We start from the raw sequence: 659695 nt of genomic DNA, 5'->3' as shown, positions 1-659695 counted from the left end.
GACCCCAACCAACACAAACACCAACAATCTCCATCCGGCCACCCTTCCCACCGCATAACCCCAAAGGGCCACGCGAACAGGCAGAGCAACCAGAAATACTCCCCTCGCAGATGCACAGATTGAAAGAGCGAGGGACGAAGCGACCCGATCCCCTTTCGGGGCACCCGGTGCCGCCTGTCCCGATGCCGCCAACTCGGCGGGGCGCAGAAGTTAGCGGGTTTACCCCGCCGCTTCAAGTGGCCACCGCGTTCGTCGTCGGTGGCGGCTATCTAGTCCTGGGCCCGATGCCTGTCAAACCCCCTCGATGCGATATTCCGTCATCGCTCCGACATCTTGCCCGACCAGCCTGACCCGCAGGTCGCATCGCGCTATCACGGATGCATGGATGGCGTCCCCGAGACCACGCGCCCGGCCGCCTTCGCGTCCGAGATCACCGCCTTCGCGGAAGGCGGGCGGCCCACCGCCACCTTCCTCGAGGGCGGCATCCCCTATTCCGAGAATGCCTTCTGGACCGCCCGCCAGCGCCAAGCGCATCCGATCCACGAGATCAGCTATCGTGCCTGCTTCAAGCCGCAGCTGCCCGCCTTCTTCATCCAGCGCCTGACGGCGCCGGGCGAAGCCGTCTACGACCCCTTCATGGGCCGCGGCACCACGCCGGTGGAAGCGGCACTCCTCGGCCGCCGCGCAGCGGGCAACGACATCAATCCGCTCGGCGTGCTGCTGACCCGCCCGCGCCTTGCTCCCCCCACGCCCGACCGGGTCGCCGCCGCCCTTGCCGCGGTGGATTGGGAGGCCGGCGGAACGGACCCTGCCGAGCTGCTCGCCTTCTACAGCCCGACGACCCTCCGCCGCCTGAACGCCTTGCGGTCCTGGCTCGACCGCCACGCGCCGCTGACAGAGGACAACCCGGAGCCGGTCGCGGACTGGATCCGCATGGTCGCCCTGAACCGCCTAACGGGCCATTCGCCCGGCTTCTTCTCGGGCTACACCATGCCGCCCAACCAGGCGGTCTCCGTCGCGGCGCAGCGGCGGATCAATGCGCGGCTCGGCCAGACCCCGCCCGCCCGCGACGTCGCCGCCCTCATCCGGAAGAAGACCCGCGCACTGCTGGCGAAGCCCCTGCCCTCCCCGGTCCTGCCCTTCCGCCTCACCACCGGCCCGGCCGAGCGTAACCCGGCGATCGCGGACGGCACCGTCGCGCTGGTCGTCACTTCGCCCCCCTTCCTCGACGTCGTGCAGTATGCCGAGGACAACTGGCTGCGCTGCTGGTTCGCCGGCATCGACGCGCGCAGCGTGCCCATCGCGCGCCACGCCAGCCCCGCCGCCTGGCAGGCGATGATGCGGGATGTGCTGGCGGAGATCGCGCGCGTGCTCCGCCCCGGCGGCCATCTCGCCTTCGAGGTCGGCGAGGTGCGCAACGGGACGGTGCTGCTGGAGCGCCTGGTCTGGCAGGCCGCGGAGGGGCTGCCGCTCGATCGGCTCTGCGTAATGGTGAACCGGCAGGATTTCACCAAGACGGCGAATTGCTGGGGGGTGGCCAACAATCGGCGCGGCACCAACAGCAATCGGATCGTCGTCATGCGGCGCCGCTGACGCGAGGGAGCATTTGGCAAGGCCCGCCGGCCGGCCTAGCCTCGGCTGGCAGGAGGACACGCCATGCGCACCGTGAAGGACATGCTCGCCGCCGCCAACGAGGCCGTGCCGCGGATCAGCGCCACAGAGGCCCAGGAGCTCGCCGCGCAGCCGCAGACCGTGCTGCTCGACGTGCGCGACGCCGCCGAGGTGAAGGCCTCCGGCAAGGCCAAGGGCGCGCTGCATGTCTCGCGCGGGCTGCTCGAGTTCCGCGCCGACCCCGAATCCCCGCTGCACGACGCGGCCTTTGACCGTGCCAAGACCATCATCGTCTACTGCGCCTCCGGCGGGCGGTCCGCGCTCGCCGGCAAGACCCTGAAGGACATGGGCTACAAGGACGTGCGCAATCTCGGCGGCTTCAAGGACTGGGTCGAGGGTGGCGGCGAGGTCGAGAACGCCTGACCGGCGCTACTTCACCCGCCGCACCGTCACGGGGCCGGCGACCAGCCGCTTTCCCTCGCGGGTCATCACCATGGCGATCTGCCCGGCCGTGATGCTGACGCGCCCGTCCGCTTCCTCGGTGTAGGTGCCGGGGACGGGCGGCGCGCCGGGCGCGGTGATCACCACCCGCGTCCGGTCGAGGAACTCGATCTTCACCATCTCACCCTCGTAGATCCGTCCGCGCAGCGGCCCCGCCTCGGCACGGTTCAGCGCCGCCAGGATCGCGGCGCGGCGCTCCTGCGCGACGGCGGCGAAGCGCTCCTTTTCCGCCGCGGCGGAGGCCGGAAGCGCGGCGACGCCGGGCAGCACGGTGCGGTCGAGTGTCTCCAACCCCTCCTCGCTCGCCGGCAGGCGGGCGAGTTCGGCACGGAAGCCGGGCAGCGCTGCCTCCGCGATGCGGGCGCGCTGGGCGGCGGCGTCCTGCTTGAGGGACGTCGCGGCCTCGGCGGGCAGCACGTCCAGCAGCGCGGCCGGCAGAAGCTGGTCCAGCGCGCCGAACCCTTCCGGCGTCCGCGGCACCGCGCCGATCCGTCCGCGCAGCTCCGCCGCGACCGCCGTGCCGAGCTCCGTCCGCTTCGCCGCGGCCGCCGTGGTGATCTCGCGCATGCCCTCCGGCCCGACCGCGGCGAAGAAGGCCGGGTTGGGCGAGAGGGTCTCCAGCTGCTGAAGGCTGCGCAGCGAGGCCGGCTGCGGCGGAAGGCTCGCAATGCCGGCCAGAATTTCCTGCACCAGCGCGGCGCCGACTTCGGCCCGCTTGGCGCGCAGCGCGGCGTTCACCGCCGCCGCGCCCTCGGCCCCGAGCGGCTGGGCATACTGGCCGTTGAGCTGCTGCTGGATGCGCACCAGCATCTGCGCCCCCACGATGTTGCCCGGCGCCGCGGCCACCTGACCGAGCAACTCGTCGCGCAGCGCGGCGCCGATCGCGGTGCGACGGGCCGCCACGGCGGCCTGCAGCGCCCGCGTCTCGGCCTCGCCGAGCGCCGGCGAATACTCCGCCAGCAGCTGCTGCCCCCGCCTCTCGAGCATCTGCAGGCCGGCGAGGGTCGCCGGCACCTCCTCGAGCTCCGCCGCCGCGGCCTGCCGCAACCGGGTCCGCAGGGCCGGCACGCCATCGGCCGCCGGACGTATCAGCGCCGCGACCTCGGCCTGCGGGATATCGCGCAGCGCCCCCATCAGCGCGCGCGCGTCGTTCCGCGCCGGGCCGCTCAGCCCGCTCGCCGCGCGGTTCGCCTGGGTTGCGGCATCGGCCTCTGTGCCGATCGCCGCGGCGGCCTCGAGGAAGCGCACCAGCGCGACGGAGGGCGCGGCCTGCGCCAGTTCGCCGAGCGTCCTCGGCACGGCCGCGCGCGCCTCGGCGAGCGCCGCCAGGTAGTTCGGCACCTCGCGCCCGGCCTGGATGCGCAGCGTGCCGAGCACGCCGCTCGCCTCCCGGTTGCCGCCGCGGCGCAGCGTATCGGCGCAGGCCGCGAAATGCGGCGCGAGCGCCTTCGCCTCCTCCGGCGTCCAGTCCAGCACCGGCTTGCCGAACAGGGCGGCGGTGCGCGGATCGGCGAAGAGCGCGTTGAACCGGTCCCGCCCGCCCAGGCCGAGCTCGTTGGGCGCCCAGCCTTCCCGCCGCTCGAAGCCCTCTGTCCAGGTCGCCAGCGCCTCGCAGGACGGTTGCGGCAACTCCGCGCGCGCGGGCGCGGCGAAGAGGGCGAGCAACAGCAAGGCCGGAAGGGGAGCGCGGCGGGACGGAGGCAACAGGGATTCCTTTCGTGACCACATCGGCAGCCATCCTGAACGGGACGGCCACGTAGTCTGTAACGATCGGAAGCTTCGGGTCGACCCAGCAAAGGGCTGACTCGCGCCCGCGTGATCACGGCAGCGACTCGAAGCTGGATCAAATCTTTCGCTTAGTGCATAATATTGAAGCGTGACACCGCCACCCCCCGACGGGAGATCGCCATGGCATCCATCCCCCGCCGCGGCCTGCTGGCCGCCGGGTTCACGGCACTTGCGATGCCTGCGCTGCCCGCGGCCGCGATGCAGCGCCCGGGCGACCGGCGCCGCGCCATCTGGATCCGCAACCAGGCGGGCGAGGAGGTTCGCGCCGCCTACATCCGCGCCGATGGCCAGGTGGACTGGCAGGTCGTGGCACGCCTGCAGCGTGTGTTCCGCGACCTGCGCCAGAACGCCACGGGCCCGATGCCGGTGCTGCTGCTGGACAAGCTCGGCCAGATCCAGGGGCGCTGGGGCTTCCACCGGCCGCTGATCCTGCTCTCCGGCTACCGGACGCCGCGGACCAATTCCTCGCTGGAAGGTGCGGCGCGGAACAGCCGGCACCTCGAGGGCCAGGCGGCGGACATCCAGATCCCGGGCGTGCCGCCGGCGCAGGTGGCGGCGGTCGCGGCCGAGGTCTCGCGCCACAACATGTTCATGGGCGTCGGCACCTATGGCGGCTTCGTCCATGTGGATATCGGGCCGCTGCGCGGCTGGCGGGGTGCGGCGCCGGCCACGAGCTGAGCCGGTGCGGCCCGGGCCGTGTTCCGCTGGACCGGAAGGCCGCGCCGTCAGGCCGCGATCGCCACGCCCGGCCCGGCCGCCCGCAGGAAGCCATCCGCGACATGGGCGGCCAGCGCATCGGCCGCCGGCACGCCGAGCGACGCTTCGTGCCGCAGCAGCACGATGCCCATCTCGGGCAGCGCCGGCAGGCCTTCCGCCTCGCCCATCCAGGCCAGCCCCTCGGGCAGGGTGCAGGGCGTGCTGACGGTCAGCGCCAGCCCGGCCAGCGCCACGGTGAAGCACCCGGTCTGGGTCGCGGAATTGTAGGTCACCCGCGCCGCCCTGCCCTGCATCCGCAGCGCGCTGAGCGCCGCGCTGCGCCAGGTGCAGAAATTCTCGGGGCGGGAGAGCGCGAGCGGCAGGGGCTCGCGCCGATGCACGCCATGCGTCGGGCTGCCCACCCAGCGCAGCGGGCCGCGCCAGATGCGCTGCGCCGGCACATGCCGCGGCTCCTGCCCCTCGCTCAGCAGCGTCAGGTCCAGCCGGCCCTCCAGGAATTGCTGCGCCAGCACGTCGGAGTTCAGGCACACCACCTCGAGCTCGACGGCCGGGTGCGCCTCCGCGAAGCGCGCGAGGATCGCGGGCAGCCAGTTCAGCGCATAGTCGTCCGGCGTGCCGAGCCGGACCGTGCCGACCATGGGCGGCGCGCGGAAATTGCCGACGATCTCATCGTTCAGCGCCAGCATCGCCCGCGCACGGTCGAGCAGCCACATCCCCTGCGGCGTCGGCTGCACGCCCTTCGGGGTACGCACCAGCAGCGGCTGGCCGAGCGTCTCCTCCAGCCGACGGATCTGCATGGAGACGGCGGATTGCGTGCGCCCCACGCGCTCCGCGGCGCGGGTGAAGGACCCCCCCTCAGCGATCAGCACGAAGGCGCGGAGCAGATCGGGGTCTAGGCCGGGCGGCAGGGCGAGCATGGCGTCAACATCAAGACGGCTGATACGCAACGTCAAGACAATTCGTTTTACTGATGCCTGCCAGGGGGTGATGGTCCGGGCCTCCATCGAGGAAAGGAACCCCAGCGATGTCCGGCCATGTGCTCACCCGCCCCGTCCTGCGGCGCCGCCAGCGGGTCTCGGCTGGCTGGCTCGCCTGGTTGGCCGCCGCCATGCACGCCATCGAGAGCCGCCGTCGCCTGGCCGAGATGGACGACCGCATGCTGCAGGATATCGGCATCAGCCGCGCCGACGCGCTGGAGGAAGCCGCACGGGCGCCATGGGACCTGAAGCCGAACCTCCCGGGCCTCAACGCCCCCTGGCAGATGCGCTGAATCGCGGCGTGGCGCCGGCACCGCCGGCGTCACTCCGTGCCGCTCTGCCCGTCCCGCGCCTGGTTCGGCAGCCGCCCGACGGTGCGCAGCCGCACCGTCGCGGTGCCGTCCTCGATCATGTCGAGCTGCTCCGCGGTGTGCGGCGAGACATCCAGGATGCGGCCGCGGGCGTAGGGCCCGCGATCCTCGATCACCACGACCTGCCGCGTGCCGTTCTCCAGGTTGGTCACCTCCACCACCGTGCCGAGGGGCAGGGTGCGGTGGGCGGCGGCGTTGGAGCGCGGGTCGAAGCGGTCACCATTGGCCATGCGCCGGCCGGTGAAGCGGTGCGGGTGGTAGTAGGAGGCCTCGCCGCGCTGGACGGCGGGGGTTCTCGATCGCTCCGCGGCGGCGGCGACGCCGGGGCCGAGGAGCATGCTCAGGATCAGCAGGGAGCGCAGCATGGCGGGGGGACGCGAAGCCGCCAGCAGGGTTGCCCGACTCTCACGCCCTCGTCAGCGCGGCGCGATGCGTGCGGCTTCCGCCAGCGCATCGCCGATGCCGAGCAGGAAGACTTCCCGCTCCCCTCTCGCCAGCCCATCCAGGTCCACCCCCGAGAGCGCTGCGAGCAGCGGCGCCGCGCCGGGCTGCGGCACGGCAGTGACCAGGCCGAGCAGCCGCCCCTGCCCATCCAGCGCCGGCCCCCCGGAATAGCCGAGCAGCGCACCGATCCGGGCGGTGAAGCCCGGCCCATGGCCGGGCAGCGTCGCGGCCGGGATAGCGACGCGCCCCGCCACCACGGCAGGCCCCGCCGCCGGCGATCCGGCGGCCCAGAGCGGATCACCTTCGGCCGGCGACTGCGGCGCGGGCTGCGCCGGGGCAAAGACCGCCGGCACCTCCAGCACCGCCAGGTCCATGCGGTCGCTGCGCGCCAGCAGCCGCGCCGGGCCGGATGCGGCGCCGTCGCCACGCCGGAAGGCAAGCTGCTCGACCCCTTCCGGGATCACATGCGCATTGGTCAGCAGCCGGTCCAGCGCGACCGCGACCGCCGAGCCCAGCGGCAGGCCGGTGGCGCTCAGCCTGGCGAAGCCCTGGGCGGCGACGGCCTCGGCCGGTGTGCCGCGCGCCTCCTCGGCCGGCAGCCGGGCGCAGGCGCCGAGCAGCGCGGCCGCCAGCAACGCAACGGAAAGGCCGCGGCGGCAGGCTGGGATTGGGACGACTCGCATCGGGAGACCTTCGGCAGGACGCAGCGCCAGTGGAGACGGCCAATTCTTAAGAAAGCGTTGACGCTTGGGGTGGGCCGGATGGGTTGTTCGGATAATCTTGCGGAACAACAGTCCAAGTATCTGTTTTTTCAATAATCCACAGCAAAATCCGCGCCCCGCAGCCGCAAACCGCTTGACCCGGGGCGCCGCGTTATCAGAACATATAGCGAACATCGGCCCCGCCCCATGGACCCCGACCCCACCCCCTACCCGCTGCCGCCCGAGCCGCTGCCGATGGACCGCCCGGCCCTGCTCGCCGCGCTGCGCGCCCGCATCGGCCGGCTCGAACGCGCCGGCGCCGCAGCCGCGCTCGCCCGCAGCCAGGCAGGGGTGGTGAGTTTGTCCGAAAGCCTCGACGCCCACCTCCCCGGCGGCGGCCTCGCCCGCGCCGGGCTGCACGAGATCCTCGCCGGCGAGCCCGGCGCCGCCGCCGGCTTCTGCGCCGTCATCCTTGGCCGGACAGGCGGACCTGTCCTCTGGATCGGCCCAGACCCCGACGCCTGGCCGCCCGGCCTGATGCGCTTCGGCCTCTCCCCCGCCGAGCTCGTGCTGGTCCGCGCGCCGCGCCCCACCGACGGGCTCTGGGCCATGGAGGAAGCGCTGCGCTGCCCGGCGATCGGCGGCGCCCTGCTGAGTTTGTCCGAAATCGACCTCACCGCCGCCCGCCGGCTGCAACTCGCCGCCGAGGCCGGCGGGGCGCTCGGCCTCCTGCTCCGCCCCGACACCGAGGATGCCGGCCCCTCCGCTGCCCTCACCCGCTGGCGGATCAACGCATTACCGGGGGACTCTGGCAGTCCGCATCAACTGGGCGACCCGCGCTGGCAACTCGACCTGCTCCGCTGCCGCGGCGGCGCGCCCCGCAGCTGGACCGTCACCTGGCGCACCACCACCGACCGCCTCGACACCGACGCCGACACCACGCCCGCGGCCACCCCGCGCCGCCGCCGCGCATGACCCGCCGCCGCGCGGCCCACCCGCCGCGGCTGCCGCTGCCGGGGCTGGGGCTGGATGACGAGCGGGGTGCGCGGGTGGCTCGCAGGGGGACGCTGTCCCCCTGCACCCCCTGCCAGGAGCCTGAGGCCCCTGGACCTGCATTCCCTTCATGTCCCGAAGGGAGGGGGGCACTTCGGCCCCCCTCCCTTCGGGACATAAACGAGTGTCGGGGTCCGGGGAGCTTCAAGCTCCCCGGCGGGGGCGCGGGGGCAGAGCCCCCGCAAACCACCCACGCAACACCCCGCCGTCATCTCGCCCTCGCCCTGCCGCGGCTGGCCGTGGAGCGGCTGGGGCCGGGCGGGCCGGTGCTGGTCTGGCGCGGGGTGGGGGCGCGGCGGGAGGTGGTGGCGGTCGGCGGTGTCGAGGGCGTACGGGCGGGTCAGGCCTTGTCGGACGCGCAGGCGATCGCGCCGGAGGCTCGGGCCGTGGAGGAGGATGCGGGCGCCGAGGCGGCGCTGCTGGAGCGCCTGGCGCTCTGGGCGTTGCGCTTCACGCCATTGGTCGCGTTGGACGGCCCTGCGTCCTTGCCCTCTCCCCCCTCGCACCAAAAGCCCTCTCCCCCCCAAGGGGGGAGAGGGTTGGGTGAGGGGGGTGCCGGCGTAGGGAAAAGACCCGGAAAACCACCTGACACCCTGACCACCCCCGCCCTCCTCCTCGACATCACCGGCGCCACCCACCTCTTCGGTGGCGAGGCCGCGCTGTTGCGCCGCGCGGTGGAGGGCTTGGCCTGTCTCGGCTTCACCGCCTGCGGCGTGATCGCCGGCGCCCCCGGCACGGCGCTGGCCCTGGCGCGGTCCGGCGGCGCAGGCGTGGTCCCGCCGGGCGAGGAGGCCGCGGCGGTCGAGCACCTGCCGCTCTCCGTCCTACCCATCGAACCGGAGGTCGTGACCGCCCTCTCCCGCATGGGGTTGCGCCGCATCGGCGAGGTGCGGCGCCAGCCGCGCGGCCCCCTCGCCCGCCGCTTCGGCGCGGCCACGCTGCACGCGCTGGAGGAAGCGGCCGGCGAGGTCTCGGCGCCGATCTCCCCCATCCGCCCGCTGCCCGATTTCTCCGCCAGCCGCGAATTCCTGGAGCCGCTGATCACGCGAGAGGCCATCGACGTCGCCGTGGCGGCGCTGCTGCGCGCGCTGTGCCGCAGGCTGGAGGAAGCCGGCCGCGGCGCGCGGCGGGTGGTGCTGCGGGCGCATCGGGTGGATGGCGCGGTGCAGGAGGTCGCGGTCGGCACCGGCCTCGCCGCGCGCGACCCGGCCCATCTCGGGCGGCTGTTCGCGGAAAGGCTCGAAAGGCTGGAACCCGGCTTCGGCTTCGACCGCATCGCCCTCGGCGCCGAGGCGACGGAGGCGATGACCGGCCTGCAGGGCGGCTTCGTGCGCGGCGCGCAAGAGACGGAGGACCTCGCCCGCCTGTTCGACCGCCTGGCCCAGCGCGTGCAGGTCTGGCGCCTGGCGCCGGCGGAAAGCCACTGGCCGGAGCGCGAAGTGATGCGCGTTCCTCCCACCACAGGCGTGCTGGTGCCGGAAGGCTGGCCGCGATCCGTGCGGCCCGTGCGGCTGCTGCGCCGGCCGCTCGAGGTCGGCGCGATGGCGCTGCTGCCGGATGCGCCGCCGTCCCTGCTGCGCATCGGCAAGATCGGCCATCGCGTGCGCGCGGCGGAGGGGCCGGAGCGGATCGAGCCGGAATGGTGGCGCGCCAGGCCGGACAGGCCGGGGCGGGATTATTATCGCGTGGAACTGGCTTCCGGCGTGCGGCTCTGGGTGTGCCGCTCGGGCTTCGGGGCGGAGGCGCGGTGGTTCGTGCAGGGGCGGCTGTGAGGCCGGTCGCGCCCCCACCCCGACCAGCCTTCGCTTCGCTCCGGCGTTCGACGCGATGCGTCGAACCCCCCGCACTGCGGGGGTGGGAGAAGAAGCCCTCCCCCGCTTGCGGGGGAGGGTTGGGTGGGGGCCGCGCCACCTCCGGCGCGCATCCCTGACCCATGACGGACGAACCCTTCGCCGAACTCGGCGCCCTCTCGAACTTCACCTTCCTCGAAGGCGCCTCCCACCCGCGCGAACTCGCGGTCGCCGCCAAGGCGCTCGGCATGTCCGCCTTCGGCATCGCCGACCGCAATTCCGTCGCCGGCCTGGTGCGCGGGATGGTCGCGGCGGAGCAGGTGGGAATCCACTTCGTCGCGGGTATCCGCCTCTGCCTGGTCGACGGCACCGAGTATCTCGCCTGGCCCGCGGATCGCGCCGCCTGGGGAAGGCTCTGCCGCATGCTCTCGGCCGCGCGGATGCAGGGCGAGAAGGGCGACACGCGCCTGACGCGGGAGATGCTGCTCGACCATGCCGAGGGCAGCGTGATGGCGCGCATCCCGCCCGCGCAGGTCGCGCCGGATTTCGCCCGAAGCCTCCGAGCCGATGCACGCGCATTGAACGGACGAACCGCGCTGCCGCTGTTCTGCACGGCGGATCATCGCTGTCGCGGTGACGACCAGGCGCGGCTGGATGCGCTCGCCGCGCTCGGCGTGCCGCTGATCGCCGCCGGCGGCGTGCGCTATCACGTGGCGTCGCGCCGGCGCGTGGCGGATGTGCTCACCGCCATCCGCCTGGGCCGCACGGTGGAGACGCTGGGCTATGCGGCAGAAGCCAATGCGGAAGCGCATCTGCTGCCGCCCGCGGAGGTCGCGCGCCGCCTCGCGCGCTTCCCCGAGGCGATCGCCGCCACCGCGCGCGTGCGCCGCGCCTGCCGCTTCTCGCTGCGCGACCTCTCCTACGAATACCCCGAGGAGATTCTCGATCCCGGCCGCACTGCGCAGGAGACGCTGGCGGCGCGCGTCGCCGAGGCCTGCCGCGCGAAATGGCCCGACGGCGTGCCGGAGAAGGTGCGGCGGCAGATCCGGCACGAGCTCTCGCTCATCGCGCAGATGGACTACGCGCCCTATTTCCTGACGGTGCACGAGATCGTGCGCTTTGCGCACGACCAGAAAATCCTGTGCCAGGGGCGGGGCTCGGCGGCGAATTCGGCGGTGTGCTACGTGCTCGGCATCACCGCCGTCGCGCCCGACAAGCACGACATGCTGTTCGAGCGCTTCATCTCCGCAGCACGCGACGAGCCGCCCGACATCGACGTGGATTTCGAGCATGAGCGGCGCGAGGAGGTGATCCAGCACATCTACCGCAGCTACGGCCGCGACCGCGCGGCGATCACCGCGACGCTGATCCGCTACCGGGAGCGCAGCGCGATCCGCGAGGTCGGCAAGGCGATGGGCCTGACCGAGGACGTCACCGCGCGCATCGCGAAATCCGTCTGGGGCGCGGGCGAGAAATCGCTGGAGGATCTCGCGGCCGACAACGGCCTGCGCCCCGACGCCGATCCGCGCATCCGTCACGCGATGGAGATCGCCGAGGAAATCCAGGATTTCCCGCGCCATCTCGCGACGCATGTCGGCGGCTTCGTCATCACCAAGGGGCCGCTGACGGAGCACACCGTGGTTGTGAAGGCGGCGATGGAGGACCGCACCACCATCGAATGGGACAAGGACGACATCGAGGCGCTGCGCATCCTGAAGGTGGATGTGCTGGGCCTGGGCATGCTCACCTGCATCCGCCGCGCCTTCGCCCTGATCGAGGGCGCCGGCGGCAAGCGCTACACACTGCAGGACGTGCCGCAGGACGATCCCGAAACTTACAAAATGCTGCGGCGGGGCGATTCCATCGGCGTCTTCCAGGTGGAAAGCCGCGCGCAGATGAACATGCTGCCGCGCCTGCGCCCGAAGGAATTCTACGACCTGGTGATCGAGGTCGCGATCGTGCGCCCAGGGCCCATCCAGGGCGACATGGTGCATCCCTATCTCCGCCGGCGGAACGGCGAGGAGCCGGTGGAGATCCCGCACGGCCTGGAAGGCGTGCTGAAGAAAACGCTCGGCGTGCCGCTGTTCCAGGAGCAGGCGATGAAGATCGCGATCGTCGGCGCCGGCTTCTCGCCCTCCCGCGCCGACGAGCTGCGCCGCGCCATGGCGACCTTCCGCAACACCGGCGAGATCTGGAAATTCCGCGAGGAGTTTCTGGCCGGCATGGCGGCGAATGGCTACGACGCGGATTTCGCGCAGCGCTGCTTCCGCCAGCTCGAAGGTTTTGGGACCTATGGCTTCCCGGAGAGCCACGCGGCGAGCTTTGCCTCGCTGGTCTATGTCTCCGCCTGGATCAAGCGCCATCATCCCGCGGCCTTCGCCGCCGCGCTGCTGAACAGCCAGCCCATGGGCTTCTACGCGCCGGCGCAGATCGTGCGCGACGCGAAGGAGCACGATGTGGAGGTGCGGGCGGCGGATGTGATGGTGTCGGACTGGGATTGCGCGTTGGAGGTGGTGGGGGATGGAACCCCCACCCCGACCAGCCTTCGGCCTCGCGGCAATGCCGCAAGCCCCCGCTATCGCGAGAGAGGGAGTAGCGAGCGCCGGTCTCCCTCTCCCGCTTGCGGGGGAGGGTTGGGGTGGGGGTCTGCGCCCTTGCCCGCTCTCCGCCTCGGCCTTCGCCTCATCGCCGGCCTCAGGAAAGAAGACGCCGATTCCATCACCGCAGCCCGCGCCGCCGCGCCGTTCCGCGACGTCGCCGACCTCGCGCGTCGCGCGCGGCTCGATCGCGGCGCGATGGATGCGCTCGCCCGCGCCGATGCGCTGCGCAGCCTCACGCAAGGCCGCCGCCATGCACTGTGGGAGGCGGCGGGCGTCGAGGCCGCGCTGCCGCTCTCCGAGGCGCGCGATGCGGAACAGCCCACCCTCCCCGACGAGACCGCCGGCGAGCAGACCGTGTTGGACTACGCCGCCACCGGCCTGTCGCTGCGCCGCCATCCGCTCGCGCTGCTGCGCCCGGTGCTGCGGGAACGCGGCGCGGTGGACACGCGCGCGCTGAACGCCGCGCGCCAGGGGCGCTGGCTACGCCTCGCCGGCCTCGTGCTGGTGCGCCAGCGTCCCGGCAGCGCCAAGGGCGTGGTGTTCTTCACCGTCGAGGACGAGTTCGGCACCGGCAACCTCGTGCTCTACCCCGACATCGTGAGCTGCGACCGCGCCGCGGTGATCGGCGCCCGCCTGGTCCTGGCCGAGGGCCGCGTCGAACGGATGGAGCAGGCCGAGGTGCCGATCATCCACCTGGTCGTGCGCAGGCTGCACGACTGGTCCGGCCTGCTCGACGGCCTTCACCGGCTGGAGGATCCCGCCACGACCTGGGGGCGCGTGCTGGCCAACGCCGACGAGGTCCGCAGCCCCAACCTGCACGACCCCCGCGATCCGGCGGTGCGCGCCGGCAAGAGTGGCGCGGCGGCGATGCCTCCCTCGCGCGATTTCCGGTGACGCCGATCAGCCCGGGCGCCGGGCCAGCAACTCCAGCGTGGTCAGGCGGCCGGCGAGATCGCTGCGCACCGTGTTGGCCACCAGCTCCAGCGACCGCTCGGCACCCATGAAGACATGCCAGCCGAGCGCCGGCAGGCCGTCGCGCTCCACTTCCTCCAGCATCCGGCGCCGCGCCGGCAGCATCGCCTCCGTGCGATCCTCGAACCGCACCAGGTCGAAGCCGGCATCCAGCACAAGACGCCGCGTCTCCTCCGGCGTCGCGAGGAAGCTTTCCGCCGGCGTGCTGGCCCAGGGCACCGGATAGAACGGCTCGCCTCCCGGCCCTGCACCCACGCAGGAGACGGCGAAGAGGCCGCCCGGCTTCAGCACGCGAAAGGCCTCCGTGAAGAACCGCGCCTTGTCGGCGATGTTCATCAGCACGTTCTGCGAATAGGCGTGGTCGAAGCTCGCCGCCGGGAAGGGCAGGTCGAGCGCGCTGCCCTGCAGGATGCGCACGCGCGCGGACAGGCCGACCGCGGCGTTCAGCGCCTCCGCCGCGCGGCAGAAGGAGGGCATCAGGTCGAGGCCCGTGACATGGCAGCCGAAGCGCTCGGCCAGCCAGCGCGCCGGCCCGCCAATGCCCGAGCCGATGTCGAGGATGCGATCGTCCGCCTGCGGATCGAGCCGTGCGGCCATCTCCGTCGTCGCGGCAAGGCCGCGGCCGTGGAAGTGGTCGAGCGGCGCGAGCACCTCCGCCGTGACCCGGGCATCGGCGCCCTGCGCCGCCCGCAGCGCCGAAAGGATCCGTTCGGCGATGTCCTCGCCCTGGTAATGGGCCGCCAGGCCGTCCCGGGCCATGCTTGCCGCCTCCCCCTCCAAGCCGCGCACAGTGCAGGGAACATAGGCGGGCAGCCATATCGTTCCCGCCCATCCATTTGCGATTCAGTCGCAATTGCAGTAGCCTGCCGCCCCGACGCACAGGGAGACTCCGTTCCATGGCGACACGCGGCCTGCCCGCCTGGCCCTACACCACGACCGACCCCGAGGACCTGCCGGCTGCCGAGCGCCTGCTGCTGGACAGCGCCCGCGCCTGGGCGGCCGCCCGCAACCAGGGAATCGCCACGGTCCCGGCGATGCGCCGCATCCTCGCCACGGAGTCGGCCGAAGGCGCGGCGCCGGCGATGGATGCGCTGCTGCGCAACCTGACGAGCGCCGGCCCCCTCACCCTCGGCTGCCCGCTCTGCCCGCGCCTGGTCGGCGAGGAGCCACCGCTGCTCCTCTTCGCCGCCCTCGTTCAGCGCGGCCCGCGGCGGGAAGCCTTCGCCTGCCTGCTGAACAGGATGCCCGGCCGCCCCGGCTATGACGCGATGGCCGCCGCCATCCATCTCGGCGCTGCCTTCCGCCGGGCGGGCCTGCTCTTCGCCGATCCCTGGAGGCTGGGCAGCCCCGCGCGACGCGACGGCTGACAGCAGGCGCCCCGGCGGCATATCGGGGCGCATGGATCGTCGCATCTGGCTGCTCGCCGGCGCGCAATTCGCCTCGGCGACCGGCGCCTATGCCTTCACCGGAATGCTCGCGCCGCTGGCGGCCGATCTCGGCGTGTCACTGGCGACCGCGGGGCAGCTCGCGGCGGCCTATGCCGTCACCTATGCGCTGGCCGGGGCGCCCGCCGCGGCGCTGACGGCGCGGGTGGACCGGCGCCTGCTGCTCGTGATCGGGTTGGTGCTGGTCGGGCTGCTGAACCTGGCCACGGCCTTCGCGCCGGACTTCACCAGCGCGCTGCTGCTGCGCGTCGCCGCCGGCGCGGCGGTGACGCTGGTGCTGCCGGGCGTCGCGGCCTCCATGATCGCGCCGCCGCAGCAGCGGGCGAAGGCGATGGCGCTGGTGCTGTCGGGGCTGACCGTCGCCTTCTCCTTCGGCATCCCGCTCGGCACCGCGATCGGCGGGTGGTTCGGCTGGCGCGCCTGCTTCGTCTTCGGCGGCGTCATCGCCCTGGTCGCCGCCGTTGCGGTGCAGTTCGGCCTGCCGCCCCTGCCCTCCACCGATCGCGGCGGCGCGGGCTCGGTGCGGCGGGTGATGCGGCAGGAGATCCTGCTGGTGCTGGGCACCAGCCTGCTCTCCTTCGCCGGGCTGTTCTGCATCGCCGCCTATCTCGGCCCGATCGTCACCGCGACCACGGGCATCAGCGGCGCGGGGATCGGCGCGATCCAGGCCTTCGTGGGCATCGGCAGCATCGCCGGCATCGTGATCGGCGGCCGCGCCGCGGCGACGGGCGGGCCGGTGGTGCCGACGGCGCTGATGCTGCTGCTGGCCGCGGCGCTGCTGGGATATTCGGCGCTGCTCGGCTTCGAGCCAGCCTTCTGGCACGCGATCCCGCTCGCGACATGCGTCTTCGCCGGCTCCACCGCCCTGTTCGCGCTGGCGCCGATCAACCAGACGCGGCTGATCGGCCTGGCGCCGGAGGATCGCGCCGTCGCGCTGGCGCTGAGCGGCGCTGTGGCGCTGGGGGGCCAGGGCGTGGGCGCGGCCTATGGCGGGGCGGTGATCGCCGCGGCGGGGCTGGCCTGGACGGGGGTTGCGGGCGCGATGCTCGCGGCGGTCGGGGCCGTGCTGGCGTGGCGGGCGTTCAGCAGGGGGTAGCGGGACGCCGAAGCGGGATGCCCGATCGGCGCGCCCCCCTCACCCAGCCCTCTCCCCCCTGTGGGGGTAGAGTGCTTCGCGGGCAGGATCGCCCAAACGAATCACCAGCGCCTCACCGGGCCGCAATCGAGGTGGAAGAAGCCGTCGCGGCGATAGAGGCCGACGCCGCCGAGCTGCAGGTCGGCCGCGCGCCGCGCCACCTGCAGGCTCTGCCTTCCCGGCAGGCGGCAATCCGCGGCCATGCCGGACATGTGCAGCGACACGGTGGAGACGCGGCGGCTGCGCCCGGCATTGCGGGCATTCGTCTCCGGCGTGCGGTAGCCGCTGATCACCTCGAAGGGCTCGTCGCTGTCCACCGCCTGCGCCACGGTCGCCATCACGTCGAACAGCCGCGGATCCATCGGCGTGGTCTCGGCGGCCGAGAGGTCGCGGAACACGAAGTCGAGCTTGCGCAGCGCCTCGCGGTCGTAATGGCCGTCCCGCCAATAAACGCCGTCGAAGCTGTCCTCGGTGAAGTTGCGCCGCACGCGGAGCGACCGCGTGGAGGCCTGGGCCAGCGCCGGCGGAACGACCGCGGCGGCAGTCAGGCCGACCGCGGCCGCGAGGAAGCCGCGCCGCGGCAGGACCTGCTCCGCGCCACAGCAGGGGCAGAGCGCGCCATGCGCGAAGAGGCCGGCCATCAGAGCCGCGCCACCTGGGCGCGCGCCCCTGCGTCCAGCGCGCGCGCATAGGCGGCATCGAGGCCATAGACGTCGGGCCGGATGCGCACGCGCCCGCCCTCCACGATCACCGTCCGGTAGCGCAGCAGCACGGGCAGGCTGTTGCGCAGCGTCACCACGCTGGTCGTGCGGCTGGCGATCGCGCGCTCGCCGCGCGACACGTCCCAGCCGGGCGTGCCCTGCAGCACGACGGAGAGGAACTCCATCGGCCGCTCCAGCCGGACGCAACCGGAGGAGAAGGCGCGGTCGGGGCGGCGGAACAGGTGCCGGTCCGGCGTGTCGTGCATGAAGATGTCGTCGCCATTCGGCATGATGAACTTGATGCGGCCGAGGGCGTTCGCGTCGCCCGCGTCCTGGCGGACGAAATAGGGGAAGTTGTTCCGGTTCATCGCGGACCAGTCCACCTCGCGGGGGTCCACCTCCACCCGCTCGCCGCCGACCACCTGGAACAGGCGGAAGCCGCGCTCCATCATCGCCTGCGGGTCGCGGCGGAAGCGCGGCAGCAAATCCTCCCGCGCATTGCGCTCCGGCACGCCCCAGGGCGGGTTGAACTGCACCGCCGTCATGCGCACGCGCAGCATCGGCGTCTGCCGGGCGCGGCTGCCGACGATCACCGCCATGCCGAGGATCTCCCGCCCGTCCTCGAGCACGGAGAGGTGGTAGTCGGGGACGTTGACCTCGATGCGGCGCTCGGCGGGCGTGGGCGCGGCGGCGCGGCGCATGTCGAGCGCGACGCGGAGCTGGTCCACCCGCGCCTCCGGCGGCTGGTTCAGCAGGCCGAGCGAGATGCGCCCGACCCGGCCATCCACCTCCAGCCCGTTGGCCGCCTGCCAGCGGCGCACCGCATCCTCGAGCGCGCGGTCATAGGCCGCGCCGCCATCGGGCGCCGCGGCGAGCACCGGGTCCTCCGCCGCCAGACGAGCGCGGAGCGCGGGCACGCGCACCGGGTCCACCATGCCGGGTTCGATCGTCGCCTGGCCCGGCACCTCCGGCCAGCCGCGAGCCGCGAGCGCCCGCGCATGGGCGAGCGCGGCCTTCAGCGCCGCGGCTTCCGGCGGGCGGAGCGCGGCGCGGGAGATCACGGCGGCGGGCTCGGCCGCGGCGGCGAGCTCGGCCTGCCAGGTCTCCACGCCGACGGCGGCGGCGTCGCGCAGCAGGTCGGGGCGGCCGCGCAGCTCCCGCACGCGCCCGGTCAGCAGGTCCTGCAGGGCGAGCGTCGCGGACCGCTGCAGCGCGGTGTTCCAGCCGGCGGGATCGGAGGCGGCCATGGCCGGATCGGGGATGGCGTAGTGGGCCGGGTCGAGCCCGTCCTCCCCCAGCGCCCGCAGCCGCTCCACCAGCCGGATCGCGGCGGCGCGGTCGGCGGCGAGCGCGGCGGAGGCGGGCCGGGTTGCGAGCGGCCCGGCGACGAGGCCGAGCGCGGCGGCGAACAGGGGGCGACGGGCCGTTTCCATGAGGCCGAGATACAATCGGCCGCCACGGCTTGCCAAGTTGAACTGGCCGTCATCGCGGAAAGCGGGACGTTCCTGAAGAGAAGCCTAACGACCGCCGGAGACGTCCAGCACCGCGCCGGTGATGTAGGAGGCGGCGTCGGAGAGCAGCCACAGCACCGCCTCCGCCACTTCCTCGGGCGTGCCCAGGCGCTGCATCGGCACGGTCGGCACGATGCGTGCGACCCGTTCCGGCACGCCGGCCGAGGCGTGGATTGCGGTGTCGATCATGCCCGGGGCGACGGCGTTCACGCGGATGCCCTCGCCCACCAGCTCCTTGGCGAGGCCGCGCACCATCGGGTCCACCGCGCCCTTGGAGGCGGCGTAGTGGACGAATTCGAAGGGCGAGCCGAAGGCTGGCGCGCGGGAGCCGATGATGACGATCCCGCCCCCGGTGCCGCCGCGCGAGGTCGCCATGCGCCGCGCCGCCTGCCGGCAGGCGGAGGCGAGGCCGAGGACGTTCACCTCGAAGACACGGCGCCAGGTGGCGTCGGTCGAGTCGAGGAAGGAGGAGGCCGGGCCGGTGGTGCCGGCATTGCCGACGAAGGCGTCGAGCCGGCCGAAGCGGGCGTCGCCGGCGGCGAAGGCGGCGGTCGTGGCATGCGGGTCGGCGGCGTCGGCCTGCACGAGTTCCACCGCGGCGCCGGCCGCGCGGCAGGCCTCCGCCGTGGCCTCCGCGGCTGCGCGATCGCTGCCCCATGTCAGCACCAGGTCATGGCCGCGTTCCGCAGCCAGGCGCGCGACGGCGGCGCCGATCCCCTTCCCCGCGCCGGTCACCAGCATCACGCGTCGCTTGGTCATCGCCTTGCCCTCCGCGCGCCAACATGCTCCCTGCGCGCCAAACGAGGAACCAGGAGCACGACATGGCCGATCCCTCCCTTCGCCAGGCCCTTGAGGCCAACGAGTTCATCCTGGCCCCCGGCGTGTTCGACATGATTTCCGCGAAGGTCGCGGACGGCATGGGCTTTCGAGCGCTCTACGCCACCGGCTTCGGCGTGACGGCATCCCATCTCGGCGTCGCGGATGCGGGGATTGCCACCTACACCGACATGGTCTCCCGCATGGGCACCATCGCGCGCGGCTGCCGCACGCCGCTGATCGCGGATGCGGACACGGGCTATGGCGGGCTGCTGAACGTGCGCCACACCGTCGCGGGCTACGAGGCCGCGGGCGTCACGGCGATCCAGCTCGAAGACCAGGAGATGCCGAAGAAGTGCGGCCACACGCCGGGCCGCCGCGTCATCCCGGCCGAGGAGATGGCGCTGAAGATCCGCGTCGCCGTCGAGACGCGGAAGTCGCCCGACTTCCTCATCATCGCGCGCACCGATGCGCGCACCTCGCTGGGGCTGGAGGAGGCGATCCGGCGCGGGAAGATCTACGCCGAGGCCGGTGCCGACGTGATCTTCATCGAAAGCCCGGAGACCGAGGCCGAGATGGCCGAGGTGGGGAAGCAGATCAGGAAGCCGCTGTTTGCCAACATGGTGGAAGGCGGGCGCACGCCGATCCTGCCGGCCGAGACGCTGCACAAATACGGCTACCGCATCGCGATCTACCCGGCCGTCGGTTTCCTGACCGTGGCGGCGGCGCTCGAGCGCGCCTATGCGCAGCTCAAGAAGGACGGGCATTCCAACAACCTGCCGGCCGACGCCTCCTACGGTTTCGGGCGGATGTGCGAGCTGATGGGCTTCCCGGAGGTCTGGGAGTTCGACCGGAAATGGGCCGAGATCGCGGGCAACCTGCCCCCGCGGAAGGCGGCCGAGTGATGGCTCTCGACCAGGTTCAGGCGCTGCTGTTCGACACCTTCGGCACGGTGGTGGACTGGCGCAACGGCATCGCGCGGGACGTCGCGCCCTTCCTGGCGAAGCATGGCGTCAAGGCGGATGCGCATGGCTTCGCCGATGCCTGGCGCAAGCGCTACCGGCCCGCGATGAAGGAGGTGATCGACGGTCGCCGTCCCTTCACCCGGCTCGACGTGCTGCACCGGGAGAACCTCGAGGGCGTGCTGCGCGACCTCGGCGCCGATCCGGCGCGTATCCCGGAAGCGGAACTGGACCATCTGAACCGCGCCTGGCACCGCCTGGACCCGTGGCCGGATTCCATCCCGGGCCTCACGCGGCTGAAGAAAAAGTACATCATCGCGCCGCTGTCGAACGGCAACATCGCGCTGCTGCTGAACATGGCCAAGCGTGCTGGCCTGCCCTGGGACGCGATCCTCGGCGCGGAGGTCGCGCGGGCCTATAAGCGCGATCCGAAGGCCTATCTCAACACGGCCGAGATCCTCGGCCTGCCGCCCGAGGCCTGCATGCTGGTCGCCGCGCACAACGACGACCTGGCGGCGGCGCGCAAGGTCGGCTTCGCCACCGGCTTCGTGCTGCGCGCGACCGAGCACGGGCCGGCGCAGACCACGAACCTAACGGCGGAGGAGGACTGGGACGTGGTGGCGGGGAACCTGATGGAGCTGGCGGACAGGCTCGGCTGCCCGGCTTGATCCGCCGCACCGGCGACGCGAGACTCCGGCGATGTCCTTCCCGCATGACGACCGGCCCTGGGCCGAGGCCGCCGCCTTCCTCCGCGCGCGGCTGAGGCCGGCGCATCGGCTGGTGGCGCCCGATCCCTTCCGCTTCGCCGTCCCGCGCACGATGCGCTTCGCGCATCTGCGCGCCGAGCGGCCGCGCGCCTTCGACTGGGTGGTGGTGCACAAGGGCGAGCTGGACCGCGTGCCTGCCGCCTTCCTCTCGGCGCTGCCGGAGGATGCGGTGCCGGTCTTCGGCAACGAGGTCTTCGTCATCTTCGCAACATCGCCCCCGGCCGACCTGCCGGACCTGGGCGAGAGCGACCATGTGCGCGCCCTGCGCGCGACGCTCGCGCAACTGGCGCCCGGGCGCGGCGGCCGCGCGCCGGCGCCGGTGGCCCCGGCGGTGCAGCGGCCCTGGCTCGGCTTGGGGCCGGCGCCGGGCACGGCGCGGGAGCGCGCGTATCGGGAGGAGCTGGACCGGCTCGTCGCCGATCACCTCGGGACGGCCGAGGGGCTTTCGGTGCTCGACATCGGCTGCGGGGCGGGCCGGCTCGTTGAGCTGCTGACGGGCGCGGCCCGGCTGGTCGGGGTGGACGTTGCGGAAGATGCGCTGGCGCGGGCGCGGGCGCGGCATGGCGCGCGGCCTGGTCTCGACTTTGTGCGGATGGATGCGGCGCGGCTCGGCTTCGCGGAGGCGAGCTTCGATCTCGCGGTGATGCTCGACAGCGCCGATGCGCTGGCTGACCTGCCCGCGGCGCTGGCCGAGGCGGCGCGGGTGCTCGCCCGCGGCGGGCGGCTGATGCTGACGGTGGCGAACAAGGACAGCCTGCCGCTGCGCGCGCTGCGCCGGCTGGGCCAGCCGGTGCCGGCCGGGGGTGTGTCGGTGCAGGAGCTGACGGGGATGCTGCGGGCGGTCGGGCTCACGCCGCTGCGGCTGGATGGCGTGATGCTGTCCTTCGGCTGGGCGATGCCCGGCGCGTCCAGCGCCTTCGCGCCGCTGGAGGAGGACCCGGAATTCATCGAGGCCGCGCGCGCCCTGGGCCGCCGCTGCGGGCCGGACCACGCGCTGGCCATCGCGGCGCTGGCGCGGAAGGGCTAGGCGGCCCGATGACCGAAGGGGTGGGAGCGCCGAAGGTCTGAATCGGCCCGCCGAGGCGAAGCCTCGCCTAATGCGCGGCGCGGGCCAGGTCGCGCGCGAGGGTCTCGCGTTCCGGGCAGGTGCCGCAGCTTGCCGTCAGCCGTGCGAGGTTCGCTTCCGCCTCGGTGCGGCGGCCGACTTCCAAGAACATCGCGCCCTGATAGGCGAGCGCGCCGGGGTGGTTGGGATCGGCCGCCAGCGCCTGGGCATAGGCGGCCATCGCCGCCTCGGGCCGGCCGGCGCGGCGCTCGGCGAAGGCGATGTAGACCAGGATGTCGGGATCGCCCGGCAGGCGGGCGAGCGCATCGCGCAGCAGGTCGAGGCCGAGATCGTAGCGGCCGACCTCGATCGCCTGCCTCCCGGCGGCGACGCCGGGATCGCCATCCGGCTCGGGCAGCACCGCCAGCGCGGGGCCGGCAAGCAGCAGCAACGCCGGGAGAAGGCGCCTCATTCGGCGGCGGCCGCGAGCGACGGGCGGGCCGCCAGCACCGCCTGCAGCGCCAGCGCCGCCGCGGCCTGGCAGGGCTCGATCACCGGCACGCCGCAGGCGGCTTCGACCGCGGCGCGGTGGCCGGCCATGCCGGCGCAACCGAGCACCACCGCCTCGGCGCCCTGGGCGACCAGCCGGCCGGCGACCTCGCAGAGCGCGGCGCGGGGCGCGACGGGGTCGGTCAGCACCTCCATCGGGAGGTTCATGGGGATGTGGCCCGCGACCCGCGCCTCCACGCCCATGGCGGCCAGGGCGCGGCGCTGCCGTTGGATGGAGGGCTCGGCGAAGGCGATGATGCCGAAGCGGTCGGCGCGCGCGATGGCGGCGGCGATGGCGCTGCGCAGCGGCCCGAAGACCGGCGCGCGCGTGACGGTGCGGACCGCGTCCACGCCGGGGTCGGAGACGCAGGCGATAACGTAGGCTGCTGCCTTTTCGCGCTCCGCCAGGCGGCAGAGCGGCTCGGCGACGGAAAACCAGTCGCGCCAGGTGATCACGGCCGGCGGGCCGTCATCCAGCTGCGTGACCTCGAAGCGCGGCAGGCCGGGGGCGGCGAAGCCGGCGAGCGCGGCCTCGATGCCCTGCGTGCAGCTGCGGCTGGAATTCGGGTTCACCACGAGGATGCGCTCGGCCATGGGCTCGTCCTTCGGCGGGCAGGCGCCGAGGATAGAGCAGCGCCGGCCGTGCCGGAACTGGCCGGGCGGGGCGCGGGCTGGCAGGCTGCGGCGATGGACGCCCCGCAGCTCAACCCCCGCGCCACCCTCGCCCAGCGCCTGCTGATGGGCGTGGTGGTGCCCGCCACCAATGTCACGACCGAGGCCGAGATGGCGGATCTCCGCCCGCGCGGCGTGGTGAACGCGACGGCCCGCATCGCCAACCCGGACCGCGCCGTTGCCTCCGACGCCGATGCGGCGGTGGTGCGGGCGGCGATGGTCGCGGGACTGATGGATGCGCTGGATACGCTGGCGCCGGCGCAGCCCGACCATGTGGCGATCGGCGTGATGGTCGAGAATTTTGCAGGCGGCGGAACGGCGGGCGATGCGCTGCTGGCCCAGGCCGCGGCGCGGGTCGGCTGCCCGGTGACGGTGCCGACCCATGCGACGCTCGCCGCGCTGGTGGCACTCGGCATCACCCGGATCGCACTGCTGACGCCCTTCTTCCCGAAGGGCGACGCGGCGGCGGTGGCCTTCCTCGAGGAGGCGGGGATCGCCGTGCCGCGGGTGCTCGGGCTGCGGGCGCCAGGGCCGGCGGCGATCGCGCGCGTCACCGAGGACCGGCTGCGGGAGGCGGTGCGGGAACTCGACAGGCCGGACGTGCAGGCGATTGTGCAGGTCGGCACCAACCTGCCCTTCGCCGCGGTGGCGCTGGCGGCCGAGGCGGAGCTCGGCAAGCCGGTGCTGGCGACAAACCCCGTCACCTACTGGCACGCGCTGCGGCGCGCGGGCGTGAGGGACGCCATTCCGGGCGCCGGGCGGCTCTTCGCCCTGACCTGAAGGCGCCGTCGGGCGTTGGGCCTGGCACCACCGTGCGCGGCCGCCGAGCTTGATCGGCGGCCGCGCAGGCACCATGATGCAGTGCACAACGGCGCTGCCTCTCCGGTGGAAGAAGGGCGGGCGGGATCCTCCGCCGCGCCTCCCCTGCCCCGGCCTGCGGGGCGACAATGCCGGAAGGAACGCCACATGCGCTGGGAGCCCGACCGCTCGGCACCCGCTTTGCCCTACTCGCCGCCCGACAGCTTCTGGACCGCTGTGTGGCGCGGCGCGCGCAACCGCTGCCCCGTTTGCGGGGAAGGCAAGGTCTTCGACGGCTACCTCAAGGTCGTCCCCGCCTGCTCGCATTGCGGGGCGCCGCTAGGGCGGCTGCGGGCCGATGATGCGCCGCCCTATTTCACCATCTTCATCGCCGGTCACCTTCTGGTGCCGCCGGTGCTGTGGATCGAGAAGGCCTATCAGCCGGCGATGTGGATCCATATGGCGCTGTGGCTGCCGCTGTTCACCATCGCCTGCATCCTGCTGCTGCGGCCGGTGAAGGGCGCCACGGTGGGCTGGATGATGCGGCTCGGCTTCACCGGCGACGAGCATGGTGGCGCCCCGCCCGGGGGGCGCTAGCCTTCGCCCATGCCTGAACGGGACCTTGTCCGGATCGTCCTGCCGGATGCGCAGCCCCTGCCGAGCCCCTATGCCGAGGCCGACCGCCGCCAGGCGGTCGAGGACCTGCTGGCGGGCAACGTGTTCCGGCCGAAGGGGCTCGCCGGCCCCTTCGGCCTGCAGATCATGGTGCGCGAGGGCCGGCTGATCCTCGACATCCGCGACGAGGCCGACCAGCCGCTGCATGCGCTGGTGCTGGCGCTCGGGCCGTTCCGCCGGCTGATCAAGGACTACCACCTGGTGGTGGAGAGCCATGAGAAGGCGGTCGCCGAGGGCGGGTCGGAGGCGCGGATCCAGGCGATCGACATGGGCCGGCGAGGCCTTCACAACGAAGGCGCGACGGTGCTGACGGAACGGCTCGCCGGGCGGGTCGAACTGGACTTCGAGACGGCGCGGCGGCTCTTCACCCTGGTCTGCGCGCTGCACCAGCGGATCTGAGGTATGGTCTCGCCGGTTGCTTTCGCGGCCGGCGCATCGCATCTCTCCGCCCATGAAGATCGACGGCATCCATTACCGCAGCGTCTGGGTGGACAGGGACGACGGCTGGTCCGTCCGCATCTTCGACCAGACGAAGCTGCCCTGGGCCATCGAGATCCTGCGGCTGACCGACGCCGACCAGGCAGCGCATGCCATCCGCACCATGCAGACGCGCGGCGCGCCGCTGATCGGCGCCGTCGCGGCCTATGGCGTGGCACTGGCGATGCGCGCCGATGCCTCGACCGCGCATCTCGACCGCGTGGTGGAGATGCTGGGGAAGACGCGGCCGACCGCGATCAACCTGCGCTGGGCGCTGGAGCGGATGCGGGCCGCCCTGCACAACCTCTCGCCCGCCGACCGCGTGGCCGCCGCCTATGCCGAGGCCGCGGCGATCTGCGACGACGATGTCGAGACCTGCCGCAGGATCGGCGAGCACGGCCTGCCCCTGCTGCGCGAGATCGCCGCGCGCAAGGGCCCCGACCAGCGCGTGAACGTGCTGACGCATTGCAACGCGGGCTGGCTGGCCACGGTGGACTACGGCACGGCGCTCAGCCCGATCTTCCAGGCGCATGACGAAGGGCTGAACGTGCATGTCTGGGTGGACGAGACGCGGCCGCGCAACCAGGGCGCGGCGCTGACGGCGTTCGAGCTGGTGAAGCACGGCGTCCCGCACACCGTCGTCGCCGACAACGCGGGCGGGCACCTGATGCAGCATGGCGAGGTGGATATCTGCATCGTCGGCACCGACCGCGTGACCCGCCAGGGCGATGTGGCGAACAAGATCGGCACCTACCTCAAGGCGCTGGCCGCGAAGGACAACGGGGTGCCCTTCTGGGTGGCGCTGCCGCATTCCACGCTCGACATGCGCGCGCGCGACGGCGTGGCGGAGATCCCGATCGAGGAGCGGGCGGAGGCCGAGGTGACCGACCTGACCGGGCGCGCCGCCGATGGCCGGATCGAGACGATCCGCGTGGTGGCGGAAGGCAGCCCGGCCGCCAACCCGGCCTTCGACGTCACCCCTGCCCGGCTGGTGACCGGCCTGATCACCGAGCGCGGCCGGACCGAGGCCAGCGAGGCCGGGCTGCGCGCCCTCTATCCCGAGAAGGCGTGACGCCCTCCGCAAGCGGGCGGCATAATCGCGGCGGATCGCGGAGAGGCGGATGTCGGCTGCGCTGGTGACGCTGGAGGGTCTGGCCGCGGTGGTGCGCCAGACCAGCGGGCTGGTGACCGGGCTGGTGGATGGCGTGGCGCATGCCGCGCGCACCGGCACTGCCGGCTACGACGCGTTGAAGGCGCGGCAGTTGCGCAGCCGGCTGCTGGACCTGCATGCCGAGGTCACGCGGTTCCAGATGATCATGAACAGCTCCGTCCGGCGGAGCCTTGCCGACTATCTGCGCGAGTGGGCAGAGACGGCGCGGCTGCATTCGCGTTCCGACCTGCTGGATCCGGCGGCCCGCACGGCGGCACTGGAACGTGCCTTCGCCGCGAACCGGAGCCGCGGGCTGCCCGTGCCCACCCAGGCGGACCATGACGCGCGGCTCGACGCCTCCTGGGCGCGGCTGCGCAAGGCGATGACCGAAGCCGGCGGCGCGGCCGCGGCCATCCTGAAGGACATGCAGGCCGAGCGCAGCGAAGCGATCCTCGATGCCAGCTGGGCCGCGCTGATGCGCGGCTTCCACGCGCGCGTCGGGATCTATGAGGAGCTGGCCGCCCTGCCCCCGCCCGTCACCAAGGCCGAGATCGGGCGGCTGACCGAGGTGACCGAGGCCTATGAGGCGCTGATCCGGAGCCTGGAGGCCGCGGCGACGCGCCTCGCCACGCTGGTGCGCGAGGCGGGCTGATCGGACCCGCCTGTCCAGCGGCCAGGCTCAGGACTGCTCGGACCTCAGGCCGAGAGCTTGTCGCGCCCCGGCTCCAGCAACCAGAGGCCGCAGACGAGCGCCAGGCCGCCCAGGCCCGCGAGCAGCGCCGCCGCGAAGGGCGGCAGGAAACCCGGCAGCGTCGCGTCGCCCATCACCAGCAGCACGGTGAGAAGCACGGAGACGAGACCGAGGACGACGAGTCCGAGTGCGATACGCGGCATTCCGACGTGTTCCATGGCAAAAGCGTCCTGCGATGCTGTGCCTTCTACGCAGGCACAGGGGCAGGCAAGCGACGCGGAAAAGGCCGGATTGTGGCGCGTAGCGTGTGAATTCTGCGTAATTTCAAGCTGGGGCGCGTGGCGCTGCCGCCGGGGGGATGGAATGGTGCGGCGCTGTTCGTGAACAGGGAGACAACGATGCGGCGCAGCTTCACCGCGGCACTTCTTTCTCTGGCCCTGGCGGGGCCGGCCCTGGCGCAGGGACAGCCGCCGCTCCGCTGCGCGGTGGACGGCACCTTCGCACCGCATGCCTTCCCGACACTGCAGGGCGGCGTTCAGGGCTTCAACGTGGACCTGTTCCGCGAGGCCGCGAAGCGCATGGGGCGCGAGCTCGTGGTGGACAGCGCCAGCTTCTCCGGCCTGATCCCGGCGATGAATGCGGGGCGCTACGACTTCCTCTGCGCGCCGACCACGGCGACCGCAGAGCGGGCGGCGAACATGCTGTTCACCGAGGGCTACCTCTACACCGCCTTCCAGTTCGGCATCCGCCGTGGCTCCGCGCCGATCACCAGCCTGGACGACCTGCGCGGCAAGGCGATCAGCGTGAACAAGGGCAGCGCCTACGACGCCTGGGCGCAGCAGAACGCCGCGCGCTACGGCTTCACGGTGCAGACCTACGACACCCAGCCCGATGCGGTGCAGGCGGTGGTGAGCGGCCGCGCCTATGCGAATCTCGGCGGCAACACGGTGGTGCGCTACGCCGCGACGCGCGCTCCGCAATTCGTGCCCGACTTCGTGATCCGGGAGACGCGGGCGCATTGGTCGGCGCCGCTGCCGATGGGCGCGACGGCGATGCGCGTGGAGCTGGAGAACGCGCTCGAGTGCATGAAGAAGGACGGCACCATCGCGCGCTTGTCGCAGCAGTGGTTCGGCGTGGCGCCGGCCGCCGACGACGCCGAGAACACCGTCTTCCCCGGCACCGGCGTGCCCGGCCTGCCCGGCTACGACCCGACCCCGCGCGAGCCGCGGTGCTGAGACGAAGGTATGGTGCAGGCGGCCCGCCGCACTTCAGGCGGGCCGAGCGGCCGAATGGCCGCCGCGCACAGACCACCAGCGATGAGCAGCACGCCCGTAGCCTGCGCGAAGCCAAGCGACCGGAGGTCGCGCCCGGCGTCTGAGGGCATGGCCACATGACCGGCTGGGAAGGGTTCGCGTTCACCTTCCTGAACGCACGGGTCGCGGCGGAATACTGGCCGAAGATCCTGGAAGGGCTCGGCGTCACCATCGCTCTTGCGGCGCTGATCATCGTGAGCGGGCTGGCGCTCGGGCTGCTGCTGGCGGTGCTGCGCACGCTCGCCATCCGGCCGCTGAACTGGGCCATCATCTTCGTCGTGGACCTGTTCCGCGCGCTGCCGCCGCTGGTGCTGATCGTGCTGATCTATTTCGGCCTGCCCGCGGCGGGCATCGGCTTCTCCGGCTTCGCCGCCACCTGGCTCGCGCTGACGCTGGTGCTGATGGCCTTCGCCGAGGAGATCTTCTGGGGGTCCATCTGCGCGGTGCCGAAGGGGCAGTGGGAGGCGGGCCGCGCGCTCGGCCTGCATTTCCTGCCGACGCTGCGGAAGATCGTGCTGCCGCAGGCGATCCGGATCGCCATTCCGCCGCTGACCAACCGCACCATCGCGATCACCAAGGGCACGGCGCTTGGCTCCGTCGTCGCGGTGTCCGAGATCCTGGGCGCGGCGCAGTCGGCGATGGCCTTCTCCGGCAACCCGACGCCGCTGATGCTCGGCGCCCTTGCCTATCTCGTGCTGTTCTTCCCCGTCGTGGTGCTCGGCCGCTGGATCGAGACGCGCTTCGCCTGGCGCCGCTGAGCGATGAGCGAGTTCGCCGAGGCCTTCTTCAACATCGAGATCGCCGTCGCGGCGCTGCCGATCCTCTGGATGGGGCTGCAGCAGACGCTGCTGCTCTCGGCGCTGGTGGTGCCGCTCGGGCTCGGCGCCGGCTTCGGCTTCGCGCTGCTCTCCACCCGGCGGGAGCCCTGGCTGCGCTGGCCGCTGGTGGTGCTGATCGACATCTTCCGCGCGATCCCGCCGCTTGTGCTGCTGATCCTGCTCTATGCGGGGCTGCCCTTCGCGGGGCTCGACCTCGGCGCCTGGGGGGCGGTGTCGATCGCCTTCATGCTGAACACCGGCGCCTACTATGCCGAGATCCTGCGCGCCGGCATCGAGGCTGTGCCGGCGGGCCAGCGGGAAGCGGGGCGCGCACTCGGCCTCCGGCCCTGGCAGATATGGCTGTTCATCGTGCTGCCGCAGGCGGTGCGGAACGTGCTGCCGGATCTGGTGGGCAACACGCTGGAGGTGGTGAAGCTGACCTCCGTCGCCAGCGTGGTGGCCATGCCCGAACTGCTGTTCCAGGCGCGCCAGGCGCAGAGCATCACCTTCAACGCGACACCCATCGTGGTCGCGGCGATGGCCTACTTCGTGCTGCTCTGGCCCTTCGTGCGGCTGCTGTCCCGGCTCGAGAACCGGCAGTTGGCGGGGCGTCGGTGAAGGACGAGTTCAGTCCAGCAGGCCTTCGCGCCGAAAACTGAACCAGCGCCCGTTGCCGATGATGACGTGGTCGTGCAGCACGATGGAGAGCACGGCCCCTGCCCGCTTCACCTCCTTCGTCATCTCGACATCCGCGGCCGAGGGCGTGGGATCGCCGGAGGGGTGGTTGTGCACCAGGATCAGCGCCGTTGCGTGCAGGTCCAGCGCGCGCTTCACCACCTCACGCGGGTAGACCGGCGTGTGGTTCACCGTGCCGCGCGCCTGCGCCTCGTCCGCGAGCAGGCGATTGCGCGTGTCCAGGAACAGCACGCGGAACTGCTCCACCCGCTCGCGCGAGAGCGCGGCGTTCAGATAGGCCATCAGCCGGTCCCAGTTGTTGAGCACCGGCGCCTCGATCAGCTCGGCCTGCTGCATGCGCAGCGCCGCGGCCTGCACCAGCTTGAGCGCGGCGACGGAATGCGGGCCGAGGCCGCGGGTCGCCAGCAATTCGGGCTGCGGCGCGGCCAGCACGCGGGCGAAGCTGCCGAAGCGGTTGATGAGCGACTTGGCCAGAGGCTTGGTGTCGCCCTTGGGCATGGCGAGGAAGAGCAGCATCTCCAGCAGCTCGTAGTCGGCGAGCGCGCCCGGGCCGCGGGTGAGCAGCTTGTCGCGCATGCGCGCGCGATGGCCATGCGGGCCGGTGCTGGGAAAGGGAAGATCGGCGCCGGCGTCTGCGGCGCCTGAGGGTGGCGGCACGGCCCGGGTGAAGCCGGAGGAGGCGGCGGGCGAAAGCGGCAGGGCGGCGCCGCCTTCCGCGAAGCCGCGCGCCGTCTCGGCCGGATGCGGGGCGGGCGTCCAGGCCGCGTCATCGCCCGGTGGCGACGAGCGGCCAAACATCCCTCTCAGCAGGCCTCCGAGCCCCACCCTGCCCGAAACTCCCCGGTATACGGTTTCGAGCTTCTACCGAGGATTGATGCAAGCGGCAATAATCAACTTTCGGTTGGTCACTGCCGGGCGGCGACAGGGCGGATCAGAGGATCGCGTAGACGTCGTAGATCGGCCCTTGCGGCGGCCGCTGGCCGATCGCGACGGCCAGGACGCGGTTGAGGTATTCCAACGGGCCCGGCCCGGTCTCGAAGCGGATGGCGGTGCGCATGTAGTAGGCGGAGGGGTCCACCGCCTCGCCGGCCGCGAGCTTCGCCAGCACCTCCGGCGCGCCGGCGCGGATGCCGGTGTAGGTGATGCCGATCACCTGCCCGTCCTCGGCCCGCAGCATGGCGCGCACATCGAGGCGCGTGGCGCCGTCCGCGCCATGCGTCATCCAGTCGGCGCCGCCCGGCAGCACCACGCCGTTCGCGACCGGGCCATGGAAGCGCCCGCTCTTCACCAGGCCGAGGCGGCGCTCGCCGAGCGGCGTCGGATAGGACGGGCCGGGCTCGACCTCGATCTCCATGCGGAAGAGGAAATCCGCATTCAGCGGCAGGGGCGTGGGCATCAGCGCTGTCTCCAGGGCAGGCCATCGGCCTTCCAGCCGGCGATGGCGCCGCGATGGCCTTCGGCATCCACCGGCCCCTCGAAGCCGTCGGCGACGTTGAAGGCGTGCGGGAAGCCCGCCGCCTGCGCCGCCTGCCCGGCGGCAAGCGAGCGCGCGCCGGAGCGGCAGATGAAATAGAGTTTCGTCTCCGGCGTGGCGCCGGCGCGGTGCAGATGCTCGGTGAAGGCGCCGTTCACCTGCATCGAGGGATAGAGTTGCCAGGGGATCAGCACGGTCTGCTTGCCGACCGAGGAGAGGTCGGGCACGCCGACGAAGTTCCATTCCGCGTCGGTGCGCACATCCACCAGCATCGCGTCCTGGTCCTGCGCGAGTTCCTGCCAGGTGGCGCGGGGGCTGACATCGGGCACGCCGGTCATGAGGGGGTCTCCTGTCTGCCGTTCGGGCCTTGGTTTCCCCTACCCTTTGCGTCCCCGCAAGCGGGCGATAGGGCGTTCACGCCGTCTCCCGGAAGATCTCGCGGCCGATCAGCAGGCGGCGGATCTCGCTGGTGCCGGCGCCGATCTCGTAGAGCTTCGCGTCGCGCAGCAGGCGGCCGGCCGGGTATTCGTTGATGTAGCCGTTGCCGCCCAGGATCTGGATGGCATCGAGCGCCGCCTTCGTCGCGGCCTCCGCGGCGAAGAGAATGGCGCCGGCGGCGTCCTTGCGGCTGCCCCGGCCGCGGTCGCAGGCGCGGGCGACGGCATAGACATAGGCGCGGGCGGCGTTCAGCGCGGTGTACATGTCCGCGACCTTGCCCTGGATGAACTGGAATTCGCCGATGGACTGGCCGAACTGCTTGCGGTCGTGGATGTAGGGCACGACGAGGTCAAGGCAGGCCTGCAGGATGCCGAGCGGGCCGGCGGCGAGCACCGCGCGTTCGTAGTCGAGCCCCGACATCAGCACGCGCACGCCGCCATTCACCTGGCCCAGCACGTTCTCGGCCGGTACCTCGCAATCCTCGAAGACGAGCTCGCTGGTGGGGCTGCCGCGCATGCCGAGCTTGTCGAGCTTCTGCGCCGGACGGAACCCGCGGAAACCGCGCTCGACGATGAAGGCGGTGATGCCCTTCGGGCCGGCATCGGGATCGGTCTTGGCGTAGACCACCATCGTCTCGGCGTAATGCGCGTTGGTGATCCAGAGCTTGGTGCCGTTCAGGATGTAGCGGTCGCCGCGCTTCTCGGCGCGCAGCTTCATCGAGACCACATCCGATCCCGCGCCGGGCTCCGACATGGCCAGCGCGCCGAGATGCTCGCCGGAGACGAGCTTGGGCAGGTAGCGGCGGCGCTGTTCCTCGGTGCCGTTGATGCGGATCTGGTTGACGCAGAGATTGGAATGCGCGCCGTAGGAGAGGCCGACGGAGGCGGAAGCGCGGCTGACCTCCTCCATCGCGACGGTATGCGCGAGATACCCCATGTCGGAGCCGCCATACGCCTCCGGCACGGTGATGCCGTGCAGGCCGAGGGCGCCCATCTCGGGCCAGAGATGGCGCGGGAACTCGTCGGTGCGGTCGATCTCGGCGGCGAGCGGCGCGATCCTCTCATCGGCGAAGGCGCGGGTGGTGTCGCGCAGCGCGTCGATCGCGTCGCCGAGCTCATGGTCGAGCATGGGCATCTGGTTGGCGGCCATCGCGGACTACTCCTTCGCGGCGTATTGCTGGCGCAGAACGCCCCGCATGATCTTGCCGGTGGCGGTCTGCGGCAAGGCGTCGGTGAACTCCACCTGGCGCGGGTAGAGATGCGCGGCAAGGCGGGTGCGGACGAAATCCTGGATGTCGCGCGCCAGCGCGGTGTCCGGCGTGATCCCCGGCTTCGGCACGATCACGGCCGTGACGCGCTCCGTGCGCAGCGGATCGGGCAGGCCGATCACGGCAACCGCCTGCACGGCGGGATGGGACAGAAGGAAATCCTCCACCTCGCCGGGGCCGATGCGGTAGCCGGCGGAGGTGATCACGTCGTCGTCGCGCCCGAGGAAGGTGAGGTATCCCTCCTCGTCCGCGATGCCGCGATCGCCGGTGACGAGCCAGTCGCCGCGGAATTTTTCGCGCGTGGCGTCAGGACGGTTCCAGTAGCCGAGGAACATGACCGGGTCGGGCGCGCGGATGGCGATGGCACCCTCGGTGCCCGGCGGCGCTTCGCGCCCTTCGTCGTCCAGGATGGCGACATCGTGGCCGGGCACGGCGCGGCCCATGCTGCCGGGCTTCACCGGGAAGAGGCCGGCGCAGTTGGAGACGACGAGGTTGCACTCGGTCTGGCCGTAGAACTCGTTGATGGTCAGGCCGAAGGCCGTGCGGCCCCATTCCAGGATCTCCGCCCCCAGCGTCTCCCCGCCGGAGCCGATGCTGCGCAGCCGTTGGCCGAAGCGCGCGGGATCGGGCACGCCGCGCATCATCTTCAGCGCCGTCGGCGGCAGGAAGGCGTTGCGGACGTCGTGCCGCGCCATCAGGGCGAAGGCGTGTTCCGGATCGAATTTCTGCATGCGGTGCGCCAACACGGGCACGCCGTGGAACAGGCTGGGCAGCAGCACGTCGAGCAGGCCGCCGATCCAGGCCCAGTCGGCCGGGGTCCAGAACAGGTCACCTTGCTGCGGGAAGCGCTCCTGCGGCAACTCGACGCCGGGCAGATGGCCGCGCAGCACGCGATGGCCATGCAGCGCACCCTTCGGGCTGCCCGTGGTGCCGGAGGTGTAGATGATCAGCGCGGGATCGTCGGCGCCTGTCGCGGCGCGGGCATGCGTATCCTTCGCGCGCGCCATCTGCGCGGCGAGGTCGGGGGCGAGCACGCAACGCAGCGCGGGCAGGCGATTGCGGATCGGCTCGATCTTGGCGAGCCCGGCTTCGTCGGTGATGAGCGCGGCGGCGGCGCAATCGGCCAGCCGGTATTCCAGCGCGTCCGTGCCGAACAGCAGGAACAGCGGCACCGCAATCGCGCCCATGCGGTAGGTGGCGAGATGCGCGACGGCGGCCTCCGGGCATTGCGGCAACAGCACGCCGATGCGGTCGCCGCGCGCGACGCCCTGGGCTTCGAGAACATTCGCGAGGCGGCAGGCGCGGCGGTGCAGTTCGTCGAAGGTGATTCGTTCCACCGCGCCGGAATCGTGCAGATGGATCAGCGCAGTGCGGCCGGAGCCGACCCAGCGATCGCAGGCTTCCTCTGCGATGTTGCAGGCGGCGGGGATGCGCCAGCGGAAGGCGTCGCGCAGGTCAGCGTAGGTTGCGGCCGGTGGGAGAAGCGCGGTCATGCGTTGTTCAGGGCAGGCCGCGCGGCCCCCACCCCGACCCTCCCCCGCATTCGGGGGAGGGAGAAGAGGCGCATGCTGCTCCCTCCCCTGCGACGCGGGGGAGGGTTGGGGTGGGGGCGCGACGGAGCGTGCCGACCCGATGCCGTCACCCCGCCCTCGTATCCTCGATCACCTTGCCATCGTTCGGCAGCGCGCCGGGTTCTTCCAGCCGCACCTCGCCGCGCAGGCGCGTGATGCCCTGCAGAGACTTCGCGAGGCTCTCGACCAGCGCGGCGTCCCGCACCGGCGTCTCCACGCGCAGCACCATCGTGTCCTTGCCCTCCGCGCTGCCTACCACGAGGCGTGCGCGGCCAAGACCCGGATGCGCGCGCATCACCTCCGCCACCTGCTCCGGCCGGACGAACAGGCCGCGCACCTTCGTCGCCTGGTCGGCGCGGCCCATCCAGCCCCTGATGCGCGCGTTGGTTCGGCCGCAGGGAGACTGGCCGGGAAGGATCGCGGAGAGGTCGCCGGTGGCGAAGCGGATCAGCGGGTCGGGGCTGTCGAGCAGCGTCACCAGCACCTCGCCCACCTCGCCTTCCGGCACGGGATCGCCGGTGCCGGGGCGGACGATCTCCACCACCACGGCCTCGTCCACGATCAGCCCTTCGCGGGCCTCTGACTCATAGGCGATGAGGCCGAGATCGGCAGTGCCGTAGCTCTGCAGCACGGTCAGGCCTCGATCGGCGTAGAAGGACCGCAGCGCCGGCAGGTAGGCGCCGCCCGTCACATGACCGAGCCTGAGGCTGGACAGGTCGAGGCCGAGCGCGTCGCCGGCTTCCAGGATCGCCTTCAGGTATTCCGGCGTGCCGGCATAGCAGACAGGACGGAGATGCGCCGCGGCACGGGCCTGCGCTTCCGTGTTGCCGGGACCGGCGGGAAAGACCGGGCAGCCGAGCGCGCGGGCTCCGAAATCCAGCATGAAGCCAGCAGGCGTGAAGTGATAGGCGAAGCAATTGTGCAGCAGCATGCCACGGCGCAGCCCGGTGGCGTGCAGCGCGCGGGCGAAGCGCCACGGATCGGTGCCCTCCGCCTGCGCCTCATGGATCGGGCCCGGCGAGGAGAAGACGCGCGCAAGGTCGCACAGCGGCGTGACATTGAAGCCGCCGAGCGGCGGAGCTTCCGCCTGCAGCCGGATCAGCTCCGACTTCCGCGTGACCGGCAGATGCGACAGCACCTCGAGGTCCACGACGCCGGCCGCGTCCACATCGTGCAGAAGGTCGTGATAGGCGGCTGAGCGCTGCGCGCGCGCGATCGCATGCGGCAAGGCGACGGTCAGTGCGGCCGCGCGGGCCGAGGCGCTGCGCGTCTCCAGGCCATCGTAGTGGTTCGTCATAGCCAGCGTTTCCGCCGCTTGTAGGATTTCAGGTTGCGGAAGGATTTGCGATCCGCGCCATGGCCACCGAGGTAGAACTCCTTCACATCCTCGTTGTTCGCCAGCGCCTCCGCCGTGCCGTCCAGCACGACCTTCCCCTGCTCCATCACATAGCCGTAGCTGGCGACGGAGAGCGCCATGCGGGCGTTCTGCTCGACCAGCAGGATGGTGATGCCGAGCTCTTCGTTCAGCCGGCGGATGATGCCGAAGACCTCCTTCACCAGCAGCGGCGACAGGCCCATGGAAGGCTCGTCCATCAGGATCAGCTTCGGCCGCGCCATCAGCGCGCGGCCGATGGCGAGCATCTGCTGCTCGCCGCCGGAGAGATAGCCCGCGAGGCCCGTGCGTTCCTTCAGGCGCGGGAAATAGGAGTAGACCATGTCGATGTCGCGCTTCACCTCGCCGTCGCTGCGCGTGAAGGCGCCGAGGCGCAGATTCTCCAGCGCGGTCATGTCTGCGACGATGCGGCGGCCCTCCATCACCTGGAAGATGCCCTTGCGCACGATCTGGTGCGCCTCGACGCCGTTGATGCGCTCGCCCGCGAAGCGGATGTCGCCGCGCGTGACCTCGCCTTCCTCGGACTTCAGCAGGCCGGAGATGGCCTTCAGCGTGGTGGACTTGCCGGCGCCGTTGGCGCCGAGCAGCGCCACGATCCTGCCCTTCGGCACCGCGAGGGAAAGCCCGCGCAGCACCAGGATCACGTCGCTGTACACGACCTCGATGTTGTTGACTTCCAGCAGCGGCGGCTCCCCCGCTGACGGGGGAGCCTTGCTGTCGAGGGTCGCGGCCTCGCTCACCAGCCGAGCCAGTCGGCGCGGCGATCAAGCGTGATGGTCGTAACCGGCTCAAGCCGCATAGTCCCGGCCTGCATCAGCTCACCCACCGTGCCCTGGGAAGTGTCGCCGGTCACGCGCGCGCGATAGAGGCCGACGCGCAGAGTGCCGCGATGGTCGGTCGCGGTAAAGGTGGAGGGCACGCAGACGCCGTCGAAGCCGGCCGGCACCCAGTTCTGCCGCGCGTAGAACCCATCGCGGATGCGGACGCCGGTGATCTGGCCGCCATTCGCCGCCGCCGTGTCCATCGCCTCCACCATCAGCATCGCGGCGCAGACGCCGGCGAGATAGTGGACCGGGCGATAGGCGTTGCCGGCCTGGTCGGAGATGCGGCTGATCTCGCGCAGCAGGGCAAGGCCAGCCGGCGGTGCGGGAGGCGCCGGAAGAGGCTCGGCCTCCAGCGCAGCGATGGCGCGCTCGATGTCGCCGACCAGCTCCGCACTGCCGTCTACGGGACGCAATGCTTCCTGTGCGCGGCGCAGTGCGGCAAGTGCCCCTCTCACGCCGGCACTGCGTTCAGGTGCGGGAGGCTGAACTTGGCCGGTGATCTCGCCCCACGTGGCATCGGTGCGCACCGGGAAGACCACGCCGTTGGCCGCGGTGCCGGCCGCCTTCATCGCGTTCTCGTCCATGCCCCAGACATTGCCGAGGAACTGCACCTGCACACCCGCGGTCTGGCAGGCGCGCAGGACGGAGATGTTGGAGCCCGCCGTGTTGCCAAGATAGGCGTAGTTCGCGCCCTGCTGGCGCAGCGTGAGGCACTGCGCGGTGTAGTCGCCCGGCGTCAGCGCGAACTGGATCGCCGGCAGCACATCGAAGCCGAGTTCGCGCGCCAGCGTCTCGCCGGCTTCCTTCGGCGAATTCGGGTAGGGATGGTTGGCGCCCATGTGGACGTATTTCGGCCGGCCCTGCTGGCCGCGGCTCTCCCAATCCTGCTTGGCCCAGATCAGCATCCCCCGCAGCGCATCGGAGTAGGACGGGCCGTAGAAGAAGTTGTAGGGCGCGGCCTCCACGCCCTGCCGCCCGCTCTGCCCGCCGGCATCGGTCAACGCGGCGGAGTAGGAGCCGGAGATGTAGGGGATGCGGTCGCGCGTGACGAAGCGCACCAGCGCCTCGGTATCCGCGGTGCCCCAGCCCTGGATGGCGACGACGTTCTGGCGCGACCAGGCCTGGTACTGGCTCACGGCGCGCGGCGCCTGGTAGCCATAGTCGAAGCCAAGCACGTTGAGCTGGCGGCCCGCGACGCCGTTGCGCGTGGCGTTCACCCAGCGCAGCGCGTCCGACACACCCTGGCCATAGGGCACGCCGACATCGCTGGTGGCGCCGGAATTGTCCATGAGGTGCCCGACCGGGATCGGCTGGGCGGCGGCAGGTGCTGCGATCGCCAGCGCGCCCGCGGCGGCCAGCATGGTCTTCCGGGTGAGCATCTCTCGGTATCCTCCCATGTCGTTCAGTGCGAGTACGGGTAGAGTTTCCAATACGCCTTCACCAGACGCCAGCGATGCGCGAGGCCGTCCGGCTCGAAGATCAGGAAGGCGATGATCGCGGCGCCGATCGCCATCTCCCGCAGATAGGAGATGGAGGCGCCGAGCTTCAGCGCGCGATCGATCGCGCCGCCCGCGAGGGCCTCGGCCGCAGTCTGCACCACCTCCGGCAGCAGCACCATGAAGGCCGCGCCCATCAGGCTGCCCATGATGCTGCCGAGGCCGCCGATGATCACCATGCCGAGGAACTGGATGGAGAAGAGGATGTTGAACGCCTCCACGCTGACGAACATCAGGTAGTGCGCGTAGAGCGCGCCGCCGATGCCGGCATAAAGGCTGGCGATGCCGAAGCTGAGCGTGCGGTAATAGGCCAGGTTGATGCCCATGATCTCGGCGGAGAGATAGTGGTCCCGCACCGCGACCAGGGCGCGGCCATCGCGCGTGCGCATCAGGTTCGCCGCCGCCAGGTACATCAGGACGACGTAGAAGAGGACGACGTAGAGGTAGCTTTCCTCGCGGTCGAAGGCGAAGCCGAACAGCGTCAGCGGTTCGGTGATGCGGCCGGCGACGCCGCCGGTGAACCAGGCGGAGCGGGCGAAGAAATCCTCCAGGATGAACTGCGCGGCGAGCGTCGCGATGGCGAGGTAGAGGCCCTTCAGCCGCGCCGCCGGCGCGCCGAAGACGATGCCGACCACCGCTGTGATGAGGCCGGCAAGCGGGATGCAGGCCCAGACTGGGATGAGGAATCTGTCATGCAGCCAAGCGGAGGCGAAGGCGCCGACGCCGAAGAAGGCGGCATGACCGATGCTGATCTGGCCGGTAAAACCGACGAGGATGTTCAGGCCGAGCGCGGCAATCCCCAGGATGCCGATGTTGATCAGCAGCGAGAGCTCGTACCGGCCGAAGAAGAGTGGCGAGGCGGCGACCAGCGCGATGCCGAGCCACAGCGCGATCCGGCTGTTGCGCGTTGGGAAGATCGTGGTGTCGGCGCGGTAGGTCGTGCGGTAGTCGCCGGCAGGCAGCAGGGAGACGGTGGCCATGTCCGCTCAGACCCGCTCGATGTTTTTCGTGCCGAACAGGCCGTACGGCTTCAGCAGCAGGATCAGCACCAGCGCGTAGAAGGGCGCGATCTGGAACATGTTGCCCCAGTTCAGCCACTGGCTGTCCAGGTAGTGCGCCCAGTTCTCCAGCAGGCCGATGATGACGCCGCCGAGCACCGCGCCCAGGATCGAATCCAACCCGCCGAGGATGACCGCCGGGAACACCTTGATGCCATAGAAGGACAGCGCGGAGGAGACGCCGTTCACCACGCCGACCACCACGCCGGCGACCGCGGACACCACGGCGGAGATGGCCCAGGACATGGCGAAGACCTTGGGCACGGAGACGCCGAGGGATTGCGCCACCTGCTGGTCGAAGGCGGTGGCGCGCATCGCCAAGCCGTGCTTGGAGCTGGTGAAGAACCAGGCGAAGCCCAGCATGATCAGCAGCGAGATGCCGAGGCTGGCGAGATAGACCGTCTGCACGTCCAGCCCCAGCACGCTGACGCGCTCCGTCTCGAAGATCGGCGGGAAGGGCTTGGCGAAGACGCCGAAGATCCACTTCATCAACGCCTGGAAGAAGATGCCGAGGCCGATCGTCGCCATGATCACGCTGATCACCGGCTCGCCGATCAGCGGGCGCAGCACCACGACCTGCAACACCAGGCCGAAGACGGTCATGAAGGCGAGGGTGAACAGGAAGCCGAGCCAGAACGGCAGTTGCCACTCCGTCAGGAACCACCAGCAGACCCAGGCGCCGACCAGCAGGAACTCGCCCTGCGCGAAGTTCACCACCTGCGACGCCTTGTAGATCAGCACGAAGCTCATCGCGACGACGCCGTAGAGCGCGCCGACGATCAGGCCGTTGAGCGTGAGCTGGAACAGCAGCGTGAGATCCATGGGCCCTACTCCGCCGCCATCGCCGCACGCCCCGCGCCAAGACGTGCCACCGTCAGCGTGGTGCGGATGCGCTGCTTCGTACCGTCCTGGAAGGCGATGGTGGTGTCCACCGGGATCGCGGGGTCGCCGCGATAGATCGCCTCGATGATGTCGCCGTACTTCTGCGCGATGACGCCGCGGCGCACCTTGCGCGTGCGCGTGAGTTCCTCATCGTCGGCGTCCAATTCCTTGTAGAGCAGCACGAAGTCGCGAAGCTGCTGCGCCAGGGGGAGCGTGGCGTTGACCTTCTCCACCTCCGCCCGAAGCAGCTCCAGCACCTGCGGCTTGGCCGAGAGGTCGGAATAGGTCGTGAAGGCGATCCGGCTGCGTTCGGCCCATTTCGACACGATCGGAAAGCGGATGCAGATCATCGCGGCCAGGTGCGGCTTGCCCGCGCCCAGCACCACGGCCTCGGCGACATAGGGCGAGAATTTCAGCTTGTTCTCGATGTATTGCGGGCTGAACCGGTCGCCGCCGGAGGTCTCGGCGATGTCCTTGATGCGGTCGATCACCACGAGCTGGCCGGACTTCGCGACATATCCGGCATCGCCCGTGTGCAGCCAGCCCCCGCGCAGGTCCGGGTTGTCGTTCACGCCGAGATAGCCCGCAAACATGTTGGGGTGGCGCGTCACGATCTCGCCCACGCCGTTCGCATCCGGCTCGTCGATGCGCAACTCGATGCTGTCGTCGAACACCACGCCAACGCTGTCGAAGTCCACCTCGTTCGCGCGATGCAGCGTATAGGCGCCGAGCAGCTCGGTCTGGCCGTAGAGCTGGCGCAGCGGCACGCCCATGGCCTGGAAGAAGCGGAAGGTGTCCGGCCCGAGTGCCGCGCCGCCGGTCGCCGCGGAAGTGAGGCGGGAGAAGCCGAGCCGGTCGCGCAGCGCGCGGAACAGCAGCGCATCGGCCGCCGCCGAGCGGCGGCCCTGCGCCACCGCCTCCAGCCCCATCTTCATGCCGAGGTCGAACATGCGCCGCTTGAAGGGCGACGCGTCCATCACCTTCGCGCGCACCTCCGCAGCCAGCGCCTCCCACACGCGCGGCGCGAAGAGCACGAAGGTGGGCCCGATCTCCCGGAAGTCGGCCATCATCGTCTCGGGCTCCTCGACGAAGTTGACCTTCATGCGGGAGATGAGGCCCCAGCCGAGGACGTAGATCTGCTCCATGATCCAGGGCAGCGGCAGGACCGAGACGTATTCGTCCTGCGGCCCCTTCGGATCGGCCTTCAGGTAGGATCGGCAATGCCGGATCAGCGCGCCGCCGGTCAGCATGGCGAGCTTCGGCCGCGCCGTGGTGCCGGAGGTGGTGCAGAGAATGGCGATGTCCTCGCCCCGCGTCGCCGCCACCATCTCGTCATACAGGCGCGGCTGCTGCAGCCCCAGTTCCAGGCCGGACCTGATCAGCGTTTCCAGCGGCAGCAGGCGCGGGTCGTCGTATTTCCGCATGCCGCGCGGATCGGCATAGACGATGTGCTGCAGCGTCTTCACGCGGTCGCTGATGTTGAGCAGCTTGTCCACCTGCTCCTCGTCCTCGGCGAAGACCAGGCGAGCGCCTGCGAATTCGAGGAGATAGGCCACCTCGTCATCCAGCGCGTCACGATAGATGCCGAGGGACCGCGCGCGCACGGCATGCGCCGCGATCTCGCCCATCACCCATTCGGGCCGGTTGTCGCCGATCAGCCCGACGACATCGCCCTCTCCCACGCCGAGCCAGCGCAGGCCGAGCGCGATGCAGCGGGTGCGCTCCTGATGCTCGGCCCAGGTCAGGCTGCGCCAGATGCCGAACTGCTTCTCCCGCAGCGCGACCTCGCCGCCGTGCTGCGCCGCGTTGTGCGCCAGCAGCTTCGGCAGCGTGTCGAGCGCATCTTCGCGCATGCGATTCAGACCTCTGCTGCTCGCGGCGTGCCGCCGCTGCGCCCTGCGGTCATCGCATGCGGGCTCAAACGACCTCCTCCGCCGGCTGAGTCACCTCGTCGGCTTCGCCGAGATAGGCGCGCCTCACATGCGGATCGGCCAGGACCTCCTCCGGCTGGCCCTCCGCGATCCTGCGCCCGAAGTCGAGCACCATGACGCGGTGGGAGATGTCCATCACCACGCCCATGTCGTGCTCGATCATGAGCACGGTCATGCCCCATTCCTCGTTGAGGTCCACGATGAAGCGGGCCATGTCCTCCTTCTCCTCGAGGTTCATGCCCGCCATCGGTTCGTCCAGCAGGATCAGCCGCGGCCGCACCGCGACGGCGCGCGCCAACTCCACGCGCTTGCGCAGGCCATAGGGCAGCGTGCCGGCCGGCGCCTTGCGGACGTGCTGGATCTCCAGGAAGTCGATGATCTCCTCGACCTCGCGGCGGTGCTCCAGCTCCTCCTTCTGCGCGCCGCCGAACCAGTAGAGCATGCCGCGCAGCAGGCCGGTCTTCAGCAGGTGGTGGCGGCCGACCATGATGTTGTCCAGCACGCTCATGTGGCCGAACAGCGCCAGGTTCTGGAAGGTGCGGCCGATGCCGAGGCTGGCGCGCCGGTTCGGGCCGAGCCGCGTGATGTCCTGCCCTTCGAACAGCACGCGCCCCTCGGTCGGCCGGTAGCGGCCGGAGACGCAGTTGACCATGGAGGTCTTGCCCGCGCCGTTCGGCCCGATGATCGAGAAGATCTCCCCGCGCCGGACGGAGAAGGAGACGTCGGTCAGCGCCCGCACGCCGCCGAAGCGCAGGCTGACATGCTCGGCTGCGAGGATCGGCGCCTCTTCCGCCACGCGGACATGCTCCCCGTCGTTACGTTATGGTCTTGGGGGCAAGTCTAGCGGTGGCGGCGCGCGGGCCGCAACGGGCGTTCAGCCGCCGCGGAGCCGGATCGCGAGAGGCGGGTCGTCGGTGGCGAAGATGTCAACGCCGAGATCGAGCGTCCGGCGGATGGAAGCCTCGTGATTGGCCCCCCAGGTCCCGACGCCGAAGCCGGCGCCGCGCAGCCGACCGATCAGCTCCGCGTCCAGCACGCCGGTCGTCATACCGAGTTCGGCGAAGCCGTGGCGGCGGGCGACCGCCAGGATCCCCTCCACGCCGATGTCCATCAGTGTCGGAATCTCCACCAGCCAGGCCACGCCGGCGAGGCCGCCCGCGGCCTGCGCCTCGGCCATGGTGTCGGCGTTGAAGCCGATGATCCAGCTTCGCCGGCGCTGCCCCGCCTGGTCCAGCGCGGCGAGGGTGCGCGCGACGATCCCGGGATAGGGCCGGCGCGCGGCATCGGACTTGATCTCGATCCGCGGCGCCACCGGGGTGGGCGCCAGGATGGCCAGGTAGTCCGCAAGGCTTGGCGGTGGCTCGCCGGCGGTGCCGCGGACGCGCACCTGGCGAAGCTGCGCGGCGCTGCGCACCGCGACGGGGCCGGAGGCGTCGGTGGTGCGGTCGAGGGTGGCGTCGTGCATCACCACCACCTCGCCATCGGCGGTCATGTGGACGTCGCACTCGGCCTGCTCGATCGGCAGGCGGGCGGCTTCCCGGAACGCCATGGCGCTGTTCTCGGGCCACAGGAACAAGCCGCCGCGATGCGCGGCGATCAGCGTGCGAGCGGTCATGCGCGGCATCCTGGACCGGCCGGGTCGGCAAATCCAGAAGCCCCGGCGGGTGCCGTAGGCACGTTGGCGGCGCGGCGTATAGTGGCGACCTTCACACGGCATGGAGACGGCATGACCCTGCATCTGGTGATCCATCGTCCGGCCGCGACGGAGGGCGAGGGGGCGGCTGCCGAGCGGCATGCGCTGAGCGAGGCGGTCTGGGAGGTGGCCGACTCCCACTGGGCGCCGACCGAGGAGGCACTGATGGTCTCCTGCGACCTCTCGGCAGCCTATCTGCTCTCCCACTTCAAGGCCGGGCTCGCCCGCCGCGGGCACCCGGATCCCGGCATGCTGCTGGTGGTGCCGATGGGCGAGGCTGCCGCCTGGAGCGGCCTGCCCCCGGATGGCGATGCCTGGGTGCGCGAGACGCTGTAGCGACCTTCTCCGTTCAGCCGTGCAGGTGGCAGGCGACCCCGCCCTGCCCCTCGCCGGGTGCGGGCGTCCAACGCGGCAGCGTGCGGCTGCAGACATCCATCGCCTGTGCGCAGCGCGGGTGGAAGGGGCAGCCCGGCGGCGGGTTCGCGGCCGAGGGGATCTCGCCCATGATGCGCGGCAGAGCGGCCCGGCGCGCCGGGTCGGGCACAGGCGAGGCATCGCGCAGGATGCGGGCATAAGGGTGCATCGGCTCAGCCAGCACCCGCGCCGCTGGCCCCTCCTCCACGATGCGGCCGAGATACATCACCGCGACGCGGTCGCAGAACCAGCGCACCACCGAAAGGTCGTGGCTGACGAAGAGGAAGGCGAGGCCACGGCGCTGGCGCAGCTCCTTCATCAGCAGCAGCACCTGCGCCTGCACGGAAACATCGAGCGCCGAGACGGGCTCGTCCGCGATGATGAGTTCCGGCTCCACCGTCAGGGCGCGGGCGATGCCGATGCGCTGGCGCTGGCCACCGCTGAATTCGTGCGGGAAGCGATCGAGCGCGGCGGGCGGCAGGCCGACCTCCTCCAGCAGCGCGGCGGCACGGCGGCGGGCCGCGGCGCCTTCCGCGATGCCGTGCACGCGCATCGGCTCGACCAGCGCGGAGCCGATGGATTGCCGCGGATCGAGCGAGGAATAGGGATCCTGGAAGACGATCTGCATGCGCCGGCGGAAGGACTTCAGCGCCTCGCCCCGCGCGGCCCGAAAATCCTCGCCACGGTAGAGGACGCGGCCGGCATCGGGCTCGATCAGCCGCAGCAGGGCACGCGCCACCGTGGACTTGCCGCAGCCGGACTCGCCGACCAGGCCGAAGGCCTCGCCCTCCCCGATGGTGAAGGAGACATCCTCCACGGCGCGCACGGTGACCGTCTTCGGCCTGGGGAAGCCCTTCTTGGTGACGAAGTGCTTGCGCAGGTTCTCGACCTGAAGGACCGCGCTCATTCGTTGCGCAGCTTCGGATCGGTGGCGTCGCGCAGCCCGTCGCCCACCATGTTGAGGCCGAGCACCAGCAGCAGGATCGCGATGCCCGGGAAGACCGCGAGCCAGGGCGCGTCCAGGATGTTCTCGAAGCCGTCCCGCGTCATGCCGCCCCAGGTCGGCGTCGGCGGCTTCACGCCGAGCCCGATGAAGGAGAGCGAGGCCTCCACGCGCACGGCCGTCGCCAGCCACAGCGTGCCCATCACCATCACCTCGGAGGTGATGTTGGGCAGGATGTGACGGAAGATGATGCGGGCGTGGCTGTAGCCGAGCGCGCGCCCGGCCTCCACGAAGGCGCGTTCCTTCAGCGCGAGGGTGGGCGCGCGGGCGATGCGGGCGAAGGGCGCGATGGCGGTCAGCGCGATGGCGACGATCAGGTTGACCAGGTCCGGGCCGAGCAGCGCGACGACGATGAGGCCGAGGATGAGCGAGGGGAAGGACAGCAGCACGTCCATCACCTGCATGACGAGAAGGTCGAAGCGCCCACCGACATAGCCCGAGATCATGCCGATGGCGCCGCCGATCACCATCGCCGCCAGGATCGCGGAGAGCGACACGCTGAGCGAGATCTGCGCGCCCCAGAGCAGGCGCGAGAGGATGTCACGTCCGAACTGGTCGGTGCCGAGCAGGTAGTCGCCACCCGGCGGCTGCAGGCGGTTGATGATGTCCTGGTCCGCCGGGTCGTAGGGCGAGATCCAGGGGGCAAAGACGGCGCCGGCCAGGATCAGCAGGCAGATCAGGGCGCCGACCAGCGTGGTGGGGTTGCTGCGCGCCTTGCCGATAGCGCGCTTCCAGGCCGAGGGCGGGGGCGGCGCGATCTCGCCGGCGGAGAGCGGATCCTCGGTCGCCGCGCTCATGCCGCCTGCACCCGCGGATCGAGGACGCCGTAGAGCAGGTCCGTGACGGCGTTCACCACCACGATCAGGAAGCAGTAGATCACCATCAGCCCCTGCAGCATCGTGTAGTCGCGCTGGTTCAGCGCGCCGACGATGACCTTGCCCAGGCCCGGGCGGTTGAAGACGATCTCGGTCAGCACGGAATTGCCGATCAGGATGCCGACATAGAGGCCGACCACGGTCACGATCGGAATGGAGGCGTTGCGCAACCCGTGCACCCAGACCACGCGCCGCCAGGGCACCCCCTTGGCGCGCGCGGTGCGGATGTAGTCCTCCGACAGCGAGGCAAGCATGGCGCTGCGCGTCACGCGCGTGATGTAGGCCGCCATGATCAGGCCAAGCGTGACGGTGGGCAGCACCAGCTTATGCAGGCGGTCGCCGAGGTCGTTCAGGTTGGCCGCGCCGATCACCGGGAAGATGCGCCAGTGCAGCGAGAACAGCAGCAGCGCGAAGATGCCGCTGACGAAGACCGGGAAGGAGAGGCCGAGCAGCGAGAGGATGCGCGCCGCGACGTCGATCGCGCGGTTGCGGTGCAGCGCCGCCCAGATGCCGACGGGCACGCCGACCACGGTGCCGAAGACCATCGAGGCCAGAGTCAGGTCGATGGTGTGCGGCAGCACCGCCGCCACCTCGTCCAGGATCGGCCGGCCTGTGACCATGGAGGTGCCGAAATCGCCGGTAAGCGCGCTGGTGAGGAAATCCACGTATTGAGTCCAGAGCGGCCGGTCGAGGCCCAGCCGTTCCCGCAGCGCCGCCGCCGCCTCCGGCGTCGCCTGGTCGCCGAGGATCACCAGCGCCGGGTCGCCCGGGACGATGCGGACGATCACGAAGACGAGCGTCAGCACCGCCAGCAGCGTCGGCACGGCGGCCAGCAGCCGCCGTACGAAGAAGAAGACCATCAGTCGTGCATCGGCGCGAAGGCGCCGATGCCTTCAGGCGCCGGCGCGCGCCTCCGCGCGCTTGGCTCGCCACACAGGCGGCGGGCCGCATTCGCGGCCTCGGCCCGCGACGCGGGCCGCATGGCGTGCACCGTGCGGACCATGCTCAGCGCAGCCGCGTCTGCTCGGTGATCAGCGGGCCGAGCGACATGGAGCCCTGCAGGTCATAGCCATACTCCACGTTGTTGCGGCGGGCGAAGACCAGCAGCGTCTCCAGCAGCGGCACGCCGCAGATGTTCTCGGTCAGGATCTTCTGAGCCTCCGCCCAGAGGCGGCGCTGCTCGTTGAGGTCGGTGCTGACGCGCGCCGCGTCGATCTGCGCATCCGCCTGGTTGCAATGGGAGAAATTCGTCACCGCGGTCGGCGTCTTCACGATGGACCGGCCGTGGAAGAACTGCGTCAGGTAGATGTCCGCCACGGGGAAGCGCGCGGCCGAGTAGTAGACCAGCGGCGAGAGGTCCTGGCGGATCTGCTGGTGGAAAGTGGCATGCTCCACCACCTGCAGGTCCAGCGTGATGCCGGCGCGGCGCAGCTGCTGCTGCACCACCTGCATCATGTTCAGCATCTCGGGCAGCTGGGTGTGGATCACACGCACGGTCAGGCCGTTGGGATGGCCGGCCTCCGCCAGAAGCTGGCGCGCCCGGTTGGGGTCATGCGGCAGCAGCGGCTGCTGCGCGAAGCCGAGATAGCCCCGCGGCACCACGCTCTGCGCCTCCCGCGTCACGTCCTGGCCGCGGAAGCGCACCAGCTCGGCACGGTTGATCGCATGGGCGAGCGCCTGGCGCACGCGGATGTCGTTGAAGGGCGGCGCGACGGTGTTGAGGTTGAGGATCGCGAGCTCGCCCGGCTCGAACACGTCCACCGTGGTGTTCGGCAGCTGGCGCGTACGGTTGATCCAGGTCTGGTCGGCGCGGCCGTAGTTCACGTCCAGCTCGCGGTTCTGGAAGGCGAGGTCGCGCGAGGCGTCGGAGGGGATGAAGCGGTAGCTGATCCGCCCGATCTGCGGCGCACCGCGGAAATACTGCGCGTTGGCCGTGAGCTCCGCACTCTGGTTCGGCGTCACGCGTTCCAGCGCGAAGGGACCGGTGCCGATCGGCGCGCGCACGAAATCCTGGCCGCGCTGCTCCGCCGCGCGGCGCGAGACGATGTAGCCGCCGGAATAGTTGGTGACGATGCCGAGCAGGCTCGGCACGTTCTCCCGCAGCACGATGCGCACGGTGTAGGGGTCCACCGCCTCCACCGTCTGGAAGGCGCGGAAATCCGCGGCAAAGGCGGAGGTGGCGGCGGTGCCAGCCTTCTGCAGGCTGAACACGACGTCATCGGCCGTCAGTTCGCCGAAGCCGCCATGGAACTGCACGCCGCGGCGCAGATGGAAGGTCCAGGTGCGGCCATCCGGGCTGCTCTCCCAGCGCTCCGCAAGGTCCGGCTCGATGTTCGCCGGGTCGATGGAGCCGGGCTTGAAGCGGACCAGGCCGTTGAACATCCAGGCCACGACCACGCGGTCGATGGTGGAGACGGCGAAATGCGGATCCAGCCGCCCGACATCCTGCGCCGCCATGCCGACGCGCAGCGTGGGGCCGGATTGCGCCTGGGCCGCCGCGGTGCCGGCAACGGCGAACGCCGTAGCGAGCAGGGCAGCGCGAAGCGTCTTCTTCATGATGTTGTCTCCCTTCCTCTGTTCTCAGGCTGGCGAAGCCGTCCCCGCTGCATCCTGCAACGCGAAACGGCCGATGTCGAAGGCTTCGAGCGGTACATCGGTGCGGCCATCCATCACGAGCTCGGACAGCACCTGCCCGACGCCGGGCGCGAGCTGGAATCCCTCGCCGCAGAAACCGAAGGCGTGGATCAGACCGGGCGTGGTGCGCGACGGGCCGAGGACGGGGAAGCCATCGGCAAAGGTGCCGTCCGTGCCGCTCCAGCTGCGGATCACCATCGCGCCGGCCAGGCGCGGGATCAGCGCGACCGCGGCCTCCATGCTGGCGAGCGAAGCATCCGCCGAGGGCCGCGTGCGCGTGGCCTCCTGCTCGCCGCTGCCGCGGCCGCCACCGAAGATCACGTTGCCGCGCGCGATCTGGCGCAGATAGAGCCCGCCACCGACCACGCCGAGGCTGTGGCGCAGGAAATAGGGCAGCGGCTCCGTCACCAGCATGTTCGGATGCAGCGGCGCGATGGGAACTGCCTCGTTGAAGGTCTCCGCGAGCTTGCCGCCCCAATAGCCCGCGCAGTTGAGCAGCCAGGGCGCGGCGAAGGTCGTGCCGTTGGCCTGGACGACGAACTCCGCGCCGTCATGCGCGGCCGCCGTCACGGAGTGGTGTTCGCGGATCTCGGCACCAGCTTCGCGCGCGGCGCGTGCGAGCGCGGGGGAGAGCAGGCGCGGATTGGCGGCGCCGTCCTCCGCCAGCAGGCTGCCGGCGACCACGGCCTCGCCGAAATAGGGATGCTCGTCGCGGATCGCGTTGCGTCCGATCATGCGCGTGACCAGGCCGTATTCCGCGGCGATCCGGTTCCAGCGGACGAGCTCCGCCTCATCGGCCTCGCTGCGCGCGAGCTTGAGATGGCCGCAGGGATCGAACTCGGCATCGGTGCCGATCAGCTCGGGCAGGCGCGACCAGAGCGCACGCGATTTGATGGCGAGCGGGATGCCGGCCGGATGCCGCCCCTGCTGGCGCACGCCGCCGTAATTCACGCCGGTCGCCTGGCTGCCGACCAGGCCACGCTCCAGCACGATCACGCGGACGCCGCGGCGCGCCAGGAACAGGGCAGCCGAGCAGCCCGCGCCGCCGCCGCCGACGATCAGCACATCGGCCCGACGCATCATGCGCTCCCCGGCAGCGGGATGGGTTTCACCGGCGGCTGTCCGCGCAGGCGGCCGACCTGTTCCAGTGGCAGGCCAAGCGCCTCCGACAACACCTCGGCCGCCGGCGGGCCGCAGACGCGGCCCTGGCAGCGGCCCATGCCGATGCGGCTGAGGGCCTTGGCACGGTTCACCTCCGACCCGCCCGCGCGCGCCGCGCTGCGCAGATCGCCGGCGGTGATCGCCTCGCAGCGGCAAAGCAGCGTCGCATCGTCCATGCGGCGCGCGAGATCCGCGGGATAGGGGAAGGCGCGCTCCAGCGCGGCGCGGAAGCGCGCTTCGGTGCGGAGGCGGCCGTCGAGATGCGCACGCAGCACCATGTCGGACGGCAGGCCGTGATCCTCCAGCAGCGCGAGTGCCGCGCGCGCGCCGGCGAGCTCTGCCACCTCCGCGCCACCGATGCCCGCGCCGTCGCCGGCAAGATAGACGCCCGGCACCGGCGTGCGGCCGGCGCCGTCCTTCTCCGGGATCCAGTTGTGCCCGAGTTCGTCGAAGCGGAAGGGCACGCCGGCCAGGTCGGCCAGCTGCGCCTCCGGCTTCAGGCCCCACCCCATCGCCACGGCATCGCAGGGCGTGACATGCTCGCGCCAGCCGGCATCGCGCCAGCGCAGCGCGGTGGCCCTGCCCTCGCCCTCGATGGCGATGGGCGTCGCATCCTCCACCACGGGCACGCCGCGCAGGCGCAGCGCGGCGGTGTAGCGCAGGCCGCGGACGAAGGTGGGCAGGTTCCACAGCAGGCCTGCCGACGCCATCGCCTTGGTGGCGAAAGCGGTGGTGTCCAGCACGAGTGCGGGCGTCGCGCCGGCCTTGGCGTATTGCAGCGCGGCCAGCACCAGCAGCGGCCCGGTGCCAATGAAGACAGGCCGCGCTCCAATGCCGACGCCCTGCGCCTTCAGCGCGATCTGCGCGCCGCCGAGCGTGGTCACGCCGGGCAACGTCCAACCGGGGATCGGCAGGATGCGGTCCATCGCGCCGGTGCAGAGGATCAGCGCGTCGTATTCCACCGTGGCGCGCCGACGGCCTGCGGTCTGCGTGTCCAGCAGGCGTTCGCGCGGGCGGATGTTCCAGACGAGGGTGTCGGGCCGCCAGTCGGCGCGCGGCTTCAGCGCCTCGAGCGCCGCGTGCAGTGCGCGGGCGCGCTTCGCATCCGCGCCGTAGATCGCGCGATGGTTCCGCCGGAACCCGGCCGGCGGGCGCTGGTAGATGCGGCCGCCGCCATCGGGCGCCTCCTCGATCCAGACCGGCTCGATGCCGGAGCGGACGAGTTGCTCCACCGCACGCACGCCCGCCGGCCCGGCGCCCACCACGACTACCCTCATCGGCGACGGACCGTCATGCCGGGTTGCACCAGCGTGGTGCAGGCGCGCAGCGTGCCGCGGCCCTCGACGAACACCCAGCAATCCTGGCAGGCGCCCATCCAGCAGAAGCCGGCCCGCTCGCCGTCGCCGAACTCGCTGCTGCGCATATGACCGAGCCCGGCAGCGAGCATCGCGGTCAGCAGCGTGTCACCCTGTTTCGCGGAAACTGCGCCGCCGTCCACCACGAAGGAGAGCGACGGCCGGTCCTGGTCCAGCAGCCTTGTCAGCATCACATCAGTGCCTCGAAGCGGCAGTTCACGCGCAGCTCGCCGACGGTCGCCGTGTTCGGCAGCCGCAGCACGGTCTCGATCAGCACGGCGATGTCCTCCGGGCGGCTCATCTGCTCGCGCGGCCACTTCGCCTGCGCCGTCATGTCGGTGGCGACGAAGCCGGGACAGAGCGCGGTCGCGCGGATGCCGTGCGCGAAGCCCTGGCGGCGCACTTCCTGGGTCAGCGCGACCAGCGCGAACTTGCTCATCGCGTAGCCGGTGTTCTCATTCGCCACGCGCTTGCCGGAGAGCGAGGCGATGTTGACCACCCTGCCCTCCCCGCTCGCCACCAGATGCGGCCAGGCGGCGCGGATCACGCGCATCGGGCCCTTGACGTTCACGCGCCACATCGCGTCATGCGCGCTCTCGTCGGCATCCAGCATGCGCGCCATCGGGTTGATGCCCGCGGCGTTCACGACGGCGTCCAACCGGCCGAAGCGCTCAACCGTCGCCGCGACCCAGGCCTCCGCGCTGCCCTCCTCCTCCGCCTCGTAGCGATGCGCGAGCATGTCCGGCGCCTCGGGCAGCTTGCGGGGATCGCGCAGGCCGGCACTGACCAGCCAGCCCGACCCGTGCAGGCGTCGCAGCACCTCGCGCCCGATCCCGCGCGCGGCGCCACTCACCATCACCACGCGGCCCACCGGATCAAGCATCGGCCAGCACTCCCGTCGCGACATGGCAACGCGCGGCATGGCCCGGCGCGACCTCGGCCAGCGTCTGCTCGGCCTCGCAGCCGGCGCGCTTCAGCGGGCAGCGCGGCGCGAAGCGGCAGCCTGGCGGCATCGCATCCAGCGGCGGCACGCGGCCGGGAATGGCGGACAGCGCCTGGCCCGGCGCATCGAGGCGCGGGATCGCGGAGAACAGCGCGCGCGTGTAGGGATGCTGCGGATTGGCGAAGATCGTGCCGACCGGCCCCTGCTCCACCACCTCGCCCGCATACATCACCGCGACGCGATCCGCGATCTGCGCGACGACGCCGAGGTTGTGCGTGATGAACAGCACCGCCGTGCCGGTCTTCGCGCGCAGATCGGCCAGCAGGCCCAGAACCTGGGCCTGGATCGTGACATCCAGCGCCGTGGTCGGCTCGTCGGCCAGCAGCACGATCGGGTTGCAGGCCAGCGCGATCGCGATCATCACGCGCTGCCGCATGCCGCCCGAGAACTGGTGCGGATATTCGCCGAGGCGCTGCGCGGCGGAGGGGATCTTCACCTCCTCGAACAGCTGGCGCGCGCGATCGAGCGCCGCCTTGCGGTCCAGGCCGCGATGGATCCGCAGCGTCTCCGCCACCTGGTCGCCCACGGTCATCACCGGGTTCAGGCTGGTCATCGGCTCCTGGAAGATCATCGCCATCCGGTTGCCGCGGATGCGCTCCATCTCCCGTTCCGGCAGGCCGGTGAGGTCGCGCTCGTCCAGCACGATGCGCCCGCGCGCGACGCGGCCATAGGGCGGCTGCACCAGGCCCATGACGGAGAGCGCGGTGACGGATTTCCCGCAGCCGCTCTCACCCACCAGCGCCAGAGTCTCGTCGCGCATCAGGTCGAGCGAGAGATCGCGCACCGCGGCATGCCATCGGCCGTTGATGCGGAATTCCGTGCGCAGGCCGCGGATGGTCAGCGCAGGCGTCATGCGTCGAAGCGCCGCTGGGTGAAGGGCGCGACGGGCAGGTTGGTGGCGCCGCGCGCAATCAGCTCCGCCACGGCCGCACCGGCGGCGGGGCTGAGCTGGAATCCATGCCCGGAATAGCCGAAGGAATGGAACAGGCCCGGCATGGTGCGGCTTTCCCCGATGACCGGGATCTCGTCCGGCGTGCGTGCCTCCGTCCCGGTCCATGTGCGCATGATGCGCGCGCCCTTCACGCAGGGGAACAGCTCCGCCGCGATGCGCGCCGCATGCGCGAGGTTGCCGAACAGCACCGTGGAGGTCTCGCGCTCCGGGTCGTTCAGCCCCTGGTGGCCGCCGCCGATCACCACCGTGCCCGCCACGGTCTGCTTGAAGGAGAGCGCGCGACCGGTGGGGCCGACGGTGGGCGTGCAGAAATGCGGCAGGCGCTCCGTCACAATCATCATGCTGGCCTTGACGCCGCAGGGGATCTCCTCGCCGGCCATGCGGGCGATGCGCGTGGCCCAGGCGCCGGCGCAATTGGCGACGCGCTCGGCCTCATGCGTGCCCTCCTCCGTCACCACCCGCAGAGTCCCCGCGCCGCTGCGCTCGATCGCCGTGACGCCGCTGCCTTCGATGATGGTGGCGCCGGCCTCCTGCGCCGCGCGGCGGAAAGCCATGACGGTGCGCATCGGGTCGGCGGAACCGTCACCATGGCATACCAGCGCACCCACCACATGCGGTGCGATGGCAGGCAGCAGGCGGCGGACCTCAGCCTGGTCCACCACCTCCTCATGCGTCCAGCCGAGCGCGCGCACCTGCGCGGCGCGGGCTTCCAGCTTCCCGAGCTCGGCGGCGTTCTCCGCCACCTTCACCTGGCCGCCGGGCTGGAAGCCGCAATCATCGCCGACCAGCGCCGAAATGTTCGACCACATCTCCCACGCGACCATGGAGAGCGCGATCTCGCGCAGGTCACGGCCGAGACGGCGCACGCCGCCGGCATTCACGCCGGAGGAGTGTCGGCCGACATGGCGGCGCTCCAGGACCGTCACCTGCCAGCCGGGCATGCGCGCCAGATGCAGCGCGGTGGAAAGGCCGTGCAGCCCGCCGCCTATGACAATGGCGCGATTCATTCGGCCAGCGCGGCGAGCTCGCCCAGCGTGAGCGGCTTGGTCGGAAAGCGGGTGCGGAACGGGTCCACCTGCGCCGGGTCCACGCCGCGCGCGGCGGCGATCACCGCATGCACGACCGGCCCGCAGACGCGCCCCTGGCACGGCCCCATCCCTGTCCGGGTGAAGGCCTTGGTCTGGTTGGACCCCAGGCAGCCGAGCGTCACCGCTTCCCGCACCTTGCCCGCGGTAACTTCCTCGCAGCGGCAGATGATCGTCTCGTCAGGGATCGCGGTGACGGGGCGTGGCGGGAACAGCGCATCCAGGAAGGGCCGGGCCGCAAGCTGACGGTTCAGCGCCAGGCGCTCCGTGCCGGCTTCCGCATTGCGCTGGTCCTCCGTCATGCGGCCGAGCGCGCGCGCCGCTTCCAGCGCGGCAAGCCGGCCGGCATGCGCGGCCGCACGCGCGCCGCCGATGCCGCCGCCATCGCCCGCGACCATCACGCCTTCGGCGGTGGTGTTGCCCCATGCATCGAGACGCGGCTTCCAGCAGGCCTGCACGGCGTCCCAGTCATGCGCGCAGCCCGGGATGGCACGCGTGATCTGGGTGTTGGGCACCACGCCGTCATGTAGCAGCAGCAGGTCGGCCGCGTGCTCGGTGCCGTCCACGACGATGCGCGCGAGCCTGCCCTCACCCTCCGCGCGGATCTCCTCGGCGTGGATGACGCGCACGCCGGCGCGCTTCACCCTGCGCTGCCAGGCGAGGCCCTTCAGCAGGTAGCCCGGCGCCATCAGCGCGCGCGGCAGGTGGCGCAGCGCGGCGGGAGGGATGCCGTGCGAGAGGTCCACGATGCCGGCGAGCCGCCCGCCCGCCTCCACCGCCTGCTTCGCATAGAGCCAGAGCAGCGGTCCCTGTCCCGCGATCCAGACATCGCCCTGCGGCTTGAGGCCCGCGGTCTTGAGCGCGATCTGCGCGGCGCCGACCGTCATCACACCGGGCAGCGTCCAGCCCGGGATCGGCAGCGGCCGTTCCGTCGCGCCGGTGCAGAGCAGGATGCGGCCGGCGACGGCGCTGCGCGCGGCGCCCTCCTCGCTCCAGAACACCTTGCCGCCGGGCTCGACGGCCCAGAGCGTCGCGCGGAAGCGCGTCTCCACGGCGCTGGAACGCAGCGCGGCGGCGAGCTTCGCGCCATCCGCGTCCTGCTCGTCCTTCGCGGCGCGGTGCTCGATGCCGCGATGCACCTGGCCACCCGGCCCGGCATTCTCGTCCAGCAGCAGCACGGTGAGGCCGCGGCTGCGCGCCGTCACGGCCGCCGCCATGCCGGCGGGGCCGGCGCCGACGATCAGCAGGTCCACATCGGTGCTCACGCCGCCTCCACCTCCGGCAGGTCGCGCACGCCATGCTGCGGCGCGGCGCGGAGGCCAGGGTGCACCGGCGTCATGCAGGCCTGCACGTTCTGCTGGCCCTCCACCTCCACCAGGCAGTCGAAGCAGGCGCCCATCAGGCACAGCGGGCCCCGCGCGGCGCCGCTCACCGGCGTCTCGCGGAAGCTCAGCACGCCGGCGGCGAGCAGCGCCGTCGCCAGGCTCTCGCCGCTGCGCGCCGGAAGCTCGCGCCCGTCCCAGGTGATGGTGATGTCGGGCGGGTCAGATCGCTGGAACATGCTGGATGGGCATCCGTGCGAAGCGGTCGGGGTGGAGCTCGGCCGCGAGGGCATGCATGCCGCCGCCCATCACGGCCTCGGCCATCGGGCCGGCATGCACGGCGGCAAGCGTGACGCCGGAATGGCAGACGGCGACGAAGCAGCCGGGATGCGTCGCGCTCTCGGCATAGGCGGGGAAGCCGTCGGGCGTCATCGGCCGAAGCGCTGCCCATCCGCGCACCATGCGGGCGGAAGCGAGCGGCGGCAGCACGCGGATGGCGCGCGCGGCCATCTTCGCCAGCGCGGCGGTGGTGGTCGGCGTCTCCAGGATGCCGTCATCCTCGCTGGTGACGCCGATCTGGATGGTGCCGTCGCCGGTCTGGCGGATGGCGCTGGCGGGCTTCGGAAGGATGGGCGCGAGGCGCTCGGTGACGATGTTCTGGCCGCGCACGGGGCGCACGGGAACATCCAGGCCGACCATCGCAGCAATGCGCGTGGTGGCGACGCCCGCGGCGACAACAATCCGCCGCGCCATCACGGCAGCGCCATCGGCGCGCGCGATGCGGTACTCGCCGCCGACAGGCTCGATGGCGACAACAGGCGCGCCTGGCAGATGCACGCCGCCCGCCGCGCGCAAGCCGGCGTGCAGGCCGCGCAGCAGCGTGAGCGGATCCACATGCCCGTCGGTCGGGTCGTAGCTGGCGCCGACGACCTCCGGTCCCAACCGGCAGCCGGGCATCATCTCCAGCAGCTCGCGCCGATCCACGATGCGCACCGTGCCGTGGCCCTGGTTGTGGCGGCGATGCACGAAGTCGCGTCGCTCCGCGAGTTCCTGCTCGCTGAGGCAGAACGTCAGGCCACCCACCGGGCTATAGCACACGTCGCGCCCGGCGAAGCCCGAGACGCGCTCCGCCAGCGAAGGCCAGAGCGTGATGCTGAGCCGCGTCCAGGCGCCATAGGCGGGCATGCCGTCGCCCTTGGACTGGCCCCAGACCAGCCCGAAATTGCCGCGCGCAGCGCGCAGCGCGACATCGCCCTCGTCGAGCACGATGACGCGAGCCCCACGCTCGGCACAGCCATAGCCGATGGCGGTGCCGACCATGCCGCCACCGATCACCGCCACATCGTAGCGTTCCATGGTTGCGAGCGTGACGCGCCCAGGCTCATCCTGCAAGCCGCAGGAGGGAGGAAACACGATGCGTCGAACGATGACGGCCCTGGCCATGGGCGTGATGATGGTCGGCCTTGCCGAGGCCCAGACGCTGCGCGTCGGGCAGATCGCGCAGGACATGGGCACCACCGACCCGCACAAGGCGACCGCCACGCAGGACAAGGCGACGATCTCCTGGTCCTATGACGGGCTGATGCGCTTCCCGCCCGGCAGCGCCGATCCGGCGCGGCTCGAACCGGACTTGGCGGAGTCCTTCGAACGCTCCGCGGATGGACGGACCTTCACCTTCCGGCTGCGTCAGGGCGTGCGCTTCCACGACGGCAATCCGCTGGAAGGCGAGGACGTCGTGTATTCGCTGCGGCGTGCCGCCGACCGGCAGCGCAGCGCCTTCGCCAGCGACTACGGCGCCGTCACGGCGGTGGAGCTGGTGGACCCGATGACCGTTCGCGTGACACTGAAGGAGCCGGTGGCCGGCGCGCTCGGCCTGTTCGCGAACTACCATGGCGGCATGATCGTCTCCCGCCGCGCCGATGCCGGCGGGCAGCCGCCGGGCACGGGTCCCTTCCGGCTGGAACGCGCCGGCGGCGGCGCCGCGCGGATGGCGGCCTTCGACGGGCATTGGCGCGGGCGCCCGGCGATCCGTGCCATCGACATCCGCTTCATCACCTCCGATGCGACGCGTGAGCTCGCCTACAATTCCGGCGAGCTCGACCTGATCATCGGCCGGCGCGAGCAGCGCTGGGTGGAGCGCATGCGCGCGCAGCCCAACACCGCCGTGGAGGTCTTCTCGCCCGGCGAGTTCCGCACCGTGCTGATCAACACGCGCTCCGCGCCGCTCGACGATGTGCGGGTTCGGCGCGCGGTCCAGCACGCGATCGACCCCGGCGCGATCGCGCGCTTCGTCGGGCTGGACGTGGCGACGCCCTGGCCGAGCCCGGTGCCGCCCGGCTATCTCGGCAGCACGGACCAGGTGCCGCGCTTCGCGCCCGACGTGAACCGCGCCCGCGCGCTGCTCGCCGAGGCCGGGCATCCGGAGGGCGTGACGATCAAGGCGGTGGTCTCCTCCAACTCCGCGCAGCTGCCGATCATGGAGGTGATCCAGGCGCAGCTGCGCCGCGCCAACATCCGGCTCGAGATGGATGTGGTGGAACATGCGACCTATCACGCGCGCATCCGGCAGAACCTGTCGCAGATGACCTTCTATGGCGCGGCGCGCTTCCCGGTGGCGGACAGCTATCTCACGCAGATGTATCTCTCCCGCAGCGCGCCGGGGCAGCCGACCGCCTCGCTCAACTTCGCGCATTGTGACGTGGCGGATGCCGAGATCGACGCGGCGCGGGCCGAGCCGGACGAGCCGAGGCAACTGGCGCTGTGGGCGAGCGCGCAGCGCAAGATCCTGGAAGCGGCCTGCAGCGTCCCGCTGTTCGACCTGCGCCAGGTCTGGGTGCGGCGCGCCAGCCTTGATCTCGGCTATCGGCTCGAGGGCTCGTTGAATCTCGGGCCGCCGATCACCTCCGCCACGCGCATGCAATAGACTGGCGACGGCGCGGCGCATGACGCATCGCAGCACGGCGCTTCACGATTGCGCGAGAAGCGCCGTGCGTCGGGCGCGAACCGACCTTCGCATCACGCGCCGGGCCTCGCGTGAAGCCCTGGCGCCGCGCGCAACCCGCACGGGACACAATGGGAACGTGCGAAACTTCTCGGTTGCGTCGCGCAAAGAACACGCCCTAACGTCCTAGCCGCGCGACAAGGCTGCATGTGTCGTGCAGTGCGATCGGGGCTTTCGGCGCACTGCTTTGCAGCAGGAGGGCGTAGCGGGCCGTGTCCATTGCGGGCGCCACCGACAGCCTCGTGCAGCTTCTCAGGACACGCCTGACGGAGGGCGGCGGACTGGATGGCTACACGGTCCAGGCGATGTCCTCGCGCGATGTGCGCCCCACGCTGCAGAACCGCGTCGGCCTCATGCTGTATCGCGTCGGCCTGGACCAGACGCGCCGCCATGTGGACCTGCCGCGCACCGCGCCCACGGCGCCGTCGCGCAGCGCACTGGGGCTCGAGCTGCATTACCTGCTGATCGTCTGGGGCCTCAATTCCGCCGAAGGCGAGCAGGTGATGCTCGGCCGCTGCATGCAGATCCTGGATCGCTTCGCGGTGGTCTCGGGGCCGATGCTGTCGCCCTCCTACCCATGGGAGCCGGGCGTCGCGCTGCAGGTCAGCCCCGAGCCGCTGGAGAACGAGGACTTCCTGCGCCTCTGGGACGGGTTCGAGGGGCCGCCGCTGCTCTCCATGCCCTATCTTGTGCGCACGGTGCGCCTCGCGCCCGTCGAGCGTGTGGATGCGCCGATGGTCGAGGCGCGCACACTGGTCGGCATACCGGGCGTGCCGCGATGAGCAGCGCCCTCGCCTTCGCCGCGACGCGCAGCGTGGATCGCGTCGTCGCGCTCGGCCTTCTGGCGCTGCGGCCGCTGCGCCATGTGGCAATCGGCCGCCCTGCGGCGCCGCCGCCGATCGAGGGGCTTCGCGTGGCGGCCGAGGACGCGGCCGAGCGGCCAGGCTGGCATCCCGAGACCGGGCTCTACGGCTTCCTGCGCCTGCCGCCCGGCCCGCGCCGCCTGGTCGTGACCGATCTGGGCGGGCGCTTCCAGCCCGCCGTCTTCTCGCTGGTCGTGCCGGATCGCAGCGCCGTGCGACGACGGCTGGAAGCCGGCATCGCTGCGCCGGACATGGCACCCCGCCCCCTGCTGCGCGAGGTCGAGCTGCACGCATCGCCGACCGCGCCGCTCGTCCCCGGCGTGACGGCGGCCTGGGGGCAGGTGCGCGATGCAGCGGGACGGCCGATGGCGCTCGCGCGGCTGATGGTCACCACCTTCGTCGACGGCGTGGTGCGCCGCCATCTTTCCTGGTCCGCGGCGGATGGGAGCTACGCGCTGCGCCTCCCCGGCGAGAGGCCGGACGTGATCGGCGGCGATCCGCCCTGGCGTGCGACCCGCCAGCTGATCGTGCATGCACCGCGCGCGGCGCTCGCCGCCGCCCTTGCCCAGGATTTCGTCGCCGCCCTGCCCGCCGAGCGCGACGCGATCGATCCCGACGCGCCGGGCTCGCCCTTCGAGCGACGGAGCTTCGCGCTGCGCGATTCGCGCGGCGTGCGGCGCGCCGGCGCACCCGGCAACGACCCCACACTGCCGATCTTCGGCGGGCAGCAGACCCGCTGGGACATCGAACTGGCCTGAGGAGGCACGCGCATGCCCGAATACCTGGCCCCCGGCGTCTATGTGGAGGAGACCTCCTTCCGCGCGAAATCCATCGAGGGGGTCGCGACCTCCACGGCGGGCTTCGTCGGGCAGGCGCGCTTCGGTCCCGTGGCCGGCGCGCCGCAGCTCGTCACCTCCTTCGAGGAGTTCCAGCGTTACTTCGGCGACAGCCAGGACCTGGTGCTGACCGAGGGGTTGACGACCAACCACCTCGCCTTCGCCGTGCGCCACTTCTTCGAGAATGGCGGCAAGCGCGTCTATGTCGCGCGCATCTTCAACCCGCCCGCCGGGCAGGATGCGGATGACGCACGGGCATCCTCCGCGGCGCTGTCGGTGCTGGGGGCGGATCGCTTCATCCGCGCGCGCTTCCCCGGCCGCGCCGGCAATGTCGTGGTGCGCGTGACAGGCACGCGCAGCGGCAACCTGCTGACCGGGACGGCGCCGAACCGCAGCCTGGCCGGCGTGCGGCCGGGCGACCTGGTGGAATCCAACAACAGCGCCGCGAAGGACCGCGTGGTGGCGGCGACCGGCGCGCAGGCACTGACGGCCAATGCGCTCTGGGCCGTCTCGCTCGACGCAACCGGCCGGCCGGTCCTGACCGGCGCCAGCGGCACGCTCGACCTCAACGCGGCGGGGCTGGTCAGCGTGCAGAAGGTGACGCTTGCGCTGCTGGTGCAGCCGAATGGCGATGGTTCCACTGGCGACCGTTCCGACAACCATGCGGGCCTCTCGCCGCACCAGGACTCCGAGGTCTTCATCGGTCGCGTCCTGCGGCACGAGGATCACGATGCGGGCGTCGGGCCGCCGCCCGACCGCACCAACCGCATCTTCTTCGATGCCGGAACTCTGCCGACCACCGCCGCGCAGCGCGCGGAATTCGCGGGCGGGCTGGCAGCGGCCCTGATCAGCGCCTCGCCCATCACGCTGACGGGCGGCGTCGATGGCAGGCTTGCCGATTCCGAACTCTTCGCCGGCGAAGGCGCGGGGCATGAGGCCACCGGGCTGGTCGCGCTGGAGGAGATCGAGGACATCGCGATCGTCGCCGCGCCGGGCGGCGCGGCGCTGGAGGACGACGAGGCGCAGCTGGTGCGCGGCGCGGTGATCTCGCATTGCGAGCGCATGCGCTATCGCTTCGGCATCGTGGCCGGTCCGTCCGATGCGGATTCCGCCGCGATACGGGAAGCGCGCGGACAGCACGACAGCACCTATGCCGCGCTCTACTATCCGTGGCTCGTGGTGCCGCGGCCTTCCGGCCTGACGGGAGAGACGCTGCTGCTCAGCCCCGAAGGCGCGATGGCCGGCATCTACGCGCGCAGCGACATCGAGCGCGGCGTGCACAAGGCGCCGGCGAACGAGGTGGTGCGCGGCATCCTGCGGTTCTCCCGCCCTGTCAACAAGGGCGAGCAGGACGTGCTGAACCCCGAGGGCATCAACTGCCTGCGCTTCTTCGAAGGCCGCGGCAACCGCGTATGGGGCGCGCGGACGATGACCAGCGATCCGGAGTGGACCTACATCAATGTCCGCCGGCTCTTCATCTTCATGGAGCATTCGATCGACCGCGGCACCCAATGGGCGGTGTTCGAGCCGAACAACGAGACGCTGTGGCTGAAGATCCGGCTGACGGTCGAGAGCTTCCTCTACGACGTCTGGCGCAGCGGCGCGCTGATGGGGACGAAGCCCGACGAAGCCTACTGGGTGCGCTGCGACCGCTCCACCATGAGCCAGTCGGACCTCGACAATGGCAGGCTGGTCTGCCTGATCGGCGTGGCGCCGACCAAGCCCGCCGAATTCGTCATCTTCCGCATCGGCCAATGGACGGCCGACGCCTCGATCGTCTGACCGGCTGAGGGGGATCACGCATCATGGCTGTGACACGCGACGACCCCTACGGGGCGTTCAACTTCAAGGTCACCATAACGCCCAACTCGGGGACCGAGATTAGGGCGGGATTCTCCGACGTGTCGGGGCTCTCGACGGAAGTGACCTATGCCGACTACCGCGACGGCACGGACGCTGCCAACCGGCCGCGCAAGGTGGCGCTGATGTACAAGGCGGGCGACGTCACGCTGAAGCGGGGGCTGATCGGTCGGCTCGATCTCTATCAGTGGATCGACCAGGCGCGACAGGGAAAGCTGGACGCGAAGGCCACCGTGGTGGTGGAGCTGATGAGCGAGGACCGCTCCGACGTGGTGATGAGCTGGAAGCTGATCAACGCACGGCCGTCGAAGCTGACCGGCCCGACGCTCGCGGCGAAGGGCGGCACGGACGTGGCGATGGAGGAGTTGGCGCTGGTCTGCGAGGACATCAGCATGGAGTGAGGCGGCCATGAGCGCCTCTCTGCGTCGCGCGGACTTCGCGGCCGGCGCGCCCTACCGGCCGGGCCTGCCGCCCGGCGTGTACGAGGCGCGCGCGACGGCTGCCGTGCCGCGCATCGTCCGGCTGGACACGGCGTGTCTCATCGGGCTGGCGGAACGCGGACCTGTCAATACACCCGTGCCGGTCGAGAGCTTCGCCGACTTCACGCGGCTGTTCGGCGGCGCCGTCGCGGGCCTGAAGCTGCCGCAGGCGGTGCGCGCCTTCTTCGCGGAAGGTGGGCGGCGCTGCATCGCGATCCGCTGCATGGATCACCGCAACGCCCGCACGGCGCGCTTCGTGCTGCCCGGCGTCACTGTGCGTGGCGCGACACCCGCGCGCCGCGCCGTGCGGATTGCCGCGCGCAATCCGGGAAGCTGGGGCAACCGGATGCTGCTGCGCCTCAGCGCGCGGCGCCGCGCCCTGCCGCTGCAACGCGACTTCGGATGGATTACGCCGGAAGGCGGTGGCGCCCCGGTGTGGCGGCGACGCTGGCTTGCGCCGGCACATCGCGGCCTGCCCGGCACCACGCTGCGCCTGCCCGGCACGCTGGGCGGCGTGCGGTCCTGGCATGTGGCGCATGTCTCCGCCGTGGAGCCTGCCGGGCGGGGCACCGTGCGGCTGACGCTGACACCCGAGCCGCCTCCGGGCTTCCGCCAGGCAGCCAGCGCGACGGGCACGGAGGAGATCCTGCTCTCCCTCGCCATCACGCTCGATGGGCAGGTGGTGGAGAGCTGGGAGGAAGCGGGGCTGCACGCGGATCACCCGCGCTACCTGCTGCGCCTGCTCGGTCGTCGCGCGGCCTCCGAGATGCTGCTGCCGCCGCCCGTGAACGGCAGCGATCCGGAGACGGAAGCGGGCTCGCCGGACCGCATATGGGGCGGGCCTGAAGATCCGACCGGTTCGGAATTCCTGCGACCTTCTGCCTTGCACCGCAACGCCTGGCTCTATCCGGGAGCGGAGCTGCTCGCCGCGCCGGATGGCCTGCTCGCCGCCGGCGCCGACCTGCCGCCGGTGCGTCAGGGGCGCGACGCGGCCGAGACCACGCGGCGCCATCACTTCCTGGAACCCGCTGGCATCACGCCCTCGCATCTCGCGGGGGACGGCGACCATCGCTTCCTCGTCTTCGCGAACCGTCCGGCGGCGCTGGATGCGCTGGGGGAGTGGGATTCGAAGCAGCCCTTCTCGCCGGCCGCACTGATCGTGCTGCCGGACCTGCTGCACCCGGCGCCGGCCGAGCCGGCGGCGCCCGACCCCACGCCGGAGCCCGGCGCCCCCTGCTTCGGCGCCTGCATCCCCCCGGCGGTGACGATTGCGCGGCCCGTGCTGGATTACCGCTGGCTGGGCGAGGATCTCGACGACCTCAGGGACACGCAGGCGGCCGTTGTCTCCGCCTGCGAGGCGCATGGCGCGCGCATCGCGCTGCTCGACCTGCCGCCGCGCCTCACGCCGGGCGAGATCGGCGCCTGGCGGCGCGCGCTGGCTTCCGACCGCGCCGCGCTCTACGCGCCCTGGCTGCTGGCGGCGGATGCGCGCGATCCCCGCGCCGCGCCGGTGGTGCTGCCGCCCGCATGCGTCGCCGCGGGCATCGCTGCGCGCGTCGAGATCGCCAGCCATCCCTGGAGCGCGCCGGCGAACCAGGCATTGCGCAGCGCCTTCGGCGTCGCCGACGATCCCGGCCTGCCCGATGCCGGCTTCCTGCACGAGGAACGGGTGGATGTGATCCGCCCGACCGAGCGCGGGCTGATGCTGCTGGGCAGCCGCACTACCTCGCTCGACCGCGACTGGACGCATATCTCCGTCCGGCGGCTGGTGGACTGGCTGAAGCTGCAGATCGCCAAGGACCTGGAGTGGGCGCCCTTCGAGCCGAACAACCATGTGCTCTGGGCGGGCCTTGTGCGCGCTGCGACGCAGCGGCTGCGCGCCGTGTTCGATGCCGGCGGGCTCGCCGGGCGCACGGCGCGCGAGGCCTATTTCGCGCGCTGCGACGTCACCACCACGCCGCTGAACGCGCGCGACAACGGGCAGGTGATCCTGCTCGTCGGCGTGGCGCCGGCGGTGCCGGCCGAGTTCATCGTCTTCCGCCTGGTGCGCGCGGGGCTCGGCGCCGCGCTGGAGGCGGAAGGATGAGCGATGCCTTCCTCACGCGCTTCAATTTCAGCGTGGAGATCACCGTCTCCGGCTTCGGCGGCGACGAGGGTCTGGCCGATGGCAGCCCGCATGCCGCGCGCGGCGCCTTCAGCGAGGTGACGGGGCTCGAGCTCAACATCGAGATGACCCCGCTGCGGGAGGGCGGCTACAACCTCGGCGTCCGGCAGTTGCCGGGCAAGGTGAGTTCCCCCGCACTGGTGCTGAAGCGCGGCGTCACGCTGGACGACGCCTTCTGGGCCTGGATCCAGCGCTGCACCGACGGCACCTTCCCCCTGCCCTATGTCTCCGGCGCCATCACCGTCTTCGGCGCGGAGGGGCCGCGTGGCGATCCGCAGGCCGTGTGGTCCTTCACGCGTGGTCTGGTGACCAAGGTGAAGTCGGCCGATCTCTCCGCCAAGGGCGCGAGCGAGGTCGCGATCGAGGAGCTGCACATCGCGCATGAAGGCCTGGCGCGGGAGCTCGCGTCATGACCGCGCAGTTCCGCCGCGCCAGCATCGTGCCCTTCAACGAGGCGGGCACCGAGCCGCAGGATGACCAGGCGGTTCCGCTCGACTTCAACCCGGCGACGCTGACGTTGAAGACCAGCGCCGGGGAATCGCGCGACCGCTCGCGCCAGGGGCGGCAGCAGGTACAGAATGTCGGCGCGTCCTCGGCGACGCTGTCCTTCGAGGCGGTGTTCGACAGCACCCGCCCGCGCGACGGCGAGGACGGCCGCGCGCCGATCCAGGAAGAGGAGCTGGATGTCCGCCTGCGCACGCGCCCGCTCGCGCTGCTGATCCAGGCGGCGGAGAGCGAGCAGGGCAGCGGCGGCAACAGCCAGCCTGCGCCGAGGCGCGTTCAGTTCCGCTGGGGCAGCATCGTCTTCAACGGCCTGATCACGCAGTACCAGGAGACCTTCGACTACTTCTCGCCGGGCGGCGTGCCGCTGCGCAGCAAGGTGCAGATCACGCTGACGGAGCAGGAATTCCGCTACGAGATCGACAGCCAGGAACGCGCGCGCGCGCAGGCGGCGGCCGCGCCCTCGCCCAACAGCATGCGCGACGCAGCGAGCGCGTCCGGCGCGGACAGCCTGTTCGACCTCGGCTCCGGCGGCTTCTCGTTGGGACTGTCGGCGGGCTTCTCCGCCGGCTTTTCGGCAGAGTTCTCTGCCGGGTTCTCCGCCGACATCTCGCTGCAGGCGGAACTCGGCCTGTCGGTGGATGTGGGATTGTCCGCGGGTGCAGGCGTGTCCCTGTCGGCGGACGCGGCGGTGGACCTGTTCGGGTCCTCGGCGCTCGGCACGGGGGGCGCGACGGCAGGCAAGTCGGGCGTCGTGGCCGCGACGCCATCCGGCAGCGGCCGCGCGGGGGCCGGAACGGCTGCGGCAGTGAAGGGCAGCATCCCTTCCCCGCCGAGCCCCTGGGCGCCGGAGGGCCCCGCGCCTGGCAGCCAGGCCGCAGGGCTCGCGGCCATCGTGCTGTCGCAACGCGCGGCGGGGATCGCGCTGGCCGCGCCGAACACGCCCGATGCCGTGACGCCCCTGGCCCCGCGTGGCTCGCCGCCGCCGGTGCTGCCGCGCGCCCCGACGGGCATCGCACCGCTGGCGATCCGCGGCGTGCCGCGCGCGGCGGAGACCACCGGTGATCGCCGTCCGCGCTGGGAGGCGCTCGGCGTGGCGCCGCCGCGCTTCGTTGCCGCCGGGGCGAGCCGGACATCGGGTTGCGGCTGTGGCGGCGGCTGCGGCTGCGCGCGCTGCGGCGGGGGCTGAGCGATGCCCGTCATCATCGGCCAGGTGGACACCGACATCAGCGTGGATCGCGGCGCCGCTCCGTCCGGCGCCGGCACGGCATCCGCCGAGGCCGGCGGCCAGCCGCTGGAAGTGCAGGTGGAGGAACTGCGCGCGGCGATCCGCGAGATCATCGCGGAGGAACTCGAGCGCGAACTCCGCCGGAGGCTGCCGCAGCGATGAATGACGGCCCGCCCCTGCTGGTCGGTGCAAGGCCCGTCATTTCGGTCGACGGGCAGGAGGATTCCGCACTCGGCCGCGACCTGATCCGCCTGGAAACCCGAGCCGACAGCAACGGCGTGGACGAGCTGGAAGCCGTCTTCCTCAACTTCGGTGCCGCCGAAGGCGCCAGCGGCCCCGGCTTCGTGCATTTCGACCGGAGCCGGCTGGACTTCGGCAAGGCCATCGCCATCGCCTTCAACGTCGGCGGCAGCAGCGAGACGGTGTTCGATGGCACCATCAGCGCCATCGGCGCGCTCTACCCCGAGCAGCGCCCGCCCGAGCTCACCATCCTCGCAGAGGACAATCTGGCGCGGCTCAGGCTGAAGCGCCGGTCGCGCGTGTTCGAGCAGAGCAGCGACGCCGACATCCTGAACCAGCTCGTACAGGATGCGGGGCTGCGCGCCGATGTGCAGGCGGATGGACCCTCCCACACCCAGCGCTGGCAAGTGGGACAGAGCGAACTCGCTCTTCTCCGCGAACGCGCCCGAGCACTGGATGCGCGCATCACGCTGCGCGACGGCGCGGTGAAGGTGACGACGCGGAGCGACGGCGCCCGGCCCGTCACGCTGACCCGCCTGAACGAGCTGATCCGTTTCGAGCTGAAGGCCGACCTGGCCGAGCAGCGCAGCGCCGTGCGCGTGCATGGCTGGGACGTCGGGGGCAAGCAGGCGATCACCGAGGAAGCCGGCACGGACGCCGCCCGCGCCGTCGCCGAGGGCCAGGGCCGCACGGGTGCCGAGATCGTGCGGGAAGCCTGGGGCGATGCGCCAGAGGACCTGCATCTGGACGCGCCGGCCAGCACGGACGAGGCGCGTCGGCTGGCGGAAGCGCGCATGCAGCATCGCGCGCGGCATTTCCTGCGCGGCCGCGGCGTCACGCGCGGCACGCCGCAGCTGCGGGTCGGCGCGCGCGTCGAGCTTCTGGACCTCGGCGCCTGGTTCTCCGGCGTATGGGAAGTGACGGCGGTGCGCCACAGCTTCGACCAGGCGGCGGGCTACCGCACGGAGTTCGACGCCTGCCGCGCCGCGCTGGAGGCCGGCGCATGACCCCGCTCGATTTCGGCGGCTTCAGCCGCCCCGTCCTCGCCGGCGTCTATCCCGCCCTCGTGCGCGACGTGCAGGACCCCGACGGCCAGGGCCGCGTGAAGGTGGAGCTGCCCTGGCTCGGCGCGGATGCGGCGAATGCGCAGGCCTGGGCGCGGCTGGCCACGATGATGGCCGGTGCCGACCGCGGAAGCTGGTTCATCCCGGAACCCGGCGACGAGGTGCTGGTCGCCTTCCACGGCGGCGATGCCAGCCGGCCCTACGTGATCGGCGCGCTGTGGAACGGCGTGGATGCGCCGCCCGAAACCATGGATGCGCAGAACAACCTGCGCTCCATCACCTCGCGCTCGGGCCACCGCGTGCTGCTGGACGACACGGCTGGCGCCGAGAAGGTGGAGGTGGAGACGCAGGGGGGTCACAAGCTGACGCTGGACGATGCCTCCGGCGGCACCGTCACGCTCACGCACACCAATGGCGTCACGATGAAGATGGATGCGGCGGGCAATGTCGAGATCACGGCGAATACGCGCGTCACCATCAACGCCCCGGCACAGCTTTCCGTCAGCGCGGGCATGGTGCAGGTGGATGCTGGCATGAGCCGCTTCTCCGGCGTCGTCCAATGCGACACGCTCATCACCAATTCGGTGATCAGCGCCAGCTACACACCCGGCGCCGGGAACGTCTGGTGATGCCGCTGGACCTCGCCCCCCGCGCGCGCAGGCGCCTCATCGTCCCGGCGGTCAAGCACGCGCCACGGGAGACGCTCGTCGCCGCGACACCCTTTTTCCTGCGCGGCACGGCCATGCCGGAGGCCGCGCAGCCGCCCCTGCTGAGCTTCGAGGGCACGAGCTTCGTCGAGGATTTTCTCGCGGCCGTCGCCAATCCGCAGGCGCTGCCGAAGCTGCTGCCCTGGCGCGACTGGTCGGAGCCGCCTTCCGGCGTGCTGGATGCCGCGGGCAGTGCGCTCTATCCGATCACGCTGAAACGGGCCGAGCCGCTGGCCATCGAGGATGACGGGCTGCCCGGCGACGGCATTCCGGCGGGCACGCCGCCGTGGCTGCGCAAGCTCTACCTCCCGCTGCACCAGCGCTTCACCTTCGTCGCCTTCGACCTGGTGTGCCGCCGCCTCGGCTTCCCGCCGGTGGACCGCGCGCGGATCGTCGCCTCCGGTGCGGTCGTGCGGCGGCTGCGGCCGGATCGCACGTGCGAGCGCTGGGAGGACTGGATCAGCGCGGACGGCAAGCGCGGCGTCTGGACGGAGCTTGCGCTGCCGATCGCTCAGCTCGATCCGCAGGCGATCGCGGCAGGCGCCTATGCCGGGCAGGAAGTGGCGCTGCGCGCGCGGCTCGGCCTGCCCGCGGACACGCCGCTGCCGACGGCGCTGGACAGCGCGAAGCTCGCGCTGCTGCAGCCGGATGCGGCGGCGGGCGCGGCCGCGCGGCATTGCACGCTGTACGGCTACCTTCCGGTCTTCTCCTCGGCCGAGCAGGCGGGCGATGCAGTGCCGCTCTCGCCGGCAGAGACCGTCTCCGCGCTACAGCAGCGCGCGACCGACACCGTTGCGCAGGCTGCGCTCGCCGCGCCGACGATGGCGACAACGATCAACGCCGCGCTGGGCGATCTGCTGGACGCCACCGTCCTGCCGGCACAGCCGAGTTCCGCCGAGATCGCGAATGCCTGGAACACGGTGGACGGCTTCATCGGCAGCGGTGGACCGCCGGCCGGACCGGCGGACCAGGCGGTGGCAAGCGCACTGGATCGCATGCTCGGCGCCATGCTGGCCGCCGGCTTCTCCGTACTGGCACCGGCCACGGTTGATGCGGATGCGCTCGACGCGGACGAGCCTGAGACCGCGGGGCTGTGGCTCGGACGCGCGCGCGACCTGCTTGGCACCTGGGCGGCCGATGGCAGCCGTCGGACGGAACGCTTCGGCTCGGTCTGGGGCGCGGAGAACTACACGGCGAACCGCCCTTCCTGGCGCATCCTACTCGACCACCGGCTGCGCCAGGTGGCGACCGCCTTCCGTAACGGCACGCCGGTGCCGCCCGCGACCGGTGGCGTCTCCGTCGGCGTGAACCCCGAGGATGCCGGCATGCTCTGGGCCTGCGTCCTGCTGCGGCTCCGCGTGATGCGCATCGGACTCGCCGCCACGCTGCGACGGCAGATGTTCGGACCGGATGCGGAGACCGCCTCGCTGATTGCCATGCAGGGCGGCGTGCCCGCCGGCACGCCCGGCGCGTTGGGCGAGGAGATCGCCGCCGCGCTCGGGCTCGAGGCATGGCGTGGCACGCCGGATGCGCCGACATGGCCGCCACTCGACCTTCGCACACCGCCGGGCACGGGCGACCTGCGCGCATGGGATGCGCATGAGGCGGCGCGGCGGATGGAAGATGCCTTCGCCGCGTTCGAGACGGGCGTGGCGCCCGCGGGCACGGCCTTCGACGAGGAACAGAATGCGCGCCTCGACGCGCGCGCTACGAGCATCGCCGGCCGCATCGGCCAGCTGACCGGCGGGGCATCGGATCCGACGATCCTGCGTGTGCAGGGGCTGGAAGTTCTGGAGCAACCGGCGCGCGGCCTGCTTGGCCTGCCCGGCGCGACACCGACATCGCTGGCCATCGCATCCCTCGGCATCTCGCTCGCCGCACGCTATGCGAACCAGGCGGTCGCGCTGCGCGTCGCGCGCGACGAGGCGCGCGTGCCGCGCAAGCGCTACGACCATGACAGCCTCTACGCCGTCTGGTGCTGGGCGCGCGTGGCCGGCCGCGACAGATGCGAGAAGGAGACGATCGTCTGGACGCTCGGCAGCGAGCCGTTCAGCATCGCGGAGCCCACCGACATCCTCGGCGCCAAGCCCGCCACGGTGCAGCTGCCCGACATCCCGAAGCTGATCCGCGACATCCCGCGCATGGCGAAGGCGCGTGCAAAGCCCTTCGCCGCCTTCGCCGCGCCGCCCAACAGCAGCTACATCACCGGCGAGGAACCCGAGGACACCAAGCGCGCCTGGGGCATCGGCTGGATCTGCAGCTTCGGCATCCCCGTGCTGACCATCTGCGCCTTCATCCTGTTCAGCATCATCTTCTCGATCCTGATCCTGATCCCGGGCTTCTTCTGGATGCTGCTGCTGAAGTTCTGCATCCCCATCCCCGTGCCGAAGAAATCGTCATGAGCGGAACGCAGTCCAGGCCGCTGCGCGGCGTCCGTCTTCCGCTGGTCGGCCCCGCCGGCTGGGGCTGGATCGAGGATCCCGAGGCCGCCGACCAGGCGGTGCGCGCGGTGCTGCTGACCGAGCCCGGCGAGCGCATCGGCCGGCCGCTGTTCGGCGCCGGCCTGCGCCGCTTCCTGTTCCAGCCGAACAGCCTGGAAACGCGGACGCGCATGCGCCTGACGATCGAGGACGCGATTGGGCGAGACCTGCCGCGGCTGAAGCTGGAAGGCGTGGAGATAGCCACCGCACCGCGCGAGCCGGAGCGGCTGGAGATCACCGTGCGCTTCCGCATCCCCGGCAGCGCGGTGCCGCAGGCGGCGACGGTCGGGCTGAACCTGCAGGGAGGAGGCTGAGCCATGGCGATCCAGCCACCCCGCCTGGACGACCGATCCTGGCAGGATCTGCGCGACGAGCTCGTGCGGCGCATCCCGGTCCATGCGCCGGAATGGACGGACCACAGCCCGACCGATCCCGGCGTCACGCTGATCGAGCTTTTCGCCTTCCTCGGCGACAACCTGCTCTATCGGCTGAACCGCGCGCCGGAGGCGGCGAAGCTGGCCTTCCTCAAGCTGCTGAACCTGCCGCCGCGGCCAGCGATCCCCGCGCGCGTGCAGTTGCGGCTGATGCTGCCGAAGGGCGGCATCGATGCGGAAACGCCGGATTTCTCGCCCACCGCGCCGCGGCTGGAATGCGCCGCCGGCCCCGTCTCCTTCGAGGCCGATGAGGAGATCACCGTCCTGCCGCTGGAGGTCGCGGGCTTCGTGAAGGCGCGCCACGACGAGGCGGTGCCCGCCGAGGGTACGGAGGCCGTCACGCAGCTTCTGGAATCGCATCTCGGCAGCGCGCCGGGCACGCTCTCGGCCTATCAGACGGTGCCGATGCCGGCGGTGCAGGGTGGCGTGCTGCCGGCGCCGACCAGCAGCGCGGGCACGCTGGACGGGCGGCTGTGGCTGTGCCTCCTCGCGCCCGAGGATGCGCTGGCAGCGCTCGCCCCGCGCACACCGGCGGAGGCGCTCGCGGTGTTGCGCGAACGCATCTCGGGCCGCATCCTGAACCTCGGCGTGCGCACCGATGACGCGTTGTGCGGCCCGGCCGACGTGCTGCGCTGCCCCGATCCCGGCACGGCCGCCACGCCCTGGCCGGTACGCGCGGAAATCTCAACCGGCCGCTTCCACGGCGCCTCGAAGCGCGTGGACCGCGCGGCGTTCGAGCGGCTGTCCATCGTGGACGACAGGACCGAGGGGCTGACGCGCTCCGGCACGCTGCGCCTGCGCCTGCCGGACATGCGCGGCGGCGTGCCGGTTCTGGGCGACTGGACGGAGGACAGCTTCGATCCGCCTGATCCGGACCTGCTCGGCGTCGGCCCGCTGCCGCCCCGGCTGGATGATCCGAAGCAGGCCGCGCGCGTGCTGGCCTGGGTCAGCCTGCGGCGTATCGAGGCCGCGCATCCGCCGATCCGGCTGCGCCTGGTAGAGGGCAATGGCCTCTCCGCCACGCAGGCCGTCACCGCCGCGCCCGAACTGCTCGGCCATGGTGATGGACGGCCGGCGCAGATGGTGCGGCTCTCCAAGGCGCCGATGCTGCAGGACAGCGAGCTGGTGCAGGTGCGCGGCACGCTGGGCTGGGAGAAGTGGACGCGGGTCGACGATCTCGCACTCGGCGGTCCGGACGATCCCGTCTACCTGCTCGATCCGGTCGAGGGCACGATCACCTTCGGCGACGGGCTGCATGGCCGCATGCCGCTGCCCGGCGAGGCGATCCGCTGCCTCGGCTACCGTGCCGGCGGCGGGGCGCGCGGCAATGTGCCGGCGATGGCGGTCAGCCGCGTGAAGAACGCGCGCGTCGGGCTGCGTTGCGAGAACAGCCTGCCCGCGGAAGGCGGCCAGGATGCCGAGACGATCCCGGAGGCGACCGCGCGCATCCCGCGCACGCTGCGCACGCATGACCGCGCCGTCGCCGCCGAGGATTTCGTGGAGATCGCGCTGGAGACTCCGGGCCGCAAGGTCGGCCGCGCGCATGTCTTGCCGCGCCACAAGCCGCAGCAGCGCGCCGATGGCGTGCCGGGGACCGTGACGGTCGTCGTGCTGCCCGCGCATGATCCGGTCACCCCCGACACGCCGACGCCGGATCGCGAGATGCTGCGCCGCGTCTGCGCGCATCTGGAACCGCGGCGCCTGGTGACGACGGAGCTCTACGTCACGCCGCCGGAATACGTGCCGGTGGACCTCTCCGTCGCGGTCGAGGCCGAGCCCGGGACGGGCGGAGAGACGCTGAAGCGCTGGGTGGAGCTCGCGCTGCGCCAGCATTTCGCGCCGCTGCCGCCCTATGGCCCCGACGGCGCTGGCTGGCCCTTCGGACGCGCCGTGCGCGACCGCGACGCGGAAGCCGCGGCGCTGCGCGTGCAGGGCGTGCGCCTGGTGAACGAGGTGCTGCTGGAAGGCGAAGCGATCGGCGCCGATGGGGAGAACACGCCGGTCACCGGCAGCGTGCCGATGCTGGCCTGGCAGTTGCCGGTGATCCGCAGCGTGCGCGTCGCGATCGGTGAGAAGGCCGAGGAGATCGCGCCGGAGCCGACGCCGCCGGTGGACGGCATGCCGGTGCCTGTCGAAGTCGAGAAGTGCTGAGCATGCGCCAGCCCGCCATGCTCCACCTGACCGGCCGCCGCATGTGGGAGCGCTGCGACCACGATGCGACGCGCATCGAGGGTATGCCGGCGCGGGTGACGCTGGCGACGGCGGTGTCGGTGGCGGGCGATGGCGGCGCCGTGAATTTCGGCGCCTGGCGCGCCGCGATGGGTGCGGCGGTGGTGGTGGAGTGCCCACCGGATCTCTGCGAGGGCAGCGCCGTGCTGCTGGCCGATCCGCGGCGTGGGTTGTTCGTGCTGCGGGATGGCAAGTGGAGCGCGTTCGCGATGCCCGGCCAACCCCCACCCCAACCCTCCCCCGCTTCGCGGGAGAGGGAGTCCGGGCGCCCCGAGTTTCCCTCTCCCGCTTCGCGGGGGAGGGTGGCTGAGCGAAGCGAAGCCGGGTGGGGGGCCGGTGGCGCACCCCTCGACTTCGCGCCGTCGGCGCCACCGGCGCCGTCTGCCGCGCCACGAGCGCTGTCCCGCGACCTACACGGCCGGCTTTGGCTGCTCGATGACGCGCCGCCCGCAGTCCGCCTGCTCGGCCGCGACTTCCGCGTATCCGCGCGCATCCCCCTCCCCGCCGACGCGAACCCCATCGCGATCGGCTGCACCAACTGGGGCGTGATCGTCGCGGATGGCGCGTCGCCGCGGCTGTTCCTGCATCCATGGGGCGGTGCCTGGATCGGCGTGACGCTTCCCGCCGCGCCGCGCGCCATCGCCGCCGATCCGCGCTTCGCGACCGCCGTCGTCATGCTGGACGGGCTGCGCGTGGCGATCCTCAACGGCCCGGCCGCGCCAGCCATCCACCGCCTGCCCGCCATCGCCAAGCCGCTGCACGCGCTGATGACGGCTTCCGACCGCGTGCTGATCGCGGATGTCGCCGGCACGCCCGGCGCGCAACAGCCGACGCGCTTCACCGAATACCTGCTGACGGAAAGCGGTCCCGAAGCCGAGGGCGGCTTCGCCGTGCGCGGCTTCGATGGGCGCGCGATCTGGACCGGCGCCGATGGCCGCGTCATGGCCTCCACCGCCACCGGCGCGCGCGCGCTCTACGCGCAGGAACCGCGCTTTGCGACCGACGGCGTGGTGGAGACCTTCGCGCTGGATTCCGGCGTGTTCGCCTGCGTCTGGCATCGCATCTTCCTCGACGCCTGCGTGCCGCCCGGCACGCAGATCGAGGTCGAGGCCCGCACCGCGGATACGCTGCCGCCGCAGGCGCTGCAACGCGCGCCACGCCCACCCGCCGACCGCAGCGAGCCCGTGCCGGAAGACCGCGCCTGGCCGCCGCTCGGATCGCTCACGCCGGAGGAGCAGATCGGCTGGTCGGCCCTCGGCATTCTCGACAAGCGCCCCGCCTATGCCGACACGCCGCTGCCGCCATTCTCCACCGCGATCCCGAGCGAAGACCCGCTGCATGACGCGCGCGGCAGCGCCAATCCGCCGCCGGAGGGCATGGTCACGCTGGAAGGCGTCATCAAGGCGCCGCCGGGGCGCTGGCTGTGGCTGCGGCTGCGCCTGACCGGCACGGAGCGCCGCGCCCCTGCCCTGTTCGCGCTGCGCGCCACCTGCCCGCGGCCCTCGCTGATGGATCTGCTGCCGGCCTATTGGCGCGGCGATCCCCTCTCGGCCGATGCCACGGACCGCTCGCTCGCGCTGTTCGAAGGCTTCGTCACCGAGACCGATGCGCGCATCAGCGCGCTGCGTCACCTGCTCTCCGCCACGACCACGCCGCGCGAGGCGCTGGAGTGGCTCGCGAGCTTCGTCGCGCTCGTCTTCGACACCCGCGTGGATGAGGATGTGCGGCGCAGCTTGCTGAACGAGGCGATGACGCTGTGGCGGCAGCGCGGCACCATCCCCGGGCTGACGCGCCTGCTCTCCATCCTGGCCCGCGCGCCGGTGCAGATCATCGAGGGCTTCCGGCTGCGGCGTGAGAGCACGGCGGTGCTCGGCACCGCCGATTGGGGCGTGCTCGGCCCCGGCCTGCAGATCGGCGACGACGAAGGGCCGGAGACGGCGCCGACCGAGCCCTGGGAACAGCAACTCGCGCTGAAGCATGTCGGCCTCACGCTGCGCCGCGCCGCGATCCGCGCTGAGGGCGGTACCCCCTGCCCCGAGGCCGATCCGCCCGACCCGCTGGAAGCCGATGCTCTGATCCGCTTCCACCGCCGCTTCGCACACCGTTTCACCGTGGTGGTGCCCGCCTGCCGCACGGACGATCTCGCCGCCGTGCTCGACCTCGCCACCGAGACGCACAAGCCCGCGCACACGATCCACGACTTCTGCTGGCTGGATGCCGGCTTCCGGCTCGGCGCCGGCAGCCTGGTCGGCATCGCGCGCATCGGCCAGCGGCCGGGCTTCGCACCCGCCATCCTCGAAGCGCCGCTCGGCGGCGGCCGCACCATCGGGCGCGCCCTGCCCGAGGACCGGCACCGCCTCGGCGCAACACCTCTGACCCAGCACAGGACGCGATGGCCATGAGCGACACCGCCACGCTGTTCGCACCGCTCGAGGATGCGGACCCCGCGACGCCGGGCGATCCGTTCTCCCGCCTACGCTACAGCTACGGCCAGTTGCTTGGCGCCGAGGATTTTGCCGCCGAGCAGCGCTACCACCTGCTGCGCGAACGCCTGCTGACCGCGACGCTGCACGGCCACGGCACGGTGTGGGGCCTGCGCGTCTCGGCGCGGGAGGATGCGACGAACAACACGGTGCAACTGGTCTGCGCGCCGGGCCTCGCGGTGGATGCGCTGGGCCGGCTGATCCATGTCGAGCAGGAAGTTTGCCTGGATGTGACGGGCCTTGCCCTCACGCCCTTCTGGTCAGACCTGGCGCCGCCGCCTGCACCGCCCGAGCCGGAGGAGGAAGAGCCTGACGAAGGCGGCGGTGCGGAGACGACACCGGCGGAGGACACGACGCCAGGCGCCGACACGACCTCCGGCGCGGATTCCCTCCCCGGTGGGGACGAGGAGGAAGCACCGACCGAGACGCGCGTCCGTCGCGCCTATGTCGTGCTCTCCTACCGCGCCTGCCTGGCCGACGAGATCCCCGCCATCACGCCGCCCTGCTCCAGCAGCGGCGAGGCCACGGCCTATGCCCGCGTGCAGGATCGCTGGCGGCTCTGCCTGATGGCGGAGGCGCCGCCCGACCCGCACCCGGTTGCCCGCGACTGGACGGCCTTCGCCGGGCAGGGCGATCTGCGCACGCGGCTGCTGGATTTCATCCTGAACCCGCCGGCGCAGGTCTCGCGCTTCTGGTCGGGCGGCGACGACGCGCCGCTGCTGCTGGCGACCGTGGATCTCGAACCCGTCGGTGACCCGGCGGAGCGCACGCGCCTCGTCGCCGGGCCGGACAACGCCGTGCGCGCGCTGCTGCCGGATGTGCAGACGCTCGCCGCAATGACGACCGGATTGCGCCTGCTCGGCCCCGGCGGTGCACGGCCTTTCCGGCTGGTCTCCCTCGCGGCGCGCAGCGAAGGCGGGCAGGTGGTGCTGGATGCGCGCTTCACCACGCCGCCGGATGCAACCAGCCTCTCCGCCGACGCGATCCGCATCTTCCGCCGCGACGGCACCGGCGCCTGGGTGCCCGCCACCTTCAATGGCTGGGCGGTGCCGTCCGACGGCAACGGTCTCGCCATGATCACCATCGGCGAGGACTGGACGGACGCCACCACCTACCAGCTGCTGCTGCGTGGCGCCGGTGCGGCGCCGCTGCTGGACGCGAGCGGACAGCCTCTGTCGGGCCTCGACGGCGAGCCGCCGCTGCCCGCCGGCGCGGGCCGCGATGTCAGCTTGGTCCAACGGTTCGAGCCTTGAGAGGGCCGCCGCCATGAGCACCACCATGCAGATCCAGCAGGCCAAGCTGTTCATGGCCTTCGCGAAGAAGGTGCAGAACCCGCAGGCGACGCTCTCCGCCAGCGAGGAAGCGGCACTTGCCGCCTTCCTGCCGGCGACCGGCGGCAACGAAGGTCTGCCGCAATCGGCGCCCGGCGATGCGCGCGGGCAGAACGCGCTGCTTCGGACGAACTGGTTCAACGGCCGCTTCCTGACCGCCGAGGCGCTGCGCCGCCAGGACGTCTATTTCGACGCGCGCGACCGGCTTAACGCGCATGCGCTGATGCCGGGCGTCGCCTATGGCCTTGGGATCGCCGGAAACGGGCTGAACGCCATGCCGGTGGTGGAGGACCGCTCGACGCCGCCGACATCGGGCGGCTTCGGCAAGGCGCAGACGCTGACGCTCTCGCCCGGCCTCGCCTTCGATCATGTCGGGCGCCCGATCCTCGTCTCGCAGCCCTTCCACTTCACCATCGCCGACCTGATCGGCGCGTCGCGCAGCACGCCGCGCCGGGTCGCGCCGGGCGGTATCGAGTTCGCGCCCTGCGTCTGCCTGGTGCCCGATCCCGCCGGCCCCACCGGCGGCACCGCGGCGGTGCGGCCCGGCCCCTACCTGCTCGTCATCGAGCCGGGCGAGGTTCCCCAGGGCGAGGCCAAGGTCTATGGCGAGGCCTGCGCCGGCCCGACGCCGGTCACCTGCCAGTCCGAAAGCTGGCGCGGCGCCTTCGGGCTCTCCCTTGTGCGCGTGCCGCTGGAACTGCCGGAGGAGGACGGGCTGACTTCCTCCTGGGCGCTGCGCGGCACCGCCTCCGCCTGGTGGTTCGACCTGTTCGAGCATTCGCTGCTGAAGCGCTGGGACCCGGATTTCGCCGCCGATGACGGCTTCCGCAAGCCGGTTGGCTCGGCGCGGCATGAGGCCGGCGCCGTTGCGCTGGCGATGGTCTGGCTCGGCACGGATGGCTCGGCGCTGTTCCTCGATTCCTGGATCCCCCGCCGCAGCATCGTGGCCACGCCGGGCGAGGACTGGCACCGCACGCGCTTCGGCGCACCGCCGCGCGCCGCCGCCTGGGCGCGCATCCACCAGTTCCAGGCAATGCTGGCCGAGAGCCTGGCGCGGGAGCCGCTGGTGCAGAACAGCGAGATCCGCGCGCTGAACCTGTGGCGGCGCGGCTTCCGCCATATCCCGCCCATCGGGTTCCTGCCGCTCGATCCCGCCGCCATCGGCGCGCGCGGCGACCGCACCGGCTCCACCGGCAATGCCGCGCTGGACCGCCTGATCGCCGCCGCGGGTGGGCGCATCGCGCTCGTCTCCGGCCTGATCGCCGCGGCGCGGCAGCAGGCCTTCGCCTATTTCCGCGGCACGACCGTGATCCCCTATTGCGTTGTTGCGCTGCATGACGACGACATCCTCGAAGACCTCTCGAACGTCTTCGACAAGGACCCGGTGCGCGTGGCGCGCCGCGTCCCGCGCGACACGCCGGCGCCCAATCCCGACACGCCCGGCACCAATGTGCCGGTCAACAACTTCCTCGAACGCCTCGGCGACATCTTCGAGGTGATGGGCCTGGATGAGCTGGTGAACCGCCGCACGGAGATCGTGAAGGTGGTGATCCCGCTGCAGGGGCTGACGCGGCCGCATCCCGTGGTCGGCGTCGTGCCGGAGGATGCGCAGGCGCAGCTTCCCGACTGGCTTGGTTCCCAGCCCCCCTCCTGGTTCGCCACGGAATCGCGCCTGACGAATGCGACGAACATGGCCGGGCTGCGAGCGCGGATGGCGCTGGAGATGCTGCCGCGCCATTTCGCGGTGTACGTGAAGCAGCGCATGGTGCTGCTGGAGGTGCTGGTCATGGTGATCGAGCTGCTCCAGGCCGTGGTGGTACTGGCACGCGACCTGCAGCGCGGCGCAAGGCTCGCGCAGTCGCAGAACCAGGCGATGACGACCACGGCCGCCTACCGCACCGCCTATCTGCAGCAGCCCGCGGAGAAGCGCGCCCTGACCGAGGCCGCGCTGGCCGAGCCCACGGTGCGCAACGCCGTGGTCAGCGCCGCGGCGCTGAGTTCCTCGGACCTGCGCGTGCCGTCGCGCAATGCGGAATTCGTGCAGGCCGTCGCGGCGCAGGAAGCCGCGCTGGCGACGGAGATCGCCGACCCCGCGGAGCGCGAGCGCGTCGCGCTGGATCGCGTCGCCGACGCGTATGCCGCGGAGTATCCGGGCTTCCAGGTGGTGCAGGTAATCTCCGCGGTGCAGCCACCGACGGCGGCCAAGGCGACCATCGCCGATCTCCGCTTCCAGGCCGCGCAATTGCCGCTGCGCGACCAGAACGCCACGGTGGCGGAGGCGACCGTGGCGGACCGCGTCACCGCGGGCGGCGTGCGCACCTTCGACAGCGCCGAAGCCACCATCGCTTATGGCGCCATGCGCGAAGCCGTGGCGGAGAAGAGCGCGAAGGACTTCGTCGCCGATGCACCGCAGGGCGTGACGGTGGCGGAGGTGCTGGCCAGGCCACCGCAGGATGCCGCGCGCCTGCTCGGCGGCGAGGACAAGCTGGAAGCCTTCACCGCCGCCATCGCGAAGGAGCGCGAGGAGGCCGCCGTCGCGGCGAAGGCCGTCGCCGCCGCGCCGCCGCCGCCGGAGGTGGTGGCCAAGGTCACGGAAGTCGCCGCGCGCGGCGAGGACCCCGTCGTCGCATTGGAGAAAGCGCGCGACACCGCCACCGACCCGGCGGCGCGCGCCTCGCTGGATGGCGCGGCGAAGCTCGTGCGCACGCTCGGCGTCGAGCGGACGCTGGCGCTGACCCGCTTCCGGACGAAGTAGGCCGGCATGGCGGCGCCGGAGGTCGCGATCCGCCGGCTGGCGACGCGCATCCGCGCGCCGGAGCCGGAAGGCGCCTTCGCCGCGCGCGCGCTGCTGGACCAGGCCCTGCGCCGGATGGGCCCGGGGGTGGACGCCGCGCTGGAGCGCGCAGGCCTGCCGCCGGATGCGGTGGTGGCGCTGCCGCGCCTGCAGCTCCGCCTGCATCTGCAGGGCGAGGTGAGCGCAGCAGAGCTCGGCGAGGCGTGGGCCTCGGCCCTGGCGCAGGCCATCCTGTCTGCCTTGCCCGCCACGCGCGACGCCGCGGCGCAGCAAGACGCGCCCGGCGTGGCGGAGGCCGAAAACCCCGCCAGCTTCCGCGACCTCTGGGCCGCGGAGATGGCCGTGCTGCGCGCCCTTGCGCAGGGCGAGCCCGCGCCGTGGTGGACCACCGAGCTGATCGGCGATGCGGCAGGATCGGCAGAGGACGTGTTGGCCGACATCCTCGCGCGCTGGATCGCCCGCGATCCTGCGCGGGCAGCATGGCGGATGAGCGACGTGCTGACGCAACTGCCAGCGCTTGCCGCGAGGCTGGAGGCACGCCCGGCGCAAGTGCTCGCCTTCAGGCTGCTCAATTCAGCGCAGGCGGCGTTGCAGACGGTGGCACCCGCCGTCTCCGGCCCGCCGGAATCCGGGATGGCTGCGCCGCTCCGCGCCACGCCGGCGGCGCGCGACGCGGCGGCGCGACACATCGCGCTGCTGCCTGCATCGCTGCGCATCGCGCTGGCGCTGATGTCGCCAGCGCAGCGCCTGCCCTGGCTCGCCGCCGCCCTTCTGAAGCATGCCCCGGCACAGGCCGCCCATCTCGCCGCGCTGCTCGAGACGGCCACCGCATTGCCGCTTTCGATGCCCCATGCGCAGCATGCGGGCGACGGCGTCGTGCCGGCACCCAAGCCGGAACGGCTCGCGGAGGCTGCGGAGACGGAAGCGACGGAGGTGTGGTGCGGCGGCCTGCTGCTGCTGATCCGCCCGCTTGCAAGGCTACGCCCCGCCTGGCTGTCGCTCGGCGAGGCGCTGCCGGAGCGGCTGCTCGCGCTCGGGCTTGTCGCGCTACAACGCCTCGCCGCGCCCCTGCCGCCCGCCGCCTGCCGCGCCGCGCTGGAACGCGACCGGCCGCTGCTCGCGCTCTTCGCCGGCGCCCCGCCGCCGGACGAGCCGCTCGATGCGGTGCGGGCGGCGCCGTCGCTCGCCGTCGAGGCGGAGGACGCACTCGCTGCGCTGCTGGCCGCGGCGCCATCGGGCACTGCGCACGCGCCGGCCGCGCTGCGGCGCGCCTATGGCAGGGATCCCTTCGCGGCGGATGCCGCCACGGATGCACTGTGCCGGCTGCTGCTGCGGCCTGGCCGCCTGCTGCTGGAGGAGGGCGCGGCGACGCTGGTCTGGCCGCCCGACGCCGCCGACATCGCGTTGCGGCGCGCCGGCTGGGACATCGATCCGGGATGGGTGCCGTGGCTCGGCAGGCGCATCGCCTTCCGCTACGGCGCGTGATGAGCCGGCCAGTGAAGCCCGATCCGGTCACGCTGCTGCTCGCGATCGCCGCCGCGCGCCTGGCGCCGCCTGTCCCGGATGCGGGCTGGGCGGTGCCTGCGGACGAGGATGCGCTGATGGCGGCGCTGACCGCCACGGACACGCCCTTCGCACGCCTCGCACGCGCCGCACGCCTTTCCGCCTTCGATCTCGACCTGCTCGGCCTGGCCGTGCTGCCCGCGCTCGACGATCGCGCGGCGGAAGCGGTGGAGGCGCTGACGCGCGGCGCGCGACGCCTCCCCGCCGGGCGAGCGCTGCGCCTGCTTCTGTCGGCAACCGACGACGCCGCGCCACGGCAGGCGCTGCGCGACAGCCCGCTGTGGCGCGCCGGTCTGCTGCGCGCGGGCGATCCCGCGCAGCCGCCGGCGGAACGCCGGCTGGACCCGACGCCGACGCTGCTCGCAATCCTCGACGGCGCCCTGCCGGAGACGACGGCGGAGGGCTGGATCGTGCAGCGCGTGCCGGCGACGGAAGCAAGGCCCGGCAGCCTCGCCGACACGGTCGCGGCGCTGCGCGCCTGGGCGCGGAGCGTCGAGCCACCGCTGCTGCTGCTGGACAGCGCGCGCGTCGAGCGCGCGGCGGAGGCGCTGGCGCTCGCCGGCCCGACGCTCCTGCTGCATCCGCCGCCGCGCGGCACGGCACCCGCGCCGCCGCCCTGGGCCGAGGCCGGCGCACTGGCCGGGGCGAGCGGCGGCTTCGTCGCGCTGCTGGGCGAGGGCGAGGCGCTGACAGGTCCCAACGCCGCGCCGATCGCGCCCGTCGCGGTGATCGGCGCCGAGGCCGTGCTCGGCCGCCTGGTGCCGCGCCGGCATCTGCGCGTGCCGCGGCCACTGTTGGCGGAACAGCGCGCCCGCTGGCAACAGGCGCGCCCCGACCTGCCGGAGCCGGACGCCACGGCCCTTGCCGCACAAAGCTGGATGGCGGAGGCCGACATCGCGGCCATTGCCGCGGCGGCGCACGCGCCCGATCCCGCAGCGCTGCTGGCCGCACGCATGGAAGTGTCGCCACCGCGCGCCGCCCGCCTCGCCACGCTGCGCCAGCCACAGGTCGCCTGGGACCGGCTGGTGCTGGACCCGGTGACGCAGGCGCAGCTGGAGGAGGTGGTGCGCCGCACGCGCCACCGCGCCACCGTGCGGGAGCGATGGGGCATGGATGCCGGCGGCAGCGCGCTGGTCGCGCTGCTCACCGGCGATCCCGGCACGGGAAAGACGCTGGCCGCCGAGGCCGTCGCGCTGCGCCTCGGCCTGCCGCTGCTCGCGGCCGATCTCTCGCGCATCGTCTCGAAATACATCGGCGAGACGGAGAAGAACCTCTCGGAGCTCTTCGCGGCCGCCGAGGGATTCTGCGCCGTGCTGTTCTTCGACGAGGCCGACGCGCTGTTCGGCAAGCGCACCGCGGTGCAGGACGCGCATGACCGCTACGCCAACATCGAGGTCAACTACCTGCTGCAGCGGCTGGAACGCTTCGACGGCGTCGCGCTGCTTGCCACCAACCTGGCGGAAGGCATGGACGAGGCCTTCCTGCGGCGCTTCGACCTCACCGTCCCCTTCCGCCGCCCCAACGCGGCGCAGCGCCTGGCGCTGTGGCGCGCGCACCTGCCGGCTGCGCTGCTCGCCCCAGGGCTCGACCTCGCCACGCTCGCGACGAGCTGCGAGGTCACCGGCGGCGAGATCCGCAACGCCGCGCTGACCGCCGCCTATGCCGCCGCCGAGGCCGGCGAGCGCATCGGCGCGAAGCTGCTGCACGCGGCGCTTGCGCAGGAATTCGCAAAGGCCGGCCGCCCCGTGCCGCACGGGCTGACGACATGAGGCACGCGCCGCCTGTCCCCGTGCTGCGCCATGCGGGGCGGGAGCGTGCCGCCGACCATGCCGCGCAGCGCGGACCGGAGGCGGGTGCGAGGGCCGCGCCGACGCGGGCGCCGGCTGCGCTCGGGCTCGGCCAGGGCATGCATCTGCCGGCGCGCGACCGGCGCTACTTCGAACAGCGCCTCGGCGCCGATCTGTCCGGCGTGCGCTTGCATGCCGACAGCGGCGCGGCGACGCGGCTCGGCGCGCGCGCCTTCGCGGCGGGGCGCGACATTGGCTTCGCACCTGGAGCATGGCAGCCGCACAGTGCGGAGACGCGGCGGCTGCTCGGGCACGAGCTTGCGCATGTGGTGCAGCAGGGCGCGCATGGTCCGGCCGTGCAGCTGGAGGAGGAGAAGAAGCCGGAGGAAGCGGCCAACAGCCTTGAGACCGGCATGAAGATCGCGAAGGACGCCGCGAAGGACGATCCACGCATCAAGAAGGAATTGCTGGAGCCGGCCAAGGCCCTTGCACTGCGCCAGTGGGACCAGCTCGGCACGGGCGGGCAGGTCGGCGTGATCGGCTTCGGCGCCGCGACCTATGGGCTTGGCCTCGGAGCGGGGCTCTCCGACCCGGAAGGTCGCAAGGCGCTGTCAGACTTCAACCTCGTCGCGCCGATCGGCCTGATCCCCTACGCGACGCTCACCGATTTCCGCTACGTGCTGCCCTCCACGCCGAACGGACCGACACTTCTGAAAGCCTCCTTCTCCGGCGACGACATGCTCGGTCTTGCGCATGAGAAGATCACCTGGTTCCCGCAAATGACGCTCTCCCTGGACTTCACCTGGTCGCTGGATGCACAGGGGAACGTGACGCTGGCATCGGGGCTGGCGAACTGGGGCGTCGTCCCGGGCGTCAACCTTCAGATCGGCGCCGGCGCCGATCTCGGCTGGAAGCCGCTGCCCGCGGGCGTCGGCCCCGATCCCTTCGCGCCGGGGCCGCTGGAAGGCGCGCAGACCAAGCTGCCGGGTGTCGGCGCCTTCGTGACGATAGACCTCCTGAAGGCGCCGATCCTGCCGGCGCCGATCCGGCGCGCACTGGGCGCGCAGCCAGAGAGCAAGTGATCAGCCGAAAGCGACGCCCGGCAACCAGGTTGCGATGCCCGGAAACAGGCAGAGCAGCAGCACGCCCCCCAGCAGCGCGCACCAGAAGGGAAGCGCGGCGCGCGCGGCGGAGGCGAGGTCCACCTCGCCGTTCGTGATGCCGACGAGCACGAAAAGATTCATCCCGACGGGTGGGGTGAGCATGCCGACCTCGATCATCAGCGTCACCACCACGCCGAGCCATACGGGATCGAAGCCCACGCCCGTTAGCAGCGGGAAGACCAGCGGCAGGGTCATGATCATCATGGAAAGGCCGTCGAAGAAGCAGCCGAGCACCAGGTAGATCGCCACCACCACCAGCAGCAGCACCCATCTCGACAGGCCCCATTCGCCGATCGCCTGCAGCATCTGCTGCGGCAGGCCGAGCATGCTGATCGCCTGCGCCAGCACCAGCGCGCCGATGAAGACCATGGCGATGATCGCGAAGATCCGCGCCGTCCCGATCAGCGCCTCGCCCAGCCTGCGCAGCGTGAGGTCGCCGATGGTGAAGCCGAGGATCATCGCCGCGGCGACGCCGACGCCGGCCGCCTCGGTCGGCGTGGCGAGGCCGGCGAAGAGGCTGCCCAGCACCGCGACGATCAGCGCGACCAGCGGCAGGACGGCCGGCAGGCCGCGCAGTGCGGCGCGCAGCGCGACGGATTTCTCCTCCGGCGCGATGGCAGGGTTGCGCCAGGCCATCCACAGGATGATCGCCATGAACAGGCCGGCCATCATCAGCCCCGGCAGCACGCCTGCCAGGAACAGCCGCCCGATCGAGGTGTCGGTCAGCGCGCCATAGATCAGCAGCGAGAGCGAGGGCGGGATCAGCAGGCCGAGCGTGCCGCCGCCGGCCAGCGTGCCGACCACCGCGGCCCGATCGTAGCCCCTGCCCTTCAGCTCGGGATAGGCGACGGAGCCCACCGCCGCCGCGACCGACATGGAGGAGCCCGACACTGCGCCGAACACCGTGCAGACCGCGATGTTGGTGTGGAGCAGGCCCCCCGGCAGCCGCGCGAAGAACGGCGCCAGCGCGCGATAGACGCCGCGGGCGAGGCCGGACGCCACCAGCACCTCGCCCAGCAGGATGAAGAGCGGCACGGCCGTCAGCGTGAACTCGTTCAGCACGTTCCACACGGTCTGCACGCCGAGCCGCGTGGCGCCGCCGACCGCGAAATGCAGCAGGACGAAGCCGGTGAGGCCGAGCGCGGCGCCGAGCACCGCGCCGGACAGCACCGTGGCGCCAAGCAGCCCGAAGATCGCAAAGCCGTTCACAGCGCCTGCGGCCTGTCCTCGGGCGGGGGCTGCAGCGCCGCCCAGGCGGCGATGAAGCCGGTGACCGCCAGGCAGGCGGGCATCAGCGCCGTCCAGGGACCGAGCGGCAGCCGCGCCTGCTCGCTGCTCAGGTTCAGGCGGATGGTGAACTCCGCGATGCCCCAGGCTTCCCACGCGAAGATGGCGCAGAACGCCATCATGATCAGCTGGCCGATCACCCAGACGATGCGGCGCGGCAACGGCGCAAGCCGCTCGGTCAGCAGCGTCACGCGGATATTGGCGTTGCCCGCCATGGCGAAGGGCAGCGCGAGGAACGCCATGGCGGAGAGCAGCAGCCCCGACAGTTCCTCCGTGAAGCGGAAGGGCGCGGCGACGGCATAGCGCATCACCACGGCCGCAAGAACGAGGCCGAGGATGCCCGCGCAGGCTGCGGCGGAGAGCGCCAGCAGCCCGCGCGAGAACAGCCGGAGCGCCCGGTCGATGACCGTCACCGTGCCGTCAGCGCCTGCTCGATCCGCTGCTTCCAGGCCGGCCCCTGGCCGCCCGCCTCACGCATCAGCGTCTCCCAGGTGGCGATCGCAGCGGTGCGGATGGCCTGCTGCTCCGCCTCCGTGATCGTACCGTAGAAGGTCACGCCCTGGCCGCGCAGCCGCTCCCGCGCCGCCTCGTCCGCCGCCACGTCCTGATCGAAGCGCGCGCTGCTCTGCTCCGTCGCCGCCACCGCCTGGGTCAACAGCTCCCGGTTCTCGTTCGAGAGCGCCCGCCAGCGCGCCTGGTTGGCCATCACCACATAGGGCGTCGGCGGGAAGGCGAAGCCGCTGGAGATCACATGCTTCGCCACTTCCTGCAGGCTGATCGATTGCGCGAAGCGCGGCGCATACAGGGCGCAGTCCACCACGCCGGTCTGCATCGCCGTATACAACTCCTGCTGCGGCACGATCTGCGCCGCCACGCCGAGCGCGCGGAAGGTCTCCACCTGCTCGCGCGAGCCGACGCGCAGCTTCACGCGACGCAGCTCGTCCAGGCTGCGCACCGGCGTGCGGCACATGAAGGAGGCATCGAGCAGCCCAAGCTGGATGAAGCCCACCGGCTCGATGTTCCAGCGGCGGATGCCGGCGGACAGGCTCTCGCGCAGCGCGGGCATGATGCGGTTCAGCTCCGTCGCGTTGCGCACCAGGCCGAAGACCAGGATGGAGGACATCGCCGCATCGTCGCGGCCGAGGAAGGGCGGCCAGATGAAGCCCATCTCCGGCGTGCCGGTCTGCATCCAGCGCAGCGCATCGGCATCGCGCAGGTTCATCGCGTTGCCTTCGAAGACGTTCAGCACGAAGCGCCCCTGGCTGCGCTGCCGCAGATCGGCCGCGAGGTCTCGGACATGGCCGCTCTCCGGCCGGGTCGGCGCGTAGCTGTTGTGGAACCGCCATTCCACTGTCTGCGCCGCGGCATTGCCGAGGCCGATCAGGGTTGCCGCCAGGGCGGCCAGGATGCCACGCCGCATTGCTTCTCTCCCGGGTTCGTGAGCGGCGCGATCATGCGGCGGCGGCGGGGCGTTGACAACGCGCGCCCGCCCGCCTGCCATGCCGCCATGCCAGGACATGTGGACCGCGCCCGCGCCGCGCGCCTGATGGAGGCCGCCGGCTTCGACGCGCTGCTGGTCGCCTCGCCCGAGACCTTCCGATGGGCTACGGGCGCCGAGCCCGGCGTCGCGATGGGCTGGCGCCGCCTGGGGCCGGCCATTGCCGTGGTTCCCGCCGATCCGTCATTGCCGGTCGGTGCCGTGGTGACGGACCTCTTCGCCGCCGGCGCGACCGCCGCCGGTTGCGACCCGCTGCGCACCCACCCGATCTGGCCGGAGGCGCTGTCGGTGCGGCAACTGCTGCCCTCTGATGCCGATGCGGCGACGCTGATCGCCGCCGCGACCGCGGACCGCGCGCCCGGCTTCGCCCGCCCCGGCACCTTCGACCGCGGCGCCGCGCTCGGTCTGCTGCGGGAGGTGCTCGCCGCGATGGGACTTGCGGGCGCGCGCATCGGCGCGGAGCTTTCGGCCGTGCCGGCGGCGGACCATGCCGCGCTGCTCGATGCCGTCGAGCCAGCACGGATCGGCGACGCGACCGGGCTGGTGGACCGGCTGCGCGCGCACAAATCGCCCGCCGAGATTGCGCTGCTGCGCGAGGCGGGCGCGATCACCGAAGCCGCGCTGGCCGCCTTCGTGCCGCTGCTTCGGGAAGGGGCCACGCGCGCCGCGCTCGGCCGCGCCTTCCTCGACCTGGTGCGGGAGGAGGCGGCGCGGCGCGGCACGGCGGCGAACGTCACCGCCTGGGAGTATGTCGGCTTCGGCACCTCCCCCTGGTCGAGCCCAGGCGGGCTCGCGCGCGGTGACGTGGTGAAGGTTGATGTCGGCGCGGTGGTTGGCGGCTACACGGCGGATCTCGCGCGGACCTACACGCTCGGCCCCGCGCCGGCGCGCGCGACGCAGGTGTATGACGCGCTGCGCGCCGCCTTCGAGGCCGGGCGCCCGATGTTCCGCCCCGGCACCGCGCTCCGCGACATCCACGCCGCGTGCATCCGCGCCGTGCATGGCGCCGGCTTTCCCAGCTATGCGCGCGGGCATTTCGGCCACGGCCTCGGCGCCTCCATCTGGTCGGAGGAGTGGCCCTACACTGCCGCGGACGCCGAGATGGTGCTGGAGCCCGGCATGGTCATGGCCTTCGAAGCGCCGTGGTACATCGACGGCATCGGCGGCTTCATCCTGGAGGACATGCTGCTGATCACCGAGGACGGCGCCGAAACGCTGGCCGGCGCCGCGCTGCCGCGCGAGATGCCGGCGCTGTGACGCGGCGCGCGGTCAGTCCTCGAAGATCGCCACCGCGCGGGTGAAGCCGGCCGAGCCGCCCTTGATCTTGAAGGGGAAGCAGGCGACCTGGAATCCGGTCGGCGGCAGCTGGTCGAGGTTCGCCAGCTTCTCGATGTGGCAATAGGCGCGAACCATGCCGGCGCGATGTCCTTCCCAGATCAGCGAGGGATCCTTCGTCTCGGCATAGCGCCGGGCGGTGTGCAGGAAGGGCGCGTCCCAGGACCAGGCATCGGTGCCGCAGACCTTCACGCCGCGCCCGGTCAGGTACAGCGTGGCCTCCCGCCCCATGCCGCAGCCGCGCGCGAGATAGTCGGGCTGGCCATAGCGCGCGCCGGCGGCGGTGTTGACCAGCACGATGTCGAAGGGCTGCAGCGTCACGCCGATCCGCGCAAGCTCCGCTTCCACCTCGGCGGCCGTCACCACATGGCCGTCCTCCATCGCGCGGAAGTCGAGCTTCACGCCGCGGCCGAAGCACCATTCCAGCGGCACCTCGTCGATCGTCCAGGCGCGCTTGCCGCCATCCATCGTCGAGTGGAAGTGATACGGCGCATCCAGATGCGTGCCCGTGTGGGTGGTCAGGTTCAGCCGCTCGATCGCCCACCCCTCGCCGCCCGGCAGGTCCTCGACCTTCAGGCCGGGGAAGAAGCGCACGACATCCGCCGCGCTCTGCCGGTGGTCGATATAGGTGATCTCCGGCGTATGGCCCGGCGGATCGGAGGCGATGCCCGCCTCCAGCGCCACGGAGAGATCGAGGATACGGCGCGGCATGGTCAGCGCTTCAGCCGGAGCGTCCAGTCGCGTAGCGCGCCAAGCTGCTGCGCGATCAGCCCGCGCGTCGTCTCATCCGTCAGGCGGCCCTCGGCGTCGAACTTCGACGCGGCCTGCGCGATCATCACTTCGGGCTTGTTCAGCACATGGCTGTTCAGGAAAACAGCCATCTTGCGCAGGTCGTATTGCGCGCGCGCGGTGCCGAGCACGCCGCCCGATGCGCCCATGATCGCGATGGGCTTGCCGTCGAAGGGCTGTTCCGGCGGGCGGGACGCCCAGTCGATCGCGTTCTTCAGCACGCCGCTGATCGAGTAGTTGTATTCCGGGCTGGAGATCAGCACCGCATCGGCCGCCTTGATAGCCGCGCGGAAGGCCTGCACGGAAGCGGGATAGCCTTTCCCGGTGCGCAGGTCGTCGTCATAGGGCGGGATCTCGCGCAGGCCTTCGTAGATGGTAACCTCCACGCCCTCCGGCGCGAGTTCCTTCGCCGCGCGCAGCGCCGCGCTGTTGAAGGACGCCCGGCGCAGGCTGCCCGAGATGCCCAGAACCTTCACCACGCTCATCGCGCTCTCCTTCCCTCAGGCCGGCCAGGCCAATGTCTCGCCGCGCAGCCATGCGGCGCCGGCGCGATACAGCGCCTCCACCCGCTCGCCCTTCAGCCCCGGCATGTCTCGCTTCACCTCGTAGCCGATGCCGGTCTGCAGATAGGCGAGGTGGCGATAGCCTTCCGGGAAGCGCGCGAGCAGATCCCTGTCGAGATCCAGACGCGCCGCCGGATCCACCGGATCCATCCGGTCCTTCTCGTAGATCGGCTGGCGCATCACGATGCCCCATCGGCCGGCACGCTCCTCGCAGAAATCGTAGAAGCGCCCGGTGCAGACCACATCCACCAGCACGCCATGCACCTCGGCGCGCTGGCTGATCGTCATCTTGGTCTGCGCGATGGCGCGCGTGCCGGCGACATCCACGCTGATGCCGCCGAGGAAGTGGAGGATCGAGACGCCCTTCGCCCAGCCGGCCTGACTCGCCTTGATGAAGTCGGACGCCGGCGCCTGGCACCAGGTGGCCATCATGAAGCCGTCCTCGTGCCAGCAGCTGCGGAAGCGCTCCCAGTCGCCGGCGTCGCGCCAGACCGCCCAGTTCTGCACCAGCTCGGCCACGCGCTGGCGCTGGATCATCTCGGCGTCGTGCGTCATGCGGCTCTCCCGGTCGTCGCGGCGGGGTAGAGCGCGGGGCATGCAGGGTCAAGCGAGGCGCCTTGCAGGGGCCGGCAGGCCCGTGCCAAGTGGCGGGTGGGAGAAACGAAGACATGACAACCGGGCCCGGCCTGACGCGCCGCAATCTGCTCGCCGCCGCCGGCGCGGGCGCAGCCTTTCCCGCCGCGGCGCAGACCGTACGGCGATCCTGGCCCGACCGGCCGATCCGCTTCATGCAAGGCTTCGCTGCCGGCGGCGCCACGGACATCATCGCGCGTTTGATCGCGCCGCCCATGGCGGCCGAGTTCGGCCAGCCGATGGTCGTTGAGAACCGCCCCGGCGCCGGCGGAACCCTGGCGGCCGAGGCGCTGGCCCGTGCGCCGAAGGACGGCCACACGCTGATGCTGATCAACAACGGCTTCGCGGTCTCCGCCGCGCTGTATCGGCGCCTGCCCTATGATCCGTTGGCGGATGTCGAGCCGATCTCGCTGGTCTGCTCCGTCGGCCTGGTCTGGCTGGCCGGGCCGGCCGGCGCGCCGGACGGCATCGCGGATTTCGCCGACCTGGTGCGCCGCGCGCAGGCACAGCCCGAGAAGCTGAACGTCGCGACGGTCGGCGTCGGCAGCACGCAGCACATGGTGGCGGAAGCGACGCAGGCCGCGGGCAACTTCAAGCTGACGCATGTGCCCTATCGCGGCACGCCGGCCGCGCTGGTCGGGCTGCGCAACGCCGAGGTGCAGGCGGTGGTGGAGCCGATCTCCGCCGTGATCGGCCAGATCCGCGATGGCGGCGCGCGGGCGCTGGCCGTCACCTCGCGAGAGCGCTCGCCGCTGCTGCCGGATGTGCCGACGGTGGGCGAGTTGCTCGGCCAGCCGGATTTCGACATCCAGACCTGGTATGCTGTCGCCGCGCCGTCCGGCCTGCCCGCCGAGATCGTGGCCCGCATCGACGAGGTGACGCGCAAGGCGACGGGCACGCCCGAGGTGCGCGAGAAGCTGGAGGCGCTCGGCCTCGCGCCGCGTTCGCTCGCCTCCCCCGCCGCGGTCAAGGCGATGGTCCATTCCGACATCGCCCGCTGGTCCGCCATGGTCGAGCGCGCGGGTATCGAGCGCCAGTAGCCTGGTGGGGGCCCGGGGGCGATCATCGCCCCCGGCGGAGCGCGAGGCGGAGCCTCGCTAAAGTTCTGGCGTCCTTCTGTGCCACCCCGTCGCCTGCTGATACGCATGCGCCGCGCGCAGCACCGTCGCATCGCCGAACGCGGCCCCCGCGATCTGCATCCCCGTCGGCATCCCCCATTCCCCGAACCCGGTCCCGAGCGCGACGGAGGGCCCGCCGGTCAGGTTGAAGGGTGCCGCGAAGGAGCCGAGTTCCAGCACACCCCAGCGCGAGACCGCGTCGACCGCCGGCGCCTCGCCGGGCTGGGCCAGGGTGATCAGAACGTCGTGCCGCGCGAAGGCGCGCGTCATCTCCTCGGCCAGGGCGCGGCGGCGCCGCTGCGCGTTCAGGTAGTGCTCGCTGCCGATCAGCGCGCCGAGGATCACGCGCTCGCGGAAGATGCCGCCATATTCGGAGAAGCGCGTGCGCAGCCAGGCGCCGTGGATCGCATGCGCCTCCGCCAGCATGATCACTGCGTTCACCGCGTGCCATTCGGCGAGCGGCGTCAGCGTGACGTCGGCGACGGTTGCGCCCAGTTCGCGGAACACCGCGAGCGCCGCATCGAGGTTCGCCAGCGCCGCGGGCGAGCCGCGGTTGTCGGTCTCGTGGAAATGCCGGATCACCCCGATGCGCAAGCCGCGCACGCCCTGCCCGAGCTGCGCCGCGACGCCTGCTGCGTCGCGCCCGTCGCAGGCCGGGTCTTCCGGGTCCGGACCGGCCATCGCCTCGAGCAGCAGCGCACAATCCTCGGCGGTGCGCGCCATCGGACCGACATGGTCGAGCGACTGCGCCAGAGGGAACACGCCGCTGCGCCCGACCAGGCCGTAGCTCGGCTTCAGGCCAGTTATGCCGCAGAAGACTGCGGGCGAACGGATGGAGCCCATCGTGTCCGACCCCGTCGCGCCCAGCACCATCCCGGCCGCAAGCGCCGCGCCCGAGCCGCTGCTCGAGCCGCCGGTGAAGCGCCCGGTGTCCCAGGGATTGCGCGCGGGCGGCGTCGGCAGGTCGAAGGAGGGGCCGCCGAGCGCGAATTCATGCGTGGTCAGCTTGCCGAGCAGCACGGTGCCGGCATCGGCCAGGCGCTTCGCCGCATGCGCGTCGCGCTGCGGCACATGCCCGGCGCGGATGCGCGAGCAGCAGGTGGTCGCGATCCCCGCCGTGTCCACGATGTCCTTATGGGCGAAGGGAATGCCGTCGAGCGGCCCAAGCGGCTCGCCGCGCATCAGCCGCTGCTCGGCGGCGCGCGCATCGTCCATCGCGCGCGCCTCCGTCACGGCGACGAAGGCGTGCAGGCGCCCGTCGAGCTGCGCGATGCGGTCGAGGCAGGCGCGCGCCAGCTCGACCGGCGAGAGTTTGCGGGCGCGGAACAGCCCCGCCGCCTCGGCGATGCTGGCCGGGATCACCGCTGCGTCTCCGGACGGAAGGTGGTGGCAGGCTCCGCCTCGGGGCGCGGTGGCCCGATGCGGGCGAGCACCGCCGCGAGCAGCCCATGGCCGCGCGCCACATCCGCGACGATCGTGGGCGGCAGATCATAGCCCGCCGTGCGCAACGCCGCCGCGATCGCCGCGTCCTTGCCGGTTTCGTCCATCGCAAGCCTCATCGTTGCTGCCGGCTGGAGCCTAGGATCGGCGGCACCCGCCCGACAATGCAGGGCCAGCCCTTGGCCGCCGAGCGGCTTCCCGGCACAACACGCGCGCCGAAGGGGAAGGAACGAGGCCATGCGCGCAGCCTGGTACGAACGGAACGGTCCAGCACGGGAGGTGCTGGTGGTCGGCGAGATGCCCACCCCCTCACCCGGCCCCGGCGAGGTGCTGGTGCGGCTCGCCACCTCCGGCGTGAACCCCTCCGACTGGAAGACACGCGCCGGCAGCCGGCCCATGGTGGCGCCGCGCGTCATCCCGCACAGCGACGGCGCGGGCACCATCGCCGCCGTGGGGGATGGCGTGGACAAGGCGCGCATCGGCGAGCGCGTCTGGATCTGGAACGGCCAATGGAAGCGCCCCTTCGGCACCGCGGCCGAATACATCGCCCTGCCCGCCCCCCAGGCCGTGCGCCTGCCGGAGGGGACGAGCTTCGAGGCCGGCGCCTGCCTCGGCATCCCCGCGCTGACGGCCTGGCGCGCGGTGCAGACCGATGGCGGCGTCGCCGGGCAGAGCGTGCTGGTCGCCGGCGGCGCCGGCGCGGTCGGGCACTATGCCATCCAGATGGCGAAGCTGCTCGGGGCCACGCAGGTGATCGCGACGGTGAGCTCGGTGGAGAAGGCGGCGCATGCACGCGCGGCCGGCGCCGACCTCGTGCTGAACTACCGCGAGGAGGACGTGGCCGCGCGCGTCGCGGAGGCCACGGGCGGGCGCGGCGTGGACCGCGTGGTGGAGGTGGACCTCGCCGCCAATGCCGCGCTGCTGCCGCAGGTGGTGGCACGCGACGGGCTCTGCGTGTGCTACGGCTCGGGCAAGGCGGAGATGTCCCTGCCCTTCGGCCCGATGATCCTCTCGGGCGCCGCCATCCGCTTCTTCATCGTCTACGAGCTGTCGGCGGAAGCGCGCGCGCAGGGACTGGCGCAGCTCGATGCCTGGCTGGAGGCGGGCCTGCTGCAGCATGCGATCGGCGCCGTGCTTCCGCTGGACCGCATCGCGGAGGCCCACGAGCTGGTGGAGCGCGGCGCGGTCATGGGCAATGTCGTGCTGAGCTGCTGAGGGCCGATCGTTCACATTGCCGTGCCCGCACGCCGACGCGCGGGACAGGATCGCGGATCGGGGCCAAGCCAGCACGGCCGGGTTGCGGCAGGATGCTTTGCCGCGGGTGACGACCGAAGGACATGGACGACAGGAAGCGGATCGCCGGGCTGGTGAGGGACTACATCGCGCGCGAGCGGATGTCGCGGGACGCGTTCGCCCACCGCACGCGGCTGGGCAAGTCCACGGTGGACAAGCTGCTGACCGGCCTGTTCTCAGACCGCACCCTCGCCATCGTGGAGGGGCAGACCGGCCTCGTGCTGCGCCGGCCTGCCGCGACGGACACCGAAGGCGCGGCGGCGGAAGGCCCCTCCATCGCCGTGCTGCCCTTCACGAACATGAGCGGCGATCCGGCGCAGGACCACATCGCGGACGGCATCGCGGAGGACATCATCACCGCGCTGTCGCGGCTGCGCTGGCTGTTCGTCATCGCCCGCAACTCCAGCTTCGCCTATCGCGGCGCGGTGGATGTGCGCCAGGTCGCGCAGGAACTCGGCGTGCGCTACGTGCTGGAAGGCAGCGTCCGCACGGCGGAAGGGCGCATCCGCGTCACCGGGCAGCTGATCGATGCCGGCAGCGGCAAGCACATCTGGGCCGAGCGCTACGACCGGGCGCTCGCCGACGTCTTCGCGGTGCAGGACGAGATCACCACCCATGTGGTCGCCGCGATCGAGCCGCATCTCTACGCCGAGGAAGGCTTCCGCGCCGCCAGCCAGGCGCCCGAGAGCATGGATGCCTGGGGCCTCGTCGTGCGCGCGCTCGGGCTGATCAACCGCATCGGCCGGCGCGAGAACCAGGAGGCGCAGGAGCTGCTGCGCCGCGCCATCGCCATCGAGCCCGGCTATGCGCGCGCCCATGCCACGCTCGCCTGGGCGATCTGGTGGGCGACGCTCTGCTACGGCTGGCCCGACCCGCGAGAGGGCTACGCCACGGCGCGGCGCATCGCGGAGGAGGCCGTGGTGCTCGACCCCGCCGAGCCCTGGGCGCGGATGGTCCTGGGGATGAGCCTCAGCAACGCCGGCGCGCATGACCAGGCACTGGCGGAGCTGCGCACGGCGCGGGAGCTCAATCCCAACTCCGCCATCGGCCGCTCCATGCTCGGCTGGGCGCTGCTGCGGGCCGGCCAGTACGAGGAGGCGATCGCGGAGACCGGCCGCGCGCTGCGCATGAGCCCGCTCGACACCTTCGCAGGCATCTACAGCTCCACGCACGGGCTCGCGCTGCTCGGCGCCCGGCGCTTCGGGGAAGCCCTGCCGCATCTGCGCGCCTCCGTCGCCGCCTTCGCCGAGTATCCCGGCCACTACCACACGCTGATCAGCTGCTGCGGCCATCTGGGGCTGGTGGAGGAGGCACGGACCTTCATGGCGGTGCGCGAGAAGCTGGGCCCGCCGCTGCGCATCGCGGTGATCCGCCGCGTGCTGGCCAACTTCGCCCATTGCGCCACCTTCGTCGAAGGTCTGGAGAAGGCCGGCGTCCCGGAGTAGCGGCCGGCGCAAGCAGGGTCGCGGAAAGCCGCCGGAAAACTCCGGAAAACTCAGAAGATCGCGTCGGGCGACAGAATCGGGCAGCTTCGCAGCATGCACCACCCTGGCAGCGTGCCGCCGCGCCCGCCGCCCCGCGTGGCCCAGAACCGGAGAGACGCCGTGCATCTTGCCGAACTCGCCCGGCCCGCCGGGCTGCCACCCGCCTTGCCGGATCCTGGCCCGGTGCGCCTGCGCCCCGCCGTCGCGGCCGACGCCGAGGCCTGCGGCCGGGTCCTGCATGCCGCCCAGGCCGATCTCGCCGCCCGGCATGGGCTGGTGCCCGACGTCGCCTCCGCCGCCGAGGCCGCGATGCATGCCGCCGCGCTGCTGTCCGACCCCGCCATGTTCGGGGTGGTGGCCGAGCGCAGGGGCCAGGTTGTCGGGGCAAGCTTCCTGCAGGAGCGGGACGAGGTCCGCGGGATCGGCCCCACCGCGGTCGCACCGGGCCTGCAGGGCGCCGGGATCGGGCGGCGGCTGCTGCGGGCCGTGCTGGACAGGGCCGAGGGCGTTGGCAGCACGCGCCTCGTTCAGGATGCCGCGAGCCTGGCCGCGACCGCCCTCCATGCCGACCTCGGTTTCGAGGTGAAGGCGCCCCTGATGCTCCTGGCCGGCCATGCCCTGGCGGCGACCGACCCGGAGATCCGGGTGCGTGCCATGCAGGAGGAGGACGTCGAGGCCTGCGACCGGCTGCATGCCGCCGCGCATGGCGCCTCCCGCGGGCAGGAGATCCGTCACGCGCTCCGGGTCCATTCGCCTGTCGTGGCGGAGCGGCACGGCCGGATCGTCGGCTACCTGGCGGCGCCGGCCGCCTGGCGCAGCAACCACGGCGTCGCGGAGACCGCCGCCGAGATGGCGGCGCTGCTGGCTGGGGCGTCCGGGCTGCGCGGCGGGCCGGTCGCGCTGCTGCTGCCCGCCCGCCAGTCGGACCTGCTCCGCTGGTGCCTCAAGGCCGGGATGCGCGCGGTCAAGCCGATGCTGCTGCTCGCCAGGGGCGGGTATCGGGTGCCGGCGCGGTGCTGGGTTCCGTCGGCGCAATACTGACGCGCCGGCAGGCCGGTGCCGGCGCCGCATGGGGCGGCAGAACCGGCAGCAAGAGCACGATTCCCCACGATCATGGGCTCACCAGCAGCGACGCGACGCAAAAACGTGGCATTATGCGCCTAACGCAACGGCCTGCCGTACATGTCCCGCGTTACGGTACAAATTTGCACGCAATAGTTGACGCATTGGGCATCGCTTCGTCATAAGGATGGGTCTACCTGGATCGGCGCACGCTGGCGGCCAGAACTACGATTGGCGCGCCCCTGCGTTTGCCGCCGTGACGGCGGCTGGAGGCCCGCATGCGAGTCGGTTACGGCAGGAGCCCGGATCCCATGGCCGCCGTTCGGCAGGCCGTGGCGGCGCTCGGCTCGGCGGCGGACAGCCCGCAGCTTCTGATGGCCTTCTCCGGCGGCAAGCTCGATCCCTTCGCCGTGCGCGCGGCCCTGGGCGAGGTGCTTGGCCCGGTGCCCGTCGTCGGCGGCTCGGCGGCCGGCGCCATCTCGCGCGGCGGGTACGGCTACAGCGGATTCGAGCTCGGCCTCGTCGCCTTCGACGATCCCACCACCGCGCCGCAGCTTCTGGTGAGCCGCGGGCTGGAAGTGGACGAGCGCAAGGCCGGCGCCGATATCGGCGCGCAGGTCCGCAGCGTGGTGAAGCAGGACCAGGTGGTGCTGCTGCTGTTCGACAGCGTGGCCAGCACCCAGCCGCCCAAGCTGCACTACGCGAGCTCGATCGTCGCCGGGTTCAACGAGGCCGTCGGCAACGCCCCGGTGAACCTGCTCGGCGGCGGCCTGCTCACCGACATGAACATGTCCGGCGCCTGGGTGTTCGACGGCGACGGCGTCAGCAAGCACGCGACCGTCGCCCTGGTCTTCCCGCCTGCGGTCTCGGCCGAGACGGTCATCCTGCATGGCTGCCGCCCCGTAAGCGCCTTCATGGAGATCACCCGCATCGACGGCGCCACCGTCTACGAGCTGGATGGCGAGCCGGCACTGAAGGTGATCGAGCGCATGCTGGGCCTGCCGATCGGCGGCGGGCGCGGGCAGGAACTCTCGCTTGTCGCGACGCTCGGCCAGAAGCAGGGCGATCCCTACGCGCCCTATGACGAGAAGTCCTACGTGAACCGCCTGATCCTGAGCGCCGACGCGGCGAAGGGCTCGATCACCCTGTTCGAGCCCGACTTCGAGGAAGGCGCCCTGGTGCAGATCATGAGCCGCGACAACGGCCTCATGCTCGATTCCGTCCGCCGCGGCGTCGAGGAGATGAACCGCACCGTCCGCGACGGCGACAACCTTCTCGGCCTCTACATCGACTGCGCGGGCCGGGCGAGCGCGCGCAGCGGCTCCTCGATCGAGGAGGCGGAGCTGGTGGTGCGCGGGCTGGACGCCAATGTCCCGCTCCTCGGCTTCTATTCCGGCGTGGAGGTCGCGCCCTTCGACGGCGAGCACAGCCGGCCGCTCGACTGGACCGGTGTCCTCACGGTGCTGCGGAGACGCCGATGACGGAGCTCCGCGCTCTCGACATCGCCAAGCTCGAACGCGAACTCGCCTACTACCGGCGGGAATGCAACGACCTCGGGGCGCGCCTGCTGCGCCTGCAGGAGGAGCAGAGCCAGGCCTTCCGGGAAGCGCGGCGCAGCCGCACCGTCGCCAAGCTGATCCGCGAGGCGCACCGCCTGTCCGACCTCTGCGCAACGCCGGAGGAGCTCGGCGCCTCCATGCTCGAGGTGATCGTCGAGAACACGCTCTGCGACCGCGCCGCCTTCGTCCGGCGCGAGCCGTCGCCGACCACGCCGGACCTGTTCCGCGTGACGCATGCGGTCGGCTTCGGCTCCGACGCGCCGGCGGAATTCGCGAACGTGCCGGCCGCGCCGCCCTTCTTCCTCACCACCGCGCGCAGCGTCATCGAATCCCCCGCCTACGAGCTCACCGGCATCCTGCGCATGCCCTATGTGCTCTGGGCCTATGACCGGGCCTCGGGCCATGCGCTGATCCTCGGCAACCACTCGGAGGCGAATGTCAGCCGCCCCTTCGAGACGGGCGACCAGGAACTCGTGGAGGGCGCGCTCTCGGTCTACATCGACGTGCTGGCGCGCAAGCAGGCGGAGATCGAGCTGCGCATCGCCAAGGCGACGGCCGAGGAAGCGAGCGCGCTGCGCGCACGCTTCATCGCGACGCTGAGCCATGAGCTGCGCACGCCGCTCAACGCCATCATCGGCTTCTCCGACATGATGCTGCCGGGCTCGACCTATCGCCTGACGGACCACCAGCAATCCGAATACGCGCAGCAGATCAACGAGTCCGGGCGGCTGCTGCTGGAGCTGATCAACGACATCCTCGACTATTCCAGCATCGCCAAGGTGGCGCCGCAGCTCAGCCTGGTCTGGTGCCGCGCGGAGACGCTGATCGGCGCCTCGGTGCGCGAGCTCGCCGCGCTGGCCATCCAGAACGACGTGCGGCTGGAGGTGAAGCGCGGCGAGCCGGGCCTCGAGATCAGGGTGGACCAGCTCCGCTTCCGCCAGGTGCTGAACAACCTGCTGAGCAACGCCGTGAAGTTCACCGGTTCCGGCGGCAGCGTCACCGTCACGGCCCGCCAGAGACCCGATGGCGCGGCGGAGTTGCAGGTGCGCGACACGGGCGTCGGCATGCGGCCGGAGGACATTCCGCGCGCGCTCGAGCCTTTCCAGCAGATCGATGGCGGGCATGCGCGCAGCTTCCCGGGCACCGGCCTCGGGCTGCCGATCGCCAAGGGCCTGGTGGAGGCGCATGGCGGAACGATGCGCATCGTCAGCGCGCCCGGCGAGGGCACTGCGGTGACGATCCTGCTGCCGGAAGGCGTGGTGCGCGTCGGCGACATCCCGCCCGCTGCGGAGCCGCAGGCCTGAAGGCCTGACCGGCGGCGGCCATGCCGGCCGTGCCGGACCCGCCATTCCGCAGCTTCGCCCCTCCGAACGAAAGGGGTTTGCGCGCAGCGCATCCGCGCGGGCAACGAAAACATCAGGACTACACGAAGGAGACAAGTCCCGGCCACAGCCCGGGAGGGGGCGTCACGCGGCTGTTTCGCCAGGCGTGACCCGAAGGTGTCGCCGACCCGGGCAGGACGTTCCCGGGCCGGCGAGCGACCCGCGCTGGAGAAAGCGCGGGCCCGATCCGGACAGTTGTTTGCGTCAGCCCTCCTGCAGGCGTTGACCGAAGCCGACAGGGGCGGCGGCGTGGGCCGCCGGCTCGCGCCCGAGGGTCGCCGGCGCGGTGGCCGCCAGGCTCGCCAGGCTGCGGTCCACGGCGCGCATCAGGCCCCAGGCCTCGAAGTAGCCGGTCGGGAAGCCGGGCGAGCCGTTGTCGAGATCCTGCTGCCGCGCATGGATGTAGGTGGTCCACCGCTTCGTCGCGGGGCGGCGGTGATGGAAGTCGTGGCAGGGCGCGTCGCCGACCAGCACGAACAGCCGCACGAAGAGCTGCACCGTCAGCATGTTGGCCCACCAGCCGGCCCAGGCGACCACGCCGGGAAGGCTGTCGGCCTTCTCGAGCGGCGGCTGCGCGCCGGGGAACACGCCGCAGGTCGCGTGGCAGACGAACTCCTTGTCGCGCGCGGCGATCAGCTCGGCCTCGGGGAAGCTGTGCTCGACCAGGATGCGGAAGATCGTCGCGATCTGCAGCAGCACCGTGACCGGCAGCACCCAGGCCAGCAGGAACAGCCAGAAGGTGCCGGTCGCAACCGTGGCGACGATCGCCACGCTCCAGGCGACGCGGCCGACCCAGTCATGCGCGGCATCGCCGGTGAAGAGGCTCGCCTGGATGCGGCGCGACAGGAACTTCCAATGGAACACCGGCGAGACGCAGGCGACGATCACGCGGCGCCACAGCTCGCGCTTGGACAGGCCGGCCTCGAGGCCGAGCAGGCCCAGCACGAAGTCGGCGAACTCGTCTTCCTCCGTCAGCAACTTCTTGGCGCTGTGATGGATCATATGCTCGCGCTGGTAGTCCTCGAATCGCTTGAACAGCAGCAGCGCGGAGATGATCCGCCCGGCGCGCCGGTTGCCTTCGCGCGTCGCGAAGACCGTGCCGTGCGAGCAATGGTGGAAGATCACAACCTGGAATAGACCGAGGCCGCAGCTCGTTGCGGTCAATCCGATCGGCACCAGCAGCCAGAGCGCGAGTGCGGGCTCGCTCAGCAGGAAGGGCAGCACGGTCAGGGCACAACCGCCGATGATCCATGCCAGGGCGCCGAAAACGAAGGAAATTGCGGTGCGGGAGGGCGCCTCCTCCCCCGGTGCCGGCTTCGCGGTCAACCATGTGAGGAAGGGCTGCAGATACGTCGGCAAGCGTACGGCCATGGCTTCCCGGGGGCTCGGGAGCACGCGCGAGAGGGGGAGCTCGGTCTCGACTGCCGCTTCCCTCTGGCTGGGCAGAACAAGCATAGGGGTTCTCCTGTCCGGAACAGTGATCGTTCGTCCTGATGCGCAACTGATCGCGCGAGAGTGTATTGACACATCTTTCGATTGATCAGGAGAGCAAAGTCGCTACCAAGCCGGCGTGACCTGATTCCAAACGCGCCGCGGTGACCGCGACGACACGAAACCGGCCCGAAAGGCCCGACTCCGAACGATGATCTGCGAACAACGTCCGGAAACGGCGGTTTTCTGCCTTTCAGACAGTCTACAATGTCACGCAACCTTCGGCGGGCACTATGTCCGCGCCGCTGCGCGCGGCGGTGGCTGGCCTGCGTCGGCCTGCTCCAGGCCAGGCCGACGCACTTCGTAAGGAAGTCTCGTCTTGCTCAGAGCGTAATTCGTTTTGAACAAGGTCCCGAGTGCCGCCGGACAGCGGACAACCCGATCTGTCCAAGCATTGATCGAATCACTACTTAGGCGTGTGTAAGACGCCTCGGGCGCACCGGGCTGCACCGGCGCCCTGCCGCCGCGCCGTGTCCCCCTCTTGATCGGCGCGCCCGCCGGCGCCCATGACGTCGGCGCAAAGAGGTCCGGGAGTCGGCCGGGCGCTGCGGAAGGACGATACGATGGCAAAGGCGGTGGCCGAGGGGCCGACTGTCGCGGAGCAGCTGGCCGAGGCGGCGCTCGCCGCGCGCCCCGATGCGGCGGTGCGCGAAACCTGCGAGCGGCTGCTGATGGACATCATCGGCCTCTGCGTAGCGGCGCGCGGCACCGACTACGTCGCCGCGACGCTCGGCGCCGTCGAGGGCAGCGGCGGCTGCACCGCCTTCGGCCATGCGGGCGGGTTCAGCTCCGCCGATGCGGCGATCGTCAACGGCACCGCCTCGCATGGCGAGGATTATGACGACACCTTCGAAGGCGGCCCGATCCATTCGGGCGTGGTCGTCGTGCCGGCGGTGCTGGCCGCCGCCGAGCGATTCGGCCTGTCGGGCGCCGATGTGCTGCGCGGCATCGCGGTGGGCGCGGAGGCCGCGTGCCGCCTCTCCACGGTGGTGCCGAAGGCCGTGCACAAATCGGGCTTCCACCCCACCTGCGTCTTCGGCGCGCCTGCCGCCGCGCTGGCCGTCGCCGTCGCCATGCGGCTCAGCCCGCGGCAGGTCGTGGATGCCATCGGCATCTCCGGCTCCATGGCTTCCGGCATCATCGAATACCTGACGGACGGCGCCTGGACGAAGCGCCTGCATCCGGGCTGGGCGGCGCAGGCGGGGCTGCGCGCGGCGCTGCTGGCGAAGGGCGGCTTCTTCGGCCCGCGCACCGTCTTCGAAGGCCCGCACGGCCTGTTCCACGGCTTCGCGCACACCACCGAGGGCAACTGGGCCGCGCTGCTGGACGGGTTCGGCCGCGACTGGGTCGCGGCGACCATCGCCTTCAAGCCCTGGGCCAACGGCACGATGGTGCAGCCTTATGTGGATTGCGCGGTGAAGCTGCGCGCCCGCGGCGTGAAGGCCGAGGAGATCGCCTCGATCACCTGCGAGACGGCGGAGGGCATCCTGCACCGCCTGTGGGAGCCGCTCTCCTCGAAGCAGGCGCCGCCGAACGCCTATGCCGCCAAGTTCAGCGTGCCCTATGGCATCGCCGCCGGGCTCGTGCTGGGCGGTGCCGGGCTCGAGGCCTTCACCGAGGAGATGGTGATGCGCCACGATCTGCGGGGCCTCTGCGCCCGCGTGACCTATGTCGTGGATCCACAGAACCCCTATCCGCGCGCCTACACCGGCCATGTCCGCGCGACGCTGCGCGACGGCAGCGTGGTGGAGGAGCGGCAGGCGAACCTCCGGGGCGGCGCGGCGGACCCGCTCTCACGGGCCGAGATCGAGGCCAAGGCGCGCGACAATTGCCGTTATGGCGGATGGGACTCGGCGCGGGCCGAGGGGCTCATCGGCTTCGGCGCCCGGGCCTTCGACCTGCCGAAGCTGGACCTCACACCCTTCCGGGGGTGACGGGCTCTTCACTTTTTGTCAGGAACTGCGCGTTTTCTACCACTGGTTGCTGGAGCGTTAACGGGCGCGCGCCGCATGCTGCGGCATGCGCCCGATCGGCCCCGGCCTGCGCGATCCCCGGCCCCGCTTAACGCGGCGTTCAGACCTGCGGCCCATCATCCTGCGCATGATCAGCATGAACTCCCTCGCCGCCTTCACGGCGGAGGTCTCGCGCTTCCAAGGCCCCGCCCAGGCCCGCGCGGCGACGGCCGGCAGCCCAGCCGGCGGGGCGCCGACGGCGCCCGAGTCGTCGCGCCGCCTCGAAGCCCTGCCCCCGCCGCCGGCCTCGCCGCTGCCCCGCGGATCGCTGCTCGACCTGAAGGTCTGACCCGCGCCCCTGCGCCGCGCGCCCACGGAACGGGCCGCGGGCGCGACGTGATGCCGGCATGCCTTGCCGCCGCCCAGGCGACGCCCCAAGCTTCGCGCATGTCGTCAGCCATCAACTTCATCCGCCGGATTCCGGAAGGGGAGGACCGCGAGCGGCTGACCTGCGCCGATTGCGGCTTCGTCGCGTACGAGAACCCGAAGATCGTCACCGGCTCCGTCGTCGTGGCGGACGGCAAGGTGATGCTCTGCCGCCGCGCCATCGAGCCGCGCCGCGGCTTCTGGACCATCCCGGCCGGCTACATGGAGATGGGCGAGACCATTGAGGAAGCCGCCCGGCGCGAGGCGCGCGAGGAGGCCTGCGCCGACATCGCCATCGAGGGCATGCTCGCGGTCTATTCCATCGCGCGGATCGGCCAGGTGCAGGTGCTGTTCCGCGCGCGCCTGGCCAGCCCCGGCTTCGCGGCCGGGGCGGAAAGCCTGGAAGTGCGGCTCTTCGACTGGGATGAGATCCCGTGGGACGAGCTCGCCTTTCCCTCCGTCCACTGGGTCCTGCACGCGTGGCGGGACGCCGGCGCGGGGCCGCTCGGGGCGCCGCGCGGCAACCCGCCCGATGATCCGCGCGGCGTGCGCCGGCTCGGCCAGGGCGCATGAGCCTCCGCGGGGCGTTGCTGCTGCTCGGCCTGGCCATGGCGGGCTGCGCGCCGGCGCCGCCTTCGGCCGAGCTTGCCGCCGCCTCGTCCGCGCCCCAGGCCGCAGCCGCCCGGCTGCCGCTCAGCCTGGGCCAGCCGCTCGGCCTCACCGGGGCGGTGCATGCGACGGCGGCCGAGCCGGCGCCGGTGCCGAACCGGGAGATCGAGGGGCCGCCCGACCGGCGCGATCCGCTCGCACCGCGATTCGAGCCGATGGTGCTGCGGCAGGACCGGCCGCAGGGCATGACCTTCGGGAGCGAGCACATCCGCGACAGCGCGCCGGACCGCTCGCTGGAGACGTTCATCCCGGGCCTGCCGCTGAACGACGTGCTGCCGGGCGCGCGGGTCAGGATCCCCTTCGAGTAGCGCGCCGCCGGGGCGGGATCAGCCCTGCCCGGCCTGCGCCCGGCCGGCGCGCCACACCGCATCCGGCGCCTGCCAGATCGCCACGTCGCGCAGCATCGCGGCGAGGCCCGCGGCCATGCCCTCGAAGATCGCCCGGCCCTTCTCCGCCGTCGCCCCGCGCGGGTCGCCGCGCACGCCGGTGACGGGCGCACGCTCGGCGAAGGACCAGAAGCGCGTCGCCGCCGCATCGCCGGCCGCGAAGCCGCCGGGCGAGACGCTGTGCGCCACCTGGTCGGCGCGCACCTGCGACGGATCCAGATGCAGCCAAAGGCTCGTCTCGCCCTCGCAGGCGTGCTGGATGCCGGATTGCGTCGTCAGCGCCGCCGTGACCGCCTGGGGCGCCAGCTTCGTGATGGTGGTCGTCACTACCGGGATGCCGAATTCATGCGCGAGCTCCCGCGCGCTGACCGCCAGCGGCTCGATGTTGCCGCCATGCGAGTTCAGCAGGAACAGCTTGCGGAACCCGTCCGCCATGATCGAGCGCGTCACGCAGCGCAGCACGGCGGCGAAGGTGGCGTAGTCCAGGCTGACCGTGCCGCCGAAGGGAAAGTGGTGCTCCGAGAGGCCCATCCACATCGGCGGCAGCACCACCGCCGGCAGGTCGTCGGCGAGTTCCGCGCCGCGGATGGCGACCGCATGGCCGATGAAGCTGTCGGTCCAGACCGGCAGATGCGGCCCGTGCTGCTCGAGGCTCGCGACGGGCAGCACCACCACCGCGTCGCGTGCGGCCAGCGCGCGGAGTTCGGGCGCCGTCAGGCGTTCCCATCGGACTTCGGCCATGCGTCGTCTCCTTCCTCGTGCCGCCAGCATGCGCCGGCGGGCGCGGCGCGCAAGACAGCGCGTTTCCGCCGCGACACAAACGAAGCGGCGCCGCAATGCAGCCCAGCCTCGCAGCCGCTACGCTCCGCGCATGATCCTGCAAGGCATCCTGTTCGGCATGAGCTGGCTGACGCTCGGCGTCATCCTGTTCTTCTTCCTCTGGGGCGTGTCGGACGGCACCGTCTCCGCCGACAACATCCTGCTCTGGGCAGTGCTGATCGCGGTGCCCTCCGCCATCCTGTGGGCCGCCATGACGCTGCGCGCGAAAGGGCGTCGCGGCGCCGCCATGGCGCTTGCGAGCCTGCTGGCGGTGCCGGCGCTGCTGGCGGGCATCGTCATCCTCGTCTTCATCAGCAACCCGCCGCAGTGGCACTGATGCGACCGGTCTGGGCCTGGCGGCTGATGATGCTGGTGGCGATCCCCTCGCTCGCGCTGTTTGCGATGTCGGTCGCCTCGCAGCTGCCCTACGTGCTGGCCGATCCCACGCACAAGGACCGCGAGGGCGTGCTGCTCTGGGCCACGGTGACCGTGGCGGCCGCTCTCAGCCTGGTGGCCAGCCTGCTCTTCCGCCTGCGCGGCCGCATGACGCCGGCGATCCTGCTGGTCGCGGTGGTGGCATTGCCCGCCCTCGCGCTGATCGCCTTCTTCCTGCTGATCGTCGGGATGTTCATCGCGAAGGATCTGTGAGCGCCCGCGCGCTCAGTCGAGCCCCACCAGGCCGCGGGCGAAGTCGCGAGCGGTGAAGGGGCGCAAATCGTCCGCCTTCTCGCCGACGCCGACGAAATGCACGGGCAGCCCGAACTCCTGCGCCAGCGCGACGACGACGCCGCCCTTGGCGCTGCCGTCGAGCTTCGTCACCGCCAGCCCGTCCACCTCCACCATCTCGCGGAAGACCTTCACCTGGCTCAGCGCGTTCTGGCCGGTGGTGGCGTCCAGCGTCAGCAGCACGGAATGCGGCGCGGTCTCGTCCAGGCGGCGGATCACGCGGATGATCTTCCGCAGCTCCTCCATCAGGGCGGACTTGTTGTGCAGCCGGCCGGCCGTGTCGATCAGCAGCACGTCCATGCCCTCGGCCTTCGCACGCGCCAGCGCGTCATGCGCGAGGCCCGCGGCGTCGGCGCCCATCTTCGCCGGCGCGACGACCGGGCAGCCGGTGCGCTCGCCCCAGATCTGCAGCTGTTCCACCGCCGCGGCGCGGAAGGTGTCGCCGGCCGCGAGCATGACCTTCAGCCCCTCGCGGCGATACTGCTGGCCGAGCTTGGCGATGGTGGTGGTCTTGCCCGTGCCGTTGACGCCGACCACCAGCACGACATGCGGCGCGCGCGCGGGCCGGAGCTCCAGCGGCTTCGCGACCGGCACAAGGATCTCGGCGATGCTCTCGGCGAGGGTCGCCTTCACCTCCTCGTCGGTGACCTCCTTGCCGAAGCGCGTCTTGCGGAAGCCCTCCACGATGCGCCGCGCGGCGGGCAGGCCGAGATCGGCGGTGATCAGCGTATCCTCGAGTTCCTCCAGCGCCTCGTCATCCAGCTTGCGCTTGCGGAAGACGGTGGTGATCGTCTCCGTCAGTCGCGCGGTGGAACGCGAGAGGCCGGCCTTGAGCCGGGCGAACCAGCCGCCGCGCTGCTCGGGTTCCGGTTCCGGTTCGCGTTCCGGTGTGTCCGGCACGGTGCTGGCCAGCGCCTCCCGCAGCGCCGCCTCGTCTTCGCGCGGCGCGGGCGGCAGCGGCGGAGGCGGTTCGGGCGGGGGTGGCGGCGGCGGCGGCGCTGCCGAGGGCGGGATCGGCGCCTGCGGCGTCTCGTAGGGCGGCGGCAGGTTGGGGTCCGGCATGACCGGCACCGCGGGCGGCGGGATCGGCGGCTCCGGCGCGGCAACCGGATCCTGCGGCCCCTCCCCCGGCGTGCCGCGGCCGCGCAGCCTGTCCCAGAATCCCTTGAGCGCCATGCGTCAGGCCGCCTCTCCGATCAGGCCGTCATCCCCGGCGGCAACGATGCGCAGCGCGCGAAGTTCGCCCGGGTTCCCCGCCTCCGCGGCGAGGCGCACCGGCGCGAAATGCGCGGAATGCCCGCGATCCGCCCGCTCCAGCAGCACCTGCTCCGTCATCCCGATGCGGCTGTCGTAGAAGCGACGCGCCGCGCGGCGCCCGGCCTCCCGCAGCCGCGCCGCGCGCTCACGCCGCAGCAGCTTCGGCAATTGCGGCATGCGCGCCGCCGGCGTGCCGGGGCGTTCGGAATAGGGAAACACATGCAGGAAGGTCAGGCCGCAGCGCTCCACCATGTCGAGCATCGCGGCGAAGTGGTCTTCCGTCTCGGTCGGGAAGCCGGCGATCAGGTCGGCGCCGAAGACGATGTCGGGGCGCAGCCGTCGCGCGCGGTCGCACAGCGCCTCCGCATCGGCGCGCAGATGCCGGCGCTTCATGCGCTTCAGGATCAGGTCGTCGCCATGCTGCAGCGAGAGATGCAGATGCGGCATCAGCCGCTCCTCCTCCGCGATCAGGCGCCAGAGATCCTCGTCCATCTCCACCGGATCGAGGGAGGAGAGGCGCAGACGCTTCAGTTCCGGCACCAGCGCCAGCAGCCGCCGCGCCATCTGGCCGAGCGTCGGCGCGCCGGGCAGATCGGGGCCGTAGCTCGTGATGTCGACGCCGGTCAGCACCGCTTCCGCGTAGCCGCGCGCCACCAGCGCCCGCACCTGGTCCACGATGGCGCCGATCGGCACGCTGCGCGAGGGGCCGCGGCCATAGGGGATGACGCAGAAGGTGCAGCGATGGTCGCAGCCCTGCTGCACCTGCACGAAGGCGCGCGCGCGGCCGGCGAAGTCGGTGACGAGATGCGCCGCCGTCTCGGTCGCCGCCATGATGTCCGTCACCGGCGCGGGCGTGTCGAGCGCGGCCCAGCTCTCGGCCTTCAGCTTGTCGGCATTCCCGAGCACGCGCGCGACGCCCGGCAGCGCGGCCCAGTCATCCGGCGCGATCTGCGCAGCGCAGCCTGTCACGACGATGCGCCGGCCCGGATTCTCGCGCGCGGCCTTGCGGATCGCCTGGCGCGCCTGGCGCTCGGCCTCGGCGGTGACGGCGCAGGTGTTGACGATGATCGCATCCCCCTGCCCGGCCTTCGCCGCAAGGTCGCGCATCGCCTCCGACTCATAGGCGTTGAGCCGGCAGCCGAAGGTCAGGATCTCAGGCTGCATAGCGTGCGAGGTCGAGCTCGCCCGTGAAGGCCGTGGCGACGGGGCCGGTCATCAGCACATGCCCGTCCGCGCGCCATTCCATCTCGAGCGGCCCGCCGGGCAATTCGACGGTCGCGCTGCGCCCCGTCAGCCCGCGCCGGGCGGCGTTGACGATGGTGGCGCAGGCGCCGGAGCCGCAGGCGAGCGTCATCCCCGCGCCGCGCTCCCACATCACCAGCCGGATGCGCTCGGGCGAGAGCACCTGCGCGAAGCCGATATTGGCCCGCTCGGGGAAGAGCGGGTCGCGTTCCAGCTTCGGCCCGATCTCCGCCACCGGGATGGCGTCGAGGTCGTCCACGAAGAAGGTCGCGTGCGGATTGCCCATGGAACAGGCCGCGGGGTCGGCGACCGGACCCAGCGCCAGCGGCAGATGCAGCGTGTCCATCTCCCGCGCCAGCGGCACATCCCACCAGCCGAGCCGCGCGGGGCCCATGTCGGCGCGCCAGAGGCCGCCGGGCAGCCTCTCCACCGGCAGGTCGCCGGCGATGGTGCGGACCACAACGCGGTCCTTGCCGGCCTCCTCCGCGACCAGCGACGCGACGCAGCGCGTGGCGTTGCCGCAGGCGCCGGCCTCCGACCCGTCCGGGTTCAGGATGCGCATGAACACATCTGCGCCGGCAGGCGGCGGCTCCATGACGATGAGCTGGTCGAAGCCGATGCCGCGGTGCCGGTCGCCGATGGCGCGCGCCGCGCCGGCCGTGACCGCCAGCGGCCGGTCTCGGGCGTCGAGCACGACGAAGTCGTTGCCCAGGCCATGCATCTTGCGGAAGGGGACCATCGTCGCCCGCATATAGGCCGCCAGGCCGGTCCCCGGAACCCGCCGCATGGCGCGGGGCCATCGTCACACCCCTCTCATGCGGCCGTCACGCGCCTGTCTCCGGCCTCGCCTAGCCTCCCGCGCCGTCAAGGAGGCTCACTCATGACGATCCGACGCCGGGCGCTTCTGGCCACCCCGCTGGCCCTGCCGGCCCTGCTGCCGCGCGTCGCCGGCGCCCAGGCCGACGGCCGCCCGGTGCTGCGCATCGCCGTGCAGGCCCTGCCGCCGACGCTGGAGCCGCTGGAGGCGATCTCCAATGTCGGCCTGCGCGTCACCTACAACGTCTTCGACACGCTGTGGCGCCGCGACTTCGCCCGCGAGGCGCGCGAGGGTGGACGGCACCTCACTCCCTTCGTCGCGACCTCCCTCGTGCAACGGGATCCGCTGAGCTGGGTGGCGGAACTGCGCACCGATGTCCGCCTGCAGGACGGCACGCTGCTGACCAGCGCCGACGTGCTCTCCACCTTCTCGGCCGAGCGGATGTGGGGCGAGCGGACCCAGACCTTCGAGGGCCGGGTCAATTTCGGCCACCTCGCCGGGGTGGAGGCCGAGGGCCCGCATCGCGTGGTGTTCCGCACCCAGTCGCCCGACCCGGTGATGCCGCAGCGCCTGGCCGCCTATGGCGGCTGGATCCATTCCGCGGCCTTCTATGCTGCGCAAGGGCTGGACGGCATGCGCCGCGCCCCGGTGGGCAGCGGCCCTTATCGCGTCGCCAGCTTCCAGCGCGACCAGCGCCTGGTGCTGGAGGCGCATGACGAGTACTGGGGCGGCCGGCCGCCGGTGCGCCAGATCGTCTTCACCGCGGTGCCGGAAGCCTCCTCCCGCCTCGCCGGGCTGCACGCCGGCGACTATGACCTCGTCACCAACCTGCTGCCCGAACAGGCCGAGAGCCTGGCGCGCCACCCCCGGGTGGAGGGCGTGGAGGTGCCGCTCGATTTCGCGCACATCCTCTACTACGACACGCGCCGTGGCCCGCTGCGCGATGCGCGCATCCGCCAGGGCCTCAATCACGCCGTGGACTACGACACGCTCGGCCGCAGCCTCTGGGGCGAGGGCTACCGGCGCATGGCGGCGCTGCAGATTCCGGCCTTCGGCGAGCTCTACGACGCGGACCGCAAGGGCTTCACCTACGACCCCGACCGCGCACGGCGACTGCTGCGCGAAGGCGGCTATGGCGGGGAGGAGCTGATCATCCGCATCGCGCCGAACTACTATCTGCAGATGCTGCAGGCGGTGCAGGTGATCCAGGAGATGTGGCGCGCCGTCGGCGTCAACACCCGGCTGGAAACCCGCGAGAACCTCGCCTCCGTCACCCAGCCCGGCGCCGACATCCGCCCGACCTCCATCGCATTCCGCTTCCCCGATCCGCTCGGCGGCGGCCTCGCTGTGCATCTCTCGAAGGAATACTCACTGCAGCGCAGCGGTTTCTGGCAGCCGGTGCGCTACAACGCGATCGTGGACGCGCTGCGCGTCGCCACCGCGCCCGAGGATCGCAAGCGCCTGTGGCTGGCGCTGCTCGACGAATACGAGGCCGAGGCGCCGGCGCTGATCCTCTATCCGGTGCGCGAATACATCGGGAAGTGGCGCGACATGCGCTGGTCGCACCCGCCGCTCTACTACATGGATTTCCGCGCCACCAACCTGGCCTTCGGGTGAGGAGCAGAGCCTTGTCGAAGATCGTCTTCCTGTCCGACCTGCACCTTTCGCACACGCATGGCTTCTTCTGGGAGAATTTCCGGCGCGCGCGCGATGCGGCGAATGCGTCGGAAGCGGATCTGGTGATCGTCACGGGTGATCTCTGCATCAACGGCCCCGACAGCGACGCGGAGATGCAGTTCGCCGCCCAGGCGCTTGAAGGGCTGGAGGCGCGTGTCTTCGCCCTGCCCGGCAACCACGATGTCGGCGACGAGCCGCCCGGCCAGGACCCCGCCCAGATCGTGGACGAGGCGCGCCTCGCGCGCTGGGATGCAGCCTTCACCGCGGACCGCTTCGCCATCGAGGCCGGCGCCTGGCGCGTGATCGGCGTCAATGCGCAGCTCTTCGGCTCGGGCCTGCCGCGCGAGGCCGAGCAGGAGGCCTGGCTGGATGAGGAACTCGCAGGCGCGCGGGGCAGGCCCGTCGCGCTCGTGCTGCACAAGCCGCTCTTCGTCGAGCATGCCGGGGAGGATGCGCCCACCGTCTCCTCGCTCAACCCGGCGCCGCGATCCGCGCTGCTGGCGAAGCTGCAGGCCGCCGGCGTGCGGATGGTCATCAGCGGCCACCTGCATGCCAGCCGGGACCGCGTCGTGGACGGGATCCGCCATCTCTGGCTGCCGGCCTGCGCCTTCCTCGGCGCCGGGTCGCATGGCGGCGCGCCCGAGGTGGGCGCCGTCAGCGTGGACTTCGCCACGCCGGAGGCGGTGGTGGCGCCGCTGCCCGGGCTGGAGCTGACGCCCTTCGTGCTGGCGGAGATCAAGCAGCATGGCCGCTGGAAGTTCCTGCGCGACATGCCGCCCTGCCCGCCCGAGGTGGCGAGCGCGGCGGAGTAGGACTTCCGCCAGCCGGCACTTTCGGGAGCAGGGCCTGCCCTTCGCGCCGATCGCCGGAAAACGAAAATCTTTCTTCGAGGCGGCCCCTTGCGACGTCGTCGTAAACGATTTTTCTACCGCCTCGATCTGCAGCGAGGCCGGTCATGTCCGTCATCCATGTCATCCACGAGAACGACGCCTGGGTCGTCCCGCTCCGCGCCGCCTTCGCCTCGCAGGGCGCGCGGCACGCGGAGTGGTTCCTCGACACCGGCCTGCTCGACCTGACGCAGCCGCCGCCGGAGGGCGTGTTCTACAACCGCATGAGCGCGAGTTCCCACACGCGGGACCATACCTACGCCCCCGAATACGCCGGCGCCGTGATCGAGTGGCTGGAGCGGCACGGCCGCGCCGTGGTCAACGGCCGCCGTGCGCTCCAGCTCGAACTGTCCAAGGTCGCGCAGTACCAGGCGCTCGCCGCGCATGGCATCCCGACGCCCGAGACCATCGCCGTCATCGGCGCGCAGCACATCCCGGAGGCGGCACGGAAGCTCGGCTTCCCGGTGATCCTGAAGCACAACCGCGCCGGCAAGGGCCTTGGCGTGCGCCTGGTGCGCAGCGCGGAGGGGCTGCGCCAGGCGCTCGACCTGCTCGCCACCGATGCCGACCCGCACGCCCATCCGCGCGACGGCATCTGGCTGGTGCAGCGCTACATCGAGGCGCCGGAGCCCTTCATCACGCGGGCCGAGTTCATCGGCGGCAGGTTCCTCTACGCCGTGCGCGTGGACACCAGCGAAGGCTTCGAGCTCTGCCCCGCCGATGCCTGCCAGGCCGGCGAGGGCGAGGTCTGCCCCGCCGTGGCGGTGACCGAAAAGTTCCGCATCCTGGACGGCTTCGCGCATCCGCTGATCCACCGGATGGAGGCCTTCCTGCTGGCCAACGGCATCGGCGTCGGTGCGATCGAGTTCATCACGGACCGCCAGGGCCGGACCTTCGCCTACGACGTCAACACCAACACCAACTACAACGCGGAGGCCGAGCGCCGCGCCGGGCGGGAGGGCGCGCGCACCGGCATGGGGGCGGTCGCCGCGCATCTGGTCGCGCTGGCGGCGCGCCAGGTCCAGGCCGCCGCCTGAGCGTCCCGATGACCGCAGGACCGGCCGGCCCGGAGGTCTGACCCGGCCCGTCCGCGATGCAAGGCGTAACGCAGCCTTCACCGCCCCCGTGGCAGACGTGACGCCGTCTGAAACAGGGGCCACCGAATGCGTGCGTTGTTGTCCAGGGTGCCGGCGGGATTGCGGCCGCGCCTCGCCCTTCTGGCGATCCTTCCCGCGATCGCCGGCGTGCTGCTCGTCGCCATGGCGAGCACAGCCGTGCTCCACGATCTCCGCACCGAGCGGACGACCGGCATGGCGCGGTTCAGCCTGGAGCGCGCGGAGCAGGCGGTGGCCGAGCGCTTCACGGGCCTGCACGCCGTCGGCATCGGGGCCGCGCAACGGCCGGACATCGGGGCGGCCCTGGCGGCGGGCGACGCGGCGGCGCTCCGCGCGCCCCTGGTCACGCTGTTCGAGGCGCTGCGCGCCGCCGATCCGACCATCACCGTCCTGGAAGTCACCGACGCCCAGGGTCGCGTCGCGGTCCGCGGGCATGATCCCTCCGTCTTCGGGGACGACAAGTCGGGCCTGCCGGATGTCGCCCGCGCGCTGCGCGGGGAAACGGCCAGCGGCGTGGCCTTCTCCCCGACAAGCCGCCGCTTCGCCTTCTCCGCCGTGCTGCCGGTGCGACAGGGCGGGCAGGTGGTCGGCACGCTGCGCATCGGCAGCAGGCTCGATGGCACGACGGCGCGGGACCTCGCCACCGTCACCGGCGCGCATGTGCTGCTTCTCGACCGCAACGGCCTGATCGCGTCGAGCGTGGAGGGCCTGGGAGGTGCGGTGCTGCCCCCGGGCCTCACCGAGGCGCGTCAGCCGGTCGCCTTCGACCTGACGGCCGGCATGCATGTGCTGGGCCTGGCGCATCCGCTGCGCGACGCCGCCGGGGCGCCCGTTGGCGCGATCGCCATCGCCTATGACATGACCCCCTGGCTTGCCGCGGAGCGCCAGAAGCTGCTGCTGATCGGCGGTCTGGCACTTCTGGTGCTGCTCTGCGCGGGCGCCGCCGGGCTCGTTGCGGCCGGGCGCGTCGCGCGGCCGCTCGCGGGGCTTGGCGATGCGATGAAGGCGATCGCGGACGGCAGGCTCGACACGCCGATCGTGGCCCGCGACCGGCCGGACGAGATCGGCGCCATGGCACGCGCGCTGGAGGTGTTCCGCGACGAAACCGCCGCGCGCGCCAGGCTCGAGGCCGAGGCGGCCGAGGACAGGGCCGAGCAGGAGCGCCGCGCCAAGGCGATGGACCGGCACACCCAGGAATTCGGCGCAGCGCTCAGCGGCGTGATGCGGAGCCTGGGCGGCGCGGCCGAGAACATGGGCCGCTGCGCCACCAGCATGGCGGCGAGCGCGACGCAGACCGAGGCGCGCGCGACCGAGACGGCGGAGAGCGCGGAGGGATCGGTGGGTGACCTCGGCTCCGTCGCGGCCGCGACGGAGGAGCTGACGGCGAGCGTCGGCGAGATCGCGCGCCAGGCCGCCACGGCCGCCACCGCAGCGCGCTCCGTCGCCGACCATGCGCAGCAGGCGGATGGCACCATGCAGCGCCTGGCCGAGGCCGCGGCGACCATTGGCGACGTCGCGCGGCTGATCGGCGACATCGCCGGGCAGACCAACCTGCTGGCGCTGAACGCGACAATCGAGGCCGCCCGCGCGGGCGAGGCCGGCAAGGGCTTCGCCGTCGTCGCCGGCGAGGTGAAAGCACTGGCGGCGCAGACCGCCAAGGCCACCGAGGAGATCGCCACCCAGATCCAGGCGATCCGCGGCGTCACGGAGGAAGCGGTCGGCGTGGTGCGCGACATGGCCGGCCAGGTGCAGGACATGGGCGAGACCTCGGCGGCCATCGCCGCGGCGGTCGAGCAGCAGGGCGCGGCGACGCGCGAGATCGCGGCGAATGTCACGCGCGTGCTGGACAGCTCGCGCCGCGCCGTCACGGCGATGGGAGAGGCACGGCGCGCCGCCGGCGACGCGCTGGCCGTCAGCCGCCAGGTCGAGGCCGGCGCAGGCGAGGTCGAGCGCGAGAGCAGCACGCTGCAGCGCGAGGTGGACCAGTTCCTCGCCTCGCTCCGCAGCGCACGCGGCGACCGCCGGCACTACGACCGCGTCGCGGGCGATGGCCGAATGGTGGAGCTCGCCGGGCGCGGCGGCCTCTCCATGCGCGGGCGTCTGCGCGACATGTCGCGGGGCGGCATGGCAGTGGAGGCCGAGGGCACGCCGCCCGCCGAGCTCTCTCCCGGGCGGGAGCTGCAGGTCTCGCTGCCCGGCGCCGGCGCCATCACCGCACGCGTCTCGCGGGTCGAGTGGCCGACCCTGGCGCTGGTGCTGTCGCTCGACGACGACACCACCGCGCGGCTGGACGGCGTCATCGCATCCCTGCTGCGCCGGGCGGCGGCGTAGCCCCGCCCGGCGTCCTGGTCAGCCGAGCGTGAAGGCTTCGTGGACGGCGGATTTCACGCCGCCGCCCACCACAGGGCCGCCACCGGCGACATAGATCCAGTCGCCGATCACCACCGCGCCCATGCCGTGGCGCGGCGTCGGCATCGGTGCATGGTGCTGCCAGGTGTCGGCGGCGGGATCGTAGCTCTCCACCTGGCCATGCACCTGGCCGGTGAGCACGCGGTTGGTGAACCAGCCGCTCTCCCCGCCCATCGCGAAGAAGCGGCCGCGATAGACCACGAGGCCGTGGCCGGAGCGCGGCGTCGGCAGCGGTGCGCGCGTTGTCCACTGGTCGGCCGCCGGGTCATACACATGGTGCAGGCCGGTGTTGTATTCGAAGGTGTTGAAGCGGCCGCCAACGATGTGGATCAGCCCGTCGAACACCACCACGCCGGCATGGTCGCGCGCGCCGGGCAGCGCCTTGCGCCGTTCCCAGCTGTCGGCCTGCGGGTCGTAGACCTCGTGCCAGCCGACCGAGGCGCGCTCGCTCTCGGGGTTCGAGGCACCGCCGATGTGGTGCAGCTTGCCGCCGACCACCGCCAGCGCGCCGGCGCCGCGGGGACGCGGCATGGGGGCCACGCGCTCCCAGCGGTCGGCCGCGATGTCGTAGACGAAGGCGAGGTCGTCCGCGCCACGGTTCTGGTTGCTGAAGCCGCCAAAGGCGTAGATCCGCCCACCGAGCGCGGCCACCGCGACATGGTTCGCGCCGCGCGGCAGCCGCGCCTTCTCCGTCCAGCTGTCGGTCGCCGGATCGTAGACATGGTTGTAGCTGTTGTTCACCCGCTGCTCGGCATAGCCGCCGATCACCCACAGCTTGCCCTCGGCCTCGGCGGCCCAGGCCATCTCGGTGCGGGGCAGCGGCAACGGGGCGCGGCTCACCCAGCGCCCCGGCTGGCCCGCCGGCGCGGGGCTGTCCACGAAGCGCTGCGCGTATTGGGCCGGGGTGAGGACCACGGGCCCGTCGCCGCGCAGCGGCGCAAGCCGGTCCGAGGGGATGGGCAGGCCGTGATGCGGCGTGGCCTGCTGCGCCGCGGCGGTCGCGCTCGCCCCCAGCAGCCCGGCCGCCGCGCCGAGCATCGTCCTGCGTTGCAACATGTCCATGTTCCCCCTCTGGGCGGGCGAGCAGATGGGGTGGGGCGGGCCGCGGCGGAAGATCGCTGCATGCGCGGACACGAAATTCGCGCGAGCGGCGCGCCTGCGCCGAGCACGCGTCATGGCCGCGCCGCACCATCGCCCGGCTGGTGCGTTCCGCTTCCATGGCCGCCGACCGGCGGCACCCATGATGCGGAGACTGCGATGCGACCGAGACTTCCCGTGCTTCTTCTGGCCCCCGCGCTGGCACTCTCGGCCTGCGCCGGCGGCGTGGACCCGAATGACCGGAACCAGCGTGCCCTGGGTGGGGCGGCGCTCGGCGCGGGTGCGGGCGCCCTGATCGGCTCCCTCAGCGGCGACGCCGGAAAGGGAGCGCTGATCGGCGGCGCGCTGGGCGGCGTGGCCGGGGCGCTGACGCCGGCTCCCCAGCCCGAGCGGATCCCCCAGCAGCCCTACGCCGCCAGCGGCTACGACCCGCGCTACGGCGGCTGGTACGACCAGTATGGTCAGTGGCACAATGGCCCGCCGCCCGCGGGCTATCAGCCGAACTACCGATAGGGCCCGACAGGGCGCTCGGCCGGAATGATGCGTTGCAACAGGCGCGACGCGCAGTGCATAAGCGCACCCATGTTCCTGCCTGGGCCGGACAGCGACCGTGCCTTTCACTCCGCCGCGACCGAGCGGGTGGAACCGGTCGTCTTCACGACCGACACCTTCCCGCCCGGCCAGCGACTGGAGGCATGGAACGCCCAGTTCGGCACGCTGAACCGCATCGCAGCCATGGGGCCCGATCCGGCCGCCGTTTCCACGCGGACCGAGAACTGGCTGCTCGGCGACATGCTGCTGAATGTCAGCCGCACCTCGCCGGCGGTGTTCACCCGCAGCGCGGCGCATGTGCGGCGCGACGGGCTGGACCACTGGGTCGTTCGCATGGTGCTGCGCGGACGAAGCAGCATCGAGCATGGCGGCGCGCAGCACGTGATCGAGCCGGGTGTGCCCGTGCTGCTGCGCCTCGACGCGCCCTGGGAGACGGTCTGGGAGGATGCCGCCTGGATCTCCCTCTGCCTGCCGCGGGATTCGCATCCCGCCCTGGCCGCCGCGCTCGCCGCGCGCGGGGCCGGCCCCGTGCAGGGAGAGGGTTCCGCGGTGCTTGCCGACTACATGGCGCTGCTGGAACGCCAGGTCCGCGGCGCGACCCCGGCGCGGCTTGCGGTGCTGGCAGGCGGCACGGCAGGGATGCTGGCAGCCTGCCTCGCCGCCGATGGCGCTCCGGCGCGCGGCGCGCCGGACGACATCGCGCAGGGGCAGTTCCAGCGCCTGCAGGCGCTGATCCGGCAGCACATGCATTCGCCGCGCTTCAATCCGCAGCGCCTTGCGGCGCTCGCGGGCATGTCGCGCAGCGCGCTGTATCGGCTGTTCGAAAGCCAAGGCGGCGTGGCGCAGCATATCCAGGCGATGCGTCTGCGTCGGGCGCTCGCGCTGCTGTCGGACCCGGGGCAGGCCGCGGCGCCGATCGCCGTACTGGCCGAACGCTCCGGCTTCCACGACCCGAGCGCCTTCAGCCGCGCCTTCCGCACCGCCTATGGCTGCAGCCCGCGCGATGCACGCATCGCCGCCCTGGCCGGCCGTGCGCCGGTGCCGCCGGCCCTGCCGGACTCGCGGGACTACGGCGCGCTGCTGCGCGGCATCGGCCAGGTGCGCGCCGGCCGCCTCACCGACGCCTGAGCGCGCGCCCCAGCTCCCGGAAGCCGTCGATCTGCTGGCGCAGCCAGCCGCCGGTGGCGAGGCTTTCCGGCGCGTTGGGATCGCCCGTGCGCGGATAGCTCTTCCGGTCGAAATCGGCGGTCCCGAAGATCCAGTCCCAGACCGGCAGCAGCACAGCGTAGTTGCGCCCGTCCTCGCCGGCCGAAAGCTCGCCGTGATGGATGCGGTGGAAGCGCGGGCTGACCAGCAGCCGCTCCCCCACCCGCCCGAAGCTCAGCCGGACATTGGCGTGGCTGAGGCTTTCCGCGAGCTGGCGCAGCATGACGATCAGCACGAACTGCGCCGGCGGCACGCCGATCAGCAGCGCCACCGCCCCGAACCAGACGGCGGCGATGGCATCGTCCAGCAGGTGATTGCGGTCGTCGGTCCAGAAGGTCATCTGGCGCTGCGCGTGATGCACGCTGTGCAGCGCGTACCACCAGCCGAACATGTGCTGGAAGCGGTGCCGCCAGTATTCGCCGAAATCCAGGATCAGCACATACAGCAGCAGCGCCAGAAGCGGCATCTCGCGCAGCGCGGGGATCAGCGTCTCGAGCGTCGGCGGCACGAAGCCGGCATCCGCGAGCCAGCCATTCAGCATCCGCTCGGCCGAGGACAGCAGCACGAAGGCGATCAGCGGCAGCAGACCGAGCCGGGCGAGCAGCGTGTAGAACACGTCGGTCAGGACCGCCGCGCGATTGCTGACCGGCTCGACCGGGCGCACCGCCTCGAGCGGGCGGCAGACCGCATAGACCAGCACGATCTGCACGATGCCGAGCAGCGCGAAATCCAGCCACTCCTGCACGTCGTCGGCCCACATCATCAGGCCCGCGGCGTAGAGCGCCGGCTGCACCGCGCCCTCGAACACGGCGCCCGACACATCGACCCAGAGACGGATCAGCGGGTCCAGCATCAGGTCGGGACCCCTTCCGGCGGCAGCGGCTCGAAGCAGAAGCCCTTGTCGATGAGGCCGGTGACGAGCGCTTCGAGGATGCCGGCGAAGGGCTCGCGGCGGCTGCGCACGCCCCAATGCATCACCAGCACCTCCCCCGCGCGGATATTGGCCAGGTTGCGCCGCAGCAGCGCGGCGTTCGGATGCTGCGCGGAATCGAGCTCGTCGCCAAGGAAGCCGTCGCGCGTCCAGCCCTGGTGCCGCAGGCCGCAGCCGGCGGCGAGGCGCAGCGCGTTGGGCGTGGTGATGCCGCCCGGCGCGCGCCAGAGCGGCACCAGCGCGGCCTCGGGCACCATGCGCCGCAGCGTGTCGGTGGGGCGGGCGAGCTCGGCGCACATCGCCGCCTGGTCCAGCACTTCCTCCCCCGGGCCGCGGCGGGAGACGTAGCGGACCTTCCCTGGCGCCGGGTCGCCCCGAAAGTACCAGTGCCGCCAGGTGTGGCTGGCGAAGACATGGCCCTCCGCCGCGCGCGCCCGCCAGAAGGGCGCCCAGGCATCGGAGAGCGTCGTGTCGCCCCGGAAGGTGGGCTCATCGGCGATGAACAGCGTCGCGCGGATGCCGGCCCGGCGGAGGATCAGCGCGATCTGCTCGGCCTCCCGGCTCCAGCCGGTGTCGATGGTGAGATACAGCGGCCCCTTGCAGATCGCCGGGGAGGTCGCGCGCGCCGGCGCCGCCAGCGCGGCGAGCCCGCCCGCCAGCAGCAGGCGGCGCTTCACGGTGCGGGACGGGCCGCGGCCGGCGTGGCGCCGCCGGGCAAGGGTGCGGCCGGCACGGTGCGCGGCGGGACCGGCGCGGACAGCGGCCGCGTGCCGGACACCGCGCCGGGCATGGCCTGGGCGAAGTCGCCGCCGACGCCCTCGCGCCGCGGCTTGAAGAAGATGCCGTGCGGGCTGCGGCCGACGCGCACCGTCTCGAAGGCCGGCTGGGCATCGGGGCGGGCGGGATCCAGCACCGCCACCCGGCCGGACCAGCGCAGCGTCATCCAGATCCGCCCCTCGGGATCGAAGGTCAGGCAGTCCGGGCCGCCGGGGACGTTCCAGACGCGGCGGACCTGCAGCGTCTCCGGATCCACCTCGGCCAGCCGGCTGTCCACGCGGGAGGTCGCGTAGAGCGCCCGCCCGTCCGGGGAGGGGAAGATGGTGTGGGCGCCGCGTCCGAGCGTGAAGGCAGGCCGGACCTCGCGCGTCTCCGGGTCGAGCGTCACGAAATGATCGGCGCCCATGATGCCGACGATCAGCCTGCCGCGGTGCCAGATGATGCCCGCCGGGTCCTTGCCGACCTCGGCGGTCCAGAGCTGGGTGCGCGTCTCGGTGTCGAAGGCGGCGACCGAGCGGTCGCCCTGGAGCGTGACGAAGAAGCGTTTGCTGTCCGGGGTGAAGGCGATGTGGCTCGGCATGTCGCCGGGGCGGAAGCGCTGCAGCAGCTCGAGCGTCGCGGCGTCATAGAGGTCCACCTGGTCGCGGCGCAGGCTGGCCACGGCCAGGAACCGCCCATCCGGGCTGAATTCCAGGTGGTAGGGGTTGGAGATGCGCACGCGCCGCAGCACCTCGCCCGTGGTCGGCGCCACGAAGAGCAGCTCATTGCCGCCGGAATCCGCGATCACCAGTTCGCTGCCATCGGGCGTCAGCACCAGGTGGTGCGGCTCTCGCAGCACGGGAATGCGGCGCGTCTCCTCACGCGTGGCGGCGTCCAGCACGCTGACCGAGGCCTCGCCCGAATTCAGCACATAGACGAGGTCGGCGCGCGCGCCGGCCGGGGCCAGCAGCGCAAGGGCGATCATCAGGGGGCGCAGGCGCACCGGCGTGTCCTCGGGGGCGGAACGGGGCGGAGAATCGGCAGGCGGTGGCTTGTTGTCCAGGGCCGGGGCATGGCCGGCCGGCAAATTCCGCGTCAGGGCGGGCCGCACCCTCCCATCGGGGCAGGATGCGGCCCTTCCGGCTACTCCGCCGGCCGGAAGTCCAGGGAGACGCCGTTCATGCAGTAGCGCTCGCCGGTGGGCGCCGGGCCGTCCGGGAAGACATGGCCGAGATGCCCGCCGCAGGTCGCGCAATGGACCTCGGTGCGGGTCATGAAGAAGGACCGGTCGGTGCGCGTGGCGACGGCGCCCTCGATCGGCGCCCAGAAGCTGGGCCAGCCGGTGCCGCTCTCGTATTTGGTGGAGGCCTCGAACAGCGGGGTGCCGCAGCCGGCGCAGGCGAAGACGCCCGGCCGCTTCTCCCGGTTCAGCGGGCTGCTGCCGGGGCGTTCCGTGCCGTGCTGGCGCAGCACGCGGAAGGCTTCCGGCGACAGTTCCGCGCGCCACTCCGCCTCGGACTTCTCCACCGGGAATTTTTCTTCGGATTCCTTGGCCTTTGTGCCGAAAAGACTCATCAGGCGGCTCCCTTCTTCAGGCGGTCGGCGAAGGTCTTGCGGAACTTGGCGACTTTCGGCGCGACGATGACGCGGCAATAGCCCGCCCAGGGGTTGCGCGCGAAATAGTCCTGGTGCTCCGCCTCGCCGGGCCAGAAGCGGTCGAGCGGCACCACCTCGGTCACCGCCCTGGCGCCCCAGATGCCGGAGGCGTCGATCTCGGCGATCACCTCGCGGGCCGTCGCCTCCTGCTCCGGCGAATGGGTCAGGATGATGCTGCGGTATTGCGGGCCGATGTCGTTGCCCTGGCGGTCCTTGGTGGTGGGGTCGTGCAGGGTGAAGAACATCCGCAGCAGGTCGGCATAGCTGACCTTGGCGGGGTCGAAGTCGATCTGCACCACCTCCGCATGGCCGGTCTTCTTACCGCAGACCTGCTCATAGGTGGGGTTGTCCACATGCCCCCCCGCATAGCCGCTCTCGGCGCGGCTCACGCCGTCGAGGTGGCGCAGCGCGCCCTCGATGCACCAGAAGCAGCCGCCACCGAGCGTCGCGGTTTCCGTCGCCATCAGGCGTCCTCCATCCTTTGTCTTCGTGAATGTGGGGGCGTTCGCCTGCCTGGTGGAGGGGGTTACGCGCGCGGCGCGGCGGGGGCAGGCTGCGCGCCATGCCGAACCATCCCGCACTGGCCGAGGCGGTCGCCTTCGCCGAGGCCCATGAGAGCCCCTTCCCCCGCGACCTGCGCGCGCATCTCGAATCCGGGCATTTCGACCCGCCGCCACACAATGCCGTCATCGGCCCGGTCTTCGCGCGCGGCGCCCCGAACGGGCTGATCGAGCGCCGCGGCGAGCGGCTGGCGAGCTGGGGGGACACGCGCCAGGCCGACATGACCTTCAGCGTGGCGAAGTCGTACCTCTCGCTGCTGGCCGGCATCGCCTGGGCAGATAGGCTGATCACCGACCTCGACGAGCCGGTGCGCCAGAAGATCCAGGATGGCGGCTTCGAGAGCGACCAGAATGCCGGGATCACCTGGCGTCACCTGCTGACCAACACCTCCGAATGGGAGGGCGAGCTGTTCGGCAAGTCCGACGTGATCGACCGCGGCCGCGACCTGGCGCGGGAGGGGTCGGGGCCGAAGGGCATCGCGCGGCCGCTGCAGGCGCCGGGGACGCATTGGGAATACAACGACGTGCGGGTGAACCGCCTCTCGCTCTGCCTGCTGCGCCTCTTCCGCCGCCCGCTGCCCGAGATCTTCGCCGAGCGGATCATGGACCCGATCGGCGGCAGCCGGGACTGGGTCTGGTACGCCTATGACAACGCAATCGTGGAGGTGGACGGGATGCGCCTGCCCTCCGTGCCGGGCGGCACGCATTGGGGCGGCGGCATGCGCATCCACGCGGAGGACCAGGCGCTGGTCGGGCGGCTGGTGCTGCAGCGCGGCGAATGGGGCGGCAGGCAGGTGGTGCCGGCGGAATGGATCGACTGGTCGCTGGCGCCCTGCCCGCTCAACCCCTCCTACGGCTTCCTGTGGTGGCTGAACGGCGCCGGGCGGCAGGCCGAGGCGCCGCGGGATTCCGTGTTCGCCCAGGGCGCGGGCGGCAACTACACCTGGATCTGGCCGAAGGGCGAGGTCGTCGCCGTGCTGCGCTGGGTGGACCCGGACGCGCTCGGGCGCTTCTGCGCGATGGTGGCGAAGGCGCTGGGGTAGCGCGCCTGCGTCAGCGCCCGGCGGCGGGGCACGGCCAGGCGGCGCGCAGCGCCTCCGCGCCGAAGCGGCCGAAGGGCTCGCCCCAGCGTTCCGGGCGCTTCTCCATGTAGTCCACCAGGATGCGCAGCGTCGGCCGGATCTCGGGCCGCGCAGGCGGGCAGGCGCCGATCAGATCGAGGTTGGACAGCAGCACGGCGAGGCGGCCGAGGCAGATGCCCTCCGCCTCCAGCCGATCATGCCGCCCTTCCAGATGGGCCCTGCAGCCCGGCAGGATGGCCGCCGTGCTGTCCGGCCCCTGCGCCGCGGCGCCGCCCGAGACCAGCAGCAGCGCGAGGAGCAGCGCGCGCATCAGCGCCAGTACCGCGGCAGCAGCCCCGCCTCGCGCGCCTGCCGCGCGAGGTCCTCCCGGAAGTCGGGATGGGCAAGGCCGATGATCGCCTGCGCGCGCTCCGCCACCGACCGGCCCTTCAGATTCGCGATACCGTATTCGGTCACCACGTACATCATGTCCGACCGCGGCGTGGTCACCACGTTGCCGGGTGTGAGGTTCAGCGCGATGCGGCTCTTGCGCACGCCCTTCCGCTCATAGGTGGAGGCGAGGCAGATGAAGCTCTTCCCGCCCTCCGACGCATAGGCGCCGCGCACGAATTGCGCCTGGCCGCCGGTGCCGCTGATGTGGCGGTGCCCGTCGCTCTCGGAGGCCGCCTGGCCCTGCAGGTCGATCTGCGTCGTGTTGTTGATCGCCACGGCGCGCGCGTTGCGCGCGATCACGAAGGGATCGTTGGTGAAGTCCACCGCGTGACAGAGGAAATCCGGGTTGTCGCGCACCGTGTCGTACAGCACGCGCGTGCCGAGCGCGAAGGTGTAGGTGATCAGCCCCGGATCCACCGCCTTCTTCGACCCGTCCACGCGCCCGGCGCGATAGAGCTCCACCAGGCCGTCGTTCAGCATCTCCGTGTGGATGCCGAAGCGGCGCGCGCCGCCTTCCAGCAGCAGCGCGCAGACCGCGTTGGGCATGCCGCCGATGCCCACCTGCAGGCAGGCATCCTCCTCGATCTCCTCGGCGATCAGCCGTGCCACCGCGCGGTCCACATCGGTCGGCTGCGCATTCGGCAACTCCGGCGTGGTGCCGGCATCGCCCTCGATGACGTAGTCCACCTCGCTCGCGGGGATGCGGTTGTCGGTGCCGCGCGCGGGGGGGATCTGCGACGACACCTCGATCACCACGGTCTTCGCCCGCTCGATCACCGCGCGGTGCCAGAGGCTGTTGGGGCCGAGGTTGAAGCAGCCATCCTCGTCCGGCGGCGCGGCCTTCAGCACCGCGACGTCCACGCGGTCGATGTTGCGGCGGTAGTAGTGCGGGATCTCGCCGAGATGGACCGGGATGTAGTGGCAGATCCCGGCATCGTGCTTCTTCCGGTCGTAGCCGGAGAAATGCCAGTTGAAGCAGCGGAACACCTCGCCATCCGGGTCGGCTTCCAGCACCGCGCGCGGCTTCAGGCTGAGGCAGTTGCGCAGCCAGATGTCGGACAACTCGCCCTTGCGCGCCGCGAGCGCACGGTCGAAGGCGTCGGGCTGCGTGAAGGACGCGCCGTAATCCACCCAGTCGCCGGGCTTCACCAGCGCCGCCGCCTGTTCCGCGGTGATGTGGCGCGGTCCGCCGCCTGCGCTCGCTCCCATGGCCCCCCTCCATCCGCGCCGCGCCGCGCGGGCGCCGGCTTGTTGCCGACCAGAGGTAATCCCTCGCGCACCGCCGCGCCAGACGCCGCCCCCTTCCCCGCCGGCGCCGGGGCGTGCCACATCGCGGCCGAAACCCAGGAACCGCCAGACCATGCGCTTCATCGTCCTGCCCGGCGACGGGATCGGGCCCGAGATCACCGACGCCACGCTGGCCGTGCTGCGCGCCGCCGATGCCCGCTTCGGCCTCGGCCTCACCTTCGAGACGCATGCGATCGGGCTCGAGACGCTGAAGAGCCGCGGCACGACGCTGCCGCCGGAGGTGATGGAGGCGTCGAAGGCGAGCGACGGGGTGATCCTCGGCCCGATCTCCCACCTGCACTACCCGTCGCGCGACCAGGGCGGGATCAATGTCTCGGCGGCCTTCCGCGTCGGGCTCGACCTGTTCGCCAATGTCCGCCCCGCGCGCACCCGCCCCGGCCTCGGCCGCGGCCATGCGCCGCTGGACCTCGTCATCATGCGGGAGGCGACCGAGGGCTTCTACCCGGACCGAAACATGCATGCGGGCAATGGCGAGTTCATGCCGACGCCGGATGTCGCCATGTCCATGCGGAAGATCACCGCGCATGCCTCGACCCGCATCGCGCGCGAATCCTTCCTGCTGGCGCGGCGGCGGCGGGGGAAGGTCACGGCGGTCCACAAGGCCAACACCTTCATCCTGACGGACGGCCTGTTCCTGCGCTGCGTGCGGGAGGTGGCGAAGGACTTCCCCGACGTCGCGCTGGACGAGGTGATCGTGGATGCCTGCGCCGCGCTGCTGGTGCGCGACCCCCAGCGCTTCGACGTGCTCTGCGCCACCAATTTCCACGCCGACATCCTCTCCGACCTGGCTTCGGAGCTGTCGGGCGGGCTCGGCCTCGCGGGCAGCACGAACCAGAACGACCTGCTGTGCTGCGCCCAGGCGCAGCATGGCAGCGCGCCGGACATCCAGGGCCAGGACAAGGCCAACCCGACCTCGTTGATCCTCTCGGCGGCGATGCTGCTGGACTGGCACGCCGAGAAGCGCGGGAACCAGGCGGCCGGGGCGGCGTCGGCGGCGATCAACGCGGCGGTGGACGCGGCCCTGGCCGACCCGGCGACCCGAACGCCCGACCTCGGCGGTGCGCTCGGGACGAAGGCCTTCGGGGCGCGGGTGGCGGCCCTCGTCGCAGGCTGAACGCCTGCAATCGCTGGACGCGGGGCGGCGCGCGCTCTATCGAGGGGTGGGGAGCCGACCAGCGACCGCCTCCGGCGGTGTTTACAGGGGACATTCCATGCCCAATGGCGTCGAAGTCGTGGAACTGGCGCGCGTCTGGCGCGGCCCGGTGATGGAGAGCGTCCATCACGGCGTGGTCGTCGTCGCCGACACCGGCGGCACGCTCCGCCATGCCTGGGGCAGCGCCGGCTGGGTGAACACGCCGCGCTCGGCCCTCAAGCCCTTCCAGGCCATCGCTTTGGTGGAGTCGGGCGCGGCAGACGCGCTGGGCCTGACCGACGAGCATATCGCGCTGGCCTGCGCCTCCCACCACGCGCAGCCCTTCCAGGTGGCGCTGCTCGGCGACTGGCTCGGCCGGCTCGGCATGACGGAAGACTCGCTGATCTGCGGCCCGGCCGTGCCCCGCGGCGCGGAGGACATCGCCGCCGCCTATGCGCATGGCGGCCCCCGGCGCGTCTTCAACAACTGCTCGGGCAAGCATTGCGGCTTCCTGAGCATGGCGAAGCACATGGGCGGCGGGCACGACTATGCGAACCCCGACCATCCGGCCCAGCGGCTCTATCGCGACGTGCTGTCGGAGTTCACCGGCCTCGATGCCGACAGCCTGCCTCATGGCGGCGATGGCTGCGGCCTGCCGGCGATCGGCGTGCCGATGAGCGCCATGGCCAAGGCGGCGGCCCGCTTCGGCGTCGGCCAGGCGGTGTCGGAGCGGCGCCGGGCGGCGGTGCGGCGCGTGGCGAACGCCATGGCGGCCTATCCCGACCACATCGCGGCCAAGGATTCCCCGACGGCACGGATGATCCGCTACACCGACGGCAACGTGCTGCTGAAGGGTGGCGCCGAGGGCTATCTGCTGGCCTGCGTGCGCGACCGCGGCCTCGGAATCGCGATCAAGGTGGCCGATGGCGATGCCAGCGGCCGGGCGAAGATGGGCGTGCTGGCCCGCATCCTCGGGCGCGTCCATGCGCTGCCGACGGAGGAGGCGGAGCTGCTGATCGCGGCCGTCGAGCCCGCGCTGACCGACAGCAATGGCCGCGAGATCGGGCGCGTCGAGGTCGTGGTGCAGCGCCCGCAGCCGACGAAGCCGACCAAGGCGAGCCTCGGCTTCTGGATGTCGGAAGTCCCCGGCGCCGGCGTGCTCGAGCTGTTCGAGGATCGCCGCTGATCCTGCCGCCGGCGGCGGCGGGCCTCCGCGCCCGCTTCCGCCGGCAGCCGGCGCTCACCCCATCGCGGTGAGCGCCCGCCCGCCGGCCAAACGCAAAATCTTCGTCGGATGCTCCACTCCGATCAGGCGGTGGACAATCAGGATCACGGTGCGCCCGGCCGTCGCCTCGTCCAGCGTCTCCAGGAAGGCGCGCTCCGTGTCCGGGTCGAGCCCGGCGGCGGGCTCGTCCAGGATCAGGACCGGCGCATCCGACAGCAGCGCGCGCGCGAGTGCCAGCCGCCGCGCCTGGCCGCCGGAGAAGCGCGCACCCGCTTCGCCGCAGCGAGTCTCTAGCCCCTCCGGCAGGCTGCGCACCACCTCCCCGATCCCGGCGGCGTCGAGCGCGCGCCACATCTCGGCGGGCGTCGCCTCAGGCCGCGCCAGGCGGAGATTGGCGGCGATGGAATCGTCGAACAGCCGCGCATCCTGCGTCAGGCAGACGATGCGGCTGCGCAGCTGCTCGCCGCTCAGCGTCGTGATGTCCACCCCGCCGAGCAGGATGCGCCCGGTGCGCGGCGCGGCGAATTTCAGCAGCAGCGAAGCGAGCGTTGACTTGCCGGCGCCGGACGGGCCGAGCAGCGCGAGGCGCGCGCCCTCCGGCACGTCCAGCTCCAGCCCGTCGAAGACCGGCGGGCGGTCGGTGCTCCAGGTGAAGTGGACATCCTCGATGCGGATGGCGTGGCCCGCGGGCAGCGGTGCGGGTTTTTGCGGATCGGCGACCGGGGGCGCGGCATCCGCGGCCTCGAACAGGCGGCGGCCGCTCGCGGCGGCGGCGGCGAGCGCGGCCCCGGCGCGCGGCATCAGCCCGAGCGTCTCCGCCGCCGCGATGGCCAGGAACAGGCCGAGCACCGCGCCGGCCACCCCCTCATGGCCGGTGGCGAGGCCATAGCCCAGCGCGCCGAGCATCGCAGCCTGCGTCAGCACCGTGCCGGCCGCCCCGCCCCAGGCGCCGCGGCGGGCGAGCAGGCGCTGCGCGGCGGAGAGCCGCGCGCCTTCCTCGGCGACCCGCGCGGCGGCGACCGGCTCGGCGCCGGCGGCCAGCGTGTCCTCGATGCCGGTCAGCGGGTCCACCACGGCGGCGCGCAGGCTGCCTTGCGCGGCGGCCACGCGCTGCCCGGCCTCCGCCGCGCCGGGTGCCAGCAGAGGGGGCAGCAGCAGCGCCAGCGCCAGCGGCGCGGCGACCAGCACGGCAAGGTCCGGCGCGACGACACCGAGCAGCAGGAAGATCGCCAGCACCACCACCGCGGCGGCGACGGCCGGCACGATGGCGCCGAGATAGAGCCGGTCCAGCGCGTCGATGTCCGACACCAGCCGCCCGAGCAGGTCGCCGGCACGCCGGAAGCCGAGCCCGGCCGGCAGCCGCTCCGCCAGGCGGCGGAAGAACCAGACCCGCGTATCGGCCAAAGCGCGGAAGGCCGCGGCGTGGCTGACGAGGCGGTCGAGGTAGCGCAGCACCGGCCGCATCAGGGCGATCGGCCAGATCCAGGCCAGCGCGGCCGCGGCGCCGGCGAAGATCGCCGCACCCGTCACCGCATGCGCGATGCCGCGCCCCGCCACCGCCAGCAGCGCCACGCCGACCAGCGCGGCCAGGGCGGCGACGGTGAGGCCGGCGACCAGCCAGCCCGCTCGGCTGCGCCAGAGGCCAAGCACGCGGATCAGATCGGCGGTCATTCGCCCGCCATCCGCGCCCCGGCGGCGCGGCCCTGCTCGATCTCCAGCACGCGCCCGAGCATGCGCTGCGCGGCGCGCGAATGCGTCGCGACGATCGCGGTGCGGCCGGAGCAGAGGCGGCGCAGGCTTTCCAGCACCTCGCCCTCCGTCCCGGGGTCGAGATGCGCGGTCGGCTCGTCCAGCAGCACCAGCGGCGCGTCGCGCAGGAAGGCGCGGGCCACTGCCACGCGCTGCGCCTGGCCGCCAGAAAGGCCGAAGCCGCCCTCCCCCACAAGCGTATCCAGGCCCTGCGACAGGCCGCGGGCGAAGGCCATCACCTTCGCGGCCTCGGCGGCCTCCTCCACCTCGGCATCGGTCGCCTCGGGGCGGGCAAGTCGGATGTTTTCGCGCAGCGTCCCGCGGAAGAGATGCGCGCGCTGCCCGACATAGGCCGAAAGCCGTCGCAGCTCCGGCGGGCGCAAGGCGGTCGCGTCCTGGCCGTTCAGGGCGATGCGGCCGGAATCAGGGCGGCGGAAGCCCATCAGCAGCCGCAGCACCGAGGATTTTCCGGCCCCCGAGGCGCCCGACAGCACCAGCGTCTCCCCGGGCATGACGCGGAAGGAAAGGCCGTCCAGCGCCGGGGGGCGGGCGGGGTCGTAGGTCAGGCGCACATCCTGGAAGGTGACGACCAGCTTGCGCGGCATCTCCTCCAGAATCAGGCCCGGCGGCCCGGCGGGCGGGGCGAGCAGCGGCGCCAGTTCGGACGCCGCGCCGCGCGCCGCGAGCTTCTCGTGATAGGCCATGGAGAAGTTGCGCAGCGGCGCGAAGAAGGCGGGCACCAGCAGCAGGCAGAAGATGCCCGCCACCGGGTCCGGGTGACCGGCACCAAGCTGCGCCGCATGGCGGATCGCGAGCATCGCGATGGCGCCCGCGGCCAGAAGCTCCATCGCGCCGGAGGAGAGGAAGGCGACGCGCAGCACCTTCATGGTGCGCGCCCTGAGCTCGGCCGCCGCCTGTCCCAGCGCCTCGGCCTCGGCCTCCTGCCGGCGGAACAGCACCAGCGTCGGCAGGCCGCGCATGCGGTCGAGGAAGCGGCCGGAAAGCCGGCCGAGCGCCTCGAACTGGCGGCGGCTGGCCTGGGCGGCGCCGATGCCGGTCACCGCCATGATCACCGGCACCAGAAGGCCCGCGACCAGCAGGATCAGCCCGCTCGGCGCATCGGCAAGCAGGGCCGCGCCGATCACCAGCGCCGGCCCCGCCATGGCCAGCACCGCGGAGGGCAGCCAGCGCGTCAGATAGCCTTCCAGCGCCTCGATCCGGTCCACCACCAGCGCGGCGCGCTCACCGACCGGGCGGGGATCGGCTGGCCCTTCCTCCAGCAGGCGGGCGAAGGCGGTACGGCGGAGCCGTGCCTTCGCGGCCTCCCCGGCGGCGACCAGGGTGCGTTCCTGCGCCATGCCGAGCCCGGCGGAGAGCGCGGCCAGCGCCGCGGCGAGGCCGAGCTCCGCCCAGCCGGCATTACCGAAGCCGAGAAGCGCGCCGACCAGCATGGCGAACAGCAGGGCCTGCGCGATGCCGGCGGCGACCTGCGCGACGCCGAGCGCGACAGGCAGCGCCAGGCGCGCACGCGCCTCCCGCGCCTCCCGGCGGAGAAGGTCCTCCGCGGCGCGATCCGCCTCGTTAACCGCTCGTGACATGGCCCGACCGACCATAGGGCAGTCCCGGCCCCTGGTCATCCCATTCTGTAAGGCTTGCGTGACAGTTACGCCCTGCCCTTGCCGAGCCGGGCCGCAGGCGCAAGCTGTCGGATGGAACCGCCGAGGACCTGCGATGCTGCCGACTCATGGACGCTACGATTACGCCGGTTGGCGCGGCCGCACACCCTATGCGTGGCCGAACGGCGCGAAGCTGGCGGTCTATCTCGGCGTCAACCTCGAGCATTTCGCCTTCGGCGAGGGGCTGGGCGCGGAGCTCGCCCCCGGCGGGCCGCAGCCCGACGTGCTGAACTTCGCCTGGCGGGACTACGGCAACCGCGTCGGCGCCTGGCGGCTGCTCGACCTGTTGGATGAGCTGTCCCTGCCGGCGACCGTGCTGCTGAACAGCGCGATGTACGGCTACGCGCCCGGGCTGGTCGCGGCGCATCGCGCGCGGGGGGACGAGATCGCGGGCCATGGCCGCACCAATTCGGAACGACAGTCGGTTCTGGAAGAGGCGGCGGAGCGGACCCTGATCGCGGAGGCGACGGCAGCCATCACGCTGCATGAGGGCCGCGCGCCGCGCGGCTGGCTCTCCCCCTGGATCGCCGAGAGCCGCACCACGCCCGACCTGCTGGTGGAGGCCGGCTACACCTACACGATGAACTGGTGCGCGGACGACGCGCCGGTCTGGATGCGCACCCGCGGCGGGCCATTGCTCGCCGTGCCCTACCCGCAGGAGGTGAACGACATCCCGGCCATCGTCGCGCGCCGGGAGTCGGCCGAGGCCTTCGCGCGCATGATCCTGGACGATTTCGAGGAAAGGCTGCGCCAGGTGCAGCAGGACGGGCTGCCGCAGGTGATGGGGATCGCGCTGCATCCCTACATCGTCGGCCAGCCGCACCGGATGCGCGTGCTGCGGCGCGTGCTGGGCGCCATCGCGCGGGAGCGCGGGCGCGTGTGGATCACGACGGCGGGCGCGGTGTTCGAGCATGTGGCGGCGCTGCCCGCGGGGCAGGTGCCGGGCTGCCCGCGCGCGGCCGCGGCGGAGCAAGCGGCATGAAGCGGCTTCTGCTTCTTGCCGTCCTGGCGCTCGGCGCCTGCGCGACGAGGCCCGAAGGCCCGCCCGTGCGCACGGTCGCCGCGGTGGATCTGCAGCGGTACCTCGGCACCTGGTACGAGATCGCCCGCTTCCCCAACAGCTTCCAGGACGGGCGCGGGCGGCGCTGCGTCGCGACCACGGCGACCTATGCGCTGCGCCTCGACGGGCAGGTGGCCGTGACCAATCGCTGCCTGGACGCCGCGAATGGCAACCGGGAGCAGGTGGCCACCGGCACCGCCTATGCCGTGGAGGGCAGCGACAATGCGAAGCTGCGCGTCACCTTCTTCTGGCCCTTCTACGGCGACTACTGGGTGATCGGGCTCGACACGGCCTATCGCTGGGCGGTGGTGGGCGCGCCGGGGCGCGACTATCTCTGGATCCTGTCGCGCACGCCGGCGATGTCGGCCGGCGACTATGCGCAGGCGGTCGGGATTGCGGCGGCCGAGGGCTTCGAGGTCTCGCGCCTGCAACCCACGCCGCAGCCCTCGCGCTAGGAACGGCAGATGACCTGGTCCATCCCGCTCGGGCGCGTCTTCGGCACGGAGATCCGCCTCCATCTGACCTTCCTGCTGCTGCTCGCCTGGATCGGGTTCACCGCCGCGGCGCAGGGCGGGCGGCAGGCGGCGATCGAGGGCGTCGTCTTCATCTGCCTGATCTTCACCTGCGTGCTGCTGCACGAATTCGGCCACAGCCTGGCGGCGCGGCGCTACGGCATCGCGACGCCCGACATCACACTGCTGCCGATCGGCGGCGTCGCGCGGCTGGAACGCATCCCGGAGAAGCCCTCAGAGGAGCTCGTCGTCGCGCTGGCGGGGCCGGCGGTGAACGTGGTGATTGCGGCGCTGCTGTTCGTGGTGCTGGGCGGCCTGCCGCCGATCGAGGCCGCGGCCGGGCTGCAGGAGCCGGGCCACGGGATGCTCGCGCGGCTGTTCTGGGTGAATGTGGTCCTTGCCGGCTTCAACCTGCTGATCCCGGCCTTCCCGATGGATGGCGGGCGGGTGCTACGGGCGCTGCTCAGCACCGTGATGGACCGCCGCCGCGCCACCGACATCGCCGCCACCATCGGCCAGGTGCTGGCCTTCGTCTTCGGCTTCATCGGCCTCGTGAACGGCGCACCCCTGCTGGTCTTCGTCGCCCTCTTCGTCTGGCTCGGCGCCGCGGCGGAAAGCCATGCGGTCAGGGTGCGCGAGCTGTCGCGCGGCATGATCGCGGCCGATGCGATGATGACGCGCTTCGAGACGCTGCCCGTGACGGCGCGGCTGGATGACGCGGTGGAACTGCTGCTGCGCAGCGCGCAGACGGACTTCCCCGTGGTGGATGGCGGCGGGCGCCTGCGCGGCGTGCTGACGCGCTCCGACCTCATCATGGCGCTGAAGCAGGCGGGGCCGGAGGCCGCGGTGCTGGATGCGATGCAGCGCGGGGTGCCGACCGTGCCGCAACGGATGAAGCTGGAAGAAGCGCTCACCACCATGCAGCAGGCGGCCGGGCCGATCGGCGTGGTGGATTCCGCCGGGCGGCTCGTGGGCCTGCTGACGAACGAGAATCTCGGCGAGATGCTGATGGTGCAGTCGGCGCGCGGCGGCGCGCCGCCCGCGGCCAATCCCTGGACCCAGCCGCGCTGACCCTCAGGCCGCCTCCGCCGCGGGATCGCCCGGCGCGGTCTCGCGGCCCGAGCCGGTGAGGGCGACGATGCGGCGCCCGAGATTGTCGGTGCGGCAGAGGATCGCGCCCTGCGTCTCCAGCCAGTCCAGCAGGCGCCGCGCGCGACCGGCCGAGCGGCTGCCATAGGCGCGGGCGATCGCGGCATCCGAGGGGCAGGGCTCGCCGGCGAGGGCGGCGCGGGCGAGCAGCAGGTAGACGCCCTGGGTGTCCTCCGGCAGGGCGGCGGCCTGCTCGGCCACGGCGGGCCAGTCGGCATCGTCCATCGCCTGCTCCGCGACGCCGGCGCGCGCGAGCGAGAGAAGGCGTCGGAAGGCGGGCAGGTCGGGCGCGGCGCCGAGCCGCGCGATACGGCAACGCACCAGGAAATCCTGGTAGAGGATGGCGGGCTGGCGATAGGCGGCCTCGGGCTCCCCCAGCACCGCGCGCAGCACGTCCGAGAGCTTCTGTTGGCGCGCGGCCTCCTCTTCCTCCGACAGGGGCGGCTCGGCGCGGTCATGCACCGGGGCGGGGCGCGCGGCAGCAAGCTGGGTCGCGATGTCGGGTGGCGGCGCGGCCGGGCGGCGCGGCTGCGGCGCCAGGCGCGGCTCCGGCGCGGCGGCGGCCTTCAGGATCATCTCCCGCGCGGCCTCGGAGGCTTCCTGCGGCGGCGGCACCAGCTTCGGCCCCTGGCCCCGGGAGGCGGTCTCCACGTCGCCGATGCGGACCGGCAGAGGACGGCGGGTGATGGCGGGGCCGAGCGCGACGAAATGCCCGCGCGCCAGATCGCGGAACATCTCCGCCTGGCGGCGCTCCATCCCCAGCAGGTCGGCGGCGCGGGCCATGTCGATGTCGAGGAAGGTGCGGCCCATCAGGAAGTTCGACGCCTCGGCCGCCACGTTCTTGGCGAGCTTCGCCAGGCGCTGCGTCGCGACCACGCCGGCCAGGCCCCGCTTGCGGCCGCGGCACATCAGGTCGGTCATGGCGGCGAGCGCGGTGCGGCGCGCCTCGTCGGAGACGTCGCCGCCCATGGCGGGGGCGAAGAGCTGCGCCTCGTCCACCACGACCAGCATCGGCGACCAGATGTCGCGTTCCACAGTGAAGAGGCCGTCGAGGAAGGCGGCGGCATGGCGAAGCTGCTGGTCCTGCTCCAGGTTCTCGAGGTTCAGCACGACGGAGACGCGATGGCGCCGCACGCCGTCCGCGGCCCGCTTCAGCCCGGCCAGCCCCGATTCGGCCGCGTCGATCACCAGGTGGCCGAAGCGGTCGCCCAGGGTGACGAAATCGCCCTCGGGGTCGATCACCGCCTGCTGCACCCAGGGGGCGGATTGTTCCAGCAGCCGGCGCAGCAGATGCGACTTGCCCGAGCCTGAATTGCCCTGGACCAGCAGGCGCGTGGCGAGCAGTTCCTCGAGGTCGAGCGTCGCCGGCGCGCCGGCGTTGGTCGTCCCGATCTCGATCCGGACCGTCATCACCCCTCCATCCTGCCGGCCCCAGGTAGCGGCGGCAGGCGCGGGGGGAAAGTCTCAGCCGAGCTCGAAGGTGGTGATGCCGAAAAGGCGGTCCATGGCGACCGGTGGCGCGGCGCCCGTGTACATCCGCGCCGTTTCGAAGACGGGCTTGAGGCCGAGTCGCGTTGCCAGCGCCACCGCCGCCGCATGCGGCTCCGGCACGTCCCAAAAAATCTCGCCGGGGCCGGCGCGTTCCAGCAGGGCAGCGAGCAGCGCCTCGGCGGCAGCCTCGTCCGGCGCGACCAGCGGGGCGATCTTGTGGCCGCTGCGGCAGGGGCGGATCACGCCGAAGCCGGCGGCGGCGCCATCCTGCACGAGGGCGAGCGCGATGTGGCCCGGCGCGCCGAGCCAGGCGCGCAGGAAATCCGGCCGCTCCGCCGGGAAGACCTGGCGGTCCAGCGATTCGAGGGCGGCGAAGGGCAGCGAGACGGCCGGGACGATGTGCGCGCGCGGCGCCGGCAGCACCGGCGCCTCGCCGCCGAAGCGGATGTTGTTCCAGGCAAGCTGGAAGCCCGATTTCCGGTAGTTGGGCTGCTGCGCGACGACGCCATCAAGGCCGATGAGTCGGCCGGAGAGCTGCCGCATGGCGGCGCGCCAGATGGCGATGCCGTGCCCGTGCCCGCGCGCCTCCGGCCGCGCGATGTAGAAGCCGATGAAGCCGAAATCCGGGTCGTAGCGCGTCGCCGAGATCACCGAGACCAGCGCATCGCCCTGAAAGGCACCGAGGAACAGGCCCGGGTCTTGCGCGAGGAAGCAGTCGAGATCCACGAGGCCCGGATTCCAGCCCTCGGCCGCGGCCCAGTCCACGGCCTGCTCGGCTTCCGCCGGTGTCAGGGTGCGGATAACGGCGTTCAATGCATCACGTCCCCGCCATTGGGGGAGAGCGTCGCGCCGACGAAGAAGTCGCCGCCGGGGGAGCTTGCCAGCAGCAGCGCGGCCGCGGCGATCTCCTCCGGCTGGCCGACGCGGCCGATGGGCAGTGCCGCGCCCGTCTGCGCCGCCCATTCGGGGCCGAGCTGGGCGGTGAGGTCGGTCTCGACCGGGCCGGGCGCGATGGCGTTCACCAGGATGCCCTTCGGCGCGCCCTCCCGCGCCAGGGCGCGCGTCATGCCGACCAGCGCGGCCTTCGCCATGCAATAGGGCACGATGTTGGGCGCGCCCTTGAAGGCGAGCTGCGAGGCGGTGGTGATGATCCGGCCCCTACCCCGCGCGACCATGCCCGGCCAGACGGCCTGCGCGGCGAAGAAGCTGGCCCGCACATGCACCGACATCACCCGGTCGAATTGTTCCTCGGTGATCGTCTCGAAGGGGCCGCGCAGGTTGAGGCCAGCGTTGTTGACCAGGATGTCGCAGGGGCCGAGCGTGGCCTCGGCGCCCGTGATGAAGGCGCGCAGCGCGTGCAGCTCCGCCACGTCCACATCGGCGTGGAAACAGCGGCGGCCGAGCGCCTCGACCTTGGCCGCGACCTCCGCCGCGCCCTCGGCGTCGTGCAGGTGGCAGAAGGCGATGTCGGCGCCTTCCCTGGCGTAGAGCAGCGCGATGGCGCGGCCGATGCCGCGGCTGCCGCCGGTGATGATCGCGATTTTTCCGGTCAGCTGTCCCGTCACGCCATGAGCCTCCGCATTGCCGCGCCGAAGGCGTCGCGGATCGCCATCGCGTTCACGTGACGACCCGCCTCCACCACCGGCTTCCCGCCGCACACCACCGTCCGCACCGGATTGCCCTGGCCGCTGAACACCCAGGCATCCAGCAGCGCATCGCCCTGCCGCCCGAGCAGGAGCGGATGGGTGTCGTCCAGTTCCACCAGATCGGCGCGCATGCCCGGGGCGATGGCGCCGATGGCGCGGCCCGAGACCTGCGCACCGCCGGAAAGCGCGGCATCCAGCAGCGTGCGGCCGGGATGCGGGTTCTGGTCGCCGGTGGCGACCGCGCGCGCGTGGTCGCGCAGACGCTGCGTGGTCTCGAGCTGGCGCAGCTCGAAGGCCGGCGCGGTGCCGACATGGCTGTCCGTGCCGATCCCGAAGCGGCCGCCCTGTCCCAAGAACTCCGGCAGCCGGAAAATGCCGTCGCCGAGCGAGGCCTCCGTCGTCGGGCAGAGCCCCGCCACGGCGCCGGAACGCGCCAGGCCGGTCACTTCGCCATCATCCAGATGCGTCGCGTGGATCAGACACCAGCGCGCATCGAGCGGCATGTTGTCCAGCAGCCAGCGGACAGGCCGGGCACCGGTGGCGGCGAGGCATTCCTCCACCTCCTTCGGCTGCTCGGCGGCGTGGATGTGGATGGGGCCGGGATCGCCGGCGAGTGCCCGCAGCATCTCCGGCGTGACGGCGCGCAGCGAATGCGGTGCGAGGCCGACGGCGCATTGCGGATCGCCGGCGCAGGCCGCGCGCGACGCCTCCACGATACGCAGGAACCGGTCGAGGTCGTTCAGGAACCGCCGTTGCCCCTCATGCGGCGGCTCCCCGAAGATGCCGCCATGCCGGTAGAGCGAGGGCAGCATCGTGATGCCGATGCCCGCCTGCCGCGCGGCGGCGACATGCCGCTTCGCCATCTCCGCCACATCGGCATAGGGCGTGCCGTCGGGCTGGTGGTGCAGGTAGTGGAACTCGGCGACGCTGCAGAAGCCGTGTTCCAGCAGTTCCACATAGAGTTGCGCGGCGACGGCCTCCGCATCCTCGGGCGAGAAGCGACCGACGAAGCGGTACATCGTCTCCCGCCAGGTCCAGAAGCTGTCCTGCCCGGCCGGGCTGCGGCGCTCCGCCCCGCCCGCCATGGCGCGCTGGAAGGCGTGGGAATGCAGGTTCGGCACGCCGGGCACGACATGGCCCGACAGGCGCCGCGCGGCGCCGGGCCGCGCCCCGGGCGTCGCGGCGGTGATCGCGCCCGCAGCGTCCACCTCGATCAGAACGTCCGACGCCCAGCCCTGCGGCAGCAGGGCCCGTGCGGCGAAGAAGGCCGCCATGAAACTCTCCCAGGTTCCCCGGCACTCCTCGCGCATCGGCGCGCGGCGTGCAACATGCGGGACGGAAGCGACGGAGCGAATGGCATGGACCCGAAGGCCGGCAGGACCTGGACGGCGCGCACCCTGGCTGCGCAGGCCATGGGCAAGGTGGACGAGGCGACGCGCGCCGTGGTGCCCCCGATCCATGTGACCACCACCTTCCTCCGCGACCCGGACAACCAGTATCGCAGCGGGAACATCTACGGCCGCGCCGACAACGAGACGGTGCGCGAGGCCGAGGCGGTGATCGCCATGCTGGAGGACGCGCCGGCGGCGATGCTGCTCGGCTCCGGCATGTCGGCGGCGACGGCGGTGTTTCTCGCGCTGTCGCCGGGCGACCATGTGGTGGCGCCCAACGTGATGTATTGGGCGCTGCGCAACTGGCTGCTGACGGATGGCACGCGCTGGGGCCTTCGGGTGACGCTGGTGGACATGACCGACCTGGAGGCGCTGCGTGGCGCCGTGCGGCCGGGCGAGACGATGCTGGTCTGGGCGGAGACGCCGGCCAACCCGCTCTGGTCCATCACCGACATCGCCGCCGCCGCGCGGATCGCGCATGAGGCCGGCGCGCTGCTGGCTGTGGATTCCACCTGCGCAACGCCATTGCTGACGCGGCCCATAGAGCATGGCGCCGACATCGTGATGCATGCGGCGACCAAGTATCTGAACGGCCATTCCGACGTGGTGGCCGGCGCGCTGGCGACCGCGCGCAAGGACGAGATGTGGGACCGCATCCGGCGGAACCGCGCGATGCTCGGCCAGATCCTGGGCCCGCTCGAGGCCTTTCTTCTGTTGCGCGGCATGCGCACCCTGCCCTTGCGCGTGCCCGCGGCCTGCGCCTCCGCGATGCAACTCGCCGAACGCTTCGCGGTGCATCCCGCGGTGGCCGAGGTGCTCTATCCCGGCCTGCCGGGCCATCCCGGCCACGCCATCGCAAAGCGCCAGATGCAGGGCGGCTTCGGCGGCATGCTGAGCATCCGGGTCCGCGGCGGTGCGCCGCACGCCATCGGCACCGCGGCGCGTGTCGAGCTGTGGAAGCGGGCCACCTCCCTCGGCGGGGTGGAGAGCCTGATCGAGCATCGCGCCTCGATCGAGGGCGCCGGCTCACCCTGCCCGGACGACCTGCTGCGCCTGTCCACCGGCATCGAGGATCCCGCGGACCTCTACGCCGACCTCGACCGCGCGCTGCGCGCGGCGAATGCGTGACGACTGCCGGCTTCACGCTGTAGCCTGCCCGCCATGACCGACGCCGCACGCTTCCGCAACGCCCCCGCGATCCGCGCCCCGCGCGGCCTCGACATCACCTGCCGCCAATGGACCACCGAGGCGGCGATGCGGATGCTGATGAACAACCTCGACGACGAGGTCGCCGAGAAGCCCGGTGAGCTGGTGGTCTATGGCGGCATCGGCCGCGCCGCGCGCGACTGGCAGAGCTACGAGACGATCCTGTCGGTGCTGAAGCGGCTCGACGAGGAGCACACGCTGCTGGTGCAGTCCGGCAAGCCCGTCGGCGTGTTTCGCACCCATGCCGATGCGCCGCGTGTCCTGATCGCGAATTCCAACCTCGTGCCGCGCTGGGCGAGCTGGGAGCATTTCTCCGAGCTCGATCGCAAGGGGCTGATGATGTACGGCCAGATGACGGCCGGTTCCTGGATCTACATCGGCAGCCAGGGCATCGTGCAGGGCACCTACGAGACCTTCGTGGAGGCCGGGCGGCAGCATTTCGGCGGCGACCTGCGCGGACGCTGGATCCTGACCGGCGGGCTCGGCGGCATGGGCGGGGCGCAGCCGCTGGCGGGCGTCTTCGCCGGCGCCTGCGTGCTGGCGGTGGAGTGCCAGCCTTCCCGCATCGAGAAGCGGCTGGAGACGAAGTATCTGGATCACCGCGCGGATGATCTCGACACCGCGCTCGCGATGATCCGCAAGGCCTGCGACGAGAAGCGCGCGATCAGCGTCGGCCTGCTGGGCAACGCCGCCGACATCTTCCCAGAACTGGTGAAGCGCGGCGTGGTGCCCGACATCGTCACCGACCAGACCAGCGCGCATGACCCTGTGAACGGGTATCTCCCCGCCGGCTGGACGCTGTCGGAATGGGAGACGAAGCGGGAGAGCGATCCGGCCGCCGTCGCCGCCGCCGCGAAGCACAGCATGGTCGCGCATGTGCAGGCGATGCTCGATTTCCAGAAGATGGGCAGCGCCGTGCTCGACTACGGCAACAACATCCGGCAGATGGCGAAGGACGAGGGGCTGCAAAACGCCTTCGACTTCCCGGGCTTCGTGCCGGCCTATATCCGCCCGCTCTTCTGCCGCGGCATCGGCCCCTTCCGCTGGGCCGCGCTCTCCGGCGACCCCGAGGACATCCGCAAGACCGACGACAAGGTGCGGGAGCTGATACCCGACGATCCGCACCTGCACCAGTGGCTCGACATGGCGCGCGCGCGCATCGCCTTCCAGGGACTGCCGGCGCGCATCTGCTGGGTGGGACTCGGCCTGCGCGACAAGCTTGGCCTCGCCTTCAACGAGATGGTGGCGCGGGGCGAGATCGGGCCGATCGTGATCGGGCGCGATCACCTGGATTCTGGCTCCGTGGCAAGCCCAAACCGCGAGACGGAGGCGATGCTGGATGGCTCCGACGCCGTTTCCGACTGGCCGCTGCTGAACGCGCTGCTCAATACGGCGAGTGGCGCCACCTGGGTTTCGCTGCATCACGGCGGCGGCGTGGGGATGGGGTTCAGCCAGCATTCCGGCATGGTGATCGTCTGCGACGGCTCGGAGGCCGCATCGCGGAGGCTGGCCCGCGTGCTGTGGAACGATCCCGCGACAGGCGTGATGCGCCACGCGGATGCGGGCTATGACATCGCGAAGGACTGCGCGCGGCAATACGGGCTCGACTTGCCGATGCTGGGCACACGATGATCACCCCCGGCGCCGCCAAACTGCACGACCTCCGCGACATCCTGGACGGCGGCGCACTCGCGCTCGATCCCGCCTGGCGCGGCGTCGTGCGCGACAGTGCCGACGGGCTCGCGCGGCGGCTGGCGACGGGCGTGGCGCTCTATGGCGTGAATACGGGCTTCGGCAAGCTCGCCTCCACGCGCATTCCGCCAGACAGGCTCGCGCAGCTCCAGCTCAACCTGCTGCGCAGCCATGCGGCCGGGACCGGGCCGTTCCTGCCGGCGCCGGTGGTGCGGCTGATCCTGGCGCTGAAGGCGATGTCGCTGGCGCGCGGCGCATCCGGCGTGCGGCCCGAGGTGGTGGACGCGCTGCTCGCGCTGCTGGCGAAGGATGTGCTGCCCGCCATCCCGTCGAAGGGTTCCGTCGGCGCTTCGGGCGATCTCGCGCCGCTCGCGCATCTGTCGCTCGTGCTGATCGGCGAAGGCGAGGCCTTCCTCGGCGGGCGCCTGGTCGGAGGGGCGGAGGCGCTCACCGCTTCCGGGCTCGCGCCGCTCGATCTCGCGCCGAAGGAAGGGCTTGCGCTGCTCAACGGCACGCAGGTCAGCACGGCGATCGCGCTCACCGGGCTGTTCGCGGCGGAGGATCTGCTGAAGACGGCGCTCGTCGCCGGCGCGATGAGCGTGGATGCGGCGCGCGGCTCCGACACGCCCTTCGATCCGCGCATCCACGAGCTGCGCGGCCAGCCCGGCCAGATCGCCTGTGCCGCCGCGCTGCGCGCGCTGCTCGCCGGCAGTGCCATCCGCGACAGCCATCGGGTGGACGATCCGCGCGTGCAGGATCCCTATTCGCTGCGCTGCCAGCCGCAGGTCGCCGGCGCCTGCCTCGACCTGCTGCGCAACGCCGCCGCGACCCTGCTGCGCGAAGCCAATGCCGTCACCGACAATCCGCTGGTCGTCGGCGAGGGCGAGGTGCTCTCGGGCGGCAATTTCCACGCCGAGCCCGTCGCCTTCGCAGCCGACACCATCGCCCTCGCCCTGGCCGAGCTCGGCGCGATCAGCGAAAGGCGGCTCGCGCTGCTGACCGATCCTGCCCTGAATTCCGGCCTGCCTGCCTTCCTCGTCGCGGATTCCGGCGTGAATTCCGGCTTCATGATCGCGCAGGTCACAGCGGCCGCGCTGGTGGCGGAGAACCGTGCGCTCGCCACGCCACGCAGCGTGGACAGCCTGCCGACCAGCGCCAACCAGGAAGACCATGTCAGCATGGCGACCGGCGCCGCGCTGCGCCTGGCCACCATGGCGGAGAACCTCGCCGTGATCCTCGGCATCGAGCTGCTGGCCGCGGCGCAGGGCGTGGAGTTCCACCGCCCGCTGCGCAGTTCGCCGCCGCTGGAGGAGGCGCATGCCGCGCTGCGCGCCGTCGCGGCGCGCTGGGACGAGGACCGCACCATGGCGCCGGACATCGAGGCCGCGAAGCGCCTGGTCGAGCACGGTGCCTTCGCCCGTCTGGTGGACCTGCCGGCGTGAATGGCCTGGCCCTGGCGAGGGCGCATGCGGACGACCTCGCCTACGTCATGCAGACCGAGCGCATCCCGGCCTATGCGCAGCTCGTCGGCCAATGGACTGAAGAGCGGCACCTTGCCGCGATGGCGGATGGGCGGCACGCGTATTTCATCGCGCGGCGCGGAGATGCCCCCGTCGGTTTCGCGATCCTGCGCGACTGGGCCTCGCCCGAGCACGCGACGCTGCTGAAGCGCATCGTGGTCGGCGAGGCCGGCCGCGGCGACGGGGCGGCGCTGCTGCGCGCGGTGATGGACGCGGTGTTCGGGCAGACCGCGGTGCACCGGCTGTGGCTCGGCGTCTATCCCGAGAACGTCCGGGCCCGGCGCGCCTATGCGTCGGCGGGCTTCGTGGAGGAGGGCGTGATGCGCGGCAGCGCTTTCTTCCACGGCGCCTACCGCGACGAGGTGATGATGTCCGTGCTCCGGCCCGATTGGAGCCGCCTGCGCGGCGCGACAGGGGACCAGCGATGAGCTTCGACCGGGTCTGGACCGACGCCCATCTCTGCACGATGCAGGGCAATGGCCTCGGCGTGATCGAGGATGGCGCGGTCGCCGCGAAGGACGGCCGCATCGCCTGGGTCGGAAAGCGCGCCGACCTGCCGGCCGGCGCCGCCGAGACCACGCGCTGCGACGGCGCATGGATCCTGCCGGGGCTGGTCGATTGCCACACGCACCTCGTCTTCGCCGGCGACCGCGCCCGCGAATTCGAGATGCGGCTGGAAGGCGCGAGCTACGAGGCCATCGCCAAGGCCGGCGGCGGCATCCTCTCCACCGTGCGCGCGACGCGAGAGGCGAGCGAGGATGCGCTGGTCGCCGCCGCCCTGCCCCGTCTGGATGCGCTGCTGGCCGAAGGGGTCACGACCATCGAGGTGAAGTCGGGCTACGGGCTCGACCTCGAGACGGAGGCGCGGATGCTGCGGGCGGCGCGGCGGGTCGGCGCGGCCCGCGATGTCTCGCTCGTCACCGCCTGCCTCGCCGCTCATGCGATCCCGCCGGAATATGCCGGCCGCCGCGCGGACTACGCGCGTCACGTTGCGGACGCGATCATACCCGCCATCGCGGCCGAGGGCCTGGCCGATGCGGTGGATGCCTTCACCGACAGCGCCATCGGCTTCACGCCGGAGGAGACCGCCTGGGTCTTCGACGCGGCGCGACGTGCGGGGCTGCCGGTGAAACTGCATGCCGACCAGCTGCGCGACGACGAAGGCGCGGCACTGGCGGCGCGCTACGGCGCGCTCTCGGCCGACCACATCGAGTATGCGAACGCCGACGGCATCGCGGCCATGGCGAGGGCCTGCACGGTCGGCGTGCTGCTGCCGGGCGCCTACTACTTCATCCGCGAGACGCACCTGCCCGACATCGCCGCGATGCGCGCCGCCGGCCTCAGGATCGCCCTGGCGACCGATCTCAACCCCGGCTCCTCGCCGGCGCTGTCGCTGCTGCTGATGCTCAACCTGGGCTGCACCCTGTTCCGCCTGACGGTCGTTGAGGCGCTGCGCGGCGTCACGGTGAACGCCGCGGCGGCGCTGGGGCTCACCGATCGCGGCACGCTCGCCCCTGGCCAGCGCTGCGACCTGGCGCTCTACGCCATCTCCCGCCCCGCGGAGCTCTGCTACTGGATCGGCCGGAATGCCTGTGTCGGCCGGGTGGTCGCCGGCGCATGAGCCTGACGGTTGCGGAGATGCAGGCGCTGGTGCGCGAAGGCGTGCCGCTCGCCGGCGCCTGGGGCGTGGAGGTGCTCGGCTTCGCGGATGGGGAGGCGACGCTCCGCTTGCCGCATCGCGAGGACCTGCTGCGCCCGGGCGGCACGGTTTCCGGCCCCGCGCTGATGGGGCTGGCAGATGTGGCGATGTGGGTGGCGCTGCTCTCGCTGACCGGCGGGAAGGACGAGAGCCTGACCGCGAACCTCGCCATCACCTTCCTGCGCCCGCCGGCGCCGCGCGCGGTGATCGCGGAGGCCCGGGTGATCCGGAAGGGCCGCACCCTGTCCTATGGCGAGGTGATGCTGCGCTCGGAGGGCGAGGCCGCGCCCTGCGCGCATGTGACGACGAGCTGGGCGGCCGCCCGGCGCGGCGTGTAGTCCGGCTCAGCTTGCCGCGATGGCGGCGGCGCGGAGTGCGCCGGCCAGGCGCGCCCGCGCCGCCTCGACATCCTCCAGCGCCTGCTCCAAGGCGGGATCGGCGAAGAAGGCAGCCGTCCGCAGCTGGCGGAGTGCCGCGTCGGTGCGGCCTTCCTGCAGCATCTCATGGACGGACCAGATGCGCTCGGCGATCGGCCCGCGCCCGGTGGCGCTGTCCGGCGTGAACTCCAGCCCGGCATCGGATCCGCGGCTCCAGCGATGGACGGCCGGGATGCTGATCCCGCCCTCCAGCCGCAGGACCAGCCGCTCGGGCAAGGCGACGGGTGCCGACATCTGCACGCGGACGCCAGCCTCGGAGCTGTCGAGGATGAAGCAGTCATAGAGCGCCGCGCCGCAAGCGAGCTGGGCGCGCTTGAGGACGCTGCTGCGCTGCTGGCGGCGACGCTCCAGGCCTAGTGTCATATGGGGCATCCGGGCGATCCGGGGATCGGCGACATGGGCGCACACTGCAGCAGAAATAATTACAATGCAAGAGCAAATTACCCTTAATGCGACAATGCACGCAAAAGCAGCCGCCCCTTCCCGCGTTCTTGCGAAGCGGGGAGAACTTCGCCATCTCGATACATAACCAGACCGAGGAGGATGGCGATGCGCGCCCGAGACCTGATGACCCGCGACCCGATCACGCTGCCGCCGGACACGCCGCTGCCCCTCGTGGCCCGCATCCTCGCGGAACGCGGCATTTCGGGCGCACCGGTGGTCGATGCGGATGGGCGGCTGCTCGGCATGGTAACCGAGAGCGACCTGATCCGACGCCTCGCCGCGCCGGAGGACGCGCCGCGAAGCTGGCTGGTTGAGTTCTTCACGCCGGCGGGCCGCCAGGCCGCGCGCTACGCCCGCACCCATGGCCAGACGGCGCGCGACGTGATGACCACCGGCCTGGTCACCGCCACGGAGGACACGCCGATCGGCGTCATCGCCCAGGCCCTCGAGGAGCGCGGCATCCGGCGCGTGCCCGTCGTACGGGACGGCCGGCTCGTCGGCGTCGTCGCGCGTGCCGACCTGATCCGCGCGCTGATGGCGCCGGAGGGCAGCCTGGCCGAGGACGCGCCGGACGAGCGCATCCGCCGCCAGCTCGGGGAAGCGATGCGAGGGCAGCCCTGGGTGGACGCCTTCTTCATCTACCCCGAGGTCACGGACGGGGTGGTCTCCTTCCGCGGCTATTGCCGCAACGATGAGGTGAAGCGCGCGCTGCGCGTCCTGGCCGAGACAATCCCGGGCGTGAAGGGCGTCGAGGTGATGGTGGAGAAGCCGCCCCTCCCGGTGGCAACGGGCTGATCCGGGCGGCTTTCATCCACACAACCATCGCGTGCAGAATGAACCGCGTCCGGTTTGTCAACCCCGAACGTCAGCGCATTGCATACCAGCCCGGGACCAGGGCTACGAAATGCAGCAAAGACGGGCGGTTGGCTGACCGAGGTGCGAATTTGTGAAATTGACGACTCGGAGGTGGATACAATCAGCGATTGGACTTGAACCGCGACTCGGCCTGTAGGATTGTGTGGATAAGGGGGGCAACCCGGATTTCGGTCGCGGCGGCGACCGCCGGGCACAACCCTGGGGAGCAGTCCGCCTCGCGGGCGGGAAGTGGAGGCGACATGGACGGAGCCCTACCCGGCTCGCGCCTGATCGGGCGCCTGACCGAGCAGCAGGCCGATCTCGACCGCATGATCGCCGCCGAGCAATCCCGCCCGGCGCCGGACGAGTTGGTGGTCCGGCGGCTGATGCGTGAACGCATGCTGGCACGCGACCGGCTGGCTGCGCTGACCGGCTCCGGCACGCCCGCCTGGGCAAGGCAGGGCATCGGCGCCAAGTGATCAGCGCGGCGCCTGTCGGCGGCCGGTGAACAGCACGGCCACCAGCATCGCGCCCACGGCCATCACCACCCCGGCCAGCTTCGCCGCGCCCAGCGGCTCCCGCAGCACCAGCACGGACAGGATAACCGCCATCACCGGAACCAGTGCGGTGAGGCAGGCGGTGCGCGTCGCGCCCATGAGCTCGCCCGCCCGCGCATAGAGCGTCGTCGCCAGCGCCGACGCGATCAGGCCCTGCGCCGCCATCTGCAGCAGCGCCATCTCCAACGGCAGGTTCGGCACCGCGCCGCCGCCCAGCGCCAGCCAGGGCGGCAGCAGGATCAGCGCCGAGAGGCCGCAGAGCGCGGCGTTCCCCGCCAGCGCAGGCACCTGCCAGCGGCGCAGCAGCAGCGTGAAGGCCGCCCAGACCGTGCCGGCCGCCACCAGGATCAGGTCGCCCCGCCACGCGCCGGGATGCGCGCCGGCCACGCCGTCCCTGCCGATCAGCAGCACGCCGGCCACAAGCACGCCGATCGCCAGCATCCGCCCGCGAGTCGGCCATTCCCGCAGCAGCGGAATGCCCAGCACCGCGCCCATCACCGCGGCAGTGATCGGCGCCACGGTGCCGCCATGGCTGGCCGGCGCGTGCACGAGCCCCCAGCCGAACAGCAGCGCATTCCCCGCCCCACCCGTCGCCGCCAGCGCCAGCAGCCGCGGCAGGCCGATGCGGGCCAGTTCGTGCCGGGCGCGCCAGGCGAAGGGCGCCAGCACGAGCCCGGCCGCGAGGTAGCGGAGGCTGGCGAGGTCGAGCGGGGAGTAGCCGGCCAGGGTGCCGCTGCGCATAACCACGGCCTGCGCGCCCCAGGCGAATGCGGCCGCCAGGCCGAAGCCCAGGCCGATCAGGGTGTTTCGCGAAGGGACCACGCCGCCGGATGTAGCCGCCCGGCGCTCCGACGCGAACCGCTCAGGCGGCGAAGACCTCGTTCACGCTGTCGCCAAAGCGGTCATAGCCGACGCCGTAGCAGTGCACGGACAGGGCCTTGCCGCAGCCGAGATTGGCAAGGCGATGGATCAGAAGCGGATCGGCGGGGCCGTGATTCGTGGCCCCCGGCGCCAGCAGCTTCGTGGCACTCGGCACCGGCGGGTTGCCGGGTGTGTAGTAGCTCTCCGTCAGCACGCCGCTGTGGACCCCGAAGGCGCACCAGGTGCGGTGGGCATGCACGGGCGACATCTGCCCGGGGCGCCAGACCAGCGCGACCACCGCGTAGCCGCCGTCAGGATCGCTGTGCAGCAGGTGGCGGACATAGCGGTCCGGGCAGCAGGGGCAGTCGCGGCCGTCCAGCAGGTCCGCGCGGGTGACGAAGGCGCCGATGGCCTCGGCCACCGCCTTGTCCCTGTCGGGCAGGGGCCGCCGCGCGGCCTGCGCGATCTCGGCCAGCATCGTCTCGAGCGCGGTGCGCGGGCGGATATAGGTCATCGCAGCGAAGCCATCCCTCTGCGGCAGCAAGATGCCGAAAACTCTTGTCCCGATCAACGGGAAAAGGGGAGCGATTGCTCTCATTCTGGCTGAATGGGGGTGAATCATCCCTCAAGGACGACGGTCGGGGAAAGCCACGCCCCGCCTGCCCTGCCCCGGGCTGGACCGGCCGGCCGGGCTTGGGCAGGCTGCGCCCGAACCAGGGAGGGATTCCGCCATGCGCCGCCGCAGCCTGCTCGCCGCCATCGCCCTTGCGCCGCTGGCGCGGCCGGCCTTCGCCCAGGCATGGCCGGCGCGGCCGCTGACCATCGTCGTCCCCTTCCCGCCCGGCGGCACCGCCGACCTGCTCGGCCGCCTCGCCGCGCGCGAGATCGAGCAGCGCATCGGCCAGGCCGTGGTGGTGGAGAACCGCGCGGGCGCGGGCGGGGCGGTCGGCTCCCTCGCCGTCGCCCGCGGTGCGCCGGACGGCTACACGCTGATCCTGTCGAACATCGCGAGCCAGGCGATCGGCCCGGCGGTGAACACCAACATCACCTACGACAGCGTGAAGGACTTCCGGCATGTCGCGCTGATCGCGGCGGTGCCGAGCGCGGTCGCCGTCTCCGCCGCCGGCCCCTTCAACAGCCTGCAGGACCTGCTGGCACGGGCGAAGGCGCAGCCGGGCGCGGTGCGCTTCGGCTCCACCGGCGTCGGCACCTCCTCCCATGTGAAGCTCGAACTGCTGAAGCGCGCGGCGGGGGTGGACATCACGCATGTGCCCTATCGCGGCAGCGCGCCGGCGGTGACGGACGTGATCGCGGGCAATGTCGAGGGGCTGATCGCGGCGGTGCCCGACATCGGCAACAACGACCGGCTGCGCCTGCTCGCGGTCACCACCGCGGAGCGCGCCGCGCGCTGGCCGCAGGTGCCGAGCGTCGCGGAGCTCGGCTTCCCGACGCTGGTCGCCTCCAACTGGTTCGGCCTGTCCGGCCCGGCGGGGATGCCGGCCGAGGCTGCGGCGAAGGTGAACGCCGCGCTCGTCGAGGGGCTCAACACGCCTTCCACGGTGGAGCGGCTCGCGGTGCTCGGCGCCGCGCCGAACCGCATGTCGCCCGCGGACTACTCGGCGATGGTCGCCAGCGAGGTGCCGCGCTGGGCCGAGATCGCGCGCAGCGCGAACATCACCGCGCAATGAGCGACGAGACGGCGGCCGAGCTGGAGGCGCGGCTCGCCGCCGTGCGCGCCAAGCGCGGCTATCTGCTGCCGCATCACGGGCTGATGGCGCTGGCCTTCCCGAAGCTGCTGGAGGGCTATGACGCGGCCTACACGGCGCTGGCGCTGGACGACCGCGTCCTCTCGCATCACGACCGCGAATTCGTCTGGCTCGCCGTGCTGTCGGCGACGGATGAGCGTGTCGCGACGCATCACATCCAGAAATTCCGCGATGCGGGCGGGACGGATGCGGGGATCGGCGCCGCCTTCGCCGCGGCGGCGCTGGCGATCGGCGCCGAGGCCTTCGACTTCGCCGCGCGGGACTGGGCGCGGCAGCTTGCGCCCTTCGATCCCGGTGCTGCCTACCTCGCCGCGCTGCGCCGGGTCGCGCCGGACGCGCCGATGCGGCTGGTGCATCTGGCGGGCCTCGCGGTGCAGGTCTGCCGGGCGCGCTGGCGTCCCTTCGGCTGGCATCTCGAAGCGGCCTATGCCGATGCCGTGCCCGAGGAGGAGATGGCCGAGGCGATCAGCCTGGCGATGTTCCCGGGCTCGGTGCCGTATTTCGTGGAGGCCTGCGCCGAGTGGCGGCGCCTCATCCAGGAAGGCCGCCTGCCGGCCAGCCCGCGCTTCCAGGCCTGGGCGCGGATGACCGGCCAGGGCGGGCATGACGAGGCGTCTGCGGCTCGATGACCGGAGGGGCTTCAGACCCGGAGGTCTGAATCGGTCCGCCTGGGAAGCGACCACTACCCCTTGCCCGGACGCGGGACCCGCGGCCATGCTGCGCCGCAAGCCGGCATCCGCGGCGAACTGTTTGGGAGGAACACCGACATGACCATGCGCCTGACGCGTCGCGCGGCGCTGCTCGCCGCCGCGGCCGCCCCGCTCGCGATCCCGCAGCGCGTGCGCGCCCAGCAGCAGTACAAGCCCGAATACAAGCTCTCGGTCGTCGGCAACCGGCCGATCCCGCTCTCCGAGGGCGCGTTCCAGTGGGCAGACATGGTCACCCAGCGCAGCGGCGGGAAGATCAACCTGAAGGTCTATCCGGGCAGCCAGCTGGTCGGCGGCGACCAGACCCGCGAGCTGGTGGCGATGCGCCAGGGCGTGGTCGAATTCGCGGTCTTCTCCACCATCAACATCTCGCCGCAGATCCGCGAGATGAACCTGTTCTCCCTGCCCTGGCTGCTGAACGACCATCGCGGCTTCGACGCGATCATCAACGGCCCGATCGGCGAGGAGCTGTTCGCGACCGTCGCGCGGCGCGACGTGGTGCCGGTGGCCTGGGGCGAGAACGGCTTCCGCGAGATCTCCAATTCCCGCCGCCCGATCCGCACGCCGGAGGACATGCGCGGCCTCAAGATCCGCTTCGCCGCCGGCGCCATCTTCAGCGAGATCTTCACCGCGATGGGCGCCAACCCCGTGCAGATGTCCTTCGCGGACCTGCAGCCGGCGCTTTCGACCGGCGCGGTGGACGGGCAGGAGAACCCGATCAACCTGTTCCTCGCCTTCCGCATGGACACGCTGGCGCAGAAGCAGCTGACGATCTGGAACTACGTGGCCGATGCCGGCCTGTTCGTGGTGGCGAAGCAGGTGATGGACAGCTTCTCCCCGGCCGACCGCACGCTGATCATGGATTGCGCGAGGGATGCGGCGAAGGCGCAGATCGCAGCCAGCCGCAAGGGCATCGGCATCGACGGCGACCGCTCCTCGATCGAGGAGATGGTCCGGCGCGGGGTCACGGTGACCACGCTCGACAACGATCAGAAGGCGGCCTTCGGACGGGTGACGCGCCCGGTCTACGACAAGTGGGCGCAGACGGTCGGCACCGACCTGGTGCGCCGCGCCGAGGCCGCTGTGCGCGGCGCACGCGCCTGATCCCTTCCTGACGCGGGCGGCGCTGCGCCGCCCGCCCCTTCCGGGACATCCGCCATGTCGGAGCACGCCGATCTCCAGGCCCCGGGCCTCAAGCTCGGGGAAGCGCCGCCGCGCATTCCCGTGACCATCGAAGGGGCGGTCGGCGCTCTGATCATGGGCGTGCTCGCGCTCATCACCTTCGGCAACGTGGTGGTGCGCTACTTCACCAACGTCTCCTTCGCCTTCACCGAGGAATACTCGGTGGCGCTGATGGTGGTGATGACCTTCGTCGGCGCCGCGGCCGCCTTCGGCGCCGACCGGCACATCCGCATGACCTTCTTCACCGAGCGGCTGGCGCCCCGGAACGCCCGGCGGGTCGAGATCCTCGTGCTGCTCACCTGTCTCTTCGTGTTCGGCGCCGTGGCCTGGCTCGGCGCCTGGTACACCTGGGACGAATACCGCTTCGAGGTGCTGACGCCGGGCCTCGGCGTGCCGTCCTGGTACTACACCGTCTGGATGCCGCTGCTCTCTGTCGTGATCTGCCTGCGCATCCTCGGCCGGATGTGGCGCGTGCTGCGGGTGGGGCTCTAGGACCGTGGCCCTCGAAGGCTCGCTGATCCTTCTCGGCGTCTTCTTCATCCTGCTGTTCCTGGGCGTGCCGATCGGCGTCTCGCTCGGCGTCTCGGGCTTCCTCGTGATCGCCATCGAGGGGCTCGGCGTGATGGCGCTGCCCACCAACATCTGGACCGGCATCGCCAAGTATCCGCTGCTGGCGCTGCCGATGTTCGTCCTCGCTGGGCTGGTGTTCGAGCGTGCGGGCGTCGCGATACGCCTGGTGAACTTCGCCGCCGCGCTGGTCGGGCGGCGCACCGGCGCGCTGGCGATCGTCGCCGTGCTGGTCTGCATGGTGCTGGGCGGCATCAGCGGATCGGGTGCGGCGGATGCCGCGGCCGTCGCCGCGGTGATGCTGCCGGCGATGCTGCGGCAGGGCTATCCGCGCCCCTATGCCGCCAGCCTGATCGCCGCCGCGGGCTCGACCGCCGTGCTGATCCCGCCCTCGATCCCCTTTATCGTCTATGCGGTGCTGGTGCCCGGCGTCTCGGTGCCGGCGCTGTTCGTGGGCGGGCTGATCCCCGGCGTGCTGGCCGGGCTCGCGCTGCTGATCCCGGCGGTGCTGCTCGCGCGCATCCACGGCTTCGGCCTGCCCGATTTCAGCGACGACCGCCCGCCGCTCTGGAAGAGCTTCAAGGAGGCGATCTGGGGCCTGCTGGCGCCGGTGGTCATCCTGGGCGGCCTGCGCTCCGGCGCCTTCACCCCGACCGAGGCCGCGGTGGTCGCGGTCTTCTACGGCCTGTTCGTGGGCGTCTTCGTCTATCGCGTGCTGCGGCCGCGCGACGTGTACGCGGTGCTGCGCGACGGGGCGGAGATCAGCGCGGTGGTGCTGATCATCGTCGCGCTGGCCAGCATCTTCGCCCATGCCGGCGCGACCGTCGGCGCCTTCGATGCGCTGGCGCGCTTTCTGGTGGGGCTGACCGGCAACGAGATCCTGATGCTGATGATGATCACGCTGCTGGTCCTGGTGGCCGGCATGCTGATCGACGCCATCTCCATTTTCCTGGTCTTCCTGCCGGTGCTGCTGCCCATCGCGCGGCAGTTCGACTGGGACCTGACATGGTTCGGCATCGTGCTGACCATGAACGTGGCGATCGGCGCCTTCACGCCGCCCATGGCGGTGAACCTGATGGTCACCTGCAAGGTTGCGGGCTGTTCCATCGAATCCACCGTGCCCTGGGTGGTGTGGTTCGTGCTGGCGATGCTCAGCGCGCTGCTGCTGGTGACCTTCGTGCCGGAACTGGCGCTGTTCCTGCCGCGGCTGCTGGGCGACCTGTAGGCCCTCAACCGCGGGCAGGCGGCTGCGTTGGAATGCGGAAGGAGACGATCATGCGCATCCAGATCAACACCCACGACACCGCCGGCGACGACGACTTCACCGGCCGCGTGGAGGCCGCGGTGGGCGCGGGGCTCGAGCGTTTCGCCGCGCATCTGACGCGCGTCGAGGTGCATCTCGGCGACGTCAACGCCGGCAAGCACGGCCCCGCCGACAAGCGCTGCATGATCGAGGCGCGGCCGACCCACCACCAGCCCGTGGCGGTCACCCACCAGGCGGCGACCATTCCGCTGGCCATCGACGGCGCGCTCGAGAAGGCGCGGCGGGCGCTGGACAAAGCGCTGGCCTCCCGCACGGACCACAAGGGCGCGCCATCCTTGCGCGACAACGACCTGCGCTGAGACGACCGGTCGAGAGAAGAGGCTCAGCTCCAGGCGGGGCGGACCCCGGGCGGCGGCGAATAGGGCAGGTCGCCGCGCGCCATCACCGCCTCGCGCCCGCCATTCGCCGCCAGGATCTCGGCCTGCCGGGCCTTCACGGCCGCGTCCAGCGTGGCGACCTCCTCGCCGAGCGTCTCGCGCAGCTTCAGCTCCAGCAGCGTCTCGTCCATCGTCGCGGCCGGGTCGCCCGCGAGGTCGCGCAGCTCCTCCGGGTCGGCGGCGAGGTCGAACAGCTGCGGCCGGTAGGTGACGTAGCGAACGTATTTCCACCGCCCGTCGCGCAGCATGTAGGCCGCTTCGCGCGAGCCGCTGGCGTGATACTCGCTGATCACGCGCCGCCCGGCATCCAGCCCCTGCGCGATGTCGAAGAGCGAGGTCGAGCCGGGCGGCGGCGCCTCCGCGCAGCCCACCGCGTCGAGCACGGTGGCGTAGACGTCCGTCAGGCTCACCGGCGTCGCGCAGGTGGCGCCTTCCGGCACGCCGGCACCGGCCAGGATCATCGGCACGCCGACCGCTTCCTCGTACATCACCGACTTTCCCCAGAGGCCGCGCGCGCCGACATTGTCGCCGTGGTCGGAGCTGTAGAGGACGCGGGTGTTCGCGCCGAGCCCGCTCTCCTGCAGCGCCGCCAGGATCTTGCCCACCTGCTCGTCCATGAAGGACACCAGGCCGTAGTAGCCGGCCATCATGCGCTGCGTCGTCGCCTGGTCCTTCACCGCGGCATCGTAGGGAACGATCGCCGCATAGTCCCGCACGAAGGGATGCGTCGGCCGCTCGGTCTTCTCGTAGAGCTTCGGCATGCCCACGACCTCGGGCGGGTAGCGGTAGAAATGCTCGGGCGGCGCGGTGAGCGGGAAGTGAGGCGTCACCAGGGAGACGAACAGGCACCAGGGCTTTTCCGCCGGCTGCTTCGCCTTCTCCCGCAGCCAGATCTGCGCGGCGGCACAGATGTCGCGGTCATAGCGGGTGTAGTCGCTCTCGCCCGGGCCCGCGGCCTTCGACATCTTGGCCGCACCCTGGCGCGGCGGCGCCGTCTCGTCGCGGATCAACGCGAGCAGGTCGCCCTTGCCGTCCACGACATGCATCGGGATTTTTTCTTCCGTGAAGCCGTGGTCGTCACCGGGCAGGCCGCGGAAATGCAGCTTGCCGATCGAGACCACCTCATGCCCCGACTCGCGCAGCGCGTGATGCCAGGACCGCACCTGGCCGTCATAGGGATCGGCATTGTCGAAGTAGCGGCCCATCGCATGCAGGTTCCGCCCGGTCGCCAGCGCGGCGCGGGCCGGCACGCAGATCGGTGAGGGCGTGTAGGCCGCGGTGAAGCGCGTGCCGCGCGCGGCGAGCGCATCCAGGTTCGGCGTCTGGACGAAGGGATGCCCGGCGCAGCCCAGCGCCTTCGGGCTGTGCTCGTCGGACAGGATGAACAGCAGGTTCTGCTTCGGCCCGGCCGCCACGATCGCTCCTCCCCGCCACGGACGCGCTGCGATGCTGGCGGCGATCAGGCGCGCGGAAAAGAGGGGGCTGCGCTACTGTTGCGCGAACGGCAGGGAGGCTCCGAGTCGCCGCATGGATGAATTCCCGCTCGCGACCATCGTGCTGGTCGCGCTCGTCCTGCTTGCCGTCGTCACGGTCGCGCAGGGCATCCGCACCGTGCCGCAGGGCGAGGTGTGGTCGGTGGAGCGCTTCGGCGCCTTCACGCGGCTGCTGCAGCCCGGCCTGAACCTCATCATTCCCTATGTGGATCGCATCGGCCGCCGCCTCAACGTGCAGGAGGTGGTGCTGGACATCCCCGAGCAGGCGGTGATCACGCGCGACAACGCGACGGTCGCCACCGACGGGATCGTCTATTACCGCGTGATGGACCCGGCCAAGGCCGCCTATGCCGTGCAGGACCTTGCCCTGGCGCTGACGAGCCTGGCGATGACAAACATCCGCGCGGTGGTGGGCGAGATGGACCTGGACGCGACGCTGTCGGGCCGCGACCGCATCAACACCTCCCTGCTCAACATCCTGGACGGCGCGACCGAGCCCTGGGGCGTGAAGGTCAGCCGCGTCGAGATCCGCAAGATCGAGCCGCCGGACAACCTGGTTCGCGCGATGAATCTGCAGATGACCGCCGAGCGCGAGCGCCGCGCCACCGTGGCGCGGGCCGAGGGCGAGAAGCAGGCGCTGGTGCTGGCCGCGGAAGGCCGGCGCGACGCAGCGATGCGCGACGCCGAGGCGCGCGAGCGGCTGGCCCAGGCGGAGGCGAACGCGACCCGCATGGTGGCGGAGGCGGCGGCAGGGTCCGGCGGCGACGCGCTGCGCTACTTCGTCGCCGAGAAATACGTCCGCGCCTTCGAGGCGATCGCGGCCAACCCGACATCGCGCCTGGTGATCGTGCCGATGGAGAGCTCGGCGCTGGCCGGCGGCGTCGTGCAGGCCATGGAACTGCTGCGCGGGCCGGCCGCGGGCGATGGCCCGGGTGCCGCGCCGCCACCGGCCACGGCGAGTGGGAATCCATGGACCCGGGGCTGATCTGGATCCTGGTCGGACTCGCGCTGCTCGCGGCGGAACTGCTGCTGCCGGGCGTCTATCTGCTCTGGACGGGTATCGCGGCGATCGGCACCGGGCTTGCGCTGCTGCTCTTTGCGCCCGGCTTCGCGGGAGCGGTGCTGGTGTTCCTGGTGCTACTCGCCGCCGGCATCGGCCTCTCGCTGAAGGTGCGGCCGCGCGGCGGGCCCTCGCACCGGGTGAACGCCCCGGAAGCCGGGCTCGCCGGGCGCCATGCCGTCGTCGTGTCCACGGAGGCGGGCGGGCTGCGCGTGCGGCTCGGCGACAGCGACTGGCCGGCGCGCCTGCCGCGCGGGGTCGAGATGCCCGAGCCCGGCACGCTGGTGCGGGTGGAGGCGGTGGACGGGACGCTGCTGGTGGTCCGCCCGGAGGCGCCTCGGGCGGCTTGATGCAACGCCGCAAGCCGGCCTAGCCTCTCCGCCAAGCGCGCCGGGCCGAACCGGCGGCGCAATGGAGGAGAGCTGTCATGTCCGCACCGCGTTCCAGCGCCTTGGCCCGTCGCACGCTGCTCGCTGCCTCGGGCGGCCTGCTCGCCCTGCCCGCCCTCGGCCAGGCGCGCTTCCCGAACCGGCCCGTGCAGATGGTCGTGCCCTGGGGTGCAGGCGGCGGCACGGATGCCACGGCACGGATCGTCGCGGCCATGCTGGAGCGGCGGCTCGGGCAACCCTTCAACGTGGTGAACCGCACCGGCGGGTCCGGCGTCGTCGGCCACAGCGCGATCGCGACGGCGGCGCCCGACGGCTACACGATCGGGATGATCACGGTCGAGATCACCATGATGCACTGGCAGGGGCTGACCCAGCTCAACCCCGAGAGCTACACGCCGCTGGCGCTGATGAATTCCGACCCGCCGGGCGTGCAGGTGAAGCACGATTCGCCCTTCCAGGACATCAAGGCGCTGGCGGATGCCATCAAGTCCCGCCCCGCCGGCACCTTCAAGGCCAGCGGCACGGGCCAGGGCGGCATCTGGCACCTGGCGCTGGTGGGCTGGCTGCAGGCGATGGGGCTGAAGGGGGACCATGTGCGCTGGGTGCCCTCCAACGGCGCGGCGCCGGCGATGCAGGAACTGGCCGCGGGCGGCGTGGACATCGTCACCTGCTCGGTGCCGGAAGCGCGCGCGATGATCGATGCCGGCCGCGCCAAGGCGCTGGCGATCATGGCGCCGGAGCGCAACCCGATGTTCGCCAGCGTGCCGACCTTGAACGAGACGCTCGGCATCAACTACTCGGTCGGGGCGTGGCGCGGCATCGCCGCGCCGAAGGGCCTGCCGGCGGAGGTCGCCGGCGTGCTGGTGCCGGCGCTCAAGGCCGTCTTCGACGACCAGGAGTTCAAGACTTTCATGACGCAGCGGGGCTTCGGCATGATTTACGCCGATCCGCAGGGCTTCGCGCGCTTCATGGCGGAAGGCGACCGCGCCATGGGCGAGGCGATGCGCGGCGCTGGCCTGGCGCGCGGCTGAGCCTGCGGTCCGATCGGCACGTGCCGGAGGCCGACGCCGTGAATCGGACCGCCAGCAACGAAGGACAACGCCGGGCATGCGGCTGAACGACGCGTTGCTCGGCGCGATCCTCCTCGGGTTCGCGGGCTGGGTGTGGTGGATGACCACCTTCTTCCCCGCCTTCCCGGGGCAGGACTACGGGCCGAACCTGTTCCCGCGGATCCTCGCCTGCGGGATCGCGCTGTGCGGGGCCATGCTGGTGCTGCGCGGGCTCCGCCAGCGTGCGCCGCTCGTTGCCGTGGATGGCTGGATGCGGGACCCGGCCAAGCTCGTTTCGTTCCTGCTGATCCCGGGTGCCACGCTGTTCTACGTCCTGGCCTCGGACAGGCTGGGCTTCATCCCGACGGCCTTCGCGATCCTGCTGGCGCTGGCGCTCTGGTTCCGTGCGCGGCCGCTTGTCGCCCTGCCCGTCGCAGCCGGCGTGACGCTGGCGGTGCACTGGTTCTTCAGCGGGCTGATGCGCGTGCCGCTGCCGCGCGGCCTGATGGACCCGCTGCTGTGACGGTGCGGCGATGGATGCGCTGATCCAGGCCTTCGGGCTCGTCTTCGATCCCTCCGTGCTGGTGGTGATCTTGCTCTCGGCGGTGTTCGGCATGTTCGTCGGCGCCATGCCGGGGCTGACGGCCACGATGGCGACCGCGCTGCTGGTGCCGGTCACCTTCTTCATGCCGCCGATCCCGGCGCTCGGCGCCATCGTGACGGCGACGGCGATGGCGATCTTCGCCGGCGACATCCCGGCCGCGATGCTGCGCATGCCCGGCACGCCCGCCTCGGCGGCCTATGCCGACGAATCCTACGAGATGACGAAGAAGGGCCAGCTCAACCTCAACATGGGGGTGAACCTGGTCTTCTCGGTCGCGGGCGGGCTGGTCGGCGTCGTGGTGCTGATCGCGGCCGCGCCGGCACTGGCCGAGGTCGCGATCAACTTCTCCTCCTTCGAGTATTTCTGGCTCGCCTGCCTCGGCCTCACCTGCGCGGTCTTCCTGACCAATGCGGACGCGGTGAAGGGCTTCCTCTCGCTGTTCCTCGGGCTGCTGCTGGCAACCGTCGGCATCGACCCATCCGCCGGCTTCCCGCGCTTCACCTTCGGCGAGGTGGAGCTGATGCAGGGCATCAACTTCATCGCGACGATGATCGGCATGTTCGCGGTGAGCGAGCTGCTGCGCGGCGCCGTCACCGTGCGCGATGCGGGCCATGTGGTGGTGCAGCAGGTCGGCGACATGTTCCGCGGCCTGGGCGCGGTGTGGCGCCGCTACTGGTTCAACTTCCTCCGCGGCAGCGTGATCGGCACGGTGATCGGGGCGCTGCCGGGCGCGGGCGCCGACATCGCGGCCTGGATCAGCTACGCCGTCTCCAAGCGCTTCTCGAAGGAGCCGGAGAAGTTCGGCACGGGCCATGTCGAGGGCATCGTGGACAGCACCTCCGCGAACAACTCAGCCCTCGGCGGCGCGTGGATCCCGGCCCTGGTCTTCGGCATCCCCGGCGATTCGATCACGGCGATCGTGATCGGCGTGCTCTACATGAAGAACATGAACCCGGGCCCGACGGTGTTCACCGAGAACCCGCAGCTCATCTACTCCGTGTTCCTGATCTTCATCCTGGCCAACCTGATCATGCTCCCGCTCGGCTGGGCGGCGATCAAGAGCGCGCGGCAGATGCTGCGCACCCCGCGCAACCTGCTGCTGCCCTGCATCCTGCTGTTCTGCATCGTCGGCAGCTTCGCCATGACCAACAGCCTCTACGGCGTCGTGCTGATGCTGGTCATGGGCCTGTTCGGCTGGTTCCTGGAGGAGCACGGCATCCCCGTTGCGCCGCTCATCCTTGGCCTCGTGCTCGGCGAGATGCTGGAGCAGACCTTCGTGCAGTCCATGATCAAGGCGGATGGCCACTATCTGGAGTTCTTCGCGCGCCCCATCGCCGGCGTGCTGGGCGTCGCGACGCTGCTGATCTGGGGCGTGATGCTCGCCCGCGGGATCATGCGCAGCGCAAGGCGGTGACCGAAGGCGACGCGATCCGCCCGGCCGGCCCCGCGGATCAGCCCGCGATCGAGACCCTCTACGCCGCCGCCTTCCCGCAGGAGGACATGCTGCCGGTGGTGCGGGCGCTGTCGGAGCTCGCGGGCGTGCTCTCGCTGGTTGCGCTGCGCGGCGGCGGGATCGCCGGCCATGTCGCCTTCACGCCCTGCGCCCTCCGCGGCACGGCGGAGCGGCTCGCGCTGCTGGCGCCGCTCGCCGTGACGCCCGCCCTGCAGCGACGGGGCATCGGCCGCGCGCTCGTCAGCGAAGGCCTGGCGCGGCTGCGTGTTGCAGGCCTCCGCCGCGTGCTGGTGCTGGGCAGCCCGGCCTATTACGGGCGGCTCGGCTTCGGCACGGAGCGCGAGGTCGCGCCACCCTATCCGCTGCCGGCGGCCTGGCGCGACGCCTGGCAGTCGCGGGAGCTTTGCGCCGGCCCGCCGCTGCCCCCCGGCACGCTGATCGTGCCGCCTCCCTGGCAAAGCCGGGCGCTCTGGGCGCCCTGAGGCCGCGCCTCAATCCACCTTGGCGCCGCTGATGCGCACCGCCTCGCCCCATTTCTCCGCTTCGCCGCGCAGGAAGGTGGCGAACTCCTCGGGACCCATGCCGACCGCAATGCTCCCATCCGCCGTGGTGCGGGCGCGGAAGGCGGGATCGGCCAGCGCCGCCTGGATGGCGGCGTTGATCTTGACCACGGGGTCCTGCGGCATGCCGGCGATGCCCAGGATCGCGAACCAGGAGACGACTTCGAAGCCCGGCACCGTCTCGGCAACCGTCGGCACCTCCGGCAGCGCGTGGTTGCGCTGCGCGGAGGTCACGCCAAGACCCCGCAGCCGGTTGCTCTTGATGAGTTCCGTCACCGTCGCGAGCGTGGGGAAGCCGAACTGGACATTGCCGGCCAGCACGTTGTTGACGATGTCGGGCGCGCCGCGGAAGGGCACATGCACCGCCTCGACCTTCGTTGCCGCCTTGAACAGCTCGGCCGCGAGATGCGCGCCGGAGCCGTTGCCGCCGCTGGCGTAGTTCTGGCCCGGGTTCGCCTTGAGGCTCTCGATGAGCGCCGCAGTGGTCGGCGGTCCCTGCATCGGCACAACCAGGCAATGCGGCATGGCGAAGGCGACGGAGATCGGCACAAAATCGCGGAAGGCGTCGAAGCCGAGCCGGCGGCTGGTCAGCGCGGGGTTGATGACCAGCGAATTGGTGCCGAGCAGGATGGTGTAGCCGTCATTCGGGCTGCGCGCCGCGGCTTCGAAGCCGATATTACCGCCCGCACCGCCGCGGTTCTCGACAACGACCGACTGCCCGATCGAGGCGCCGATCCGCTCCGCCAGGTTGCGCGCGATGACGTCGGGCGCGGAGCCTGGGATGAAGGGGACGATCAGGCGCACCGGCCGCGCCGGCCAGGCGCCCTGTGCCAGCACCGCCGGCGCCGCCAGCACTCCGGCGCCGATGACCAGCATGTCGCGACGACGCATGGCCGCCCCTCCCCTTGTTGCTCTGGCGCAAGCCTATCGGCGCCGTGACCCTGGCGGCAAGCCGGTGGCGCCGTTAGCGTCCGGCGCATGACCCCGATCCGCTCCGCCGACGAGCTCCTTCCCGGCCAGGCCTTCGACCTCGGCCGCTTCGTCTTGACGCGCGAGGAGGTCCTCGACTTCGCTCGCCGCTTCGACCCGCAGCCCTTCCACCTGGACGACGATGCGGCCCGGGGGTCCATCTTCGGGCGGCTGGTCGCCAGCGGCGTCCATACCTTCGCCGCAGCCGTCGGCCATCTGATCCGCAGCGGCCTGGTCTCGCAGGTGAACCAGGGCGCCGGCGGGGCAGAGCTGACCTGGGCCGCGGCGCTGGAGCCCGACACGCCGGTGACGATGCGCGTGATCGTGGAGGAGGTGCGCCCGATGCGCAGCAAGCCGCATCTGGCGGTGGTGAAGCTGCGCTATCGCGTGGCGAAGGCGGGCGACGGGACCGTGGTGCTGGACGTCCTGGCGCCGCACTTCATGAAGCGCTGAGCGGCGATGCCGGCCGACCCGCACCTTGCCGACATGATCCGACTTTCGCTCGCGCGGCGGCGCGGGCTGGTCGAGAAGCGGATGTTCGGCGGCATCTGCTGGATGCTGAACGGCAACATGCTCTGCGGCATCGCCAAGGACAGCTTCATGTTCCGGGTGGGACGGGAGCTGGAGGCGGAGGCGCTTGCGCGGCCTGGCACGCGGATCATGGACTTCACCGGCAAGCCGATGCGCGGCTTCGTGCTGGTGGACCCGGATGCGGCGGAGGATGCGGGGCTGGAGGCGTGGATCGCCTTCGCGGCACGTTACGTGGCGGCGCTGCCGCCGAAGGCGCCAAAGGCGCTGTCTGGCCGCGGGAAGGGCTGAACAGCCCGGCTCCGGGAAAGCTGGCGCGGCCCCCACCCCGGCCCTCCCCCGCATTGCGGGGGAGGGAGAGGCGAGCGGGAGAGGAAGAGGATCAGGCGCTCTTCTTCATGATCTCGTCCGCGACGTTGCGCGGCACGGGATCGTAGTGGTGGAACTGCATCGAGAAGCTCGCGCGGCCCTTCGTCATGCCGCGGAGGTTCGAGATGTAGCCGAACATCTCCTTCAGCGGCACATGGGCGCGCACGATGACGCTGGTGCCGGCCATGTCCTGGCTCTGGATCACGCCGCGGCGGCGGTTCAGGTCGCCGACCACGTCGCCGACATGGTCGGACGGCGTGGTGACCTCAACGTCCATGATCGGCTCCAGGATGACCGGGCTCGCCTTCTTCATGCCCTCGCGGAAGCAGGCCTTGGCCGCGATCTCGAAGGCCAGCGCCGAGGAGTCGACGTCGTGGTACTTGCCGTCCACCAGGCGGTACTTGAAGTCCACCGTCGGGAAGCCGGCGAGCACACCGGTGTCGGCCTGCACCTTGATGCCCTTCTCGACCGCCGGGATGTATTCCTTCGGCACCGAGCCGCCGACCACGGCATTCTCGAAGTGGATGCCGGCGTTCCGCTCGAGCGGCTCGAACTCGATCTTCACCTCGGCGTACTGGCCCGAGCCGCCCGACTGCTTCTTGTGGGTGTAGGTCTCGGTGTGCGGGCGGGTGATCGTCTCGCGGTACGCCACCTGCGGCGCGCCGATGTTCGCGTCCACGCCGTATTCGCGCTTCAGGCGGTCGATGATGATCTCGAGATGCAGCTCGCCCATGCCCGAGAGGATGGTCTGGCCGCTCTCCTGGTCGGTGCGCAGGCGCAGCGAGGGATCCTCGCCGGCCAGCTTCTGCAGGCCGAGCGTCATCTTCTCGACGCCTTCCTTGGTCTTCGGCTCGACCGAGATGTCGATGACCGGCACCGGGAAGGCCATGCGCTCCAGCACCACCGGATCCTCGGCGGAGGCGAGCGTGTCGCCGGTGCCGGTGTCCTTCAGGCCGACGAAAGCGGCGATGTCGCCGGCGAAGACCTCCTTGATCTCCTCGCGCTTGTCGGCGTGCATCTGGAACATGCGGCCGACGCGCTCCTTGCCCTCCTTGGTCGTGTTCAGCACCGTGTCGCCGGAGCGCAGCACGCCGCGATACACGCGCACAAAGGTCAGGTTGCCGTACTTGTCGTTGATGATCTTGAAGGCGAGGCCGGCGAAGGGCGCGTTCTCGTCGGCCGGGATCACGCGGCGCTCCGCGTTCTCGTCCTGGCCTTCCTCCGGCGCCACCTTGATGCCCTCGATGTCCACCGGGCTCGGCAGGTAATCGATCACCGCGTCGAGCAGCGGCTGCACGCCCTTGTTCTTGAAGGAGGAGCCGCAGACCACGGGGCGGAACTCGCCGCTGATCGTGCCCTTCTTGATGCACTTCTTCAGGGTCTCGACCGAGACGTCGCCCTTGTCGAAATACTCCTCCATCGCCGCCTCGTCGACGCCGACGACGGTGTCGAGCAGCTTCTGGCGGTACTCGGCGGCCTGGTCCTTGAGATCGTCCGGGATCGGCGCCTCATGGAACTTCGCGCCGAGCTCGTCGCCCTCCCAGATCAGCGCCTTCATCTCGACGAGGTCCACCACGCCCTTCAGCGTGTCCTCGATGCCGATCGGCAGCTGCAGGGTCACCCAGTTGATGCCGAGCTTCTCGGTGAGCGTCGCGGCGGCACGGAAGAAGTCGGCGCCGGTGCGGTCCAGCTTGTTGATGTAGATGATGCGCGGGACGTTGTAGCGGTCAGCCAGGCGCCAGTTGGTCTCGGACTGCGGCTGCACGCCGGCCACGCCCTCGATCACGAACACCGCGCCGTCGAGCACGCGCAGCGACCGGTTCACCTCGATGTTGAAGTCGATGTGGCCGGGGGTGTCGATGACGTTGATGCGGTGGCCCTTCCACTCGGCCGTCACGGCGGCGGAGGTGATGGTGATGCCCCGCTCCCGCTCCTGCTCCATGTAGTCGGTGGTGGTGTTGCCGTCGTGCACCTCACCAATCTTGTGGGACTTGCCGGTGTAATAGAGGATGCGCTCGGTCGTGGTCGTCTTGCCGGCGTCGATATGCGCCGTGATACCGATGTTGCGGATCTTCTCGAGCGGGGTGCGCGCCACGACGGGCCTCCATGGACGAAAGCGGGCGTCCCCAGGGGCCGTTCCGCCCGAGGTGCCCGCCCGATAGTGCCGAATCAGCTATGTGCGGCGCGGAGATGCCCTCTCCCGCCCGGTTTTGCAAGCGCGTATCCGCCGAAGCAGCCCAGCGCGGCCGCATGGCCACACTGTGAACGACGCGGGGCAAGGCGCGTCACCCTTCGTAACGGCGCCCGCGCCACGCCCCGCGCCGCCCGGCGCGCCGGCGTGCTAAAGGTTTCGCCGTGAGCATCCGCAGCCACATCGCGCCGATCCGGTTCGGCCTGGGCCTCCGACTCGGCGAATCGCCGCCGGAGGCGCCGGAGGCCTGGCTTGCGGCACAGATCCGCGAGCCCGGCGCATCGCCGCCCGGCCTGACGGCCAAGGAGGCCGTCATCGCCCAGCTCAGCCACCTGGTGCTGCGCGACGAGGCCGCCGGAATCGCCCAGACCCGCGCGCCGCAATACCGGGCCGCGCTGGAGGGGAACGGCATCGTCCTGCCGGACAGCACGCCCCTCCCCGGCCTGATCCGGCGCGAGACGACGGCCTGGGCCGCGCGGCGGCTGACCTCGCCGCAGCCCTTCAGGGACCGGCTGGTGGATTTCTGGTCCAATCACTTCACCACCGCCCGCCGTGGTGCTGCGATGGCGATCCTGCCGGCGGCGCTGGAGCATGACGCGATCCGCCCGCATGTGACGGGCCGCTTCGCCGACATGCTGGTGGCCGTCACGCGCCATCCGGCGATGCTGATCTACCTGAACAACAACATATCGGTGGGGCCGAACAGCCGCGCAGCCCGCGGTGGGCGCTTCGGGTTGAATGAGAACCTGGCGCGCGAGGTGCTGGAGCTGCACACCCTCTCTCCCGCCGGCGGCTACACCCAGGGCGACGTGCAGGAACTCGCGAAGATCCTGACGGGATGGCGCGTCGCGACGGATCGCCCGCCCTTCGATTTCCAGTGGCAGCCTGCCGCGCATGAGCCCGGCCCGAAATTCCTGCTCGGCCGCCGCTTCGAGGAAGGCGAGGGCAGCCAGGAGGCGGCGCTGCGCTTCCTTGCCGCGCAGCCGGCGACCTGGCGCTTCCTGGCCGTGAAGCTGGCGCGGCATTTCGTGGCCGATGCGCCGCCGCCCGAGGCGGTGCGCGCGCTGGAAAAGGTTCTGCGCGAGACGGACGGCGACCTGGGCGCGGTGGCGCTGGCGCTGGTCGCGCTGCCGCAGGCCTGGGAGCCGCCGCTCTCGAAGTTCCGCGCGCCGCAGGATTTCGTCCTCGCCGCCTGCCGCGCCCTGGGCGTCATGGAGCAGCGGGCGGACCTGGTCGTGAACGGGCTGTTCGCCATGAACCAGCCGCTCTGGATGGCGCCGCAGCCCAATGGCTGGCCGGACATCGCCGAGGCCTGGGCGACGCCGGAGGCGATGATGCGGCGGGTGGACTGGGCCTACACCGTCGCCGGCCGCGCCGGGGTCACGGACCTGCCCGGCGCCGCCGCTGCGGCGCTCGGCCCACTGGCGCGCGCGGAAACCGTGAGCGCCATGCGCGGCGCGGGCTCGCTGCGCGATGCGGCGACGCTGCTGATCGGCAGCCCGGAGTTCATGCACCGATGAGCCACGCCTCCTTCTCCCTCGGCCGCCGCAGCCTGTTGCTCGGGCTCGGCACGGCACTGGTGCTGGGGCGCACCCGCGCCGCCTTCGCGCAGCTTCCGGGCGAGCGCCGCTTCGTCGTGATCCTGCAGCGCGGCGCGATGGACGGGCTCTACGCGGTGCAGCCCTATGCCGACCCGGTTCTGCGCGAGATCCGCGCGCCGCTGGCCCTGCCCGAGCCGGGGCAGGAGGGCGGGCTGCTCGACCTCGGCGGCCGCTTCGGTCTGCACCCGGACTTCGCCAACCTGCACGCCATGTATGCGGCGGACGAGGCGCTGTTGCTGCACGCCATCGCCGGCCCCTATCGCAGCCGGTCGCATTTCGACGCGCAGGACATGCTGGAGAGCGGCGCCGACCAGCGGCTGTCCAGCGGCTGGCTGAACCGCGCCATCTCCGCGCTGCCCAATCCGGCGGAAGCGCGCGCGGGGCTGGCGGTGGGCACCAACGTCCCGTTGCTGATGCGCGGACCGACGCCGGTCGGCGCCTGGTTTCCGCCGGGGGTGGAGCATCCCTCGCCCGATCTCTATGCCCGGCTCGCCGCGCTGCATGCCGGCGATCCGAAGCTCGGCCCAGTCTTCGAGGAAGGGCTGCGCGCCCGCGGCTTCGCCACCAGCACGCTGGGCGAGCCGAGCCGGGAGCGCGACCGCGCGCAGTTCCCCCGCCTCGCCGCGGCGGCGGGACGGCTGCTGGCGGAGGCGGCCGGGCCGCGCGTGGCGGTGCTGGAGCTCGGCGGCTGGGACACGCATGTGAACCAGGCGAACAACATCCGCGGCCCGCTGCGAGCGCTGGATGCCGGGCTCGCCGAGCTGAAGGCGGCGCTCGGCGCGGACTGGGCGCGGACGGCGGTGCTGGTGATCACGGAGTTCGGCCGCACGGCGCGGGCGAACGGCAATGCCGGGACCGATCACGGCACGGCGGGCGTTGCGCTGCTGCTGGGCGGCGCGGTGCGCGGCGGGCGCGTGGTGGCGGACTGGCCCGGCCTCGGGCGGGATGCGCTGCTGGAGAACCGCGACCTGCGCCCGACCGCCGATCTGCGCGCCGTGGCCAAGGGCCTGCTCGCCGGGCATCTCGGCCTGCCGGCCCCGGCCGTCGCGCAGGCCTTCCCGGGCAGCGAGGCGGTCGCGCCGATGGGCGGCCTGCTGCGGGGCTGAGGGCCCCCCTACCCCGCCACTGCCACGGCAAGCCACCCGATCACGAGCACCAGCGCCATGGAGGGCAGCAGCATCCGCCAGATCTGCGCAGGCCGCGTGCCGTCGGCGAGCAGCCCGCAGATCATGGCGGTGACGGCGAAGGACATGCCGGCGCCGGCGGCGCCCGCGAAGTTGTGCAGCGCCGGCGCCAGCAACTCGGGCAGCGCCGCCGCTCGGCCGAGCGCCGCCTGCACCGTCATCAGCGCCGCGTTCGAGCCGACATTGCTGCCCGTCACCATGCCGGAGGCGAGCCCGAGCGGCGGCACCGCATAGGGGGCAAGCGGCCCGAGCGCGCCGGCCAGCGCCTCGGCCAGCGATCCCGCGACGCCCGATCCCGCCAGCCAGCGGGCCAGGATCACATAGAGCAGCATGGCCAGCGCCGGGCGCCGCGCGCGCAGCAGTGCGCCCCGGGCCCGCGCCGGCCCGTCGGGCAGCCGCAGCAGCAGCGCCGCCGCGACCAGCCACAGGATGATCGCCACATGTGTCAGTGGCAGGCCGGGCAAGTCGGCGAAGGGCGTCCAGGCCGGCGCGCCGGCCCAGGCGCGTGCCGTGAGCAGCGCCACCGTCAGCCCGGCATAGGGTGCCAATGTGCGGATCGCGGCGCGCCAGCCGGCCGCGCCCTGCGGCGGATCCAGGCGCCAGAGCAGCAGCAGCAGCGGAACGCCTGTGGCGACGATGCCCGCGGCCTCGAACGGAAACAGCGCGTGGCAGAGCAGCAGCAGCGCGGCGACGCCGCACAGCACCAGCATCTGCGCCAACCGCTCCGCCGGGGGCACGGCGATCCCCGCGGCGGCGCAGAGCCGCCACAGCACCGGGCCGAGCAGCGGATACCAGACGGCGTTCGGCCAGGCAGTCGCGAAGGCCACCGCCTGCGCGGGAAGCCCGACCAGCGCCGCGCCGAGCGCCGTGCCCGGACCGAGCCCGCCCCAGGGCACCAGGCTGAGCGAGAGCAGCGCCATCGCGCCGGCCGGCGCGCCGCGAAGCCCCATCCCGCGCAGCGCCGCCAGCGCGAAGACCGCGCCGACGGCGAAGCCCGTCACGCTCTCCAGGAAGGCGCCGGCCAGCAGCGTCGCGACCAGGATGCGCCGCGGCGTGGCCACGACCGCGCTGCCCTCGGCGGGCGCGCGCTGCACCGCCGCGTGGAACAGCAGCCCGCCGACGACGACGCCGATCGGCTTCAAGGCCAGGAAGGCGCCGCGCAGCGTCTCCTCCGCCAGGAAGCCCGCCGGTGCGGCGCCGTCCGGCAGCGTGAGCAGCACGGCCGGCAGCGCGGCGAGGAGGGCGGCCAGCACCGCCGGCACCGGCCCTGCCCGGCCGGAGACCAGCAGTGCGACGAGCAGCAGCAGCGGCAGCGCCTGGAGCGCGAGGATCATGGGGCGATCCTTGCCCGAAGCGCGAAGCGGCGCGAGGCTGCGCGGCGATGGACGCGCCGACGCTCTACGCCGCCTATGGCAGCAATCTCGACCACGCCCGCATGCGCCACGCGTCGCGCTGCCCCGGGGCGGAGCCGCTCGGCGCCGCGCTGCTGCCGGGCTGGCGGCTGGTGGTGAACCGCTACGCCTCGATCCTGCGCGACGAGGACGCCTTCGTGCCGCTCGGCCTCTGGCGCGTCACGCCGCGGCACCTGCGCGCGCTGGACGTCGCGGAGGGCACGGCGCTCGGCATCTACCGCCGCATCCGCATCCGCCTGCCGCAACCGGTCGGCGGCGCCGCGGAGGCCTGGACCTATGTGGAGCAGGTGCATCGCGCGGGGCCGCCGGCGGCGTGGTATGTCGCGCATCTTCGCCAGGGCTACCGCGACTTCGGGCTGGAGCCCTCGGCGCTGGACTCGGCGCTCTCCGCCGCCGCACCGCGCTGAGGCGGGATGGCGGGCGCCGCGACCAGCGGCGCCGCCTTCCGCCGCGCGACCCGGGCCTCCCGCCGCGTGATGTAGAGCGCGCTGCCGACGATCAGCGCCGCGCCGAAGCCGAGCCACATGTCTGGCATCTCGTTGAACAGCAGCACGCCGAAGGCGGCGGCGAAGACCAGGCGCACATAGCCGATCGGCGCGATGACGCTCGCATCCGCCAGCCGCAGCGCGCTGATCCACAGCACCATCGCGAAAGGCCCGCAAAGCGCCGTCAGCAGCAGCAGCCCGAAATCGCGCCAGCCCGGCCAGGCGAGGCCCGGCCAGGCAACGGGCAGCGCCATCAGCGTGGTCATCAGGCCGATGTAGAACATGATCGTGATGGTGCGCTCGCTGCGCGCCAGCATCTTCGTGGTCAGCACGATGCCGGCGCCCAGGAAGGCGGAGCCGATGGCCGCCGCCACCGGCCAGCCGACCTCCAGCGCGCCGGGGCGCACGATCGCGACCACCCCGGCGAAGCCCACCAACGTCGCGGTCCATCGCCGCCAGCGCACCGCCTCCCCCAGCACGGGCCCGGCGAGCGCGGTGACGAACAGCACGGAGGTGAAGGACAGCACCGTGGCGGTCGCCAGCGGCAGCATCGAGAAGGAGAGAAAATACATGTACCAGGAAATGCCGGAGAGCCCGCCACGCAGCAGGTTCAGCCTGAGCTGGCCCGTGCGCATCACGCCCCGTGGATCCTGAACGAAAGCGGGCATCGCCCAGGCGAGTTGCCCGACGGCGCGGGCCAGCACGATGGTGGCGAGCGGCACGCCCTCGATCGCCTTCACCACGACGGTCTCGAGGTTGAAGAAGAAGGCGGAGGCCACGGCGAGCAGCGCCGCCTTCGTCATCGGCGTCATCGCCGCCGCGCCTCCACCACCGTGACCAGCAGCGCGCCGGACAGGATCGCGGCCATGCCGAGCCAGGACCAGCCATCCGGCGCCTCGCCCCAGGCCAGCCAGCCGGCCAGCGCCAGCAGCGGCAGGCGCAGATATTGCAGCGGCGCGATGGCGGAGGCCTCGCCATGGCGCAGCGCCTCCGTCGTCAGCCAGATCAGAGAGGGTGTGACGAGCGCGATGGCCGCCAGCACCACGGCGTCCACCGCGCCGATGGGCGTCCAGGCGAGGAAGGCGACCGGCAGCGCACCGAGGAAGGTGGTGAGCCCCACCCAGGCCATGATCGTCGCCGTGCCGTCGGTCAGCGTCAGGCTGCGCGAGGTGAGCGTGATGCCGCACCAGGCGACCGCGCTGGCGATGGCGACCGCGGCCCCCAGCGGATCCGCGCCGCCGCCCGGCCGCAGCATCACCAGGATGCCGGCGAAGCCGATCACCGCCGCCGCCCAGCGCCAGGCGCCCACACGCTCGCCCAGCATCGGCCCTGCGAGCAGCGCGGTGATCATCACCGCGGTGAAGCTCAGCGCCGTGGCGGTCGCAAGGTCGAGCATCGTCAGCGAGAGATAGTAGAGCCCCCAGCAGGTCAACGAGGAGGCGCCGCGCGCGAGGTGCATGGGCAGGCGCTGCGTGCGGAAGACGCGCGGCCCCATCGCCATCACGATGGGCGCCACCCAGACGAGCTGCCCCGCGGTGCGCGCGGCGAGCTGCAGGCCCACCGGCACGCCGCGCGCGGTCAGCCAGCGCAGCACCAGCGCCTCCAGCGCGAAGATCGCCGCGGCGACGGCCATCAGCACCGCGCCGCGCAGATTGTCCGACAGCCTCATCTGGGGCTTGGCGCCCGCATTGACCTTCCGCCCATCCCGGCTAGCGTTGTCGCATCTGACGGGCCGCGGGCCGCCGGCACAAGCGCGGCCGGCGCATGCGCGGGTTGCGCGGGCAAGGCGGGCGGGGGATCGGCGCATGGCGAAGGACGCGGAGAAGGCGCATGCGCGGCATGCCGTGGACCACGGGCCGATCCTGGTCTGGGGCGCCGGCGCCATCGGCGGCACGGTCGGCGCGCATCTGGTCCGTGCCCGCCACGCCGTGGTCTTCGTGGACATCGCCGAGGATCACGTCGCCGCCATCCGCGACCCGGCGCGGGGGCTTGCCATCGAGGGACCGGTCGCCGCCTTCGGCGTGACGGCGCCGGCCTTCACGCCCGCGACCGTGCAGGGCGTGTTCCGCCGCGTGTTCCTCTGCGTGAAGACGCACGACACCGAAGCCGCCTGCCGCCAGCTGCTGCCGCACCTCGCCCCCGACGGCTACGTGCTGTCGCTGCAGAACGGACTGTGCGAGCGGGTCATCGCCGATGTCTGCGGCGCGGAGCGCACGATGGGCGCCTTCGTGAACTTCGGCGCCGACTGGCTCGGCCCGGGGCGCATCCTATACGGCAACCGCGGCGCAGTGGTGGTGGGCGAGCTGGATGGCGCGCGCACGCCGCGCGTAGAGGCGCTGCACGCGCTGCTGCGCGAGACGTTCGAGCCGGACGCGGTGCTGACGGACAACATCTGGGGCTATCTCTGGGGCAAGCTGGCCTATTCCTCGCTGCTCTATATGCAGGGCCTGGCGGAGAAGGGCATCGCCGACACGCTGGCGCGGCCGGAACTGCTGCCGCTGATCCGCGCGCTGTGCGGCGAGGTGATGGCAGTGGCACGGGCCGAGGGCGTGCGCCCGCTCGGCTTCAACGGCTTCGATCCGGCCGCCTTCATGCCCGGCGCGACGGAAGACGCCGCACGCCGATCCGTCGCGGCGCTGGAGGCGTTCAACCGACCCAACGCCAAGACGCATTCGGGCATCTGGCGCGACCTGTGGGTGCGCCATCGCGCAACGCCCGCGGATGCGCAGATCGGCGCGGCGATCCCGATCGGCAGGACGCATGGGCTCGCCTGCCCGACGCTCGAGAGGCTGATCGCGATGATCAAGCAATGCGAGCGCGGCGAGCGGCCGATGTCCGACGACAACCTAACCGAACTGGCGAGGGACCTCCCATGAACATCCGCTTCGACGGCGCGACGGTCGCCGTCACCGGTGCCGGCCATGGCTTCGGCCGCGCCATCGCGCAGAGCTTCGACCGCCTGGGCGCGCGGGTCTTCGCCTGCGATCTCTCGGAGGCCGAGCTGGCCGAGACGAAGCAGGGCACCGGCATCACCACCGCCGCCTTCGACCTGACGGCCAAGGGCGCCGCGGCGGGTTGGATCAAATCCATCGAGGACGCGACCGGTGGGCCCGTCGGCGTGCTGGTCTGCAACGCCGGCGGCGTGCGCGGCCAGGCGATGCGCCCGGTCGAGGACGTGCCGGAGGAGGACTGGCACGCGATCTTCGACATCAACACCCATGCCGCCTTCAACCTGGCGCGCGCGGTGGTGCCGGGCATGAAGAAGGCCGGGGCGGGGCGCATCGTGACGATCAGCTCCGGCGCCGGCCTCAAGCCGAGCAAGACCGGCATCCAGGCCTATTGCGCCGCGAAGCACGCGCTGGTCGGGCTGACGAAGCAGCTCTCGCGCGAGCTCGGGCCGTTCAACATCACGGTGAACAGCGTCGCGCCGGGCTTCGTGCTGTCCAACCCCTCCACCATCGTGCAGTTCGAGGGCTATGGCGAAGCGGGCAAGAAGGCGCTGGTCGAGGGCATCGCGCTGCGCCGCCTCGGCACGCCGCAGGACATCGCCAATGGCGTGCTGTTCCTCGCCAGCGAGCAGGCGAACTGGATCAGCGGGCAGGTGCTGTCGGTGGATGGCGGCTAGCGCCGCGCGGTGAGCGCGCCACCGCCATTGCCGTGGGCGCTTGTCGCGGCGTCGGCGCTCACCTTCTTCGCGCTGTCCTCGAGCGGCAGCAGCCGCGCGCCCTTCCTGCTCGAGATGTCGCAGGACCTGGCGGTTAGCCTCTCGCTCACCGCCAACATCATGGCGCTGAACGCGATCTCCTGGGGCGTCGCCTCGCTGGTCGCGGGCGCCTGGTCGGACCGCGTCGGGCGGCGGCCCTTCCTGATCGGCGGGCCGGTCGCGCTCGCCATCTGCATGGTCGCGACCGCACTCGCCCAGAGCTTCTGGGCCGTCGCCTTCTGGGCGACCGCGGCGGGCGCCGCGGCGGGCTGCATCTCGCCGACCGTCGTCTCCGAGGTGTCGTCGCGCGTCGAGGACCGGCAGCGCGGCCGGGCGCTGGGCTGGACGCTCTCGGGGCAGTCCATGGCGCTGCTGCTCGGCGTGCCGGGCGCGGCCTGGATCGGCGCCTCCATCGGCTGGCGCGGCGTCAGCGTCTGCGTCGGCGCGATGGCGCTGCTCGCAGCACTCGGCATGCTGCTGACGACGCGGCGGCCCGTCGCGCAGCGGGGCGGCGGCACGCGGCGGCGCACCGACTACCGCGCCGCGATGACGCCGCGCGTGCTGCGCCTGCTGACGATGGGCGTGGCGGAGCGCAGCTGCTACGCGCTCGCCGTCACCTTCTTCCCGACCTTCCTGCAGACCGCCTATGGCCTTTCGCTTGCCGGCCTGGCGCTGCCGCTCGCGATCTTCGCGCTCGGCAACATCCTCGGCACGCTGCTTGGCGGGCAATTGGCGGACCGGCTGCCGAACCGGATGCTGACCTTCGCCGGTGCGATGGCCTGCTGCGGGCTCGTCTCGCTGCCGCTGTTCCTCTGGCAGGGCGGCATGGTCGCAACGGCGGCGCTCGGCTTCGCCTTCATCATGGCGGCGTCTGTGTCGCGCCCCTGCCTGATGGCGGCGCTGAGCAACGTGCCGGATGAGGTGCGCGGCACGGTGCTGGGGCTGAACGTGACCTCCGCCTCGATCGGCTGGCTCGCGGCGGCGGCGCTCGGCGGGCTGGTGATCGCGGCCTTCGGCTTCGCGGGCTTCGCGCCGATGGCGGCGGGGCTCGCGCTGCTCGGGACCGTGCTGGCGCTGGGCGGGCGGCGTGCCGGCTAACTCCGGCGAACTCGATCGAGGGTTTGTGACAAGAGCGGGTGACAGACGATCACTATCGTGACTTCGCGGCTAGAAGTGCGCGGCATCCGCATCGGGCTGTGCAGGGGGATCGAACCCAGATGAACGAAGATCCGATCAGCATTGGCGAGATGCTTCTTATCGCAGGCGCGGCGCGTAGGCTGTACAGGGCGGTGGCCGACTTCCTGGACAGGAACAGAACAAACGGCCACGGCACCTTCCGGGAGCACGCTGACTCCGTGAAACACTTCACGGGCTACATCGAGGCGTCGCATGCAACCCTCAGCCCGGTGCGTCTTTTCGGACTGTCGAATACCATCGCGGTTCATGCGCTGCAGATGGCGCGGCGGATTACGAAGGACGATATCCCTAGGGGAGTCTCGTCGCAGCTGTATGTCTACAGCCGACCGGAGAGCAGCTTGCAAATGTGGCTGAGCAGCGGTGCGCAGAGCTTCGGAAGCGTGCTGGTGCCCTGGACGGTACCTAGAGAGGGGGAGGGAAGTGACGCCCCGGGCATATGCGTGCGGGCCTTCTGCTCTAATCGTCTCTGGATCAAGAAGGGCGACTTCGAACAGCGCGATGGCGATCCGCTGAAGGAGATCATGGCACTGCCGATCGTCCCCAGACTTTGCGCCCAGGACAATGACTTGGCTGCCTTGACAGTCTCGAGCAGGACTGTGGGCTTCTTCCCGGATGACAACGAGCTTCATGACGGTCAGCGCGCACGAATCAAGGTGGTGCAGGAGATACTGCAACAGTTGAATGCGATTTACCGGAACCTCTCGGTCAGCGGCGCTGGCGACGTCAGCGCCCCAGCAGCAGGTGCGGCAGGAAAGTCGTGAGCGGCGGGAAGAGCGTGGTCGCCAGCAGCACCGCCAGAAGCGGCAGCAGCCAGGGCACGATCGCGCGCGACATCGCGCCGAAGCTGATGCCGGCGATCTTGGCCGTGACGAACAGCACCACGCCGACCGGCGGCGTGACCGTGCCGATCATCAGGTTCAGCACGAAGATCAGGCCGAAATGCACCGGGTCGATCCCGAACTGCGCCGCGGCCGGCGTCAGGATCGGGATCAGGATCAGCATCGCCGCCAGAGCCTCCATGAAGCAGCCGACCAGCAGCAGGCCAACATTCACGGCCAGCAGGAACACCAGCGGGTTGCCGATCAGCTCCACGATCATCGGCCCGAAGGTCTGCGGGATGCGCGAGATGGAGAGGCACCAGCCGAGTGCCGCCGCCGTCATCACCAGCGCCAGCACCACGCCGGTGGTGTTCACCGTCTGCACGATCAGCTCCGGCAGGTCGCGCAGCCGGAAGTCGCGATAGACGAAAAGCCCGAGCACCAGCGCGTAGCTCGCCGCCACCGCCGCCGCCTCGGTCGGCGTGAAGATGCCGCCGATCATGCCGCCGAACAGGATCACCGGGGTCATCAGCGCCCAATGGGCGCGGCGATAGGCGATCCAGACCTCGCGCAGCCCAGGGAAGCGCGAGCGTTCCAGCCCGCGCCGCCGCGCCACAACCGTCACCATCGCCATCAGGCTGCCCGCCATGAGCAGCCCGGGGATCACGCCGGCCAGGGACAGCCCGCCGATCGAGACATCCGCCGACACGCCGTAGATCACCATCGGCAGCGAGGGCGGGATGATCGGGCCGATGGTCGCCGAGGCCGCGGTGATCGCCGCCGCCGTCTCCGCGTCGTAGCCCTCGTCCTTCATCGCCTTGATCTCGAGCGTGCCGACGCCGCCCGCATCGGCCACCGCCGAGCCCGACATGCCGGCGAAGATCACGCTGGCGAGGATGTTGGCGTGGCAGAGCCCGCCGCGCAGCCAGCCGACGCAGACCCGCGCGAAGCCGAAGATGCGGTCGGTCACGCCCGCCGCGTTCATGATGTTGCCCATCAGGATGAACAGCGGCGCCGCAAGCAGAGGGAAGGAATTCGCCGCCTGCCCGATCTTCTGCGGCACGATCGCGGGATTGATCCCGGCCAGGAAGACGAAGGCGAAGCAGGCCAGCCCCATCGTGGCGTAGAGCGGCACGCCGGCCAGCATCGCCAGCACCCAGCCCGCCAGCACCCAGCCCATCGTCTCCGTCACGGAGACGCGCCCCGGATCGCGCGCAGCATCTCAAGCAGCGCCTGCCCGGCGAGCAATGCTGCGGCGAAGGGGACGGGCACATAGAGCAGCCCTGCCGGCAGCGGCAGGCTGACCCATTCCACGTCCCAGTTCCGCTCGATCAGCGGCCAGCCCCACCACAGCAGCGCCAGCGCGAAGATAAGGCAAAGCAGCTGGATCAGCGCCTCCGCCGCGCGACGGGCGCCGCCCGGCAGCAGGTCCACGACCGCGCCGATGCGGATATGCTCGCGCCCGCGCGCGCCGATCATCCAGCCGGCGAAGCCGGTCCAGACCAGCAGATACTGCGCCGCCTCGTCCGACCAGCTCACCGGATCGCCGAGCTGGCGGGAGACGACGCCCGTCATCACCGCCAGCAGCAGCGAAACCAGCAGCAGCACCGCGACGACGCGGAGCGCGCCGTCGAGCCAGCCGGAAAGGCGCGTCACGCGCGGCTACAGCGCCTTCAGCGCATCGAAGGCGCCGCGGCCCCAGCGGCTCTCGAACTGCGCGGGGACCTTGGCCAGCACCGGCGCGCTCCAGGCGGCGACGTCGGGCTCGATCACCGTCATCCCGGCGCCGCGCAACTCACTCACCGCGCGCGCCTCCTGCGCCAGCAATTCCTGGTCCTGCCAGGCGGCGGCGGAAGCGAAGGCGGCCTGCATCGCGTCGCGGTCCGGCGCGCGCAGGCCGCGCCAGAAGGCATCGTTCACGATGATGATGCGCGGCGTTATGATGTGCTCGGTCAGCACCAGGAATTTCTGCACCTCGAACAGCTTGGCGGACTGGATGGTGGGCAGCGGGTTCTCCTGCCCGTCCACCGCGCCCTGGCTGAGCGCCAGATACAGCTCGGGGAAGGCGATCGGCGTGGCGCGCGCGCCCCAGGCCTCGGCCATGGCGCGGAACACATCCACCGGCGGCACGCGAAGCCGGAAGCCCTGCATGTCCGCGGGGCTGCGCACCTGCCGGCTGCCGGCCGTCAGGTGCCGCTTGCCGTAATAGGTGACGTTGAGCATCCGCATGCCGCGGCGGGAGACGAGCTCGTCATTCATCCGCCCGAAGACCGGCGTGCCGGAGGCCTTGGCCAGATGCGCGGCGTCGCGCCAGAGATACGGCGCCTCGAACAGCGTCAGCGCGGGCAGGAAGGCGCCGAGCGCGCCGGCGCCGTCCGTGGTGAATTGCAGCGCGCCGGCCGAGACGGCCTCCATCATGTCGCGCCCGCTGCCGAGCTGGCCGCCCGGGAAGGCCTGGATCTGGATGCGGCCGGAGGTCTTGTCGCGCAGCTCGGCCGCGATCCGCTCGATCATCAGCACCTGCGGGTGGTTCGCGGGCAGCAGGTCGCCCCAGCGCACCACGGTGGCCTGGGCGCGCAGCGTGGTCGGCGCAGCGAGCGCGCCCAGCGCGGCGCCGGCGAGAATCGCGCGACGGCGGATCGTCATGGTCCTGGCCCTTTCCATCCCTCAGCGGGGCGTGTCGGGGCCGCCCCTGGCGTCATCGCACTCCCGGAACGGGGGCGGCGTCAACGGCCGAGTGTGGCGAACAGCCCCGCCAGCAGCCGCGCCCGCGGCACCAGGCTGCCCACGGTGATGTGCTCGTCGAGCGTATGCGCGCCCGTTCCGCCGATCCCGAGCCCGTCCAGCGTCGGGATGCCCATGGCACCCGTGAAGTTGCCGTCCGATCCGCCGCCGCTGCTCTGGTGGTTGATGTCGAAGCCGATCGCCTGCGCCAGGCCACGCGCATGGGCATACAGCGCCATGACGCCGGCGTCGGGCTCCCACACCGGGCGCGTGACGCCGCGCTTCACCTCCAGCACGACGTCGGGCGTCGAGGATGTCAGCGCGAGCATGCGCTCCACGCCGGCATCGAGGTCGGCCTGGCGCTTCGCCATGCTCAGCACCTCCAGGTCGCAATGCGTGGCCACGCAGTTCACCCATTGCCCGCCGCGGATGACGCCGGCGGAGAAGGTGCAGTCCTCCGTCGTCATCGCCTCGATCGCCAGCACCTGGCGGCACATCTCGCGGATCGCGCTGCGCCCTTCGGAAAGCGTGGAGCCCGCGTGACTCGGCCGGCCGGTGGTGCGCAGGTTGAAGCGCGCGATGGCGTAGCGGCCGCTCACCACGCCGCCATCCGGCCGCGCCGGTTCCGGCACCAGCACGAACTTCGCGCGCGCAGCCTCCGCCTCGATCAGGTCGCGGGTAGAGGGGCTGCCCACCTCCTCGTCCGAGGTCAGCAGGAAGGTGACGGGCAGCGGCGTCGCCATGCCGGCCTGGCCGAGCCGGCGGATCGCCTCCACCGCCAGATAGGTGCCGCCCTTCATGTCGAAGATGCCCGGGCCGCGCACCGTGCCGCCGTCGCGCCGCCAGGGCAGCTTCTGCAGCGTGCCGACGGGATGGACCGTGTCGAGATGCGCCAGCACCAGGATGCCCGGCGCGGCTTCCCCCGCGGCATGGGGGAAGCGGGCGCGCACGCAGTCGCCGAAGCCCATGCGGCCGGCGATCCGCTCGACGCGCGCGCCGAGCAGCGCAAGCTCCCGCCCCGCCAGATCCATCATCCGGTTCACGGCGGCGGGGTCGAAGGTGGGGGATTCGCATTCCACCCAGGGGCGCAGGCCGGCCAGGATGGCCTCGGCGTCGAAGGGCAGGTCGAGCGCGGGGTGGCGGGTTGGGACGGCATCCATCGGGCGATCTCCGGCAGTCTGCCGACAGCCTGCGGTCGCGGCGCAGAGACGGCAAGGCCATCCCGCGCAGGCCGCAGGTGTCGCGGCCGCCGCCGCCTGCTAGCCTCGGCACGATGAGCGCAACCACCCCTCCCCCCGGGCCGCGCCCGCGTCTCGTGCCCCAGGCCGGATCTGCCGCCTGGCGCGCCGAGGATCTCCACCCCGCCGACTGGATGATGCCGCTCGGCGCCGAGGATGCCGCCGAGATCGAGGCGGTGCTCGGCACGCTCGGCGGCCGCGCCCCCGCAAGCGCCGCCGAGGCGCCGCTGCCGCGCCTCGGCGCCGTGCTGCGCCAGGCGGCGAGCCGGCTCGACACCGGCCGCGGCCTCGTGCTGCTGCGCGGCCTCAATCTCGATCGCCTGGGGGGGGACGAGGCGGCGGCGGAGGCGCTGCTGCTGGTGCTCGGCGCCCATCTCGGTCGCGCGCTGCCGCAGGGGCCGGCGGGCGAGGCGGTGCATCGTCTCGAAAGCCCGGCGACGGGCGCCACGCGCTGGCGCTTCCACGCCGACGGCGCAGACATCGTCGCCCTTCTCACCTTGCGCCAGCCGCCGGATGTGGATCCGGTGATGCTGGTCTCGGCGGCGGCCGTCCATAACGAGATGCTGAAGCGGAACCGGTCCGCGCTGGAGCTTCTCTACGGCCCGATGCCGCATCTGCTGCTGCAGGCGCAGGGCACGACGCCGACCGTGGTGGAACTGCCGGTGTTCAGCACGGCCTCCGGCGCCTTCGTCGGCCGCTACGCGCGCGACGCGATCGAGGCGGCGCAGCGCCTGCCCGAGACGCCGCGGCTCACCGCCGCACAGGTCGAGGCGCTGGACGCGCTGGATGCGGTCTGCGCCGAAGCCGGGCTGGCCTTGCGCATGGAGGTGCGGCCGGGCGACGTGCTGCTGTTCAACCCGCTGCTGGTCTGGAAGCGCCGGGCCGAGGCGGTGGAGGGCGACGCCGGGGCGGTGCGCCAGGCGCTGCGGCTGCTGCTGGTCACGCCGAGCTCGCGCGCCCTGCCGCATGGCCTCGCGGCGGTGGGCCAGGGCCCGGCGCCGGCCGGCGGCAGCGGCATGGTCGGCGGCTGATCAGCCAGCGGCCTCGCCGGCCTCCGGACCGGTGCCGGTGCGGTAGAGATGCACCACCTCCGCGGCGGAGTGCCGCAGGTCGAGCCGGAAGCCTTGCGCGATGAGATGCGCGATCATGGTGTTCGTCTTCCGCACCCCGGCCTTCCGGTAGTGGGTTTCCATGATGATCGCCTCTATGCCGTCGAGGGCCGACCCGCCCAGCAACTCGACTTCCCCGCCCTCGATATCCACGATCATGGCCGTGACGCGGTGGCGTTCGATCTCCTCCTCCAGGCAGAGCAGCGGCACCTGGATCGCGCGCGACCTGCTCATGCCGGCAGGCGACAGGGCGGAGGACACGATGGAGCCGGAGAGGTGGAAGATGATCTCCGTCGCCGGGTCCTCCGCCAGGCGGCGCCTTGGCGCCAGGACGCCATGCGCCAGCGCGATCGCCATGCCGTTCGCCGCGAAATGCCGGCGGGCGAGCGCCACGTTGTCCGGATGCGCCTCGTAGCAGAAGACATTCTCCGGCCCGACGATGCGGGCCGCCTGCATCGCCACGAAGCCCGTGCAGGTGCCGAGTTCCATGACACGCTGGCCCGGCCGGAGCAGCGTCTTCACCAGCCGCACCTCGCGCCCCTCGTACACGCCGCGCCGCAGCGCATCGAGGGCGTGGGCCAGCCGCGGCTCCTCGACGTCCAGCAGCAGGCCGTCGAAGGCTTCGAATTCCATGACGCCCATCCTAGCCGCATCCGTCCGCGGGCGCGATGCGTTGCAACGCCGGCTTGGGCGGGCGAGATTGGGCGGATGCGCGTCCTGGTCGCCAATGCCAACACCACCGAGGCCATCACCGAGGCCTGCGTCGCCGCCGCCCGCCGCGCCGCGGCGCCGGGGACGGAGATCCTCGGCGCCACGCCGGCCTTCGGGCCGCGCGTGATCTCGACGCGCGCCGAGAACGCGATCGCCGCCCATGCGCTGTTGTCGCTGCTGGCGGAACATGCGGGCAAGGTGGATGCGGTGGTGCTGGCGGTGAGCCACGACACGGCGCTGGACGCGGCGCGGCAGCTGATGCCCTGCCCGGTGGTCGGCATGACCGAGGCCGCCTGCTTCGCCGCCTGCCTGCTGGGCGGGAAGTTCGCGGTACTGACGCTCGGCACCGCCGTCGCCCCCTATGAGGAGCTGGTGGCGCGCCACGGCCTCGCCGGGCGCTGCGCCGCGGTCGCGGCGATCAGCGCCACCGCCCAGGAGGCGATCCGCGATCCCGAAGGCGCACAGGCGATGCTGCTGGAGGCGATCGTGGAGCTGTCCCGGCGTGCGGATGCGGTGGTGCTGGCCGGCGCCGCGCTGGCGGGGATGGACCGCGTGCTGCAGCCGCGCGCGACGGTGCCGTTGCTGGACGGCATCGCCTGCGCGGTGAAGCTCGCGGAGATGTTGGTGGCGCTCGGCCTGCCGAAGCCGGCCACAGGCGGGTATGCGGCGCCTTCGGGGCGCGAGGCGACCGGCCTCTCCCCGGCGCTGGCGGCGCTGCTCAAGGGCGGCTGAGCACGGGGACGGAGACCGATCATGCGGCTGGAAGGCGGGCGCGAAAGCCAGAACGTGGAGGACCGGCGCGGCCGCGGCATGGGCGGGCGTGGCCGGGGGCGTGGCGGCATGGTTGTGGGGGGCGGGCTCGGCACCGTCGTGCTGCTCGTCCTTGCGCTGCTGTTCGGCGTGGATCCCGGCGTGATCATGTCGGGCGGCGGCCCGATGCCGCAGGCGCCCGCGCCGAGCGCCGTCGAGCGCGGCGCCCCGCCCGCCGACGACGCCGGCGGGCGCTTCGCCAGTCGCGTGCTGGCCGAGACCGAGGATGTCTGGAACCCGATCTTCCAGAGCCTGGGCCGTCGCTACCAGGAACCGGTGCTGGTGCTCTATTCCGGCGCGGTGCAGAGCGCCTGTGGCGTGGCCCAGGCGCAGGTGGGGCCGTTCTACTGCCCGGGCGACAGCAAGGTCTATATCGACCTCGACTTCATGGCGGACCTGCAGCGCAAGGTCGGCGCCAGCGGCGACTTCGCCGCAGCCTACATCATCGCCCATGAGGTCGGGCACCATGTGCAGAACCAGCTTGGCGTCCTGCAGCGCGTGGAGGCGCTGAAGCGCCAGGCGAGCCAGGCGGAGGCGAATTCGCTGCAGGTGCGGGTGGAACTGCAGGCCGATTGCCTTGCCGGCCTCTGGGCGCGGCGCGCGCATGAGGCGCGGCAGATCCTGGAGCGCGGCGACATCGAGGAAGGGCTGAACGCCGCCGCCGCAGTGGGCGACGACCGGCTGCAGCGCCAGGCGCGCGGCTATGTGGTGCCCGAAAGCTTCACCCATGGCAGCTCCGCCCAGCGCGCCCGCTGGTTCCGCGCGGGGCTGGAGAGCGGCCGCCTCGAATCCTGCGACACCTTCGCGCCGGAACGGCTGTAGCCCGCCTCTCGCGCCGCGCGGGCGATCGGCGCATGCTCCTGCCGACACGATGGGGAGGAGATGCGTGATGCGCCGCCGTGGCCTTGCCCTTGCGCCCTTGGCCCTGCTTGCCCGCCCCGCCCGGGCGCAGGCGGATGCGGCGGCGAACTGGCCGCCGCGCCCGGTGCGCGTGATCGTGCCCTTTGCGCCCGGCGCCTCCTCCGACACGGTTGCGCGGATCGTGACGGCGAAGCTCGCCGAGGCGCTCGGCGGCTCCATCGTGGTGGAGAATCGCGCCGGCGCCGGCGGGCTGATCGCCGCGCAGACCGTGGCGCGCGCGGCGCCCGACGGCACCACACTGCTCTGGGGCGGGGGCACCGCGATCACCCACGGCGTGATGGGCCGCGATCCCGGCTACGACGTGCTGCGCGACTTCACCCCGATCGTCACCATCGCCGAGAACCCGGCGCTGCTCTGCGTGCGGCCGGCCTCGCCCTGGAAGACCATCGCGGAGCTGATCGCGGCCGCGAAGGCTTCGCCGGCCGGCGGGCTGCGCTACGGCTCGGGCGGCGTCGGCACGCCGGCGCACATGGCCGCGGCCGCGCTGCTGAAGGCGGTCGGGGCGGAGGGGACGCATGTGCCCTATCGCGGCGCCAACCAGGCGGCGCTCGCCGTCGAGCAGGGCGAGGTGGATTTCGCCTTCGCCATCAGCAACATCGCCCTGCCGCGCGCGCAGCAGGGCGCGATCCGCGTGCTGGTCACGACGGGGTCGCGCCGCATGGAGGCCTTCCCCGACATGCCGACCCTGGCCGAGACCATCCCGGACGGCCCGGTGATCATCAGCGGCTCCTCGCTGATCGGCCCGGCCGGCATTCCGCCCGCGATCGTGCAGCGGATCCACGACGCCGTGCACCGCGTGGTGACCGAGGACGCCGAGCTGCGCGCGGCGCTGACGCGGGAAGGCGGATCCATCACGCTCTCGGCGTCCCCGGCCGCCTATGCCGCGGACTGGCCGCAGGAGGTGGCGCGGCTGCAGCGGCTGGTGGCGTTCTCCGGGGCGCGCGTGGAGTGAGGGCCGCCGATTTCTTCGCCGCCTATGACGGCTTCGGCGAGCGCCGCGCAGGCGGCGAGGGCGATGTCGCCTCGGCCGCCTGGCTGTGCGACCTCGCCGTGCAGGCCGGTGCCACGGCGCGGCTAGATCCCGTCAGCTTTTCGCGCTTCGTCCCAGGCGCGTCCTGGCTCGAGGCAGGCGGCGCGCGCGTTGAGGGGTTGCCGCTGTTCGACGGCGGCACAACGGGCGCCGACGGTGTCTCGGGGGCGCTCGGGGCGCTCGGCTCGGGCGCCACGGTCGGCTTCGTCGAGATGCCGCCGCGCGCGGCGAGCCTGCCGGGGAATCCCTTCGCCCTCGCCCGCCGCGACAGCCGACATGCCGGGATCGTGGTGGCCTTGCGGACCAGGCCGGACAGCCTCGCGCCGCTCAACGCGCACGACATCGCCGCCCCCTTCGGACCGCCGGTGCTGCAGGTGGCGGGGCGGGAGGCGGCCAGGCTGGCGGCGCTGGCCGCCCAGGGTTCGCCGGCAAGGCTGGTCGTGCAGGGGGCGCGCGAGGCGACGCGCAGCGCCAATGTCCGCGCCGACCTGCCCGGCACGGCGCCGCCCCTGCTGCTGCTGACGCCGCGGACCTCCTGGTGGACCAGCACGGCCGAGCGCGCCGGCGGTATCCTCGCCTGGCTGGAGGCGCTGCGCGCGCTCGCCGCCGCGCCGAGGCAGCGGGCCGTCGTCGCGCTCGCCACCTGCGGGCACGAGATCGGGCATGTCGGCGCGCATCACGCCTTCGCGGCGGAGCCGGAACTGGCCTCCGACAGTGCGCTGGTGATCCATCTCGGCGCCAATCTCGGCTGCGCAGAGGCGCCGCAGCTCACCGTGCGGAGCAATGTGCGGGGGCTGGCGGATCGCATGGCCGATGCCCTTGTCGCGGCAGGGCACCCGCGCGCGCCGCTGGAGGTCGTGACGGGCGGCAAGGCGAATGGCGAGGCGCATGAGATCGAGAGCCGCGGCGGGCGCTATCTGTCGCTGATCGGCGAAAATCCCTGGTTCCACGCGCCTGAGGACCGTTGGCCGATGAGCATCGACCTGCCGCGCGCGGAGGCGATCGCCCGCGCCGTCGCGGCGGTGGCCGTCGGAACTGCTGCGGGCGGGGCTCCCTAGCGGCTGCGGATGCGCGGCGGATTGCCGCGTTGAAAGGCACCGGAAAGTTACCGGGCAAGGCGACACGGGATAGCGTCCCGCCCGCACGCGCGACCATGCCCGGTCCGCCCGAGGGAGAGTGACCGCAGCATGGATGCACTGATCGGCCAGGCGCCGCAGTTCCTGGAAATCCTCTGGCTCAACATCATCCTGTCCGGCGACAACGCCGTCGTCATCGGCCTGGCCGCCGCCGGCCTGCCGCAGCACCTGCGGGCCCGGGCGGTGCTGTTCGGCATCGTCGCGGCCGCCGTGCTGCGGATCGTCTTCTCGGTCTTCGCGACCTTCCTGCTCAGCCTGTGGTGGGTGGACATCGTCGGCGGCCTGGCACTGCTCTACATCGCCTGGGGCTTCTGGAAGGAGTTGCGCCACAGCGGCGAGGAGGAAGGGGCCGAGCATGGTGGCGGCGAGAAGACGCTGATGGCGGCGCTGTGGCAGATCATCATCGCCGACGTGTCCATGAGCCTCGACAACGTGCTCGCCGTGGCGGCGGTGGCGCGGAACAACCTGACGATGCTGGTCACCGGGCTGATGGTGTCGATCGTGCTGATGGGTCTGCTGGGCGGTGCGCTGGCGCGGCTGCTCGACCGCTACAGGTTCATCGCCTATGTGGGACTGGCGCTGATCGCGTATATCGGTGTCGAACTGCTCTGGGAGGGCGTGGCCGCGGCGAACGAGGCGCTGCATCTCGGCCTGCCTCTGCCGAAGCACGGCGCGGCGCACTGACCGGGCCATTGGGCACGCGCGGCGGGGAGCCTATGATCGTGCCCGCATGAGCGTGGGACGACGACACAAGGTGGCCGGAGACGGCGACGGCAACGGCGCGAAGCCGATGGATGCGGGATGGTCGTGACGGCGCTCGCCCCGGCACGGCCGCGTGCCGCACCGGCCATCTGCGGGCCGGAGGCGCTGCGGCAGTTGCGCCGCGACCCGGTGCTGCAGGCGGTGATCCGGCGGATCGGCCCCTGCACGCTGCGCCCGGTGCGGCGCGAGCCGTACGAGGCGCTGGTGCGCGCGATCGCGCATCAGCAGGTGCATGGCCGCGCGGCGGAGGCGATCCTCGGCCGCTTCGTCGCGCTCTATCCCGGGCATGAATTCCCGCCCGCGACGCTGGTGCTGGACACGCCGGTGGAGGCGCTGCGCGGCTGCGGGCTGTCGGGCAGCAAGGTCGCCGCGATCCGCGACATCGCGGAGAAGGCGGTGGGCGGGCTGGTGCCGACGCGCCGGGTCGCCGCGCGCATCCCGGACGAGGCGCTGATCGAGCGGCTCTGCGCGATCCGCGGCGTCGGCCGCTGGACGGTGGAGATGCTGCTGATCTTCACCCTCGGCCGGCGCGACGTGCTGCCGGTGGACGATTTCGGCGTGCGGGAGGGCTTTCGCGTTGCAACCGGCGCAGCCGCGCAGCTCAAGCCGAAGGAACTCGCCGCGATCGGCGAGGCCTGGGCACCCTTCCGCTCCATCGCCGCCTGGTATCTCTGGCGTGCGGCGGATGCGGCGAAGGCGAGCACCTACAAGCCACAATAGGCGATGACACCGACGCTGCATCCACGGCTGCTGAACGGCCGCGCCGGCGATCCGGCGGTGTTCGTGGAGGCGATGCACGCGGCGGGCGCGGTGCTGTTCGATTGCGGCGACCTCTCCGCGCTATCGAACGGGCATCTTCTGCGCGTGCAGCTTCTGTGTGTCAGCCACGCCCACATGGACCACTGGGCCGACTTCGACCGGCTGCTCCGGCCGTTGATCGGGCGCGAGGCCGTCCTGCGCGTCGTCGGCCCGCCGGGCTTCGCGGCGCTGCTGCATCATCGGCTCGCGAGCTACACCTGGAACCTGGTGGACCGCATCGCCGCGCCGCTGACCTTCGACGTGGTGGAAGTGACCACGACACCGCCCTTCCCCGCCGCGCGTCTGAGGCTGCAGAGCGGCTTCGCGCGGGAGGACCTGGCGTCCGTGACGCCCGATGCCGAGGGCACGCTGCTGCGCATCGGCGCGGTCGGGCTGCGGGCCGCGTTGCTGGACCACCGGACGCCCTCGGTCGGCTATGCGCTGGTCGAGGATCTGCACCTGAATGTCTGGCGCACGCGCCTTGCGGAGCGCGGCCTGCCGACCGGGATGTGGCTTGCCGCGCTGAAGCAGGCGATCGCGGATGGCCTGCCAGACGACGCCGTGCTTGCGACCCCGGCGGGAGCGCAGCCGCTCGGCGCGCTGCGCGACCTGGTGGTGGCAACGGCAGGGCAGCGCATCGCCTACCTGACGGATTTCGGCGACACGCCCGAGAACCGCGCGGCGGCGGTGGCGCTGGCGCAGGGCGCCGACACGCTGTTCATCGAGGCGCCCTTCCTCGCCGCCGATGCCGAGGTGGCGGCGGACCGGATGCACCTGACGACGCGGGCCGCCGGGGAGATCGCGCGGGCGGCCGGCGCGCGGCGGCTGGAACCGATGCACCTCTCGCCGCGCTACACGGGCCGGGACGCGGAATGGCTGGCGGAGATCGAGGTCGCCTTCGGCGCGCCGCTCACGCCATAGGCGGCTGGGGCCGGAGGCGTTCGATCAGCGCCGGGATGTTCTCGCGGAAGGGAAAGAAGCCCTTCGTCGCGAGCGGCCAGCACGCCTCGTCCCAGTCGCGGCGCAGGCGCAGCAGCTTCACGCCGAGGCCCTCCAGCGCCGTCGCCGTCCAGCCGAACGGCGCCCAGGGCGTCACGACAGGCAGGCCATGGCCACGCGCCCAGCCCGCGACATCGGCGGGCTCCAGCATGACGGCCGGGGCGCCGAAGTGGCGCGATGCGCGGTCCAGCCCGTCGCGCAGCGCGGCACGCGCGTAGTCCGCCACCAGCGGCGCGCATCCGCGCGGCGAGCGGGCCTCCGGCACGGCGATCCCGGCGATGGCGGCGATGGGCGCGCCGGGTCGCAGCAGGCTATCGGGATGCAAATCGTCCTCATGCAGCAGCAGCGCGACAGGACCGCTGGGCAGGGCGTCGGCGCGCGGCAGCGGGCGCGGCGCGGGCGGCGATGGCGCGGCAAGCGGCAGCGCGTTCTCGTTGAGCGCACCGGCCGGATCGAAGCGACCCAGCGTGTGCTTGCGGATGTTCTCGGCGCGCGCGACATAGTGCTTGCCGCGCGTCTGCATCCCCGCGACCCAGCGCCAGGACAGCGTGTTGGACGCAGCGTCGCCATCCAGCAGGTGGCGCAGGAAGAAGTCCGCGCCGAGCGTCCAGGGCAGGTCCAGCGTGAAGATCCAGATGCTGGCGAACCACATGCGCACGTGGTTGTGCAGCCAGCCGCTCTCGCGCAGTTCCTCCGCCCAGGCGTCGAAGCAGGCGATGCCGGTGCCGCCGGCCTCGGCGCGCTCCAGCGCGTCGCGCAGGGCGGAGCTGCGCGCGACCGTCGCGCTGTCCTGTTCGAGGTCGCGGCGATAGTCGTGCCATATGCCGGGACGCTGCTCGAGCCAGCCTTTCCAGTAGCTGCGCCAGAAGACCTCCTGGATGAACTTCTCGGATGCGGCCGCGCCATGCTCTGCCAAGGCGGTCCCCACCAGCTCGGCCTCCGTCACCAGCCGGTGTCGCACAGCGGGCGACAGGCGGGAGACATCGCGGCGCGTGCCGGGGCCGGGATCGGTGTTGCGGCCCGCGGCATAGTGCCCGCCCATGCGTGGGGCGAAGTCCGCCAGGCGCGCCAGCGCGCCGGCCCGGTCGGCAGGGAATGTCTCGGTCGTCATCGCCGCGGCAGATCGGGCCGCCGCGACGGGCCGCAAGGCCTGCTTGGGATCGTGACGCGCGCACACCATATCATCGTGCCCATGACCGATTCCGAGATCGACGGCACCATCGCCTTCCTGGCGCTGGTGGAGCGGCTGAAGGACACGCTGCGCAACAGCCGCACCAGCACCGGCCGCACCGAGAGCACCGCCGAGCACACCTGGCGCGTGGCCCTGATGGCGATGCTGCTCGCCCCCGCGCTCGGCGTGGATGCCGGCAGGCTGGTGAAGATCGTTCTGGTGCATGACCTGGCGGAGGCCTTCACCGGCGATATTCCCGCTCCCACGCCGCGTCAGCCCGGCGTGAAGGAAGCACGCGAGCGCGAGGCGCTGGCGACGCTGACCATGACCCTGCCCTCCGCCCAGCGGGCCGACATCCTGGCGCTGTGGGAGGAATACGAGAGCGCCAGCACGCCGGAAGGCCGGATCGCCAAGGGGCTCGACAAGCTGGAGACGATCCTGCAGCACGCGCAGGGCGTGAACCCGCCCAACTTCGACCTGGGCTTCAACCTTGGCTACGGGCGCAAGGACACCGCGGCGCATCCGGTGCTCGCCGCCTTCCGCACGCGCCTGGACTCCGCGACTCGGGCGCGGCTGGGCGAGGCAGACTCGCCTACGCTTCCAGGAACGCCGCGACCCGGCTGAGGAAGTCCTGCGGATTCTCGGCGTGCAGCCAGTGGCCGGCCTTGATGCTGGCGAAGTCCGCGGCGGGGAACAGCGCGCGGAATGTCTGCTCGTGCTCCGGGCGTATGTAGTCGGAGGCGTCGCCCGCCAGAACCAGCACCGGGCCATCGTAGCGGCCGGCGATCTTCGGCCAGCCGCCGATCACCGGCATCTGCGCGGCGATGACGTCGAGCGCGATGCGCCAGCGCGGCGGGTCCTCCGCGAACAGAAGATTCTGCAGCAGGAAGCCGCGCAGGGCGGGGTTGGGCACCGCCTCGACCAGCGCCGCATCGGCCTCCCGCCGCGTCAGCCCTTGGCGCAGCGGGATCGCGCGCATCGCGGCGACATACTGCGTGAAGAGCGGCGTCGGGTAGGTCACGGGCGCGATGTCTGCCACCACCAGCCGCGTCACGCCCGCGCCATGCGCGAGCGCCAGCGCCATCGCCACCTTGCCGCCCATCGAATGCCCGACCACCGCGCAGGGCCAGGCGCCGGCCTCGCGCAGCGTCTCCGCCACGTCCTCGGCCATCTCCTGATAGGACATGGTCGACGCGTGCGGAGAGGCGCCGTGGTTGCGCAGGTCGAGCGCGAGCACGCGATGGCCGCGGGCGGCCAGCGCCTTCTGGATGGCGCCGAAATTCTGCCCCGCGCCGAGCAGCCCGTGCAGGAAGGCGACCGGACGCCCCTGCCCTGCCTCGGTGAGTGTCAGCTTCATGAGGCCCTCCTCATCCACGCGCCGCGATCAGCACGCTGACCACGACCAGCACGCCGCCGAGGATCACGTCCCAGCCGATCGGCTCGCCCAGCCAGAGCGCCGAGACCAGCACGCCGAAGGCCGGAATCAGCAGGAACCAGACCGAGGCGACGGCGCCCGGCAGCCTGCGGCTCGCCTCGATGACGCAGAAGGTGCCGACCGGGGCGGCGAAGAGGCCGATGAACAGCATATGCGTCCAGGCGCCCCGCCCGATGCCGCCATCCGGCTCCAGCAGCAGCGCGAGCGGCGCGAGCACCAGCGTGCCAAGCGCGAAACACCATGGCAGCAGCTGGATGATCGGCGTGCGCGGCGGCCAGCGACGCGTGGCGATGATGGCAATCACCCAGGCGAGGCTCGCGGTCACCAGCATGATATGGCCGAGCACCACCTGCGTGTTGCCCCAGTCCACCGCCCATGGCCCGATCAGCACCGCGGCACCCGCCAGGCTTATCCCTGCCGCCGCCCAGCGCGCCGGCGACACGCGCTCGCCCAGCAGCAGGACGGAGAGCGGGATCAGCCAATAGGCGACGACGTTGGACAGCACCGCGGTGCGCCCCGCCGGCACCAGCGCCACGGCCAGATGCGTCAGCACGAAGAACAGGCCGAGCTGGAAGATGCCGAGGCCGAGCACCGCGCGCATGTCCTCGCGCCGCGGCAGCCTGAGCCGCCCGAGCACCGCCAGCAGCAGGAAGGCGACGAGGGCCGCGAGCCCCGCGCGGCTGGTGCCGAACCACAGCGGCGTCGCATCTGCCAGGGCCGCCTTGGTGACCGGCCAGGCGCCGCCGAACAGCAGGATGGCGACCAGCAGCAGCCGGATCGCCGGCCACATCGGTGCTTGGGCAGGCTGGCGCGACGCGTCGCTCACATCAGCCGGCCAGGGCGGCGAGTGCGGCGCGCATCGCGATCGCCTCGTCCGCGTGGCCGCCGGGGCGCGGGGCGAGGTCGGCCTCGGTCACCATCGCGCCTTCAGCCACGTCGCGCGCCAGGGCCACGCCATGCGCCAGCCCGATCGGCACGGCGCCCGTCGCGCGGGACCGCGAGGCCGGGATGCACTTGCCCCAGACCGTCGCGCCGCCCTCGCCGTCCAGCACCTCGCCCGCGCGCAGCGGCCGCTTGGCGACGGCGACGCAGTCCGCGGTCCAGCTGGTGGAGCAGCCGGTCGGCTCGCGCCGCAGCGCGGCGGAGGCCACGGACACGCCGAGCTCGAGGCCAATGAAGTGATAGGGCCGCCACAGCGCGGCGTAACGCCCGGTGTTGTCCGTGGCGACGCCATACTCGGAAAAGCAGCGGCGTGCGTATTCCGTCTCGCCCTCGAAGACGACATAGACGCCCCAGCGCAGATTGTCCGGGATGTCCGCGCCATCGCGCGTGAGGGATGAGACAACCTCCACCATGCCCTTGCGCGGCAGAACGCCCCCTTCGTTGTGCGGGCGCAGCAGGTTGGGCAGTTGCGCCGTGCCGCAGGGCGGGAAGAGCAGCCCGTCCTCGGGCGGCGCCAGCGCGCAGGCATTGGCGATCGCCGCCATCTCGATGCCGGACTTCGTGCCGTCCAGGAAGGAGTTGAACATGCGCGGGTTCATCCCGCCGGCCCGCGCCTGCTCCGCGGTCAGGCCGTAGAAATCCCACACCGTCTCCGGCGTGGAGGCGTGATAGCGCGGCAGGTATTTCGTGCCCTTCCCCGCCGCGATCACGGAGAAGCCGGCGGCGCGGATGGTGTCCACCATCTCCGCCACCAGGGCCGGCTGATCGCCATAGGCCATGGAATAGACCACGCCCGCCGCCTCGGCCTCCCGCGCCAGCACGGGGCCGGCGAGGACATCGGCCTCGACATTCACCATCACCACATGCTTGCCGTGGCGGATGGCGTGGCGCGCATGGTACAGCCCGGCGGCGGGATCGCCGGTGGCCTCCACCACGACCTCCACCTGCGGATCGGCGATCAGGGAGAGAGCATCCTCGGTCACCGGCGTTGCCGCGATCAGCGCCGCGTCCCAGCCGATGCGGGCCAGCGCTTCCCGCGCGCGCGGCGGCGAAAGGTCGGCGATGCCGTGGATGACCATCCCCGGCGTGCGCGGGGCCTGGTGCAGATACATCGAGCCGAACTTGCCGGCGCCGATGACGGCCACGCGGATCGGCTTGCCTTCGGACTGGCGCTTGAGCAGCAGGCGATGGAGGTTCACGGCATTCCGTTCTTCAGGGCTGGTGCCAGCGGCGCGGCCCGTGTCCGGGCAGGTGCAGGCCCGAACCGGGCCGGCGGAGCAGCAGCAGCACGCCGATGACCACGACGAGCACGGCGACGCCCTGCGTCGCGCCGCGCGCGGCGCGGCCGCCGATGCGCGCGGCGAACACCAGCGTCGCGAGCCCCGCGAGCAGCAGCGCGACGCCGGCCATGTCTCATCCCACCGTCAGCATGATCTTGCCGATATGCGCGCTGCTCTCCATCAGCCGGTGCGCCTCGGCGGCCTCGGCCAGCGGGAAGGTGCGGAAGATGCGCGGGCCGCACTTGCCGCCCTCCAGCAGCGGCCAGACCTTGGCTTCCAGCGCGGCGGCGATCGCGGCCTTCTCCTTGGTCGTGCGCGGCCGCATCGTGCTGCCGGTCACGGTCAGGCGCTTCACCATGATCGGGCGGAGATCCACGCTTTCGGCGACGTGGCCGTTCAGGAAGGCGATCATGACCAGCCGGCCGTCGAGCCGCAGGCAGCGAAGGTTGCGCGCGAAATAGGGCGCGCCGACCATGTCGAGCACCACGTCGACGCCCTTGCCGCCGGTGGCCTGCTTCACCGCCTCGACGAAGTCCTGGTCGCGGTAGTTCACGCCGATGTCCGCGCCCAGCTCCCGGCACGCCGCCACCTTGTCGTCGCTGCCGGCCGTCGCGATCACGCTCGCGCCGAAGGCCTTGGCGAGTTGGATGGCGGTGACGCCGATGCCGGAGGTGCCGCCATGGATCAACACGGTCTCGCCGGCGGCGAGCCGGCCATGGCCGAAGAGGTTGGCGTAGACGGTGAAATAGGTCTCGGGCAGCGCCGCCGCCTGGATCGCGTCGTAGCCCTTGGGCCAGGGCAGCGCCTGCGTCTCCGGCGCCGTGCAGTATTCGGCATAGGCGCCGCCATTGGTCAGCGCCGTGACCCTGTCACCGACCTTCCAGCGCCGCACCTCGGCGCCGACCGCCACCACCTCGCCGGCGCATTCCAGGCCGATCACCTGGCTCGCGCCGGGCGGCGGCGGATAGCTGCCGCTGCGCTGCGCCACATCGGGTCGGTTCACGCCGATGGCCATGCAGCGGATCAGCACGTCGTCGGCCTGCGGCGTCGGCACCGGGCCGCGCTGCGGCGCCAGCACCTCCGGCCCGCCGCCCGCGCCATGGCCGATGAGCGTCATCTCCTGCGGAACCGCAACCATGCCGTGCATCCTCTTCTTCACGCCGAGGGACCACGCCGGAGCCGGCGCGGTCAAGACGGGTGCGAAGGCTTGCGCGCTGCGCTCCGCCGATGTGAGGTAGCGTGCTGGATTGGGGAGACGCAGCGGGATGAGCGAGCGCGTCCGGGAACAGGGGCGCCGGGCTCGCTTCGGCCGCAGGACGCTGGCCTTCGCCGGCACGACGGCCCTTGCCGCGCTCGTCCGCCCGGCCTCGGCGCAGCAGCCGGCCGCACCGGCCGCCGAGTTGCGGCTCGGCGCCTTGTTCCCTCTCTCCGGCCCGCTCGCGCTGCTCGGCGACGAGAGTTTCCGCGGCCTCGAACTCGCGGTGGAGGAGCGGAACGGCGCCGGCGGCGTGCTCGGGCGACAGGTCCGCCTGGTGCGCGCCGATGCGCCGGACGAGGCGGCGGCGGCGGCAGAGGCCCGCAGGCTGACCTCCGGGCCGGAGAGGGTGGCGGCCGCCTTCGGCAGCTTCGCGTCGTCCATCGCCCTGCCCGGCTCCCAGATCGCGGAGGCGGCGGGGATCCCCTGGTTCGAGCTCGGCGCCATCGGCGACGCGGTGATCGAACGCGGCTTCCGCTCGGTGTTTCGCGCCTCTCCGGGCGCCACGGCTTTCGCCGCGACGGCGATCGAGGGCGTGATCGAGGTGCTCGCGCCGGCAATCGGCGTGGCGCCCGATGCGCTCCGCCTCGCGATCGCGCATGAGGACGCCGTGGGCGGACAATCCGTCGCGGCGGCGCAGGAAGCGCTGGCACGCATTCGCGGCCTGACGCTGGTGGAGCGTGCGACCTATGCGCCGCGCGCCGCGGACCTCGGCGCGCTCGTGCAGCGCCTGCGCGGGCAGGAAGCGGATGTCGTGCTGCATACCGGCGCGCCCGGCGACGAGCTGCTGCTGTTCCGCGCGCTGCGCGATGCGGGCTGGCGGCCGCGCATGGTGATCGGCACGGCAGGCGGCTACGGCCTGGCGGAGACCGCGCGCAGCGTCGGCGATGCGCTTCTCGGCGCGATGAGCGCCGACTGGACGCCCTTCGCGGTGAACGAGCGCTTCGCCCCTGGCGCCCGCGCCTTCGCGGAGGCCTATCTGCGTCGCTACGGTGCCGAGCCGCGCTCGGGCCACAGCCTGGCCTGCTTCGTCGGCGCGCGCATCTTCCTCGAAGCGCTGCACAATGCCGGCGGGGCGGATCGCGACCGCGTGCGCGCGGCGGTCCAGGCGCTCGACATCGCCGAGGGCACGACCGCGACGGGCTGGGGCGCGCGCTTCGACGAGCGCGGACAGAACCTGCGCGCCAAGCCGGTGCTCTGCCAGTGGCAGGCCGGGCCGCAGGCGATGGTGCAGGTAGCGATCGGACCGGCGCCGGCCGCCGTCGCCACCGTGGTGCCAAAGCTCGGCGCATAAACGGGCGAGGAACGACGCGCCTGCGCCGCCCCTCGCCCGGCCGAGGTCGTCAGTTCGCGCGGATGCCGGCGGCGCGGACCACGGGCTCGAGCGTGTCCATCTCGCTCTTCAGATAGGCCGCGGCATCGGCCGGGCTGCCATTGCCCACCACCTGCATCGCCAGCCCCTTCAGGCGTTCCTGCACGTTCGGCAGCTGCACGGCGGCGTTCACCGAGCGGTTGATCGCCTCGACCACCGGCTGCGGCGTGCCGGCGCGGACCATCACCATGTGCCAGGTATAGGCCTCGTAGCCGGGGACGCCCTGCTCGATGAAGGTCGGGATCTCCGGCGCCAACGAGGAACGCTCCTTCGTGCTGATCGCCAGCGCGCGCAGCTCGCCCGAGCGCGCATAGGGCAGCGCAGAGGCGGCGATGTCGAAGATCATCGGGATGCGCCCGGCCAGGATCTCCGGGATCGCGGCGGAGGAGCCGCGGAACGGGATGTGGTTGGCCTTCAGCCCGCCCGCCTTGTGCAGGAAAAGCTCGGTCGCGAGATGCACCGCGCCGCCATTGCCCGAGGAGGCGTAGTCGTATTTGCCCGGATTGTCGCGCAGCAGCTTCACCAGCTCCTGCACGTTGCGCGCCGGGAAGTCCTTGTTCACCAGCAGGATCACCGGCACCTGGCCGACCAGCGAGACCGGGGTGAAGTCGGCGACCGGATCGAAGGGCAGGCGCGCGAACATCGGGCGCAGCACGGCATGCGCGACCGTGGTGTAGAGCATCATGGAGCCGTCCTGCGGCCCCTTCGAGACCATGTCGGTCCCGATCACCACGCCGGAGCCGGTGCGGTTCTCCACCACGATGCGCTGCGGCAGCGCCTTCGACATCTCCTCCGCGATCATGCGGGCGGGCACGTCGGTGGGGCCGCCGGCGGCGAAGGGCACGACCATGCGGACGGGCTGGCTCGGCCAGGTGCCCTGCGCGGCGGCGGGACGGAGCCCGAGGGCGGGCAGCGCGAGGCTGCCGGCGCCGAGCGCCAGCGCATGGCGGCGGGAAACGAACAGCTTTGTCATTGACGAGGCTCCCTGGTCCGGCCCTCTGCGGGCCGTTCGCTGCAAAGGCGGCACCGATTGGGGAAGCCGGGGCGGCCTGTCAACCTTCGCCGGCTTTGTTGCCGACAAGGCGGTCATAGGTTTCCGGATCTGTCGCACCCTCGGTGCCGAAGAGCAGCACGCGGCTTCCGGCATCGAGGCCCAGCATGGCGCGGGAGAGCGGGTCCCGTGCCGCCAGCAGCAGCGCCGCCAGGCCGGCGACCGCGCTTTCGCCCGCAACCACCTTCGGTCGGCGGCGCGCCAGCAGCCGCATGCAGTCCACCGCGCTTTCGTCCGGCACCGCCATGAAGGCGAAGGCGCCGCGCTCCAGCTCCTGCCAGGCGAGCAGGCTGGGCTCGCCGCAGGCGAGGCCGGCCATCAGCGTATCGAGCTCGCCCTCCACGCTGGTCGGCTCGCCGGCCTCGGCCGAGGCGAGCAGGCAGGCGGCCTTCTCCGGCTCCACCGCCACCACCTTCACGTCGCCGCCATAGCGCGCGCGCATCTGCACCGAGACCGCCGCCGCGACGCCGCCGACGCCGCCCGGGACGAAGGCGTGGGTGGGCGGCGCCGCGAGCTGGTCCGCGGCCTCATCGGCCATCAGGCGATAACCCTGCATCACGTCGCGCGGCACCTCGGTGTAGCCGGGCCAGGAGGTGTCGGAGACGACGAACCAGGCCTCGCGCTCGGCCTCGTGGGCGCAGGCGCGCACGGCGTGGTCGTAGTTGCCGGGCACCACGCGGATCTCGGCGCCGTATTTCGCGATGGCGTCGCGGCGGCCCTGGCTGACGCCCTCATGGACGAAGATCACGCAGCGGCAGCCGAAGCGCTGCGCGCCCCAGGCGACGGAGCGGCCATGGTTGCCGTCGGTCGCGCAGGTCACGGTGATGTCCCGCGCGGCGTCGCGATGCGCGCCCTGTTCCAGCTCTGCGGTCGTCGCATTGTTGGCGACGCCGCGGCGCGCGAGCTCGGCGATCAGCAGGCGCGCGACGGCATAGGCGCCGCCGAGCGCCTTGAAGGAGCCGAGGCCGAAGCGCCCGCCCTCGTCCTTGTAGTGGACGGCGGCGACGCGCGCGGCCTTCGCCACCTCCTCCAGGGGGACGAGTGGCGTGGGGGCGTAGCCGGGCCAGGATTCGATCTCGGCGCGCGCGCGACGGAACTGGCCGTCCGGCAGAACGACCACGCCGGGCGTGCCGTGGCGGCGATTGAGGATGAGGCGATAGGGACGGTCGGGGATCATGGCGCGGAGAGTGGCGCGGGCCGCGCGCGACGGGAAGCGCGGCGGCCACGCCTGGCGCAGGACGGAACGACCGTCGCAAGTCGAGGCGGGTCGCAGGCTGCGGCAGAGACGGCCGGGAGCACCGCAACCCGTAGTTGACATAAGCTTGGCCGAGCACGAAAATATCACCAAAGATACGGAAAAGGCAATGATCTGATGATGACGCGATTGCTGGCAGGCTGCGCCACCGCTGCGGTGCTGGCCTTGGCGAGCCACGGCCCGGCCCAGGCCGCGGTCTTCAACTTCCGCTTCGACAACACCCCTGACGGCACCGTCACCGCTCCGATTATCGGCACGGGCACCTTCAGCTTCGATGGCGCCGCCAGCGCCGGCACCGTCGCGCTGACGAGCCTGACCAACTACAGCTTCAGCTTCAATGTCGGCGGCAACAGCTTCGGGAACGCCAATCTCGCCACGCCGGCCGCCAACATACAGGTTCTGTTCACTACCGTCACAGGCGGCCTGTCCGTCACCTTCGGCGGCTCCGGCGGCGGGCCCTTCGGCGGATCGGTGGACTTCACGAACCCGAGCGCGTTGTCGTTCCAACCCAGCTTCGGCTCGCTCTATTTCAGCGGAACATCATCCTTCGGAACCTTTGAAGGCTTGGAGCGCACCGATACCACCGTGCCGGAGCCGATGAGCCTCGCCCTGTTCGGGCTCGGCCTGGCAGGCCTCGTCGCGGCGCGGCGCCGCGCCTGACCGGGCGCGCGGCGGGGGCCCTAGCCCTCCGCCGCGCCCTCGCCCAGCAGCTTGTCCCGCAATTCCGCCCAGATCGGCACCTTCTCGCCCGTGTCCTGGCGCGTGATGACGCAGACCGCGCGGGCCGTGCAGCACGCCTCGCCGTCCTTCAGCAGCGCGTATTCGTGCACGAAGGAGGTGCGGCGGAAGCCGGCGACGCGGCACGCCAGCATGACCTCGTCGTTGAAGCCGACGGCGCGCAGGTAGCGCGCCTCGATCTGCGCCACGACCGGCCCCGCGAATTCGGGCGAGACCGGGCGGCCGCTCAGCGCCTGCCAGTGGTCCACGCGCAGATCCTCGAACAGCGTGAGGTAGGCGGCGTGGTTGACGTGGCCGTAGAGGTCGCATTCCGCCCAGCGGATGCGATGCGGGCGCAGGATGGTCCAGGGCTGGGCGGACGCCTCGGGGCTCATGGGCCGGAAACCTTGCCGGAGGGCACCGGGCGCGGGCGGCGCGCGGCGTCGATGGCGACGAAGGTGAAGACCGCCTCCGTCACCAGGTTGGCGGAATCGTCCGCGCGTTCCCGCCGCCAGGCCTCGATCTCGATCTTCATGGAACTGCGCCCCACCGCGACGATGCGGCCATAGATCGAGACCTCGTCGCCCACCAGCACGGGCGAGTGGAACACGATGGCGTCCACCGCGACGGTCGCCACGCGCCCGCGCGCACGCCGGCCCGCGGCGTTGCCGGCGGCGAGGTCCATCAGCCCCATCAGCCAGCCGCCGAAGATGTCGCCATTCGGATTGGCGTCGGCGGGCATGGCGATGGTGCGCAGCAGCGGCGCCTCGTCGGGCGGGGCCGCGGGGCGGGGCTTGCGCTCCGTCATCCGCTCAGACCCCCGCCGCGTCCAGCCGCAGGATCGCGCGGGCCAGCGCCTGCGCGCGCGGCACCAGGCTGTCGAGCTCCAGGTATTCCTCCGGGCTGTGCGCCTTGCCGCCGACCGGCCCGACGGCGCAGAGCGTCGGCGCGCCCATCGCCGCGGTGAAGCCGGAATCGGCGCAGCCGCCGGAGAAGTTGGGCGGCGGATCGAAGCCGGCTTCCTGCGCGGCGCCGCGATAAAGGTCAAAGACGCGCGCCGAGGCGGCATCCTGCTTCAGCGGCAGGAATTCGCCGCGAATGGTTAGCTTCGCGCGCGTTCCGGGCACGTAGGATTTCGCGATGATCGCCTCGATCTTCGCCATCACCTCGTCGCGGTCCGCAGGCTCGACATAGCGCAGGTCGATCTGGCCCTGCGCCCAGGGGGCGACGGTGTTCACGCTCTGCCCGCCCTGCACCAGGCCGACATTCAGCGTGATGCCGCGCGCGAGGTCGGTTAGCGCATGGATCGCGGTGATCTTCGCGGCGAGCTCGCCGATCGCGCTGATGCCCTGCTCGAAATTGCCCCCCGAGTGCGCCGCCTTGCCTTCGATGTCGAAGATCATGAAGACGCCGCCCTTGCGGCCGGTGACGACGCCCTTGTCCGGCCGGCCGGGCTCGGAGTTGAACACCACGCGCGCCCCGCGCGCCTCAGCCTCGATCACCGGGCGGCCTTCGGGGGAGCCAATCTCCTCGTCGCCGGTGAAGAGACCCACCACCGGGCCCGGCGCGCCGCCGAATTTCTTGAAAGCGGCCATGACGAACATGTTCATCACGAGGCCCGCCTTCATGTCGGCGACGCCCGGGCCATAGGCGCGGTCGCCTTCGATGGTGAAGGGGCGGCGCGTCGGCTCGCCCTTGGGGAAGACGGTGTCGCGATGGCCCATGAGGACGATGTTGCGGCGCTGGTTCCCCGCCGCGCCGCCACCTTCGGCGTCCACCGTCGCCCGCAGGCAGTCGCCGTAGCGTTCCTGCCGGACGGTCTGCACCGGGATGCCGTGCGCCGCCATGAAGCGCGCGACCTGCGCGCCGACGGCATCAACGCCCGCCTTGTCGTAGCTGCCGCCGTCGGTGTCCACCATCTCGCGCAGCGCCTCGATCATTGCGCCGCGCTGCGCTGCGAGCCACTCCAGGATCTGCCGTTCCACCCTGCCCTACTCCACCTTGCCGATGCGCTGCACCGCGCGCAGCAGACGCGCGCTATCCTCCTCGAAGAAGCGCTGGAATTCCGGCGCGTCGAGATAAGCCACCGGCGCGCCGGCGGCGGTGAAGGCCTGCACCAGCTGCGGGTCGCGCACCGCCTGGCCCATCGCCGTGCGCAGCGTCTGGATCACCGGCGCGGGCGTGGCGGCCGGGGCGAAGAGGCCGGCCCAGATGTAGAACTCGACGTTGGAGAATCCCTTCTCCATGAAGGTCGGCACATCCGGGAAGGCCGGCACGCGCTCCTTCCCCCAGCAGGCGAGCACACGGATGCGGCCGTCGCGCGCATGCTGCGTCAGAGTGCCGGGCGCCGAGGCCATCGCCTTGGTCTGCCCGGACAGGAGCGCCGTGATCGCCGGGCCCGCGCCGCCGAACGGCACGTGCAACAGGCGGATGCCGGCGGCATTGGCGAACATCTCCATCGCGACATGCAGCGTGCCGTAATTGCCGGAGGAGCCGTACGGAATGCCGCCCGGATCGGCCTTTGCCGCCGCGATGAACTCCTCCAGCGTGCGCCACGGCGCGGAGGCGGGCACGGCGAGCATCGTGGGGTCGGCGTTGACCAGCGCGATGGGCGCGAACTGGTCTACCGTGTAGGGCGGCGTGCGGCCGAACAGCTTCTCGGCCTCCGGGATCACCGCGAGCGAGGACAGCGCCATCAGCAGCGTGTAGCCATCCGGGGCGCTGCGCGCGACATGGGTGTTGCCGATCGCGCCCGCGGCGCCGCCGCGGTTCTGCACCACCACGGGCTGACGCAGGATGCGCTCGAGCGCCGCGGCGGTCGGGCGCGCGGCGAGGTCGGCCTGGCCGCCGGGCGGGAAGGCCACGACCATCGTCACGGCGCGCGTGGGGTAGTCGGTCTGCGCCTGCGCGGCGGCACCGGCGAAGGGCAGCGCGGCCGTGGCGGTGAGCAGGGTGCGGCGATGCATGGCGTTTCTTCTCCCTGTTGGATGATCGTCAGGCGACGGCGTTCTCGAGCACGCCGATGCCGGTCACCTCGATCCGGATGACGTCGCCCTTCTTCAGGAACACCGGCGGGTTGTAGCCGATGCCGACGCCGGCGGGCGTGCCCGTGGCGATCACGTCGCCGGGCTCCAGCGTGATGGCGGCGCTGATCGCCTCGATCAGGGTCGGGATGTCGAAGATCAGGTCGGCGACCGGCGCCTTCTGGCGCTGCTCGCCATTCACCCAGGTGGTGAGCACGAGCTTCGTCGGGTCCGGCACCTCGTCGGCGGTGAGGATCGCGGGGCCCATCGGGCAGAAGGTGTCGAGGCCCTTGCCGAGGATCCACTGGCTGTGGCGCTTCTGCAGGTGCCGCGCCGTCACGTCGTTGACGATGGTGTAGCCGAACACGTGCTTCAGCGCGTCCGCCTTCGCGATGCCGCGGCCTCCGTGGCCGATGACCACGCCGAGTTCGCCCTCGTAGTCGAGGCCGCCGGTCGGATCGAGGTCACCGTTGATCGGCTCGCCCGTCGCGATAATCGCGGTGTGCGGCTTCGAGAAAACCACCGGATAGGGCGGCACCACGTCCTTGGCGCCGCCGTCGAAGCCGGAGCCGGCGAATTCCTTCGCATGCTCGTGATAGTTCTTGCCGACGCAGAACACGTTCTTCGGCGTGCGCGGGATGGGGGCGCAGAGCTTCGCACCCTCCACCTTCGGCGCCTTGGCCATCGCGGCGCGCAGCTTCTCGAGCATCGCGGGCTCTGCGCCGGCGATGTCGAGCATCGTCTCGCCGCGCAGCGCCGGCTCCACCGCGCCGAGGTCGAGCACCGCGCCCGCCGCATCGAGCGCACCGATCTCGTACTGAACCCGTCCCGCCCGCTTGAACGTCACCAGCCGCATGCTTCGTTCCTCAATGGATGTCCGTCCTGCCGCGCATCTGCACGGTTTCCGCCGGCTCCGCCAGGGGCAGGCTGGCCGCGCGCTCGATCGCCCGGGCGGCACGCAGCGCCAGGTCGTCCCGATAGAGCGCGGCCGCCACCTGCACCGCGCGCGGCATGCCGGCCTCGTCCAGGCCGATCGGCACGCTGATCGCCGGCTGGCGGGTGAGATTGAAGGCGAAGGTCCAGGGCGCCCAGTCGCGCCACAGCGCCTCCATGGGCTTCACGGTCGGCGCATCGGCGTCGAAGGCGGCGGTCGGGGTCGCTGCGGTCAGCACCAGGTCGTAGCGCTGATGGAATCGCGCCATCCGGTGGGCGCATTCGATGCGCAGCATGTCGGCGGCCAGGAAGTCCGGCGCGTGCATCGTCTCGTTCTTCTCGCGCACCTCGGCGAGGCCGGCATCCAGCAGGTGGCGCTTGTCCTCGGGCGTCTGGTCCCAGATGCGCGCCAGCGCCACGCCCCAGACGCGGGAGAAGATGGCGCGGGTGTCGGGCAGGTCGGGATCGGCCTCCTCCACGATGGCGCCGGCTTCCTCCAGCAGCTTCGCCGCGACCTGCAGCGCGGCCGCACCCTCTGCGTCGAGCGGCGGCTCGAAGCCGAGGCGGCGGACGAGGGCGACGCGCAGCCCGGCGACGCCCTGCTCGATGCCGTCGCGCCAGTCGCGCCGATCGTCGGGCAGGCTGACCGGATCGCGCAAATCGTGGCGCGCCATCGCCGAGAACATCAGCGCCGCATCGCGCACGCCGCGCGTCATCGGACCCGCGACCGCGACGGCCGAGAAGGCGCCATGCGGCCATTGCGGAATGCGGCCATAGCTCGGCTTCATGCCGACCAGGCCGCAATAGGCGGCCGGGATCCGGATGGAGCCGCCGGCATCGGTGCCGATATGCAGCGGCCCGAAGCACGCGGCGCCGGCGGCCCCCGCCCCGCTGGAACTGCCACCGGGCGTGCGCTGCGGGTCCCAGGGGTTGCGGGTGATGCCGTGCAGCGGGCAGTCGCCCGGCGACTTCCAGCCAAACTCGGTGGTGGTGGTCTTGCCGATGATGACGGCGCCCTCGGCCTTCAGGCCTACGACGGCCGGCGCGTCCTCGGCCGCCGGCGTCGCATCAGTGGTGCGGCTGCCGCGGCGCGTCGGGAAGCCCGCCAGGTTCAGCAGGTCCTTCACCGTGCAGGGCACGCCGTCCAGCAGGCCGAGCGGCCGCCCTGCCATCCAGCGCGCCTCGCTCTCGCCCGCCGCGCGCAGCGCATGCGGGTTCATGGCGGCGAAGGCGTTCACCCAGGGGTTGTAGCGCGCGATCCGTTCGGTGACGGCGCGCAACGCTTCCACCGGCGAAAGGGCGCGGCGGGCGTAGAGGTCCAGAAGCTGCTCGGCGCTCATCAGCGCCGGATCGGTCGGCTTGGTCATCGGGGGCTTCCGGCTTCGGCCACGGGGCGGCAGCATGGCGTCCCCTCCACGGCAGGAAAACCCCGATGACCCAACTCCCGGAAAACCCTTGGGAATGGTCCGAGCCGCAATGGCGCGAGATCGTCGGCCGCGCGCGGGCGGGCCGCTCGCTGGCGCCGAAATCCTGGCCGGGCGGGGCGCGCTGCGCCGTCAGCCTCTCCTTCGACGCGGACCATGAGACGATCCCGCTGCGCGATTCGGATCAGAGCCCGATGCGCATCAGCCAGGGGCAGTATGGCAACCGCCAGGGCGTGCCGCGCATCCGCGCGCTGCTGCGCAAGCACGGCGTGAAGGCGAGCTTCTTCTACCCCGCCGTCTCCGCCCTGCTGCACCCGCGCGAGGTGAAGGAAGTGGCCGATGAGGGCCATGAGATCGGCATCCATTCCTGGATCCACGAGGCGAACACGAAGCTGCCGCCCGGCGTCGAGCGCGACCTGACGCTGCGCGCCGCCGATGTGCTGGAGAAGGTCAGCGGCCGTCGCCCCGTCGGCATGCGCACGGCGAGCTGGGATTTCTCGGTGGACACCCTGCCGATCATCCGCGAGCTGGGTCTGCTCTACGATTCATCGCTGATGGGCGACGACGACCCTTATGAGCTGGAGGAGCAGGGCGAGCCGACCGGCATCGTGGAGTTGCCGCCGGAATGGATCCGCGACGACGCGCCCTATTTCAACTTCGTCCGCTTCTCCGCGCTGCGGCCCTACACGCCGCCCTCCGGCGTGGAAGAGATCTTCCGCGCGGAGTTCGACGGCGCGCTGGCGGAAGGCGGGCTGTTCCTGCTGACCATGCACCCGCATGTCATCGGCCATCGCAGCCGCATCTCGATGCTGGATCGTCTGGTGGAATACATGAAGGCGCAGCCCGGCGTGTGGTTCGGCACCCATGAGGAGGTGGCGCGCTGGTGCAAGGAACAGGCGGGGTAGCGCCGCCGCGAGCAGTCGCGGTGGCTTGCGCCACCGCGACCGGGCTGGGTCTCAGCCGACGACGATGTTGAACTGCCGCGCCACCGCGGTCCATTCGCCGATCTCGTCGCGCATCAGCTTGACGAAATCCGCTCCGGTCGGGGACGGGTTGCGCGGCAGGGTCTGCAGGTCGGTCAGCCGCGCCATGATGTCGGGCCGCGCGATGATGGTCGGCATCAGCGCCGTCAGCCGCTCCGCGATCGGCGCGGGCAGGCCCTTGGGCGCCGAGAGGCCGAGCCATTGCGCCGAGGTCAGCTTGCCGTAGCCCAGTTCCGCGAAGGTCGGGATGTTCGGGAAGGCCGGCAGGCGCTGCGGCGTGGAGACCGCGAGCGCGCGCAGGCTGCCGTCGCGCAGTTGCTGCACGTTGGTGGTGATCGGGTCGATCATCGACTCGATGTTGTTCGCCAGCAGGTCCTGCATGGCCGGCGCGCTGCCGGCATAGGGCACGTGGTCGAGATTGGGCGCCCGCGCCTCGGAGGAGAGCATCGCGCCCAGAAGATGCGGCGCGGAGCCGATGCCGGAGGAGCCGAAGCGCACCGGGCGCGTGCGCGCAGCGGCGACATACTGCTCGAGCGTCTGGAAGGGCGAGTTGGCGCGCACCAGGATGATGTTCGGCGCCTCGACCAGATGGGTCATGTGGGTGAAGTCGTTGATCGGGTCGAAGGGCAGCGTCGGCCGCGTGGCGGTGGCGAAGACATGCACCGACGCATGGCTGACCAGCAGCGAATAGCCGTCCGGGGCCTGCTTGGCCGCGAAGTCCGTACCGATGACGCCGCCGGCGCCAGCCCGGTTCTCGACCACGACGGTGACGCCAAGCGCCTGGGACATGTGCGGCGCCATGAGCCGCGCGACGGTGTCCACCAGCCCGCCGGGCGGGAACTGGGCGATCAGCCGGATCGTCCGGTTCGGCCAGGCGGCCTGGGCATTGGCCAGCGACGGCGCGGCGAGGGCGCCGGCGGCGAGGCCGAAGATGTGGCGGCGGTTCAGCATGGATGCACTCCGGGAGGTCAGGCGGACCCTGCGCTGCACATTTCCCGGGCATGACAGCCGGGTCACGGGCAGGCCGACGGCCGCATCCACGCTTTCAGCAATTGCCGTGCCGCGTCAGCCGGACGGGCTGCGCGCCGCCCGCACCTCCGCCACCGCGGTGCCGAGCGAGCGGTTCAGGCTCTCGATCCGGGTGACGACGTTCAGCCAGTCCTGGATGCGCGGCAGTTCCTCGGCCGAGAACAGCAGCGGCAGCAGCCCGGCCGCGCGCGCCAGGCCGAGCAGCAGCGCGTCGCGCGGCTCCGGGATCTCCTCGGCCAGCAGCAGGCGGCGGAGCCGGGCGCGGGCATCCTCCGCCGCCTCTCGGCCCGCGGCCTTGGGATAGCGCCGGTCCGGGAAGACCCAGAGCACCCGCCCCTCCTGCCGGTGCAGCACGCCGGCCTCGACCAGCCGGGCGAGCAGCGCCTCGCGCGCCGCCGGCGCGCCGCGCGCCAGCAGCATGATGGCGCCGCGCGCATCGCCGGGCGCGTCCGGCGTGTCGAGCTCGGCCAGCACGCGGTCGGCCACCGCGTCCCAGGTGGGGGTGTTGTCCGCCACCCAGATCCTGTCGCGATCGGTGTCCACGCGCCCGGCCAGCGCAAGATCCATCAGCAGCGCGCCGGCCAGCGCGAGGTCCGGCGCCATCCCGCTGCGCCCCACCGGCCGGCCGGTGTCGTCGTCCAGCGAGAGCAGGACGATCTCCTCGGCCAGGGAGGCGGCGGCGCGCACCGGCGCCCTACTGCGCGAGCGCGGCGGACCAGGGCGACATCGCGTCGCTGATGCCGGTGCGCTGACCGTCCGGCCCGATGGCGATCAGGTTCGGGCAGGCATAGTTCACCGGCAGCACCGCATGCTCCACCGCGCCGACCGGCCCGGCCGCATCGCCCAGCGCGGCCAGCGTCTCCGCGGGCAGGCGGGGATCGGCCGTCACGCCCTCCGGGCCCGAGACATCGATGCGTGGCTGATGCGCCGCCGCCTCCGGGTCCATGCCGAAGCCGGCGACGAAGGAGAGCATCTGGAACACCGAGGCCAGGATGCGCCGCCCACCCGAGGCGCCGAGCGCGATCGCCGGCCGCCCCGCTGCATCCGTCGCGATCACCGGCGACATGTTCGTCAGCGGCCGCTTGCCGGGCGCCATTGCGTTCGGCGTGCCCGGGCGCGGGTCGAACCACATGACGCCGTTGTTCATCAGCACGCCCGAGCGCGGCAGCACCACGCGGCTGCCCATGGAGGAGAGCAGCGTCGTGGTCATGGACACCATCATCCCGTCCGCGTCGCAGACCGTCAGATGCGTGGTGCAGCTGTCGGCCCCCTTCGGCTCCGCATCGCCGAGGCCGGCAAGGCGCTCGGCATAGGCGGCCTGCATGGCGCGCGCGAAGGCGAGGTGCCAGGCGGCGGAGGGCGCGGAGCCCGACCAGTCGGCCCCCTCCATCAACGCCATGACTCGCCGGAAGGTCGGCGCGGCCGTCAACCCGTTCGAAAGATGCAGCGTGCGGCCGCGCCAGGGCGCCGAGACGGCAGGCAGGAAGCGCGCCCGGCAGCCGGCCAGGTCCTGCGCCGTCAGCAGCGCGCCCGCCTCCCGGCAATCGGCCACGATCGCCTGCGCGACCTCGCCTTCGTAGAAGTCACGGAAGCCGCCGCGGGACAATTGCTCCAGCGTGTCGGCCAGCGCGCCGAGGCGGAAGAAGCCCGGCGCGCCCTGATAGGGCGGCACGGGCGGCAGACCGTTCGGCAGGTAGATGCGCGCCGACTCCGGATAGAGCCGCAGCACCGCGGCGGCGTTCGCGACCTTCAGCGTGGTGAACCAGTCCTGCGCAAGGCCGCGCCGGGCGAGCGCGATGGCGGGCGCCAGCACATCCGCGACAGGCAGCCGCCCATGCTCGGCATGCAGCGCGGCGTAGCCCGCGACCGCGGAGGGGATCACGAAGGAGAGCGGCCCGTGGATGTTGCGGTCGCCCTCCACCTCCGGCCAGGTGAACAGGTCGGCCTTCGTCCGACCCGTCAGCGGGAAGGCCGAGGGGTCGAGCCCGGCCGGTGCGACGGGGCCGAAATCCAGGGTGCGGGCCGGCTGCTCCGGCGCGGCGACCTGCGCGAAGCCGATGCCGCCGAGGCCGGAGTTCCAGGGCTCCATCGCCGCGAGCGCGAAGGCCGTGGCCGTGGCCGCGTCGGCGGCGTTGCCGCCGGCCTCGAGCACCGCAATGCCGGCCAGCGCCGCGTCGCGCGACTGGCTGACCACCATGCCGCGACGGCCGCGGGCGGCAGGCTTGGTGACCTGCCAGTGCTGGGTCAGGTGGGGCGGCGGATCGTAGCGGAGCGACATGCGGGGTTCCTTTCGGCGCGGGAGGATCGCCCCCGCCCGGCGGCCCTGCAAGCCGGCTCCGCCGGCTTCAGCGCCGCTTGCGCCGCCGCGCCTCGATCGCGGCCTCGAAGTCGAAGGATTCGTGCCAGGCTATGTGGCTTTCGAGCGAAGCCACCGCGCCCACCGCATCGCCCTCGACCAGGCGGTCGAGCAGGGCATGATGCTCCGCCACGATGGTCGCGGACTCGCGGACGCCCTGGCCGAGCCCCCAGACGACGCAGAGCTGCCGGGCGAGACCCATCCACAGCGCATGCAGCGCGGCATTGCCGGAAAGGCGGCAGAGCTCGCCATGGAAGGCGACGTCGGCGGCGACGACGGCGGCCGGGTCGGCGTGCGACAGGGCCCGTTCATGCATGTCGGCGGCGCGGCGCGCGAGGTCGAGGCCGTCGCGGCCGAGCTCCGCTGCGATGATCTCCCGCAGCGCCAGGGCTTCCAGCGCGGCGCGCACCCGAGAGAGCTCCGCGACGCCGCGGCTCGTGACCTGCATCAGGCGCATGCCCTTGTAGGGCGTGCTGGCGACGATGCCCTGGCTCTCGAGCAGGCGCAGCGCCTCCCGCACCGGGACGCGGCTGATGCCGAGGTCGCGGGCGATCTCGGCCTCGACGAGACGGTCGCCCGGCAGGAAGGCGCCGCGGGCCGCGGCGGCCACGACGGCTTCGGCCGCCTGCTCGACCATGGTGCGCGGCTGCACCGGCGCCAGACGGCGGGTCGGCCCGTCATCTGCTGGCGGCGCATCGCGCGCGGTGAGGGTCAGAGGACTCACGATCGCGAGGGTTCCCGAGAATTTGATTAGTCTACTTTCTATCTCTCCGTCCACGAAGTCCAGTCATGCCGGGTGTGGACTTGTTTCTCCTTGTGTCACCCGATCGCCACATACGGTGAGTTACTTTCTCGAACCACCCGCAAAGGTTGCAGGCCGCCGCGGCGTCGCGGTCGTGGCCCGCAGCGCGCCGATTGTCCCGCCTCCCCCCTTGCCTCTGCCTGCGAATGCCCGCAAACCCCCGCCGCGCCGCCGCCGGCCGCTATCCGGATGAGCGGCCAGGGACGGGGTGAAAGACGTGTCAGGAACGGTCCATATCGGCGGGCTCGGCGTGGCCCAGGCGCTGCGGGATTTCATCGACAACGAGGCGTTGCCCGGTACGGGCGTGGAACCTGCGCGCTTCTGGAACTCGCTCGAGGCGATCCTGCGGGACTGGGCACCGCGCAACGCCGAGCTTCTGGCGAAGCGGGATGCGCTCCAGGCGAAGCTCGATGCCTGGCACCGCGCCAACCCGGCGCGTCCGGTGGACCTCGGCGCCTACAAGGCGTTTCTGACCGAGATCGGCTACCTGCTGCCGGAGCCGGGCGACTTCAGCATCGGCACCACGGACGTGGATCCCGAGATCGCGCAGATCGCCGGGCCGCAGCTTGTGGTGCCCGTCTCCAATGCCCGCTACGCGCTGAACGCGGCCAATGCCCGCTGGGGTAGCCTGTATGATGCGCTCTACGGCACCGATGCCATCCCGGAGACGGACGGCGCCGGGAAGGGCAAGGGCTACAACCCGGCGCGCGGCGCGAAGGTCATCGCCTTCGCCCGCAAGGTGCTGGATCGCGCCGCGCCGCTGGCCGGCGGCATCTCCCACGCCGATGCGACGGGCTACGCGATAGAGAACGGCGCGCTGACCGCGACGCTCAAGGACGGGCGCAAGGTGGGTCTCGCGCGGCCCGGCCAGTGCGTGGGCTACCAGGGCGACGCCTGGGCGCCGGCCGCGATCCTGCTGGTGAACCACGGCCTGCACCTGGAGATCCGGGTGGACCGCACCAGCGCCATCGGGAAGGACGACCCGGCGGGCATCGCCGATGTCGTGCTGGAATCGGCGCTGACGACGATCCAGGATTGCGAGGATTCCGTCGCCGCGGTGGATGCCGCCGACAAGGTGGCTGTCTACCGCAACTGGCTCGGCCTGATGAAGGGCGACCTCTCGGCTGATCTGGAGAAGGGCGGGAAGACGATCACCCGCCGCCTCAACCCCGACCGCAGCTACAAGACGCCGGGCGGCGGCGCGGTGACGCTGCCGGGTCGCTCCGTGATGCTGGTGCGCAATGTCGGCCATCACATGATGACCGACGCGGTGACGCTCGAGGGCAAGGAGGTGCCGGAGACGGTGCTGGACGCGATGGTGACGGTGGCGATCGCCCTGCACGACATCCGCGGCAAGCGCCTGAACTCCCGCGCCGGCAGCGTCTACATCGTGAAGCCCAAGATGCACGGGCCGGAGGAAGTGGCGGCCGCCGACGCGCTCTTCGCGAAGGTCGAGGATGCGCTCGGCCTCAAGCGCGCAACGCTCAAGATGGGCATCATGGACGAGGAGCGCCGCACGACGGTGAACCTCAAGGCCTGCATCAAGGCCGCGAAGGACCGCGTGGTCTTCATCAACACCGGCTTCCTCGACCGCACCGGCGACGAGATCCACACCTCGATGGAAGCCGGCGCCGTGGTGCGCAAGAACGACATGAAGGGCCTTTCCTGGATCAAGGCCTATGAGGACTGGAACGTGGATGTCGGGCTCGCCTGCGGCCTGCGCGGCCGCGCCCAGATCGGCAAGGGCATGTGGGCGATGCCCGACATGATGGCGGCGATGCTGGAGCAGAAGGTCGGGCATCCGAAGGCCGGCGCGAACACCGCCTGGGTCCCCTCCCCCACCGCCGCGACGCTGCATGCGCTGCACTACCACGAGGTGGACGTCGCCGCGCGCCAGGCAGAGATCGCCTCCGGCGGCCGCCGCGCGAAGCTCGACGACATCCTGACGGTGCCGCTGGCGCGCGAGACGAACTGGGCGCCGGCCGACGTGCAGGCGGAGCTCGACAACAACGCGCAGGGCATCCTGGGCTATGTCGTGCGCTGGGTGGACCAGGGCGTCGGCTGCTCCAAGGTGCCCGACATCAACGATGTCGGTCTGATGGAGGACCGCGCGACGCTGCGCATCTCCTCCCAGCACATCGCCAACTGGCTGCGCCACGGCATCTGCTCGAAGGAGCAGGTGATGGAGACGATGCGCCGCATGGCGGCGGTCGTGGACCGGCAGAACGCCGGCGATCCGGCCTATGTCCCGATGGCGCCGGGCTTCGGCGGGCCGGCCTTCAAGGCCGCCTGCGACCTCGTGTTCGAGGGCACGGCGCAGCCGAACGGCTACACCGAGTTCGTGCTGCACCGCCGCCGGCGCGAGGCCAAGGCGGCCTGACCCGCGGGGCGGCGCCGCAGCGATGGATGCAAGCATCCTGGCCGAGCTGCAGCGCCGCTATGCGGAGCCGCACCGCGCCTTCCACCGCTGGCCACGCGTGGCGGAGCTGCTCGCGCAGGCCGAGGACGTGGCGGCGGCGATCGCCGACCGCAGCGCCTTCATCCTGGCCGTGCTGTTCCACAAGGCGGTGTTCGACCGGCGCGAGGCAGATGGCGCAAGGCGCAGCGCGGCGCTGATGCGGGAGATGGTCGGCACCGGCGCGCCCGACTGGACGCTGGCGCGGGCGGAGCGGCTGATCCTGGCGCTCGACGCGCAGAAGGTGCCCGAGACGAGGGATGCGTCGCTGCGCGGCGACGCGGCTCTCCTGCTCGACATGGACAATGCGGTGCTGGGGTCGCCTTCGGCTGATTTCGACGCCTATGAGGTCGGCTACCGCGAGGAATTCGCGCATCTGCGCGAGGACAACTACCGCCTCGGCCGCGTGGCGGCGCTGCAGATGCTGATGTGGCGCGAGCGCATCTTCCTGACGGACCGCTACTACCTGCCCTTCGAAAAGCGCGCACGGCGGAATGTGGAGCGGCTGCTGACGAAGCTGGAAGGCCGGTAGACGCCCGGCGTTGCGGCGCGCTCCTTCGCTCTTCTGCTACAGGAAGCGCGCCCTGATATCCACGCTGCTCTCGCGCCCGAGCTTGTCGAAATGCTCGGTCAGCCACTTCGCTGCGGCGTCGCGCCCATAGCCCTTCAGCGTCTGCAGGAAGCGCCAGTCGCCATTCAGCTTTGTGGACAGCTTGAACTCGCGCATGCGCTCCTCGTCCTCGATCACATGCAGGAACAGGCGCCGGTAGCGCGGCTGCTCCAGCCGGCCGGCATCCAGCAGGCGCTGCACGAAGTCGATCGCGCGCATCTCCGCCATCAGCGAGGCGTTGAAGCTGATCTCGTTGAGCCGGTTGGTGATGTCGGTCGGATGCGTCGGCAGTTCCTCGCGCACCGTCGGATTCAGCTGCACCAGCACGAGGTCGGGCGCGCCGCCCTGCTCGTAGAGCGGCCAGAGCGCCGGGTTGCCCAGATAGCCGCCATCCCAGTAGGGCTCGCCGTCGATCTCCACGGCCTTGAAGAACTGCGGCAGGCAGGCGGAGGCCATGATGACGTCCACCGTCACCTCCTCCCGCGTGAAGACGCGCGGCTTGCCGGTGCGGACGGAGGTGGCGGAGATGAAGAGCTTGGGCCCCTTCCCCGTGCGCAGCACCTCCGGGTCCACCGCCTGCTCCAGCACGGCGCGCAGCGGGTTCCAGTCATAAGGCGTCGGGTTGATCTGGTAGGGCGAGAGCATGCGCGTCAGCGTCTCGAAGGTCTGGTAGGCGAAGGACCAGGTCAGGTCGTGCCCCCAGATCGCCTTCTCGAGCGGCGTGTTCTGCAGCGGCGAGACGGACATGCGCGACGCCGCGTCGTGCCAGAGGCGATCGAGCGCGGCGCGCGCGCCCTCCCGCCCGCCTTCGCAAAGGCCCTGCACGAAGACGGCGGCGTTCACCGCGCCGGCGGAGGTGCCGGAGACGGCGTCGAACTCCAGCCGGTCATCCTCCAGCAGGCGTTCAAGGACGCCCCAGGTGAAGGCGCCATGGGTGCCACCGCCCTGCAGCGCGAGGTTCAGGCGCTTCAGTGCGGCGGGCCTGCTGACGGCTGGGCGGGAGAGTGGGGTCGCGCCCGTGCCGGCACGGGTGTCGGCAGCCTCGCGGAGGAATTCGTCCTCGATCATCGGCGGTTGCGCGGCCCCCACCCCGACGCTCCCCCGCACAGCGGGGGAGGGAGAAGAGTGCGACCCTTCGGCGCCTTCCCCCGCTTCGCGGGGGAGGGTTGGGAGGGGGCCAGGATGACCGCGCCGGGGCCGCCCCTCACTGCGCGATCCAGCCGCCATCCACGGACAGCGCCGTGCCGTTGACGGAGCCGCTGTTCGGCCCGGCGAGATAGGCCGCGGCCTCCGCGATCTCTTCGACCTCCACCCATTTCTTCGTCGGCTGGCGTTCGAGCAGGTAGTCGGTCAGCGCGGCCTCCTCGCTGACGCCGTGCTTCTCGGCCAGCGGCTTCACCTGCGCCTCGGCCAGCGGGGTGCGGACGAAGCCCGGGCAGATCGCGTTGCAGGTGACGCCGGTGCGCGCGACCTCGAGCGCGACCGACTTGGTCAGCCCCATCACGCCGTGCTTGGCGGCGACATAGGCGGTCTTGAAGGGGCTCGCGACCAGGCCGTGCGCGGAGGAGACGTTGATGATCCTGCCCCAGCCCTTCGCCTTCATCGCCGGCAGCGCCGCCTTGATGGCGTGGAAGTTGGACACGAGGTTGATCGCGATCACCCGCTCCCACTGGTCGTCGGGGAAGTCCTCCACCGGCGAGACATGCTGCACGCCGGCATTGTTCACCAGGATGTCGCAGGCGCCGAGGCTCGCGACGCAGGAGGCCACCATGGCGCGGATCTCGGGCGGCTTCGACATGTCGGCGGGCGAATAGGGCGCCTCCGCCAGGCCCATCTCGGCGCCGATCTCGGCACGGACGCGGGCGATGTCCTCGGGCTTGCCGAAGCCGTTGAGCATCACCTTGGCGCCCTCGCGCGCGAAGCGCCGCGCGATGGCCAGGCCGATGCCGGAGGTGGAGCCGGTAATGAGGGCGATGTGCCCTTCCAGCAGCCTGGCCATGTCCGTGCTTTCCTCGTCCGAATTCTTCTGCCGCGCTGCAGCAACCGCGCCGGTGCCGGAGGGTTGCTCAGGGCAGGCGCCAGAGCAAGCCGACGAGACGTTTCGAGAAGGTTGAAAGAAATTTGGGGGCGTAGAAATCGCCGGCCGCGCGCTTCGCCGCCTCGGCGAGCGTCGGATAGGGCAGCACAAGGCCGGCAAGCGCCGAGAGGGGCAGCTTGCGGCCGATCATCAGGCCGAAGACGCCGGCCATCTCGCCCGCATGCGGCCCCAGCACGCCCGCCCCGAGCAGCCGGCCCTTCGGGTTGACCACCAGCTTCACCAGACCGTCCTCGATCCCCTCGGCGACCGCGCGGTCGGTCTCGGGCAGCGGGAAGCGGTAGGGACGCGGGTCGAGGCCGGCCTCGAGCGCCTCGGCCTCCGTCATCCCCACCTGGGCGAGCTCGGGGCCGGTGTAGGTCACGCGCGGCAGGGCGGCGTAGTCCACCCTGGCCGGCAGGCGGAACAGCATCCGCCGCGCCAGCACCCCGGCATGCTGGGACGCCACATGGGTGAAGGCGCGCGGCCCGATGCCGCGCGGATCTGCGATGTCGCCCACCGCCCAGACGCGGCGGTTGGAGAGGGAGCGGAGGCCTTCATCCGTCGCAATGCCGCGCGGAGTCGCCTCGATGTTACCGGCCTGGAGGTCGAGGCCCTTCAGCCGCGGCGCGCGGCCGACGGCCAGCAACAGATGGCTGCCGGCGATGCGCGTGCCGTCCTCCAGCACCGCCGTCAGGCCCGGGCGGTCGGGCTCCACAGACGCAAGCCTGGCCCCTTCCAGCAGGGTCACGCCCTCTCGGACGAGGACCCGGCGGAGCCCCTCGGCCAGTTCCGGGTCGTCGCGGCCGGCGATCCGGCCGGCCTCGATCACCGTGACACGGCAACCCAGGCGCGCATGGGCCTGCGCCATTTCGAGCCCGATCGGGCCGCCGCCGAGGATCAGCAGGTGCTCCGGCTTCTCCTCCAGGTCGAAGATCGTCTCGTTGGTGAGCCAAGGCACCGGGCCGAGTCCGGGGATGTCCGGCACCACGGCGCTCGACCCGGCGGCGATCACGCAGCGGCGGAAGGTCAGGCGCCGCCCCCTGGCCTCGATCTCGTCCGGCGCGGTGAAATGGGCGGAGGCGCGGATCACCTCCACGCCCATGCCCCGGAAGCGCGCCTCCGAGTCGGTCGGCGCGATTCGGGCGATGGCGCCCCGGACATGGGCGCGGACGGCGGGCCAGTCGATCTCGGGCTCGCTGACGCGGACCCCGAAGCGACCGGCATGGCGGGCCGCGGCCGCGGCATGGGCCGCGGCGAGCAGCGCCTTGGAGGGGACGCAGCCCCAGTTCAGGCAATCGCCCCCCATCTCCGCGCGCTCGATCAGCGCGATGCGCAGGCCGAGGGCGGCGGAAAGCGCCGTGGTCGAGAGGCCGGCGGCGCCGGCCCCGATCACCACCAGGTCGAAATCGGGCATGCTGCGGTCCTTGCGGCCGGTGGGATTAGCGCAGGCCGGCGGTCCGGCCCAGGGCGGGACCTCGCCGACGAGGTCGGTTGACGCGGGGTGGCCGCGCTCCCTATACCTCCGCGCCTCCGCCGGGGCCTGCGCGATCATCCCGCGCCTGCCGCCGGCGGAGCCTTATTTGCAGCATGTGCAGCCGGGTCGCACGGCCGCCCTGGCCAAGGCCGGCGGCCAAGCCCAGACCTGCGGGAGTCCGATCGTGAAGCGTACCTACCAGCCTTCGAAGCTCGTCCGGAAGCGCCGGCATGGCTTCCGCACCCGCAGCGAGACGGTGGGCGGCCGCAAGGTGCTGGCCAATCGTCGCGCCAAGGGGCGCAAGCGTCTCTCCGCCTGACGGCCGGGTGCGGGGCGTGCCATGCCGGCGCGACCGCCGCGCCTGAAGCAGCGTCGTGAGTTCCAGCGCGTGGCCGCAAAGGGTCAGCGCGCGGCGCGGCCGGGACTGGTTCTCCAGGCGCTTCCGGCGCCGGGACAGCCTTTGCGCGTCGGCTTCACCACGACGAAGAAGCTCGGCAACGCGGTGACGCGAAACCGCGCGCGACGGCGGCTGCGTGAGGCCGCGCGGCTGCTGCTGGGCGATGGCCGCACCGCAGGCTTCAACCTGGTGCTGATCGGGCGGGACGCGACGGCGACGCGGGATTTCGAGACCCTGCTCGGTGACCTGCGCGGCGCGCTGCGCCAGGCGGGCGTCAGCCCGGCGCAGCGGGTGGCGGAGCCCGTGCGATGACACCGCAGCAGCACCTGCTGCGCGGCGCGATCCGCACCTACCAGCTCACCCTGCGGCCGATCATCGGCTGCAATTGCCGCTTCTACCCGCATTGCAGCGAATACGGGCTGGAAGCGGTGGCGGTGCATGGCGCGCTGAAGGGCGCCTGGATGACCGGCCGTCGCATCCTGCGCTGCAACCCCTGGCATCCGGGCGGCTACGACCCGGTCCCGACCCCTCTTCCCTCCGGCCCGATGGCCGGACCCTCCTCCGGCCTGCCGGCCGGAACGAAAGGTTCTCCCCTTCCGTGATGGACCAGAAGCGCCTTTTCGTCGCGATCGCCGCCTCGATCGCCATCCTGCTCCTGTTCGACCTCTGGAATCGTCCCGCGCGGGAAGCCGAGCAGGCGCGGCTGGAGCAGCAGCGCGCGGCGCAGCAGGCCACCCAGGCTGCGCCCGCCGCAACCGCGCCCGTCCCCGCGCCGGCAGCGCCCGGCGCCGCGCCGGCCGCGGCACCCGGCACCGCTACGGCCGTCGCCAGCCAGGGGCGCGCGCCGGAGCAGCGCGTGGCGCTCGAGAACGCGACGCGGATGCTCGGCACCGTCAACCTGCGCGGCGCCCGTTTCGACGACCTGGTGCTGAAGGGCTACCACGAGACGGTGGACCGCAACTCGCCGCTGGTGCGCCTGCTGGCGCCGCGCGGCGATGCGCACCCGTATTTCACGCAGTGGGGCTGGACCGCCGCGGATGGTCGCACCGCGGTCCCGGACCAGGAGACGGATTGGCGCGTGGAGGGCGGCACGCTCTCGCCCGGCAACCCGATCACGCTGCGCTGGGACAACGAGACGGGCCAGGAATTCCGCATCCGGCTGGAGGTGGACCAGGACTACATGGTCACCGCCACCCAGTCGGTGGTGAACCGCGGCGCCGAGCCGGTGCAACTGCTGCCCTGGACCCGGGTGCGGCGGGAGCGCACGCCGCAGACCGCCGGCTTCTTCATCCTGCATGAGGGCTTCACCGGCGTCCTCGACGGCCGGCTGCACGAATGGACCTACAAGGACGCGCGCGAGGAGGCGCAGCGCCGCAACGGCGCCGCCTTCGAGCAGGAGAGCACCGGCGGCTGGGCCGGCTTCTCCGACAAGTACTGGCTGACGGCGCTGACGCCGGCCGACCAGTCGACGCCGATCCGCACCGCCTATCGCCATGTCTCGGAACTCGGCCAGGACCGCTGGCAGGTGGACATGGCGCCGCCCGCGGCGCTGACGGTCGCGCCCGGCGCCGAGGCGAGCTTCGCGACCCGTGCCTTCTCCGGCGCCAAGGAGGTCAGCCTCCTCGACGCCTATGAGGAGCGCTACGGCATCGTCGATTTCTGGAAGGCGATCGACTTCGGCTGGTTCTGGTTCCTGACGAAGCCCTTCTTCCACGTGCTGCACTTCCTGGGCGTGCTGTTCGGGAATTTCGGCGTGGCCATCCTGGCCTTCACCTTCCTGCTGAAGCTGCTGTTCTTCCCGCTGCAGAACAAGGCGTACAAGTCGATGGCGCGGATGAAGGTCCTCGCGCCGAAGATGACCGAGATCCGCGAGCGGTACAAGGACGACCCGGCCAAGGCCCAGGCCGAGATGATGGCGCTGTATCGCAGCGAGAAGGTGAACCCGGCCTCGGGCTGCCTGCCGATCCTGATCCAGATCCCGGTCTTCTTCTCGCTCTACAAGGTGCTGTTCGTCACCATCGAGATGCGGCACGCGCCCTTCTTCGGCTGGATCCGCGACCTCTCGGCGCCCGACCCGACCAACCTGTTCAACCTGTTCGGCCTGCTGCCCTTCGACCCGATGCAGTGGTCGGCGCTGTTCCACATGCCTGTCTGGGCCATCCTGATGGGCATCACGATGTTCCTGCAGTTCAAGCTGAACCCGACGCCGCCGGATCCCATCCAGGCCAAGATCTTCGCCTGGATGCCGCTGATCTTCACCTTCATGCTGGCCAGCTTCCCGGCAGGCCTGGTGATCTACTGGACCTGGAACAACCTGCTCTCCATCGCGCAGCAGTGGTACATCCTGCGGCTCGACCAGCAGCGGCAGGTCAAGGCAGGGGCGGCCATCCCGCCGCCGCCGAAGCCGGCGAAGGCCAAGAAGTGAGAACCATGCGTGCGGATCGTGTCCGATCCGCCCTCAATCGCCGGCGCGCGCCTCCGCGCGCTTGGCTACGCCGCATAAGCGGCGGGCGCCGTTCGGCGCCTCGGCCCGCTGCACGGGCCGCAGGTCCCGCTCAGTGGGATCTGGCATGACCGCGGGCGGGCTTCTCGAAGCCCGGACCGAGGCGGAGCGCGAGGCGCTGATCGAGGCCGGGCGGAAACTCTTCGCCGGGCCTTGCCGCTTCTTCTACGCGGCGCAGAGCATCGACCAGCTGCCGCCGGTGACGGAGGTGCCGGAAGTGGCGCTGTGCGGGCGGTCCAATGTGGGCAAGTCTTCGCTGATGAACGCGCTCACCGGACAGAAGGCGCTCGCGCGCGTCAGCCACACGCCGGGTCGCACGCGGCAGCTCAACTTCTTCGACCTGGCGGAGGGCAAGCTCACCCTCGTGGACATGCCGGGCTACGGCTACGCGCAGGCGTCCAAGGCGGTGAAGGCGGACTGGCAGGGGCTGATGTTCGACTTCCTGCGCGGGCGCCCTTCGCTGCGGCGCGTGCTGCTGCTGATGGATTGCCGGGTGGAGACGAAGCCCGCGGACCGCGCCGCGATGCAGCTGCTGGGCGAAGCCGCGGTCGCCTACCAGTTCGTGCTGACCAAGGCGGATTCAGTGAAGCCCGCTCAGCGCGAAAAGCGGATCGAGGAGGTCCAGGCGCTGGCGCGCAAGCAGACCGCCGCGCATCCGCTGGTGATCGTCACCAGCAGCGAGACCGGCGAGGGCATCCCCGAGCTGCGCGCCGAGATCGCCGCGATGGCGGCCGCATAGCGCGATGGCGAAGCGCGCCGGACGCATCCGCGCGGGCATCGCCGGCTGGGTCTTCCCGCCCTGGCGCGGCAGCTTCTACCCGAAGGGGCTGAAGCAGAAGGACGAGCTCGGCTTCGCCGCCCGCGCCTTCACCACGCTGGAGGTGAACGGCACCTTCTATTCCATGCAGCGGCCCGAGACCTTCGCGGCCTGGGATGCGGAGACGCCGGAAGACTTCGTCTTCACGCTGAAGGGCCCGCGCTACATCACCCATATGAAGCGCCTGAAGGATTGCGAGCTTCCTCTGGCGAACTTCCTGGCCAGCGGCGTGCTGCGCCTCGGCAAGAAGCTCGGGCCGATCCTGTGGCAGCTCCCGCCCAACATGGCCTTCGAGGCCGAGCGGCTGGAGGGCTTCCTGGCGCTGCTGCCGCATGACCGGGCGGCGGCGGCGAAGCTCGCGGCACAGCACGAGCCCCGGATGCAGGGCCGTGCCTGGCTCGATCCCGGTCCGAAGGCGCCGCTGCGTCACGCGATCGAGCCGCGGCACCCGAGCTTCGCCGACCCCGCCTGCGTCGCGCTCTGCCGCAAGCATGGCGTGGCGCTGGCGATCACCGACGGCATCCCGGACTGGCCGCAGTTCCGGGAGCTGACGGCCGATTTCGCCTATCTGCGCCTGCACCTCTCGGACACGCAGGTGGCGGGCTACGACGCGGCCGCCATCGCGGCCTGGGCGAAGCAGGCGAAGGCCTGTGCCAAGGCCGGGCAGGACGTGTTCATCCTGTTCGACGCGGCGGGGGACGAGACGGTGAAGGTGCATACCCCGGCCAATGCGTCGGCGATGCTGCAGGCCTTGGCCGCAGCGGGTTGAACGGTTGCGCGGCCCCCACCCCGACCCTCCCCCGCACAGCGGGGGAGGGAGCAGAGGGCGCGCTCCCTTGACCCCCGGGCCGCTGCCTCCTATCCGCGCGGCGATCCAGGGGACGCCCACGACATGACCGACGACGCGCTCGACCAGATGGCGATCCTCGCCGGCGCGCTGCCCTTCCTCAAGCGCTACGACGACCAGATCGTCGTGGTGAAATACGGCGGCCACGCCATGGGCGAGGAGGAGACGGCGCTGCGCTTCGGCCGCGACATCGCGCTGCTGGAGCAGGTGGGCGTGAACCCGGTGGTGGTGCATGGCGGCGGGCCGCAGATCAACGCCATGCTCAAGCGGCTGAACGTGAAGTCCACCTTCGTGCAGGGGCTTCGCGTCACGGATGCCGAGATGCTGGACGTGGTCGAGATGGTCCTTGCCGGTCCGGTCAACAAGCAGGTGGCGGAGGCCATCACCCGCGCGGGCGCGATGGCCGTCGGCATCTCGGGCAAGGATGGCGGGCTGATCCGCGCGCGCAAGCTGACGCGCACGGTGCGCGACCCCGGCAGCAACATCGAGCAGGTGCTGGACCTGGGCTTCGTGGGCGAGCCGGAGGAGGTGAACCCGCGCGTGCTGGAACTGATGATCGGCGCGGACATCGTGCCGGTGGTCGCGCCCGTGGGCGTCGGCGCGGACGGCCAGACCTACAACATCAATGCCGACACGGTGGCGGGCGCGATCGCTGGCAAGCTGCGCGCCGAGCGGCTGCTGATGCTGACCGATGTGCGCGGCGTGCTGGACCGCGAGGGGAAGCTGATCCCCGAGATGACCGTGGCCGAGGTGCGCCGCGGCATCGAGGAGGGTTGGATCTCGGGCGGCATGATTCCGAAGGTCGAGACCTGCATCTATGCCGTGGAGCGCGGCGTGAAGGGCGCGGTGATCCTGGACGGCCGCGTGCCGCATGCGGTGCTGCTGGAGCTGTTCACCGATGGCGGCGCGGGGACTCTGATCAAGCCGTAGGCGCGCCGTCCCGTCGCAACATCACCAGCCGGGCCGGGCGGCCCGGCGCGATCACGACGATGGCGTTCTGCCGGAAGCGTCGCGCGAGCCGCGCGATGCGGCGCGGATCGCCGGCCACAAGCAGGTGCCGCTCCCACCAGGCGCCGGCCTGGCCGATCCCTTCGGCGAGCACCCTGCCGCGCGCGGCCTGTCGCAGCCGCACGAGCATGCGGTCGTTCCAGCCTTCCGGCATACGGCGGCTGAAGGGATTCCAGGCGGTGACGAAGGCGGCCGAGGATGCGCCGCGGCGTCGCAGCAGCGCATCGAAGGCCGGGCTGCGCGCGCCGATGCGCACGCTGACGCCGCCCGCCTCGTAGTCGCTGCGGAGATAGGCGGCGCGCATCAGTCGAGGGCGAAAAGCTGGCCCTTGAGATAGGCGCTCTCGGGCAGCGCCGGATGCACGGGATGGTCCGGCCCGGCGCCGACGCTGGCGAGGATTCGTCCCCGGCGATGCGCACGATGCACGCCCCAGGCGACCGCTTCCGCGAAGTCGGCGGGGCCGACATGGTGGCTGCAGGAGGCGATGAAGAGGATGCCGCCCGGCGACGTGACCGTCGCCGCGAGGCGCGCGAGCTTGGCGTAGCCGCGCAGCGCGGCCGGGATGTCCTTCCGCGTCTTGGCGAAGGCGGGCGGGTCGGCGATCACCACATCGAATCGGCGGCCGCTGGCAGCCATGCGTTCCAGATGCTCCAACGCCTCGGCCTTCAGCGGCGTGACGCGGTCGGCGAAGCCGGCCCGGGTGGCGGCCTGCATGGCGAGGTCGAGCGCATGCTCGCTGCGGTCGAGCAGCGTGACGGCCGCCGCGCCGGCCTGCGCCGCGGCCAGGCCGAAGCCGCCGAGATGGCAGAAGGCGTCCAGCACCGTGCAGCCCTTGGCCAGCCGCGCGACCATCAGGCGGTTCGGGCGCTGGTCGAAGAACCAGCCGGTCTTCTGGCCACCGAGCAGGTCCACGGGAAAGGCGAGGCCCGCTTCCTCGACCGTCGCGGTGCCGTCCGTGCCGTGCAGCAGCGCGACGCCTTCCTCCAGCCCCTCCAACTTGCGGACGGCGGAGTCGTTGCGGGCGACGACGACGCGCGGATCGAGCAGCTCGCGCAGTGCCGCAAGAATGTCGGGCAGCGCGCGGTCCATGCCGGCGGTGTTGGCCTGCACCGCCAGCGCATCGCCGTAGCGGTCCACCACCAGGCCGGGCAGGCCGTCGGCCTCGGCATGCACCAGGCGGTAGAAGGGCGCGTCGAACAGACGCTGGCGCAGCGCCAGGCAGGCGGCGAGTCTCGTGCGGAACCAGCCGGCATCGCAGGGCACGGCGGGGTCGGGATCGAGGAAGCGCGCGGCAATCAGGCTGTGCGGGTTGAAGTGCCAGGCGCCGTGCTTCACGCCGTCATCGCCTTCGAGGCGCACGACGCACCCGGCCGGCAGCGCGCGCGCGGCCTGCGTCATGACGATCTCGTTGGAGAAAGCCCAGGGATGGCCCGCCTTCACACGGCGGTCGGCGCCGGGGTTCAGGCGCAGCAGCGGTCTGTCCATGCACCGGCTTATGCGGCGATCACCCCCGGATGGCCAGCACCACGCCGGAGATGGTCAGCGACAGCGCGATCAGCTCTCGCGCGCCGAGCGGCTCGCCCAGGAAGACCGCGGCGGTCGCGACGCCGACCACCGGCGTCAGCAGCGTGCCCGCCGCGGCGGCGGAGGCCGGAAGGCGCCGCAGCGCCGCGAACCAGGCGAGGTAGCAGAGGCCGAGCGGACCGATGCCGCCATAGAACAGCAGCAGCCAGGAGCGCCCGGAGAGATCGGCGAAGTCTACGCGCTCGAAGAGCAGCGCGCAGGCCAGCAGCGGCGCGCAGCCGATGCCGGTCTGCCAGGCCACCTGCGCCGCCGGCGGCAATGCCACAGGCCAGCGCTTGGTGATGACGGTGCCGAGCGAGAACAGTACGGCCGCGGAGAGCGCGAAGGCCGCGCCCGGCAGCTTTTGCAGCCCCGCCTCGATCCCGTTGCCCAGCACCAGCACGGCTAGCCCGGTGAACCCGATCGCCAGAGCCACCATGCGGCGTGCGGTGATCGCTTCCCCCAGCACCAGCCAGGCGAAGATCGAGGCCCAGACCGGCATGGTGTAGCAGACGATCGTCGCCTCGCCGGCCGCGAGCCAGAGCAGCGAGAAGGTCGCCAGTCCCATCCAGGCAGTGACGTTCAGCAGGGAGGCGAGCACCAGGCGCGGGACCAGCGCGCGTGGGACGGCCAGCGATTCGCCGCGCCACACGGCAATCAGCGCGAGCAGCGCGACACCGGCCACCGCGGTGATGGCGCGGATGGAGAAGGGCGGGACCTGCTCCAGCAGCAGCTTCATCGCCGGCCAGTTCACCCCCCAGCCGATGACGGTGGTGAGGAGCAGGAGCAGGCCGGTGGTGTCGGGGGATTGCCTGCGCTCGGGTCGCATCAGCGCTGCGCCCCCCTCACCCAACCCTCTCGCCCCTGAGGGGGGAGAGGGCAAGGATCAGCGAGGAAGATGGCTCAATCCGCGAAATCAGGCTCTTCCTTCGCCAGGATGCGCTTCACGCTTTCCAGGTGCAGGCGCGCGCTCTCGCGGTCGCCTTCGCGCATCTGGGCATAGGTCTTGGCCGCCATCGCCGGCGGCACCGACTTCAGCGTGCGGCCGGTGGAGAGCGCCAGGCGCTGCGCCTCCGCGGCGCGTTCCAGGTAGTAGAGGTCGTCCCAGGCTTCGGCGGCGTTCGGGCCCACCACCATCACGCCGTGGTTCTTCATGAAGACGATGTCGGCATCACCGATGCTCGCAGCGATGCGGTCGCCTTCCTCGGTGTCCAGCGCGAGACCGTTGTAGTCCTCGTCCACCACGGTGCGGCCGTAGAATTTCAGCGCGCTCTGGCCCGCCCAGAGCAGCGGCGGGCCTTCCAGCATGGCCAGGCTGGTCGCGTTCGGCATGTGCGTGTGGAAGCAGGCCTTGGCGCGCGGGACGTTCTTGTGGACCCGGGCATGGATGAAGAAGGCCGTCGCCTCCGGCACGCCCTCGCCGGCGATCACGTTGCCCGCGAAGTCGCAGACCAGCAGGCGGGAGGCGGTGACCTCCGCGAAGGCCCAGCCATAGGGGTTCACCAGGAACAGGTCGTCGCGGCCCGGCACGACGAGCGAGAAATGGTTGCAGATGCCTTCATGCATTCCAAGCCGGGCTGCCATGCGGAAGCAAGCGGCCAGATCGATGCGGGCCTGGCGCACGGCTTCCGCATCGAGCTCGGAATTGCGAAGCAGGGCCGGGGCGGCGGGCGTGCCAAGGGCATGGGCCATGGTGTCGTTCTCCTCGCCCCGATGAATCGCAGGCCGGCGCGCCGCCGGCAAGGAGTGTTGCCACGTGTCGGACGCGATCAGCGCCTTTCCCGTCCCCGACCTCGCCACCCTGCCGGAGGACATCCGCGCACGCATCGCGGCAGTGCAGGAGAAATCCGGCTTCGTGCCGAACATCTTCCTGGCGCTGGCCTGGCGGCCCGAGGAGTTCCGCGCCTTCATGGCCTACCACGACGCGCTGATGAACAAGCGCGAAGGCCTGACGCCGGCGGAGCGCGAGATGATCGTCGTCGCCGTCTCCATCGCCAACCAGTGCCAGTATTGCGTGGTGGCGCATGGCGCGATCCTGCGCGTGCGGGCAAAGGATCCGGCGATCAGCGAGCTGGTCGCGGCCAACTGGCGCAAGGCGCGGCTGCCGGCGCGGCAGCGCGCTATGCTGGACTATGCGACGAAGGTGGCGCAGGCGTCGCACCTGGTCTCCACCGCCGATCGCCGGGCAGTGCTGGATGCCGGCTTCACGCCGGACGAGCTGTGGGACATCGGCGCCATCGCGGCCTTCTTCTCCATGTCGAACCGGCTTGCCAATGCGATGGACCTGCAGCCAAACCAGGACTTCCAGAAGATCGGACGGGGCTGAGCGCCATGGGCGGCACCAACCAGCGCATCGACGGCAAGCGGCTGTGGGACAGCCTGATGGCGATGGCCGAGATCGGCGCCACGCCGAAGGGCGGCGTGAAGCGGCTGACGCTGACCGAGGTGGACAAGGCCGGCCGCGAGCGCTTCACGCAATGGTGCGAGGCGCTCGGCCTGACGGTGCGCGTGGACGCCATCGGCAACATGTTCGCGCGTCGCGAGGGCCGTGATCCGAAGCGGTTGCCGGTGCTGTTCGGCAGCCACCTCGACAGCCAGCCCTCGGGCGGGAAATTCGACGGCGCGCTTGGCGTGATCGCCGGGCTCGAGGTGATGCGCACGCTGAACGACCTCAACATCACGACCGAGGCGCCGCTGGAGCTGGTCAACTGGACCGACGAGGAAGGCAGCCGCTTCGGCCATTCGCTGATGGGCAGCGGCGCCTGGGCCGGCGTCTATCCGCTGCCCAAGGTCTATGGCCTGCAGGACGTCGATGGCGTGACGGTGGAGCAGGCGCTGACCGCCATCGGCTACAAGGGCGAGCACAAGGCCGAGCCCTTCCCGGCCGACGCCTATTTCGAGTTGCATATCGAGCAGGGCCCGATCCTGGAGAAGGAGGGCAAGACCATCGGCGTGGTCACCGGCGCGCAGGCGCAGGTGTGGTGGGATGCGCGCATCGTCGGCCAGGACAGCCACGCCGGCACCACGCCGCCCTATGCGCGCAAGGACGCGCTGGTGGCGGCGGCGAAGGTGATCGAGCTGGTGGACCGCCGCATGCGCGAACGCGGCGATGACGGGCGCGGCACGGTGGGATACGTGAAGGTCGTGCCGAACAGCCGCAACGTCGTGCCGGGCGAGGTGCTCTTCAGCGTCGAATTCCGCCACCCCGACACCGCGCAGATCGAGCACCTGGCCGCGAGCTTCCCGCCGGAGGCGATGGCGCTGGTGGAAGGCACCGGCTGCCGGCTGGAACTGACGGAACTGTTCCGCTTCCCTGCGCAGCCCTTCGATGCGGAGTGCGTCGCGTTGGTGCAGCAGGCGGCCGACCGCCTCGGCTTCGCCTCGCGCCGCATCATCTCGGGCGCCGGGCATGACGCGGTCTATGTCGCGCGGAAGCTTCCGACGGCGATGATCTTCACCCCCTGCAAGGACGGGCTCAGCCACAACGAGGCCGAAAGCATCCTGCCGGAGGAAGCCGAGGCCGGCTGCCAGGTGCTGTTCGAAGCGGTGGTGGCGCGGGCGAACCGCAGCGCGTAAGGCGGCCCGATGACCGGAGGGCCGTCAGGCTCGAAACCTGAATCGGCCCACTCGACCGAGACGCCCCGCTGCAACCGACCGGCGTCCCCGGCTGTTCCACAACGGAACATCCCGGGATGCCCGCATGAACCCGCTTTCCTGGCCACGCCAGGCACAGCTCGCCCTGGCCCTCCTGTTCCTGCTGCTGCTGGTCGGCTGGGGGCTTGCGCTCAGCCGCGGGGCCGATGTGCGGGAGATACAGGCGCGGCTCGAGGCAGCTGACCTGCGCATCGCCGAGCTTGAGGGCGCGCTGGCGCGGGAACGGGCGGCAGCAGGCGATCTCGCAGCCATCCAGCAGCGCCTGCAAGCTGCGCGACAGCAGGCGGCGGAGGCCGAGCAGCGTCTTCGGGTTCTCCTTCCGCAGGTGGCGCAGGCCGAACGGCAGCTCGGCACCCTGCAGCCCCAGGCGGCGCAGGCGCGCGAAGCGCTCGCCAGCGCCGAAGGGCGCCTGTCGGACCTGGCGACGCAGGATGCCGCGTTGCAGCAGCGGGCGTCGGAGGCGGAGCAGCGCCTGGCTTCCCTGAACCAGGCCTTGCAGCAGGCGCAGGAACAGCTTGCCACGCGTCAGGACGCGTTGCGCCAGGCCGAGGCGGAGCAACAGCGCCTCGCGGCCTCGCGCGATTCCACGGCGGAGGCGCTGCGCGCCCTGCAGGCGCAGTCCGCACAAGCCGCAGCGGCGGTCCAGGGGGCGCAGGCCCGGGTCGAGGAGCTGGTCGCGCAGTCCGGCCGTGCGCAGGAAACGCTGACGGCCCGAGAGGCCGCGATCGCCGCGGCGCAGCAGGAACTGAGCGGGCTGAACGACCGCAAGTCGCTCGCCGAGGCCGACCTTGCGGCGCGGCGCAGCGCGGTCGCCGAAATCGAGGCGCGGCTCGCGCAGATGCGCCAGGCGCTCGGGGAGGAGGAACAGCGGCGACAGGCGGCGACGCCGCAGCAGCCCCGGCCGACCCAGGCGCCGACGCCGACGCCGAATTGAGCGGCACGGCGCCCTCAGCGAGCGCGAGCGGAATGAGCTCCTGCCCGGTCACGCGCGGCCCTCCGCGCCCGCCCGCACCGGGCGCGCGGCCGTCCCGATGAATGGCGCGGGCCGCCCGAGGTTTCCGCCGTCAGTGCCCGAAAAGGGAGGCGACGAGATAGGCGACGAGCGCGGCGGTGCCGCCGATCGCCAGCGTCTGCAGCGCGCCGCGCACAGGCGGCAGGCCGGTGGCGCGCGCCTTGAGCCAACCGAAGCCGAGCAGCGCCGCGCCCGTCATCAGCGAGGAGACGACCAGCGCAGGCCCCGTCGTGCTGAAGATCATGTAGGGCGCAAGCGGGATGAGGCCGCCGACCACATAGGCGCCGCCGATCGTGGCCGCCGACTTCGCCGCGCGATTCGGGTCGGGCTCGGTGAGCTCGAGTTCGAATCGCATCATGAAGTCCACCCACTTCTTGCGGTCGGAGGCGATGGCCTCCACCGCCTGGCGCAGCACCTCCCCGCGCACGCCGTAGCGGTGCAGGATCGCCGCCACCTCCCACTTCTCGCGGTCGGGGTAGATCCGACTTTCCTCTTCCTCCCGCCGGCGCTCGGCGGCGTAGTGCTCCGCGTCGGTGCGCGCGGCGAGGTAGCCGCCGAGGCCCATGGCGACGCAGCCTGCGGCGATCTCCGCAAGGCCCGCCGTGACGATCAGCGGGTTCGCGGCGACGGCGCCGGACAGGGCGGCGGCCAACGCGAAAGGCACGGTCAGCCCGTCCGCGGTGCCGATCACCAGGTCGCGCACCGTGGCGTTCTGGGTGAAGTGCTTTTCCTCATGCGGCGGGCCCGGGGGCATGGGCGGCAGGCCGTCGCGCGTCGCCTCCGGCATCGGTACGTCGTGCATGGCGCGGAGACTAGCCGGCGCGCAACGGACGCGCCACCGCACTTCCCGCGACGCGGCGGCGGAAACGCAGATGCGAAGCATTCTCGCCGCCAGCCGCGGCGGGCCTTCCTCCTCGGCACTGCCGAAGCGCAGCCGCTGCAGATCCGCGAGATCGGCAGCCTGAATGTCGGCGGGCGGATCGCCGAGATCAGCGATCATGATGGACACCAGCAGCGACGACGTGGCCGGGCGGATCCAGGCCTGGATGGATCGCCGCGGCCTGATGCGCTGAGGGTCGGTCGGCGGGGAGAAGGTTCCGGCTCGGGCAGACCTGCCCTACCCTGCCGGAATGGCCGTCCCGACCGACCGACTTCCGCCCTGGACCATCGGCGTGCCGGTGGTCGCGCTCGGCGTGGATTTCGCGCTCCATGGCGTCGTCTCGCCGCTTGTCGGCGCCGTGCTGGCGGTGACGCTGCTGGCAGTGGTGAAGGCGGCCGTCCACCATGCGGAGCTCGTGGCCGTGCGCGTGGGCGACCCGTTCGGCGCGGTGATCCTGGCGTTGGCGGTCACGGTGATCGAGCTCGGGCTGATCGTCTCCATCATGCTTGGCGAGAACCCGCAGCCGACGTTGATGCGCGACACGATCCACGCGGTGGTGGTGCTGGTGCTGCACGGCCTGGCCGGCGCCTGCATCCTGGTGGCGGCGGTGCGGCACACGGAGGGCGAGTATCGCACCCAGGGCGCGCAGGCCTACCTGATCGTGCTGCTGCCCATGGTGGCCGCGGCGCTGGTGCTGCCGAACTTCACCATCAGCGCGCCCGGCGCGTTCTACAGCCCGGCGCAGCTGGGTTTCGTCAGCGTCGTCTGCCTGCTGCTCTATGCCGCCTTCACCTTCGTCCAGACGGTCCGGCACCGGGACCACTTCATGCCGGTCAAGCCGCTCGAGAAGGTGGTCGCGCGGCCGGAGGGGCGGCTGGCGCTGCTGTCGCTCGGGATGCTGGTGGTGGCTCTGACGGCGGTGGTGCTGCTGGCAAAGTCCTTCTCGCCCTACATCCAGGCGGCCGTCACGGCGATCGGCGCGCCGGAGGCGCTGGTCGGCGTGATCGTGGCGGCGATCGTGCTGATGCCGGAATCGGCGACCGCGCTGACGGCCGCCGTGCAGGACCGGCTGCAGACCTCGATCAACCTGGCGCTCGGCTCGGCCGTGGCGAGCATCGGGCTCACCATCCCGATCGTCGCGGCCATTGCCTGGTGGAACGGCCTGCAGCTGGAGCTCGGCGTCTCGCCCGGCGGGGCTGTGCTGCTGGCGCTGTCCTTCATGATGGCGCTGATCACCTATGGCAGCGGGCGGGCCAGCCTGCTGTCGGGCTTCGTGCACCTGATCCTGTTCGCGATGTGGCTGGTGCTGGTGATCATCGAGCCCTGATGGGGAAGCTTTTCGCTGCCTCAGGCGCGGGCGCGCCTTCCGGGCGCTTGGCTTGCGCGCCTCGGACATGCTGTGCCCGATGGCGCTGTGGCGAGCCGCGCGGCGCCGCTTTGCGGCGCTTTCCGGCGAGGGCCGGCGCACCGCCCCGCCGGCCCGCGGGTTGCCCGGACCCCTGCCCGCCTCTATAGCGGCGGCGCCGAAAGGATCGCCCATTGGCCAGCACGGAACCCGACACCAAGCCGCGGGCAGAGCCCAACGCGGCCCAGGCGCTGCAGGCCGCCCTCCTCGCCCGCCCGGCCAGCGAGGCGCGGCGCATGGCGGATGCCATCCGCGCGCTCGCCATCGACGCCGTGGAGCAGGCGAAGTCCGGCCATCCCGGCATGCCGATGGGCATGGCCGATGCCGCTACGGTCCTGTTCACGCGCTTCCTGAAATACGACGCCGCCGACCCGCGCTGGCCCGACCGCGACCGCTTCGTGTTGAGCGCCGGGCATGGCTCCATGCTGCTCTATTCGCTGCTGCACCTGACCGGGCAGGCCGGCATGGGCATCGAGGAGCTCCGCAATTTCCGGCAGTTGCACTCGCCGGCCGCGGGGCATCCGGAATTCGGCGAGCATCCGGGCATCGAGACCACGACGGGCCCGCTCGGCCAGGGCATCGCGACGGCCGTCGGCATGGCGCTGGCGGAGCGGCATCTGGCGGCGCGCTTCGGCAAGTCGCTGGTGGACCACCGGACCTGGGTCATCGCCTCCGACGGCGACCTGCAGGAGGGCGTCAGCCACGAGGCCGCCTCGCTGGCCGGACATCTCCGGCTGGACCGGCTCTGCGTGCTGTGGGACGACAACTCCATCTCGATCGACGGCGACACGGCGCTGTCCTTCACCGACGACACGCTGAAGCGTTTCGCGGCCTATGGCTGGGCCACGCGCCGGGTGGACGGGCACGACCATGAGCAGGTGGCGGCCGCGCTCTCCTGGGCGATGCGCAACCGCAAGCCGACGATCATCGCCTGCAAGACGATCATCGGCTTCGGCTCGCCGGCGAAAGCCGGCACGGCGGCGAGCCACGGCTCCCCGCTCGGCGCGGCGGAGGCGGCGGCGGCGAAGTCCCTGCTCGGCTGGAACCACCCGCCCTTCGAGGTGCCGGAGGGGCTGAAGACGCGCTGGGAGGAGGCCGGCCGCCGTGGCGCCGGCACGCGGCGCTCCTGGCTGAAGCGCCTCGCGAAGCATCCGCAGCGAGAGGAGTTCGAGCGCGCCTGCACCGGCCGCCTGCCGGAAGGCTGGCAGGAGAAGCTGGCCGAGCTCCGCGCCGCGCAGGCGGCCGAGAAGCCGAAGCTCGCGACGCGCGTCGCCAGCCAGAAGGCGCTGGAGGCGCTTGTGCCGGCGGTGGCGGAGATGGTGGGCGGCTCGGCCGACCTCACCGGCTCGAACAACACCAATGTGAAGGGCGTGCCGGCGATCAGCCCCGGCAACTATGCCGGCCGCTACGTCCATTACGGCGTGCGCGAGCACGGCATGGCGGCGGCCATGAACGGCATGGCGCTGCATGGCGGCATCATCCCCTATTCCGGCACCTTCCTGGTCTTCGCCGACTACATGCGCCCGGCGATCCGCCTGGCGGCGCTGATGCGCCAGCGGGTGATCCATGTGCTGACGCATGACAGCATCGGCCTCGGCGAGGACGGGCCGACGCACCAGCCGGTGGAGACGCTGGCCTCGCTGCGGGCCATCCCCAACCTGTTCGTGTTCCGCCCCGCCGATGCGCTGGAGACGGCGGAGTGCTGGGAGCTGGCCGTGAAGCGCGCGGACGGGCCGAGCGTGCTCGCGCTGTCGCGCCAGAACCTGCCGGCGCTGCGCTTCGAGGCCGGGGAGAACCGCGCGGCGCGCGGCGGCTACGTGCTGGCCGAGGCGTCCGGCCCGCGCCGCGCGACGCTGATCGCCACGGGGTCCGAGGTGCACCTGGCGGTAGCCGCGCGCGAGGCGCTGGAGGCGGAGGGCATCCCGACCGCCGTCGTCTCGCTGCCCTGCTGGGAACTTTTCGCCCTGCAGGACGAAGGATACCGCGCCGAGGTTCTGGGCAGCGCGTTGCGCGTCGGCATCGAGGCGGCGATCCGGATGGGCTGGGAGCGGTGGCTCGGCCAGGATGGCGTGTTCATCGGCATGCAGGGCTTCGGCGCCAGCGCGCCGGCCGAGGCGCTGTTCCGCCATTTCGGCATCACCGCCGAGGCGCTGGTCGCCACCGTGAAGAAGCGGTTGGCCTGACGAGACGTTTGGTCTGGTTTCCCCGGGGAAGGAACTGAAGAAATGGCCGTGAAGGTTGCGATCAACGGGTTCGGGCGCATCGGGCGCCTGGTGCTGCGCGCGATGATCGAGAGCGGGCGCGACGACGTGGAATGCGTCGCGATCAACGATCTCGGCAGCCCGGAGGCGAACGCGCATCTGTTCAAGTATGACAGCGTGCATGGCCGCTTCGCCGGCGAGGTGAAGGTGGTGGACGGCGCGCTGCACATCACCAAGGGCGGCCGCAGCTGGGGCCCGATCAAGGTCAGCGCGCAGCGTGAGCCGTCGCAGGTGCCATTCCAGGGTGTGGATGTCGCGCTGGAATGCACCGGCATCTTCACCTCCAAGGCGAAGGCGCAGCCGCTGATGGCCGCCGGCGCGCGCAAGGTGCTGATCTCGGCGCCGGCGGACGAGGTGGACGCGACGATCGTCTACGGCGTGAACCACAAGGTCCTGACGAAGGAGATGACGGTCGTCTCCAACGCCTCCTGCACCACCAACTGCCTGGCGCCGATGGTGCATGTGCTGCACGGCAAGTGGGGCGTGCAGCGCGGCTACATGGTGACGATCCACGCCTATACCGGCGACCAGAACACGGTGGACACGCTGCACAAGGACCTGCGGCGCGCGCGCGCGGCGGCGGTTTCCATGATCCCTACCTCCACCGGTGCGGCGAAGGCGGTGGGCCTCGTGCTGCCGGAACTGAAGGGCAAGCTGGACGGCACAGCGATCCGCGTGCCGACGCCGAATGTCTCGCTGGTGTCGCTCGACGTGAACCTCGCGGCGGACGGCGTCACGAAGGATGACGTGAACGCGGCGATGAAGGCGGCTTCCGAGGGCGAGCTGAAGGGTATCCTCGGCTACGAGACGGAGCAGCTGGTGTCGGTGGACTTCAACACCAACCCGATGAGCTGCACCTTCGACGCGACGCAGACCCAGAGCCTGGACGGCGGCAAGCTGATCCGCGTGATGGGCTGGTACGACAACGAGTGGGGCTTCAGCAATCGTATGTCCGACACGGCCGCCCTGTTCGGGCGTCTCTGATATCGGTGCCCTCAGACGCCGGGCGCCGCCTCCGGCGGGCGGCGCTTCTCAATGCCCTCAGACGCCGGGCGCGCGCTCCGCTTCGCGCCGGCCACTGGCGCGCGGGACATAGCTGACGGTCTGGGCGCGGGCCGCTATCGCGGCCTCGCCCGCCTGCGGCGGGCGCCTGGTCTGGCGCGCTCTTGGTGTCAGAACAGGTCGAGCTTCGAGCGCGATGCCTGGAAGCCGTGGCCGGCGGCGTTGGTGCAGCGCAGGCCGGCTTCCTCCGACTCGCAGCTGATCCCGGGCACGATCCAGCGGGCACCGTAGCCCAACACGAAGGCCTCGTCGTTGCGCACGGCCGCGCCACTGCATGGCAGCGCGACGGCCCCCTCGGGCCGCAGCGCGAGCCTTCCTTCCCAGGCAGGGCTGCAACCCGCGGCCTCGGCCGGCGTCGGGTAGCTGCGGTCCAGCACGTCGCAGCGCAGCGTGTCCTGCCGGAAGCGGCATTGCACATTCCCGGAAGGTGTCTGGAAGGACGGCGGGGGTGGTTGGAAGGCCGGCTGGGCCGATGCTACCACCGGGATCAGCAACAAGGCCGCCAGGGCACCGAGCGCAGCGGTCGCTTTCATTCCGTTCCCTCGCCAGGACAAGAGCCATGCCGTTCCGCACCCTCGACGACCTCGACGCCTCGGGCAAGCGTGTGCTGCTGCGGGCCGACCTGAACGTGCCGGTGCGCGATGGCAAGATCACCGACCGCACCCGGATTGAGCGCCTGCTGCCGACCATCCGCGAACTGGCGGACAAGGGCGCGCGGGTGATCGTGTGCAGCCATTTCGACCGGCCGAAGGGCAAGCGCGTGCCGGAGATGTCGCTGAAGCCGATGGTGGAGGCGCTGTCGGCCACGCTGAACCGCCCTGTGGCCTGGGCCGATGACTGCATCGGACCGGCGGCGGATGCGGCCGCGGCGAAGCTGCAGGATGGCGAGGTCCTGCTGCTGGAGAACACCCGCTTCCACGCCGGCGAGGAAAAGAACGACCCCGCGGTGGCGCAGGGCCTCGCGGAGCTCGCCGATCTCTATGTCAACGACGCCTTCTCCGCCGCCCACCGCGCCCATGCCAGCACCGAGGGCGTGGCGCATCTGCTGCCCTCCTATGCCGGGCGCCTCATGGAGGCCGAGCTGAAGGCGCTGGATGCCGCGCTCGGCAACCCGTCCCGCCCCGTCGTCGCGATCGTCGGCGGCGCCAAGGTGTCCACCAAGCTCGAACTGCTGGGCAACCTGATGAAGAAGGTGGACGTGCTGGTGATCGGCGGCGCCATGGCGAATACCTTCCTCGCCGCGCAGGGCCATGCCGTGGGCAAGTCCCTGCAGGAGGCCGAGATGCACGATACTGCCCGGCAGATCATGGCGGACGCCGCGGCGACCGGCTGCGAGATCCTGCTGCCGCTCGACCTGGTCGTGGCGAGTGAGTTCGCGCCGAACGCCATGACGCGCACCGTCGCCGCGGACCGCGTGCCGCCGGACATGATGGCGCTGGATGTCGGGCCGGACACGGTGGACGCGATCGAGGCGAAGCTCCGCAAGGCCTCCACGCTGGTCTGGAACGGCCCGCTCGGCGCCTTCGAGACGCCGCCCTTCGACCAGGCGACGGTGGCGGTGGCGCAGAGCGTCGCGTCGCTGACCGCTTCGTCTGGCCTGAAGTCCATCGCCGGCGGCGGCGACACCGTCTCCGCGCTGCGCCATGCGGGGGTGCTGACGCGGATGACCTATGTCTCGACAGCGGGCGGCGCCTTCCTGGAATGGCTGGAAGGCAAGACGCTGCCGGGCGTTGCGGCGCTCGAGGCGGCGTAGCTCAGGCCCGCCGTCGCGTCAGGCCGAGCGCGAGGAGCGCGGGCGCGAAAACCAGGAGCGCCGCAGGCGCCGACACCACGGCAACAGGCTCGGCGACCGTGACCCGATATGCCCAGGGGTCCGGCTGACTGAAGCTGCCCGACACATCGGCGCTGAAGAACGAGGGGAAGTTGAGGGTATGGTTCGCACCGACATAGTAGGTGCCGAGCCGGTTGGGTGCCGCGAAGGTTCCGGCATAGGCGCCGGAGGCGGACTGCAGGTTCACCGGCGCGATCACGCTGTCGAACAGGTTGATCTGGCCATAATTCGCGGGATCGCCGGGCTGGCCCACCGGGGCGAAGAAGACCAGGTAGAGCTGGGTCGGACAGCCCGGGCAGCCGATGGCATTGTAGGCGGCCGACCAGCTTCCCGTGATGGAAAAGGCCTCGCCCGGGTCGAGCACGAGCTCCGTCGGTCCGGTCGGTGTCACCGTCAGCGTGTAGTTGGTGCGCAGGAACGTCGCAGCCTGCGCGCTTCCCGCGGCAAGCATGATGGCAGCCAGTGCCCCGATGGCGCTCCGCACCCCTCGCATCGGCATCACCCCTTCGATTCCTTACGGATGCGGGAAGGATACGAATACCAGAGCGCGTAAACAATCACGCTTCCATTCACCATGAGTTGAGATCTTTTCCAGACGTCAATGCCGCACGAAGGACATCACGATCTCGAATGCGATCATCACGACGATCGCGAGCTCCAGGATCTCCGCCCGCGCGCCGGAGGCATCGGCATGCAGCGCGGTGTAGGTGTCGCGGATGATCGCGAGCTTGCGGTCCACCGCGGCGCTGACGGCCGGCACGCGCAGCATCTCGATCGCGGCTGCATAGATCCGGGCGAGATGCACGTCCTCCGTCACCTGAAGGGCGTTGTCCACGCGCTCGGCCAGTTCCGTCACCTCGGCGACCAGCGCGTGCAGGTCGCGCGCAAGACGGCCGTGGCGGCGCGAGGCGAGCAGCCGCGTCTCGCGCCGCGTCTGGTCCACCATCCGCCGCATGCGCGGCAACTCCTCGTCCAGCATCTCGTCATAGGTGCGCAGCTCGAGAAGCTGTGCGTTCGCCATCTCCAGCACCTCCGCGACATCGGTGTCGCCGCGCGGCTCAAGGATGAAGGCGCGGTCCCAGGTGAGCACCGCGAGGTCGTCCGGGTAGTAGGAGAAGGATTGGCGCAGCAGCTCCCGCCGCGCACCTTCGGACAGCGGCCGCTCCTCGCCCGAGAGCAGCGGCACCATGTCCACCTCCTTCAGCAGCGCGGCGGCGTCCATCGGGCGGTCGAGGGTCTCAACGCTCGCGATCAGGAAGTCCTCCTGCGTCGCGCCCCGGCTCGGCCGTTCCAGCGCCTCCGCGATCACGCCGCGCAGGCGGGTAAGCAGCGCAGTCCAGACCGGGGTCGCGGCGTTCGGGCCGATCGCCATGTCCACCTGGTTGGCGAGGCGCGCGAAGGTGGCCCAGTCCAGGTCCTGCGCCGGGAAGCGCAGCGAGAGCGCGGCAATGCCGAAGTCGTAGAGCCGGACGGAGGCGGCAGCGGAGCGCGCTGCGCCGCCGACCTCCACCTCCACGGCGCCGAGATCGAGCGCCAGCGGCGGCACGCCGAAGGAGACCGCCTTGGGCGGCGTGGCGGACAGGCGCGAACGCGCGGTGGCGCCCTGGTCCCGTTCGGACCAGAGCGCCTGCGCGCGCGGCAGGTCGATCTCATAGGCCAGGTCGAACAGCCTGAGCGCCACCACCTGGCCCTTGCGGACCCGCACCTCGGACATGCCCTTCCCGCCCCGGTCGTTGCAGTGGTGACCATAGCCCGGCTCAGCGCCGCGCCATCAGCCCCATCGCCAGCGGCAGGCCGCAGAGCACAGTGGTGAGACCCAGCCACTGCACCGGCTCCGGCCATTCGCCCGCCACGGGGATGCCGGCCAGCACCGCCAGCGCCGGCACCATGGCCGGGAACATCGCGGCACGGGCCGGGCCGAGGAGCACGACCGCGCGGCCGAAGGCGAAGACGGCCAGAACACCGGAGAGCGCGCCCTGCACCAGCGCCTGGGTCGCGATCACCGACCAGCCCTGCGCGGCGAGCGCCGGCGCGTCGCCCAGCCACAGCCACACTGGGATGATCGCGGCGCCGCCCAGCACGGCGACCGCGACGGTGGCATGCCAGGCATCCACCCGCCAGGCGCGGCAGGCGATGGTGAACAGCGCCCAGAGCAGCCCGGCCGCGGCGAAGAGCAGGTCGCCCTTCCAGGCCCCGGCGTTGCCCATCCCGGCGCCCGAGACCAGCGCAAGCCCGGCGATGACGACCCCGACGCCGAGCCAGCGTCGCGCGGCGATGGTCTCGCGAAGGAGCAGCACGGCCAGCGCCATGGTGGCGATGGTGACCACGGCCGGCTGCACCACGGCGCCATGCGCGAGCGGGGCGAAGCGATAGCCCCAGGTCGCCAGAAGGATGAAGGCTGGGCCGGCCAGCAGCGCCAGCACCGCGCCGCGCCGCCAGCCGATGCCGCCCAGGTCGCGCAGGCCGAGCCGCGGCAGCACCGGCAGAACCAGCAGCGCGGCGGTGCCATAGCGCAGCAGCGCGAAGTCGAGCGGGGCGATCCCGCCCACCACGCCGGCCCGAGCAAAGGCGAGATAGCCGCCCCAGATCAGCGCGGCACAGAAGCCCCAGCCGAGCCCCTCTAGCAGCGGCATGGCGGCGGCGCCGCCGGCGAGACGCATGGCGATCGCCGTCATCGCGCGCCCTCCAGCGCCGCATCGAGGGCCGCGATCGCCTCCTCCGGCGCGGTGCGGCGGCGATAGTCGGCCTCGACGCGGGCGAAGACGACTTGGCGGTCGCGTCCGACGACGAAGCTGGCGGGCATCGGCAGGCGCCAGCCGGCCGGGCCGTTCACCACCTCGAGGTCGTGGCCGAAGCGGCGGTAGAGCGCGACCAGCGGCTCCGGCAGCGCGAAGCTGACGCCGAAAGCGCGCCCGGCGGCATCCTCGCTGTCGGACAGCACGGGAAAGGCCAGCGCGTTGCGCTCGGCGGTGGAGAGCGAGGCGTCCGGTCCCTGCGGACTGATCGCCACCAGCGTCGCGCCTTGCGCGGCAAGGTCGGGCAGGCGCTTCTGCCAGGCGCGGAGCGTCAGGCTGCAATAGGGGCACCAGCCGCCGCGGTAGAACACGATCACCGCCGGGGCGAGGTCGTGCAACCTGCGCGCGGCGCCGTTCGCGTCCGGCAGCACGAGGTCGGGCAGCGCCGCGCCGGGGGCGAGGATACGCTGCTCGGCGCCGCTTTCCCGCAGCGCCTCGATCTGCGCGGCAATGAGCGCCTGCGCCTCGGCGGGGGCCTTCCGCGCCCATTCGGCGCGGAAGGCATCGAGCTCGGCCTGGAGCGCGCCCATCAGGCGGCGGCCCGCGCGCGGCGGGAGGGGGCGACCCAGGCGGTCTTCGCCATGAAGCCGTCCAGCGGCGTGCCGGTCAGGTGGTTGGCGTAGTTGCTGATGGTCTTGGCGGCGACGGCCACCAGCACCTCCAGCGCCTGGCGGCTGGTATAGCCGGCGTCCAGGAAGTCCTGCAGCACGCGGGGCGGGACGCGGCCGCGCAGATTGACCAGCGCGGCGGTGTAGGCTCGCAGCGCCTCGAGCTTCGCATCGGCAAGGCGCCCGCCCTCGCGCAGCGCCTCGATCGTGGCGGCGTCGAGCCCGGCGCCCTGCGCCAGCACGGAATGCCCGGAGACGCAGTATTCGCACTCATGGATCGCGCTGACGGTCAGGTAGGCGACCTGCTGCTCGGCGGGCGTGAGGCTGGTCTTGCCGAAGGCGTCGAAGAGGTGGCCATAGGCCTCCAGCGTCACCGGCGCCTCGGCCAGCTTGGCATGCAGGTTGGGCACGAAGCCCCAGCCGGCCTTGGCGCCGGCCAGGATCGGGCGCGCCGCCTCGGGCGCGGTCTCGGGGGTGTGGGTGGGGAAGGTCGCCACTGCTCTGCTCCTCGGTCGCGGCGTGTCGCCGTGACGCCCTTGTGCCGGCCGGCGCCGGCGGGCGGATCGCGCAACGACCGGCTTGGCCCCATCCGCTTTCCGTATGGGGGTGGCGGCTGGCAGGATCGGCGGATGGACCTGCTGCTGCATTTCCGCACCTTCGTCCGCGTCGCCGAGCTCGGAGGCTTCTCGGCGGCGGCGCGCGCGCTGAACACCTCGCAGCCCGCGGTGTCGCGGCAGGTGGCGGATCTTGAGGCGCGGCTGGGCGCGCGGCTGCTGCACCGCTCCTCCTCCGGCGTGTCGCTGACGGAGGACGGCGCCGCCTTCCTGGACCACGCGCGGGCGGCGCTGGACGCGGCGGAGGCAGCGCTCGGCACGCTCGGCGCGCAGCGTGGCGAGGTGACGGGGCGGGTGCGGCTGGGCGCGGGCGTCGCCTTCGGCCGGCTGCATGTGGTGCCGCGGCTGCCGGGGCTGCTCGCGCGGCATCCCGGCCTGTCGGTGGAGCTGCGGCTGGCCGATGGCGCAGCGGACCTAGTGGAGGAAGGGCTGGATGCGACGATCCGCATCGGCGCACTGACCGATCCCGGCATCGTCGCGCGGCGCATCGGCATGACGCGCCGCGCGGTGGTGGCGACGCCCGACTATCTGGCGCGTGCCGGCACGCCCGGGCGGCCGGAGGACCTCGCAGGGCACGAATGCCTGCTCTTCACCGGGCTGGCCACCGGCGAGGCCTGGCCCTTCGAGGGCGCCGAGGGCCGCGTGCTGGTTCCGGTGCAGGGCCGCTTCCGCGCCAATTCCAGCGAAGCCGTGCGCGCCGCGGTGCTGGCCGGCATGGGCCTCTATCTCGCGCCGGTCTGGCTCTTCGCGGAGGAGCTGCGCGAGGGGCGCGTGGTGCCGGTGCTGCCGGACTGGACGCCGAGCCTGCTGCCGATCCAGGCGGTGTTCCCCACGCGCCGCCAGGTGCCACCGCGCGTGCGCGCAGTGGTGGAGCATCTGGCAGCGGAGTTCCGGCTGGACCCGGCGCTGAGCGACCACGCGGGCGTGTAGCTACAGCGGCGGCGCGACGTCCCCGCCGACCAGGCCCGGCACCAGCGGCGCCACGACGCCGCGCCAGAGCGGGGCCTCGACCAGCCAGGAGAAGGCCCAGGGCAGTGCGACGGCGAAGAGCAGCGCCAGTGGCAGCGCGCGCGTGGCCTTCATGCGGTGCACGCCCAGCCAGAAGGCGAGCAGGAAGGCCGCCATGGCCAGGACGAAGCCGAGCCAGAAGGCGAGCGCCAGCGCCGCGACGAGCAGCGCGGCGAGCTTCAGCAGCGCCGCCGCATCCGGCACGGAAACGCGCCGCAGCCCGCCGAGGGTGGTGGCGAGCACGAAGAGCTGCAGCGCGACCGCGAGCGACAGCACGCCCGTCGCGACCGGCCCGCCGCGCCAGCCGCTCCCCAGGGTCTGCCAGAGCAGCGCGGCGAGCCCGGCAAGCAGCAGCGCGGCGAAGACGGCTGCGCCGGGCGAGAACGCAGCCTCCTCGGCCGCTTCGCGCTTCGCGCGCAGCACCTTCGCGCCGCAGAAGATGGCCGCGACCAAGGTTGCGCCGGCCAACACCGCCGCCACCGGCGAGCCGACCAGCACGGAATAGTCCCCGAGCGAGCTCTGCAGCGCCGTATAGAAATTGCGCTCGATCACGTCGCCCAGCACAAAGCCGATCACGACGCCAATCACCGAGTAGCCGTAGAGCCGGAACAGCGCGCCCAGCAGCCCGATGGCGGCCAGCGCGGCGAGGTCCACGGCGTTGCCGCGCACGGTGAAGGCCGACATGAGCGACGCGACCAGCACGACCGGCGCGAGCACGCCCATGTCGAAGCCCGGCAGCCGGGCGAGCCAGGGGCTGGCCAGCGCCGTGCCGATGGAGGCGATGAAATTGGAGAACAGCAGCCCGAACACCAGCGCCCAGGCCAGCGCGCCATGCTGCGACAGGAAGGCGGGGCCGGGCTCCAGCCCATGGATCTGCCAGGCCGCGAGAACCAGCGCCATCTCGGCATTGCCGGGGATGCCGAAGAGCAGCGTGGGGAACAGCGCGCCGCCTTCCTTCGAATTGGTCGCGGCCTCGGTGGCGACCAGCGCGTCCTCGGCGCCCTTGCCGATCTTCTCGCCGTCCTTCGTGGTGGCGACGGCGAGGTTGTAGGACAGGAACTGCGCCACGGTGCCGCCCACGCCCGGCAGCGCGCCGACCGCGGTGCCGAGCGCCGAGGAGCGCAGGAAGATCCCCTTGTGCCGGAAGGGCGCGCGCCAGCCATCCAGCGCCTGCTGCTTCCAATCGTCGCCCACCGCGGGCGCGGCGCGCGTCACCTGCCCTGCCTCCCGCCCGCGTGCCCAGACGCCGGCGACCTGCAGCAGGCATTCGGAGACGACGAGGAAGCCGATGACGACGACGACGATCTCGATGCCGTCGAGCAGGTAGGTGCTGTCGAAGGTGAAGCGCGGCACCGGCAGGCGCGGCCCGCCCATGCCGACGATGGCGAGCACGACGCCGACGGCGATCGCGACCAGCCCCTTGGCGGGCGATCCGCTGACCGCCAGCACCATCGTCACCAGCCCGAACACCGCGACCCAGAAGGTCTCGGCCGGGCCGAAGGAGATCAGGAAGGGCAGGAAGACCGGCACGAGCGCGAGCAGCACCACCACGCCGAAGACGGCGCCGAGCCAGCTTGCCGCGGCCGAGAGGTTCAGGGCGAAGACCGCCCTGCCCTGCTTCGTCAGCGGGTAGCCTTCCAGCATCGTCGCGGCGTTCTGCGCGGTGCCGGGGATGTTCAGCACGATGGCCGTGACCGCGCCGCCATTGCCCGCCGCGCCGATGATGCCGGCGAAGAAATACATCGCCTGCACCGGCGTCCACCAATAGGTCAGCGGCAGGAACACGGACATGGCCGTGACCGATTGCAGCCCCGGCAGGATGCCGAAGCCGTAGCCGACCAGCGTGCCGAAGGCCATGAACAGCAGCGCGTCCAGCGTGGTGGCCTGCGCGAAGCCCTCGGCCAGCGCCGCGGCGAGTCCCTCCACGCCGCCTCAGCCCGCGCCGCGGTCGAGCAGCATGCCGTGCCCGCGCGGAATGCCGGTGAGACCCAGCGCGCGGAAGGCGGCGAGGAAGTCGGCGTGGTTCTGCGCGACCACGGGCTTGTTCAGCCGCGCCTCCAGCGGCAGCACGACCTCGACCGCCGGCAGTTGGCCCGACGGGATCCACACCACGTCGAAGTCCGGTTCCTCGGCGGCCGCGGCCAGCGCCGCGCGGAACAGCGCGTCGGGCGCGACGTCCTGCAGGAAGTCGAAGGAGGCCGGCACGGACACCAGGCGGGAGAAGGCGTAGCCCTCGGCCTCCACGAAGGTCCGCAACTGACCGTTCAGCACCTCGTGGAAAGGCGTGACGGCCAGGATGCGCTTCGCGCCGAGCAGCGCGAAGGCGTCCAGCGCGGCGCGGATCGTCGTGGTGCAGGGAATGCCGCCGGTCGCCTCGGCAAGTTCCGCCAGCAGCACGCGATCATACCCCGGCCCCTGCGCCACCACGATCGGCGAGGCGACATGAAGCAAAAAATCCACCTTGCGGGCGGCGAGGTAACGCGCCGCGTCCTTCACCTGGGCCAGCGCCTGTCCGTACTGGTTCGCCGCCCAGCCGCCCATGCCGCAGGTTACGCCGCAAAGCATCGCGCCCTCCGGCGCGATGCGGTGGAAGTCGAGCGGGATGCGCTCCAGCACCGTCGGGCTGATCACGCCGATGCGCGCGCGCCAGCCCGGCAGCAGCAGGGTGGGCGCGGCCATCAGAAGGCGCCGCGCAGCGTCGCCGCATTCTCCTGCAGAAGCTGCTGCGCACGGCCGAGCGAAGCCGGATAGTCGGCGGAGAACACCCAGTTCCGCTCCAGCCGCGACTGGGCGACGAAGGCCTCCCATTCCGGCTGTTTCACCACGGTGTTCAGCGCGGCGATCAGCCGGTCCCGGATCGCCGCCGGCAGCTCGGGCGGCGCGGCGACGCCGCGGATCACCGTGACGTCCGCCAGGTTCGCCAGGTTGATGTCCTTCAGCGCCGGCACGTCCGGCAGGCGGTCGTCGCGCTCGGCGTCCCAGGATAGGATCGGACGCACCGCGCCCGCGCTGATGTGCTGCGTCCAGAGCGAGGGACCAAGCGAGGCGAGGTCCACGTCGCCGCGCACCGCGGCCAGCACCAGCTCCGGCGGGCCCTGCACCGAAACGAAGGCCACCGGGAAGCCGAAGACGCGGCCGAGCAGCGCGCATTGCATCGCGCCGGTGGAGATGCCGCCGAAGGTCCCGCAGCGTACCGGCTGGCGCATCCCGCGCAGCTGCTCGAGCCCCTGCACACGGCCGCGCGCCGAGGCGACCATGGTCTGGGTGCCGGCCGACCAGTGGCCGAGCCAGGTCAGGCGCAGCACGTCGAAGGGCTGCGGTTGCACGACCTGCAGGCCCATCTGCGCCACGGGATCGCCCGCGCCCAGCGTGTGGCCATCGGGCGCTGCGCGGTAGATCCGGTTGTAGCCGGTCGCGCCGGGCACGTTCTGCACCGCGACCGGCACGCCGAGCTCGCGCGAGAGCAGCGGCGCGGCCGCGCGCATGTTGCGGTCGGCCAGCGAGCCGGCGGTGAAGGGCACCACGATCTCGATGGGGCGCGTGGGCTGCCAGCCCTGCGCCATGGCGGCGCCGCTCATCAGACCAAGCATCGCGCAGATCGCGCCGAGCCGTCGCAGCATGTGCCTCTCCCGTTCTGGTTCCGCGAAGCAGCAGCATCGGCCGCAACATCATGTCCTGTCCAGGCCCGGCGCGGCGCGGGCCGGCCGTTCAGGAATTCTTTGCGGTTCGCGCGCGACGATGCGCGACGGTGACAGGGAGATTCCGTCGCATGTCGTGTCGCGGACAGGAAGATCGCGCAGGGATTCCGGCGGGGCCGTCGGGCTGGCTGAGGGGCCTGGCGGCGATGGCTGCCGCCGGCTGGCTCGCGCTGGGCCCCGGCCCCGCCGCCGCGGAGACACCGATCCAGATCGAGGTGGTCGGCGGCCTGGCCAGCGTCGTGCAGTACACGCGCTACGAGGAGCCCTTCTGGACCCGGCGCGTGCCGGAGATCACCGGCGGCCGGCTGCGGGCCGACATCGCGCCCTTCGACCGGCGCGGCATCCGCGGGCAGGAGATGCTGCCGCTGATGCGCCTCGGCGTCGTCCCCTTCGGCAGCGTGCTGCTCGGCCTCGCCGCCGCGGAGGAGCCGGAGCTGAACGCCATGGACCTGCCGGGCGCCAGCCCGGACATCGAGACGCTGCGCGCCACTGTCGCACGCTGGCGACCGCATCTGGAGGCGCTGCTGCGCGAGCGCTACGGCGTGGAACTGCTCGCCGTCTTCACCTATCCGGCGCAGGTCGTGTGGTGCCGGCAGGCCTTCTCGGGACTGACGGAGCTGTCGGGCCGGCGCGTGCGCACCTCCTCCGTCGGGCAGTCGGAACTGGTCACGGCGCTGGGCGGCACGCCCGTCGTCATTCCCTTCGCGGAGGTGGTCGCGGCGGTGCGCAGCGGCGTGGTCAATTGCGCGATCACCGGCACGCTCTCGGGCAACGCCATCGGCCTGCACGAGGTCGCGACGCATGTCTCGCGGCAGGCCATCAGCTGGGGCCTGTCCGTGTTCGGCGCCAACCTGGACGCCTGGGAAGCGCTGCCCGAGGCGGTGCGGGAACCGCTGCGCGCCGGCATCGTGGAACTCGAGCGGGAGATCTGGACGGCGGCCGGCGAGGAGACAGAGGACGGTCTCGCCTGCAACGCCGGGCTTCCATCCTGCCGGCAAGGCCGGCCCGGCCGGATGGCGGTGGTCGAGCCGAGCGCGGCGGACGAGGCGCTGCGGCGCGACCTGCTCGCGCGAACCGTCGTGCCGTCCTGGATCCGCCGGTGCGGCCCGGCCTGCGCCGAGGCCTGGGGACGGATCGGCGCCGGCGCCCCCGGCATCGCGGCCGTGCGGAGCGAGTAGCGCAGGCCATGTCGTCCCGACGCCTGCGCGTTGGGCTCCGCCTCTCCGTCGGGCTGCTGCTGCTCGCGATGGCCGCGGGCGCGGCGCTGCTGACGGACCGCATGCGCAGCGCTGCCACCACGGCGGCCACCGAGGGCCTGGAACAGGCGGCCCGCGCAGCGGAGGCGGCGGTCAACCGGCACATCCTGCAGGTGGACAGCACGCTGGCTGGCCTGCCGGCGCTGCTGCGCACCGCAGCGGGAATCCAGCCTCTTGACGCATCGGTGGCGAATGCGGTGCTGCGCGACCTGAACGTGCAGAACCTCGTGTTCCGCGACGTGCTGCTCGTGAAGCCTGGCGGCGCGGTCTGGGCATCCTCGCTCTCCTCCACGCGGCAGGCCGGCCTGCCGCTGGAGGCCCGGCTGCTGGAGGCACCACCCGTTGCCGGCACGCTTACCGTGATCGGGCCGGTGCGCAACCCGCAGACCTCCGAGTGGTCGCTGTTCTTCACGCGGCCGCTGCGCCTGCCGGGGCAGGGACGGATCGTCGCGGCGGTGGAGGTTCCGGTGCAGCTGATCACCGGGCTGCTGACGCCGATGGGCGATGCGGCGAATGTGCGCATCCTCGTCGAGCGCACCGATGGCAGCCTGCTTGCCAGCGTGCCGCATGACGAGGCCGGGGTGGGCCGCGTCTCGCCGCGGCCCGCGGGGTTCCGCAGCGACGGCGTCGCCTTCCAGACCGCAAGCGCCGGAGGTGCGACGATCGAGGTGGTGCGCAGCGCATTGTATCGCGGGATCCAGCTTCGGCTCACGCGCACCGTGGGCGATGCGCTCGCCGACTGGCAGCGCGACCGCCGGTGGCTGGCGATCGTGCTGGCCGGCGCGGCGGCGCTGGTGATCTGCCTGGCCGTGGCGATGGACATCGCGCTGCGCCAGCGCGAGCGGATGGAAGCGGAGCGCGCCCGCGCCCGCGCCGTGCTGGACAACGCGATCGAGGCGATGCCGGACGGTTTCGTGATGTGGGATGCCGAGGACCGGCTGGTCACCTGCAACAGCCGCTATCGCGAACTCTACGCGGCCAGCGCGGAGTTCCTCGTGCCCGGCATGCCCTTCGTGGAGGTGCTGCGCGGCGGCGCCTTGCGCGGCCAATATCCGCAATGCGGGCCGGACGTGGAGGCCTTCGTGCGCGAGCTCATGGCCTGGCGGCGCGCGGATTCGCCGGCGCTGGAGCGGTTGCTGCCGGACGGGCGCTGGCTGCTGGTCTCCGAGCGCCCGACGCCGGATGGCGGGCATGTCGGCATCCGCACCGACATCACCCCGATCAAGCGCGCCATGGCCGACCTCGCCACGGCGACCATGCGTGCCGAGGAGGCCTCGGCCGAGGCGCAGATCCAGGGTGCGCGTTTCCACGCCGCGCTCGACAACATGTCCCAGGGCCTCTGCATGGTCGGCGCGGATGCCCGCGTGATCGTGTGCAACCGCCGCTTCGCCGAGATCTTCGGGCTGGAGCCCGATGCGGCGGCGCCCGGCACGCGCTTCGACGATCTCTTCGCGCAGATCCGCGGCCGCGCCGGCCGCCGCGCGCGGCTGGTGCGCAGCATCCATGAGCGCCAGCGCCTGCTCGCCATGGCGGGCGACGCCGGGGACTTCCTGGTGGAGGCGCCGGACCGGGCCGTCGCCGTCGCGCATCGCCCGATGTTCGGCGGCGGCTGGGTGGCGACCTACGAGGATGCGACCGAGCGCACCCATGCGGAGGCGCAGGTGCGCTTCCTGGCGCATCACGATTCCCTCACGCATCTGCCGAACCGCGTGCTGTTCCGCGACCGCCTGAAGCAGGCGATCCGGGAAGCGGCGGAGGGAACGGCCGAGCAGGGCGAATCCGTGGCGCTGCTCTGCCTCGACCTCGACCGCTTCAAGCAGGTGAACGACACGCTGGGGCATCCGGCGGGCGACGAGCTGCTGGTCTCCGCCGCGCAGCGCCTTCGGGGGTGCGTGCGGCAGAGCGACCTTGTCGCCCGGCTCGGCGGCGACGAATTCGCCATCCTTCACCGATCCTCGCGCCTGCCGGAAAGCGCCGAGGCGCTGGCGCGGCGGATCATCGACACGCTCGCCGCACCCTACGACATCGCCGGCAGCCGCGCCGCCGTCGGCGTCAGCATCGGCATCGCCATGGCGGAGGCGGAGGGCGGGGCGGATGCCGACGCGCTGTTGAAGAACGCCGATGTCGCGCTCTACCGCGCCAAGGCCCGCGGGCGCGGCACCTTCTGCCGCTACGACCAGGCCATGGGCTCCGCCGCGCTGCGCCGGCTCGGCCTGGAGGCGGAGCTGCGAGACGCGCTCGCGCGCGAGCAGATCCGCCTCGTCTACCAGCCGGTGCGCGACCTGGCCGCCGGGCGCGTGGCGGGCTTCGAGGCGCTGGTGCGCTGGTCGCATCCCGGCCTCGGCCAGGTCTCGCCGGCGGAGTTCATACCGCTGGCCGAGGAGACCGGGCTCATCCTGCCGCTTGGCGAGCTCATCCTGCGCAACGCCTGTGCGGCGGCGGCGGACTGGCCGGGCGCGACGCGGCTGGCGGTGAACCTTTCCCCGGTGCAGCTCCGCAGCGCGGGGCTCGCCGCGCTCGTCGGGGATGCGCTGCGCGCGGCGGGGCTGCATCCGAGGCGGCTCGAGCTGGAGATCACCGAGACGGCGCTGCTGCAGGAATCCGAGGAGGCGCTGGCCGTGCTTCGCGAGCTCCAGGCGATGGGTGTCTCCATCGCGCTGGACGACTTCGGCACGGGCTTCTCCTCGCTGCGCCATTTGACGAGCCTGCCGGTGGACCGCATCAAGATCGACCGGTCCTTCGTCTCCGAGGTCGGCAGCCGCGCCGATTGCCGCGCCGTGGTGAGCTCGGTCGCCAGCCTGGCCCGGCAGCTCGGCCTCGCCACCACGGCCGAGGGCGTCGAGACGGCGGAGCAGCTGCGGCTGGTGCAGGCGGCCGGCTGCACGGAGGCGCAGGGCTATTTCGTCAGCAAGCCTCTCGCGCTCGGCGATGCCGTTGCGCTGCTGCGGCAGGACCGCGCCCAACGCGCCGACGCCGCCTGACGGGAGAGAGCCTGGATGCGGGGCGGAAGGCGGCCGGCGCGTGCATGCCCCTTCCGCGGCCCCGACGCCTGGTTGAGTATCGGCACCCGACACCAACCGGGAGGACTCCATGCCGCATTTCTGCGTCATCGCTCATGACAGGCCGGAGCCGGGGCGCGCGGAGCGCCGGCAGGGCTCGCGCCGCCCGCATTTCGAGCGGATGAAGCCGGCCGTCGAGCGCGGCGCCGTGCTGTTCGCCGGCAGCATGCTGGGCGAGGACGGCGCCATGGCCACCTCCGTGCTGATCGTGGACTTCCCCGACCGCGCTGCGCTCGATGCCTGGCTCGCGGAGGAGCCCTATCTCCGCGACGGGGTGTGGGGCCAGGTGGAGGTAAAGCCGATGTTTGTCGCGGTGGACGGCAAGGGCATCACGCCGGCCTGGCTCGACCTGATGCGCAAGGTGCCGCCAGCCTGAGCGTCACGGCCGCAGCATCGCTTTTCGCTTGTCGTGCGGCGCGTGCAAGCGGATCGTTAATCGAGATCGTGCCAAGCTGACGCGACGCCGCGGACGGATGCCGGACGGTCCCGGCGCGGCGCGCGGCAAGGAGCAAGCGGACATGGCAGAGCACTGCTGGAAATGCGCCACACCTGTCGCGTGGAGCGCCGGCACCGGTGCCTTCTGTCCGAACCCGGCCTGCGACGTCGTTGATGCCCTGGATCCTGATGCGGCCTACGAGGTCCGCATCCGGCTCGACCACGCGTCGGAGGATAACGAGCCCGGCATCCCCGGGACGCGACGGACAGCGCCACACCGGGAGCTTGCCCCGCAAGGCTGAGCCGACGCCGCGCGGTGATCGGACCGCTAGGCCGCCGCCTTGGCCAGGGCCTCGCCGGCAAGGCGGTAATAAACGCGCCCCAGCGTCGCGGCACCGCTTGCGTCATACATGCTGCGGGCCGGTGCGTTGGCCGAGTCGGCGGTCCAGTCGAGCGCCGAGAAGCCCTCCGCCAGCGTCAGTTGCGCCGCGGCGCGCAGCAAGGCGCGCGCGACACCCCTGCGGCGGACTGCCGCCGCCACATACAGATCCCGCACATAGAGCGACCGGCTCAACCGCGTGGCCGGGAAGGTGACGTTCAGCACGATCGAGCCGCAGACGCGCCCTGGTGGCTCGACGGCGATCAGCGTGCGCGGTTCGAAGCTTTCGGGCGGCGGTGCCGGCCGGCAGGCCAGGACGGCTGCGCGCTCGGCCTCCGAATCCGAAACCGGATCGCGGTAGTGACGCTGCATCTCAGCCAGAAGCACGGCCAGCCCGGGCACGTCCCGCCTTCCCGGCCGCCGCACCTCCAGGATCGGGCGCGAGGCGAGGTCGAGCGGGCGCGCCTCGCCCTGCTTGCCGAATGGACAGGCCGACCCGTCCAACTCGCCCTCCATGCCGACGCCCTCGCGCTCCACGCGAGAAACTTATAGTGGACGTAACCTTTGCGACAAGGGACCAGGCTCAGGTCGCGCCGATTTTGCGTGGCCTCGGGGCCTTCCGGAGACCGGCTCCGACGGTGTCTCCGATTATGCGACAGGACGCGGCCAGGCCACGCCCGCGCTCGCGGCGCAATTGCGCGACGTCTCCGGGTGGTGCATGTGCGACCAGGGGACGGGACGGAAGACCGGGTGCTGAAGGGCCATATCGACTCGCTGACGACCGCCGATTTCGTCGAAGGCTGGGCTGCCGACGACGAGCGCCCCGCGCTGCGCATCGAGGTGATCGCATCGGAGGACGGGAAGGTCGCCGAAGGACGCGCGCATCTTTTCCGCGCCGACCTCGCCGATGCGCGGCTCGGCCTTGGCTGGTGCGCTTTCCGGCTCCGGGTGCAGCCCTACGCCAACGCGCTGCGTCGGCAGACCCTGACCCTGCGCGATGCCGCAACCGGCACGGTGCTGCACGAGATCGAGAACTGCCCGATCCGCGACGACCTGGACCTGCCCTGCAACACCGTCGAGGCTGCCGTCGCGAGCGATCCCACGGTCATCACCTCGCTGAACCAGTTGCGCGGCTGCCAGGCGGCGCTGGCGAATTTCGTGACGCGCCGCGGCGTCGGCGAGTTCGTGCGCGCCGCCTATGTCTATGTGCTCGGGCGGCCGGTGGATGCGCCGGGCCTGGCCTCCTACGGGCGCATGCTGCGCACCGGCGCGATCACGCCCTTCGGCCTGCTTTCGGTGCTGGCCGACAGCGACGAGTTCCGGTCGCGCCCGCGGCAGCTGGCCTCGCCGAATGCCACCGGCTTCGTGTTCCGGGTCTGAGGCGATGTTCGAAGGCGGCATCGCGATCTCGCTGCCCGGCCGCCACGCGGCGGGCCTGCAGGTGTCAGGATCGGTATTCGCGCCGGAAGAACTGGGCGGCGCCGTGCTGCCGCCGGAGCTCCGCCTCGCCGCCGACCTGGTCGTCGAGGCCGCGCGGTCCCGCGGGCTGCCGGTGCGCTTCGTCGCCCGGCCCGAGGTCTTCACGCACGGCATCCTTGCCGAGACGCTCGCCGCCAGGCTGGAAGGGGCGACCGACCACGTCGCGCTTTGCGACGGCACGGCGTTCCGCCCCCTTCCCGGCCTGCGCAACCACCTGTTCTTCTACCGGCGCGGCGTGCCGCAGGCCTGGCAGCAGATGCGCCGGCTGGTGGAGGTCGCGCCGGAGCTGTTCCTCGGCGTCGCCTCGCAGATCAACGGCACGCTCGCCTTCCGCTTCGAGGGCGCATGGCACCGCCCGCCCGTGACGCTGCTGGCCTTCGAGGAGACGCCGCGCATCACGCCGGCCGCCATCCTGCCGGTGTTCTGCAACCCGGGCGACCCGGAGGGCAGCGCCGCCGGGGCGTTGGCTGAGGAAGCCGCGGAAGACGCACCGCCACTGCCGCCGGACCCGCTGCGCTACGTGCCCCTGACCGAGGCGATGCTCGCTGACGCCGACTTCACCCGCGTGCTCGCCGAGCGGCTCCTTGGCGCCATGATGCGCGACGAGGCACCGCTGGTGCTGCAACTGCCGCTTCTGGCGGCCGGCAGCGGCGACATCGCCGAGCAGATCGCCGCGGTGGTGCGGGCGCTGGGCCGCACCGGCGTGACCTTCCCGCGGCATGCCGGCGCCTCCGTGCGCTGGGCGACGGCGCCGCTCGAGCTCGACCTGCTGCGCGGCGCCAGCATCCTCGTGCATCCCGGCCTCGATTTCTGGCGGCTCGGGCGCGACATCTGGCATGCCGCCGGCGAGATCGAGATCGTGCAGGACGGGCCTGCAGGCGCGAGCTTCCTGCGGCTGTTCGGCGAATGGATCGGGGCCGAGGTGCCGCGGCGCCTGCTGCATCCGCGCCGCAGCCGCGAGCATGTGACGGTGGGCAGCGTGCTGTGATCGACGCCCCCAAGCTTCGCCTGACGCTCGACGTCGCGCCCCTGCTGGAAGACCAGTGGACCGGCATCCCGGTGTTCACCCGCCGCCTGGCACAGGCCCTGCAGCAGAGCGGGCAGGTGGACCTCTCCTTCGCCGTGCGCCTGACGCGCATCCCCGCGACCCGTCTGTGGGACACGGTGCGCGCCGGCTTCGGGACCTTCCTGCGCACGGATTTCGAGCATGGGCTGATCGAGGGGCTGGACCGGCTCGATCCATCAATCCCGCTGCTCTATCCCTCGGTGAAGTCCGCCTGCGGCATCTGCGGCAGCGAGGCCAGCGTGATCCACGATGTCAGCACGCTGGTGATGCCGGAGACGCATGCGGAAGCGAATGTGCGCTTCCACCTGGACCCGCTGCGCGAGCAGCTCGCGACGGACGAGGCGGTGTTCTGCGCCTCGGAGGCGACGCGGGCGGCGCTGGTCTCGGCCTTCCCCTCCGCCGCGGCGAGGGCGCGCGTGCTTTATCAGTACGCCGACTGGCCGGAGGAATTCGCGCTCGACGACCGCAACCTGCCGCGCGTCGCGCTCGGCCGCTATGCGGCGGTGATCGGCACGATCGAGCCGCGCAAGAATCTCGGCCTGCTGCTGCGCGCCCTGTCGCATCCGGCGGTGCGCGACAGCGACCTGCGCTTCGTGGTGATCGGGAAGAAGGGCTGGAACCTGGATGCGGCGCTGGCCGGGCTCGACCCGGCGCAGCACAAGCGCATCCTGTTCACTGACTTCGTCTCGGAATTCGCCAAGTACCGGCTGCTGCGCGCCGCCGAGTTCCTGGTGTTCCCCTCGATCTACGAGGGCTTCGGCATCCCGGCGGTGGAGGCGATGCACCTGGGCAAGCCGGTGCTGGCGGCCTTCACCTCGAGCTTCCCGGAGGTGATCGGAGACGCCGGCGTCTATTTCGACCCGCTGTCCGTGGACGAGTTCGGCGCGGCCTTCGAGGAGATCTCGAACCCCGCGCGCATCGCGGAACTGGCGCCGAAGGCAGTGGAACAGGCGCGACAGTTCAACGCCGAGCGCATGGCCGCGCCGGTGCTGGAGTGGCTTAAGGGCCGCTGACGCGCCGCTATTCCGCCGCGCGCGGGATGTCCCGCTCGGCGGGCGCATGGCTCCTCGGCCGCGCCTTGATCCGCAATTCGCGCAGATCCGCCTGGTTGCGCACCTCGCTGCGCAGCAGGGCGTCCTTGCCGGGCCGATACTGCGGCGGGCAGGCGATGTCGCGCACGCCATACTGCGCCGCCGCCTGCAGCGTGAAGAACGGGTTGGCGAGGTGCGGCCGCCCGAGTGCAACGAGATCCGCGCGGCCGGCGCCGAGGATGGTGTTCACCTGGTCGGCGGTGGTGATGCTGCCGACGCACATGGTGGCGATGCCCGCCTCGTTGCGGATCATGTCGGACCAGGGCACCTGGAACATGCGGCCATAGACCGGCTCGGCGTCGTGCACGGTCTGGCCCGTGGAGACGTCGATCAGGTCCGCGCCGGCGGCTGCGAAGGCGCGCGCGATGGCGAGGCTGTCCGCGTCCGACAGGCCGCCATCCTTCCAGTCGGTCGCCGAGATTCGGACCGACATCGGCTTCTCGGCAGGCCAGGCGGCGCGCATCGCCGCGAAGACCTCCAGCGGGAAGCGCAGGCGGTTCTCGACGCTGCCGCCATACGCGTCGGTGCGGATGTTGGTGAGGGGCGAGAGAAAGGACGCCAGCAGGTAGCCATGCGCGCAATGGAGCTCGACCATGTCGAAGCCGGCCGCGATGGCGCGCTGCGTGGCGGCGACGAACTCCTCCCGCACCTGGTCCATGTCGGCACGCGTCATCGCGCGCGGGACGGGGCTGTGCGGATAGTACGGGATTGCGCTGGCCGAGACGACGGGCCAGCCGCCGGAGTCGAGCGGCTGGTCCATGCCCTCCCACATCAGCTTCGTCGCGCCCTTGCGGCCGGAATGGCCGAGCTGCAGGCAGATCCTGGCGGCGCTGTGGCGATGCACGAAATCCACGATGCGCGTCCAGGCGGCCTGCTGCGCATCGTTCCACATCCCCGTGCAGCCGAGGGTGATGCGGGCCTCCGGCGAAGGGCAGGTCATCTCGGTGAAGACCAGCCCGGCGCCGCCGAGCGCGCGGCTGGCATAGTGCTGCAGGTGGAAATCGTTCGGCAGCCCGTCCTCGGCCGAATACATGTCCATCGGCGAGACGACCACGCGGTTGGCGAGCTGCATGCCGCGCAGCGCGAAGGGCTGGAACATCGGCGGCTTCGCGTCATCCGCGGCAAGGCCCTTGGCGCGCGCCTCCTGCGCGAAAAGCGTCTGCGTCTCGCGCACGAAGTCCGGGGCGCGCAGCGCGAGGTTGTCCCAGGTGATCGCCTTGGATCGCGTCATCACGCCGAAGGCGAATTGGGTCGGGTTGAAGTGCCAGAAGCGCTTCACATGCTCGAACCAGACCAGCGACACGTCGGCGGCGTGCTGGATCTTCTCGACATCCTCGCGGCGCGCGGATTCGAAGCGCGCGAGGCAGGTCGCGACGTTGCCACCGGCACGGAAGGCCTGGTGCAGCGCGATCGCGTCCTCCATCGCCAGCTTGGTGCCGGAGCCGATGGAGAAATGCGCGCTCGCCTTGGCATCGCCGAGCAGGACGATGTTGTCCTTCACCCATGACCCGCACTTGATCGCGGGGAAGCGGCGCCAGTTGCTGCGGTTGATCAGCAGGCGGTGGCCCTGCAGATCCTCCGCGAAGACGCCTTCGAGGTAGCGCGCGCTCTCTTCCTCGTTCATGGCCTCGAGGCCGGCGCGGGCGAAGGTCTCGGGATCGGTTTCCAGAACCCAGGTGCTGGCGCCCTTCTCGTACTGGTAGCAATGCGCGATGAAAATGCCTTCCGGACGCTCGCGGAAGAAGAAGGTGAAGGCGTCGAAGGGCCGTGTGGAGCCCATCCAGGCGAAGCGGTTGGGGCGCAGGTCCACTTCGGGCCTGAAGTGTTCGCGCCAGCGTTCGCGGATCGGGGAGTTGATGCCGTCGGCGGCGACGATCAGGTCGGCGTCGGGGAAATCCTCGGGCCGAGCTTCGCGGCGGAACTCCAGATCGACGCCGAGCGCGCGCGCGCGGTCCTGCAGCAGCAGCAGCAGGGTGCGGCGGGAGCAACCGCAGAAGCCGTTGCCGCCGATGCGATGCACCGATCCCTTCGCATGGATCTCGATGTCGTCCCAATAGGCGAAGTTCTCGGTGATCGCGCGGTAGGAGGCGTCGTCGGCGGACTGGAAGATGTCGAGCGTCGCGTCACTGAACACCACGCCGAAGCCGAACGTGTCGTCGGCGCGATTGCGCTCCACCACCGTGATGCGGGACGCGGGGAAGTCGCGCTTCATCAGGATGGCGAAGTAGAGCCCGGCGGGCCCGCCGCCGATCACCGCGATGCGCATGGCACACCCCTCCTCCGGAGCCGATTACTTTAAGCTTCAAGAATCCGCGCGTCCAGCGAAATGCGCGCTTGCAGCACGCTCTGACGATGCTTTAAGTTTCAACGATCGGAGGGCGGATGCGGACAGGCGCGCTGAGCGGTCTGGAGGCGCTGGTGACCGGCGGCGGCACCGGCATCGGCGCGGCCTGCGCGGCGGCGCTGACCGGGGCGGGCGCGCGCGTCACCGTGATGGGCCGGCGCGAGGCGCCGCTGCGCGCGATGGTGGCGCGCGGCGATGCGGCGGCGGCGCTCCCCGGAGACGTGACGGCGCCCCCTGCCCTGCCCGGCTTCGCGCTGCTGGTGAACGCCGCCGGCGCGGCGGAAAGCGCCCCCTTCCTGAAATCCGACGACGCGCTGTTCGAGCGCATGTGGCGCGTGAACGTGATGGGCGCGGTCGCGGTCACCCGCGCCGTCCTGCCCGCGATGATCGAGGCCGGCTTCGGCCGGGTGGTGCACATCGCCTCCACCGCCGCGCTGAAGGGCTATCCCTATGTCAGCGCCTATGTCGCCGCGAAGCATGCGATGCTCGGCCTGACGCGCGCGCTGGCGCAGGAGGTCGCGACGAAGGGCGTCACGGTCAACGCCGTCTGCCCCGGCTTCACCGAGACCGGCATCGTCGCCGACAGCGTCGCGCGGATCGTCGCGAAGACCCACCGCAGCGAGGCGGAGGCGCGCGCGGATCTCGCGCGGCACAACCCGCAGCGTCGCCTGGTGAGGCCCGAGGAGGTGGCGCAGGCGGTGCTGCTGCTCTGCGCGCCGGCGGCCTCCGCCATCAACGGCCAGGCCGTCGCCGTGGACGGGGGCGAGACGTGACGCCACCCGACGATCTTGCGCCGATGACGGTGGATGCCGAGACGGCGCTCGCCCATGCCCCGCCCGGCCACAAGGACGAGCTGCGGCTCTGGCTGCGCCTGCTGACCTGCACGACGCTGATCGAGGGCGAGATCCGCACGCGGCTGCGGCGCGACTACGACACGACGCTGCCGCGCTTCGACCTGATGGCGGCGCTGGACCGTGACCCTGGAGGCATCACGCTCGGGGAGGTGTCCCGGCGCATGATGGTCAGCAACGGCAACGTCACCGGCCTTGCCACGCGGCTGGAAGCGGAAGGGCTGGTGGAGCGCCGCGCCCGGCCAGGCGACCGCCGCGCGCAGCTGCTGCGTCTGACGCCGAAGGGGCGCCGCGAATTCGCCCGCCAGTCGGCGGCGCATGAAGGCTGGATCGCCGATCTGCTGGCCGGGCTGGGGGAAGCTGACCGCGCCGCGCTGTTCCGCCTGCTGGGCACCGCCAAGGCTTCGGTGCGCGCCGCCCTTTCGCCGGAGGACCCATGATCACTGCCATCTCCGGTCCGCTGGCCGGCTATCGCGCGCAGCACCTGAAGCTGACCATCGAGGGCAGCGTCGCGACGCTGACGCTGGATCGTCCGGAGCGGAAGAACCCGCTCACCTTCGAGAGCTACAGCGAGATGGCGGCGATCCTGCGCGCCGCGGTGCATGACGATGCCGTGCGCGCCTTCGTCGTCACCGGTTCGGGCGGGAATTTCTGCTCGGGCGGCGACGTGCACGAGATCATCGGCCCGCTGCTGGAACGCGACACGAAGGGGCTGATGCAGTTCACCGCCATGACCGGCGAACTGGTGAAGGCCATGCGCGCCTGCCCTCAGCCGATCGTCGCCGCGGTGGATGGCGTCGCGGCGGGCGCCGGCGCGATCATCGCCATGGCGTCCGACATCAGGCTTGGAACGAGCCGGGCGAAGGTTGCGTTCCTGTTCAACCGCGTGGGCCTGGCCGGCTGCGACATGGGCGCCTGCGCCATCCTGCCGCGCATCGTCGGCCAGGGCCGCGCGAGCGAGCTGCTTTATCTCGGCCGCTCGCTTGGCGGCGAGGAGGCGCTGGCCTGGGGCTTCTTCAACAGCCTGCATGCGTCGGAGGACGTGCAGCCGGCGGCAGCGGCGCTGGCGAAGGAGATCGCGGAGGGACCGTCCTTCGCGCATGCCATGACGAAGCGGATGCTGCAGATGGAATGGGCCATGTCCGTGGACCAGGCGATCGAGGCGGAAGCCGTCGCGCAGGCCTTGTGCATGACGACGCAGGATTTCCGGCGCGCCTACGACGCCTTCGTCGCGAAACAACGCCCGGTCTTCAAGGGTGATTGATGCCCGATAGCAGCTTCCTCGACTGGCCCTTCTTCGAGCGGCGCCACAAGGCCTGGGCGGCGGAGGTCGAGGCCTGGGCGGCGCAGCATGCCGAGGCGCTGGCAGGCGAATACGACACCGACCTCGCGACGATCAGCCTGGTTCGCGCGATGGGCGAGGCCGGGCTGCTGCGCGTGCCCTGCCCGGAGGACGGCCGGCTCGATGTGCGCAGCCTGTGCCTGGCGCGCGACATCCTGGCGCGCCACGCAGGGCTCGCGGATTTCGCCTTCGCCATGCAGGGCCTGGGCACCGGGCCCGTGACGCTGTTCGGCACGGAGGCGCAGCGCGCGCGCGTGCTGCCGGCCGCGCGTGCGGGAACGGCGCTCGCCGCCTTCGCGCTTTCGGAACCCGAGGCGGGCAGCGATGTCGCGGCGCTGGCGACGGTCGCAGAGCAGGACGGGAATGCGCATTACCGCATCACCGGCCGCAAGACCTGGATCAGCAATGGTGGGATCGCCAGCACCTATGTCGTCTTCGCCCGCACCGGAGAGGCGCCGGGCGCGAAGGGCCTCTCTGCCTTCCTGGTGGATGCCGAGACACCGGGATTCCGGATCGAATCCCGCATCGAGGTGACCGCGCCGCATCCGCTCGCAACGCTGTGCTTCGACGCGATGCGCGTGCCGGCGGATGCCATGATCGGCAGGCCCGGCGACGGTTTCCGGGTGGCGATGGGCACGCTCGACGTGTTCCGCGCGACGGTTGGCGCCGCGGCGCTCGGCTTCGCGCGGCGCGCACTCGATCTGACGGTGGAGCGCGCGACGGAGCGCAAGCTGTTCGGCGCGACACTGTTCGACCAGCAGATGTCGCAGGCCGCCATCGCGGACAGCGCGGTGGATGTCGAGGCCTCCGCCCTGCTCGTCTATCGCGCCGCCTGGCTGAAGGATGCCGGCGCGCCGCGGGTCACGCGCGAAGCCTCCATGGCGAAGCTGCATGCGACCGAGGCGGCGCAGCGCGCGGCCGACCGCTGCGTGCAGATCCATGGCGGGCTCGGCGTGACCAAGGGCCACAAGGCCGAGGAGCTCTATCGGGAGGTCCGGGCGCTCCGCGTCTATGAGGGCGCCTCCGAGATCCAGCGCCTGGTGATCGCGCGCGCGGAACGCGAACGTCGCACGTCGGATCCAGCATGACCGGAGAGGCGAGGATGGACGGGATGATCACCGCGGATCTGGCGCCGAGCGCCCATCTCGACAGCTTCGCCCGCGACAACCTGCCGCCGCGCGCGCAATGGCCGGTCTTCCTGCTCGACCGGCCCGAGTATCGGTACCCCGCGCGGCTGAACTGCGCAGTGGAGCTGCTCGACCGCCACCTGGCGCAGGGGCGCGGCGAGCATCCCGCCGTCGTCACGCCAGCCGAGACGCTGACCTATCGCCAGCTTGCGGAGCGCGTGAACCGCATCGCCAACGTGCTGACAGCGCGGCTCGGCCTAATTCCTGGCAACCGTGTGCTGCTGCGCAGCGCCAACAATGCCTGGATGGTCGCCGCCTATTTCGCGGTGCTGAAGGCGGGCGGCGTGGTGGTGGCGACCATGCCGCTGCTCCGCGCCAAGGAGCTCGGGCAGATGCTGCGCAAGGCGCGGATCAGCCACGCGCTCTGTGATGCACGGCTGGTTGACGAGTTGCGCAAGGCGCAGGCGCCGGACCTCAGGCATCTTCTCACCTGGGGCGATGGCGCGCTCGAGACGCTGTGCGCTGAGGCCTCTCCGGATTTCGCGGCCTGCGACACGGCGGCGGACGATGTCTGCCTGTTCGGCTTCACCTCCGGCTCCACCGGCGAGCCGAAGGCGACGATGCATTTCCACCGCGACATGCTCGCGATCTGTGACGGCTATTCGGCGCAGGTCCTGCGGCCGGGGCCTTCCGACATCTTCATAGGCTCGCCGCCGCTCGCCTTCACCTTCGGCCTGGGCGGGCTGGTGCTGTTTCCCTTCCGCGTCGGCGCGACCGCCGTGCTGCTGGAGAAGGCGCCGCCCGAGGATCTGCCGGCGCAGATCGCGAAGCACCGCGCGACGGTGTGCTTCACGGCGCCCACCGCCTGGCGCGTGATGGCCGGCCTTGCCGGTCAGCATGACCTGTCGAGCCTGCGCAAATGCGTCAGCGCCGGAGAGACGCTGCCAAGGCCCGTCTTCGAGGCCTGGCAGCAAGCGACCGGCCTCAAGCTGATGGACGGCATCGGCGCGACCGAGATGCTGCACATCTTCATCGCCGCGCGCGAGGACCAGATCCGCCCGGGCGCCACGGGCATCCCCGTGCCCGGCTACGCGGCGAAGGTGGTGGACGAGAACGGCGCGGAGGTGCCGCGCGGCACGCCGGGGCGGCTTGCCGTGCGCGGCCCCACCGGCTGCCGCTACCTGGCGGATCCGCGCCAGGCCAACTACGTGCAGCATGGCTGGAACATCACCGGCGACACCTATGTGCAGGACGAGGACGGGTATTTCTGGTACCAGGCGCGCAACGACGACATGATCATCTCCGCCGGCTACAACATTGCCGGGCCGGAGGTGGAGGTCGCGCTGCTGACGCATCCCGCCGTGAAGGAATGCGCCGTAGTCGGCGCGCCGGACGCCGAGCGCGGCATGGTGGTGCGCGCCTATGTGGTGCTGCATTCCGGCCACGCGCCGGACGACGCGATGGCGAAGGCGCTGCAGGACCATGTGAAGCGCGAGATCGCGCCGTACAAGTATCCGCGCAGCATCGTCTTCGCCGAGGCGCTGCCGCGCACCGAGACCGGCAAGCTGCAGCGCTTCGCGCTGCGCCAGCGCGCCGCACAGGAACCCGCCGCATGAGCCTCACCCCGCTGCAGCCGCCCGGCTGGCCGGCCCCGCGCGGCTACGCCAACGGCATGATGGGGCGCGGCCGCGTCGTGCTGGTGGGCGGCCAGATCGGCTGGGACAGCGAGGGCCGCTTCCCGCCCGGCCTCGTCGCGCAGGTCCGCCAGGCGCTGCTGAACGTGCTCGCCGTTCTGCGGGAGGCCGGCGGCGGGCCGGAGCATGTCGGCCGCCTCACCTGGTACGTGACGGACATGGAGGAATACCGCGCCAGCCTGAAGGAGCTCGGCCCCGTCTACCGGGACGTGATGGGCCGGCACTTTCCCGCCATGGCGCTGGTGCAGGTCGTCGCGCTGGTGGAGCGCGAGGCGCTGGTCGAGATCGAGGCCACGGCGATCATCCCCGACTAGCTGCCACCCGGGCGATGTTCGGGCGTTCCCCCTGCGTGAAGGGAACGATCCGAACGATGACGCCGCGCCACCTCTGGCTGGCCCTGCTGCCCCTGCTTGCTGCCTGCGACGATCCGCCGCCCCGCTCGCCGCCGGCGGTCCCAGCCGCAAACCAGTCCGCCGCCCCGGCGCCGGCGACCCCAGCGCAACTGGTGTTGCCCGACTTCGAGGCCCTCGCGGAGCGGGTGATGCCGGCCGTGGTCAGCATTTCGGTAACGCAGGGCGGCGCCGCCAGCGTGCCGCCGCAGCTTCGCGGGACGCCCTACGAGCGATACTCCCGCGGGCGCCGGCCGCCCGTGACCAGTGCCGGGTCCGGCTTCGTGGTGGACCCGTCCGGCCTCATCGTCACGGCGAACCATGTGGTCGGGAATGCGGAGCGCGTCACGGTTTCGCTGCTGGACGGCACGGAGCTTCCTGCCCGCATCCTGGGTACGGATGAGCTGACGGACCTCGCCGTGCTCCAGGTCACCGCTCCGCAGCCATTGCCCCATGTGACCTTCGGTCCCTCATCGGCCATCAGCATCGGCGCGTGGGTCATGGCGGCCGGCAATCCCTTCGGCCTGGGCGGCAGCGTGAGCAGCGGGATCGTCTCCGCGCTCGGCCGGCGGATCGGCCTCGGGCCCTTCGACGATTTCATCCAGACCGACGCGCCGATCAATCCCGGCAATTCCGGCGGGCCGCTGTTCAACCTGGCCGGCCAGGTGATCGGCGTGAACACGGCGATCTACTCGCCCTCCGGCGCGTCGGCCGGGATCGGCTTCGCCACGCCGTCCGACCTGGCAGCGCCCGTTGTCGCGCGACTCGGCACCGGGCGCCCGGTCGAGCGAGGCTGGCTCGGCGTTGCCGCCGGGGACGCCACCGTGCAGGAGCGGGGCGGCGTGCTATCGCAGCTCTTCGGACCCGATGCGCCGCAGCGCGGCGCGGTCATCACGGGAATCCTGCCGGGAGGTCCGGCGGAACGCGCCGGACTCAAGCCCGGCGACGTGGTGCTGGAGATCGGCGACGAACGGGTGCCCAATTCCCGGGCCTTGCTCCGGCGCATAGCCGGCCTTCCGCCTGGCGAGCGGGTGCGGATCCGCCTTCTCCGGGACGGCCGCGAGCAGACCGTGACGCTCCGGATCGCGGCACGGCCAGCCCGGGAGGATTAGGCCAGGGGCGCGTCCGGCGCGGGCTCGGCCAAGGGCTCCTCCGTGCCGGCCGTGCCGGCGCGCCAGCCCTGCCGCTCCTCCCACACCCGGCGTCCGATCAGGGCGGCGCCGACAACACCGGCCCCTATCGCAACCCCGGCGGCGACGCCCGTGGCCACCACCAGACCGGCAGCCATCCCGATCGGGCCGGCCACCATTCCCCTCGCGCATCGCAGCAGCATTGTCATGTCCTCGTTGGCGTGGGCGTCAGTTGGGCCGCGGCAGGTCCGCCGCAAGGCGCGGTCGCGGCACCGCGATAACCCGTTCCGCGGCACAGGAGCAGACCACGCTGCCGTCTGCCAGCCGGTTGGGCATGGTGGCCTCCCCGCAATGCGGGCATTCGACGGGTTCGGCGCGGTCGGCCGGGCTTGGCGGGGATCTCATCGCGCGGAGGCTTCGTCCCGCCGCGGCGCGGATGCAAGCCCGGGCGGCAGGCTTGCCCGAAGGCGGCCGCGTTGGCATGTTCCGCCGCCCGTACAGCGGTGCGGCGCGCCCGGAATACCGGGGCGCCAGGAAGGCAGGCTCCACAGGACGGCTCCTCCACGGGGCCCGCAGGATGATCGGCAGGATCGGCATGGCCAAGATCAAAGTGAAGACACCCGTCGTCGAGATGGACGGGGATGAGATGACCCGCATCATCTGGGGGTTCATCAAGGAGAAGCTGATCCTTCCCTATCTCGACATCGACCTGAAGTACTACGACCTCGGCGTCGAGTATCGCGACAAGACCGACGACCAGGTGACGGTGGATGCCGCGAACGCCACCAAGCAGTACGGCGTCGGCGTGAAGTGCGCGACCATCACCCCGGACGAGGCGCGGGTGAAGGAGTTCAACCTGAAGAAGATGTGGCGGTCGCCCAACGGCACGATCCGCAACATCCTGGACGGCACGATCTTCCGCGAGCCCATCATCATCAAGAACGTGCCGCGCCTGGTGCCGCACTGGTCCAAGCCGATCGTCGTGGGCCGCCATGCCTATGGCGACATCTACCGCGCGGTGGAGATGAAGGTGCCGGGCCCGGGCAAGGTCACCATGACCTACACGCCGGAAGGCGGGCAGCCGCAGGAGATCGGCGACTTCGCCTTCAAGGGCGGCGGCGTCGCGATGATGATGCACAACCTGAACAGCTCGATCGAGGGCTTCGCGCGCGCCAGCTTCAACTACGGCCTGCAGCGCAACTACTCGGTCTACTTCAGCCACAAGAACACGATCCTCAAGGCCTATGACGGCAACTTCAAGGACATCTTCAAGGCGATCTTCGACAAGGAGTTCAAGGCTGAGTACGACAAGCGCGGCCTTGTCTATGAGGACCGGCTGATCGACGACATGGTCGCCTCCGCGCTCAAGTGGGAAGGCGGCTATATCTGGGCCTGCAAGAACTACGATGGCGACGTGGAATCCGACATCGTCGCGCAGGGCTTCGGCTCGCTCGGCCTGATGACCTCCGTGCTGCTCTCGCCGGACGGCCAGACGGTGGAGTCCGAGGCCGCGCACGGCACCGTCACGCGGCACTACCGCGAGCACCAGAAGGGCCGCGAGACCAGCACGAACCCGATCGCCTCGATCTTCGCCTGGACGCGGGGCCTCTCCTATCGCGGCAAGTTCGACAACACGCCGGACGTCGTGGACTTCGCCACTGCGCTCGAGCAGGTCTGCATCGAGACGGTCGAGGCCGGGCACATGACGAAGGACCTGGCCATCCTGATCTCGAAGGACCAGCCCTGGCTGAACACCCAGCAGTTCCTGGCCAAGCTGGACGAGAACCTGAAGAAGAAGATGGGCTGACCAGCCCTTCCCGCCTTCGGACAGGCGGCCGCCGCGGGACCACCGCGGCGGCCGTTTGCGTCTGAGGGGGCCTACCCTGCACGCTCCAGCAGCAGCACGCCCGACCCGTGCATCCTTGCGTGCCAGCCGGGTGGCACCAGCGTCGTGGCGTCGAACTGCATCACGATGGCCGGGCCGTCGAAGGCATCGCCGGCACCGAGCGTGGCGCGCTCATACAGCGGCGCGTCGCAGGTGCCCTCGCGCAGATGCAGGGTGTGTCGCCCGACCGGCACCGCACCGCTGCCGGGTGCCAGGCGCAGCGGCGGCGCGGCGGGCAGGCGGCCGCGGGCTTCCAGACGCAGCGTGACCAGTTCCGGCGTGCCCTCCGGCAGGTCGAAGCCATAGAGTGCGCGATGCGCCGCGGCGAAATCGTACTCGGCGGTCGCGATGGCGCCGCGCCACGGCACGGGCAGCTCCGATCCCTGACCGGCATAGCGCATCAGCACGACGGGGCTCAGCACGCGCGCGGCCTCCGGCACGGCTTCCTCTGCAAACCAGGCGCGCGCCTGCTCTTCCAACTCGCCGAAGGCGGCGGCGATCGCGGCGGCCGTGGCCTGCCCGCGCGGCAGGCTGCGGGTGAATTCCGTGCCGAGATCGGCGGCGAGCAGCCCCTGCGCGCAGAGCACGCCGGGATGGCGCGGCACCACGACAGTGCGGATGCCGAGCAGATCGGCGAGCGAGGCTCCATGCAGCGGACCGGCGCCGCCGAAGGCGACGAGCGCGAAGTCGCGCGGATCATGCCCGCGCTCCACGGAGACCACGCGCATCGCGCCGACCATCGCATGATCCAGAATGGTCAGCATGCCCCGCGCGGCGTCGTGCAGCGACATGCCGAGCGGCTCCGCCACATGTATCCGCACCGCAGCTTCCGCGCGCGCGGCGTCCAGCGCCATCCGTCCGCCGAGCAGACGCGGCGGCAGATGGCCGAGCACGACATGCGCGTCGGTGGTCGTCGGGCGCTCGCCGCCACGGCCGTAGCAGGCGGGACCCGGATCGGCGCCGGCGCTCTGCGGGCCGACCGTCAGCGCGCCATCCGTGACGCGCGCGAGCGAGCCGCCGCCGGCGCCGATCGTCACCATGTCCAGCATCGGCAAGGGCAGCGGCCAGCCGCCGACATGGCCGTGCTGCGTCAGCCCGATACGGCCGCCCTTGATCAGCGAGATGTCGGCGGAGGTGCCGCCGATATCCACGGTGATGACATCGGCGATGCCCGCCGCCGCCGCTTCCGCGCGCGCGCCGACCACACCGGCGGCGGGGCCGGACAGCGCGGTTGTGGCGGGCGCGCGGCGGATCACCCGCGCACCGGCGACGCCGCCATTCGACTGCATCAGCAGCAGCGGCGCGGCGATCCCCGCTTCCTCCAGCCGCCGCTCGATCCGGCCGACATAGGTGGAGACGGCGGGCATCACCTGCGCGTTCAGCACGACCGCCAGGCTGCGTTCGTATTCGCGGATGACCGGCAGCACCTCGGTGGAGGCGGAGACGGCGACCTCCGGCGGCAGTTCCGCGCGCAGGATGGCGGCCACGTGGCGTTCGTGATCGGGATTGGCGTAGGCGTGCAGCAGGCAGACGGCGACGGCCTGCACGCCCATGGTCCGGCAGCGCGCGGCAGCGCGGCGCACGGCCTCCTCGTCCAGCGGCTGCAATTCGCTGCCATCGCCCGCGATCCGGCCCGGCACCTCCAGGACGCGCGAGGGCGGCACCGGGCGCTTGGGCTTCACCCAGGCGAAGAGGTTGGCGGCGCGGGGAATGTCCTGCCGGCCGATCTCCATCACGTGCCGAAAGCCTTCGGTCGTGACAAGCGCGGCGGGTGCGGCCTTGCCTTCCAAGATCATGTTGGTGGCGACGGTCGTCCCGTGCAGCACGCGGCCGATCTTCGCCGCGTCGCGCTGCGCGGCCTCCACCGCCAGACGCAGGCCGGTGAGGAACGCCTCGGAGGGATCGCGCGGCGTGCTCGGCGTCTTGGCGGTCCAGGACTGACCGGTGGCGAGGTCCTGCAGCGCGATGTCGGTGAAGGTGCCGCCGATGTCGACGGCGACGACGAGGTCGCAGGGCTTATTCGAGGACATCGGCATAGGCCACCCGGTGGAACGCCTTGGATGCGGGCCGGTCCTGCCGGCGGGCGGCGGTGGCGGCCTCGTCCAGCACACCGTCGCGGATCACCACGCCGTAGTCGTGCAGCGCGGCCTCGGCGCTGACGAAGCCGCCCTCGACATCCTCCAGCACCTGCTGCGCCGGGCGGTCGAAGGGATGGCCGTGGCCGCCGCCGCCGCCGGTCTCGATCAGCAGGATGTCGCCGCGCACCAGGCGGTTGCCGTCCGAGAGCGGCGCGAGCACGCGTTCGCGCGGCGTGCCGGGATTGACCACGGCGCGGCCGGGGCGCCCGGACTGGCCGCCGGCGACGCCCCAGGGCGGGCATTGCACGCCGTCGATGCGCACGGCGAGCACGGCTTCCTCGGCCAGGATCTCGTAGTGGCGGACGATGCCGCAGCCGCCGCGGTGGCGGCCGGGGCCACCGCTGTCCTCATGCACGCCGTAGCGCAGCAGGCGCGCGGGATATTCGGCTTCCAGGAATTCGACCGGGTAGTTCTCCTGCGCGACGAAATAGACGGCGTCGGTGCCGTCCGCGAAGGGGCGCGCGCCATAGCCCACGCCGATGCCGTCGCTCATCAGGAAGGGCTTTCCGCCCGCAAGGCCGCGCAGCAGCATGATGACATAGGCGGCATGTGCGGCCGGCGCGGGACCGCCCGCGGCCGCGACCAGGCCGTTCAGCGCGGCCAGCATGCGCATCATGGTCAGGCCGCGCATGCCGAGCGCTGCCGGCCAGCGCGGCTGCAGCAGCGAACCCTCGCGCAGCTTCACCTCGTCGATGGCGCGCGGGCCGCCGGCATTCGTCACCTGCGTCGGATCGCCACCGAGCAGGAACAGGCCGAGCGCCATGCCCGGCACATCCGGGTTCATCAGGTAGTTCACCGGTCCAGGCGACTGGTCGTCCGTCGCCTCGGCATCGAAGACGAAGCGGTTGTTCGGCGTGCGGGTGAGGGCGAAGCGCAGCGCCAGCGGGCCGCTGCCCTTGCCGTCGCCGTCGATGCGATCGGTGAAGCGATGCGTGCCGACGGGAAAGGTTTCCGCCAGCTTGGTCCGGATCGTCGCCTCGGTGCGCGCGAGCAGTTGGCGCAGAGCGTCGGCAAGCACATCGGTGCCGAAGCGCGCAGCGATCTCCGCCATGCGCGTCGCGCCGAGGCCGACGCTGGCCAGCAGCGCGCGCAGATCCGCCTGGCAGGCCGCGGGCCAGCGCGAGTTGCGGAAGAATATCTTGAGCGTCGCCTCGTTCACGACGCCGCCGTCGGAGAGCCTGGTGGGCGGGATGATGACGCCCTCATGGAAGATCTCGGTGGCGTCGGGCGAGATCGAGCCCGGCCGCAGCCCGCCGATATCGGCGAAATGCGCCCAGGCCATGACCAGCGCGACGCGGCGTCCTTCGTGGAACACCGGCGCGAGCAGCACCTGGTCGTTGGAGTGGGAGACGGCGCCGCGGGAGCCGTAGCAGTCGTTGTACCAGTAGACGTCGCCCGGCTTCATCGTCTCGGCCGGAAAGTCGCGGAACACCGGCCCGCAGACATCGCCGAAGACCGGCACGTTGGAGCCCACGGCCATCACGCCATCCGCATCGAACAGGGCGGTATAGAAGTCCTTCTTCTCGCGGATGAAGGCGGACATGGCGGTGCGCTCGATCAGCGCCTCCATCTCCGCCTGGGCGGCGCGGATGGCACCACGGATGACCTCGAGGGAGACGGGATCGCAGCGTCTTTCCATGAAGCGGAAGGCTACACTTGGCCGCGGCGCGTTGCACAGCCCCCGCAGCGCCGCTAGCCTTGCCCCTTCACGCGCGAGGCAAGCGATGGACGGTTCGGGCACGCGGCATGCGCCGGATGCGGTGACGGTCGAGATCATCAAGGGCGCGCTGCGCTCGGCCCAGGCGGAATGCGAGGCGCTGCTGGAACGCACCGCCATGTCCCCGGTGATCCGGGAAAAGCAGGACTACTTCATAGGCTTCTACGCCGCCGACGGAAAGCTGGTGACCGGCACCAAGCTGCCCCTGTTCGGCGATGTGCTGCGCCCCATCCTGAAGCGCTTCCCGGCCGAGGAGATCCGGCCGGGCGACATCTTCTGGTACAACGACTGCTACTTCTCGCGCGGCGGCGTCTCCCACACCTCGGACCAGGTCTTCGCGACCCCGGTCTTCGTGGATGGAGAGCTGGTGGCCTTCGCGCAGAGCTGGGCGCATTTCCGCGATATCGGCGGCGCCTGGCCGGGATCGAACACGCCGGGCACCGAAAGCATCTTCCAGGAAGGCATCATCGTGCCGCCGGTGCGGCTGTACCGCGAAGGCGTGCTCAACACCGACCTGTTCGAGACTTTTGTTCGTAATTCCCGCTTCCCGGAGCACGCGCGTGGGGATACGCGCGCACTGACAGCGGCGGTGCGGCTGGGAGAGAAGCGTCTGCAGGAACTGTTCGCGCGCTTCGGCACCCAAAAGCTGCTGGGCGCCGTGGATGCGATGATCGACCAGACGTCGCGCCTGTTCCGGCGACGGCTGAAGGAGCTGTTCCCGCCGGGCGGCACCTGGCGCTTCGCCGACCGGGTGGATGCGGATGGCAAGGGCGGTGGTCCCTTTACGGTGCGCTTCACCCTGGAATCGCGAGAGGACGGCTTCACGCTGGACACGACCGAGTCCGACCCGCAGGCCAAGGGACCCATCAACTTCCTGATGAACCCGACCGTGCCGAACACGGTGTTCGGCCTTTATCTCCTCGCCGACGATCCCAGCGTGATGATGAATGAGGGCCTGCTGACGGCCATCGAGGATGTGCGCACGAAGACCGGCACGATCATCCAGCCGGCCTGGCCGGCGCCGCTCGGGCAGCGGTCGAATTCGCTGGCGCGCGTGGTCTCCGGCTGCCTTGGGCTGATCGCGCAGGCGACGGGCGGCGACAGCCCGGCGGCGAGTTCGATCTATACCATCTATACCCTGACCGGCCGGCAGCCGCATGACGGCAGCCTGTTCTACAAATCCGGCGGGCACGGCACGGGCCAGGGCGCGCGGCCCTTCGCCGACGGGCTCGACGTCATCTACTACGTCGCGCAGCAGAACTACCCCATCGAGTTCATGGAGACCGACTTCCCCGTGCGCATCCGCACCTACGCGATCCGCTGCGATTCCGGCGGACCGGGGCGCTGGCGCGGCGGCTGTGGCATGGTGCGGGAGATGGAAGTGCTGGTGGACGGCGCCACGCTCAACACCCGCATGGACAACGTGGAGAACCCGCCCTGGGGCGTGAAGGGCGGGCAGAGCGGGCGGCCCGGGCGGTTCATCCTGAACCCGGGCACGCCGGAGGAGCGCGAGCTGCCGCGCCTGGCGCAGGGCATACCCACGAAGAAGGGCGATGTCGTGCGGATGGAAAGCACCGGCGGCGGCGGCTGGGGGCATCCGTATGACCGCGAGCCCTGGCGCGTGCGGCAGGACGTGCTGGGCGGCTTCGTCAGCGTGGAGGCGGCGCGGCGCGACTACGGCGTGGTCCTGGGCGAGGGCAAGGACCGCGCGGTGGACGAGGCGGCGACGGCGGCGTTGCGCTCGGATCGGCCGATGGTGGAGGGGATGTTCCATCGGCACGGCGCGTACCGCGACGCCGATGCCTGGTGGGAAGCGATGGCGTCGTAGTTCGGGGGCGCCTTCTTCAAGGCTGCGCGGCCCCCACCCTTACCCTCCCCCGCCCGCGGGGGAGGGAAGCGAATTACTAGGGAGGGGCGCGCTCTACGCCCCCACCTCCACCAGCAGATTCCCATACGCATCCATCGTCGCCACATCGCCCGGATGCAGCCAGGTCGTCGCGTCCATTTGCACGACGATGCCCGGGCCCTTCAGCACCGCGCCGGCGCCGAGCGTGTCGCGGCGCCAGACCGGCACGCGCGCTTCCCCGTCGTCGAGTTGAACCACCGCGTGCGACACCGGCTCGACCGCGCCCGCCGGCGCGATGCGCTCCGCTACGGGGCCAGGCAACCGACCGAGCGCGGTGACCTCCAGCGTCACGATCTCCACCGCAGTGTCGCGCTGCGCGAAGGTGTAGAGGCGCTCATGCTCGTCGTGGAAGCGCTCGATGGCGGCGGCGAGCGTCGCGGGATCGGCGCTGCGGCCGGGCCAGTCCACGAACAGCTCGAAGCCCTGGTGGACGTAGCGCATGCCCGCACGCCAGCGGATCTCGCGCGCCGCCTCCGGCACCGCTTCCGCCAGCAGCCAGGCCGCCGCTTCCGCATCCAGCGCGCCGAAGGCGGCGGCGAGCGGCGCGGGGTCGGCGATGGGCGCGCGCAGCATCACCGTGCGCGCGAACTCGTTGCGCAAGGGCGCCGCGATCAGCCCCTCGGCGGAGAGCACGCCGGGGCGCGATGGCACCAGGATGCGCTTCATGCCCAGCAACCGCGCGATTGCGCCGCCCTGCAATGGCCCGGCGCCGCCGAAGGGCAGGAGCGCGAAATCGACAGGATCATGCCCGCGCTGCACGGAGACCACACGGATCGCGCCCGCCATGGTGTTGTCCGCCACCGCGACGATGCCGCGCGCGGCGTCGTGCAGCGAGAGGCCGAGCGGCCGTGCCACGCGGCTCTCGATGGCGCGCGCGGCGGCGTCCACATCCAGCGTGATCGCGCCATCCAGCAGCGAGGGCGGCAGGCGGCCGAGCACCAGGTTCGCGTCGGTCAGCGTCGGCTCCTCGCCGCCGCGGCGATAGGCAACGGGGCCGGGATCTGCGCCCGCGCTGGCGGGGCCGACCAGCAGCGCGCCTTCCGGCGAGACGCGCGCGATGGAGCCGCCGCCGGCGCCGATCGTGTGGATGTCGATCATCGGCAGGGTCAGCGGCCAGTCGCCCACCTTGCCTTCCGTCGTCAGCCGCGGCTCGCCATCGATCAGCGAGATGTCGGCCGAGGTGCCGCCGACATCCAGTGTGATCAGCCGGGGATGCCCCGCCTGCAGGCCGAGCGCGCGGGCGCCCACCACGCCGCCGGCGGGGCCGGAGAGCGCCGTCTGCACCGGCTGCTTCGCCGCGCCCTCGCCGCGGATCACGCCGCCTGAGGACTTCATCAGCAGCAGCGGCGCGGCGACGCCCGCTTCCTTCAGGCGCGCCTCGATCCGGCGGACATAGGTGGAGACGGCGGGCATGACATAGGCATTCAGCGCGGTCGCCATGCTGCGCTCGTATTCGCGGAAGACCGGCAGGACCTCGGTGGAGAGCGTCACCGGCACGCCGGGCAGTTCCCGCGCCAGGATTTCCGCCGCGCGGCGCTCATGCGCAGGGTTGGCATAGGCGTGCAGGAAGCAGACGGCGACGGCCTGCACGCCGAGTCGGCGGAATTCCGCCGCCGCCGCGCGCACGTCGTCCTCGTCCAGCGGCGTCACGACGCTGCCATCCACCGCCAGGCGCTCCCGCGCCTCCGTCACCTGCTCCGGCGGGATGGGGCGGCGCGGCTTGGTGAATGAATAGAGATTCTCGTGCCGGGGAATGTCGTGCCGGCCGATCTCCAGCACGTGGCGCAGCCCGGCCGTGGTCAGCAGGCCGGCCAGCGCGCCCTTGCGTTCCAGGATCGCGTTGGTCGCAACGGTGGTGCCGTGGAGCACATGGGTGATCTCGCCGGCGTTGCGGCCGGCGAGGGATAGCACCTTGGCGATCCCGTCCGCGAAGGCGCGGGAGCGGTCGTCCGGCGTGGAGGGAACCTTCGCCTCCCAACGATGGCCGCTGCCGCGGTCGACCAGGACGATGTCGGTGAAGGTGCCCCCCGCATCCACCGCGACGGAGAGCGGACCGGGCTGGGCGCTGCGCTGATCTGAGGGCATGGGCGGAATGCTAGATCAGCCTCATTCCAGCGTCACGACCACCTTGCCCATCGCGCCCGCTTCCAGCGCCTCATGCGCCTCCGCCGCGCGCTCCAGCGGGAAGGTGGCGGCGATGGGCACGCGCATCCAGCCCGCGGCGACGGCGGCCGCAGTGTCGCGCACCGCGGCCTCCAGTGCCGGGCCGTGCAGCAGCATGGCCTGCACGAAGCGAAGCGTGACGGCCTTCTTCGCGAAGACGTAGTAGTCCAGCACCGGCCTTGGCTCGCGCGTCGAGGAATAGGCGGCGATGACGCCATGCGGCGCGATCACCGCGCCGTCCAGCGCCTGGTTGGCGCCGAAATCCACCTCGACGATCCGGTCCACACCGCGCCCATCGGTCAGCGCCAGGATGCGCTCGGCGACGTCTGGGGCTCGGTAGTCCAACGCCTCGGCGGCGCCGGCCTGCGTCGCCGCGGCTCGCTTGCCCTCGGTGCTGGCGGTGGCGATCACCCGCGCGCCGGCCTGCGCGGCGAAGCGCACCGCCGCCATGCCCACCGCCCCTGCCCCGCCCTGCACCAGCACCGTCTTCCCGGCGATCGGCCCATCGGAGAACAGCGCCAGATGAGCGGTGAGGCAGGGCACGCCAAGCGCCGCGCCCCCCGCCATGCTCACCTCGTCCGGCAGCGACACCGCCTGCGACGAGGGCAACGTGCAGAAGTCCCGGCAGGTGCCCTGTCCATGCCGCGCGCCGAACAGCCAGACGCGCTTGCCGATGCGCGCCGCCTCCACGCCGGCGCCGACGGCCTCGATCACGCCGGCACCGTCGCTGTGCGGGATCATCGGGCCGCCCGCGTGGACCACGCCGCGCCAGCCCGCGCGCGCCTTGGTGTCGTGCGGATTGACCCCGGAGGCATGCACGCGGACCAGCACCTCGCCCGGGCCAGGCTCCGGCCGCGGCAGGTCCACCAGTTCCAGAACCTCGCGCGCCGGCCCGTTCCGGCGCCACTGGATCGCGCGCATCCCCACCCCGCTGCCTTGCCGCGCCGCGCGCGGCCTGTTGTGATCGGGCGAGCCTATCCCGCCACGAAGGAATTGCCAGCATGGCCGAGTTCGCCACCGACGCGCTGCTCAACGGCATCCGTGCCTGGGTCGAGCATGAGACCCCGACCGACGCGCCCGAGCAGATCTCCGCGCTGATGGCCAAGGTGGCGGCGGAGGCCGAGGCCTTCGGCGCGCGCGCGGAACGCATCCCCGGCCGAGACGGCTTCGGCGACCACCTGATCGTGCGAAGCCCCTGGGGCACGCCCGGCGAGAAGGGCATTTTGGTGATGTCGCATCTCGACACGGTGCATCCGCTCGGCTCGCTCACGCGCATGCCGTTCCGCGTGGAGGGCGGCTCGGCCTTCGGGCCCGGCATCTACGACATGAAGGGCGGCGCCTATATCGCGCTGGCCGCGCTGCGCGAGCTGATCGCGGAGCGGCAGAACGTGGCGCTGCCGGTGACGCACCTCTTCACCAGCGACGAGGAGGTGGGCAGCCCGACCAGCGCCGATCTCATCCGCGATCTGGCCAGGCAGGCGAAATACGTGCTGGTGACGGAGCCGGCGCGGGAGGGCGGGAAGATCGTGACGGCGCGCAAGGGCACGGCGCGCTTCGAGGTGCATGTGAAGGGCCGCCCCGCCCATTCCGGCAGCCGCCACCAGGATGGCCGCAGCGCCATCGAGGAGCTGGCGCGGCAAATCCTGGTGCTGCACGGCTTCACCGACTACGAACGCGGCATCACGCTCAATGTCGGCAAAATCAGCGGCGGCACGCGCGCGAATGTCGTGGCCGAGGAGGCGCATGCGCTGGTGGACATGCGCGTCCCCTCCCCGGCCATCGCCGAGGAGATGGTCGCCAAGGTCACCGGCCTGAAGCCGATCGGGCCCGACGTGACGGTGACGGTGACCGGCGGCATGAACCGCCCGGCCTATGAGAAGCTGCCGGGCATCGCCGCGCTGTTCGAGCATGCGAAGGCCCTGGCCGCCGGGATCGGCTTCGAGCTGCAGGACCTGAAGACCGGCGGCGGCAGCGACGGCAACTTCACCGCCGACATCGCGCCGACCCTCGACGGCCTCGGCGTGGACGGCAAGGGCGGCCACACCGATTACGAACAGCTCTACGTCGCCTCGCTCGTGCCGCGCGCGCGGCTGATGCGGCGGCTGCTCGAGACGCTGGAGTAGCGGGGACGCCAGGGGAGGACGCCCCCTCCCCCGGCCACGCGCTCAACCCACCAGCCGGGTCGCGTCCCGCATCGCGGCGACGTAGCGGTTCTGGCCGCGCAGCAGCTGTGTCTTGGCGAAGCCGAGCATGGCGCCACGCGCGCGCGGCAGCTCCGCCGCCACGGCAAGCCCCGGCAGTGGCGGCGCGGTGAAGGCCGGATCATGCGCGAAGCGCGGCGTGCGGGTGAAGTTGATCGGCACCAGGATGCGCGCCATCGCCTTGGACAGCGCATTGGCGCGGGCGGCCGGCAGGCGGCCTGCCGCCGCGTCGCCCTGCAGCCGCGCCACGGCCGCGTGGAAGGCGGCCGTCGCCTCCTTCGCCGGCGAGAGGTCGGCGTGATCGGCCGCCGCCTTGGCATAGCGATCCACCGTGGCGGCAAATTCCTCCGCGACCGCCACCCAGTCGAAGGGCAGCAGCTCCGGCTGCGTCAGGCGCAGCACGGAGAGCAGGTAGATGCGGATGTCGCGCAGCAGATTGTCCTTGTCCGCGATCTCCAGCTGGTCGTTCTCGGTGTGCCAGGCGATGTTCCCGCCGCAGCCCGAGACGTCGTAGTAGTTCTTCTCCTTGCGCAGGTCGTCCGGCATGGTCGAGCTCAGCATGTAGAAGCTGCTTATGCCGATGTTGTTGAAGGAGTAGTCGCCCGCCTGGTTCGGCCGCTTCGTCTTGAACACGGCGTCGGGCACGATGTCCTTGATCGCGGCCTCCACCAGCCTGGCCGTTTCGCTCATGGTCGTGGTGGCGTGGAAGCTGCTCGCCCAGCGGCAGCCCGGGCTGTCGCAGTTCACCTGTGCGACGCAATGCGCATCGAGGTCGAGCGCGAAGGCATCGGCGAACCAGGTGCTGCCGGCATAGCGGCCGGTGGAATGGCCGGGCCACCAGGCGATGCGCACGCCGCGGCGAAGCTGGCCGCGATTGGCCCACAGCACGCGCGCAATCTCCAGCATCGTGGCGTCGCCCGTGGCGTTGTCGCCGACGCCGACGTCCCAGGAATCGTAGTGGCCGTGCAGCAGCACGTAGTCGGTCTCGTCGCCAGGGATGTCCACGACGGGGATCTTCTGCGGGAAGAAGCCCTCCAGCATCTCGGTGCGGATCGTCGCCTCGCCGCCCTCGCGCGCCAGCGCCATCAGCGCCTCGCCCGTCGCCTTGTTCACCGCGACGACCGGGATCTTCGGCTTGCGCGGCAGGTCGTCGAGGTCGGGCGTGCCCCAGATCGTCGTGCAGGTGCCCCAGTGGATGTCCACGCCCGGATTGCAGGCGATCAGGCCAACCGCACCCCATTCCTCGACCAGCGAGCTGAGCGCCGGGTTGCCGAAGCCTTCGGTGACCACGATGCAGCCGGCGACCTTGGCGCGCGCTTCGTCCTCGGACGCGATGGTGCCGCCGAACAGCTCCTGCACGTCGCGCGAATAGGATCGCAGCGCCTTCTGGTTCGCCGGCAGATAGACCAGCTTCGCCCTCCGGCCTTCCGGCACCGAAAGGGACATCGAGGGCGGTTTGGCGCGGTGCGTGACGCCGCCGGCCTCGACCGAGGCGGAGAGGGGGATGGAGAGGTAGATCTCCGGCTCATGCATCGTCACCGGCACGCCGAGGCGGCGCAACCGGTCGGCGATGGCGTCGGCGCCCTTGTTCACGTCTTCAGGCCGCCAGCGCGGCATGCGGGAGAAGGTCTCGACCAGCTCCCACGGTGCGTCGAGGCTGACGGCGTCGAGCAGACGGCGTTCCTGTTCGGTGATCACGGGTGCTCCCTTCCCAGGCAGTGGCGGATCGAAGCGCAGGCTGTCACCCGCCGCGACGCACGAAAAGAGGGTGTGGACGCGGTTGCAATCGGCGGCGCCTGCGTCAAACTGACCCACCGGGAGAGAAGCGGGCGTGCGGCGCGGATACGGACGCGCAGGCCGCCAGCGCGGGCAGACATCTGGGAAGCGGGAGGTCGACCATGCGTCGTCGTGACTTGATCCAGGGGACGGCCATCGCCGCGGCGCTGGCTGCCGGTGGCCTCGGCGCGCGCGGCGCGGCGGCGCAGCAGGCGGGCGATCCGATCCGCAAGCTGGTGATCCTGAGCCGCCCGCAATCGAACAATCCGCAGGCCTACCAAGCCGCCGAGATCATCGCCCAGGAATGGCGCAAGCTGGGTCTTGACGTGGAGATCCGTCCCCTGCCCCGCCAGCAGCAGTCCGAGGTGGTGTGGAACCGCCGCCAGGAATGGGACATGACCATGTGGCAGATGGTCGGCCGCCCGGAACGCAGCGACCCGGATGAGCTGGTGTTCAACCTGTTCCACTCCTCCACGGCGCCGACCGGCTTCAACTTCGTCGGCTGGGCGGACCCGGAATACGACCGCCTTGCCGAAGCGCAGCGCGTGGAGACAAACCCAGACCGGCGGCGCGAGATCATCCGCGCCGCCCAGGAGCGGGTGAACCAGGGCCAGCCCTATCTGTTCCTGGTGCATCCGAAGCAGGTCCACGCCTTCAACAAGGCGCAACTGCGGGAAGGCACGCTGGTCAACCAAGCCGGCCTCGGCCTTCGGAACATCTGGACCTATCTGGGCGTGGAGCCGGTGGGCAACCGCCGCGACATGGTGCTGAACGCATCGGAGCCGGTGCAGGCGATCCATCCGCTCTGGATCAGCGGCGCCACGGATTCCTGGGTCACCGAGCTGGTCTGGGACCGCATCATGCGCATCGGGCCGGACGGCCTGCCGCGCCCCTGGGCGGCCGAGACGGTGACGCAGGTGGACCCCACCACCATCGACATCACCATCCGCCAGGGCATGAAGTTCCACGATGGCTCGCCCGTGACGGTGGACGACTGCATCTTCAGCTTCGAAGCGCCGGCGATCGGCAACGAGGTGCCGATGTACCGGCCCTTCGTGCTCAACATTGCGAAGGTCGAGAAGACCGGCGACCGCAGCTTCCGCATCACGCTGAAACAGGCCGATGCGGGCTTTTTCACCTCCTCCCTCGCAAAGCTCAACATCATCCAGAAGTCCGCCTGGGAACCGGTGCTGCGCGATTACCAGAACCGCCCGGAGAACATCGAGCGCTTCGTCGTGGAACGCCCGATCGGCTCCGGCCCCTTCAAGGTGTCGCGCGCCCGCCTCTCCGAGGAGATCGTGCTGGAGCGCAACGCCGACCACTGGGCCGCACCGAAGATCGAGCGCTGGATCCTGCGCATCGTGCAGAACGTGGAAGCCACGCTCGGCATGCTGAACCGCGGCGAGATCAACTTCCTCGCCGACTACACGGGCGACCCGGACCTGGTGAAGCAGCTGGTCTCGCGCAACCGCAATATCGTCATGAACGAGGCGGTGGATGTCGGCTTCCAGTTCCTCGGCTGGAACATGCGTCGGCCGCCCTTCAACGACCCGGCCTTCCGCCGCGCCCTTTCCGCCGCGGTGAACCGTGAGCTGATGGCGGAGGCGGCGTGGAACGGCTTCGCGGAACCGGCCAACAGCCACGTCTCGCCCGCCCTGCCCTTCTGGCACCGCGAGGGGATCGTGGGGATGCTGCCCTCCGGCCTCGATCAGGCGCAGCGCATCCTGCAGGAGGCGGGCTATCGCGTCGTGAACGGCCGGCTGCACTACCCGGCCGGCACGCGCGAGCAGACGACGCCGAACTGAGCCGGAGCGGATCGCGAGCGTGGGGTATGTCGGGCAACGCCTGATCCAGGCGGTCTTCGTCCTGTGGGTCGTGGCGACGCTGTGCTTCCTGATGTTCCGCCTGATGCCGGGCGACCCCACGCTCAACTACATCGACACCTCCATGACGGAGGAGCAGCGGCAGAACATGCTGGTGGCCTTCGGGCTCGATCAGCCGCTGTACGTGCAATACCTGATCTACCTGAAGAACCTGCTGCGCGGTGAGCTCGGCAACAGCTTCCTGCAGGGCCGGCCGGTGCTGGAGCTGGTGCTGGAGGCGCTGCCGCTGACGGTGGCGCTCACGCTCTCCGCCCTGATCGTCGCCTACATCTTCGGCGTCATCGCCGGCGCCTTCCTGGCCTGGAAGCGCGGCAGCCTGACGGAAGGCGTCGCCATTCCGCTGGTGCTGGCGACCCGCGCGGCGCCGGAATTCTGGCTCGGCATGATCCTTCTGGCGATCTTCGCCTTCGGCTATGGCTGGTTCCCCTCGGGTGGCGCGGCGAGCGCCGGCGCCGAGTATGGCAGCGAGTGGGAGAGGCTGTTCAGCCTGGATTTCCTCTATCACCTGCTCCTGCCCGCGCTCGCGTTGGCGGTCTATCTGCAGGGGCTGCCGCTGCTGCTGATGCGCAGCACCATGCTGGAGGTGATGCAGGACGAGTTCGTCACCATGGCCCGCATGAAGGGCCTCTCTGAATGGACCATCGTCATCCGCCACGCGGCGCGCAACGCGCTGCTTCCGGTCGCCACCGCCTTCGCACTGGGCATCGGCGGATCGGTCGGCGGCAATGTGGTGGTGGAGACGGTGTTCTCCTGGCCCGGCCTCGGGCGCATGCTCGTCACCGCCGTGCAGGGCAGCGACTATCCGCTGGCTCAGGGCGCCTTCCTCATCATCGCGGCGGTGCTGGTTCTGATGAACCTCGTCGCCGATCTTCTCTATGGTTGGCTTGATCCGCGGGTGTCGCATGGACGCAAGGGCTGAAGGCGCCGTCATGGCCCCTGCGCGGCCATCGGCTTGGCGCACCGCGTCGGGACAGATCGGGCGCGTGCTGCGGATCGCCTCGCGCGACTGGTTCGCGCTGGCCGGCACGCTGATCTACCTGGCGCTGATCCTGGTCGCGATCTTCGCGGACCGGATCGCGACGCATGACCCGTCCGAGATCCTCTACACCGGGCGCTACCGCATCGCGCGCAACCTGCCGATGTCCTGGGACCATCTGCTCGGCACGACGCATGGCGGGCGGGACATCTTCTCGCAGCTCGTCTATGGAAGCCGTAGCGCCGTGGTGGTGGGGCTGACGGCAGCCTTCTGCGTCGCCGCGATCGGCACGCTGCTCGGCCTGCTTTCCGGCTTCTTCCGCGGGTGGGTGGACACGGTCGTGATGCGGCTGGCCGATGTGGTGCTGGGCCTGCCCTTCCTGCCCTTCGTCATCGTGCTCGCGGCGCTGACGCGGCCCGGCACGGCGACCATCGTCTTCAGCGTCGCCGTGCTGCTGTGGCCGAACACTGCGCGCGTGATCCGCAGCCAAGTGCTGACCGTGCGGGAGCGCGCCTTCGTGGAGGCCGCGCGCGTCACCGGCTGCTCCACCTGGCGCATCCTGTTCGTGCATGTCGCGCCCTCGATCCTGCCGCTGTCCTTCCTCTACGGCTCGATAGCCGTCGGCTGGGCGATCCTGACCGAAGCCTCGGCCAGCTTCCTCGGCTTCGGCGATCCCAGCGTGATCTCCTGGGGCGGCATGCTGCAGGACGCGTATGCCAGTCAGGCGATGGGGCGCGGCGCCTACAACTGGTTCATCCCGCCCGGACTCTGCATCGTGCTCGTCGTGCTCGCCGGCTTCTTCATCAGCCGCGGCTACGAGGAGATCCTGTTCCCGAAGCTGAGGTCCTGAGCGTTGGAAGACCTGCTCTCCATCCGGGACCTCACCGTCCGCTACCGCACGTCGCAGGGCCCGGTGCATGCGGTGGACAGCGCAAGCTTCTCCGTCCCGCGTGGCGAGGTGGTGGGCCTCGTCGGCGAATCCGGCTGCGGCAAGACCACGGTCGCACGCGCCGTCATGGGCGTCGTGCCGCGCACGGCCGACATCCTCGGCGGCCCCGTGCTGTTCGAGGGTCGCGACCTGATCCGGCTCTCGGAGCGCGAACGCCGCGCGCTGCGCTGGAAGGAGATGGCCTTCATCCCGCAGACGGCGATGAACGCCCTTGATCCCGTCTATCGCGTCGGACGCCAGATCGAGGAGGTGCTGGTCGAGCGCGGCGGGCGTTCCCGTTCGCAGGCACGCGCCCGCGCCGAGGAGCTTTTCGCCCTGGTGGGCATCGATGCACGGCGCCTGGACGACTATCCGCATCAGTTCTCTGGCGGGATGAAGCAGCGCGCCTCCATCGCCATGGCGCTGGCGCTCGAGCCCAAGCTGGTGCTGGCGGACGAGCCGGTGACGGCGCTGGACGTCATCGTGCAGCGCCAGGTGCTGGACGTGCTGAAGGAATTGCAGGCGCGGCTCAGGCTTTCGGTCGTGCTGGTCACGCATGACATCAGCGTCGTCGCCTATGCCTGCGACCGCGTCGTCGTGATGTATGCCGGGCGCGTGGTGGAATCCGGGCGCGTCGGCGACGTGCTGGAGCGCCCGCGTCACCCCTACACGATGGGGTTGAACAACGCCTTCCCCGACCTCGAGCGCGCCGCCGGCGAGCTCGTCCCGATCGAGGGCAGCCCGCCCAACCTGCTCGATCCGCCGAAGGGCTGCCGCTTCGCCCCTCGCTGCCCCTTCGCGGAAGCACGCTGCGTCGCCGAGGAACCGCCGCTGCGCACGGAAGTGGACGGCCACGCAGCCGCCTGCTGGCGGTCGGACGAAGCCGCGGCGCTGCGCCCGCTTGCCGGGGAGGCCGCGACGTGGCGACGCTGATCGAGGCCACCGACCTCACCATGCACTTCGCCGCGCCGCGCAGCTTCGCCGACGTGATGGCCGGGCGCCGCCCCATCGTGCGCGCGGTGGACGGCATCTCACTCAGCCTCGCGCCTGGTCAGACGGCGGCGATCGTCGGCGAATCGGGTTGCGGCAAGACCACGACGGCGCGGCTGCTGCTGCGCCTGCTGGAGCCGACCTCCGGCAGCATCACCTTCCGCGGCACGGATCTGTCGCGCCTCGACAAGGAAGGAATGCGCGGCTTCCGGCGCCAGGCGCAGCTGGTCTTCCAGAACCCCTTCGACGCGCTGAACCCGCGCCTGACCATCCGCGACAGCCTGGTGGAGCCGCTGCGCAACATGCGCATCCCGCGCGCGGAATGGGACGACCGCATCGCGCTCGCCATGCGGCGCGTGCGCCTGGCGGAAGCAGAGCGCTACCTGCCCCGCTTCCCGCACGAGCTCTCGGGCGGGCAGTTGCAGCGCGTCGTGCTGGCACGCGCGCTGATCCTGGAGCCGAGCTTCCTGGTGGCGGACGAGCCGGTCTCGATGCTGGACGTCTCGGTTCGCGCCGGCATCCTGAACCTGATGCGCGAGGCGCGGGAGACGCTCGGCGTCGCCGCGCTCTACATCAGCCATGATCTCGCGCTGGTGCGCTATGTCTGCGACCGGACGCTGGTGATGTATCTCGGCCGCGTCGTGGAGGAAGGGCCGACCGAGGAGGTGGTGCGCGAGCCGCGCCACCCCTACACGCGCGCCCTGGTGCAGGCGGTGCCGCTGCCCCGCGTGGACCAGCCGCGCGATCCCTTGCCGATCAAGGGCAACGTGCCGGATGCGCGCACGCCGCCTTCCGGCTGCCGCTTCCGCGACCGCTGCCCCATGGCCGCGCCGCGCTGCGCGGAGGAAGACCCGCCGCTGCGCGCCACAGGCGACGGCGTCGCGGTGGCCTGCCACTTCGCCTGAGCCCGCGCCAGGGGCCGCGCCGGCTACTCCGCCGAAAGCTGGTCGAAGCGCCGTCCGTCCTTCATCACCACCCCGACCTCGCGCAGCGCAGCGATGTCGCGCAGCGGATTGCCGCGCACCGATACGATGTCGGCGCACTTGCCCGGCTCCAGCGTGCCGATGTCCGCAAGCATCCCGATCGCATCGGCGGCGTTGCACGTGACGGCGGCCAGCGCCTGTTCCGGCGTGGCGCCGAACTCCACCGCCTTCTGCGCCTCGAACCACAGCAGGCCATGCATGGAATCCGTCCCCAGCGCCCATTTCACGCGGCTCTGCAGCGCGTGGCCGAAGGTAACGGGCGCGCGGCGGCGGGAGATGGCGAGCTTCTCCATGATGCGCGGATTGCCGCCGTCGCCGCCCTCGATCCCCTCGGGATGGAAGGAGATGGCGTGGTTCGCCACCATCCAGGTGCCCGCCCGGCGCATCATCTCGAAGTCCTCGGGCGTCGCGAGCTTGCAGTGCTCGATCGTGTCCACGCCCGCCTCGACGCACCAGCGGATCGCCGGGCCGCCATGCGCATGCACCGCCGCTGGCCGGCCGTCGCGATGCGCTTCCTCCACGATCAGCCGGATCTCCTCGGGCGAGTAGAAGCAGGTGTCCGCCGCGGCCCGCGCGGAGGATGTGCCGCCGGTGGCGAAGAACTTGATCAGGTCGGCGCCGGCGGCGAGGTTCTCGCGGATGTGGCGGCGGATCTCCTCCGGCCCGTCGCTCGCCGTCAGCGCCGTGCCATGGCCGTGCCGCGCCGCGATGGGCCGCGTCGCCACGCGCAGCCGCGGGCCGGGGATGCGCCCCGCCGCCACGGCGTCACGGATGTCGATGTCGAGGAAGTGCTCCTCGCCCACCACGCGCATCGTCGTGACGCCGGAGAGCAGGTCCTTCCGCATGTTCGGGATGGCGCGCAGCATCGCCTGCGCCGCGCGGCTCTTCAACTGGCCGCCCTGGTTGCCGAGGCCCGGGACGATGGAGAGATGCGTGTGCGCGTCCACCAGGCCGGGCAGCAGCGTCTCCTCGCCGCGGTCGATCACGGTGGCGCCGGGCGGCGCAGCGATCTCCTCCCGCCGGCCGACCGCCGCGATGCGCCCGTTCTCGACCAGCACGGCGCCGCCCTGCAGCGGCGCGCGGCCTGTGCCGTCGATCAGCAGGCCACCCTTCACGAGGATCGCATTCATGGCATCGCCCCGTCGAAACAGCGCGGCACTGCGCCGGAGGGCGGCATTACGCACCCCGGCGCAGCGCGGAGCAAGACGAGGTGGCGGTCAGCCGGCCGGGGCGAGCGTCGCCGCGCTGCGCAGGCAGCGAACCAGATGCTGCGGCGCCACGGCTTCCTCCGCCGGGTCCTGCACCGAGCAGACCGGCTCGGCGAAGCGGCAGCGCGGGGCGAAGGCGCAGCCCGGCGGCAGCGCGGAGAGATCGGGCGGCGCACCGGGGATCGCCTCGAGCCTCGCGCCGCGCCTCTGCTCATGGCCCATGCGCGCGCGCAGCAGGCCTATCGTATAGGGGTGGCGCGGGTTGCGGATGATCTCGCGCACCGGCCCGGTCTCCACGATGCGGCCGGCATACATCACGGCGATGCGGTCCGCGACCTCCACCGCAACGCCGATGTCGTGGGTGACGAAGATAGTGGCCAGGCCGAACTCCCGCTGCAGCTCGCGCAGCAGCAGCAGCACCTGGATCTGCACCGTCGCGTCCAGCGCGGTGGTTGGCTCGTCCGCAAGCAGAACCTGCGGCCTGCAGGCGAGCGCGAGCGCGATCATCGCGCGCTGCCGCATCCCACCCGACATCTCGTGCGGATATGCGTTCAGCCGCCGCTCCGGCTCCGGGATGCGCACGCGGCGGAACAATTCGAGCGCACGCGCCCAGCCCGCCGCCCGCGAGCCGCCTTCGTGCTTCACCACCGTCTCGGCGATCTGCGCGCCGAGCGTATAGACGGGATCGAGCGCGAGCGAGGGTTCCTGGAAGATCATCGAGGCGACCTTGCCCCGGAAGTCCTCCAGCGCCCGGCCACGCAGCGCCATCACGTCCTGGCCCGCGACGCGGATGCTGCCCTCGATCCTGGACTTCCGCTCCGGGTTCAGGCGCAGCAAGGCGCGCAGCGTGACGGACTTGCCCGAGCCGGACTCGCCGAGCAGCGCGACCGTCTCGCCGCGATCCACGCCAAGGTCCACGCCCCGTACGGCGCGAACGGGCTTCGTGCCGCCGGTGAAAGTCACATTCAGGCCTTGCAGCTCGACCGCGCTCATGCCGCCGCTCCCACGGCGCGCGAATGGCCGGAGCCGGCTTCGTGCATCAGGCACGCCACGCCGTGATCGCCACCGCCAAGCACCGGCGCGCGCTGCGCGCACACCGGCTCCGCAAGGCTGCAACGCGTGTGGAAGCGGCAGCCTGGCGGCGGGTTGATCGGGCTCGGCGGATCGCCGCTGATCGGCGCCTCCTCCGTCCGGTTGTCCGGATCCATCGACGGCATGGAGCGCAGCAGCGCGCCGGCATAGGGGTGGCGCGGCGTGGCGAAGACGGCATCCGCCGGCCCGATCTCCGCCACCTTGCCGAGATACATCACCATCACGCGGTCCGACATGAAGCGCACCACGTTCAGGTCGTGGCTGATGAAGACATAGGTCAGCCCGAACTCCTCCTTGAGGTCCACGAGCAGGTTCAGCACCTGTGCCTCGATGGACTTGTCGAGGGCGGAGACGGCCTCGTCCAGCACCAGCAGCCGAGGCTCGAAGGCCAGGGCGCGAGCGATGTTCACGCGCTGGCGCTGGCCGCCGGACAGCTCATGCGGGTAGCGGCCGGCGAAGCGCGCGGGCTCGAGGCCCACGCGGGCGAGCAGCGCGCGCGCACGCTCCACCGCCTGCCGCGCCGGAAGCCCGTGCACCTGCGGTCCGAAGGCGATCGAGGCCTCGATAGTCAGGCGCGGGTTCAGCGAGGCGTAGCTGTCCTGGAAGACGATCTGCGCCTGGCGTCGGAACTCCTTGAGCGGCAGGTCGCGCCCGCCCACCTCGGCGCCGTCGAAGACGATCTCGCCGGCATCCGGCTCGATCAGCTTCAGCATCAGGCGGGCGGTGGTGGACTTGCCGCAGCCGCTCTCGCCGACGATGCCGAGCGTCTCGCCCTTGCGGACGGTGAAGTCCACGCCGTCCACCGCACGCACCACGGCGATCGGGCGGCCGAGCAGGTCGCGGCGGACGGCGAAGTGCCTGGCCAGCCCGGTGACGGAGATCAGGGGAGTCGCCGGCGAGGTCATGCCTTGACGTCCATGGCCGAGCGCAGGCCGTCCGAGAACATGTTGAAGGCTATGGAGGTGACGAAGATGCAGAGGCCCGGCAGCGCCGCGACCCAGGGCTGGACGTAGATCGCCGTGCGCAGCGTGTTCAGCATCAGCCCCCATTCCGGCTCCGGCGGGCGTACGCCGAGGCCAAGGAAGGACAGGCCCGAGGCCAGGATCATCGAGACCGAGATCAGGCTGGTGGCGTAGACAAAGATCGGTCCCAGCACGTTGCCCAGAACATGCACCCGCACGATGGTCAGCGCGGATGCGCCGGACGCGCGCGCGGCTTCGACGTAGTCGCGCGCCCGCACCTGCGTGGTCACCGCCTCCGCGACCCGCACGATGGGCGGGATGAAGACGATGGTCAGGGAGAGCATCGCATTGCCGAGCCCCGCCCCCAGCGCGCCGGAAAGCGCGACGGCGAGCAGCACGGAGGGGAAGGCATAGAACACGTCCACCGTGCGCATCACCGCGGTGTTGAACCAGCCGCCGATGAAGCCCGCGGCAATGCCGAGGACGGAGCCGATGCCGAAGGCGATCAGCACCGGCGTCACGCCCATCAGCAGCGACATGCGCGCGCCGACGATCAGGCGCGAGAGCATGTCGCGGCCGAGCTCATCCGTGCCGAGCGGGAAGCCCTCCGTGCCGATCGGGCGCAGCCGGCGGAAGGTGCGGCCCGCATAGGGGTCCATCGGCGCGATCCAATGAGCGAACAGCGCCGCCAGGACGATGGCGAGGACCACGATCGCGGCCGCGACCGCGACCTTGTCCTTCAGGAAGCGCCGGAGCACGGAGCGCCAGTAGCCCTCCGAAGCCTCAATGGCGACCACCTGAGGGCGAGCGGATGTCAGGACGCTCATGCCCGCTGGATCCGCGGATCGAGAAGCGTCTGCACCACATCCACCACCAGGTTGAGCACCACGAAGAACAGCGCCAGCACCAGGATAGTGCCCTGCAGCAGCGGCAGGTCGCGCTGAAAGATCGCGTTGTTGAGAAGGAAGCCCGTGCCGGGCCATGAGAAGACCGTCTCGATCAGGATCGAGCCACCGAGCAGGTAGCCGAGCTGCAGCCCCATCACCGCGATCGCGGTCGGCGCGGCGTTCTTCACCACGTGCCGGAACACGCCGCCTTCCGAGAGGCCCTTGGCGCGCAGCGCGCCGACGAAATCCTGGCTGAGGATCTCGGCCACCAGCGCGCGCGTGGTGCGCGCGACGATGCCCATCGGGATCACGCTCATCGTCAGCGCCGGCAGCGCCAGGTGCTTCAGGTGCTCGAGATCCGGCACCCAGCCCGAGGAGCCCGAGGGCCCCATGCCGGTGGCTGGCAGCCAGCCGAGCTCGGAGGAGAAGATGATCACCAGCACCATGCCGAGCCAGTAATGCGGCACCGAGACACCCACCACCGCGAGCGTCGACGCCGCCTTGTCGATCCAGGAATCGCGGAAATAGCCGGCGACGACGCCGAACAGCAGGCCGAAGGCGAAGCCGATCACGGTCGCCGCCACGGCGAGGATCAGCGTGTTGCCCACGGCACGGATCACTTCCGACGCCACGGGCCGCGCGGTGGCGATGGACATACCGAGATCGCCGTGCAGCGCACGCCAGGCCCAGAGCAGGAACTGCTCGTGATAGGGCCGGTCGAAGCCATAGGCCGCCATCATGCGCGCGCGGACTTCATCCGTTGCGTCGGGCGGCAGCACGGAGATCAGCGGATCGCCCGGCGCGATATGCACCAGCGCGAAGCAGACCAGCGAGACGCCAAGGACGATGGGCAGCGCGTAGAGCAGCCGCCGCAGAAGGAACAGGGTCATGCGTGGAAGGGGCGCGCCGTGATCATGACGCGCCCCGGCTCCCTTACTCGATGCGCATCGTCGCGATGTCGATGAACCAGGAACGCGGCTGCACCACGCCCTTGACCCGTGCACTCATCGCGCGGGGGCCGACGTCATGCGCGACCCAGAGGAACGGCGCCTCCTCCACGATCCGGGCATGCAGGCGCGCGAGTGCCGCGTCGCGGCCGGCCGCGTCGAAGGTGGTGCGCGCCGCGGCGATCAGCTGGTCAAACTCGGGGTTCACGAAATGGCCCCAGTTGTTCGACACCGGCGGCTGCGTCGCGGAGGAGACGAAGCGCACCATGGCGAAGAACGGGTCCATCGTGGCGAAGGTGACGTTGATCGCGTTCGCGCCGCGGGCGTTCGGATGCCGCGCGCCCTCGCGCCAGTTGGTGAAGACGGCGTTCCACTCGCCCACTTCCAGCTGCACGTCGAAGTAGCACTCACGCAGCGCCTGCTGGAGGAACTCGTTCATCACAACAGGCTGCATCTGGCCCGAGCCGGAGGCCGAGGTCAGCACACGCACCTGCAGCAGCCGCTGCGGCGAATGGCCGGCTTCACGCATCAGGCGCTGCGCCTCGGGCAGGTCGTAGCGGATGTTGAAGGACGGGTTGCCCCACCAGGGATGGCCCGGCGGCACGGAGCCGCGCGGGGTCTCCATCAGCCCGCCGAGGAGCTGCTTCATCTCCTCGCGGTTGACGCAGAGATTGGCGGCGTGGCGGACGCGCCGATCAAGCCAGGGCGAGCCTTCCACGAAGGAGAACTGCCACGGCCAGACATGCGGCTGGGCGTTCTGGTACATGACGAAGCCGCGGCGTGTGATCTGCGGCACGGCGTCCGGCGCCGGCGCCTCGATCCAGTCCACCTGGTTGCCGAGCAGCGCGGCGGTGCGCGCATTCGCCTCAGGGATCGGCAGCAGCACCACGCGGTCGATCTGCGGGCGGCGGGCGGCGTCCCAGTAGTCGCGGTTCGCCGTCATCTCGAAGCGCTCGCGCGGCACGAAGCGGGCGCCGCGGAACGGCCCGGTGCCGGAGGGATCGGCCGCGAAGGCGGCCCAGGCCTGCTGCGCGCGCGCGCGGGGATCCGTCACGCTGGCGGGCACGGCGTTGAACTTCGCCTGCCAATGCGCGGGCGAGGCCATGAACAGGTTGGTCAGGTTGATCGGCAGGAAGCTGTCGGGCTCGGAAGTGGTGAGCTCCACCGTCAGCTCGTCGATCGCGCGCGCGCTGCGCAGCGTGGGCATCCGGCTGACGGTGACGCCGACCTGGCTCTGGTCGAAATGCGGCGCGTTCTGGTCCAACACCTTCTGGACGTTCCACACCACGGCCGCCGCGTTGAACGGGCTGCCGTCATGGAAGCGCACGCCGGGGCGCAGGCGGAACACCCACTTGGTCCGGTCGTTCGCATCCACTGCCCATTCCGTGGCGAGGCCAGGGATGACCACCGAGGCCTGGTCCGCCTTCGAGAGGTCCCAATGGGTCAGCGCGTCATAGAGCGGGATGCCGGTGAAGCGGTTCCCCTCGAAGCCCTGGTCCGGCTGGCCGAGCGTGCGGGGGATGTCCGCCGCCGTCATGCCGATGCGCAGCACACGCTCCTGTGCCGCCGCGGTGCCCACAACGCCGGCGAGCGCGACCACGCCGAGCAGTAGCGCGCGCAGACCCGTTCTTTTCATTGTGTTCTCTCCAGTTCCGTTCCGGCGCCCTCCCGAGGAGTGCAGCCGCGCTCCCACAGCAAGCTTTGTGCCGCACTGGACCGGCAGCAGCCGAGGTCCCATGCAGGACGATTCCGCCTAAACGATATGCAAGATTTGCACAATGTCTGATCGTCGGCGGACCCCGTCGGCCCGCCGGCGCGCTCAGCCTTCCGACAGCAGCGAGGCCGCGGCCCGGGCGGCGACGGCGATGGACAGCAGGACCGGGCAGGCCAGCGCCGCGCACGCCACAGCCTTGTCCCGCCGCGTGTAGGACATGCAGTCCAGCAGGACGAGGTCAGGCCGTGCAGCCGCCATGCGCTCGGCCGCCGCACAGCGCGCCGCGTCGTCGGAATACGGCCTCAGCGCAACCGTCGTCACCTCCAACCCGTCGCGACAGCGCGCATCCCCGAAAGCCTCCTCCTGCTCGGGCAGCGGCAGGAAGAGGCCGAGCCGCCCGCGCGGCAGCAGCGCGGCGGCCAGCGCATCCAGAACGGCGGAAGGCTGCACCAGGCCCGGGCGCGCAGGCAGGCCGTCGAAATGCCCGGTGCAGGCCAGCAGCACGGGCCCATCCGCAGCGGCGAGCCTTGCGCGGAGGCGGCGCGTGACGGCCGCCTTGGAGACGGTGACCGCCTCGCCGCCGGGCAGCACGGTGAACAGCGTGTCGGCGCCTTCATGCGGCGCAAGCGCCGCGATCTCGTCGCGCGTCAGGCCATCCAGCGCACCGCCCATGCGGATCGGCACGCCAGGGATGGCGGCCTCGATCTCCGCCGCGAGTTCCGGGCGCGGTGCCTGGCCGATGACGAGCACCTGCAGCATGCGCGCCTCCCCCTTCCTCACGCCGCCCAGCAGGCGACGCGGTGCGATCCGTCGCCCGCCAGCGCCGGATCGTCGCCCAGGCAGCGCTCCATCCGGATCGGGCAGCGGGGCGCGAAGCGGCAGCCCGGCGGAATCTCGGCTGCATTCGGCACGTCGCCGGCAAGCGCGGCCTCCGGCAGGCACGACGGCCGCGGCGGCAGCACGGAGCCGATCAGCGCGCGGGTATAGGGATGCCGCGGCGCGGCGAAGATCGTCTCCACCGGGCCTTCCTCCACGATGCGGCCGAGATACATCACCGCGACGCGGTCGCAGACCTGCCGCACCACTGCCAGGTTGTGGCTGATGAACAGGTAGGTGAGGCCGAGGCTGCCGCGCAGCTCCTGCAGGAAGTCCAGGATCTGCGCCTGCACGGAGACATCCAGCGCGCTCGTCGGCTCATCCAGCACCAGCAGCTTCGGCGCCAGGGCAAGCGCGCGCGCGATGCAGACGCGCTGCTTCTGCCCGCCGGACAGCTCATGCGGGAAGCGCCAGAGGAAGCTTTCCGGCAGCCCCACCTGGCGCAGCAGTTCCGTCACGCGCGCCTGGGCCTCGGTGCCACGGCTGGTACCCTGCACGACCAGCGGCTCCGCCACCGAGGCGAAGACGGTGCGGCGCGGGTTCAGCGCGGAATGCGGATTCTGGAAGATGATCTGCATGTCGCGCCGCAGCGGACGCAGCGCATCCTCTCCGAGCGAAGCGATGTCGCGGCCCTGGAAGCGGATCTCGCCACCGCTCGGCGGGATCAACCGCAGCACCAGCCGCGCGACCGTGGACTTGCCGCAGCCGGACTCACCAACGAGCCCGAGCGATTCTCCTGCAGTGAGGCGCAGATCCACGCCATCCACCGCGCGCAGCACCCTCCCGCCCTTCTGGGCGTAGCGCTTGGCGAGGCCCCGCACCTCGAGCAGCGCGCCGCTCATGCTGCCGCTTCCTCGGCGCGATGGCAGGCGACCAGACGGCCATCGACCTGCCGCAATGGCGGCTTCTCCGCCACGCAGCGCCCGACGGCCAGCTCGCAGCGCGGATGGAACCGGCAACCGGGCGGCGGCTGCAGCAGGTTCGGGATATGCCCCGGGATCGGGCGCGCGCGATGCGCGGGCCGCGCCAGGTCCGGCACCGCGGCGAGCAGGCCGCGCGTGTAGGGATGCCGCGGTGCCGCGAACAGCACATCCGCCGCGCCATCCTCCACGATCGTGCCGGCATACATCACGACGACGCGCCGGCAGAGCGCGCCGATCACGCCGAGATCATGGCTGATCAGCATCAGCGTCAGCCTGCGCGCGGCGACGAGTTCGGCGATCAGGCGCAAGACCTGCGCCTGGATCGTCACGTCCAGCGCCGTGGTCGGCTCGTCCGCGACCAGCAGGCGCGGCGTGCCCGTCAGCGCCATCGCGATCAGCACGCGCTGCCGCATGCCGCCCGACAGCTCATGCGGGTAGCGGTCCAGCAGGCGGCCGGGATCCGGCAGGCGCACGGCGTCCAACAGTTCCGCCGCGGCGTCGCGTGCGGCGGCGCGCGCGCGCTTCGGCTTCCCCTCCGCCCGGTCATGCGCCCGGATCACGTCCACCATCTGCGACCCGATCGAGAAGACCGGGTTCAGATAGGTCATCGGGTCCTGGAAGATCATCGCCACGCCGTGGCCGCGCAGCCGCGCGAGCCCACGCTGGTCCATGGCGAAGACATCCTGCCCGGCGAAGCGGATGCCGCCGCCCGGCACGCAACCGGGCGGCATGTCCACAAGGCGCGCGACGGAACGCGCGAGCACGGACTTGCCGCAGCCGGTCTCGCCGACGATGCCGACCGTCTCGCCTTCGGCCACCGTCAGGTCGATGCCGTCGAGCACATGGGCGCGGCCCTCGAACCCGTCGAAGGCAAGCCGGTAGCCGCTGATCTCGAGCAATGCGCTCAACCGCGGTTGCTCTTCGGATCGAGGATGTCACGCAGCCCGTCGCCGAACAGGTTGAAGCCCAGCACGGTGAGATAGATCGCGAGGCCCGGGAACACCGCATACCACCACCAATTCGGCATGTAGGTGCGCGCGACGGAGATCATGGCACCCCATTCCGGCGCCGGTGGCTTGGCGCCCAGACCGATGAATCCGAGCGAGGCCGCCGCCAGGATCGCAAGACCCATGTCCATGGACGCCTTGACGATGATCGGAGAGGTGCAGTTCGGCAGGATGTGGACCGCCAGGATGCGCAGGTTGCTCGCGCCGACCGCCCGCGCCGCCTCCACGAAGGGCTCGTTGCGCAGCGCCAGCGCCTTCGCCTCCACCAGCCGCACATAGCCGGGCCACCACACGATCGAGAGCGCGATGATGCCGTTCAGGATGCCGGGGCCGAGCGCCGCGACGATGGCCAGCGCCAGAACGATGCCCGGAACCGAGAGGAAGACGTCGGTGACGCGCATGATGACGGCGCGCGCGACCCCGCCGAAATAGCCCGCGGCGATGCCGAGCGGCACGCCGATGACGGTCGCCATGCCGACGATGGTCAGCCCGACCCAGAGCGAGGTACGCGTCGCGAGCACCACGCGGGAGAAGAGGTCGTTCCCCATCTCGTCCGTGCCGAACCAATGCGCGGCGGCTGGCGGCTTCAGGCGGTTGCCGAGATTCATCGCGCCCTCGGCATCCAGCGGATACGGCGCGATCCAGGGGCCGAATGCCGCCACAAGCAGGAAGCCCAGCACGATGGCGAGCCCCAGCATCGAGGACGGACTGCGCCCGAAGCTCCAGGCGAAGAAGCGCAACTGCCGCAGGCTGGCGGCGTGGCGCTCCGCGAAGCTTGCGCGCCGCAGGGCAAGGCTCATGACGTCGCCCTCAGCCTGGGATCGAGCACGCCATAGAGCAGGTCCACGATCAGGTTGATGATCATGAAGTTCACGCCGATCAGCAGCGTCACGCCCATCACCGGCTTGAAGTCGCCCGCGATCGCGGAGGAGACGGCATAGAGCCCGATGCCCGGCCAGTCGAACACGGTCTCCACCAGCACCGTCGAGCCGAGCATCCAGCCCCAGCGCAGCCCGATGATCGCCAGCGTCGGCAGCATGGCGTTCCGTAGCGCCAGCACGCAGACCACGCGCAGCCGCGAGATGCCGTGCGCGCGCGCGGCCGTGACGTAGTCCGCCGCCATCACCTCGATCATCTCCGCCCGGTTCACGCGCAGGATGGAGGCGAGGCAGGGAAAGGAGAGCACCAGCGCCGGCAGCACCGCGTGGCGCAGCGCATCCGCGAAGGTCGCCCACTGGCCCGCCAGCACGCTGTCCACCAGCAGCATGCCCGTGACAAAGGGCGGCGGCGGCGTGGCGATGTCGAGCCTGCCCGAGGTCGGCAGCCATTCGAGCTGCACCGAGAACAGCAGCTGCAGCAGGATACCGAACCAGAAGGCCGGCAGCGCCACCAGGGAGACCGCGACGAAGCGCGTCGCATGGTCCGGCGCCCGGTTCTTAAGGACCGCCGAGAGCATGCCGAGCGGAACGCCGACCAGAACGCCGAAGGTCATCGAGAGCAGCACGAGTTCCAGCGTGGCCGGGAAATAGCGGCCGAGATCCTCCATCACGCTGCGCGTGGTGACGATGGAGCGGCCGAGATCGCCGGTGAGGAGACCGCCGACATAATGGACGAACTGCTCGGGCAGCGGCCTGTCCAGCCCGTATTCCTTGCGGATCGTCTCCACCATGTCGCGCGTGGCGTCGGGCCCCGCGGCCAGCGCCGCGGGGTCGGAGGGCGCGACATTCGAAACCACGAAGGTGATGAGGACCAGGCCGAACAGCATCAGCCCGGTCAGCATCAGCCGCCGCAGGACGAACAGCGCCATGGCGGCGTCAGGCCGCGTCGACCCACATCGGATACAGGTCGAATTCGCCGGTCAGGCGCAGCGGACAGTACTGGAAGCCGCGCAAATAGTCGCGCATCAGCCAGCGCCGATTCGCCAGCATGCCGAAGATCTCGGGCTGCAGATCGACCACGCGCTTCTGCACATCCGCATAGAGCGCGTTGCGCTTCGCCTCGTCGGTCTCGACACGGGCGGCGTCAACCCAACCGTCGATCTGCGCATCGGTCAGGTGATGCATGCCCCAGAACTGGCCATGGGCGCGGGTGTGGTACTTGCCGGCGATCACATCCGGGTCGGTGCAGACCGGCGTGACATAGACGCTGACCATGTCGGGCGCCGTCTCCGCCTTGCTGCCGCGGGCGACCATGGTCGGCCAGGGCTGGGCGACGATGTTGACCTTTATGTTCAGCGGCTGCAGCGAGTTCAGCAGCGCGAGGCCGATGCGACGCGGATCCTCGAGGCCCTGCACATGCACGTATTCCAGCTCGAACCCGCCATTCGGATGCGCGCTCTTCGCCAGGAACTCACGCGCCTTCTCCAGGTTGCGCCGCGGGATGCCGGGCACCGCGACATGGCCGGGGATCGCATCCGGGAAAGGGCTGTCCAGCAGCGTCGCGGCGCCGTTGTGGATCTGGATCAGCGCATCGTAGTCCATCGCATGGGCGATGGCCTTGCGTACGTTCAGGTCGGCCGTCGGCCCCTTCGTCGTGTTCATGGTGATGGCGAAGGTGGTGAAGCCCTTGTGGTCCTCGGGCTTGATGCCGCGCGCGTTCTTCAGCAGCTCGAAGTCGTCCGCCGGCACTTCCGTGATCATGTCCACCTCGCCACGCTGCAGCATGGCGCGGCGGGCCGCGGGCTCACGGACAATGCGATAGATGAACCCCGAGAGCCGCCGCTGGTCGCCCTGCGGCCAGCCCTTCCAGTAGTCCGCCACCGCATCGAGCTGGATCACCGACTGCGGCTCGAACCGGCGTACCTTGAACGGGCCGGACCCGGCCTCGTTGCGGGTCAGCCAGCCTTCGCCGTAGTCGTTGTTGGCGACATTCGCCTGCACCTGCTTCGGATTGACGATAAACCAGAGGGGCACATAGGTGATGAAGCTCGGCATCGCCCGGGTGAGCGTGAACTGCACCGTATGCGCGTCCACCGCCTTGATCGCCTCCGGCGCCAGCACGTCCTTCAGCATCCATGCGACGCCCTTGTTCAGCCGCAGCCCGCGCTCGAAGGAATAGCGCACCGCCTCGGCATCCACCGGATCGCCGTTGTGGAACTTGGCGTTCCGCACCAGGTGGAAGGTCCACACGGTCTGCGCCGGGTTGCTCTCCCACCGCTCGGCCAGCCACGGCACGATCTGCGGCGGATCGTTCACGTATTTCGCCAGCGCGTCGTAGACGGATTGCTGGATCAGCCGCGTCGACCAGTCGTAGCGGACATGCGGGTCCAGCACGGGAACGGGCTGGCCCCCGGCGAAGACGAAGATCTTGCGGTTGCCGTCGCGCTCGAAGGCGCGTGCCGGCGATCCCGCCGCGAATGCGCCCGCGGCGCCAAGGCCGGCGGCGATGGCGCCGCGCCGTCCGATGATGGGTCCCTGCATGGTTGCCTCCTCTCTCCCAGGAATCACTCGGCCGCTGCGCGCGCGCCGCGGCTTGCCTCGCTTGCTTCCATGTCGATCGTGCCGTCATCGCGCAGCACGACGCCGTAGTCGCGCGTTGCCGCCTCGGGCGTGATGTAGCCATCCGCCAGGTCAGCGGCGATGCGCGCCAGCGGCCGCTCGCGCGGGTCGCCATAGCCGGCGCCGCCGCAGAGCAGCACCTCGGCGATCTCACCCGTCCGCGTCAGCGTGACCAGCTCGCCGGTGCCGGTGTCCTTCAGCAGCGCACCCGACGCATCGCGCACGCCGCCCCAGGCGAGCCCCCCCGGCGCACCGCCGAACAGGCCGGGCGTGCGCACGCGCACGCCTTCGGGATAGACCGAGGCCAGCGTCGGCAGGCCGTCCTCCTCCAGCTTACGCACCCGCACCACCTGGCCGAGCCCGCCGCGGTTGCGCCCGGGGCCGCCGCTGTCCGGCACATAGGCCTTCTCGACCACCAGCACCGGCACGCGCTGCTCCATCAGCTCGATGGAGGTGTTCGCGGCCGAAGTCGGCCAGAGCAGCGAGGATTTCCCGTCGCCCTGCGCCGAGGCACCCTGCCCGCCGCCCATGAACAGGTGGTCCGAATAGAGCCGCTTCTTCGCGTCCCAGCCATACATGCTGACGGAGACGGGCAGGCCCGTCATTGCCTGCACCTGCCGCGGCGCCGCTTCCGACAGCGCGCGGAAGATGTTGGGCGCGATGTACCAGCCCGTGCGCGTGCGCAGATAGACCGAGGCCGGCTTGGTGCAGTTCAGCATGGAGCCTTCGGGCGCCTTCACCGTGAAGGGCCGGTAGCAGCCGGCATTGCCGCGCACATTCGGCGAGAGCATGCATTTCAGCGGATAGGTCGCATGCGCCTCGGTGTAGTTCAGCGTGCAGTTCAGCCCGCCCTGCGGTAGCTGCGCGGGCACGCCCTCGAAGTCGAGCTCGATGGACTCGTCGCGGACCGTGACCTTCAGCGGGTATGTCAGCTCCGTGCCCAGCGGGTTGTTGCTGATCGTGGAGTGATAGACGCCGTTCGGGATGGCGCGGATCGCGTCGCGCATCGCGGCCTCGGCGCGGTTCTGCACGACGGCGGCCAGCGCCTGCAGGTCGTGCATCCCGTATTCGTCCATGAAGGCGACCAGCCGCTCCGCCCCCAGCGCATTCGCCGCCATCATCGAATGGATGTCGCCCAGCACCTGCCACGGGTTGCGGACGTTCTCGCCGATCAGCGCGAAGAGGTCCTCGTTCGGCACCCCTTCCCGCGCCAGCTTCATCGGCGGGATCTGCAGCCCTTCCTCGAACACCTCGCGGGCGCGCAGATGGTCCTTGGTGCCGCCAATGTCGGAGACATGGCCGACGCAGGTCATCAGCGCGACCATGCGGCCGTCCTTGAACACCGGCGTGGCGATGGCGAGGTCGTGCAGATGCCCGGCGCAGAGCCAGGGGTCGTTGGTGATCAGCACGTCGCCGGGCTTCAGCGTCTCGGGCGGGTACTTCTTCAGCAGGGCGCGCGCCGCGCGCTGTACGGTCAGGTTGAACACCGGCATGGCGCGCGGGCTGTGCGCCAGCGTCTCGCCATTGGGGTCGAGCAGCTCGCAGGCGAAGTCCTGCGCCTCGCTGATGATCAGGCTGAAGGCGGTGCGGCAGACCGTCAGCCACATCTCCTCCACCACCGTGACCAGCCGCGACCACATGATCTCGAGCGCGATGGGATCGGATTCGATTCGCGCCATGGCCTCGGCCAGCGGCATGTCAGGCGTGACCACCGCATCGGGAATGGGCGCCGAGGCCACGGCGATGCGCAGATTGCCGCCCGCATCCACCGACAGAGTGTCACCCGGCGGCACGATGGTGGTGGACTCGCGTTCCTCCACGATGGCGGGCCCTGGGATCGTGTCGCCGTCGGTCAGCGCATAGCGGTCCCAGACGCCGGCCTCGTGCCAGCCGCCGTCGAAGTAGATCCGCCGCGCGCCCTTGCGCTTCGGCCGGCCGGCGGCGTCAGCGCCGGCCTGCTGCAGTGCGAGCGTCGGCTCCTTTCCGGCGACCCGCACGCGGAAGGAGATCGCCTCCAGCTTCGCGCCCTGGAACACCGCCGTGTAGCGCGCGGTGTAGACCTTCGCGAAGGCCTCGCTGATGGCCGCGAGACGCGTGTCGTCGAGCGGCCCGTCCGGCAGCGGCACGGTGATCTCATGCACCTGGCCCACCAGGCGCATGTCGGCGGAGCGCTCCAGGCGGATCTCCGCCTCCGGCACGCCGGCTTCGGCGAGGAGCTGCCGGCCCTCCGCCTCCAGCGCCGAAAGCACTGCATTCACCGGGGCCGCGTCGAAGCCCGGCTCCATCAGCACCGGCATCGAGCGCACCTGCTCGAAGGAGAGCGGCGCGACCAGGAAGCCGAGCGCGGAAGCCGCGCCGGAAGCGGGCGGCACGATCACCTCCCGCACGCCGAGCGCGCGCGCGACCATCGCGGCATAGGCGGGACCGGCGCCGCCGAAGCCCACCATCGCGTAGCGCCGCGGGTCCTTGCCCTTCTCCACCAGATGCACACGCGCCGCCGCGGCCATGCTCTCGGTGACGACCTTCGCGATGCCCCAGGCGGTCTCCACGGGGCCGAGGCCGAGCTTCTCGCCCAGCGCACCGACGGCGCGCGCCGCCGCCGCCGCATCCAGGCTCATCCGCCCGCCCAGGAAGAAGCCCGGATCGTACCAGCCGAGCGTCAGGTTGGCATCGGTGACCGTCGCCTGCGTGCCGCCGCGGCCGTAGCAGGCGGGGCCGGGATCGGCGCCCGCGGAATGCGGGCCGACACGCAGCAGCCCGACCTCGTCGATGCGCGCGATGGAGCCGCCGCCGGCGCCGATCTCGATCATGTCGATGACGGGCGCCTTGATCGGCAGGCCGGAGCCCTTCTTGAAGCGATGGACGCGCCCGGCCTCCATCATCGCGGCGATCTCCGCGCGACCGTCCTCGATCAGGCAGGCCTTCGCGGTGGTGCCGCCCATGTCGAAGGATATCACGTCGCGATGCCCGGCGCGCGCACCGAAAAGCGCGGTGGCAAGGCCGCCGCCGGCAGGGCCCGATTCCAGCAGCCGGATCGGGAAGGCACGGGCGGCGGCGGGGCTCACCAGGCCACCCGCCGAATGCATCAGGCGCAGCGCGCCACGGAAGCCGCGCGCCCGCAAGGCGCGTTCCAGCTTCGTGACATAGCCATCCATCAGCGGCTGCACATAGGCATTCGCGCAGGTCGTGACGGTGCGCTGATACTCCCACAACTCCGCCACGACCTCCGACGAGATCGAGACGGCGAGACCCGGCGCGGCGCGGCGCACCGCGGCCGCCGCGCGCCGCTCGTGATCGGGGTTGGCATAGCTGTGCAGGAAGCAGATCGCGACGGCCTGTACGCCCTCCGCGGCCAGCCTGCGTGCCGCCGCCTCCACCGCCGCCTCGTCCAGCGGCGTGACGACGCGGCCCTCGCGGTCCGTCCGTTCCGGCACTTCCAGCCGATGGCGGCGCGCGACAAGCGGTTCGGGATATTGCAGGAACAGGTCGTAGATGTCGTAGCGCTGCTCGCTGCCCATCTCCAGCAGGTCGCGGAAGCCCTGCGTGGTGATCAGCCCGAGCTTCGCGCCGCGCCGCTCGATGATCGCGTTGGTCACCAGCGTGGTGCCGTGCAGGATCTCGCCGACATCCGCGAGCGTGATGCCCGCCGCGGCAGTGACCTCCTCCAGCCCCGCCAAGGCGCCGATGGAAGGATCGGCCGGCGTGGTCAGGCATTTGTGCAGCCGGATCGAGCCCGCCGCCGCATCCGCCAGGATGAAATCGGTGAAGGTGCCACCGATATCGAAGCCGATCCGCCAGCCTGCGCTCATGCCCATGCGATCCCCGGGGCGCCGCCGCCCGTCCGGCGGGGAGGCTAACGCAGTTTCGCCGCGCTCAGAAAGCCACCGCAGCGGCGATTGCGGCACCGGTCCGTCCTCCTATGCTGCGCGGATGAGCAGCGGGCATGCCTTCCTGGCGCTGTGGAACGACCTCGCGGGCGGACGGGAAGCGGAATACGATGCGTGGCACACGCGCGAGCATGTGCCGGAACGCGTGGCCGCGCCGGGCTTCCGCAGCGGGCGGCGCTATGTCGCGCCGGCGCATCCCGTGCACCGCTGGTTTACGCTATACGACCTGGCGGACCTCGGCTGCCTCGAGACGCCCGAATACCGAGACCTCCTCGACAATCCCACGCCCGCATCGGCGGCGATGCGGCCGCATTTCCGCAGCTTCCTGCGCGTGCCCTGCGTGCGGCTCGGCGCGGCGGGAAGTGGCCTGGCGGGCGCGCTTGCGGTGCTGCGCCTGCCGGACGAGGCTGCGCTGCCGGATCTCGCGGCACTCGCGCAGGAACCCGGCATGGTCGCCGCACAGTTCGGTCGTCGCGCCGACGAAGGAAGCGCGGCGGGAAGGATCCATATCGGCGCGCCTGAGACCAGCGCGTCGGATGCTTTCTCCGCCGTCCTGCTCCTGGAAGCGCTGGATCGCGCCGCGGCGGAGCGGATCTTCGCCACGGCCGCGGCGCGCTATCTTCCATCCGCCACGCCGGCGCTTGCGGCAGGCGGCGTCTACGACCTTGCCTTCGTCTTCCCGGCCAGCGACCCCTCGGAGCGCGAGGCCCACCGCCGGAGCCACTGGCCGGCGCCGTAGCCGTCGCGCGATCGAGCAGCAGGAAGGAAACCCGTCCATGACGCGCATCACCGGCGTCGAGGCGATCGTCTACAGCCAGGCGGTCCATCACCGCGGTGCGACGCCCACGCTGGCCGGCGTGCCGCGCCGCGCCTTCGACACGCTGCTGGTCCGCGTCGAGGCCGAAGGCGGTCTCACCGGCTGGGGCGAGTGCTTCGGCCTCTATGAATCCTGGCCCGTCGTGCGGGAATCGCTGCGCCGCCTGGTTGGTCCGGGTGCGATCGGGCTCGATGCGCTCGACCCCGCCGGCACGGCGGAGGCGATCATCCGGCGCTTCCACGGGCTCGGCGGTTCCGGCCCGTTCATGCATGCCGTCTCCGGCCTGGAGACCGCGCTGTGGGACATCAAGGGCAAGGCAGCCGGCCTGCCGCTGCACCGGCTGCTGGGCGGCGCGTGCTGCGAGGCGCTGCCCGCCTATGCGAGCCTGCCGCGCTACGGGGCGCCGGAGGCGGTGGCGCGCGACACGGCGGAAGCCCTCGCCCGCGGCTTCCGCGACATCAAGCTGCACGAGATTCGCGCGCTCGACATCCGCGCCGCCGCATCCTGCATGGGCGGCGAGGGCGCGCTGATGGTGGACGTGAACTGCGCCTGGTCGGCCGAGGGCGCGCGCGCGATCCTGCGAGAGCTCGACGACGTGCCGCTCGCCTGGGTGGAGGAGCCGCTCTTCCCGCCCGACGACTACGCCGCGCTCGCCGCGCTGCGTGCGGACAGCGGCCGCGTGATCGCCTGCGGCGAGAACGCGGCAAGCATCCTGGACTTCGACCGCATGGCGCAGGCCGTTGACGTGGTGCAGCCGAGCGTCGCGAAGATCGGCGGCATCTCCGCCCTGCTGCGCGTCGCGGAGATCGCGCAGCGCCACGGCGCGCGCTTCGCGCCGCACTCGCCCTATTTCGGACCCGCCTTGCTGGCGACGATGCAGGTGCTTGCGGCGCTGTCGCCGACGACGCCGGTGGAGGCGTATTTCTTCGACCTCAATCCCGGTCCCTTCGGGGATGCGGTGGTGCCGCGGGGCGCATGCTTCGCCGTACCGCAAGGGCCGGGTCTCGGCTGCGATCCCGATCCGGCGATCCTGGCGCGCTGCGCGATTCCGTAAGTGCGCCGTCAGCCGAGCCGCGTGCGACGAGCCACGGCGCCCGCAATGCCTGGCAGCCAGGCAACGCCGCCGACCATCAGGCGCGGCGCGTGGCGAACCAGGCTCGCCACGACGCCCGCCATTCGCATGCCGCCCGCGACCGAAGCCGCAAAGCCGGCATGGTGCAGCGCCGGGCTCGCGCCACGCCGGCACGCCTCCGCGGCGCGCAGGCCAGAGAGCAGCGCCATCGCCACGCCATCGCCGCAGAAGGACGGAATGACGGCCGCCTGATCCCCCACGCGGAATGGCCCGTCGCCGCGATGCAGGAAGCCGTAGGGCACGCGCGCGACCGCCATCGGCCGCGATGCCTCGGCCCGCAAGCCGGCCAGCAGACGCGCCGCCAGCGCCGAGCCGGCGGCGACATGCGCGACCAGCGCCGCGGCCGAGCGCGCCGCTTCCGCCACGCCCGGCGCGCGCGAGTCCAGCGCGGCGCAGAGATTGGCACCACCGCCGGCGCGCGGCTGCAACCCGGCATAGCCGCCGGAACACGCCAGCACCGCCACGGCGTCTGCCGGCACGTCGCCTGCCAGGATCAGCTTCAGCCCAAGGGCGCCACCGCTCGCGCTGCGTTGCACGCCGCGCAATTCGTGCTTGCCGGTGGCGAGGATGAGGGACGGCGCGACACGCGTCTCGCCACCCGCAATGCGCAGTTCCCAATCGGTGCCGCAGCTCTGCACTGCAGCGACGGAGACGCCCCGCTCCACCGTCGCGCCAGCCTCCTCAGCCGCCTGCAGCAGCGCCGCGTCGAGCACCGCGCGCGGCAGGCTCCAGGCGGCGAAGGGCAGCCGCATCTCCGCTTGCGCACGTCCGGCGCCGAACAGCGCGCGACGCAATGGCACGGCGCCGAGGCTGGGCAGATCCACACCCAGGCCATCCAGATGGCGCGCTGCATCCTCGGCGAGGAACTCGCCGCAGACCTTCTCGCCAACGACGCGATCACGTTCCAGCAGGCGCGGCCGCACCCCGGCCCGCGCCAAGCCGATCGCCGCCGCGGCCCCCGCCGGACCGCCGCCGACGATCACCGGCCCGCTCATCCGCCCTGGCCCGTGACGGCCCAGCGGAAGGGCACGACCCAACGGACTTCCGCCGCGACGCCGGCCTCCTCCAGCAACCGCCGCCAGTCGTCGCGCGTGAAGGCGCGCATCACGGAGACCGGGCCGTCATGCGTGACCATCGGATGCATCCGCATCAGCCGCGTGCCGGCCCAGACCGCAGCCCAGGGAATGCGGTGCCGGTGCAGGTCCAGGATCAGCCAGCGCCGCGTCGCATGCGCGGGTAGCCAGCGCAGGAACCGGAGCAGCGTCGCATCGTCCAGGTGATGCGCGAACAGGCTGCAGGTGATCAGGTCGAAGCGCCGATCGGCCGGCAGATCGAACAGGTCGCAGGTGAGCCAGCGCGCCGGCGTGCCGCGCTCGGCCGCGTGCCGCTCCGCCCAGGGGCTGCGATCCAGCCCCCAAAGATCCAGCGCGACGCCGCGACGCTTCGCCCATGCCGCCGCCGCGCGCAGCGCATCGCCGCCCCCCGCGCCGACATCCAGCAGCGAGAGCGGTGTCGCACCGCTCTCGCTCACCGCACGATCCAGGAAGCGGTGCAGCGGCGCATGCGCGAAGGTGATGCGGTTCAGCGTCTCCAGACCGTCCAGCGCCGCCCGAAAATCCGCCTCGGACTGGGCGGGATCGTCCATGATCTCCTCGGCCAGGATGCGCGGCATGGCTCACGCCACGCGGAAGCGCATGGCCTCGGCCGAGAGGCCCGGCCCGAAGGCCAGAGCGCAGCCGCGCTGCCCGGCCTGCGCGCGGCGCATCATCGCCGCCAGCACGAACATCACGGTGGCGGAGGACATGTTGCCGTGGTCGCGCAGCACCGCCCGGCTCTCCGCCAGCGCGCCCTGGTGCAGCGCGAGGCCGTGCTCCACCGCATCGAGGATGCTGCGCCCGCCCGGATGCACGGCCCAGAGATCCACCTCGGCCGCGGGAAGCCCGTCCAGCATCCCCTTCTCCCAGTCCGGCAGCGCATGGGCGAGCGTGATGGGCACGAGGCCCGAAAGCGTCATGTCGAAGCCGTCATCGCCGATCCGCCAGGTGATCATCTCCGCCGCCTCCGGCAGCATGACGCTGGAGAAGCCCTCCATCCGCAGCCCGGCAGGCTCCGCGCTGACGATCGCGGCGGCGCAGCCATCGGCGAAGAGCAGGAAGCACAGCAGCTGCTCCAGCGCGCTGCTGCCCTGCAGGTGCAGCGTGCAGAGCTCGAGGGAGACCACCAGCACGCGCGCGCCGGGATCGCTGCGCACGATGTGCCAAGCCGTCTTCAGCGCATTGATCGCCGCCTGGCAGCCCATGAAGCCGACCAGCGTGCGCTCCACCCCGCGCGGCACGCCGTGGCGCTCGACCAGGTGGCGGTCGAGGAAGGGCGCAACGAAGCCAGTGCAGGTGGCGACCACCAGATGCGTGACGCGCGATGCCTCCGCCGCGAAGCCGAGGCGGGCCAGCGCGGCATCGGCCAGCGCCGGCGCCTCGGCCTCGTAGCGGGCCATGCGGGCGCGGGTGGTGGGGAAGGCCGCGCCCGCGCGGTAGAAGCCGCAAAGCGTGCCGCTGCCCTCCGGTTCCGAGGGTTCCAGCACGGACCAACGCCGGGCGATCTCCGCCCGCGCATCCATGCGGGCGAACAGCGCGCGGTCGCGCGCGGTCACCTGCCCGGCGGCGAAGGCACGGAAGGCACCGTGCACCTCGTGCCGGGGCACGGCGGTGGCGATGCGGTTGAGGAAGACTTCGACCATCCGTCCATGGTGGGGCTTCGCCGGCCGATGGGAAGACCGGACCGGCGGTGACGTGAAGGGGGTGCCAAGCTGCCCTTTCCGCGCTTTGATGCCGGCGGAGGATCTGCACCATGCCCACCCTGCCCCGCCGCGCCGCGCTCGCCCTGCCGCTTGCCGCCGCGCTGCCCCGTCCATCCCTGGCCCAGGCCTGGCCGACCCGCCCGATCCGCATCGTCGTCGCTTTCGGCACCGGCGGCGGCACCGACATCACCACCAGGCTCCTGGCGCCGCGCCTGTCCGAGATCCTCGGCCAGCCCGTGGTGGTGGAGAACCGCGTCGGCGCCGGCGGAACGGTGGGCGCCGACCATGTCGCGAAGCAGCCGCCGAACGGCGAGACCTTCCTGCTGGCGACCGTGTCCAACATGGCGCTGGCCATCCCGCTCTACGGCGACCGCCTGCCCTATGATCCGGTGCGCGACTTCGTCGGCGTCGCGCCGACCGTCTTCATCCCGATCGGCATGGCGGCGTCCAGCAAGCTCGGCGTGAACAACGCGGCCGAGTTCATCGCGTTGCTGCGCGCCAATCCGGGCCGCTTCAGCTATGGCAGCGCAGGCGCGGGCACCTCGGGCCACATCGCCTCCTCCGCCTTCCTCTCGCGCATCGGGGCCACGGCGGAACACGTCACCTACCGCAATCCGGGCCAGACCTACCTGGCGCTGCAACAGGGCGAGATCGCCTTCACCAGCGACATCCCCTCCCTGCTCGCGCCCTTCCACCGGGCCGGCACGGCGCGGCTGATGTTCGTCGCGACCGACGAGCGCAGCCCGGCCGCTCCAGAGGTTCCGACCGCGCGTGAGGTCGGGCTCGGCGATTACAAGGCCTATTCCTGGTACGGCATCTACGCGCCGGCCGGAACGCCCGCGCCCATCGTGGAGCGGATGGCGGCCGCCATCGAGCAGGCGCTCTCGACCCCCGCCATCACGGAGCGCTTCGACCAGATGGGCACGCCGGCGATGCGCGGCTGGACGCCGCAGCGCTTCGCGGACTTCCTGAAGAGCGAGATCGACCTCTGGGTGCCGCTGGTGCGGGCGAGCGGCGCGCGCGCGGATTAGCGGTCGGCAAGGCCGAGGCGCGATCCACGACAGCGGATCACGCCTCGGCGGGAACGGCTACGCGTTGCCGTTCAGGTAGTCCATCGCGGCGAGCACGCCGCCGGCCTTGTGCGGGATGCCGGCGGCCTTCAGCCCCATCTCCACGCCGCCCAGCGTGCCGACCAGCTGCAGGTCGCCGAAGTCGCCCAGATGGCCGATGCGGAACACCCGGTCGTTGAGCTGCCCAAGCCCGTTCCCCAGGCTCATGTTGAACTTCTCGAGGATGGTGGCGCGCAGCGCGTTGGCGCTGTGACCCTCCGGCAGGCGCACCGCGGTCAGCGAGGAGGAGTAGTGCCGCGGGTCCAAGCACTGGATCTCGAAGCCCCAATGGCGCACGGCGCGCCGCGTGGCCTCCGCATGGCGGTCGTGACGGGCGAAGACGTTGTCGAGCCCTTCCTCCAGCAGCATGTCCACCGCGGCGTCGAGCGCGTAGAGCATGTTGGTCGCCGGCGTGTAGGGGAAGTAGCCGGTGGCGTTCGCCGCGATCATCGGCTTCCAGTCCCAGAAGGCACGCGGCAGCTTCGCCGTCTCGCTCGCCTTCAGCGCCTTCTCCGACACGGCATTGAAGCTGAGGCCCGGCGGCAGCATCAGCCCCTTCTGGCTGCCGGAGACCGTGACATCCACGCCCCATTCGTCGTGGCGGTAGTCGATGCTGGCCAGCGAGGAGATCGTGTCCACCAGCAGCAGCGCCGGATGGCCCGCCGCGTCCATTGCCTTGCGGACCTCGTCGATGCGGGAGGTCGCACCCGTGCTGGTCTCGTTGTGGACGACGCAGACGGCCTTGATGCTGTGCGACTTGTCCTCGCGCAGCTTCGCCTCGATCGCCGCCACATCCGCGCCGCGGCGCCAGTCGGTGCGGATGTAGTCAGGCACCAGTTGCAGGCGTGTCGCCATCTCGTGCCACAGATGAGCGAACCAGCCGGTCTCGCACATCAGCACCCGGTCGCCGGGCGAGAGGGTGTTGACCAGCGCCGCTTCCCAGGCCCCGGTGCCGGAGGCCGGATAGATCACCACATGACCCTGCGTCTTGAAGACCGCCTTGACCTTTTCCAGCACCGCCTTGCCCAGCCGGCCGAAATCGGGGCCGCGATGGTCCATGGTGGGGTTGTCCATCGCCCGCAGCACGCGGTCCGGCACGTTGGTCGGGCCGGGGATCTGCAGGAAGTGGCGGCCGGCAGTGGGCTTGGACTGGAAATAGGCCATGGGACGGGTCCTCTTGCTGCCGGCTGTCTAGCCTCCGGCAATGCGATCTGCCAATGAGTAACCCCCGTTGGATTGATGAGCATTATAGATGCGACCTGCGGCCAACCCTCCGCTAATCCGCGGCCCGATGCGGGGAGAACGGGCATGAACGCCATCGCCGGGCGGGCCAGGATCGGGGACAGCAGGCTGGCCGAGCGGCTGCGCCGGGAGACGCAGGGCGAGGTGCTGTTCTCCCCGGGCGACCGCGGCCGCTACGCCACCGACGCCTCGATCTACCAGATGGAGCCCGTCGGCGTGCTGGTGCCGCGCAGCGCGGAAGACGTGGCCGCCGCGATGGCGATCTGCCGGGAGGAAGGCATTCCGGTCCTGCCGCGCGGCGGCGGCACCAGCCAATGCGGCCAGACCGTCAACCGCGCGCTGGTGTTGGACTGCACGAAATACCTGCGGAACGTCATCGCCGTGGAGGGCGACACGGCCCGCGTGCAGCCCGGCATCACCCTCGGCGCACTGAACGAGGCGCTGAAGCCGCGCGGCATGTTCTACCCCGTGGATCCCTCCACCTGGATGCGCTGCACCATCGGGGGCATGGCCGCCAACAATTCCTGCGGCTCGAAATCCATCCGCTACGGTCTCATGGCCGACAATGTCCGCGCCATCGACGCGATCCTGGCTGACGGCACGCGTTTTCGCTTCGGCGAGCTGCCGGACAATCTCGGCCCCGACGTGCCGCCTTCCGTCGCGGACGTCGTCGCCAAGCTGCGCGCCATCGGCGTGCGGGAGGCCGAGGAGATCGCGGCGAAGTTCCCGCACCAGCTCCGCCGCGTCGGCGGCTACAACCTGGACGCGCTGACGCCGGATGCGCGCGCGAACGGGCGAGCCTCGCTCGCGCGGCTGCTGGTGGGTAGCGAGGGCACGCTCGCCTTCTCCGCCGCGCTCGATCTCAAGCTGTGGCCGATCAAGCCGCGCAAGGTGCTCGGCATCTGCCAGTTCCCCTCCTTCCGCCGCGCGATGGAGGCCTCGCAGCATCTCGTCACGCTCGACCCGGAGGCGGTGGAGCTCGTGGACCGGACGATGATCGATCTCGGCCGCTCCATCCCGATCTACCGCAACACCATTGACCGCATCGTCATCGGCGAGCCCGACAGCCTGCTCATCGTCGAGTTCCACGGCCATGAGGACGGCCCGCTGCTGGCCGCGCTCGACCGGCTGGAGGAGATGATGGGCGACCTCGGCCTGCCCGGCCAGGTCGTGCGCGTGACGGATGCCGGCTTCCAGGCGCAGGTCGCGGAGGTGCGCGAGGCGGGGCTCAACATCATGATGAGCATGAAGGGCGACGGGAAGCCCGTCTCCTTCATCGAGGATGCCGCCGTCGCGCTGGAGGACCTGGCCGACTACACCGAGCGCCTGAACGCGGTGTTCGAGCGGCACGGCACCAAGGGCACCTGGTACGCACACGCCTCGGTCGGATGCCTGCATGTCCGCCCCGTGCTGAACATGAAGGACGGCACGGAGGTGGCGAAGATGCGCGCCATCGCGGAGGAATGCTTCGCCCTCGTGCGCGAATACAAGGGCAGCCATTCCGGCGAGCATGGCGACGGCATCGTGCGCAGCGAGTTCCACGAGCCGATGTTCGGCGCGCGCATCGTGCAGGCCTTCGAGCAGGTGAAGGACGCCTTCGATCCCGCCACGCCGACCCTGCCGCACGGCCTGCTGAACCCGAACCGCATCGTGCATCCGCCGCGCATGGATGACCGTTCCCTGCTGCGCTACCACGAAGGCTACACGGCCGATCCCGCCATCACGCCCGCGCTGGACTGGAGTGCATGGCCCGGCCCGCAAGGCGGCCTGCTCGGCGCCGTCGAGATGTGCAACAACAACGGCACGTGCCGGAAGTTCGATGCCGGCACGATGTGCCCCTCCTACCGCGCGACGCGCGACGAGCAGCATGTCACGCGCGGGCGGGCCAACACGCTGCGCCTCGCGCTCACCGGCCAGATCCCGGGCGGACTCGCTTCCGACGAAGTCGCCGACGCGCTCTCGCTCTGCGTCGCCTGCAAGGGCTGCAAGCGCGAATGCCCGACCGGCGTGGACATGGCGAAGATGAAGGTCGAGGCGACGGCGGCGCGCAATGCCGCGCGCGGCATCGCGCTCAAGAACCGCCTCATCGCCACCATGCCGCGCTGGGCGCCCTTCGCCGCGATGCTGGCGCCCTTCGTCAACTGGCCCGCGATGATCCCCGGTGCTCCCGGCCTGCTCGGCTTCGCAGACCGCGCCCTGCCCCGCTTCCGGCACAACCCGTTCCATGACTGGGAATGCCGCGAGCCCGACGGACGCGCGAACGAGGTCATCCTGCTGCCCGACCTCTTCAACCGCTATTTCGAGCCGGAGAATCTTCGTGCCGCGTTGCGCGTGCTGCGCGCAGCCGGCGCCGATCCCGCCGTGGCGCGGCCGCCGCGCGGCACGCGCCCGCTGGATGACGGTCGCACCCTGCTCGCCGCCGGCATGATCGCGGAAGCCCGTGCGGAGGCACGCCGCACGCTGGACGTCCTGTCGCGCTGGGAAAGCCCGGTGCTCGGCCTCGAACCCTCCTGCCTGACGACGCTGCGCGACGAGTTTCTGTCGTTGCTGCCGGGCGAGGCGGCCGAAAAGCTTGCGTCGCGCGCGATGCTGGTTTCCGAATGGCTGGCGCAGGCGAAGCCCGATCTCGCGCTCAAGCCGATCGAGGGCGAGGCGCATATCCACGGCCATTGCCACCAGAAGGCCTTCGGCGCCTTCCCGGCCGCGGTCGCCGCGCTCACGCGCATTCCGGGCCTGAAGGTGACGCCGATCACCTCCTCCTGCTGCGGCATGGCCGGGTCCTTCGGCTACGAGGCGAAGAACCTTCCCGTCAGCAAGGCGATGGCCGAGCTCTCCCTGCTGCCGCATATCCGCAAGACCAAGGCCGAGGCACTCATCGTCGCCGACGGCACCTCCTGCCGGCACCAGATCCGCGACCTCGCCGGCCGCGAGGCCATCCATTCCATCCGCCTGCTGGAGCGCGCCCTGGCATGAGCCCCGACGCCGACCGCCTGCTCGCCTTCTGGTTCGCCGAGGGCCCCGACAGTTTCCGCCAGGCCTGGTTCCGCAGGGACGACGCCTTCGACACCGCCTGCCGCGAGGGCTTTGGTGCGCTCGTCGTCCCGGCGCGCGAGGGCGCGCTGGACGACTGGGCGAGCACGCCGAAGGGTGCTCTCGCGCTGCTGCTGCTGCTCGACCAGTTCCCGCGCAACCTGTTCCGCGGCAGCGCGGAGGCCTTCGCCTCCGATCCGCATGCCCGCGCGATCGCCCGCGGCGTCGTGCTGCGCGACCGCTTCGACCTGGCGCTGACGCCGGTGCAGCGCATCTTCCTGTATCTCCCCTTCGAGCATGGCGAGGCGATGCAGGACCAGGATCTCTCCGTCGCGCTGTTCGAAGGCCTGCGCGACAATCCCGCGATGCGCACGCCGGGCGGGACCATCGACTATGCCTGGCGCCACCGTGTCGTCATCCAGCGCTTCGGTCGCTTCCCTCACCGCAACGCCGCCCTCGGCCGCCAAAGCACGCCGGCGGAGCAGGCATGGCTGGATGCCGGCGGCGGGTTCTGACCCGCCTCAGGCGGAGCGCAGCACCTCCGCTTCGACCCGACCGTCGCGCAGCGCGACCATGCGGTCGAAGCGATCGAAGATCTTCTCGTCATGCGTGACCACCAGCACCGCCGCCGCGCGCTCCCGCGCGACGCGGCGCAACAGGTCCATGGCCACGCGCGCGCGTTCCGAATCCAGTGCCGCCGTTGGCTCGTCGGCCAGGATGATCGGCGGCGCATTCGCCAGCGCCCGGGCGATGGCCACGCGCTGCGCCTCGCCACCCGACAGCCGCGCCGGCATCGCATCGGCCCGCCGGCCGACCTCCAGTTCCTCCAGCAGCGCCTGTGCGCGCTGCCGCGCCTGCGCGCGCGGCTGCCCCGCCAGCGTCATCGCCAGCGCCACGTTGTCGCGCGCGGTCAGGAAGGGCAGCAGGTTGTGGAACTGGAAGATGAAGCCGATGCGCTCGCGGCGCAGGCGGCGAAGGTCGCGCACCAGGTAGCGCTCGTCCCAGATCGGCTCCCCGGCCAGGCTGAGCCGCCCCGCACTCGGCGCCATGATGCAGGCGATCACGTTCAGCAGCGTGGACTTGCCGCTGCCGGACGGGCCTTTCAGCCCGACCACCTCCCCGGGCCCGACCGCCAGGTTCACGTCCGACAGCGCGCGAACCGCCGTCTCGCCGGTGCCGAACTGCTTGGCGATACCCTCCAGCAGCACGAGCGGCGCGGCGGTCATCCGCCAAGCGCCTGCTGCGGATCGATGCGCAGCGCCGCGCGGATGGAGAGCACGCTCGCCAGCAGGCAGATCGTCGCCGTCACGCCCGCCATGACGGCGACCTCGAACACGCCGAGTTCGACCGCGCGCGGAAAATGGTCGCGCACCGACAGCAGCAGCACGAGCCCCGCCACGAAGCCGAAGGCACCGATCAGCATCGCCTGTTGCAGCACAAGGCCCGCGATGGTCCGGTCCGGCGCGCCGATCAGCTTGAGGGTCGCGATCTCGCGGCGCTTGTCCATCGTCATCGTGTAGATGATCAGGGCGATGATCACGCCCGAGACGAACAGCAGCACAACGGTGAAGATACCCAGCTGCATGCGCGCGCGCTGCACGACGGAACGCGTGAGCAGGTCCTCCTGCTCGGCCGCGGTCAGGGCCGAGAGGTGCTTCCAGCGGCGCACCGTCTCCGCTACGGCGCTCGGGTCGGCGCCCGGATGCAGCACGGCAACCACGGCATTCACGGTATCCGTCACGGCCGGCAGCGCGCCGGCCGCCAGGGCGCGGCGTGCCGCCGGCGGCGCCTGGCGGAACTGCATCTCCTGGCTGTCGCGCAGCGTCGCGAAGACCAGCGGATCGCCGCCGGAGGCGACCAGGCCGCGCGTGATGCCGACCACGCGGTAGCGATCCGCGCCGAGATGCAGCGTGGCGCCGAGCGGCAGGCCGCTGCGTGCATCGGCCACCAGCTCGAAGCGCGCACCGCCGAGGGCGCGCCCCTCCACCAGGCTGCCCGGCCCGCCGGGCCGCCCGGGCTCGTAGCCCACCACCTGCAGGCGGATGCGCCCCTGCGGACCCTCGGCCTCGGCGGTGCGCAGCGTCAGGCCGCCCGCGGCGGCGACGCCGGGAATGCGCGCCACCATCTCCCGCACGTCTCCCGGCACGCGCGACGCCTCCGCGAAGGGGCCGCGCGTGCCCTGTTCCACCACCCAGAGCTCAGCACCGAGGCTGCGCGTCAGCGCCAGCGCCTCGCGCACGACCCCCTGGTAGATCCCGACCATGGACAGCGCCACGCCGAGCAGCAGGCCGATGCCGACGCAGGTGATCAGGAAACGGCCGATGCCGTGCCGGATATCGGCCAGGGCGAGGTTCATGGCGTGCCCGGCACTGGCCTCGCCGCTCGGCCCGGCGCGAAGCCGCTCGCCGCACGGAGCACCGGCTCGGCGCCCTCCGGCAGGCCCTCAGTCAGAGCGACGCGACCATCCGCAAGCCGCGCCGTTACACGCACCTCGCGCCGCGCAAGCCGGCCGTCTTCCACCGTCCAGATCGTGCCCTTCGCGCCGTCGAAGCCGTGCAGCGCGCTTTCCGGCAGCAGGCGCGCACGCGGCAGGCGACCGGTCTCGATCAGCACCTCCGCCTGCTCTCCCAGAACCGGCTGGCCAGGGCAGCCACGGCAGCGCAGCCAGACCCGGCGCTCCTCCGTCACGCGGTCGGCCTCGAGCCCGATGCGCACTACCTCGGCCGTCATCGGCTGGCCCGGTCGGCTGCGCAGCGTGACGCGGGCCGGCTGGCCGACGGCGAGCCCGCCCGCGCGGCCCTCGTCCACGAAGGCGAGAACCCAGTAGCTGTCCGGCGCCACCAGCGTGAACACCGCCTCGCCCGGGTTCAGCGCGGTGCCGGGTTCGCGATGGCGCGTCACCACCAACGCGTCGAAGGGGGCGAGGAGGCGATGCTTCGCCAGCGCCGTGCGCTCGGCCAGGAGGTTTGCGCGCGCATCGGCGATCGCCGCACGGGCGACCGCCGCATCCGCGCGGTTCACCGCGACGTCGGCGACAGCCGCGGCCGCCTCCGTCTCGGCCAGCTCGGCCGATTCCTGGCTGCCGACGCCGCGAGTCGCCAGATCGCGCCGCCGCCGCGCCGTCGCCTGACGCTGGGCACTGAGCGCCTCGGCGCGGTCGCGCTGCGCCTCGGCGCGCGCCGCCGCCGCCTCGGCCGATTGCAGCCCGGCCTCCGCGCGCGCCAGCCGCGCTTCCGCGCTGGCAGGATTGAGCGCGGCCAGTTCGTCCCCGGCACGCACCAGATCGCCGTGATCGGCGGCGACGCGCACCAGCGTGCCGGACACCTCGAAACCGATCCGCGCGACCACCTGCGCCTCGACGCTGCCAAGGCCGAAGACGGTCACGGCGACGTCCTGTTCGACCGGCGCGACGGCGACCGCGATGGGGCGCAGCCGCGCCACCGCCACCCCGCCCCCGATCACCACCAGCGCGGCGAGGAGGAGGAGAAGGCTGCGCAGGCGCATCGCGACACGTCCCTGGACTCGTCCATGCACGTGACAGGATATCTCTGCGATGTGCAAGGCGGGCTTTCCCGGCCCGGCGACAAGCCGCCAGATCCGGGCAGTATCCCGCGGGCAAGGGCTATCGGAGCGGCGCCATGGAAGAGCTGATCAAGGACCTCACCCAGTGGGTGGCGATCGCCGTGGAGGTCGCGGCGGTGCTGGTGATCGCCTATGCGGGCCTCGAAGCCGGCTGGCGCGTGCTTGGCGTCTGGATCGGGCGCGGCGGCACGGTGGAGGTCGGCATCGAGCACATGCGGCTGCGCCTGGCGCGCTGGCTCGCCGTCGCGCTGGAATTCACCCTGGCCGCCGACATCCTGCGCACTGCCGTGGCGCCGACCTGGGACGACATCGGCAAGCTCGCCGCCATCGCGGCACTGCGCACGGTGCTGAACTTCTTCCTGCAGCGCGAGATCGAGGCCGCGGCGCGCGCGGAGGCGCACCGCGACGCCGCGTCGTGAGGCCTATCCCGCCGTGCGCACGCTGGAACGCTGCCAGAACACCAGCTTGCGCTCCAGCCACACCACCAGCCCGAAGGTCGCGAGGCCGAGCAGGCTGAGATAGAGGATCAGCGCGAAGACCCGCGCCGTGTCGAGGTTGGTGGAGGCCACGCGGATCAGCTCGCCGAAGCCCTTGCCGCCGCCCAGGAACTCGCCGGTGATCACGCCGGCCATCACGCCCACCGCCGCGATCTTGAGTCCTGTGAAGAACTGCGGCAGGCCCATCGGCAGCTTCATCTTCACCAGCGTCTGCCAGCGCGTCGCGCCCATGGTCTTGAACGCCATGCGCGCATTCTCATCCGCCGCGTGCAGCCCGGCCGCGGTGCCGACCACGATCGGGAAGGTGGCGATGAATGTGGCCAGCGCGACCTTGCTCTCGATCCCGAAGCCGAGCCAGGCAATGAAGATCGGCGCGAAAGCGACCTTCGGCATGGTGTCGAGCGCGACGAGATAGGGCATCACCGCGCGCTCGCCGAAGGCGGTCTCGCCCACCAGCACGCCGAGGGTGAAGCCGATGAAGATCGCCAGCGCGAAGGAGATCACCAGCTCCTGCAGCGTGATCATCAGCGAACCCAGCATGTAGCCGCCGGTGAGCAGGTTCTCGCCCACGAAGATCAGGTGCCGCAGCGTCTCCGCCGGCGTCGGCAGGATGATGGGCGAGACGATGCCGAAGTTGGAGACGAGGTGCCAGATCGCGATGAAGGCCACCGCCAGCAGCGCCATCGCGACGGAACGCGGGATGCGGTCGAACCAGGAGACCTGCTCGACCCAGACGGTGTCGCCGGGCGCGGGCTCGGCACGCAGGGTGGCGTCGCTCACAGGAAGGATCCCTTGTCGAGATGGCTGCGGATGCGGTCCACCAGTGCGCCGAAGCGCGGGGTGGTGATCATCTCCAGCGTTCGCGGGCGCGGCAGGTCCACCTCCACCGCCTCCACGAAGCGGCCAGGCCGCGGCGACATCACATAGACGGTGTCGGAGAGGATCACCGCCTCGGAGATGGAGTGCGTCACCAGGAACGCCGTGGCGTTGCGCGCCATGCAGATGCGCTGCAGCTCCATGTTCATGTAGTCGCGCGTCAGCTCGTCCAGCGCGCTGAAGGGCTCGTCCAGCAGCAGCACGGCGGGCTCCGTGATCAGCATGCGGCAGATCGCGGCGCGCTGCGCCATGCCGCCGGACAGCTCGCCCGGATAGACGGTCTCGAAGCCCTTGAGCCCGACCAGTTCCAGCAGCGCCCGCGCCTCGCCCTGCTTGGCGCGCGCCGCGGCCTTGCCGTCGCGGATCTCGATGGGCAGCACGACGTTCTCGAGCGCGGTCTTCCACGGGAACAGCGTCGCCTGCTGGAACATCATGCCGATGTCGCGGCGCGGCCCGGTCACCGGGCTGCCCGCCAGCATCACCCGCCCCGCCGATGGGGGGACCAGCCCCGCCATGATCTTCAGCAGCGTGGACTTGCCACAGCCCGACGCGCCGATCACCGAGGAGAAGCTCCCCTCGGTCAGCGTCAGGTCCACGCTGCCAAGTGCCTGGATGTTGCGCCGCGCATAGGTCTTGCTGACCCCGCGCAGCTCATAGACCGGTCGGCCGCGCTGCCCGGACGGGGCGAGGGCCTCTAGGCGTGCGGCCGACATGTCAGGTCCGGTTCCAGGCCTCGACGAAGCGGTTCGTATAGGCCGCCTCCAGGTCCGGCAGCGGCGCGTCGAGTTCCTTGCTCTGCACCAGGCTCTCGTGCCAGGCGCGCCAATGCGCCGGATCCTGCCAGCCCCAGCCCCTGGACGGGTCGTGCGGCTTGCCCTTCTCCAGCACCTGGTCGAGCAGGGCGTTCGCGAAGTTCCTGTTCTCGATTTCCTGCGGGTTGCCCGCGGCGAGGTGGCGCAGCACCTTGTCCCGGTTGGCGGGATCGTTGGTGAATCGCGTCGCGCGCACCAGGGCGCGGCCGAAGCCTTCCACCACCTGCGGATTCGCGTTGATGAACGACCCCATGGCGACATAGCCGTTGCCAAAGAAGGTCTGGTACTTGTCGGGCGTGATGTCGCGCACCGCCATGCCGCGGAAGTTCAGGATCGCCGCATCGGCCGTGGAGCCGACATAGGCCTCGATGTCGCCGCGCATGAAGCCCGCCACCGCCGGCCCGCCGTCGCCCACCGGGATGAAGCGGTAGTCCCGAGGCTCCTGCATGCCGAGGTCACTGAAGATCGCGCGTGCGAAGCCAACCTCCGCACCGTCCGCGGTGCCGACGCCGATGACCTTCCCGCGAAGCTGGTCCGGCGTCCGGTAGCTCGACCCTGTCTTCACAAGAATGCCGAAGGAACTGCGCGGCAGGGAGTTGTAGAGGAATACCACGTCCACGCCGCGCGCCCGCGCGCGCAGCACCGGGCCCGGGCCGGGCCGGCCGAACTGCGCCTGGCCGGAGGAGAGGGCCTGCAGCACGGGACCGGAGCCGTTCACCGCCTCAGACCGCACGGTCAGCCCTTCCGCCTGGAAGTAGCCTTCGCCCATGCCGACGAAGATCGGATAGGAGTTGATGGCCGAGGGGCTCGGCTGCACGAAGACAACCTGGCGCAGGTTGCGGTTCTGCGCGGCGGCGCCGCGCGCGACCAGCGGCGCGGCCAGGAGCCCGAGCGCGGCGCGCCGGGACAGCCCTGTGGCATGGATGCTCATGAACGCTTCTCCCATTGGTCTTGGATCGTTGGAGGCCAGCATAGCTGAGCGGCGGGTGTGGACAACTGGTCATTTTCGGCTGCGTCGCCCGGGCGCTCCGCCGCCGCCCGGACGCCGCTTGACGCCCCGCTTCGCCGCCTCCTAGCCTCGCGCGCGTATCGGCAGCGACCGGATGTCGCGGCGGTCATCTGCGGCCGGTCTTCCTGACCGCCGGGTAACGCCGCTGAAGCCGATCCCGGGGGAAACGCATGCGCCTCACCTATTTCGACGACTATCGGCTCGGCGTGCTGAAGGGCGACGGCATCGTGGATGTCACGTCGCTGCTCACCGCGCTGCCGCATCGCGACGCGCAGGACCTGATGCCGGCGCTGATCGCCGACTTCGCCGCGCATCGCGCCCGCATCGAGGCGCATGTCGCAGGCGCCGCGGCCAAGCCGCTCGCCTCCGTGCGCCTGCGTGCGCCGCTGCCGCGCGCGCGCCAGATCGACTGCATGGCGGTGAACTACATGGAGGACGGCACGCTGCCCGCGGCGCCGCCGATCAATGCCTTCCACAAGTCACCGAGCTCGGTCATCGGCCAGGGCGACACGATGGTGCTGCCCGACATCCCCGCGATCGTCTTCGAGGCGGAAGCGGAGCTCGCCCTCGTGATCGGCAAGCGCGCGACCAATGTCAGCGAGGCCGAGGCGATGAGCCACGTCTTCGGCTACATGAACTTCATCGACGGCTCCGCGCGCGGCATGCCGCCGGCCAACAACGTCTTCTTTCAGGCCAAGTCGCGCGACACCTTCGCGCCGATGGGCCCCTGGATCGTCACCGCCGACGAAGTGGCAGACCCGCAGAACCTGGATGTCCGCCTGACGATCAACGGCGATGTGCGCCAGGCCTTCAACACCAACGACATGGCGCACAAGATCCCGAAATGCATCGCCTGGCTCAGCGGCATCCACACGCTCGAGCCCGGCGACGTGGTGGCGACCGGCACCAACCACCGCGGACTGTCGGCGCTGCATGATGGCGACGTCATCGAGCTCGAGGTCGGCAGCCTCGGCAAGCTGCGCGTGCATGTGCGCGACGACCTGAAGCGCAGCTGGACCCGCGCGACGCGGAACCAGGAAGCCGAGAAGATGCGCGCCACGGGCGAGACGCCGCCGCCGACCGGCATCCTGGCGAAGCAGACAGGCGGGAAATACACGCCGGCCTGACGCTTGCCTGGCGCTTGCGGGACAACGCAGGCCCGGGGCGCGCGGCGGGCTTCACCGCGACGTTGTGGATCGCGCCGCCGATGTGCTGGATGCGCGGCATGTCCCTGCCGTGCGCGGCTTCGCCCCTGTCGATTCCGCTGCGCGCTCTCGGCGCGCTGGGCGCCTGGGCGTCCGCGGCGGTGGCGGAGCCGGTCACCTTCCAGCCTCCGCTCGCCCCGGCCTGCATCTCATCGCCCTTCGGGTCTCGGGCGGAGACGGGGCCACGCGCCAGCCGCTTCCATCAGGGCATCGACATCCCGGCCCCGGCCGGCGCCTGGGTGCGCGCGGCGGCGGCCGGCGAGGTGATCGCCATCCGCCGCACCACACGCGCCGGCGTCGGGCTGGAGGTCGAGCTTCGGCACGCCGACGGGCGCGTCACGCGCTACGCCCATCTCGGCACGGTCGCGCCGGCGCTGGCCGGCGGCCAGCGGCGCGTCGCCGCCGGCGAGCGGATCGCGCGGATCGGCCGCACCGGCATCACCTATGGCACGCATCTGCATCTTGAACTGCTCGTTGACGGGCAGCGCGTGGATCCGGCCCCGGTGTTCGGTCTGGCTCCCTGCCCGCCGCCTCAGCCGCCGTAGCCTGCCAGGCGCGGCAGCCACAGCGCGATCTCGGGGAAGGCGATGAGCAGCGCGGTCCCCAGGGCCAGCATCAGCATGTAGGGGTAGATGCTGCGGTTCACCTCGCCGAGCGAGGCGCCGGTGATCGCCTTGATCACCACGAGGTTCAGCGCCACGGGCGGCGAGATCAGCGCCATCTCCAGGCTCAAGGTCAGCAGCACGCCGTACCAGACCTTGTCGATGCCGAGCGTGCCGAGCAGCGGCAGGATCGCCGGCATGGTGAGCAGGATGATCGAGAAGCTCTCCAGCACCAGCCCGAGCACGAACAGCAGCACCATCATCGCGATCAGGAAGCCGGTGCGCGAGAGGCCGAGATCGGCGACGAGTTGCGTCAGCTCCTGCGGCACCTGCAGCTTGGTCAGCATGTAGCCGTAGATTGCCGCCCCCGCGATGATCATCAGCAGCATCGCGGAGGTGCGCGTCGCCTCCTGCACGCCGTCCAGCATGTCGCGCCATGTCAGCGTGCGGTAGATCAGCGCCGCGATCATCAGGGCGTAGAGCGTGCCGGTGCCCGCCGCCTCCGTGGCCGTGAAGACGCCGAGATAGATGCCGCCGAGCACGAAGATCGGCAGGCTGAGCGACCAGCAGGCGCGCAGCGCGACACCGCTCTCCATCTCGGCCGACGCCTCGTCGTCGGGCGCGCGCGCCTTGCCTTCCGTGAGGAAGACATAGAGCGCGAACATGCATGCCATCATCAGCCCGGGGATGACGCCGGCGAGGAACAGCGCGGCGACCGAGGTCTCGGTGACATAGGCGTAGAGCACCATCGGCGCCGAGGGCGGGATCAGGATGCCGAGCGTGCCGCCGCCCGCCACCACGCCAAAGGCGCCGCGGCGCGACATGCCGTAGCGCAGCATCTGCGGGATCGCGATCTTGCCGATGGTCAGCGCCGTGGCGACGGAGCTGCCGCTGATCGCGGCGAAGATCGTGCAGGCCGCGACGGTCGCCATGCCGACGCCGCCGCGCACGCGGCGCAGCAGGCCGAAGGCGGCGCCGTACAGGTCGTCCACAACCTTCCCGCGCACCATGATATGCGCCATCAGCATGAAGAGCGGGATGGCGACCAGCAGGTAGCCGTCCAGCTTGCCGATCACCATCTCGCCGAGCGCGGGCACGCCGCCCTCGACATAGAGCAGGACGCCGAGCGGCAGCAGGAACAGCGCCGCGAACATCGGCATGCCGAGGTAGAGCAGCGCGATCAGCGCAGCCAGGAGCAGCAGGAAGGTCATGAAGCGGGCGCTATTCCGCGCGCGCCAGCGGATCTCGCGCCAGCACGTCGTCCTCGGGCTTCGGCAGGTAGGCCGGCTCCCGGCCGATGACCAGCAGCAGCGCCTGGCACAGGGCGACGACCAGCAGCAGCGCCGCGCCCACCGGCATCAGCGCCTGGATCCACCATTGCGGCACGCCTTCCAGGTCGGTCATCACGCCGATCATCCGGCTGAATTCCACCATCTCCCAGCCCGCGGCCAGCAGCACCGCGGCGACCAGCGCCACCGAGAGCACGCCCAGGAGATGCGCAGCCCGCGCCAGCCGCGGGCCGACTCGCTTCACGGCGATGTCCACGCCGATATGCTCGAAGCGACGCTGGGTCTCGGGCGCGGCCAGCATTACCAGCGCCACCACCAGCCAGCCGGCGACCTTGTCGGTCCAGGGCTCCGGCTGGCCGAGCAAATAGCGCATGCCCACCGCGTAGCCGACGAGCAGCAGGCAGCACACGGTCGCCACCGCGCCCAGCGCGCCGGCCAGGCGCGCCAGCGCGGCGACCGCGCGCTCCAGCAGGCCCATTCCGGCGGCCTCAGGCCGCCGGGATGGCGTTCAGCAGCTCGATCGAGCGGCGGCCACCTTCCGGCGCCAGGCGGAAGAAGGCGTCCACCACCGGCTGCTGCATCGCGGCCTTCCAGGTCGCGCTCTCTGCCGGCGTCTGCTCGTGGATGGTCATGCCCTTCGCGCGGAGTTCGCCGACCGCGGCCGCGGCGGTGTCCTCGGTCACCTTGAGCTGGTCCTGCTCGGCCTTGCGCGCCGCGGCCTCGATGAAGCCGCGCTGCTGCGCGGTCAGCCCGTTCCACCAGCGCGGGTTCACATAGACATGGCTCATCACGGTGAAATAGGGCGCGACGGTGCCGAACTTCTGGATCTCGTAATAGCGCCGCGACACGGCGGCGGAGACGTCCGTCAGCCCCGCATCCAGCACGCCCGACTGCAGCGCCGGCGCGACTTCCGGCCCCGGCATCGCGGAGGGCGCGGCGCCGACGGCGCTGAGCGCGTGATCTGTCAGCGAATTGAGCCCGCGGATCTTGAGGCCGCGGAAATCCTCGAGGCTGACGATCGGACGGCGGTTGGAGGTGAAGATGCTCATCCGCGTGGTGTAGAGCCACATGAGGTTCTTCACCGCGCGGCGCTCCAGCAGCCCTTCCAGGAACTGCGCCGCCTCGCTGCCCGGGAAGCGGGCGATGCGCGGGTAGTCGGTGAACATGTAGGGGATGGTCACCACGTTCATCTCGGGGATCGTGGTGCCCCACTGGAAGTTCACGGCCGCCGCCGCCTCGAAGGCACCGCGGGCGACGCCCGGGAAGTTCTCGCCGGCCTTGGCAAGCTGCTCGGCGGGGAAGACCTGCACCCGCACCTGGCCACCGGAACGCTCGGCGACGTCCTCGGCGAAGGCAGCGATCACTCGGGCATTGTGATGGGAGGGCGGGAACTGGTGCGACAGGCGCATCGTCACCTGTGCCTGGGCGCGGGCGCTGCGCAGGGCTGCGGGTGCAGCCAGCAGCGAGCCGGCGGCGAGCAGGGTGCGACGGTTCATGGGTTCCTCCCCGTGCGGTCGAATGCGATGCGCGACCTTTGCGGCAGCGACAGGCACCGGTCAATCGGCGGGTAAGGATGAGGGGATGCGCAACGAGACCGGGACAGGCCGGGGAATGGGCGCGACAGGGATTGAACCTGTGACCCCCACCGTGTCAAGGTGGTGCTCTCCCGCTGAGCTACGCGCCCGCGATGCCCGTTCCGTGCGGAGCGCCTGCTTAGCCTTGCCGCGGAAGCCGCGCAACCCTGCCCGGCGCCGGGTTGCGTGTTCCTGTCGCCATGTCCCGGCGGGGATGACAAGCGAGGCAGGGCTGTGGCTTGATCGGGATGCGCATGGACCTGCCGGCCCCCTCCCCCTCCGCCGACGTGGTGCCGCCACCCGTCCGGGTGCTGCGGCCGGTGCGTCAGAGCGTGCCGCTGATCTTCGCATCGCCGCATAGCGGCGCGCATTACAGCGCGGAATTTCTGGCCGAGGCGCGGCTCGATCCGGTGGCGCTGCGCCGCAGCGAAGACAGCTTCGTGGACGAGCTCTTCGCGGCGGCGCCCGGCTTCGGCGCGCCGCTGCTGGCCGCGACCTTCCCGCGCGTGTTCTGCGACGCCAACCGCGAGCCCTGGGAACTGGACCCGGCGATGTTCGACGGGCCGCTGCCCGAATGGGTGAACAGCGGCTCGCCCCGGGTCGGCGCCGGGCTCGGCACCATTGCCCGCGTCGTGGCGAGCGGCGAGCCGGTCTATCGCAACAAGCTGCCCTTCGCCGAGGCCGAGGCGCGGGTGCGCGACTTCTGGCAGCCCTACCATGCCGCGCTCGGCGCCCTGATCGCCGAGACGCGGCAGGCCTTCGGCTACTGCCTGCTGCTGGACTGCCACTCCATGCCGACGCACCCGATCCAGAGCGCGTCGCCGGCCGATTTCGTGCTGGGGGATGCGCATGGCACCTCCTGCGCGCCGCGCGCCACGCGGGCGGTGGAGGATGCGCTGGCCGGATTCGGCTACCGCATCCGTCGCAACGATCCCTATGCGGGCGGCTACGTCACGCGCCACTACGGCCATCCGCGCCAGGGCGTGCATGTGCTGCAGATCGAGATCGCCCGGCGGCTCTACATGGACGAGGCAAGGGTGCAGCGGGCGCCCGGCATGGCCGGGCTGCAGCGCAATCTGCGCGAGTTCATCGCGACGCTCTCCGGCACGGATTGGGGCTTCCTCGGCCGCTGAAGGCGCGGGCGCCAAGCCGGCGCGCGGACGAAAAAAAACGGCGGTGCCCTGGGGCACCGCCGAGTTTAGGGAGGAAACGTCCAAGAAAGACAGCAAGCGGACGAACCGTCCTTGCTGCGATGCACAAATTAGGTGTCAGGCTGGCCTAACGCAAGCGGGCATTTTGCAGCGCAGCAGAATGCGGGCATGCGCCAAATGCATGGCCAAGAGCCTTGCGGGGCTTGTTAACCGAAATCAAGCAAACTCAGCCCGGATTGCGGCGCCATGCTCGTCCAGCGTCGGCACCGCGCCGCTTTGGCGCGCCGCGCCGGCAAAGCGCGGAGCCGGGGCCGCCAGGCTCACCATGCCGTTCGGCGTCGGCACCTCCATCCGGCGCAGGGCGGGATGGCGGGCGAACTCGGCCACGCCGTTGACGAAGCCATAGGCCGTGCCGGCCGAATCCAGCAGCCGCGCTGCGTCGGTGCGGGTCAGGCGGGCGAAGGCGGCGCCGACATGCGAATCAACCAAATTCCGGTTCTCGACCCGCTCGGTGTTGCTGCGCCAGCCTTGGCGCCGCGGCAACTCCGGCTCACCGAGCACGCCGGCGCAGAAAGCCGCCCATTCGCGCTCGTTCTGGATCGAGATCAGCACCAGCGCGCCGTCCGCGCAGGCGAAGGCGCCGTAAGGGCAGATTGACGGATGCGCGAGCCCCACCCGCTGGGGCGCCTTGCCGGTGCCCTCGAAGAAGGCCAACGGCACGTTCATCCAGTCCGCCATGGCGTCGAACAGGCTGACCGCGATCCCCGCCCCCTGCCCCGTGGTCCCGCGCGCGATCAGCGCCTCCAGCACCGCCGCATGGGCGTTCATGCCGCAGGCGATATCCACCACCGAGACGCCGACCCGCCCCGGCCCCGCCGGATGTCCGGTGATGGAGGCCAGCCCGGATTCGGCCTGGACCAGCAGGTCATAGGCCTTCATCCGGGCATAATCGCCCTCCTCGCCATAGCCCGAAATGTCCACGGTGATCAGCCGCGGGTGCTTCGCGCGCAGCTCCGCGCTGCCGAAGCCCGCGCGGGCCAGCGCGCCTGGCGCCAGGTTCTGGATGAACACGTCAGCCCTGGCGACCATCCGCGCCAGCAGCGCCTTGTCGCCGGGATCCTTGATGTCGAGGGCGATGCTCTCCTTGCCGCGGTTCAGCCAGACGAAGTAGCTGGACTGCCCGGCGGCCGCGGTGTCGTAGCCGCGCGCGAAGTCGCCTTCGCGGCGCTCGATCTTGATCACCCGCGCGCCCGCGTCGCAGAGCTTCTGGGAGCAGGTCGGCGCGGCGACGGCCTGCTCCATCGAGACGACGAGCAGACCCTCGAGCGCACGCATCCTCAGTAGCTCCGCGGCATCCCGAGCACGTGCTCGCCGATGTAGCTCAGGATCAGGTTTGTGCTGATCGGCGCCACCTGATAGAGCCGCGTCTCGCGGAACTTGCGCTCGATGTCGTATTCCTCCGCGAAGCCGAAGCCGCCATGCGTGTTCACGCAGGCCTCGCCGGCGGCCCAGCTCGCCTCGGCGGCCAGCATCTTGCCCATGTTGGCTTCCTCGCCGCAGTTCTGGCCGGCCTCGAACTTCGCCAGCCCCTGCTTCACGATGGCCTCCGCCGCGCGCATCTGCGCGTAGGCCTTGGCGATCGGGAACTGCACGCCCTGGTTCGCGCCAATGGGCTTGCCGAACAGCACGCGCTCCTTCGCGTAGTTGCGCGCCTTCTCGATGAACCACTTGGCGTCGCCGATGCACTCCGCGGCGATCAGCAGCCGCTCGGCGTTCATGCCGTCGAGGATGTAGCGGAAGCCCTTGCCCTCTTGCCCGACGAGGTTCGCGGCGGGCACCTCCATGTTGTCGAAGAAGACCTCGCAGGAATTGTGGTTCATCATCGTGCGGATCGGGCGGATCGTCAGGCCGTTCCCCAACGCTGTCCGCATGTCCACGATGAAGGTCGAAAGACCCTCGGTCTTCTTCGCCACCTGGTCGCGCGGCGTGGTGCGCGCCAGCAGCAGCATCAGGTCGGAATGCTCCGCGCGGCTCGTCCAGATCTTCTGGCCGTTGACGACATACTTGTCGCCTTCGCGCCGCGCCGTGGTGCGCAGCGCGGTGGTGTCGGTGCCACTGGTCGGCTCCGTCACGCCGAAGGCCTGCAGGCGAAGCTCGCCCGCGGCGATCGCCGGCAGGTACGCCTGCTTCTGCTCCGGCGAGCCGTGCCGGAGGATCGTGCCCATGATGTACATCTGGGCGTGGCAGGCCGCGCCGTTGCAGCCCGCAGCCTGGATCTCCTCGAGGATCGCCGCGGCGCCCGAGAGCGGCAGGCCGGCACCGCCGAATTCCTCCGGGATCAGCGCGGCGAGCCAGCCGGCCTCGGTCAGCGCCCGGACGAATTCGGTCGGATAGGCGCGCTTCGCATCGAGTTCGCGCCAGTATTCGCCCGGGAACTTCGCGCAGAGCTTGCGCACCTCGGCGCGGATCTCGGCGTGCGGGTCGGCGGCGCTGTGCATGTCCATCGTCTGGTCTCCTGCCCGGCGGATTAGGGCGCGCTCCGTCCCCTGTCCAGGCGCCGCTTGCCGCCGGCCGCGCGCTCGGCAAGGCTGCAACAGTGCAGATCCCGGCCGAGGAACAACGCCGCCACGCCGCGAAGCCCGGAACAGGCAGCCCGGATGCGGCGGCGCATGCGATGCTGTTCGGCCTTGTCGCCGGCCTGTTCCTGATGCCGCTGCTGGCGGCCGCGGGGTGGCTGCCGGGCTGGCTACCGAACGCGGTGACCGTGGCGACGCTGATCGCCGGCAGCCTCGCGCTTCGCCGGCAGGGGCGCCTCGGTTGGGCAGTGGCCGTTGCGATGCTCCTGGCGGCGGCGGCGCAGGGCGTGCCGGGCCCCACGCCGGACTGGGTGATGGCCGGCGGGCTGGCCTTGCTCGGCGCGGCCCTGCTGCGCGGCGTGCTCGCCCCGGGCCGCGTCACCGGCGCGCGGATCGAGGGGGCGGTCGCGCTCTACCTGCTGGTCGCCCTGCTCTTCGCCCATCTCTACGAGGGGCTGGAGTCAGCCCTTCCCGGCAGCTTCGCCGGCCCGATCGGCGAGGACGGGTCGCTCCGCTACCTCAGCCTCATCGTGCAGACCAGCACGGGTCTCGGAGACATCGTTCCGGCCGGCGCCGTGGCGCGCACGCTGGTGACGCTGCAGGCGCTGACGGGACAGATCTTCATCGCGGTGCTGTTGGCCCGGCTTGTCTCGCTGGAGATCGCGTCCCGCCGCGACCAGGACGGCTGATCAGCGCAGCAGCGGCAGCACGCTGAGCGCCAGCAGCACGCCCATCGCGATGTTGAAGCGGCGCAGGCTGCGCGCATCCCGCAGCACGCGCCGCGCGCCGGCGCCGAGCCCCGCCCAGACCAGCAGGCACGGCATGGAGATGGCGCCGAACACCAGCGCGATGGTCAGCACCTGCGGCAGCAGCGCCTCGCCCGGCCGGGTGTAGCCCGCGATGGCCGCACCCGCGATCATCCAGGCCTTGGGGTTCACCCATTGGAACAGCGCGGCCTGGACGAAATTCATCGGCGGCCGCGCCGGCCCCTCGCCCGGCGGCGGCGCGGTCGCGATCTTCCAGGCCAGCCAGAGCAGCCAGAGCACCGCCACCACCTGCAACCCGGCATGGATGGTCGGGCTCGCCGCAAGCGGGCCGGCCAGCCCCAACCCGACCAGCGCGATCATCGCAGAGAAGCCGAAGGTGATGCCGAACATATGCGGCATCACCGCCCGGACACCGCTGCCCGCCGCGCCGGCCGCCACCATCAGCACATTCGGCCCCGGGGTGACCGAGCCGGCAATGGCGAAGCCCAGCAGCGGCAGGAGATCGGCCATGTCCGAATTTATAGGTCAGCAATACTGACCTTGCAAGCGCTACCCCTTGTGGCGCGTCACCAGCCGGCCCGGCCGCTCTCCGGTGGCACCCTTGCCGGCGCGGAAGGTCGCCACGCCATTCGCCCAGACCTCCTCGATGCCGATGGAGGGCACCTTCGGCTTCTCGAAGGTTGCCGCATCGATCACGGTCGCCGGATCGAACAGCACCAGGTCGGCATAGGCGCCCTCCCGCAGCACGCCGCGATCGACGATGCCATAGGCCTCCGCGCAGCGGCCGGTCATCTTGTGGATCGCTGTCTCCATGCTGAACAGGCCGAGGCCGCGGCTGTAGTGGCCCAGCACGCGCGGGAAGGTGCCCCAGAGCCGCGGATGCGGATGCGCGTCATGCGGGATGCCGTCGCTGCCGATCATGGACATCGGATGCGCCATGATGCGCTGAACGTCGTCCTCATCCATCTGGAAGCTGATCTGGCCGGCGGGCAGCAGCTGCTCGGCCGCCGCCTTGATGTCGGTGTTCCAGCCACGGGCGATCTCGTGCAGGTAGCGCCCGGCCATCTCGGGATGCGGGATGGACCAGGTGATCATCACCTTCACGTCGTCGCGCAGCCGGTCCGGCATCAGCACGGTGGAGCCGGCCGGATAGGGATAGACGTCGAAGGCCAGTTGCTGCGTGCGGGCATAGGCCTCGAGCAGCGGCAGGGTCTGGATCGAGCGGCCGTAATTCTCCGGCTGCGAGCATTTGTGGTGGCTGATCTGCACCTGCACGCCGGCGCGCTTGCCGATCTCCATCGTCTCCTCGATGGCAGCGAGGATGTGGTCCGCCTCGTCGCGCATATGCGTGGAGTAGAGGCCGTCGAAGGGCTTCAGCGCCTCCGTGATCGCCACCACCTCGTCGGTCGTCGCATGCATGTTGGGCTTGTAGTAGAGGCCGGTGGAGAAGCCCGAGGCGCCTTCCGCCATGGACTGCTTCACCCGCGCATGCATATGCGCGATCTCCTTGTCGTTCGCCGGCCGATAGACGTCGCCGTTCATCGCCTCGACGCGGAGCGTCTGGTTGCCCACCAGGGCATAGACGTTGACCTCGGACCCCTTGCTGTTGATCGCGTGGGCGTAGTCGCCGAAATCGCCGAACTTCCACCAGCCATTGGCGCCGACAAGGTCGAGCGGCGGCGGAGGCTCCTGCTTGAAGCGGGCGGGCGCGAGCGAGACGCCGCAGCAGCCGCAGACCACGGTGGTGACACCCTGGCTGGTCTTGCAGAGCGTCCCCTCCTCGCCCATCAGCACCGCGCGGTCGTCATGGGTGTGGGCGTCGATGAAGCCCGGCGCAATGGCCTTGCCCGTCGCAATCACCTCCCGGTCCGCGGAGGCGCCGCCAAGGTCGCCGACGCCGACGATGCGCTCGCCGGTGACGCCGACATCGCCCACGCGGCGCGGGGCGCCGGTGCCGTCGAAGATGGTGGCGTCGCGGATGATCAGGTCGCAGCGCAGGGCCATGGGGCGTTCCGTTCCGTGCAGGCGTCGAGTTGGGTGATCATGGCAAGCGCGGGCGCCGGACGGAAGGGAGCCAGCAGCCGCCCCCGGCGTTCCGGCCGCATGGCGAAGTCCCCGAAGCCCACCCTGCCCACCGGCGCCGCGGAGCGCATGAACAGCGCCGATCCCGGGGCCGCGAACACCGCGGAGAAGGTCCAGCGCGGCGACATCACGCGCAATCCGAAGGCGAAGGTGCCCTCGGACCTCTACCCGGACCCACCGGGCGTCACGGCGGACACCAAGGGCGCGCCGGACGACTAGCCGGCCGCCGCCTCGCCGCCGAACTGCGCCGCGTGCAGCCCGCGATAGAGCCCGCCGCGGGCCAGCAGCGTGGCATGCGTGCCCTGTTCCGCGATGCCGCCATCCGCCACCACCACGATCCGGTCGGCGTCGCGGATCGTCGCGAGGCGGTGCGCAATCACCAGCGTGGTGCGCCCACGGGCGAGTTCCGTCAGCGAGGCCTGGATTGCTCGCTCCGTCTCCGTGTCCAGCGCCGAGGTCGCCTCGTCCAGGATCAGGATCGGCGGGTTCTTGAGGAAGATGCGCGCGATCGCCAGGCGCTGCTTCTGCCCGCCGGAGAGCTTCACGCCGCGCTCGCCCACCACCGTGTCCAGCCCCTCCGGCAGGTCGGCGATCAGCGCATCCAGCCGGGCGCGGCGGGCGGCGTCGCGGATCTCGGCATCGTTCGCGCCGAGGCGGCCATAGGCGATGTTCTCGCGCAGCGTGCCGGCGAATAGGAACACGTCTTGCTGCACGATGCCGATCTGGCCGCGCAGGCTCGCCAGCGTCATGGCGCGGATGTCGATTCCGTCCACCGTGATGCGCCCGCGATCCGTCTCGTAGAAGCGCGGCAGCAGGGAGCAGAGCGTCGTCTTGCCGGCGCCGGAGGGCCCCACCAGCGCCACCGTCTCCCCCGGCGCGATGGCGAGATCGAGGTCCCGCAGCACCGGCCGTGCCGGGTCGTAGCCGAAGCTCACGCCCTCGAACCGCACGGCACCGCGCAAGGCGGGTGCGGGCCGCGCATCGGGGCTGTCGGCGATGTCGGGCGCGATCGCCAGCAGGTCCAGATAACGCCGGAAGCCGGCGATCCCCTTGGGATAGGTCTCGATCACCGCGGCGATCTTGTCCATCGGCCGGTAGAACACGCCGACCAGCAGCAGGAAGGCGACGAAGTCGCCGACGCTCATGCTGCCGCGCACGATGAAGAGCGAGCCCGCCAGCATCACCACCACCTGCACCAGCCGGAGGCCGAGATAGTTCAGCGTGATCCCCGTCGCCATCAGGCGGTACGCGTCCAGCTTGGTGCGGCGATAGCCGTCGTTGTCGGCGGCGAAGAGCTTTCGTTCGTGCTCCTCGTTGGCGAAGGCCTTCACCACGCGGATGCCGCCCACTGCCTCCTCGATCCGCGCGTTGAAGGCGCCGACGCGGGCGAATTGCTGCTGCCAGTTCCCGGTCATCCGCCCGCCGTAATGCGCGATGACGAAGGCCGCGGCGGGCACGACAAGCAGCGTGATCAGCGCCAGCTCCACATTCACGTAGAGCATCAGCGCGAAGGCGCCGAGGAAGGTCAGCACCGCGATCAGCAGGTCCTCCGGCCCGTGATGCGCGACCTCCCCGATCTCCTCAAGGTCCTTGGTCAGCCGCCCGACCAGGTGTCCCGTCTTCTGCCCGTCATAGAAGCGGAAGGAGAGCTTCATCAGGTGGTCGAAGGCGCGGCGCCGCAGCTCCGTCTCGATGGCGATGCCGAGCACATGGCCCCAATAGGTCACCACCGCCATCAGCACGCCGTTCAGCACGTACACCGCCAGCAGCGCCGCGATGGCCAGCACGATCAGCGGGATGTCCTGCCCCGGCAGCAACCGGTCCACGAAGGCGCGCACCGCCATCGGGAACAGCAGTTCCAGCAGGCCCGATGCCGCCGCGCAGCCGAAATCGAGCAGCAGCAGCCGCTTGTGCGGGCGGTAATAGGACAGGAACTGGCGGAGCATTCCGGGGCAGGTCGGTCATCCGACCCCGGCTGTCAACTCAGGCCGGCGCCGCGAAGGCCGGCATGATCGCCTCCACCAGCAGGGCGTGCAGCGTATGGACCTGGCCGTTGGCGCGCGGCACGGCGGGGTCCGAGGTCATCACCACGCTCAGCGCCAGGCCGGGGATCAAATAAGCCATCTGCCCGCCATAGCCCCAGGCGAAATAGACCGCGTGGCCGCGCGCCTCGCCGATCCACCAGCCGAGCCCGTACATCTGCCCGCTCCAGGCCGAACGCGCCTGCGGCGTCCAGGCGGCCTGGCGGAAATCGGGCGGCACCACCTGCCGCCCGGCATGCCGCCCCTCGTTGCGCCAGCATTCCGCGAAGGCCAGCAGCGCGCGCGGGCTCAGCGCCATCTCGTTGCCGCCGAAATGCAGCCCTTCCGGCGCGCGCGTCCAGTCGGGGATGACGATGCCGAGCGGCTCGCCCAGCCACTCCCGCGCCAGCGCATGCAGGCTCTTGCCGCTGGCGCGCGCCAGTACGGCGCCGAGGATGTGGGACGTGCCTGTCGAATAGATCATCCGCCCGCCCGGCTCGTCCTCCATCGGGCGGGTCAGGGCGAAGCGCAGCCAGTCGCGGGAGGAGACCCAGGCGCCGTAGTTGCTGCCGGAGGTGCGCTCCAGCCCGGCGCGCATCGCCAGAAGCTGGCGGATGGTGATGTCGCGCACGCGCGGATCGGCTTCCCGCGGGACGGAGCGGCCGAGGATCGGGCCCACCGGCTGGTCCAGGCCGTCCAGCGTGCCGCGCGCCACCGCGATGCCGGCCAGCGTGGCCAGGATCGTCTTGGAGGCCGACTTGATGTTGGCAGGCCTATCAAGGCCAGGACCGCGGAACACCCTTTCCAGCACCGGCACGCCATCACGTGCGACGATCAGCGTGCGCAGGTTGGGCAGCGCAGCGGCGCTCTCCACGGCCGGCGCCAGCACGGGCGCGTCGGCCAGCGCCGGCAGGGGCAGCGCGGCGGCGAGCAGGGCGCGGCGCGGAATGCGGGGCGACATGCCGCCAGAGTGGCCACGGGCCGCGGCAGGCGGAAGCCCGCCCGCCGATCACGTCACACTCCGTGACGCTCAGTCCGCGCCGTAGAGCGCCCGCGCCTGGTCCTCGCTGACCAGACCATCCGCCACGTCGCGCGCAACCTTCGCGCGGTCCCGCTGCTTCGGATCGCCCATGCCGCCGCCGCCCGGAAGCTTGAGCAGCAGGTGCCGGCCCTTCGGCACGATCTGGAAGCCCTTGGTGCGGATGCGCGTGCCGTCATCGAAGCCCACCCAGCCCGGCGCGCCGTCGCCGCCGCCCTCGCGCCCTTTCGGCGCGTTGGCGACGCGGTCGAAGGTGGCGTTCACGGCGAACTCCGCATCGCCCTTGGCGCCGATCTCCATCACCTTGCCGAAGCCGCCGCGGGTGCGTCCGGCGCCGGCGGAATCCTCGCGCAGCTGGTTCTGCCAGAAGATCACCGGCGCGACATTCTCGGTCGCCTCCACCGGCATGGTGCGCACGCCGGAGGGGAAGGCGGTGCCGTCCAGACCGTCCTTCGTCGGCCGCGCGCCGGTGCCGCCGGAGTTGAAGGTGATGATCTCGAAATCCGGCAGCTCGGCCTCCGCCCCGCTCACCTGCGCACCGCCACGCAGCGGCGGGTTCCACAGCGCCGAGGAGCCTTCCGCGTTCACCCGATACGGCACCGCCTGGTGCAGGCAGCCCATCATCAGGTCGGGCAGCAGTTGGCCCACCACGTGCCGCACGCTGACGGGATAGGGCCGCGGCGCGTTCAGGATGCAACCTTCCGGGATCTCCATGCGGAACGGCGCGAGGGAGGCCCAGTTGTTCGGGATCTCCGGCGCGACGACGCATTTGATGCCGAAGCAGGAATAGGCGCGGCAATAGGCGGCGGGGACGTTGATGCCGCGGTTCGACAGGCCGGAGGTCCCGGCATAGTCCACCACGATCTCGTCCTTGCGGACCGTCATGGCCGCCTTCAGCGTCACCGGCGCCTCGTAGCCGTCCGAGCGGATCTCGCCACGATAGGTGCCGGCGGGGATCGTCGCGATCTCCTCCAGCGTCGCCTTCAGCGATGCGTCGAAGATGTACTCCGCGAGGTCGTCGATGCTCTCCATCGCGAACTCGTCCATCATCTCGACCAGCCGCTTGGCGCCCGCGTCGTTGCAGGCGCAGAGGGAATAGACGTCGCCCTCCAGCTCAACCGGCGTGCGGCTGCCGGCACGGATGAAGTCAAAAAAAGTCTCGTTCGCCTGGCCGCGATCGAAGCACTTCACGATGGGGATGTAGAGCCCTTCCTCGAAGACGCTCCGCCCTTCCGGCCCCATGCCGAGCCCGCCGACATCGATCACATGCGCCGTGTTGGCGAACAGCCCGACGATCGTCCCGTTGCGGAAGGCCGGGGTCACGACCGTCAGGTCGTGCAGATGCCCGGTGCCGAGCCAGGGATCGTTGGTGATGTAGTGATCGCCCGGCTGCATCGTCTCCGCCGGGAATTTTTGGAGGAAATGCCCGACGCTCTCCATCATGGAGTTGACGTGACCGGGCGTGCCCGTGACGGCCTGCGCCAGCATGCGGCCCTTGAGGTCGAAGATGCCCGCCGAGAGATCGCCCGCTTCCCGCACCGTGGTGCTGAAGGCGGTGCGGATCATGATCTGCGCCTGCTCCTCCACCACAGCGATCAGGCGGTTCCACTGGATCTGGCGCTGGATTTTCTCCAGTGCTGCGTTCGCGGCCATCAGTGTGTCCCCCGCGTCAGTTCCAGATACCCCAACCCATCCATCCGGCAGCGCCAACCCGGCCCGACCAGGGTGGAGGTCTCGTTCTCCGCCACGATGCAGGGGCCAGGCACCTCGGCACCCTGTGCAAGCGCAGCGCGGTCATAGACCGCCCACTCCGCCACCTCGCCGGTCGCCGTGTCGCGCACCGCCTGCACACGCACCGGCTTCGGCGCCGGCGCATCATGCACCGGCGCAATCGGCTTCACCTCCTCGACCACCGTCGCCACGGTGACCGCGAAGGAAAGAATCTCCACGTCGCTGCCGGGCACCGGGCGGTCGTAGAAGCGCGTGTATTCCACGTCGTAGGCCGCGCGGATCGCCGCAACGTCGTCCTTCGTCAACTCGCGCACCGGGATCGCCACCGCGATCTCGTGGCCCTGGCCGACATAGCGCATGAAGGCCAGGCGATGCTCGGTGCTCGGCGCGCCGAAGCTGCCCTCGGCCACCACGGCGCTCGCCTCCGCCGACATCGAGGCCAGCAGCGCGTTCACCGCATCCAGGTCGAAGCTGGCGAAGCGTTGGTAGAGCGACTTCACCACCTCATAGGCGACCGGCGCGCGCAGGAAGCCGATGGCGGAGCCGACGCCGGCCCCGCTCGGCACCAGCAGCCGCGTCACGCCGATCTTCTCCGCCACGCGATAGCCATGCACCGGACCGCCGCCGCCGAAGGCGATGATGGCGCGGCCCTCATAGCCCTTGCCGGATTCGATCGCGTGGACGCGGGCGGCATTCGCCATGTTCTCGTCCACCATCTCGACGACGCCGAGCGCCGCCATCTCCGGCGAGAGGTTCAGGCGTGCGCCGACCTCCGCGCCCATCGCGTCCTTCGCCGCGCCGGGATGAAGCTTCAGCGCACCGCCGGCGAAGAGGTCCGGCTCATAGCGGCCGAGCAGCAGGTTCGCGTCCGTCACCGCGGGCTGCTTCCCGCCGCGGCCGTAGCAGGCCGGTCCCGGATCGGCGCCGGCGCTCTCCGGCCCCACCTGGATGCGGCCCATGCTGTCGAGATGCGCGATCGAGCCGCCGCCGGCGCCGATCTCCACCATCTCGATCACCGGGATGCGCAGCGGCAGCCCAGAACCCTTCTTGAAGCGGCCGACGCGCGCCACTTCGAAGCTCCGCGCGGCCTGGGGCGCGAACTCATCCACCAGGCAGACCTTGGCGGTCGTGCCGCCCATGTCAAAGGACAAAACCTTCTGCCAGCCTTTCTGGCGCGCGACATGCGCGGCGAAGATCGCGCCGCCTGCGGGGCCGGATTCCACCAAGCGGATCGGGAAACGCGCGGCGGTTTCCAGCGTGGTGAGCCCCCCGCCCGACAGCATCAGGAACAGCGGGCAGGTCAGCCCCGACGCGCGCAACCCGTCCTCCAGCCGATGCAGGTAGGAGGCCATCTTCGGCTGCACATAGGCGTTCGCGACGGTGGTGGAGAAGCGCTCCCACTCCCGCATCTCCGGCGAGACTTCGCTGGACAGCGAGACGGGAAGCTCCGGCCACACCTGCCGCACGATCGCCGCCGCGCGGCGCTCATGCGCGGGATTGACGAAGCTGTGCAGGAAGCCGATCGCCAGGCTCTCGATGCCTTCCGCGCGCAGGACGTCGAGCTGGCGACGCACCGCGTCCTCGTCCAGCGCGCGCAGCACGTGGCCTTCGTTGTCCAGGCGCTCCGGCACCGTCACGCGCCAGCGCCGCGGCACGAGCGGCTGCGGCAGCTCGATGTTCAGGTCGTACTGGTCGTACCGGCTCTCATTGCCCAACGCGAGGACGTCCCGGAAGCCGTCCGTCGTCAGCAGCGCGGTCTTCGCACCCTTGCGCTCGATCACGGCGTTGGTCGCGAGCGTCGTGCCGTGGATCACCACGGAAATGTCCGCCGGCTGCAGCCCTGCCCGCCCGAGCACGACGCGCACGCCTTCCAGCACGCCGAGTTCGGGCGCATGCGGCGTTGTGAGCACCTTTGCGGTCCAGCGATCCGTGTCCTCGCCGATGCCGCGCTCGATGGCGAGGTCGGTGAAGGTGCCGCCGATATCGACTGCCAGCCGTGCGGTCACTGCGCCGCCTCCGCCGCCCAGCGCGTCACAACCGCGCAAGCCGCCGCAAAATCGTCCATCCGCATCGCCTCGTTCGGATTGTGGCTGCCGTTCTGGTTGCGCACGAAGATCATCCCCGCGGGGATGCCCGCCTGCACGAAGGCCGCGGCGTCGTGGCCGCCGCCGCTCGCCATCCCCTTGTGCCTGATGCCGAGTTGCTCCGCCGCGCGCTTAAGCCCGGCCTGGATGCCGGCATCCATCGGCGCCGCGCGGCTGCTAGTCTCCTTGCCCAATTCGAAGCGCACGCCGCGGCGGGCCTCGATCTCCGGCACGATGTCGTAGAGCGTCTCCATCAGCGCATCCACGCTGTGCGGATTCACGCTGCGCACGTCCAACTGGAATTCCGCCTCGCCGGCGATCTTGGTGAAGCCGGCCTCGGCCGTCGTGCCCAGCACGCAGAAGGTGCAGACCAGTGCGTGGCCCTGCGCCTCCAGCTGCACCCAGCGCTCGTCCACGCGATGCGCGAGTTCGGCCAGCGCGATCGCCGCATCGCGCCGGTATTTGCGGGGGGTCGCCCCGGAGTGGTTGTATTCGCCGACCACGCGCGCCGCGCGCAGGCGGCGGCTGCCGGGGATGCCGGTGATGATGCCGACCGGGATCCCCTCCACGTCCAGCACCGGCCCCTGCTCGATATGCAGTTCCAGAAAGGCCACGGTGTCCGCCGCGCTGAAGGTCCGTCCGCCCGCCTCGACGAAGCCGGGATCAAAGCCTTCTTCACGCATGTGCTCGGCAAGCGTGCGCCCGGAATCCTGGCGCTTCACGGCCAGTTCCCCGGCCGTCAGCAGGCCGAGCGCGCCGCGGCTGCCTGGATAGCTGATCGGGAACCAGCTTCCCGCCTCCTCCGCGCGCACCGCCACCACGGTCACGTCGCGGCCCGGCACGAAGCCCGCGCGCTTCATCCCCGCCACGGCGGCGAGCCCCGCCAGCACACCCGCGGCGCCGTCATAATTGCCGCCGGACTGCACGGAATCGAGGTGGCTGCCCAGCAGCACGCGCTTCGCCGCGCGGTCGGACCCCGGCAGCGTCATCAGCAGGTTGCCGACGCGATCGGCGCGCGTCTCCAGCCCCACCGCCTCCGCCGCGGCGCGGACGATGGCATGCGCCTTGCGCTCGCCATCGCCATAGGCCGTGCGCGTGATGCCCACGCCGTCATGCGTCGCCGCACGCAGCTCGTCGAACAGGCGTTCGGCGAGCGCGACATCTGGGGTGAGATTCGGCAGCATGGTTTCCTCGCGCGTCGAGCGGACCGGATCAGACCTTCGGACCAGGCCTCAAAACATGCTGCGGACGCGACCGCCATCCACGCGGATCATGCTGCCGGTGATGTACCCGGCCTGCTCGCTGACCAGGAAGGCGCCGGTCGGGCCGAATTCCGCCGGCGTACCGATGCGCCCGGCCGGGATCTCGTCCGCCATCTTGCCGAGCTCCGCCTCCACCGTGCTGCCGGCCTTCGCCGCGCGCGATTCCGCGTTCTGCACGATGCGGTCCGTCATGATGCTGCCGGGCGCGATGATGTTCATCGTCACGCCGTCCTTGGCCACCTCGCCCGAATAGGTCTTTAGCCAGCCCCAGATCGCCGAGCGCAGCGTGTTGGACAGCGCGAGGTTCGGGATCGGGTGCTGCATGCCGGAGCTGCCGACCACCAGCACGCGCCCCCATTTCCGCTGCCGCATCGCCGGGATCAGCCGGTTCGCGATGCGGATCGGCGAGGCGACGATATGCTCGAACCAGGTGTGCAGCGCGGCGTCCGTGATCTCGGAGGCGATGCAGGGCGGCGGGCCGCCATGGTTCAGCACCAGGATGTCCACGCCGCCGAGCAGGCGCACCGCCTCGTCGGCCAGGTGGTCCATCTGCTCGCCCTTGGCGACATCGGCGACGACGCCATGCGCGGCCGAGGCGCCGGCACCCTTCAGCTCGGCCGCCACCTTGTCGAGCGAGGCCTGGTCGCGCCCGCTGATCACCACCGCGGCGCCTTCCGCCGCCAGCGCATCCGCGATCGAGCGCCCGAGGCCCTTGGAAGCCCCCATCACCAGCGCGCGCTTGCCCTTCAGGCCCAGATCCATCACCGAAACTCCCTTGGCGGATTGGGCGCGACCATGTCCCCGCCCGTCCCGGCTGGCAAGGCGTGCGCCCCCTGCTATCCCTGCCGCACGTCCAGGAGAGACACCCGATGCCGAAGCCCGTCCTGCTGCTGACCCGCAAGCTGCCGGAGCCGATCGAGGCACGCGCCGCGCGCGACTACGCCGCCACGCTGAACAGCGCCGACGACCCCTGGTACCGGGACGGGGCGGAGATCGCGCGCCGCGCCGCGGCGCTCGGCGCGCAGGGCATCCTCTGCGCGGCCGGCGACCCGATGAACGCGGCGACCATCGCCGCCCTGCCCGACAGCGTGCGGATCATCGCCACCTTCTCGGTCGGCTACGACCACATCGACCTCGCCGCGGCGAAGGCGCGTGGCATCGTCGTGACGAACACGCCCGACGTGCTCTCCTTCGCGACCGCCGAATGCGCCTTCACCCTGATGCTGATGGCCGCCCGCCGCGCCGGCGAGGGAGAGCGGATGGTCCGCGCCGGGAAATGGGAAGGCTGGGCGCCGACCCAGCTCATGGGCGTCACGCTGGAAGGCAAGGCGCTCGGCATCGCCGGCTTCGGGCGCATCGGCCGCGAACTGGCGGCGATGGCGCGCGGCTTCCGCATGAAGATCCACTACCGCGACCTGCGGCGCGCCCCGCCCGAGCTCGAGCAGGGCGCGACGTTCCATGACAACGACGAGACGTTCCTGTCTGCTGTCGACGTGCTCTCGATGCACATGCCGGGCGGCGAGGCCACGCGGAAATGGCTGAACGCGGCGCGGCTGGCGCGCATGAAGCCCGGCAGCCTCGTGATCAACACCGGCCGCGGCGGATCCGTGGACGACGCCGCGTTGGTCGAGGCGCTGCGGTCCGGACACATCCGCGCCGCCGGCCTGGATGTGTATGACGGGGAGCCGCGCATCTTCCCGGGCTATCTCGGCCTCGAGAACGTCGCCCTGCTGCCGCATCTCGGCAGCGCCACGATCGAAACGCGCCTTGCGATGGGGGAGCGCGCCCTCGGGAATCTCGATGCCGTGCTGATACACGCAAAAATAGCAAATGACGCACTAACCTGAATGCAAATCCTTACACAATCTGTCCAACTAAAGATTGACATCGCCCGGGTTTGCCACAATTTTTAGGCGCAACACTGGAGCGGCGAGAGCGCGTTTGGCATGCAGGCTGCAATCGACCACCGGATTGGAGCGTAGCTGCCATGCGCCGGGCGGCTCGCATAACGTTGTTCGTCCAGGACCGGGACGGCAAGCTCGATACATACCCTGATCTCGAAGTGTTCCATCTCTTGATGCAGCAGACGCCCCTGGTGAACCGCAACCCGGACGGAAGCAGGACCCTTGTGTTCGACCTCGCGGACCCGATACGCGCGCTCGGCGCCGCCGCGTCGGAGGAACGGGCCGATGCCGAGAGGCTTCGGGCCAAGATCGCCTCCCTCAGCATGGAGGCCCATGCGCTGGGCCTGCCGCTGACGGCGGCGCTGGCCGATTCCGCCGAGCTCGTGGCCGAGGCGGAGCTCGCCGACACCGGGCGCCTGCCGCCGCGCTCCTGATCCTCCCCGCCCGCATGGCCGCCGCCGCGCCGGCGGTGTAGACAGCCGGCATGTCGTTCACGGATGCCGCGGGCCCGTTGCAGCCGGCACCGCGGCCGGTCGCCGCGCCGCGCCGACGCGCCACGCCGATCTGGGCCTGGGCCTCGGTGGCCGTCGCGGCGCTGATCGCCGCGCCCATCCTCGCGCTGCTCGTCACGGCGCTCACTCCGGGCGGCGCCGCCTGGGGGCACCTGCTGCGGACGGAACTGCCGGACCTTCTCGCCAACTCGGTCGCGCTGGCACTGCTGGTGGGCGCCATGACCGCCAGCATGGGCGCCGTCAGCGCGTGGCTCGTCTCCGCCTGCGCATTCCGCGGCCGCGCCGTGCTGGAGGTCGCGCTGCTGCTGCCGCTCGCCATGCCGGCCTATGTCTGCGGCTACGCCTATGTCTGGCTGCTCGACGTGGCCGGACCGGTGCAGTCCGCACTGCGCGCGGCAACCGGGCTGAGCTGGGGCGAATACTGGTTCCCGGAGATCCGCAGCCTGCCCGGTGCGGCGCTGATGCTCGCCGCGGTGCTGTATCCCTATGTCTACCTGCTCTGCCGCGGCGCCTTCCTGACCCAAAGCGTCTGCCTGCTCGAGGCCAGCCGCACGCTCGGCCACGGCCTGCCGCGCACGTTCCTGCATGTCGCCCTGCCCATGGCGCGCCCGGCGCTGGCCGCCGGCGTCGCCCTCGCGCTCATGGAGACGCTGGCGGATTTCGGCACGGTGCAGCACTTCGCCGTGCGCACCTTCACCACCGGCATCTACGATGTCTGGTTCGGCCAGGCCGATCGCCCCGCGGCGGCGCAGCTGGCGGTCTGCCTGATGGGCCTGGTGGCCATGCTGCTGGTGCTGGAGCGGCTGTCGCGCGGCGGGCGCCGCTACCACCCCACCACCACCCGCCATCCGCCGCTTCGCCCCGTGGTGCTGACGGGCTGGAAGCAGGCCGCAGCGATCCTCGCCTGCGCGATGCCGGTGATGCTGGGCTTCGTCGTGCCGGGCGGCACGCTGCTGATGCTGGCGCTGCAGGTCGGCGACCCGCTGGATGCGGGCCGCACCCTGCCCTTCGCGCTGAACAGCCTGACGCTCGCGACCATCACCGCCGGCATCGCGGTGGTGCTGGCCGCGCTGCTCGCCTGGGCGCAGCGGCTGCACCCCTCGCCGCTGCGTGCCGCAGCCAACCGTGTCGCGGCGCTGGGCTACGCCATCCCGGGCTCGGTCATCGCGGTGGGGGCGCTGGTGCCCTTCGCGCTGTTCGACAATGCGCTGGACGCCTGGATGCGCGCGACCTTCGGCTTCTCCACCGGCCTGCTGCTCTCCGGCACCATCGTGGCGCTCGTCTTCGCCTATCTGGTCCGGTTCCTCGGCGTCGCGCTGTCCTCGGTGGAGAGCGGGCTGACGCGCATCAAGCCCTCGCTCTTCGCCGCCGCGCGCGTGCTCGGCCGCCGTCCCGGCCAGGCGGTGCGGGAGGTGGAGCTGCCGCTGGCCCGCGGCGCGCTGCTCACCGCCGCGGTGCTGGTCTTCGTGGACACGATGAAGGAATTGCCGGCGACGCTGATCGTGCGGCCCTTCGACTTCGACACGCTGGCGGTGCGCGTGCACAACCTCGCTTCCGACGAGAGGCTGGCCGAGGCCTCCACCGCCGCGCTGCTGATCGTGCTGGTCGGGCTGCTGCCGGTCGTCGTGCTGGTGCGGGCGATGCGCAAGGGCTGAGCGCCGGGCTGGACGCGGCCCCCCAGCACGCCATCTCTGGCCCGGCACCAGGACGGGACGCGCGATGAGGGGCAGTCGTAAGGCCAGGGCGGCGCTTCTGCTGGCGCTTTCGCTGCTGCCCGGCTGCTCGGCGCTCTCGCCCCGGCAGGCGCCGGTGGACCAGCGCATCGCCGCCATGCCTGTGGCGGGCGCGCCGGTGTCACGCCCGGTCGAGATCCGCTGGAACGACCACATGGTACCCTGGATCACGGCGGAGACCGACGAGGATCTGGCCGTCGCGCTCGGCCTGGTGCACGGGCATCTGCGCGGCGCGCAGGTCATGCTGATGCGCCTGATCGCGCAGGGCCGGCTCTCGGAGGTCGCGGGCCCGCCCACGGCGGATGTGGACCATGCGCTGCGCATCCTCGGCTTCGGCCGCGCGGCGCCGCAGATCGTCGCCGCCTGGCCTCCGGAGACACGGCGCTTCGTCCAGGCCTTCCTGCGCGGCCTGAACCACGCGCTGCGCAACGGGCCGCGCCCGCCGGAGGCCGGCCTGCTCGGACTGGGCGCCGAGGACATCACGGAAGAAGACCTGCTCGCCGTCGGCCGCCTGGCCGGCACCGACATCAACTGGCTGGCCTATCTCTCGCTGCTGCCGCAGCGCGGCCAGCCGGGCTTCGCCGAGCTCTGGGCGCGCACGCGGGAAGCCGGCGGCAATCCGGTCGGCGCGCAGCAGGCCGGGCTGCTGCAGGCGATCCTGGAGGGCACGTCGCGCAGCGGCAGCAACACGGTCGCCGTCGGCGCCGCGCGCAGCGCGACCGGAGGTGCGCTGATCGCCTCCGACCCGCATCTCGGGCTCAACATGCCCAATCTCTGGCTGGTGGTCGGCATGCGCTCGCCGTCCTTCCACGCCGTCGGGCTGATGGTGCCGGGCCTGCCGATCCTCGGCGTCGGGCGCAATCCGCATGTCGCCTGGGGTGGCACCAATCTGCGCGCCGCCTCCTCCGACCTGTTCGACGTGAGCACGCTGCCGCCCGAGGCCTTCCGCACGGAGACGGCGCGCATCCGCCAGCGCCTGTGGTTCACGACGGAGCGCAGCCTGCGCGTCACGCCGCTCGGCCCGGTGATGACGGATGCAGCGCTGCTGCCCGCGAATGGCGCGACGCTCGCGCTGCGCTGGGCCGGGCACAAGCCGACGGACGAGATCACCGCCCTGCTGCGCGCCGCTCGCGCGACCGATGGCGACAGCTTCCGCGACGCCTTCGCGGGCTTCGGCGTCTCGGCGCAGACCATGCTCTGGGCGGACAGCCGGGGCCGCGTCGGCCGCTTCATCGCCGCAACGCTGCCCGACCGTGCTGGCTTTCCCGCGCAGGATTTCGTGCTCGATGCGCGCGATCCGGCCGCGACCGAGGCCTGGGCGAGGCTGCGAGACGCGCGCACCCTGCCGGCCGAGACCGCGCCGACGCAGGGCGCCCTCGCCTCGGCCAACAACCGGCCGCGCTGGGCGGAGCGGCCGGGTGCGCCGCCGCTCGGCTTCTTCTTCTCCGACGACGACCGCGTCCTGCGGCTGGAGCAGCTTCTGGCCGAGACGCTGCGCCACACGCCCGAAAGCATGGCCGCTATCCAGCGTGACATCCGCTCGCCCCGCGCGGCGCTGCTCGCGGCAGGGCTCAATGAACGTCTCGCCGCGCTGCCGGGCGGGCATCCCGCGCCGCGCCTCGCCGCGGCGCTCGCCGGCTGGCAGGGCGACTACGCCGCCGACAGCCGCGCGCCCGTGGCCTTCGAGGCGCTGCTGCGCCACCTGGTGCCGGCCCTGGTGCCGGAAAGCCGGCGCGACGCCACCGGCAATCCGCGCGGCGCCGAGACGCAGTGGAATTTCCTCACCGCCTTCCTGCTGCGCGACCTCGATGCGCTCGATCCCGCCCGGCGCGAGTCGGTGCTGCGCCAAGCGGCGCGCGCCGCGCAGGCGGATCACGACCGGCTGGGCACCTGGGGCGAGATGCACCGGCTGCGTGCCGCGCATTGGCTGGTGAATCTGCCTGCGCTGGGCCGCTTCTTCGTCTATGCGGACTACCCGACCGGCGGCTCGCGCGAGACGCCGATGAAGACAAGCCACGGCCTGATCGGCGATGCGCCGCGGCCGGCCAGTTTCGGCTCCATGGCGCGGCATGTCAGCGACATGGCCGATCCCGACGCCAACTGGTTCACCCTGTGGGGCGGCCAGGATGGGTGGATCGGCTCCGCCGCCTTCATGGACCAGGTGCCGCTCTGGCGCGAGGGCCGCAGCATCCGCGTGCCGCTGCGTCCCGAAAGCGTGGCCGCGGAGTTCCCGCGCGTGAGCCGGATCGTGCCCCGCTGATGCTGGACGGAACGCCGATCCTTAGGCTTTTGTGCCGCGCGCGCGTGGCGCGGATGGAATCGCTCGATGCCGCGGCGGCGCAGGAGGCGCTGTTGCTGCGGCTTCTCCGCACTTCGCGCGCCACGCGCTTCGGCCGCGCGCATGGCTTCGACGCGATCCGCTCGGTCGCCGAGTTCCAGGCGCGTGTGCCGCTCCGCCGCTACGAGGATTTTTGGGCCGACTGGTGGCAGCCGGCCTTTCCGGTGCTGGACGGCGTGAGCTGGCCGGGGCGCATCCCGTATCTCGCGCTCTCCTCCGGCACCACCTCCGGCACCACGAAATACATCCCCGTGACCCGCGCGCAGATGGCTGCGAACCGCGGCGCGGCGCTCGATACGCTGGCCTGGCACCTGCGCGCCCATCCGCGCTCGCGGCCCTTCGCCGGCCTGAGCTTCCTGCTCGGCGGCTCCACCGCGCTGCAGGAACTGGCGCCCGGGGTGCGCGCGGGCGATCTCTCGGGCATCGCCGCCCATGAAGTGCCGCGCATCCTCAGCAGCCGCGCCTGGCCGCCGGAGGACCTCGCCCTGATCCCCGACTGGGACACGAAGCTGGCCGCGCTGGTCGCCCGCGTGCCGCGCGAGGATGTCCGCGTGCTGACCGGCACACCCTCCTGGCTGCTGATGCTGCTGCACCGCATGGCTCAGGACGGTGCGCCGCCTTTCCCGAACCTCGAGTTGCTGATCCATGGCGGCGTCGCCTGGGCGCCCTATCGCGACCGCATCGCGCCCTTCCTGCCGTCCGGCTGTTCCACCCGCGAGGTCTATCCCGCCAGCGAGGGCTTCTGCGCCATCCAGGACCGCGGCGAGGGCGAGGGCATGCGCCTGGTGCTCGACCGCGGCTGCTTCTTCGAGTTCGTGCCGGTCGAGGAGCTCGACGCGCCGGTGCCTACGCGCCACTGGGCCGCCACGGTCGAGACGGGCGTGGACTACGCCCTCGTGCTTTCCAGCAATGCCGGCCTCTTCGCCTACATTCTCGGCGACGTGGTGCGCTTCGTGGAGCGCGCGCCGCCGCGCCTGCTGGTGACGGGCCGCACCGCCTGGATGCTCTCCACCTTCGGCGAGCACGTGACCGGTGAGGAACTGGCGACAGCGCTCGCGACAACCGGAATCCGCTTCGGCGAATGGTGCTGCGGCCCGGAATTCGTGGGCGAACTCGGCCGTCACCGCCTGATCCTGGAAACCGACGCGGCGCCGGACGCCGCCTCGCTGGCGCAGCGCCTGGATGCGGCGCTCGCAGCCGACAACGACGACTACGCCGCGCACCGGAAGGGCGGGCAGATGCTGCCGCCCGCGGTGGACCTCGTCCCGCCCGGCCGCTTCGAGACCTGGATGCGCGCGCAAGGCAAGCTCGGCGGCCAGCACAAGGTGCCGCGGGTCATCGCGGATCCCGCGCGCTTCGCCAGGGCCGCGGCGGCATTGACCTCCGGGGGCGAAGCCGCACCTTCTTCAACGACCTGACGCAACGGGAGAGACTCATGCTCACGCGACGATCGGCGCTCGGCGCCGGCCTGGCCCTGCTGGGGGCGAGCGCCATGCCGGCCCATGCCGCGGCGCCGATGCGCGGCGGCCAGGTGGCGGGCTGGTACCGCTTCAAGCTGGGCGCCTTCGAATGCACGGTGATCTCGGACGGCGCGATCAACCTCGCACCGCCCCACCCGACCTTCGGCGGCAATGTCGCGACGGAGGCCGAGGTCACCGCGGCGCTCCGCGCCGCCTTCCTGCCGACCGACCGCCTGCCGACCTTCGTGAACTGCCTGGTCGTGAACACCGGGCGCGAGCTGGTGCTGCTCGACGCGGGTGTCGGCCCGAAGCCGGCCTTCGGCCCCGGCACCGGCCGCCTGCCGCAGTCCCTCGCCGCTGCCGGCATCGGCCCGGCGGAGGTGGACGTGGTCGCCTTCACCCATGCGCATGCCGACCACAGCTGGGGCATCGCCGACGCCTCGGGCGCCGATGTCTTCCCCAATGCGCGCTTCCTGATGACGGGCGCGGACATCGAGTTCTGGACCGCCGAGTCCAACCTCTCCCTGCCGGAGCCGCTGCGCACCCTCGTCGCCGGTACGCGGGAGGTGGTGCTGCCCCGCCGCGCACGCTTCGCCACGCTCGCGCCGGCCGGCGAGGTGGTGCCCGGCATCCGCGCCGTGCCGACGCATGGCCACACCCTCGGCCATGTCAGCTTCCACATCGAGAGCGAGGGGCAGCGCCTGCTGGTGATGGGCGACGTCGCCAACCATTCGGTGCTGGCGCTGCAGCGTCCCGACTGGCCCTTCGGCTTCGACGCCGATCCCGCCATGGCCGCCGCCACGCGCAGGCGCGTGCTGGACATGGCCGCGACTGAGCGCCTGCAGGTGCTGGGCTATCACTTCCCCTGGCCAGGCCTCGGTCATGTCGAGAGCCGAGGCCAGGGTTTTTCCTTCGTGCCGTCGCCCTGGAACTGGGGCTGACGAAGGGGCGGAGCAGGAATGCTCCGCCTCCCGCTCAGCGCCAGCCGGCGCGCTGCATGATGCGCAGCGCCTCCGGGCTCAGCTCCGCCATGCGCGCCGCGTTCAGCGGGTCCTGGCGGAAATTGCCCAGGCTGCGCAGGAAGGCATGCGGCTGCGCATCGGCGACCACCGGATACTCCATGTTGCCATCCGCGAAGATGGCCTGGGCCGGCGGCGAGGAGAGGTATTCCAGGAAGGCCTGCGCCGCCTCCCTGTTCGGCGCGGTGCGCACCACGCCGGCGCCCGAGATGTTCACATGCGTGCCCCGGTCGCCCTGGTTGGGGAACAGCACCGCCATGCGGTCCGCGATCGCGCGGTCCTCCGCGCGGGCCGAGCGGTGCAGCAGGCCGAGATAGTAGGTGTTGGAGATCGCAAGCCGCCCCTGCCCGGCCGCCACGGCGCGGATCTGGTCGCTGTCGCCGCCCTGCGGCGGGCGGGAGAGATTGGCCGCGATCCCGCGGGCCCAGGCCTCGGTCGCCTCCGGCCCGTTCGCCGCGATCATGCTGGCCGTCCAGCCGATGGAATAGATGTTGGAGGAGGAGCGCGTGGAGACCATGCCGCGGAAATCGGGCTTCGCCAGGTCCTCGTAGCGGGCGAGGCCGGCCGGCAGGCCCTTCGCCTTGTCGTACATCACGACGCGGGCGCGGACGGAGAAGCCGAACCAGGCGCCCTCCGGGTCGCGGAGATGGGCCGGGATGCGCGAATCCAGGGTGGTGGAGCGGATCGGCAGCAGCACGCCCGCGTCCTTCGCCCGCGCCAGGCGGCCCGCATCCACGGTCACGAGCACATCGGCGGGGCTGTTCGCGCCCTCGGCACGGATGCGCTCCAGCAACTGGTCCACATTCGCCTCGATCAGCCGGACGCGGACGCCGCTCTGCCGGGTGAAGCCGTCATAGAGCTCGCGGTCCGTGTCGTAGTGGCGGGAGGAATAGATCGCGAGCGTGCGGTCCTGCGCCTGCCCGAGCCTGGGCAGGAACAGCCCGGCGCCGGCGGCCCCGAGCAGCGCCCGGCGGCCGAGGGCGGTCGGGCGCGAGGCGGGCGGGGCTGAGTTCGTGTGGGTCATGGCGGTCTCCTGAGCGCTGTTGCGGTGACTTATCGCAAATGAGAACCGTTCGCAAGTGGCCCAGCCGCACCCGCTACCGATTGCGTTGACGGGCTTCGCTCGGCTACGCAGGGACCAGGGAGAAACGCGCACGGTTCCAGACAAGGAAGCCGCGATGCGCATGCCTGACCGCCACCCCGCCCAGACCCAGCTGCAGCAGATCCTGGCGCAGACCCATGCCCGGCTTGCCTCGGTGCAGGACGGCGCCGTGGCGAACTACATCCCGGCCCTCGCCGTCGTGCCGCCCGACCTGTTCGGCCTCGCGGTCGCCACCAACGAGGGCAAGGTCGAGGAGGTCGGCGACACCGCCCATCCTTTCACCATCCAGTCCGTCTCGAAGCCCTACGGCTACGCGCTGGCACTGGACCTGCTGGGCCAGGCCGCGGTGCGGCGCGCGGTGGGCGTGCAGCCGATGGCGGAAGCCTTCAACGCCCTGGTGCTGGACCCGGCGCGCAGCCGCCCCTTCAACCCCATGGTGAATGCCGGCGCGATCGCCGTGGCGGGGCTGCTCGGCGATGCGCTCGGCGCCCAGGCCTTCCCCACCCTGCAGGACCGTCTTTCGCGCGCCGCCGGCCGGCCGCTGACGCTCGACCAGGCGGTCTATCACTCGGAAGCGGCGACGGGGCACCGCAACCGCGCGCTCGCGCATCTGCTGCACGGCGCCGGCGTGTTCGGCGTGGCGGCGGAGGAAGCGGTGGACATCTATTTCCGCCAGTGCTCGCTTTCCGTCACCGCGCGCGACCTGGCGCTGATGGGCGCGACGCTCGCCAATGTCGGCACCAACCCGGTGACCGGCGCCGAGGTGTTCGGGGTGGAGGCGGTGCGGGACACGCTCTCCGTCATGTTCACCTGCGGCCTCTATGACGGCGCCGGCGACTGGGCCTGCCGCGTCGGCGTGCCGGCGAAGAGCGGCGTCGGCGGCGGCCTGCTGGCAGTGGTGAACCGCCAGCTCGGCATCGGCGTGTTCAGCCCGCGGCTCGATGCCGCGGGCAACCCGCTCCGCGGCCTGCTGGCCTGCGAGGCGCTGGCCGAGGAGCTCGGCCTGCACCTGTTCGAGCCGAGCAACCCCGGCTCCACGCTGCTGCGCGCGCTGGCCGGCTGACCCGCTATCCGAGGCCGCGCAGGAATTTCGCGCGCGCGGTGGCGCCGGCCATGAGGAAGGCGTGGTCGGAGCCCGAGAGGATGAAGCGGGCACCGAGCCGGATGTAGTCGGGCGCGACCTTCTCGTCATAGACGCCGCCCATGCCCATCACCTTGCCATGCTTCGCGCAGGCGGCGGCGACGGTCTCATAGGCGCGGCGCACATCCGGGTGGCCGAACTGGCCGGCGATGCCCATGGTCGCCGTCAAATCGGAAGTGCCGATCAGCAGCACGTCCACCCCCGGCACGGCGGCGATGGCATCGGCATTCGCAACCGATTCGGGCGTTTCCACCATGCAGACGACCAGGATCTCGGCATTGAGCTCGGCCTGGGCCTTGGCCGGGTCCACCGCCGCCAGGCCATAGGCGAAGGGCGGGCCACCCCAGCTGCGCATGCCCGTGGGCGGGAAGCGGTAGGCCTGCACCACCGCCCGCGCCTCCTCCGGCGTGTCCACATGCGGCACCACCACGCCCATCGCACCGTTGTCCAGGCAGCGCGTGCCCTCCGACAGCGCATCCTTGCAGACGCGCACGATCGGCGTGACGCCCTGGCTCAGCGCGGCGATGGAGATGCGCGTGGCGTCGTCCACGCTCATCGCGCCGTGCTCCATGTCGATGAACAGCCAGTCGAAGCCGCTGGCCGCCGCGATCATGCCGACGGCGCTGCCGCGCAGGTTGTGCACGCCGAAGCCGAGCGCGAGCCCGCCCTCCTCGAGGCGCTTGCGGACCTGGTTCGGGACGATGGGCATGGCGCGCTTCCTCGCTGTGGCGCCGGGAGGGCACCACCGCGAAGGGCGCGGGTCAATGCGCCGGGCGCAGCCGCCGGTAGTAGAGGACGGCGCCGCCGACCAGCACCACCAGGCTGAGCCCGACCAGCAGCAGCACGACGTTCTCGTCCAGCCAGGCGATCACCGGGATCGCGAGCGCCAGCAGCACGCCCGTGGCGCAGATCGCCGCCGACCAGGCATGCACGCCGGCCACGAAGGTTCCCATCGCCAGCAGGCTCAGCAGCATCAGCCCGACCGCGTTGTCGTTGAGCACGCCCCGGACCTCGGGCGTGAGCATCACGTACATGGCGACGAGGAAGGCCAGCCAGTGCAGCGCCTGGGTGACGACCAGCCGGGTGCGCATGCGCTCTGCCGATGCGCGGGCCCAGCCATGCCAGAGGCAGGCCGCGAAATAGGCCGGCACCAGGGCGATCCACACCCAGAACACGCCGCCGCCCGGCTGGTCCGCCGCGGGGCGCGCCAGGCTGGTGTAGGCGATGCCGAGCAGCGCCGCGACCACCATGGCCAGATGCACCAGCGCGGTGCGGCGCCAGTTGGACGCGGCCGGCTCGGCCATGGCTGGCGGCGCGGGCGCGGCCGGCCGCTGCGTCTCTGCCCCGACCTCGCTCATGCTCCCGTGCCTCCCCAGCTCTGCCCCGGCGCAGCCTTGGGGCGCGCAAGCCTAATGCGCGCCGGCGCGCGCCGCCAACCGCCGCCAACCGCCGCGCCGCGAAAGGGACGCTCCGCACAATTTGGATGCAGCCGGGCCTGCGCCGCCGCCGCCGGCCGTGCTTTGCTGCCGGCAGCCGCGCTGCCCGCGCGGCAAGAGGAGGCAGGACATGGCGGACCTTGTGGTCATCAGTTTCCCGACCGAGAAGCAGGCCGAGGACATGCGCAGCAAGCTGATCGGCCTGCAGCGCGAATACCTGATCGAGCTCGGCGACGCGGTGGTCGCGGTGAAGCAGCCGAATGGCGAGGTGAAGCTGAACCAGCTGTTCAGCCCGACGCTCGCCGGCGCCGCGGGCGGCACGCTCTGGGGCACGCTGATCGGGCTGATCTTCCTGATGCCGCTGGCCGGTGCGGCGATCGGCGCGGCTTCAGGCGCGCTCAGCGGCAAGCTCACCGATGTCGGCATCAACGACCAATTCATGAAGGACGTGGCGAAGGAGCTGCACGCCGGCAACGCCGCGCTGTTCCTGCTGATCCGCAAGGTCACGGCGGACAAGGTGCTGCCGGCGCTCGAAGGCTCGGGCGGCACGCTGATGCGCAGCTCCTTCGACGAGACGAAGGAAGCGAAGATCCGCGAGGCGCTGGCCTCGGCACACGCGGCCATCGCCGAGAGCGGCGCGAAGCCGGCCTGAACCGTGGGCGCGGCGCCCTATTCCTCCGCCGCGCCGACGATCATCCGCTCCAGCGTGTCGAGCCGGTCGGCCTCCGCCGCCGGCTTGTCGCGCCGGATGCGGGCGATGCGCGGGAAGCGCAGCGCGACGCCCGATTTGTGGCGCGTGCTGCGCTGCGCCGCATCGAACTCCACCTCCATCACCAGCCCCTTCTCCACCTCCCGCACCGGACCGAAGCGCGCCGTGGTGTTGTTGCGGATCCAGCGATCCAGCCAGAGCAGCTCCTGGTCGGTGTAGCCGGAATAGGCCTTGCCGACCGGCACCAGCTCCTCGCCGCCCTGCCCGTCCGGCCGCCACAGGCCGAAGGTGTAGTCGGAATAGTAGCTGCTGCGCTTGCCGTGGCCGCGCTGCGCATACATCAGCACCGCATCCACGCTGAGCGGCGCGCGCTTCCACTTCCACCACAGCCCCTTCACGCGCCCGGCGACATAGGCGCTGTCGGCGCGCTTGATCATCAGCCCCTCGATCGCCGCCTCCCGCGCACCGGCCCGGATTTCCTCAAGTTGCGGCACGCTGTCGAAGGGCACCATCTCGGAGAGGTCCATGCGCGCGGGCCGCGTGCGCGCGAACCAGTCCTCGAGCCGCGCACGGCGCGCATCGAAGGGCAACGTGCGCAGATCCTCCTCGCCCTCGAACAGCATGTCGTAGAGCCGCACCGCCACAGGGTATTGCGCCATCATCCGCGCCGAGACGAGCTTGCGGTTCAGCCGCTGCTGCAGGTCCGCGAAAGGCGCGACCTCCCCGTCGCGCATCACCAGCAGCTCGCCATCCACGACGGCCCGGAAATCCATCGCCTCGACGATCTCGGGGAAGCTGCCCGAGATGTCCTCCGCCCCGCGAGACCAGATGCGCTGGCCTCCCGCGGTCGCCGAGAGCTGCACGCGGATGCCGTCCCATTTCCACTCCGCGCGATGCGTCGCGGGGTCGAGCGTGCCGAGATCCGCCTCCTCCAGCGGATGCGCCAGCATCAGCGGGCGGAAGACCGGCGCGTCGCGCGGATCGGGCCGCGGTCCCTGCCCTTCCAGCCAGGCAAACAGCGGACGATAGGGCGGCTCCAGCCCGTGCCAGACCTCCTCGATTGCATCCACCTCCTGCCCGGACCACTCGGCGAGCGCGGTCTTGGCGAGGCGGGCGGAGACGCCGACGCGAAGCCCGCCGGTGACGAGCTTGATCAGCGCGAAGCGCCCATTGGCATCCAGCGTGTCGAGCCAGCCCGCGATCATCGCCGGCAGCTCCGCCTTGGGCGTCACCTCCATGCATTCGACCACTTCGGCGAGGCCCGGCGGCGGCGCGTTCACGCCCTCCCGCTGCGGCCAGATCAGCGCGACCGTCTCGGCGAAATCGCCGACATAGTCGTGGCTGAGCGCCAGCAGCGTCGGGTCGGTGCGCTCCGCAACCAGGTCGCGCACCAGCGCGGGCTTTGCCGCGCGGAGCGTGAGTTCCCCGGTCAGCGCCGCCAGCCCGATGCCCCGATCCGGGTCCGGCGACGAAGCAAAATACTGGCGCAGCAGAGAGAGCTTGGCGTTGCGGCCCGGCGTGAAGACGAGCCGCTCCAGGAGCGACGCGAAGGCGGGCAGGCTCATGCGCCGTCCGCCGCGGCAGGCGCGGCCTCGGGCTCCTCGTCCTCCTCGCCGCGACCGACCAGGTGCAGCGCGCGGCCGCGCACGCCGCGCTGCGCCAGGGCATGGCACAGCGCATCCTCCCGCCCATGCGTCACCCAGATCTCGGGCGCCTGCACTTCCTCCGCGGTTTGCAGCAGTTCCGCCCAGTCGGCGTGGTCGGAGACGATCAGCGGCAGTTCCACCCCCTTCGCCTTCGCCCGCTGCCGCACCCGCATCCAGCCGGAGGCGGCGCAGACCACCGGCTCGGCCAGGCGCCGCACCCAGGGCGTCGCCTCGGCGCCCGAGGGCGCCAGCACGATCTCGCCCGCCAGCTGCCCGCTGGCGCCGCGCTTGCGCTCCATCGGCACAGGCCGGAGGTCGCCGAGCTTCGCGCCCAGCTCCTCATACAGCGCGCAGAGCGCCATCAGCCCGCCATGCAGCCAGATCGGCCGGTCCCAGCCGGCTTCCCGCAGCAGCCGGATCAGCCGCTGGCACTTGCCCAGCGCATAGACGCCGATCAGATGCGCGCGGTCCGGGAACAGCCGCACGCTCTCCAGCAGCCGGGCGACCTCCTGCTCGGCGGGGGGGTGGCGGAACACCGGCAGGGCGAAGGTGGCCTCGGTGACGAAGACGTCGCAGGGCACCGGCTCGAAGGCCGCGCAGCTCGGGTCGCGACGGCGCTTGTAATCGCCGGAGATCACGATGCGGCTGCCTTGCCAGTCCAGCACGACCTGCGCCGAGCCCAGCACATGGCCGGCCGGCACCAGCCGGATGCCGACGCCGTTGCGCGTGATGGCCTCGCCCGGCGCCAGCGCCTGCTGCACGCGCCCAGCGCGATCCTCGCCGAGCCGCGCGCGCATGATCGCCAGGGTCTCGGGCGTCGCCAGCACCGCGCCGTGGTCGGGGCGGGCATGGTCGGAATGGCCATGCGTGATCACCGCCCGCGGCACGGCCCGCGGCGGGTCCACGAAGAAGTCGCCCGGCTCGCAGTAGAGGCCCTGCGGCGTCACGCGCATCCAGCTGGCGGGGTGGGGGGCTGTCATCTCGGCTCGCCGGCACGATGTGGGGCGCGGGCATGGCGCATCAACCGCGCTCGGCTTCCCGCGGGCCGGCCGCGCTGGTAAGCCGGGGCCGTGGTTGATCGAGGCGGCATGATCGCGCGGCGGAGGCGGGCTCGCCCCACGCATGACTGACGGAGCAGCCGCCGCCCTGCGCGGCCTGGCGGTGGAAGAGGTCCTTCCCGGCCTGCAGCCGGCTGCCCGGACCCTGCAGCGCCGCCCCTTTCCCCTGGTGGATCTGCGCCGCCGCGAGGAGGAGCACCCGCCCTTCTCCGGCGCGGCCGCCTTCGCCGCCGACAGCCGCTTCATGGCGCAGCAATACGCCGCGCCGGTGCCGCTGAAGCCCGACCCGCTGCTGCGCGCGGTGGACGCCGCGATGAACGGCGGCGCCATCTGGGCCGGCGGGCACCTGGTGCCGGGCTCGGTCCACCACAACCGCTTCGAGACGATGCGCGAGACGGCGCCGCCCTTCGACCTGCTGCGCGCCCGCGGCAAGCTGCCACGCCTGCCGGGCGCCACGGCCCTGATCCACACCCCCGGTTTCCGCAACTACTTCCACTGGATGACGGAATCGCTGCCGCGGCTGGAGGCGCTGGCGGCCTATCGCCGCCTCGGCCTCGGCCCGCTCGACCGCATCGTCATCAGCCAGCCGGCGCCCCAGCCCTTCGTGATGGAGTCGATCGCCCGCTTCTTCCCCGATCTCCTGCCCCTGGTGCAGGCCATGGAGAAGCCCCGCTTCGACATGGACCAGGGCCTCTTCTTCCTGGACTGGCGCGGCGTCGGGCAGACCTTCACCCGCGTCAAGCCGACCACCGCCGTCTTCCTGGAGCGCATCGCGGCCGAGGTCGCGGCCATGCCGCGCGGGCCGGGCCGCGCCCTGCTGGTCTCCCGCCGCGACGTGGACAACCGGTGCCTGGTGAACGAGGACGCGCTGCTCGAGGCCTTCGCGCCGCTCGGCCTCGAATCGGTGCGCTTCACCGGCATGAAGGTCGAGGAACAGATGCGCCTGATGGCGGAGGCGCGGCTGGTCGTCGGCGTGCATGGCGCCGGCCTGACCAACGCCATCTTCTGCCGCCCCGGCACGGCCATGCTGGAGATCACCAGCACCCAGTACATCCGCCGCTCCCGCAGCTATGCCGACATCGCCATGTTCCGCGGCTTCCCCTACGCCATCGCCGTGGTGGACCAGGTGGGCGAGTCCTGGGTGGTGGCGAACAACCGCGGCAACGACCTCGAGATCGCGCCGGACGCGCTGCCCGCGTTGCGCCGCCTGGCCGAGACGCTGCTGGACCGCGCGGCGACGGCGGGCTGACCCGCCCTTCCCGGCTGGCGAAAGCGGCGCCATATTCGCCGCCGTATGGGAACATTGCCGGAACCTTTTGCCGGCTGGTTCGCCGGGCGCGGCTGGGCGCCGCGGCCGCACCAGCTTGCGCTGCTCGATGCCGCACGCCGCGGCGAGAGCGCGCTGCTGATCGCGCCGACCGGCGGCGGCAAGACGCTTGCCGGCTTCCTGCCGAGCCTGGTGGACCTGCACGCCAGGCCGCGACCCGGCCTGCACACCCTCTATGTCTCGCCGCTCAAGGCGCTCGCGGTGGACATCGCGCGCAACCTGATGACGCCGGTCGAGCAGATGGGGCTCGGCCTGCGGATCGAGACGCGCACCGGGGACACGCCCGCCAATCGCCGCGCCCGACAGCGCCAGGACCCGCCGCAGATCCTGCTGACCACGCCGGAATCCCTCGCCCTGCTGCTGACGCTCGAGGATGCGCCGGAGCTGTTCGCCGGCCTCGGCGCAGTCGTGGTGGACGAGATCCACGCCCTCGCCGGCACCAAGCGCGGCGACCAGCTCGCCCTCGGCCTCGCGCGTCTCGCCACGCTGGTGCCCGGCATGCGGCGCGTCGGGCTTTCCGCCACCGTCGCGCATCCCGATCCGCTGCGCGCCTATCTCTCCACCACCGCGCGCCCGGATGACGTGGCGCTGGTGGTCGGCGCGGGCGGCGCGGAGCCGCAGATCGACCTGCTGCTGCCCGAGGGCCGCCTGCCCTGGGGCGGCGAGATGGGCCTCGTCACCATGCCGGAGGTCTATCGCCGCATCCGCGAAGCCGGCGTCACCATCGTCTTCGTCAACACCCGCGCCCAGGCCGAGCTGTGTTTCCAGGCGCTGTGGCGGCTCAACGACGACAACCTGCCGATCGGCTTGCACCACGGCTCGCTCACCGTCGAGCAGCGGCGCAAGGTGGAAGCCGCGATGGCGGCGGGGAAGCTGCGCGCCGTGGTCGCGACCGCCTCGCTCGATCTCGGCATCGACTGGGGCGCGGTGGACCAGGTGGTGCAGGTCGGCGCGCCCAAGGGCGTCGCGCGGCTGCTGCAGCGCATCGGCCGGGCCAATCACCGCATGGACGAGCCCTCCCGCGCCGTGCTCGTCCCCGCCAACCGCTTCGAGGTGGTGGAGTGCATCGCCGCGCGCCAGGCGATCGGCGCGCAGGAACTGGACGGCGACCCGCCCCGCCCCGGCGGCCTCGACGTCCTCTGCCAGCACATTTTGGCCGTTGCCGTCGCCGGGCCCTTCCTGCCGGACGATCTCTATGCCGAGGTCAGGCGCGCCGCGCCCTATTCGATGCTGACGCGCGAAAACTTCGACGATGCGTTGCGCTTCGTCGAGGATGGCGGCTACGCGCTCAGCAACTACGACCGCTTCCGCCGCCTGTTCCGCGATGCCGAAGGCCGCGTGCATGTGCGCTCCAACGCGGTCGCACGGCAGCTGCGGATGAACCTCGGCACCATCGTGGACCTGCCGATGCTGAAGGTGCGGCTACGCGGCGGGCCGGTGCTGGGCGAGGTCGAGGAATGGTTCGTCTCGTCCCTGACCCCCGGCGATGCCTTCATCTTCGCGGGCCAGCTCCTGCGCTTCGAAGGGCTGGACGGCCTCGTCGCGCTCTGCTCGCGCGCGAGCGGCGGGGAGCCGCGCGTGCCCGTCTATGGCGGCAGCCGCATGCCGCTCTCCACCTGGCTCGCCGCCCGCGTGCGCGGCATCCTCGCCGATCCCAAGGCGTGGAAGCACCTGCCGGAGCCGGTGCAGGAATGGCTGCGCCTGCAGCGCCACCTCTCCACCCTGCCGCCGAAGGACGGGCTGCTGGTCGAGACCTTCCCCCGCGGCGGCAAGTTTTTCCTGCTGGCCTATGGCTTCGAGGGGAAGCTGGCTCACCAGACGTTGGGGATGCTGGTGACGAAGCGCATGGAACGCCTCGGCATGGCGCCGCTCGGCTATCTCGCCACCGACTACGTGATGGCCGCCTGGTCCGCCTTCGAGCCCACCGGGGTCGAGCGCCTGTTCGAGGAGGATCTGCTGGGCGAGGAGCTGGAGGAATGGATGGCCGATTCCTCCATGCTTCGCCGCAGCTTCCGGAACATCGCCATCGTCGCGGGCCTGATCGAGAAGAACCATCCGAACCAGGAGAAATCCAGGCGCCAGATGACGATGTCGGCCGACCTGATCTACGACGTGCTGCGCAAGCACGAGCCGCAGCACATCCTGCTGCGCGCCACGCGGCAGGAAGCCGCCACGGGCCTGACCGACGTGGCGCGCATCGGGCTCGTGCTGGAACGCGCGCGGCGGGGCGGCATCATCCATCGCGCGCTGGACCGCGTCTCCCCGCTCGCCGTGCCTTCGCTGATCGAGAAGGGCCGCGAATGGGTCGCCGGCGGCGCCGAGGACGCGCTGCTTGCCGAAGCCGCCGCGATGGTCGAGGAGGTGACGGAGGGCGCGGAACTCTTCAGCGAGACGCTCGCCGAGCTGACAGACCACATCCCCGCCCGCGGCGATCGCGACCGTGTACGTCGCCCGCGCGACCGCGCCCGCGACAATCGCCGCCGGCTACCCTGGAAAGCCCCGAAAGGCCTGGCCACGCCCACCTCATGATCGCCGCGCCCATCCACCTCGCCGGCGAGCGCCTGATGCTCGATCCCGCCGGCCATGTCGCCTGGCCCGCCCAGAAGCTGCTGGCGGTGTCCGACCTGCATCTCGAGAAGGGCAGCCACTTCGCCGCGCGCGGCGCGATGCTGCCGCCCTACGACACGAAGGAGACGCTTGAGCGCCTCGGCCTCGCGCTTCGGCGCTGGCGGCCGCAGCGCCTGGTGCTGCTCGGCGACAGTTTTCATGACGCGACGGGCTGCACGCGCCTTTCGCCAGGCGACGCCGCGCTGCTGCTGCGCCTTCTCGGCGGGATCGAGGTGGTCTGGGTGCTGGGCAACCACGATCCGGCGCCGCCGGTGGGGCTGCCGGGCATCGCGGTCGCGGAATGGCGGCTGGAGCGGCTGGTCTTCCGGCACGTCGCGCAGCCCGGCGCCACGGGCGAGCTTTCGGGCCATTTCCACCCGAAGGCCACCATGCCGACGCGAGCCGGCGGCGTGACGCGGCCCTGCTTCGTCGCCGACGCGAAGCGCCTGCTGCTGCCGGCCTTCGGCGCCTACACCGGCGGGCTCGACATCGCCGATCCGGCGATCGCGCGGCTTTTTCCGCGCGGGGGCCGAGCCTTCCTGCTCGGCAGCGGCCGCCTGTTCAGCTTCCCGACCGGCCCGCTGCGGCATGCGGCGGGCGCGATGGCCTGACGGCGCCGCCGCCAGGCCATCGCCACGCCGTCACGGCCAGATGATCTGGCTGATCGGGTAGATCACCCCGTTGCTGGCCAGCACCGGGCTGCCAAGCACCTGCGCCGGCAGCGCGGCCTGCATGCCGGCCGCGCCGAAGGCACCGATCTGAGTGCCCGGAGCGGGGTTGCGGATCGTCAGGCTGCCGGGCGCGCCGGAGATCTGCAGGTCGCCGCCATTCACGCTCGCCAGCCGCCGGTCGTTGCCGGCCAGCTGCTGCGGCGAGAAGGCGCCGGCGACCATGTGGTTGCGGATCAGCGCCAGCCCGCGCTGGTTCTCGGAGTCATTGGTCGTGTTGCCCGAGCCGACGGTGCCCACCAGGTCCTGCAGCAGGCCGGCCGGGGCGCCCATGAATGCCTGGTCCACCGGCGCGAACACTGTCATGGGCGCCGCCTGCTGGAACAGCGACTGCGCGCTCAGCCGGACGATCAGGTCCAGGAACCGCGAGAAGCGCGTGTCGGCGGCCAGGGTGTCGGCGAGCGTGCGCGCGGATTGCGGCTGGGCGCGCAAGGCGGCGGGGGCGGCCAGCGAGCCGGCGGCAAGGGAGCCGAACGCGAGGAACCCACGCCTCTTCAGGGAGGTCATGTCATCATCCTTATCAGTTGATGGGTTGCGGGGGCCTGCCAGCCTCGTTGCAGGCCCGTCCGAACGCGCTGGAAACGCCGCCCCGGCGGATTGGTTCAGCGCCGTCGTCGCCGGATGCTCCCGTTCCGGCGCCGCCGCCCCACATTCCCCGGCATGACGACTCAGCTTCTCTGGTTCCGCCACGACCTCCGCCTCGCCGACCATGCCGCCCTGGCTGCGGCGCTGGAGGGGGGCGGGCGCGTGCTGCCGGTCTTCGTGCTGGACGACGGGGCGGCGGGCGCCCAGGCCTATGGTGGGGCGAGCCGCTGGTGGCTCAGGCAGAGCCTCGCCTCCCTTGCCGAAAGCCTCGCCGGCCGCGGCGCGCCGCTGCTGCTCGCCAAGGGCCGTGCCGAGACCATCCTGCCGGCGCTTGCGGCCGGCCTTGGCGCCGCCACCGTCCATGCCGGGCGCGCCGTCGAGCCCTGGGCGCGGGACCAGTCGCGCCGCGTGCATGAGGCGCTGCAGGATGCCGGCCGGGCGCTGCGGCTGCACACCACGGTCGTGCTGCGGGAGCCGCATGGCTTCGGTTCCGGCAGCGGGAAGCCATATGCCGTCTACACCCCCTTCGCGAAGGCCATGCTGGCGGCGGGCGAGCCTGGAATGCCCCTGCCCGCTCCCGCCGCCATCCCGGGCGCCGAGCCGCCCGCGGGCGGGGAGACGCTGGACAGCCTCGGCCTCTACCCCGTCGCCGGCGAGCCCGACTGGGCCGCGGGGTTCCCCGCCCATTGGCAGCCCGGCGAGGCCGGGGCCCAGGCACGCCTCGCCCGCTTCGCCGCCGGCCCGATCGCCCGCTACGACGCAGCGCGCAACCTGCCCGGCGTCGAGGGATCCTCCGGCCTGTCGCCGCATCTCCGCTGGGGCGAGGTTTCTGCGCGGCAAGTCTGGAATGCCGCAAGCCAGGCGGCGCAGGGCAGCGGCGCGGAGACCTTCCTGAAGGAGATCCTCTGGCGGGAATTCTCGTATCACCTGCTCTGGCACCGGCCCGAGCTGCCGGAGCGCTGCCTCAGGCCGGCCTACGAAAAATTTCCCTGGCAGCCGCATGCGCCGCTGCTGGCGGCCTGGCAGCAGGGCCGCACCGGCTATCCCATCGTGGATGCCGGCATGCGCCAGCTCTGGCGCAGCGGCTGGATGCACAACCGCGTGCGCATGGTGGCGGCGAGCCTGCTGGTGAAGCACCTGCTGCAGCCCTGGCGCGACGGCGCCGCCTGGTTCTGGGACACGCTGCTCGACGCCGACCTCGCCTCCAACAGCGCCTCCTGGCAGTGGGTGGCGGGCTGCGGCACCGACGCCGCGCCCTATTTCCGCGTGTTCAACCCCGTGCTGCAGGGCGAGAAGTTCGACCCCGCGGGCGCCTATGTGCGCCGCTGGGTGCCGGAGCTCGCGAGGCTGCCCGACGCCTTCATCCACCGCCCCTGGGAAGCCCCGGCGCCGGTGCTCGCCGCCGCCGGCCTGCGGCTCGGGCACGACTATCCCCGGCCCGTCGTGGACGCGGCCGAGGGGCGGGCGCGGGCGCTTGCGGCGCTCGCCGCGCTCCGCCCGGACAGCGCGGACGCGGCGTGAGCGGGCCGCCCGGCCATGTCTGGCGCGGCTTCGCCGGGCTGCGCGTGGTGGCCGACGTGCATGGCGAGGCCGAGGCCTTCGGCGCAGCGGTCGAAGGCGCCCTGGCCCAGGACATGTTCGTCCTGCAGCTCGGCGACCTCACCGACCACGGACCGGACAGCCCCGGCGTGCTGCGCCGGATGTTCGCGCTGATGGATGCCGGCCAGGGCCTGTTCCTGCTGGGGAACCACGACCACAAGCTGCGCCGGGCGTTGATCGGATCACCCGTCCGTATCCAGGCCGAGGGCCTCGGCCGCACGCTCACGCAGCTCGACGCAGCACCGGACGGGGAGGCGCTGAAGGCCCGCGCCATCGCCGAGATCGCCCGCGCCCCGGCCTGGATCCGCGACGGCGGCCGCGTCTTCGTCCATGGCGGCTTCCATCCCGGCATGCTGCACGCCGCCCCGCCCCCCGATGCCGGCGCGACGCGCCCCGCCGGGCTCGTCACCCGCGCCATCTACGGTCAGGTCACCGGCCGGACGCGGCCGGACGGCTCGCCGGAGCGGCTGCATGACTGGGTGGACCGGATCCCGCGCGACATGCTGGTGGTCTGCGGCCATGAGCGGCGGTCCACCGATGGCCGTCCCTATGTCACCGACGGGCTGCTGGGCGGCCGGTGCGTCTTCCTCGATTGCGGCGCTGGCAAGGGCGGGCATCTGGCCTGGATCGACCTGCCCTCCTGGGCCTGACGCGGCGCGGTCAGAAACTGTCATCGGATTGACATGGATCAGCCCGAGGCACCCGCGCCGGGTGCAGACTGCGCCGGTCGCAACCGACCGGAGGCGTCCATGCCAGACGATATCGCCCGCCCGCCGGCCCCCGCCGCCAGCCCCGAGACGGCGCCGGAGGGCGCGCGCAGCATCGGCGGCGCCGCGGCCGAGCTGACACGCCCGCCGCGCGCCGCGGCGCTCCGCCACGATCCGGAAGCGGTGCGGCGCAGCTTCGAGACGGGCGAGTATCCCTACGCCACGCGGCTGACGGAAAAGGAATACCTCCAGCGCGTCACGCCGCTGCAGGTCGAGCTGCTGAAGGCGCAGGCCTGGGTGAAAGCCGCCGGCGAGCGCGTGGTGATCCTGTTCGAGGGCCGCGACGCCGCGGGCAAGGGCGGCACGATCAAGCGCTTCATGGAGCATCTCAATCCGCGCGGGGCGCGCGTCGTCGCGCTGGAGAAGCCTTCGGAGCGCGAGCGCACGCAATGGTATTTCCAGCGCTATGTGGAGCACCTGCCCGCGGGCGGCGAAATGGTCTTCTTCGACCGCTCCTGGTACAACCGCGCGGGCGTGGAGCGCGTGATGGGCTTCTGCTCGCCCACCGACTACCTCGAATTCATGCGCCAGGCGCCCGACCTGGAACGCATGCTGGTGCGCAGCGGCATCCGGCTGTTCAAGTTCTGGTTCAGCGTGACGCGCGACGAGCAGCTGCGCCGCTTCGAATCGCGCGGGACCGATCCGCTGAAGCAGTGGAAGCTCTCGCCGATCGACAAGGCGAGCCTCGACAAGTGGGACGACTACACCGAGGCGAAGGAGGCGATGTTCTTCTACACCGACACCGCCGACGCGCCCTGGACCATCGTGAAGTCGAACGACAAGCGCCGCGCCCGGCTGGAGGCGATGCGCCACTTCCTGGATGTGCTGCCCTATCCGGGCAAGGACGCCGCGGTGGTGCACACGCCCGATCCGCTGATCGTCGGCGGCGCGGCGCATGTGATCGGGAAAAGCGCGCACATCCTGGGCGCGGCGCTGCACCCCGAGCAGCGCCGCGCACGGGGCTGACCCTCATTCTCCCTCCCCCGCGTGCGGGGGAGGGTCGGGGTGGGGGCGCGACCGACTGAGCCGAATGGATTGCGCCTACAACAGCCGCGCCTGCGCTCCCGCCGGCTCCGCCCCCGCGTCCAGCCCGTCGAGGAAGGCGCGTGCCTGGTCGCGCATCGCGCGGACCTTCACCGGGTCCATCTTCGCCAGCGTACGCAGCGGCATCGCCATGCGGGGGTTGCGCGCCAGCCGCTCCGCATGGCGCGCGATGAAATCCCAGTAGAGGAAGTTGAACGGGCACGCGCGCGCGCCCGTCGCCGCCTTCACGTCGAAGGCGCAGCCGCGGCAATGGTCCGACATGCGGTTGATGTAGGCGCCGCTCGCCGCATAGGGCTTCGACGCCATCACCCCGCCATCGGCATGCAGTGCCATGCCATGCGTGTTGGGCAGCTCCACCCATTCATAGGCGTCGGCATAGACGACCATGTACCACTCGTTCACCTCGGCCGGATCGAGCCCGGCGAGCAGTGCGAAATTGCCCGTCACCATCAGCCGCTGGATGTGATGCGCATAGGCGAGGTCACGGGTCTGGCCGATGGCGGCGCGCAGGCAGGCCATCTCCGTCTCGCCCGACCAGTAGAACCAGGGCAGTTTCCGGCGCGCCTCCAGCGCATTGGTCTCGCGATAGGCCGGCATCCGCAGCCAGTAGATGCCGCGCACATATTCCCGCCAGCCGAGAATCTGCCGCACGAACCCCTCCACCGCGTTCAGCGGCGCATCGCCACGGCGATACGCCCGCTCCGCCGCCGCGCAGGCCTCGCGCGGATCGAGGATGCCGACATTCAGCGCCGCGCCGATCAGCGCGTGGAACAGCGTGGGCTCGCCTTCCGCCATCGCGTCCTGGTAGCTGCCGAAATCGGGCAGCCGATGCGCGACGAAATCCTCGAGCGCGGCCTCCGCGTCCTCGGCCGTCACCGGCCAGGCGAAGGCGTCGAGCGCGCCGAAATGGTCGGGGAATGCGCGCGCGACCAGCGCCATGACATCCCGCGTCACGGCGTCGGGCGGAAAGCGCCGCGGCTTCGGCGGCACCATGCCCTTCGGCAGTGCCGCGCGGTTGTCGTGGTCGAAGTTCCACTGCCCGCCCGTCGGCTGGTCCGGCGCCTCCATCAGGATGCCGCTCTCGCGCCGCATCTCGCGGTAGAAGAATTCCATGCGCAGCTGCTTGCGCGTGCCTGCCCAGGCGCGGAAGCGGTCGAGCGTGCAGAGGAAGCGGGTATCCTCCCGCATCTCCACCGGCAGGCCCGTCGCCGCCTCCCAGCCCCGCATGTCCTGCAGCACGCGCCACTCGCCGGGATGGGTGCAGACGATCCGCGTTGCGCCGTGCCGCGTCGCCGCGCGCGCCACCTCGCCGGCCAGGGTCTGCGTGTTGGCGGCATCGTCGAGCGTCACGTAGTCCACGCGCAGGCCGCGGGCGCGCAGCCGCGCCGCGAAGTGACGCATCGCGGAGAGCACCAGCGCGATCTTCTGCTTGTGGTGGCGGACATAGGTGCACTCCGCCCGCACCTCCGCCATCAGCACGACGTCTTCGGCGCCCATGCCGTCCAGCGCGCTGAGCGTGTCGGAGCATTGGTCGCCGAGGACGACACGCAGGGCCGGCCCGGAAGCCTCCCGGCGGGCGCGGGCGCTACCCCCGCGCATACCGGATCGCGCTGCCATCCTCGCCGGTGGTCTCGAACCCCACCCAGGCGCCGCGGCCGTCGTAGAGGATCACCGCCCCCTCCCCGCCGACCAGCGTCACGCGCTGCCCGCCCGCTTCCGGCCGCCGTTCCAACCGCGGCTCCACCGGGCGCCCCTCGCGCGGGTCGAACAGCGGAACGCCGGGCGCGAAGCTCGCCGCGCGCCACCAGGTCAGGGGGGCCGCCGCGGCCGGCAGCAGGACGTCACCGGCGGAGCCACGCAGGCGTAGCCCGTCGCCTTCCGCGCGCACCTCGCAGCCGCTCTGCCGCCCGTTGCGATCCAGGCGGCTGGCCAGCCCGACCAGCCGCTCGCCTTGCCAGGCTTCCTCGGTCTCGTGGCTGTATCGGAACACCGTGAAGCCCGCGAGGGTGATGGCGATGCGCACCTGGCTGCGGGCGCGCAGCAGCCCGCCATCGTCGCGGAAGGTCACGCGATGCGTGCCGACCTCCCGCCCCTCCCGGATCACCTTGAAGGCGAGGTCGGCCGGCGCGGCCAGCGCCCGGTCGTCCAGCAGCGGCAGCAGCGCAAGCCCGAACAGTGCACGGCGCAGCAGCATTCGCTCATCCCTTCCCGGCCAGCGCCCCGCGCCCGCCATCCACCCCGATCACCTGGCCGGTCATCCAGCCCGCCGCGTCGGAGAGCAGGAAGTCCGCCAGGGCAGCCGCATCCTCCGCCTCGCCGAGGCGCTGCATCGGGTGCTGCTTCGCGATGGCCTCTGCCATCTGCGGGCTGCGGGTCAAGGGCTCCGCGAGTTGCGTTTTCGTCAGGCTCGGCGCGACGACGTTCACCCGGACGTTGGGGGCGAGTTCCGCCGCCAGCGACACCGCCAGCCCCTCGACCGCCGCCTTGGCCGCGCCGATCGCGGCGTGGTTCGGGAAACCGCGGCGCGCCGCGACGGAGGAGAACAGCACCACGCTGCCGCGACCCGCCGCCAGGGCAGGCTGCGCGGCCTGCACGGCCAGCGCGGGCGCCAGGGCGTTCAGCCGGAAGGTTTCGGCGAAATCCGCCTCGGTAAGGCGTGCCAGCGGCTTGAGCAGGATCGAGCCGACGCAGAAGGCCAGCCCCGCCAGCGGGCTGCCTGCCGCCGCCACCGCGCTGCGCAGGGCCGCGGCGTCCGTCACATCCGCCGCCTGCCAGCCGGCGCCAAGCTCGTCCGCCAGCGCCTGCAGTCTCGCCGCATCCCGCGCCACCAGGAATGGCGCCGCCCCGCGCGCGGCCAGCCGCCGCGCCAGCGCGCCGCCGATCCCGCCGGTTGCGCCGAACACCAAGATCCGTCCCGACATACCCCGCTCAACTCCCCAGGCCGGCCGCAGATGGGGTGGTCCCTCACGACGGAAACCCCGCCGAGGCAGACAGGCGCCCGCGACCGTGCTTAGGATGCCGGCCCATGCGACAATTGCTGCTGCTGCGGCACGCCAAGTCCTCCTGGGACGATCCGCGCCTGCCGGACCATGCGCGGCCGATCAATGCGCGCGGCCGCCGCAACGCCGCCGCCATGGCCGAGGCGATGCGCGAGCTCGGCCTGGCGCCGGACGTGGTGCTCGTCTCCTCCGCCCGCCGCACCCTGCAGACGCTGGAGGCGATCGGGCCGCTCGACGGCTCGCCGCTGGTCGAGCCGATGGACGCGCTCTACCTCGCCCCCTGGCAGACGCTGCTGGAGACGCTGCGCGGCGTGCGGGAGACCGCGCGGAGCGTGCTGCTGATCGGCCACAATCCCGGTCTGCACGAGTTGGCGATGGCCCTTGTCGGCCCGGCCGGGATGGCCGGCGGCGGGCCGATGGCCGCGCGGCTCGCCCTCTCCTACCCGACCGCGACGCTCACCGAGTTCAGCGTCGCCCTGCCCTGGCGGCTGCTGGAGGCGGGCGGCGGACGGCTCCTGCGCATGCTCGCCCCCGCCGACCTGCCCAGCGCGGAAGCCGGCGACATGACGGAGACACCAAGCTGAGCGGCGCTCCACCCGCACAGGAGGCTCCCGGCGCGACGCCTTCCGAGGCCCCGGCGCCGGGCGCCGTCCTCGTGCTGGAAGCCGCCCTGCCGCCGGCGGCGGCGGAAAGCCTGCTCCGCAACGGACCGCTGGCGGACCGGCGCGCCGGGCGCAGCCGTGGGCGACCGGTCGGCCTCTCCTGGCTCGACACCGCCGAAGGTGCGCTGGCCGGGGAAGGCCTGGCGTTGGAGCAGGGCCGGCGCGGACCAAGACGGCTGATCCGCGTCCTTCCGCAGGCTGGATCGACATGGCTGCCGGGCACGCCGCCACCGACGCTCGACGAGATCGGCCCTGCGGCCTTGCCGGCGGAGGCCGGGGACGGCGCGGTGATGCCGGTTGCGGGCTTCGCCGGCACGCTCACCCGCCTCGTCCTCCGCGGTGGCGTCGAAGCGGCGCTGCTCAAGGGCCGGCTTCGCAGCGTCGCGGAGGAGCGCCCCGCCGCAAGGCTCACCCTCACGGGCGAGCCGTCCGCGGTGCTGGAGACGATGGCCGCCCTGGCGGAAACCGTGCCGCTGCTGCCGGCGCGCGCCGCGCTCGCGGAAGAAGGACGCGCCCTGGCGCGGGGCGAGGCGCTGCGCCCGCGCCGCCTGGGGGCACCGGTGCTCGATCCGTCTCTCGACGTGGAGACGGCGCTGTGCCTGGCGCTCGGCCACCTGACCGAGGTGCTGCTCTGGCACGCGCCGGGCGCCCATGCCGGCACCTCGCCAGAAGGCGTCCACCAGATGCGCGTCGCGATGCGCCGGCTCCGCTCGTTGCTGCGGGTGTTCCGCCCGGCCTGCGACGGGCCCTCGCTGCGCCGGTTCGATGCGGGCCTGCGGGAGATGGCGAAGGTGCTCGGCCCGGCGCGGGACTGGGATGTATGGCTCGGCGGGCTTGGGGCGGAGATCGCCGAGGCCCTGCCGGAGGATGCACGGATCGCCGCCCTGCTGCGTGCCGCCCGCCACAAGCGCGAGAGCGCCTATGCGGCGTTGCGGCCCGTGCTGGAGGGGCCGGAGCTGCGCCGCCTGGCCTGGTCCGCGGTCGCCCTCGCCACCCACCGCCCCTGGCGCGAGGAGAGCGGGGACGGCCAGGCCGACCGCCGGACCCAGCCCTTGGGTGAGTTCGGCGCCAAGGTGCTGGACAGGCGCTGGAAGCGCCTGACGTTGCCGGGGAGGCAAATCGCCGACCTGCCGGATCCCGAGTTCCACGCCCTGCGGATCGAAGGCAAGCGCATGCGTTACGCGGCGGAGCTCTTCGCGCCGCTCTGGAGCCGCAAGCGGGCGAAGCGCTTCCTCGGATGCCTGGCGGAAGTCCAGGATGCCTTCGGGCTTGCCAATGACGCCTCCGTGGCACGGGACCTGATGGCCGGATTGACCGCCAAGGGCGGCGGGAACCTGCAATGGGCGGCGGGCGTCGCGGAGGGCTGGACCCTGGCGAAGGCGCGGCGGGCGCGCAGCAAGGCTGCCGCGGCCTGGAAAGATCTGCTCGACGAAGGAATCTTTTGGAATCAATCCTGAGCGCGCATTTCTTTACTTCGCGTGTTAGTTGAGCTGGGGCTTGCAAGCTCCACCCTCCTCAGGGTAGGCCTAGGGCACCCCATTTTGTTTCCCAAGCCGTGCGCAGTCCTCGTCGAATCTTCCGCCCCGCCGCCTCTCCCCGTCGCTGGCGCACGCCGGCGCTGGTCGCTGCCGGCGTGGCCATGGTCGCCCTGCTCTCCGGGATCGGGGTGCCGCCGGACCTCATGGGTTCCGCACCGCGCGAGCAGGACTGGTCGGCGCTCGCCGCCGAGGTCCGGGTGGTGGATGGCGAGACGCTGCGCCTTGGCGACCGCACGGTCCGCCTCGCCGGCGTGGAGGCGCCGGAGCGCGGTGAGAACTGCGCCGACGCGGCCGGCCGCTGGTTCGATTGCGGCGCGGCGGCGGCCGAGGCGCTGTCCCGGCTCGTGAACGGCCGCTCCGTGGTCTGCCTTGTGGCGGGGCGCGACCGCTTCGGGCGCGGGCTCGGCCTCTGCAGCGCGGGCGGGGCGGAATTGAACGCCGGGCTCGTCACCGCCGGCTGGGCGCTGGCCGGCGCCGATGATGCCGACCTGCTGGCGAAGGAGGCGGAGGCCCGTCGCGCGGCGCGCGGCCTCTGGGCCGGCGGCTTCGGGCGGCCGGAGGACTGGCGCCAGCGCAACTGACGCGGCCCGCCGGACCCAACGCGGCCGGTCACGCGATCCTGCGACATCCAAGGCGTCCAGGCCACGTTGCCAAGGCGGCTGGCACGCCATTACATTGCGCCGCACCATAACGGTGCCGCGATCAGTCTGTCCCGCGCGGCCCCCAAGCCGGTGCGCCGGCCCTTGAGGAAGCAGAGCATGGCAACGACCCCCAACGGCTCCGTCACCTTCACGCTCGACGGCACGAACCGAAGCACCAAGCTGCCGGTGCTCAAGGGGGCGATCGGCCCGGACGTGGTGGACATCCGCAAGCTCTACGCCGATCTCGGCGTCTTCACCTTCGACCCCGGCTATGGCGAGACCGCCAGCTGCGAGAGCCAGATCACCTACATCGACGGCGACGAAGGCGTGCTGCTGTATCGCGGCTACCCGATCGAGCAGTTGGCGGAGAACTCCGACTTCATCGAGGTCTGCTACCTGCTGATGAACGGCGACCTGCCGAATGCGGCGCAGCTGAAGGAATTCCGCAAGGGCGTCACCTACCACACGATGGTGCATGAGCAGATCCGCCGCTTCTACGACGGGTTCCGCCGGGACGCGCACCCGATGGCGATCATGTGCGGCGTGGTCGGCGCGCTGGCAGCCTTCTACCACGACAACATCGACATGAGCGACGCGCGGCAGCGCGAGATCGCGGCCTTTCGCCTGATCGCCAAGGTTCCGACCATCGCCGCGATGGCCTACAAGTACAGCCTCGGCCAGCCCTTCGTGTATCCGCGCAACGACCTCGATTACGCGGCGAACTTCCTCTACATGCTGAACGCGGTGCCGGCCGAGCCCTACCAGGTCTCCCCGGTGCTGGCGAAAGCGATGGACCGCATCCTGGTCCTGCATGCCGACCACGAGCAGAACGCCTCGACCTCCACGGTGCGGCTGGCCGGCTCCACCGGCGCAAACCCCTTCGCCTGCATCGCCGCCGGCATCGCCGCCCTTTGGGGCCCGGCGCATGGCGGCGCGAACGAGGCGGTGTTGAAGATGCTCGGTGAGATCGGGCATGTGGACAACATCCCGGGCTTCATCGAGAAGGTGAAGGACAAGAACTCCGGCGTGAAGCTCATGGGCTTCGGCCACCGGGTCTACAAGAACTTCGACCCGCGTGCGAAGATCATGCAGCAGTCCTGCCACGAGGTGCTGGCGGAGCTCGGCATCAAGGACGAGCCGCTGCTTGACCTGGCCATGGCGCTGGAGAAGGTCGCGCTGGAGGACGACTACTTCGTCTCCCGCAAGCTCTACCCGAACGTGGATTTCTACTCGGGCATCATCCTCAAGGCGATGGGCATCCCCACCAGCATGTTCACCGTGATCTTCGCGGTGGCCCGCACGGTCGGCTGGGTCAGCCAGTGGAAGGAGATGATCGAGGACCCGACGCAGCGCATCGGCCGCCCGCGCCAGATCTACACGGGCCCGAGCCAGCGCGACTACCGGGCGCTGAACGCCCGCGGCTGAGCCGAAGCGCGCCGCGACCGCGGCGCTTCCTGGTCTACGGGAAGGCCCCGTCCGCGCAAGCGGGCGGGGCCTTCTTGCGTCTGCGGCCCAGTCCACGGCCGGTTGTGGGACAGAACTTCGGGCGCTTCATCAGGAAATGCCTACAAGCTGTTGAATCCGAAAGCTCGTGACGGTGGGAATCCCACCCGGCGAGTCCTCTCCTGCTGGGCTGGACGAGTCCACATGGCAGCCTTTACGCGCGCATTACCGGACAACCACATCAACCATAACGCGAAAAATCTTAACGGATCGAGCACAAACCTCTTGATAACCGTCGGAGTCCCTGGTTTTGTCCTACTTATGGTTGATATACAAAGGAAGGATTAAACTTATGCGCGACAGTCGACCGGCCCACAGCACCTGGCCTCTCGATGACCTCGTGCGGCGGCGGCTCCGGCAGTGGCCGCAGCGCCCCCCGGGCGCCCCGCGCACCCAGCGCCAGCCGGGCACCTGGCTCCGCGCCCGGCCCGGCGTCGCCAATTTCCTCGGCCAGCCCTTCCTGAAGCTGCCCGGCAGCAGCACCTTCCGCACCATCCCCGACGGGCTCTGGCTGCATTTCAGCCCAGACCCGGGCGACCGCTGGGCCGACATCCTCTGCATCGAGGCCTGCGGCACGGTGCAGAACCTGCAGGACAAGCGGGCCCGCTTCGCGCCTTCCACCTCCTCGCTGCTGGTCGTCTGCCCGGTGCGCTGGATGCTGGAGCCCGCCGAGCACGACGACCCCACCCCCCGCTGGCACCTGATCCGCCTGCTGCGGGAGGAACCGACGGAGCCGCTGGTGCTGCCGGTGCGCGATGTCCGGGTGCTGTATGGCCTCAAGCAGCGCCACTACGAGTCTGTGGCGCGTGGCCAGGTGCCGCAGCCGCATGAGTATTTCTGCCCGATCGAGGCGCTGACCGCGGAGCGCGGGCAGGAGGATCCGGCCCTCGCCGCGCTGATCGGCCGGGCCTCGGCCGCGGCCAATTTCATGGTGCCGGCCTGACGGCCGAAGGGGGGCGCCACGCCCCCCAGCCCGGAGGCTCCGCCACCGGGATTCATCTTCGCTTAGGGCGCGTGGCGTAACGTTCGGTCGGAGCCGACCCTCCTGGCCGGCACATTCCTACGGGTGCCGCCCTTGCCGTTTGCACCGATCCCGCAACCCGCGCCGCGCGGCGGTGCCGGCCATGGCCGGCCGGCCCCGGACCGGCGCTGGCTCGCCGCGCCGCTCCGCGCCGCCGTCCTCCGCCATGGCGCGGGCACGCTGCCGGCACTGCTGCTGGCCACCCTTCTCCTCACCATCCTGGCGCTGGCGCTGCCGATCGCACTGCTGCAGGTCTATGACCGGATCCTGCCGCAGGCGGCGACCGGCACGCTGACGCTGATCGCCCTCGGCGTCGCCACCGCGATCGCGCTCGAATTCCTGCTGCGCGTCGCGCGGGCCGAGGTGCTCGGCCGCCTTGCCGCCGTGGCTGAGGCGCGCGCCCAGGCCGAGGCGATGCGGCGCATCGCCGGCACCCCCGCCGTCGCCTTCGAGGCGCATGGCAATGGTTGGTATTCCGAACGCCTGGCGGCCATCGGCACGCTGCGGGAGGCCTGGTCCGGCCCGGCGCTGCAGGCGATCCTCGACCTGCCCTTCGCCGGCCTCTACCTGCTGGCCATCGCGCTGATCGGCGGCGCCCTCGCCCTCGCCCCCGCCGGCCTGCTGCTCTGCGTGCTGCTGCTGGGCTGGTCCGTCGGGCGGCGCGTGCGGCGGCGCGCGGAGCGGCTCGCCGCGGCGGAGGAGCGGCGCTTCAACTTCCTCTTCGACGTTCTGCAGGGCCTGCACGCGCTGAAGCTGCTCGGCGCCGAGCCGCTGCTGGAGCGGCGCTACGAGCGGCTGCAGGGCGGCACGGCCGCGCTCCGCCGCAAGCTCACCGTCGCGGTGGCCGCGGCGCAGGAAGGCGGGCTGCTGTTTGCTCATCTCGCCACCGTGGCGACCGCCGCCTGGGGCTGCCTGATGGTGCTGGACGGAGCACTGACGGTCGGCGGGCTTAGCGCCTGCGTCATGCTGGCCGGGCGCTCCATGCAACCGCTGCTCGGCGGCATCGCGCTCTGGGTGCGCTGGCAGACCTTGTCGGATGCGCGGCGCCGCATGGCGGAGCTTGCCCTGCTGCCGCAGGAAGCCCGGCCCGACCTGCCGCCGCTGCAGGTGCGCCAGGGCGCCATCGCGCTCCGCGGCATCCGCTTCGGCCCCCTGATCGGCGGCGGGCATCTGTTCGAGGATCTCTCGCTCGAGGTCGCGCCGGGCGAGCTCCTCGGCATCACCGGCCCGAATGGCAGCGGCCGCTCCGCCCTTCTCCGCCTGATCGCCGGGGAGGCACGGCCGGCCGCGGGCGCCGTGCTGGTGGACGGCCAGGACCTCGCGCGCCACGACCACCTGGCGGCGCGGCACGCCATCGCGCTGGTGCCGCCCGACCCGGCGCTGGTGGCGGGCACGCTGCTCGAGAACCTCACCCTCGGCGAGGCGGAGTTCGAGGAAGGCGCGCTCGCTTTCGCCGCCGCGCTCGGGCTGGACGCCGTCGCGGCCGGGCTGCCCGGCGGCTGGCACACGCCGGTCGGCACCGGCGGCCTGCCGCTGCCGCGCGGCGTGATGCAGCGCATCGGCCTGGTCCGTGCCCTGGCGCGCAGGCCGCGCATCCTGCTGCTGGACGACGTCACCTCCCAGCTCGACCCCGAGGGCGATGCGCGGCTCGGCCGCGTGCTCGGCCAGCTTGCCGGCCGCGCGACGATCCTGCTGGTCAGCCACCGCCCCTCCGCGCTGTCGCGCGCCTACCGGGTGCTGCGGCTGGCCGGCGGACAGCTGGAACCCGCGACGTGAACGCCTTCGTCCAGCCACCGCTGGCCGGCCCACCGGCGGGTGTCACCGGCACGCGGCCGGGCCTGCTGCGCGCCGCGCATCCGCCGGGCCTCGCGGAGACGGACCTGTCGCGCTGCCTGGTCGCGCTGCTCGGCCTGCTGCGCTGGGATGGCGGACCGGACGACGTACTGGCCGCCCTGCCCCATGCCGAGCAGCGACCCGACCTGACCGACATCCGCAACGCGCTCGGCCGCCTCGGCTTCCCGACGCGACCGGAGCGGCTGCGCCGCGGCGGGCTCGACCCACGTCGCCTGCCCGCCCTGCTGCTGCGCCCGGGCGAGCCCGCCTGCGTGCTCTACCGCAACGCCGCCGGCGAGGTGCTGCTGTTCGACGGCGCCACGGGCCATGCCAGTGCCTGCGTCCCGCGCCGGTTGTCGGGCACGCTCTACATCCCCTGCGCGCCGGAGCCGGCGCGCCCGCGGGAAAGCTGGACCGGCGCCGTGTTCCGCCGCTTCGCGCCGGCGCTGCCGCTGCTGCTCGGCGTCTCCGCCCTCGTGGCGCTGCTCGGCCTCGCCGTGCCGGTCTTCACCATGCTGGTCTTCGACCTGGTGGTCACCGGCCGCCAGGCCGATGTGCTGGAGATGCTGGTGGCGGGCGTGCTGCTGGCCGCCCTCGGCGAGGTGGGCTTCCGCGCGCTGCGCCAGCGCGCCCTCGCGCGGATCGGCGAGCGGCTGGACCGCCTGGTGCCGGAGGGCGTCTTCGGCCAGGTGATGGCGCTGCCCGCCGCGCTGGTGGAGCGCGCCGGCACCGCGGCGCAGGTCTCGCGCCTGCGCGACTTCGCCGGAATCCGGGAGATGCTGACCGGCGCCTTCGCGCTGGCCGTGCTGGACCTGCCCTTCACGCTGCTGGTGCTGGCGCTGCTGCTGGCGCTCGGCGGCTGGATCGCGCTGGTGCCCGTGGTCTCGGCGCTGGCCTTCACGCTGCTGTTCGTGGCGACACGCGGTGCCGCGCAGCGCGCCATCAACGCCGCCGCCCAGGCCGGCCAGGCGCGGGAGGTGCTGGCGATCGAACTGCTGGAGGGGCATCGGACGCTGCGGCTCGCCGGCGCGATGGAGCGCTGGTCGGACGGCTATGCGGCGGCGGCGGCGGCGGCCGCGCTCGCCTCCGCCCGGGCCGCTGCCGTCACGGCGCGGATCGGCGCGGCGGCGCAGGCGATCGTGGCGCTCTCGGGCCTGGCGGCGCTGGTGCTCGGCGTCGGCGCGGTGCTGGCCGGGGCGATGTCGGCGGGCGCGCTGATCGCCGGGATGATGCTGATCTGGCGCGTGCTGACGCCGATGCAGGGCGCATTCCTGATGCTGTCGCGGTGGGAGCAGACCCGTGCCTCCATGCGGCAGGTGGACGGGCTGATGGCGCTGGAGACCGAACGCCCCGCCGCCGCGCGCGGCCTGATGGCGGCGCCGGCGCGCGGCGATGTGGTGTTCCATCGCGTCTCGCTGCGCTACCTGCCGCAGGCAGAGCCGGTGCTGGCCGGGGCGAGCTTCGCGATCCGCCATGGCGAGGTGGTTGCCGTCACCGGCGCGGATGGCTCGGGCAAGTCCACTCTGCTGCAGCTGGTCGCCGGGCTGTATCGCCCGCAGGGCGGCGTGGTGCGGGTCGGCGGGCATGACGTGCGCGCCTATGACCCTGCGGTGCTGCGCCGCGCGGTCGCCTATGTGCCGCAGACGCCGCGGCTGCTCTACGGCACCATCGCGCAGAACCTCCGCCTCGCCGCGCCGGACGCCTCGGAGGCGGCGCTCCGCCACGCCTGCGCGGAGGCGCATGTGCTCGCCGCGGTGGAGGCGCTGCCCGAGGGCTTGGAGACGCGCGTCGGCGACAATTCCACCGGCAGCCTGCCGCGCAGCCTGCTGGTGCGGCTCGGCCTGGCACGGGCGCTGCTGCGCGAGGCGCCGGTGCTGCTGCTGGACGAGCCCGTCGCCGGGCTGGACGAGGCCACCGCCACCGCCTTCGCGGCCGTGGTCGGCACCCGCCGCGGCCGCGCCACCATCCTGATGGCGACGCATCGGCCGAGCCACATGCGCCTGGCCGACCGCGTGCTGCGCATCGCCGATGCGGCCGTGGAGGAGGTGCCGGTGCCCGGCGCAACGCCGCCGGCCGGGCCGCTGCGCCTGCCCGTCTTCAAGCCAGCAGGACCGCAGAGATGAGCCGCATCCTCGCCCTTCCCGAGCCAAGCCGGGTGCCAAGCCCGGACCGCCACATCCTGGCGCTGGAGGAGGTGCGGCTGCGCGGCGCGGAACGAGCCGCCATCCTCGGCGCCGCCGCGCTCGTCGCGGGCTTCCTCGGCTGGGCCGCGGTGACGCCGCTGCCCGAGATCGCGGTCGCGCCGGGCCAGGTGGAGACCTCGCTCGCCGCCGCGCCGGTGCAGCACCTGGAAGGCGGCATCGTCGAGGCGGTGCTGGTGCGCGAAGGCGAGATGGTGGCGGAAGGCCAGCCGCTGCTGCGCCTGCACGACGCCGCGCCGCGCGCCGAGCTCGGCCAGATGCAGGTGCGCCTCGCCGCGCTGCGGCTGCAGGCCGAACGCCTCGCCGCGCTCGCGGCCGGCGGGAGGCTGCCGCCCGCCCTGCCGGCGGCGGAGGCGCTGCTCGGCCCGCAGCGCGCGGCGCTGGAAGCGCGCCTCGCGGCGCAGGCGGCGCGGCGCGCCACGCTTGCCGAGCAGGTCGCGCAGCGCCGCGGCGAGATCGCGACCCTCACCGCGCAGGCCGCCGCGCTGCAGCGGCAGGTGCAGATGTTCCGCGACGAGCTCGCCACGCGCCAGGCGCTCGCGCGCGACGGGCTGTCCACCCGCATCGCGGTGCTGGAAGCGACACGCCTGCTGCTCGGCGCCGAGGCCGAGCAGGAGCGCGTGACGGGCCAGGCCGCGACGGCGGGCCGCAGCCTGGCCGAGGCCGAGGCGCGGCTGGCGGAACTCGCTTCCACCGCGCTTGACGAGGCGCGGAGCGAGGCGGCGCGCATCGCGCAGGAGATCGCGGAGGCCGAGGCCGCGATCCTGCGCCTGGAGGACCGCGCAGAGCGCGTGCTGCTGCGCGCGCCGAGCGCCGGCGTGGTGCGCGGCCTGTCGGTCACGCGCGCCGGCACGGTGCTGGCGCCGGGCGCGATGGTGGCCGAGATCCTGCCGGCCGATGCGACGCTGCTGGTGGAGGCGCGGATCGGGCCGCGCGACATCGGCTTCGTCGAGATCGGCCAGGACGTGACCGTGAAGGTGCAGGCCTTCGACTTCTCCCGCTTCGGCACCGTGGAAGGTCGCATCGAGCGCATCTCGGCCGGCGCCTTCCTCGACGAGCAGAAGCAACCGCATTGGCGCGCGCGCATCGCGCTCGCGCAGGATCATGTCGGGAAGAACCCGGACCTCGCCCGCCTCGCGCCCGGGATGACCGTCTCGGCCGAGATCACGACAGGCCGCAAGACCGTGCTGCAATACCTGCTGAAGCCGCTCTACGCCGCGGCGTCCACCGCTTTCCGCGAGCGCTGACCGCAGCATGACGACGGAGGGGGTGAACGAGGCGGCGGGCGAGGGCCTGCTGTCGGCGGAGGCGCTGCGCCAGCTCAGGGCCACGGTGCGCAGCCTGCCGAACGATGCGCCGGCGCCCGCGACGGTGCTGGTCGGCGCGACGGGCGCGGCAGCGGCGATGGGCCTCGCGCGCGAAGCCGCGGCGGCGGTGCCGGATGCGGCCGCCACGCTGCCCGACACGGCTGCTCCCGTGGCGCGCCCGCACGGCACCGGCGAAGCGGAAATCAGGGTGGCGGCCGCACCGGGAGCCGAGCCGCCGGCCCAGTCACCTGCCCCGGCCGCGTCGCCGCGCGCCGCGCCGGGCTCCGCGGCGCCTGCTGCGCCGCCCTCCGATGCGGCACCGACCGGGGGCGCTGCGAGCGGCTCCGGCGCGCCGCCCGGCGAGGCGGCGCCGCTCGTCCTGCCGATCACGGAGATCGTCACGGAGAACAGCGCGCCGGACCTTGCACCGCCCGCGCCCGAGCCGGATCGCGACGGCGACGCGGAGCCCGCAACGCGCCAGCCACCGGCGCCGCAGGTGGATGACGGCACGCGCATCGCGGGCGATGGCAGCGGACGCGAAGACAGCTGGATCACCATCGCGACGCGCTTTGCCAGCGCCGATGTGGATGGCTCCGAGCGGCTGCTGGACTCGGTGCGGATCGAGGGCGTGCCGCAAGGCGCGATCCTGTCGCTCGGGCGGGAGGTCGAGGCGGGTGTGTGGGAGGTCGGAACGGCCGATCTCATGGCGGGACGCGTCGCGATCCTGCCGCCGGCCGACAGCGACGCGACGATCAGCCTGACGCTGCGCGTGATGGCGGAGGACCTCGATGTCGGCGGGCGCGACCTGCGCGAGCTGACCGCGACGGCGGAGATCCGCGTGGCGGCGGTCGCCGATGCGCCGCTGGCGCGCGCGGGCGACGTGGCGGGCGCGGAGGATCGCGCGATCCCGCTCGACCTCGCCGCGACGCTGACCGACACAGATGGCTCGGAGACGCTGACGCTGCTGCTGCTCGGCGTGCCGGAGGGCGCCACGCTCTCGGCCGGCACGCGCAATGCGGACAGCAGCTGGAGCCTTGGCGCCGCCGATCTGGCGGGGCTGACGCTGACGCCGCCGCGCGACTTCTCGGGCAGCATCGCGCTGACGCTCCGCGCCACCAGCACGGAGGCGGCGAATGGCGATGCCGCGACGGTGGAACGATCCTTCGCCGTGCAGGTCGCCGCGGTGGTGGATGGCGCTTCGATCGCGGCCGAGGCGGCCGGCCGCGAGGACCAGCCCATCGTGCTGGCCGTGGCCTTCGCGCCACTGTCGGACCCCTCCGAGCGCTGGGACGACATCGCGCTGATCCGCGGCGTGCCCGTGGGCGCGGCTTTGAGCGCGGGCGAGAATCTCGGCGACGGAAGCTGGCGCGTGGATCGCGGGGCGCTGGAAGCGGGACGCATCGCCATCACCCCGCCGCAGGATAGCGATGCGGCAATCGCGCTGACGGTCGAGGCGCGCGTGCTGGAGGCGGAAGGCACGGCGGCGACGATGACCGCCGTGCTGCGCGTCGCGGTCGAAGCGGTGGCGGATGCGCCGTCTGTCGCCGTGGCTTCTGCCGCCGGCGCCGAGGACAGCGCCATCGCGCTGCATCTCTCGGCCGCGCTCGTTGACAGCGACGGGTCCGAGAGCCTCGCGCTGCTGCTGCTCGGCGTGCCGGAGGGCGCCACGCTCTCGGCCGGCGCGCGCAACGCGGATGGCAGCTGGAGCCTGGACGCGTCCGATCTGCCCGGCCTGGCACTGACACCGCCGCCCGACTTCTCGGGCGGGATCTCGTTGACGCTGCGCGCGACCAGCACGGAGGCCGCAAATGGCGACCAGGCGCTGCGCGAAGCCGCCTTCAACATTACGGTCGCGCCGCGCGCTGAAGCGGACGCGACGCTGACCGCCGGCGGCAGCGGCGCCGAGGATTCCTGGATCCCGATCGCCGCCAGCTTCGTCACCGGCGACGCCGACGGTTCGGAGCGGCTGGCGGAGACGGTGCTGATCGAGGGCGTGCCGGACGGCGCGCGGCTGAACCAGGGATCGTCGCTGTATCCCGGCGTGTGGTCCGTCTCGCAGGCGGCGCTGCTCGCGGGAGAGGTCGCGCTGCGGCCGCCGCCCGATTCCGATGCGACCATCGGTCTGACGATCACCGCGACGCTGCTGGACGACAGCGCGGGTGGCACGGATATGCGCGTGCTGACGGCGCGCGCGGAGATCGCCGTCACGGCCGTCGCCGATGCGCCGCTTGTCTCGGCTGCCGATGCCGCCGGGGAGGAGGACAGGGCGATCGCGCTGTCGCTGTCCGCGGGCCTTTCGGACACGGACGGATCGGAGACGCTGAGCCTGCTGCTGCTGGGCGTGCCGGAGGGCGCGACGCTCTCGGCCGGCACGCGCAACGCGGATGGCAGTTGGAGCCTGGAGCGGTCGGAGCTCACCGGCCTCGCCCTGACGCCGCCGCCCGACTTCGCCGGCCGCATCGCATTGGCGCTGCGCGCCACCAGCACCGAAACCGCGAATGGCGATGCCGCGACCGTCACGCGCGATTTCGTCGTGCAGGTCGCCGCCGTGCTGGACGGCGCGACGCTCGAGGCCACAGGCTCGGGCGCGGAGGACAGCGCCATCCCGATCCGCGCCAGCTTCGGCGCATCCCCCGACGCATCGGAACGCTGGGACGACACGGCGCTGATCCGTGGCGTACCGGCGGGCGCGCGCCTCAGCGCCGGCGAGGATCTCGGCGACGGCATTTGGCGCGTGGACCGCGCAGCGCTGGCGGATGGACGCATCGCCATCACCCCGCCCACCGACAGCGACGCCCCCATCGCACTCACCGTCGAGGCCGTCCTGCGCGATACGGAGGGCAGTGGCGCGGCGCGAACCGTCACCACCGAGGTGACGGTGCAGGTCGCGGCGGTGGCCGATGCACCTCTGGCAAGCGCGGCCGATACGGCGGGCGAGGAGGACAGGGCGATCCCCCTCGCGCTCTCGTCCGCGCTGCGGGACACCGACGGATCGGAAGCGCTGAGCCTGCTGCTGCTCGGCGTGCCGGAGGGGGCGGCGCTCTCGGCCGGCACGCGCAACGCGGATGGCAGCTGGAGGCTCGACGCCGCGGATCTGGCGACACTCACCCTGACGCCGCCGCGCGACTTCGCCGGAGAGATCGCGCTGACGCTGCGCGCCACGAGCACCGAGGCGGCGAATGGCGATGCAGCAACCGTCGAGCGCCCCTTCATCATCACCGTCGCGCCGCGCGCCGACACGGCGGCGATCAGCGCCGGCGGCAGCGGCAACGAGGATGGCTGGATCGCGATCCGCGGCACGCTCGCCACCACCGACCGCGACGGCTCCGAAAGCCTCGGGCCCGACCTGACCATCGCAGGCGTGCCGGGCGGGGCCAGTCTCAGCCACGGCACCGAGACCGCGCCGGGCATCTGGTCCGTGCCCCGCGCCGTCTTCGAGACGGGCGAGCTCGCGATCCTGCCGCCGCCGCATTCCGACGCCGACATCACGCTGCGCATCGGCGTGACCTTGACCGATGGCGCCGACAGCCGCGTGACGGAAGCGGACGCCACCATCGTCGTGCGTGCCCTGGCCGACGCGCCGACGGTGCAGGTGGCGGACGCGCAGGGCAGCGAGGACACGGCGATCCGGCTTGCCGGCCTGGGCGGCGCGCTGACCGACACGGATGGATCGGAGACGCTTTCGTTCGTCATGACCGGCCTGCCTTCGGGTGCGAGGCTTTCCGCCGGCACGAAGAACGCGGACGGATCCTGGACGCTGACTCCCGCGCAGCTGGCGAGTGTCTCCGTCACGCCGCCGGCGCAGTTCTCCGGCAGCATGAATCTCTCGCTCACCGCGGTCTCCACGGAGGCGCGGGACGGCGCGCCAGCCGCGCGCAGCACCGCCGGCTTCACCGTCTTCGTGGACCCCGTGGCGGATGCGGGCCGCATCACGGGCAGCCGCAGCGGCGCGGAAGACAGCTGGATCCAGGTCCGCCCCAGCTACAGCACGCCCGACGCCGATGGCTCCGAGACCTGGTCAGCGACGACGCGCATTGCCGGCGTGCCCGAGGGCGCGGTGCTGAACCGCGGCTCCGATCTCGGCGGCAGCACATGGGAGGTCTCGACCAGCGATCTCCGGGCCGGCCTGGTCTCGATCCGCCCGCCGCCCGACAGCGACGCCGACTTCACCCTGACGCTGCGCGCCACGCTGTCGGATGCCGGCAACGGCAAGGTCGCGACGCGCGAGATCGCGGGCAGCTTCGCGGTCACCGTCCGCGCCGTTGCCGATGCGCCCCTGGCTACGGCGGCGGATGTCGCCGGATCCGAGGACACGGCGATCGCGCTCGATCTCTCGGCCGCGCTGGCCGACAGGGACGGCTCGGAGACGATGGCGCTGCTGATCCTCGGCGTGCCGGAGGGCGCAACGCTCTCGTCCGGCACGCGCAACGCCGATGGCAGTTGGAGCGTCCCGGCCGCCGACCTCGGCACGCTTTCGCTCACCCCGCCGCGCGACTTCTCGGGCGCCATCGCGCTAACGCTGCGCGCCACCGCAACCGAGGCGCGGGACGGCACGAGCGCGACGGTGGAACGCCGCTTCGCCGTGCAGGTGGAGGCGGTGGCCGATGCACCCACGCTGCGCACCGGCCCGGCGATGGGCGCGGAGGACAGCACCATCGCGCTGCGCCTCTCCGCCACCACCACCGACACCGATGGTTCGGAGCGCATCGCCGCCTTCCGCATCCGCGACCTGCCCGGTGGCGCGGTGCTGCGCGCCGGCGGCGCGGTGCTGGCGCGCGAGGCCGATGACAGCGTGCTGGTGGAGGCCGCCGCAGCGCCGACGCTCACCGTCACGCCGCCGCCGGGCAGCGACGCCGATTTCACGCTGCGCGTGACCGCCATCGCGGAGGAGCCGAATGGCAGCCGCGCGGAGAGCGTGCCACGCGACCTGCCGGTGCGGGTGGATGCGGTCGCGGATGCGCCTGTCTGGCTGCGCGTCGGCGCCGCGGGGGCGGAGGACGCGCCCATCCCACTCGAGCTCTCGGCGCGGCTTGCGGACACGGACGGGTCGGAGCGGCTGAGCTACGTGATCTCCGGCGTGCCGGATGGCGCGGTGCTCTCCGCCGGAAGCTGGCGCGGCCCCGGCAGCTGGTCCCTCACCGCCGAGGAAGCGGCGGGCGTCACGCTGACGCCGCCCGCCGATTTCGGCGGCACCATCACGCTGACGGCCACGGCGGTCGCGCAGGAGACGCATGGTGGTTCGCAGGCGCTGGCCAGCGTCAGCTTCCCGGTGCGCGTCGCCTCGGTGATCGACAGCACCAACTGGTCGGCGAGCGCGCGCGGCGCGGAGGATGCACCGATCGCGCTGAACCTGGCACCGCCGCTGCGCGACCGCGACGGCTCCGAACGCATGACCGGCGAGGCGCTGGTGGAAGGCGTCCCGGTGGGCGCGGTGCTGCGGCTTGCCGATGGCAGCTTGGTGGACACCAGCGGCGGCGCGGCGCGGATCGCTGTGGAGCGCCTGGCGGGTGTCACCATCACCATGCCGCAGGACAGCGACGTCGCGGCGCGGCTCGCCGTGACGGTGACGCTGGCGGAACCGGACGGGACCAGCGCGACCTTGCGCGGCGTCGTCACAGTGGACCCGGCGGGTATTGCGGACATGCCAGCCCTCAAAGTCGGCAGCGTAGCCGCCGAAGGGCACGGCAGCAGCGATCCGCGGCAAGGCTGGAGCGCGCTGCCGGTCGCGGCGGCCCTGGCCGACATGGATGGCTCGGAAAACCTGCATGTCTGGATCCGCGACGTTCCGCCGGGCTTCGTACTGTCCGCTGGCGTGGCGGCGGGCGACGGCGCCTGGCTGTTGCGCGAGGCGGAGTTGCCCGGCCTGCAGTTCCGCCCGCCGGCGGGCTATGCCGGCGAAGCCGTGCTGCGCGTGCAGGCCGTCGCGCTCGAACGCGAGGGCGGCCGGGCAGAGGAAGCGGCCAAGCTTGAGTTGCGCGTCGCGCCGCCCGCTGACGGCAGCGGGGACGGCAAGGGCGGCGATGACAGCGGCGGAGGCGACGGGGCCGGTCCGGTCGCTCCGATGCTTTGGGCGGAGGCGGCGTGCGGCAAGGAGGACGAGAAGCTGCCGCTGCCCATGAAGCTTGACGACCCGGCAGACGGCACGACGCTCACCATCCTCGTCACGGGCCTGCCCGCCGGCGCGAGCCTGTCGGCCGGCATCCTCGATCCCGAGCGCGATACCTGGGTGCTGCGGCCGGAGGAGCTCGACGGCCTGCAGGTGATCCCGCCCGCCGACTTCGCCGGCAGCATCGTGCCGCATGTGACGGCCATCGCGATGGATGGCACAGGCGCGACCGCCAGCACCGTCCAGGACGTGAAGCTCGTCTTCGAGGCCGTGGCGGATGGCCCTGCAATCGCCGCCGCGCCGCCCGCCGGCGCCGAGGACGCGACGATCCCGCTGAACCTGCGCATCACCGGCGCCGACGCCGATGGCAGCGAGAGCGTCGTGGCGGTGACACTCTCCGGCCTATCGCCCGGCGTGCGCATCGCGCCGGCGGCGGGTGTCACGGACAATGGCGACGGCACCTGGACGGTGGACCCGGAAGCGCTCGGCGCCGTCCGCCTGATCCCGCCGGAGAATGCGCATGGCACCTTTGGCCTGACGGTCACCGCGACGGTGCGCGAGGCGTCGAACGGCGCGACCGCGACGGCCTCACGTGCCGTCGGCGTCACCGTCGCGCCAGTGCCGGATGCGCCGGCCATCGCCGCCGCCGATGCCGCCGGCACGGAAGACCGGCCGATCGCGCTCGCCCTCTCCGCCGCGCTGCTGGATCGCGACGGGTCGGAGGCGCTTTCCGTGGTCGTGTCCGGCCTGCCGGAGGGCGCGCGGCTCTCGGCGGGAATCAACAACGGCGATGGCAGCTGGACCCTGACGCCCGCGCAGCTTTCCGGCCTCACCGTCACGCCGCCAGCCGACTGGTCCGGGACCATGGCGCTGACACTGCACGGCCATGCGATGGAACGCCGCACCGGCCAGGTGGCCACCACCTCCCTGCCCTTCCGCGTCTCCGTCGCGGGTGCGGCCGACGCGCCGCTGGTGGATGCCGCGAGCAGCGCCGCCGGGCGGGAGGACGAGGCGATCGCGCTCGACATCGTCGCGCGGCTGACCGACAGGGACGGATCGGAGACGCTCACGCTCGTCGTCACCGGCGTGCCGGCGGGAGCAAGCTTCTCCGCGGGCCACGCCAACCCCGATGGCAGCTGGACGATCCCCGGCGCGGCGCTGCCGACGCTGAGCTTCACGCCGTCGCCGCATTTCGCCGGGACTCTGCGGCTGGACTTCGCCGCAACGGCGACGGAAGCCGATGGCGATGTCGCGGCGACGCGCTTCGCGATGACGGTCACGGTGGACCCCGTGGCCGATGCGCCGCTGATCGCGCTGGCCGGCGTGACAGGCGCGGAAGACGGGCCGATCCCTCTGCCGATCGCGGCGACGCTGACCGACACCGACGGCTCCGAAAGCCTGGTGCGCTTCGTCGTCGCCGGCCTGCCGCCCGGTGCCACGCTCTCCGCCGGCACGCGCAGGGCTGATGGTTCCTGGACGCTGACGCCGGCCGAGGCGCCGGGCGTCACGCTGACGCCGCCGGCGCATTTTTCCGGGCGGCTCGACCTCCTCGTCACCGCCGTTTCGCGCGAGACGGCCACCGGGGAGGAGGCGTCGGGCAGCGCGCCGCTCACCGTCACGGTCACGCCGCTGGCCGATGCGCCGAACCTGGCGGTGACGCCTGCAAGCGGCGCGGAGGACAGCGCGATCGCGCTGCCCATCTTGGCGACGCTCGCTGACACGGACGGCTCCGAAAGCCTCGTGCGTGTCGTCATCGGCGGCGTGCCGGAAGGGTTCGCACTGTCGGCCGGCGCGCGTGGCGCGGACGGTGTGTGGACGCTGCGGCCGGAGGAGGTGGCGGGCCTCAGGCTGACCCCGCCCGCAAACTGGTCGGGCAGCCTGGAGCTGACCGTCACGGCCGTCTCGCGCGAGGCGGTGACCGGCGAGGAAGCGGCACGCAGCACCACGCTGCCCGTGACCGTGACGGCCATCGCGGATGCGCCGCTGCTCGCCGCCACGGACGCGCACGGCGTCGAGGACAGCGCCGTCGCGCTCGATCTATCCGTGCTGCAGGCCGACACGGACGGGTCGGAGCGCATCGCCGCCATCGCGCTGGGCGGGCTGCCGGCCGGCTTCGCGCTCTCGGCCGGCACGCGGCAGGGCGACGGCACATGGCGCTTGGCAGAAGCGGAGTTGGCGGGGCTTCGGCTGGTGCCGCCGGCGGACTGGAACGGCACGCTTGCGCTCACGCTCTCCGCCACGGCGCAGGATGGCGCTTCCACCACGACGGCGACGCGCGGCTTCGCGGTGACCATCACGCCCGAGAACGACGCGCCGACGCTCACGCTGCACGCCGCGCAGGTGGCGGCCGTTGGGCAGGAACGCGCCGCCTTGCTCGGCGATGCCGGCATCGCCGATGTGGACAGTCCGCGCATGGGCGGCGCGACGATCACGCTCTCCGGCGCCGAAGCGGGGGAGCAGCTGGTCTTCGAGGGTTACGAGGTGCGGGAGCAGGATGGTCGCAGCCTGCTCGGTGACACCGGCGTCGAGATCGCCCGCGCGCCCGACGGCACGGTCACCCTCGCCGGCACGGCGGAGGCGGGCCTCTATGAGCGCGTGCTGGAATCGCTCGCCATCGAAAATCCCACCGGGCTCGGCGCCGGCACGCGCGGCATCGCCGTGACGCTCCGCGACGCGGAAGGCGCCACGGCGGCGACGCAGCATGTGGCGATCGAAGTGCAGCCATCATTCGTTGCAGGCGGCGCGCCGGATGCCGTGCTGCAGGGCACGGCCGGGCATGACAGCTTCCAGGGCGGCGCCGGCAGCGAGACGATGCGCGGCGGCGACGGCGCGGACCTGTTCCTCGTCATGGCCGGCGGCGGCAACGACCGCATCGAGGGCGGCACCGGAAGCTGGATCGACACGGTGGAGGTGCGCGACGCGGGGGCGCCCGGCGAAGGCGGCTGGACGCTGGTGCTCGACGCCGACTTCGGCACGACGCAAGGCGAGCGCGCCTTCGACTTCGCGCAGCCCGCCTCCGGCTCCGTCCACTTCGCCGACGGCACGCAGGTGGAACTCGCGCAGATCGAGCGCATCACCTGGTAGCAGGCGGCGGATCCTGCATGACCCAGCGCCGGATCTCCGCGCCGTGCTCGTCCAGCGCCGGCGCGGGGCGGCGCACGGCTGAGGGCGTGTCCTTCAGCTGCACGGCGGGGGCGAGGGTTCGCCGCAGGCCCTGCCGTGCGCCCGGCACCTCCGTGACCACGCCGCGCGCGATGGCCTGCGGATGGGCCAGCGCCTCGTCGTAGTGCAGCACCTTCTCGGCGGGGATGCCCGCTTCCTCCAGCGCCGCAAGCCACGTCGCGCTGTCGCGCCGCGCTAGGTGCTCGTTCAGGATGGCCACCAGCGCGCCGTGGTTCGCGACGCGCGCGGCGACGGTGGCGAAGCGCGCATCCTTCGCCAGGTCCGGCTGGCCCAGCAGGTCGCAGAGTCGGGCAAAGAAATGGTCCTGCCCGGCACCGAGCGTGATGTAGCCATCGGCCGTGCGGAAGATCTGGTAGGGCGCCGCGCCGCGATGCGCCTGGCCGAGCCGCTCCGGCCGACGCCCGGTGCCGAGCACCGCGGCCGCCTCGTAGATGCTCAACGCCAGCGCGGATTCGAACAGCGAGGCCTCGACCTGCTGCCCGCGGCCGGTGCGCTGGCGCGCCTGCAGCGCGCCGAGGATGCCGATGCAGGCGAACATGCCGGCGCTGATGTCGGAGATCGCGATGGGCAGGCGATGCGGCTCGCCCTCCACCGGCCCGTTGCTCGCCATCAGCCCGGCCATGCCCTGCGCCATCAGGTCGAAGCCGCCATGTGCGGCCCACGGGCCGTCCTGCCCGAAGCCCGAGATGGAAGCGAGGATGAGGCGCGGGTTGAGCGCGTGCAGCGCGGGCCAGTCCCATCCCATGCGCGCGAGCGCGCCGGGCCGCATGTTCTCCACCAGCACGTCGGCGCGCGCGATCAGGCGGCGCAGCACCTCCGCGTCCTCCGGCGCCTTCGGGTCGAGCGCAATGCTGCGCTTGTTGCGGTTCCACAGCGCATAGGGCGCGCCCATGCCGTCCACCATCGGCGGCATGCGGCGGGAATCGTCGCCGGCGCCGGGGCGCTCCACCTTGATCACCTCGGCGCCCATGTCGCCGAGCAGCATGGTGCAATAGGGGCCGGAGAGATGGCTGGTGAGGTCCACCACCAGAAGCCCATGGAGCGCGCCCTGCATCATCCCGTCCCTCGCCGTGCCGCGCCAGCCTGCCAGCCGGCGCGGCCTCCGGCCAGAGACACGGTCAGGCGCCGGCCAGCTTGTCCTGCGTCTTCGTCTCGAAGTCGCCGGCGTCGTGCCGCTCCCAGAGCTGGCTCGAGGGCTCGCCCGAGGTGCGGTTGACCATGCGGCCGCGCTGCACCGCCGGGCGCGCATGGATCGCATCGGCCCAGCGCACCACGTTGCGGTAGGATTGCACGTCGAGGAACTCCGCTGCGCCGTAGAGCCACCCCTTCACCAGGCCGCCATACCAGGGCCAGATCGCCATGTCGGCGATGGTGTAGTCGGGGCCGGCGACGAACGCACTCTCCGCCAGGCGGCGGTCCAGCACGTCGAGCTGGCGCTTCACCTCCATCGTGAAGCGGTCGATCGGGTATTCCATCTTCGTCGGCGCATAGGCGTAGAAATGCCCGAAGCCGCCGCCGAGATAGGGCGCGCTGCCCATCTGCCAGAACAGCCAGGAGAGGCACTCGGCCCGCGCCGGACCCGATGCTGGCAGGAAGGCGCCGAACTTCTCGGCCAGGTAGACCAGGATCGCGCCCGATTCGAAGACGCGCACCGGCTGCGGGCCGCTGCGGTCCAGCAGGGCCGGGATCTTCGAGTTCGGATTGACGGCGACGAAGCCGCTGCCGAACTGCGCGCCCTCCCCGATGCGGATCAGCCAGGCGTCGTATTCGGCGCCGGCGTGACCGAGCGCGAGAAGTTCCTCCAGCAGCACCGTCACCTTCACGCCGTTCGGCGTCCCCTGCGAGTAGAGCTGCAGCGGATGGCGGCCGACCGGCAGTTCCTTCTCATGCGTCGGGCCGGCGACGGGGCGGTTGATGTTGGCGAAGCGCCCGCCATTGGCCTTGTTCCAGGTCCAGACGGGCGGCGGGACGTAGTCGGGCGTGCTGTTCATGCGCAACTCCTGGCGAATGGCCGAGGGGACGAACCCGGCGACCAGATGACACCGTTCGTCGATAACGCCAGGGGGGATGCAGACAGTTCAGGGCCGCGATGCGCGCCGCAGCACCTCGGCGGGCGCTTCGCCGAACCGGCGGCGGAAGGCGGCGGCGAAGCGGGAGGCATTGGAGAAGCCGTAACGACGCGCGACCGCGCCGGGGGTCGTGCCGCTCTCGCCGCGGCTGAGCTCGGCATGCACCTGCTGCAGCCTGATGCCGTGCAGCACCGCTAGCGGGGTCCGGTCGCGGAAATGCCGGAACACGGCGCTCAGAGTGCGAAGGCTGCAGCCGGCCGCCGCGGCGATGTCGGTCATGCGGATCGGCGTGTCGCAATGCGTGCGCATGAACTCCTCCGCGCGCTGCACATAGGCCGGCACGGCGACGCCACGCCCGGCTTCCAGCATCCCGGAATGGTTGTGGTGAGTCGCGCGCAGGATCAAGGCGGCGAGCAGGTCGGTCGTCGAGGCAAGCGCGACGGGGTTGTCGGCCACCCCATCGGGCCGCCCGAACTCGTGCATCACGAAGTCGAGCTGGAAGCGCAGGCTCGCGGCGAGTCCCCTGGTCCAATCCAGGTGGGGGCTGAACTCCAGCGGCTTGCGAAGCCGGGCGTCGAGCATGTGCTCCAGCGCGTTCTCCACCTCGACGGCCTTGATGAAGACATTGGTGCGCAGGCTGTCGTCGCTGGTCACGACGCCTGTGCCGTGGCCGGGCCTGAAGACGAGGCCGCAGGACAGCGTGCCGCTCGCCGGTTCGCCCTGCTGGATCACCGTCACGTCGCCACGCAGCATGGTCGTGAGGCAGAGGAGATCGCTCTCGCCCTCGATCGCCACCTCGGTCGCAAAGCGGCTCTCGCCATGGCTCACCAGGATGGAGCCGGCGCTGCGCGTCGCCAGTGTGAAGATCGGAGCCTCGAACCGCCTGTGCCAGAGCGCGCGGTCGCGTAGCCGATAGCGGTAGTCGCGGCCGCGGCCCGGCAGGCGGTCGCTGACGCGGGAGCGCGCATCGAGTTCCGCCGTGTCGTTCGCGCGAACGACGGTGAAGGTCTCCAACCCCGCGGCAGCGGAACCGATCCGGTCACTGCACATTATTGTATTCTTACGCATGCCGCCGCCGGGCGCCAGCGGGAAGCGCGAGGGGGCCGGCGGACAGATCCGGCAAGGGCCGGACGGATCCGGTAGCCGAATGCGGGACGGCGCCGCTTCCCAAGTCCTGCCCCTGCCCGGGCGTGCAAGTGTCTGGCCATCGGAGCAGCCAGCCATGCGCGATACGGACCGACACAAGGGTGCCCGACGGATCCGGGACAGGCGCGCGGCGGCTGCCCAGGCACGCCTGTGCCGGCGCGGTGAACCGGGCCCTGTTCGTCCGCTTCGCGCGCGTCGTCCGGGATCTGCTGCCTGCCGATCGCCCGGAGATGAGCCGCGCACACGCCGGCCCGGCCCGGCCCATCGCATGACAGGAGGACACCGATGACGCCAACCCGCCTCGGCGCGGCGCTGCTTGCGGCTGGCCTGGCCGCGCCGCCTGCCCTCGCCCAGGAATACGCGACTTACCAGTTGCTCGATCCCCCCGCTGAAGCGGTGCGGCCCTGCCGCAACGGCATGCTGCTGACACTGCCGGAAGGCTGGCGGACCGGCGACGGCGCCGTCGTGCTGCTGAGCATGCAGCCGGCGAGCAGGCAGCCGGCCGGCGATACCGTCCGCGACGCCCTGATCGCGACGCTGCTCCATGAGCACGCGGCCGTGCTCGAGGTCGCGCCCACCACGTGCGCCGGCCAAACGGCCACGACGGACGGCGTCATCGCCGGCGCGGGCGACGCGCTGGCCGCGATGCAGCAGGTGATGGGAAGCGGCCTGGTGGTGGCGATCGGCTACGGCCCGGGCAGCACGGCCATGCTGGACCTCCTGGCCGCACCACTCGCCGGCGCCTCCGGCATGGAGGCATTGCAATATGCGGCCGCGGTCGCGCTGGGCGACGGCGCTGCCGCCTTCGCGCTCGGCGGGCAGGCCCCGCGGCAGGACGCCACCGCCCGCCTCGGCGCCTTGTGCCGGGCGCTCGCCGGCGTGGCGGGCGGCATGGGCAGGACGCCGGAGCGGGTGATCCCCGCCTCCGCCGCCGAAGCCTGCGTCACCGCGATGGCGGACGGGACGCCGCGGGGCATACGGCCGATCCGCGTTACAGAGCCGCGGTGAGCCGCGGCGGCCGATCTCCGTCCCGATCCGCTGTCGCCTCGGCGTCCCCGGGCGCGGGGCGCCGCAGGATGACCGGGAGGCCTTCCAGGGCGCCATCCGCGCGTGTCTCGGCGGAGGACCAGACGCCGGTCCGGCGCGCCGCGGTAGCCTTCAGCCGCTCGCGGTAACGGCACCGCGAAGCTTCCCCAGTGGGCAGCGCGACCGCGGCTTGCCGCGGGCTTCCGGAAGGAAAGCCGGCGATCGCTTCACGCCATCTGGTCTCAGGGCAGACAGCTGCCGGCGGCCGTGATTCCGCATCGCACCGGCTGGCGCATTCGAAGGTTGGAATAGATCGCCCGGCCCGCGCGTCTCATGCTCGACAACGGCGTCGCTGCGAAGCGAACCGCGGATGGGGAGGCAGGCTGTGGCGGACCGGGACAGGCGCATGGAGGTGCTGGTGCCCGCCCTGCGCCGCTTTGCCTGGTCCCTGACCCGCAACGCCGATGAGGCCGACGATCTGGTGCAGGACTGCCTGGAGCACGCCCTTGGCGCCTGGCACCGACGACATGCGGATGGGAACCTTCGCGCTTGGCTCTTCGCCATCCTCTACAACCTCTACGTCTCCGGCCGCCGGCGCTCGGCCCGGCGTGCGCGGCTGCTGGAGCAGGTCGCCCAGTTCGGGGAGATCGCCACCCCGGTCGGCGGCGCGGATGCCTCGGTGCACTGCGCCGAGGTGCTGGATCAGCTCGACACCTTGCCGGAGGAACAGCGCGCGGTCCTGCTGCTCGTGGGCGTCGAGGGCCTTGCCTACGACGAGGCGGCGGAGGTGCTCGCCGTGCCGATCGGCACCGTGATGTCGCGTCTCTCCCGCGCGCGGGAAAGGCTGCGCCGGCTTGGCGAGGGGCGGCCTGCGGGCGTCGTTCCCTTGCGCCGGGTGGTCTGATCCATGCGCTCTGATCCCCAGGCGCCGATCGGCGAGGACGACCTGCACGCCTTCGTGGATGGCAGGCTCGACCCGATGCGGGCGCCCGCCGTGGAGCGCTACCTTGCCGAGCGGCCCGAGGAAGCCGCACGGGTCCGGGCCTTCGCTTCACAGCGCGATGCGCTGCGGGCGGCCCTGGCCTTCAAGGCGGTCGAGCCCATACCCACGCGGCTGCGGATCGAGACCCTGCGCGCGGCGCGGCGCCGGGCGGCCCTCGCATGGGGGCGCATCGCGGCGGCGGTGGTCCTGCTGCTGCTGGCGGGCGCCGGGCTCGGCTGGACCATGCGCGGCACGCTCCAGGCCAACCTGGTGCCCGCCGAGCTTCCCTCCGCGCCGACCGCGCTGCACCGGCTGATCGCGCAGGGGCCGACCCGGCTGGAGGCTTCGGCGCGCGACACGAACATCACCGGCTGGCTGCGTGAGCACCTCGGGGAGGCGATACCGCTGCCCGATCTCTCCGGCTTCGGCTTCGCGCTCGAGGTGGCATGGGTGCTGCCGGCCCAGGCCCGCCCTTCGGCGATGCTGCTCTTCGTGGACCCGGATGGCATCGCCGTCTCCGTCTGGCGCCGGCCGGCGCATGACCCGGTGCCGCGCCCGATGCGCTGCGCCGACGAACCGGGTGGCCTCGTCACCTACAGCTGGTCGGATGGGCGGCACCTGCACGCCGTGACTGCCTTCCTGCCGCGCGAGCGGCTGCGACCGATCGCACAGGCGGTGGAGCGCGCGATGCAGCCACCTGCACCCGAGCGTTCGGGGCTCGTGGCCGGGCTCGTGCGGCGCCCTTGCGACACCGTCGGATGAGCCGGGCGAATGCGCCCCTGCGTGTCCGCCGCGGCGTGGCCGAGCGGCGGTGCATTGTCATGCGGGGCTTGGGTGCGGCGGCACGGTTCGTCCTTGCGACCGCGCCGCGCGACGTGATCGGGGAGGAGGGCGCCTTGAGAGGCAGTCTGCTGCTGGTTGTGGCGATCGCGTGCGCGGCGCCGTTCACCGAGGCCGTGGCGCAAACGGCGGCACGCGAGCCGGTCCGCCTCGTCCCGTTCGAGGTGGTGGACCAGGCGATCCCCCGCCCGCTGACGGACACGCCGGGCAATGCCGAGCGCGGCCAGCGTCTCGCGCTCGACCGCTCCAAGGGCAACTGCGTGACCTGCCACGAATTGCCGCTCTCGGCCGACTTCCAGGGCAACCTCGGTCCGCCGCTCACCGGCGTCGCCGACCGCTACGAGCCGGGCGAGCTGCGCCTGCGCATCGTGGACACGAAGCGCATCAACCCCGACAGCAACATGCCTTCCTACTACCGCGTCGAGGGGCTGAACCGCGTCCGCCGCGACTGGGCGGGCAGGCCCATGCTGGAGGCGCAGGAGGTGGAGGACATCCTCGCCTACCTGCTGACGCTGCGATGACAACACACGGGACAGGAGAGACCATGATGCAGGCGACGACACTGGGTCGCCGCGGTGCGCTCGCGGCGGCGGCGGGCCTTGTCGGCCTGTCGCTGCTGCCCAAGCCGGCCGCGGCGCAGATGGAGCCGGCCACCGCGGCGGCGATCCGCAAGATCATCGGCGAGCGCACGCCGGAGGAAGGACGCGTCCAGCTCCGCCTGCCGCCGATCGCGGAGAACGGCAACACGGTGCCGCTGACCGTCACGGTCGAGAGCCCGATGACGGCGGCCGACCACGTCAAGGCCGTGCACGTCTTCGCCGACAAGAACCCGACGCCGGATGTCGCGACCTTCCGCTTCAGCCCGGCGATGGGCCGCGCGCAGGCCGACACGCGCATCCGCCTCGGTCAGACGCAGGACGTGATCGCCGTGGCGGAGATGAGCGACGGCAAGCTCTACATCTCGCGGGCCGAGGTGAAGGTCACCATCGGCGGCTGCGGCGGCTGAGCAGGAGGGAAGAACCATGGCAGCCCCGATCGGACAGCCGCGCGTGCGGCTTCCCGCCCAGATCAAGGCGGGCGAGGTGATCGAGATCCGCACCCTGATCTCCCACATCATGGAGACCGGACAGCGCCGGAACCAGGAAGGCCAGATCATCCCGCGCGACATCATCAAGAGCTTCACCTGCACCTTCGAAGGGCAGCCGGTGTTCTCGATGGACCTGCATCCGGCGATCTCCGCCAACCCCTACATCGCCTTCCCCTTCAAGGCGGAGCGGGCGGGGAACCTGGAGATGGTCTGGACCAACGACGCCGGGGAGCAGCGCAAGCTCACCCAGGCGGTCCGGCTGGCCGAGTAGGCGCGCCATGGCGCGCCGCGCGGCCTTTCTCGCGGGTGCGGGCGCGGCGGCTCTGGCCGCCGGGCTTGCCCTCGCCCAGGCGCCGGGCCCCGCCCCGGAGCCGCACCGCACCATCACCAGCCCGGAAAGCGGGCGCAACTACGCCACGCCCGAGACGCTCGCGATCCAGGACGACGACTTCCAGAACCCCGCCTTCCTCTGGGTGGAGGAGGGCGAGCAGGCCTGGAACCATCCCGCCGGCTCCGCCGGGCAGTCCTGCGCGTCCTGCCACCAGGACGCGACGGCATCCATGCGCGGCGTGCGTGCGCGCTACCCGGCCTACAACGCGGCGAAGGGGCGCGTCGTCACGCTCGAGCAGCAGGTGAACATCTGCCGCACGGAGCGGATGGGCGCGCCGGAGCTGCGGATCGACAGCCGCGAGCTGAACGCGATGACCGCCTTCATCGGGCTGCAGTCGCGCGGCATGCCGATGAACGTGGACATCTCCGGTCCTGCCCGGCCGTTCTTCGATCGCGGCGAGGAGTTCTACAACACGCGGCGCGGCCAGCTCGACATGCGCTGCGGCTCCTGCCACGAGGACAATTACGGCCGCTCGCTGCGCGCCGACCTGCTCAGCCAGGGCATGAGCAACGGCTTCCCCACCTATCGCCTGAAGGAGCAGCGGGTGATCAGCCTGCAGTTCCGCCTGCAGGGCTGCGTCAACGACGTGCGCGGCGAGCCGCCGGCGATGGGCAGCGAGGAATTCACGAACCTCGAGTTCTACCTGGCCTGGCGCGCGCAGGGCCTCCCCGTGGAGACGCCGTCCGTCCGGCGCTGAGAGGAAGAGCGATGCTTTCACGTCGCGATCTGATGGCCGCCGGCGCCGCGCTGGCGGCGCTGGGCGCGCATGGGCCGGCACGCGGCCAGACCAGGCCGACCCAGGCGGACCTGCTGCGCTTCGACGCCGTCGGCCAGGTGACGCTGGTGCATGTCACGGACCTGCACGCGCAGCTCGTCCCGATGTATTTCCGCGAAGCCACGACCAATGTCGGCGTGGGCGAGGCGCGCGGCGTCGTGCCGCACCTCACCGGCCGGGCGTTGCTGGATCACTACCGCATCCCGGTGGGCAGCCCGATGGCGCATGCCCTGGCCTATGTGGATTTCGACCGGCTGGCGCGTGCCTATGGCCCGATGGGCGGCCTCGATCGCATCGTCACGCTGATCAAGGCGATCCGCGCGGAGCGCCCGGGGAACACGCTGGTGCTTGACGGCGGCGACACGCTGCAGGGCTCCTGGACCGCGCTGCAGACGAAGGGCGGCGACATGGTGGAGGCGCTGAAGGCGCTGACCGCGGATGCCACCACCGGCCACTGGGAATTCACCTACGGCGCCGACCGCGTGAAGGAGCTGGTGGCGGCCATGTCCTGCGCCTTCCTGGCCGGCAACGTGCAGGACACCGAGTGGAACGAGGACGTCTTCGACCATACGAAGATGTTCGAGCGCGGCGGGGTCAAGGTCGCCGTCATCGGCCAGGCCTTCCCCTACACGCCGATCGCCAACCCGCGCTGGATGATCCCGGACTGGGCCTTCGGCATCAAGGAGGACAAGCTGCGCGAGCGCGTGCAGGCCGCGCGCGACGACGGGGCGCAGCTCGTCGTGCTGCTCTCGCACAACGGCTTCGACGTGGACCGCAAGCTGGCCGGACGCGTGGAGGGGATCGACGTGATCCTCACCGCCCACACGCATGACGCGCTGCCCGAGGCGCTGCGCGTCGGCAATACGCTGCTCGTCGCCTCCGGCTGCCACGGCAAGTTCATCTCGCGCCTCGACCTGCGCGTCGAAGACGGGCGCGTGGTGGGGCACCGGCACGCGCTGATCCCGGTCTTCGCGGACGCCATCACGCCCGATGCCGAGACGACCGCGCTGGTGCAACGCCTGCGCGCGCCCTACGCGGCGGACCTCGCCCGCGTCGTCGGCCATACCGAGACGACGCTTTGGCGGCGCGGCAACCTGAACGGCACGATGGACGACGTGATCCTGGCGGCGCTGATGGAAGGCCAGGACGCGGAGATCGCGCTCTCGCCGGCCTTTCGTTGGGGATACGCGCTGCTGGCGAACAGCGACATCACGGCGGAGGATGTCTGGGCCCATACGGCCATGACCTATCCTGCCGTCTGGCGGCAGCGCATGACCGGAGCGCAGATCAAGACAATCCTCGAGGACGTGGCCGACAACCTCTACAACCCCGATCCCTACTACCAGCAGGGCGGCGACATGGTGCGCGTCGGCGGCATCGGCTGGACCCTCGACGTCGCGGCGCCGGCCGGGCGGCGCATCTCCGACCTCACCCTGCTCCGCACCGGCCGGCCCATCGAGGCGACGCGGGAATACACCGTCGCCGGCTGGGCCTCGGTCGCCGAGGGCGTGCAGGGCCCGCCGGTGTGGGAGGTGCTGATGGCGCATCTCGCCAAGGGCCCGGTGCGGCCGGTGCCGCACGAGCATCTGCGCCTGCGCGGGGCGTGAGTGGAGGTCGGGCTCGGCGCGGCGCTGCTCGGGGGGGCGCTCTCCTTCCTCAGCCCCTGCGTGCTGCCGCTGATCGTGCCCTATCTCGGCTTCCTCGGCGGGGTGACGCTGCGCGCGGCGCCGGGCGGCCCGGTCGCGGTCGTGGGCGACCGCGCGCGAGTGATGCTGGCCGCGCTGTTCTTCGTGCTGGGCTTCGCCAGCGTCTTCACGCTGATGGGCGCCACCGCAAGCGCGTTGTCGCGGCTCTTCGCGGACCACATGGATACGCTCGCCGTCGTGGCGGGGATCGTGCTGATCCTGTTCGGGCTGCACTTCGCGGGTGTGATGCGCATCGGCTTCCTGAACTACGAGAAGCGCATGCAGGTGCAGTCGCGGCCCGTCGGCCTGGGCGGCGCCTATGTCGTCGGGCTCGCCTTCGCCTTCGGCTGGACGCCCTGTGTCGGGCCGGTGCTGGCCGGCGTGCTCACCATCGCCGCGGCGCAGGACAGCGTGGCGGAAGGCGCGCTGCTGCTCTTCGCCTACGCGCTCGGGATGGGTGTGCCCTTCCTGCTCGCCGCCGCCTTCGTCACGCCCTTCCTCCGCTTCGTCGGGCGTTTCCGGCGCTATTTCCACGCGGTGGAGCTTGTGGTGGGCGGCCTGCTGATCCTGACCGGCATCCTGCTGCTGACCGGCAGCTTCCAGGCGATCGGCGGCTGGCTGCTGGAGCGTTGGCCCGAGCTGGGCCACTTCGGGTGAGCGCCGGCCTATCCCCTGCGCTGCCACCAGGCGCGGAACTGCGTGCCGTCGGCATAGGCGTGGTCCGCGACATAGGTGAACAGGCCGAGGAACTCCGGCTTGCGCATCAGCCCGTGCATCCGCGCGACCTCGATCTCACGGCCCGGACGCTGCGGCGCCTGCTCGGGGAAGAACAGCATCGTGGGCGTGAAGGTCACGCGCCAGCGCCGCGCGAGGGCGCGTTCCTCCAGCACCTCCCCGTCGAAATCGGTGACCGGGCGCGCGCCGTGCAGGTCGAGCTGCAGGATGCGGAAGCGCGGGCGGATGAAGCCCTCGATCTCGGACTGCGCCAGATGGTCCGTGTGCATCTCGACGCAGTAGGGGCAGCCGCGCTGCTCGAACACGACGGCGAAGCGCTGGCCGGCGGCGGTCGCTTCCGCGAGGTCCTCCTGCAGGTTCAGGAAGCTGTCCAGGAACCAGTCCTGCGTGAAGCCGTGGTCGGTGCGCACCGGCGCAGCGCGCGCGGCCGAGGACAGTGCGGCGGGCAGGGCAAGGCCAGCGGCGACCAGGTGACGGCGCGTGAGCAGCATGCGCATCTCCTCCGGAGGTCGCTGCATCGCGCCGGCGGAGGACGTCGTCAATGACTTTTCGCGGCAACGACGCGACGCGACCCCGTGCGCTTGGCGATGCCGCCACGATCCTGCTCGCCTCTGCGCTCGGCCTGGTCGTGGAGATCGTGGCGGGGCGCCTGCTCGCGCCGCATGTCGGCATGTCGCTGCACAGCTGGACGGCGATCATCGCCGTGGTGCTGGGTGGCTTCTCGCTCGGCCATTGGTGGGGCGGCAGGCTGGCGGAGGGGGATCGGCGCACGGGCCATCGGCGGCTCGCCTGGCTGCTCGCGGGCTGCGCCGCCACCTGCCTGCTCGCCGTGCCGGCGCTGCGTCTCGCCGCACCGGTCTTCGACGCGGAAGGCGTGCATCCGCTGGTCGCGATCCTCGGCCTTGCCATTGCCGGCTTCTTCCTGCCGAGCCTGCTGGTCGGCGCCGTCTCCCCCATCGTGACGAAGCTTGCGGTGGAGGAGGCGCGCGCAGGCGAGGTCGGACGCGTGCTCGGCCGGCTGTTCGCGCTGTCGGCGCTCGGCGCCATCGCGGGCACGCTGCTTGCGGGCTTCGTCTTCGTGGCCTGGATCGGTTCGACCGGGACGATGCTGGCCTGTGCGGCGGCCTACGGGCTGATGGCGGCGGGCCATGCCGTCGCGGCGGCGCGGCGCGCGCGGAGCATCGTGGCGTCGGCGGGTGTCGCGGCGGCGCTGCTGCTGCCGCTCGGCATCGGGCGGCTGCCGGCGCTCGCCAGCGCGTGCGACGCGGAGAGCGCCTATTTCTGCATCCGCGTGGTGGACATCGAGCCCGTGGTCGGCCAGCCGGCGCGGCTGATGGTGCTGGACCACCTCGCGCATGGCGCCAATGTGCGCGACGAACCGGGGCTACTCGTGCAGTCTTACCTGCACCTCGCAGACGAGATCGTCGCGCACCGAGGGCTGCCCGCCAGCCCCAGCGCCTTCTTCGTCGGCGGTGGCGCCTTCACGCTGCCGCGCGCCTGGGCCGCCGCGCATCCCGGGGGGCGCTTCACCGTCGCCGAGATCGATCCTGCCGTGTCCGCCGCCGCGCGCCGCGACTTCTGGCTGGAGGAAGGCGAGGCGCTGCGCATCGTCGCCGCGGATGGCCGCGTCGCGCTGCAGGCGACTGCGGCGGTGCCCGCCCATGACGTAATCCTGGCCGACGCCTTCCTCGACATCGCGATGCCGGTGCATCTCGCCACGCGGGAATGGCACCAGGCGGTGCGCGCGCGGCTGAAGCCGGGCGGCGCCTATCTGGCGAACGTCATGGAGGACAAGCGGGAGCCGCGCTTCCTCTTCGCCCTGGCCCGCACGCTCATGATGGATTTCCCTGTCGTCGAGGTCTGGGTGGAAATGGCGGAAGCCGAGGGGCGGCGCGTTACCTATCTGCTCCTCGCCTCCGACACGCCGACGCCGGCAGGACGGATCGTCAGCCGGAACGGCCCGTCGCGCGGCTGGGCGCGGCTGCCGGACGCGGTCGTGCGACAGCGCATCGCGGCCTCCGGCGTGCCGGTGCTGACGGACGACTTCGCACCGGTGGACCGGCTGATGACGCATCTGGTCTGGAGCAGGGAGGGGAGCGGACGATGAGGCGACGCAGACTTCTCGCGGGGCTCGCCGCGCTGCCGCTGATGGCGGCCGGCCGGCGGGAGACGGAACTGTCCGACCCGAAGCCTTCGATCGACGCGCCGCGGCGCATCGTGGTGTCGATCAGCGAGCGCGATCAGGATCGCGCCAACGCAGTGTTCTCGAACGTCATCAACATCCAGGGCTTCTACGGCCAGGACATGGTGGAGATCGTCGTCGTCGCCTACGGCCCCGGCGTGCGGCACCTGCTGAAGGAGGACAGCCAGGTGGCGGAACGCGTGGCGAGCCTGCAGGCCTATGGCATCGAGTTCCTGGCCTGCGGCGCCACGCTCGACACGCTCGGCTTGGGGCCGGAGGCCGTGCTGCCCGGCATCGCGGTGGTGCAGAACGGCCTGCCGGAGATCGTGGAGCGGCAGTTGCGCGGCTGGGTGCATCTCCGGCCCTGAGCGGGCCGGAGTTCAGAATGCCAGGCGATCCTCCACCGCGCTGATGCCGGCGCGCGCGCAGGCGTCGTCTTCCGCCCCGCCCGGTGCGCCGGAGACGCCGACGCCGCCGACGATCGAGCCGGCGGACTCGACCGGCACGCCGCCGCCGAGGAACACGTAGCCGGGGATGTGTCGGATCGCGCTGTTGACCTGCCCGGCCTGCGTCGCCGCGGAGAGCTCTTCCGTCGAGGTGCGGAAGCTGACCGCCGCGCGGGCCTTGGCCGCTGCCGTGTCCGGCGTGTGCGCGCCGGCCAGCGTGTCGCGCAGCACCACCTGCGTCACGCCGAACCGATCCACCACCGCGACCGCAATCTGGAAGCCGCGCTGACGGCAGGCCTCGAGCGCCGCGCGCGCGAGGTCGAGGGCGAGCGGCGGCGACATGACGCGGAAGGTCGCGAAATCCTCCGCGCGCGCGGTGCCGATCGAGGCAGCGGCCAGGACGGCCAGCAGAAGGCGTCGGGTCATCGTCTCTCCTCCCTTGCGGTTTGCGGCAGGCGGGCGATGAGCGCCTCCGCCTGCTGCCAGAAGAACAGGTCGGCCTGGTAGCCGATGATGCGTCCGATCTCCGCCTCGTCCTGGACGAGCACGAAGGTCGGCGTGAAGCGCCAGTTGCGCAGGAAGCCGAGATTGGCCGGGAGGCCGGATGCGACGTCCACGCGGCGCAGCGGCGCCCGTTGGCCCAGGTTCGACCGGTCCCAGGATTGCTGCCCGACTTCGCGGTGCCAGCGACGGCACCAGGGACAGTCGTGCCGTTCCAGCATGACGAGCGAGGCGGGCCCCTCGGCCGCAAGGCCGAGGCGGTGCGGCGATCGGGCAAGTGCACCGAAGCGCAGCATGCGTTCGTCCCCTCTATCGCTGCGCGGAATCATGCCGCCGCCAGCTTGCCGACGTCCATGCCGAGGAGGTGTTCGTTGCAGAAAAAGAAGTCGCGATCGAAGCGGAATAGATGACGATGACGGCGCGTCTCACTTGCGGTCGGCAGTGCATGGCGATCCTGCCTCGCGCCGCGACGGAGTGCGGCGAAGAAGGAAGAGGCGAGTGAGGAGGAGGCGTGTCGCCATGCTGCGAATTTTCCTGTTCGCGTCGGGCCTTCTTGCGGCGGTCGCCGCGGTGATGAGCCGCATCGCACAAGACTGCGGCGCAAGTCCGCGCAACCACGCTCCAGGTGCGACGACGGGCGAGCACCGCAGGCTCGAGGCGCTCCGCATCGATGGCTGGTACGAGAGCATCACGCAGGACATGTTCGCGCTGGCTTGAGGGCGGTGCGGCGGACCGGCGCAGATGCGCCGCCGGTCGCGAGAGACGAAGGAGGCCAGGCACTCATGAACAGGCCGGAGATGACGGCATCGCGACGCCGCCTGCTCGTCGCGGCGGGCGCCGGCGCGGCGCTCGGTGCGGCGGGAAAGGGGGCGCAGGCCGCGGGCAACCCCGACAACCTGCCGCCGAACCAGCCGGAATGGAGCCGCACCCTCGGCCCCGGCGTGATCGAGGAGGCCTATGGCACGCGAAGCCGGCACGAAACCGCGGCACGGCGCTACGTGCCCTGGCTGACGCAGGACCGGCAGTCCTCCGTCTCCTTCACGCCGCTCGCGGAGATGAACGGAATCATCACGCCGTCCGGCCTGCATTTCGAGCGGCACCATGGCGGCGTGCCGGACATCGATCCCTCCGACTATCGGCTGATGATCCACGGCATGGTGGAGCGGCCGCTGGTCTTCACGCTCGAGGATCTGAAGCGCCTGCCCTCCGTCAGCCGCATCCACTTCCTGGAATGCCCCGCGAATGGCGGCATGGAATGGCGCGGCGCGCAGATGTCGGGCGTGCAGTACACGCACGGCATGCTGTCCTGCTCGGAATGGACGGGCGTGCCGTTGAAGGTTCTGCTGGCCGCGGCCGGGCTGCGCCCCGGCGCCTCCTGGGTGCTGGCGGAGGGCGGCGATGCCAGCCACCTCGCGCGATCCATCCCGCTGCGCAAGCTGCTCGACGACGCGTTCATCGCCTTCGGCCAGAATGGCGAGGCGGTGCGGCCACAGCAGGGCTATCCGGCGCGCCTCGTGCTGCCCGGCTACGAGGGCAACATGTGGATCAAGTGGATCCGCCGGATCGAGGTGGGCGACCGCCCCTGGTTCACGCGCTGGGAAACGCGGACCTATGCCGACCTGATGCCGGACGGGCTCTCGCGCCAGTTCACCTTCGTCAACGAGGTGAATTCCTGCATCACCAATCCCTGCCCCGAGAAGTCGCTCCGCGGCCGACCGGGCTTCGTCGAGATCTCCGGCCTCGCTTGGTCGGGGGCGGGGCGCATCGCGCGCGTGGATGTATCGGTGGATGGCGGCGACACCTGGCGCACCGCGGAACTACAGGAGCCCGTGCTGTCCAAGGCCGTCACGCGCTTCCGCATCCCGTGGGAGTGGCAGGAGGGACGCCAGGCCTTCCTGCAGAGCCGCGCCATGGACGAGGCGGGCCGGGTGCAGCCGACGCTCGACACGCTGCGGCGGGTCCGTGGCGTCGAGAGCATCTACCACAAGAACTCCATCCACACCTGGCTGGTGGACCGCGACGGGACGGTGGCGAATGTCCAGATCGATTAAGGGCGCCGCGATCGCGGCGGGGATGGCGGTCGCGCTGGCTGGCGGAAGCGCGCTGGCGCAGCAGCAGCAACAGCCGGGGCGGGGCGCGCTCTACCGCCCCTTCGAAGCCCCGTCTGGCGAGCGCACGCGCGCCGACGTCGCCTGGCCCGCGCCGGGCGGCATCGCGCTGCCGCGGCCGATCCCGGGCATCGGGCGCGCCGCGACATCGCAGGAAATCGCAGGGTGGGACATCGCCGTGCGCGGCGACGGCCATAACCTGCCGCCTGGGAGCGGCACGGCACAGCAGGGCGAGGAGCTCTACGTGCAGCACTGCTCGGCCTGTCACGGCGACTTCGGCGAAGGACTGGAGCGGTGGCCGGCGCTGATGGGCGGCCGTGGATCGCTTCGCGGGCCTGAGGTGCGCCGCACGGTCGGCTCCTACTGGCAGCATGCGCCGGGGGTTTTCGACTACATCCGCCGCGCCATGCCCTATCCGGCGCCGCAGAGCCTGACCAACGACGAGTACTACGCGATCACCGCCTATGTCCTGTTCCTGAACGAGCTGATTCCGGACGACGCGGAGATGAATCGCGAGACGCTGCCGCGCGTGCAGATGCCGAACCGCGACGGCTTCGTGCTGGAGGCTCGGCCCGACACGCCGGACGAGGCCTGCATGACCAACTGCCGCCAGGGGCGCCCCGTCACGATGACCGGCGACAGCCGCCGCTTCGTCGAGCCCGGCTCCGGCTCCGGTTTCAGCGAGCCGCAATGACGAAGGAACCTGCGGAGGTGGTTCGGCGGCGGCGGTAGAGCGCCGCGCCGTTCTCAACAGGCCCGTCGTGGCGCCATCACACGACGATGAGCTCCGAACCGGACCAGTTCGCGGCGCCCCTCAGGTCGGCGATGAGTATCGGTGAGTTCAGGCCCTCGCCGTCTGCGTCCCAGCTCAGGGTGAAGTCGTCGGTGTCCCAGATGAACTGGCCCAGCCCGCCCTTCGCCGTTCCCGTCGCATTCGCCGCATAGCGTCCGGTGGCGACGAGGTCGGTGCCGGGATCGAGGCCGAAGCCGAGACCGGACACCGTGATGGTGTCCGCCACCCCGCGATAGGCGACGATGCGATCGCCGCCTTCGGACGCCGAGCCGTAGTGGTACGTGTCGGCATCACCCTCGCCGTACAGCGAGTCCGCGCCGAGGCCGCCGCGCAAGGTATCGTTTCCGGCGCGGCCATACAGCTTGTCGTCTCCTCCCCCGCCGTCGAGCGCGTTGCCAGCCGCATTCCCAATGAGGACGTTGGCTGCTGCATTGCCGGTGCCGCTTGCCGCGCCGGTGCCGACGAGCACCAGGTCCTCGACCTCCTCCTCCAGCGACCAGTCGAAGCGGCTTCGCACGGTGTCGCGACCTCCGCCCGACGCCTCGACGATGATGTCGCCCGGGTCGACCAGGTCGTACAGGTCGTTGCCTGCACCGCCCTCCATCAGGTCGGCGCCATCCCCGCCGTTCAGCGTGTCTGCATCGTCCCCGCCAAGGAGGCTGTCGGCTCCGCTGCTGCCGGTCAGCCTGTCGAAACCGGAGCCGCCTTCGAGCAGGTCGTTGCCTGTGCTGCCCAGCAGCGCGTCGTTACCGGCATTGCCGAACAGGCTGTCGTCGCCCGCGAGGCCGCTGATGGTGTCGTTGTCCGCACCGCCCGCGATGCTGTTGGCGCCGCCGTTGCCGGTCCGGATCAGGCCGGCGGTGACCGGCAGCAGCTCGAGCTGCGCCGCTGCGGCCACCGTCGTCGTCCCGTCGCTGACCTGGTAGGTGAAGTCCACGAAGCTGTCGTCGTCCGCCGCGCCGCGGAAGCTCCAGCCGCCGCCCGCCAGCGGCGTCAGCGTGCCGGAGGACGCGACGAGGTTCAGCACCGCCAGCTCGTCATCGTCCGGATCGCTCCAGCCGGCCAGGAGATCCGCGACGTTGATGGTGGTGAGGAAGTCCTCGGCGACCGGCGACAGCGCGATCAGCGCCGGGCCGATCGGCGCATCCTGCACCGGGAGGAGGTCCATCGTCGCGCTGCCGGGCACGGTCGCCGCGCCGTCGGTCACCAGGTAGGTGAAGCCGGCCGCGCCGTCGTCATCCTGCGCCGCCTGGTAGCTCCAGCGCCCCGCGTCGATCTGCGTCAGCGCGCCCGCGCCGGCGACGAGGTCCAGCACCGAGAGCTCCAGCCCGTCCGGATGGCTCCAGCCGGCCAGCAGCTCGGCCGCGGTGATCTCCCGCATGCCCTCTTCGAGCAGGCCGGGGAAGAGCAGCACGTCGGAGGGCCCGACCGGTTGCTCGGCGGCCTTCGTCAAGTCGATCGTCGCGGTGCCGGCGGCCGTGTCGGTGCCGTCGCTCACCACATAGGCGAGCGCAATGCCCCCCTCGTCGTCCGGCGCGCCGCGCACGCGCCACTCGCCACCGCCGAGGCTCTCCACCACCGCGCCGGGCGTCGAGGTGGTCAGGGCGACGACGGACAGCTCGATTGTGTCGATGTCGGTCCAGCCGGTCAGCAGCTCGGCGGCCGTGACGAAACCGTCGGTGTCTTCCGGCAGGGAGGGCAGCACGATGTTGCCGGGCCCGGTCGGGGCATCGTTCACCGGCACCACGAACAGCACCACGTTGCCGCCCGGCACTGTCACCGTGCCGTCCGAGACGTCGAAGAAGAACACGACGTTGCCGGCGTAGTCGGCCGGCGGCGTGTACTCCCACTCGCCCGGGCCGACCTCCTGCACCGTGCCGAGGGAAGCCGAGACGTTGCTCGCTGTCAGCGCGTCGCCCTCCGGGTCGATCCAGAGCGCAAGAAGATCGTCCGCGGTGATGGTGGCAGTCTCGTCCTCGTCGATCGCCGGCAGTCCGTAGCCGAGCGGCGCGAAGGGCGCGTCGTTCTCGGGCGTCAGCGGCACCTCGACGCTTGCCGCGACCACGGTGTTGCCGTCCGAGACACCGAAGGTGATGACCAGCGGCCCGACGAACTCCTGGCCCTGCTGCGGCGGCTGCGCGACGAAGATCACGTCCGCGCCGGTGTCGATGCGCACGAAGGGCCGCGTCGGCGAGGACAGGTTCACGACGGAGAGCGTGTCGCCGTCGGGGTCGCTCCAGTCCGCCAGCAGCGCGTTCTGCGAGAGAATGACTGCGTTGTCCTCGTCGGTCGCCGGCAGCACCACATGCAGCGGCCCGTCCGGCGCCTGGTTCACCGGCAGGACCTGCACCACGATCTCCTGCCCATAGGGCGGGCCGGCGGTGAGGTGCATGTCATCGGCATCCACCAAATCGAGGCGCAGCGTGCGCGAGGCGGCTGCCGTCGGGCTGGCGTTGCGGAAGGTCAGCGCCTCGATCAGCGCGTCCACGGCCTGCTGCGTGGCATCGCCGTTCAGCGTCACGACGAAGTCGCTGCCGCCGCTGCCGCCGGTTGCGGTGCCGATCGCCGTGCCGCCGAAGCTCACCACGCCGCCGACGAAGCCGATGCCGCCAAGCGCGCCGCCGTCGAGCACCGAGACCTCGTCGCCGGCGACCAGGCCGCTGACGACGAGCTGCGTGCCGTCGAGCGGGTCCGCGCGCGTGAAAACGACGCTTTCGTCCAGCAACGCCGGCGCCGCGCCTTCCTGCGTCTGCATCTGCGGGCCTAAGCCGGTGAGCGACGAGCCCTCGTTCACGTTCTGCACGACGATCTGGAACGTGCCGCTCGCGGAGAGGCGTCCGTCGCTGGCGTTGAGGTTGAACTCGAAGACGCCGCCGGGCGCGGCGGCCGGCAGGTTCTCGAAATCGGCCGGATCCTTGAGCCGCACCGCGCCGGTCTGCGGGTCCACCAGCAGGAAGCCGGAATCAAGGCCGCTGATGGACCAGGTGATGGTGTCGCCATCGGGGTCGGTGCCGATGGCCTGGAAGGCGATGTCGGTGCTGTTCTCGTTGACGTAGCCGATGGAGAGCGGCGCGTTGCCGATCGCCGGCGCGTCGTTGGTGGCGCGCACCGTCAGGGTGGTGCTGACGGTGGAGCCGGCCTCGAACTGCTGGCCACCCGGGCCGCTGTAGGTGAAGGCCAGCGTGCGCGTCGCCGTCGGCGAGTCGTCGCCATTGTAGAAGGTCAGGAAGTCGATCAGCTGGTCGACCATCGCCTCGGTCGCGTTGGCGCCGAAGGTGATGACGAAGTCGCTGCCGACGCCGCCCGTGGCCGTGGCGAAGGTCACGCCGTTCGACGTCACCTGGCCGGCCGCGTAGCTGATCGTCCCGGCACTCAGGATCGAGATGACGTCCGCCGTGTCCAGACCGCTGATGCGGAGCGTCGCGCCACCGAGCGCCGTGCCGGCAGTGAAGTCGGCGCCGCCGAAGAGACGCCACGCCGCCTGGCCTTCGGTGAAGGCCAGCGTTGCCGGCAGTGCGTCGAGGCGCGTCGGCTCGGCCTTGTCGGTCACGTTGACCGTCACGGCATAGACCGAGGCATTGAAGTGCGTGCCGGTTCCGGTCGGGTTGCCGTAATCCTCGAAGCCGACGGTGAAGCTGTAGCTGCCGTTGCGGTCGCGGTCTGCCGGTACCTCGAAATCCGGCGCGGCGGCGAAGCGGATCTCGCCGTCATCCTGGTCGATCACGAAGCGCGCTGCGTCGTCGCCGAACAGGCGCAGTTGCATGGACGCGTCGGGATCGGTGACGACGAAGCGATGCACGACGCCGGTGAAGCCCTCCTCCACGGCGACGACGACCGGCGAGGCCGGCACCGTCGGCGCCGGCGCATCATTCACCGGCGTGACCTGGATGGTGATGCTGGGCTGCATCGGCAGGTTGCGGAAGAAGCGGATCTCCCCGGCGGCGTTGCCGACCACCAGGTCGGTGAAGCCGTCCCCGTCCACGTCGCCGAGATAGGGGCGGGAACGGTCGCCCACATCGATGCCGCGGAACGGGTGGGGGCCGATCGGCGAATAGGTGCGCGGGGCGTTGATCTCAAACGTGCCCTCGCCCGCCACGTTGCGCCGCCAGCCGACGATCTGGCCATCGGCTGCGCCGGTGATGAAGTCGAGGAAGCCGTCGCCGTTGAGGTCGATGAACTGGATGCCGCGGTAGTCGGCCACCTCCTGCCCGGCAAAGGTGTTCGCGTTGTGGACGAAGGCGGTGCCGTTCCAGTCATAGGCGTGGATCGCCGTCGCCGTGCCGATGACGAGCTCGAGCGCGGCGTCCGCGTCCAGGTTCACCAGCGTGGCGGTGTTGTCGGTGTTGCCCGGCGCCGCGGCCGGATTCGGCATCGGGTTGCTGGCGAAGGGCACGAAGCCGGCTTCGGTGTTCTTCCAGGCATAGATGCCGGAGCTGCTGCCGACCACCAGGTCCTTGCGGCCGTCGCCATCGATGTCGCCGAAGGCCGGCGCGGCATTCTGGATGCCCGGCGGCAGCGCGATGCCGGCCAGCGGGTTGTCCGCATCGGCGATGCCGCGGAAGTCGTAGCCGACGAGCTCGGTGGGGATGGGCTGGTTGCGCCAGGTCTGCAGGAAGCCGAGCGTGGTGCCGTAGGTGACATCCAGCCGGCCATCGCCGGTAACGTCGAGCAGCGCGGGCGCGATGTTGCCGAAGCCCGTGGCGATGCCGAAGAAGGGGTTCGCGTCACCGGTCTGCTCCACGTAGCGGCGCCCGCCGGCCACGCCGTTCAGGCTGCCATCGGCGCCGCCGGGCATGTCGATCACCAGCGTGCGGCTCTGCTGCGGCGTGTCGGAGGTGTTCCGGAATGTCAGCGCCTCGATCAGCCGCTCCACGGCCAGCGGCGTCGCGAACCCATTCAGTGTCACCACCAGGTTGTTGCCCTGGCCGCCGGAGACGCTGCCGATCACCGTGGTGCCGAAGATCAGGTTGGCGCCGATCGTGGTCAGCCCGTCGCCGCTTGCGATCGCGACCACGTCGCCAGGTGCGAGGCCCGACACGACCATCTGCTGGTTCGCCACGGGCCAGCCATGCGTGAAGGAGACATCGGTATCGAGGCGGGTCGCGGCCGCCTGCTCGCTGGTCAGCAGGTTGGTGTTCAGCCCGGAGACGACCGACGTCTCAACCCGGTCGGCGATGGTGACGCTCAGCGGCGCCGATGCCGTGCTGTAGCCGTCGAAATACTGGATGGTGGCGAGATAGACGTTGTTGCCGTCGCTGTCGGTGGGCAGCTCGAAGTCCGTCGTCCCCACGAAGCGGATGAGCCCGTTGTCGGAGATCGTGAACCGTCCTGCGTCGTTCCCGGTGAGCGACCAGGGCTTGAAGAGGATCGGCCCGTCGGGATCGACGACGGATGCCTGGATCGCGATGAGGTCGCCTTCGGTGAAGGTGTAGGGGCCCGGCGGGATGACGATCCTTGGTGCGTCGTTCTGCGGCGCGACCTGGATCTCGACGCGCGCGCCCGGATTCGTCGTGTTCTTCCAGGCGCGAAGCGTGCCCTGCTCGTTGCCGACGATCAGGTCCGGCAGCAGGTCGCCATCCAGGTCCTGGAAGAACGGCCGCGCGCCGTCGCCGACGTCGATGCCCGCGAAGGGATTGGTGGCGAAGGGCGTGAAGCCGCCTGCGGCGTTGCGGAAAGCCTCGAACCGCCCCGCATTGTCGCCGACCACGAGATCGAGCCACCCGTCCAGGTCGAGGTCCACCAGCGCCGGCGCCGCGCCATTGTTGCCGTCCACGCCGGCCAGAGGATTGCTGGACCAGCGCAGGCTCGGCCGCAGCTCGCCGCCATTGATCAGCCAGGCGTCCTCATAGGTCACGAACTGGCGGAAGCCCTCCGCCGGCAGTGCGGCGCCGAAAAGAACTTCCACCTCTCGGGACGCGCGTTCCAGGAAGTCGTGGCCGAGGTTCTTGTAGACGAAGAACCGCCCGGCGCTGTTGCTGACCACCAGATCGGTCAGGCCGTCGCGATCGATGTCGCCGAAGGCCGGGACCGATCCCGCGCCGACATCCACCTGCTGCCGCTCCAGGAAGGTGCCGAGCTGTCGGCCGGTGAGGGCGCCGATCCACTGGTGCTGTGCGTAGGCGAAGGGGTTCGCGGCCCCGACCTGCTCCTGGTAGAGGTCGTTGGAACTGTTCACCTTGAACACCCGGAGCTGGCCGTCCGTGCCGCCGACGACGATCTCCGCCACGCCGTCGCGGTCGAGGTCCACCGCCGCCGGCGCGCTGCGCTCGCCGAAGTCGTACGGGACCCCGCCGGACTGCATCAGCGAATGGGTGCCGAAGGGCGGGAAGCCGAGCTCCCAGGCCGGATTGCCGCCGGTCGCGCGCAGCACGACGAGCCCGCCCGCGCCCTCGCCCAGGACGAGATCGGGCCGGCCATCGAGGCTCAGATCACCGCGCGGATGCACGAGGTCCACGCGCGCCGGCGAGGAGAAGCTGCCGACATCGATCCCTGCGAAGGGATTGGCGCTGCCGGTCAGTTCCGTGAAGGTCGAGGCGATGGGCCGGTTCGCCACGCCGCCGGTGACATCGGTGACCCTGAAGCTCAGGCTGCGGCTGAATGTCGGCGTGTCGCTGAGGTTCTGGTAGGTGACGTGGTCGAGCAGCGCATCCACGTCGCCCGGCGTCGCGATGGCTTCGAAGGTCACGCGCAGGTTGTTGCCCCGGCCGCCCGCGAAGCTGGCGATCAGGCTGCCGTCGCGCAGGATCGAGCCGGAGCCGTCACCCAGGTCGTCCACCAGGTAGCTCTGGCCGTCGGCCGAGAAGACCGGCACGAAGCTGACGGCATCCTCCGCCAGCAGGCCGGTGACGAGCAGTTCGCGGGGCTTGTCGCCGGCGGTATAGCCGATATCGGGATCGATCACCCGTGGCTGCGCGTTCACCGCGTTTTCGCTGAGTTCCAGCAGGCTGGTCAGGCCGCCGAGTCTCGCCGTCTCCGCCCTGTTCGTGACGGTGATCTTCAGGGGGAGAAGCTCGAAGCCCTGGGTCTGGCTGCCGCTCGCGTCCCTGGTCTCGACGAACAGCTCATAGATGTTGTCGCCATTGGCGTCGCGCGGCGTCTCAAAGTCGGGCGCGGTGCGGAAGCGCAGGAAGCCGACGGCATCCATCTCGAAGCGCGACGCATCCGGCCCGATCAGGCTGCGCGTGCCTGCCTCGCCCGTCTCCGGATCCTTGCCGAAGATGAACCCGCCGACTTCGCGGGAGCCCTCGGGCACGGTGTAGTTTCCGAAGTTCCCTTTCGTAGGCGCAGGAGCCCATACGACCGACGGACCGTCGTTGTAGGGCGTGACGTTGAGGATGGTGCTGAAGGAGCCCTTGTCGGTCTTCGGATCGTCGATCGAGACCGTGAGCGCGTGCTGTGCTGGCGGCGTGTCGCTGGTGCTGGCCAGTTCCAATCCCCTCACCACGCGGGTCACGAAGTCGGCCTTCCCGGACTCGACGACGTCCTGCAGGATCAGGGTGGCGGTCCTGACGCCGCCACTGGCACTCATGACGGCGAGCTTGCCCACGTTGTCGATGAACATCTCGCCGGGCGCGAGGCCGCTGATGGTGATCGTGACATCCACGGTCGAGTTGCCCAACTGGCCGGCGGTCGCCGCGCTGAACTGCGCGCCGCCGTTCAGGTAGGCGCCGTACTGGACCGTGACCCCGGCGAAGGGAAGCAGACCGCGGGGCTGACCGAAGAGGGTATCGGAGGGAGGGATCAGAGGATCAACTGGCGCGTTGAGCTTTTCCTCGTCCGTGGTGATCGCGCTCTGGACGCCGCTGATCCGAATGGCCACCATGACGCCGGACTCTCCCTTCGCGAGCGCCTGTTGCCGGCACCCCTCTTCACAGTGATGTAATCGGAAGGTTTACACAACGGTCGACCGAATACTGCGGCGCATCATCGAACCCGGCCGAAGAGGCTGTGCTGCATCGGCTATGCTTTGAACAACCTCAGCTTGCATCAATAACGACCGGCTCGCCTGCGTGCGTCGGACCCTCGATCACGCCTTTTCAGGATCCGCAGATGCCGGCGGGCGGGCCGGTGGGCGCGGCCGATCCACACGCAAGCGGTGCCGGCCCGCCGTGACGCCGACAAGGATCGCCTGCTCGCGCCCCGGGCCTCTCGAGCCTGCATCCCGCCACGCTGCGGCGGCCCGACACTGGTACCGGACACTGGTAGACGCAAATTCCGTGCGCCGGATGCTCGGCGCGGAGTCCCCGACGTGAAAACCGCCGGGCGCAGCATGTGCGGACCGGCGGCATGTCGGCGCTACTGACACACGATGCCGGCCTGACGCGGCCCAACGCACGCGGCGAGGCGCTGGCCGCCGCGACGCTGGAACATGGCGGTGCCATCGCGCTCGCCTCGGCGTGGCTGGAAGGGGACTCGCGATGACCGCGACCCTGGATTGCGGCGCTGCTCGCGCATGGCGGGCTCTCCCATAGGACGCGCGCCTTCCTGTCGGACCTCAAGCGGCAGGCCGCGCGCCTGCCGCTAACGGAGCGCCAGAAGGTGGCGGTGGAGCGCATCGCGGTATCGAAGCCGCCGCCCGACTTCCCCGCCATCAACCGCGCCGCGGAGCGTCGCCTGCCCGGACGGAAAGGATGCGCGCACGCTAGGCAGCGGCAGTCAGACCGCCGAGCAAGGATCGCCCAGTGTCAGGAGATGAAGCTTCCAACCCTGTAGCAGCTTGTTTGAGGTCGCACGGCCGGTGGCCGGAGTATCTTGCAACGGGTGAGGAATCCCTGTTGTGCGTGCCAGCCTAGCCGCACGATGCCGCTTTACCCCTACATCGTCACGACACCGGGAAGTACCCGAGGAAAAAAACACGCGCGCACGCGCGCGCGATGGGGAGCGGCGCAACCACCTGCCGAGGCGATCTTGGACCCCAAGATTGGACCATGCCGAGCATGGCGCATCTAAGTGTTTGAAAAGTCTGGCGTCCCATAGGGGATTCGAACCCCTGTTGCCGCCGTGAGAGGGCGGTGTCCTAGGCCTCTAGACGAATGGGACCCAAGGCCAGCGCGACCAAATGTGCCGCGAGGCCGGCTATCTAGCCTCGCCCCGCTCCGCGATCAAGACGCGCCGAACTCACTCCGCGCGCCCGCGCCCTCCTGCCCTCGCGGCAGGCGTCGGAGCAGAAGCGCACCATCTCCCAGTCACGCGCCCATTTCCGACGCCAGGCGAAAGGCCGGCCGCAGGCGGCGCAGACCTTCTCCGGCAGATGAGGCTTCCGATGCCCGCCGCTGCGCGCCATCGGCCGCACCTCATTCCGCCGCGCGCAACTCGCCCACCACACGCCCACGCTGCGGATCCACCAGCAGCACGCGCTCCCCGTCGGGACGGGAGACGAGCACCGCGACCCGCCCCTCCGCGCCGGCAATGGACAGGATCCTCGTCCCCGCGGGCTGGCCCAGATGGCGCTGTCCGATCGCGGACGCCTGCTCCCCCGCATTCATCCGCTGGACGATCGCCACAACCAGGGCCACGGTGCCGGCAACGATCAGCACCCCCATCACACCGACAAGCCACTTGAGCGCTGCCACGACACCCCCTGCCCTGCACCCGGCCGACGACCTCCGCGAGGTCGTGGCGCCGCCCGAGGCTGCCGGCACCCGCGCCGACCGCTTTCTGGCCAGCGCTCTAGAGGGCCTCTCGCGATCCCGGGTCAAGGCGCTCATAGAAGCGGGGCACGCCATGCGGGACGGCGCGGCGCTGGCCGACCCGGCGGAGTCGGTGCGCGCCGGCGCGCGCTATGCGCTGCGGATCCCCCCCGCCGTCCCCGCCGCGCCGCAGCCGCAGGCGATCCCGCTGACCATCCTGTTCGAGGATGCGGACCTCATCGTGCTCGACAAGCCCGCGGGGCTCGTCGTGCATCCCGCCCCGGGGAACCAGCAGGGCACCCTGGTCAACGCGGTGCTGGCCCATGCCGCGGAGGACCTCACCGGCATCGGCGGCGAGGCGCGGCCCGGCATCGTGCACCGGCTCGACAAGGACACCTCAGGCGTGATGGTGGTGGCCAAGACGGAGCGGGCGCACACCGCGCTCTCCGCCGCCTTCGCCAGCCGCGACCTCGACCGCGAGTATCTGGCGCTGGCCTGGGGCCTGCCGGCCACCGCGGCCGGCGAGATCGAGGCGCCGATCGGGCGCCACGCGATGGACCGCAAGCGCATGGCGGTGGTGGGCAAGCAAGGCGCGCGCGCCGGCAAGCCGGCCCTGACGCGCTGGCGGCTGGAGCGCGGCTTCGGCACCGCCGCGTCTTTGCTGCGCTGCCGGTTGGGGACTGGCCGGACACACCAGATCCGGGTGCACCTGGCGCATATCGGGCATCCGGTCGTCGGCGATCCGGTCTATCTGCGCCGTGTGCCGGCCTCGGCGCGGCTGCTGGCGGAGCCGGTGCGCGACGCCCTGCTCGCCTTCCCTCGACAGGCGCTGCATGCGGAGTCGCTCGGCTTTCGGCATCCCGTCACGGGCGAGCACCTGTCCTTCAAGGCGCCGCTGCCGCCCGACATGGCGCGACTTCTCGCGATGTTGGACAACCCTGTGTCGAAAGGTTACAGCGCGTAAACCTACCTTGCTGGTCGGTTTTTCTGGACCCCGGCGCCCCGAATCCGCTATAAGGCCCGTGTCGATAGTCGCCGGGTGCCGCTTGCACCTGTCGTGTCGCGGGCCGCAACGGTCCTGCCGACAAGAGGGCCCCGACCGCTCTCGCTCCGTCGTGACCGGAGCGGGGACGGCACGGGAGGGCCCGGCGGACGTTGATGACCCACGCAGGCCGCAACCCGGCATGCCGATCCGGTCCCCGCCGTCACGGGGGGCGCCGAACGGCAAGGAGGCAAATCCGTATATGGCTTCCAGCATGAGCATCCCGATCGCCCCGGAGGGCAACCTCGCCCGGTACCTCCAGGAGATCCGCAAGTTTCCGATGCTGACCGCCGAGGAGGAGTACAACCTCTCCAAGCGGTGGAAGGATCAGGGCGACGAGCAGGCCGCCCACAAGCTGGTCACGTCGCATCTGCGCCTGGTGGCGAAGATCGCGATGGGGTACCGCGGCTATGGCCTTCCCGTCGGCGAGCTGATCTCCGAGGGCAACGTCGGCATGATGCAGGCCGTCAAGCGCTTCGATCCCGACCGCGGCTTCCGCCTGGCGACCTACGCCATGTGGTGGATCCGTGCGGCCATCCAGGAATACATCCTGCACAGCTGGTCGCTGGTGAAGATGGGCACCACGGCCGCGCAGAAGAAGCTGTTCTTCAACCTGCGCCGCCTGAAGGGCCAGATGAGCGCGCTGGAGGAAGGCGACCTCAAGCCCGAGCAGGTCGAGAAGATCGCCAAGGCGCTGCAGGTGCCCGAGCAGGACGTGATCAGCATGAACCGGCGCCTCGCCTCGCCGGACAACAGCCTGAACGCACCTGTCCGCGCCGACAGCGAGGGCGAGTGGCAGGACTGGCTGGTGGACGACAGCGAGAGCCAGGAGACCGAACTGGCCGAGCGGCAGGACATGTCCAACCGCCGCCAGCTTCTCGGCGAGGCGCTGAAGACGCTGAACGACCGCGAGCGCCACATCCTGATCGAGCGCCGCCTGAAGGACGAACCGACGACGCTGGAAGAGCTCTCGCAGCAGTATAACATCAGCCGCGAGCGCGTCCGCCAGATCGAGGTCCGCGCCTTCGAGAAGCTGCAGAAGAGCATGAAGAGCCAGATCGTCGAGCGCAGGCTCGGCGTCGGCTGACCAGCCCGCCTACCCTCCCCCGTCCGCGGGGGAGGGTGACATGCGGCGGCGCGGCGGCTTCCGTGCCGCCCTTCCATTCAGACGCTGAATGATATCGCCCAGGCTCCATTCATTGGCCTCGGGCTCCGCACGCTGCCATCTTCATCCAGCAGCATGGAGCATCCGCGATGTCCGCCACTCTCGAAGCCCCGATGGAGAAGCCGGCCGCCATCGCCGGGATCCGCATCGGCCATGTCCATCTCAAGGTTGCCGAGCTGGAGCGTGCGCTCGCTTTCTGGCGCGACCTGATCGGGCTGGAGGTGCAGCAGCGCATGGGCGCGCAGGCCGTGTTCCTCTCGGCCGACGGCTACCACCACCATATCGCCCTGAACACCTGGGAAAGCGCCGGCGGCAGCCCGCCGCCCATGGGCAGCACGGGCCTGTATCACGTCGCCCTGCTCTACCCCGACCGCCCTGCCCTGGCGCGCGCGCTGAAGCGCCTGGTCGAGGCTGGCTATCCGCTGGAAGGCGCCTCGGACCACGGCGTGTCGGAGGCGATCTACCTCCGCGATCCTGACGGCAACGGCGTGGAGCTCTATCGCGACCGCGACCGCGCGGAATGGCCGCGCGACGCGGCCGGCAACCTCGACATGGTCACCCGCCGGCTCGACCTGCGGGCGCTGCTGGCCGAAGCGGGTTGAGGCGCCCTGCCCCGGCGCCGCTCAGCGCGCGCCGGGCCGCTTTTCCCAGCCATGTCTGGCGAGGATGTCGTGGCTGGCCGCGAGGTCGCCATCGGGATCGGTGCCGGGCTGGCAGGCATCGGTGATGATCTCCAGCACCGTCAGCCCGGTGTAGCCGGTCTCCTTCAGCGCCGCGGCGGCCGGTCCGGGCTGGACCATGCCAGTGCCAAGGCGGTCATGCTTGAACACCTCATAGCCGCTGTCGCTGATGTGCACGTTCTTCACCCGCTTGCCGAGCATGCGGATGGCGGCCGCCGGATCCTCCTTGATGTAGGCGCTGTTGCAGACGTCGAAGTTGATGCCGACGGAGGGATCGATGTCGTTGGCGACGTCCAGCATGTCCTTCGCGGTGGGCAGGAAGGTGAAGGGCACGTTCTCCAGGATGATCTCGGTGCGGCTGCCCTTGGCGTGCGCGACCAGCTCCTTCATGCCCTGCACGAACCACTCGCGCATCCAGGGCACCGGCGGGTTGATCAGCGAGTTCACCGGGCCGGGGATGGCGCAGACGAATGGGCAGTTGAGGTAGTCCGCGAGGTCGATCGCTTCCTTGTAGCGGTCCAGCGTGTAGCGCCGCATGATCGGGCAGGTGCTGTTCGGGTTGTTGTCGAGCAGCGGGTAGCAGAAGCTGGTGATGCGATGGCCGTTGCCGTCGAGCCAGGCCTTCAGCTCCGCCTTCTCCGCTGGCGCCATCGCGGACGGCCAGAGATGCGGCGGGAAGATCATCAGCTCGAAATTCTTGTAGCCTTGCGACGCCAGGTGCTTCAGCGCACCCAGGCCCGAATGCGAATAGAGGAAGGGGAAGGTCGAGGCGGCGACGCGCAGATCGGACATGACGGATCCCTCCGATGGGTCAGAGCGTGGATTCGAGACGCGTGTTGACGATCAGCTCGGCGACATGCGCCTGGTCTGGCAGGCGGAGCAGCAGGCAGACGACCTCCGCGATGGTCTCGGGCTGCATCCGGCCGGCTGCAGGCGTCGCGCCGGGCAGCCCGGCGATGAGCTCGGTGTCGATCGCGCCGGGGCAGAGCGCGGTGGCACGCACGCCATCGGCGTGGCCTGCGAAGCGCGCGGCGTGCGTCAGCGCCATCAGCGCATGCTTGGTCATCGCGTAGCCGAGCGGCGCGGAGGGATCGCGGATGCGCTTGCCGTCGGTGGAGGCGACGTTCACCAGGCGCCCATGCCCCGCCGCGCGCAGATGCGGCATGGCGGCACGGATGGCGCGCAGCGGGCCCTTCACATTGACCGCCCACATCTCGTCGAGCGCGGCCTCGTCGCCTTCCTCCAGCGTGAAGCGCTTGAGGATGCCGGCATTATTCACGAGCGCATCGAGCCTGCCATGCGCGGCGACAGCCTCCGCGATCCACGATCCCGCGCTGTCCGGCTGCGCCGCATCGTAGCGGTGCCAGGTGACGCGGGGACCATCTGGTAGCGACAGTCTGCGCGACGGATCGCGCACGCCGCAAGCCAGGCAAAAACCTTCGGCATGCAGCCGCCGCGCGATCGCCGCGCCGAGGCCGCGCCCCGCGCCGGAGATGGCGACGACACGGCCTGCGGCAGGCAGCATCGCCTCCATCAGAACAGTCCTTGGTACACGCCGCCGTCGTTGACGATGTTCTGGGCCGTCATGAAGCCGGCCTGCGCGCTGCAGAGATAGGCGACGAGGTCGCCGCATTCCGACGGGTCGGCGAAGCGGCCGGCCGGGCAGGTCTTCAGCCGGTCCTGCACGATCGCCTCATAGGTCGTGTTGCCGCGCTTCGCGTGGCCATGCAGGTTCACGCGAAGCGCCTCGGTGTCGAAAAGGCCGGGGCAGACGCTGTTGACAGTGACGTTGTGCGGGATGAGCTCCCGCGCCATGGAAGCGATGGCCGCCGAAAGTCCCGCGCGCGCGGAGTGGCTATGCGCGAAGCCGACCTGCGGGAACTTGATGAAGCTGACGCTGATGTTGACGATGCGGCCGAATTTCCGCTCGCACATGCCCGGCGCGGTACGGCGAATCAGTTCCACCGCCGTGTAGAAATGCTCGTTCCACCAGCGCTGCCACTCGCCGCGGTCCCAGGTGCGAAAATCGCCGGGAACCTGGCGCGTGCCGGGGCTGGTGACGAGGATGTCGGGGTTGGGACAGGCGGCAAGCAGCGCATCGTGCCCGGCATCGCTGTTCACGTCGCCGGCGACGGTCGTGACGCGCACGCCATGCGCGCGCCGGATGGATTCGGCCGCTTCCTCGAGCGGCCCGGGCGTGCGGGCCATGATGGTCAGGTCGCAGCCCTCGCGCGCCAGGCTTTCGGCGCAGGCGCGGCCGAGGCCCTGGCTTGCGGCGCAGACGATCGCGTGGCGGCCACGGATACCGAGGTCCATCTCAGCCGATCCCGAGATCCGCGAGGCCGCGCTTCAGCCCGTCCAGGGGCTCGCCCTTAAGCGGTTGCAAGGGCGGGCGCGGCACGCCGCCGCCGGGGAAGCCCAGGTGATCCATCGCCGCCTTCGTCGCGGGATAGAGGGTGCGGCCGCCGGTGACGAACAGGTCCGTCAGGCGGCGCGACGTGGCCTGAAGCTGCTCCGCTTCCGCCTGTCGCGCCGGATCGCGCGCGGCGTACCAGAGCTCTGTCGTGCCGCGCCACACATTGGGGAAGCAATCCACCGTGCCGTCGGCGCCGGCATGGATCGCCGGCACGCCGAAGACGGAGGACGGGCCACAGAAGACGCGAAGGGAGTCCTTCACCGCCAGCAGCGTGGCGTAGAAGTTGTTCCAGTCCCCGCTGCTCTCCTTGATCGCCACCACCTTGTCGAGCGCCGCGAGCCGCACGGCCAGCGCCGGGGAGATCGCATTCACCGCATTGCCCGGGATGTTGTAGGCGACGATCGGCAGCGGCGAGCCGGCCGAGACGGCGGCGAAATGCCAGAAGATCTCGTCGTCGGTCAGCTTCACGAAATAGGGCGGCAGCACCAGGATGCCGTCCGCGCCCGCTTCCTTCGCCGCATGGGCCAGGGCGATGGTGTCGTCCGCGCCGACGCAGCCCGTGCCGACGATCACCGTGCCGCGGCCCTTACCCGCCGCCACGGCGTCGCGATACAGCGCCTTGCGCTCCTCCATCGCGAGGGACCAGAACTCGCCGGTGCAGCCGCATGCGACAACCCCGGTCGCACCCTCGTCCAGCAGCCGCGCGATGTTGGCGCGAAAGCCGGCGGAATCGACTCGACCCTCCGCGTCGAAGGGCGTCGTCACGGCGGGCATCGGGCCCGACCAGTCCACGCTGTTGCGGTCCATTCCAGTCCTCCTAGGCCGCAAGGGCTTGCGGCGCGGTGCAGGTGGCATCCAGCCGCAGACCCGACGCCGCATCGAACAGGTGCAGTCGCGCGGCGCGCACGCCCCAACGCAGCGTCTCGCCGGCCGCGAGCGGCAGCGCGGCATCGGCGCGGATGGTCAGCACGTCGCCGCCGGCGATATCGAGCTGGGCGATCTGCTCATGCCCATGCGGCTCCACCAGGCGGATGCGGGATTCGAACGGCCCCTCGCCCACCACGATGTCCTCGGGCCTGAGGCCGAGCACCAGATCCGGCGTCACATGTCCCGACAGCCCAACACGGACCGCCGGATGTGCGAAGGCGCCGTTCTCCGCGCGCCCGCGCAGCAGGTTCATTGTCGGCGCGCCGATGAAGCCCGCGACGAACAGGTTGGCCGGCCGGTTGTACACCTCGCTTGGCGTGCCGACCTGCTGCAGCACGCCCTCATGCATGACGGCGATGCGGTCCGACATGGTCATCGCTTCGAGCTGGTCATGCGTGACATAGACGAAGGTGCGGCCGACGCGCTGGTGCAGCTCGATCAGCTCGGCACGCATATGGGCACGCAGCTTCGCATCCAGGTTGGACAGCGGCTCATCCAGCAGGAAGACGCGCGGATCGCGCACCAGCGCACGGCCCAGCGCGACGCGCTGCTGCTGCCCGCCCGAAAGCTGGCGCGGCTTGCGCGGCAGGAGCTCCGTCAGGTGCAGCGACTCCGCCGCGCGCTTCACCCGCTCCTCGCGCTCCGCGCGCGGCACGCCGCGCTTCTTCAGCGGATAGGCGATGTTCTCCGCAACCGTCATGTGCGGATAGAGCGCGTAGGATTGGAACACCATCGCGACATCGCGCGCGCCCGGCGCCACCTCGTTCACCACGCGCCCGCCGATCGAGATGGTGCCAGAGGTCGGAAATTCGAGGCCGGCCAGCATGCGCAGCGACGTCGTCTTCCCGCAGCCGGAAGGACCGAGCAGGCTCAGGAACTCGCCGCCGCGGATCAGCAGGTCGAGCTCCCGCACCACAAGGTTGGTGCCGAAGACCTTGCGCACCTTCTCGAACCGGACCTCGCCCTCGGCCCGGCGGGCATCCATCGCGCTCATCCCTTCACGCCCCCGGCACCGAAGCCGCGCGTCAGAAATTTCTGCAGGAAGGCGAAGATGACGATCAAGGGGATGCTCATCATGACGGAGGCCGCCATCAGCAGCGACCATTCGATGTTGAAGGCGCTGATCAGCATGTTCATCACGCCCGTCGTGAGCGGCCGCGCCTCGTCCGTGTTCACCAGCACCAACGCGTAGAGGTACTCGTTCCAGGACAGGATGAAGGTGAACAGGCTGGTGGAGATGATGCCTGGCAGCGCCTGCGGCAGGATCACGTCGAAAAAGGCACCCATGCGCGTCGCGCCATCCACCAGCGCCGCGTTCTCCAGATCGTCCGGGATGCCCTGCATGAAGCTGCGCAGCAGCCACAGCGCATAGGGCAGCGCGAAGGTGGTGTAGGCGATCACCAGGCTGAGCAGCGAATTGGCCACGCCGATCCAGACCATCATCAGATACAGCGGCAGGATCAGCACGACGGAGGGCAGCAGGTAGGTGAACAGCACCAGCTGCGCCAGCCTCTCCCGCCCGCGATAGCGGAAGCGCACCAGGCTGTGCGCCCCGAGCGTCGCCACCGTCACCACCAGCAGCGTCGTCGCCGTGGACAGCAACAGCGAGTTGCGCATGTAGAGCAGGAAGGGCGTCTCCCACAGCAGCCGCGCGTAGTGCTCGAAGGTGATCTGCTCCGGCCAGAAGGTCGGCGGGATGCGGAACAGCTCGAATTGCGGCTTGACCGAGGTGATCACCATCCAGACCAGCGGAAAGGCGGTGACCAGCACGATCGTCCAGGCGAAGAGGTTGAAGGCGACGCGGCCGAGGATGCGCTTCACCGCGGCTCCTCCCCCCGCGCGCGGAGGACGCGGAAGTAGACCAGCATGAAGACCAGCATCACCAGCATCATCGCCACCGCGACGGCCGAGGCGCGGCCCATCTCGTTCAGGCCGAAGGCTTCCTTGTAGACCATCAGCGGCAGGGTCTGCGTGCCGATGATCGGGCCACCGCCGGTCAGCAGGTAGATCAGGTCGAACTCCTTGAAGTCCCAGATCGCGCGCAGCAGCACGACCACCACCAGCACGTCGCGCAGCTGCGGCAGCGTCACGTCCGTGAAGCGGCCCCAGGCGCCCGCGCCATCGATCGTCGCGGCCTCGTAGAGCGTCTCAGGGATGGTCTGCAGCCGCGCCAGCACCGCGATGACGACGAAGGGGAAATACTTCCAGGCCCCCACCAGCACCACGCTCACCATCGCGTTCGGCATCGCACCGAGCCAGTCGAGCGGCATGTCCAGGATGCCGGCCCACATCATCAGGTGGTTCAGGACGCCGTAGAGGTCGTTGAACAGCCAACGCCAGACCAGCACCGCGACGACGGTCGAGACGAAATAGGGGAACAGGATCAGGCTGCGCGCCAGGCTGCGGAAGACCATCGCCTGGTTCAGCATCAGCGCCGCGGCGATGCCGAGCACCACCTGCAACGTGAGCGTCAGCACCGTCCAGATCAGGTTGTTCAGCAGCGATCGCCAGAACTCCGGCGAGTTCGCCAGCTCAGCATAGTTGCGGAAGCCGACGAAGCTGCCGGAGAGCGTCGGCGTGAAGATCGAGAACAGGCTGAGATAGATCGCCGAGACGAGCGGATAGACGATCACGGCGCAGAAGATCAGCACGGTGGGCGCGATCAGCACCATGCCCAGCAGCGCATAGCCGCGGTCGAGCGGATTCACCGCGGCGCGATCCGCCGCGGTGAGGCCCGGCACGGCCATGGCTTCACGAGCGGCGGATGCGCCGCGCTGCGCCATCCTGCCGCTCCGCCCCGATCAGGACGCGCGCATCAGCTGCTCGAGCCGCTGGGCGGTGACGGAGACCACCTGCGCCATCGGCTCGTTGTTGATCACGTAACGCTGCACCGCCTCCGACAGGGCGTGGCTGGCGATGATCGCGCCGGCGCGGGTGTTCGGCTTGTGGCGCGGCGTCTCCCAGCCGAGGTTATGGCCGGCCGCGGCGCTTTCCGACATCAGGTCCACCATGGCGCGATACTTGTTGATGATCGCGTTGTCCTGATACTGCGGCATCGCGGAGATCGTCTTCAGGACCGGCAGCACATGGCCCGGCGCCGCATGCAGCTGGCGGATGTAGCCTTCCGGCTGGAAGAGATGCGCGGCGAAGCGCTTCGCCAGATCCATGTTCGGCGCGACCTTCGGGATCATCACGGAGGGGAAGTCGTTGAAGGTCCAGTGCGCGATATCCGCCGAGATCGTCGGATAGCGGTGGCAGGAGATGTGGTCGGCGATGCGCGGGTTCTGCGCCGCGACGTTCGCCAGCACGCGGCCGGTGTAGATGCCCGTCGCCGTCGCACCGGAGACGAAGGCCGTCAGGCTCTCGCCCCAGGAATAGCCGGTCGCGCCGGGCGGGCAGAGCTCCCGCATGGACTTGTAGAATTCCAGCGCATTGCGGAACGCGTCGCTGTCCACCGCCACCTGCAGGTCGGGCGTGAAGATCTGCCCGCCCGCGCCATGCACGAAGCAGATGAAGATCAGGCTGGTCATGGAGTTCCGGCCATAGGGCAGCGGTGCGCCGAACACGCCGCGGCCCTGCATGCGGCGGCAGGCGTCGCGCAGCTGGTCCCAGGTGCGGGGCGGGGCGGAGATGCCGGCCGCCTGCATCAGGTCGGCGCGCAGCCACAGCATGTTGGCCGCCGAGTTGCCGATGCCGGTGCCGCAATACTGGCCAGGCGTGATTTCGTAGATGCGGTTTGCGCCCTCGTAGTAGTTCTGCGGTCCGACCGCCTGAATCACGTCGTTCATCGGCTCGAGAAGGCCGTTCTGCCAGTAGGTCGCGAGAGCGAAGGATGGCAGGTGCGTCACCACGCTCGGCACCTGCTGCGAGGCGAAGGCAGCGGCCATCTGCGCCGGATAGCCCTCGTCGCTGGTCGCCTCGAACACGACGCGGACGCCGGGATTCGCCTGCTCGAAGGCGCGGATCTGGAAATTGTAGGCTTCACGCTGCGCCGGCGCGGTCTGCGGCGACCACCAGCGGATGGTGGTCTGCGCCTGCGCACGCGCGAGCATCGGCGTGCCCAGCCCCAGCGCGGCAGTGCCGCCCAGAAGCGTGCGACGGCCGAGCACCGTCATGTTGCGATCGGACATGCCTTCTCTCCCGTCTCGTCCCTGCTTCCGGACTGTGCTGTCATGCGAACACGATTTCGCAGAGTGAACAGGAGGATGCGCTGGCCGGCAAGAGGGTTGTTCGCGAAACCCGCATCGCCTCGCCCCTCTTGTTCGCAGCGCGAACGCGCGACAGGATCGGCGGGGGACACGGGACATTGCCGACGATGGAGCACGACAAGGCGCCGCGACGCCATGAGGAGGAAGCCACATCCCTCCTGGCCGAGGAGCTGGAAACCGATCTGCGCGCGGGTGCCGACCGCGAGCTGGTCCATTCCGTGCTGCGCCTTTTCGAGGTGCTGAAGGCCTTCCGCCGCGAACGGCCTCGCATGACGCTGAGCGAGGTCGCCGAATATGCCGGCCTCACCCGCGCCAGCGCACGGCGCTTCCTGCTCACGCTGGTCCATGCGGGCTACGCCGAGACCGACGGCAAGCGCTTCGCCCTCACGCCGCGTCTGCTCGAGCTCGGCCATGCGGTGATGGCCGGCTCCTCGGTGTGGGACGTCGCGCGGCCGGTGCTGGAGGCGCTGTCAGAGAAACTCGGCGAATCCTGCTACGGCGCCGTGCTCGACGGCGCGGAGGTGCTCTACGTCCTCCACATCCCCAGCTCCCGGCATCTGATCAACGTGGATCTCCGCGTCGGCAGCCGCACGCCGGCGTATTGCACTTCGGTCGGTCGCGTCCTGCTCGCCGGGCTGACGCCCGCCGCGGCAGAGCGCGTCCTCGCGGCAGGCAAGCCGGAGTCACGCACGCCGAAGACCGTGACCGCGAAGGGCAAGCTGCTGGACGCGGTGGAGCAGGCGCGGCGCCAGGGCTGGTCCATCGTGGACGAGGAGCTTGAGCTCGGCCTTCGCTCGCTGTCCGTGCCGCTCCGCGGGCGCGGCGGCGTGACGGTGGGCGCGATCAATGTCTGCGGCCCGACCTCCCGCGTCTCGCTGGAGGAGCTGCGCACGCGCTTCCTCGGTGAGCTGCTGGAGGCCGCGTCGCGCATCCAGGCCGCGATCGAATAGGTTAGACCCAGCGGCGTGAATGTTGACACATTCACGCGCCTCAAGCGCCGGCCGTCGCACTGGCGGCGGGCCGCGCTCGCGGCCTCGGCCGGGGCCAAGGGCGCCATCCGCCATCGGATCACCACCAACGCTGCTCGCTATCAGGCTGCGGCGCGGAACCGAGCGGCGGAGAAGGGCGCGATGTCGAAGCCGCCGTCGCGCCCCTGCAGCGCCGCCGCGGCAAGCCGCCCGACCAGCGGCCCGAGCGTGTAGCCGGCATCGCCCGGCACGGCGAGGAACAGGCCCGGCAGTCCCGGCGCCTCACCCAGGATGTTTTGGCCGTCACAGGTGGTGTTCACGCCAGCCCAGGTACGGATCAGGCGCAGCCGCGCAAGTCGCGGCACGATGTGGCTCGCCAGGCGCAGATTGCCGATCAGGCTCGATGCCTCGACCGTCGGATGCTGCTCGGCTCCGGCGAGTCGCGCCGGCCAGCCGCCGCCGATGACGCATTGCCCGGCAGCGAGCTGCTTCAGCGTGATCATCCGCTCCGCATGCTGCACCAGATGGCCGATCAGCGGCGCCGTCGCCTCCGTCACGTTCATGTGCAGCGGCTCCGCCACCGTCGGCACATCGAGGCCCAGCGGCGCCAGCAGCGCGCCGGTGCCGGCACCGGCCGCGATCACCACGCGCCCCGCGCGCAGCGTTCCGCCGGCATGGTGCAGCAGCCAGGCCGCGCCGTCGCGCTCGATCCGCGCCACGCGCGATTCGGGCAGCAGCAGGCCGCCGACGGCGAGCAGCGCGCGGCGCACCGCCTGGTTCGCGAGCAGCGGGTTCAGCTTGCCTTCCTCGGCGCAGAACTCCGCGCCAATCACCGCCTCTCCCAGATAGGGCGCGATGCGCGCCAGCTCGGCGCGGCCCAGCATCTCTACCGTCAGGCCAAGCCGGTTCTCTCGCTCGCATTTGCGGGCGAGGAATTCGTAGGATTCGGGCGTCTCCGCCACCATCAGCCCGCCACTGGCCTTCAGCTCGAAGCCCGTTCCGAGCTCCGCTTCCAGCTCCGCCCAGCGCCGCGCCGCGGCAACGTAGAGCGGCAGCGACCGCTCCAGCCCCGGCACCTGGTCGGGATACATGCGGATGAACCGGCTCTGCATCTGCACATGCAGGCTGCCGGCATTCGCCACGGTGCCGGCATGCCGCGCGGCGTCGTCCAGCACCACCACCTCCGCACCGTCGCGCGCCAGTTCCAGCGCCGCGCACAGGCCGACGATGCCGGCGCCGATGATGGCGATCTCGGCCTCGCGCGGCATCATCACGGCGTCTCGGCGAGCGCGACGATGTCGGCGATGGCGATCGGCTTCACCGGCGCGCGCGGCGCGAACAGCGCGCGATCGTCCAGCGGTCGTCCCTGCGTCTCGGCCAGGTGCTCGGCCAGCAGCGGCGCGCAGTAGCGCCCCTGGCAGCGCCCCATGCCGCAGCGCGTGCGCCGCTTCACCTCGCCGAGCGGCGGTGCGCCATCGGCCAGCGCGGCGTCGATCTCGCCCTTGGTCACTTCCTCGCAGCGGCAGACGACCGTCCCTGGATCGGCCAGCGCAAGCCCCGTGCGCGGCGCGGCGAAAAGCCGCCACAGTGCGGCCTGGAAGCGGCGATGGCGCGCAAGGCGCCGTCGCGCGGCGTCGCCTTCGGCCGCTATCGCGGCAGGCACGGTCCGTCCCAGCCGTTCGGCGGCCGCGAGCGCGGCGATCACGCCCTCCTCCCGCGCCGCCGGCGCGCCGCCGAGGCCAGCGCAGTCGCCGATCGCGTAGAGACCCGGGACGCTGGTCATCATCGCGTCGTCGCGCCGCGGCACGAACTGGCCACGCGCCGCGTCGAACACGCATTCGGCGCCGAGCGCGCGCAGCGTCTCCTGGCTCGGCAGGAAGCCGTAGCCGAGCAGAACGGCATCCGTCTCATGCACGCCCTCGCCCCACGCGCCGCGGAGCGTGACGCGCAACGCGCCATCCGGGGATCGCGCGATGCGCGTCAGCACCGTGCCATGCCGCAGAGGAACGTGGCGCCGCGCGAGCATGGCGAGGTAGCGGGCGCCCTTGGTGGCCAGTGCCGGATCAGCGACGGCCATCGCGATCGCATCCTTCAGGCGCGTCGCGGGGCCGGGCGCCGCCTCGGCGACGGCGACCAGGGTGGCGCCGCCTTCCGCCAGCTCGCAGGCCACCTGCATGTTCAGCGGCCCGTTGCCGGCGACCAGCACGCGCCGGCCCGGCAGCACGCGGTGGCTGCGCCACAGCGTCTGCGCCGCGCCCGTCGTCATCACGCCGGGCAGCGTCCAGCCCGGCACGACATGCGGGCGCTCATAGGCGCCGGATGCGACGATCAGCGCGCGTGGCGCAAGCAGGCGCGTGCGCGCGCCGTCGAACACCGCGATCCGGTCCGGCTCGAAGGCACCCCAGAGTTCCGCGCCGCGCAGGATGCGCGCGCCCGACGACTCCGCTTGCGCCGCAAGCGCCGCGCCCTGCGCATGCTGCGCATCGAGCGGCGGTGCGTCGAGGCCGGGCGACGGCTGCTTGTAGTATTGCCCGCCGAGCGCGGCGCGCTCCTCCACCACCAGCACGTCCAGCCCGCAGCGCCGCGCCGCGATGGCGGCGGAAAGGCCTGCTGCCCCGCCGCCGAGGACGAGAAGATCCACCGCTTCGGGCGCAGGCGGCGGCGTGTCGTCCGGGATCGGTACGGGCCCGGCGGGCAGGCGCGCGACGCCGGGGAACGGCTGGTGCCGCACCACGAGACCGGGCGTCGCCTTGGCCATGCAGGCGCGCGTATTCGGCGTGCCGTCGAGCTCCACCAGGCAGTCCTGACAGACGCCCATGCCGCAGAACAGGCCGCGCCCTTCGCCATCCAGGCCGCGCCGCGTCGCGCGCATCTCCCGGATGCCGGCCGAGGTCAGCGCGGCCGCGACGCTCTGCCCGGCGCGGAACGCCACCGCGCGCGCGACGCCATCCGCGTCGTGCCAGGTCAGGTGCATGTCAGGCGGCATGGGCAAGCGCGTGGCGCGCGACGTCGGCATGGGTGGCGAACCAGACGCGGCCCTTGGCGGCCGCGTGCCGGATGATCTCGTCGAGGATCCAGATGCGGCTGCGGTAGCCGATGACGAAGGGATGCATCACCAGCTGGAAGACGCTGCCCTCCTCCCACGCCGCGTCGAATTCACGCAGGAAGATGCGCAGCACGTCCTCCGGCGTGACGTAGGGGCGCGTCGCCGGATTGCGGTTGAACAGGAAATACACCGCGTCGTCGCGCAGCCATTCGACCGGGATCTCGACGACGCCGGTCGGCGCGCCGTCGAGCAGCAGCTCATACGGTTCCTCATCGGCCATCAGGCTGCTGTCGTAGAGCAGGCCGAGCTCCTTCACGAGCGCGACCGTGTTCGGGCTGGTGTCCCATTGCGCCGCGCGATGTCCGACCGGCTCGCGCCCCGACAGGCCCGCGAGCGCGTCGCGCGCGCGCAGCATCAGCTCGCGCTCGCTCGCAGCGTCGAGGATGGAGGTGTTCTCGTGGATCCAGCCATGGATGCCGATCTCGTGGCCCGCGGCTGCGATGCGCGCCGGCTCATCCGGCCCGATCAGCGCGGCGACGGCAGGGCAGAAGAAGGTGGCCGGCACACCGTGCTTCTCGAGCAGCGCGAGGATGCGCGGCACGCCGACGCGCCGCCCGAACTCGCCCCAGGCGAGGCGGCCGATCGCCTCGCCGCCCGCGCCCATCTCGAAGGTCTCGTGGTCGCAGTCGAAGGAGAGCGCGACGGCGCAGCGCGCGCCGCCGGGCCATTCGCGCGGCCGCAGCCGCCGCCCCGCGCGCACGCGAGAGACGAGACCGCGCCAGCGATCCTCCGGCCACTCCCAGGGCCTGGGGTGGCTCACTCCGCCGCCTGCTGCGCCGCGCCGCCGCGATGCTTGCGGAGGTAGGCCCGCCAGGTGGTCGCCCAGCGCGCCGGGTCCTCGCAGCCCTCGCCCTGCACCTTGGCGATGGCGGCGTTGTGCGGCGCCGACTTCACCAGGTCGGGATTCGCATAGGCTTCCTCGCAGACCTTCCGCACCACGGCGACCCAGGTGTCGATGTCCTCCTTCGACCACAACTCGCCCGCTTCCGGCGTGAAGGGTTCCGGGAAAAGCCACGGCTCATGCGCGAGCCAGGGCGCGTCCACGCCATAGTCCGTCATGCGGTTCGCGACCTCGCCGACGCCGATGCCCGTCTCCTCCTTCAGCGTGCCGAGGGAGTAGCGCGTCATCTCCATGCGCGGGCCACCGATGTCGGGGTGGCTCTTCGTCACGCCGCGGATCGCGAGCAGGCCCTTCTCCATGTAGTTGTTCGCCAGCACCGAGATGTCGGAAGCCTCGTTGATGCCCTCCGCGCCCATCCCGCGCGCCCAGGCATAGGCGCGCATGACGATGTGCAGGTTGCCCATGAACTCCCGCACTTTGCCCACGCTGTTCTCCGGCACGTCCAGCGTGAAGCCGGAGGCGGTCCTGTTCACCATCGGCTTCGGCAGGAAGCGCGCGAGCTCCTCCGTGCAGCCATAGGCGCCGGTCGCCGGGCCACCGCCGCCCTTCGGGCCGCCGAAGGTCTTGTGCAGCATGAACATGCAGGCATCGAAGCCCAGGTCGCGCGCGCGGATCTTGCCCATCACGCCGTTGAAGTTGGCGTGGTCGTAGAAGGCCAGGCCGCCGGCTTCCTTCACCAGCCGCACCCATTCCTTCATGTGCGGGTTGTAGATGCCCATGTCGTCGGGGTTGTTGATCATCAGCGCCGCGGTGCGCGGGCCGATCGCCGCCTTCAGCGCCTCCACGCTCGGGTAGCCGCCCTCCTCGAGCGGCAGCGTGATCACCTTGAAGCCGCCGGCCGCGGCGGTCGCCGGGTTGCAGGGATGCGCCTGGATCGAGGTGACGATCTCGTCGCGCTGCCCGAGCTGCCCGGTCGCCTCCAGCCAGCCGCGCGTGACGCAGACATGGGTGTAGGCCGCGTCCGCGCCGCCCGCCGCCTGGAAGGTGAAGCGGTCCATGCCGGAGAGCGCCTTCAGGATCTGCTCGAAGTTCCAGACGATCTCCAGCAGCCCCTGCAGCGTGGATGGGTCCTGCAGCGGATGGATCTCGGCCATCTGCGGGCGGAGGCCCAGCGCCTCGTTGACGCGCGGGTTGTACTTCATGGTGCAGGTGCCGAAGAGGCTGATGCCCACCATGCCCAGCACCTGCTGCGACAGCCGCACGTAGTGGCGCAGCGTGTCGTGCTCCGTCATCTCCGGCAGGACGGGCGCCGACTTGCGGCGCATCGCCGGCGGCAGCAGGTCCGCGGCGGGGCCGACGGCCGCCGCGCTGTCCGGCGCGGCGAAGGTGATGCCGCGGCGACCCGGCGCGCCGAGTTCCATCACCACCGGCTCGTTCCAGCGGGCCTGGTGGTATTCGCGGGGCGTCACGTCGCTCATGCCACGATCTCCTGCAGCGCCGCGGCAAGCCGGGCGATGTCCTCCGCGGTGTGCACTTCCGTCACGGCATAGAGCGCGCTCTGCCCGAGCGCCGGGAAGTCGGCCGACAGATCGCGTCCGCCAAAGATCCCCTGCGCGCGCAGCGCATCGTTCACCTGCGCGACGGTCTTCCCCGCGCCGTCGAAATTCACGACGAACTCCTTGAAGAAGCCGCAGGGGAAGCCGATGCGCAGGCCCTTGATGCCGGCCAGAGTCTTCGCCGCGTGATGGCTGCGCTGGACGATCACCTCGCCGACCTCGCGGAAGCCCTGCGGGCCGAGCAGCGCCATGTAGGCGGCGCAGCCGATGGTGGTCAGGTAGACCGAATTGCCTGTCCAGTCCTTGCCTTCCTCCCGCATGCCGTAGCTGGACTGATGCGCCAGGCTCAGCGCGAAGCCGTGCTCCCCGGGCTTGTCCGTCGGCGCGATGGAGATGTTGAGCGTGGGGTATTCGCGGGCATAGCGCTCCTCGTCGCGCGACGCGAGGAACCCGCCCGCGCCGCCGCCCGCCATCATATGCGCGCCGAGCGTCTGGATCGTGCCCACTACGATGTCCGCGCCGTAGTCGCCCGGCGGCGCCAGCACGCCGAGCGAGATCGGGTCCACGCCGACGATGAACTCGGCGCCCCTCGCGCGCGCCAGCTTGCCGATCTCCGCGGCGCGCGCCTCGATCACGCCGAAGCTGCCGGGATTCTCGATGTAGACGCCGGCGGTCTTGTCGGACAGCTTCGCCTTCAGGTCATCGAGGTCGAGGAAGCCGCTCGCCTTCTCCCACGCCACCGGCACCACCGCGATGTGCCCGTGGCTGCCCTTCGGCTCGCAATACTGTCGCAGCACGTCCAGGCGCTCCGGGTCCATGCCCGCCGGCACCAGCACCTCGCGCCGCCCGTTCAGGCGCGACGCCATGCGCACCGCATTGCCGATGGCGCAGCCCCAGGAATAGACAGGCAGGCCGACGAATTCCATGCCGACCAGCTCGCCCAGCATCGAGCAGAACTCGAACCAGGCCTGGTTGCGGCCGTGGTCGGACATCGGCGTGCCCCAGACGCTGGTGAGGAATTCCGTGCGCCCCACCACCTCGTCCACGATTGCCGGGACGTGGTGCTGCCAGATGCCGGCGCCGAGGAAGGAGAGGTTCTGCTCGCAATCGGCATTCTTCTGCAGCAGCCCGAGCATGTGCCGCTTCAGCGCGACCTCGCTGGCCAGCGCCGGCGGCAGGTCGAGCTTGCCGCGGAAGCGATGCTCCGCAGGGATTTGCGCGAAGAGCGATTCGATGTCCGGCGCACCGATGGCGCGCAGCATCGCTGCCTTCGCCTCCGGCGTCGCATTCGCCATCCAGGGATGTCCCATACGCCTCTCCCGTTCGCTGTTCAGTCCGGCGCCGCGACGCGCATGACCATGCGCTGCCCCGGCGCGGTGTGCACCTGCATGTAGCCGGCCAGCATCGCGTCCACCTCGGCATCGCCGGTGTCCACATGCAGCACCGGCGGATCGAGCGCGGCGAGCTTGTTCTGGCCCGCCATCACGGTGATGCCATCGCGCCCGACGCGGCGGATGACCTCCGCGCTGATCTGCTGGTTGCCGCGGCCGAACAGGAAGCCCTGCCCGCCCGTCGCGCCGGCGACGATGCCGGCGGGCGCCGCGCCGAGCAGGCGCAGCAGCTGCGCCTCCGTCACATCCGTCGCGATCAACCGGCCGCCGAGCGCAACATCCACGCCGAGCAGCGTGCCTTCTCCGCCCAGCGCGCGCTTCACGCGGCGCAGCGTGGTGCCGCAGCCGAGGATCATCAGCCGGTCCGAAGGCCATTCGCGCGCGATGCGCCGCGCCAGCGCGTCCAGCGCCGCCTCGTCATCGGCGCGCGCGCCGGCCTTGCAGGCCTGCAGGAAGCCGCGCTCATGCGGCACCCGCGCCAGGCCGAAGAGCCGCGCCGCGACCCGCCCCTCGCGCAGCGCCGCCTCGTCGAGGTCCATCACCTCCGCCTCGCGCAGCCGCACCGACGGCGCGCCTTCCAGGAAGCGCGCCGCCAGACGACCCGCGGCGCGCGGCGAGGTGCCGAAGACGGCGGAATGCATCTTCACGCCGGTGGGCACGCCGAGCAGCGGCAGCGCCGTGCCCACGGCGCCCGCCACGTCGCGCGCGGTGCCGTCGCCGCCCGCGAACAGGATCAGGTCCACGCCCTCGGCGCGCAGCCTTTCGGCGGCGGCCCTGGTGTCAGCGGCGCTTCCGGTGGGCGGCGGCAGGTCGCGCAGGATGCGCGCCTCAAGCCTCGCCTCGGCCAGCGCCGCCTCGCCGATCTCGCCAGCGGGCGCGACCAGCTCCGCTGCACCGCCTTCCTCGGCCATCGCGCGCAGGGCCAGGGCGCAGCGCGCGCCGGCCTGCGGCACAGCGCCCAGTTCGCGCGCGCGGCGCTGGATCTCGGCGCCGTCGGTGCCTTTCAGGCCGACGCGCCCGCCCATGCCCGCGATGGGGTTCACGATGATGCCGACCCGCCGCCGCACCGCTCGCCGACCGCCCTCTCCCGACATTCTGTGCGCAGGCCGAACGCCTGACCGCCTTGCGTGCATCTTAGGCCACCGCCGGGGCGAGGCAACCGGCAACTACCGCCCTGCGTCCGCCGCCTGCGCGATGTCTCGAAGCGCCACCGGCCGGGCCGGAGCGCGCGGCGCGAGGAACACATCCTCGGATGGCGTCGCGCCCTGCGCCTCGGCGACCGCCGCGGCCAGCAGCGGCCCGCAATAGCGCCCCTGGCAACGCCCCATGCCGCAGCGCGTCGCGCGCTTCGCCGCACCGGGATCGGGCGCCGCGGCAATCGCGGCCTCCAGCGCGCCGCGCGTCACGCCCTCGCAGCGGCAGACCGGCGTGTCGGGCGCCGCCAGGTCCCAGCCCGGATCGGGCGCGCGGTAGAGCTGCCACAGCGCCGCCTGGAAGCGCCGCGCCCGGTCCAGCTCGCGCCGCGCCCCGTCCAGCGCCGCGCGATCCGGCGCGTGCCCGAGATCCGCCGCCGCCGTCGCGCCGGCAATGTGCCCCTCGGTGGCGGCGACGCGCGCGCCGCCGAGCCCCGCGCCGTCGCCGACGACGAAGATCTCGGACAGGCTGCTGCGCCCATCCGCATCGCGCTGCGTCACCAGCATGCGCCGCGCGGCATCCCAGTGCTGCGCGCAGCCCAGCGCACGCGCCAGCTCGCCCTGGGGCTGGAAGCCGTAGCCGCAGCAGAGCGCGTCGGCCTCGAACACCCGCTCGCTGCCAGCGACCGGGCGGCCCTCCGCGTCGATCCGCGCGAGCGTCACACGGGCGAGCGAGTCCTGGCCCTCCGCCCGTAGCACCACATGCCGGTGCAGCACCGGCACGCGCGCGGCCAGCAGGCGCAGCCGGTCGCGCAGGCCGCGCGCGAGCAGGTCCGGCGCAGTCGCGGCCATAGCCAGCAGCGCCGCGGCATCGCGCGGTGCGGGCGCCGATTCGGCCAGCGCCACCACCTCGATCCCGGCCTCCAGCAATTCGACGACAAGCTGCAGGTTCAGCGGCCCGTTGCCGGCGACGAGCACGCGCCGCCCCGGCGCCACGCGCCAGGACCGCACCAGGGTCTGCCCCGCGCCGGTGGTCATCGCGCCGGGCAGCGTCCAGCCGGGAAAGGGCACTGCCCGCTCATGCGCGCCGGTCGCCAGGATCACGCGGCGCGGCGCCAGGAAGCGCGTGCCGCCATCCGGCATCGTCAGCGCGACGGCGTCCGGCGCCACCGCGCTCCAGACCGTAGCGCCGGCCAAAACCTCGGCCCCGCTCGCGCGCGTTCGCGCGGCAAGCTCCAGCCCCGCGCGCATCTGCGCATCGGGCGGAGCGACATGGCGATGCGCCTTGGCCAGCGGCTTGAAGTATTGCCCGCCGAGGCTGCCGCGCTCATCCACCAGCGTCACCTGCGCGCCCGCCGCGCGCGCGGCGAGCGTGGCGTGCTGGCCGGCCGGCCCGGCGCCGATCACCAGGATCTCGCACTGGGTCGCGGCCCCCGGCGCCGGAGCGGGCGACGGCTCGGCGCAGGGGATGGGATGCGCGACCTGCGTCGTCACGCACATGCCGGCGCGCAGCGTCGTCATGCAGGCGCGCCGGTTCGGCCGGCCATCCACCGTCACCAGGCATTCCTGGCAGACGCCCATGCCGCACCACAGGCCGCGCATGCCGCCCTGCGCCGCGTGACGGAACGCGCGACGGCCCGCCGCGGTCAGCGCGGCCGCAACGGTCTCGCCGTCGTAGCCGGCGATTGCCTCGCCCTCGAAGCTGAAGGCGACGGGCGCGCCCTGCGGCGCGGTTCCCCGCCCCGCGATGCGCATGGCGTTATCCGCGCGCTCTCCGCACGACTACTCGGCGGCGCGCGGCAGGGCGGCCTCGCGCGCCAGCTGGTTCGCGCGCTCGATGATCGGCTTCAGCCGCGCGACGCGGTCACGCCCTTCCTGGCCGAGCGAGGCGAAGGTGGTCAGCGGCGCGCGCACATCGCCCACCGGGTAGCCCATGATCGCGGCCAGCGCCTTGGAGTAGCACTGGTGGCCATAGGTCGGGTGGCCTTCCGCGATGATGTGCTCGATCTCCGTGATGCAGCGCTGGATGCGCTTCGCCTCCGCCACGCGGCCGGCGGCCAGCAGCTCGCAGATGCGCGTGGAGGGCAGCGGCATGTAGTTGCCGAAGGGGTTCACATAGCCCACGGCGCCGAGGGCGTAGCTCTCGACGATGCGCTCGCCGGCGAAGACGTTCATCACGCCGTCCGTCGCCTCGATGATGTCGTAGACGCGCGCGACATCCTGGCTGGCTTCCTTGATGTAGCGGATCTGCTCGAAATCCTTGGTCAGCCGCGCCACCAGCTTCGCCGGCATGTCCACATTGGAGGTGAAGGGGTTGTTGTAGAGCATGATCGGGATCGAGACGGCCTCGCAGATCGCCTTGTAGTAGCCGTGGATCTCGTCATGCGTCGGCGAGTAGTAGTAGGGCGGGATGATCATCAGCCCGTCGGCGCCGAGCTTCTCGGCTTCCCGGCTGTAGCGCACGGCGTGCGGCGTGTGGGCGTTCGCGGTGCCCACCAGCACGTCGGCGCGGCCCTTGCAGTGCGCGACCGTCGCCTCGACCAGCTGCGTCCGCTCCTCGTCGGAAACGGTCAGGAACTCGCCCGTCGTGCCGAGGATGATGAAGCCCGGCGCGCCCTCGTTGATCTGCCAGTCCAGGAAGCGCCGCAGCGCCGGCAGGTCGAGGCCCTTCCCGTCCTCGGTGAAGGGCGTGACGATGACGGAATAGGAGCCGCGGAACTGCTTCGCCATGGCGGCGCGACCTCTGCCTCGGATACGGGGGCGGGAGGTTACAGGGACGCCATGCTCGTGTAAACGCAGCGACCGGAGAGCGGCAGCCGTGCGCATGGCGAACACGACGGATGTGCTGGTGGTCGGCGGCGGCATCGCCGGCTGCGCCACCGCCTGGATGCTGGCGCGGGAGGGCGTGGAGGTCACGATCCTCGAGCGCCGCGCGATCGGCGCCGGGGCCTCGGGGGCCAATGCTGGCAGCCTGCACGCGCAGATCGCGCATGAGCCCTTCCTGACCAAGGGCGAGGCCTGGGCGCGCGCCTATGCGCCGACGCTGCCCCTGCTCGGCGCGTCCCTCGCATTGTGGCAGCGCTGGCCGGAGGAGCTGGCGACCGACCTCGACCTCGCGACGCCCGGCGGCCTGCTCGTGGCGGAGACCGAATCGCAGCTTGCCGACATCGCGCGGAAGGCGGCGATCGAGCGCGCGGCCGGCGTCGCGGTGGAGCTGCTGGACGCCGCCGGCATCCGTCGCGTCGCGCCGTACGTCTCGCCGCGCGTCATCGGCGGCCTGTTCTGCCCGGCCGAGGGCAAGGCGAATCCGCTGGCGACAACCCCTGCACTTGCCCGTGCTGCAACCGCCGCCGGAGCGCGACTTCTGGCCCCTGTCGCGCTGCGCGCGCTGACGCGGGAAGCGCGCGGCTTCCGGGCGGAGACCGATGCCGGCGTCATCAGCGCCGCACGCGTCGTGAACGCGGCGGGCGCCGAGGCGGCGCGTGTCTCCGCCCTGCTCGGCCTCGACCTGCCGATCGAGGCGCATCCGATCCAGGTCAACGTCACAGAGCCCGCCGCGCCGCTGATCCGCCACCTGGTCTATCATGCGGTGGAGCGGCTGAGCCTGAAGCAGGCGCGCAACGGCGGCGTGCTGATCGGCGGCGGCTGGCCGTCCTGCCTGCGGGCCGACGGGCGACTGGCGGCCGATCCGCGCAGCATGGCGGAAAACATCGCCGTCGCCATCGCCGCCGTGCCGGCCATCGCCGATCTCCGCCTGCTCCGCACCTGGCCCGCCATCGTCAACGGCACCGACGACTGGCGGCCGATCCTCGGCGAGGCGCCTGGCATCCCCGGCTTCTTCCACGCCATCTTCCCCTGGATGGGGTTTTCCGGCGCGCCCATCACGGCGCGGATCACCGCGGACCTGCTGCTCGGCCGCGACCCGGGCTTCGACCTCGCGCCCTTCCGCGCCGACCGCTTCGCCGCGTTCGCCTGACGAACATCCACCCCCATTGCGAACCCGCGTGCGGGATGCCTAGTCTGCCGCCGGGGCGCATCGGGGGGGACGGGTTGCGCGCGCTGCTCTGGCTGGTGGACCGACTGAACCTTGTGCTGACCTATGTCATCGGCCTGCTGCTGGCGGTGATGACGCTGGCTGTCTTCACGCAGGTGATGGTGCGCTTCGTCCTCACCACCGCGGGCATCAACCTTTCCGCCGCCTGGACCGAGGAAGTGGCGCGGTACGTGCTGATCTGGATCGTCTTCCTCGGCGCCGGTATCGGCTGCCGGAAGCGCCAGCTGATCTCCCTGGAATTCATCGTGCGCGCGCTGCCGTCGCTGCCGGGTCAGGGGCTCGTGCATCTCGGCCTGCTGGTCTGCCTTGGCTTCTTCGGGCTGCTGATCTCGGTCGGGCTCGCCTTCATGGAACTGGGCGCGGTCGAGGCCAGCCCCGTGATGCAGATCCCGAAAGCCTGGGTCTATGCGGCGATGCCGGCCGGGGCAGCGCTGATGATCCTCAACACCGCCGCGCTGATGGCGGAGTCGCTGCTCGACCGGCGCGACATCCGCGCCATCGGCGCCACGACCGAAGGCGTGGAGTAGGCGATGGGCGGCGCGCTTCTCCTGCTGGCGGCGCTGTTCCTCGGCGGCCTGCCGATCGCCCTCGCCCTCGGCATCGCGCCGCTGCCGACCATGATCGGCCTCGGCATCCCGCTCATCGCCATCCCGCAGGTGGTGTTCGAGAGCCTCGACAGCTTCGCGCTCATGGCCCTTCCGCTCTACGTGCTGGCGGGACGGCTGATGCAGGTGGGCGGCATCGCAAAGCGGCTGGTCGGCTTCGCCATCGCGGTGGTCGGGGTCCTGCCGGGCGGCCTGGCCGCGGCGGTGGTGCTGACCTCGATGCTCTTCGCCACGATCAGCGGCAGTTCCGCCGCGACGGCCGCCGCGATCGGCGGCGTGCTGATCCCGGAGATGGAGCGGCAGTGCTACCCGAGGCCCTATTCGGCCGCCGTCGTCGCCTCCTCGGGCGAGCTCGGCGTCATCATCCCGCCCTCGGTGCCGATGGTGATCTATGCGGTGCTGACCGGCGTCTCCATCACCGACCTCTTCATCGCCGGCGCGCTGCCGGGTCTGATGATCGGCCTGTCGCTGATGCTGACCGCGAGCCTGATGGCCATGGTCGCCGGCCATGGCGAGCGGATGCGCGTGAGCCTGCCGGAATATGCCGCCAACCTGTTCTCGGCCTTCCGCCGCGCCTTCCTGTCCCTGCTGATGCCGGTGATCATCCTCGGCGGCATCTATGGCGGCCTGTTCACGCCGACCGAGGCGGCGGTCGTCGCCGTGGCTTATGCGCTGGTGCTCGGCCTCTTCGTCTATCGCGAGATCCGCATCACGGAGGTGCCGAGGATCTTCGCCGACGCCGCGCTGACCGCTTCCGTCGTCATGATCATCGTCGGCTTCGCGGCGATGTTCGGCTACGCGTTGCAACTGCTGCAGGCGCCGCAGAAGATCGCCGCGATGCTCTCCGGGGTGTCCTCCGACCCGCTGGTCTTCCTGCTGCTGGTCAACCTGTTCCTGCTGGTGGTCGGCATGTTCATGGAAACCTTCGCCGCCATCATCATCCTCGCTCCGATCCTGGCGCCCGTTGCCATGGCCTTCGGCATCGACCCCGTGCATTTCGGGCTGATCGTCATCGTCAACCTCGCCGTCGGCATGGTCACGCCGCCGGTCGGCGTGAACCTCTTCGTCGCCTGCGGCATCGCCCGGATCAGCATGGAGCAGCTGATGCGCCCGCTGCTGGTCTTCCTGGCCGTGCTGCTGCTGAACCTCATGATCATCACCTACGTGCCCGCGCTGAGCCTCGCGCTGGTGCGCTAGACCAACCAACGGGAGAGGAGACCACCCCAATGACCAGCATCACCCGCCGCGGCCTCGGCCTCGTCGCCGCCGGCGCGGCACTCGGCCTGCCCGGCATCGCCCGCGCGCAGGGCATCACCATGAATCTCGGCCATGTGCTGAGCGCCACCAGCGCCTACCAGGTGATCTTCGAGCGCTTCAAGGAACTGGCCGCGCAGCGCACCAACGGGCGCGTCACGGTCAACATCCAGGGCGGCGGCGCCGCCGGGAACGAAGGCCGTCTGATTCAGTCGCTCCGCACCGGCGTGATCGACGGCGCCTTCGTCGGCGGATCCTCGCTGGAGACGGTGGTGCGCGACTACCGCGTGCTGTCCCTGCCCTACATCTTCGACGACCATCCCCAGGCCAACCGCGTGCTGCAGGGCCCGATCGGCGAGGAACTGCTGAAGGAGCTCGAGCCGCTCGGCATGATGGGCCTCGGCTTCGGCGCGATCTTCGAGCGCAACATCGCCGGCCGCCGCGCCATCCGCACGCCCGCCGACCTGCAGGGCCTCAAGATCCGCGTGCTGCAGACGCCGGGCTTCGTCGAGGCCTATCGCGTCCTCGGCACCCAGCCGACGCCGATGGCCTATGGCGAGGTCTTCCTCGCGCTGCAGAACGGCGTGGTGGACGCGCTGGAGATCAGCAACGACGCGGTCGTCGCCGACCGCTTCGTGGAAGTCATCCAGCACTACGCGCTGACCAAGGTGCACCAGTCCACCACGGTCTTTGCGGTGAGCGGTGCCCGCTTCCGCGCGCTGCCCGCCGATGTGCAGGCCACGCTGCGGACGGCGGCGAAGGAGGCGATCCAGCACGGCCTGGCCGCCCATGACCGCCTGAACGTGGAAGGCCTCGCGGCGGTGCGTGCGCGCGGCGTCGCGGTGACCGAGCCCGACCTCGAGCCGTTCAAGGTCATCGCGCGGCGCAGCTACGACACCATCCTGGCCGAGGCGCCAAACGGCCGCGCCTGGGTCGAGCGGATCAACGCGGCCAAGGCCCGCGCCTGAGGCCATGAACGGGCACGGGCCGGTCCGCCGGCCCGTGTCGGCATCCGAAGGGAGGATCGCCGTGGAACTGGCGGGCAGGACGGTCCTGGTGACCGGCGCCTCCAAGGGCATCGGCGCGGAGATCGTGCGCGCCGTCGGCGCCGCCGGCGCCACCGTCATCGCGCATTGCCGAAGCGATCGCGCGGGCGCCGAAGCCGCGCTTTCGGCCGTGCCGCCGGAACGCCGGTACATCCTGCAGGCCGACCAGGCGGATCCCCGCGCGATGGATGCGCTGTGGCGCGATGCGCTCGCCCTGGCGCCGCGTATCGACGTGGTGGTGCTCAACGCCGCGGTCTTCCTCAACACCGGCGGCATCGAGGACGATCTCGATGCCTGGGAGACCGCCTGGGAGACGCAGTGGCGCGTGAATGTCGCCGCGCCGACGCGGCTGATGAAGCATGCCGTCAACCATTTCGTCGGGGCGGGGGGCGGCGTGCTGGTCACCATGTCATCCTGGACGGCGCAGCGCGGCGCCGGCAGCCCGAAGACCGTCGCCTATGCGGCGAGCAAGGCTGCCGTGCGTGCCGCGGCGCAGACGGTCGCGCGGCACTACGCCAAGGCCGGCGTGCTCTCCTACATCGTGGCGCCGGGCGTGGTGCGCACGCAGATGAGCGTGGATGCAGCCGCGGTCGCCGGCGGCGAGGCGCAGGTGACCGCCGGTCTCGCCATGGGCGAATGGGTGCCGCCGGAGGAGCTTGGCGAGCTCGTCGCCTTCCTCGCCACCGGCCGCGTCAGGCACCTGACCGGCGCGACCATCGACGTGAACGGGGCGTCCTACCTTCGGTGAGGCCGGCGCGACGGAGCCATTGCCGCCAACGCCCCGATGACGCTGCGGCTCACGCCCGGCGCGGCCCCGCCTCCGGGTCCCGCCCGATCTCCGCCGCGACGCGCCGCCACTGCGCCAGCCTTTCGGGACCGGCCGGGTGGGTGTCCGTGATGGAGGTGACCTGGTCGCCCGAAAGCCGGGTGAGCGTCGCCCAGATCGCCGCCGCCCGGTCGAGGTCGTAGCCCGCACGGGCGGTGATCCAGGCCCCCAGGTAGTCGGCCTCCCGCTCCTGCGCCTTCGAGAAGGTCAACGAGGCCACATGCGCCCCCGTCTCGGCGCCGAGCTGCGCCAGGCCGGGATCGAAGCCGATCACCGTCGCCACCGCATTGCCCAGCACGGCGCCGATGCGCGCGCCGGCTTCGACGCGCCAGGTGCCCTCCGGGATGTGGCCGGCGATGTGGTGCGCCATCTCATGCGCCATGATCGCCGCCAGCTCGTCCTCGTTGCGGATCACGCGCATCAGGCCGGTGGTGAAGGTGATACGGTCCTCGCCCGAGGCATAGGCGTTCGCCACCCGCGACGGGGCGAGGTCCACGGTGAAGCGGCAGGCGCGGCCGAGCTCCGCCTCGCAGAAGGGCTGCGCGGCCGCCGCGCTGCGCTCCGCCACGCGGCGCAGCATCGCCATGTCCTGCTGCGGATGCCGCGGTGGATGGGCGGGCGGGGGCGTGGCGGCGATGTCGCGGGCCGCCTCCGCGATGGCGGCGCGGTCGGGGCGCGGCGGCGCGAGCGCATCGCCGCAGCCGGCCAGCATCGTAAGCGTTGCTCTGCGGCCCTTGGCGGCGAGGTGGCTCAGGCCTGGCCTGTCTTCGCCCAGCACCACGGCATGAGTTCGTCGATGCGGTTCTGCGGCCAGCCGTTGACGAGGCGGGTGAGCAGGTTGGTGAGGTATCGCTGCGGATCGACGCCGTTGAGCTTGCAGGTTTCGATCAGCGAGGCGATGGCGGCCCAGGCCTCGGCGCCCTCGTCGCAGCCGGCGAACAGCGCGTTCTTACGGCCGAGCGCCACAGGCCTGGCGGCGCGCTCGACGCTGTTGGTGTCGAGCTCGATCCGGCCGTCGTCGAGAAACCGCAGCAGGCCGTCGCGGTGGTTCAGCGCGTAGCGGATCGCATCCGCCATCGTGCTGCGGGCCGGCAGCTTCGCCAGCGTCGCCTCGAACCAGGCGAACAACGCCTGGACGAGCGGGCGACTGCGGTCCTGGCGCACGGCCAGCCGCCGCTCGGGCGGGATGCCGCGGATCTCAGCCTCGATGGCGTAGAGCGCGCTGATGCGGCGCAGCGCCTCCTCGGCAACCGGCGCCTTGGCCTTCAGCGCCAGGTCGTAGAACTGTCGCCGCGCGTGGCTCCAGCAGAACGCCACGACCGCCGGGCCCGGCCCCGTGGCCGGCGCGGCGAGCGTCTTGTAGCCGGCATACCCGTCGCACTGCAGGATGCCGCGGTAGCCGCCCAGCAGCGCCCTGGCGTGCTCGCGCCCGCGGCCCGGGGCGTAGGTGTAGACGATCGCCGGCGGGTCGGCGCCGCCCCAGGACCGGTCGTCGCGCGCGATCGTCCAGAACCAGCCGGTCTTGGTCTTGCCGCGGCCTGGATCGAGCACCGGCACCGAGGTCTCGTCGGCGAACAGCCGCGCCGAGGCCAGCAGGATCGCCTTCATCCGACGCACCACGGGGATGGCCTCGGCCGCACCCGTCCCGACCCAGGCGGCGAGCGTCGCGCGGTCCACGAGGATGCCCTGCCTGGCGAGGATCCCGGCCTGCCGATAGAGCGGCAGATGGTCAGCGTAGCGCGAGACCATCACATGCGCGACCGTCGCCTCGGTCGGCAGTCCGCCCTCGACCAGGCGTGCAGGTGCAGGTCGCTGCACCACCACGCCGGCGCAGGACCGGCAGGCGAGCTTCGGCCGCTTCGTCACGACCACCCGGAACTGCGCGGGGATCACGTCCAGCCGCTCCGAGGTGTCGGCGCCGATCTCCACCATCGCCGCCGCACAGCACGGGCAGGCAGTGCTCTCCGGCGCCAGCACCACCTCGATGCGCGGCAGATGGGCGGGCAGCGCGCCGCGGCTGGCACGGCGCTTCGCAGTGCGTTCCTTCCGCAGATCCGGATCGCGCTTCTCTGCCTCCGCATCGGCCTTGGCGATTGCCGTCTCGAGGTCGGCCAGGCCGAGTTCCAGCTGCTCCTCCGGCAGCCGCTCTGACCTCCGGCCAAACTGGTGGCGCTGCAGCTTCAGCAGGATGTGCCGGAGCCGGTCGTTCTGCGCCTCCAGCGCATCACGCGCGGCGCAGGCGTTGTCGCGCTCAGCCAGCACCTCGATCAGCAGCGCGCGGAGGATCGCCGGATCGTCGGGGAGTGCGGCGATGTCGAGCGCGTCAGGCACGGCGGAATCGTCGCCGACAATGCCGCGTCGCACCAAGCGGAAAGCGCTATCCCGCGACCTCGGGCCGCGCCGTCCAGGCCGGCATCCGCCAGTCGATCCCTTCCAGCAGCATCGACAGCTGCGCCGGCGTCAGCGACACCACGCCACCCTGCGCAGCGGGCCAGACGAACTTCCCGCGCTCAAGGCGCTTGGCGTAGAGGCACAGGCCCTGGCCGTCCCAGAACAGCAGCTTCACCAGGTGACCGCGCCTGCCACGGAACGCAAAGACGTGGCCGCTGAACGGGTCCCGCCCCAGCACCTCCTGCACCAGCCGCGCCAGCCCGTCGAAGCCCTGGCGCATGTCGGTCGGGCCGGCAGCCAGCCAGACCCGCACGCCCGGCGGCGGGCCGATCACGCCTCCAGCGCCGCCGCGAGACGCGCGACCGCCTCGGCATCCGTCGTGGCCGCAACCCGCAGCATCCGCCCGTTGCGCAGCACCACCTCGATCGAGCCCGGCGCGATGCCAGGAACGGGCGCGGGCTTGGGTTGCAGCGGCGGCGCATCGGGCGCCACGACGCGCACCGGCAGCAGTTGCGGCCTCGCCTTCCGCCGGGTCGGTACCTCGCCCCGTGCGGCACGCCGCCAGCGATGCAGCAGGCTCGTGCAGATGCCGTGCCGCCGCGACACCGCCGTCACCGTCTCGCCGGGCCGCAGCGTCTCCGCCACCAGCCGGACCTTCTCCTCCGCGCTGAAGCGCCGCCGGCCCTCGCCGCGGGTGATGATCTCGACCCGCTCCGACGCCACGGTGCCAGCACCGATGCTGGCACCAGTGCCAGCCACTCCTCTCGCCATCGCTCCACCTCCGCGATGGCCTTCCTCTCAACCCTCAGCAGGCCGTCGCAAGAAGGGCCTCGGGGCAACGCTTACCCAGCATCGCGCCGGCAAGGACCAGGGACGCCAGAGCCGAACGGCGCAGGGCCAAACGAACAATCCTCCATGCGGCGCGGCCCCATGCCGCTCCGCGTGGAGGGAATGTAACAGGTTGCGAGATCGCGATGGGTCTCGGTATGCAACGGCCTGTTGCGGCCGCTCAGCCCGCCGCCATCGCCGCCGGCTCCAACTGCGGGCCGCCGTCCCGGCCTTCCTCCACCGCATGGCAGGCGACCTGCGTCTCCGCCGTGCCGCGCGCCGGCATCAGCTCCGGCCGTTCCGCCTTGCAACGGTCATTGGCCAGGGGGCAGCGCGGATGGAAGGGGCAGCCGGAAGGTGGGCTGATCGGACTCGGGACCTCGCCGCCGACCGGGATGCGCTGGCGCCCCGTCATGTCGAGGTCCGGGATCGCCTCCATCAGCGCGCGCGTGTAAGGGTGCCGCGGCGTGGTGAAGAGCGTCTCCGCCGGCGCGTTCTCCACGAGGCGCCCGAGATACATCACGCCCACCCGATCGCTGACCTGCCGCACCACCGCCAGGTTGTGGCTGATGAAGAGGTAGGTAAGCCCGAGTTCCCGCTGCAAATCCTTCATCAGGTTCAGGATCTGCGCCTGCACGGAGACGTCGAGCGCGCTGGTCGGCTCGTCGCAGACCAGGAATTCCGGGTTGGAGGACAGCGCGCGCGCGATGGAGATGCGCTGCCGCTGGCCGCCCGAGAATTCATGCGGGTATTTCTGGCCGTCGAGCGGCGAGAGGCCGACCTGGGTCAGCAGCTGTCCCACCCGCGCTTCGATCTGGCCGCGGTCGGACAGGAGGCCGAAGGCACGGATGGGCTCGGAGATGATCTCCCGCACGCGCCAGCGCGGATTGAGCGAGGCGTAGGGGTCCTGGAAGATCATCTGCATCCGGCGCCGCTGCGCGGCGTTGGAGCGGGCCTGTGCCAGGTCCTGCCCGTCGAAGATCACCTCGCCGCGCGTCGGCCCGTAGAGCCCGACGACCAGACGCGCGACGGTGGACTTGCCGCAGCCGGACTCGCCGACCAGCGACAGCGTCTTGCCCTTCGGGATGGCAAAGGAGACGCCGTCCACCGCGCGCAGCATGCGCTTGCCTTCGCCGGCCAGCACGCGCTGGATCAGCGGGCGGGAGACGTCGAAGAAGCGCGCGAGGTCGCGCGTCTCCAGCATCGCCGGTGCGGTCATGGCGTCAGGCATGCGCGCCGGCCCGCAGCACCTGCTGCTCGCTCTCCGCGTCGTAGAGCCAGCACGACGCCCGCGTCTCTCCGGCCGGAGTCAGCTCCGGGCGCTCCTCGCGGCAGCGCGCGAAGACCTGCGGGCAGCGCGGGTTGTAGGCGCAGCCGCGCGGGATGGCGGAAAGGCGCGGCATTGAACCCTCGATCTGCTGCATCCGCTCCAGCCGGTGGGTGATCGGCGGGATCGAGCCCATCAGGCCGATCGTGTAGGGGTGCGAGGGGTGCTTCACCACCTGCCGCACCGCGCCGATCTCCGCGATGCGCCCGGCATACATCACCGCGACGCGGTCGGCCGTCTCGGCGATCACGCCCATGTCGTGGGTGACGAGCATCATGGAGGTGCCCTTCTCCCGCGCCAGCGTCTTCAGCAGCGCGATGACCTGCGCCTGGATGCTGACATCGAGCGCGGTGGTCGGCTCGTCCGCCACGATCAGCTTCGGCTCGGCGCAGAGCGCGAGCGCGATCACCACGCGCTGGCGCATCCCGCCCGAGAATTCGTGCGGGTAGCTGTCGATGCGCTGCGCGGCGGCGGGGATGCCGACCAGTTCCAGCCACTCGATCGCCTTCTTCCGCGCCTCACCGGGGCCGATGGGCAGGTGGGTGGTCATCGTCTCCACCAGCTGCCGGCCGACGGTGTAGAGCGGGTTCAGCGTGGTCAGCGGGTCCTGGAAGATCGCGCCGATCTCCCGCCCCCGGACGGTGCGCATCTCCTTGTAGGGCAGGTTGTCGATGCGGCGGCCGTTCAGCAGGATCTGCCCGCCGGCGATGCGGCCGGGCGGCTCCAGCAGGCCGATGATGGCCGCGCCGGTCATGGACTTGCCGGCGCCGGATTCGCCGACGACGCCCAGCACCTCGCCCGGCTGGATCTCGAAGGAGACGTCGTCGAGCGCGACCAGCGTGCCGCGCCGCGTGGGGAATTCCACGCGCAGGTTGCGGACCTCGAGGAGCGGTTGGGTGTTGGACATGCTCACCGCAGCTTCGGATTCAGCGCGTCGCGCAGCCAGTCGCCCAGCAGGTTCACGCTCAGCACCAGCACGATCAGCGCGATGCCCGGAAAGATGGTGATCCACCACTCGCCCGAGAACAGGAAGTCGTTGCCGATCCTGATCAGCGTGCCGAGCGAGGGCTGGGTCGGCGGCACGCCGACGCCGAGGAAGGAGAGCGTCGCCTCCGCGAGGATCGCGAAGCCGAGCTGCAGCGTCGCGATCACCAGCACCGGCCCGAGCACGTTGGGCAGCACATGCGTGACCATGATGCGCCCGCGGCCAAGCCCGATCACCCGCGCCGCCTGCACGTACTCCTTGTTGCGCTCCACCATGGTCGAGCCACGCACGGTGCGCGCGAAGCTCGGCCAGTTGGAAAAGCCGATGGCGAAGATCACGACATAGAGGGCGATCTGGTCATGCACGTCGCGCGGCAGGGCGGCGCGGGTGACGCCGTCGATCAGCAGCGCGATCAGGATGGTGGGGAAGGTGAGCTTGATGTCGGCGATGCGCATCAGCACCGCGTCCACGGTGCCACCGAGATAGCCCGCCGCCAGCCCGGCGGAGACGCCGAGCACGACGGACATGACTACCGCCAGGAAGCCAACCAGCAGCGACACGCGCGCGCCGTACATGATGGCGGAGAGCACGTCGCGCCCCTGGTCGTCGGTGCCGAGCAGGTAGTTCGGGTCGCCCTCGGGCGACCAGGCCGGCGGCTTGAAAGCGTCCAGCAATTGCAGGCTGGCCAGGTCGAACGGGTTGTGCGGCGCGATCCAGGGCGCGAGCACCGCGCCGCCGATGCAGATCGCTGCGACGATCGCGGAGATCACCGTGATCGGGTTGCGGGTGAAGCTCCACCAGAGGTCGGAGTCGAAGAAGCGGGCTACGGCGTTCATCTCAGTGCCCCTTCGCGCCGCCGACGCGCAGCCTGGGGTCCACGGCGAAATACAGCAGGTCCACGATAAGGTTGATCGTCACGAACAGCGCCGCGATCAGGATCAGGTAGGCCGCCATGACCGGGATGTCGGCGGCGCCCACGCTCTGGATGAACAGCAGGCCCATGCCGGGCCACTGGAACACCGTCTCCGTGACGATGGCGAAGGCGATGATCGCGCCAAGCTGCAGCCCGGTGATGGTGATCACCGGCACCAGCGTGTTCTTCAGCGCATGGCCGAAGTTGACGGCGCGGTTGGTCAGGCCGCGCGCGCGGGCGAACTTGATGTAGTCGGTGCGCAGCACCTCCAGCATCTCCGCCCGCACCAGGCGCATGATCAGCGTCATCTGGAACAGGCCGAGCGTGATGGAGGGCAGGATCAGCGCCTTCAGGCCCGAGGCCGTCAGGAAGCCGGTGCTCCACCAGCCGAGCTGCACCGTGTCGCCACGCCCGAAGGAGGGCAGCCAGCCGAGCCAGACCGAGAAGCAGAGGATCAGCAGGATGCCGATCAGGAAGGTCGGCAGCGACACGCCGATCAGCGAGAAGGTCAGGAAGAAGCGGCTCAGCCAGGAATTGCGGTAGAGCCCGGTGTAGATGCCCATCGGCACGCCGACCAGCAGGGCGAGGAAGGCCGCGGTCAGGGCAAGCTCCAGGGTCGCCGGCGCGCGCTCCGCGATCAGCTCGATCACCGGGCGGGACAAGCGGTAGGACAGGCCGAATTCGCCCTGCACGGCGTTCAGCAGGAAGGTGCCGAACTGCACGAAGAAGGGCTGATCGAGACCAAGGTCCCGGATCAGCGCGTCGCGCTGCGCCTGCGTGTAGTCCTGGCCGAGCATGATCGCGACCGGATCGCCGACATAGGCGAACATCGCAAAGGAGATCAGCGCGACCGCGAGCATCACGGGCAGGGCCTGCAGCACGCGGGAGATGATGAAAGCGGGCATCAGGGTTCCATCCGCGCCGGCAGCCAGTGTTGGTGTGGCGGCTGGCTGCCGGCGCGGTCAAAGACGGTTCAGTTCACGACCATCCAGCGGAAATAGGGCTGGTTGTTCGCCGCATGCGGGATGGTGATGTTGTTGCGCATCGCCCAGGGGATCATCTGGTGGTGCAGCGGGATGTGCGGCACGTCTTCGCGGTAGATGCGCAGCGCCTCGCGGATCGCTTCCATGCGCGCCTCGCCGGACTGCGTCTTCATCCGCTCGACCAGCGCGTCCATGCGCGGGTTGGAATAGCGCCCGTAGTTCCAGATGCCGTCGCCCTGCGCGCCGTTGCGGGTCGCCAGCAGCGACTGGAACGAATAGAGCGCGTCGAGCGTCGGCACGCCCCAGCCCAGCAGGTAGATCGAGGTGTCGTCGCGCTGGATCTGCGCGAAGAACGGCCCGAGCGGCTGCGCCTTGACCGAGGTGCGCACGCCCACGCGCGTCCACATCGCGGCGATCGCCTGGCAGATCTGCTCGTCGTTGATGTAGCGGTTGTTCGGGCAGTCGAGCGTCACGCCGAAGCCGTTCGGGAAGCCGGCCTCGGCCAGCAGCGCGCGGGCGCGCGCCGGATCGTAGGGCAGGCGCACATCCTCGGCCTCGGTGTAGCCATTGACCTGCGGCGGGAAGAAGGTGCCGGTCACGATGCTCTGCCCGCGCATCGTCGTGCGGTGGATCGCCTGGATGTCGATCGCGTGGTACAGCGCCTGGCGAACCCGCAGGTCCTTCAGCGGGTTGCGGCCGCGCACGTCGCTGTAGAGCAGCTCGTCGCGGTTCACGTCCATCGCGAGAAAGATCGTGCGGACCTCCGGCCCCTCCAGCACGCGGATGTTGCCGGCGTTGCGCAGCCGCGTCAGGTCCTGCAGCGGCGGGTCGAGCACGAAGTCCACCTCGCCCGAGAGCAGCGCCGCGATGCGCGTCGCATCCGAGCCGATCGGGCGGTAGACGATCTCCGTGACATTGCCCGGCGTCTGGCCCGGCTCGTTCCAGCCGAACCAGGCGTCGTTGCGCCGCAGCACGGTGCGCACGTCCGGCTCGCGCGAGGCAAGGCGGAAGGCGCCGGTGCCGTTGGTGGCGCGGACCGTGTGCATCTCTTCGCGCTGGCGGGTGTTCTGCGGGCGCGTCGCGTTGTGCCGCTCCGACCAGGACTTCGACATGATGTACACGGAGGCGAACTTGTTCGGCAGGATCGGGTCCGGCCGCTTGGTGATCACGTCCACCGTGAAGTCGTCCACCTTCTCGGCGCGGTCCACCGAATCCACGAAGATCCCGTAGTTCGAGGTCGGCTGCAGCGCGCGCGTGATGGAGAACACCACGTCGTCGGCCGTGAAGTCCTCGCCCTCGTGGAACTTCACGCCCTGGCGCAGCACGAAGCGCCAGCGGTTGGGCTCCACCTGCGTCCAGGACAGCGCGAGGCCCGGACGCAGCGTCAGGTCCGCGTTGCGGTGGATCAGCGGGTCGTAGATCTGCTGCAGCACCATGGTCACGGTGCCGAGGTTCTGGCTGTGCGGGTCCATGGTGTTCGGATCGCCCGAAGCCGACCAGCGCACCGTTCGCGCATCGGCCGCCCCGATACCCAGGGCCAGAAGGGCGGCCGCGGCCGCCAGTCCCAATCGTCGCATCCCGTCGGATCTCCCCCGGTCGCCGCGCGGGTCGTCCCGCCCGCATCGGACCGAAGCGGGGTCCATATCCCGCCGCGCCCCGGCCGAAAAGACCGGAATCAGGCCGTCCCGGCCGGCCGGGACGGCTCCTCTGCCCAGTCCCTGATCAGCGAATACCCGACCGCGAGCAGCACTGGGCCTAGGAAAAGCCCAAGGATTCCGAAGGCCAGCACGCCGCCGATGGCACCGAGCAGCGTCAGCAGCAGCGGCAGGTCCGCGCCGCGGCTGATCAGCCAGGGTCGGATGACGTTGTCCACCGAGGAGATACCGCCGGCGCCATAGACCGCCATGAACAGCCCCCAGCCCCATTCCCCCTGGACGAACAGCCAGATCGTCGCCGGCACCCAGATCAGCGGCGCGCCGACCGGCAGGATGGAGATCACCCCCGCCACCACGCCGAGCAGCACAGGCTGCGGCACCCCGGCGATCCAGAAGCCGAATGTGGTCATCGCCCCCTGCACCACGGCTGTGCCGAGCAGACCGTAGACCACGCCGCGCGTGACATTGCCGGTCAGGTCAACCAGGTGGCGCGCCCGCGGGCCGGCAAGTTTCTCCATGAGGCGTTCGGAATGGCGCGCGATGGCCGGGCCGTCGCGATAGAAGAAGAAGGCCAGGAAGATCGCCAGCAACAGCTCCGCGATGCCCGACAGGACGGTCAGCAGCACGGCCAGCGCGCCCTGCGCCAAGGTGCCGGCATAGGGGCGCAGCGCGTCGAACAGGCCGGTGAGCGTGGCATCCAGCCCCGCGCCCCAATCCGCGAGCCAGGGCCCGATGAAGGGGATGGTGCCGAGGAAGCGGACCGCGTTCGGCAGCCCCTCCGTCAGCACCAGCTCGAGGCCCGAGCGCAAGGCCTCCACATCCTCGCGGCTGGTCGGCGCGGCGAAGGCAATCGGCAGGCCGATCAGCAGGAACTCGGCCAGCACCATCACCAGCGCCGCCCAGCCCGGCGAAAGGCGCGCCTTGTCGCGCAGCAGCGCGAAGGCCGGCCAGGTCGTGTAGGCCAGGATCACCGCCCAGAGCAGCGCGGAGATGAAGGGCCGCAGCACCAGGAAGCAGCCGATGCCGAGCATCAGCAGGGCCAGCAGCCCGATCACCTGGGCCGGTCGGATCGGATCATGCTGCATCGGCGGTCATCCTCGTCAGGGCCCGGCTTAGCCGAAGCCGGCCTGGCGCGCATCCGGCCGTCTTGCCTGCCACCGGCTCGCGGGGCATGACCGGGCACGCAAGGAGAGGGACGCCAGGATGCCGCGCTTCGCCGCCAACCTGTCCATGATGTTTTCCGAAAAGCCGTTCCTGGAACGCTTCGACGCCGCCGCGCAGGCCGGGTTCAAGGCGGTGGAATTCCTCTTCCCCTACGAGCATCCCGCGGCCGAGATCGCGGCGCGGCTGAAGGCGGCCGGGCTGCAGCAGGTGCTGTTCAACGCGCCGCCCGGCGACTGGGGCGCGGGCGAGCGCGGCACCGCCGCCCTGCCCGACCGCAAGGCCGAGTTCCGCGAGGGTTTCCGCAAGGCGCTGGACTACGCCGCGGCGCTGTCCTGCCCGCGCATCCATGTCATGTCCGGCCTCAAGCCCGCCGGCATGGCGCATGACACCATGACCGCGACGCTGGCCGAAAACCTCGCCTGGGCGGCGGAGCAGGCGGCGCCGGCCGGCGTGAAATGCGTGATCGAGCCGATCAACCACCGGGACATCCCCGGCTTCTTCCTCAACACCACGGACCAGGCCGCGGCGATCATCAACGCCGTCGGACCCGAGAAGGTCGGAATGCAGTTCGACCTCTATCACTGCCAGATCACCGAGGGCGACCTGGTCAAGCGCGTGGAGAAGCACCTGCCGCTGATCGCGCACATGCAGGTGGCCGACAATCCCGGCCGCAACGAGCCCGGCACCGGCGAGGTCAACTGGCCCTTCGTGTTCAAGAAGATCGACGAACTCGGCTTCCGCGGCTGGATCGGCTGCGAATACCGCCCCGCGGGCGAGACCGTCGCCGGCCTCGCCTGGTTCGCCCCCTACAAGTAACGCCCGCCCTGCCCCGCCGGCGTGGCTCCCTCCCCCGCGCAGCGGGGAGGGTCGGGGTGGGGGCCCGACCAACATCGCAGCGAAAGGACAGACCATGTCCAAGATCGGCTTCATCGGCCTCGGCATCATGGGCCGCCCCATGGCGGGTCATCTCAAGGCCGCCGGCCACGACGTCACCGTGGTCGAGCGCAAGTCGCTCACCGCCGAGGACCGCGCCAACTTCACGGTCGCCGCCAGCCCGAAGGCCGTCGCCCAGGCGGCCGACATCATCATCCTGATGGTCCCCGACACCCCCGATGTCGAAGCCGTGCTGTTCGGCGCGAACGGCGTCGCGGAGGGCCTGTCGCAGGGCAAGCTGGTGATCGACATGTCCTCGATCAGCCCGACCGCGACCAAGGCCTTCGCGCAGAAGATCAACGCGCTCGACTGCGACTATCTCGACGCGCCCGTCTCCGGCGGCGAGGTCGGCGCGAAGAACGCGGCGCTGACGATCATGGTCGGCGGCCCGCAGGCCGCCTTCGACCGCGCCCTGCCGGTGTTCGAGAAGATGGGCAAGAACATCACCCTGGTCGGCACGGAGAACGGCGCAGGGCAGACCTGCAAGGTCGCCAACCAGATCATCGTCGCCCTGACGATCGAGGCGGTGGCCGAGGCGATGGTCTTCGCCTCCAAGGCCGGCGCCGACCCGGCCAAGGTGCGCCAGGCGCTGATGGGCGGCCTCGCCACCTCCCGCATCCTGGAACTGCACGGGGAGCGCATGATCAAGCGCACCTTCAATCCCGGCTTCCGGATCGAGCTGCACCAGAAGGACCTCAACCTGGCGCTGCAGTCCGGCAAGGAGCTCGGCGTGGCGCTGCCGAACACGGCCTCGACCCAGCAGCTCTTCGCCGCCTGCGCCGCGCTGGGCGGAAAGGGCTGGGACCATTCCGGGCTGGTGAAGGCGCTGGAGGCGATGGCCGCGCACAAGGTCGCCCCGGACGCCTGACAGTCAGAACCCGGGCGGCACGCCAGCACGGTTGCCGCCCGTTCCATCACTCGCGCAATACGTGTAGCCCGCCGGATCAATTGTTGCGATCCGGGTCCGCCCTCGTCCTTATCCGGGCGCGATGCCGGATTTGGATGTTGCATTCCTCCATGGCGTCCCGCAAAATTATGCGCGCAACCAGGTTGTGAGATACGTCTCCCGATCATCGGTTGTAGTCACATTGAGCGACCTACGGGGGATTGCATGCGCTTTGCCGACATTGGCCAGCAGTTGCGGGCCTACCGTCTGGAGAGCGGCCTGCGTGCGGAAGAGATCGCCGCGCGCCTCGGCGTGTCCCGCGCCGCCCTCTACCGGTATGAGAAGGGCGAGGTCATCAAGCTGGACACGATCCGGCGCCTGGCCGAGCTGCTGAAGATTTCGCCCCTGTCGCTGCTCGGGATCGGCGTCGAGTATTTCAGCCGGCCGATCGCCTTCCAGGAACGCCTGCGGCAGATCGAGGAAGGCGCCGACCAGATCCTCATGGTCGGCGGCGCCGTCTGCTACCAGACCACGACGGACGCCTATGACGGCGCAGTGGCCGAAGCCTGGACCGAGGCGGCCGATGCCTCCACCGATCGCGTCGCGGCCCGCGCCGCGACCGACCAGATGCTCGGGCTGCTGACGGCCCGCAAGAAGCTGCACCAGGCGCGGCGCCCGACCATCACGGCCATCCTCGGCGAAGGCGCCCTGCTGCGCATGCTGCGGGACGGCGTCGCCGCCGGCTTGCCGGTGCCGGAACGCACCCGCCAGCGCTGCCTCGCCGCTGCCCGGACCGAGGCGGAGTCGATCGCCGCCATGATGGAAAGCGTGCCCATCGGCGTGCAGATCGGGCTGGCTTCCGCCGTCGAGCCCGCGGGCGGCTTCATCGTGCTGCGCGGCCGCGACCGCGCGCATGTCGTCGCCTCGCCCTTCACCCCGGACACGCCGCCGCAGGGTGGCATCGGCGTGGGCTCCATCACCGCGGCGGACGAGGCGGTCGCGGCACATCAGCGGGTGGCGGAGGCCGCCTGGCGCGACTCGCTCAAGGGCGCGGCAGCCGCGTCGCGGGTCCGCGAACTGATCCGCGAGCTGGGCTGAGGCGGCTCGAAGGCCGATAGCGGCCGCCCCAACCGTCAGCGGGGACGCGGGACGGCGCGTCGCTCCTCGGGCGAGAGCGTGAGCAGCCGCAAGGCCTGCATCCTCGCCGAGGGTGCCGCGGCCGGCACGGCGATGCCGGCACGACGCCGTTCGTCGGCTCCGTCCATCAAGGCGAAGATGCCCCGCATCGCCTCTGCCGCCGCCGCCATGCCGAACGCCACCATGAGGAAGGCGAGAAGCGACAGGGCGGCACGTGGCGCATCCGCCCCGCTGAACCCGCCATCAGCCAGCATCAGCAACGCCGCGACCAGGGAGGCCGCGAGCGCGGCCGCGGCCGCGCTGCCGTAGCCGAACAGGAAGGCGGCCGAGATGATCGCCAGCACCGGCAGGAAAGGCTGGCCCGCGGGCGTCACCGGCAACCCGAAGACGGGGAGCAGCGCCAGCGCCGTGGCACCCGTCGCGGCACCGCCATGCCGCCATGCGGCCGGGCAGCCGCGCAGCCGCTTGAGGAGATCGGCCTTGCGTCCGGGGTGCGCAGGCGGATGCGGGTGGCTCTGCATCCCACCCGAACGGTGGCCCGAGCAGGCTGGTTCTGGCGCTAGGGGATGACCCTAATGCCGCTGGCCGCGCGCATCTTTCGGCCGTCAGGCCAGACGGAGAAAGGATGTCGAACCTTCGTGCACCCGGTCCCGAAGCGTCGCAGCCGCAGCACGGACCGCCCTCAGCCGCGGGCCGCCTGGGCGATGCCGATCACGAAGGGTTCGGGATCCACCGGAAGCAGGGGGCGGGCGGGCGAGGTCACCTGCACCTTCAGGAACCGGCCTGCCGCCGCGCCAAGGCAGACCAGCGTGCCGACCTGCTGCCGCCCATAGGTGCCTTCGAGCCGCGCGCAGGACAGCGGCGCGCCGCCGGGCACCGCCAGTTGCGACCGGCCCCGCTCGGCCATGATCTGGCTGGTGCGCCGGTCGGCCTGAGCCAGCACCTCGGCCACGGCGTTCGAGAACTCTTGCGCCACGCGCGGATCGCCCGGCTGCGAGGACACGGGGCCCTGTGCCCGGTCGTAGAGGCTCACCGTCGCCACGGCCGCGCGCGACGGGCCCGCATAGTCCACCGCCACGCCCTGGCCAGGCCGCGCCCTCTCATGCCAGACCGCGTCGCCGCGCGCGAAGCCCGCAACCGTCGCCGGCAGGCGCGCCGCGGCGGCTTCCAGGGACGGCCGGCCGGACAGGCCCTCGGCGATGCCGCCGCCCTGCTGCGCGCAGCCGCCGGCGAGCAGCACCAGGCCGAACAGGGCTGCGGTGCGGGCCATCATGAGCGCCGCCGCAGCAACTGCTTGGTCAGGTCGGCCACCACCGTCGCCACCATGGTCAGCACGATCACCTGGAACAACGTGGCGAGGGCCCAGAGCCCGATCGGGAAGGTGCCGACGCCCGCGGGGATCGCCATCCAGCCCAGCGGCAGGAACAGGTAGCCATAGGCGTGCGGCACGTTGTTCGCGATGTCGAAGGTGCCTTCGTAGATCATCTGCAGGGAGACGTAGAGGATCAGCAGAAGACCGAGCCAGCCGATCCAGCGATGCTTCGCGAGCAGCTTGGCGATGAAGGTCGCGGCAACGCCCATCAGCACCACCGAGAAGATCAGGCCGAAGGCCATGATGTAGGGATGGTCCTTGGAGGCGCCGGCCACGGCCAGCACGTTGTCCAGGCTCATCGAGAGGTCGGCGACGAGGATCTGCGTGACGGCCTGGCGCAGCGTCTTGCGGGGCGCCTGCGGGGCGCCGCCGTCAAGCGCGGCGACCCCATCGGCCATCTCGGTCGTCTCGGACGGGTTGTGGTCCCCGCCTTCGCGCAGTTCGCGATACATCTTCCAGCAGACCCAGAGCAGCAGCAGGCCGCCGACGAAGACGAGGCCCACGATCTGCAGCAGCTGGATCGTCACGGAGGCGAAGGCGATGCGCATCACCGTCGCCGCCACGATGCCCCAGAAGATCGCCTTCTTCCGCTGTTCAGGAGGCAGCCCGGCCGCCGCCATGCCGACGACGACCGCGTTGTCGCCAGCCAGGACGATGTCGATGAACAACACCGTCAGAAGCGCCTCGAGCTGAGGACCGAATGAAGAAAAATCCATGATTTGGCAGCCTGACGTCCCGACCTTACAAGCGGGACATGAGGATCGACGGCGCAGGCTTGTCAACTGCCGTCCGGCCGCGCGAAGACGCGCACAAGCCGATCGCGGCTTCCGCAACGCACGGACCTCTCCGATGATCCCCCGCTACAGCCGACCCGAGATGGCGGCGATCTGGTCCCCCGAGAACCGCTTCCGCATCTGGTTCGAGATCGAGGCGCTCGCCGCCGAGGCGATGGCGGAACTCGGAACGATCCCGGCATCCGCGGCGCGTGCCATCCGCGAAGGCGGCGCGCCGCGCGTCGCGGCGATGAGCCAGGCGGACCTCGACCGGATCGATGCGATCGAGCGCGAGACTCGCCATGACGTGATCGCCTTCCTCACCTGGCTCGGCGAGGGGATCGGGGATGACGCGCGCTTCATGCACCAGGGCATGACGAGCAGCGACGTGCTCGACACCTGCCTTGCCGTGCAGATGACGCAGGCGGCGGACCTGCTGATCGGCGGCGTGGATGCGCTGCTCGAGGCGCTGCGCGCGCGCGCGATCGAGCACAAGCACACGCCGACCATCGGCCGCAGCCACGGCATCCATGCCGAGCCGACCAGCTTCGGGCTGAAGCTGCTGGGCCACTGGGCCGAGTTCCGCCGCAACCGCGACAGGCTGCTCGCCGCGCGGCGGGAGGTCGCGACCTGCGCGATCAGCGGCCCCGTCGGCACCTTCGCGAGCGTGGATCCGCGCGTGGAGGCGCATGTGGCGCGGAAGCTCGGCCTCGCAGTGGAGCCGGTCAGCACGCAGGTGATCCCGCGCGACAGGCACGCCGCCTTCTTCGCGGCGCTCGGCGTCGTCGCCTCGGGTATCGAGCGGCTGGCGACGGAAGTGCGCCACCTGCAGCGCAGCGAGGTGCGCGAGGCGGAGGAGTATTTCCACCCGGGCCAGAAGGGCTCCTCCGCGATGCCGCACAAGCGCAACCCGGTGCTGAGCGAGAACCTCACCGGCCTTGCGCGCATCGTGCGCGGCTATGTCGTGCCCGCGATGGAGAACGTGGCGCTGTGGCACGAGCGCGACATCAGCCATTCCAGCGTGGAGCGGATGATCGGGCCGGATGCGACCGTCACGCTCGACTTCGCGCTGCATCGCGCGGCGGGGATGATGGCGAAGCTGACGGTGTATCCGAAGCGGATGCAGGCGAATCTCGAATCGCTCGGCGGCGTGGTGCATTCGCAGAAGGTGCTGCTGGCACTGACACAGGCAGGAATGAGCCGCGAGTCCGCCTATGCCGCCGTGCAGCGCGCGGCGATGGCGACCTGGAATGCACTCGGCACGCCGGAGGCGCGCGACTTCGCCACGAACCTGCTCGCGGATGCGGATGTCGCCGCACGGCTCGATGCCGAGGCGCTGCGCGTGGCGATGGATCCGGCACGCGATTTCGGCCAGGTGGAGGCGATCTTCGCGCGCGTCCTCGCCGAAGCGTGACCGGCACGTGGCAGCGATGCGGCGTCGCTGCCCCGCTCTCGCCATGGCTGACGCGCATGGTCCGGCCTCGAGGAGGAGAAGCGCCGCGATGCCGTTCCTGAGGAGGCTGCTGCTGCTCGCCGCGACCGGCGCCATGGCGCTTGGCGTAGCCGCGCCGGCGATGGCCGATGGCCGGAAGGGCCGCGATGCCCGCCCGGCGCATGGCTACTGGGTGGACCCGGCGCCGCGCTGGGTGCCCGGACCGCCCGCGCGCCGCTGGCGCGGCCCTCCGCCTGCCTATGGCTGGTACGCGCCGCCACCGCGGGCCTACTACCCGCCACCGCGCGTCTATTACCCGCCGCCGCGCTACTACTACCCGCCGCCGCCTCCGCCGCCGGGGGTGGGATTGTACTTCCGGTTCTGAGGCGCCGGGGCTTCCGCCGCGGCCTGACGCTGGCAGGATCGGCGCATGTGCACCGTGATCCTGCTGCGCCGGCCCGGCCACGCCTGGCCGCTGATCCTGGGCGCCAACCGCGACGAGCGCCTCGACCGCCCCTGGGACCCGCCGGCGGCGCACTGGCCCGGGCATCCGGGCCTGGTCGGGGGCCTCGACCGCATGGGCGGCGGCACCTGGATGGCGGCGCGGCGCGGCGTGATCGCCGCGGTGCTGAACCGCCCCGGCAGCCTGGGGCCGGCGCCTGGCAAACGCTCACGGGGAGAGTTGCCGCTGCTCGCCCTTGAGGAGAGCTCGGCCGAGGCTGCCGCCGCCGCAATCACCGCGCTCGACGGTGGCGCCTGGCGCCCCTTCAACATGGTCGTGGCCGACGCCGGCTCGGCCTTTTTCCTGCGCGGCCTGGGAGAGGGCCGACCGGAGGCGGCGCCGCTCGGCGCGGGGATCAGCATGGTCACCGCCCATGAGCCGAACGACCGCTCGAGTCCGCGCATCGCCCGCCACCTGCCCCGCTTCCGCGCCGCGGCCCCGCCCGATCCGGGCCGGGGCGACTGGGCGGGATGGGAGGCGCTGCTGGCTGATGACGGCTTCGGCGACGAGGGCCTCGGCGGCGCGTTGAACGTGCCGCCGGTGGGCGGATTCGGCACCGTGTGCAGCAGCCTGCTGGCCGTCGATGCCGGGGGCGCGCTCGGCTGGCATTTCAGTGCCGGCCGCCCGGCGCCGGGCCGATTCGCGCCGGTGGAGTCGGAGAACCGAGCGTGACCTTCCCGCGACGCCTGTCCCTGCTGGCCTTGCTCTTTCTGGCACCCGTGGCGGCCCATGCGCAGCCCGAGGGGCGCGGACAGGGGCAGGGACGCGGCCAGGGGCAAGGCGGCGGGCCGCCGCCGGGGCGCGGCAGCCAGGGGAATGGCGGGCGCGGCCAGGGTGGCGGCTCGGCCGGCCGCGGCGGGCCGCCGGCGAGCCTCGGCACGGGCGAGCGCGACACCATCCGGCTCTGGCTCGGCGGCAATCCCGGCTTCGTTGCGCAGCCCCTGCCGCCTGGGATGCGCAACCGGCTGGCACAGGGCAAGCCGCTGCCGCCCGGCATCGCCCGGCGAGCCCTGCCCCCGGACCTGCTGCGCCTTCTGCCGGTCCGGCCGGGCTACGAGTATGCGCTGGTCGGCACCTCGCTTGTGCTGATCGCCGTGGCGACGGGCGTGGTGGCAAGCATCCTGGCCGACGCCTTCTGAGGCGGGCGGCCAGCCCGCGCATGGCCCCTCCCCGCCCCCGGCGTGGCGGCTTGGTGCGGGGCCTGCTATATCCCAGGCGGTTTCCCCGGGGCGCGCGCCCCGCGGCCTCGCGCGCCCGCCCGGACGCTTCCGGGGCCCGGGCGCGCGGCAGAGACAGGAGTTCCCCACCCATGGCGCGCCGCCGGCAGGTCTATGAGGGCAAGGCGAAGATCCTCTTCGAGGGTCCGGAGCCCGGCACCCTCGTGCAATATTTCAAGGACGATGCCACCGCCTTCAACGCCCAGAAGAAGGGCACCATCACGGGCAAGGGCGTGCTGAACAACCGCATCAGCGAATACCTGATGACGCGGCTGAACGAGATCGGCGTGCCCAACCACTTCATCCGCCGCCTCAACATGCGCGAGCAGCTGATCCGCGAGGTGGAGATCATCCCGCTGGAGGTGGTGGTGCGGAACGTGGCCGCCGGCAGCCTCTCAACGCGCCTCGGCATCCAGGAAGGCACGCGGCTGCCGCGCTCGATCATCGAATTCTACTACAAGAACGACCAGCTCGGCGATCCGATGGTGAGCGAGGAGCACATCACCTGCTTCGGCTGGGCGTCCACGCAGGACATCGACGACATCGTCGCGCTGACGCTGCGCGTGAACGACTTCCTCTCGGGCCTCTTCCTCGGCGTCGGCATCACGCTGGTGGACTTCAAGCTGGAGTTCGGCCGGCTGTGGGAGAACGAGGACATGCGCATCGTCCTGGCCGATGAGATCAGCCCGGACAATTGCCGCCTGTGGGACGCCAAGACGGGCGAGAAGATGGACAAGGACCGCTTCCGCCGCGACCTCGGCAAGGTCGAGGAAGGCTACCAGGAAGTGGCGCGGCGCCTCGGCATCCTGCCCGAGGCCGGCGTGCGCGACATGAAGGGGCCGGAGACGGTGCAGTGAAGGCGCGCGTTTACGTGATGCCCAAGGCCGGCGTGCTGGATCCCCAGGGCAAGGCGATCGGCCATGCGCTGGAGGGCCTCGGCTTCGCCGGCGTCGGCGAGGTGCGCGCGGGCAAGGTGATCGAGCTCGAGCTCGCAGAGACCGACGCCGCAAAGGCCAAGGCTGCGGCCGAGGAGATGGCGCGGCGGCTGCTGGCCAACACGGTGATCGAGAGCTTCCGGGTCGAGGTGCTCTGACCCGCGATGGTGAAGGCCTCCGTCCTCATCGTCGTCGTCCTCACGGTGCTGATCGCGATGGGGCTGCGCTGGCGCGAGCAGCGCATGCCGCAGGTCGCGGCGCAGCAGCGGCGGCTAGGGCTGATAGGGCGCGGCAAGAAGGGACTGGACCGCTGGGTTACCGCGGCGGCGCTGGCCGTCGTGGCGACGCTGGTGGTGCTCGGCGGGTTGCATTGGCTGCGGGTGTGGATGGAGTAGCGCCATGAAGGCCGTCGTCGTCGTCTTCCCCGGCACGAACCGCGAGCGCGACATGGCGATCGCGCTGGAACGCGCGACGGGGCGCAAGCCGGTGATGCTGTTCCACCGCGAGACGGCGCTGCCGGCGGGCACCGACCTGGTCGTGCTGCCGGGCGGCTTCTCCTATGGCGATTACCTCCGTTGCGGCGCGATGGCGGCGCAGTCGCCCATCATGCGCGAGGTCGCGGGCTTCGCGGCCAAGGGCGGGCATGTGCTCGGCGTCTGCAACGGCTTCCAGATCCTGTGCGAGGCCGGGCTGCTGCCGGGCGCGCTGCTGCGGAACGCCTCGCTTCGCTTCCTCTCGATGGACTGCCACATGCGCGTCGAGCGCGCAGGCACGCCCTACACCGCGCATTGGCAGCAGGGCGCGGTGTTCCGCGCGCCGATGGCGCATGGCGACGGCAATTTCTTCTGCGACGACGAAACCCATGCACGGCTGGTCGCCGAGAACCTGGTCGCCTTCCGCTACTGCACGCCGGAGGGGACGCTGACGGACGCCGCGAACCGCAACGGCGCGCGCGACAACATCGCCGGCATCGTGTCGCCCAACCTCCGTGTCTGCGGGCTGATGCCGCATCCGGAGGATCTGGTGGACCCGCTGATGGGCGGCACGGACGGGCTGCCGATGTTCACCTCCCTGGTGGACAGCCTGGCCGCGGCCTAGCGCGGCGGCTCCTCCAGGTTGTTGGGGTTCAGTCCGAGAGCCTGGGCCGTGGCCGGATTGATCTGGCCGGTCGCTTCCAGGGCACGCCCGCGCTGGAACCGCTGCAGCGCCTCCTGCGTGCCGGCGCCCCAGAGAGCGTCAAGCGCACCGTCGTAGAAGCCCAGCGCCTTCAGACGCTGCTGGATGTTGCGCACCGCGCGGTCGCTGAGGCCGCCGATGGGCGCCGCGGCCGGTCGCCCGCCGGGCAGCAGGTCCGGTACAGCGAGCCCGAGGGCCTGGGCGGTGGCGAGGTTGACGCCGCCGGTCACGGCAAGCCCGCGCGCCTGCTGGAACCGGTCGAGCGCGGCTTGGCTCTCCGGCCCCCAGATGCCGTCCGTGCCGCCGCGATACACCCCTGCCTCGCGCAGCTTGCGCTGCACCGCCTGGGTCGCTTCCTCCGAAAGCGGCTGGACGAAGGCGAGCGGCGGGTTCGTCTGGGCGAGCGCGCCTCCGGCCAGGGTGGCGGCCAGCGCGGCGAGGCCCAGGAGATGGAGGGGCCGGGGCATGGAGCGGTCCTCTTCCGGATGCTCCTGCAGAACGTGCCGGGTAGCGTGGCGGTTGCGGCTGCCGCGCCCTCAACGCACTGGACAAGGCCGGGCGGAGCCGGGAGAACGCGGCCATGTCCCTGCCCGCCCCGCTCGATCCCGCCCGCGCCCGAAAGCTTTCGGCCGAGTTCGGCCTTAAGGGCGATGAATACGACAGGGTGCTGGCCATTCTCGGCCGCACGCCGTCGTTGACCGAGCTCGGGATCTTCAGCGTGATGTGGTCGGAGCACTGCTCCTACAAGTCGAGCCGCGTCTGGCTCCGCACGCTGCCGACCAAGGCGCCCTGGGTAATCCACGGGCCGGGCGAGAATGCGGGCGTGATCGCCATCGGCGACGGGCTCGCCGCCATCTTCAAGATGGAGAGCCATAACCACCCGAGCTTCATCGAGCCCTACCAGGGTGCCGCCACCGGCGTCGGCGGCATTTTGCGCGACGTGTTCACCATGGGGGCGCGGCCGATCGCCAATCTCAACGCGCTGCGCTTCGGATCGCCGGATGCGCCGCGGATGAAGCGCATCATCGATGGCGTGGTGCGGGGCATCGGCGGCTACGGCAATTGCGTCGGCGTGCCGACCGTGGGCGGCGAGGTCAATTTCCACCCGGCCTACAACGGCAACCCGCTGGTCAATGCGATGACGGTGGGCATCGCGCCGGCCGACCGTATCTTTCTTTCGGCTGCCGCGGGCATCGGGAATCCGGTGGTCTATGTCGGCTCCAAGACCGGGCGCGACGGCATACACGGCGCAACCATGGCCAGCGCCGAGTTCAGCGCGGACGCCGAGGAGAAGCGCCCGACCGTACAGATCGGCGACCCCTTCGTCGAAAAGCTGTTGATCGAGGCGTGCCTCGAGTTGATGGCGACGGACATGATCGTCGCCATCCAGGACATGGGCGCAGCGGGGCTGACGAGTTCCTCCGTCGAGATGGCGGGCAAGGGCGGCGTCGGCATCGAGCTCGCGCTGGACAACGTGCCGCAGCGCGAGATCGGCATGACCGCCTATGAGATGATGCTGTCCGAATCCCAGGAACGGATGCTGATGATCCTCAAGCCCGGTCGCGAGGCCGAGGCCGAGGCGATCTTCCGCAAATGGGAGCTCGATTTCGCCGTCATCGGCCACCTGACCGACACCGGCCGCATCGTCATCCGCCACAAGGGCGCCATCGAGGCCGACATCCCGCTCGCGCCGCTGGAATCGGAGGCGCCGCTGTATCGCCGCCCGACGGCCGAGACGCCGAGGCAGCCTGTGCTGGATGCGACGACGATCGCCGATCCCGTGGGCATCACAGCGGCGCTGCAGACGCTCGTCGGCAGCCTCGATCTCTGCTCGCGGCGCTGGATCTGGGACCAGTATGACAGCACGGTTGGCGGACAGACCGTGCAGCGCCCGGGCGGCGCGGATGCGGCGGTGGTGAAGCTCGAGGGGCTGAAGCGCGGCCTCGCCATGACCACGGACTGCACGCCGCGCTACTGCCTGGCCGACCCGGAAGAGGGCGGGAAGCAGGCCGTCGCCGAGGCCTGGCGCAACCTGACCGCCGTGGGCGCCAGGCCGCTCGCGATCACCGACAACATGAATTTCGGCAACCCCGAGAAACCCGAGATCATGGGCCAGTTCGCCGCCGCGGTGCGCGGCATGGCGGCCGCCTGCACCGCGCTCGACTTCCCCGTCGTGAGCGGCAATGTCTCACTCTACAACGAGACCAACGGCGCCGCGATCCTGCCGACGCCGGCCATCGGCGGCGTCGGCGTGCTGGAGGATGCGGCACAGGCGGTGGGTCTCGCTCTGGAGCCGGGGCTCGACCTGGTGGTGATCGGGGACACGCGCGGCTGGCTCGGCCAGTCGCTCTGGCTACGTGAGATCGCGGGGCGTGAGGAGGGCGCGCCGCCGCCCGTGGACCTCGCGGCCGAACGGCGCAACGGCGACTTCGTGCGGGCGCAGATCCTCGGTGGGACGGTCGCCGCCTGCCACGACGTGGCCGATGGCGGATTGCTGGTGGCAGTGGCGGAGATGGCCATGGGGGGCGGCGTCGGCGCGACGCTGGAGGCGCCGGCCGGCATGCCCGCCCATGCCTTCTGGTTCGGCGAGGACCAGGGCCGCTATGTGCTCGCGGTGGCCGATGCCGGCCCCATCCTGGCCGCGGCCGCCGCCGCCGGCGTGTCGGCGGCTCGGCTCGGGCGCAGCGGCGGCGGGGACTTGGTTCTCGGCGCCGGCTCCTCCATATCGGTGGCGACCTTGCGGGTCGCCCACGAATCGACGCTGCCCGCGCTGATGGAGGCTGTTGGCTGATGGCGATGAACGCCGCCGAGATCGAGGCGCTGATCAAGTCGGCCCTGCCCGATGCGCAGGTCACCATCGAGGATTTGGCCGGCGACGGCGACCATTACGCCGCGAAGGTCGTGTCCTCGGCCTTCAAGGGCATCTCGCGCGTCAAGCAGCACCAGATCGTTTATGCCGCGCTGCAGGGGCGCATGGGCGGGCAGTTGCACGCCCTGGCCCTGCAGACCTCGGCGCCCGACTGAACCAGGCCGTAAAGGATACCGACAGGATGACCGACACCGTCCACAGCCGCATCCAGGCGGAGATCACCGAGAACCCGGTGGTGCTCTACATGAAGGGTACGCCGGTGTTCCCGCAGTGCGGGTTCAGCGCCCGCGTCGTGCAGATCCTTTCCCACGTGGGCGTGCCCTTCAAGGGCGTGAACGTGCTCGAGGACATGGAGCTTCGCGAGGGCATCAAGAGCTTCACCAACTGGCCGACCATCCCGCAGCTCTACGTGAAGGGCGAGTTCGTCGGCGGCTGCGACATCGTCATGGAGATGTTCCAGTCGGGCGAGTTGCAGAGCCTGATGGAGGAGAAGGGCGTGGCGGCGAAGACCGCCTGATCCCGCGCCGCCGCCCGAAACGGCGCCGGCCCTCTTTTCGCGTTGCGTGGAGGCGCCGCCCGGCATGGCCGGGACGGCGCCTTTTCGTGTCAGGACCAGCGGATCACCGCCGCGCCTGATCGCGGCAGCCACGACAGGGCGGTGCCTCAGGGCGGCGCCCTTTTCGCGCAGGGGCTGCGTCGCGCAACGGATGCAACACGGCGCGCAGCGGGGCGACACACTGCCCGCACAGACCCATGCGATCCTCCACCCGGAAACGAGGACCGCATGGCCAGCACAGCAGACAGGCGCCCGATCGCGGCGCGTGACCTTCGGATAACCGGGCGCATTGCCGCCTTGCTGGTGGCGCGCGGCGCCTCTGCGGACGGGATTTCGCTGGCGGGCATGGCGGCCGGGCTCGGCGCGGGGCTGTGCGTCGCCGGCACGGGCTGGTGGCCGGATGCGGCGCTGCCGCTCTGGTTGCTCGGCGCGCTGCTGGTCCAGCTTCGCCTCGCCGCGAACCTGCTGGACGGCATGGTGGCGATCGGGCGCGGCATCGCCTCACCGGCCGGGGAGCTGTTCAACGAGGTGCCGGACCGGGTTTCCGACACGGCGGTGCTGCTGGGGCTCGGCGTCGCGGCGGGCAGCCCGGCGCTCGGACTTGCCGCCGCGCTGGCGGCCATGAGCACGGCTTACGTCCGGGCGGTCGGCAAGGCCGCCGGCGCGCCGAGCGACTTCCGCGGACCGATGGCGAAGCAGCACCGCATGGCGCTGGTCACCGCCCTGGGCGTCGCCTGCGCGCTGCTGCCCTTCGCCTGGACGGCCCCGCTGCCCGCCCTCGCGCTGTGGGTCATCCTGGCGCTGTCGCTGGCCACCACCTGGCGGCGCCTCGCCGGCGCCTGGACCTTCCTGCGGAGCGCCACGCGATGACCGCCGCCTTCGCCCATCCCGTCACCATCTGGATCGTCTCGGCCACCGGCGCGGTGCTGGCGCTGGCCGCGGCGGCCATCGGCTGGCTTTCGGCCAGCGGGCGTGCGAAGCCGGAATTCCGGCGCGAGCTGTGGCTGCGCTTCGGGTCCTGGTGCGTGCTGCTGCCGCTGATGATCGGCCCGGTGCTGGCTGGGCGCGCCTGGACCATCGGCGCGGTGACGCTGCTCGGCCTGCTCGGCTACCGCGAATACGCCCGCGCGACGGGGCTGTTCCGGGAGCGCGTGCTGTCCGCCGTCGTTGCGCTCGGCATCGTCGCGGTGAATTTCGCGGCGCTCGACAACTGGTATGGCTTCTTCGTCGCGCTGTTCCCGCTGACGGTCTGCGTGCTGGCGGTGGCCTCCATCCCGCTCGACCGGCCGCAGGGCTATGTGCAGCGCGTGGGGCTCGCGGTGCTGGGGTACATGCTGTTCGGCGCCGGCCTCGCGCATCTCGGCTTCATGGCCAACGATGCGAACTACCGCCCGCTGGTGCTGCTGCTGCTGACGGCGGTGGCGCTGAACGACTGCGCCGCCTTCACCTGCGGCAAGCTGATCGGCGGCCGAAAGCTGCTGCCGGCGACGAGCCCGAACAAGACGATCTCAGGCGCGCTGGGCGCGGTGGTGGTCACGGGCGGCGTGGTGGCGCTGCTCGGCTCGGTGCTGTTCGCGGGCACGCCGATGGGCGCGTGGCACTGGCTGCTGCTGCTCGGCGTGCTGGTGAGCGTCGCGGGGCAGGCGGGCGACCTGATGCTGTCCTCGATCAAGCGCGACATCGGCATCAAGGACATGGGAGCGGTGTTGCCGGGGCACGGCGGCATCCTCGATCGCTTCAACTCGCTGCTGCTGGTCTCGCCGCTGGTCTTCCACCTGGTGCACTACGTGGTGGGGCTGGGCACGGATGCGCCGACGCGGCTGATCACCGGGGGCTGAGATGGACTGGCAGCTTCGCCCGGCGCGCGACCTCGGCATGGCCCCCGGCGACCGGCTACGCAGCCTGTCGCGCGAGCGCGGGCTGTTCGGCATGGCGGCGAACGCCACGTGGCGCTGGCTGCTGCGGCTCTACTTCCGCCTGTTCCACCGGCTGGAGGTGGACGGGCGCGAGAACCTGCCGGCGGCGCCCTTCGTGCTGATCGGCAACCACACAAGCCACCTGGATGCGCTGGTGCTGGCGAGCATCCTGCGCGGCGATTCGGCGCGGCGGGCGCATGCGCTGGCCGCCGGCGAGGTTTTCTTCCAATCGGGCCCGGGGGCGTTGCTGTCAGCCTACGCGATCAATGCCTTCCCGATCTGGCGCGGGAAGACGAAGCGGGGCGAGATGGCGGCGCTGCGGGCGCGGCTGGTGGAGGACGGGCTGGTCTACATCCTGTTCCCGGAGGGCACGCGCAGCCGCACCGGCGCGATGGGTGAGTTCCAGCCGGGGCTCGCGATGCTGCTGGCCGGCACCGGCGTTCCGGTGGTGCCGTGCTTCATCGAGGGCGCCTTCGAGGCCTGGCCGGCGACGCGGAAGTGGCCGAGGCCGGGAAAGCTGCGGGTGCGCATCGGGTCGCCGGTCTCGATGGAGGGGGACCGCGCGACGGCGATGGCGGCGTGCCGCGGCGCGGTGGTGGCACTCGGGCACTGAAACGCGAAACGCCGGCCCCTCGCGGGACCGGCGTCTTCTTGGCCGTGTCCGCCCAGATGGCGGACGAACAAAAGAATCAGCGGCTGTAGAACTCGACGACCAGGTTCGGCTCCATCTGCACCGGATACGGCACGTCCGAGAGCTTCGGGGCGCGGAGGATGCGGCCGCGCATGGCGCGGTGGTCCACCTCGATATACTCGGGCACGTCGCGCTCGCCGGACTGGGTCGCGTCGAGCAGCGCGGTCATCTGCTTCGACTTCTCCTTCACCTCGATCACGTCGGTGTCCTTGACGAGGTAGGAGGGGATGTTCAGGCGCTTGCCGTTGATCGTGACATGGCCGTGGTTCACGAACTGCCGTGCCGCGAAGGGCGTGACGGCGAACTTCATGCGGTAGATCACGGTGTCCAGGCGCCGCTCGAGCAGCTCGATCAGGTTCTCCGAGGTGTCGCCCTTCCGGCGCACGGCTTCCTCGTAGTACTTGCGGAACTGCTTCTCGCCGATGTTGCCGTAGTAGCCCTTGAGCTTCTGCTTGGCCATCAGCTGCACGCCGTAGTCGGTCGGCTTCTGCTTGCGGCGCTGGCCGTGCTGGCCCGGGCCATATTCGCGCTTGGCGACCGGGGACTTGGCGCGGCCCCAGAGGTTCACGCCCAGGCGGCGATTGATCTTGTACTTGGATTCGGCGCGCTTGCTCATGCGCTGCACCTGCCGGGCCTCTCGGCGCCGGTCCTTCGTCTTGCGGGCGCTGAAGCACCCTGGTTGTCCCGGTAGTCCCGGATGGCTTTCGCCAAACGGGCGGGCGCAGCGGATCAACCGCCGTCCGCGTTCCCGGAAGGAGCCGGGCCTATAGGCGGCGCGGCCCCGGCTTGTCAAACCGCCAGCCCCTCCCCTACTCGGCGGCCATGGTGACGCGTTCCGATATCCTTGTGCTTGGCCTGACGGCGGGCGTGACGGGCAGCCTGGTGGGCGGGCTCATGTTCGGCATCGGCATGGGGCTGGTGGCCGACGGCATCCATATCGGCTGGCTGCTGGCCCTGCCCGGCGCGCCGGTGGGCGGGCTGCTGGGGTATCTGCTGGCGCGGAAGCTGGCGAAGAAGCTGGGGTAGGGTCGCGGGACACGGGCGTTCGGTGGGGCCGCGAGAAGGCGCCTGGCCTCAGCGCCCCCCTCACCCAACCCTCTCCCCCCTTTGGGTGGAGAGGGCTTTTCGGATGGCGACTACTCCGGCTGGATGCCAGCGGCCGCGATCAGGCGACGCTTGTAGTCCAGATCCTCGCGCAGAAAGGCCGCCGTCGCCTCGGGCGTGGTGAGATGCACGGTGTAGCCCGCGGGCGCCAGGTGGCGGTCGCGCACCATGGGCGCGGCCATCGCCGCCGCGATTGCGGCGTGCAGGCGCAGCAGCAGCTCGGGCGGCGTGCCGGCGGGGGCGAAGGCGCCGAACCAGGTGCGCGGGTCGATGTCGTCGTAGCCGGCCTCCTTCAGGGTCGGCACATCGGGCAGCGCCTCGAACCGGGTCGGCTTGCCGACGGCCAGCGCCTTCAGCGTGCCGGCACGGATATGCGCCGCACCGGAGGCGATGCCGGCCAGCGTCATCTGCACCTCGCCCGCCAGCGTCGCCGTCACCGCCGGCGTCAGCCCGCGATAGGGCACATGCACCATCTCGATCCGCTCCTTCGCCATCAGCGCGCCGAAGGCGAGATGCGGCTGGCTGGCATTGCCGTAGGAGCCGAAGTTCAGCCTGCCGGGATTGGCCCGCGCGGCAGCGACGAGCTCCCCCATCGTGTTCGCGCCGATGCTCGGATGCACCAGCACCATCTGGTGCACGTCCACCAGCAGCGTGATCGGCGCCAGGTCGCGCATCGGGTCGTGCGGCAGGCCGCGGATCAGCACCGGGTTGGAGGTGATGGAGTTATCGGCGGTGATCAGCAGCGTGTGCCCGTCCGGCGGCGCCTTTGCCACGATGTCCGTGCCGGGCACGGTGGAGCCGCCGGGGCGATTGTCCACCACCACCGGCTGGCCCCATTCCGCCTGCAGCCGGTCGGCTATCGCACGCGCCAGCGCATCGAGCCCCCCGCCCGGCGGGAAGGGCACGACGATGCGCACCTGCCGCGTCGGGAAGGACGCGGTCTGCGCGCGCGCGACGGCGGGCAGGGCAAGCGTGGCGAGCAGCGCGCGGCGATGGATCACGGCAGGTCCCCGAAGAAATGCTCGCGCACCAGGGTAAGGGTGCGGGCGGGATACTCAAGCTCCGGCAGGTGGCCGCACTTCTCGGGGGAGACGAAGCGGCCGCCGGCGATCGCATCCGCAACGGCACGGCCCACGGGCGGCGGGTTCACGCCATCCGAATCGCCGGTGACGCAGAGCGTCGGCGCGGCGATGCGCGGCGCGAAATCCTCGACCACGTCCACCGGATCGGTGCAGCGCGCGGCCTGCAGGTAGCCGCGCGGCTGCGTCGCCGCGACCATGGCGCGCACCAGCGCGCGCACCGGCTCCGGCGTGCCGGCGGCGACCAGGTTGCCGCTGCGCGTCGCCGCGAGATCCAGCGGCCCGTTGGCGATGGAGGCTTCGCGCATCGCGAGCATGCGCGCGCGTTCCTCCCTGCCCTTCCAGCGCTGCCCGCGGGATGTGCCGAGCAGCACCATGCGCGCGACGCGCTGCGGGTGGCGCGCGGCGAGGCAGGCGGCAAGCATCGAGCCGAAGGAGGAGCCGAGCAGATGCACCGGCCCCTTCACGCCCAGCGCATCGAGCAGCGCGACCGCGGCCTCGGCATACTGGCCGGGCGTGGGTGCGGCGGTGACGAAGTTGTCGGACAGCATGTAGCCCGGCGCGTTCCAGGCGATGACGCGTGCGCGGCTGGCGAGGCCGGCCAGGATGAAGCGCCAGCCGATGGAATTGGCCCCGATGCCGTGCAGGCAGAGCACGGTGCGCTGCGTGCTCTCGCCCGCCTCCATGTAGGACATGCGCGGCCCTTCGAGGCCGAGCGCGGAGGCGTCGAGCCCGACGAAGCGGAGGTCCGGCAGCGGCGCGATGGGCGTTCCGTCGGGGTGGATCACGTCTTTTCCTCCCAGGGCGGGTCGGGCACGTCGCCGGCGAAGCGCCCACGCACCATGCGGCCGCGGGCGAGTTCCGTCACCACGCCGTGCAGGGTCCGCAGCTCCTGCTCCGTGACTTCGCCGCGCTCGAACCAGTGGCGCAGGTTGCGCACCATGCCAGGGCGCTTCGGCGGGTTGTGCAGGAAGCCGGCGGCGTCGAGTTCCGCGATCAGGCGGTCGAGAAATTTCTCGAGTTCGCCCTTGGTCGCGATGCGCGTCTCATTGGTCTGCAGCAGGCGGGGCGGCGCGGTCTCGGCCTGCATCCACCATTCATAGGCCAGGATCATCACGGCCTGCGCGAGGTTCAGCGAATTGTGCTGCGGGTTCAGGGGGTAGCGGATCAGCGTGTCGCAATGGGCGAGGTCGTCGGCCTCGAGCCCCGCTCGCTCGGGGCCGAACAGCACGGCGAGGCGCAGGCAGCGTGCGTTGATGTTGCGGAAATCCTGGGCGGCGGCGCGAGCGTCGCGGACGGGGATGATCACGTGGCGCGGGCGCGGGCAGGTGCCGAAGACGCGGTGGCAATCGGCGACGGCGCTCCGGATGTCCGGGTGGATCGTCGCGGCGTCGAGGATCGCATCGGCGCCGGAGGCGGCGGCATAGGCGTTGGGCTGCGGCCATCCGTCGCGCGGAGCCACGATGCGCAGATGGAAGAGGCCGCCATTGGCCATGGCGCGCGCAGCGGTGCCGATGTTGGCCGCCATCTGCGGGCGGACGAGGACGACGATGGGAGATTCGCCGTGCGGGGGCGTGAGGAGCGCCCCGCCGACGGGACGGCCGCCGGTCATGGGGTGTTTGCGGATGGCACGGTCGGTCGCGCCCCCACCCTCCCGCGCGCCGCGCGGCCCCCCCCCCCCCCCGCTGCGCAGGGGAGGGGAATCGGGCGCGCCATACTCCCTCCCCCGCCAAGCGGGGGAGGGCTGGGGTGGGGGGGCGATTGCGCAGGCAGGATCGGAGGCAATGCCGGCGCCCCCCATGACGCCCAGTGCGATAAGCTGACGGCATGCCGAGCAAGGATGAACATGCCAAGGCGCGTCGGCTGCGCAACGCCATGACGGACGCCGAGCGCAAGCTGTGGCAGGCGCTTCGCTTCGACGCGCTCGGGGTGCGGTTCCGAAGACAGCACCCGGTGCCGCCTTACGTCGCCGATTTCGCGGCGCCCGCCGCAATGCTGATCGTGGAAGTCGATGGCGGACAGCATGGCGGGGACGCCGACGCAGCGCGTGATGCGGCGCTGCGCGGGGCGGAATGGCGCGTGCTGCGTTTCTGGAACGATGAGGTGTTGGGGAACCGGGACGGGGTGATTCAGCGGATTGCCGAGGCGCTCAGCGGCATAAAGCGATAAGGTCGGTCGCGCCCCCACCCCAGCCCTCCCCCGCACGCGGGGGAGGGGGTGGATGCGCGGGCTGCAGGCCCGCCTCACCGCGCCGGTGGGCGCGCCAGGAAGGCGCGGAGTTGGGCGATCTCGGCTTCCTGCGCGCGGATGATCTCCTCGGCCAGCTTGCGGATCTCCGGGTCGCGGCCGTAGCGCAGCGCGACGCGGGCCATGTCGATGGCGCCCTGGTGATGCGGGATCATGGCGGCGGCGAAGTCGCGGTCGGCGTCGCCGGTGAACTGCACCGCCATCTCGCGATGCATGCGTTCGTTGATGGCGCGGTATTCCCGCGTGCTGGCGGGCTCGTTCGCCGCGGCGCGGGGAGCGCCGTGCCCGGCATGCTGCGCCACCGCCGACGTGGCGAGGGCGAGCGCGAGGGTGGCGGCAAGGGCAAGGCGGATCATGTCAGGACCTCCGGTGGGTGACCGGAAGCACCTGTTCAACATTCCCATCGGGGCAAGGCAAGAGGTCACGCGCGACGCCATGTCGTGCCCTGCGGCCCATCCTCCAGCAGGATGCCCTGGTCGGCGAGTTCCTTGCGGATGCGGTCGGCCTCGGCCCAGTTTTTTTCTTTCCGTGCCGCAAGGCGGGCGGCGATGGCGGCTTCGATGGCGGCGGCATCATCGTCCGCGCCGCCGCGGAACCAGGCCTCTGGCTCCTGCTGCAGCAGGCCGAGCACTGCGCCCGCCGCCACGATGCGGCCCTTGAGATGCGGCAGCGCGGCGTCGTCGCCAGCCGCCAGGGCTTCATTCGCCGCCGACACCAGGTAGTGCAGCGACGCCAGCGCCAGCGGCGTGTTCAGGTCGTCCGCCAGCGCCTGCTCGAAGGGCGGCTGCTCCACCGGGTGAGGCTCGTCGCCGCGTTCGGGCGTCACGTGGGCCATCTTCGACAGGGCGCGGTAGAAGCGATCCAGCTCCTTCCGCGCCTCCTGCAAGGCGGCCTCGGTGTAGTCCAGCGCCATGCGGTACTGAGTCTTCAGCAGCAGCAGCCTGAACGCCTCGCCCGCCCACGGCCCGAGCGCCAGGATGTCCTGCACCGTGCGGAAATTGCCGAGCGACTTCGACATCTTCTCGCCGTCCACGAGCAGCATGCCGTTGTGCATCCAGTACCGCGCGAAGTGCGAACCGGGAAAGGCGCAGAGGCTCTGGGCGACTTCGTTCTCGTGGTGCGGGAAGAGGAGGTCGGCGCCGCCGCCGTGAATGTCGAAATCGGGGCCGAGATGCTTCCACGACATGGCCGAGCATTCGATGTGCCAGCCCGGGCGCCCGCGGCCCCAGGGGCTGTCCCAGCCGGGCTGGTCGGGCGTGCTCGGCTTCCACAGCACGAAGTCGCCGGCGTCGCGCTTGTAGGGGGCCACCTCCACGCGCGCGCCGGCCAGCAGCTCATCCGGCGAGCGGCCGGAGAGCTTTCCGTACTCGGCGAAGCTGCCGACCGCGAACAGCACATGGCCCTCCGCGGCATAGGCGTGGCCGTTGGCGATCAGCTTCTCGATGAGGGAGACCATCTCCGGAATGGTGCCGGTGGCGCGCGGCTCGATATCCGGCGGCAGCACGCCGAGGGCGGCCATGTCGCGGTGGAAATCGGCGGTGGTGCGCGCGGTCAGCGCGGCGATGCCTTCCCCGCTTTCCTTCGCGCGGTCGATGATCTTGTCCTCGACGTCGGTGATGTTCCGCGCGTAGGTCACCTTCGGGTAGAGCCGCCGCAGCAGCCGCACCAGCACGTCGAACACCACGTTCGGCCGCGCATTGCCGAGATGCGCCAGGTCGTAGACGGTCGGGCCGCAGACATAGATGCGGACATGGTTCGGATCGAGCGGGACGAAGCGCTCCTTGCGGCGCGTCGCGCTGTTGTGGATCTGCAGTTCCATGGATCTCAACTCGCGGCCTGCTGCAGGCGCCTGAGCGCCCGAGCGCGGCCGATCAACGGAAGGAAGACCTTGAGGTCGGGGCCGTGGTCCTCGCCGGTCAGCGCCCGGCGCAGCGGCAGGTACAGCGCCTTGCCCTTGCGCCCGGTGCGCTCCGCCAGCGTTGTTGTCCAGGCCGGCCAGGTGGCCTCATCCCAGGGCTCCTCGGGCAGCGTCCCGGCAGCAATGCGCAGCAGATCGGCATCGGCGGGCTCGCCCGCGGGGACGATATCACCCTGCGCCACGTCCCACCAATCGCGGACTTCGCGGAACAGGTCGAGGTTCCCGCGCACCGCCATCCAGAATTTTTCGTCCGAGCCTTCCGGCAGGCGATCCTGCACGGCGGCATGGTCCAGGCCGTGCAGCCATTTCCGGTTCAGCGCGAGCAACTGCTTTGTGTCGAAACGCGCCGTGCTCTTGGAAATCCGGGCAAGATCGTAGGACGGCGCGAGATCGGCCGGCATGCCGGGCACCGGATCGCTGCTGGAGCCCAGCGCCACGAGGTAGCCGGCCAGCGCCGCCGGCTCCACGCCGTCGCGCCGCAACTGGCGCAGCCCGACGCTGCCCGTGCGCTTGGACAGCGGCCCGCCATCCGCATCCGTCAGCAGCGGCAGGTGGGCGAAGCGCAGCTTGCGCGCATCACCACCCAACGCCCCAAAAATATCGAGCTGGATGCCGGTGTTGGTGACGTGGTCCTCGCCACGCACCACGTCGGTGATGCCCGTCTCCAGGTCGTCCACCACCGAGGTGAAGGTGTAGAGGAAGCTGCCATCGGCGCGGATCAGAACCGGGTCCGAGAGGCTGGTCAGCTTCACGCTGCGCTCGCCCAGCACGCCATCCTTCCACGAAACCGAGCCGCCCGAGAGCAGGAACCGCCAATGCGGCCGCTTGCCGTTGGCCAGCGCGCGGTCCAGCTGCTCCTTGGTCATCCGGAGCGCCGCGCGGTCATAGAGTGGCGGCTTGCCCTGCCGGATGCGCTGCTCCCGCTTGTAGGCCAGCTCCTCCTCCGTCTCGAGGCAGGGGTAGAGGCGGCCGGAGGCTTTCAGCTTCTCGGCGGCGGCCTCATAGGCCGGGATGTGATCCGTCTGGCGCCGGAACTCGTCCCAGTCGAGGCCGAGCCAGCGCAAATCCTCCTCGATCGCCTGGGCGTATTCGGGCTTGGAGCGCTCGGTGTCGGTGTCGTCCAGGCGCAGCAGGAAGCGCCCGCCCTGGCGCCGGGCGACGCACCAATTGGCGATGGCGATGCGGGCATTGCCGACATGCAGCAATCCCGTGGGAGAGGGCGCGAAACGGACCTTCATGCGGGGCGAGAGGAACGCCAGATACGGCCGGAAGGCAAGGCGGAGTGCCTTGATGCGGGCGCAATCGGGTCGTCTGATGGCGTCATGCGCAGCAGCGCAGCGGAGGCGCGAGCCATGAGCAGGTCACTGGCGGTTCGGGGTGCGGTCTTCGCCGGGGTCATGGCAGCCGGCGTGCTGGCCGCGCCGGCAGCGCAGGCGGATTGGCGCGGACGGCCGGGCTGGGGCTACGCACCCCCGCCGCGAGCCTATTACGCGCCGCCGCGCGCCTACTACCCGCCGCCCTATCGGGGATACGCCCCGGGGGCCGGGCTGGCGCTCGGCGCCATCGTCGGGCTTGGCATCGGGGCGGCGATCGCCTCGCAGCCCTATTACGCGCCGCCGCCTCCGCCGCCGGTCTACTACGCCCCGCCGCCGCCGCCCGTGTATTATGCGCCGCCGCCGGTGGTGTATGCGCCGCCGCCCGCGGTCGTGTATCCGGCCCCGGGCTGGGTGGGGCCTGCCAAGCAGCGCTGGTGACGGGGGCCTACTCCTCCTCCTCGTCGTCCTCCTCGCGCCGCGGGTCCAGGACGCGCCAGTTGCGCTCCTCGGCATCCTCGGAGCGGTGCTCGGCGAAGGCGTGCAGTTCGGCGGCGCTGCGCCAGGCGTCGTCGCCGGCGCCAACCACCTCGGCGTCCTCGCCATAGGCGAACCAGGCTTCCAGAACGGTCTCGGGGTTCGCGCCGCCGGTGCGGCAGCGCTCCAGGCTGTCACGCACATAGCGCCGGGCGAAGGCGTTGGCATGGGCGACGCTGCGGAAGCCACGCACCACCTCGACCGGGTCCGAGCCGTTTGCGCCGGACAGGTCCAGGATGCGCACCGCGAGCCCCGCGGGGGCCGAGATCGCCTCGGAGAAGATGGGATCCTCGTCCTCGTCGCTGCCGCTCATGCGTCCTGCTCCTGATCGCGCCGGGTGATCGGCCCGGCGGCGCTCTGCGTCAACGCACGAGGCGGCCAGTGACCCCAAGGATCATGCCGGCCGAGACGAGCCCCACCCCGACGAGGCCGGCAAGGCCGAGCGCCTCGCCCAGCAGCGGCCAGGCCGCGAGCGCGGCCATCGCCGGAACGAGCGCCGTGATCGTGGTGGTGCGCGGCGCGCCGAGGGCAGTGACGGCGCGGGTGAACAGGAAGCCGGCCAGCAGCACCGCGCAGAACCCCTGGTAGACGAACTGGAAGGCCGCCGCGCCGAGCGGCACGGCGCCGAGATTGGAGGGCAGCAGCAGCCACCAGACCGGCAGGTAGATCGGCGCCGCCCAGAGCGCGGCGGAGAGCGTGGCCTCCATCGCCGAGATCCCCCAGAGCTTCACCAGCGTCGTGTAGACCGCCCAGGAGGAGGCGCCGGCCAGCAGCAGCAGGTCGCCCCGCCAGGAACCCGGGTAGCCGCCGAAGGTGTCGAAGGCGAGCAGCGCCACGCCGCAGGCGACCACCGCCAGCGAAAGGGCGCGGCGGCGCGTCCAGGCCTCGTTCAGCCAGATCGCGCCGAGCGCGGCCGTCAGGAAGGGCAGCATCCCGGCATTCATCACCCCGGCATGCGAGACCGGCGCGAAGGCGAAGCCGGCATAGCAGAACAGCGGGAACCCCAGGGACGCGGTGGCGACGATCGCCGCGATGCGCCGGCGCGGCAGGCGCGGCCAGCCGAGCAGCATCGCGAGCGGCAAGGCGCCGGCGAAGGCGCCGGCATAGCGCAGCGCCGCGACGTCCCAGGGCGTCATTGCCTGCTTCACGGACAGCCGCGCGGCCAGCAGGAAGCCGACCCAGACGAAGAGCACGGCGATCGCACAGATGTATCCGATGCGCCGCTCGCGCGCCGGATCCGCCGTGGCGGCGAGGCTCATCCGGCGTTGCGCTTCCGCCCGCCACTGTGGCGCAGCAGGAACTCGCGGCCGACCTTCACCCGCGCCTGGCCGTCATAGTCCACGATGTCGGCGGTGGCGTAGGTCTCCGACCAGGCATCGGGTATGAAGCTGCCGGTGCCGACCACGTCGAGCGGCGCCTTGGCCTCAGCCATCACCCGGCATTTCTGCACGCCGAAGCCGGAGGAGGCGACGATGCGCACCTTCGGGAAGCCGGCCTCGTCCAGCGCCTCCCGCATGCGCCAGATCGCGGCGGCGGAGACGCCCGTGCCGACCAGGTGGCGCAGTTCCGTCTCGCTGCGGTAGCGGCGCACCGCCTGGGGCGCGTGGCGTTCCAGCACGGCGTAGGATTCCGCCGGGTCGAGCCCCTCCATGAAGCGGCCGCCATGGGTGTCGAGCCGAACCGCCATCCGCCCCGCGGCGGCGAGGTCGGGGAAGCGGCGGCACACCTCCAGCCCGTCCGTGACCTCGCGCCCGAAATAGTCGGTCAGCACGGTCAGGTCCTGGTCGGGGAAGGTGGCGTGGAACATCTCGGCCGCGCGCAACGTGGAGCCCGCATAGCCGATCAGGGCATGCGGCATGGTGCCACGCCCGCGGCCCGGCCCGAACCAATGGGCGGTCGCGTCATTGGCGTTGCCGACGAAGCCCTTGGCCCCTTCCCGCTTCGCCGCGGCGCCGCCGACGCTGGCGGCATAGGCCATCATCTCCTGCATCTCCTGCCCGGCGCAGTGCCGCGCCTCCATGGCCAGGAAGGCGACGCCGGGCAGCTCGCAGCACATCTGGTAGGCGTTGTGCGCGGCGACGCAGGCCGCGCCGAGCTTCTGCAGGATGATCGTCTCGAGATCCACCAGCTGCGCGAAGGAGCCGGACAGGTAGAAGATCGGATCGCCGGCGCCGACCCAGGCGCCTTCCTCGTGCATCACCTCGATGTCGAAGCGCGTATTCCGCTCCCGCGCCACGGCCTGCAGCCAGCCGATGGCGAGCCGCGGCGCGGAAACCACGGGGCGGCGGAGGAACACCGCGTAGGTCACGCGGCAATCGCCGAAGCGGGTGACGATCGCCTTGGTGCGGTTGAAGTAGCTGTCGGTCCGCGCGGCGATCGAGGCGTCGTCAGCGCCGGGCTGGTTTTCAGCCATGCCGGCAGGGTCCCTCTCCCACCACGGGAATCCCCTCTCCCACCGCAGGGGAGAGAGGCCGGGTGAGGGGGGCGTCGGGATGGACGCGGACACCGCACCCGACGCCGCTGCGCCCCTCACCCAACCCTCTCCCCCCTGCGGGGGGAGAGGGCAAGCCGACGTCGCTCATTGCGCGGCCTGGGCGGGCACCACCGATGCGGGCCGGCGGGCCTTCAGCTCCTCCGCGATGAGGAAGGCGAGCTCGAGCGACTGTTCGGCGTTCAGCCGCGGGTCGCAGAAGGTCGCGTAGTTGCGGGCCAGATCGGCCTCCACCAGCTTGTGCGCGCCGCCGAGGCATTCGGTGACGTTCTGCCCGGTCATCTCGACATGCACGCCGCCGGGGATGGTGCCCTCCGCCGCGTGGCCGTCGAAGAAGCCCTTCACCTCGGCGAGGATCGCGTCGAAGCTGCGCGTCTTGTAGGCGCCGGCCTTCACGCCGTTGCCATGCATCGGGTCGCAGATCCAGACCACGTTGCGCCCCGCCTTCTTCACGGCGCGCAGCAGCGGCGGCAGCTTGGCCTCCACCTTCTCCGCCCCCATGCGGGAGATCAGCGTCAGCCTTCCCTTCTCGTTCGCCGGGTTCAGGATCTCGGTGAGCTTCACCAGCTCATCCGGCTCCATCGTCGGGCCGACCTTCATGCCGATCGGGTTGGCGACGCCGCGCATGAACTCGACATGCGCGCCGTCCGGCTGGCGCGTGCGGTCGCCGATCCATAGGAAGTGGGCGCTGCAAGCATAATGCCGGCCCGGATGCGTCGAGGGCTGGCGCGTCATCGCCTCCTCGAACGGCAGCAGCAGGGATTCGTGGGAGGTGTAGAACTCCGTCTCCCGCACCTGCGGCAGGTCGGACATCCCGCACGCACCCATGAAGCGCAGCGTCTCGTCGATGCGCACCGCAAGATCCTCGTAGCGGCCGGCGAGCGGGCTGCGCTTGGCGAAGTCGAGGTTCCAGCGATGCACCTCGTGCAGGTCGGCATAGCCGCCCGTCGAGAAGGCGCGCAGCAGGTTCAGCGTGGCGGCCGACTGGAGATAGGCGAACTCCATCCGGCCGGGATCGGGGATGCGCGCCTCGGCGGTGAAATCGGGGCCGTTGATGATGTCGCCGCGATACGAGGGCAGCGTCGTCTCGCCCACCGTCTCGGTGTCGGAGGAGCGCGGCTTGGCGAACTGGCCGGCCATGCGGCCGAGCTTCACCACCGGCAGGGAGGCGCCGAAGGTCAGCACGACCGCCATCTGCAGCAGCACGCGGTACGTGTCGCGGATGGTGTTGGCGTGGAATTCGGCGAAGCTCTCCGCGCAATCGCCGCCCTGCAGCACGAAGGCGCTGCCGTCCCCGGCCTTGGCGAGATGCGCCTTCAGCCGGTCCGCCTCACCTGCAAAAACCAGCGGGGGAAATCGGCCGACCTTCTCCTCCATGGCCCGCAGCCGGGCTTGGTCGGGATAGTCGGGAACCTGACGGATCGGCATGGCCCGCCAGGAATCCGGGCTCCACGCGCGCGTAGGCATGATTGTCCACCGTGTCTGCAATCTGGCAGGCCGACCATAGCGGGGCCGTGTGGCTTGGCAAATCGCAGCGTTGCGGGGGCGGCGCCGCGTGGCACACGGCCGTGATGGTCATCATTCAACAAATCGGTTGACTGTTCGGGCGCGGGGCTCGATATTCAACGACATGGTTGAGCGACACGCCCCGCCCCTCGATGCCGTCTTCCACGCCCTCGGCGACGCGACCCGGCGCCGCATGCTGCGCGAGCTGGCGGAGGGCGAACGCACGGTGAGCCAGCTCGCCGCCCCCTTCCCGATCTCGCTCGCGGCGGCGTCGAAGCACATCAAGGCGCTGGAGGGCGCGGGGCTGATCCGGCGCGAGGTGCGCGGGCGGACGCATCTCTGCCGGCTCGAACCCGCGCCGCTGTCGCATGCGCACGAATGGCTCGGCTTCTACGAGCGCTTCTGGACCGGCCGCCTGGATGCGCTCGAACGCCTCCTTCGGGAGGAAGACGCGGCCGCCCCACCCACCAAGGACGGAGACGACCGATGAACGACATCGCCGCGCTGGACGCGCATGGCGTCCTGACCGAGCCCGGGACGCTGACCTTCCAGCGGATCCTTCCCGGACCAATGGAGCGGGTCTGGGCCTATCTGACGGAGAGCGAGTTGCGCCGGAAGTGGCTGGCGGCGGGCGAGATGACCCTGAAGGCGGCTGCGCCCTTCGAGCTGGTCTGGCGCAACGACGACCTCTCCGCGCCCGGCCAGCGCCCGGCGGACTTCCCCGCCGAGCAGCGCATGCAAAGCCGCATCCTCGCGCTCGACCCGCCCCGCCGACTGGTGATCGCCTGGGGCGAGACGGGCGAGGTCTCCTTCACGCTGGAGCCGCGCGGCGAGCGGGTGCTGCTGACGCTGGTGCATCGCGGCGCGCCGGACCGCGCGACGCTGCTGAATGTCGGCGCCGGCTGGCACATGCATCTCGACATCCTGGTCGCGATCGCCGAGGGCTGGACGCCGGCCTCCTTCTGGGAGGGCTGGAGCCGGCTCCGCGCGGAATACGACCGGCGGATGCCGGGCTGACGCCGGCGGAGGCGCTACTCGGCCGCGGCCTGCACGCCCGCTTCCCGTGCGCGGGTGCGCAGCGTGACGAATTCCTCCGCCGCGGTCGGGTGGATGCCGATGGTGCGGTCGAAATCCTGCTTGGTGGCACCCATCACCGCGGCAATGCCGATGCCCTGCATGATCTCGGCCGCATCCTCCCCCAGCATATGGGCGCCGAGGATCCGCTGCGTCTTCTGGTCGACCACCAGCTTCATCACGGTCTTGCGGCCCTCGCGCTTGCTGATGGTGTGGCGCATCGGCGTGAAGCGCGTGAGGTAGATGTCCACCGGGCCCCGCGCCGCGGCCTCGGCTTCCGTCAGGCCGACGGTGCCGATGGGGGGCGAGGTGAAGACGGCGGAGGGAACATTCGCGTAGCTCGCCTTGCGCGGCTTGCCGCCATAGAGCGTGTCGGCAAGCGCATGGCCGACCGCGGTCGCCATGGGGGTGAGGTTCACGCGGTGGATGACGTCGCCGATGGCGTAGATGTGCTTCGCGCTGGTCGCGTGGTCGTCGTCCACGACGATGGCGCCGTTGGCGTCGGTCTCCACGCCGGCCGCCTCGAGCCCGAGGCCCTGGGTGTAGGGCACGCGGCCGGTGCAGAAGAACACCGCATCCACCTCCCGCACGAAATTCGTGGACAGGCCGAGCAGCAGCTCGTTGTCGGCGCGGGTGATGCGGGTGGGCGACACGTCGGAGTTAAGGCGGATGCCCTGCGCGGTCAGCGCCTCGGCCAGCGCGGCGCGGATGTCGTCGTCGAAGCCGCGCAGCGGGAGCGAGGCACGATAGACCAGGTCCACCTCCGCGCCGAGGCCGCGCAGCAGACAGGCGAATTCCACCGCGATGTAGCCGGAGCCGAGCACGGCGACGCGCTTCGGCAGTTGCTTCAGGGTGAACAGGTCGTCGGAGACCAGACCGAGCTCCGCGCCCGGGATCGGCAGGCGCTGCGGCTGGCCGCCGGTGGCGATGACGATGCGCTCCGCGGTCACGCGCTGCTCGCCGACCTGGATGGTGTGCGGATCGAGCAGGGTGGCGCGGGCATCGAAGGTGGTGGCGCCGGCGCCCTTCAGCAGCTTGTCGTAGATGCCCGAGAGGCGCGTGACCTCCGCATCGCGCGCCGCGGCCAGCTTTCGCCAGTCATGGCCATGCGTCTCTATGTGCCAGCCGAAGGCGGCGGCGTCGGCGGCCCACATGCCGTATTCGGCGGCGTTGACCATGATCTTCTTCGGCACGCAGCCGACATTGACGCAGGTGCCGCCCCAGAAGCGTTCCTCCGCGACGCCGACGCGGGCTCCGTGGCTCGCGGCGATGCGCGCGCAGCGCACGCCGCCCGAGCCACCGCCGATGACGAAAAGGTCGAAGTCGTAGGTCATGCGTGCCTCTCAGCCGGAGGCAGCGCGGCCCCCTCCCCGACCCTCCCCCGCGATGCGGGGGAGGGAGATGTCGTCGTCAGGCGCCGATCCCGCCGAGCGCCAGGTATTTGATCTCGAGGTAGTCCTCGATCCCGTATCTGCTGCCCTCGCGGCCCAGGCCGCTTTCCTTCACACCGCCGAACGGCGCGACTTCCGTCGAGATGATGCCCTCGTTGATGCCGATGATGCCGCTCTCCAGCGCCTCCGCCACGCGGAAGATGCGGCCCACGTCGCGGGCGTAGAAATAGGCGGCGAGGCCGAATTCGGAGGCGTTCGCGAGCTTCACCGCCTCCTCCTCCGTCTTGAAGCGGAAGAGCGGCGCGACCGGCCCGAAGGTCTCCTCGCGGAAGACCAGTGCGTCGGGGGGCACGTTCACCAGCAGCGTCGGCTCGAAGAAGTTGCCGCCCTTCGAATGGCGCTTGCCGCCTGTGATGACCTTGGCGCCCTTGGAGGTCGCGTCGGCGATGTGTTCCTCCACCTTCGCCACCGCGTCGGCGTTGATCAGCGGGCCCTGCGTCACGCCGGGCTCCATGCCATTGCCGACCTTCAGCGCTTCCACCGCCGCCTTCAGTTTCTCCGCGAAGGCGTCATAGACGCCGTCCTGCACCAGGATGCGGTTGGCGCAGACGCAGGTCTGGCCGGTGTTGCGGTACTTGCTGGCCATCGCGCCCTGCACGGCGGCATCGAGGTCCGCATCGTCGAAGACGATGAAGGGCGCGTTGCCGCCGAGCTCCATGGAGGTCTTCTTGATGGTCTTGGCGCATTGCTCCAGCAGCTTGCGCCCGACCTCGGTGCTGCCCGTGAAGCTGAACTTGCGCACCAGCGGGTTGGAGGTCAGCTCGCCGCCCGTCTCGCCGCTCGGCCCGGTGATGATGTTGCAGACGCCGGGCGGCATGCCCGCGCGCTCCGCCAGCACGCCGATCGCGAGCGCGGAGAAGGGCGTCTGCGAGGCCGGGCGGATCACGCCGGTGCAGCCCGCGGCCCAGCCCGGGCCGGCCTTGCGCGTGATCATCGCGGCCGGGAAATTCCAGGGCGTGATGGCGGCGAAGACGCCGATCGGCTCCTTCAGCACCAGGATGCGGCGGCCCTTGGCGTTCTGCGGGATGGTGTCGCCGTAGATGCGTTTCCCTTCCTCGGCGAACCACTCGATGAAGCTGGCCGCATAGGCGATCTCGCCCTTGCTCTCGGCCAGCGGCTTGCCCTGCTCCGCGGTCATGATGGCGGCGAGGTCTTCGGCATTGGCCAGCATCATATCGTTCAGCCTGCGCAGGATCACCGCGCGGTCCTTGGCCAGCATCGCGCGCCAGCCGGCAAAGGCCTCCTGAGCGGCCTCGATGGCGCGGCGCGTCTCGACGGCGGAGAGCGCGGGGACATGGCCAACCACCTCGCCGGTGGCGGGGTTGCGTACGGCGGTGGTCTTGCCGCTGTCGGCCTGCACCCACTTCCCGCCGATCAGGTTGGCCTGCCGGAAGAGATCGGGATCCTTCAGCGGAAGCTTTGCGGCGGTGTCGAGCATGGCGGCCTTCCTTCCCTTTGGTCGGGGGAAGATAGGCGCCTCGCCGGGGCCTGTCAGCGGCCGGGCTTCTTGCCCTTGAAACCGCGGCCTTCCTTGTTCACCTGACGGCCGCGCGCGATCGCCATCGCGTCGTCCGGCACACCCTCGGTGATCACGCTTCCCGCAGCCGTGATCGCGCGCGCGCCGACCGTGACGGGCGCGACCAGCGCCGTGTCGGAACCGATGAAGGCGCCCTCCCCGATCACCGTGCGGTGCTTGTTCACGCCGTCATAGTTGCAGGTGATGGTGCCTGCGCCGATGTTCGCGCGCGCACCGATCTCGGCATCGCCGAGATAGGTCAGGTGGTTGGCCTTCGCCCCCTCCCCCAGCACGGCGGCCTTCAGCTCCACGAAATTGCCGACATGGGCGGATGGCCCGACCACGGTGCCGGGGCGCAGCCGCGCGAAAGGGCCGATCACCGCGCCGCGCCGCACGACGCAGCCTTCCAGATGGCTGAACGGGCGGATCTCGACCTCGTCCTCCACCGTCACGCCGGGGGCGAAGACGACATTCGGGCCGATGGTCACGTCGCGGCCGAGCACCGTGTCGTGGCTGAGCGTCACGCTCTCGGGCTGGATCAGCGTGGCGCCGTTCTCCATCGCGGCGCGGCGCAGCCCGTGCTGCACCTCGGCCTCGGCCTCGGCGAGTTCGGCGCGGGAATTGATCCCGCGCAGCTCGGCCTCCGGCGCTTCCACGGCCACCACGCGCATGCCCTCGGCGGCCGCGATCGCGACGACGTCGGTCAGGTAGTATTCGCCCTGGCGGTTGTCGTTCCGCACCTGGCCCAGCCAGCGGAGCAGGTCCGGCGCGGCGGCGCAGACCACGCCGGCATTGCACAGGCCGACCGCCCGTTGCTCGTCCGTCGCATCGGCGTATTCGACGATGCGCGTCACCGCGCCGGTTCCATCGGTCAGCACGCGGCCATACTTCGCCGGGTCGGCCGGCCGCATGGCCAGCAGCGCCAGCCCGGCCTTGGCCCGCGCCGCGCGCAGCTTGTGCATGGTGGCGGCGGAGATCAGCGCGTTGTCGGCATAGAGCACCGCCACGTCGCCGGCGAAGCCTTCGAGCAGCGGCATGGCCTGCAGCGCGGCATGGCCGGTGCCGAGCCTCTCCCGCTGCACCACGGTCGGGTGCGGCGCCGCAGCCTTCTCCAGCGCGGGCATGTCGGGGCCGACCACGACGACCGCGCGGTCGAAGGCCTGCTCCACGGCGGCCAGCAGGTGGCGGACCATGGGCCTTCCGGCGAGGGGGTGCAGCGTCTTCGGCAGGGCGGATTTCATCCGCGTGCCCTGGCCGGCGGCGAGCAGGATGGCGGCAGCTGTCATGGCCGCCCGCGTAACCGGCCGGGACGGGGACGGCAAGCGACAGTCTTGCCGCGCTGCCGGCGCGGGCCTATCGCCGCGCGCATGACAAGGCTCGCTGTCTTCGACCTGGACGGGACGCTGGTGGACAGCGCCCCGGACATCCGCGCCGCGCTCGACCGCCTGATGGCCGCGCGCGGCCTGCCCGGCTTCACCCTGGCCGAGGTCACGGCGATGATCGGCGACGGCGTGCGCGTGCTGGTGACGCGGGCCCTGGCGGCGCGGGGGCAGCCTTTCGAGCAGGCGGCGCTGGACCGGTTCATGTCCGACTACGAGGCCAATGCGGCGGTGCAGACCCGCCTCTTTCCCGGCATGGCCGAGGCGCTGGAGGCGCTCCGGGCCGATGGCTGGCGGCTGGCGGTCTGCACCAACAAGCCCGGGGCGGCGGCGCGCGACCTGCTGGGCGGGCTCGGCCTGCTGGACCGGATGGCGGCGGTCGGCGCCGGCGACAGTTTCGCGGTGCGCAAGCCCGACCCAGGCCATCTGCAGGCGACGATCGCCGCGGCGGGCGGCGCGCCCCATGGCGCGGTGATGGTCGGCGACCACCGGAACGACGTGTTGGCGGCGCGCGGCGCCGGCCTTCCTTGCGTCTTCGTCGGCTGGGGCTACGGGCCGCTCGCCATGGCCGATGGCGCGCCGGTGGTGGCGCGGCCCGAGGCGCTACCGGCCGAACTCGGCGCGGCGCTGGATGGGTTCCGCGCCTAGCAGCACCGCCGTCGCGGTGCCGAACCAGCGGGTCGGGATGTCGATCCGCACCGGGATGGGCGGCGCGCCGGGATAGGGTACCGCCATCCAGGCGGTGCCGCGCTGCGGTTCCTCCTGCCGGGCGCGGTCCTGGTCGCGGCGGAAGCCAGCGACGAGGCGGCCCTCATAGGTGCAGCGCAGCGCCTCGCCATGCCAGGCGTTGCGCCAGGGCAGGATCCGCTCCCGCCCCGCGCTGCGGGTGGCGATGTCACTCCGACGCCGGCCATCGAACAGCGGCGCCGTCAGGTCGCAATGCCCGGCCCGGTCCACCTGGCGGGTCAGGGCGGCGAAGGCCGAGAGGATGTCCACCGTGCCGCGCTGTAGCGGCGGCGGCACCGGCTCCCGGTCCTCGGATGCGTCGTTGGGGACGAGCTCCACCACGCGCGGGTCGCGGTTGGTCCAGTCCAGCACGATGCGACGCCGGTTGCCGCGCCAGGTGCCTTCCGAGACGAAGGCGGCAGGCGCTGCGGCCTCGGCCGTGAAGGCGCCCTGGGCGCGGGAGAAATGCTCCGCCGGCACCAGCAGCGCCGCCATGCCGCGGGTGCGGAAGGCGGCCTCGATGCGGTAGGCGGCCTCGCTCAGCTCGAAGCGCGCCTCCAGCTCCAGCAGCACCGAGCCGAGCGCATGGACCTCGTAGCGGGCGCGCAGCGGCTGCGCGGCGGCAGCGCCGGGCAGCAGCAGGGCGAGCAGGGCGAGGGCGGCGGGGCGGCGCATCATCGCCGGCATATCGGAGCGGCACGCGGCGGGGCAAGCGTGGCTTGACACCCCGGGGCGGGCGCCCCTATCCAGCGCCTCCCGATGGCATGGGCGCGTAGCTCAGCGGGAGAGCATCGCCTTCACACGGCGGGGGTCGTAGGTTCAATCCCTACCGCGCCCACCATGCCTTTCAGATCCTGTTCGACGTTCGGCGGGTCGGCGAAGCCGACTTCGCGGCGCAGGCGCGTGATGTCGGCGACCATGCACGGCACCTCGTTCGGGCGGTCCGGCAGGGCGCCGAGGCGGAGCAGGTCCGGGCGGCCGGCGGCCTCCGCCAGCAAGCGAGCGACAGAGGCGATGGACCGGCCCTCGCCGGAGGCGATGTTGACGGGACCGGTGACCTCGCTGGCCGCCAGCGCCGCCAGGGCGCGCCCTATGTAGCTGGTCGAGCAGAAATCGCGGACGGGCCGGCCGGAGGCGCAGCGCGCCTCCCTGCCCTGCCGCAGCGCCGTGACGATAGACGGCACCAGGCGGTCCGGGTGCTCGCCGGGGCCGAAGAGGTGGAAGAGGCGCGCCCAGGCGGTGCCGGGGCGCTGCGCCAGGCGGGCCGAGAGCTCCGCCTTGGCGCGGCCATAGGGCGTGGCCGGCGCGATCCGCCGGGTTTCGGGCCAGGGAAGGTCATCGTCGCCCGCCGCGTCGGCGTATTCGGCACAGGTGCCGAGGCCGATGAAGCGGCGCCCGCCGGATTCGGCGAAGGTGGCGGCGAGGAAGTCCGAGGCTTCCAGCCAGTCGGCATTCTCGGGCGCGGTCCAGAACTTGCCGTGTGCGACATACCAGGCGCAGTGGAGCAGATGCGTCGGCCGGAGGTCTCGGAGCAGGGCGCGGGTGGCGGTGGTGTCCAGCAGGTCGGCTTCGGCGCGTGCCGGGGCATGCACCTCGAAGCCGCGGGCGCGAAGCGGCGCGAGCACGGCGCGGCCGATGAAGCCCGAGCCGCCGGTGACGAGGATGCGTTCAGCCATCGAAGTCCGGCCAGGTGGCGTCACGCTCCGAGATCACCGCGGGCGGCGCGCGCCAAGCGATGCCGAAGGCCGGATCGTCCCAGCGCGCGCCGCGGCCGAGGCCCGGCGCGAAAGGCACGTCCATCATGTATTCCAGCGCGGCGTCGTCGGTGAGCGTGAGGAAGCCATGCGCGCAGCCGGCGGGAATGAAGATAGCGTTGCCGGCCTCGGCCGAGAGCGTGACGGCGACATGGCGCAGCCGCGTGGCGCTGCCCGCGCGCAGATCGAGCGCCACGTCGAGCACCGCGCCGCGAATGCAGCGGATCAGCTTCCGCTCCTCCGCGGGTGGCGCCTGCCAGTGCATTCCCCGCAGGGTGTGGCGGCGCGGGTTTTCCGAGATGCTCATCTGCACGGGGCGGAAGGCGACGCCGGCGGCGGCGAATTCCGCTTCGCAGAAGCTGCGGAAGAAGGCGCCGCGTTCGTCGCGCGCGCGTTCGGGCAGGATTTCGAAGGCGCCGGGCAGGTCCAGCGCCCTGAAGATCACGGCGCGATCTCGCGCAGCGCCGGCACCGCGGTCAGCACGCGGCCGCGAAAGCCGGCAGCGCGGATCTGGCCGGAAATTTCCGGCGCGATGTTCCAGGGCAGGATCAGGATGTCGTCGAGGGGCATCGCCAGCAGCGCAGCCGGCGTGACGACGGGGATGCGGCTGCCGGGCAGAAGGCGGCCCTGCTTGGCGGGGCTGGCATCGGCGACGGCGAGGATGTCGGCCGCGGTGACGCCGGCTGCGTTGAGGAAGGTGTTGCCCTTCGCCGCCGCGCCATAGGCGCCGATGCGCCGGCCGGCCGCGCGTGCCTCGCGCAGCCAGGCCCGGAAGCCGGCGAGGGTCTGCTGGGCGCGCGCCTCGAAGCCTTCGTAGTAGGCGTCGGCGTCGAGGCCGAGCGCGGCTTCCTCCGCGCGGATTTCGCGCAGCGTGTCGGAGACGCCGCGGTCGGCATGAGACGACAAAACGCGGATGGAGCCACCATGGGTGGGCAGGCGCTGCACGTCGAAGACGCGCAGGCCGTGACGCCCGAGGATGCGTTCCATCGCCAGCAGCGACCAGTAGGCGTAGTGCTCGTGGTAGATCGTGTCGAACTGCACGCCCTCGACCATGCGCACCAGATGCGGCTGCTCGATGGAGACGACGCCGCGCGGGCCGGCGAGCGTGGCGAGTCCGGCTGTGAAGTCGTTGATCGCGGGCACATGGGCAAACACGTTGTTCGCGGCGATCAGGTCCGCATGGCCGCGACGAACGACGAGATCGCGCGCGGTCGTCTCGCCGAAGAAGCGCGTCTCGGTCGGCACGCCGTTCGCACGGGCGACCTCCGCGACATTGGCGGCGGGCTCGATGCCGAGGCAGGGAATGCCGGCGGCGACGAAGTTGCGGAGCAGGTAGCCGTCGTTGGAGGCGACCTCGACGACGAAGCTTTGCCCACCGAGCGTGAAGCGCGCAGTCATGTCGCGGGCGAAGCGCGCGGCGTGGTCGAGCCAGGACGCCGAGGCGGAGGAGAAATAGGCGTAGTCGGAGAAGATCCCCTCGGCGTCCACCACGGTGTCGAGCTGCACCAGGCGGCAGTCGCGGCAGACCACGGCGCGCAGCGGATGGCGCGGCTCGGGCGCGTCAGGGCGCTCGGGCGGGATGTAGGAATTGGCGACGGGCTGCACGCCGAGGTCGCAGAAGGTGACACCGAGCGCACCGCCGCAGGCGCGGCAGGCGGTGACGGGGGTAGCAGTCATGCGCGCAAGCTCTGCGCGATCGCGCGCTGCGTCACCGCCACCATGTCCTCTCCCCTGCGCCAGGCCGCATACCACGCGGCGGTCGCGGCGATGGCGGCGGGGGTGTCCAGCAGCGGGCGCCAGCCGAGCGCCTGCGTCGCGCGCGACGAGTCCAGCGCAAGGCGTGGCGCTTCGTGCATGACCTCGCCGGGCGCCTGCACCCAGCGCACATCGCCCCAGAGCGCGAGCAGGTCGCGCACGCGGATCTCACCATCCTGCGGCCCGAAATTCAGCGCAGGCGGGGCGGTGCCGGCGACCAGCGCCTCGGCCAGCAACAGGTAGCCGCGCAGCACGTCCAGCACATGCTGGAAGGGGCGCGTGGCATCGGGGCGGCGCACCACCAGCGCCTCGCCCGCCAGCTGCGCGCGCACCAGGTCGGGGATGATGCGGGCTTCGCAAAAGTCGCCACCGCCGATGACGTTGCCGGCGCGCGCAGTGGCCATCGGCGGCAGGTCGCGGGCGAAGCTGGCGCGCCAGGAGGCGACGGCGATCTCGGCGGCGGCCTTCGACGCGCTGTAGGGATCCTCGCCGCCGAGCGGATCGTCCTCGGTGAAGCGGCGGCCGCTGCCGTCGTTGCGATAGACCTTGTCGGAGGTGACGATGAGCGCGGCCTGCACGCCGGGCAGGCCACGCAGAGCCTGCAGCAGGTTGACCGTGCCGGCGACGTTGGAGGCGAAGGTGCCGGAGGGATCGGCGTGGCTGCGCCCGACCAGCGCCTGGGCTGCGAGGTGCAGCATGATCTGCGGCTGCATGCCGTGCACGGCGTCGCGCAGCGCGGGCGCGTCGCGGATATCGAGGCGCATGTCGCGCTCCAGCACATCGGCCACGCGCATCGCCGCGAAGGCGCTCGCACCCGGCTCGGGATCGAGCGCGATGCCGGTCACCTGCGCGCCCAGCCCGTCCAGCATGCGGACCAGCCAGCTTCCCTTGAAGCCGGTATGCCCGGTGACCAGCACGCGGCGCCCGCGCCAGAAGCCGGGATCGGGCTGCGTCACCACACCCGCCACGGCGCGCGGCCTTCGGCCCAGAGGCGCTCGAGCTGCTCGCGGTCGCGCAGCGTATCCATCGGCTGCCAGAAGCCGCGATGGTCGTAGGCGCAGAGCTCGCCGTCGCGCGCCAGGCCGGTCAGCGGCTCGTTCTCCCACACCGTCGCGTCGCCGCCGATGCGGTCAAGAACGCGGGGCGACAGCACGAAGAACCCGCCATTGATCGTGCCGCCGTCGCCGGCGGGCTTCTCGGTGAAGGCGGCGACGCGGTCGCCGTCGCGCTGCAAGGCGCCGAAACGGCCGGGCGGGACGACGGCGGTGACCGTCGCCTGCCTGCCATGCCGGCGGTGGAAGGCGATGAGCGCGGTGATGTCCACATCGCCGACGCCGTCGCCGTAGGTCATGCAGAAGGCCTCGTCGCCCACGACATGCGGCGCGATGCGGCGCAGGCGGCCGCCGGTCATCGTGTCCTCGCCGGTGTCCACCAGCGTGACGCGCCAGGGCTCGGCGTTCGGGCGCAGCACCTCCACCGCGCCGGTCGCGAGGTCCACGGTCAGGTCGGCGGCGTGGCTGCGGTAGTTCAGGAAGAATTCCTTGATCTGCCAGCCCTTGTAGCCGAGGCAGATGACGAAGTCGGTCACGCCATGCGCGGCGTAGATCTTCATGATGTGCCATAGGATCGGCCGCCCGCCGATCTCGACCATCGGCTTGGGGCGGAGCGAGGTTTCCTCGGCCAGGCGCGTGCCGCGCCCGCCGGCGAGGATCACCGCCTTCACGCGCAGACCTCCTTCGCCTTGGCGTAGAACGCATCCACGAAGCGCTGCACGTCGCCCAGCGGGCGCGCACGGATCATGTCCCGCAGGCCCGTGCGCCACAGCCGGCGCTTCGCGCGGTCCTCGGCCAGCGCGACGGCGATCTGCACGAATTCCTCGGCGCTGTGCGCGCAGAGCTCGCCCAGCCCCGCATTGGACAGGTTGGAATAGGAGATGCGCTCCGGGAAGCCGGCGCCGACCAGCGTGATGGTCGGCACGCCCATCCACAGCGTCTCGCAGGTCGTCGTGCCGCCGACATGCGGAAAACTGTCGAGCGCGATATCGATGCGGTTGTAGTAGGGCAGGTGCTTGCCGCGCACGCCGACGAAATCCAGCCGCGACGGATCCACGCCACGCGCGGAAAAGACCTCGCCGGCGTTGCGCACGAAACTCTCGCCGCTGGCCTCGGGACGGACGAAAAGAAAACGGCTGCCCGGCACGGCGCGCAGCACGGCGGCCCAGGCGTCGAGGCATTTCGTCGTGTATTTGTAGGGATTGTTCATCGTGCCGAAGGTCAGCGCGCCCTGGCGCTCCTCCGGCGTGCCGTCCTCGATCGGCACGCGGTCGTTGAAGCCGAGGCGGCCGAGCGTCACCCAGCTGTCGGGCATCTCGAAGGCCTTCTCGATCAGCAGGCGCGGATCGGTGGGGCGGATGTAAGGGTCGGTCAGGATGTAGTCGATGCGCTCCAGCCCCGCCGAATGCGGATAGCCGAGCCAGCTCGCGCCGATCCGCGCCGGGCGATAGGCCATGACGTCCAGCTTGTTCATCGCGGTGGAACCGCCGAGCTCGAAGAGGATGTCGAGCTCGTCGCGCGCGATGTCCTCGGCGACCTTCGCGCTGGGCTGGCGCGGCCACCAGCGGAAGGCGTACACCTTCTGCTCGATATGCTGCTGCACGCCGTCGCGCTCGCCTTCGTAGAAGGAATAGCAGAACACCTGCACGCGATCGCGATCGTAGCTCTCCAGGAGCGGCAGCGCGAAATAGGTGACGGGGTGGTTGCGCAGGTCGGAGGACATGAAGCCGACGCGCAGCTTGCGTTCGGCATGGATGGCGGGGCGCGCCGGAAGCGACACCGGCTTGATCGTTGATTCCTCGCGGCGCCCCCACTGGCGATGCCATTCGACGATCTGTAGCCGGTCTTCCAGCGTCTCCACCTGGCCCAGCTCGTAATGCAAGGCCGACAGCCGGTTCTCCGCCAGCCAGAGCGGCGCGAGCTGCGCCAGCGTGCCTGTCGCCTCCAGCCGCGGCAGGTCCAGCACGCGCTGGAACACGGTGCGGAGCGAGCGCGCATAGCGCGGCACGCGGTCCGGGTGTCGCTCCATCAGGCGGCAGGCGATGACATAGGCGCGTTCAAGATGCGCCACCTCGCTGTCGTAGCGGCTGCGCGAGAGGCTCTCAACCAGCGCGTCCATCACCTCGGGGTTGTCGGGTTCGGCGGCGAAGGCGCGCTCGAGCGCCTCATTCGCCAGGCGTCGGTCGCCATCCCCATGCAGACGTGCGAGCAGCATGTTGGCGGGGCGGTCGCCGGGCCGGCGCGCGATGACCGCCTCCAGCCGCTCGCGCGCCTCCGCCACGCGGCCCTGGCGCAGCAGGATGCGGCCTTCCATCACCTCCGCCATCGTGTCGTCCGGCAGGGCGATGCGCAGCTTCTGCACGACTCCCAAAGCGCGTTCGTTCTCGCCGCGCTCGAGCAGCAGGCCGATCAGCGTGGTGCCGATCTCCCGGTTGCGTGGATCGAGGCCGAAGGCCTTCTCGAAGCTCGCCAGCGCGCCGTCCATGTCGTTCAGCGCGCGCAGCGCACGGCCATGCAGGCGCCACAGCTCGCCGTTGCGCGGGTCGAGCTTGAGCCCGGCGGCGAAGGCGGCGGCGGCGGCGGCAAAATCGCCGCGCAGCTCCTGCGTGTTGCCGAGGTTCTGGCATGGCGAGACGCTGCGCGGATCGAGCTTCCGGGCCATTTCCAGCAGCGGCACGGCCTCGTCGAGCCGGCCTGCGCGCTTCAGCAGCACGCCGAGCGTGTTGGCCAGGACGAAGTCCTTCGGCTTGCGCTCCTGCACCGGCTGCAGCACCGCCACTGCCTCCGCATGGCGGCCGGCATTGCTCAGCGCGAGCGACCAGGGCAGCGCAAGCGCCTGCGCCGAAGCGCCGTTCTCCACCGCGCGGGCGAATGCGTCGGCGGCTTCGGCGTGGCGGCCGGTCTGCGCGAGCAGGGTGGCAAGCTGCTGCCAATGCATGCCGGAAGTCGGCTGGGCCAGGATGCGCTCGCGCAGTTGCGCCTCCATGCGCGCGAGATCGGCGGCCGAAGGCGCGGCGCGGGCGGGCGTGCGAGCGGCCAGTGGGGCGGGTGGCGGCATGGCGTTCCGTCGGTCTCGGCCGGCTCCCCTGCGACCCGACCGGTCTTCGGCCGTAACACGGGGGCCGGCGCAGCGACAAGCGCAGGGCGGATCGCGATGGCGCCCGGACCACCGTGGGTTGACGGAAGCCGGGTTGCCGGGGACAGGGAAGCGGATGCCTGCCGCCGGTCCCACCGCGATGCCTGCCGATCCCGCCCTGTGCGCGCGGATCCCGCTCGGCTTGGCGCGCGCGGTGCAGATCGGCGGGGACGGGGCGCTTGCCGCCTGGCTGGTGCGCCGCGATCCCGGCTGCGCGCTGGTGCGCGTCACCCATGACGCGACCGGCGACGCGGCGGCCGGCGCCGATCTGGTGGTGCTGCACGCGCCGGCCAGCGATGCAGCGGGGGCGATCCGCGACGCGGCCGCGCTGCTCGGGCCGGAGGGCGTGCTGCTGGTGGACGCGCCCAATGCCGAGCATTGGCGACTGGCGCAGCGCCTGCTGGTGGGCGGCGCGGCGGCGCCTTCCGTGCCGGCCGGCGCCATGACGCGGGAGGGCCTGCTGGCGGCGGTGCGCGCCGCCGGGCTGGTGCCGCTCGACGTCCCTGCCCTGCCGGACGCGCAGGAGGCGGAGGTTTTCGCGCAGCGCATCGCGCCGGCGCTTGCCGCGCTCGGCAGCGATGCGGCGGCCTATCTCCGCCGCGCCGGCCCGGCGCGCTGGCTGCTGCGCGCCGCCCGTCGCGCGCCCATGCCGCTGATGCTGCTGGCGCATGTGCTGAAGCCGGTCGGCGGCGTGAACGAGGTGCGGGTGGACATGCCGCTCGGCGCCGTGGCGACGCATCCCGGCATCGGCCTGCGCATCGGCGAGCGGCCGGAGACGCCGAAGCTGCCGGAGGGCACGCCGCGCATCCTGATCCTGCATCGCCGCCTGCTGAACACGCCGGAGGCGCCGGCCTTCGTGAACCACTTCCGCCGCCAGGGATGGGTGGTGGTGCAGGAATTCGACGACGATCCCGCGCATTGGCCAGTGATCGCCGGATCGAACCACTTCGCCTTCCGCGGCGTGCACGCTGTGCAGACTTCGACCCCCCGGCTGGAGGCGCTGTTCCGCGGCTTCAACGACGAGGTGATGGTCTTCCCGAACACCGTCGCGGAACTGCCGGAGCCCTGTAACTTCGCGGACCCGTCGCGGCTGACGCTGTTCCTGGGCGCGCTGCGGCGGGAGGAGGACACGGCGCCCTATCTGGAGGCGCTGAACACGGTGCTGGCGGAAGCCGGCGACCGGCTTGCGGTGGAGGTGATCTTCGACCGCGCGAGCTTCGAGGCGCTCCGGACGCCGCACAAGCGCTTCCACCCGATCCTGCCCTATGACGCGTATCGCGCGCTGATGGCGCGCTGCGAGATCGCCTTCCTGCCGCTGGCGGACACGCGCTTCAACAACTTCAAGTCGGACCTGAAATTCGTGGAGGCAGGCGCGCACCGACTCTGCTGCCTCGCGAGCCCAGTGGTCTATGGCGCGACGATCCAGGAGGGCGAGACGGGCTTTATCGTGGACGGGCCGGAGGCCTTGTGGGCGCGGCTGCGCGAATTGCTGGCGGCGCCCGATCGCGCGCAGGCCGTGGGGGATGCGGCGCGCGAATGGGTGCGCCAGAACCGGCTGGTTGCACAGCAGGTGCCGGCGCGGCTTGCCTGGTATCGCGGGCTTTGGGAGCGGCGCGCGGAACTCGACGCGGCGCTGGTGAAGCGGGCGCCGGAGGTGGGGGCGTAGCACCGCCCCCACCCCGAGAGCAGCTCAGTTCGACTGCTGCTGCGCCGGCGGGCCGCGGCGCTCGCCGCCCTGGCCGTGGTGATGGCCGCCGCGGTGGGACCCCGCGCGGCGCGGCATCACTTCCTGGCGGGAGAGCTGGCCATCCGCATTCGTGTCGCGGGCGCGGAACATCGCCTCGGCGAAGGGCCGGATCTCCTCGAGCGTGATGCTGCCATTGCCGTTCACGTCGAGGGCGCGGAACATGCCCATGCCACGCTGCTCGGCACGCTCGCGCATCTCCGCCGGCGGGGTGCGGCCGCCCATCCGCTGCTGCGCATAGGCGCGGAACTCCTCGACCGTCACGCCGCCGTCGCGGTTGGTGTCGATCTCGGCGAAGCGGGCGCTGAGCCAGGTCCAGCCCTCGTCGCGGCTGACCTGCCGGTCGCCGTTGGTGTCGGCGCGGCCGAAGGCCTCGCCCATGGCGAAGCCGGGGGCGCCGCGGCCGGGGCCGCCCGCGCCGGGGCCAGGACCCTGGCCGGGGCCGGGCTGGGCGATGGCGGGCAGCGCCAGCGCGCCGGCGATGACCGCGGCGCCGGCGAGCAGCGCAATGCGGGAGGTCTTCATGCTAGTCTCCTTGATCCGCGAAAATTCGCGACGGGGGTGATCCTGCCCCCCGTCTGCAACGCGCTGATTGCGGAGACCATGTCCCTGCGTGATCAAACGTAACGCGACCTGTCACATGGCCGCGCCGAAGATTGCCTTCTTGTCAGCTTCGGCGGCCGGGCGCCCCGCTCTCGCCCAGGTCCCACCAGATGCCGGCGAAGCTCGCGATGCCCTCCCGCGCGGTGGCCTTCAGCAGGTGCTCGTCCGGCCCGTGCTGCTTGCAGCCGGAATAGCTGTGCGGGATCCAGACCAGCGGCACGCCGAGATGGTCAACGAAGACATCGCCGGGCAGGCCGCCGGAGGAGTTCGGGATCACCTGCACCTTCCGACCGAGCGTGCGGGCGAGCGAATCGCGCGCGAAGATCACCCAGGGATCCTCGGCTTCGGTGCGGCTCGCCGGCATGCGGATCGCGGCGTTCTCGATCTTCACGAAGTCGAAGCCATGCGCGTCGAGGTGGGCGCGCAGCGCGGCCTCGAAGCGGTCCACCGGCGCGTCCACGGTGTAGCGGATCTGGCAATGCGCGCGCGCATCGGGTGCGACCGCGTTCACCGGGTTCTCCGGCCGGCCGGAAACCATCGCGAGGACGATGAAGCTCTGCCAGCCATAGATCTTCTCGGCGGCCGACAGGCCGGGCTCGCCCCAGCCTTCGTCCACGCTCGCCGCCTCCCCGCCGCCGCCGATCGGGCAGCCATCGAGCAGCGCCTTCACCTTGGGCGGCACGCCGCCCGCGGGCAGCCAGTCGCGCACCAGGATCTTGCCGTTGCGGTCCATGATGCTGGCGATGGCGTGGCAGAGCAGCACGGCGGGATCGCGCGTCAGCCCGCCCCAATGGCCGGAATGGACGCCACCGGGACGGAGGCGGATCGCCAGGTCGCAATGCCAGGTGCCGCGCGTGCCGGTGGTGATGGTGGGCATGTCTGGCTCGACGCGCGGCCCGTCCGAGGCGATCAGCGCATCGGCCGCGAGCAGGTCCTTGTGCGCCGCGACGAAGTCGCGCAGGCCCTGCGATCCGCGTTCCTCCGCCGTCTCGATCACCAGCTTCACGTTGAAGCCGAGCTTGCCACCACGCTCGGCCAGCACGGCCTCCAGCGCGGCCAGGTTCAGCGCGTGCTGGCCCTTGTTGTCGGCGGTGCCGCGGCCGTACCAGCGGTCGCCGGCATCCGTCACCTGCCAGGGCTTCAGCCCGTCATGCCACTGGTCGTCCAGGCCGCGCACCGTGTCGCCATGGCCGTAGAGCAGGATGGTCGGGCGGGACGGATCCTCGATGCGGGTGGCCGTCAGGATCGGGCCGAAGCCCGGCTTGGGGTTCGGGTGGACGGTCGCCTCGAAGCCGAGCTTCCGCACCCAGGCGCTGAGACCTTCCTCCAGGTAGCGCGGCAGGGCTGATGCATGCTCGGGGTCCTGCGAGGTGGAGGGGATGGCGACGAGGCGCGAGAGCAGCGCGGCATAGCCGCCATCGTCGAAGAAGGAGAGCGCGCGGGAGATGGCGCCGTCGCGGCTGGGCATGGCTCGATCCGGTCCGAATGCGGAGGGCCGCAGGCTGCCGCCAAACGGCGCGACCGTCCAGCATGCGGCCCTCATGCGGATGTGCGCGGGCGGGTCTTGTCATGCCGCGGCCGGCGGCGGCATCGTCACCGGTCTTCGCGACGGGAGGGAGCACGCCATGTCTTCTCTCAGGCCGGTTGCCGCCCTGGCGATCGCCTCCGTCGTCGGACTCGCCGCGCCGGCCCATGCGGGCGTCCAGTTCCAGCTCGATCAGATCGGGCCGGTCATCTACACCCACACGACTGGCGAGCAGTTCCCGGTGCCGGCGCGGGTCGAGGCGCGCTTCACCCTCAGCAACCAGGCCTTCGCGAACGGCATGAGTCTCTACCTCTCGCATTCGCTCTACGGCGAGGCGAGCGGCGTGGACCTGCGGGACTACGGCATCCTGAACTTCCGCCTGCAGGTGCTGCGCACCGGCGGGGCAACGCCGCAGCAACTGCTCGAGGTGGAAGCAAGCGACTTCACCACGACGCGCTCGGCCTATTTCGACCTGGGCCTCTTCAGCGCGCCGGGCGGGCTGCCGGATGTCACCTTCTCCTGGCAGGACCAGGACCAGGAGCTCGGCGTTCGGTGGACCAGCCGCGACGGCGCCGCCGGCGGGACCATCTCGGGCACCTACAACCTCTGGCCCGATCTCGGCGGTCGCACCGACATCTTTACGGAAGGCTGCTACTACACCGATGTCTGCTCCTTCCAGGCGGTCCTGCGGTTCACGCGGGTGCCGGAGCCGGGCAGCCTCGCGCTTCTGGCATTCGGGATGGCGGCGCTCGGCGGGGTCGGGCTGCGGCGACGCGCGGCTTGACCGGAGCGTCGCAGGCTACAGCAGGCCGCGCGCGATGCCGCCATCCACGTTGACGGTCTGGCCGGTGACATAGGCGGCGCGCGGGCTGGAAAGCCAGACGACCATCGCCGCCACCTCCTCCGGCTGGCCGAAGCGGCCGAGCGGGATTTCGTGCGCGAATTCGGCGATGACCTCCTCGAAGGGCAGGCCGCGCTCAGCGGCGAGCTTCGCGGCGCGGTCGCGCCACAACCGCGTCAGGGTACGGCCGGGCGCCACGCAGTTCACGCGGATGCCCTCCGCCGCATATTCGCCGGCCAGCGTCTTGGTCAGGCCGAGCAGCCCGGCCTTGTGGACGTTGGAGACGATCTGGTTGGGATAGGGCATGCGGGAGGCCGCGGCGCCGAGCAGCACGATGGAGGGCGCGGTGCCCTTGCGCAGCAGCGGCAGGGAAGCCCGCACGGCGCGGACGGCGGAGAGCACGTTGAAGCCGTAATTCGCCAGCCAGTCGGCGTCGCTCAGCGCCTCGAAGCCCGAGCGGATGGAGCCGCCCACGGCATCCACCAGCGCATCGAGCGCACCCCAGCGCGCCGCGGCCTCCGCCAGCAGAGCGTCCGCGGCGCCCTCCTGCGTGATGTCCGCCACCGCGGTCGCGGGCCGGCGGCCGGTGCGCGCAGCGATGCGGTCCGCCGCCGCCGCAATGCTGGCGGGATCGCGGGACGCGATCATCACGTCGGCGCCTTCGCCCGAGAGCAGCTCCGCCGTGGCGAAGCCGATTCCCACCGATGCGCCGATCACCAGCACCCGCCGGCCCTGATAGCCCAGATCCACTGCAGCGTCCCCCGTCTCGCCCGCGGACGATGCGCAGGGCGGCCGCGCCGATCAAGCCGGGGGCCGGTTGACGGTGGCGGAAACCGACGGCTAGTTGCCCGCGACCACGCCGCCGGCGCGGCCGCCCAGCGCGGCCGGGGCCGGCCACCAAAGGGAGACGAACGGGAATGACCAGCACCCGCATCACGCCCATCGGGCGCCGCACGCTTCTCGCCGCCAGTGCCGGCGTCGCGCTCGCCGCGCCGGCCGCCCGCGCGCAGGGATTCCCGGAGCGGCCGATCACGTTGCTCGTGCCTTTCGCCACCGGCGGCTACAATGACCGCCTGGCGCGCGCGATGGCACCCTTCGTGCAGCGGCATATCGGCCAGCCCGTCACGGTGGTGAACCGCCCGGGCGGCGCCACCGTGCTCGGCAACACCTTTTTCCTGCAGCAGCCTGACGACGGCTACATGATGATGGTGCATTCGGCCGCGCCCTTCATCCCGGTCTCGATCATCACGCGCAACGCGCGCTACAAGGCCGAGGATTTCTGGATGATCAACCTGCCGTCGCGCGACGCCACGCTGATGGCCTGCGCGCCGGACAAGCCGATCCGCTCGATCGACGAGGTGGTCGCCAGCCTTAAGCGCGATCCGCGCAGCCTCTCGGTGGGTCTCCAGCCGGCTTCGGCCGACCTGATCAACTTCGCCCTCTTCTGCCAGGGGCACGGCATCGACCGGTCGCGCGTGCGGGTCGTGACCTATGACGGCGGCGGCCCGGCCCGCAACGCGACCGCGGGCGGCGTGGTGGATGTCGGCCTGGTGGGCGGCGAAGGATTCCTGCCGATCAAGGACCGCATCCGCCCGCTGCTGATGTTCACCGACGAGAAGAACAGCGACTACCCGGACACCCCGATCCTGAGCGACCACGCCAAGGCCGCCGGCTTCGAGCCGCAATTCGTGGACGGCTCGCAGCGCGGCTTCGTCGTGGCGAAGCGCTTCGTGGACGCGCAGCCCGATCGCTACCGCATCCTGCTGCAGGCCGTGGAAAAGGCGAGCAAGGATCCGGAATGCATCTCCACGCTGGCCGGCCAGCAGCTTGCGACCACCTGGTACGGGCCGGAGGCGTCGAACCGCGCCTATCTCAGCACCTCGCGGCTGATGGAACGCTACGGCGAACTGCTCACCGGCCGCGCGGGCTGAGCAGGTCGGCATGACGGAGGGGCTGACGCGCCGGAAGATCGCGTGGACGGAGCTCGGCTTCGTCACGGCGATCGCCGCCGGCGTGCTTGCCTTCCTGATCGAGGCGCGCGGCGTCTCGCTCGACCCCCAGAACCTGCTGCTGCTGCAGCCCACGGCCTGGCTGGTGCTGGGCCTGTGGGCGGTGCTGGCCTTCGGCTGCCTGACGCGGCGCGTGCCCGCCGGCGAAGCGCCGCGCGAAACTGCGGCGGATGTGCTTCGTATCCTGGCGCTGGTTCTCGCCTTCGGCCTGTTCACGGCGGGTCTCGAGCAGGTTGGATACGACGTCGCGATCTGCGCCTTCGTTCTGGTCGCACTCGTGATCGGCGGCGAGCGGCATCCGGCGGCTCTGCTGCTGTTCCCGCCACTGTTCACGCTGGCGGTGATCCAGGGCTTCCGGCTGCTGATCCCTTATCCCTTCCCGACCAGCGTCCTCTGACATGATCGACACCACCGCCTTCGGCGCCGCGGTCGCCTTGCTCGCGGGCTCGCTCGATGCCTGGATCTGGGTGGTGCCGGGGCTGCTGATCGGACTGCTCTTCGGCGCGCTGCCGGGAATCTCCGTCTCCATGGCGATGGCGCTGGTGCTGCCGGCCACGCTCTACATGGAGTTCCTGCCGGCCATCATCTTCCTGACCTCGGTCTACACGGGCGCGGGCTTCGGCGGCTCCATTCCCGCGGTGCTGATCAACATTCCCGGCACCTCCTCCGCCGTCGCGACCACCTTCGACGGCTACCCGATGGCGCGCCAGGGCAAGCACAACGAGGCGCTGGGCGCGGCGCTGTTCGCCTCCTGCATCGGGGTGCTGATCTCCTACATCGTGCTGCTGCTGCTGGTGCAGCCGATGGCGGAGATCGTGCTGCGCATCGGACCTTATGAGATGGCGGCAATCGGCATCTGGGGGATGGTGCTGCTGGGGTCGATCGGCGCTTCCAGCGTGGCGAAGGGGCTGTTCGCGGCGGGGCTCGGCGTGCTGTTCGGCATGGTCGGCATGAACACGGCCGGCTACATGCGCGGAGACATGGGCATAGTCTGGCTGCTGGACGGCATCCCGACCATCCCGGCCATGGTGGGGCTGCTAGCCGCCAGCCAGCTCTTCGCCCTGGTGAATGCGAAGTTCATCGTGGAATCGGAAGCCGAGCGCAGCATCAGCCTGCGACGGATCCTCGCCGGCGGCGCGATGGTGCTCAGGAACCCGGTGACGCTGCTGCGTGGATCGGCCATCGGCGTCTTCGTCGGCGCGGTGCCGGGCATCGGCTCCTCCATCGCCAACCTGCTGTCCTATGGCGAGACGCGGCGGAACGCGCAGGATCCGGAAAGCTTCGGCAAAGGCGACGTGCGCGGGGTGATCGCGGCCGAATCAGCCAATTCCAGCTCCGAGGGCGGGTCCATGGCGACGATGCTGGCCCTCGGCATCCCGGGTGGGGGCGCCACCGCGATCCTGCTGGCGGCCTTCGCCATGCACAACGTGGTGGGCGGCCCGCGCTTCATGGAAGAGAGCCGGGACGTGGTCTACGCGATCATCCTGTCGAACTTCGCGCAGGCTGCGATCCTGGTCGTGGTCGGCACGCTGTTCGTCTACGGCGCCTCCACCCTCGTGCGGCTGCCGCTGCGCTACCTCATCCCCTCGGTGCTTGTCATGTCCACCATGGGCGCCTTCGCGATCGAGGGCTCCATCGCCGGTCCTATCACGCTTTTCGTCTTCGCGGTGCTGGGCTGGCTGCTGTCCCGCTACGGCTTCCCGGTGGCGGCGGTGGTGGTCGGACTGCTGCTGGGCCGGCTGATCGAAACCGAGATGCTGCGCGCCTGGCAGCTGGCCGGCGGCGATCCCTGGTACGTGCTGAACTATCCCTGGGCGCTGGCGATCGTCGGGCTGATGCTGGTGTCGCTGGGGCTGTCGGTGCGGCGCGACATGCGCAAGCGGCGCCTGGCCGCAGCGCGCAGCTAGGCCGGATCAGCGCGTCGTTGCCGGCGCGCTGCTGCCGCTGCCGCCGCTGCCCGCCAGGCTGCCGCCGAGCAACGCCGCGGCTGCGAGGGGAATGAGCACGCCCGGCACGGCCGCGAGCCCCATCGGCGCCGCCGCCGCGGGCGCCAGTGTGGTGGGGGCGAGGGCGGCCGGGGCGGGCGCCGCGGCAACGGGGGCCGCCGGCGGGAGAAACGGCCGCACGGGCGCAGCCGGAATCGCCGACCCGCGCGGCGGAACCACCACCACCGCATCCGGCGGCACCACCATGCTGCGCAGCGGCTGCCCCGCAGCGGGAAGCGCAGCCAGCACGACCATCAATGCGGCGACATGTCGCATGGGCATATTCTACCGCAGGTGGCGGTCGGCGTGCCAGCGTCCTTTGCCTCAGCGGCCCAGAAGCTGGCGGGCCACGATCAGCCGCATGATCTCGTTGGTGCCTTCCAGGATGCGGTGAACGCGCAGGTCGCGGACGATCTTCTCGATGCCGTAGTCGGCGAGATAGCCGTAGCCGCCGAGCAGCTGCAGCGCCTCGTCCGCCACGCGGAAGCCGGTGTCGGTCGCGAAGCGCTTGGCCATGGCGCAGAAGGCCGTGGCGTCGGGCGCCTTCGCGTCCAGCTTGGCGCAGGCGCGCCAGAGCAGCGTGCGCGCGGCTTCCAACTCGGTTGCCATATCGGCAAGCCGGAACTGCGTCGCCTGGAACTTTTCGAGCGTTTGGCCGAAGGCGCGCCGTTCTTTCACGTAGGCCATCGCGATATCGAGGGCGCGCTGCGCCCCACCCAGGGAACACGCTCCGATGTTCAGGCGCCCGCCATCGAGGCCGGCCATGGCGAAGCGAAAGCCCTGGCCTTCCTCGCCGAGCAGAGCCTCCGCGGGAACGCGGCAGTCGGAGAAGATGACCTGGCGCGTAGGCTGGGCGTTCCAGCCCATCTTCTTCTCGTTCGCACCGAAGGACAGGCCGGCTGCCTCCTTCGGGATGAGCAGCGCGGAGATGCCGTTCGCGCCCGGGCCGCCGGTGCGCACCATGGTGAGATAGAGATCGGAGGCCCCTGCCCCGCTGATGAACTGTTTCTGGCCATTCAGCACATAGCCTGCGTTGTCGCGCGCGGCGCGCGTGGAGAGCGCCGCCGCGTCACTGCCGGCGCCGGGCTCGGTCAGGCAGTAGGACGCGATCTTGTCCATGCCGATCAGCTGCGGCAGCCATTCGGCGCGCTGCGCGTCGTTGCCGAAGCGGTCGATCATCCAGGCGACCATGTTGTGGATGGAGAGGAAGGCGGAGGTTGTCGGGCAGCCGGTCGCCAGCGCCTCGAACACCACCGCGGCGTCGAGGCGCGTCAGGCCCGCGCCGCCCGATTCCTCGCGGACATAGAGCGCCGCCATGCCGAGCTGCGCGGCCTCCCGCATGACATCCACCGGGAAGTGCTTCCGCTCGTCCCAGTCCTGCGCGTTCGGCGCGAGGCGCTCGCGCGCGAAGGCGAGCGCGGTCTCGCGCAATTCGCGCGTGGCGTCGGGCAGGTCGAAGACGGCGGCGTCGTCGAGGGGCATGGTCGGCTTCTCCGCCCCGACTATAGCCGCGCCGCGATCTCCGCCCAACGCACCCGCGTCTTCTCCACGTTGCGCGCCTTGATCGGCCCGAAACCCTTGATGCCGGCAGCGGCCTCGGCCCAATCGCAGATCGTGGCGTGTGTCGCCGGCGCGAGCTTCGGCAGCATCGCGGCGATGGCGTCGCGGTATTCCTCGATCAGCGCGCGCTCCATGCGGCGTTCCTCGGTACGGCCGAAGGGATCGAGCGGGGTGAAGCGCAGCGCCTTACCATGCCGCAGCAGGCCCATGGCCGAGAGCATCCACGGCCCGAAGCGGCGCTTGGCAGGCAGCCCGGTGTTCGGGTCCTGCTTCGACAGCAGCGGCGGCGCGAGGTTCATCTCGATCCGCGGCTGGCCCGCGAAGTCATGCGCGAGCTGCGCGCGCCATTCCGGCAGGGAATGCAGCCGCGCCACCTCGTACTCGTCCTTGAAGGCCATCAGGCGATGCAGCTGCGTCGCGACCGCCCGCGTCAGGCGCTCGCTGCCGAGCGGCGCTTCCGCCGCGCGGACCTGCGCGACGAAGTCCGCATAGCGACGGGCGTAGCGCGCGCTCTGATAGGCGGTGAGGTCGGCGACGCAGCGGGCGACCAGCGCATGCAGCGTCTCGGGCTTCGGCGGCGTCGCCTCGCGGCCCTCCAGCACGGCGCGGCGTCCGAGGGCGAAGGCGGCCAGGTTGCGCTCCACCTGCGCGCCGTTCAAGCGGATCGCCTGCTCGATCGCGCCGGCGGTGATCGGGATCAGCCCGCGCTGGAAGGCGCCGCCGAGCAGCCAGATGTTGAGGTAGATGGCATCGCCGAGTTGCGCCACGACCTCGGCGGCCGCATGCAGCGGATGCACCTCCCGCGTCGCCGCGCGCAGGCTGCCCAGCATCGCCTCGCCGTCGTAGCGGGTGGAGGTGTCGCGCACGAAGGCGGCCGTCGGCGCCATGTCGGCGTTGACGATGGCGGCGGTGCGCTGCGGCCCCAGCAGCGGCCGCGCGTTGCGCCCATGCGCCACGACGATGTCGGAGGCGAGCAGCACATCCGCCTGGCCTGCGCCGATGCGCGGCGCCGGTATCTCGGCTTCCGTCGCGCCGGCGCGGCCGATGCGGAGCTGCACATAGACGCCGCCGCCCTTCTGCGCGAAGCCGAGCGTGTCCACGCTGCGCGAGGGACGGCCATCCAGATGCGCCGCCATCGCCAGGATCTGTCCCAGCGCCGTCACGCCCTGCCCGCCGACGCCGGCGATCAGCAGGTTCCAGGCCTTGCCGTCCACCGGCTCCGGCAGCACCGGATCGGGCAGCGCGCCATCGGGCGCCACGACAGGCTTCGGCTTCGCCGGCTCCGCGCCGGCCAGCGTGACGAAGGAGGGGCAGAAGGCCGTAACGCAGGACAGATCCTGGTTGCAGGCGGACTGATCGATCCTGCGCTTGCGTCCGAATGGTGTGGCCAACGGCTCCACCGCGATGCAGTTCGAGACGCGGGAGCATTCGCCGCAATCCTCGCAGACGCGCGGATTGATCACGGCGCGGCGCTCGGCCTGCGCGGCGGTGCCGCGCTTGCGCTTGCGGCGCCGCTCCGTCGCGCATTCCTGGTCGTAGATCAGCGCCGTCACGCCGGGGAAGCCGCGCAGCTCCTTCTGCACGGCGTCGAGCGTCGCGCGCGGATGGAAGGTAACGCCCTTCGGCATCTCCGCATCGCCCTGGTGGCGGTCCGGATCGTCGGAGACGATGGCAATGCGCTGTACGCCTTCCGCGCGGATCTGTGCGGCGATGCGCGGCACCGTCGGGTGACCTTCCACCGCCTGGCCGCCGGTCATTGCGACGGCCGAGTTCACCAGCACCTTGAAGGTCATCGGGTGCCCCGCCGCCACCGCGGCGCGCAGCGCGAGCGAGCCGGAATGCGACCAGGTGCCGTCGCCGATATTGGCAAAGATATGCGCCTCGTCCGTGAAGGGCGCGATGCCGAGCCAGGGCACGCCCTCGCCGCCCATCTGGGTGAAGGCGGTGGTGTTGCGCTCCGGCATCTTGGTGACGAGCCAGTGGCAGCCGATGCCGGCCAGGCCGCGGCTGCCTTCCGGCACCTGCGTGCTCGTGTTGTGCGGGCAGCCCGGGCAGAAGAAGGGATCGCGCGTGGTCACGGGCTCCGCCGCGCCGCGCTCCAGCTCCTCCAGTGCGCGGAGCCGCTCGGAGAGTTGCGGCGTGCGCAGGGCCTCCGGCAGGCGCATCGCCAGCGCGCGCAGCACCTGGCCTGAATCAAGTTCCGTCAATTCGGAGAGCAGCGGCGCCCCGCGCTCATCCTTCTTGCCGAGGATGCGCGGGCGCTGGTCCAGTGGATAGAGCGCATCACGCAGCTGCGGCTCGAGGAAGGCGCGGCGGTCCTCGATGACCAGCACCTCCTCCAGCCCCTGCGCGAAGGCGCGCGCCCCTTCCGCGTCGAGGGGCCAGGCGAGGCCGACCTTCCAGATGCGCAGGCCGTTCGCGCGCGCGAACTCCGGCGAGATGCCCGCATCCGCCAGCACCTGCCGCAGCGTGGCGAAGGCCTTGCCGCGCACGGCGATGCCGAAGCGCGCGTTGGGACTGTCCACCACCAGCCGGTCGAAGCCGTTGGCGCGGGCGAAAGCCACCGCCGCAGGCAGCTTCACCATCCGCAGCCGGCGCTCCTGCGCCTGGGCGGTGTCGGGGATGCGCAGATGCACGCCATCGGGCGGCAGGTCGAAGCGCGGCGCATGGGTGGCATAGGCCGCCGGGTCCACGCGCAGCGTCTGCGCGGCGTCCATCGTCTCGGCCACGCATTTGAGGCCGGCCCAGACGCCGGCATAGCGCGACAGCGCAAAACCCTTGATGCCGAATTCCAACACCTCCGCGACCTCGGCCGGGTCCAGCACGGGGATCTCGAGGTCCTGGAAGGTGAATTCGCAGCCGCTGGTGACCGTGGAGGATTTCGCCGCCGGGTCGTCGCCGGACAGCGCGAGCACGCCGCCCTTCACGCTGGTTCCGGCGGAATTGGCGTGGCGCAGCACGTCGCCGCTGCGGTCCGTGCCCGGGCCCTTGCCGTACCAGATGCCGAACACGCCCTCATGCCGCGCGCCGGGCGAGAGCGGCACCTGCTGCGAGCCCCAGACCGCGGTGGCGGCGAGATCCTCGTTCAGGCCCGGATTGAAGACGATGTTGGCGGCGGTGAGGCGCTTCGCCTCCTTCAACAGAAGCTGGTCGTAGCCGCCGAGCGGCGAGCCGCGATAGCCGCTGATGTAGCCCGCAGTGTTCCAGCCCCGAGCATCGTCCAACTGGCGCTGCAGCAAGGGAAGGCGGACCAGCGCCTGGATGCCGGTCATGACCACCGGCTCGCCGGCGGCGTTCCACTTGTCCTCGAGGCTCGCTTCGGGGCGCGTGAGACTGCCCATGGCGGTGGCTCCGTTCATTCCTGGACTATGGGAAGGATGCGCTGGCTTGCGAAGAGGATGCTTCCGTATTTCGTTGTGCGCTGCCGAACGAACGAAATAGGCTTCTGCCATGGACGCAATCGACAAGAAGATCCTTCGGGCCCTGGCGCGGCAGGGCCGGCTGACCAACACCGAACTGGCGGAGGAGGTGGGATTGTCTCCCTCCCCCTGCTGGACGCGGGTGAAGCGGCTGGAACAGGCCGGTGTGATCCGCGGCTATGCCGCGCTGCTGGATCAGGCGGCGCTCGGCCTGCCCGACACGGTGTTCATCGAGGTGATGATGGAACGCCACGACGAGGCGCATCTGAAGCGCTTCGAGGAAGCGGTGCAGGCCATTCCCGAGATCCTGGAATGTCACCTGGTCACGGGGGAATACGACTACGTCATAAAGGCCGCGGTCGGCGGCACCGTCGGCTATGAGCGGTTGCTGCGGGACCAGCTCTACCGCCTGCCCGGCGTGCGGCACACGCGCACCAGTTTCGCGCTGCGCTGCCTGAAGAGGGAATTGTCGCCCGTGCCGGGTTGAGCCGGCACAGGCGATCGCGCCGGCGTCAGGCCGGCGGCAGCACGCGCAGGTCAGCGGTCTCGATCAGCACCACATCCACCATGTCGCCCTGGTGCAGGGTGCGGATGAACTGGCGCATGCGGGGATCCTGCACGCGGACGGTGCGCTGCTGGCCGTCCGGATCAGTGAAGGTCACGGTGTTCCGGCCCAGATCCACCGAATCAACGCGCACGCGTACCCGGGTGCCCTCGGTGATGCTCGCGGCGGGGCGCTCGCCCGGCGCCGCGCGGCTCGCGACCACCGCAGCGCCCGCGGGGCCCGCGCCGTCGCCCGGCTTCGCGATCACCGCGGCCACGGCATCCGTGACGGTGTAGACGACGCGGTCGCCCGGCTTGACCTGCGCCAGGTTGCGCACCTGCGGGCCGACGCGGATGGTCGCCAGCACCCCGTTCTGTGAGCCGGCATCGCCGCGCAGCAGGACGGAGCGCTCGCGCATGTTCACGGTCTCCACCACGGCGGTGCGCTGCGTCGTGGTCGCGACGGCGGCGGCCTGGGGCGGCGGCGCGGCGGCCGGCGCCGCGGCGGGCGCGGCGGCCTGTTGGTCGGCGCAGGCCACAAGGCCAGCCGCGCCAAGCGCGGCCAGAAGCATGCGAGCGGACTTCATGTGGCGATCTCCCTCAACCGGGCACGTGGGGCCCTGGATTGGCAGTGTCGCGCGGGTCGGCCGCTACCGCAACGGTTCCGTTGCGGTGGTCAGTGGCGGGCGGAGCCGTCCGCGAAGTCGAAATGCCGCTTCACCAGGAACAGGGCGAAGAGCACGCCGAAGGCAAACAGCCCGTAGCCGAACAGCAGCAACCCAATTTCCTGCGCAGCCGCGATGGCGGCAAGGCCGAGCACCGAGAGGATCGCGCTGAGAACGACGAAATAGATCATGGCTTGTTGTCCTTCCGTGGCAGGTCGTCGAACAGGATGCGGCTGGCCGCGCCGTCGAGGTCGTCGTATTGGCGCGACTTCAGCGTCCAGAGGAAGAAGGCGAGGCCGAGCAGGCCGAGCGCCAGCGCCGCGGGCACCAGGAAAACCAGAGCATTCATGCACTCGTCTCCTTGCCGGCGCGCAGCGCGTTGCAGATCACGATGATCGAGGAGCTTGCCATCACCACCGCCGCGATCAGCGGCGTGACGAAGCCGAGCACGGCCATGGGCACGGCCACCACGTTGTAGACCAGGCTGAACACGATGTTCTGCCGCGCCAGCGCCTGCGCCTTGCGCGCGACGCGGATCGCCGCCGGCAACGCCGTCAGCCCCTCCGCGCGCAGCACGATGTCGGATGCCGCCTGGGCAACGTCCGTGCCGGTGCCAGGGCTCATCGAGACATGGGCGAGGCTGAGCGCCGCCGCGTCGTTGATGCCGTCACCGACCATCAGCGGGTGCCGCCCGGATGCACGCAGCGATTCGATGCGGTGCGCCTTGTCGGCCGGTGTCGCGCGGGCCTGCCAGGGGCCTATGCCCGCGGCGGCCGCCGCCGCCTCCACCGCGCCGGCGCCATCGCCCGAGAGCAGCTCCGTCTCCAGGCCGAGCTCGCGCAGCTCCGCCACCGCCTCGCCGGCATCGCCGCGCAGCCGGTCGGCGAAGCGGAACACGGCGGGCGGCTGACCGGCGACGCAATAGACCAGCTCCATGCCCGAGCCCTGGTCGTCCGGCAGGCCGCAGAATGCGGGGCTGCCGAGCCGGGCGCTGCCGCGGATCAGGCCCTTGCCAGGGATTTCCCGCACGCCGGCAATGGCGGGCGCCTCGGGGCAGGCCCGCACCAGCGCCTGCGCGAGCGGGTGATGGCTGGCGCGCGCCAGTCCCGCGGCGCTGCGCAGCACGCCCGGGTCCAGCGTGTCGTCCGCGATCAGCTCCGGCCGGCCCTCGGTCAGCGTGCCGGTCTTGTCCAGCACGGCGTGATCAGCGCTGGCCAGCCGTTCCAGCGCGGTGGGCGAGGCGACCAGCACGCCGCGGCGGAACAACGCGCCGACCGCGGCCACCTGCACGGCCGGCACGGCGATGGCCAGGCCGCAGGGGCAGGTGACGATCAGCGCCGCAACAGCGGGCACCAGCGCCGCCTGCCAGCTCACGCCGACGCCGAGCCACCAGCCGAGGAAGGTGGCGAAGGCGATCGCATGCACGATCGGCACGTAGAGCCGCGCCGCCTTGTCGGCGATCGAGACGAAGCGCCCTCGCCCCTGCTCCGCCCGCTCCAGCAGGCGGGCAAGCTGCGCAAGGGATCCGTCGCCGGCTGCCGCCGCGACCGTCATCGTGAAGGCCGCGCCCATGTTCACCGCGCCGGCCTCGACCAGCGTGTGCGGCGGGATCTCGCGCGGCAGCGACTCGCCGGTGGTGGCAGACGTGTCGAGCAGCAGCGGCTCCTCTGCCGTGCCGTCGAGGCGAAGTCGCTCGCCGGCGGCGACCAGCACGACGTCGCCGGCGCGCACGCTCTCGGCCGGGACGTTTCGGGTGGTGCCATCCGCCAGGCACAGCGCGACCGTGCCCTCCTGCAGCGCCAGAAGCTCGGCCATGGACTGCCGGGCGCGGCGGCGCATCGCACGGTCCAGAACGCGCCCCGCGAGCAGCAGCGCGAGCAGCGAGGTGGCGCCGTCGAACCAGGTGTACTCGCCGTTGCGGAAGGTCTCGCTCAGCGACATGAGCGTCGTGGCCAGCACGCCGATGGAGACGGCGAGGTCCATGTTCACGCGGCCGGCGCGGATCGCATCCCAGGCCGAGCGGTAGAAGGGCATCCCCGCCACCAGCACCGTCGGCAGGCCGATCAGCGCGGCGAGCCAGTGCATCAGGTGGCGCGTCTCGGGCTCCATGTCCGTCCCGACCCAGACGGCGATGGAGACGAGCATGACGTTCATCGCGCCGAAGGCGGCGATGCCCAGCGCGCGGATCAGCGCGCGACCCTCCGCATCCTCCGTCGCGCGCAGGCAGGCCGGCGACCAGGGCGCGACCTTGAAGCCGAGCCGCGCGACGAGCCCCGCAAGGTCGTTGGCGCGCCCCGGCGTGCCGCGCCAGGCGATGGTCAGGCGCCGGGTGGAGAGACTCGCGCGCGCCTTCAGCACGTCCGGCTCGGCGGCGAGCGCCTGCTCCACCAGCCAGACGCAGGCGCCGCAGGTGAGCCCGCTGACGATCAGGTCGAGCTCCTGCACGCCCTTGCCGGCGTCGCGCGCATGCGGCGCGAAATCGGTCGAAAGCGTCTCGGGCGGGCGCAGCGTGCCGGCGGCGGTCTCCTGCCGGCGGTAGAAGGCATCGAGGCCGAGGCCGCGCACCAGGGCGTGCGCGCCGGCACAGCCCGTGCAGCAGAACTCGCCCTGGCCGGGCACGAGCTGCGCGGCGCAATGCGCGCAGGCCGCGCGCGAGAGGCCGGCCTGACCGGGCGCGAGGCCCTCGGGATAGCCGGCCGCGACGGTCATCGTGCGAAGACCCGCTGGCGGATGTCGAAGCGTGCACCGTCCGCCCCATGCAGCGTCAGCCGCGCCTCCCACTGGCCGGAGGCGGGCAGCGCGGCATGGGCCAGGAAGCGGCCGGTGCCCGCGGCGGCGAAGTCAAGCGGCAGCTGCGTGCCTTCGAGCGGCCGCAGCAGCGCGCCTTCCAGCCTTCCACCGACCGGCAGGCCCTCGCGGTCCGTGACCGCGACGGCCAGGGCCTCGCCCTCCAGCGTGACCTGCGCCGTCCAGCCGAGCGCATCCTGCCGCGCGGCTTCCGCCAGCACCGCGTTGTAGGCGCGGCCGCGATCATAGGAATGCGCCGTGGTCAGCCCGGTGAAGGTGCTCAGCGATGCGACGACGAGCACCATGTTCACCGCGATGATCACCACGAAGGCGCCGACGAAGGCCCAGGGGATCCAGCGGCTGCGGCGCGGGTCGAAATCTGCGCCGGGAGGAAGAGTGCTGTCGCTCATCGGCGGTGCTCCTCATGCGGGGCGAGGAAGACGCTGTCGGTCCGCGCCACGGTGCGGCCACGCGCATCGAGCAGGCGGAAGGTGATCTCCGTGCTCTCACGCATGCGCGCGCCCGGCGGCAGCGTGGCCAGCGCCCGCCATTCCGTCAGGCCGTCCGCCCGCGTGTTCACGGTGAACCGGTTGGGGCCGGCCTCGGGCGCTTCCTGGATCGAGAGCGTCAGCGGCGCGTGGCTCTCGAGCGCCAGCGTCAGCGTGCCGGCATCGCGGGTCTTGTTGGCGATCTTCAGCGTGTAGGCGTTGCGCACGCCGCCATCGGCCAGCCGCACATAGAGCGGCGCGCGGTCGCGCAGCACGGCGAGCGTGACCTCCTGGCGCAGCAGCCAGGCGCCGAGCATCACCGCGACCACGGCCGCCAGCACGCCGGCATAGATGATGGTTCGCGCACGGATGAAGTTCGGCACGTGCCGCACGCCCATCCCGGCCTCGGTGCGGGCGGCGCAGGGGGACATGGACCGCGTCGCGCCTTCCGAGGCGGCGATGTTCTTCAGCGTCTCGAAGGCGATCAGGCCCTTCGGGCGGCCGAGCTTGCCCATGATGTCGTCGCAGGCGTCGATGCAGAGGCCGCAGCCGATGCATTCCAGCTGCTGGCCGTCGCGGATGTCGATGCCGGTGGGGCAGACATTGACGCAGGCCATGCAGTCAACGCAGTCGCCGATGCCTTCGGCCTTGGCCTTGCCGCGCGGCTCGCCGCGCCAGGCGCGGTAGGAGACGACGAGGGAGTTCTCGTCCAGCATCGCGGCCTGGAAGCGCGGCCAGGGGCACATGTAGGTGCAGACCTGCTCCCGCGCCCAGCCGGCGAGCAGATAGGTGGTGCCCGTGAAGAGCCAGAAGAACAGGTAGACACCCGCGCCGGCCTGGCCGGTGAAGAACTTGGGCCAGAGCTCGATGGCGTCGTTGAAATACATGATCCAGGCGCCGCCGGTCGCCATGGCGATGGCAAGCCAGGCCGCGTGGGTCAGCACCTTCTTGCGCCACTTCATGGCGGTCCAGGGCGCCTTGTCGAGGCGCATGCGCTCGTTGCGGTCGCCCTGGATCTTCCGTTCGACCCACATGAACAGGTCCGTCCAGACTGTCTGCGGGCAGGCGAAACCGCACCAGACGCGGCCGAAGAGCGACGTCGCGGCGAACAGCGCGATCGCGCCGAGGATCAGCAGGCCGGTGAGGAAATAGACCTCCTGCGGCCAGATCTCGAAGAAGAAGAAGTAGAGGCGGCCATGGGTCATGTCCACGAGCACCGCCTGGTCGGGCGCGCCGGGGCCGCGGTCCCAGCGGATCCAGGGCAGCAGGTAGTAGAGCGCGAGGCAGACGACGAGCACGGCCCACTTGGCCCGGCGCACCGGACCCGACACCGCCTTCGGATAGACCTTCTGGCGGTTCGCGTAGAGCGGCTGGTCCGGCGGCGGGGACCCGCCCGCCGGAGACAGCTTCGCGCGTGCCGTGACGTCGTTCATGGCCCTGCTCAGTTCTCGCCGCCGCCGAGCGCGTGCACGTAGACGGCCAGCATGTTCATGGTCGCCGGATCGAGGCGGCCGCCCCAGGCCGGCATCACGCCCATGCGGGGATTCGCGATGAAGCGCGCGATCGCGTGGCGGTCGCCGCCATGCAGCCAGATCCGGTCGTTGAGCCGCGGCGCGCCGACATCCCGGTTACCCTCGGCATTCTCGCCGTGGCAGGAGGCGCAGTTGTCGGCGTAGAGCGGCTTGCCGCGCTCCACCGCCGCGGCGTCGTCGGTGCTGCCGCCGAGCGAGGCGACATAGGCGGCGACGTCGTTGACCTGCGGCACGGTCAGCACGCCGTCGGCGACGAAGCGCGGCATCATGCTGGTGCGCTCCTCATCGCTTTCGCCGGCGCGGATGCCGTGGCGGATGGTCTGCAGGATGGCGTCGTAGCTGCCGCCCCAGATCCAGTCGTCATCGGCAAGGCTGGGGAAGCCGCCCTGCGCGCCCTGCCCGCCCGCGCCGTGGCAGCCGGCGCAGTTGTTGGCGAAGGCGATGCGCCCGCCGGCCATCGCGAAGGCGCGCAGGTCGGGGTCGGCCGCGATCTGCTGCGGGGTGGCTTCGCGGATGCGGTTCAGCATCGGCGCCATCCGCTCATTCGCGGCGGCGACGTCCTGCATCACCGCTTCCCGCGCGATCCATCCGGTGACGCCGGTGGCGCCGCGGATCGGGAAGGCCGGGTAGAGGATGACCCAGACCAGCGAGAAGGCGATCGTCGCATACATCACATAGAGCCACCATTTCGGCAGGGGCGTGTTCAGCTCCTTGAGCCCGTCCCATTCATGGCCGGTGGTGTCGGTGCCCGTCAGGGCGTCCTTTTCGATCTTCGTCGGCATGACCGATTCCTCAGCGGCGGGAAGGCGGCAGCTCGTCACGCAGCGGGATATCGCCCGCGCGCTCGTAGCCGCGCTTCCGCCAGGGGGCCATCACGTAGAGGATGATCCCGGTGAACAGCACGAAGAACCAGACCACCCACAGCGTCGCGAAGGTGGAGTGGAGGGAGGACAGCGTCTCGATCATCGTCAGCCTCCCTTATTGCTGCCGCATCTGCTCGGGCGTCACGTCGCGGAACTGCACGAGCGTGCCGAGCATCTGGAGGTAGGCGACCACGGCATCCATCTCGGTGATGGCGCCGGGATTGCCGTCGAAGGCGGCCTGGCGGGCGCGGGCGTAGCGGCCCTGGAAGGCCGCCGGATCGGCCTCGGGCCGCGCCTGCGCCTCGAGGTCGGCGCGGGCGTTGGCGATCATCTCCTCGCTGTAGGGCACGCCGATCGCGCGCTGCGCCTTCAGGTGATCCGCGATGTCCGCATAGGCGAGCGGACGGTCGAGGAAGGCGTAGGGCGGCATGATGCTCTCCGGCACCACCGCGCGCGGGCTGCGCAGATGCGCCGCCTGCCAGTCATCCGAGTAGCGGCCGCCGACGCGCGCGAGGTCCGGCCCCGAACGCTTCGAGCCCCATTGGAACGGATGGTCGTACATGCTCTCCGCGGCGAGGGAGAAGTGCCCGTAGCGCTCCAGCTCGTCACGGAAGGGCCGCACCATCTGGCTGTGGCAGACGTAGCAGCCTTCGCGCACGTAGATGTTGCGCCCCATCAGCTCGAGCGGGGTGTAGGGGCGCACGCCTTCCACCCGCTCGATCGTGGTGGCCACGGTGAACAGCGGCACGATCTGCGCGAGACCGCCGATCGAGACCGTGATGAGCGTGAGCACGCCCATCAGGATCACGTTCTTCTCGATGACGGCGTGATTGAACCACTTCATCGCTCCGCCCTCCTTCACGCGGCGGCGGCCGACACGGCGGACGCAGGCGCGGGGGCGGCGACCGCCTCCTCGCTCTCGCCGCGGGTGACGGTCATCCAGAGGTTGTAGACCATGATCAGCGCGCCGGTGAGGTAGAGCAGCCCGCCCATCACGCGGATCACGTAGTAGGGGTGCATCGCCGCGACGGTCTCGATGAAGCTGTACTGCAGGAAGCCGTTCTCGTCGTAGGCGCGCCACATCAGGCCCTGCAGGATCCCCGAGACCCACATCGCGGTGATGTAGAGCACGATGCCGAGCGTCGCGATCCAGAAGTGCCAGGAGATCAGCTTCTCGGAGTAGATCCGCTGCTTGTTCCAGAGGCGCGGGAACAGCCAGTAGAGCGCGCCGAAGGTCACGAAGCCGACCCAGCCCATCGCGCCGCTATGGACGTGGCCGATGGTCCAGTCCGTGTAGTGGCTCAGCGCGTTCACCGCCTTGATGGACATGACCGGGCCTTCGAAGGTGGACATGCCGTAGAAGCCGACGGCGGTGACGGAGAAGCGCAGCGCCGGGTTGGTGCGCAGCTTGTCCCACGCCCCGGAGAGCGTCATCACGCCGTTGATCATGCCGCCCCAGGACGGCATCCACAGCATGATCGAGAACACCATGCCCAGCGTCTGCGCCCAGTCGGGCAGCGCGGTGTAGTGCAGGTGATGCGGACCCGCCCAGATGTAGAGGAAGATCAGCGACCAGAAGTGCACGATGGACAGGCGGTAGGAATAGACCGGCCGCTCCGCCTGCTTCGGAATGAAGTAGTACATCATCCCGAGGAAGCCTGCGGTCAGGAAGAAGCCCACCGCGTTGTGGCCGTACCACCACTGGATCATCGCGTCCTGCACGCCGGACGCCAGGCCGTAGCTCTTCGAATGGCCCATGGTGATCGGCAGCGCCAGGTTGTTGCCGATATGGAGCATCGCCACCGTGATGATGAAGGCGAGGTAGAACCAGTTCGCCACGTAGATGTGCGGCTCCTCGCGGCGGATGATCGTGCCGCCGAAGGCGACCAGGTAGTGCACCCACACCACGGTCAGCCACAGGTCCACGTACCATTCGGGCTCGGCATATTCCTTGCCCTGCGTGACGCCGAGCACGTAGCCCAGCGCGGCCGCGACGATGACGAACTGGTAGCCCCAGAAGAGGAACCACCCCATCGCGTCGCCGCCGAACAGGCGGGCGCGGCAGGTTCGCTGCACGACGTAGAGGCTGGTGCAGAGCAGCGCGTTGCCGCCGAAGGCGAAGATCACGGCGCTGGTGTGCACCGGCCGCAGGCGGCCGAAGGTGGTCCATTCGAGGTCGAGGTTCAGGAGCGGCCAGGCGAGTTGGGAGGCGATGACCACCCCCACGAGGAAGCCCACCACGCCCCAGAAGACGGTGGCGATGGCGAAGGCGCGAATCGGCGCCTCCACATAGGCATCGACCCGCACGGCGCTGTGTGCGCCCGTGGCGGGTGCGGCCAGCCCTTCGGCATAGCCTGTTGCTGACATGAGGTCGGATCTCCCCTCCGCGCGCCGAGGTCGCGGGCCGACCGGCGCGTGCGGCAAGAAGACCCTCCCAGGTGGTCAGCGTCCTTGATGCGGATCAAGTCTTGCTGCACCGCACAGCGCCTATGCTGTTGCGATCACACCCGGGCCCCTGGGGAGGAGAGCCGACGATGACCACGGAAACCGCCGAACCTGCCGCACCGGCAGTGGCGGGCGCGCGCCCGACCATCCACGTCGTGCCGAACGACCGCCCGTGGCGATGGCTCGAAGCGGGCTGGCGCGACCTGATGGCCACGCCGCATATCGGCTTCTTCTATGGTGGCGCGATCGTCGCGGCGAGCTGGGCGCTGGTGCTGCTGCTGATCGCGGTGGACGCGCTCTGGGCCGTGCTGCCGGCCGTCGCCGGCTTCTTCCTGGTCGCACCGCTGCTGGGCGCCGGGCTCTATGAGACCAGCCGCCGGCGCGAACTCGGCGAGCCGGTCTCGCTCGGCATCGCCTTCACCGCCTTCCGCCGCAACGGGCCGCAGCTCGCGCTGATGGGCGCCGTGCTGCTGCTGATCAACCTGTTCTGGGTACGGCTCGCCGGGTTGCTGTTCATGGTGTTCTTCGGCCTCGGCTTCAGCCCCTCGATCGAGACGCTGCCGCTGGCGCTGCTGCGCTCGGACCAGCTGGTGCCCTTCCTGGTGATCGGCACCGGCGCGGGCTTCGTCCTAGCCTCCGTCGCCTTCGCGGTCGCCGCGGTGTCCATCCCGATGCTGGTGGATCGCGACATCTCCGCGATCGAGGCGATCGTCATCTCGATCCGCGCCACGCTCGACAACTGGCGCGCCATGGCCTTCTGGGCCGGGCTGATCGTGGTGTTCACGGCGATGGCGCTGGTGCCCTTTTTCCTGGGGCTTGCGCTGGTGCTGCCGCTGGTCGGCCACGCCACCTGGCACGCCTATCGGGACATCGTGCGGTAGTTGACGCCCCCGCGCTCGTCGGGCCGCTTCAGCCGATCAGGATGTCCTGGGCGCGCAGCGTGCCGGCGGCGATGCCTTCCAGCAGCACCGAGCCGCCGGTGATCGGCAGCTCAAGCCCGCCGCCGACGGCGCGGAACGCCGCAAGCGCCGCCGCGGCGGTCGCGTGGCCGGCGCCAGCGAGCATCAGCACATCCTCTCCGGGCCGGAAATCGGAGATCACGTCCGCCCCGGCGCCGGCTCCGAGCACGAAGACGTCCTGGCCCTGTCCGCCGATCAGCGTGTCCCTGCCTGCGCCGCCGATCAGGGTGTCAGCCGCCGCGCCGCCGGTCAGCAGGTTCGCCAGCTCGTTGCCCTCGATGCGGTTGGCCAGCGCATTGCCGTGCCCCGTCAGCGTGCCGCCGAGCAGCACGAGTTGCTCCAGGTCGGCAGGCAGGGCGTAGGCGCCCGCCTCCAGCAGCGCGCGGACCGTGTCGATGCCCGCGCCGGGCTCTTCCAGCAGGCGATCGGACAGCGCATCCACCAGGTAGGTGTCGTTGCCGAGGCCGCCGATCAACAGGCTGCCGACTCCCTCGCCGGCCGTCCCATCCAGCGTGTCGGCCCCCTCCCCCCCGCGCAGCTCGGCGCCGCCGTCGGGGCCGGCACGCAGCAGGTCGTCCCCGCCCCCGCCATCCAGCCTGTCCCGGCCCGATCCGCCGTCCAGCATGTCGGCATCGCGGCCACCGGCAAGCGTGTCGTCGCCGGCTCCGCCCACGAGCGAATCGTTGCCGTCGCCTCCGAGCAGGAGGTCCCTGCCGTCGCCGCCGTCCAGCACGTCGCCGCCCGCATTGCCCGAAAGCAGGTCGTCGCCATCCTCCCCCTGCAGCGAGTCGTCGCCGGTCTCGCCCAGCAGCGCATCGTTCCCCGTGCCGCCGCGCAGCCGGTCATTTCCGGCGCCGCCCTCGAGCACGTCCTCGGCCGCGTCGCCGCGCAGCGAATCGTTCCCGTCCTCCCCGCGCAGCAGGTCGGGCGCGTCGCCGCCGGCCAGCGTGTCCGCATCCGCGCCGCCGAGGAGCGTGTCGGCGCCGAGGCCGCCGATCAGGCTGTCGGCACCGGCGCCCCCAAGCAGCAGGTCGTCGCCCGCGCCGCCCTCCAGCGTGTCGAGCCCTGCCCCGCCATCGATCAGGTCGGCCTCGGCTTCACCCTGCAGCCGGTCGTTGCCCTCGGCGCCGCGCAGCGTGTCGTCGCCTTCGGCGCCGGCGAGCGTGTCATCCTCGGTCCCGCCGTCCAGCAGATCGGCGCCGAGGCCGCCGGCAAGGCTGTCCACTCCCGCCCCGCCCGAGAGCGCATCGTCGCCGCCGCCGCCCGAGACCGTGTCGTTGCCGGCGCCCCCCTCCAGCGAGTCGGCGCCATCCGCGCCGAGCAGCAGGTCGCTGCCCTCTCCACCCTCCGCCGAATCCGCATCCGCCCCGCCATCCAGCGTGTCGGCATCCGCCCCGCCTTCCAGACGGTCGGCGCCCGCGCCGCCGGCGAGGCTGTCGGCGCCGTTGCCGCCGAGCAGCACGTCGCCCCCCTCCCCGCCATCGAGCGTGTCGGCGCCGTCCGCGCCATCCAGCGTGTCCGCGCCGCCCGCCCCGGCCAGCAGGTTGGCGCCGGCGTTGCCGAGGAGGCGGTCGGCCAGGGCGGCGCCATAGGCCGCGAGGTCGCCCGCGCCTTCGCGCAGGCGCAGGACTTCCACGCCGCCGGCGATGGTCGCGGCGAAGCCGACGATCATCGTGTCGAAGCCTTCGTCCTCGGCTTCGGTGATCGCGGGCCCCGGCCCCGACAGAACATAGGTGTCGTCGCCCGCGCCGCCGGCCAGCAGGTCCGCGCCCCCGCCGCCATCGAGCGTGTCCGCACCCTCGCCGCCGAGCAGCGTGTCGCCCGAGGCGCCGCCGAGCAGCGAGTCCGCGCCGTCGCCGCCGTCGAGCCACGCGAGTTCGGTGCCGCCAATCAGCGTGTCGTTGCCGGCGCCGCCGGACAGCGTGTCGTTGCCGGCGCTGCCGTTGAGCAGATCGTCGCCCTCGCCGCCATCGAGCGAGTCCTGCCCGGCATTGCCGTCCAGCACGTCGCGGCCGGCGCCGCCATCCAGCGTGTCCTCGCCGTTCTGCCCGCGCAGCGTGTCGTTGCCCTCGCCACCGCGCAGCACGTCGTTGCCGCCGCCGCCGCCGCCGCCCCAGATGACGTCGTTGCCCGCCCCGCCGTCGAGCGTGTCGTTGCCGAGGCTGCCGTCCAGGGCGTCGTTGCCCGCCCAACCCTCCAGGATGTCGTTGCCGGCGCCGCCGTTGATCCCGTCATTGCCGCCAAGGCCGAGGATGAAGTCGGCCCCCACGCCGCCCGAGAGGGAATCCGGGTCCTCCGTGCCCAGGATCACGTTCACCGCCGGGCCGGTCGCCAGGATGGTGACGTCCAGGCTGAAGGCGGCGCCCTGGAGCCCGTCCCAGACCTCGATCAGCACGGGGCGCGTCGTGTCGGCCAGGGTGGCGAGGGCGACGCCGTCGCGCAGCCGCAGCACGTCGCCCTCAACAACGAAGAAGGCGTCGTCCGGCCAGGCGACGCGATAGGAGAGCGGGCCGGGCGTGTCCGGGTCCTCTGCGGCGAGCGTGCCGATGACCGCGCCGGGATCATCCGACAGCACGGCGCCGCCGGAGAGGAAGCGCAGCGCCTGCGGCGGCGTGTCGTCCAGGTCGCGCAGCGCGACCTGCCAGCCCTGCGGCAGGTCCTGCCAGCCGGCGGCGGTGCGGACCGCAAGACCGAAAGCGAAGACGTGGGCGCCCAGGCCCTCGGCGTCGAAGCGCTCGACCGGGGTGATCAGAAGGCGCTGCGCGGCGCGGTCGAAGGCGGCGTCGAAGCGGTTGGCGTCGGCGCCGGTGAGCGCAACCTCGAGCACGCCCCCCGAGAGATCGAGGGTCGCGATCCAGTCGCCGGGGCGGGCATTCTCGAAGATGGTGTCCGGCACGGTCCCCGATACCGTGACCGGGACGACCGGCGTGGACATGACGGCCCCGTCCTGGGAACGGCCCGAGGCTTAGCGGCTGCCGGTTAACGCGTTCTTCAGGCGACCAGCCGCCAGGCCATGCCGGCCAGCACCACCGCGTTCAGGGCGAAGAGCACGGCGCCTGCCAGTTGCAGCCCGGCGCCGGCGCGGCGGAGGAACAGCCGGCCGAGCAGCGCGACGCCGACAAGCGCCGGCACGGTGCCGAGCACAAAGGCGGCCATGGCGATGGCGCCGGCCAGCGCGCTCCCCGTGGCGGCGGCGCCGGCCAGCGCTGCGTAGAGCATCCCGCAGGGCAGCGCCGACAGGGCGAGGCCAAGCCCCACGCCGCGCAGCCCGGTGGGGGCGGCCAGCAACGGCGCGACCAGCCCTCCGAGCCGGGCGGACAGGCCCGGGAGGGCGGGGATCGCGAGGCGGCCATGCGGGCGGAAGCGCTCGGGCAGGCGCTCGGAGGCCTGCAGCGCCATCAGTACGGCCGCCCCGAGCAGCAGCAGGGCGAGCAGCCAGCGCATGCCGCTGAGCTGGGTGACCAGCCCCGCACCAGCCCCCGCCACGGCGCCGAGCAGCGCATAGCCCAGCATCCGGCCAAGATGGTACGGCAGCAGCGCCGCGCCGGAGAGCCGGGCCAGCATGCCCCCGCCGGCGCTCCGATCGGCCCGCGCGCCGGCCTGGGCCAGCACGAAGGGCGCGCACATCCCCGAGCAATGGGTGGCTCCCCCCGCGAGGCCGGCGAGGAACAGGGCGAGCGCCACGGCGGGCACCCCCCCGGGGCCGATGGCAGTCAGGTCGGCGAGGCAGTTGGCCAGCATGGCACCCTTTCCACCATGGCAGGCCTGCCCCTGTCCTTGCGCTGGATCAAGGACTTGCGCCCGGCGGACCGGCCCGGGGTTGCAACATCGGCCGTTGCGGGCTTCCTTGCCCCGCATGAGAGCGACCCCCTGGCGACGGATCCCGTCGCACGCCCTCCTCGCGCTGGTCCTGCTGGCGCCCTTCCAGGCCGAGGCCTTCGACCCCCAGGAGGGAGGCGCGGCGATCTACGCCAAGCGCTTCAATGGGCGGCCCATGGCGAATGGCCGGCCCTTCGATCCCGCAGCGAACCATGCGGCCCACCGGCACCTGCCCTTCGGCACGGTGGCGGAGGTGACGAACCTGCGGACGGGTGCGCGCACCACCGTGGTGATCAGCGACCGGGGGCCCTTCACGCCCGGACGGATCATCGACCTGTCGCCGCGCAGCGCGCGGGAGCTCGGCATCCGCGACGTCGGCCGGGTGGAGATCAGGCCGATCGGCCGCGCCGACTGAGGTTTCGCCTCTTCGACTGGCCGCCTCAGCGGCAGCGAACCGAGACCAGCGCCTGGGTGCCGGCACGCACCGTGGCGATCGCCGCCTGCAGCGCCGCATCGAGGTCCTCGGCGCGCTCCACCCGCCAGCCGCGGCCGCCACAGGCCTCGATGATGCGGACATGGTCGGGGACGGCGCCGAAATCGGAGAGCGGGATCCGGCCCGAGGCGACCGCGGCGCCCTGCGGATACATCGCGGTCGTGGCGCGCTTCACCGCGCCATAGCCGCCGTTATCGAAGATCACGCTCAGCACCGGCAGCCCCTCGGCCGCGCTCGCCTGGTGGCAGACCACGGGATTGGCGAACAGGTAGGACCCGTCGCCGAGGGCGGCGACCACCAGCCGATCGGGCGCGGCGAGCTTGGCGCCGAGCGCCGCCGGCAGGCCCCAGCCGAGCGAGCCGACGGGGGATGAGCCGAAGAAGCTTGCCGGGTGGCGCAGCGTCATCGCCGGGCGGACCAGCGGGTATTCGTTGACCAGCAGCGCATCCGGCGCCGGCCCGCCCAGGGCCGCCGCGAGGCGCGCGGTGACGAAGGCCATGCTCATCTCCGCGCCGCCAGGATCGCGCGCAGCGGCAAGGCCGCGCTCGCGCGCCGTCGCATTCGCCGCGGCGATGGCCGCGCCGCGCGCGGCGATGCGGGCGGCATGCGCCGGCGCCTCGGCCGCCAGCGCAGCGGCGAGCGCGGGCAGGAGTTGGGCGGCGCGGACGGGCAGCGCCGCCTCCCCCCCGAAGCCGCGCATCGGGTAGCGGGCGAAGAGCGGGTCCGGACCGGCGTGGAAGATCCGCGCATCCGGCCGCGGCGCGCGATGCGCCGGGATCCAGGGCACGTCGCATTCCAGCACCAGGATCGCGTCGGATTCCGCGAGCCAGGGATCCACCTCGAAGCCGCCATGCATCGGATGCGCGTTGTCGAGGCTGTGGAAGCGTGGCCGATACTCCACCACGCGCAGCGCGAAGCGCTCCGCGAGATCGGCGAGCATCGCCGGTACCGCCGTATCGCGCCCGGCGGAGGCGGTGATGACCAGCGGCCGCTCGGCAGAGGCGAGCGCAGCGGCGATCAGGGCGACAGTCGTTGCATCGGGCGCGGTCGGCGCGGCGGCGGGCGGATCCGCGCGCTCCGGCATCTCGGGCACCGGCGCGGCCAGCACCTCCCTCGGCAGCATCAGCGCGACCGGGCCCCGCGGATCGGAGCCGGCGATGGCGAGGGCGCGCGCGACGGCGGCCTCGGCCTGTTCCGGGCGGCGCAACTCGTAGTCCCACTTCACCGCCTCGCGCAGCATCGCGCCCTGGTCGAACATCTCCTGCGCCCAGTGGATGTTGAGGCTGCGCGCGCCGGGGGCGCCCGCTTCCAGCAGCGGCGTACGGCCTGCGAGGAAGATCACGGGGACGAATTCGCGCGCGGCATTGAACAGCCCGCCCAGCGCATTCGCCGCGCCGACATTCACATGCACCATCACCGCCTGCGCCTGGCCCGACACCATCGCGTGGCCATGCGCCATGCCGATGGCGAGGTTTTCGTGCGCGCAGAGGATCGGCCGCGGCAGACCCTCCGGCGAACGCGCATAGGCCTCGATGACGGAGGGGAAGTCAGTACCCGAATTGGCGAAGAGGTGCCGCACGCCACGCGCCGCCATCGCCCGCAGCAGCACCGCGCCCGCGCTCTCCCCCGCCGCCGCCATCCGTCCCTCCGGCTTGTCCGAACAACTTCGCAAGCCTAGGCTCCGCGCCAACACCGCGCCAGCGGCGCGGAAGAAGGGAGAGGCAGGATGTCGAAGCTGCATCGTCGGACCTTCGTGGCCACGCTGGCCGCCGGACTCGCCGGCGCGGGCGGCGCGCGGGCGCAAGGCGGCACCGCGACGCTCGGCATCCTCACCGCGCTGTCCGGCCCGCTGGCCGCGCCGGGGCGCTTCCAGATGAATGGCTTCAACCTGGCGCGCGACGAGCTGAACGAGGCCGGCGGCATCGAGGTCGGCGGGCGCAGGCTGCGCGTGGAGCTCAAGGTCTACGACACCCGCGGCAACCCGGCCGAGGGCGCATCCTCCATGCAGCGCCTGACCACCGTGGACCGCGTGCCGGTGGTGCTGGGCGAGCTCTCTTCCGGCGTTGTGCCGGCCGTCGCGCCGATCGCCGAGGAGAACGAGGTGCCGTTCATCATGACGGTGCCGACCGGACCCGGCCTGACGAAGCAGCGCAACCGCTGGGTCTTCCGCGTCAACGCGCACAACGACATGCTCGGCAAGGCGCTGGCCGATTTCGTGGCGCAGCGCGACTGGAAGCCCATCGCCTTCATCGCCTGGAACAACGATGCCGGCCGCGGCGGCGTGCGCGGCATGCAGGAAGCGCTGCCCCAGGGCTTCCCGATCGCCTACACGGGCTACTTCAACGTGGGCGAGGTGGATTTCTCCGCCCACATCACGAACATCCGCAATTCCGGCGCCAAGGCCGTGATGCTGTTCATGGACGAGGAGCCAGGCAGCCTGGCCATCAGCCAGATCCGCGCGGCCGGGCTGCCTGTGCAGCTGATCGGCACGCTGGCGATGGGATCGGACCGCTTCCTGGCGCGGCTCGATGCGCAGCGGCTGAACGGCATGGTGCAGTACAATGCCTTCCCGCCGAACGCGCCGATCCCGCGCATCCAGGCCTTCTCGCAACGCTACCGCGCCCGCTTCAACGAGGAGGCGCACGGCTTCGCCGCGCAATCCTATGACGGCCTGATGGTCGCGGCCGCGGCGATCCGCGCTGCTGGCAGCCTGCAGGGGTCGCGCATCCGCGACGCGCTGGCCCGCATCGAGCACCAGGGCGTCACGGGGCTGATCAAGTTCGACGCCGAAGGCCAGGCGCATCCGCCCGTCTATGTCACCGAATGGTGCGCCGACGGGAAGCGCAGCATCCTCTATCCGGCGGAGCTCGCGGCGGGCTGCGGCGCGGGCTGAGCGTCCGCATGCTGGCCTTCGCCGAGCAGGCCGTGAACGGCCTGATGATGGGCTCGATCTATGTCTTCGTCGCGCTCGGCATGATGCTGATCTACGGCGTCATGCATGTGCTGAACTTCGCGCATGGCGCGCTGTTCATGCTGGGCGGCTATGTCGCGCAGACCATCTTCATGCGGGTCTTCGACAACTACCTGCTGGCGGTGGCCGGCGCGGTGCTGTTCCTGATCCTGATCGGCGCGCTTCTGGAACGTGGCGTCTTCGCGCCGCTGCGCGGCAATCTGCGCAACCAGGTGATTGCCTCGCTCGGCCTCGTACTGGTGATCCAGAACACGGTCGTCGCGGTGTTCGGGCCGAATGCGCTGCAATTCCCGGTGCAGGCGACGCGCGCGACGGTGCAGCTCGGCCCGCTTTCCTTCGCGGTGCAGCACCTGCTGATCATCGCGGTGGGCGCCGCCTGCGTCGCGGCGCTCTTCGCCTTCCTGCACCTGACGAAGCTCGGCACCGCGCTGCGCGCCGTCTCGCAGAATCCGCGCGGCGCGCTGGTGGTGGGGATCGACGTGGAGGCGACGCACAAGCTCGCCTTCGCGCTGTCCATGGCGCTGGCGGCGATCGGCGGCGCGCTGCTCGGGCCGCTGTTCCTGGTCTTCCCGCAGATGGGCGACCTGCCGCTGGTGAAGGGGCTGGCTGGCATCGTGCTGGGCGGCATGGGCTCGATCCCCGGCGCGGTGCTCGGCGGGCTCGCCATCGGCGTGATCGAGGCGACCTCGACGCTGGTGCTGCCGACGGACTGGAAGGACGTGGTGGTGTTCTGCACCATCGTCGTCGTCCTGCTGCTGCGTCCGCAGGGGCTGTTCGGCCTGCGCACCCGGGACGACCACGGATGAGCCGCATGGCCGTGCTGGCCTTCTGCCTCGCCGTTCCGGCGCTGGTCTGGGGCATCGCGCAGGGCGGGCTGCCGCCCTATCTGCTGCATATCCTGGCGCTGGCCTGCACCTATGCGATCCCGGCGATCGGGCTGAACATCATGCTCGGCTATGCAGGGCTGGTCTGCCTCGGCCATGCGGCCTTCGTCGGGCTCGGCGCCTATACGCTCGGCATCCTCGCCGTGGATCACGGCTGGAGCTTCTGGGGCGCGCTGCCGCTGGCGGCTGTGGTGGCGGGCGTGGCGGGTGGTGCGCTCGGCGCCGTGACGCTCCGGCTGCGCACGCATTTCTTCATGATCGCGACGCTCGCTTTCGGCCTCGTGCTGCATGCGGTGATGAACAACTGGGAGGAGCTGACGCGCGGACCCGTCGGCCTGCCCGGCATCCCGCGACCCGAAGGCTTCACCCTGCTCGGGCTGGACTTCGCCTTCCGCCGCCTGCCGGATTTCGCGGCCTTCGCGGTGGGCGCGACGGCGGTGGCCTTCGCGATCTCGGCGCTGCTGATCCGCTCCGACTTCGGCCGGATGCTGGTGGCGATCCGGCAGGACGAGACGCTGGCGGCCGCGAAGGGCGTGAACGTCACCGCTGGCAAGGTGCTGGCCTTCGCGATCGGCGCCGCCATCGCCGGCGCGGGCGGTGCGGTGAAGGCGGCCTTCCTGCGCGTCTCGGCGCCGGCCTCCTTCGAGTATCTCGAGGGCATCAACCTGGTGCTGATCGTGATCATCGGCGGCGCGGGGCGGCTTTCGGGGCCGCTGCTCGGCGCGCTGCTGTTCGTCGCGCTGCCCGAATACCTGCGCGTCGCCGCGGAATGGCGGCTGGTGTTCTTCGGCGTGGCGCTGGTGATGCTGATGCGTTTCGCGCCGGAAGGCCTGGCCGGCATCCTGGCGCGCGTGTTCCGGCGCAGGGCAGCCGCGGCCTGATGCTGCTGGAAGCGCGCGATCTGACAAAGAACTTCGGCGGCGTGCGGGCGCTGGACGGGGCCGGCTTCGCCATTGCGGAGGCCGGGATCGTCGGGCTGATCGGGCCCAACGGCGCGGGCAAGACGACGCTCTTCGACATGATCGCGGGGCGGCAGTTTCCGGATGCGGGACGCGTGACGCTGGACGGACGCGACGTGACCGGCTTGCCGCCGGAGCGGCGCGCGGCGCTCGGCCTGGCGCGCACCTTCCAGGAATGCCGCGTCTTCCCCGAATGGACGCTGCGCGAAAACCTGCTCTTCGCCGCGCGGCCGCGCAGCTTCGCCTCCGCGCTGCTGCGCGCCTTCACGCGGCAGGAAGCGCTGCCCGGTGGCGCGGCCGCGCGGGCGGAGGAATTGCTGCGGCTCGCGACGCTCGATGCCTATGCCGACGCGCCGGCCTCGATCCTCTCCTTCGGGCAGCGGCGGATGCTGGAGATCGCGAGTGCGCTGATGACGCGGCCGCGCTGGCTGCTGCTGGACGAGCCCGCTGCGGGGATCAATCCCGGCCTGCTCGATGCACTCGGGCGCTTCCTGCGGCGGGCGCATGCGGACCAGGGCGGTCTGTTCCTCATCGTCGAGCACAACATGGAGTTCATCATGGGGCTCGCCGGACGGATCATCGTGATGCACCAGGGCGCGGTGCTGGCGGATGGACCGCCCGAGGCCGTGCAGTCGGACGAAGCGGTCATCGAGGCCTATCTTGGCTGAGAATGCGCTTCTGAAGGCCGAGGCGGTCTCCGCCGGCTATGGCGGGCGGATGATCGTGGAGGATGTTTCGCTCAGCGTCGCGCCGGGCGAGGTGCTGTGCCTGCTCGGGCACAACGGCGCGGGCAAGTCCACGCTGCTGCGCGCCTTCTTCGGCCTGCTGCCGGGGCGCACCGGGCATGTGGCGGTCGCGGATCGCAGCCTGGATGGGCTCACGCCGCGCGGCGTGCTGCTCACCGGCCTCGCCTATGTACCGCAGGAGCGCAGCGTCTTCCCGAAGCTGACGGTGCGCGAGAACCTGCGCATGGGCGGCTATGCGCTGGACGACGCGGCGCTGCTGGCGCGGCGCGTCGAGCAGGCGCTGGACGTCTTCCCCCGCCTGCGCGAGCGCATCGGGCAACTCGCAGGCACGCTCTCGGGCGGGGAGCAACGGATGCTGGAGGTGGCGCGCACGCTGCTGCTCGACCCGCGCGTGGTGATGCTGGACGAGCCCTCCATCGGCCTCGCGCCGCGGCTGGCGGAGCAGGTCTTTTCGACCATTCGCGATCTGGCGGCGCAGGGGCGCGGCATCCTGCTGGTGGAGCAGTCCGTCAAGCGCGCGCTCGCCGTCTCCGACCGGGCGGTGGTGATGGAGATGGGACGGATCGTGCTGGAGGATTCCGCGGCGGCGCTGGCCTCGGACGACCGGGTGGCGAAGCTCTACATGGGCGCGGCGGGTAAGGCGTTCGATCAGCCGCCCCGCTGATCCAGCCAGCGCTTCGCCTTCCACGATTCGCCCTCGATCCGCTCCACCAGCGTCACGCGCGGGGTGACGCCGATGGCATCCTTCACGCGCTGTGCCAGCAGCCCTTCCGGTGCCGCGCCTGGTTCGGCCACCACCGTCAGCATGAACTCGTCCATGCCGAGCGCGCCGCTGCGGGAAATCTCGAACCGGAAGTCGCGCACGGCGGCCACGCCCTCCACCGCCGCGAGGGCGAGCGCCGGATTCACCAGCATGCCGCGGATCTTGGTGAGATCGTCGGCGCGGCGCGGCGTGCCGAGGATGCGCTCCGTCACCCGGCCGCAATGCGGGCAGCGCGCGGTGCTGCGAACGCCGAGGTCGCCCACCGCATAGCGCAGCAGCAGCGTGCCGCGGCGGCGCATGTGGGAGAGCAGGATCAACCCCTCCTCGCCATCCGGCAGCGGCGCATGCGTGATGGGGTCCACCACGTCGATCGCAATGGCCTCGGGATGCGGGTTGTGCAGGCCCTGGCCCGCGGCGCATTCCACCAGCCCGCCCTGGATCTCCGTCATGCCGTAGCTGATCGAGACCCGCGCATCCGGCGCGCCGATCGCGGCGAGGCGCGCCAGCAGGTCTCCCCTGCCCTCCTCCGAAAGGCCCTCGCCGGTGACGAAGACCAGGCGGATGTCGGGCAGCGCGACGCCGAGCTCGCCCGCGCGCGCCACCACGCGTCGCATGTAGGATGGCACGCCCCAGAGGATGGTCGGGCGCGCCCGCGCGAGCGTCGCGACGACCGCGTCCAGCTCCTGCCCCACGGTGAAGCCCGGCCCCGGATTGCCGGGCAGCGCGCTGACCACCGGGATGTGCAGCGCGGCCGCTGCGTGCAGCACGCGGATGAAGGCGCCATGCGGATGCCGCGTCAGCGGAAAGAGGTTCGCGATGCGGTCGCCCTGCGTGACGCCGCGGATCTCCAGCATCCGCCGCTGCACGACAAGGATGTCCCAGAAGTCGGAGGTGGTGCTGACGAAGGGCGTCGGCCGGCCGCTGCTGCTGCCGGTGGTGTACATCGTGTCCCAGACGACGCGCTGTTCCTCCGGCAGCTCGGCGCCGTCGAGGTCCAGCACCGCGTCCGCGGGCCGCTCCATCAGCTCGGCCTTGGTGGTGACCGGAAGGCGCGCAAGGTCCGCGGGCGTGACGAGATCGGCCCGGGTCAGCCCGGCTTCGGCCAGCTTGCGGCGCGTCAGCGCGTGGCGCGTGGCGGCGAGGTCGAGTGTCGCGCGCAGCGCCGCATGGCGCTCAGCGGTGATGACCTCCCAATCCGCGGGGAAGTCGGAAGTCTTGCCGGTGTCCATCCACGCATGCTGCGCGGGCGCCGGCCGCCCGGCAACCGGTGCGGCCAGCAGCAGTCAGATCCGCGGGAAAGGCAGGCCGTAGTAGCCGTGGAGGGACTCCCCGTAGAGCGGATCGCGCCACGGCGTCTCGTCGCGCGCGAAGCTCGGCGCCGCCTGCAGCCGCTCATGCGGGATGTCCACGACATAGCCGCCGAGCGCCGGATCGTAGGTGAGCTTTTCCCAGGGGAGCGGGTGGTAGCGCTCGCCGATGCCGAGGAAGCCGCCGAAGCTCATCACGGCATAGCGGACCTTGCCCGAGCGCTTCTCGATCATGAGGTTGTAGACGGAGCCGAGCCTCTCACCGCCGGTGTCGTAGACCGGCGTGCCCTCGACCTTGTCGGAGGCGATGAGGTTGTCGGTTTCGGTGGTCGCAACGCCTCCGGCCGCGCCGCCCGACCTGCTGTGCTGCATGGACTGACCCTCCTGTCGAGTTGAACGGGGCGGCCGGCGCTGTTCAGCTGGCCCAGCCGCCCGAGGCGCGCTCCGCGCCGATGCCCCGGCCGGAGCGCCGTTCGTAGCGGCGCTCCAGGTGCTCTCCGGCCCTTGGCGGCAGCCAGGTCATCGCGTTCTGCACCCGGATCAGCGCCTCCCGCGCCTGCGCCAGGGCGCGCTCGCCGCGCGGCGAGGGATCCTGGCGCCGCAGCAGCACCAGCGCGCGCCGCAGCTGGTGGACGGCACGTTCCATCCGCCCATAGGCGCGGCGCTGCACGTGGTCGTTCCAGGCGAGGCTCAGCGCGTGGGCCGGACCCGCGCGGCGTCGTTCATCCTCCCGGCCCATGCGGTAACCTTGCTCGAAGGCTTCGCCGGCCATGCGGTCACGCTGCCCCCATGTCGCCGCCGCGGAGGGGTAGCTGTCGGGGCGGCCGTCCTGGGCGAGGACGGGCTGGGCCGACAGGCCGGCGCAAAGCAGCGCGGCAAGCGGCAGCACGCTCCTCCTGGCAATCGTCATCGGCTGGCTCCCGTTGCTGTCTGGCTCCGCGCGAGACCTGGGCGGCGCGGCGGACGGCCGCACTCCGCGTCGCTACCTAGGCAACCGTTGCGCAGCGCCGGCGGCCGACGGGGGGCGTCGCGACTACGTAGCAGCACGGACTGCCGGGCCGGTCGGGGCGTTCAATCTGCCGCGGGCGCCGCACCAGCCTGCGGAGCCCAGTGGCCGCCCATGCGCTTCGATCCGTGCGGTCGGCTCTGCGGCGCGACGAGACTGCAGGAGGAACGCAGATGACACGAAAGCACATGGCGCCGATCCCGATCGCCGCAGCGCTTTTGGGCGCCACCTTCCTCGCCGCGCCGCCTGCCGCGGCGCAGCAGGACCGGTGGCAGCAGCAGGATCGCTGGCAGGGGCAGGATTGGCGCGGCAGGTCGCCGGATTCCTACGACCGTTCCATGGATCAGCAGCGCTGGCGGCAGGACAACCGCCGAAGCGAGGGCATGCAGCGCGCGGACCGGGAAGCCTTCGCACGCGGCTACCGCGCCGGGCGCGAGGACGAGCGGCGGCGCCGCTCGATGGGGTCCTCCGGCGCCGGCGACCGTACGCAGTCCTACGGCGGCGGCGGCAGCGGCGACACGGATTGGTGGATCGTCGTGCCGGACATCCTGCCGGATACGCCACGCTACCGGGGCATGCAGGACTACGCGCTGATGCCCGACTACAGCCGTTCGATGGATTGGCTGCTGACGGCCGCGCAGAGCCTGCGCGAAGCGATCCAGGCGATGGCGCAGCAGCCCTCGAGCGAGCGGCGCAACCAGGCGATCAGGCGCGCGAACGAGGCGTTGGTCGAGACGCAGCAGGCGATGGTCGGCCTGCCGCCGGAACTCCGCCAGCGCTGACAGCGTCTGGCGACATGACATTCCAGCACGGAAGGAGATTGCAGATGGCGATGAAGACGAACATCACGACGGCCATGGCGCTGGCCGCGGGGATGGCACTGGCGGGCCATGCCGGCGGCGCGGCAGCGCAGGGCTATACGGGCGGCAGCGCCGGGCAGGACCGCTTCGGCGGGTCGCAATATGGCGGCAGCCAGTATGGCGGGGGCCAGTTCGGCAGCGGCGGCGACCAGTCCTGGCGCGACCAGTTCGAGCGCGGCTACCGGCTCGGGCGCGACGAGGAGCGCCGGCGCGGTATGGGCACCATGGGTCAGGGCAGCATGGGCAGCATGGGCCAGGGCGGCATGGGCATGCGCGACGACGACCGGCAGCGCTTCGGCAGCCAGTCCGGGGCCTCCCCCTATTCCGGGCAGGGCCCGTACGGCCAGGGCACCTTCGGCCCCGGTCAAGGTGGGGGCTGGGGCAACCAGCAGGCTGGTTGGAACGACGACCAGGGTGTCCTGATCCTGCTCATCGAGCGTGATCGCCAGCAGCAGGCGATGCGCGACCTCCGCCAGTCCCTGCGGGAAGCGCGCAATGCGATGCAGCAGGGCGACCAGTCCCGCGCCCGGCAGGCGCTGGACGAGGCCGACCGGACGCTCCGCCAGGCCGATGCGCTGCAAAGCCAGCAGCGGATCGAGCAGTCCTTGAGCCAGGCCGAGCAGGCGTTGCAGCGCGGTGATCGCCAGGGCGTGCAGCAGGCGCTGCAGCAGGCCCGCCAGGCGATGCGCGAGGGCAGCGACAGCACCAGCGGCAGCCGCTCCCAGTCCTCCAGCCAGACATCGGGCAGCGGCATGACGGGCACGGGGTCCCAGGGCAGCACCGGGACGGGCGCGAGCTCGGGCACGGGCAGCACCGGCAGCATCAACTCCGGCGGCAGCACCGGCACCAACTCGGGCAGCAGCACCTCCGGCAGCAGCGGCACGTCGGGCAGCAGCGGCAGCAGCTCCGGCAGCGGCACGAGCGGGACGGGCCAGTCCACCCGCTGAGGCCCGGCGACGGCGCGCGGCGGCAGGAAGGCGCCGCCGCGTACCGCTGCGCGAAGCTTGCACCCCGGGGCCGGCGCCGCTAGCTTGCGCCCGCCATGACCGCGCGTGTGCCCCGCACCGAGCCTGTCGCCGACCTGCGGGTCGGCCTTGGCCCGCGGCCGGCCGCCGCCCTCGCGCTCCTTCGACTTCGTCGCCCCTGGGCGTGACGCCCGGTCGCTGACGGCCGGGTCCGCTCAGGGGAAGCCCCCTCGGGGGCGCATAGGCGCCGCGCGCGCCTCCGCGGAACGACAGTCGCAAGGAACGCCTTCATGCCGATCACCCATCCCTCCTTCGGGACCCTGGACCCCGACCGCATCATCGTCTTCGACACCACGCTGCGCGACGGCGAGCAGTCGCCCGGCTTCTCCATGAACCTCGAGGAGAAGCTGCGCATGGCCGAGGCCCTGGCGGAGCTCGGCGTGGACGTGATGGAGGCCGGCTTCCCGATCGCTTCCGTCGGCGATTTCGAGAGCGTGCAGGCCATCGCGCAGAAGTTCAGCAAGGACGGCCCGGTGGTGTGCGGCCTGGCGCGCACCGCGGCGGGCGACATCGCGCGCGCGGCGGAGGCGATCAAGCCGGCGGCGCGCGGGCGCATCCACACCTTCGTCTCGACCAGCCCGCTGCACATGCGCGTCAAGCTGCGCATGGAGCCGGAGCAGGTGCTGGAGCTGGTGACGAGCTCCGTCACCATGGCGCGCAACCTCACCGCCGACGTGGAATGGAGCGCCGAGGACGGCACTCGCACCGAGCCTGATTTCCTCTGCCGCTGCGTCGAGGCCGCGATCAAGGCCGGCGCGACGACGATCAACGTCCCCGACACCGTGGGCTACGCCGTGCCGGAGGACATCAGCCGGATCTTCACCATGCTGCGAGAGCGCGTGCCGGGTGCGGAGCGCGTGATCTTCTCGGCGCACAACCACAACGACCTCGGCCTTGCCGTGGCGAACACGCTGGCCGCGATCCGCGCGGGCGTGCGGCAGATCGAGTGCACCATCAACGGGATCGGCGAGCGCGCGGGCAATGCCAGCCTCGAGGAGATCGTGATGGCGCTGCGCACGCGCCACGACGCGATCCCGGTGGAGAACGGCGTGAAGACGCCGAACATCCTTCGCACCTCCCGCCTGCTGGCGACCATCACCGGCTTCGACGTGCAGCCGAACAAGGCGATCGTCGGGCGCAACGCCTTCGCGCATGAGTCCGGCATCCACCAGGACGGCGTGCTGAAGGACAAGTCCACCTACGAGATCATGACGCCCGAGAGCGTCGGCTGGTCCACCTCCTCGCTCGTGCTCGGCAAGCATTCGGGCCGCGCGGCGTTCCGCGACAAGCTGAAGTCCATGGGCTACGAGCTCGGCGACAATGCCCTGAACGACGCCTTCAAGCGCTTCAAGGACCTCGCCGACCGCAAGAAGGTCGTCTACGACGAGGACTTGGTCGCGCTGGTGGATGACGAGGTCGTGCGCGCGAACGACCGCATCAAGCTGACGGGCCTGTCCGTTTCCACCGGGATGCACACCCGCCCGATCGCCTCCATCCAGCTCGAGGTGGATGGCGAGGTGCGCGAGGGCGTGGCCGGCGGCGATGGCGGCGTGGACGCGACCTTCGCCGCGCTGCGCCTGGCCTTCCCGCATGAGGTGAACCTCAAGCTCTACGCCGTGCAGAGCGTGACCGGCGGCACCGACGCGCAGGCGCGCGTGACCGTGCGGCTGGAGGAGCAGGGCAAGCTGGTGGACGGCCAGGGCGCCGACACCGACACCATCGTGGCCTCGGCCCGCGCCTATGTGCACGCGCTGAACAAGCTGCTGGTCAAGCGGGCGCGCACCGCGCCGGAGGACATGGCCGCACCCGCGGCCTGACGCTGCCGCAGCCGGCGCTCACTTCGAGCGCCGGCGCTTGTCCTCCTCGATCAGCTTCGCGAGCTCCGGCGGCACCGGCTCCTGCGTCACGCTGTCGTAGAGCTGGTGCAACCGGTCATGCAGCCAGACGTCGAACGCGCTCTCGGCGCCCGCCGGCCGTTCCGCGGCAGCGGGCGCCGTGTTCTCGGTCTGCTTCTGACGGTTCTCGTCCTCATCCATGCCGGTCGCCGTCCCCGATGCCGCCGCGGCCCTGCACCGACGGCGGCACCGACCGGCTCGATATTACGCGGCGCCGCTATTCTCGCCAAGTTCGGCGGAACGATGCCGGGACGTCTCCGCACGCGACGGCTCGGCGCGCGGCGTGGGGCGATCCTCGCCCATCAGCCAGGCCTGCAGCTGGCGGCGCGCGCGGAACACGCGACTCTTCGCGGTGCCCACGGCGCAGCCCGTCGCGCCGGCCACCTCCTCATAGGAAAGGCCCTGCAGCACCACCATGAAAAGCGCCTCCCGCTGGTCCACCGGCAGGCGGTTCACCGCGCGGCCGAGCTCCTTGAGCACGAGGCGGTCCTCATGCGTCGCGCCGACCGCGAAGGCGCCCGCGGGCAGGTCCTCGATGTCCGTGGTGTCGCGCTGCTTCCGCAGCGTGGAGATGAAGCGGTTGCGCAGGATGCGGTGCATCCACGCGGCGAAGTTCGTGCCCGGCGTGAAGCTGTCCTGCGCTGCCAGCGCGTTCGCCACCGCGTCCTGCACCAGATCCTCGGCTGCAGCGCGATTGCGCGTGAGCGCGAGCGCCTGCACCCGGAGCCGGGGCAGAAGGGTGATGAGCTGCGCGTGGAATTCGTTGGGCATCATTCGCTCCCGTCCTGATGCCTGTTCTATGGCCGGGGCCCCTGCCCGGTTGCGTCGCAGATCCGTTACCGCATCACAGGACCGAGAGACTTCGCCAGCGCATCACGCGCGCGAGAGACGCGCGCCTTCATCGTGCCGACCGGCACGCGGCAGATCGCCGCGGCCTGCTCGTGGCTCAGCCCCTGCGCGCCGACCAGCACCAGCGCCTCGCGCAGCGCCGGCGGCAGGGCGGCGAGCGCGCGCGACAGGTCGCGCATGCGCGCCATCGTTTCCTGTCCGCCGCTCCGTCCCTCGTCCTCGCACGGTCGTGACAACATCCCGGCCTGCTCCCGCTTCCGGCGGCGCCAATCCTCGCGGAAGGCGTTGCGCAGGATGGCCATGCCCCAGGGCCGCATCGCCGATCGCAGGTCGCCCTCGTGTTCCGGCGGCAGGACGAAGCCATGCAGGCCACGCAGCATCCTCAACACCGCCTCCTGCACCAGATCGTCGGCCTCCGCTCGCGAAGCGGTGAGCAGACGAGCCGCGGCGCGCAGCTCCGGCAACAAATCCGCGATGGTTGCGCGCTGGACCTCTCGTTCGTCTTGCCGATCCACTCGTCACCGCATATCAGCGTCAGGCGGCTGGATCGCATGGACACGCGGCGTTGCCCAGTGCAGAGCAGGGGATGACGTGCAGATGAGCGACATGGACCGCGCGGCGATGCTAGAGGCGTTGCCGTTTGCCCGTCGCTTCGCGCGGGCGATTGCAGGAAGCCAGCAGGGCGGCGACGCCATGGTCGCGGACGCGCTGCGCGAAGGCGTGACACCCGTGCCCGGGCCGGATGGCGCGAAGCTTGCGCTGTTCGCCGGTGTCGCGCGCGTCGCGCGGCGCATGCCCGAGGCTGCGCATGCGCAGCCCTCCCGCCTCGGCCGCATGCTCTTGCTGCTGACCTCGCTCGAGGAGCTGGATGCCGCGACCGCCGCCGCCGTGCTCGGTCTCGACACCGACGAAGCGGAGGCGCAGCTCGCCAAGGCGCGCGACCGGCTGCGCGCCGCCACCGCCGCGCGCGTCCTGATCATCGAGGACGAGGCGATCATCGCCATGGACCTGCAGCAGCTGGTCGAGAGCGCCGGCCATGACGTGGTCGGCGTCGCCGCCACCGAGGACGAGGCAGTGGCGATCGCCGAGAGCGAGCGCCCTAGCCTGGTGCTTGCCGACATCAATCTCGGCCATGGCGGCGACGGCGCCTCCGCGGTGGAGCGCATCCTCGCCCGGCACGCGACGCCGGTGATCTTCGTCACCGCATACCCCGAGCGGCTGCTGACGGGGCGGCGGGTCGAGCCGGCCTTCGTCATCGCCAAGCCCTTCGAGCCCACGGCGCTTGCCGTCGCGACCTACCAGGCGGTGACGCGGGACCTGCCGATGGGCACGGGCTGAGGAACCCGGCCGCCGGGCTGCCTTCACGGCAGCCCGTTGCGCAGGGCAACCGACGGCCGATGGGCGCGTTGCAGCGCGCACAATCGACGGAGGTCACGCCGTGCTCTACTGGACCCTGGTCTTCCTCGTCATCGCGCTGGTCGCCGGGCTGTTCGGCTTCGGCGGCATCGCCTCGGCCTCGGCCGGCGTCGCGCAGATCCTTTTCGCGATCTTCGTGGTGCTGTTCCTGGTCAGCCTCGTCGTCGGCCTGGTGCGCCGGCGCTGACGCCGCCCGGAGCGGGAACAGGAGCGGGCACATGCGACGCCGGCGGCTGCTGCTGGCCATCCTGCTCCTTCCCGCGGGCGCGGCCGCGCAGCAGCGCGCGACGCGCAGTCCCGCCAGCGACTTCTGGTTCGACCCGACGCAGCTTCCCGCGTTCACCGGCATCGTGGAGCGCTACCTGCTGAACCCGCGCGGCGAGACGGACGCGCTCCTGTTCCGCGAGGGGCCGCAGATCGTCTTCCCTCCGGAATTCGGGGCCGCGGTGCGCGCCGCCGCCCCGCCCGGCCGACCCATCGTGGTCTGGGGCATCCGGGCGCGGCATGCGCCGGTGATCACCATGCTCGCCTTCGCGCCCGACGCCGAGGCCGCGCCCGTGGTGGTTGAGCGGTTCTACTGGCGAGCCGGACGCGACGCCGCGGAACAGGCCGCGCCGCTCGCCGTGCAGGGCATCGTGAAGGCGCCCTACTTCGCGCCGCAGGGCGAGGTCACCGGGGCGGTGCTGGAGGACGGCACCGTCGTGACGGTCCCGCCCGGAAGCGTCGAGGCGCTGCGCGACCTGCTGAAGGCCGGCGCGACACTCGCCGCAGAGGGTCGCGGCGTCGCGGGCGAGAACGGACGCGCGCTGGCGGCGGACCGGATCGGGGCGAACCCGGAGGCGCTCCGTCCCATTCCTGCCTCGCCAGCCCCCACGTCGCGACAACCTTGAGCGGGACATCGCCCGAGGACCAGTCGGTCGGCGCGCCGGCGCCGCCAAGGCGCGGCTTCTTCGCGCAGTTCTGGCGCATCATCCGCATCTACTATGGCAGGCCCGGGGACCGGATCCGCGCCTGGGGCTACACGCTCTCGGTGGTCGGCCTGACGCTGCTCCAGATCCTGGTCGAGCTGCGCTTCAACACCTGGAACCGCGACTTCTTCGATGCGCTGGAGGCGCGGGACAGGGCGGCCTTCTACGGCCAGCTCTGGACGCTGCTGCTGCTGCTGTTCGCCGCCATGGTCAGCGCCGTCGCCCAGCTCTGGGCGAAGCAGATGCTATCCCTCGACTGGCGCCGATCCCTGGTGTGGGATCTGCAGTCGCGCTGGCTGAAGGCGGGCACGCACTACCAGCTCAACTTCATGCCCGACGCGGCGGACAACCCCGACCAGCGGATCAGCGAGAATACGCGCTGGGCGACAGCGATGGCGGTGGACCTGCTGGTCGGGCTGCTCGGATCGATCCTCACGCTCGCCACCTTCCTCGGCGTACTCTGGACGCTGTCGGGCCCGCTGCACATCGCGCTCGCCAGCAGCGAATTCGAGGTGCCGGGCTACATGGTCTGGGCTGCGCTCGCCTATGCGACGATGGGCAGCCTGCTGACCTTCCTGCTCGGCGGCCCGATGGTCAGCATCAACATGCGTCGCAACCAGGCGGAGGGCGACCACCGCTTCGCGCTGATCCGCATCCGCGAGAACAGCGAGGGTGTTGCGCTGATCCGTGGCGAGCCGGACGAGGACCGCGGCCTGCGCGCCGCCTTCGGGCGCGTGATGGCGGTGATGAACGAGCTCTACGGGCGGGAGCGGGCGCTGATGTACCTGACCTCCGCCTACGGCATGGCGGCCGGCGTGGTGCCGATCATCGTGGCGAGCCCGCGCTACTTCGCCGGCGCCATCACCCTCGGCGTGCTCATGCAGATCACCCAGGCCTTCCTGCAGGTGACGCGCAGCCTGAACTGGTTCGTGGACAAGTATCCGCTGCTGGCCGACTGGCGCAGCCACATCGAGCGCGTCGCCGCGCTGGAGGACAGCATCGAGGCAGCGGAATCGCTCGAGGCCGACCAGACCATCAACCTGGTCGTCGGCCCGACCGAGGACGGGCGGGAAGTGCTGGCGTTCAAGGATCTCCAGGTCGGCCACGCCGACGGCAACGTGGTCATCCAGGACGCGAATGCGGAGATCGCGGCGGGCGAGAAGGTGCTGCTCGTCGGCGAGAGCGGCACCGGCAAGTCCACGCTGTTCCGCGCCATCGCGGGCCTCTGGCCCTGGGGCTCGGGCGAGATCCGCACGCCGGCGCCCGAGCGCATGTTCTTCATGCCGCAGCGTCCCTACATCCCGCTCGGCAGCCTGCGCGCGGCGCTCGCCTACCCGGCGGCGCCGCGCAAGTTCCCCGACGCCGCGATGCGGGCCGCGCTGGAGCGCTGCGCGATCGGCGAGTTCGGCGCGCGCCTCGACGAGGAGGAGCGCTGGGACCGGGTGATGTCGCTCGGCGAGCAGCAGCGGCTGGCCTTCGCGCGCCTGCTGCTCCACCGGCCGGCCTGGGTGTTCCTGGACGAGGCGACAGCCGCGCTCGACGAGGAGAACCAGGATTCCATGATGCGGCTGTTCCGGGAGGAGCTGGCCGACAGCGCCCTCGTCTCGATCGGCCATCGCCCGGGGCTCGACGTGTATCACGACCGGACGCTGACGCTGATGCGGGCGCCGGACGGCGCCAGGCTGGAAGTCCGGCGGAAGGCGCAGCCGGCGAAGCGGAAGGTGCGGGCCGGCCCGCTGGTCGCCGCCGGGCAAGGCGCCCTGCGCCGGATGATGCGCCGGGGCTAGCGGGGCCGGTCCAGCCGGCCCCGCCCCGATTGCCTGCGGCTCAGCGCCAGGCCGGCCGGCCCAGATCCACCTGGCTGGGGCTGGTCAGCGCGCCGCCGGCCGCACCCGCCGCGCCGCCGAGCAGCGCGCCCGTTCCGGCGCTGCCGGTCAGCGAGCCGATGGCCGCGCCCGCGCCGGCGCCGAGCAGGCCGCCCGAAACGGCCCGGTCCCCCGTGGTCTGGCCGCAGGCGCCGAGCATTGCCGCGCAGCCGATGACGATGGCAAGTTTCCGCATCTTCCGTCTCCTGTCAGAAGCGAAGTGACGCAGGCGGAACGCCCCTTGCGCGCATGGGTTCGCCCGCTTCGGGGCTTGAGCGGGCGGCGGGGGAAGGCTAAGGCAGCCGCGCGCGCCACCCGCGAAGCCGTGAGCAGCAGGTGCCGGCCCGCCGCAACCCGCCCGGGCCGGGCGCCCGGCGCGCCGGGCCGCGGATCGGCGCCGCACCGGCCACCGGCCCCGCTCGGAAGGTTCCTCCGCATGTTTGCTCGCCTGTTCGGCTTCTTCTCGGCCGACATGGCCATCGACCTCGGCACCGCGAACACCCTGGTCTACGTCAAGGGACGCGGCATCGTGCTGAACGAGCCGTCGGTGGTCGCCATCTCCGATCTTCGGGGCAAGAAGCAGGTGCTGGCGGTGGGCGAGGAGGCCAAGCTGATGCTCGGCCGCACGCCTGGCTCCATCGCCGCCATCCGGCCGCTGCGCGACGGCGTCATCGCCGACTTCGAGGCGGCGGAGGAGATGATCAAGCACTTCATCCGCAAGGTGAACAACCGCCGCGGCTTTGCCTCGCCGATGGTGGTCGTCTGCGTCCCCTCCGGCTCCACCGCGGTCGAGCGCCGCGCCATCCAGGAAAGTGCCGAGAGCGCCGGGGCGCGCAAGGTGCTGCTGATCGAGGAGCCGATGGCCGCCGCGATCGGCGCCGGCCTGCCGGTGACCGAGCCCTCGGGCTCCATGATCGTGGACATCGGCGGCGGCACCACCGAGGTTGCGGTGATCTCGCTCGGCGGCATCGTCTATGCGCGCAGCGTGCGCGTGGGCGGCGACAAGATGGACGAGGCCATCATCTCCTACATCCGCCGCAACCATAACCTGCTGATCGGCGAGAGCACGGCCGAGCGGATCAAGATGGAAATCGGCGCCGCGGCCGCCCCGCCCGAGGGCGACGAGGGCCCGCTGACCGAGGTGAAGGGCCGCGACCTGATGAACGGCGTGCCGCGGGAAGTCGTGGTCAGCCGCCGCCAGATGGCCGAGAGCCTCTATGAGCCGGTGGCGCAGATCGTCGAGGCGGTGAAGGTGGCGCTGGAGAACACGCCGCCGGAACTCGCCGCCGACATCGTGGACAAGGGCATCGTGCTGACCGGCGGCGGCGCGCTGCTGCACGGGCTGGACGAGGTGCTGCGCAACGCGACCGGCCTGCCGGTGGTGGTGGCGGAGGATGCGCTGTCCTGCGTCGCGCTCGGCACCGGGCGGGCCCTTGAGGAAATGAAGCGGCTTCGCCACGTCCTCAGCACCATGTATTGATGGGGCGCGGCGGCCGAGGGGAAGGCCGCCTGCCTGACAGGGGATAAGCGCGGTTGATCCGACTGAGCATCCCGCTCCGCCAGGCGCTGTCGCGGCTGTCTCTGCCGGTGATGATCGCGGCTGCCTTCGGGACCATGCTGCTGGGCAAGGCCGACGCCATGCTGGCGGAGCGGGCGCGCACGGTGCTGGCCGACCTGCTCTCCCCCTTCTACGCCGCCTTCGCCGAGCCGGCGCGCGCGGTGCGCGGCGTCGTCGCGGACCTTCCCGAGCTGCTGGCGATCCGGGAGGAGAATGCCCGGCTGCGCGAGGAGAATGAGCGCCTGCGCCGCTGGCAGGCCGCGGCGCTCGCGCTCGAGAGCGAGAACGCGCTGCTGCGCCGCCAGCTCGCCTTCATCCCGGAGGCCGCGCCCTCCTTCCAGACGGCACGCGTGGTGTCCGATGCCGGGGGCGTCTATGCCCGGGCCGTGCTGATCGCGACGCCACCCGAGATCACGGTGCGCCGCGGCCAGATCGCGCTGGACGAACGGGGCTTCGTCGGGCGCGTGACCGAGGTGGGGCGCCGCTCCGCCCGGGTGCTGCTGGCCACCGACATGAACAGCCGCATCCCGGTGACGCTGGAAGGAAGCCGCGGCCGGGCGATGATGGTCGGCACCAACGGGCCTCGGCCGCGTCTGCAACACTGGTCCGAAGGCATCCGGCCGGCCGAGGGCGAGCGGCTGGTGACCAGCGCGGAGGGCGTCTCCTTTCCCGCCGGCCTGCCGGTCGGCGTGGTGCGCTGGAGCGAGTCCGGCGTTCCCGAGGTGGACATGTTCGCCCGCCTGGGACAGCTCGACCTGGTGCGCCTGTTCGATTTCGGCCTGGGCGGCATCCTGCCGCCCGAAGCGATCGCGCGGCCGGAACCGCGCCCGCGGCGATGAGGCCGGAGGTGGTCGGGCGGCGCCAGCCCTCCCCCGGCCTGCTCCGCCGCGCGGAGGCCTGGGCGCGGGCGGTGCTGCCGACGCTCTGCGCCATGCTGGCGATGGTGGTGGCCGGCGGCCCGACCGGGGTGGCGGCCCTGGTTCCGGCCGTGACGCTGCCGCAGGTGGTGTTCTGGTCCATCTTCCGCCCCGGCGCGATGCCGGCGGCGGCGGTGTTCCTGCTGGGGCTGCTGCAGGATCTGCTGACGCTGGCGCCGCTCGGGACCGGGGTGCTGACGCTGCTCGTGGCGCATGGGCTAGCGCTGGCCTCGCGACGCGTTCTGGCGCGGCAGAGCTTCCTGGCGGTCTGGCTGGCCTTCTGCGTCTTTGCCGCCGGCGCCGCGGCGCTCGGCTACCTGCTCACCGCGCTGATGGCGCTTGCGCTGCCGCCGCCGGCCCCGGCGATCTACCAAGCCGCGCTGACGGCCGGCCTCTACCCCGCCTTCGCCTTCCTGCTCGGCCGCCTCCACGCCATGATGCTGCGGGCCGAGGAGGCAGAGTGACCGAGCGCACCCGACGCGGCCAGGAAGGCGACGGTCGGCGCGCCTCGCGTGCCGAGGCCGCGAAGGCGGCCCGCGCAAACCCCGGCCTTCCCGCCCGCGCGCTCGTGGCCTGCGCGCAGGCAAGGCCGCAGCGCGGCCGCCCGCCGTCTGAGGGCATGCGAAGCTGCGAGGCCGCGAAGGCGGCCCGCGCACAGCCTGCCCTTCCCGCCCGCGCACCCGTGGCCTGCGCGAAGGCAAGGCCGCGGAGCGGCCGCCCGCCGTCTGAGGGCATGCGAAGCTGCGAGGCCGCGAAGGCGGCCCGCGCACAGCCTGCCCTTCGCGCCCGCGCGCCCGTGGCCTGCGCGAAGGCAAGGCCGCGGAGCGGCCGCCCGCCGTCTGAGGGCAGCAAAAAATGAGCCGCCGACAGCGCGAGGAGGAGCGTGCCCGCGGCATCTTCACGCGCCGCGCCCTGGTGCTGGGCGCGGCGCAGATGGGCCTGCTCGGGGTACTCGCGCACCGCCTGCACCGGCTGCAGGTGGAGGAAGGCGAGCGCTATGCGACGCTCGCCGAGGAGAACCGCCTCTCCGCCCGGCTGCTGGCCCCGCCGCGCGGCCGCGTGCTGGACCGCGAGGGCCGCATCGTGGCGGCCAACCAGCTCAACTGGCGCGCGCTGCTGGTGGCCGAGCAGACCGCCGATGTCGGCGCCACGCTCGAGACCTTCAGCCGCATCGTGCCCCTGACCGAGCAGGAACGCGCCCGCGTGGAACGCGACGTGCGCCGCCGCCGGCGCTTCGTGCCCGTGGTGGTGCGGGAGTTCCTGACCTGGGAGGAGATGGCGCGCATCGAGATGAACGCGCCTGACCTGCCCGGCGTCAGCGTGGATGTCGGCACCACGCGCATCTACCCCGAGGCCGAGCACCTTGCGCATGTCGTGGGCTATGTCGCCCCGCCCTCCGAGCGCGACATGGATGGCGACCCGTTGCTTGAACTGCCCGGCATCCGCGTCGGCCGCGCCGGCGTCGAGCGGCACCACGACCGCATCCTGCGTGGCCGCGCCGGCACGGTGCAGCTCGAGGTCAACGCGGTCGGGCGGGTGATCCGCGAGCTCGACCGGCGCGAGGGCGTGCAGGGCGACGACGTGCAGATCAGCATCGACACCGAGCTGCAGAAGGCGGTGCGCGCGAAGATCCAGGACGGCACCTCGGTGGTGCTGATGGATGCCCGCAACGGCGAGGTGCTGGCGCTCGGCACCCAGCCCTCCTTCGACCCCAACATCTTCAATTCGGGCGTCTCGGCCGCGCAGTGGCGGCAATGGACGGCCAACCGCGCGACGCCGCTGATCAACAAGCCGACCAACGGTCTGTATGCGCCCGGCTCCACCTTCAAGATGGTGGTGGCGCTGGCGGCGCTGGAGGCGCGCGCGACGACTTTCGGGGAACGCGTGCACTGCCCGGGCCACATGGATCTCGGCCGCACGCGCTTCCATTGCTGGAACCGCTACGGCCATGGCGGGATGGACATGCGCACGGCGCTGAAAGTGTCCTGCGACGTGTATTTCTACGAGATGGCCAAGCGCATCGGCATCGACCGCATCGCCGCCATGGCGCGCCGCTTCGGCCTCGGCGTGCCGCTCGATATCGAGCTGCCGGGAACGAAGGCGGGGCTGATGCCGACGCGCGAGTGGCGCCTCGGGCAGGGCAGGCCCTGGGCGCTCGGCGACACGGTGGTGCATGGCATCGGACAGGGCTTCTACCAGCTCACGCCGCTCTCGCTCGCCACCATGACGGCGCGGCTGGCGACGGGGCGGGCGGTGCAGCCGCATCTGACGCGCGCCATCGGCGGCCGCCCGGTGCGCGGCATCCGCGCGGAGGACTGGCCGAGCCTCGGCATCCCCGCCACGCATCTGCGCATGATGCGGGAGGCGATGTGGGCGGTGGTGAACGAGCAGGGCGGCACCGCGCGCACCTCGCGCCTGCCGTCCGAGCTCGGCGTGCAGATGGCGGGCAAGACCGGAACGACGCAGGTGCGCCGTGTCTCCCGCGAGCAGCGCGAGCGCGGCTTCCGGGTGGACCAGCTGCCGCGCGAATGGCGGCCGCATGCGCTGTTCGTCGGCTTTGCGCCGCATGACGACCCGGTCTTCGCCTGCGCCGTGGTGGTGGAGCACGGCACCAGCGGCTCCGGCGCCGCCGCGCCGCTTGCGCGCGACGTGCTGGCGGAGGCCTTCAAGCGGCTGCGCCCCGTCCCGGGGGGCCTCGGGCCACGCGTGGCGGAGGCGACACCGCGATGATCTTCGAACGTCGCCTGCTGCTGCGCGACCGCGGCGCCGGCGTGCTCGAGAAATTCTGGCGCATCCCCTGGCTCTTCGTGCTGCTGCTCTGCGGCGTGGCGGCGGTGGGCTATGTGGCGCTGTATTCGGCCGGCGGCGGCGCGCCGGAGCCCTATGCGCAGCGCCACGCCATCCGCTTCGGCTTCGGCCTGGTGGTGATGCTGTCCATCGCGATGGTGGACATCCGGCTGATCCAGCGCTTCGCCTGGCTTGGCTACGTCTTCGGCGTCGGGCTGCTGGTCCTCGTGGAACTGCATGGCCGGGTGGGCGGCGGAGCGCAGCGCTGGATCAACATCGGCCCGCTGCAGCTGCAGCCTTCCGAGCTGATGAAGATCCTGCTGGTGGTGGCGCTCGCCTCCTGGTTCCACCGGGCGAGCTGGGAGCGGATGGGCAACCCGCTGTTCCTGCTGCCGCCGCTGATCGCCATCGCCATCCCGGCGGCGCTGATCTTCAAGCAGCCGAACCTGGGCAATGCGCTGATCACGGTGATGATCGGCGGCGCGGTGTTCTTCGCCGCCGGCGTCAGGCTGTGGAAATTCGCGCTGGTGATCGCGGCAATCGGCGTGCTGGCACCCATCGCCTATGACCACCTGCATGACTACCAGAAGGCGCGGATCACCACCTTCCTCGATCCGGAGAGCGACCCGCTCGGCGCCGGCTACAACATCATCCAGTCCAAGATCGCGCTCGGCTCGGGCGGTCTGTGGGGCAAGGGCTTCCTGCAGGGCACGCAGGGGCACCTGAACTTCCTGCCGGAAAAGCAGACCGACTTCATCTTCACGATGATCGCCGAGGAGTTCGGCCTGGTCGGCGCGCTGAGCGTGCTGGGGCTGCTGGCCGCGGTGATCGCCTTCGGCTTCCTGGTGGCGGTGGTGAGCCGGCACCAGTTCGGCCGGCTGCTGGCGGTGGGGCTGGCGACCAACTACTTCCTGTATGTCTTCGTGAACGTCGCGATGGTGACCGGCACCATCCCGGTCGGCGGCGTGCCGCTGCCGCTGATCAGCCATGGCGGCTCGGCGATGCTGACGACGATGGTCGGCTTCGGGGTGCTGATGTCGGCCTATGTGCATCGCGGCGCCGACCTCGATGCCGGGCCGGGCGATGGGTGAGGCGCCGAGGGCTGCGCGTGGCCGAGGGCAGGCCTGCGCAACCGGGCTGGACAAACCCGGCGCCACCCCCTATTTGCGGCGCCCCGGGCGGGCGCATAGCTCAGTTGGTAGAGCAGCTGACTCTTAATCAGCGGGTCCAAGGTTCGAATCCTTGTGCGCCCACCACCCTTCCCCGACGTTTCTATGGGTTCCCTCTCATCGAGGCGGTGCATTGGCACGGACGCCACGCATTGCCGGCGGCAATGGGCAAGGCGGCCTGTCGTCACCGGGCGTCGTGCGGAGCGTGACAGCGCACGTCAGTGGCACGCCACAGACGCGACGCATTCATCCGGATCCTGACACAACAACACACCTGCGGCGCCGGACTGACGCGTAAATCCTGACCCAAGCAGGTCCGCGCGGTCAGGAGCGCCAACGTAAATGCCGCCCAGCAGAACTGGCAGGAGGCCCGGCAAACGCGCGCCGACGGAACTGGCGATGGTCACCTGCAGCGAATGCGGCGTGAGCTTCCTTCCGCGAGGCGTTCAACAGACCTGCTCCCATGCATGCGGTCATGAGGCGCGACGCAAGCGAAGGGAGGTGGAGCATCAGACAAAAGCGAAGGCCGATACGCCATCGCGGTGAAGGTGGCAGTCCGATTTCGCTGTCCACGCCAAGCACACCGATGCCACGGAAAGGCCCTCATCTCGTCCGGCTGTCGGCAAACTCGACCCGTTTGGGAGTTTGTCTGCAGCAGGACTTGAAGGGAGGAAAAACCGGTGCCGCAATCTCATCAGTCGCATACGCTGCCCGCTCCGCTTCTGGAGGAGTTCGTGCGGCGTCAGACCTTCGCCTTGGAGAAGTTGCACCGAGACAGGGCTTACCCCTGTGAGCTGCGAGCCGCGAGAAGGATGCTCAGGTCGTTCGAGGCGCAGCTTGAGGCGGCGCGACACCGTAACAGCCCCGCAAGGATGACGCTGCCGCGCTCACACAGGGACGGGCACACCCCGCGAGCCGCGTAGCAGGCTGGTGCTGCAGCCGCCGAAGGCATTGGGCGGCGGTGTCCAGGCCCCGGCTTCCCGCTGGCCAGCGACCACAAGCCGCATCCTGCGTTGATCATCGCGGCGATGCTTTCCCGCGGTGACGCTCGGCGCACCGGGGCGGGCGCGACCGCGGGAGAAAGGCGCTCATGGCGCGCGCGATCGCATACGGGGTGCTTGCGCTGCTGGCCGTGCTGGCCATTGGGCTCGGCGCGCTGGCCTGGCGGCTCGACCGCGGGCCGATCGCGGTGCCGCAGCTGGTCCCCAGCATCGCGGCCGCGCTCGACCCGGCAGGCCCGGCGCGGATCGAGGTCGGCACGGCGCGGCTCGGCTGGCGCGGCTTCGCCGAAGGCGGGTTGAGCCCGGTCGAGATCCTGGTCTCGGACCTCCGACTGCTTGGTGAGGACGGCGCGACGCGGCTCGAGGTGCCGCGCGCGCGGATCGGGATCGCGCCGGGCCGGCTGGTCTTCGGCGACGTGGCGCCGCGCAGCATCGAGATCCGCGACGTGGTGCTGCACGCGACGCGCACCGAGGATGGCGGCTTCGACCTCGGCCTCGGCGCCGCTCCCGCGGCCGGGCCGCCGGTTGTCAACGCCCTTGGGCGGCTGATCCAGGCCCTGGCCGAGCCGCCCGAGGGCTCGCCCCTCGCGGCGCTGGAGGATCTGGTCATCCTGGACAGCCAGGTTCTCGTCACCGACCGACAGCTTGAGCAGGAATTTCGCGTGCAGGACGTGTTCGTCATCATTCGCCGCGAGCCAGGCGGCGTCATGGAGGCGGAGGCGAGCGGCGCCCTGGTGCTGGCGGAGGCGACGATGCCCCTGCGCGCCTCGGCGGAACTCGCGCGCGCGCCGGCACGCCTGCGCCTCGCTGTCTCGCTTCCGAACATCCGGCCGGCCGCCGTGGCGCGGCGGGTGCCGGCCCTCGCGCCCGCCGGCATCCTCGATGCGCCGGTCGCGCTTACGGCGACGGCAACGCTGGACCGGGACGGAAGGCTGCTGGATGGGAGTGGGACGCTGCAGGCTGGGCCAGGCCGCTTCGATTTGCCCGATGCCGGCGGCATTCCCTTCACGGCGCTACAGGCGAGGCTGCAGGCGGCGCCCGAGGCGGTTCGGCTCGACGAGTTCGTGCTGGCCCTCGCCCCGGCGCCTGGCGCCGCCAGCGCGCCGACGCTCCGCGGCTCGGGTCAGGCCACGCTGCAGGGCGAGCAGTGGCAGGCGGAGGCCGATATCGCGCTGGATCATGCGCAACTCCGGGCGCTCGAAACATGGTGGCCGGGCGGCCTGGCCGGGGCCGCGCGGGGCTGGGTGGGGGGCAACCTCACCGCCGGCGCGGTACGGGACGGGCGCTGGCACATCGCCGCGACCGCGCCTGCGAGCCTGGACAGCGTGGAGCTCACCGCCTTGTCCGGCGAGGCGCAAGTGGAGGAGGTGGCGGTGCGCTGGCACCCCGATCTGCCGCCGCTCGAGGGGCTATCGGGCCGCGCGGAGTTCACGCTCGACGGGATCACCTTGGCGGCTAGCGAGGCGCGACAGGCGGGGACGGCACTGCGCCTGTCGCAGGGCACCCTGAAGCTGTCAGGGCTCGGGCCCGGGCCCGCACGGGCGGAGCTGCGCGGCCAGGCCGCCGGCCCCGTCGCCGATCTCTGGGCACTGCTGCGCACGCCCGGCCTCGGCCTGCTGCCGGAGCGCGGCCTTCCCATCCACGACCCGACCGGCACGCTGCGGGCGGACATCGCCGCGACCGTCCCGCTCGCCGGCCCGATGGTGGCGCGGGAGCCGCTGTTCGAGGTGGCCGCGCGACTGGAAGCGCTGCGCCTCCCCGAACTGGTGCTCGGCCACGACCTGACCGACGGCGCCTTCGATGTTCAGGTGGACAGCCAGGCGCTGGAGGCCACGGGCACGGCGCTGCTCGGCGGCGTTCCGGCGCGCGGCACGGTGACGCTGGACTTCGGGCTGGCGCCCGGGGAGAGCACCGCCTTACGGGTGGAGGCCGAGGCGCGCATCACCGCCGCACGCCTCGCCGAATTCGGCTTAGACCCGGGAGACGTGGTCAGCGGCCCGGTGGACCTTGCAATCCGCTACGAGCAGCGCGGCGGCGATCCGGCCCGGCTGACGACGCATGCCGACCTCGAGGCCGCGCGCATCGCCCTGCCCCTGCTCGGCTACGCGAAGCAGCCAGGCATCCCCGCCACCGCGGCTGCGGCGCTGCGCCTGGCGGGCGGCGAGCTGCGCGGGATCGAGAGCGTGCAGGCGGAGGCTCCCCGGCTGCTGCTGCGAGGCAGCGCGCCGGAGGATGCATCACGGCTCGAGATCACGGAGGGAAGCATCGGCGCGACGCGCTTCACCGGCGTGGTGCAGCGCCCGCCGGCGGCGAACGAGCCTTGGAACGTCGCGCTGCGCGGGCCGGTGCTCGACCTGCGTCCGCTGCTGAGGGCGGTCGGCGACGGCGATGTGCCCGGCGGCGATGCCCCGGCAGCCGAGGCGGGCCGGCCGACCTTGGTGCTCGATGCGCGGTTCGAGCGTGCCCTCACCCCGGCACAGGAGGTGCCGATCCGCGACTTCGCACTCGCCGCGCGGCTCGGCGGCAGCGCGCTGCGGGACCTGTGGGTGCGCGGCTCTCCCGGGGGTGCCGGCGCCTTCGCCGCCCGCCTCGCGCCGCGGGACGGCGGCGGGCGCCTGCTGCGGGCGGAGGCGGCGGATACAGGCCGGCTTCTCGCGGCCTTCGGCGTGCTTCCCTCCTTGCATGGCGGACGGCTGCAGCTTGTCGCGACGCAGCCGAGCCTGGCCCGAGGAGCGCCGATCAGCGGCACGGTGGAGCTGACGAATTTCGTGCTGCGCGACGCGCCGACCCTCGGCAAGCTGCTGCAGGCGCTGACCGGCTATGGCCTGCTGGAGGCGCTCAGCGGGCCGGGCCTGAACTTCGTCAGCCTGACGATGCCCTTCCGGCTGGAGCCGGAGACGCTGGTGATCGGGGAATCACGCGCCTTCTCCGCATCGCTCGGGCTGACGGCGCAGGGCCGCGTGGATCGCAGCAGCCGCACCCTGGACCTGCGCGGCACGGTGGTGCCCGCCTATGTGTTCAACTCGCTGCTCGGCAACCTGCCGATCATCGGGCGACTGTTCAGCGCCGAGCGCGGCGGCGGGCTCTTCGCCGCCGCCTTCACCGTGCAGGGGCCGCTTGCCGATCCGCGGGTCAGCGTGAACCCGCTGAGCGCGCTGACGCCCGGCTTCCTGCGCGGCATCTTCAATCTCGGGGACGAGGACGCCGCCGGGGCGCCGCAGGAGATGCCAGTCCGCTGACGTGCTGTCGTTCCGCGGCCGGTCAAGCCGGTCGGAACACGCAACCAGCCAGTTCTAGCCGAGGAGACTCGCGGCCACCGCCGCCACGCTGCTCCACAAGCCGAGGGAAGCGGTGCCGACGAGGAGAATGGCGGCCCGCCGAGGCAGCCGTCCGTCGTCGGCGCGGGCCCGCGCCTGATGCGTCTGGATCGTGCGGGCTTTCCAACTGCTCATTGCACGCGCCCCCGATGCAACATGAAAGAGGAGCGTAGCGGCGTGAACGGGACATGACACGTCATGAAGTGCAATCTAATTTAGGCCTTTGTGCATGCAAGAATGCTGGCTGCCGGAAGTCCCGTTCGGCGCCGCCGCATGCATCAAGCCGAAGGCGGATGCTGCTGCCACCAGTGGCGCGCGATATCCGCCCGTCGTGCCACCCACACCTCGTTCCGGTGCTGCGCCACATGCGCGAGGAAGCGCTGCAGCGCCCGCGCGCGCCCGGGCCGGCCGACGAGGCGGCAATGCAGCCCGACCGACATCATCTTCGGGCTGCCCGCCCTGCCCTCCTCCAGCAGCAGGTCGAAGGCGTCGCGCAGGTGGCGCTCGAAGCCGTCCGGGTCGCCGAAGCCGGGCGGCACGGCGAACTTCATGTCGTTGTTGTCGAGGGTGTAGGGGATGACCAGCACGTCCTTCCCCTCGACCTTCACGTAGTGCGGCAGGTCGTCGTCGTAGCTGTCGCTGTCGTAGAGGAAGCCGCCGTGGCGGGCGACGAGGCGGCGCGTGCGCGGGCTGAAGCGGCCGGTGTACCAGCCCATGGGGCGCGTGCCGGTCAGCTTCTCGATCGTCTCGACGCAGCGGGCGATGTCGGCGGCTTCGTCGGCCTCGCTCATCGCGTGATAGTCGAACCAGCGCCAGGCGTGGCTGGCGACCTCATGGCCGGCATCGGCGAAGGCACGGGCGACATCGGGGTTCAGCTCCAGCGCGCGGCCGACACCGTAGACGGTGAAGTTGAAGTTCTGGGCCGCGAAGAGGCGCATCACGCGCCACACGCCGGCACGGGCGCCGTAGTCGAACTGGCTCTCGACGCTGCGGTTGCGCTCGCCGATCACCGGCGATCCGCCCGGCACTTCGTGCAGGTAGAGCTCGCTGCCCTTGTCGCCGTTCAGCACGGTGTTCTCGCCGCCCTCCTCGTAGTTCAGCACGAAGGAGAGGGCGAGCTTCGCGCCGTTCGGCCAGCGCGGGTCGGGCGGGCTGGCCCCGTAGCCGCGCAGGTCGCGCGGATAGCCGGAGCCGTCATCGGGGAAGCGGGGTGCGTCGGTCATGACCGCGACTGTATCGCGTTCAGTCCCGGCAGATGAAGGGGACGAAGCTGCTCGCGGCGCCGGCGTTCATCGCGGCGATGGTCATGACGTCAGCCAGGGCGAGTTCCTGCGGCGAGCGCGGGCAGACGTCGCGCGTCCGGCAGCCCGAGGCAAGGAAGGCATCGTGGCGCGACAGGAACTCCGCCGACAGGCCCTCGCGCCCGAAGCGCGACAGCGCCTCGGACCAGGATTGCGCATAGCGGCTGCATTTCTCCACTGTCCAGGCGCGCGCCGGCGGAGCCTGCGTCGGCGCCTGCGCGCCCGCCTGCGGCCCCAGGCACAGGAGCAGCGCGGCGAAGGCGAGACGCACCTTCATCGCGGCGAGACCGGCACGGCGACCTCGTTGCGGCGCAGCGCCGGGATGGTCCAGGGCGGGTCGTAGAACCAGGCGACGGGATCGCCGGAAGCCGTCCAGCGCGTGCGGGGTAGCGTGGCGAGCAGCTGCGCGCGGGCCTCGGCGACCGCGTCCGGATTCGGCACGCCGGAGAAGCGCAGCACGGCGACCGTCTCGCCCGGCACCTCCGCGATGGTCACCCGCGGATCGTCCGGCGCTGGCGGGTCGCGCAGCGCGGCGGGCAGGAAGAAGCGGATGCGGTAGCCATCCGCCGTCGCCTGCTGCGCGACCGGCGCGGTCATGGCGATGCGCGTCGGCTCCTGCGCGACGGGCGCGGTCATCGCGATCTTCGCGCTGCCCTGGTTGGCGCCGAAGATGTAGCGCGCGAGGCGTGAGAAGCCTTCGTTCCGCGCCGCGGCCTCGTCGGCCGAGACGGTGGTCTCGGCCGCCAGGCGCGGGGCGTAGCGCCGGATCTCGAGCCCGGCCTCGGTGCCGAGCGCGTCGAAGCGCGGCTCCTCCGTGCCGGACCTCACGCCCACCACCGAGCAGGCGGACAGCAGCAGCGTGGACGCGATGGTGGCCAGGCGGTCGAGCATCGTGTTCTCCCGCCCGGCATATGGGGGCGGATGCTCAGGCGGCCAGCGCGGCGGCGAGGCCAACCGGCGGGCTGGCCAGCGGCTTCTTGCCCTTCGCCAGCGCGACCGCGCCGGTCATGCTGGCCTGGGCCAGCGCGACGGCGCGCGCACCCTCGGCATGGGCCACGTCCGAGGCCTCGGCCACGATGCGGTGATAGCCTTCCGTGTCGCCGGCGCGAAAGGCGGCCCAGGCGCCGGGAACGAGGCGGACATCCAGCGTCGCGCCGTTGCGGGAAGCGGCCTCGGCGAAGATGGCGCGGGTGGGCTCGACGGTGGTCTCGACGGCGCAGAGCACCACGACAGTGCCGCCGCCCTTGGTCGCCTCCTCGGCCAGCGCTGCGTCCACGCGTAGCACGGGGACCGCCGCCTGCGCGCGTGCGGCGCCCGGGCCCACGGTGGAGCAGGTGAGGAGCACGGCATCCACGCCGGGCGTCGCCAGCGCTTCCAGCGCGCGCGCGGTGCGGTCGGCGATGGCGTCCGTCAGGCCGCCCGCGGCCTCGGCGTCCTTCAGCAGGTCCTCGCGCAGCGTGTGGGTCAGCGTCGCGCCGGGCGGACAGGCCGCTTCGAAGACGGCGCGGTTGCCGGCTGCGGTGTGCAGGCAGGCGATGGTCTTCATGGCGGCGCTCCTCCCTCGAACGACGAAGGGCGGCAGGTTGCCCTGCCGCCCTCCTGCCGTCGATGGTGGCGCGTGCCCCCAACCCGACCCTCCCCCGCATGCGGGGGAGGGAGCAGAGATCAGTTCCGGCTCTTGTCGACAAGCTGGTTCTTCTTGATCCAGGGCATCATGCCGCGGAGCTTCTCGCCCACTTCCTCGATCGGGTGCTCGGCGAGGCGGCGGCGCGTGGCCTTGAAGCTGGCCTGGTTCACCTTGTTCTCCAGCATCCAGTCGCGCGCGAAGCGGCCGGACTGGATGTCCTCCAGCACCTTCTTCATCTCCTTCTTCGTCTCCGCCGTGATGATGCGCGGGCCGGTGACGTATTCGCCGTACTCGGCGGTGTTGGAGATGGAGTAGTTCATGTTCGCGATGCCGCCCTCATAGATGAGGTCGACGATCAGCTTCACCTCGTGCAGGCACTCGAAATAGGCCATCTCCGGGGCGTAGCCAGCCTCGACCAGCGTCTCGAAGCCGGCCTTGATCAGCTCGACCAGGCCGCCGCAGAGCACGACCTGCTCGCCGAAGAGGTCGGTCTCGCACTCCTCCTTGAAGGTCGTCTCGATGATGCCCGAGCGGCCGCCGCCGACGGCGGAAGCGTAGCTCAGCGCGATCTCCAGCGCGTTGCCCGAGGGGTTCTGGTGGACGGCAACGAGGCAGGGCACGCCGCCGCCCTTCTGGTACTCGCCGCGCACCGTGTGGCCGGGGCCCTTCGGCGCGATCATGAACACGTCGATGTCGGGGCGCGGCTCGATCAGGTTGAAGTGCACGTTGAGGCCATGCGCGAAGGCAATGGCCGCGCCCGGCTTCAGGTTCTCATGCAGGTGATCGCGGTAGAGGTCGCCCTGCAGCTCGTCGGGCGTCAGCACCATGGTCACGTCGGCCCACTTCGCCGCCTCGGCCGGCGTCATCACCTTGAAGCCCGCGGCCTCCGCCTTCTTCCAGGACCCGCCCGGACGCAGGCCGATCACCACGTCCTTCACGCCGGAATCGCGCATGTTCATCGCATGCGCATGGCCCTGGCTGCCGAAGCCGATGACCGCGACCTTCTTGGCCTTGATCAGGTTCACATCCGCATCGCGGTCGTAGTACACGCGCATCTCTTGCGCACTCCCTCTCTGGGTCTCTGTCTCAGTCAGGCGGCGAGGCCGGCAGGCCCGCGCGCCATCGCCACGGCGCCCGTCCGCGACACTTCCGCCAGCCCGATGGGCCGCATCAGCGCGCAGAAGGCGTCGATCTTCTCGGCATTGCCGGTCATCTCGAAGATGAAGCTCTCGGTGGTGGCATCCACCACGCGGGCGCGGAAGGCATCCGCGAGGCGCAGTGCCTCCACCCGGTGCTCGCCCTTCCCCACCACCTTGATCAGCGCGAGCTCGCGCGTCAGGTGCGGGCCGTCCAGCGTCAGGTCGGAGACCTTGTGCACCGGCACCAGGCGATCGAGCTGCGCCTTGATCTGCTCGATCACCATCTCGGTCCCGGTGGTGACGATGGTGATGCGCGACAGGCGCCGCGCCTCGTCCACCGCCGCGACGGTCAGGCTCTCGATGTTGTAGCCGCGGCCGGAGAACAGGCCGATGACGCGCGCGAGCACGCCGGCTTCGTTCTCCACCAGCACCGCGATCGTCGCGGCGCGCATTTCGTTGCTGTCGGACATTGCAGGATTTCCGGCAAGGAGCGGGGGCGGGCCGCATCGCGCGGCCCACCGGGACGGGTCAGGCTGGACGGATCAGACGAGTACCTTGCCCTCGTCCGTGACCATCGCCGCGTTCCCCTCCTGGTCGGGGCCCAGGATCATCTCGTTATGCGCCGCGCCCGAGGGGATCATGGGGAAGCAGTTTTCCTTCTGGTCCACCACGATGTCGGCGATGACCGGGCGGTCGATCGCGATCATCTCCCGGATGACGCGATCGAGGTCGTCCGCCGTCTCCGCCCGCATCCCGACGCCGTGGAAGCTTTCCGCCAGCTTCACGAAGTCGGGCAGCGCCGCGCTATAGCTTTCGGAATAGCGGCCGCCATGCAGCAGTTCCTGCCACTGGCGCACCATGCCCATGTACTCGTTGTTCAGGATGAACACCTTCACCGGCAGGCGGTACTGCGCGAGCGTGGACATCTCCTGGATGTTCATCAGGATGGACGCCTCGCCGGCGATGTCGATCACCAGCGCATCGGGGTGCGCGATCTGCACGCCCATCGCCGCCGGCAGGCCGTAGCCCATCGTGCCGAGGCCGCCCGAGGTCATCCAGCGGTTCGGCTTCTCGAAGCCGAAATACTGCGCGGCCCACATCTGGTGCTGGCCGACCTCGGTGGTGATGAAGGTCTCCTTGCCGAGTTCCTTGGTGATCTCGAACAGGCGCTTCACCGCGTGCTGCGGCTTGATGATGCTGCCCTTCTGCGTGTAGCGGAGGCAATCGCGGCCGCGCCACTGGTCGATCTGGCGCCACCATGCGGCCAGCGCCTCGCGGTCCGGCTGGGTCGCGTCTTCCTTCCACGCCTCGATCAGCGCGGCGATGATGCGGCCCGCATCGCCCACGATCGGCACGTCCACCTTGACGTTCTTGTTGATCGAGGACGGGTCGATGTCGCAGTGGATCTTCTTGGACGTCGGCGCGAAGTGGCTGAGCTTGCCGGTCACGCGGTCGTCGAAGCGGGCGCCGATGTTCAGCATGACGTCGCAGCCATGCATCACGAGGTTCGCCTCGTAGGTGCCGTGCATGCCGAGCATGCCGAGGAACTGCGGATCGCTGTGCGGGAAGGCGCCGAGGCCCATCAGCGTGTTGGTGCAGGGGAAGCCCGTCATGCGGACGAACTTCGTCAGCAGCTCCGACGCTTGCGGGCCGGCATTGATCACGCCGCCGCCGGTGTAGATCACCGGCTTCTTCGCGGCCTTCAGCAGCGCCACCGCCTTGCGCACCTGCGCCATGTCCGGCTCGACCTGCGGGCGGTAGGAGCGGTGCGGCTGGTCGGCCGGCGGCGCCTCCACATAGGGCGCCTTGGTGATCAGGATGTCCTTCGGCAGGTCGATCACCACCGGGCCGGGGCGGCCGCTGCGGGCCACGTGGAACGCCTCATGCACCACGCGGGCGAGGTCGCCGCTCTTCTTGACCAGGTAGTTGTGCTTGGTCGCGGGGCGCGTGATGCCGGTGGTGTCGGCTTCCTGGAAGGCGTCGTTGCCGATCAGGTGCGTCGGCACCTGGCCGGTCAGGCAGACCACCGGGATGGAATCCATCAGCGCGTCCACCAGGCCCGTGACGGCATTCGTCGCGCCGGGGCCGGAGGTGACGAGCACCACGCCCACCTTGCCGGTGGAGCGCGCATAGCCCTCGGCCGCATGCACCGCGGCCTGCTCGTGGCGGACCAGGATGTGGCGGATGGCGTTCTGCTGGAAGATCGCGTCGTAGATCGGCAATACCGCACCGCCGGGGTAGCCGAAGATGACCTCTACGCCCTGGTCCTTCAGCGCGCGGAGGACGACCTCGGCGCCCGACATCGTCAGGGCGGCGGGCTCGGCGTGCTGGGAGGTGGCGGACATCGTCTTGCGTACTTTCCCGCGCGTGGCGCGTGTTCGATGCGCCCGGCAAGGCCGATCCTTGCCGGGGGCGGCACCCTTACGCGCCATGCCGCACTGCGTCAATCGCGCATTTCAACAAAAGCTGCGAAATATTCTAACAAACTTTTTGAATCTTGCGCGATAAGCGGCGATTTCGAATGAAAAGTCTTCGTTGCAGAAGCAGGTGCCAAGCTGTGATGGCGGAACCAGGTCGCCTGCCGCTTGGTGTACTGCCCGGTATTCAGGATCGCCCGCGCCGAGGCGGCTTCCAGCGTCATCGCGCCGCGGAGATGCGCCAGCAATTCCGGAACGCCATGCGCGCGCATCGCCGGCAGCGCCGGATCGAGCCCCTCCTCGCCCAGGGCTCGCACCTCCTCCAGCGCGCCGGCGGCCAGCATGGCGGCCCAGCGTGCCGCGATCGCCGCGCGCAGCGCCTCCCGCGGCGGATCGAGGATGACGGAAGCGAAGCGCCACGGCGCCGGCCCGGTGCCGCCCGCGCGCTGCCAATCGCGCAACCCGCGGCCGGTGCCGGTCACAACCTCATAGGCGCGGGCCAGGCGCTGGCTGTCCGAAGGGCGCAGCGCCGCCGCGGTCTCGGGATCGCGGGCGGCGAGGCGGGCGTGCAGCGCGGCCGGGCCTTCCTCGGCGAGCAGGCGCCGCGCTTCCGCGCGCGCTTCGGGCGGGATCGGGGGGATCTCGGCCAGGCCCTCGGTCAGCGCGGCGAAATACATCCCCGTCCCGCCGCAGAGGATCGGCACGCGGCCTGCCGCGCGCGCGGCCTCCATCGCCGCGAGCGCCGCGCCGCGCCACCAGGCGGCGGTGCCCGCCTCGGCCGCCCGGCGTACGCCGTAGAGCGCATGCGGCGCGCGGGCGAGGTCGGCGTCGCTCGGCCGCGCGGTGATGATCCGCAACTCGCGATAGACCTGCATGGAATCCGCGTTGATGATCTCGCCCCGCAGGCGCTCGGCGAGGTCGAGCGCGAGCGCGCTCTTGCCCGAGGCGGTGGGGCCCGCGACGAGGATCGCGGCGGGTTGCGCGGTGTCGGTCATGGTGGCACAGGGCGCGCGCCATGCCGCACATCCTGACCCTGATCGCCCAGCCGGGCGCGCTCGAGCCCGCGCTGGTCAGCCGGGCGCGCGCCGCGCTCGATGCGCTGGGCGGCGCGCCGGAAACGCCCGACTGGCTGTCGGAGGGGGAGGCCGCGGACATCCCTTTCACCGGCGCCGCCGACCAGGCGGTCGCGGCGGTTCATGCCGCGGTTGCGGGCGCGCCGGTGGATGCGATCGCGCAACCGCGCGAGGGAAGGCGCAAGGGCCTTCTCGTCGCTGACATGGACAGCACCATCGTCACCACCGAGACGCTGGACGAGATCGCGGCCTTTGCCGGGCTGAAGGACAAGATCGCCGCGATCACCGCCCGCGCGATGAATGGCGAGCTCGACTTCCGCGAGGCGCTCGTCGCCCGGGTGGCGATGCTGGAAGGGCTCGACATCTCCGCGCTGGATCGCACCTGGGCCGAGACGCCGATCATGCCAGGCGCGCGGGAACTGGTCGCGACCATGCGCGCGCATGGCGCGACATGCTGCCTCGCCTCGGGGGGCTTCACCTTTTTCACGGGGCGGGTGGCCGAGACGCTCGGGTTCCATCTGCACGTATCGAATACGCTGCTGGTGGAGGACGGCAAGCTCACCGGCCGCGTGGCGGAGCCGATCTTCGGCCGCGACGGCAAGCTCGCCACGCTGACGCGCCTGGCCAGCGAGAACGGCCTGCCGATGGAGGCGACGCTGGCGGTCGGCGACGGCGCCAACGACCTCGACATGATCCGCGCCGCGGGCCTCGGCGTGGCGTTCCGCGCGAAGCCGGCGGTGGCGGCGGCCGCGCGGGCGAAGGTGGAGCATGGCGACCTGACGGCGCTGCTATTCGCCCAGGGCTACCGGAGAGTGGAGTTCGTCAAAGGATGAGCGGCGCGGGAGGGACAATGCCCCTCCCGCACATGCTCGTTGCCCTCAGCCTGGCGCGCCGCGCTGCGGTGCGTTCAGGCGCAGCGGCACCCAGCGCTGGCCCTGCGCGCTCTCGATCAGCAGCAGGGCGGTCGCGCGGTTCTGGCGGCGCAGGCGCTCCAGGCGCTCCTGCACTTCCTCAGGCGTTCCCACGCGCTCCTGCTGGACCTCGACGATCACGTCACCGGGGCGCAGTTCGCGCTCGGCAGCCGGGCTGCCGGGCGAGACCTCGGTGATCACCACGCCGCGGCTTTCTGCGCGCAGGCTGAAGCGCTCGCGCAGTTCCGGCGTGATCGGCGCGATGCGCAGGCCAAGGCCCGAAAGCTCTGTCTGCTGCTGGCGCGGCGCCTGCTGACCGGGCTGCACCGCGGCCTGCTGCTGGTCCGAGGGCAGCTCGGCGACGGTGATCTCGACGGTGCGCTCGCGACCGTCGCGCCAGACCACCACCGGCACGCGGGTCCCGACCTGGGTCTCGGCGACGATGCGCGGCAGGTTGCGCATCTCGCGCACATCCTGGTTGTTGAAGCGCAGGATCACGTCACCGGCCTGGATGCCGCCGGCCGCTGCCGGGCCGCCTTCCTGGGCCCGTGCCACGAGAGCGCCGCGCGCGCCGTTGCGCAGGCCCAGGCTCTCCGCGATCTCGTCCGTCACCTGCTGGATGTTCACGCCGAGCCAGCCGCGCCGGACGCGACCGTCGTCGCGCAGCTGCGCCACGATGTTCTTGGCCAGGTTCGACGGGATCGAGAAGCCGATGCCGATCGAGCCGCCGGAAGGCGAGTAGATCGCCGTGTTGATGCCGACCACCTCGCCCTGCAGGTTGAACAGCGGGCCGCCGGAATTGCCGCGGTTGATCGCAGCATCGGTCTGGATGAAATCGTCATAGAGGCCCTGGCGGATGTCTCGGCCGCGCGCGGAGACGATGCCCGCCGTCACCGACCCGCCGAGGCCGAAGGGGTTTCCGATCGCCACCACCCAGTCGCCGACCTGCGCCGTGTCGCTGTCTCCGAACGGGACCGCAGGCAGCGGCCCACTGTGGCGCACCCGCAGCACCGCGAGGTCGGTGCGCGGATCGGCGCCGAGCAGCTCGGCGCGGATCGTCGTGTTGTCCTGCAGCACGACGTTGATCTCGTCCGCGCCCTCGATGACGTGGTTGTTGGTCACCACGATGCCGGAGGCGTCGATGATGAAGCCGGAGCCGAGCGACTGGCCGCGGCGCGTGGGCGGCTGCGGGCGGCCCGGCTGGCCGGGGCCCTGCGGCCGGTTGCGCTCGAGGAAGTCACGGAAGAACTCCTCGAAGGGACTGCCCGGCGGGGCCTGCGGCACTTCCGGCGCGTCGCGCCCGGCGCGGGCCTGGCCGGAGGCCTGTGTCGTCTGGATGTTCACGACCGCCGGCAACAGGCGCTGCGCCAGGGGCGCGAAGGACGAAGGCGCGCCGGGCGGCGGAATCTGCGGCGTGATCTGCTGGGCGGTCACGGCCGCCGGCGGCGCGACGGCGAACGGCAGGGCCAGCACGGCCGCAAGGGCGAGGGGAGCAAGACGCACGGGCGGGAACCTTCCCTGGCTGAATTCGGCGGGCGGCCCCGAAGCAGGGGCGGCCACTCGGTTACATTGGCACGGTCGCGACGCGACGGAAGCCTGCCGCCATGTCACGGGATGTGACGAAGCGCCACGAAGTTCGCCTGCGGCGGTCTCGTCATCCAATCGTGAGCGCCCAGGCGATCGCCAGCCCGATCACGGCGGCCGCGAGGCCGGCGCCGCGCAGCCTCGCCTCGGGCTGCGACGCCAGCGCAGCCACCAGCCGCCGCATCGCGGCGGGGGCCACGGCGTAGAGCAGGCCCTCCACGGCCAGGACGACGCCCAGCCCCGCGAGGACCTGCTCGATCCGCACGCCCGCCGCGCCGGATCAGTTCGACGCCGGGGCGGGGGCCGGCGCGGGCGCCGTACCGGCCGCGGCATCGCTTGCCGGGGCCGGCGAGGCGGGCGCGGCGGCCGGGGCGGCGGCGGGCGCGGCGCCATTCGTTGCGGCGCCGCCCGGAGCCACCTGCATGCCCTGGCGGAAGTAGCGGAAGAACTCGCCCTCCGGCGCCAGCAGCAGACGCGTGCCGCCCTCGCTGAAGGCGTCGCGATAGGCCTGCATGCTCCGCCAGAACTGGAAGAACTGCGGGTCGCGCTGGAAGGCGTCGGCAAAGATGCGGATCGCCTCCTGCTCGCCCTGGCCGCGCAGGATGTCGGCCTGGGCGTTCGCCTCGGCCAGCAGCACGGTGCGCTCGCGGTCGGCGCCGGCACGCACGCGCTGCGCAACCTCCGCACCTTCCGCGCGCGCCTCGCGCGCAACGCGCTCACGCTCGGACTGCATGCGCTGCAGGATCGCCTGCGTGTTCTCCTCCGGCAGGTCGGCGCGGCGGATGCGAACATCCACGATCTGGATGCCGAAGCGCCGCGCTTCCTCGTTCACCTGGTTCTGGATCTGGCTCATTATCCGCGCACGGTCGGTCGAAAGCACCGACAGCAGCGGCTCGTTGCCCAGCACGCGGCGAAGCGAGGAGGTGACGATCGAGTTGAGCCGCGCGCGGATCCCCGCCTCGGTCGCGCCGACGGTCTGGAAGAACAGCAGCGGATCGGTGATCCGGTAGCGGGTGAAGCTGTCCACGATCAGCCGGCGCTGGTCGCCGAGGATGACTTCCTCGCCGGGCGCGTCGAAGTCGAGCAGGCGGCGGTCGAAGGCGATCACCGACTGGATGAAGGGGATCTTGGCCTGCAGGCCCGGCTCCGTGATCACCCGGATCGGCTGACCGAACTGCGTGATCAGCACCTGCTGGGTCTGCTGCACGGTGAACAGGGTGGAGGCGACCACCACCAGCGCGACGACGGCGCCGGCCGCCAGGAACAGAACGCGGTTCATCGGGGCACCCCCGGCTGACGGCTGGACATGGCGGGGCTGGGCTGTTGCTGGAAGGCGGGCACGCCGCCGCCCTGCTGCTGCTGGCGCAGGATCTGCGGCGCCGCGGCAGCCGCGCCGCGCGCCGGGTCGTTGAGGTTCAGGAAGGGCACGACGCCCTGCAGGCCGGTATCCACGACCACGGTCGGGTTGCGGCGCAGGATCTCCTCCATCGTCTCGATGTACATCCGGCGCAGCGTCACGTCCTGCGCCGCCTGGTAGGCGGTGAGCACGCTCACGAAGCGCTGCGCCTCACCGCGGGCGCGGGCGATCTGGCTTTCGCGGACGCCCTCGGCCTCCTGCACCAGGCGCTCGGCCTCGCCGCGGGCGCGGGGGATGATGTCGTTGCGGTAGCTCTCGGCCTCGTTGCGCAGGCGCTCGCGGTCGGCATTGGCGCGCTGCACGTCGCGGAAGGCGTCCACCACCTGGGCCGGCGGGTCCACCTTCTGCAACTGCACCTGCGCGATCTCGATGCCGGCGCCATACTGGTCCATGATCGCCTGGGTGCCGCGGCGGACTTCCTGCTCGATCTGCGCGCGCGCCTCGGTCAGGGCGGGCTGGATCGGCGTGCGGCCGATGACCTCGCGCATCACGCTCTCGGCGGCGGACTTCACCGTGGCCTCGGGGTTGCGGGTGTTGAACAGGAACTCGGCGGCGTCGCGGATGCGCCAGAACACGGCGAAGTCGATGTCGATGATGTTCTCGTCGCCCGTGAGCATCATGCTCTCCTCCAGCACGTCGCGGGAGGAGACGGGGCGGCCGCTGACGGTGCCGGTGGTGCCCTCGACCGAGCCGCGGAAGCCGATGTCCACGCGATTGATGCGTGTCACGCGCGGCGTGGTGACGGACTCGATCGGCCAGGGAATGTGGTAGTTCAGGCCGGGCGGCGCCGTGCGCTCGAAGGCGCCGAAGCGCAGCACCACGCCCTGCTCGTCCGGATCCACGCGGTAGAAGCCGGAAGCCGCCCACAGCGCGACCAGCACCAGGCCGATCAGCGCGATGCCCTTGCCGCCGGTGCCGCGCGGCAGCCAGCGCCGCACCGCGTCCTGCGCCTGGCGAATCACGTCATCAAGGTCAGGCCCCGGCCCACGGCCACCACCGCCCCCGCCACCGGAGGGCGGTTGCGGCGCGCCCCAGGGACCACCCGGCCTCGGGTTGCCCCACGGGCTTGGTCCGCCGCTGTTGTTCCACGCCATGGGTCTACCCGGCCTCCTTCTCTTCCGGCTGTTCTTGCCGCATTGCCGCCCCGCCGCACAGGGAGGGGTGCAGCCTTCGCGCCGACGGTCCATATGGGGCTGCGCGGACCGGCGCGACAGGGCGTTGCCGGGCACCCGGTCGCCGCGCCATCCGACCCGACCACGCCCGCGACCGGCTGGCGGGCCGTCGCGACGCCGCGGATATCGAGGCTTTCGAAGGGATTTTCAAGCGATGAGCGAAACGCTGGAGGGGGCGATCCGGTCGGCGCTGCGGGCTGTCCGCGACCCGGCGAGCGGGCGCGACGTGGTCGAGGCCGGCATGATCGAGGGCCTGACGGTGCGCGACGGCATGGTGCAACTCGCGCTGCAGGTGCCGCGCGAGCGGGCGCGCGATTCGGAGCCGCTGCGCGCTGCCGCCGAGCGTGCCGTGGCCGGCGTGAAGGGCGTGATCTCGGCCACCGTGGTGCTCACCGCGCATCGCGCCGCGGCGCCGCAGCCGGCCGCCGCGCCCGGCCGGCCGGCCGGCGGCCCCGCGGGCAAGGCGGGCGGGCCGGGCACCGGGCCGATGCTGCTGCCCGATGTCGGCGCGATCGTCGCCGTCGCCTCCGGCAAGGGCGGCGTCGGGAAGTCCACCACGGCGGTGAACCTGGCGGTGGCGCTGGCCTCCCAGGGTCTCAAGGTCGGGCTGCTGGATGCCGACATCTACGGCCCCTCGCTGCCGCAGATGCTCGGCACGCGGGAGCGCCCGCGCGCCGAGGGGCAGCGCATCATCCCGCTGCAGCGCTGGGGGCTGACCGCCATGTCCATCGGCTTCCTGGTGGAGGCCGAGACCGCGATGATCTGGCGCGGCCCGATGGTGATGGGCGCGCTCGAGCAGATGATGGGCCAGGTCGAGTGGGGGCCCCTCGACATCATGGTGGTGGACATGCCGCCGGGCACCGGCGACGCTCAGCTGACCATGAGCCAGCGCGTGCCGCTGGCCGGCGCGGTCATCGTCTCCACGCCGCAGGACGTGGCGCTGATCGATGCGCGGCGCGGCGTGAAGATGTTCGAGAAGGTGGGCGTCCCGGTGCTCGGGCTGATCGAGAACATGAGCTACTATTGCTGCCCGAATTGCGGCCATCGGGCGGAGCTGTTCGGCCATGGCGGTGCGCGCGCCGAGGCCGAGCGGCTGGGCGTGGAGTTCCTGGGCGAGCTGCCGCTGAAGCTGGCGATCCGCGAGCTGGCCGATGCCGGCACCCCGATCGTCGCGGCGCAGCCGGAGACGGAGGAGGCAAAGGCCTATCAGCGCATCGCCACCCGGCTGCGGGAGAAGCTGGCCGAGCGCGCCAGCGGCGGCGCCGGGCCGAAGATCGTGGTGGAATAGCGCGCCGGCCGGTCAGGCCGTGCGCCGCCAGGCGGGCGGCCTGACGCGGCCGCGCCGGATGGCCAGCGTCAGCAGGACCAGGCCGGTCGCGGTGCAGACCACGAAGGCCACCAGCGAGGATTCAAGCCCGAAGCTGCCGCCCGTCAGCGCGGCCGGCCCTGCGATGGTGGCCCGGATCAGCCCCGGATCGGTGTCGCCGCCCGACACGATGCCGGAGAAGATCGCCGACTGCGTGTAGTTCCAGGCCATGTGGAAGCCCATGCTGAGCCAGAGGCGGCGCGTCAGCATGTAGGCGGCGGCGAGCAGCAGCCCGGCCTCGATGCTGATGAAGAGCGCGCCCATGACCGTGCCCGCCGGGTTGAGCAGGTGCACGAAGCCGAAGACGAGGGACGACACCACCAGCGCGACCCAGCTGCCGAAGACCTGCTCCACCGAGCGGAACAGGACGCCGCGGAACAGCAGCTCCTCGAAGATGCCGGAGCTCAGCGCCATGGCCAGCGCCGGCAGAAGGAAGCTCCAGGGGTTCAGCCCCTCGATCCGGTAGATGCCGAGGACGAGAAGCACGAGAACGCAGGCGGCGTAGAGCCCGGCCCCGATCGCAAGGCCGAGGCCGAGCTCCCGGCCCATCCCCGGCAGGGACAGCTCCTCCACGCGGCGCCGTTCCACAAGGCGGGCGAAGCCGACATAGACGGCGAGCCCCGCCGCGGTCATGCCCGCCACCCCGGCGGCCGCGGCGAGCGGCCGGCCGGAAAGGGCCAGCATCACGTCGTTGCTCATCACCAGCATGACGAAGAGGGCGGCGCCGAGCACGACCAGACGGAGTAGCGGCATCGCCAGCATCCGCGGCCCGAAGGTCGGCATGCGCGCCGTCGTTGCTGTCATGTGATCGGTCCCGGCCAACATCGCTGCGATGGTAGGATGCAAAGGCGGAACGACCAAGACGGATCCTGCAGCCGCAGCACCTATCCCAGCAGGGCGTCGGTCTCCGCCGCCACCGGCATGGCACTCGCTGCGCCCGGCCGCGTCACGGCGATGGAGGCGGCCGCGCTCGCACGCCGCATCGCGTCGCGCAGCGGCAGCCCGCGATCCAGTCCCGCGCAGAGCACCCCGCACCAGCAATCGCCGGCGCCGGTCGTGTCCACCGGCACGACCGGGAAGGCCGGCACCGCGACCTCGCCTTGGGCCGTGGCGGCGACGGTGCCGGCCTCGCCCATCGTCACGGCGACATCCACGCCGAGCGCGCCGCGCAGCGCGGGTGCCGCCGCCGCGCAGCCGAGCCGGCCGGCCAGCACCGCGGCCTCGTGCTCGTTCAGCACCAGCAGGTCGAGCGCGCGCAGCGTCACCTCCGGCAATTCGCCGGGCGGGGCGAGGTTGAGCACCACGCGGGCGCCCCGCGCCTTCGCTCGCGCGACCAGCGCCGCGATCTCCTCCGGCGGCACTTCCATCTGCAGCAGCAGGACCAAGCCGGGATGCAGCGCCGCGTCCTCGATCTGTGCGGCGCGGGCGGCGAGGTTGGCGCCGGGCGCGACGGCGATCTGGTTGCGCCCGGCGGGGTCAACGCAGATCGCGGCGCAGCCGGTTGGCTGGTCCACGACGAGGAGACGCGAAAGGTCCACGCCCGCATCGCGCAGGCCCTGCGTCGCGACCGCGGCGAAGGCGTCGCGCCCGACGCAGCCGGCGAAGGCGGTCTGCGCGCCATCGCGCGCGGCCGCAACCGCCTGGTTGGCGCCCTTGCCGCCGGGGAAGCTGCGCACGCCCTCGCCCAACACCGTGACGCCGGGTGCGGGCAGCTGCGGCACCGGGAAGACCAGGTCCGCATTGGCGGAGCCGAAGACGATCACGCTCATGGGCGGGGCTCCGCGAACATGCCCCCTGCCCTCGCGCGCTCGTAGAGGGTGGCGATCAGCGCCTCGAACACCGGCGCGACCTTCCGGGCAGGGTCCATCCGCCCGTAGGTCTGCGGCTCGCTGACGCCCTCGGCGCGCCAATGGCCGGTGCCGATCACGCCCTGCAGGAAGCCCTGGGCGCGGTCGCAGGCCATGGCGAAGCGGGCGGCGGCGGTCTCGCCTTCCTCGAACTCCTCCCAAAGCGCCCGCATGCGCGCGCCGAGATCGGGCGGCAGGCGGGCGAAGACGACATCGGCCGCGGCCTTCTCGCGCTCCGCCTGGGTCAGCACATGCGCCTCGTCATAGGCGAAGGTGTCGCCGGCCTCGACCTCGACCAGGTCATGCGCCGCGATCATCGCGAGCACATGGCCGAGTTCGGGCGGGTCCGCGACCTCGCCATGCAGCAGCAGCGCCACCAGCGCGACGTTCCAGCAATGCTCGGCGGAGTTCTCCTGCCGCGCGGCGCCATCCGGGCCGACGGTGCGGCCGCGCCGCTCGACATGCTTGAGGCGGTCGGCGAGCGCCAGGAAGTCGATCACCGCGGCGATGCGATCGGGGGTCATGCGGCGGTCCAGCGTCCGACGAGGAAACCGATCAGGGCCGCGAGGCCGAGCAGCGCCACGACCTCGCCGAACAGCGCATGGGCCAGCGGCAGGCCGATGGTGACCAGCAGCACGAGCAGCGCCACCTTCCACCAGCGCGCCAGCCAGGCCGGGGCGCGCCCCTTCCCTGCTGCTGGCCGGCGCGTGCCCTGGCGGGCGCGCGGCTTGGCGGTCGCGCTACTCGCCACGCCCCAGCGCGTCCATCAGCTCGCGCCATTCGCGCTTGGACAGGCCCGAGCCTTCCTGCGCCACCTGCTCGCCCGCGACCATCCGCTGCACGATCGCCAGCATCTGCGCCGAGAAAGTGACGGCGCCGAGGCGGTAGTCGCGGAAGGCCGCGGCGGCCATCGGCACCCAGGCTTCGACGCTGGTCATCATCGCCTCCGCATAGGCGCGGATCTCGTATTGCGCATGGGCGTCGGCGCGCAGCGAGAGGAAGTGGAACAGGTTGTGCAGGTCCGTCTTCCAGTACCACTGCGTATAGGCGTTGAGCGTCAGGTTCATCCGCGCGAGCTCGCGCGCCAGGCCGTGGCGGGACGGATCGAGCGGGCTGCCCTGGTCGTCCTCGTTCAGCATCTCGAGGTAGTGGTCGTAGTTCCGCGTCGCGTCTTCACGCAGCAGGTCGAGCACGCGGGCGGCCTCCGGCCCGTCCAGCACGGCGCCGCGGCCCTGGCGGTTCACGGCGGATTGCGCGGCCAGGTGCTCCGGCGCCGGGATGTAGAACTCGCGGTCCAGGATGGAGTAGCGGGCGCTGTACTCGTTCACATTGGCGGTGCGATGGCGGATCCACTGCCGCGCGACGAAGATCGGCAGCTTCACATGGTACTTGATCTCGCACATCTCGAAGGGGGTCGAGTGGCGGTGGCGCATCAGGTAGCGGATCAGTCCGCGATCCTCGTTCGCCGCGCGCGTGCCGCGGCCGTAGGAGACGCGAGCGGCCTGCACGATGGCGGCGTCGTCGCCCATGTAGTCCACGACGCGGACGAAGCCGTGGTCCAGCACCGGGGTTGCCTGGAACAGCATGGCTTCCAGGGCGGGCACGGTGGGTCGGCGCGTCGCGGCCGTGGCGCCGCGCGCGACCTCGATCTCCTGCTGCTGCTCGGCGGTCAGCGCCATGCCCGGTCCCCCTGGAAGCGGGACTTCCTACCGGATACCCCTCGATTCCGGTAGCGGGACCGCCTATATGCGTCGGTGCCGGCTTGCCGGCTATGGCGATAAACACGACTCGGCATAAGCGTTGCGGACCCGGGGGCAGTGCCCGGCGCCTCCACCATCCTTCCCCGGCTTGTCGGCCGGTCTGGCAAGGGGGCGAAACAGGCTCGACGCGCGTGGTAAAGGGGTCGCTTTTGCCCGGCATTGTACCGCCGTTATCGGGCTAAAACCTAAGTGCGAACGACAACAGCCGCGAGGCTGTCGCACTCGCTGCCTAACACTAGGTAAGCGCGGCTCGGGGGGCGCCGGGCAACAGAAGCCCCCCACTTTCCTTCCGATTTGCGGAAGGAAAGTGGGTTTTTTATTTTGCCCTCAGACGCCGGGCGGCCGCATCCGCGGCCTTGGCTTCGCGCCACTCGGCGCGGGCCGCATTCGCGGCCTCGGCGCGCAGTGCGCGCCGCGTCTTTTTGGTGCCCTCAGACGCCGGGCGGTCGCATCCGCGGCCTTGGCTTCGCGCCACTCGGCGCGGGCCGCATTCGCGGCCTCGGCGCGCAGTGCGCGCCGCCACTTCCCAAAGCACCAGCGCCCGCATGAAGGCACAGGCGACCCTGGCTGATGTCGCGCGTAGCCGGCGCTCAGCCGATCAGGAGTTGGTCGCCCAAAGATGGCGGGCCGCCCCTTTTCCCGACCTGCTGCGCCGCTTATGGTCGAGGCACCAGGGAAGCCTTCATGAGCGACGACGCGAGCCCCGCCCAAAGCCTGATCCCCTATGAGCGCTGGACCGACGATGCGCTGCGGGAAGTGGTCGCGCGCGCCCTGGAATTGGCGGCCAGCGAAGGCCTGCCGGGCGAGCACCACTACTACATCACCTTCCGCACCGATCATCCGCAGGTGAAGCTGCCCGGCCACCTCAAGGCCCGCTACCCGCAGGAGATGACGATCGTCCTGCAGCACCAGTTCGAGGCGCTGACGGTGGACCGCGCCAGGCAGCTCTTCAGCGTGCGGCTCTATTTCGGGGGCGTGCCGGCCACGCTGGTGATCCCCTTCTCCGCGCTGACCGGCTTCGCCGATCCGGCCGTGCGATTCGGCCTCCGCTTCCAGCCGACCATGGAAGCTGCCGCCGAGCCGGAGCCCGAAGCGGCGCCGGAGGTCCCCGCCGCGGCGCCCGAGGCGCCGGCCCAGGTGGTGAGCCTCGACGCCTTCCGCCGCCGCCCCGCGCGCGAATAGCCCCCAAGATTGGCGGGCCGGCCCGGCTGGGCTAGGACCGCGGGCGGAAGGCCGCTGCCCGCGGAGAAGATCAGCATGACCGCACCGCTCGACGTCGTCAGCCCGGTGACCGCCCCCGCGCGGCCGTCCGGGTTCAACTACAGCCCGATGTTCCCCCTCGGCGCCGACCCGACGCCGTATCGCAAGCTCGCCATCGAAGGCGTCTCCACCGCGCAGTGCGACGGGCGGACGGTGCTGAAGGTGAAGCCGCAGGCGCTGGAACAGCTCGCCTTCGCCGCCTGCAAGGACGTCTCGCACCTGTTGCGCCCGGGGCACCTGCAGCAGCTGGCCAACATCCTGAAGGACCCGGAGGCCAGCGCGAACGACCGCTTCGTGGCGCTCGACCTGCTGAAGAACGCCAATATCGCCGCAGGCGGCGTGCTGCCGATGTGCCAGGACACCGGCACCGCGATCGTCTTCGGCAAGAAGGGCCAGCGCGTCTGGATCGAGGGCGACGAGGAGGAGGCGCTGGGCTACGGCGTCCACCGCACCTACACCGAGACCAACCTGCGCTATTCCCAGATGGCGCCGCTGACCATGTGGGACGAGAAGAACACCGGCAACAACCTGCCGGTCGAGTTCTCCATCATGGCTGCGCCCGGCGACCACCACGCCGACGAGCTGCACCTGATGTTCGTGCTGAAGGGCGGCGGCAGCGCCAACAAGACCTTCCTTTTCCAGCAGACGCGCGCGGTGCTGTCGAAGGAGAAGCTGCTCAAGTTCCTCGAGGACAAGATCAAGTCGCTCGGCACCTCCGCCTGCCCGCCCTATCACCTGGCCATCGTGATCGGCGGCACCTCGGCGGAGATGAACCTCAAGACGGTGAAGCTGGCGTCCACGCGCTACCTCGACGCGCTGCCGACGGCGGGCAGCATCGCCGGCCACGCCTTCCGCGACGTCGAGTTCGAGCAGGAGGTCCACAAGCTCACCCAGAACCTCGGCATCGGCGCGCAGTTCGGCGGCAAGTATTTTTGTCACGATGTCCGCGTCATCCGCCTGCCGCGGCATGGCGCGTCGCTGCCGATCGGCATCGGCGTCTCCTGCTCCGCCGACCGCCAGATCAAGGCGAAGATCACGCCCGAAGGCGTCTTCCTCGAGCAGCTCGAGCACGAGCCGGCGCACTACCTGCCGGAGCACACCGACGAGATCCTCGGCGGGGAAGTCGTGAAGATCGACCTGACGCGGCCGATGAGCGAGATCCGCGCGACGCTGTCGAAGTATCCGGTGAAGACGCGCGTGTCGCTGACCGGCCCGATGGTGGTCGCGCGCGACATCGCCCATGCCAAGCTGCAGGAGCGGCTGGATGCCGGGCAGGGCCTGCCCGACTACATCAAGAACCATCCGGTCTACTACGCCGGCCCCGCCAAGACGCCGACCGGCATGGCCACCGGCAGCTTCGGCCCGACCACCGCCGGCCGCATGGACAGCTATGTCGAGGCCTTCCAGAAGGCGGGCGGCAGCTTCGTGATGCTGGCCAAGGGCAATCGCAGCAAGGCCGTGCTGAACGCCTGCAAGACCTATGGCGGCTTCTACCTGGGCAGCGTCGGCGGCCCCGCCGCGCGCCTGGCACAGGACTGCATCAAGAAGGTCGAGGTGCTGGAATACCCTGAGCTCGGCATGGAGGCCGTCTGGCGCATCGAGGTCGAGGATTTTCCGGCCTTCATCGTCGTGGACGACAAGGGGAACGATTTCTACGAGGGGCTCGAGTAGCTCCACCGTCGCCCCTCCCCTCTCCCCCCTGACGGGGGGAGAGGGAGAGCGGGTCACCGCGGCCGGATCTCGATGGCCTGCACTTCCTCATCGGCGCGCGCCTGGAAGGTCAGGCTGGCGGTGCCGGCATTCACCGAGCGCAGCACGCCGACGCCGATGATCAGCGCGTCGTCGGACGCCGTCTTGACCAATGAAGCGAGTTGGCGCGCGCGGTCGGTGTCGTCGAGAGTGCCGCGGGCGCGCTGGATCAGCGCGTCCATCTCCGGCGTGCCGGCGCCGGTGAAGTTCAGCGCGCCGAGGCCCGGCACGATGCGCGGCCGATGCAGCTGCGAGCCGATGAGGTAGGAGGTCTCGCCGGTCAATGAGCCGAAGACCGTGACGAAGACGCCGTAGTCGCGCCGGTTGCGCCGCGGCAGGAAGGTGGCCTGCGGCACCACCTCGACCGTCGTGCGGATGCCGATGCGCGTCCAGGCCGCGGCGATCGCCTGGCAGATGCGGGGCGTCCGGTTGGGCGAGCAGAACAGGTTCACCCCGAAGCCCTGGCCCCAGCCGGCCTCGTTCAGCAGGGCGCGCGCGGCGTCCAGGTTGGCCGCCGGCACCGGGCGGTCGGCGATGGCGCCGAAGATGAAGGGCGGCACCGGCTGGTCGGTGGGATCGGCAAAGCCCTCCATGATGGTGCGCGCGATGCCCTCGCGGTTCAGCGCCAGCGACATGGCGCGGCGCACGCGCACATCCTTCATCGGGTTGCGCCCGCCCGCCTCGATGCCCGGCGCGTCGTCGCGCTCGACATCGGGGTAGATGTTGACAGCATAGATCGAGGGGCCGGCGAAGAGCGCGAAGCGGCGGTCGCCCTGGATGCGGCCGGTGTCCTGCAAGGGCACGTTGTTGACGAAGTCCACATCGCCCGCCAGCAGCGCGCCGACGCGCGCCGCGTCGTTGGGGATCGGGGTGAAGCTGACCGTCTCCCACGGCACGCTGCCGCCCCACCAGGTCTCGTTCCGGCGCAGCACCAGCGGGCTGTTGGTCTGCCAGTTGCCGAGGCGGAAGGGGCCGGTGCCGATCGCGGCGCGGCCGGAGTTGAACTCCGGATTGCCGAGATCGGCGACGGAGCGCGGCACGATGAAGATCTGCGTCAGGTTGGTGGGCAGGATCGGCGTCGGGCCGCTGGTGCGGATGCGGAAGGTCAGGTCGTCGATCACCTCCACGCCCGTCACGCCGGCCAGGTAGATCGTGTAGGGGTTCGGGTTGCCGGGCACGTTCGGCACGCGCTGGAAGCTGGCCGCCACATCGGCCGAGGTGAGCGGCGAGCCGTCATGGAACTTCACCCCGGGGCGCAGCCGGAACTCCCAGGTCGTGTCGTCCACCACGCGCCAGGATTCCGCGAGGCCGGGCTGCAGCGCCATGGACGCGTCACGCGCCACCAGCGTGTCGTAGATGTTCCGCAGCGCGCCGGTGTTCGAAAGGTTCAGCAGCCAGTGCGGATCAAGCGTGCTGGGCGGCGATTGCATGCCGATGCGCAGCGTCTGCGCCACCGCGGGCAGCCCCGCGAGCAGCGATGCGCCCAGGGCGAGGCCTGTGAGAAGGCGGGTGGCGCGGCGCATGGGCTGGGCTCCTTCGGGCGGTGCGGCAATCAGACTGCCACCATGTCTCGCGCCTTGCCCACCCTTCCTGTCGCGCCGGGGCTGCGATATGGCGTCGTCATGGCCCGCCAGCACATCTCGTCCGGCAGCCGCTTCGAGGCGGAGATCGGCTATTCCCGCGCGGTGGTGCAGGATGGCTGGGTCTTCGTCTCCGGCACCACCGGCTACGACTACGCCACCATGACCATCGCGCCGGACGTGGTGGCACAGTGCGAGCAGGCATTCCGCAACATGGACGCCGCGCTGCGCCAGGCGGGCGCGGGCATGGACGACATCGTCCGCGCCACCTTCATCCTGCCCGACCGCGCCGACTGGCCGCCCTGCTGGCCGGTGGTGAAGCGCTGGCTCGGCGGGGCGCGGCCGGCGGCCACCATGCTGGTCGCCGGGCTGCAGTCCGAGGCCATGCGGATCGAGATCGAGGTGACGGCGCGGCTGCGCGCGACGGAAGGGGAAAGCTGAGCATGCGCTTCGCCGTGGACCGCCTGGACCACCTGGTCATCACCTGCCGCGACGTGGAGATCAGCGCCGGCTGGTACCAGCGCGTGCTGGGCATGGAGCGGGAGGAGTTCGGCACGGGCGAGCGCCGCACGGCGCTGAAGTTCGGCGGGCAGAAGATCAACCTCCGCCCGCACACCGCGACGCAGGAGGCGTGGTTCAGCTCCGTCACGGCGCTGCCGGGCACGCAGGATCTCTGCTTCGTCGTCACCGTCCCGCCCGAGCAGGTGGTGGAGCACCTGCAGGGCATCGGCGTCGCGGTGGAGCTCGGCCCGGTGGCGAAGCAGGGCGCGCTTGGCCCGATCCGTTCGGTCTATTGCCGCGATCCCGACGGCAACCTGATCGAGATTGCCAGCTACGGCGACGCCCTGCCCGTCTGATCAGCGTGGGCGGAAATCGGCCGCCCGCATCCGGCCGATCTCCGCCAGCAGCAGCGGCCAGAGCCGCAGCCCCTCGTCCAGCGAGGACAGGCGGAAGAACTCGTTCGGCGCATGCGCGTCCTCGTCCGGGCTCGCCAGGCCGAACATCAGGCTGTCCATGCCGAGACGTTCCTGGAACATCGTCGTGATCGGCACCGTGCCGCCAAGCCGCGTCACCGCGGGCTCGCCCCCCTTCTCCCGCCGCAGCACAGCGGCGGCGGCGGCGCGCAGCGGATGGTCGGCACCCAGCGTGTAGGCGCGCGTGCCGCCGGGCCGGTACTGAAAGTCCAGCGCAACGCCTTTCGGCGCGTGCCGCTCCAGATGCGCCTTCACCGCCGCCTGCGCCGCCGCCGGGTCCTGGCCGGGCACGAGGCGCATGGTGAGCTTGGCATGCGCCTCGGCCGGGGTGACGGTCTTGCCGCCCTCGCCGGTGTAGCCGCCCCACATGCCGTTGACCTCGACGGTCGGGCGCAGCGTGGTCCGTTCCCGCACGGTGTAGGCCGGGTCGCCGAAGGGCGTGGCGCCGAATTGCGCATACCAGGCGGCCTCGTCCAGCGGCAGCGACGCCGCCTCCATACGCAGCGCATTGGTGACGGGCGTCGCCCCGGCCTCGAAGCCTTCGACCATGACGCGCCCCTGCTCGTCATGGAGCGTGGCTATCAGCCGAGCCATCTCGTGCAGCGCGTTACGCAGCGCGCCGCCGACCTTGCCCGAATGCGCGTCCTTGCTGGCGGTGCGCAGGCTGAATTGCAGCGAAGCGATGCCACGGCAGCCGATGTTGAGCACCGGCGCCTTCCCCGCGGCGCCGCCGCCATCGGCCGAGAGCATGGCATCGGCGGCGAGCAGGTCGCGGTTCGCTTCGATCAGCGCGGGCAGGCTCGGGCTGCCGACCTCCTCCTCGCCTTCCAGGAACACCTTGACGTTGACGGGACAGCCGCCCTCCACGGCCAGGAAGGCGGCGACCGTCTCGATCGCGATGGTGGTCGAGCCCTTCACGTCGGAAGCGCCGCGCGCATAGATCCGGCCGTCGCGGATGGTCGGCTCGAAGGGCGGGGAGTGCCACAGCTCCAGCGGATCGGCCGGCTGCACGTCGTAATGGCCGTAGATCATGATGGTCGGCTTGTCCGGCCCGGCGCCGGTCCAGGCGCCGAACACCGCCGGCTGGCCGCCCGGCGCGTCCAGCAGGCGCACATCCTCGAGGCCGATGGCGCGCAGCCGCGCGAGCAGGAACTCGCGCGCGCCGCGCATCCCTTCGGCGAAGGCCGCATCGGTGCTGACGGAAGGGAAGCGGATCAGCGTCAGCAGGCGCTCGAGGATCGCTTCGCGCTGTTCCAGCAGCCGCGTGATGACGCGCTCGCTCATTCCGGCAACTCCCAGGCTTGCACTGGCCGACCCGGGCGCCAGCGGGCTGGGCGCAAGCCCGTGCCCGCCCGCCGCGGCGCATGCCGGGTTATGGTGTCGGTATCCTTTACAGATGATCCGCCCATAGTGCGAGAGGCGGCGCTGTTTTCCGGCGCGAGACGCCCGCATGGCCCTGCTTGCGCCCCGCGCCCGTGGCCATGCGGGCGAAGCCGCAACTTCCAGGCGAATACTGCAGCACGAGAGATCGGTTCTGGTTGGTGATTTGGAAATTCGCCGCGCTTGCCACCGGCGATTGCACCGCGACTGTCAGGATTCCTTACATGGCCGCCGCGCTGTCACCCATCCAGGCACGCAAGGTATTGTATGCAAATGGACGAATTTGTTCGGCACACTTCGTGCACCGTCCGCCAACGGGCTTGGCGCGCACGCCCGGTCCACAACCATTGGGAGAGCTGCAAGATGCACTGGCTCACAAGGGGAATCGTCGTCGCCGCAGCGACCATCGGGATGTCGTTCGGCGCCATGGCTGCCCAGCTCAACGGCACCTTCACCATCGACGTCTACCGGGGCAATGGCGGGGGCACCATCACTTCGCCAGGCGTCCAGGCCGTGGACACGAACCCGCTGATCACGGGCACGCCCTACGCCACTGTGATCTATACGGGCGACATTGACTTCTTCCTGCCGAGCAACGGGACGAACACGATCGCCGCGTTTCTCGATTCCGGCACCGGCAGCTACGTCCCGAGCGGCGGTGACCTGAACGTCCAACTCAGCAGCGGGGGCTTCTTGCAGACCACGGTGCTGAACATCTTCGGCACGACCGCAAGCAAGATCCAGGGCATCATCACCCATGACGACGGCATCGGCCTGTATCAGGGTGGGTCGCTGGTCACGCCGCTCGCGAGCACCGAGCCGACGACACCGATCGGAACGAACTACACGCTCAACGTCGGCAACTTCCAGCTGGTCTATGTCGCGGCGAACAACCTGCCGGAGCAGCTGAACATGACCGCCAGCCCAGTCCCGGGGGAACCTGTGCCGGAGCCGGTCAGCATCGCCCTGTTCGGGATGGGGCTGCTCGGCATGGCGGGGCTGCGCCGCTACGGCATGGGTCCGCGCCGCTAGCCTGTCGAAAAGGGATGGCCCGGCGGGCCATCCCACCCTCCGCCGGGCGCCGCCCGGGCCGCGCCGGCCAGCGCCTCCGTGATGGGCGCGCCGGCGCCGGCGCCCCATATCCCCGGGCGGAGGTATCCGCATGCCCGATTCGCTTCGCATCGAGACCGACTCCCTCGGCACGATCGAGATCCCGGCGGATCGGCTCTGGGGCCCGCAGACGGAGCGGGCCCGGCGCCTTTTCCGCATCGGGACGGAGCGCTTCCCGCCCATCCTGATCCGCGCCGTCGGGCTGCAGAAGCAGGCGTCGGCCGAGGCCAACAAGGCGCTCGGCGAGTTGCCGGAGGACATCGCCGCGGCAATTATCGCCGCTGCGGCGGAGGTCGCGGCCAACCGCCACGACGGGGAATTCCCGCTGCCGGTCTGGCAGACCGGCTCCGGCACGCAGACCAACATGAACGCCAACGAGGTCATCGCGCATCTGGCGAACCGCGCACTTGGTTCCGCCGATCCGCGCGCGCCGGTCCACCCGAACGACCATGTGAACCGCGGCCAGTCCTCCAACGACATGTTCCCGACGGTGATGCATGTCGCCGCGGCCGAGGCGGTGACGCATGGCACCATCCCCGGCCTCCGCGCGCTGCATGCCGCGCTGGCCGAGCGCGCGGCGGCGTGGGAGGCGATCGTGAAGATCGGGCGGACCCACATGATGGATGCGGTGCCGGTCACGCTCGGGCACGAGGCAGCGGCATGGGCGCGGCAGGTGGAGCTCGGCATCGCGCGCCTGCAGGATGCGCTGCCGCGGCTGATGCCGCTGGCGCAGGGCGGGACGGCCGCGGGCACGGGGTTGAACCGGCATCCCGATTTCGCGCGCGCCTTCGCCGAGCGCATGGCGGCGCTGACCGCCCTGCCCTTCACCGCCAATCCCAACCCCTTCGAAGGCATGGGCGCGCATGACGCGCTGGTGGAGGTCTCGGGCGCGCTGAACACCGTCGCAGTCTCGCTGAACAAGATCGGCAACGACGTGCGGCTGCTCGGCAGCGGGCCGCGCGCCGGTATCGCGGAACTGGTCATCCCGGCCGACGGGCTGTCCAGCTCGATCATGCCGGGCAAGACCAATCCGACGCAGTCGGAGGCGCTGACCATGGTCTGCGCGCAGGTGATGGGGAACCATGTCACGGTCACCGTCGCCGGCGCGCAGGGGCACCTGGAGCTGAATGTCTTCAAGCCGGTGATCATCCAGTCCGTGCTGCAATCGGCGCGGCTGCTCGGCGATGCTGCGGCGAGCTTCGCGGAGAACATGGTGGCGAAGCTGGAGCCGAACCTGGCGCGCATCGCCGACAATTTGCGGAAGTCGCTGATGCTGGTGACGGCGCTGAACCCGCGGATCGGCTATGACAAGGCGGTGCAGATCGCCAAGACGGCGCTGGCCGAGGACATCACGCTGAAGGACGCCGCCGCGCGCCTCGGCCATGTGACGCCGGAGGAGTTCGACCGCTGGGTGCGTCCGGAGGAGATGGTCCGGCCCGGCACGACACTGGCGGGCGGGTGAGCCGGCACCTGCGCAAGCGGAGCTTCCGGCTCGCCGGGCACCGCACCTCCGTCGCGCTGGAACCGGCCTTCTGGGCGGCGCTGGAGGCGGCGGCTTCGCGGCGTGGCCGCAGCCTTGCGGCGCTGGTCGCCGAGTTGGACGCAGCGCGGATGGATCCCGACCTGCCGCTGGCCAGCGCGCTCAGGGTCTTCGCGCTGGAGGACGCCGCCGAACGCGGCTGATCATCCTCGCTCGGCGCGCCAGCGTGCCCAGGCGGCGGTCTCGGGCAGCACCCGCGGCTCGGCCGCCGGACCGGTGACGCGCAGGCCGAGCTCGGGCGCCTCCGCCGCGGCAGGGCGCACCGCGAAACGCAGGTCGAGCGTGGAGCGCGGCAGGTCGGCGCTGCCCGACAGCATCGCCGTGGCGCCGGATTCGGTGGTGACACGACCGGACTCAACCACGATGCGCCCGGCTTCGACGCTCCCGGCCGCCTCCAGCCGGTCGAAGGCCGTGGCGCCGGCCGTCAGCGCGCGGCGCGCCGCCGCCTCCGCCTCCGCCAGGTCGCCCAGCCCCGTCGCGCCGGCGGCCGCGGCCAGGTCGAGGCCGGTCAGCACGCCGTCGCGCAGCGTCGTTCGCCAGCTCCCCGACAGCGTGGCGAGCATCGCCGCCGGTGCATGGCCATTCGCGGTCAGCCGCGCCGCCACGTCGCCACGGCCGGCGGTGAGGTCGAAGGGCAGCCCGAGCAGCGGCGCGGCCAGGGTCGAGTCGATCAGCTGCATCTCCAGCGCGAGACGCGGCGCGCCGGAAGCGGTCAGGTCCGCCGCGATCCCGCCTTCCACGCGGCCGCCGGCAAGCTTCCCCGCCACGCGCTCCAGCGCCAGGCGGCCGGAGGCGAGGCGCAGTATCGCCGAAGCCTCCTGCAGGACCGTCCCGGCGGCCTCGACGCGCCCCGCCTCCAGCGCGATCTCGGCATCGAAGCCGGCGAGCGCGTCCAGGGGCAGCGGCTCCGTGCTCCGCAGGCCGGGCAGCGGCAGGGGCAGGCGTTCCGCGACGATCCGCCCGGCGAGGCGCGGCCGCGGCGCGAAGCCGAATGCCAGTTGCCCGCCGGCCCGCAGCCCGCCCGCCACCAGTTCGAAGCTTTCGGCGGAGAGCAGGTTCGGGCCGATCGCAAGATTCCCGATCAGCGAGAACGACCCGTCGCCGAGCCAGGGCCCCACATCCCAGCCGAAGGCCTCGTTCAGCAGGCGCGGCGCGCCCGGATGGCGCAGCGTGGTCGCGGCGGTCGCGCGGCCGGCCGGCAGGTCGAGCGTTCCGGTCGCCTCCAGGCGCAGCTCGCCGAGCTCCGCCTCCCCCTTCAGCGCCAGAGCCTCGGCCGGGCCGCCGCCGGAGAGGCGCAGCGAGACCGGCTTCGCCGCGAGGGGGCGCAGATCGGGCCAGGTGCCGGGGATCAGGTCGAACAGGCCGCGGGCGTTGGATCCGTTCGCCTCCAGCGTGATGTCCGAGAAGCGCAGCTGGCGGCCGAGCTGGGCGGTGCCGGAGGCGATGACGTCGGCCTCCGCGAGCCGGCCGGATAGGCGGCGGACAGTGATGCGCCCGCCCTCGGCGGCGGCGTCGAGTGCCGCGCGCTCCATCACCGCCTCGCCCCAGCGTGCCGTCTCGGCGGCGAGGCGGAGGTTGAGGTCCATGCCGCCCACGGCGCGGCCGAGCTGGTCGAGGTCTATCCCGCGCGGCAGCCAGCGGCCGAGATCCAGCCGGTCCACGGTCAGGCCGAGGCCCAGCGCCGGCCGCGGCCCGTGGCGCAGCGTGCCGGCGCCGGACAGGCGCAGATCCTCGAAGGTGGCGGCGAGCTCAGGCACCGCCGCCTGGCTTTCCTCCAGCACCAGCCGGAAGCGCCCCTCGCCGCGGCGGAGCAGGCTCGGGTCGAGATCCTCCACCGGCAGGTTCAGTGCCGCGAGGGTGGCGCGGATGTCGGGGCCGGTGAAGCGGGCGGCGATCTCGAGCCGCGCGCCGGCGGTGGCGCCGGCGAAGTCGAGCTCCGTCTCCCCGGGCAGCAGCACCGAGACATCGGTGAGCGTCAGCCGGCCATCCTCGAGGAAGGCGGCGCCGCGCAGTCGGCGGAGCGTGAGGCCGGCGAAGCTCGCGGCCTCGGCCGAGAGATCCACCGAGACGGGCCAGGACCGCGGGCCGGCCTGGCGCAACGCCTTCACCCAGCCATCGAGGTCGAGGCGGCTGGCCAGCAGGGCGACGTCGAGCCGCGGCGCCGGCACCAGGCGCAACGCTGCCGCGCCGCGGGCGGGCGCGCCCGCCAGGTCTATGGCCAGGTCGTCGGCGGCCAACAGGTCCGCAGTCGCGGTCAGCCGGCCGGAGGCGCGGAAGGCGCCGGGCGGGCTCGGCAGCAGGGCGGAGAGATCGGGCCCGGAGACCTCCATCGTCCCCTCGAAGCCGCCATCGGGCACCAGCACGCCGCGGGCGCGGCCACTGGCTTCGGGCAAGGCGAGGGAGAGCTCGACCGGTGCGATTCCGTCCCAGCCAGGACGGCCGAGGGTCGCCGCGAAGCGGGCAGCACGGCCGGCCCAGGCGAAGGTGCCGGAAATCTCGAGCGCCTGCGCCGCGCCGCCGGAGCTGAGATGGGCGCTGACGCCCTCCAGCACGGCCTCGCCGAGCCGTACCCGCGCATCCTCGATCTCGGCATCGAGCTCGGTGATCCAGGCAGGCGGGCGGAAGGCGAGGACGGGGCCGGGCGGCCAGGGCAGCGTGACCTCGGCGCCGACCAGCGCGATCTCCCGCGGCGCCAATTGGCCCGCGAGCAGCGAGAACAGGTCGAGCCGCACGCGCAGCATGCGGGCGGTGACCTGGAAGGCGGCGTCGCCCCCGATGTCGGTGGGCGGGGCGATGGTGACGCCGCCGGCGCGCACCACCGCGCGCGGCAGCAGGGTCAGCTCGACCGGCCCTTCCAGCGTCACCGGCCGGCCGAGCCGGTCGGTGGCGATCTCCGCCAGGCGCTCGCGCCAGGGCTCCCAGTCCACGAAGCGCGGGCCCAGCCAGAGCGCGCCCAGCACCAGCAGCAGAAGGAGCCCGGAGGCGAGGCCGAGGCGCTTCATCCGGCCGGCTTCGCGCCCCAGCCGCCGCCGCCCGGCGTCTCCAGCGCCAGCACCTCGCCGGCGGCGAGCGCGGCGCGGTCCTGGCCCTTCATCGGGTGGATGCTGCCATCCGCGCGCTCAACCCATTGCCGGCCCGGCGCGCCAGGGCTGCCGCCCGCCATGCCATGCGGCGGAACGGTGCGGCGGGAGGCGACGATGACCGCTTCCATCGGGCGCAGGAAGCGGATGCGCCGGCGGCTGCCGTCGCCGCCCGGCCACTGCCCGGCGCCGCCGGAGCCGCGGCGGATGGCGAATTCCTCGAGGCGGACGGGGTAGCGAAGCTCGAGCACCTCGGGGTCCGTCATGCGGGTGTTGGTCATGTGCGTCTGCACCGCCGAGGTGCCGGCGAAGCCCGGCCCCGCGCCGGTGCCGCCGCACACCGTCTCGTAGTATTGGTAAACTGCGTCCCCGAACAGCAGGTTGTTCATCGTCGCCTGGGCGGAGGCGCAGGCGCCGAGGGCCGCGAGCAGCGCGTTGCAGGTCATCTGGCTGACCTCGGTGTTGCCTGCCACCACCGCGGCACCCGGGCGCGGCGAGAGGAAGGTGCCGTCGGGCACGACGATCTCGAGCGGCACCAGGCAGCCATCGTTGAGCGGGATGTCCTCGCCCACCAGGCAGCGGAAGCAGTAGAGCACGACCGCGCGGCAGACGGCGGCCGGGGCGTTGAAGTTGTCGGGGCGCTGGGGGCCGGTGCCGGTGAAGTCGATGACGGCGCGGCGACTTTCCCGAGATACGCGGACCGATACCTTGAGTGGGGTGCCATCGTCGATGGTCGTCTCGAAGCTGCCGTCCTGCAGGCGATCGAGCACGCGGCGGACGCTTTCCTCCGCATTGTCCATGACATGCTTCATGTAGGCGCGGACGGTGTCGAGGCCGAATTCCGCGACGGCGCGCCGCAGTTCCTGCACGCCCTTCTCGTTGGCGGCCACCTGCGCCTTGATGTCGGCGACGTTCACGTCGGGGCTGCGCGCCGGATACTTCGCCGCGGCGAGAAGGTCGCGGAACTCGGCCTCGCGGATGCGGCCGCCATCGACCAGAAGAAAATCGTCGATGACGACGCCTTCCTCCTCCAAGGTCTTCGATCCCGGCGGCGTCGAGCCCGGAGTCAGCCCGCCGACATCGGCGTGATGCCCGCGGCTGCCCACGAAGAACAGGATCTTTCGTTCGTTCTCGGCGAAGACCGGCGTGATCACCGTGATGTCCGGCAGGTGGGTGCCGCCATTGTAGGGGTTGTTCAGCGCCACCACGTCGCCAGGCTTCAGGGTGGCGCCGCGCGAGCGGATCACGGTGCGAACGCTTTCGCCCATCGCACCGAGATGAACGGGCACATGCGGCGCATTGGCGACGAGGCGTCCCGTCTCGTCGAAGATGGCGCAGGAGAAGTCCAGGCGCTCCTTGATGTTCACGCTGAGCGACGTGTTCTGCAGCACCGCGCCGGTCTGCTCGGCGATGTTCATGAAGAGGTTGTTGAACAGCTCGAGCATCACCGGGTCGGGGCGCGAGAGGTCCGCGAGCTTCGCGGCGGCGCGCGCTTCCGTCCGGCGCAGGACCAAGTGGTTCAGCGCGGTGACCTCGGCGGTCCAGCCGGGCTCGACGACGGTGGTCGCGATCGCCTCCCGGATAAGGGCGGGGCCGGGGATGCGGTCGCCGGCATGCAGCGACTCGCGATCCAGCACTGGCGCGTCATGCGCCGCGCCCCCGCTGAACAGCCGCACCGTATCGAGGCGCGGAATGGCCTCGTCGGCAGCGCGCGGCGGCAGCGCGGCCTCGTCTACGCGTTCGCCAGGCGAGGTCACCTCCACCAGGCACGCCTCGACGATCACAGGGCGCTCGGGCGTGGCGAAGCCGAAGCGGCGGCGATGCGCCTCGGTGAAGGATGCGACCAGCGTCGCATGGTCGGCGAAGGGCACGGGCAGGAAGCTGTCGGTGCCCTGGTAGCGGAGGTGCAGCCGCCGCGCGGCCGACAGGTTTCCGCGCGCGGCCCCCTGCCGGACCAGCTCGTCGCGCCCCGCCGCTTCCAGCGCATCCAGCCGCGCGGCGAGATCCGGCAGCGCGGCCGAGGAGAGCGGCGCCTCCACGGCGGCCTCGCGGATCACCGTCTGGTCGGCAAGGCCCATCCCGTAGGCGGACAGCACGCCCGCGAAGGGATGGATGAACACCGTCTCCATGCCGAGCTCGTCCGCGACGAGGCAGGCATGCTGGCCGCCCGCGCCGCCGAAGCATTGCAGCGCGTAGCGCGTGGCGTCGTGGCCCTTCTGGATCGAGACCTGCTTGATCGCATTCGCCATGTTGGCGACGGCGACGCGCAGGAAACCTTCGGCGACCTGCTCGGGCGTCTGCTGCGCGCCGGTCGCGGCGGCGATCTCCTGCGCGAGCGCTGCGAATTGCGCGCGCACGATGTCGGCGTCGAGCGGCTGGTCACCATTCGGGCCGAAGATCGCCGGGAAGTGGCGCGGCTGCACCTTGCCGACCATGACATTGGCATCGGTGACCGCCAGCGGTCCGCCGCGGCGGTAGCAAGCCGGGCCGGGCACCGCGCCGGCACTCTCCGGCCCCACCCGGAAGCGCGCCCCGTCGAACGAAAGAATCGAGCCGCCGCCGGCGGCGACGGTGTTGATCGCCATCATCGGCGCGCGCATGCGCACGCCCGCCACCTGCGTCTCGAAGGCGCGCTCGAACTCGCCGGCATAGAGCGCGACATCGGTCGAGGTTCCGCCCATGTCGAAGCCGATTATTCTGTTCAATCCGGCCATGCCGGCGGTGCGGGCGGCGCCGACGATGCCGCCGGCGGGCCCCGAAAGAATTGCGTCCTTGCCCTGGAAGGAGGAAGCCTCGGCCAGGCCGCCACTCGACTGCATGAAATAGAGCTTCACGCCGGGAAGTTCGGAAGCGACCTGCTCGACGTAGCGGCGCAGGATGGGCGACAGATAGGCGTCCACCACCGTGGTGTCGCCGCGCGGCACGATGCGGGGCAGCGGCGACGCCTGGTGGGAGAGGCTGACCTGGGTGAAGCCGGCTTCCCGCGCCAACGCGCCGAGGCGCAGCTCATGCGCCGGATGCGCCCAGGCATGCATCATGACGATCGCCACGGCGCGGATGCCGGCGGCGAACCCTTCGGCGAGCGCGTCACGCGCGGCGGCCTCATCCAGCGCCTCGATCTCCGCGCCATCCACCGCGACGCGGCCGCCGATCTCGGCCACGCGCTCATGCAGCAATTCGGGCAGCCTGACGTTCAGGTCGAAGAGCCGCGGGCGGGCCTGGTTGCCGATGCGCAGCATGTCGCCGAAGCCGCGGTTCACCAGCAGCAGCACCCGTTCGCCCTTGCGCTCCAGCAGGGCGTTGGTGGCGACGGTGGTACCCATCTTCACCGCCTCGATGGTGCCAGGCGGGATCGGCGCGTCTGGCGGCAGGCCGAGGCAGGCGCGGATGCCAGCGACGGCGGCGTCGCGATAGCGGCCGGGGTTCTCCGAGAGCAGCTTGCGGGTGGAAAGGCGGCCTGCCGGATCGCGGGCGACGATGTCGGTGAAGGTGCCCCCACGGTCGATCCAGAACTGCCAGCCGGCCATGGGCTTGTCCTTGCGTCAGATTCGGAGCGGTTCTGTCGGCAGGCCGGCGGTTCCGTCAACGCCCCTTACCTGTAGCCGGCCGGCGCCGCATGCTAGGAGCAGGGACCAACGGGGTGACGGAACAGGCGGCTTGGGCGTCTGGGGCAAGATTCTGGGCGGTGTCGGGGGGTTCCTGACCGGGGGGCCGCTCGGTGCCGTGGTCGGCGCGGCGCTCGGCCATGCCGCCGACCAGGGGGCGATTCCGGGCCGGATCGGGCCGGGCGCGGCCGACATGGCGGCGCTGCTCGGCAACAAGGAGACGCTGTTCGCGATCAGCGTGATCGTGCTCTCGGCCAAGCTGGCCAAGGCGGACGGGCCGGTGAAGCGGCAGGAGATCGACGCCTTCAAGGCGATGTTCCGCATCCCGCCGGAGAACCTGCGCGAGGTCGGGCAGATGTTCGACCAGGCGCGACAGGACGCCGATGGCTGGGAGCCCTTCGCCGAACGGCTCGGGGAGGCCTTCGCGGACAACCGCGCCATGCTGGAGGACGTGCTGGCGGCGCTGTTCTACATCGCGCGCAGCGACGGCCCGATCACGGTCGGCGAATTGCCGGTGCTGCAGGGCATCCACCTCCGCTTCGGCCTGGACCACGCCGCGTGGGACCGCTGCAAGGGCGGCGGGCAGTCGGGCTCGCGCGTGGAGCAGCAGAAGCAGACGGACGATGCCTATGCCGTGCTGGGCCTGACACCGGCGGCGACCGACGAGGAGGTGCGGCTCGCCTGGCGGAAGCTGATGCGGGAGAACCATCCGGACGGCCTCGCCGCGCGCGGCGTGCCGCCCGAGTTCGTGGACCGGGCGACGCGGAAAGTCGCGGAGATCAACGCGGCGTGGGACCGCATCAAGCGGCAGCGAGGCCTTTGAGCGGGTGCGAATCCGCGACCTGCCCAGCCCGAACCACGACGAGCGGCCGGCCGGCACGCCGGTGGACACGCTGATCCTTCACTACACGGGCATGCGGAGCGGCGAGGAGGCGATCGCGCGGTTGCGCGACCCGGCGGCGAAGGTTTCGTCGCACTACGTGGTGGAGGAAGACGGCGCGGTGTTCCGACTGGTGCCGGAGGATCGCCGCGCCTTCCATGCCGGCGTCTCGCATTGGCGGGGCAATGCGGCTCTGAACGGGCGCTCGATCGGCATCGAGATCGTCAATCCCGGCCATGAATGGGGCTACCGCCCCTTCCCCGCGCTGCAGATGGCGGCGGTGTGCGAGCTGTGCCTGGCGATTCTGACTCGCCACCCGATTCCGGCACGCAACGTGGTGGCGCATTCGGATGTGGCGCCGGACCGCAAGGAGGATCCGGGTGAGTTCTTCGACTGGCAGGGCCTGGCCGCCAATGGTGTCGGACTTTGGCCGGAGCGCGACGGCGCGCCAGGGGGGGACGCGCTGACGCTGCTCGGCAGTATCGGCTACCGCACCGACCTGCCGCCGGACGTGCTGATCCGCGCCTTCCAGCGCCATTGGCGGCCGCAGCGCGTGGACGGCATCGCGGATGCCGGCACGCTGGCGCGGCTGAACGCGGTCGCCGCCGCCTGCGGCTGACGCAACGCGGCAACCATTGACCCGCGCGCCCCCAGGCGCGACATCCCCCTCGGCGCCGGGTGGCCGGGCGACCGCTGGCCCACAAAGGCTGGAGGAAAGTCCGGGCTCCACGGGAATGCGGTGCCGGCCAACGGCCGGCGGGCAGAGGGGGAAACCCCGAGGCCCAGGGAAAGTGCCACAGAGAGCAGACCGCCACGGCAGGGGGAGACCTCTCCCGCGGCAAGGGTGAAAGGGTGGGGCAAGAGCCCACCGCGCCCCTGGCGACAGGGGCGGCATGGCAAACCCCACCGGGAGCAAGGCCGAATAGGGGCGGCCGGCGTGGCGGGTCACACCGCCGACGCAGGGGCATTCCCGCCCCGCCGCCCGGGTTGGCCGCGTGAACCCTGCGGCGACGCAGGGTCCAGAGGAATGGTCGTCCAGCGCCGAAAGGCGCGGACAGAACCCGGCTTACAGGCCACCCGGCGCCACCTTTTTCCCCGCCCGACAGGCCGTTTCGCGCCGCCATGCAGGAACAAACAACGAAGCACGACAATCTGCAGGGAATCTGTTTGTATACCTTGTGATCGCTCTGAGGCACGCCCCGTAACCACTTGATGAAGGAGCGTTTTATCCGGAGGTTTGAAGATCGCCCCAACCGAATTATGCTTGTGATCCCGAAATTGCCCGTGCTATCCCACAGCATCCCGTGACGGTGGCCCGCTCGGGGGGCATTCAGGGCTACCGTGGGGATGGTCGGGCGAGCCGGTGGGGTCGGGGGGCCCCGCCGGCCGCTGAGCGGGGGACGATGGCCCGGAGCCGTCGTGGGGGCAGCGACAGGCGCGATGACCCAGTTCGTGGGCACGCATTTCGGGAAGCTGGACCGCAAGGGCCGCATTTCCGTGCCCGCACCGTTCCGCGCCGAACTCGAAGCCTCCGCCACCTCGCATCTCGTCTTCCGCATCTCCCACCAGCATCCGTGCATCGAAGCGCGTTCCCGCGCCGTTTTCCAGCAGATGTTGGAGAGTGTCCTGAGCCTGGCCCATTTCTCCGAAGACCGCGACGACCTTGAGGCCGGGCTGATCGCCGACAGCAGCCTGATGCGCATCGACGGCGACGGCCGCCTGGTGCTGCCGGAGGAGATGGTCGAGGAGGTCGGACTCGGCGAAGCGGTGGCCTTCCTCGGCAAGGGCGACCGATTCGAGATCTGGGACGCCGAGAAGGCCAAGGCGCATGTCGCGGAGGCCAAGGCGCGCGTGCGCGAAAAACGCCTCACTCTGGCCGCCATGCCTCTCAACACGACTCCGAGAGCCGTGCCATGACCGGGCACGTCCCCGTCATGCTGCAGGAGGTGCTGGCAACCTTGCGGCCTCAATCCGGCGCCACCTATCTCGATGCCACCTTCGGCGGCGGCGGCTATGCCGCGGCGATCCTGGCGGCGGCGGCGTGCACGCTCTGGGCGATCGATCGCGACCCGGACGCGATCGCGCGTGGCGCGGCGCTGGCGGCACGCCATCCCGGCCGGCTGCATCTGCTGCAGGCCCGCTTCGGCGACATGGTCGAGAGCCTGGCGGCCGAAGGCGTCACGCAGCTCGACGGCGTGGTGATGGATCTCGGCGTCTCCTCCTTCCAGCTGGACGAGGCGGAGCGCGGCTTCTCCTTCCGCGCGGACGGCCCGCTCGACATGCGCATGGGGCGCGAGGGGCAGACCGCTGCCGACCTCGTGAACACGCTGCCGGAGGACGCGCTCGCGACGATCATCGCCGAGTTCGGCGAGGAGCGGCACGCGCGCCGCGTCGCCCGCGCCATCCTGCGCGCCCGCGCCGAGGCGCCGATCGAGACCACCGCGCGCCTGGCGGAGATCGTCCGCCGCGCCGTGCCGCGCGATCCCTCCGGCATCGACGGCGCCACCCGCTCCTTCCAGGCGCTGCGCATCGCAGTGAACGACGAGCTCGGCGAAGTGGAGCGCGGTATCGTCGCGGCCATGCGGCTGCTCGCGCCTGGCGGGCGGCTGGTCGTCGTCTCCTTCCATTCGCTCGAGGACCGCATCGTCAAGCGCGCCATGGCCGAGGCCAGCGGGCGGCAGGGCGGAGCCTCGCGTCACGATCCGGCGGCGCTGTTGAGCCGCGCCGCACCCGATTTCGCACTGGTCACGCCGAAGGCGCTGCGCCCCGGCGCGAACGAGACCGATGCCAACCCGCGGGCGCGCTCGGCGCGGCTGCGCGCCGTTGAACGCCTGAGCCCCCCGAAGCAGGTGCCCGCATGATCCGCCCCCTCACCGTGCTCTGCTTCCTCGCCTTCGCCGGGGCCGGGGCCTGGCTCTACCAGGTCAAGCACGCCGTCGCGGTCAAGGACCGCGAACTGTTGGAGATCCGGCGCGAGACCGAGCAGGCGCGGCAGCGCATCGACATCCTGCGCGCCGAATGGGCGCTGCTGAACGAGCCCGACCGGCTGCGCCAGACGGCGACGCATCTGCTGACGCTCGAGCCCATGCAGCCGCAGCATTTCGTGCGGCTCGGCGACCTCGGGCGCCGGCTCCCGAATGCCGTGGCCTTTGCCGGCGCCCCCGACCTCTTCGCACCGGCACCCTCGACAGCGCCGGCGACCATGCTGGCCACGGCGCCGGAGCGCGCGCCCGCGGCGCAGCCGGCCAGCAGCCAGGCGGAGACGCCGGCGCCGCAGGCCCTCGTCGCCACCCTCGCCGCGCAGCGCGCCGAGCAGGCCAGCCGCATCGCCGAGGCCAGCGCGCCCCGCCCCACCCCCGTGCGCGCCGCCCCCCGACCGCAGCCGCAGCCCGTGGTGCGGCCCGCCGTCCACACCCCGCCCCCGGCCGAGCCGGCGCCCCGCCCCACCCGCATCGCCGCGCAGGAGCCCGCCGTCGTCTCCGCGCTCGGCGGCGCCACCGCGCTCGGCCGGCCGATGCTCGCCCCGCCCGTCCCGATCGCGCCCGCCGCGGCTGCGACGCTGCGATGATCCCGATCCCGCCCGCACCGGATGCCGCGCCGCCCGGACGGCCTGAACTGGCCGATGCCGCGCGCAACCAGGTCGTGAAGGTCACACGGCCGGAACTCGCCCGTCGCGCCATGCTGCGCCGGACGCGCGCGCGCCTGGTGATCGCGGCGGGCGGCTTCGGCGTGCTGTTCGGCGGCGTGGCCTTCGGCCTCGCCGATGCCATGGTCCTGGACCCTGCCGCCCCCAAACGGCTGCAGGCGATGGAGCAGGCCACGCGCCCGGCCGAGCACCAGCCGCAGCGCGGCGTGATCACGGACCGCAACGGCGAGATCCTGGCCGTGTCGCTCCCCGTCACGGCGCTCTACGCCAATCCGCGTGAGATCGAGAATCCGGACGCCGTCGCGCGCCGGCTGGTCACGGTGCTGCCGCAGCTCGATGTGGAGCGCGTGACGGCGCGGCTCTCCGGCGAGCGGCAATTCTCCTACATCGCCCGCAGCCTGACGCCACGCGAGCAGCAGGCGGTGAACTCGCTTGGCATCCCCGGCCTCTATTTCGAGCAGTCGGAGCGGCGCGCCTATCCGCAAGGCCGGTCCGCCGCGCATCTGCTCGGCGGCGTGGACGTGGACGGCAACGGCATCGCCGGCGTCGAGCGCCGCTTCGACCAGCGGCTGCGCAACAACGCGAGCGAGCCGCTGCGGCTGGCCATCGACGTGCGCGTGCAGCTCGCGCTGCGTGACGCGGTGCAGCGCGCGATCGCCGAGTTCAACGGCATCGGCGGCGCCGGCATCCTGATGGATGTGCAGACGGGCGAGGTGCTGGGCATGGTGAGCCTGCCCGACTTCGACCTCTCCGACCCGGTGCGGCGCGACGACCTGAACGTGCGGCGCGAGGAGGCCGGCTACAATCCGCGCTTCAACCGCGCGACCGTCGGAGTCTACGAGCCCGGGTCCACCTTCAAGCTGCTGACCGCCGCGGCGGCGCTCGACTACGGCGTGGTGAACATCTGGAGCGGCTTCGACGCCTCCCGCCCGATCCGCTACGGGCGCTTCACCATCAACGACTTCCGCGGCAAGAACCGCTGGCTCGCTCTGCCGGAGATCCTGGCCTATTCGTCCAACCTCGCCTCGGCGCACATGGCCGTGGCGATCGGCACGCAGCGCCACCGCGAGTTCATGGTGCGGATGGGGATGGGCTCGCGGCTCGGCATCGAGCTCCCGGAGGCCGCGCTGCCGCTGATTCCGCGCCCGCAGGACTGGCGCGAGATCAACACCATGACGATCGGCTTCGGCCACGGCATCTCCGTGACGCCGCTGCATGTCGTCACCGGCGTCTCGGCGCTGGTGAATGGCGGCATCCTGCGCCAGCCGACGCTTCTCGCGCGCGCGCCCGGCGAAGCGGCGGAGGGCCGCCGCGTGGTCAGCGAGCGCACCTCCGAGACGATGCGGCGGCTGATGCGGCTGGTCGTCACCGCCGGCTCCGGCCGCAGCGCCGACGTGCCGGGCTATTTCGTCGGCGGCAAGACCGGCACGGCGCAGAAGACCGGGCCGCGCGGCGGCTACCTCGAGAACAAGCGCATCGCCGCCTTCGTCGGCGCCTTCCCGATGCAGGCGCCGCGCTACGCCATCTATGTGATGGTGGACGAACCGAAGCCGAATGCGCGCAGCCACGGTTATGCGACCGCCGGCTGGGTGGCCGCGCCGGCCGCCGGCATGGTGATCCGCTCCGTCGCGCCGATCCTCGGGATGGTGCCGGACACCGAGCGGCTGGAGGAGATCCAGGCCTCGATCTCCATACCCATGCAGCCCGCGCGCCCCGCCGGGACGCGCGCCGCCACCCCGCGCACCCCCGCGCCCGCCGGCCAGCCGGCGGCGCCCGCGGCGACGCCCGTGACGACGCCCGCGCCCGCCGCCGCCCCTGCGCGCAGCGCCGCCGTCCCTCCCGCGCCGCAGCGGGAGGCGAGCCTTGCCCCGCGATGACATGCAGGCCGCGCCCCGACTGGACGCCCTTCTCCGCGCCCATCCGGACCTGCCCCCGTGGCAAGGCGGCGAGCCGCCGCGCATCGCGGGCCTGACCGCCGACAGCCGCGCCGTCGCGCCAGGCTTCCTCTTCGCCGCGCTGCCCGGCGCACGCGCCGATGGCCGCGCCTTCATCGCCGAGGCCGTTCGGCTTGGCGCCGCGGCGGTGCTGGCCCCGGAGGGCACGCGCTGGCCGGATGCGGTGCCGCCGCGGCCGCTGCTGACCGCGGCCGATCCGCGTCGCGCCCTCGCCCTGCTCGCCGCCGCCTTCCACGGCGCGCAGCCGGCGACCCTGGTCGCGGTGACGGGGACCAACGGCAAGACGAGCACGGTGGATTTCCTGCGCCAGCTCTGGACGCTGGACGGCGCGCCCGCCGCTTCGCTCGGCACGCTCGGCCTCGTCGCGCCCGGCTTCCCGCCGGGCCCCTCGCTGACCACGCCGGATCCCGTGGCGTTGCATGCGACGCTGGCGGCGCTGGCCCAAGCGGGCATCGGCCATGCGGCGATGGAGGCTTCCTCCCACGGGCTCGACCAGAGGCGGCTCGATGGCGTGACGCTGGCCGCGGCGGGCTTCACCAACCTGACCCGCGACCACCTCGACTACCACGGCGGGATGGACGCCTATCGCGCGGCCAAGCTGCGACTCTTCGACACGCTGCTGCCGGCGGGCGCGGCGGCCGTCGCCAATGCGGAGATGGAGGCGGAGAGCCTCGCGGCGCTGCGCGCCATCGCCGCGCGGCGCGGGCTGCGGCTGCTGACGGTGGGCGAGCGGGGCGACGCGGTGCGGCTGCTGCACCAGGTGCCGCGGCCCGACGGGCAGGAGTTGGAGATCGAGGCCTTCGGCGCGCGGCATGCGGTGACGCTCGCCCTCCCCGGCCGCTTCCAGGCCGACAACGCGCTGATGGCGCTGGCGCTGGCGGTGGCGACCGGGATGGCGCCGGCGCGCGCCGTGGCGCTGCTGCCCGCGCTCGCCGGCGTACGCGGACGGATGGAACTCGCGGCGAAGCTCGGCAACGGCGCGACGGTCTATGTGGACTACGCGCACACGCCCGATGCGCTGGAACGGCTGCTGGCGGCGCTGCGGCCGCATGTCGCGCCGGGCGCGAAGCTGCATGTGCTGTTCGGCGCCGGCGGCGACCGCGATCCCGGCAAGCGCCCGCTGATGGGCGCGGCCTGCGCGCAGCGCGCCGATGCCTGCTGGGTAACCGACGACAACCCTCGCAGCGAGGACCCGGCGGCGATCCGCGCGGCGGTACTGGCCGGTTGTCCCGGCGGGATCGACGCCGGTGACCGGGCGGGGGCGATTGCCCGCGCGCTCGCGGCGCTCGGGCCGGGCGACGTGCTGGCCGTCGCCGGCAAGGGGCATGAGAGCGGGCAGACCATCGGTGCCGTCACGCACCCCTTCGACGATGTCAGCGTGGTGCGCGGCTTGGCCTTCCCGGGCGGGGCGGCGGCATGAGCGCGCTGTGGACCGCCGCCGAGCTGCGGAGCGCGACCGGCGGCACGCTCGCCTTCGAGATCGCCGCGAGCGGCGTTTCGATCGACACGCGCAGCCTGCAGCCGGGCGACCTGTTCGTGGCGCTGCGCGACGCCCGCGACGGGCATGACTTCGTCGCCGAGGCGCTGGCCCGGGGCGCCGTCGCCGCGATGGTGGACCACGACCCGCCGGGCGTCCCGGCCGATGCGCCGCTGCTGCGCGTGCCCGACACGCTGGCCGGGCTGCGCGCGCTCGGCGCCGCGGCGCGGGCGCGCAGCGGGGCGCGCTTCATCGGCGTCACCGGCAGCGTCGGCAAGACGACGACGAAGGAGATGCTGCGCGCCGCCTGCAGCGCGCTCGGCCCGACCCATGCCGCCGCGGCGAGCTACAACAACCATTGGGGCGTGCCGCTGACGCTGGCCCGGCTGCCGCGCGACGCTGCCTTCGCCATCATCGAGATCGGCATGAACAGCCGCGGCGAGATTGCGCCGCTGTCGCGCCTTGCGCGGCCGCATGTGGTGGTGATCACGACCATCGGCACCTCCCATATCGGCCGGCTCGGCAGCCAGGCGGCGATCGCGGAGGAAAAGGCGGACATCCTGGCGGGTCTCGAGCCCGGCGGCGCCGCGGTGCTGCCCGCCGACACGCCCTTCCTGCCGCGCCTGCTGGAACGTGCGAAGGACGCGCGGGCGAAGGTGCTGACCTTCGGCGAGAGCGCGCGGGCCGAGATCCAGCTGACGGACTACGTGGCGGAACCGGAGCGCGGCACGGCGCGGCTGTTGATGGACGGGCTGCCGCTATCGGTGCATCTCGGCGCGCCGGGCATGCATCTGGCGCTGAATGCCTGCGCGGCGATCGCGGCCGTGCATGCCATGGGCGGGGATGCGGTGGTGGCCGCCGAGGCGCTCTCCGGCTTCGATGTCGGCGCCGGGCGCGGGGCACGGGTGCGGCTGGCGCTGCCGGGCGGCGAAGCGCTGCTGCTCGACGACAGCTACAATGCCTCCGCCGCATCGATTCGCGCGGCGCTGTCGGTGCTGCGCGTGCAACCGGCTTCGCGGCGGATCGTCGTGCTCGGCGACATGCTGGAACTCGGGGCGGGCGGGCCTGCCATGCATGCGGAGCTTGCCCCGGATGTCGCGGCGGCGGCGGACCTGGTCTATGCTTGCGGCCCGCTCATGCGCCACCTGTTCGAGGCGCTTCCGCAAGGGAAGCGCGGCGCGCATGCGCCGGACAGCGCGGCGCTTGCGCCGATGGTCGCGGCGGCGCTGCGTCCCGGTGACGCGGTGGTGGTGAAGGGCTCGCTCGGCAGCCGGATGGCGCTCGTCGTCGAGGCGCTCAAGGCCCTGGATGGCAAGGCAGGCGCGCAGGGCGCGGGAGTGGTTCCGTGATCTTCAACCTGCTGTCCCCGCTGGCCGAAGAGTTCCAGCTGTTCAACCTCTTCCGCTACCTGACCTTCCGCGCGGGCGCGGCGTGCATGACCGCGCTCGCCCTGTCGCTGATGCTCGGGCCGTGGCTGATCCGCTACCTGCGCGCGACGCAGAATGGCGGGCAGCCGATCCGCGAGGACGGGCCGCAGAGCCACCTGCTGACCAAGAAGGGCACGCCGACGATGGGCGGCGTGCTGATCCTGATCGGCCTGGTCAGCTCCACCCTGCTCTGGGCCGATCTGGGCAACGGCTATGTCTGGGCGGTGCTGATGGTGACGCTGGGCTATGGCGCGCTCGGCTTCGCCGATGACTGGCTGAAGGTGACCAAGCGCAACACCAAGGGCGTCTCTGGCCGGCACAAGCTGATCGCGCAGGGGCTGATCGGGCTGGCGGCGGCGATCTGGATGATGGCGCTGCTGCCCGGGCCGCTTTCCACCACGCTCGCGGTGCCGGTGTTCAAGGAAGTGCTGGTGCCGCTCAGCCTGCTGTTCCCGATCTTCGCCATGCTGGTGATGATGGGGGCGTCGAACGCGGTGAACCTGACCGACGGGCTGGACGGGCTGGCGATCGTGCCGGTGATGATCGCGGCCGGCGTCTTCGCCTTCATCGCCTATCTGGTCGGCAACCGCGTCTTCGCGGACTACCTGCAACTGCATTTCGTGCCGGGCACCGGCGAGCTGGCGGTGTTCCTCTCGGCGCTGATCGGCGCGGGGCTGGGCTTCCTGTGGTTCAACGCGCCGCCGGCCAAGGTCTTCATGGGCGACACCGGCAGCCTTTCCATCGGCGGCGCGCTTGGCGCGGTGGCGGTGGCGACGAAGCACGAGATCGTGCTGGCGATCGTCGGCGGGTTGTTCGTGGTGGAGACGCTTTCGGTCGTCATCCAGGTCTTCTGGTTCAAGCGCACCGGGCGGCGCGTGTTCCTGATGGCGCCGCTGCACCACCATTTCGAGAAGAAGGGCTGGGCGGAGCCGACCATCGTCATCCGGTTCTGGATCATCGCCATGGTGCTGGCGCTGGTCGGGCTCTCGACGCTGAAGATCCGATGAGCGAGCCGTCCGGCTTCACTCCCTTCGCCGGGCGGCGGATCGCGGTGGTGGGGCTCGGCCGCGCCGGGCTGCCTACGGCGCAACGCCTGGCGGCGTGGGGCGCCGAGGTCACCGCCTGGGACGACGGGGAGGTGGCGCGGCGGGCGGCGGAAGAGGCCGGCCTCGTCCTCAGCGATCCCGCGTCCGGATCGTTCCGATACGATGCTTTGCTGCTCTCGCCCGGCATCCCGCATCTGCTGCCGCGGGCGCACCCGGCGGCGGCGCGCGCCCGGGAAGCCGGTGTGCCCATTCTCTCGGACGCAGAGTTCCTGTTCCGCGCGGTGCGCGCGGCGGGCAGCGCGGCGCGGTTCGTGGGCGTGACCGGCACCAACGGAAAGTCCACCACGACCGCCCTGATCCACCACCTGCTGCGCGGCGCGGGGCGGGTGGCGGAGGTGGGTGGCAACCTCGGCCCCCCGGCCCTCGGCCTCAAGATGTTGGGGGATGAGGGCGTCTATACCCTCGAAATGTCGTCCTACATGTTGGAGCGAATCGCCACGATCCGCTTCAACTGCGCCGTGATGCTGAATCTCAGCGCCGATCATCTCGACCGCCATGGCAACATGGCCGGCTATGCCGCTGCAAAGGCGAACATCTTCGCGCGGCAGGAGCCGACGGACCTGGCCGTGCTCGGCCAGGACGATGCGATGACGCGCGCGCTCGCCGCTCAGGTCCGCGCGCGGCTGGTGCCGATCTCGGGGCTCGGCCGGGTCGCGGGCGGCATCTGGGCCGAGGATGGCGTGCTGCGGGACGAGGATGGCGACATCGCCGACCTCCGCGACGCCCCTGCCCTGCCCGGCAGCCACAATGCGCAGAATGCGGCGGCGGCGGCAGCCGTCGCGCGCGAGCTTGGCCTGACGGCCGGCGAGATCGCCGCGGGCTTCGCATTGTTTCCCGGCCTGCCGCACCGTCAGGAGCGCGTCGGCGCGCTCGGCGGCGTGAGCTTCGTGAACGACAGCAAGGCAACCAACGCGGACAGCGCGGCGCGTGCGCTGGCCTCCTACGACCGGGTGGTGTGGATCGCCGGCGGCATGGCGAAGGATGGCGGGATCGAGAGCCTTGCGCCGTTCTTCCCGCGCATCGCCCGCGCGGTGCTGATCGGGCGGGACGCGCCGATCCTGGCCGCGACGCTCGCCGCGCATGGCGTGCCGCATGAGGTCGCCGGCACGCTGGACGAGGCCGTGCCCGCCGCCGCCGCGGCAGCCCGCGCCGGCGCCGCGCCGGTGGTCCTGCTTTCGCCCGCCTGCGCCAGCTTCGATCAGTTCACTGGCTTCGACGCGCGCGGCGACCGCTTCCGCGCCCTGGTGCGCGCGCTGGTCTCCGGGGACATGGGGAGGGCGGCATGATCGCCGTCTCCCGCGCCGACACCTCTGTCCTGGGCCGCTGGTGGTGGACCATCGACCGCTGGACGCTGGCGGCGCTGCTGGCGCTGATCGGCTTCGGCTACGTGATGATGCTGGCGGCCTCGCCGGCCGTCGCGGAGCGCATCGGCGCCTCCTCCCGCAACATGTTCTTCGTGCGGCAGATCGCCTATCTCGGGATGGCGACGGCCGTGATGGTGGCGGTCTCCATGCTGAGCATCCGGGAGGTGCGGCTGCTGGGCTGGGTCGGGCTCGGCGGCTCGCTGCTGCTGGTGGCGGCGACGCTGGTGATGGGCGCGGAGATCAAGGGCGCGCGGCGCTGGCTCTCCATCCCCGGCCTCGGCTCCGTGCAGCCCTCCGAATTCCTCAAGCCCTGCTTCGCGATCGTCGCCGCGTGGCTGATCGCCGAGGGCAAGCTGAACCGGCGCTGGGGCGCCACGCTGCTGGCGATCGGGCTGTTCCTCGGCATCGCCGCGCTGCTCAAGGGGCAGCCGGACATCGGCATGTTGCTGGTGATCACCGCGGTGTTCTTCGCGCAGTTCTTCGTCGCGGGCCTGAACCTGTTCGTGGTGGGCTTCGTCGGGCTGCTGGGCCTCGCCGGCGCGGGGCTGGCCTACATGCTGTTCCCCCATGTGCAGTCGCGCGTGCAGCGCTTCCTCGACCCCTCCTCCGGCGACAACTACCAGGTGAGCGTCGCGCTGGAAGCCTTCGGGCATGGCGGGCTGCTCGGCCGCGGGCCCGGCGAGGGGCGGGTCAAGAATGTGCTCCCGGATGCGCATGCCGACTTCGTCTTCGCGGTGGCGGGCGAGGAATTCGGGCTGGTGGTCTGCCTGCTGATCCTCGCGCTCTTCGCCTTCGTGGTGGTGCGCGGCCTGGTGCGGCTGATGCACGAGACGGACCTGTTCGTAGTGCTGGCGGCGACGGGGCTGCTGACGCAGTTCGGGCTGCAGGCCTTCGTCAACATGGCGTCCTCGCTGCACCTGATCCCGACCAAGGGAATGACGCTGCCCTTCGTGAGCTATGGCGGCTCCTCCGTGCTTGCGATCGCGATGGGGATGGGCATGCTGCTGGCGCTGACGCGGCGCCGGCTGTCGCGTGCGGAGGACGAGACGTGATGCGGGGCCCCGCGGCACGTCCCGTCGTGATCGCCGCCGGCGGCACCGGCGGCCACCTGTTCCCGGCGGAAGCGCTGGCGGCGGAGCTGATCGCGCGCGGCGAGCGGATCGCGCTGATGACGGATGCGCGCAGCTCTGCCTTCGAGAGCCCGGCCTTCGGCAGCGCGGAGCGCTTCGTGCTGAAGGGATCGGGCATCGCCGGGCGCGGTCCGAAAGCAGCGGCCGCAGGGGCGCTCGCGCTCGCCGCCGGCACGCTGGAGGCACGCCGCATCCTCAAGCGCCTCGAGGCCGCGGCAGTCGTCGGCTTCGGCGGCTATCCCTCGGTGCCGCCGATCATCGCCGCGCTGACCATGCCCGCCGGCCGCCGGCCTGCCACCGCGCTGCACGAGCAGAATGCGGTGCTCGGCCGCGCCAACCGGCTGCTGGCGCCGCGCGCGGACCTGCTGGCGTTGTCGGTCGCGGAGACGGCGCGGGTGCCGGCGGGGGCGAAGGCTCGGCTGGTCGGCAATCCGGTGCGCCCGGCGCTCGCCGCCATGGCGGGCCAGGGCTATGCGCCCCCCGCCGAGGACGGCGCGATCCGGCTGCTGGTGCTGGGCGGGTCGCTCGGCGCGCGGGTGTTCTCGGACGTCGTGCCCGCCGCGATCGCGGCGCTGCCGGAGGCGCTGCGCGGTCGTCTGGTGGTGACGCAGCAGACGCGGGCGGAAGATCTGCCGCGCGTCGAATCGGCCTATCGCGCCGCGGGCGTGCCGGCCGACCTCTCGCCCTTCTTCGGCGACATCGCGACGCGGCTGGCCATGGCACATCTGGTGATTGCGCGGGCCGGCGCCTCCACCGTGGCGGAGCTCGCCTGCGCCGGGCGGCCTTCGGTGCTGGTGCCGCTGCCGAGCGCGATCGACGACCACCAGAGCGGCAATGCGCGCTCCCTCGCCGCGGCCGGCGCCGCCTGGCTGATGCAGCAGGCCGCCTTCACGGCGGAGGCGCTGGCCCGCCACCTGGGCGCGGTGCTGACCAACGCGCCCGTGCTGGCGCGCGCCGCGGCGGCCGCGGCGAAGGAGGCGCATCCCGAAGCCGCGCGCCGCCTCGCCGACCTCGTGCAATCGCTCATGCGCGCCGAAGCGCTGCCGGAGTTCCGCTGATGCGCGCGCTGCCGCTTTCCATCGGCCCCATCCACTTCGTCGGCATCGGCGGCATCGGCATGTCCGGCATCGCCCAGGTGCTGCACAACCTCGGCTACCAGGTGCAGGGCAGCGACATCTCGGAAGGCTACAACGTCGCGCGGCTGCGCGATGCGGGCATCCCGGTGATGGTCGGGCATGAGGCGCAGAACCTGGGCGGCGCGCAGGTGGTGGTCGTCTCCACCGCGGTGAAGCGCGACAACCCGGAAGTGCAGGTCGCGCGGGCGCGACTGATCCCCGTGGTGCGGCGCGCCGAGATGCTGGCCGAGCTGATGCGGCTGAAATGGTCCGTCGCGATCGGCGGCACGCATGGCAAGACCACCACCACCAGCCTCGTCGCGGCGGTGCTGGAGGCGGCGAAGCTGGACCCCACGGTCATCAATGGCGGCATCATCAACGCCTATGGCACCAACACCCGCCTCGGCGCCGGCGACTGGATGGTGGTGGAGGCGGATGAGAGCGACGGCAGCTTCCTGAAGCTGCCGGCGGTGGTGGCCGTGGTCACCAACATGGACCCCGAGCACCTGGACCACTGGGGCACCGAGGAGGCGATGCGCGAGGGCTACGCGCAGTTCGTCGGCAACATCCCCTTCTACGGCTTCGCCGTGCTCTGCGCCGACCACCCGGAGGTGCAGGCGATGATCCCGCGCCTGTCGGATCGCCGCATCATCACCTACGGCTTCTCGCCCCAGGCCGATGTGCGCGCCGAACGCGTGATCACGGACCGCATGGGCGCCACCTTCGAGGTGGTGGTGCGCGACCGCACCACCACGCGCACCCGCACGCTGAAGCCGATGCGCCTCCCGATGCTCGGCCACCACAACGTGCAGAACGCGCTGGCCGCCATCGCCATCGCCACCGAGATGGACGTGGACGAGCACACCATCCGCACGGCGCTGGCCGGCTTCAAGGGCGTGAAGCGCCGCTTCACCCGCACCGGCGAGGCAGGCGGCATCACCGTGATCGACGACTACGGCCACCACCCGGTCGAGATCGCGGCCGTGCTGAAGGCGGCCCGGCAGGCCGGTGCGCGCGACGTCGTCGCCGTGGTGCAGCCGCATCGCTACTCCCGCCTCGCCACGCTGTTCGAGGACTTTTGTGCGTGCATGAACGATGCGGGGACGGTGATCGTCGCTGACGTGTACGCGGCAGGCGAGCAGCCGATCCCGGGCGTGGACCGCGATGCGCTGGTGGAAGGGCTGCGGGCGCGCGGGCATCGTTCCGTGGTGCCGCTGCCGGGGCCGGACAGCCTGGCGGAGATGGTGAACGCCATCGCCAAGCCGGGCGACTACGTGGTCTGCCTCGGCGCCGGCAACATCACCAGCTGGGCGCATGCGCTGCCGGAGCAGCTGGCCGCGCTGCAGTCGCGCACGCGGCCGCGGCTGGTGGGCGGCAGCAAGTGAGGCCGGGCATGTCCTCCCACGCCGCCCTGCCGCCGCTGCGCGGGCGCGTCCAGGCCGGGGCGCCTCTGGCGCCCTTCACCTGGTTCCGCGTGGGCGGCCCGGCGGAGTGGCTGGTGCGCCCCGCCGACACGGACGACCTGCTGCTGCTGCTGCGCGACCTGCCCGCCGGCATGCGGGTGACGGTGATCGGCGCGGCGTCGAACCTGATTATCCGCGATGGCGGCCTGCGCGGCGTGGTGGTGAAGCTCGCGGGGCGCGCCTTCGGCGACATCGCGGTGGATGGCGAGGGAATCGTTGCGGGCGCGGCGGCGCTGGATGCCACGGTGGCGGAGCACGCGGCGGCGGCGGGCCTCGGCGGGCTGGAATTCCTCTGCGGCATCCCGGGCACGATCGGCGGCGCGGTGGCGATGAATGCTGGCGCCTACGGCAGCGAGATCAAGGATTGTCTTGAGTGGGCCGAGGTGGCGACGCCGCGCGGCCTTCGGCGCCTGCCCGCCGCGGAGCTCGGCTTCGCCTATCGCAAGGCCGCGCTGCCGGAGGGCGGCGTGGTGGTGCGCGCGCGGCTGCGCGGCGTGCCGGGCGATGCGGCGGCGATCGCGGCGCGCATGGCCGAGATTCGCGCGGCGCGGGAGGCGACGCAGCCCGTCCGCTCGCGCACCGGCGGCTCGACCTTCAAGAACCCGCCCGGCCACCGGGCTTGGCAGCTTGTGGATCAGGCGGGCTGCCGCGGCCTGCGCCAGGGCGGCGCGCAGGTGAGCGAGCTGCACGCGAATTTCCTGCTCAACACCGGCGGCGCCACGGCGGCCGACATCGAGGGGCTCGGCGAGGAGGTGCGCGCGCGGGTGAAGGCGGCGACCGGCGTCGAGCTGGAATGGGAGATCAAGCGGCTGGGAGAGCCGGCATGACGCATGTCGCGGTCCTGCATGGTGGCGTCTCGGCCGAGCGCGAGGTGTCTCTCGCCACCGGTGCGCAGGTGGTCGCGGCGCTGCGCCAGGCCGGCTTCGACGTCACGCCGATCGAGGTCACGCAGGACCTCGCGGCGGTGATCGCCGCGCTGCAGGCGGCGAAGCCCGATGTCGTGTTCAACGCCCTGCATGGCCGCTTCGGCGAGGATGGCTGCATCCAGGGTGTGCTGGACTGGCTCGGCCTGCCCTACACGCATTCGGGGCTGCGGGCTTCCGCTGTCGCGATGGACAAGGCCGCCGCGAAGGCCGCCTTCGCCGCGGCGGGGCTGCCGGTTGCGCCCTCGCGCATCGTCTCGCCGGAGGAGCTGGAGGCGGAAGACCCGCTGCCGCGCCCCTATGTGGTGAAGCCGGTGAACGAAGGTTCCTCTGTCGGCGTCGAGATCCTGCGGGAGGGCGACAACCGGCGCGCGGAGGTCGCGCGCAAGTGGCGCTACGACCGCCGCATCATGGCGGAAGCCTACATCCCCGGCCGCGAGCTGACCGTCGCCGTCATGGGCGACCGGCCGCTGGAGGTGACGGAGATCGCCACCGGCAACGTGTTCTACGACTACGAGGCGAAATACGCCGATGGCGGCAGCCGCCACACCCTGCCCGCGCCGGTGCACCCTGCGATCCGCGAGCAGGCGATGGAGGTCGCGCTGCGCGCCCACCAGGCACTGGGCTGCCGCGGCGTGTCGCGCGCGGATTTCCGCTACGACGACACGGCGGGCGAGCCGGGCCGGCTCTACATCCTGGAAGTGAACACGCAGCCCGGCATGACGCGCACCTCCCTGGTGCCAGAGCAGGCCGCGCATGTCGGCATCCCCTTCCCCGATCTCTGCGCCTGGATGGTGCGGGAGGCGCGCTGTGGCTAGCACCGCGCTCCGCAGCGGCCGCAACGGCCCCAGGGACGCCAGCAAGCGCACGCGCCGGGAGCAGGATCGGCCGAGCCGCCTCCGGCTCTGGCTGAAGCGCCGCCGCGGCCTGGCGAAGCCGGCGGCGCTCGGGCTGCTCGGCTTCGGCGCGCTCGCGGCGGTTGGCACGGGGCTCTACCTCGCCGATCCGGCGGGGCGGATGCAGGCGCTGGTGGAAAACGCCGCGCAGTTCGGCGACGCCGCCGGCCTCGAGGTGCGGGAGGTGATCGTCGAGGGGCGCGTCAACACGCCGCGCGAGCTGATCCGCGCCGCGGTCGGCGTGGAGCGCGGCGATCCGATGCTCGGCTTCTCGCCCGCCGAGGCGCGGGAGCGGCTGATGACGATCGCCTGGGTGGAGAATGCCGATGTCGAGCGGCACCTGCCCGGCACCATTCTGGTGCGCCTGACGGAGCGCACGCCCTTCGCGATCTGGCAGAACCAGGGCCGCTTCGCGATCATCGACCGCGAGGGCCGCGTGGTGACGAGCGAGACGCTCGACGCCTTCGGGCCGCTGCCGCTGGTGGTGGGCGCCGGGGCGGAGACGCGGGGTGCGGCGCTGTACGACCTGCTGCTGGCGCATCGCCCGATCCTGGAGCGCACACAGGCCATGGTGCGCGTGGGCGAGCGGCGCTGGAACCTGAAGCTGCACAGCGGCACCGACGTGCTGCTGCCCGAGGGCCATGAGGCGCCGGCGCTGAACCGCCTGGCGGAGATGCATGCGCGCAACGCGCTGCTCGACCGGCCGCTGGTCGCGATCGACATGCGCCTGCCGGACCGGATGGTGCTGCGCCAGCACCCGCCGGCGGAACCGCCACCCCAGGCGCAGCGGCGCGGAGGCAGAAGCGGATGAACGCCCTCTCCCGGCTGCCCATCCCGGTCGAGGGCGCGCCGACGCCGCGGCGCCGGCATGCGCGCAGCGGCACCTTCGGCGTGCTCGACATCGGCACGACCAAGACCGTCTGCCTGATCGCGCGCATCGAAGGCGACGGCACGCCGCGCGTGCTGGGCTTCGGCTGGCAGCGTGGCCGCGGCGTGAAGGGCGGCTCCATCGTGGACCTGGAGGAAGCCGAGCGCGCGATCCGCGCCGCGGTCGGCCAGGCGGAGGAGATGTCGGACACCAAGCTGTCCGGCATGATCGTCAACCTCTCCTGCGGGCAGCCCGATTCGCGGCTGCTGCATGTGCAATGGCCGATCAATGGACGCGCCGTGACCGATGCCGACCTCCGCGCGATCCTGGCCGAGGGCCGTCGCCGCGGGCATGAGGACGGGCGGGAGACGGTGCATGGCGCACCGGTCTCCTTCACCGTGGACGAGACGCCCGGCGTCGAGGATCCGCGCGGCATGGTGTGCGAGACGCTGGCCGCGCGCGTGCATCTGGTTGATGCCTCGCAGGCCGCGCTGCGCAACCTCGGCACCTGCCTCGCGCGGTGCGACCTGGAGGTGGAGGAGCTGGTCTCCGCACCCTTCGCCGCCGGGCTCGCGACGCTGGTGGAGGACGAGAAGCGCATCGGCGCGACGGTGATCGACATGGGCGGCGGCACCACCTCCATCGCCGTCTTCGCGGAAGGCCAGCTGATCCACACCAGCCAGGTGCCGGTCGGCGGCTGGCAGGTGACGAACGATTTGGCGCGCGTGCTCTCCACGCCGATCAATCACGCCGAACGGCTGAAGACTCTGCATGGCGGGGCGCTGGCCTCGGCCGATGACGAGCGCGAGATGCTGCCGATCCCGCTGGTGGGCGAGGAGGAGGACCACATCGCGCGCATCCCGCGCGCCATGGTGGTCAACATCATCCGCCCGCGGCTGGAGGAGACCTTCGAATTCGTGCGCGACCGGCTGGAACAGGCCGGCGTCGCGAAGGAAGCCGGCACCCGCGTGGTGCTGACCGGCGGCGGCAGCCTGCTGATCGGCGCCCGCGAGCTCGCCGCGACGGTGCTGGAGCGCCAGGTGCGGCTCGGCCGCCCGCGCGCCACGCGCGGCCTGCCGGAGACTGCCGGCGGCGCCCCCTTCGCGGTTGCCGTCGGCCTGCTCGCCTGGGCCGCCGGCGAAGGCCGCCCGATCGTGGATGTGGCGCCCGGTCCCGAGCGGACCGGCAACCCCATCCGCCGCTTCTTCGACTGGCTTAAGGCGCGCGCGTGATGCGCAACGCCAGCCCCGCCCATCGCCACCCGCCACGCCACCAAGGCTGAGTTCCAGGAGAGGCCCGACATGACGCTGAACCTCACCATCGCCGCGCACACCACCACGGACTTCACCCCGCGCATCAGCGTCGTCGGCGTTGGCGGCGGCGGGACCAACGCCGTGAACAACATGGTCACCATGGGCCTGGACGGCGTGGACTTCCTGGTCGCCAACACCGATGCGCAGTCGCTGGTGAATTCCAAGGCGACGCGGCGCGTGCAGCTCGGCCCGCACCTGACGCAGGGGCTCGGCGCCGGCGCGAAGCCGGAGATCGGCCGTGCCGCGGCGGAGGAAGCGACCGAGGAGCTGGCGCGCCACCTGGAAGGCAGCCACATGGTCTTCGTCACCGCCGGCATGGGCGGCGGCACCGGCACGGGTGCGGCGCCGGTCATCGCGCGCATGGCGCGGGAGCGCGGGATCCTGACCGTCGGCGTGGTGACCAAGCCCTTCGACTTCGAGGGGCCGAAGCGGCGCAAGGCTGCGGAATCGGGCATCGAGGAGCTGCAGCAATTCGTGGACACGCTGATCGTGATCCCGAACCAGAACCTCTTCCGCATGGCGAATGAGCGCACGACCTTCGCGGAAGCCTTCAAGATGGCCGACAACGTCCTCTACATGGGCGTGCGCGGCGTGACCGACCTGATGGTCAATCCGGGCCTGGTGAACCTCGACTTCGCCGACATCCGCACGGTGATGGCGGAGATGGGCAAGGCGATGATGGGCACCGGCGAGATGGAGGGCGAGGAGCGCGCGGTGAAGGCCGCCGAATCGGCCATCAGCAACCCGCTGCTCGAGGACACCTTCATGCGCGGCGCCCGCGGCGTGCTGATCAACATCACGGGCGGCTACGACATGACGCTGTTCGAGGTGGACGAGGCGGTGCACCGCATCCGCAAGGAGGTGGACGAGGACGCCAACATCATCTTCGGCTCCTCGATCGACGAGACCATGAACGGCCGCATCCGGGTCTCGGTGGTCGCCACCGGCATCGACGCGGCGGTGGCGAAGGAGGCCGAGCGGCCGAAGCTGGTCGCGGTGGGCGGGGGCGTGGCGGCGCCGGTGCAGGCCGTGGCGACGGCCGCGGTCGCCGCGGCGCAGCCGATGCGCATGGCCGCGGGCGGGGGTGCCGGGCCGCGCGTGGCGGCGCCGGTCCTCGGCGCGGCGCGCGCCGCGCATGCCTTCGTGGCGCCGGCACAGGTGGCACCCGCCGCACCCGCCATGGTGGTGGAGCAGGTCGAGGCGCAGGCAACGGTGGAACCGGTGGTGCTTGCGCAGGCGGCGGAACCCGCGCTGCGCGCGCCCGTGGCGGCACGCCCCGTGGCACCGGCGCAGCCGGCCTCGGGCGGCGGGCTGCGCAGCCTGTTCCGCACCGCGACGGGCCTCTCCGGCCTGATGCGGCGGGAGGTGCCGGAGGCTGCGGCGCAGCCCACCCCGACGCCGCGCGTCGAGCCGGTGGCCGAGCCGACCGCCCGCCCAGCGGCCCGCGTGGCGCCGCAGGAGGAGATGGGACTCGACATTCCGACCTTCCTTCGCCGGCAGAGCAATTGAGGCGGATTTGGGGCGTTTTTGCAGCGCACTAAGTGAGCCAAAACAATGCCTTGCAAAGTAATATGGCGAAACAAGGCTTGAATGGCCTTCCAGCCCTGGAGATGGCACTCCAGGGCTGGGACGCTCCCCTTGGGCGTCCCGCGTGGACGGCGCCAGGTCTCTGACCGGACGCCGTCGCGCATCGGACCTCGGAGCGGGAATGGACGGTTTCCTCACCATCGACATCGCCAGCCGGCGCACGCTGAAGACGGCGATCCACTGCGTGGGCGTCGGGCTGCACAGCGGCCGGCGCGTCACGATGGTGCTGCGCCCGGCGGCGGGCGGCACCGGGATCGTGTTCCGGCGCAGCGACCTGGGCGTGGAGATGCCGGCGCGGTTCGACCGCGTGGTGGACACCCGCCTCTGCACCGCGCTGGTCGCGGCGGATGCGCCGCAGGCGCGAGTCGGCACGGTCGAGCATGTCATGGCCGCGCTGGCGGGCACCGGCGTGACCGACGCCGTGGTGGAGCTCGACGGGCCGGAAGTTCCGATCCTCGACGGTTCGGCGGCACCCTTTGTCTTCCTGATCGACTGCGCCGGCACCGCCGCGCTGCCGATGGCGGCGCCGGTTCTCGAGGTGCTGCGCCCGGTTCGCGTCGAGGATGGCGAGGCCTTCGCCGAGCTCCATCCCGGCAGCACGCCCGGCTTCGAGGCCGCGCTGACCATCGAATTCCCGGCGACGGCCATCGGCCGCCAGTCCCTGTCGCTGCGCGTGACCCCGGCGGCGTTCCGCGCCGGCCTCTCCGATGCGCGCACCTTCGCGCTGGCCGAGGACATCGCGCGGCTGCGCGCGGCGGGCCTGGCGCAGGGCGGCAGCCTGGCCAATGCGGTGGTGGTGGACGGGCCGCTGGTGCTGAACCCGGCCGGGCTGCGCCGTCCGGACGAGTTCGTGCGCCACAAGCTACTCGATGTCGTGGGTGACCTGGCCCTTGCCGGCGCCGCGATCTCCGGGCGGTTCGTCGGGCATCGCTCCGGCCATGCGCTGAACAACCGGCTGCTGCGCGCCCTGTTCGCCGATCGTGGCGCCTGGCGCCTCACGGACGGGCAGCTTCCGGCGGATGGCGCCGCGGTCAGCCGCCTGCCCGTCGCCGCCGCCCCCGCAATCGCCTGATTCGCGACGGGAAGGTGCCGCAGGGCGCCTTGCCCGCTCCGTGCCGCGCTGTGGTATAGCTCCGCCCATGCGGACCTGGACACCGATGCTCCGTCGCCTTCCCCTATTGCTGGCCTTGGTTCTGCCGATCGCGGCCTGCGGCGGCTCCCTGTGGGATGGGCAGCAGGAAAGCCTCAGCCCCACCCTGCGGCAGCAGACCGCCGATTCCTCGCCCGAGAGCCTCTTCGCCGCGGGCATGGAGGCGCTGAACGCCGAGCAGTACCCCCGCGCGGTGCAGCTCTTCGACATCGTCGAGCGCGAGCATCCCTATTCGGCCTTCGCCACCAACGCGAAGCTGATGAGCGCGTATGGCGAATACATGCGCAACCGCTACACGGAGGCGATCGGCGCCCTGGACCGGTTCATCCAGCTTCACCCGGCGCATCGCGACATCGCCTATGCCTATTACCTGCGGGCTCTCTCGCTCTACGAGCAGATCAACGACACGCAACGGGACCAGACCACCACCGAGCAGGCGATGGCGGCGCTGCAGGACGTGGCGAACCGCTTCCCCAACACGCCCTATGCGCGCGACGCGCGGCTGAAGATGGACCTCGGCCGGGACCATCTGGCGGGACATGAGATGGTGGTCGGGCGCTTCTATCAGAATCGCCGCCTCTACGTGGCCGCGATCGGCCGCTTCCGCCGGGTGGTGGAGGAATACCAGACCACCAACCACGTGCCGGAGGCGCTGCACCGCCTGACGGAGATCTACCTGGCGCTCGGCCTGACCGAGGAGGCGCGGCGCACCGCGTCAGTTCTCGGCCACAACTTCCCAGGCAGCGAGTGGTACCAGGACAGCTATGCGCTGCTGGTGGACGGGCCCAATGCCGGCACGGAACGGCCCGGCTGGTGGCAGCGGAACATCGGCAGCATCTTTTAGGCCGGCGGAGGCGCGGCGGGCCGTGCTGACCTCGCTCGCCATCCGTGACGTGGTGCTGATCGAACGGCTCGACCTCGGCTTCGGGCCGGGCCTGACCGTGCTCACCGGCGAGACCGGCGCCGGGAAATCCATCCTGCTGGACAGCCTGGGCCTCGCCCTCGGCGCGCGCGCCGATAGCGGGCTGGTGCGTGCGGGGCAGCCGCAGGCGAGCGTCGCGGCCGCCTTCTCGGTGGCGGAGGATCATCCGTCGCGCGCGCTGCTGACCGAACAGGGCATCGAGGCCGAGGACGAACTCGTGCTGCGTCGCGTGGTCACGGCCGATGGCCGCTCCCGCGCCTTTGCCAACGACCAGCCGGTGGGCCTGGCGCTGCTGCGCCGGCTGGGGGCGCTGCTGGTCGAGGTGCAGGGGCAGCACGAGCAGGTCGGGCTGGCCGATCCGGCCGCACATGCAGCGCTGCTTGACGCCGCGGGCGCGCTCGAAAAGTTGCGCACCGAAGTGGCGGAGGCGCATCGCGCCTGGCGCGCCGCCGCACAGGCCCTGGCTGCCGCACGGGAGGAGATCGCGGCGGCGCAGCGCGACGAGGAATTCCTGCGCCACGCGGTCGGCGAGCTCGAGGCGCTGGCGCCGGAGGAGGGCGAGGAGGATTTGCTCGCGGCCGAGCGGCAGAAGCTGCAACAGGGCGAGCGGCGCAGCGAAGCCATAGCCGAGGCGCTGTCGGCCCTTTCGCCACGCGACCGGCGCGCGGCGAATCCGGCGACGGCGCTGCGCGGCGCCGTCCGCGCGTTGGAACGCCTGCCGGCCCCGAACACCGAGGCTGAGCCCGCGCTGGAGGCGCTTGGCCGCGCGCTGGATGCCCTGGCGGAGGCCGAGACGGCGATGCAGCGGCTGGCGCATGATGCCGGTCCCGATCCGCGCCGGCTGGAACAGGTGGAGGAGCGGCTGTTCGCGCTGCGCGCGGCCGCCCGGAAGCACATGGTGCCGGTGGTGGAGCTGCCCTCCCTGCTGGCGACGCTGAAGGCGCGGCTGGCCGCGCTGGATGCCGGCACGGATCGCGTGACGGCGGCGGAGCGGACGGCGTCGGCGGCGCGCGAGTCCTACCTGGCCGCTTCCGGGCGGCTCAGCGAGCAGCGGCAGGCCGCGGCGGCGAAGCTCGAGAAGGCGGTGGCGCGGGAATTGCCGCCGCTGAAGCTGGATCGCGCCCGGCTGGTGGTGGAGGTGGCGCCGAAGCCGGAAGGCGCCTGGGGGCCGGACGGCGTGGACCGCGTGACCTTCCTCGTCTCCACCAATCCCGGCCAGGCGCCGGGCGCGCTCGACAAGGTGGCGAGCGGCGGCGAGCTCTCGCGCCTGATGTTGGCGCTGAAGGTGGTGCTGGCGCGCGGCTCGCCGGTTCCCACACTTGTGTTCGACGAGGTGGACAGCGGCATCGGCGGCGCGACGGCAGCCGCGGTGGGCGAGCGCCTGGCGCGCGTGGCGGAGCGGTTGCAGGTGCTAGTCGTGACGCATTCGCCGCAGGTGGCCGCGCGCGGCGTGCGGCATCTGTCCGTGGCGAAGCAGGTGAAGGGCGGGCGCGCGGAGACGCGCGTGACGCCGCTCGACGAGGGCGCGCGGCGCGAGGAGATCGCCCGCATGCTCGCCGGGGAGCGCGTGACGGAGGCCGCGCGCGCCGCCGCCGACAGCCTGCTGGCGGGCGGGCTGCTGTGATCCGCTGCGCGGTGGCGACGGACGCGGCAGCGGTCGCCGCGTTGCTGCGCGACCTGAACGACGAGCCCGGACTGTCGCCGGAGCGGATCACGCACGAAAGCGTGGCGCGCGACCTGATCGGCGACCCGCGTGCGCTGGTGCTGGTGGCAGAGCAGGATGGCGAGGCCGTGGGCGTCGCCACCGCGCATCCGCATTATGACACCGGCGCGAGCCGCTGGGGCCTGTTTCTCAACGATCTCTATGTCGCCCCTGCGGCGCGCCGGCGTGGGATCGCGCGCGCCCTGGTCGGCGCCGTCGCCGCGGAGGCGCGGCGGACGGGCGGCCGATTCGTCTGGTGGAACGCCGACGAGGGCGACGAGCTCGCGCTCCGCTTCCACCGCTCGCTCGACGTCACGGAGGCAGGGACGATCGACTTCCTCCTGGCGGGGGAGGCGTTCGAGCGGCTGGCGGGGATGCAGGAGCGATGACGGATGCCGCGCTGCGCGCCCGCAAGGTCGAGGCGCTGACAGAGGAAGAGGCGCAGCAGGAGCTGGCAGCGCTGGCGGCCGAGATCGCGCATCACGACGCGCTCTATCACGGCAGGGACGCGCCGGAGATCAGCGACGCCGCGTATGACGCGCTGGTCGGCCGCAACCGCGCGATCGAGGCGCGCTTCCCCGAGCTGATCCGGGAGGATTCCCCGAGCCGCCGCGTCGGTGCCGAGGCGGCCGAAGGCTTCGCCAAGCTGCGCCACGGCGTGCCGATGCTCTCGCTGGACAATGCCTTCGGCGACGAGGATTTCCGGGCCTTCACCGCCTCCATCCGCCGCTTCCTGCGGCTGGATGAGGCGGAGCGCCTGCAATTCGTGGGCGAGCCGAAGATCGACGGGCTCTCGGTCAACCTCCTCTACGAGGACGGGGAGTTCGTGCGCGGCGCGACGCGTGGCGATGGCAGCATGGGCGAGGACATCTCGGCGAATCTGCTGACGTTGGCGGACCTCCCGCGCCGGCTGAAGGGCAAGGCGCCGGCGCGTATCGAGATCCGCGGTGAGGTGTTCTGCGAGAAGGCCCATTTCCTCGCCTTCCGCGCGGCGCAGGTCGCGGCGGCGGAGGAACGCGAGGCGCGGCGCGCGCGCGGCGAGAAGGTGGGCCCGGCCATCACCATCCCCGTCAATCCGCGCAACTTCGCCGCCGGGTCGCTGCGCCAGCTCGATCCCGCCATCACGGCGCAGCGGCCGCTGAAGCTCTTCGCCTATGCCATGGGGGAGGCGAGCGAGCAGCCGGCGGAGACGCATTGGGACTGGCTGGATCGGCTGCGCGGCTGGGGCTTCCCGGTCAACCCGCTGTCGGAGCTGCTGGCCGACGAGGACGCGGCTGCCGCCTTCCAGCAGCGCATGACGGAAGGCCGCGCCGCGCTGCGCTACGACATCGACGGCGTCGTCTACAAGCTCAACCGGCTGGACTGGCAGCGGCGCCTCGGCTTCGTCGGGCGCGCGCCGCGCTGGGCGATCGCCTGGAAATTTCCGGCGGAGCAGGCGACGACCGTGCTGCTCGACATCGAGATCCAGGTTGGCCGCACCGGCGCCTTGACGCCGCGGGCGGTGATGGAGCCGGTCGGCGTCGGCGGCGTGATGGTGACCCATGCCAGCCTGCACAACGAGGACGAGATCGCGCGCAAGGATGTGCGCATCGGCGACACCGTGATCGTGCAGCGCGCGGGCGACGTGATCCCGCAGATCCTCGGCATCGTGCCGGAGAAGCGGCCGAAGGACACGCAGCCTTTCGTCTTCCCGACGGTCTGCCCCGCCTGCGGCAGCCATGCCGTACGGCCGGAGGGCGAGGTGGTGCGCCGCTGCACCGGCGGGCTGATCTGCCCGGCGCAGACGGTGGAGCGGCTGATCCACTTCACCCGCCGCAACGCGATGGACATCGAGGGGCTGGGCGAGGAGAACCTGCAGACGCTGTTCGACGCCGGGCTGGTGCGCAAGCCGGCCGACATCTTCCGGCTGAAGCGGCACACCGACACGCTGCGCTCCTGGGAGGGCTGGGGCGAGCGGAAGATCGCCAACCTGCTGAACGCGATCGAGGCACGCCGCCGCGTGCCGCTGGAGCGCTTCATCTTCGCCCTCGGCATCCGCCGCATCGGCGAGGCGAATGCGAAGCTGCTGGCGCGGCACTATCATTCGTTGGCGGAATGGCGGGCGAAGATGCTGGCCGCGACCACCATCGGCAGCGAGGCGCGCGAGGAGCTGGGCTCCATCCAGGGGATCGGGCCGGCCATCGCGACCGAGCTCGCCGAATTCTTCATCGAGCCGCACAACCGGGCCGCGCTGGACGACCTGGCACGGGAAGTGACGCCGGAGGACGCGGCCTTCGCCGCCGCCGCGGACAGCCCCTTCGCCGGCAGGACCGTGGTCTTCACCGGCACGCTTGAGACCATGAGCCGCGACGAGGCGGAGGCGCAGGCCGAGCGGCTCGGCGCGAAGGTGACCAAGAGCGTCTCGAAGAAGACCGACTTCGTGGTGGTCGGCGCCGATGCGGGCAGCAAGGCGACCAAGGCGGCGGAACTGGGCGTGAAGACGCTGACCGAAGCGGAATGGCGGGAGATGGCCGGGCTGGGGTAGCGGCCCCGCTTGCGCGGCCTGCGCCTGTCGCCGTAATCCGGCGCCATGTCCGCCGCTTTCGTCGCCGCGCTGCTCTGTTCCGTCGCGGCCTTCATCCACACCCGCTCCTCCGATCCCGCGATGCGGCCGGCGAATGCCGTCGCCGATCTCGTCTGGAAGGGGTTGGCCTTCGCCGCGCTGATCGCCTGGGGCGTGCTGATCGTGCGCGACTACGCCCGCGGCGAATGGGCGGACGGGACGGCGGCGCTGCTCGGTTCCATCGCGGCCAACTGGTATTTCAACCATCGCGGGCCGCGGCCGGCCTGGCCGGGCCTGTCCATGCTGTTCGCGGTGGTCGGGCTCGGCCTTGCGGCCTGGTCCTTCATCAACGAGTAGGCGGCAGGTCCAGCCGCAGCACCTCCCCTGCCGCGTCCTCGGCCGGGAAGCGTTCGCGCACCAGCGGATCGTGACCGGGGATCACCAGGCTGTCGTCGCCGCCGGCAAGCTGCCGCGCGCGGCGCCAGCCCTGGATCATCGCGCCGAGGTCGTACACGATGGGGAACGGGTTTCGCCGCTCCATGTTGGCGTAGTAGTGCGCGGCGTCCACGGCCAGCACCAGCGGGCCGCGCGCGGTCGCCACGCGCACCATCTGCAGCCCGTCCGAATGGCCGCCGACGCGGTGGACGGTGACGCCCGGCGCCACTTCTCCCTCGCCGTCGTGGAAGCAGACGCGCTCGGCGTAGACGGCGCGCACCAGCTTCACCACGTCCTCCACCTCGAAGGGTGCGCGGATGCAGGCGGTGCAGACGTGGCGGCCGGTGGCGAAGGCGACCTCGCGGTCCTGGATGTGGAAGGTGGCGTTGGGGAACAGGCCGAGATTGCCGGCATGGTCGTAGTGCAGGTGGCTGATCACCACGTCGCGGATCGCCGCCGCATCGGTGCCGATCGCGGCCAAGCAATCGGCCACCGGGCGTAGGATGGTGCGGCCGCGGCGCGCGGCGGTCGCGGCGTCGAAGCCGGTGTCGACCAGCACCTCGCGCCCGTCCGGGCCGCGCAGCAGCCAGACGAAGTAGTCCATCGGCATCGCCTCATGCGCATCCTCGACCGGCATGAGGAAGTTCTGCTGCGCCGGGCGGTCGTGATGCGCGTAGCGCAGGGCGAAGACCTGCCACATGGCTCAGCCCTTCCGCGGCACCTGGGGGGAGGACAGCTCCGAAGCCGCCAGCGCCTCCGCGAAGCGGGCGGCGGCCGTGTGGTCCTGGCCAGGGCCGAGCAGCGACGCGGCGGCGGCCCAGAGCTCGCGCGTCTGCGCGGCGAGCGGCGTGGGCGTCGCCGTCTCCCGCCCGACCTGCAGCGCGATGGAGAGGTCCTTCACCATCAGGTCCAGCCCGAAGCCGGAATCGAAACCGCGCGACAGCACGAACTGCCTGAGCTTCTTCTGCGTGGAGTTGTTCATGCCGGTGGAGGCGTTCAGCACATCCACCATCACGGCGGGATCGAGGCCGAAGCGGCTGCCAATCAGCAGCGCCTCGACGCTCACAAGGAAGCCGGCCGCACTGACCAGGTTGTTCAGCGCCTTCATCGCCTGGCCCGCACCGACATCGCCGCAGCGCGTGATCGTGGTGCCCATGGCGCCGAGCACCGGATGCAGCCGCGCCAGCACCGCCTCCTCGCCGCCGGTCATGATGGCGAGTTGCCCCGTCTCGGCGCGGGCGACGCCGCCGGAGACGGGCGCATCCACCATCGCGATACCGTGCGCCGCGAGGTCCTGCGCCATCGTCCGCGTGGCGGAGGGCTCGCCGGAGGACATCTCGACCACCACCGCGCCGGGGCGCAGCACGGGGCGGATCGCGGCAACCACCGCTTCGACCTCGCGGCTGGTCGGCAGCATGGTGATCACGGCATCGGCGCCGGCGGCGGCCGCGGCAGCGTCGGGCGCGGCGGTGCCGCCGTGGTTGCGCGCAAACTCCTCCGCGCGGCCCGGCACGGCATCCTGCACGCTCACCGCATGGCCCGCTTCCAGCAGGCGGCGCGCCATGGGCCAGCCCATGCGACCGATGCCGATGAAGCCGATCCGCCTGATCTCCATGCCGTCCTCCCGCGCGCGTTCCGCGGGAAGCTGGGCCGCGCCACGCCAGGGGTCAACTGCGCGGCGCCGCCCGGATAGAGTGCGGCGGCAGTGGGCGAGGACAGGCGCATGTTCGAAGGTTTCGTGGAGGAACGCCGCGCCGGGGACGGCGTGGAGCTGCGCCTGCGCCGTAGCGGCGAGGGACCGCCGCTGCTGCTGCTGCACGGCAACCCGCAGACCCATGCGATGTGGCACAAGGTCGCACCCGCACTTGCGCGGCGCTTCACCGTGATCTGCCCGGACCTGCGCGGCTATGGGCTTTCGGGCAAGCCGCCCGTCTCGGCGGATCACGCGGCCTATGCGAAGCGGGCGATGGCCGCCGACATGCTGGCGCTGATGCGGGGCCTCGGCTTCGACCGCTTCCAGGTGGTGTCGCACGACCGCGGCGCGCGCGTGGCGCATCGCCTGGCGCTGGATGCGCCGGCGGCCGTGGCGCGGCTCTGCGTGATGGACATCGTGCCGACGCTGCATCACTTCGAATCGACCGACATGGCCTTCGGCATGGGCTACTGGCACTGGTTCTTCCTGGCGCAGCGCCATCCGCTGCCGGAACGCATGATCCTGCGCGACGTGGAGGACTGGTTCGACCTGCACACCTCGCGCGAGCCGAAGGACAGGGGCTTCTTCCACCCGGAGGCGCGGGCCGACTACCTCGTCGCGCTGCGCACGCCCGGCACGGTGGAGGCGATCTGCGAGGACTACCGCGCCGCCGCCACGATCGACCTGGAGCATGACCGCGCCAGCCGCGAGGCGGGGCAGCGCGTGACCTGCCCGCTGCTGGCGCTGTGGGGCGCCAAGGGCAAGGTCGGCGTCTGGTACGAGCCGTTGGAGGTCTGGCGCCGCTATGCCGGCGGCCCGGTCAGCGGTGGCCCGGTGGCTTCCGGCCACTACCTGGCGGAGGAGGCGCCGGAGGCGGTGCTGGCGGCGCTCGACGGGTTCCTGGACGCGCCGTAGCCCTCAGGGGAAGTCGAGCACGAGGATGGAGACGTCGTCCTCGAACTCGGTGCCGCCGGCCAGATCGCGCGCGGCGCGCAGCAGGCGCTCGGGTTCGGGCAGGTCCGGCACGGAAGGCGCGGTCAGCACGGGCAGGAAATCCGACAATGCATTCTGCTGCCCGTTGGCGCGCCGCGTCTCGAAGGCGCCGTCGCTGAACAGGTAGAGCCGGGCGCCAAGCGGGATCTCCGCCTCGCCGGTCTGCGGCGTGCGGCCCCAGAGGCCGGCGCCGACCGGCAGGTTTCGGGTGCCGAGCGCCGTCGGCTCGGCGCCGCCCGGCACCAGCAGATAGGCCGGATGATGGCCGCCGGCGATATGCACCATGCGCCGCGTGCGCGGATCGTAGACGCCGTACCACAGCGTGAAAAACAGGCCGTCATGCCGCTCGGTGTCGAACATGCCGTCCAGCGCGGCCAGCACGGCCGGGCAATCGCCAGGCTCGGTGTTCGGCGGCCCGCCCTCGCGCAGCACGGTCATCGCGGAGGCGGCCAGCAGCGCCGAGTCGATGCCATGACCGGCGGCGTCGATCAGCCATACAGCGAAGCGGCCATCCGGCAGCGGGCGATAGCCGAAGCCGTCGCCACCCACGCGCACCGAAGGCTCGAAGGCCCAGTGCGCGCGGACCGGGCCGTCCGGGATGGCGGGCGGAAGCAGCGCACGGACGTAGCGCGCAGCCCGATCGAGGTTGCGCTCCAGCTCCGCCGCGCGTTCCAGGGTGCGGCGCGGGCCGCGCAGATAGGCCAGCACGAAGGGACCGATCCGCAGACGCGATCCCTCCTCCAGCGGCGTCGGCGCCGCGAGGCGCTGGTCGTTGAGATAGGTGCCGTTGGTCGAGCCGAGATCGGTGACGATGGCGCGCCCGCCTTCCAGCACCACGGCGCAGTGGCTGCGCGACACCTCGCCGGAGGCCAGCACCAGGTCGTTGCCGGCGACGCGGCCGATGCGGATCGGAAGTTCGCCCAGGATCACGCGGCGGGCGGGATCCTCGGGCGGCGCCTCCACCTGCAGGACATGCAGGATCGCATCCTCCCCCGGCGCGGGCGCCGGGGCGGTGCGACGGATCATCGTGCGTTCGGTCTCGTCCAAGGCTCGGGCCCGGTCTGAAGCGTGGCTGCACCATGCCGCGCTGCGGCAGGGCGAAGCAAGCGTTCAGCCCGCGGCCAGAACATCCGGGGGGAGGATGAAGGGCAGGTCGGTGTCGCCGGTGCGCGCGCCGAAGCCTGTCAGCAGCGCATGCGCCTGGCCGCGGTGATGCGTCTGGTGGTTGAAGAAATGCGTGACCAGCACGGCCATCGGGCGCGAAACCTCCTGCCCCAGGGCACCGCTGAACCAGGACAGGTCGCCGCCGAGCCAATCCGGCGTCACGCGCCGCGCCCAGGCCTCGATGCCGGCATCGACCTCGATACGCGCTGCCTTCAGCGCGTCCCAATCCGCATAGAGGCCGGGGCTGGTCGGGATGCCGCCGGCGGGCTTCTCCCAGCCGTCGAAGCGCGACATCCAGGTGCGGTCGCCCCAGAGCAGGTGGCTCAGCGTGCCCTGGACCGAGCCGAAGAAGGCGCCGCGATCCTCGCTCCGCTGCGCCGACGTCAGGCCGTCCGCTGCGGCGTAGAGGCGGCGGTTCATCTCGGCGTTGTACGCGGCCATCAGCCGCACCCAGTCCGGCGTGATCATGAGAGGGCCTTCCAGAAGAACACCGCATCGGCGGGCTGGCGCGCGCCGTCCAGCTCGAAGCCCGGGATGGTGCCGAGCGCGGTCCAGCCGAGCGCGCGATAGAGCGCCTCAGCTTCCGAGCCGCGGCGCGTGTCGAGCACCAGCAGGCGGCGGCCGATGCCGCGCGCGGCCTGTTCCGCGCGCTTCATCAGCGCGGCGCCGATGCCCTGGCGCCGGACGCGCGGTTCCACCAGCAGCGTGCGGACCTCCGCGCGGTGCGGCGCGTTCTCCGGCATGGCGAGGTCGAGCTGCACCGTGCCGACCAGTTCGCCATCGAGCCAGGCGACGAGCAGCACCGTCTTGCCCAGCGCGACGGCGGAGGAGACGCCCTTCCAGTAGCCGCGCGCCACGGCGGGATCGAGCGGCGGCAGCCAGGTGAGGCTGGCGCCGGCCGCGACGGCGCCGACCAGCAGTTCCGCCAGGCGGCGCTCCGCGCTGGCGGCCGCGGCGGCGTCCAGCGCCTCAACCACCAGCCCGCGCAGTGGCTTGGCGTAACGGAATTCCAGGCTGTTGGAGATGTCGTCCAGGATGCGGATGGAGCCCTGGCGGACGAAGCCGCGCTTCTCGTAGAAGCGATGCGCGGCCTCGAAGCGGGTGTCGGTCCAGAGCACGAGCCGCTCGGCGCCGGCCGCGCGCGCATGCGCCTCCGCCGCGCCCATCAATGCATGCGCAAGGCCGCTGCCGCGCGCGGGCTTCGAGACGTAGACCTTGCAGATCTCCCACGCGGCATCCTGATTCATGGGGCGCGTCGCCGCCATGCCGACCACGCGCCCATCCTGTTCGGCGACCCAGAGCGCACCGCCCGCTTTCGCGAAATAGCTCGCGAGCGCACGCAGCTCCGGCACTTCGCCATCCACGTGGAGGATGCAGCCCGGATATTCGGACCAGCAATCGCCGATCAGGCGGATGAAGCCCTCCGCGTCGTCGTCGCGGCCCGGGCGAAGCGCTGCGCCGGTCACGACAAGGCGCGGCAGAAATCCTGGATGCGCGTGCAGGCCTCGCGCAGGCTCTCGGTGTCCGTCGCGTAGGAGATGCGGATGTAGGGGCTCATGCCATAGGCCGCGCCATGCACCACCGCGACATGCTTCTCCTCGATCAGCGCGAGGGCGAAGTCCTGGTCGGTGTCGATCCGGCGCCCGCCGGCGGTGGTCTTGCCGAGGCAGCCGGCGATGTTGGGGAAGACATAGAAGGCGCCTTCCGGCTTGTGGCAGGCGATGCCAGGCGCGGCGTTCAGCATCTCCACGACCATGTCGCGGCGCGCCTTGTAGATCGCGGCGCGTTCCTTCACGAGGTCCTGCGGCCCGTCCAGCGCGGCTGCGGCCGCGGCCTGGCCGACGGTGCTGATGCCGGAGGAGATCTGGCCCTGCATGTTGACCATCGCCTTGATCAGCTCCTTCGGCCCGCCGCAGAAGCCGACGCGCCAGCCGGTCATCGCATAGGTCTTGGAGACGCCGTTCACCGTCAGCGTGCGGTCCTTCAGACGCGGCTCGACCTCCGCGACCGTGCAGAACTCGAAATCGTCGTAGACGAGATGCTCGTACATGTCGTCCGTGATGATCCAGACATGCGGATGGCGGAGCATGACATCGGCGATCGCCTGCATGTCGGCGCGCGAGCATGCGGCGCCCGTCGGGTTGGACGGGAAGTTCAGCATCAGCAGCCTGGTCTTCGGCGTGATGGCGGCTTCCAGATCCTCCGGGCGGAGCTTGAAGCCGTTGTTCTGCGGGCAGGTCACCGTCACCGGCACGCCGCCGGCGAGGCGCGCCATGTCGGCGTAGCTGATCCAGTAGGGCGAGGGGATGATCACCTCGTCGCCGGGATCGAGCATCGCCAGCATGGCGTCCATCAGCACCTGCTTGCCGCCGTTGCCGACCATGATCTCGTCGAGCGCGTAATCCAGGTTGTTGTCGCGCCTGAACTTGCGCTGCACCGCTTCCTTGAGCGCGCGGGTGCCGTCCTGCGGCGGATACTTCGTGTCGCCGCTGAGCGCGGCCTGGTGCGCGGCCTCGATGGCGTGGGCGGGCGTGTCGAAATCCGGCTCGCCGACGGCGAGGCTGATCACCTTCACCCCCTTCGCCTGCAATTCGCGCGCCTTCACCGTCATGACGACGGAGGCGGCGGGCGGAACATCCTTCAGGCGGGCGGCCAAGGCGGGCATCGCGTGCATCTCTCGGAAGGGCGACAAGGTCGGGAACCTAGTCCGCCCCCCGGCGCGGCTCAATCCGCTGGGCGTTCCAGGATCCAGTCGAAGGGTGCCTCGCCCGTCAGCACGAAGCCCTCGCGTTCCCAGAAGCGCCTTGCGGGGCTTTCCTTCAGCACTTCGATCCACCAGCCGCGGCCGGGATGGGCCGCGCGCAGCGCGGCGAAGATCTCGGCGCCGAGGCCCCTGCCCTGCAGCGCGGGCTCGACGAAGAAGCTGTGCAACTCCATCCGCGCGCCGTGGTCGTAGAGGCCGACGCAGCCGAGCACGACACCGTCGCGCTCGATCAGGCGCAGGCTGCCGGCCTCGAGGTGCTGGCGCATGCGCGCGCGGCGGCGCTCCGGGTCGTAGCGCCCGATCCGCTCCAGATGCGCGCGCATGGTGCGGATCGACAGGTCCAGGATGAATTCGAACTCGGCTTCCGTCGCGGGACGAAAGCCGAGCGGCATCACTTCAGCCCGGCGCAGAAGTTCTGGATGCGGGTGCAGGCGTCGCGCAGGCTTTCGTCGTCCGTCGCGTAGCTGATGCGGAAATGGCCGGGGAACATGAAGGCGGCGCCGTGCACCGTGGCGACGCCCTGTTCCTCGAGCAGCGCGAGGCAGAAGTCTTCGTCAGTTTCGATCTTCTTGCCGGTGGCGCTGGTCTTGCCGAGGCAGCCGCGGATGTCGGGGAAGACGTAGAAGGCGCCTTCCGGCGTCGGGCAGCGGACGCCGGCGGCCTGGTTCAGCATACCGACGACCATGTCGCGGCGACGCTGATAGACCTTGCGCATTTCCTCGACGCTGTCCTGCTGCCCGGTCAGCGCCTCGATCGCCGCGGCCTGGGAGATGCTGGACGTGTTGGAGGTGGACTGGCTCTGCAGCTTGTCCATGGCCTTGATCAGCTTCACCGGCGCGCCGGCGAAACCGATGCGCCAGCCGGTCATGGCATAGGCCTTGGAGCAGCCGTTCATCGTGACGGTGCGGTCCTTCAGCCGCGGCTCCACCTGCACAAGCGTGGCGAACTTCATGTCGCCATAGGTCAGCTTCTCGTAGATGTCGTCGGAGAAGATCCAGACATCGGGGTGCCGCATCAGCACCTCGGCCAGCCCCTTCAACTCCTCCGCCGTGTAGCCGGCGCCGGTCGGGTTGCAGGGGTTGTTCAAGATGAACCACTTGGTCTTCGGCGTGATCGTCGCTTCAAGCTGTTCCGGCGTGATCCGGAACCCCTGGTTCGGGCCGCAGGGGACGATCACCGGCTTGCCCTCGGCGAGCGAGACGATGTCGGGGTAGCTGACCCAGCAGGGGGCCGGGATGATCGCCTCGTCACCCGGATTGATGGTGGCGACGATGGCATCGAAGATCACCTGCTTGCCGCCGGTGGCGACCAGGATCTCCTCCGGCTTGTACTCGATGCCGTTGTCGCGCCGGAACTTCTCGCAGACCGCCTTGCGCAGCGCCATGGTGCCGGCGACGTCGGTGTATTTCGTCTCGCCGCGCTCGATGGCGGCGATGGCGGCGTCCTTGACGTTGCGCGGCGTGTCGAAGTCGGGCTCGCCGGCCGCGAGGGAGATCACGTCCCGCCCCTCGGCCTTCAGCGCGCGGGCCTTCGCCGTCATGGCGATGGTCAGGGATGGCGAGATGCGGTCCAGGCGGTCGGCGATCAGGTTCATGGCGGTCCGGGTTTCCCTGCCGCGCCCGGTCCGGGCACGGCCGGGAATTGTCCTAACCGCAGCCGGCCGGGGCGTCCACCTGCGGCCGGCGCAGGCCGGTCATTCCAGGCGCAGGGGCCGGTAGCCCTGGAAGGTGAAGCCCTGCGCGGCGAGGCATTGCCGCCGCCAGGCATCCCGCGGACCGTCATTGACGTCCACGAGGTCATAGTCGGCCCGGCGCCAGCGGGAGACGGTGCGGCATACTTCGCGGCCATCCCGGCCGCGCCAGCAGCGGCTCTCGGGGAAGTAGCCGGCCGGGCGGACCATCACCCAGACCATCTGCGGCGGCACGGCGAGCGCGGCCTGGTCGCGACAGGCGGCCTGGGTGGCCTCGGCCACCGCCACCGGCGTGCCCGGGCGCGTCCAGACCTCGGCGCAGGCCGCGAGAAGGAACAGCGGAAGGATGGCCAGGAAGCGGCGCATGGGGATGATCCTCGCGCAGCCCGGCGCCCGGATTGTGGCGCCGGTCAGGCGCGCCTGGGGCGAAGCAGCCACCAGGCCAGCAGCAGCGCCACCGACACCGCCAGCACCAGAAGCGTGGCCAGGGCATAGAGTTCCGGCGTCAGCCCGAGCCGCACCGCCGAGAAGATCACCATGGGCAGGGTCGAGGCGCCGGGCCCGGAGACGAAGCTCGCCACCACCAGGTCGTCCAGCGAGAGGGTGAAGGCCAGCAGCCAGCCCGCCCCCACCGCCGGCGCGGCCAGGGGCAGGGTCACCTGGAAGAACACCGCCCAGGGCCGCGCGCCAAGGTCGAGCGCGGCATCCTCCAGGCTGGCATCCAGCTCCGACAGCCGGGCCTGCACCACCACCGCGACATAGGCGGCGCCGAAGGTCGCATGGGCGATGGCGACGGTGGAGGCGCCGCGGCCGGCGGGAAAGCCGAAGGCCTGCTCCATCGCCACGAAGAGCAGCAGCAGCGAGAGGCCGGTGATGACCTCGGGCATCACCAGCGGCGCGGCCATGACGGCGGCGAAGAGCGGGCGGCCGCGGAAGCGCCCGAAGCGGGCCAGCGCGAAGCCGGCCAGCACGCCGAGGATGGTCGCCATGGTGGCCGAGACCGCGGCGATGCGCAGCGAGAGGAACAGCGCGCCGGTCAGCGCGTCGTTGTTCCAGAGCGCCGCATACCAGCGCGTGGAGAAGCCGGTGAAGCTGGTCACCATGCGGCTGTCGTTGAAGGAGAACAACACCATCAGCAGGATGGGCAGGTAGAGGAAGGCGAAGCCGAGCCCGAGCGGCAGCGCCAGCCTGCTTGCGCGCCTCATCGCCGGCGCTCGCCGGCGAAGCGCCACTGGAACAGCGCAATCGGCAGCACCAGCGCGAGCAGCAGGACGGAGGCGAGCGCCGAGGCGAGCGGCCAGTCCCGGTTCTGGAAGAATTCCGTCCACAGGACGCGGCCGATGAGCTGCGCGCCGGGACCGCCCAGCAGTTCCGGGATCACGAACTCGCCGACCGCCGGGATGAACACGAGCAGGAAGCCCGCGACGATGCCTGGCAGCGACAGCGGCAGGGTGATCGTGAGGAAGGACCGCCAAGGCGGCGCGCCGAGATCGGCCGCGGCATCGAGCAACGCCGGGTCCTGCTTCACCAGCGAGGCGTAGAGCGGCAGCACCATGAAGGGCAGGTAGCAGTAGGTGATGCCGAGATACATCGCGAACTCGGTGTAGAGCAGTTGCAGCGGCGCCTCGATCACGCCCAGCGCCAGCAGCAACCCGTTCAGCCAGCCCTGGTCCTGCAGGATGCCGATCCAGGCAGTGATGCGCAGCAGGAAGGAGGTCCAGAAGGGCAGGATCACCAGGAGCAGCAGCGGCACACGCCAGCGTTCCGGCGCACGCGCGATGGCGAGCGCCATCGGGTAGCCCACCAGCAGGCAGAGCAGGGCGGAGATCGCGGCGACACGCAGGCTGAGGAGATAGGCGTCGAGGTAGTAGGAATCCTCGGCCAGCAGCGCGAGGTTCTGGAAGTTCAGCTGCAGCGTCAGCGCCCCGTCCACCCAGCGCAGCAACGGCGCATAAGGAGGCAGGCCCTCCGCGGCCTCCGCGAAGGCGATCGAAAGGACGATCGCGAAGGGTGCGAGGAAGAACACCGCCATCCAGAGCAGCGGCAGCAGCAGGACCAGCAGGCGGCGTCGCGCCGCGCTCATTCGGGCAGCACCACCGACGCTTCCGGCGCCCAGGAGACGGCGACGAGGTCGTCCCAATCCACCGGGCGCTCGGTGATGCGGCGCAAATTGGGCTGGCTGACGCGCAGCTCCTTCCCGCCCTCGAGCACCACGTAGTAGACGAAGAAATCACCGAAATAAGCGATGTCGCGGACGCGTCCGACCACGCGGTTGTCGCCGAAGTCGGCGCCTTCCTGCGCGCGCTCGATGCGCATGCGCTCCGGCCGGATGGCGACGAAGACGCGGCTACCGAGGGGCTTGGGCGGCTCGCCTTCCGAGAGGATGTCGAAGTCGTATTCCGAGCTGCCGATGCGCGCGCCGGCCGGCGTCAGCGCCTCCACCACGCCTTCCAGGATGTTGGCGGTGCCGAGGAATTCCGCGGTGAAGCGGCTGTTCGGAAATTCGTAGACCTCGCCCGGCGTGCCGACCTGCGCCAGCGTGCCGCGGTCCATCACGGCAAGACGCGTCGCCATCGTCATCGCCTCCTCCTGGTCGTGGGTGACGATGACGAAGGTGGTGCCGGTGCGTTCCTGGATGTTCACGAGCTCGAACTGAGTCGCCTCGCGCAGGTTCTTGTCGAGTGCCGAGAGCGGCTCGTCCAGCAGCAGCAGCTTGGGGCGCTTCGCCAGGGCGCGGGCCAGCGCGACGCGCGCACGCTGCCCGCCGGAGAGCTCATCCGGCCGGCGCGCGCCGAAGCCTTCCATGCGCACCAGCGCCAGCATCTCCGCCACGCGATCCCGGATGACGGCGCGGGAGGCGCCTTCCTGACGCAGGCCGAAGCCGATGTTGCGCGCGACATCCATGTGCGGGAACAGCGCGTAGGACTGGAACATCATGTTCACCGGGCGCCGATAGGGCGGCACCTGCGCCATGTCCTGCCCATCGAGCAGGATGCGCCCCGCATCGGGCTCGATCAGCCCGGCGAGGCAGCGCAGCAGCGTGGACTTGCCCGAGCCCGAGCCGCCGAGTAGCGCGAAGAACTCGCCGCGCCAGATCGAGAGGTCCACGCGGTCCAGCGCGACGAAGTCACCGAAGCGCTTGGTCAGGCCCTCGATCTGAAGGAAGGGCTCTGCACCCGGATCGCGCCACGGCTCCGCGGAGCCAGGCCGCGGGGCAGCCAGATTCACCGTCCGGCCTTGAAGCGTGCCCACATCCGGTTGCGCGCGCGCTCCGCCGCCTGCGGCACCGGGCCGATGGTGAAGAAGCGCGCGCGCAGCGCCTCGTCTGGGAAGACCGCCGGGTCGTTCGCGATTTCCGGCGCCACCAGCGCGCGGCTGGCCGGGATGCCGTTCGGGTAGCCGACCGCGGTGGTGATCGCCGCCATCACGTCGGGCTGCAGCAGGAAGTTGATGAAGGCGTGCGCGTTGCCGGGGTTCGGCGCATCGGCCGGGATAGCCAGCATGTCGAACCAGAGCTGCGCGCCTTCCTTGCCTGCCACGTAGCGCACCTCCACGCCCTGCTTCGCTTCCGTCGCCCTCGCACCGGCCTGGATGACGTCGCCGGAATAGGCGAAGGCGAGGCAGGTCTGGCCGCTGGCCAGCGCCTCGATCACGCCGCCGGTCGAGAAGTTGCGGATATGCGGGCGGATCGCCATCAGCGTCTGCTCAACTGCGCGCAGGTCGTCGTTGCTGGTGCTGTTCGGGTCCTTGCCGAGGTATCGCAGCACCGTCGGGATCACATCCGTCGCGCTGTCCATCATGGTGATGCCGCAGCGCGCGATGCGCCGGGCGTGGCGCGGATCGAACAGCAGTGCGAGGCTGTCCATCGGCGCGTCGGGCGCGAGCGCCCTCACCCGCGCCTCGTTCACGCCGAGCCCGATCGTGCCCCAGAGATAGGGCGCCCCGAAGCGGTTGCCGGGATCGGAGCTCGCCACCTGGCGCATCAGCGCCGGGTCGAGGTTGGCGAGGTTCGGGATCTGCGCGCGGTCCAACGGCAGCAGTCCGCCGACGCGGGCGAGGCGGGAGAAGGTGGGTTCGCTGGTCGGCACGACGATGTCGTAGCCGCTGCGTCCGGCAGAAAGGCGCCCCTCCAGCGTCTCGAGGCTGTCGAACACGTCGTAGCGGACGCGGATGCCGGTCTCGCGCGTGAAGCGCTCGAGCATCGCGGGGTCGATGTAGTCGTTCCAGTTGAACACGTTGACCACGCGTTCCTGCGCGCGCGGCGCGACGGGCATGACGGCAAGCAGGCTGGCGCCGAGCAGCAGGAGCAGGCGTCGCAGGATCATCTCTGGGCGTTCCCTCTGGGCGTTCCCGGTTCCGGACGCGCCGGAGACTAGCACGCCGTCCCCTCGGCGCAGGAGCCGCTCGCCCGGCAAAGACTGCTTTCCGTAAGTAGGATTTTGTTCTTGACGCGTCGCAGCGACACGGGCTAGAAGGCTCTCGCCACGGGGCGAGCTGCGTCCAGTCGCCGCCTGGCTTTCCCTGAAATTTCCTCATCCTGCACTTCGCGCGGAGCCCGCTCCGCGCCGGCCACGCGCGTCGCGCGGCCGGAATCCGTTCCTTGCCCGCCCTTCCCTGGTCCCGGTCCGCGCAGCCGCGCGGGCCGCGGCCGCGCGTGCCCGACCGGAGCCCCGCATGCCCTTCGACAACAACGCCCTGATCCCGCTGCTCGCCAACAGTGGCTTCACCCTCTGGCTCTACCGCACCACGGACACGCGCGCCGAGGCGCTGGGAGCCGGCTATTTCGCGCAGGCCGCCAACCGCCTCGCCGCGGGCGACGTGATGTTCCTCCAGGCCGCGGATGCGCTGACGCTGACCACCGTCCGGCCCAACACCGTGATCCCCGGCGGCGTGGTGGTGGACACCGCCACCGTGCCCTTCCGCGTCAACCGCTCCTCGGCGCAGAAATTCTCCGTCCGCCAACTCGCCACCGCGCTGGCCATGACGCTGTTGCTGCTGCCGATCGGTGGCACCGTCGTCGCCGGCGGCACGGTGGAGGCGCAGGCGACGGTGGTCGGCGCCATCCCGACCGTGGACTTCTCCATCGCCGATGCCAGCGGCGAGACGGTGCGCGGCCCGCAATCGGCCGTGGTGAGCAACGGCGCGGCCAGCGCCAGCCTGCCCGCACCCGCGCCCGGCAACGGCTACACGCTGCGCGTCGTCGCCCCCGCCTATCCCATGCTGACCGACACCTCGCCGCCCTTCTCGGTCGGCGCCGCCTTCACCTTGCTGACGCAGGCGGGCGACGTGCTGCTGACGGAGGCCGGCGACCGGCTGCTCGTCTGACCGCGGCCGAGATCCCTCCGCGCAGCGCAACAGAAGAGAGAGGCCGATGCCCGACACCAGGATAACCGATCTTCCCGCCGCCACGGCGCTCGCCGCTGCCGACCTCGCGCCGGTCGTGCAGGGCAGCGGCGCGGCGGCCGAGACACGGCGCGCCACCTTCGCGCAGATCACCGCCGGCGTCTTCGCCGAGCGCATGTTCCATGTCCGCGACTACGGCGCCATCGGCAACGGCATCGCGGACGACGTGGCCGCGATCCAGGCCGCGATCGACGCGGCGAATGCCGCGGGCGGCGGCATCGTGCGGCTCGGGCCGCGGCGGTATCGCGTCGCCGCGGCCGAGCTGGTGGTGAGGGAGAATGTCTGCCTCGAAGGGCCGGTCTTCCCCGGCGGGCAGCGGCCTTCCGGCGACTACCGCAGCCTTCCCGGCACCATCCTGCTCGACTCCACGCGCACCCTTCGCGTGCTGCGCGGCGCGACGCTGCGCCGCGTCGCGGTGATCCGCGACGGGCTCGGCGCGCCGCCCACAACGGTACGCGCCGCGATCAATTTGCGCGCCGCGATGGCGGGCACCGCGATCACCATCGGCGACGGCTCCGGCACGCATCACGACGTGCTGGTCGAGGACGTGCTGGTGCTGGGCTTCGACCTGGCGCTGCGCGCGGACAACAGCCAGCGCTTCAACCTGCGGCGGATGCGCGGCGACAACCGGAACGGCATCTTCCTGTCGCGCACCTTCGACATCACGCGCATCCACGACGTTCATTTCTGGCCCTTCCTGACGGGCAATCTCTCCGGCGTCACCCTGGCGCAGTTCGGCGTCGCCGGCGTGGCGAACAACGGCAGCGGCCTCATCCGTATCACCACGGCCACGGCGCATGGCCTGGTCACCGGCGACCTCGTGAACGTCACCGGCGTCAACGGCGTGCCCAACGCCAACAGCCGGCGCACCGCGACGGTGGTGGACGCCACGCGGCTCGACCTGCAGGGCAGCAGCTTTTCCGGCAGCTGGACCGGCGGCGGCACGCTGACCGTCTGGAACAATCGCCGCCTCGGCACCGCCTTCCGCATCGAGACCAGCGACGTCGCCGAATTCGTCAACTGCTTCTGCTACGGCTACGACCTGGGCTTCGACCTGGGCGACGGCGCGCAGTCCATCCAGCTCAACAACTGCAGCGTGGACGACCTGCTGAGCCTGAAGGACCCGCTGACCGTCGGCACCTGGATCCGCGGCAGCGCCTTCCGCACCAAGTGGCTCGGCGGCTTCATCAGCAGCATGGCGACGGCCGTGCGGGTTGCAAGCACCGCGCCGAACCAGGGCGACAACCAGTTCGTCGGCGTCATGGTGGGCGGCGACGGCGCGGCGCGCACGGTGGAGGTGCTGGATGGCGGGCTGACGCTCGTCGCCTGCGACCTGCCGGCGGCGAGCGTCTATCTGGCATCGACCGGCGACAGCCTGTCCGTCGTCGCCTCCGACACGCGCAGCACCACCTTCCAGGGACAGACGCCGGCCGATGTCTCCCGCATCGTGCTGGTGGCGAACCGCACCCAGGCGCTGGGCTCGACGCCGGACCAGGGCACGGTGCTGTTCCGACGCTCCGAGACGCTTGGCGCCGAGCTCGGCTTCGAGAACCAGGACGCCGCCATCTCCTATGCGATGGGCATCGGCGGCGGACCGCTGGCGCCGCTGGAGATCGGCGGGCTCGCCGGGGTCAACCCGAATGGCGGCGTGGTGCTGGGCGCGAATGCGGCGATGACCGCGCCGATGACGCTGACGCTGCGCCGCGCCTCCGACACGCCGGCGAATGGCGACGCGCTGGGCCAGGTCGTCTTCGCCGGCAACAACGCGGGCGGCAGCCAGACCACCTTCGCGCGCGCCGGCGGCGTCAGCGAGACGGTGGCCGCCGGCAGCGAGGCCGGCGCCTTCGTCATCGAGACGCGCAACGGCGCGACCCTCACCGAGCGCCTGCGCGTCGGCGCGACGGGCACCGTGACCTTGCAGGGCCCGCTGGTGCTGCCGGGCGACCCGACCGCCTCCGCGCAGGCGGCGAGCAAGGGCTATGTGGACGCGCAATTCACCGCGCGCCGCCTGCCGGTGGCCGCGGCATCGAGCGCGACGGCGCTGACGCTTGCAGCGCACAACGCGCGACTGGTCAGCGCCAATCCCGGCACCACGCTCTCGATCGACTGGGCGGCGACCGGCGACGGCTTCTCCTGCCTCGTCGCCAACCGTACCGGCGGCGACCTGACGATCGCGATGAGCGGCTTCACCGGCACAACGCCGACCAACCCGGACGGTCTGACGAAGCTGCGCAACGGCGGCCTCGCCACGCTGCTCGCCTACAGCCCGGATGGCGGCACGACGCGGCTGCTGCTGCTCGCCGGTGCGGCGGCGGCGTGATCCATCCCCCCGAAGAGGAGCCCGACATGACCGAATGGAGCCTCTGCCGCTGGCACGGCCCGCCCGCGACGCTGGAGGCGGCGCTGCGCCAGCTCGGCTGGCACGGGCCTGGCGAGATGGCGAATGCGCTCGATCCGCGGGTCGGCGGATTCATCCCGCCGGCCGGCGAGGCAGCGCGGAACCTGGACGGGCTCGCCTATGCGACCGTCGTCGCGCGGGTGCCGCTCGCCGTGCCGGAGGGGCTGGAGGAGACGGGGCCGCAGCTCTCGGCGGCACTGCTCGGCAGCTTCTGAAGAAGGAACGGGGCGAGGCTCCGCCTCGCGCTCCGCCGGGGACGATGATCGTCCCCGGGCCCCTGCAATCGTGAGGAGATAGCGATGACCGATCTCACTGATCATGCGAAGAACCTTCTCGCGCGCGCGCTGTGCGGGCGCGTGCCGGCGCTGCCGGTGGCCGTCTGGGCGGCACTCGGGACCGGCGGCGCGGATGGCACCGGGCTTACCGGGGAGCCCGCTGGCAACGGCTATGCGCGGCAGCGCGTGACCTTCACCGGCACCGGCGCGCAGCGCAACGCGGCGGCGCTCAGCTTCAACTTCACCGGCGCCGTCGGCACGCTCAGCCATCTCGGCCTGTTCGACGCCGCGAGCGGCGGCAACCCGCTCACCCATGCGCCGCTCTCCTCGCCGGTGAGCGTCGGCGGGCCGGGGACCATCACCGTCGCGGTGGATGCGCTGACCGTCACGCCGGAATAGCCTCGGCCATGCGGGGTGGCGGTCAGGCGACCGCCACCCCGATATGCTCGGCGAAGGCGCGCGCCGGCGCGGGCAGGCGATCCGGCCGCCACACCGCCCAGACCTGCGACCGCGCCCCGGCCTGCGCCAGCGGGCGATAGGCCACGCCGTCGAAGCGCAGCTTGCGTACGGAAGCGGGCACGATCGCCACGCCCACCCCGGCACCGACCAGGCCGATCAGCGCATGCATGGGCGAGACTTCCTGCGTGATCCGCGGAGCGAAGCCCGCGGCGGCGCAGATCTCCGTCAGCTGCCGGTGGAAATCCGTGCCGTCCCGCGCCGGGAAGGCGAGGAAGGGATCAGCAGCGAGCTGGCGCGGCGCGATGCGCGGCTGCCCGGCCAGGCGATGCGATCGCGGCAAGGCTGCGACCATCGGTTCCTCGAAGACGAGCGCGCCGGCCAGTCCACGCGGGACCTGCGCGCCGCGCATCAGGCAGATGTCGAAGCGCCCCTCCCGCAGCGCCTCCACCAGGCGTGCCGCGGCCATCTCCTTCAGGGAGAGCTCGACCTCGGGCCGCGCGCGCCGGAAGCCTTCCAGCGCCGCCGGCAGGAAGGCGTAGGCACAGGAGCCGGAGAAGCCCAGCGCCAGCGTGCCACGTTCGCCGAGCGCGGCGCGGCGCGCGGCGAGCGGCGCGGCCTCGGCAATCGCCAGAAGCCGCCGCCCGTCCTCGAGCAGCGAACGCCCCGCCTCGGTCAGCGCGACCTCGCGGCTGCTGCGGGCGACCAGCCGCGCACCCACCGTCCGTTCCAGCCGCTGCAGTGCGCGCGACAGCTGCGGCTGGCCCATGCCGAGCCGCGCGGCGGCGCGGCCGAAATGGCATTCCTCGGCGAGTACCACGAAGCGCCGGATCTCGCGCGTTTCCAGCATCCATGCCTCCGGTGGCATCGATCGGCAGCCGACAATGCATTGGACGCCGAGCATGATGCGGCGGAACCTCCCCGGCAATCGGCCCGGCGCCACACCGCGGGGCGTCAGGGAAGGAACGTGCCATGCTGCCAGACATGCCGCGCCGCGGCCTGCTCCGTGCCTTCGGACTCGCCCCCCTCGCCCTCGCCGCACCGGCCCTGGCGCAGTCCGGCTATCCTTCCCGACCCGTGCGCGTCCTCATCGGCTCGGCCCCCGGCGGCGCCACGGACATCACCGCCCGCATCCTGGCCGAGGCGATGGGCGCCGCCTTCCCCCGCGGCTTCGCCATCGAGAACCGCACCGGCGCGGGCGGCAACCTGGCCGCCGAGACCGCTGCCCGCGCGCCGGCCGATGGCTACACGCTGCTGTTCAACGACGCGGCGATGATGGCGATCAACCCCGTGCTGTTCCGCAACGTGCCCTTCGATCCCGCCAACGACTTCACCGCGATCGCGCATGTCGCGGAGTTCCCCTTCGTCATCGTCGTGCGGCCGGAGGTGCCGGCGCGCAACCTGACGGAGCTCGCCGCCTGGGCGAAGACGCAGGCGGACCCGATCCTCTTCGCCAGCCCGAACACCGGCAGCCAGCACCATCTGGGGATGGAGATCATCGCGCAGCGGCTGGGCTTCCGCGTGACGCATGTCGGCTTCCGCGGTGGCGGGCCGGCGACCACGGCGATCCTCGGCGGGCAGATGCCGCTCGGCTCCATCGGCATGCCGCCGCTCGTACCGCATCTGCGTGAGGGCAAGCTGCGCGCGCTTGCGGTCAGCACCGGCACGCGCTCCCCGCAGCTGCCGGATGTGCCGACGATCGCCGAGGCCGGCGTGCCCGGCCTTTCGCTCGCGGTCTGGTACGGCGTGGTCGGCCCCCGCGGCACGCCGCCCGAGGTGGTTCGATACGTCTCCGAGGCGCTGGCAGCGGCGCTCGCCAAGCCTGAGGTGCAGCAGAAGCTCGGCTCCCAGGGCCTCACCGCGCGCTACATGCCGCCCGCCGAGTTCGACGCCTTCATGGCGGAGGAACGGACGAGCTGGGGCACCGCGGCGCGCGCCGCGAATGTGACGATCGAATAGGGGAAACGCCAGCTTGCGCGACAAACGCCCGAACATCCTGTTCATCACAACGGACCAGCAGCGGGCCGACTGCATCGGCGCCTTCGGCCGCAAGGTGCGCACCCCGCACCTGGATCTGCTGGCGGCCGAGTCCACCGCCTTCACCGCCTGCATCGCGCCGAACCCGGTGTGCCAGCCCACGCGCGCCTCCATGCTGACGGGGCGCATGCCGCGCAGCCACGGCGTCTGCGACAACGGCATCGACCTGCCGCCGGAGGAGGCGCGCGACAGCTTCCCGGCGGTGCTCGCCAAGGCCGGCTATGACACCGCGCTGCTCGGCAAGGCGCATTTCGCGACCGCGCACACCTTCCACCCGACCGGCTCACCGGAATGCCGGCTGAGCATGGACCGCTACGGCCCGAACTGGACCGGTCCTTATATGGGCTTCCAGCGCGTGGAACTGGTGGTGGAAGGCCACAACACCTTCCCCCCGATGGAGCCGCCCTTCGGCCAGGCCTACGAGGCCTGGTACCATGGCGATGGCCGCGGCGCCCTGAAGGACCGGCTCTACAAGGAGAACCACGGCCCCGACACGCATGGCGCGCCGCAGACCTGGCATTCCGGCCTGCCGCAGGCCTGGCACAACTCCAACTGGGTCGCCGACCGCACCATCGCCTACATGAACGAGAAGCGGGACCGGCCCTTCTGCCTCTGGGCCAGCTTCCCCGACCCACACCATCCCTTCGACTGCCCGGTGCCCTGGAGCCTGCTGCACCGGCCGGAGGATGTGGACCTGCCGGCGCACTGGACGCTCGACCTCGACCGCCGCCCCTGGTGGCACAAGGCGAGCCTGGAGGGCGTGCCGAACCTGGCGGACCCGAAGCTGCGCGAGTTCCGCGCCAAGCACAGCCGCACGCCGGTGCTGACCGAGACGACGCTGCGCGAGGTGATCGCGAACTACTACGGCATGATCTCGCTGATCGACCACAATGTCGGCCGCATCCTCACCGAGCTGAACCGGCTTGGGCTGGATGACAATACGCTGGTGGTGTTCACAGCCGACCATGGCGACTGGCTTGGCGACCATGGCCTGCTGCTGAAGGGCCCGATCACCTATGAGGGGCTGATCCGCGTGCCCTGCCTGATGCGCGGGCCCGGCGTGCCGCAGGGGAAGACCTGCGACGAGCCGGTCTCGACCCTCGACATGGCGGCGACATTCGCCGACCTGGCCGGGGTGGAGAAGCCCGAACGCTGGCACAGCCGGTCCCTGCTGCCGGTGGCGCGCGGCGAGCAGACGCGCGACTTCGCCTTCTGCGAATGGGACCTGTCCGACAGCCGCTGCGGCGTGCCGCTCAACCTGCGCACCGTGCGGACGAAGCGCTTCAAGCTGACGGTGGAGGAGATTTCCGGCGCGGCGGAGATGTACGACCTGGTGGCCGACCCGCAGGAGATGGACAACATCGCGGACGATCCGGCGCATGCCGGAACGCGTCATGAGCTCGAAGCGATGATCCGCGCCCGGCCGGCCGATGCCCGAACCGACAGGCTTCCGGCCGTGGGCATGGCGTGAGGGCCGGTGGTGCTGCTGGAGAGGATTGAACTCTCGACCTCTCCCTTACCAAGGGAGCTTCGCCCGGCACGTCCGCAATCGTCCGACCGGCCAAGTCATTGATCCAATTGGGATGACGGGGAGAGCCCCGGCACGCCTAGCGGCAGTTGGCGGCAGACAACGGCAGTCCGCGGCGGGTCCGGCTGGCACGATTCTGACACAGGCTATCACCGCATCCCGAGGGTCTGATCCCGCGCTCGGCCAGCTCGCTGCGCTGCCCGGAGCGGTGCGCCTCGGTGGCAGGAGGCCATGCGAGGAACCGCCACGAATCCCTGAGGTCAGCTGGCGCCTGGGCTGATGCAGGCCGACTGCCGTTTTGCCGCTGAATCCCCGGCGCGAGTGAAGGTGCGCCTTCAGGATGCTCGGGGAAAACACTCGATCGGGTCGGAGCCGGGCTGGGGCGATCCAGCGCGACAGCCTTACTGCTGCCTCGCTGGCACACCGAGCCATCGCAGCGCCGAACGGGCGCCCCGTCATTCCCGGTACAGCGAACTTCGCCGCATGCTGGTGGCGACCGCACCGGAGCCGAACAGGTGCAGGGACACCGCAGGTGACCTGCGGCGCAGTTCCGCCATGCGGATTCACCTCGGCGCATGCTCAACGAGCCGAATGCATTCCTGACTTGAATCAGCCTCATCAGGTGAGCACCATTTAATTCTGCAATGCAGAACAGTCAACATATTTGGCTGCCGGGACTCAGCATGAAACGAATTGCTCGAGCATTCATGACGTTGATTGCTGTCGTCGGTGCGGCGATCTTTTTTGTCGTATTCTACATGGCTTCGCCGCCGATGTCATACTGGCGCACATTCGAGGTGGACAAGTATCCGGAAATGCTTGTTGGGAAGACGATTTCCGACGCCCGAGGTCACCTCGATGCGGCGGGCTATCGGTGTCCCAGCCCATCCAATCCACGCTATCCAGTGCCGAGCTCCTCATCTCAGAATTATCCAGCAAACACGTTCATCATATACTGTCGACGCCATGATTGGACGCGCCCATTTGCTGGCATAGAGGTCGCATTCAACATCATATACACCGGCGACGACGTGGTAATAAAAACTGAAAGGCAGATTGTTGATATACACGCCGGTCAGTGACTGTGAATGGGGGGAATCATGACTGGGGCGACAGAAGCAAGCATCACGGTTTATGTCCGGTCCATGGGGTGGATGGGGATCGGGAATCCTTACCGGGAACCTGGATCCCTCACCGTCTACCACGCATTCATCGTCATGAGGCCGAACGCCAACTCCAATGATGGCGCGGTCCTGATCGCTGCCTATCCATACGTGAAGGCGGATAGCAATGAGATATACGAAGTAAGCCCTCTCCAGGCGATACAATCTGCGATGGGGAGAACATCGTATCAAGGAATAATGCGCGGACACATGATCCCAAATGTTGTAGATGGTACAAACCCTATTTTTCAAACGCAAAACATTAATCGCGCCGTTTTGGCGGATGTCCAGAATCTTACTGGCGCTGCACAGCAGGGTTTGTTCCGTTCTGCCGAAGTGTGGCGGGGTGATGCCGCTTTATTCCCGGAAATCAGAGACGCGGCTTCGTCCATCATCAGTCAGATTAACGAAGCAAATCCACTCTACGATTCTTTCTCAAACAACTGCAATACATTTGCATGGACCGTGGTCCGTGGCCTTGCTTCATTTGGAGTGAATCCTGACATAAGGCCCGCATACATAGGAGAACCGGGAACCGGCATTGATGCATGGGTCCCCGGTGCTCAAAACAGCGTCGTTCCCGCAATCGGCCAAAATCCTATAAACATTAGGCGGAGTGCGCTTGATGATGAAATTAGACAGCAGGCGCAGAGTGAATATGGCTCCGATGGTACAGATGGCCTGATTCCGGTGCTGACTCAACTTACCGACAAGCCTACCACAACCTACGAAGATGGCCGTCTAATCTTGGCTTCGGGCGCACGGTGGGATGCTTCCATTATTACATGGCAGCGGAACCACACCAACGATTCAATTATCATTTCTGTAGAGGATGAAGAGGGCGCACTTAAATCCCGCCTGACGTTGAACGCCGATGGCTCCTATGACTTAGTTTCCGCCGGTAAGAGCGTCCATCTGGCACCAGGCGAGCAGTTTATTCCATTCGATCAGGAGCCGCCTGCACTTGATGGTGGCCAGAAGATCCCGCTTTCGCTGAAGGGAGCTAAGGATCTGGCGCAAGGCGTGCCCAGCGACCCGCTGGCCAACGTCGATCCGCTGATTATCGACTTCGACGGCGATGGCCTGGAACTGATGTCCGTAGCCGAATCCTCGGTGTTCCTGCGCCCCGGCGACGCCCCGTTCGCGATGCGCGTCGGCTGGGCGCACCCGGACGAGGCGATCCTGATCAGGGACGCCAACGCCAACGGCACCGCGGAGACCGGCGAGATCGTCGGCTTCACGAGCGGTAATGCTTGGGCCGACCTGGCCGCCATGGCGGGCGACGTTACGCTGGACGCGTCGGACGCCGCCTGGTCGGAACTCCGCGCGTGGCGTGATCTGGACGGGGACGGGACTTACGAGCCGGGCGAGCTGCTGAGCATGGAGCAGGCGGGCATTGCCTCCATCAGCCTGTCCTGGACGCCGCTCTCGACGACCGTCGCCGGAAACCAGGTGTACGGCCAGACCACGATCGCCATGGACGACGAGACCACGCGCGACACCTACAGCGTATTCTTCGCCGCCAACCCGATGGACACGCACTACGTCGGTGCAGTCAGCGTCGAAGACTGGTTCCACGTCCTCGATCTGGCCGACGTCCGGGGCGCTGGGTCCATGGCCGACCTGCGGATCGCCGCCGCTCTCAACGACGGACTCCGCCCGTGGGTCAACGAGATCACCTGGGGTGCCGTGACCGGTGACCGCGATCCCGACCAACTCCTGGCAAACGCCCTGCGGTGGACCGACGGGCTCCTGGTGAGGTGGGCAGACACCGAAGAACTGAACCCGGCCGCGCGCGGCGAGTTTGGCGACGCCCGGAAACTCGCGGCGATGGAGCGCTACACCGCCTCGCCCTTCGTCCAGGAGGGCGGCGTGACCAACCCGACGGTGACGGCGGGGAGCGCCCTCGACATCGCATGGGCCGGGTTCGTGAAGGACGTCGCCGTCCGCCTGCTCGTCCAGGGCGGCCTGGCGCAGCACCTCGGCGACACGCACTACGACATCCGCACCGACAGCATCGTCAGTACCCACTCCGTGGCCCACGCCGTCGCGACCTTCGCCGAGATGGGCGAGGACCGGACCACGCTGCGCGACAAGGCCAACTACTGGGCGGGCGCCCTGGCGGTCCTGGACGCGCTGCAGGCGGCCAGCACGAACCCCGATCCCGACTACGCCGCGAACGTCGAGGCCGCCCTGGCCGACGCCGGGCTCGGCGGCTTCGCCCACGTGCTGCGCAACCCCGTCTTCCTCGCCGAGGGCGTCTGGAACCCGGGATGGGCGTGGGAGGGCTTCTACTACCACCGCGCCTCCGGCGACGCATTCATCGTGGGCGGCGACGACGGCCACGCCATGTCCGTCAACGTCGGCGACCACATCGTCCTGACCGGGGCCGGGAACGACGTCTTCCGCCCCGCCGAGGGTAGCAACCTCATCGACCTCGGCGGCGGCACCAACCGCCTGACCTACGACCTGCTCGACCAGACCCGAGGCAACGTCTCCATGACCATCGACATGGAGACGGGCATCGCCCTGAAGCACACGGGCGACGTGGACCGCTTCGTCAACGTCCAGGAGTTGTACGGCACCCGCATGGCCGACACGATCACCGGCAGCCAGCGCGGCGAAGTCATCGTCGGTATCGGCGTCGGCGACGCGATGGAGGTCATCGACGGCAAGGGCGGCGACGACACAATCGTGGGCTTCGACGCCCACAATCCCTGGCTCGGCCACGGCCTGCTGAACGCCCGGGGCGGCGACGGGGACGACTCCATCGTCGGCACCGACGGCGCCTTCAACGCGCTGTTCGGGGACGACGGCGACGACGTCATCGACGGCCGCGCCGGGTTCGACTGGATCCGGGGCGGCCTGGGCGCCGACACGCTGACCGGCGGCGCCGGTGCCGACGCCTTCCGCTACGGCTCCCCCGACGAGGGCGGCGACGTCATCACGGACTTCACCTCCGAGGACCTGATCTGGCTCGACAGCCACGGCTTCGGCGGCCTGCGGCTGGGCTACCTCGACACGGCGCTGCCGACCGAGGACGGCCAGGCCCGGTTCGTCAGCGGCGCCGGGGCCGTCGCCACCGGGAACGGCTGGCAGATCGTCCACGACGCGACGACGGGCGAGGTCCGCTTCGACGCGGACGGCGCCGGGTCGGGCGCGTCGGTCCTGATCGCGACGCTCCAGCCGTGGTCCACGCTGACAGCCTCGCAGGTCGCGGTGATGAACTCGGTCTGGCACGAGAACATGGCGCCGGGCGCGCTGCTGGGGACGGCGGGGTCTGACCTCATCCTCGGGACCGCCGGTGACGACCACATCTCGGGCATGAACGGCGGCGAAGACACCCTGGAGGGCGGCGACGGCGACGACTTCATGTCCCTGTCGGCGATGCTGCCCATCGAGAACACGGCGTTCGGGGGCGAGGCCAACGGCGGCGCGGGGAACGACACCATCCACGGCAAGGAGGGGTGGAGCAGGCTGCGCGGCGGAGACGGGGACGACGTCATCCATGGCTACGGCAGTTGGGACTGGATCTGGGGCGGGATGGGCGAGGACACGATCGCGGGCGGGGGCTTCCCCGACGCGATCCGCTACGACAGCCCCGACGAAGGCGGCGACCTGGTCCTCGGCTTCTCGTCCGAGGACGTGATCTGGCTCGATCCCGTCGGGTTCGGCGTCGCCCAGGGCCAGCTCGACCAGGCCGCCCCGACGTCCGACGACAAGGCGCGGTTCGTCAGCGGCGCCGGGGCGGTCGCCGATGGCGAGGGCTGGCAGGTCGTCTTCGACACGACCACCCGGAAGCTCTGGTTCGACCCCGACGGCGTCGGATCCTCGGAGGCGAAGTTCCTCCTCAGGGTCACCGACGACGCCACGATCACGGCGAACCAGATCGGCTTCCAGAACTGGTAGGATGACGGGAGACGAGGTCCTGCGACCTTGGCGAAAGGCGCCACCGTCGCAGGATCCGCATGGTCCAGATCAGGAGCGTCAGTCTCAACCGGAACCTAACGACGTACATGTCCGTTGTCGCAAAGCATCCCCTGGACTAGCATCGTCGCTGCTCGGAGGGCGACATGACCGACGCGCAGCGTCAAGCGATCAAGAGGATCATCCAGCGGCACACGGCGGTGAATACCACCAGCCGGGCGGTGGCGCGTGCCGCGCTGGTTCGCGAAGGCATCCATACGGCAGACGGTCGCTTGGCGCCAGAATACGGCGGACGGACGGTCGCGGCACCGAGCGTGAAGCCAAGGAAGGCATCCATCTCCCGTTCGTAGGTGAGCCGCCTCTCCACGTCCTTCGTTCTCGGCTATCACGGCTGCGACGAAGTGGTCGGCAAGAAGGCCCTCACGGGCCAGATCGACCTGATTCAGAGCGATAAGTCGTACGACTGGCTTGGGCCGGGTGCCTACTTTTGGGAGGGCGACCCAAGGCGCGCCCGCGAATGGGCCGAATGGAAGGTGGCGCGCGGAGACTACTCGCGCCCCTTCGTCATCGGTGCCGTCATCGACCTCGGCAACTGCCTCGACCTCCTGGTTCGCGAGAACATCGAGCTACTGCGGGATGCCTACGAGGGTCTTGTGCAGGTCAATGCATCGAGCGGCCTCACCATGCCTCGAAACAAGGATGTCGGAGGGGACGCAAACGGCGACAAGCTGCTGCGATTCCTCGACTGCGCAGTCATCAAGCACCTCCACTCCGCCTTGGAGGAGGCCAGAGCTGACCCGGACCCCGGCATCGAGCGGGTCGAACCCTTCGACACCGTTCGTGGCGTCTTCACCGAGGGTGAGGAGGTCTACCCGGGGAGCGGGTTCCGGGTGAGGACGCATACGCAGATCGCCGTCAGGACCGGCGCATGCATCAAGGGACTTTTCCGGCCGAGATGACTTCGCCCGCACTCTCGGTCGCCCGGGACACGGCGTTCGCTGACGCCGCGCGGTGGTTCTGCGCAATCCCGGCCGAGCGGCTGCCCGGCATCAGCGGGTGACCCGTTCGGTCAGGTCTCTCCGGCCCGGTTCGCCGCCCTCCTCCGCGTGGGAGCCGTGAAGCGCCAGACGACGCGCCTCTCGCCGGTCTCGTCCGCCACCAGCCCCTCGGCCTCGCCCGCGCAGAGGCGCGCAAGCGCCAGGCTGAACAACCGGCACGTCGCTGCCGTCCGGCGCGGCGCCTCGGCCGCCGCGTCCTGGAGGGCGACCTCCACCGTCAGGCGCGTGACCCGCCCCGAGGGCGGCCGGGTCGTCTCCGGGACCGCGTAGTGCGCCAGCAGCACCCGCAGGAGCTTCAGAGCCTCGGCGTCGGGCAACTCCACGTCGTAGACGCCGCCGTGCCAGCGCAGCACGCGGCCCTTGTGGTGACGGCCTTCGGGCTGGACGCTGATGTCCACGCGCTGGCCGGTCGTCGTGGTGACCCCCGTGTGGGCAAGCCGCAGGTCAGCCATCGCCACGCCCGTCGGCCTGCGTCGCGGCGTCCCCGATCGCGCCCGGACTGACGACCAACGCCAGACCCGCGAGCACCTGAGCAGGCGGCGGATCCGGGTTCCGGGCGGCCGCGACGATGCCGACCAGGCGTCCGGCGACCTCGCGGACCAGGGTCGCGGGCCACGCGGGATGCAGGGCGCGAACCTCCGCGATGGCCGCCTCCAGCGTCGGGAATCCCGTCGCGCCCGCTCCCCGCGAGGCGGAGACCCCGATCGCATCGGGATCCTGCTGGCCGGAAGGGAGCGGGTCGGGCGGCATGGCCGGAGCATGCCCGAAAGCGAACAAAAAGTGAACAGATTCGGGAGGGCCTGTGGATATCAGGCGGCACGCCAAGCGTGACGGAAGCAGGAAGTCGGGAGCTACGCCGACTCGCCCGCCGACCTGTGCTCCGCACGCCGCACCAGCGCCCGGGTGACCTGCTTCGTCGACCAGGAACCGCCCCGGGGCGCGGGGACACCTTTCGCGTTCAGGGCGGCAGCGACCGCCCGGTGCAGATGCCCGTCCCGGAAGTGCGGATACCCCAGCATCGATAGGTCCACCTTGGACACGTCGAACTCGTAGCGCTCCTGGAGTTCATCCAGGACGGCCGCGAACACGAGGTCGTCCGTCGCCGCGGATCTGGCAGACCGAGCCGCGTTCGCCCGCTCCACCTGCCGCCTGCGCCCCTGCCCGATCCGGGCCAGCTCTTCCTGGAGCCGAGCGACCTCCGCCTGAAGCCGAGCGACCTCCGCCTGAAGCCGCTCGACCTGCGCCGCCAGCTCTCGCTCTCGCCCGGTTGCCATCCCCACCTCCCTGTCCGGCGTACAAAGTAGGACATTTCGTTCGAATTGTCCAAATTTGCCTGAACAAAGATGTTGATACTTTCCCGCCTCCTGAAGATAATCCGGGCGACGAAGCGGACATGCCCAACACGTCCTTTCATCTGGCAAAAAACTCGGGAGAGCCGACAGGATCGGCTCTCCCTTTTTATTTAAAACTTCAAGGAGGAGATCTGATTCCATGACACCGAATGAAGGAAACCGAGATGTCATGATTTCTGGTATCTACGACGCGATTTGCCGTGACGGCGGCGCAGCCGTCCGGCGCGCCGACACGCTGGTCGGCGCCTCGGGCCCGCATCAGGTCTTCTACATGCCGTTCGGCCACGTCGAGCGGAGCGCCAGGCTCGTCATCGTCGGCATCACGCCGGGGACGACGCAGCTCGAGATGGCCTACAAGAAGGTGCACGAGCTGCATCGGCAGGGGATGCCCAGGGACAAGGTGTTCCGGGCGGTGAAGGCGCATGCCGCGTTCGGCGGCCCCATGCGGCAGAACCTCCTTCGCATGCTGCGGCACTTCGGCTTCGCCGCGCTGCTGGGCGTTCACGACGAGGCCGACCTCTGGGATTCGGCGTCGCAACTCGTCCACTCGACCTCGGTGGTGCCGCACGCGGCGTTCAAGAACGACAAGATGTTCAACGGCTCCTTCCAGGAGGTCCTCGCATCCCCGGCATTGCGCGGGAGCTTCGAGCGGGACTTCGTGGGCGAGCTGGCCCTGCTGCCCGCTGACGCGGTCTTCGTGGCGCTCGGTCCGACGCCCCTCGACGCCCTCGACCACTGCGTCGAGCGCGGGCTGCTCCCTCGGGAGCGCGTCCTCGGCGCGCTTGCCCATCCGTCGGCGGGCGCCGGGTCGCAGGTCGATGTCTATATCGGCGAGCGCGATCCTGAGACGCTGAAGCCGCGCGACCCGGTGCGCGGCCGCGTCGCCCGGCTGCTCGGGAACGCCGCGCGGATGCGGGCGGCCGTGGCGGCGCTGGGCGGCCGCGGGGCGGCTGTCCCCGAGGTACGCTCGTCCACTCCGTCGGCCACCTCTCCGGCGCCGACCCGTGAGCAGCCGCCCGCGCCTGGCCGGGTCGCCCCGGCTGCGCACGCCGCGACGGCACCGGGCGGCCCGGGACCGAATGGTCGCCTGCATGCGACGGTCAGCCGCGGCCCGAAAGCCGGGACGGTGCTACGGCCGCACGTGCACGCGGACGGCTGCCACGTCGTCAGCCCGACCAGGTTCGAGGCGGACTACATCCGCCTCTCGGTCGACCAGCCGCTCGACGACTACCTGCGACGCGGACTGAAGCTCCGGATGAGCGCGCCCGGCGTCGCGCCGAGCCTGATCAGCCCGGACTCCATCCGCGGCCGAGGGGCCTGACCCCGACGCGCGTGGTAGGCTGAACCGAGCAGCAGGTTCAGCCCGACGCGCCGTGACGCCCCCTGTCCGCAAGATCATCCACGTGGACATGGACGCCTTCTACGCGTCGGTGGAGCAGCGCGACGACCCGGCACTGCGCGGGCTGCCCGTCGCCGTGGGCGGCTCTCGCGAGAGGGGCGTGGTGGCCGCCGCCAGCTATGAGGCGCGCAGGTTCGGCGTGCGGTCCGCCATGCCGTCGGTGCGCGCCATGCGCCTCTGCCCGGAGCTGGTCTTCGTGAAGCCGCGCTTCGAGGTCTACCGCGCCGTGTCGCGGCAGATCCGCGACATCTTCGAGGAGTACACGCCGCTGGTGGAGCCGCTGTCGCTCGACGAGGCGTACCTCGACGTGACGGAGAACCTGAAGGGCATCCCGACCGCCGTGAAGGTCGCGACCGAGATCCGCGCGCGCATCCTCGCCGAGACCGGACTGACCGCGTCGGCGGGGGTCTCCTACAACAAGTTTCTCGCGAAGCTGGCGTCGGACCAGCGCAAGCCGAACGGGCAGTTCGTCATCACGCCCGAGATGGGACCGGCCTTCGTCGAGACGCTCGAGGTGTCGCGCTTCCACGGCGTCGGACCGGCGACCGCGGCCAAGATGGAGCGCCTGGGCATCCGCACGGGGAAGGACCTGCGCGAGATGTCGCTGGCTTTCCTGACGGAGCACTTCGGCAAGGCGGGCGCCCACTTCCACGCCATCGCGCGCGGCGAGGACCACCGACACGTCGTTCCCGACCGCCCGAGGAAGTCCGCCGGAAGCGAGACCACCTACCCGCACGACCTGGAGACCCCCGACGAGGTCGAGGCGGCCATCCGCGCCCTGGCCGGGGAGGTCTGGGCCTGGTGCGAGAGGACCGGCGCCCGCGGCCGGACGGTGACCGTGAAGCTGCGCTACGCCGACTTCCGGACCCTGACGCGCAGCCGCAGCGCCGCGGCCCCGGTCGGCGGCCTCGACGCGCTGTCCGGCACCGCCGTCGCGCTGGCGCGGGGGCTGTTCCCGCTGGAGAAGCCGGTGCGGCTTCTGGGCGTGACGGTGTCCGGGTTCGACCTTGGGGCCGATCACTCGGTTGCGGACCAGCCCGCATTCGACTTCGACGGTGCCGACGAGAACCGCGAGGATGGGATGACTCAGGCGGCCGCAGGCGCCGTGCCTCCGAGGTAGGCAGATCGGGTCGAAGCCTCGACCACCTCCGCGTCGCCGGGGCAGGACAGCGACAAGGAACACGCGTCGAGGCCCGCCCCGCCGTGGATACGCCGGAGGATCTCCGCGATCACCAAGGTCGCGGCAGCCACCCCGACGAACGGGACGCCGACGGTGCGGGTCGCGAGGGTCAACAGCCCGCACTGGCCCATCCCCTCCCGGGCCGCCGCCTCGTACGCAGGGCGGCCCACCGGGTTCTCGGTCGCGGCGCGCTGGCTGACCCTCGACCAGATGTCCCGCGCCCGTGCCGCCCCCGGGAAGGCGTGCGTGGCCAGGTTCAGATAGCCCTGAGGTCCGGCGCCGAGACCGGCCTCGAACACGCCCGCGAAGCCAGCGTCCTCGAGTCCCATCCTGGCGAGCGCGTTGTCCACGCCGCAGAGTGCGACGGCTGGATCTCCGGCCTCGTCCGCGCGCCGTGTCCATGGACCAAAGCGCCGCTCCACGACGCGCGTCCGGAACCCGACGCCCTCGGCCCAGGCCGCAGCCATCCTGGCCTTCGCCTTCCCGAACGAGGACGCCGAGGTCAGCACAGAGGTGCTGTCGTTCGACGGTTGGACCACGTCGTCGTCCTGGAGCGTGACGGCAAGGTCGCCCGCCCGGGAATACGGCAGCGCCCCAAGGCACCACAGGAACGCCTGCCCGAGATTGCCGAGCCCGATCAACCACAGACGAGAAGGCAGCCAGGCAAGTCGGGTGTCGCCTGGGTCCGATGCCATCCAACACGCGCCGGGATTCCAGAGCGACAGGCCGACCGCTCGGCGTCCGGCATCGGGCGTCTCGCCCGTGGCCGACTGGAATGCATCCCCGACCGCGATGGCGGCCGCCAGCACCGGGCCGAGTCCGCCACCGCGCGGCTCGGAGAGTCTGCGGTCATCCCGGATGGGGACGACGCCCCCTGACCATTCGCTCCAGGTGACGCGCAGGCCGCGGGGATCGGAGAGGCTGAATGCAGGATCTCCGATCACCAAGGTCGTAGCTCCCCCGACCGGAGCGAGCGAATGCATCCCGCCCAGTTCGAGGACGGCGCCCCGCAGGGTCGCGGCGGCACCGAGACGGGTCAGACAGGGTTCATCCGGGCAGCAGATGACCCGCACGCCGCCGAGCATGGTTCTCCGGGCCAGATTGACCGCAGTGAGCAGCGCGATCTGCCCGGCTTCGGTGCATGCCGCGCCCTCGCCGATGGCGATGTCGAGGCGGAGCCGTTCGAGCATCCCGAGCGCCTCGCCGTAGGAAGGCGCGTCGCCACGATCCATGAACAGCTTCGCGCCCCGGTGCATCGTCTCGGGGGAAAACCGGGTGAACGCGTTCATCGGCGCACCTCTCTGAGTGAAAGGAAACGGCGCCACCGTCGACCGCCGTGTTCGGTCCAGCGATGGTCGCCGAGATAGCGATACAGACCGAGCCGTTCCGGCAGCACCGGACCGCGCGCGAAATCCGGGACGATGACCGCGATGTGCCCCGGCCGGGCCACCATCGGGTTCTTCCGGTCGGACCCGCTCTGGCGTGCGTCGCCGCCATGGGTGTGGGCATCCGCGACGACCGTCAGGCCGCGCTTCCGGCAGACGTTCCAGAGCTGGGCGAAGGCGGCTCCATGCAGCACGCAGATGCCAGTGTCGTAAGCCTTCGGGTCGAGCTGGTCGTAGAAGATGGCGTCACGCACGACACGGGAACCGCCGACATCGTCGCCGAGCAGGAAGACACCGGCCTCGTGGCGCCTCCGGCCCCGTCGGTCGAGCTCCGCCATGACCTGCTCGAAGTGGGGCCGGGGCCAGACGATCCGCGGATCAGGAACCCCGAAGGCCCGTGTAATCCAGCGAAGCCAGGAGTTCATGGATCATCTCCAGATAGCCGACGATGCCCCGGTCGGGGCGCCACAGGCGCGACGGGTGCTGGTGGCGCCAGTCGTCGTGCCCGGTGATGGAGAGGCGGTCGGACGGCAGATACAGCGCCGTCCCGCCCTGCCACTCCGGCCTGAACACCGAGGGCACGACGTGCCTGCCGGTCGGCCAGCGCTGCGCCGGGAGCGGGATGTCGCTGTCGATGTCCCACGGCTGGGCGGACACCGGCGTCACCGGGTAGCCATCGCACAGGAAGCGGAAGCCGTACTCGCGGGGAGCGCCAGGACGCTCCGCCGCCTGCACCGCCACGACGAGGTGGGGCCAGCGCAGGTGACCCCTGCGCCAGCGTCCCTCGACCTCGCCGCACCGGAAATCCGGCGCGGCGAGGTGGGCCTCCAGAACAACGCGATCGGGAGGATGGAGGACACTCATCGCCTCAGCCCTCGACGCGAACGTCCGGGACGAAATCGAACGCGATCGAGCAGCCGCATTCATCAAGAAGGGCGCTGAGCGGCGTGGCCGAGTTCGGCCGGTCGGTGCTCCCGTGGATCTGGAGCAAGTGCTCGATGGCGTCGCCCGCCGCGAGGCCGAACTCCCGGACCGCCCACTCCTTGACCTTCTTGAGGCGAGTACCGGGCGGAAAGGCACGGCACGCCTCGCGGTCCATGAAGTAGACGCGCACCTCGACCTTCTTGCAGCGGACCAGGTGGATGCGGCCGCCGTGCGCGCCGCACGTCTCCAGCATCACGTCGCGGTGCGCCGGGCTCTCCTGCTCGTCGATGAACACGAGCAGGTCGTCACCCTGAACGGCACCCTTGGCGATCTCGGGCAGCCGGAGGACGTCGCGGACCGTGGCCGTCGAGCTGACGGTCACCTCCGTGATGCACTTCGAGCCAGCGCGGTGAACGAAAAAACTCCGGTCGGACATCTTCGGATCCTCCGATCCCAAAGGGCACCTCTTTGCCCCGTCAATGGCTTAGCGAGGGAAGAGAGCCAAGATCGGAAGCTGGGCCGAAAGAATTCTTGGGTAGGATCGCAGGGGCCGAAAAAGACGCGGCCCCGAGCCGAAGCCCGGGGCCGGAAACGGCCGACGGTGACGAATCCAGCAGCGATTCAGGCTTCCTCAAGCCAGAACGCGCGCTCCTCTTCGGTGGCGTCGTCCGCATCGGCGACCGCCTCCTGAAATGAGATCGTCCCGAACCCCGCTCCGGGCGTTGGGCGGCACGAGGCGTCCTGTGCCGCCGCAAGCGTCGCGGGGTAGCGCGCGAGCACCCATTCTTCGGCTTGCCCTAGCAGGCGCGAGAGCATGTAGGTGAACGTCTGCGGGATCGTGGCCCCCATGATTTCACCGCGGATAAGTCGCTTCAGCACCGAAGCTGGCATCCCGAGCTGGCGGGCCGCCTCGGCCTGATCGATCCCGGCAGATCGAAGGGCGTCGGCGAAGGTATCGGAGCTTGCCGCGGCGACGCGCGCAGCGCCGTGCTCCACAGCTTTCACCGCACGTGCACGCGCCTCCTGAACCACCGCCTCGTCCTCGGGCAAGTGACGATGAAGCGCCGCCATCATCTCTTCCTCGGCCCAGAGCATCGCCTCCTCCTGGATGTCCTCTGCGAAGCGGGGATGGCGCCTGCACCAGTCGCTCACGGCGTCAGGCGTGGGCAGAGCGTTGTCCCGCCTGAAGGCGAAGAGAACCTCGTCGAGCAGGACGGCATCGGCGTCCTTGTTCATTGTTTCGTCCTTTCGAGGATCAGGGCCTTCATCTCTCGCACCCATCCCTCGGCCGTTCTGGGGCTCACCTTCAAGAGCGAGCTCACCGTCTGCTTGTCGGGGTCGGCTGATGAGACGAGATAGCCCATGCTGACCAGGGCCAGCGCCCGCCTCTTTCGCGGATCCACATCGGCCAGTAGCTCCTTGATGACGAGCGCCTGCTCCGGGTTGATCGCGTTAAAGTCGGGCGCCGGGATTTCGTTACCTTCCTCATCCCTGACGTACGGCTGCTCCCTGTCGCCGATCCGGCTTGCGCTCCGGATTCGGTCGGTGAGCCTGAAGCTGAGCCGGGCATAGAAAGCCTGACAGAAGCCTTCGGCGTCGGGGGAATCCGGTCCGAGGGCCGCGTCAACCATCTTGTCGACGGCTGACTGGATCAGATCGAGCCCCTCGTTGGGCAGATTCCTGTTCACGCGCTTCCGCAGGTGGCGCGTGGCGCGGTCCGCCAGCTCCTGCAGAAGCTCGCCCAGAACCCGCTGATCCCTCTCGGGGTCCATGCCGCGGCATGCCCGGAAGATCTCTTCGGCTCGCCGCTTCCGAAGCGAACCGTCACGCAGCGATTCGATCCATGCAGAGGCGTCAGTGCCCGGCTCGTTTCCTGCACCAGAGGTAACCGACATTTTTGAACTCCATTCTCTCTCTCGTTCCCAGACCAGACATCGTTGCCTCCCCGTGTTGTGGTTGCCTCCTCGGGCTTAGGTCCAGCGAGGGACCAATCCACCCTGCAGTGGGGTAGCGATCCACGCAGCCTCCGATCGGAAGTCGTTCCGCAGAAAAAGATGTGGACAGCCGATCGCTTCCTGGTAGCGGATCGCGGGCGCCACATGGCACGATTCGGGAACATACGAATCGGGCGTTCAGCCCGCCTTGCTGGGAACGTACGATGCTCGACAGCGCCGGTTCTGGTCGGACCGCCACCTGGATGGCAGGCCGCATTTATGAGTGGGCCAAGGAGGTCGGCGCCCTCGCCGACGGATCAGGCAGCGGCCTGGGTGGACCCGGGCTCGCGACCTACCTAGGGGTCAGTTGCGACGCCAAGCAAGCGCAGGCCGTCGAGCGCCTGAGGAAGATGAAGGTCGTGGCGGTCGTCGCGGACGATGACGCGAACCATGTCGGCGTCCTGGTCAAGACCCAGGTGTCTGAGGCGGCGATCAGGAGCCTTCCGACGAAGCTCGGCGACTTCTCCATCGAGTTCCTTGGTCATGCCGAAGCACCAAGCTTTCCGCCGAGTGTGGCGCCGCATTCTGCGGCCCTTGGCGGATCGCGGTTCTGGACGCCCGGAGGCCGCTTCGCGTGCGGCAGCTCCATCACGGCGGCTCCGATTCACTCGGCGGGCACGATGGGCGCGTTGATCCGGCTGGCTGACGGCCGTCTTTGCGGGCTCACGAACAACCACGTCACGGGGGCGTGCAATTACACGGAAGTCGGAATGCACGTCATGTGCCCCTCGACGGTTGATGCCGCCGTGAATCAACCGCCGCCGACGGCGATCGGCAAGCATCTGCGACTGGCGGAGATAAGGGCAGGCGATCCCGGTCAGCTTTCAAAGCAGCGGCTGGACGTCGCCATCTTCACCATCAACGACGAGAACCTCGTGACCAGCTGGCAGGGCGACAAGCAGTACGATACGCCCGCTGCCGTGGTGCCTCCCGCCGCACAGATGCGCCTCAAGAAGGTCGGGAGGACGTCAGGTTTGACCAGTGGGCGAGTGGTCGGCGAGGTGAAGACGCCGCTCGTCTTCCCCTACGCCGCCCCGCAATTCAAGGCGAACGTCCACTTCGAAGGCGTCTGGTCGGTCGCGGGTCTCCATGGAGACGAATTCTCCACGTTCGGCGACAGCGGATCCCTGGTTGTCACCGAGGACGGGTCTGCTGCCGTCGGATTGATCCTGGGCGGTCAGGCTGGCGGCGTTACCTACATCATGCCGATTGCGGCCGTGCTGGCGGAGTTCGGAGCGACGCTCGTTGGCGGACACAACATCTGAAACCCCGCTCGTGAATCGGCTTGTGCTCCCTAGCGTGCTCTTGGAGTAGGTGACCTGCGGCCCGTGGCTGCCTCTCGCCGCGCCCTTAAAGCGGCGAGAAGGTCTCCCTGACCGCTCGGCCCCGGAGCGACCGCCTCCGCCTTGAGGCCCCCGCCGTGGCGCGCGCTGCCGTCCAGCACCCCGAGCGCGAGGCGGCGGTCGAGCCTGCCGTTCCGGGCGTCGTCCTGGCTGACTGAAGACAGCACGCAAGTGATGCATGCCGTCCTGCACCGGGCGTCGTGGGCTTCGGACCGCCACACCACGCGACGGGCGGCCTCCAGCCACTCGCCGCCGCGCCGGAACAGCTCCGCCATGTGGCCGCTGCCGTGCCCCACCGCGTCGAACACCCGGACGACACGACGGTCTCCTCGAAGGGGATCGACCGCCATCCGGATCTCGCGCTGGTCGAGTTCCAGCACCTCGGCGGCGCCCAGCGCCAGCGCATGGCCGAGCGTCGTCAGGGCGACCTCGTCCACCCCGGCGACGGCGGTGAAGTCGAAGCGGACCACGTCGGTGAACTGGCGAGCCGCGAAGACGACGTTCCGCAGCGGCGGCGCCTGGCCGCTCGCACCGGCGCACGGCGCGCCGGACGAACGGAACAGAGGGACATGCCGCGTGTAGGCGGACGGCAGGTCCACGGCGCCCTGGCCCTCGGCAACCTTCTCCTCCTCCGCGTATCCGCATGCGGTGCAGATGGCGAATCCCCTGTCCTCGTCTCCGGAATTGACGGCGAGCAGTTCCACGTTCTCGAGGAAGTCGGCGCGGAGTCCCGGCATGCCGCCGAAGTCCATCTCCGACAGGGTCTGCCTGCCCTCGGAGTGGTTGATGACGAGCTCGACGGCGCCGACCCGGTGCCGCTGGCCGTACCATGACGGCGGATCGGAAGCGGCCGTCGCGAACCCGTAGCGCGGTACGAGCAGCCGCTCCGGCCTGCGGCCCACCCTGGCCGTGCAGCCATCCACGCCGCATGTGCGGTCCGGCGGCTCCATCACCGTCAGGCACTGCGAGTGGCCGTCCTCGCATTCGAAGCGCCACAGGGTGACGCCGACCATGTCCTCCTTGTCGGCGCCGAACGCGCGCTGGACGCCCTGCGACCGGACGTACTGGCCGCCTACCACGATGACGGAGCCAGGGACGTACTCCGACATCGCCACGAAGCCGTCGCGCTGGAGCTTGAACTTCTCGCCTTCCTCCCGGTCCATGTTCACCAGAAGCGTGTTCAGGCCGATCGGGAAGCCGTAGCGCGGCAGGAACTTCCTATTGCCGAGCTCTTCGACGACGGTCACCTCGCGCAGCTCGCGCGCCTGTCGCGCCAGGGCGTTCATGCGCGGGCGCTGCCCCCGTCCGCCGGAACGGCTCTCCTCGGTCCAGGCCGACACCACGCGCTCGTAGTCGTCCCGCCAGTCCCCGATCAGCGCGCCGAAGCGGTCCGTCACGCCGCCAAGGCAGTTCGCCCAGTCGCGGACCGCCGCCTCGAATCCCGTTCCCGCGACGAGGCTTCGTCCCAGTGCGGCGATCCGGCCGCCCGCGCGCCCGACGTGGTCCAGGAACAGCAAGAACTCGCGCGACAGGTCCGGCTCCGCCGCGACGTCCCACCACGGCTCGGGTCTCCGGATCGCGGCATCGAGCGCGCGCGGCTTTTGAACCTCCACCGCACCCATCATGTCGTCCTTCGCATGGGGCAGGACCGCCACGCCGCAGAACCGCCCGATCCGCCCGAAGGCGTCCATCGCGCCCGCGCGCTCCGACGGCGGCCTTATCGCCTGGAAGAACTCCCCCAGCAGCAGCGCCTGCAGGTGCCTGCGCGCGATGCCCTCTCGCTCGAGCATGACGTTGGCGCGCCGCAGCTCGCGCCGGAAGAACGACTGGAAGTCGTCGAAGGCGGCCTGGTCATAGGGCTGTCGGCGCGCGAAGGTGCAGACGATGGACGCGCCGTCCGCGCGGCGTCCCGCGCGGCCGCCGCGCTGGAGGTAGTTCGCGAGCCCGGGCGGCATGTTCGCCATCAGCACCCCGCACAGGCCGCCGATGTCGATTCCGACCTCCATGGTCGTCGTCGCGCTGAGGACGTTACGGGCGCCCTTGGAGAAGAGCTCCTGGAGCCTTCGGTTCTCCTCGGACGCCAACTGGGCGGAGTGCTCGTCCGCCCACAGCCCGATCCGCACGGCCCCTTCCTCCCGGTAGGCGCGCCGGGCACGGGAGATGCGCGGATGCTGGTCCACCTCGTCCTGGCTGATGCTCTCCATGCCGCCCTGCGAGCCGCGGATTGGGGCGCACCCTAGGACGGCGCGCGGCCAGACGTTCCCCGTGCGTGGGCAGCGATAGACGTTCAGAGGTGCCCGGAGGCTCAGGCCGAAGAAGCTGACGCGGATGGCCTCGGCCGAGGTGCGCCCGGCCACCTGCCTGTCGGCCACCTCCAGCCATGGCAGGGTCCCGTCGCGCGCGGCGCGCACGAGCTGGCCGAAGGCCGCTTCCAGCAGCGGGATGACCTTCGCCTCGGCGATGGCCTCGTTGCAACCGGCGGCGCGCAGCACCGCGGCCGCGAACTGCGTCCGCCGGGTCGCTCCGGTCCGCCCGGGCAGGAACGAGAAGAGGTAGGGTCCCGAGGCCGACAGCGACATCCACGGGCCGACCGGGAAGAAGGCCGCGGAGCGGTCCATCTCCTCGTCCCCGAAGGTCACGCATCGGTTCATACGAAGCGTGTCGCAGAGTCCCGTCAGCACGCCGGACCAAGCCGCCTCCAGGACTTCGCGAACCTCCTGGGAAGGAAGCTGGCCGCTCAACGCTTCAGGCAGTTCCATCCCCTCGAGGCCGGGGTAGACGATCTCGGCGAGGCCGACCGTCTCGAGCCCGAGGCCCGCCGGTAGCGGGATGGCGAACTCGCGCGCCAGCACGGCATTCAGTCGGCGCCGGACGCTCTCCGTGTTCGCGTCCCATGCCGACTGGTCCCACGAGCCCGCCTGATGGACCTGGCCCTTCTCACGGTCGAACAGTTGCGCCACGAGCGGGTGGCGGCGGAGCTGGTCGAGCCAGAACTCCATCTTGCCGCCAGCCAGGGCGGCGCTGAGTTCCCCGCGGCACCGCGCCAGGTCGTACTCGATGGCCTCGCGCTCCGCGCCCTGCGCCTCGGCCAGCTCCTCGACGAGTTCGCGCTCCCGGCGCCGGAGGCGATTGAGGCGGGCCTCGTTCACCGCGCCCTCTCGCAGGCGGTCCGCGATCATGGCGCGGGCCATCTGCACCTCGTGGGTCGCCGTCAGGGCCGGACCCAGACGCGCCGCGGACTGGCGCGTGTCGTTGAACGCGATCAGGCGGCGCCCCTCTGCGGGCCGCCAGGCGCGATCGGGGCCGGGCCACGGCGGCATGGACGCGAGCATCGTCTCGGCCGCGATGCCCAGGCCGTTGTCGTCGGCGAGCTGCACCAAGCCGAACTTGTCGTCGCCGCAGCTCGGGCAGGCATCATGCGCCAGGAGCCACGCATGCGGCTTCACCGTCTCGCGTCGGCCGTTCGCGAGCTGATAAGGACTGCCGCCCTCGGCATCCGGCGCGCAGGGGCGCAGGAAAAGACGCGTGCGGGTCTCCCCAGCCTGCTCCTCCTCGAGGTCGATCTCCTCGTCGCGCCAGTCACGCAGCGGCCGGTATCGGTTGTCTGCCGTCCGGTGGACGGCTCCCAGGAACCACTCCCCGCACGACCGGCAACGGGCAAGCGGCAGCGTCTGGGACGAGCAGGCCGGGCATGCCTCGCGGCTCCCGGACAGCACCGGTCCTGCCCCGGGCAACCGATGAGCGGAACCGTGGGTGCATTCCGGGTTCACGCACGCCATGGGCGTGATGGGGCTGCGAACGAGAAAATGGATCTTGTGCGGGAAGAGGGGCAGTTCGTCCGCGTTCCACCTCGCGCGGGCGCCGAGCCGGAGCAGCTTCTCGGTGCCCGCCCTCTCCGCATGGCCTGACTTGCCCCACAGCTGGCCGCTCAGGCGGGCCAGAGGCACGATGTCTCCGGCGGCGCTGGCGTCCCACAGGATGTCTTGGACGCGCCGCATGACCGGCGCCCTGCTCAGGACGGCTGCCAGCGCCCGCGCCGGGTGCGTTTGGCCCGCCGCCTCCGCTCTCGCGCCCGCGCCAGCGAGCGGGGCGCACTCCGCGACCACCGCGCGCGCCGCCTCGGCGTCCTCGACCAGTCCATCCTCGTCGAGGAACGGCCTTTCAGGTAGAGGCTCGGGAACGGTGGCGGGCGTCAGCGGGATCCCCGGGTCGTCCGGAGCGCCGAGATCGGGCCGCTTCTTGGCGCCTTGCAGCACATGGACGTCCGCGGGCTTCCGGGAGAACAGGGCCGCGCTGAACTCGCCGAGGTCGCCGCCCAGCGTCGCCGACGCACCGAGGAACAGGACGTCCTCGGGGCGCCGTCCGCAGCGCAGGAGGACGCGCCTCAGGAGAAGCGCTATCTCCGCCGCGAGCGTGCCCGAATAGAGGTGCATCTCGTCCAGGACGAAGACGCTGAGGTCCGGCCCGAAGAACGGGGCGTCCTGCGGCCGGATCAGCATGTACTCCAGCATGGAGTAGTTCGTGACGAGGACGTCCGGCGGATTGGCCCTCGCCTCCTCGCGCGTGCGGAGGCGAGACTCATCGAACACCGGGTAGTTCGTCCCGTCGGCCGCGCGCTTGTCCTCCGGCGTCTCCCCGGTGAAGTGGAACAGGCGACACCTCGACTGCCCCTTCAGCCACCCGTGCAGGCGCTCCACCTGGTCGTTTACCAGCGCGTTCATCGGGTAGAGCACGATGGCGCGCACGCCGCCCGAGCTGTCCTTCCTTGGCCGCGTGTGCAGATCGTTGAGGAGCGGTAGTAGGAACGCCTCGGTCTTGCCCATGCCCGTACCGGCGCGGACGACCACGACGGGCCGCGGCGAGCCTTCCCGGGCGCCGAGTTCTATCGCCCGGCGCTGATGCTCGTATAGGTCGCGCCCGGTCGGGAACCTGCCGGAGCGCCCGAGCTGGTCGCGCAAGTCGCCGGAGAACAGGCCATCCTTGACCAGCTTGTCGACGCTCGCTTCGCCTTCCCGGGCGGGGAAGATGCCCTCGATGAAGAGCTCGCTCGCGCACCCGCCGTCCTCGTCGGCGCCGAGCCAGATGTCGCGGACCCGCGCCTGAAGGTCAGGGTCGCGCAGGTAGGCGTTGGCGGACGCGCTATCGACAAGGCGTTCCTGAATGTTCGCCCGCGTCCGGATTGCGTCGATCTGGAGGGACTTCTCGGGTTGCATGGTCTGGTCCTCAGAGTCCCTGGAGGATGAGCCGCGAGAAGAAGTGGGTCGCGAGCCAGCGCCGAACGGAAGGCTGGGTCATCGCGATGGCGACGTTGCCGGACAGTGCTGGCGGCGGTCCTGCGGCGGTCGCGATTTTCCAAGCCTGATCGCCAATGCCCTTGTCGCGGGCGGCGAAGAACTGGTCATCCAGCCGCGTCGCGCTGCAGACCTCCCGGAGCATGGCCGCGTCGGCGCCCGCGGCGCAGCGATCCGGGTTGACCGGCGAGATCGCCGCCCGGACATCCTCGGGAAGATCCGCGGGCAGAGTCCGGACAATGAGCGCGGCGAGAAGACGCTTCTGTTCGGGGCGCGGAAGGCGGGCCATTCCCTCTCGCAGCACCCTGACCACGGCGCAGGGCGAGACCGTTGCGAGGCGCTCTATCAGGGCCGTGGGCGGCCGCGGCTGCTCGAGAGCCGACGCGAAGTCCTGCACCATTCTCTGCGCGTCGTCCTGGCGCGCCGCCCAACGCGCGAGAATCTGACTGGCCAGGTGCTGACGCTCGGGGTTGTCCGCCCCCCTCACCAGCACCCGGACCGCGTCAGGGCCGTGCCGGATGGTCTGGAGCATAGCCCTGCGGGAGGCAGCCTCCCCCAGGAGGGGCAGTCGTGCGCGGATGGCCAATGCCAGTCGGTCGCAGAAGTCGTCCGTGGCGAGGAGGCGTGCGGCAGACTGCACGGGGTCGGGAGCGAGATGCGCCGTTCCCAGCCACTCGTTGCCGAACAACACGGCGATCCCCGCGACCTCGAGGTCTTCCGCCGCCCGGACCGTGACCTCGCACCCGTCGGACGCGACTTCCGTGACAGAGCAGTCGTGGAAACCGGCTGACCCCCACGCGACGACTCGATGTCGGTCCGTCCAGCCGACGGGGGAGCGGAACCTAATCCGGAGAACGGGCATATCGCCGCTGGCGCCGGAAACGATTCCGCTGTCGAGAACGGCTGCGGCGACCTGCGCGCAGTTCTCCTCGTCCCTGTTGAACGCCGTCGGCGCAATCACGAGCGGCTCGCCTAGGGCGTAGAGCACTCCGGCCAACCTGGCTCCGTGCATGCCATATCGCGCCGCGGGTCGGACGCCCTCGAATACGACGTGCTCCGCCACGGAGTCGTCCTTGGGTCGGAACACCCAGAGACGGCAGTCGCGGTCGCGCGTCCGATCGATGACCTCGCCGCGGTCTAGCGGACGGGAGGACCGCCCGTCGCGCAGCACCGCTCCTTGTGCGGGACGCCGGAGCATGACCACGGCGGGCGCGGACGCCCGCTGTCCTCGGTAGCTGCCCTCAATTCGTCCCCTGCGGCGAAGCGGGTCCGTGCCGGGCAGCACGACGAATCCGCCGAAGCGCCATGGCGCTTGGTCAGCCACCGCTTCAAGCCGCTGGCTTCCGATCACCGCGCGGACGGGGACGAAGCCGTCTGGCACCCCGAAGGCGCGGAGTTCGCACGCCTCGCCCCATTTGAGGTCTCCGGCGTCTCCGGACAGCGCGACTGGCGCGACGTCGAGGACGATCTGGCTCTCCGTCCGTCGGCGCGGCTCCCAGAGGAGTTCGCCATCGCAGGACACCGACATCCCTTCCGGGAAGCCCTGGCGGTAGACGTGCAGCAGGTAGCCCTGGTCCAGTTCCCGCTCCTCGTCGGCGGGCACGGCCGGGGTGAGGCTCGGATGCAGGACGAGGGCATGCGGCCCCGAGGCGGACGGGAGCGCCGTGTAGGGATCCTGCGCGGTCGCCCCGCCGGACCCCAGGTCGAAGAACGCGATGAAGTCGGCGGGACGCCAGAGCTGGATCTGCGGTTCGCCGACCACGTCGCCGGAGACCTCCAGCCTCGCAGGTCTGTTCGGGGCGCCGCGCAGGAGAAGCCTGATTCGCGGCTCGCCATGCCACGTGACGCGGCCGTCCTCGTCCACCGTGCCGCCTGCGCGGAAGCCGTCCCCCGAGACGACCACCGGTCCGGCCTTCACGTCGAGGCGTTCCGGCAGCACCACGACGAAAGACCCCGAGCCCAGGTCGAGCGAGACGGAGAGTTCCTCGAACCCGCCGTCGACCGCGACATCGCCCTCCGACGCCTCGTCGCCTTCCTCCACGCTCCGCCTGGTCCGATCCCCGACCACAGGACGGGAGGACGCATCCGGTTCGGAACGGAGAATGCTGAAGGCTTCCGCCAGCGACCATCCGGGCCACCATGGGGATGTCTCGGCGAGCGCCGCGACGTCCTCTTCGCCCAGTTCGTTGCGCCGATACGCCGCCAGCGAATGCCAGAGGAGCGCGAAGGACTCGCTCTGGTTTCTCCCCGGTGTCGTCAGGAGTCCGACGGCGTCCGGGGCCGCGAGCGAGCCGTCCAACCACGCTGGAACCCCGTGCAGGCTCCCTCGCGTGAGCCCGGCCTGGAGTTCCAGCAGCGTGAGCCAGGCATCGGAGCGGACGTCGAACGCATGCCGCAGGCCATACCGTCCGGCCGCATGCACGAGCGCGCTCGTGATCCGCCGCTGGAGGGCGAAGCCAGAGAACAGGGCCCTCCGCATGCTGGGGCAGCAGGCGGTCCGCACGGCCACCCATCCGTCGCTGCGCTGCCGTCGCGGCGCCTGTAGCGCCGCGACGGCAGCGCTGAGGAAAGTCAAGCCGAATGCAGCTTCGTCCACGAGAAGACCTTCAAGCCGGTCCCCTGGCGCCTCGGCGCCCTCTCGCTCCGCCATCAACCAATGCTGAAGCAGTGTGAGATCGTCGGGGTGGCCAAGTTTCTCGCGCACGGAGCGCTGTCCGGGCGGGAGGATGTCCGCAAGGCGATCCGCGACGCGGGCGGCGACCTGCTGGGGGAACTGCGGCAACGCGGGATCGAGGCCGCCAAGCATTGGTGCATGGCAAGCGGCAGGACAGTCGGTGGCGGCCTGTCGTATCCGTTGGCGAAGCTCGTCGGCTGGGATCGCCCAGGTCGGGCTCGGGCATTCTCCGCGCAGGTCGGCAAGCCCGGTCGGCGTCTCTCCCGCGAGGCACCAGAGGCCCAAGCCGTCGTTCGAGAATCTGTCCGGCTCGTCGCTCATGGAGCGCACGAGGTTGGCCGAGTTCCAGCCCGGTGGCCGCAGATGTCCAAGTCCCGCGAGCAGTATCTCGGCGCTGTGCATCGCCCGGCCTGCGTTCCGCAGGATTTCGGCGGCGCGTGCCCGCCGCATGTCCGCCACCCGGACCCCCGGGACCAGAACGGCGTCGCCGTCTCGTTCCATGCCGCCGAGATCCGCCAGGAGACGGACTTCGGATTCCGGCAGGCCGACCTCCGACGCGAGTTGGGAGAGGGGCGCCATCTGTCGCTCGCCAGCCACGTGCTGGAGCGTCGAGCGGACCCGCTCCAGGTCGGCGTCGGAGAGGGCGAGGGTGGTGCGCCCATCGGCTAGTGGCTGACCGACTTCGGACAGGTACTCGCGAAACGGGCCGCGTGTGACAGCGCCAAGAACCAGCGCCTCGTCCGGTGGGAGCGCCTTCCGGATCCAGTCCGGGCGATCCCGATCCAGGAGCCGCCCTTCGGCGCGCGACGCGGCTTCCGTAACCTCGACTGCCATCCTGCGAAGGTGGACGTCGAGCGCGAGGGCGGCCGGGTGTCCCATCGCCCTCGCGGAGAACAGACGGCTGGTGATGCGCTGGTCGATCTTGTCGAGAAGCTGGCGAACGCGCTCGCGGCTCACGTCGACGGCGAGAGAGACGTCCTCAAGCGTCTCGCCCGCGAGCCGTTTGCTCACGATGCTCCAGTCGCGCTCCTCGAGATCATGGAGCAGCCCGCGGAAGAGCTCGTGGGCGCCGAACACCTCCGCGATCGCATGACCGAACGACGGAGATCCCCCGTCGAGCCAGTGCAGGAGCGCCTGCAGGGAGCGGCGGGCCTCCGGGTCGGAGGCCACCCATGCCGAGACGTCTTCCTGCTCGGCGAGGCCGACCCATTCGAGCGTGCGCGGCTCGGCTGTCGCAGGAAGCGGGTTGATCCTGATGTCGCGGAGCACATGGCGGCCCAGCCTTCTGGCAGCGGCGCGGTGTATCGCTCGCCTGGCGGCTGGCGATTCCCACCATTCGTCCAATCGGTGGAGCGGCGCCTCGCAGAGCGCAGCGTCTTCGCCCGCGAGGGCGTCGGCAGGCGCCTCGGCGTCGAGACCTCCCAGCACCTCGAGGCCGACCCTTTCGGGCCAGTCGCGGCTGGACGCCGCCTCGTCGCCCGCAGCGATCGGGGCGTCGGTCCGCGTCTGGCCCAGGATGTCCGTCGCCGTCGCTACCGAGGGCGAGGTCGGATCCTCGTGGACATCCAGATGCACCGAGGCCAGGTCGTTCGCCGAAGTCTCGGCGTGATCGGGGATAGGGCTCGACGGCTCCGGCCTGAGGTCCGGGAGAACCATCGCCGCCTGGAGGGAACCCGCCGGGACGTCCGCGCGCGAAGGCGCTCCATCAGGGCCTGGTGAAGCGACCTTGATGCTGGGGGAGGCGGCGAGACCCGGCTTCGGCGCGCTGGGCCTGACGGGTGCTGGCGATCCCGCCATGGCCTTCGGCCGGGCCGAAGCCGTGGAGGCGGAGTTCGCTGGCGCGGACCTGGGCACCGGCGCGCCCAGCAGACGCGCGAAGGCACGGGCCGCTGCCCGAAGAACGCCCGGCTTGTCTGCCCCCCCTCCCGACACCACGAGACCCCGGCTACCGCATGATCCGATTATGCACTGGGCGTTGAGCCGCGAGCGACTGTCGCGAGAGCACCCGGCCGCGCTTTACGCCAGGAAGTTGACACACTGTCTTAGTGGCGCGGCGGCCGGTCTCATTCACCGGCCCCGCCCCCCTGCGCCGCTCTGGGTTGGGATTGCCCGATCAGGAACACCCCTTCGCCTTTCAGGCGGTCGATGACGAACGAGACGCCCGCCTCCTCGAGGGCGCGCCTGATAGCGTCCAGGCTGACCCGGATCGGCTCCTTCCGGCCAAGCTCGAATCCCCGGACGGTCGCCTCGTGGACGCGCGCACGGGTCGCCAGCTCGGCCTGCGTCCAGGCGAGCATCCCGCGGGCGGCCCTGCACTGGGCCGGGGTCATGGAATCAGCACCGACGTAGAATTCCTTCCGGAACGCCACCAAAATCCTTGCCTCCCGTTTCGGAAAACGCAACCCTTGACGTAAAGCAGGCCGCCGTTTGTGGGGCGGCGCGATCGAGGGACTGCCGTTGATGGTCGGGAAGCTGGGATCGGTCCGGGCCGGGGTGCCCGAGGTGCGTGGTCGTGGGCGGCGGGTGGCCGCGGAGCGCCGCCCGTGAGCCAGTCCACCACCTCCCTGTCCGGCCTGATCTGGTCCGTCGCCGATCTCCTGCGGGGCGACTACCAGCCCTACGAGTACGGCAAGGTCATCCTGCCCTTCACGGTCCTCCGGCGCCTGGACTGCGTGCTGGCGCCGACGAAGGAGAAGGTGCTGGCCGAGAAGGCCGCCCGGGAGAAGCAGAAGGTCAACCCTGAACCCTTCCTGCTGCGGATATCCGACCAGAAGTTTGTCAACACATCGCCGCTCGACCTGAAGAAGCTGATGGGGGACCAGGACCACCTGGCCACCAACCTGACGGCCTACATCCAGGGCTTCTCGGAGTCCGTCAGGGACATCTTCGAGCGGTTCCGCTTCGCCGATCAGATCGACCGGCTGAAGAAGGCGAACCTGCTCTACAAGGTCACCGAGAAATTCGCGGGCTTCGACCTCGGTCCCGACAAGGTCTCGAACCGCGACATGGGCCTGATGTTCGAGGAGCTGATCCGCAAGTTCGCGGACCACTCCAACCAGCAGGCCGCCGAGCAGTTCACGCCGCGCGACGCCATCAAGCTGATGGTGAACCTGCTCTTCATCGAGGACAGCGACATCCTGACGCCGGGCAACCCGGTCGTCCGCACAATCTACGACCCGACGGCGGGGACGGGCGGGATGCTGTCCGACGCCGAGGAATACCTGCGCCAGCACAATCCGAAGGCGTCGCTGACCCTGTTCGGGCAGGAGCTCAACGACGAGTCCTACGCCATCTGCAAGGCGGACATGCTCATCAAGGGCCAGGACGTCCGCAACATCGTCGCGGGCAACACCCTCTCCGACGACGGCCACGCGGGGCGGAAGTTCGACTACATGCTGTCGAACCCGCCCTTCGGCGTGGACTGGAAGAAGATCGAGAAGGAGGTCCGGCGCGAGCACGAGCAGCAGGGCTACGCGGGGCGGTTCGGCCCTGGCCTGCCGCGCATCGGCGACGGCGCCATGCTCTTCCTGCTGCACCTGGTCTCGAAGATGCGCCCCGCGCAGGATGGCGGCAGCCGCTTCGGCATCGTGCTCAACGGGTCGCCGCTATTCACCGGGGGCGCTGGGTCCGGAGAGTCTGAGATCCGGCGCTACATTCTGGAGAACGACCTGCTCGAGGCCATCGTCGCGCTGCCGACGGACATGTTCTTCAACACCGGGATCGCGACCTACGTCTGGATCGTGTCGAACAAGAAGACCGGCACCCGCAAGGGCAAGGTCCAGCTAATCGACGGCTCGGCGCTCTGGCAGAAGATGCGGAAGAGCCTCGGCTCCAAGCGCAAGGAGATGAGCGAGACGCACATCACGATGGTGACCGAGATCTTCGGCGCCTTCGTGGAGGCGCAGATCGCGACGGTGACCGACGCTGATGGCAAGGTCACCCAGGTGGTGGTCCGCGAGGGCGAGAAGCCGCCCATCGCGCCTACGAACGGCAGCGTCAGGCTGTCGCCCTTCTCGCGCATCTTCTCGAGCGACGCGTTCGGCTACCGCAGCATCACCGTGGAACGCCCGCAGCGTGATGCCCGAGGCCACGTCATTGTCGGGCAGAAGGGCAAGGGGAAGGGCAAGCCGGTACCGGACCCGGAGCTGCGCGACACCGAGATGGTCCCCCTTGGCGAGGACATCGACAGCCACATGGCGCGTGAGGTTCTGCCGCACGCGCCGGACGCCTGGATGGATGAAGAGAAGACGCGTATCGGGTACGAGATCCCTTTCAATCGATTCTTCTATGTCTTCGAGCCACCGCGCTCGTTGGCAGAAATCGATGCCGACCTGAAGCAGGCTACCAGCCGCATTCTGGCGATGCTGGAAAGGCTGGCAGCGTGAGCGCCCCTGCTTACCCAGGGTATCGCGAAAGCGGCGTCGATTGGATTGGCGCCGTGCCCGCGCACTGGAACGTCACTCCGCTCAAGGGACTGATCGAGCGCAACGACGGAGGAGTGTGGGGGAGCGATCCGGACGGGGTGAAAGACACGGTCGTGCTTCGCTCGACTGAGCAGACCGTCGACGGGCGCTGGCGCATTGAGGATCCCGCAGTGCGGAAACTCACCGCGGACGAGATTGAGGCCACCCTGCTGATTGAAGGTGATCTCCTGCTAACGAAATCCAGCGGTAGTTCTCTTCACATTGGCAAAACGACACTCGTGGACCGGAGAGTAGCAGCGCTGCGCTGCTGCTACTCCAATTTCATGCAGCGGATCCGCCTGAATAGCTCGTTGTTGCCAGAACTAGCCTGGTACGTGCTCAATAGCGACCTTGCGCGCATTCAGTTCGATTTTCTCTCAAATTCCACCACGGGCTTGGCCAACCTGAACGGCACGATAATCGGGCGCGTTATCGTACCAGTCCCGCCTCTCGACGAGCAGCGCGACATCGCCGATTTTCTCGGCCGCGAGTGCAGCAAAATCGATACCCTTATCGCCGAGCAGGAGCGCCTGGTCGCGCTGCTGGATGAGAAGCGGCAGGCAGTCATCTCTCAGGCGGTTACCCGGGGGCTGAACCACGATGTTCCGATGAAGGACTTGGGCATCGAGTGGCTTGGGGCGATCCCAGCACATTGGGAACTAACGCGCCTGAAGCATTTCGTGGGAGGGCTGACCGTAGGAGTCGTGGTCACCCCGACCAAGTACTATGCTGATGATGGGGTGCCTGCTCTTCGTTCCCTGAACGTCCGTGAGATGCGCCTTGTTGACGAGAATCTCGTCTTTTTCCGTCCAGACGCCCACGCCGAACTGCAAAAATCGGCGCTGCGCATCGACGATTTGGTTGCCGTACGGACAGGCAAACCAGGCACAACTGCGGTGGTCGGTCCGGACTTCGATGGCGCGAACTGCATTGACCTTATCATCATCAGGAAGTCGTCTGCTTTCTCGTCTCGATTCCTGGCCTACGCGATGAACTCAGAAACTTGCAGAGTTCAGTACGAGTTGGGTGCCGAAGGCGCGATCCATACGCACTTCAACGTGGAAACTGCGTCCAATCTCAAGATCGCATTGCCGCCACGTGCAGAGCAGAACGAAATTACCGAGTACCTCGATCAAACATGCGGCGAATTGGACTCGCTCAGGGAAGAAGCTGAACGGGCGATATCCCTCCTCAGAGAGCGGAGGGCCGCCCTGATCTCGGCAGCCGTCACGGGCAAGATCGATGTCCGCGGCCTCGTCCCGTTGGAGGAGGCCGCATGAGCATCCACAAGGAAAAGGCGTTCGAGGAGGGCATCTGCGCGCATCTGGCCGCGCATGGCTGGCTGTACGAGGAAGGCTCCGCCGACCGCTACGACCGATGGCGCGCCCTGTTCGTCGAGGATCTGGCCGCCTGGGCGCAGGCGAGCCAGCCCGATGCGTGGGCGACCCTGACGAAGACCCACGGCGCGGCCGCCGCGAAGACGCTTGCCGACAAGCTGCGCGCCGCCCTGGACAAGCAGGGGACGCTGCACCTGCTGCGGCATGGCCTGGACGTGGTCGGCCTGAAGGCGACGCTGTCACTGTGCCAGTTCAGGCCCGCCCTGGCGATGAACGAGACCCTGACGGCGCGCTACGCGGCGAACCGGCTCCGCGTCGTCCGGCAGGTCCGGTATTCCGCCCATGGCGAGGAGAGCCTGGACCTCGTCCTGTTCCTGAACGGGATCCCGGTCGCCACCGCGGAACTGAAGTCCGACTACACCCAGTCGGTGAAGGACGCGATCGACCAGTACCGCTACGACAGGCTGCCGAAGGCCCCCGGCAAGAACGTCGCCGAGCCGCTGCTGTCCTTCCCGGGCGGCGCCCTGGTCCACTTCGCGGTCAGCAACAGCGAGGTGCACATGTGCACCCGGCTGGCCGGGGCCGACAGCGTCTTCCTGCCCTTCAATAAGGGTCACGATTTCGGCGCCGGAAACCCGCCGAACCCGAACGGCGCGCCGACGGCGTACCTGTGGGAGGAGATTTGGGACCGCGACGGATGGCTGGAGATCCTGGGGCGCTACATCGTCCCGGTCCGTAGCGCGAAGAAGGACCTCAAGGGCTGGATCTTCCCGCGCTTCCACCAGCTCGTTGCCACGCGGAAGCTCGTCGGCGCCGTCCTGCAGGAGGGGCCGGGCGGCCGCTACCTGGTGGAGCACTCGGCCGGGTCGGGGAAGACCAACACCATCGCCTGGTCGGCCCACTTCCTCGCCGACCTGCACGACGCGAAGAACGCGAAGCTATTCGACACGGTCATCGTCGTCTCCGACAGGAACGTCCTGGACAAGCAGCTCCAGCAGGCCATCGAGGGGTTCGAGCGCACCAAGGGCGTAGTGGCCATCGTCACGGGCGACGGCTCCAGCAAGAGCAAGGAACTCGCCGACGCGCTGGCGGCCGGGAAGAAGATCGTGGTCTGCACCATCCAGACCTTCCCGTTCGCCATGGACGAGGTCCGCAAGCTGTCGGCCACCAAGGGCAAGCGGTTCGCCGTGATCGCCGACGAGGCGCACTCCTCGCAGAGCGGAAAGGCGGCGGCCGAACTCAAGATGATCCTGACGCCGGAAGAGATCGCCGCACTCGAGGATGGCGGCGAGATCGGGGTCGAGGACATCCTCGCCGCGAAGATGGCGGCCCGCGCCGAGCAGGACCGGAACATCACCTTTGTCGCCTTCACCGCGACGCCCAAGGCCAAGACGCTGGAGTTGTTCGGGACCAGGCCGGACCCGACGCGACCGGCGGCGAAGGACAACCTGCCCGCCGCGTTCCACGTCTACTCGATGAAGCAGGCCATCGAGGAGAAGTTCATCCTCGACGTGTTGCAGAACTACACGTCCTACAAGCTCGCATTCCGCCTGACCCATAACGGCAAGGAGTTCACCGACAAGGAGGTGGACGCGAATGACGCCAAGAAGGGGATCATGGGCTGGGTGCGGCTGCATCCCGTCAACATCGCCGCTCGGGTCCAGATCGTCGTCGAGCACTTCCGCCAGAACGTCGCCCACCTGCTTGGCGGCAAGGCCAAGGCCATGGTCGTCACCAGTAGCCGCAAGGAGGCGGTCCGCTGGATGAAGGCCATGGGCGACTACATCAAGAAGCGGAACTACCCGATCGGCCTGCTGGTGGCCTTCTCGGGCGAGGTGAACGACCCGGAGAGCGGGCCGGAGGCGTTCAGCGAGACCAACATGAACCCCGGCCTGCACGGGCGGGACATCCGCGAGGCGTTCGCGACCGAGCAGTACGCGATCCTGCTCGTGGCCAACAAGTTCCAGACGGGCTTCGACCAGCCGCTGCTCTGCGCGATGTACGTGGACCGCAGGCTGGCTGGCATCCAGGCCGTCCAGACCCTGTCGCGCCTGAACCGCGCCCATTCGGGTAAGGACACCACCTACGTCGTGGACTTGTCAACGAGCCGGACGAGATCCTGGAGGCGTTCAGGCAGTATCATCGCACCGCCGAGCTGGCCGATGTCAGCAAACCGGAGGTGGTGCTGGATCTTCGCAACAAGCTGGACGCCGCCGGGGCCTACGACCAGTTCGAGGTGGAGCGCGTCGCGGCAGTCGCGGTGAACCCGAAGGCGACGCAGGCGAACCTCGACGCGGCGATCGGCCCCGTGAGCAACCGCCTGCTTGTCAGCTTCAAGCAGGCTCAGCAGACCGCCAAGGCGGAACCCGAGGGGTCGAAGGCGCACAAGGAAGCGACCGACGAGATGGAGGCCCTCCACCTCTTCAAGAAGGATCTCGGCACGTACATCCGGGCCTACGAGTTCCTGGGGCAGATGTTCGACTATGGGAACACCGACTACGAGAAGCTCTACCTCTTCGCGAAGATGCTGGTGCCGCTCCTGGACTTCGGCCGCGAGCGAGACGGGGTGGACCTGTCTGCGCTGCGCCTGACGCACCACCGCATGCGCGACCTGGGCCAGCGGACGCTGAACCTGAACGGCGGCAACCAGCCTGCGGCGCCGCTGATGCCGATGACCGAGACGGGGTCCGGCCGCGTGCAGGACAAGCACAGGATGCTGCTGGCCGAGATCATCCAGGCGATCAACGACCTCTTCGAGGGCGAGATCACCGAGGGCGACGCCGTGGCTTACGTGGACGGCGTGCTGAAGGCCAAGATGATGGAGTCCGAGACGCTGCGCGCGCAGGCGGCGGCCAACACGAAGGAGCAGTTCGCCAGCTCGCCGAACCTCCATGACGAGCTGCTGAAGGCGATCATGGACGCGATGGCGGCCCACCAGTCCATGAGCACGCAGGCGCTGAACTCCGAGGCCATCCAGACGCGGATCCTGTCCGTCCTCCTCGGGCCGGGACGCCTGTGGGAGGCGCTGCGGTCCCAGGACGACGTCGCACCTGAGGTCGCTGCGGCGGTTCAGCAGGGCGGTTTGGCCGCGCAGCCCACGGCAGGGTCGGCATGATCGCTACCGCGCCGCGCGGCGACGCCTGAACAGCGCGAGCGCCCACGAAAAGGGGGAAGGCCCGATGGCCGCCACGGGACCGCTAAAGGTGGCATCGCCGAAGCACGTTGTCCGGCTGAAGAACACCATCTGCCCGTACTGCATCCGGCCTCTCGTTCGACAGGTCGAGCCGAACGTGGACCACGTGATCGGGCGGCGCTTCGTGCCCTTGGGCTCGATTGAGGGCCAATGGAACCTGCTCGTGAAGAGCTGCCGCGCGTGCAACGAGAAGAAGTCTCGCCATGAAAGCGTCGTCTCTGCGGTGATCCTGCAGCCAGACGCCTTCGGGCAGCACCCCGCGGACATGGATCTCGTGCGGCAGGAGGCAGCCAGGAAAGGCAGCGCGAGGCACCCGAAGACGAAGCGTGCTGTCCGCGATAGCCGGACTGAACAGGTGCTTCACGGGAACCTCGGACCTAGCGCCAGCCTGTCATTTCAGATCGTCGGTCCACCTCAGGTTCCTCCCGACGACGCCGATGGACTCGCGCACATGCAGGTCCAGGCCATCTTCTTCCTGCTCACGCTGGACGAGCAGACGAAGAACGGGTCGGCCTTGCCCGGTGTCTTCTGCACCGTGGCTGAGGCGAGACGCGCAGATTGGGGAAATGTTCGGCTGAAGGCGTTCGCGGAGTACACCGCGAACTGGTTGCCTCGCTTCCGTGGCATCGCGGCCAACGGCTTCTTCAAGGCCGTCATTCGACGCCATCCCGAGCTGAAGCCGATCTGGTCGTGGGCGCTCGAGTGGAATCGCAGCATGCGTATCGTCGGCTTCTTTGGAGAGGAAACCCTCGTCGAGGAAGCGGCGGCTGCTCTGCCGTTTCCGGAGATGTCGGCTTGGCGTCCGCAGCCCGACGGCAGAAGGGTCCGGATGCGCTTCGAGGAGGAACTTGCAGAGGCTGAGGACACCCTCTTCTCGACGCAGGGGTTCGAGACGGACGACGATCCAGCCGATTCCACCGGTTCGTGATGCCGCCGCCGCGCGAGGTGCTTGACTTGGGTGGCGCATCTGTTCTGTATTCGTTC

603 protein-coding genes, 4 tRNA genes, 2 other RNA genes and 1 pseudogene are annotated in these 659695 nt (G+C 71.3%); 309 read left to right on the top strand and 301 right to left on the bottom strand.

Annotated features, from left to right (window positions below; translation table 11 throughout):
- Positions 1-381: 381 nt before the first annotated feature.
- Positions 382-1593 carry a DNA methyltransferase gene (locus tag DFH01_RS12675; RefSeq protein WP_109870772.1) on the top strand — a complete coding sequence of 404 codons (1212 nt, stop codon included), beginning with the start codon at positions 382-384 and terminating at the stop codon, positions 1591-1593.
- A 63-nt stretch (positions 1594-1656) separates the two neighbouring features.
- Positions 1657-2034, top strand: a complete 378-nt coding sequence (locus tag DFH01_RS12670; RefSeq protein WP_109870771.1) for a rhodanese-like domain-containing protein — start codon at positions 1657-1659, stop codon at positions 2032-2034.
- Positions 2035-2040: 6 nt separating this feature from the next.
- Here DFH01_RS12670 and DFH01_RS28200 read toward each other — a convergent pair whose 3' ends face one another.
- On the bottom strand, positions 2041-3783 hold the full coding sequence (locus DFH01_RS28200) for a hypothetical protein (RefSeq protein ID WP_158287738.1): 1743 nt from the start codon (positions 3781-3783) through the stop codon (positions 2041-2043).
- Positions 3784-4020: 237 nt separating this feature from the next.
- Between DFH01_RS28200 and DFH01_RS12660 the strand changes: the two genes are divergently transcribed.
- Positions 4021-4578 carry a YcbK family protein gene (locus DFH01_RS12660; RefSeq protein WP_109870770.1) on the top strand — a complete coding sequence of 186 codons (558 nt, stop codon included), beginning with the start codon at positions 4021-4023 and terminating at the stop codon, positions 4576-4578.
- A 47-nt stretch (positions 4579-4625) separates the two neighbouring features.
- On the opposite strand, the gene DFH01_RS12655 is transcribed toward DFH01_RS12660, so the two are convergent.
- On the bottom strand, positions 4626-5534 hold the full coding sequence (locus DFH01_RS12655) for a LysR family transcriptional regulator (RefSeq protein ID WP_109870769.1): 909 nt from the start codon (positions 5532-5534) through the stop codon (positions 4626-4628).
- Between the two features lie 107 nt (positions 5535-5641).
- On the opposite strand from DFH01_RS12655, the gene DFH01_RS12650 reads away from it, so the two are divergent.
- On the top strand, positions 5642-5887 hold the full coding sequence (locus DFH01_RS12650) for a DUF1127 domain-containing protein (protein ID WP_109870768.1): 246 nt from the start codon (positions 5642-5644) through the stop codon (positions 5885-5887).
- 29 nt (positions 5888-5916) lie between these two features.
- Here the strand turns inward: DFH01_RS12650 and DFH01_RS12645 are convergent, their stop codons facing one another.
- Both DFH01_RS12645 and DFH01_RS12640 read right to left on the bottom strand, forming a co-directional pair.
- Entirely contained in the window at positions 5917-6330 is a 414-nt protein-coding gene (locus DFH01_RS12645; RefSeq protein WP_109870767.1) for a septal ring lytic transglycosylase RlpA family protein, read from the bottom strand.
- 51 nt (positions 6331-6381) lie between these two features.
- Positions 6382-7092: a S1 family peptidase gene (locus DFH01_RS12640; RefSeq protein ID WP_146217049.1), complete on the bottom strand. Its 711-nt coding sequence runs from the start codon at positions 7090-7092 to the stop codon at positions 6382-6384.
- A 225-nt stretch (positions 7093-7317) separates the two neighbouring features.
- Between DFH01_RS12640 and DFH01_RS12635 the strand changes: the two genes are divergently transcribed.
- The 3 genes from DFH01_RS12635 (at position 7318) to DFH01_RS12615 (ending at position 13447) form a co-directional block, all read left to right on the top strand.
- Entirely contained in the window at positions 7318-8085 is a 768-nt protein-coding gene (locus DFH01_RS12635) for an ImuA family protein (protein WP_109870765.1), read from the top strand.
- 317 nt (positions 8086-8402) lie between these two features.
- Entirely contained in the window at positions 8403-9935 is a 1533-nt protein-coding gene (locus tag DFH01_RS28195; protein WP_158287737.1) for a Y-family DNA polymerase, read from the top strand.
- A 161-nt stretch (positions 9936-10096) separates the two neighbouring features.
- Positions 10097-13447 (top strand): error-prone DNA polymerase, encoded by a 3351-nt coding sequence (locus tag DFH01_RS12615; RefSeq protein WP_109870762.1) that lies wholly within the window; start codon positions 10097-10099, stop codon positions 13445-13447.
- A 6-nt stretch (positions 13448-13453) separates the two neighbouring features.
- Here the strand turns inward: DFH01_RS12615 and DFH01_RS12610 are convergent, their stop codons facing one another.
- Entirely contained in the window at positions 13454-14284 is an 831-nt protein-coding gene (locus DFH01_RS12610; RefSeq protein WP_109870761.1) for an SAM-dependent methyltransferase, read from the bottom strand.
- Between the two features lie 137 nt (positions 14285-14421).
- On the opposite strand from DFH01_RS12610, the gene DFH01_RS12605 reads away from it, so the two are divergent.
- Together DFH01_RS12605 and DFH01_RS12600 are read left to right on the top strand one after the other, a co-directional pair.
- On the top strand, positions 14422-14892 hold the full coding sequence (locus DFH01_RS12605) for a hypothetical protein (RefSeq protein WP_109870760.1): 471 nt from the start codon (positions 14422-14424) through the stop codon (positions 14890-14892).
- A gap of 31 nt (positions 14893-14923) precedes the next feature.
- Positions 14924-16066, top strand: a complete 1143-nt coding sequence (locus DFH01_RS12600; protein ID WP_158287736.1) for an MFS transporter — start codon at positions 14924-14926, stop codon at positions 16064-16066.
- Between the two features lie 101 nt (positions 16067-16167).
- Here the strand turns inward: DFH01_RS12600 and DFH01_RS12595 are convergent, their stop codons facing one another.
- The 3 genes from DFH01_RS12595 to DFH01_RS12585 all read right to left on the bottom strand — a co-directional run bounded on the left by DFH01_RS12595 (position 16168) and on the right by DFH01_RS12585 (position 19076).
- A complete protein-coding gene (locus DFH01_RS12595; protein WP_109870758.1) occupies positions 16168-16746 on the bottom strand; it encodes a peptidoglycan L,D-endopeptidase MepK in 579 nt (192 codons plus the stop codon).
- Entirely contained in the window at positions 16746-18239 is a 1494-nt protein-coding gene (locus tag DFH01_RS12590) for a L,D-transpeptidase family protein (RefSeq protein ID WP_109870855.1), read from the bottom strand. Before DFH01_RS12590 ends, DFH01_RS12595 begins: the two co-directional genes overlap by 1 nt.
- Positions 18240-18323: 84 nt before the next feature.
- The gene (locus DFH01_RS12585) at positions 18324-19076 is read right to left on the bottom strand and encodes an SDR family oxidoreductase (protein WP_109870757.1); all 753 of its coding nucleotides are present in this window, start codon (positions 19074-19076) and stop codon (positions 18324-18326) included.
- A gap of 62 nt (positions 19077-19138) precedes the next feature.
- On the opposite strand from DFH01_RS12585, the gene DFH01_RS12580 reads away from it, so the two are divergent.
- Genes DFH01_RS12580 through DFH01_RS12570 form a run of 3 tightly spaced genes read left to right on the top strand, consistent with a single transcriptional unit; the run spans position 19139 to position 21889 of the window.
- Positions 19139-20038, top strand: a complete 900-nt coding sequence (locus DFH01_RS12580) for an isocitrate lyase/PEP mutase family protein (protein WP_109870756.1) — start codon at positions 19139-19141, stop codon at positions 20036-20038.
- Positions 20038-20763 carry a haloacid dehalogenase type II gene (locus DFH01_RS12575; RefSeq protein ID WP_109870755.1) on the top strand — a complete coding sequence of 242 codons (726 nt, stop codon included), beginning with the start codon at positions 20038-20040 and terminating at the stop codon, positions 20761-20763. Before DFH01_RS12580 ends, DFH01_RS12575 begins: the two co-directional genes overlap by 1 nt.
- Positions 20764-20794: 31 nt before the next feature.
- Positions 20795-21889 carry a class I SAM-dependent methyltransferase gene (locus DFH01_RS12570; protein ID WP_109870754.1) on the top strand — a complete coding sequence of 365 codons (1095 nt, stop codon included), beginning with the start codon at positions 20795-20797 and terminating at the stop codon, positions 21887-21889.
- A 67-nt stretch (positions 21890-21956) separates the two neighbouring features.
- On the opposite strand, the gene DFH01_RS12565 is transcribed toward DFH01_RS12570, so the two are convergent.
- Positions 21957-22379 carry a tetratricopeptide repeat protein gene (locus tag DFH01_RS12565; protein ID WP_109870753.1) on the bottom strand — a complete coding sequence of 141 codons (423 nt, stop codon included), beginning with the start codon at positions 22377-22379 and terminating at the stop codon, positions 21957-21959.
- Positions 22376-23050: an aspartate/glutamate racemase family protein gene (locus tag DFH01_RS12560; protein ID WP_109870752.1), complete on the bottom strand. Its 675-nt coding sequence runs from the start codon at positions 23048-23050 to the stop codon at positions 22376-22378. The genes DFH01_RS12565 and DFH01_RS12560 overlap by 4 nt, the downstream gene beginning before the upstream one ends.
- Positions 23051-23098: 48 nt before the next feature.
- Between DFH01_RS12560 and DFH01_RS12555 the strand changes: the two genes are divergently transcribed.
- The 5 genes from DFH01_RS12555 to DFH01_RS12535 all read left to right on the top strand — a co-directional run bounded on the left by DFH01_RS12555 (position 23099) and on the right by DFH01_RS12535 (position 26880).
- Positions 23099-23908 carry a maleate cis-trans isomerase family protein gene (locus DFH01_RS12555; RefSeq protein WP_109870751.1) on the top strand — a complete coding sequence of 270 codons (810 nt, stop codon included), beginning with the start codon at positions 23099-23101 and terminating at the stop codon, positions 23906-23908.
- 186 nt (positions 23909-24094) lie between these two features.
- Positions 24095-24523: a DUF983 domain-containing protein gene (locus DFH01_RS12550; protein WP_109870750.1), complete on the top strand. Its 429-nt coding sequence runs from the start codon at positions 24095-24097 to the stop codon at positions 24521-24523.
- A 9-nt stretch (positions 24524-24532) separates the two neighbouring features.
- Positions 24533-25000: a UPF0262 family protein gene (locus DFH01_RS12545; protein ID WP_109870749.1), complete on the top strand. Its 468-nt coding sequence runs from the start codon at positions 24533-24535 to the stop codon at positions 24998-25000.
- Between the two features lie 52 nt (positions 25001-25052).
- On the top strand, positions 25053-26150 hold the full coding sequence (gene mtnA / locus DFH01_RS12540; protein WP_109870748.1) for an S-methyl-5-thioribose-1-phosphate isomerase: 1098 nt from the start codon (positions 25053-25055) through the stop codon (positions 26148-26150).
- A 49-nt stretch (positions 26151-26199) separates the two neighbouring features.
- Positions 26200-26880: a hypothetical protein gene (locus DFH01_RS12535; protein WP_109870747.1), complete on the top strand. Its 681-nt coding sequence runs from the start codon at positions 26200-26202 to the stop codon at positions 26878-26880.
- A 44-nt stretch (positions 26881-26924) separates the two neighbouring features.
- Here the strand turns inward: DFH01_RS12535 and DFH01_RS12530 are convergent, their stop codons facing one another.
- A complete protein-coding gene (locus DFH01_RS12530) occupies positions 26925-27122 on the bottom strand; it encodes a hypothetical protein (protein ID WP_109870746.1) in 198 nt (65 codons plus the stop codon).
- 195 nt (positions 27123-27317) lie between these two features.
- Here DFH01_RS12530 and DFH01_RS12525 point away from each other — a divergent pair, with 195 nt between their 5' ends.
- From DFH01_RS12525 to DFH01_RS12515, 3 genes are all read left to right on the top strand, one after another.
- Positions 27318-28154, top strand: coding sequence for a transporter substrate-binding domain-containing protein (locus DFH01_RS12525; protein ID WP_109870745.1), 837 nt, complete (start codon positions 27318-27320; stop codon positions 28152-28154).
- Between the two features lie 155 nt (positions 28155-28309).
- Positions 28310-28990, top strand: coding sequence for an amino acid ABC transporter permease (locus DFH01_RS12520; RefSeq protein WP_109870744.1), 681 nt, complete (start codon positions 28310-28312; stop codon positions 28988-28990).
- 3 nt (positions 28991-28993) lie between these two features.
- Positions 28994-29668, top strand: a complete 675-nt coding sequence (locus DFH01_RS12515) for an amino acid ABC transporter permease (RefSeq protein WP_109870743.1) — start codon at positions 28994-28996, stop codon at positions 29666-29668.
- Positions 29669-29677: 9 nt separating this feature from the next.
- Here the strand turns inward: DFH01_RS12515 and radC are convergent, their stop codons facing one another.
- The 13 genes from radC to DFH01_RS12445 form a co-directional block, all read right to left on the bottom strand.
- Positions 29678-30544 carry a RadC family protein gene (radC, locus tag DFH01_RS12510; RefSeq protein ID WP_109870742.1) on the bottom strand — a complete coding sequence of 289 codons (867 nt, stop codon included), beginning with the start codon at positions 30542-30544 and terminating at the stop codon, positions 29678-29680.
- Positions 30545-30677: 133 nt separating this feature from the next.
- Positions 30678-31142 carry a DUF3237 domain-containing protein gene (locus DFH01_RS12505; protein WP_109870741.1) on the bottom strand — a complete coding sequence of 155 codons (465 nt, stop codon included), beginning with the start codon at positions 31140-31142 and terminating at the stop codon, positions 30678-30680.
- Complete coding sequence (locus DFH01_RS12500; RefSeq protein ID WP_109870740.1) at positions 31142-31558, bottom strand: rhodanese-like domain-containing protein; 417 nt, start codon at positions 31556-31558, stop codon at positions 31142-31144. Before DFH01_RS12500 ends, DFH01_RS12505 begins: the two co-directional genes overlap by 1 nt.
- A 76-nt stretch (positions 31559-31634) precedes the next feature.
- Entirely contained in the window at positions 31635-32807 is a 1173-nt protein-coding gene (locus DFH01_RS12495) for an isovaleryl-CoA dehydrogenase (RefSeq protein WP_109870739.1), read from the bottom strand.
- 6 nt (positions 32808-32813) lie between these two features.
- The gene (locus tag DFH01_RS12490; protein ID WP_109870738.1) at positions 32814-34418 is read right to left on the bottom strand and encodes an acyl-CoA synthetase; all 1605 of its coding nucleotides are present in this window, start codon (positions 34416-34418) and stop codon (positions 32814-32816) included.
- A gap of 145 nt (positions 34419-34563) precedes the next feature.
- The gene (locus tag DFH01_RS12485; protein ID WP_109870737.1) at positions 34564-35793 is read right to left on the bottom strand and encodes a phenylacetate--CoA ligase family protein; all 1230 of its coding nucleotides are present in this window, start codon (positions 35791-35793) and stop codon (positions 34564-34566) included.
- Positions 35790-36629, bottom strand: a complete 840-nt coding sequence (locus DFH01_RS12480) for an ABC transporter ATP-binding protein (protein WP_109870736.1) — start codon at positions 36627-36629, stop codon at positions 35790-35792. The genes DFH01_RS12485 and DFH01_RS12480 overlap by 4 nt, the downstream gene beginning before the upstream one ends.
- Entirely contained in the window at positions 36626-38092 is a 1467-nt protein-coding gene (locus DFH01_RS28725) for an ABC transporter substrate-binding protein (protein ID WP_233256079.1), read from the bottom strand. The genes DFH01_RS12480 and DFH01_RS28725 overlap by 4 nt, the downstream gene beginning before the upstream one ends.
- Positions 38093-38115: 23 nt before the next feature.
- The gene (locus DFH01_RS12465) at positions 38116-39189 is read right to left on the bottom strand and encodes a branched-chain amino acid ABC transporter permease (RefSeq protein ID WP_109870735.1); all 1074 of its coding nucleotides are present in this window, start codon (positions 39187-39189) and stop codon (positions 38116-38118) included.
- A 6-nt stretch (positions 39190-39195) separates the two neighbouring features.
- Positions 39196-40089: a branched-chain amino acid ABC transporter permease gene (locus tag DFH01_RS12460; RefSeq protein ID WP_109870734.1), complete on the bottom strand. Its 894-nt coding sequence runs from the start codon at positions 40087-40089 to the stop codon at positions 39196-39198.
- A gap of 5 nt (positions 40090-40094) precedes the next feature.
- Entirely contained in the window at positions 40095-42002 is a 1908-nt protein-coding gene (locus DFH01_RS12455; protein ID WP_109870733.1) for an AMP-binding protein, read from the bottom strand.
- A 64-nt stretch (positions 42003-42066) separates the two neighbouring features.
- Positions 42067-42876: an ABC transporter ATP-binding protein gene (locus DFH01_RS12450; protein ID WP_109870732.1), complete on the bottom strand. Its 810-nt coding sequence runs from the start codon at positions 42874-42876 to the stop codon at positions 42067-42069.
- 78 nt (positions 42877-42954) lie between these two features.
- On the bottom strand, positions 42955-43695 hold the full coding sequence (locus tag DFH01_RS12445; RefSeq protein WP_109870731.1) for a glycerophosphodiester phosphodiesterase: 741 nt from the start codon (positions 43693-43695) through the stop codon (positions 42955-42957).
- A 111-nt stretch (positions 43696-43806) separates the two neighbouring features.
- Between DFH01_RS12445 and DFH01_RS12440 the strand changes: the two genes are divergently transcribed.
- Entirely contained in the window at positions 43807-44109 is a 303-nt protein-coding gene (locus DFH01_RS12440) for a hypothetical protein (RefSeq protein WP_109870730.1), read from the top strand.
- 13 nt (positions 44110-44122) lie between these two features.
- On the opposite strand, the gene DFH01_RS12435 is transcribed toward DFH01_RS12440, so the two are convergent.
- The 13 genes from DFH01_RS12435 to DFH01_RS12375 all read right to left on the bottom strand — a co-directional run bounded on the left by DFH01_RS12435 (position 44123) and on the right by DFH01_RS12375 (position 56933).
- Positions 44123-45094, bottom strand: a complete 972-nt coding sequence (locus DFH01_RS12435; RefSeq protein WP_109870729.1) for an ABC transporter ATP-binding protein — start codon at positions 45092-45094, stop codon at positions 44123-44125.
- Positions 45091-45987, bottom strand: a complete 897-nt coding sequence (locus tag DFH01_RS12430; RefSeq protein WP_109870728.1) for an ABC transporter permease — start codon at positions 45985-45987, stop codon at positions 45091-45093. The genes DFH01_RS12435 and DFH01_RS12430 overlap by 4 nt, the downstream gene beginning before the upstream one ends.
- The gene (locus DFH01_RS12425; RefSeq protein ID WP_109870727.1) at positions 45984-46925 is read right to left on the bottom strand and encodes an ABC transporter permease; all 942 of its coding nucleotides are present in this window, start codon (positions 46923-46925) and stop codon (positions 45984-45986) included. Before DFH01_RS12425 ends, DFH01_RS12430 begins: the two co-directional genes overlap by 4 nt.
- 145 nt (positions 46926-47070) lie before the next feature.
- Positions 47071-48621, bottom strand: a complete 1551-nt coding sequence (locus tag DFH01_RS12420) for an ABC transporter substrate-binding protein (RefSeq protein WP_109870726.1) — start codon at positions 48619-48621, stop codon at positions 47071-47073.
- 24 nt (positions 48622-48645) lie between these two features.
- Positions 48646-49779, bottom strand: a complete 1134-nt coding sequence (locus DFH01_RS12415; protein ID WP_233256078.1) for an NAD(P)/FAD-dependent oxidoreductase — start codon at positions 49777-49779, stop codon at positions 48646-48648.
- Positions 49779-51137, bottom strand: a complete 1359-nt coding sequence (locus tag DFH01_RS12410) for an NAD(P)/FAD-dependent oxidoreductase (RefSeq protein WP_109870724.1) — start codon at positions 51135-51137, stop codon at positions 49779-49781. Before DFH01_RS12410 ends, DFH01_RS12415 begins: the two co-directional genes overlap by 1 nt.
- Positions 51134-51406 carry a (2Fe-2S)-binding protein gene (locus DFH01_RS12405; protein WP_109870723.1) on the bottom strand — a complete coding sequence of 91 codons (273 nt, stop codon included), beginning with the start codon at positions 51404-51406 and terminating at the stop codon, positions 51134-51136. Before DFH01_RS12405 ends, DFH01_RS12410 begins: the two co-directional genes overlap by 4 nt.
- The gene (locus tag DFH01_RS12400; protein ID WP_109870722.1) at positions 51406-52098 is read right to left on the bottom strand and encodes an SDR family NAD(P)-dependent oxidoreductase; all 693 of its coding nucleotides are present in this window, start codon (positions 52096-52098) and stop codon (positions 51406-51408) included. Before DFH01_RS12400 ends, DFH01_RS12405 begins: the two co-directional genes overlap by 1 nt.
- Positions 52091-53071, bottom strand: coding sequence for an ABC transporter ATP-binding protein (locus DFH01_RS12395; protein WP_109870721.1), 981 nt, complete (start codon positions 53069-53071; stop codon positions 52091-52093). Before DFH01_RS12395 ends, DFH01_RS12400 begins: the two co-directional genes overlap by 8 nt.
- A complete protein-coding gene (locus DFH01_RS12390; RefSeq protein WP_109870720.1) occupies positions 53068-54177 on the bottom strand; it encodes an NAD(P)/FAD-dependent oxidoreductase in 1110 nt (369 codons plus the stop codon). The genes DFH01_RS12395 and DFH01_RS12390 overlap by 4 nt, the downstream gene beginning before the upstream one ends.
- A complete protein-coding gene (locus DFH01_RS12385) occupies positions 54174-55520 on the bottom strand; it encodes an FAD/NAD(P)-dependent oxidoreductase (protein WP_233256077.1) in 1347 nt (448 codons plus the stop codon). Before DFH01_RS12385 ends, DFH01_RS12390 begins: the two co-directional genes overlap by 4 nt.
- Entirely contained in the window at positions 55517-55816 is a 300-nt protein-coding gene (locus tag DFH01_RS12380) for a (2Fe-2S)-binding protein (protein ID WP_109870719.1), read from the bottom strand. The genes DFH01_RS12385 and DFH01_RS12380 overlap by 4 nt, the downstream gene beginning before the upstream one ends.
- Positions 55800-56933 (bottom strand): NAD(P)/FAD-dependent oxidoreductase, encoded by a 1134-nt coding sequence (locus tag DFH01_RS12375; protein ID WP_109870718.1) that lies wholly within the window; start codon positions 56931-56933, stop codon positions 55800-55802. Before DFH01_RS12375 ends, DFH01_RS12380 begins: the two co-directional genes overlap by 17 nt.
- Before the next feature lie 58 nt (positions 56934-56991).
- Here DFH01_RS12375 and DFH01_RS12370 point away from each other — a divergent pair, with 58 nt between their 5' ends.
- From DFH01_RS12370 to DFH01_RS12285, 20 genes are all read left to right on the top strand, one after another.
- On the top strand, positions 56992-58500 hold the full coding sequence (locus DFH01_RS12370; protein WP_109870717.1) for an ABC transporter substrate-binding protein: 1509 nt from the start codon (positions 56992-56994) through the stop codon (positions 58498-58500).
- Positions 58501-58790: 290 nt separating this feature from the next.
- Positions 58791-59360 (top strand): Pvc16 family protein, encoded by a 570-nt coding sequence (locus tag DFH01_RS12365; RefSeq protein ID WP_109870716.1) that lies wholly within the window; start codon positions 58791-58793, stop codon positions 59358-59360.
- On the top strand, positions 59357-60199 hold the full coding sequence (locus tag DFH01_RS12360) for a carboxypeptidase-like regulatory domain-containing protein (protein ID WP_109870715.1): 843 nt from the start codon (positions 59357-59359) through the stop codon (positions 60197-60199). Before DFH01_RS12365 ends, DFH01_RS12360 begins: the two co-directional genes overlap by 4 nt.
- A gap of 12 nt (positions 60200-60211) precedes the next feature.
- Positions 60212-62059: a phage tail sheath family protein gene (locus DFH01_RS12355; protein WP_109870714.1), complete on the top strand. Its 1848-nt coding sequence runs from the start codon at positions 60212-60214 to the stop codon at positions 62057-62059.
- 23 nt (positions 62060-62082) lie between these two features.
- The gene (locus tag DFH01_RS12350; protein WP_109870713.1) at positions 62083-62538 is read left to right on the top strand and encodes a phage tail protein; all 456 of its coding nucleotides are present in this window, start codon (positions 62083-62085) and stop codon (positions 62536-62538) included.
- A 7-nt stretch (positions 62539-62545) separates the two neighbouring features.
- Complete coding sequence (locus DFH01_RS12345) at positions 62546-64702, top strand: phage tail sheath C-terminal domain-containing protein (protein ID WP_109870712.1); 2157 nt, start codon at positions 62546-62548, stop codon at positions 64700-64702.
- The gene (locus DFH01_RS12340) at positions 64699-65193 is read left to right on the top strand and encodes a phage tail protein (protein WP_109870711.1); all 495 of its coding nucleotides are present in this window, start codon (positions 64699-64701) and stop codon (positions 65191-65193) included. Before DFH01_RS12345 ends, DFH01_RS12340 begins: the two co-directional genes overlap by 4 nt.
- Complete coding sequence (locus DFH01_RS12335) at positions 65190-66470, top strand: CIS tube protein (protein ID WP_109870710.1); 1281 nt, start codon at positions 65190-65192, stop codon at positions 66468-66470. The genes DFH01_RS12340 and DFH01_RS12335 overlap by 4 nt, the downstream gene beginning before the upstream one ends.
- Positions 66471-66473: 3 nt before the next feature.
- Positions 66474-66671 carry a hypothetical protein gene (locus DFH01_RS12330; protein ID WP_109870709.1) on the top strand — a complete coding sequence of 66 codons (198 nt, stop codon included), beginning with the start codon at positions 66474-66476 and terminating at the stop codon, positions 66669-66671.
- Positions 66668-67756, top strand: coding sequence for a phage late control D family protein (locus tag DFH01_RS12325; protein ID WP_109870708.1), 1089 nt, complete (start codon positions 66668-66670; stop codon positions 67754-67756). The genes DFH01_RS12330 and DFH01_RS12325 overlap by 4 nt, the downstream gene beginning before the upstream one ends.
- Positions 67753-68442 (top strand): phage baseplate assembly protein V, encoded by a 690-nt coding sequence (locus tag DFH01_RS12320; protein ID WP_109870707.1) that lies wholly within the window; start codon positions 67753-67755, stop codon positions 68440-68442. The genes DFH01_RS12325 and DFH01_RS12320 overlap by 4 nt, the downstream gene beginning before the upstream one ends.
- Positions 68442-70922 carry a hypothetical protein gene (locus DFH01_RS28190; protein ID WP_233256076.1) on the top strand — a complete coding sequence of 827 codons (2481 nt, stop codon included), beginning with the start codon at positions 68442-68444 and terminating at the stop codon, positions 70920-70922. The genes DFH01_RS12320 and DFH01_RS28190 overlap by 1 nt, the downstream gene beginning before the upstream one ends.
- Positions 70919-71314, top strand: coding sequence for a GPW/gp25 family protein (locus DFH01_RS28185; RefSeq protein WP_158287734.1), 396 nt, complete (start codon positions 70919-70921; stop codon positions 71312-71314). Before DFH01_RS28190 ends, DFH01_RS28185 begins: the two co-directional genes overlap by 4 nt.
- A gap of 3 nt (positions 71315-71317) precedes the next feature.
- Positions 71318-73585 (top strand): putative baseplate assembly protein, encoded by a 2268-nt coding sequence (locus DFH01_RS12310; protein WP_109870706.1) that lies wholly within the window; start codon positions 71318-71320, stop codon positions 73583-73585.
- A 2-nt stretch (positions 73586-73587) separates the two neighbouring features.
- The gene (locus tag DFH01_RS12305) at positions 73588-76065 is read left to right on the top strand and encodes a phage tail protein (RefSeq protein ID WP_109870705.1); all 2478 of its coding nucleotides are present in this window, start codon (positions 73588-73590) and stop codon (positions 76063-76065) included.
- Positions 76062-77399 carry a hypothetical protein gene (locus tag DFH01_RS12300; protein WP_109870704.1) on the top strand — a complete coding sequence of 446 codons (1338 nt, stop codon included), beginning with the start codon at positions 76062-76064 and terminating at the stop codon, positions 77397-77399. The genes DFH01_RS12305 and DFH01_RS12300 overlap by 4 nt, the downstream gene beginning before the upstream one ends.
- Positions 77400-77412: 13 nt before the next feature.
- Positions 77413-80232 (top strand): hypothetical protein, encoded by a 2820-nt coding sequence (locus DFH01_RS28180; protein ID WP_158287733.1) that lies wholly within the window; start codon positions 77413-77415, stop codon positions 80230-80232.
- A 6-nt stretch (positions 80233-80238) separates the two neighbouring features.
- Complete coding sequence (locus DFH01_RS28175) at positions 80239-81756, top strand: contractile injection system tape measure protein (protein ID WP_158287732.1); 1518 nt, start codon at positions 80239-80241, stop codon at positions 81754-81756.
- On the top strand, positions 81756-83603 hold the full coding sequence (locus DFH01_RS28170) for an AAA family ATPase (RefSeq protein ID WP_158287731.1): 1848 nt from the start codon (positions 81756-81758) through the stop codon (positions 83601-83603). The genes DFH01_RS28175 and DFH01_RS28170 overlap by 1 nt, the downstream gene beginning before the upstream one ends.
- Positions 83600-84703 (top strand): eCIS core domain-containing protein, encoded by a 1104-nt coding sequence (locus DFH01_RS12285; RefSeq protein ID WP_109870702.1) that lies wholly within the window; start codon positions 83600-83602, stop codon positions 84701-84703. The genes DFH01_RS28170 and DFH01_RS12285 overlap by 4 nt, the downstream gene beginning before the upstream one ends.
- On the opposite strand, the gene DFH01_RS12280 is transcribed toward DFH01_RS12285, so the two are convergent.
- The 3 genes from DFH01_RS12280 to DFH01_RS12270 are packed head-to-tail and all read right to left on the bottom strand — an operon-like array spanning position 84704 to position 87491.
- A complete protein-coding gene (locus DFH01_RS12280; RefSeq protein ID WP_109870701.1) occupies positions 84704-85993 on the bottom strand; it encodes a TRAP transporter large permease in 1290 nt (429 codons plus the stop codon).
- Positions 85990-86484: a TRAP transporter small permease gene (locus DFH01_RS12275; RefSeq protein ID WP_109870700.1), complete on the bottom strand. Its 495-nt coding sequence runs from the start codon at positions 86482-86484 to the stop codon at positions 85990-85992. Before DFH01_RS12275 ends, DFH01_RS12280 begins: the two co-directional genes overlap by 4 nt.
- Complete coding sequence (locus DFH01_RS12270; RefSeq protein WP_158287730.1) at positions 86481-87491, bottom strand: TRAP transporter substrate-binding protein; 1011 nt, start codon at positions 87489-87491, stop codon at positions 86481-86483. The genes DFH01_RS12275 and DFH01_RS12270 overlap by 4 nt, the downstream gene beginning before the upstream one ends.
- Positions 87492-87578: 87 nt before the next feature.
- Here DFH01_RS12270 and DFH01_RS12265 point away from each other — a divergent pair, with 87 nt between their 5' ends.
- Entirely contained in the window at positions 87579-88826 is a 1248-nt protein-coding gene (locus DFH01_RS12265) for a M24 family metallopeptidase (protein ID WP_158287729.1), read from the top strand.
- Between the two features lie 12 nt (positions 88827-88838).
- On the opposite strand, the gene DFH01_RS12260 is transcribed toward DFH01_RS12265, so the two are convergent.
- The 3 genes from DFH01_RS12260 to DFH01_RS12250 are packed head-to-tail and all read right to left on the bottom strand — an operon-like array spanning position 88839 to position 90811.
- Positions 88839-89615, bottom strand: a complete 777-nt coding sequence (locus DFH01_RS12260; protein ID WP_109870698.1) for a cyclase family protein — start codon at positions 89613-89615, stop codon at positions 88839-88841.
- A 2-nt stretch (positions 89616-89617) separates the two neighbouring features.
- A complete protein-coding gene (locus tag DFH01_RS12255) occupies positions 89618-90178 on the bottom strand; it encodes an NADPH-dependent FMN reductase (protein WP_109870697.1) in 561 nt (186 codons plus the stop codon).
- Between the two features lie 15 nt (positions 90179-90193).
- Positions 90194-90811, bottom strand: coding sequence for a nuclear transport factor 2 family protein (locus DFH01_RS12250; protein WP_109870696.1), 618 nt, complete (start codon positions 90809-90811; stop codon positions 90194-90196).
- A 113-nt stretch (positions 90812-90924) separates the two neighbouring features.
- Between DFH01_RS12250 and DFH01_RS12245 the strand changes: the two genes are divergently transcribed.
- Complete coding sequence (locus DFH01_RS12245; RefSeq protein WP_109870695.1) at positions 90925-91929, top strand: Bug family tripartite tricarboxylate transporter substrate binding protein; 1005 nt, start codon at positions 90925-90927, stop codon at positions 91927-91929.
- A gap of 57 nt (positions 91930-91986) precedes the next feature.
- On the opposite strand, the gene DFH01_RS12240 is transcribed toward DFH01_RS12245, so the two are convergent.
- Together DFH01_RS12240 and DFH01_RS12235 are read right to left on the bottom strand one after the other, a co-directional pair.
- Positions 91987-93369 (bottom strand): amidase, encoded by a 1383-nt coding sequence (locus tag DFH01_RS12240; protein ID WP_109870694.1) that lies wholly within the window; start codon positions 93367-93369, stop codon positions 91987-91989.
- On the bottom strand, positions 93366-93554 hold the full coding sequence (locus DFH01_RS12235) for a hypothetical protein (RefSeq protein WP_109870693.1): 189 nt from the start codon (positions 93552-93554) through the stop codon (positions 93366-93368). Before DFH01_RS12235 ends, DFH01_RS12240 begins: the two co-directional genes overlap by 4 nt.
- A gap of 130 nt (positions 93555-93684) precedes the next feature.
- On the opposite strand from DFH01_RS12235, the gene DFH01_RS12230 reads away from it, so the two are divergent.
- From DFH01_RS12230 to DFH01_RS12210, 5 genes are all read left to right on the top strand, one after another.
- The gene (locus tag DFH01_RS12230; RefSeq protein WP_109870692.1) at positions 93685-94662 is read left to right on the top strand and encodes an NADPH:quinone reductase; all 978 of its coding nucleotides are present in this window, start codon (positions 93685-93687) and stop codon (positions 94660-94662) included.
- Between the two features lie 122 nt (positions 94663-94784).
- Positions 94785-96185, top strand: coding sequence for a tetratricopeptide repeat protein (locus tag DFH01_RS12225; protein ID WP_109870691.1), 1401 nt, complete (start codon positions 94785-94787; stop codon positions 96183-96185).
- Between the two features lie 93 nt (positions 96186-96278).
- Positions 96279-97265, top strand: a complete 987-nt coding sequence (locus DFH01_RS12220; RefSeq protein WP_109870690.1) for a GNAT family N-acetyltransferase — start codon at positions 96279-96281, stop codon at positions 97263-97265.
- Between the two features lie 332 nt (positions 97266-97597).
- Positions 97598-98767 (top strand): FIST signal transduction protein, encoded by a 1170-nt coding sequence (locus tag DFH01_RS12215; RefSeq protein WP_158287728.1) that lies wholly within the window; start codon positions 97598-97600, stop codon positions 98765-98767.
- The gene (locus DFH01_RS12210; protein WP_109870688.1) at positions 98764-100149 is read left to right on the top strand and encodes a sensor histidine kinase; all 1386 of its coding nucleotides are present in this window, start codon (positions 98764-98766) and stop codon (positions 100147-100149) included. Before DFH01_RS12215 ends, DFH01_RS12210 begins: the two co-directional genes overlap by 4 nt.
- A 282-nt stretch (positions 100150-100431) precedes the next feature.
- Here DFH01_RS12210 and DFH01_RS12205 read toward each other — a convergent pair whose 3' ends face one another.
- Positions 100432-101586, bottom strand: a complete 1155-nt coding sequence (locus DFH01_RS12205) for a fatty acid desaturase (protein ID WP_158287727.1) — start codon at positions 101584-101586, stop codon at positions 100432-100434.
- A gap of 695 nt (positions 101587-102281) precedes the next feature.
- Between DFH01_RS12205 and DFH01_RS12200 the strand changes: the two genes are divergently transcribed.
- The 4 genes from DFH01_RS12200 to DFH01_RS12185 all read left to right on the top strand — a co-directional run bounded on the left by DFH01_RS12200 (position 102282) and on the right by DFH01_RS12185 (position 105073).
- Positions 102282-103652, top strand: coding sequence for an MmgE/PrpD family protein (locus DFH01_RS12200; RefSeq protein ID WP_109870686.1), 1371 nt, complete (start codon positions 102282-102284; stop codon positions 103650-103652).
- Between the two features lie 166 nt (positions 103653-103818).
- Positions 103819-104019 (top strand): hypothetical protein, encoded by a 201-nt coding sequence (locus DFH01_RS12195; RefSeq protein ID WP_146217047.1) that lies wholly within the window; start codon positions 103819-103821, stop codon positions 104017-104019.
- A gap of 98 nt (positions 104020-104117) precedes the next feature.
- Positions 104118-104669, top strand: a complete 552-nt coding sequence (locus DFH01_RS12190) for an NUDIX hydrolase (RefSeq protein WP_109870684.1) — start codon at positions 104118-104120, stop codon at positions 104667-104669.
- A complete protein-coding gene (locus DFH01_RS12185) occupies positions 104666-105073 on the top strand; it encodes a hypothetical protein (RefSeq protein ID WP_146217046.1) in 408 nt (135 codons plus the stop codon). The genes DFH01_RS12190 and DFH01_RS12185 overlap by 4 nt, the downstream gene beginning before the upstream one ends.
- A gap of 18 nt (positions 105074-105091) precedes the next feature.
- Here the strand turns inward: DFH01_RS12185 and DFH01_RS12180 are convergent, their stop codons facing one another.
- A complete protein-coding gene (locus DFH01_RS12180; protein ID WP_109870682.1) occupies positions 105092-105892 on the bottom strand; it encodes a creatininase family protein in 801 nt (266 codons plus the stop codon).
- A 130-nt stretch (positions 105893-106022) separates the two neighbouring features.
- Here DFH01_RS12180 and DFH01_RS12175 point away from each other — a divergent pair, with 130 nt between their 5' ends.
- Together DFH01_RS12175 and DFH01_RS12170 are read left to right on the top strand one after the other, a co-directional pair.
- Positions 106023-106307 (top strand): hypothetical protein, encoded by a 285-nt coding sequence (locus DFH01_RS12175; RefSeq protein WP_109870681.1) that lies wholly within the window; start codon positions 106023-106025, stop codon positions 106305-106307.
- Positions 106307-106618, top strand: coding sequence for a hypothetical protein (locus DFH01_RS12170; protein WP_146217045.1), 312 nt, complete (start codon positions 106307-106309; stop codon positions 106616-106618). Before DFH01_RS12175 ends, DFH01_RS12170 begins: the two co-directional genes overlap by 1 nt.
- 12 nt (positions 106619-106630) lie before the next feature.
- On the opposite strand, the gene ftsY is transcribed toward DFH01_RS12170, so the two are convergent.
- The 3 genes from ftsY to dapF form a co-directional block, all read right to left on the bottom strand.
- On the bottom strand, positions 106631-107596 hold the full coding sequence (ftsY, locus tag DFH01_RS12165) for a signal recognition particle-docking protein FtsY (protein ID WP_442899697.1): 966 nt from the start codon (positions 107594-107596) through the stop codon (positions 106631-106633).
- A 279-nt stretch (positions 107597-107875) separates the two neighbouring features.
- Positions 107876-109117, bottom strand: a complete 1242-nt coding sequence (gene mtaB, locus DFH01_RS12160; protein ID WP_109870679.1) for a tRNA (N(6)-L-threonylcarbamoyladenosine(37)-C(2))-methylthiotransferase MtaB — start codon at positions 109115-109117, stop codon at positions 107876-107878.
- Positions 109107-109934, bottom strand: coding sequence for a diaminopimelate epimerase (gene dapF, locus DFH01_RS12155; protein WP_109870849.1), 828 nt, complete (start codon positions 109932-109934; stop codon positions 109107-109109). Before dapF ends, mtaB begins: the two co-directional genes overlap by 11 nt.
- A 141-nt stretch (positions 109935-110075) precedes the next feature.
- Between dapF and DFH01_RS12150 the strand changes: the two genes are divergently transcribed.
- From DFH01_RS12150 to DFH01_RS12135, 4 genes are all read left to right on the top strand, one after another.
- Positions 110076-111629, top strand: coding sequence for an ABC transporter substrate-binding protein (locus DFH01_RS12150; protein WP_158287726.1), 1554 nt, complete (start codon positions 110076-110078; stop codon positions 111627-111629).
- A gap of 11 nt (positions 111630-111640) precedes the next feature.
- Complete coding sequence (locus tag DFH01_RS12145; RefSeq protein WP_158287725.1) at positions 111641-112501, top strand: metallophosphoesterase family protein; 861 nt, start codon at positions 111641-111643, stop codon at positions 112499-112501.
- Positions 112502-112644: 143 nt separating this feature from the next.
- The gene (locus tag DFH01_RS12140) at positions 112645-113613 is read left to right on the top strand and encodes an ATP-grasp domain-containing protein (protein ID WP_109870676.1); all 969 of its coding nucleotides are present in this window, start codon (positions 112645-112647) and stop codon (positions 113611-113613) included.
- Positions 113614-113760: 147 nt separating this feature from the next.
- Positions 113761-116022 carry a methyl-accepting chemotaxis protein gene (locus DFH01_RS12135; protein WP_233256087.1) on the top strand — a complete coding sequence of 754 codons (2262 nt, stop codon included), beginning with the start codon at positions 113761-113763 and terminating at the stop codon, positions 116020-116022.
- 18 nt (positions 116023-116040) lie between these two features.
- Here the strand turns inward: DFH01_RS12135 and DFH01_RS12130 are convergent, their stop codons facing one another.
- A complete protein-coding gene (locus tag DFH01_RS12130; RefSeq protein WP_109870674.1) occupies positions 116041-117156 on the bottom strand; it encodes a Kelch repeat-containing protein in 1116 nt (371 codons plus the stop codon).
- A 201-nt stretch (positions 117157-117357) separates the two neighbouring features.
- On the opposite strand from DFH01_RS12130, the gene DFH01_RS12125 reads away from it, so the two are divergent.
- Positions 117358-117711, top strand: coding sequence for a YMGG-like glycine zipper-containing protein (locus DFH01_RS12125; protein WP_109870673.1), 354 nt, complete (start codon positions 117358-117360; stop codon positions 117709-117711).
- 69 nt (positions 117712-117780) lie between these two features.
- Positions 117781-118878 carry a helix-turn-helix domain-containing protein gene (locus DFH01_RS12120; protein WP_158287723.1) on the top strand — a complete coding sequence of 366 codons (1098 nt, stop codon included), beginning with the start codon at positions 117781-117783 and terminating at the stop codon, positions 118876-118878.
- Here the strand turns inward: DFH01_RS12120 and DFH01_RS12115 are convergent.
- The 5 genes from DFH01_RS12115 to msrA all read right to left on the bottom strand — a co-directional run bounded on the left by DFH01_RS12115 (position 118865) and on the right by msrA (position 122763).
- Positions 118865-119809 carry a sterol desaturase family protein gene (locus DFH01_RS12115; protein ID WP_109870671.1) on the bottom strand — a complete coding sequence of 315 codons (945 nt, stop codon included), beginning with the start codon at positions 119807-119809 and terminating at the stop codon, positions 118865-118867. The two genes, DFH01_RS12120 and DFH01_RS12115, sit on opposite strands and share 14 nt — an antisense overlap.
- Entirely contained in the window at positions 119809-120564 is a 756-nt protein-coding gene (locus DFH01_RS12110) for a polysaccharide deacetylase family protein (protein ID WP_109870670.1), read from the bottom strand. Before DFH01_RS12110 ends, DFH01_RS12115 begins: the two co-directional genes overlap by 1 nt.
- The gene (locus tag DFH01_RS12105; RefSeq protein WP_233256074.1) at positions 120561-121646 is read right to left on the bottom strand and encodes a YncE family protein; all 1086 of its coding nucleotides are present in this window, start codon (positions 121644-121646) and stop codon (positions 120561-120563) included. Before DFH01_RS12105 ends, DFH01_RS12110 begins: the two co-directional genes overlap by 4 nt.
- A 140-nt stretch (positions 121647-121786) precedes the next feature.
- Positions 121787-122218 (bottom strand): peptide-methionine (R)-S-oxide reductase MsrB, encoded by a 432-nt coding sequence (gene msrB, locus DFH01_RS12100; protein ID WP_109870669.1) that lies wholly within the window; start codon positions 122216-122218, stop codon positions 121787-121789.
- Complete coding sequence (gene msrA, locus DFH01_RS12095) at positions 122218-122763, bottom strand: peptide-methionine (S)-S-oxide reductase MsrA (protein ID WP_199231211.1); 546 nt, start codon at positions 122761-122763, stop codon at positions 122218-122220. The genes msrB and msrA overlap by 1 nt, the downstream gene beginning before the upstream one ends.
- A 98-nt stretch (positions 122764-122861) precedes the next feature.
- Between msrA and DFH01_RS12090 the strand changes: the two genes are divergently transcribed.
- Complete coding sequence (locus DFH01_RS12090) at positions 122862-123902, top strand: serine hydrolase domain-containing protein (protein WP_109870668.1); 1041 nt, start codon at positions 122862-122864, stop codon at positions 123900-123902.
- Positions 123903-123912: 10 nt separating this feature from the next.
- Here the strand turns inward: DFH01_RS12090 and DFH01_RS12085 are convergent, their stop codons facing one another.
- A complete protein-coding gene (locus DFH01_RS12085) occupies positions 123913-124251 on the bottom strand; it encodes a Rap1a family protein (RefSeq protein ID WP_109870667.1) in 339 nt (112 codons plus the stop codon).
- Positions 124251-125582: an acetyl-CoA hydrolase/transferase family protein gene (locus DFH01_RS12080; RefSeq protein WP_109870666.1), complete on the bottom strand. Its 1332-nt coding sequence runs from the start codon at positions 125580-125582 to the stop codon at positions 124251-124253. The genes DFH01_RS12085 and DFH01_RS12080 overlap by 1 nt, the downstream gene beginning before the upstream one ends.
- Before the next feature lie 151 nt (positions 125583-125733).
- On the opposite strand from DFH01_RS12080, the gene DFH01_RS12075 reads away from it, so the two are divergent.
- Both DFH01_RS12075 and DFH01_RS12070 read left to right on the top strand, forming a co-directional pair.
- Positions 125734-126795 carry an isocitrate/isopropylmalate dehydrogenase family protein gene (locus DFH01_RS12075; protein ID WP_109870665.1) on the top strand — a complete coding sequence of 354 codons (1062 nt, stop codon included), beginning with the start codon at positions 125734-125736 and terminating at the stop codon, positions 126793-126795.
- A gap of 97 nt (positions 126796-126892) precedes the next feature.
- Positions 126893-127999 carry an asparaginase gene (locus tag DFH01_RS12070; RefSeq protein ID WP_109870664.1) on the top strand — a complete coding sequence of 369 codons (1107 nt, stop codon included), beginning with the start codon at positions 126893-126895 and terminating at the stop codon, positions 127997-127999.
- A gap of 54 nt (positions 128000-128053) precedes the next feature.
- Here the strand turns inward: DFH01_RS12070 and cydC are convergent, their stop codons facing one another.
- Together cydC and cydD are read right to left on the bottom strand one after the other, a co-directional pair.
- Positions 128054-129709 carry a thiol reductant ABC exporter subunit CydC gene (gene cydC, locus DFH01_RS12065; protein WP_109870663.1) on the bottom strand — a complete coding sequence of 552 codons (1656 nt, stop codon included), beginning with the start codon at positions 129707-129709 and terminating at the stop codon, positions 128054-128056.
- A complete protein-coding gene (gene cydD, locus DFH01_RS12060) occupies positions 129706-131385 on the bottom strand; it encodes a thiol reductant ABC exporter subunit CydD (RefSeq protein WP_109870846.1) in 1680 nt (559 codons plus the stop codon). The genes cydC and cydD overlap by 4 nt, the downstream gene beginning before the upstream one ends.
- 133 nt (positions 131386-131518) lie before the next feature.
- Between cydD and DFH01_RS12055 the strand changes: the two genes are divergently transcribed.
- The 3 genes from DFH01_RS12055 to DFH01_RS12045 are packed head-to-tail and all read left to right on the top strand — an operon-like array spanning position 131519 to position 134106.
- Complete coding sequence (locus DFH01_RS12055; protein WP_109870662.1) at positions 131519-132445, top strand: polysaccharide deacetylase family protein; 927 nt, start codon at positions 131519-131521, stop codon at positions 132443-132445.
- Positions 132442-132978: a lipocalin family protein gene (locus tag DFH01_RS12050; RefSeq protein ID WP_109870661.1), complete on the top strand. Its 537-nt coding sequence runs from the start codon at positions 132442-132444 to the stop codon at positions 132976-132978. Before DFH01_RS12055 ends, DFH01_RS12050 begins: the two co-directional genes overlap by 4 nt.
- Positions 132979-132987: 9 nt before the next feature.
- Positions 132988-134106: a site-2 protease family protein gene (locus DFH01_RS12045; RefSeq protein ID WP_109870660.1), complete on the top strand. Its 1119-nt coding sequence runs from the start codon at positions 132988-132990 to the stop codon at positions 134104-134106.
- Between the two features lie 3 nt (positions 134107-134109).
- On the opposite strand, the gene DFH01_RS12040 is transcribed toward DFH01_RS12045, so the two are convergent.
- From DFH01_RS12040 to DFH01_RS12025, 4 genes are read right to left on the bottom strand one after another with little or no spacing between them, the layout of a single operon-like run.
- On the bottom strand, positions 134110-135594 hold the full coding sequence (locus DFH01_RS12040) for a helicase HerA domain-containing protein (RefSeq protein WP_109870659.1): 1485 nt from the start codon (positions 135592-135594) through the stop codon (positions 134110-134112).
- Positions 135595-135648: 54 nt separating this feature from the next.
- A complete protein-coding gene (locus tag DFH01_RS12035; protein WP_109870658.1) occupies positions 135649-136488 on the bottom strand; it encodes a GNAT family N-acetyltransferase in 840 nt (279 codons plus the stop codon).
- The gene (locus DFH01_RS12030; RefSeq protein ID WP_109870657.1) at positions 136485-137240 is read right to left on the bottom strand and encodes an SDR family NAD(P)-dependent oxidoreductase; all 756 of its coding nucleotides are present in this window, start codon (positions 137238-137240) and stop codon (positions 136485-136487) included. Before DFH01_RS12030 ends, DFH01_RS12035 begins: the two co-directional genes overlap by 4 nt.
- Positions 137237-138595 (bottom strand): formimidoylglutamate deiminase, encoded by a 1359-nt coding sequence (locus DFH01_RS12025; protein WP_109870656.1) that lies wholly within the window; start codon positions 138593-138595, stop codon positions 137237-137239. The genes DFH01_RS12030 and DFH01_RS12025 overlap by 4 nt, the downstream gene beginning before the upstream one ends.
- Positions 138596-138679: 84 nt before the next feature.
- Here DFH01_RS12025 and DFH01_RS12020 point away from each other — a divergent pair, with 84 nt between their 5' ends.
- The 6 genes from DFH01_RS12020 to DFH01_RS11995 are packed head-to-tail and all read left to right on the top strand — an operon-like array spanning position 138680 to position 145167.
- Entirely contained in the window at positions 138680-139840 is a 1161-nt protein-coding gene (locus DFH01_RS12020) for a trans-sulfuration enzyme family protein (protein WP_109870655.1), read from the top strand.
- A 33-nt stretch (positions 139841-139873) separates the two neighbouring features.
- Positions 139874-141550: a urocanate hydratase gene (gene hutU, locus DFH01_RS12015; protein WP_109870654.1), complete on the top strand. Its 1677-nt coding sequence runs from the start codon at positions 139874-139876 to the stop codon at positions 141548-141550.
- On the top strand, positions 141547-143052 hold the full coding sequence (gene hutH, locus DFH01_RS12010; RefSeq protein ID WP_109870653.1) for a histidine ammonia-lyase: 1506 nt from the start codon (positions 141547-141549) through the stop codon (positions 143050-143052). Before hutU ends, hutH begins: the two co-directional genes overlap by 4 nt.
- A complete protein-coding gene (locus DFH01_RS12005) occupies positions 143049-143558 on the top strand; it encodes a GNAT family N-acetyltransferase (protein ID WP_199231210.1) in 510 nt (169 codons plus the stop codon). Before hutH ends, DFH01_RS12005 begins: the two co-directional genes overlap by 4 nt.
- Positions 143555-144751, top strand: a complete 1197-nt coding sequence (gene hutI, locus DFH01_RS12000) for an imidazolonepropionase (RefSeq protein ID WP_109870652.1) — start codon at positions 143555-143557, stop codon at positions 144749-144751. Before DFH01_RS12005 ends, hutI begins: the two co-directional genes overlap by 4 nt.
- On the top strand, positions 144748-145167 hold the full coding sequence (locus tag DFH01_RS11995) for a PaaI family thioesterase (RefSeq protein WP_109870651.1): 420 nt from the start codon (positions 144748-144750) through the stop codon (positions 145165-145167). The genes hutI and DFH01_RS11995 overlap by 4 nt, the downstream gene beginning before the upstream one ends.
- 6 nt (positions 145168-145173) lie before the next feature.
- On the opposite strand, the gene DFH01_RS11990 is transcribed toward DFH01_RS11995, so the two are convergent.
- A complete protein-coding gene (locus tag DFH01_RS11990; RefSeq protein ID WP_109870650.1) occupies positions 145174-145629 on the bottom strand; it encodes a PilZ domain-containing protein in 456 nt (151 codons plus the stop codon).
- Between the two features lie 186 nt (positions 145630-145815).
- Here DFH01_RS11990 and DFH01_RS11985 point away from each other — a divergent pair, with 186 nt between their 5' ends.
- Both DFH01_RS11985 and DFH01_RS11980 read left to right on the top strand, forming a co-directional pair.
- Complete coding sequence (locus tag DFH01_RS11985) at positions 145816-146505, top strand: CBS domain-containing protein (protein ID WP_109870649.1); 690 nt, start codon at positions 145816-145818, stop codon at positions 146503-146505.
- Between the two features lie 320 nt (positions 146506-146825).
- On the top strand, positions 146826-147044 hold the full coding sequence (locus DFH01_RS11980; RefSeq protein WP_109870648.1) for a DUF465 domain-containing protein: 219 nt from the start codon (positions 146826-146828) through the stop codon (positions 147042-147044).
- On the opposite strand, the gene DFH01_RS11975 is transcribed toward DFH01_RS11980, so the two are convergent.
- Together DFH01_RS11975 and DFH01_RS11970 are read right to left on the bottom strand one after the other, a co-directional pair.
- Positions 147045-147944 (bottom strand): DMT family transporter, encoded by a 900-nt coding sequence (locus DFH01_RS11975; protein WP_109870647.1) that lies wholly within the window; start codon positions 147942-147944, stop codon positions 147045-147047.
- Between the two features lie 40 nt (positions 147945-147984).
- A complete protein-coding gene (locus DFH01_RS11970) occupies positions 147985-148497 on the bottom strand; it encodes a cysteine dioxygenase family protein (RefSeq protein WP_109870646.1) in 513 nt (170 codons plus the stop codon).
- A gap of 217 nt (positions 148498-148714) precedes the next feature.
- Here DFH01_RS11970 and DFH01_RS11965 point away from each other — a divergent pair, with 217 nt between their 5' ends.
- The 6 genes from DFH01_RS11965 to DFH01_RS11940 all read left to right on the top strand — a co-directional run bounded on the left by DFH01_RS11965 (position 148715) and on the right by DFH01_RS11940 (position 153828).
- The gene (locus tag DFH01_RS11965; protein WP_109870645.1) at positions 148715-149671 is read left to right on the top strand and encodes a Bug family tripartite tricarboxylate transporter substrate binding protein; all 957 of its coding nucleotides are present in this window, start codon (positions 148715-148717) and stop codon (positions 149669-149671) included.
- The gene (locus DFH01_RS11960; protein WP_109870644.1) at positions 149668-150378 is read left to right on the top strand and encodes a carboxymuconolactone decarboxylase family protein; all 711 of its coding nucleotides are present in this window, start codon (positions 149668-149670) and stop codon (positions 150376-150378) included. The genes DFH01_RS11965 and DFH01_RS11960 overlap by 4 nt, the downstream gene beginning before the upstream one ends.
- Before the next feature lie 138 nt (positions 150379-150516).
- Positions 150517-151560 carry a TRAP transporter substrate-binding protein DctP gene (gene dctP, locus DFH01_RS11955; RefSeq protein ID WP_109870643.1) on the top strand — a complete coding sequence of 348 codons (1044 nt, stop codon included), beginning with the start codon at positions 150517-150519 and terminating at the stop codon, positions 151558-151560.
- Positions 151561-151614: 54 nt separating this feature from the next.
- Positions 151615-152130 (top strand): TRAP transporter small permease, encoded by a 516-nt coding sequence (locus DFH01_RS11950; protein WP_109870642.1) that lies wholly within the window; start codon positions 151615-151617, stop codon positions 152128-152130.
- Positions 152131-152134: 4 nt separating this feature from the next.
- Positions 152135-153430: a TRAP transporter large permease gene (locus tag DFH01_RS11945; protein WP_109870641.1), complete on the top strand. Its 1296-nt coding sequence runs from the start codon at positions 152135-152137 to the stop codon at positions 153428-153430.
- A gap of 50 nt (positions 153431-153480) precedes the next feature.
- Positions 153481-153828: an HPF/RaiA family ribosome-associated protein gene (locus DFH01_RS11940; protein ID WP_109870844.1), complete on the top strand. Its 348-nt coding sequence runs from the start codon at positions 153481-153483 to the stop codon at positions 153826-153828.
- Positions 153829-153851: 23 nt separating this feature from the next.
- Here the strand turns inward: DFH01_RS11940 and DFH01_RS11935 are convergent, their stop codons facing one another.
- Positions 153852-155321: a sulfatase family protein gene (locus DFH01_RS11935; RefSeq protein WP_109870640.1), complete on the bottom strand. Its 1470-nt coding sequence runs from the start codon at positions 155319-155321 to the stop codon at positions 153852-153854.
- A 112-nt stretch (positions 155322-155433) separates the two neighbouring features.
- On the opposite strand from DFH01_RS11935, the gene DFH01_RS11930 reads away from it, so the two are divergent.
- The 6 genes from DFH01_RS11930 (at position 155434) to DFH01_RS11905 (ending at position 160436) form a co-directional block, all read left to right on the top strand.
- Positions 155434-156384, top strand: a complete 951-nt coding sequence (locus DFH01_RS11930; protein WP_109870639.1) for an SPFH domain-containing protein — start codon at positions 155434-155436, stop codon at positions 156382-156384.
- Positions 156369-156809 (top strand): NfeD family protein, encoded by a 441-nt coding sequence (locus tag DFH01_RS11925; RefSeq protein WP_109870638.1) that lies wholly within the window; start codon positions 156369-156371, stop codon positions 156807-156809. The genes DFH01_RS11930 and DFH01_RS11925 overlap by 16 nt, the downstream gene beginning before the upstream one ends.
- A gap of 77 nt (positions 156810-156886) precedes the next feature.
- A complete protein-coding gene (locus tag DFH01_RS11920; protein ID WP_109870637.1) occupies positions 156887-157879 on the top strand; it encodes a tripartite tricarboxylate transporter substrate binding protein in 993 nt (330 codons plus the stop codon).
- A gap of 76 nt (positions 157880-157955) precedes the next feature.
- On the top strand, positions 157956-158420 hold the full coding sequence (locus tag DFH01_RS11915) for a tripartite tricarboxylate transporter TctB family protein (protein ID WP_109870636.1): 465 nt from the start codon (positions 157956-157958) through the stop codon (positions 158418-158420).
- Positions 158421-158430: 10 nt separating this feature from the next.
- Complete coding sequence (locus DFH01_RS11910; protein ID WP_109870635.1) at positions 158431-159915, top strand: tripartite tricarboxylate transporter permease; 1485 nt, start codon at positions 158431-158433, stop codon at positions 159913-159915.
- Positions 159912-160436, top strand: coding sequence for a GNAT family N-acetyltransferase (locus DFH01_RS11905; protein WP_199231209.1), 525 nt, complete (start codon positions 159912-159914; stop codon positions 160434-160436). The genes DFH01_RS11910 and DFH01_RS11905 overlap by 4 nt, the downstream gene beginning before the upstream one ends.
- A 9-nt stretch (positions 160437-160445) precedes the next feature.
- On the opposite strand, the gene DFH01_RS11900 is transcribed toward DFH01_RS11905, so the two are convergent.
- A complete protein-coding gene (locus DFH01_RS11900; protein WP_109870634.1) occupies positions 160446-161405 on the bottom strand; it encodes a Bug family tripartite tricarboxylate transporter substrate binding protein in 960 nt (319 codons plus the stop codon).
- Positions 161406-161492: 87 nt separating this feature from the next.
- Between DFH01_RS11900 and DFH01_RS11895 the strand changes: the two genes are divergently transcribed.
- On the top strand, positions 161493-161936 hold the full coding sequence (locus DFH01_RS11895; protein WP_109870633.1) for a MaoC/PaaZ C-terminal domain-containing protein: 444 nt from the start codon (positions 161493-161495) through the stop codon (positions 161934-161936).
- A 33-nt stretch (positions 161937-161969) separates the two neighbouring features.
- Positions 161970-162302 carry a TfoX/Sxy family protein gene (locus DFH01_RS11890; RefSeq protein WP_199231208.1) on the top strand — a complete coding sequence of 111 codons (333 nt, stop codon included), beginning with the start codon at positions 161970-161972 and terminating at the stop codon, positions 162300-162302.
- 91 nt (positions 162303-162393) lie between these two features.
- On the opposite strand, the gene fusA is transcribed toward DFH01_RS11890, so the two are convergent.
- Positions 162394-164475: an elongation factor G gene (gene fusA / locus DFH01_RS11885; RefSeq protein ID WP_109870631.1), complete on the bottom strand. Its 2082-nt coding sequence runs from the start codon at positions 164473-164475 to the stop codon at positions 162394-162396.
- Positions 164476-164735: 260 nt separating this feature from the next.
- Between fusA and DFH01_RS11880 the strand changes: the two genes are divergently transcribed.
- Together DFH01_RS11880 and DFH01_RS11875 are read left to right on the top strand one after the other, a co-directional pair.
- Positions 164736-166091, top strand: a complete 1356-nt coding sequence (locus tag DFH01_RS11880) for a DUF1800 domain-containing protein (protein WP_109870630.1) — start codon at positions 164736-164738, stop codon at positions 166089-166091.
- Positions 166088-167278 carry a DUF1501 domain-containing protein gene (locus DFH01_RS11875; RefSeq protein WP_109870629.1) on the top strand — a complete coding sequence of 397 codons (1191 nt, stop codon included), beginning with the start codon at positions 166088-166090 and terminating at the stop codon, positions 167276-167278. The genes DFH01_RS11880 and DFH01_RS11875 overlap by 4 nt, the downstream gene beginning before the upstream one ends.
- Positions 167279-167286: 8 nt before the next feature.
- Here the strand turns inward: DFH01_RS11875 and DFH01_RS11870 are convergent, their stop codons facing one another.
- Positions 167287-168690 (bottom strand): L-lactate permease, encoded by a 1404-nt coding sequence (locus DFH01_RS11870; protein ID WP_109870628.1) that lies wholly within the window; start codon positions 168688-168690, stop codon positions 167287-167289.
- A 47-nt stretch (positions 168691-168737) separates the two neighbouring features.
- Here DFH01_RS11870 and DFH01_RS11865 point away from each other — a divergent pair, with 47 nt between their 5' ends.
- Positions 168738-169175, top strand: coding sequence for a gamma-glutamylcyclotransferase family protein (locus DFH01_RS11865; protein ID WP_109870627.1), 438 nt, complete (start codon positions 168738-168740; stop codon positions 169173-169175).
- Here the strand turns inward: DFH01_RS11865 and DFH01_RS11860 are convergent.
- Complete coding sequence (locus DFH01_RS11860) at positions 169109-170065, bottom strand: DMT family transporter (protein WP_109870626.1); 957 nt, start codon at positions 170063-170065, stop codon at positions 169109-169111. The genes DFH01_RS11865 and DFH01_RS11860 overlap by 67 nt on opposite strands.
- The gene (locus DFH01_RS11855; RefSeq protein WP_109870625.1) at positions 170062-170922 is read right to left on the bottom strand and encodes a DMT family transporter; all 861 of its coding nucleotides are present in this window, start codon (positions 170920-170922) and stop codon (positions 170062-170064) included. The genes DFH01_RS11860 and DFH01_RS11855 overlap by 4 nt, the downstream gene beginning before the upstream one ends.
- Positions 170923-171058: 136 nt before the next feature.
- On the opposite strand from DFH01_RS11855, the gene DFH01_RS11850 reads away from it, so the two are divergent.
- The 4 genes from DFH01_RS11850 (at position 171059) to DFH01_RS11835 (ending at position 174914) form a co-directional block, all read left to right on the top strand.
- Positions 171059-172129, top strand: coding sequence for a ketopantoate reductase family protein (locus DFH01_RS11850; protein WP_109870624.1), 1071 nt, complete (start codon positions 171059-171061; stop codon positions 172127-172129).
- Positions 172126-172878, top strand: coding sequence for an SDR family NAD(P)-dependent oxidoreductase (locus DFH01_RS11845; RefSeq protein ID WP_109870623.1), 753 nt, complete (start codon positions 172126-172128; stop codon positions 172876-172878). The genes DFH01_RS11850 and DFH01_RS11845 overlap by 4 nt, the downstream gene beginning before the upstream one ends.
- 9 nt (positions 172879-172887) lie before the next feature.
- Entirely contained in the window at positions 172888-174054 is a 1167-nt protein-coding gene (locus DFH01_RS11840) for an MFS transporter (protein ID WP_146217044.1), read from the top strand.
- 119 nt (positions 174055-174173) lie between these two features.
- Complete coding sequence (locus DFH01_RS11835) at positions 174174-174914, top strand: hypothetical protein (protein ID WP_109870621.1); 741 nt, start codon at positions 174174-174176, stop codon at positions 174912-174914.
- Here DFH01_RS11835 and DFH01_RS11830 read toward each other — a convergent pair.
- From DFH01_RS11830 to DFH01_RS11815, 4 genes are all read right to left on the bottom strand, one after another.
- The gene (locus DFH01_RS11830; protein ID WP_109870620.1) at positions 174877-176163 is read right to left on the bottom strand and encodes a TRAP transporter large permease; all 1287 of its coding nucleotides are present in this window, start codon (positions 176161-176163) and stop codon (positions 174877-174879) included. The genes DFH01_RS11835 and DFH01_RS11830 overlap by 38 nt on opposite strands.
- Positions 176160-176627, bottom strand: a complete 468-nt coding sequence (locus DFH01_RS11825; protein WP_109870619.1) for a TRAP transporter small permease — start codon at positions 176625-176627, stop codon at positions 176160-176162. Before DFH01_RS11825 ends, DFH01_RS11830 begins: the two co-directional genes overlap by 4 nt.
- 6 nt (positions 176628-176633) lie before the next feature.
- A complete protein-coding gene (locus DFH01_RS11820; RefSeq protein ID WP_109870618.1) occupies positions 176634-177617 on the bottom strand; it encodes a DctP family TRAP transporter solute-binding subunit in 984 nt (327 codons plus the stop codon).
- 80 nt (positions 177618-177697) lie between these two features.
- Complete coding sequence (locus DFH01_RS11815) at positions 177698-178855, bottom strand: M20/M25/M40 family metallo-hydrolase (protein ID WP_109870617.1); 1158 nt, start codon at positions 178853-178855, stop codon at positions 177698-177700.
- A gap of 113 nt (positions 178856-178968) precedes the next feature.
- Between DFH01_RS11815 and DFH01_RS11810 the strand changes: the two genes are divergently transcribed.
- Complete coding sequence (locus DFH01_RS11810; protein WP_109870616.1) at positions 178969-179964, top strand: TauD/TfdA family dioxygenase; 996 nt, start codon at positions 178969-178971, stop codon at positions 179962-179964.
- Here DFH01_RS11810 and DFH01_RS11805 read toward each other — a convergent pair whose 3' ends face one another.
- On the bottom strand, positions 179965-180675 hold the full coding sequence (locus DFH01_RS11805) for an FkbM family methyltransferase (RefSeq protein ID WP_158287722.1): 711 nt from the start codon (positions 180673-180675) through the stop codon (positions 179965-179967).
- 75 nt (positions 180676-180750) lie between these two features.
- On the opposite strand from DFH01_RS11805, the gene DFH01_RS11800 reads away from it, so the two are divergent.
- The 7 genes from DFH01_RS11800 (at position 180751) to DFH01_RS11770 (ending at position 187131) form a co-directional block, all read left to right on the top strand.
- Positions 180751-181485 (top strand): aspartate/glutamate racemase family protein, encoded by a 735-nt coding sequence (locus DFH01_RS11800; RefSeq protein WP_109870614.1) that lies wholly within the window; start codon positions 180751-180753, stop codon positions 181483-181485.
- 21 nt (positions 181486-181506) lie between these two features.
- Positions 181507-182385, top strand: coding sequence for a KPN_02809 family neutral zinc metallopeptidase (gene ypfJ / locus DFH01_RS11795; protein WP_109870613.1), 879 nt, complete (start codon positions 181507-181509; stop codon positions 182383-182385).
- 67 nt (positions 182386-182452) lie between these two features.
- Positions 182453-183436 (top strand): tripartite tricarboxylate transporter substrate binding protein, encoded by a 984-nt coding sequence (locus tag DFH01_RS11790; protein WP_158287721.1) that lies wholly within the window; start codon positions 182453-182455, stop codon positions 183434-183436.
- Positions 183433-184572 carry a hypothetical protein gene (locus DFH01_RS27805; RefSeq protein WP_146217042.1) on the top strand — a complete coding sequence of 380 codons (1140 nt, stop codon included), beginning with the start codon at positions 183433-183435 and terminating at the stop codon, positions 184570-184572. Before DFH01_RS11790 ends, DFH01_RS27805 begins: the two co-directional genes overlap by 4 nt.
- Positions 184573-184701: 129 nt before the next feature.
- A complete protein-coding gene (locus DFH01_RS11780; protein ID WP_109870610.1) occupies positions 184702-185334 on the top strand; it encodes a YjbE family putative metal transport protein in 633 nt (210 codons plus the stop codon).
- Positions 185335-185499: 165 nt separating this feature from the next.
- Positions 185500-186132: a DNA-3-methyladenine glycosylase family protein gene (locus DFH01_RS11775; RefSeq protein WP_233256086.1), complete on the top strand. Its 633-nt coding sequence runs from the start codon at positions 185500-185502 to the stop codon at positions 186130-186132.
- 3 nt (positions 186133-186135) lie between these two features.
- Entirely contained in the window at positions 186136-187131 is a 996-nt protein-coding gene (locus DFH01_RS11770; protein ID WP_109870608.1) for an MBL fold metallo-hydrolase, read from the top strand.
- Here DFH01_RS11770 and DFH01_RS11765 read toward each other — a convergent pair.
- Positions 187121-188320: an FAD-binding domain-containing protein gene (locus DFH01_RS11765; protein ID WP_109870842.1), complete on the bottom strand. Its 1200-nt coding sequence runs from the start codon at positions 188318-188320 to the stop codon at positions 187121-187123. The genes DFH01_RS11770 and DFH01_RS11765 overlap by 11 nt on opposite strands.
- Before the next feature lie 81 nt (positions 188321-188401).
- On the opposite strand from DFH01_RS11765, the gene DFH01_RS11760 reads away from it, so the two are divergent.
- A complete protein-coding gene (locus DFH01_RS11760) occupies positions 188402-189004 on the top strand; it encodes an HD domain-containing protein (protein ID WP_109870607.1) in 603 nt (200 codons plus the stop codon).
- Here DFH01_RS11760 and DFH01_RS11755 read toward each other — a convergent pair.
- Genes DFH01_RS11755 through DFH01_RS11735 form a run of 5 tightly spaced genes read right to left on the bottom strand, consistent with a single transcriptional unit; the run spans position 188973 to position 193175 of the window.
- The gene (locus DFH01_RS11755; protein ID WP_109870606.1) at positions 188973-189737 is read right to left on the bottom strand and encodes an alpha/beta fold hydrolase; all 765 of its coding nucleotides are present in this window, start codon (positions 189735-189737) and stop codon (positions 188973-188975) included. The genes DFH01_RS11760 and DFH01_RS11755 overlap by 32 nt on opposite strands.
- A 10-nt stretch (positions 189738-189747) precedes the next feature.
- Entirely contained in the window at positions 189748-190605 is an 858-nt protein-coding gene (locus DFH01_RS11750) for a DMT family transporter (RefSeq protein ID WP_109870605.1), read from the bottom strand.
- Positions 190606-190642: 37 nt separating this feature from the next.
- Complete coding sequence (locus DFH01_RS11745; protein ID WP_109870604.1) at positions 190643-191956, bottom strand: NAD(P)H-dependent oxidoreductase; 1314 nt, start codon at positions 191954-191956, stop codon at positions 190643-190645.
- A gap of 13 nt (positions 191957-191969) precedes the next feature.
- A complete protein-coding gene (locus DFH01_RS11740; protein WP_109870603.1) occupies positions 191970-192167 on the bottom strand; it encodes a hypothetical protein in 198 nt (65 codons plus the stop codon).
- A gap of 3 nt (positions 192168-192170) precedes the next feature.
- A complete protein-coding gene (locus tag DFH01_RS11735) occupies positions 192171-193175 on the bottom strand; it encodes an NAD(P)H-quinone oxidoreductase (protein ID WP_109870602.1) in 1005 nt (334 codons plus the stop codon).
- Positions 193176-193302: 127 nt separating this feature from the next.
- Between DFH01_RS11735 and DFH01_RS11730 the strand changes: the two genes are divergently transcribed.
- Complete coding sequence (locus DFH01_RS11730; protein WP_109870601.1) at positions 193303-194586, top strand: ABC transporter substrate-binding protein; 1284 nt, start codon at positions 193303-193305, stop codon at positions 194584-194586.
- Positions 194587-194635: 49 nt separating this feature from the next.
- Here the strand turns inward: DFH01_RS11730 and DFH01_RS11725 are convergent, their stop codons facing one another.
- On the bottom strand, positions 194636-195637 hold the full coding sequence (locus DFH01_RS11725) for a Bug family tripartite tricarboxylate transporter substrate binding protein (protein WP_109870600.1): 1002 nt from the start codon (positions 195635-195637) through the stop codon (positions 194636-194638).
- Between the two features lie 79 nt (positions 195638-195716).
- A complete protein-coding gene (locus tag DFH01_RS11720; RefSeq protein ID WP_109870599.1) occupies positions 195717-196892 on the bottom strand; it encodes a diaminopropionate ammonia-lyase in 1176 nt (391 codons plus the stop codon).
- 195 nt (positions 196893-197087) lie between these two features.
- On the opposite strand from DFH01_RS11720, the gene DFH01_RS11715 reads away from it, so the two are divergent.
- Positions 197088-197630, top strand: a complete 543-nt coding sequence (locus DFH01_RS11715; RefSeq protein ID WP_199231207.1) for a PEP-CTERM sorting domain-containing protein — start codon at positions 197088-197090, stop codon at positions 197628-197630.
- A gap of 20 nt (positions 197631-197650) precedes the next feature.
- Here DFH01_RS11715 and DFH01_RS11710 read toward each other — a convergent pair whose 3' ends face one another.
- The 6 genes from DFH01_RS11710 to DFH01_RS11685 are packed head-to-tail and all read right to left on the bottom strand — an operon-like array spanning position 197651 to position 203010.
- Positions 197651-198082, bottom strand: a complete 432-nt coding sequence (locus DFH01_RS11710) for an acyl-CoA thioesterase (RefSeq protein WP_109870598.1) — start codon at positions 198080-198082, stop codon at positions 197651-197653.
- Entirely contained in the window at positions 198079-198495 is a 417-nt protein-coding gene (locus DFH01_RS11705; protein ID WP_109870597.1) for an acyl-CoA thioesterase, read from the bottom strand. Before DFH01_RS11705 ends, DFH01_RS11710 begins: the two co-directional genes overlap by 4 nt.
- A gap of 4 nt (positions 198496-198499) precedes the next feature.
- Positions 198500-199672 (bottom strand): M20 family metallopeptidase, encoded by a 1173-nt coding sequence (locus DFH01_RS11700; protein ID WP_332903276.1) that lies wholly within the window; start codon positions 199670-199672, stop codon positions 198500-198502.
- 6 nt (positions 199673-199678) lie between these two features.
- Positions 199679-200653, bottom strand: a complete 975-nt coding sequence (locus DFH01_RS11695; protein ID WP_109870596.1) for a tripartite tricarboxylate transporter substrate binding protein — start codon at positions 200651-200653, stop codon at positions 199679-199681.
- 28 nt (positions 200654-200681) lie between these two features.
- Positions 200682-201566 carry a fumarylacetoacetate hydrolase family protein gene (locus DFH01_RS11690; RefSeq protein ID WP_109870595.1) on the bottom strand — a complete coding sequence of 295 codons (885 nt, stop codon included), beginning with the start codon at positions 201564-201566 and terminating at the stop codon, positions 200682-200684.
- Positions 201567-201576: 10 nt separating this feature from the next.
- Positions 201577-203010, bottom strand: a complete 1434-nt coding sequence (locus DFH01_RS11685; RefSeq protein WP_109870594.1) for an amidase — start codon at positions 203008-203010, stop codon at positions 201577-201579.
- Between the two features lie 65 nt (positions 203011-203075).
- On the opposite strand from DFH01_RS11685, the gene DFH01_RS11680 reads away from it, so the two are divergent.
- Positions 203076-203972, top strand: a complete 897-nt coding sequence (locus DFH01_RS11680; protein WP_109870593.1) for a polysaccharide deacetylase family protein — start codon at positions 203076-203078, stop codon at positions 203970-203972.
- 51 nt (positions 203973-204023) lie between these two features.
- Here the strand turns inward: DFH01_RS11680 and DFH01_RS11675 are convergent, their stop codons facing one another.
- The 4 genes from DFH01_RS11675 to DFH01_RS11660 form a co-directional block, all read right to left on the bottom strand.
- Positions 204024-205001, bottom strand: a complete 978-nt coding sequence (locus DFH01_RS11675) for a Bug family tripartite tricarboxylate transporter substrate binding protein (RefSeq protein ID WP_109870592.1) — start codon at positions 204999-205001, stop codon at positions 204024-204026.
- 114 nt (positions 205002-205115) lie between these two features.
- On the bottom strand, positions 205116-205766 hold the full coding sequence (locus DFH01_RS11670) for a GOLPH3/VPS74 family protein (RefSeq protein WP_109870591.1): 651 nt from the start codon (positions 205764-205766) through the stop codon (positions 205116-205118).
- Positions 205767-205773: 7 nt separating this feature from the next.
- A complete protein-coding gene (locus tag DFH01_RS11665) occupies positions 205774-207357 on the bottom strand; it encodes a gamma-glutamyltransferase (protein WP_109870590.1) in 1584 nt (527 codons plus the stop codon).
- 67 nt (positions 207358-207424) lie between these two features.
- Positions 207425-208159 carry a GntR family transcriptional regulator gene (locus DFH01_RS11660; RefSeq protein ID WP_146217041.1) on the bottom strand — a complete coding sequence of 245 codons (735 nt, stop codon included), beginning with the start codon at positions 208157-208159 and terminating at the stop codon, positions 207425-207427.
- Between the two features lie 295 nt (positions 208160-208454).
- On the opposite strand from DFH01_RS11660, the gene DFH01_RS11655 reads away from it, so the two are divergent.
- Positions 208455-210617 (top strand): malate synthase G, encoded by a 2163-nt coding sequence (locus DFH01_RS11655; RefSeq protein ID WP_109870588.1) that lies wholly within the window; start codon positions 208455-208457, stop codon positions 210615-210617.
- A gap of 22 nt (positions 210618-210639) precedes the next feature.
- Complete coding sequence (locus tag DFH01_RS11650) at positions 210640-211224, top strand: HD domain-containing protein (RefSeq protein WP_109870587.1); 585 nt, start codon at positions 210640-210642, stop codon at positions 211222-211224.
- Positions 211225-211260: 36 nt separating this feature from the next.
- Here DFH01_RS11650 and DFH01_RS11645 read toward each other — a convergent pair whose 3' ends face one another.
- From DFH01_RS11645 to DFH01_RS11635, 3 genes are all read right to left on the bottom strand, one after another.
- Positions 211261-212370: a patatin-like phospholipase family protein gene (locus DFH01_RS11645; protein ID WP_109870586.1), complete on the bottom strand. Its 1110-nt coding sequence runs from the start codon at positions 212368-212370 to the stop codon at positions 211261-211263.
- A 136-nt stretch (positions 212371-212506) separates the two neighbouring features.
- Positions 212507-213301 carry a 3-hydroxybutyrate dehydrogenase gene (locus DFH01_RS11640; RefSeq protein WP_109870585.1) on the bottom strand — a complete coding sequence of 265 codons (795 nt, stop codon included), beginning with the start codon at positions 213299-213301 and terminating at the stop codon, positions 212507-212509.
- A 67-nt stretch (positions 213302-213368) separates the two neighbouring features.
- Positions 213369-214793 (bottom strand): dihydrolipoyl dehydrogenase family protein, encoded by a 1425-nt coding sequence (locus DFH01_RS11635; RefSeq protein WP_109870584.1) that lies wholly within the window; start codon positions 214791-214793, stop codon positions 213369-213371.
- 244 nt (positions 214794-215037) lie between these two features.
- Between DFH01_RS11635 and rpmH the strand changes: the two genes are divergently transcribed.
- The 7 genes from rpmH (at position 215038) to argB (ending at position 220347) form a co-directional block, all read left to right on the top strand.
- Complete coding sequence (gene rpmH, locus DFH01_RS11630; RefSeq protein ID WP_109870839.1) at positions 215038-215172, top strand: 50S ribosomal protein L34; 135 nt, start codon at positions 215038-215040, stop codon at positions 215170-215172.
- Positions 215173-215193: 21 nt separating this feature from the next.
- Positions 215194-215562 (top strand): ribonuclease P protein component, encoded by a 369-nt coding sequence (gene rnpA, locus DFH01_RS11625; protein WP_109870583.1) that lies wholly within the window; start codon positions 215194-215196, stop codon positions 215560-215562.
- A complete protein-coding gene (yidD, locus tag DFH01_RS11620) occupies positions 215559-215852 on the top strand; it encodes a membrane protein insertion efficiency factor YidD (protein WP_109870582.1) in 294 nt (97 codons plus the stop codon). Before rnpA ends, yidD begins: the two co-directional genes overlap by 4 nt.
- A complete protein-coding gene (gene yidC / locus DFH01_RS11615) occupies positions 215852-217675 on the top strand; it encodes a membrane protein insertase YidC (RefSeq protein ID WP_109870581.1) in 1824 nt (607 codons plus the stop codon). Before yidD ends, yidC begins: the two co-directional genes overlap by 1 nt.
- Positions 217676-217820: 145 nt before the next feature.
- The gene (gene yihA / locus DFH01_RS11610) at positions 217821-218492 is read left to right on the top strand and encodes a ribosome biogenesis GTP-binding protein YihA/YsxC (RefSeq protein WP_109870580.1); all 672 of its coding nucleotides are present in this window, start codon (positions 217821-217823) and stop codon (positions 218490-218492) included.
- Between the two features lie 4 nt (positions 218493-218496).
- Positions 218497-219339, top strand: a complete 843-nt coding sequence (locus tag DFH01_RS11605; protein WP_109870579.1) for a DUF72 domain-containing protein — start codon at positions 218497-218499, stop codon at positions 219337-219339.
- A 123-nt stretch (positions 219340-219462) separates the two neighbouring features.
- Positions 219463-220347, top strand: coding sequence for an acetylglutamate kinase (gene argB, locus DFH01_RS11600; protein WP_109870578.1), 885 nt, complete (start codon positions 219463-219465; stop codon positions 220345-220347).
- Here argB and DFH01_RS11595 read toward each other — a convergent pair.
- The 4 genes from DFH01_RS11595 to DFH01_RS11580 all read right to left on the bottom strand — a co-directional run bounded on the left by DFH01_RS11595 (position 220337) and on the right by DFH01_RS11580 (position 223680).
- Positions 220337-220729 carry a DUF3293 domain-containing protein gene (locus tag DFH01_RS11595; protein ID WP_109870577.1) on the bottom strand — a complete coding sequence of 131 codons (393 nt, stop codon included), beginning with the start codon at positions 220727-220729 and terminating at the stop codon, positions 220337-220339. The two genes, argB and DFH01_RS11595, sit on opposite strands and share 11 nt — an antisense overlap.
- Positions 220729-221910, bottom strand: coding sequence for a class I SAM-dependent rRNA methyltransferase (locus DFH01_RS11590; RefSeq protein ID WP_109870576.1), 1182 nt, complete (start codon positions 221908-221910; stop codon positions 220729-220731). The genes DFH01_RS11595 and DFH01_RS11590 overlap by 1 nt, the downstream gene beginning before the upstream one ends.
- Positions 221911-221929: 19 nt before the next feature.
- Positions 221930-222817 (bottom strand): DMT family transporter, encoded by an 888-nt coding sequence (locus DFH01_RS11585; RefSeq protein ID WP_109870575.1) that lies wholly within the window; start codon positions 222815-222817, stop codon positions 221930-221932.
- A gap of 74 nt (positions 222818-222891) precedes the next feature.
- Positions 222892-223680, bottom strand: coding sequence for an aldolase (locus DFH01_RS11580; RefSeq protein ID WP_109870574.1), 789 nt, complete (start codon positions 223678-223680; stop codon positions 222892-222894).
- Positions 223681-223744: 64 nt separating this feature from the next.
- Between DFH01_RS11580 and DFH01_RS11575 the strand changes: the two genes are divergently transcribed.
- The 3 genes from DFH01_RS11575 to DFH01_RS11565 all read left to right on the top strand — a co-directional run bounded on the left by DFH01_RS11575 (position 223745) and on the right by DFH01_RS11565 (position 226576).
- Positions 223745-224314 (top strand): peroxidase-related enzyme, encoded by a 570-nt coding sequence (locus DFH01_RS11575; protein WP_109870573.1) that lies wholly within the window; start codon positions 223745-223747, stop codon positions 224312-224314.
- Between the two features lie 5 nt (positions 224315-224319).
- Complete coding sequence (locus DFH01_RS11570) at positions 224320-225564, top strand: Zn-dependent hydrolase (protein WP_109870572.1); 1245 nt, start codon at positions 224320-224322, stop codon at positions 225562-225564.
- 124 nt (positions 225565-225688) lie between these two features.
- Entirely contained in the window at positions 225689-226576 is an 888-nt protein-coding gene (locus tag DFH01_RS11565) for a coiled-coil domain-containing protein (protein WP_109870571.1), read from the top strand.
- A gap of 130 nt (positions 226577-226706) precedes the next feature.
- Here DFH01_RS11565 and DFH01_RS11560 read toward each other — a convergent pair whose 3' ends face one another.
- Complete coding sequence (locus DFH01_RS11560; protein WP_233256073.1) at positions 226707-227456, bottom strand: VIT1/CCC1 transporter family protein; 750 nt, start codon at positions 227454-227456, stop codon at positions 226707-226709.
- A 328-nt stretch (positions 227457-227784) separates the two neighbouring features.
- Between DFH01_RS11560 and DFH01_RS11555 the strand changes: the two genes are divergently transcribed.
- The 3 genes from DFH01_RS11555 (at position 227785) to gap (ending at position 232184) form a co-directional block, all read left to right on the top strand.
- The gene (locus tag DFH01_RS11555) at positions 227785-228861 is read left to right on the top strand and encodes a calcium:cation antiporter (protein WP_109870570.1); all 1077 of its coding nucleotides are present in this window, start codon (positions 227785-227787) and stop codon (positions 228859-228861) included.
- 212 nt (positions 228862-229073) lie between these two features.
- Positions 229074-231122 carry a transketolase gene (tkt, locus tag DFH01_RS11550; protein WP_408609188.1) on the top strand — a complete coding sequence of 683 codons (2049 nt, stop codon included), beginning with the start codon at positions 229074-229076 and terminating at the stop codon, positions 231120-231122.
- Positions 231123-231164: 42 nt separating this feature from the next.
- Positions 231165-232184 carry a type I glyceraldehyde-3-phosphate dehydrogenase gene (gene gap / locus DFH01_RS11545; RefSeq protein WP_109870569.1) on the top strand — a complete coding sequence of 340 codons (1020 nt, stop codon included), beginning with the start codon at positions 231165-231167 and terminating at the stop codon, positions 232182-232184.
- 188 nt (positions 232185-232372) lie between these two features.
- Here the strand turns inward: gap and DFH01_RS11540 are convergent, their stop codons facing one another.
- Positions 232373-232795: a DUF6636 domain-containing protein gene (locus DFH01_RS11540; RefSeq protein WP_146217040.1), complete on the bottom strand. Its 423-nt coding sequence runs from the start codon at positions 232793-232795 to the stop codon at positions 232373-232375.
- A gap of 26 nt (positions 232796-232821) precedes the next feature.
- Here DFH01_RS11540 and DFH01_RS11535 point away from each other — a divergent pair, with 26 nt between their 5' ends.
- Complete coding sequence (locus DFH01_RS11535) at positions 232822-234015, top strand: phosphoglycerate kinase (RefSeq protein ID WP_109870567.1); 1194 nt, start codon at positions 232822-232824, stop codon at positions 234013-234015.
- Between the two features lies 1 nt (position 234016).
- On the opposite strand, the gene DFH01_RS11530 is transcribed toward DFH01_RS11535, so the two are convergent.
- The 5 genes from DFH01_RS11530 to DFH01_RS11510 all read right to left on the bottom strand — a co-directional run bounded on the left by DFH01_RS11530 (position 234017) and on the right by DFH01_RS11510 (position 237993).
- Entirely contained in the window at positions 234017-234592 is a 576-nt protein-coding gene (locus DFH01_RS11530; protein WP_109870566.1) for a hypothetical protein, read from the bottom strand.
- Positions 234593-234691: 99 nt separating this feature from the next.
- Positions 234692-235807, bottom strand: a complete 1116-nt coding sequence (locus tag DFH01_RS11525; protein WP_109870565.1) for a hypothetical protein — start codon at positions 235805-235807, stop codon at positions 234692-234694.
- 43 nt (positions 235808-235850) lie between these two features.
- The gene (locus DFH01_RS11520) at positions 235851-236768 is read right to left on the bottom strand and encodes a DMT family transporter (RefSeq protein ID WP_109870564.1); all 918 of its coding nucleotides are present in this window, start codon (positions 236766-236768) and stop codon (positions 235851-235853) included.
- Entirely contained in the window at positions 236765-237418 is a 654-nt protein-coding gene (locus DFH01_RS11515) for a peroxiredoxin-like family protein (protein WP_109870563.1), read from the bottom strand. The genes DFH01_RS11520 and DFH01_RS11515 overlap by 4 nt, the downstream gene beginning before the upstream one ends.
- Positions 237418-237993, bottom strand: a complete 576-nt coding sequence (locus DFH01_RS11510) for a carboxymuconolactone decarboxylase family protein (protein WP_233256072.1) — start codon at positions 237991-237993, stop codon at positions 237418-237420. The genes DFH01_RS11515 and DFH01_RS11510 overlap by 1 nt, the downstream gene beginning before the upstream one ends.
- 132 nt (positions 237994-238125) lie before the next feature.
- On the opposite strand from DFH01_RS11510, the gene DFH01_RS11505 reads away from it, so the two are divergent.
- The gene (locus DFH01_RS11505; protein WP_109870562.1) at positions 238126-239040 is read left to right on the top strand and encodes a LysR family transcriptional regulator; all 915 of its coding nucleotides are present in this window, start codon (positions 238126-238128) and stop codon (positions 239038-239040) included.
- On the opposite strand, the gene DFH01_RS11500 is transcribed toward DFH01_RS11505, so the two are convergent.
- The 3 genes from DFH01_RS11500 to DFH01_RS11490 are packed head-to-tail and all read right to left on the bottom strand — an operon-like array spanning position 239041 to position 242738.
- A complete protein-coding gene (locus DFH01_RS11500; RefSeq protein WP_109870561.1) occupies positions 239041-241044 on the bottom strand; it encodes a tripartite tricarboxylate transporter permease in 2004 nt (667 codons plus the stop codon).
- Between the two features lie 6 nt (positions 241045-241050).
- Positions 241051-241797, bottom strand: coding sequence for an aspartate racemase/maleate isomerase family protein (locus tag DFH01_RS11495; RefSeq protein WP_109870560.1), 747 nt, complete (start codon positions 241795-241797; stop codon positions 241051-241053).
- Positions 241797-242738: a Bug family tripartite tricarboxylate transporter substrate binding protein gene (locus DFH01_RS11490; protein WP_109870559.1), complete on the bottom strand. Its 942-nt coding sequence runs from the start codon at positions 242736-242738 to the stop codon at positions 241797-241799. The genes DFH01_RS11495 and DFH01_RS11490 overlap by 1 nt, the downstream gene beginning before the upstream one ends.
- Positions 242739-242962: 224 nt before the next feature.
- On the opposite strand from DFH01_RS11490, the gene DFH01_RS11485 reads away from it, so the two are divergent.
- From DFH01_RS11485 to DFH01_RS28165, 4 genes are all read left to right on the top strand, one after another.
- Entirely contained in the window at positions 242963-243994 is a 1032-nt protein-coding gene (locus DFH01_RS11485) for a TRAP transporter substrate-binding protein (protein ID WP_109870558.1), read from the top strand.
- Positions 243995-244002: 8 nt separating this feature from the next.
- Positions 244003-247053, top strand: a complete 3051-nt coding sequence (locus tag DFH01_RS11480; RefSeq protein ID WP_109870557.1) for a sensor domain-containing protein — start codon at positions 244003-244005, stop codon at positions 247051-247053.
- A gap of 109 nt (positions 247054-247162) precedes the next feature.
- Positions 247163-247507: a YciI family protein gene (locus tag DFH01_RS11475; protein WP_109870556.1), complete on the top strand. Its 345-nt coding sequence runs from the start codon at positions 247163-247165 to the stop codon at positions 247505-247507.
- A gap of 142 nt (positions 247508-247649) precedes the next feature.
- The gene (locus DFH01_RS28165; RefSeq protein WP_158287720.1) at positions 247650-247868 is read left to right on the top strand and encodes a hypothetical protein; all 219 of its coding nucleotides are present in this window, start codon (positions 247650-247652) and stop codon (positions 247866-247868) included.
- Positions 247869-247894: 26 nt separating this feature from the next.
- Here the strand turns inward: DFH01_RS28165 and DFH01_RS11470 are convergent, their stop codons facing one another.
- Positions 247895-248482, bottom strand: a complete 588-nt coding sequence (locus DFH01_RS11470) for a GNAT family N-acetyltransferase (protein ID WP_109870555.1) — start codon at positions 248480-248482, stop codon at positions 247895-247897.
- Positions 248483-248695: 213 nt separating this feature from the next.
- On the opposite strand from DFH01_RS11470, the gene DFH01_RS11465 reads away from it, so the two are divergent.
- The 3 genes from DFH01_RS11465 to DFH01_RS11455 are packed head-to-tail and all read left to right on the top strand — an operon-like array spanning position 248696 to position 251503.
- A complete protein-coding gene (locus tag DFH01_RS11465; protein ID WP_109870554.1) occupies positions 248696-249325 on the top strand; it encodes a DUF4214 domain-containing protein in 630 nt (209 codons plus the stop codon).
- A 4-nt stretch (positions 249326-249329) separates the two neighbouring features.
- The gene (locus DFH01_RS11460) at positions 249330-250412 is read left to right on the top strand and encodes a hypothetical protein (RefSeq protein WP_109870553.1); all 1083 of its coding nucleotides are present in this window, start codon (positions 249330-249332) and stop codon (positions 250410-250412) included.
- The gene (locus tag DFH01_RS11455; protein ID WP_109870552.1) at positions 250409-251503 is read left to right on the top strand and encodes a glycosyltransferase family 4 protein; all 1095 of its coding nucleotides are present in this window, start codon (positions 250409-250411) and stop codon (positions 251501-251503) included. Before DFH01_RS11460 ends, DFH01_RS11455 begins: the two co-directional genes overlap by 4 nt.
- A 7-nt stretch (positions 251504-251510) precedes the next feature.
- On the opposite strand, the gene DFH01_RS11450 is transcribed toward DFH01_RS11455, so the two are convergent.
- Positions 251511-253847 (bottom strand): bifunctional salicylyl-CoA 5-hydroxylase/oxidoreductase, encoded by a 2337-nt coding sequence (locus tag DFH01_RS11450; protein WP_109870551.1) that lies wholly within the window; start codon positions 253845-253847, stop codon positions 251511-251513.
- Between the two features lie 116 nt (positions 253848-253963).
- Here DFH01_RS11450 and DFH01_RS11445 point away from each other — a divergent pair, with 116 nt between their 5' ends.
- Genes DFH01_RS11445 through DFH01_RS11415 form a run of 7 tightly spaced genes read left to right on the top strand, consistent with a single transcriptional unit; the run spans position 253964 to position 260440 of the window.
- Positions 253964-254698 carry an SDR family NAD(P)-dependent oxidoreductase gene (locus DFH01_RS11445; RefSeq protein ID WP_109870550.1) on the top strand — a complete coding sequence of 245 codons (735 nt, stop codon included), beginning with the start codon at positions 253964-253966 and terminating at the stop codon, positions 254696-254698.
- Between the two features lie 23 nt (positions 254699-254721).
- A complete protein-coding gene (locus DFH01_RS11440; protein ID WP_109870549.1) occupies positions 254722-255216 on the top strand; it encodes a MarR family winged helix-turn-helix transcriptional regulator in 495 nt (164 codons plus the stop codon).
- The gene (locus tag DFH01_RS11435) at positions 255213-256040 is read left to right on the top strand and encodes an enoyl-CoA hydratase family protein (protein ID WP_109870548.1); all 828 of its coding nucleotides are present in this window, start codon (positions 255213-255215) and stop codon (positions 256038-256040) included. The genes DFH01_RS11440 and DFH01_RS11435 overlap by 4 nt, the downstream gene beginning before the upstream one ends.
- Positions 256040-257206 carry an acyl-CoA dehydrogenase family protein gene (locus DFH01_RS11430; protein ID WP_109870547.1) on the top strand — a complete coding sequence of 389 codons (1167 nt, stop codon included), beginning with the start codon at positions 256040-256042 and terminating at the stop codon, positions 257204-257206. The genes DFH01_RS11435 and DFH01_RS11430 overlap by 1 nt, the downstream gene beginning before the upstream one ends.
- Positions 257207-257229: 23 nt before the next feature.
- Positions 257230-258861 carry an AMP-binding protein gene (locus DFH01_RS11425; RefSeq protein ID WP_233256071.1) on the top strand — a complete coding sequence of 544 codons (1632 nt, stop codon included), beginning with the start codon at positions 257230-257232 and terminating at the stop codon, positions 258859-258861.
- On the top strand, positions 258858-259253 hold the full coding sequence (locus tag DFH01_RS11420; RefSeq protein WP_109870545.1) for a RidA family protein: 396 nt from the start codon (positions 258858-258860) through the stop codon (positions 259251-259253). The genes DFH01_RS11425 and DFH01_RS11420 overlap by 4 nt, the downstream gene beginning before the upstream one ends.
- A gap of 56 nt (positions 259254-259309) precedes the next feature.
- Positions 259310-260440, top strand: a complete 1131-nt coding sequence (locus DFH01_RS11415; RefSeq protein ID WP_109870544.1) for a S1C family serine protease — start codon at positions 259310-259312, stop codon at positions 260438-260440.
- Here DFH01_RS11415 and DFH01_RS11410 read toward each other — a convergent pair.
- Positions 260437-260661, bottom strand: coding sequence for a hypothetical protein (locus DFH01_RS11410; RefSeq protein ID WP_146217039.1), 225 nt, complete (start codon positions 260659-260661; stop codon positions 260437-260439). The genes DFH01_RS11415 and DFH01_RS11410 overlap by 4 nt on opposite strands.
- Positions 260662-261053: 392 nt before the next feature.
- On the opposite strand from DFH01_RS11410, the gene DFH01_RS11405 reads away from it, so the two are divergent.
- A complete protein-coding gene (locus DFH01_RS11405; protein WP_109870835.1) occupies positions 261054-262265 on the top strand; it encodes an NADP-dependent isocitrate dehydrogenase in 1212 nt (403 codons plus the stop codon).
- Between the two features lie 71 nt (positions 262266-262336).
- On the opposite strand, the gene DFH01_RS11400 is transcribed toward DFH01_RS11405, so the two are convergent.
- The gene (locus tag DFH01_RS11400) at positions 262337-264373 is read right to left on the bottom strand and encodes a hydantoinase/oxoprolinase family protein (RefSeq protein ID WP_109870834.1); all 2037 of its coding nucleotides are present in this window, start codon (positions 264371-264373) and stop codon (positions 262337-262339) included.
- The gene (locus DFH01_RS11395) at positions 264360-266120 is read right to left on the bottom strand and encodes a hydantoinase B/oxoprolinase family protein (protein WP_109870542.1); all 1761 of its coding nucleotides are present in this window, start codon (positions 266118-266120) and stop codon (positions 264360-264362) included. Before DFH01_RS11395 ends, DFH01_RS11400 begins: the two co-directional genes overlap by 14 nt.
- 85 nt (positions 266121-266205) lie before the next feature.
- Here DFH01_RS11395 and DFH01_RS11390 point away from each other — a divergent pair, with 85 nt between their 5' ends.
- Positions 266206-268026: a hydantoinase B/oxoprolinase family protein gene (locus DFH01_RS11390; RefSeq protein WP_109870541.1), complete on the top strand. Its 1821-nt coding sequence runs from the start codon at positions 266206-266208 to the stop codon at positions 268024-268026.
- 93 nt (positions 268027-268119) lie between these two features.
- Here DFH01_RS11390 and DFH01_RS11385 read toward each other — a convergent pair whose 3' ends face one another.
- Positions 268120-270189 carry a hydantoinase/oxoprolinase family protein gene (locus tag DFH01_RS11385; protein WP_109870540.1) on the bottom strand — a complete coding sequence of 690 codons (2070 nt, stop codon included), beginning with the start codon at positions 270187-270189 and terminating at the stop codon, positions 268120-268122.
- A gap of 21 nt (positions 270190-270210) precedes the next feature.
- Positions 270211-271188 carry an NADPH:quinone reductase gene (locus DFH01_RS11380; RefSeq protein ID WP_109870539.1) on the bottom strand — a complete coding sequence of 326 codons (978 nt, stop codon included), beginning with the start codon at positions 271186-271188 and terminating at the stop codon, positions 270211-270213.
- Between the two features lie 80 nt (positions 271189-271268).
- Here DFH01_RS11380 and DFH01_RS11375 point away from each other — a divergent pair, with 80 nt between their 5' ends.
- On the top strand, positions 271269-272390 hold the full coding sequence (locus tag DFH01_RS11375; RefSeq protein WP_109870538.1) for a M20 family metallopeptidase: 1122 nt from the start codon (positions 271269-271271) through the stop codon (positions 272388-272390).
- A gap of 42 nt (positions 272391-272432) precedes the next feature.
- Here DFH01_RS11375 and DFH01_RS11370 read toward each other — a convergent pair whose 3' ends face one another.
- A complete protein-coding gene (locus DFH01_RS11370; RefSeq protein WP_199231205.1) occupies positions 272433-274166 on the bottom strand; it encodes a M28 family metallopeptidase in 1734 nt (577 codons plus the stop codon).
- Between the two features lie 200 nt (positions 274167-274366).
- Here DFH01_RS11370 and DFH01_RS11365 point away from each other — a divergent pair, with 200 nt between their 5' ends.
- The 5 genes from DFH01_RS11365 to DFH01_RS11345 all read left to right on the top strand — a co-directional run bounded on the left by DFH01_RS11365 (position 274367) and on the right by DFH01_RS11345 (position 279926).
- The gene (locus tag DFH01_RS11365; RefSeq protein WP_109870537.1) at positions 274367-276049 is read left to right on the top strand and encodes an ABC transporter substrate-binding protein; all 1683 of its coding nucleotides are present in this window, start codon (positions 274367-274369) and stop codon (positions 276047-276049) included.
- A 19-nt stretch (positions 276050-276068) separates the two neighbouring features.
- Positions 276069-277046, top strand: a complete 978-nt coding sequence (locus DFH01_RS11360) for an ABC transporter permease (protein WP_109870536.1) — start codon at positions 276069-276071, stop codon at positions 277044-277046.
- Positions 277047-277110: 64 nt separating this feature from the next.
- Positions 277111-277953, top strand: a complete 843-nt coding sequence (locus DFH01_RS11355; protein ID WP_199231204.1) for an ABC transporter permease — start codon at positions 277111-277113, stop codon at positions 277951-277953.
- A gap of 3 nt (positions 277954-277956) precedes the next feature.
- The gene (locus tag DFH01_RS11350; protein WP_199231203.1) at positions 277957-278964 is read left to right on the top strand and encodes an ABC transporter ATP-binding protein; all 1008 of its coding nucleotides are present in this window, start codon (positions 277957-277959) and stop codon (positions 278962-278964) included.
- Positions 278952-279926: an ABC transporter ATP-binding protein gene (locus DFH01_RS11345; protein WP_233256070.1), complete on the top strand. Its 975-nt coding sequence runs from the start codon at positions 278952-278954 to the stop codon at positions 279924-279926. Before DFH01_RS11350 ends, DFH01_RS11345 begins: the two co-directional genes overlap by 13 nt.
- 23 nt (positions 279927-279949) lie before the next feature.
- On the opposite strand, the gene DFH01_RS11340 is transcribed toward DFH01_RS11345, so the two are convergent.
- The 13 genes from DFH01_RS11340 to DFH01_RS11280 form a co-directional block, all read right to left on the bottom strand.
- Positions 279950-281134 (bottom strand): amidohydrolase family protein, encoded by a 1185-nt coding sequence (locus DFH01_RS11340; RefSeq protein WP_109870534.1) that lies wholly within the window; start codon positions 281132-281134, stop codon positions 279950-279952.
- Between the two features lie 87 nt (positions 281135-281221).
- A complete protein-coding gene (locus tag DFH01_RS11335) occupies positions 281222-282205 on the bottom strand; it encodes an ABC transporter ATP-binding protein (RefSeq protein ID WP_109870533.1) in 984 nt (327 codons plus the stop codon).
- On the bottom strand, positions 282202-283209 hold the full coding sequence (locus DFH01_RS11330) for an ABC transporter ATP-binding protein (RefSeq protein WP_109870532.1): 1008 nt from the start codon (positions 283207-283209) through the stop codon (positions 282202-282204). Before DFH01_RS11330 ends, DFH01_RS11335 begins: the two co-directional genes overlap by 4 nt.
- Complete coding sequence (locus tag DFH01_RS11325; protein ID WP_109870531.1) at positions 283206-284093, bottom strand: ABC transporter permease; 888 nt, start codon at positions 284091-284093, stop codon at positions 283206-283208. The genes DFH01_RS11330 and DFH01_RS11325 overlap by 4 nt, the downstream gene beginning before the upstream one ends.
- A complete protein-coding gene (locus DFH01_RS11320; RefSeq protein WP_109870530.1) occupies positions 284090-285043 on the bottom strand; it encodes an ABC transporter permease in 954 nt (317 codons plus the stop codon). Before DFH01_RS11320 ends, DFH01_RS11325 begins: the two co-directional genes overlap by 4 nt.
- Positions 285044-285086: 43 nt before the next feature.
- Positions 285087-286736: an ABC transporter substrate-binding protein gene (locus DFH01_RS11315; RefSeq protein ID WP_109870529.1), complete on the bottom strand. Its 1650-nt coding sequence runs from the start codon at positions 286734-286736 to the stop codon at positions 285087-285089.
- A gap of 183 nt (positions 286737-286919) precedes the next feature.
- A complete protein-coding gene (locus DFH01_RS11310; RefSeq protein ID WP_109870528.1) occupies positions 286920-287573 on the bottom strand; it encodes an AroM family protein in 654 nt (217 codons plus the stop codon).
- Positions 287574-287590: 17 nt separating this feature from the next.
- Positions 287591-288532 carry an ABC transporter ATP-binding protein gene (locus DFH01_RS11305; RefSeq protein WP_109870527.1) on the bottom strand — a complete coding sequence of 314 codons (942 nt, stop codon included), beginning with the start codon at positions 288530-288532 and terminating at the stop codon, positions 287591-287593.
- Complete coding sequence (locus DFH01_RS11300) at positions 288529-289521, bottom strand: ABC transporter ATP-binding protein (protein WP_109870526.1); 993 nt, start codon at positions 289519-289521, stop codon at positions 288529-288531. Before DFH01_RS11300 ends, DFH01_RS11305 begins: the two co-directional genes overlap by 4 nt.
- Positions 289518-290420, bottom strand: a complete 903-nt coding sequence (locus DFH01_RS11295) for an ABC transporter permease (protein ID WP_109870525.1) — start codon at positions 290418-290420, stop codon at positions 289518-289520. Before DFH01_RS11295 ends, DFH01_RS11300 begins: the two co-directional genes overlap by 4 nt.
- Positions 290417-291427, bottom strand: a complete 1011-nt coding sequence (locus tag DFH01_RS11290) for an ABC transporter permease (protein ID WP_109870524.1) — start codon at positions 291425-291427, stop codon at positions 290417-290419. Before DFH01_RS11290 ends, DFH01_RS11295 begins: the two co-directional genes overlap by 4 nt.
- Positions 291428-291434: 7 nt before the next feature.
- The gene (locus DFH01_RS11285) at positions 291435-293039 is read right to left on the bottom strand and encodes an ABC transporter substrate-binding protein (protein ID WP_109870523.1); all 1605 of its coding nucleotides are present in this window, start codon (positions 293037-293039) and stop codon (positions 291435-291437) included.
- Positions 293040-293062: 23 nt separating this feature from the next.
- Entirely contained in the window at positions 293063-296926 is a 3864-nt protein-coding gene (locus tag DFH01_RS11280) for a hydantoinase B/oxoprolinase family protein (protein WP_233256069.1), read from the bottom strand.
- A gap of 121 nt (positions 296927-297047) precedes the next feature.
- Here DFH01_RS11280 and DFH01_RS28160 point away from each other — a divergent pair, with 121 nt between their 5' ends.
- Both DFH01_RS28160 and DFH01_RS28155 read left to right on the top strand, forming a co-directional pair.
- The gene (locus tag DFH01_RS28160) at positions 297048-297743 is read left to right on the top strand and encodes a hypothetical protein (protein ID WP_158287719.1); all 696 of its coding nucleotides are present in this window, start codon (positions 297048-297050) and stop codon (positions 297741-297743) included.
- A gap of 37 nt (positions 297744-297780) precedes the next feature.
- A complete protein-coding gene (locus DFH01_RS28155) occupies positions 297781-298875 on the top strand; it encodes a mandelate racemase/muconate lactonizing enzyme family protein (protein ID WP_158287718.1) in 1095 nt (364 codons plus the stop codon).
- Positions 298876-298883: 8 nt separating this feature from the next.
- Here the strand turns inward: DFH01_RS28155 and DFH01_RS11270 are convergent, their stop codons facing one another.
- Genes DFH01_RS11270 through DFH01_RS11260 form a run of 3 tightly spaced genes read right to left on the bottom strand, consistent with a single transcriptional unit; the run spans position 298884 to position 301690 of the window.
- A complete protein-coding gene (locus DFH01_RS11270) occupies positions 298884-299948 on the bottom strand; it encodes an FAD-dependent monooxygenase (protein WP_109870520.1) in 1065 nt (354 codons plus the stop codon).
- Positions 299945-300625, bottom strand: coding sequence for a methyltransferase domain-containing protein (locus DFH01_RS11265; protein WP_109870519.1), 681 nt, complete (start codon positions 300623-300625; stop codon positions 299945-299947). The genes DFH01_RS11270 and DFH01_RS11265 overlap by 4 nt, the downstream gene beginning before the upstream one ends.
- A 3-nt stretch (positions 300626-300628) precedes the next feature.
- Positions 300629-301690: a type III polyketide synthase gene (locus tag DFH01_RS11260; RefSeq protein ID WP_109870518.1), complete on the bottom strand. Its 1062-nt coding sequence runs from the start codon at positions 301688-301690 to the stop codon at positions 300629-300631.
- 110 nt (positions 301691-301800) lie between these two features.
- Between DFH01_RS11260 and DFH01_RS11255 the strand changes: the two genes are divergently transcribed.
- The gene (locus DFH01_RS11255) at positions 301801-302781 is read left to right on the top strand and encodes a Bug family tripartite tricarboxylate transporter substrate binding protein (RefSeq protein ID WP_109870517.1); all 981 of its coding nucleotides are present in this window, start codon (positions 301801-301803) and stop codon (positions 302779-302781) included.
- Between the two features lie 57 nt (positions 302782-302838).
- On the opposite strand, the gene DFH01_RS11250 is transcribed toward DFH01_RS11255, so the two are convergent.
- Positions 302839-304023 (bottom strand): pyridoxal-phosphate-dependent aminotransferase family protein, encoded by a 1185-nt coding sequence (locus DFH01_RS11250; protein ID WP_109870516.1) that lies wholly within the window; start codon positions 304021-304023, stop codon positions 302839-302841.
- Positions 304024-304167: 144 nt separating this feature from the next.
- On the opposite strand from DFH01_RS11250, the gene DFH01_RS11245 reads away from it, so the two are divergent.
- Together DFH01_RS11245 and DFH01_RS11240 are read left to right on the top strand one after the other, a co-directional pair.
- Positions 304168-307074, top strand: a complete 2907-nt coding sequence (locus tag DFH01_RS11245; protein WP_109870515.1) for an FAD-binding and (Fe-S)-binding domain-containing protein — start codon at positions 304168-304170, stop codon at positions 307072-307074.
- The gene (locus DFH01_RS11240) at positions 307071-307646 is read left to right on the top strand and encodes a DUF924 family protein (protein ID WP_109870514.1); all 576 of its coding nucleotides are present in this window, start codon (positions 307071-307073) and stop codon (positions 307644-307646) included. Before DFH01_RS11245 ends, DFH01_RS11240 begins: the two co-directional genes overlap by 4 nt.
- A 6-nt stretch (positions 307647-307652) precedes the next feature.
- On the opposite strand, the gene DFH01_RS11235 is transcribed toward DFH01_RS11240, so the two are convergent.
- Genes DFH01_RS11235 through DFH01_RS11225 form a run of 3 tightly spaced genes read right to left on the bottom strand, consistent with a single transcriptional unit; the run spans position 307653 to position 310635 of the window.
- On the bottom strand, positions 307653-308357 hold the full coding sequence (locus tag DFH01_RS11235) for an ABC transporter ATP-binding protein (protein WP_109870513.1): 705 nt from the start codon (positions 308355-308357) through the stop codon (positions 307653-307655).
- On the bottom strand, positions 308354-309487 hold the full coding sequence (locus DFH01_RS11230) for an ABC transporter permease (RefSeq protein WP_109870512.1): 1134 nt from the start codon (positions 309485-309487) through the stop codon (positions 308354-308356). Before DFH01_RS11230 ends, DFH01_RS11235 begins: the two co-directional genes overlap by 4 nt.
- Positions 309484-310635, bottom strand: a complete 1152-nt coding sequence (locus tag DFH01_RS11225; RefSeq protein WP_109870511.1) for an efflux RND transporter periplasmic adaptor subunit — start codon at positions 310633-310635, stop codon at positions 309484-309486. The genes DFH01_RS11230 and DFH01_RS11225 overlap by 4 nt, the downstream gene beginning before the upstream one ends.
- 134 nt (positions 310636-310769) lie before the next feature.
- Between DFH01_RS11225 and DFH01_RS11220 the strand changes: the two genes are divergently transcribed.
- Positions 310770-311132: a DUF1622 domain-containing protein gene (locus DFH01_RS11220; protein WP_109870510.1), complete on the top strand. Its 363-nt coding sequence runs from the start codon at positions 310770-310772 to the stop codon at positions 311130-311132.
- Between the two features lie 3 nt (positions 311133-311135).
- On the opposite strand, the gene DFH01_RS11215 is transcribed toward DFH01_RS11220, so the two are convergent.
- The 3 genes from DFH01_RS11215 to DFH01_RS11205 are packed head-to-tail and all read right to left on the bottom strand — an operon-like array spanning position 311136 to position 313829.
- Positions 311136-311990, bottom strand: coding sequence for an ABC transporter permease (locus tag DFH01_RS11215; protein WP_199231202.1), 855 nt, complete (start codon positions 311988-311990; stop codon positions 311136-311138).
- The gene (locus DFH01_RS11210) at positions 311987-312799 is read right to left on the bottom strand and encodes an ABC transporter ATP-binding protein (RefSeq protein WP_109870509.1); all 813 of its coding nucleotides are present in this window, start codon (positions 312797-312799) and stop codon (positions 311987-311989) included. The genes DFH01_RS11215 and DFH01_RS11210 overlap by 4 nt, the downstream gene beginning before the upstream one ends.
- Position 312800: 1 nt before the next feature.
- Positions 312801-313829 carry an ABC transporter substrate-binding protein gene (locus tag DFH01_RS11205; protein WP_109870508.1) on the bottom strand — a complete coding sequence of 343 codons (1029 nt, stop codon included), beginning with the start codon at positions 313827-313829 and terminating at the stop codon, positions 312801-312803.
- 248 nt (positions 313830-314077) lie between these two features.
- On the opposite strand from DFH01_RS11205, the gene DFH01_RS11200 reads away from it, so the two are divergent.
- Positions 314078-315034: a fumarylacetoacetate hydrolase family protein gene (locus DFH01_RS11200; RefSeq protein WP_109870507.1), complete on the top strand. Its 957-nt coding sequence runs from the start codon at positions 314078-314080 to the stop codon at positions 315032-315034.
- 98 nt (positions 315035-315132) lie between these two features.
- Positions 315133-315657, top strand: coding sequence for a M23 family metallopeptidase (locus DFH01_RS11195; RefSeq protein WP_158287717.1), 525 nt, complete (start codon positions 315133-315135; stop codon positions 315655-315657).
- Here DFH01_RS11195 and DFH01_RS11190 read toward each other — a convergent pair.
- The 4 genes from DFH01_RS11190 to DFH01_RS11175 all read right to left on the bottom strand — a co-directional run bounded on the left by DFH01_RS11190 (position 315645) and on the right by DFH01_RS11175 (position 318687).
- On the bottom strand, positions 315645-316925 hold the full coding sequence (locus DFH01_RS11190) for a TRAP transporter large permease (protein ID WP_109870505.1): 1281 nt from the start codon (positions 316923-316925) through the stop codon (positions 315645-315647). The genes DFH01_RS11195 and DFH01_RS11190 overlap by 13 nt on opposite strands.
- Before the next feature lie 10 nt (positions 316926-316935).
- Positions 316936-317481, bottom strand: a complete 546-nt coding sequence (locus DFH01_RS11185; protein WP_109870504.1) for a TRAP transporter small permease — start codon at positions 317479-317481, stop codon at positions 316936-316938.
- A 10-nt stretch (positions 317482-317491) separates the two neighbouring features.
- Positions 317492-318499, bottom strand: coding sequence for a TRAP transporter substrate-binding protein DctP (gene dctP / locus DFH01_RS11180; protein WP_109870503.1), 1008 nt, complete (start codon positions 318497-318499; stop codon positions 317492-317494).
- Positions 318500-318615: 116 nt separating this feature from the next.
- Positions 318616-318687: transfer RNA gene (locus DFH01_RS11175), tRNA-Val, on the bottom strand.
- Between the two features lie 144 nt (positions 318688-318831).
- Here DFH01_RS11175 and DFH01_RS11170 point away from each other — a divergent pair.
- The gene (locus DFH01_RS11170) at positions 318832-319710 is read left to right on the top strand and encodes an N-formylglutamate amidohydrolase (RefSeq protein WP_109870829.1); all 879 of its coding nucleotides are present in this window, start codon (positions 318832-318834) and stop codon (positions 319708-319710) included.
- A 234-nt stretch (positions 319711-319944) separates the two neighbouring features.
- On the opposite strand, the gene DFH01_RS11165 is transcribed toward DFH01_RS11170, so the two are convergent.
- A complete protein-coding gene (locus DFH01_RS11165) occupies positions 319945-321063 on the bottom strand; it encodes a CaiB/BaiF CoA transferase family protein (protein ID WP_109870502.1) in 1119 nt (372 codons plus the stop codon).
- Between the two features lie 2 nt (positions 321064-321065).
- Positions 321066-322232 carry an acyl-CoA dehydrogenase family protein gene (locus tag DFH01_RS11160; protein WP_233256068.1) on the bottom strand — a complete coding sequence of 389 codons (1167 nt, stop codon included), beginning with the start codon at positions 322230-322232 and terminating at the stop codon, positions 321066-321068.
- A gap of 92 nt (positions 322233-322324) precedes the next feature.
- Between DFH01_RS11160 and DFH01_RS11155 the strand changes: the two genes are divergently transcribed.
- Entirely contained in the window at positions 322325-322993 is a 669-nt protein-coding gene (locus DFH01_RS11155) for an ion channel (RefSeq protein ID WP_109870501.1), read from the top strand.
- Here the strand turns inward: DFH01_RS11155 and DFH01_RS11150 are convergent, their stop codons facing one another.
- Together DFH01_RS11150 and DFH01_RS11145 are read right to left on the bottom strand one after the other, a co-directional pair.
- Entirely contained in the window at positions 322994-323581 is a 588-nt protein-coding gene (locus DFH01_RS11150) for a LysE family translocator (RefSeq protein WP_109870500.1), read from the bottom strand.
- Between the two features lie 39 nt (positions 323582-323620).
- Positions 323621-325075 carry an N-acyl-D-amino-acid deacylase family protein gene (locus DFH01_RS11145; protein WP_109870499.1) on the bottom strand — a complete coding sequence of 485 codons (1455 nt, stop codon included), beginning with the start codon at positions 325073-325075 and terminating at the stop codon, positions 323621-323623.
- 99 nt (positions 325076-325174) lie between these two features.
- Here DFH01_RS11145 and DFH01_RS11140 point away from each other — a divergent pair, with 99 nt between their 5' ends.
- A complete protein-coding gene (locus tag DFH01_RS11140; RefSeq protein ID WP_109870498.1) occupies positions 325175-325372 on the top strand; it encodes a hypothetical protein in 198 nt (65 codons plus the stop codon).
- Here the strand turns inward: DFH01_RS11140 and DFH01_RS11135 are convergent.
- The 6 genes from DFH01_RS11135 to DFH01_RS11110 all read right to left on the bottom strand — a co-directional run bounded on the left by DFH01_RS11135 (position 325369) and on the right by DFH01_RS11110 (position 334052).
- On the bottom strand, positions 325369-327099 hold the full coding sequence (locus DFH01_RS11135; RefSeq protein WP_109870497.1) for an ABC transporter ATP-binding protein: 1731 nt from the start codon (positions 327097-327099) through the stop codon (positions 325369-325371). The two genes, DFH01_RS11140 and DFH01_RS11135, sit on opposite strands and share 4 nt — an antisense overlap.
- A 37-nt stretch (positions 327100-327136) precedes the next feature.
- Positions 327137-328135 (bottom strand): serine hydrolase domain-containing protein, encoded by a 999-nt coding sequence (locus DFH01_RS11130; protein WP_109870496.1) that lies wholly within the window; start codon positions 328133-328135, stop codon positions 327137-327139.
- Positions 328136-328204: 69 nt separating this feature from the next.
- Complete coding sequence (locus tag DFH01_RS11125; RefSeq protein ID WP_109870495.1) at positions 328205-329866, bottom strand: hydantoinase B/oxoprolinase family protein; 1662 nt, start codon at positions 329864-329866, stop codon at positions 328205-328207.
- Positions 329866-331950 carry a hydantoinase/oxoprolinase family protein gene (locus DFH01_RS11120; protein WP_109870494.1) on the bottom strand — a complete coding sequence of 695 codons (2085 nt, stop codon included), beginning with the start codon at positions 331948-331950 and terminating at the stop codon, positions 329866-329868. Before DFH01_RS11120 ends, DFH01_RS11125 begins: the two co-directional genes overlap by 1 nt.
- On the bottom strand, positions 331947-333212 hold the full coding sequence (locus tag DFH01_RS11115; RefSeq protein ID WP_109870493.1) for a hydantoinase/carbamoylase family amidase: 1266 nt from the start codon (positions 333210-333212) through the stop codon (positions 331947-331949). Before DFH01_RS11115 ends, DFH01_RS11120 begins: the two co-directional genes overlap by 4 nt.
- Positions 333213-333260: 48 nt before the next feature.
- Positions 333261-334052, bottom strand: a complete 792-nt coding sequence (locus DFH01_RS11110; protein WP_109870492.1) for an SDR family oxidoreductase — start codon at positions 334050-334052, stop codon at positions 333261-333263.
- A 107-nt stretch (positions 334053-334159) separates the two neighbouring features.
- Between DFH01_RS11110 and DFH01_RS11105 the strand changes: the two genes are divergently transcribed.
- The 6 genes from DFH01_RS11105 to DFH01_RS11080 all read left to right on the top strand — a co-directional run bounded on the left by DFH01_RS11105 (position 334160) and on the right by DFH01_RS11080 (position 342178).
- Entirely contained in the window at positions 334160-335137 is a 978-nt protein-coding gene (locus DFH01_RS11105; protein ID WP_109870491.1) for a 2-hydroxyacid dehydrogenase, read from the top strand.
- Positions 335138-335367: 230 nt separating this feature from the next.
- A complete protein-coding gene (locus DFH01_RS11100) occupies positions 335368-335628 on the top strand; it encodes a hypothetical protein (protein ID WP_146217038.1) in 261 nt (86 codons plus the stop codon).
- Between the two features lie 50 nt (positions 335629-335678).
- On the top strand, positions 335679-337361 hold the full coding sequence (locus tag DFH01_RS11095) for an ABC transporter permease (RefSeq protein ID WP_109870489.1): 1683 nt from the start codon (positions 335679-335681) through the stop codon (positions 337359-337361).
- A gap of 64 nt (positions 337362-337425) precedes the next feature.
- A complete protein-coding gene (locus DFH01_RS11090; protein WP_109870488.1) occupies positions 337426-339699 on the top strand; it encodes a penicillin acylase family protein in 2274 nt (757 codons plus the stop codon).
- 29 nt (positions 339700-339728) lie between these two features.
- The gene (locus tag DFH01_RS11085; protein ID WP_233256067.1) at positions 339729-341195 is read left to right on the top strand and encodes a GH3 family acyl-acid amido synthetase; all 1467 of its coding nucleotides are present in this window, start codon (positions 339729-339731) and stop codon (positions 341193-341195) included.
- 17 nt (positions 341196-341212) lie between these two features.
- On the top strand, positions 341213-342178 hold the full coding sequence (locus DFH01_RS11080) for an MBL fold metallo-hydrolase (RefSeq protein WP_109870486.1): 966 nt from the start codon (positions 341213-341215) through the stop codon (positions 342176-342178).
- A 34-nt stretch (positions 342179-342212) separates the two neighbouring features.
- On the opposite strand, the gene DFH01_RS11075 is transcribed toward DFH01_RS11080, so the two are convergent.
- Positions 342213-343280 carry a Fe(3+) ABC transporter substrate-binding protein gene (locus DFH01_RS11075; protein ID WP_109870485.1) on the bottom strand — a complete coding sequence of 356 codons (1068 nt, stop codon included), beginning with the start codon at positions 343278-343280 and terminating at the stop codon, positions 342213-342215.
- Between the two features lie 154 nt (positions 343281-343434).
- On the opposite strand from DFH01_RS11075, the gene glsA reads away from it, so the two are divergent.
- Positions 343435-344421: a glutaminase A gene (glsA, locus tag DFH01_RS11070; RefSeq protein WP_109870484.1), complete on the top strand. Its 987-nt coding sequence runs from the start codon at positions 343435-343437 to the stop codon at positions 344419-344421.
- Between the two features lie 4 nt (positions 344422-344425).
- Here the strand turns inward: glsA and DFH01_RS11065 are convergent, their stop codons facing one another.
- A complete protein-coding gene (locus tag DFH01_RS11065; RefSeq protein ID WP_109870483.1) occupies positions 344426-345208 on the bottom strand; it encodes an HpcH/HpaI aldolase family protein in 783 nt (260 codons plus the stop codon).
- 52 nt (positions 345209-345260) lie between these two features.
- On the bottom strand, positions 345261-345857 hold the full coding sequence (locus DFH01_RS11060; RefSeq protein WP_109870482.1) for a hypothetical protein: 597 nt from the start codon (positions 345855-345857) through the stop codon (positions 345261-345263).
- A 208-nt stretch (positions 345858-346065) separates the two neighbouring features.
- On the opposite strand from DFH01_RS11060, the gene DFH01_RS11055 reads away from it, so the two are divergent.
- Positions 346066-346587: a DUF1269 domain-containing protein gene (locus DFH01_RS11055; protein ID WP_109870481.1), complete on the top strand. Its 522-nt coding sequence runs from the start codon at positions 346066-346068 to the stop codon at positions 346585-346587.
- A gap of 17 nt (positions 346588-346604) precedes the next feature.
- Here DFH01_RS11055 and DFH01_RS11050 read toward each other — a convergent pair whose 3' ends face one another.
- Positions 346605-348209 carry a cisplatin damage response ATP-dependent DNA ligase gene (locus DFH01_RS11050; protein ID WP_233256066.1) on the bottom strand — a complete coding sequence of 535 codons (1605 nt, stop codon included), beginning with the start codon at positions 348207-348209 and terminating at the stop codon, positions 346605-346607.
- Positions 348206-349270: a ligase-associated DNA damage response exonuclease gene (locus DFH01_RS11045; RefSeq protein ID WP_233256065.1), complete on the bottom strand. Its 1065-nt coding sequence runs from the start codon at positions 349268-349270 to the stop codon at positions 348206-348208. The genes DFH01_RS11050 and DFH01_RS11045 overlap by 4 nt, the downstream gene beginning before the upstream one ends.
- A gap of 142 nt (positions 349271-349412) precedes the next feature.
- On the opposite strand from DFH01_RS11045, the gene DFH01_RS11040 reads away from it, so the two are divergent.
- From DFH01_RS11040 to pdeM, 3 genes are read left to right on the top strand one after another with little or no spacing between them, the layout of a single operon-like run.
- On the top strand, positions 349413-350597 hold the full coding sequence (locus DFH01_RS11040; protein ID WP_109870479.1) for a glycosyltransferase family 61 protein: 1185 nt from the start codon (positions 349413-349415) through the stop codon (positions 350595-350597).
- Positions 350598-350642: 45 nt separating this feature from the next.
- The gene (locus DFH01_RS11035) at positions 350643-353204 is read left to right on the top strand and encodes a ligase-associated DNA damage response DEXH box helicase (RefSeq protein ID WP_109870478.1); all 2562 of its coding nucleotides are present in this window, start codon (positions 350643-350645) and stop codon (positions 353202-353204) included.
- A complete protein-coding gene (gene pdeM / locus DFH01_RS11030) occupies positions 353201-353893 on the top strand; it encodes a ligase-associated DNA damage response endonuclease PdeM (RefSeq protein WP_109870477.1) in 693 nt (230 codons plus the stop codon). The genes DFH01_RS11035 and pdeM overlap by 4 nt, the downstream gene beginning before the upstream one ends.
- A 30-nt stretch (positions 353894-353923) precedes the next feature.
- Here the strand turns inward: pdeM and DFH01_RS11025 are convergent, their stop codons facing one another.
- A complete protein-coding gene (locus DFH01_RS11025; protein WP_158287716.1) occupies positions 353924-354517 on the bottom strand; it encodes a fasciclin domain-containing protein in 594 nt (197 codons plus the stop codon).
- A 153-nt stretch (positions 354518-354670) separates the two neighbouring features.
- Between DFH01_RS11025 and DFH01_RS11020 the strand changes: the two genes are divergently transcribed.
- The 3 genes from DFH01_RS11020 to ppk2 all read left to right on the top strand — a co-directional run bounded on the left by DFH01_RS11020 (position 354671) and on the right by ppk2 (position 357927).
- Positions 354671-356116 carry a cryptochrome/photolyase family protein gene (locus DFH01_RS11020; protein WP_109870475.1) on the top strand — a complete coding sequence of 482 codons (1446 nt, stop codon included), beginning with the start codon at positions 354671-354673 and terminating at the stop codon, positions 356114-356116.
- Positions 356113-356844 (top strand): metallophosphoesterase, encoded by a 732-nt coding sequence (locus tag DFH01_RS11015; RefSeq protein ID WP_109870474.1) that lies wholly within the window; start codon positions 356113-356115, stop codon positions 356842-356844. Before DFH01_RS11020 ends, DFH01_RS11015 begins: the two co-directional genes overlap by 4 nt.
- 99 nt (positions 356845-356943) lie before the next feature.
- On the top strand, positions 356944-357927 hold the full coding sequence (gene ppk2, locus DFH01_RS11010; protein ID WP_109870473.1) for a polyphosphate kinase 2: 984 nt from the start codon (positions 356944-356946) through the stop codon (positions 357925-357927).
- A 75-nt stretch (positions 357928-358002) separates the two neighbouring features.
- Here the strand turns inward: ppk2 and DFH01_RS11005 are convergent, their stop codons facing one another.
- The 3 genes from DFH01_RS11005 to DFH01_RS10995 are packed head-to-tail and all read right to left on the bottom strand — an operon-like array spanning position 358003 to position 360926.
- Positions 358003-359604 (bottom strand): cryptochrome/photolyase family protein, encoded by a 1602-nt coding sequence (locus DFH01_RS11005; protein ID WP_109870472.1) that lies wholly within the window; start codon positions 359602-359604, stop codon positions 358003-358005.
- Complete coding sequence (locus tag DFH01_RS11000; RefSeq protein WP_109870471.1) at positions 359591-360199, bottom strand: DUF6134 family protein; 609 nt, start codon at positions 360197-360199, stop codon at positions 359591-359593. Before DFH01_RS11000 ends, DFH01_RS11005 begins: the two co-directional genes overlap by 14 nt.
- A 4-nt stretch (positions 360200-360203) precedes the next feature.
- Positions 360204-360926, bottom strand: a complete 723-nt coding sequence (locus DFH01_RS10995; RefSeq protein WP_109870470.1) for an SDR family NAD(P)-dependent oxidoreductase — start codon at positions 360924-360926, stop codon at positions 360204-360206.
- A gap of 104 nt (positions 360927-361030) precedes the next feature.
- Between DFH01_RS10995 and DFH01_RS10990 the strand changes: the two genes are divergently transcribed.
- From DFH01_RS10990 to DFH01_RS10950, 9 genes are all read left to right on the top strand, one after another.
- Positions 361031-361588, top strand: coding sequence for a SixA phosphatase family protein (locus DFH01_RS10990; protein WP_109870469.1), 558 nt, complete (start codon positions 361031-361033; stop codon positions 361586-361588).
- Positions 361589-361659: 71 nt separating this feature from the next.
- On the top strand, positions 361660-363123 hold the full coding sequence (locus DFH01_RS10985) for a CYTH and CHAD domain-containing protein (protein ID WP_109870468.1): 1464 nt from the start codon (positions 361660-361662) through the stop codon (positions 363121-363123).
- Positions 363124-363221: 98 nt separating this feature from the next.
- Positions 363222-363785, top strand: a complete 564-nt coding sequence (locus DFH01_RS10980) for a thermonuclease family protein (RefSeq protein WP_146217037.1) — start codon at positions 363222-363224, stop codon at positions 363783-363785.
- Between the two features lie 177 nt (positions 363786-363962).
- Positions 363963-365270: a citrate synthase gene (gene gltA / locus DFH01_RS10975; protein WP_109870466.1), complete on the top strand. Its 1308-nt coding sequence runs from the start codon at positions 363963-363965 to the stop codon at positions 365268-365270.
- A gap of 370 nt (positions 365271-365640) precedes the next feature.
- A complete protein-coding gene (locus DFH01_RS10970; RefSeq protein ID WP_109870465.1) occupies positions 365641-366291 on the top strand; it encodes a hypothetical protein in 651 nt (216 codons plus the stop codon).
- Positions 366292-366423: 132 nt separating this feature from the next.
- Complete coding sequence (locus DFH01_RS10965) at positions 366424-368145, top strand: ATP-binding cassette domain-containing protein (protein ID WP_146217036.1); 1722 nt, start codon at positions 366424-366426, stop codon at positions 368143-368145.
- A complete protein-coding gene (locus DFH01_RS10960; protein WP_109870463.1) occupies positions 368142-370325 on the top strand; it encodes a peptidase domain-containing ABC transporter in 2184 nt (727 codons plus the stop codon). Before DFH01_RS10965 ends, DFH01_RS10960 begins: the two co-directional genes overlap by 4 nt.
- The gene (locus tag DFH01_RS10955) at positions 370322-371650 is read left to right on the top strand and encodes an HlyD family type I secretion periplasmic adaptor subunit (RefSeq protein ID WP_109870462.1); all 1329 of its coding nucleotides are present in this window, start codon (positions 370322-370324) and stop codon (positions 371648-371650) included. The genes DFH01_RS10960 and DFH01_RS10955 overlap by 4 nt, the downstream gene beginning before the upstream one ends.
- A 7-nt stretch (positions 371651-371657) precedes the next feature.
- On the top strand, positions 371658-380900 hold the full coding sequence (locus tag DFH01_RS10950) for an Ig-like domain-containing protein (protein ID WP_109870461.1): 9243 nt from the start codon (positions 371658-371660) through the stop codon (positions 380898-380900).
- On the opposite strand, the gene DFH01_RS10945 is transcribed toward DFH01_RS10950, so the two are convergent.
- The 3 genes from DFH01_RS10945 to DFH01_RS28150 all read right to left on the bottom strand — a co-directional run bounded on the left by DFH01_RS10945 (position 380890) and on the right by DFH01_RS28150 (position 384118).
- The gene (locus DFH01_RS10945; protein WP_158287715.1) at positions 380890-382053 is read right to left on the bottom strand and encodes a CaiB/BaiF CoA transferase family protein; all 1164 of its coding nucleotides are present in this window, start codon (positions 382051-382053) and stop codon (positions 380890-380892) included. The two genes, DFH01_RS10950 and DFH01_RS10945, sit on opposite strands and share 11 nt — an antisense overlap.
- A 64-nt stretch (positions 382054-382117) precedes the next feature.
- Positions 382118-382990: a glutathione-dependent disulfide-bond oxidoreductase gene (gene yghU / locus DFH01_RS10940; protein ID WP_109870459.1), complete on the bottom strand. Its 873-nt coding sequence runs from the start codon at positions 382988-382990 to the stop codon at positions 382118-382120.
- Positions 382991-383077: 87 nt separating this feature from the next.
- A complete protein-coding gene (locus tag DFH01_RS28150) occupies positions 383078-384118 on the bottom strand; it encodes a helix-turn-helix transcriptional regulator (protein ID WP_158287714.1) in 1041 nt (346 codons plus the stop codon).
- A 381-nt stretch (positions 384119-384499) separates the two neighbouring features.
- Here DFH01_RS28150 and DFH01_RS28145 point away from each other — a divergent pair, with 381 nt between their 5' ends.
- From DFH01_RS28145 to DFH01_RS10890, 9 genes are all read left to right on the top strand, one after another.
- On the top strand, positions 384500-385222 hold the full coding sequence (locus tag DFH01_RS28145; RefSeq protein WP_158287713.1) for a hypothetical protein: 723 nt from the start codon (positions 384500-384502) through the stop codon (positions 385220-385222).
- A 424-nt stretch (positions 385223-385646) separates the two neighbouring features.
- Positions 385647-386144, top strand: coding sequence for a sigma-70 family RNA polymerase sigma factor (locus tag DFH01_RS10925; RefSeq protein ID WP_233256064.1), 498 nt, complete (start codon positions 385647-385649; stop codon positions 386142-386144).
- Positions 386145-386147: 3 nt separating this feature from the next.
- Positions 386148-386984, top strand: a complete 837-nt coding sequence (locus DFH01_RS10920; protein WP_109870455.1) for an anti-sigma factor family protein — start codon at positions 386148-386150, stop codon at positions 386982-386984.
- 134 nt (positions 386985-387118) lie between these two features.
- Entirely contained in the window at positions 387119-387583 is a 465-nt protein-coding gene (gene soxX / locus DFH01_RS10915; RefSeq protein ID WP_199231199.1) for a sulfur oxidation c-type cytochrome SoxX, read from the top strand.
- Positions 387584-387609: 26 nt separating this feature from the next.
- Positions 387610-388068, top strand: coding sequence for a thiosulfate oxidation carrier protein SoxY (gene soxY, locus DFH01_RS10910; RefSeq protein ID WP_109870826.1), 459 nt, complete (start codon positions 387610-387612; stop codon positions 388066-388068).
- A 16-nt stretch (positions 388069-388084) separates the two neighbouring features.
- Complete coding sequence (soxZ, locus tag DFH01_RS10905) at positions 388085-388420, top strand: thiosulfate oxidation carrier complex protein SoxZ (RefSeq protein ID WP_109870453.1); 336 nt, start codon at positions 388085-388087, stop codon at positions 388418-388420.
- A gap of 7 nt (positions 388421-388427) precedes the next feature.
- The gene (gene soxA, locus DFH01_RS10900) at positions 388428-389237 is read left to right on the top strand and encodes a sulfur oxidation c-type cytochrome SoxA (protein WP_109870452.1); all 810 of its coding nucleotides are present in this window, start codon (positions 388428-388430) and stop codon (positions 389235-389237) included.
- An 11-nt stretch (positions 389238-389248) separates the two neighbouring features.
- The gene (soxB, locus tag DFH01_RS10895; RefSeq protein WP_109870451.1) at positions 389249-390922 is read left to right on the top strand and encodes a thiosulfohydrolase SoxB; all 1674 of its coding nucleotides are present in this window, start codon (positions 389249-389251) and stop codon (positions 390920-390922) included.
- Entirely contained in the window at positions 390923-391657 is a 735-nt protein-coding gene (locus DFH01_RS10890) for a cytochrome c biogenesis CcdA family protein (protein ID WP_109870450.1), read from the top strand.
- 8 nt (positions 391658-391665) lie between these two features.
- Here the strand turns inward: DFH01_RS10890 and DFH01_RS10885 are convergent, their stop codons facing one another.
- The gene (locus DFH01_RS10885) at positions 391666-392226 is read right to left on the bottom strand and encodes a thioredoxin family protein (RefSeq protein ID WP_158287712.1); all 561 of its coding nucleotides are present in this window, start codon (positions 392224-392226) and stop codon (positions 391666-391668) included.
- Between the two features lie 50 nt (positions 392227-392276).
- Between DFH01_RS10885 and DFH01_RS28140 the strand changes: the two genes are divergently transcribed.
- Entirely contained in the window at positions 392277-393842 is a 1566-nt protein-coding gene (locus tag DFH01_RS28140; protein ID WP_158287711.1) for a fused MFS/spermidine synthase, read from the top strand.
- Positions 393839-394285, top strand: coding sequence for a DsrE family protein (locus DFH01_RS28135; protein ID WP_158287710.1), 447 nt, complete (start codon positions 393839-393841; stop codon positions 394283-394285). Before DFH01_RS28140 ends, DFH01_RS28135 begins: the two co-directional genes overlap by 4 nt.
- Before the next feature lie 12 nt (positions 394286-394297).
- Here the strand turns inward: DFH01_RS28135 and DFH01_RS10875 are convergent, their stop codons facing one another.
- Together DFH01_RS10875 and DFH01_RS10870 are read right to left on the bottom strand one after the other, a co-directional pair.
- Positions 394298-394789, bottom strand: coding sequence for a GlcG/HbpS family heme-binding protein (locus tag DFH01_RS10875; RefSeq protein WP_109870448.1), 492 nt, complete (start codon positions 394787-394789; stop codon positions 394298-394300).
- On the bottom strand, positions 394786-395160 hold the full coding sequence (locus tag DFH01_RS10870) for a thioredoxin domain-containing protein (RefSeq protein WP_199231197.1): 375 nt from the start codon (positions 395158-395160) through the stop codon (positions 394786-394788). The genes DFH01_RS10875 and DFH01_RS10870 overlap by 4 nt, the downstream gene beginning before the upstream one ends.
- A 223-nt stretch (positions 395161-395383) precedes the next feature.
- On the opposite strand from DFH01_RS10870, the gene DFH01_RS10865 reads away from it, so the two are divergent.
- The 3 genes from DFH01_RS10865 to DFH01_RS10855 all read left to right on the top strand — a co-directional run bounded on the left by DFH01_RS10865 (position 395384) and on the right by DFH01_RS10855 (position 397666).
- Positions 395384-395581 carry an FCSD flavin-binding domain-containing protein gene (locus DFH01_RS10865; RefSeq protein ID WP_109870447.1) on the top strand — a complete coding sequence of 66 codons (198 nt, stop codon included), beginning with the start codon at positions 395384-395386 and terminating at the stop codon, positions 395579-395581.
- A 65-nt stretch (positions 395582-395646) separates the two neighbouring features.
- A complete protein-coding gene (gene soxC / locus DFH01_RS10860) occupies positions 395647-396915 on the top strand; it encodes a sulfite dehydrogenase (protein ID WP_233256063.1) in 1269 nt (422 codons plus the stop codon).
- Positions 396899-397666, top strand: coding sequence for a c-type cytochrome (locus DFH01_RS10855; protein ID WP_109870446.1), 768 nt, complete (start codon positions 396899-396901; stop codon positions 397664-397666). The genes soxC and DFH01_RS10855 overlap by 17 nt, the downstream gene beginning before the upstream one ends.
- A gap of 76 nt (positions 397667-397742) precedes the next feature.
- On the opposite strand, the gene DFH01_RS10850 is transcribed toward DFH01_RS10855, so the two are convergent.
- On the bottom strand, positions 397743-405587 hold the full coding sequence (locus DFH01_RS10850; RefSeq protein ID WP_109870445.1) for a cadherin-like domain-containing protein: 7845 nt from the start codon (positions 405585-405587) through the stop codon (positions 397743-397745).
- Positions 405588-406051: 464 nt separating this feature from the next.
- On the opposite strand from DFH01_RS10850, the gene DFH01_RS28985 reads away from it, so the two are divergent.
- On the top strand, positions 406052-406186 hold the full coding sequence (locus DFH01_RS28985) for a hypothetical protein (RefSeq protein ID WP_269846230.1): 135 nt from the start codon (positions 406052-406054) through the stop codon (positions 406184-406186).
- A gap of 542 nt (positions 406187-406728) precedes the next feature.
- Here the strand turns inward: DFH01_RS28985 and DFH01_RS10845 are convergent.
- The 3 genes from DFH01_RS10845 to DFH01_RS27800 all read right to left on the bottom strand — a co-directional run bounded on the left by DFH01_RS10845 (position 406729) and on the right by DFH01_RS27800 (position 407307).
- Positions 406729-406804 (bottom strand) — tRNA-Glu (locus tag DFH01_RS10845).
- 40 nt (positions 406805-406844) lie between these two features.
- Positions 406845-407048: a DUF2256 domain-containing protein gene (locus DFH01_RS10840; protein ID WP_109870444.1), complete on the bottom strand. Its 204-nt coding sequence runs from the start codon at positions 407046-407048 to the stop codon at positions 406845-406847.
- A 10-nt stretch (positions 407049-407058) separates the two neighbouring features.
- A complete protein-coding gene (locus DFH01_RS27800; protein WP_199231196.1) occupies positions 407059-407307 on the bottom strand; it encodes a hypothetical protein in 249 nt (82 codons plus the stop codon).
- A gap of 16 nt (positions 407308-407323) precedes the next feature.
- On the opposite strand from DFH01_RS27800, the gene DFH01_RS10835 reads away from it, so the two are divergent.
- The 3 genes from DFH01_RS10835 to DFH01_RS10825 all read left to right on the top strand — a co-directional run bounded on the left by DFH01_RS10835 (position 407324) and on the right by DFH01_RS10825 (position 410203).
- Positions 407324-408358 carry an RluA family pseudouridine synthase gene (locus tag DFH01_RS10835; protein ID WP_408609186.1) on the top strand — a complete coding sequence of 345 codons (1035 nt, stop codon included), beginning with the start codon at positions 407324-407326 and terminating at the stop codon, positions 408356-408358.
- 280 nt (positions 408359-408638) lie between these two features.
- Positions 408639-409523, top strand: coding sequence for an RNA polymerase sigma factor RpoH (gene rpoH, locus DFH01_RS10830; protein ID WP_109870442.1), 885 nt, complete (start codon positions 408639-408641; stop codon positions 409521-409523).
- A 167-nt stretch (positions 409524-409690) separates the two neighbouring features.
- The gene (locus tag DFH01_RS10825; RefSeq protein WP_199231195.1) at positions 409691-410203 is read left to right on the top strand and encodes a VOC family protein; all 513 of its coding nucleotides are present in this window, start codon (positions 409691-409693) and stop codon (positions 410201-410203) included.
- 21 nt (positions 410204-410224) lie between these two features.
- Here the strand turns inward: DFH01_RS10825 and DFH01_RS10820 are convergent, their stop codons facing one another.
- The 8 genes from DFH01_RS10820 to DFH01_RS10785 are packed head-to-tail and all read right to left on the bottom strand — an operon-like array spanning position 410225 to position 417754.
- The gene (locus DFH01_RS10820) at positions 410225-411073 is read right to left on the bottom strand and encodes a sugar phosphate isomerase/epimerase family protein (protein ID WP_109870440.1); all 849 of its coding nucleotides are present in this window, start codon (positions 411071-411073) and stop codon (positions 410225-410227) included.
- A gap of 19 nt (positions 411074-411092) precedes the next feature.
- The gene (locus tag DFH01_RS10815) at positions 411093-411815 is read right to left on the bottom strand and encodes an SDR family oxidoreductase (protein WP_233256062.1); all 723 of its coding nucleotides are present in this window, start codon (positions 411813-411815) and stop codon (positions 411093-411095) included.
- A complete protein-coding gene (locus tag DFH01_RS10810) occupies positions 411815-412597 on the bottom strand; it encodes an SDR family oxidoreductase (RefSeq protein WP_109870439.1) in 783 nt (260 codons plus the stop codon). Before DFH01_RS10810 ends, DFH01_RS10815 begins: the two co-directional genes overlap by 1 nt.
- A 1-nt stretch (position 412598) precedes the next feature.
- Positions 412599-413504: a dihydrodipicolinate synthase family protein gene (locus tag DFH01_RS10805; protein WP_158287709.1), complete on the bottom strand. Its 906-nt coding sequence runs from the start codon at positions 413502-413504 to the stop codon at positions 412599-412601.
- A 10-nt stretch (positions 413505-413514) separates the two neighbouring features.
- The gene (locus tag DFH01_RS10800; protein WP_109870437.1) at positions 413515-414609 is read right to left on the bottom strand and encodes an ABC transporter ATP-binding protein; all 1095 of its coding nucleotides are present in this window, start codon (positions 414607-414609) and stop codon (positions 413515-413517) included.
- Positions 414610-414614: 5 nt separating this feature from the next.
- A complete protein-coding gene (locus DFH01_RS10795) occupies positions 414615-415445 on the bottom strand; it encodes a carbohydrate ABC transporter permease (protein ID WP_109870436.1) in 831 nt (276 codons plus the stop codon).
- Positions 415442-416371, bottom strand: a complete 930-nt coding sequence (locus DFH01_RS10790) for a carbohydrate ABC transporter permease (protein ID WP_158287708.1) — start codon at positions 416369-416371, stop codon at positions 415442-415444. The genes DFH01_RS10795 and DFH01_RS10790 overlap by 4 nt, the downstream gene beginning before the upstream one ends.
- A gap of 54 nt (positions 416372-416425) precedes the next feature.
- On the bottom strand, positions 416426-417754 hold the full coding sequence (locus DFH01_RS10785) for an ABC transporter substrate-binding protein (RefSeq protein WP_158287707.1): 1329 nt from the start codon (positions 417752-417754) through the stop codon (positions 416426-416428).
- A 185-nt stretch (positions 417755-417939) separates the two neighbouring features.
- Here DFH01_RS10785 and DFH01_RS10780 point away from each other — a divergent pair, with 185 nt between their 5' ends.
- Positions 417940-418782 (top strand): IclR family transcriptional regulator domain-containing protein, encoded by an 843-nt coding sequence (locus DFH01_RS10780; protein ID WP_109870821.1) that lies wholly within the window; start codon positions 417940-417942, stop codon positions 418780-418782.
- Positions 418783-418922: 140 nt separating this feature from the next.
- Here the strand turns inward: DFH01_RS10780 and DFH01_RS10775 are convergent, their stop codons facing one another.
- The 8 genes from DFH01_RS10775 to DFH01_RS10740 all read right to left on the bottom strand — a co-directional run bounded on the left by DFH01_RS10775 (position 418923) and on the right by DFH01_RS10740 (position 429557).
- Positions 418923-420071 (bottom strand): NAD(P)/FAD-dependent oxidoreductase, encoded by a 1149-nt coding sequence (locus tag DFH01_RS10775; protein ID WP_109870433.1) that lies wholly within the window; start codon positions 420069-420071, stop codon positions 418923-418925.
- Entirely contained in the window at positions 420071-421774 is a 1704-nt protein-coding gene (locus DFH01_RS10770; RefSeq protein WP_158287706.1) for an FAD-dependent oxidoreductase, read from the bottom strand. Before DFH01_RS10770 ends, DFH01_RS10775 begins: the two co-directional genes overlap by 1 nt.
- Before the next feature lies 1 nt (position 421775).
- Entirely contained in the window at positions 421776-422666 is an 891-nt protein-coding gene (locus DFH01_RS10765) for a polysaccharide deacetylase family protein (protein WP_109870431.1), read from the bottom strand.
- On the bottom strand, positions 422663-424225 hold the full coding sequence (gcvPB, locus tag DFH01_RS10760; protein ID WP_109870430.1) for an aminomethyl-transferring glycine dehydrogenase subunit GcvPB: 1563 nt from the start codon (positions 424223-424225) through the stop codon (positions 422663-422665). Before gcvPB ends, DFH01_RS10765 begins: the two co-directional genes overlap by 4 nt.
- The gene (gene gcvPA, locus DFH01_RS10755) at positions 424222-425613 is read right to left on the bottom strand and encodes an aminomethyl-transferring glycine dehydrogenase subunit GcvPA (RefSeq protein ID WP_199231193.1); all 1392 of its coding nucleotides are present in this window, start codon (positions 425611-425613) and stop codon (positions 424222-424224) included. The genes gcvPB and gcvPA overlap by 4 nt, the downstream gene beginning before the upstream one ends.
- Positions 425614-425633: 20 nt before the next feature.
- Positions 425634-426761, bottom strand: coding sequence for an ATP-NAD kinase family protein (locus tag DFH01_RS10750; protein ID WP_199231192.1), 1128 nt, complete (start codon positions 426759-426761; stop codon positions 425634-425636).
- A gap of 99 nt (positions 426762-426860) precedes the next feature.
- Positions 426861-428582, bottom strand: a complete 1722-nt coding sequence (locus tag DFH01_RS10745) for a 2Fe-2S iron-sulfur cluster-binding protein (protein WP_109870428.1) — start codon at positions 428580-428582, stop codon at positions 426861-426863.
- Positions 428583-428609: 27 nt separating this feature from the next.
- A complete protein-coding gene (locus tag DFH01_RS10740) occupies positions 428610-429557 on the bottom strand; it encodes a dihydrodipicolinate synthase family protein (protein ID WP_158287705.1) in 948 nt (315 codons plus the stop codon).
- Between the two features lie 94 nt (positions 429558-429651).
- On the opposite strand from DFH01_RS10740, the gene DFH01_RS10735 reads away from it, so the two are divergent.
- The 5 genes from DFH01_RS10735 to DFH01_RS10715 all read left to right on the top strand — a co-directional run bounded on the left by DFH01_RS10735 (position 429652) and on the right by DFH01_RS10715 (position 434534).
- Entirely contained in the window at positions 429652-430803 is a 1152-nt protein-coding gene (locus tag DFH01_RS10735; protein ID WP_158287704.1) for an NAD(P)/FAD-dependent oxidoreductase, read from the top strand.
- Between the two features lie 35 nt (positions 430804-430838).
- Positions 430839-431408, top strand: a complete 570-nt coding sequence (locus DFH01_RS10730) for a TRAP transporter small permease (RefSeq protein ID WP_109870426.1) — start codon at positions 430839-430841, stop codon at positions 431406-431408.
- A 3-nt stretch (positions 431409-431411) separates the two neighbouring features.
- Positions 431412-432683, top strand: coding sequence for a TRAP transporter large permease (locus DFH01_RS10725; RefSeq protein ID WP_109870425.1), 1272 nt, complete (start codon positions 431412-431414; stop codon positions 432681-432683).
- 29 nt (positions 432684-432712) lie between these two features.
- Entirely contained in the window at positions 432713-433708 is a 996-nt protein-coding gene (locus DFH01_RS10720; protein WP_109870424.1) for a TRAP transporter substrate-binding protein, read from the top strand.
- A 61-nt stretch (positions 433709-433769) separates the two neighbouring features.
- Complete coding sequence (locus DFH01_RS10715) at positions 433770-434534, top strand: SDR family NAD(P)-dependent oxidoreductase (RefSeq protein ID WP_158287703.1); 765 nt, start codon at positions 433770-433772, stop codon at positions 434532-434534.
- Positions 434535-434583: 49 nt separating this feature from the next.
- On the opposite strand, the gene DFH01_RS10710 is transcribed toward DFH01_RS10715, so the two are convergent.
- The 10 genes from DFH01_RS10710 to DFH01_RS10665 all read right to left on the bottom strand — a co-directional run bounded on the left by DFH01_RS10710 (position 434584) and on the right by DFH01_RS10665 (position 444779).
- Complete coding sequence (locus DFH01_RS10710; protein ID WP_109870422.1) at positions 434584-435324, bottom strand: M48 family metalloprotease; 741 nt, start codon at positions 435322-435324, stop codon at positions 434584-434586.
- Between the two features lie 38 nt (positions 435325-435362).
- Positions 435363-436943 carry an IS66 family transposase gene (gene tnpC, locus DFH01_RS10705; RefSeq protein ID WP_408609185.1) on the bottom strand — a complete coding sequence of 527 codons (1581 nt, stop codon included), beginning with the start codon at positions 436941-436943 and terminating at the stop codon, positions 435363-435365.
- A gap of 46 nt (positions 436944-436989) precedes the next feature.
- Positions 436990-437337 carry an IS66 family insertion sequence element accessory protein TnpB gene (gene tnpB / locus DFH01_RS10700; protein ID WP_109870421.1) on the bottom strand — a complete coding sequence of 116 codons (348 nt, stop codon included), beginning with the start codon at positions 437335-437337 and terminating at the stop codon, positions 436990-436992.
- The gene (tnpA, locus tag DFH01_RS10695) at positions 437334-437762 is read right to left on the bottom strand and encodes an IS66-like element accessory protein TnpA (protein ID WP_158287702.1); all 429 of its coding nucleotides are present in this window, start codon (positions 437760-437762) and stop codon (positions 437334-437336) included. The genes tnpB and tnpA overlap by 4 nt, the downstream gene beginning before the upstream one ends.
- Before the next feature lie 250 nt (positions 437763-438012).
- Positions 438013-439050 carry an ABC transporter ATP-binding protein gene (locus tag DFH01_RS10690; RefSeq protein ID WP_109870817.1) on the bottom strand — a complete coding sequence of 346 codons (1038 nt, stop codon included), beginning with the start codon at positions 439048-439050 and terminating at the stop codon, positions 438013-438015.
- 4 nt (positions 439051-439054) lie between these two features.
- The gene (locus DFH01_RS10685) at positions 439055-440065 is read right to left on the bottom strand and encodes an ABC transporter ATP-binding protein (protein ID WP_109870419.1); all 1011 of its coding nucleotides are present in this window, start codon (positions 440063-440065) and stop codon (positions 439055-439057) included.
- A 2-nt stretch (positions 440066-440067) separates the two neighbouring features.
- Complete coding sequence (locus DFH01_RS10680; protein WP_109870418.1) at positions 440068-440979, bottom strand: ABC transporter permease; 912 nt, start codon at positions 440977-440979, stop codon at positions 440068-440070.
- Between the two features lies 1 nt (position 440980).
- A complete protein-coding gene (locus DFH01_RS10675) occupies positions 440981-441961 on the bottom strand; it encodes an ABC transporter permease (RefSeq protein ID WP_109870417.1) in 981 nt (326 codons plus the stop codon).
- A gap of 68 nt (positions 441962-442029) precedes the next feature.
- Positions 442030-443616 (bottom strand): ABC transporter substrate-binding protein, encoded by a 1587-nt coding sequence (locus DFH01_RS10670; protein ID WP_109870416.1) that lies wholly within the window; start codon positions 443614-443616, stop codon positions 442030-442032.
- Between the two features lie 98 nt (positions 443617-443714).
- Entirely contained in the window at positions 443715-444779 is a 1065-nt protein-coding gene (locus DFH01_RS10665) for an AI-2E family transporter (protein ID WP_109870415.1), read from the bottom strand.
- Between the two features lie 118 nt (positions 444780-444897).
- On the opposite strand from DFH01_RS10665, the gene otnI reads away from it, so the two are divergent.
- The 3 genes from otnI to DFH01_RS10650 all read left to right on the top strand — a co-directional run bounded on the left by otnI (position 444898) and on the right by DFH01_RS10650 (position 447775).
- The gene (gene otnI, locus DFH01_RS10660; RefSeq protein ID WP_109870414.1) at positions 444898-445674 is read left to right on the top strand and encodes a 2-oxo-tetronate isomerase; all 777 of its coding nucleotides are present in this window, start codon (positions 444898-444900) and stop codon (positions 445672-445674) included.
- A gap of 94 nt (positions 445675-445768) precedes the next feature.
- A complete protein-coding gene (locus tag DFH01_RS10655) occupies positions 445769-446659 on the top strand; it encodes a 2-hydroxy-3-oxopropionate reductase (protein WP_109870413.1) in 891 nt (296 codons plus the stop codon).
- A gap of 243 nt (positions 446660-446902) precedes the next feature.
- A complete protein-coding gene (locus tag DFH01_RS10650) occupies positions 446903-447775 on the top strand; it encodes a helix-turn-helix domain-containing protein (protein WP_109870412.1) in 873 nt (290 codons plus the stop codon).
- A gap of 35 nt (positions 447776-447810) precedes the next feature.
- Here the strand turns inward: DFH01_RS10650 and DFH01_RS10645 are convergent, their stop codons facing one another.
- The 3 genes and pseudogenes from DFH01_RS10645 to DFH01_RS10635 all read right to left on the bottom strand — a co-directional run.
- Positions 447811-448335, bottom strand: a complete 525-nt coding sequence (locus DFH01_RS10645) for a hypothetical protein (protein ID WP_109870411.1) — start codon at positions 448333-448335, stop codon at positions 447811-447813.
- Between the two features lie 161 nt (positions 448336-448496).
- The gene (locus tag DFH01_RS10640) at positions 448497-449084 is read right to left on the bottom strand and encodes a hypothetical protein (RefSeq protein ID WP_109870410.1); all 588 of its coding nucleotides are present in this window, start codon (positions 449082-449084) and stop codon (positions 448497-448499) included.
- Between the two features lie 161 nt (positions 449085-449245).
- Positions 449246-449902: pseudogene (locus DFH01_RS10635) on the bottom strand (TerC family protein); the annotation flags it as partial.
- 133 nt (positions 449903-450035) lie between these two features.
- On the opposite strand from DFH01_RS10635, the gene purB reads away from it, so the two are divergent.
- From purB to purQ, 8 genes are all read left to right on the top strand, one after another.
- Positions 450036-451373, top strand: coding sequence for an adenylosuccinate lyase (gene purB / locus DFH01_RS10630; RefSeq protein ID WP_109870408.1), 1338 nt, complete (start codon positions 450036-450038; stop codon positions 451371-451373).
- Between the two features lie 88 nt (positions 451374-451461).
- Positions 451462-451776, top strand: a complete 315-nt coding sequence (locus tag DFH01_RS10625; protein ID WP_109870407.1) for a hypothetical protein — start codon at positions 451462-451464, stop codon at positions 451774-451776.
- Positions 451777-451821: 45 nt separating this feature from the next.
- Positions 451822-452565: an NRDE family protein gene (locus DFH01_RS10620; RefSeq protein WP_109870406.1), complete on the top strand. Its 744-nt coding sequence runs from the start codon at positions 451822-451824 to the stop codon at positions 452563-452565.
- Positions 452562-453032, top strand: a complete 471-nt coding sequence (locus DFH01_RS10615; RefSeq protein WP_109870405.1) for an anti-virulence regulator CigR family protein — start codon at positions 452562-452564, stop codon at positions 453030-453032. The genes DFH01_RS10620 and DFH01_RS10615 overlap by 4 nt, the downstream gene beginning before the upstream one ends.
- Before the next feature lie 170 nt (positions 453033-453202).
- Positions 453203-453967 carry a phosphoribosylaminoimidazolesuccinocarboxamide synthase gene (gene purC, locus DFH01_RS10610; protein ID WP_109870404.1) on the top strand — a complete coding sequence of 255 codons (765 nt, stop codon included), beginning with the start codon at positions 453203-453205 and terminating at the stop codon, positions 453965-453967.
- A complete protein-coding gene (gene purS, locus DFH01_RS10605; RefSeq protein ID WP_109870403.1) occupies positions 453964-454203 on the top strand; it encodes a phosphoribosylformylglycinamidine synthase subunit PurS in 240 nt (79 codons plus the stop codon). The genes purC and purS overlap by 4 nt, the downstream gene beginning before the upstream one ends.
- A 6-nt stretch (positions 454204-454209) precedes the next feature.
- Positions 454210-454440: a hypothetical protein gene (locus DFH01_RS10600; RefSeq protein ID WP_109870402.1), complete on the top strand. Its 231-nt coding sequence runs from the start codon at positions 454210-454212 to the stop codon at positions 454438-454440.
- 4 nt (positions 454441-454444) lie between these two features.
- Positions 454445-455143: a phosphoribosylformylglycinamidine synthase subunit PurQ gene (gene purQ, locus DFH01_RS10595; protein ID WP_109870401.1), complete on the top strand. Its 699-nt coding sequence runs from the start codon at positions 454445-454447 to the stop codon at positions 455141-455143.
- Here purQ and DFH01_RS10590 read toward each other — a convergent pair.
- Positions 455140-455688 carry a peptidoglycan-binding domain-containing protein gene (locus tag DFH01_RS10590; RefSeq protein WP_109870400.1) on the bottom strand — a complete coding sequence of 183 codons (549 nt, stop codon included), beginning with the start codon at positions 455686-455688 and terminating at the stop codon, positions 455140-455142. The genes purQ and DFH01_RS10590 overlap by 4 nt on opposite strands.
- A 113-nt stretch (positions 455689-455801) precedes the next feature.
- On the opposite strand from DFH01_RS10590, the gene purL reads away from it, so the two are divergent.
- The 6 genes from purL (at position 455802) to DFH01_RS10560 (ending at position 461175) form a co-directional block, all read left to right on the top strand.
- On the top strand, positions 455802-458012 hold the full coding sequence (purL, locus tag DFH01_RS10585; RefSeq protein WP_109870399.1) for a phosphoribosylformylglycinamidine synthase subunit PurL: 2211 nt from the start codon (positions 455802-455804) through the stop codon (positions 458010-458012).
- The gene (locus DFH01_RS10580) at positions 458012-458245 is read left to right on the top strand and encodes a BolA family protein (RefSeq protein WP_109870398.1); all 234 of its coding nucleotides are present in this window, start codon (positions 458012-458014) and stop codon (positions 458243-458245) included. The genes purL and DFH01_RS10580 overlap by 1 nt, the downstream gene beginning before the upstream one ends.
- Positions 458246-458271: 26 nt before the next feature.
- Positions 458272-458607 (top strand): Grx4 family monothiol glutaredoxin, encoded by a 336-nt coding sequence (gene grxD, locus DFH01_RS10575; RefSeq protein WP_109870397.1) that lies wholly within the window; start codon positions 458272-458274, stop codon positions 458605-458607.
- 267 nt (positions 458608-458874) lie between these two features.
- Positions 458875-459516 carry a CDP-alcohol phosphatidyltransferase family protein gene (locus DFH01_RS10570; RefSeq protein WP_109870396.1) on the top strand — a complete coding sequence of 214 codons (642 nt, stop codon included), beginning with the start codon at positions 458875-458877 and terminating at the stop codon, positions 459514-459516.
- Positions 459513-460484, top strand: a complete 972-nt coding sequence (locus DFH01_RS10565; protein WP_109870395.1) for a phosphatidate cytidylyltransferase — start codon at positions 459513-459515, stop codon at positions 460482-460484. Before DFH01_RS10570 ends, DFH01_RS10565 begins: the two co-directional genes overlap by 4 nt.
- A gap of 1 nt (position 460485) precedes the next feature.
- The gene (locus tag DFH01_RS10560) at positions 460486-461175 is read left to right on the top strand and encodes a lysophospholipid acyltransferase family protein (protein ID WP_109870394.1); all 690 of its coding nucleotides are present in this window, start codon (positions 460486-460488) and stop codon (positions 461173-461175) included.
- Positions 461176-461251: 76 nt separating this feature from the next.
- On the opposite strand, the gene rpsD is transcribed toward DFH01_RS10560, so the two are convergent.
- Positions 461252-461869: a 30S ribosomal protein S4 gene (gene rpsD / locus DFH01_RS10555; RefSeq protein ID WP_109870393.1), complete on the bottom strand. Its 618-nt coding sequence runs from the start codon at positions 461867-461869 to the stop codon at positions 461252-461254.
- Between the two features lie 206 nt (positions 461870-462075).
- Here rpsD and DFH01_RS10550 point away from each other — a divergent pair, with 206 nt between their 5' ends.
- Positions 462076-462279: a hypothetical protein gene (locus DFH01_RS10550; protein ID WP_109870392.1), complete on the top strand. Its 204-nt coding sequence runs from the start codon at positions 462076-462078 to the stop codon at positions 462277-462279.
- Positions 462280-462389: 110 nt separating this feature from the next.
- Here the strand turns inward: DFH01_RS10550 and DFH01_RS10545 are convergent, their stop codons facing one another.
- The 3 genes from DFH01_RS10545 to DFH01_RS10535 are packed head-to-tail and all read right to left on the bottom strand — an operon-like array spanning position 462390 to position 465048.
- A complete protein-coding gene (locus DFH01_RS10545; protein WP_109870391.1) occupies positions 462390-463358 on the bottom strand; it encodes a Bug family tripartite tricarboxylate transporter substrate binding protein in 969 nt (322 codons plus the stop codon).
- A complete protein-coding gene (locus DFH01_RS10540; RefSeq protein WP_109870390.1) occupies positions 463355-464224 on the bottom strand; it encodes an alpha/beta fold hydrolase in 870 nt (289 codons plus the stop codon). The genes DFH01_RS10545 and DFH01_RS10540 overlap by 4 nt, the downstream gene beginning before the upstream one ends.
- On the bottom strand, positions 464221-465048 hold the full coding sequence (locus DFH01_RS10535; RefSeq protein WP_109870389.1) for an RNA methyltransferase: 828 nt from the start codon (positions 465046-465048) through the stop codon (positions 464221-464223). Before DFH01_RS10535 ends, DFH01_RS10540 begins: the two co-directional genes overlap by 4 nt.
- A 215-nt stretch (positions 465049-465263) precedes the next feature.
- On the opposite strand from DFH01_RS10535, the gene DFH01_RS10530 reads away from it, so the two are divergent.
- Positions 465264-465605 (top strand): endonuclease domain-containing protein, encoded by a 342-nt coding sequence (locus DFH01_RS10530; protein WP_109870388.1) that lies wholly within the window; start codon positions 465264-465266, stop codon positions 465603-465605.
- A gap of 74 nt (positions 465606-465679) precedes the next feature.
- Here the strand turns inward: DFH01_RS10530 and copM are convergent, their stop codons facing one another.
- The 3 genes from copM to gltX all read right to left on the bottom strand — a co-directional run bounded on the left by copM (position 465680) and on the right by gltX (position 468839).
- Positions 465680-466039, bottom strand: coding sequence for a CopM family metallochaperone (copM, locus tag DFH01_RS10525; RefSeq protein WP_109870387.1), 360 nt, complete (start codon positions 466037-466039; stop codon positions 465680-465682).
- Between the two features lie 65 nt (positions 466040-466104).
- Positions 466105-467502, bottom strand: coding sequence for a cysteine--tRNA ligase (cysS, locus tag DFH01_RS10520; protein WP_109870386.1), 1398 nt, complete (start codon positions 467500-467502; stop codon positions 466105-466107).
- A 5-nt stretch (positions 467503-467507) separates the two neighbouring features.
- The gene (gene gltX, locus DFH01_RS10515) at positions 467508-468839 is read right to left on the bottom strand and encodes a glutamate--tRNA ligase (RefSeq protein ID WP_109870385.1); all 1332 of its coding nucleotides are present in this window, start codon (positions 468837-468839) and stop codon (positions 467508-467510) included.
- A gap of 114 nt (positions 468840-468953) precedes the next feature.
- Here gltX and DFH01_RS28710 point away from each other — a divergent pair, with 114 nt between their 5' ends.
- A complete protein-coding gene (locus DFH01_RS28710; RefSeq protein ID WP_109870384.1) occupies positions 468954-469355 on the top strand; it encodes a hypothetical protein in 402 nt (133 codons plus the stop codon).
- Between the two features lie 7 nt (positions 469356-469362).
- Here the strand turns inward: DFH01_RS28710 and DFH01_RS10505 are convergent, their stop codons facing one another.
- From DFH01_RS10505 to DFH01_RS10490, 4 genes are all read right to left on the bottom strand, one after another.
- Entirely contained in the window at positions 469363-469764 is a 402-nt protein-coding gene (locus DFH01_RS10505) for a hypothetical protein (RefSeq protein ID WP_109870383.1), read from the bottom strand.
- Between the two features lie 49 nt (positions 469765-469813).
- Positions 469814-470710 carry a DMT family transporter gene (locus DFH01_RS10500; RefSeq protein WP_109870382.1) on the bottom strand — a complete coding sequence of 299 codons (897 nt, stop codon included), beginning with the start codon at positions 470708-470710 and terminating at the stop codon, positions 469814-469816.
- Positions 470707-471864 carry a beta/alpha barrel domain-containing protein gene (locus DFH01_RS10495; protein WP_109870381.1) on the bottom strand — a complete coding sequence of 386 codons (1158 nt, stop codon included), beginning with the start codon at positions 471862-471864 and terminating at the stop codon, positions 470707-470709. The genes DFH01_RS10500 and DFH01_RS10495 overlap by 4 nt, the downstream gene beginning before the upstream one ends.
- Positions 471865-472029: 165 nt before the next feature.
- Positions 472030-473409, bottom strand: coding sequence for a class II 3-deoxy-7-phosphoheptulonate synthase (locus DFH01_RS10490; protein WP_109870380.1), 1380 nt, complete (start codon positions 473407-473409; stop codon positions 472030-472032).
- 163 nt (positions 473410-473572) lie between these two features.
- On the opposite strand from DFH01_RS10490, the gene DFH01_RS10485 reads away from it, so the two are divergent.
- Both DFH01_RS10485 and DFH01_RS10480 read left to right on the top strand, forming a co-directional pair.
- The gene (locus tag DFH01_RS10485) at positions 473573-473938 is read left to right on the top strand and encodes an ArsR/SmtB family transcription factor (RefSeq protein WP_109870379.1); all 366 of its coding nucleotides are present in this window, start codon (positions 473573-473575) and stop codon (positions 473936-473938) included.
- Positions 473935-474465 carry an SRPBCC family protein gene (locus DFH01_RS10480; protein WP_109870378.1) on the top strand — a complete coding sequence of 177 codons (531 nt, stop codon included), beginning with the start codon at positions 473935-473937 and terminating at the stop codon, positions 474463-474465. Before DFH01_RS10485 ends, DFH01_RS10480 begins: the two co-directional genes overlap by 4 nt.
- A gap of 14 nt (positions 474466-474479) precedes the next feature.
- Here DFH01_RS10480 and gorA read toward each other — a convergent pair whose 3' ends face one another.
- From gorA to glmU, 3 genes are all read right to left on the bottom strand, one after another.
- Entirely contained in the window at positions 474480-475856 is a 1377-nt protein-coding gene (gene gorA, locus DFH01_RS10475; RefSeq protein ID WP_109870377.1) for a glutathione-disulfide reductase, read from the bottom strand.
- Between the two features lie 76 nt (positions 475857-475932).
- Entirely contained in the window at positions 475933-477411 is a 1479-nt protein-coding gene (locus DFH01_RS10470; protein WP_109870376.1) for an NAD-dependent succinate-semialdehyde dehydrogenase, read from the bottom strand.
- 53 nt (positions 477412-477464) lie between these two features.
- Positions 477465-478775 (bottom strand): bifunctional UDP-N-acetylglucosamine diphosphorylase/glucosamine-1-phosphate N-acetyltransferase GlmU, encoded by a 1311-nt coding sequence (glmU, locus tag DFH01_RS10465; RefSeq protein ID WP_109870375.1) that lies wholly within the window; start codon positions 478773-478775, stop codon positions 477465-477467.
- An 81-nt stretch (positions 478776-478856) separates the two neighbouring features.
- Here glmU and gph point away from each other — a divergent pair, with 81 nt between their 5' ends.
- Positions 478857-479516 carry a phosphoglycolate phosphatase gene (gph, locus tag DFH01_RS10460; RefSeq protein ID WP_109870816.1) on the top strand — a complete coding sequence of 220 codons (660 nt, stop codon included), beginning with the start codon at positions 478857-478859 and terminating at the stop codon, positions 479514-479516.
- On the opposite strand, the gene DFH01_RS10455 is transcribed toward gph, so the two are convergent.
- The gene (locus DFH01_RS10455; protein WP_158287701.1) at positions 479472-480272 is read right to left on the bottom strand and encodes a DUF3108 domain-containing protein; all 801 of its coding nucleotides are present in this window, start codon (positions 480270-480272) and stop codon (positions 479472-479474) included. The genes gph and DFH01_RS10455 overlap by 45 nt on opposite strands.
- An 88-nt stretch (positions 480273-480360) precedes the next feature.
- On the opposite strand from DFH01_RS10455, the gene DFH01_RS10450 reads away from it, so the two are divergent.
- Positions 480361-480435 (top strand) — tRNA-Val (locus tag DFH01_RS10450).
- Here DFH01_RS10450 and DFH01_RS29135 read toward each other — a convergent pair.
- Genes DFH01_RS29135 through DFH01_RS10420 form a run of 6 tightly spaced genes read right to left on the bottom strand, consistent with a single transcriptional unit; the run spans position 480392 to position 487141 of the window.
- Positions 480392-481270 carry an NAD-dependent epimerase/dehydratase family protein gene (locus DFH01_RS29135; protein WP_109870815.1) on the bottom strand — a complete coding sequence of 293 codons (879 nt, stop codon included), beginning with the start codon at positions 481268-481270 and terminating at the stop codon, positions 480392-480394. The two genes, DFH01_RS10450 and DFH01_RS29135, sit on opposite strands and share 44 nt — an antisense overlap.
- Complete coding sequence (locus DFH01_RS10440) at positions 481263-481793, bottom strand: dTDP-4-dehydrorhamnose 3,5-epimerase family protein (RefSeq protein WP_109870373.1); 531 nt, start codon at positions 481791-481793, stop codon at positions 481263-481265. The genes DFH01_RS29135 and DFH01_RS10440 overlap by 8 nt, the downstream gene beginning before the upstream one ends.
- Positions 481790-483025 (bottom strand): class I SAM-dependent methyltransferase, encoded by a 1236-nt coding sequence (locus DFH01_RS10435; RefSeq protein WP_109870372.1) that lies wholly within the window; start codon positions 483023-483025, stop codon positions 481790-481792. The genes DFH01_RS10440 and DFH01_RS10435 overlap by 4 nt, the downstream gene beginning before the upstream one ends.
- Positions 483022-484071, bottom strand: coding sequence for a CDP-glucose 4,6-dehydratase (rfbG, locus tag DFH01_RS10430; RefSeq protein WP_233256060.1), 1050 nt, complete (start codon positions 484069-484071; stop codon positions 483022-483024). The genes DFH01_RS10435 and rfbG overlap by 4 nt, the downstream gene beginning before the upstream one ends.
- Positions 484056-484826: a glucose-1-phosphate cytidylyltransferase gene (gene rfbF / locus DFH01_RS10425; RefSeq protein ID WP_109870371.1), complete on the bottom strand. Its 771-nt coding sequence runs from the start codon at positions 484824-484826 to the stop codon at positions 484056-484058. Before rfbF ends, rfbG begins: the two co-directional genes overlap by 16 nt.
- Positions 484823-487141, bottom strand: a complete 2319-nt coding sequence (locus DFH01_RS10420) for an O-linked N-acetylglucosamine transferase family protein (protein WP_158287700.1) — start codon at positions 487139-487141, stop codon at positions 484823-484825. The genes rfbF and DFH01_RS10420 overlap by 4 nt, the downstream gene beginning before the upstream one ends.
- Before the next feature lie 226 nt (positions 487142-487367).
- Between DFH01_RS10420 and DFH01_RS10415 the strand changes: the two genes are divergently transcribed.
- Positions 487368-488957, top strand: a complete 1590-nt coding sequence (locus tag DFH01_RS10415) for a glycosyltransferase family protein (protein WP_158287699.1) — start codon at positions 487368-487370, stop codon at positions 488955-488957.
- Positions 488958-488981: 24 nt separating this feature from the next.
- On the opposite strand, the gene DFH01_RS10410 is transcribed toward DFH01_RS10415, so the two are convergent.
- Together DFH01_RS10410 and DFH01_RS10405 are read right to left on the bottom strand one after the other, a co-directional pair.
- Positions 488982-489560, bottom strand: a complete 579-nt coding sequence (locus tag DFH01_RS10410; protein ID WP_109870369.1) for an EF-hand domain-containing protein — start codon at positions 489558-489560, stop codon at positions 488982-488984.
- Between the two features lie 142 nt (positions 489561-489702).
- Positions 489703-491106, bottom strand: coding sequence for a M20/M25/M40 family metallo-hydrolase (locus DFH01_RS10405; RefSeq protein ID WP_109870368.1), 1404 nt, complete (start codon positions 491104-491106; stop codon positions 489703-489705).
- Positions 491107-491263: 157 nt separating this feature from the next.
- On the opposite strand from DFH01_RS10405, the gene DFH01_RS10400 reads away from it, so the two are divergent.
- Complete coding sequence (locus DFH01_RS10400; RefSeq protein WP_158287698.1) at positions 491264-491947, top strand: PEP-CTERM sorting domain-containing protein; 684 nt, start codon at positions 491264-491266, stop codon at positions 491945-491947.
- 15 nt (positions 491948-491962) lie between these two features.
- Here DFH01_RS10400 and DFH01_RS10395 read toward each other — a convergent pair whose 3' ends face one another.
- Positions 491963-492754 (bottom strand): SDR family oxidoreductase, encoded by a 792-nt coding sequence (locus DFH01_RS10395; protein WP_109870367.1) that lies wholly within the window; start codon positions 492752-492754, stop codon positions 491963-491965.
- A gap of 167 nt (positions 492755-492921) precedes the next feature.
- On the opposite strand from DFH01_RS10395, the gene DFH01_RS10390 reads away from it, so the two are divergent.
- From DFH01_RS10390 to DFH01_RS10380, 3 genes are read left to right on the top strand one after another with little or no spacing between them, the layout of a single operon-like run.
- Positions 492922-493935 (top strand): Bug family tripartite tricarboxylate transporter substrate binding protein, encoded by a 1014-nt coding sequence (locus DFH01_RS10390; RefSeq protein ID WP_109870366.1) that lies wholly within the window; start codon positions 492922-492924, stop codon positions 493933-493935.
- Between the two features lie 10 nt (positions 493936-493945).
- A complete protein-coding gene (locus DFH01_RS10385) occupies positions 493946-494410 on the top strand; it encodes a hypothetical protein (RefSeq protein WP_109870365.1) in 465 nt (154 codons plus the stop codon).
- A 1-nt stretch (position 494411) separates the two neighbouring features.
- Positions 494412-495920 carry a tripartite tricarboxylate transporter permease gene (locus DFH01_RS10380; protein WP_109870364.1) on the top strand — a complete coding sequence of 503 codons (1509 nt, stop codon included), beginning with the start codon at positions 494412-494414 and terminating at the stop codon, positions 495918-495920.
- A 6-nt stretch (positions 495921-495926) separates the two neighbouring features.
- Here the strand turns inward: DFH01_RS10380 and DFH01_RS10375 are convergent, their stop codons facing one another.
- The 3 genes from DFH01_RS10375 to DFH01_RS10365 are packed head-to-tail and all read right to left on the bottom strand — an operon-like array spanning position 495927 to position 500899.
- Positions 495927-496274 carry a hypothetical protein gene (locus tag DFH01_RS10375; RefSeq protein ID WP_146217031.1) on the bottom strand — a complete coding sequence of 116 codons (348 nt, stop codon included), beginning with the start codon at positions 496272-496274 and terminating at the stop codon, positions 495927-495929.
- Between the two features lie 48 nt (positions 496275-496322).
- A complete protein-coding gene (locus DFH01_RS10370; protein ID WP_109870362.1) occupies positions 496323-497480 on the bottom strand; it encodes an acyl-CoA dehydrogenase family protein in 1158 nt (385 codons plus the stop codon).
- 20 nt (positions 497481-497500) lie between these two features.
- A complete protein-coding gene (locus DFH01_RS10365; protein WP_109870361.1) occupies positions 497501-500899 on the bottom strand; it encodes an indolepyruvate ferredoxin oxidoreductase family protein in 3399 nt (1132 codons plus the stop codon).
- Between the two features lie 109 nt (positions 500900-501008).
- Here DFH01_RS10365 and DFH01_RS10360 point away from each other — a divergent pair, with 109 nt between their 5' ends.
- On the top strand, positions 501009-501464 hold the full coding sequence (locus DFH01_RS10360; RefSeq protein ID WP_109870360.1) for an Lrp/AsnC family transcriptional regulator: 456 nt from the start codon (positions 501009-501011) through the stop codon (positions 501462-501464).
- 25 nt (positions 501465-501489) lie between these two features.
- Here DFH01_RS10360 and DFH01_RS10355 read toward each other — a convergent pair whose 3' ends face one another.
- The 10 genes from DFH01_RS10355 to ccoN form a co-directional block, all read right to left on the bottom strand.
- Positions 501490-502107, bottom strand: coding sequence for a hypothetical protein (locus DFH01_RS10355; RefSeq protein ID WP_158287697.1), 618 nt, complete (start codon positions 502105-502107; stop codon positions 501490-501492).
- 89 nt (positions 502108-502196) lie between these two features.
- On the bottom strand, positions 502197-502376 hold the full coding sequence (locus tag DFH01_RS10350; protein WP_109870358.1) for a hypothetical protein: 180 nt from the start codon (positions 502374-502376) through the stop codon (positions 502197-502199).
- On the bottom strand, positions 502373-502534 hold the full coding sequence (gene ccoS, locus DFH01_RS10345; RefSeq protein ID WP_109870357.1) for a cbb3-type cytochrome oxidase assembly protein CcoS: 162 nt from the start codon (positions 502532-502534) through the stop codon (positions 502373-502375). The genes DFH01_RS10350 and ccoS overlap by 4 nt, the downstream gene beginning before the upstream one ends.
- Positions 502531-504894 (bottom strand): heavy metal translocating P-type ATPase, encoded by a 2364-nt coding sequence (locus DFH01_RS10340; protein ID WP_109870356.1) that lies wholly within the window; start codon positions 504892-504894, stop codon positions 502531-502533. Before DFH01_RS10340 ends, ccoS begins: the two co-directional genes overlap by 4 nt.
- Positions 504891-505382 (bottom strand): FixH family protein, encoded by a 492-nt coding sequence (locus DFH01_RS10335; RefSeq protein ID WP_109870355.1) that lies wholly within the window; start codon positions 505380-505382, stop codon positions 504891-504893. Before DFH01_RS10335 ends, DFH01_RS10340 begins: the two co-directional genes overlap by 4 nt.
- Positions 505379-506893, bottom strand: coding sequence for a cytochrome c oxidase accessory protein CcoG (gene ccoG, locus DFH01_RS10330; RefSeq protein WP_109870354.1), 1515 nt, complete (start codon positions 506891-506893; stop codon positions 505379-505381). The genes DFH01_RS10335 and ccoG overlap by 4 nt, the downstream gene beginning before the upstream one ends.
- Before the next feature lie 8 nt (positions 506894-506901).
- The gene (ccoP, locus tag DFH01_RS10325) at positions 506902-507774 is read right to left on the bottom strand and encodes a cytochrome-c oxidase, cbb3-type subunit III (RefSeq protein ID WP_109870353.1); all 873 of its coding nucleotides are present in this window, start codon (positions 507772-507774) and stop codon (positions 506902-506904) included.
- Between the two features lie 10 nt (positions 507775-507784).
- Positions 507785-507958 (bottom strand): cbb3-type cytochrome oxidase subunit 3, encoded by a 174-nt coding sequence (locus DFH01_RS10320; RefSeq protein ID WP_109870352.1) that lies wholly within the window; start codon positions 507956-507958, stop codon positions 507785-507787.
- Positions 507959-507970: 12 nt separating this feature from the next.
- The gene (gene ccoO, locus DFH01_RS10315; RefSeq protein ID WP_109870351.1) at positions 507971-508699 is read right to left on the bottom strand and encodes a cytochrome-c oxidase, cbb3-type subunit II; all 729 of its coding nucleotides are present in this window, start codon (positions 508697-508699) and stop codon (positions 507971-507973) included.
- Between the two features lie 14 nt (positions 508700-508713).
- Positions 508714-510222 carry a cytochrome-c oxidase, cbb3-type subunit I gene (ccoN, locus tag DFH01_RS10310; RefSeq protein WP_109870350.1) on the bottom strand — a complete coding sequence of 503 codons (1509 nt, stop codon included), beginning with the start codon at positions 510220-510222 and terminating at the stop codon, positions 508714-508716.
- A 167-nt stretch (positions 510223-510389) separates the two neighbouring features.
- Between ccoN and DFH01_RS10305 the strand changes: the two genes are divergently transcribed.
- Positions 510390-511181 (top strand): DUF2189 domain-containing protein, encoded by a 792-nt coding sequence (locus DFH01_RS10305; RefSeq protein WP_109870349.1) that lies wholly within the window; start codon positions 510390-510392, stop codon positions 511179-511181.
- Positions 511182-511209: 28 nt separating this feature from the next.
- Here the strand turns inward: DFH01_RS10305 and DFH01_RS10300 are convergent, their stop codons facing one another.
- Both DFH01_RS10300 and DFH01_RS10295 read right to left on the bottom strand, forming a co-directional pair.
- Positions 511210-514194, bottom strand: a complete 2985-nt coding sequence (locus tag DFH01_RS10300; protein ID WP_109870348.1) for a calcium-binding protein — start codon at positions 514192-514194, stop codon at positions 511210-511212.
- Positions 514195-514250: 56 nt separating this feature from the next.
- Entirely contained in the window at positions 514251-515000 is a 750-nt protein-coding gene (locus DFH01_RS10295) for an urease accessory protein UreH domain-containing protein (RefSeq protein ID WP_109870347.1), read from the bottom strand.
- A gap of 115 nt (positions 515001-515115) precedes the next feature.
- On the opposite strand from DFH01_RS10295, the gene DFH01_RS10290 reads away from it, so the two are divergent.
- Positions 515116-515493, top strand: a complete 378-nt coding sequence (locus tag DFH01_RS10290; protein WP_109870346.1) for a septal ring lytic transglycosylase RlpA family protein — start codon at positions 515116-515118, stop codon at positions 515491-515493.
- A 25-nt stretch (positions 515494-515518) separates the two neighbouring features.
- On the opposite strand, the gene DFH01_RS10285 is transcribed toward DFH01_RS10290, so the two are convergent.
- On the bottom strand, positions 515519-517210 hold the full coding sequence (locus DFH01_RS10285; RefSeq protein WP_158287696.1) for a thiamine pyrophosphate-requiring protein: 1692 nt from the start codon (positions 517208-517210) through the stop codon (positions 515519-515521).
- Positions 517211-517297: 87 nt separating this feature from the next.
- Here DFH01_RS10285 and DFH01_RS10280 point away from each other — a divergent pair, with 87 nt between their 5' ends.
- The 5 genes from DFH01_RS10280 to DFH01_RS10260 are packed head-to-tail and all read left to right on the top strand — an operon-like array spanning position 517298 to position 521795.
- Positions 517298-518464, top strand: a complete 1167-nt coding sequence (locus DFH01_RS10280; protein ID WP_109870344.1) for an ABC transporter substrate-binding protein — start codon at positions 517298-517300, stop codon at positions 518462-518464.
- An 8-nt stretch (positions 518465-518472) separates the two neighbouring features.
- Positions 518473-519348, top strand: coding sequence for a branched-chain amino acid ABC transporter permease (locus tag DFH01_RS10275; RefSeq protein WP_158287695.1), 876 nt, complete (start codon positions 518473-518475; stop codon positions 519346-519348).
- Positions 519345-520307 carry a branched-chain amino acid ABC transporter permease gene (locus DFH01_RS10270; protein WP_109870342.1) on the top strand — a complete coding sequence of 321 codons (963 nt, stop codon included), beginning with the start codon at positions 519345-519347 and terminating at the stop codon, positions 520305-520307. Before DFH01_RS10275 ends, DFH01_RS10270 begins: the two co-directional genes overlap by 4 nt.
- On the top strand, positions 520307-521053 hold the full coding sequence (locus DFH01_RS10265; RefSeq protein WP_158287694.1) for an ABC transporter ATP-binding protein: 747 nt from the start codon (positions 520307-520309) through the stop codon (positions 521051-521053). The genes DFH01_RS10270 and DFH01_RS10265 overlap by 1 nt, the downstream gene beginning before the upstream one ends.
- The gene (locus tag DFH01_RS10260; protein ID WP_199231191.1) at positions 521046-521795 is read left to right on the top strand and encodes an ABC transporter ATP-binding protein; all 750 of its coding nucleotides are present in this window, start codon (positions 521046-521048) and stop codon (positions 521793-521795) included. The genes DFH01_RS10265 and DFH01_RS10260 overlap by 8 nt, the downstream gene beginning before the upstream one ends.
- Here DFH01_RS10260 and DFH01_RS10255 read toward each other — a convergent pair.
- From DFH01_RS10255 to DFH01_RS10245, 3 genes are read right to left on the bottom strand one after another with little or no spacing between them, the layout of a single operon-like run.
- Positions 521780-523123, bottom strand: coding sequence for a phenylacetate--CoA ligase family protein (locus DFH01_RS10255; protein ID WP_109870340.1), 1344 nt, complete (start codon positions 523121-523123; stop codon positions 521780-521782). The two genes, DFH01_RS10260 and DFH01_RS10255, sit on opposite strands and share 16 nt — an antisense overlap.
- Positions 523124-523177: 54 nt before the next feature.
- A complete protein-coding gene (locus tag DFH01_RS10250; RefSeq protein ID WP_109870339.1) occupies positions 523178-523573 on the bottom strand; it encodes a PRC-barrel domain-containing protein in 396 nt (131 codons plus the stop codon).
- A 43-nt stretch (positions 523574-523616) separates the two neighbouring features.
- Positions 523617-524111 carry a hypothetical protein gene (locus DFH01_RS10245; protein WP_146217029.1) on the bottom strand — a complete coding sequence of 165 codons (495 nt, stop codon included), beginning with the start codon at positions 524109-524111 and terminating at the stop codon, positions 523617-523619.
- A gap of 269 nt (positions 524112-524380) precedes the next feature.
- Here DFH01_RS10245 and DFH01_RS10240 point away from each other — a divergent pair, with 269 nt between their 5' ends.
- The 3 genes from DFH01_RS10240 to DFH01_RS10230 all read left to right on the top strand — a co-directional run bounded on the left by DFH01_RS10240 (position 524381) and on the right by DFH01_RS10230 (position 527909).
- Positions 524381-524989 (top strand): hypothetical protein, encoded by a 609-nt coding sequence (locus tag DFH01_RS10240; protein WP_146217028.1) that lies wholly within the window; start codon positions 524381-524383, stop codon positions 524987-524989.
- A 44-nt stretch (positions 524990-525033) separates the two neighbouring features.
- Entirely contained in the window at positions 525034-526014 is a 981-nt protein-coding gene (locus DFH01_RS10235) for a twin-arginine translocase TatA/TatE family subunit (protein WP_109870336.1), read from the top strand.
- Between the two features lie 308 nt (positions 526015-526322).
- Positions 526323-527909 (top strand): 2-isopropylmalate synthase, encoded by a 1587-nt coding sequence (locus DFH01_RS10230; RefSeq protein ID WP_109870335.1) that lies wholly within the window; start codon positions 526323-526325, stop codon positions 527907-527909.
- An 18-nt stretch (positions 527910-527927) separates the two neighbouring features.
- Here DFH01_RS10230 and DFH01_RS10225 read toward each other — a convergent pair whose 3' ends face one another.
- The 3 genes from DFH01_RS10225 to DFH01_RS10215 all read right to left on the bottom strand — a co-directional run bounded on the left by DFH01_RS10225 (position 527928) and on the right by DFH01_RS10215 (position 529351).
- On the bottom strand, positions 527928-528128 hold the full coding sequence (locus DFH01_RS10225; protein WP_109870334.1) for a hypothetical protein: 201 nt from the start codon (positions 528126-528128) through the stop codon (positions 527928-527930).
- Between the two features lie 63 nt (positions 528129-528191).
- Positions 528192-528758 (bottom strand): sigma-70 family RNA polymerase sigma factor, encoded by a 567-nt coding sequence (locus DFH01_RS10220; RefSeq protein WP_109870810.1) that lies wholly within the window; start codon positions 528756-528758, stop codon positions 528192-528194.
- A 65-nt stretch (positions 528759-528823) separates the two neighbouring features.
- The gene (locus tag DFH01_RS10215; protein ID WP_332903275.1) at positions 528824-529351 is read right to left on the bottom strand and encodes a sigma-70 family RNA polymerase sigma factor; all 528 of its coding nucleotides are present in this window, start codon (positions 529349-529351) and stop codon (positions 528824-528826) included.
- An 82-nt stretch (positions 529352-529433) separates the two neighbouring features.
- Here DFH01_RS10215 and DFH01_RS10210 point away from each other — a divergent pair, with 82 nt between their 5' ends.
- The 4 genes from DFH01_RS10210 (at position 529434) to DFH01_RS10195 (ending at position 533007) form a co-directional block, all read left to right on the top strand.
- The gene (locus DFH01_RS10210; RefSeq protein WP_109870333.1) at positions 529434-530174 is read left to right on the top strand and encodes a PhyR family response regulator anti-anti-sigma factor; all 741 of its coding nucleotides are present in this window, start codon (positions 529434-529436) and stop codon (positions 530172-530174) included.
- Positions 530175-530274: 100 nt separating this feature from the next.
- Positions 530275-530439 carry a DUF1328 domain-containing protein gene (locus DFH01_RS10205; RefSeq protein WP_109870332.1) on the top strand — a complete coding sequence of 55 codons (165 nt, stop codon included), beginning with the start codon at positions 530275-530277 and terminating at the stop codon, positions 530437-530439.
- A gap of 31 nt (positions 530440-530470) precedes the next feature.
- Entirely contained in the window at positions 530471-531142 is a 672-nt protein-coding gene (locus DFH01_RS10200; protein ID WP_109870331.1) for a hypothetical protein, read from the top strand.
- Entirely contained in the window at positions 531139-533007 is a 1869-nt protein-coding gene (locus DFH01_RS10195; protein WP_109870330.1) for an ABC transporter ATP-binding protein/permease, read from the top strand. Before DFH01_RS10200 ends, DFH01_RS10195 begins: the two co-directional genes overlap by 4 nt.
- 40 nt (positions 533008-533047) lie before the next feature.
- Here DFH01_RS10195 and DFH01_RS10190 read toward each other — a convergent pair whose 3' ends face one another.
- Positions 533048-533281, bottom strand: coding sequence for a YMGG-like glycine zipper-containing protein (locus tag DFH01_RS10190; RefSeq protein WP_109870329.1), 234 nt, complete (start codon positions 533279-533281; stop codon positions 533048-533050).
- Between the two features lie 240 nt (positions 533282-533521).
- On the opposite strand from DFH01_RS10190, the gene DFH01_RS10185 reads away from it, so the two are divergent.
- The 7 genes from DFH01_RS10185 to DFH01_RS10155 all read left to right on the top strand — a co-directional run bounded on the left by DFH01_RS10185 (position 533522) and on the right by DFH01_RS10155 (position 543756).
- Positions 533522-534565 carry a rod shape-determining protein gene (locus DFH01_RS10185; RefSeq protein ID WP_109870328.1) on the top strand — a complete coding sequence of 348 codons (1044 nt, stop codon included), beginning with the start codon at positions 533522-533524 and terminating at the stop codon, positions 534563-534565.
- Positions 534566-534618: 53 nt separating this feature from the next.
- Entirely contained in the window at positions 534619-535482 is an 864-nt protein-coding gene (gene mreC / locus DFH01_RS10180) for a rod shape-determining protein MreC (protein WP_109870327.1), read from the top strand.
- Entirely contained in the window at positions 535479-536024 is a 546-nt protein-coding gene (mreD, locus tag DFH01_RS10175; RefSeq protein ID WP_109870326.1) for a rod shape-determining protein MreD, read from the top strand. Before mreC ends, mreD begins: the two co-directional genes overlap by 4 nt.
- 391 nt (positions 536025-536415) lie before the next feature.
- The gene (gene mrdA, locus DFH01_RS10170; protein ID WP_109870325.1) at positions 536416-538290 is read left to right on the top strand and encodes a penicillin-binding protein 2; all 1875 of its coding nucleotides are present in this window, start codon (positions 536416-536418) and stop codon (positions 538288-538290) included.
- Positions 538287-539438, top strand: a complete 1152-nt coding sequence (rodA, locus tag DFH01_RS10165; protein WP_109870324.1) for a rod shape-determining protein RodA — start codon at positions 538287-538289, stop codon at positions 539436-539438. The genes mrdA and rodA overlap by 4 nt, the downstream gene beginning before the upstream one ends.
- Positions 539439-539527: 89 nt before the next feature.
- Positions 539528-539603 (top strand) — tRNA-Lys (locus tag DFH01_RS10160).
- A 1003-nt stretch (positions 539604-540606) separates the two neighbouring features.
- On the top strand, positions 540607-543756 hold the full coding sequence (locus DFH01_RS10155; protein WP_109870323.1) for a YhdP family protein: 3150 nt from the start codon (positions 540607-540609) through the stop codon (positions 543754-543756).
- 356 nt (positions 543757-544112) lie between these two features.
- Here the strand turns inward: DFH01_RS10155 and puuE are convergent, their stop codons facing one another.
- From puuE to miaA, 8 genes are all read right to left on the bottom strand, one after another.
- Entirely contained in the window at positions 544113-545057 is a 945-nt protein-coding gene (gene puuE, locus DFH01_RS10150) for an allantoinase PuuE (protein WP_109870322.1), read from the bottom strand.
- Positions 545058-545076: 19 nt separating this feature from the next.
- Positions 545077-545412: a hypothetical protein gene (locus DFH01_RS10145; RefSeq protein WP_109870321.1), complete on the bottom strand. Its 336-nt coding sequence runs from the start codon at positions 545410-545412 to the stop codon at positions 545077-545079.
- Entirely contained in the window at positions 545409-546026 is a 618-nt protein-coding gene (locus tag DFH01_RS10140; protein ID WP_109870808.1) for an SOUL family heme-binding protein, read from the bottom strand. Before DFH01_RS10140 ends, DFH01_RS10145 begins: the two co-directional genes overlap by 4 nt.
- Positions 546027-546060: 34 nt before the next feature.
- Positions 546061-546681, bottom strand: a complete 621-nt coding sequence (locus DFH01_RS10135; protein ID WP_109870320.1) for an aspartate/glutamate racemase family protein — start codon at positions 546679-546681, stop codon at positions 546061-546063.
- A 119-nt stretch (positions 546682-546800) separates the two neighbouring features.
- The gene (gene ilvC, locus DFH01_RS10130) at positions 546801-547817 is read right to left on the bottom strand and encodes a ketol-acid reductoisomerase (protein WP_109870319.1); all 1017 of its coding nucleotides are present in this window, start codon (positions 547815-547817) and stop codon (positions 546801-546803) included.
- A 35-nt stretch (positions 547818-547852) separates the two neighbouring features.
- Positions 547853-548371 (bottom strand): acetolactate synthase small subunit, encoded by a 519-nt coding sequence (ilvN, locus tag DFH01_RS10125; RefSeq protein WP_109870318.1) that lies wholly within the window; start codon positions 548369-548371, stop codon positions 547853-547855.
- A gap of 72 nt (positions 548372-548443) precedes the next feature.
- Positions 548444-550246 (bottom strand): acetolactate synthase 3 large subunit, encoded by a 1803-nt coding sequence (locus tag DFH01_RS10120; RefSeq protein WP_199231190.1) that lies wholly within the window; start codon positions 550244-550246, stop codon positions 548444-548446.
- Positions 550247-550344: 98 nt separating this feature from the next.
- The gene (gene miaA / locus DFH01_RS10115) at positions 550345-551313 is read right to left on the bottom strand and encodes a tRNA (adenosine(37)-N6)-dimethylallyltransferase MiaA (protein ID WP_109870317.1); all 969 of its coding nucleotides are present in this window, start codon (positions 551311-551313) and stop codon (positions 550345-550347) included.
- 20 nt (positions 551314-551333) lie between these two features.
- Between miaA and serB the strand changes: the two genes are divergently transcribed.
- Positions 551334-552224, top strand: a complete 891-nt coding sequence (serB, locus tag DFH01_RS10110) for a phosphoserine phosphatase SerB (protein WP_109870316.1) — start codon at positions 551334-551336, stop codon at positions 552222-552224.
- A gap of 45 nt (positions 552225-552269) precedes the next feature.
- Here the strand turns inward: serB and DFH01_RS10105 are convergent, their stop codons facing one another.
- The 4 genes from DFH01_RS10105 to hflK all read right to left on the bottom strand — a co-directional run bounded on the left by DFH01_RS10105 (position 552270) and on the right by hflK (position 556265).
- Positions 552270-553805, bottom strand: a complete 1536-nt coding sequence (locus DFH01_RS10105; protein ID WP_109870315.1) for a DegQ family serine endoprotease — start codon at positions 553803-553805, stop codon at positions 552270-552272.
- A 151-nt stretch (positions 553806-553956) separates the two neighbouring features.
- Positions 553957-554151: a DUF2065 domain-containing protein gene (locus DFH01_RS10100; RefSeq protein ID WP_109870314.1), complete on the bottom strand. Its 195-nt coding sequence runs from the start codon at positions 554149-554151 to the stop codon at positions 553957-553959.
- 15 nt (positions 554152-554166) lie between these two features.
- Positions 554167-555165 carry a protease modulator HflC gene (hflC, locus tag DFH01_RS10095; RefSeq protein WP_109870313.1) on the bottom strand — a complete coding sequence of 333 codons (999 nt, stop codon included), beginning with the start codon at positions 555163-555165 and terminating at the stop codon, positions 554167-554169.
- Complete coding sequence (gene hflK / locus DFH01_RS10090; RefSeq protein ID WP_442899695.1) at positions 555162-556265, bottom strand: FtsH protease activity modulator HflK; 1104 nt, start codon at positions 556263-556265, stop codon at positions 555162-555164. Before hflK ends, hflC begins: the two co-directional genes overlap by 4 nt.
- A gap of 364 nt (positions 556266-556629) precedes the next feature.
- Here hflK and DFH01_RS10085 point away from each other — a divergent pair, with 364 nt between their 5' ends.
- Positions 556630-557763, top strand: a complete 1134-nt coding sequence (locus tag DFH01_RS10085) for an Mrp/NBP35 family ATP-binding protein (protein ID WP_109870311.1) — start codon at positions 556630-556632, stop codon at positions 557761-557763.
- Positions 557764-557775: 12 nt separating this feature from the next.
- On the opposite strand, the gene DFH01_RS10080 is transcribed toward DFH01_RS10085, so the two are convergent.
- The 5 genes from DFH01_RS10080 to thyX form a co-directional block, all read right to left on the bottom strand.
- Complete coding sequence (locus DFH01_RS10080; protein WP_109870310.1) at positions 557776-558645, bottom strand: CPBP family intramembrane glutamic endopeptidase; 870 nt, start codon at positions 558643-558645, stop codon at positions 557776-557778.
- 80 nt (positions 558646-558725) lie between these two features.
- Positions 558726-559610, bottom strand: coding sequence for a ribokinase (locus tag DFH01_RS10075; protein ID WP_109870309.1), 885 nt, complete (start codon positions 559608-559610; stop codon positions 558726-558728).
- On the bottom strand, positions 559607-560212 hold the full coding sequence (locus DFH01_RS10070) for an HD domain-containing protein (RefSeq protein ID WP_109870308.1): 606 nt from the start codon (positions 560210-560212) through the stop codon (positions 559607-559609). The genes DFH01_RS10075 and DFH01_RS10070 overlap by 4 nt, the downstream gene beginning before the upstream one ends.
- Positions 560209-560439 carry a hypothetical protein gene (locus DFH01_RS10065; protein ID WP_109870307.1) on the bottom strand — a complete coding sequence of 77 codons (231 nt, stop codon included), beginning with the start codon at positions 560437-560439 and terminating at the stop codon, positions 560209-560211. The genes DFH01_RS10070 and DFH01_RS10065 overlap by 4 nt, the downstream gene beginning before the upstream one ends.
- Positions 560429-561367 (bottom strand): FAD-dependent thymidylate synthase, encoded by a 939-nt coding sequence (thyX, locus tag DFH01_RS10060; protein ID WP_109870306.1) that lies wholly within the window; start codon positions 561365-561367, stop codon positions 560429-560431. Before thyX ends, DFH01_RS10065 begins: the two co-directional genes overlap by 11 nt.
- Before the next feature lie 37 nt (positions 561368-561404).
- Between thyX and ssrA the strand changes: the two genes are divergently transcribed.
- The 3 genes from ssrA to DFH01_RS10045 all read left to right on the top strand — a co-directional run bounded on the left by ssrA (position 561405) and on the right by DFH01_RS10045 (position 564379).
- Positions 561405-561731: a transfer-messenger RNA gene (gene ssrA / locus DFH01_RS10055) on the top strand.
- 401 nt (positions 561732-562132) lie between these two features.
- Positions 562133-562630 carry an SspB family protein gene (locus DFH01_RS10050; RefSeq protein WP_109870305.1) on the top strand — a complete coding sequence of 166 codons (498 nt, stop codon included), beginning with the start codon at positions 562133-562135 and terminating at the stop codon, positions 562628-562630.
- A 75-nt stretch (positions 562631-562705) separates the two neighbouring features.
- Positions 562706-564379, top strand: coding sequence for a fumarate hydratase (locus DFH01_RS10045; RefSeq protein ID WP_109870304.1), 1674 nt, complete (start codon positions 562706-562708; stop codon positions 564377-564379).
- A gap of 53 nt (positions 564380-564432) precedes the next feature.
- On the opposite strand, the gene DFH01_RS10040 is transcribed toward DFH01_RS10045, so the two are convergent.
- The gene (locus DFH01_RS10040) at positions 564433-565980 is read right to left on the bottom strand and encodes an ABC transporter substrate-binding protein (protein ID WP_109870303.1); all 1548 of its coding nucleotides are present in this window, start codon (positions 565978-565980) and stop codon (positions 564433-564435) included.
- Positions 565981-566034: 54 nt separating this feature from the next.
- Here DFH01_RS10040 and DFH01_RS10035 point away from each other — a divergent pair, with 54 nt between their 5' ends.
- The gene (locus tag DFH01_RS10035) at positions 566035-566478 is read left to right on the top strand and encodes a RidA family protein (protein ID WP_233256059.1); all 444 of its coding nucleotides are present in this window, start codon (positions 566035-566037) and stop codon (positions 566476-566478) included.
- 2 nt (positions 566479-566480) lie between these two features.
- Positions 566481-566894, top strand: a complete 414-nt coding sequence (locus DFH01_RS10030; RefSeq protein WP_109870301.1) for a VOC family protein — start codon at positions 566481-566483, stop codon at positions 566892-566894.
- Here the strand turns inward: DFH01_RS10030 and DFH01_RS10025 are convergent, their stop codons facing one another.
- On the bottom strand, positions 566895-568295 hold the full coding sequence (locus DFH01_RS10025; protein ID WP_109870300.1) for a dipeptidase: 1401 nt from the start codon (positions 568293-568295) through the stop codon (positions 566895-566897).
- 459 nt (positions 568296-568754) lie between these two features.
- Between DFH01_RS10025 and DFH01_RS10020 the strand changes: the two genes are divergently transcribed.
- The 3 genes from DFH01_RS10020 to DFH01_RS10010 all read left to right on the top strand — a co-directional run bounded on the left by DFH01_RS10020 (position 568755) and on the right by DFH01_RS10010 (position 571184).
- On the top strand, positions 568755-569423 hold the full coding sequence (locus tag DFH01_RS10020; protein WP_158287693.1) for a PEP-CTERM sorting domain-containing protein: 669 nt from the start codon (positions 568755-568757) through the stop codon (positions 569421-569423).
- Between the two features lie 130 nt (positions 569424-569553).
- Positions 569554-570963: a class II fumarate hydratase gene (locus DFH01_RS10015; RefSeq protein ID WP_109870298.1), complete on the top strand. Its 1410-nt coding sequence runs from the start codon at positions 569554-569556 to the stop codon at positions 570961-570963.
- Entirely contained in the window at positions 570960-571184 is a 225-nt protein-coding gene (locus DFH01_RS10010) for a ribbon-helix-helix domain-containing protein (protein ID WP_109870297.1), read from the top strand. Before DFH01_RS10015 ends, DFH01_RS10010 begins: the two co-directional genes overlap by 4 nt.
- On the opposite strand, the gene DFH01_RS10005 is transcribed toward DFH01_RS10010, so the two are convergent.
- Together DFH01_RS10005 and DFH01_RS10000 are read right to left on the bottom strand one after the other, a co-directional pair.
- Entirely contained in the window at positions 571185-574043 is a 2859-nt protein-coding gene (locus DFH01_RS10005) for an AsmA family protein (RefSeq protein WP_109870296.1), read from the bottom strand.
- Entirely contained in the window at positions 574040-577648 is a 3609-nt protein-coding gene (locus DFH01_RS10000; protein WP_109870295.1) for a hydantoinase B/oxoprolinase family protein, read from the bottom strand. The genes DFH01_RS10005 and DFH01_RS10000 overlap by 4 nt, the downstream gene beginning before the upstream one ends.
- Before the next feature lie 130 nt (positions 577649-577778).
- Between DFH01_RS10000 and DFH01_RS09995 the strand changes: the two genes are divergently transcribed.
- The 25 genes from DFH01_RS09995 (at position 577779) to DFH01_RS09875 (ending at position 605549) form a co-directional block, all read left to right on the top strand.
- On the top strand, positions 577779-578549 hold the full coding sequence (locus DFH01_RS09995; protein ID WP_109870294.1) for a TerB family tellurite resistance protein: 771 nt from the start codon (positions 577779-577781) through the stop codon (positions 578547-578549).
- A 4-nt stretch (positions 578550-578553) separates the two neighbouring features.
- Complete coding sequence (locus tag DFH01_RS09990) at positions 578554-579225, top strand: N-acetylmuramoyl-L-alanine amidase (protein ID WP_408609183.1); 672 nt, start codon at positions 578554-578556, stop codon at positions 579223-579225.
- 55 nt (positions 579226-579280) lie between these two features.
- Positions 579281-579691, top strand: an RNA gene (rnpB, locus tag DFH01_RS09985) — RNase P RNA component class A.
- A gap of 355 nt (positions 579692-580046) precedes the next feature.
- Positions 580047-580523: a division/cell wall cluster transcriptional repressor MraZ gene (locus DFH01_RS09980; protein ID WP_158287692.1), complete on the top strand. Its 477-nt coding sequence runs from the start codon at positions 580047-580049 to the stop codon at positions 580521-580523.
- Positions 580520-581467, top strand: a complete 948-nt coding sequence (rsmH, locus tag DFH01_RS09975) for a 16S rRNA (cytosine(1402)-N(4))-methyltransferase RsmH (RefSeq protein ID WP_109870292.1) — start codon at positions 580520-580522, stop codon at positions 581465-581467. Before DFH01_RS09980 ends, rsmH begins: the two co-directional genes overlap by 4 nt.
- Entirely contained in the window at positions 581464-582174 is a 711-nt protein-coding gene (ftsL, locus tag DFH01_RS09970) for a cell division protein FtsL (protein ID WP_109870291.1), read from the top strand. The genes rsmH and ftsL overlap by 4 nt, the downstream gene beginning before the upstream one ends.
- The gene (locus tag DFH01_RS09965; RefSeq protein ID WP_109870290.1) at positions 582171-584129 is read left to right on the top strand and encodes a peptidoglycan D,D-transpeptidase FtsI family protein; all 1959 of its coding nucleotides are present in this window, start codon (positions 582171-582173) and stop codon (positions 584127-584129) included. The genes ftsL and DFH01_RS09965 overlap by 4 nt, the downstream gene beginning before the upstream one ends.
- A 1-nt stretch (position 584130) precedes the next feature.
- Positions 584131-585627, top strand: a complete 1497-nt coding sequence (locus tag DFH01_RS09960; protein WP_109870289.1) for a UDP-N-acetylmuramoyl-L-alanyl-D-glutamate--2,6-diaminopimelate ligase — start codon at positions 584131-584133, stop codon at positions 585625-585627.
- Positions 585624-587033, top strand: a complete 1410-nt coding sequence (locus tag DFH01_RS09955) for a UDP-N-acetylmuramoyl-tripeptide--D-alanyl-D-alanine ligase (protein WP_109870288.1) — start codon at positions 585624-585626, stop codon at positions 587031-587033. Before DFH01_RS09960 ends, DFH01_RS09955 begins: the two co-directional genes overlap by 4 nt.
- The gene (mraY, locus tag DFH01_RS09950; protein WP_109870287.1) at positions 587030-588118 is read left to right on the top strand and encodes a phospho-N-acetylmuramoyl-pentapeptide-transferase; all 1089 of its coding nucleotides are present in this window, start codon (positions 587030-587032) and stop codon (positions 588116-588118) included. Before DFH01_RS09955 ends, mraY begins: the two co-directional genes overlap by 4 nt.
- On the top strand, positions 588115-589503 hold the full coding sequence (murD, locus tag DFH01_RS09945) for a UDP-N-acetylmuramoyl-L-alanine--D-glutamate ligase (protein ID WP_109870286.1): 1389 nt from the start codon (positions 588115-588117) through the stop codon (positions 589501-589503). Before mraY ends, murD begins: the two co-directional genes overlap by 4 nt.
- On the top strand, positions 589500-590633 hold the full coding sequence (locus tag DFH01_RS09940) for an FtsW/RodA/SpoVE family cell cycle protein (protein ID WP_109870285.1): 1134 nt from the start codon (positions 589500-589502) through the stop codon (positions 590631-590633). Before murD ends, DFH01_RS09940 begins: the two co-directional genes overlap by 4 nt.
- Positions 590633-591769: an undecaprenyldiphospho-muramoylpentapeptide beta-N-acetylglucosaminyltransferase gene (gene murG, locus DFH01_RS09935; RefSeq protein ID WP_109870284.1), complete on the top strand. Its 1137-nt coding sequence runs from the start codon at positions 590633-590635 to the stop codon at positions 591767-591769. The genes DFH01_RS09940 and murG overlap by 1 nt, the downstream gene beginning before the upstream one ends.
- Positions 591769-593211, top strand: a complete 1443-nt coding sequence (gene murC, locus DFH01_RS09930) for a UDP-N-acetylmuramate--L-alanine ligase (RefSeq protein WP_109870283.1) — start codon at positions 591769-591771, stop codon at positions 593209-593211. Before murG ends, murC begins: the two co-directional genes overlap by 1 nt.
- Positions 593212-593219: 8 nt before the next feature.
- Positions 593220-594116: a UDP-N-acetylmuramate dehydrogenase gene (gene murB / locus DFH01_RS09925; protein ID WP_109870282.1), complete on the top strand. Its 897-nt coding sequence runs from the start codon at positions 593220-593222 to the stop codon at positions 594114-594116.
- The gene (locus DFH01_RS09920; protein WP_109870281.1) at positions 594113-595030 is read left to right on the top strand and encodes a D-alanine--D-alanine ligase; all 918 of its coding nucleotides are present in this window, start codon (positions 594113-594115) and stop codon (positions 595028-595030) included. The genes murB and DFH01_RS09920 overlap by 4 nt, the downstream gene beginning before the upstream one ends.
- Positions 595023-595919: a cell division protein FtsQ/DivIB gene (locus DFH01_RS09915; RefSeq protein WP_233256057.1), complete on the top strand. Its 897-nt coding sequence runs from the start codon at positions 595023-595025 to the stop codon at positions 595917-595919. The genes DFH01_RS09920 and DFH01_RS09915 overlap by 8 nt, the downstream gene beginning before the upstream one ends.
- Positions 595916-597208, top strand: coding sequence for a cell division protein FtsA (gene ftsA / locus DFH01_RS09910; RefSeq protein ID WP_109870279.1), 1293 nt, complete (start codon positions 595916-595918; stop codon positions 597206-597208). The genes DFH01_RS09915 and ftsA overlap by 4 nt, the downstream gene beginning before the upstream one ends.
- Before the next feature lie 69 nt (positions 597209-597277).
- Positions 597278-598798: a cell division protein FtsZ gene (gene ftsZ / locus DFH01_RS09905; protein WP_109870278.1), complete on the top strand. Its 1521-nt coding sequence runs from the start codon at positions 597278-597280 to the stop codon at positions 598796-598798.
- A 199-nt stretch (positions 598799-598997) separates the two neighbouring features.
- Positions 598998-599948, top strand: a complete 951-nt coding sequence (gene lpxC / locus DFH01_RS09900; protein WP_109870277.1) for a UDP-3-O-acyl-N-acetylglucosamine deacetylase — start codon at positions 598998-599000, stop codon at positions 599946-599948.
- Complete coding sequence (locus DFH01_RS09895) at positions 599896-600870, top strand: outer membrane protein assembly factor BamD (RefSeq protein WP_442899694.1); 975 nt, start codon at positions 599896-599898, stop codon at positions 600868-600870. The genes lpxC and DFH01_RS09895 overlap by 53 nt, the downstream gene beginning before the upstream one ends.
- 22 nt (positions 600871-600892) lie before the next feature.
- Positions 600893-602572 (top strand): DNA repair protein RecN, encoded by a 1680-nt coding sequence (recN, locus tag DFH01_RS09890; protein WP_109870275.1) that lies wholly within the window; start codon positions 600893-600895, stop codon positions 602570-602572.
- A gap of 11 nt (positions 602573-602583) precedes the next feature.
- Positions 602584-603039, top strand: coding sequence for a GNAT family N-acetyltransferase (locus DFH01_RS09885; RefSeq protein WP_158287691.1), 456 nt, complete (start codon positions 602584-602586; stop codon positions 603037-603039).
- Complete coding sequence (ligA, locus tag DFH01_RS09880) at positions 603036-605174, top strand: NAD-dependent DNA ligase LigA (RefSeq protein ID WP_109870273.1); 2139 nt, start codon at positions 603036-603038, stop codon at positions 605172-605174. Before DFH01_RS09885 ends, ligA begins: the two co-directional genes overlap by 4 nt.
- Positions 605175-605219: 45 nt before the next feature.
- Positions 605220-605549: a hypothetical protein gene (locus DFH01_RS09875; protein WP_109870272.1), complete on the top strand. Its 330-nt coding sequence runs from the start codon at positions 605220-605222 to the stop codon at positions 605547-605549.
- Here DFH01_RS09875 and DFH01_RS09870 read toward each other — a convergent pair.
- The gene (locus DFH01_RS09870) at positions 605539-606327 is read right to left on the bottom strand and encodes an N-acyl homoserine lactonase family protein (RefSeq protein ID WP_109870271.1); all 789 of its coding nucleotides are present in this window, start codon (positions 606325-606327) and stop codon (positions 605539-605541) included. The two genes, DFH01_RS09875 and DFH01_RS09870, sit on opposite strands and share 11 nt — an antisense overlap.
- Before the next feature lie 3 nt (positions 606328-606330).
- The gene (locus tag DFH01_RS09865) at positions 606331-607464 is read right to left on the bottom strand and encodes an NAD(P)-binding domain-containing protein (RefSeq protein WP_332903274.1); all 1134 of its coding nucleotides are present in this window, start codon (positions 607462-607464) and stop codon (positions 606331-606333) included.
- On the opposite strand from DFH01_RS09865, the gene DFH01_RS09860 reads away from it, so the two are divergent.
- The gene (locus tag DFH01_RS09860) at positions 607351-608235 is read left to right on the top strand and encodes an alpha/beta fold hydrolase (RefSeq protein ID WP_109870269.1); all 885 of its coding nucleotides are present in this window, start codon (positions 607351-607353) and stop codon (positions 608233-608235) included. The two genes, DFH01_RS09865 and DFH01_RS09860, sit on opposite strands and share 114 nt — an antisense overlap.
- A gap of 3 nt (positions 608236-608238) precedes the next feature.
- Here DFH01_RS09860 and DFH01_RS09855 read toward each other — a convergent pair whose 3' ends face one another.
- The 11 genes from DFH01_RS09855 to DFH01_RS09805 form a co-directional block, all read right to left on the bottom strand.
- Positions 608239-609339 (bottom strand): PP2C family protein-serine/threonine phosphatase, encoded by a 1101-nt coding sequence (locus tag DFH01_RS09855; protein WP_146217027.1) that lies wholly within the window; start codon positions 609337-609339, stop codon positions 608239-608241.
- A gap of 84 nt (positions 609340-609423) precedes the next feature.
- Positions 609424-609945 carry a DinB family protein gene (locus DFH01_RS09850; RefSeq protein ID WP_109870267.1) on the bottom strand — a complete coding sequence of 174 codons (522 nt, stop codon included), beginning with the start codon at positions 609943-609945 and terminating at the stop codon, positions 609424-609426.
- Positions 609942-610943, bottom strand: coding sequence for a GNAT family N-acetyltransferase (locus DFH01_RS09845; RefSeq protein ID WP_233256055.1), 1002 nt, complete (start codon positions 610941-610943; stop codon positions 609942-609944). Before DFH01_RS09845 ends, DFH01_RS09850 begins: the two co-directional genes overlap by 4 nt.
- On the bottom strand, positions 610940-612142 hold the full coding sequence (locus DFH01_RS09840) for a pyridoxal phosphate-dependent aminotransferase (RefSeq protein ID WP_109870804.1): 1203 nt from the start codon (positions 612140-612142) through the stop codon (positions 610940-610942). Before DFH01_RS09840 ends, DFH01_RS09845 begins: the two co-directional genes overlap by 4 nt.
- A 59-nt stretch (positions 612143-612201) precedes the next feature.
- Positions 612202-612633, bottom strand: coding sequence for a GNAT family N-acetyltransferase (locus DFH01_RS09835; protein ID WP_109870266.1), 432 nt, complete (start codon positions 612631-612633; stop codon positions 612202-612204).
- Entirely contained in the window at positions 612633-613835 is a 1203-nt protein-coding gene (locus tag DFH01_RS09830; RefSeq protein WP_109870265.1) for a pyridoxal phosphate-dependent aminotransferase, read from the bottom strand. Before DFH01_RS09830 ends, DFH01_RS09835 begins: the two co-directional genes overlap by 1 nt.
- Positions 613836-613934: 99 nt before the next feature.
- Positions 613935-614297 carry a hypothetical protein gene (locus tag DFH01_RS09825; RefSeq protein WP_109870264.1) on the bottom strand — a complete coding sequence of 121 codons (363 nt, stop codon included), beginning with the start codon at positions 614295-614297 and terminating at the stop codon, positions 613935-613937.
- Between the two features lie 44 nt (positions 614298-614341).
- Positions 614342-615136 carry an ABC transporter permease subunit gene (locus DFH01_RS09820; RefSeq protein ID WP_109870263.1) on the bottom strand — a complete coding sequence of 265 codons (795 nt, stop codon included), beginning with the start codon at positions 615134-615136 and terminating at the stop codon, positions 614342-614344.
- Positions 615133-616014, bottom strand: coding sequence for an ABC transporter permease subunit (locus DFH01_RS09815; protein WP_109870262.1), 882 nt, complete (start codon positions 616012-616014; stop codon positions 615133-615135). Before DFH01_RS09815 ends, DFH01_RS09820 begins: the two co-directional genes overlap by 4 nt.
- Positions 616011-617159, bottom strand: coding sequence for an ABC transporter ATP-binding protein (locus tag DFH01_RS09810; protein WP_199231189.1), 1149 nt, complete (start codon positions 617157-617159; stop codon positions 616011-616013). The genes DFH01_RS09815 and DFH01_RS09810 overlap by 4 nt, the downstream gene beginning before the upstream one ends.
- Entirely contained in the window at positions 617156-618256 is a 1101-nt protein-coding gene (locus DFH01_RS09805) for a polyamine ABC transporter substrate-binding protein (protein ID WP_109870261.1), read from the bottom strand. Before DFH01_RS09805 ends, DFH01_RS09810 begins: the two co-directional genes overlap by 4 nt.
- Positions 618257-618605: 349 nt before the next feature.
- On the opposite strand from DFH01_RS09805, the gene DFH01_RS09800 reads away from it, so the two are divergent.
- From DFH01_RS09800 to DFH01_RS09785, 4 genes are all read left to right on the top strand, one after another.
- A complete protein-coding gene (locus DFH01_RS09800; protein WP_109870260.1) occupies positions 618606-619256 on the top strand; it encodes a hypothetical protein in 651 nt (216 codons plus the stop codon).
- A gap of 46 nt (positions 619257-619302) precedes the next feature.
- Positions 619303-621654, top strand: a complete 2352-nt coding sequence (locus DFH01_RS09795) for a hypothetical protein (protein ID WP_109870259.1) — start codon at positions 619303-619305, stop codon at positions 621652-621654.
- 26 nt (positions 621655-621680) lie between these two features.
- A complete protein-coding gene (locus DFH01_RS09790) occupies positions 621681-621947 on the top strand; it encodes a hypothetical protein (RefSeq protein WP_109870258.1) in 267 nt (88 codons plus the stop codon).
- A gap of 84 nt (positions 621948-622031) precedes the next feature.
- Positions 622032-622406 carry a phage tail fiber protein gene (locus DFH01_RS09785; protein WP_109870257.1) on the top strand — a complete coding sequence of 125 codons (375 nt, stop codon included), beginning with the start codon at positions 622032-622034 and terminating at the stop codon, positions 622404-622406.
- A 22-nt stretch (positions 622407-622428) separates the two neighbouring features.
- Here the strand turns inward: DFH01_RS09785 and DFH01_RS09780 are convergent, their stop codons facing one another.
- On the bottom strand, positions 622429-623313 hold the full coding sequence (locus DFH01_RS09780; protein ID WP_158287690.1) for a LysR family transcriptional regulator: 885 nt from the start codon (positions 623311-623313) through the stop codon (positions 622429-622431).
- A 134-nt stretch (positions 623314-623447) separates the two neighbouring features.
- On the opposite strand from DFH01_RS09780, the gene DFH01_RS09775 reads away from it, so the two are divergent.
- The 6 genes from DFH01_RS09775 to DFH01_RS09755 all read left to right on the top strand — a co-directional run bounded on the left by DFH01_RS09775 (position 623448) and on the right by DFH01_RS09755 (position 632077).
- A complete protein-coding gene (locus tag DFH01_RS09775) occupies positions 623448-624422 on the top strand; it encodes a Bug family tripartite tricarboxylate transporter substrate binding protein (protein WP_158287689.1) in 975 nt (324 codons plus the stop codon).
- Positions 624423-624435: 13 nt separating this feature from the next.
- Positions 624436-625971 carry a sulfatase family protein gene (locus tag DFH01_RS09770; RefSeq protein WP_109870254.1) on the top strand — a complete coding sequence of 512 codons (1536 nt, stop codon included), beginning with the start codon at positions 624436-624438 and terminating at the stop codon, positions 625969-625971.
- A gap of 701 nt (positions 625972-626672) precedes the next feature.
- Positions 626673-627110 carry a hypothetical protein gene (locus tag DFH01_RS28130; protein ID WP_158287688.1) on the top strand — a complete coding sequence of 146 codons (438 nt, stop codon included), beginning with the start codon at positions 626673-626675 and terminating at the stop codon, positions 627108-627110.
- 945 nt (positions 627111-628055) lie between these two features.
- Positions 628056-631100, top strand: coding sequence for a calcium-binding protein (locus DFH01_RS28980; RefSeq protein ID WP_146217026.1), 3045 nt, complete (start codon positions 628056-628058; stop codon positions 631098-631100).
- A gap of 164 nt (positions 631101-631264) precedes the next feature.
- Positions 631265-631468 (top strand): hypothetical protein, encoded by a 204-nt coding sequence (locus DFH01_RS27795; protein ID WP_146217025.1) that lies wholly within the window; start codon positions 631265-631267, stop codon positions 631466-631468.
- The gene (locus tag DFH01_RS09755) at positions 631469-632077 is read left to right on the top strand and encodes a hypothetical protein (RefSeq protein ID WP_109870252.1); all 609 of its coding nucleotides are present in this window, start codon (positions 631469-631471) and stop codon (positions 632075-632077) included.
- 110 nt (positions 632078-632187) lie between these two features.
- Here DFH01_RS09755 and DFH01_RS09750 read toward each other — a convergent pair whose 3' ends face one another.
- The 3 genes from DFH01_RS09750 to DFH01_RS09740 all read right to left on the bottom strand — a co-directional run bounded on the left by DFH01_RS09750 (position 632188) and on the right by DFH01_RS09740 (position 633450).
- Entirely contained in the window at positions 632188-632634 is a 447-nt protein-coding gene (locus tag DFH01_RS09750; protein WP_109870251.1) for a hypothetical protein, read from the bottom strand.
- A complete protein-coding gene (locus DFH01_RS09745) occupies positions 632621-632926 on the bottom strand; it encodes a hypothetical protein (protein WP_109870250.1) in 306 nt (101 codons plus the stop codon). Before DFH01_RS09745 ends, DFH01_RS09750 begins: the two co-directional genes overlap by 14 nt.
- A 101-nt stretch (positions 632927-633027) precedes the next feature.
- Entirely contained in the window at positions 633028-633450 is a 423-nt protein-coding gene (locus DFH01_RS09740; protein WP_109870249.1) for a thioredoxin domain-containing protein, read from the bottom strand.
- A gap of 217 nt (positions 633451-633667) precedes the next feature.
- Between DFH01_RS09740 and DFH01_RS09735 the strand changes: the two genes are divergently transcribed.
- Positions 633668-634849, top strand: coding sequence for a hypothetical protein (locus DFH01_RS09735; RefSeq protein WP_146217024.1), 1182 nt, complete (start codon positions 633668-633670; stop codon positions 634847-634849).
- 52 nt (positions 634850-634901) lie between these two features.
- Entirely contained in the window at positions 634902-636047 is a 1146-nt protein-coding gene (dinB, locus tag DFH01_RS09730) for a DNA polymerase IV (RefSeq protein WP_199231188.1), read from the top strand.
- Here the strand turns inward: dinB and DFH01_RS09725 are convergent.
- From DFH01_RS09725 to DFH01_RS09700, 6 genes are all read right to left on the bottom strand, one after another.
- Positions 636014-637396: a BilD N-terminal domain-containing protein gene (locus DFH01_RS09725; protein ID WP_109870247.1), complete on the bottom strand. Its 1383-nt coding sequence runs from the start codon at positions 637394-637396 to the stop codon at positions 636014-636016. The two genes, dinB and DFH01_RS09725, sit on opposite strands and share 34 nt — an antisense overlap.
- Positions 637393-637917 carry a hypothetical protein gene (locus DFH01_RS09720; protein WP_146217023.1) on the bottom strand — a complete coding sequence of 175 codons (525 nt, stop codon included), beginning with the start codon at positions 637915-637917 and terminating at the stop codon, positions 637393-637395. The genes DFH01_RS09725 and DFH01_RS09720 overlap by 4 nt, the downstream gene beginning before the upstream one ends.
- Positions 637871-638356, bottom strand: a complete 486-nt coding sequence (locus DFH01_RS09715) for a DUF7665 family protein (protein WP_109870245.1) — start codon at positions 638354-638356, stop codon at positions 637871-637873. The genes DFH01_RS09720 and DFH01_RS09715 overlap by 47 nt, the downstream gene beginning before the upstream one ends.
- Before the next feature lie 4 nt (positions 638357-638360).
- The gene (locus DFH01_RS09710) at positions 638361-638852 is read right to left on the bottom strand and encodes a hypothetical protein (RefSeq protein WP_109870244.1); all 492 of its coding nucleotides are present in this window, start codon (positions 638850-638852) and stop codon (positions 638361-638363) included.
- Positions 638853-639037: 185 nt separating this feature from the next.
- A complete protein-coding gene (locus tag DFH01_RS09705; RefSeq protein WP_109870243.1) occupies positions 639038-639652 on the bottom strand; it encodes a hypothetical protein in 615 nt (204 codons plus the stop codon).
- Positions 639649-640311: a hypothetical protein gene (locus tag DFH01_RS09700; RefSeq protein WP_146217022.1), complete on the bottom strand. Its 663-nt coding sequence runs from the start codon at positions 640309-640311 to the stop codon at positions 639649-639651. The genes DFH01_RS09705 and DFH01_RS09700 overlap by 4 nt, the downstream gene beginning before the upstream one ends.
- Positions 640312-640574: 263 nt before the next feature.
- On the opposite strand from DFH01_RS09700, the gene DFH01_RS09695 reads away from it, so the two are divergent.
- Positions 640575-641675, top strand: coding sequence for a chymotrypsin family serine protease (locus DFH01_RS09695; protein ID WP_109870241.1), 1101 nt, complete (start codon positions 640575-640577; stop codon positions 641673-641675).
- A 29-nt stretch (positions 641676-641704) separates the two neighbouring features.
- On the opposite strand, the gene DFH01_RS09690 is transcribed toward DFH01_RS09695, so the two are convergent.
- From DFH01_RS09690 to DFH01_RS09680, 3 genes are all read right to left on the bottom strand, one after another.
- The gene (locus DFH01_RS09690; RefSeq protein WP_109870240.1) at positions 641705-646966 is read right to left on the bottom strand and encodes a DEAD/DEAH box helicase; all 5262 of its coding nucleotides are present in this window, start codon (positions 646964-646966) and stop codon (positions 641705-641707) included.
- Positions 646967-646976: 10 nt separating this feature from the next.
- Entirely contained in the window at positions 646977-651374 is a 4398-nt protein-coding gene (locus DFH01_RS09685; protein WP_109870239.1) for a sigma-70 family RNA polymerase sigma factor, read from the bottom strand.
- Between the two features lie 407 nt (positions 651375-651781).
- On the bottom strand, positions 651782-652087 hold the full coding sequence (locus DFH01_RS09680; RefSeq protein ID WP_199231187.1) for a helix-turn-helix domain-containing protein: 306 nt from the start codon (positions 652085-652087) through the stop codon (positions 651782-651784).
- A gap of 60 nt (positions 652088-652147) precedes the next feature.
- On the opposite strand from DFH01_RS09680, the gene DFH01_RS09675 reads away from it, so the two are divergent.
- From DFH01_RS09675 to DFH01_RS09660, 5 genes are all read left to right on the top strand, one after another.
- A complete protein-coding gene (locus tag DFH01_RS09675; RefSeq protein ID WP_233256054.1) occupies positions 652148-654103 on the top strand; it encodes a type I restriction-modification system subunit M in 1956 nt (651 codons plus the stop codon).
- Positions 654100-655461, top strand: a complete 1362-nt coding sequence (locus tag DFH01_RS09670) for a restriction endonuclease subunit S (RefSeq protein WP_158287687.1) — start codon at positions 654100-654102, stop codon at positions 655459-655461. The genes DFH01_RS09675 and DFH01_RS09670 overlap by 4 nt, the downstream gene beginning before the upstream one ends.
- Positions 655458-657782, top strand: a complete 2325-nt coding sequence (locus DFH01_RS09665; RefSeq protein WP_233256053.1) for a type I restriction endonuclease subunit R — start codon at positions 655458-655460, stop codon at positions 657780-657782. Before DFH01_RS09670 ends, DFH01_RS09665 begins: the two co-directional genes overlap by 4 nt.
- Positions 657701-658633 carry a hypothetical protein gene (locus tag DFH01_RS28695; RefSeq protein ID WP_233256052.1) on the top strand — a complete coding sequence of 311 codons (933 nt, stop codon included), beginning with the start codon at positions 657701-657703 and terminating at the stop codon, positions 658631-658633. The genes DFH01_RS09665 and DFH01_RS28695 overlap by 82 nt, the downstream gene beginning before the upstream one ends.
- A 64-nt stretch (positions 658634-658697) precedes the next feature.
- Positions 658698-659639, top strand: a complete 942-nt coding sequence (locus DFH01_RS09660) for an HNH endonuclease family protein (protein WP_109870236.1) — start codon at positions 658698-658700, stop codon at positions 659637-659639.
- Positions 659640-659695 lie beyond the last annotated feature (56 nt).

Origin of the sequence: Falsiroseomonas bella (assembly GCF_003173615.1) — a bacterium.
GTDB lineage: Bacteria > Pseudomonadota > Alphaproteobacteria > Acetobacterales > Acetobacteraceae > Falsiroseomonas > Falsiroseomonas bella.
Note: the sequence above shows the minus strand (reverse complement) of the source record. Positions and strands in the feature narration are given on the sequence as shown.

Coding starts and splice junctions, on each gene's coding strand:
- DFH01_RS12675 (WP_109870772.1), top strand. CDS start 382: ATGGATGGCGTCCCCGAGACCACGCGCCCGGCCGCCTTCGCGTCCGAG.
- DFH01_RS12670 (WP_109870771.1), top strand. CDS start 1,657: ATGCGCACCGTGAAGGACATGCTCGCCGCCGCCAACGAGGCCGTGCCG.
- DFH01_RS12660 (WP_109870770.1), top strand. CDS start 4,021: ATGGCATCCATCCCCCGCCGCGGCCTGCTGGCCGCCGGGTTCACGGCA.
- DFH01_RS12655 (WP_109870769.1), bottom strand. CDS start 5,534: ATGCTCGCCCTGCCGCCCGGCCTAGACCCCGATCTGCTCCGCGCCTTC.
- DFH01_RS12650 (WP_109870768.1), top strand. CDS start 5,642: ATGTCCGGCCATGTGCTCACCCGCCCCGTCCTGCGGCGCCGCCAGCGG.
- DFH01_RS12645 (WP_109870767.1), bottom strand. CDS start 6,330: ATGCTGCGCTCCCTGCTGATCCTGAGCATGCTCCTCGGCCCCGGCGTC.
- DFH01_RS12640 (WP_146217049.1), bottom strand. CDS start 7,092: ATGCGAGTCGTCCCAATCCCAGCCTGCCGCCGCGGCCTTTCCGTTGCG.
- DFH01_RS12635 (WP_109870765.1), top strand. CDS start 7,318: ATGGACCCCGACCCCACCCCCTACCCGCTGCCGCCCGAGCCGCTGCCG.
- DFH01_RS12615 (WP_109870762.1), top strand. CDS start 10,097: ATGACGGACGAACCCTTCGCCGAACTCGGCGCCCTCTCGAACTTCACC.
- DFH01_RS12610 (WP_109870761.1), bottom strand. CDS start 14,284: ATGGCCCGGGACGGCCTGGCGGCCCATTACCAGGGCGAGGACATCGCC.
- DFH01_RS12605 (WP_109870760.1), top strand. CDS start 14,422: ATGGCGACACGCGGCCTGCCCGCCTGGCCCTACACCACGACCGACCCC.
- DFH01_RS12600 (WP_158287736.1), top strand. CDS start 14,924: ATGGATCGTCGCATCTGGCTGCTCGCCGGCGCGCAATTCGCCTCGGCG.
- DFH01_RS12595 (WP_109870758.1), bottom strand. CDS start 16,746: ATGGCCGGCCTCTTCGCGCATGGCGCGCTCTGCCCCTGCTGTGGCGCG.
- DFH01_RS12590 (WP_109870855.1), bottom strand. CDS start 18,239: ATGGAAACGGCCCGTCGCCCCCTGTTCGCCGCCGCGCTCGGCCTCGTC.
- DFH01_RS12585 (WP_109870757.1), bottom strand. CDS start 19,076: ATGACCAAGCGACGCGTGATGCTGGTGACCGGCGCGGGGAAGGGGATC.
- DFH01_RS12580 (WP_109870756.1), top strand. CDS start 19,139: ATGGCCGATCCCTCCCTTCGCCAGGCCCTTGAGGCCAACGAGTTCATC.
- DFH01_RS12575 (WP_109870755.1), top strand. CDS start 20,038: ATGGCTCTCGACCAGGTTCAGGCGCTGCTGTTCGACACCTTCGGCACG.
- DFH01_RS12570 (WP_109870754.1), top strand. CDS start 20,795: ATGTCCTTCCCGCATGACGACCGGCCCTGGGCCGAGGCCGCCGCCTTC.
- DFH01_RS12565 (WP_109870753.1), bottom strand. CDS start 22,379: ATGAGGCGCCTTCTCCCGGCGTTGCTGCTGCTTGCCGGCCCCGCGCTG.
- DFH01_RS12560 (WP_109870752.1), bottom strand. CDS start 23,050: ATGGCCGAGCGCATCCTCGTGGTGAACCCGAATTCCAGCCGCAGCTGC.
- DFH01_RS12550 (WP_109870750.1), top strand. CDS start 24,095: ATGCGCTGGGAGCCCGACCGCTCGGCACCCGCTTTGCCCTACTCGCCG.
- DFH01_RS12545 (WP_109870749.1), top strand. CDS start 24,533: ATGCCTGAACGGGACCTTGTCCGGATCGTCCTGCCGGATGCGCAGCCC.
- mtnA (WP_109870748.1), top strand. CDS start 25,053: ATGAAGATCGACGGCATCCATTACCGCAGCGTCTGGGTGGACAGGGAC.
- DFH01_RS12535 (WP_109870747.1), top strand. CDS start 26,200: ATGTCGGCTGCGCTGGTGACGCTGGAGGGTCTGGCCGCGGTGGTGCGC.
- DFH01_RS12530 (WP_109870746.1), bottom strand. CDS start 27,122: ATGCCGCGTATCGCACTCGGACTCGTCGTCCTCGGTCTCGTCTCCGTG.
- DFH01_RS12525 (WP_109870745.1), top strand. CDS start 27,318: ATGCGGCGCAGCTTCACCGCGGCACTTCTTTCTCTGGCCCTGGCGGGG.
- DFH01_RS12520 (WP_109870744.1), top strand. CDS start 28,310: ATGACCGGCTGGGAAGGGTTCGCGTTCACCTTCCTGAACGCACGGGTC.
- DFH01_RS12515 (WP_109870743.1), top strand. CDS start 28,994: ATGAGCGAGTTCGCCGAGGCCTTCTTCAACATCGAGATCGCCGTCGCG.
- radC (WP_109870742.1), bottom strand. CDS start 30,544: ATGTTTGGCCGCTCGTCGCCACCGGGCGATGACGCGGCCTGGACGCCC.
- DFH01_RS12505 (WP_109870741.1), bottom strand. CDS start 31,142: ATGCCCACGCCCCTGCCGCTGAATGCGGATTTCCTCTTCCGCATGGAG.
- DFH01_RS12500 (WP_109870740.1), bottom strand. CDS start 31,558: ATGACCGGCGTGCCCGATGTCAGCCCCCGCGCCACCTGGCAGGAACTC.
- DFH01_RS12495 (WP_109870739.1), bottom strand. CDS start 32,807: ATGGCCGCCAACCAGATGCCCATGCTCGACCATGAGCTCGGCGACGCG.
- DFH01_RS12490 (WP_109870738.1), bottom strand. CDS start 34,418: ATGACCGCGCTTCTCCCACCGGCCGCAACCTACGCTGACCTGCGCGAC.
- DFH01_RS12485 (WP_109870737.1), bottom strand. CDS start 35,793: ATGACGAACCACTACGATGGCCTGGAGACGCGCAGCGCCTCGGCCCGC.
- DFH01_RS28725 (WP_233256079.1), bottom strand. CDS start 38,092: ATGCTCACCCGGAAGACCATGCTGGCCGCCGCGGGCGCGCTGGCGATC.
- DFH01_RS12465 (WP_109870735.1), bottom strand. CDS start 39,189: ATGGCCACCGTCTCCCTGCTGCCTGCCGGCGACTACCGCACGACCTAC.
- DFH01_RS12460 (WP_109870734.1), bottom strand. CDS start 40,089: ATGGATCTCACGCTGCTGTTCCAGCTCACGCTCAACGGCCTGATCGTC.
- DFH01_RS12455 (WP_109870733.1), bottom strand. CDS start 42,002: ATGCGCGAAGATGCGCTCGACACGCTGCCGAAGCTGCTGGCGCACAAC.
- DFH01_RS12445 (WP_109870731.1), bottom strand. CDS start 43,695: ATGACCGCTCGCACGCTGATCGCCGCGCATCGCGGCGGCTTGTTCCTG.
- DFH01_RS12440 (WP_109870730.1), top strand. CDS start 43,807: ATGACCCTGCATCTGGTGATCCATCGTCCGGCCGCGACGGAGGGCGAG.
- DFH01_RS12435 (WP_109870729.1), bottom strand. CDS start 45,094: ATGAGCGCGGTCCTTCAGGTCGAGAACCTGCGCAAGCACTTCGTCACC.
- DFH01_RS12430 (WP_109870728.1), bottom strand. CDS start 45,987: ATGAGCGCGGCGACCGAGGATCCGCTCTCCGCCGGCGAGATCGCGCCG.
- DFH01_RS12425 (WP_109870727.1), bottom strand. CDS start 46,925: ATGGTCTTCTTCTTCGTACGGCGGCTGCTGGCCGCCGTGCCGACGCTG.
- DFH01_RS12420 (WP_109870726.1), bottom strand. CDS start 48,621: ATGAAGAAGACGCTTCGCGCTGCCCTGCTCGCTACGGCGTTCGCCGTT.
- DFH01_RS12415 (WP_233256078.1), bottom strand. CDS start 49,779: ATGCGTCGGGCCGATGTGCTGATCGTCGGCGGCGGCGGCGCGGGCTGC.
- DFH01_RS12410 (WP_109870724.1), bottom strand. CDS start 51,137: ATGAGGGTAGTCGTGGTGGGCGCCGGGCCGGCGGGCGTGCGTGCGGTG.
- DFH01_RS12405 (WP_109870723.1), bottom strand. CDS start 51,406: ATGCTGACAAGGCTGCTGGACCAGGACCGGCCGTCGCTCTCCTTCGTG.
- DFH01_RS12400 (WP_109870722.1), bottom strand. CDS start 52,098: ATGCTTGATCCGGTGGGCCGCGTGGTGATGGTGAGTGGCGCCGCGCGC.
- DFH01_RS12395 (WP_109870721.1), bottom strand. CDS start 53,071: ATGACGCCTGCGCTGACCATCCGCGGCCTGCGCACGGAATTCCGCATC.
- DFH01_RS12390 (WP_109870720.1), bottom strand. CDS start 54,177: ATGAATCGCGCCATTGTCATAGGCGGCGGGCTGCACGGCCTTTCCACC.
- DFH01_RS12380 (WP_109870719.1), bottom strand. CDS start 55,816: ATGTTCCAGCGATCTGACCCGCCCGACATCACCATCACCTGGGACGGG.
- DFH01_RS12375 (WP_109870718.1), bottom strand. CDS start 56,933: ATGGAACGCTACGATGTGGCGGTGATCGGTGGCGGCATGGTCGGCACC.
- DFH01_RS12370 (WP_109870717.1), top strand. CDS start 56,992: ATGCGTCGAACGATGACGGCCCTGGCCATGGGCGTGATGATGGTCGGC.
- DFH01_RS12360 (WP_109870715.1), top strand. CDS start 59,357: ATGAGCAGCGCCCTCGCCTTCGCCGCGACGCGCAGCGTGGATCGCGTC.
- DFH01_RS12355 (WP_109870714.1), top strand. CDS start 60,212: ATGCCCGAATACCTGGCCCCCGGCGTCTATGTGGAGGAGACCTCCTTC.
- DFH01_RS12350 (WP_109870713.1), top strand. CDS start 62,083: ATGGCTGTGACACGCGACGACCCCTACGGGGCGTTCAACTTCAAGGTC.
- DFH01_RS12345 (WP_109870712.1), top strand. CDS start 62,546: ATGAGCGCCTCTCTGCGTCGCGCGGACTTCGCGGCCGGCGCGCCCTAC.
- DFH01_RS12340 (WP_109870711.1), top strand. CDS start 64,699: ATGAGCGATGCCTTCCTCACGCGCTTCAATTTCAGCGTGGAGATCACC.
- DFH01_RS12335 (WP_109870710.1), top strand. CDS start 65,190: ATGACCGCGCAGTTCCGCCGCGCCAGCATCGTGCCCTTCAACGAGGCG.
- DFH01_RS12330 (WP_109870709.1), top strand. CDS start 66,474: ATGCCCGTCATCATCGGCCAGGTGGACACCGACATCAGCGTGGATCGC.
- DFH01_RS12325 (WP_109870708.1), top strand. CDS start 66,668: ATGAATGACGGCCCGCCCCTGCTGGTCGGTGCAAGGCCCGTCATTTCG.
- DFH01_RS12320 (WP_109870707.1), top strand. CDS start 67,753: ATGACCCCGCTCGATTTCGGCGGCTTCAGCCGCCCCGTCCTCGCCGGC.
- DFH01_RS28190 (WP_233256076.1), top strand. CDS start 68,442: ATGCCGCTGGACCTCGCCCCCCGCGCGCGCAGGCGCCTCATCGTCCCG.
- DFH01_RS28185 (WP_158287734.1), top strand. CDS start 70,919: ATGAGCGGAACGCAGTCCAGGCCGCTGCGCGGCGTCCGTCTTCCGCTG.
- DFH01_RS12310 (WP_109870706.1), top strand. CDS start 71,318: ATGGCGATCCAGCCACCCCGCCTGGACGACCGATCCTGGCAGGATCTG.
- DFH01_RS12305 (WP_109870705.1), top strand. CDS start 73,588: ATGCGCCAGCCCGCCATGCTCCACCTGACCGGCCGCCGCATGTGGGAG.
- DFH01_RS12300 (WP_109870704.1), top strand. CDS start 76,062: ATGAGCGACACCGCCACGCTGTTCGCACCGCTCGAGGATGCGGACCCC.
- DFH01_RS28180 (WP_158287733.1), top strand. CDS start 77,413: ATGAGCACCACCATGCAGATCCAGCAGGCCAAGCTGTTCATGGCCTTC.
- DFH01_RS28175 (WP_158287732.1), top strand. CDS start 80,239: ATGGCGGCGCCGGAGGTCGCGATCCGCCGGCTGGCGACGCGCATCCGC.
- DFH01_RS28170 (WP_158287731.1), top strand. CDS start 81,756: ATGAGCCGGCCAGTGAAGCCCGATCCGGTCACGCTGCTGCTCGCGATC.
- DFH01_RS12285 (WP_109870702.1), top strand. CDS start 83,600: ATGAGGCACGCGCCGCCTGTCCCCGTGCTGCGCCATGCGGGGCGGGAG.
- DFH01_RS12270 (WP_158287730.1), bottom strand. CDS start 87,491: ATGCGGCGTGGCATCCTGGCCGCCCTGGCGGCAACCCTGATCGGCCTC.
- DFH01_RS12265 (WP_158287729.1), top strand. CDS start 87,579: ATGCCAGGACATGTGGACCGCGCCCGCGCCGCGCGCCTGATGGAGGCC.
- DFH01_RS12260 (WP_109870698.1), bottom strand. CDS start 89,615: ATGCCGCGCCGTATCCTCGATCTCTCCGTGGCGCTGGAGGCGGGCATC.
- DFH01_RS12255 (WP_109870697.1), bottom strand. CDS start 90,178: ATGAGCGTGGTGAAGGTTCTGGGCATCTCGGGCAGCCTGCGCCGGGCG.
- DFH01_RS12250 (WP_109870696.1), bottom strand. CDS start 90,811: ATGACGCACGACGCCGAGATGATCCAGCGCCAGCGCGTGGCCGAGCTG.
- DFH01_RS12245 (WP_109870695.1), top strand. CDS start 90,925: ATGACAACCGGGCCCGGCCTGACGCGCCGCAATCTGCTCGCCGCCGCC.
- DFH01_RS12235 (WP_109870693.1), bottom strand. CDS start 93,554: ATGGACGAAACCGGCAAGGACGCGGCGATCGCGGCGGCGTTGCGCACG.
- DFH01_RS12230 (WP_109870692.1), top strand. CDS start 93,685: ATGCGCGCAGCCTGGTACGAACGGAACGGTCCAGCACGGGAGGTGCTG.
- DFH01_RS12225 (WP_109870691.1), top strand. CDS start 94,785: ATGGACGACAGGAAGCGGATCGCCGGGCTGGTGAGGGACTACATCGCG.
- DFH01_RS12220 (WP_109870690.1), top strand. CDS start 96,279: ATGCACCACCCTGGCAGCGTGCCGCCGCGCCCGCCGCCCCGCGTGGCC.
- DFH01_RS12215 (WP_158287728.1), top strand. CDS start 97,598: ATGGCCGCCGTTCGGCAGGCCGTGGCGGCGCTCGGCTCGGCGGCGGAC.
- DFH01_RS12210 (WP_109870688.1), top strand. CDS start 98,764: ATGACGGAGCTCCGCGCTCTCGACATCGCCAAGCTCGAACGCGAACTC.
- DFH01_RS12200 (WP_109870686.1), top strand. CDS start 102,282: ATGGCAAAGGCGGTGGCCGAGGGGCCGACTGTCGCGGAGCAGCTGGCC.
- DFH01_RS12195 (WP_146217047.1), top strand. CDS start 103,819: ATGATCAGCATGAACTCCCTCGCCGCCTTCACGGCGGAGGTCTCGCGC.
- DFH01_RS12190 (WP_109870684.1), top strand. CDS start 104,118: ATGTCGTCAGCCATCAACTTCATCCGCCGGATTCCGGAAGGGGAGGAC.
- DFH01_RS12185 (WP_146217046.1), top strand. CDS start 104,666: ATGAGCCTCCGCGGGGCGTTGCTGCTGCTCGGCCTGGCCATGGCGGGC.
- DFH01_RS12180 (WP_109870682.1), bottom strand. CDS start 105,892: ATGGCCGAAGTCCGATGGGAACGCCTGACGGCGCCCGAACTCCGCGCG.
- DFH01_RS12175 (WP_109870681.1), top strand. CDS start 106,023: ATGATCCTGCAAGGCATCCTGTTCGGCATGAGCTGGCTGACGCTCGGC.
- DFH01_RS12170 (WP_146217045.1), top strand. CDS start 106,307: ATGCGACCGGTCTGGGCCTGGCGGCTGATGATGCTGGTGGCGATCCCC.
- mtaB (WP_109870679.1), bottom strand. CDS start 109,117: ATGCAGCCTGAGATCCTGACCTTCGGCTGCCGGCTCAACGCCTATGAG.
- dapF (WP_109870849.1), bottom strand. CDS start 109,934: ATGGTCCCCTTCCGCAAGATGCATGGCCTGGGCAACGACTTCGTCGTG.
- DFH01_RS12150 (WP_158287726.1), top strand. CDS start 110,076: ATGACGATCCGACGCCGGGCGCTTCTGGCCACCCCGCTGGCCCTGCCG.
- DFH01_RS12140 (WP_109870676.1), top strand. CDS start 112,645: ATGTCCGTCATCCATGTCATCCACGAGAACGACGCCTGGGTCGTCCCG.
- DFH01_RS12130 (WP_109870674.1), bottom strand. CDS start 117,156: ATGTTGCAACGCAGGACGATGCTCGGCGCGGCGGCCGGGCTGCTGGGG.
- DFH01_RS12125 (WP_109870673.1), top strand. CDS start 117,358: ATGCGACCGAGACTTCCCGTGCTTCTTCTGGCCCCCGCGCTGGCACTC.
- DFH01_RS12120 (WP_158287723.1), top strand. CDS start 117,781: ATGTTCCTGCCTGGGCCGGACAGCGACCGTGCCTTTCACTCCGCCGCG.
- DFH01_RS12115 (WP_109870671.1), bottom strand. CDS start 119,809: ATGCTGGACCCGCTGATCCGTCTCTGGGTCGATGTGTCGGGCGCCGTG.
- msrB (WP_109870669.1), bottom strand. CDS start 122,218: ATGAGTCTTTTCGGCACAAAGGCCAAGGAATCCGAAGAAAAATTCCCG.
- msrA (WP_199231211.1), bottom strand. CDS start 122,763: ATGGCGACGGAAACCGCGACGCTCGGTGGCGGCTGCTTCTGGTGCATC.
- DFH01_RS12090 (WP_109870668.1), top strand. CDS start 122,862: ATGCCGAACCATCCCGCACTGGCCGAGGCGGTCGCCTTCGCCGAGGCC.
- DFH01_RS12085 (WP_109870667.1), bottom strand. CDS start 124,251: ATGCGCGCGCTGCTCCTCGCGCTGCTGCTGGTCTCGGGCGGCGCCGCG.
- DFH01_RS12080 (WP_109870666.1), bottom strand. CDS start 125,582: ATGGGAGCGAGCGCAGGCGGCGGACCGCGCCACATCACCGCGGAACAG.
- DFH01_RS12075 (WP_109870665.1), top strand. CDS start 125,734: ATGCGCTTCATCGTCCTGCCCGGCGACGGGATCGGGCCCGAGATCACC.
- DFH01_RS12070 (WP_109870664.1), top strand. CDS start 126,893: ATGCCCAATGGCGTCGAAGTCGTGGAACTGGCGCGCGTCTGGCGCGGC.
- cydC (WP_109870663.1), bottom strand. CDS start 129,709: ATGACCGCCGATCTGATCCGCGTGCTTGGCCTCTGGCGCAGCCGAGCG.
- cydD (WP_109870846.1), bottom strand. CDS start 131,385: ATGTCACGAGCGGTTAACGAGGCGGATCGCGCCGCGGAGGACCTTCTC.
- DFH01_RS12055 (WP_109870662.1), top strand. CDS start 131,519: ATGCTGCCGACTCATGGACGCTACGATTACGCCGGTTGGCGCGGCCGC.
- DFH01_RS12050 (WP_109870661.1), top strand. CDS start 132,442: ATGAAGCGGCTTCTGCTTCTTGCCGTCCTGGCGCTCGGCGCCTGCGCG.
- DFH01_RS12045 (WP_109870660.1), top strand. CDS start 132,988: ATGACCTGGTCCATCCCGCTCGGGCGCGTCTTCGGCACGGAGATCCGC.
- DFH01_RS12040 (WP_109870659.1), bottom strand. CDS start 135,594: ATGACGGTCCGGATCGAGATCGGGACGACCAACGCCGGCGCGCCGGCG.
- DFH01_RS12025 (WP_109870656.1), bottom strand. CDS start 138,595: ATGGCGGCCTTCTTCGCCGCACGGGCCCTGCTGCCGCAGGGCTGGGCG.
- DFH01_RS12020 (WP_109870655.1), top strand. CDS start 138,680: ATGGACCCGAAGGCCGGCAGGACCTGGACGGCGCGCACCCTGGCTGCG.
- hutU (WP_109870654.1), top strand. CDS start 139,874: ATGACCGACGCCGCACGCTTCCGCAACGCCCCCGCGATCCGCGCCCCG.
- hutH (WP_109870653.1), top strand. CDS start 141,547: ATGATCACCCCCGGCGCCGCCAAACTGCACGACCTCCGCGACATCCTG.
- hutI (WP_109870652.1), top strand. CDS start 143,555: ATGAGCTTCGACCGGGTCTGGACCGACGCCCATCTCTGCACGATGCAG.
- DFH01_RS11995 (WP_109870651.1), top strand. CDS start 144,748: ATGAGCCTGACGGTTGCGGAGATGCAGGCGCTGGTGCGCGAAGGCGTG.
- DFH01_RS11990 (WP_109870650.1), bottom strand. CDS start 145,629: ATGACACTAGGCCTGGAGCGTCGCCGCCAGCAGCGCAGCAGCGTCCTC.
- DFH01_RS11985 (WP_109870649.1), top strand. CDS start 145,816: ATGCGCGCCCGAGACCTGATGACCCGCGACCCGATCACGCTGCCGCCG.
- DFH01_RS11980 (WP_109870648.1), top strand. CDS start 146,826: ATGGACGGAGCCCTACCCGGCTCGCGCCTGATCGGGCGCCTGACCGAG.
- DFH01_RS11970 (WP_109870646.1), bottom strand. CDS start 148,497: ATGACCTATATCCGCCCGCGCACCGCGCTCGAGACGATGCTGGCCGAG.
- DFH01_RS11965 (WP_109870645.1), top strand. CDS start 148,715: ATGCGCCGCCGCAGCCTGCTCGCCGCCATCGCCCTTGCGCCGCTGGCG.
- DFH01_RS11960 (WP_109870644.1), top strand. CDS start 149,668: ATGAGCGACGAGACGGCGGCCGAGCTGGAGGCGCGGCTCGCCGCCGTG.
- dctP (WP_109870643.1), top strand. CDS start 150,517: ATGACCATGCGCCTGACGCGTCGCGCGGCGCTGCTCGCCGCCGCGGCC.
- DFH01_RS11950 (WP_109870642.1), top strand. CDS start 151,615: ATGTCGGAGCACGCCGATCTCCAGGCCCCGGGCCTCAAGCTCGGGGAA.
- DFH01_RS11940 (WP_109870844.1), top strand. CDS start 153,481: ATGCGCATCCAGATCAACACCCACGACACCGCCGGCGACGACGACTTC.
- DFH01_RS11930 (WP_109870639.1), top strand. CDS start 155,434: ATGGATGAATTCCCGCTCGCGACCATCGTGCTGGTCGCGCTCGTCCTG.
- DFH01_RS11925 (WP_109870638.1), top strand. CDS start 156,369: ATGGACCCGGGGCTGATCTGGATCCTGGTCGGACTCGCGCTGCTCGCG.
- DFH01_RS11920 (WP_109870637.1), top strand. CDS start 156,887: ATGTCCGCACCGCGTTCCAGCGCCTTGGCCCGTCGCACGCTGCTCGCT.
- DFH01_RS11915 (WP_109870636.1), top strand. CDS start 157,956: ATGCGGCTGAACGACGCGTTGCTCGGCGCGATCCTCCTCGGGTTCGCG.
- DFH01_RS11910 (WP_109870635.1), top strand. CDS start 158,431: ATGGATGCGCTGATCCAGGCCTTCGGGCTCGTCTTCGATCCCTCCGTG.
- DFH01_RS11900 (WP_109870634.1), bottom strand. CDS start 161,405: ATGCGTCGTCGCGACATGCTGGTCATCGGCGCCGGAGTGCTGGCGGCG.
- DFH01_RS11895 (WP_109870633.1), top strand. CDS start 161,493: ATGACCCCGATCCGCTCCGCCGACGAGCTCCTTCCCGGCCAGGCCTTC.
- DFH01_RS11890 (WP_199231208.1), top strand. CDS start 161,970: ATGATCCGACTTTCGCTCGCGCGGCGGCGCGGGCTGGTCGAGAAGCGG.
- DFH01_RS11875 (WP_109870629.1), top strand. CDS start 166,088: ATGAGCCACGCCTCCTTCTCCCTCGGCCGCCGCAGCCTGTTGCTCGGG.
- DFH01_RS11870 (WP_109870628.1), bottom strand. CDS start 168,690: ATGATCCTCGCGCTCCAGGCGCTGCCGCTGCTGCTGCTCGTCGCACTG.
- DFH01_RS11865 (WP_109870627.1), top strand. CDS start 168,738: ATGGACGCGCCGACGCTCTACGCCGCCTATGGCAGCAATCTCGACCAC.
- DFH01_RS11860 (WP_109870626.1), bottom strand. CDS start 170,065: ATGACGCCGATGACGAAGGCGGCGCTGCTCGCCGTGGCCTCCGCCTTC.
- DFH01_RS11855 (WP_109870625.1), bottom strand. CDS start 170,922: ATGAGGCTGTCGGACAATCTGCGCGGCGCGGTGCTGATGGCCGTCGCC.
- DFH01_RS11850 (WP_109870624.1), top strand. CDS start 171,059: ATGGCGAAGGACGCGGAGAAGGCGCATGCGCGGCATGCCGTGGACCAC.
- DFH01_RS11845 (WP_109870623.1), top strand. CDS start 172,126: ATGAACATCCGCTTCGACGGCGCGACGGTCGCCGTCACCGGTGCCGGC.
- DFH01_RS11835 (WP_109870621.1), top strand. CDS start 174,174: ATGAACGAAGATCCGATCAGCATTGGCGAGATGCTTCTTATCGCAGGC.
- DFH01_RS11820 (WP_109870618.1), bottom strand. CDS start 177,617: ATGACGATCCGCCGTCGCGCGATTCTCGCCGGCGCCGCGCTGGGCGCG.
- DFH01_RS11815 (WP_109870617.1), bottom strand. CDS start 178,855: ATGGATGCCGTCCCAACCCGCCACCCCGCGCTCGACCTGCCCTTCGAC.
- DFH01_RS11810 (WP_109870616.1), top strand. CDS start 178,969: ATGAGCGCAACCACCCCTCCCCCCGGGCCGCGCCCGCGTCTCGTGCCC.
- DFH01_RS11805 (WP_158287722.1), bottom strand. CDS start 180,675: ATGGAATTCGAAGCCTTCGACGGCCTGCTGCTGGACGTCGAGGAGCCG.
- DFH01_RS11800 (WP_109870614.1), top strand. CDS start 180,751: ATGCGCGTCCTGGTCGCCAATGCCAACACCACCGAGGCCATCACCGAG.
- ypfJ (WP_109870613.1), top strand. CDS start 181,507: ATGCGGCTGGAAGGCGGGCGCGAAAGCCAGAACGTGGAGGACCGGCGC.
- DFH01_RS11790 (WP_158287721.1), top strand. CDS start 182,453: ATGCGCCGCCGTGGCCTTGCCCTTGCGCCCTTGGCCCTGCTTGCCCGC.
- DFH01_RS11780 (WP_109870610.1), top strand. CDS start 184,702: ATGGATGCACTGATCGGCCAGGCGCCGCAGTTCCTGGAAATCCTCTGG.
- DFH01_RS11770 (WP_109870608.1), top strand. CDS start 186,136: ATGACACCGACGCTGCATCCACGGCTGCTGAACGGCCGCGCCGGCGAT.
- DFH01_RS11765 (WP_109870842.1), bottom strand. CDS start 188,320: ATGACGACCGAGACATTCCCTGCCGACCGGGCCGGCGCGCTGGCGCGC.
- DFH01_RS11760 (WP_109870607.1), top strand. CDS start 188,402: ATGACCGATTCCGAGATCGACGGCACCATCGCCTTCCTGGCGCTGGTG.
- DFH01_RS11755 (WP_109870606.1), bottom strand. CDS start 189,737: ATGAAGCTGACACTCACCGAGGCAGGGCAGGGGCGTCCGGTCGCCTTC.
- DFH01_RS11750 (WP_109870605.1), bottom strand. CDS start 190,605: ATGTGGCCGGCGATCCGGCTGCTGCTGGTCGCCATCCTGCTGTTCGGC.
- DFH01_RS11740 (WP_109870603.1), bottom strand. CDS start 192,167: ATGGCCGGCGTCGCGCTGCTGCTCGCGGGGCTCGCGACGCTGGTGTTC.
- DFH01_RS11735 (WP_109870602.1), bottom strand. CDS start 193,175: ATGGTTGCGGTTCCGCAGGAGATGACGCTCATCGGCCATGGCGCGGGC.
- DFH01_RS11730 (WP_109870601.1), top strand. CDS start 193,303: ATGAGCGAGCGCGTCCGGGAACAGGGGCGCCGGGCTCGCTTCGGCCGC.
- DFH01_RS11725 (WP_109870600.1), bottom strand. CDS start 195,637: ATGACAAAGCTGTTCGTTTCCCGCCGCCATGCGCTGGCGCTCGGCGCC.
- DFH01_RS11720 (WP_109870599.1), bottom strand. CDS start 196,892: ATGATCCCCGACCGTCCCTATCGCCTCATCCTCAATCGCCGCCACGGC.
- DFH01_RS11715 (WP_199231207.1), top strand. CDS start 197,088: ATGATGACGCGATTGCTGGCAGGCTGCGCCACCGCTGCGGTGCTGGCC.
- DFH01_RS11710 (WP_109870598.1), bottom strand. CDS start 198,082: ATGAGCCCCGAGGCGTCCGCCCAGCCCTGGACCATCCTGCGCCCGCAT.
- DFH01_RS11705 (WP_109870597.1), bottom strand. CDS start 198,495: ATGACGGAGCGCAAGCCCCGCCCCGCGGCCCCGCCCGACGAGGCGCCG.
- DFH01_RS11695 (WP_109870596.1), bottom strand. CDS start 200,653: ATGCATCGCCGCACCCTGCTCACCGCCACGGCCGCGCTGCCCTTCGCC.
- DFH01_RS11690 (WP_109870595.1), bottom strand. CDS start 201,566: ATGCGGCTGGTGACGTTCAAGCGGGCGGGACGGGTTCAGTACGAGATC.
- DFH01_RS11685 (WP_109870594.1), bottom strand. CDS start 203,010: ATGACCAAGCCGACCGATCCGGCGCTGATGAGCGCCGAGCAGCTTCTG.
- DFH01_RS11680 (WP_109870593.1), top strand. CDS start 203,076: ATGACCCAACTCCCGGAAAACCCTTGGGAATGGTCCGAGCCGCAATGG.
- DFH01_RS11675 (WP_109870592.1), bottom strand. CDS start 205,001: ATGCTGAACCGCCGCCACATCTTCGGCCTCGCCGCCGGCGCCCTCGCC.
- DFH01_RS11665 (WP_109870590.1), bottom strand. CDS start 207,357: ATGTCGCTCCGCTACGATCCGCCGCCCCACCTGACCCAGCACTGGCAG.
- DFH01_RS11650 (WP_109870587.1), top strand. CDS start 210,640: ATGGATGCAAGCATCCTGGCCGAGCTGCAGCGCCGCTATGCGGAGCCG.
- DFH01_RS11645 (WP_109870586.1), bottom strand. CDS start 212,370: ATGATCGAGGACGAATTCCTCCGCGAGGCTGCCGACACCCGTGCCGGC.
- DFH01_RS11640 (WP_109870585.1), bottom strand. CDS start 213,301: ATGGCCAGGCTGCTGGAAGGGCACATCGCCCTCATTACCGGCTCCACC.
- DFH01_RS11635 (WP_109870584.1), bottom strand. CDS start 214,793: ATGCCCGATTTCGACCTGGTGGTGATCGGGGCCGGCGCCGCCGGCCTC.
- rnpA (WP_109870583.1), top strand. CDS start 215,194: ATGCCGGCGCGACCGCCGCGCCTGAAGCAGCGTCGTGAGTTCCAGCGC.
- yidD (WP_109870582.1), top strand. CDS start 215,559: ATGACACCGCAGCAGCACCTGCTGCGCGGCGCGATCCGCACCTACCAG.
- yidC (WP_109870581.1), top strand. CDS start 215,852: ATGGACCAGAAGCGCCTTTTCGTCGCGATCGCCGCCTCGATCGCCATC.
- yihA (WP_109870580.1), top strand. CDS start 217,821: ATGACCGCGGGCGGGCTTCTCGAAGCCCGGACCGAGGCGGAGCGCGAG.
- DFH01_RS11605 (WP_109870579.1), top strand. CDS start 218,497: ATGGCGAAGCGCGCCGGACGCATCCGCGCGGGCATCGCCGGCTGGGTC.
- argB (WP_109870578.1), top strand. CDS start 219,463: ATGACCGACGACGCGCTCGACCAGATGGCGATCCTCGCCGGCGCGCTG.
- DFH01_RS11595 (WP_109870577.1), bottom strand. CDS start 220,729: ATGCGCGCCGCCTATCTCCGCAGCGACTACGAGGCGGGCGGCGTCAGC.
- DFH01_RS11590 (WP_109870576.1), bottom strand. CDS start 221,910: ATGGACAGACCGCTGCTGCGCCTGAACCCCGGCGCCGACCGCCGTGTG.
- DFH01_RS11585 (WP_109870575.1), bottom strand. CDS start 222,817: ATGCGACCCGAGCGCAGGCAATCCCCCGACACCACCGGCCTGCTCCTG.
- DFH01_RS11580 (WP_109870574.1), bottom strand. CDS start 223,680: ATGGCCCATGCCCTTGGCACGCCCGCCGCCCCGGCCCTGCTTCGCAAT.
- DFH01_RS11570 (WP_109870572.1), top strand. CDS start 224,320: ATGGGCGGCACCAACCAGCGCATCGACGGCAAGCGGCTGTGGGACAGC.
- DFH01_RS11565 (WP_109870571.1), top strand. CDS start 225,689: ATGAACCCGCTTTCCTGGCCACGCCAGGCACAGCTCGCCCTGGCCCTC.
- DFH01_RS11560 (WP_233256073.1), bottom strand. CDS start 227,456: ATGCACGACGTACCGATGCCGGAGGCGACGCGCGACGGCCTGCCGCCC.
- DFH01_RS11555 (WP_109870570.1), top strand. CDS start 227,785: ATGGCCGTCCCGACCGACCGACTTCCGCCCTGGACCATCGGCGTGCCG.
- gap (WP_109870569.1), top strand. CDS start 231,165: ATGGCCGTGAAGGTTGCGATCAACGGGTTCGGGCGCATCGGGCGCCTG.
- DFH01_RS11540 (WP_146217040.1), bottom strand. CDS start 232,795: ATGAAAGCGACCGCTGCGCTCGGTGCCCTGGCGGCCTTGTTGCTGATC.
- DFH01_RS11535 (WP_109870567.1), top strand. CDS start 232,822: ATGCCGTTCCGCACCCTCGACGACCTCGACGCCTCGGGCAAGCGTGTG.
- DFH01_RS11530 (WP_109870566.1), bottom strand. CDS start 234,592: ATGCCGATGCGAGGGGTGCGGAGCGCCATCGGGGCACTGGCTGCCATC.
- DFH01_RS11525 (WP_109870565.1), bottom strand. CDS start 235,807: ATGTCCGAGGTGCGGGTCCGCAAGGGCCAGGTGGTGGCGCTCAGGCTG.
- DFH01_RS11520 (WP_109870564.1), bottom strand. CDS start 236,768: ATGACGGCGATCGCCATGCGTCTCGCCGGCGGCGCCGCCGCCATGCCG.
- DFH01_RS11515 (WP_109870563.1), bottom strand. CDS start 237,418: ATGGGCGCGCTCCAGGCCGAGCTCGATGCCTTCCGCGCCGAATGGGCG.
- DFH01_RS11505 (WP_109870562.1), top strand. CDS start 238,126: ATGGACCTGCTGCTGCATTTCCGCACCTTCGTCCGCGTCGCCGAGCTC.
- DFH01_RS11495 (WP_109870560.1), bottom strand. CDS start 241,797: ATGGCCGCGCCCACCCTGCTGCTGCCGGGCTGGCGCGCGCGCATCGGC.
- DFH01_RS11490 (WP_109870559.1), bottom strand. CDS start 242,738: ATGCTGCGACGGCTCGGCGCGATCTGCGCGATGCTTGGTCTGATGAGC.
- DFH01_RS11485 (WP_109870558.1), top strand. CDS start 242,963: ATGGCTGCCGCCGGCTGGCTCGCGCTGGGCCCCGGCCCCGCCGCCGCG.
- DFH01_RS11480 (WP_109870557.1), top strand. CDS start 244,003: ATGTCGTCCCGACGCCTGCGCGTTGGGCTCCGCCTCTCCGTCGGGCTG.
- DFH01_RS11475 (WP_109870556.1), top strand. CDS start 247,163: ATGCCGCATTTCTGCGTCATCGCTCATGACAGGCCGGAGCCGGGGCGC.
- DFH01_RS28165 (WP_158287720.1), top strand. CDS start 247,650: ATGGCAGAGCACTGCTGGAAATGCGCCACACCTGTCGCGTGGAGCGCC.
- DFH01_RS11460 (WP_109870553.1), top strand. CDS start 249,330: ATGTTCGAAGGCGGCATCGCGATCTCGCTGCCCGGCCGCCACGCGGCG.
- DFH01_RS11450 (WP_109870551.1), bottom strand. CDS start 253,847: ATGCGCATCGCGGTGATCGGCGGCGGGCCCGCCGGGCTCTACTTCGCC.
- DFH01_RS11445 (WP_109870550.1), top strand. CDS start 253,964: ATGCGGACAGGCGCGCTGAGCGGTCTGGAGGCGCTGGTGACCGGCGGC.
- DFH01_RS11440 (WP_109870549.1), top strand. CDS start 254,722: ATGACGGTGGATGCCGAGACGGCGCTCGCCCATGCCCCGCCCGGCCAC.
- DFH01_RS11435 (WP_109870548.1), top strand. CDS start 255,213: ATGATCACTGCCATCTCCGGTCCGCTGGCCGGCTATCGCGCGCAGCAC.
- DFH01_RS11430 (WP_109870547.1), top strand. CDS start 256,040: ATGCCCGATAGCAGCTTCCTCGACTGGCCCTTCTTCGAGCGGCGCCAC.
- DFH01_RS11425 (WP_233256071.1), top strand. CDS start 257,230: ATGATCACCGCGGATCTGGCGCCGAGCGCCCATCTCGACAGCTTCGCC.
- DFH01_RS11420 (WP_109870545.1), top strand. CDS start 258,858: ATGAGCCTCACCCCGCTGCAGCCGCCCGGCTGGCCGGCCCCGCGCGGC.
- DFH01_RS11415 (WP_109870544.1), top strand. CDS start 259,310: ATGACGCCGCGCCACCTCTGGCTGGCCCTGCTGCCCCTGCTTGCTGCC.
- DFH01_RS11410 (WP_146217039.1), bottom strand. CDS start 260,661: ATGCTGCTGCGATGCGCGAGGGGAATGGTGGCCGGCCCGATCGGGATG.
- DFH01_RS11405 (WP_109870835.1), top strand. CDS start 261,054: ATGGCCAAGATCAAAGTGAAGACACCCGTCGTCGAGATGGACGGGGAT.
- DFH01_RS11400 (WP_109870834.1), bottom strand. CDS start 264,373: ATGTCCTCGAATAAGCCCTGCGACCTCGTCGTCGCCGTCGACATCGGC.
- DFH01_RS11395 (WP_109870542.1), bottom strand. CDS start 266,120: ATGGAAAGACGCTGCGATCCCGTCTCCCTCGAGGTCATCCGTGGTGCC.
- DFH01_RS11390 (WP_109870541.1), top strand. CDS start 266,206: ATGGACGGTTCGGGCACGCGGCATGCGCCGGATGCGGTGACGGTCGAG.
- DFH01_RS11385 (WP_109870540.1), bottom strand. CDS start 270,189: ATGCCCTCAGATCAGCGCAGCGCCCAGCCCGGTCCGCTCTCCGTCGCG.
- DFH01_RS11380 (WP_109870539.1), bottom strand. CDS start 271,188: ATGCGCGCGATCCAGTGGCGCCGGAACGGGCCGGCGCGCGAGGTTCTG.
- DFH01_RS11375 (WP_109870538.1), top strand. CDS start 271,269: ATGGCCGAGTTCGCCACCGACGCGCTGCTCAACGGCATCCGTGCCTGG.
- DFH01_RS11365 (WP_109870537.1), top strand. CDS start 274,367: ATGCGTCGTCGTGACTTGATCCAGGGGACGGCCATCGCCGCGGCGCTG.
- DFH01_RS11340 (WP_109870534.1), bottom strand. CDS start 281,134: ATGAATGCGATCCTCGTGAAGGGTGGCCTGCTGATCGACGGCACAGGC.
- DFH01_RS11335 (WP_109870533.1), bottom strand. CDS start 282,205: ATGAGCGCGGTCGAGCTGCAAGGCCTGAATGTGACTTTCACCGGCGGC.
- DFH01_RS11330 (WP_109870532.1), bottom strand. CDS start 283,209: ATGACCTCGCCGGCGACTCCCCTGATCTCCGTCACCGGGCTGGCCAGG.
- DFH01_RS11325 (WP_109870531.1), bottom strand. CDS start 284,093: ATGAGCGTCCTGACATCCGCTCGCCCTCAGGTGGTCGCCATTGAGGCT.
- DFH01_RS11320 (WP_109870530.1), bottom strand. CDS start 285,043: ATGACCCTGTTCCTTCTGCGGCGGCTGCTCTACGCGCTGCCCATCGTC.
- DFH01_RS11315 (WP_109870529.1), bottom strand. CDS start 286,736: ATGAAAAGAACGGGTCTGCGCGCGCTACTGCTCGGCGTGGTCGCGCTC.
- DFH01_RS11310 (WP_109870528.1), bottom strand. CDS start 287,573: ATGCTGCAGGTGCTCGTCATCGGCCAGGCACCGCGCCCGGAACTCGCG.
- DFH01_RS11305 (WP_109870527.1), bottom strand. CDS start 288,532: ATGAGCGGCGCGCTGCTCGAGGTGCGGGGCCTCGCCAAGCGCTACGCC.
- DFH01_RS11295 (WP_109870525.1), bottom strand. CDS start 290,420: ATGAGCCTTGCCCTGCGGCGCGCAAGCTTCGCGGAGCGCCACGCCGCC.
- DFH01_RS11290 (WP_109870524.1), bottom strand. CDS start 291,427: ATGGCGCTGTTCGTCCTGCGGCGGCTGATGCTGACCGGGCTGATGCTG.
- DFH01_RS11285 (WP_109870523.1), bottom strand. CDS start 293,039: ATGCAGGGACCCATCATCGGACGGCGCGGCGCCATCGCCGCCGGCCTT.
- DFH01_RS11280 (WP_233256069.1), bottom strand. CDS start 296,926: ATGAGCGCAGGCTGGCGGATCGGCTTCGATATCGGTGGCACCTTCACC.
- DFH01_RS28160 (WP_158287719.1), top strand. CDS start 297,048: ATGAGCAGCGGGCATGCCTTCCTGGCGCTGTGGAACGACCTCGCGGGC.
- DFH01_RS28155 (WP_158287718.1), top strand. CDS start 297,781: ATGACGCGCATCACCGGCGTCGAGGCGATCGTCTACAGCCAGGCGGTC.
- DFH01_RS11270 (WP_109870520.1), bottom strand. CDS start 299,948: ATGAGCGGGCCGGTGATCGTCGGCGGCGGTCCGGCGGGGGCCGCGGCG.
- DFH01_RS11265 (WP_109870519.1), bottom strand. CDS start 300,625: ATGCCGCGCATCCTGGCCGAGGAGATCATGGACGATCCCGCCCAGTCC.
- DFH01_RS11260 (WP_109870518.1), bottom strand. CDS start 301,690: ATGGTCGAAGTCTTCCTCAACCGCATCGCCACCGCCGTGCCCCGGCAC.
- DFH01_RS11255 (WP_109870517.1), top strand. CDS start 301,801: ATGCCCACCCTGCCCCGCCGCGCCGCGCTCGCCCTGCCGCTTGCCGCC.
- DFH01_RS11250 (WP_109870516.1), bottom strand. CDS start 304,023: ATGGCCTATTTCCAGTCCAAGCCCACTGCCGGCCGCCACTTCCTGCAG.
- DFH01_RS11245 (WP_109870515.1), top strand. CDS start 304,168: ATGAACGCCATCGCCGGGCGGGCCAGGATCGGGGACAGCAGGCTGGCC.
- DFH01_RS11240 (WP_109870514.1), top strand. CDS start 307,071: ATGAGCCCCGACGCCGACCGCCTGCTCGCCTTCTGGTTCGCCGAGGGC.
- DFH01_RS11235 (WP_109870513.1), bottom strand. CDS start 308,357: ATGACCGCCGCGCCGCTCGTGCTGCTGGAGGGTATCGCCAAGCAGTTC.
- DFH01_RS11230 (WP_109870512.1), bottom strand. CDS start 309,487: ATGAACCTCGCCCTGGCCGATATCCGGCACGGCATCGGCCGTTTCCTG.
- DFH01_RS11225 (WP_109870511.1), bottom strand. CDS start 310,635: ATGCGCCTGCGCAGCCTTCTCCTCCTCCTCGCCGCGCTGGTGGTGATC.
- DFH01_RS11220 (WP_109870510.1), top strand. CDS start 310,770: ATGGAAGAGCTGATCAAGGACCTCACCCAGTGGGTGGCGATCGCCGTG.
- DFH01_RS11210 (WP_109870509.1), bottom strand. CDS start 312,799: ATGTCGGCCGCACGCCTAGAGGCCCTCGCCCCGTCCGGGCAGCGCGGC.
- DFH01_RS11205 (WP_109870508.1), bottom strand. CDS start 313,829: ATGAGCATCCATGCCACAGGGCTGTCCCGGCGCGCCGCGCTCGGGCTC.
- DFH01_RS11200 (WP_109870507.1), top strand. CDS start 314,078: ATGCGCCTCACCTATTTCGACGACTATCGGCTCGGCGTGCTGAAGGGC.
- DFH01_RS11195 (WP_158287717.1), top strand. CDS start 315,133: ATGTCCCTGCCGTGCGCGGCTTCGCCCCTGTCGATTCCGCTGCGCGCT.
- DFH01_RS11190 (WP_109870505.1), bottom strand. CDS start 316,925: ATGACCTTCCTGCTGCTCCTGGCTGCGCTGATCGCGCTGCTCTACCTC.
- DFH01_RS11185 (WP_109870504.1), bottom strand. CDS start 317,481: ATGGGCCTGCTGGAGCGCGCGGTCGCCGCGCTGGCGCGCCTGGCCGGC.
- dctP (WP_109870503.1), bottom strand. CDS start 318,499: ATGAACCGTCGCACCCTGCTCGCCGCCGGCTCGCTGCTGGCTGCACCC.
- DFH01_RS11170 (WP_109870829.1), top strand. CDS start 318,832: ATGGACCTGCCGGCCCCCTCCCCCTCCGCCGACGTGGTGCCGCCACCC.
- DFH01_RS11165 (WP_109870502.1), bottom strand. CDS start 321,063: ATGCGTGCGCTCGAGGGTCTGCTCGTCGTCTCGATGGAGCAGGCCGTC.
- DFH01_RS11160 (WP_233256068.1), bottom strand. CDS start 322,232: ATGGACATGCACAGCGCCGCCGACCCGCACGCCGAGATCCGCGCCGAG.
- DFH01_RS11150 (WP_109870500.1), bottom strand. CDS start 323,581: ATGGCCGATCTCCTGCCGCTGCTGGGCTTCGCCATTGCCGGCTCGGTC.
- DFH01_RS11145 (WP_109870499.1), bottom strand. CDS start 325,075: ATGGCCCTGCGCTGCGACCTGATCATCCGCGACGCCACCATCTTCGAC.
- DFH01_RS11140 (WP_109870498.1), top strand. CDS start 325,175: ATGGCGAAGTCCCCGAAGCCCACCCTGCCCACCGGCGCCGCGGAGCGC.
- DFH01_RS11135 (WP_109870497.1), bottom strand. CDS start 327,099: ATGCTCCGCCAGTTCCTGTCCTATTACCGCCCGCACAAGCGGCTGCTG.
- DFH01_RS11130 (WP_109870496.1), bottom strand. CDS start 328,135: ATGTCGCCCCGCATTCCGCGCCGCGCCCTGCTCGCCGCCGCGCTGCCC.
- DFH01_RS11125 (WP_109870495.1), bottom strand. CDS start 329,866: ATGGCCGCGAACGCAGCACTGGAGAAAATCCAGCGCCAGATCCAGTGG.
- DFH01_RS11115 (WP_109870493.1), bottom strand. CDS start 333,212: ATGCTGCCGAATCTCACCCCAGATGTCGCGCTCGCCGAACGCCTGTTC.
- DFH01_RS11110 (WP_109870492.1), bottom strand. CDS start 334,052: ATGGATCTGGGCCTGAAGGGCAAGCGCGCGCTGGTGATGGGGGCTTCC.
- DFH01_RS11105 (WP_109870491.1), top strand. CDS start 334,160: ATGCCGAAGCCCGTCCTGCTGCTGACCCGCAAGCTGCCGGAGCCGATC.
- DFH01_RS11100 (WP_146217038.1), top strand. CDS start 335,368: ATGCAGCAGACGCCCCTGGTGAACCGCAACCCGGACGGAAGCAGGACC.
- DFH01_RS11095 (WP_109870489.1), top strand. CDS start 335,679: ATGTCGTTCACGGATGCCGCGGGCCCGTTGCAGCCGGCACCGCGGCCG.
- DFH01_RS11090 (WP_109870488.1), top strand. CDS start 337,426: ATGAGGGGCAGTCGTAAGGCCAGGGCGGCGCTTCTGCTGGCGCTTTCG.
- DFH01_RS11080 (WP_109870486.1), top strand. CDS start 341,213: ATGCTCACGCGACGATCGGCGCTCGGCGCCGGCCTGGCCCTGCTGGGG.
- DFH01_RS11075 (WP_109870485.1), bottom strand. CDS start 343,280: ATGACCCACACGAACTCAGCCCCGCCCGCCTCGCGCCCGACCGCCCTC.
- glsA (WP_109870484.1), top strand. CDS start 343,435: ATGCGCATGCCTGACCGCCACCCCGCCCAGACCCAGCTGCAGCAGATC.
- DFH01_RS11065 (WP_109870483.1), bottom strand. CDS start 345,208: ATGCCCATCGTCCCGAACCAGGTCCGCAAGCGCCTCGAGGAGGGCGGG.
- DFH01_RS11060 (WP_109870482.1), bottom strand. CDS start 345,857: ATGAGCGAGGTCGGGGCAGAGACGCAGCGGCCGGCCGCGCCCGCGCCG.
- DFH01_RS11055 (WP_109870481.1), top strand. CDS start 346,066: ATGGCGGACCTTGTGGTCATCAGTTTCCCGACCGAGAAGCAGGCCGAG.
- DFH01_RS11050 (WP_233256066.1), bottom strand. CDS start 348,209: ATGAGCCTGCCCGCCTTCGCGTCGCTCCTGGAGCGGCTCGTCTTCACG.
- DFH01_RS11045 (WP_233256065.1), bottom strand. CDS start 349,270: ATGACAGCCCCCCACCCCGCCAGCTGGATGCGCGTGACGCCGCAGGGC.
- DFH01_RS11040 (WP_109870479.1), top strand. CDS start 349,413: ATGACTGACGGAGCAGCCGCCGCCCTGCGCGGCCTGGCGGTGGAAGAG.
- DFH01_RS11035 (WP_109870478.1), top strand. CDS start 350,643: ATGGGAACATTGCCGGAACCTTTTGCCGGCTGGTTCGCCGGGCGCGGC.
- pdeM (WP_109870477.1), top strand. CDS start 353,201: ATGATCGCCGCGCCCATCCACCTCGCCGGCGAGCGCCTGATGCTCGAT.
- DFH01_RS11025 (WP_158287716.1), bottom strand. CDS start 354,517: ATGACCTCCCTGAAGAGGCGTGGGTTCCTCGCGTTCGGCTCCCTTGCC.
- DFH01_RS11020 (WP_109870475.1), top strand. CDS start 354,671: ATGACGACTCAGCTTCTCTGGTTCCGCCACGACCTCCGCCTCGCCGAC.
- ppk2 (WP_109870473.1), top strand. CDS start 356,944: ATGCCAGACGATATCGCCCGCCCGCCGGCCCCCGCCGCCAGCCCCGAG.
- DFH01_RS11005 (WP_109870472.1), bottom strand. CDS start 359,604: ATGCGCGGGGGTAGCGCCCGCGCCCGCCGGGAGGCTTCCGGGCCGGCC.
- DFH01_RS11000 (WP_109870471.1), bottom strand. CDS start 360,199: ATGCTGCTGCGCCGTGCACTGTTCGGGCTTGCGCTGCTGCCGCTGCTG.
- DFH01_RS10995 (WP_109870470.1), bottom strand. CDS start 360,926: ATGTCGGGACGGATCTTGGTGTTCGGCGCAACCGGCGGGATCGGCGGC.
- DFH01_RS10990 (WP_109870469.1), top strand. CDS start 361,031: ATGCGACAATTGCTGCTGCTGCGGCACGCCAAGTCCTCCTGGGACGAT.
- gltA (WP_109870466.1), top strand. CDS start 363,963: ATGGCAACGACCCCCAACGGCTCCGTCACCTTCACGCTCGACGGCACG.
- DFH01_RS10970 (WP_109870465.1), top strand. CDS start 365,641: ATGCGCGACAGTCGACCGGCCCACAGCACCTGGCCTCTCGATGACCTC.
- DFH01_RS10955 (WP_109870462.1), top strand. CDS start 370,322: ATGAGCCGCATCCTCGCCCTTCCCGAGCCAAGCCGGGTGCCAAGCCCG.
- DFH01_RS10950 (WP_109870461.1), top strand. CDS start 371,658: ATGACGACGGAGGGGGTGAACGAGGCGGCGGGCGAGGGCCTGCTGTCG.
- DFH01_RS10945 (WP_158287715.1), bottom strand. CDS start 382,053: ATGCAGGGCGCGCTCCATGGGCTTCTGGTGGTGGACCTCACCAGCCAT.
- yghU (WP_109870459.1), bottom strand. CDS start 382,990: ATGAACAGCACGCCCGACTACGTCCCGCCGCCCGTCTGGACCTGGAAC.
- DFH01_RS28150 (WP_158287714.1), bottom strand. CDS start 384,118: ATGTGCAGTGACCGGATCGGTTCCGCTGCCGCGGGGTTGGAGACCTTC.
- DFH01_RS28145 (WP_158287713.1), top strand. CDS start 384,500: ATGACGCCAACCCGCCTCGGCGCGGCGCTGCTTGCGGCTGGCCTGGCC.
- DFH01_RS10925 (WP_233256064.1), top strand. CDS start 385,647: ATGGAGGTGCTGGTGCCCGCCCTGCGCCGCTTTGCCTGGTCCCTGACC.
- DFH01_RS10920 (WP_109870455.1), top strand. CDS start 386,148: ATGCGCTCTGATCCCCAGGCGCCGATCGGCGAGGACGACCTGCACGCC.
- soxY (WP_109870826.1), top strand. CDS start 387,610: ATGCAGGCGACGACACTGGGTCGCCGCGGTGCGCTCGCGGCGGCGGCG.
- soxZ (WP_109870453.1), top strand. CDS start 388,085: ATGGCAGCCCCGATCGGACAGCCGCGCGTGCGGCTTCCCGCCCAGATC.
- soxA (WP_109870452.1), top strand. CDS start 388,428: ATGGCGCGCCGCGCGGCCTTTCTCGCGGGTGCGGGCGCGGCGGCTCTG.
- soxB (WP_109870451.1), top strand. CDS start 389,249: ATGCTTTCACGTCGCGATCTGATGGCCGCCGGCGCCGCGCTGGCGGCG.
- DFH01_RS10885 (WP_158287712.1), bottom strand. CDS start 392,226: ATGCTGCTCACGCGCCGTCACCTGGTCGCCGCTGGCCTTGCCCTGCCC.
- DFH01_RS28140 (WP_158287711.1), top strand. CDS start 392,277: ATGACTTTTCGCGGCAACGACGCGACGCGACCCCGTGCGCTTGGCGAT.
- DFH01_RS28135 (WP_158287710.1), top strand. CDS start 393,839: ATGAGGCGACGCAGACTTCTCGCGGGGCTCGCCGCGCTGCCGCTGATG.
- DFH01_RS10875 (WP_109870448.1), bottom strand. CDS start 394,789: ATGACCCGACGCCTTCTGCTGGCCGTCCTGGCCGCTGCCTCGATCGGC.
- DFH01_RS10870 (WP_199231197.1), bottom strand. CDS start 395,160: ATGCTGCGCTTCGGTGCACTTGCCCGATCGCCGCACCGCCTCGGCCTT.
- DFH01_RS10865 (WP_109870447.1), top strand. CDS start 395,384: ATGCTGCGAATTTTCCTGTTCGCGTCGGGCCTTCTTGCGGCGGTCGCC.
- soxC (WP_233256063.1), top strand. CDS start 395,647: ATGAACAGGCCGGAGATGACGGCATCGCGACGCCGCCTGCTCGTCGCG.
- DFH01_RS10855 (WP_109870446.1), top strand. CDS start 396,899: ATGTCCAGATCGATTAAGGGCGCCGCGATCGCGGCGGGGATGGCGGTC.
- DFH01_RS10850 (WP_109870445.1), bottom strand. CDS start 405,587: ATGGTGGCCATTCGGATCAGCGGCGTCCAGAGCGCGATCACCACGGAC.
- DFH01_RS28985 (WP_269846230.1), top strand. CDS start 406,052: ATGTCGGCGCTACTGACACACGATGCCGGCCTGACGCGGCCCAACGCA.
- DFH01_RS10840 (WP_109870444.1), bottom strand. CDS start 407,048: ATGGCGCGCAGCGGCGGGCATCGGAAGCCTCATCTGCCGGAGAAGGTC.
- DFH01_RS27800 (WP_199231196.1), bottom strand. CDS start 407,307: ATGGGGGTGCTGATCGTTGCCGGCACCGTGGCCCTGGTTGTGGCGATC.
- rpoH (WP_109870442.1), top strand. CDS start 408,639: ATGGCTTCCAGCATGAGCATCCCGATCGCCCCGGAGGGCAACCTCGCC.
- DFH01_RS10825 (WP_199231195.1), top strand. CDS start 409,691: ATGTCCGCCACTCTCGAAGCCCCGATGGAGAAGCCGGCCGCCATCGCC.
- DFH01_RS10820 (WP_109870440.1), bottom strand. CDS start 411,073: ATGTCCGATCTGCGCGTCGCCGCCTCGACCTTCCCCTTCCTCTATTCG.
- DFH01_RS10815 (WP_233256062.1), bottom strand. CDS start 411,815: ATGGAGGCGATGCTGCCTGCCGCAGGCCGTGTCGTCGCCATCTCCGGC.
- DFH01_RS10810 (WP_109870439.1), bottom strand. CDS start 412,597: ATGGACCTCGGTATCCGTGGCCGCCACGCGATCGTCTGCGCCGCAAGC.
- DFH01_RS10805 (WP_158287709.1), bottom strand. CDS start 413,504: ATGGACCGCAACAGCGTGGACTGGTCGGGCCCGATGCCCGCCGTGACG.
- DFH01_RS10800 (WP_109870437.1), bottom strand. CDS start 414,609: ATGGATGCCCGCCGGGCCGAGGGCGAGGTCCGGTTCGAGAAGGTGCGC.
- DFH01_RS10790 (WP_158287708.1), bottom strand. CDS start 416,371: ATGGCCGTGCCGGGCCTCACCGCGGCGGATCGCGCCGCGGTGAATCCG.
- DFH01_RS10785 (WP_158287707.1), bottom strand. CDS start 417,754: ATGTCCGATCGCAACATGACGGTGCTCGGCCGTCGCACGCTTCTGGGC.
- DFH01_RS10780 (WP_109870821.1), top strand. CDS start 417,940: ATGGAGCACGACAAGGCGCCGCGACGCCATGAGGAGGAAGCCACATCC.
- DFH01_RS10775 (WP_109870433.1), bottom strand. CDS start 420,071: ATGATGCCGCGCGAGGCCGAGATCGCCATCATCGGCGCCGGCATCGTC.
- DFH01_RS10770 (WP_158287706.1), bottom strand. CDS start 421,774: ATGCACCTGACCTGGCACGACGCGGATGGCGTCGCGCGCGCGGTGGCG.
- gcvPB (WP_109870430.1), bottom strand. CDS start 424,225: ATGAGCGACGTGACGCCCCGCGAATACCACCAGGCCCGCTGGAACGAG.
- gcvPA (WP_199231193.1), bottom strand. CDS start 425,613: ATGGGACATCCCTGGATGGCGAATGCGACGCCGGAGGCGAAGGCAGCG.
- DFH01_RS10745 (WP_109870428.1), bottom strand. CDS start 428,582: ATGCGCATCGCGGGGCGGGGAACCGCGCCGCAGGGCGCGCCCGTCGCC.
- DFH01_RS10740 (WP_158287705.1), bottom strand. CDS start 429,557: ATGGCGAAGCAGTTCCGCGGCTCCTATTCCGTCATCGTCACGCCCTTC.
- DFH01_RS10735 (WP_158287704.1), top strand. CDS start 429,652: ATGGCGAACACGACGGATGTGCTGGTGGTCGGCGGCGGCATCGCCGGC.
- DFH01_RS10730 (WP_109870426.1), top strand. CDS start 430,839: ATGCCTAGTCTGCCGCCGGGGCGCATCGGGGGGGACGGGTTGCGCGCG.
- DFH01_RS10725 (WP_109870425.1), top strand. CDS start 431,412: ATGGGCGGCGCGCTTCTCCTGCTGGCGGCGCTGTTCCTCGGCGGCCTG.
- DFH01_RS10720 (WP_109870424.1), top strand. CDS start 432,713: ATGACCAGCATCACCCGCCGCGGCCTCGGCCTCGTCGCCGCCGGCGCG.
- DFH01_RS10710 (WP_109870422.1), bottom strand. CDS start 435,324: ATGCTGGCCGGCTGCGGCGATGCGCTCGCGCCGCCGCGCCCCGACCGC.
- DFH01_RS10690 (WP_109870817.1), bottom strand. CDS start 439,050: ATGACCGCACCGGCGATGCTGGAGACGCGCGACCTCGCGCGCTTCTTC.
- DFH01_RS10685 (WP_109870419.1), bottom strand. CDS start 440,065: ATGTCCAACACCCAACCGCTCCTCGAGGTCCGCAACCTGCGCGTGGAA.
- DFH01_RS10680 (WP_109870418.1), bottom strand. CDS start 440,979: ATGAACGCCGTAGCCCGCTTCTTCGACTCCGACCTCTGGTGGAGCTTC.
- DFH01_RS10675 (WP_109870417.1), bottom strand. CDS start 441,961: ATGCCCGCTTTCATCATCTCCCGCGTGCTGCAGGCCCTGCCCGTGATG.
- DFH01_RS10670 (WP_109870416.1), bottom strand. CDS start 443,616: ATGCGACGATTGGGACTGGCGGCCGCGGCCGCCCTTCTGGCCCTGGGT.
- DFH01_RS10665 (WP_109870415.1), bottom strand. CDS start 444,779: ATGCAGCATGATCCGATCCGACCGGCCCAGGTGATCGGGCTGCTGGCC.
- otnI (WP_109870414.1), top strand. CDS start 444,898: ATGCCGCGCTTCGCCGCCAACCTGTCCATGATGTTTTCCGAAAAGCCG.
- DFH01_RS10655 (WP_109870413.1), top strand. CDS start 445,769: ATGTCCAAGATCGGCTTCATCGGCCTCGGCATCATGGGCCGCCCCATG.
- DFH01_RS10650 (WP_109870412.1), top strand. CDS start 446,903: ATGCGCTTTGCCGACATTGGCCAGCAGTTGCGGGCCTACCGTCTGGAG.
- DFH01_RS10645 (WP_109870411.1), bottom strand. CDS start 448,335: ATGCAGAGCCACCCGCATCCGCCTGCGCACCCCGGACGCAAGGCCGAT.
- DFH01_RS10640 (WP_109870410.1), bottom strand. CDS start 449,084: ATGGCCCGCACCGCAGCCCTGTTCGGCCTGGTGCTGCTCGCCGGCGGC.
- purB (WP_109870408.1), top strand. CDS start 450,036: ATGATCCCCCGCTACAGCCGACCCGAGATGGCGGCGATCTGGTCCCCC.
- DFH01_RS10625 (WP_109870407.1), top strand. CDS start 451,462: ATGCCGTTCCTGAGGAGGCTGCTGCTGCTCGCCGCGACCGGCGCCATG.
- DFH01_RS10620 (WP_109870406.1), top strand. CDS start 451,822: ATGTGCACCGTGATCCTGCTGCGCCGGCCCGGCCACGCCTGGCCGCTG.
- purC (WP_109870404.1), top strand. CDS start 453,203: ATGGCGCGCCGCCGGCAGGTCTATGAGGGCAAGGCGAAGATCCTCTTC.
- DFH01_RS10600 (WP_109870402.1), top strand. CDS start 454,210: ATGGTGAAGGCCTCCGTCCTCATCGTCGTCGTCCTCACGGTGCTGATC.
- purQ (WP_109870401.1), top strand. CDS start 454,445: ATGAAGGCCGTCGTCGTCGTCTTCCCCGGCACGAACCGCGAGCGCGAC.
- DFH01_RS10590 (WP_109870400.1), bottom strand. CDS start 455,688: ATGCCCCGGCCCCTCCATCTCCTGGGCCTCGCCGCGCTGGCCGCCACC.
- purL (WP_109870399.1), top strand. CDS start 455,802: ATGTCCCTGCCCGCCCCGCTCGATCCCGCCCGCGCCCGAAAGCTTTCG.
- DFH01_RS10580 (WP_109870398.1), top strand. CDS start 458,012: ATGGCGATGAACGCCGCCGAGATCGAGGCGCTGATCAAGTCGGCCCTG.
- grxD (WP_109870397.1), top strand. CDS start 458,272: ATGACCGACACCGTCCACAGCCGCATCCAGGCGGAGATCACCGAGAAC.
- DFH01_RS10570 (WP_109870396.1), top strand. CDS start 458,875: ATGGCCAGCACAGCAGACAGGCGCCCGATCGCGGCGCGTGACCTTCGG.
- DFH01_RS10565 (WP_109870395.1), top strand. CDS start 459,513: ATGACCGCCGCCTTCGCCCATCCCGTCACCATCTGGATCGTCTCGGCC.
- DFH01_RS10560 (WP_109870394.1), top strand. CDS start 460,486: ATGGACTGGCAGCTTCGCCCGGCGCGCGACCTCGGCATGGCCCCCGGC.
- rpsD (WP_109870393.1), bottom strand. CDS start 461,869: ATGAGCAAGCGCGCCGAATCCAAGTACAAGATCAATCGCCGCCTGGGC.
- DFH01_RS10550 (WP_109870392.1), top strand. CDS start 462,076: ATGGTGACGCGTTCCGATATCCTTGTGCTTGGCCTGACGGCGGGCGTG.
- DFH01_RS10535 (WP_109870389.1), bottom strand. CDS start 465,048: ATGACCGGCGGCCGTCCCGTCGGCGGGGCGCTCCTCACGCCCCCGCAC.
- DFH01_RS10530 (WP_109870388.1), top strand. CDS start 465,264: ATGCCGAGCAAGGATGAACATGCCAAGGCGCGTCGGCTGCGCAACGCC.
- copM (WP_109870387.1), bottom strand. CDS start 466,039: ATGATCCGCCTTGCCCTTGCCGCCACCCTCGCGCTCGCCCTCGCCACG.
- cysS (WP_109870386.1), bottom strand. CDS start 467,502: ATGGAACTGCAGATCCACAACAGCGCGACGCGCCGCAAGGAGCGCTTC.
- gltX (WP_109870385.1), bottom strand. CDS start 468,839: ATGAAGGTCCGTTTCGCGCCCTCTCCCACGGGATTGCTGCATGTCGGC.
- DFH01_RS28710 (WP_109870384.1), top strand. CDS start 468,954: ATGAGCAGGTCACTGGCGGTTCGGGGTGCGGTCTTCGCCGGGGTCATG.
- DFH01_RS10505 (WP_109870383.1), bottom strand. CDS start 469,764: ATGAGCGGCAGCGACGAGGACGAGGATCCCATCTTCTCCGAGGCGATC.
- DFH01_RS10500 (WP_109870382.1), bottom strand. CDS start 470,710: ATGAGCCTCGCCGCCACGGCGGATCCGGCGCGCGAGCGGCGCATCGGA.
- DFH01_RS10495 (WP_109870381.1), bottom strand. CDS start 471,864: ATGGCTGAAAACCAGCCCGGCGCTGACGACGCCTCGATCGCCGCGCGG.
- DFH01_RS10490 (WP_109870380.1), bottom strand. CDS start 473,409: ATGCCTACGCGCGCGTGGAGCCCGGATTCCTGGCGGGCCATGCCGATC.
- DFH01_RS10485 (WP_109870379.1), top strand. CDS start 473,573: ATGGTTGAGCGACACGCCCCGCCCCTCGATGCCGTCTTCCACGCCCTC.
- DFH01_RS10480 (WP_109870378.1), top strand. CDS start 473,935: ATGAACGACATCGCCGCGCTGGACGCGCATGGCGTCCTGACCGAGCCC.
- gorA (WP_109870377.1), bottom strand. CDS start 475,856: ATGACCTACGACTTCGACCTTTTCGTCATCGGCGGTGGCTCGGGCGGC.
- DFH01_RS10470 (WP_109870376.1), bottom strand. CDS start 477,411: ATGCTCGACACCGCCGCAAAGCTTCCGCTGAAGGATCCCGATCTCTTC.
- glmU (WP_109870375.1), bottom strand. CDS start 478,775: ATGACAGCTGCCGCCATCCTGCTCGCCGCCGGCCAGGGCACGCGGATG.
- gph (WP_109870816.1), top strand. CDS start 478,857: ATGACAAGGCTCGCTGTCTTCGACCTGGACGGGACGCTGGTGGACAGC.
- DFH01_RS10455 (WP_158287701.1), bottom strand. CDS start 480,272: ATGATGCGCCGCCCCGCCGCCCTCGCCCTGCTCGCCCTGCTGCTGCCC.
- DFH01_RS29135 (WP_109870815.1), bottom strand. CDS start 481,270: ATGGCTGAACGCATCCTCGTCACCGGCGGCTCGGGCTTCATCGGCCGC.
- DFH01_RS10435 (WP_109870372.1), bottom strand. CDS start 483,025: ATGACTGCTACCCCCGTCACCGCCTGCCGCGCCTGCGGCGGTGCGCTC.
- DFH01_RS10420 (WP_158287700.1), bottom strand. CDS start 487,141: ATGGAGGCGCAACTGCGCGAGCGCATCCTGGCCCAGCCGACTTCCGGC.
- DFH01_RS10415 (WP_158287699.1), top strand. CDS start 487,368: ATGCCTGCCGCCGGTCCCACCGCGATGCCTGCCGATCCCGCCCTGTGC.
- DFH01_RS10410 (WP_109870369.1), bottom strand. CDS start 489,560: ATGAAGACCTCCCGCATTGCGCTGCTCGCCGGCGCCGCGGTCATCGCC.
- DFH01_RS10405 (WP_109870368.1), bottom strand. CDS start 491,106: ATGCCCAGCCGCGACGGCGCCATCTCCCGCGCGCTCTCCTTCTTCGAC.
- DFH01_RS10400 (WP_158287698.1), top strand. CDS start 491,264: ATGTCTTCTCTCAGGCCGGTTGCCGCCCTGGCGATCGCCTCCGTCGTC.
- DFH01_RS10390 (WP_109870366.1), top strand. CDS start 492,922: ATGACCAGCACCCGCATCACGCCCATCGGGCGCCGCACGCTTCTCGCC.
- DFH01_RS10385 (WP_109870365.1), top strand. CDS start 493,946: ATGACGGAGGGGCTGACGCGCCGGAAGATCGCGTGGACGGAGCTCGGC.
- DFH01_RS10380 (WP_109870364.1), top strand. CDS start 494,412: ATGATCGACACCACCGCCTTCGGCGCCGCGGTCGCCTTGCTCGCGGGC.
- DFH01_RS10375 (WP_146217031.1), bottom strand. CDS start 496,274: ATGCGACATGTCGCCGCATTGATGGTCGTGCTGGCTGCGCTTCCCGCT.
- DFH01_RS10370 (WP_109870362.1), bottom strand. CDS start 497,480: ATGCCCCTCGACGACGCCGCCGTCTTCGACCTGCCCGACGCCACGCGC.
- DFH01_RS10365 (WP_109870361.1), bottom strand. CDS start 500,899: ATGGGCAGTCTCACGCGCCCCGAAGCGAGCCTCGAGGACAAGTGGAAC.
- DFH01_RS10360 (WP_109870360.1), top strand. CDS start 501,009: ATGGACGCAATCGACAAGAAGATCCTTCGGGCCCTGGCGCGGCAGGGC.
- DFH01_RS10355 (WP_158287697.1), bottom strand. CDS start 502,107: ATGAAGTCCGCTCGCATGCTTCTGGCCGCGCTTGGCGCGGCTGGCCTT.
- DFH01_RS10350 (WP_109870358.1), bottom strand. CDS start 502,376: ATGATCTATTTCGTCGTTCTCAGCGCGATCCTCTCGGTGCTCGGCCTT.
- ccoS (WP_109870357.1), bottom strand. CDS start 502,534: ATGAATGCTCTGGTTTTCCTGGTGCCCGCGGCGCTGGCGCTCGGCCTG.
- DFH01_RS10340 (WP_109870356.1), bottom strand. CDS start 504,894: ATGACCGTCGCGGCCGGCTATCCCGAGGGCCTCGCGCCCGGTCAGGCC.
- DFH01_RS10335 (WP_109870355.1), bottom strand. CDS start 505,382: ATGAGCGACAGCACTCTTCCTCCCGGCGCAGATTTCGACCCGCGCCGC.
- ccoG (WP_109870354.1), bottom strand. CDS start 506,893: ATGAACGACGTCACGGCACGCGCGAAGCTGTCTCCGGCGGGCGGGTCC.
- ccoP (WP_109870353.1), bottom strand. CDS start 507,774: ATGCCGACGAAGATCGAAAAGGACGCCCTGACGGGCACCGACACCACC.
- DFH01_RS10320 (WP_109870352.1), bottom strand. CDS start 507,958: ATGATCGAGACGCTGTCCTCCCTCCACTCCACCTTCGCGACGCTGTGG.
- ccoO (WP_109870351.1), bottom strand. CDS start 508,699: ATGAAGTGGTTCAATCACGCCGTCATCGAGAAGAACGTGATCCTGATG.
- ccoN (WP_109870350.1), bottom strand. CDS start 510,222: ATGTCAGCAACAGGCTATGCCGAAGGGCTGGCCGCACCCGCCACGGGC.
- DFH01_RS10305 (WP_109870349.1), top strand. CDS start 510,390: ATGACCACGGAAACCGCCGAACCTGCCGCACCGGCAGTGGCGGGCGCG.
- DFH01_RS10300 (WP_109870348.1), bottom strand. CDS start 514,194: ATGTCCACGCCGGTCGTCCCGGTCACGGTATCGGGGACCGTGCCGGAC.
- DFH01_RS10295 (WP_109870347.1), bottom strand. CDS start 515,000: ATGCTGGCCAACTGCCTCGCCGACCTGACTGCCATCGGCCCCGGGGGG.
- DFH01_RS10290 (WP_109870346.1), top strand. CDS start 515,116: ATGAGAGCGACCCCCTGGCGACGGATCCCGTCGCACGCCCTCCTCGCG.
- DFH01_RS10285 (WP_158287696.1), bottom strand. CDS start 517,210: ATGGCGGCGGCGGGGGAGAGCGCGGGCGCGGTGCTGCTGCGGGCGATG.
- DFH01_RS10280 (WP_109870344.1), top strand. CDS start 517,298: ATGTCGAAGCTGCATCGTCGGACCTTCGTGGCCACGCTGGCCGCCGGA.
- DFH01_RS10275 (WP_158287695.1), top strand. CDS start 518,473: ATGCTGGCCTTCGCCGAGCAGGCCGTGAACGGCCTGATGATGGGCTCG.
- DFH01_RS10270 (WP_109870342.1), top strand. CDS start 519,345: ATGAGCCGCATGGCCGTGCTGGCCTTCTGCCTCGCCGTTCCGGCGCTG.
- DFH01_RS10265 (WP_158287694.1), top strand. CDS start 520,307: ATGCTGCTGGAAGCGCGCGATCTGACAAAGAACTTCGGCGGCGTGCGG.
- DFH01_RS10255 (WP_109870340.1), bottom strand. CDS start 523,123: ATGGACACCGGCAAGACTTCCGACTTCCCCGCGGATTGGGAGGTCATC.
- DFH01_RS10250 (WP_109870339.1), bottom strand. CDS start 523,573: ATGCAGCACAGCAGGTCGGGCGGCGCGGCCGGAGGCGTTGCGACCACC.
- DFH01_RS10245 (WP_146217029.1), bottom strand. CDS start 524,111: ATGACGATTGCCAGGAGGAGCGTGCTGCCGCTTGCCGCGCTGCTTTGC.
- DFH01_RS10240 (WP_146217028.1), top strand. CDS start 524,381: ATGACACGAAAGCACATGGCGCCGATCCCGATCGCCGCAGCGCTTTTG.
- DFH01_RS10235 (WP_109870336.1), top strand. CDS start 525,034: ATGGCGATGAAGACGAACATCACGACGGCCATGGCGCTGGCCGCGGGG.
- DFH01_RS10230 (WP_109870335.1), top strand. CDS start 526,323: ATGCCGATCACCCATCCCTCCTTCGGGACCCTGGACCCCGACCGCATC.
- DFH01_RS10225 (WP_109870334.1), bottom strand. CDS start 528,128: ATGGATGAGGACGAGAACCGTCAGAAGCAGACCGAGAACACGGCGCCC.
- DFH01_RS10220 (WP_109870810.1), bottom strand. CDS start 528,758: ATGCCCAACGAATTCCACGCGCAGCTCATCACCCTTCTGCCCCGGCTC.
- DFH01_RS10210 (WP_109870333.1), top strand. CDS start 529,434: ATGAGCGACATGGACCGCGCGGCGATGCTAGAGGCGTTGCCGTTTGCC.
- DFH01_RS10200 (WP_109870331.1), top strand. CDS start 530,471: ATGCGACGCCGGCGGCTGCTGCTGGCCATCCTGCTCCTTCCCGCGGGC.
- DFH01_RS10190 (WP_109870329.1), bottom strand. CDS start 533,281: ATGCGGAAACTTGCCATCGTCATCGGCTGCGCGGCAATGCTCGGCGCC.
- DFH01_RS10185 (WP_109870328.1), top strand. CDS start 533,522: ATGTTTGCTCGCCTGTTCGGCTTCTTCTCGGCCGACATGGCCATCGAC.
- mreD (WP_109870326.1), top strand. CDS start 535,479: ATGAGGCCGGAGGTGGTCGGGCGGCGCCAGCCCTCCCCCGGCCTGCTC.
- mrdA (WP_109870325.1), top strand. CDS start 536,416: ATGAGCCGCCGACAGCGCGAGGAGGAGCGTGCCCGCGGCATCTTCACG.
- rodA (WP_109870324.1), top strand. CDS start 538,287: ATGATCTTCGAACGTCGCCTGCTGCTGCGCGACCGCGGCGCCGGCGTG.
- DFH01_RS10155 (WP_109870323.1), top strand. CDS start 540,607: ATGGCGCGCGCGATCGCATACGGGGTGCTTGCGCTGCTGGCCGTGCTG.
- puuE (WP_109870322.1), bottom strand. CDS start 545,057: ATGACCGACGCACCCCGCTTCCCCGATGACGGCTCCGGCTATCCGCGC.
- DFH01_RS10145 (WP_109870321.1), bottom strand. CDS start 545,412: ATGAAGGTGCGTCTCGCCTTCGCCGCGCTGCTCCTGTGCCTGGGGCCG.
- DFH01_RS10140 (WP_109870808.1), bottom strand. CDS start 546,026: ATGCTCGACCGCCTGGCCACCATCGCGTCCACGCTGCTGCTGTCCGCC.
- DFH01_RS10135 (WP_109870320.1), bottom strand. CDS start 546,681: ATGAAGACCATCGCCTGCCTGCACACCGCAGCCGGCAACCGCGCCGTC.
- ilvC (WP_109870319.1), bottom strand. CDS start 547,817: ATGCGCGTGTACTACGACCGCGATGCGGATGTGAACCTGATCAAGGCC.
- ilvN (WP_109870318.1), bottom strand. CDS start 548,371: ATGTCCGACAGCAACGAAATGCGCGCCGCGACGATCGCGGTGCTGGTG.
- DFH01_RS10120 (WP_199231190.1), bottom strand. CDS start 550,246: ATGTCCGCCACCTCCCAGCACGCCGAGCCCGCCGCCCTGACGATGTCG.
- miaA (WP_109870317.1), bottom strand. CDS start 551,313: ATGACCGACACCGCGCAACCCGCCGCGATCCTCGTCGCGGGCCCCACC.
- serB (WP_109870316.1), top strand. CDS start 551,334: ATGCCGCACATCCTGACCCTGATCGCCCAGCCGGGCGCGCTCGAGCCC.
- hflC (WP_109870313.1), bottom strand. CDS start 555,165: ATGAACCGCGTTCTGTTCCTGGCGGCCGGCGCCGTCGTCGCGCTGGTG.
- DFH01_RS10085 (WP_109870311.1), top strand. CDS start 556,630: ATGAGCGAAACGCTGGAGGGGGCGATCCGGTCGGCGCTGCGGGCTGTC.
- DFH01_RS10080 (WP_109870310.1), bottom strand. CDS start 558,645: ATGACAGCAACGACGGCGCGCATGCCGACCTTCGGGCCGCGGATGCTG.
- DFH01_RS10075 (WP_109870309.1), bottom strand. CDS start 559,610: ATGAGCGTGATCGTCTTCGGCTCCGCCAATGCGGACCTGGTCTTCCCG.
- DFH01_RS10070 (WP_109870308.1), bottom strand. CDS start 560,212: ATGACCCCCGATCGCATCGCCGCGGTGATCGACTTCCTGGCGCTCGCC.
- thyX (WP_109870306.1), bottom strand. CDS start 561,367: ATGGCGCTGACCGCCGAGCAGCAGCAGGAGATCGAGGTCGCGCGCGGC.
- DFH01_RS10050 (WP_109870305.1), top strand. CDS start 562,133: ATGAGCGACGACGCGAGCCCCGCCCAAAGCCTGATCCCCTATGAGCGC.
- DFH01_RS10045 (WP_109870304.1), top strand. CDS start 562,706: ATGACCGCACCGCTCGACGTCGTCAGCCCGGTGACCGCCCCCGCGCGG.
- DFH01_RS10040 (WP_109870303.1), bottom strand. CDS start 565,980: ATGCGCCGCGCCACCCGCCTTCTCACAGGCCTCGCCCTGGGCGCATCG.
- DFH01_RS10030 (WP_109870301.1), top strand. CDS start 566,481: ATGCGCTTCGCCGTGGACCGCCTGGACCACCTGGTCATCACCTGCCGC.
- DFH01_RS10025 (WP_109870300.1), bottom strand. CDS start 568,295: ATGAGCGAGCGCGTCATCACGCGGCTGCTGGAACAGCGCGAAGCGATC.
- DFH01_RS10020 (WP_158287693.1), top strand. CDS start 568,755: ATGCACTGGCTCACAAGGGGAATCGTCGTCGCCGCAGCGACCATCGGG.
- DFH01_RS10015 (WP_109870298.1), top strand. CDS start 569,554: ATGCCCGATTCGCTTCGCATCGAGACCGACTCCCTCGGCACGATCGAG.
- DFH01_RS10005 (WP_109870296.1), bottom strand. CDS start 574,043: ATGAAGCGCCTCGGCCTCGCCTCCGGGCTCCTTCTGCTGCTGGTGCTG.
- DFH01_RS10000 (WP_109870295.1), bottom strand. CDS start 577,648: ATGGCCGGCTGGCAGTTCTGGATCGACCGTGGGGGCACCTTCACCGAC.
- DFH01_RS09980 (WP_158287692.1), top strand. CDS start 580,047: ATGACCCAGTTCGTGGGCACGCATTTCGGGAAGCTGGACCGCAAGGGC.
- rsmH (WP_109870292.1), top strand. CDS start 580,520: ATGACCGGGCACGTCCCCGTCATGCTGCAGGAGGTGCTGGCAACCTTG.
- ftsL (WP_109870291.1), top strand. CDS start 581,464: ATGATCCGCCCCCTCACCGTGCTCTGCTTCCTCGCCTTCGCCGGGGCC.
- DFH01_RS09965 (WP_109870290.1), top strand. CDS start 582,171: ATGATCCCGATCCCGCCCGCACCGGATGCCGCGCCGCCCGGACGGCCT.
- DFH01_RS09960 (WP_109870289.1), top strand. CDS start 584,131: ATGCAGGCCGCGCCCCGACTGGACGCCCTTCTCCGCGCCCATCCGGAC.
- DFH01_RS09955 (WP_109870288.1), top strand. CDS start 585,624: ATGAGCGCGCTGTGGACCGCCGCCGAGCTGCGGAGCGCGACCGGCGGC.
- murD (WP_109870286.1), top strand. CDS start 588,115: ATGAGCGAGCCGTCCGGCTTCACTCCCTTCGCCGGGCGGCGGATCGCG.
- DFH01_RS09940 (WP_109870285.1), top strand. CDS start 589,500: ATGATCGCCGTCTCCCGCGCCGACACCTCTGTCCTGGGCCGCTGGTGG.
- murG (WP_109870284.1), top strand. CDS start 590,633: ATGCGGGGCCCCGCGGCACGTCCCGTCGTGATCGCCGCCGGCGGCACC.
- murC (WP_109870283.1), top strand. CDS start 591,769: ATGCGCGCGCTGCCGCTTTCCATCGGCCCCATCCACTTCGTCGGCATC.
- murB (WP_109870282.1), top strand. CDS start 593,220: ATGTCCTCCCACGCCGCCCTGCCGCCGCTGCGCGGGCGCGTCCAGGCC.
- DFH01_RS09920 (WP_109870281.1), top strand. CDS start 594,113: ATGACGCATGTCGCGGTCCTGCATGGTGGCGTCTCGGCCGAGCGCGAG.
- ftsA (WP_109870279.1), top strand. CDS start 595,916: ATGAACGCCCTCTCCCGGCTGCCCATCCCGGTCGAGGGCGCGCCGACG.
- ftsZ (WP_109870278.1), top strand. CDS start 597,278: ATGACGCTGAACCTCACCATCGCCGCGCACACCACCACGGACTTCACC.
- lpxC (WP_109870277.1), top strand. CDS start 598,998: ATGGACGGTTTCCTCACCATCGACATCGCCAGCCGGCGCACGCTGAAG.
- DFH01_RS09895 (WP_442899694.1), top strand. CDS start 599,896: ATGGCGCCGCGGTCAGCCGCCTGCCCGTCGCCGCCGCCCCCGCAATCG.
- ligA (WP_109870273.1), top strand. CDS start 603,036: ATGACGGATGCCGCGCTGCGCGCCCGCAAGGTCGAGGCGCTGACAGAG.
- DFH01_RS09875 (WP_109870272.1), top strand. CDS start 605,220: ATGTCCGCCGCTTTCGTCGCCGCGCTGCTCTGTTCCGTCGCGGCCTTC.
- DFH01_RS09870 (WP_109870271.1), bottom strand. CDS start 606,327: ATGTGGCAGGTCTTCGCCCTGCGCTACGCGCATCACGACCGCCCGGCG.
- DFH01_RS09860 (WP_109870269.1), top strand. CDS start 607,351: ATGTTCGAAGGTTTCGTGGAGGAACGCCGCGCCGGGGACGGCGTGGAG.
- DFH01_RS09865 (WP_332903274.1), bottom strand. CDS start 607,464: ATGGGTCTGCGGGTTGCCGTGCAGCAGCAGCAGCGGCGGTCCCTCGCC.
- DFH01_RS09855 (WP_146217027.1), bottom strand. CDS start 609,339: ATGATCCGTCGCACCGCCCCGGCGCCCGCGCCGGGGGAGGATGCGATC.
- DFH01_RS09850 (WP_109870267.1), bottom strand. CDS start 609,945: ATGATCACGCCGGACTGGGTGCGGCTGATGGCCGCGTACAACGCCGAG.
- DFH01_RS09840 (WP_109870804.1), bottom strand. CDS start 612,142: ATGCCCGCCTTGGCCGCCCGCCTGAAGGATGTTCCGCCCGCCGCCTCC.
- DFH01_RS09835 (WP_109870266.1), bottom strand. CDS start 612,633: ATGCCGCTCGGCTTTCGTCCCGCGACGGAAGCCGAGTTCGAATTCATC.
- DFH01_RS09830 (WP_109870265.1), bottom strand. CDS start 613,835: ATGAACCTGATCGCCGACCGCCTGGACCGCATCTCGCCATCCCTGACC.
- DFH01_RS09825 (WP_109870264.1), bottom strand. CDS start 614,297: ATGCGCCGCTTCCTGGCCATCCTTCCGCTGTTCCTTCTCGCGGCCTGC.
- DFH01_RS09820 (WP_109870263.1), bottom strand. CDS start 615,136: ATGAGGCGCGCAAGCAGGCTGGCGCTGCCGCTCGGGCTCGGCTTCGCC.
- DFH01_RS09815 (WP_109870262.1), bottom strand. CDS start 616,014: ATGAGCGCGGCGCGACGCCGCCTGCTGGTCCTGCTGCTGCCGCTGCTC.
- DFH01_RS09805 (WP_109870261.1), bottom strand. CDS start 618,256: ATGATCCTGCGACGCCTGCTCCTGCTGCTCGGCGCCAGCCTGCTTGCC.
- DFH01_RS09800 (WP_109870260.1), top strand. CDS start 618,606: ATGCCCTTCGACAACAACGCCCTGATCCCGCTGCTCGCCAACAGTGGC.
- DFH01_RS09795 (WP_109870259.1), top strand. CDS start 619,303: ATGCCCGACACCAGGATAACCGATCTTCCCGCCGCCACGGCGCTCGCC.
- DFH01_RS09790 (WP_109870258.1), top strand. CDS start 621,681: ATGACCGAATGGAGCCTCTGCCGCTGGCACGGCCCGCCCGCGACGCTG.
- DFH01_RS09785 (WP_109870257.1), top strand. CDS start 622,032: ATGACCGATCTCACTGATCATGCGAAGAACCTTCTCGCGCGCGCGCTG.
- DFH01_RS09780 (WP_158287690.1), bottom strand. CDS start 623,313: ATGCTGGAAACGCGCGAGATCCGGCGCTTCGTGGTACTCGCCGAGGAA.
- DFH01_RS09775 (WP_158287689.1), top strand. CDS start 623,448: ATGCCGCGCCGCGGCCTGCTCCGTGCCTTCGGACTCGCCCCCCTCGCC.
- DFH01_RS28130 (WP_158287688.1), top strand. CDS start 626,673: ATGCAGAACAGTCAACATATTTGGCTGCCGGGACTCAGCATGAAACGA.
- DFH01_RS27795 (WP_146217025.1), top strand. CDS start 631,265: ATGACCGACGCGCAGCGTCAAGCGATCAAGAGGATCATCCAGCGGCAC.
- DFH01_RS09745 (WP_109870250.1), bottom strand. CDS start 632,926: ATGCCGCCCGACCCGCTCCCTTCCGGCCAGCAGGATCCCGATGCGATC.
- DFH01_RS09740 (WP_109870249.1), bottom strand. CDS start 633,450: ATGGCAACCGGGCGAGAGCGAGAGCTGGCGGCGCAGGTCGAGCGGCTT.
- DFH01_RS09735 (WP_146217024.1), top strand. CDS start 633,668: ATGACACCGAATGAAGGAAACCGAGATGTCATGATTTCTGGTATCTAC.
- DFH01_RS09725 (WP_109870247.1), bottom strand. CDS start 637,396: ATGAACGCGTTCACCCGGTTTTCCCCCGAGACGATGCACCGGGGCGCG.
- DFH01_RS09720 (WP_146217023.1), bottom strand. CDS start 637,917: ATGAACTCCTGGCTTCGCTGGATTACACGGGCCTTCGGGGTTCCTGAT.
- DFH01_RS09715 (WP_109870245.1), bottom strand. CDS start 638,356: ATGAGTGTCCTCCATCCTCCCGATCGCGTTGTTCTGGAGGCCCACCTC.
- DFH01_RS09710 (WP_109870244.1), bottom strand. CDS start 638,852: ATGTCCGACCGGAGTTTTTTCGTTCACCGCGCTGGCTCGAAGTGCATC.
- DFH01_RS09705 (WP_109870243.1), bottom strand. CDS start 639,652: ATGAACAAGGACGCCGATGCCGTCCTGCTCGACGAGGTTCTCTTCGCC.
- DFH01_RS09700 (WP_146217022.1), bottom strand. CDS start 640,311: ATGTCGGTTACCTCTGGTGCAGGAAACGAGCCGGGCACTGACGCCTCT.
- DFH01_RS09695 (WP_109870241.1), top strand. CDS start 640,575: ATGCTCGACAGCGCCGGTTCTGGTCGGACCGCCACCTGGATGGCAGGC.
- DFH01_RS09690 (WP_109870240.1), bottom strand. CDS start 646,966: ATGCAACCCGAGAAGTCCCTCCAGATCGACGCAATCCGGACGCGGGCG.
- DFH01_RS09685 (WP_109870239.1), bottom strand. CDS start 651,374: ATGGTTCTCCCGGACCTCAGGCCGGAGCCGTCGAGCCCTATCCCCGAT.
- DFH01_RS09665 (WP_233256053.1), top strand. CDS start 655,458: ATGAGCATCCACAAGGAAAAGGCGTTCGAGGAGGGCATCTGCGCGCAT.
- DFH01_RS09660 (WP_109870236.1), top strand. CDS start 658,698: ATGGCCGCCACGGGACCGCTAAAGGTGGCATCGCCGAAGCACGTTGTC.